At 58.3% G+C, this 679078-nt stretch carries 593 protein-coding genes, 13 tRNA genes, 5 rRNA genes, 1 other RNA gene, 10 pseudogenes and 1 riboswitch (2 of these 623 running past the window's edge); of the genes and pseudogenes, 276 read left to right on the plus strand and 346 right to left on the minus strand.

The annotated features are described in order from the left end of the window. The 7 genes from HU754_RS24145 to HU754_RS24175 form a co-directional block, all read left to right on the plus strand. On the plus strand, positions 1 to 3345 hold the 3' portion of the coding sequence (locus HU754_RS24145; RefSeq protein WP_186622970.1) for a membrane-targeted effector domain-containing toxin. Its footprint begins 2382 nt before the window's first position; 3345 of the gene's 5727 nt are visible here — the last part of the coding sequence; the start codon falls outside the window, past its left edge; its stop codon occupies positions 3343 to 3345. 272 nt (positions 3346 to 3617) lie between these two features. Next, a complete protein-coding gene (lon, locus tag HU754_RS24150; protein WP_093430625.1) occupies positions 3618 to 6035 on the plus strand; it encodes an endopeptidase La in 2418 nt (805 codons plus the stop codon). Between the two features lie 257 nt (positions 6036 to 6292). Further along, on the plus strand, positions 6293 to 6685 hold the full coding sequence (locus tag HU754_RS24155; RefSeq protein ID WP_093430626.1) for a protease inhibitor I42 family protein: 393 nt from the start codon (positions 6293 to 6295) through the stop codon (positions 6683 to 6685). A gap of 2 nt (positions 6686 to 6687) precedes the next feature. Next, a complete protein-coding gene (locus HU754_RS24160; RefSeq protein ID WP_186622972.1) occupies positions 6688 to 7332 on the plus strand; it encodes a lysoplasmalogenase in 645 nt (214 codons plus the stop codon). A 161-nt stretch (positions 7333 to 7493) separates the two neighbouring features. After that, positions 7494 to 8237 (plus strand): carboxy-S-adenosyl-L-methionine synthase CmoA, encoded by a 744-nt coding sequence (gene cmoA / locus HU754_RS24165; RefSeq protein ID WP_007916813.1) that lies wholly within the window; start codon positions 7494 to 7496, stop codon positions 8235 to 8237. Beyond that, a complete protein-coding gene (gene cmoB, locus HU754_RS24170; protein ID WP_186622974.1) occupies positions 8234 to 9190 on the plus strand; it encodes a tRNA 5-methoxyuridine(34)/uridine 5-oxyacetic acid(34) synthase CmoB in 957 nt (318 codons plus the stop codon). The genes cmoA and cmoB overlap by 4 nt, the downstream gene beginning before the upstream one ends. A 461-nt stretch (positions 9191 to 9651) precedes the next feature. Continuing rightward, on the plus strand, positions 9652 to 10797 hold the full coding sequence (locus HU754_RS24175) for an integrase core domain-containing protein (RefSeq protein WP_116256756.1): 1146 nt from the start codon (positions 9652 to 9654) through the stop codon (positions 10795 to 10797). 48 nt (positions 10798 to 10845) lie between these two features. Here the strand turns inward: HU754_RS24175 and tadA are convergent, their stop codons facing one another. From tadA to treP, 7 genes are all read right to left on the minus strand, one after another. Beyond that, on the minus strand, positions 10846 to 11346 hold the full coding sequence (gene tadA / locus HU754_RS24180) for a tRNA adenosine(34) deaminase TadA (RefSeq protein WP_186624515.1): 501 nt from the start codon (positions 11344 to 11346) through the stop codon (positions 10846 to 10848). Further along, a complete protein-coding gene (locus HU754_RS24185; protein WP_122599063.1) occupies positions 11346 to 12722 on the minus strand; it encodes a multicopper oxidase family protein in 1377 nt (458 codons plus the stop codon). The genes tadA and HU754_RS24185 overlap by 1 nt, the downstream gene beginning before the upstream one ends. A 117-nt stretch (positions 12723 to 12839) precedes the next feature. Then, the gene (locus HU754_RS24190; RefSeq protein ID WP_186624514.1) at positions 12840 to 13130 is read right to left on the minus strand and encodes a PTS sugar transporter subunit IIB; all 291 of its coding nucleotides are present in this window, start codon (positions 13128 to 13130) and stop codon (positions 12840 to 12842) included. A 2-nt stretch (positions 13131 to 13132) separates the two neighbouring features. Continuing rightward, on the minus strand, positions 13133 to 15661 hold the full coding sequence (gene ptsP / locus HU754_RS24195) for a phosphoenolpyruvate--protein phosphotransferase (protein WP_186624513.1): 2529 nt from the start codon (positions 15659 to 15661) through the stop codon (positions 13133 to 13135). Positions 15662 to 15723: 62 nt separating this feature from the next. Then, positions 15724 to 16947: a maltoporin gene (locus HU754_RS24200; RefSeq protein WP_186624512.1), complete on the minus strand. Its 1224-nt coding sequence runs from the start codon at positions 16945 to 16947 to the stop codon at positions 15724 to 15726. A gap of 105 nt (positions 16948 to 17052) precedes the next feature. Further along, a complete protein-coding gene (treC, locus tag HU754_RS24205) occupies positions 17053 to 18702 on the minus strand; it encodes an alpha,alpha-phosphotrehalase (protein WP_186624511.1) in 1650 nt (549 codons plus the stop codon). 90 nt (positions 18703 to 18792) lie between these two features. Continuing rightward, positions 18793 to 20235 carry a PTS system trehalose-specific EIIBC component gene (gene treP / locus HU754_RS24210; RefSeq protein ID WP_186624510.1) on the minus strand — a complete coding sequence of 481 codons (1443 nt, stop codon included), beginning with the start codon at positions 20233 to 20235 and terminating at the stop codon, positions 18793 to 18795. Positions 20236 to 20470: 235 nt separating this feature from the next. Between treP and treR the strand changes: the two genes are divergently transcribed. The 4 genes from treR (at position 20471) to HU754_RS24230 (ending at position 29984) form a co-directional block, all read left to right on the plus strand. Beyond that, positions 20471 to 21175 carry a trehalose operon repressor gene (gene treR, locus HU754_RS24215; RefSeq protein WP_034156275.1) on the plus strand — a complete coding sequence of 235 codons (705 nt, stop codon included), beginning with the start codon at positions 20471 to 20473 and terminating at the stop codon, positions 21173 to 21175. A gap of 101 nt (positions 21176 to 21276) precedes the next feature. Further along, on the plus strand, positions 21277 to 24363 hold the full coding sequence (locus HU754_RS24220) for a membrane-targeted effector domain-containing toxin (protein WP_186624509.1): 3087 nt from the start codon (positions 21277 to 21279) through the stop codon (positions 24361 to 24363). Between the two features lie 204 nt (positions 24364 to 24567). Next, a complete protein-coding gene (locus HU754_RS24225) occupies positions 24568 to 26685 on the plus strand; it encodes a TerD family protein (RefSeq protein ID WP_225919938.1) in 2118 nt (705 codons plus the stop codon). Positions 26686 to 26843: 158 nt separating this feature from the next. Continuing rightward, entirely contained in the window at positions 26844 to 29984 is a 3141-nt protein-coding gene (locus HU754_RS24230) for a membrane-targeted effector domain-containing toxin (protein WP_186624508.1), read from the plus strand. 76 nt (positions 29985 to 30060) lie between these two features. Here HU754_RS24230 and guaA read toward each other — a convergent pair whose 3' ends face one another. From guaA to HU754_RS24250, 4 genes are all read right to left on the minus strand, one after another. Next, the gene (gene guaA / locus HU754_RS24235; protein WP_093430638.1) at positions 30061 to 31638 is read right to left on the minus strand and encodes a glutamine-hydrolyzing GMP synthase; all 1578 of its coding nucleotides are present in this window, start codon (positions 31636 to 31638) and stop codon (positions 30061 to 30063) included. A 99-nt stretch (positions 31639 to 31737) separates the two neighbouring features. Then, positions 31738 to 33207 carry an IMP dehydrogenase gene (guaB, locus tag HU754_RS24240; protein WP_034156270.1) on the minus strand — a complete coding sequence of 490 codons (1470 nt, stop codon included), beginning with the start codon at positions 33205 to 33207 and terminating at the stop codon, positions 31738 to 31740. A 116-nt stretch (positions 33208 to 33323) separates the two neighbouring features. After that, positions 33324 to 33872, minus strand: a complete 549-nt coding sequence (locus HU754_RS24245) for a sugar ABC transporter ATPase (protein WP_099757094.1) — start codon at positions 33870 to 33872, stop codon at positions 33324 to 33326. A gap of 151 nt (positions 33873 to 34023) precedes the next feature. Beyond that, positions 34024 to 34791, minus strand: coding sequence for a sulfite exporter TauE/SafE family protein (locus HU754_RS24250; protein ID WP_186624507.1), 768 nt, complete (start codon positions 34789 to 34791; stop codon positions 34024 to 34026). A gap of 100 nt (positions 34792 to 34891) precedes the next feature. On the opposite strand from HU754_RS24250, the gene HU754_RS24255 reads away from it, so the two are divergent. The 4 genes from HU754_RS24255 to leuA all read left to right on the plus strand — a co-directional run bounded on the left by HU754_RS24255 (position 34892) and on the right by leuA (position 40258). Further along, positions 34892 to 35779, plus strand: a complete 888-nt coding sequence (locus HU754_RS24255; RefSeq protein WP_186624506.1) for a LysR family transcriptional regulator — start codon at positions 34892 to 34894, stop codon at positions 35777 to 35779. Positions 35780 to 35910: 131 nt separating this feature from the next. Continuing rightward, the gene (xseA, locus tag HU754_RS24260; RefSeq protein WP_016984362.1) at positions 35911 to 37290 is read left to right on the plus strand and encodes an exodeoxyribonuclease VII large subunit; all 1380 of its coding nucleotides are present in this window, start codon (positions 35911 to 35913) and stop codon (positions 37288 to 37290) included. A 3-nt stretch (positions 37291 to 37293) separates the two neighbouring features. Further along, entirely contained in the window at positions 37294 to 38115 is an 822-nt protein-coding gene (locus HU754_RS24265; RefSeq protein WP_064118936.1) for a M23 family metallopeptidase, read from the plus strand. A gap of 463 nt (positions 38116 to 38578) precedes the next feature. Continuing rightward, positions 38579 to 40258, plus strand: coding sequence for a 2-isopropylmalate synthase (leuA, locus tag HU754_RS24270; protein ID WP_186624505.1), 1680 nt, complete (start codon positions 38579 to 38581; stop codon positions 40256 to 40258). A gap of 168 nt (positions 40259 to 40426) precedes the next feature. On the opposite strand, the gene HU754_RS24275 is transcribed toward leuA, so the two are convergent. The 21 genes from HU754_RS24275 to trmJ form a co-directional block, all read right to left on the minus strand. Further along, complete coding sequence (locus HU754_RS24275) at positions 40427 to 41218, minus strand: amidohydrolase (protein ID WP_093430645.1); 792 nt, start codon at positions 41216 to 41218, stop codon at positions 40427 to 40429. Beyond that, positions 41206 to 42354: a pyridoxal phosphate-dependent aminotransferase gene (locus tag HU754_RS24280; RefSeq protein WP_099757100.1), complete on the minus strand. Its 1149-nt coding sequence runs from the start codon at positions 42352 to 42354 to the stop codon at positions 41206 to 41208. Before HU754_RS24280 ends, HU754_RS24275 begins: the two co-directional genes overlap by 13 nt. Positions 42355 to 42589: 235 nt before the next feature. Next, complete coding sequence (der, locus tag HU754_RS24285) at positions 42590 to 44059, minus strand: ribosome biogenesis GTPase Der (protein WP_093430647.1); 1470 nt, start codon at positions 44057 to 44059, stop codon at positions 42590 to 42592. A 136-nt stretch (positions 44060 to 44195) separates the two neighbouring features. Then, entirely contained in the window at positions 44196 to 45347 is a 1152-nt protein-coding gene (gene bamB, locus HU754_RS24290) for an outer membrane protein assembly factor BamB (RefSeq protein WP_034156262.1), read from the minus strand. Beyond that, positions 45340 to 45981 carry a YfgM family protein gene (locus tag HU754_RS24295; RefSeq protein ID WP_093430648.1) on the minus strand — a complete coding sequence of 214 codons (642 nt, stop codon included), beginning with the start codon at positions 45979 to 45981 and terminating at the stop codon, positions 45340 to 45342. The genes bamB and HU754_RS24295 overlap by 8 nt, the downstream gene beginning before the upstream one ends. 41 nt (positions 45982 to 46022) lie before the next feature. Beyond that, positions 46023 to 47312, minus strand: coding sequence for a histidine--tRNA ligase (gene hisS, locus HU754_RS24300; RefSeq protein WP_016984369.1), 1290 nt, complete (start codon positions 47310 to 47312; stop codon positions 46023 to 46025). A gap of 37 nt (positions 47313 to 47349) precedes the next feature. After that, positions 47350 to 48459, minus strand: a complete 1110-nt coding sequence (gene ispG / locus HU754_RS24305; protein ID WP_003227888.1) for a flavodoxin-dependent (E)-4-hydroxy-3-methylbut-2-enyl-diphosphate synthase — start codon at positions 48457 to 48459, stop codon at positions 47350 to 47352. 3 nt (positions 48460 to 48462) lie between these two features. Next, the gene (locus HU754_RS24310; RefSeq protein ID WP_186624504.1) at positions 48463 to 49488 is read right to left on the minus strand and encodes a RodZ domain-containing protein; all 1026 of its coding nucleotides are present in this window, start codon (positions 49486 to 49488) and stop codon (positions 48463 to 48465) included. Continuing rightward, a complete protein-coding gene (gene pilW, locus HU754_RS24315; RefSeq protein ID WP_093430650.1) occupies positions 49488 to 50246 on the minus strand; it encodes a type IV pilus biogenesis/stability protein PilW in 759 nt (252 codons plus the stop codon). Before pilW ends, HU754_RS24310 begins: the two co-directional genes overlap by 1 nt. Before the next feature lie 12 nt (positions 50247 to 50258). Beyond that, a complete protein-coding gene (gene rlmN / locus HU754_RS24320) occupies positions 50259 to 51407 on the minus strand; it encodes a dual-specificity RNA methyltransferase RlmN (protein ID WP_016984373.1) in 1149 nt (382 codons plus the stop codon). 28 nt (positions 51408 to 51435) lie between these two features. Next, positions 51436 to 51861 carry a nucleoside-diphosphate kinase gene (gene ndk / locus HU754_RS24325; RefSeq protein ID WP_007916882.1) on the minus strand — a complete coding sequence of 142 codons (426 nt, stop codon included), beginning with the start codon at positions 51859 to 51861 and terminating at the stop codon, positions 51436 to 51438. An 88-nt stretch (positions 51862 to 51949) separates the two neighbouring features. Then, positions 51950 to 52150, minus strand: coding sequence for a Fe-S cluster assembly protein IscX (iscX, locus tag HU754_RS24330; protein WP_008084655.1), 201 nt, complete (start codon positions 52148 to 52150; stop codon positions 51950 to 51952). 14 nt (positions 52151 to 52164) lie between these two features. Next, on the minus strand, positions 52165 to 52506 hold the full coding sequence (fdx, locus tag HU754_RS24335; RefSeq protein ID WP_007916885.1) for an ISC system 2Fe-2S type ferredoxin: 342 nt from the start codon (positions 52504 to 52506) through the stop codon (positions 52165 to 52167). Beyond that, entirely contained in the window at positions 52506 to 54371 is a 1866-nt protein-coding gene (hscA, locus tag HU754_RS24340) for a Fe-S protein assembly chaperone HscA (protein WP_099757101.1), read from the minus strand. Before hscA ends, fdx begins: the two co-directional genes overlap by 1 nt. A gap of 51 nt (positions 54372 to 54422) precedes the next feature. After that, on the minus strand, positions 54423 to 54944 hold the full coding sequence (hscB, locus tag HU754_RS24345; protein WP_007916889.1) for a co-chaperone HscB: 522 nt from the start codon (positions 54942 to 54944) through the stop codon (positions 54423 to 54425). An 8-nt stretch (positions 54945 to 54952) separates the two neighbouring features. Beyond that, positions 54953 to 55276: an iron-sulfur cluster assembly protein IscA gene (gene iscA / locus HU754_RS24350; RefSeq protein WP_003227904.1), complete on the minus strand. Its 324-nt coding sequence runs from the start codon at positions 55274 to 55276 to the stop codon at positions 54953 to 54955. Positions 55277 to 55310: 34 nt separating this feature from the next. Further along, positions 55311 to 55697, minus strand: coding sequence for a Fe-S cluster assembly scaffold IscU (iscU, locus tag HU754_RS24355; RefSeq protein WP_007916892.1), 387 nt, complete (start codon positions 55695 to 55697; stop codon positions 55311 to 55313). Positions 55698 to 55798: 101 nt separating this feature from the next. Continuing rightward, positions 55799 to 57013 (minus strand): IscS subfamily cysteine desulfurase, encoded by a 1215-nt coding sequence (locus tag HU754_RS24360; RefSeq protein WP_007916899.1) that lies wholly within the window; start codon positions 57011 to 57013, stop codon positions 55799 to 55801. A gap of 47 nt (positions 57014 to 57060) precedes the next feature. After that, positions 57061 to 57552 carry a Fe-S cluster assembly transcriptional regulator IscR gene (iscR, locus tag HU754_RS24365; RefSeq protein WP_038362955.1) on the minus strand — a complete coding sequence of 164 codons (492 nt, stop codon included), beginning with the start codon at positions 57550 to 57552 and terminating at the stop codon, positions 57061 to 57063. A 237-nt stretch (positions 57553 to 57789) separates the two neighbouring features. Continuing rightward, entirely contained in the window at positions 57790 to 58566 is a 777-nt protein-coding gene (gene cysE, locus HU754_RS24370) for a serine O-acetyltransferase (RefSeq protein ID WP_186624503.1), read from the minus strand. Between the two features lie 3 nt (positions 58567 to 58569). Beyond that, on the minus strand, positions 58570 to 59340 hold the full coding sequence (gene trmJ, locus HU754_RS24375) for a tRNA (cytosine(32)/uridine(32)-2'-O)-methyltransferase TrmJ (protein WP_007916903.1): 771 nt from the start codon (positions 59338 to 59340) through the stop codon (positions 58570 to 58572). 145 nt (positions 59341 to 59485) lie between these two features. On the opposite strand from trmJ, the gene suhB reads away from it, so the two are divergent. Further along, the gene (gene suhB, locus HU754_RS24380; RefSeq protein WP_016773320.1) at positions 59486 to 60304 is read left to right on the plus strand and encodes a type III secretion system regulator SuhB; all 819 of its coding nucleotides are present in this window, start codon (positions 59486 to 59488) and stop codon (positions 60302 to 60304) included. 254 nt (positions 60305 to 60558) lie between these two features. On the opposite strand, the gene HU754_RS24385 is transcribed toward suhB, so the two are convergent. The 6 genes from HU754_RS24385 to queA form a co-directional block, all read right to left on the minus strand. Then, the gene (locus tag HU754_RS24385; protein WP_007916907.1) at positions 60559 to 61107 is read right to left on the minus strand and encodes a glycine zipper 2TM domain-containing protein; all 549 of its coding nucleotides are present in this window, start codon (positions 61105 to 61107) and stop codon (positions 60559 to 60561) included. A 121-nt stretch (positions 61108 to 61228) separates the two neighbouring features. After that, positions 61229 to 62143 carry a protein translocase subunit SecF gene (gene secF / locus HU754_RS24390; protein ID WP_186624502.1) on the minus strand — a complete coding sequence of 305 codons (915 nt, stop codon included), beginning with the start codon at positions 62141 to 62143 and terminating at the stop codon, positions 61229 to 61231. A gap of 9 nt (positions 62144 to 62152) precedes the next feature. Then, positions 62153 to 64021 (minus strand): protein translocase subunit SecD, encoded by a 1869-nt coding sequence (gene secD, locus HU754_RS24395; protein WP_099757103.1) that lies wholly within the window; start codon positions 64019 to 64021, stop codon positions 62153 to 62155. Between the two features lie 64 nt (positions 64022 to 64085). Further along, positions 64086 to 64424, minus strand: coding sequence for a preprotein translocase subunit YajC (gene yajC, locus HU754_RS24400; RefSeq protein ID WP_007916913.1), 339 nt, complete (start codon positions 64422 to 64424; stop codon positions 64086 to 64088). A 43-nt stretch (positions 64425 to 64467) separates the two neighbouring features. Then, positions 64468 to 65583, minus strand: coding sequence for a tRNA guanosine(34) transglycosylase Tgt (tgt, locus tag HU754_RS24405; RefSeq protein ID WP_162130185.1), 1116 nt, complete (start codon positions 65581 to 65583; stop codon positions 64468 to 64470). A gap of 14 nt (positions 65584 to 65597) precedes the next feature. Next, positions 65598 to 66662 (minus strand): tRNA preQ1(34) S-adenosylmethionine ribosyltransferase-isomerase QueA, encoded by a 1065-nt coding sequence (gene queA / locus HU754_RS24410; RefSeq protein ID WP_007916915.1) that lies wholly within the window; start codon positions 66660 to 66662, stop codon positions 65598 to 65600. A gap of 107 nt (positions 66663 to 66769) precedes the next feature. Here queA and HU754_RS24415 point away from each other — a divergent pair. The 18 genes from HU754_RS24415 (at position 66770) to HU754_RS24500 (ending at position 85297) form a co-directional block, all read left to right on the plus strand. Beyond that, a tRNA-Leu gene (locus HU754_RS24415) sits at positions 66770 to 66854 on the plus strand. Positions 66855 to 67018: 164 nt separating this feature from the next. After that, a complete protein-coding gene (locus HU754_RS24420) occupies positions 67019 to 68260 on the plus strand; it encodes a tyrosine-type recombinase/integrase (protein WP_186624501.1) in 1242 nt (413 codons plus the stop codon). 264 nt (positions 68261 to 68524) lie between these two features. After that, on the plus strand, positions 68525 to 69385 hold the full coding sequence (locus HU754_RS24425) for a hypothetical protein (protein ID WP_186624500.1): 861 nt from the start codon (positions 68525 to 68527) through the stop codon (positions 69383 to 69385). Between the two features lie 340 nt (positions 69386 to 69725). Next, positions 69726 to 70385 carry a DUF4145 domain-containing protein gene (locus HU754_RS24430; RefSeq protein WP_186624499.1) on the plus strand — a complete coding sequence of 220 codons (660 nt, stop codon included), beginning with the start codon at positions 69726 to 69728 and terminating at the stop codon, positions 70383 to 70385. Positions 70386 to 70477: 92 nt separating this feature from the next. After that, positions 70478 to 70840, plus strand: a complete 363-nt coding sequence (locus HU754_RS29885; RefSeq protein ID WP_437182473.1) for a 4-fold beta flower protein — start codon at positions 70478 to 70480, stop codon at positions 70838 to 70840. Positions 70841 to 70939: 99 nt separating this feature from the next. Then, positions 70940 to 71188, plus strand: a complete 249-nt coding sequence (locus HU754_RS24440) for a helix-turn-helix domain-containing protein (protein ID WP_186624497.1) — start codon at positions 70940 to 70942, stop codon at positions 71186 to 71188. Continuing rightward, entirely contained in the window at positions 71185 to 71454 is a 270-nt protein-coding gene (locus HU754_RS24445) for a helix-turn-helix transcriptional regulator (RefSeq protein WP_186624496.1), read from the plus strand. Before HU754_RS24440 ends, HU754_RS24445 begins: the two co-directional genes overlap by 4 nt. Beyond that, entirely contained in the window at positions 71451 to 72059 is a 609-nt protein-coding gene (locus HU754_RS24450) for a hypothetical protein (protein WP_186624495.1), read from the plus strand. Before HU754_RS24445 ends, HU754_RS24450 begins: the two co-directional genes overlap by 4 nt. Further along, entirely contained in the window at positions 72056 to 72361 is a 306-nt protein-coding gene (locus HU754_RS24455; protein WP_186624494.1) for a hypothetical protein, read from the plus strand. Before HU754_RS24450 ends, HU754_RS24455 begins: the two co-directional genes overlap by 4 nt. 528 nt (positions 72362 to 72889) lie before the next feature. Then, the gene (locus HU754_RS24460) at positions 72890 to 73171 is read left to right on the plus strand and encodes a hypothetical protein (protein WP_130888221.1); all 282 of its coding nucleotides are present in this window, start codon (positions 72890 to 72892) and stop codon (positions 73169 to 73171) included. Then, entirely contained in the window at positions 73168 to 73440 is a 273-nt protein-coding gene (locus HU754_RS24465) for a DUF3077 domain-containing protein (RefSeq protein WP_186624493.1), read from the plus strand. The genes HU754_RS24460 and HU754_RS24465 overlap by 4 nt, the downstream gene beginning before the upstream one ends. Then, positions 73437 to 76322 carry a DUF927 domain-containing protein gene (locus HU754_RS24470; protein WP_186624492.1) on the plus strand — a complete coding sequence of 962 codons (2886 nt, stop codon included), beginning with the start codon at positions 73437 to 73439 and terminating at the stop codon, positions 76320 to 76322. The genes HU754_RS24465 and HU754_RS24470 overlap by 4 nt, the downstream gene beginning before the upstream one ends. A 98-nt stretch (positions 76323 to 76420) precedes the next feature. Next, a complete protein-coding gene (locus HU754_RS24475; RefSeq protein WP_186624491.1) occupies positions 76421 to 77275 on the plus strand; it encodes a coiled-coil domain-containing protein in 855 nt (284 codons plus the stop codon). 636 nt (positions 77276 to 77911) lie between these two features. Then, entirely contained in the window at positions 77912 to 79171 is a 1260-nt protein-coding gene (locus HU754_RS24480; RefSeq protein ID WP_186624490.1) for an ATP-binding protein, read from the plus strand. 43 nt (positions 79172 to 79214) lie between these two features. Continuing rightward, positions 79215 to 82472 (plus strand): metallophosphoesterase family protein, encoded by a 3258-nt coding sequence (locus tag HU754_RS24485; protein ID WP_186624489.1) that lies wholly within the window; start codon positions 79215 to 79217, stop codon positions 82470 to 82472. Positions 82473 to 82548: 76 nt separating this feature from the next. Beyond that, positions 82549 to 83697, plus strand: coding sequence for a hypothetical protein (locus HU754_RS24490; protein WP_186624488.1), 1149 nt, complete (start codon positions 82549 to 82551; stop codon positions 83695 to 83697). A gap of 138 nt (positions 83698 to 83835) precedes the next feature. Beyond that, positions 83836 to 84744, plus strand: a complete 909-nt coding sequence (locus tag HU754_RS24495) for a hypothetical protein (protein ID WP_186624487.1) — start codon at positions 83836 to 83838, stop codon at positions 84742 to 84744. A gap of 223 nt (positions 84745 to 84967) precedes the next feature. Continuing rightward, complete coding sequence (locus HU754_RS24500) at positions 84968 to 85297, plus strand: hypothetical protein (RefSeq protein WP_186624486.1); 330 nt, start codon at positions 84968 to 84970, stop codon at positions 85295 to 85297. Between the two features lie 12 nt (positions 85298 to 85309). Here HU754_RS24500 and HU754_RS24505 read toward each other — a convergent pair whose 3' ends face one another. Together HU754_RS24505 and HU754_RS24510 are read right to left on the minus strand one after the other, a co-directional pair. Beyond that, positions 85310 to 85678: a PH domain-containing protein gene (locus HU754_RS24505; RefSeq protein WP_034156100.1), complete on the minus strand. Its 369-nt coding sequence runs from the start codon at positions 85676 to 85678 to the stop codon at positions 85310 to 85312. 45 nt (positions 85679 to 85723) lie between these two features. Continuing rightward, complete coding sequence (locus tag HU754_RS24510) at positions 85724 to 86470, minus strand: hypothetical protein (RefSeq protein WP_186624485.1); 747 nt, start codon at positions 86468 to 86470, stop codon at positions 85724 to 85726. A gap of 25 nt (positions 86471 to 86495) precedes the next feature. Here HU754_RS24510 and HU754_RS24515 point away from each other — a divergent pair, with 25 nt between their 5' ends. The 3 genes from HU754_RS24515 (at position 86496) to HU754_RS24525 (ending at position 89798) form a co-directional block, all read left to right on the plus strand. Beyond that, a complete protein-coding gene (locus HU754_RS24515) occupies positions 86496 to 86954 on the plus strand; it encodes a hypothetical protein (protein ID WP_225919939.1) in 459 nt (152 codons plus the stop codon). 115 nt (positions 86955 to 87069) lie between these two features. After that, a complete protein-coding gene (locus HU754_RS24520; protein ID WP_186624484.1) occupies positions 87070 to 87807 on the plus strand; it encodes a hypothetical protein in 738 nt (245 codons plus the stop codon). A gap of 71 nt (positions 87808 to 87878) precedes the next feature. After that, positions 87879 to 89798, plus strand: coding sequence for an alkaline phosphatase D family protein (locus HU754_RS24525; protein ID WP_186624483.1), 1920 nt, complete (start codon positions 87879 to 87881; stop codon positions 89796 to 89798). Between the two features lie 122 nt (positions 89799 to 89920). On the opposite strand, the gene HU754_RS24530 is transcribed toward HU754_RS24525, so the two are convergent. After that, entirely contained in the window at positions 89921 to 91093 is a 1173-nt protein-coding gene (locus HU754_RS24530; protein WP_186624482.1) for an aspartate aminotransferase family protein, read from the minus strand. A gap of 102 nt (positions 91094 to 91195) precedes the next feature. Between HU754_RS24530 and HU754_RS24535 the strand changes: the two genes are divergently transcribed. Further along, entirely contained in the window at positions 91196 to 92098 is a 903-nt protein-coding gene (locus tag HU754_RS24535) for a LysR family transcriptional regulator (RefSeq protein WP_093430664.1), read from the plus strand. A 38-nt stretch (positions 92099 to 92136) separates the two neighbouring features. Continuing rightward, the gene (locus tag HU754_RS24540; protein ID WP_186624481.1) at positions 92137 to 92550 is read left to right on the plus strand and encodes a GNAT family N-acetyltransferase; all 414 of its coding nucleotides are present in this window, start codon (positions 92137 to 92139) and stop codon (positions 92548 to 92550) included. On the opposite strand, the gene msrA is transcribed toward HU754_RS24540, so the two are convergent. The 3 genes from msrA to msrB are packed head-to-tail and all read right to left on the minus strand — an operon-like array spanning position 92551 to position 95635. Then, positions 92551 to 93249 carry a peptide-methionine (S)-S-oxide reductase MsrA gene (gene msrA / locus HU754_RS24545; protein ID WP_186624480.1) on the minus strand — a complete coding sequence of 233 codons (699 nt, stop codon included), beginning with the start codon at positions 93247 to 93249 and terminating at the stop codon, positions 92551 to 92553. It abuts the gene before it with no gap. Positions 93250 to 93264: 15 nt separating this feature from the next. Beyond that, the gene (locus HU754_RS24550; protein WP_186624479.1) at positions 93265 to 95073 is read right to left on the minus strand and encodes a cytochrome c biogenesis protein DipZ; all 1809 of its coding nucleotides are present in this window, start codon (positions 95071 to 95073) and stop codon (positions 93265 to 93267) included. Positions 95074 to 95116: 43 nt separating this feature from the next. Then, a complete protein-coding gene (msrB, locus tag HU754_RS24555) occupies positions 95117 to 95635 on the minus strand; it encodes a peptide-methionine (R)-S-oxide reductase MsrB (RefSeq protein WP_186624478.1) in 519 nt (172 codons plus the stop codon). 151 nt (positions 95636 to 95786) lie between these two features. On the opposite strand from msrB, the gene HU754_RS24560 reads away from it, so the two are divergent. The 3 genes from HU754_RS24560 to HU754_RS24570 all read left to right on the plus strand — a co-directional run bounded on the left by HU754_RS24560 (position 95787) and on the right by HU754_RS24570 (position 98830). Then, positions 95787 to 96497 carry a response regulator transcription factor gene (locus HU754_RS24560; protein WP_093430669.1) on the plus strand — a complete coding sequence of 237 codons (711 nt, stop codon included), beginning with the start codon at positions 95787 to 95789 and terminating at the stop codon, positions 96495 to 96497. Further along, positions 96494 to 98011, plus strand: a complete 1518-nt coding sequence (locus tag HU754_RS24565; protein WP_093430670.1) for a sensor histidine kinase — start codon at positions 96494 to 96496, stop codon at positions 98009 to 98011. The genes HU754_RS24560 and HU754_RS24565 overlap by 4 nt, the downstream gene beginning before the upstream one ends. Before the next feature lie 117 nt (positions 98012 to 98128). After that, entirely contained in the window at positions 98129 to 98830 is a 702-nt protein-coding gene (locus HU754_RS24570; protein ID WP_110721302.1) for a hypothetical protein, read from the plus strand. 164 nt (positions 98831 to 98994) lie between these two features. On the opposite strand, the pseudogene HU754_RS24575 reads toward HU754_RS24570, so the two are convergent. Then, positions 98995 to 100139 (minus strand): annotated as a pseudogene (locus HU754_RS24575) (IS3 family transposase). A 446-nt stretch (positions 100140 to 100585) separates the two neighbouring features. On the opposite strand from HU754_RS24575, the pseudogene HU754_RS29890 reads away from it, so the two are divergent. Next, positions 100586 to 101729, plus strand: a pseudogene (locus tag HU754_RS29890) (integrase core domain-containing protein). A gap of 78 nt (positions 101730 to 101807) precedes the next feature. Here the strand turns inward: HU754_RS29890 and HU754_RS24585 are convergent. The 11 genes from HU754_RS24585 to hmpA form a co-directional block, all read right to left on the minus strand. Further along, positions 101808 to 102299, minus strand: coding sequence for a RidA family protein (locus tag HU754_RS24585; protein WP_007916938.1), 492 nt, complete (start codon positions 102297 to 102299; stop codon positions 101808 to 101810). A 200-nt stretch (positions 102300 to 102499) separates the two neighbouring features. Next, on the minus strand, positions 102500 to 102814 hold the full coding sequence (locus HU754_RS24590) for a helix-turn-helix domain-containing protein (RefSeq protein WP_127929687.1): 315 nt from the start codon (positions 102812 to 102814) through the stop codon (positions 102500 to 102502). Continuing rightward, positions 102811 to 103155: a toxin gene (locus HU754_RS24595; RefSeq protein WP_127929688.1), complete on the minus strand. Its 345-nt coding sequence runs from the start codon at positions 103153 to 103155 to the stop codon at positions 102811 to 102813. The genes HU754_RS24590 and HU754_RS24595 overlap by 4 nt, the downstream gene beginning before the upstream one ends. Positions 103156 to 103270: 115 nt before the next feature. Beyond that, positions 103271 to 104158, minus strand: coding sequence for a heme o synthase (gene cyoE / locus HU754_RS24600; RefSeq protein WP_007916939.1), 888 nt, complete (start codon positions 104156 to 104158; stop codon positions 103271 to 103273). 11 nt (positions 104159 to 104169) lie between these two features. Continuing rightward, positions 104170 to 104505, minus strand: a complete 336-nt coding sequence (gene cyoD / locus HU754_RS24605) for a cytochrome o ubiquinol oxidase subunit IV (RefSeq protein WP_007916940.1) — start codon at positions 104503 to 104505, stop codon at positions 104170 to 104172. Further along, positions 104505 to 105128, minus strand: a complete 624-nt coding sequence (gene cyoC, locus HU754_RS24610) for a cytochrome o ubiquinol oxidase subunit III (RefSeq protein ID WP_034156084.1) — start codon at positions 105126 to 105128, stop codon at positions 104505 to 104507. The genes cyoD and cyoC overlap by 1 nt, the downstream gene beginning before the upstream one ends. Before the next feature lie 3 nt (positions 105129 to 105131). Next, complete coding sequence (gene cyoB / locus HU754_RS24615) at positions 105132 to 107162, minus strand: cytochrome o ubiquinol oxidase subunit I (protein WP_007916945.1); 2031 nt, start codon at positions 107160 to 107162, stop codon at positions 105132 to 105134. 3 nt (positions 107163 to 107165) lie between these two features. Next, positions 107166 to 108107 (minus strand): ubiquinol oxidase subunit II, encoded by a 942-nt coding sequence (cyoA, locus tag HU754_RS24620; protein WP_007916947.1) that lies wholly within the window; start codon positions 108105 to 108107, stop codon positions 107166 to 107168. 843 nt (positions 108108 to 108950) lie between these two features. Beyond that, on the minus strand, positions 108951 to 109460 hold the full coding sequence (locus HU754_RS24625) for a disulfide bond formation protein B (RefSeq protein ID WP_160059334.1): 510 nt from the start codon (positions 109458 to 109460) through the stop codon (positions 108951 to 108953). Positions 109461 to 109485: 25 nt separating this feature from the next. Next, a complete protein-coding gene (locus HU754_RS24630; protein ID WP_186625632.1) occupies positions 109486 to 110046 on the minus strand; it encodes an ester cyclase in 561 nt (186 codons plus the stop codon). 219 nt (positions 110047 to 110265) lie between these two features. Further along, the gene (gene hmpA, locus HU754_RS24635) at positions 110266 to 111447 is read right to left on the minus strand and encodes an NO-inducible flavohemoprotein (RefSeq protein WP_186625630.1); all 1182 of its coding nucleotides are present in this window, start codon (positions 111445 to 111447) and stop codon (positions 110266 to 110268) included. 164 nt (positions 111448 to 111611) lie between these two features. Here hmpA and norR point away from each other — a divergent pair, with 164 nt between their 5' ends. The 5 genes from norR (at position 111612) to HU754_RS24660 (ending at position 116580) form a co-directional block, all read left to right on the plus strand. Beyond that, positions 111612 to 113171 carry a nitric oxide reductase transcriptional regulator NorR gene (norR, locus tag HU754_RS24640; protein ID WP_186625628.1) on the plus strand — a complete coding sequence of 520 codons (1560 nt, stop codon included), beginning with the start codon at positions 111612 to 111614 and terminating at the stop codon, positions 113169 to 113171. Between the two features lie 719 nt (positions 113172 to 113890). Further along, positions 113891 to 114793 (plus strand): chemotaxis protein CheV, encoded by a 903-nt coding sequence (locus tag HU754_RS24645; protein WP_038362880.1) that lies wholly within the window; start codon positions 113891 to 113893, stop codon positions 114791 to 114793. Positions 114794 to 114820: 27 nt separating this feature from the next. Then, the gene (locus tag HU754_RS24650) at positions 114821 to 115279 is read left to right on the plus strand and encodes a GNAT family N-acetyltransferase (protein WP_186625701.1); all 459 of its coding nucleotides are present in this window, start codon (positions 114821 to 114823) and stop codon (positions 115277 to 115279) included. A 141-nt stretch (positions 115280 to 115420) separates the two neighbouring features. Beyond that, complete coding sequence (locus HU754_RS24655) at positions 115421 to 115747, plus strand: hypothetical protein (RefSeq protein WP_186625697.1); 327 nt, start codon at positions 115421 to 115423, stop codon at positions 115745 to 115747. A gap of 83 nt (positions 115748 to 115830) precedes the next feature. Beyond that, the gene (locus HU754_RS24660) at positions 115831 to 116580 is read left to right on the plus strand and encodes a YkgJ family cysteine cluster protein (RefSeq protein ID WP_186625696.1); all 750 of its coding nucleotides are present in this window, start codon (positions 115831 to 115833) and stop codon (positions 116578 to 116580) included. Between the two features lie 69 nt (positions 116581 to 116649). On the opposite strand, the gene HU754_RS24665 is transcribed toward HU754_RS24660, so the two are convergent. The 5 genes from HU754_RS24665 to HU754_RS24685 all read right to left on the minus strand — a co-directional run bounded on the left by HU754_RS24665 (position 116650) and on the right by HU754_RS24685 (position 119730). After that, positions 116650 to 116805 (minus strand): hypothetical protein, encoded by a 156-nt coding sequence (locus tag HU754_RS24665; RefSeq protein ID WP_186625703.1) that lies wholly within the window; start codon positions 116803 to 116805, stop codon positions 116650 to 116652. A 19-nt stretch (positions 116806 to 116824) separates the two neighbouring features. Then, positions 116825 to 117064, minus strand: coding sequence for a hypothetical protein (locus tag HU754_RS24670; RefSeq protein WP_038362870.1), 240 nt, complete (start codon positions 117062 to 117064; stop codon positions 116825 to 116827). Between the two features lie 111 nt (positions 117065 to 117175). Beyond that, a complete protein-coding gene (locus HU754_RS24675; RefSeq protein WP_186625695.1) occupies positions 117176 to 117481 on the minus strand; it encodes a type 1 fimbrial protein in 306 nt (101 codons plus the stop codon). Between the two features lie 228 nt (positions 117482 to 117709). Beyond that, complete coding sequence (locus HU754_RS24680; RefSeq protein ID WP_093430677.1) at positions 117710 to 118072, minus strand: DUF6124 family protein; 363 nt, start codon at positions 118070 to 118072, stop codon at positions 117710 to 117712. 512 nt (positions 118073 to 118584) lie between these two features. Next, the gene (locus HU754_RS24685) at positions 118585 to 119730 is read right to left on the minus strand and encodes an integrase core domain-containing protein (RefSeq protein ID WP_217827574.1); all 1146 of its coding nucleotides are present in this window, start codon (positions 119728 to 119730) and stop codon (positions 118585 to 118587) included. Positions 119731 to 120423: 693 nt separating this feature from the next. Between HU754_RS24685 and HU754_RS24690 the strand changes: the two genes are divergently transcribed. The 7 genes from HU754_RS24690 to HU754_RS24720 all read left to right on the plus strand — a co-directional run bounded on the left by HU754_RS24690 (position 120424) and on the right by HU754_RS24720 (position 130412). After that, positions 120424 to 121581: an efflux RND transporter periplasmic adaptor subunit gene (locus HU754_RS24690; RefSeq protein ID WP_217827576.1), complete on the plus strand. Its 1158-nt coding sequence runs from the start codon at positions 120424 to 120426 to the stop codon at positions 121579 to 121581. Next, complete coding sequence (locus HU754_RS24695; RefSeq protein ID WP_186624751.1) at positions 121578 to 124679, plus strand: multidrug efflux RND transporter permease subunit; 3102 nt, start codon at positions 121578 to 121580, stop codon at positions 124677 to 124679. The genes HU754_RS24690 and HU754_RS24695 overlap by 4 nt, the downstream gene beginning before the upstream one ends. An 8-nt stretch (positions 124680 to 124687) precedes the next feature. After that, entirely contained in the window at positions 124688 to 125365 is a 678-nt protein-coding gene (locus HU754_RS24700; protein ID WP_007916978.1) for a heavy metal response regulator transcription factor, read from the plus strand. Continuing rightward, a complete protein-coding gene (locus tag HU754_RS24705) occupies positions 125355 to 126719 on the plus strand; it encodes a heavy metal sensor histidine kinase (RefSeq protein ID WP_186624752.1) in 1365 nt (454 codons plus the stop codon). The genes HU754_RS24700 and HU754_RS24705 overlap by 11 nt, the downstream gene beginning before the upstream one ends. A gap of 305 nt (positions 126720 to 127024) precedes the next feature. After that, a complete protein-coding gene (locus tag HU754_RS24710) occupies positions 127025 to 127246 on the plus strand; it encodes a hypothetical protein (RefSeq protein ID WP_093430681.1) in 222 nt (73 codons plus the stop codon). Between the two features lie 196 nt (positions 127247 to 127442). Continuing rightward, positions 127443 to 128759, plus strand: a complete 1317-nt coding sequence (locus HU754_RS24715) for an OprD family porin (RefSeq protein WP_186624753.1) — start codon at positions 127443 to 127445, stop codon at positions 128757 to 128759. 144 nt (positions 128760 to 128903) lie between these two features. Next, positions 128904 to 130412 (plus strand): sensor domain-containing diguanylate cyclase, encoded by a 1509-nt coding sequence (locus tag HU754_RS24720; protein WP_116255167.1) that lies wholly within the window; start codon positions 128904 to 128906, stop codon positions 130410 to 130412. Positions 130413 to 130590: 178 nt separating this feature from the next. Here the strand turns inward: HU754_RS24720 and lpxC are convergent, their stop codons facing one another. The 18 genes from lpxC to rsmI all read right to left on the minus strand — a co-directional run bounded on the left by lpxC (position 130591) and on the right by rsmI (position 150136). Next, positions 130591 to 131502 (minus strand): UDP-3-O-acyl-N-acetylglucosamine deacetylase, encoded by a 912-nt coding sequence (lpxC, locus tag HU754_RS24725; RefSeq protein ID WP_007916984.1) that lies wholly within the window; start codon positions 131500 to 131502, stop codon positions 130591 to 130593. 112 nt (positions 131503 to 131614) lie between these two features. After that, positions 131615 to 132811 (minus strand): cell division protein FtsZ, encoded by a 1197-nt coding sequence (gene ftsZ / locus HU754_RS24730; protein ID WP_016986475.1) that lies wholly within the window; start codon positions 132809 to 132811, stop codon positions 131615 to 131617. Positions 132812 to 132886: 75 nt separating this feature from the next. After that, positions 132887 to 134146, minus strand: coding sequence for a cell division protein FtsA (gene ftsA, locus HU754_RS24735; protein ID WP_007916987.1), 1260 nt, complete (start codon positions 134144 to 134146; stop codon positions 132887 to 132889). A 15-nt stretch (positions 134147 to 134161) separates the two neighbouring features. After that, a complete protein-coding gene (locus HU754_RS24740) occupies positions 134162 to 135028 on the minus strand; it encodes a cell division protein FtsQ/DivIB (protein WP_053123632.1) in 867 nt (288 codons plus the stop codon). Positions 135029 to 135032: 4 nt separating this feature from the next. Continuing rightward, entirely contained in the window at positions 135033 to 135992 is a 960-nt protein-coding gene (locus HU754_RS24745; protein ID WP_186624754.1) for a D-alanine--D-alanine ligase, read from the minus strand. Next, positions 135989 to 137449, minus strand: a complete 1461-nt coding sequence (murC, locus tag HU754_RS24750; RefSeq protein WP_186624755.1) for a UDP-N-acetylmuramate--L-alanine ligase — start codon at positions 137447 to 137449, stop codon at positions 135989 to 135991. Before murC ends, HU754_RS24745 begins: the two co-directional genes overlap by 4 nt. Beyond that, on the minus strand, positions 137442 to 138512 hold the full coding sequence (gene murG / locus HU754_RS24755; protein ID WP_064392864.1) for an undecaprenyldiphospho-muramoylpentapeptide beta-N-acetylglucosaminyltransferase: 1071 nt from the start codon (positions 138510 to 138512) through the stop codon (positions 137442 to 137444). Before murG ends, murC begins: the two co-directional genes overlap by 8 nt. Further along, on the minus strand, positions 138502 to 139719 hold the full coding sequence (ftsW, locus tag HU754_RS24760) for a putative lipid II flippase FtsW (RefSeq protein WP_007916996.1): 1218 nt from the start codon (positions 139717 to 139719) through the stop codon (positions 138502 to 138504). Before ftsW ends, murG begins: the two co-directional genes overlap by 11 nt. Continuing rightward, entirely contained in the window at positions 139716 to 141062 is a 1347-nt protein-coding gene (gene murD / locus HU754_RS24765) for a UDP-N-acetylmuramoyl-L-alanine--D-glutamate ligase (RefSeq protein WP_186624756.1), read from the minus strand. Before murD ends, ftsW begins: the two co-directional genes overlap by 4 nt. A 5-nt stretch (positions 141063 to 141067) precedes the next feature. After that, positions 141068 to 142150, minus strand: a complete 1083-nt coding sequence (gene mraY, locus HU754_RS24770) for a phospho-N-acetylmuramoyl-pentapeptide-transferase (RefSeq protein ID WP_007917000.1) — start codon at positions 142148 to 142150, stop codon at positions 141068 to 141070. Beyond that, positions 142150 to 143517: a UDP-N-acetylmuramoyl-tripeptide--D-alanyl-D-alanine ligase gene (locus HU754_RS24775; protein WP_186624757.1), complete on the minus strand. Its 1368-nt coding sequence runs from the start codon at positions 143515 to 143517 to the stop codon at positions 142150 to 142152. The genes mraY and HU754_RS24775 overlap by 1 nt, the downstream gene beginning before the upstream one ends. Further along, complete coding sequence (locus tag HU754_RS24780; RefSeq protein ID WP_186624758.1) at positions 143510 to 144973, minus strand: UDP-N-acetylmuramoyl-L-alanyl-D-glutamate--2,6-diaminopimelate ligase; 1464 nt, start codon at positions 144971 to 144973, stop codon at positions 143510 to 143512. The genes HU754_RS24775 and HU754_RS24780 overlap by 8 nt, the downstream gene beginning before the upstream one ends. Further along, positions 144973 to 146712 carry a peptidoglycan D,D-transpeptidase FtsI family protein gene (locus tag HU754_RS24785; protein WP_186624777.1) on the minus strand — a complete coding sequence of 580 codons (1740 nt, stop codon included), beginning with the start codon at positions 146710 to 146712 and terminating at the stop codon, positions 144973 to 144975. Before HU754_RS24785 ends, HU754_RS24780 begins: the two co-directional genes overlap by 1 nt. Then, positions 146712 to 147005, minus strand: coding sequence for a cell division protein FtsL (ftsL, locus tag HU754_RS24790; protein WP_007917008.1), 294 nt, complete (start codon positions 147003 to 147005; stop codon positions 146712 to 146714). The genes HU754_RS24785 and ftsL overlap by 1 nt, the downstream gene beginning before the upstream one ends. Next, entirely contained in the window at positions 147002 to 147949 is a 948-nt protein-coding gene (gene rsmH, locus HU754_RS24795; protein ID WP_371748248.1) for a 16S rRNA (cytosine(1402)-N(4))-methyltransferase RsmH, read from the minus strand. The genes ftsL and rsmH overlap by 4 nt, the downstream gene beginning before the upstream one ends. Further along, the gene (gene mraZ, locus HU754_RS24800) at positions 147946 to 148401 is read right to left on the minus strand and encodes a division/cell wall cluster transcriptional repressor MraZ (protein WP_007917012.1); all 456 of its coding nucleotides are present in this window, start codon (positions 148399 to 148401) and stop codon (positions 147946 to 147948) included. The genes rsmH and mraZ overlap by 4 nt, the downstream gene beginning before the upstream one ends. 402 nt (positions 148402 to 148803) lie before the next feature. Further along, positions 148804 to 149157, minus strand: an RNA gene (rnpB, locus tag HU754_RS24805) — RNase P RNA component class A. Positions 149158 to 149230: 73 nt separating this feature from the next. Next, positions 149231 to 150136, minus strand: a complete 906-nt coding sequence (gene rsmI / locus HU754_RS24810; protein WP_093430688.1) for a 16S rRNA (cytidine(1402)-2'-O)-methyltransferase — start codon at positions 150134 to 150136, stop codon at positions 149231 to 149233. A 177-nt stretch (positions 150137 to 150313) separates the two neighbouring features. On the opposite strand from rsmI, the gene HU754_RS24815 reads away from it, so the two are divergent. The 4 genes from HU754_RS24815 to HU754_RS24830 all read left to right on the plus strand — a co-directional run bounded on the left by HU754_RS24815 (position 150314) and on the right by HU754_RS24830 (position 153760). Next, positions 150314 to 152125 carry a penicillin-binding protein activator gene (locus HU754_RS24815; protein ID WP_186624759.1) on the plus strand — a complete coding sequence of 604 codons (1812 nt, stop codon included), beginning with the start codon at positions 150314 to 150316 and terminating at the stop codon, positions 152123 to 152125. Beyond that, positions 152125 to 152487, plus strand: coding sequence for a YraN family protein (locus tag HU754_RS24820; RefSeq protein WP_093430690.1), 363 nt, complete (start codon positions 152125 to 152127; stop codon positions 152485 to 152487). The genes HU754_RS24815 and HU754_RS24820 overlap by 1 nt, the downstream gene beginning before the upstream one ends. Positions 152488 to 152591: 104 nt before the next feature. Then, positions 152592 to 153185, plus strand: coding sequence for a phosphoheptose isomerase (locus HU754_RS24825; protein WP_093430691.1), 594 nt, complete (start codon positions 152592 to 152594; stop codon positions 153183 to 153185). Beyond that, positions 153182 to 153760 carry a BON domain-containing protein gene (locus HU754_RS24830; protein WP_007917023.1) on the plus strand — a complete coding sequence of 193 codons (579 nt, stop codon included), beginning with the start codon at positions 153182 to 153184 and terminating at the stop codon, positions 153758 to 153760. Before HU754_RS24825 ends, HU754_RS24830 begins: the two co-directional genes overlap by 4 nt. A gap of 50 nt (positions 153761 to 153810) precedes the next feature. Here the strand turns inward: HU754_RS24830 and HU754_RS24835 are convergent, their stop codons facing one another. The 7 genes from HU754_RS24835 to rplM form a co-directional block, all read right to left on the minus strand. Then, positions 153811 to 154224 (minus strand): ClpXP protease specificity-enhancing factor, encoded by a 414-nt coding sequence (locus HU754_RS24835; protein ID WP_064120489.1) that lies wholly within the window; start codon positions 154222 to 154224, stop codon positions 153811 to 153813. 16 nt (positions 154225 to 154240) lie between these two features. Next, positions 154241 to 154858, minus strand: a complete 618-nt coding sequence (locus tag HU754_RS24840) for a glutathione S-transferase N-terminal domain-containing protein (RefSeq protein ID WP_007917025.1) — start codon at positions 154856 to 154858, stop codon at positions 154241 to 154243. 146 nt (positions 154859 to 155004) lie between these two features. Then, on the minus strand, positions 155005 to 155787 hold the full coding sequence (locus HU754_RS24845; protein WP_186624760.1) for a cytochrome c1: 783 nt from the start codon (positions 155785 to 155787) through the stop codon (positions 155005 to 155007). Then, entirely contained in the window at positions 155787 to 156998 is a 1212-nt protein-coding gene (locus HU754_RS24850) for a cytochrome b (RefSeq protein WP_186624761.1), read from the minus strand. Before HU754_RS24850 ends, HU754_RS24845 begins: the two co-directional genes overlap by 1 nt. Further along, on the minus strand, positions 156998 to 157591 hold the full coding sequence (petA, locus tag HU754_RS24855) for a ubiquinol-cytochrome c reductase iron-sulfur subunit (RefSeq protein ID WP_003228055.1): 594 nt from the start codon (positions 157589 to 157591) through the stop codon (positions 156998 to 157000). Before petA ends, HU754_RS24850 begins: the two co-directional genes overlap by 1 nt. Before the next feature lie 269 nt (positions 157592 to 157860). Continuing rightward, positions 157861 to 158253 (minus strand): 30S ribosomal protein S9, encoded by a 393-nt coding sequence (rpsI, locus tag HU754_RS24860; RefSeq protein ID WP_008080273.1) that lies wholly within the window; start codon positions 158251 to 158253, stop codon positions 157861 to 157863. A gap of 14 nt (positions 158254 to 158267) precedes the next feature. Then, entirely contained in the window at positions 158268 to 158696 is a 429-nt protein-coding gene (gene rplM, locus HU754_RS24865) for a 50S ribosomal protein L13 (protein WP_007917032.1), read from the minus strand. Between the two features lie 245 nt (positions 158697 to 158941). Between rplM and HU754_RS24870 the strand changes: the two genes are divergently transcribed. Then, positions 158942 to 159982 (plus strand): NADP(H)-dependent aldo-keto reductase, encoded by a 1041-nt coding sequence (locus HU754_RS24870; RefSeq protein ID WP_007917033.1) that lies wholly within the window; start codon positions 158942 to 158944, stop codon positions 159980 to 159982. Positions 159983 to 160083: 101 nt separating this feature from the next. On the opposite strand, the gene HU754_RS24875 is transcribed toward HU754_RS24870, so the two are convergent. Then, positions 160084 to 161220, minus strand: coding sequence for an acyl-CoA dehydrogenase family protein (locus HU754_RS24875; protein ID WP_095050645.1), 1137 nt, complete (start codon positions 161218 to 161220; stop codon positions 160084 to 160086). Between the two features lie 250 nt (positions 161221 to 161470). Here HU754_RS24875 and HU754_RS24880 point away from each other — a divergent pair, with 250 nt between their 5' ends. After that, positions 161471 to 162367, plus strand: a complete 897-nt coding sequence (locus HU754_RS24880) for a GlxA family transcriptional regulator (RefSeq protein ID WP_175555647.1) — start codon at positions 161471 to 161473, stop codon at positions 162365 to 162367. A gap of 181 nt (positions 162368 to 162548) precedes the next feature. On the opposite strand, the gene zapE is transcribed toward HU754_RS24880, so the two are convergent. The 3 genes from zapE to HU754_RS24895 form a co-directional block, all read right to left on the minus strand. After that, positions 162549 to 163643 carry a cell division protein ZapE gene (gene zapE / locus HU754_RS24885; protein WP_034156483.1) on the minus strand — a complete coding sequence of 365 codons (1095 nt, stop codon included), beginning with the start codon at positions 163641 to 163643 and terminating at the stop codon, positions 162549 to 162551. 90 nt (positions 163644 to 163733) lie between these two features. Next, a complete protein-coding gene (locus HU754_RS24890; protein WP_034156484.1) occupies positions 163734 to 165089 on the minus strand; it encodes a tryptophan--tRNA ligase in 1356 nt (451 codons plus the stop codon). 24 nt (positions 165090 to 165113) lie between these two features. Beyond that, positions 165114 to 165743, minus strand: coding sequence for an alpha/beta hydrolase (locus tag HU754_RS24895; RefSeq protein WP_186624762.1), 630 nt, complete (start codon positions 165741 to 165743; stop codon positions 165114 to 165116). A gap of 144 nt (positions 165744 to 165887) precedes the next feature. Here HU754_RS24895 and HU754_RS24900 point away from each other — a divergent pair, with 144 nt between their 5' ends. Then, a complete protein-coding gene (locus tag HU754_RS24900; RefSeq protein WP_007917055.1) occupies positions 165888 to 166322 on the plus strand; it encodes a Z-ring associated ZapG family protein in 435 nt (144 codons plus the stop codon). Positions 166323 to 166548: 226 nt separating this feature from the next. Here HU754_RS24900 and HU754_RS24905 read toward each other — a convergent pair whose 3' ends face one another. Beyond that, positions 166549 to 167286 (minus strand): YiaD family glycine zipper/OmpA-like lipoprotein, encoded by a 738-nt coding sequence (locus tag HU754_RS24905; protein WP_186624763.1) that lies wholly within the window; start codon positions 167284 to 167286, stop codon positions 166549 to 166551. A gap of 117 nt (positions 167287 to 167403) precedes the next feature. Then, complete coding sequence (locus tag HU754_RS24910; protein ID WP_116255172.1) at positions 167404 to 168048, minus strand: MBL fold metallo-hydrolase; 645 nt, start codon at positions 168046 to 168048, stop codon at positions 167404 to 167406. Positions 168049 to 168164: 116 nt separating this feature from the next. Here HU754_RS24910 and HU754_RS24915 point away from each other — a divergent pair, with 116 nt between their 5' ends. Genes HU754_RS24915 through HU754_RS24925 form a run of 3 tightly spaced genes read left to right on the plus strand, consistent with a single transcriptional unit; the run spans position 168165 to position 171596 of the window. Then, entirely contained in the window at positions 168165 to 170087 is a 1923-nt protein-coding gene (locus tag HU754_RS24915; protein WP_186624764.1) for a protein kinase domain-containing protein, read from the plus strand. Between the two features lie 24 nt (positions 170088 to 170111). Continuing rightward, positions 170112 to 170786, plus strand: a complete 675-nt coding sequence (locus HU754_RS24920; RefSeq protein ID WP_186624765.1) for a vWA domain-containing protein — start codon at positions 170112 to 170114, stop codon at positions 170784 to 170786. A gap of 3 nt (positions 170787 to 170789) precedes the next feature. Next, the gene (locus HU754_RS24925; protein WP_186624766.1) at positions 170790 to 171596 is read left to right on the plus strand and encodes a PP2C family serine/threonine-protein phosphatase; all 807 of its coding nucleotides are present in this window, start codon (positions 170790 to 170792) and stop codon (positions 171594 to 171596) included. Positions 171597 to 171648: 52 nt separating this feature from the next. Here HU754_RS24925 and HU754_RS24930 read toward each other — a convergent pair whose 3' ends face one another. The 5 genes from HU754_RS24930 to HU754_RS24950 form a co-directional block, all read right to left on the minus strand. Then, entirely contained in the window at positions 171649 to 174381 is a 2733-nt protein-coding gene (locus HU754_RS24930; protein ID WP_186624767.1) for a winged helix-turn-helix domain-containing protein, read from the minus strand. A 176-nt stretch (positions 174382 to 174557) separates the two neighbouring features. After that, on the minus strand, positions 174558 to 175922 hold the full coding sequence (locus HU754_RS24935; RefSeq protein ID WP_093441275.1) for a DUF1329 domain-containing protein: 1365 nt from the start codon (positions 175920 to 175922) through the stop codon (positions 174558 to 174560). A gap of 27 nt (positions 175923 to 175949) precedes the next feature. Beyond that, on the minus strand, positions 175950 to 177839 hold the full coding sequence (locus HU754_RS24940; RefSeq protein WP_016985157.1) for a DUF1302 domain-containing protein: 1890 nt from the start codon (positions 177837 to 177839) through the stop codon (positions 175950 to 175952). A 337-nt stretch (positions 177840 to 178176) separates the two neighbouring features. After that, complete coding sequence (locus tag HU754_RS24945) at positions 178177 to 179859, minus strand: fatty acid--CoA ligase (protein WP_186624768.1); 1683 nt, start codon at positions 179857 to 179859, stop codon at positions 178177 to 178179. Positions 179860 to 180005: 146 nt separating this feature from the next. Next, entirely contained in the window at positions 180006 to 181190 is a 1185-nt protein-coding gene (locus tag HU754_RS24950) for an MFS transporter (protein ID WP_186624769.1), read from the minus strand. A gap of 84 nt (positions 181191 to 181274) precedes the next feature. Here HU754_RS24950 and HU754_RS24955 point away from each other — a divergent pair, with 84 nt between their 5' ends. Further along, the gene (locus HU754_RS24955; RefSeq protein ID WP_186624770.1) at positions 181275 to 182039 is read left to right on the plus strand and encodes an AraC family transcriptional regulator; all 765 of its coding nucleotides are present in this window, start codon (positions 181275 to 181277) and stop codon (positions 182037 to 182039) included. 117 nt (positions 182040 to 182156) lie between these two features. Here the strand turns inward: HU754_RS24955 and HU754_RS24960 are convergent, their stop codons facing one another. Continuing rightward, positions 182157 to 182786 carry a LysE family translocator gene (locus tag HU754_RS24960; protein ID WP_093441294.1) on the minus strand — a complete coding sequence of 210 codons (630 nt, stop codon included), beginning with the start codon at positions 182784 to 182786 and terminating at the stop codon, positions 182157 to 182159. A 91-nt stretch (positions 182787 to 182877) separates the two neighbouring features. On the opposite strand from HU754_RS24960, the gene HU754_RS24965 reads away from it, so the two are divergent. The 3 genes from HU754_RS24965 (at position 182878) to HU754_RS24975 (ending at position 185710) form a co-directional block, all read left to right on the plus strand. Continuing rightward, a complete protein-coding gene (locus tag HU754_RS24965; protein ID WP_186624771.1) occupies positions 182878 to 183843 on the plus strand; it encodes a 2-hydroxyacid dehydrogenase in 966 nt (321 codons plus the stop codon). A gap of 32 nt (positions 183844 to 183875) precedes the next feature. Next, positions 183876 to 184874: a methyltransferase gene (locus HU754_RS24970; RefSeq protein ID WP_186624772.1), complete on the plus strand. Its 999-nt coding sequence runs from the start codon at positions 183876 to 183878 to the stop codon at positions 184872 to 184874. Between the two features lie 39 nt (positions 184875 to 184913). Further along, a riboswitch (yybP-ykoY riboswitch) is annotated at positions 184914 to 185038 on the plus strand. A gap of 87 nt (positions 185039 to 185125) precedes the next feature. Next, complete coding sequence (locus HU754_RS24975) at positions 185126 to 185710, plus strand: TMEM165/GDT1 family protein (RefSeq protein WP_077574495.1); 585 nt, start codon at positions 185126 to 185128, stop codon at positions 185708 to 185710. A gap of 124 nt (positions 185711 to 185834) precedes the next feature. On the opposite strand, the gene HU754_RS24980 is transcribed toward HU754_RS24975, so the two are convergent. Continuing rightward, on the minus strand, positions 185835 to 186653 hold the full coding sequence (locus tag HU754_RS24980) for a M48 family metallopeptidase (protein ID WP_093441307.1): 819 nt from the start codon (positions 186651 to 186653) through the stop codon (positions 185835 to 185837). A gap of 1351 nt (positions 186654 to 188004) precedes the next feature. On the opposite strand from HU754_RS24980, the pseudogene HU754_RS29895 reads away from it, so the two are divergent. Both HU754_RS29895 and HU754_RS29900 read left to right on the plus strand, forming a co-directional pair. Beyond that, positions 188005 to 188202: pseudogene (locus HU754_RS29895) on the plus strand (HAMP domain-containing protein); the annotation flags it as partial. A 111-nt stretch (positions 188203 to 188313) separates the two neighbouring features. Beyond that, complete coding sequence (locus HU754_RS29900) at positions 188314 to 189057, plus strand: methyl-accepting chemotaxis protein (protein ID WP_408980847.1); 744 nt, start codon at positions 188314 to 188316, stop codon at positions 189055 to 189057. Positions 189058 to 189261: 204 nt separating this feature from the next. On the opposite strand, the gene HU754_RS24990 is transcribed toward HU754_RS29900, so the two are convergent. Genes HU754_RS24990 through HU754_RS25000 form a run of 3 tightly spaced genes read right to left on the minus strand, consistent with a single transcriptional unit; the run spans position 189262 to position 190374 of the window. Further along, positions 189262 to 189885: an SOS response-associated peptidase gene (locus HU754_RS24990; protein WP_186624774.1), complete on the minus strand. Its 624-nt coding sequence runs from the start codon at positions 189883 to 189885 to the stop codon at positions 189262 to 189264. A gap of 36 nt (positions 189886 to 189921) precedes the next feature. Beyond that, the gene (locus HU754_RS24995) at positions 189922 to 190182 is read right to left on the minus strand and encodes a putative signal transducing protein (RefSeq protein WP_008083988.1); all 261 of its coding nucleotides are present in this window, start codon (positions 190180 to 190182) and stop codon (positions 189922 to 189924) included. 9 nt (positions 190183 to 190191) lie between these two features. Continuing rightward, positions 190192 to 190374, minus strand: coding sequence for a CPXCG motif-containing cysteine-rich protein (locus HU754_RS25000; RefSeq protein WP_186624775.1), 183 nt, complete (start codon positions 190372 to 190374; stop codon positions 190192 to 190194). A 142-nt stretch (positions 190375 to 190516) separates the two neighbouring features. Here HU754_RS25000 and HU754_RS25005 point away from each other — a divergent pair, with 142 nt between their 5' ends. Further along, the gene (locus HU754_RS25005; protein ID WP_186624776.1) at positions 190517 to 191680 is read left to right on the plus strand and encodes a 1-acyl-sn-glycerol-3-phosphate acyltransferase; all 1164 of its coding nucleotides are present in this window, start codon (positions 190517 to 190519) and stop codon (positions 191678 to 191680) included. A 60-nt stretch (positions 191681 to 191740) separates the two neighbouring features. Here the strand turns inward: HU754_RS25005 and HU754_RS25010 are convergent, their stop codons facing one another. Then, a complete protein-coding gene (locus HU754_RS25010; RefSeq protein WP_016985168.1) occupies positions 191741 to 192019 on the minus strand; it encodes a hypothetical protein in 279 nt (92 codons plus the stop codon). 193 nt (positions 192020 to 192212) lie between these two features. Between HU754_RS25010 and HU754_RS25015 the strand changes: the two genes are divergently transcribed. Then, positions 192213 to 192419 (plus strand): hypothetical protein, encoded by a 207-nt coding sequence (locus tag HU754_RS25015; RefSeq protein WP_008083982.1) that lies wholly within the window; start codon positions 192213 to 192215, stop codon positions 192417 to 192419. Positions 192420 to 192492: 73 nt separating this feature from the next. On the opposite strand, the gene HU754_RS25020 is transcribed toward HU754_RS25015, so the two are convergent. Both HU754_RS25020 and HU754_RS25025 read right to left on the minus strand, forming a co-directional pair. Beyond that, positions 192493 to 193638, minus strand: coding sequence for an integrase core domain-containing protein (locus HU754_RS25020; RefSeq protein ID WP_116256756.1), 1146 nt, complete (start codon positions 193636 to 193638; stop codon positions 192493 to 192495). A gap of 356 nt (positions 193639 to 193994) precedes the next feature. After that, the gene (locus tag HU754_RS25025) at positions 193995 to 194579 is read right to left on the minus strand and encodes a YajG family lipoprotein (RefSeq protein WP_007912832.1); all 585 of its coding nucleotides are present in this window, start codon (positions 194577 to 194579) and stop codon (positions 193995 to 193997) included. A gap of 204 nt (positions 194580 to 194783) precedes the next feature. Here HU754_RS25025 and HU754_RS25030 point away from each other — a divergent pair, with 204 nt between their 5' ends. Both HU754_RS25030 and mqo read left to right on the plus strand, forming a co-directional pair. Further along, the gene (locus tag HU754_RS25030; protein WP_008086138.1) at positions 194784 to 195017 is read left to right on the plus strand and encodes a hypothetical protein; all 234 of its coding nucleotides are present in this window, start codon (positions 194784 to 194786) and stop codon (positions 195015 to 195017) included. Between the two features lie 708 nt (positions 195018 to 195725). Beyond that, complete coding sequence (gene mqo, locus HU754_RS25035) at positions 195726 to 197234, plus strand: malate dehydrogenase (quinone) (protein WP_093441341.1); 1509 nt, start codon at positions 195726 to 195728, stop codon at positions 197232 to 197234. A 67-nt stretch (positions 197235 to 197301) separates the two neighbouring features. Here the strand turns inward: mqo and HU754_RS25040 are convergent, their stop codons facing one another. From HU754_RS25040 to HU754_RS25050, 3 genes are all read right to left on the minus strand, one after another. After that, entirely contained in the window at positions 197302 to 197589 is a 288-nt protein-coding gene (locus HU754_RS25040) for a PA4642 family protein (protein ID WP_186624681.1), read from the minus strand. Between the two features lie 63 nt (positions 197590 to 197652). Beyond that, on the minus strand, positions 197653 to 198132 hold the full coding sequence (locus HU754_RS25045) for a hypothetical protein (protein ID WP_186624682.1): 480 nt from the start codon (positions 198130 to 198132) through the stop codon (positions 197653 to 197655). A 180-nt stretch (positions 198133 to 198312) separates the two neighbouring features. Beyond that, positions 198313 to 198870, minus strand: coding sequence for a hypoxanthine-guanine phosphoribosyltransferase (locus HU754_RS25050; RefSeq protein ID WP_008086142.1), 558 nt, complete (start codon positions 198868 to 198870; stop codon positions 198313 to 198315). 163 nt (positions 198871 to 199033) lie between these two features. On the opposite strand from HU754_RS25050, the gene upp reads away from it, so the two are divergent. Both upp and HU754_RS25060 read left to right on the plus strand, forming a co-directional pair. After that, entirely contained in the window at positions 199034 to 199672 is a 639-nt protein-coding gene (gene upp, locus HU754_RS25055) for a uracil phosphoribosyltransferase (RefSeq protein ID WP_007912842.1), read from the plus strand. 2 nt (positions 199673 to 199674) lie between these two features. Further along, entirely contained in the window at positions 199675 to 200949 is a 1275-nt protein-coding gene (locus HU754_RS25060; protein WP_077574503.1) for a uracil-xanthine permease family protein, read from the plus strand. 122 nt (positions 200950 to 201071) lie between these two features. On the opposite strand, the gene hemH is transcribed toward HU754_RS25060, so the two are convergent. Beyond that, a complete protein-coding gene (hemH, locus tag HU754_RS25065) occupies positions 201072 to 202097 on the minus strand; it encodes a ferrochelatase (RefSeq protein WP_186624683.1) in 1026 nt (341 codons plus the stop codon). Between the two features lie 13 nt (positions 202098 to 202110). Further along, positions 202111 to 203013, minus strand: coding sequence for a TIGR01777 family oxidoreductase (locus tag HU754_RS25070; protein WP_186624684.1), 903 nt, complete (start codon positions 203011 to 203013; stop codon positions 202111 to 202113). Between the two features lie 197 nt (positions 203014 to 203210). Here HU754_RS25070 and HU754_RS25075 point away from each other — a divergent pair, with 197 nt between their 5' ends. From HU754_RS25075 to HU754_RS25130, 12 genes are all read left to right on the plus strand, one after another. Then, entirely contained in the window at positions 203211 to 204197 is a 987-nt protein-coding gene (locus HU754_RS25075) for an NAD(P)/FAD-dependent oxidoreductase (RefSeq protein ID WP_186624685.1), read from the plus strand. Further along, a complete protein-coding gene (locus tag HU754_RS25080) occupies positions 204194 to 204409 on the plus strand; it encodes a TIGR02450 family Trp-rich protein (protein WP_093441373.1) in 216 nt (71 codons plus the stop codon). The genes HU754_RS25075 and HU754_RS25080 overlap by 4 nt, the downstream gene beginning before the upstream one ends. A 220-nt stretch (positions 204410 to 204629) precedes the next feature. Beyond that, positions 204630 to 205592 (plus strand): YbgA family protein, encoded by a 963-nt coding sequence (locus tag HU754_RS25085; RefSeq protein WP_186624686.1) that lies wholly within the window; start codon positions 204630 to 204632, stop codon positions 205590 to 205592. After that, complete coding sequence (locus tag HU754_RS25090; protein ID WP_093441383.1) at positions 205592 to 206533, plus strand: MerR family transcriptional regulator; 942 nt, start codon at positions 205592 to 205594, stop codon at positions 206531 to 206533. Before HU754_RS25085 ends, HU754_RS25090 begins: the two co-directional genes overlap by 1 nt. 20 nt (positions 206534 to 206553) lie before the next feature. After that, positions 206554 to 207999, plus strand: a complete 1446-nt coding sequence (phrB, locus tag HU754_RS25095; protein WP_186624687.1) for a deoxyribodipyrimidine photo-lyase — start codon at positions 206554 to 206556, stop codon at positions 207997 to 207999. After that, complete coding sequence (locus tag HU754_RS25100; protein WP_186624688.1) at positions 207992 to 208414, plus strand: nuclear transport factor 2 family protein; 423 nt, start codon at positions 207992 to 207994, stop codon at positions 208412 to 208414. Before phrB ends, HU754_RS25100 begins: the two co-directional genes overlap by 8 nt. Next, positions 208411 to 209193 carry an SDR family NAD(P)-dependent oxidoreductase gene (locus tag HU754_RS25105; RefSeq protein ID WP_099757166.1) on the plus strand — a complete coding sequence of 261 codons (783 nt, stop codon included), beginning with the start codon at positions 208411 to 208413 and terminating at the stop codon, positions 209191 to 209193. The genes HU754_RS25100 and HU754_RS25105 overlap by 4 nt, the downstream gene beginning before the upstream one ends. Beyond that, a complete protein-coding gene (locus HU754_RS25110) occupies positions 209190 to 210437 on the plus strand; it encodes an NAD(P)/FAD-dependent oxidoreductase (protein WP_186624689.1) in 1248 nt (415 codons plus the stop codon). Before HU754_RS25105 ends, HU754_RS25110 begins: the two co-directional genes overlap by 4 nt. Further along, positions 210434 to 211249, plus strand: coding sequence for a DUF1365 domain-containing protein (locus HU754_RS25115; RefSeq protein WP_186624690.1), 816 nt, complete (start codon positions 210434 to 210436; stop codon positions 211247 to 211249). Before HU754_RS25110 ends, HU754_RS25115 begins: the two co-directional genes overlap by 4 nt. Continuing rightward, positions 211236 to 212501: an SAM-dependent methyltransferase gene (locus tag HU754_RS25120; RefSeq protein WP_186624691.1), complete on the plus strand. Its 1266-nt coding sequence runs from the start codon at positions 211236 to 211238 to the stop codon at positions 212499 to 212501. Before HU754_RS25115 ends, HU754_RS25120 begins: the two co-directional genes overlap by 14 nt. Continuing rightward, on the plus strand, positions 212494 to 212985 hold the full coding sequence (locus HU754_RS25125) for a DUF2878 domain-containing protein (protein ID WP_093441415.1): 492 nt from the start codon (positions 212494 to 212496) through the stop codon (positions 212983 to 212985). Before HU754_RS25120 ends, HU754_RS25125 begins: the two co-directional genes overlap by 8 nt. A 53-nt stretch (positions 212986 to 213038) precedes the next feature. Then, on the plus strand, positions 213039 to 213344 hold the full coding sequence (locus tag HU754_RS25130) for a YkgJ family cysteine cluster protein (protein ID WP_186624692.1): 306 nt from the start codon (positions 213039 to 213041) through the stop codon (positions 213342 to 213344). 129 nt (positions 213345 to 213473) lie between these two features. Here the strand turns inward: HU754_RS25130 and HU754_RS25135 are convergent, their stop codons facing one another. From HU754_RS25135 to hemA, 6 genes are all read right to left on the minus strand, one after another. After that, a complete protein-coding gene (locus HU754_RS25135; RefSeq protein ID WP_093441419.1) occupies positions 213474 to 213992 on the minus strand; it encodes an acyloxyacyl hydrolase in 519 nt (172 codons plus the stop codon). A 112-nt stretch (positions 213993 to 214104) separates the two neighbouring features. Beyond that, entirely contained in the window at positions 214105 to 214896 is a 792-nt protein-coding gene (gene murI / locus HU754_RS25140) for a glutamate racemase (RefSeq protein ID WP_116255216.1), read from the minus strand. Continuing rightward, positions 214889 to 215644: a molybdopterin-synthase adenylyltransferase MoeB gene (locus HU754_RS25145; RefSeq protein WP_093441424.1), complete on the minus strand. Its 756-nt coding sequence runs from the start codon at positions 215642 to 215644 to the stop codon at positions 214889 to 214891. Before HU754_RS25145 ends, murI begins: the two co-directional genes overlap by 8 nt. Continuing rightward, positions 215638 to 216468, minus strand: coding sequence for a peptide chain release factor N(5)-glutamine methyltransferase (gene prmC / locus HU754_RS25150; RefSeq protein WP_186624693.1), 831 nt, complete (start codon positions 216466 to 216468; stop codon positions 215638 to 215640). The genes HU754_RS25145 and prmC overlap by 7 nt, the downstream gene beginning before the upstream one ends. Then, positions 216469 to 217551: a peptide chain release factor 1 gene (gene prfA, locus HU754_RS25155; protein ID WP_077574521.1), complete on the minus strand. Its 1083-nt coding sequence runs from the start codon at positions 217549 to 217551 to the stop codon at positions 216469 to 216471. It abuts the gene before it with no gap. Further along, positions 217548 to 218834: a glutamyl-tRNA reductase gene (gene hemA, locus HU754_RS25160; protein WP_007951716.1), complete on the minus strand. Its 1287-nt coding sequence runs from the start codon at positions 218832 to 218834 to the stop codon at positions 217548 to 217550. Before hemA ends, prfA begins: the two co-directional genes overlap by 4 nt. Before the next feature lie 182 nt (positions 218835 to 219016). On the opposite strand from hemA, the gene HU754_RS25165 reads away from it, so the two are divergent. From HU754_RS25165 to ychF, 8 genes are all read left to right on the plus strand, one after another. Beyond that, complete coding sequence (locus HU754_RS25165) at positions 219017 to 220741, plus strand: tetratricopeptide repeat protein (RefSeq protein ID WP_093441433.1); 1725 nt, start codon at positions 219017 to 219019, stop codon at positions 220739 to 220741. 3 nt (positions 220742 to 220744) lie between these two features. Next, positions 220745 to 221362: a lipoprotein insertase outer membrane protein LolB gene (gene lolB / locus HU754_RS25170; RefSeq protein ID WP_038360912.1), complete on the plus strand. Its 618-nt coding sequence runs from the start codon at positions 220745 to 220747 to the stop codon at positions 221360 to 221362. Between the two features lie 3 nt (positions 221363 to 221365). Beyond that, the gene (ispE, locus tag HU754_RS25175) at positions 221366 to 222217 is read left to right on the plus strand and encodes a 4-(cytidine 5'-diphospho)-2-C-methyl-D-erythritol kinase (RefSeq protein WP_093441437.1); all 852 of its coding nucleotides are present in this window, start codon (positions 221366 to 221368) and stop codon (positions 222215 to 222217) included. A gap of 36 nt (positions 222218 to 222253) precedes the next feature. Beyond that, positions 222254 to 222328, plus strand: a tRNA-Gln gene (locus HU754_RS25180). A gap of 45 nt (positions 222329 to 222373) precedes the next feature. After that, positions 222374 to 223315, plus strand: a complete 942-nt coding sequence (locus tag HU754_RS25185) for a ribose-phosphate pyrophosphokinase (protein ID WP_003171603.1) — start codon at positions 222374 to 222376, stop codon at positions 223313 to 223315. Between the two features lie 141 nt (positions 223316 to 223456). Continuing rightward, complete coding sequence (locus HU754_RS25190; RefSeq protein ID WP_093441442.1) at positions 223457 to 224059, plus strand: 50S ribosomal protein L25/general stress protein Ctc; 603 nt, start codon at positions 223457 to 223459, stop codon at positions 224057 to 224059. 171 nt (positions 224060 to 224230) lie between these two features. Continuing rightward, positions 224231 to 224815, plus strand: a complete 585-nt coding sequence (pth, locus tag HU754_RS25195; protein WP_008079560.1) for an aminoacyl-tRNA hydrolase — start codon at positions 224231 to 224233, stop codon at positions 224813 to 224815. A gap of 22 nt (positions 224816 to 224837) precedes the next feature. Further along, complete coding sequence (gene ychF / locus HU754_RS25200; protein WP_007912904.1) at positions 224838 to 225938, plus strand: redox-regulated ATPase YchF; 1101 nt, start codon at positions 224838 to 224840, stop codon at positions 225936 to 225938. Between the two features lie 185 nt (positions 225939 to 226123). On the opposite strand, the gene HU754_RS25205 is transcribed toward ychF, so the two are convergent. Further along, positions 226124 to 227341 (minus strand): MFS transporter, encoded by a 1218-nt coding sequence (locus tag HU754_RS25205; RefSeq protein ID WP_099757174.1) that lies wholly within the window; start codon positions 227339 to 227341, stop codon positions 226124 to 226126. Positions 227342 to 228889: 1548 nt separating this feature from the next. Here HU754_RS25205 and HU754_RS29905 point away from each other — a divergent pair. Further along, the gene (locus tag HU754_RS29905; RefSeq protein ID WP_437182492.1) at positions 228890 to 229732 is read left to right on the plus strand and encodes a methyl-accepting chemotaxis protein; all 843 of its coding nucleotides are present in this window, start codon (positions 228890 to 228892) and stop codon (positions 229730 to 229732) included. Here HU754_RS29905 and HU754_RS25215 read toward each other — a convergent pair. Next, positions 229725 to 230627, minus strand: a complete 903-nt coding sequence (locus HU754_RS25215; protein ID WP_186624695.1) for a LysR substrate-binding domain-containing protein — start codon at positions 230625 to 230627, stop codon at positions 229725 to 229727. The two genes, HU754_RS29905 and HU754_RS25215, sit on opposite strands and share 8 nt — an antisense overlap. A 226-nt stretch (positions 230628 to 230853) precedes the next feature. Between HU754_RS25215 and HU754_RS25220 the strand changes: the two genes are divergently transcribed. From HU754_RS25220 to HU754_RS25250, 7 genes are all read left to right on the plus strand, one after another. Continuing rightward, the gene (locus HU754_RS25220; protein WP_186624696.1) at positions 230854 to 231972 is read left to right on the plus strand and encodes an ABC transporter ATP-binding protein; all 1119 of its coding nucleotides are present in this window, start codon (positions 230854 to 230856) and stop codon (positions 231970 to 231972) included. 15 nt (positions 231973 to 231987) lie between these two features. Continuing rightward, positions 231988 to 232908 carry an ABC transporter permease gene (locus HU754_RS25225; protein ID WP_064120432.1) on the plus strand — a complete coding sequence of 307 codons (921 nt, stop codon included), beginning with the start codon at positions 231988 to 231990 and terminating at the stop codon, positions 232906 to 232908. Then, complete coding sequence (locus tag HU754_RS25230) at positions 232908 to 233714, plus strand: ABC transporter permease (RefSeq protein WP_186624697.1); 807 nt, start codon at positions 232908 to 232910, stop codon at positions 233712 to 233714. The genes HU754_RS25225 and HU754_RS25230 overlap by 1 nt, the downstream gene beginning before the upstream one ends. Before the next feature lie 27 nt (positions 233715 to 233741). Then, entirely contained in the window at positions 233742 to 234788 is a 1047-nt protein-coding gene (locus HU754_RS25235; RefSeq protein ID WP_093441473.1) for an ABC transporter substrate-binding protein, read from the plus strand. Between the two features lie 60 nt (positions 234789 to 234848). Beyond that, the gene (locus HU754_RS25240) at positions 234849 to 236303 is read left to right on the plus strand and encodes an amidase (protein ID WP_186624698.1); all 1455 of its coding nucleotides are present in this window, start codon (positions 234849 to 234851) and stop codon (positions 236301 to 236303) included. Between the two features lie 86 nt (positions 236304 to 236389). Continuing rightward, positions 236390 to 236466 (plus strand) — tRNA-Met (locus HU754_RS25245). 295 nt (positions 236467 to 236761) lie between these two features. Then, complete coding sequence (locus HU754_RS25250) at positions 236762 to 237916, plus strand: Fic family protein (protein WP_186624699.1); 1155 nt, start codon at positions 236762 to 236764, stop codon at positions 237914 to 237916. 192 nt (positions 237917 to 238108) lie between these two features. Here the strand turns inward: HU754_RS25250 and HU754_RS25255 are convergent, their stop codons facing one another. The 3 genes from HU754_RS25255 to HU754_RS25265 all read right to left on the minus strand — a co-directional run bounded on the left by HU754_RS25255 (position 238109) and on the right by HU754_RS25265 (position 240099). Next, positions 238109 to 238333, minus strand: a complete 225-nt coding sequence (locus HU754_RS25255; RefSeq protein WP_186624700.1) for a SymE family type I addiction module toxin — start codon at positions 238331 to 238333, stop codon at positions 238109 to 238111. Between the two features lie 81 nt (positions 238334 to 238414). Continuing rightward, complete coding sequence (locus HU754_RS25260; RefSeq protein ID WP_186624701.1) at positions 238415 to 238885, minus strand: helix-turn-helix domain-containing protein; 471 nt, start codon at positions 238883 to 238885, stop codon at positions 238415 to 238417. A 113-nt stretch (positions 238886 to 238998) separates the two neighbouring features. Continuing rightward, positions 238999 to 240099, minus strand: coding sequence for a DUF2817 domain-containing protein (locus HU754_RS25265; protein ID WP_186624702.1), 1101 nt, complete (start codon positions 240097 to 240099; stop codon positions 238999 to 239001). Between the two features lie 260 nt (positions 240100 to 240359). Here HU754_RS25265 and ggt point away from each other — a divergent pair, with 260 nt between their 5' ends. Both ggt and HU754_RS25275 read left to right on the plus strand, forming a co-directional pair. After that, positions 240360 to 242192, plus strand: coding sequence for a gamma-glutamyltransferase (gene ggt, locus HU754_RS25270; RefSeq protein WP_186624703.1), 1833 nt, complete (start codon positions 240360 to 240362; stop codon positions 242190 to 242192). A 396-nt stretch (positions 242193 to 242588) separates the two neighbouring features. Then, the gene (locus HU754_RS25275; RefSeq protein WP_186624704.1) at positions 242589 to 242957 is read left to right on the plus strand and encodes a DUF6124 family protein; all 369 of its coding nucleotides are present in this window, start codon (positions 242589 to 242591) and stop codon (positions 242955 to 242957) included. Between the two features lie 91 nt (positions 242958 to 243048). On the opposite strand, the gene HU754_RS25280 is transcribed toward HU754_RS25275, so the two are convergent. The 4 genes and pseudogenes from HU754_RS25280 to HU754_RS25290 all read right to left on the minus strand — a co-directional run bounded on the left by HU754_RS25280 (position 243049) and on the right by HU754_RS25290 (position 246548). Further along, on the minus strand, positions 243049 to 243648 hold the full coding sequence (locus HU754_RS25280; protein ID WP_186624705.1) for a flavin reductase family protein: 600 nt from the start codon (positions 243646 to 243648) through the stop codon (positions 243049 to 243051). Between the two features lie 153 nt (positions 243649 to 243801). Then, on the minus strand, positions 243802 to 244362 hold the full coding sequence (locus HU754_RS29910; RefSeq protein ID WP_371748318.1) for a methyl-accepting chemotaxis protein: 561 nt from the start codon (positions 244360 to 244362) through the stop codon (positions 243802 to 243804). Next, positions 244342 to 245259 (minus strand): annotated as a pseudogene (locus HU754_RS29915) (PAS domain-containing protein); the annotation flags it as partial. The pseudogene HU754_RS29915 and the gene HU754_RS29910, both read right to left, overlap by 21 nt. Continuing rightward, positions 245235 to 246548 (minus strand): MFS transporter, encoded by a 1314-nt coding sequence (locus tag HU754_RS25290; RefSeq protein ID WP_186624707.1) that lies wholly within the window; start codon positions 246546 to 246548, stop codon positions 245235 to 245237. The pseudogene HU754_RS29915 and the gene HU754_RS25290, both read right to left, overlap by 25 nt. 334 nt (positions 246549 to 246882) lie before the next feature. Between HU754_RS25290 and HU754_RS25295 the strand changes: the two genes are divergently transcribed. The 6 genes from HU754_RS25295 to HU754_RS25320 all read left to right on the plus strand — a co-directional run bounded on the left by HU754_RS25295 (position 246883) and on the right by HU754_RS25320 (position 255715). Further along, positions 246883 to 248301 (plus strand): short-chain fatty acid transporter, encoded by a 1419-nt coding sequence (locus HU754_RS25295; protein WP_007912940.1) that lies wholly within the window; start codon positions 246883 to 246885, stop codon positions 248299 to 248301. A gap of 187 nt (positions 248302 to 248488) precedes the next feature. After that, positions 248489 to 250186 (plus strand): molecular chaperone HscC, encoded by a 1698-nt coding sequence (locus tag HU754_RS25300; RefSeq protein ID WP_186624708.1) that lies wholly within the window; start codon positions 248489 to 248491, stop codon positions 250184 to 250186. Between the two features lie 11 nt (positions 250187 to 250197). After that, positions 250198 to 251925, plus strand: a complete 1728-nt coding sequence (locus tag HU754_RS25305) for a J domain-containing protein (protein ID WP_186624709.1) — start codon at positions 250198 to 250200, stop codon at positions 251923 to 251925. Between the two features lie 98 nt (positions 251926 to 252023). Then, positions 252024 to 253718, plus strand: a complete 1695-nt coding sequence (locus HU754_RS25310) for an acid phosphatase (RefSeq protein WP_186624710.1) — start codon at positions 252024 to 252026, stop codon at positions 253716 to 253718. Between the two features lie 119 nt (positions 253719 to 253837). Continuing rightward, positions 253838 to 255010, plus strand: coding sequence for a hypothetical protein (locus tag HU754_RS25315; RefSeq protein WP_186624711.1), 1173 nt, complete (start codon positions 253838 to 253840; stop codon positions 255008 to 255010). 180 nt (positions 255011 to 255190) lie between these two features. After that, complete coding sequence (locus HU754_RS25320; RefSeq protein ID WP_095125804.1) at positions 255191 to 255715, plus strand: SET domain-containing protein-lysine N-methyltransferase; 525 nt, start codon at positions 255191 to 255193, stop codon at positions 255713 to 255715. An 8-nt stretch (positions 255716 to 255723) separates the two neighbouring features. On the opposite strand, the gene can is transcribed toward HU754_RS25320, so the two are convergent. After that, positions 255724 to 256368 (minus strand): carbonate dehydratase, encoded by a 645-nt coding sequence (gene can, locus HU754_RS25325; protein WP_007912954.1) that lies wholly within the window; start codon positions 256366 to 256368, stop codon positions 255724 to 255726. A gap of 141 nt (positions 256369 to 256509) precedes the next feature. On the opposite strand from can, the gene HU754_RS25330 reads away from it, so the two are divergent. Then, complete coding sequence (locus HU754_RS25330) at positions 256510 to 256914, plus strand: hypothetical protein (protein ID WP_016983591.1); 405 nt, start codon at positions 256510 to 256512, stop codon at positions 256912 to 256914. Between the two features lie 129 nt (positions 256915 to 257043). Here the strand turns inward: HU754_RS25330 and rimI are convergent, their stop codons facing one another. Further along, the gene (gene rimI / locus HU754_RS25335; RefSeq protein WP_007912963.1) at positions 257044 to 257496 is read right to left on the minus strand and encodes a ribosomal protein S18-alanine N-acetyltransferase; all 453 of its coding nucleotides are present in this window, start codon (positions 257494 to 257496) and stop codon (positions 257044 to 257046) included. After that, positions 257489 to 258235, minus strand: a complete 747-nt coding sequence (locus HU754_RS25340) for an energy transducer TonB (RefSeq protein WP_116255203.1) — start codon at positions 258233 to 258235, stop codon at positions 257489 to 257491. The genes rimI and HU754_RS25340 overlap by 8 nt, the downstream gene beginning before the upstream one ends. Before the next feature lie 244 nt (positions 258236 to 258479). Between HU754_RS25340 and mksB the strand changes: the two genes are divergently transcribed. From mksB to mksF, 3 genes are read left to right on the plus strand one after another with little or no spacing between them, the layout of a single operon-like run. Beyond that, positions 258480 to 259757 carry an Mks condensin complex protein MksB gene (mksB, locus tag HU754_RS25345; protein ID WP_007912967.1) on the plus strand — a complete coding sequence of 426 codons (1278 nt, stop codon included), beginning with the start codon at positions 258480 to 258482 and terminating at the stop codon, positions 259755 to 259757. Then, on the plus strand, positions 259747 to 260448 hold the full coding sequence (mksE, locus tag HU754_RS25350) for an Mks condensin complex protein MksE (protein ID WP_007912968.1): 702 nt from the start codon (positions 259747 to 259749) through the stop codon (positions 260446 to 260448). Before mksB ends, mksE begins: the two co-directional genes overlap by 11 nt. Continuing rightward, on the plus strand, positions 260445 to 263285 hold the full coding sequence (mksF, locus tag HU754_RS25355) for an Mks condensin complex protein MksF (RefSeq protein ID WP_093441541.1): 2841 nt from the start codon (positions 260445 to 260447) through the stop codon (positions 263283 to 263285). The genes mksE and mksF overlap by 4 nt, the downstream gene beginning before the upstream one ends. 183 nt (positions 263286 to 263468) lie before the next feature. Here mksF and HU754_RS25360 read toward each other — a convergent pair whose 3' ends face one another. The 14 genes from HU754_RS25360 to HU754_RS25425 all read right to left on the minus strand — a co-directional run bounded on the left by HU754_RS25360 (position 263469) and on the right by HU754_RS25425 (position 278954). Next, positions 263469 to 265772, minus strand: a complete 2304-nt coding sequence (locus HU754_RS25360; protein WP_186624712.1) for a PqiB family protein — start codon at positions 265770 to 265772, stop codon at positions 263469 to 263471. Continuing rightward, positions 265765 to 266388, minus strand: a complete 624-nt coding sequence (locus HU754_RS25365; protein WP_095050584.1) for a paraquat-inducible protein A — start codon at positions 266386 to 266388, stop codon at positions 265765 to 265767. Before HU754_RS25365 ends, HU754_RS25360 begins: the two co-directional genes overlap by 8 nt. Beyond that, positions 266375 to 267034, minus strand: a complete 660-nt coding sequence (locus HU754_RS25370) for a paraquat-inducible protein A (protein WP_186624713.1) — start codon at positions 267032 to 267034, stop codon at positions 266375 to 266377. Before HU754_RS25370 ends, HU754_RS25365 begins: the two co-directional genes overlap by 14 nt. Before the next feature lie 149 nt (positions 267035 to 267183). Continuing rightward, positions 267184 to 267299 (minus strand): 5S ribosomal RNA (gene rrf, locus HU754_RS25375). A 157-nt stretch (positions 267300 to 267456) separates the two neighbouring features. Further along, positions 267457 to 270350 (minus strand): 23S ribosomal RNA (locus HU754_RS25380). Positions 270351 to 270596: 246 nt separating this feature from the next. Further along, a tRNA-Ala gene (locus tag HU754_RS25385) sits at positions 270597 to 270672 on the minus strand. Positions 270673 to 270702: 30 nt separating this feature from the next. Further along, a tRNA-Ile gene (locus HU754_RS25390) sits at positions 270703 to 270779 on the minus strand. 162 nt (positions 270780 to 270941) lie between these two features. After that, a 16S ribosomal RNA gene (locus HU754_RS25395) occupies positions 270942 to 272479 on the minus strand. Together the 16S, 23S and 5S rRNA genes with 2 tRNA genes alongside form the textbook arrangement of a ribosomal RNA operon. A gap of 484 nt (positions 272480 to 272963) precedes the next feature. Further along, positions 272964 to 273587 carry a protein-methionine-sulfoxide reductase heme-binding subunit MsrQ gene (gene msrQ / locus HU754_RS25400; protein WP_093434948.1) on the minus strand — a complete coding sequence of 208 codons (624 nt, stop codon included), beginning with the start codon at positions 273585 to 273587 and terminating at the stop codon, positions 272964 to 272966. Next, positions 273587 to 274600 (minus strand): protein-methionine-sulfoxide reductase catalytic subunit MsrP, encoded by a 1014-nt coding sequence (gene msrP / locus HU754_RS25405; protein ID WP_186625168.1) that lies wholly within the window; start codon positions 274598 to 274600, stop codon positions 273587 to 273589. Before msrP ends, msrQ begins: the two co-directional genes overlap by 1 nt. A gap of 63 nt (positions 274601 to 274663) precedes the next feature. Beyond that, the gene (gene pssA, locus HU754_RS25410; protein WP_016983477.1) at positions 274664 to 275521 is read right to left on the minus strand and encodes a CDP-diacylglycerol--serine O-phosphatidyltransferase; all 858 of its coding nucleotides are present in this window, start codon (positions 275519 to 275521) and stop codon (positions 274664 to 274666) included. A 149-nt stretch (positions 275522 to 275670) separates the two neighbouring features. Beyond that, complete coding sequence (ilvC, locus tag HU754_RS25415) at positions 275671 to 276687, minus strand: ketol-acid reductoisomerase (protein ID WP_007909969.1); 1017 nt, start codon at positions 276685 to 276687, stop codon at positions 275671 to 275673. A 48-nt stretch (positions 276688 to 276735) separates the two neighbouring features. Beyond that, positions 276736 to 277227 (minus strand): acetolactate synthase small subunit, encoded by a 492-nt coding sequence (gene ilvN, locus HU754_RS25420; RefSeq protein WP_003176102.1) that lies wholly within the window; start codon positions 277225 to 277227, stop codon positions 276736 to 276738. A gap of 2 nt (positions 277228 to 277229) precedes the next feature. Then, positions 277230 to 278954 (minus strand): acetolactate synthase 3 large subunit, encoded by a 1725-nt coding sequence (locus HU754_RS25425; RefSeq protein WP_093434972.1) that lies wholly within the window; start codon positions 278952 to 278954, stop codon positions 277230 to 277232. 399 nt (positions 278955 to 279353) lie between these two features. Here HU754_RS25425 and HU754_RS25430 point away from each other — a divergent pair, with 399 nt between their 5' ends. Beyond that, positions 279354 to 279770, plus strand: a complete 417-nt coding sequence (locus tag HU754_RS25430) for a DUF4124 domain-containing protein (protein ID WP_186625160.1) — start codon at positions 279354 to 279356, stop codon at positions 279768 to 279770. Between the two features lie 105 nt (positions 279771 to 279875). Here HU754_RS25430 and HU754_RS25435 read toward each other — a convergent pair whose 3' ends face one another. The 3 genes from HU754_RS25435 to mrcB are packed head-to-tail and all read right to left on the minus strand — an operon-like array spanning position 279876 to position 283301. Further along, positions 279876 to 280211 (minus strand): YqcC family protein, encoded by a 336-nt coding sequence (locus HU754_RS25435; RefSeq protein WP_186625159.1) that lies wholly within the window; start codon positions 280209 to 280211, stop codon positions 279876 to 279878. Beyond that, positions 280211 to 280960, minus strand: coding sequence for a tetratricopeptide repeat protein (locus tag HU754_RS25440; RefSeq protein WP_186625157.1), 750 nt, complete (start codon positions 280958 to 280960; stop codon positions 280211 to 280213). The genes HU754_RS25435 and HU754_RS25440 overlap by 1 nt, the downstream gene beginning before the upstream one ends. 16 nt (positions 280961 to 280976) lie before the next feature. Further along, complete coding sequence (gene mrcB, locus HU754_RS25445) at positions 280977 to 283301, minus strand: penicillin-binding protein 1B (protein ID WP_077574551.1); 2325 nt, start codon at positions 283299 to 283301, stop codon at positions 280977 to 280979. A 118-nt stretch (positions 283302 to 283419) separates the two neighbouring features. On the opposite strand from mrcB, the gene HU754_RS25450 reads away from it, so the two are divergent. The 4 genes from HU754_RS25450 to HU754_RS25465 all read left to right on the plus strand — a co-directional run bounded on the left by HU754_RS25450 (position 283420) and on the right by HU754_RS25465 (position 286788). Further along, positions 283420 to 284976 carry a bifunctional aminoglycoside phosphotransferase/ATP-binding protein gene (locus tag HU754_RS25450; protein ID WP_186625155.1) on the plus strand — a complete coding sequence of 519 codons (1557 nt, stop codon included), beginning with the start codon at positions 283420 to 283422 and terminating at the stop codon, positions 284974 to 284976. Between the two features lie 90 nt (positions 284977 to 285066). Continuing rightward, positions 285067 to 285411 (plus strand): pentapeptide repeat-containing protein, encoded by a 345-nt coding sequence (locus tag HU754_RS25455; protein WP_007909940.1) that lies wholly within the window; start codon positions 285067 to 285069, stop codon positions 285409 to 285411. 287 nt (positions 285412 to 285698) lie between these two features. Next, positions 285699 to 285971, plus strand: a complete 273-nt coding sequence (locus HU754_RS25460; RefSeq protein WP_003228231.1) for a TfoX/Sxy family protein — start codon at positions 285699 to 285701, stop codon at positions 285969 to 285971. Between the two features lie 16 nt (positions 285972 to 285987). Beyond that, positions 285988 to 286788 (plus strand): Crp/Fnr family transcriptional regulator, encoded by an 801-nt coding sequence (locus HU754_RS25465; protein ID WP_186625152.1) that lies wholly within the window; start codon positions 285988 to 285990, stop codon positions 286786 to 286788. A 227-nt stretch (positions 286789 to 287015) separates the two neighbouring features. Here HU754_RS25465 and HU754_RS25470 read toward each other — a convergent pair whose 3' ends face one another. From HU754_RS25470 to HU754_RS25485, 4 genes are read right to left on the minus strand one after another with little or no spacing between them, the layout of a single operon-like run. Next, the gene (locus HU754_RS25470) at positions 287016 to 287867 is read right to left on the minus strand and encodes a ChaN family lipoprotein (protein ID WP_186625150.1); all 852 of its coding nucleotides are present in this window, start codon (positions 287865 to 287867) and stop codon (positions 287016 to 287018) included. Between the two features lie 21 nt (positions 287868 to 287888). Further along, complete coding sequence (locus HU754_RS25475; RefSeq protein WP_437182493.1) at positions 287889 to 288653, minus strand: heme ABC transporter ATP-binding protein; 765 nt, start codon at positions 288651 to 288653, stop codon at positions 287889 to 287891. A 2-nt stretch (positions 288654 to 288655) separates the two neighbouring features. Then, positions 288656 to 289693: a FecCD family ABC transporter permease gene (locus HU754_RS25480; protein ID WP_186625139.1), complete on the minus strand. Its 1038-nt coding sequence runs from the start codon at positions 289691 to 289693 to the stop codon at positions 288656 to 288658. Further along, complete coding sequence (locus HU754_RS25485; RefSeq protein ID WP_186625137.1) at positions 289690 to 290562, minus strand: heme/hemin ABC transporter substrate-binding protein; 873 nt, start codon at positions 290560 to 290562, stop codon at positions 289690 to 289692. The genes HU754_RS25480 and HU754_RS25485 overlap by 4 nt, the downstream gene beginning before the upstream one ends. Before the next feature lie 165 nt (positions 290563 to 290727). On the opposite strand from HU754_RS25485, the gene HU754_RS25490 reads away from it, so the two are divergent. Next, positions 290728 to 291045, plus strand: a complete 318-nt coding sequence (locus HU754_RS25490) for a Rieske (2Fe-2S) protein (protein ID WP_186625135.1) — start codon at positions 290728 to 290730, stop codon at positions 291043 to 291045. Here HU754_RS25490 and sfsA read toward each other — a convergent pair. Both sfsA and HU754_RS25500 read right to left on the minus strand, forming a co-directional pair. Further along, positions 291042 to 291755, minus strand: coding sequence for a DNA/RNA nuclease SfsA (gene sfsA, locus HU754_RS25495; RefSeq protein WP_186625133.1), 714 nt, complete (start codon positions 291753 to 291755; stop codon positions 291042 to 291044). The two genes, HU754_RS25490 and sfsA, sit on opposite strands and share 4 nt — an antisense overlap. Then, on the minus strand, positions 291755 to 292927 hold the full coding sequence (locus HU754_RS25500; RefSeq protein ID WP_099757201.1) for a pyridoxal phosphate-dependent aminotransferase: 1173 nt from the start codon (positions 292925 to 292927) through the stop codon (positions 291755 to 291757). The genes sfsA and HU754_RS25500 overlap by 1 nt, the downstream gene beginning before the upstream one ends. 334 nt (positions 292928 to 293261) lie before the next feature. On the opposite strand from HU754_RS25500, the gene dksA reads away from it, so the two are divergent. From dksA to HU754_RS25580, 16 genes are all read left to right on the plus strand, one after another. Further along, positions 293262 to 293705 carry an RNA polymerase-binding protein DksA gene (dksA, locus tag HU754_RS25505; RefSeq protein WP_064118688.1) on the plus strand — a complete coding sequence of 148 codons (444 nt, stop codon included), beginning with the start codon at positions 293262 to 293264 and terminating at the stop codon, positions 293703 to 293705. 192 nt (positions 293706 to 293897) lie between these two features. After that, positions 293898 to 294794 carry a tRNA glutamyl-Q(34) synthetase GluQRS gene (gene gluQRS / locus HU754_RS25510; protein WP_093434915.1) on the plus strand — a complete coding sequence of 299 codons (897 nt, stop codon included), beginning with the start codon at positions 293898 to 293900 and terminating at the stop codon, positions 294792 to 294794. Positions 294795 to 294871: 77 nt separating this feature from the next. Then, the gene (locus tag HU754_RS25515; RefSeq protein WP_003176118.1) at positions 294872 to 295048 is read left to right on the plus strand and encodes a hypothetical protein; all 177 of its coding nucleotides are present in this window, start codon (positions 294872 to 294874) and stop codon (positions 295046 to 295048) included. Then, positions 295032 to 297986 (plus strand): sensor histidine kinase, encoded by a 2955-nt coding sequence (locus HU754_RS25520; protein ID WP_177413113.1) that lies wholly within the window; start codon positions 295032 to 295034, stop codon positions 297984 to 297986. The genes HU754_RS25515 and HU754_RS25520 overlap by 17 nt, the downstream gene beginning before the upstream one ends. Positions 297987 to 298008: 22 nt before the next feature. After that, the gene (locus HU754_RS25525) at positions 298009 to 299445 is read left to right on the plus strand and encodes a sigma-54-dependent transcriptional regulator (protein WP_093434911.1); all 1437 of its coding nucleotides are present in this window, start codon (positions 298009 to 298011) and stop codon (positions 299443 to 299445) included. Between the two features lie 734 nt (positions 299446 to 300179). Continuing rightward, entirely contained in the window at positions 300180 to 301580 is a 1401-nt protein-coding gene (locus tag HU754_RS25530; protein WP_064118692.1) for a polynucleotide adenylyltransferase PcnB, read from the plus strand. A 4-nt stretch (positions 301581 to 301584) separates the two neighbouring features. After that, positions 301585 to 302070: a 2-amino-4-hydroxy-6-hydroxymethyldihydropteridine diphosphokinase gene (gene folK / locus HU754_RS25535; RefSeq protein WP_186625131.1), complete on the plus strand. Its 486-nt coding sequence runs from the start codon at positions 301585 to 301587 to the stop codon at positions 302068 to 302070. A gap of 401 nt (positions 302071 to 302471) precedes the next feature. Beyond that, positions 302472 to 303272 (plus strand): 3-methyl-2-oxobutanoate hydroxymethyltransferase, encoded by an 801-nt coding sequence (panB, locus tag HU754_RS25540; RefSeq protein WP_093434905.1) that lies wholly within the window; start codon positions 302472 to 302474, stop codon positions 303270 to 303272. Then, on the plus strand, positions 303269 to 304129 hold the full coding sequence (gene panC / locus HU754_RS25545) for a pantoate--beta-alanine ligase (protein WP_186625129.1): 861 nt from the start codon (positions 303269 to 303271) through the stop codon (positions 304127 to 304129). Before panB ends, panC begins: the two co-directional genes overlap by 4 nt. A gap of 211 nt (positions 304130 to 304340) precedes the next feature. Next, complete coding sequence (gene panD / locus HU754_RS25550; RefSeq protein ID WP_003205654.1) at positions 304341 to 304721, plus strand: aspartate 1-decarboxylase; 381 nt, start codon at positions 304341 to 304343, stop codon at positions 304719 to 304721. A gap of 231 nt (positions 304722 to 304952) precedes the next feature. Continuing rightward, on the plus strand, positions 304953 to 306617 hold the full coding sequence (gene pgi / locus HU754_RS25555) for a glucose-6-phosphate isomerase (protein WP_186625127.1): 1665 nt from the start codon (positions 304953 to 304955) through the stop codon (positions 306615 to 306617). A 214-nt stretch (positions 306618 to 306831) separates the two neighbouring features. Continuing rightward, positions 306832 to 308769 (plus strand): acetate--CoA ligase, encoded by a 1938-nt coding sequence (acs, locus tag HU754_RS25560; RefSeq protein ID WP_186625126.1) that lies wholly within the window; start codon positions 306832 to 306834, stop codon positions 308767 to 308769. 51 nt (positions 308770 to 308820) lie between these two features. Then, complete coding sequence (locus tag HU754_RS25565; protein ID WP_093434896.1) at positions 308821 to 309690, plus strand: oxygenase MpaB family protein; 870 nt, start codon at positions 308821 to 308823, stop codon at positions 309688 to 309690. 162 nt (positions 309691 to 309852) lie between these two features. After that, positions 309853 to 310869: a class I SAM-dependent rRNA methyltransferase gene (locus tag HU754_RS25570; protein ID WP_186625124.1), complete on the plus strand. Its 1017-nt coding sequence runs from the start codon at positions 309853 to 309855 to the stop codon at positions 310867 to 310869. Positions 310870 to 311089: 220 nt separating this feature from the next. Beyond that, positions 311090 to 314038: a DUF748 domain-containing protein gene (locus HU754_RS25575; RefSeq protein ID WP_186625122.1), complete on the plus strand. Its 2949-nt coding sequence runs from the start codon at positions 311090 to 311092 to the stop codon at positions 314036 to 314038. After that, a complete protein-coding gene (locus HU754_RS25580; RefSeq protein WP_186625170.1) occupies positions 314038 to 314334 on the plus strand; it encodes a DUF2845 domain-containing protein in 297 nt (98 codons plus the stop codon). The genes HU754_RS25575 and HU754_RS25580 overlap by 1 nt, the downstream gene beginning before the upstream one ends. 269 nt (positions 314335 to 314603) lie before the next feature. On the opposite strand, the gene HU754_RS25585 is transcribed toward HU754_RS25580, so the two are convergent. Both HU754_RS25585 and HU754_RS25590 read right to left on the minus strand, forming a co-directional pair. After that, positions 314604 to 314960, minus strand: coding sequence for a BON domain-containing protein (locus HU754_RS25585; protein WP_077574577.1), 357 nt, complete (start codon positions 314958 to 314960; stop codon positions 314604 to 314606). Positions 314961 to 315255: 295 nt separating this feature from the next. Then, positions 315256 to 315687: a pilin gene (locus HU754_RS25590; protein ID WP_093434881.1), complete on the minus strand. Its 432-nt coding sequence runs from the start codon at positions 315685 to 315687 to the stop codon at positions 315256 to 315258. Positions 315688 to 315913: 226 nt separating this feature from the next. Here HU754_RS25590 and pilB point away from each other — a divergent pair, with 226 nt between their 5' ends. Genes pilB through yacG form a run of 5 tightly spaced genes read left to right on the plus strand, consistent with a single transcriptional unit; the run spans position 315914 to position 320525 of the window. Then, complete coding sequence (gene pilB, locus HU754_RS25595; RefSeq protein ID WP_093434878.1) at positions 315914 to 317614, plus strand: type IV-A pilus assembly ATPase PilB; 1701 nt, start codon at positions 315914 to 315916, stop codon at positions 317612 to 317614. Between the two features lie 2 nt (positions 317615 to 317616). Beyond that, the gene (locus tag HU754_RS25600; RefSeq protein ID WP_093434875.1) at positions 317617 to 318834 is read left to right on the plus strand and encodes a type II secretion system F family protein; all 1218 of its coding nucleotides are present in this window, start codon (positions 317617 to 317619) and stop codon (positions 318832 to 318834) included. A gap of 1 nt (position 318835) precedes the next feature. After that, the gene (locus HU754_RS25605; RefSeq protein WP_093434872.1) at positions 318836 to 319708 is read left to right on the plus strand and encodes a prepilin peptidase; all 873 of its coding nucleotides are present in this window, start codon (positions 318836 to 318838) and stop codon (positions 319706 to 319708) included. Then, positions 319705 to 320328, plus strand: a complete 624-nt coding sequence (gene coaE / locus HU754_RS25610; RefSeq protein WP_093434870.1) for a dephospho-CoA kinase — start codon at positions 319705 to 319707, stop codon at positions 320326 to 320328. The genes HU754_RS25605 and coaE overlap by 4 nt, the downstream gene beginning before the upstream one ends. Next, positions 320325 to 320525 (plus strand): DNA gyrase inhibitor YacG, encoded by a 201-nt coding sequence (gene yacG, locus HU754_RS25615; protein WP_186625120.1) that lies wholly within the window; start codon positions 320325 to 320327, stop codon positions 320523 to 320525. Before coaE ends, yacG begins: the two co-directional genes overlap by 4 nt. Before the next feature lie 6 nt (positions 320526 to 320531). Here the strand turns inward: yacG and HU754_RS25620 are convergent, their stop codons facing one another. The 3 genes from HU754_RS25620 to HU754_RS25630 all read right to left on the minus strand — a co-directional run bounded on the left by HU754_RS25620 (position 320532) and on the right by HU754_RS25630 (position 321966). Continuing rightward, on the minus strand, positions 320532 to 320747 hold the full coding sequence (locus HU754_RS25620) for a hypothetical protein (RefSeq protein ID WP_007909901.1): 216 nt from the start codon (positions 320745 to 320747) through the stop codon (positions 320532 to 320534). 65 nt (positions 320748 to 320812) lie between these two features. Then, positions 320813 to 321502 carry an energy-coupling factor ABC transporter permease gene (locus tag HU754_RS25625; protein ID WP_186625111.1) on the minus strand — a complete coding sequence of 230 codons (690 nt, stop codon included), beginning with the start codon at positions 321500 to 321502 and terminating at the stop codon, positions 320813 to 320815. After that, the gene (locus tag HU754_RS25630; RefSeq protein ID WP_186625103.1) at positions 321499 to 321966 is read right to left on the minus strand and encodes an FAD/FMN-containing dehydrogenase; all 468 of its coding nucleotides are present in this window, start codon (positions 321964 to 321966) and stop codon (positions 321499 to 321501) included. The genes HU754_RS25625 and HU754_RS25630 overlap by 4 nt, the downstream gene beginning before the upstream one ends. A 130-nt stretch (positions 321967 to 322096) precedes the next feature. Between HU754_RS25630 and HU754_RS25635 the strand changes: the two genes are divergently transcribed. From HU754_RS25635 to HU754_RS25655, 5 genes are all read left to right on the plus strand, one after another. Then, positions 322097 to 322723: a DUF1780 domain-containing protein gene (locus tag HU754_RS25635; protein WP_007909887.1), complete on the plus strand. Its 627-nt coding sequence runs from the start codon at positions 322097 to 322099 to the stop codon at positions 322721 to 322723. Then, positions 322720 to 323247 (plus strand): MOSC domain-containing protein, encoded by a 528-nt coding sequence (locus tag HU754_RS25640; protein ID WP_095048688.1) that lies wholly within the window; start codon positions 322720 to 322722, stop codon positions 323245 to 323247. Before HU754_RS25635 ends, HU754_RS25640 begins: the two co-directional genes overlap by 4 nt. Before the next feature lie 51 nt (positions 323248 to 323298). Next, positions 323299 to 323472, plus strand: coding sequence for a DUF3094 domain-containing protein (locus HU754_RS25645; protein ID WP_007909875.1), 174 nt, complete (start codon positions 323299 to 323301; stop codon positions 323470 to 323472). Positions 323473 to 323535: 63 nt separating this feature from the next. Beyond that, a complete protein-coding gene (locus HU754_RS25650) occupies positions 323536 to 324834 on the plus strand; it encodes an NAD(P)/FAD-dependent oxidoreductase (protein ID WP_186625101.1) in 1299 nt (432 codons plus the stop codon). A 287-nt stretch (positions 324835 to 325121) separates the two neighbouring features. Then, positions 325122 to 325529 (plus strand): HvfA family oxazolone/thioamide-modified RiPP metallophore, encoded by a 408-nt coding sequence (locus HU754_RS25655; protein ID WP_016986236.1) that lies wholly within the window; start codon positions 325122 to 325124, stop codon positions 325527 to 325529. A gap of 63 nt (positions 325530 to 325592) precedes the next feature. Here the strand turns inward: HU754_RS25655 and HU754_RS25660 are convergent, their stop codons facing one another. The 8 genes from HU754_RS25660 to rluD form a co-directional block, all read right to left on the minus strand. Next, the gene (locus HU754_RS25660; RefSeq protein WP_186625097.1) at positions 325593 to 327218 is read right to left on the minus strand and encodes a methyl-accepting chemotaxis protein; all 1626 of its coding nucleotides are present in this window, start codon (positions 327216 to 327218) and stop codon (positions 325593 to 325595) included. 165 nt (positions 327219 to 327383) lie between these two features. Continuing rightward, a tRNA-Pro gene (locus HU754_RS25665) sits at positions 327384 to 327460 on the minus strand. Positions 327461 to 327557: 97 nt separating this feature from the next. Further along, positions 327558 to 327633 (minus strand) — tRNA-Lys (locus tag HU754_RS25670). Positions 327634 to 327638: 5 nt separating this feature from the next. Beyond that, positions 327639 to 327715, minus strand: a tRNA-Pro gene (locus HU754_RS25675). Positions 327716 to 327724: 9 nt separating this feature from the next. Continuing rightward, positions 327725 to 327800, minus strand: a tRNA-Asn gene (locus tag HU754_RS25680). 298 nt (positions 327801 to 328098) lie between these two features. Next, positions 328099 to 330663 carry an ATP-dependent chaperone ClpB gene (gene clpB, locus HU754_RS25685; RefSeq protein ID WP_093434855.1) on the minus strand — a complete coding sequence of 855 codons (2565 nt, stop codon included), beginning with the start codon at positions 330661 to 330663 and terminating at the stop codon, positions 328099 to 328101. 130 nt (positions 330664 to 330793) lie between these two features. Beyond that, the gene (gene pgeF / locus HU754_RS25690; protein ID WP_186623931.1) at positions 330794 to 331516 is read right to left on the minus strand and encodes a peptidoglycan editing factor PgeF; all 723 of its coding nucleotides are present in this window, start codon (positions 331514 to 331516) and stop codon (positions 330794 to 330796) included. After that, on the minus strand, positions 331513 to 332475 hold the full coding sequence (gene rluD / locus HU754_RS25695; protein WP_034153865.1) for a 23S rRNA pseudouridine(1911/1915/1917) synthase RluD: 963 nt from the start codon (positions 332473 to 332475) through the stop codon (positions 331513 to 331515). The genes pgeF and rluD overlap by 4 nt, the downstream gene beginning before the upstream one ends. Positions 332476 to 332626: 151 nt before the next feature. On the opposite strand from rluD, the gene HU754_RS25700 reads away from it, so the two are divergent. The 4 genes from HU754_RS25700 (at position 332627) to HU754_RS25715 (ending at position 336933) form a co-directional block, all read left to right on the plus strand. Next, complete coding sequence (locus tag HU754_RS25700) at positions 332627 to 333643, plus strand: outer membrane protein assembly factor BamD (RefSeq protein WP_093434846.1); 1017 nt, start codon at positions 332627 to 332629, stop codon at positions 333641 to 333643. 125 nt (positions 333644 to 333768) lie between these two features. After that, positions 333769 to 334011, plus strand: coding sequence for a PP0621 family protein (locus tag HU754_RS25705; protein WP_093434843.1), 243 nt, complete (start codon positions 333769 to 333771; stop codon positions 334009 to 334011). Continuing rightward, a complete protein-coding gene (locus HU754_RS25710) occupies positions 334001 to 335590 on the plus strand; it encodes a sensor histidine kinase (protein ID WP_095048692.1) in 1590 nt (529 codons plus the stop codon). The genes HU754_RS25705 and HU754_RS25710 overlap by 11 nt, the downstream gene beginning before the upstream one ends. Next, positions 335587 to 336933 (plus strand): sigma-54-dependent transcriptional regulator, encoded by a 1347-nt coding sequence (locus HU754_RS25715; protein WP_186623932.1) that lies wholly within the window; start codon positions 335587 to 335589, stop codon positions 336931 to 336933. The genes HU754_RS25710 and HU754_RS25715 overlap by 4 nt, the downstream gene beginning before the upstream one ends. Before the next feature lie 131 nt (positions 336934 to 337064). Here the strand turns inward: HU754_RS25715 and thiO are convergent, their stop codons facing one another. The 7 genes from thiO to HU754_RS25750 are packed head-to-tail and all read right to left on the minus strand — an operon-like array spanning position 337065 to position 343835. Beyond that, the gene (thiO, locus tag HU754_RS25720; protein WP_186623934.1) at positions 337065 to 338165 is read right to left on the minus strand and encodes a glycine oxidase ThiO; all 1101 of its coding nucleotides are present in this window, start codon (positions 338163 to 338165) and stop codon (positions 337065 to 337067) included. Between the two features lie 57 nt (positions 338166 to 338222). Beyond that, a complete protein-coding gene (locus HU754_RS25725) occupies positions 338223 to 338624 on the minus strand; it encodes a type IV pilin protein (RefSeq protein WP_186623936.1) in 402 nt (133 codons plus the stop codon). Positions 338625 to 338639: 15 nt separating this feature from the next. Next, positions 338640 to 341729 (minus strand): pilus assembly protein, encoded by a 3090-nt coding sequence (locus tag HU754_RS25730; RefSeq protein ID WP_186623938.1) that lies wholly within the window; start codon positions 341727 to 341729, stop codon positions 338640 to 338642. Continuing rightward, positions 341716 to 342195: a pilus assembly PilX family protein gene (locus tag HU754_RS25735; protein WP_095048697.1), complete on the minus strand. Its 480-nt coding sequence runs from the start codon at positions 342193 to 342195 to the stop codon at positions 341716 to 341718. The genes HU754_RS25730 and HU754_RS25735 overlap by 14 nt, the downstream gene beginning before the upstream one ends. A 10-nt stretch (positions 342196 to 342205) precedes the next feature. Further along, a complete protein-coding gene (locus tag HU754_RS25740; RefSeq protein WP_095048698.1) occupies positions 342206 to 342919 on the minus strand; it encodes a PilW family protein in 714 nt (237 codons plus the stop codon). Further along, positions 342916 to 343365, minus strand: a complete 450-nt coding sequence (gene pilV / locus HU754_RS25745) for a type IV pilus modification protein PilV (RefSeq protein WP_186623940.1) — start codon at positions 343363 to 343365, stop codon at positions 342916 to 342918. Before pilV ends, HU754_RS25740 begins: the two co-directional genes overlap by 4 nt. Further along, positions 343362 to 343835, minus strand: a complete 474-nt coding sequence (locus HU754_RS25750; RefSeq protein ID WP_186623942.1) for a GspH/FimT family pseudopilin — start codon at positions 343833 to 343835, stop codon at positions 343362 to 343364. Before HU754_RS25750 ends, pilV begins: the two co-directional genes overlap by 4 nt. A gap of 130 nt (positions 343836 to 343965) precedes the next feature. Here HU754_RS25750 and HU754_RS25755 point away from each other — a divergent pair, with 130 nt between their 5' ends. Beyond that, positions 343966 to 344520 carry a GspH/FimT family pseudopilin gene (locus HU754_RS25755; RefSeq protein ID WP_186623944.1) on the plus strand — a complete coding sequence of 185 codons (555 nt, stop codon included), beginning with the start codon at positions 343966 to 343968 and terminating at the stop codon, positions 344518 to 344520. On the opposite strand, the gene ispH is transcribed toward HU754_RS25755, so the two are convergent. The 6 genes from ispH to murJ form a co-directional block, all read right to left on the minus strand. Next, positions 344492 to 345436, minus strand: coding sequence for a 4-hydroxy-3-methylbut-2-enyl diphosphate reductase (ispH, locus tag HU754_RS25760; RefSeq protein WP_186623946.1), 945 nt, complete (start codon positions 345434 to 345436; stop codon positions 344492 to 344494). The genes HU754_RS25755 and ispH overlap by 29 nt on opposite strands. Positions 345437 to 345512: 76 nt before the next feature. Continuing rightward, the gene (gene fkpB, locus HU754_RS25765) at positions 345513 to 345950 is read right to left on the minus strand and encodes an FKBP-type peptidyl-prolyl cis-trans isomerase (protein ID WP_175559621.1); all 438 of its coding nucleotides are present in this window, start codon (positions 345948 to 345950) and stop codon (positions 345513 to 345515) included. A 7-nt stretch (positions 345951 to 345957) separates the two neighbouring features. Next, positions 345958 to 346470, minus strand: coding sequence for a signal peptidase II (gene lspA / locus HU754_RS25770; RefSeq protein WP_007909836.1), 513 nt, complete (start codon positions 346468 to 346470; stop codon positions 345958 to 345960). Continuing rightward, the gene (gene ileS, locus HU754_RS25775) at positions 346463 to 349294 is read right to left on the minus strand and encodes an isoleucine--tRNA ligase (RefSeq protein WP_093434808.1); all 2832 of its coding nucleotides are present in this window, start codon (positions 349292 to 349294) and stop codon (positions 346463 to 346465) included. The genes lspA and ileS overlap by 8 nt, the downstream gene beginning before the upstream one ends. Positions 349295 to 349307: 13 nt before the next feature. Continuing rightward, a complete protein-coding gene (gene ribF / locus HU754_RS25780) occupies positions 349308 to 350246 on the minus strand; it encodes a bifunctional riboflavin kinase/FAD synthetase (protein ID WP_186623948.1) in 939 nt (312 codons plus the stop codon). Between the two features lie 129 nt (positions 350247 to 350375). Next, entirely contained in the window at positions 350376 to 351914 is a 1539-nt protein-coding gene (murJ, locus tag HU754_RS25785; protein WP_093434803.1) for a murein biosynthesis integral membrane protein MurJ, read from the minus strand. Between the two features lie 252 nt (positions 351915 to 352166). On the opposite strand from murJ, the gene rpsT reads away from it, so the two are divergent. After that, complete coding sequence (gene rpsT / locus HU754_RS25790) at positions 352167 to 352439, plus strand: 30S ribosomal protein S20 (RefSeq protein WP_003228351.1); 273 nt, start codon at positions 352167 to 352169, stop codon at positions 352437 to 352439. 184 nt (positions 352440 to 352623) lie between these two features. On the opposite strand, the gene HU754_RS25795 is transcribed toward rpsT, so the two are convergent. From HU754_RS25795 to rplU, 5 genes are all read right to left on the minus strand, one after another. Beyond that, a complete protein-coding gene (locus tag HU754_RS25795; RefSeq protein ID WP_007909822.1) occupies positions 352624 to 353091 on the minus strand; it encodes a CreA family protein in 468 nt (155 codons plus the stop codon). 10 nt (positions 353092 to 353101) lie between these two features. Then, complete coding sequence (gene proB, locus HU754_RS25800; RefSeq protein WP_099757225.1) at positions 353102 to 354220, minus strand: glutamate 5-kinase; 1119 nt, start codon at positions 354218 to 354220, stop codon at positions 353102 to 353104. Positions 354221 to 354343: 123 nt separating this feature from the next. After that, positions 354344 to 355567: an Obg family GTPase CgtA gene (gene cgtA, locus HU754_RS25805; protein ID WP_186623957.1), complete on the minus strand. Its 1224-nt coding sequence runs from the start codon at positions 355565 to 355567 to the stop codon at positions 354344 to 354346. Between the two features lie 193 nt (positions 355568 to 355760). Then, complete coding sequence (gene rpmA / locus HU754_RS25810; protein ID WP_003176049.1) at positions 355761 to 356018, minus strand: 50S ribosomal protein L27; 258 nt, start codon at positions 356016 to 356018, stop codon at positions 355761 to 355763. Between the two features lie 34 nt (positions 356019 to 356052). Then, on the minus strand, positions 356053 to 356367 hold the full coding sequence (rplU, locus tag HU754_RS25815) for a 50S ribosomal protein L21 (RefSeq protein ID WP_003176051.1): 315 nt from the start codon (positions 356365 to 356367) through the stop codon (positions 356053 to 356055). Positions 356368 to 356606: 239 nt separating this feature from the next. Between rplU and HU754_RS25820 the strand changes: the two genes are divergently transcribed. From HU754_RS25820 to HU754_RS25835, 4 genes are all read left to right on the plus strand, one after another. After that, on the plus strand, positions 356607 to 357575 hold the full coding sequence (locus tag HU754_RS25820) for a polyprenyl synthetase family protein (RefSeq protein WP_007950962.1): 969 nt from the start codon (positions 356607 to 356609) through the stop codon (positions 357573 to 357575). Positions 357576 to 357869: 294 nt separating this feature from the next. After that, a complete protein-coding gene (locus tag HU754_RS25825; RefSeq protein ID WP_186623959.1) occupies positions 357870 to 358805 on the plus strand; it encodes an IS110 family transposase in 936 nt (311 codons plus the stop codon). Positions 358806 to 358923: 118 nt separating this feature from the next. Then, the gene (locus HU754_RS25830) at positions 358924 to 359265 is read left to right on the plus strand and encodes a zinc ribbon domain-containing protein YjdM (RefSeq protein ID WP_016986200.1); all 342 of its coding nucleotides are present in this window, start codon (positions 358924 to 358926) and stop codon (positions 359263 to 359265) included. Between the two features lie 205 nt (positions 359266 to 359470). Continuing rightward, positions 359471 to 359728 carry a PA4570 family protein gene (locus tag HU754_RS25835; protein WP_007909813.1) on the plus strand — a complete coding sequence of 86 codons (258 nt, stop codon included), beginning with the start codon at positions 359471 to 359473 and terminating at the stop codon, positions 359726 to 359728. A 110-nt stretch (positions 359729 to 359838) separates the two neighbouring features. On the opposite strand, the gene bamJ is transcribed toward HU754_RS25835, so the two are convergent. From bamJ to HU754_RS25850, 3 genes are all read right to left on the minus strand, one after another. Beyond that, positions 359839 to 360456: a BamJ family beta-barrel-assembly machinery protein gene (gene bamJ / locus HU754_RS25840; protein WP_008078561.1), complete on the minus strand. Its 618-nt coding sequence runs from the start codon at positions 360454 to 360456 to the stop codon at positions 359839 to 359841. 121 nt (positions 360457 to 360577) lie between these two features. Continuing rightward, positions 360578 to 360883, minus strand: coding sequence for a DUF6482 family protein (locus HU754_RS25845; RefSeq protein WP_186623961.1), 306 nt, complete (start codon positions 360881 to 360883; stop codon positions 360578 to 360580). Positions 360884 to 361020: 137 nt separating this feature from the next. Then, the gene (locus HU754_RS25850; RefSeq protein ID WP_007909801.1) at positions 361021 to 361509 is read right to left on the minus strand and encodes a TIGR00645 family protein; all 489 of its coding nucleotides are present in this window, start codon (positions 361507 to 361509) and stop codon (positions 361021 to 361023) included. Positions 361510 to 361668: 159 nt separating this feature from the next. Here HU754_RS25850 and HU754_RS25855 point away from each other — a divergent pair, with 159 nt between their 5' ends. Further along, positions 361669 to 363498 (plus strand): hypothetical protein, encoded by a 1830-nt coding sequence (locus HU754_RS25855; protein ID WP_186623963.1) that lies wholly within the window; start codon positions 361669 to 361671, stop codon positions 363496 to 363498. A gap of 36 nt (positions 363499 to 363534) precedes the next feature. Here HU754_RS25855 and HU754_RS25860 read toward each other — a convergent pair whose 3' ends face one another. Then, positions 363535 to 363849 (minus strand): PA4575 family protein, encoded by a 315-nt coding sequence (locus HU754_RS25860; protein ID WP_007909799.1) that lies wholly within the window; start codon positions 363847 to 363849, stop codon positions 363535 to 363537. Between the two features lie 311 nt (positions 363850 to 364160). Continuing rightward, positions 364161 to 366599 carry a Lon protease family protein gene (locus tag HU754_RS25865; RefSeq protein WP_016986197.1) on the minus strand — a complete coding sequence of 813 codons (2439 nt, stop codon included), beginning with the start codon at positions 366597 to 366599 and terminating at the stop codon, positions 364161 to 364163. 301 nt (positions 366600 to 366900) lie between these two features. Here HU754_RS25865 and HU754_RS25870 point away from each other — a divergent pair, with 301 nt between their 5' ends. The 4 genes from HU754_RS25870 (at position 366901) to HU754_RS25885 (ending at position 370479) form a co-directional block, all read left to right on the plus strand. Continuing rightward, complete coding sequence (locus tag HU754_RS25870; protein WP_007909797.1) at positions 366901 to 367389, plus strand: DUF3015 domain-containing protein; 489 nt, start codon at positions 366901 to 366903, stop codon at positions 367387 to 367389. Positions 367390 to 367483: 94 nt separating this feature from the next. Continuing rightward, positions 367484 to 369337: an Lnb N-terminal periplasmic domain-containing protein gene (locus HU754_RS25875; RefSeq protein WP_186623965.1), complete on the plus strand. Its 1854-nt coding sequence runs from the start codon at positions 367484 to 367486 to the stop codon at positions 369335 to 369337. Between the two features lie 220 nt (positions 369338 to 369557). Beyond that, positions 369558 to 369914, plus strand: coding sequence for a hypothetical protein (locus tag HU754_RS25880; RefSeq protein ID WP_095121717.1), 357 nt, complete (start codon positions 369558 to 369560; stop codon positions 369912 to 369914). A gap of 70 nt (positions 369915 to 369984) precedes the next feature. Further along, complete coding sequence (locus HU754_RS25885) at positions 369985 to 370479, plus strand: GreA/GreB family elongation factor (protein ID WP_186623967.1); 495 nt, start codon at positions 369985 to 369987, stop codon at positions 370477 to 370479. Here HU754_RS25885 and gdhA read toward each other — a convergent pair. Together gdhA and ettA are read right to left on the minus strand one after the other, a co-directional pair. Continuing rightward, the gene (gene gdhA, locus HU754_RS25890) at positions 370476 to 371813 is read right to left on the minus strand and encodes an NADP-specific glutamate dehydrogenase (RefSeq protein ID WP_099757229.1); all 1338 of its coding nucleotides are present in this window, start codon (positions 371811 to 371813) and stop codon (positions 370476 to 370478) included. The genes HU754_RS25885 and gdhA overlap by 4 nt on opposite strands. A gap of 350 nt (positions 371814 to 372163) precedes the next feature. Further along, the gene (gene ettA / locus HU754_RS25895) at positions 372164 to 373828 is read right to left on the minus strand and encodes an energy-dependent translational throttle protein EttA (protein ID WP_099757230.1); all 1665 of its coding nucleotides are present in this window, start codon (positions 373826 to 373828) and stop codon (positions 372164 to 372166) included. A 285-nt stretch (positions 373829 to 374113) separates the two neighbouring features. On the opposite strand from ettA, the gene morA reads away from it, so the two are divergent. The 5 genes from morA to HU754_RS25920 all read left to right on the plus strand — a co-directional run bounded on the left by morA (position 374114) and on the right by HU754_RS25920 (position 382653). After that, complete coding sequence (morA, locus tag HU754_RS25900) at positions 374114 to 377992, plus strand: cyclic di-GMP receptor MorA (protein WP_186623969.1); 3879 nt, start codon at positions 374114 to 374116, stop codon at positions 377990 to 377992. Positions 377993 to 378232: 240 nt separating this feature from the next. Next, positions 378233 to 379486 carry a serine hydroxymethyltransferase gene (gene glyA, locus HU754_RS25905; protein ID WP_093434775.1) on the plus strand — a complete coding sequence of 418 codons (1254 nt, stop codon included), beginning with the start codon at positions 378233 to 378235 and terminating at the stop codon, positions 379484 to 379486. 336 nt (positions 379487 to 379822) lie between these two features. Next, the gene (locus HU754_RS25910) at positions 379823 to 381136 is read left to right on the plus strand and encodes a C4-dicarboxylate transporter DctA (protein WP_186623971.1); all 1314 of its coding nucleotides are present in this window, start codon (positions 379823 to 379825) and stop codon (positions 381134 to 381136) included. Positions 381137 to 381219: 83 nt separating this feature from the next. Continuing rightward, entirely contained in the window at positions 381220 to 381924 is a 705-nt protein-coding gene (locus HU754_RS25915) for a FadR/GntR family transcriptional regulator (protein WP_034153832.1), read from the plus strand. A gap of 18 nt (positions 381925 to 381942) precedes the next feature. Then, positions 381943 to 382653: a GntR family transcriptional regulator gene (locus HU754_RS25920; protein ID WP_186623972.1), complete on the plus strand. Its 711-nt coding sequence runs from the start codon at positions 381943 to 381945 to the stop codon at positions 382651 to 382653. A gap of 98 nt (positions 382654 to 382751) precedes the next feature. On the opposite strand, the gene yjiA is transcribed toward HU754_RS25920, so the two are convergent. From yjiA to HU754_RS25935, 3 genes are all read right to left on the minus strand, one after another. Continuing rightward, entirely contained in the window at positions 382752 to 383723 is a 972-nt protein-coding gene (yjiA, locus tag HU754_RS25925; protein ID WP_186623973.1) for a GTPase, read from the minus strand. Positions 383724 to 383884: 161 nt separating this feature from the next. Beyond that, a complete protein-coding gene (locus HU754_RS25930) occupies positions 383885 to 384082 on the minus strand; it encodes a YbdD/YjiX family protein (protein ID WP_003228401.1) in 198 nt (65 codons plus the stop codon). 15 nt (positions 384083 to 384097) lie between these two features. Beyond that, positions 384098 to 386164, minus strand: a complete 2067-nt coding sequence (locus HU754_RS25935; RefSeq protein ID WP_093434763.1) for a carbon starvation CstA family protein — start codon at positions 386162 to 386164, stop codon at positions 384098 to 384100. 159 nt (positions 386165 to 386323) lie between these two features. Here HU754_RS25935 and HU754_RS25940 point away from each other — a divergent pair, with 159 nt between their 5' ends. Next, the gene (locus HU754_RS25940; RefSeq protein ID WP_186623974.1) at positions 386324 to 386692 is read left to right on the plus strand and encodes a PilZ domain-containing protein; all 369 of its coding nucleotides are present in this window, start codon (positions 386324 to 386326) and stop codon (positions 386690 to 386692) included. A 118-nt stretch (positions 386693 to 386810) separates the two neighbouring features. Here the strand turns inward: HU754_RS25940 and radA are convergent, their stop codons facing one another. The 3 genes from radA to katB are packed head-to-tail and all read right to left on the minus strand — an operon-like array spanning position 386811 to position 390370. After that, positions 386811 to 388178 (minus strand): DNA repair protein RadA, encoded by a 1368-nt coding sequence (radA, locus tag HU754_RS25945; protein WP_007909773.1) that lies wholly within the window; start codon positions 388176 to 388178, stop codon positions 386811 to 386813. A gap of 45 nt (positions 388179 to 388223) precedes the next feature. Continuing rightward, positions 388224 to 388769 carry an ankyrin repeat domain-containing protein gene (locus HU754_RS25950; RefSeq protein ID WP_186623975.1) on the minus strand — a complete coding sequence of 182 codons (546 nt, stop codon included), beginning with the start codon at positions 388767 to 388769 and terminating at the stop codon, positions 388224 to 388226. A gap of 59 nt (positions 388770 to 388828) precedes the next feature. Further along, positions 388829 to 390370 carry a catalase KatB gene (katB, locus tag HU754_RS25955; RefSeq protein ID WP_186623976.1) on the minus strand — a complete coding sequence of 514 codons (1542 nt, stop codon included), beginning with the start codon at positions 390368 to 390370 and terminating at the stop codon, positions 388829 to 388831. 286 nt (positions 390371 to 390656) lie between these two features. On the opposite strand from katB, the gene mscL reads away from it, so the two are divergent. Next, positions 390657 to 391070 (plus strand): large-conductance mechanosensitive channel protein MscL, encoded by a 414-nt coding sequence (mscL, locus tag HU754_RS25960; protein WP_093434751.1) that lies wholly within the window; start codon positions 390657 to 390659, stop codon positions 391068 to 391070. A 46-nt stretch (positions 391071 to 391116) separates the two neighbouring features. Here the strand turns inward: mscL and HU754_RS25965 are convergent, their stop codons facing one another. Then, complete coding sequence (locus tag HU754_RS25965) at positions 391117 to 391893, minus strand: ferredoxin--NADP reductase (protein ID WP_186623977.1); 777 nt, start codon at positions 391891 to 391893, stop codon at positions 391117 to 391119. Between the two features lie 322 nt (positions 391894 to 392215). On the opposite strand from HU754_RS25965, the gene HU754_RS25970 reads away from it, so the two are divergent. Then, a complete protein-coding gene (locus tag HU754_RS25970) occupies positions 392216 to 392929 on the plus strand; it encodes an autoinducer binding domain-containing protein (protein ID WP_186623979.1) in 714 nt (237 codons plus the stop codon). A gap of 177 nt (positions 392930 to 393106) precedes the next feature. Then, entirely contained in the window at positions 393107 to 394231 is a 1125-nt protein-coding gene (locus tag HU754_RS25975; RefSeq protein WP_186623981.1) for a methyltransferase, read from the plus strand. A gap of 73 nt (positions 394232 to 394304) precedes the next feature. Here HU754_RS25975 and HU754_RS25980 read toward each other — a convergent pair whose 3' ends face one another. The 3 genes from HU754_RS25980 to HU754_RS25990 form a co-directional block, all read right to left on the minus strand. Then, a complete protein-coding gene (locus HU754_RS25980; protein WP_095048725.1) occupies positions 394305 to 394472 on the minus strand; it encodes a DUF2474 domain-containing protein in 168 nt (55 codons plus the stop codon). A gap of 79 nt (positions 394473 to 394551) precedes the next feature. Continuing rightward, complete coding sequence (cydB, locus tag HU754_RS25985; protein WP_093434736.1) at positions 394552 to 395559, minus strand: cytochrome d ubiquinol oxidase subunit II; 1008 nt, start codon at positions 395557 to 395559, stop codon at positions 394552 to 394554. Between the two features lie 3 nt (positions 395560 to 395562). Next, positions 395563 to 397005, minus strand: coding sequence for a cytochrome ubiquinol oxidase subunit I (locus HU754_RS25990; RefSeq protein ID WP_186623983.1), 1443 nt, complete (start codon positions 397003 to 397005; stop codon positions 395563 to 395565). Positions 397006 to 397400: 395 nt separating this feature from the next. Between HU754_RS25990 and HU754_RS25995 the strand changes: the two genes are divergently transcribed. Both HU754_RS25995 and HU754_RS26000 read left to right on the plus strand, forming a co-directional pair. After that, positions 397401 to 398639 (plus strand): MFS transporter, encoded by a 1239-nt coding sequence (locus HU754_RS25995; RefSeq protein WP_186623985.1) that lies wholly within the window; start codon positions 397401 to 397403, stop codon positions 398637 to 398639. A gap of 118 nt (positions 398640 to 398757) precedes the next feature. Beyond that, positions 398758 to 399045 (plus strand): HigA family addiction module antitoxin, encoded by a 288-nt coding sequence (locus HU754_RS26000; RefSeq protein ID WP_186623987.1) that lies wholly within the window; start codon positions 398758 to 398760, stop codon positions 399043 to 399045. A 12-nt stretch (positions 399046 to 399057) separates the two neighbouring features. Here HU754_RS26000 and HU754_RS26005 read toward each other — a convergent pair whose 3' ends face one another. Together HU754_RS26005 and HU754_RS26010 are read right to left on the minus strand one after the other, a co-directional pair. Next, entirely contained in the window at positions 399058 to 399603 is a 546-nt protein-coding gene (locus HU754_RS26005; RefSeq protein ID WP_186623990.1) for a DJ-1 family glyoxalase III, read from the minus strand. A 67-nt stretch (positions 399604 to 399670) separates the two neighbouring features. Beyond that, entirely contained in the window at positions 399671 to 400120 is a 450-nt protein-coding gene (locus HU754_RS26010; RefSeq protein WP_186623991.1) for a DUF4879 domain-containing protein, read from the minus strand. 222 nt (positions 400121 to 400342) lie between these two features. On the opposite strand from HU754_RS26010, the gene HU754_RS26015 reads away from it, so the two are divergent. Both HU754_RS26015 and trmA read left to right on the plus strand, forming a co-directional pair. After that, the gene (locus tag HU754_RS26015) at positions 400343 to 401638 is read left to right on the plus strand and encodes an NCS2 family permease (protein WP_186623992.1); all 1296 of its coding nucleotides are present in this window, start codon (positions 400343 to 400345) and stop codon (positions 401636 to 401638) included. Beyond that, positions 401635 to 402714 (plus strand): tRNA (uridine(54)-C5)-methyltransferase TrmA, encoded by a 1080-nt coding sequence (trmA, locus tag HU754_RS26020; protein WP_186623994.1) that lies wholly within the window; start codon positions 401635 to 401637, stop codon positions 402712 to 402714. The genes HU754_RS26015 and trmA overlap by 4 nt, the downstream gene beginning before the upstream one ends. A gap of 59 nt (positions 402715 to 402773) precedes the next feature. Here trmA and HU754_RS26025 read toward each other — a convergent pair whose 3' ends face one another. Together HU754_RS26025 and HU754_RS26030 are read right to left on the minus strand one after the other, a co-directional pair. Then, entirely contained in the window at positions 402774 to 403217 is a 444-nt protein-coding gene (locus tag HU754_RS26025; RefSeq protein ID WP_095125470.1) for a DUF2442 domain-containing protein, read from the minus strand. Continuing rightward, the gene (locus HU754_RS26030; protein WP_095125471.1) at positions 403214 to 403642 is read right to left on the minus strand and encodes a DUF4160 domain-containing protein; all 429 of its coding nucleotides are present in this window, start codon (positions 403640 to 403642) and stop codon (positions 403214 to 403216) included. The genes HU754_RS26025 and HU754_RS26030 overlap by 4 nt, the downstream gene beginning before the upstream one ends. Before the next feature lie 314 nt (positions 403643 to 403956). Here HU754_RS26030 and aroQ point away from each other — a divergent pair, with 314 nt between their 5' ends. Both aroQ and HU754_RS26040 read left to right on the plus strand, forming a co-directional pair. Continuing rightward, positions 403957 to 404397, plus strand: coding sequence for a type II 3-dehydroquinate dehydratase (gene aroQ, locus HU754_RS26035; RefSeq protein WP_008084592.1), 441 nt, complete (start codon positions 403957 to 403959; stop codon positions 404395 to 404397). 5 nt (positions 404398 to 404402) lie between these two features. Continuing rightward, positions 404403 to 405257: a shikimate dehydrogenase gene (locus HU754_RS26040; protein ID WP_186623996.1), complete on the plus strand. Its 855-nt coding sequence runs from the start codon at positions 404403 to 404405 to the stop codon at positions 405255 to 405257. Between the two features lie 99 nt (positions 405258 to 405356). Here the strand turns inward: HU754_RS26040 and HU754_RS26045 are convergent, their stop codons facing one another. Continuing rightward, positions 405357 to 406034 (minus strand): TetR/AcrR family transcriptional regulator, encoded by a 678-nt coding sequence (locus tag HU754_RS26045; protein ID WP_093434710.1) that lies wholly within the window; start codon positions 406032 to 406034, stop codon positions 405357 to 405359. Between the two features lie 101 nt (positions 406035 to 406135). Next, entirely contained in the window at positions 406136 to 408037 is a 1902-nt protein-coding gene (quiC, locus tag HU754_RS26050; RefSeq protein ID WP_095048737.1) for a 3-dehydroshikimate dehydratase QuiC, read from the minus strand. A 358-nt stretch (positions 408038 to 408395) separates the two neighbouring features. On the opposite strand from quiC, the gene HU754_RS26055 reads away from it, so the two are divergent. Further along, entirely contained in the window at positions 408396 to 409733 is a 1338-nt protein-coding gene (locus HU754_RS26055; protein WP_116255881.1) for an MFS transporter, read from the plus strand. 128 nt (positions 409734 to 409861) lie between these two features. Here the strand turns inward: HU754_RS26055 and HU754_RS26060 are convergent, their stop codons facing one another. The 4 genes from HU754_RS26060 to HU754_RS26075 form a co-directional block, all read right to left on the minus strand. Next, positions 409862 to 410740, minus strand: a complete 879-nt coding sequence (locus HU754_RS26060) for a DMT family transporter (protein ID WP_034153813.1) — start codon at positions 410738 to 410740, stop codon at positions 409862 to 409864. 113 nt (positions 410741 to 410853) lie between these two features. Further along, entirely contained in the window at positions 410854 to 411669 is an 816-nt protein-coding gene (locus tag HU754_RS26065) for a sugar phosphate isomerase/epimerase family protein (RefSeq protein WP_186623997.1), read from the minus strand. 2 nt (positions 411670 to 411671) lie between these two features. Next, a complete protein-coding gene (locus HU754_RS26070; protein WP_186623999.1) occupies positions 411672 to 412733 on the minus strand; it encodes a Gfo/Idh/MocA family protein in 1062 nt (353 codons plus the stop codon). A 243-nt stretch (positions 412734 to 412976) separates the two neighbouring features. Next, positions 412977 to 413753, minus strand: coding sequence for an IclR family transcriptional regulator (locus HU754_RS26075; RefSeq protein ID WP_093434699.1), 777 nt, complete (start codon positions 413751 to 413753; stop codon positions 412977 to 412979). A gap of 175 nt (positions 413754 to 413928) precedes the next feature. On the opposite strand from HU754_RS26075, the gene HU754_RS26080 reads away from it, so the two are divergent. The 4 genes from HU754_RS26080 to HU754_RS26095 all read left to right on the plus strand — a co-directional run bounded on the left by HU754_RS26080 (position 413929) and on the right by HU754_RS26095 (position 418519). Next, positions 413929 to 415668 (plus strand): FAD-dependent oxidoreductase, encoded by a 1740-nt coding sequence (locus HU754_RS26080; RefSeq protein ID WP_186624001.1) that lies wholly within the window; start codon positions 413929 to 413931, stop codon positions 415666 to 415668. Further along, a complete protein-coding gene (locus HU754_RS26085) occupies positions 415652 to 416485 on the plus strand; it encodes an aldo/keto reductase (protein WP_186624002.1) in 834 nt (277 codons plus the stop codon). The genes HU754_RS26080 and HU754_RS26085 overlap by 17 nt, the downstream gene beginning before the upstream one ends. A 192-nt stretch (positions 416486 to 416677) precedes the next feature. Next, positions 416678 to 417565, plus strand: coding sequence for a KPN_02809 family neutral zinc metallopeptidase (ypfJ, locus tag HU754_RS26090; RefSeq protein ID WP_093434690.1), 888 nt, complete (start codon positions 416678 to 416680; stop codon positions 417563 to 417565). Next, positions 417566 to 418519 carry an alpha/beta fold hydrolase gene (locus HU754_RS26095; RefSeq protein ID WP_116255888.1) on the plus strand — a complete coding sequence of 318 codons (954 nt, stop codon included), beginning with the start codon at positions 417566 to 417568 and terminating at the stop codon, positions 418517 to 418519. Positions 418520 to 418634: 115 nt separating this feature from the next. On the opposite strand, the gene HU754_RS26100 is transcribed toward HU754_RS26095, so the two are convergent. The 3 genes from HU754_RS26100 to HU754_RS26110 form a co-directional block, all read right to left on the minus strand. Further along, the gene (locus HU754_RS26100) at positions 418635 to 419228 is read right to left on the minus strand and encodes an HAD family hydrolase (protein ID WP_186624004.1); all 594 of its coding nucleotides are present in this window, start codon (positions 419226 to 419228) and stop codon (positions 418635 to 418637) included. Continuing rightward, positions 419225 to 420094: an acyl-CoA thioesterase II gene (gene tesB, locus HU754_RS26105; RefSeq protein ID WP_003228466.1), complete on the minus strand. Its 870-nt coding sequence runs from the start codon at positions 420092 to 420094 to the stop codon at positions 419225 to 419227. Before tesB ends, HU754_RS26100 begins: the two co-directional genes overlap by 4 nt. 111 nt (positions 420095 to 420205) lie before the next feature. Next, the gene (locus HU754_RS26110; RefSeq protein ID WP_095048748.1) at positions 420206 to 420775 is read right to left on the minus strand and encodes a GNAT family N-acetyltransferase; all 570 of its coding nucleotides are present in this window, start codon (positions 420773 to 420775) and stop codon (positions 420206 to 420208) included. Between the two features lie 82 nt (positions 420776 to 420857). Between HU754_RS26110 and HU754_RS26115 the strand changes: the two genes are divergently transcribed. Both HU754_RS26115 and HU754_RS26120 read left to right on the plus strand, forming a co-directional pair. After that, positions 420858 to 421778 (plus strand): histone deacetylase family protein, encoded by a 921-nt coding sequence (locus HU754_RS26115; protein WP_034153803.1) that lies wholly within the window; start codon positions 420858 to 420860, stop codon positions 421776 to 421778. 281 nt (positions 421779 to 422059) lie between these two features. Beyond that, positions 422060 to 423295, plus strand: a complete 1236-nt coding sequence (locus tag HU754_RS26120) for a TIGR03862 family flavoprotein (RefSeq protein WP_186624007.1) — start codon at positions 422060 to 422062, stop codon at positions 423293 to 423295. A gap of 234 nt (positions 423296 to 423529) precedes the next feature. On the opposite strand, the gene rhlE1 is transcribed toward HU754_RS26120, so the two are convergent. Both rhlE1 and yedA read right to left on the minus strand, forming a co-directional pair. Beyond that, entirely contained in the window at positions 423530 to 424867 is a 1338-nt protein-coding gene (gene rhlE1 / locus HU754_RS26125) for an RNA helicase RhlE1 (protein WP_093434676.1), read from the minus strand. A 52-nt stretch (positions 424868 to 424919) separates the two neighbouring features. After that, complete coding sequence (yedA, locus tag HU754_RS26130; protein ID WP_186624009.1) at positions 424920 to 425855, minus strand: drug/metabolite exporter YedA; 936 nt, start codon at positions 425853 to 425855, stop codon at positions 424920 to 424922. A gap of 163 nt (positions 425856 to 426018) precedes the next feature. Here yedA and HU754_RS26135 point away from each other — a divergent pair, with 163 nt between their 5' ends. After that, positions 426019 to 426471, plus strand: a complete 453-nt coding sequence (locus tag HU754_RS26135; protein ID WP_186624010.1) for an Lrp/AsnC family transcriptional regulator — start codon at positions 426019 to 426021, stop codon at positions 426469 to 426471. Between the two features lie 134 nt (positions 426472 to 426605). On the opposite strand, the gene HU754_RS26140 is transcribed toward HU754_RS26135, so the two are convergent. The 3 genes from HU754_RS26140 to HU754_RS26150 all read right to left on the minus strand — a co-directional run bounded on the left by HU754_RS26140 (position 426606) and on the right by HU754_RS26150 (position 428626). Then, a complete protein-coding gene (locus tag HU754_RS26140) occupies positions 426606 to 427211 on the minus strand; it encodes a 3'-5' exonuclease (protein WP_077574644.1) in 606 nt (201 codons plus the stop codon). Between the two features lie 41 nt (positions 427212 to 427252). Continuing rightward, entirely contained in the window at positions 427253 to 427732 is a 480-nt protein-coding gene (locus HU754_RS26145) for a LabA-like NYN domain-containing protein (RefSeq protein ID WP_007949802.1), read from the minus strand. 138 nt (positions 427733 to 427870) lie between these two features. Further along, positions 427871 to 428626, minus strand: coding sequence for a DUF2076 domain-containing protein (locus HU754_RS26150; protein WP_186624043.1), 756 nt, complete (start codon positions 428624 to 428626; stop codon positions 427871 to 427873). Between the two features lie 178 nt (positions 428627 to 428804). Here HU754_RS26150 and HU754_RS26155 point away from each other — a divergent pair, with 178 nt between their 5' ends. Together HU754_RS26155 and HU754_RS26160 are read left to right on the plus strand one after the other, a co-directional pair. Then, positions 428805 to 429479 carry a YciC family protein gene (locus HU754_RS26155; RefSeq protein ID WP_093434664.1) on the plus strand — a complete coding sequence of 225 codons (675 nt, stop codon included), beginning with the start codon at positions 428805 to 428807 and terminating at the stop codon, positions 429477 to 429479. Positions 429480 to 429554: 75 nt separating this feature from the next. After that, positions 429555 to 430634 carry an endonuclease/exonuclease/phosphatase family protein gene (locus HU754_RS26160; protein WP_186624021.1) on the plus strand — a complete coding sequence of 360 codons (1080 nt, stop codon included), beginning with the start codon at positions 429555 to 429557 and terminating at the stop codon, positions 430632 to 430634. Between the two features lie 1212 nt (positions 430635 to 431846). Here the strand turns inward: HU754_RS26160 and HU754_RS26165 are convergent. The 6 genes from HU754_RS26165 to HU754_RS26190 form a co-directional block, all read right to left on the minus strand. After that, positions 431847 to 432632: an SDR family NAD(P)-dependent oxidoreductase gene (locus tag HU754_RS26165; protein ID WP_186624023.1), complete on the minus strand. Its 786-nt coding sequence runs from the start codon at positions 432630 to 432632 to the stop codon at positions 431847 to 431849. Positions 432633 to 432661: 29 nt separating this feature from the next. Continuing rightward, positions 432662 to 433537 (minus strand): 6-deoxy-6-sulfogluconolactonase, encoded by an 876-nt coding sequence (locus HU754_RS26170; RefSeq protein ID WP_186624025.1) that lies wholly within the window; start codon positions 433535 to 433537, stop codon positions 432662 to 432664. Then, a complete protein-coding gene (locus tag HU754_RS26175) occupies positions 433534 to 434433 on the minus strand; it encodes an aldose 1-epimerase (RefSeq protein ID WP_186624027.1) in 900 nt (299 codons plus the stop codon). Before HU754_RS26175 ends, HU754_RS26170 begins: the two co-directional genes overlap by 4 nt. Before the next feature lie 32 nt (positions 434434 to 434465). Then, a complete protein-coding gene (locus tag HU754_RS26180; protein ID WP_225919944.1) occupies positions 434466 to 435578 on the minus strand; it encodes a porin in 1113 nt (370 codons plus the stop codon). A gap of 100 nt (positions 435579 to 435678) precedes the next feature. Beyond that, positions 435679 to 437721, minus strand: a complete 2043-nt coding sequence (locus tag HU754_RS26185) for an alpha-glucosidase (protein ID WP_225919945.1) — start codon at positions 437719 to 437721, stop codon at positions 435679 to 435681. Next, complete coding sequence (locus HU754_RS26190; RefSeq protein ID WP_186624031.1) at positions 437721 to 439478, minus strand: solute:sodium symporter family transporter; 1758 nt, start codon at positions 439476 to 439478, stop codon at positions 437721 to 437723. Before HU754_RS26190 ends, HU754_RS26185 begins: the two co-directional genes overlap by 1 nt. A 229-nt stretch (positions 439479 to 439707) precedes the next feature. Here HU754_RS26190 and HU754_RS26195 point away from each other — a divergent pair, with 229 nt between their 5' ends. Further along, a complete protein-coding gene (locus tag HU754_RS26195) occupies positions 439708 to 440769 on the plus strand; it encodes a LacI family DNA-binding transcriptional regulator (RefSeq protein ID WP_186624033.1) in 1062 nt (353 codons plus the stop codon). 104 nt (positions 440770 to 440873) lie between these two features. Here HU754_RS26195 and HU754_RS26200 read toward each other — a convergent pair. Then, positions 440874 to 442080: pseudogene (locus tag HU754_RS26200) on the minus strand (c-type cytochrome). 885 nt (positions 442081 to 442965) lie between these two features. Between HU754_RS26200 and HU754_RS26205 the strand changes: the two are divergent. Beyond that, positions 442966 to 443619 (plus strand): annotated as a pseudogene (locus HU754_RS26205) (transposase); the annotation flags it as partial. 530 nt (positions 443620 to 444149) lie between these two features. Then, the gene (locus HU754_RS26210) at positions 444150 to 445205 is read left to right on the plus strand and encodes a linear amide C-N hydrolase (protein WP_186624035.1); all 1056 of its coding nucleotides are present in this window, start codon (positions 444150 to 444152) and stop codon (positions 445203 to 445205) included. A 355-nt stretch (positions 445206 to 445560) separates the two neighbouring features. On the opposite strand, the pseudogene HU754_RS29550 reads toward HU754_RS26210, so the two are convergent. Further along, positions 445561 to 445922, minus strand: a pseudogene (locus HU754_RS29550) (type 2 periplasmic-binding domain-containing protein); the annotation flags it as partial. A 1785-nt stretch (positions 445923 to 447707) separates the two neighbouring features. On the opposite strand from HU754_RS29550, the gene HU754_RS26215 reads away from it, so the two are divergent. Both HU754_RS26215 and HU754_RS26220 read left to right on the plus strand, forming a co-directional pair. Then, complete coding sequence (locus HU754_RS26215) at positions 447708 to 448130, plus strand: sn-glycerol-3-phosphate transporter (protein WP_275959763.1); 423 nt, start codon at positions 447708 to 447710, stop codon at positions 448128 to 448130. A gap of 1215 nt (positions 448131 to 449345) precedes the next feature. Continuing rightward, the gene (locus HU754_RS26220; protein WP_186624039.1) at positions 449346 to 454493 is read left to right on the plus strand and encodes an Ig-like domain-containing protein; all 5148 of its coding nucleotides are present in this window, start codon (positions 449346 to 449348) and stop codon (positions 454491 to 454493) included. 121 nt (positions 454494 to 454614) lie between these two features. Here the strand turns inward: HU754_RS26220 and HU754_RS26225 are convergent, their stop codons facing one another. Together HU754_RS26225 and HU754_RS26230 are read right to left on the minus strand one after the other, a co-directional pair. Continuing rightward, on the minus strand, positions 454615 to 458037 hold the full coding sequence (locus tag HU754_RS26225; protein WP_217827579.1) for a hybrid sensor histidine kinase/response regulator: 3423 nt from the start codon (positions 458035 to 458037) through the stop codon (positions 454615 to 454617). Between the two features lie 114 nt (positions 458038 to 458151). Continuing rightward, the gene (locus tag HU754_RS26230; protein ID WP_217827581.1) at positions 458152 to 461568 is read right to left on the minus strand and encodes an ATP-binding protein; all 3417 of its coding nucleotides are present in this window, start codon (positions 461566 to 461568) and stop codon (positions 458152 to 458154) included. A gap of 139 nt (positions 461569 to 461707) precedes the next feature. Between HU754_RS26230 and HU754_RS26235 the strand changes: the two genes are divergently transcribed. From HU754_RS26235 to HU754_RS26325, 19 genes and pseudogenes are all read left to right on the plus strand, one after another. Beyond that, on the plus strand, positions 461708 to 462376 hold the full coding sequence (locus HU754_RS26235) for a response regulator (protein ID WP_186625721.1): 669 nt from the start codon (positions 461708 to 461710) through the stop codon (positions 462374 to 462376). 411 nt (positions 462377 to 462787) lie between these two features. Further along, positions 462788 to 464950 (plus strand): Ig-like domain-containing protein, encoded by a 2163-nt coding sequence (locus HU754_RS26240; RefSeq protein WP_217827583.1) that lies wholly within the window; start codon positions 462788 to 462790, stop codon positions 464948 to 464950. Then, positions 464871 to 467648, plus strand: a complete 2778-nt coding sequence (locus HU754_RS26245; RefSeq protein ID WP_217827584.1) for an Ig-like domain-containing protein — start codon at positions 464871 to 464873, stop codon at positions 467646 to 467648. Before HU754_RS26240 ends, HU754_RS26245 begins: the two co-directional genes overlap by 80 nt. After that, on the plus strand, positions 467560 to 468468 hold the full coding sequence (locus HU754_RS26250) for an Ig-like domain-containing protein (protein ID WP_217827586.1): 909 nt from the start codon (positions 467560 to 467562) through the stop codon (positions 468466 to 468468). Before HU754_RS26245 ends, HU754_RS26250 begins: the two co-directional genes overlap by 89 nt. After that, a complete protein-coding gene (locus HU754_RS26255) occupies positions 468410 to 471133 on the plus strand; it encodes an Ig-like domain-containing protein (protein ID WP_217827588.1) in 2724 nt (907 codons plus the stop codon). Before HU754_RS26250 ends, HU754_RS26255 begins: the two co-directional genes overlap by 59 nt. Positions 471134 to 471253: 120 nt before the next feature. Then, positions 471254 to 474439, plus strand: coding sequence for an Ig-like domain-containing protein (locus HU754_RS26260; protein ID WP_217827590.1), 3186 nt, complete (start codon positions 471254 to 471256; stop codon positions 474437 to 474439). Positions 474440 to 474452: 13 nt separating this feature from the next. After that, the gene (locus HU754_RS26265) at positions 474453 to 477281 is read left to right on the plus strand and encodes an Ig-like domain-containing protein (protein WP_217827592.1); all 2829 of its coding nucleotides are present in this window, start codon (positions 474453 to 474455) and stop codon (positions 477279 to 477281) included. Positions 477282 to 477398: 117 nt separating this feature from the next. Then, complete coding sequence (locus tag HU754_RS26270; RefSeq protein ID WP_186621890.1) at positions 477399 to 477911, plus strand: DUF2846 domain-containing protein; 513 nt, start codon at positions 477399 to 477401, stop codon at positions 477909 to 477911. 447 nt (positions 477912 to 478358) lie between these two features. Continuing rightward, the gene (locus HU754_RS26275; protein WP_225919946.1) at positions 478359 to 480557 is read left to right on the plus strand and encodes a type I secretion system permease/ATPase; all 2199 of its coding nucleotides are present in this window, start codon (positions 478359 to 478361) and stop codon (positions 480555 to 480557) included. A gap of 56 nt (positions 480558 to 480613) precedes the next feature. Further along, a complete protein-coding gene (locus tag HU754_RS26280) occupies positions 480614 to 481867 on the plus strand; it encodes an HlyD family type I secretion periplasmic adaptor subunit (protein ID WP_186621880.1) in 1254 nt (417 codons plus the stop codon). 6 nt (positions 481868 to 481873) lie between these two features. Beyond that, the gene (locus tag HU754_RS26285; RefSeq protein ID WP_186621878.1) at positions 481874 to 482092 is read left to right on the plus strand and encodes a hypothetical protein; all 219 of its coding nucleotides are present in this window, start codon (positions 481874 to 481876) and stop codon (positions 482090 to 482092) included. Positions 482093 to 482962: 870 nt separating this feature from the next. After that, the gene (locus tag HU754_RS26290) at positions 482963 to 484528 is read left to right on the plus strand and encodes a TolC family protein (protein ID WP_202894551.1); all 1566 of its coding nucleotides are present in this window, start codon (positions 482963 to 482965) and stop codon (positions 484526 to 484528) included. A gap of 159 nt (positions 484529 to 484687) precedes the next feature. Next, positions 484688 to 485335, plus strand: a complete 648-nt coding sequence (locus HU754_RS26295; RefSeq protein ID WP_186621876.1) for a response regulator — start codon at positions 484688 to 484690, stop codon at positions 485333 to 485335. Positions 485336 to 485542: 207 nt separating this feature from the next. Further along, on the plus strand, positions 485543 to 486502 hold the full coding sequence (locus tag HU754_RS26300; RefSeq protein ID WP_186621874.1) for an EAL domain-containing protein: 960 nt from the start codon (positions 485543 to 485545) through the stop codon (positions 486500 to 486502). A gap of 700 nt (positions 486503 to 487202) precedes the next feature. Beyond that, a complete protein-coding gene (locus HU754_RS26305) occupies positions 487203 to 487958 on the plus strand; it encodes a carbonic anhydrase (protein WP_186621873.1) in 756 nt (251 codons plus the stop codon). Between the two features lie 337 nt (positions 487959 to 488295). Continuing rightward, positions 488296 to 488418 (plus strand): annotated as a pseudogene (locus HU754_RS29560) (ATP-binding protein); the annotation flags it as partial. Between the two features lie 444 nt (positions 488419 to 488862). Beyond that, positions 488863 to 489138: a hypothetical protein gene (locus HU754_RS26315; protein WP_186621871.1), complete on the plus strand. Its 276-nt coding sequence runs from the start codon at positions 488863 to 488865 to the stop codon at positions 489136 to 489138. 196 nt (positions 489139 to 489334) lie between these two features. After that, the gene (locus HU754_RS26320) at positions 489335 to 489688 is read left to right on the plus strand and encodes a hypothetical protein (RefSeq protein ID WP_186621869.1); all 354 of its coding nucleotides are present in this window, start codon (positions 489335 to 489337) and stop codon (positions 489686 to 489688) included. A 464-nt stretch (positions 489689 to 490152) separates the two neighbouring features. Then, a pseudogene (locus tag HU754_RS26325) lies at positions 490153 to 490311 on the plus strand (IS5/IS1182 family transposase); the annotation flags it as partial. A 213-nt stretch (positions 490312 to 490524) separates the two neighbouring features. Here HU754_RS26325 and HU754_RS26330 read toward each other — a convergent pair. The 10 genes from HU754_RS26330 to hrpB all read right to left on the minus strand — a co-directional run bounded on the left by HU754_RS26330 (position 490525) and on the right by hrpB (position 507295). Further along, positions 490525 to 491010, minus strand: a complete 486-nt coding sequence (locus tag HU754_RS26330) for a GMC oxidoreductase (RefSeq protein ID WP_225919947.1) — start codon at positions 491008 to 491010, stop codon at positions 490525 to 490527. A gap of 472 nt (positions 491011 to 491482) precedes the next feature. Then, positions 491483 to 492943 (minus strand): NAD-dependent succinate-semialdehyde dehydrogenase, encoded by a 1461-nt coding sequence (locus tag HU754_RS26335; RefSeq protein WP_186621867.1) that lies wholly within the window; start codon positions 492941 to 492943, stop codon positions 491483 to 491485. 38 nt (positions 492944 to 492981) lie between these two features. Continuing rightward, on the minus strand, positions 492982 to 494721 hold the full coding sequence (locus HU754_RS26340) for a 6-deoxy-6-sulfo-D-gluconate dehydratase (protein WP_186621865.1): 1740 nt from the start codon (positions 494719 to 494721) through the stop codon (positions 492982 to 492984). Positions 494722 to 494783: 62 nt separating this feature from the next. Continuing rightward, the gene (locus HU754_RS26345) at positions 494784 to 495545 is read right to left on the minus strand and encodes a sulfite exporter TauE/SafE family protein (protein ID WP_202894550.1); all 762 of its coding nucleotides are present in this window, start codon (positions 495543 to 495545) and stop codon (positions 494784 to 494786) included. A 127-nt stretch (positions 495546 to 495672) separates the two neighbouring features. Next, positions 495673 to 496476: an HpcH/HpaI aldolase family protein gene (locus tag HU754_RS26350; protein WP_202894549.1), complete on the minus strand. Its 804-nt coding sequence runs from the start codon at positions 496474 to 496476 to the stop codon at positions 495673 to 495675. A 2333-nt stretch (positions 496477 to 498809) separates the two neighbouring features. After that, positions 498810 to 499280, minus strand: coding sequence for a hypothetical protein (locus HU754_RS26355; RefSeq protein WP_186621864.1), 471 nt, complete (start codon positions 499278 to 499280; stop codon positions 498810 to 498812). Positions 499281 to 499282: 2 nt separating this feature from the next. After that, positions 499283 to 501325 (minus strand): integrase, encoded by a 2043-nt coding sequence (locus tag HU754_RS26360; protein WP_186621862.1) that lies wholly within the window; start codon positions 501323 to 501325, stop codon positions 499283 to 499285. Beyond that, positions 501322 to 503256, minus strand: a complete 1935-nt coding sequence (locus HU754_RS26365) for a hypothetical protein (protein ID WP_186621860.1) — start codon at positions 503254 to 503256, stop codon at positions 501322 to 501324. Before HU754_RS26365 ends, HU754_RS26360 begins: the two co-directional genes overlap by 4 nt. Next, positions 503249 to 504721: a site-specific integrase gene (locus tag HU754_RS26370; protein WP_186621858.1), complete on the minus strand. Its 1473-nt coding sequence runs from the start codon at positions 504719 to 504721 to the stop codon at positions 503249 to 503251. The genes HU754_RS26365 and HU754_RS26370 overlap by 8 nt, the downstream gene beginning before the upstream one ends. A 54-nt stretch (positions 504722 to 504775) precedes the next feature. Next, on the minus strand, positions 504776 to 507295 hold the full coding sequence (hrpB, locus tag HU754_RS26375; protein ID WP_186621856.1) for an ATP-dependent helicase HrpB: 2520 nt from the start codon (positions 507293 to 507295) through the stop codon (positions 504776 to 504778). Between the two features lie 364 nt (positions 507296 to 507659). Here hrpB and pmcY point away from each other — a divergent pair, with 364 nt between their 5' ends. Beyond that, entirely contained in the window at positions 507660 to 508079 is a 420-nt protein-coding gene (pmcY, locus tag HU754_RS26380; RefSeq protein ID WP_016986146.1) for a periplasmic Zn2+ metallochaperone PmcY, read from the plus strand. A 12-nt stretch (positions 508080 to 508091) separates the two neighbouring features. Next, positions 508092 to 509000, plus strand: coding sequence for a cation diffusion facilitator family transporter (locus HU754_RS26385; RefSeq protein WP_186621854.1), 909 nt, complete (start codon positions 508092 to 508094; stop codon positions 508998 to 509000). Here HU754_RS26385 and HU754_RS26390 read toward each other — a convergent pair. Continuing rightward, a complete protein-coding gene (locus tag HU754_RS26390; RefSeq protein WP_186621846.1) occupies positions 508994 to 510067 on the minus strand; it encodes a DUF6515 family protein in 1074 nt (357 codons plus the stop codon). The two genes, HU754_RS26385 and HU754_RS26390, sit on opposite strands and share 7 nt — an antisense overlap. A 447-nt stretch (positions 510068 to 510514) precedes the next feature. On the opposite strand from HU754_RS26390, the gene HU754_RS26395 reads away from it, so the two are divergent. Together HU754_RS26395 and HU754_RS26400 are read left to right on the plus strand one after the other, a co-directional pair. Beyond that, entirely contained in the window at positions 510515 to 510994 is a 480-nt protein-coding gene (locus tag HU754_RS26395) for an Lrp/AsnC family transcriptional regulator (protein ID WP_007909658.1), read from the plus strand. 282 nt (positions 510995 to 511276) lie between these two features. Then, positions 511277 to 511486 (plus strand): DUF2788 domain-containing protein, encoded by a 210-nt coding sequence (locus tag HU754_RS26400; protein WP_003228500.1) that lies wholly within the window; start codon positions 511277 to 511279, stop codon positions 511484 to 511486. Here HU754_RS26400 and HU754_RS26405 read toward each other — a convergent pair. The 4 genes from HU754_RS26405 to HU754_RS26420 all read right to left on the minus strand — a co-directional run bounded on the left by HU754_RS26405 (position 511481) and on the right by HU754_RS26420 (position 517972). Continuing rightward, positions 511481 to 512116 (minus strand): pseudouridine synthase, encoded by a 636-nt coding sequence (locus tag HU754_RS26405; protein ID WP_225919948.1) that lies wholly within the window; start codon positions 512114 to 512116, stop codon positions 511481 to 511483. The two genes, HU754_RS26400 and HU754_RS26405, sit on opposite strands and share 6 nt — an antisense overlap. A gap of 72 nt (positions 512117 to 512188) precedes the next feature. Continuing rightward, positions 512189 to 513688, minus strand: a complete 1500-nt coding sequence (gene amn / locus HU754_RS26410; protein ID WP_016986142.1) for an AMP nucleosidase — start codon at positions 513686 to 513688, stop codon at positions 512189 to 512191. 183 nt (positions 513689 to 513871) lie between these two features. Continuing rightward, positions 513872 to 515521 (minus strand): acyl-CoA dehydrogenase family protein, encoded by a 1650-nt coding sequence (locus tag HU754_RS26415; protein ID WP_186621844.1) that lies wholly within the window; start codon positions 515519 to 515521, stop codon positions 513872 to 513874. Positions 515522 to 515617: 96 nt separating this feature from the next. After that, on the minus strand, positions 515618 to 517972 hold the full coding sequence (locus HU754_RS26420; RefSeq protein WP_186621834.1) for a hybrid sensor histidine kinase/response regulator: 2355 nt from the start codon (positions 517970 to 517972) through the stop codon (positions 515618 to 515620). Between the two features lie 303 nt (positions 517973 to 518275). Between HU754_RS26420 and HU754_RS26425 the strand changes: the two genes are divergently transcribed. The 4 genes from HU754_RS26425 (at position 518276) to HU754_RS26440 (ending at position 521794) form a co-directional block, all read left to right on the plus strand. Further along, positions 518276 to 519073: a hydroxymethylpyrimidine/phosphomethylpyrimidine kinase gene (locus HU754_RS26425; protein ID WP_099759363.1), complete on the plus strand. Its 798-nt coding sequence runs from the start codon at positions 518276 to 518278 to the stop codon at positions 519071 to 519073. 18 nt (positions 519074 to 519091) lie between these two features. Further along, complete coding sequence (thiE, locus tag HU754_RS26430) at positions 519092 to 519715, plus strand: thiamine phosphate synthase (protein ID WP_186621833.1); 624 nt, start codon at positions 519092 to 519094, stop codon at positions 519713 to 519715. Between the two features lie 15 nt (positions 519716 to 519730). After that, entirely contained in the window at positions 519731 to 521014 is a 1284-nt protein-coding gene (gene hemL / locus HU754_RS26435; RefSeq protein ID WP_108226241.1) for a glutamate-1-semialdehyde 2,1-aminomutase, read from the plus strand. Positions 521015 to 521239: 225 nt separating this feature from the next. Then, complete coding sequence (locus HU754_RS26440) at positions 521240 to 521794, plus strand: tetratricopeptide repeat protein (RefSeq protein ID WP_003228518.1); 555 nt, start codon at positions 521240 to 521242, stop codon at positions 521792 to 521794. 111 nt (positions 521795 to 521905) lie between these two features. On the opposite strand, the gene HU754_RS26445 is transcribed toward HU754_RS26440, so the two are convergent. Then, positions 521906 to 522235, minus strand: a complete 330-nt coding sequence (locus HU754_RS26445) for a DUF1820 family protein (RefSeq protein WP_003185742.1) — start codon at positions 522233 to 522235, stop codon at positions 521906 to 521908. A 133-nt stretch (positions 522236 to 522368) separates the two neighbouring features. Between HU754_RS26445 and miaB the strand changes: the two genes are divergently transcribed. From miaB to lnt, 5 genes are all read left to right on the plus strand, one after another. Continuing rightward, complete coding sequence (miaB, locus tag HU754_RS26450) at positions 522369 to 523697, plus strand: tRNA (N6-isopentenyl adenosine(37)-C2)-methylthiotransferase MiaB (RefSeq protein WP_095048763.1); 1329 nt, start codon at positions 522369 to 522371, stop codon at positions 523695 to 523697. A gap of 193 nt (positions 523698 to 523890) precedes the next feature. Beyond that, positions 523891 to 524889, plus strand: a complete 999-nt coding sequence (locus tag HU754_RS26455; protein ID WP_095048764.1) for a PhoH family protein — start codon at positions 523891 to 523893, stop codon at positions 524887 to 524889. Next, the gene (gene ybeY, locus HU754_RS26460; RefSeq protein ID WP_186621831.1) at positions 524882 to 525376 is read left to right on the plus strand and encodes an rRNA maturation RNase YbeY; all 495 of its coding nucleotides are present in this window, start codon (positions 524882 to 524884) and stop codon (positions 525374 to 525376) included. The genes HU754_RS26455 and ybeY overlap by 8 nt, the downstream gene beginning before the upstream one ends. A 5-nt stretch (positions 525377 to 525381) precedes the next feature. After that, the gene (locus HU754_RS26465; RefSeq protein ID WP_007909641.1) at positions 525382 to 526221 is read left to right on the plus strand and encodes a CorC family transporter; all 840 of its coding nucleotides are present in this window, start codon (positions 525382 to 525384) and stop codon (positions 526219 to 526221) included. A gap of 14 nt (positions 526222 to 526235) precedes the next feature. Then, a complete protein-coding gene (gene lnt, locus HU754_RS26470) occupies positions 526236 to 527759 on the plus strand; it encodes an apolipoprotein N-acyltransferase (RefSeq protein WP_186621829.1) in 1524 nt (507 codons plus the stop codon). Between the two features lie 83 nt (positions 527760 to 527842). On the opposite strand, the gene HU754_RS26475 is transcribed toward lnt, so the two are convergent. Together HU754_RS26475 and HU754_RS26480 are read right to left on the minus strand one after the other, a co-directional pair. Continuing rightward, complete coding sequence (locus HU754_RS26475) at positions 527843 to 528604, minus strand: YdcF family protein (protein WP_095125492.1); 762 nt, start codon at positions 528602 to 528604, stop codon at positions 527843 to 527845. 104 nt (positions 528605 to 528708) lie between these two features. Next, entirely contained in the window at positions 528709 to 529032 is a 324-nt protein-coding gene (locus HU754_RS26480) for a hypothetical protein (RefSeq protein WP_095048767.1), read from the minus strand. A 255-nt stretch (positions 529033 to 529287) separates the two neighbouring features. Between HU754_RS26480 and leuS the strand changes: the two genes are divergently transcribed. From leuS to HU754_RS26505, 5 genes are all read left to right on the plus strand, one after another. Then, positions 529288 to 531894: a leucine--tRNA ligase gene (gene leuS, locus HU754_RS26485; RefSeq protein WP_186621827.1), complete on the plus strand. Its 2607-nt coding sequence runs from the start codon at positions 529288 to 529290 to the stop codon at positions 531892 to 531894. A gap of 87 nt (positions 531895 to 531981) precedes the next feature. Next, positions 531982 to 532587 carry an LPS-assembly lipoprotein LptE gene (locus HU754_RS26490; RefSeq protein ID WP_116029851.1) on the plus strand — a complete coding sequence of 202 codons (606 nt, stop codon included), beginning with the start codon at positions 531982 to 531984 and terminating at the stop codon, positions 532585 to 532587. A gap of 39 nt (positions 532588 to 532626) precedes the next feature. Then, entirely contained in the window at positions 532627 to 533664 is a 1038-nt protein-coding gene (holA, locus tag HU754_RS26495; protein WP_077574662.1) for a DNA polymerase III subunit delta, read from the plus strand. A 183-nt stretch (positions 533665 to 533847) separates the two neighbouring features. After that, a complete protein-coding gene (gene arfA / locus HU754_RS26500) occupies positions 533848 to 534012 on the plus strand; it encodes an alternative ribosome rescue factor ArfA (protein ID WP_016986126.1) in 165 nt (54 codons plus the stop codon). 60 nt (positions 534013 to 534072) lie between these two features. Continuing rightward, positions 534073 to 535395: a lytic murein transglycosylase gene (locus HU754_RS26505; protein WP_186621818.1), complete on the plus strand. Its 1323-nt coding sequence runs from the start codon at positions 534073 to 534075 to the stop codon at positions 535393 to 535395. Positions 535396 to 535521: 126 nt separating this feature from the next. On the opposite strand, the gene HU754_RS26510 is transcribed toward HU754_RS26505, so the two are convergent. From HU754_RS26510 to HU754_RS26570, 13 genes are all read right to left on the minus strand, one after another. Further along, on the minus strand, positions 535522 to 536472 hold the full coding sequence (locus tag HU754_RS26510) for a S66 peptidase family protein (RefSeq protein WP_186621816.1): 951 nt from the start codon (positions 536470 to 536472) through the stop codon (positions 535522 to 535524). 172 nt (positions 536473 to 536644) lie between these two features. Further along, on the minus strand, positions 536645 to 537643 hold the full coding sequence (lipA, locus tag HU754_RS26515; protein WP_167394918.1) for a lipoyl synthase: 999 nt from the start codon (positions 537641 to 537643) through the stop codon (positions 536645 to 536647). 25 nt (positions 537644 to 537668) lie between these two features. Continuing rightward, positions 537669 to 538316, minus strand: a complete 648-nt coding sequence (gene lipB / locus HU754_RS26520; RefSeq protein ID WP_008087909.1) for a lipoyl(octanoyl) transferase LipB — start codon at positions 538314 to 538316, stop codon at positions 537669 to 537671. Next, entirely contained in the window at positions 538316 to 538591 is a 276-nt protein-coding gene (locus HU754_RS26525) for a DUF493 domain-containing protein (RefSeq protein WP_008087908.1), read from the minus strand. The genes lipB and HU754_RS26525 overlap by 1 nt, the downstream gene beginning before the upstream one ends. Before the next feature lie 85 nt (positions 538592 to 538676). Then, positions 538677 to 539834 (minus strand): D-alanyl-D-alanine carboxypeptidase family protein, encoded by a 1158-nt coding sequence (locus HU754_RS26530; RefSeq protein WP_038361911.1) that lies wholly within the window; start codon positions 539832 to 539834, stop codon positions 538677 to 538679. Between the two features lie 187 nt (positions 539835 to 540021). After that, on the minus strand, positions 540022 to 541032 hold the full coding sequence (locus tag HU754_RS26535; protein ID WP_093434584.1) for a septal ring lytic transglycosylase RlpA family protein: 1011 nt from the start codon (positions 541030 to 541032) through the stop codon (positions 540022 to 540024). Next, positions 541032 to 542042, minus strand: coding sequence for a lytic murein transglycosylase B (mltB, locus tag HU754_RS26540; protein ID WP_186621814.1), 1011 nt, complete (start codon positions 542040 to 542042; stop codon positions 541032 to 541034). Before mltB ends, HU754_RS26535 begins: the two co-directional genes overlap by 1 nt. Positions 542043 to 542059: 17 nt before the next feature. Beyond that, positions 542060 to 543163 carry a rod shape-determining protein RodA gene (gene rodA / locus HU754_RS26545; RefSeq protein ID WP_175559619.1) on the minus strand — a complete coding sequence of 368 codons (1104 nt, stop codon included), beginning with the start codon at positions 543161 to 543163 and terminating at the stop codon, positions 542060 to 542062. A 31-nt stretch (positions 543164 to 543194) separates the two neighbouring features. After that, a complete protein-coding gene (gene mrdA, locus HU754_RS26550) occupies positions 543195 to 545090 on the minus strand; it encodes a penicillin-binding protein 2 (RefSeq protein WP_186621807.1) in 1896 nt (631 codons plus the stop codon). 10 nt (positions 545091 to 545100) lie between these two features. Beyond that, the gene (gene rlmH, locus HU754_RS26555) at positions 545101 to 545568 is read right to left on the minus strand and encodes a 23S rRNA (pseudouridine(1915)-N(3))-methyltransferase RlmH (RefSeq protein ID WP_003185785.1); all 468 of its coding nucleotides are present in this window, start codon (positions 545566 to 545568) and stop codon (positions 545101 to 545103) included. Between the two features lie 9 nt (positions 545569 to 545577). Continuing rightward, positions 545578 to 546072: a ribosome silencing factor gene (rsfS, locus tag HU754_RS26560; RefSeq protein WP_186621805.1), complete on the minus strand. Its 495-nt coding sequence runs from the start codon at positions 546070 to 546072 to the stop codon at positions 545578 to 545580. A 72-nt stretch (positions 546073 to 546144) separates the two neighbouring features. Further along, positions 546145 to 546867 carry a nicotinate-nucleotide adenylyltransferase gene (gene nadD / locus HU754_RS26565; RefSeq protein WP_437182474.1) on the minus strand — a complete coding sequence of 241 codons (723 nt, stop codon included), beginning with the start codon at positions 546865 to 546867 and terminating at the stop codon, positions 546145 to 546147. Continuing rightward, a complete protein-coding gene (locus HU754_RS26570; protein WP_186621794.1) occupies positions 546836 to 548107 on the minus strand; it encodes a glutamate-5-semialdehyde dehydrogenase in 1272 nt (423 codons plus the stop codon). The genes nadD and HU754_RS26570 overlap by 32 nt, the downstream gene beginning before the upstream one ends. 177 nt (positions 548108 to 548284) lie before the next feature. Between HU754_RS26570 and HU754_RS26575 the strand changes: the two genes are divergently transcribed. From HU754_RS26575 to HU754_RS26600, 6 genes are all read left to right on the plus strand, one after another. Continuing rightward, positions 548285 to 548980: a DNA-3-methyladenine glycosylase gene (locus HU754_RS26575; RefSeq protein WP_186621792.1), complete on the plus strand. Its 696-nt coding sequence runs from the start codon at positions 548285 to 548287 to the stop codon at positions 548978 to 548980. A gap of 71 nt (positions 548981 to 549051) precedes the next feature. Beyond that, the gene (locus HU754_RS26580; protein ID WP_186621790.1) at positions 549052 to 550368 is read left to right on the plus strand and encodes a bifunctional DedA family/phosphatase PAP2 family protein; all 1317 of its coding nucleotides are present in this window, start codon (positions 549052 to 549054) and stop codon (positions 550366 to 550368) included. Positions 550369 to 550932: 564 nt separating this feature from the next. Next, positions 550933 to 552750 carry a hypothetical protein gene (locus HU754_RS26585; protein WP_225919949.1) on the plus strand — a complete coding sequence of 606 codons (1818 nt, stop codon included), beginning with the start codon at positions 550933 to 550935 and terminating at the stop codon, positions 552748 to 552750. A gap of 49 nt (positions 552751 to 552799) precedes the next feature. After that, complete coding sequence (locus HU754_RS26590; RefSeq protein ID WP_186621786.1) at positions 552800 to 556273, plus strand: calcium-binding protein; 3474 nt, start codon at positions 552800 to 552802, stop codon at positions 556271 to 556273. 353 nt (positions 556274 to 556626) lie between these two features. Next, positions 556627 to 558354: a hypothetical protein gene (locus HU754_RS26595; RefSeq protein ID WP_225919950.1), complete on the plus strand. Its 1728-nt coding sequence runs from the start codon at positions 556627 to 556629 to the stop codon at positions 558352 to 558354. A 48-nt stretch (positions 558355 to 558402) separates the two neighbouring features. Further along, positions 558403 to 560370: a hypothetical protein gene (locus HU754_RS26600; protein WP_093434556.1), complete on the plus strand. Its 1968-nt coding sequence runs from the start codon at positions 558403 to 558405 to the stop codon at positions 560368 to 560370. Positions 560371 to 560429: 59 nt separating this feature from the next. Here the strand turns inward: HU754_RS26600 and HU754_RS26605 are convergent, their stop codons facing one another. The 5 genes from HU754_RS26605 to HU754_RS26625 all read right to left on the minus strand — a co-directional run bounded on the left by HU754_RS26605 (position 560430) and on the right by HU754_RS26625 (position 563086). Next, a complete protein-coding gene (locus HU754_RS26605; RefSeq protein ID WP_186621782.1) occupies positions 560430 to 560990 on the minus strand; it encodes a hypothetical protein in 561 nt (186 codons plus the stop codon). Positions 560991 to 561061: 71 nt separating this feature from the next. Continuing rightward, entirely contained in the window at positions 561062 to 561292 is a 231-nt protein-coding gene (locus HU754_RS26610; protein ID WP_186621905.1) for a hypothetical protein, read from the minus strand. A gap of 114 nt (positions 561293 to 561406) precedes the next feature. Further along, complete coding sequence (locus tag HU754_RS26615; protein ID WP_116255912.1) at positions 561407 to 561997, minus strand: LON peptidase substrate-binding domain-containing protein; 591 nt, start codon at positions 561995 to 561997, stop codon at positions 561407 to 561409. A 10-nt stretch (positions 561998 to 562007) separates the two neighbouring features. Then, on the minus strand, positions 562008 to 562724 hold the full coding sequence (locus tag HU754_RS26620; RefSeq protein ID WP_053124192.1) for an LrgB family protein: 717 nt from the start codon (positions 562722 to 562724) through the stop codon (positions 562008 to 562010). Then, entirely contained in the window at positions 562724 to 563086 is a 363-nt protein-coding gene (locus HU754_RS26625) for a CidA/LrgA family protein (protein WP_093434544.1), read from the minus strand. Before HU754_RS26625 ends, HU754_RS26620 begins: the two co-directional genes overlap by 1 nt. A 193-nt stretch (positions 563087 to 563279) precedes the next feature. Here HU754_RS26625 and HU754_RS26630 point away from each other — a divergent pair, with 193 nt between their 5' ends. The 3 genes from HU754_RS26630 (at position 563280) to HU754_RS26640 (ending at position 566244) form a co-directional block, all read left to right on the plus strand. After that, the gene (locus HU754_RS26630) at positions 563280 to 563735 is read left to right on the plus strand and encodes a MaoC family dehydratase (RefSeq protein ID WP_007909575.1); all 456 of its coding nucleotides are present in this window, start codon (positions 563280 to 563282) and stop codon (positions 563733 to 563735) included. A gap of 112 nt (positions 563736 to 563847) precedes the next feature. Next, a complete protein-coding gene (locus tag HU754_RS26635) occupies positions 563848 to 565575 on the plus strand; it encodes a C13 family peptidase (protein WP_186621780.1) in 1728 nt (575 codons plus the stop codon). Between the two features lie 27 nt (positions 565576 to 565602). After that, complete coding sequence (locus HU754_RS26640; protein ID WP_093434538.1) at positions 565603 to 566244, plus strand: oxidoreductase; 642 nt, start codon at positions 565603 to 565605, stop codon at positions 566242 to 566244. 107 nt (positions 566245 to 566351) lie between these two features. On the opposite strand, the gene HU754_RS26645 is transcribed toward HU754_RS26640, so the two are convergent. The 4 genes from HU754_RS26645 to HU754_RS26660 form a co-directional block, all read right to left on the minus strand. Further along, entirely contained in the window at positions 566352 to 566636 is a 285-nt protein-coding gene (locus HU754_RS26645; RefSeq protein WP_007909569.1) for a YceK/YidQ family lipoprotein, read from the minus strand. Beyond that, entirely contained in the window at positions 566629 to 567276 is a 648-nt protein-coding gene (gene ubiX / locus HU754_RS26650; protein ID WP_007909567.1) for a flavin prenyltransferase UbiX, read from the minus strand. The genes HU754_RS26645 and ubiX overlap by 8 nt, the downstream gene beginning before the upstream one ends. After that, a complete protein-coding gene (mpl, locus tag HU754_RS26655; RefSeq protein WP_186621778.1) occupies positions 567273 to 568622 on the minus strand; it encodes a UDP-N-acetylmuramate:L-alanyl-gamma-D-glutamyl-meso-diaminopimelate ligase in 1350 nt (449 codons plus the stop codon). The genes ubiX and mpl overlap by 4 nt, the downstream gene beginning before the upstream one ends. 371 nt (positions 568623 to 568993) lie before the next feature. Beyond that, positions 568994 to 570907, minus strand: a complete 1914-nt coding sequence (locus tag HU754_RS26660) for a sigma-54-dependent Fis family transcriptional regulator (RefSeq protein ID WP_186621775.1) — start codon at positions 570905 to 570907, stop codon at positions 568994 to 568996. 301 nt (positions 570908 to 571208) lie between these two features. On the opposite strand from HU754_RS26660, the gene exaC reads away from it, so the two are divergent. The 11 genes and pseudogenes from exaC to HU754_RS26715 all read left to right on the plus strand — a co-directional run bounded on the left by exaC (position 571209) and on the right by HU754_RS26715 (position 581628). After that, positions 571209 to 572729 carry an acetaldehyde dehydrogenase ExaC gene (gene exaC, locus HU754_RS26665; protein ID WP_186621773.1) on the plus strand — a complete coding sequence of 507 codons (1521 nt, stop codon included), beginning with the start codon at positions 571209 to 571211 and terminating at the stop codon, positions 572727 to 572729. Positions 572730 to 573009: 280 nt separating this feature from the next. Beyond that, positions 573010 to 574380 (plus strand): ethanolamine permease, encoded by a 1371-nt coding sequence (gene eat, locus HU754_RS26670; protein ID WP_099757281.1) that lies wholly within the window; start codon positions 573010 to 573012, stop codon positions 574378 to 574380. 184 nt (positions 574381 to 574564) lie between these two features. Next, positions 574565 to 575959 carry an ethanolamine ammonia-lyase subunit EutB gene (locus HU754_RS26675; RefSeq protein ID WP_053124208.1) on the plus strand — a complete coding sequence of 465 codons (1395 nt, stop codon included), beginning with the start codon at positions 574565 to 574567 and terminating at the stop codon, positions 575957 to 575959. Further along, entirely contained in the window at positions 575956 to 576789 is an 834-nt protein-coding gene (eutC, locus tag HU754_RS26680) for an ethanolamine ammonia-lyase subunit EutC (RefSeq protein WP_371914441.1), read from the plus strand. The genes HU754_RS26675 and eutC overlap by 4 nt, the downstream gene beginning before the upstream one ends. Before the next feature lie 115 nt (positions 576790 to 576904). Further along, the gene (locus HU754_RS26685; RefSeq protein WP_007910890.1) at positions 576905 to 577366 is read left to right on the plus strand and encodes a GNAT family N-acetyltransferase; all 462 of its coding nucleotides are present in this window, start codon (positions 576905 to 576907) and stop codon (positions 577364 to 577366) included. 230 nt (positions 577367 to 577596) lie between these two features. Further along, positions 577597 to 578247, plus strand: coding sequence for a DedA family protein (locus tag HU754_RS26690; protein WP_064118832.1), 651 nt, complete (start codon positions 577597 to 577599; stop codon positions 578245 to 578247). 4 nt (positions 578248 to 578251) lie between these two features. Then, entirely contained in the window at positions 578252 to 579064 is an 813-nt protein-coding gene (locus HU754_RS26695) for a M90 family metallopeptidase (RefSeq protein ID WP_186621894.1), read from the plus strand. 112 nt (positions 579065 to 579176) lie between these two features. Then, a complete protein-coding gene (ppa, locus tag HU754_RS26700) occupies positions 579177 to 579704 on the plus strand; it encodes an inorganic diphosphatase (RefSeq protein WP_003205933.1) in 528 nt (175 codons plus the stop codon). A 223-nt stretch (positions 579705 to 579927) separates the two neighbouring features. After that, positions 579928 to 580674: a S24 family peptidase gene (locus HU754_RS26705; RefSeq protein WP_186621772.1), complete on the plus strand. Its 747-nt coding sequence runs from the start codon at positions 579928 to 579930 to the stop codon at positions 580672 to 580674. A 430-nt stretch (positions 580675 to 581104) separates the two neighbouring features. Continuing rightward, positions 581105 to 581344, plus strand: a complete 240-nt coding sequence (locus HU754_RS26710; protein WP_016984130.1) for a type II toxin-antitoxin system RelB/DinJ family antitoxin — start codon at positions 581105 to 581107, stop codon at positions 581342 to 581344. Beyond that, positions 581334 to 581628, plus strand: a pseudogene (locus HU754_RS26715) (type II toxin-antitoxin system RelE family toxin). Before HU754_RS26710 ends, HU754_RS26715 begins: the two are co-directional and overlap by 11 nt. A gap of 54 nt (positions 581629 to 581682) precedes the next feature. Here HU754_RS26715 and HU754_RS26720 read toward each other — a convergent pair. Genes HU754_RS26720 through HU754_RS26745 form a run of 6 tightly spaced genes read right to left on the minus strand, consistent with a single transcriptional unit; the run spans position 581683 to position 591878 of the window. Then, positions 581683 to 582495 (minus strand): YfaP family protein, encoded by an 813-nt coding sequence (locus HU754_RS26720; protein WP_186621770.1) that lies wholly within the window; start codon positions 582493 to 582495, stop codon positions 581683 to 581685. Positions 582496 to 582498: 3 nt separating this feature from the next. Beyond that, positions 582499 to 584118, minus strand: a complete 1620-nt coding sequence (locus HU754_RS26725; protein WP_186621768.1) for a DUF2300 domain-containing protein — start codon at positions 584116 to 584118, stop codon at positions 582499 to 582501. Position 584119: 1 nt separating this feature from the next. Further along, complete coding sequence (locus tag HU754_RS26730) at positions 584120 to 588694, minus strand: alpha-2-macroglobulin family protein (protein WP_186621766.1); 4575 nt, start codon at positions 588692 to 588694, stop codon at positions 584120 to 584122. Next, positions 588691 to 589341, minus strand: coding sequence for a DUF1175 domain-containing protein (locus HU754_RS26735; RefSeq protein ID WP_095122135.1), 651 nt, complete (start codon positions 589339 to 589341; stop codon positions 588691 to 588693). The genes HU754_RS26730 and HU754_RS26735 overlap by 4 nt, the downstream gene beginning before the upstream one ends. Continuing rightward, positions 589326 to 591038 (minus strand): DUF2138 domain-containing protein, encoded by a 1713-nt coding sequence (locus tag HU754_RS26740; RefSeq protein ID WP_186621765.1) that lies wholly within the window; start codon positions 591036 to 591038, stop codon positions 589326 to 589328. The genes HU754_RS26735 and HU754_RS26740 overlap by 16 nt, the downstream gene beginning before the upstream one ends. 48 nt (positions 591039 to 591086) lie before the next feature. Then, the gene (locus HU754_RS26745; RefSeq protein ID WP_186621763.1) at positions 591087 to 591878 is read right to left on the minus strand and encodes a YfaP family protein; all 792 of its coding nucleotides are present in this window, start codon (positions 591876 to 591878) and stop codon (positions 591087 to 591089) included. Between the two features lie 355 nt (positions 591879 to 592233). On the opposite strand from HU754_RS26745, the gene HU754_RS26750 reads away from it, so the two are divergent. From HU754_RS26750 to HU754_RS26765, 4 genes are all read left to right on the plus strand, one after another. After that, positions 592234 to 592476, plus strand: coding sequence for an exodeoxyribonuclease VII small subunit (locus tag HU754_RS26750; protein ID WP_003228627.1), 243 nt, complete (start codon positions 592234 to 592236; stop codon positions 592474 to 592476). Beyond that, positions 592473 to 593360: a (2E,6E)-farnesyl diphosphate synthase gene (ispA, locus tag HU754_RS26755; RefSeq protein ID WP_186621761.1), complete on the plus strand. Its 888-nt coding sequence runs from the start codon at positions 592473 to 592475 to the stop codon at positions 593358 to 593360. The genes HU754_RS26750 and ispA overlap by 4 nt, the downstream gene beginning before the upstream one ends. Before the next feature lie 91 nt (positions 593361 to 593451). Next, the gene (dxs, locus tag HU754_RS26760; RefSeq protein ID WP_186621759.1) at positions 593452 to 595350 is read left to right on the plus strand and encodes a 1-deoxy-D-xylulose-5-phosphate synthase; all 1899 of its coding nucleotides are present in this window, start codon (positions 593452 to 593454) and stop codon (positions 595348 to 595350) included. Positions 595351 to 595489: 139 nt separating this feature from the next. Then, on the plus strand, positions 595490 to 597373 hold the full coding sequence (locus HU754_RS26765) for a TonB-dependent receptor domain-containing protein (RefSeq protein ID WP_186621756.1): 1884 nt from the start codon (positions 595490 to 595492) through the stop codon (positions 597371 to 597373). A gap of 110 nt (positions 597374 to 597483) precedes the next feature. On the opposite strand, the gene HU754_RS26770 is transcribed toward HU754_RS26765, so the two are convergent. The 12 genes from HU754_RS26770 to nrdR all read right to left on the minus strand — a co-directional run bounded on the left by HU754_RS26770 (position 597484) and on the right by nrdR (position 606290). Continuing rightward, positions 597484 to 598284 carry a cobalamin-binding protein gene (locus tag HU754_RS26770; RefSeq protein WP_186621755.1) on the minus strand — a complete coding sequence of 267 codons (801 nt, stop codon included), beginning with the start codon at positions 598282 to 598284 and terminating at the stop codon, positions 597484 to 597486. Continuing rightward, positions 598284 to 598703: an MFS transporter gene (locus tag HU754_RS26775; protein ID WP_186621753.1), complete on the minus strand. Its 420-nt coding sequence runs from the start codon at positions 598701 to 598703 to the stop codon at positions 598284 to 598286. Before HU754_RS26775 ends, HU754_RS26770 begins: the two co-directional genes overlap by 1 nt. Continuing rightward, positions 598700 to 599317 (minus strand): GTP cyclohydrolase II, encoded by a 618-nt coding sequence (gene ribA / locus HU754_RS26780; RefSeq protein ID WP_016984117.1) that lies wholly within the window; start codon positions 599315 to 599317, stop codon positions 598700 to 598702. Before ribA ends, HU754_RS26775 begins: the two co-directional genes overlap by 4 nt. A gap of 236 nt (positions 599318 to 599553) precedes the next feature. After that, positions 599554 to 600291, minus strand: a complete 738-nt coding sequence (locus HU754_RS26785; protein ID WP_186621751.1) for a substrate-binding periplasmic protein — start codon at positions 600289 to 600291, stop codon at positions 599554 to 599556. Between the two features lie 37 nt (positions 600292 to 600328). Continuing rightward, positions 600329 to 600832, minus strand: coding sequence for a phosphatidylglycerophosphatase A family protein (locus tag HU754_RS26790; RefSeq protein ID WP_007910933.1), 504 nt, complete (start codon positions 600830 to 600832; stop codon positions 600329 to 600331). Further along, on the minus strand, positions 600829 to 601794 hold the full coding sequence (thiL, locus tag HU754_RS26795) for a thiamine-phosphate kinase (protein WP_186621749.1): 966 nt from the start codon (positions 601792 to 601794) through the stop codon (positions 600829 to 600831). The genes HU754_RS26790 and thiL overlap by 4 nt, the downstream gene beginning before the upstream one ends. 18 nt (positions 601795 to 601812) lie before the next feature. Then, positions 601813 to 602313 (minus strand): transcription antitermination factor NusB, encoded by a 501-nt coding sequence (nusB, locus tag HU754_RS26800; RefSeq protein WP_034153728.1) that lies wholly within the window; start codon positions 602311 to 602313, stop codon positions 601813 to 601815. Beyond that, positions 602310 to 602786: a 6,7-dimethyl-8-ribityllumazine synthase gene (gene ribH / locus HU754_RS26805; protein ID WP_003228649.1), complete on the minus strand. Its 477-nt coding sequence runs from the start codon at positions 602784 to 602786 to the stop codon at positions 602310 to 602312. Before ribH ends, nusB begins: the two co-directional genes overlap by 4 nt. Before the next feature lie 91 nt (positions 602787 to 602877). Beyond that, on the minus strand, positions 602878 to 603969 hold the full coding sequence (ribBA, locus tag HU754_RS26810) for a bifunctional 3,4-dihydroxy-2-butanone-4-phosphate synthase/GTP cyclohydrolase II (protein ID WP_039761895.1): 1092 nt from the start codon (positions 603967 to 603969) through the stop codon (positions 602878 to 602880). Between the two features lie 16 nt (positions 603970 to 603985). Further along, positions 603986 to 604648: a riboflavin synthase gene (locus tag HU754_RS26815; protein ID WP_093434480.1), complete on the minus strand. Its 663-nt coding sequence runs from the start codon at positions 604646 to 604648 to the stop codon at positions 603986 to 603988. Between the two features lie 47 nt (positions 604649 to 604695). Beyond that, on the minus strand, positions 604696 to 605829 hold the full coding sequence (ribD, locus tag HU754_RS26820) for a bifunctional diaminohydroxyphosphoribosylaminopyrimidine deaminase/5-amino-6-(5-phosphoribosylamino)uracil reductase RibD (RefSeq protein WP_186621747.1): 1134 nt from the start codon (positions 605827 to 605829) through the stop codon (positions 604696 to 604698). Then, positions 605826 to 606290: a transcriptional regulator NrdR gene (nrdR, locus tag HU754_RS26825; RefSeq protein ID WP_007910946.1), complete on the minus strand. Its 465-nt coding sequence runs from the start codon at positions 606288 to 606290 to the stop codon at positions 605826 to 605828. The genes ribD and nrdR overlap by 4 nt, the downstream gene beginning before the upstream one ends. A 128-nt stretch (positions 606291 to 606418) precedes the next feature. On the opposite strand from nrdR, the gene HU754_RS26830 reads away from it, so the two are divergent. From HU754_RS26830 to trxA, 3 genes are all read left to right on the plus strand, one after another. Continuing rightward, a complete protein-coding gene (locus HU754_RS26830) occupies positions 606419 to 606883 on the plus strand; it encodes a YbaY family lipoprotein (RefSeq protein ID WP_186621745.1) in 465 nt (154 codons plus the stop codon). Further along, positions 606880 to 607533, plus strand: a complete 654-nt coding sequence (locus HU754_RS26835) for a class I SAM-dependent methyltransferase (RefSeq protein WP_186621744.1) — start codon at positions 606880 to 606882, stop codon at positions 607531 to 607533. Before HU754_RS26830 ends, HU754_RS26835 begins: the two co-directional genes overlap by 4 nt. A 161-nt stretch (positions 607534 to 607694) precedes the next feature. Next, entirely contained in the window at positions 607695 to 608567 is an 873-nt protein-coding gene (gene trxA, locus HU754_RS26840; protein WP_186621741.1) for a thioredoxin, read from the plus strand. Positions 608568 to 608655: 88 nt separating this feature from the next. Here the strand turns inward: trxA and HU754_RS26845 are convergent, their stop codons facing one another. After that, complete coding sequence (locus HU754_RS26845) at positions 608656 to 609015, minus strand: hypothetical protein (protein ID WP_099757297.1); 360 nt, start codon at positions 609013 to 609015, stop codon at positions 608656 to 608658. 135 nt (positions 609016 to 609150) lie between these two features. On the opposite strand from HU754_RS26845, the gene HU754_RS26850 reads away from it, so the two are divergent. From HU754_RS26850 to HU754_RS26870, 5 genes are all read left to right on the plus strand, one after another. Beyond that, positions 609151 to 609744 carry a DUF2796 domain-containing protein gene (locus HU754_RS26850; protein ID WP_186621739.1) on the plus strand — a complete coding sequence of 198 codons (594 nt, stop codon included), beginning with the start codon at positions 609151 to 609153 and terminating at the stop codon, positions 609742 to 609744. 139 nt (positions 609745 to 609883) lie between these two features. Continuing rightward, positions 609884 to 610594 carry an ABC transporter ATP-binding protein gene (locus HU754_RS26855; RefSeq protein WP_016984101.1) on the plus strand — a complete coding sequence of 237 codons (711 nt, stop codon included), beginning with the start codon at positions 609884 to 609886 and terminating at the stop codon, positions 610592 to 610594. Between the two features lies 1 nt (position 610595). Then, positions 610596 to 611861, plus strand: a complete 1266-nt coding sequence (locus HU754_RS26860) for an ABC transporter permease (RefSeq protein WP_093434459.1) — start codon at positions 610596 to 610598, stop codon at positions 611859 to 611861. An 11-nt stretch (positions 611862 to 611872) separates the two neighbouring features. Beyond that, positions 611873 to 612391: a DUF3299 domain-containing protein gene (locus tag HU754_RS26865; protein WP_093434953.1), complete on the plus strand. Its 519-nt coding sequence runs from the start codon at positions 611873 to 611875 to the stop codon at positions 612389 to 612391. A 222-nt stretch (positions 612392 to 612613) separates the two neighbouring features. Beyond that, entirely contained in the window at positions 612614 to 613312 is a 699-nt protein-coding gene (locus HU754_RS26870; RefSeq protein ID WP_007910962.1) for an OmpW/AlkL family protein, read from the plus strand. Between the two features lie 381 nt (positions 613313 to 613693). Here the strand turns inward: HU754_RS26870 and HU754_RS26875 are convergent, their stop codons facing one another. Both HU754_RS26875 and HU754_RS26880 read right to left on the minus strand, forming a co-directional pair. After that, positions 613694 to 614626, minus strand: coding sequence for an NAD-dependent epimerase/dehydratase family protein (locus HU754_RS26875; RefSeq protein ID WP_186621731.1), 933 nt, complete (start codon positions 614624 to 614626; stop codon positions 613694 to 613696). Next, on the minus strand, positions 614619 to 615503 hold the full coding sequence (locus tag HU754_RS26880) for a sugar nucleotide-binding protein (RefSeq protein ID WP_049802170.1): 885 nt from the start codon (positions 615501 to 615503) through the stop codon (positions 614619 to 614621). The genes HU754_RS26875 and HU754_RS26880 overlap by 8 nt, the downstream gene beginning before the upstream one ends. A 278-nt stretch (positions 615504 to 615781) precedes the next feature. Between HU754_RS26880 and HU754_RS26885 the strand changes: the two genes are divergently transcribed. Beyond that, the gene (locus tag HU754_RS26885) at positions 615782 to 620068 is read left to right on the plus strand and encodes a DEAD/DEAH box helicase (RefSeq protein ID WP_186621730.1); all 4287 of its coding nucleotides are present in this window, start codon (positions 615782 to 615784) and stop codon (positions 620066 to 620068) included. Between the two features lie 115 nt (positions 620069 to 620183). Here HU754_RS26885 and HU754_RS26890 read toward each other — a convergent pair whose 3' ends face one another. After that, positions 620184 to 622277 carry a mechanosensitive ion channel family protein gene (locus tag HU754_RS26890; protein WP_186621728.1) on the minus strand — a complete coding sequence of 698 codons (2094 nt, stop codon included), beginning with the start codon at positions 622275 to 622277 and terminating at the stop codon, positions 620184 to 620186. A 412-nt stretch (positions 622278 to 622689) separates the two neighbouring features. Here HU754_RS26890 and HU754_RS26895 point away from each other — a divergent pair, with 412 nt between their 5' ends. The 4 genes from HU754_RS26895 to HU754_RS26910 are packed head-to-tail and all read left to right on the plus strand — an operon-like array spanning position 622690 to position 626664. Next, a complete protein-coding gene (locus HU754_RS26895) occupies positions 622690 to 623616 on the plus strand; it encodes a DUF72 domain-containing protein (RefSeq protein WP_186621726.1) in 927 nt (308 codons plus the stop codon). Further along, on the plus strand, positions 623613 to 624410 hold the full coding sequence (locus tag HU754_RS26900) for an endonuclease/exonuclease/phosphatase family protein (RefSeq protein WP_093434443.1): 798 nt from the start codon (positions 623613 to 623615) through the stop codon (positions 624408 to 624410). Before HU754_RS26895 ends, HU754_RS26900 begins: the two co-directional genes overlap by 4 nt. Continuing rightward, complete coding sequence (gene clsB, locus HU754_RS26905; RefSeq protein ID WP_099757301.1) at positions 624407 to 625681, plus strand: cardiolipin synthase ClsB; 1275 nt, start codon at positions 624407 to 624409, stop codon at positions 625679 to 625681. The genes HU754_RS26900 and clsB overlap by 4 nt, the downstream gene beginning before the upstream one ends. Continuing rightward, positions 625678 to 626664: a lysylphosphatidylglycerol synthase domain-containing protein gene (locus HU754_RS26910; protein ID WP_186621724.1), complete on the plus strand. Its 987-nt coding sequence runs from the start codon at positions 625678 to 625680 to the stop codon at positions 626662 to 626664. Before clsB ends, HU754_RS26910 begins: the two co-directional genes overlap by 4 nt. Before the next feature lie 115 nt (positions 626665 to 626779). Here HU754_RS26910 and HU754_RS26915 read toward each other — a convergent pair whose 3' ends face one another. The 3 genes from HU754_RS26915 to HU754_RS26925 all read right to left on the minus strand — a co-directional run bounded on the left by HU754_RS26915 (position 626780) and on the right by HU754_RS26925 (position 629917). Beyond that, the gene (locus tag HU754_RS26915; protein WP_093434434.1) at positions 626780 to 627538 is read right to left on the minus strand and encodes an alpha/beta hydrolase family protein; all 759 of its coding nucleotides are present in this window, start codon (positions 627536 to 627538) and stop codon (positions 626780 to 626782) included. Continuing rightward, positions 627528 to 628637 carry a DUF3182 family protein gene (locus tag HU754_RS26920; RefSeq protein WP_186621722.1) on the minus strand — a complete coding sequence of 370 codons (1110 nt, stop codon included), beginning with the start codon at positions 628635 to 628637 and terminating at the stop codon, positions 627528 to 627530. The genes HU754_RS26915 and HU754_RS26920 overlap by 11 nt, the downstream gene beginning before the upstream one ends. A gap of 278 nt (positions 628638 to 628915) precedes the next feature. Next, positions 628916 to 629917 (minus strand): GlxA family transcriptional regulator, encoded by a 1002-nt coding sequence (locus HU754_RS26925; RefSeq protein WP_186621720.1) that lies wholly within the window; start codon positions 629915 to 629917, stop codon positions 628916 to 628918. Between the two features lie 101 nt (positions 629918 to 630018). Between HU754_RS26925 and HU754_RS26930 the strand changes: the two genes are divergently transcribed. The 7 genes from HU754_RS26930 (at position 630019) to HU754_RS26960 (ending at position 635264) form a co-directional block, all read left to right on the plus strand. Beyond that, a complete protein-coding gene (locus tag HU754_RS26930; protein WP_093434425.1) occupies positions 630019 to 630573 on the plus strand; it encodes a cysteine hydrolase family protein in 555 nt (184 codons plus the stop codon). A gap of 143 nt (positions 630574 to 630716) precedes the next feature. Then, on the plus strand, positions 630717 to 631385 hold the full coding sequence (locus HU754_RS26935) for a YjfI family protein (protein WP_186621718.1): 669 nt from the start codon (positions 630717 to 630719) through the stop codon (positions 631383 to 631385). Between the two features lie 17 nt (positions 631386 to 631402). Then, complete coding sequence (locus HU754_RS26940) at positions 631403 to 632101, plus strand: PspA/IM30 family protein (protein ID WP_186621716.1); 699 nt, start codon at positions 631403 to 631405, stop codon at positions 632099 to 632101. A gap of 199 nt (positions 632102 to 632300) precedes the next feature. Further along, positions 632301 to 632951, plus strand: a complete 651-nt coding sequence (locus HU754_RS26945; RefSeq protein ID WP_095048833.1) for a DUF2491 family protein — start codon at positions 632301 to 632303, stop codon at positions 632949 to 632951. 14 nt (positions 632952 to 632965) lie between these two features. Then, positions 632966 to 633391: a DUF350 domain-containing protein gene (locus HU754_RS26950; RefSeq protein WP_007917221.1), complete on the plus strand. Its 426-nt coding sequence runs from the start codon at positions 632966 to 632968 to the stop codon at positions 633389 to 633391. Between the two features lie 17 nt (positions 633392 to 633408). After that, positions 633409 to 634104: a DUF1190 domain-containing protein gene (locus HU754_RS26955; RefSeq protein ID WP_186621714.1), complete on the plus strand. Its 696-nt coding sequence runs from the start codon at positions 633409 to 633411 to the stop codon at positions 634102 to 634104. Positions 634105 to 634106: 2 nt separating this feature from the next. After that, positions 634107 to 635264 (plus strand): glutathionylspermidine synthase family protein, encoded by a 1158-nt coding sequence (locus tag HU754_RS26960; protein WP_186621712.1) that lies wholly within the window; start codon positions 634107 to 634109, stop codon positions 635262 to 635264. 198 nt (positions 635265 to 635462) lie between these two features. Here the strand turns inward: HU754_RS26960 and HU754_RS26965 are convergent, their stop codons facing one another. Next, on the minus strand, positions 635463 to 635987 hold the full coding sequence (locus tag HU754_RS26965) for a single-stranded DNA-binding protein (protein ID WP_008081898.1): 525 nt from the start codon (positions 635985 to 635987) through the stop codon (positions 635463 to 635465). A 9-nt stretch (positions 635988 to 635996) separates the two neighbouring features. Then, on the minus strand, positions 635997 to 637394 hold the full coding sequence (locus tag HU754_RS26970) for an MFS transporter (protein ID WP_186621710.1): 1398 nt from the start codon (positions 637392 to 637394) through the stop codon (positions 635997 to 635999). A gap of 190 nt (positions 637395 to 637584) precedes the next feature. On the opposite strand from HU754_RS26970, the gene uvrA reads away from it, so the two are divergent. Further along, positions 637585 to 640419 carry an excinuclease ABC subunit UvrA gene (gene uvrA / locus HU754_RS26975; protein ID WP_093434409.1) on the plus strand — a complete coding sequence of 945 codons (2835 nt, stop codon included), beginning with the start codon at positions 637585 to 637587 and terminating at the stop codon, positions 640417 to 640419. A gap of 64 nt (positions 640420 to 640483) precedes the next feature. On the opposite strand, the gene bfr is transcribed toward uvrA, so the two are convergent. The 52 genes from bfr to HU754_RS27235 form a co-directional block, all read right to left on the minus strand. Continuing rightward, positions 640484 to 640951 carry a bacterioferritin gene (gene bfr / locus HU754_RS26980; RefSeq protein WP_007918444.1) on the minus strand — a complete coding sequence of 156 codons (468 nt, stop codon included), beginning with the start codon at positions 640949 to 640951 and terminating at the stop codon, positions 640484 to 640486. A gap of 149 nt (positions 640952 to 641100) precedes the next feature. After that, a complete protein-coding gene (locus tag HU754_RS26985; RefSeq protein ID WP_186621708.1) occupies positions 641101 to 642555 on the minus strand; it encodes a catalase in 1455 nt (484 codons plus the stop codon). 240 nt (positions 642556 to 642795) lie between these two features. Next, positions 642796 to 643182 (minus strand): 50S ribosomal protein L17, encoded by a 387-nt coding sequence (gene rplQ, locus HU754_RS26990; RefSeq protein ID WP_003176402.1) that lies wholly within the window; start codon positions 643180 to 643182, stop codon positions 642796 to 642798. Between the two features lie 42 nt (positions 643183 to 643224). Further along, complete coding sequence (locus HU754_RS26995) at positions 643225 to 644226, minus strand: DNA-directed RNA polymerase subunit alpha (RefSeq protein WP_003186012.1); 1002 nt, start codon at positions 644224 to 644226, stop codon at positions 643225 to 643227. Positions 644227 to 644248: 22 nt separating this feature from the next. Continuing rightward, positions 644249 to 644869, minus strand: coding sequence for a 30S ribosomal protein S4 (rpsD, locus tag HU754_RS27000; protein ID WP_003176404.1), 621 nt, complete (start codon positions 644867 to 644869; stop codon positions 644249 to 644251). Between the two features lie 18 nt (positions 644870 to 644887). After that, complete coding sequence (gene rpsK, locus HU754_RS27005; protein WP_002555466.1) at positions 644888 to 645277, minus strand: 30S ribosomal protein S11; 390 nt, start codon at positions 645275 to 645277, stop codon at positions 644888 to 644890. A 30-nt stretch (positions 645278 to 645307) separates the two neighbouring features. Continuing rightward, positions 645308 to 645664 (minus strand): 30S ribosomal protein S13, encoded by a 357-nt coding sequence (gene rpsM / locus HU754_RS27010; RefSeq protein WP_003186020.1) that lies wholly within the window; start codon positions 645662 to 645664, stop codon positions 645308 to 645310. Between the two features lie 130 nt (positions 645665 to 645794). After that, complete coding sequence (gene rpmJ, locus HU754_RS27015) at positions 645795 to 645911, minus strand: 50S ribosomal protein L36 (RefSeq protein WP_002555468.1); 117 nt, start codon at positions 645909 to 645911, stop codon at positions 645795 to 645797. Positions 645912 to 645938: 27 nt separating this feature from the next. After that, positions 645939 to 647267: a preprotein translocase subunit SecY gene (gene secY, locus HU754_RS27020; protein WP_003228718.1), complete on the minus strand. Its 1329-nt coding sequence runs from the start codon at positions 647265 to 647267 to the stop codon at positions 645939 to 645941. Then, positions 647268 to 647705: a 50S ribosomal protein L15 gene (rplO, locus tag HU754_RS27025; RefSeq protein ID WP_003228720.1), complete on the minus strand. Its 438-nt coding sequence runs from the start codon at positions 647703 to 647705 to the stop codon at positions 647268 to 647270. A 3-nt stretch (positions 647706 to 647708) separates the two neighbouring features. Beyond that, positions 647709 to 647885: a 50S ribosomal protein L30 gene (rpmD, locus tag HU754_RS27030; RefSeq protein ID WP_003176408.1), complete on the minus strand. Its 177-nt coding sequence runs from the start codon at positions 647883 to 647885 to the stop codon at positions 647709 to 647711. Between the two features lie 2 nt (positions 647886 to 647887). Next, positions 647888 to 648388, minus strand: coding sequence for a 30S ribosomal protein S5 (gene rpsE, locus HU754_RS27035; RefSeq protein WP_003186035.1), 501 nt, complete (start codon positions 648386 to 648388; stop codon positions 647888 to 647890). Positions 648389 to 648391: 3 nt separating this feature from the next. After that, positions 648392 to 648742, minus strand: a complete 351-nt coding sequence (gene rplR, locus HU754_RS27040) for a 50S ribosomal protein L18 (RefSeq protein WP_003186037.1) — start codon at positions 648740 to 648742, stop codon at positions 648392 to 648394. Between the two features lie 10 nt (positions 648743 to 648752). Beyond that, a complete protein-coding gene (rplF, locus tag HU754_RS27045; RefSeq protein ID WP_003176412.1) occupies positions 648753 to 649286 on the minus strand; it encodes a 50S ribosomal protein L6 in 534 nt (177 codons plus the stop codon). Between the two features lie 12 nt (positions 649287 to 649298). Continuing rightward, on the minus strand, positions 649299 to 649691 hold the full coding sequence (rpsH, locus tag HU754_RS27050; protein ID WP_007918458.1) for a 30S ribosomal protein S8: 393 nt from the start codon (positions 649689 to 649691) through the stop codon (positions 649299 to 649301). Between the two features lie 209 nt (positions 649692 to 649900). After that, complete coding sequence (rpsN, locus tag HU754_RS27055) at positions 649901 to 650206, minus strand: 30S ribosomal protein S14 (protein ID WP_003228726.1); 306 nt, start codon at positions 650204 to 650206, stop codon at positions 649901 to 649903. 13 nt (positions 650207 to 650219) lie between these two features. Beyond that, positions 650220 to 650759: a 50S ribosomal protein L5 gene (gene rplE / locus HU754_RS27060; protein WP_003176415.1), complete on the minus strand. Its 540-nt coding sequence runs from the start codon at positions 650757 to 650759 to the stop codon at positions 650220 to 650222. A gap of 20 nt (positions 650760 to 650779) precedes the next feature. Next, positions 650780 to 651094, minus strand: coding sequence for a 50S ribosomal protein L24 (rplX, locus tag HU754_RS27065; RefSeq protein ID WP_008081905.1), 315 nt, complete (start codon positions 651092 to 651094; stop codon positions 650780 to 650782). Positions 651095 to 651105: 11 nt separating this feature from the next. Next, positions 651106 to 651474, minus strand: coding sequence for a 50S ribosomal protein L14 (rplN, locus tag HU754_RS27070; RefSeq protein ID WP_002555479.1), 369 nt, complete (start codon positions 651472 to 651474; stop codon positions 651106 to 651108). Positions 651475 to 651497: 23 nt separating this feature from the next. Continuing rightward, positions 651498 to 651764 carry a 30S ribosomal protein S17 gene (rpsQ, locus tag HU754_RS27075; RefSeq protein ID WP_003194644.1) on the minus strand — a complete coding sequence of 89 codons (267 nt, stop codon included), beginning with the start codon at positions 651762 to 651764 and terminating at the stop codon, positions 651498 to 651500. A 2-nt stretch (positions 651765 to 651766) separates the two neighbouring features. Beyond that, complete coding sequence (rpmC, locus tag HU754_RS27080) at positions 651767 to 651958, minus strand: 50S ribosomal protein L29 (RefSeq protein ID WP_002555481.1); 192 nt, start codon at positions 651956 to 651958, stop codon at positions 651767 to 651769. Next, positions 651958 to 652371, minus strand: a complete 414-nt coding sequence (gene rplP, locus HU754_RS27085; protein ID WP_007896757.1) for a 50S ribosomal protein L16 — start codon at positions 652369 to 652371, stop codon at positions 651958 to 651960. Before rplP ends, rpmC begins: the two co-directional genes overlap by 1 nt. Positions 652372 to 652383: 12 nt before the next feature. Next, positions 652384 to 653070 (minus strand): 30S ribosomal protein S3, encoded by a 687-nt coding sequence (rpsC, locus tag HU754_RS27090; RefSeq protein ID WP_003176422.1) that lies wholly within the window; start codon positions 653068 to 653070, stop codon positions 652384 to 652386. 13 nt (positions 653071 to 653083) lie between these two features. Further along, positions 653084 to 653416, minus strand: coding sequence for a 50S ribosomal protein L22 (gene rplV, locus HU754_RS27095; RefSeq protein ID WP_003103908.1), 333 nt, complete (start codon positions 653414 to 653416; stop codon positions 653084 to 653086). 11 nt (positions 653417 to 653427) lie between these two features. Then, complete coding sequence (rpsS, locus tag HU754_RS27100) at positions 653428 to 653703, minus strand: 30S ribosomal protein S19 (RefSeq protein WP_011336172.1); 276 nt, start codon at positions 653701 to 653703, stop codon at positions 653428 to 653430. Between the two features lie 16 nt (positions 653704 to 653719). Continuing rightward, complete coding sequence (rplB, locus tag HU754_RS27105; protein ID WP_003228734.1) at positions 653720 to 654544, minus strand: 50S ribosomal protein L2; 825 nt, start codon at positions 654542 to 654544, stop codon at positions 653720 to 653722. Positions 654545 to 654558: 14 nt separating this feature from the next. Continuing rightward, positions 654559 to 654858 carry a 50S ribosomal protein L23 gene (gene rplW / locus HU754_RS27110; RefSeq protein WP_002555488.1) on the minus strand — a complete coding sequence of 100 codons (300 nt, stop codon included), beginning with the start codon at positions 654856 to 654858 and terminating at the stop codon, positions 654559 to 654561. Beyond that, a complete protein-coding gene (rplD, locus tag HU754_RS27115; protein ID WP_007918468.1) occupies positions 654855 to 655457 on the minus strand; it encodes a 50S ribosomal protein L4 in 603 nt (200 codons plus the stop codon). The genes rplW and rplD overlap by 4 nt, the downstream gene beginning before the upstream one ends. Before the next feature lie 12 nt (positions 655458 to 655469). Continuing rightward, entirely contained in the window at positions 655470 to 656105 is a 636-nt protein-coding gene (rplC, locus tag HU754_RS27120) for a 50S ribosomal protein L3 (RefSeq protein WP_003228738.1), read from the minus strand. Positions 656106 to 656185: 80 nt separating this feature from the next. After that, the gene (gene rpsJ, locus HU754_RS27125) at positions 656186 to 656497 is read right to left on the minus strand and encodes a 30S ribosomal protein S10 (protein WP_003186070.1); all 312 of its coding nucleotides are present in this window, start codon (positions 656495 to 656497) and stop codon (positions 656186 to 656188) included. A gap of 159 nt (positions 656498 to 656656) precedes the next feature. Then, positions 656657 to 657850 (minus strand): elongation factor Tu, encoded by a 1194-nt coding sequence (gene tuf, locus HU754_RS27130; protein ID WP_064361246.1) that lies wholly within the window; start codon positions 657848 to 657850, stop codon positions 656657 to 656659. Between the two features lie 31 nt (positions 657851 to 657881). Further along, positions 657882 to 659987 (minus strand): elongation factor G, encoded by a 2106-nt coding sequence (gene fusA / locus HU754_RS27135; protein WP_016984188.1) that lies wholly within the window; start codon positions 659985 to 659987, stop codon positions 657882 to 657884. 30 nt (positions 659988 to 660017) lie between these two features. Beyond that, on the minus strand, positions 660018 to 660491 hold the full coding sequence (rpsG, locus tag HU754_RS27140) for a 30S ribosomal protein S7 (protein WP_007916467.1): 474 nt from the start codon (positions 660489 to 660491) through the stop codon (positions 660018 to 660020). Between the two features lie 107 nt (positions 660492 to 660598). Beyond that, positions 660599 to 660970: a 30S ribosomal protein S12 gene (gene rpsL / locus HU754_RS27145; RefSeq protein WP_003186084.1), complete on the minus strand. Its 372-nt coding sequence runs from the start codon at positions 660968 to 660970 to the stop codon at positions 660599 to 660601. 216 nt (positions 660971 to 661186) lie between these two features. Continuing rightward, complete coding sequence (rpoC, locus tag HU754_RS27150; protein WP_034156498.1) at positions 661187 to 665386, minus strand: DNA-directed RNA polymerase subunit beta'; 4200 nt, start codon at positions 665384 to 665386, stop codon at positions 661187 to 661189. Between the two features lie 64 nt (positions 665387 to 665450). Continuing rightward, entirely contained in the window at positions 665451 to 669524 is a 4074-nt protein-coding gene (gene rpoB / locus HU754_RS27155; protein ID WP_038362146.1) for a DNA-directed RNA polymerase subunit beta, read from the minus strand. 221 nt (positions 669525 to 669745) lie between these two features. Then, the gene (gene rplL, locus HU754_RS27160; RefSeq protein WP_003228750.1) at positions 669746 to 670111 is read right to left on the minus strand and encodes a 50S ribosomal protein L7/L12; all 366 of its coding nucleotides are present in this window, start codon (positions 670109 to 670111) and stop codon (positions 669746 to 669748) included. Between the two features lie 74 nt (positions 670112 to 670185). Beyond that, on the minus strand, positions 670186 to 670686 hold the full coding sequence (gene rplJ, locus HU754_RS27165; RefSeq protein ID WP_008081912.1) for a 50S ribosomal protein L10: 501 nt from the start codon (positions 670684 to 670686) through the stop codon (positions 670186 to 670188). 198 nt (positions 670687 to 670884) lie between these two features. Further along, positions 670885 to 671580, minus strand: coding sequence for a 50S ribosomal protein L1 (gene rplA / locus HU754_RS27170; protein ID WP_007916481.1), 696 nt, complete (start codon positions 671578 to 671580; stop codon positions 670885 to 670887). Next, positions 671580 to 672011, minus strand: coding sequence for a 50S ribosomal protein L11 (rplK, locus tag HU754_RS27175; RefSeq protein WP_003228756.1), 432 nt, complete (start codon positions 672009 to 672011; stop codon positions 671580 to 671582). The genes rplA and rplK overlap by 1 nt, the downstream gene beginning before the upstream one ends. 117 nt (positions 672012 to 672128) lie before the next feature. Next, the gene (nusG, locus tag HU754_RS27180) at positions 672129 to 672662 is read right to left on the minus strand and encodes a transcription termination/antitermination protein NusG (RefSeq protein ID WP_007957598.1); all 534 of its coding nucleotides are present in this window, start codon (positions 672660 to 672662) and stop codon (positions 672129 to 672131) included. Positions 672663 to 672671: 9 nt separating this feature from the next. Next, the gene (gene secE / locus HU754_RS27185) at positions 672672 to 673040 is read right to left on the minus strand and encodes a preprotein translocase subunit SecE (protein ID WP_009045851.1); all 369 of its coding nucleotides are present in this window, start codon (positions 673038 to 673040) and stop codon (positions 672672 to 672674) included. A 45-nt stretch (positions 673041 to 673085) separates the two neighbouring features. Then, positions 673086 to 673161: transfer RNA gene (locus HU754_RS27190), tRNA-Trp, on the minus strand. A 53-nt stretch (positions 673162 to 673214) separates the two neighbouring features. After that, complete coding sequence (gene tuf, locus HU754_RS27195; protein ID WP_064361246.1) at positions 673215 to 674408, minus strand: elongation factor Tu; 1194 nt, start codon at positions 674406 to 674408, stop codon at positions 673215 to 673217. 85 nt (positions 674409 to 674493) lie between these two features. Continuing rightward, positions 674494 to 674569: transfer RNA gene (locus HU754_RS27200), tRNA-Thr, on the minus strand. Between the two features lie 26 nt (positions 674570 to 674595). After that, positions 674596 to 674669 (minus strand) — tRNA-Gly (locus HU754_RS27205). A 25-nt stretch (positions 674670 to 674694) separates the two neighbouring features. After that, positions 674695 to 674779: transfer RNA gene (locus HU754_RS27210), tRNA-Tyr, on the minus strand. Between the two features lie 143 nt (positions 674780 to 674922). Then, positions 674923 to 675354, minus strand: a complete 432-nt coding sequence (locus HU754_RS27215; protein ID WP_186621706.1) for a hypothetical protein — start codon at positions 675352 to 675354, stop codon at positions 674923 to 674925. A gap of 7 nt (positions 675355 to 675361) precedes the next feature. After that, positions 675362 to 676114 (minus strand): pantothenate kinase, encoded by a 753-nt coding sequence (locus HU754_RS27220; protein WP_186621704.1) that lies wholly within the window; start codon positions 676112 to 676114, stop codon positions 675362 to 675364. After that, positions 676104 to 677057 (minus strand): bifunctional biotin--[acetyl-CoA-carboxylase] ligase/biotin operon repressor BirA, encoded by a 954-nt coding sequence (gene birA / locus HU754_RS27225; protein WP_186621702.1) that lies wholly within the window; start codon positions 677055 to 677057, stop codon positions 676104 to 676106. The genes HU754_RS27220 and birA overlap by 11 nt, the downstream gene beginning before the upstream one ends. Positions 677058 to 677189: 132 nt before the next feature. Continuing rightward, positions 677190 to 677305, minus strand: a 5S ribosomal RNA gene (gene rrf, locus HU754_RS27230). 156 nt (positions 677306 to 677461) lie between these two features. After that, positions 677462 to 679078, minus strand: a 23S ribosomal RNA gene (locus tag HU754_RS27235); it runs 1277 nt beyond the window's last position.

The raw sequence follows: 679078 nt of genomic DNA on the forward strand, positions 1-679078 counted from the left end.
ACCGGTGTGTGGATCGGCCAGCGCTACATCGACAAGGTCAAGGCTGAACTGCAAAGTTCGACGAGCGAAGGCTATGACTTTCGGCGCAACACGACCCTGGCCATTACCCAGCGCCAGATGAAAAGCGCCGCGCTGGAATGCCAGTTGCAGGGCCATATCGCCAGCCATGATCTGCAATGGCTGGAGCAGAGTATCGACAGCATGGCTGAAACTTCCGGCGCCATGCGCACGACCTATCCACTCCACCGTTTGATGATCGACGGCGAATGGGTGATCGACGCGTGGCTGTTCAGCCATGGTGCCAACCCGGTTCTGCTCTACACCCCGGAGGCGCCCGACGGCGTCGCTTTCCGCGAAGCGCGGCTGTTCAATTACCTGCTTCAGCAACAGTCCGGCATGCTCGAATACCTGACGTTGCGCGTCGACGTCAGTGCCCGGACCCGGGTTCGCACATACCTTGAAAACATCAAGAAAGGGTTGCCCAAAGACCTCAATAAAACCACCCCCAGCCCTGCACGTTACGACTCGACCCGCGCGGTCGCGGCGGTCAGTGACCTGCGCACTGTCCTTTACGACATGAGGCTGCAACGTCGTATCGACGACGTTAACGCCACCACCACCAGCCGTGCCGAGATGATCGCCGGTCTGGTCTGGACCAGTGTCGAATGGATCGCCGCCATTGCCACGGCGCCGTTCCCGCTGCTGAGCCTGAGCACCGGCCTGTTACTGGCTTTCAAAGACGCCATGCTCGCCCTGCATGCGTACCGTCAGGGTGACCACGGCGAAGCGTTCCAGCATCTGCTCGGTTATCTGTTCAACAGTGCCGGCGCGGTGCTGACCGACCTGCGTCCGGCGCTGCGTTCGCTCAAGCCCGTGCGCCGGCCTGTGCGGCAGAGCCTCGTCAGTGCCAGCAACGAACAACGCGATGTCATGACCGTGATCGATCAAGTAACACCTGGCCCCAAGCGGAATGAAATGAGTCCGGTGGTGTACAGAAATGAGCTGTTCTATATCGACAAAGATCCTGACTCCAGCGGTCGCTTTTTGCTTTACCGAGCCAATCCGGATTCCGGCGAACTCACCTCGAGCACCATCCTGACCGTGCGCAACGCAGACGGAAAGTTGGTGCGCAGTGGTTTGGCCGGCGGTGCGCTCGAGTACGAGGTCGTGCCAGAGACCCCCGGCCCGGACAAGGTCTATGGTGTGGAGTCCAAATACCACGATCGCATCGAAATGGTGATGAACCCGCAAATCCGGGAGATCATGCTCAAAAACAGCGAGGAATTCTTCTACACCGATCCCCAATTGTACCTTTTCGGGTTTGTGGAAAGTCTCGTCCCGACGCGCACCGCTTACCTGAAGCAGGTCGAAAAGCTCAGCACCGACGCCACCGCGCATTTCGCCGAACTTGCCCCGTTGCCAGCCCGCGGCGAAGTTCCGCCAGTCGCCGACGACCTGTCGTTTGCCCAGTTACTGGCGAGCGACGCCGTCAAAGGAAAAAATCTGGTGATCGGCGCCCAGCCCGCCTCGATCGCCAGCAAACAGTTGCTGATCGAGGGTGTGGATGAACTCGTGAGCAACGGCTTCAAGCGACTTTACGTGGAATACCTGGCGGGCGATGTCTTCAAAATCAAGCTGGAAAAAATGAACAAGGGCGGAACCTGGAAACACATCGAAAAACATCTTAAAGCCGTCGACCTTGCGCTGGGGTATGAGAAAAAATCGCCATTCTCTTATCTGGCACTGGTGCGTAAAGCGCGCGAAAAGGGTCTGAAAATCCATGCGCTGGATGCGTCGACCAGCTATCAACTGGAAGGAGTGATGGTACTGGACGACGTCTCGCCATTGACCCCTCGCAGCAACAGCCTCAGGAATTTCTATTCGCACAAGACGCTGGCCGTCGATATCGCCGATGCGCCTGAGGAGCGCTGGGTGGTCCTCACCGAACAATCACGCATGAGCACCTTCGACAACACCCCCGGCCTGGCCGACCTGCACGCGGCTGTCGCCGTGCGCGTGGAAGATGTCGCACAGGATCAGGCGGCACGCATCAGCCTCGATTCAGCCGGGGCAATCCCCGGGGATTCGGCCGCCAAGGGCGATTATCGTGTGCAGCGGCCGACGGCGTACAAGGCGCCTCAACCCGTCTCCCGGCCAGCATCGATTGCCCCTGCTGTCGAGCATTTCAGCGAATACGATATTCCACCCGCCATGCGTGAAGACATCGCGACAATGTTGCATCAGCGCTACGCCATGGACTCACGCTATACCCCGACCGTACCGAAAGAACAACAGGCGCACGATGCGTTCATCGCCAACCGCAAGCGTCTGGAGAAAAAGGCCAAGGACACGTTTGCTCATTACACGCCCCCTGACGCTGCCACGCTCCCGACGCTCACCTCAGACATCAAGTTCGAGGAGTTTTTGCGGCTGGTGGCCGACGGCCGCTTGAACCTGCTGATCGGCGAGGCCCATAGCCACGTATCGAGCAAAGCGTTGCTGAAAAAGTACATGAAGGCGCTCAAGCAAGCCGGGTATGACACGCTCTACGTGGAACATCTGTTCACCGATTTGCACCAGGCCGATCTGGATACTTTTTTTCGGACACAGCGCATGCCGGACAGACTGAAGAATTACCTGCGCGTTCAGGATCGTGGCCAAATGCCCACTTATAAAGGTAACGATACCTACACAGAGGTCCTCCAGGCGGCGGCGAAGTACAACATCCGTATCAGGGCCCTCGATTGCACGGCGTCTTACCACCTCAAGGGTGTGTTTAACGAAGATATCTCGCGAAACGAGATGTTCAGCTATTTTGCCACCCAAGTGATCGAAGCCGACCAACTGTTAAATGGGCCGCATAAGTGGGTGGCCCTTATCGGCAATGCCCACACTAACTACAACCTGGGTGTGCCGGGTCTGGCGGATACCCTCTCGGCGGTCAGTCTCCACGTACGCGACACCGCTCCGGAACTGGCCAGAGATATCCATCGCGGGACCTGGAGAGCGGTGGCCAGCGAGCGCGGAACCAATAGCCGGGCCTTGCGCAGCGATTTCCTGCTGGACGTGGCCGTCGCCGGCAAGAAAAAACCAGCCCTGACGCCGGCCGTCGAGCGCAGCAAACTGACCCGGCCCGGGATGTTCATGATCGAAAATACGGATACGGGCGAGCTCCGTCTGGTGCATAAATCCAGGGCCGACGACATCGTTGAGACACCGATTCAGGTCAATGACCACGGCTTGTTTTTCATTGATCGCTGGGAGAAAAAAGATGAGCGTTTCAAATACCTGGGGACCTTGATCGATATGCTGGTCAGTGATTTGAGAATGACCGAGGTGAAATAAGCGTCAGGTGTAACTGCGCATTGCCAACAACCACCGGGCTTGACTGCCCGGTGGTTTTTTATCGCCAATGCCACAGTTCTGCCCCCTGCCGAAATAGCGCAGCCCATTGGGCGCGAGCGTGCTGCGGGCGGCGTTCAGCCGAACAACAGAGGTCGCCAGGTCCAGAGAAACCCTGTCAAAACCCTGAACACACAAGCAGAAACGTCTGCCCCCATTGAAACCACCCAAGGCCTGCCCCATCTAAGACCCATACTCCATTGCGCAGGTGCCCCATGAGCGACCAGCAAGAATTCCCGGAAAACCCCGACGACTACACCGAAGCCGAACACATCGAACACACCTCTTCCGGCAAAGGCCTCGCCCTGCCCGGCCAGAACCTGCCGGACAAGGTCTACATCATCCCGATCCACAATCGCCCGTTCTTCCCGGCCCAGGTCCTGCCGGTCATCGTCAATGAAGAGCCGTGGGCCGAGACCCTCGAACTGGTCAGCAAATCCGAACACCACTCCCTGGCCCTGTTCTTCATGGACACGCCCCAGGAAGACCCGCGCCACTTCGACACCGGCGCCCTGCCGCAATACGGCACCCTGGTCAAAGTCCACCACGCCAGCCGCGAGAACGGCAAACTGCAATTCGTCGCCCAAGGCCTGAGCCGAGTGCGCATCAAGACCTGGCTGAAACACCACCGCCCGCCGTATCTGGTGGAGGTCGAATACCCACACCAGCCCACCGAGCCGACCGACGAGGTCAAGGCTTACGGCATGGCGCTGATCAACGCGATCAAAGAACTGCTGCCGCTCAACCCGCTGTACAGCGAAGAACTGAAGAACTACCTCAACCGCTTCAGCCCCAACGACCCGTCGCCGCTGACCGACTTCGCCGCCGCGCTGACCTCAGCCACCGGCCCCGAACTGCAAGAAGTGCTCGACTGCGTGCCGATGCTCAAGCGCATGGAAAAAGTCCTGCCGATGCTGCGCAAGGAAGTCGAAGTCGCGCGCCTGCAAAAAGAGATTTCGGCAGAAGTTAACCGCAAGATCGGCGAGCATCAGCGCGAGTTCTTCCTCAAGGAACAACTCAAGGTCATTCAGCAGGAACTCGGCCTGACCAAGGACGACCGCAGCGCCGACCTTGAACAGTTCGAGCAGCGCCTGGAAGGCAAAGTCCTGCCGGCCCAAGTGCAGAAGCGCCTCGAAGAGGAAATGAACAAGCTGTCGATCCTCGAGACCGGTTCGCCCGAGTACGCGGTCACCCGTAACTACCTCGACTGGGCGACCTCGGTGCCGTGGGGCGTCTACGGCGAGGACAAACTCGACCTCAAGCACGCGCGCAAAATCCTCGACAAACACCACGCTGGCCTCGACGACATCAAGGATCGCATCCTCGAATTCCTCGCCGTCGGTGCCTATAAAGGTGAGATCAGCGGTTCCATTGTGCTGCTGGTCGGCCCGCCGGGCGTGGGTAAAACCAGCGTCGGTAAATCCATCGCTGAATCACTCGGCCGGCCGTTCTACCGCTTCAGCCTCGGCGGCATGCGTGATGAGGCTGAGATCAAGGGCCACCGCCGCACCTACATCGGCGCGCAGCCGGGCAAACTGGTGCAGGCGTTGAAAGACGTCGAAGTGATGAACCCGGTGATCATGCTCGACGAGATCGACAAGATGGGCCAGAGCTACCAGGGCGACCCGGCCTCGGCGCTGCTGGAAACCCTCGACCCGGAGCAGAACGTCGAATTCCTCGACCATTACCTCGACCTGCGCATGGACCTGTCGAAAGTCCTGTTCGTGTGCACCGCCAACACTCTGGATTCGATCCCCGGCCCATTGCTCGACCGGATGGAAGTGATTCGCCTGTCGGGCTACATCACCGAAGAAAAAGTCGCCATCGCCAAGCGTCACCTGTGGCCGAAACTGCTGGAAAAGGCCGGCGTGTCCAAGGGCAGCCTGAGCATCAGCGACACCGCGCTCAAAGCCTTGATCGACGGTTACGCCCGTGAAGCCGGCGTGCGTCAGCTGGAAAAGCAAATGGGCAAACTGGTGCGCAAAGCGGTGATGAAGCTGATCGACGAGCCGAAAGCGGTGATCAAACTCGGGCCGAAAGACCTCGAAGCGTCACTCGGCCATCCCGTGTTTCGCAACGAACAAGTGCTGTCCGGTACTGGCGTGATTACCGGTCTGGCGTGGACCAGCATGGGCGGCGCGACGTTGCCGATCGAAGCCACGCGGATTCATACGCTTAACCGTGGCTTCAAACTCACCGGGCAACTCGGTGATGTGATGAAGGAGTCGGCCGAGATCGCCTACAGCTACGTCAGCTCACACCTGAAACAATTCGGCGGCGACGCGAAGTTCTTCGACGAAGCCTTCGTCCACCTGCACGTACCGGAAGGCGCGACACCCAAGGACGGCCCGAGCGCCGGCGTGACCATGGCCAGCGCCCTGCTCTCGCTCGCACGCAATCAGCCGCCGAAGAAAGGTGTAGCGATGACCGGCGAATTGACCCTGACCGGGCATGTGCTGCCGATTGGCGGGGTGCGCGAGAAGGTGATTGCGGCGCGCCGGCAGAAGATTTTCGAGTTGATTCTGCCGGAGCCGAACCGGGGCAATTTTGAGGAATTGCCGGATTATCTGAAGGAAGGGATTACGGTGCATTTCGCGAAGAAGTTTGCCGATGTGGCGAAGATCCTGTTCTGACAAACAGCCCCTCACCCCAGCCCTCTCCCACAGGGAGAGGGAGCCGACCGAGTTGTCTTGCGCTATACATCGACCTGAAACACCGAGTCGATTATGGATTCAATGATCTATTTCAGGTCGGTGGACTTCTGGAATATCCCCCGGTCAGTCCCCTCTCCCTCTGGGAGAGGGTTAGGGTGAGGGCTTGGCGTTGTCACACTTTGTCTCATCTTCAGTTATGCTCGCCGTTCGTCGTAAACGCCGGAGCCTCTGACCTTATGTCCCCCACTCGCCTGTTTGTCCCCCTCGCCCTTTCGTTGCTGGCCGCCTGCGCCACACAACCGAAACACAACGTGACCGTGGAAAAACAAAGCGAATGCCCCGTACGGCTGACTAACGGGCAAAACCTCATCATCATGCTGCCAAGCAACCCGACCACCGGCTATCGCTGGGCCATTCAGGATTCGGCTGGCGGCGTATTGCGTGCACTCAGCCCCGAGGTCTATAGCAATCCGGAAGACGCCGGCGTCGTCGGCGCAGCGGGCGTATCGACCTGGCGCTTTCAAGCATTTGCCCCCGGCACTGGGCGTCTGCGCCTGACCTCACAACAGCCATGGGCACCGGAAGTGCTGCCAGTGGAAACCTTTGACTGCGCCATTTCGGTGAACTGATCGTGGGCTGGCTGATTCTGGCGCTGATGGGCGCGGTGACGTTTCTCTACGGTGTCAGCACCCACGCGGCGCTACTGTGTCTGTTGGTCAAACCATTGCCGGTGCTGGCGCTGCTCGGCTGGCTGCATGACGCACCGCCCAGCGACTATCGGCGCTGGATCAGTCTCGGCCTGATTTTCTCGTTGCTGGGTGATGTGTTGCTGGCATGGCCGGGGGATTTGTTCGTGTTTGGCCTCGGTGCGTTTCTGGTCGCACACCTGGCTTATCTGAAGGCTTATCTGAGTGACTGCAAGCGTCTGGCGGTGTTGCCGCTGGTGCTCGCCCTCGGAGTTGGCGCGGTATTGCTGGGACTGCTGATTTCCAGCGGCTTAGGTCCGTTGCTGGTGCCGGTGATTGTCTATGGCACGGCAATCAGCGCGATGCTCTGGCGCGCGCTTGCTCGTCTCGGCACCGATGTGCCGAAACGCTCGGCGTTACTGGCGGCGGGCGGTGCAGTGGCGTTTGTGTTCTCCGACAGCGTGATTGGCATTGACCGGTTTGTATCGCCATTCCACGCCGCGCCGTATGTCATCATCCTCAGCTACTGGCTGGGCCAGTGGGGCATCGCCGCCTCGGCGTTCTCCCAAAGCAAACGCGCTAGCCTTTAAAAGATCGCAGCCTTCGGCAGCTCCTACGGAAAACCGCATTCCCATGTAGGAGCCGCCGCAGGCTGCGATCTTTTGATTTTCCGCTTTATCAGACAACCCAAGCATCCCCGCGCCCTTTTGGCTAAAATGCCGGCCTTTCCATTTACACCGCCGGAACCGCCGTGAGCAAAGAACCCGATCGTATTTTCGCCAAGCCTTTGGCCCAGGTGCCTGACTTCGCCTTCAATGAAGACGTGGTGCGGGTGTTCCCGGACATGATCAAGCGCTCGGTGCCGGGTTACCCGACCATCGTCGAAAACCTCGGCGTGCTCGCCGCGCAGTTCGCCCAGCCGAACAGCGTGCTCTACGACCTCGGCTCGTCCTTGGGCGCTGTCACTCAAGCCCTGCGTCGCCACGTGCGCACCGACGGTTGCCGGGTAATCGCTGTGGATAACTCGGCAGCGATGGTTGAGCGCTGCCGCGAATACCTCAACGGTCAGGACTCGATGTTCCAGGAGTTGCTGCCGGTCGAAGTGATCGAAGGCGACATTCTCGCCCTCGACTTCCAGCCAGCCTCAGTGGTGGCGCTGAACTTCACCCTGCAATTCATCGCCCCCGATCAGCGCACGGCGTTGCTCTCGCGCATTCGCCAATCGCTGCTGCCGGGCGGCGCGCTGATCCTTTCGGAGAAGCTGCGCTTCAACGATGCCGAAGAACACGCGCTGCTCACCGATCTGCATGTCGCCTTCAAACGCGCCAACGGCTACAGCGAACTGGAAATCGCCCAGAAGCGCAGCGCCATCGAAAACGTCATGAAGCCCGACAGCCTCGAAGAACACCGCGAACGCCTGCTGGCCGCCGGGTTCTCGAAAGTCGTGCCGTGGTTCCAGTGTCTTAACTTTGCCTCGTTGATTGCCTTGCCATGATTGATCTGTCCCCCCTCGCCCGCCGTCTGGCCGGCACACCACTGGCCGAATGGGCCAACACCCTGCAAGCGCAACTCGACAAGAAAATGGAGAAAGGTCACGGCGACCTGGAGCGCTGGCAAAGTGCGCTGGATGCCCTGCCGAAGATCCAGCCGAGCGAAGTCGACCTGCTCAACGGTCTGAAACTCGATACCGACTGCGACGAGGAAACCCGCGCGCAGATGCGTACCGCGCTGATGGGCCTGTCGCCTTGGCGCAAAGGGCCGTTCGACTTGTTTGGTGTGCACGTCGACACCGAATGGCGTTCGGACTGGAAGTGGTCGCGTGTCTCTCCGCACCTCGACTTGAAGGGCAAACGCATCCTCGATGTTGGTTGTGGCAACGGTTATTACATGTGGCGCATGCTCGGTGCCGGCGCGAACAGTGTTATCGGTGTTGACCCGAACTGGCTGTTCTTCTGCCAGTTCCAGGCCGTGCAGCGTTATCTGTCAGAACCCAATGCCTGGCACCTGCCCTTTCCGTTCGAAGACCTGCCGCCAAACCTAGAAGGCTTCGACACGGTGTTTTCCATGGGCGTGTTCTACCACCGTCGCTCGCCGATCGAGCATTTGCTGGCGCTGAAGGATTGCCTGGTCAAGGGCGGCGAACTGGTGCTGGAAACGCTCGTGGTCGAAGGCGACAAGCATCAGGTGCTGGTGCCGGAAGATCGTTATGCGCAGATGCGTAATGTGTGGTTCCTGCCGTCGGTGCCGGCGCTGGAGTTGTGGCTGCGCCGTGCCGGGTTCACCGATATTCGTTGCGTGGACGTGAGCACAACCACGGTTGAAGAACAGCGCGGGACTGAGTGGATGAAGTATCAGTCGCTGAGTGATTTCCTTGATCCGGAAGATCACAGCAAAACGATTGAAGGATTGCCGGCGCCGATGCGTGCGGTGATTGTCGCTCGTAAATAATCCAATCGCCCAAACACCGCGGTGAGCCCACCCCTCACCCCAGCCCTCTCCCCAGGGAGAGGGAGCTGATCTTTGGGCTTTTCAAAACTTGAGTTCGACTCGATAAATCAGGTCGGTGCACCTCGCCCATCCAATCCGGTCAGTCCCCTCTCACTGTGGGAGAGGGAACTGATCTTTGGGCTTTTCAAAACTTGAGTTCAACTCGATAACTCAGGTCGGCGGAGATCGCCCATTCAACCCGGTCAGTCCCCTCTCACGGTGGGTGAGGGAACTGATCTTTGGGCTTTTCAAAACTTGAGTTCGACTCGATAACTCAGGTCGGCGCAGATCGCCCATTCAACCCGGTCAGTCCCCTCTCCCTCCGGGAGAGGGTTAGGGTGGGTAAAGACCGGGTACATCCTTTACGTTTGAGACCGGGGACATGGTTTACAGGTATCAATCATGGTCAGGAGGTGCTGACCATGCCCTGGAAACAAGAGTCCCCAATGGATCAACGAGTGAAGTTAATTAGCGATTGGCTCAGCGGCAGCTACACCAAAAGCCAATTAAGCCGGCGGTATGGCGTCAGTCGTCCAACCATCGACAAGTGGCTGGAACGGTATGCAGCGTTGGGCGTGGATGGCTTGAAAGAGCAGTCGCGTAAGCCGCTGAATTGCCCTCACCAAACTTCCGATGAAATCATCGCCAAGTTGCTGGCCAAGAAAAACGAACATCCCGATCGGGGACCCAAGCAGATCATTGGTCGCCTGCGCGATTCCGATCCGCATATCCAATGGCCGGCGGCGAGTACCGCCGGGGAGTGGTTGAAGAAAGCTGGTTTGGTGGTGGCACGACGGCCCTATCCCCCGCGTCCCCGTGCTCCAACACATTTACGTCCGGTCGACGCGCCCAACCAGACTTGGTGTGCTGATTACAAAGGGCAGTTCAAAATGCAGGACGGTAATTGGTGCTATCCGCTGACCATTACCGATCAGATGAGCCGCTTTTTATTCGTCTGTCGCGCTTTGCCCAGTACGCACGGAGCGCCGACGCGGGAAGGCTTCGAGTGGGCTTTTCGAGAATATGGGCTGCCGGATGTGATCCGCACTGATAATGGCGCTCCTTTTGCGTCGACAGGTCTGGCGCGACTTTCGAAGTTATCGGTTTGGTTCATCAGGCTCGGAATCCATGTCGAAACGATTACACCTGGCCGTCCCGACCAAAATGGTCGACATGAACGGATGCATCGAACGCTAAAGGCAGCAGTGCCACCGGCGGAAAACCTGGTGCGCCAGCAGCTGGCTTTTCAGGATTTCATCCAAGACTTCAACCACCACCGACCGCACACCGCGCTGGGCATGAAACCGCCGGCATCTGTCTATCGCCCGTCGATACGCGCTTATCCCGGTTACTTGCCTGCGCTTGAATACGGTTCCGATGTTGAAGTACGTAAGGTTCGGTCAAATGGGGAAATTAAATGGAAAGGACAGCTGATTTTTCTAGGAGAGGCTCTAATTGGAGAGGACATCGCGTTGAAGGAAGTGGCTGATGACGCTTGGGAACTGTACCTTTGCAGCCACTGTTTAGGCAGGCTTGAAAGAGGCGCCAAACGCGTTTCAAGCCTGTAAAGGTGTAAACGATGTCCCCGGTCTAATTTGTAAAGGATGTACCGGTCTCTACAGTGAGGGGCTTTTTGCTCTTCGGGCGCGAAAGAATTCGGTCAACACCGCGCCACACTCCTCCGCCAACACCCCACCCTCATACAACACCCGGTGATTCAAAAAGCCCTGAGTGAAGAACTGCCCCTGACTCTGCACAATCCCCGCTTTCGGTTCCAGCGCGCCATACACCACCCGCGCCACCCGCGAATGCACGATCAAACCGGCGCACATGCTGCACGGCTCCAGCGTCACATACAGCGTGCTGCCCGGCAGACGATAGTTATCCACCGCCTGCGCGGCTTCGCGAATGGCGACCATTTCCGCGTGGGCACTCGGGTCGCTGGCGCTGATCGGGCAGTTGAAACCGCGACCGATGATCTCGCCGTCCTGCACCAGCACCGCGCCCACCGGCACTTCGCCGAGGGCTGCGCCTTGTGCGGCGAGGAGCAGCGCTTCGCGCATGAAATCGCGATCACGGCTGCGGTCGATAATTGCCGCAGGGCGAATCTGGCGCATCACTTCACCTCGATGGCGGCCATCAGGCCGGTTTCCATGTGATCGATCACGTGGCAGTGGAACATCCACACCCCCGGATTATCGGCCACCAGCGCCACTTGCGCGCGCTCGTTCTTGCCCAGCAGATAGGTGTCGGTGAAGTACGGAATGATCTTGTGCCGGTTCGACGCGATCACCTTGAAACTCATGCCGTGCAGGTGGATCGGGTGCTGATACTGGGTCATGTTCTTCAATTCGAAGATGTAGCTCTGCCCCAGTTTCAGACTGGCAATCGGCCGGTCGGCGCAGGTCTTGTCGGTGATGTCCCAGGCCTTGCCGTTGATCTGCCACAGGCTCGGCGGCCTGCCGTTGTCGACGTTGACCGATACCGAGCCGACCCACTCGAAATTGAAGTTGAGTTTCTCGGCATTGGCCAGGTCCGGCTCCGCCACCGGATTGGCCGGCAGCGCTTTCGGCCAGTCAGTCGGCGCATCGTTATTGGCCACTGAACGCAGCGTGCCCAGACGCACCGGGCCGTTGCGCAGCGACAATTCTTCACCCGCTGCCGGCGCCTTGATCGCCAGACAGATACGCATGCCCGGGCCCAGCCAGTATTCCTTGCCCAGCGGCCGCGGTTCGACCGGGTTGCCGTCCAGCGCATAGATCTGCGCTTCGACGCCGGGAATGTTGATGCGGTAAGTCAACGTGTTGTCGAGGTTGAGCAAACGCACCCGGGTGATCTGCCCGGCCGGCAGCTCGATCACCGGGGTCGGCACGCCGTTGATGGTCGACAACCGCCCCGCCGTACCGCCACGCGCCGCTTCACGGGGAATACTGAACTCGACGAAATTGCCTTCGTCATCGATGTGCCAGTTTTTCAGACTCAGGGTCTTTTCGTACTTGAAACCGGTCGGCTCGCGCTCTTCGATGATCAGCGGCCCGACCAGCCCGCGCCCGAGTTCTTCGCTGCTGCTGACGTGCGGGTGATACCAATAACTGCCGGCGTCCGGCACGCGGAACTTGTAATCGAAGTACTCGCCCGGCAACACCGGCAGCTGCGACACGTACGGCACACCGTCCATTTCCAGCGGCAGACGAATGCCGTGCCAGTGAATGGTCGTCGCCACCGGCAAGTGGTTGATGAAACGCACCCGCAGCCATTCACCCTGACGCACCCGCAACTCGGTGCCCGGCGCCGACGGCCCGAATGCCCAGGCCTCGGTCTTGTGCCCCGGCACCAGCTCGACGTCCAGCGGGGCGGCGATCAGCTCATAGTCGTGGCCCGCCTCGGCGTCGGCCATTTTTCCCAGCCAATACCGCGACGCGCCCCCCGCACCGACACCAACGACAACAAGACCGGCCAGGCCACCGAGGATTTGGCGACGGGTAAAGGACATGAACTCAACTACCTCACGTATCAGCGACAGGCCCTGAAAGCCTGCAAAAGGCGAATACGATACACCTGCGGTTGAGAAACAGTAAGGGCGACCTGAGGCCGCACATCAGCTGTCGGCTTAAGATCGCAGCCCGGTAATCAGGTGCACGACACCGTCCTCCAAGGGCATCACGCCCGCGACCCCGGCGACGCTCAACGCCTGTTGATCGATACCCGACACATCACGCAATACAACCCGCACCCGCGTCAACGCCAGCGGTTGCTGGGACTGGAGGTTATCCACACCGCCCAGCGCCGCGACGATGGCGGCGCTCAATCCGGCGCACGGCTCGGCGGGGACTTCGGGTGTGTCCACCACCAGATCCGGGGTCAGGGCTTTCCAGAATGCCTTCTGCCATTTATCCAACATCTTCAGTTCTCCAGAACCCGTAAAGTATCGACGGTTGCCTCGTGAAAGAGCTGCAACGCCTCGCGCACCTGCCCGGCACTTTCCAGCCCCAGCACCTGTTGGGCGATGATCTGACAATCGGCCAGCTCGAGTTCGCGCACCGTCGCCTTTACCGGTGCAATCATCGGCACGCTCACCGACAGTTCATCCACGCCCAACCCCAGCAACAACGGCACCGCCAGACGTTCCGAGGCCATTGCCCCGCAGACTCCGACCCATTTGCCATAGGCGTGCGCGGCCTTGACGGTCATGGCGATCAGGCGCAATACCGAGGGATGAAAACTGTCCGCCTGACTGGCCAGACGCGGGTGATCGCGATCCATCGCCAGGGTGTATTGCGTCAGGTCATTGGTGCCGATCGAGAAAAAATCCACCAGCGGCGCAAACAGGTCCGCCATCAGCGCCGCGGCCGGCACCTCGATCATGATCCCCAGTTTCGGCCGTTGCGTTAGCCCCAGCGCGAGGATTTCCTCGTCGAGCATTTGCCGCGCCAGACGCAGCTCCGACAGTTGCGTGACCATCGGCAACATGATGTGCAAACGTGTCAGCTCGCAGCAGCCGAGCATGGCCCGGAACTGCTCACGCAATAACTGCGGGCGCTCCAGGCACAAACGAATGCCGCGCACGCCAAGGAACGGGTTGGTTTCGCTGTCCATCGGCACGTAGGCCAGCGGTTTGTCACCACCGACATCAAGGGTGCGCACCACCAGATTGTGCGCAGGTCCCACGCAGCGAGCGATGGCGCTGTAGGTCGCAGCCTGTTCGTCATGGCTCGGCGCATGATTACGGCCCAGGTAGAGAAACTCCGAACGCAGCAGGCCGACGCCCGCACCGCCAAGGGCCATGGCCTGCTCGGTTTCCGCTAACGAGGCGACGTTGGCCGACACCTCGACGTGATGGCCGTCACGGGTCCGCGCCGCGAGCGATGCACTGGCCAACTCATGCTCATGGCGTTGACGCTGTTGTGCGTGCCGCGCCTGCCATTGACTGACGGCCGCAGGATCGGGACGCACATGCAATTCGCCCTTGTCGGCATCGAGCAACACCGGGGTGCAGTTACTCAACGCCAACATCTGCACCGGCACCCCGCAGATCGACGGCAGACCACAGGCGCGCGCAAGAATCGCCACGTGACTGGTTGCGCCGCCGCCGACCGTGGCAAAACCCAGCACCTTGCTGGTATCGATGCCGGCGGTCTGCGACGGGGTCAGTTGATCGGCAATCAGAATGCTTCCATGCGGCAGCTCCATCGCCTGCTCGCCAATCCCCAGCAATAGCTTGAGCACGCGGCGCCCGACATCGGTCAGGTCCGCCGCCCGTTCAGCCAGCAACGTACTGCCCAGTTGGCGAAACATCGCCGCGGTTTCTTCAGTGGCTGCGCGCCAGGCAAACGCCGCGCTTTTGCCCTCGCTGATCAATGCCTGGGCCTGATCGAGCAGCCCCGGATCTTCGAGCAGTTCCTGATGCGCCTTGAAGATCTCGGCCTCGGCCTCGCCAGCGGCGGTGTCGCGCAAATGCTGCAAGGCCAGATCAGCTTCGATCAGGGCATTGGCGAGGGCCGCGCGCTCGCCGTCTGCGCCGCCGCCAAACTCGCTGACGTCGAACACCGGCTCGCTGATCTGCACCACTTGGCCCAATGCCGAACCGGGTGACGCGCAGACGCCACGCAGCAGGGTCAGAACCTCGGTTTCGACCAGCTCGACAGGCGCCACCGCCGTCACCGCTTCACCGCAGCCTTCAATCAGTAATCGAGTCAGCGCCTCGATTGCCGCGTCAGCATCTTCGCCCACCGCACTGACCTGCACGCTGTCGCCGCACGCGGTCTGCAACGCCATGATCGCCACCAGGGATTTGGCGTTGGCCTGAGCCTGCTGTTTATGCAGGTAAATCTTTGCCGCGAAGCCCTTTGCCGCTTGCGCGAACACCGCTGCCGGGCGCGCGTGCAATCCGTTGGGATTGGGCAGTTTCAACGTTTGAGAGAACACGGCCTGACCTTCTGCCGCGCCAGCATCCACGCCACAAGCCTGAGTACGGGCGAGTTCAAGCAACGGCTGACCGGTTTCGACCCATCCGCTCGACGCGACCCGCCAGGTGAACGGTTCTCCGCTAATCACCAGCATCAATGTCATCAGGCTGCGCGCATGCCGGGCAATGTAATCGGCGTCGAACTCGATCAACGCTTGTCCGGCGGCAACCCGTTGCCCCTCTTCAACCAGGCGGGTGAAGCCTTGTCCGCCGAGGTTCACGGTATCAAGGCCGATGTGCATCAACACTTGTACGCCATGGTCATCGGTGATGCTCACGGCATGCCCGCTGGTCTGCACGTTGCTGATGACGCCGGCCATGGGCGCACACAGGGTCGATGAAGTCGGGTCGATGCACAGACCGTCGCCGATCACGCGCCCGGAAAACACCGGGTCGGGCACCTGCTCAAGCGCGATCAGGACACCGGACAAGGGAGCCAGCAATTGCAATGGTTGGGGTGTGGCCATGACGTCACCTGCAGTTTTGTTCTTTGAAGTGCCCATGGAGCGCGACGCTCCATCAGCATCGCTTATTTCCACCAGTATTCGACCTGCAATCCGACATTCGCACCGTGGCGAGCGCTACCGAAGGCGCCGGTGTCAGACAGTGCAGAACCTTTCGCCAGTTCGTTGGCCGCCCGTTTGGCCGCCTCGTTCCAGGTGGCGTACGTGTAATACAGCCGCACCTCGGGGCGCGCCCAGAACTCCGGGCCTTTGGGCGACCAGGTCGGGGCAAACGTGAATTTGCTCAGTTTGCGCGTACCACCCGGAGCTTCGACTTGATCGTGACCCAGTTCGGTGACCAGTTTGAAGTGTTCGCTGAGCGCATAAGTCGGTCGCACCCCCAGGGAGATCCAGTTCTGGTCGACACCGTCCGGGCGGATGTCTTTCTGGTACACCGCTTCAATCTGGCCACCGAAACGCGGCGTCACTTGCCAGTCGAAAAACTCGACGATCCGGTAACTCTTGTTGCTGTCGTCCAGTTTGACGTTGCCGGTATAACCCAGCCCGGTGCCCGGCCCTTCACCGTATTGCAGCGCCAGTTTGTTTTTGCCGCCGAGAAATTCCGTCTGCACATGTTGCGTGGTGATCGCCCAGCCCCGGTGGGCATCGCGGCTGTCGGGTTTGTCGATATAACTCAAGCCGAACTCCAGCTCACCGCCAGGATTGGTCTTGAAACCGGCGACGTTGAAGTCGTGCCGATTGATGTAGTCCTTCTGGTACAGGTTGTCCTTGCGCGAGAAGGCATAGCTGTATTTCAGATCGCCGATCAACACGTCTTCGACCCCGCCCCCCGTGGCGCTCTGGTTCCAGTAGTAGAAGTCGGAAATATGGATGTCATTGCGCTTGTAGTAACGGCGTCCGGCCCACAATGAACCACCGTTGAGCGCGGGCATCGCCGACCACTGTGCGTAGGCCTGCGGCAAGCGGATCGAACCATTGTCGTCTTTGAACGTGGGGCTGCGGTCGTAGCGGTTATACAGCGAGGCCATGCCGTCGACACTCAGTACCGAACCGTCGTCGAGGGTGTACAGGTCCTGCCGCAACTCGAGTTCGCCGTACTGCTCGCATTCGTTACCCAAGCGATATTTGGTCTGCGCACCCGGTAACTGGAAGCACGACTGACCGCTGCTGTTGACTGACGTGCCGACACCGCTGCGCAGGTAACCGCCAAACTCCAGCGCTTGTGACGTTGGCGGTAAGGCCAGGCAAAAACCTGCGACTGCAAGGCTGCGATTTATTGTTGTTTTCATAAGCCACCCCATTGTTTTTATTGTCTGGTTGCATGAATTCGGCGCGCAAAAATCCCCCGCGCAGTGCTCTGCGTGTTTTTTGAACGTTGTTTTTTTAGTTAAAGGTCAGGGATCGATCAGGTGCAGGACGAAGGACTCGTAAGGTCGCAACGTCACCTGGCGCTTGCGCAACGCGCCCTCCGGATAATTGCTGATCAACTGGCGCTGGCTCATCGACTCGCTAATGACCGTCGCCGGTAATTCCACTTCACAGGTTGTCCCGTAGAAGTTGTTCACCACCAACAAACGCTCGGCGTCACCTTCACGCCCATACGCCCAGACCTGCGGATGTTCGGGCAGCAATTGTCGGTACACCCCTTCGGTCATCAGCGATTCGCTGCGGCGCAGCGCGATCAGACGGCGGTAGTGATGCAACACCGAGTTCGGGTCGTCGAGCTGGTTTGCGACGTTGATCTGCGCAGCATTGGCCGGCACTCCGATCCACGGTTCGACACGGCTGAAACCGGCATTTGGCCCGGCGTCCCAGTGCATCGGCGTGCGCCCGTTATCGCGGGATTTCTGCATGATCGCTGCCATGTTGTCGGCATCACTGCTGCCAGCCTCGCGCTTGAGGCGAAAAATATTGAGCGTCTCGACATCGCGATAGTGCTCGATCGATTCGAACCCCGGATTGGTCATGCCCAACTCTTCGCCCTGATACACGAACGGCGTGCCCTGCAGAAAGTGCAGTGCGGTGCCGAGCATCTTCGCCGAGCATTCGCGGTACTCGCCGTCGTTGCCGAAGCGCGAGACCACGCGCGGCTGATCGTGGTTGCACCAGAACAGCGCGTTCCAGCCGCCCCCCGCCTGCATGCCGGTCTGCCAGTCGGACAGAATTTTCTTTAGCTGAAGGAAATCGAAGTCGGCGCGCACCCACTTCTGCAGGTTTGGATAATCGACTTTCAGGTGATGAAAGTTGAAGGTCATCGACAGTTCTTTCGACTGCGGATTCGAATAGCGAATGCAGTGTTCGAGGCTGGTCGATGACATCTCGCCGACATTGATCAGGTCGTGCCCTTCGAAGACTTCGCGGTGCATCTGCTGCAAGTACGCGTGGACATTCGGCCCGTCGGTATAAAAGCGTCGGCCATCGCTGTCGTCTTCGGGGAAGTCCGCAGGCTTGGAGATCAGATTGATCACGTCCAGACGAAATCCACCCACGCCCTTGTCCCGCCAGAACTGCATCATCCGGAACACTTCAGCGCGCACCTTGGGATTATCCCAATTCAGGTCAGCCTGGGTGTGGTCGAACAGGTGCAGGTAATACTGACCGGTCTGGGCTTCGTACTCCCAGGCGGAACCGCCGAACTTGGATTCCCAGTTGTTCGGCTGATCACGCCAGATGTAGAAGTCACGGTAAGGGTTGTCGAGGCTGCTGCGCGCCTGTTGAAACCAGACGTGTTCGATCGAGGTGTGATTGACCACGATGTCGAGCATCAGCCTGATCCCGCGCTTGCCCGCCTCGGCGATCAGCAATTCGCAGTCGGCCATGCTGCCGTAGCTCGGGTCGATGGCGTAGTAATCGCTGATGTCATAGCCGTTATCGCGTTGCGGCGAACGCAGAAATGGCGTTATCCATAAACAGTCGACGCCCAGCCACTTCAGGTAATCGAGTTTGGCGACGATACCGAGCAGATCACCCGTCGGGTTGCCGGCGTGACTATGAAAACTCTTCGGATAGATCTGGTAGATCACCGAACGCTGCCAGTCTTGCATGGCACAACTCCTTCAATAAGTCCGTGCGGCTCGCGCCCAGATTGAAATGCAATCAACTGTGGGAGCGAGCCTGCTCGCGAAAGCGATTGTTCAGGCAACCCGATAACCGGGCCGGACAATCTTCATGCTCAATGCACAGGTCAGAACAAACGGCACGAGCATGGCAATCAGCATCCCCAGCACAAACATCGGGATGTACTGCGGAATGATCGAGATGAAACCCGGCAGTCCACCGACGCCGATGGCCGAGGCCTGAACCTTGTTCAGCGACAGGAACACGCAGCCCAGTGCCGAACCGGTCAGCGCGGCATAAAACGGAAACTTGTAGCGCAGGTTGACGCCGAACATCGCCGGCTCGGTGATACCGAAGTAGGCGGAGATTGCCGAAGTCGACGCCATGCTCTTGTCCCGTGCATTACGGGTCATCCAGAACACCGCCAGGGCGGCACTGCCCTGAGCGAGGTTGGACATGACGATCATCGGCCAGATGAAGGTACCGCCCTGGGTCGAGATCAATTGCAGGTCGACCGCGAGAAACATGTGGTGCATGCCGGTGATCACCAGCGGCGCATACAGCAGACCGAAAATCGCGCCACCCACCATGGGTGCCAGGTCAAACAGCATGACCAGCCCTTCGGTGATGAAGATGCCGATGTGGCGGGTCACCGGGCCAATCACGGCCAGCGCCAGTGCGCCGGTAACGACGATGGTGGTGATCGGTACCACGAGTAACTGAATGGCGTTGGGCACGCGCGCGCGCAGCCATTGCTCGATGACGCTCATTACGTAAGCGGCCAGCAGAATCGGCAGGATCTGCCCCTGATAGCCGACCTTTTCCACCTGAAACAACCCGAGAATGTCGAAGTACGGCAGATGCTGCCCGTCCAGCCCGGCCACGGCCTTGCCGTAGTTCCAGGCGTTAAGCAGATCCGGGTGCACCAGCATCAGACCGAGGACGATGCCGAGGATCTCGCTGCCGCCGAAGCGCTTGGCCGCCGACCAGCCCACCAGCGCCGGCAGAAACACGAACGAGGTGTTGGCCATCAGATTGATCAGGCTCCACAGCCCATCGAGTTTCGGGTAGGCATCGAGCAGGGTCTGCCCGTCGATGAACATGCCTTTGGCACCCAGCAGATTGTTGATGCCCATCAGCAGGCCGGCAATGATCAGCGCCGGCAGAATCGGCATGAACACGTCGGAAAACACCCGCACCAGACGCTGCATGGCGTTGATCTTTTCAGTACTTTTCTGTTTGACGTCAGCGATCGTCGACGCCGCGAGACCGGTCTGACGACGCAGTTCGGCATAGACCTTTTCCACTTCGCCCGGACCGATCACCACCTGATACAGGCCACCGGTAAAGAACGAGCCTTTGACCAGGTCTATCTGGTTGAGCATGGCACTGTCGACCAGGCCCGGATCTTTCAGGGCCAGCCGCAACCGCGTGACGCAATGGGCGGCCTGTTCGAGGTTGTCGCTGCCGCCGAGGCTTTGCAGCAATTGCCTGGCGATGTTCGGATAGTCGTGGCTCATGCTAGTTCTTCCGCTATGGATTGTTGTTATTGGCAGCACGCCGAAGCGAAAAATACTCGTCTGTACGAGTTAATGCAACAACTCGTACAGACGAGTTTGTTTATGTATGTTCCTGCCAGACCGAAGGCGAATTTTCCTACCCCGCCTTAGGGTGATTTCCATCGCCCACATGGACAAAGCCCTACCCTGGCCTTAAGGTTCGAAGCTTTGAGCACAGTCGGCACCGAGCCTACCCATGAGCAAATACAACCAGATCTATAGCGATCTGCTGGCCAGCATCACGACTGAACGCCTGGAGCGCGGCGCCCGCCTGCCTTCCGAAACCGAACTGATGGACAGCTATCAGGCCAGCCGAGGCACGGTGCGCAAAGCCATTGAACTGCTTCAGGAACGCGGCTTTGCGCAGAAAATCCACGGCAAGGGCACCTTTGTGCTGTCGACCAACCCGATCGAGTTTCAGCTCGGCGGCATCGTCAGTTTCCAGGAAACCTATCCGCGCCTGGGCAACGATGTCAGCACCGAAGTGGTCGAGCTGAGCCAGATCCCGCTCGAAGGCGCCCTGCTCGAACACATCCATGCCGAACCCGGCAGCCTCATCACCCGAATCAAACGTGTGCGGCGGATCGACGGTAAACGCGTGATCCTCGACATCAACCACTTCGTCAGCGAAGTGATTCCCGGCCTTTCCCTCGACATCGCCGAGCAATCGATCTACGCCCATATCGAGCAGACCCTGCAGCTACAGATTGCCTACGCCCAACGCACCATCGAAGCGGTGCCGCGCAGCAAGGATGATCAACTGCACCTGGACCTCGATGGCCAGAGCCATGTGATCGTGGTCAGCAACCAGACCTTCCTCCAGGACGGGCGTCAGTTCGAGTACACCGAATCCCGCCACACCCTCGACAAATTCTACTTTTCCGACGTGGCACGGCGCTGACCCCGACACGTTTCCAACGATCATGTGCGGTATATATGTAGTGCACTCCCCTTGAGTGAATCGGCCATGCTCGGCCTTCATTTCTCAAGGATGGAGAAAGCATGTACGCCACCCAACAAAGCCTTCTACCTAACGCGGCAGACAAGGCGGTTCTGAAGCGAATCGCCTATACCGTCGTGCACAATTGCCCCGGACTGCAGGAGGCTGCCCACGAAGCCGCCCGTGATCTGCTGGAAGCAAAAGGCCTGTCGAGCCTCGACCCGGATGAGGTTTATTTCCATCGCTTCAAGACGGCCCAGAGCAGCACTCGCTCGTTTACCGGCTGGGAGCACATCCGCGAGAAACCCTACGAATCGATGACCCTGACACAGCTGGTCATTCATCGTTTTCGTGCCACCGACCAGGACAACGCCGACCTGCTCGATCTGTACGGTGGCTTCTACAGCGAAGGTCCGCAGGGCGAAAATTTCGACGAAAAAAACCAGGTGTGCCTGCACGGCAACGAGGTCCTGAAGGTGTTCTGGAACCTCGATTTCAGTGGGCACTACAGCGCCACGCTGACGGACTTCTGGAACAGCCACGGCGAGGATTTCCGCACCTTGGCCAAGTGCAATTTCCTCAGCCGTGCAGTGCAGGCGCTGGACCTTGGGCAACTCACCCGCAGTGACTTTCAATGGCTGGTGGACACAGTGGTGGGACCGGTCAGCTGGCCGGTCACCCTGAGCATGTTGCAAGCAAGCCACACAACAACGGGGAATGTGTTCGCCTTCGACATTGACGGGCATATCTCCACGCAATTGCTGCGTATCGTCGATTCTGCCGGTCGGCAGATAATCTATCTGCCGAGTGAGACTGCAGCGTTCGTGGTCAAGGAAACGCCGGCAGACCTGCATTGGTGGGTTCTGGATCAACTGAACGACGCCAAACGCCGCGCGACCTTCCTGGAGCATTTTGCCCTCGCCGATCGTCAGCACATGAGCGAGAACATGCCCGATCTGATGAATCGCTTGGTGGCCACCTGGGGCCGGGCCGACCATCACCTGATCAACCGCACAAACCAGCAACTGAGCGATGATGCATTCAGTTGGCTGCGTGACTCGACACGTCAGGCGATGTTTGCTGAAGCCCACCTGTCCCTGACGTCCAATGGCGATCTGCGCAAGAAACTGTGGATCGGCTATCTGAGTGCGGGCCTCAAGGTATTTGCGCCGATGGCCACCGTCGGTTGGCCGCTGGCGTTACCGGTGATTGGCGCCACCCTTGCCAGCATGGGTCTGAATATCGATCAGGCGCAAAACGGCAAGACAAGTGCCGAACGCAAGGCCGGCGTGCTGGGTGCGGTTTTGAGTGGTATCAATCTGTTATTCAACCTTCCATTGCTGATCGGCACCGGGCCGATGCTGGAGGTTGGCGCCGAGGTCGAGGCGGCAGAAGCCGCCGAAATGGCTGAGTACAGCGAAGCCTTGAATGCCTCTGCCGAAGCCGATTACCAAGAGCCGATCATGGTGCCGGACGATGCCGACATCCCCGGGCCAGATATTGATGAAACGATGCTGGTTCCGGCGCAGAAAGCCCTACCGCCTCCGGTGCCCGAACGCTACCAATGCAACGAGTTGCTTGATGGCATAGCGCTCGGTGAAGAGTCGGGGAAATTCCAGGGTGTCTACCGCCTCGACTCGGATCCACCCTATGCCATTCTGATGAATGACACGCCGTACTATGTGCGCTACTTCGCCAACGCTCACGGCAACGGCGACTGGGCGATCGTCGACCCTGAGCGCCCAAACCAGCTTGTCCACGCGCTGCCTGTCCGTCTCAATGGCGAAGGAGAATGGGAGCGCATGCCAGCCTTGGGTCTCAAGGGTGGCGGCCAGTGCATGGGCAAACAATGCACTCCGGATCTCGAACTCGACACCTTCGAACCTGCCTCGCCCGAAACGCCCGTGCAACCGGCAGAAGAACCGCAACCCTCGACATCAAGGCCCCCACGCCCGGTGACCAGTGCCTTTGACATCGAACCGTCAGTACGCCGTTCGATAAAAGCCTGGGCGTTAAACCTCAACGAAACCCATGCCCGGTTACAGCCCGACGGTGCCGGCGGTTTTGCCATGGATGATCCGTTCGAGTTGTATGCCGCCGGCAAACGCCAACTTCTGCAAAGTTCGGCCCGAAGCTTTTTCAAGAACCTGCCGTGGGTCATCCAGCCCCCGCGCCCGGTCATACCCGGGGTCAACCGGCTGATGCCACTGACCGATCTCATCGATGGTGTTTTTGAAAGTGCCTCCGGACTGGTGGTCGGAGAAACCCTCGATCGTATTGCCAGCATGGGTTTTCTGATTGAAAACATGCCGGCGCTGGCCCGACACGTGAAAACCCTTTATCTGCGCGGCCTGCTCAGTGACTTCGCTCAAGTGGAACTGAACCGCTACTTCACCAGCGGCAATATGACTGCGGATTTACACACTTACCTGAACAGCCTGGGCACCGATCCCGCCGGGCGATTCAACCCACTGGAACTGGTCCAGGTCGCGCGAGCGAACGGGGTTCGGATTCAGGCGATCGATTGCGCCGCCAGCTACAAAATGAAAACACCGCTGCCCTCCGTCGACGAGCAAATGATGAACACCTTCCTGACCAACGACATCATGACCGGTGACGTCTACCTCAACAGCCCGGGAAAATGGATCGTAGTAACCGATGCTCACAGCACCAATACCTTCAGAGGACTGCTGGGCATCAGTGAACTGAAGGGGGGAATAGGCTTGCGAATCGATGAAGTCGGCGCCGGTGAAGAGCTGGGCGTGGATGTCGATCCGGGTATTGAAGTACCACGCGGCAGCTCGCCCGGCGGCACTGTCAGACAAGGAAATCCAGACTTTCTGCGCGCCGATCTGCGCTTGAAAATGCCCGCACCCGAGGTGACCTGGACCGAAGAAACGCTGGAGAATCTGTTGTACAGGCGCGGCATGTATCTGTTCGAAAAAACAGGTGAGCGCTACACGCTGATCCACCGCAGCAAACAAGGCATGCTGCAACGCACACCGATCACTCGATCGAGTGACGGCAAGGTCTCCCTCCACCGACCTGCGTGGCAGCGGGTGAATGACATCGCATTCGCCAACCTGAAGGACATGTCTCAACGGTTGTCCGATACCGGGCTGATATTGCGTAGCCGGATCCCTGATTGAGGCTGATCGTTAGTAACCAATCTTCTGCCGAAGCAGCTTGTTACCGTTGAGACAGGCAACCACCTGACAAACAGAGACAACCTTACGTAGAATGCCGCCGTGGCTATGGAACACCTTCCTTCTAAACCTCCTATGACCTAGGGGTTTCGCTCTCCACACTGCGCCTGCTTTCTTGCAGGCGTTTTTATATCTGCTGTAGACACGATGCTGCAGCTCGTCCATGACGGCGATCAAAGGAGAAACTCAAGTATGAATCAGGAGCTGTTCCTGCGTCGCCGCAGCAAAGTTCACGTCCCGATGGGCTCTGGCGGTGCTACGCGCGCCCAGGTCGCGTCGGCTGTCCAGGAAATCGCGGCGCTCCGATGCGTACTGTCAGAGTCTCTGATTGAGCAAATCGGCACGTTGTCAGCTACAGAACTCAAGTACTGGCTACGCGAAATTATCAGAGTGCTTCGACGGCAGACTGGTGCTCACGTGCATCACCGGCCGTTTTATCCTGACTTCCCGGAGCAGGTTCTGACGGCCTCCCAGGCAGAGTTGTACCTTAACGCCGTCATCCACTACCTCACGCTCTGGCGCTTACCAGCAACAGAACACGCTCGACCTCCGATGCTTGAAGGCAACTTCATATCCCGCGTTATCGAACCGGGAAGCGTCTCTGAATTCGAGTCACTGCTTGAGCCGCTGGTTTCATCGCGCACTTCGCTCTCTGAAGAAGAAACGGCCGATGTAGTCTGGTTTATTCGAGAGTACAAAAGCGATGTGTTCCGCTTGCTGCCTGAGACCATTCCGTTCCGGGAGATCCGTGCACAGGTTGGCGGCGCACTGATCCGGTATGTCGCCACCGATGCAAGGGTAGACGCCTTCCTGCAACGAAACGTCGAGACCGCAACTGACGTGCTGCGACTGGCAGTCGCGTTGAGTGGCGCAGATGTGTCGCTGACGACAGCTACGACACGCTTCAAAGCAATGAAGCGCTCGATGCGCCGTCTATTTTTGCGCCTGCTCGATAACATACCCAACGCTGCAGAAGACGTGATGCGCCATGCTGAGCGCTGGAAGCGTCTGGCTGAAGTACTACATCCCGGCGATTACGGCGATAAGTATCCTCGAGCCTTAGCCGCTATCACGGCAGCGCGCCGTAACGATCCGCCCGTCACATTTAACTCACGTGTCGAAACATTGCTGGCCCAGCGTGACATCACCGCGCTTACGCCCCTTTTACAAAGCCGTCCAGGTGAGTTCGCACGAAGACTGGATGTGACCCTGCGCCGCGCGACGGAAGCAGACTCGGTACTCGACGCGTTTGAGGCGGTTGCAGCACGAGTGTCCTCGCCTGTGCTGTTGCAGGTGCTGGCCCAGGTTCGCGCCCCGCGCCCCTTGCCCCTGCGGGCGTTCACACCGAAAGGTTCATTCGCCAAAGTCTATGCCATCAGGGATCACCGAGAGCCTCTTTCACCTGAACTGTTGGCGCGCGCTGCTCGCATCTGCGAAGACGCTCTGGTAAATCGTTTTGCGCTGCTACCGCCATTAGGCCGCTGTTACGTCGATCCAGCATTACGCGAATACAAGGTGCCGCTGGCTCAGCGTGCCTCATCGAAGTCGCTGCGAACCCTCGTTCGGGGCAGTCGGCTGCCAATGCCCGACACACGTTTCATTCGACTGTTTCTGTGGTGGAAGAACGGTCGTGCTCGTACGGACATCGACTTGTCCGCCGCATTTTTCGACGCCAATTTCGTGTTCAAAGATACGGTCGCGTACTACAACCTGAAGGGTTACGGCGGCTACCACAGCGGCGATATCGTCGACGCGCCCGACGGGGCTTCGGAGTTCATCGACCTCGACCTTGATGTTCTGGTCGAGAAAGGTATCCGCTATGTCGTCACATCCATCAACTCCTTTACTCAGCAGCCGTATTGCGATCTTCCGGAATGCTTCGCCGGATGGATGGCCCGCACCGACACGGCGTCGGGTGAAGTGTTCGAGCCACGCTCCGTGGTCGACCGCATCGATATCGCCTCCGACACAGTAATTTGTCTGCCATTCGTGATGGACTTACAGGAACGACGCGTGGTCTGGGCCGATCTGGGGCTTTCTTCATCTCCCCGGTGGAACAACGTCGACAAAAACCTAAGCGGGGTTTCATTGATGCTACGGGCCTTGGTGCATACACCACGGCCGGATCTGGAAACGCTGTTCGACTTACATGCTCGAGCGCGGGGAGAACGAGTGGATTCGCCGCAGCAGGCAGAGGCAGTGTTTGCGCTAGATAAAGGGCTGACGCCGTTCGATACGGATCTGATTCGATCCAAATATCTTTGATACCGGCAACAGGTGCCTGGAGGACGCCGGACAAACAGCCCTCCTCCATCACACCCACTCGATTATCAATAGGGGAGCAATATGCGGTAGCCGGGTAGTGCACTGCCCTTGAGCGAATCGGTCATGCTCAGTCTTTGTTTCTCAAGGATGAAGAACGCATGACCTCCCCCGAACGACGTCTCCTGCCAAACGCTGCGGACAAAACCGCCCTCAAAGCCATTGCTGCGACGATCGTGCAGACCTGCCCGAGTCTGCTCGACGCTGCCCATCAAGTTGCCAACGAAATACTGGCGGACAACGGACTGTCCGGCCTCGATTCCGACCGTGTTTACTTCCACCGTTTCAAAACGGCGCAGAGCAGCACGCTGACCTTCACGGGTTGGGAACATTTGCTGGAAAAACCTTACGAAACGCTCACCCTCACACAGTTGGTGATCCATCGCTTTCGCGCGACTGATCAAGACAACGCAGATCTGCTTGGTCTTTACTGCGGGTTCTACTCGGATGGCCCGGAGGCGGAAAACTTCAATCAGAGCAATGAAGTCCGGTTGCTGGGCAGTGATGTGCTGAAGGCGTTCTGGGACGTCGACTTCAGCGCGCGCTACATAGGCCAACTGACGACTTTCTGGCAAACCTCGTCGGATAACTTCCGAGCCCTGGCAAAGTGCAACTTTCTCAGCCTGGCGGTGCAGGCGCTGCAACAGGGTGACCTTGACGGAACTGACTTTCAGCGCGTCGTCGACTCGGTAATCGGGCCCGTTACCTGGCCCGTTACCTTGCCAATGCTGCAAGCGTTACACCCGGTAGGTGCTGAAGTGCGGGCGCTGGATCTCGATGGCCACGTAGCTTCCAATGCACTGCGTCTGGTGGAAGACAGTGGCCGCCAGACCCTTTACTTGCCAGGTGAATCCCAGACATTCCTCTTGATGGAGAATGAAGCGGATCTGCATTGGTGGATGCTGGAGCAGATGAATTCAGAGGACAAGCGCACGGCTTTTCTCAAGCATTTCCCGCTGGCTGACCGCAATCACTTGACCGAAAACCTCACCGATCTGATGAACCGCCTGGTGAGCACTTGGGGTCACAGCGATCATCAAATGATCAATCGCAGCAACGTCGCGATCAGCGGTGACGCATTCACTTGGTTGAGCGAGTCGACACGTACGGCCATGGTTGCCGAGGCGCACCTTGTACTCACTTCCAACAGTCAATTGCGCAAAAAACTCTGGATCGGTTATTTGAGTGCCGGTCTGAAAGTATTCGGCCCGATGGCAGCGGTGGGCTGGCCTTTGGCGTTGCCTTTGATTGGCGCCAGCATCGCGAACATGGGATTGAACATTGATCAGGCCATCAACGGCACTACGCCAACCGAACGCAAAGCCGGTGTTACCGGAGCAGTGCTCAATGCGATCGACATTGTGTTCAACATTCCGTTTCTGATCAGCACGGGCGCGCAACTTGAAGTGGGCCCGCAGGTGGAGTTTGCCGAAGCGCAAGAAATGCTCGGGTTGGTCGAGTTCACTGCGCCTGACGTACCCTTCTTGCCGCCTGTGGATCAACCGCCAGTCGCGACGATTGATCCACAGGCGACCGTCGAGCTGGCAAACGAAATCGCCACCGGGACCACCATCGCATCCACCCGGCAGTTGGCCACGCCGGCTGCGCGCCAAGGTTGGTCTGTTCCAAAGATTCCTGCCAAATATCGATGCAACGAGCTACTTGCCCAGCGTTCTGCAGAGGCAGCTCCAGGCAAGTATGAGGGCATTTACCGCCTGGACAAGGAGCCGGGCTATGCCATCGAAATGGAGGGTGCGGCTTACTACGTGCGCTACTTTGCCGACTCCGAAGACACTGGCCACTGGGCCATCGTCAATCCCGAGCGACCCAATCAGTTCGCTTACTCGTTGCCAGTACGCTTGAGTAGTAGCGGCAAGTGGGAACGCATACCCGCGTTGCGCCTCAGGGGAGGCGGCCAATGCCTGGGCAAGGCCTGTTTACTGGGCATTGACCTGCCCTCGTCCTCATCATCGGCCCCAGCCTCATCAACCCCGTCAGCGGAGCTTCCCCTCGTTGAACCGGTTTCACCGGTTGCGCGACCACTGCGTCTGGTTACTCCCCTGAACGACATCGTAGGAATGGACATTGCGAAAATGAAAAGATGGGCAATGAACCTGCCCGAGACTTTCGACGAGCTCTCCAGTGCAAACCGTGGTCATCCATCAACTGCCGAAACGTATGAGGCTTATTTCCGCGACAGACGTACATCCCTGCTAAACAAGGCCAAAGAGTATTACTCGGAGATGAAATGGACCAACCTGCCCGCACGGCCAGTCATCCCGAAAATCGATCCAGAGATGCAGACGGCTGAGTTGATTGATCGCATCTTTGCCAATACCGATGGACTGGTCGTCGGCGAAACCCTTGATCGCATCGCCAGCATGCGGTTCATGATCGAAAACATGCCAGCGTTCGCACGGCATATCGACACACTGTACGTACGTGGTTTGCTGAATGATTTTGCCCAGGCAGATCTCAACGACTTTTACCTGTCGGGAGAGATGTCAGAGGATCTTCGCGGCTACTTGTCCGGCCTGAGTACCGACCCTGATGACCGATTCAACATGCTCGAACTGATCAAGGCTGCCCAGGCCAATGGCATCCGCAGCCATGGTCTTGAAGTCGCACACAGTTACAAACTGAAAATACCGCTGACTTCGATCGAAGAGCAGATGATCCACGCCCGGCTCGCCTCTAAAATCATGTGGGGTGACGAGCTCCTCAACAGACCCGGAAAATGGGTTGCCCTGGTCGAGGCAACGAACACCAACGCTTTCAGAAATCTGCCAGGCATAAGCGAACTCAGGGGCGGCATCGGTTTACGCATTGAAGAAGCGGTGCCCAGTGAAGTGCCCGGCGTCAGTATCGACCCGGGACTGAAAGTCACTCGGGGCCCGTTTGATAACGGGGCAACGACGCGCAACTCATCCGATATTCTATTCGCCGATCTGCGCTTGCAGATCGAAACACCTGTGCCGCAATGGACTGAGGCAACAGAGAACACACTCCTCAATCGCAACGGCATGTTCATACTCAAAAAAATGCAAAACACCTACATGCTCGTGCGTCGCGACAGCTCCAGCAATATCGTTCGAACAGTAGTAAATTGCAGGAATGGTCAGTTTTACATCTGGGCACAGTCGATGCCCCGGATCAGCGGCATCATGTTCCGTAACCTCGGCGCTTTATCCCAGCGCCTGATAGAGATCGGCTTGACCCTGCAAAGTCGCTTACCCAACTAACCCGTTTTCAAGGCATGAAACGAAAAAACCCTTGGCTTCAGGCCAAGGGTTTTTCGTTAATCAACGGGTAGTGAGATCATTCCCACTCAATCGTCGCCGGCGGCTTGCTCGACACGTCGTAAGTGACGCGGGAGATGCCTTCGATTTCATTGATGATGCGGCCGGAAACGGTTTCCAGCAGTTCGTAAGGCAGGTGAGCCCAACGCGCGGTCATGAAGTCGATGGTTTCTACGGCACGCAGGGCCACGACCCAGGCGTAACGACGGCCATCGCCGACCACGCCAACCGATTTCACTGGCTGGAACACGACGAACGCCTGGCTGACCTTGTGGTACCAGTCAGCTTTGCGCAGTTCTTCGATGAAGATGTGGTCAGCGCGACGCAGCAGGTCGGCGTATTCCTTCTTCACTTCACCGAGGATGCGCACGCCCAGACCCGGGCCCGGGAACGGGTGACGGTAGACCATATCGTACGGCAGGCCCAGCTCCAGGCCCAGACGACGGACTTCGTCCTTGAACAGTTCGCGCAGTGGCTCGACCAGTTTCAGGTTCATCTCTTCCGGCAGGCCGCCCACGTTGTGGTGCGACTTGATCACATGGGCCTTGCCGCTTTTCGCGCCAGCCGACTCGATCACGTCCGGGTAGATGGTGCCCTGAGCGAGGTACTTGATGTTTTCCAGTTTGTTCGACTGGGCATCGAAGACGTCGATGAAGGTGCGACCGATGATCTTGCGCTTCTTTTCCGGGTCAGCTTCGCCGGCCAGGTTGTTGAGGAACTGCTCCTCAGCGTTGGCGCGGATCACCTTGACGCCCATGTTCTCGGCGAACATGGCCATCACTTGCTCGCCTTCGTGCAGACGCAGCAGGCCGTTGTCGACGAAGACGCAAGTCAGTTGGTCGCCGATGGCTTTGTGCAGCAGCGCGGCAACTACCGAGGAGTCAACGCCGCCGGACAGGCCCAGCAGCACGTTGTCGGTGCCGACTTGAGCGCGGATGTTGGCGATGGCGTCTTCAGCGATCTTCGACGGCGTCCACAGGGCTTCACAGCCGCAGATGTCGAGGACGAAGCGCGACAGGATACGACCGCCCTGCTTGGTGTGGGTCACTTCCGGGTGGAACTGCACGCCGTAGTAACCACGGTCGTCGTTGAACATGCCGGCGATCGGGCAGCTTGGGGTGCTGGCGAGGATGTGGAAGTCTTCCGGCATCTTGGTGACTTTGTCACCGTGGCTCATCCATACGTCGAGGCCGAACAGGCCGTCAGCGTCGATGTGGTCTTCGATGCCGTCGAGCAGACGGCTCTTGCCGACCACGTCAACGCGGGCGTAACCGAACTCACGCAGTTCGGAACCTTCAACCTTGCCGCCCAGTTGCTCGGCCATGGTCTGCATGCCGTAGCAGATACCAAAGACCGGTACGCCCAGGTCAAATACTGCCTGTGGGCAACGCGGGCTGTCGGCGACGTGCACGGACTCGGGGCCGCCGGCGAGGATGACGCCTTTAGGAGCGAATTCGCGGATCGCATCTTCGTCCATGTCGAACGGGTGCAGTTCGCAGTACACACCGATTTCGCGCACGCGGCGGGCGATCAGTTGGGTGTATTGCGAGCCGAAGTCGAGGATCAGGATGCGGTGAGCGTGAATATCGAGGGCCATGATTCAGTCTCGTCTAAGTCGTTCAGAAACAGTCGTGATTCAGAAACAACTCGGGGCTGAATCAAACAGCCCCGGTTGCTTTGCTTGTAGCTTGAAGGCTCAACCTACGCGGTAGTTTGGCGCTTCTTTGGTGATCTGCACGTCGTGAACGTGGGATTCGGCCATGCCGGCGCCGGTGATCCGCACGAATTCAGGCTTGGTGCGCATTTCTTCGATGTTGGCGCTACCGGTGTAGCCCATCGAGGAACGCAGACCGCCCATCAACTGGTGAATGATCGCGCTCAGGGTGCCTTTGTAAGGCACACGGCCTTCGATGCCTTCCGGAACGAGTTTCTCGGCACCTGCCGAGGAGTCCTGGAAGTAACGGTCGGAGGAACCTTGAGCCTGGGACATGGCGCCCAGCGAACCCATGCCGCGATACGCCTTGTACGAACGGCCCTGGAACAGTTCGATCTCGCCCGGCGCTTCTTCAGTACCGGCGAACATCGAGCCCATCATCACGCAGGAAGCACCGGCTACGATGGCCTTGGACAGGTCACCGGAAAAACGGATGCCGCCGTCGGCGATCAACGGTACGCCAGTGCCTTCAAGGGCAGCGGCGACGTTGGCGATGGCACTGATTTGCGGGACGCCGACACCGGCGACGATACGGGTGGTGCAGATCGAGCCAGGGCCGATACCGACCTTGACCGCATCAGCGCCAGCTTCGGCCAGAGCCTTGGCTGCGGCGCCGGTGGCGATGTTGCCGCCGATCACCTGCACTTCAGGGAAATTCTCTTTGACCCAGCGAACGCGGTCGATCACGCCTTTGGAGTGACCGTGGGCGGTATCAACTACCACCACGTCCACACCGGCATTGACCAGAGCAGCGACGCGGTCACCGGTGTCTTTACCGGTACCGACCGCAGCGCCAACGCGCAGACGACCTTGATCGTCCTTGCTGGCCAGCGGGTAGGCTTTGGCTTTTTCGATGTCTTTGACGGTCATCATGCCTTTGAGGGCAAACTTGTCATCGACGATCAGAACTTTTTCCAGACGGTGCTTGTGCAGCAGCTCGCGGACTTCGTTCTTGTCGGCGCCTTCACGCACGGTGACCAGACGCTCTTTAGGCGTCATCACTTCACGTACGGTGGCTTCCAGACGGGTTTCGAAACGCACGTCACGGGAAGTGACGATGCCGACCAGGTCGCCATCGTGCAGGACCGGAACGCCGGAAATGTTGTGCATGCGGGTCAATTCGAACAGGTCACGTACCGTGGCATCAGCCTCGATGGTGATCGGATCCTTGACGACGCCGGCTTCGAACTTCTTGACCTTACGCACTTCGGCAGCTTGCTGCTCGATGGTCATGTTCTTGTGGATAATGCCGATGCCACCTTCCTGAGCCATGGCGATTGCCAGACGGGCTTCAGTGACGGTGTCCATTGCAGCAGAAACCAGAGGAATGTTCAGCTCGATGCCACGGGTAAGGCGGGTCTTGAGACTGACTTCGTTAGGAAGCACCTCGGAATAACCAGGCACTAAAAGAATGTCGTCGAATGTCAGAGCTTCTTGGCTGATACGCAGCATCGCGGGGGCTCCCGAGCGGGAAAATGGAAGCGCGCCATTATAGTCATCCACCCCCTGCTGTTCAATGTAAAACTCAGCTTAATATCAATGTTGCTGATGTACGGGAATCCCCGCCGTTACAGCTCCACCTTGACCCAAGAGACAGGTTGATCGAGCCAATCGGCGAACTCATCGATAAAGCTCTGCTTGAAGCCCGCCTCCAGCCAGTTGTTGAAGATGAAACCGAGGTTGGAAAACCCGCACTCCTGCAGGTACAGGAAGCCGTTGATGTCGTCTTCGTGACCGCATTCCGGGCAGGTGAAGTTGTCGGTGCGCCCCGGCATCCAGTCTTCGAGGCTTTCGAACAGCGCTTCGCCGATCTCGCGACGACACTCGGCGCAACCGGCCTCTTCGAGAAAGCCCTTGGCCGGTGTGTAGATGCAGCGTTTGGTGACGATCTCCAGCCCGTTGATCGGCTCACCAAATGGTAGCGCTTGCGGGTGCAGGACCACGGCGCGGGCGCCATCGGCAATCCCGTAAGCCATGCGGTTGCCGGTGCGGCCACAGGTTGTCAGCTCTTCTTTGATGATGTTCTTGCGCACCAGCCAGCGCACGATCGCCCGGGCCCGGGGTTCGTGGACCGGCAGGGTGGAGATTTTCGGGACGATGATGCTTTGCGAATTCATGGGAAATCCTGCGGTGTGACTTCTGACGCCTTCGCGAGCAAGCTCGCTCCCACAATGGAATGCAGTTCCCTGTGGGAGCGACGGTGCGACGATTCGACCTGCTCGCGAAGAGGCCCTAAAGGCCGGCAGCTTAATCCCTGACAAAATCCGGTCAAGTGCTGAGGTAGCGCCCGATCAATGCCAGCCCGCTCGCCAGCACCAGCCACGTCACCAGCCGTACAAATGCCTCGCGCGACAACTTCATGGTCAAGCGCCGCCCGATCCACAGCCCCAGCGCCATGGCCGGCAACAGACACAGCGCCAGCATCAACAAGGGTAGCTCGGCATACACACCGGCGATGGCAAACAGGCTCAAACGCACCACCGTGCTGCAACTGATCAGCGCACTTTGCGTCGCCCGCGCAGCGTCCTTCGGCAGCCGACTGTTGAGATAAATCGCGTATAGAAAGCCGCCACTGCCAAACAGCGCGCCGAACAACCCGCCCACTGTCCCCATCGGCACTGCCCAGGCCGCCGACAATTGCGTCGGCCGGGCTTTGACCCACAGGCTGTAAATCGCGTAAGCGCTGATAAACAGACCCATCAACAACAGCAACAGATCGGATTTCAGATTAAGCAGGAAAATCACTCCCAGCGTGCAGCCCAGCGCCATGCACGGCAGTAGCCGCAACAACTCCGGCTTGGCCACATCCCGCCGCGACGGCAGCAGGTTGCCGAACGCTGCAACGAAATCGAGTAGCACCAGCAGCGGCACAATCTTTGACAACGGCATGAACAGAAGCAGAATCGGCCCCGCCACCAATGCAGTGCCAAATCCGGCAATGCCGAACACGATGTAAGCCAATGCGATGCCCAACCCAATCACCGCCCAGCCGCCAGCGCCCCACGCCCATTCACTCAACAACCCCGCCACACTCATCGATCCGCTTCCTTAATAAGCCTGAGATGACTTTAGCCAGCGCCGAGGGTTGCGACTAATATCTTCAAAGTCGATCACCCATCTCAAAAAGGCATAACTGGTGCTTTCAACCCGTCAATTGCGTTACTTCGTCGAAATTGCCGACTGCGGCAGTTTCAGTGCTGCGGCTGAACGTTTATTCGTTGCGCAATCGGCGCTGAGCCGGCAAATCAAGGACATGGAAACGCGCCTGCAAACCCCGCTTTTCGAGCGCACCGCGCGCCAGCCTCGCCTCACTGCGGCTGGGGAAGCTTTTTTGCCGCGAGCAAGAAATCTGCTGAACGAGCTGAGCAAGGCCAGCGCCATGGCCACCGAAGTCGGCAATGGCCAGCTCGGCACCTTGCGCCTCAGTCACTCCAGCACTGTGTCTATCAGTGGCCGGCTGCTCAGTGATATCGGCGCTTATCTGCAGCAACAGCCTGGCGTATCACTGGATATCGGCAAACTCTCTTCGGAAGCGCAACTGGAAGAACTCGCCGAAGGACGCCTCGATGTCGGCCTGCTGCGCCTGCCGGTGTTGCGCCAGCGCGAAGGTGTTCAGATTGTGCCGCTGTTTACTGAACGGCTGCTGTTGGCAGTGCCGATGAATCATCGATTGGCCGAGGCTGAGCGTGTCGATCTGGCCCAACTGAAGGACGAGGCATTCATCTCGATCCCGCATCCGCAACGCGGCGGTCTGAGTTATCTGTGTGCTGAATTGTGCATGCGTCAGGGCTTCTTTCCGCGAGCGGCGCGGGTCATGTCGCGCAAGACCACCCAGCTCCAGCTGATTCAGGCCGGGTTCGGCATCGCCCTGCTGCCGGAATCGATGCAGGACATCGCTCCGAGCGGTGTACGATTTCTGCCGCTGACCGATCCCGATTGCCAAAGCACTGTCGCCCTCGCCTATCGCCATAATCCGCCCCCGCTGATTCAACACTTCATCGAAACCTTCACAACCCCCTTGTAGGAGTGAGCCTGCTCGCGATAGCGGTTGGACATTCAACCTATCCTGCGACTGAGACTCCGCTATCGCGAGCAGGCTCACTCCTACAGGAGATCGATGGTGATTCAACGGCAAATGCCTTTAAACTGCGCCCCATGATTAAAGATCCCTTTGCAAGACTTGGCCTGGACCGTGAGGTCCTGACCGTCAGCCAGCTCAACGGCCGCGCGCGGGTGTTGCTCGAAGACGTGTTCAGCAACATCTGGGTCGAAGGCGAAATCTCCAACCTCGCGCGCCCGGCGTCAGGCCACATCTATTTCACCCTCAAGGACAGCGGCGCGCAGGTGCGTTGCGCGCTGTTCCGGCAGAACGCTGCGCGAGTGCGTCAGGCGTTGAAGGACGGCCTGGCGGTGAAGGTGCGTGGCAAGGTTTCGCTGTTCGAAGGCCGTGGCGACTATCAGTTGATTCTCGACACTGTCGAACCTGCCGGTGACGGTGCACTGCGTCTGGCCTTCGATGCGCTGAAGGAAAAGCTCAGCGCCGAAGGTCTGTTCAGTGCCGAACGCAAAGTGCCGTTACCCGCGCATCCGCAGCGCATCGGCATCATCAGCTCGCCAACCGGCGCGGTGATTCGCGACATCATCAGCGTATTCCGCCGCCGTGCGCCGCAGGTGCAACTGACGCTGATTCCGACTGCCGTACAAGGCCGGGAAGCCACCGCACAAATCGTCCGCGCGCTGAAAATGGCCGATGCCCGTGGTTTTGACGCGCTGATCCTCGCCCGTGGCGGCGGTTCGCTGGAAGACCTTTGGTGCTTCAACGAAGAAGCCGTGGCCCGCGCCGTCGATGCCTGCGTGACGCCGATTGTCAGCGCCGTCGGCCATGAAACCGATGTGTCGATCAGCGACTTTGTTGCCGACGTGCGCGCACCGACGCCGTCTGCGGCTGCCGAATTACTCGCGCCCGATTCCAGTCATCTGATCCGTCAGGTCGAAAGCCTGCATCGGCGCTTGGTGATGCGCATGCGCGACCGTTTGATGCGTGATCGTCTGCGCCTGGAAGGCATGGCCCGTCGCTTGCGTCATCCCGGCGAGCGTCTGCGCCAGCAGGCTCAGCGCCTGGATGATCTGGACATGCGCATGCGTCGGGCGTTCGAACGCCATCTCAATACCCGTCGCGAGCGCCTGATCCGCCTGGAAACCCGCCTCGCCGGCCAGCATCCGGGGCGGCAATTGGCGATGTTGCGCCAGCGACTCGACAGCCTCGCCGAACGCTTGCCTCGCGCCATGCGCGAAGGTCTGAAGAACCGTCGCCTGCAACTGCACAGCCAGATGCAGACGCTGCACGTGGTCAGCCCATTGGCGACGCTCGGTCGCGGTTACAGCATTTTGCTCGATGAGCGTGGCCATGCGATTCGCAACGCTGCACAGACCCACACCGGCCAGCGCCTCAAAGCCAAACTCGGCGAAGGCGAACTGCAAGTGCGCGTCGAGGACAATCACCTGACGCCTGTCACTCTCTCTTTACTGGACTGATCCATGCCGCGCTTTCTCGCTCCACTGTTTTTGCTCTGCCTGACCTTCAATGCCCACGCCGACAGTTACATCACCCGGCTGCTGAACAAACCGGTGCCGGGCGGTGTGGCGGTGGTTGATCTGGGCGCAGCCGCGCAGGCACCGAAAGCCACGTATCAAGGCAAACCGGTGCTGGTGGTGAAAGAGCAGAACAACTGGCTGGCGATTGTCGGGGTGCCCTTGACCGTGAAGCCTGGCGCGCAGCAGATCAGCAGCGGCGGACGTAACTTGCCATTCACCGTGGGCAACAAGAAATACCCGGAACAACGCATCACCCTGAAGAACAAACAGCAAGTCAACCCGGATCAGTCGAACCTCAAACGCATCGAGGGCGAACTGGCCGAACAGATCAAGGCATATCGCAGCTTCAGTCCGAACACGCCGAGCAATCTGTTGTTGGACAAACCGGTGAACGGTCCGTTGTCGAGCAAGTTTGGTGTGCGTCGCTTCTTTAATGGTGAAGAGCGCAATCCACATGCAGGCCTCGATTTCGCGGTGCCAGCGGGCACGCCGATCAAGACCCCGGCGGCGGGCAAAGTGATCCTCACCGGCAACTACTTCTTTAATGGCAACACTGTGTTTGTCGACCATGGGCAGGGCTTTATCAGCATGTTCTGCCATATGTCGAAGATTGATGTGAAAGTCGGCGATCAACTGGCGCGAGGCGCAGTGGTCGGCAAGGTTGGCTCGACTGGTCGGGCGACCGGGCCGCACATGCACTGGAATGTCAGCCTGAATGATGCGCGGGTGGATCCGGCGATTTTCATTGGTGCGTTTCAACCTTAAATATTTGTTGAGGCGACCGGCCTCTTCGCGAGCAGGCTCGCTCCCACACTGGATCTTATTCACAACAAAGATCCCCTGTGGGAGCGAGCCTGCTCGCGAAGGCGGCCTATAAAACACCGCCACACTGAATAAATCTTCAAAAACTCAATTGCGCCCCAATCTAACCTCACGCAAACATCAATAAGATCCACCACCTCCAGCGCAATAAAATCCCGCAAAAGCCCGCTTTCCGAGTATTCCTCTCAATTTTTTTCGACTGCTTGCCATCCTCTCCCCTCGCGGTTAGGGTTGAAGGCATGAAAACCTCTCACACCCTCATTCAGCTTCGCCAGCACCGCAGCCTGTGCCTCGTCAGCGCACGACTGCCAGGCTGAATCGCGGCACCTCGTCCCACGCTTTTCCAAGAACATTCGTAACACCGGCAGGCCGCCTCTTTTCGGCCCAGACAATAAGGAATTTCCCGATGAGCATGCTCAAAGATCCGTCTTCGAAATACCGCGCGTTTCCCGTCATCAACTTGCCGGATCGCACCTGGCCGTCGAAAACCATCGACGCTGCTCCGATCTGGTGCAGCTCTGACCTGCGTGACGGCAACCAGTCGCTGATCGAGCCGATGGACGCGGTGAAAAAGCTGCGCTTCTGGAAAACCTTGGTGCAGGTGGGCGTGAAGGAAATCGAAGCGTCGTTCCCGGCCGCTTCGCAAACCGACTTCGACTTCGTGCGTACCCTGATCGAAGAAGGCCACATCCCGGACGACACCACAATTCAGGTGCTGACCCAGGGCCGTGAAGATTTGATCGAGCGTACGTTCGAATCCCTGCGCGGTGCGAAAAAAGCCATCGTTCACTTGTACAACGCCACCTCGCCGTCTTTCCGTCGCATCGTCTTCAACCAGGACAAGGACGGTATCAAGGCCATTGCAGTCAACGCCGCCAAGCTGTTCGTCAAATACGCGGCGATGCAGCCGGACACCGAGTGGACCTTCGAATACTCCCCGGAAACCTTCAGCGCTACCGAGCTGGAATTCGCCAAGGAAGTCTGTGACGCGGTGATCGAGGTGTGGAACCCGACGCCTGAGCACAAGATGATCCTCAACCTGCCGGCTACCGTTGAGTGCGCGACCCCGAACGTCTACGCCGACCAGATCGAGTGGTTCGGCCGCAATATCAACCGTCGTGACAGCGTGATCATCAGCCTGCACACCCACAACGACCGTGGCACCGGTGTCGCCGCTACCGAGTTGGGCCTGATGGCCGGCGCCGATCGCGTCGAAGGCTGCCTGTTCGGCAACGGCGAGCGTACCGGTAACGTTGACCTCGTCACCGTCGCCCTGAACATGTACACCCAGGGTCTTGACCCGCAGCTGGACTTCTCCGACATCGACGGCGTGCGCAAAGTGGTCGAAGAGTGCAACCAGATTCAGGTTCACCCACGTCACCCGTACGTTGGCGACCTGGTGCACACCGCATTCTCCGGCTCGCACCAGGATGCGATCCGTAAAGGCTTCTCCCAGCAGAAACCGGATGCACTGTGGGAAGTGCCGTATTTGCCGATCGACCCGGCCGACATCGGCCGCAGCTACGAGGCGGTGATTCGCGTCAACAGCCAGTCGGGCAAGGGCGGCATCGCCTACTTGCTGGAGCAGGAGTACGGCATCAGCCTGCCGCGTCGCATGCAAATCGAATTCAGCCAGGTTGTGCAGCGTGAAACCGATCGTCTGGGCCTGGAGATGACCGCCAAGCAGATCCATTCGCTGTTGATCAGCGAATACCTGCAAGCCAACACCCCGTACGCGCTGGTCAGCCATCGCCTGCAGGAAGAAAACGGCAACAGCGCCGTCGAAGTGGAAGTGGCAAGCAAAGGTCAGGGCGAAACCAACCTGCACTGGCGCGGCAAGGGCAACGGTGCGCTGGAAGCACTGGTCGCCGGTCTGCCGATTCCGGTGGAGATCATGGACTACAACGAACACGCGATCGGCGCGGGCACCAACGCCAAAGCAGCGGCGTACATCGAACTGCGTGTGAACGGCGAACGTGCAGTGCACGGCGTGGGCATCGATGAAAACATCACCACGGCCAGCTTCAAGGCCCTGTTCAGCGCGCTGAACCGCTCGTTGAGCCAGCCAGAGGCGAAAGCGGCGTAATCGACCGCTGAAATGCAAAAGGCCCTGGCGTTTGAACTCCGGGGCCTTTTTTTGCCTGCGATCGTTCCCACGCTCTGCGTGGGAATGCCTCAAGGGACGCTCTGCGTCCAGTGACGCGGAGCGTCACGGGCTGCATTCCCACGCAGAGCGTGGGAACGATCAGTTACCTCAGGTGAACTCGAAGGTGTCGGCATCCAGATTCGCCGGAAAGCGCTCGCGATACGCCGCCAGTGACGCCGCCTCCAAAACCACCTTGAACACCCCGTCCGCCTCCCCCGCCGCCAGCAAGGTTTCCCCCTGGAAATCCAGCACCTGACTGTCACCGGTGTAGGCGAAGCCCTTGCCGTCCGTGCCGACGCGATTCACCGCCGCCACATAGCAAAGGTTTTCGATGGCTCGCGCCGGCAACAGGCGATTCCAGTGCAGACGCCGCGCGCCCGGCCAGTTGGCGGTGTACAGCAACAGATCGGTGTCCTGCGCATCGCGGCTCCACACCGGGAAGCGCAGGTCGTAACAAATCAGCGGACGGATGCGCCAGCCCTTGAGTTCGAACTGCACCTGACGTTCGCCGGGGGTGTAGTGATTGTGCTCACCGGCCATACGGAACAGGTGACGCTTGTCGTAATGCAGCACTTCGCCGTCCGGTCGCGCCCATAGAAGGCGATTGCGATGGCTGCCGTCGGCGGCCTGAATGATCACGCTGCCGGTAATGACTGCATCGAGCTTTGCCGCCTGAACCCGCAGCCATTTGCTGGTCGGGCCATTCTCGGCTTCGGCAAGGGTTTCGGATTCCATGGAGAATCCGGTAGTGAACATCTCCGGCAGAATGATCAGATCCGCCCCCCGCGCCTGCTCCAGCAACACCGCGAAATGTTCAAGGTTGGCCTGGCGGTCATGCCAGGCCAGGCTGGTCTGGATCAGCGCCAGGTTCAGATCAGGTAACGCACTCAGATCACGCATAGTTTTGCCGCCGCTTCACGCAGCGTCTCCTCGCGTTTGGCAAAACACAGACGCACCAGGCGCTGGCCTTGCGGTGGGTTCTGGTAGAACACCGACACCGGGATACTCGCCACGCCGTGTTCGCGGGTCATCCATATGGCCATCTCGACGTCGTTGAGGTCGGGACGGATCTGCGAGTAATCGACCAGTTGGAAATAGGTGCCGGTGACTCGGGTGAAGGTGAAACGCGACGGCGCCAGCAGATCGCAGAACAGATCGCGCTTGGCTTGGTAGAAGCCCGGCAACTCTTCGACGTGTTCCGGGTGCTCGGCCATGTAATCGGCCAGCGCATATTGCAACGGCGTGACGCCGCAGAAACTGACGTACTGGTGGACCTTGCGCAGTTCGGTGGTCAGCGCTGGCGGCGCGACGACGTAACCGGTTTTCCAGCCAGTGACGTGATAGGTCTTGCCGAACGAGCTGACCACGAATGCGCGCTGATACAGCTCTTCATGGGCCAGCACGCTGACGTGCGGCACGCCGTCGAACACCAGATGTTCGTAGACTTCATCGCTGATCAGGTAGATGTCGCGACCACGGATCAACTCTGCCAGTTGATCGAGTTCGGCACGACTGATCAGTGCGCCGCTCGGGTTGTGCGGGGTGTTGATGACGATCATTTTCGTGCGCGGACTCAGGGCAGCAGCGAGTTGATCGAAATCGATGGAGAAGTCGTTCGGATTCAGTTGTACATGTACGCAACGACCGCCCGCCAACTCTGTCGCCGGTTCGTAGCTGTCGTAGCACGGATCGAACACGATGACTTCGTCGCCGCTGTGGATAACCGCCTGAATCGCACAGAAGATCGCCTGGGTCGCGCCCGGCGTGACCGTCACTTCACTGTCGGCATTGACTTGCACGCCATAGCTGCGAGCGATTTTCGCCGCAATCTGCTCGCGCAGTGCCGGCAGGCCAGTCATCGGTGAATACTGGTTGTGGCCACTGGCGATGTGCCGACCGACCGCGTCACGCAGGGACTGCGGGCCGTCGAAGTCAGGAAAACCCTGGGACAGATTGATCGCTCCGGTCTGGGCCGCGAGCTGAGACATCTGCGTGAAAATAGTGATGCCGACATTCGGCAGCTTACTGGTGATCATCGAGGGTTCCCTGCTCAACACCCGGCTCTGACGACGGCGCGGGAGAGCCCGAGGATAGCCCATCCGGCGCCCATAAAAAAAGGGCGCCGGATGGCACCCTTCTCTCATGTTGATCGTTCCCGCGCTCTGCGTGGGAATGCAGCCCTGGACGCTCTGCGTCCACCGCTTATGTGACGCAGAGCGTCACGGGATACATCCCCACGCGGAGCATGGGAACGATCAACGAGCCGCGACCTTATTTCTTGTCGCGGCGCTTCTTGCTGGCTTTCTTGTTGTGCGACATCAAGCGACGCTTCTTGTTGACCTGGCGGTCGGTCAGCGTGTTCTTGTTGCCTTCGTACGGGTTCTCGCCGCCCTTGAACTCGATGCGGATCGGCGTACCGACCAGCTTCAGCACACGGCGGTAAGTGTTCTCCAGATAGCGCACGTACGACTTCGGCACTTTCTCGATCTGGTTACCGTGGATCACGATGATCGGCGGGTTCGCACCACCCAAGTGGGCGTAGCGCAGCTTGATCCGGCGGTTGTTGACCATCGGTGGCGCGTGCTCGCCCACCGCGTCTTCCAGAATCTGGGTCAGACGGTTGGTCGGCCAGCGGGTGACCGCCGACTTGAACGAGTTCTGTACGGACGCGTAGAGGTTACCCACGCCAGTGCCGTGCAGGGCCGAGATGAAGTGGATGTCGGCGTAGTCAACGAAGAACAGGCGACGTTGCAGCTCGACCTTGACGAAGTCGCGCTCGCTCGGCGTCATGCCGTCCCACTTGTTGATCGCGATCACCAGTGCACGACCGGATTCGATGGCGAAGCCCAGCAGGTTGAGGTCGTGATCGACCACGCCTTCGCGGGCGTCCATCACGAAGATCACCACGTTGGCGTCTTTGATCGCCTGCAGGGTTTTCACCACGGAGAATTTTTCGACTTCTTCGTGGATCTTGCCGCGCTTGCGGACGCCGGCGGTGTCGATCAGCGTGTACTTCTCTTCATTCCGTTCGAACGGGATGTAGATACTGTCGCGGGTGGTGCCCGGCTGGTCATAGACGATAACCCGGTCTTCACCGAGCATGCGGTTGACCAGGGTCGACTTGCCGACGTTCGGACGACCGATGATGGCGATCTTGATCCCGTCTTTTTCGCTCGGGCCAGGAATGCGCTTGGCTTCCTCGCCTTCGGCAACGATCTCTTCTTCGCCGTCTTCCGGCTCTTCTTCGTCTTTGGGGAAATCACCCAAGGCGATTTCCAGCATCTGGGTGATGCCACGGCCGTGAGCACCGGCGATCGGGATCGCGTGGCCCATGCCCAATGGAGCGAATTCAGCGCGGGCCATTTCCGGGTCGATGTTGTCGACCTTGTTGGCGACCACGTAGGAACGCTTGTTACGTTTGCGCAGGTGTTCGGCGATCATCTGGTCGGCGGCGGTAAAACCGGCCTTGGCATCTACCAGGAACAGCACAACATCCGCTTCTTCAATGGCCAGCAGCGACTGCTCGGCCATTTTTTCGTCCATACCGTGCTCGTCACCGGAGATACCACCGGTGTCGACCAGAATGTAGGAACGCCCTTGCCACTTGGCCTCACCGTACTGGCGATCACGGGTCAGACCGGACAAGTCGCCGACGATGGCGTCGCGCGTCCTGGTCAGGCGGTTGAACAAGGTGGACTTGCCGACGTTCGGTCGGCCCACCAGGGCGATTACGGGAACCATGCGGCTCTCCACTTCGTTATTTCAGAAAATACAAAAGCCGCTGCGAGGCAGCGGCTGGTGCTCGGGGCAACGCCTGTTAGCGCTGCAAGCCCCATGAATCCGGGGCCGCCTGGGGGTTTAACCCCAAGCATAGTTGTTACTTGATGGTCAGGGCTTCCAGTTTGCCGCTGTTGCCATAGACATAAATCGTGTCACCCACCACCAGCGGACGGGCGCGCAGGCCGTCGCTGTCGATGCGCTCACGGCCGACGAAACGACCGTCAACCTGGCTCAGCAGGTGCAGATAACCTTCCAGGTCACCGACTGCAACATAGCTGGAGAACACTTCCGGAGCCGACAGTTGACGACGAGCCAGCGAATCGTTGCTCCACAATGCTGTGGTGGAACGTTCGTCGACGCCTTCAACGGTGCCCGAGGACAGGCTCACGTAAACGCTGCCGAAACCCTGAGCGATACCGGCGTAGCTCGACGCATCGCGCTGCCACAGTTGACGACCGCTTTCCAGGTCCAGTGCCGCCACGCGACCCTGATAGCTGGCAACGTACAGCGTACCGCCGGACAACAGCAGACCGCCGTCGATGTCGACCACGCGCTCCAGTTCCGAACGACCTTGTGGAATCGCGATCCGTTGTTCCCACACCGGCACGCCGTTGGAAATATCCAGAGCGACCACTTTACCGGTCGAGAGGCCAGCCACCGCGAGACGGTTGGTGACCAGCGGTGCGCTGGTGCCACGCAGGGTCAACACGGCCGGGGTGCTGTCATACACCCAGCGCTGAGTACCAGTGGAAGCATCCAGACCGATCAGACGATCGTCCTGAGTCTGTACCACCACCACGTCGCCGTTGTTGGCCGGCGGCGCGAGGACTTCGCTGTTCACACGAGCGCGCCACTTCTCTTCACCGTTGCTGGTGTCCAGAGCAACGACTTCGCCGCGCAGCGTACCGATCAGAACCAGACCGTAACCCACGCCAACGGCGCCGGAGACAGGCAGGTCAAGATCCTGCTTCCATTTCACGTCGCCATTGCCGCGATCCATGGCCATCACCACGCCGGTTACATCGGCGGCGTAGATGGTGTCACCGTCGATCGCCGGCACCAGCATGTTGTAGGTTTCGCCCTGACCGTCACCGATCGAACGACTCCACTGCTTGTGCAGAACCACTTCTTCTTTGAAGTCGGTCAGTTCAGCCGGTGGCAATTCTTTTTTGCTGTTGCTGCTGCAACCCGCGGCCAGAAGGGCCAGAGCCAGCAATGCTGCATGCTTCCAACGGATCACGTCACGCATCCCCTTTGGCCAGGTCGTCGAGCTTGATTTGAAGGCCACCGACCGCCGCTTCATCCGACAGTGCCGCCTTGGCTTTTTGATACGCCTTGTTCGCGTCATCGGTACGGCCCAGCTGTACCAGCAGGTCGCCCTTGAGTTCTTCGCGAGTGGCCAGGAACGCTTTGTCGGCATCACCGTCGAGCAGTTTCAGGGCATCTTCAGCCTTGTTCTGCGCGCCGAGTACCTGCGCCAGACGCTGACGGGCGATTTCGCCCAGCGCCGGGTTGGCCGGTTTGTCGACAATGGCTTTCAGTTCGGCCGCAGCGTCATCCAGCTTGCCGCTGTCGACCGCCACTTTGGCCACGAACAGGCTGCCGTACTGCGCGTAGGCGGAACCGCTGAATTCGCTGTTGAGCTTGCCGGCCAGATCCGCAACGCGGGCCGCATCAGGCTTGCCGTCAGGCGTCAGCGTGGTTTCCAGCAGTTGCTGATAGAGCACCGAGGCGCCTTGCGACTGGTTGCTCTGGTATTTGTGATATGCCTGCCAGCCGAACACGATGACCAGCGCCAACAGGCCGCCAGTGACCAGAGGTTTGCCGTTGCGTGTCCACCAGTCCTTCAAATCCGCCAACTGTTCGTCTTCGGTACTCGACACCCCAATACTCCTTAATCGCTAAATCGGCTGTTTAGACAGCTTCAACCCTGCACGACGCAGGTGGCCAGGTGAGCGGCGAGCGCATCCCAGGCAATGCTTTGTTGTTCGCCCTGGCCACGCAGGGGTTTGAAACCTACCACTTGCTGGGCCATTTCGTCGTCACCCAGAATCAGTGCATACAGCGCACCGCTCTTGTCGGCCTTCTTGAACTGGCTTTTGAAGCTGCCGGCGCCGGCATTGACTTGCAGACGCAGGTTTGGAAGTTGATCACGAACACGTTCAGCCAGAGCCAGACCGGCCAGTTCGGCTTCTTCACCGAAGGCGCACAGATAGACATCGACCTGACGGGAGATTTCTTCCGGGATCTGCTCAAGGGTTTCCAGCATCAGCACCAGACGTTCGATGCCCATGGCGAAACCGACACCGGTGGTCGGCTTGCCACCCATTTGCTCGACCAGACCGTCGTAACGACCGCCCGCGCAAACAGTGCCCTGGGCGCCGAGTTTGTCGGTGACCCATTCGAATACGGTTTTGCTGTAGTAATCGAGGCCGCGCACCAGTTTCGGGTTGAGCACGTAAGGAATGCCGACGGCATCCAGACGCGCTTTCAAACCTTCAAAGTGCGCACGGGATTCGTCGTCGAGGTAATCGGCCATTTTCGGCGCATCGACCAGCACCGCTTGAGTGTCGGCATTTTTCGTGTCGAGCACGCGCAGCGGGTTGGTTTTCAGGCGACGCTGGCTGTCTTCGTCGAGCTTGTCGTGGTGCGCCGAGAGGTACTCGACCAGCGCTTCACGATAACGCCCACGGGACTCGCTGGTGCCGAGGCTGTTGAGTTCAAGCTTGACCGCATCACGAATGCCCAGCTCGCCCCACAGGCGCCAGGTCATGGTGATCAGCTCGGCGTCGATGTCCGGGCCGTCGAGATTGAACACTTCCAGACCGATCTGGTGGAACTGGCGATAACGGCCTTTCTGCGGACGCTCGTGGCGGAACATCGGGCCGATGTACCAGAGTTTCTGCACCTGGCCACCGCCGGTGATGCCGTGCTCGAGTACGGCACGCACGCACGCCGCGGTACCTTCCGGACGCAAGGTCAGGGAGTCGCCGTTGCGGTCTTCGAAGGTGTACATCTCTTTTTCGACGATGTCGGTGACTTCACCAATCGAGCGTTTGAACAGCTCGGTGAATTCAACGATCGGCATGCGGATCTGCTTGTAACCGTAGTTATCCAGCAGACGCGCAACGGTGCCCTCGAAATAACGCCACAGCGGGGTCTGCTCGGGCAGGATGTCATTCATGCCACGAATGGCTTGCAGAGACTTGCTCACTTTAAATCCTTAAATTCGTTCGGCGCTTCAATCAGGCTCAGCCGCGCGCAATAACCGCAGCGTCAGCTTCGACCTTCTCGGCCGCTTTCTGGCGGATCAGCTTTTCCAGCTCGTCCACCAGATTGTCATTCGTCAGTTTCTGCGACGGCTTGCCGTCGATGTAAATCAGGTTTGGCGTGCCGCCGGTCAAGCCGATATGGGCTTCCTTGGCTTCGCCGGGGCCGTTGACCACACAACCGATCACCGCGACATCCAGCGGCACCAGCAGGTCTTCAAGGCGCCCTTCCAGCTCGTTCATGGTTTTCACCACATCGAAGTTCTGCCGCGAGCAGCTCGGGCAGGCGATGAAGTTGATGCCACGGGAACGCAGATGCAAAGACTTGAGAATGTCGTAACCGACCTTCACTTCCTCGACCGGGTCGGCCGCCAGCGAGATGCGGATAGTATCGCCAATCCCCTCGGCGAGCAGCATACCTAGGCCCACGGCGGATTTCACTGTGCCCGAACGCAATCCACCGGCTTCGGTGATGCCCAGGTGCAGCGGCTGAACGATTTCTTTGGCCAGCAAGCGGTAGGCTTCGACGGCCATGAACACGTCAGAGGCCTTAACGCTGACCTTGAAGTCCTGAAAATTCAGGCGTTCGAGGTGCTCAACGTGACGCAGAGCGGACTCGACCAGCGCAGCAGGAGTCGGCTCGCCGTATTTCTTTTGCAGGTCTTTTTCCAGTGACCCGGCGTTGACGCCGATGCGGATCGGAATGCCGCGATCACGCGCTGCATCGACCACCGCCCGAACACGGTCTTCACGACCGATGTTGCCCGGGTTGATACGCAGGCAGTCCACGCCCAGTTCGGCCACGCGCAGGGCGATCTTGTAGTCGAAGTGGATGTCGGCAACCAGCGGTACCTTGACCAGTTGTTTGATCTTGCCGAACGCCTCGGCGGCGTCCATGTCCGGCACCGAGACGCGGACGATATCGACGCCAGCGGCTTCCAGACGGTTGATCTGTGCAACGGTGGCGGCGACGTCATTGGTGTCGCTGTTGGTCATGCTCTGCACCGCGATCGGCGCGTCGCCGCCCACCGGTACGTTGCCGACCCAGATCTTGCGCGAAACGCGACGTTTGATTGGAGATTCGCCGTGCATGACTTATTGACCCAACTTCAGGCGAGCAGTCTCGCCACTGGTGAACGGAGCGATATCGACCGGCTGGCCGTTGTAGCTGACCTGCGCGGCGCGGGCAACGCCCAGACGTACGTTAAGCGGCGGCTTGCCGGAAACGGTGACGCTATCGCCTTTATGCTTCAGACCACTGAAAATCACTTTGCCACGGCCATCGGTCACTTGTGCCCAGCAATCGGCACTGAACTGCAGTTGTACCTGACCATCGCCAGCCACCGGAGCGGTTGCTTCTGCGGGCGCTGCCGGTGTAGCAGGAACGACCGGAGCGGTGACGGTAGGCGCTGGAGTGGTTGGCGCGGGGCTAGGCGGGGTAGCGACAACCGGCGCCGGTGTATGAACCGGGGCGGTCGGCGTTGCAGCCGGTGCTGCTGGAGCAGTTGCCGGAGCAGCGCCTTCTGCACCAGTCGATTCAGCCGTGGTTTCCGACTGAGGCAGCGCCAGCGCTGTAGAAGTATCGGCCTGATTTTCTTCGACAGCCTGATCTTCCGGCTCGTCGATCGGGTGAATCTGAGTCGTGCCGTCAGCACCTTCGACTTCAACGTGCTCAGGGGCCAGGGACGTCAGGTCCTTGGTGCGCTGGGATGTCTGATCCTGCCACCAGACGAAACCGCCGCCGATGACCGCGATCAGCAACAGCAGGCTGACAATACGCAAAATGGTGTGGGAAACCCGCACCGGCTCTTCGATACGGCCGAGGGCGTGAACATTGCTGCCCTGGGAATCGGTACCGGTGGACTGGTCGAACTGCTGAACCAGAACGGTCTGGTCCATGCCGAGCAATTTGGCATAAGCGCGAATGTAACCGCGAGCGAAGGTATGCCCCGGCAGCTTGTCGAAAGCGCCGGCTTCAAGATTGCTCAGGGAAGTCACGGTGAGGTTGAGCTTGAGGGCCACTTCGGCCAGCGACCAGCCATTGCTTTCGCGGGCCTGGCGCAGGGTCTCACCGGGGTTAACGCGATTCGCTGCTACAACTTCGGGATGCGCCGCTTTCATCATTGCTCCGACAGGTATTGCTGATATTCCGGCGTACCGGGATAGAGTCGTTTTAATTGCAGGCCATAACTGGCGGCCTTGTCGCGATCTTCAAACACTTTTGCCAGCCGAACGCCGAGCAATAGACTACGTGCATTTTGTTCGGTCAACTGGCTGAAACGGTCGTAATAGTCTCGCGCGGGCACATAATGCCTGTCTTCGAAGGACAACTCAGCCATTTCCAGCAACGCGCGTGGTTGTTGACGGTTCAAACGCAGTGCTTTTTCCAGCTGTTGCTGCGCCAGATCACGCTGACCGAGCTTCGCCGCCGTCATGCCGAGGTTCTCGAACACACGCGAACGCTCAGGATACAGGGTATCGGCGGCCGCCTGTTCAAAACGCTCGTAGGCTTCTTTATAACGCTGTTGTTCGTAGAGAAAACTGCCGTAATTGTTGAGGATGCGCGCATCGGCGGGACGGGAGGACAAAGCCTTGCGGAAGTGTTCGTCGGCCAGCTCAGGCTCCATTTCGGACTGAAACACCAACCCGAGGGCAGCGTTGGCGTCAGGATCGGAACCGTCGATTTCCAGCGCCTTCTTCAGCGGCACCTTGGCCCGCTCGGTCATGCCTTGCTGCAAGTATCCCAGCCCCAACTGCACGTAGGCAGCCCGCGCTTCATCGCGGCCCTTGCTGGTCTTCATCGGGTTGTAGTCACCCGACAGGACACAACCAGCACACAGGCTGGCCAACAGCAACAGCAGCGCAAAGCGCAGGGACATAGAGATCCTCTCTTAATTTGTGTTCGCGGCGTTCTGTGCCAGATCGCTGTCGGCGCTCAACTCGCGCACGGCGATGTAACGTTCGCTGCGACGGGTGCGATCCAGCACCTGCCCTACCAATTGACCACATGCAGCGTCGATGTCTTCACCACGGGTGGTGCGGACAGTGACGTTGAAACCGGCCTGATGCAACTGATCCTGGAAACGACGGATCGCGTTGTTGCTCGGACGCTCGTACCCGGAATGCGGGAACGGGTTGAACGGAATCAGGTTGATCTTGCACGGAATGTTCTTCAGCAGCTCGATCATCTCGACGGCGTGTTCAACCTTGTCGTTGATGTCCTTGAGCAAGGTGTACTCGATGGTCAGCACACGCTTCTCGCCAAGGGCGGACATGTAACGCTGGCACGACTCGAGCAGCATCTTAAGCGGATATTTCTTGTTGATCGGCACCAATTGGTTACGCAATGCGTCATTCGGTGCGTGCAGCGACAACGCCAGGGAAACGTCGATGTGCTTGGCCAGCTCATCGATCATCGGCACCACACCCGAGGTGGACAGGGTCACGCGGCGTTTGGAGATCCCGTAGCCGAGGTCATCCATCATCAAATGCATGGCGGCGACGACGTTGTCGAAGTTCAGCAGCGGCTCACCCATGCCCATCATCACCACGTTGGTGATGGCACGGTCGACGGTTGCCGGGACACTGCCGAAAGATTTGTTGGCAATCCACACCTGACCGATGACTTCGGCGGCGGTGAGGTTGCTATTGAAGCCTTGCTTGCCGGTGGAGCAGAAACTGCAATCCAGGGCACAGCCTGCCTGGGACGAAACGCACAGAGTGCCGCGTTTGCCCTGGGGAATGTATACGGTCTCGACGCAGCTGCCGGACGCCACGCGCACCACCCACTTACGGGTGCCGTCGCTGGAGATGTCCTCGCTGACCACTTCCGGACCACGGACCTCGGCAATAGCCTTGAGCTTGTCGCGCAAGGCCTTGCTGACGTTCGTCATGGCGTCGAAATCATCGACGCCAAAGTGGTGAATCCATTTCATTACCTGACCGGCACGGAAACGCTTCTCCCCGATTGAGTCGAAGAATTTTTCCATTTCCTGTTGAGTCAGACCCAGCAGGTTGGTTTTTACAGTCGATGTAGTCATGGATTCACCTTCACTCTTAAGCCAATGCTTAGCGAGTGGTTACTTCAGTAGCTGCGAAGAAGTACGAGATTTCACGAGCAGCTGCGGCTTCGGAGTCCGAACCGTGAACAGCGTTGGCGTCGATGGAATCAGCGAAGTCAGCGCGGATGGTGCCGGCAGCAGCTTCTTTAGGGTTGGTAGCGCCCATCAGCTCACGGTTCAGAGCGATAGCGTTTTCGCCTTCCAGAACCTGAACAACAACAGGACCGGAGATCATGAAAGCAACCAGGTCGCCGAAGAAACCACGAGCGCTGTGCTCAGCGTAGAAGCCTTCAGCTTCAGCTTTGGACAGTTGCTTCAGTTTCGAAGCTACAACGCGCAGGCCGGCTTTTTCGAAACGAGTGGTGATTTCGCCGATGACGTTTTTTGCAACAGCGTCAGGCTTGATGATGGAGAAAGTGCGTTGAACAGCCATGGTGTAACTCCAGAAACGGTAATTTGCGAAAAATTAAACCCGCGAATTATACGCGGGTTCTTGGGTATTGCCTAACCTGCGAGGACGATCAGTCCAATTCTTCAGCCCAGAGCGTCTGAACTGCTTCCAACACCTTCTCGCCAACACGGCCAGAGGTATTGTCGAAATCCGGCAGCTCTTTGATCCATTGCTGCAGATCGACGAAATTGACAGAAAACGGATCTACACCCGGTTTGGCCTCGGCCAATTCTTCTGCAATACGTTGAACATCATTCCAACCGTAGCTCATGACAGTCTTACCAGTCAGTGCGGCGCTTCAGCCGCATGGTTAAGCGAATATTTCGGAATTTCGACGGTGATGTCTTCTTCACCGACGATCGCCTGGCAAGCCAGACGCGATTGCGCTTCCAGACCCCAGGCGCGATCGAGGAAGTCTTCTTCCAGCTCGTCAGCCTCTTCCATCGAGTCGAAACCCTCGCGGATGATGCAGTGGCACGTGGTGCAAGCACAGACGCCGCCGCAGGCGCTTTCCATCTCGATGTGGTGTTCGTGGGCCAGTTCGAGAATCGATGTGCCGGGCGCAGCCTCGACCACCATGCCTTCAGGGCAGAACTTCTCGTGTGGCAGAAAAATAACCTGCGGCATCAGATATCCTCGATTTCATTCAGATTGCGCCCCGACAGAGCGGCTTTCACCGTCAGATCCATGCGGCGAGCAGCAAAAGCATCGGTCACTTGCGACAGACGCTTGGTCTGCTGCTCGATGGCGTAACCATCCGTACCTTTCATCAGTTCGGCCAGTTCCTGCAGCTGCAGATCGATGACCATGCGCTCTTCGGCGTCGAGCAAACGCTCGCCATCGGCCTCCAGAGCGCCCTGCACCGCTTCGATCAGGCGCTGGGCATCGACTTGCTGCTCACGCAGAACGCGGGCGACTTTGTCGTCATTGGCATGCTGGAACGAATCCTTGAGCATTTTGGCGATTTCGCCGTCGGTCAGACCGTAGGACGGTTTGACCTGAATGCTTGCCTCAACGCCTGAACCCAACTCACGAGCGGAAACGCTGAGCAAACCATCGGCATCGACCTGGAAGGTCACGCGAATCTTCGCAGCGCCGGCGACCATCGCTGGAATGCCGCGCAATTCGAAGCGCGCCAGCGAGCGGCAGTCACTGATCAGCTCACGCTCGCCCTGCAATACGTGGATCGCCATGGCCGACTGGCCATCTTTATAAGTAGTGAAATCTTGTGCGCGAGCGACGGGGATGGTGGTGTTACGTGGAATCACCTTCTCCATCAGACCGCCCATGGTTTCCAGCCCCAGGGACAGCGGAATCACGTCGAGCAGCAGCAGTTCGCCGCCATCGCGCTTGTTGCCAGCCAAGGTGTCGGCCTGGATCGCGGCACCGATGGCCACCACTTGATCCGGGTCAATTTCAGTCAGAGGCTGACGACCGAAGGCTTCGGCAACGGCTTCGCGAACACGCGGAACGCGGGTCGAACCACCGACCATGACCACGGCGTGCACGTCTTCCAGCTCAATACCGGAATCGCGAACGGCGCGACGGCAGGCTTTCAGGCTGCGAGCGACCATCGGCTCGATCAGCGCATCGAAGGCTTCACGGGTCAGCTGTGCTTTCCAGTCGCCATAGGCCACTTCAACGCTGGCCGCATCGGTCAGGGCTTCTTTGGCCGCGCAAGCGGTTTGCAGCAGATTGCGTTGTGCACCCGGATCGAGATCGGCGGACAGGCCCGCGCTCTCGATGATCCAGCCGGCAATCGCGTGATCGAAGTCATCGCCACCCAGCGCGCTGTCGCCGCCAGTGGCCAGGACTTCGAAAACACCGCCCGTAAGACGCAGAATCGAAATATCGAAAGTACCGCCGCCCAGGTCATAAATAGCGACCAGGCCTTCAGCGTGTTGATCCAGACCGTACGCCACAGCGGCAGCGGTCGGCTCATTGAGCAGGCGCAGCACGTTCAGACCGGCGAGTTTCGCCGCATCCTTGGTTGCCTGACGCTGAGCATCATCGAAGTACGCCGGAACAGTGATCACCGCGCCAACCAGCTCACCACCCAACGTCGCTTCAGCGCGCTGACGCAGCACCTTGAGGATATCGGCGGAGACTTCGACCGGGCTTTTCGGGCCTTGCACGGTATCGATGAACGGCATGTGCGATTCGCCACCGACAAAGCGGTATGGCAGTTGCTCGCCCAATTGCTTGACGTCGGACAGACCACGACCCATCAAGCGCTTGACCGACAGCACGGTGTTCAAAGGATCGGAAGCGGCAGCGAGTTTGGCCGACTCGCCGACTTCGACGCGATCGGCGTGGTAACGCACAGCGGACGGCAGGATGACCTGCCCGTTTGCGTCGGCCAACGGCTCGGAAAGACCACTGCGCAACGCAGCGACCAGCGAATTGGTAGTGCCCAAGTCGATCCCCACAGCCAGACGACGCTGGTGCGGTTGAGGACTTTGGCCGGGTTCGGCGATCTGCAGTAGGGCCATCGTGATCAGGACTTATCTGTATATCAGGCGTGCGACCGGAGCGGCACTGGGTTAATCGTCGAGGCGCTCTTCTAACTGGCGCACTTCGTAGGTGAGCTTGTCGAGGAACTGCATGCGCCGCATCAGGCGTTCGGCCTGTTCGCGTTGCGCTGCATCATCCCAACAGGCTGCGAAGCTTTCATTGAGTTCTTCCTGAGCCACTTTCAAGCGACGCTTGAACACCGCGACACCGTCGAGATCAGCACTGTCCTGGAGATCTTCAAGCTCTTCGCGCCATTGCATCTGCTGCAGAAGAAACTCGGGATCATGGACCGTGACTTCCATCGGCACTTCATGCCCGCTGATGGTCAGCAGGTAGCGTGCGCGCTGGGCCGGACTCTTGAGCGTCTGATAGGCGTCGTTGAGCCGGGCAGACTGCTCCAGAGCCGACCGTTGCTCACGCTCGGAAGCGTCGGCAAAACGGTCAGGATGAACGCCGCGCGCCAACTCACGATAGCGCGTAGCCAACTGCTCGAGATCCAGACGGAAACCCGGTTGCAGCTCGAATAAAGCGAAATGACAAGGAATACCCACGACAAGCCTCAGATGTTGAAGCTTTCGCCGCAGCCACATTCACCGCGTACGTTGGGGTTGTTGAACTTGAAGCCTTCGTTCAACCCTTCCTTGACGAAATCGAGCTCGGTGCCGTCCAGGTAGGCCAGGCTTTTCGGGTCGATGATCACTTTTTCGCCGTGACTCTCGAACACCTGATCCTCTGCAACCACCTCGTCGACAAACTCCAGCACGTAGGCAAGGCCGGAACAGCCTGTGGTGCGAACACCCAGACGAATCCCTTCACCTTTGCCGCGCCCGTCGAGGGAGCGCCGCACGTGTCGAGCAGCCGCTTCTGTCATGCTGATAGCCATCGGTGACTCCTTACTCGTCGCCAAATCCAGAAAGTCAGATCAAGCCTTTCTTCTGCTTGTAATCGCGAACAGCCGCTTTGATAGCGTCTTCAGCCAGTACCGAGCAGTGAATTTTCACTGGCGGCAGGGCCAGTTCTTCGGCCAGCTGGGTGTTCTTGATGGTTTCGGCTTCGTCCAGGGTCTTGCCCTTCATCCACTCGGTGGCGAGGGAGCTGGAAGCGATGGCCGAACCGCAGCCGTAGGTCTTGAACTTGGCATCTTCGATGATGCCAGCGTCGTTGACCTTGATTTGCAGACGCATCACGTCGCCGCACGCCGGAGCGCCGACCATGCCGGTGCCGACATCAGGATCTTCCGCGTTCATCTTGCCGACGTTGCGCGGGTTTTCGTAGTGGTCGATGACCTTTTCGCTGTAAGCCATGATTCTCAATCCTCACTCATCAGGGCCGCTCTTGAGACCCTGCAACTGCGCTGCGTAAACCGCCGCGTCGCTACAGGATCTGTATCTGGCGGCTTCTATATTTAGTGTGCCGCCCACTCGATTTTCGAGATATCGACGCCGTCTTTGTACATGTCCCACAGCGGCGACAGAGCGCGCAGCTTGGTAACGGCCTCGCAGACTTTCTGCGCGGCGTAGTCGATTTCTTCTTCGGTGGTGAAACGGCCGAAGGTGAAGCGGATCGAGCTGTGTGCCAGTTCGTCGTTGCGGCCCAGGGCGCGCAGCACGTACGAAGGCTCCAGCGACGCCGAGGTGCAGGCCGAACCAGACGATACCGCCAGATCCTTGAGCGCCATGATCAGCGACTCGCCTTCAACGTAGTTGAAGCTCAGGTTCAGGTTGTGCGGAACGCGGGCGGTCAGGCTGCCGTTGACGTACAGCTCTTCCAGATGCTCGACCTGCTTGTAGAAGCGGTCGCTCAAGGCTTTGATACGGACGTTTTCAGCAGCCATGTCTTCTTTGGCTACGCGGAACGCTTCACCCATACCGACGATCTGGTGGGTCGCCAGGGTGCCGGAACGCATGCCGCGCTCGTGACCGCCGCCATGCATGGTCGCTTCGATGCGCACACGCGGCTTGCGGCTGACGTACAGCGCGCCGATGCCTTTAGGGCCGTAGGTTTTGTGGGCGGAGAACGACATCATGTCGACTTTCAGTTTCTGCAGGTCGATCTCGACCTTGCCAGTGGACTGAGCGGCGTCGACGTGGAACAGAACGCCCTTGGCGCGGAGCATTTCGCCGATCGCGGCGATGTCGTTAACGGTGCCGATTTCGTTATTCACGTGCATTACGGAGACCAAAATGGTGTCTTCGCGCAGTGCAGCTTCAATCATGGCCGGGGTGATCAGACCGTCTTCGGTCGGCTCGAGGTAAGTAACCTCGAAACCTTCACGCTCCAGCTGGCGCATGGTGTCCAGGACAGCCTTGTGCTCGATCTTGGAGGTGATCAGGTGCTTGCCCTTGGAGCCGTAGAAATGTGCCGCGCCCTTGATTGCCAGGTTGTCGGACTCGGTAGCACCGGAAGTCCAGACGATTTCGCGCGGATCAGCGTTGACCAGATCGGCCACCTGACGACGGGCGTTTTCAACGGACTCTTCAGCCTTCCAGCCGAACACATGGGAACGGGACGCCGGGTTACCGAAGTTTCCGTCGACCAGCAGGCATTCACTCATTTTTTGCGCAACACGCGGATCAACCGGGGTGGTCGCAGAGTAATCAAGGTAAATCGGCAATTTCATGGACTATCTCCTAAATCAGGGCTGGCGTGCCGCTAGCTCTCTGGCTGTCATTCGACGGCGGACGCTTCAATCTTGTCCAGGCGTGGCGCCTTGCTGTTGCAACGGCGCTGGTCCTGACGCTGGGCTACTTCTTGCACCTCACGGCGAGTCACAAGATCAGCCAAGCTGATACCACTTAGAAATTCGTGAATCTGCAGGCTCAAATCGCACCACAGATGATGGGTCAGGCAGGTGTCGCCGGAATGGCAATCGCCCTGGCCCTGGCATTTGGTGGCATCGACCGATTCGTTTACTGCATCGATCACCTGGGCGACCTGGATGCCCTGCATCTCGCGGGACAACTGATAGCCACCACCCGGGCCGCGAACACTGGAAACCAGGTTACTGCGGCGCAGCTTGGCGAACAGCTGTTCGAGGTAGGACAGGGAGATGCCTTGGCGCTCGGAGATATCGGCCAGGGACACGGGCCCGTGCTGCGCGTGCAACGCCAGGTCAAGCATGGCGGTCACGGCGTATCGGCCTTTTGTAGTCAGTCGCATGGACAGTTACCACGGAGTTCAGAATGGGGCGAGTATGCAATTCCCGAGTATTTAAGTCAACTTTAAGACCTAGTACTTTAGTCAGGTTTACCCGCAAAAGAGCGCGCGCATCATAGCAAAGGCTGGCGGCATGCAGCCAGCGGTACCGCGTTATCGTTCTTCGCGAGCAGGCTCGCTCCCACACTGGAACGCAATTCCCTGTGGGAGCGAGCCTGCTCGCGAAGGAATCGGCGCGGTTTAGCCGGCCTGACTCTGATCCTTACCCTTCACACAGGCAAAGTCTTCTTCACGCAGCTCAGGCAGATCTTTCGCACAGTAATTGCTGCCCAGATCCTTCAGCGCGCCGCACATCCCCTCCAGCCGCCCGTCCACCGCTTGCAGGTGATCGAGCAACTGACCAATGGCACGCGCCACCGGGTCGGGCATGTCTTCGCTGACGCCGTAGGCATCGAAACCGATCTTCTCGGCCATGGCCTTGCGCTTGGCATCCTGCTCTTCGTCAGACTTGACGATGATGCGCCCGGGAATACCGACAACCGTGGCGCCCGGCGGTACTTCTTTGGTCACCACGGCGTTGGAACCGACCTTGGCACCAGCCCCGACGGTGAACGGGCCAAGCACCTTGGCGCCCGCGCCCACGACCACACCATCACCCAGCGTCGGGTGGCGTTTGCCCTTATTCCAGCTAGTGCCGCCGAGGGTCACGCCCTGATAAATAGTCACGTCATCGCCAATCTCGGCGGTTTCACCAATGACGATACCCATGCCATGGTCGATAAAGAAACGACGACCGACCTTGGCCCCCGGATGAATCTCGATCCCGGTCAGCCAGCGACCGAAGTTCGACACCAGCCGCGCCAGCCATTTCAGTTCGTTGCGCCACAACATGCCGGCCAATCGATGGATCCAGATCGCATGCATGCCGGGGTAGCAGGTCAGGACTTCAAAAGCGTTACGCGCCGCCGGGTCTCGATGGAATACGCTCTGGATATCTTCACGCAAACGCTCAAACATCTTTTAGTCCTTCCGCTTAAGAAGCTCACCACGGGCCGCTTTCTGGGTTTCCGTGAGGATGCCACGCAAAATATTCATTTCCGCCCGGCTGACCGAGCTGCGTCCGTACAACCGGCGCAGGCGCGCCATCAAGTGTCGCGGCTTTTCCGGATCGAGGAATTCGATGGCGACCAGTGTCTGCTCCAGATGCTCATAAAAGCGTTCCAGCTCATCCATGGTCGCCAGCTCGGCGCTTTTCACCGAAGCCACTTCTTCCTTCTCGATCTTGCTCGGCTGACCTTGGGCGGCCAGCCAGGCCATGCGCACTTCGTAGCTCAACACCTGCACCGCCGCGCCGAGGTTCAACGAACTGAACTCAGGGTCGGAGGGGATGTGCACGTGAAAGTGACATCGCTGCAGCTCTTCGTTGGTCAGACCGGAATCTTCACGACCGAATACCAGAGCGATTTCGGCGCCCTGCCCGGCTTCTTCAACCACTTTGGTGCCGCACTCGCGCGGATCCAGCAGTGGCCAGGGAATGCGGCGGTCACGGGCGCTGGTGCCAAGCACCAGATTGCAGCCGACCAAGGCATCTTCCAAGGTGGCGACGACTTGCGCATTTTCAAGGATGTCACCGGCACCGGAAGCACGAGCATCGGCTTCGTGGTGCGGGAAGACCCGCGGTTCGACCAGCACCAATCGCGACAGACCCATGTTTTTCATGGCGCGCGCGGCCCCGCCGATGTTGCCGGGGTGGCTGGTATTGACCAGGACGACACGAATGTTCTGCAGCAAGGGAGGCGCTCTCGGACACAGGAAAGGGGTGCAAATCTTACAGAACAGCCTACCGTTAAGCTATGAAAGCGAACAGCGTCCTTCACCTGAAGAAAAGTTCTGATAGAATGCGCGGCTTTCTTTAACAACCTTAGGTGACACATCCATGCAGCCCATGCTGAATATCGCGCTGCGCGCCGCCCGCAGCGCCAGTGAACTGATCTTCCGCTCCATCGAGCGCCTGGATACCATCAAGGTCGACGAAAAAGACGCCAAGGATTATGTATCCGAGGTCGATCGCGCCGCTGAACAGAAAATCATCGACGCGCTGCGCAAGGCTTACCCGAATCACTCGATCCAGGGTGAAGAAACCGGCCTGCACGCCGGCACCGGCATCGAAGGCGAAGAGTACCTGTGGATCATCGATCCACTGGACGGCACCACCAACTTCCTGCGCGGCATTCCTCACTTCGCTGTCAGCATTGCCTGTAAGTACCGTGGTCGCCTGGAACACGCAGTGGTTCTGGACCCGGTTCGCCAGGAAGAATTCACCGCCAGCCGTGGTCGCGGCGCCCAACTGAACGGTCGTCGCCTGCGCGTCAGCGGTCGCACCAGCCTTGACGGCGCCCTGCTGGGTACCGGCTTCCCGTTCCGTGATGACCAGATGGATAATCTCGACAACTACCTGGGCATGTTCCGCGCCCTGGTTGGCCAGACTGCCGGCATCCGCCGCGCCGGCTCCGCCAGCCTGGACCTGGCCTATGTCGCCGCTGGTCGCTTCGACGCGTTCTGGGAGTCGGGCCTGTCCGAGTGGGACATGGCTGCAGGCGCCCTGCTGATTCAAGAAGCCGGCGGCCTGGTGAGCGACTTCACCGGCGGTCACGACTTCCTTGAAAAAGGCCACATCGTTGCCGGCAACACCAAATGCTTCAAGGCAGTACTGACGGCGATCCAGCCGCACCTGCCGGCTTCGCTGAAGCGCTAAGCTTCACGCGAAAGGAAAAAAGCACCCTTCGGGGTGCTTTTTTTATGCCTGGAATTCGATCTTCAGATCGCCAAAATCTTCATGTGGGAGCGAGCCTGCTCGCGAATGCATTCTGACAATCGACATTGATGTCGGCTGGCACACCGAATTCGCGAGCAGGCTCGCTCCCACAGGGGGGGGGGGGCACGGTGTGCCAGAAATGGCGGGTACAAAAAAGCACCCCGCAGGGTGCTTCTTTTTAAAACAGTCGGTCCTTACTGAGCCGGCTCATTCTGCGACAGAATCAGCTTGCCTTCCTTGTCGACCGGAATCTGGTTGCCCGGATCGCGATCCATCCGCACTTTACCTTCCTTGCCATCGAGCGAGTAACGCACGTCGTAACCGACGACCTTGTCGCTGATGTCGTTGACCGTGTTGCAGCGGGTTTGCGTGGTGGTGTAGGTATCACGCTCTTGCATGCCTTCCTGCACCTTGTTACCCGCATAACCGCCACCGACCGCACCGGCCACCGTGGCAATTTTCTTGCCGGTGCCGCCGCCAATCTGATTACCCAGCAAACCACCTGCCAGCGCACCCACAACGGTACCGGCAATCTGGTGCTGATCTTTTACCGGTGCCTGACGCGTCACTGTCACGTCCTTGCACACTTCACGTGGAGTCTTGATCTGTGTTTTAACCGGCTCGACGGCCAACACTTGCGCATACTCAGGGCCGCTTTTAACCAGGCTGTAGGTGGCAACAGCACCCCCGGCAGTTACACCGACAGCACCCAATACCGCACCAACCAGCAACGACTTGTTCACATGAACCTCCTGACCATCACATGCGGGACACGCCCGCGCTTCTCCCAGCCTTGGAGCATAAAAAAAGGCGCGAGTTCAACTCGCGCCTTTCTTGGGCTGACAGCCGGGAAAACGATGGCCGTTATGGACGGTCGTCGACTTCCTTCTCGGTGTTCGCCGGAGGAATCAGATCCTCAGTGCTCAGGTTCAGCCAGATCAGCACCACGTTAGCGATGTAGATCGACGAGTAAGTACCCGCCAGAACACCGATGAACAGGGCAATCGAGAAACCGAACAGATTGTCGCCACCGAAGAACAGCAGTGCCGCGATCGCCAGCAAGGTGGAGATCGACGTCGCCATGGTCCGCAGCAGGGTCTGGGTGGTCGAGATATTGATGTTCTCGATCAGCGAAGCCTTGCGCAGCACGCGAAAGTTCTCACGAACCCGGTCGAATACCACGATGGTGTCGTTCAGCGAGTAACCGATGATCGCCAGTACCGCCGCCAGCACCGTCAGGTCGAAGGTGATCTGGAAGAACGACAGGATACCGATGGTCACGATCACGTCGTGGATCAGCGAAACGATGGCGCCGACCGCGAATTTCCACTGAAAGCGGAAAGCCAGGTAGATCAGGATGCCGCCGAGCGCCAGCAGCATGCCGAGGCCGCCCTGGTCACGCAGCTCTTCACCGACCTGCGGGCCAACGAACTCGACGCGCTTGACCGTCGCCGGGTTATCACCGCCGAGCTTCTGCAGCGCTTCCGCGACCTGATGCCCCAACTGCGGATCTTCACCCGGCATACGCACCAGCAGATCGGTGGTTGCACCAAAGCTCTGCACGATGGCCTCGTGGTAACCCGAAGTCACCAGCTCTTCACGCACCTTGGTGACATCGGCCGGACGCTCGTAGGTCAGCTCGATGAGCGTACCGCCGGTGAAGTCCAGGCCCCAGTTCATGCCCTTGGTAGCGACGCTGAAAATAGCCAGCAACGTGAGAAACACTGTGACGCCGAACGCGAAGTTGCGAACGCCCATGAAGTTGATTGTACGTAACATGGCAGCCCCTTAAATCCACAACTTCTTGAAGTCACGTCCGCCAAAGATCAGGTTGACCATTGCGCGGGTCACCATGATGGCCGTGAACATCGAGGTAAAGATCCCGAGGGACATGGTCACTGCGAAACCTTTGACCGGGCCGGTGCCCATGGCAAAGAGAATCCCGCCGACCAGCAACGTGGTCAGGTTGGCGTCGAGAATCGCGGTGAATGCCCGGCCGAAGCCTTCGTTGATTGCACGCTGCACGGTCATGCCGGCGGCGATCTCTTCACGGATCCGCGAGAAGATCAGCACGTTGGCGTCGACCGCCATACCCATGGTCAGCACGATACCGGCGATACCCGGCAGGGTCAGCGTTGCACCCAGCAGCGACATCAAGGCCAGCAGCAGCACCATGTTCACCGCCAGTGCGACGGTGGCGATGATGCCGAAGAAGCGGTAGATGGCGATGATGAACAGCGACACGAACAGCATGCCCCACAGCGACGCATCGATACCTTTGGTGATGTTGTCCGCACCCAGGCTCGGGCCGATGGTGCGCTCTTCAGCGAAGTACATCGGTGCAGCCAGACCACCGGCACGCAGCAACAGCGCCAGTTCGGACGATTCGCCCTGACCGTTCAGACCAGTGATACGGAACTGAGCGCCCAGCGGCGACTGAATGGTCGCCAGGCTGATGATCTTCTTCTCTTCTTTAAACGTCTGAACGGCAACGTCTTTCTCGACGCCATCGACCACTTGCTTGGTGTAAGTGGTGACCGGACGCTGTTCGATGAAGATCACCGCCATGCTGCGACCAACGTTCGAACGGGTGGCGCGACTCATCAGCTCACCACCATGACCATCCAGACGGATGTTCACTTCTGGTGTGCCGTGCTCACCAAAACCAGCCTTGGCATCGGTAACCTGGTCACCGGTGATGATCAGACCACGTTCGATCTGTGCTGGCGGACGCTTGCCTTCGCGGAACTCGAAGGTTTCCGAAGTGGCTTTCGAAGCACCCGGCTCTGCAGCCAGACGGAACTCAAGGTTGGCCGTTTTGCCGAGAATACGCTTGGCTTCGGCAGTGTCCTGCACGCCCGGCAGCTCAACCACGATGCGGTTGGCGCCCTGGCGCTGAACGATTGGTTCGGCAACACCCAGCTCGTTGACGCGGTTACGTACCGTGGTCAAGTTCTGCTTGATGGAGTATTCACGGATTTCCGCCAGCTTGGCCGGGGTCATCGCCAGACGCAGCACCGGTTGACCGTTGAGGTCGGCCGGAACAATGTCGAAATCGTTGAAGTTCTTGCGGATCAGTGCACGGGCCTGTTCGCGGGAGTCTTCATCGCTGAAGCCCAACTGAATGGCACCGCCCAGTTGCGGCAGGCTGCGATAGCGCAGCTTCTCTTTGCGCAGCAGGCTCTTGACGTCGCCTTCGTAAACTTTCAGGCGTGCATCGAGGGCTTTATCCATGTCCACTTCCAGCAGGAAGTGCACACCACCGGACAAGTCCAGACCCAGTTTCATCGGGTGCGCGCCCAGGTTGCGCAGCCATTGCGGGGTGGTCTGTGCCAGGTTCAGCGCGACGACGTAGTCATCACCCAATGCCTTGCGCACAACGTCTTTGGCCGGCAGCTGATCTTCAGCCTTGCTCAGACGGATCAGACCGCCCTTGCCGTTTGCCGCCAGCGTGGCTGCCTTGACGTTGATCCCGGATTCCTTGAGCGCAGTGCTCACACGGTCCAGATCAGCCTGATTGACTTGCAGCGCAGTGCTTGCACCGCTGACCTGAATGGCCGGGTCATCAGGATAAAGATTGGGAGCGGAATAAATCAGACCGACCGCCAGCACCGCCAGGATCAGAATGTATTTCCACAGAGGATATTTGTTCAGCATCACGCCGCCCGTTATGAACGCGGGGCGCCTTGCGCGCCCCGTCGATTGAGTAGAAGTTGTTGCTTCAGATCGCTTTCAGCGTGCCTTTTGGCAGCGTGGCGGCGATGGCGCCTTTCTGGAACTTCATTTCCACGGTGTCGGAAACTTCCAGAACCACGAAGTCATCGGCAACTTTAGTGATCTTGCCGGCGATGCCGCCAGTGGTCACAACTTCGTCACCTTTCTGCAGGCTGCTCAGCAGGTTCTTCTGCTCTTTGGCGCGCTTGGCCTGTGGACGCCAGATCATCAGGTAGAAGATGACCAGGAAGCCGACCAGGAAAATCCACTCGAAACCGCCGCCCATTGGGCCGGCAGCAGCCGGTGCAGCCGCGTCAGCCATGGCGTTAGAGATAAAAAAGCTCATTTAGCACTCCAGTTGCAAATGTTGAATCTTGGGGTCAGAAAACTCAGTCCAAAGGCGGAACGGGGAGCCCGCGTTTGGCGTAGAAGGCATCGACAAAGGCGGCCAATGTACCCTGTTGAATAGCCTCGCGCAAACCAGCCATCAGCACCTGATAATGGCGCAAGTTATGGATGGTATTGAGCATGCTTCCCAGCATTTCGCCGCACTTGTCCAGGTGATGCAGATAAGCGCGGGAGAAGTTCTGGCAGGTATAGCAATCGCAGGTCGGATCCAGCGGCGATTCATCATGGCGATGGAACGCGTTACGGATCTTCAGCACGCCGGTATCAATGAACAGATGCCCATTGCGGGCATTACGGGTTGGCATCACGCAATCGAACATGTCCACACCGCGGCGCACACCCTCAACCAGATCTTCCGGTTTGCCAACGCCCATAAGGTAACGAGGTTTGTCAGCCGGCATCATGCCCGGCAGATAATCCAGGACTTTGATCATCTCGTGTTTCGGCTCACCTACCGACAGACCGCCGATGGCCAGACCATCGAAGCCGATCTTGTCGAGACCTTCCAGCGAGCGCATGCGCAGATCCTGGTGCATGCCGCCCTGCACGATACCGAACAACGCGGCGGTATTGTCACCGTGAGCATTTTTCGAACGTTGAGCCCAGCGCAGCGACAATTCCATCGACACGCGAGCGACGTCTTCGTCAGCCGGGTACGGCGTGCATTCGTCGAAGATCATCACGATGTCGGAGCCGAGATCACGCTGCACCTGCATCGATTCTTCCGGGCCCATGAACACTTTGGCGCCGTCGACCGGAGAGGCGAAGGTCACGCCCTCCTCCTTGATCTTGCGCATCGCGCCGAGGCTGAACACCTGGAAGCCACCGGAGTCGGTGAGGATCGGGCCTTTCCACTGCATGAAATCGTGCAGGTCGCCGTGTTCCTTGATCACTTGGGTGCCAGGGCGCAGCCACAGGTGGAAGGTGTTGCCGAGAATGATTTCTGCGCCAGTGGCAACGATGTCACGCGGCAACATGCCCTTGACCGTGCCGTAAGTGCCCACCGGCATGAACGCCGGGGTCTCGACGGTGCCACGCGGGAAGGTCAGGCGACCACGCCGGGCCTTGCCATCGGTGGCCAGAAGTTCAAAGGACATGCGACATTCGCGACTCATTCTGTTTCCTCTGGGCCGGTTTCTTTAGGGGCAGTAGGTGCGGGATTACGGGTGATGAACATCGCATCACCGTAGCTGAAAAAGCGGTAACCGTTGTCGACGGCGGCCTTGTAGGCGGCCATGGTCTCGGGATAACCGGCAAATGCCGAAACCAGCATCAACAGCGTCGATTCCGGCAAATGGAAATTGGTCACCAAGGCGTCGACCACATGGAACGGCCGGCCCGGGAAGATAAAGATATCGGTGTCGCCACTGAACGGCTTGAGCACGCCATCGCGTGCGGCACTTTCCAGCGAACGCACGCTGGTGGTGCCGACCGCAATCACTCGACCACCGCGCGCACGGCACGCCGCGACTGCATCGACCACGTCCTGGCCGACTTCCAGCCACTCGGTGTGCATGTGGTGATCTTCAAGCTTCTCGACGCGCACCGGCTGGAACGTCCCCGCGCCCACGTGCAACGTGACAAACGTGGTCTCGACGCCCTTGGCCGCAATTGCTTCCATCAGCGACTGATCGAAATGCAGCCCCGCCGTCGGCGCCGCCACCGCACCGAGTTTCTCGGCGTACACGGTCTGATAACGCTCGCGATCCGAGCCTTCGTCCGGGCGGTCTATATAAGGAGGCAACGGCATGTGCCCGACACGATCGAGCAACGGCAACACTTCTTCAGCGAAGCCCAGCTCGAACAACGCATCGTGACGCGCAAGCATTTCGGCTTCGCCACCGCCGTCGATAAGAATCTTCGAACCCGGCTTCGGCGACTTGCTGGAACGCACATGGGCCAGCACGCGATGCGTATCGAGCACCCGCTCAACGAGGATTTCCAGCTTGCCGCCGGACGCTTTCTGCCCGAACAGTCGCGCCGGAATCACCCGGGTATTGTTGAACACCATCAAATCGCCCGGGCGCAAATGCTCAAGCAAATCAGTGAATTGACGGTGTGCGAGGGCGCCGCTCGGCCCGTCAAGGGTCAGCAGGCGACTACCGCGACGCTCGGCCAAAGGGTGGCGGGCGATCAGCGAATCAGGGAGCTCGAAAGTAAAGTCAGCAACGCGCATGATGGGGTTCGTCTAGCAGGGCCGGAAAGTCTAGCGGAAATATCGAAAATTCTCTATGTACCTGATTGACCGACGGTAATCTCATCTCTATACTTCGCCGCCATTGAGCCCTGATGGCGGAATTGGTAGACGCGGCGGATTCAAAATCCGTTTTCGAAAGGAGTGGGAGTTCGAGTCTCCCTCGGGGCACCATATAGCAGTATCTGAGAGTCTCTACCAGCCTCTTAGACCCAGAGAAACCGGCCACTTGGCCGGTTTTTTTGTGCCTGGCTGTTTATCCCTGTCTCCCCTTATCCGTTGTATCCCTGTATCCCTGCTTGTATCCTGAGAAAAATACCGAACTTTGGGATACAAGGATGAAACGCGCAGACATCAAGCGCCGCCCTCTCGCCGATACCACGCTCTCAGGGCTTGAGCCTGAAACAAAGGAATATCGAGAGCTGGATGGAAACGGCTTATATTTCCGGGTCAAACCGGACGGGGGCAAATCATGGCAACTCCGGTACAAGCGTCCTGCAGGTAATTGGGCATGGATGGGCCTCGGCGGCTATCCAGAAGTCAGCGGCGCACTTGCCCGCGAAAAAGCAGCCGATCTGCGGAAGGTTGTCAGTAGCGGTGCCGACCCTCTTGAACAAAAGCGCTCGGCAAAAGCGGCAATCGATGCCGCTCGAACTCGAACCTTCAGAGCGGCTGCGGAAGCTTGGCTCAAGGCAAAGGAGGAAAAAGGTCTCGCCTCCTCCACTCTCAATAAAATCCGCACCTACCTCGACAAAGACATTCTTCCAGCGCTTGGTGATAAACCTCTGGACGAAATAACCCGAACCGATTGTGCAAATCTCCAGGCCTCCCTCGAAGCTCGGGAGGCGCATAACGTCGCTGAAAAATGTCGGACGTGGGTCAATCAGATCTTCGGCAGAGCAATCGGCTTGGGACTGACAGAAAACGATCCTGGTAGCCGTCTACGCGACATCGCAGCTCAAGCACCGAAAACTCAACAACACCCTCATTTGCTAGAGCCCGAACTCGGCGAGTTTCTCACTGCCTTAAAGAACACCCCCAGCAGACTCACCGCTCGAACGGCGGCATGGCTTTGTATATGGACAGCCTCAAGGCCGGGAATGGTTCGTCTAGCTGAGTGGAAAGAGTTCGATCTCGATAAAGCTCTGTGGACTACACCTGCATCGAAGATGAAGATGCGCCGAGACTTCGTGTGCCCTCTTCCTTACCAAGCTCTGGTCGCACTTAGAGAGCTGCACGCTTTAACCGGGCGCAGCCGCTGGCTATTTCCTGGAGTTGGTGCGAAGAATCCGACTATCAGTGAGAACACAATCAATAAAGTATTCGCGACCATTGGCTACAAAGGACGTCTTGTTGGCCACGGCACGCGGCACACAGCGAGCACCCTGCTCCGTGAACACGGATGGCCAAAGGAACATGTGGAGGCGCAATTGGCCCACAAAGAAGAGGGCATCTCGGGGGTCTACAACAAAGCTCAGTACCTCGAGCAACGGACAACCATGATGCAGTGGTATGCCGATCATCTGGACAAGTTGCAGAATGGGAACGTCGTGCTGGGCCAGTTCGGACAAGCCATTTGACCATGCCAATCCTGATGCCTAAAAAAACCGGTGTTCCACGTGTTCCATGTGTTCCGAAATTGGTGAAAGCCCTCAATTGCGTGGCTTTCAATGGTGGAACACAAATAGCGCTCAACTGGAACACATGGTCGATGGCACACAAAAGGTGTTCCAGGATCGGCAACACCGGCAAGCAGAAATCCCTCTCCCTCACTGGCGGCCTCACAGCTCTGCGGGGCGCAGGCGCTCGCGTTTTTTCGGGCACAGAAACGGGGCGAGGGGTGGATGTTGAATAGAAAATTTTACTTAAGCGCTCCCCTCAACATTGAGGGATGGGAGATTGTCGAAACGTTTGAGCGATTCACGCTATACGACGAATTTGCAGAACGCATCGATGATGCTCTCGAACTCATACTAGAGGGCCAAGAGCACTGGGCGAGCCATCTGACAGATGGGGAGTGGTCCGCTGAGTCCATTCGAGTGCTGGCAAATGTCAGACGGCTCTCCTACAACATACGCCAACAATTTGAGCGATCCAGAGACGATTTACCCCAATGCATCCACTGGACAATAGGGGAATCGTCCAACTCAGCTATTACTGATAGCCAATACATTGCCGCGCTGGCGATTGATCGAGCTTGCCGTGTCATTGAGACACTAGAGAGGTGGTTGAGTGGCTTCGACAAGGACCTATGTGCGGGAAACTGTGAGAATTTAGCGGCTCTGATTGCAGATGCGTCAGACGACTTTATGGAGCTTGTGGAAGAGGTACGTCACGAGCAACCTCATCTGGAAATCGAAGCACGTGAGGCGGCCGCTGACTTGATGGGTGCAGCCCGGCATTACATGACCTTGGCGAACGTCTACGCCTCTCCGCTTTTGAGCAGCGCAGATAAGATCCGGATTAGTGCAACTGCGCGCAAAGCGGGCAACAGCTCGGCAGCCATACGCCGTGAAGCCACGATAGATCGCAATGAGAGCATTTGCTCCCACGCCAAGCGCCTGCTCAGTGATGGTCGATCAGAAAGAGAGATCGTTGGCATTATCGCAGGCACCGATTCTGCACTTAAGTTACCGAGCGGTACCGCCAAGCTTTCCACAAAACAAATCCGCAATATTTTAGTCGCAAACCGTGTGATTTCTTAAAAGCAGCGCAGCGTTTACAGACTCAATTCGACATTACCTGTCATATACATTCAACTTGGTGCTAATCAGAGACGATTTGACTAGCTAAAAAGCGAGCGCCTCCGGAGGCATAGCCACCAATCGCAAGAGGCGAGTCCTTCTCGGACAGGCTCGCCAACCATAGCCTCACGTTACGCTTGTCTAGATCTTGTCGTTTTTTCTTAAAATACGTCATTTTTTTGGGCGTAATGCTTGAGCTTAAGAATCACACGCGCAGGGGCTGCCCTCCTGACATAAGCTACTGCTACAGTATCCAAAAATGCTGCACGTTCACCTTGGCATTTAAAGAAAGGAATCCACTTTGAACAAAAAAATTTCTGAAAGATTTGAAAGCTTGATGAACGAAGTAAATGCGATAGAAACAGCCAAAGTCAAAGTAGCCAGCGATTACGGTGATGGGTGGCGAATCGACCACGACGCCCTTCTATCTTGGCGTGTAAAAGCAAAAAACATTATAATTCAAGTTTGCGGAGAAGCTTCACAGCATTTCGTCGAATTTGTTCATTCAGAAAAGTTAAACGGTTTAGGCGATGGTTATTACAAGGCGTTGAAACGCACCCGAGCTGTTTTAGGGGCGGCAAAAGATGACTTTGAGGGCGGCTATTTGACGTCTATTAAGGCTTTAGTCCAAGCTGAGGTTTTCGACAATGAACTAGAGCAAGCGGAAGAGCTCTTGACAAGCGGCTATCATGTTGCAGCAGCCGTTATCGCAGGGGTCGTCCTTGAAACCGGACTTAGAGAATTATGCGACAGAAGTACTCTTGAGCATGGCAAGCTCGACAAGATGAACGCTGATCTGGCCAAGGCTGGTACCTATAATAAACTTCAGCAGAAAAGGATTACCGCGCTCGCGGACATTAGAAATAATGCGGCACACGGGAAGTCCTCTGAATTTTCTGCGGACGATGTACGCTCTATGATTAAAGAAGTAGAGCAATTTTTAGCACAGCATCTAGGATGATACTCGTCCAGACGTCAAATAGACCGAACCATCTGCATCGTTCACTATCGATGTATTAAAGCAGCCTCACCAACCATAGTACGAGGGATTGTATGGAACTTACTTTCTACGACAGCAACGGCCAACCATACTGCTACTGTCAAGACGGTGAACATCTTTACACATTCGGCGGCCAGCCTATTGCATATATCCATGAGGAGTCTATTTACTCCTTCCCCGGAAGGCATTTAGGTTGGTTCGTTAATGGCTGGATTTATGACCCCAATGGACGTGCCCTGCTATTCACTGAACATGCCAATGGTGGTCCTGGTAAACCCGGGCGAGCTGGTCGGCCAGGAAAAGCAGGTCGAGGTGGTCGTCCAGGAAAGGGCGGGCGTACAGGACGCCCTGGCCGCCCCGGCTTGAGCGCGAGTTGGTCTAACCTCACAGCAGCAGCATTTTTTAACCAACCCTAACACCGTAATGTTATTGAAAAGGGAAGTGAACCACCGTTCATTTCCTTTCCCTAATTTAGCGTTAGCCCTGTAACTCTCCACGACTACAGGAAACGTTAAATGACTGCGACAACGCTTCAATCCATAACGCCGCTTTCACCCTCCGCCACTGATTTGCTCACACCCGATCAAGTGGCCGCTACTCTGGGTCTGTCTCATCGCACGCTCGCCGCTTGGCGCAGTTCGCGCCGCAATCCGCTGCCGTATGTAAAAGTCGGAAGTCGCGTGCGTTATCGACCTAAGGATGTGTCGACTTGGCTCGAAAGCCGCACACATAGCGCTGCCACAAGTGCGAGGAACGAGCAGTGAAAACCTCTCGCCTCCACTCCTCTGCAAACGACTCTACGCAAATCGACCCATCGCTGACGCTCATCCGTATCGCCGAGGTCATGGCCATCGTCGGCCTTGCGCGCCCCACCATCTACAAGCTGATGAATGAGCCTGAAAGTGGTTTTCCTAAAACCGTAAAACTCACCAACAGCAACGCTCGCGGCGCCCCGGTCGCCTGGGTTTTGTCGGAAGTTCAAGCTTGGGCACGCGGTCGCATTGAAGCCCGTGATGAGGTGGCCGCATGAAGCGTAACTACTGCCCATTCAAAGGCCCCTTCCACGACTCCTACAGCATCGGCTTTCAGCTCTACGCTCAAGGCGGAATCAATTGGCGTCATCGCACCATCGCCGGCGTGAGCTGGAATGGTGAAGAAAAAGAGGCGTTCTTTTTCAATCCTGATGGCCTCGTATTGCCGCTCACACCCAATCCCTGGGAACTGCCGGAGATCATCCGCAAGCACGCCGTTCGCCGTGAGTTTTCCAGCATTCACGGTCATGGCCATTTCGCGATGAAGGAAGGACGTCGTGCAGGGCTGAGCCAATTCGCGCTCAACAACTGGGTTACCTATTGGCTGATCGATCAGAAGGATGGCTACTCCAACGATTCGGACGTCTGGGGCAAGTTCGTTGACAAGGAAATTGAGCAAGAAAAGGGCATCAGTGAACGGCTCTATACAGATCTGCGCATTACATCCGACCTCAGTGAATACATGGAAGGGTGTCTGAACGAGCGGCGCAATGTACTCGCCGAGCAGCACCGTCGCCGCTACGCGGAGGATAGGAAGATCCTCGCGTGGCTCAAGGGTGACACTCCGCCTCCGTTGTTCGCCAACGTGCAGGAGGCAGCGTGAGTCATTCGATTGCCAATCAAGCTTTGATGCATCCCTTTTCAGTACTGCGACGCATCGGCTTTTCATACGCCACGATGCAGCGCCTCGAGCGCTATCGCAGCCGACACGACAAACAGGGGCGCGTGGTCAGTGTACTTAGCTGGGCCGACGGTACCTGGTGCGCCCTCGCACTCCACTGCGAAAACATCGGTGCGGTGATTGTCGACGAAGGCCAGCAAACGGATGCCTACGAAGACGCCCGCTCAATGCTCGATGACGGCTTCCTGCCCCTGCTCAATCTGCGCTGGGAAGCCCACGCCTGAAACGAAAACGCCCCCGGCGGCAACCGGGGGCGTTTGAGGTCAATCTGTATGCCCGGTCAATTTATGTCGCATCAAAAAAATGCGCAAGGCTTCGCGCCGGTTGCGCTAATAAAATCTCGAGGTTATTCTGCCGGTGTCGCTGCAAATTCAGTGACCGGGTTTGGCGACCCGAGATACTTGGCGCACAGGCGCCCCATACGACAGCAGGCGCTTTTTTTGTGCCCGCCGTTTCGTGTTATGGCAGCTGTGCGTGGGAGACCTTCGGGTCTGCCGGGTTCCAAGTTCCCGGTTCGCCAACCTGCGCACAGCTGCCACCTTAAATCGTTTGGCGACGATCAGTGGCAGCTCCATCTTCAAACTTGGAGCTACACATATGCCCGCCCTCATTCCGTCCAAAAATCGCGCCGCTGCACACCGTGCAATGGCTCTCGCCGCTCTACACGCCAACTCCAGTCTTGCTACACGTCTCGCCCGCTACAACGCACACATGGCCAAAGCTCGCGCTCTCGAAGCCGCAGGCGGTGCCCAATGAACAACGCCCTGAGCTTTGCCCTGCCCGAAGACATTCTCAGCGTCAGCCAGCGCGCCGGGGCCGGTGTACCGATTGACGCCATAGCGTGCGCCATTGAGCGCGCGGACTCGGTGCTGACGTTGCTCGAAGACCACTTTGAAGGTGAGTCGCGCCTCTCCAACCGTGTTATTGCCGCCGTCATTTGGGACGTTCGCGGCACCCTCGGCTTGATCAAAACTCTCGCTCTGCACGGTGATACCACTTCTGTTCCAGCGGAGCACGAAGGCGGTGCGCTATGAACGCGTTGACCACGATAGGCCGTACGGATTTTTCGTCTGCAAATGCCAGCGGCTTGAAGTTATTTCGCGTCAACGCAGGCATCCCCATCGAAGATGCTCTGGAGCTAGCCTCTCAGTTGCAAGACCACGTGAACCTGCTCAACCGCGACGCCGCCATGAGCGATCAATGCGAACGGTTTAGTTGGCCTGCTCTTTATCTAGGTGAAATGGCAAAAGCGCTGCTTGATGACGTGGCTGACACCCTGTTCTCGCCGAGGGCCGACACATGAGCCAGCACCAGAGCAGCAAAACGAAACGTCCGAGCTTCGCCGACGTAAAAGCCGCCTCGCTGAAGGATATTGACCGTGTCCTAGCGCACTGGCTGCCCAACGGAAAGCGTGTCGACGGCGGCAAGGAATACACCGCCCCCAATCCGACTCGCACTGACAAGCAAGCAGGTTCGCTCAAGGTCAATTTGAACAAAGGCACGTGGGCTGACTTCGCCACTGGCGACAAGGGCGGAGACCTTATCGACTTGGTGCGCTACTTGGACGGCGGCACAGATGTCGAGGCGTGCGTGAAGCTCACCGAACTGCTGAGCGTGAGCGTCGGTGCGGCGCGGTCGGCTCCCGCTCAAGGTAAAACCAAAGCGCCAACATGGACCGCCATACAGCCGATCCCGGCCGAAGCGATGCAACGTTGCCCGGTCCGCCATCGAGATCACGGTGCTCCGTCGAAAGTCTGGATATACCGTGACGCTAGCGGTCAGCCACTCATGGCGCTTTACCGCTTTGATCTCGGTCCAGATGAAGACGGCAAGCCTAAAAAAGTCTTCGCTCCACTGACTTGGTGCCAGCGCTCCAACAGCGAATCCACGCAATGGCGATGGCAGGGATTGCCTGACCCGCGTCCGCTCCTGCGCTTGGAAGAATTGGCACTGCGCGATTCTGCACCTGTCGTGTTGTGCGAGGGCGAAAAAGCCGCCGATGCGGCAAGCGAATTGATGCCGGACTTCGTGGCCATGTGCTGGCCCAACGGGTCTAACTCTTGGCACAAGGCCGACCTGAGACCACTCAAAGGGCGCTCGGTTGTGCTTTGGCCGGACAACGACAGCAGCGGCAAGTCGTGTATGGAAGAAGTCGCCAAAAAGCTGCACGAAATCGGCGCCGAATCGGTCCGGTTCGTCGCGCTCAATGTGTTCAAACGCAAGCCCACTTTGATGGACGATCAAGCAGCCTTCGCCAAAGGTGGCAATTGGGACGACGGGGACGATGCCGCCGACGCACTCAGTAAAGGTTGGACGGCAGCACACGTCGCCGAGCTGGCGCGCAGCGGTGAGCTTTTAGTTCCTCTCCCACACGAGCAAGCTGACGAACCTGCAGAGCCAAAAGCAGCAGCCAAACAACCGGCAAAATCGAAAACTGATTTGCTGCCCGGTGGTTTTCGATTGGCCCCTGAAGGGGTGTTCTATACCGGCGATGATGGTGAGTCGCGGCCTGTGTGTTCCTCCTTGGAGATTCTCGCTCGTACCCGCGATGACAAGGGTCACAACTGGGGTTTGCTGGTTGAATTCGATGATCCAGACGGCGCTAAAAAGCGTTGGAACATTCCCGCTCGCAACATGACCGGCGACTTCGGCAAAGACGTATTGGGGCCGCTGGTGGATATGGGATTGCGCTTGCCTGGTACGCGCTCCGGCCGCAATGCCCGCAACGATCTTCAGAGCTACCTGCAAGGTTTCGATAGCAACGAACGGGCGCGCTTGGTCACTCGACTTGGATGGCATGGACCTGCATACCTGCTACCCGATCAGCAGATCGGCAATAGCCATGAGCATCTATTTTTTTGTGATGCTGGGGCGCAGCTTCCTCCCATCAGCGAGGCCGGCACACTGGAGCAATGGCAAAAGCAAATCGGCGCACTTTGCGTAGGCAATCACCGCTTAGCGTTTGTCGTCAGCGCGGCTTTTGCTGGGCCGCTGCTGCACTTGCTGGGTCATGAATCAGGTGGGTTCCATCTTTATGGCGACAGCTCCGGCGGCAAGACGACTCACCTACAAGTTGCCGCGTCGGTGTACGGCGGGCCGAGATTGGTCCGGTCGTGGCGCTCTACCGACAACGCGTTGGAGTCGATTGCCGCCGCGCATTCGGACGGCGTCTTGGTACTCGACGAAATCGGTATGTGTGATCCGCGCATCATCGGTGAAACGGTGTACATGCTCGGCAACGGCACGGGCAAAGCTCGCGCCAATGATCGAGGGCTAGCGGGCCGTCAGGTGCAAGAGTGGCGTTTGCTGTTTCTTTCGACCGGCGAAAAGACACTTGCACAGCACATGGCTGATGCAAACAAGGAGCTAAAGGCGGGGATGGAAATCCGCATGCTCGCCGTGCCTGCAGATGCGAGCAAAGGACTGGGCATGTTCGACGTGCTGAACGGATTCGAAGACGCCGCCGCCCTGTCGGACGCGCTCAAAGCCCGCGTAGGCAAATACTACGGTACGCCGCTTACCGCGTTCCTTTCGGCACTGTGCAAGCCCGGTGAAATGCTCGGCTGGACAGCCATGCTGCGGCGCACGGTGGAGCGCTTTATCGCCAAAGCTCTTCCTGCATCCGCCAGCGGTCAGGCTCATCGAGCCGCTGCTCGCTTCGGTCTCGCCGCTGCAGCTGGTGAACTGGCGACGGCACTTGGCGTTACTGGCTGGCCGGAAGGTACTGCGACCACAGCGGCGCAGGTTTGCCTCAATGCTTGGCTCGAAGAGCGCGGCGGTGCCGGGAACATGGAAGGCGACGCCATTGTGAGTCGATTGCAGCAAGTGATCGAGCGATTCGGTGAAAGCCGTTTCACACGCTGGGACGGTCTTGCCGCCAAAACCGACGATCACGCACCACGGACGACCGACCGCCTCGGCTTCCGGCGCACAGTTGAACACGGCATGGGCGATGGGGTTTACACGTTAGTCACCTACTACTTCCTGCCCACTGCGTGGAGGGCCGAAGTGTTCAAAGGCATGAGCCTCACCTTGGTCAATCGGGAACTGATCGAGCGCGGGATTTTGGAAGCCAGCGCGGAAGGTCGGGCTGCGCAATCGGTGCGGCTCCCTGGGCTCGCAAAAACGAGAGCGTACGTGGTTCACGCCAACGCCCTTCTCTCCTCTGAAACCGAAGCCGCGTGAAGTATTGGCGGATCGAGGAGAGCTGCCGGCCGCTTCGGGTCTGGCCCGCCCGGAATAATGCGTACAAACACCACAAATTTTGAAATGGAAGAATTCTAATGAGCGAACTTCAAAAGCAACTCAAGCACCATCAAGCGGAACTGGAACGTCTCAAAAAGGCGCTACCGAATCTTAGCGCGGCGGCAAAGGAGGCCAAACGCTTCCACGCAAACAACCGCATCAATAGAGCGCCTTATCCTCGCGAAATCACTGATGCGTTTGATAACGCTAAATCTGCTATCGAGGGTCACGCTTCGGAGATCAAACGTATTCAAAGGCTGATCGACTGGGAAGATGGCACCCGGTTCGCGAGCGCCAACATCAAAAAGGCTCAGAAAGAAATCAGTCAGGTACAGAGCGACCTGCAAAAGCTGCAGGACAAACGCCTAAAACTGTCGACCAAACTGCAAAAGCTTGAGGATGAGAAACGAGCCGAAGTCGAGAAGGCCCAATATGCGGAGAAACAAGCCGCGGCGAGTTATGCGGTAGCTCTCAGTGATGGAGACGATGCAGATGAGCAGCATGCGGAGAAGGTGCTGCGTCTCGCCTCCGAAGCACTGGCAACGGTGACACGTGGCAAGCGAGGATTGGCAGCGACCGCGCAAGCCTTGAAAAACGAAGTCGAGAAGCTCGATGTGGAAATCACAGAGATCAGAGAGGTTTTGAAAGATCTTCGTCAGCGGCAGCTACGCGTAGCGCGGATCATGTGGGCTGACCGCATGGACAAGGCCGCTCAGGAATTTGCCGCTGTCGCAGCACACTTGGAAGCCACCGAGAAAGCCTTGGGATGGAGAAGCTCGTTGAGTGAGCTCTATGTGCCTTTACAAACCCCGTATGGGGCTTCGTGCATCAGCGAGAAGACAATCCGAGATAAAGCATATGCGCTGTCCATGGAGCAGTTGCTAGCCGCCTGACTCACCGCATTGCCGATACCTACGGCGATGCTTTCCACCCATAACCGGATCACCAAATCGCGGAACACCAAACGTGTTCCGTATAACTGGTGTTCCGGTTATTTGTATTTGGTGTTCCACCTCTGGAAGCCCCTAATTACTTGGCCTCTAGCGTTTCTGGAACACGTGGAACACATGGAGCACCGCGTTTTCACTACCTACGATTTAGCCTCCCCTCGCCCCTATACACGGCGTGAACCTTCAGCGCGAGCGGACGCGACGGATCGCTCCAGATCCACCGATCTACTGTGTCTGACTCCTCCCAGGCGAAGGAGTCGGAGCGGCAGATTTTACGGGTCCTCCCTAAGGGGGGCCCCCTACACGGGTTATCAGACTCGCGGATTCTCTCTAGCTGAGATAACCGCATGCATGTCCGTCTTTGCTTTCCGAACTGTTCGTTTAAAACTGGAAATGCTAGCGTCAGATTTGCACTCGCTCTCCAGCAGCCACTGGCTCTCAAAAAAACACCGAAAGTACGCCGCCAATGAAAAAAGAGGTATGGTAGAAAAAGTTGCCACAGCGAACCAACGCAAGGATTGCCAGGAGGTCGGCTGGTACCAACCGCCCTCACCTACTAATCTGTAAAGGTTGATAGAGATGGAAATAGGTGACGAATGGGTAGAAGCTTTTTTTTCCGCTGTAGACAATAACAATGTTCTCAAAAGGAGAGAATCAAGCACTGTAGAGTTCAAGCTTGTATTTGATTGGACAGTTAAGGAATTCAGATCAAACATTGCAAGAACAGCTGCAGCATTCGCCAATAGAGATGGCGGAGTAATCGTTTTTGGAGTTGCAGATCAACCTCATACGTTGGTTGGCATAGATAACTTTGAAAACATTGATGATGCCGACATATCTACCTTTCTTAACGAGCACTTTGCTCCGAGCATCGAGTTCTCAAGATACACAGTCAATATCGACGATTTAATTCTCGGCGTACTTAGAATCGAATCAGCCCGTACCAAGCCGATAGTGTGTATAAAAGATTCAGCTAAAACGTTTGACTCTGACATTTATTATCGATACTCCGGCCGCTCATCCAAAATTAAATCTTCAGACTTGTTTTTGCTGTTGCAAGAAGGCAGAGAGGCGGCGCAACGAAAATGGGTAGACTTGCTCACCGGTGCCGTAAAAATTGGTGTTGATAACATTGGATTATTGAATATTGCATCAGGAGAGCTTAAGTCCTCTAACAACAATACCTTTCTGATAGATGAATCCATCCTCGATAAAATAAAAATATTGGATAAATTTTCTGAGGAGGAGACAGGAGCACCGGCTGTTCGTGTCATAGGCGACGTCATTGACGGAGTAAAGATAATAGAACGTGCCAGAAACATTCACGAAGAAGACGTTTACCTAGCATTTTTAACCGAAAAACTTCAAGCACCACCCCTAGATTACATATCATCAATACTAAGAATGAACTCTGAATACTATCCAATATATTATTTCTTGAATGAGTCAGGCACGGATAAAAACAAGCGCGAGGAAGCAATATCAGCATTAGTCAGTAGGTTTAAAGTGAAGCAAAAGATTATCAGCAGATTACACAACGATCTGCATTTAGAACAAAAACGAAAATCCTACTCTATATCAAACACACCACTAGGCTTGCAACGAAGAGCTTATCTACAAGTTTATCAATCGGGAGACGACATCCAGATCGAATCCGATGCACAATGCAAAGTTGCTTTGGAAGCAATCTTTAGCCTTGACACTGATGAGTTTGATGACACGCATGTCAAATCACAACTCTTTAAAATGTACGAGCATTTCTATCCATTTACTTCTGAAGCGACCAACTATCTGTTTCGCTGGGCACTGACCTATTTAGACAACAAACAAAATAAATAAAAATCTTATTCAAAGACTCGTTTGCATTCGGGGAAGTTTACAAATGAAAAAAATCTCGTGGCTTCACTTAAGCGACCTTCACGCAGGTATGGATGGACAACCAAGACTCTGGCCGAGTTTGAAACACTCCTTATTTGCCGACTTGAAAAACCTGCACAGAACAAACGGACCATGGGATTTTGTTGTTTTTTCAGGTGACTTAACCCAAAAGGGCAGCAAAGAGGACTACCTAAATTTAAGCGAAGTGCTCAAAGAATTGTGGGCAATATTCCAAGATCTAGGCTTTAACCCATCGTTATTCTGTGTACCTGGAAATCATGACTTAGTACGCCCACCACAATTTCAGCCAGAAGCCATGGTTTTAGAAGAGTGGTGGGAAAAAAGCGGGGACTTTCATAGCAACTTTTGGAAAGCAGAAAGCCCCTATCTTAAGTCGACAAACAATAATTTCGAAAACTACACAAACTGGATCTCGACCCTCGCAAGCGTGGGAATTAAAAATATTGGCACAACCACAGGCATAATCGCCGGCGATTGCGCAGGAACAATAACCATAGACGACATAAAGATCGGTCTTATTGGTTTGAATTCAGCTTGGCTTCAGCTGGGCAATAACAAATACACTGAAAAACTACATATAGACACAAACCAAGCATTAGCCTTAACTGATAATGACCTTCAAAGCTGGTGTGAACGAAATGACTTTAACCTTCTTGTAACACATCATCCTTTAGACTGGCTTCATAAAGCAAGCCAAAAACTATTTCACGAGCATATAAACCCTGATGGACGCTTCACCTGCCATTTATTTGGCCATATGCATGAGCCAAACCATAAGACAGTCTCAATCGGTGGAGGAGCTGCAAAGAGGGAAATACAAGCTGCTTCTCTGTTTGGGCTTGAGCATATTCAAAGCGAAGGCATACAGCGCATACACGGGTACTCACTTAATCGGATCTCTGTCGATGCTGGTACAGCCACGCTTTCTTTCTGGCCTCGAAAAGACAGGCTAATTGCAGGTGGCAGAAGGGTAGTTGGAGCTGACCCCTTTTTTGAGTTTGACGAAATAACTACGACTTTAACCTCATCGAACTCATCAAGCCCAACTACGACTTATGCTAAACCCGACCTGCAAGTCTCAAAAAATATAAGTATTGAAGACTTCGCGGAAGTCTCTGAAGGTGTTCTAGAAACATACTCAATGAAGATTGCACCTTCACCGGAGCATTGCGATGTCCGAAGATTACAATCAGAACAAGTTGTAAATGCGCTCTCTACAGACAGATGCTGTTGGTTAATCTCAGAATGGGGTATGGGAGAAGACGGGTTTCTTTGGGCATTACAATTTAAAAATAATGAGACAATGTCTCGCCTTTTCAGCATAGACATGAAAAGCTTCAGGGACCTTCTAAGTTTTCAAGTTAGCATTCAAAATGAAACTGGTTACTCTATAGAGGAACTATGTGGTGCGCTAGAGACGGTAACGGGCGCTGTTCTAGTCCTTGACGATATCCCTATAGACACCAACTGGGCTATTGCACAGACTGAGGAGCTGCTTAAGTTGGTAAAAATCTTCCTAGATTTCATACCGAGCTTAAAAATAATATTGCGATCTCGCATAGTGCCCAATAATGCCCTTTACACGAACATTGAACTTAAGGCACTGGACCAAGGCGATACTAAGTCCTACATCCTTTCACATCCAAACGGTGGGGCAAAATACTGCACATACGAGGCAGTGGACCGAATTTATAGAAATACTGACGGAATACCAAGCGTCATAGATGCAATACTGAAAAATTTGTATGTAACAGGATTATCAGGCCTGTCCGCCATATCTTCCGATGTCGCAGGGAAAGAAGTCATCAATACGACCGGAAATGAGGCCTTAAGAAAAACGATACTGGCAATAGGTGAATCTCCTGATCCTGCTATCAAACGCAGCTATGATCTTTTGAAAGCACTCACAATCTTCCCGCAAGGGGAGCAACTCCAACGTATTAAATACTTTAACAACAGAGTGCCTTTCTACCCTTCCAGCGTGTTCGAATTAATGAGCAGGGGGTTGGTTCACACGGTAGAGATTGAGAGCTTGGGAACCAAGTCTGTTGACGGCGAAAATACGATTATTGTAAACCGCCTAGCGCGGGAAACTGTAATTGACATGATGCCTCCAGCACAGTTTAAAGAGCTCAACCGGAAGGCTGCGGTGTTGTATTTCGGAGAAAAAGTTGGCCAGGGCGGATTTAAACCACCACGATCTTTGCGATTTGATCAGCCGGGGCGATCTAACCCTGAAGTATCCAACGCGGCAGTTATCATACAGAGATTAGCCGTCGATGCTGCAAGTAGCGCGGACGAGAAAAAAATAAATAGCTTGGTATCACTTATTTCCTTCCACGCAAAATCGTTGAAAACTGGAAGTTACTTCAAAGCCTCGGTCGATTTTTTTCAAGATTTGCTTCCAATCATCTCCGAGTGCATATCAGATCGTCAGCACGCATACCTGACAAATCTATATGTAAGTAGCTTGCGTATGCTTGACGGTGATGAAAACACTGCTCAAGCGCGGGACCTGATACTTCAAATACCTGCAGGCGCGCTTAGCAAAGCAGACCAAGTAACTTGCGAGTTAAACCTCGCACTTTGCCATCACTCATTAAAATCATCAGAAGAGGCCATCAAAAGTGCTGAACGCGTAATTAAACTTGACCCACGCTCAAATTTATCCATTCAAGCTCGCTGGATAATATTGCAAAATAATGAGGACGATCCAGCTTTAGAGACAAAGTTAAACGAGCTCGAAAAAACTGCCATTAAGCGCAAAACCCATGTCGTAATAGCCAGTATAGCGCTTGACAGAGCTGCAAATACGGATGATCCGATTCAGCAACGCGCAATGTATGAAAAAATAATCACCGAAGCAAATAACAATGGAGACACGTACAACTCTATCAGAGCAATTGTTGCTCTTGGCGAAATCCGCGGAATTACACATTCACAATTAGACAAGCGCAGACTTATCTCGGCTTATCATTACTTATACAAAGGCGGCTTTCTCCACTTATTTAATATGTGCCATAAGGCATTATGGTCCATCTTCGAGAAAGAGCGCGACCTAACAAATCTGCTGCAGTTATTTAAGTACAGTTCGCTTGTTTGGCGCTTGCGTGGAAAAGAAAAACAAGAGCGCGATGCCGTCAAACGTTTGAAGTCGTTCACCTCAGGCAAATCAACCGAGGTTTCCGCTTCCAGCCAGACGATGGCCTACTATATATTCCGAAGCAACTCACCAGATTAACTTATTGAAACCCAGATGAGCTGTTCTCGAACCACCATCATCAGAGCTCATCGACAACATATCAAACGGCCCTCAAATGCATCCTTCGATTAACGCACCCATTAATTTCAATTATTTAATGCCAGAAGAACATCCAAAAAACCCTTACTCACCTTGTTGGTGTCTCTCAGGGAAAAAATGGAAATTCTGCCATAAGACCAGAGCGTCCGAAAAAAGCATTCATGAAAAGGAGTATCAACGTCTCGTTCGCAAAAACTACAACCAGGGAAAGTGCCTTCACCCTGAAGCGAGTTCAAACACCTGCACTCTGCCAGCCATAAACTCTCACACTATCCAAATGAACGGCGGAATAACCACATTATCAGCAGCACAACATGTCTATACCTTCAAGCTTGTCGACTCTATGAAGAGCGAAATTTATGAGCCTAAAAACATAGGAATCAGAAAAGCATCTACTTTCTTAGGTTTTTGCAAAAAACATGACAGCGCACTTTTTAAGGTTATTGAGACCCTTCCAATCGAAATTACCCAAACCACAGCTTTTTACATGTCATATCGCGCTATTTCATATGAACTTCACGGAAAACAGCGGGCTTCGGCAGCCACACCATTCATGACGTTGCAAGACAAAGGAAAGCCATTTGAAGCTCAGGCATGGTTACAGAATTACGCGCATCTTTCTGCACAAGGATATGCAACGGGATTGAGAGTACACAAACAAATAAAAGATCGGTATGACCAACTACACTTGTCAGCTGATCTTACAGAGTTTAATTTTTACGCAATTGAATTTAGTCGCCCTTCCCCCATTGTGGCATGCGGTGCTTTCTGCCCTGAATTTGATATTCATAACAATCCGCTACAAAAACTTTCACAAGGGACGCACGATTTTCAGGCGATTTCTCTGAACGTACTAAATCTCAATGACAAATCTTACGCTATCTTCGGGTGGCTAGACGATAAATATCTCATTGCTAGAAACTACATTTCTGCCCTAAAAGAACATCCAGAAGAGTTAGTTGCGGATTTAATATTAAAGATTTGCTTTCAAAACCTTGAGAACACCTATATCTCTCCGGAATGGTGGGATTCTCTCAGCATTCCTCATAAAAAAATAATTTGCAGTATATTCAAAACTGGAATAGGAACAGTACCAAAAACAGCAAGTAGTTTGCTTACGACCGAGGCGTTATGGAGGGAGCGTATCGTTAGGTTTCTCTCTTAACGCTAACGAATAATTTACCGTAGGCAGTTTAGCCGGGCAGAGGTTACTTAATGTCAGTCCAACTGCGATGCATCTCTATCCTCAGTCGTGAACTACGCTGATCGGTGCCCCCAACCAAAACCAACGACAGAGCTATCCATGAGTCAGCTGACCACCACTGCAAGATTTGTATGCCCGGTTTGTAAGAAAGCAGCCTGCGCAACGGTTGAAGTGCCAGAGGTTGATTGGTGCGTCGAGCCTCTCTCGGACTCGCTGTCAGAAGATGATGGTGAAATGGAGTGTGATCAATGCGGGGGATTTTTTGCTATCAACATTCAGAGCTCACCTGCCGGCTGTTTTATAAAACTGGTTGACCATCCCAATTTGGACGTTGATGCCGAGGAGGCCCCGTTCGCATCCGATGACTCTCAGGAAAATGAATGGCTGAACGACTTCATTCCGCAAAGTCCGTATGACGTATACGACTCAAATTATCATCATTTGGGAGAAGTCCTTGCGGAGTGCTCAGCCGGTGAGTCAGGTGTTATTAGACGATCTGCGGCGGTGATACAGAGAATGATCTTTGCAGAGACAATCAGCTCCATGGAGGCATACCTGGGGGACACACTCATAAGCGCCGTGCTTACCGACCCTAAGGCAATGCAGCGTCTAACCATCAGGGACAAGGATCTATCAGAGGCAAAGGTTTCCCTCAATGCCATTTTGGCAAATCCAAATGTGGTCAGCGACAAAATCCGGATACATCTCCAAGGACTCCTCTATCACAATCTACCAAAAGTCGCTGCAATCTTTAGGGTCGCCTTGGAGGTCAATATTTTTCCAAACGAGGATCTCAAGGTTCGACTGCTCAAATTCGTACAACTTCGGCACGACGTTGTTCATCGGAACGGAAAGGACAAAAACGGAGAGGAACACTCATTCCCAGCGGAATGGGTCATGGAGGCGATGGAAGACGTAAGAACGTTTGTCCAAAACGTTCAGTCGTCTGTCTCCCGCGCTCGACTTCAATTACTCTACCCTCATACGGAAATGGAGCAGCCGGAATGAATCTGTATCCCTGCTTGTATCCCTGACCACCAAATATCGCTGCAAGCCTTGTATTATATGGAACCCGACAGTCTCCCTCGGGCACCAAAATTAAGAAAGGTCTTGCTTAGCAAGGCCTTTTTTTTCGTCTGTCGGAAAGTGGCCGCTGTTGTAGGAGCTGCCCTAGGCTGCGATCTTTTGATCCACCGCTTCTTGGTCAACCGAAAACCCAAGGATCCCCCCCATGGAAACGTCACTGGAAACAGTCGCCCTTTTCTCCCTCAAACTCGCTTACGAGGAAGAAGGCCTGAGCCCGATCCTGCGGGATGACATGATCATGGGTGATTACCAGAAAGACATTTTCGAACTATTGGTGCGGCGTGGGGATGTCGAGACCATTCAGTTCAAGATGAATGAATGCCTGAGCCTGGCCATGGATGCCTTGGGCGGTGTCGAAAAACCGCTGGGACGTGAGTTGCACAAGTTGTCCGCTGAGTTCAGTGAGGCGCGTTCGCTGGAGCAGCTGGATCAGCCGCTCCTTGCGCTCAAGGGCTATTTGAAAGACATCTTGTAATGGGCTGAGCCGTTACAGCAGATGCTTCGAGATGTACTTGGAGATCTCCACCATCGACGTCTTCCCGGTGAATTCGAACTTCACCTTCCCCAGTGACGAGAAGTAAATCTCCAGCTCCGAATCCAGATCGAAGGTGCCCGAGGTTTCCACGGAATACGCGACGATGTTCTTGTACGGCAAGGAAGTGAAATCTTTCTTGCTGCCGGTAATCCCCTGAACGTTGACCGCGATGATGCGTTTGTTGGTAAACACCACGCCGTCACGCATGGCCTTGTAAGAGTCGATCACTTCTTCGCCATCCAGCAGCAGCGCGCTTACGCGTTCGGCGTACTCATCGTTCTGCTTGAGTTTGAAGAAGCCTTTGTTGTTGAAGTCGATCATCTGTCCATCCTCATCTTCAAGAAAACATCCCCGTATTTCTTTGGTTCAACGACGGGCTTTCAGCACGCGGATATCCGTCGGGAAGCCATCGGCGCCAACAAGCTTTTTCCAACCCAGATACTGAAATTCGCCCTTCTCATCAATGTAATCGCCCTTCTCCACCGATCGGCCGCCAACCACCGCCACGCGTTTCACCTCACCACAACCGCCGTCAGAAGGCCGAACCGTATAGATCACATACGGTTTCACGTATTGCGTGGCGCGGAAGTATTGGCCGCAGATTTCGTCGACGGTGATCAACATGGTTTTCAGGCGTGCTTCGCCGTCGGTGTCTTCGTGCAGTTTCAGGAAGGAGATGTCGCCGACGTCGCTGTAGCCGAGGGCGCGGGCGCGTTGGTATTCGGGGGAGTTCTGGTGGGCGATGCGGCCTTGCTCCGCAGCGCCTTGCATTTTCGCGGCGAACTCGGCTTTGCCTTGAGCAATGATTGCTTCAGCCTGGCCCGCGAAGTTTTCGCATTCAGCGAATTCTCGCGAGCCCAAGTGATTGGGCGTCAGGTTGGAGCGGTGTTCATTCATGATCTGCAGGTTGCTTTCCAGGGCAAACATCACGTCGTAGGCCGTGGTCCGACCGCTTTGTACGTCGGCCATTTTTTCCAGCACGCGCTGGCAGTTGCCGGCGTAATACTTCCAGCTGTTTTCCGGGTGTTCTTGCACGGCGGCGAATGCGGGGGTTATTGCGATAACAATTGTGATTGCGCAGAACAGGCGCAAAAAATGAGTTCTGACAGGCATAGGTAGTCCATTACAGAGAAGAGCGATGGCGCGAAGCTACTATTTTGCTATCTTGCCGTCCACTGCCAGTAACGAGGTCGCCAGCGCCTCGATGGAGTCAATTTTCAGAGGGAGAAACACCTTGATGGCCGTGTTGTACTTTTTCGTCTGGGCAGCCGTTTGGGCTTGGGTCGTGCAGACTCGTGGTGCCTGGAACCTGATCCTCGCCAACCTGGCGGGTGCCGCCAGCGGCTTCATCGTAGCGATGATTTTTTCGGTGATCTGTTCGGGCCTTTTCCCGGCGCACGTGCCTCCCTCACCCGAAAACCTGGCCAATAGCGTGCTGCAAGTGATCACAACGTTCGGCGTGCTGGCGGGCGTCTGGATGTGGCTGGTCAGGCGGCCTCAGCCCGAGCATCCGCTGGCCCGGCAACTTTTCGCTGGCATCTGTGGATTGGCTGCGGGTGTGACGACGCTGGCGTTTTTCGCGCTCAATTTTCACTGAGCAGCGCTATCGCCACTGGCATTACACGTCTGTTTTGTTATCTTGCCGCCCATCGTCAGCGTTCACCTTGGGCGTGCGTTGATTTCAGGTTTTGAAGGTTTAAGGAAAGGATCAAATGGAGTTTCTGCGTTTTCTGGCGATTGTCGCGGTGTGGGGGTTCATGTGGCGCTGGGTGGTCAAGAACCGTGGCAGCTGGAATATTTTCTACGGCAACATCGTCGGCGCAGCGGGTGGTTTTATTGTCGCGATGGTAGTGCTGTCGATCACGTTGTCGTTGTTCCCTTCGTCGCATGACTACGCAGCGCCGCAGGCCGAAAACGCGCAGGTCACCGAGCCGACCTCTCTATTGCCTGAGGCCGAGGCAGTCACACCCGCCGCCGAACTGAAAGATGCGCCGGCTTTTGCTGCCATCGAGCCGGACGACACGCCCTCTCCCGCCGACTCCGCATTGCTGCCGAACTACGCCAGCCGGGCGCCGAAATCTATCGGGTTACAGACCGTGCTGGATCAAAGCGACTATGACGGTCGCATGGCCCTGGCAGCGCTGAACAAGAAATTGCGCGGCGACGCCCAGGCCGACAAGTCGATGATCGCGTATGTCATGTGCAGCCCGTTTGTGACCAGTACGTTGCGCTTTCCCGCGTCGGCGCGTTTTGCTGACAGCAAAGCCTTGGTCAGCCACCGCTTCAAGGATCAGGTCTACACCTTCAACAACACCGTCACCGCGCGCAACATGAACGGCGACGATGTCACCTACCGTTTCGATTGCTCGGTGCAAGAGCAGCCGCGAGTTGACGCGCTGCCTGCTCAATGGCGTTTGTTGGCGCTGAAACTGCAAAAAGCCGACTCTTAAGGCTGATTTAAGGGATCAAGGCGCCGCCTGCGCTATCATCGCCGGCCTGTGCGCCTTGAGCTTTGCCCTCGATGTCTTCGACACCCGCTGACCTGATCCCGCTGCCTCCTGTCCTGGCCGGCCCGCTGTTGCGACGGCTGGAGCCAACGCGCGTGGTCATGTGGCTGGTCGGCACGCGGCCACTGGCGCTGACCTTACGCCTGCAAGATGTAGGAGACATTCCACTCGATGCCGGGAAATGCACGATCATTCCCGTAGGCCGCGAGGCCTTTGTTCATCTCATCGATGTTTCTCTCGATAACACCCTGCCCTGCGATACGCATATCGCCTATGACCTGCTGATCGACAACGCTGAGGGCATCGCCGACTGGGCGCCGCATCTGCTGTACGGCGATGCGACCAGCCCGAACTTCGTTCTGCGCTCACGGATCGATCAACTGCTACACGGCTCCTGCCGCAAACCGCATCACCCGGCGGCGGATGGTTTGCTGTGCGTCGACCAATTGCTGGCGACGGCAACCGACCCGCAACAACGTCCGGCCCTGTTGATGATGAGCGGCGACCAGGTCTACGCCGACGATGTGGCCGGCCCGATGCTGCGGGCGATTCATGCCCTGATCGAAAGGCTCGGCCTGTTCGACGAACACCTCGAAGGCGCGGTAGTCAGCGACAGCGCCAGGCTCTACCAACACCCGGCCAGTTACTACCACCGTGCGGATTTGTTACCGGCACTGGAGAGCAACGAGACATTGCGCGAGCGATTTTTCGGCGGCGCGCGTAAGCCGATTTTCACCAGCAGCAGTGCTGACAATCACCTGGTGACCTTCGCCGAAGTCATGGCGATGTACTTGCTGGTGTGGTCGCCGACGGCCTGGTCGCTGATCAATCCGCAAGCGCCTGAACTGACGCCCGAACGCCTCAAGCGCTATACCCTCGAACAGACTCGCATCGATGCCTTCAAGGCTGGATTGGGCAAGGTCGCCCGCGCGCTGGCGCATCTGCCGAGCCTGATGATTTTCGACGATCACGACATCACCGATGACTGGAACCTGTCTGCGCAATGGGAGGAAACGGCCTACGGCCATCCGTTCTCCAAACGCATCATCGGCAACGCGTTGATCGCCTATATGTTGTGTCAGGGCTGGGGCAATAATCCCGATGCCTTCAAGGATGTCTTGGAGAAAACACTGGGGCTGAGCGCCAGCGGTGATGACCAGTATCTCGACAGCCCGGTGCAAGATGCTCTAATCGATGATTTGCTGCGTTTTCAGCAATGGCATTTCGTCCTGCCGAGCAGTCCGGCGCTGGTAGTCATCGACACCCGTACCCGGCGCTGGCGCAGCGAGCTGGCGCTCAAGCAACCCTCGGGCTTGCTCGATTGGGAGGCGTTGAGCGAACTGCAACAGGAACTGCTCGATCACCCGTCAGCGATCATCGTTTCCCCGGCGCCGATCTTCGGCGTGAAGCTGATTGAAACCGTGCAAAAAGTCTTCAGTTGGTGCGGTTTTCCGCTGCTGGTCGACGCGGAAAACTGGATGGCCCATCGCGGTGCTGCGCAGGTGATCCTGAACATTTTCCGACACTCGCGCACACCGGGTAACTACGTGGTGCTGTCGGGCGACGTGCATTATTCCTTCGTCTACGAAGTGCTTATCCGACACCGCAAGGCCGGGCCGCGAATCTGGCAGATCACCAGCAGCGGCATCAAAAACGAGTTTCCGAAAACCCTGCTGGAATGGTTCGACCGCCTCAATCGCTGGCTCTATTCGCCACGCTCCCCGCTGAACTGGTTCACCAAACGCCGACGCATGCGCATCGTGCCCTACACGCCGGAACATGCTGAGGCAGGTGAACGCTTGTGGAACTCGGCAGGGATCGGTCAGGTGTTTTTCAATGAGCAGGGGCAGCCGCGGGAGATCATTCAGCACAATTCGAATGGTAAGGCGAAGACACGGATGCTGGCGCCGGATCTGGCGGATTATCCAGACTAAGGCCTGCACCGTACATGTGGGAGCGAGCCTGCTCGCGAAAGCGGTCGATCATCCAGCACAGATGTCGATTGATTGACCGCCTTCGCGAGCAGGCTCGCTCCCACAGTGCTGCTTGCCAGCCATCAATGCGCGATCAGTGCTCGCCCCACACCTCTGACAATCATCTCCACCTCCCGCTCATCAATCGTCAGCGGTGGCAGCAGCCGTATCGTCTTGCCACGCGTGACGTTGATCAACAGCCCGTGATCCCGCGCCGCGATCAGGGTCAGATCACGCACCGGTTGTTTCAGCTCGATACCGATCATCAAGCCCTGACCACGAATCGCCAGCACATTGGGATTGTCCGCCAGCTCTGCACGCAGACGAGTTAATAACCGTTCTCCCTGAACCCGGGCGTTTTCCAACAGGCTCTGTTCTTCGATGATGTCCAGCACCGTGCAACCGACCCGGCACGCGAGTGGATTGCCGCCGAAAGTGCTGCCATGACTGCCGGGTGTGAACAGATCCGCTGCCCTGCCCCGCGCGAGACAAGCGCCGATCGGCACGCCGTTGCCCAGTCCTTTGGCCAACGTCATGACGTCCGGGACGATGCCTTCATGTTGAAACGCAAACCAGCGGCCGGTGCGGCCGATGCCGGTCTGGATTTCATCAAGCATCAGTAGCCACGCATGGCGATTGCACAGCTCGCGTAACGCTTTCAAGTAACCCGGCGGCGCGAGCTGCACACCGCTTTCGCCCTGAATCGGCTCGACTAGAACAGCGACGATGCGCTCGCCGTGCTTTTGCTGCATCTGCTCCAGCGCAGCGAGATCACCAAATGGCACTTTGACGAAATCCCCCGGCAATTCATTGAACCCCAGGCGCACTGCCGGACCATCACTGGCCGACAAGGTACCGAGTGTGCGGCCATGGAACGCGTTGGCCATGACCACTACCAGCGGCTGCTCAATGCCTTTGCGCCAGCCGTACAAACGCGCGAGTTTCAGCGCCGTTTCATTGGCCTCGGCACCGGAGTTATTGAAGAACGCACGCTCCATCCCCGACAGCTCGGTCAGCCGTTTGGCCAATTGTTGCTGCCAGTCGATGCTGTACAGATTAGACGTGTGCAGCAGCAACCCGGCCTGCTCGCTGATCGCCGAAACGATCCGCGGGTGCGAGTGGCCGACATTGGTCACCGCCACACCGGCAACCGCATCCAGATACTCGCGACCGGCCTGATCCCACAGGCGAGTGCCCAGGCCTTTAGTGAAACTCAGGGCCAGCGGTTGGTAGGTGTTCATCAGGGCGGCGGTCATGACTTCAAACTCCAGTGAAGGTCGGTGTGCTGGCAGTATGGTTAACCACCGAAACTGGATAAACTCGGCAAAACTTCATTCATTTAAAAGCTGAGCTTGATAATGGACCTGTTCCAGTCGATGAGCGTGTACGTCAAAGTCGTCGAAGCCGGGAGCATGACGGCGGCCGCGTTGCAGTGCGACATGTCGACGACCATGGTTGGCAATCACCTGCGCGCGCTGGAGCAGCGGCTCGGTGTGCAACTGTTGCAGCGCACGACTCGACGCCAGCGTCTTACCGAATTCGGCAGCGTTTACTACCAGCGTTGTCTGGATGTCTTGGGACTGGTGGCTGACTCCGAACGCCTGGCGGAACAAGCGCTCGATGAGCCCCGTGGCTTGTTGCGCATTACCGCGCCACTGACCTTTGGCGTAGAACGCCTGGCACCGGCGCTCAGCGATTTTTCCCTGCAATATCCGCAGGTCAAAATGGATGTGGTGCTGACCAACAGTCGTCCAGACTTGCTGGAAAGCGGCCTCGACGTAGCGTTTCGGTTGGGCCATTTCGAAGAATCAAACCTGATCGCCCGTCCTCTGATCGATTACACACTGACCGTCTGTGCCTCCCCGCAATACGTGGCCCGGCGCGGCATGCCGCAAACCCCTGAAGATTTGCAACAACACGACTGCCTGTCGTTCGCTTACCCTGCCGGCGACGATTGGCAATCGGTGGAAAAACGCTGGCGCCTCAGCGGCCCGGAGGGAGAAATTCTCGTCGACGTCAGCGGACCGATGCTGATGAACACTTCCGCCGGGTTGCACCAGGCCGCACGCACCGGCATGGGCATCGTGATGCTGCCCGATGCGCTGGTGGAACAGGATCTGCGCGACGGCAAACTGGTGACCGTCGTTCCCGACTATCAACCGCCCAGCCGTCCCCTGCATTTGCTTTATGCGCCGGATCGCTATCGCCTGCCAAAGCTGCGCCGCTTCGTCGAATTTGCGATGCAGACGTGGGGCAGATAATGATATCGAGCGACAACCGACAAGGAGTCGAACCGTAGATGAATAACAATCTGAGCGTACGCGACCTGCGGCCTGACGAAGTGGAGCCGGTACGACTGTTCCTCGGCCAAAACGGCTGGGCTCACCGAACCGGTTCCAGCGAGCATTTCGCGCAACTCATCCAGAACTCTCAACGCACGGTGATTGCCCTGCACGAAACCCAGGTCGTCGGCTTCGCCCGAGGCATCAGCGATGGTTTGAGCAACGGTTATCTTTCGATGGTCATGGTCGATGGCCAGCATCGGCGCGCAGGCATTGGCCGCAGACTGGTTAAACATGTCATGGGCGATAACCCCGATATCACCTGGGTACTGCGTGCCGGGCGAGAAGGAGCCGAGGCATTTTTTGCCAGCTTGGGTTTCGAGACGTCAGTGATTGCCATGGAGCGACCGAGGCTCAATAACGAGCCTTGATCAAGACCCGTCTTTCACCAACACCGGTTTTTCCTGATAACGCTGCGCGAACACCTGCTTCAGATTCGCCACCTTCGGCATGTCGTTGATCACGATGTAGGGATAGCTCGGATGCTCGGTCAGGAAATCCTGGTGGTAGTCCTCTGCCGGATAGAAGCCGTTGTAGCTTTCCAGTTTGGTGACGATGGGTTTGCTGTAGGCATGAGCCGCATCCAGTTGGGCGATGTAGGCCTGCGCGACCTTCTGCTGCTCGGCGTTGACCGGGAACAGTGCCGAGCGATATTGCGTGCCGCTGTCCGGGCCTTGGCGATTGAGTTCTGTCGGGTTATGGGCCACCGAGAAGTAGATCTGTAACAGGCTGCCATAGCTCACCTGAGTCGGGTCGAAGGTGACCTGCACGGATTCTGCGTGGCCGGTATCGCCTTCGCTGACACGCTCATATTCCGCCGTATTGGCCGCGCCTCCGGCATAGCCGGAAACCGCTTTCTGCACGCCTTTGACATGCTGGAAAACACCCTGCACACCCCAGAAGCAACCACCGGCGAACACTGCGGTTTCGCTGTGCGCCTGGGTCACTTCATCAAGAGTTGGTGGCGGAATCAGCACAGCATCCTCGCCCCCGAAAGAGAACGCTGAAACCTGGCCAATCACGCCGGCCACCGCGACTCCCAACAACATACGACGCCACGTAATTTTCATTTCAATGACTCCTGATCAACCGAAGGTAAAGGCGTAAGCCGATACGCCCGGGTCGAGAAATTCGATGGTGAAGGTTCGGTCCTGCACGCCTTCGTTTTGCCGCACCAGTTGATACAAGCGTTGTTCGGTCACATGGCCAGTGCCGTCAGGAGCGACATCGACGCCATGGGCCTTGCCCGGAATCTGGCCATCGATCATCACCTTGAAGCGCACAGGTTTGCCGTCCGCTGCCGGGCCGAGCACCAGATGCAAGTCGCGGGCATGGAAGCGATAAACGATGCGACTGGCCGGCGCACTGGCCGTGGCGCGCTCAGCACCCACCGACCATTGGCCGCCGAGGCTCCAGTCATTCAGGGTCAGTTTGGCTGGCGGGTTATAGGATGCGACCTTGTCAGGCACGAGGCCGGTTTCCGGTACGAAATGTTCCGCACGTTGGTAGCCGACATAGGTTTCCGGCGACTGCACTTCATTCATGTCCGGCGCCAGTTGCACGCCCTTGGCATCTGTGTCGATCAAACCATCGGCCACGGTTTTCGCACCTGCTTCACGCAGCATCTGTTGTATGACGCGTTCCGACTCGGCGTAGTCCCCTTCGCCAAAATGGTGGTAACGAATCCGTCCCTGAGCGTCGGCAAAGTAATGTGCCGGCCAATATTCGTTGTTGAAAGCACGCCAGATCCTGTAGTCGTTATCGATGGCGACCGGGTAGTTGATACCCAGTTCTTTCATGGCTTTGGTGACGTTGCCCACATCACGTTCGAAGGCGAACTCCGGTGCGTGTACACCGATTACTACGAGACCTTGATCGCGATATTTCTCAGCCCAGGCTTTGACGTACGGCAAAGTGCGCAGACAGTTGATGCAGGAGTAGGTCCAGAAATCCACCAGTACCACTTTGCCTTTCAATGCCTGAACATCCAACGGCGGTGAATTGAGCCATTGCACGGCGCCATCAAGCGGCGGCAACTGACCCTCGACCGGTAAAGTCCCCGGCGCCTTCGCGGCCATTTTCATCGCACCGCCAGCGGCCATCATGCTGCCGTTCGCAGCGCCTTCCTCAGCGGGAACCTGCGTCATCATCGTGCCGTTTGCGCGGGCAGAACGGGTCGAAAGCTTGCCGACCAACGCCTGTTCCAGACCTCCGGTAGACGCCGTCGATAACCGTGCGAGAACCCCGGTATCGAGCCCCAGTGCAATGGCCGCGACGCCGGCCAACATCAAGGCGCCGAGACCACGACGAATCCACTCACCGGTACCGATCGAGCGCTTCATCAGCGCAAAAACCTTACCGCCGAGCAACAGCGCCGCGGCCAACGAGGTGGCGGCACCCGCCGCGTAGGCGAGCAACAACAGCGTGGTGGCGATGCTTGCCCCTTGCAACGCGGCGCCGGTCAGAATCAGCCCCAGGATCGGCCCGGCGCAAGGTGCCCACAGCAGCCCCGTCGCGACCCCGATCAGAAACGAAGCGCCGGGATGCGGGCGATTGTCCTGCCCGGCGGCCTCCGACAGACGACTGCCGGCCGACACCAGCGGCCGGGTCAGACGCTCGGCTACACGCGGCAGCAGCAAGGTCAGCCCGAACAGGGCAACGAACAGCAACGCGAGCCAGCGCCCGTACTGATTGACTTGCACCACCCAACCGCCGCCCACCGCTGCCAATGAGGCGACGAGCGCAAAGGTCACCGCCATCCCCGCCAGCAGCGGCAAGCCACTTTTGATAAACGGCTGACCGGTGCGAGCGAAGACAAAAGGCAGCACCGGCAGGATGCACGGGCTGACGATCGTCAGCACACCACCGAGATAAGCGAGAACCAAGAGCCACATAAATTCGTCCTGTCTGAAGTGAAGATCGCGAGCGGGTCATGACTCAAGCCGCCACGGCCTGGAAGGTCATCGCCAGGCCGTTCATGCAGTAGCGCAGGCCGGTGGGCTTGGGACCGTCATCGAAAACATGACCCAGATGACCGCCGCAGCGGCGACAGTGAACTTCGTCGCGGGACATGCCGAACGAGCGGTCCTGACGTGTCGCCACCGCGTGTTCCAGTGGTGCCCAGAAACTCGGCCAGCCGGTGCGACTGTCGAATTTGGTCGAGGATGAAAACAGCGCCAGATCGCAGCCGGCGCAGGCAAACGTGCCAGTGCGGTGTTCGTTGTTAAGCGCGCTGGTGTAGGCCCGTTCGGTGCCTTCCTCACGCAGGATCTGGTATTGCTCGTCGCTCAGGATCGAGTGCCATTCACTGTCGCTGTGCGTCACTTCGAACGCCTCGTCCGCATGGGCCTCGCTGATCACTGCCGTGGCAGTCGACAATTTTGGCAATACACCCGCGACCAGGGCTGCAACCCCCAGCCCGCCGCCCGCTAACAGAATCTGCCGCCGTGAAAACATGGCCGTCTCCAAAAATTCCAGATGCCCTTCATGGAACACAGCCTAGGCTTGGATTGATCGCCAAATCCTCACGGGGAGTTAACGAATTCGTGATAACTCGCCCGGAGGAAAACCCGCACAATGCGCTTATCGCGCCGAAGGATTGAGCTTCATGGAACAGACCAAACGCATCCTTGTGGTCGAGGATGACCAACACATCGCCGACCTGATTTGCCTGCATCTGCGGGACGAACAATTCGAGGTCACACACAGCGCCGACGGCGACGAGGGCATGCGCCTGCTGCAGCAAGGTCACTGGGATGCACTCATCCTCGACCTGATGCTGCCGGGGGTCGACGGTCTGGAAATCTGCCGCCGTGCCCGGGCGATGGCGCGTTACACACCGATTATCATCACCAGCGCCCGCTCCAGCGAATTGCACCGCATCCTTGGTCTGGAACTGGGCGCCGACGATTACCTTGCCAAGCCGTTTTCGATGCTCGAGCTGGTGGCTCGGGTCAAAGCCCTGCTGCGTCGTGTCGATGCCATGGCACGCAACCTGAAGATGGACGCCGGCAGTTTGAGCCTCGATGGCCTGACCATCGATCCGATCACCCGCGAAGTCAGCCTCGACGCTCAGCGTATGGACCTCACGCCACGGGAGTTCGACCTGTTGTATTTCTTCGCCCGCCAACCGGGCAAGGTTTTCTCGCGCATGGATCTGCTCAATGCGGTCTGGGGCTACAGCCACGAAGGTTACGAACACACGGTCAACACCCACATCAATCGCCTGCGGGCGAAGATCGAAAAAGACCCGGCCCAGCCCTCTCGCATCCTCACCGTGTGGGGTCGCGGCTATAAATTCGGTACCGAGCAGCCATGAAACTGACCCTGACGCAGCGCCTGTCCGTGGTATTCGCCGTGCTGCTGTTGGTGTGCTGCGGCACATCGGCATGGCTGCAGGTGCGCTCAAGTCACATGCATGAGCTGGAGGTGGTACAAGGCCTGTCACGAGATCTGGCACAACACATCGCCCACGACACGGTGCTGATGGACAGCAACGGTCTGATGCCCGGTGCCGTGCGCGAACTGTTCAGCCAGTTGATGCTGGTCAACCCAAGTGTCGAGGTTTACCTGCTCGACACCGAGGGACGGATTGTCGGAAGTGCTGCGCCCGAAGGGCGGATACGCCGCCAGCAGATCGATCTGGTGCCGATTCGCCAACTGCTCAATGACGGGCCGTTGCCGATCCTCGGCGATGACCCGCGCAGTGTTGATGGGCGCAAGGTGTTCAGCGCCGCGCCATTGCAGGTCAATGGCAAAGCCGCCGGCTATCTGTACGTAGTCCTGCTGAGCGAAGCTCATGATCGCTATGCCGAGCGAGGCGCCACCAGCGCCGCACTCAACACCGCATTGCTTTCAATCGGACTGGTCGCTTTGTTGTGCCTGATCGCCGGCCTGACAGCATTCAATCTGATCACCCGGCCACTGCGCAGATTGACCGAAACCGTCAGCCGCTTCGACATTGACGGGGCGCCGTCACCTCAGCGCCTCACGACACCTGTGGATAAAACCGCCGATCCGGACGAAATCGCCCTGCTCGATGCAGCGTTCCGGCAAATGCAAAATCGCCTCGGCGAACAATGGCGCTCGCTTACGCGACAGGATCAGGAGCGCCGCGAGTTGGTAGCGAATATTTCCCATGACTTGCGCACTCCGCTGGCTTCGCTGCACGGTTATCTGGAAACCCTGCAATTGAAAGACGCCACGCTGTCGGCCGAAGAACGCCGCCGCTATCTCGGCATCGCTCTGGATCAGAGCCGCAAGGTCGGCGGTCTGGCGCAATCGCTGCTGGAACTGGTGCGACTGGAACACGGCTTTGTACAACCGGTGCTGGAGCGTTTTTCGCTTATCGATCTGGTGCAGGACATCTTCCAGAAATTCGAACTGACGGCGGAAGCGCGGCAGGTCGAACTCAAGGCCCATTTTGTGCCGAACCTGCCAACGGTCTGCGCCGACCTCGGGTTGATCGAACGAGTGCTGACCAATCTGGTGGACAATGCTTTACGGCATACACCTCAGGGCGGCGAGATCGAGTTCGATCTGAAACCCCAAGGGGCTTTGGTCGACGTGACGGTCAGTGACACCGGCCCCGGCATCGCTCCCGAGTTGCGCGAAGGCCTGTTCCTGCGCCCGTTCAATATCGGTGGCGCACGGCGTGACGGGGGATTGGGCCTGCGTATCGTGCACCGCATCCTGCAATTGCATGGGCGAGACATTCAATTGCTGGAGGTCAGCGAGCGCGGCGCGACGTTCCGCTTCTCGCTACCGACGGATCAGCAAACCGCCGAACAGTGGATGATGCGTTCAATGAATTTGAACTGCCCCGGCAAATAGTTGAGACCGCCGGCCCGTTGCTCCGTGACAACGCCGCCCCGCTCCCCTAAATTAGTCGGCCTGAAAAAGCCCGCGGCTTTCTCATCTCCACTCAAGTTAAAAAGTAGTGAAATTTCAATGTCCGATTTCAACACCGCTGAATCCGTAGTCACCGAATCGTCCAAAGCGGAATACGAAAACTCCATCAATCTTTCACAACACCTGCCACAAGCCAAAATCATCAGCGAGATGGTCCTGGACGCGTTCCAGTCGACCCGCGAAAGCGACCAGATCCGCGAGCTGCGCGCGGCGATCCGTCAGGCTCACGACAGCTTCGATGACGACAAGGCCTACGAGCTGATGGGCGAACTCAAGGCGCTGAAAGACGCCGAAGCCGCCGACCTCGCTGCTCTTGAAGACCTCAGCAGCAAGTTCTCGATCGGCCGCATTCTGTCCAGCTTCAAGGACGATCCGGCGTTCCAGGAAATCGTTTATGGCCTCGCGCTGAAAGTGCTGAACCAGACCCACCAGGCGATCAGCAACCCGAGCGGCGGCAAGAGCAAAGCGGCGAAGAAGAAAGAAGTCGAAATCTTCACCATCAGCAAGGACGGCATCAGCGTGACCTTGCCACTGCGCACGCCACGCTCACGCCTGAACGTTGACCGTGCAGCGCTGGAGTTCCTCGGTTTCACCTTCGTCGGTGAAGGCGAAGAAGCGGAGCTGGAAAGCGAAACGTTCCTCGACAACGCCGGCACCGAGCAGGCGGTAAACCGCAAGAACATCATCACCGCGCTGCAACAGCAGACTGCATTTGATGGGTACAGCATCGCCGCGCAGTAATAGCGCAGCCGCTGTACGAAAAAGCCCCGCACTGAGATTCAGTGCGGGGCTTTTTGTTGTCCGGCTTGGGATTCGTGAGGAGGCGAAAATCCTCGCCCCTCATCGGAACGCCGCCTGATCTGGTCAAACGATACTGGACACGGTTATAGGGTTTAGGTCATTTCTCATGCTGCCAAGGCTTCCATTGCTACCGGAGTCCGATATCCGTTGTGACTGTGCAGCCTGATCCGATTGTAATAATGGGTCAGGTAGCGCAACACATCGGTACTGGCCTCATCTTCGTTTCGGTAGCCAGCCTTGGGTATCCATTCAGATTTCAAACTGCCAAAGAAACGCTCCATCGGGGCGTTATCCCAGCAGTTTCCTCGTCGACTCATGCTTTGTTTTATCCGCATCTCCGACAGCGTTTCACGGAACATTTTGCTGCTGTAATGGCAACCCTGATCCGAATGGAACATTAGGTTTTCAGGGCGTCCTCGCGACTCGAAAGCCATCTTTAACGCTCGACAGGTCAGAGCTGAATCCGGACTTCTGGACATCGCCCAGCCGACGATGCGGCGGGCATGCAGATCAAGTACAGCAGCCAGATAAACCCAGTAAAGTACCGGCCCAAATGTAAGTCACGTCGCCACACCACACACTCGATTGGGGGCCTCGACATTGAATTTACGCTCCAAATGATTTGGGGCGTATTGCGCCTCCGCACCGCTGGGTTTGTACCGATGCCTGCGCCGTTGCTGGCTCTTCAAACCGAGCTCGCGCATCAGGCTACGAGCCATGTAACGACCTACCGACTCTTTTTCGTTACACAGCGCTTTTGACAGGCTGCGCGCGCCCATTGAGCCGCGACTTTGCTCATGTAATTCGGCAGCCTTGATCTTTAGGCGATCGCGTCCGACATGCACTTTCGCCCGCTGTTTCAGACGCTCGTAATAACTGCTGCGGTTGATACCAAACACGCCACACAACTCGGATCTTGGATATTGCTCGCTTAACTCCTCGACCAGCCTTACCGATCGAGGGAATCCGACATCAAGAGAGCTGTAGCCTTTTTTAAAATTTCCTTCTCGCGCTCAATCCGTCGAATTGTTGCTTCCAGTTCCTGGATGCGTTGTTGGTCAACGGTCATGGCCTTGGACTTCTCAGGCGTCTTGCCGCTGCGCTCCGCACGCAGTTGCTCAACCCAGCGGCGCAGAGCTGTAGGGCCCACGCCCATTGCTTCGCAGGCTTCACTCACCGAATAGTCTTTATCCAAAACCAGGCAAGCCGCATCCCGTTTGAAATCTGTCGAAAAATATCTTCTGGTCAAATCACACCTCTTCGTTGGGCGTAGATTAACGCCCTTTAGGGGTGTCCAGAATCATTAAGCCAGATCAGCCCGCCCAGCCCTCTCCCGGGGGAGAGGGAGCCGATCGGGAGATATTCAAGAGATGCACCGAAATGAAAGTACTGCGCCGAATCCACAATCGCCTCAATCTCTCAGGTCGATGTATAGCGCAACACACCTCGGTCAGTCCCCTCTCCCGAGGGAGAGGGAGCCGATTTGGGGATATTGTAGAAGTACACCGAAATGAAAGTGCTGTGCCGAATCCACTATCGCCTCGGTCTCTCAGGTCGACGTATAGCGGAAGACACCTCGGTCAGTCCCCTCTCCCGAGGGAGAGGGTTAGGGTGGGTAAAGACCGGGTACATCCTTTACGTTTGAGACCGGGGACATGGTTTACAGGTATCAATCATGGTCAGGAGGTGCTGACCATGCCCTGGAAACAAGAGTCCCCAATGGATCAACGAGTGAAGTTAATTAGCGATTGGCTCAGCGGCAGCTACACCAAAAGCCAATTAAGCCGGCGGTATGGCGTCAGTCGTCCAACCATCGACAAGTGGCTGGAACGGTATGCAGCGTTGGGCGTGGATGGCTTGAAAGAGCAGTCGCGTAAGCCGCTGAATTGCCCTCACCAAACTTCCGATGAAATCATCGCCAAGTTGCTGGCCAAGAAAAACGAACATCCCGATCGGGGACCCAAGCAGATCATTGGTCGCCTGCGCGATTCCGATCCGCATATCCAATGGCCGGCGGCGAGTACCGCCGGGGAGTGGTTGAAGAAAGCTGGTTTGTGGTGGCACGACGGCCCTATCCCCCGCGTCCCCGTGCTCCAACACATTTACGTCCGGTCGACGCGCCCAACCAGACTTGGTGTGCTGATTACAAAGGGCAGTTCAAAATGCAGGACGGTAATTGGTGCTATCCGCTGACCATTACCGATCAGATGAGCCGCTTTTTATTCGTCTGTCGCGCTTTGCCCAGTACGCACGGAGCGCCGACGCGGGAAGGCTTCGAGTGGGCTTTTCGAGAATATGGGCTGCCGGATGTGATCCGCACTGATAATGGCGCTCCTTTTGCGTCGACAGGTCTGGCGCGACTTTCGAAGTTATCGGTTTGGTTCATCAGGCTCGGAATCATGTCGAAACGATTACACCTGGCCGTCCCGACCAAAATGGTCGACATGAACGGATGCATCGAACGCTAAAGGCAGCAGTGCCACCGGCGGAAAACCTGGTGCGCCAGCAGCTGGCTTTTCAGGATTTCATCCAAGACTTCAACCACCACCGACCGCACACCGCGCTGGGCATGAAACCGCCGGCATCTGTCTATCGCCCGTCGATACGCGCTTATCCCGGTTACTTGCCTGCGCTTGAATACGGTTCCGATGTTGAAGTACGTAAGGTTCGGTCAAATGGGGAAATTAAATGGAAAGGACAGCTGATTTTTCTAGGAGAGGCTCTAATTGGAGAGGACATCGCGTTGAAGGAAGTGGCTGATGACGCTTGGGAACTGTACCTTTGCAGCCACTGTTTAGGCAGGCTTGAAAGAGGCGCCAAACGCGTTTCAAGCCTGTAAAGGTGTAAACGATGTCCCCGGTCTAATTTGTAAAGGATGTACCGGTCTCTACAGTGAGGGCAAGCCGCTAAACCAACCTCAAGCCGAAGGGTGCAACGCTACAATCATGTCCACTTCAATCGCTGCGTTCTTCGGTAACTGATACACGCCAACTGTGGTGCGCGTGTGCCGTCCGGCATCGCCGAGCACATGACTGAACACGTCCGACGCACCGTTGGCCACTTCACTCAGGTCAACGAAGTCCGGCGTCGACTTCACATACACTGTCACCCGCAACAACGCCTTGATCTTGTCCAGCGAACCCACCGCATCAACAATCAGCGCCAGACAACGCATCGCACTGATGCTCGCAGCGGCTTGCGCATCCTTGAGGGTCAACTCCAGGCCGACACGCCCCGGATACTGAATCTTGCCGTTAGTGCGCGGCACCATGCCGCTGATGTACAGCTCATCATGATGGCGGATCAGCGGCGCGTAATTGCCGCCGGCGGTGTTCTCACCATAAATGTCGTAGTTCAGCTCTTGGGCCAGGGCAATAAAACGCTCGTCGCAGGTCATCCTCTCAGTCATTTCGCCCAGCCTTTTGATCAGTGCATGAAGAACCGCAGGTTAAGACAGATGGGCAACCGCGAATGGCAAGGAGCTATCACTGTCATGTTTGGATCCAAATCTAGGGGGTTTGTTACTGCGCCGCAACCCGCAGTCACGGAAAACAAAAGCCCCACACCTCTTTCGAAGTAATGGGACTTTAAATTGAAATGACTTTGTCGTTAAACGGCGCTCAGGCGGTCAACCATGTCAGGGAATTTTTCAACCAAACGGATCAACAAAGCAGCTTGAGCATTTGGCTTTGACTTTTCCTGCTCCCAGTTTCTCAGAGTGCTGGGACTCGCCCTGATTCGCTTGGCAAAGACGGCTTGAGACATATGTAACTTTTCTCTCAAAGCCACGATTTCTTGGGCTCCGACTTCCGGGACTGGTTTGTCCTCAAGCACTGTATTGCGCAGGGTAATTTTTCCTTCGCGTTGAGCCGCCATCTCATCAACGCCCTGCATCAACTCTGCAAACAGGTCGCGTTTTTTCATGGGGTACCTCGTGTTTTCAACTCTTTATCTATGGCTTTTTTGAGCGCCTTTTCTTGCTCGGCAGTCAGATTCTCAAGCTCATCTTTGTCGTAAATTGCAAACATCCAGAACTGACCATCATTCATAAGCCAATAATAGATGACCCGCAAGCCGCCTCGTCGGCCCTTGCCACGTCGAGCATCAGCCCAGCGTAGTTTTCTGAATCCACCCGTTCGGGGCATCACATCGCCTGCCAACGGATTGCCCTGCATATAAGCCTGCAGTTCTCGGTACTCATCGTCTGTCAGGTACTGACCAACGCTTGTGGTAAATATCGTTGTTTCAAAGAATACGGTTCGCATGTGCAAACTATAGGCAAATCGCCTACAGACAGACTATCAACAAATCCGGCTCCAGATAAACAAAAAACCCCGCACATCTCTCAATGTGCGGGGTTTTTCTTCAAGCCTTTGAGCCTTACGGCGCGTACGTCAACAGCAGCTCTGCAGGCACCTTGAAGTCCAGGGACATCATGACGCTCAACGCAGTGATGGTGAAGATCGAGAACACGAACAGCTTGCGTGCCCAGACCGTGTCATCCACTGCCTTGTAGCCGGTCCAGGCCATGTACAACCAGTACATGCCCATGGCCGCAGCCACCGCGAGATAGCTCATGCCAGCGTAACCGCTGAAGGTCAGCATCAAGGTCGCTACGAGGAACGCCAGGATGTAGAGCAGGATGTGCTTCTTGGCCACTTGAATCCCGCGCTTCACTGGCAACACCGGAATCGATGCGGCCAGGTAATCGTTGAAGCGGAAGATCGCGATGGCGTAGGAATGCGGCATCTGCCACAGGCTGAACATCACCAGCAACGTCAGCGCAGCCATGTCGAAGCTGTTGGTTACGGCAACGTAACCGATCACTGGCGGCATGGCGCCCGACAGACTGCCCACCAGCGTGCCGTGAACCGACTTGCGCTTGAGGTACAGGCTGTAGAAGCCGACGTAGATGATGAAACCGATCACCGCGAACAAAGCGGCCAACGGGTTGGCCACCTTGTACAACAACGCAACGCCGAGAACACCAAGGATGGTCGCGTAGACCAGGGCCAGTTTCAGGGAGATCAAGCCCTGCACCAGCACCCGGTTTTTAGTGCGTTCCATCTTCAGGTCGATGTCGCGGTCGATGCAGTTGTTGAACACGCAACCGGAGGCAACAACCAGGGATGTACCGATCATGGCAGCCAGAAACACCGCCAGATCCACATGCCCTTTCGAGGCCAGGAAAAACCCGCCTGCCACAGAAAGCACGTTACCGAAAATGATCCCCGGTTTGGTGATTTGGATAAAGTGCTTGAGCGACATCGGGTCTTACCTCACTTCGCCATCATGTAGGTGTGGATGCTGAACATGATCCACAACGACAGGCCAACCAGCAGCACGATCACGATCGCCGTAAAGACGAATGCAATCACGTTGTTACGCTGAGCAATGGAACGGTCCAGGTGCAGGAAGTAATACAGGTGAACGATCACCTGGATCACTGCGAACAGCAGAACGATTGCCAGCGTGGTGGCTTTCGGCAGGCTCGGGTACATCACCAGACCGAAAGGAATCACGGTCAGGATCACCGACAGGATGAAGCCAATGGCGTACGACTTTACGCTGCCGTGGCCAGCATCATGGCTGTCATGGGAGTGTGCATTAGCCATTACAGAGTCCCCATCAGGTAAACAACGGTGAATACGCAGATCCACACCACGTCCAGGAAGTGCCAGAACAGGCTCAGGCAGCTCAGACGGGTCTTGTTGGTCGCCGTCAGGCCGTGCTTGTTGACCTGGTACATCATGATGCCCATCCAGATCAGACCCGCCGAAACGTGCAGACCGTGGGTACCGACCAGGGTGAAGAACGCGGACAGGAAGCCCGAACGGCTAGGACCGAAGCCCTCGGAGATCAGCAGGTGGAACTCGTTGATCTCCATGGCGATAAAGCCTGCACCGAGCAGGAAGGTCATGAACAACCAACCCAGAACCTGCTGCTTCTTGCCTTTGAACAACGCCAGCATGGCGAAGCCGTAGGTGATCGAACTGAACAACAGCAGAGCGGTTTCGCCCAGCACGTATGGCAGTTCGAAGATGTCGTGGCCCGACGGGCCACCGGCTACGTTGTTTACCAGTACTGCGTACACCGCGAAGATCGACGCAAACAGAATGCAGTCGGTCATCAGGTAGAGCCAGAAACCGTATACGGTCATCTCGCCCGAGTCGTGGTGATGGTCATCGTGCCCATGGTCACCATGGGCGTGTCCAACATTGGTCACTAAGTTCGACATGGTTTAAGCCTGTTCCAACGAGGTTTCAACACGGGTGGCACCGGCCGGGATTTTCCCTGCCGCGACCAGACGCTTGTGCTGCTCGGCTTCGATACGCTCGATCGTTTCAACCGGAACCATATAGCCCTGGTCGTCACGTGCAGCGTGGATCACGAAGTAGATGACGGTGCCGGCCAGGCTGGCGATTGCCAACCACCAGATGTGCCAGATCATCGCGAAACCGAAGACGGTCAACAGTGCGCCCATCACCACGCCAGTGGCGGTGTTGTTCGGCATGTGGATCGGCTCGTACTTGGCCGGACGCTGGTACGCAGTACCGTTTTCCTTGGCTTCGGTGAACGGGTCGATGCAGTCAGCCTTAGGCAGCACAGCAAAGTTGTAGAACGGAGGTGGCGACGAGGTCGACCATTCCAGAGTGTGTGCATTCCACGGGTCACCGTGATCGCAAACGTTCTCTGGCTTGTTACGGTCACGCACGCTCACATAGAGCTGGATCAGCTGGCAGGCAATACCCACAGCGATCATCACCGCACCGAACATGGCAACGTACAGGTACGGTACCCACTCAGGGTTGGTGGTGGCGTTCAGACGACGGGTCATGCCCATGAAGCCCAGTGCATAGAGCGGCATGAACGCGACGAAGAAGCCCGAGATCCAGAACCAGAACGCTGCTTTACCCCAGCCTTCGTGCAGCTTGAAGCCGAACGCTTTCGGGAAGTAGAACGCGAAACCAGCGATGTAACCGAATACCGCACCGCCGATGATCACGTTGTGGAAGTGCGCGATCACGAACAGGCTGTTGTGCAGAACGAAGTCAGCACCCGGGATGGCCAGCAGTACGCCGGTCATGCCGCCGATGGCGAAGGTCACCATGAAGCCCAGAGTCCACAGAACCTGGCTGGTGAAGCGCAGACGGCCCTGGTAGATGGTGAACAGCCAGTTGAATAGCTTCACACCCGTCGGGATGGAAATCAGCATCGTCGCCAGACCGAAGAAGGCGTTGACGCTGGCACCCGAACCCATGGTGAAGAAGTGGTGCAGCCAAACCATGAAGCCCAGTACCGAGATCGCGCCCGAGGCGTAGATCATCGAGTGGTGGCCGAACAGTTTCTTGCCGGTGAACGCCGAGATCACTTCCGAGAAGATGCCGAATGCCGGCAGGATCAGGATGTAAACCTCAGGGTGGCCCCACGCCCAGAACAGGTTGACGTACATCATTGGATTGCCACCAAGTTCATTGGTGAAAATGTGGAAATCCATGTAACGGTCAAGGGTCAGCAATGCCAGGGTAGCGGTCAGGATCGGGAACGAAGCCACGATCAGAACGTTTGCCCAGGTGCAGGTCCAGGTGAAGATCGGCATGTCCATCAGTTTCATGCCAGGGGTACGCATTTTCAGTACGGTCGCGAGGAAGTTAACCCCCGTTAGCGTCGTACCTAACCCGGATAGCTGTAGCGCCCAGATGTAGTAGTCCATGCCCACGCCAGGGCTGTATTGCAGACCCGACAATGGTGGATAGGCAACCCAACCGGTCTTGGCGAATTCGCCGACGCCCAGGGACAGGTTGATCAGCACTACGCCGGATACCAGCAGCCAGAAGCTCAGGGAGTTCAGGAACGGGAACGCAACGTCACGCGCGCCGATCTGCAGCGGCACTGCAAGGTTCATCAGGCCGGTGAAGAATGGCATCGCCATGAAGATGATCATGATCACACCGTGAGCGGTGAAGATCTGGTCATAGTGTTCAGGTGGCAGGTAGCCAGGCGAACCCTCGGTGGCCATGGCCAACTGGGTACGCATCATGATGGCGTCGGCAAAACCGCGCAGCAGCATGACCATGGCGACGATGATGTACATCACGCCGATTTTCTTGTGGTCGACCGAGGTCAACCACTCGGTCCACAAGTAGGTCCACTTCTTGAAGTAGGTGATTGCAGCGAACAGCGCCAGACCACCGAGGGCGATCATGGCGATGGTCACCATCACGATCGGCTCGTGGAATGGGACTGCTTCCCAACTTAATTTACCAAACATCGTTTACTCCTCTGCCCCGGCAGCTGAATGCGAACTCGAGTCAATTTCCGTGGCCGCCACTTCTTTCTCTTTCTTCTCGTGCTTCAGCGGCTTGCCCGGCTTCATACCTTCGTACTTGTCGACGATGATCTGGAACTGGTTCGGCGTGACCGAGGAGTAGAGCTCGACTGGGTTGTTCTGGCTCGGTTTGGCAAGGGCCGCGTATTCAGCTTGATCAAGCTGTTTAGGTGACTTCTTGACTTCACTTACCCAGGCGTCGAAATCTTCCTGAGTGGTGGAGATAGCCTTGAATTTCATACCGGTGAAACCCGCGCCGCTGTAGTTGGCGGAGATACCGTCCATTTCAGCGTTGCGGTCAGCGATCAGGTGCAGCTTGGTCTGCATGCCCGCCATCGCGTAGATCTGGCCGCCCAGACCCGGGATGAAGAACGAGTTCATCACAGCGTCAGAGGTGATCTTGAAGTTGATTGGCGTGTGCGCCGGGAACACGATCTTGTTGACCGTGGCGATGCCTTGTTCCGGGTAGATGAACAGCCACTTCCAGTCCAGCGCAACGACTTCGATGGTCACTGGCTTGACGTCGGATTGAATCGGACGATACGGGTCCAGTTCGTGGGTCGAAATGTAGGTGATGTAACCCAGGGCAATGATGATCAGGACCGGGATGGTCCAGACTGCCACTTCGATTTTGGTCGAGTGCGACCATTTCGGGGTGTAGACGGCGTTCTTGTTCGACGCGCGGTACTTCCAGGCGAACAGGAAGGTCATGACGATAACCGGCACAACGACCAACAGCATCAGCAGGGTCGCGGTGATGATCAGGTTTCGCTGTTCCAGGCCAACCTGGCCCGTTGGATTGAGCAAGGTCATGTTGCAGCCTCCCAGCAACAACGTGCCGAGCAGCGGCACTAGGCCTAGTAATCTGGGGTACCTGTTTTTACTCATCTCACGACCTCTAAAGCAGCTTGCGCAATGCAGTTGGGTTTTGATCGCCAACACTTCACCCTGCCAAGGGTTGGCATTTTCTTTGGATTGAATAAGGGCCGCCCGTCGCGCGTCAGACGCTCGACAAAACCTGGGACAGCGGTCAGTTCTTATTCGAATTCGTGGTCAAAGGCCTTGTTACAGACCAATTCCATTTGGTGCGGAAAGTTGGAAGGCACCGACACCTGGGTGTCTTGAAAGCCTTTCGACTCACTCGACACCCGACTTTCTGCGCAGCGCCTTAATAAAAAAGCGTTCCTTAATAAAGGCTGAACAGTGCCGGGAATTCAGTGCGGGCGATTGTAGATAGGTAGCGCCCTATACACCATGTCTTATCCCGAAATAATTTTTATCCGTTCGAGCAACAATGCATCGCCATTTTTGCAAAAGTTCCACATGTTATCGAAATAGATTCTCAACAAAAACACCAAAAAATGTAGGTGTACCCGCGTCAGTTCAGACAGCTCCGAAGGCTATTTCCGAACGCTGGAACAGCGCAAAGCCCGATAACCCAAGGCTTTTGGCCATATACCCGCGCTTGTTAAAACTGCCTGCTCTGGCACTCGCGTGCTAAAGCCGAAAAACCCGGAAACTGACCAATCCTTTTTTGTAACAACGGCCGATTCCGCGTCACTCAATGGCCCTGCGACATGGCGCGTGTGACAACATGTCGCACACTTGCCACACCCTTCCTTGCCACCCGTCACGGTGTTTTCACAAACACCGTGAAAAGCAAAACGCCCCGATTGGCTGATCCGCAAATCGAGGCGTTTTCTGTATCGGCCAGACAGCCGATTAGTTGACTCAGCGCAGTGCTTTTCGGTTACGCGAGGTCAGCAGCGGCACCAGGATCACCACCAGCACGAACGCCACCAGTGCCCATTGTGCCAACGACAAGCCAAGGATCGGCGGGTACGGCGTCGAGCAGAAACCGTCGACCTGGAAGCCCAGCGGGAAGATCTTCGCCAACGGCAGATCATCGACAATCGGTTGCAGCACATCGATGCCGCAACTCACCGCCGGATAGAACTGGGTGTACACGTGATGCCCGGCCACAGCCGCCCCGGCAAGCGCGCAAATCACCACCAGCACTTCGAACACGGTGATGCTGCGACGGCTGCGCATGGCCGCGCCGATGAACGCAAACAGCGCGATCAGCAGCAACGCATAGCGCTGCAAGATGCACAGTGGGCACGGCGCTTCGCCGAGCACGATTTGCATGTACAGCGCACCACCGATCAGCGCCAGGCAGATAATGCCCAGCAGCACCAGAAAGCGCCGCTCACGTCCCAGTCGAATCGTTTCCTCGCTCATCGCGTTTCCTTTATATGTCCATGGTTCAGCTGGCCGGCGGCTGCGCGTGCAGTTGCGCCATCAAGCTGATGTTGTCTTCGATATGCCAATTGGCCGCGATGCGACCGTTGTCGATCTGATAGATATCGGTTGCCCGGAAGTCTACACGCTGGCCCTGCCCTTTGAGAGCGTTGAACGTACCGCTGAAGTGCCCGCGAAAGTGCAGATGCACCACCACGCGATCACCGGCGATGATCATTTGCTCGATATCGCAACTCAAGTCCGGCACCGCCGTGCGAAAGAACGTCGACGCCAGCAACGGCCCGGTCGGCCCCTGTACCCGACCTTCGGGCGGAGTCTGGTCGACAAACTGCGGCGACAACGCCGCCGTGGCCAACGCCTCCTCACCGGAATTCCAGAAACTGCCGTAACGCTGCGCAGCCAGTTGCATGGCTTCAACCTGCGCCTTGGGCAGGCTCTGATCGACGATCAGGGTCTGCGGTTTTATCAGGGCTGATTCGGCAAAGGCAAACGGGCTGGCCAGCAACGCAGCCGAAAGACCGATGGCGGCCAAACTGAAACGACGGGCGAAGGTGAAGTGCGACATGGGGGGCGATCCTGATCATGTAAACGAACGAGCGCCTATCATCAGCATCGGGGAATAAACGATAAACCGGTTAAGAAACGATTAACCTTTAAACACTTTTTAAGAATCAGTACCGCGTAACGGCCTTCGCGAGCAGGCTCGCTCCCACATTGGATCTGCGTTGTACACAAATCCTGTGGGAGCGAGCCTGCTCGCGAATGAAGGCAACTCGGTTCTGAATTATTCCAAAGCCGCAGCCGGCCCGAAGAACTCATAACGGCTTTGTTTCTCCGGCACACCCAGCGCTTTCAGATGGCGCTTGATCGCGCCCATGAAGCCCTTCGGTCCAAGGAAGTACGCATCGACATCACGTTGCTGCGGCAACCACTCGCCAAGCTGTGCCTGATCCAGGATCCCGACCTTGTCCGCCGCCGGACTCACACCGTCATCTTCGGCGTAGCAGTAAAAGCGCTTGAGTTGCGGATGACGTTCAGCCAGTTCATCAATCCAGTCGCGGAACGCATGCACGCTGCCATTGCGCGCGCAGTGGATAAAGTGCACCGGACGCTCGGTTTCCAGCGCGGCTTCAAGCATCGCCAGAGTTGGCGTGATGCCGACGCCGCCGCTGATCAACACCAACGGCTTGTCGCTCGCGGTCAAAGTGAACTCACCCGATGGCGGGAACAGTTGAATGCTGGCGCCGACCTGCAGTTGATCGTGCAAGTGATTGGAGGCACGGCCGCCCGGTTCGCGTTTGACGCTGATGCGGTACTGACCGTTGTTCGCCAGTGCCGACAGCGAGTAGTTGCGGCGGATTTCTTCGCCATCGAGGATCAGCTTCATGCCGATGTACTGACCCGGTTCGGCCGCGAGAATCGGGCCTTTGTCTGCCGGCTCAAAGTAGAACGAAATGATTTCCGCGCTCTCCTCGACCCTGGCCGCGACGATGAATTCACGCGCTCCGCGCCAGCCGCCGACGGCTTGTTCCTTCTGGTCGTAGATCGCGGTTTCGGCCCCGATCAGAATGTCCGCCAATTGGCCGTAAGCCGCACCCCAGGCGCTCATCACTTCTGGCGTGGCAATCTCTTCGCCGAGCACTTCGGAAATAGCGCGGAGCAGACAGGCACCGACAATCGGGTAGTGTTCCGGGAGGATCTGCAGAGCCACGTGCTTGTTGATGATCTTCGCCACCAGATCACCCAACTGGTCGAGCTGATCGATGTGCCGCGCGTACATCAACACGCCGTTGGCCAAGGCGCGCGGTTGATCACCGCTGGCCTGGTGCGCCTGGTTGAACAGCGGGCGGACTTCAGGGTATTCGGCGAGCATCATGCGGTAGAAGTGCGTGATCAGCGCTTCACCGCCGCTTTCCAGCAGAGGCACGGTGGATTTGACGATGGCACGATCCTGAACGCTAAGCATAAGGTTGACTCCTGAGCTTCTTTGAAAAGTTACCTTAGGGTTATCAGATTCCGTGCCAATTTATTTTTTGATATAAATCAATAACTTAATAACTATGTAGTCATAACGACCCAAAGGCCTTTATAGTCATCCCGACTACATCTTGTCTCTTTGACTACAAGACCATGACCGCCAAATCCCTGCTCACCGCCCTGCTGCCCTTAGTTTCCGATTTGTCCCGCGAACTGCCCGAGGGCGAGCGTTATCGACGCCTGCTCGAAGCCATGCGCGCCCTGCTGCCCTGCGATGCAGCGGCGTTGTTGCGTCTCGACGGTGAATCGCTGGTACCGCTGGCCGTGGACGGTTTAAGTACGGACACCCTCGGTCGGCGCTTCAAAGTCAGCGAGCACCCGCGTTTCGAAATTCTCCTCAGCGGAGCCGGACCCACGCGCTTCGCCGCCGACAGCGACTTGCCCGATCCTTATGACGGTCTCGTCGACGGACTCGACGAGCATCTGGAGGTTCACGATTGCCTCGGCTGCCCTTTATTTGTCGATGAAAAACTCTGGGGCCTGATCACCCTCGACGCTCTCGACCCCGAGCGTTTCGAACCGATCGAACTCGACGCCCTGCAAGCCTTCGCCAGCCTCGCCTCGGCCACGGTCAACGCCGCCGAACGTATAGAACGTCTGGCCAATCGCGCAGAAGACGAGCACCAGCGCGCCGAGGTTTATCGTCAGGCCAGCGGCCAGCAGAACCGCGAAATGATCGGCCAGAGCAAGGCGCTGAAGAAACTGGTGGAGGAAATCAATCTGGTCGGCGGCAGCGATCTGACGGTGTTGATTACCGGGGAAACCGGCGTCGGCAAAGAACTGGTCGCCCAAGCGATTCACGCCGCCTCGCCCCGTGCCGAAAAACCAATCATCAGCCTCAACTGCGCCGCCCTGCCGGATACGCTGGTAGAAAGCGAACTGTTCGGCCACGTGCGCGGTGCCTTCACCGGCGCCACCAGCGACCGGCGTGGCAAGTTCGAACTGGCTAATGGCGGTACGTTGTTTCTCGATGAAGTCGGTGAATTATCGCTGACCGTGCAGGCGAAATTGCTCCGCGTTTTGCAGAGCGGCCAGTTGCAAAGATTGGGTTCAGACAAGGAGCATCAGGTCGATGTGCGCCTGATTGCCGCGACCAACCGCGACCTGGCCGAAGAGGTGCGCAGCGGTCGCTATCGCGCCGACTTCTACCATCGCCTGAGTGTGTACCCGCTGCGCGTACCGGCGCTGCGTGAGCGCGGTCGCGATGTGTTGTTGCTCAGCGGCTTCTTTCTTGAGCAGAACCGTTCACGCATGGGCCTCAATAGCCTGCGCCTGAACGGCGACGCCCAGGAGGCGTTGCTCGCCTACACGTGGCCGGGCAATGTGCGTGAACTGGAACACTTGATCGGGCGCAGTGCGTTGAAGGCGCTGGGCAACTGCAAGGTGCGGCCGAAGATTCTCAGTTTGAGCGCGGCGGATCTGGATTTGCCGCGCGAGGTTGTGGATAACTCGGTTGAGGCGGTTGCCGGAGTTGTGGCTGAGATGCCGCTGATCAGCGGGGATCTGCGCAGTGCGACCGAGCAGTATCAGCGGCGTTTGATCAGTGCGGCGCTGGAACGCAATCAGGATAACTGGGCGAGTGCGGCGCGGGAGTTGGGGTTGGATAGAGCCAACCTGGGTCGCATGGCCAAGCGGTTAGGAATGAAGAGCTAAAAGCACACCCTCACCCTAGCCCTCTCCCTCCGGGAGAGGGGACTGATTGGGGGATATTGAAGAATTCCGCCGACGTGAAAGATATTTACCGAATCCATAATCGACTCGGTCATTCAGGTCGATGTACAACGCCAGACACCTCGGTCGGCCCCCTCTACCTCTGGAAGAGGGGGCTGATTGGGAGATATTCAAGAATTCCGCCGACGTGATCGATCTTTACCGAATCCATAATCGACTCGGTCGTTCATGTCGATGTACAACGCCAGACACCTCGGTCGGCCCCCTCTACCTCTGGAAGAGGGGGCTAATTAGGAGATATTCAAGAATTCCGCCGACGTGAAAGATATTTACCGAATCCATAATCGACTCGGTCATTCAGGTCGATGTACAACGCCAGACACCTCGGTCGGCCCCCTCTATCTCTGGGAGAGGGGACTGATTGGGAGATATTCAAGAATTCCGCCGACGTGAAAGATCTTTACCGAATCCATAATCGACTCGGTCATTCAGGTCGATGTACAACGCCAGACACCTCGGTCGGCCCCCTCTACCTCCGGGAGAGGGCTGGGGTGAGGGGCAGTGATAGAGAGAACAGCGATCAACTCAAGCCGACCACCCGACAACTAACCTAAAGCCCAACCTTTTGACGCCGATAACCCGGCATCAATAGTTTTTGGCGATTTGCAACCTCGCCCACCACCTTTCCACAGAAGGTTCATATGTCCTCCACCAAAGCCCGCGCAGACTCACTTTCGCTTCTGCTGTTTACCTTGCGCAGTGGCAAGCTGATGGCGATCAACCTGCTGAAAGTCAGTGAAATCATCCCCTGCCCGCCGCTGACCAAACTGCCGGAGTCGCACCCGCACGTGAAAGGCATCGCCACCCTGCGCGGCGCCTCGCTGTCGGTGATCGACCTCAGCCGCGCCATCGGCGAACGCCCGCTGGAAGACCCGAACGGCGGCTGCCTGATCGTCACCGACGTGAGCCGCTCCAAGCAGGGCCTGCATGTACAAGCGGTGAGCAAAATCGTCCACTGTCTGACCACCGACATCAAACCGCCGCCGTTCGGTTCCGGCGGTTCGCGCGCCTACATCACCGGCGTGACCTCGGTGGACGGCACACTGGTGCAGGTGCTGGACATCGAAAAGGTTATCCACAGCATCGCCCCGGCACAGATCGAAATGGCCCCGACCGACCTGAGCATGGAAGACGCCGAAGTGCTCGGCAACGCACGGATTCTAGTGGTCGACGACAGCCAGGTGGCGCTGCAGCAATCGGTGCACACCCTGCGCAACCTCGGCCTGCAATGCCACACCGCACGCAGCGCCAAGGAAGCCATCGACTGCCTGCTCGACCTGCAAGGCACGGCTCAGCAGATCAACCTGATCGTCTCCGACATCGAAATGTCCGAAATGGACGGTTACGCCTTCACCCGCACCCTGCGCGAGACTCCGGACTTCGCCCATTTGTACGTGCTGCTGCACACCTCGCTCGACAGCGCGATGAACAGCGAAAAAGCGCGCCTGGCCGGGGCGAACGGCGTGCTGACCAAGTTCTCCTCGCCGGAACTGACCCACTGCCTGATCGAAGCGGCCAAACACGTCGCCGCCCACGGGCACTGAGTCTTGGCCCAGAGGTATTGTTTTTTGATGCGGCGCGATCTGGGCAAGGACGCGCCGGATGCGCTTTGGCCTCAAGGCATTGAACTGTGTACGTACTCCGTCGAACTGGCGGCGGACGTGCATGACTTGATGCAACTCGGCTACCGCGAAGGTGGTGGCCGGGTGCCGGCGCTGGACGTTTGGCAGCAGCAGTTCGAAACCGATCCTGAATACGATCCGAGCCTGTGTTTGATTGCCCGTGATGGCGAAGGCGTGGTCGGCGTGGCGCAATGCTGGACCAGCTCGTATATCAAGAATCTGGTGGTGCATCCGCGCATGCAGGGCCGAGGATTAGGCCGGGCGTTGCTGTTCAATGCATTCAAGGTGTTTCAGCAGCGCCGTGAAGGGTTTGTTGATCTGAAAGTGCTGGAGGACAACCAGCGGGCGCAGTGCTTGTATGAAAGTGCCGGGATGTATGTGGTCCGCCGCGAGCTGGTGCCGGACTGATCGACCGTCTTCGCGAGCAGGCTCGCTCCCACCCTGGAATGCATTTCAAACTGCGAGCCTGCTCGCGAAGAGGCCAGCACAGGCAACTTCCCTTCTCAGGCGCACTCCAACCTTGGCCCCCCACGACCAAGGATTCCCCCCATGAAAGCCATCACCTTAAGCCTGCTCTGCCTCACCGCCCTAACCTCCCAGGCGCACGCCTCCAGCCCCGACGCCTGGGCCGCCTACGACAAAACCGTACTCGCCAGTTGCACCAAGGCCAGCAGCCTGAAAAACGCCAAACCCGTCGGCACGCCCGCACAATTCGATGACCGCGTCGGCTACACCGCCGTGTTGCTGCAAGGCCAATACCCGCAAAAACACATGAAAGGTCAGCAAGGCACCGAACTGTGTCTGTACAACAAACAGTCGAAAACCGCCTTCGTCAGCGAGTGGGATTCGATCCGCCCGCCCGTTAAAACCAAGTGAATGGCGCATAACTTGCTTCGATCCAGTTCTGTGCGGTGGTTTTCCGCCACCGTTTCACACCCTGATTGAAGACAGATCGCTCAATGAATACGACGTTTTCCTGCGTAGGCTGCGGCAAATGCTGCACCGATCACCATGTCCCGCTGACCCTGACCGAAGCCCGCATGTGGGCGGCGGATGGCGGTCAGGTGATCGTGCTGGTGGAGGCATTTCTCGGTAATGGCCTGGGTTTGCCGGCGCAGCAGCGGGAACATGCCGAACGGCGCTCAGCGCTCGTTCGCAGCGGCGCGGCAGACGCCCATGTGGCGATCACTTTCGCCGCGTACAACGTCGGCCCCTGTCGGAATCTTGACGAAGACAAGTTGTGCCGGATCTACGAGCGACGGCCGTTGGTGTGCCGCATTTATCCGGCAGAAATCAATCCGCATATCCCGCTCAACCCTGCCGCCAAGGATTGCCCGCCGGAGTCCTGGGAGCAGGGGCCGGTGTTGATTGCCGGCGGTGAGTTGGTGGATCAGGAACTGGTGGAGTTGATTCAGCGCTCGCGCCAGGCCGATCGGGATGACATCGGCATCAAGGACGCGATCTGCGCGATGCTCGGGATTCGCACCACAGCGCTGAAGGGAGACGGGTTTACTGCGTACTTGCCGAATATGAGTGCTTTTGCTTCGGTGATTGATCAGGTCACCGCGCAACCGCTGACGACGACTCCGAGTGAGTGGGTGTTTCATGTGTCCGGGGATGATGTGGCCGGGCAAGTGCTGGCGGCCGGGGCGCAGGTGGTGACTGAACCGGCGCAGACGTATGCGTTTATTTCACTGCGCGCGGCTTGATCCAGATTCTTAAGCGCCTATCCGGGCCTCTTCGCGAGCAAGCTCGCGAAGACGCCGGCCCGGACAATCTCAATCGCGGATCTGCCGCCGCGTCCAGAACTCCCGCGCCAGCAACCTTAAATCACCGGCCAACCCCGCCACGTCCTCGGAGTTGCGCTGACTCTGCCGCCCCTCATCCAGCGCCACATCGACGTTGCGACCGGTCACCGGGAGATTGATCTTCATGGGATAGCGCGAATAAAACTCAGCGCTTGCCCATCGAACGACGGGTGCCCGGCGGCGCCATGCCCGGGGTCTTGGTGTGGCCGTTCTTGGCGCCGTTCTTGTACCACGGCTGGTTCGAGCCTTTGGCAGAAGCCAGCTCGCCCGGCTTGAACGGAAATTTGAACGCCGGGATATCGGCTTTGGTTTCGCTGGTATCGGCCAGTTCAGCCGAGACATCGCTCACAGCGTCGTCAACCGGCGGCAGGGTCGGGGAAGTCATAAAAGCTCCGGAAAGCAAAAAGTCGGGCCCGATCAGTGAGCCGCGAAGGCGCGCAGTATACCTGTGCGCCATGGCTCGGCACCTGAAGATTTGCAGCGCACGCCGAACGGTTTACAGGTAGGTGATGGTGACGATGCCTTTGTCGGTCGAGGTCTTCAGCGCTTCATAGCGCATGGAAATCGGCAGCGACTGATGGCTACAGGCGTTGCGCTCAGTGTCGACATCGACTTTCACGCCGGGCTTGATTTCAATCTGGCGAGACTCACGAGCAGCAAACGCCCCGACCGGCCCGACCTGACAGCCCGAATCAACGATTTGCCCGGTGAAGCGGATCTCACCGGATTGACTGGCCGGCGCGGCGAACGCTGTGAGTGGAAGCAAGAGAAGCACATACGGCAGAGCGGTTTTCAGCTTCATTTCAAGACACTCCCGGGGTGAGCGGCCCAGAGAACCCGGGCTACACCATGTTATCCGCGTGCTGGGACGGATCTTGAGAAGCATAGTTGGCAAATGGGTCCCGAATAGGGACTGATCGGTCCCTTTTTGGGACCGTTATACCGCCATCGCGAGCAGGCTCACTCCTACAATTGGAATGCGTTTTAACTGTGGGAGCCAGCCTGCTGGCGATGAACGATGACGCGGTGTTCAACCCTGCGGATCAACCCGATCCAGCGCCCGGTTTACCGCCAGCTCGGCGAGCATGACGATCTGCTGGATCGCCAGCGCCGTACTGCGCTGCGGACGACTGAGCTGATCAGCCAGATCACCGGCCATGACATTGGCTGAAGCCAGCGATTCGCAGGCGTGGGCAAGCAGGCTTTCGGTATCGATGTTCGGGTGAATGAGGAACATCGTACTGGGCTGACGCGGTTTGACCGGTTCGGGGCAAAGGTAGAAATCGAGCGCGCGCTTGATGGCTTCGCGGGTTTTGATCTGGTCGTCGGCGCGGATGGCGTCTTCGAGTGGGGTGGTGGGATCGATGGGTGGATCGGGTACGGGCTTAGTCATTTACTCAGTCCTCACTGATTGGAGCCAACAATTACCGTTTCTCACGCGGCGAATTGGGTGGCAGCTACGTACGGGGTGAGAAACCGGGCAAGGACCAGTAAAACCTCCGGCCGGACCGAAGTCCGCCCGTACATAGCCGCCATAAAAATGCAGGCAGCAATCAGCTGGCGCCGATTATGACGGTACTGGTATTGGAATAATACTTAGCCCGGGTTCTCACACCCGATCACCGAGTTTTCGGCGACAACCAAAGACTAGAGAACGCACGTCCGACGGACAACCTGAAAACATTGTGGGAAGGTTCTGGTTATTTGACACAAATTTAAACAGCCAAAAGCCAACCCTCACCCTAGCCCTCTCCCAAAGGGAGAGGGGACTGACCGTGGTGTTTGGCAGAGCTACGCCGACGTGCGATACCGTGTTGAACTCAGGTTTTGAAACAGATCAAAAGCCCCTCACTGTAGAGACCGGTACATCCTTTACAAATTAGACCGGGGACATCGTTTACACCTTTACAGGCTTGAAACGCGTTTGACGCCGCTTTCAAGCCTGCCTAAACAGTGGCTGCAAAGGTACAGTTCCCAAGTGTCATCAGCCACTTCCTTCAGCGCGATGTCCTCTCCAATCAGAGCTTCTCCCAGAAAAATCAGCTGTCCTTTCCATTTAATTTCCCCATTTGACCGAACCTTGCGTACTTCAACATCGGAACCGTATTCAAGCGCAGGCAAGTAACCGGGATAAGCGCGTATCGACGGGCGATAGACAGATGCCGGCGGTTTCATGCCCAGCGCGGTGTGCGGTCGGTGGTGGTTGAAGTCTTGGATGAAATCCTGAAAAGCCAGCTGCTGGCGCACCAGGTTTTCCGCCGGTGGCACTGCTGCCTTTAGCGTTCGATGCATCCGTTCATGTCGACCATTTTGGTCGGGACGGCCAGGTGTAATCGTTTCGACATGGATTCCAAGCCTGATGAACCAAACCGATAACTTCGAAAGTCGCGCCAGACCTGTCGACGCAAAAGGAGCGCCATTATCAGTGCGGATCACATCCGGCAGCCCATATTCTCGAAAAGCCCACTCGAAGCCTTCCCGCGTCGGCGCTCCGTGCGTACTGGGCAAAGCGCGACAGACGAATAAAAAGCGGCTCATCTGATCGGTAATGGTCAGCGGATAGCACCAATTACCGTCCTGCATTTTGAACTGCCCTTTGTAATCAGCACACCAAGTCTGGTTGGGCGCGTCGACCGGACGTAAATGTGTTGGAGCACGGGGACGCGGGGGATAGGGCCGTCGTGCCACCACCAAACCAGCTTTCTTCAACCACTCCCCGGCGGTACTCGCCGCCGGCCATTGGATATGCGGATCGGAATCGCGCAGGCGACCAATGATCTGCTTGGGTCCCCGATCGGGATGTTCGTTTTTCTTGGCCAGCAACTTGGCGATGATTTCATCGGAAGTTTGGTGAGGGCAATTCAGCGGCTTACGCGACTGCTCTTTCAAGCCATCCACGCCCAACGCTGCATACCGTTCCAGCCACTTGTCGATGGTTGGACGACTGACGCCATACCGCCGGCTTAATTGGCTTTTGGTGTAGCTGCCGCTGAGCCAATCGCTAATTAACTTCACTCGTTGATCCATTGGGGACTCTTGTTTCCAGGGCATGGTCAGCACCTCCTGACCATGATTGATACCTGTAAACCATGTCCCCGGTCTCAAACGTAAAGGATGTATCCGGTCTTTACCCACCCTATCCCTCTCCCGGAGGGAGAGGGGACTGACCGTGGTGTTTGGCAGAACTACGCCGACGTGCAATTCCGCGTTGAACTCAGATTCTGAAAGGCCCACAAATCGGCTCCCTCTCCCTCGGGAGAGGGCTGGGGTGAGGGGCAGCAACAACGCAAATCAAAAGCCGAACACCCGCGCTCTTCACCACTCAATAGGCCGAGTGTCAGCTCGCCTGCTCTTGATCTTGATCCACGGGCGACGTCGGAAGGCTGAGTGGAGGGATTGATCCGGGCGTGGGAGCGCAGCGACCGTTTGGCGCAGCCAAACACAGCGAGAGGAGGTGCAGCGAAGCAAACCGTAGGCGCTGCGCCCGGATCGATCCCGGAGCGAAGGAACCCCGAGCCCCAGCGAGCGGGCCGTACGTAGGAGCAAGCGTTTTTGGTTACTTTTTAGGCGTTTGTAAAAAGTGACCCGCCGTAAGGGCGGAACCGTAATCAGCCACACCCGCAGCAACGGATATACACCCAGAGAAAACTGACAGCGCCGACAGCTAGCCGTCACCCTCCTGACCCCAAAACAAGTTTATAAAGACCCTAACCCTGCCCAAAATCCGTCCGGCGCCCACCCCGCATGCGAATCCAAAAGAACAAAGCCCTGCTAGCCCTAGTGATCGTCCTGGCCGCCGCAGGTACATGGTGGGCAATGAAACCCGCCCCCACCAAACTCGCCACCCCCACCGCCATCCCGGTGCGAGTCATAGCGGTCAGCGAAAAAGACGTCCCCCGCTACACCACCGGCATCGGCTCCGTACTCTCATTACACAGCGTCGTAGTGCGCCCCCAGATCGACGGCATCCTCACCAAAATCCTCGTCAAAGAAGGCCAACTCGTCAAAGCAGGCGACCTGCTGGCCACCATCGACGACCGCTCCATCCGCGCCAGCCTCGACCAGGCCCGCGCGCAACTGGGCGAAAGCCAGGCGCAACTGCAAGTCGCCCTGGTCAACCTCAAACGCTACAAACTGCTCACCGTCGACGACGGCATCTCGAAACAGACCTACGACCAGCAACAAGCCCTGGTCAACCAACTGAAAGCCACCGCCCAAGGCAACCAGGCTTCGATTGATGCTGCGCAAGTACAACTTTCCTACACACAGATCCGCTCCCCGGTCACCGGCCGTGTCGGTATTCGCACCGTCGACGAAGGCAACTTCCTGCGCATGACCGACACCGCTGGCCTGTTCACCGTCACCCAGATCGATCCGATCGCCGTCGAATTCTCCCTGCCCCAGCAAATGCTGCCGACCCTGCAAGGACTCATCAGCGACCCGCAACGCGCGCAGGTCAAGGCCTACATCGGCGCCGACACCGATGGCGAAACCGGCAACCTGCTCGGCGAAGGGCACCTGACCCTGATCGACAACCAGATCAACGCCAACACCGGCACCATCCGCGCCAAGGCCGAATTCGACAACGCCAGCCAGAAGCTCTGGCCCGGCCTGCTGGTCACGGTAAAAATTCAGACAGCCCTCGACAAAGATGCGCTGGTCGTCCCGCCCACCGTCGTACAACGTGGCCTCGATCAACACTTCGTTTATCGGGTCAACGGTGACAAGGTCGAAGCCGTGCAAGTACAGATGGTTTATCAAGGCAGCGGCCAGGACATCATCAAAGGCGTGAAGGCCGGTGACGTACTGGTCACCGACGGCCAGTCGCGGCTTAAACCCGGTTCGACCGTGCAAGTCATGAGCGAGCCGCCGCAGGTGGTGCAAGCGGAGCCAAAACCATGAAGGCGCACAAAGGCGTCTCCACGTGGTGCATCGATCATCCGGTGGCGACGATTCTGCTGACCATCGCGCTGGTATTGGTCGGCGCAATAGCCTTCCCGCGCCTGCCAATCGCCCCACTGCCGGAAGCGGAATTTCCGACGATTCAAGTTTCGGCGAAGTTACCCGGCGCCAGCCCCGACACCATGGCCTCGTCCGTGGCCACGCCGCTGGAGGTGCAATTCAGCGCCATCCCCGGCATGACCCAGATGACGTCGAGCAGCGCACTGGGCTCAAGCCTGCTGACCCTGCAATTCACCCTCGATAAAAGCATCGACACCGCTGCGCAGGAAGTCCAGGCAGCGATCAACACCGCCGCCGGCAAACTGCCCAAGGACATGCCGACGCTGCCGACCTGGAAGAAGGTCAATCCGGCCGACAGCCCGGTGCTGATCCTCAGCGTCAGCTCGACGCAAATGCCCGGCACCGAACTCAGTGACTTGGTGGAAACCTTGCTCTCGCGTCAGATCAGTCAGATCGACGGTGTAGGCCAGATCAACATCACCGGTCAGCAACGTCCCGCAATCCGCGTGCAAGCCTCAGCCGACAAACTGGCGGCCATCGGCCTGACCCTCGCCGACATCCGCCTGGCGATACAGCAGACCAGCCTCAACCTCGCCAAAGGTGCGCTGTACGGCGAATCGAGCATCTCCACGCTGTCGACTAACGACCAGTTGTTCCAGCCCGAGGAATACCGCCAGCTCATCGTTTCCTACAAGGACGGCGCCCCGGTTCACCTAAGAGATGTCGCTAACGTTATCAACGGTTCGGAAGATGACTATGTGCAAGCGTGGGCGGGCGATCAACCGGGGGTAAACCTGGTGATCTCGCGTCAACCTGGAGCGAACATCGTCGAAACCGTCGACCGCATTCAAGCCGCCCTGCCCGGCCTCGAAGCCATGCTGCCGGCCTCGGTGCAAGTAAAAACCCTGATCGACCGCACCCAGACCATTCGCGCCTCGCTGCATGAAGTCGAAATCACCCTGTTGATCGCGATCCTGCTGGTGGTCGCGGTGATGGCGCTGTTCCTGCGTCAGTTGTCGGCAACCCTGATTGTCTCGGCGGTACTGGGTGTTTCGCTGATCGCCAGTTTCGCTTTGATGTACCTACTCGGTTTCAGCCTGAACAACCTGACGTTGGTGGCGATCGTCGTCGCGGTCGGCTTCGTCGTCGACGATGCGATCGTGGTGGTGGAAAACATCCACCGCCATCTGGAGGCCGGCGACGACATGCGCGAAGCGGCGATCAAGGGCGCCGGCGAGATTGGCTTTACCGTGGTCTCGATCAGTTTCTCGCTGGTGGCGGCGTTTATTCCGCTGCTGTTCATGGGCGGTGTGGTCGGGCGACTGTTCAAGGAATTCGCCCTGACTGCGACCTCGACCATCATGATTTCCGTGGTGGTGTCGCTGACCCTGGCGCCGACGCTGGCCGCGCTGTTCATGCGCAAACCGGTGCACCACGCCCACGCCAAACCGGGCTTCAGCGAACGCTTGCTCGGCTGGTACGAACGAGGTCTGCGCCGCGCCCTCGCCCATCAGAAATTGATGATCGGTGTGTTCGGCTTATCGCTGGCGCTGGCCATCGGCGGTTACATCTTTATCCCGAAAGGTTTCTTCCCGGTACAGGACACCGGTTTCGTCCTCGGCACCACCGAAGCCGCTGCGGATATTTCCTATGGCGACATGGTGAAAAAACACCTGGCGATGGCCGAAATCGTCGCCGCCGACCCGGCCGTGCAGGCGTTTTCCCACTCGGTGGGTGTCTCCGGCAGCAACCAGACCATCGCCAACGGCCGCTTCTGGATCGCCCTGAAAAAACGCGGCGACCGTGATGTCAGCGCCAGCCAGTTCATCGACCGCATCCGTCCGCAACTGATGAAAGTCCCCGGCATCGTCCTCTATCTGCGCGCCGGCCAAGACATCAACCTCAGCTCCGGTCCGAGCCGCGCGCAATACCAATACGTGCTGAAGAGTAACGACGGCGCGACCCTCGCGACATGGACGCAACGCCTCACGGAAAAACTGCGCAGCAACCCGGCGTTCCGCGATATTTCCAACGACCTGCAACTGGGCGGCAGCATCACCCACATCAGCATCGACCGCAGCGCCGCCGCACGTTTCGGCCTCACCGCCAGCGATGTCGACGAGGCGCTTTACGACGCCTTCGGCCAACGCCAGATCAACGAATTCCAGACCCAGGTCAACCAGTACAACGTGATTCTGGAGCTGGACACCAAACAACGCGGCAAGGCCGAAAGCCTCAACTACTTTTACCTGCGTTCGCCGCTGAGTGGCGAGATGGTGCCGCTGTCGGCGCTGGCCAAATTCGATGCACCGACCATTGGCCCGTTGTCGATTGCCCACGACGGCATGTTCCCGGCGGCCAACCTGTCGTTCAACCTTGCGCCCGGTGTGGCGCTGGGTGATGCGGTGATTCTGCTCAATCAGGCCAAGGCCGAGATCGGCATGCCGACGGCGATCAGCGGCAATTTCCAGGGCGCGGCGCAGGCGTTCCAGAGTTCGCTGGCCAGTCAGCCGTGGCTGATTCTCGCGGCGCTGATGGCGGTGTACATCATTCTCGGTGTGCTTTATGAAAGCTTCGTGCACCCGCTGACAATTATTTCGACGCTGCCGGCGGCAGGTTTGGGCGCGGTGATCATGCTGTGGATCTGCGGCCAGGACTTTTCGATCATGGCGCTGATCGGGCTGGTGCTATTGATCGGTATCGTCAAGAAGAACGGCATTCTGATGATCGACTTCGCCCTCGAAGCGCAGCGCCACCGAGGCTTGTCGCCGCAGGATGCGATTTTCGAAGCATGCATCACGCGGTTCCGGCCGATCATCATGACCACCCTCGCCGCCCTGCTCGGCGCCCTGCCGCTGATGCTCGGTTACGGCACCGGCGCCGAACTGCGTCAGCCGCTGGGGATCGCGGTGGTCGGCGGTTTGCTGGTCAGCCAGATGCTGACGTTGTTTACCACTCCGGTCATATACTTGTGGCTTGAGCGGCTGTTCCACAGGCCCAAACCTGCGCCCGTAGCGGCGCTGGCGACCACAGACTGAGGCGGGTCATGCGCGTTCTGATTATCGAAGACGAGGAAAAAACCGCGGACTATCTGCACCGCGGTCTGACGGAACAGGGTTACACCGTGGATCTGGCCCGCGACGGCGTCGAGGGCCTGCATCTGGCGCTGGAAAGCGACTACGCAGTAATCGTCCTCGACGTCATGTTGCCGGGCCTCGATGGCTTCGGCGTGCTGCGCGCGTTGCGTGCGCGCAAGCAAACCCCGGTGATCATGCTCACCGCCCGCGAGCGCGTCGAAGACCGCATCAAAGGCCTGCGCGACGGTGCCGACGATTACCTCGGCAAACCGTTTTCCTTCCTTGAGCTGGTCGCGCGCCTGCAAGCGCTGACCCGGCGCAGCGGTGGGCATGAACCGGTGCAGGTGAGCATCGCCGACCTGTGGATAGATTTGATCAGCCGCAAGGCTACCCGCGCCGGCACGCGACTGGATCTGACCGCCAAAGAGTTCTCCCTGTTGAGCGTTCTCGCCCGCCGGCAAGGTGAAATCCTTTCGAAAACCGCCATCGCCGAGATGGTCTGGGACATCAATTTCGACAGCGATGCCAACGTTGTCGAAGTCGCAATCAAACGCCTGCGCGCCAAGCTCGACGGGCCGTTCGACGAGAAACTGCTGCACACCATTCGTGGCATGGGTTATGTGCTGGAGAGCCGTGGTGTCCAGTAACTCGATTGCCCTGCGCCTGAGCGGCATGTTCACGCTGGTGGCGCTGCTGGTGTTTCTGTTGATCGGCGGCGCGCTGTATCAACAGGTCGATAAAGGCTTGGGTCTGCTGCCGGAAGCCGAGCTGGATGCGCGTTACAGCGTGCTCGAATCAGCGCTCAATCGCTTCGGTACGCCCGAGCATTGGGTGAAGATCAACGCCAAGTTGAAGCTGCTGGGTGAAGAGGACAAACGCATTCGTTTCTGGGTGGTGAGCGGCTATCCGGGTTACGAATACGGTCAGCCCGATGCGGCGATCCGTACTTTTGCCAAAGGCCCGTTGGGCATGCATGACTTGCAGTTGCCCGGCCAGCCTTATCCACTGAAAGTGCTGCTGACCGAGTTGCCGGCCAAGGATCAGCGTCCGCCGCTACGGTTCATGATCGGCATCGATACCGAGACCTTTCATGAGACGCAGCACAACCTGCTGATTGCCTTGATCGGGCTGGCGATTGTCGGTGTGCTGATGGCTTCGGCGCTGGGCTATTGGGTCGCGCGGATTGGTCTCAAACCGCTGATCAAACTGTCCCATGAAGCTCAACGACTGGCGCCTCCGCTGCGGGCCGGGCGCTTGCGTCTGTCGCCGCTGCCACCGGAACTTGAGCAGTTTGTCGATTCCTTCAACTCGACGCTGGAACGGGTTGAGCAGGCCTACTCGCGGCTGGAATCGTTCAACGCCGACGTCGCTCATGAGCTGCGTTCGCCGCTGACCAATCTGATTGGTCAGACTCAGGTGGCGCTGACCCGTGGGCGTTCTGCCGAACATTATTTCGAAGTGCTGCAATCCAATCTGGAAGAGCTGGAACGGCTGCGCTCGATCATCAACGACATGCTGTTTCTGGCCAGTGCCGATCAGGGCAACAAGGCGACCAAACTGACCTCGACGTCGCTGGCGGATGAGGTGGCAACGACCCTGGAATATCTGGATTTCATTCTCGAAGACGCGCAGGTTGAGGTGCAGGTCAGCGGCGATGCGCAGGTGCAGATCGAGGTCGCGCATTTGCGCCGGGCGTTGATCAATTTGCTCAGCAACGCGGTGCAGCACACCGGCGCGGGTCAGGTGATCGAGGTGCGGATCGAGGTGGAAGCGCATCAGGTGAGTATCGGCGTGGCCAACCCCGGTTCGCCGATTGCCAGCGAGCATTTGCCGCGCTTGTTCGAGCGCTTTTATCGGGTGGATGCCTCGCGTAGCAACAGTGGCAATAACCATGGGCTGGGGCTGGCGATCGTCAAGGCGATTGCGCTGATGCATGGCGGCGATGTGTTTGTGCGCAGTGATCGGGGGATGAATACCTTCGGGATTTATTTGCCGGTCTGAAAAGCCCCTCACCCTAACCCTCTCCCCGAGGGAGAGGGGACTTACCGTGGTGCTCTTTCGAAGTACGCCGACCTGAAATATCCCGTCGAACTCAGGCTTTGAAAAGTATGAAGATCTGCTCCCTTCCCCCTCGCCCCCTTGGGGGAGAGGGTTGGGGTGAGGGGGTTGCTCTTGGCTACACCGCGAACTTCGACTTTTACCTCCTGCGCAACAGTCATTTATGAAAATCACGCTGTTTCCCAACGCCCGGCGACCTTATCTTTGCCCGCACCAAACAGCACTCGCCAGGCGAGAAGGTTTTCAAGATGTCCAACAGTATGGGTATTGCCAGCGCTTTCGTTTTGTCCTCATTGATCCTGTCGCCGATGGCGATGGCTGAAGAATCGCAGTCGTTCGTAGCGCAAAATATCGCTCGCGCGCAGGCCTTCGATCAGCATCAGGCCGAAGTGATGGCCAAGGCGCAAGACGCCACGCAAGCCCCGCAGGCTGCCACTTCACAGGCTCAGGCTGCCGAGAAAGACAGCTGAGTCGCGCACCGCGCCAACGTTTCCCTCGACGCGGTTGTTTGGCTCTTCCCGTTCAACCGTCGTCATTCCAGGCCGCTGCCTTTCAGCGGCCTTTTTTCGTTGTGGTCTGAAAGCCGTTTGGTTCGTCTGTAACAACAAGAAACATCAAGCCCTCAAGCCATTGAAGGGCCAGTTGACCCAAGGAGCTCCATCGCACGTGCGTTACCCAGTTCGCTGCACCCCGCTGTTCATTGCAATTGCCGCAACGATTGCCCCTGCCGCTCACGCTGACGAGCCTGCCAAAGATGGCTTTGTCGAGGGTTCAAGCCTCAACCTCAACGCCCGCAACTACTACATGAATCGCAACCGCTTGCAGAAAGCGGACGACAACATCGAGTGGGGCCAGGGCTTTCTCGGGGTCTTCAAGTCGGGCTACACCGAAGGTACGGTCGGTTTCGGCATCGATGCCCACGCCATGCTCGGGTTGAAGCTCGATGGCGGTGGCGGCACCGACGGCTCGAGCATCCTGCCGGTCAGAGAGAATGGCGGCAAAGCGCCGGGGGCGTTCTCCACGGCGGGCGGCACGTTGAAAATGCGCGCGTTCGATACCGAGTTGAAGGCCGGTGACCTGTTCCTCACCAACCCGGTCATCGCCGGCGGTGATACGCGCATGCTGCCGCAGACTTTCCGTGGTGTGAGCCTGACCAACCACAGCTTCGACGGCTGGTTGATCGAAGGCGGCCAGGCGAGTTTTACCAAGCCTTACAACCAGAGTGGCCACACGCGCATCGGCACTTCCTACGGCACTCTTGCCGACGGCGATGAGAGCCAGCACCTGAACTGGGCCGGCGTGGCGTGGAGCGGTGTCGAAGGCCTGACCAGCAGTCTTTATGCCTCTGAGTTGAAGGACATCTGGAACCAGTATTACTACGACCTCGACTACACCTGGCAGTTGAACGATCTGGTCAGCCTCAACCCGGGCTTGCACTTCTATCACACGCAAGACACCGGTGATGCGCTGCTGGGCAACATCGACAACAACACCTACAGCCTGCATTTCACCGTTGGCGTCGGTAATCACAGCGTTACCGCCGCGTATCAGCGGGTCAACGGCAACACGCCGTTCGACTACATCAGCCAGGGCGACAGCGTTTATCTGGATAACTCACAGCAGTATTCCGACTTCAACGGCCCGAACGAGCGCTCGTGGAAGCTCAAGTACGCCTATGACTTCGCCGGTGTCGGCGTGCCGGGGCTGACCTCGTCGGTGTCCTACTCGCGCGGCACTGTGGATCTGACCAAGGTCGACCCTGACAGCACAGGCTATTCCAACTGGTACAGCGCCGATGGCCGCAACGCCAAGCATTGGGAACGCGATCTCGACTTGAAGTACGTGGTGCAGAGCGGTCAGGCCAAGGATCTGGCGGTCCACCTGCAATGGGCGACCAACCGAGGCGGCAACGGCTACGGCGTGATTGATTCGGATACAGATGAATACCGCGTGATCATCGACTACCCGATCAACGTCTTCTAAGATCGGCGCCATAACACCGTCTTGAATTCAGTGATGCACCCTGTGGGAGAGAGCCTGCTCCCACATTGGAAATGGTTTCTGGCTTCGGCTGTGGTTTTTGGCCTACTACGCTTATAAGACTTCCCCCCAACCGACAGCCCAATCATGATCGCGAGCCGTACCCCTCCCGTTGCGGGCAAGACCGGGCGCCCTGAGTTGCTGCTGATCTGCGGCAGTTCGCTGACCGTGATCGCGATTCTGTGCATCGTCACGTTCCTCCTGATCCGCGAGCACGCCAACGCCCAGGAGTCGGCGACCCGCAGTGCCACCACCATCGCGCAACTGATCGACGCCGATGTCCTGCGGACCGTCGAGCTGTACGACTTGACCCTGCAAGGCCTGATCGCCGCCGCCCAGCGCGATGACCTGCAAGATGTCTCACCGCAGATCCGCCATCTGGCGCTGTTCGACCGCTCGACCACCGCGCGCTTCAAGGGCGACATTCTGTTGCTCGACAAACACGGCGATGTGGTCGCCGACTCTTCGCGAATCGAGCCGAAACCGGGCAACTTTGCCGACCGCGATTATTTCCTCGCCCACGCATTCAATCGCGATGTCGGCATGTTTATCAGCCGCCCGTTCAAGACCCGTTGCGACTGCGACGAAGCCAACCAGTGGCGCATCAGCTTCAGCCGACGGATTTCCTCGGACACTGGTGAGTTCGCCGGTGTGGCCGTGGCGTCGATGAAGCTCGATTACTTCGATCAGTTGTTCAACAGCCTCGACATTGGCAAAGACAGCACGCTGAACATCATCAACAACGACGGCGTCCTGCTGGCGCAGAAGCCGTATCTGCAAAGCGATTCCATCGGCAAGAGCTACGGCAACCGACCGAATGTCGTGCGTATTCTGGGTGACAAGGATGGCAATGGCAGTTTTACCAGCACCTCGAGCATGGACCATCAACAACGCCTCTATACCTATTCGCGGGTCGGCAATCTGCCACTGACGGTGATGGTCGCGCTGTCCAGCGACGAGGTGTTCGGCACATGGCGTCGTACCGCCCTGTTGATCAGCGGCGCCACTGGGGTGTTGTGCGTGGGGTTGCTGTGGCTGACCTGGCTGCTGGCTCGCGAGTTGCGCTTGCGTCAACGGGCCGAGCGCGAGCTGGCGCAACTGGCCGCTACCGATGCACTGACGGGAGTGGCCAATCGGCGCATGCTCGATCAGGCACTGCGTCATGAGTGGTTCCGCGCCCAGCGCTCGGGCAAAGCGATGTCGGTGATGATGATCGATGCCGATCACTTCAAGGCCTTCAATGACCGGCATGGACATCAGGCTGGAGATCAGGCGCTGAAGACGCTGGCCAGGGTCATCACGGAAAATGTGCGGCGACCGACGGATCTGGTGGCGCGCTACGGAGGTGAAGAGTTTTCGGTGATTCTCGCCGAGACCGATGGCCATGGCGCACAGCAGATAGCCGAGCATATTCGTCAGGCGGTGGAGCAGTTGCCGTTGGTCGACGGGGCCGAGCGGCCGATGACCGTGAGTATCGGCATTGCGAGCTGGACGGCGGCGAGTGAGATGACGCTGGAGCAGTTGTTGTTTGCGGCGGACAAGGCGCTTTATCAGGCCAAGGAAAGTGGGCGCAATCGGGTGGTGGTGGCTGCCTGAACGTTCTGAGGCGATCGCACCGACGCCTTCGCGAGCAGGCTCGCTCCCACATTTGAAAAGCATTCCCCTGTGGGAGTGAGCCTGCTCGCGATGGGGCCGGCCCAGGCAACACAAAAATTGCAGGCATAAAAAAAGGCCATCCGAGGATGGCCTTCAAAAAACTAGAGAGGTTTTTTACTTACACCGCCGCAACCGGGCGCATGTAAGAGATTGGTGCGGTGCTGGCGTCTTCGAACGTCACCACTTCCCAAGCGTCTGTCTGCTCAATCAACTTGCGCAGCAGCTGGTTGTTCAGTGCGTGGCCGGACTTGAAGCCCTTGAACTCACCAATCAGGCTGTTACCCAGCAGATACAGGTCGCCAATCGCGTCGAGGATCTTGTGCTTCACGAATTCGTCTTCATAGCGAAGGCCGTCTTCGTTCAACACGCCATCGGCATCAACCACGATTGCGTTTTCAACGCTGCCGCCGAGTGCGAGGTTGTGCTTGCGCAGGTACTCGATATCACTCATGAAACCAAAGGTACGGGCGCGGCTGACTTCTTTTACGAACGAAGTGCTGGAAAAATCCACGCTTGCACTTTGGGTGCGGTCCCGGAATACCGGGTGATCGAAATCGATCTCGAAGCTCACCTTGAATCCTTCGAAAGGGACGAAAGTGGCGCGCTTGTCGCCGTCTTCCACTGTCACTTCACGCAGGATGCGGATGAATTTCTTGGCGGCGTCCTGTTCTTCCAGGCCTGCCGATTGAATCAGGAATACGAAGGGTCCAGCGCTACCATCCATGATCGGGACTTCGGACGCGGAGAGCTCGACGTAGGCGTTATCGATGCCCAGGCCAGCCATGGCCGAGAGCAAGTGCTCTACCGTGTCCACTTTGACGTCGCCGTTAATCAGCGTCGTCGACATAGTGGTTTCACCGACGTTTTCCGCGCGGGCAGGAATCTGCACCACAGGGTCGAGGTCAGCGCGACAAAACACAATGCCAGTGTCGACAGGCGCAGGCTTGAGGGTCAGATAGACCTTCTCACCGGAGTGCAGGCCTACACCTGTGGCACGGATAATATTTTTCAGTGTGCGTTGTTTAATCATGGCTTGGGCCGCTTCAGCGCAAATTGCGAACTGGTATCAACAAAGGCTGGCGATGATAGCAGACCATGCCTTTGCTGAACACCAATCACCTTCATAGCCCTGATACATTCCATCAATCGGCCTGACGACGCAGGAAAGCCGGGATGTCCAGGTAGTCCAGATCATCTTGCGGATTCATCTTCGCGGCAGCCGCAGCACCGGCCTGAGCCTGGTTGCGCATGACGGTCGGACGGTCCAGATCACGGTAGTTGACCGCAGGCGCTTCCTGACGGGCCGGAGCCGGTTGTTGTACCTGGGCAGAAGCCATGGAGGTATGAACGGTGTTGTCGATGACCTTGACAGGCTTCTCGATTTTCGCGCCCAGACCCGTGGCAACCACGGTCACGTGCAGTTCGTCGCGCATGTCCGGATCGATAACGGTACCGACCTTGACCATCGCGTGTTCGGAAGCGAAGGCTTCGATGATGCTACCCACGTCGGAGTACTCACCCAGGGACAGGTCAGGACCGGCGGTGATGTTCACCAGGATGCCGCGTGCGCCTTGCAGGTTCACGTCTTCCAGCAGCGGGTTGCGGATCGCCGCTTCGGTGGCTTCACGTGCACGGTTCGGACCGCTGGCGCAGCCAGTGCCCATCATCGCCATGCCCATTTCGCTCATCACGGTACGTACGTCGGCGAAGTCGACGTTGATCATGCCCGGACGCTTGATGATGTCGGAGATACCGCGAACGGCACCGGCCAGTACATCGTCAGCCTTGGCGAAAGCCGACAGCAGGCTGGCGTCTTTACCGAGGATGGTCAGCAGCTTCTCGTTGGGAATGGTGATCAACGAGTCGACGCTTTCCGAGAGCATGCGGATGCCTTCATCGGCGATCTGCATACGCTTGCGGCCTTCGAACGGGAACGGACGCGTTACGACAGCAACGGTCAGAATGCCCATTTCCTTGGCCACTTCGGCGATGATCGGCGCAGCACCGGTACCGGTACCGCCGCCCATGCCAGTGGTGATGAACACCATGTTGGTGCCCTGCAGGACTTCGGCAATGCGCTCACGGTCTTCGAGAGCGGCCTGACGACCTACTTCAGGGTTGGCGCCAGCGCCCAGACCTTTGGTCACGCCGGTACCCAGTTGCAGAATGGTACGCGCGCCGATGTTTTTCAGCGCTTGAGCATCAGTGTTGGCGCAGATGAATTCAACGCCTTCGATGTTGCTCTTGACCATGTGATTGACAGCGTTGCCGCCGCCACCGCCAACACCGATAACTTTGATTACCGGGCTTGCGGGGATGTTGTCTACGAGTTCGAACATTTTCCCTCTCCTTACATTCTCTAGTTTTTTCGCCTACTGCTGTTTGTTGCGGTGTTGCGGTGTTGCGGTAAAGCTTTAGAAGTTGCCTTGAACCCACTTCTTCAATCGGTCCAGCAACGGCGCCTGTGGCTCTTCGTTGCTGTAGCTGTCGCGGCTGCCGATGCCAGAGAACGAAACCCCGTCGGACTGTTTTTGCAGGCCGTACATCAACAAGCCAACGCCAGTGGAATAAATCGGGTTGCGCACCACGTCATCCAGGCCCTTCACGCCATGCGGCACACCAAGGCGCACCGGCATGTGGAAGATTTCTTCGGCCAGTTCAGTGGCGCCTTCCATTTTCGAAGTGCCACCGGTCAGCACGATGCCGGCCGGAATCAGGTCTTCGTAGCCGCTGCGACGCAGCTCGGCCTGAATCAGCGTGAACAGCTCGTCGTAACGCGGCTCGACCACTTCGGCCAGGGCCTGACGCGACAGTTCGCGTGGTGGACGGTCGCCAACGCTCGGCACCTTGATGGTTTCACCGGCACCGGCCAGTTTGGCCAGGGCGCAGGCGTAGCGGATCTTGATTTCTTCGGCGTACTGGGTCGGGGTGCGCAACGCCATGGCGATGTCGTTGGTCACCTGATCACCGGCAATCGGGATCACCGCCGTGTGGCGGATCGCGCCTTCGGTGAAGATCGCGATGTCGGTGGTGCCGCCGCCGATGTCGACCAGGCACACGCCCAGTTCTTTCTCGTCATCGGTCAGGACCGAGTAGGCCGAGGCCAGTTGCTCGAGAATGATGTCGTCGATTTCCAGACCGCAGCGACGCACGCATTTTTCGATGTTCTGTGCGGCGTTGACGGCGCAGGTGACTACGTGAACCTTGGCTTCCAGACGTACGCCGGACATGCCCAGAGGCTCACGAACGCCTTCCTGGTTATCGATCACGTAATCCTGCGGCAGGGTGTGCAGCACACGCTGGTCAGCCGGGATCGCCACGGCCTGAGCGGCGTCAAGCACGCGCTCAAGGTCGGCCGAGCTGACTTCACGATCGCGGATCGCGACGATGCCGTGGGAGTTCAGGCTGCGGATGTGATTGCCCGCCACACCGACGAACGCCGAGTGAATGCGGCAGCCCGCCATCAGTTGGGCTTCTTCGATCGCGCGCTGGATCGATTGCACGGTGGACTCGATGTTGACCACCACGCCCTTCTTCAGGCCACGGGACGGATGGGTACCGATCCCGACGATTTCCAGCGAGCCGTCGTCGGAAACCTCGCCGACCAGCGCCACCACCTTGGAGGTGCCGATATCGAGACCGACGATCATTTTGCCGCTTTGCACGTTTGCCATGGGTCCTGCCTCTTCTTAATTCTTCGCGACAGCGGGTTGGGCTGTCGTCGGCGCTACAGGTTCCCGCCAGCCAACAGCGAGGCCGTTGGCGTAGCGCAGATCGATGCGCGCAATGTTCGTAATCTGGTCTTTAAGCGTCTTGTCATAGATGGCGATAAAGCGGCGCATCTTTTCCACCAGGTTGCCGCGTCCCAGCAACAACTCGATGCCGGGGCCGGAACTGCCGGCACCGGTGGTCAGAAACCAACTCCCGCGTTCACGCAGTTCCAGGCGCGCAATCGAGAAGCCCAACGGCCGCAGCATCTGGCTCAGCACCTGATACTGCTGCATCACTTGCTGCTGGGCCCGTTGTGGACCGAACAGCTGTGGCAGATGTTCGTAGTTCGCCAGTTCCTTGGGCGTAAACGCCTGGCCCTGGTTGTTCAGCAACGACTCATCACCCCAACGCGCCACCGGCAGTTGCTCTTCGAGGCGGATCACCACCTGGTCCGGCCACACCCGACGTACTTCGGCGTGGGCGATCCACGGCATCTGCTCAAGCTCGGTACGCATACCGGCCAGGTCGATGGTGAAGAAGCTCGACGCCACGTACGGGGCGATCCGCTGCTGCACCGCTTGCTGGCTGATGTAGCTCAGGTCGCCTTGCACGGCGATCTTGGTGATCGGCCGGTCGGCGTACGGCAGCAAACGCGTTGCACCTTCGTAAGTACCAAAGCCCAGCACCACCAGCAGCACTGGCCAGAACAGACTTTTCAGAAAGCCGAAATTGGCTTTCGGCAGGCGCGCGGACATCGGCTCTTTCGCCACCATGCGGCTGGCACCCCGTGGCACCGGCTTGCGGCCGGGTGCGGGAGGCTGATGTCGGAGCTGAGCGCCTTGCATCGTCTTAACCTCGAGCGTCTTCAACACTGGCGGCCAGAATGGCCAGAACCAGTTGCTGGAAATCCAGGCCGGCCGCACGGGCTGCCATCGGTACCAGACTGTGATCGGTCATGCCCGGAGCGGTGTTCACTTCCAGGAACCAGAACTGCCCGTCGGCGTCCTGCATCACGTCCGCCCTGCCCCAACCGGCAATACCCAGCGCCTCACAGGCCTTGGCCGTGAGATCCATGAGTTCCTGTTCCTTGGCGGCATCCAGCCCGCACGGAATGCGGTACTGGGTATCGTTGGCGATGTACTTGGCGTCGTAGTCGTAGAACGTGTGCGGTGTACCCAGGGCAATCGGAGGCAACACCTGGTCACGCAGGGTGGCGATGGTGAACTCCGGACCTTGAATCCATTGCTCAACCAAGACTTGCGAATCGTAGGTACTGGCCGCTTTCCATGCGTCGATCAGCTCGGACGCAGAACTCACTTTGGCCATCCCGATACTTGAACCTTCATGCGCCGGTTTGACGATCAAAGGGAAGCCCAGTTCCGTCGCTGCCGAAATACAATCGGCTTCGCTGCACAACACGGAGTGACGCGGCGTCGGAATCCCGAGGCTTTGCCAGACCTGCTTGGTGCGCAGTTTGTCCATCGCCAGTGCCGAAGCGAGAATGCCGCTGCCGGTGTACGGAATGCCCGCTACTTCAAGCAGACCCTGCATGGAGCCGTCTTCACCGCCACGGCCGTGAAGAATGATGAAGGCGCGGTCGATCTTTTCGCTAAGCAGCCGTTGCAGAATGTCTTCGCCAACGTCGATGCCGAACGCGTCCACGCCAGCGCTTTGCAGCGCGTCGAGTACGGCGTTACCGGATTTCAGCGACACCTCACGCTCGGCACTCAGGCCACCGAAGAGCACGGCGACACGGCCGAAGTCTTTCGGCGCGATAGTGGAAAACAGCTTGGCGTAGGCAGCAGTCATTTCAACTTCCCCTCGACCGGCGCCGCCACGGCGCCAGCGAACAATTCACTTTTCAACAGCTTCGGCGCGAGACCGCCGATATCACCGGCGCCCTGGCACAGCAGGATGTCGCCGGCACGCAGCAGCGGCTTGACCAGCGGCGCCAGGTCGACGCCACGCTCGATGTAGATCGGGTCGAGCTGACCGCGCTGGCGGATGCTGTTGCACAGCTTGCGGCTGTCGGCACCCGGGATCGGCTCTTCGCCGGCCGGATAGACTTCCATCAGCAGCAGGACGTTGGCGTCGGCCAGTACATTGACGAAATCGTCGTACAGGTCGCGGGTGCGGCTATAACGGTGCGGCTGGTAGACCATCACCAGACGGCGCTCCGGCCAGCCACCGCGCACGGCTTTGATCACTGCGGCGACTTCGGTCGGGTGGTGACCGTAATCGTCGACCAGCATCACGTTGCCTCCGTCCACTGGCAGTTCGCCGTAAACCTGGAAGCGTCGACCAACGCCCTGGAAGCCCGACAGGCCCTGGACGATGGCTTCATCGCTGACGCCTTCGTCGGTGGCAATACAGATGGTTGCCAGCGAGTTGAGTACGTTGTGGTTGCCGGGCATGTTCACCGACACGTCCAGCGGCTCGCGATCCGGGCGCAGCACGGTGAAGAAGGTCTGCATGCCTTGCTGGCGAATATTGATCGCGCGCACGTCAGCGTCTTCGCTGAAGCCGTAGGTCACGGTCGGACGTTTCACCAGCGGCAGGATTTCACGCACTACCGGATCGTCCAGGCACATCACTGCCAAACCGTAGAACGGCAGGTTGTGCAGGAACTCGACGAAGGTTTTCTTCAGTTTGTTGAAGTCACCGTCGTAGGTCGCCATGTGGTCGGCGTCGATGTTGGTGACCACGGCCACCAGCGGTTGCAGGTGCAGGAAACTTGCATCGCTTTCATCGGCTTCGGCGATCAGGTAACGGCTGGTGCCGAGCTGGGCATTGGTGCCCGCCGCGTTCAGACGGCCACCGATGACGAACGTCGGGTCCAGACCACCGGCGGCGAACACCGAAGCGATCAGGCTGGTGGTGGTGGTTTTGCCGTGCGTACCGGCAACGGCGATGCCGTGGCGATAGCGCATCAGCTCGGCGAGCATCTCGGCACGCGGCACCACCGGAATACGACGCTCAAGCGCGTTCGCCACTTCCGGATTAGAGGTGTTCACAGCGCTCGACACCACCAGCACGTCGGCGGCAGCGGCGTTCTCGGCACGGTGACCAATGAAGATGTGCGCGCCGAACGATTCCAGACGCTCGGTCACCGGCGACGCTTTCAGGTCGGAACCGGAGACTTCATAGCCCAGGTTCAACAACACTTCGGCGATGCCGCACATGCCCACGCCGCCGATGCCGACGAAGTGGATGCGACGGATGCGGCGCATTTCCGGTTGTGGCATGGCTTTCTGATTCTCAACCATGGGCCACCTCCAGACAGGTATCGACCACGCTACGGGTGGCATCGGGTTTCGCCAGACGGCGGGCCGCTTGGGCCATATCTTCGAGTCGTTGCGGTTGCATCAAGACCTCTGTCAGGCGCGCGGCAAGGTCCGCGGCACCAGTCGTTCTTTGTGGCATCAGGAAGGCAGCGCCTTCGCGGGCCAAATAATCGGCGTTGCGAGTCTGGTGATCGTCGATCGCGTGGGGCAAAGGCACCAGCATCGAGGGCAGACCGGCGGCAGCCAGCTCACTGATGGTCAACGCGCCTGCGCGGCACACCACCAAGTCAGCCCAGCCATAGGCCTGGGCCATGTCTTTGATGAACGGCTGCACCTGCGCATCCACGCCGGCGGCGCGGTAGCGCTCTGCAGTCACTTCATCGTGGTTTTTGCCGGCCTGATGAAACACTTCCGGGCGCAAATCGGCAGCGACTTGGGCCAGGGCTTCAGGCAGCAATTTGTTCAACGGTTCTGCGCCCAGGCTTCCGCCAAGGATCAGCAAACGCGCTTTGCGGCCGGCCAGAGCAGGTCGCGACGTGTCGAGGAACAGCTCGCTGCGCACCGGGTTTCCGGTGGTACGGCGGGTGTCCGACAGAGTAAAGGTGTCGGGGAATGCTTCACACACCCGGGCGGCGAACGGCACCAGCAACCGATTGGCGGTGCCGGCCACAGCGTTCTGCTCGTGAACGATCACCGGCACACCGGCCAGTTTCGCGGCAAGACCACCGGGGCCAGTCACATAACCACCGAAGCCGACCACACACACCGGCTTCAAGCGACGAATGATTGCCCGCGCCTGCCATACCGATTTCAGCAGCATGAACGGCGCCTTGAGCAGCGACAGCTTGCCCTTACCGCGCAGGCCGGTGGCGTTGATGCGGTGCAGTTCCAGCCCTGCGGCCGGCACCAGTTCATTCTCGATCCCGCGTGGCGTGCCGAGCCAGTGCACGGTGTAGCCGCGCGCCTGAAACTCGCGGGCACAGGCCAGCGCCGGGAACACGTGGCCGCCGGTGCCGCCGGCCATGATCAATACGTTAGCGCCCATGATTCGGCTCCTCGGCGAAGTCGCTCTCATGGAATTCCATCTCTTCACTGCCCAGATGGGTTCGACTCTCCCACTCGATCCTCAGCAACAAGCCGAGACAGGCACAGCAGATCACCAACGAACTGCCGCCGTAACTGAGGAACGGCAAGGTCAGACCCTTGGTTGGCAGCAGGCCGACGTTCACACCGATGTTGATCAGGAACTGACCAATCCACAGGAACGACAGACCGTAAGCCACATAAGCGGCAAAGAACTGCTTGGCTTTCTCGGCCCACAAGCCGATGTACATGCCACGAATACACACGAACACGAACAGCGCCACGGTGCACAGCGAACCCACCGCGCCGAGTTCTTCGGCCAATACCGAGAACACGAAGTCGGTGTGCGCTTCCGGCAGGTAGAACTGTTTCTGCACGCTGTTGCCCAGACCGACGCCGAGCCATTCGCCACGACCGAACGCGATCAAGGCTTGCGACAACTGATAGCCGGCTCCGAACTGGTCGGCCCACGGGTCAGCGAAGTTGGTCAGACGCGCCATACGATACGGCTGCATTTGAATCAGCAAGACCACCGCTCCGACCGCCAACACCACCATCAGCGAGAAACGGAACAGTCCGACCCCGCCGAGGAACAGCATGGCCGCCGCAGCACCCATCATTACTACGGTGGCACCGAAGTCCGGCTCCATCAGCAACAGGCCGGCCATCGGCAGCAGCACGATGAACGGCTTGAAGAAGCCCATCCAGCTCTCGCGCACTTCCTTCTGACGCCGCACCAGATAACCGGCGAGGTAGATCACCACGAACACTTTGGCGATCTCGGACGGCTGCACGTTGAAGAAGCTGAAACCGATCCAGCGCATCGAACCGTTCACTTCGCGACCGATGCCGGGAATGATCACCATCACCAGCAAACCGAACGCACCGATCAGCATCAACCAGCCAAGACGTTGCCAGGTGGCAATCGGAATCATCATGGTGACGATGCACGCGCCCAGGCCCAGCACCACATAAATAAGGTGGCGGATCATGTAATACAGTGGGCTGCCGGACTGTGCGGCCGCCACTTCGGTGGACGCCGAGGCAATCATGATCAGGCCGAGGCCGAGCAGCGCCAGACAACCGGCGAGCATCGGGAAGTCGAGGTCGATCCCGCGCCCGGTGATGATCGGTGACGGATACGGTTTGATGATATTGCGCAGGCTCATGCCAATTCCTCCACAGCGCGGACGAACTGGTGACCACGGTCTTCGTAATTCTTGAACATGTCGAAACTGGCGCAGGCCGGCGACAGCAGCACCACATCACCCGGTTGGGCAGCGGCGCGGCATTGCGCAACGGCGTCGACCAGCGAGGTCGCGCGAATCAGCGGCACGGCATCACCGATGGCATCGCCGATCTTGTCGGAGTCACGGCCCATCAGGATCACGGCGCGGCAGTTGGCCGCGACCGGATCACGCAGATCGTTGAATTCGGCACCCTTGCCATCGCCACCGGCGATCAGGATGACCTTGCCGTCGATGTCCGCACCGAGGCCTTCGATGGCGGCCAGTGCGGCACCAACGTTGGTCGCTTTGGAGTCGTTGTAATACGCCACGCCGTCGAGATCGCGGACCCACTGGCAGCGATGTTCGAGGCCGGCGAACGTGCGCAAGGCCGAGAGCATGGCGTCGAACGGCAGGCCCACGGCATGACCGAGCGCCAGCGCCGCGAGGGCATTGGACTGGTTGTGCGCGCCACGAATCTTCAGCTCACGCACCGGCATCAGGTTCTGGAATTCGAAGGCCAGATACTTCTCGCCGTCTTCTTCGCGGATACCGAAGGCCTTGAAATCCGGTTTGGTCAGGCCGAAGGTCCAGCATGGTTGACCCTCGCCCATCAACGGACGGCTCAGCGCATCCTGACGGTTGACCACGAACTGCTTGGCGCCACGGAAGATCCGGTGCTTGGCCAAGTGGTACGCCGGCAGACCGCTGTAGCGATCCATGTGGTCTTCGCTGATGTTCAGCACGGTGGCCACTTCGGCGTTGAGCTGGTCGGTGGTTTCCAGCTGGAAGCTCGACAGTTCCATGACGTACAGCTCGACGTCGTCGCTGAGCAGATCCAGCGCCGGAGTGCCAAGGTTACCGCCGACGGCAACGCGCTTGCCGGCCGCAGCCGCCATCTCGCCGACCAGAGTGGTCACGGTGCTTTTCGCGTTGGAACCGCTGATGGCCACGATCGGCGCCTGCGCGTTACGCGCGAACAGCTCGATGTCGCCGGACAGTTTCACGCCACGGGCCGCAGCGGCTTGCAGGGCCGGGGTCGCCAGCGCCAGGCCGGGGCTCACGTAGAGCTCGTCGGCACGGCAGAGGAATTCGACGTCCAGCTCGCCACAACGCACTTCCACGTGCGGATAGTCACGCTTGAGCGTGGCCAGTTCCGGTGGATTTTCCCGCGTGTCCGCCACGGCAAACGACGTGCCCCGGCTCGCCAGGAAGCGAACCAGGGACATGCCGCTCTTGCCGAGGCCGACAACGATGCGGAAGTGGTCAGAAGCGATCAGAGACACTCGTTCTACCTCAGCTTCAGGGTGGCAAGGCCGATCAGCACGAGAATCACGGTGATGATCCAGAAACGGACGATCACGCGCGGCTCGGGCCAGCCCTTGAGTTCAAAATGGTGATGGATCGGTGCCATGCGGAACACACGGCGACCGGTCAGCTTAAAGGACGCAACCTGAATAACGACTGACAGGGTTTCCATCACGAACACACCGCCCATGATGAACAGGACGATTTCCTGACGGACGATCACCGCGATGGTGCCCAGTGCCGCGCCGAGTGCCAGGGCACCGACGTCGCCCATGAACACTTGCGCCGGATAGGTGTTAAACCAGAGGAAGCCCAGACCGGCACCGATCAGCGCGCCGCAGAACACGATCAACTCGCCCGCGCCCGGCACGTAAGGAATCAGCAGGTACTCAGCGAATTTCACGTTACCCGACAGGTAGCAGAAGATGCCGAGGCCACCGCCGACCATCACGGTTGGCATGATCGCCAGACCGTCGAGACCGTCAGTCAGGTTGACCGCGTTGCTCGAGCCAACGATCACGAAATAAGTCAGCACGATGAAACCAAGGCCCAGCGGAATGCTGTAGTCCTTGAGCATCGGCAGGATCAGCGTGGTTTCCACCGGGGTGGAGGCGGTCATATAAAGGAAGATCGCCGCGCCGAGGCCGAACACCGACTGCCAGAAATACTTCCAGCGGCTCGGCAAGCCACGGGAGTTCTTCTCGATGACCTTGCGGTAATCGTCGACCCAACCGATGGCGCCGAACAGCAGAGTCACCAGCAAAACAGTCCAGACGTAACGGTTGCTCAGGTCAGCCCAGAGCAGTGTGCTGACACCAATCGAAGACAGAATCAGTGCGCCGCCCATGGTCGGGGTGCCCGACTTGGACAGGTGCGATTGCGGACCGTCGTTACGCACGGATTGACCGATCTGACGGTTCTGCAGGGTGCGGATCATCCACGGGCCATAGCACAGCGACAAAACCAGCGCGGTCAGCACACCGAGGATCCCGCGCAGGGTCAGGTACTGAAAGACCGCGAAGCCTTTGTAGAACTGTTGCAGATACTCCGCTAGCAGCAGCAGCATTAATGTTTCTCCAGACTGGACCCGCACAGAGCCGCAACGATGTTTTCCATCGCCGCACTGCGCGAACCCTTGATCAAAATGGTGGTGTTTGTGTCCTGCTCGGCGTCGAGGGCCTGAATCAGTTCGGCTTGGCTGCCGAAGTGATACGCCTGTTCACCGAAAGCGTTTACGGCGTGAACCATGTTTGGCCCAACGGCATAAAGCGCGGAAACCTTGCCCCGGGCGTACTCGCCCACGTCGCGGTGCCCCTGCTCCGCCCAATCGCCCAACTCGCCGATATCTCCGAGCACCAGGACGGTGCGGCCGGAAAAGCCGGCGAGTATATCAACGGCCGCGCACATAGAGGTGGGGTTTGCGTTGTAAGTGTCATCGATCACGCGCATACCGTTTTTCGCCAATTGCGCGACGGTGCGACCCTTGACCGGTTGCACGGCGCCAAGCCCGGTGGCGATGCCGAACAGCGACACGCCCAAGGCGTACGCGGCAGCGGCGGCAGCCATGGAATTGGCGACGTTATGGGTGCCGAGCAGGTTCAGTTGAACCTGCTCGACACCTTCAGGTGTGTGCAGATTGAAAGCCGGGCAACCACGAGCATCGGTGCTCAAGTCACTGGCGTAGAAATCCGCCTGAGTGTTGCTCAGGGCGAAGGTCAGTACTTTGCGCGCGCCCGCACGGGTCTTCCAGATGCCGAAGGCTTTGTCATCGAGGTTGAGCACGGCGATGCCGTCAGCTGCCAGACCGTCGATGATTTCGCCTTTGGCTTCGACGATTTTTTCCGGGCCGCCAAACTCACCGACGTGCGCGGTGCCAGCATTGTTGAGGATCGCCACGTGCGGCTTGGTCAGGCCAACGGTGTAAGCGATTTCGCCGAGGCGCGAGGCACCCAGTTCGATCACCGCCGAGGTGTGCTCCGGGGCCAGTTCGAGCAGGGTCAGCGGCGCGCCGAGATCGTTGTTCAGATTGCCACGGGTCGCCAGCACCGGACCGCGCGTGCGCAGGATGCTCGCGAGCATTTCCTTGACCGTGGTCTTGCCGCTGGAGCCGGTGATCGCTGCGACTGGCTGAGTGAATGCGGCACGGTTCAGCGCGCCCAACTGGCCGAGGGCCTGACGGGTGTCTTTGACCAGCAGTTGCGGCAGCGTACTGTCGGCAACTTCACGTTCGACCAGTGCAGCGACGGCGCCTTTGGCGGCGACATCGTTCAAGTAGTCATGACCGTCGAAACGCGGGCCGGTCAACGCAATAAACAGTTGACCCGGCTGGATCGCACGGCTATCGATGCTGACGCCGTCGAAACTGGCATCGGCGGCGATCAAACGTGCGTCGAGCGCGTTGGTCAGTTCGCTGAGTTTCAGGGCCTTAAGCATGGGCCACCTCCCACGCGGTCAGGGCGTGATCAGCCTCGACCAGATCGGAGAAAGCGTGACGCTCGCCGTTGATTTCCTGATAGTCCTCATGACCTTTACCGGCCAGAACAATCACGTCATCAGCCGAGGCGCCGGCAATCAGTTGCGCAATCGCCTGGCCCCGGCCGGCGACGAAGGTGACTTTATCCACAGCCGTGAAGCCGGCACGGATGTCGTCGAAAATCACTGCAGGGTCTTCAGTGCGCGGGTTGTCGTCGGTGACCAGTACCTGATCGGCCAGACGCTCGACCACTTCGGCCATCAACGGACGCTTGCCGCGATCACGGTCGCCGCCGCAGCCGAACAGGCACAGCAGTTGACCTTTGACGTGCGGGCGCAGCGCACTCAGGACTTTTTCCAGCGCGTCCGGGGTGTGCGCGTAATCGACCACCACCAACGGCTGAGTGCCACCACCAAGACGCTGCATGCGCCCGGCCGGGCCTTCGAGTTTCGGCAGTACTTTGAGAATTTCGTCGAGCGCGTAATCCAGACCGAGCAAGGCACCGACGGCTGCCAGTACGTTGCTCAGGTTGAAACGACCGAGCAAGGTGCTGCGCAGATGATGTTCGCCCTGCGGCGTAACCAGCGTGGCGCGCACGCCGTGGTCGTCGAACTGTGCTTCGCGGCAGAACAGGTAAGCGCTGCTGTCGAGCAGGCTGTAGGTGATCAAGCGCGATTCACGTTTTTCCGCGGCCAGTTGCCGGCCGAAATCGTCGTCGAGGTTGACCACGCGGCACTTCAGATCATTCCAGGCGAACAGCTTGGCCTTGGCCTCGGCGTACGCTTCCATGGTGCCGTGATAGTCCAGATGATCGCGGGACAGGTTGGTCATCACCGCCACGTCGAACGCCAGCGCCGTCACGCGGCCCTGATCCAGACCGTGGGACGACACTTCCATGGCCACGGCTTTGGCGCCGGCCTTTTTCAGGTCGCCCAGGGTCGCTTGCACGGCGATCGGATTCGGCGTGGTGTGCAGACCGCTTTGCAGTGCGCCATAGAAGCCGGAACCCAAGGTCCCGACGATGCCGCAATGCTGGCCGAGCAGATCCAGCGCCTGCGCAACCAATTGAGTCACGCTGGTCTTGCCGTTGGTACCGGTCACGCCAATCAGGTTCAGGTGATGACTTGGCTCACCGTAAAAACGCCCGGCGATGTCCGACAGTTGCGCGGCCAGGCCTTTGACCGGAATCAGCGGCACGTCAGTGATCGGCAGCACGGTGGCGCCTTCCACTTCATAGGCCACAGCGGCAGCGCCGCGCGCCAGAGCATCGGCAATGTGTGCACGGCCATCGAATTTGCCGCCGGGCACGGCGAGGAACAAATCGCCCGCGCGTACGTTGCGGCTGTCCAGCGCCAATTCACGGATCAACAGATCGTGGCCGGCGTGGGGGAATATCTTGTTCAGACTTAATGACATCAGCCGCGCCCTCCATTGGCTTTCAGCGGTATGACCGGGGTGGCGTTGGCCTGCTGTGTGGTCGGCAAGTTGTCCGGCGTTACGTTCATCAGACGCAGGGTGCCGGACATCACACGGCTGAACACCGGCGCGGAAACCAGACCACCGAAGTAACCGGCCTTGCTTGGCTCATCGATCACGACAACGATGGCGTAACGCGGATCGCTCATCGGGCCGAAACCGGCAAACAGCGAGCGATAAGAGTTTTCCGCGTAGCCCTTGGTACCCACCGAGGTCTTACGCGCAGTACCCGACTTACCCGCCACGTGATACGCCGGCACCTGCGCACGGAACACGCCGCGCGGCGCTTCGATCACCTGGGTGAGCATGCCTTGCATGGTTTTCGCGACGGCTTCCGGCAGCACCTGTGTGGTCTGCGGCGGCTTGTCGGTTTTGATCAGCGTCAGCGGTGCGAGGCGACCATTGTTGGCCAATGCCGAGAACGCGTGAACCAGCTGGATCGCGGTCACGGAAATACCGTAGCCGTAGGACAGGGTCGCAGTTTCAGCCTTGCGCCAATCGCGGTAGTTCGGCAGGTTGCCGACACGTTCGCCCGGGAAGCCAAGGCCGGTGTCCTGGCCGAGGCCGACTTTCTGCGCGAGGCGGAAAATCGTTTCGCCGCCGATATCGAACGCGACCTTACTCATGCCGACGTTACTGGAATTGATCAGGATACCGGTCAAGTCGAGCACCGGACCTTCGCTCTTGGAAACGTCCTTGATCGTGTATTTGCCGATCTGCAGGGAGCCCGGATACACCTCGACGGTGTCGCTCGGTTTCCACCGGCCGGTTTCGATTGCAGCGGCCATCGAGATGGCTTTCATGGTCGAACCCGGTTCGAACACGTCGATCATCGCGCGGTTACGCATCATTGCCGGTTGCAGATTGCGGCGGTTGTTCGGGTTGTAGGTCGGCTGGTTGACCATGGCGAGAATCTCGCCGGTCTTGACGTCCATGATCACCAGACTGCCGGCCTTGGCGCCGTTCTCGATGATCGCGTTACGCAGTTCGCGGTTGGCCAGATATTGCAGACGCAGGTCAATGGACAACGCCAAGGGCTTGCCGGCCTTGGCGTTTTTGGTGACCTGAACATCCTTGATCAGCCGACCGCGCCGATCCTTGATGACTTGTCGTTTGCCCGGCACCCCGGCGAGCCATTCGTCATAAGCCAGCTCGACACCTTCACGACCGTGGTCATCGATGTCGGTAAAACCGACCATGTGCGCGGTGACTTCACCGGCCGGGTAGAACCGGCGGAATTCTTCGATGCCGTAGACGCCAGGGACCTTCAGATCGAGCACAGCCTGGCCTTGCTCGGGGGTCAGCCCGCGCACCAGATAAATGAATTCTTTGTTGGCCTGGGCTTCGAGTCGTTCGGTCAGGGCTTTCGGATCCTGACCCAGCGCGGCAGCAAGTGCCGGCCACTTCTCTTTGGCCGTTTGCATTTCCTTGGCGTTGGCCCACAGCGTGGTCACTGGGGTACTTACGGCCAAAGGCTCGCCGTTACGGTCGGTGATCAGACCACGGTGAGCCGGAATCGGAATATGACGCAGGCTGCGCGCATCGCCCTGACCTTTGAGGAAGTCACGGTCAACCACTTGCAAGTCGATGATGCGCCAGCAGATCGCCGCGACCATCACGCCGAGCAGCGCCACCATCAGGCGGAAGCGCCATGGGAACAGTGCGCCTTCGAGTTTCATCATGGCGCCACCATCTTCACGTCAGCCGCGCCCGGAATGTGCATTTTCAGTTGTTCGGTGGCCAGCACTTCGATGCGGCTGTGCGCGGTCCAGGTGCTCTGCTCGAGAATCAGACGGCCCCACTCGGCCTGCGCCTTGTCGCGCACGCTGAGTTCGTTATAAAGGGTGTTGAGCAACTGCCGGTTCCAGTGCGCGCTGTACGACACGGCGATGGCCGAGACGAGCACGCCGATAAACAGCAGCAGCATCAGAAAGCTGCCGCCGGGCAGTGGCTTGGCGAAAAGCTTGCTCACCGCAGCTTCTCCGCGACGCGCATGACGGCGCTACGGGAACGTGGGTTGGCTTTGAGTTCGGCGTCGGAGGCCGTCTGCGCTTTGCCATGGACTTTGATTTTCGGTTCGAACGCGACATGGCGCACCGGCAGGTTGCGCGGCAGGTTGTCGGCTTCGCCTTTCACCAGTTTGCGCATGAACAGTTTGACGATACGGTCTTCCAGCGAGTGAAAGCTGATCACCACCAGGCGGCCGCCGATTTCCAGCGCGTCCAGCGCGGCTTCGAGGCCGGCTTCCAGATCACCCAGTTCGTTGTTGACGTGAATACGCAAACCCTGGAATGCACGGGTGGCCGGGTTCTTGCCCTTTTCCCATGCCGGGTTGGCGACTTTCAATACTTCGGCCAGATCGGCAGTGCGCTCGAACGGCTTGATATCGCGACGCTCGGCGACGGCGCGGGCCATACGACCGGAGAAACGTTCTTCGCCGTATTCCTTGAACACCCGGGCGATTTCCTCAGCCGGCGCGGTGTTGACGAATTCGGCAGCGCTGATGCCACGGGACGGGTCCATGCGCATGTCGAGCGGGCCGTCGTTGAGGAAACTGAAGCCGCGCTCAGCGTCGTCGAGCTGCGGCGAAGACACGCCGAGGTCAAGCAGAATGCCGCTGACCTTGCCGGCCAGACCTTGCTCGGCAACCACCGAACCCAGTTCGGCAAAGCTGCGCTGCACAACGACAAAGCGGCCGTCTTCGGCCGCTAGCGTTTGCCCGGTGGCAATCGCTTGTGGATCTTTGTCGAATCCGATGAGCCGGCCGTCCGTGCCGAGCTGGCTGAGGATCAACCGGCTGTGTCCGCCGCGCCCGAACGTGCCGTCCAGATAGCAGCCATCAGGACGTACGGCGAGAGCCTCGACGGCTTCGTCAAGCAGTACGGTGATGTGGTTAAAGCCGCTATCAATAGTCACAGGATCAAATCACGCAGTTCATCAGGCATCGCGCCCGGTTGTTGAATAGCAGCAAGGTCAGCGGCAGATACCGCATTCCATGCATCCTCGTCCCACAATTGGAACTTGTTCAGTTGGCCTACCAGCATCGCGCGCTTATCGAGCTTGGCGTATTCGCGCAGACGCGGTGGAACCAGAAAACGACCACTGCCATCGAGTTCAAGGTCGACGGCATTACCAATCAGCAAACGTTGCAGGCGACGGTTCTCTTCGCGAAGCGAAGGAAGCGCGCGCAACTTGGTTTCAATAATTTCCCACTCGTCGAGCGGATAGACACACAAACACGGATCAACGGCATCAATGGTCACAATCAATTGGCCAGAACTACGCGAATCGAGCTCGTCACGGTACCGGCTCGGCATGGCGAGACGGCCCTTTGCATCGAGACTGATAGCGTTAGCTCCGCGAAACACGTCTGCGTTTCTCCAATTTTTATCGTTTTGAGCTCAAAAAACCCACTTCATGCCACTTTCCGCCACTTGCGCACACTATAGGAATGCGCCCACCACACCGTCAAGGCGCGGATTAAAGGAAAACCCTTACAGAACGGAGATTTAGGAGCATAAAAGGAGGTGCAACGAGAATCTGACGGATACTTTTGACCAATAACTTGATGCAGCACTGAAAGCTGCGCTCGAAAGTTAAAGTAATTTGTTAAGAGTAAGATTTTTTCGGTATTACAAAAGCGCTTCTGCTGTTGATTGAAGCAAGGTGGGAAATGGCTATTACTGCGTTTGCCGCTGCCGGACTTTCAGAGCAGGCCTGCTGATATTACACAGCCCTGTTGCCAATGATTCAAGCAGGGAAAGAAAAAGGTGGAGAGTCGATCTGTAAGCCGGGTTCTGTCTTGAACAGTCATTCGTCTACGATGGCCATCACTGGACATCTTTAGCAACCTACCCGGTCCCAGCGCGGGCCACGCCTTGGGACCCTATTTGGTCTTGCTCCAAGTGGGGTTTACCTAGCCACGAACTGTTGCCAGACGTGCGGTGCGCTCTTACCGCACCTTTTCACCCTTACCGGCGCTTGAGCGCTTAGGCGGTTATTTTCTGTGGCACTTTCCGTAGGCTCACGCCTCCCAGGCATTACCTGGCACTTCGCCCTATGGAGCCCGGACTTTCCTCCCCCCCCTAATTTTCATAGAGGGCAGCGACTGTCCGATCGACTCTCCGCCGCGAAGGTTAACGGCAGAGCGCCCGAAGAACAAGCGCTAAAAGCCTCAAGACCGCTATGGGTGACGGCCTACACGCCTTTCTGTTTCTCCAGCGCGACCTGATACAGCACGTTTTTGCGCTCGCCAGTGATTTGTGCTGCCAACGCGGCGGCACGCTTGAGCGGCATCTCTTCGAGCAACAGATCAAGAATACGCATCGCCTCGCTGCTGACGGCATCCTCGGACTCCGGTGCCGTCCAGCCCGCCACCAGCACTACGCATTCGCCACGCTGCTGATTGCTGTCGGATTCGACGAACGCGCGCAACTCGGCCAATGGCAGACCTTTGAGCGTTTCGAAGGTCTTGGTGATCTCGCGGGCGAGCAATGCCTGGCGCTCACCGCCAAACACGGCTTCCATATCCTGCAGACATTCAAGAATGCGGTGCGGGGCCTCGTAGAAAATCAACGTACGCGGCTCTTCTTTAACCGCTTCCAGTCGCGCCTTGCGTCCGACCGATTTGGCCGGCAGAAAACCTTCGAAGATGAAACGGTCAGACGGCAGACCGGCCGCCGACAGCGCGGCAATAAGCGCACAGGCACCCGGCACTGGCACGACATTGATCCCGGCCGCGCGGGCCTGACGCACCAAGTGATACCCCGGATCGGAAATCAGCGGCGTCCCCGCATCGGAAATCAACGCGACGTTATCACCCGCCAGCAAGCGGGTAATAAAACGGCTACCTTCATCTCGTTCATTGTGTTCGTGACACGCGGCCAGCGGCGTGCCGATCCCGAAGTGTTGCATCAGGCGCGCCGAGTGACGGGTGTCTTCGGCAGCGATCAATGCCACTTCGCGGAGGATCTTCAGGGCCCGGGCGCTGATGTCGTCCAGGTTGCCGATGGGCGTCGCCACCACATAAAGCGAGCCAGCAGCGGAATTCAGGGAACCTGGAGCAGTCAAAGCGCACACCTCGTGATCGGTAAAAGCGGCCATTGTAGCGCGACACGAGGCTTGCGACGCGCTTCGAGCCACCACGGTTTTGTGCGTGGTTATGCAGCACTGCAACATTTACTTCAGCTAAATCGTCCGATTCACGCCAGTAACATCGCGCCCCGGCCAGTGCTTGGGTACAATTCGACGCTAATTTGATCGAGTATCAGGAACACTTACATGATCGCTTGCCTGCGGCTGTTCACTGCCTTCTGCCTCGCTGCCCTGTTGGCGGCTTGCGTCAGCTCCCCTTCCTCCAGCCTTGGCGAACTTCCACGGACCCCGGATGCCAGCATCGAGCAACTGCTCGAACAGGCTAGCCAGGCGAAAACCCCGGAAAAAGCCGCCCTGTTGCGCCTGAGCGCCGCAGACCTGGCCTACCGTCAGGGCAATGCCGGACAGTCCGCGCAAATCCTGCAACAAGTGCCGATGGAACAACTCAAGCCCGGCCAGCAGATTTTTGCCAGCACGCTGAATGCCGAACTGGCGATGACGCGCAATCAGCCGAAAGCCGCGCTGACCGCCCTGAGCCACCCAAGCCTGCAGCACCTGGGCGAAATGCCTGAAGAGCAGCAAGTGCGCACCGGCACCGTTCACGCCCGCGCCCTTGAAGCCGATGGCCAGACCCTGGCCGCTGCCCGCGAGCGCGTGTTCATCGCGCCGATGCTGCAAGGCGAAGCCGCGAGCAAGAACCACGAAGCGATCTGGACTCTGATCGGCTCGCTGCCAACTGATCAACTGCAACCGAACAGCACCGACGACCTCGGCGGCTGGATGGGGTTGGCCATGGCAGTGAAATCCGCTGGCACCCTGGAACAGCAGCAAGCGGCGATCGACACCTGGCGCGCGCAGAATCCAAAGCACCCGGCGGCGATCAACCTGCCGTTGCCGCTGACCAAACTCAAGGAACTGGCCAGCCAGCCACTGAGCAAGATCGCCCTGCTGCTGCCACAGGACGGCCCGCTGGCCGCTGTTGGCAAGGCGCTACGTGAAGGCTTCATGGCTGCGCACTACCAGGCGCAACAGGCCGGACAAAAGCCCCCAGCAATCGAGTTCTACGACAGCTCGAAACTGACTTCGATGGACGAGTTCTACCGCAAGGCTCAGGCTGATGGTGTGCAATTGGTTGTCGGTCCGTTGGAAAAACCACTGGTCAAACAGCTGAGCACTCGCCCGCAACTGCCGATTACTACCCTCGCGCTGAACTACAGCGAAGGTGATCAAGGCCCGGCACAATTGTTCCAGTTTGGCCTGGCCGCTGAAGACGAAGCCCGCGAAGTCTCGCGCCGCGCCCGTGCCGATGGCCTGCACCGCGCCGCGATCATGGTGCCGAAAGGCGAATGGGGCGATCGCGTACTGCGTGCTTTCAGCCAGGACTGGCAAGCGAATGGTGGCAGCATCGTAGCGACCGAGCGCGTTGATCAGCCGGTGCAACTGGCCCAGCAGATCGCTGACATGTTCCAGCTGCGTCAAAGCGAAGCCCGCGCCAAGAGCCTGCAGAATGCCGCCGGCACCAACGTCGCCGCGCAGCCTTCGCGTCGTCAGGACATCGAATTCATCTTCCTCGCCGCAACCCCGCAACAGGCTCAGCAGATCAAGCCAACCCTGAACTTCCAGTACGCGGGTGACGTTCCGGTGTACGCGACGTCGCACGTTTACAGCGCCAGTGGCGACGTCAACCAGTACAACGACATGAACGGCATTCGCTTCTGCGAAACCCCATGGCTGCTGGACACCAGCGACCCACTGCGTCAGCAAGTGGTTGCGCAGTGGCCACAAGCCGCCGGTAGCCTCGGTCGCCTGTACGCCATGGGTGTTGACGCGTATCGTCTGGCACCGCGCCTGGGTCAACTCAAAGCGCTGCCGGACAGCCGCATCGACGGTGAGTCGGGCAGCCTCGGCATGACCCAGACCCAACGCGTTGTGCGCCAGTTGCCTTGGGCGCAGTTCGTCAGCGGGCAGGTACAGCGCCTGCCGGACACCCCGCGCTGATGCCCGACAGGTCACGCTCGCAAAGCGGCAAGGATGCCGAGCGCCAGGCGCTCGAGCATCTGCAACAACAAGGTCTGCGCCTGCTGGCGCAGAACTGGTTATGCAAACGCGGCGAGCTTGATCTGGTCATGCTTGATGGCGATACAGTAGTATTCGTTGAAGTTCGCTACAGAAAAAACACTCAATGGGGTGGCGCGCTCGCTAGCATCGATGGGCGCAAGCAGCAGAAACTGATTTTCGCTGCACAGTATTTTCTTCAGCGCGAATCGCGTTGGGCCAATTCCCCTTGCCGCTTCGACGTGGTGGCCATCGACAGCCATCCGAGTCAGCTGAACTGGTTGCAGAATGCTTTCGACAGTTGATCGTCGGCGTTGCGACCCGGACAATCCCAACGACAAATTTTGCTCTTTGCTTTGCGGGCTGCACATTCATGTGCCGGACAGCCGCGCTACTTAAGGTCACACAGATGGACATGCAATCCCGAATTCGCCAGCTTTTCCAGGCCAGTATCGACACCAAGCAACAGGCGATGGACGTACTTGCACCGCACATCGAGCAAGCCAGCCAGATCATGGTCAACACCCTGCTCAACGGAGGCAAAATGCTCTCGTGCGGCAACGGTGGGTCGGCCGGCGACGCTCAGCATTTTTCCTCGGAGCTGCTCAACCGCTTCGAGCGCGAGCGTCCGAGCCTGCCGGCGATTGCTCTGACCACCGATACCTCGACGATCACCTCGATCGCCAACGACTATAGCTACAACGAAGTGTTCTCCAAGCAGATCCGCGCCCTCGGCCAGTCGGGCGATGTGCTGCTGGCGATTTCGACCAGCGGTAACTCGGCGAACATTATTCAAGCGATCCAGGCCGCACATGATCGCGAAATGATTGTCGTAGCTATGACCGGACGCGATGGTGGCGGCATGGCGTCACTGCTGCTGCCCGAAGACGTCGAGATCCGCGTACCGGCCAATGTCACTGCACGTATTCAAGAAGTCCACTTGCTGGCGATCCATTGCCTCTGCGATCTGATCGACAGCCAACTGTTCGGGAGTGAAGAATGACCCCTAATCGCCTTGGCCTTCTGGCCTTGACCCTGTGCCTCGGTATCAGTGGCTGCACCTCAGTGGTGAACGCCAGCCGTGAAGCACCGATCGACGACGACCGTGGCACGCGCACCTTCGGCAGCAAGATTGATGACTCGTTGATCGAAACCAAAGTCGGTGTGAACGTGGCCAAGGCCGACCCGGCACTGGACAACGACTCGCACATCGTCGTCACCAGTTTCAACGGTGTTGTCTTGCTGGCCGGTCAAACGCCTCGCGCTGACTTGAAAGCCAAAGCCGAGCAAGCGGCAGCCGCCGTGCAAAGGGTAAAAACTGTTCATAACGAACTGCAGGTCATACCGCCGTCCGGCTTCCTGGCTCGCCAGAATGACACCTGGCTGACGTCCAAGATCAAGACCCAGATGCTTACCGACGCCAGCATTCCTGGCTCGCGCATCAAGGTCGTGACCGAGAACGGTATCGTCTATTTGCTGGGCCTGCTGACCAAACAGGAAGCCACTCAGGCAACCAATCTGGTTCAGGGCGTTTCCGGCGTGCAGAAGATCGTCAAGCTGTTCGAATACATCGACTGACGCACAACCTATGTAATAAAAAAGGCGATCCATCCGGATCGCCTTTTTTATTACTTCACCACTTTCAGACTTGGCCGGCCGCTCGGGCGCGGTGGCTCACTGTCCGGTGGCGGCAAGTCGTCATCCGCCTCGATCTCTTCTTCGTCATCCATCGGCGACTCGAGATCAAACACCATGCCTTGACCGTTCTCCCGGGCGTAGATACCCAGAATCGCGCTGATCGGCACGTACAAGCTGTGCGGAACGCCACCGAAGCGACCCTCGAAGGTCACCACGTCGTTGTCCATGTGCAGATGACGCACAGCACTCGGCGAGATGTTCAGGACAATCTGCCCGTCGCTGGCGAAACCCTGCGGCACCTGCACTGCCGGGTACTCGGAATTGACCAGCATATGCGGGGTGCAATCGTTATCAACAATCCACTCGTAGAGCGCGCGGACCAGATAAGGTCGACTGGAGTTCATAGCGGCTCCTTAAGCCTTAGCGCATATCGCGTTCGACACCAGACAGACTCGCCTGGAAAGCCTCACGCGCAAACGAGCGCTCCATATAATCAAGCAGCGGCTTGGCTGGCCGCGGCAGTTCAATACCCAGAATCGGCAAACGCCAGAGTATTGGCAATAGGCAGCAATCCACCAGACTTTGTTCCTCACTGAGGAAAAACGGCTTGTCGGCAAACAGCGGCGACACGCCCGTCAGGCTTTCACGCAATTCCTTGCGCGCCACGACACGCGCGGCCTCCTTGGACTTGGGATCCAGAATCAGATCCACCAGACCACACCAGTCGCGCTGAATACGATGAATCAGCAAACGGCTGTTGGCACGCGCCACCGGATAAACCGGCATCAACGGCGGGTGCGGGTAACGCTCATCCAGATATTCCATCACCACGGTCGACTCCCACAACGCCAGGTCACGATCGACCAGCGTCGGCAGACTGCCGTAAGGGTTTACCTCAATCAGTTTAGGCGGCTGGCGACCAGCTTCCACATAAATGATCTCGGCGCTGACACCCTTCTCTGCAAGCACGATGCGCACTCGGTGGGAATAGTGGTCGGCGGGGTCGGAGTAACAGGCCAACCGATTGGTCACGCCCATGGCGATCCTCCTCGCTTGTTGAAATTATCGGAACCGGAAAAACGCGCGCGCCCAGAGGGCGCCTCCCGCAACACCTGGCAAACCAGACGTTGCGCTATCGGAGGCGCCCTTGGGCGCGCGCGATTAACAGCAATGCTTGAAGCGTATCAGTGCACGTCTTTCCAGTATTCACGCTTGAGCAGGTAGGCGAACACAAAGAAGAACGCCAGGTACAGCAAGACGTAAGTACCGATGCGCTGATGTTGCAGCTTAACCGGGTTAGCCGAGTAAGCCAGGAAGGTTACCAGATTCTTGACCTTCTCATCGAACTGCTCTTCGTTCAGAGCACCGGATTTCGGCACGATGGTCAGTTGATCGCACGCTTCATGAGTCAGAGGCGTACCGGTCAGCGGATCATATTGCTTCTTGCCGTCTTCGACGATCTGCACCTGTTTGCAACCCACGACCTGACGACCTTGCAGGCCGACCAGCACGTTAGGCATGCCGACGTTCGGAAAAACCTTGTTGTTCACGCCCCATGGACGTGCAGGATCTTCGTAGAACGACTTCAGGTAACCGTAGAGCCAATCAGTGCCACGCACACGAGCGACCAGAGTCAGATCCGGTGGTGCCGCACCAAACCAGGTCTTGGCGTCTGCCGGCTGCATACCGATGGTCATGTGATCACCGATCTTGGCGCCGGTGAACACCAGCTTCTCCAGCATCAGTTCGTGCGGCACACCGAGATCATCGGCAACGCGCTCGTAACGCTGGAACTTGGCACTGTGGCAACCCATGCAATAGTTGGCGAAGGTGCGCGCACCGTCCTGCAAGGCAGCTTTATCGGAGACATCGATGTCGACTTTTTCCAGCTCCGGCCCACCGTGTTCAGCGGCGAAAGACAGCACAGGCAACACAGCAAAAATCAGAGCAAAAAATAACTTTTTCATCAGCCAGTCACCCTTTCCGGAACCGGTTTGGTCTTCTCGAGCCTGGTGTAGAACGGCATCAGAATGAAGTAGGCGAAGTACAGGAAGGTGCAGACCTGCGACAGCAAGGTTCGCTCCGGCGTCGGCGCAAGCACACCAAGAACGCCGAGAATCACGAACGAAATGCAGAACACCAGCAGCCAGATTTTGCTCATCCAGCCTTTATAGCGCATCGATTTGACCGGACTGCGATCAAGCCATGGCAACACGAACAGCACCGCAATCGCGGCACCCATAGCGATAACGCCCATGAGTTTATCCGGGATTGCACGCAGGATTGCGTAGAACGGCGTGAAGTACCAAACCGGGGCAATGTGTTCTGGCGTCTTGAACGGGTTGGCTTGCTCGAAGTTTGGTTTTTCGAGGAAGTAGCCGCCCATTTCCGGGAAGAAGAACACAATAAAGCAGAAGATAAACAGGAACACTACGACACCGACGATATCCTTCACGGTGTAGTACGGGTGGAAGGCAATGCCGTCCAGCGGGATGCCGTTTTCGTCTTTGTGCTTCTTGATATCGACGCCGTCAGGGTTGTTCGAACCCACTTCATGCAACGCCAGAATGTGCAGCACCACCAGACCGAGAATCACGATCGGCAGCGCAACAACGTGCAAGGCAAAGAAGCGGTTCAGGGTGATCCCGGAGATCAGGTAGTCACCACGAATCCACTGGGTCAGGTCGTTGCCGATGACCGGAATCGCGCCGAACAGCGAGATGATCACTTGGGCACCCCAGTAGGACATCTGGCCCCACGGCAGCAGATAACCCATGAATGCCTCGGCCATCAGCGCCAGGTAAATCAGCATGCCGAACACCCAAACCAGCTCGCGCGGCTTCTGGTAAGAACCGTAGAGCAAGCCACGGAACATGTGCAGATAAACCACGATGAAAAACGCCGAAGCGCCGGTCGAGTGCAGCAGACGCAGAATCGAGCCGTACTCGACGTCACGCATGATGTATTCAACGGAAGCGAAGGCTTCTTCCGCTGATGGCGTGTAGCTCATCGTCAGCCAGACACCGGTAACGATCTGATTGACCAGCACCAGCAGCGCCAGAGAGCCGAAAAAATAGAAGAAGTTGAAGTTTTTTGGAGCGTAATACTTGCTGAGATGGTCTTCCCACATTTTGGTCGCGGGAAAGCGCGCATCAACCCAATCCATGAACTTGCTCATCACGCTTTCTCCGTATCGACGCCAATGACAATCAGGTCATCGGTCTCATAGGAATGCGGGGGAACTGGCAGGTTCAAAGGCGCAGGTTGCGACTTGTAGACGCGGCCAGCCAGATCGTAGTGGGAGCCGTGGCAAGGGCAGAAATAGCCACCGACCCAGTCCTTGCCGAGATCTGCAGGTGCCACTTCGGGACGGAAAGTTGGTGAGCAACCCAGGTGCGTGCAGATCCCGATCAGCAGCAGAATTTCCGGCTTGATCGAACGCACTTCAGGGTCGACATAGGTGGGTTGCGTGGAGTTTTTGGAGGTTGGATCGGAGAGCTGGCCCTCGATCTTCTTGAGATTCCCCAGGATTTCCGCAGTACGGCGGACAATGAACACCGGCTGGCCGCGCCATTCAGCAATCATCTGCTGTCCTGGCTCGATTTTGCTGACATTCACTTTCACCGGTGCACCGGCGGCTTTCGCCTTGGCACTGGGAAACCATGACCCCACGAACGGGACCGCAGCCCCCACCGCTCCTGCAGCACCCACCACGGATGTGGCTGCTACCAAGAAGCGACGCCGGCCTGCATTCACGCCGTCATTGCTCATTCAGTCCTCTCCCATCAGCTTTTGTGGCCTGTTAAATCAGGCATCTACTAAATAAATCAATGTTACTTATAAAAATTTTGCCGAATGGTAATGAAAAGCCCCAATTCTGACAAGGGAATTACCCGGAGCTCTTACCCTCAAGCCTTGCAGTATAGGGGGTCTACGGAAGTGGCAAGTTGTCGCAGCGCAATTCTTTGATAAATCACAGGCATAAAAAAACGCCCGCTTCCGTGAGGAGGCGGGCGTTCTTTTTGAACGCGGAAGCGGAATTAACGCTTCGAGTACTGCGGACGCTTACGCGCTTTACGCAGACCAACTTTCTTACGTTCAACTTCACGGGCGTCGCGAGTAACGAAGCCAGCTTTGCGCAGAGCGCCACGCAGGGTTTCGTCGTAGTCCATCAGAGCGCGAGTGATGCCGTGGCGGATTGCGCCAGCTTGACCACTTACACCACCGCCGATCACGGTGACGTAGATGTCGAACTTCTCGACAGTCTCAGTCAGCTCCAGCGGCTGACGAACTACCATGCGGGCAGTTTCACGGCCGAAGAAGTTTTCCAGCGAACGGTTGTTGATGGAGATGTTACCAGTACCCGGACGCAGGAAAACGCGTGCGGTTGCGGTCTTGCGACGGCCAGTGCCGTAATTTTGAGTCGCCGACATAATGTACTATTCCGTTAAAACTTCAGTTCTTGGGGCTGCTGAGCAGTATGTGGGTGTGCAGCGCCCGCATAGACTTTCAGCTTACGGTACATGTCGCGACCCAGTGGGTTTTTAGGCAGCATGCCTTTAACCGCGGTCTCGATCACGCGCTCAGGGGCTTTAGCGATCAGCTTTTCAAAGTTGATCGACTTGATGCCGCCCGGGAAACCGGAGTGGGAGTAGTACATTTTGTCAGTGGTTTTAGCACCGGTAACACGAATCTGCTCGGCGTTGATTACGACGATGTAGTCGCCGGTGTCAACGTGAGGAGTGTACTCAGGCTTGTGCTTGCCACGCAGACGGCTCGCGATTTCGGTGGCCAGACGACCCAGGGTCTGACCAGCAGCGTCGACGACAAACCAGTCGCGCTTTACTGTTTCCGGTTTAGCAGTAAAAGTTTTCATTCTTTATAGCCTCAGGGGCCGCCCTGTAAATTAGACGGCGGATCTTACTGAATAGTGCGTACTTTGACAAGTCAAAGGCAGCCGGATACAGACGCTTTCGGGGGCTCGGGTCGGCGCGTCCGTTCAACGGCAAGATTCTTCGGCGGCGGCGCATCACTTCCACTGCAGAAAGAGGTCGGCAATTATGCAGATTGCGAAAAATATTTCAACCTGCTTTTATGATTGTTTTGCCCAAGGAGCACCCGATGGACTATCGCCAGCTAGGCCGTACCGACCTGAACGTGAGTGCAATCTGCCTCGGCACCATGACCTGGGGCGAGCAAAACACTGAAGCTGAAGCCTTCGCGCAGATTGAACGGGCCAAAGAAGCCGGGATCAATTTCATCGACACCGCCGAGATGTACCCGGTGCCGCCGAAAGCCGAAACCTATGCCACCACCGAGCGCTATATCGGCAATTACTTCAAAAGTCGCGGCGACCGCGCCGACTGGATCCTCGCCAGCAAGATCGCCGGCCCCGGCAACACCATCGACTACATCCGCGACAAAAACCTGCGCCATAACCGCCAGCACATCACCGCTGCGGTGGACGCCAGCCTCGAGCGCCTGCAGACCGATTACATCGACCTGTATCAATTGCACTGGCCGGAACGCAGCACCAACTTTTTCGGACAACTGGGTTACAAGCACAAGATCGAAGCCAACCTGACCCCGCTCGAAGACACTCTCGAAGCACTCGACGAGCAAGTGAAGGCCGGCAAGATTCGCCACATCGGCCTGTCCAACGAAACCCCGTGGGGCACCATGCGTTTTCTGGCCTTGGCCGAAGCGCGTGGCTGGCCGCGCGCGGTGTCGATCCAGAACCCCTACAACCTGCTCAACCGCAGTTTTGAAGTGGGCCTGGCGGAAATCGCCATCCGCGAACAGTGCGGCCTGCTCGCCTATTCGCCGTTGGCGTTTGGTTTCCTGTCAGGCAAATACGAAGGTGGCGCTCGTCCGCCAAAAGGTCGCCTGAGCCTCTACAGTCGCTTCAGCCGCTATTTCAATGCACAGTCGGAAGCAGCGTGCAGCCGATACGTGGCGCTGGCTCGTGAACACGGTCTGGATCCGGCGCAGATGGCCTTGGCTTTTGTGACTCAGCAACCGTTTGTCACCAGCAATATCATTGGGGCGACGACGCTTGAGCAACTGGACAGCAACATTGCCAGTTTTGATCTGAAGCTTTCCGATGAAGTGCTGGCAGGGATCGAGGCGATTCACAAGGATCATCCGAACCCAGCGCCTTGATTGACCGCTAAAAGCTTCGCGAGCAGGCTCGCTCCCACAGGTACGGTGATCCCCTGTGGGAGCGAGCCTGCTCGCGAAGAGGCCAGCCAATGCAGCGAAGATCAAAGCGACCGCGCAATAATCTCCTTCATGATCTCGTTGGTGCCGGCATAGATCCGCTGCACCCGCGCATCCGCCCACGCCCGGGCCACCGGGTACTCCCACATGAAGCCGTAACCGCCATGCAACTGCACGCACTCGTCGAGCACCTTGCATTGCAGATCGGTGCCCCAGTATTTCGCCATCGCCGCCGTCGGCACGTCGAGCTTGCCTTGCAGGTGCAGTTCCAGACATTTATCGACGAACACTCGGCCGATCTGAATTTCCGTGGCCATCTCGGCCAGCTTGAAGCGGGTGTTCTGGAAGTCGGCAATGGCTTTGCCGAAGGCCTTGCGATCGCGGGTGTAATCAAGCGTCCATTGCAACGCTGCTTCAGCTGAAGCCAGGCCACCGATCGCCACCGTCAGACGTTCCTGAGGCAATTCCTGCATCAGATAAGCGAATCCGGCCCCGGCCTGCCCCAACAGGTTTTCTTTCGGCACGCGCACATCCTGGAAAAACAATTCCGACGTGTCCTGCGCCTTCATACCAACCTTCTCAAGGCGCTTGCCCTTATCGAAACCCGGCGTACCCGCCTCCACCAGAAACAGGCTGGTACCCTTGGCGCCGGCCTTTGGATCGGTCTTGGCCACCACGATCACCAGATCCGCGAGAAAGCCGTTGGTAATGAAGGTTTTCGAACCGTTGATCACATATTCGTCACCGTCCAGCACAGCGGTGGTCTTCACACCTTGCAGATCGGACCCCGCCCCCGGCTCGGTCATGGCGATGGCCGTGACCATCTCGCCCGAAACCAGTTTCGGCAGGTATTTGTGCTTCAGCGCCTCGCTGCCGTAATGCAGGATGTACGGCGCGACAATGTCCGAATGCAGCGAGAAGCCGATGCCGGTCAGGCCCAGTCGCCCGACCTCCTCGATCACCACCGCACTGTAGAGAAAGTCCGCCCCCAGGCCGCCGTATTCTTCCGGCAGGTGCGAGCAGAGCATCCCCGCCTCCCCGGCCTTGTTCCACAGTTTACGGTCGATATGGCCTTGTTTCTCCCATTGCGCATGGAACGGCACCGCCTCTTTTTCGAGGAAGGTGCGGACGCTGTCGCGAAACAATTCGTGCTCGGAGCTGAACAAGGTTCTGGGGATCATGCGGCACCTTTCTTTGTTGTTGGCGGGAGATGGCCTTCAGAGACTAAGCCTCCCCTCTGACACAGGACACTGGACACATCCGACAAAAAATAAGACGATCCAGCCGTCTGGTGACCACTTTCCCTTATAAAAACAAAACAAAAGTTGAATTATGTCCAAGCAAGTCTCCACGCCCTTGCGGCGCGTCAGCATCCTGGCAATCGACCGGGTTTTCGCTTCCACCCTCATGCAAGCCAAGGATTTCTTCCATCTGGCCAGCCTGCGTTATGGCAAACAACTGGGCCACGGCCTGACACCGGCGTTTGAAACACGCCTGGTCAGCCCCGACGGCAAACCGGTGAACAGCTTCAGTGACGTCGTGATGCCGGTCGACGGTGGCCTGGAAAACGCCGACGTCATTATCCTCCCGGCGTTCTGGGACGATTTCGACACGCTGTGCGGCCGTTATCCGCAAGTGTTGCCCTGGCTGCGTGAACAGCACGCCCGTGGCGCGGTGTTGTGCGGTGAAGCCACCGGGGTGTTCTGGCTGGCCGAGGCCGGCCTGCTCAACGGCAAGGAAGCGACCACCTACTGGCGTTTCTTCAATGCATTCGCCGAGCGCTTTCCCAAGGTCTATCTCAATCAGGACAAGCACCTGACCGATGCCGACAACTTGTATTGCGCCGGCGGCACCACGTCAGCCTGCGACCTGTACATCTACTTGATCGAGCGTTTCTGCGGGGCCAACGTTGCGCAAGCCGTGGCCCGTGACATTCTCTACGAAGTGCAGCGCAGCTATGCGCCGGGACGCATCGGTTTCGGTGGGCAGAAGCTGCACCAGGACGTGATTATCCTGCAGATCCAGCACTGGCTCGAAGAGCATTTCGCCGACAAGTTCCGCTTCGAAGACGTCGCCCGCGAGCACGGTATGAGCATCCGCAACTTCATGCGCCGCTTCCAGACCGCCACCGGTGACAAGCCACTGCATTACCTGCAACGCCTGCGTATCGAAACCGCGAAAGGTCTGCTGTCAGGCAGCCGCAAGAGCATCAAGACCATCAGTTATGAGGTCGGTTACGATGATGCGAGCTTCTTTGCGCGGCTGTTCCGTCAGCATACTGAACTGTCGCCGAACCAGTATCGGCAGCAGTTTCAGCAGGCGGCGTAACCTTCCCAGAACAGCGCAGTCCCCCTGTGGGAGCGAGCCTGCTCGCGAATTCGGTTTCACATTCAACAAGATTACTGGCTGACACACCGTCTTCGCGAGCAGGCTCGCTCCCACAGGGGATGTTCAGTGCAAATAAAAAGGGCCTGCAATTGCAGGCCCTTTTTTTGTCTCGCGAAACTGTTTAAGGCTTGTGCGCCCGCGACAGGAATTCGTGCGATTGCATCTCCAGCAGACGGCTCAGCGTACGCTGGAATTCGAAGTTCAAACGGCCGCCGGTGTACAGATCCTTCAACTCGACTTCAGCGGAAATGATCAGCTTCACGTTACGGTCGTAGAACTCGTCGACCATGTTGATGAAGCGGCGCGCAATGTCGTCAGTGGTGACGCTCATCTGCTCGACACCGCTTAGCAGCACGGCGTGGAAGATCTTGCCCAGTTCGATGTAGTCGTTCTGGCTACGCGGGCCGTCGCACAGCTCACGGAAGTCGAACCAGGCCACGTCGTCACATGTGCGCAGGGCACGGATTTCGCGGTTTTCGATCATCAGCACATCGTTTTCGACCGCAGCAGTGCATTCCGGCGTCAGCGCCTTGAAGCTCTTGCGCAGACTTTCGTGAGCAGCTTCGTCGAGCGGATAGTGGAACAGCTCGGCTTGTTCGAGGTGACGCAGGCGGTAGTCGACGCCGCTGTCGACGTTGACGATCTCGGTATTCTGCTTGATCAGCGCAATCGCCGGCAGGAAACGCGCACGTTGCAGACCGTCCTTGTACAGGCCGTCCGGAACGATGTTCGAGGTCGCGACCAGGGTCACGCCGTTCTTGAACAGTTCTTCCATCAGCGTGCCGAGGATCATTGCGTCGGTGATGTCGGAGACGAAGAATTCATCGAAGCAGATCACCCGCGACTCAGTCGCAAAGCGCTTGGCGATGATGGTCAGCGGGTTTTTCTCGCCGCCGAGGGTTTTCATTTCTTCGTGCACACGCTTCATGAAGCGGTGGAAGTGAGTGCGGGTCTTTTCCTTGAACGGCAGTGCTTCGAAGAAGGTGTCGACCAGGTAAGTCTTGCCGCGACCCACGCCGCCCCAGAAATACAGGCCCTTGACCGGCGTCTGATCCTTTTTGCCGAACAGTTTGCTCAGCAGACCCGGCTTGTTCTGATCGGCGGCGATCAGATCCTCGTACAGACGCTGCAAATGACGCACAGCAGTTTCCTGCGCGGCGTCATGGAAGAAGTCCGGGCGTTTCAGATCAGCTTGGTATCGTTCTAGGGGCGTCATAATTCGTTAGCAAGGCAACAAAAACGGGCCGTCACTGTAGCGACGGCCCGTGGGAATGGCAATCGGCCCTTGGTCGGACCGTGCCGCCGATTAGTCCTGAACCGGGGTCAGCGCGACGCGCAGAGCCTCGATGGCCGCATCTCGCGCAGCAGCGTCGGCGAATGCCGGGCTGTCGCCAACGCACTCGCCTTCCAGCCAGACGCTGAAGCTCAGGTCTTCGCTGCGCACGTCCAGCGGCTGGCCGGATTGCAGCTGCTTGGTCACCTGGCCTGCGGTTTTGCCGTCGGCAAAGTTGCGCGACAGCAGCAGTTGCTCGCCATCGGCCGCCAGCAGACGGAAACGGAAACTACCGTCGTCTTCACGGAAGCTGACGAAACGTGCGGCTTTTGCGGCTTTCTTCTTGGTCGTCGCGGCGACTTGCACCTGATTAACGAAGGAACGCAGGCCAACGGCTTCGCGCAGTTCGTTGAGGAACGGCGTGGCAACCGCACGGGCCTTTTTCGCACCGATCTGCAGGATGTCTTCCAGGTCTGCCGGGCGCTCGATCAACTGGTGATACTTGTCGCGAGCTTCGCCGAGATCATTGTCGAGCAGCTGGAACAGACGGTTCTTCGCCTCGCCCCAACCCAGACCGCCGAGCAGTTCACTGCGGAATTCGTCAGCCTGCGCCGGCGTGGCAAAGGCCTGGAACAAGGTGAACAGGTGCGAGTTGTCCGGATCCTTGGCTTCGCCGGGCGCTTTGGAGTCGGTGACGATCCGCGAAATCGCGTCCTTCATCTCTTTGGCGCTGGAGAACAACGGGATGGTGTTGTCGTAGCTCTTCGACATCTTGCGCCCGTCGAGGCCTGGCAACGTCGCCACGCTCTCTTCGATCAGTGCTTCGGGCATGGTGAAGAACTCCTTGCCCTGACCGAACAGATGGTTGAAGCGCTGGCCGATATCACGGGCCATTTCCACGTGCTGGATCTGGTCACGACCGACCGGGACCTTGTGCGCGTTGAACATCAGAATATCTGCGGCCATCAGCACCGGATAGCTGTAGAGGCCCATGGTGATGCCGGCATCCGGGTCTTCACCGGTTTCGACGTTCTTGTCCACCGAGGCCTTGTAGGCGTGCGCACGGTTGAGCAGACCCTTGGCCGCGACGCAGGTCAGCAGCCAGGTCAGCTCAGGGATTTCCGGGATGTCGGACTGGCGGTAGAAGGTCACGCGGTCGACATCGAGGCCACCGGCCAGCCAGGTCGCGGCGATTTCCAGACGCGAGCGCTGGATGCGCAGCGGGTCATCGCATTTGATCAGGGCGTGGTAGTCGGCCAGAAAGTAGAACGAGTCGGCATTGCTGTCGCGGCTGGCAAGGATCGCCGGGCGGATGGCGCCGGCATAGTTGCCCAGGTGCGGCGTGCCGGTGGTGGTGATGCCGGTGAGGATGCGGGTACGGTTCGTCATGGGTAATCGCTTGTCAGACTGCAATCAATTCGAGAGACGCGGCAGGATCAGATCCTTGAGATCGGTCAGCTTGCCATGAAAAAAGTGTCCGCATTCTGCCACTTTCAGCAGCTCATGGGGGCGCTGGAGTTTTTCCGACCAGGCGTAGACCAGTTGCGGATCGATGACTTCGTCGGTTTCCGGCTGGATCACGGTGAGTTCGCCATGTTCTGGCAATTGATCCTGCTCGCTCAGACGCATCACCGCTGGCGCGACCATGAACAGGTGCTTGAGCTGCACGCCTTGGACTTCGAGACGGCCGCCGAGACTTGCTGCAACAAATCCGCCGAAGGAGAAACCGAGCAGGGTCAGCGGCACATCCGGGTGTTTCTCGCGCAGCCAGGCAGCGGCAGCCTGGGCGTCATCGACTTCACCGGTGCCCATGTCGTGGGAACCTTCGCTGGCGCCGACGCCGCGATAGTTGAAGCGCAAGGTAATCAAGCCCGCGTCGCGCGCGGTGCGCTGCAGGGTCGAGACGACCTTGTTGAGCATGGTGCCGCCCTGCACCGGGTTCGGATGACAGATCAGCGCGATGCCGCGCGGCTGCTCGTTGTCCAGGTACAGAGACTCAAGTTGACCCACCGGGCCGTCAATCACTACAGGGGTTTCACGCATCAGCAAGGAAGGAACTCCGTGACCTCGAATCGGGTCGACTCGTCTAGCAAATTGTCTGTGCCAATCTATTGCGAGTGAATCGCGGTATACAGCGCAGGTTCGAGCCGTTAACGTAAAGCAAAGCCGTTTATAGAGGAAGGACTCGTGGAACACTCGCTCTTAGTTTGGTTGTTACCGACTCTTGCCCTGGTTGTGGGTGTCGCCATTGGATTCCTGATCGCGCGCGTTGCGCCGAACGCCGCGCCGAGCCGTACGCAGCGTCAACTGGATGATATCCAGGAGCGTTTCGACAGTTATCAAAACGAAGTGGTCACCCACTTCAACAGCACCGCGATGCTGGTCAAGAAGCTGACCCAGAGCTATCAGGAAGTGCAGGATCATCTCGCCGAGGGCGCCAATCGTCTGGCCCTGGACGAGCAGACCCGCCAGCGCCTGATCGCTGCCCTGCACGCTGACGCGGCCGTCGCGCCACGTGAACGCCTGACGCCACCGCGCGATCAGGAGCCGCCGCGCGACTACGCACCGAAGACCCCGAACTCGCCGGGCATGCTCGATGAGCATTATGGTCTGAAGAAGTAATCGGTCTTCGCTGAAAACAAAAAGCCCCCGGACAGTGATGTGTCCGGGGGCTTTTTTGTGTCTGTAATCTTCGGTGTTCGTAGCGGCCCCTTCGCGAGCAGGCTCGCTCCCACAGGGGAATGCAGTTCAAATGTGGGAGCGAGCCTGCTCGCGAAGGGGCCGGCACAGGCCAGACAAAAAAATGCCCGATCGCAGGACCGGGCATTTTTTTCATTCTGACAAGCGCTTACGGATACTGCTGAACCGTACCCGGCTGCTGTTGCTGCTGACCACCATACTGCTGGCCCGGGATCGCCTTCAGGTTGACTTCAACCCGACGGTTCTGCGCCCGGCCATTCACATCACCGTTGCTGGCAATCGGGTTGTCCGGCCCGGCACCACGGACCGAGAGGTTGGTACCGCTGACACCTTGCGAAGTCAGGTAGGTCGCCACGCTCTGTGCACGGCGCTGAGACAGGTCCATGTTGTGCTGGCGGCTGCCGGTGCTGTCGGTGTAGCCGACGATTTCGATCTGGTTCTGGTTGAATTCTTTAAGCGAACCCGCGAGGCTGTTCAGCGGCTGGTAGAAGCTGGACGCGATGTTCGCCGAATCGGTAGCGAAGGTGATGTTGCCCGGCATGATCAGCTTGATCTGATCGCCCTGGCGCTGCACTTCAACACCGGTGTTGGCCATGCTCGCGCGCAGTTTCTTTTCTTGCTGGTCGGCGTAGTAACCGTAACCGGCAGCGGAAGCACCGACCACAGCGGCGCCGATCAAGGCACCTTTGCCACGGTTGTCGTGACCGATGGCGGCACCGGCGAGCGCACCGGCCAGTGCACCGAGGCCGCCGTATTTGGCGGTTTTGCTCATTCCTTGGGAGCCACCGTCGGCCTGGCCCTGATTGTCATACGGGTTAGGCGAGGCGCAGCCGGACAGCAAGGCCACGGCAGTAGCGACAATAATCAAACGACGCGTGGTGAACATGGAGAGCTCCTGGTTTTTCGCATTCTGTGGTGCAGCGGCCACTGGGTTAATGGACTTGTGCGGGCGTTGGATCATGACAATGCACAAAAATTCCGCCGGACACTCGTGACAAAATATTCAGGCGCGTACAAACGGGTTTTCGCGCATTTCATCACCCAGGCGCGTATCCGGCCCGTGTCCGGTAATCACGGTCGCGTCCTCGTCCAAGGTGTACAGCCGCTGCTTGATCGAACGCACGATGGTCGCCTGATCGCCGCCCCATAAATCCGTGCGCCCTACGCCGCGACGAAACAACGTGTCGCCGGCTATCAACAGCTTAGCCTCGGAAAACCAAAAGCTCATGGAACCGGGTGTATGTCCCGGCGTGTGCAGGGCAACACCGCAACCGCAGGCCAGTTCCTCATCGTCACTCAACCAGCGATCTGGCGATGGCACCGGTGTGTACGGCACACCGAACATCTGGCACTGCATTTCGAGGTTGTCCCAAAGGAACTGGTCTTCCTTGTGCAAATGCAGGGTCGCGCCGGTTTTTTCCTTCATCTGCCCGGAAGCGAGGAAGTGATCGAGATGCGCGTGGGTGTGAATGATGCTGACGACTTTCAGGCCATGCGCATCAAGGCGCGCCATGATCAGGTCAGGATTGCCACCCGGGTCGACGACGATGGCTTTTTTGCTGATCGGGTCGCCGATGATGGTGCAGTTGCACTGGAGCGGGCCGACGGGAAAGGTTTCGCGGATGAGCGCTGTGTTCGGGGTTTGCATGGTTTTGATCCTGATGCCAAGGCGTGCCACTGCGGTTGTGATGCGCAAAATTGATGGGGTATCCTCGCGCCGTGCCAATTTTGAAACAAGACGGCAGGAAGCCAATGCCCCACTCTATGGAACACGTGCTCGTCGATAAAAGCGTCCTTTTTCTGGACCCGGACATTATCAACCGCATTCGCGCCAGGAATGGTCTGCCTTTTATCGCCCATTCCGATCTTCTGAAGCTTCAGTCCCTGACCGAGGGAAACGAGCAGGTCCACCGCAACGCACGGGATTTTTTTCGCTACTTCATCGGCAAACCGTCTCGGCCGCACCGTGCGCTCCCTAAAGGTACAGCGCTGCATCCCGGCGATCTGCTGGCCGAATGCTCGTTCAATGGCCAAGCAATCTTCGCGCTCAAACGCACGACCACGCCGCCGGAGCAAAGCCCGTCGGGAGAAGTCGTCGACTTGTGCCGCCATTACGATCTGCTGCTACTGACATGCGACGAATCGCAGCTCGCGCAGTGCAAAGCCGCGCAGGCCAGAGCCCAGCGCTGGACCGGACCGGCACCCTCGCCACCACCTAAAAGTGCACCAGCACCAGCACCAGCACCAGCACCGATCGTGCCTTTCGACATGCCGGCAACCCCGCTCCTCACTGCCGACATGGTTATTCGCAACCAAGGTGAACGTGTCGCGGAAGGCTCGGTGGTGACCACCTCGAGCGGTCGTCAACTGACCCTGGATAAAGCCATCAGCGCCGGCGGAGAAGGAACGATCCATGCCGTGGCTGGCAACGCAGAAGTCTGCAAGATCTATCACATTGAAAAACTCACGACCCGGCGCCGCGAGAAAATCAGCCTGATGGTGACGCGTAAAATCGTCGAACCCGGCATTTGCTGGCCGACCGAGCTGGTGTTCAATGCGCAAAAGGAGTTCGTCGGTTATGTCATGCCTCGTGCGGATGGCAGAACACTTCACAGCACGGTATTCGTCAAACAGGTACTGCTGAAGACCTTCGCGAAATGGACACGGCGTGACCTGGTGAATGTCGCGAGCGCCTTTTTGAAACAGGTGCACTATCTGCACTCGCTGAATATCATCGTGGGCGACATCAATCCGATGAACCTGCTCGTGACGGCAGACAGCAACAAGGTCTGGATGGTCGATACCGACAGCTTCCAGATTGGACATTTCCCCTGCGAAGTGGGCACGGTGCCGTTCACCGCGCCGGAAATCCAGGACGAAAAATACGGCGACTACCTGCGCACAAAAAATCACGAGCTGTTCGCCATCGCCACCATGCTGTTCATGATCCTGCTGCCGGGCAAACCACCCTATTCTCAACAGGGTGGCGGAACGGCTTCCGACAACATCAAGAACATGAACTTCCCCTACCGATTCAAAAAGGGCAGCGGCATCGGCCGGGCAAGCGTCGCGCCGGTGGGCGTCTGGCAGCATATCTGGAGTCATTTGCCGTATCCGCTCAAACAGGCATTCAGCAATACTTTCGAAGACAATCAGCGACGCCCCATCGATGACTGGCTGAAACTGCTGACTCAGTACGGCGAAGGGTTACGCAAAGGCAAACATTGCGATGATTTGTTTCCTGCCGCGTTTCATATCAAAGATCCCGTTGAAGACGTCTGTGGCAGTTGCAAAAAGCCCCACAAGGTGGCCAAGGACTGGTTTGAAAAAATGAAGGCGGCAGGCAAACCGACCATATGCTCGGATTGCCAGAAAACAGCGAAACTGAAAAAGCTGGCCAGTGAGAGCCAAAAGAAAATCGAGCAGGCCGGCCAGCGTGCGGCGCCACCTCCGGCGCCCATCGCGCCTCGCCCAACGCCGCCCCCGCCTCCCAAAGTGGCGGCACCGGCACCGAACCGCCCTGCGCCCGCAGCTGCACCTGCGACCGCTCGCCCGACAGCGGCAAGGCCGCCGCAGCAACCGACGTCCGCTCGACCGCAACCCTATCGACCATTGCCAGTGCACGCGAGCAATCCGCAAAACATCGTTTTGCGCTGGTTCAAACGACTCTTGAAGCGTTGGCTGTAACGCTCACCCCACAAGGACATTTCCATGCCAGACAACTATCTCCTCAGTCAGGAAGAACTTGCTGAGAACCCGACCACACGCGTACCCGTCTGCCTCGTGCTGGATGTCAGCGGATCAATGGAAGGCGAGCCTATTGCAGAACTGCACTCTGGCGTTCAACAGTTTTTCGAAGCAATCAAGGACGATGAAATAGCGCAATATGCCGCTGAAATCTGCATCGTGACTTTTGGCGGAACAGCGCAGAAAGTGATGGATTTCGGCTCCATCAGCCGTCAGGACGTGCCGCCGCTGGTCGCGTCCGGCATGACCCCGATGGGGCACGCCGTGGGCATCGCTCTGGATTTGCTGGAAGCGCGCAAAGAGGATTATCAACAGGCTGGCGTGGATTACTTTCAGCCGTGGATGGTTCTCATGACGGATGGCGAGCCGACCGATGACATTAGCGAAGCAGCCACTCGCGTCAGCGACATGATCAGCAAACGCAAACTGACCGTGTTCCCCATCGCAATCGGTAAAGCCGCGAACGTTGAATCGCTGGCTCTATTCTCGCCGTCACGCCCGCCACTGCGCCTCAAAGGCCTGCGCTTCAACGAGTTTTTTGCCTGGCTGAGCAAAAGTGTTTCCCGTGCCTCACAGTCGACACCCGGCGACGCGGTGCCACTGGATATCAAAGGCATCGAAGCCTGGGGACAGGTCTGAACCATGTCTGACCTCCCGGACTTCACCTGTAAAACCGCTTTCGCGTCGGTCGCGGGGCGCTCGCACCTGAAAACTCAAACACCTTGCCAGGACTATGTCGCGGCAAGAGAGTCCAACGGCGTGACCTGTATAGCCCTGGCTGACGGTGCGGGCTCCAGAGCCCGGTCGGATATCGGCGCCCAGGTCGCGGTCACCGCGACACTCGCCTACGTCTGCAAGAATTTTGAAAGCCTTTGGCAGAATATGGAAAAAATCCATGCGAAGGCAGCCCAGCGTCTGGTCAATCGCTGTCTGGACGCATTCAGGCGCAAATCCGCCAAGCACGGCGGCGACATCAACGATCTGGCGTGCACCCTGTCGTTCGTTGCTTACTCGCAGGGTCGCTACATGGCCGGGCACTTGGGCGATGGTGTCATCGCAAGCATTGATTCGGACGGGCAACTCCAGACTCTCTCGCCTCCAGAAAACGGTGAATACGCCAATACCACCTGGTTTCTGACTGACCCTAAAGCGATATCGAAGCTACGGTTGTACCGCGGCCACATCGACACGCCAACCGGCTTTGCGATCATGAGTGACGGCAGCGCAGAAAGCCTTTATCAAAAATCCAGCGGAGCACCCGCACCGGCAGTCAAGACACTGCTGGGGTGGAATGCGACGTTACCTGGGAAAAAATTCAAAGCTGTGCTGAGCGAGAACCTGCAACAGTCCATCGCCAGCAAAACTACCGATGATTGCGCCTTGGGCCTGATGTCGATTCTTGAACGTGAGGGGTCGATAAAAGGCGTGGATGCTGACGAAGCGAAGTGATCGACAACCTCTGGCCCAAGGTTCGCCTTGCGCCAGAGGCATCCAGCTAAGGTTACTGCAACACCCCCAATTCTTTCGCCCGGGCCACCGCTTGCGTGCGCCGCTCGACCCCCAACTTGCTGTTGATGTGGCTGGCGTGGGTTTTCACGGTGTGCAAAGAGATAAACAACTGTTCACTGATCTGCTGATTCGAACAGCCTTGGGCGATCAGGCGTAGTACCGCCAGTTCGCGGCTGCTGAGTTGCTCAGCCACTGCGCAATCCACAACCGGGCGAGTCGTCGCTGGCGGGAAGTGTTCAAGCAGTTGCTGTCCTGTGAGCGCCGGCGAAGTCTGCAATTGGCTTCGCAGCCAATTCTCGTGCCCCTTCATCAAGGCATCGAACGGCTGCAGCACGCCTCCGGCGGCTGCTTCCAGCGCCTGACCCAATGCCTTGCGGGCTTCTGTCTCTCGACCGCCTGCCAGCAACAGCGCCACCTTCTGCGTCAACGCCATCACACTGAGCAACTGCCGGCCGGTTTGCTGGCCGTTTTCATGCAAGACGTTCAAACGCCCTTCGGCGAGCATCGGTTGGCCCTGATTCAGGTCGAGCAAAGCCTGTTGCAGTTCCACATGCAGCGGCAGTTGTGGATGGAACTCCGGCGGCGCAGCGGCGCGTTCGCCGGTGTAGGTCTGGCCCAACCGCGCCAGCCATGCCTCGGCCAGATCGGTGCGACCCTGCGCCAGCCACAGTTCACATTTGACCAGCGTGATCATCGCCAGATAATAGATCGGCGGCACGTCCCAGATGTGCATCAGGCGTTCGGCTTCGGCCAGTTCGGCAAAGGCCTTGGCGAACTCGCCGTTGCCGCCATCCAGTCGAGCGATGACGCAATGGCCGATCAATACGCTGATATCGCGACAGGCTCGTGCCTCGCTGATTCCGGCCGACAACCGCACGCGTGCTGCCTGAGGCTGCAAGCGCATGGCCAACAGAAAACCCTCATACAAGGTCAGCCGTGCGCGCACCGCGTACAGACGTTGTGGCGACAAACCACGCAAGCGCTCCAGCCCCTGATGGACTTCATCGAGGGCGCGCAGGATTTCGCCGCGAGCCTGCAACACCCGCGCACGATCGTAGTGCGCCAGTGCCTCGAACAACGGATTGCCGACTCGCTGCGCCAGCTCCAGGGATTCGCGGTTAAGACCGCGTGCGCGCCACAGATCGCCATCGGCAATGGCCAGATTGGACAAGGTCGATAGACACATCAGCCGTTGGCCATAACGTTTGGCCGGCAGGCTTTCCAGGGCCTCGGTGCAATATCTGATCGTCAACTCCCGATGCCCACGCCCTCGAGCGATGATCCCGCTCAACGCCAGCCATTGCGCCAGCATCGACTTTTGCGCAGTAGCGGAAGGCGCCGGCAGGAAACGGCTCAGATGGCTGGACAACTCTTCGGCGGCATCCAGCTGACAGGCCAGCCCCAGTGCCCAGCTGTACAACACGATCAAGCGTGGGGTGCTGATCAACAGGCTGTCTGGCAGGTCCATTTTCCAGCGCAGCAACATGCCGACGTTTTGCTCGGCCAGTAGTTGCTCCTCCGAGAGGTTCTGTACCAGATTTGCCGCGACATCCAGGTGACCGGCGCGCAACGCCTGCTCCACGGCTTCATCCAGCAGCCCTTGTGCGTTGAACCAGCGACAGGCACGCAGGTGCAGCGTTGCAGTCGGCACCATCGCCTGAGCAATCGGCCGACTGCGCAACAAATCCGAAAATAAATGGTGATAACGATACCAGTGACCGTGCTCGTCCAGCGGCACCAGAAAGACCTGATGGGCCAACAGGAAACGCAGGATCTCGGCGCTGTCGTGGGCTTCGCGAACGGCGTCGCACAACTCGCTGCAAAAGCGTTCCTGGGGGGCGGTGTCGTACAGAAAGGCTTGCACCTCGGCCGGCAGGCAATCGATGACCTCTTCCAGCAGATAGTCGCGGATCAGCCCTTCCCCACCGTTCAACGCTTGCGGTAGCGCCGCATCGCTGCCGGCCTCAGACACCGCGAGCAGCCAGAACCGCAAACCGGCGACCCAGCCTTCGCTGCGCTGGATCAGGTTTTCCAGCGCTTCACCGCGCAGCGAACTGCTGTGGCGATCGAGCAAGGTCAGGGCTTCGTCGTGAGTCAGGCGCAGATCCGCTTCATGTAACTCCAGCAACTGCCGTGACAGACGCAAGCGCGCCAGATGCCAGTCCGGGCGCTGGCGACTGGTGACCATGACCAGCAAGCCATCGGGCAAATGGTTGAGGAAAAACTGCAGGCAGCGATCGAGCACCGGGCCTTGCGCAAGATGGTAATCGTCGAACACCAACAGCAGTGGCGCGCCGGGATCGAGGTGCAGGGTCAGTTCATCGAGCAAGCCGTCGAGCCATTCTTCGAAGGCAAAGGGCTGATGGCGTTGGCGCATTTTCAGCAGGCCGAGTGCGCGACTGCCCAGTTGCGGAAAGTAGTCCTGCAAGCCTTCGAGCAGACGTTCGAGAAAGCGCCCCGGGTCGCTGTCGCGAGGACTCAGGCCCAGCCAAAGGCTTTGCCAGTGTGCCGGCAGACTCTGACAGAACTCCACCGCCAGCGAACTCTTGCCAAACCCGGCGGGAGCACTGACCAGCAACAGACGCCCACCGAGCCCGGCCTGCAGGCGCTCGCAAAGGCGTGGTCGCAAGACGTAGCCGTCGGGCAGCGGCGGGCGGAAAAAACGCCCGTCCAGTGCCGCGATGGCAACGCTTGCGGGACCCGGAAGTGGGGACAGATCAGTCATGGCCGGCTCTTGTTCGAATTGCTGTTGGCGGCGTTGCAGATGTCCGCAGACTAGCCTTAAACGAACCGGTTATGAAGGTTGCTGCTACAAATGGCTACAAAAAGGCTACACGCAAAAAAACGCCCCGAACCAGTCGGGGCGTTTTCACGAGGATGCGGCCTCGGTTTTACAGCGGTTTAGCGAACACCATCCTGACGCAGTGCAGCCGGGGTGAAGTCGCTGGTGGTGGCGGTGAAACCGAAGTCATACGCACTCTTCTCTTCGTTCTTCATGCCCAGTGCCAGATAGCGGCCGGACTGCAGGTCGTAGAGGGTTTCCAGGGCATACCACGGCACTTGCTTGTCGTAGTAGTTCTCGGCATGCGCTTCGGCGACGCGCCACAGTTGGCCACGACCGTCGTAGTGATCGATCACGGCGGCTTGCCAGGTGTCTTCGTCGATGTAGAAGTCACGTTTGGCGTAGATGTGACGCTGACCTTCTTTCAGGGTGGCAACCACATGCCAGACGCGGCGCAGCTCGTAACGTGCCAGATCCTGGTTGATGTGACCGGCCTTGATGATGTCGGCGTACTTCAGTTTCGGATCGTCGAGCTTGTAGCTGTCGGAGGCGATGTACATCTCTTTCTTGCCTTCGAGCTTCCAGTCGTAGCGATCCGGAGCACCGTTGAACATGTCGAGGTTGTCGGAGGTACGCAGGCCATCCGCCGCAGTACCCGGACCGTCATAGGACACTTGTGGCGCACGACGCACACGACGCTGGCCGGCGTTATAGACCCACGCCGAACGTGGTTCTTTGACCTGATCGAGAGTTTCGTGCACCAGCAGCACACCACCGGCCAGACGTGCCGGCGCGGTCACTTTCTGCTTGAAGTAGAACAGGATGTTGCCCGGGTTTTTCGGGTCGTAGTCCTTCATCTTGTCGCGGAACACGAACTGATCCTGGAAGTACACCAGGCTGTACGAGCCGTTCGGTTGCGGCGTGGCCTGGGTCACCAGACGAGTCACGCTGCCACCGCGATAGCGGGTGATGTGGTTCCAGATGACTTCCACACCGCTCTTCGGAATCGGGAACGGCACGGCCGTTTCGAAGTTCTCCAGACCGTTGCCGCCGGACACCAAGTTGGTGGTGGTGGCGTTTTTCTTGATCGCGGCAAACACGTCATCTGGCACGGTCGCACCGCGATGGGACGGGTAAACCGGCATCTTGAAGGTGTCCGGGTAGCGCTTGAACATCGCGTATTGACCCGGCGCCAGCTTGTCCTTGTACTTGTCGACATCCTTGGCGGTGATGGTGAACAGCGGTTGTTCACTGGCGTAAGGGTTGGACAAGAAGCCACGCGCGTCGACGCTGCCGGCATTCTTCGGCAGCGGCTTCCACGCCGGGATCGAACCATCGGCGTTACCGGCCATTTCAGCGCCCATCGGCGTCAGGCTCTTGCCCAGTTTGTCGGCTTCTGCAGCAGGCACCGCAGCCATGACCCCGGTCGCCAGCAGCGACAGCCCCAGAACACCGGCGTGGAACAGACTCTTTGTTATTTTCATAAATTCGTTCGTCCTGAAATGCAGTGCTTAGAAGTTCACGCCGAAGCTGAGCGCAACAAAGTCGCGGTCATCCACAGTGGTGTACTTGCCGTCGAAGAAGTTGGTGTACGCCAGGCTCGCGGTGTAGGTGTTCTGGTATTCAGCGTCCACGCCCAGGCTGACCGCTTTGCGACCTTCCTCGAAGTTGCCGCCAGGGCCTGGCGAGTAACCGCTGACGTCGTGGGACCAGGCCACGTTCGGCTTGAGGTTCACACCGGCGAAGACGTCGTTGTATTCCCAGATGGCGCGACCGCGGTAGCCCCACGACATCGAGGTGGTGAAGCCGTCGTTGTCGCAATTGCGGCTGCGGTTGTTCTGCGGTGAACCCGGCCCGGCACCATTGATGGTGCTGGCGTTGAGAATATTGGCGCAGGTATTCACACCGCCAGTGGCTGGCAACTCACCCGGGCCGTATACCGGATCGCGGCCATAGCGCTTGTCGGAACGGCTTTCCAGCCCGCCGACGTAGGTCGCGCCGACTTCGCCGACGAGGGTCAGACGGCTGGCGCCCATGACCTGATCGAAGAAGTGCGTGAACGTGGTCTGGATCTGGGTGATTTCCTTGCGCTCATAGCCATGCAGATCCTGACCCGGTACGCCATTGAGGATCGAGGCGTTGGTCAGTGCCCCGCCGATCGGACGCACACCGGCGAACAGAATGTCGGTGGAGTTCAGTTGTACCGGCGCGTTCGGCCGGTAGCTGATCTCACCGCTCCACGCCGTACCGGTAGGCAGGGTGGTGGAGAAGCTCAGACCGTAGAGGCGAATGTCTTCAGGGTATTCAATGAAGTAGTTCGAGTTACCCGCGACCAGCAACGGTGCAAGCGCCGCAAACGGCCCCGGCAGCGCGCGCGCAGTGTTGTAGACCGATTGCGGAGCACCGGTGGCGCTGAAGATCGGCGCACGGCTGTGGTAGTTCATGAAGTAGGCGCCGAACTCGGTGTCCAGCGGTTCGTACATGTACTTGAAGGACGCGCCCCACTGGCCGCTGTCACGGGCATCGCGGTCCGGACCACGGCGCACCAGAACGCCTTCTTCGTTGACGTTGACACCGTTGGCCGCCAACGGCCCCAGGGCGATGGCCGGGATTTGCGAACGCTTGTTCAGCACGCGCAGGTTGTCGTTGCAACCGTCGGCAACGATGTCTGGCTGCGAGAAGAACGTGCCGCAGTTATCGACGACGGTCTGGTCCCATTCCAGCTGATAGAACGCTTCGGCCGAAAGGTTTTCGGTCAGGCTCTGGGACACGTAGAACATGTTGACCGGGATCAGGCCTTCCTTGATCTCGGCGCCCGGACGACGGAACGCGGAAACGTCGATCGGGTTGATCGAGTTGATGCCGCCACCGATGAAGGTACTTTCACCCCAGCTCACCACCTGCTTGCCCAGACGCACGGAACCTGGCTGATCGGCGATCGCGTAGTTGTGGTAGACGAAGGCGTCGAGGATCTGCCCGCCGGACGACTTGGCGCCCTCTTTACGGCCCGAATCGCTGATGTCCTTGAACTCGCGGCTTTCGTCCTTGAGTTCGAAGTCGTACCAGTATTTGCCACGGACAAACACGCCGGTGTCGCCGTATTTCAGTTCAAGGTCATGGATGCCCTTGAAGATCTTCGAAAAGGTTTCGCCGCTCTTGAAGTTGGCGTGGCCATCGTCAGAAGTCTGCGACAGACCATGGCCGCCGTTGTTGACGCCGATGAGGTTCTTGTTCGGGCTCTGGGTAGACCAACTGGCACCGATCGACAGGGAAGAGTCGAACTGGCCCTCGATTTCACCGACGTTGAAACTGACGCCGAATGCGGGCCCGGCGAGCGAAGAGGCAAGACTGACCGCCAGAGGCAGTTTCGCCCGGCGCCAGAACTGGTTTACTGAGGTCATCGACGCTACTCCATGTGCATTATTGTTATGGCAGTGAGTACTTTTAAAAACGCCTGAAGGACCGGGTGCCAGAGACAACCCGAAATCACTCCAAAGATGCATCGCCCCGTTTTGTGCGTGTGCCCCGTTCTTAAAAATCCTTGAGCGGACTATAGCCAGCAGGTGGTACTGCTTGATCCCTCTAAAGTGTGATTTGCAGCTGCCGGCCACTCTGGAACAGTCCTTTCGCCAGTCCGACGCATGTCGGCACGGCAAGGATGGCTGATTTTTTCGATTTCACAAGCCAAGCGCTTGCTTGGTGGGTCTGGCGCGCCGGTTTCGGCGCGCCAGCAGACACTCAAAGTGTCGAGAGGAAGGTGCTGTTGTTGGCCTGCCATTCGGTGATGTCGAGGCGGATGCGCTTCTTGTCGAGCTTGCCGACACTGGTCTTGGGAATTTCGGTAACAAGGGCGATCTGACTCGGAATCGCCCACTTGCTCAGGTGTCCCAATTCCACGAACGGCTTGAGGTGTTCCTTGAGTTCGCGTGCCCCAATCACATGCCCTTCGCGGATCACCAGCAAGGCAAACGGGCGCTCGCCCCACTGCGGATCGGCGATGCCCACCACTGCTACTTCGCGTACCGCGACGTGACGGCTGATCAGGTCTTCGAGATCCAGCGAAGAGATCCACTCGCCGCCGGTCTTGATCACATCTTTGATGCGGTCGCGGATGTCGATCACGCCCATGCTGTCGAGCGTGGCGACGTCACCGGTATGCAACCAGCCGCCAGCCCAGAGCTCGGCGCCCTTCTGCGGTTCGTTGAAATAGCCTTCGGTGAGCCATGGCGCACGCAGCACCAGTTCGCCCTGGGTCTCGCCGTCGGCCGGGAGAAAGTGACCCTCGGCATCGACAATCGCCGCTTCCACCAGCGGCCCCGGCACACCGGCCTTGATCCGGTAGGTGGTGCGCTCGTCTTCAGTGCCGGCCATCAACTCATCATTGAGGTGCGCACAGGATACAAGCGGCCCCGTTTCCGACATGCCGTACGCAGCGGTGAGCTGAATGCCCCGCGCCTTGGCGGTTTCATACAAGGTGCGATTGAGCGCGCTGCCGCCGATGACAATTTTCCAGCCGCCGAAATCGGTGCCCTGCGCGCCTTTCGCGTTAAGCAGCATCTGCAGAATGGTCGGCACGCAGTGGGAGAAGGTAACCTTCTCCTTGCGCCACAACTCCACCAGAAACTCCGGATCGTAGCGCCCCGGATAAACCTGTTTGAGGCCAAGCATGGTCGCCACATACGGCAGGCCCCAGGCGTGTACATGGAACATCGGTGTGATCGGCATGTACACGTCGTTGGTGCCGAGCAGGCGCACGCTGTCGATCGAACCCATGATCGTCGACACCCCCATGGTGTGCAGGACCAGTTGCCGATGGGTGAAATACACGCCTTTCGGATTGCCCGTGGTGCCGGTGGTATAGAACGTGGTGGCGACCGAGTTTTCGTCGAAGTCCTGGAAGTCGTACTGCGGGCTCGCGGCGGCCAGCAGTTGTTCGTACTCGCCGACCAGATTCGGCAGGTCGGCGGTTTTTTCCGGCAAATCAGTCAGCAGCAGGGTTTTCTCGACCGTGCTCAGGTGCGGTGCGATTGCCTGGTAAAGACCGACGAACTCGCTGTTGACCAGCACAAAGCGGTCCTCGGCGTGGTTCATGGTGTAGAGGATCTGTTCCGGCGACAGGCGCACGTTGATGGTATGAATCACCGCGCCAATCATCGGAATCGCAAACATGCATTCCAGGTAACGATGGCTGTCCCAGTCCATCACCGCCACGGTGTCACCGGCCTTCACACCGGCCGCCGTGAGCACGTTGGCCAACCTCGCCACACGCTCGATCAGGGTCGGGTAGCTATAGCGGATCTGGTCACGGTAAATGATCTCGCGGGTTTTCTCGTAACGGGCGCCGGACATCAGCAGCCGTTTGATCAGCAATGGATACTGGTAGGCCCCATCGGCCGGGGGAATGACGCGAGTCTGCAACATAAGAATCCCTTTTCTGACTGCACGGTGTTGGCGTAGAGATCGGTACTCTAGAACCCTTATACGCCAGCCAAATCAGCCAAAGGAATGATTTGCAAAGCCGTACAAATGCTAGCTTTGCGCCAGCATTTGCCGGTTTTCGCTATTGATCACGCTGTTTGCCCTACAGCCTCCTCGGAAGGCGTCCGTGGGAATACGACTGCTGCAAGGAAGGTCAAAGCGCCGAAACCCGCAAGAATCAAGTACAGGCCTACAAAACCATGGCGCGGTTCGACATAGGAAATCAGCGGAATCGCCGTCGCACTGGCACCGAACGATAAACAGTAACGCAGGGCGAACACCCGTGATTGCCACTGCGGGGCGACGAAGTTGGCGACCATCGCATCGTTGACGGTGACCTGACCGAAGACCACGAACATGAACGCTGCGCCGAGGGCGATCACGGCCCAGCCGTCGGCATAGGCCAGCGCAAATAACAGCGGTGCCTGGCACAGCGTCAGGACAATGAACGGCCATTTCAGGCTGAGCCGATGCAACACCCGACCAATGCTCAACTGCGCGACCGCGCCAAAGGCATAAGCCAGGCTGACCACCACACCAAGGGTTTGCGGCGAGGCAAACAGCTCATGCAAACGCTCCTGAAACAGCTTCGGATAGGTCATGGTGGTGGCGTTGAACACCACGCCGCCAGTGGCCGTCGCCAGCGCCAGCACGCCGAAGACCATGAGCATGGAAATACGCTGGCCAGCAACCCCCTTGAGTGGCGTGTGCGCACGCTTCGGGATCGGCTCTTCACGCACGTGCAAGGCGAAGCCAACTCCCAGCACAATCGCCACTGCGCCCGGTATCAGAAACGCCGAGCGCCAGCCGAATTGCGCCACCAGCAAACCGGTGATCAGCGCCGAAAACGCCACACCCAGATTGCCCCACATACCGTTGATGCCGATTTCCCGGCCGCGATTTTGTGCATAAGCGACCAACATCGCCGTGCCGACAGGGTGATAAATCGCCGCAAAAATACCGATCAGGGTCAGACCGATCACCAGCATGGCCGGGCTGCTGCTCAGGCCAGTGAAAATCGCTGAAGCGCCGATGCCGAAGAAAAACACCAGCATCATCTGCCGCCGACTCCAGTGATCGCCCAGCCAACCAGCGGGTAGCGAACACGCGCCGAAGGCAATGAAGCCGCCCAGTGACAGGCCGATCAGCGTGGCGTAGTCGAGACCGAAGGCCTGCGTCATACCGAGCACGGCGGCGGGAAATATCAGCATGAACATGTGATCGATCACATGGGCGGCGTTGATATAGCGAATGACGTTTCTGGATTGATTCATGGCGGCACGCTTTACGTTGTTGTGTGGCGCTATGCTAAGTTGGCCACAAAGCGCATTCCTGCCAGACAAGTCATCAAATCAGACATGTTGATCAGCCATTTCGAACACGGCCCGGTGAGCGCCTACCCCCGGGATTATCTGGATGGCGCGCACCAGCCGCTGCACCAGCATCGCGAGGCGCAGTTGTTGTATGCGGTCAGCGGGATCATGCGCGTGGTCACGGACTCGGGTGCATGGGTGATTCCGCCAAGTCGCGCGGTGTGGATTCCGCCAGAAGTGGCGCACGAGATTTTCATGAGCGGCGACGTGCAGATGCGCTCGCTGTTCATCGCACCAGAACTGTCACCCGCCAGCCTGCAACAGTGCTGCGTATTGGCGGTGACGCCGCTGCTGCGCGAGCTGATCCTGCGTGCCGTGCAAGGGCCGCCGCATGCCGACAATCCGCTGATTCAGCAGTTGATGCTGGAAGAACTCGCCGGTCTGGAAAACCTGCCGCTGCACATTCCGATGCCAACCGACCGGCGTCTGCAAAATATCTGTCTGGCACTGCTGCACACCCCCGATCACACCAATACGCTGGAAGACTGGGCGCAGCAGGTCGGCGCCAGCTCACGCACGCTGGCGCGGCTGTTTCAGCAACAAGTGCAGATGAGTTTCAACGCCTGGCGCCAGCAACTGCGCCTGATGGAAGCCCTGCCGCGCCTGCTCGCCGGGGACAGCGTGCAGCGTGTGGCGCAGGACTTGGGTTACGGCAGCGCGCGGGCGTTCAGCGCGATGTTTCGCCGTTTGCTGGGAGAGAATCCCCGCGACTACCTGAACACCCTGAGCAAACTCAGCGAACTGGTGTAAGGCCCTGTGGGAGCGAGCCTGCTCGCGAAAGCGCTCTTTCAGCCACCAATAATGTCGACTGATCCAACGCCTTCGCAAGCAAGCTCGCTCCCACAGGTTCAAGTCGCGGTTCTGAGATCAGTGCATCTCGGTGAACGCGATTTTCACGCCGAGAGCGATCAGCACCGCGCCCATGGTGCGATCGAACCAGTGGCCCATGCGGGCGAAACCGGCACGCACCCGCTGCTGACTGAACAACATCGCCACCAGACAGAACCAAAACGCAGTCGCGACCGCCAGGTAAATCCCGTAACCGGCCTGCACCGCCAGTGGCGTGTGCGGGTTGATCACCACGGTGAACAGCGACAGGAAGAACAGCGTGGCTTTCGGATTCAGACCATTGGTCACGAAGCCCGACGTGAACGCGCCGCGAGCCGTGCGTACGCCGGCCTCTTTGTGCAAGTCATCGGCCACGGCTTTCGCGGGCTGCGCGCGCAATGCCTTGAAGCCGATGTACAGCAAGTAAGCCGCCGCCGCCCATTTCAACGCGTTGAACAACACGATCGATTGCGACACGATCAGGCCGATACCGAGCAGCGAATAACCAACGTGCAGGAAAATCGCCGTGCCCACGCCCAATGCGGTCCAGGTACCGGCGCGACGACCGTGGGTCACGCTCTCGCGCACCACCACCGCAAAGTCCGGGCCGGGGCTGGCGACAGCCAGCAAATGGATCAGTGCAACGGTCAAGAACTCGGTCCAGTACATGGGGGCTCCTTTCGGCCAAGCGTATCAATTTGTTTCATCTGGTAGGCTCGGCAGATTACGCCCTACGCTCACAGCACGAAAGGTACAGTTGATGACGAACACGCACCGCGCGGTATTCCTTGATCACCCTTCGCTGGATCTCGGCGACCTCGACCTTAGTCCGTTGCGCGAGTGTTTCAGCGATCTGCAGCTGTTCGCCCAAACGTTGCCCGGGCAAGTCGCCGAACGCCTGCAAGGCGCCACCGTAGCGATCACCAACAAGATCCTGATCGACGCCGCCGCCATGGCCGCCAACCCCGACCTGAGGCTGATCCTGATCACCGCCACCGGCACCAACAACGTCGACCTTGCGGCCGCCCGCGCTCACGGCATCACCGTGTGCAACTGTCAGGGTTACGGCACGCCGTCGGTGGCGCAGCACACGATCATGCTGCTGCTCAACCTCGCCACGCGTCTGGCCGATTATCAGAAAGCAGTTGGCGAAGGCCGCTGGCAGCAGGCCAAACAGTTCTGTCTGCTCGACTACCCGATTGTCGAGCTGGAAGGCAAAACCCTCGGCCTGCTCGGCCATGGCGAACTTGGCGGCGCCGTGGCGCGATTGGCCGAAGCGTTCGGCATGCGCGTGTTGCTCGGGCAGATTCCCGGGCGCCCAGCTCGCCCGGATCGTTTGCCGCTGGATGAACTGCTGCCGCAAATCGACGCCCTCACCCTGCACTGCCCACTCAACGAACACACTCGCCATTTCATCGGCGCCCGCGAACTAGCTTCGATGAAGCCAGGCGCGTTCGTGGTCAACACCGCGCGTGGCGGTCTGATCGATGAACAGGCGCTGGCCGATGCCTTGCGCAATGGCCACCTCGGCGGCGCGGCTACCGATGTGTTGAGCATCGAGCCGCCGACCCAAGGCAATCCGTTGCTCGCAGCGGACATCCCACGCCTGATCGTTACGCCACACAACGCCTGGGGCAGCCGCGAGGCACGCCAGCGCATCGTCGGCCAATTGACCGAAAACGCTCAGGCGTTCTTCAGCGGTAAGGCGCTGCGGGTCGTCAGTTGATAAACTGCGGCACTTTTTTTTGAGGAGCAGTTATGGATCCGCGCAGTGAAGTACTGCTTCGTCAGCCCGAGTTGTTTCAAGGTTCGTTGTTGTTGGCCGGTTTGCCCGCCGATGATTTGCTCGGACGCCTGCCCAACGCATTCGGCTGGTGCTGGCATGCCGGCGACCAGGCCGCACTGGATGCCCGTTTCGAAGGGCGCAGCCATTTCGGCGTGAACATTCCAGAGCTCGAGTTCGACAGCGCCGTGGTGTTCCTGCCCAAGTCCAAAGACCTGACCGATTACATCCTCAATGCCGTGGCCTCGCGTCTGGCCGGGCGTGAAGTATTTCTGGTCGGGGAAAAGCGCAGCGGCATCGAAGGCGCATCCAAGCAGCTCAACCCGTTCGGCAAGCCGCGCAAACTCGACAGCGCGCGGCACTGCCAGCTCTGGCAAGTCACCGTGGCCAACGCGCCTGAAGCCAAGTCTCTGGAAAGCCTGGCGCAGACCTATGAATTGCCTTTGGCCGAGGGTCCGCTGAAAGTTATCAGCCTGCCGGGCGTGTTCAGCCACGGTCGCCTGGATCGCGGCAGTGCCCTGCTGCTGGAGCATCTGGACAAACTGCCGAGCGGCCATCTGCTCGACTTCGGCTGCGGTGCCGGGGTTCTGGGCGCTGCGGTCAAGCGTCGCTACCCGCACAATCAGGTGACCCTGCTCGATGTCGATGCCTTCGCCGCCGCCAGCAGCCGCCTGACATTGGCGGCCAACGGTCTGGAAGCTGAAGTGCTGACTGGCGACGGTATCGATGCCGCGCCGATGGGTTTGAGTGCGATTCTGAGCAATCCACCGTTCCATGTCGGCGTGCACACCGATTATTTCGCAACCGAGAACTTGCTGCGAAAAGCGGCCAAACATCTGAAAAATGGCGGCGAACTGCGCTTGGTGGCGAACAGCTTCCTCAAGTATCAACCGCTGATCGAAGAGCATCTGGGCGTCTGTGCAATCAAGGCCGAAGGCAATGGTTTCCGCATCTACCGGGCCAAGCGCGGCTGAAAATTTGTTCTTGCTCAATCGGATTTGCGAAGGCAGAATCCGCTCCGTCCTAGGGGAGTAGTCTCCCACGAGCGCCAAGCTCGTCCGGCATACGTCAACATACTTGATCCTCAGATCATGGCGTATGCGACCCAAGCGTCCGCAGCAGACGGATCGCAGGGTTTGACAAGACCTATGACACGCACACCTTACCCGGGGCGGGAAGGCTGTACGTGTCATAGCCGTGTCGACCCGCCCCTTAGGAAATCCTGATGCTGGACTCGTTACTCGTTCCCACCGCAATCGTTGCCTTGGCCGAAATCGGCGACAAGACGCAACTGCTCGCGCTGATTCTCGCCGCTCGCTTCCGCAAACCCTGGCCGATCATTGCCGGTATTGTCGCCGCGACCCTGGCCAACCACGCAGCAGCCGGTGCGGTCGGCGCCTGGTTTGGCAGCTTCTTCTCGAATGCCACGCTGCACTGGATTCTCGCCGCAAGCTTTACGGCCACGGCGCTGTGGACACTGGTTCCGGACAAAATGGATGACGATGAAACCAGCACCGCACGCAAGTTCGGGCCGTTCCTGACCACGCTGATTGCGTTTTTCCTCGCAGAAATGGGTGACAAGACTCAGGTCGCGACGGTGATGCTCGCCGCGCAATATCCGGAACTGTGGCTGGTGATTATCGGTACGACGGCGGGCATGTTGATTGCCAACGTGCCGGTGGTGCTGGCAGGTAATTTCGCCGCAGACAAACTGCCATTGACCTTGATCCGTCGCCTCGCGGCTTCGGCATTCATGATTCTGGCGATCGTTGCGGTGTACAAGGCGATGCAGAGCAGCGGCTGGGTTTAATCCTCAGTGAAGGATCGCTCCCACGCTCTGCGTGGGAATGCAGCCGGGGACGCTCTGCGTCCCGCTTGGAACGCGGAGCGTCCCTTGAGGCATTCCCACGCAGAGCGTGGGAACGATCACTGACTCAGGATTTAGGAGCTTTTTCGTACAACGGCATGACCTTCGGAATTGCCGCCTGCAACGAGGCAATCCGGCTGGTCGAAGCCGGGTGAGTGCTCATGAACTCCGGCGGCGAACCTTCCGACGCTTTGCTCATTTTGTTCCAAAGCGTGATCGCCGCGTTCGGGTTGTAGCCAGCGCGTGCGGCCAGTTCCAGACCAATCAGGTCGGCTTCGTTTTCGTTGGCGCGGCTGTTCGGCAGGGTCATGCCGTAGTTGGCCACGGTATCAGCCAGCGCCAGACTGTCCTGCCCCAGGCCGAGCAACGCACCCGCGCCCTGTTTGGCCATTTCAATCCCGTACGCCTTGGACATCGCTTCACGACCGTGCTCGCGCAAGGCGTGGGCAATTTCATGGCCCATAACGGCGGCGATTTCATCGTCGGTGAGTTTCAGACTGTCGATCAGCCCGGTGTAGAAAATGATCTTGCCGCCAGGCCCGCAGTTGGCGTTGAGCTCATCGCTCTTGATCAGATTGACTTCCCATTGCCATTGCGCCGCATCCGGACGGAAGTTCGGCGCCTGGGCGATCAGACGGTTGGCAATCGCCTGAACCCGCTTGGCCTCGGGACTGGTCTTGTCCAGCACACCTTTGCTGGACGCCTCGCCGACGGTCTTCTGATACGACTGCGCATACATCTGGTCGACCTCTTGCGAGGACAGCATGCTGAACATGTACTGCTTGCGCTCCACACCCACGGCACCGCCGCTGGTGGTGTTGACCGACTGACAACCGGCCAGCAACAGCGCTGCGCTCAGTGCACTTACAACCAATGTCTTGTTCATTCAAAAGCTCCCTGAAAACCTGCGCGTATCCTAGGCGGGTAATTGTATCGACGCCAGATACAACGGACGTGTTGCAGCGACTTTCAGACATTTCCCACCAGAGCTGTCGCAAAAAATTCACAGCAACCGCCAAGTCCCGTGCAACTGCGTCGCGCACTGATCCATTTGCGACATTGGCTTTCAATTGCACCGGCTCGCACTCATGGCCCAATGCCCGCTGCCGATACATCAGCGCAGACGTCCTCTTGCGTGCGGAGCTCCCATGAAGTTCAAGTCGATCCAGTTTTCCGTCGCCGCCCTGGCCGGCGCCATCGTGCTCAGCGTGGTCGCCGCGCTGGTGCTGTATGCGCTGTTTTCCGGCGCGCGCACGCAAGAGATGGTGCAACAGCGCACCCAGGCGCAGTTCGAGCAAGTCATCGAACAGCGCCTGACCTCGCTGGCGCAAACCCAGGTCAGCCAGATCCAGCGCGAGCTCGAAGCGCCACTGCTGATTGCCGGTGGCCTGGTGCGGGTCAACACCCTGCTCGGTACGCCGGGCGCAGATGGTCAGCCGCGCCTCACTGTCAGTCGCGAGCAACTGATCAGCCTGATCAAAGAGAACGTCGAAAAGAACCCGAAAATTCTCGGCACCTACATCGGCTGGGAAAAAAACGCCCTCGATCACAACGACGCGGCCTATATCGGCACCAGCGTGGTCGGGATCGATGCCGCCAACGGGCGCTTCCTGCCGTGGTGGTTCCGCAACGATGACGGCACCCTTGGCCTGGACAAACTGGTCGACGTCGACGACCAGAAAGTCCTGTCTACCGGCGTGCGTGCCAGCGAGTACTACCTGTGCTCGAAAGAAAGCAAAAAATCCTGCGTGATCGATCCGGCGCCGTACAAGGTCGGCGACAAGATCGTCATGCTCGCCTCCTTTATCGAGCCGATCATGCTTAACGGCGCCTTCCAGGGCATTGTCGGCGCCGACCTGTCGGTGAACTTCATTCAGGAAATGCTCCTCGCTGCTAACCAGAAGCTCTACAGCGGCGCCGGGCAAATGGCCCTGATCGGCGGCAATGGCCGGATCGTTGCCTACACCAAAGACCCGAGCAAATTCGGTGAAAAAGTCAGCGACATCCTCGACGCCGAACAGACCGCCAACATGGCCAATCTCAAGCGCGGCGAAGTGACTTACTCGGTCAACAAGGACAAGGGTCGCATCGAACTGTACCTGCCATTCGGCATCGGCCAGACCGACGCACGCTGGACACTGATGCTGCAATTGCCTTTGAACGCGGTAATGGCGGATCTGCAAAAGCTGCAGGCCGACCTCGATGCGCAACGCAAGTCCGACACCTTCGGCATGGCCATGGTCGGTCTGCTCATCGCCGGCATTGGCCTGCTGGTGATCTGGCTGGTCGGCCACGGCATCGCCCGACCGCTGAAGCAAATGGTCGCCATGCTCAATGACATCGCCCAGGGCGAAGGTGATCTGACCCGCCGCTTGAGCAGTGATCGCAGCGACGAATTGGGCTCGATCGCCAAGGGCTTCAACACCTTTTTGGCCAAGTTGCAGGCGATGATCACGCAGGTGGTGACGTCAGTGCAGAGCGTCAGCGATTCCTCGGAACACACCGCCGACATTGCCATTCGCACCAACATAGGCATTCAAAAACAAATGGCCGAGATCGATCAGGTCGCCACGGCGGTGCAGGAAATGACCGCCACCGCGCAGGATGTCGCGCGGAACGCGACGCAGGCGGCACAAGCGGCCAGTCATGCCGACCAGGCCGCCAGCCAGGGCATGCAGATTGTCCGCGATACGTCCAATTCGATTGGCGTGCTGGCGCTGGAAATCGGCAAGGCAGTAGATGTGGTACAGACCCTGGCCAAGGACAGCGAGAACATCAACGCCATTCTCACCGCCATTCGCGGCATCGCCGAGCAGACCAACCTGCTGGCCCTGAACGCGGCGATCGAGGCGGCGCGTGCCGGTGAACAGGGGCGTGGGTTTGCCGTGGTCGCCGACGAAGTACGCAATCTGGCGCAGAAAACCCAGAAAGCCACCGAAGAAATCCAGAGCATGATCCAGCAACTGCAACAAGGCACCCGCGATGTGGTGCGGGTCATGGAGGACAGTCAGAACCGCACTGACGAAAGCGTGCAGCATGCGGCGAAAGCGGCTGAAGCGCTGGAAACGATCACCCAGGCGGTTTCGGTGATCAACGACATGAACACGCAGATTGCCAGTGCGGCGGAAGAGCAGAGTGCGGTGGCCGATGACATCAACCGCAATGTGATCAACATCGGGCAAGTGGCCAATGAAGTGGCGGGGGGCGCGGATGAGTCGAGTTCGGCGAGTGCCGATTTGACCAAACTGGCGGAGCAGCAGCGGCGGTTGATCAATCAGTTCAAGGTCTGAGGTTAAGACACCCTCACCCCAGCCCTCTCCCGGAGGGAGAGGGGGCCGACCGAGTTGTCTCCAGTCATGCATCGACCTGAAAAATCGTGGCGATTATGGATTCGGTGAAAAGCTTTCAAGTCGGTGTGTTTCGTCAATATCCCGCGGTCAGTCCCCTCTCCCTCCGGGAGAGGGCTAGGGTGAGGGGCTTTTGATCTAAATGCTTTAACCCGGAGTCAAACACTCCGGTCCATTCAGTTTCGGATCATTGATCAGATTCGCCAACACCCGCTCACGCAACGCCGCCGGTTCACTGGCCAGCAACCCCTGCAACACATGCAACGGCGTCTCGGGATCGAGCCACGCCGCCTGCCCCGCCTCATCGAGAATCAACGGCCGCCGCTGACTCGACGCCGGCTGAGTAATCACCGCCGTACTCAACCACACCTGCTCCTGCACCGGATACGCCTCCCAGATCGCCGCAAAAAACAGTGACGAGCCCTCCCCCGGCGTCAGCCAGAACGGGCGCTTGCGCTGGGTCCCGCGCCATTCATAGAAACCATTCGCCGGTAGCAGGCAGCGACGCTGGCGTAGCGCCTCACGAAACATCGGCTGCTCGGCTACCGTCTCGGCCCGGGCATGTGCCGGTGTTTTCGACAGATCGGTCAGCCACGGCGGCGTTAATCCCCAACGGGCGCGGGCCAGGATGCGCTGGCCATCTTCACCGGCACGCAGCATCAACACCGAATCATTGGGGGAAATGTTCCACTGCGCCTGCTGATCGGCGGGAAAACCTGGCAGGGCCGCGAAATCGCGGTTCCAGCGAAACAGGGCATAACGTCCACACATGGGGCAACACGACTCTGAAGTAAAACGAAGCTCAGCCTAACAGACCAGCGTCCCGGGGAAGCTCTCCGGTTCATCGCCGGGCAGCGGCAGCGCGGCATTGTACGCGGTGATCAACTCGCGGGCGTATTCGGCCTGGTCGTTATCGACGGACAGTGCCAACAACCCGAAGATCGGCAATTCACCCGTACCACCGAGCAAATCGCGGCCAACCAGATGCGCCTCGATGCCTTCGCTGGCAAGCATGCCCTTGAGCATTTCGCCTTCCATCAGGTTTTCCGGCTCGTAGATTCGCTGCATGGGCGCGCCTCACTCGTTTTCGCTGAAGACTTCCAGAAACCAGTCCTCTTCGTGTACCTGCAAGACAAACGTGATTGGCCGGCAACACACCTGACAATCTTCGATATAGGTCTGATCGCCGCCGGACAAGTCCACCGTCGTCTCAACAGGCTCCCCACAATAAGGACATTCGTATTCAGCAGGTTCCAGCATCGCGGTCTCCCAAGTGACTTGTGCGTATAATCGCCGGTCTATTTGCAGGGCTATTTTTGTCTGGCTACTTTTTCAGACCGTGCCCCGCGGTTTTTCGATCAAAACCTTTACTTACCCTAGCCGTTTCCAACAAGAGAGCATGATGGGCGAATTCGATGCCATCCGACCTTACGACGACAGCGAAGTACCTGTGGTACTGGCAAGACTGCTCGGCGACAAGGCGTTTCTAGATATCCTCACCCACTTCCGCTTCCCGCGTTTTGCCGGTGCCTTCGGCTGGATGCTCAAACCACTTATAGCCCATCGGCTGCGTCGTGAGTTCGCCGACGTGACTTCGGTGGCGACGTTGCAGGACAAGGTCGAGTCCTACGTCGACCACACCATCGAGCGCGCCACCGATGGCGTGACCTATACCGGTGTCGAGCAATTCAAGTCCGGCAGCGCTTATCTGTTCATCGCCAACCACCGCGATATCGTCATGGACCCGGCCTTCGTCAACTACGCCGTGTACCACGCCGGCCTGCCAACGCCGCGCATTGCGATTGGCGACAACCTGCTGCAGAAGCCGTTTGTCAGCGACCTGATGCGCCTGAACAAGAGTTTCATCGTTCATCGTTCGATCACCGGCCGTCGCGAGAAAATGGCCGCTTATCAACTGTTATCAGCGTACATCAACCACTCGATCCGCAACGATTGCGCGTCGATCTGGATCGCTCAGGCTGAAGGCCGGGCGAAGGACGGCGACGACCGCACCGAGTCGGCGATCCTCAAGATGTTCCACATGAGCCGCAAGGACGAGCCGTTCGGCGAAGTCATCCGCTCGCTGAACGTTACCCCGGTGTCGATCAGCTACGAATATGACCCGTGCGACCAGGCCAAGGCTCGCGAGTTGTACATCCGCGCCACCACCGGCACTTACGCGAAAGCGCCGGGCGAAGATGACGTGAGCATCGCCAAAGGCATCACTGGCTACAAGGGCCGGGTGCACGTGAACTTTGCCGCGCCGATCACCGAGCTGTTCGAGGACACCAAGCAATTGGCGATCGAAATGGACAAGCAGATTCTCGGCGGTTACCGGTTGTTCCCGGTGCATTACCTGGCATACGCGCAGTGGGCCGATGCCGATCCGCAGTTGAATGTGCCGAAGGCTGCCGAGGTGTTCCCGGCGGATGAGCTGGCCAAGGCGCAGGAAGAATGGCAGAGCCGGCTGGATGCGTGCCCGGAAGAGCATCGTCCATATCTGGTGCTGCAATATGCGACGCCAGTGCGCAATCAGTACCGGGTCAAGGCTGGGTTGCCGCTGTAAGCGGTTTCCAGCTGACGCAAAAACGGCGCCTTCGGGCGCCGTTTTTTATGCCTGAAGCTTTCAGAAGCGCGTGCTGATCCAGGAGACGATCAGGGCCAGCCCGAGGCAAGCAAAACCAAAACGATAGAAAAACCGGTTCATGCGCAAAGTCGCCCAATCAAGGATTGGTTCGGCATTCGGTTGCGCCTGGCGCTGAGCGGCAATGCTGGCCATCGCACGTTGTTCACGGCGACGAGTGGCGTGCAGCAGCCAACTCCCCGGAAACGCCAACAACAACGCCAGCAAGTTGATCAACTTGGCGGGATGGGCGGTAAACAGCGTCATCAAGTGCAGCGACATCACAGACCTCTATCTGAACCGGTGTGGCAGACGCCAGATCGACGACTGCGGCGCGGATTCTAACCAAACCTGCCCGTTCAACCCCAGCCTTTGCGACAAATAACCTGACAATCGACCGATGGCTGCCCTGTGTCACGGCTTCGTCATGTGGATACACCAAGATGCGCGCCTCGAAACGCACATGGAACGCGACATGCTTCACGCTGAAAATCAGGATCGTCTGTACCTCATCACCCCTTACGACGAACAGCAAAGTCTCGTCGGCAGCCTTGCCTTCAATGTTCAGGATCGCCATTGGCTGGTGTATTGCGCGCTGGGCGGGCATCAGCATGCGGATTTGCCTGAGACTGATTTGCTGACGGGTGTCAGCGTGCTCGACTTTTATTCTCAGGCGGCCTGAAAAAGCAAAAGCACCCTCACTGTAGAGACCGGTACATCCTTTACAAATTAGACCGGGGACATCGTTTACACCTTTACAGGCTTGAAACGCGTTTGGCGCCTCTTTCAAGCCTGCCTAAACAGTGGCTGCAAAGGTACAGTTCCCAAGCGTCATCAGCCACTTCCTTCAACGCGATGTCCTCTCCAATTAGAGCCTCTCCTAGAAAAATCAGCTGTCCTTTCCATTTAATTTCCCCATTTGACCGAACCTTACGTACTTCAACATCGGAACCGTATTCAAGCGCAGGCAAGTAACCGGGATAAGCGCGTATCGACGGGCGATAGACAGATGCCGGCGGTTTCATGCCCAGCGCGGTGTGCGGTCGGTGGTGGTTGAAGTCTTGGATGAAATCCTGAAAAGCCAGCTGCTGGCGCACCAGGTTTTCCGCCGGTGGCACTGCTGCCTTTAGCGTTCGATGCATCCGTTCATGTCGACCATTTTGGTCGGGACGGCCAGGTGTAATCGTTTCGACATGGATTCCGAGCCTGATGAACCAAACCGATAACTTCGAAAGTCGCGCCAGACCTGTCGACGCAAAAGGAGCGCCATTATCAGTGCGGATCACATCCGGCAGCCCATATTCTCGAAAAGCCCACTCGAAGCCTTCCCGCGTCGGCGCTCCGTGCGTACTGGGCAAAGCGCGACAGACGAATAAAAAGCGGCTCATCTGATCGGTAATGGTCAGCGGATAGCACCAATTACCGTCCTGCATTTTGAACTGCCCTTTGTAATCAGCACACCAAGTCTGGTTGGGCGCGTCGACCGGACGTAAATGTGTTGGAGCACGGGGACGCGGGGGATAGGGCCGTCGTGCCACCACCAAACCAGCTTTCTTCAACCACTCCCCGGCGGTACTCGCCGCCGGCCATTGGATATGCGGATCGGAATCGCGCAGGCGACCAATGATCTGCTTGGGTCCCCGATCGGGATGTTCGTTTTTCTTGGCCAGCAACTTGGCGATGATTTCATCGGAAGTTTGGTGAGGGCAATTCAGCGGCTTACGCGACTGCTCTTTCAAGCCATCCACGCCCAACGCTGCATACCGTTCCAGCCACTTGTCGATGGTTGGACGACTGACGCCATACCGCCGGCTTAATTGGCTTTTGGTGTAGCTGCCGCTGAGCCAATCGCTAATTAACTTCACTCGTTGATCCATTGGGGACTCTTGTTTCCAGGGCATGGTCAGCACCTCCTGACCATGATTGATACCTGTAAACCATGTCCCCGGTCTCAAACGTAAAGGATGTACCCGGTCTTTACCCACCCTAGCCCTCTCCCCGAGGGAGAGGGAACCGACCGAGTTGTTTTGTCGAGGTACATCGACCTGAAAGTCCGAGGTGAATGTAGATCTCAAGAACAACGCAAATCGACCTGAAACTCCGAGATGAATGCAGATCCCAGGCACAACACAGATCGGCTCCCTTTCCCCCTCGCCCCCCTGGGGGAGAGGGCTGGGGTGAGGGGGTACGATTTCAAGTCCCACAAAAAAGCCCGGGCTCATCGCTGATCCCGGGCTTTTTTACATCCGCCGAAAACTTACTCAGCCAGAACCTGACCCACCGTCGGATCCTTGAACAGACGCGTCAGCGCATCGCTCAACACATCGCTGACCAGTTTGGTGTTGGTTTCCTGGTTTGGCGCCATGCCGAAACGCTGATCCAGCGAGGCACCGTAACGGCCGCTATAACGGCGGTTGGCGTTCTGCACATCGGAGCGGAAGGTTGCGCCAATGGTCGCTTCGGTCACGTACATGCCTTCTTTCGGCGACTGGTATTTCAGCTCGGCCAGGGTCACGGTCAACTGCGGAGCATTTGGCGCGTTGTTGGTCGGTGTGAAGCCGAGCAGACGCACGGCGGCTTCAGCCTGAGCCTGCAACTTCGGCAGGATCTGCTCGCGCTGCACGGTGATAGCGCTGGTTTCCGGGTACAGGCCGCCACGGGTGCCCAACGTTGGCGACGGACGACCGTCAACCACACGCACGACGACTGGCTGGCCACGGCCGACCGCTGGCAGCTGAGTGGTCAGCTTTGGCTCCGGGCTCAGTTGTTGCGGGCTGTGGGCGCAGCCGGCCAGGGTCAAACCGGCCACAGTGATCAAACCGAACAACAGGCGTTGCAACATGCTCTTCTCTCCAGAATCAGGCACAAACAGGCCGGCAGTATAGCGGTGGGCCAGTGCGGGTAACCAGCGCCCGGCAGCGAATACTGAAATGTCTGACAAACCCGTGTGCAAGCGGTTCCTGTCACAGATTATTCACCCGGCATACACGTTCACGTCACGGCGCCTTGGCAACCTTGCAATCAGTCCCCCACAAGGTACTCAATCATGCGTTATCTGATCTCGTTGTTCGCCCCACGTCCGCTGCACCGCAGCTTCGCCCTGCTCGACCGCAATGGCCATTGCCAGGCATTCAAGCAGTGCAGCCTGCAGCCAATGGGCGACGGTTGGGTGGAAATCGAAGAAATCCGCCTCAACTGGTTGCACCAGCCACTGCCCGCCAGCGCCCGCGTCATGGTGTCGCAGCCCCGTGCACGGGTGCAAGCGATGTTGAGCATCTGACCGGATGCCTAATAAAAGTCATTAAACACGAGCAACTGCCCGCATTTCTTCGATACAATCTCCCCCCGATTATAAGGACGTCTCCTGATCGGGCCCCGCAACAGCGTCAATGCGCATGCATCGACACCCAAAATCGCCCACAGAGAGCCGCCCACACAGATCGAGTGAAGTTGGCGCGCTTGCCTGTTCTTCCGGCAAAAACCCCACTTTTCGCGAATCTGCAGAGCTGTCATGACGCTCGGCCACCGCGTTGTTTTGCCTTCGGGCAAGGTGCCAGGCCTGGACAGCCCTTTTTTGAGGTTCACGTCTTCAAAAGAGCGTGAAAAAAACGGGTTTTCACAACTTCACAAGAGTGTGGCGAGCAAATGAAAAGTTTTGCGTCTGAACATGCACCATTAGCGTCTGAAACAGCCCAACGACACAGGACCGGGTATACCTCGAATATCGGAGCCTGAAGCCTGTCCGCTACGGATTTGGTTGCACAAAAACGGATGTCTCGACCATAAGTCGAATTGCCAGCTGCGTGCTGAAATGAGTTCATGGAGCTCTTGAAAGCCAAGCCGCATACATCCGTCGAAGTTGCGAAAAATTGCGAAGATTCGGACATGGCGAATCTGACCATGGATAGCCTGGACATCACTGACCTGTCCCGGAACGCCTGGCAGCCATGCCGACAATTTGGTGCTGCAGATTTTGGAGACGCGTTAAATGGCGCATAACGAAGCAGTCGACGTAGTTCTGGTTGGGGCGGGCATCATGAGTGCCACCCTGGCCGTGCTGCTCAAAGAGCTCGACCCCGCGATCAAGCTGGAAGTCGTCGAGCTGATGGATTCCGGTGCTGCCGAGAGTTCCAACCCATGGAACAACGCCGGCACCGGTCACGCTGGCCTTTGCGAGCTGAACTACACGCCGCAAGCCGCCGATGGCACCGTCGACATCAAGAAAGCCGTGCACATCAACACCCAGTTCGAGGTGTCGAAGCAGTTCTGGTCGTACCTGACCAAGAAAGGCACGTTCGGCTCGTGCAAATCATTCATCAGCCCGGTGCCGCACCTGAGTTTCGTTCAGGGCGACAAAGGCGTTTCCTTCCTCAAGGAACGTTTCGAGGTCCTGCACAAGCATCACGCGTTCTCCGACATGGAGTACACCGAAGACAAGGCCAAGATGGCCGAGTGGATGCCGCTGATGATGCCGGGCCGCTCGCCGGACGAAGTCCTCGCCGCGACCCGCGTGATGAACGGCACCGACGTCAACTTCGGCGCCCTGACCAACCAGTTGCTCAAGCACCTGACCAGCGCTCCCGACACTCAAGTCAAATACTGCAAGCGCGTCACCGGCCTCAAGCGTAACGGCGCTGGCTGGACCGTCAGCATCAAGGACGTCAACAGCGGCAGCAGCCGTGAAGTCGACGCCAGGTTCGTTTTCCTCGGCGCGGGTGGCGCGGCGCTGCCGTTGCTGCAGGCTTCGGGCATCGAGGAAAGCAAAGGCTTCGGCGGCTTCCCGATCAGCGGCCAGTGGCTGCGTTGCGACAACCCGGAAGTGGTCAAGCATCACCAGGCCAAGGTGTACAGCCAGGCCGCGGTGGGTTCGCCACCGATGTCGGTGCCGCACCTGGACACCCGCGTAGTCGACGGCAAGAAGTCCCTGCTGTTCGGGCCATACGCCGGTTTCACCACCAAGTTCCTCAAGCACGGCTCCTTCATGGACCTGCCGCTGTCGGTTCGCGCCGGCAACATCGGGCCGATGCTGGCCGTGGCGAAAAACAACATGGACCTGACCAAGTACCTGGTCAGCGAAGTGATGCAATCGATGGAACAGCGTCTGGATTCCCTGCGCCGCTTCTACCCGGAGGCGAAAGCCGAAGACTGGCGCCTGGAAGTGGCCGGCCAACGGGTACAGATCATCAAGAAAGACCCGAAAAAGGGCGGCATCCTGCAGTTCGGTACCGAACTGGTGTCGGCCAAGGACGGCTCCCTCGCCGCCCTGCTCGGCGCTTCGCCGGGCGCGTCGGTGACGGTTTCGATCATGCTGGAACTGATCGAGAAATGCTTCCCGGCCAAGGCCAAGGGTGAGTGGGCTGGCAAACTGGCGGAAATATTCCCGGCCCGTGAAAAGGTCCTGGAAACCGATGCTGCGCTGTATCGCAAGATCAACACGCAGAACAACATCGCGCTGGAACTGGTTGAAGAAAGCAGCGAGACCCCAAGCTACGCTTGATCTTGCCGTATAAAAAACGCCCCGTACTCAGTGAGTGCGGGGCGTTTTTTTATGCCTGGGAAAAGTCTCAGGTGCGGGACTTTTCGATCAGCTCGATGTATTCCGGGGCATTGCGCTGATCGGCGATCAGCTCAACGAAGGTCTTGCCCTGCTCGTCCTTGCCATCAACGTCGTAACCAGCTGCAACGAAGAAGCCCAGAAAGCGCTCGAAATCATCAATGCGCAGGCCACGATAAGCCTTGATCAGTTTGTGCAGCGACGGCGAAGTGGTGTCGACCGGCTCAAAATCGAGGAACAGCTTGATCTGCTCATCGCCGATCTCGTCACCAATCACTTGTTTCTTATCTTTACGCATTGCCGACTCCAGCTCGCAGACATTACACGGGGCGGGCAGTTTACCCCTGCCCGGCCGCCCGGCTCAACGCGATCGCACCGCCCCGGTGTGCAAATCGGCCCAGATGTGGCCGTTGGCGTAACTGAGGAACTGCACGTACACGGTGTCGTTGCGCAGAAGATCGATGATCACGCGGTATTGGGCCTGTGGATAAAACAGTGTGAGGGTTTTGCTCTTGTCGTCATAAACCGGCTTTTTCAGGCTTTTGCTTTCACCGTCGAAATTCACCAGCACCTGAGTAATGGTCGCGCCCTTGTTCAGGGATTTGCCCTTGAGGCGGATCAGCAGCGGTGAAGTGACCGGGATCGGCTGCTGATTGGATTGGCGTTGTGCGCCGACGACCACGGAGTAATCGGTGACCTGCATGAGTTGCTGCTGCTCGGGCTCGGCATCGCGCACGGTCAGATCGTCCGGCGGCAGGAATTGACTGTGCATCGGCGCGGCGGACAGCGGCAGGCTGAGAGTCAGCAACAAGGCGGCAAAGCTGCGGATCAAGAGGCGCATGACAGGCTCCGGAGGGCGGGGCCGAGCACTCTAGCATGGGTATCGCGGATGGATCAGCACACACAAAAACACTGTGGGAGCGAGCTTGCTCGCGAAGGCGGACTGACATTCAAAACAGATGTCGACTGATACACCGCTTTCGCGAGCAAGCTCGCTCCCACATTTAGATCGAGGCGCGGATTACATGCCTTTAACGGCAAAGATCCCGTTGGCGTTGCGCCAGTAGCCTTTGTAGTCCATGCCGTAACCGAAGATGTAGCGGTCGATGCACGGCAGGCCGACGAAATCGGCTTTCAGGTCAGGACGCGCCTTGCGGTCGTGATCCTTGTCGATCAGCACGGCGGTGTGCACTTTGCGCGCACCGGCGTGTTTGCAGAAGTCGATGATCGCGCCGAGGGTGTGACCTTCGTCGAGGATGTCGTCGATGATCAGCACGTCGCGGTCGATGAACGAAACTTCCGGCTTGGCTTTCCAGAACAGGTCGCCGCCGCTGGTTTCGTTGCGATAACGGGTCGCGTGCAGGTAGGAGGCTTCCAGCGGGAACTGCAGATGCGTCAGCAGTTTGCCGGAGAAAATCAGCCCGCCGTTCATCACGCAGAACACTACCGGATTGCTGTCAGCCAGTTGTTCGTTGATTTGTGCACCGACGCGGGCGATGGCGGCCTCGACTTCAGCTTCGGTGTACAGGCAGTCAGCCTCTCGCATGATTTGACGGATATGCTCGAGATCAGCGGACATGGCGCTCTCCAGGGGGGGATGTTTTCGGAAAAGCGGGCAAAGGTACGCATCCATTGAGGCCGAATCAAGCCTTTATGGACTAACGTACAGAATGTCCTATAGGACATCACCCTCGGATAGATTAATCTAGGCCGGTTTTTTTGCCCGCCGCCGGAGTTTTTCCATGCCCATCCTCGAGATCCGCCATCCGCTGATCCGTCATAAACTCGGCCTGATGCGCCGCGCCGATATCAGCACCAAGAACTTCCGTGAGCTCGCTCAGGAAGTCGGCGCCCTGTTGACCTATGAAGCTACCAAAGATTTGCCGCTGGAGTCCTACGATATTGCAGGCTGGTGCGGCACCGTGTCGGTCGAGAAAATCGCCGGCAAGAAGATCACCGTCGTGCCGATCCTGCGCGCCGGCATCGGCATGCTTGAAGGCGTGCTGAGCCTGATCCCGGGTGCCAAGGTTTCCGCTGTGGGCGTTGCTCGCAACGAAGAAACCCTGCAAGCGCACACTTATCTGGAAAAACTGGTTCCGGAAATCGACGAACGGTTGGCGATGATCATCGACCCGATGCTCGCTACCGGCAGCTCGATGGTGGCGACCATTGATCTGTTGAAGAAAGCCGGCTGCAAAGACATCCGCGCCATGGTGCTGGTTGCCGCGCCGGAAGGTATTGCCGCCGTAGAAAAGGCTCACCCGGACGTGACCATCTACACCGCGTCCATCGATGAGCGCTTGAACGAGCACGGTTACATCATCCCAGGGCTTGGCGACGCCGGTGACAAGATCTTCGGCACCAAGCAGAAGGACGCGTGACCATGCAGCAAGAGTTCAACGATCCGCTCTGGCGCACGGTGCTGTCCGGCGCCCAGATGCTGTTCGTGGCTTTCGGCGCCCTGGTGCTGATGCCGCTGATCACGGGCCTGGACCCGAACGTGGCACTGTTTACCGCGGGTCTGGGGACGATCCTGTTCCAGATCGTCACCGGGCGTCAGGTGCCGGTGTTTCTGGCGTCGAGCTTCGCTTTCATCACCCCGATCATTCTCGCCAAGGGCCAGTTCGGCCTCGCCGCGACCATGGGTGGTGTGATGGCAGCCGGTTTCGTCTACACCTTCCTCGGCCTGGCCGTGAAGATCAAAGGCACGGGCTTTATTGACCGCTTGCTGCCACCGGTGGTGATTGGTCCGGTGATCATTTCCATTGGTCTGGCCATGGCGCCGATTGCCGCGAACATGGCGATGGGCAAGGCTGGCGATGGTTCTGAACTGATCCATTACCAGACCGCGATGCTGATCTCGATGCCGGCATTGCTGACCACATTGATCGTGGCGGTGTTCGGTAAAGGCATCTTCCGCCTGGTGCCGATCATTTCCGGCGTGCTGGTCGGTTTTGCCATGGCGTTCTATTTCGGTGTCGTTGATACCGCGAAGATTGCCGCAGCGCCATGGTTTGCGATTCCGCACTTCACCGCGCCGGAATTCAACTGGCAGGCGATTCTGTTCATCGTTCCAGTGGCATTGGCTCCGGCCATTGAACACATCGGCGGTGTGATTGCTGTGGGTAGCGTGACCGGTCGCGATTACTTGAAAAAGCCGGGCCTGCATCGCACCCTGCTCGGCGACGGCATTGCCACCACCGCCGCCGGTCTGTTCGGCGGCCCGCCAAACACCACCTACGCCGAAGTGACGGGTGCGGTGATGCTGACCAAGAACTACAACCCGAAAATCATGACCTGGGCGGCGATCTTCGCTATCAGCCTGGCGTTCATTGGCAAGTTCGGCGCGCTGCTGCAGAGCATTCCGGTGCCGGTGATGGGCGGGATTCTGTGCTTGCTGTTCGGCTCGATCGCGGCAGTGGGGATGAACACCCTGATCCGTCACAAGATCGATCTGGGCGAAGCGCGCAATCTGGTGATTGTCTCGGTGACGCTGGTGTTCGGCATTGGCGGTGTGCTGGTCGGCACCGGTACCGGTCCGGACGACTTTGGCCTCAAAGGGATCGCGCTGTGCGCGGTGGTGGCTATTGCGCTGAACCTGATTCTGCCGGGCAATGATGGCTGGAAGAACAAGAAGGCGGATGAGCCGCTGATCTAAGCCTTTAGATCGTCGCTGCCTGAAAGATAGCTTTCGCGAGCAGGCTCGCTCCCACATTGGAAATGCATTCAAATGTGGGAGCGAGCCTGCTTCGGGCGGCGTTCCGACGAAGCTTTTGGCTTTTAGAGCGCCAGCGGTGCTCTTTCGCAGAGGGTCGCCAAGGCCTTCGCCCATTGCCGGTCGTCGTTCAGGCACGGCACCAGCAGCAACTCTTCGCCCCCCGCTTCGCGGAACTGTTCCTTGCCGCGATCACCAATCTCTTCCAGCGTCTCGATGCAATCGGCGACAAACGCCGGGCACATCACCAGTATTTTCTTCACGCCGCTTTTCGCCAGCTCATCCAGCCGTGCCTCGGTGTAGGGTTCGATCCACTTGGCGCGGCCCAGACGCGACTGAAACGACACCGACCATTTGCCATCCGGCAGGCCCATGCGCTCAGCAAACAACGCCGCAGTACGCAGGCATTGCGCGCGATAACAGGTCGCCAATACCGCAGGCGAGGCGTTCTTGCAGCAGTCTTCATTCTTGAAGCAATGATTGCCGGTCGGATCGAGTTTGGTCAGATGCCGTTCAGGCAGACCGTGGAAGCTCAGCAGCAAGTGATCGTAATCCTGCTGCAGATGCGGCCGGGCGCTTTCGACCAGCGCATCCAGATATTCCGGCTGATCGTAGAACGGCTGCAGCACCGACAGTTGCACGTCGAGTTTCTTTTCGCGGATCACCCGCTTGGCTTCTTCGATCACTGTGGTCGTGGTGCTGTCGGCGAACTGTGGATACAGCGGTGCCAGCGTGATGCGCTTGTGCCCCGCCGCCACCAGTTTCAGCAGGCAGGTTTCAATCGACGGCTCACCATAACGCATCGCCAGCTCCACTGGCCCCTGCTTCCATTGCGCCTTCATCTGCTGTTGCAGGCGCCGGCTGAGCACCACCAGCGGTGAACCTTCTTCCCACCAGATCGACGCATAGGCATGTGCCGACTGCTCCGGGCGCTTGATCAGAATCAGCGACACCAGCAAACGCCGCACCGGCCATGGCAGGTCGATCACATACGGGTCCATCAGGAATTGATTGAGGTAGCGGCGCACATCGGCCACTGAGGTTGAGGCCGGGGAACCCAGGTTGACCAGAAGCAAGGCGTGATCGGTCATGCAACGTCCTATTTCAGAGGCGGCTGGAGAGATCGTCCAGGGCCGCACGTAAATCCGTGAACTGGAAAGTGAAACCCGCTTCCAGCAAGCGTGCCGGCATAGCCTTCTGGCCGCCGAGCAACAGCAATGACATCTCACCGAGGCCGACCTTCAGCGCCAGGGTCGGCATCGGCATGAACGCCGGGCGGTGCAACACGCTGCCCAGCGTCTTGGCGAATTCGCGATTGCGCACAGGTTTCGGCGCGCACGCATTATAAGGACCACTGGCCTGATCACGATGCAGAAGAAAATCAATCAGGGCGATTTGATCGTTGATATGAATCCACGGCATCCACTGTCGGCCATTGCCCAAAGGCCCGCCGAGCCCGAGTTTGAATGGCAGCAACAGCCGCGACAAAAAGCCGCCCTCCGCCGACAGCACCAGACCGGTTCGCACCAGCACCACACGGATGCCTTGCCCCTCGGCACGTTGCGCGGTTTCTTCCCAAGCGATGCACAACTGGCTGGCGAAATCGTCGATCACCGGCGGTGAATCTTCAGTCAATTCGCGCTCACCGCCATCGCCATACCAGCCAATGGCTGATCCGGAGATCAGCAACGCTGGTTTCTGTGCGCGCGTGTCGAGCCAGGTCAACAGGGTTTCCGTGAGCGTGATACGGCTGCTCCACAGCAACGCTTTGCGTCGATGGGTCCACGGCCGATCGGCAATCGGCGCACCGGCCAGATTGATGATCGCGTCCACAGGCTCATCGCCAAGGTCTTGCAGACGCGCAATACCCCGCACCTGCGCACCACAGATTTTCGCGACTTTCTCCGGTTTTCGGCTCCAGACCGTCAGGCGATGGCCCTGCTGCGACCAGTGTCGGCAGAGCGCACGTCCGATCAAACCAGTACCGCCGGTCAGCAATATGTGCATGACATCTTCCTCGCGTGGCGTTTAACCCGGATCACTAGTCTATTTTTATAAGCAGGGATCTTTTCTATCGGGCAGGCTCTATTGTTTAACCATAGGCCAAGCTGTCAGATCGAGAACGCTAGAAGTTATACCAAAAAACAAAATTGTACAGGTTTCATCCACGGCGTAGTCTGTACAGAAAGGTAAACGAGGCCCCTATGACTGTACCTATCGCAATCATTGGCACCGGCATCGCCGGACTTTCCGCCGCCCAGGCTCTGACAGAGACCGGGCATACCGTGCAATTGTTCGATAAAAGTCGCGGCAGCGGCGGGCGCATGTCGAGCAAACGCAGTGACGCCGGTTCGCTGGACATGGGCGCGCAATATTTCACCGCGCGTGATCGGCGCTTCGTCACCGAAGTGCAGCGTTGGCAAAGCCTGGGCTGGGTCGCCGAGTGGACACCGCAGCTCTACACGTATCAGGGCGGGCAACTGAATCTGTCGCCGGACGAGCAGACGCGCTGGGTCGGTACACCGCGCATGAGCGCCATCACTCGTGGACTGCTCGATGGCCTGGAAGTGCACTTTGCCTGCCGCATCACCGAGGTCTTTCGCGGTGAAGAGCACTGGCACTTGCAGGACGCCGAAGGCTTCACCCATGGCCCGTTCAGCCACGTGGTGATCGCCACGCCGGCCCCTCAAGCGACAGCCTTGCTGGCCGCAGCGCCGAAACTTGCCGGGGCCGCCGCCGGGGTGAAAATGGACCCGACCTGGGCTGTCGCCCTCGCCTTCGATACACCGCTGGATACGCCCATTGAAGGCTGCTTCGTGCAGGACAGTCCGCTCGACTGGCTGGCACGCAACCGCAGCAAACCCGGACGTGACAACACACTCGACACCTGGGTGCTGCATGCGAGCAGCGCATGGAGCCGGCAGCACATCGACCTGTCCAAGGAAGCTGTGATCGAGCAACTGCACGGTGCTTTTGCCGAATTGCTGCACAGCGCCATGCCCGCGCCAACCTTCAGCCTCGCCCACCGCTGGCTCTACGCACGTCCGGCGACGGGTCACGAATGGGGCACCCTGGCCGATGCCGATCTGGGTTTGTATGCCTGCGGCGACTGGTGCCTGTCGGGCCGTGTCGAAGGCGCTTGGCTCAGTGGCCAGGAAGCAGCGCGACGCTTGCACGAACACCTGCAATGAACCGCATCAATCCGCGTAAATTGCTGCTGTCGAAATGGACAGCAGCCCATCCGCAGAATCGTGAAAAACACTTTCTGGTGACAGAGCTGTTTCGCGACGAGGAAGGCACGGTGCTGGAGGTTGAGTTGCAGGCGGTGTTGACCCAACGTGCTGAGCGACTCGATTGGCAGACGCTACAAAACAACGCTGAATGGCTGCAGGGCTGGAAGTAAATAGCGTCCCCTGTGGGAGCGAGCTTGCTCGCGAAGGCGGTGTGTCAATCAATGAATTTGTTGAATGTTAATCCGTATTCGCGAGCAAGCTCGCTCCCACAGTGAACCGCGCTCAACAGAAAAAAGTTATACAAACCATTTGACTTGTACACCCATGAATCTATGCTGAGCAAAGTTGTACAGAGATCAACCTCTGTACAGGTATGGATTCGAGGTGCCCATGTCTGACTCTTGCGCAGCCAAACCCAAAATCGCCATCAGCGCCTGCCTGCTGGGCGCCGAGGTGCGCTACAACGGTGGACACAAGGAATCCCGCCTGTGCAGCCGCACCCTCACCGAGCATTTCGATTTCGTCCCGGTGTGTCCGGAAGTCGCGATCGGTATGGGCATCCCGCGCGAGCCGATCCGCCTTGTCGGCGAGGCCGAGCATCCGCAAGCGGTCGGCACGGTAAACCCGTCGATCAACGTCACTCAGCCATTGGCCGAGTACGGCACAAAAATGGCCGCCGAGCTGAATGACATCTGCGGCTACATCTTCATGCAGCAGTCGCCGTCCTGCGGCCTCGAGCGGGTCAAGGTCTACCACACCAACGGCGCCCCGGTGAACGGCGGTGGGCGCGGGATTTACGCCCAGACGTTCTGCGCAAAGCACCCGGATCTGCCCGTAGAAGAAGCCGGTCGCCTCAACGATCCGGTACTGCGTGAGAACTTCATCACCCGTGTGTTCGCCTACAGCGAATGGCAACAGGTCCTCGCCAATGGCCTGAGCCGTCGCGCCCTCACCGAATTCCATTCGCGCTACAAATACTTGCTGATGGCGCACAACCCACTGCAATACAAAATGCTGGGCAAGTTGTTGGGCAATATGGCCGACACCGATCCCGCCGAACTCGGCCCGCGCTATTTCAGCGAACTGATGGCCGCCCTGAAGAAATGTGCCACGCGCGGCACTCACAGCAATGTCCTGCTGCACATCAGCGGTTATCTGAAGCAGGCGATCAGCGCCGAAGACAAACAGGAAATGCAACACGTCATCGGCCAATACCGCCAGGGCATCGTGCCGCTGGTGGTGCCGTTGACGCTGCTCAAGCATCACTTTCGCCTCCATCCGGATTCGTACATCGCGCAACAGGTTTACCTGCAACCGCACCCGGAAAACCTCAGCCTGCGAAACGCAATCTAATGAACGACAAAATGGATACCAGCGCCCAGGAAGACCTTGGCGCGGATTTTAAGAAAGCTCTCGACGAGGGCTGGCTGCCGATTCGCGAAGTCGCGCGACAGACCGGCGTCAACGCGATCACTTTGCGCGCGTGGGAACGCCGCTACGGGCTGGTCGTGCCGCAACGCACGCCCAAGGGCCACCGACTGTATTCGGCCGAACACGTGCAGCAGATTCTGACCATCCTCACTTGGCTCAACCGTGGTGTTGCCGTCAGTCAGGTCAAACCGCTGCTCGACGCACCACAAGCGTTCAGCGAATCGGTGGAAAACGACTGGCAACGCTTGCGCCAGACATTGCTGGCGGCCGTCACGCAGCTCAATGAACGCAGCCTCGACGACAGCGTCAATCAGGCAATGGCGCTCTACCCGCCACGCACGCTGTGCGAGCAATTGCTGATGCCGTTGCTGGCGGAACTGGAGCAGCGCTGGCAAGGCCAGTTCGGCGCGCAGATGGAGCGGGTGTTCTTTTATTCGTGGCTACGCAGCAAATTCGGCACACGCATCTACCATAACAATCGTCAGCTGCATGGCGCCCCGCTGTTGTTGATCAATCATTCCGACCTGCCACTGGAACCTCATCTGTGGCTGTGCGCGTGGCTGATCAGCAGCGCCGATTGTCCGGTGCAAGTGTTTGACTGGCCGCTGCCGGCCACCGAACTGGCGCTGGCGGTCGAACACCTGCAGGCCCGTGGCGTACTGCTGTATTCCAGCAAAGCCATGAACCTTGCGCAGTTGCCCAAGCTGCTGAACGGAGTCAGTTGCCCGAAAATGCTGGTCGGACCAACGGTATGCATCCACCACGCCGAGTTGTCCGTAAAAACCTCCGAGATGGCTGATGTGTTCCTGGCGGAAGACGCGCTTCTTGCGCACCAGGAACTCGTTCAGCGCGGGCTGATTTAATGGACGCCGTGAGTGCCGACATGCAATTGATCTGGCTGCGCAGCGACTTGCGCCAACATGACAACACCGCCCTCGCGGCCGCCGCAGCGCGCGGCCCGACGGTCGCCGTGTACCTGTTGAGTCCGCAGCAGTGGCTGGAACATGACGATGCGCCGTGCAAGGTCGACTTCTGGTTGCGCAACCTCGATGAGCTGAGCAAAAGCCTCGCCGCGTTGAATATTCCGTTGCTGATCCGTACTGCTGCGCACTGGGATCAAGCCCCAGCGGAACTGCTCAAGCTCTGTCGGCAACTGAAGATCGAAGCCGTCCACGTCAACGAAGAATATGGCGTCCATGAAAGCCGTCGCGATGCAGCGGTGGCGGACATGCTGAAGGCCGAGGGCATCACGTTTCACAGCTACCTTGATCAGTTGCTGTTCAAACCCGGCAGCGTGCTGACCAAGACCGAGAGTTACTTCAAGGTGTTCAGCCAGTTCCGCAAAGTCTGTTATGAACGCTTGCACCGCTCGATGCCTGCGTTGGTCAAGGCACCAGGTAAACAGGCAAAACTTGCCATAGACAGCGACCCGATTCCCGACTCCGTCAAAGGCTTCGCCACACCGAGCCAAACCCTGCGCGATCTGTGGCCGGCCGGCGAACAGGAAGCCCGGCGCCGTCTCGATACCTTCACCGACGCGCAGATCGACTATTACCAAAGCGAACGCGACTTCCCGGCCAAGCCCGGCACCAGTCAGCTCTCGGCATACCTCGCTGCCGGGGTGATTTCGCCGCGCCAATGCCTGCACGCCGCCCTGCAAAGCAATCAGGGTGAGTTCGAGAGCGGCAAGGTCGGTGCGGTTACCTGGATCAACGAGCTGCTGTGGCGCGAGTTCTACAAACACATTCTGGTCGGCTATCCACGGGTCTCGCGGCACCGCGCGTTTCGCCCGGAAACCGAAGCGCTGGCCTGGCGTGATGCGCCGGACGATCTCGCCGCGTGGCAAGAGGCGCGCACCGGTCTGCCGATCATCGACGCGGCCATGCGCCAATTGCTCGAAACCGGCTGGATGCACAATCGCCTGCGCATGATCGTGGCGATGTTCCTGACCAAAAACCTGCTGATCGACTGGCGCGAAGGCGAGCGTTTTTTCATGCGTCACCTGATTGATGGCGACTTGGCGGCGAACAACGGCGGCTGGCAATGGAGCTCGTCGACGGGCACCGATTCGGCGCCGTACTTCCGCATCTTCAACCCGTTGAGCCAGTCGGAAAAATTCGACAGCGAAGGCCTGTTCATCAAGCACTGGCTACCGGAACTGGCGGCTCTCAACAAGAAAGAAGTGCACAACCCGGCCGACGTCGGTGGTTTGTTCGGCGTGGCGGACTACCCGTCGCCGATCGTCAACCTCAGCACTTCGCGCCAGCGCGCATTGGCCGCCTTCAAGAACCTGCCTTCGCGTACGTCTACCGGAGGCGATGATGAGTGAATTCCTGCGCCGCTTCGCCCGGCAATTTTCAGCGTTGAACAAAGACAACCTGCAAAACCTCGGCGAGCTGTACAGCGATGACATTCATTTCACCGACCCGCTGCACGAGGTGCAAGGGTTGGCGCAATTGCGCGACTACTTTGGCGAGCTGTACGCCAACGTCAGCGAACTGCGTTTCGATTTTCATGGTTTTGACCAGATCGGCGACTGCGAAGGCTACCTGCGTTGGGTCATGAGTTATCGCCATCCGCGCCTCGCGGGTGGCCGTGTGATTCGTGTCAGCGGCTGCTCGCATCTGCTGTGGCACGACAAGGTTTATCGCCATCGGGATTATTTCGATGCCGGGGCGCTGCTGTATGAACATTTACCAATATTGGGCCGGGTCATTGCCTGGCTGAAAAGGAGAATGGGATGAGTCGTACACCTCCACGGCGCTATTGGTTGACCGGGGCCAGCAGTGGCATCGGCGCGGCGCTGGCTGAAGAGATCCTGAAAACCGGTGCGCACCTGGCGGTCAGTTCCCGTCAGATCGCCCCGCTCAAGGTCTTGTCGCAACGCTACCCGGGGCAAGTTCTGGTGGTGCCGGGGGACCTGACCAACAGCCAGACGGTGCGCGAAATCGGCGAGCAGATCGCCACGGATTGGGGTTCACTGGATTCAGTGATTCTCAACGCCGGCACCTGCGAGTACGTCGATGCCAAGCAGTTCGACGCCTCGATCATCGAGCATGTCGTGCGCACCAACCTGCTCGCCAGCAGCTACTGCATCGAGGCCGCCTTGCCGCTGTTGCGCAAAGGCACCGCGCCGCACCTGATCGGCATGGCCAGTTCGGTGACCTACCTGCCGTTGCCACGGGCCGAAGCCTACGGCGCCTCGAAGGCCGGTTTGCGTTACCTGTTCGAATCGCTGCGCATCGATCTCGCCGACGAAGGCATTGAAGTCACAGTCATCAGCCCCGGTTTTGTCGAAACACCGCTGACCGCCAAAAACGATTTCCCCATGCCTTTGAGCTGGCCTGTGGATAAAGCCGCGCGGCACATCTTCGCCAAGCTCAAGGATCGGCCATTGGAAATCGCCTTCCCGGCGCTGTTCATGGCCGCGCTGTGGCCGCTGTCGAAACTGCCGGCACGCGTGCAACTGGCCATCGGCAAGCGCATGGTGCGCAAGTCGCCTCCGCTGACGGATCCGACATGAAAATTGCCATCGTCGGCAGCGGCATCGCCGGGCTTACCTGCGCCTACCTGCTCAATCGCCGCCATGAAGTGACTGTGTTCGAGGCGGGCGACTGGGTCGGTGGCCACACGCACACGGTAGACGTCACCGTCGCAGGGCAGCCCTACGCCGTGGACACCGGCTTCATCGTGTTCAATGACTGGACCTACCCGAACTTTATCCGCCTCCTCGGCCAGCTTGGCGTGGCGTTCAAACCGACGGAAATGAGTTTCTCGGTGACCGACCCGGACACCGGCCTGGAATACAACGGCAACAACCTCAACAGCCTCTTCGCCCAGCGCAGCAATCTGTTGTCACCGGGGTTCTGGGGCATGTTGCGCGACATCCTGCGCTTCAACAAAGAAGCCCAGCGCGACCTCGTCGAACTGCGCATTGCCGCCGACACCACCCTCGACGAATACCTCAAGGCTGGCGGCTACGGCGAACGTTTCATCCTGCATTACATCGTGCCGATGGGCTCGGCAATCTGGTCGATGCCGATGGCGGAAATGCTCAACTTCCCCCTGCAGTTTTTTGTGCGGTTCTTCAAGAATCACGGGCTGTTGTCAGTCAGTGATCGGCCGCAATGGCAAGTCATCGAAGGCGGCTCGAGTGCTTACATCGCGCCACTGACGGCCGCGTTCAAGGACAGGATTCGGCTCAATTGTCCGGTCACCCGCGTCGATCGTGATGTGCATGGCGTAGTTATCCACAGCCCGGCAGGCCTTGAGCATTTCGATCGGGTGGTGTTCGCCTGTCACAGCGACCAGGCGCTGAAACTGCTGGCGGTGCCCAGCGATGCCGAACGCGCGATCCTCGGTGCGCTGCCCTACGCCGACAACGAAGTGGTGCTGCACACCGATACCCGTTTGCTGCCGACGCGCAAACTGGCCTGGGCCAGTTGGAATTATCGGCTCAGCGGCGCCGGCCACACCCACGCCGCTGTCACCTACGACATGAACATTCTGCAGGGCATTCAGAGCGATACCACGTTCTGCGTCAGCCTCAATCAGAGTGCCGGCATCAGCCCCGACAAAGTGCTCGCCCGCTACACCTACGCCCACCCGCAGTTCAGCCTCGCGGCCGTGACCGCGCAGCAGCGCTGGGGCGAACTGGATGGCGCGCAGCACACGCATTATTGCGGCGCTTACTGGGCCAACGGGTTTCATGAGGACGGTGTCGTCAGCGCCTTGCGCGTTGCCGCCGCGTTCGGGGAAAGCTTATGAACAGCGCCCTGTATAGCGGCTGGATCGGCCATCGGCGTTTTTCGCCGCGCCGCCATGAATTCCGTTACCGGATCGGCTTGCTCTACCTCGATCTCAGCGAACAGGACGCCGTGCTTGCACTGTCGCCGCTGGCCGGGCGCAGCCGCTTTGCGCCGTTTTCATTTCGCGAGACCGACTATCTCAAGACTTTTACCAGCCGTGGCATGCGCCTGATCGATGCCGTGCGTCAGCAGGTCGGCATCGCCATCGGCCACGAACCGCAAGGCTCGATCTGCCTGCTGACCCAGGCGCGCAGTTGGGGGCTGTCGTTCAACCCGGTGAGTTTCTTTTACTGCCATGAGGCGGACGGGCAACTGGCGGCGATCGTCTGTGAAGTCACCAACACGCCGTGGGGCGAGCGCTATCACTATGTGTTGCCGGCGCGCCCGCCGGTCAATCTGCAGGATTTCCATCAGCACTTTGCCGTGGCCAAAGCCTTTCACGTTTCGCCGTTCCTGCCGCGCGATCTCGAATACCGCATGAGCTTCAGCCCCGCTGCACAAAAACTCGGCGTGCACATGGCTGACTGGCAGGGCGAGCACAAACTGTTCGACGCGACGCTCAATCTGCAACGCGAAAGCCTCGACCGGCGCAGCCTGCATCGTTACCTGCGGCGCTTTCCGTGGATGACCGCGAAAACCGCCCTGGCCATTTACTGGCAAGCGCTGCGACTGCTGCTCAAACGTGCACCGATTTTTGCTCATCAGACTGCCGACGGCAGTTTTCAAACCGCCACTGTGCCTCCCAAGGAGCACCGCCATGAAATCTTCTAGTCTGTCGGCCAGTCGGCTCAGCACCAACGGTTTGACCGGGTCGCTGCTGCGCCGTGGCGTGCTGCGCCAATTGGCTCAGTTGAAAAACGGCCAACTGCTGGTGGTCGAGGACGGCGAACGCCTGATGTTCGGTACCCCGGGCAGTGCTTTGCTCGGGGAAATCCATGTGCTCGATCCGGCCGTCTGGGGCATGGTTGCCGGGAACGGTTCGATTGGTGCCGGCGAGGCTTTTATCCACGGCTACTGGAGTTCGCCGGATCTGACGGCCGTGGTCCGCGTGTTCGTCAGCAACCTCGACGTGCTCGATGCCATGGAGGGTGGTCTGGCCCGCCTCAGCCGGCCGTTGGTGCAAGGTCTGCACTGGCTCAACCGCAACACGCGCAAGGGTTCGCAGAAGAACATCGCCGCACACTACGACCTTGGCAACGACCTGTTCGAGCAGTTTCTCGACCCGACCATGATGTATTCCGCAGCGCAATTCCTGACCCCGGAAGACAGCCTCGAACAGGCACAACTGAACAAACTGGAGCGGATCTGTCAGAAGCTCGCGCTACAACCCAGCGACCATTTGCTGGAGATCGGCACCGGCTGGGGCAGCATGGCGCTGTATGCCGCGCAACATTACGGCTGCCGCGTAACCACCACGACCCTGTCGAAAGAGCAGTACGCGTTTACCGCGCAACGCATTGAACAACTGGGTTTGCAGGATCGCGTCACGCTGTTGCTCAAGGACTACCGCGACCTGACCGGCGAATACGACAAACTGGTGTCGATCGAGATGATCGAAGCCGTCGGCCACCGCTTCCTGCCGACCTACTTCAAACAGTGCGCGCAGTTGCTCAAGAGCAACGGCCTGATGTTGATCCAGGCGATCACCATCCGCGAGCAGCGTTACGAACAGGCCAAGCGCGGCGTCGATTTCATCCAGCGCTACATCTTCCCCGGCGGCGCCCTGCCCTGCGTGCAGAAAATGCTCGAAGTGGTCGGCCGCGACACCGACATGAACCTGCTGCACATGGAAGATTTCGGCCTGCACTACGCCCGCACCCTGCGCCTGTGGCACGAGAACTTCCGCCGCGCCCATGGCCGCTTGAGCGAACTGGGCTATGACGATTATTTCCTGCGGCTGTGGGAGTTTTACCTGTGTTACTGCGAGGGCGGTTTCCTCGAACGCACCATCGGCACCGCGCAGTTGCTATTGGCCAAACCCGCCGCAATGACTGCGCCGCTGCTCGGACGTTTCGATGCTTGAGCGTGTCGCCAATGCCGTACTGTTCCAGATCGGCTGGCTGACCTGCGTGCTCGGCGGCAACAGCCTGTGGTTGCTGGTCGCGCTGGCGGTGCTGGTGATCCATCTGTGCTGGATCAGCAGTTGGGCGGCTGAGGGGCGTTTGATCCTCAGCGTGGTGATTGTCGGCACCGCTGTCGACAGTGTGTTGCGTGGTGCCGGGGTGTTCGCGTTTCAGGATCAGTCGCCGCTAATTCCGTTGTGGCTGATGTTGCTCTGGGCATTGTTGGCGACCACCTTGCGCCATTGCCTGGCTTGGAGCGCGCGGCCCTGGTGGCTGGCGAGCTTACTCGGCGCTGTCGGCGGCGCGCTGTCGTATTACGCTGGCGGGCGCCTGGCCGGGGTGCAATTCCCCTATGGCGAACTGCCGACACTGATCGGCATCGGCCTGCTCTGGGCGTTGTTGTTTCCGTTGCTGCATGGGATGGCTCGGCGGCTGGCGCACTGAGCGTCTGTCAGACCGTTCACACGCGTACCGGTCACTGCCTTACACTGCCGACCATGAAGACCATTCCCCACCAACAAATCACTGAACCGGCGATCACTTGCTCGACCTGCGCGGCGTGTTGTTGCCAGCTCGAAGTGATGCTGATCACGGACACTGGCGTGCCTGATCGCTTTATCGATACTGATGAATGGGGCGGCGAAGTAATGCTGCGTCTGGATGACGGCTGGTGCGCGGCGCTGGATCGCGACACGATGATGTGCACGATTTACGAAAAGCGTCCGCTGATTTGCCGCGAGTTCGAGATGGGCGCGCCCGAGTGCATTGAAGAGCGCAAAGGCATCACGACTGCCTACCGCTGATCACAAGAACACCCCAAAACAAATGTAGGAGTGAGCCTGCTCGCGATAGCGGTGTGTCAGTCAATATATGTGTGACTGACACACCGCTATCGCGAGCAGGCTCACTCCTACAGGGGTTATGCGCTCGGCTTAGAGCGGCATGGTGTAATGCAGCGAGTAACTTTCTACCCCGTCGTTGTCGCTGGCCAGACCGGCGTTGGAATAGTGCGTCGCACGAATCCCGACTTCATGCCCGCCATTGAAACGCAGACCAAAACCGAAGCGGTCTTCGAACTGGAAAGAGCCGCCGAGATTGTTGGATTCGTACTTGGTATTAGAGAAAGCGGCTACGCCGATCCCCGCCTCGACATACGGTTTGACCGATTGACCGGCAAACTCGTAAACAAATACCGGCGAGAACGACAGACTGTTATTACTGGAGGTCTTGTCGCCTTCCCAGTAGGTATAAGCCCCGCTCCAGTAACCGGTCAGACGACCGACGTCACTTTGCAGCCAGCTCTTGTCCCAGTCGAAATTCATGCCCAGGCGGTACGTCATGGTCGAGTCGCTGGTGGCCCCCACCGCAAACTCAACACCGGCCGCTTGTGCAGTAAAACTTTGCCCCATCAGTGCGGCCGCAATCGCGGCCAAGCAGAATAGTCGCTTCACGTTGAAACTTCCTTTTCCGGAACGATCGTTTGGTTTTCTAGATAACTCATCGCTATAGAAGCTAGCGCCTGCTCAGAAGTTCAGCTGAAGTTTTAGTTATTTCACAATTTTTTTACAAGCTGAAGTTTTGCACTTCGTCGGCACTCTGCCCCAGTAACGGCAGGATGTTTTTCAAGTACGCAGGATCGGCGCTGGTCCAGAACCTGACCGGTTGGTTCGGTCCGACAGCGAGCAAATCGCGCTCCGCCAAAAGCCGCTGAAGTTGCCGCGCCACAGCAGCGCCCGTATCGATCAGACTAATGTCCGCGGGGATCATCGACTTGAGCATCGGCTTGAGAAAGGGATAGTGGGTGCAGCCCAAAATGATCGTGTCGCAACCGCTGGCCAACAGTGGCTCGACATACCCTTGCAGCAACTGGCGCAACTCGGCGCTGTGCAGATCGCCGCTTTCAATCAGCTCGACCAGACCGGGACATGGCTGAGTAATCACGCGCACGTCGGTGGCAAAGCGATCAAGCAGTGCGGCGAACTTGGCGCTCTGCAACGTGCCGGTGGTGGCGAGCACGCCGACCACTCCGCTGCGGGTCGCGGCAGCGGCAGGTTTGACCGCAGGCTCCATGCCGACAAGCGGCCAGTCAGGGAAATCACGGCGTAGATCGGCGACACCCGCGACCGTCGCGGTATTGCACGCGATGACCAAGGCCTTGGCGCCTTGCTCGCGGAAAAACCCGGCCATCACGCTGCAACGCTGACGGATGAAATCCGGGGTTTTCTCACCGTAGGGAATGTGCCCGCAATCGGCGACATAGAGCAACGTTTCATTGGGCAGCAAACGCTGGATTTCCGCTAGCACCGACAAGCCGCCGACACCGGAGTCGAACACGCCGATCGGCGCTTCACGCATGGCGCGGACCACAGACGCTGCAGCCTGGGTCACGCTTGACGCGCAACTCACGGAAACGCGAACCGAGGGCATCGATCAACAGCAAACGGCCTACCAGCGGCTCACCGAAACCGACCAAGACCTTCAAGGCTTCCAGTGCTTGCAAGCTGCCGACCAGACCGACCAGCGGCCCGACCACACCGGCTTCGCTGCAAGTCAGTTCGGCTTCGCTGCCGTGCCCGTATAAACAGTGGTAACACGGACTCTCGGCACGACGCGGGTCGAACACCGACAACTGCCCTTCCAGCCGAATCGCCGCGCCGCTGACCAAAGGTTTGCACGCCGCCACACACGCAGCATTGACCGCTTCGCGGGTGGAAAAATTATCGGAACAATCGAGCACCAGATCCACCGCCGCCACGGCAGCAGCGAGAGAATCCTCGTCCAGTGCCTGACGATGAGCGATCAATTGAATCTCGGGATTGATCGCGCCCAGACGCTTGAGCGCCGAGTCGACCTTGCTCATGCCGACGCTGTCGGTGTCATGAATGATCTGGCGTTGCAGGTTGGTCAGATCGACCGTGTCGAAATCCGCCAGGTGCAGCTCACCGACACCCGCCGCCGCGAGATACAACGCCACCGGAGCGCCGAGACCGCCGAGGCCGACGATCAACACGCGACTGTCCTTGAGCTTCAGTTGCCCATCGATGTCGATGTGTTGCAGCAGAATCTGCCGGCTATAGCGCAGCAATTCCTGATCATTCAGCACGGCAGGCGCCCCAGACTGATGCGTTGATGGTCGCCCAGATCGGTGCGGCTGTGGACCTCTTCAAAACCGCGCGTGAGCAGCAAATCGCGCACGGCTTCGGCTTGATCATAGCCGTGTTCGAGCATCAGCCAGCCAGCGGCCTCCAGATGTTCCGGAGCCTGCGCGACGATCAAACGCAGATCGTCGAGTCCATCCTCACCGGCAACCAGCGCACTGGCCGGTTCGAAGCGCACATCGCCCTCGACCAGATGCGGATCGGCCGCAGCGATGTACGGCGGATTGCTGATGATCAACTGGAAACGCTGACCTTCCAGCGCGCTGAACCAATGACTGCTCAGCACCGTGGCGTTGTTCAAATGCAGACGCTGACGATTGCGTTCGGCAAGTGCGACAGCTTCCAGCACACGATCCACGGCAGTGACTTTCCACGCTGGGCGTTCGCTGGCCAAGGCCAACGCAATTGCGCCACTGCCAGTGCCGAGGTCGAGCACTTTGGCCGGCGTCGCGGGGAGCAACTCCAGCGCCGCTTCCACCAGCAATTCAGTGTCAGGACGCGGGATCAGCGTGTGCGGCGCGACTTCAAGATCGAGTTTCCAGAAGCCCTGCTGCCCGAGAATATAAGCCACCGGCTCACCGCTACGGCGACGTTGTAAGTATTCGGCAAAAGTCAGTGCTGCTTCACTCGGCACGATGCGCTCGGGCCAGGTGTGCAGAAAACTGCGCGATTTGCCCAGTGCAGCGGCGAGAAGCAACTCGGCATCCAGACGCGCAGTCGGTGAATCCGGCAACTCAGCGGCACGCAACAGGCTGGCAATGATGGTCATTTATTCACCTATCGCTGCGAGTTGGTCAGCCTGGTATTCGGCCAGCAATGGCTCGATCACCGCTTCAACGCCACCGGCAAGAATCTCGTCAAGGGAGTACAGGGTCAGGTTGACGCGATGGTCGGTGACCCGGCCCTGAGCAAAGTTGTAGGTGCGAATTCGCTCGGAACGGTCGCCCGAGCCAACCAGCAATTTACGCTCGCTGGCGATCGCGTTGGCCGCCGCTGCGGTTTGCTGATCGTTGAGTTTGGCCGACAGCCAGGCCATCGCCCGAGCGCGGTTCTTGTGCTGGGAACGTTCTTCCTGACACTCGACGACGGTGCCGGTCGGTATGTGCGTGATGCGGATCGCCGAGTCAGTGGTGTTAACGTGCTGACCGCCGGCCCCGGAGGAGCGGAACGTATCGACGCGCAAATCCGCCGGGTTGATCTCGATGGCTTCGCGCTCGTCCGGCTCGGGCAATACCGCCACGGTGCAGGCCGAGGTGTGGATACGGCCCTGGGATTCGGTGGCGGGTACACGCTGTACGCGGTGCGCGCCGGATTCGAATTTCAGCTTGCCGTAAACGTTGTCGCCTTCGATGCGGGCGATGACTTCTTTATAGCCACCGTGTTCGCCTTCGTTTTCCGACAGTATCTCGACACGCCAGCCGCGCCGCTCGGCGTAACGCGAGTACATACGGAACAGGTCGCCGGAGAAGATCGCCGCCTCGTCGCCACCGGTGCCGGCACGGATTTCGAGAAAGACGTTACGGCCGTCGTTGGGATCCTTGGGCAGCAACATGCGTTGCAGGTCGGCTTCCAGGGTGATCAGCAATTCCTTGGCTTCGCGGACTTCTTCCACGGCCATTTCACGCATGTCCGGGTCGCTGTCCTTGAGCAGCGCCTGCGCGCCTTCAAGATCGCTTTGTACGCTGAGCAGCTTTTTATAGCCTTGTACCACCGGCTCAAGTTCGGCGTATTCCTTGGAATAAGCACGGAATTTGGCCTGATCGGCAATGACTTCGCCGTCGCCGAGCAGCGCGGTCAGTTCCTCGAAACGGTCCTGGAGGACATCCAGCTTGTTGAGCAGTGACGCTTTCATTGCGGTTTTTTATCCGAAAAGCTATCCGGTGAGCCCTCAAGGGCAAAGAGTTCCTGGGCCATGGCCAGCGCATCGAGGCGGCCTTCGGCAGAAAGCTTTTTCAGCTGCACGCTAGGCGCATGCAACAGTTTATTGGTCAGGCCACGGGCCAGTTGCCCGAGCACGTCTTCGGCGTTGCCGCCATTGGCCAGCAGGCGCAGGGCTTTTTGCAGCTCCTCGTCGCGCAGGCGTTCGCTTTGTTGACGATAGGCCTTGAGCACGTCGACCGCCGCCAGTTCGCGCAGGCGCACCATGAAATCGTCAGCGCCGACCGAGACCATCTCTTCGGCGGCTTGTGCTGCGCCTTGGCGGCTCTTGAGGTTTTCGGCGACCACTTCGTGGAGATCGTCAACGCTGTAGAGGTAAACGTCGTCCAACTCGCCGACTTCCGGCTCGATATCCCGGGGAACGGCGATGTCGACCATAAAGATCGGTTTGTGCTTGCGCAGTTTCAATGCGCTTTCCACCGCGCCCTTGCCAAGAATCGGCAACTGACTGGCGGTTGAACTGATGACGATATCGCTGCGCACCAGTTCGGCCGGGATGTCCGAGAGCAACACCGCGTGAGCACCGAACTGCTCGGCCAGCAGACTGGCCCGTTCCAGTGTGCGGTTAGCGACGACGATGCGCTTGACGCCCAGCTCGTGCAAATGGCGGGCGACCAAAGTGATGGTCTCGCCGGCGCCGATCAACAGAGCCTGACTGCGCTGCAAATCACTGAAAATCTGCTTGGCCAGGCTGACGGCGGCAAACGCCACCGATACCGGGTTTTCACCGATGGCGGTGTCGGTGCGCACCTGTTTGGCGGCATTGAAGGTTGCCTGAAACAGTCGCCCCAGCAGCGGCCCGATGGTGCCGGCCTCGCGGGCCACGGCGTAGGCCGATTTCATCTGACCGAGAATCTGCGGTTCGCCCAGTACCAGCGAGTCGAGCCCGGAGGCGACGCGCATCATGTGACGAACTGCCGCATCATCTTCATGCACATAAGCACTCGCGCGCAGCTCATCGAGGCTTAAATGGTGATAGTCGGCCAGCCAGCGCAGCACGATATCGGCCGAAAGCTGATCCTGTTCTATATAAAGCTCACTGCGATTGCAGGTGGAGAGGATCGCAGCTTCGCGGCTGTCGGTCAGTCGGCAGAGCTGCTGCAAGGCCTCCACCAGCTGTTCAGGAGTAAAAGCCACGCGCTCGCGGACGTCTACTGAAGCAGTCTTGTGGTTGATACCGAGTGCAAGGAAGGCCATTCAAGGTCGCTGATGGTGACGTGAAGCCGGCAATTGTCCACCTTCGAAAGATTCAGAACAACTACCGCTGACTATTGTCCCAATCGTCAGCCCCTATAATGGGCACAATTGAGTCTCGGTTATGTTTGGCCGAAGGCTTGTGTCATGATGATCCGACCGCAGGTTAGTCGTCCTCTTCCTATATGAATAGATCTTCCGCGTTGCTCCTCGCTTTTGTCTTCCTCAGCGGCTGCCAGGCCTTGGCGCCCGTTTCGCCGGACGGTACGCCTTCGGTCGAAGACACCACGCCCGCGCCTGAAAAGCCCAAGGTTTACAGCTCGTTCAGCGAGGAAACCGTTTTCAGCCTGTTGAGCGCCGAACTCGCCGGCCAGCGCAATCGTTTCGATATTGCCCTGGATAACTACGTGACCCAGGCCATCAACACCCAGGATCCGGGTGTCTCCGAGCGTGCATTCCGTATCGCCGAATATCTGGGCGCCGATCAACCGGCCCTCGATACCGCGCTGATCTGGGCGAAAAACGCCCCGGACGACCTCGAAGCGCAACGCGCCGCCGCCGTGCAACTGGCGCGCGCCGGGCGTTATGACGACTCGATGGTCTATATGGAGAAAGTCCTGCAGGGCAAGGGCGATACCCATTTCGACTTCCTCGCGCTGTCGGCCGCCGATACCGATCAGGAAACCCGTAACGGTCTGATGAAAAGTTTCGACCGTTTGTTGCAACGCCATCCGAACAACAGCCAGCTGATTTTCGGCAAGGCCCTGCTCCTGCAACAGGACGGCGACAACAAAGCCGCTCTGGCATTGCTCGAAGACCACCCGCCGGAAGAAGGCGAGATCGCGCCGATTCTGCTGCGCGCGCGCCTGCTGCAATTGCTGAACCGTGGCGACGAAGCGCTGCCCCTGCTGCAAAAAAGCATCAAGAAGTACCCGGACGACAAACGCCTGCGCCTGACTTACGCGCGCATGCTGGTTGAGCAAGACCGCATGGACGACGCCAAGGCCGAGTTTTCCAGTCTGGTTCAGCAATACCCGGAAGACGACGAACTGCGTTACTCGCTGGCCTTGGTCTGCCTTGAGGCCAAAGCCTGGGACGAGGCCAAAGGTTATCTGGAAGATTTGATCGCCCGCGAAAGTCACGTCGATTCGGCGCACCTGAACCTCGGCCGCATCGCTGAAGAGCGCAACGACCCGCAAGGCGCCCTTATCGAATACGCCCAGGTTGGCCCGGGCAATGATTATCTGCCGGCGCAATTGCGTCAGGCCGATATTCTGATGAACAACGGCAAGACCGCTGAAGCGCAAAGCAAACTCGCCGCCCAGCGCGACGAGCAACCGGATTACGCGATTCAGCTCTATCTGATCGAATCGGAAACCCTGTCGGCCAACAAACAGGACGACAAGGCCTGGAAAGTCTTGCAACACGCCTTGCAGCAATACCCGGACGACCTGAATCTGCTCTACACCCGGGCGATGCTCGCGGAAAAACGCAATGATCTGGCACAGATGGAAAAAGACCTGCGCCTGATCATCAAGCGCGATCCGGACAACGCCATGGCACTTAACGCGCTCGGCTACACCTTGTCCGACCGCACCACTCGCTACGCTGAAGCGAAAGCGCTGATCGAGCAGGCGCACCAGATCAATCCGGAAGACCCAGCCGTACTCGACAGCCTCGGCTGGGTGAATTACCGCATGGGCAATCTGGATGACGCCGAGAAATATCTGCGTCAGGCGCTGGAGCGCTTCCCTGATCACGAAGTCGCCGCGCACCTCGGTGAAGTCTTGTGGACCAAGGGCAACCAGCGTGAAGCCAAACAAATCTGGGGCAAATTCCTCAAGGATCAGCCCGACAGCACCATTCTGCGCAGCACCATCAAGCGCCTGACCGGATCCGAGACTCTTTAACCCATGTTTTTGCGCCACGTTATTGTTTTCAGCTTCATCGCCCTGCTCGCCGGCTGCTCGGGTTTTGGTACCCGCGAATCGGTCGAGGGCCACGGCAGTCCGGCTCAATGGGCCGCTAACAAACAACAGCTGACCGGCCTTGATGGCTGGCAGATCGACGGCAAGATTGGCATCCGCGCACCGAAAGATTCCGGTAGCGGCACGCTGTTCTGGCTGCAACGTCAGGATTACTACGACATTCGTTTGTCCGGCCCGCTGGGTCGTGGCGCCGCACGCCTGACCGGGCGTCCGGGCAAAGTGTCGCTGGAAGTCGCCAATCAGGGGCGCTACGAATCGCAGTCCCCGGAAGCCTTGCTCGAAGAACAGCTTGGCTGGAAACTGCCGGTGTCGAATCTGGCCTGGTGGGTGCGTGGCCTGCCGGCTCCGGACAGTAAAAGTCGCCTGAATCTGGACGCCAACAGCCGTCTGGCCAACCTGGAACAGGATGGCTGGAAAGTCGAATACACCGCCTACACCGAACAAAACGGTTACTGGTTGCCCGAGCGCATCAAACTGCACGGCACTGACCTCGACGTGACGCTGGTGATCAAGACCTGGCAACCGCGCAAGTTGGGGCAGTAACCCATGACCGCTGCACGCCTGACCCTGCCGTCGCCGGCCAAACTCAACCTGATGCTGCACATTCTCGGTCGCCGTGAAGACGGCTATCACGAATTGCAGACGCTGTTTCAGTTTGTCGATTACGGCGATGAAATCACTTTTGCCGTGCGCGATGACGGCGTGATTCAGTTGCACACCGAGTTCGCCGGCGTGCCGCATGACAGCAACCTGATCGTGCGTGCAGCAAAAATGCTCCAGCAACAGTCCGGTTGCTCGCTCGGCATCGATATCTGGATTGATAAAGTCCTGCCCATGGGCGGCGGAATTGGTGGCGGCAGTTCGAACGCGGCGACGACTTTGCTCGGCCTGAATCATTTGTGGCAGTTGGGTTGGGATGAAGATCACCTGGCCGCACTGGGCCTTTCGCTGGGGGCCGACGTACCGGTTTTCGTCCGTGGCCATGCGGCGTTTGCCGAGGGCGTGGGCGAGAAACTCACCCCCGTGGATCCCGAAGAACCGTGGTATCTGGTGCTCGTGCCGCAAGTCTCTGTAAGTACGGCAGAAATTTTTTCCGATCCTTTGTTGACACGTAACACGCCGCCCATTAAAGTGCGCCCCGTTCCCGAGGGAAACAGTCGAAATGACTGCTTGCCGGTGGTTGCAAGGCGTTATCCAGAAGTACGTAACGCATTGGATTTGTTAGGTAAATTTACCGAAGCAAAGCTCACCGGAACTGGAAGTTGTGTGTTTGGGGGCTTCCCAAGCAAAGCTGAAGCTGATAAAGTCTCGGCCCTTCTGACAGAGACCCTTACAGGATTTGTAGCCAAAGGCAGCAACGTTTCGATGTTGCACCGCAAGCTGCAAAGTCTGCTCTAAAGGAACCAAGTGCACGGCACTTGATGCAACAGATACAGGGGCGTCGCCAAGCGGTAAGGCAGCAGGTTTTGATCCTGCCATGCGTTGGTTCGAATCCAGCCGCCCCTGCCATTTTCTATACTCATCCAGGTTACCCTCAGCCTCTAGGTACTGCGCGTGTCCAAGATGATGGTCTTTACGGGGAATGCTAACCCCGATCTGGCTCGGCGTGTTGTACGTCAGCTGCATATCCCTCTCGGTGACATCTCTGTCGGTAAGTTCTCCGACGGCGAAATTACTGCCGAGATCAATGAAAACGTTCGCGGTAAAGACGTTTTCATTATTCAGCCGACTTGCGCCCCGACCAACGATAACCTGATGGAACTGGTAGTGATGGCTGATGCCTTCCGCCGCTCCTCGGCTACTCGTATCACTGCTGTTATTCCTTATTTTGGTTATGCCCGTCAGGATCGCCGTCCGCGTTCCGCACGTGTGGCTATCAGCGCGAAAGTCGTTGCTGACATGCTCACCGTAGTCGGCATCGACCGTGTTCTCACGGTTGATCTGCATGCTGACCAGATTCAGGGTTTCTTCGATATTCCGGTAGATAACATCTACGGCTCCCCGGTTCTGGTGGATGACATTGAAGATCAGCGCTTCGAAAACCTGATGATCGTATCCCCGGACATTGGTGGCGTCGTGCGTGCACGTGCCGTTGCCAAATCCCTGGGCGTGGATCTCGGGATCATCGACAAACGCCGTGAGAAAGCCAATCACTCAGAAGTGATGCATATCATCGGTGATGTCGAAGGGCGTACCTGCATTCTGGTCGATGACATGGTCGATACCGCCGGCACTCTGTGCCACGCGGCCAAGGCCCTGAAAGAGCATGGCGCAGCCAAGGTCTTTGCCTACTGCACACACCCTGTGCTGTCGGGTCGGGCCATCGAGAATATCGAAAATTCCGTGCTGGACGAGCTGGTGGTGACTAACACCATCCCGCTGTCCGCTGCAGCACAAGCCTGTGCACGTATCCGTCAACTGGATATCGCACCGGTTGTTGCCGAAGCGGTTCGCCGCATCAGCAATGAAGAATCGATCAGCGCGATGTTCCGTTAAGGGCCCTGCCCTTCTCGAAATGTCTCGTTGACGAAAAGCGCCCCGCCCCGGCATTCCTGCCGGGGCGGGGCTTTTTTGCCCATACCGTGTTCGGCGCTGGTCGCAAACGCCACTCGGTCATGGCTATTTTGGAGATACAAAATGAACGATTTTACTCTGAATGCTGAAGTGCGTTCCGACCTGGGGAAAGGTGCGAGCCGCCGCCTGCGTCGTCTCGCCGCTCTGGTTCCAGCTGTTGTTTACGGTGGCGAAAAAGCCCCTGAATCCATCAGCATGCTGGCCAAAGAAGTTGCCAAACTGCTCGAAAACGAAGCTGCCTACAGCCACGTTATCGAACTGAACGTTGGCGGCAAAAAGCAGAACGTCATCATCAAAGCTCTGCAACGTCACCCATCCAAGGGTCACGTTCTGCACGCTGACTTCGTACGCGTCGTAGCCGGTCAGAAACTGACCGCTATCGTGCCTGTGCACTTTGTTGGTGAAGAAGCTCCGATCAAGAAAGGCGGCGAGATCTCGCACGTCCTGAACGAAATCGAAGTAACTTGCCTGCCGAAAGATCTGCCTGAGTTCATCGAAGTCGACCTGTCGGCTCTGGAAATCGGCGCAATCGTCCACCTGTCCGACATCAAAGCCCCTAAAGGCGTTGAGTTCGTTGCACTGGCTCACGGTGACGACAAAGCTGTTGCAAACGTACACGCTCCACGCGTTGCTCCAGAAGCTACCGAAGAAGGCGCAGCAGAGTAATTCACTCTGTTTAGCCTGAGTGAGCAAGTAACATCGCGGACTGGAACGTAGCGAGAAAGCGGGCGAGAACGCGGAGTTTACATCCATGGTAAATGAGCATTTTTCGTCCACTTTCGCCGCTTTGCCTGATCACGGCGATGTTACTCACCACTCAAAGGAAGGGCCCCTATCGTGACTGCCATCAAACTGATCGTTGGCCTGGGAAATCCAGGCGCCGAATACGACCAGACCCGGCATAACGCAGGGGCCCTTTTTGTTGAGCGCATCGCCCACGCACAGAATGTGAATCTTGTGGCCGATCGCAAATATTTCGGCCTGACCGGGCGCTATTCGCATCAGGGTCAGGATGTTCGTCTGCTGATTCCCACCACCTACATGAACCGCAGCGGCCAGGCCGTGGCGGCACTCGCCGGTTTCTTCCGCATCAAGCCTGAAGAAATTCTGGTGGCGCATGACGAACTCGACTTGCCTCCGGGCGTTGCCAAGCTCAAGCAGGGCGGCGGCCATGGCGGTCACAACGGGTTGCGCGACATCATTGCGCAACTGGGTAATCAGAATACGTTCTACCGCCTGCGGCTTGGCATTGGCCACCCGGGCGTCGCCAGTATGGTTTCAAATTTCGTCCTGGGTCGTGCGCCACGCGCCGAACAGGAAAAACTCGATGCCAGCATCGACTTTGCCCTCGGCGTGCTGCCGGATATCCTCGCCGGTGAATGGAACCGCGCGATGAAAAACCTGCACAGCCAGAAGGCCTGACTCTACTCCGAGGGGAAACACCATGGGATTCAATTGCGGCATCGTCGGCCTGCCTAACGTCGGCAAGTCCACCCTGTTCAACGCCCTGACCAAATCCGGTATCGCGGCCGAGAACTTCCCCTTCTGCACCATCGAGCCGAACAGCGGCATCGTGCCGATGCCGGATCCGCGCCTGGAAGCACTGGCGGCCATCGTCAATCCGAAGCGCATCCTGCCGACCACCATGGAATTCGTCGACATCGCAGGCCTGGTTGCCGGCGCCTCGAAAGGTGAAGGCCTGGGCAACAAGTTCCTGGCCAACATCCGTGAAACCGACGCGATCGCTCACGTCGTGCGCTGCTTCGAAGACGAAAACGTGATCCACGTGTCCAACAGCGTCGACCCGAAGCGCGACATCGAAATCATCGACCTGGAACTTATCTTCGCCGACCTCGACAGCTGCGAGAAGCAACTGCAGAAAGTCGCGCGCAACGCCAAGGGCGGTGACAAGGACGCCGTGGTTCAGAAGGCTCTGCTGGAGCAACTGATCGCGCACTTCACCGAAGCCAAACCGGCGCGCAGCCTGATGAAGAACATGAGCGCCGACGAAAAAGCGGTGATCAAGGGCTTCCACCTGCTGACCACCAAACCGGTCATGTACATCGCCAACGTTGCTGAAGACGGTTTCGAGAACAACCCGCACCTGGACGTGGTTCGCGCCATCGCCGAAGAAGAAGGCGCGATGGTCGTTCCGGTCTGCAACAAGATCGAAGCGGAAATCGCCGAACTGGATGACGGCGAAGAGAAGGACATGTTCCTCGAGGCCCTGGGCCTGGAAGAGCCTGGCCTGAACCGCGTGATCCGCGCCGGCTACGAAATGCTGCACCTGCAGACCTACTTCACCGCCGGTGTCGAAGAAGTCCGCGCCTGGACCGTCAAAGTCGGTGCCACCGCACCTCAGGCTGCTGGCGTGATCCACACCGACTTCGAGAAGGGCTTCATCCGCGCCGAAGTGATCGCCTACAACGACTTCATCCAGTACAAGGGCGAAGCCGGCACCAAAGAGGCCGGTAAATGGCGTCTGGAAGGCAAGGATTACATCGTCAAAGACGGCGACGTGATGCACTTCCGCTTCAACGTGTAAGCGTTACGCCCAAGAAAAAGCCGCGTCTGATACGCGGCTTTTTTGTGCCTGAAATATCTTCCGCCACACCACCAATCCCCTGTAGGAGTGAGCCTGCTCGCGATAGCGGAGTGTCAGTCAACTCAACCGTAACTGACACACCGCTATCGCGAGCAGGCTCACTCCTACAATGGGAAATGTGTGAATCAGGCCTTTTTGGTACGCGGCAAGAAGATTGCCAACACGCCAAACAACGGCAGGAAAGAGCAGAGGAAATACACGTACTCAATCCCGTGAATATCCGCCAGGTGCCCCAGCAACGCCGCGCCAATCCCGCCAAAACCAAACATCAAACCGAAGAACACCCCGGCAATCATCCCGACATTGCCCGGCACCAGTTCCTGCGCGTACACCACAATCGCCGAGAACGCTGAAGCCAGAATGAAGCCAATCACCACGCTGAGGACGCTGGTCCAGAACAGATCGACGTGAGGCATCAGCAACGTGAACGGCGCCACACCGAGGATCGAGAACCAGATCACCGCCTTACGCCCGATCTTGTCGCCGATCGGCCCACCGAAGAACGTCCCCGCCGCCACCGCGCCCAAGAACAGGAACAGGTGCAGTTGCGAACTGGCCACCGACAGGTCGAACTTCTCGATCAGGTAAAAGGTGAAATAGCTGGTCAGGCTGGCCATGTAGAAATACTTGGAGAACACCAACAGCCCCAGCACCACCAACGCACTGATCACCCTGCCCTTCGACAGCCCGTGAGTCGCTGCCTGACCGGCCTTGAGCTTGAACAGATTGAGGTGATGGGCGTACCAGCGACTGATGCGGTACAGCACGAACAGCGCAAACACCGCGAACAGGCCGAACCACGCCACGTTGGCCTGACCGAACGGAATGATGATCGCCGCCGCCAGCAACGGACCGAACGCGGAACCGGCGTTACCGCCGACCTGGAAGGTCGATTGCGCCAGACCAAAGCGTCCGCCCGAGGCGAGTCGTGCGATCCGCGAGGCTTCGGGGTGGAACGTCGAGGAACCGATACCGATGAGCGCCGCCGCCAGCAGAATCAACGGGAAACTGCCGACCATCGACATCATCACGATGCCAATCAACGTGCAAATCGACCCGGCCGGCAACAACCACGGTTTCGGATGCCGATCGGTGTGATAACCGACCCACGGCTGCAACAAAGATGCGGTCAGCTGAAAGGTCAGAGTAATCAGGCCGACCTGAGTAAAGGTCAGGCCGTAATTGGCCTTGAGCATCGGGTAGATCGACGGCAGCACCGACTGGATCAGGTCGTTGATCAAATGCGCCAGCGCCACCGCGCCGATGATACGCATCACCAATGGGCTGCTTTGCGGAGCAGCGGGCGCCGAGGCAGCGGCGGTCTGAACGTTGCTGATAGCCATGAAAGTTTCCGGACAGCAGATGGGTGCACGCAGGCAGGTGCGTCAATGTGCCATTTTTCGGTGCGCCAGCGCCATCCCCTTAGCCAGCTAACTAACTGGCTGGTCGTCGACTGCAAAGTGATAGCGCAACGCCATGGTCTGAATCTTGCCTTGCTACTTCCCTTGAACGCGGCGCCCTTACAAAGGGTACCGACAATGGGAAGTTTCGCTACAGAGCCGGCCTACAGAGCGGGCGAGAGTGAACTTTCGAGGCCTTTTAGCAGGGCACAACATCAACGTCGAACGACCGCGATGCACGCCATTGGTGCGTGGTGTCCAGAGGAGTCATGGGGCATGCAGGCTTTCCTTTCACCGGGGATCAAATTGCTGGGGCGGTTTGGCTTCGCAGGTAAATTCCAGTTGTTGTTTCTGCTGTTCATTCTGCCGTTGGCCGGCAGCCTGTTGATGATTGGCCAGGACTATCGCGACAAACTCAATCTGATTTCCGGCGAACGTGCCGGTGTCCGCCAGTTGCTCGCGCTGGATGCGCTGGACAACCTGCTCGCCGCCCAACGTGACCGCGCCGCCCGCTGGCGCGCCACGGAAACCAATCGCCAACCGACGCCGGCCACCCTCGCCGCCATGGGCGCATTCGACGCGGTGCAACCGGCGGTTCTGCAAGCCACCACCGATTTAGGCGCTGCGCTGAAAAATGAAGGCGCCGAGGGGGAAACACTCACCCGCTATCAAGCGCTGCAAACCGCGCTCAACGGCCTGGACTCGAAAAGCCTCAGCGGTGTCGGTTGGTGGCCGGACGGTTACGACCGTTTCACCAACGCCCTCAGCGCCCTGCAAGCGTTGCGCGAGCAGATCGTCATGGACAATCGCCTGACCCTCGCGCCGTGGCTGGAAACCTACCTGCTGACGCAGATATCAACGCAACACGCGCCGGACCTGATCGAACGCGTCGGCCGCCTCGCTGCGGTCGGCCAGGCCTCCGTGGTTTCCGGCCAATTCACCCTGCAAAGCCGTTTGCAGTTGCGCGACCTGCGCAGCCGCATCGGTGACGCCCGCGAGCAACTGGTCAAAACCGCCACGCTGCTCGAAGCACGCCTGCCGAAAGATCAGCAGAGCTGGGCCAGCCAATACCACGACAGCCTCAAAAACCTCGACAGCGGTCTGAAGGTGTTGGACGACGGCGTGTTCGGCGGCTCTATCAATCTCAAACCCGAAGAGTTCGAACGCAGCCTCGATGCGCTGCTGACCGACCTAGCCGCACTGCGCCAGCAATCGCTGGTGTCACTGGATCAGCGACTTGACGCTTACCACAGCTCAGCGATCCGCCAGTTCATCATCGTCGCGGCGATCTTCGGCTGCCTACTGCTCGCGGCGTTGTACCTGTTTGTCTGCCTGCAAGCCTCGATCCGTCGCAGCGCCAGCGGCATCACCCTGCTCGCCGAAGCCCTGCGCGATGGCAACCTGAGCTTGCAAGTGCCGGTGGTGGGCCGCGATGAGCTGGCAGCGATCAGCACCGCACTCAACGTTGCCGTGGTGCAACTGCGGGCGAGCATGCTCGGTGTCGATCACGAAACCTCGCAACTGAGCCATGCCGTGCGCAGCCTCAACGAACACTCCAGCGGCGCTCTCGGCGAAGTCGAAGCGCAGCAATTGCAGATCAGCCAGATCGCCGCAGCCGCCACGCAATTGGCTGCGACGTCGCAAGGCGTGGCGCAGAGTTGCGAACAGGCTTCCGGCAGCGCCCAGCACACCCGGCGCATTGCCGCCGACAGCAGCCGCGACAGCCAGCGCACCACCGCGAGTATTCAACAGCTCAATCAGCGTTTGAATGAAACGGCTGCGGCGTTGGGCCGGGTCAGCGAGCAAGGCCAGCAGATTCAATTGGTCGTCGACACGATTCGCGGTGTCGCCGAACAAACCAATCTGCTGGCGCTCAACGCAGCCATCGAGGCTGCTCGCGCGGGTGAACAGGGACGCGGTTTCGCCGTGGTCGCCGATGAAGTGCGCAGCCTTTCACAACGTACACAGTCGTCCACCGCGCAGATCGCCGGTACGGTCGACAGCTTGCGCGCGACGGTCAACGAAGCCGTGAGTTTGATGGAAGCGGCGTGCGGCCAAGCGCAAACCGATGCCGAGTCGGTGACTGGTCTCGGTGAACGCCTGGGCGAAATCGCCAGCGCCGTGCAGAGCGTCACCGACACCCTGGCGCAGATCGCCACGGCAGTTGAGGAACAAGCGAGCACCGCCGATGAAGTCAGCGGCAATATCCAGCAGGTCGATCAGGCGGCCGTACGTTTGCTTGAAGGCGCACGGGCGGTGAATCTGGCGGCGGACACCCTGAGCCAAGGCAGCAAAGCGCTGAGTGACAACACCGCACGCTTCCGCCTCAGTTGATCACAGCCTCGGGGAAGTCCGTTTCCAGTTCAGCCTTGAGCCATTGAATAAACCACGCCACATCCGCCGAGAGTTCGGCGGACGGCGTCAGCACTCGATAGCTCTCAAGCTTCACCTGAGCGTCGACCGCACGCACCAGTTTGCCGCTGGCCAGTTCATGCCGCACCAGCACCTCGTTGGCCAGCGCGATGCCCTGCCCGCTCTCGGCCACGGACAGCGCGTGATCGTTGTTGACGTAAAGCATGTCGGAATTGAGATGGATATCGAGGTCGTGCGCGGCGAACCACAGATTCCACCATTCGCCGTCGTCGACGTGGATCAGTTCGTGGCTGACCAGATCAGCCGGGCTGTTGATCGGTGCAATGCTGGCCAGATACGCCGGCGTGCAGATCGGAAAAACCCGAGGACAAATCAGCGCTTCCCGTGAGTCGGCATATTGCCCGTCGAGGCCGTAGACGATGCCCAGATCCGCCGTTTTGCCATCCACTTCGGTGAAGGTCGAATTCGGTTCGATCGCCAGTTTCAATCCCGGGCGCAGATGCCGCAGCGCTTCGATCCGAGGCATCAACCAGCGCTTGGCGAAACCCGGCACCACCATGATCCGCAGCCAGCGCTCGGCATCTTTCGGCTGCGCTTCTTTGCCCGCCTCGATGATCAACTGCAAAGCGGTGCTGATCTTGCGGTGATACTTCTCCCCCGCTGTCGTCAGATTGACCCCGCGCGAGGTGCGCTCGAACAATTGAATGCCCAGCCAGTCCTCGAGCAATTTCACGTGGCGGCCAATCGCAGGCTGGGTCACGTGCAGGGCTTTCGAGGCTTCGACATAGCTGCCCAAACGGGCAGCGGCATCAAAGGCGCGCACCGCGTTGAGCGGCGGCAAACGGTGGTCGGGCATGATTCCTGGCACCTTCGGCTGTTAAATTTACTAACACCTGCCATGTTTAAATTGAAGTGTCGCGCCGCGCAACCTCTGGCTGATAATCGAGCCACAGCAGAACAAAAAAACAGCTGGTTTCACACCCGAACGCAATCTCGATCCTGCCCAAAAAAATAATATCCATGGCCCGACGGCAACGCTTTGCACAGCGAGTCGCAGGCGATGGGGGAATCGGAGGTAACGCATGAATGCTCTGCATTCGCTGCAAACGCTGGCGGTCTCGATCCGCTCGGTGCGCAAGGTTTACGGTGATCCGCAGACCGGTCCGGTGGCGCTGAAAAGCATCGACCTGGACATCCGCGACAACGAATTCTTCACCCTTCTCGGCCCTTCCGGCTGCGGCAAGACCACGCTGCTGCGGATGATCGCCGGTTTCGAATTTCCCACCGAAGGCGAGATCCTGCTCTACGGCGAAAACATCGCTGATCGCCCGCCGTTCCAGCGTCCGGTCAACACGGTGTTCCAGCATTACGCGCTGTTCCCGCACATGACCATCGCCGAGAACCTCGCTTTCGGTCTTGAATCGCAGCCGATGGGCAAAGTCCTCAGCAAGGCGCAAATCGCCGAGCGCGTGCGCGAGATGTTGGCGCTGGTGCAGATGGAGCGCTTCGCCAATCGCAAACCGGCGCAACTGTCTGGCGGTCAGCAGCAACGTGTCGCCCTCGCCCGCGCTTTGGCACCGCATCCGAAAGTGTTGCTGCTCGATGAGCCACTGTCGGCACTCGACCTCAAGCTGCGTCAGGCGATGCGCGAAGAGTTGAAAACCATCCAGGCCAAGACCGGCATTACCTTCATCTTCGTCACCCACGACCAGGAAGAAGCGCTGACCATGTCCGACCGCATTGCCGTGCTCTCCGAAGGCGAAGTGCAGCAGGTCGGAAGCCCGGAAGACATCTACGAACGTCCGCGCAATCGCTTCGTCGCCGATTTCATTGGCGAAACCAATTTCATCGAAGGCACCGTCACCCGCGTGGAAGACGGTCAGGCGTGGTTCGCCGGCCCGGCGGGTCATCCATTGCCGGCGCAACCGTGCAGCGATGTGCAGGTCGGCGCCAATGTCACCTTGTCGGTGCGACCTGAGCGTCTGCATCTGGTACCAGCGGCTACCGAAAACGCGCTGCCGTGCCGGATCGAAGCGCAGATCTATCTCGGCACCGATCTGCAATATCAGGTCAGCCTCAGCGACGGTTCGCGTCTCACCGTGCGTACGCCCAATTGCGTCGACCAGAGCCTGCGCTTTGCCGTGGGCTCTCAGGCCGGTCTGTTGTTCGACCGTGGAAGCGCCAGCGTCCTGCACGACTGAGCCGGAGGAATTGCCATGCACGCCTTACCGATTGCCAACACGCTGGAACGCCGCAAGGCTTTCCAGAGCTTCCTCGGGGTCAGCCCGGCGCTGATCGCCATCGGCCTGTTTCTGCTGGTGCCGATTCTGATCGTCATCGGCTATTCGCTGATGGAGGCCAACCCCTACGGCGGGGTCAACAAAGTCTTCAGCAGCGACGCCTATACCTCACTGCTGTTCGAGCGGCAACTGGACGACAGCCTCGCGTTTGCCGACTCGTATTTGATCATCGCCCTGCGCTCGATCGGCATTGCCGGGCTGACCACGATCATCACGTTGTTGATCGGTTTTCCGGTGGCGGTGTGGCTGGCCATGCAACCGGCGCATCGCCGTGGCTTGCTGATCTTTCTGATCACCGTGCCGTTCTGGGCCAACCTGCTGATCCGCACTTACGCGTGGATTCTGCTGCTGCGCAACACCGGGGTGATCAACAACAGCCTGATGGGCATGGGCGTTATCCACGAACCGTTGCAGTTGCTCTACACCGACGGCGCGGTGCTGCTGGGGCTGGTTTACACCTATGCGCCATTCGTGGTTTTGCCGATCTACGCGACGCTGGAAAAGATGGACATCCGCCTGCTCGAAGCCGCGCAGGATCTCTACGCCGGACGCATACGCACCTTGCGCAAAGTGGTTTTGCCCATCGCCAAACCGGGAATTCTCGCCGGCGCGATCCTCACTTTTGTACCGTGCCTGGGCGCGATGATCGCCCCGGAACTGCTCGGTGGCGGCACGCGAATGATGCTCGGCAACCTGATCTTCCGCCAGTTCAGCGATGCGCGTAACTGGCCGTTTGGTGCGGCGTTGTCGCTGGTGCTGATGGCAGCGGTGATGCTGGTGCTGACCGTGTATGCCCTGCGCGCCGAGCGTCAGCGCATCGCCAAAGGAGGTGCGTAATGATCGGCATATTCAAACGCAAAGGGCTGGGCGTGCAGGACTTCCCCGGTTTCGGCGGCTTCAGTTTTCTGTTCTATCTGTACCTGTATGCGCCGATCGTGGTGCTGGTGGTGTTCTCGTTCAACGCCAACCAATCGGCGACGGTGTGGACCGGATTCAGCCTCGATTGGTATCGCGCCGCGTTCGCCAATCAGGCCCTGCGCCAGGCCGCTGGCAACAGCCTATTGATCGCCGTCTGCGCAAGCATGATCGCCACGGTGATTGCCACCCTCGCCGCCCTCGGCACCTCGCGCGGCGCCAAGTTCAAGGGCCTGCACTTGTCGATGGGCGCGATCATGTTGCCGCTGGTTTTGCCAGAAATTGTCGTCGGTGTGGCGACGCTGGCGCTGTTCTCCACCATCGGTCTGTCGCTGGGTTACGGCAACCTGATCATCGCGCACACGGTGTTCTGCATTCCCTTCGCCTACCTGCCGATTCGGGCACGACTGAACGACATGGACCTGTCGCTGGAACAAGCCTCCGCCGACCTCTACGCCGGCCCGTGGCGCACCTTTCGCAAAGTCACTTTACCGCTGCTGATGCCGGGGATTTTCTCCGGGCTGATGCTGGCCTTCATCGTCTCGCTGGATAACTTCGTGATCTCGATGATGGTCTCGCAGGCCGGCACGACGACCCTGCCGATCTTCATTTTCGGCCTGCTACGGATGGGCGTGACACCCGACGTCAACGCCGTGTCGACGCTGATCCTCGGCGTCTCGGTGCTGTTCGTCAGCCTCTCTTACCTGTTGGGCAAAAAGAACGCCTGAACCTTCTACGACCTGTGGGGAAATAGCATGAGCAAGTGGATAAAAAGCGTTGGCACTTCGTTGTTTCTGACTGTGCCGCTGGCGATGATGGGCAGTGTTCAGGCCGCCGAAAAACTCAACGTAGTGAGCTGGAGCGGCTACTTTTCGCCGGAGATTCTCGCCAAGTTCCAGAAGCAGACCGGCATCGAGGTCACCGTCGATTCCTATGACTCCAACGAGACGCTGCTGGCGAAACTGAAACAGGGCGGCGCCGGTTATGACGTGGCGATTCCGTCGCACCAGTTCGTGCCGATCCTGATCAAGGAAAATCTGCTCGAGCGCTTCGACCCGGTCAAGGAACCCTACTACGCCAGCGTTGTGGATAACCTGAAAAAACCGAGCTGGGACCCGGAGGGCGCGTATTCGGTGCCATTCATTTGGGGCACCACCAGCGTCGTGCTGGACTCGGCGCGCTACAAAGGCCCGGCCGACAGCTACAAGGTTTTGTATGAGCCGCCAGCAGAATTGCAGGGGCGTATCAACATGTTCGACTCGGTCAGCGACATGGTCGACATGGCCAGCCTCTATCTGAACATTCCGCTGTGCAGCGAAGACCCGAAACAGATGCAGCAAGTGCTGACTTTGCTCAAGGCACAGAAGCCGTTCGTGAAAACCTACAGCTCCAAGGCCGGCTCGATTCGCGAGAATCTTGCCTCGGGTGAAATCGACATGTCGATGTTCTGGGGCGGCTCGTCGATGCGCGCCCGCGAGATGAAACCGACGCTGAAATACCTCTATCCGAAAGAAGGCGTGCTGGCCTGGGTCGACAACATGGTCATCCCTACCGGCAGCAAAAACCCGGCGAATGCCAAGGCGTTTATCGCCTTCCTCAGTCAGCCGGAAAACTCAGCGATGACGCAGAACTTCCTCAAGCACCAGAGCCCGATCAAAGGCGTCGAACCGTTCCTCGACGCGGCGCTCAAGGACGCGCCGGAATTGCACATTCCCGAGGGCACTAACGTGGTGTTCAGCAAGACCTGCGGCGAAGGCGCGATCCGCCTCGCCGACCGTCTCTGGACCAACCTGATGCGTTGATCTTTACCGCCCCGTCGCACTGGCGGGGCGCTTTTCCAGCCGTCTGAAAGGCCGCTTGCAATGAACTCTAATAACATCAGCGAACTGGTCCTGTTGCAGGCCCACGCGCTCGCCGACCGCATCCGCCTGCGCCAGGTGTCCTGCCGGGAAGTGATGCAGACTTACCTTGCCCATATCGAACGTTTCAACCCGTTGGTCAATGCGCTGATCAGCCTGCAGTCGCCGGAACATCTGCTGGCTCAGGCCAATGAGCGCGATGCCGAACTGGCGCGCGGCGAGTACCGTGGCTGGATGCATGGCTTGCCTCACGCGATCAAGGATCTGTCGCTGACCCAAGGTATTCGCACCACGCTGGGGTCGCCGCTGTACAAGGATTTTGTGCCTGATCGCGACGGCATCATGGTCGAGCGGATCAAGGCGGCCGGCGCGATCATCATCGGCAAGACCAACACCCCGGAATTCGGCCTCGGCTCGCAAAGTTACAACCCGTTGTTTGGCGCCACCGCTTGCGCGTATGACTCGAGCAAAACTGCGGGCGGCAGCAGTGGCGGCGCGGCGGCGGCACTGGCGATGCATATGGTGCCGGTGGCGGATGGCAGCGACATGATGGGTTCGCTGCGTAATCCGGCGGCGTTCAACAACATTTTTGGATTTCGTCCTTCGCAGGGGCGTGTGCCGTTTGATGACAGTGCCGATCTGTTTTTTGATCAGCTCGGTTATGAGGGGCCAATGGCGCGCAGTGTGAAAGATGCGGCGCTGCTGTTGTCGGTGCAGGCTGGCGGTGATGCTCGGGCGCCGCTGTCCATCGCTGAATCCGGTGAGGCGTTTGCGGCGCCGCTGGAACGTGATTTCAAGGGCTCGCGGTTGGGTTGGTTGGGCGACTTCAACGGTTATCTGCCGATGGAGAACGGCGTTCTGTCGCTGTGTGAGAAGACCTTTGCCGACTTTGAAAGCTTCGGCTGCCACGTTGAGTCCGCTCAGCCGGATTTCGCGCCTGAGCGGCTGTGGAGCAGTTGGCGGACGTTGCGGCACTGGATGGTCGCGGGGTCGCTTGGCGCGACGTATGCCGATCCGCAGAAACGCGCATTGCTGAAACCGGAAGCGATCTGGGAAGTGGAAAACGGTTTGAAGCTATCGGCCAGTGAAGTGTTCGCCGCCTCCGTGATGCGCAGCGATTGGTATCGGGCGATTTCTCGGCTGTTCGAAAAGTACGATTACCTGCTGCTGCCCAGCGCCCAAGTGTTCCCTTTCGATAAAACCCAGCCGTGGCCAACCTCTATCGAAGGCGTGGCGATGGACACCTATCACCGCTGGATGGAGGTGGTCATCCCCGGCACGTTGTCGGGTTGCCCGGTGGCCAATGTTCAGGCGGGGTTCAATTCGGACGGTTTACCGATGGGGCTGCAAATCATCGGCAAGCACCAGGCCGACTTCGCTGTCCTGCAATTGGCGCACGCGTATGAGCAGGCCAGCCGCTGGTTCCAACGCTGCCCTTCGCCGCTGCTGAGTCGGTGATTTTGATAAACGGTTGAAAGCGTAGAAAAAAATTTTAAATTTACGCTTGACGCTTTTCCATTTCAGGGGAATAATGCGCGCCACTTGGCTACATAGCTCAGTTGGTTAGAGCATAGCATTCATAATGCTGGGGTCCGGGGTTCAAGTCCCTGTGTAGCCACCAAGTACTAAAAACGGCTTACCGAAAGGTAGGCCGTTTTTTTATGCCTGCAATAATCTCCCCTTCCGGTTACACACCTGCAAAAGGTCTATCTTCAGTCCTTTCGATTGGATCTGTGCGCTCGCAGCACCTCATCAGTCAGACTTTCTTACATTTTGCACTTCGCCTTTTTTCACATAAGTAAATATCAAATTCAAGATAATGCTAACCTCACACCTCAGTTTTTAGCCAATAAATATTGGCTTCTACAATAGAAAATTCAAGATAATCAAAAATAAAACTTGAGATAATTATTATCATGGCCGAGTTTTTCCATCACGACCTGGCGCTGCTCAATCCCTCCTTTGACTCTGACCTGGTGGATGTCTTGAGCGAACTGGAGCACCTTCGTCGTCTGAGACTCGAAGGCGATACGCCGCCACAGGTGTTCCACCAACTCAAGTCTTTGTTCCATGCGCTGGAAAGCCTCGGCTCTGCGCGCATTGAGGGCAACCACACAACCTTGGCGGACTACATTGAGAGCAAAGTGGAGGGGAAGGCCCACGAAACTGACCAGCTTCGTGAGGTAGCCAACATCGAGAATGCGATGGATTACATCGAGCAGATCATGGCGCCGGGCGCAGAACTGACCGAGCGTACGATCCGCGAGCTACACGCGATGACCGTCGACAATCTCCAACGCGAAGGCGACAAAACGCCAGGCGCATACCGCAGCGGTGGTGTGCGGATTTCACAATCCGATCATCTGCCGCCCGACTTCATCCAGATTCAGGCATACATGGAGGAACTCGTCGAGTTCGTTAACCGTAAGGACTCCCCCAAATATGACCTGATGAAGGTCGCGCTGGCGCACCATAGATTTGGATGGATACACCCGTTCGGTAATGGCAATGGACGCGTGGTCAGACTGCTCACCTATGCGTTACTGATGAAATATGGCTTCAACGTCAATACGGGCGGTCGCGTCTTGAATCCTACAGCCGTGTTCTGCAACGACCGTGAACGCTATTACTCAATGCTCGCAACAGCTGACAAGGGAACAAAGGAAGGGTTGGAGCAATGGTGTACGTATGTCTTGCAAGGCATCCGCGACGAGCTTGAAAAGGTCGACCGCCTTACCAATTATTCTTATCTCACCAAGTGCATTCTCGTCCCTGCTATCGCCTTTGCACGGGAACGCGAATGGATCACCGAGACAGAGGAACTGGTGCTCTCTGCCGCGATTAAACTGAAGGTAGTAAAATCTGCGGATGTGTCAGCTGTACTCCCCAAACATTCGAGTAATCAACGGACCTACTTGATAAAAAAACTGGTGGATCAGGGAATGCTTTTACCGCTTACCCGCGGAGCGAGGCAGTACACGATTGGATTTTCCAATAACTATCTGATTCGGGGAGTCATTAAGTCACTCAGAGAGCAAGGCTTCATACCTGCCCCTTTGGAAAACCCCTGAGCGCCGATCTACAACCGGAAGTATTCGAGTCCTGCTGAATTAGCCACCTACCGGTTTGAGCTGCGGATTATCGGATACTCACACCGAATGAGCAGCCGGCAGAAAAGCGCTCAAAAAACGCCGCTATCCCTTGAGGGTCAGCGGCGTTTTTTCCTACGCAAATAGCGTTGCGGCTTTACTCGGACGATTCATCTATTCCGCTGTAATCACCAGACAGCCTTTCATCACACGCACTTTGACGTTCTCGTTCACCTCGAATCCTGCCTGCCGTAACCACAGGCCGCGCAGTCTGATCCAGGGTACGGGTTTGGCGGGGCTGTAGGTTTTTTCCTTGGTGTGGACCGGGTAAAAATCAGCGTCGATTTTCAGCCGGCGTTCAGTGATGGGGGTTGATGTCGTATGATTGGTTTTAGCCATGGTTCAGCTCCTTTTAAGCTGCTTTGTGGTTAGCGGGGCCAGGGTGTTCGCGCACCTTGGTTCCGCGTTCTTTGGGTTACTTCAAATTTCTCTTTCTTCGTCGCTCGTTTTGGTCGCTGCCTGTGCGATTAGTGCGTCAAGCATCTGCGCAATGACCTTCTGCTGGACCTTCGAAAGTTCATTGATGGACTGCAGCCGTCGATACCACGTCGAGGTCAAGCTGCGTCTGGGCGTCTCCGTGTACGAGGGAACCCCGAGCAGGTCTTCAACAGGCACGCGAAGCGCAAATGCCAATTTCACCAGTGTCGTGACCGGCATGCTGCGGGTGCCCTCCTCATAGCCCTGAAAGGTTTGCCGGGAAAGACCTAAGGCCCGTGCAAACCGAGTCTGTGTGATCTCGTGCACTGTGCGTAAGTGAGCAATGCGACTGCCCAGCGCCACCAGAAAATCACGGTCTTCATTGGAAATACTCATGACAATGGCCGACTGAAAATAGAGTTGAATGGCAACGGACTCATCCTTTTCATCTGAAATCCATCCTGGAAAAAACAACAGAAAATATCCTCAGGTAAAGGCGCGTAAGTTGTCGACCTGAAAGGTTTGCAGGAGAAATGTGGAGCAACCGCTAGGTCGGGGGCGAGGTACTACAGGCGCGAAATGCCTTTTCAGCAAGCCAACGCCGACAACCCTTTCACCCAGATCTGCCGAGTGCGCAAACCGACCATCGCCCGCCAATCCGGATCAGTTGGATAGAACTGCTCGAGCAGATTCAGTTTGATCTCACGCCCTATCGCATCCAGCGGATCACCGTGCAAATGCAGCCACTGGTCATCACGCAAATGCCGATGCACAGCCGGCCCCGAATACGTCCCGCACTCGATCACGAACGGCATCAATTGCACGTCCGGCAATGCATTTAGCAACGCCTGTGAGGTGTAACCGGTGGCAGTCGCGGCCACTCCGGTTTCGCTCAAGGTGTCGGCGCCGGTGTGCAGGGTGTAAAGCCATGGGCCATAAATTGCCTGTGCCTGCGCGAGTGCCGGGTAAGGCGCCTGGGTGATAGTCAGCAACATCGGATGACCGTACTCGCCGGCGCCGGTGTGCAGGTCAAAACACATCACGGTTTCAGCGCCAGCCAGATGCGTTTTGATGATTTGGTGCAACGTGCGATTCGACCAACTCGGCGCGCGGCCACCGTAAAACAGTCCGTCGGGATGGCTGTGCTGACCGCCCTCGACAATCGACATCACCGCTGGCCAGCCGTGTTCGTTGATCTGTGCGTCGAGCAAGGCATCGGCGCGCTGGCGCTCGGGGCCATGCAAATCGGTGCAGGCGTAGATTTCATGCAGTGCGGCGTACGCGCGGTTGTCCGGCAACGGCTCGGTGAAATCGAGGTGATTGCGGTTGAGGTCGATGTTGTCTTCGTTGACCCGGCGTAACCACGCCGTACCCCATGGGTTGATCAGGTGCACCATCACCACCGCGACATCCTTGGGCAGCGAGCCCGGTACGAATGCCTTCAGCCAATCGATCTGACAATCCGAGCCGTAATAGCCCTCGACTCCGTGCGTGCCGCTGAGCGTTACCAGCCGACGTTTAGCCTGTGGATTGCCGAGCACGGCGACGTCGGTGCTCAGGGGTTCGCCAAACGGGCCACAGCGTGGATGGGCGTACGAGGTGAGCGTGGCACCGGCGGCGTTAGCGGCGGCGATGAACTGTTCGCGTTGGTCGCGGTAGCTGGATTCGGTGGGGAACTCACTGTGCATATCATCCTCTTGTTGATCTTGTAATTGTGGGAGCGAGCCTGCTCGCGAAGGCGGTGGTGCATCCAACATTTGGTTGCCTGACACGCCGCATTCGCGAGCAGGCTCGCTCCCACAGGGGCGAATTTCAGTTCGATGAGTTTGCGGTTGACCCTAGCGAACATCCGCCCCGAAAAGAAAGACAAAAATGCCCACCGGTTTGCGTCGCGACCGAGCGGTCGATAAAGTCCCTGAGACTTTTATCCCACGGACGGAGAGCCCGCGTGTTTTCAGCCTTGCCCTTGAGCCGCTTTCGCCTGCCTGCCCTGACGCTGATCATCAGCGCCCTGACCCTCACCGCGTGCAACGCCCCGCCCTCCTCGACTTTGCCGCTGGCGCCGGAAGCCGCTTCCGGTTACCGCACCGACCTGCAAACCCGCCACGCCAGCCAACACATGGCCGCCGCTGCCAATCCCTTGGCTGCTGAAGCCGGTCGCGAGATGCTGCGTCAGGGCGGCTCGGCGATTGATGCGGCGATTGCGATGCAAGCGGTGCTGACCCTGGTTGAGCCGCAATCGTCCGGGATCGGCGGCGGCGCGATGATCGTGTTGTGGGACGGTAAACAAGTGCGCACATATGACGGCCGCGAAACCGCACCGGCCGGCGCGACCGAGAAGCTGTTCTTGCGTGCCGATGGCCAGCCGATGTCGTTCCCGCAGGCGCAGATCGGCGGTCGCTCGGTCGGTACACCGGGCGTGTTGCGCGCGCTGGAGATGGCACATAAACAACACGGTCGCCTGCCGTGGGCGAAGCTGTTTGAACCGGCGATCAAACTGTCCGAGCAAGGCTTTGCGATCTCCCCGCGATTGCACTCGCTGCTGGAATCAGACCCAGTCATCCGCCAGTCGCCGGATATGGCCAAGTACTTCCTCAACACCGATGGCAGCGTCAAAGCCGTCGGCACGCGCCTGCAAAACCTGGCATTGGCCGCCGTGCTCAAACGCATCGCCAACGAAGGCCCGGACGCACTGTACAAAGGCCCGATCGCCGAAGAAATCGTTGCCAAGGTGCAGGGCCACGCCAACCCCGGCAGCCTGTCGCTGAACGATCTGCAGCGCTATCAGGCCAAGGAACGCGCGCCGCTGTGCACCGACTACAAACGCTGGCAGGTCTGCGGCATGCCGCCGCCGTCGTCGGGCGGGATCGCCGTGGCGCAGATTCTCGGCACGTTGCAGGCGCTGGAAACCCGCGATCCACGTCTTTCCCTGACGCCGCTGAAACCGCAGAAGACCGACAAACCGGCCGGCATTGAACCGGATCCGCAAGCCGTGCATCTGATCGCCGAGGCCGAGCGTCTTACCTACGCCGACCGCGCGCAATACGTCGCCGATACCGACTTCGTGCCGGTACCGGTCAAAGGTCTGGTCGATCCCGGATATCTCGCCAGCCGCGCCAGCCTGATCGGCGAACGCAGCATGGTCAGCGCCAAACCGGGCACGCCACCGGGTGTGCAGGTCGCCTACGCACCGGACCGTTCGCCGCTGCGCATCTCCACCTCGCAAGTGGTCGCGGTGGATGACCTCGGCGGCGCGGTGTCGATGACCACCACCATCGAAGCCGCATTCGGTTCACACCTGATGGTTCAAGGTTTCTTGCTGAACAACCAGATGACCGACTTCTCGTTCATCCCCGAAGAGAACGGCCAGAAAGTCGCCAACCGCGTCGAACCCGGTAAGCGCCCACGCTCGTCGATGGCCCCGACGCTGATCTTCGATCGCCACAGCGGCGAATTCCTCGCCAGCGTCGGCTCGCCGGGCGGTTCGCAAATCATCGAGTACGTGGCGAAAACCACCGTCGGCCTGCTCGACTGGAACCTCGACCCGCAAAGCGCCATCAGCCTGCCCAACTTCGGCAGCCGCAATGGCCCGACCGAACTGGAACAAGGCCAGTTCAGCCCGGCGCTGATTCAGGCGCTGAAAGACAAAGGGCATGCGGTGAGTGAAATCGACATGACCAGCGGCACCCAGGCCATCGTGCGGGTCAAGGATGCGCAGGGGAAAGCGTCGTTGGAAGGTGGCGCGGATCCACGGCGTGAGGGGGAAGCGCTGGGGGATTGAGGCTAGGACGCAAAGAGAAAAGGCTTACCGGGAGGTAGGCCTTTTGCTTAGCACACTGCGTATTTCAAATCGGGATGTTTAAAAACTTCGAGGTAAACAGAGAACCGTCCCACAAGGTTTTCAGGTTGTCCGTCGGACGTCAGCTCTCTAGCCTGTACTCGTCGCTGCCAATTCAGTGACCGGGATTGGAAACCCCGAGTAGAACCGAGCGCACAAGCGCCTTTCATAACGTATCCTTGCGCACCTTCATGGTGTGCACTCCGTTATGGCGGCTGTGCGCGGGAGACCTTCGGGTCAACCGGGTTCTCCGTTCCCCGGGTTTCCAACCTGCGTACAGCTGCCACCTATTCGTTCGGAAACCGAATCGGCCAGCTCCTATCCTGATCGGAGAACACCATGAAAAAACCAACACCCAATCCCCCCGAAACAAACACCGACCCAACATCCCCGTACGCAACCATCGACAGCAAAAAACTCAACGAAGCGGCCGACCGCGCCCTCGACCACTACCTCAAACCGACCATTCACATCATGGCGTCCACCCGCGTAGCTGAACCCATGTACCTCGCCAACCCGGTTTACGACACCGAATCGCTGCTGGCCAATGCCAGTGAGTCCCTGGGTTCGGTCACCGAGATGCTCAACAATTTCGCCGCTGTGCTGGATACCGCGCACCGCAAGACCGCGCTGGGTATCGCGCAAATCGTCATGCTGAGTGAGCTGACGGTGAATCAGGCGCTGGATAACGTTCAGCCGACGGCGTAATTACTTCGACGTATAAAAAATCCGATGCCCACAAAGGCATCGGATTTTTTTTGATTGGGCCAAAGGTCAAACATCAACGCAAAGCTATTATTCAAACCGCTAGCGTCTTCCCATCCACCCCATCACCAATCTTCAGGAAATGCCCACCCGCCACGTGGTGCAAGGTGCGCAAACCATCATGACCTTCGAAATGCCAGCGCCCGTCACTGAACACACGTTCATCGGCATGGGCGGCGATGACTTCGGCGAGGAACAGGTCGTATTGCTCGTGGTTGCGCGGCTCGGGCAGTAAACGGCATTCCAGCCAGGCTACGCAGCCGTCAAGCAGCGGCGCTTCGACTTGTTCGCCATTGAAGGTCTGTAAGCCGTAAGCCTGGAACTTGTCTTGCCCTTGGGTTTGGGTGATGTCCAGACCCGAGGTATTGCCGACGGTTTGCACGATATCGGCCTGATTGACGCACGGCACGTTGAGCACGAAGGTGCCGGACGCTTCGAGAAGTTGGCGGGTCCAGGTGGATTTATCGAGGACGACGGCGACTTTCGGTGGTTCGAAATCCAGCGGCATCGCCCAGGCGGCAGCCATGATGTTGCGCTGACCGTCGTGGGCGGCGCTGACCAGCACGGTCGGCCCGTGGTTGAGCAAACGGTAGGCTTTGTTCAGGGGCACCGGGCGGCGGTGGGAATCGCTCATGGGATCTGCTCCGGGGGAAAAGGAGCCGATTGTAGCGCCAACGTAAATTTGTAGGAGTGAGCCTGCTCGCGATAGCGGTGTATCAGTCAGCACAAATGTTGAATGTCAGACCGTGATCGCGAGCAGGCTCACTCCTACAGGGTTTAGTGCAGGTCAGTGGGAGAGTTGGTTGGCGAACTGGCCCACGGCATTCACGACTTTCTGCGCGCCATCCTGAATCTCGACAATCACTGTGCCCGCCTCTGCTGCCAGCGCCAGGCCTTGTTCAGCCTGGAGTTTGCCGTCGGTCATCAGGGCCACGGCGTTGCGTGCCATTTCCTGGTTCTGTCGCACCACAGTGACGATCTCTTCGGTCGCCTGACTGGTGCGCGAGGCCAGTTGCCGCACTTCGTCAGCCACCACCGCAAAGCCTCGGCCCTGCTCGCCGGCACGGGCCGCTTCGATGGCAGCATTGAGCGCCAGCAGGTTGGTCTGTTCGGCAATGCCGCTGATGGTTTTGACGATGGTGCCGATTACCTGCGACTGCTCGTTGAGTGCTTCGATACCTTCACCGGCGGCTTGCATGTGTCGCGACAGATCTCGCATTACGTTGACCGCTTCAGTCACCACCGTGGTACCGCGCTGGGCCGTGCTGTCGGTTTGCTGCGAAGTGCTGTAGGCAATGCTCGCCGCGTCGGCTACGGCTTGTTCGCGGTTGACCTGATCGGTGATCACCGTGGCGAACTTCACCACTTTGTAGAGTTTGTCGTTGGCATCGACCACCGGGTTGTAGGACGCCTCCAGCCACACGGTACGGCCATGGCTGTCGACACGCTTGAAGCGGTCAGCGACGAACTCGCCGTTGTTCAGACGACGCCAGAAATTCTGGTACTCGGCGCTGTTGTATTCCTCCGGCGCGCAGAACGTCCGGTGATGTTTGCCCTTGATCTGCGCCAGGCTGTAACCCATGCCGCTGAGAAAGCGATCGTTGGCATTGAGCACATTACCGTTAAGGTCGAACTCGATTACCGCCGTCGAACGCACCAGCGCACCGATCAGATTTTCGTGTTCACGCGAGGCTTCGATGGTGCGGGTCAGGTCGCTGGCGTAAAGCGAAATGTGCTTGATCCGCCCGTCCGAAGAACGCACCGGTTGCACGATCGAACGCAGCCACGCCTCCTCACCATTGCCGCGCAACAGGCGCACGGCACCGGCGAAATGCTCGCCGCGGGTCATGGCGTTTTTGAAGCGGTGATGGAATTCGTCGGTCTTTACGTGGGCCGGGACGATATCTTCAATCGCTCGACCGATCAGGTCCTGGCTCTTGTAGAGCATCTCGGTAAGGAAGTTCTGGTTGACCGATTGAATGCGCCCGTCAGGTTCCAGGCACAGCACCAGCATCTCGCTTTCCAGGCTTTCCTTCACCTGCACAAGGCTGGAGAGTTCTTCACGAAGAGTGGCCAGCTCTTGCTTCAGGCGTTTGTTGAACATGGGAAAGTACCGATGGGCAGGATAGAAAGCGGGATACAGCCTAGCCATCGGCCTTGAAAAGCTTTTCTGAAGAGCGTTTGCGACCCGTCGGTCAAAAATAGTTCGAGCGCACGCTGTCAGGCAGTTCCGGCCACCTGACATTGTCCTGTGCGCGGCATTCGCGAGCCAAAATACGCTGCCGTCAATAGCCCCACAACGCCCATCACCGCGCAGAACATCACACAGATCCACGGACTCCACGGCATCAGGCCGATCAGCAACAGCGGTGTGGTGCTCGCCCACGCCGCGTAGGCAATGTTGTAGGTGAAGGAAATGCCGGACACGCGGATACGCGCGGGGAACAAGCCGACCATCACCGATGGCACAGCGCCGACGACACCGCACGCCAGACCAGCAATGGCATATGCAATGCCAATCCACTCGCCACCGATGATCAGGCAGCCATAAAGCACACCGATACCCAATGGCAGCAGCAGACTGTAGAGCATGACCGTGCGCCAGGCACCGAGGCGATCAACCAACAGACCGGCAATCACGCAGCCGATATTGAGAAACACGATGCCCAGGGCGCTGAGGGCGAAGGTGTGGCTGGCGGTCATGCCGAAGGTTTTCTGCATCATGGTCGGGGTGATGACGACGAACACCACCACCGCCGAAGTCAGCACGCAAGTCAGCAACATCGCCGGCAGCATGGCCAGTCGATGCTCGCGCAACACCGTGCGCAGCGGCAGTTCAACCCGCGCCTCACGCTGCGCTTCCATGGCCATGAACACCGGGGTTTCGCTCAACCAGCGCCGCAGGTAAACGCCGATCACGCCGAACACACCACCGAGCAGGAACGGATAACGCCAGGCGTAATCGAGGATTTCCGCCGGGGTGAAGACTTGCGCGAGGAACGTCGCGGTCAGCGCGCCGATCAGATAACCGAAGGTCAGCCCGGCCTGCAAAAAGCCCAACGCGTAACCACGATGGCCGGCCGGTGCGTGCTCGGCGACAAACACCCAGGCACTCGGCACTTCCCCGCCGACCGCCGCGCCCTGCAGGATGCGCAGCGCCAGCAACAGCAACGGCGCGAAATAACCGATCTGCGCATAGGTCGGCATGATCCCGATCAGCAGGCACGGCAGCGCCATCATCAGGATGCTCAGGCTGAAGACTTTCTTGCGCCCGAGTCTGTCGGCGAAATGCGCCATCAGGATCCCGCCCAGCGGCCGCGCCAGGTAGCCGGTGACAAAGATCCCGAAGCTTTGCAGCAGACGCAGCCACTCAGGCATTTCCGGCGGGAAAAACAACTGACTGAGGGTCAGGGCGAAGAATACGAAAATGATGAAATCGTAAATCTCCAGCGCCCCGCCAAGGGCCGCAAGGCCGAGGGTCTTGTAGTCGGAGCGGCTGAACGGCAAGGGTTTGGCCGTGGATTGGGCGGTCATGGCAAAGAACTCTGGCAGGCAAAAAACCAAGGCGCCCATGGTCTACGCAAATGCGCGGATGGACAACCCGTTAGACCATAGTCCCGGTTTTGCAAAACCTGCTCACAAATCGTCTTCGCTTGATTTACTGTTGAAGCCTGTCCTGCCAGGTGAAACCCACCGACCTCGAGCCGAGCCGGGAACCTTGTAGGAGTGAGCCTGCTCGCGATAGCGGTGTGTCTGTCACCTCCATGTTGAACGTGCCGATGCCATCGCGAGCAGGCTCACTCCTACAGGAGATCTGCGTTTCGCCTGCCGGATCAAAAATAACCATAAAAAATCCGAGGTACTTCCTGTGGCCGTTGATATCGAAGATAGCCGCTCCGCACGCTTTGCCCTGCGCTGTTCAAGCTTTGCCGAACGCTGGTTTCCCGATTCCTGGGTTTTCGCCGCGCTGGCCGTGATCATCGTCGCCCTGGCCACCCTGGCCATGGGCGCCAAACCCACCGATGCGGCGATGGCCTTCGGCGACGGGTTCTGGAGCCTGATCCCGTTCACCATGCAAATGGCCTTCGTGGTGATCGGCGGCTATGTAGTCGCCAGTTCGCCACCGGCCGTGAAACTGATTGATCGCCTGGCGCGGATCCCGAAGAACGGCCGTTCCGCCGTGGCCTGGGTGGCGCTGATCTCGATGGTCGCGTCCCTGCTCAATTGGGGCCTGTCGCTGGTGTTCGGCGGTTTGCTGGTGCGCGCCCTCGCCCGCCGCACTGATCTGAAAATGGATTACCGCGCCGCCGGTGCTGCGGCTTATCTGGGCCTTGGCGCGGTGTGGGCGTTGGGCTTGTCGTCGTCGGCTGCGCAATTGCAGGCCAACCCCGCCAGCCTGCCGCCGTCGATCCTGTCGATCACCGGGGTGATTCCATTCACTGAAACGATTTTCCTCTGGCAGTCCGGCGTGATGTTGCTGGCGCTGATCGTGATCTCGATCATCATCGCCTACGCCACCGCCCCCGGGCCGAATTCGGCGCGCGACGCCAAGGCCTGTGGCATCGACCCGGCCTTCAACCTGCCACCGCTGCAACCGCGTACGCGTCCGGGTGAATGGCTGGAACACAGTCCGCTGCTGATCATCGTGCTGGTGCTGCTGGCAGCGGGATGGCTGTTCCATGAGTTTTCAACCAAACCGGCGATCACCGCGATTTCCGGGCTGAACACCTATAACTTCCTGTTCATCATGCTCGGCGCCTTGCTGCACTGGCGGCCGCGCAGTTTCCTCGATGCCGTCGCCCGCGCCGTGCCGACCACCACCGGCGTGTTGATCCAGTTCCCGCTGTACGGCTCGATCGCCGCGCTGATGACCACGGTCAAAGGTACGGACGCGCAAACCCTGGCGCACCACATCTCGACGTTCTTCGTCAGCATCGCTTCCCACGACACCTATGCGCTGCTGATGGGCGTGTACTCGGCAATACTGGGCTTCTTCATTCCGTCGGGCGGCGGCAAGTGGATTATCGAAGCGCCTTACGTGATGCAGGTCGCCAATGATCTGCAATACCACCTCGGCTGGGCGGTGCAGATCTACAACGCGGCCGAAGCGCTGCCGAACCTGATCAACCCGTTCTACATGCTGCCGCTGCTCGGCGTACTCGGGCTGAAAGCGCGGGACCTGATCGGATTCTCCTTTGTGCAATTGCTGGTGCACACGCCGCTGGTGCTGCTGTTGCTGTGGGCGTTGGGGACGACGCTGGCGTATACGCCGCCAGTGATGCCTTAACCCTAGCGGGGCGCAGTCATGATGGCCGCGCCCCACACTTTTCTCCTGAAACAGCTCTGTGTCGGGCTGCCTGTCGCAAATAATGGCTCAGAGCCATCATCCTGCTTTACCGCATCGCTCCCTCGGTAATATTCTGCGCGCCCATAAATGTTTCATTTTTTTTCAAGCGCAAAGGGAGTTCGTTGCAATGATCGTAGGGATTGACCTGGGAACCACCAACAGCCTGGTCGCCGTCTGGCGTGGCGATGCCACCGAGTTGGTGCCCAATGCCCTGGGTCAGTTCCTGACACCGAGCGTTGTCGGCCTGGATGATCAGGGCCGGATTCTGGTCGGTCAGGCGGCGCGCGAGCGTCTGCACACGCATCCGCGCCTGACCGCGTCGCTGTTCAAGCGCCACATGGGCAGCGCCACGCAAACGTATCTGGCCGACAAAGCGTTTCGCCCGGAAGAGCTGTCCGCGCTGGTGCTCAAGAGTCTGAAAGAAGACGTTGAACGCGCCTATGGCGAAACCGTCACCGAAGCCGTGATCAGCGTCCCGGCCTACTTCAGCGACGCTCAACGCAAAGCCACGCGCATCGCCGGCGAACTGGCCGGGCTGAAGGTCGAGAAGCTGATCAACGAACCAACCGCCGCTGCCCTCGCCTATGGACTGCACCAGCGCGACAAGGAAACTTCGTTCCTGGTCTTCGACCTCGGTGGCGGCACGTTCGACGTGTCGATTCTGGAGCTGTTCGAAGGGGTCATGGAAGTGCGCGCCAGCGCCGGTGACAACTTCCTCGGTGGCGAAGACTTCGACACGGTGCTGCTGGAGCACTTCATCAGCCAGCACCGCTCGGCCGCCGACTTCCCTGAGCGCAGCAGCGTCATCCAGCCGCTGCGTCGAGAGGCCGAACGCGTGCGCAAGGCGCTGGGCCAGGACGACAGCGCCGAATTCCGCTTGCAACTCGGTGAGCGGCAGTGGACGCACACCATCACCCAACAACAGTTGGCGACGCTTTACATGCCGCTGCTCGAACGCCTGCGCGCGCCGATTGAACGGGCGCTGCGCGATGCGCGCATCCGTGTCAGCGATCTGGACGAAATTCTGTTGGTCGGCGGCACCACGCGCATGCCGCTGGTGCGCAAACTCGCTGCCGGGCTGTTCGGCCGCTTCCCGTCGATCACCCTCGACCCGGATCAGGTCGTGGCACAGGGCGCGGCGATTCAAGCGGCACTCAAGGCTCGCGCTGCAGCGCTGGAAGAAGTGGTGTTGACCGATGTCTGCTCCTACACCCTGGGCATCGAGACCTCCACACAAGTCGGCCGTAACTATGAGAGCGGCCACTACCTGCCGATCATCGAGCGCAACAGCATCGTCCCGGTCAGTCGGGTGAAAACCGTGTACACCCTGCACGACAATCAGGAACAGGTGGTCGTACGGATCTTTCAGGGCGAAAGCCGCCTGGTCAAAGACAACGTGGCACTCGGCGAACTGGACATCAAGGTACCGAAACGCAAGGCCGGCGAAGTCGCTCTCGATGTGCGTTTCACCTACGACAACAACGGTCTGCTTGAAGCTCAGGTGAAAATCCCCCTGACCGGGCAACAGCATTCGCTGGTCATCGAGAACAACCCGGGCGTGCTCTCCCCCGAGGAGATCCAGCAACGCCTGCAGAACCTGGCACAGCTGAAAATTCATCCGCGCGAGCAGCAGGTCAACACGCTGTTGAGTGCCCGTCTGGAGCGCCTCTATCAGGAAAGCCTGGGCGATCTGCGTGATCTGATGGGCGATTGGGCTAAGCAATTCCAGATCGCCCTCGACTCTCAGGACGAGCGCCAGATCCGTGAAGTGCGCACCGACTTGAGCCGCCGCCTGAGCGAGCTTGATCGCACCCCGTGGCAATAAGGAGCCTGGCCATGGATTGCTGGTCGGTGCTGCACCTGCACGATGGCGCTGAAGCCCGCGACATCAAGCGCGCCTATGCGCGCCTGTTGAAAACCTTCCGCCCCGATGAGGATGCCGAAGGTTTCCAGCGCCTGCGCGAAGCCTACGAACAAGCGTTGGCGATTGCCCGGTGGCGCCTTGAAAACGCTGAGCCTGCGGACGAAGAAGACGTCGCCGTGGCCACGGCTTCCAGCGCCTTTGCCGCACTGGCTCTCGATGCTGCGCTGGCAAACAAACACAGCCACCTGCAAAACCAGCCATGCGATGTTGCCGCCCCTGAGTTTCCGCCCGTCAGCCCGGCCGCCCCGGAGCCGTTCGTGCCGCCCGAAAGGGACGAGGTTCTACGTGTCGAGCCCATGGCCGCGGACACGTATGTAGATGCGCACGCTGTTGAAACGCAAGCCGCACAGCAACTGCTCGAAGGCCTGTCGCCAGACAACCTCGACGAGCGTTGGGATCAGGCGCAACAGCAAGGCTGCGCCAAGGCGTTCGAAAGGCTGTTGCTGCAACGGTGTTTTGACCAGCCACATCTGCGCAGCCCAGTGCTGCACTGGGCCGTCGAGCAACTGGGATGGTTGGGGCCGTGGCAAGACGTGCTGATGAATGATCGTCAGCGTGACGGGCTCGCCGAGAGCCTGATGGCCGATTACCGAAACACCCTGCAAGCGCTGCTGGAAAGCCAGAGCGAGCGCGAATTCCTCAATTTGCTCAAGCGCTACAGTGCTCAGCCATGGCTGCAGGTATTTGATCGCCGCGAACAATGGCAGCAAACCCTGCTGCACTTGCTCAATGACAGCGAGTGGAGCGTGCCGCTGTTCGACCGCATCGGCCAACTGTTCGGCTGGGATCACAACAAAGGCCTGCACCCGCAACCGGACTGGCTCTGGGACAGACTGATCGAACGCTGCGATCAGGAAAGCTTCTATGACAATCTGCGGGGCAAGGCGGAAAGTGACCGCACGTGGGCGGCCGACGTTCAGGCCGCGCATCTGTTGATCAATCCGCTCAAGCCCCTGCAGCAGAAGAAGATCATTGATGGCTTTGGCCAGAATGAATGGCAGGCCTGCCATGACTTGTCGGAAAAGCTTGCTTGGCGCTTCCCCGAGCTGCTCGCACGTTTGCCCTATGCCGATGTTTTTTACTGGCGACGGTTCTTTCCACGGCCCATCGCCGCCGAGACCTGGGTACGGGTATGGGCGGCAATTGCCTTGGCGCTGTGCCTGTTCTATCTGGGTATTGAGAAAAGGGATGCCGCCAATCTCATCTTCATTCCGATGATCTTTGCCTGCGTACCGGTATGGTTTTTTCGCTTTGCATTGAGTTGGTGGGTGGTGCTCACGGCCCACGTGATCGTGCCGGATCTGTGGCTCACCGAGGGACTGATTCCGCGCAAATGGAACCCTGACACGCGCTGGTTGGTGATACGCCACGGGGTTCCGCAGGTGGTGATGCTGCTGTTGTTTTCGCTGATGCTCGGGCCGCTGGGCGCGCTCACTTATGTCGGCACGCTCCTGATCGGGCAGGTGCACAAACGCCGTATCGGCTCGCTCGATCCGGAACTGAGCAGCCGCCACCCTTGGCTGACCGCATTGCATTGGGCGCACTTCAGTCCGCTGCAATTGCTGTTTCTGGTGGTCATGACCGCCGTAACAGCGGCGAGCAGGCTCGGCTATTCGCTCACCCAGCTCATGCCCGGCTAGGAGCGCAACGACAAAACGCTCTGTCACCCAACCGTCACATTGCCTTGCTAGCGTCCGCCCGAAACATACTGAAACAATTAAGCAAAACGGGCTGAACGATGAAAGACGACACAGACGGTACTGACGCACCCGCATCCAATCACCCCACCGACACCAGTCGCCGTCGCTTCCTCGGCGGCGTCGCGGTGCTCGGTGTCGGTGCCACGCTGGCCGGGTGTGGCAGCGCCAGCGATCAACCGGGCAAACCGACCGAACGCCCGCTGACGCCCGCCGAGCTGGACAAAGCCCTGCGCGATCAGGTGAAAACCGTAGTGGTGATCTACGCCGAGAACCGCAGTTTCAATAACCTGTTCGGTGATTTCCCCGGTGTCGAAAAGCCGCTGGCCGCGCTCAAACCCGGCGACTATCAACAACGTGATCGCGACGGCTCGCTGCTGCAAACCCTGCCTCCGGTCTGGGGCGGTATGCTGCAGATCGGCCCGCAAACCCTTGATGGCGTGACCTACCCCAGCGCCACGCAGTTTCAGGAAAACCTGCCCAACGCACCGTTCGCCCTCAAAGGACCGAACGGCGAGGACTTGCCGTTCGGCCTGGTGACCCGCGACTTGTGGCACGTGTTCTATCAAAACCAAATGCAGATCAATGGCGGCAAGAACGATGGCTTCGTCGCCTGGGCCGACTCCGGCGGCTTGACCATGGGCCACTACGCCCAGAGCCGCTATTCCTTGCGCCTGTGGGATGTCGCGCAGGAATTCGTGCTGTGCGACAACTTCTTCCAGGGCGCCTTCGGAGGCTCGTTCCTCAACCACCAATACCTGATCAGCGCCACCGCGCCGTTCTATCCTGACGCGGCCAATTCGGTGGCCAAGTCGCAGATCGCCGCGCTGCAAAGCGATGATCCGAGCGACCCGCGCCTCAAGCCGCTGGAGCAATCGCCGGCCAGCGCCATGAGCGGCCCGCCGCAGTTCGGCCCGAGTGCGCTGACCCCGGATGGCTTCGGCGTCAACACCCTCGCCCCACCCTACTGGCCGACGTGGATTCGCGACCCTGAGCGCCCGGCTTATTCAAAAGCGGATCTGCCCAACGTGATGGTGCCGCAGACCCACGAACACATCGGCGACAAGCTGTCGAAAAAGCACATTGACTGGGCGTGGTATGCCGGCGCGTGGCAGGCGACGCTGGATCAGTACAAGGATTCCGGCGGCATTCCGAAAATCCCCAACTTCCAGTATCACCATCAGCCGTTCAACTACTTCAAGCAACAAGGCCCGGAGAACCCCGACGAGCGCAATAAACGCCTGCGCGATGCTGGCCTGGGCGATGAGTCGAGCAGCAACAAATTCTTCGCCGATGCCGAAGCGGGCAAGTTGCCGGCAGTGAGCTTCTACAAACCGCAAGGCAACCTGAACATGCACGCCGGTTATGCCGACGTGGCGTCCGGTGACCGGCACATCGTGCGTGCGCTGAAGGTGCTGCGTGAAAGTCCACAGTGGCAAAACATGGTGGTGATCGTCACGGTCGACGAGAACGGCGGCTGGTGGGATCACGTCGCGCCGCCCAAGGGCGACCGCTGGGGGCCGGGCTCGCGAGTGCCGGCGCTGGTAGTGTCGCCGTTTGCACGCAGGGGCACGGTGGATCATACGGTCTACGACACGGCATCGATCCTGCGGTTGATCACCCGTGTCTTCCAGTTGGAAACGCTCGACGGTCTCAAACAACGTGACGAGGCGATGGTTGCCCGGGGCCAGCAACCCATGGGCGATTTGACCAACGCCCTACATTTTCCGGCCTGAAACCCAGCCCAGCGAGTTTGCGCAAAAATCTGCGGATGACAGCTTCTCTGTCAAACGCGGCTGATCCACTATGAGGCGCCCCCGACACGCGGGGAACCCACGCTGAAAAGGATCTGAGCATGTTCAAACTCGCAGGACTCACACTTGCCGCGCTGACGCTGAGCGCGGCCGCCCACGCCGATGTCGATCTGAAACTGGGCAGCACCGAACGCGTTACCCGCCTGTTCGCTTACCCCAACAATTGCAGCGTAATCTGCTTCCGCAACTGGACGCTGGAACAGACTGTCGCCCATTACCTGAGCCAGAGCGTGCAACGCGATGGTTATGCCGATGCCAAGGTGTTGGTAAAAACCGATAACGGCCAGCTCTACGCCGAGATCACCGGCGTGCCAAAGGATTACGACAAACCGCTGTCGGCGCTGCTGGACGCGGGAGATCTGGCCTACACCGGCGCGAGCAAGCTCAATGCCGACGGTAAATGGGCCTACAGCTGGTACCTGTTCCTGCCGCTGGGCATGGCTTTGGAAAACCGTAAAAGTGTCGAGTTGCTGCACTTCCCGCCAGATTACTCGCTGACCCAAGCGCAGGATTATTTGCGTTCGAACACCACCGATCGTTGGGCGACGCTGCTGACTGACAATGGCATTCCTGCCGAGCAGACGCCGGCCTATCAAACCATCATCGATATCGCCCCGATCGCTGCGCCGTCCAATGCTGGCAGTGATCTGGAAGGCGTGTATGACTACTTCAAGGACTACCAGACCACCCTGGTCAAACAGTTCAGCCAGACCGCCAGCGGCACGACGCTGCCGATGGTCGCGTTCGGCGCGCCGGTGCGTAACTGGATCAAGCAGCAATACGGGCCAACCGTGAATGTCTTGGGCCTGGCGACGATCAGCCCGAGCGAAGGCGTGAAAGTGCCGGTGCTGGGTTCCAACCACCCGAGTTATATCTGGTACGCCGCTGACCCGAAAAGCTACACCGGCGACGACGCACAGGCCAAGGCTGATGCTGCAGGTCTGAAAGTCATGGGCCAGGATTTGAGCGCGGCCTGCTGGCAGGCGGGCATGGGCAGCAAACCAGGCAGCGATGCACAGACCACGCTCAACAGTTGCACACAGACGTGGCAGGTCACGCAGAAAGTCAAAACCTGCGAGTTGTTCTACACCTCGATCCGCAACCTGACCCCGGAACAGGCTGTCGCCAAGTGCGCAACCACCCCGATCAAGGCACAACTGAAGCAGTTGCAGGCACCGCTGCCTGCCACCGCCGTTCCCGCCCCGCACCTGTAATCGCTTGAAGCGCTCCCGTGTCAGCCAATGCTGACGCGGGAAAGCGTCTAACTCGCCTGTCAGATCTGACAGTAGACCAGCTATACCTAATACGGCACGATTGGATCCAAACAGAAGTATTGCAGCACTGACAGGACGTCAACCCCAGGAAGTCGCGAAACCTTTGCGACAAGGACTGTTATGAATATCCACGCCATGGCGCAATCGGCGCCACGCGATACTGAAGGTATTTACCCCTTCGCCGGTTTGCCGGTGCGACTGGGGTTTCCCGCCAGTGCCGATTTCGAAATCATCCACGATGCGCACGCCAGCCCTATGGGGGTCGCGGCGCGGCGTGAGTTTCTGCAAAGCCATCGGATGTGCCGGGTGTCAGGGCAACTTCTGCCCTATCGCTGCCGACAGACCCGACAGATGCTGACGGGCATCCACATTTACGATCCGCGCTTTTGCGGTTTGATCGAACACGCCTGCGACCCCAATGTGTTTCTCGACATGAGCGAGCTGTGGTTGTGGGCGTTGAAAGATATCCACAGGGGGGAGCGGCTGACCATGGACTACGCCGCCACCGAAGACAAACTGCTGCATCAGTTTGCCTGCGGCTGCGGAGCCAAACGCTGTCGAGGGTGGATCACCGGTTACGACGAACCGCCCAGCATAGAGGGCCAGCACTTTTTACAGCGCTGGCGGCACTCGGGTTTGCGCTGAAAGGCCGTTTACAACGCGCCAACCGGACGCAAACGGTATTGCGGCGGCAATTGCTCGAAACCACTGATGGTGGTGTTCAGGCTTTTCCAGCGGCCGTCCTTGATGCCGTAGATGCAACCGTGGATCGACAGGCTCTGCCCGCGATGCCAGGCGTTCTGGATGATGCTGGTGTGGGCGACGTTAGCCACTTGCTGGATCACGTTGAGTTCGCACATGCGATCAACCTGCTCTTCTTCGGTCGGTAACTTGGCCAGCTCCTCGCGTTTTTCGTAGTACAGATCGCGGATCGAACGCAGCCAGCCGTCGATCAGACCGAACTGACGGTCCTGCATCGAGGCGCGTACACCGCCGCAGCCGTAGTGGCCGGTGACGAGAATGTGTTTAACCTTGAGCACGTCGACCGCGTACTGGATCACCGACAGGCAATTGAGGTCGGTGTGCAGCACCACGTTGGCGACGTTGCGGTGCACAAACAGATCACCCGGCAGCATGCCGACGATCTCGTTAGCCGGCACACGTGCGTCGGAACAGCCGATCCACAGATATTCCGGCGTTTGCTGGCGCGCCAGCTTGGCGAAGAAATCCGGGTCTTCCTTGGTGATCGCGTCAGCCCAACGCTCGTTGTTATCAATCAGGTCTTGTAAGTCGTGCATGCTGTAAGGCCTCAAGAAAGATGCGCTGCTTTGACAGACGACCGCCCGTCGGGGTCACGCCAGAATCGCAAGTGATTTCATTGGAATTCTCGTGTGCCCGGTGAGTCCACCTAAGTAAGGCCCACAGTATGAGGAATTGCCATGACTGATTCACGACGCCCTTACGATGCGGTGCAACCGGAGCCCATCGATGATAACGAAGACCGCATGGGTTCGGTGCATGAGCTGGATTTCGATGAAGACGAACCCAGTGCGAAAATCGGTGATGAGATTCCAGAGCGTGAACGCGAGCAGTTGATGCCGCGTGAACGGGTGCGCGAGGCGGGCATGACCGGGGCTTCAGTCAGTGATCATGAGCCGACTGACGATGACCTGAGCCCGGAAACGCTGATCCATGAAGATGGCGCGCGGGACGCCGAAGAGGCCGGGGAAGGCAATCAGGCCGATTGGGACTTGAGCATCGTCGATGAAGATGACATTGGCGGAGGCAACGGGCTGGATGAGGCGGAACTGGCGCGGCGCGATCCGCTGGATGGCAACCGCTGATCTTCGCTGCCTGACAGGACGCTTTCGCGAGCAGGCTCGCTCCCACAGGGTTTCGGGTTGCGCACAAAATGTATGAACGCCATGAACCAAATGTGGGAGCGAGCCTGCTCGCGAAGCTTTTAAAGGCGATCAGTCAACCAGGGTGCAGGCCATGACCACAGCATCTTCACGCCCACCCACCGCCGGATAATAATCCCGACGCCGGCCAATCTCGTTGAAGCCATAACGTTCATACAACTTGAACGCGCCCGTATTGCTGTCACGCACTTCCAGAAAACATTCTCGCGCAGAAGCCGCATACGCCCGCGACATCAGATGCTCGAGCAACGTCAAGCCCAGCCCGCGCCCCTGATTCTCCGGTTTGACGGTGATATTGAGCAGGTGCGCCTCATCCAGAATGATCTGCACCACCCCGTGGCCAACCTGTTGCTCACCTTCGAACATCAGCCAGATCTGGTATTTACCCAGGCCGTCGAGAAAAATCCCCCGGGTCCACGGGTGACTGTACGCGGCGTACTCGATTTTCAGCACGGTTTCCAGATCCGCCTCGGTCATCGGGCGGAACGATACAGCGTCACTCATTCGATTCTTTCCAGCGCGCCATCAGCCGACGCATGGCTTGCCACACAGCGGCCTTGCGCTGTGGCTCTTCCATTAACAATTCCAGACCGGGAATGGCCCAGGCCGAGCCCAGACCTTCGATCTGCAATTCACGATTGAACGCTTCGGCATCCGCTTCACCGGCAAAACGCACCGCCGGCAAGCCGATCAGCCACAGACAGGCGCAGGGTGCGGCTTCCATTTGCACGGAAAGGAAACCCTGAACGAAATCACGCGCCGCCTCCGGGCCTTGATCCATGGTGCCGCGATTGAGCCACGGCCAGCGCACCGGCTCACCGACGATTTGCGGCGCATCCGGCAGACCGGCGGCGCGCAGCATGTCTTTCAGCAGCAAATAGGCGGGATCACGGCTCTGGAACGGTTCGCCTGTGGGTAACTCGACCAGCAGCAGGCATCGCCCGGCGCGCAGTAACTGCAGGGCGAAACGCGGTGGTGGCACCGGTGCCGGTTTGGCGACGACTGGCGTGTCGTCGGCCTCTTCTACCGGTTTGGCGTTGGTTCGAGTGCTGGCCAGCGAAGGACGCGGCACCTCGATCTTCGGCCGCTCACTCGGACGCGCAGCCGGTGCTGCCGGTGCTTCGGCCTGCGGAGCAAGCACGACCGGCGCCTCTACCTCGGGCTCGGGCATGTCCAGCAGCTCGGGCCGCGACGGTGCGGCGAAGGGCAATTCGGTGCGCGGCAGCCAGTTGACCACCTGCATGGCGTTCAAATAGGCGCGGCGGCGGGACTCGATTAGCAAGGGTCGGCCACTTGTGGATAACTGAAGTGCGCTGATTCTACCGCCCTTCGTTCAAGATCGCCCGTTGTAGATCGATACTCTTTCACGAGGCGCTTTACCCACGCTCTTTATACAAAGAATGCGACAGCCCGTCCCGAGAGTGAATCGCATCCTTCGTGATGCAGTACAATCGCCGCTTTTCATTGCCAACCAGCCGGGCATTCCGATGATCGAACCCAAGCGCGTCTTGCGCGCCCTCGCTGAACACTGGGCACTGCTTGAGCCACTGTGTGAGCACTTCGACCAAGGCACATTGAGCCTCAACGAACTGCGCTCGCAGCTGGCCGCCCAACAACTGGACAGCACGCCGCAGGACATCACCAGCCTGCTCGACGTGTGGATTCGCCTCGATATCCTGATTCCGGTGGCGAAAAGCCCGAACCGTTTCGAGCTGAACGCACAGATCCATGATTTCCTCGCTTATCTGCGTCGCGAGCACCGACTGGGCTTGTGCCTGGAAATCGAAGCCTATTTGCGTCACCTCGAACGTCTGGCCGGTTACATCCAGGACGCATTCGAAGTCCGCGATGGCCACGACCTTGCCCGCCAGCTGCGCCTGCTCGACATGCGCGTGCGCGATGTGCTGAAGAAGCTCGACAACGACGAACAGGCCTTGGTGGCCGTGGCCGAACGCGCGAAGACCAGCGACCGGCAGATTCCATTGCGTCAGCGTTATGCCGAAGTATTGGCAACGTGGGACGAATACGTCGAGCCGATGATCGACCTGGTGAACGCCGATGGCGCCTTCGAACAAGGCGTGCGCAAAGTCGAAACCGTGTTGCTGAAAATGCTCAGCGAACAGCAGCGCCTCGGCCATCTGGTCGATGACGACATGCTGCTGCGCACCCACGCACGCATCCTCGAGATGCAGACCAGCGCCCAACTGACGTTGCGTCACGCCCGCGAACTGCTGCTGCCGCTGCGTGAAGAAGCGCGCCGACACAACGCCGTGACCCGTGGCGCCGCGTTGGCCCTGGCGGCGATTCGCCGTAAAGGCATCGACGCCGTGCCGCAAGCCGCGATGCCGCTGTTCACCCGCCCGCAAAGCACCTTCCTCGGCAGCGCCAGTCAGGTCGAAGCCTACGTCTATGCGTTGGCGCGTTTCGAGCCAAAACCGGCGCGTTTCCCCAAGGCACACAAGACCCAGAAAGGCGAAGCCCCACGCGCGCCCCGCACAGTGCGCGAGATGGTCGACCGCTGCGAAGAAGCCTTGCCGATGCCGGATCTGATGACCTGGCTGCTCGAGCAGGAACCGGACGGCGCCACCGACGAATTGCTCTACTGGTTCTCGCGCCTGTCGCGGGAAAAACGCTTCAAGCGCGAGCGTCTGGAACGCCGCGAATACCACACTCACGAGCACCAGGTCAGCCTGCGCTCCTTCGCCCTGCTCTCGGCCAGCGACAGCGCCGCCGAGAATTCTGCGAGCATCCCCAATGCATCTTGATCTTTCCGAACTGTCGCAACTCGCGCCGATCTTCCGCGAGCTGTTCAAGGGTTACCACGTCAGCCGCCGCGATCCTGAGCTGTACGCGCAACTGTCGAACTTCCAGGATCAGTACCGCACGCTGTTCAAGGCGCTGGGTTTTGAACTGGTCTGCGACACCCGTGGTTTCTACTACTTTGTGCCGGACATGGCCGCTGCGGCGGTAAACAAGACTGCGCAGCGTCTGGCGCTGTTCACCTTTATCCTCGTTGAGCACCTGGCCGATCAGGGCCGCGACCCGATCGCCGTGCTCGATGGCGGCAGCCTCGGCCGTGAAGAACTGCCATCGCTGCTGGAGAAGTACCGCGACCTGTTCATTCAGGCCGAGGTGCAGACCGTTGAAGAGCTCGAAGAAAAGATCATGCGCCGCATGACTCAACTCGGTTTTGCCAGCGAAGAAAACGGCGTTTATCGCTTCCTGCCGCCAATGCACCGTTTCCTCGACGTGTGCCTGTCGGTACAGCAGGACCGCGATCTGGCGGCCAGCGTGCACAGCGTATTGCCGCTGCCGGCACCGGTGCTGATCGACGAAGCGGCGGAAGCCAAATTCCTCGAAACCGACGATCCGCTCGATCTTTCAGAGTTTGAAGAGGAAAGCGAAGAAGACGCACTGGCCCGCGCCATTGCCGAAGAACAGGAGTCCGACGCATGAGCCAGGAACGCTACGGCATCCGCCGCTTTGCCCTTTTGAACACCGCCGGTTACAGCCTCGGCCTGTTCCCGCTGGAAGAACCGTTGTCGGTTTACGGCGCGAACAACCTCGGTAAATCGGCGTCGATCAACGCCTTGCAGTTCCCGATTCTGGCGCGCATGTCGGACATGAGTTTCGGCAAGTACAGCCTCGAACAATCGCGGCGCTTCTACTTCGCTTCCGACACCAGCTACATCCTTGTCGAAGTGAACCTGCCGCACGGCCCGCACGTGATCGGCGTGGTCGGTCGCGGCCCGGGCGGTGGTTTCGGTCACCAGTTCTTTGCCTATGCCGGCAAGCTCGATCTGGCGCATTACCAGAAGAACGACACCTGCCTGCGCCAGAAAGAGCTGTTCAGCAACCTTGAGAAAGAAGGCCTGAAAGCCTACGAACTCAAGCCGGACGAACTGCGTCGGTTGCTGGTTGGCGGTCACACCTCGATCCCGCTCGATCTGACGCTGATCCCGCTGCGCTCCACCAGCGAGCAGAGCCTGAAGACCTTCCGCGCGCTGTTCATCAACCTGCTGCACATGCGCGAAATCACCGCGGCCAAGTTGAAGCAGTTGTTCCTCGACGCCTTCGAGCACAGCCTGCGTTCCGGCAGTGTCGATTACATCGCTGCGTGCGAAGAAGCCTTCCGCGACGTGCGCCGGATGGAACAGGACTACAACTCGCTGGTCGCCGCCGGCCCGCTGGTTGAGGCCTTGGCCAACGGCGTGAAACAGCGCGACGTGCTGCGCGGCAAACTGCATCGCCTGTCGCCGCTGCTCGATTCGTTGCTCGGCACTTGGTCGGACTACGCCAGTGCGCGCAAAGAAGAACTGACCATTCAGGCTGACCACTACCGTGGCGAGCAGGACAGCCTGCAAAACGATCAGCGCGGCGGCACTCAGGAGTTGATGCGTCTGGAGCGGGAGATTTCCGGCATCCAGCGCTGGCTCGGCGAGCTGTCGGTACTGAAGAACCGCTTCGCGCTGGTCGATGACGTCAAAGTGCTTGAGCAACAATTGCTCGCGGCCAAAGACGCGCATGACGAATTGGCCGGTGCTCTGGCGCAATCGCGCCAGTTCAGTGCTGAAGATCTGGAAGAGCGCGTGCGCGATCTGGAAAAACGCCTGAAGTCGGTGAAGCAACAACTCGATCACGCCGACAACAACAGCTACGCCCGCCTGCGCGAAGAGTTCTCGCAGCAGGACGTCGAGCGTCTGATGCGCTTGTTCAACAGCGCGCTGTTCAGCCTGCCGTTGGGCGAACACGGCATCACCCTCGACGACGATGGCGAGTGGGTCAAATCGGTTGAGCTGATTCTCGACGGCTTCAAGGGCGAGCGTTTTGAAGTGCCTGGTCTGTCGATCGACATCTCGCACATCGAGCCGCCGGCGCTACAAGCCTTGGCTGACCGTGCCGCGCTGCGCGATCAGAAAGAGCGTCTGGAAAAAGAGCTCAAGCAACTCAAGACTCAACAGGCTGTAGCCGCCGACCGCGCCGCGAGCAAAACCCAGACCGAAGCGCTGTACCAGCAAGTGCTGGACGCGCAGAAGGCGCTGGAAGATTTCCGCCGCACCCAGACTCTGAGTGCCGAGGAAGGCGACAAGCTCGAGCAACTGGCGCAGATGGAAGGCGCCCAGGACGAACTCAAGCGTTCCAGCGATGCGTTCACCGAGCGCGTCCAGCAGCTGTCGGCCAAGCTGCAACTGGTTGGCCGGCAGATCGCCGACATGGAAGCCAAGCAACGCACCCTCGACGACGCCCTGCGCCGTCGTCAGCTGCTGCCGGCGGATCTGCCGTTCGGTACGCCGTTCATGGATCCGGTCGACGATTCGATGGACAACCTGTTGCCACTGCTCAACGACTATCAGGACAGCTGGCAAGGCCTGCTGCGCGCCGACGGTCAGATCGAAGCGCTGTACGCGCAAGTGCGTCTGAAAGGCGTGGCCAAGTTCGACAGCGAAGACGACATGGAGCGCCGTCTGTCGCTGCTGATCAACGCTTACGCGCACCGTACCGATGAGGCGCTGACCCTGGGCAAGGCGCGTCGTGCGGCGGTCACCGACATCGCTCGCACCCTGCGCAACATTCGCAGCGACTACGACAGCCTCGAGCATCAACTGGCGCTGTTCAACCGCGAGATCAACAAGCGTCAGGTCTCCAACCTGCAGAGCTTCCGCATCGTTCTCGCGCCGAACAAGGAAGCCCTCAAGCACATCGACCAGATCATCCACAGCGCCGGTCAGTACGAAGAGGGCGAAACCCTGTCGGTGTTCGACCTCAGCCAAAGTGCCGAGCAGGACAACAAGAACGAAGAGGCCAAGGAATACCTGGCGCGGCTGGTGGCGGCAAACCACAACCAGCTCGGTCTCAAGGACTTGTTCGAGCTGGCCTTCGAGATCACCAAGGTCAACGGCCAGCCGGTGATCCACACCGACATCGATGGCGCGGCGTCCAACGGCACGACCATGACCATCAAGGCACTGACCAACATGTATTTGTTGCTGCACTTGATGGACCGCGATCAGGCCGGTCGCGTACGTCTGCCTTACTACCTTGATGAAGCAGCGGATATCGACGAGAAGAACCAGGCTGCGCTGCTGGAAACCAGTCTGCAACTGGGCTTCGTGCCGATTCTGGCGAGTGTGAAGCCGCAAGTCTGCGCCAGTGTCGCGATCGACCTGGAAGGCGGCAGCGGCCCGGCGGGGATCTACATCGATGAGGCGGACTGGAAGTACATCCGTCGCCATGATGTGGTCAAGGCAACGCTGAATGTTGAAGCGGATGAACCGGAGCTGGATGCGGTTTGATCGGCATTAACTGAAGGCAATAAAAAGGGCCGCGATCTGTTTGGATCGCGGCCCTTTTTTATGGCTTGGGGTTTGTGCTGATTTTGCGGGCCCTATCGCGAGCAGGCTCACTCCTACAGTTGGAATGCGTTCCCCTGTAGGAGTGAGCCTGCTCGCGATGGCGCCACTTCAGACACCATAGAATCACTTACCGAGGGAAATCTTCGGCGCCCACGTCAGCCACTCATCCTCAAACTTGTCGAACAACGGGAACGTCTGCTCAGGGCGCGCCGGGTTGCCCATGCGCTCACCGTCCGGCGTGGCGAAGGCGATGCCACCCTGAATCGCCGTCTCCAGCGACTCGGTGCGCACTGTCAGCCCATTGAACAAACCGATATCAAACCCGACACCACTGGTGTTCCAGAACCGGCTACCGCTGCGCACCAACGGCGCGTATTTCGGCTCGATCAGAATGTGCACCAACACTCGATCAGCGGTCTGGCCCAGTTCATAACCGGTGACTTTGCCCACGGTAATTTCACGGTAAGTCACTGGCACACCCGGTTTCAGCGAACCACGACGGGCCGCGCTCAAAACCAGACTCAAACCCGCCTCTTGCTTGGTCACTTCCGGCGCATTGGCTAGCGCCACGAAGTTCTTCTGCGGCCCCAGACTCTTCGCCGCCGGTTGCACTTCTATGTATTTTCCGGTCACCAGGGTTTCCAGATTTTCTGTCTTGATCAGGCCCAGCTCAGGTTTGACCACCCAGAATTGGCTGCCGACCCGGGCGATCTTCTCCGGCACTTCGGTAATCCGCGCCGTGAGGATCACCGATTGCAGATCATCGGTCAGATCGACACTTTCGATCTTGCCGACATCCAGTCCCTTGAAGCGCACCGGGGTGCCACTGCGCAGACCATCAGCGCGATCGACTTTGATCGTCACCACCGCGCCTTTCTGATTCGCCTCATCATGGTTGGCGAACAGGCGGAAACGTGGAATACGCTTCTGCAACGGCGCCTTGGCCTGCGGTGTTTCAAAAGCGATGCCACCGGCCATCAGGGTCTGCAGCGATTCGCTCTTCACTTGAATGCCGCCGGTCAGTCCGCCGGTCAGCGTGATGCCGCTGACATTCCAGAAGCGCGTCGACGCATTGACCAGGTTTTCGTATTCCTTTTCGATGTGAACACCGATGACCAGTTGCTTGCGGGTCTTGGAGAACTGGTAGCTCTGCACCGAACCGACCTTGACCTGCTTGTACAAAATCGGACTGCCAACATCGATGGAGCCAAGGACATCGGTGAACAACACCAGGTGCAGCCCCGGCGAACGCAGATCCAGCGGCGGCGCCTTCGGCCGAGCCTCGAACTCGCGTTTCGGCGCAGCGCCCTTGTCACCCGGGCGCACGGCGATGTAGTTACCTTTCACCAGCGCTTCCAGCCCGGTGATACCGGCCAGAGAAATCGACGGTTTGACCACCCAGAACTGGGTGCCATCGACCAGATAGTCTTCGGCCAACGGATCAAGAGTCAGCTCGGCAGTGGCGCTGTTCAGATCCGGGTCGATCTTCAATGCTTTCAGGTTGCCGACCTGAATGCCTTTGTACATGACTGGCGTGCGGCCAGCCTGCAGGCCTTCGAAGTCGCTGAGTTTGACCTTCACGCGAATCCCGGCAGCCGCGGCATCGAAGTCTTCGTAGAGACGGAACGGCAGGCTAGGATCGGTCGGCGGGCTATCCTTGCGGTTCTCCGGCGTGGCGAAGGCAATACCGCCCGCGACAATGCTGGCCAGCGATTCGCTGCGCACTTTCACCCCGGATAGGTTGGCGTCGATGCTGATGCCGCTGGCGTTCCAGAAACGCGTGTGTTTGCGCACCAGTTTGGCGTAGGTCGGCTCAATGAAGACTTTGAGTTCAACGGTGCTTTGATCTTCCGAAAGCACGTAGCTTTTGATCTGGCCAACCTTGATCTGTTTGTAGAACACCGGACTGCCACGGTTCAGCGAACCGAGACGATCGGCCTTGATGGTCAAATGCAGGCCGGGTTTGGCGTCCGACAGCGGCGGCTCTTCGGCCAGCGCCTTGAACTTGCGCACAGGTTCGCCTTCGCCAGGGCTGATGGCCACGTAGTTACCGGAGACCAGGGTTTCCAGACCGGTGATGCCGGCCAGGGTCACGCTCGGCTTGACCAGCCAGAAACGCGTGCTGGTCTTGAGGTATTGCTCGACGTCTTTGTTCATCTCGACGGTGGCGATCACGCCCTTGGAGTTGCCTTCGTCGTCGAGTTTGAGCGCCTTGACCTTCCCGACCGACATGCCTTTGTACATGACCTCGGTCTTGTTGGCCTGGATGCCTTCGCCACTCTCGAAGCGGATCTGAATTTCGATCCCAGTCTCGGAATAGGCACGCCAGCCGAGCCAGCCGCCGATGATCAGCGCGATCAGAGGCAGTACCCAAATGGCAGACCAGTTCGAGGCCGGTCGGGTTTTCGCTACGGGCAAATCAGTCATGGTCGTCGTCCGACTCCGTGTTATCCCAAATCAGTCGGGGATCGAAAGTTACTGCGGCGAGCATCGTCAGAATCACCACACTGGCGAAGGCGATGGCGCCAAGATTGGCTTCGACACTGGCAAGCCGGCCGAAGTTGACGACCGCCACGAGAATGGCGATCACAAAAATATCGAGCATCGACCAGCGGCCAATAAACTCGATAAAACGGTACATCCAGATGCGCTGACGGGCGGACAACGGTTGACGTCGTTGCACCGAAAACAGCAGCAGCGCGATGCCCACCAGTTTGAAGGTCGGCACCAGAATACTGGCGATAAACACCACGGCGGCGATCGGGATCATGCCATGTTGCACTAGCTGGATCACGCCGGACATGATGGTGCTCGGATCACCTTGGCCCAAAGAACTGACAGTCATGATCGGCAAGACATTGGCCGGAATATAGATGATCGCTGCCGTGATCAGCAGTGCCCAGGTGCGGGTGAGGCTGTTTGGCCTGCGAGCGTGGACCAATGCACCACAGCGGGTGCAGGTTTGCTCGTCGGTGTCCGCTTCCTGCCTGTTCAACTCATGACATTCGGTACAGACCAGAATGCCCGCATCAATCGCCCGCATGAGCATCTTCCCCTGATAGCGCCTGCCAGATCTGATGCGGTGACATCACCACTTCCAGCCAGACCTGTACCAACAACAAACCAATGAAACATACCAGGCCAAGACCAACGGTGATCGCTGCCATATCAGCCAGTTTGACGATCGCCACCAGTACGCCCATGAGGTAGACCTCGAGCATTCCCCAGTCTTTGAGGTGGTGATAAATACGGTAAAGCAACAAACCGTAACTGCGACCGACATCGAAGCGGATCGTTAGCAAGACGAATAACTGGCACAGCAACTTGAGCAGCGGTATGGCCATGCTGCACAGGAATACGACGATCGAAACACCCTGCATGTCGGTGTTGAACAGGCCGAGCACGCCGCTCCAGACCGTATCCTGCGAAGATTGTCCGAGGATATTGAGTTGCATGATCGGTAAAAAGTTTGCCGGGATGTACAGCAATAATGCTGCAATCACCAGGGCGAGGCTGCGCTGCACCACGTTATGGCGGTGGGCATACAACTCGTAACCGCAGCGTGGGCAGAGCGCTTTCTCGCCATGGGCAAGCGTTGGCTTACGCATCAGCAGGTCGCACTCGTGACAGGCCACCAAGTCTTCCAGCGGTAAATCTGACAGCCCGGGGGCGTCAACCGACTCTGACATAAAGGCTCTGGCTCCGAATAAGGTGGGGCTATTCTAGTGTTCTGATTCGAAAATAACTGTGCAAATTTGTTCGCCGTCGCGAGCAAAAAACTTTCCTGCGGGCAAAACAAAACCCCAACTGCTTTCGCAATTGGGGTTTCGGAATTTAATCTTGACGATGACCTACTCTCACATGGGGAAACCCCACACTACCATCGGCGATGCATCGTTTCACTGCTGAGTTCGGGATGGGATCAGGTGGTTCCAACGCTCTATGGTCGTCAAGAAATTCGGGGACTGACTCGTGACCTTGTGGCCTCGCTTCAGCAAATTGGGTATGTGACAGCTTTCGGTGTTTTGTGAACATCGAACTTTCGGTTCGTTTCGTCTTCACACACCGCAATCTGATGCTCTTTCGAGTAGTCAAATTGCTTGGGTGTTATATGGTCAAGCCTCACGGGCAATTAGTATTGGTTAGCTCAACGCCTCACAGCGCTTACACACCCAACCTATCAACGTCGTAGTCTTCGACGGCCCTTCAGGGAACTCAAGGTTCCAGTGAGATCTCATCTTGAGGCAAGTTTCCCGCTTAGATGCTTTCAGCGGTTATCTTTCCCGAACATAGCTACCCGGCAATGCCACTGGCGTGACAACCGGAACACCAGAGGTTCGTCCACTCCGGTCCTCTCGTACTAGGAGCAGCCCCTCTCAAATCTCAAACGTCCACGGCAGATAGGGACCGAACTGTCTCACGACGTTCTAAACCCAGCTCGCGTACCACTTTAAATGGCGAACAGCCATACCCTTGGGACCGGCTTCAGCCCCAGGATGTGATGAGCCGACATCGAGGTGCCAAACACCGCCGTCGATATGAACTCTTGGGCGGTATCAGCCTGTTATCCCCGGAGTACCTTTTATCCGTTGAGCGATGGCCCTTCCATACAGAACCACCGGATCACTAAGACCTACTTTCGTACCTGCTCGACGTGTCTGTCTCGCAGTCAAGCGCGCTTTTGCCTTTATACTCTACGACCGATTTCCGACCGGTCTGAGCGCACCTTCGTACTCCTCCGTTACTCTTTAGGAGGAGACCGCCCCAGTCAAACTACCCACCATACACTGTCCTCGATCCGGATAACGGACCTGAGTTAGAACCTCAAAGTTGCCAGGGTGGTATTTCAAGGATGGCTCCACGCGAACTGGCGTCCACGCTTCAAAGCCTCCCACCTATCCTACACAAGCAAATTCAAAGTCCAGTGCAAAGCTATAGTAAAGGTTCACGGGGTCTTTCCGTCTAGCCGCGGATACACTGCATCTTCACAGCGATTTCAATTTCACTGAGTCTCGGGTGGAGACAGCGCCGCCATCGTTACGCCATTCGTGCAGGTCGGAACTTACCCGACAAGGAATTTCGCTACCTTAGGACCGTTATAGTTACGGCCGCCGTTTACCGGGGCTTCGATCAAGAGCTTCGCGTTAGCTAACCCCATCAATTAACCTTCCGGCACCGGGCAGGCGTCACACCCTATACGTCCACTTTCGTGTTTGCAGAGTGCTGTGTTTTTAATAAACAGTCGCAGCGGCCTGGTATCTTCGACCGGCATGACTTACTTACGGAGCAAGTCCTTCACCCTCACCGGCGCACCTTCTCCCGAAGTTACGGTGCCATTTTGCCTAGTTCCTTCACCCGAGTTCTCTCAAGCGCCTTGGTATTCTCTACCCAACCACCTGTGTCGGTTTGGGGTACGGTTCCTGGTTACCTGAAGCTTAGAAGCTTTTCTTGGAAGCATGGCATCAACCACTTCGTGTTCTAAAAGAACACTCGTCATCAGCTCTCGGCCTTAAGATCCCGGATTTACCTAAGATCTCAGCCTACCACCTTAAACTTGGACAACCAACGCCAAGCTGGCCTAGCCTTCTCCGTCCCTCCATCGCAATAACCAGAAGTACAGGAATATTAACCTGTTTTCCATCGACTACGCTTTTCAGCCTCGCCTTAGGGACCGACTAACCCTGCGTCGATTAACGTTGCGCAGGAAACCTTGGTCTTTCGGCGTGGGTGTTTTTCACACCCATTGTCGTTACTCATGTCAGCATTCGCACTTCTGATACCTCCAGCAAGCTTCTCAACTCACCTTCACAGGCTTACAGAACGCTCCTCTACCGCATCACCCGAAGGTGATACCCGTAGCTTCGGTGTATGGTTTGAGCCCCGTTACATCTTCCGCGCAGGCCGACTCGACTAGTGAGCTATTACGCTTTCTTTAAAGGGTGGCTGCTTCTAAGCCAACCTCCTAGCTGTCTAAGCCTTCCCACATCGTTTCCCACTTAACCATAACTTTGGGACCTTAGCTGACGGTCTGGGTTGTTTCCCTTTTCACGACGGACGTTAGCACCCGCCGTGTGTCTCCCATGCTCGGCACTTGTAGGTATTCGGAGTTTGCATCGGTTTGGTAAGTCGGGATGACCCCCTAGCCGAAACAGTGCTCTACCCCCTACAGTGATACATGAGGCGCTACCTAAATAGCTTTCGAGGAGAACCAGCTATCTCCGAGCTTGATTAGCCTTTCACTCCGATCCACAGGTCATCCGCTAACTTTTCAACGGTAGTCGGTTCGGTCCTCCAGTTAGTGTTACCCAACCTTCAACCTGCCCATGGATAGATCGCCCGGTTTCGGGTCTATTCCCAGCGACTAGACGCCCTATTAAGACTCGCTTTCGCTACGCCTCCCTATTCGGTTAAGCTCGCCACTGAAAATAAGTCGCTGACCCATTATACAAAAGGTACGCAGTCACAGAACAAAGTCTGCTCCCACTGCTTGTACGCATACGGTTTCAGGATCTATTTCCCCCCTCTCCGGGGTTCTTTTCGCCTTTCCCTCACGGTACTAGTTCACTATCGGTCAGTCAGTAGTATTTAGCCTTGGAGGATGGTCCCCCATATTCAGACAAAGTTTCTCGTGCTCCGTCCTACTCGATTTCATGACTAAGAGATTTTTCGCGTACAGGGCTATCACCCACTATGGCCGCACTTTCCAGAGCGTTCCGCTAATCTCAAAGCCACTTAAGGGCTAGTCCCCGTTCGCTCGCCACTACTAAGGGAATCTCGGTTGATTTCTTTTCCTCAGGGTACTTAGATGTTTCAGTTCCCCTGGTTCGCCTCTTGCACCTATGTATTCAGTACAAGATAACCATCTTATGATGGCTGGGTTCCCCCATTCAGACATCTCCGGATCAAAGTCTGTTTGCCGACTCCCCGAAGCTTTTCGCAGGCTACCACGTCTTTCATCGCCTCTGACTGCCAAGGCATCCACCGTATGCGCTTCTTCACTTGACCATATAACCCCAAGCAATCTGGTTATACTGTGAAGACGACATTCGCCGAAAATTCGAATTTCTCAATTAAGAGAACTCACAAATTTTACCTTAGCCTGATCCGTTACCAGTGAAAGTAACGTTCAGTCTATCTTTCTATCACATACCCAAATTTTTAAAGAACGAACTAGTCAAAGACTAGAAATCAACATTCACCATCATCATGATGGAATGCTCATTTCTAAGCTTTATACAAGAGAAGCAGTAGTGGTGGAGCCAAACGGGATCGAACCGTTGACCTCCTGCGTGCAAGGCAGGCGCTCTCCCAGCTGAGCTATGGCCCCGTATTTCTACAGGCGTTTCCCACACAAAATTGGTGGGTCTGGGCAGATTCGAACTGCCGACCTCACCCTTATCAGGGGTGCGCTCTAACCAACTGAGCTACAGACCCAATTTCGAGCTACTAAGGCCGACCTCACCCTGCTCTTTACCACAAAGCATGGGGTACGCTCTAACCAACTCAGCTACAAACCGATACAGGCTGCTTCTTTCGTCTTCTTCAATGAATCAAGCAATTCGTGTGGGAACTTATGGAGCAGCTGATGTCGTCGATTAAGGAGGTGATCCAGCCGCAGGTTCCCCTACGGCTACCTTGTTACGACTTCACCCCAGTCATGAATCACACCGTGGTAACCGTCCTCCCGAAGGTTAGACTAGCTACTTCTGGGTGCAACCCACTCCCATGGTGTGACGGGCGGTGTGTACAAGGCCCGGGAACGTATTCACCGTGACATTCTGATTCACGATTACTAGCGATTCCGACTTCACGCAGTCGAGTTGCAGACTGCGATCCGGACTACGATCGGTTTTATGGGATTAGCTCCACCTCGCGGCTTGGCAACCCTTTGTACCGACCATTGTAGCACGTGTGTAGCCCAGGCCGTAAGGGCCATGATGACTTGACGTCATCCCCACCTTCCTCCGGTTTGTCACCGGCAGTCTCCTTAGAGTGCCCACCATTACGTGCTGGTAACTAAGGACAAGGGTTGCGCTCGTTACGGGACTTAACCCAACATCTCACGACACGAGCTGACGACAGCCATGCAGCACCTGTCTCAATGTTCCCGAAGGCACCAATCCATCTCTGGAAAGTTCATTGGATGTCAAGGCCTGGTAAGGTTCTTCGCGTTGCTTCGAATTAAACCACATGCTCCACCGCTTGTGCGGGCCCCCGTCAATTCATTTGAGTTTTAACCTTGCGGCCGTACTCCCCAGGCGGTCAACTTAATGCGTTAGCTGCGCCACTAAGAGCTCAAGGCTCCCAACGGCTAGTTGACATCGTTTACGGCGTGGACTACCAGGGTATCTAATCCTGTTTGCTCCCCACGCTTTCGCACCTCAGTGTCAGTATCAGTCCAGGTGGTCGCCTTCGCCACTGGTGTTCCTTCCTATATCTACGCATTTCACCGCTACACAGGAAATTCCACCACCCTCTACCATACTCTAGCTCGACAGTTTTGAATGCAGTTCCCAGGTTGAGCCCGGGGATTTCACATCCAACTTAACGAACCACCTACGCGCGCTTTACGCCCAGTAATTCCGATTAACGCTTGCACCCTCTGTATTACCGCGGCTGCTGGCACAGAGTTAGCCGGTGCTTATTCTGTCGGTAACGTCAAAACAGCAACGTATTAAGTTACTGCCCTTCCTCCCAACTTAAAGTGCTTTACAATCCGAAGACCTTCTTCACACACGCGGCATGGCTGGATCAGGCTTTCGCCCATTGTCCAATATTCCCCACTGCTGCCTCCCGTAGGAGTCTGGACCGTGTCTCAGTTCCAGTGTGACTGATCATCCTCTCAGACCAGTTACGGATCGTCGCCTTGGTGAGCCATTACCTCACCAACTAGCTAATCCGACCTAGGCTCATCTGATAGCGCAAGGCCCGAAGGTCCCCTGCTTTCTCCCGTAGGACGTATGCGGTATTAGCGTTCCTTTCGAAACGTTGTCCCCCACTACCAGGCAGATTCCTAGGCATTACTCACCCGTCCGCCGCTGAATCCAGGAGCAAGCTCCTCTCATCCGCTCGACTTGCATGTGTTAGGCCTGCCGCCAGCGTTCAATCTGAGCCATGATCAAACTCTTCAGTTCAAACATCTTTGGGTTTTTAAGAAACCCTAAACTTGGCTCAGCAATCGTTGGTTACATCTTTGATTTCTCGCGGAGTAACTTGTGATGCTGATAATCTTGTTGACTATCAGTCTGACTCCACAAGCACCCACACGAATTGCTTGATTCAGTTGTTAAAGAGCGGTTGGTTAAGATCTTTCGTCTCAACCGAGGCGCGCATTCTACAGCAGCCTCATTTGCTGTCAAGTGATTATTTTCAGAAGTTTTCGAAGAATTCTTCAACAACTTCAACCACTTGCGCTTCCGATCTCTCGTCAGCGGGAGGCGAATTCTACAGCGTTACACGCTGCTGTCAACACCTCTTCTTCAACTTCTTTCTGGCTTCGATGAACTGAAGCAACCTGCCGCCAAAACCTACATAACTCATTGAATCTCAAGGAGTTTTCCGTTTCGACTGCGCCGGAAGTGGGGCGAATTATAGACATCCTGAATCTGCCGTCAACCGTTAATTTCGCTTTTCTTGCAAAACCTGCTTTTTAGCCAGCAAACGCGGGATCCGACGCATCACTGGCGGAATACGCAGCAACAGAAGCACCGCGCCTACAAAGGCATAGATCGCCCATTCCTCGAGATCAGCACGCACGATCCACAGCATATGCAGCAAACCCAGGCCAAGAATCACATAGACCAGACGATGCAGCTTCTTCCAGCGCGACCCCAAACGACGCTGACTGTAGCGATTTGACGTCACCGCCAGCGCCAACAATCCGAGAAAACCCAAAGCCCCCACTATTATGTAGGGCCGCTTACGCAACTCGACAGTCAGCTGCGACCAATCGAAACCCAGAATAAACGCCATATAACTACACAGATGCAAAACCACATAGGCAAAACACCAGAGCCCCAGCTGCCGGCGCACTGCAATCCACCCAGCCCAACCGGTGAGCTTCTGCATAGGTGTCATGCTCAGAGTGATCAACAACAACACCAACGTCCCCAAGCCCAGCCGATCCACCAGCACTTTGCCAGGATCGGGCCCGAGCAAATCCCCGAGAGCCTGATACAACCACAGCATCGGCCAGACTGCCGCCGCAATGAAAACGCCTATACGCCAGTACGGGAATCGCATCAGTAATTCTTCCGCAGATCGAGCCCTGTGTATAAAGAAGCGACTTCATCCGAGTAGCCGTTGAACATCTGCGTATCCCGCACATTTGGCTTGAACAGACTGTTTGGCAATCGCCGCTCCCGCGCCTGGGTCCAGCGTGGGTGATCAACCGTCGGGTTCACATTCGCATAGAAGCCGTATTCATCTGCCGCGATACTCTGCCAGGTCGTCTTCGGCTGCTCGCTGACCAGGCTGATACGGACGATGGATTTAACGCTCTTGAAGCCGTACTTCCATGGCACCACCAAGCGCAGAGGCGCACCGTTCTGATTCGGTAACTCGCGGCCATACATACCCACCGCCAGAATCGCCAGTGGATTCATCGCCTCATCCAACCGCAAGCCTTCTACATAAGGCCAATCGATCAGGGCAAACCCTGAACGCTGGCCAGGCATGCTCTTGGGATCCTGCAAGGTTTCAAAACGGATGTATTTGGCCTTGGACGTTGGCTCGACCTGCTTGAGCAGCGCCGAGATTGGAAAACCGATCCACGGAATGACCATCGACCACGCCTCGACACAGCGCAAGCGATAGATGCGCTCTTCCAATTGGTACGGCTTCATGAAGTCTTCCAGCGCATAGCGCCCTGGCTTACCCACCTCCCCGTCGACCACCACACTCCATGGTTCGGTTTTCAGCGAGCCCGCATTCGCCGCCGGGTCGCCCTTGTCGGTACCGAACTCATAAAAGTTGTTGTAGTGAGTGGCGTCTTTATAAGGCGTGATCGCCTCATCCTTGACGTTGACCGCCCCCCATTTAGTAGAAGGCAGCTTCTCGGTGAACCATGCAGGTGCCTTGCCCGGCTCGACATCGGCATACCGCGCCGCATCGTCGGCATTGGCCCAGCGCGGCAGGCTACTGACGGCGATACCGGCAGCAGTGGCCCCCAGCAATTGGCGGCGAGAGAGATAAATGGACTCAGGCGTGACATCCGACTCGTAGCAGTCGGACGCTTTGGGGACTTTGATCAACATGGCAACTCCGCAGCTTTGGAGGACAGATGCACCCATAGACTGCGGAGTATGCGGGAAATTACATCACTCGGCTTTTTTGTGCCGACGAAGATGCAACAGGTACTGAACCGGGCCGGAAGCCGCGTAAGCGAGGAACACCAGCAACAGAATGCGCGGCGGATCACTGAAGACCACGGCGAACACCAGCACCACCGCAAGGATCGCCACAAACGGTACGCGCCCCTTCAAGTCCAGCTCTTTAAAGCTGTTGTACTTGATGTTGCTGACCATCAGCATGCCGGCAGCCGCCACCATCAACGCGACCAGGAACGACATCTTCGAACCCTGGATCCCGTAATCACTGAATGCCCAGACAATCCCCGCCACCACACCGGCCGCTGCCGGACTGGCCAGACCGATGAAGTAACGTTTATCGGCCGTGCCAACCTGCGTATTGAAACGCGCCAGACGCAACGCCGCGCCTGCTACATAGATGAAGGCAACCATCCAGCCGACCTTGCCCATGTCGCCCAACGCCCAACCGAATGCCAGCAACGCCGGTGCAACACCGAACGCGACCATATCCGACAGCGAGTCGTACTCGGCGCCAAAGGCACTTTGCGTATTGGTCATGCGCGCGACACGACCGTCGAGGCCGTCGAGCACCATGGCGACGAAAATCGCGATCGCGGCGAACGCAAAATACTTGCTCGCGTTCGCCGAATCACCGGCACTCAACGCAGCCTGGGCGCTCATCGAGTTGATGATGGAGTAAAACCCTGCGAACAGGTTCGCAGTGGTGAACAGGTTCGGCAGCAGATAGATACCACGATGCCGGACTTTACGACCTTCTGCGTCGTGCCCTTCTTCGATGTGCTCATCGATGGGCAACAGGCTTTCGGCGTCAGAAGCCTTGTTCGGCTCTTCGGGACGTTCGCTCATGGACATTACCTTGCAACGGTTTGAAGAAAATTCGACAGGTGCTTGAGGACGACAGTTCGGCCACAAACGCTGCAGCTTTATACCAGAACCACCGCCTCAAACGAAAAAACGCGGCCGAGGCCGCGTTTTTTCATACAAGGGACAACGACTTAGTTTTTGGCTTTGTCGACGATCTTGTTGGCACCGATCCACGGCATCATGGAGCGCAGTTGCTCGCCGATGACTTCGATACCGTGAGCGGCGTTGTTACGACGCTTGGCGGTCATCGAAGGGTAGCCGGTTGCGCCTTCGCTGATGAACATTTTGGCGTATTCGCCGTCCTGAATACGTTTCAGGGCGTTGCGCATGGCCTGACGGGATTCGGCGTTGATCACTTCCGGACCGGTCACGTACTCGCCGTACTCAGCGTTGTTGGAGATCGAGTAGTTCATGTTGGCGATACCGCCTTCGTACATGAGGTCAACGATCAGTTTCAGTTCGTGCAGGCACTCGAAGTAGGCCATTTCCGGCGCGTAGCCAGCTTCAACCAGGGTTTCGAAACCGGCTTTTACCAGTTCAACGGTACCGCCGCACAGAACGGCTTGTTCGCCGAACAGGTCGGTTTCGGTCTCGTCCTTGAAGGTGGTTTCGATGATGCCGGTACGACCGCCACCAACGCCAGCGGCGTAGGACAGCGCAACGTTTTTGGCGTTGCCCGAGGCGTCCTGGTAGATAGCGATCAGGTCAGGGATACCGCCGCCCTTGACGAACTCGGAACGTACGGTGTGACCCGGAGCTTTCGGCGCGATCATGATCACGTCGAGGTCGGCACGCGGAACAACCTGGTTGTAGTGGATCGCGAAGCCGTGGGAGAAGGCCAGGGTGGCGCCTTTCTTGATGTTCGGCTCGATTTCGTTTTTGTACAGCGAGGACTGGAATTCGTCCGGGGTCAGGATCATGACCAGGTCGGCCGCAGCAACAGCGGAAGCAACGTCGGTCACTTTCAGGCCGTGAGCTTCAGCTTTGGCAACAGTGGCCGAACCTTTACGCAGACCAACGGTAACGTCGACACCGGAGTCTTTCAGGTTGCACGCTTGGGCGTGGCCCTGGGAACCGTAACCGATGATGGCAACTTTCTTGCCCTGGATGATCGACAGGTCGCAGTCTTTATCGTAGAAAACTTTCATGAATTTCCCCTTTATATCCAGGCCGTTCAGGCCATTCGCTAATTTGGTTTAGATGCTGAGTACTTTGTCGCCGCGAGCAATGCCGGTTACGCCGCTACGGACGGTTTCCAGAATCGATGCGGTGCCGATGGACTGAATGAAGCTGTCGAGCTTGTCGCTGGTACCGGTCAGTTGAACGGTATACACGCTGGCGCTGACATCGACGATCTGTCCACGGTAAATATCGGTGGTGCGTTTGATCTCGGCGCGTTGGGCGCCAGTGGCCTTGACCTTGACCAGCATCAGTTCGCGCTCGATGTGAGCACTTTCCGAGAGGTCCACCAGCTTGACCACTTCGATCAGCTTGTTCAGGTTTTTGGTGATCTGCTCGATGACTTCATCGTGACCCACAGTGGTCAGCGTCAGACGCGACAGGGTCGGGTCTTCGGTCGGGGCCACAGTCAGGCTTTCGATGTTGTAGTTGCGCTGCGAGAACAGGCCGACTACGCGAGACAAAGCGCCGGGTTCGTTTTCCAGAAGCAAGGAAATAATGTGCCGCATGATTAAGTACGCTCCGTCTTGCTCAGCCACATATCGCGCATCGAGCCGTCTTTGATCTGCATCGGGTAGACGTGCTCGCTGGTGTCGACCGAAATATCGATCACGACCAGGCGATCCTTCATGGCGAACGCTTCTGCCATCTTCGACTTCAAATCTTTCGATTCGGTGATGCGTACGCCAACGTGGCCGTAGGCTTCAGCCAGCTTGACGAAGTCAGGCAGCGATTCCATGTAGGAGTGCGAGTGACGGCTGCCGTAGCTCATGTCCTGCCACTGACGAACCATCCCCAGAACACCGTTGTTCAGGATGACGATTTTGACTGGCAAGCCATATTGCAGGCAGGTCGACAGTTCCTGGATGTTCATCTGGATACTGCCTTCACCGGTGACGCAGGCAACGTCGTCATCCGGGAAGCTCAACTTGATGCCCATGGCCGCCGGAAAACCGAAGCCCATGGTGCCCAGACCACCGGAGTTGATCCAGCGATTTGGCTTGTTGAACGTGTAGTACTGCGCCGCGAACATCTGGTGCTGGCCCACGTCGGAAGTGATAAAGGCATCGCCCTTGGTCACTTCGCAGAGGGTTTCGATCACGGTCTGCGGCTTGATCAGGCTGCCGTCGCCCTTTTCGTAAGGGAACAGGCCGCGATCACCGCGCCATTCATCCACCTGCTTCCACCAACTGGCCACGGACTCCTTGTTCGGGGTCTCGCCGATTTCCTTGAGGATCGCGACCATTTCGGTCAGGACGCTCTCGACAGGACCCACGATTGGCACGTCGGCCTTGATGGTCTTGGAAATCGAAGCCGGGTCGATGTCGATGTGAATGATCTTGGCGTTCGGGCAGAACTTCGCTGCGCCATTGATCACGCGATCGTCGAAGCGTGCACCGACAGCCAGGATCACGTCAGCATGGTGCATCGCCAGGTTGGCGGTGTAACTGCCGTGCATGCCGAGCATGCCGATGAACTGACGATCAGTCCCCGGGAAACCACCCAGGCCCATCAACGTGTTGGTCACGGGCAGGTTGAGCATTTTCGCCAGTTCGGTCAGCGGTGCGGAACCGTTGCCGAGAATTACGCCGCCACCGGAGTACATGACCGGACGCTTGGCCGCCAGAAGCATTTCTGCTGCCTTGCGGATTTGCCCGGAGTGACCACGAACGGCCGGGCTGTAGGAACGCAGCTTGGCTTTCTTCGGGAAGATGTATTCGAACTTCTCGGCCGGGTTGGTCATGTCTTTCGGGATATCGACCACGACCGGGCCCGGACGACCGGATTGCGCCAGGTAGAACGCCTTCTTCATGACTTCCGGGATTTCCGAGGCGTGCTTGATCATGAAGCTGTGCTTCACGATCGGCCGGGAGATACCGATCATGTCGGTTTCCTGGAACGCGTCGGTGCCGACCATGGTGCTTGGCACCTGACCGGAAATGATCACCATTGGAATCGAGTCCATATAGGCGGTCGCGATACCGGTGATGGCGTTTGTGGCGCCAGGACCGGACGTCACCAATACCACGCCGGCTTTACCGGTGGCACGGGCATAACCGTCAGCCATATGGGTTGCCGCTTGTTCGTGACGAACCAGGATGTGAGTCACTTCCGGTTCTTTGAACAGGGCATCGTAAACATGCAGGAGAGCACCACCCGGGTACCCGTAGATATATTTGACGCCTTCGTCACGCAAAAAGCGGACGAGCATCTCACCGCCAGATAAAAGCTCCACGTTGTTCACCTCTAAAACGCCAGAATACCGTCCACAAAAAAGGGGCGGGTCTTAATAGGTTTACTTCTCGGCAGAGCATGAGCGACGGTGGTCGCCGACTACGTCAGCACTGACTGAGCAAGTATTGGGATCGTCCCAAGTGTTGCGGGCCTTTCCCACCCAGCGCGAGGTAACGCGTTGCGGGTGTAACAGGTCGGCGCGGATGTGCGCCTCATGATCTACCGAGTGGGTCTGCTTCTGGCAGTCCCTCTACAGCGGACTTTGGATTCTTCTGTTTCGCCCTCTCCAAGTCAAGCCGTCTATGTGGTTAATTGTGGGTAAGCACATGAGAACGCAAGAAAAAACCTGAAAACCGCTACTCTGTTAGTGTCAATTGCGCATTTTTGCCAAGGAATCAGCATGCGAACGCTCCTCCTTACTCTGCTGATCGGCCTCAGCCCATGGTGCATGGCCGCTCAAATCTACAAGTGGGTCGATGCCCAGGGTGTCACGCACTTCGATGCTCAGCCGCCACCGGGTCAGCCATCGACGACAATGCAGACGCCCTCCTCGCCTCCGACCACACCGGCGGCAATGCCGGGCAGCGGTGTACTCGGTGACCAGAAGGCTATCGACAACAAAGTGAAGAAACAGGTGGCCGACCAACAGGCGCAGCTCAAGCAGTTTTGCGAGCAGGCACGCACGAACCTTGCGCAATTGCAGAACAATCCGCGTTTGAGGGAAGCGGTGGAGGGACAGATGCGACGGCTGGATGATGCGCAGCGTCAGGAACGCATTGTCGAGGCTCAGAAACAGATAGCCGAGAATTGCCAATAGCCATCTGCAGGACTGTAGGAGCTGTCGAGTGAAACGAGGCTGCGATCTTTTGACTTTAAAGATCAATAGATCGCAGCCTTCGGCAGCTCCTACACAGAATCGGTATTAGCGCGTGGCAGTGATCAACAGGTCAAACTCTTTGAGCAACACCTGAAGCTGACGATCCTTGCCCTGCAAGTTGCGCTGGGCGAAGACCATTTCAGCCATTTCCTGGATGCCCGAGGCGTTCGGCAACGGCAGATCCTGCTCAAGGATGTATTTCATCTTCGGCAGGAAGATCCATTGCAGCCATTGCTCGAAGTCGAGCGTATCGACCGAAAACGGCTCGACACTGCTCAACGCTTCCACCGACGGCTGAACCTCGTCCCACCAGCCTTGAGTGCGCAGTTCACGCTCGATCAGCAACAGCTGATCGGCGATTTTCGGGAAACGAGCATCCATTACAGCGAAACCTTGGCCTTCTGACGGGCCTGAGCGGCACCGGCGGAATCGCCTTGTTTCTCACGGGACTGAGCGATGATTTCCCACAGGTTGGCTTGCAGGTCCGGACGACCGTTGGCCATGGTCAGCGCGCGACGAGCGAATTGCTCCGCTTGTGGCGCATCACCTTGGGCCATGCGCACCTGCGCCAAGCGATAAAGCACTTGCGGCTCACGCGGGGCAACACGCTGAGCACGCTCCAGACTGGAGGACGCACCGTTGAGGTCGCCGCCGGCCTGTTGTTGCTGCGCTGTTGTCAGCAAGGCGAGCACCGGACCATCCAGTTGCTCGTCGGCGGAAAGTCCACCGCCACTGCTGGCCGAAGGAATTCCGCTCGGCGTCGAAGGCATGTTGTAAGTGCCCGAGTTGATCGGCGCCGATTCAACTGCTGAGGGGTTGTACGGCCCAGGCGTGATACCACCGGACGCCGGACCCGGCACGATTGGCGAGGAGCTGATCGGCGCAGAAGTCGTCGCGCCGCCACCCGGCACCATCACCACCACGCCAGTGTCACCTTGCGGAATCGCCTGGGTCTGGCCCTGTGCTGGACGCTTCACCGTCGTTTGACGGAAGCCGCCATTGGCCGAAATACGTTCGCTGTTGGACACCGCAGTACCGGAGTCAACCACCGGAATCGAACCACGCTGTACGGTAGAGCAGCCGCTGAGCAAAGCCACGGCGGTCACCGCTGGAATCAACCACTTGTTCACTTGAAACCCTCTTTGCTTAATTCATCCAGCCCTTGACCCAATCCATCACCGACTCGCCGGAGGCAGGCGTTTCGCCCGCACACGCGGCGCCGGGTGGCGGTTCGCTGCCGCGAATATACGGCATCTGCACCGCCCCCGGACAGTTGGCATCGGAGCCCTGCCCGGTACGCGAATCGACCCAAGCCTGTACGACATTGTCCGGCTGCGGCATGTCCAGCGGTAGCGGATCGGCCTTGCGCATGAAACTGGTCCAGACCTGCAACGCACCGGTGGCCCCGGTGAACGGCGTCTTGCCGTTGTCATCGCGCCCCAGCCAGACCACCGCCAGCAGATCCTGACTGAAACCGGCGAACCAGCTGTCACGGGAATCGTTACTGGTACCGGTCTTGCCCGCCAGCGTCAAAGTCTTGGGCAACACGTTATAAACCGAGCTGCCGGTACCTTCACGCATCACGCGCTGCATGGCGTTCTGGATCAGATAGATGGACGCCGGATCGAAGCGCTGCTCGATCTGGAACGGATAACGCTTGAGCGGTTCGCCCTCGGCGGTCAGCACACTGCGAATGCCGCGCATCGGCGTATTGAAACCACCGTTGGCCAGCGTCTGGTACATGGTCGCGACTTCGATCGGGGTCATGCCACCGGCGCCAAGCAACATCGACGGGAATGCCGGGAACTCACGCGTCACGCCCAGACGACCCAAGGTCTTGAGTACGTTAGGTACGCCAACTTCCAGACCCAGACGCGAGGTCGACAGGTTGTAGGAATGCGCCAGCCCCTGATAAAGGAACACGGTGCCGTGGGAGCGGCGATCATAGTTCTGCGGCTTCCACACCTGACCGTTGGCACCTTTGACCGACAACGGATCGTCCGACAGCCAACTGGTCAGGGTGTACTGGCTCGGTTTCTCCAGCGCGGTCAGATAAACCGCTGGCTTGATCAACGAACCGATCGGTCGCACGGCATCCAGCGCACGGTTGAACCCGGCATAACTGGCCTGACGGCTGCCGATCATCGCCTGGACTTCGCCGGTTTCCGGATTGGTCACGACCATCGCCGCTTCCACATCATCGGAGCCTTTACGCCCGGACAGACGTTTAAAGGTGTCGTTGACCGACGCCTCGGCCTTCATCTGCAGGATCGGATCGAAACTGGTGAAGATGCGCAGGCCTTCTTCGGTCAAGTCTTCGTCGCGGTAGTCTTCACGCAACTGACGTTTGACCAGATCGATAAAGCCCGGGAACGAGCTGTCGGCGAGCTTGCCGCGCGTGGTTACGCCCAATGGCATTTTCTTCGCCGCTTCGACCTGCTCGGCCGTCGCCACACCCTGTTGCTCAAGCACATCGAGCACCAGGTTACGCCGTTCAAGTGCGCGCTCCGGGTTGCGACGCGGGTTGTAGTAAGACGGGCCTTTGACCATGCCGACCAGTAACGCTACCTGATGCAGTTTCAGCTCGGACAACGGCTGACCGAAGAAGAACTGACTGGCCAGACCGAAACCGTGGACCGCACGTTGACCGTCCTGGCCGACAAAGACTTCGTTGAGGTAGGCCTCAAGGATTTCCTTTTTGTCGTAATGCAGCTCCAGCAGCATCGCCATCATCGCTTCGGTGAGTTTGCGGGTCAGGCTGCGTTCGTTGGTCAGGTAGAAGTTTTTCACCAACTGCTGGGTCAGCGTACTGCCGCCCTGCGTCATCTTGCCGCCCGAGGTGTTGACCCAGATAGCGCGGGCAATCGACTTCGGCGACACGCCCCAGTGGCTGTAGTAATCGCGGTCTTCGACAGCGACCAGAGTTTCAAGCAGGTACGGCGGCACCTGATCGAGTTTGATCAGAATGCGGTCTTCGAGATTTTTCGGATAAATACCACCGATCATCAGCGGTTCGAGGCGCACCACAGACAATTTCGATCCGTTGGTCGCTGACAGCTCAGCCACATAATCGCCAGAGAAACGCACGCGCACCGGCTGCGGCTTTTCCAGACCTTCATAGAACTGGAAGCCACGGGTATTCAGATCGACGGTGTTGCCGCTAACGGCTGCCGCGCCGGGACCATTGCTCACGGCTTCGCGGCGATAACCGAGGGCATCGAGTTCGGTAAGGAAGTCGTCCTTGCTGAGCTTTTGTCCGACGAACAGCTCGAGCGGCCGCGCGTAAACCTTGGCCGGGATGGTCCAGCGCTTGCCGGAGAACTTCTCCTGCACCACGGCATCGAGGTAAACGGCGAAGCCAGCCAGCACGACAAGGCCGACCAGACTGAGTTTAATGGCCCAGCTCAACCATGGGCTAAGGCCCTTGGAGGGTGGTTTTTTCTTGGTACGGGGGGATCGAGTTCGAGTCATGGCGGCGGATTATACGCACTTTATTCATCCTCAACAGGAGCGCTCCGAGGTTTGCGTCGGGCTGGCGAGCGGCCATAATGGCGGCCTCGAATTTCCCCCAGTCTCTGAAGGATCGCCCGTGAGCCAGTCTCTGATCGCTGCCCTGCAAAACCCGGCCCTCTACCCGCACCCTGTCGAAGGGTTTCAGGTCATCGAAACCCATATCTCGTGGGTGATCCTCACCGGTCCCTTCGCTTATAAAGTGAAGAAGCCGGTTAATTTCGGCTTCCTCGACTTCACTGGCCTCGAATCGCGCGCGCATTTCTGTGCGGAAGAGCTGCGTTTGAACCAGCGTCTGACCGATGATTTGTATCTGGAAGTGTTGCCAGTCACCGGCAGCCTTGAAGCACCGCAACTGGGCGGCGACGGTCCGGCCATCGAATACGTGCTGAAAATGCGTCAATTCCCGCAGAGCGGTTTGCTCAGCACCTTGCAAGCCAACGGTGAGCTGACGACTCGGCACATCGACGAGATGGCAGAGCAGATCGCACGCTTCCACCTCACCGCGCCAAAGGTCCCGGCCGAACACGACGCCGGCACCCCGGACAGCGTGATGGCGCCGGTCTCGCAAAACTTCGAACAGATCCTGCCGTTTCTCAGCGACAAAAACGATCTGCTGCAACTCGAGGCACTGAAAGCCTGGGCCGAAAGCAGCTTCGAACGTCTCAAGCCACTGTTCGCCCAGCGCAAGGCCGAAGGGTTCACCCGTGAATGCCACGGTGATATCCACTTGGGCAACGCCACGGTCATCGACGGCAAAGTGGTGATCTTCGACTGCATCGAGTTCAACGAACCGTTCCGCTTTACTGATGTCTGGGCCGACACCGGTTTCCTCGCGATGGACCTGGAAGACCGTGGTCTGAAATCCCTGGCGCGCCGCTTCATCAGCCAGTATCTGGAACTGACTGGCGACTATCAGGGCCTGGAAGTGCTGAACTTCTATAAAGCCTACCGTGCACTGGTGCGTGCCAAGGTTGCCCTGTTCAGCATGCCGGCGGACGCGACCCCGGTGCAGCGCGCCACCACCCTGCGCCAGTACCGCAACTACGCCAACCTGGCGGAAAGCTACAGCACCATTCCATCGCGTTTCATGGCAATCACCCACGGTGTTTCCGCTGTCGGCAAGAGCCACGTGGCCATGCGTCTGGTCGAAGCGCTGGGCGCGATTCGCCTGCGTTCCGATGTCGAGCGCAAGCGTCTGTTCGGTGAGCAAACCGTTGCCAACGACGTGCAGGCCGGTATCTATAGTGCCGACGCCAGCGCCGCCACTTACGCGCGTCTGCATGAAATTGCTGAAGTGATCCTGCACGCCGGTTTCCCGGTGGTGATCGACGCGACTTACCTGAAGCGCGAACAACGCGACAACGCGGCAAAAATTGCCGAAGCCACCGGCACGCCATTCCTGATCCTCGATTGCAACGCGCCACAAGCGGTGATCGAGAGCTGGCTGGCGATCCGTCAGGCCGACCAAAAGGATCCGTCCGATGCCACCCTGGCGGTGATCGAAGCGCAGCAAGCCAATCGCGAAGCGCTGACGCCGGAAGAAATCCTGCGCAGCAAACGTGTACAGACCAATGAATCCGGCACGCTGGACACCGTGGTCGCGCAGATTCGTCAACGCCTGCCTGGCCTGTAAGAAACTATTTCGGCCGTGAAGCCCACGCTTGCTTCACGGCCGTCAAATAGTGGCACTATACTGGCGTCATAAAACCAACGGTGATATGACATGAGCCAGCCGAAACTTCTCGACACCCCGCTATATGCCTTGCTGCACAAAGATGACATCACAGGTTTCAACAAAGAGCGCCCACAAGATGGCCCGATCGACATGGTCGGCGGCGATTTCCGTGGTCTTGATTTGCGTGAACTGAATGCCGATGGCGTGGATTTCAGGGACGCGTATTTCCGTTCTGCCGATCTGCGAGGCATCGATTTCCGCAATGCGTCGCTGGAAGGCGCGAGCCTGGCTCACGCGCAGATTTCCGGGGCTTACTTCCCGCCGGAACTGAGCGCTGACGAGATTCTGATGTCGATGAATTTCGGTACGCGTTTGCGTTATCGCACTCGCTGACAGGCTTATCCCTCGCTGACACGACGCCTCCCCTGTAGGCGTGAGCCTGCTCGCGATAGCGGTCTAACATTCAACACATGTGTGCCTGCCAGTCCGCTATCGCGAGCAGGCTCACGCCTACATTGATATGTGTTTTTTCCCCTTCTTTCTGCGTTCGCAGGCCTTTCAAGCGCCCTTTCTTAGAAGCGTTTGCGTTGAATCCGACCAAACAATCACGCTTTTCCTACTGATGGCTACACTCCTGAGAAGCTCGCCCACGCACCATTCGGCCGTCGCAAGGAGGCTTGATGAATGATGAACTGCAACACCTGAAGAATCTTGGCAAGACGTCGGCGCAATGGCTGCATGCCGTGGGCATCCACAGCGCCTCGGACTTGCGTCGCCTGGGCGCGGTGGACGCCTACCGGGCCGTGCGTACCCGCGGGTTTCGCGCATCGAAGGTGTTGTTGTATGCGATCGAAGGCGCGCTGATGGATGTGCACTGGAACGACATCCCTGCCGAACGCAAGGACGCCCTCAACAAGCAACTCGAAGCCATTTCCTCGCGCCACAAGAACTGAACGGGCATTGACCGTCATGTATTTACTGGGGGAACAATCGGCCTGCGCCGATGCCTTGATCAACCGTTTGCAGAGCTTGCCCGCACTGTGGCTGCGCGATTTGGCGCCTTGCGGTCCAATGCTGGAACTGGAGGCGGCGGATGATTTGCTGACGCAGTTACCCGCCGATCAGCTATTCATGCTGAATGAAGGGATGATCAACGGCTGTATCGGCGCCCGTCCGCTGTTTTATTGGCAGGACGGCGATTTGATCGGCCTTCAGCAAGGTGAGGACTGGGCTGATTGCCGTTTGTGCAGTGACGGGGCGTTGCGCTTGACGCCCTATTGGCGCCGTGAGGTTTTCCAGCATGTGTATGCCGACGCTCATCGGACAGACCAGTTTCTAGAGTATCTGCTGGGGCAGATGGCGATCCTCGCCCATGCCGTCGCGGAACTGAAACCGCGCGAGTTTCGCAGCACCAATGGCTTCAAACGGGTCGAGGCGGGTGAAATCCTCATCAACCAAGGGGACGCGGCTGATCACGTGTTCGTGATCATCGACGGACATGCCGAAGCGTTTGTCGACGGGCATAAGGTGGGAGATGTGGCCAAAGACGAGATTTTCGGTGCCATGGCCGTGTTTACCGGCGAGCCACGCAATGCCACGGTGATCGCACGAGAACCGAGCACGGTGATGCTGATTCCCGGTGATCATTTTTTGAGCATGACCCGCACCAATCCAAAGATCGCCCACAGCCTGATCGAGAGCATGGCACGGCGGATCGGCCAGTTGAATCGGCAGATCACGCAAATGACACCGACTGAAGGTCAATGCTAAAAGTCTTTGTTTGCGGGGCGTACCGACCATTTTCCAGACGATTTCAAAGAAACGGAAAAACAGTTGTTGACTTGATAATGAGAATCGCTATGATTATCACAACTGGTCGCGAGATCAGTCGATATTCTGAAAAGCCCTTGGTTCGGACTCTCAGATTATCTCCTCATCAGGCTAATCACGGTTATTTGACCCGGTTTTTACCGGGTCTTTTTTTGCCTGTGGAAAAGTCATTTGCCGAACTGTTTACGCATCTGCTCGCAGTAATCCTGTTTTGGCGTGGCCGGCGTGTACCAAACGTAGTCGGCCATCGCGGCGGTCACTTCGGCGCCCTGCTCCGCCAACAGCAACACGGTGGGTGCCTGGGCGGCGCCCAGATCCACAACATGCAACGGCACGCCGACGTCCTTGCGCGCATGCCACGCACCGGCCAGCAGGACTGAAGGTGAAGGAGCCGCCAGCAGACGCTCGGCCATACGCCGATCACGTTGTTGCTGAACGGCGAGCATCGCCGGCATCTGTGATTCGGGCAGCAGGCCACAGTGGGAATCGCTGATCTGCTCCAGCAAAACAGCTTTCACGGATGCTGTATTGCTGCGATCCCCGTTAAGCACAGGTGGATCACGATAGAAGGTGCGGATTTCAGCGCTGTTCAAATTCGCCGCCAGCAGTGGATACGGCTGAGTCAGCGCGAAGCGGACAATGGGTCCATAGAGATTCCAGTCCCAGCCGTCCTCCCAGGCCAATGCACCCGACAGGTCAGCGGGCGGCGTTTTCGCCTGGCGCACTTGATCAACGCGAGGCTGCTGATCCGGCGTGAGCATTTCCAATAGCAGACTGCCCTGCGACCGCTGTTCACCGAGCGAGCGCAACAGCCACAATTGCGCGGCGTGATGATCGGCGTTGTCATGCTGCTCACCAATGATCAGCCGCTCAGGCTCGGCAAGACTCGTCAGCAACTGCTGTGCCGTCAGCACCTGACCGTTGCGCAGGTCGCGAATCTCGCCATTGATCGGCGGTGGCGCCGCAACATGCTGACACCCCGCAAGTAACATCACCGCCAACAACCACAACCCACGCATGCCATCACCTCAAGGATCCTGTCAGCGGGCGATGATCAGCGGATGCCCGCGCTCCGGGTGCGGCTGCACCAACACTTCGAGACCGAATACGGCCTGAAGCGTGTCCGGACGCAAAACCTGCTGCGGTGTATCCAGCGCCACCGGACGCCCACCCTCCAGCAGCAGAGTGCGATCACAATAACGCGCCGCCAGATTCAGATCATGCAGGATCACCAACACCGCCGCGCCACGATCGGCAAACTCGCGTACGGCCTGCAGTGTCGTGTGTTGATGCAGCGGATCGAGCATTGACGTTGGTTCATCCAGCAGCAGCGTCTGTCCGGCCTGCCCCGGCCAAAGCTGCGCGAGCACCCGCGCCAGATGCACACGCTGACGCTCGCCCCCGGACAACGCCAGATAACTGCGACCGCTCAAGTGCCCGGCATCCGCTGCCGTCAATGCCTGTGCGATGATTTCGGCATCCCGCACCCGCCCGCTTTGCCAAGGCAAGCGGCCCATGCCGACCACTTCCTCAACGCGAAAAGCAAAATCCAGGGTCGACACCTGAGGCAACACCGCCAGTCGTTGCGCGCGCTGCGGGCCAGTCCAGTGACTCAACGCTTGCCCATCGAGCGAAACTCCGCCCGCGCTCGCTGCCAGCTCACCGCACAAGGCACCGAGTAACGTACTTTTGCCAGCACCGTTCGGCCCAAGCACACCGAGCACTTGACCCGGTTCGAGCTGCAACGAGACATCGCTGAGCACAGCCTTGCGACCACGCTGGATGTGCAGATTCTGCGCACGCAACATCAGGCACGCCCTCGCAGCAGCAAATAGAGGAAGAACGGCGCACCGATAAACGCGGTGACGATGCCGATCGGCAACTCTGCCGGTGCCAGCGCCAGCCGCGCGACCAGATCAGCCAACAGCAACAGGCTCGCCCCCGCCAGCACGGAGGCCGGCAGCAACACTTTGTGATCTGGCCCCGCCAGCAAGCGCACCAGATGCGGCACCACCAGCCCGACAAAACCGATCATCCCGGCGGCCGCCACTGCTGCGCCAACCCCGAGCGCCGTGCAAAACACCAATTCACGCTTGAGCCGCTCGACATCAATGCCCAAATGACCAGCCTCGGATTCCCCGAGCAGCAAGGCATTCAGCGCTTTGGCGCGACGCGGCAACCACAACGCCACGCCGGTGCTGATGATCAGCAATGGCCACAACCGCGCGTAACTGGCGCCGTTGAGACTGCCGAGGTTCCAGAACGTCAGCGTACGCAAGGTCGCGTCATCCGCCAGATAAGTGAACAGCCCCACCGCCGAACCGGCCAGCGCCGTCAGTGCGATGCCCGCCAGCAACATGGTCGCGACGTTGGTCTGGCCATTACGGCGACCCAGTCGATACACCAGCGCCGTCACGCCGAGGCCGCCGAGAAACGCGCAGACCGACAGCAGATACGGCCCGAACCATTCCGGCAGGCCGCCAAAAAAAGAACCGCCGACAATCGCAATCGCTGCGCCCAATGCCGCGCCGCTGGAAACACCGACCAGTCCCGGATCGGCCAGCGGATTACGAAACAAGCCCTGCATCGCCACGCCGGACAACGCCAGCACACCGCCCACTGCCAGTCCCAGCAGCGTTCGCGGCAGACGAATCTGCCCAAGGATCAGTTCAGCCTGCTCCAGTCCGTCCGGTGCCAACGGCACACCAAGCATGCGTAGCGCGGCACGCAACGTGTCGAACAGCGGCAGACTGACAGGCCCGAGTGCCAACGATAGCCAGATCGCCAATAAACACAGGAGCGTCAGGCCAATGAACAAGTCACGGGGTTTTACCAGTGTGGTCATTGGCCGCTCTTGGCCGGATAGAAACCGTCAGTCAGGGTTTTCAGCGCCGCTGGCAAACGCGGCCCGAGCCCACCGACCAGCAGGGTCGGATCCAGCTCCAGCACACGCCCGGTCTTCGCGGCGCGACTTGAATTGAGAATCGGGTTTTCCTTGAACAGCGCCGCTTTCGCCGCCTCACCGGTCAATGCACGGTCGGCGAACACCAGCACTTCAGGATCGAGACTGGCGAGGGATTCCACGGAAAACGGCTTGTAACCCGTGTGCGTCGCCAGGTTATGTCCGCCCGCCTGTTGCAGCAACCAGTCGGCGGCGGTGCCCTTGCCAGCAATCAATGGCTTGCCACCGGCATGTCCAAGCAACAGCAGTACACCCGGTGCTTTTTGTTTGGTCTTCACTTCGGTAACCCGAGCCTTCTGCGCATCGAGTTGCTGTTGATAACTTTGCAGCAGTTGCGCGGCCTGAGCCTGCGCGCCGAGCAATTGGCCCAAATGAGTAACGTTTTTCTCCAGCGTTGGCAGATCTGGCTGAGCCGAGAACAACGCCACCTGAACCTTGGCCGCTTTTACCTGCGACAGTACCGGTGGCGGGCCCATTTCTTCGGTGCCGATGAGAATGTCCGGACGCAGGCTGAGAATGCCTTCAGCGGAAAGGCTGCGCTGATAACCAATGCTTGGCAGCGCCTTCAACGACTCCGGATGCTGGCTGGTGGTATCGACGCCAACCAGTTTCGACTCGCCGCCCAATGCCGTTACCCACTCCGACAGCGCACCGCCGGCGCTGACCCAACGTTGCGGCAAATCGGCCGCTGCAGCCTGGTGGCTGACCAAAAGTCCGACACACAGCACGGCAACGCGGGTACTCAGGCGCATACACAGCTTCCTTGAATAAGGTTTTTCCCGGGCATCCGGATGGCAGGCCAAGTATCCTCGACATCTGCCAGACGCCTGCGGGTGAAGGCCGCCATTTGATAATTGTTTGCATTTAAACGTCAAGCTCGGACATATCCAGACACGAGCGGACACTAGAGGATAGCCATGAAGCTTCTCTGCGCAGGCGCCGATCTGGCCGAAGCGAAAAGTCGTGGTTTCGAGATCGACGGAAAAAAGCTGTTTGCCGTGCGTCGCAATGGTCAGGCCTATGTCTACCTCAATCGCTGCCCGCACCGGGGCGTGGGTCTGGAATGGCAACCCGACCGGTTTCTCGACCCGAGCAACAGCCTGATCCAGTGCGCCACCCACGGCGCACTGTTTCTGATCGAGGACGGTGAATGCGTCGCCGGCCCCTGCGCCGGGCAAACACTCACCGCCATTTCTTGCCGGGAAGATGCGCAAGGGCTGTGGATCGATGTTTAACCGTTAAGCAGCACCTCGAGACGCCGGTCGATGACCATCTCTTCATGGTCCAGCCGCACGCCATACGCCAGCACCTCAACGCCACAAGCCACCGCTTCGAGAAGCGCATCGGCGTAGGCCGAATCGATTTCCTTCGCCGGCCGCACCGCGTCAATCCCGGTCAGATTGACGCAATACAACTGCACCGCCCGAATGCCGTCCCGCGCCAGATGCGCCAATTCACGCAAATGCTTGGCGCCGCGCTGGGTCACCGCATCGGGAAACGCCGCCACGGCGGTGCCGTCGAAACCGAGGGTGACGCTTTTCACTTCAACATAAGCCGGGCCGCTCGGGTATTCGAGGCGGAAGTCGATTCGGCTCTTTTCCTGCCCGTACGCGACTTCACGTTTCAATGCGGTAAAGCCGTTCAACTCGCTGATGACGCCGGCCTGCAACGCCTCCTCGACCAAACCGTTGGCCCGTGCGGTATTCACGCAAAACAACCGACCCTGCGGGGTTTCACCAATTTCCCAAGTGCCCGGTAATTTGCGTTTCGGGTCATTTGAGCGGCTGAACCAGACCTGCCCGCCTTCGACCTGACAGTTGAGCATCGAACCAGTGTTCGGGCAGTGAATGGTCAGCAACTCGCCGTCAACGGTTTCGATATCGGCGAGAAAACGCTTGTAACGACGGATCAGTCGCGCCTCTTCCAGAGCAGGATTAAAGCGCATCAGCCTTGCCAGCTCTTCAAGCCACGGGCAATACGCTCCACCGCTTCCTGTAGGCGAGGGAGGTTTTGCGTGTAGGCAAAACGCACATGGTGGCTGGCCTGATAGCGACCGAAATCCAGACCCGGGGTGAACGCTACATGTTCGGTTTCGAGAAAATGTCGGCAGAACGCGAAGGCATCGCCGCCGAACTGGCTGATATCGGCGTAAAGATAGAACGCGCCTTCCGGCTCCACGGCGATGTTGAAACCCAACTCGCGCAACGCTGGCAGGAGGAAATCACGGCGGCGACCAAATTCGGTCCGGCGCTCTTCCAGAATGGCGATGGTGTCCGGTTCGAAACAGGCCAACGCCGCATATTGGGCCATGCTCGGCGCGCTGATGTAGAGGTTCTGCGCCAGTTTTTCCAGCTCGCTGACGGCAGCATCCGGCGCCACCAGCCAGCCGAGACGCCAGCCGGTCATGCCGAAGTATTTGGAGAAACTGTTCAACACAAAAGCGCTGTCATCGACTTCCAGCACGCTCGCCGCATCGGTGCCGTAAGTCAGACCGTGATAGATCTCGTCCACCACCAGATGCCCGTGTTTCGCCTTGATGGCTGTGGATAACCCGGCCAGCTCATCGCGGGTCAGGATCGTCCCGGTCGGGTTGGCCGGCGAAGCGACCAATGCACCGACGCTGTCGTGATCCCAATGACGCTCGACCAGATCCGGAGTCAACTGATAGCGCACGTCCGGCCCTACAGGAACAAGCTGCGCGGCACCTTCCACCAGGCGCAGAAAATGCCGGTTGCACGGGTAGCCCGGGTCCGCCAGCAGCCAGTGTTTCCCCGGATCGACCAGTAATGCACTGGCCAGCAACAGCGCACCGGAACCGCCCGGCGTGATCAGAATCCGCCGCGGATCGATGTTCAGGCCATAGCGCGATTGGTAAAAACCGGAAATCGCCTCGCGCAATTCAGGAATGCCGCGCGCAGCGGTGTAACGGGTCTTGCCCGCCGTTAAAGCGGCCTGCCCGGCACGGATGATCGGCTCGGCAGTAGTAAAGTCCGGCTCGCCGATTTCCAGGTGGATCACGTCGTGGCCTTCAGCCTGTAATTCATTGGCCCGCGCCAGCAGCGCCATCACATGGAACGGTTCGATCGCACGACTGCGCGCACTGTAGGGCTGAGCCATTGGTTTTCCTTCGGCAGGGAAAAAGAGACGATTCTACCCATCTGCCGGAACGAGCGAGAACCCGCAGCGGTCACAGCCTCGAGAACGCTGGACTGTAACGATATGAGCGTACGCTCCAGGATTGACTAAAATCAGTGATTGAACAGGTCTTCAGCACCACCAGACACGGCTTGCCAAACATTTGCAAGCGCCACCCGCCGGGGCCTCGACATCCGGGAGTAGCGCAGGCCGAATTGATCTGGTAAGTTCGCCCGCTTGCAGCCGCAGGGCCGGCAGGTGTCGGTGATGGAGCAATCCTGCGCAATGGATTACAAGAGTAGAGGCGGTCCATTTCATGCCCACCCAAGCAAAGCAACAGCAGCAAACGACGATCAGCGGTTTCGAACCTTATGTTCCGAAGGCCGGTGAAGAGTACATGGGCGCCCCGATGCGAGCGCACTTCACCAAGATCCTGAACAAGTGGAAACAGGACTTGATGCAGGAAGTCGACCGTACTGTTGATCACATGAAAGACGAAGCGGCCAACTTCCCTGACCCGGCCGACCGTGCCAGTCAGGAAGAAGAATTCGCCCTCGAGCTGCGCGCCCGCGACCGCGAGCGCAAGTTGATCAAGAAGATCGACAAGACCCTGGAGCTGATTCAGGACGAAGAGTACGGCTGGTGCGAGTCCTGCGGCATCGAGATCGGCGTCAAGCGCCTCGAAGCCCGTCCAACCGCGGATCTGTGCATCGACTGCAAGACCTTGGCGGAAATCAAGGAAAAGCAGGTCGGCAAGTAATCTCGACCTGAACGAAAAACGGAGCGTGCGAACGCTCCGTTTTTGTTTCTGCCTTTTGCCTTTTGTAGGAGTGAGCCTGCTCGCGATAGCGGTGGGTCGATCAATATCGGTGTTGAATGTCACACCGCTATCGCGAGCAGGCTCGCTCCCACAGGTTGACCTGCGTATAGCCTGAAAAGTAGCTTCGTCTCCATGACTGCCAAAACATCCCCCGCCTACATCGGCCGCTTCGCCCCAACCCCCAGTGGCCACTTGCACTTCGGTTCGCTGGTTGCCGCCCTCGCCTCTTACCTCGACGCTCGCTCGGTCGGCGGTCGCTGGCTGGTGCGCATGGAAGATCTCGACCCACCCCGCGAAGAACCCGGCGCACAAGCCGCAATTCTCAAGGCGCTGGAAAGTTACGGCTTCGAGTGGGACGGCGACATGGTGCGCCAGAGCGATCGCCACGACGCCTACGCGGACGTGCTCAACAGCCTGTTCAATCACGGCTTGGCCTACGCCTGCACGTGCTCGCGCAAACAGCTCGAAGCGTATAACGGGATTTATCCGGGCCTGTGCCGCAATGCCGGCCACGATCAGCAAGACGCCGCTATCCGCCTGCGCGTACCCGAATTGGAATACCACTTTATCGATCGCGTGCAGGGCGAATATCGCCAGCATCTGGGCCGCGACGTCGGCGATTTCGTGATCCGCCGCCGTGACGGTCTCTACGCCTATCAACTGGCGGTGGTGCTCGACGATGCCTGGCAAGGTATCACCGACATCGTGCGTGGTGCCGACCTGCTCGACTCGACGCCGCGCCAACTCTATCTGCAAGAGTTGCTGGGGTTGCGCCAGCCGCGCTATCTGCACCTGCCGCTGATTACCCAACCGGACGGCAACAAACTCGGCAAGTCCTATCGCTCGCCGCCGCTGCAAGCCGATCAAGCCACACCATTGTTGCTGCGCGCCCTGCGTGCTCTGGGGCAAAACCCTGGCGCTGAACTGGCCCACGCCTCACCGCAAGAATTACTCAAGTGGGGCAGCGCACACTGGGATGCCACGAAGATCCCGCGCACACTGACCCTGCCCGAAGCGCAACTGCTATGACGACACTTGCAGTCGTGCGCCCATCCGTTACCATCGCCGCACGTTTTCGGGCACGCGCATAAAAAAGAGAGGCCGGGATGTACATCTATCGCTTGGTCCTGCTTTTAGTCGTGGGGATCTACCTGTTTTCCCCCGCCATCATGGATTGGTGGATCGACGCTACGGGCGCCTGGTATCGCCCCTATCTGCTCTGGTTGATCCTGATTGTCGTGACCTTCATCCTGCAGAGCCAAAAAGATGCCGATGAGCTTTAGCCTGACCCAGATGATCCTGATCAGCGCCGCGTACCTGGCGGTGCTGTTCGGCGTCGCCTGGATCAGCGAACGGGGCATGATCCCGCGGGCGATCATTCGCCACCCGCTGACCTACACCTTGTCGCTGGGGGTTTACGCCAGTGCGTGGGCGTTCTACGGCACGGTCGGCCTCGCCTATCAGTACGGCTACGGCTTTCTGTCCAGTTACCTCGGCGTGTCCGGCGCATTTCTGCTAGCGCCGGTGTTGCTCTATCCGATCCTGAAAATCACCCGCACCTATCAACTGTCGTCGCTGGCGGATCTGTTCGCGTTTCGCTTTCGCAGCACCTGGGCCGGCGCGCTGACCACGATTTTCATGTTGATCGGTGTGCTGCCGCTGCTGGCGTTGCAGATTCAGGCGGTGGCCGACTCCATAGGCATTCTGACCGGCGAGCCGATCCAGAGTCGCGTCGCGCTGGCGTTCTGTGCGCTGATCATCCTGTTCACGATTTTCTTCGGTTCCCGGCATATCGCCACCCGTGAGAAGCACGAAGGACTGGTGTTTGCGATTGCCTTCGAGTCGGTGATCAAACTGATCGCTCTCGGTGGCGTCGGCCTGTATGCGCTGTACGGCGTGTTCGATGGTCCGCAACAGCTTGAGATTTGGCTGCTGCAAAACCAGACTGCCCTCGCCGCTCTGCACACGCCGTTGCAGGAAGGCCCCTGGCGTACGCTGCTGCTGGTGTTCTTTGCCTCGGCGATCGTGATGCCGCACATGTATCACATGACCTTTACCGAAAACCTCAACCCGCGCTCGCTGGTCAGCGCAAGTTGGGGTTTGCCGCTGTTCCTGCTGCTGATGAGCCTGGCGGTGCCGCTGATTCTCTGGGCCGGCCTCAAACTCGGCGCCACAACCAACCCGGAATACTTCACCCTCGGCATCGGCATCGCCGCCAACAGCAAACCGCTGGCGTTGCTCGCCTATGTCGGCGGTTTATCGGCGGCCAGCGGGCTGATCATCGTCACCACGCTGGCGCTGTCGGGCATGGCGCTGAACCACTTGGTTTTGCCGCTCTACCAGCCGCCGGCCGAAGGCAACATCTACCGCTGGCTGAAGTGGACCCGCCGCGCGCTGATCGTCGCGATCATCATGGCCGGTTTCGGTTTCTACCTGATGCTTGGCGCCGAGCAGGATCTGGCCAACCTCGGCATCGTCGCGTTTGTCGCGACCCTGCAATTCCTGCCCGGGGTGTTGTCGGTGTTGTACTGGCCGACCGCCAACCGTCGCGGCTTTATCGCCGGTCTGCTGGCGGGCATTCTGGTCTGGGTAGTGACCATGCTGCTGCCGCTGGTCGGCAATCTGCAGGGTTTCTACATCCCGCTGCTGAACATGATTTACGTGCTCGACGACACCAGTTGGCACATGGCGGCAATCGCCTCGCTGGCTGCAAACGTCTTGATGTTCACGCTGATCTCGCTGTTCACCAACGCCAGCCCGGAAGAAGCCAGCGCCGCCGAAGCCTGTGCGGTAGACAACGTCCGTCGTCCGCAGCGGCGTGAACTGCATGCGGCCTCGCCACAGGAATTCGCCACACAACTGGCCAAACCGCTGGGCGCCAAGGCTGCGCAGAAAGAAGTCGAGCAAGCGTTGCGTGACCTCTATCTACCATTTGACGAACGCCGTCCTTATGCACTGCGCCGTTTGCGTGACCGTATCGAGGCCAACCTTTCCGGTCTGATGGGCCCGAGCGTGGCGCAGGACATGGTGGAAACCTTCCTGCCCTACAAGGCGGGTGGCGAAAACTACGTCACCGAAGACATCCACTTCATCGAAAGCCGCCTCGAGGATTACCACTCGCGCCTCACAGGTCTGGCCGCCGAACTCGATGCCCTGCGTCGTTACCACCGCCAAACCTTGCAAGAACTGCCGATGGGCGTCTGCTCGCTGGCCAAGGATCAAGAGATCCTGATGTGGAACAAGGCCATGGAAGAACTCACCGGAATCGCCGCACAGCGCGTGGTCGGTTCGCGCCTGAGTACCATCGGCGAGCCTTGGAAAGGCCTGCTGCAAGGTTTCATCGATCTGCCGGACGAGCATTTGCACAAACAGCACCTGGCCCTCGATGGCCAAACCCGCTGGTTGAACCTGCACAAAGCGGCAATCGACGAACCGTTGGCACCGGGTAACAGCGGCCTGGTGCTACTGGTCGAAGATTTGACCGAAACGCAGATGCTCGAAGACAAATTGGTGCACTCCGAGCGTCTGGCCAGCATTGGTCGTCTCGCGGCGGGCGTGGCTCACGAAATCGGCAACCCGATCACCGGCATCGCTTGTCTTGCGCAAAACCTGCGCGAAGAGCGTGAAGATGACGGCGAACTGACGGAAATCAGCGGGCAGATTCTCGAACAGACCAAACGTGTGTCGCGCATCGTCCAGTCGTTGATGAGTTTCGCCCACGCTGGCAGCCATCAGCACAGTGACGAGCCCGTTTGTCTGGCAGAGGTCGCTCAAGATGCAATCGGCCTGCTGGCCCTGAACCGACGCAATTTCGAGGTGCAGTTCTACAACCTCTGCGATCCTGATCATTGGGTCGAAGGCGATCCGCAGCGACTCGCCCAGGTATTGATCAACTTGCTCTCCAACGCCCGCGACGCCTCGCCGCCGCACAGTGCGGTACGGGTCAAGAGCGAAGCCGGCGAACACACGGTCGATCTGATCGTCGAAGACGAAGGCAGCGGTATTCCGAAGAACATCATGGATAGATTGTTCGAACCCTTCTTCACCACCAAGGATCCTGGCGAAGGCACCGGTCTGGGCCTTGCACTGGTCTATTCCATCGTTGAAGAGCATTATGGACAAATCACCATCGACAGCCCGGCTGATGTACAAAGCCAACGCGGCACCCGTATCCGGGTGACCTTACCGCGTCATGTCGAAGCGACGTCCGCTGTGAACTGAGACCGTCGAGAGTATCGAATCAATGCCGCACATTTTGATCGTCGAAGACGAAACAATTATCCGCTCCGCCTTGCGCCGCCTGCTGGAACGCAACCAGTACCAGGTCAGCGAAGCCGGTTCAGTGCAGGAAGCACAAGAACGCTTCACCATTCCTACGTTCGATCTGATCGTCAGCGATCTGCGTTTGCCGGGCGCGCCGGGTACTGAGCTGATCAAGCTCGGCCAGGGCACACCGGTGCTGATCATGACCAGCTATGCCAGCCTGCGCTCGGCGGTCGACTCGATGAAGATGGGCGCGGTGGACTACATCGCCAAGCCTTTCGACCACGATGAAATGCTTCAGGCTGTCGCGCGGATCCTGCGTGATCGCCAATCGGCACCGGCGGCCGGCGAAGCAGTTGCCAGTAAACCGGCCAATGGCAGCGGCAAATCCGCCGTCGACAACAGCAATGGCGAGATTGGCATCATCGGCTCCTGCCCACCGATGCAGGACTTGTACAGCAAGATCCGCAAAGTCGCGCCAACCGATTCCAATGTGTTGATCCAGGGCGAGTCCGGCACCGGTAAAGAACTGGTGGCCCGCGCACTGCACAACCTGTCGAAACGCGCCAAGGCGCCGATGATCTCGGTGAACTGCGCAGCCATTCCGGAAAGCCTGATCGAGTCCGAACTGTTCGGCCACGAGAAAGGCGCATTCACCGGCGCCAGCGCCGGGCGTGCCGGTCTGGTCGAAGCGGCGGACGGCGGCACCTTGTTCCTCGACGAAATCGGCGAACTGCCGCTGGAAGCTCAGGCTCGACTGCTGCGTGTGTTGCAGGAAGGCGAAATTCGCCGTGTTGGCTCGGTGCAGTCGCAGAAGGTCGATGTACGCCTGATCGCGGCCACTCACCGCGACTTGAAGAGCCTGGCGAAAATCGGCCAGTTCCGTGAAGACCTTTATTACCGTCTGCACGTGATCGCGTTAAAACTGCCGGCCCTGCGCGAGCGCGGCGCCGACGTCAACGAGATCGCCACGGCTTTCCTCGCTCGCCAAAGTGCGCGCATCAACCGTACCGACCTGAAATTTGCCGCGGATGCCGAACAGGCGATTCGTCATTATTCCTGGCCGGGTAACGTGCGTGAACTGGAAAACGCAGTCGAGCGCGCGGTGATTCTGAGCGAAAGCGCGGAAATCTCCGCCGACCTGCTGGGCATCGACATCGAGCTGAGCGATCTGGAAGACGACGAGTTCATCGGTCTGCCGCCACAAACGCCGGGTAACGCCAGCAACAGCAGCCACGAGCCGACCGAAGACCTGTCGCTGGAAGACTACTTCCAGCACTTCGTTCTCGAGCATCAGGACCACATGACCGAGACCGAACTGGCGCGCAAACTGGGCGTCAGCCGTAAATGTCTGTGGGAGCGCCGTCAGCGTCTAGGCATCCCACGGCGCAAGACCGGGGTCGCCAGCGAGAGCTGAACGTTACCTGTCGAGTGTGCGGGTAACGCTTGAAGATGTGAAAAAACTGTTACCTCAGTCGATTCACGTAACAGAAGCCGGGGTTATCGGTAACGAAACCCCGGCTTTTTTTCGCCCCGACAAAACGGTTATATCGACCTAACCCCTTGTTTTATTGGGTTTCGCAAAAGTTGGCACGGCCCCTGCTATATGTTTGGTACAAGAACAATAACAAGCAATGCACAAGACAATAAAAATAAGACGAATCGACTCACGCACAATAAAAACAAGACGGCGAGAGGCGCAGCTAACTGATTCTTTTGGAGAGGCGTTGTATTTGGGGCTTGCCCCACGACCAGGCCGAGAACAACAAAAACTGTCCTAAGACAGAGCCTGTACTGGTTGGATCGAGAGATCACTGCAATTCAGCGACCAAAGCAATCCGTTTGCTCTTGGCTCCCGATTGGGAGGGTCACGAAGGAAACACTTCGTGGCGAGGGCACTCAACAAAAACAAGAAGCCCGAATCAATAATAAAAAGAGCACGCAACTACTTCTTGGGGAGCTTCGGCTCCCCTTGTAGTTTCTCCCTCCCGGCAAAATCCTTCGAATTTCCCTTGCTCGCCCCTTGCAGCTTGCGGCTTACAGCTCAAATCGGCCGTGTCCTACACCATCCCCCGACTAAATGCTAGAATCTGCGCCCATCATGCGGTCATTCTTTGGTATGGCCGAACATTCCTTCAAACAGTGCATCCCATGCTGAAGAAGTTGTTCCAGTCATTCCGAACTCCCGTGCGTCGTACGCAACACATCCGCAGCACCCCTGAAGTGCTCAACAGCGGCCAACATTCGCTGCAGAAAACGCAATTCAGCCGCTATGCGGTGAATATCGTCGAACGCCTGCAAGGTGCCGGTTACCAGGCTTATCTGGTCGGCGGTTGCGTGCGTGACATGCTGCTGGGCATCACGCCCAAGGACTTTGACGTCGCCACCAGCGCCACCCCCGAGCAAGTCCGTGCCGAATTCCGCAACGCGCGGATCATCGGCCGTCGCTTCAAACTGGTGCACATCCATTTCGGTCGCGAAATCATTGAAGTCGCGACCTTCCGCGCCAATCACCCGGTCAACGAAGACGACGAAGACAGCAATCAGTCCTCGCGTAACGAAAGCGGGCGAATTCTGCGCGACAACGTTTACGGCACCCTGGAAGAAGACGCGCAACGCCGCGACTTCACCATCAACGCCCTGTATTACGATCCGGTCAGCGAGCGCATTCTCGATTATGCCAACGGCGTACACGACATCCGCAATCACCTGATCCGTTTGATCGGCGATCCGAAGCAGCGCTACCAGGAAGACCCGGTGCGCATGCTGCGCGCCGTGCGTTTTGCCGCCAAGCTCAATTTCGGCATCGAGAAGCACACGGTTCAGCCGATCCGCGAACTGGCGCCGATGCTGCGCGAGATTCCGTCGGCACGCCTGTTCGAAGAAGTACTCAAGCTGTTCCTTTCGGGACACGGCGCAATCACCTTCGAAATGCTGGTCGATCTGCAACTGTTCGCCCCGCTGTTCCCGGCCAGTGCCGATGCGCTGGAACACAACCCGGAATACACCCACACGCTGATCAGCGAAGCGCTGACCAACACCGACTTGCGCATCAAGCAGAACAAACCGGTGACCCCGGCGTTCCTGTTTGCCGCACTGTTGTGGCCTGCTTTGCCGGCTCGCGTGTTGCGCTTGCAGGAACGTGGCATGCCGCCGATTCCAGCGATGCAGGAAGGCGCGCACGAGCTGATCGCCGAACAATGCCAGCGCATTGCGATTCCGAAACGCTTCACTATGCCGATCCGCGAGATCTGGGACATGCAGGAGCGCCTGCCACGCCGCAGCGGCAAACGTGCCGACCTGTTGCTGGACAATCCGCGTTTCCGCGCCGGTTACGACTTCCTGTTGCTGCGTGAAAGCGCCGGCGAGGAGACTGATGGCCTCGGTGAATGGTGGACGGATTATCAGGACGCCAACGACAGCGAACGTCGCGATATGATCCGCGACCTCAGCGGCAAGGGCGATGACGCCAGCGGTGCTCCGCGCAAACGTCGCCGCAGCAGCGGCTCCAAGCGCAAACGCGCCGGCGCCCCGAGCGCTACAGGCGAATAAAGGCATGGAACGCATCTACATCGGCATGGGCAGCAACCTCGCTGACCCGGCCGAACAGTTACGCAGCGCCGTCGAGGCGCTGGGGCAACTGCCGCAGACCACACTCGCGGGCGTTTCCGCCTTCTATCAAAGCGACTCGTTGCTGCCAGGCCAACCGCGGTACACCAACGCGGTCGCTGCGCTTGACAGCGATCTTGCGCCGCTGGATCTGCTCGATGCCTTACAGGCGATCGAGAATGATCAGGGCCGCGAGCGTCTGGAGCGCTGGGGCCCGCGCACGTTGGACCTGGATATTCTGCTGTTCGGTGATCGCTTGATCGACGAACCGCGCCTGAAAGTCCCGCATTATCAGATTCAGGAACGTGCGTTCGTGCTCTATCCCCTCGCCGAACTGGCGCCGCAAGATCTGCGTCTGGCCGATGGCCGCAGCCTGTCTGATCTGCTGGCAGCCTGCCCGTTCGTCGGCCTGGAACGCCTCCACCACGCCTGACACAAATCCGCCCTTTGTAGGAGTGAGCCTGCTCGCGATAGCGGTGGATCAGCCAATAAATCTTTGGCTGACAGAACGCTATCGCGAGCAGGCTCACTCCTACAGGGATTGCGCCACATCCAGATTTATTGTCCGACAAAAACCCCGCGAATCAGGCCCGCCGCAGCGCTGAATCGCATCAGTAACGCCGGTAACACTCCCCTCGTAACAATGCGGTAACACACGCAATTGACTTCCTGTTGGCTCATCACGACTATAGGCGTCCCGCTGCCGCCAACCCGGCACATACGGGCGCAATCCAGGCCTTATAAGCACGACAAAAGAGCGTGCGCCTGAGTAGATGAAGAATCACGCGCGTTACTCGCAGTAGTTTCCAGAGCGCCTGAACGAGGATTTTTTACATGCCAGCCATCACCCTGACCACGCTCCAGAGCCTCAAGCAGAAAGGTGAAAAGATCACCATGCTGACCTGCTATGACGCGACCTTCGCCCACGCCTGCAACGAGGCTGGTGTCGAAGTGCTGCTGGTGGGCGACTCCCTCGGCATGGTCCTGCAAGGTCACGACAGCACTTTGCCGGTGACCACCGCAGAAATGGCCTACCACACCGCTTGCGTCAAACGTGGCAATACCGATGCCCTGATCCTGGCTGACTTGCCGTTCATGGCCAACGCCACCCTTGAACAAACCATGACTAACAGCGCCATGCTGATGCAGGCCGGTGCGCACATGGTCAAGGTCGAAGGTCAGCTGTGGCTGGCCGAGTCGATCCGTCTGCTCGCCGAGCGCGGTGTACCGGTATGCGCGCACATGGGCCTGACTCCGCAAGCAGTGAACATTCTCGGCGGCTATAAAGTGCAGGGCCGTAACGAAAATCAGGCGCGGCAGATGCGTGCCGATGCGATCTCGCTGGAACAGGCCGGCGCCGCCATGCTGCTGCTCGAATGCGTACCGAGCGAACTGGCTGCCGAAATCAGCCAGGCGGTGAAGATTCCAGTCATCGGCATCGGCGCCGGTAACGCCACCGACGGCCAGGTCCTGGTACTGCACGACATGCTCGGCCTGTCGATCACCGGCCGCGTGCCGAAATTTGTCAAAAACTTCATGCACGGCCAGGACAGCATCCAATCCGCGCTGAAGGCTTACGTCAACGAAGTCAAAGCCACCACGTTCCCTGGCATCGAACACGGATTCTCTGCATGAACACCGTTAAAACCGTACGCGAACTGCGCGCCGCCGTAGCCCGCGCCCGCAGCGAAGGCAAGCGCATCGGCTTTGTGCCGACCATGGGCAACCTGCACAGCGGTCACGTTGCACTGATCACCAAAGCCACCCAACGGGTGGACTTCGTGGTCGCGAGTATTTTCGTCAACCCGCTGCAGTTCGGCGCCGGCGAAGACCTCGATAAATACCCGCGCACGTTGGCAGCGGATCAGGAGAAGCTGCTCGAAGCCGGTTGCTCCCTGCTCTTCGCGCCGACTGTCGAAGAAATGTACCCCGACGGCATGGCCGGTCAGACTCGGGTCAGCGTGCCGCAGTTGTCCGAAGGCCTGTGCGGCGCCAGCCGTCCGGGGCATTTCGAGGGTGTGGCGACCGTCGTCAGCAAACTGTTCAACATGGTCCAGCCGGATCTGGCGATTTTCGGTCAGAAGGATTACCAGCAACTGGCGGTGATCCGCGCGCTGGTGCATGACCTGAACATGCCGATCCAGATCATCGGCGAACCGACCGTGCGTGCAGCCGATGGCCTGGCGCTGTCATCGCGCAATGGCTTCCTCAACGAGGAACAGCGCGCGGTGGCTCCGGTGGTCTATCGCTCGCTGAGCAACATTGCCGAGTTGATCAAGCAAGGCCAACGCGACTTCCCGGCAATGATCAGTGCCCAGGTACAGCAGCTGGAAGCGGCGGGCCTGCGTCCGGATTACCTGGAAATCCGCCATGCACTGACCTTGCGTCCAGCGACGGCGGAGGATCGCGATCTGGTGATTCTGGTGGCGGCGTTTCTTGGCACTACTCGGTTGATCGACAACCTGCATCTGAACCTCGACACCCCCGCTTAAAAACACCGCAATACCCCCTGTAGGAGTGAGCCTGCTCGCGATAGCGGTGTGTCAGTCAGCATTAGTGTTGAATGACACACCGCTATCGCGAGCAGGCTCACTCCTACAGTGGTTTTCGGTGTTATGAAAATTGCGTTTCAAGCCTTATTGCCGCCCCTAAAGCCTTCGGGCACACTGCCCGCCGTTCGATTCCAACCCGGGAAAATCCCTCATGCACGCGATCATGCTCAAGGCCAAACTGCACCGCGCCGAAGTCACTCATGCGGTGCTCGATTACGAAGGTTCGTGCGCCATTGATGGCGAGTGGCTGGACTTGTCCGGCATTCGTGAATACGAGCAGATCCAGATTTATAACGTCGACAACGGCGAGCGTTTCACCACCTACGCGATTCGTGGCGAAGAAGGCTCGCGGATGATCTCTGTCAACGGCGCCGCAGCGCACAAGGCCAAGGTTGGCGACCGTGTGATCATTTGTGCCTACGCCCATTACAGCGAAGCGGAACTGGTCAATTTCAAGCCGCGCATGCTTTACATGGCGCCAGGCAACGAGCTGAGTCACACCAGCAACGCCATCCCGGTTCAGCTCGCCTGATCACGAAATCGCCCCGCTCCCCCTCCGCTTGTCGGCCAGTTCCCGGTCTCGATGTTAAAAAAGTACAGGGATCTGGTCAGACAAAGTCAAGACAGAACGCAGCGCGAGGTTTACTGTATTCGCCCTGTGTCCAGAAATCGTGTCGACGCAGTTGATCCCATGCCCAAACATGGCGTGCCGGGTCTGTTCAGTGTTCAAAAGGCCGTTCAAGTAAAAAGGAAAACCGCAGCGATGGCGTATTACCTCACTCCTCAAGACGTTACCGCTCTGCCCGCCTGGCAAGCGTTGAAAGATCACCGCCAAGCCATGCAGGATTTCAGCATGCGCGAAGCCTTCAACGCCGATCCGCAGCGCTTCAACCAGTTCACCCTTAGCAGCTGCGGACTGTTTCTCGATTATTCGAAGAATTTGATCAACGCCCAGACCCGCAACCTGCTGGTCGGTCTGGCCAATGAAGTCGATCTCAAAGGCGCCATCAAAGCGCTGTTTGAAGGCGAAATCGTCAACACGTCCGAAGGCCGCCCGGCGCTGCACACCGCCCTGCGCCGCCCGGTAGGCGACAAGCTGTCGGTCAACGGCGTCAATGTGATGCCGGAAGTCCACAAGGTCCTGAACCAGATTACCGATCTGGTCGGCCGCATCCACGACGGTCTGTGGCGCGGTTACACCGAGAAGCCGATCACCGACGTGGTGAACATCGGTATCGGTGGCTCGTTCCTCGGCCCTGAGCTGGTCTCCGAAGCACTGCTGTCGTACGCACAGAAAGGCGTGCGTTGCCACTATCTGGCGAACATCGACGGCAGTGAGTTCCACGAGCTGACGCAGAAACTGCGCGCCGAGACCACGCTGTTCATTGTTTCGTCGAAATCCTTCAACACCCTCGAAACCCTGAAGAACGCTCAAGCTGCGCGCGCCTGGTACCTGGCGCAGGGCGGTTCGGAAGCCGAGCTGTATCGTCACTTCATCGCCGTATCGAGCAACAACGCTGCTGCCGTAGCGTTCGGTATCCGCGAAGAAAACATCTTCCCGATGTGGGACTGGGTCGGTGGTCGTTATTCGCTGTGGTCGGCCATCGGTTTGCCGATCGCCCTGGCCATCGGCATGTCCAACTTCAAGGAACTGCTGTCCGGCGCCTACACCATGGACCAGCATTTCCAGACCGCGCCGTTCGAACAGAACATGCCGGTGCTGCTGGCCCTGCTCGGTGTGTGGTACGGCAACTTCTGGGGCGCGCAAAGCCACGCGATCCTGCCGTACGACCACTATCTGCGTAACATCACCAAGCACTTGCAACAGCTGGACATGGAATCCAACGGCAAGAGCGTGCGTCAGGACGGCACGCCGGTGTCGACCGATACCGGTCCGGTGATCTGGGGCGGCGTCGGCTGCAACGGTCAGCACGCCTACCACCAGTTGCTGCATCAAGGTTCGCAGTTGATTCCGGCCGATTTCATCGTGCCGATCGTCAGCTTCAACCCGGTCTCCGACCACCACCAGTGGCTTTACGCCAACTGCCTGTCGCAGAGCCAGGCGCTGATGCTCGGCAAGACCTTGCCGGAAGCCGAGCAGGAACTGCGCGACAAGGGCATGAGCGAAGAAGAAGTGCACAAGCTCGCTCCGCACAAGGTGATCCCGGGCAACCGTCCGAGCAACACCCTCGTGGTCGAGCGCATCAGCCCGCGTCGTCTCGGCGCACTGGTGGCGATGTATGAACACAAAGTGTTCGTGCAAAGCGTGGTCTGGGGCATCAACGCCTTCGACCAATGGGGCGTGGAACTGGGCAAGGAACTGGGCAAAGGCGTTTACAACCGTCTGGTCGGCAGCGATGAAACCAACGCTGATGATCCGTCCACTCAGGGCCTGATCAACTACTTCCGCGGTCGTCACCGCGGGTGATGTGAATGGGTTGCCCACAATTCCAGTGGGCAACCCATTTCCAATGTGGGAGCGAGCCTGCTCGCGAATGCGGTGTGTCATTCAGCCTCTTTGTTGACTGACTCACCGCATTCGCGAGCAGGCTCGCTCCCACAGTTGTTTTACACATGACTTGAACCTCTGCATCGCTCGGCGCATCTTTATTCCTGTCGCACCACAAGAATAAGGAACCGTCATGTTCGATATCAGCACGTTCCCCAAAGCCGATGCCGTCCGCCGGGCCGCTCAGTTGAGTCAGGAAGACTATCGGCGCCTGTACCGCGAATCCATTGAACACCCCAGCACCTTCTGGGCCGAACAGGCCACGCGGTTCCTCGACTGGAGCACGCCGTGGCAGACCGTTCAGCGCTACGACCTGAAAACCGGTGAAGCCGCCTGGTTTGCCGGTGCGAAGCTGAACGTCAGTTACAACTGCATCGACCGCCATCTGGACAAGCGCGGCGATCAGACCGCCCTGCTCTGGGAGGGCGACGACCCGGCAGAATCAGCGCAAATCACTTATAAAAAACTCCATCACCACGTCTGCCGCCTGGCCAACGTGCTGAAAAGCCGTGGTGTGAAGAAAGGCGACCGGGTGTGCATCTACATGCCAATGATCCCCGAGGCCGCATACGCCATGCTCGCCTGCGCGCGGATCGGCGCAATCCATTCGGTGGTGTTTGGCGGTTTCTCCCCTGACTCCCTGCGTGACCGCATTCTCGATGCCGATTGCCGCACGGTGATCACCGCAGATGAAGGCGTGCGCGGTGGCAAGTTCGTGCCACTCAAGCAGAACGTCGACCAAGCCCTGCAAAGTTGCCCCGACGTCAGCACCGTCGTGGTGGTCGAGCGCAGCCAAGGCAAAGTCGACTGGGTCGAGGGTCGTGACCTCTGGTATCACCAGGCCGTGCGCGAGGTCGGCGACGATTGCCCACCGGAGCCGATGGACGCCGAAGACCCGCTGTTCATCCTCTACACCTCCGGCAGCACCGGCAAACCCAAAGGCGTGCTGCACACCACCGGCGGCTACCTGCTGCAAGCGGCGATGACCTTCAAGTACGTGCTCGATTACCGCGACGGCGAAGTGTTCTGGTGCACTGCTGACGTCGGCTGGGTCACCGGTCACAGCTACATTGTCTACGGCCCGCTAGCCAATGGTGCGACCACGCTGATGTTCGAAGGCGTGCCGAGCTATCCGAGCAGTTCACGTTTCTGGCAGGTGATTGATAAACACAAGGTCAACATTTTCTACACCGCGCCGACCGCCCTGCGCGCGTTGATGCGCGAAGGCGCCGAGCCGTTGAAGGAAACCTCGCGCGCCAGCCTCAGATTACTCGGCAGCGTCGGTGAGCCGATCAACCCGGAAGCGTGGGAATGGTATTTCAATGTCGTCGGAGAACAGCGCTGCCCCATCGTCGACACTTGGTGGCAGACCGAAACCGGCGGCATCATGCTCAGTCCCCTGGTCAGCGCCCAGCGAATCAAGCCTGGCTGCGCCACGCAACCGATGTTCGGCGTGCAACCGGTGCTGCTCGATGAGCACGGCAAGGAAATCAAAGGCGCCGGCAGTGGCGTGCTGGCGATCAAGTCGAGCTGGCCGGCGCAGATCCGCAGCGTCTATGGCGACCCGCAGCGCATGGTCGACACCTATTTCAAACCCTACCCCGGCTACTACTTCACCGGCGACGGCGCACGCCGCGATGAGGACGGCGATTACTGGATCACCGGGCGCATCGATGACGTGATCAACGTCTCCGGTCACCGCATCGGCACCGCCGAAGTGGAAAGCGCACTGGTATTGCACGACAGCATCGCCGAGGCCGCCGTGGTTGGTTACCCCCACGACGTCAAAGGTCAGGGCATCTACGCCTTCGTCACACCCATGAACGGCACCGAACCCAATGACGAGTTGAAGAAAGAATTGCTGGCCCACGTCAGCAAGGAAATCGGCAGCTTCGCCAAACCGGATCTGATCCAGTGGGCGCCGGCCTTGCCGAAAACCCGTTCAGGCAAGATCATGCGGCGCATCTTGCGCAAGATCGCCTGCAACGAACTCGACAGCCTCGGTGATACCTCGACCCTGGCCGATCCGAGTGTGGTGCAAGGCCTGATCGACACGCGCCTCAATCAGTAACACCCCGGGCGCGGTCAACCGGCCGCGCCTGGCCTTTCTCACTGAGTGGTCATGGAATTCATCCGCAGCCGTATCGAACAGCAACTCATGAGCCTGACCGGGCTGTCGCTCGGTCAGCTCGACCTGGAAAACCCCAAGGGCGATCCCGGCCTGTTTGGTCCGGACTCGATCAGTTGGCAGGTGCACGGCGATTTCAGCAGCATGTTGATCGGTGGCATCAGCGCGCTGTTGCTGCAAGCTTTGCATCCGCTGGCATTGGCCGGGGTCTGGGATCATTCGAACTTTCGTGAGGACATGCTCGGGCGCTTGCGGCGCACCAGCCAGTTTGTATCCGGTACGACGTTTGGCTCGCGCCGGGACGCCGACTGGTTGATCGAGAAAGTGCGCACCATTCATTTGCAGGTGGTCGGCACGGCGCCTGATGGCCGGCCCTACGCAGCCAGCGATGCGGATTTGTTGACCTGGGTGCATGTGGCGGAAGTGAGTAACTTTCTGGCGGCGCATTTGCGTTATCGCAATCCGCAGTTGTCGGGGGCAGATCAGGATCGTTATTACACGGAAATCGCCGTGATAGCCGAACGCCTGGGCGCGCGCGATGTACCGAAATCGCGGCAAGCCGTGGCCGAGTATCTGCAACGCATGCGCCCGCAGTTGCTGTGCGACGAGCGCAGCCGCGAAGTCTTGCGCCTGCTGCTCGACGCGCCGGCGCCGAGTGTTCTGGCGCGACCGTTTGGCGATCTGATGATGAAGGCCGGGATCGACCTGTTGCCGGACTGGGCCAGCGACATGCTCGACGTCCGCCAGAGTTCGCTGCAACGGCAACTGATTCGCGCCAGCGTCAGACGCAGCGCACCGATGCTGCGCTGGGCAATGCGTAATGGTTCGGTGCAACGGGCCAAACGCCGGATGGGCTTGAGCTGAAAACTTCGTCGGACGCCTTCGCGAGCAAGCTCGCTCCCACAGGAGATCTAATTTGCACCATGGATCCCATGTGGGAGCGAGCCTGCTCGCGAAGGGCGCAACTCGATTGCCCGCCAAGCTGCTAAACTCCCGCGCCCCCATTCTCTCCAGCAAGGCGCCCGCATGTCTTCCTTGAATCAGGCGCTGCGCGCCGCCCTCGATCAACGCCAGGATCTGCTGGCCGAGTTGCATAGCCAGGGCACCGATTGCTATCGGCTGTTCCACGGCAGCCAGGAAGGCGCCGGCGGCCTGACCATCGACCGCTACGGCCCGCAACTGCTGGTGCAAAGCTTCCACCAGACGCTGGAGCGGGACGACCTGCTGCAACTGCACGCCATGGTTAATCAGAGCCTGGGGATGGAAACCTTGCTGGTTTACAACGACCGATCCCGTGGCAACTCGCGCATTGACCGTGAAGACAGCGTCTACAAAGCTGATGACGCAGCGCTGGCAGATCTGGTCGGCCACGAATGGGGCCTCAACTATCGGGTGCGCGGCCGCCATGCCGGGCAGGATCCCTTGCTGTTCCTCGATCTGCGCAACACCCGTGGCTGGGTCAAGGATCACGCCCAAGGCAAATCCGTGCTCAACCTGTTCGCCTACACCTGCGGCGTCGGCCTCAGCGCGGCCGCCGGTGGCGCGCGTGAAGTGTGCAATCTGGATTTCGCCGAAGGCAATCTGGCGGTCGGTCGCGAAAACGGCCTGCTCAACCCGCAGTTGCCGGAGATGGAATTCATCCAGTCGGACTACTTCCCGGCCATCCGCCAACTCGCCGGGCTGCCGATCAGTCAGCGTCGTGGACAGAAACTGCCGAGCTATCAGCGTCTGGAACAGCGCCAATACGACCTGGTGCTGCTTGATCCGCCAGCGTGGGCCAAGAGCGCATTCGGCACTGTCGATTTGCTGCGTGACTATCAGAGCCTGCTCAAACCGGCCCTGCTGACCACCGCCGATAATGGCGTGCTGATCTGCTGCAACAATCTGGCGAAAGTCAGCATGGACGACTGGCGCGAGCAGGTGCTGCGCTGTGCCGAGAAGGCCGGGCGACCGGTGCGTGAGTGGAGCGTGATGACCCCAGGCGCCGACTTCCCGTCGATGGATCAGCAACCGCCGCTGAAAACCCTGATTCTGCAGCTGTGACACTCCCGCACAGCCGACAACTATCCAATGTGGGAGCGAGCCTGCTCGCGAAAGCGGTGTATCAGCCAGCAGATAGAGTGACTGATAGAACGCCTTCGCGAGCAGGCTCGCTCCCACATGGAAAGCGTTCCTACAGAAGAATCTGAACAATCCTGCTCCATGCGATGTACTTCGGAACCAGAATCGCGTGCCATACTCCAAGGCACTCCGATTCAGACAGATGAAGCCGCACATGCCCAAAGGATTGATTCGCGCGATTGGCGCCTTGTTGACTGCTCTGGCCCTCTACAGCCTGCTGGGGTTTCTGATTTTGCCGGGCATCGCCCTGCGCGTGGCCAATCAGCAACTGGCCAACTACGCAACAGTGCCTGCGCATATCCAGCGTATCGAGCTCAACCCGTTCAGCCTTGAAGTTACCTTGTGGGGGCTGGTCATCGGCGAGCCGGGCAAGGAACAGATCGGTTTTGATCGCCTGTACGCCGACCTGCAAATCGACAGCCTGTGGACCAAAGCCCTGCATCTGGCCAACATCGAGCTGGACAAGCCAAAAACCGAAATCCTCTTCGCCAAAGACGGCAAGCTCAACCTGCTCGGCCTGTTCAATGTGCCGGCCAGCGAGCCGACACCGGCCGACCCTGACGCCAAGCCCTTCCCGCTGCGCATCGACAACATCAAACTGGCCGGCGGCGTCGTGCACTTTGAGGACGTGCGTCCCAGCGAACCCATCGAATTTCTCTACGATGACCTCAGCTTCGAACTGAAAAACCTCAGCACCCTGCCCGAAGACAGCGCCGACATGACCCTGGTCGCCATCGGCCCCGCCGGTGGCCGGATCGACTGGAGCGGCAACTTCAGCCTGATCCCATTCACCTCGGAAGGCACCCTGAAAGTCACCGACGGCAAGATGAAAGCCTTCTGGCCCTACGTGCGTGACTCGGTGCCTTTGGTACTCGAAGACGGCGTGATCAGCCTCAGCAGCGAATACAAACTCAATCTGTCGAAAGAAACCGAACTGCAGTTGAACAATGTCGCAGTGAGCATCGCGCCATTCGCCATCAAGGCTCCGGACGGGCGGCCACTGGCGAAACTTGAACGACTCGATGTCAGCGAGACCTCGGTGGATCTGGCCAAACAACAAGTGGTGGTCGGCAAGATCCGCAGCCAGAAACTGGAAACCTGGGCGGCGCTCGAAGCCGACGGCCAACTCGACTGGCAGAAACTGTTTGCCAGCCAGCCATCGAAACCGGCTGCCAAAGCGGCTGCCGAACCGGCGAACACACCGGCAGCTGCCGACTCGCCGAAAACCCCACCGGCGCCGAGCAAACCGTGGCAAGTGCTGCTCAAAGACGTGCAATTGCGCAATTACACCGTGCATCTGGCCGACCGCTCGGCCAAACCGGCAGTAGCACTGGACATCACCCCGCTGAATGTCGATCTGCAAGACTTCGACAGCCTCAACGGCTCGCCCTTCAAGCTCAAACTCGACAGCGGTGTGGGCAAGCAAGGCAAGATCACGGCTGACGGCACGGTCAATCTCGCCCCAGTCAACGCCCAGCTCAATGTAAAAACCCAGGACATCGACCTGCGAGTCGCGCAGTCTTACATCAACCCGTTCATTCGCCTGGAACTGCGCAGCGGCATGCTCGGCAGTGATCTCAAGGTCAATCTCAAGAGCACCGAGCCGCTGGCCCTAAGCGTCACCGGGCGCGCGCAGATCGATCAACTGCACACCCTCGACACCCTGAAAACCCGCGATTTCCTCAAGTGGCAGCAGGTCGTGGTCGAAGGCTTGAACTATCAGCACGGCGACAGCCTGTCGATTGACAAGGTCAACCTGTTCCAGCCGTATGTGCGGTTCATGATCAACGATGATCGCACCACCAACATCGATGACCTGCTGATCCCGCAGCCCGCCGACAGCGGCACCAAAAGCGCAGCAGCGAAACCGGCCAGCAACCAGAAACCGCTGGGCATTCACATCGGCGGCATCGCCATCAACGACGGTTCGGCCAACTTCGCCGACTTCAGCCTGACGCCGAATTTCGCTACCGCCGTGCAGCAACTCAATGGCCAGATCGGCACCATCGACAGCCGTCAGGCGAAACCGGCCAGTGTCGACATCAAAGGCAAGGTCGACCGCTATGCACCGGTGACCATCAAGGGCGCGGTCAATCCGTTCGACCCGATGGCCAGCCTCGACATCGCCACCAGTTTCAAACGTGTCGAGCTGACGACGTTGACGCCCTACTCCGGCAAATTCGCCGGTTACCGCATCCGCAAGGGCCGCCTCAACCTCGACCTGCATTACCTGATCACCAAGGGCCAGCTCAAAGCCGAAAACAAAGTGGTGGTCGAGCAATTGCAACTCGGTGAGAAAGTCGACAGCCCGGATGCTGTGAGCCTGCCACTGAAACTGGCGATTGCCTTGCTCAAAGACGTCGACGGCAAGATCTCCATCGAGTTGCCGGTGACCGGCGACTTGAACAACCCGCAATTCAGCGTGATGCCGATTGTCTGGCAGACCCTGCGCAATCTCATCGTCAAAGCCGCTGCCGCGCCCTTCAAAATGATTGGCGGACTGATCAGTGGCGGCGGTTCGGAAGACCTTGGCACGGTGTCGTTTGCCCCGGGTTCCAGCGAGTTGAACAAGGATGCCGAAGCGGCGCTGATCAAACTGTCTCAGGCGCTCAAGGAGCGCCCGGCCCTGCGTCTGGAAATCGAAGGCACTGCCGCGCAGAGCAGCGATGGTCCATTGCTCGCCGAGCAGCGTCTGGAGCGTGAGTACCAGTACAACTACTACAAGATGCTCCAGCGTCGCGGCGATAAAGTCCCGGCGCAGGCGTCATTGCTGCAAGTGCCGGACAACGAGAAAGGTCCACTGCTCGAAGGCATTTACCGCACCCGCCTGAAAACCCAGCCACCGGCGCAATGGAAGGATCTGGGCAAGGAAGAACGCACGGCGAAGATGCGCGAAGGCGTGATCAAGTTCTGGAGTGGCAGCGAGGTGTTGTTGCGTCAGTTGGGTCAGGACCGTGCCAGCAGCATCAAGGATTATCTGGTCGATAAAGGCCAGTTGGCAGACGACCGCGTGTACTTCATCGACGCCAGTCTCGGTGAAGCCGAGAGCGATGGCCGCGTGGTGACGCAAATGCACCTGGATGCCGAATGATGAAACTGCAGTGGCTGGCCTTGATCGCAATGACCTTCGCGGCCAGCCACGCCTCGGCGTCCGATACCCTGCGCTGCGGCAGTCAACTGATCAGCCTGGGCGACCGTTCCAGCGAAGTCCTGCAGAAATGCGGTGAGCCGGTCAGCCGTAATGTGTTGGGCTACAAGCGCAGCGCCAATCGCCGCGAGGAGTTTCAGGTCGAGGAGTGGACTTACGGCCCGAGCAACGGCATGTATCAATACCTGCGCTTCGAAGGCAATCGCCTGCGGCAGATCAACAGCAAACGCGGTAACTAAACCAACACCAAACCCCTGTGGGAGCGAGCCTGCTCGCGAATGCGTCGTGTCAGTCAAAATCTTCGTCGGCTGACAGACCGCATTCGCGAGCAGGCTCGCTCCCACAATTGTTTTGTAATGCTCCTGAAATAGAACAGGCCCCGACACAAGTGCCGGGGCCCGTAATGGTCACATCCGTGTGACCGTTCGCATGAACTCTAAAGTTGCGGCAGACGTATGGCTCGGCCCGTCTGTCGCGCCTTCTCCCGGTCCAGGCGAGAAGTCATGCCTTACTCGGCTTTCAGGCCGTCAGCGGAGACCGCTTTAACGCCTTTGATTTTCTTGGTGATGTTCACTGCGGTGGTTTTCTGAGCCTCGGTCACTGCAACAGTGGAGGACAGGGAAACCACGCCTTTGTTGGTTTCTACTTTGATGTCGGTGCCCGGAATGCCTTTTTCGGTGACCAGATCGCTTTTGACTTTGGTGGTGATCCAGGTGTCGGAAGTAGCTTCTTTCGCCTTGGTGACTTCACCGGCGGCCAGAGTCATTGGAGCCTGAGTAGCCTGGGTGGATTGTGCGAATGCACCGGAAGCCATGGTCAGGGTCAGCGCGGTAGCAGCAGCGGCAGTGATAGCGAACTTCTTCATACGAGTAACTCCTGTTTTTCTGGAAAGTCTGCTGGTTGTCTTGTCAGCAGGGTTACCAAGGTAGTTGCGAACGTTGTGCCAACTTTTTGAAAGACACAAAAGGTATATAAATCAATAGGTTACAGATATATGAAAATTCCGGATTCATGCAAAATGCATGACTCGATGAATATTCACATGCAAGTTGCGGTTTTTTGGAAAGTTCCTAAGGCGCTGAAATTATTGAAGCTTTTGTAAAGTGCCAGACAATAAAAATGCCCCGCAGAGCGGAGCATTCTGGCCAGCACACGTCAGCTTATGTACCGGTGGCAGTGCAGCCTTTAGGCGAATAGTCCGGAGCAACGGTGGTACCACAAGTCCACACACCTGCGCCGGTCCCTGAGGAACGTGTCAGGGTGATGGTTTTGCTCAGCACCGGACCCGGAGCATTGAGCAATGTGCAAGTGATGGTCCCGGCACCGGTGGATGCCGTGCCGGAAGCGGCCAGTGTGCAGTTGGAAGTCGCAGCGGTGGCACTGCCCGCGACTAGGGTCAGAGTCGGATCAGTGCCTTGATTGATGGTGTCTTCAAACGGCACCTTCAGCGCGCTGATTTCCGCCAGCCCCGCCGTCACCTTCGACCGCGCCTGATACTTGGAATACTGCGGCAACGCGATGGTCGCCAGAATCCCGATGATCGCCACCACGATCAGCAGCTCGATCAGAGTAAAACCTTGTTGTTTTTTCATAGACACGCTCCATGCATGAGTCGAATTCTCATGATCTGCAAGGCACGGAGCATAGGCCATGCCAATGCCTGCAAAGCCCCGTTCATTAGGCGCGAAGCGCTTGCAACGCCAATTCCTACAACCTGTAACCGCACTATCTGACACTTTTTGTCACCTGCACCCGCCGTGTTTGGCGCTGTCACTTGACTAGGCTATAAGTCATGAACGGCAAGCGTGCGGAATCCCCATGAATGACATCGCTCTGAGCGGTCTGGCCAAGCAATTGGTCCAGGCCGAACTGCTCACGGAAAAAGGCGCCCAGCAAGCCTGGCAACAGGCCCAGCGCAATCGCCTGTCGCTGGTCAGCTATCTGGTGCAGAACAAACTGGTCAAGAGCTGGCAGGTGGCCGAGATTGCCAGTGAGCATTTCGGCATGGCCTTGCTTGATCTCAATTGCCTGGACAAGGAAACCCAGCCCAAAGGCCTGGTCAGCGAAAAACTCGTGCGTCAGCATCACGCCCTGCCCTTGTGGCGGCGTGGCAACAAGCTGTTCGTGGGCATTTCCGACCCGAGCAATCATCAAGCGATCAACGACATTCAATTCAGCACCGGGCTGAGCACCGAAGCCATTCTGGTCGAGGACGACAAACTTACCGATGCCATCGAAAAATTCTTCGACACCCACACCAGCGGTCTCGAGGACATGGCCGATGTCGATCTCGACGGGGTCGATGTCGAATCCGTCGACGACAGCAAGCAGGACGCCATCGGCGGCCTCGACGCCGACGATGCGCCGGTGGTGCGCTTCGTGCACAAGATGCTGCTCGACGCGATCAAAAGCGGTTCTTCCGACTTGCACTTCGAGCCTTACGAAAAAAACTACCGGGTGCGGGTGCGCACCGACGGCATCCTGCGCGAGGTTGCCAAACCGCCGATTCAACTGGCCGGGCGCATCGCCGCACGCCTGAAAGTCATGGCCAGCCTGGATATTTCGGAACGGCGCAAACCTCAGGACGGGCGGATCAAGATGCGCCTGTCGAAAAGCAAGTCGATCGATTTCCGGGTCAACACGCTGCCGACCCTGTGGGGCGAAAAAGTGGTGATCCGGATTCTCGACCCGTCCAGCGCGCAGATCGGTATCGACGCCCTCGGCTATGAGCCCGAGCAAAAAGATCTGTACATGGCCGCACTCAAGCAGCCACAGGGCATGATCCTGGTCACCGGGCCCACCGGTTCGGGTAAAACCGTTTCGCTGTACACCGGCCTGAATATTCTCAACACCGTCGACATCAACATCTCCACCGCCGAAGACCCGGTGGAAATCAACATGGAAGGCATCAACCAGGTCAACGTCAATCCCAAGCAAGGGCTCGACTTTGCCCAGGCATTGCGCTCGTTTCTGCGTCAGGACCCGGACGTGATCATGGTCGGTGAAATCCGCGACCTGGAAACCGCCGAGATCGCCATCAAAGCCGCGCAGACCGGTCACCTGGTGCTCTCGACCCTGCACACCAACAGCGCTGCGGAAACCCTGACGCGCCTGCACAACATGGGCATTCCCGGTTTCAACATCGCCACCTCGGTCAGCCTGATCATCGCCCAGCGCCTGGCGCGCAAACTGTGCAGCCACTGCAAGAAAGCCATCGAGATCCCGCGCGAAACCTTGCTCAAGGAAGGCTTCCCCGAGGAACGCATCGGCCATTTCACGATCTACGAGCCGGTCGGTTGCGATCACTGCAACGGCGGTTACAAAGGACGCGTGGGGATTTATGAAGTGGTGAAAAACACACCGGAGCTGCAACGCTTGATCATGGCCGAAGGCAACTCGCTGGAAATCGACCTGCAGATGCGCCGCGACGGCTTCGACGACCTGCGCACCTCCGGGCTGCACAAGGCCATGCAAGGCATCACCAGCCTTGAAGAAATCAACCGGGTCACCAAGGACTGAACATGGCGGTCAAGGCAGCAAAAATCAGTATTTATGCCTGGGAAGGCACGGACAGAAAAGGCAGCAAAGTCACCGGTGAACTGAGCGGCCAGAACCCGGCGCTGATCAAGGCACAATTGCGTAAACAGGGGATCAATCCCGGCAAGGTGCGCAAGAAATCCGCGTCATTGCTGAGCTTTGGCAAACGCATCAAGGCCCGGGACATTGCCCTGTTCACCCGGCAGATGGCGACCATGATGAAAGCCGGCGTACCGCTGTTGCAGTCGTTCGACATTATTGGCGAAGGCTTTGATAACCCGGCCATGCGCAAACTGGTGGACGACGTGAAACAGGAGGTCGCGGCCGGTAACAGCTTCGCCGCAGCCCTGCGCAAGAAACCGCAGTATTTCGACGAGTTGTATTGCAACCTGGTCGATGCCGGCGAGCAGTCCGGCGCCCTCGACACCTTGCTCGAACGCGTCGCGACCTATAAGGAAAAAAGCGAAAGCCTCAAAGCCAAGATCAAGAAAGCCATGACCTATCCCACCGCCGTGGTGCTGGTCGCGGCTGTTGTCACCGGGATTCTGCTGGTCAAAGTAGTGCCACAATTTCAGTCAGTGTTTTCCGGTTTCGGTGCCGAACTGCCGGCGTTCACCCTGATGGTGATCAGCCTGTCGGAATTCATGCAGCAATGGTGGTGGGCGATTCTCGCTGCACTGGTCGCAGCGATTTTTGGCACCCGCCACGCGCTTAAAACATCCCAAGCCTTGCGCGATCGCAAAGACACCTGGCTGCTGAAACTGCCACTGGTGGGCACACTGATGTACAAGTCCGCCGTGGCGCGATTCGCTCGAACCTTGTCCACCACGTTTGCCGCCGGTGTGCCGTTGGTCGAAGCGCTTGACTCGGTGGCCGGCGCCACCGGCAACGTGGTCTTCAAGCGAGCCGTGCTGCGCATTCGCCAGGACGTGTCCACCGGTATGCAACTGAATTTCTCGATGCGCAGCACCGGGGTCTTTCCCAGCATGGCCGTGCAAATGACCGCAATTGGCGAAGAGTCCGGCGCCCTGGATGACATGCTCGACAAGGTTGCGGGCTTTTACGAGGAAGAAGTGGATAACATGGTCGACAACCTCACCAGCCTCATGGAGCCGTTCATCATGGTCGTGCTGGGGGTAATCGTCGGCGGGCTGGTGGTGGCCATGTACCTGCCGATCTTCCAACTCGGCTCAGCGATCTGACATGCCTATCGACGAACTGTTTGCCATGTATCCGCTAGCGTTTGTCGGCACCGCCCTGCTGCTGGGCCTGGTGGTCGGCAGCTTCCTCAATGTGCTGATCTGGCGCCTGCCGAAAATGCTCGAACGCGACTGGCGCCAGCAGGCACACGATGTGCTCGGTTTGCCCGGCGAAGCCTCGCAACCCATCTACAACCTGATGCTGCCGCACTCCGAATGCCCGCATTGCGCCCACCGGATTCGCCCGTGGGAGAACGTTCCCCTGCTCAGTTATCTATGGCTGCGCGGGCGCTGTTCAGCGTGCTCCGCTCCGATCAGCAAACGTTATCCGTTGACCGAGCTGGCCTGTGGGCTGCTTTCGGCCTTCATCGCCTGGCACTTGGGTTTCGGTTGGCCGGCGTGCCTGCTGATCGTCCTCACCTGGGGTCTGCTGGCGATGAGTCTGATCGACACCGAGCATCAACTATTGCCTGATGTGCTGGTGTTGCCGTTGCTGTGGCTGGGGTTGATCGTCAACAGTTTCGGCCTGTTCGTGACCTTGCACGATGCGTTGTGGGGCGCGGTGGCCGGTTATCTGGCGCTGTGGTCAGTGTTCTGGCTGTTCAAACTGCTGACTGGCAAGGACGGCATCGGTCATGGTGATTTCAAACTGTTGGCGCTGCTGGGGGCATGGGGCGGCTGGCAGATTCTGCCGCTGACGATTCTGTTGTCATCACTGGTCGGCGCCATTATCGGGGTGATTTTGTTGCGCCTGCGCGAGCAAAAAACCTCGACGCCAATCCCCTTCGGCCCTTATCTGGCAATTGCCGGCTGGATTGCCTTGCTCTGGGGTGGTCAAATAACCGCCTTCTATTGGCAGTTTGTCGGTTTGAAATGAATACCCCTGTGGAAAAACCCTGGATTCTCGGCCTCACCGGCGGCATCGGCAGCGGCAAAAGCGCAGCGGCTCAGCACTTCATTGATCTGGGTGTCCACGTGGTGGATGCCGATCACGCGGCGCGTTGGGTGGTTGAACCCGGACGTCCGGCACTGGCAAAAATAGCCGAACACTTCGGGCCTGGCGTTTTACAGGGCGACGGCACGCTGGATCGCGCCGCCCTGCGCAAACTGATCTTTGAAGTGCCGGAAGAACGCCGCTGGCTCGAAGCCCTGCTGCATCCGTTGATCGCCGAGGAAATCGCTCATCATCTGGCGCTGGCAAAATCGCCTTACGCGATACTGGTTTCGCCGCTGTTGATCGAATCCGGGCAATACGCGATGACTCAGCGCATCCTGGTGATCGACGCCCCGCAACAATTGCAGATCGAACGTACCTTGCAGCGTGACCAGACCAGCGAGCAGCAGGTTCAGGCGATCCTCAAGGCTCAGTCGAGCCGCGAAGAGCGTGTGAGCCGCGCCGACGACGTAGTGGTCAACGACCGCGACCTCGCCTGGCTGCACAGCGAAGTAGAGCGTCTGCATCACTTTTACCTGACTTTATCCGGAGGCCAAGCATGAGCCAGATCCCCACCGTTGAATGCCCAACCTGCGGCGCCCCCGTGGAATTCACGCCTGAAAGCGAATTTCGTCCATTCTGCTCCGCGCGCTGCAAACTGATCGACCTCGGCGCCTGGGCCTCTGAAGAACACAAGATTCCGGTCGCACCGGATGCCGAGGACGAACTGTTTTCCGGCGACTTCGATCCGCGTCACTGATCTCGATCAGGGCCGCATAAAGCCGTAGTCCTGATCGTCGTCGAGGTTTTCCGCCAGAAAGCGCAACTCGTCGGCCAGGTCTTCGGCGTTGCGCACGGCCTTGCTCTGCTGCACCACCGCACTGAGCAAGGCACGCAAACTCAACCCCGGGTCAAAGCCCACCTCCTGCGCCATGTCCAGACTCTGCCGGGTCTCCTGCCTGGCCCACTCGTAAACACTCATGCCGCTGCTCCTGAAGGGATTTGCGCGAGCATGAAATTTCCCGCGCGTGGCGTATTTGATGTGGATCAAGACTTCGGATCGTCGTCCTTCCACGGCGCCGAAAGGTAGCGCGTGCGGTTGAAGGTCTCCAGCCACTCCGGGCTGAATACCACCAGCGCACTGATGATCATGCCGTTGATGAACGCTTCGGGGAAAATGATCAGCCACACGTAACCGATGAAGTCTTCCAGCCACTCCGGCATGGCGAAAAGGCCGTCGTACCACAGCAGCGTCAGGCTCAGGATCAGGCACAACAGGGCTGACAGCGCGGCGGCAAAGAAGCCGGAACAGAAGATGTACACGAACGGATTGCGTGGCTGAGCACGCTCGACGAGGATCGCCACACACTCGGTGACCAGCACCGGCAGCAAAATGAACAAGGCGCCATTGACCCCCATCGCCGCAAGATCCTGACGCCCGAGCAGCACCAGGCCGATTTGCGCCACCAGCCCGCCAACGATCGCCAGCGGCCAGTCCAGCAACAGGGTTACCGCCGTCATACCGAGGAAGTGATACGACACGCCTGTGTCGAAATCCCTGCGCATCAACCACAAGAGAAACAACGCAAACACGGTGCCGAACAGCAGATGCTGACGCCGGCTGTCGCTGAACAACTCGACCCACGGCGCCCGCACGATCGCCCAAAGCAGCACCGGCAGATAAATCAGCCAGCCCAGCAACAGACTTTCAGTCGCCATCACCTCGACGCCGATCATGGGCGCGCCTTCTCCAGTGCCTCGCGCAGGTCACCCGCGTTGGCGTACTCACGTTGCGAGAGCAATCGACCGTCCTTGAGTTGCAACCACAACACCTGGCCTTCCGCGCCGGGATAGCGCGACGCAACCCGTCCTTCTCGATCCAGCATGACCCGATAGTGGTAGTCGCGCATGGCCGGTACGGCAAACATTCTGGCAATCAGCGCCGGCATGCGCTGGATGTCGGCAACGAACACCGCGTGACGGGCCTCCAGATAGCCCTTGGGTTGGTCCTTCAACGCTTCCTTGATCAGCTTGGCGCCGTCCATATCCCGTGCCACCAGCAGCGTGGTGGTGCTGTTGTCGAGGGTGAAGGGTTGCTCGTACTGATCGAGCAACGTCCAGGGAGCCAGACGCTCACCGGTTTCGAGCGCATGGGCACACAGCGGAAAAACAGCAAACAGCAGCAGCCAGCGAAATTTCACGATGAGTCCTCACGGTTTGGCGCAAATAATCGATTTCCATGAGTCTACACCGCCCTTCTCCACTGCCCACTGATGCACTTTGCCGCGGAACGCTTTCAGCTTGTCGCATTTGAACGCTAAGCTTGGGCTTATGGATGACTCAGATTATTTACGCCTGCTGACCATCGCGGCCGAGCAGGCCAACGCCTTTCTGTCCAATGCACGCAAATGGGAGCGTGAGCGTTGGGTTTGCCAGCGCCTGCTGCAAGGCCTGAACATTCCCTACCGCGCCGACGAATTCGCGCCGGCCGGCGAACCGCCGGACGTGCTGTTCCGCGATGCCAATTTCGAGGTGTTCTTCGTGCTCGACGAGGGCCGTCGGCTTAACGACGAATGGCGCGATGAATTGCAGCGACGACGCAGCGCCTTTTCCCTCAGCCAACTGGTGCGCCGCGAAGCCAAGCCGAAACGGATTCCGGCCAATGAATTCCTGCTGCGACTGGCGCCGACCCTGCGCAAAAAAGCACACAACTACAAAGAACGCGGTATGGACTTGGGCGAACTCGACATCATCGCCTTCGCCAGCCTCAAACGAGAAGTACTGGATTTGAATAGCCATTTCCCCCCGCCCACCGAATACCTGCGTCAAGGCTGGCGCTCGCTGTCGCTCGTCGGCCCGACCTTCGCCCGCGTGCTGTTCGCCCACCCGGACGCGCCGGATTTTCTGCGCAGCAACCTCGGTCGCAGCATCGTGTTTGATGTGGGAATCAGCCTGTGACCCCCCTTCAGCAATTGATCGCCGATGTGCCGCAGACCGGATGTGTGCGCTGGATTGGCGTGCGCCCCGAGTCGCGCGGGCCGATGATCGAACTCGATGCCGTCGAGGCGCGGCTGGAAGCAGGACTGACCGGCGATCATGCCCGTCCCGGTGTGCGTAACGCGCGGCAGGTAACCCTGATCCAGTGGGAACATCTGGCGGTAATCAGCGCCTTGATGGGTCGCCCCGACGATCAACCCGTCAGGCCTGAAGATCTGCGGCGCAATCTGGTTATCAGCGGTATCAATTTGTTTAGTCTCAAGGGTCGGCGCTTTCGTATCGGTCAGGCAATATTCGAAACCACGGGCTGGTGTCAGCCCTGCGCACGCCTGCAGAACAACCTCGGCCCGGGCACCTTTCAAGCGGTGCGCGGCCATGGCGGAATTACCGCGCGGGTGTTACAAAGCGGGATCATTCGCCTCGAAGACCGGGTGAGCGTCGAACCGGTTCCGGACAGCGGCTATGCTGCGTTCAACCCCGGATAAAAACCGCTGTAGCTTCTGCCCATTCAGCAACGTCTACCTGACGAGGCAAATATGACCAGCCGCCTGAACCCCGAAGACCAGAAACATGTCGAAGAGTACCTGCAACTGTCCCAACACCGAGTCGAGCGCCGGCCATTTCGGCCATGGATGCTCCTCGTGCTGGTGCTGGCAGTGACCATTGGTCTTGGCCTGTTGAGCCGATTTATCAGTTACCTGACGCTATGAGCAGCTTGGCGCTCGCTTGGGTAACCGCACCGATTTCCTTTAAAAACCTTGCGAGTTATCCCTATGTCCCATCGTATTGTTATTGTCGGCGGCGGCGCCGGCGGTCTGGAGTTGGCTACCCGTCTGGGTAAGACTCTGGGCAAGCGCGGCACGGCCAGTGTGATGCTGGTCGACGCCAACCTGACGCACATCTGGAAACCGCTGTTGCACGAAGTGGCCGCCGGATCGCTGAACTCCTCCGAAGACGAACTCAACTATGTTGCCCAGGCAAAATGGAACCACTTCGAGTTCCAGCTAGGGCGCATGAGCGGGCTCGATCGCGCACAGAAGAAAATCCAGTTGGCCGCCACCTACGACGAAAACGGCGTAGAACTGGTTCCTGCACGTGAAGTGCAATACGACTCACTGGTGATCAGCGTCGGCAGCACCACCAACGACTTCGGCACTCAGGGCGCGGCGCAGCACTGCCTGTTCCTCGACACCCGCAAACAGGCCGAGCGCTTCCATCAGCAACTGCTTAATCACTATCTGCGTGCACACGCCGGGCAAACCGATGTGGTCGAGCAAATCAGCGTTGCGATCGTCGGCGCTGGCGCCACTGGTGTCGAGCTGGCGGCTGAACTGCACAACGCCGCGCACGAACTGGCGGCTTATGGTCTGGACCGGATCAAACCGGAAAACATGCACATCACTCTGATCGAAGCCGGTCCACGGGTACTGCCTGCCCTGCCAGAGCGTATCAGCGGGCCGGTGCACAAAACCCTGGAAAAGCTCGGGGTCAACGTGATGACCAACGCTTCGGTCAGCGAAGTAACCGCCGACAGCCTGGTCACCGCCGATGGCAACGAGATCAAGGCCAGCCTGAAAGTCTGGGCAGCGGGCATTCGCGCGCCGGGTTTCCTCAAGGACATCGACGGTCTGGAAACCAACCGCATCAATCAACTGCAAGTGCTGCCGACGCTGCAAACCACCCGCGACGAGAACATCTTTGCTTTCGGTGACTGCGCCGCGTGCCCGCAACCGGGTACCGATCGCAATGTGCCGCCGCGTGCCCAAGCCGCGCACCAACAGGCGTCGCTGCTGGCCAAATCGCTGAAACTGCGCATCGAAGGCAAGACCTTGCCGGAGTACAAGTACACCGACTACGGCTCGCTGATCTCGTTGTCGCGCTTTTCGGCGGTGGGTAACTTGATGGGCAATCTGACCGGTAGCGTGATGCTCGAAGGCTGGCTGGCGCGGATGTTTTACGTGTCGCTGTATCGTATGCACCAGATGGCGCTGTACGGGCCGTTCCGCACGGCGATGTTGATGCTGGGCAGCAAGATTGGCCGTGGCACCGAGCCGCGCCTGAAACTGCACTAAAACCTGTGGGAGCGAGCCTGCTCGCGAATGCGTTCTGTCAGTCAATGTTAATGCGACTGACCCGACGCTTTCGCGAGCCGGCTCGCTCCCACAATGTTTTGTGTTGATCGAAAGATCTGTTTCTTACTGTATCCCCGCCCCGCTTTTCCCTCCTTCGCTTACAAACTCCCCCGCTCCGCGACACAGACGCGATACACCGCCACCGCTTAATGGCCACACCCGAGCAACACCTGCTCAGGCAATCGTCCTTAACGTGTGGTTGCGCAGTGCAGCCCAGGAGAATGTAAATGTCCCGTACTTCGACCCTCGGTAAAAAATCCATTGGCCTGATCGGCGCCGCGCTGGCGGGCGGCCTGATGTTGTCCGGTTCGGTGTTTGCCGCTCAACCACTGGCGCAGGGCTACATGGTCGCCTCGGCAGAAACTTCGGTGAAAGCACCGGAAGGCAAATGCGGTGAAGGCAAATGTGGCGATGCTTCGATGGCCAAGACGGACAGCGACGGTGACGGCAAGGTCTCGCGCGCCGAATTTCTGAAAGTCGCGCCGAAGTCCGATTTCGACAAGATCGACACCAACCATGACGGTTTCATCGACGAACAAGAGGCCTACAACAACGTGAAGGCCAACTTTGAAGCCAATGGCAAGAAGATGCCAAAAGGTCTGTTCGAACACCTGAAAGACCAAGACGGCGCCTGATCGACAATAAAAAACAAGCCGCGCTTCTCCTGAGAGAAACGCGGCTTTTTCACGTCTGCCCGTTTACAACTGGAAGCGCCGTACCATGCCCTGCAAGGCATTGGCCAGTTTCGACAACTCATGGCTGGACGCGCTGGTCTGGTCGGCACCGGCGGCCGAACGTACCGATAAATCACGAATATTCACCAGGTTGCGATCCACTTCCCGGGCTACTTGCGCTTGTTCTTCAGCTGCGCTGGCGATCACCAGATTGCGCTCATGGATCTCATGCACCGACGCGGTAATGGTTTGCAGCGCCTCACCGGCACGCTCAGCCAAGGCCAGCGTGGTCGTCGCCCGTGCGGTACTGGCCTGCATCGAATCCAGCGCCAGGCTCGAACCGCTGCGCATGCCCTGGACCATCTGCTCGATCTCCTGCGTCGATTGCTGCGTGCGATAGGCCAGCGCGCGTACTTCATCGGCGACTACGGCAAAGCCTCGCCCGCTCTCCCCGGCGCGTGCCGCCTCAATCGCCGCGTTGAGCGCCAGCAAATTGGTCTGCTCGGCAATCGCCCGAATCACGTCGAGCACTTTGCCGATGTCCTGCGATTGATTGGCCAGTGATTGCACCAACTCACCGGTCTGTTGCACGTCGCTGGCCAATGCATTGATGGCCGTGGCGGTCTCACTGACGCGCACCTGACCCAGATGCGCCGACTCGCTGGATTGACGGGTCGCGTCAGACGTCGATACCGCATTGCGTGCGACCTCTTCCACTGCTGCCGTCATCTGGTTGACGGCCGTCGCGGCTTGTTCGATTTCGTTGTTCTGTTGTTGCAGTCCCTGGGTGCTGTCGAGTGTTACCGCATTGAGTTCATCGGCAGCGGTCGCCAGTTGCGTCGCCGAACCGCTGATGCCTTGCAGCGTCTCGCGCAGGTTCTGCTGCATGGTTGCCAAGGCTTTGAGCAAGCGACTGACTTCATCGTTGCCATGGGTTTCGATCGGCCGGGTCAGATCCCCCTGCGCGACACTTTCTGCTGCGTTCACGGCGCTGCTGAGCGGACGAACGATACTGCGGGTGAGCATCATCGCCAGTGCCACCGTGGCCAGCGCGGCCAAGGCAATAAACAAGCTGACAATCGTGCGCGAGTTTTCGTAGTGCGCAGCGGACTTTTGGCTTTCTGCGGCGACCTGTTTGGCGAACAAATCCGCCAGGTCGTTGAGTTGCTTGCCGGAGCCATCGACGACGGTTTTCATGTCGACCAGCAACAATTTGGTCAATTCATCACGCTTGCCTTGCTCGGCGAGGGCGAAGGATTGAGCGATACCGCTGCGATACGCGGCGAAGGTTTTTTTGAATTGGTCATATAGCTGCTGGCCTTCCGGGGTGTTGACCAGTTTGTCGTAGGCGGCGATTTTCTCGCTCAGCTCTTTGTCGCGGGTGTCCATCTGGCTGCGGTAGGTGGCGATATTGTTCGCGTCCTGATCCAGCGCCATACGCAACGAGATGGTGCGGATGCGTAGCATGATCTCGCGAATCTCGTCGCCGCCACGAATGCTCGGCAGCCACTGGTTTTCTACCGCGACCTCGCTGTCGCGAATGCTCGACATCTGCCCCAGCGCAAACACGCCGAGCAAGGCCACCAACACCGCGATCAGGGCGAACCCCAGGGCTGCCCGGGGAGCAATATTCAACTGACGAAGCAACATGACGAACGCCCTTATTCTTGTATTGGCCTGATTCAAGGGGCGAAAGCCATGGCAGTCCCCTCGTGTTAGCGGGCTATCGGCCGGTTGTATGATGACTTGAAGGGGAAATGAGTTTTTGTCGGACAAAAAAAATCCCCGTATCTTTCGATACGAGGATTTTTAATATGGTCGGGGTAAGGGGATTCGAACTCCTGACATCCTGCTCCCAAAGCAGGCGCGCTACCGGACTGCGCTATACCCCGGTAAAAAAAAGGCGACCTTTCAAAGATCGCCTTCTTCGATCAGCGCTTTTGGCCTCTGATCTTAAGATTCGATCCCAGCGCAAACTGGTTTCAAAAATGGTGGGTCGTGTGGGATTCGAACCTACGACCAATTGGTTAAAAGCCAACTGCTCTACCAACTGAGCTAACGACCCAAAAATGGTCGGGGTAAGGGGATTCGAACTCCTGACATCCTGCTCCCAAAGCAGGCGCGCTACCGGACTGCGCTATACCCCGGCTTGAAATTGGCTCCGTGACCAGGACTCGAACCTGGGACCCAATGATTAACAGTCATTTGCTCTACCGACTGAGCTATCACGGAACTACATATTTCAATTTACAACTGTGAAACCTGAAGCTTCTCGACACCGTTTTCGCATCGCTGCGTTCGTGTGTCTGAGGCGCGCTATTCTACAACCTAGAACACCTCTGTCAACCCCCTAAATTGCTTTCAAGTTAATGATTTGCAACTTATTTCAGATTTCAACTCAGTGAGCTGAGACCGTCTTGGCGACTGACTGCGGGGCGCACTTTACAAGCCTTTTCCTTTGAGTTCAACAGCCTAACGAAAAAAAAGGCCCCACAATGTGGGGCCCTCGTTTTTTCATTGGCGCTCAGGCTTAGTTGAAAACGATTTCGTCGTTCTCGACAGTGCCGGTTGCCGTGTCGCCCGGCATGAAGTGACCCGAGAGGATCAACTGCGCCAGCGGGTTTTCGATCCAGCGCTGAATTGCCCGTTTCAAAGGACGTGCGCCATACACCGGGTCGTAACCAACGGCGATCAACTTGTCCATCGCCTCCGGGCTGAGTTCCAGCTTCAGCTCGCGCTCGGCCAGACGGCTGCGCAGACGGCCCAACTGGATCTCGGTAATGCCCGCGATCTGATCCCGCGCCAAAGGCTCGAAGATCACCACTTCATCGACCCGGTTGATGAACTCCGGACGGAAGTGCGACGTCAGCGCATCCATGACTGCAGCACGTTGAGCCTCACGATCACCGACCAGTTCCTGGATCTGTACCGACCCCAGGTTCGAAGTCATGACGATCACGGTGTTGCGGAAATCCACCGTACGGCCATGGCTGTCGGTCAGGCGCCCATCCTCGAGCACTTGCAGCAAGATGTTGAATACATCCGGGTGCGCCTTCTCGACTTCGTCCAGCAGGATCACCGAATAAGGCTTGCGACGCACCGCCTCGGTCAGGTAACCACCCTCTTCGTAGCCGACGTATCCCGGTGGTGCACCGATCAGGCGAGCCACGGAATGTTTCTCCATGAACTCGGACATGTCGATCCGCACCATCGCCTCTTCCGTATCAAAGAGGAATTCGGCCAGCGCCTTGCACAGCTCGGTTTTACCGACACCGGTCGGGCCGAGGAACATGAACGAGCCGCTCGGACGATTCGGGTCGGACAACCCGGCGCGCGAACGGCGTACCGCGTTGGCGACGGCGACCACGGCCTCTTCCTGACCGATCACCCGTTTGTGCAACAGGCTTTCCATCTTCATCAGCTTGTCGCGCTCGCCTTCGAGCATTTTCGACACCGGGATGCCGGTCCACTTCGACACAACTTCAGCGATTTCTTCTTCAGTCACCTTGCTGCGCAGCAACTGGTTTTCGCTCTTGCCGTGCTGGTCGACCATTTGCAGGCTGCGTTCCAGATCCGGGATCACCCCGTACTGCAATTCAGCCATACGGTTGAGGTCACCTTTACGGCGCGCGGCTTCCAGTTCTTGCCGCGACTGCTCGATCTTCTGCTGAATCTGCGCAGAACCCTGCACCTCGGCTTTTTCCGAGTTCCAGATTTCTTCCAGATCGGAATACTCGCGTTCGAGGCGGACGATTTCTTCCTGGAGTTTCTCCAGACGTTTCATCGCCGCTTCGTCGCTTTCTTTCTTCAGCGCCTGGGATTCCACCTTCAACTGAATCAGGCGACGTTCCAGACGATCGAGCACTTCCGGCTTGGAGTCGATTTCCATGCGGATGCGGCTGGCGGCCTCGTCGATCAGATCGATGGCCTTGTCCGGCAACTGCCGGTCAGTGATGTAGCGATGGCTGAGCTTGGCCGCGGCGATGATCGCGCCGTCGGTGATTGCCACCTTGTGGTGAACCTCGTAACGCTCTTTAAGGCCACGCAGGATGGCAATGGTGTCTTCTTCGCTCGGCTCATCCACCAGGACTTTCTGGAAGCGTCGCTCAAGCGCCGCGTCCTTCTCTATATATTGGCGGTACTCGTTGAGCGTGGTCGCGCCAACGCAGTGCAACTCACCGCGCGCCAGCGCAGGCTTGAGCATGTTGCCGGCATCCATCGAGCCTTCGCCTTTACCGGCGCCGACCATGGTGTGCAGTTCGTCGATAAACAGAATGATCTGCCCTTCCTGCTTCGACAGCTCGTTGAGCAACGATTTCAGGCGCTCCTCGAACTCACCGCGATACTTGGCACCGGCAATCAGCGCGCCCATATCCAGCGAAAGCAGACGCTTGCCCTTGAGGCCGTCCGGCACTTCGCCGTTGATGATGCGCTGGGCCAGACCTTCGGCAATCGCGGTTTTACCCACACCAGGCTCACCGATCAGCACCGGGTTGTTCTTGGTGCGGCGTTGCAGAACCTGAATGGTGCGACGAATTTCGTCGTCACGGCCGATCACCGGGTCAAGCTTGCCGTCTTCGGCGCGCTTGGTCAGGTCGACGGTGTATTTATCCAGGGCCTGGCGCGACTCTTCGTGGTTGGCGTCGTTTACCGCTTCGCCGCCACGCAGATTGTTGATAGCGTTTTCCAGGGCCTTCTTGCTCACGCCCTGGCCGAGCAGCAACTTGCCGAGCTTGCTGTTCTCGTCCATTGCGGCGAGCAGCACCAGTTCGCTGGAGATGAACTGGTCGCCCTTCTGCTGGGCCAGACGGTCAGCCTGATTGAGCAGGCGCGCCAGATCCTGCGACATGTTGACGTCGCCGGTCGGGTTCTGGATTTTCGGTAATTGGTCGAGCTCTTTGGTCAGCTCTTTGCGCAAGCTGTTGACGTCGAAGCCCACCTGCATCAGCAGAGGTTTGATCGAACCACCCTGCTGTTCAAGCATGGCTTGCATCAAGTGCGCCGGCTCAATCGCCGGATGATCGTGGCCGACAGCCAACGACTGGGCGTCGGACAAGGCCAACTGTAATTTGCTGGTTAAACGGTCTATTCGCATAAGTCACCTTCCTTTTGAGCAGGCCGGACCTAAAAACCATCCTGAATAAAGAAACCTGCCAGATACCGCTATAGATGCGGTCGATTCTGCAAGATTCAAGCGTCAGAGCGTTGATTCAGGTCAGGCAAGTCTAGCGGGTGAGCCAGATAAGGGAGGCAAAGCGACCAGTGCGCGAAGCGCGACGGTAGGAGAAGAAGCGCGGATCAGTCACGGTGCAGAAACCGCCACCATAAACAGCGGTGACACCACGTTCAGCCAGACGCAGGCGCGCCAGCAAATAGATGTCAGCCATGAATTTGCCGGCATTGTCGCTCGGCACGAAGGCTTGTGCCGCTTCCGGCAATTGATTGATGAAGACTTCCCGGACTTCCGGGCCAACTTCAAAGGCTTTCGGGCCAATGGCAGGACCGAGCCAGACCAGCACCTCTTCAGCCGGAACATCGAGGCTGTCGAGAGTTGCTTCAAGCACGCCCGCCGCCAGACCGCGCCAACCGGCGTGAGCCGCAGCAACGCGAGTGCCGGCGCGATCGCAGAACAATGCCGGCAGACAGTCCGCCGTCATCGCCGCGCAGGCGATACCCGGCGTTGCTGTCCAGCTGGCGTCTGCGGTCGCAACAATGCCCGGATCCGCATGCGCCACGGCAATTCCGTGCACTTGCTGCAACCAGGCAGGCTGTATAGAGAAGTGATCGGTCAGGCGTCGACGGTTCTCGGCAACGGCCTCAGGACGATCATCAACATGATCGCCCAGATTGAGGCTGTCGAACGGCGCCTCGCTGACGCCACCCTCGCGGGTGCTGACGCAGGCTTTGACGCTGGCCGGCGCAGGCCAGTCCGGCGTCAGCCAGTTCATCCGATGAAGGCCTCGCGATCCTGCTTGAGCAAGGTCAGCAGCCAGACGAAATCTTCCGGCAGCGGTGACTCCCAGCTCATGCGCTCACCGGTCGTCGGATGATCCAGCTCAAGGAAGCGCGCGTGCAGGGCCTGACGCGGGAAATGCTTGAGGGATTCAACCATCGTCGGGTTCGCGGCTGGCGGAATGCGGAAACGGCCGCCATACGCCGGATCGCCGACCAACGGGAAGTTGATGTGCGACATGTGTACGCGAATCTGGTGAGTACGACCGGTTTCCAGCTTCACCCTTACGTGGGTGTGCGAGCGGAAGCGCTCCAGCACACGGTAGTGACTGACGGCAGGCTTGCCGCCTTCCATCACCGCCATGCGTTGACGCTGCTGGCCGTGACGACCGATCGGGGCGTTGATCTTGCCCCCAGCGGTGACCACACCGATCACGATGCACTCGTAGATGCGGCTGACGCTGCGACTCTGCAGTTGCGTCACCAGCTTGGTCTGCGCCTGAATGGTCTTGGCCACCACCATCAGACCGGTGGTGTCCTTGTCAAGACGATGCACGATACCGGCGCGCGGGACATTGATGATGTCCGGCACGTGGTGCAGCAAGGCGTTGAGCAAGGTGCCATCGGCGTGACCGGCAGCCGGGTGCACCACCAGGCCCGCAGGCTTGTTGATCACCAGAATGTCGTCGTCTTCATAGACGATGTCGAGTTCGATGTCCTGGGCGATCCATTCGCCCTGGGCTTCCTGCTCGGCAGTCAGCTCGAGGATGGCACCGCCGTGCACGATGTCGCGAGGGCGGATGACCGCCCCGTCCACAGTCAGGCGACCTTCTTTGATCCAGGCGGAAAGGCGCGAGCGAGAGTGCTCAGCGAAGAGTTGGGCAGCGACTTGATCGAGGCGTTGGCCGCCCAATTCGGACGGCACCTCTGCGCGAAGTTCAATTTTATCGGACATGCTCTGACTGTGCGTCGGCACAGCTTTTGGTTTCGGCTGCGCGCTTGTGGTTAAATACGGCGTCTTTTGCCCCGAGGCTTTTCAACGGGGCGCTCATCATAACAGGACGGCCCCGCCCAAGACAGCGGCCGTCATAGGGACGCAAGCCGCCATGCAAGTGAAACACCTGCTGCTGATCGCCATCCTCGCATTGACCGCTGCTTGCTCATCGAAGGAAGTCGTAGACGAAAACCTCAGCGAAGCCGAGCTGTATCAGCAGGCTCAGACTGACCTGGACAACAACAGCTACACCAGCGCCACAGCCAAGCTGAAGGCTCTGGAGTCGCGTTATCCGTTCGGTCGCTACGCCGATCAGGCACAGCTGGAGCTGATCTACGCCAACTATAAAAACGCCGAGCCGGAAGCTGCAAAGTCTGCCGCCGAGCGTTTCATTCGTTTGCACCCGCAGCATCCGAACGTGGATTACGCGTACTACTTGAAAGGTCTGACCTCGTTCGACCAGGACGTCGGCCTGCTGGCGCGCTTCCTGCCGCTGGACATGACCAAGCGTGACCCGGGCGCCGCGCGCGACTCGTACAACGAGTTCGCCCAGCTGACCAGCCGCTACCCGAACAGCCGCTACGCGCCGGACGCCAAGCAGCGCATGATTTATCTGCGCAACCTGCTGGCCGCCTACGAAATCCACGTGGCCGACTACTACCTGACCCGTCAGGCTTACGTAGCCGCTGCCAACCGTGGTCGCTATGTCGTGGAAAACTTCCAGGAAACCCCATCGGTCGGCGACGGCCTGGCGGTGATGACTGAAGCCTACCAGCGTCTGCATCTGGACGACCTGGCAGCCACCAGTCTGGAAACCCTGAAGCTCAACTACCCGAATCACCCGAGCCTGCAAGACGGCCAGTTCGTGCCACGGGTTGCCGAAGCCGACAACCGTTCGTTCCTGAGCAAGGCGACTTTGGGTCTGATCGAGTCGCGTCCACCGCTGCCGCCGGGAGAAACCCGCGCCAACCAGGACGTGCAGAAGCAGTTCCAGGACGCGAAAGACGCGATTCCGAACGAGCTCAAGCCTAAAGACGAAAACGGCGACGTGATCGAAGAGCCAGAGCCTGAGTCGAGCAACACCGACCGCTCGTGGTTCAGCTACATGACTTTCGGCGTGTTCGACTGATCACACCGGATGTACAAAAAGGGAGATCTGCGGATCTCCCTTTTTCATTTCTGCGCTTTAATCCGCTGTGCGCTTGTCGGGAGCTTGGCTAAACTGCCGGATCATCAGTCGGAAAGCCGCTCATCATGCTTCGTTTATTGTTCTGGATCGTCGTGATTTTTGCCGCGATATGGTTGTGGCGTAAATTCAAGGCGCCTGCCGCGTCCAATCAATCCAACCGTGCCCCTCGCGAACAGGACGCCCCACCAATGGTGCGTTGTGCCCATTGCGGCGTGCATCTGCCGCGCGACCGTGCGCTGAGCGTGCAACAACAGTGGTATTGCAGCCAGGCTCACCTTGAGCAAGGCCCAGGTACCCGTGATCGCTGAGGCCACCCACGCCGACAGCAAACAGGCGCAGCGCCTGCTGCGCCTTTATCATCTCTACCGCTTGAGTATCGGCATCACGCTGGTGCTGCTGATCTCCAGCAACATGGACAACCGCCTGCTGACGTCGGCCAACGACGAATTGCTGCGCGGTGGCAGTTGGCTGTATCTGATCCTCAACATTCTGTTGGTGGTGTTCCTCGAGAACACCCGACGGCCAGCGCAGCTGTTCAGTCTGGCCCTCGTCGATGTCCTGCTTTTATGCGGTTTGTTCTTTGCTGCGGGCGGCGTCGGTAGTGCGCTGGGCAATTTGCTGATTGTCTCTGTGGCGATCAGCAACACCCTGCTACGGCGGCGCATCGGGCTATTGATCGCCGCCATCGGTGCGCTGGGCATCGTCGGCTCGAGCTTCCTGCTCGGCTTCAACCATCCCCTTAGCGCCAATGAATACTTGCAGGCCGGCACCCTCGGTGCGCTGTGCTTTGCCGCGTCGTTGCTGGTGCAGGGACTGATCCGCCGCCTCGAAGTCAGCGAAACCCTTGCCGAGCAACGTGCCAGTGAAGTGGTCAGCCTCGAAGCCCTCAACGCGCTGATCCTGCAACGCATGCGCACCGGCATTCTGGTGCTCGACGAGGCGCGGCGAGTGCAACTGGCCAATCACAGCGCACAAACCCTGCTCGCGCAGTCGCACCTTCAGGGGCATTTGATCGATGACTATTCCACGGCGCTGGTCGATCGCCTGCAACTGTGGCTGAACAACCCGACCTTGCGCCCGCAGAGCCTGAAAATCCCCGGCAACGGCCTGGAACTGCAACCGAGCTTCATTGCCCTCGAACAAAGCCCCCACCAACAAACCCTGGTATTTCTCGAAGACCTCGCGCAAATCGCCCAGCAAGCCCAGCAACTTAAGCTCGCCGCACTCGGGCGCTTGACCGCCGGCATCGCCCACGAGATTCGCAATCCGTTGGGCGCCATCAGTCACGCCGCGCAGCTATTGGCTGAGTCCGAGGAACTCGATAGCGCGGATCGGCGTCTGACGCAGATCATTCAAGACCACTCCCAGCGCATGAACCGAGTCATCGAAAACGTCTTGCAACTGTCCCGCCGCCAGCAAAGCGCGCCGCAACGCCTGGATCTCAAGCCATGGCTGGAAAACTTCGTTGTCGAGAGTCGTGAACAGGCCAGCGAACGCCAGCAGATTCACCTGCGGATCAATTCGGGAGACTTCACCACGCTGATGGACCCGAACCAGCTCACGCAAATTCTCGACAATCTGCTACGCAATGGCTGGCGCCACAGCGCCCTGCTGCATGATCAGGCCGAAGTCTGGCTCTCGTTGTTCAGTGATCCCGACAGCCAGTTGGCGGTCCTCGAAGTGCAGGACAACGGCCCCGGCGTGCCTGCCGATGAACAGACACATCTGTTCGAACCCTTCTTCACCACCAGCAGCCAGGGCACCGGCCTTGGGCTTTATCTGTCCCGTGAGCTGTGCGAAAGCAACCAAGCGCGCCTAGACTTTCAGTCACGCCAAGGCGGCGGTTGCTTTCGCATCACCTTTGCTCACGGACGGAAACAAAGTTGAATACGAGCCCACGGCAAAAAATTCTCATCGTCGACGACGAACCGGATATCCGCGAACTCCTGGAAATCACCCTGGGACGGATGAAGCTCGACACCTACAGCGCACGCAATCTGGCTGAAGCCCAGGCGCTGCTGAACCGCGAGAGTTTCGATCTGTGCCTGACCGACATGCGCCTGCCCGACGGTACGGGGCTGGAGCTGGTGCAGCACATTCAGCAACGCTATCCACAACTGCCGGTGGCGATGATCACCGCCTATGGCAGCCTGGAAACGGCCATCAACGCTTTGAAAGCAGGTGCTTTCGACTTCCTCACCAAACCGGTGGACCTCACTCGTTTGCGCGAACTGGTCGGTACAGCCCTGCGCATGCCGGCGGCGGGAGGCAGCTTTACCTCCATCGATCGGCGCTTGCTCGGCGATTCGCCACCGATGCGCATTCTGCGCAAGCAAATCGACAAACTCGCTCGCAGTCAGGCGCCGGTGTACATCAGTGGCGAATCGGGCAGTGGCAAGGAACTGGTTGCGCGGCTGATCCATGAACAAGGGCCGCGCGCCGGCCAGCCGTTCGTGCCGGTGAACTGTGGGGCAATTCCTTCCGAGCTGATGGAAAGCGAGTTCTTCGGACATCGCAAAGGCAGTTTCACCGGCGCGGTCGAGGACAAGCCCGGGTTGTTTCAGGCAGCCCATGGCGGTACGTTGTTTCTCGATGAAGTGGCGGACTTGCCGTTGTCGATGCAAGTCAAACTGCTGCGGGCGATTCAGGAAAAAGCCGTGCGCAGTGTCGGCGGCCAGCAGGAAAGCGTGGTCGATGTGCGGATTCTCTGCGCCACACACAAGGATCTCGACGCGGAGGTCGCGGCCGAACGCTTTCGTCAGGACCTTTATTACCGCTTGAACGTGATCGAACTGCGCGTGCCGCCCTTGCGAGAGCGGCGCGATGACATCGAAGTGTTGGCGGCGCACATGCTCAAGCGTTTGGCCAAGGACACCGGCCAACCGGCAGCGCGTTTACATCCTCAGGCGTTGGAAGCGCTGAAGAATTACCGGTTTCCGGGGAATGTGCGGGAGTTGGAAAACGTGCTTGAGCGGGCACACACCTTGTGTGAGAACCGCACGATCGAGGCTGAAGATTTACGTCTGAGCGAAGGCAACTGCGCGGCGGACGGCGGTATTGCCGATCTGACGCAGATCGACAATCTGGAAGATTATCTGGAGAACGTTGAGAGGAAGCTGATCTTGCAGGCGCTGGAAGAAACGCGCTGGAATCGCACGGCGGCGGCGCAGCGGTTGAGTCTTTCGTTTCGTTCGATGCGCTATCGGCTGAAGAAACTGGGCCTGGATTGAGGACCCCTTCGCGAGCAGGCTCACTCCTACAGGGATCTAGGGTGTTCACAAAATGTGAGTTAACCGGAGATCCATTGTAGGAGTGAGCCTGCTCGCGATGACGGCCATCCGATCGCTGAAGAAATATCAGACTAGATCCGGCCCTCGGGCGCATACGGCGCCGGATCAATAATCGGCGTCCTTCCCAGCATCACATCGGCAAACAACTGGCACGACGCCGGCGCCAGCACCAGCCCATTGCGGTAATGCCCGCAGTTCAACCACAACCCGTCAAACCCCGGCACCCGGCCAATATAGGGAATGCCCTCCGGCGAACCCGGACGCAACCCCGCCCAGTGCCCGACCACTTCGGCATCCGCCAGCGCCGGCAGCAACTCCACTGCCGAAGCCTTGAGGCTTTCCAGCGCCACCTCGGTCGGCGTCTTGTCGTAACCTTCGTGCTCCAGCGTGCTGCCGATCAGGATATGCCCGTCACGACGCGGAATCGCATAACGGCCCTTGGCCAATACCATGCTCGGCAGAAAATCCGCTGCGCACTTGTAGAGAATCATCTGGCCTTTGACTGGCTCGACCGGCAGTGTCAGATCCAGCGTCTTGAGCAGATCGCCGCTCCACGCCCCCGCAGTCAGTACGACCTGATCGCCCTTGATCACACCCTTCGACGTCTCGACGCCAACAACCTGCTCACCCTCGCGGACAAACCCGCTGACTGCGCATTGTTCGTGAATGGTTACGTTCGGCAATGCCTGCAGTGCCGCTTTCAGTGATTTCACCAGACGCGGATTGCGCACGTTGGCGACATCAGCCATGTAGATCGCCCGCGCGAACCCGCCACCGAGCACCGGCACCGCATCATGTGCCGCCGAGATATCCACAGCCCGCAACGGGCGATTTTCCCGCTTGGCCCAGGCCAGCGCTTCGGCTTCATCATCCAGGTCCAGCCAGTACAGGCCCGTGGTGTGCACTTCAGGATCAACGCCAGTGTCGGCAAACAGACGCGCGCCGAGCTGTGGATAAAAATCCTGCGACCAGTGCGCCAGTGCGGTGACTGCCGGGCTATAGCGCCACGGATACAGCGGCGAAACGATACCGCCGCCCGCCCAGGACGATTCCTGGCCGAGGTTCGAGCGATCGAGCAGCACCACGCTGCGTACTTCGGAGGCGAGATTGTAGGCGGTCAGCAGGCCAATCACCCCGCCACCGACAATCACCACTTGCTGTTGCCTGGTCATGTTTGATCCAACCGTAAAAAAGACAGTGGGCGCAAAAGGCACCCGAAAGAAAGCGCCTCAGCGGCCCCAGCAATCCTTGGTGGTCAGCCCGGTGGTCGCGTTGTTCATACTGCGGACACCGGTGTTGGTCAGGGTGAAATCCCCGCACTTGTCGGTGGCCATGGACGTACCCGTTTTGCGGGTAGCGGTCAGCAGGAAGGTCTGGTCAGCGATGGTCGGGGTGATGGTGTAGAGATCATTGCCCGTGCTGAGTCCGGTGATGCCGGTATAGACATTGTTCTTGGTGTAGAAGCGTTCGAGGCTCTGCGCCTGCTCCGATAGCAAAGACACCACTTCAGCGCGACGGCCCTTTTTCAGGTACTCGGTATAGCTCGGTGCGGCGATGGTGATGACGATCCCGATGATCGCAATCACGATCATGATTTCGATCAGGGTGAAGCCTCGGTTGAATCTGCGCATGCCTCAAACTCTCACTTACTGTATTTGCCGCCACATGATACGACGGCTGCCACCGCCGCCCTTTTCCACAACGGTTGTGATGGTGCCACTGGTGTCGCCCACAAGCTTTTCGGTGGCATTTGCGGAGATGACGTTAAGGGTCGGAATGCCACCGGTGAATATCACGCCACTGGATATCGTGTCATTGCTGTCGACCAAACGGTCAGTATTGGTGTCGATGACGGCATAGTTGAGCATCTTACCGCTGAACGCATCCAGTTCGATCAGTTTGCCGGTACCAAAACTCGCACAGGGATCGGTGGTATCAACACTGGCCGTGGTAAAGACAATACGGCCCAGCACGATACTCGCCTGATTGATCACCCGCTCGCCGGTCAGCACGTTGTTGTACACCAGCGGCAGATACCAACCCTTCTCCGCCGGATACGTCGTGTCATTCTGCGTTGTGGTCAGAAACTGTCCAGAGCTGCCGGCAAATGACCCGGTGATCGCCTGCGGCTGCAGACTGCTGACAGTCAGTTGACCAGAACCACCATCGGCGTCCCATACGGAATAGAACGCCTGCAAATCCTTATTGGTCTTGTCGGCCGTTTCATTGAACTTGCCGGTACCGACGAAGATCTGTTTGCCGCCCAGCGCATTATCCGCCAGTAACGGCTGCGCGGTGATCGGTTGAGTCGCCCCGCCCGCCGTGGTGAACAGTGGCTTGCCGGAAAACGCCACGCCCCAACTGTCGGAGGACGTGGCACTCAGGTCGAACTTCCATAACCGCCCCTTCAAGTCGCCACCGTAAGCGGCCTGCACCACATTCGAAGAGTTGACCTTGAGTTTCACCGACGACAAACCGTTGCTGGTTTCCGTGCTGTCGATAACGATTTTCCTGATCAGCGAACCATCCAGCGCATCCAGTACATATAAAGCTGCAACGCCCGAATTGCTGCCGTAGCCGTTGGCAATGAATGTCGCCCAGCGACCATTGGCCAAGCGTGCCACTTCCGGACGGGCGTAGGCGTAACCCAGATCATTGAACGCGTTCGCCGTGTTGGCAGTGACCGGCGCACTGGCTTCCCACAATGCCCTGATGACATTGCCCGCCGAGGCATCAAACAGTTGCAGTCCATAAAAGGTTTTACCGCCGGCCCCAGTGCCACCAATGGCTAGAGTTTTCCAGTTGGTGCCGGCCTGCGCATCGAACACGCCGACCTGACCATCCACCAGAAACTTGTGGCTGACGCCGTTGACGTAGTTGGTGTCCGCGATCAGACGCAACGACGGCAGCACGCTGGAGGGCATGTACGCATAACGACGTGTGCCGTTCGCCGAATTGATCACGTTGACGAAACCGTCATTGGCGTTCACCACCAGACTGGCATTCATGTTTGCAGCCTTGGTCGTCAGGTAGTTGGTGTAACTGCTATCGCCCGACAGATCAGAGGCGCTCTTGTCTGCAGGCGACGCGAGTACCAGCGGCGAATTGATAATATCGCCAAGCAGCACACCGCGTACTTTGAGCCCGGTCTTGTTAGTCCCTTTGCTCCACTCCACAAGATCATTGCCGTTGATACCGGTGGGCAGGCCCTGATTCAGCGTCGTCTGCTGGGCTAGGGAAAAGTTGCCGAATGCCAGGGCTATCGGCGCATTGCTCACGGTGTTCCATGATTGAAAAGTCGGTGCCGTGGCAGAGGGCACGATGGTGGTGTCGGTCGTCCATTGCACAGCCGAGGTATTCACCGTGCCGGTCGCGGTAAAGCCGAACGACCTGATCGTGCCGCGCCAATCCTTGGGATCGTAAGTGGTTTGATAAAAACTGCTGCCAATGGTCAACGTGCTGCTGCTGGCGACGCCGGCACCACCAGAGCCAGCCTTGGAAGTGATATCACTCAACGCCGACGACAAGGCAGCATTGAGTCCCGTGCTGTCAGTCGCTTGGTAATACCTGCCCTGCCCATAACTGGCCGCGTCCGACAGCATGTCGTTGTCGGCGGTGAACCCCACGGTATAGGTGTTCATGTTCTGCTTGGGAAAATCCACCGCGTTCCAACTCTTGCCCGCCGCGTCGGTACCGGTCGAGCGCATGTCGATATCGAAGGCGAACTTGGCGATGTCATCCAGATACAGCGTGTCCCCTTCGTTGTCACCATTGAGATTGTTGCCGTCATTGTTGACGCCGTCCCAGTTCGGCAAACGGCTGCCGCCCAATGGGTCGTTAGTCGGGAAGGTTCGGTCGAAAGTGGGTAGACCGTCGGTAATCACGACGCCGTAGTTTTTCTGGCAGCGATACTGAATCGGGCTCGTGTAGGTAGTCGGCGTGCTGTTGTAGTACGGCGCCATACCGCGCATGTAGCGGGTGATTTCGTAATAGGCTTCCGCCAACGGCGTGTTGGCCACGGCGCTCAAGCCGTTGATGGAAGAGATCAGTGCGTTGTAATTGGTGTCGGCCTGGGCTTGAGTCACGCTGCCGGACACCGGCGACAAATCGGTGATCGATCGGGCGATGAAACCACCATTGCCCGAGTTGGTACTGGTGGCCGGGTTGAAGGTCGATAGGCCCATACGCAGGGTGCGGTTGCTGCTGACCAGTGCTATGGAAACGTTTCGCGCAACGTTTATTCGATAATCGTTGGGGATCGCTCCTGTGGTGAAGTCACGGGTGCCGTTGCTCGTGGCCAGGCCGACGATATAGGAAATGTAATCGGCGGAATATCGGGTGTTCTCATTGCCTACGGGGTCGGGCAGCTTCAGGCATAACGGCGCCACGCTGTTGTTGTAGAACGCATAGGCGCCGCCCGAGCACCCGGAGGTCGGCAGGCTCGATAGAAACACCGTGTCGCCGGTGATCTGCGGAGCATTGAGCGCAGAGCACAATCCCAGGAAGGCATTGCACTGCCGGGCGGGTGCACGGTTGATGTTCGGATCAAATCCGGCGGCGTAAATGATGCTGTTCATACTCCCCGAATCATCGATCAGCAGCATCACATTCGGTGGCACCGCTGCAGCACTCAACAGCGGCGAATCGGAGGGCGTGAATGCATAGACGGGCGTCGCCAGATACAAGCTCAGCAGCAGGCCGAGCAGCAGCGATGTGCAGCGTTCAATACTTCGCATAGACACTCTCCACCACACTGCGCGAGCTGCCGGCAATGCCGACAGCGGTGACGCGATACAACGTCGCAGAGGTGTTGCTCGGCACGTTGACGGCGGTCAGTGTGGTGCCGATGTTCTGCACACCATAGAAACCATTGCCGGCGGCGATCCAGGTCACCCCGGACGTCGAGTTGAACCCCGCCGCACTGACCACCGACGACTCCGCCGGCGGTGCGCATTGGGTGGTGCCGCTGCACACGGCGAGCGAATAACTGTCCAGTTGCACAGCGCTCTCCCCAACACGCAGAGCCGCCTCGGCCGTCTGGAACGACTGATTGCGCAGGCTCACACTGCCGGCCATTTTTTCCTGCAGGTTGGCGCTTTGCATCGACGACAAACCAATCAGGGTCAACAACAGCAGGAATACCAGACTGACCAGCAACACCATGCCTTGCTGAGTCTGACGGGAGTGAAGAGAAATCCTCATCAGCGCGCCCTCACTGCAAGCGGTTGCGCAAAGCGGCAACCACGTTGAAGGTTTGATTGCGCACCCGATTGTTCGGATCGTTGAGGGTCAGGCTCAGCCGCACACTGCGAATGCGCGCCGGATCGGCGGGGTTGGCGCTGTAGGTCGAGGCCGCCACATCCGTCGCCGAACTGGCCAGACCAAACGTCACGTTGAATGCACTGACATTGTTCACCAACACCTGCTGGGTCGGTGTGCCGCTGCCGGTGCCCATGAGAATCTGATTGTTGCTGAAGCTGTAGATCAGACGCCGGATCGGGAACGCGATTTGCCCGCTCGCCGGGGAGCGCAAGCCGGTATAGGCCGTTGCGCTATTGCGGCAGTCGGAGAGCACCGTCCAGGTTGGCGTGCCCCCGCCGCTGCCGATATCGGCGGTCACCAGTGTCAGTTTCAGGTTGGCATTGTCCCAGTTGATCGGCATGACCTGCGCAGCGTTGAAGTCGCCCGCGGAGCTCGAATCGAGGATCGTGCCCAGACAGCCGAACATCCCGACCATGCGAATTTCCTGAATCATCTTGCTCAATACGAACCGCGCGTCTTCCTGCATCGCGGCGGCAGTGTTCTGGCTGACATAGGTATTTTTCGCCGCGATGAAAATCTGCACCACGCCAAGCACCACAATCAGCCCCAATGCCAAAGCGATAAGTAATTCGATCAGACCGAATCCACGGTTTTGCTGCTTCATGGCGTGGCCACCGGATCAACCGCAGCGCGGCTGGTCAGGATAAAACTGCGTTGAGCACTGGCGGTGTTGGCTGCCCGTGCGTCGCTCCAGTTGATGGTGATGGTGTAAACGCGCTGATTGAGGCTGATGCTACCGGTGGCCGTCGGCCCGCCGAAATTGCTGATATTGGTGGAGAAGTCGTAGAGGTCTTGATCGCGGGCAACGCTCAGATTGCCCGAGGTCGGCGGTGTGACAGTGTAGTCAGCGCCGGAGTTGGCGCGGATGCGGTCCATCATGTCGTAGGCGATGAAACTGGCCTGACTGGTCATCCGTGAGCTGTCGGTGTACTTCAGCGCATTCAGTTGCACGGCCGCCGCGCCCAGCAACCCGACCGTCAGTATCAGCAACGCGACCAGCACCTCGATCAGCGTCATGCCCTGCTGTGCGTGTTGACTCCCTGCCCTCATCCGCAAGTTCCACCCAATTGAATTCGTCCGTTCAAACACACGTTCAGCGTCCTGCTTTGCGTTCCCAGCGTGTAACTTATGGCCACCGCCGTCGACGGTGCCGCCAGACCGCCAAGGTTGTTGAAATCCAGTGCGGTCACTCCTGAGGGTAGCGTCAGAGTCGCGCCGCTGCTCATCGCGGGAACAACCCGCAACACATTGGCCGGATTGCCAGTACTGTCGTAGACCGCCAGCTCACCGGTCCAGACGCTGCCACCAGCGGTTGGACGCAAGCGCAGCGTCGTACCACGGTCGATGGCCTCGAGCCTGGCGAAATTGATCGCCCGCTGCAGGTCGCCCATTTCGGTGTCGGCCTTGCTGCCCTGAACCGAACGGGTGAATGCCGGCACCGCCAGGGTGATCAGAATCACGAAGATCGCGATCGCAACCAACAACTCGATCAGCGTGAAACCTTTTGTACGAAGATCCATCGATGCCCTCCGTTGCCGTCGGCTATACCTGCTTCTACACGCTAGAACATTCAACCGGCCCGCGTCGGTTGATTTGCCCTGCCCGGCGCACGGAGCGCGCCGCTCATCACACTCCACGGAGGGATTTTTCATGCCGCAACAGGGTTTCAGCCTGATAGAACTGCTTATGGGACTGGCGATTGGCGCAATTGTTCTGCTGCTGGTCAGTCCGGCGTTTGCCGCGCTCAAAGAATCGAACCATCGGGATCAAGCGGCGCAATCGCTGCTCGATGGCCTTCGCAACGCCCGCACACTGGCCATCACGCGCAATCAGAGCGTGGTGATTCATGGCATCAACGGCGACTGGAGTCAGGGCTGGCGGATCATTCTGGATATCAGCGGCAAGGGGCAGAAAGACAGCAACAATCCACTGCTACAAGAAAGTGTGAGCGACACGCAGGTGCCAATTGTCGGCAATTGGTCGGTGAGTCGTTACGTACGTTTCAGCAGTCTGGGGCAACCGCTGATGCCCGGGCGGGCATTTCAGGCAGGGACATTACATGTCTGCTCGGCTCGCGAGCCGGTCAGCCAGCGTCAGATAGTACTGGCGGCGACCGGCCGTGTACGCCTGAACAGCCAAGAGACTGAGCAGGCGCTGTGCCACAAAAACCAGCGTGTCAGATCGAACGCACGCGCAGCTCTTTAGGCATCGAGAACGTGATGTTCTCTTCGCGACCGGCCAGCTCATCGGCACCGGTGGCACCCCAAGCCTGCAGTTGCTGAATCACACCACGCACCAGTACTTCCGGCGCGGAGGCACCGGCGGTGATGCCGATACGCTCAACGCCATCGAACCAGCTCTTTTGCAGGTCTTCCGCGCCGTCAATCAGGTAGGCCGGTGTGGCCATGCGCTCAGCAAGCTCACGCAGACGGTTGGAGTTGGAGCTGTTCGGGCTGCCAACCACCAGCACCACGTCGCACTCGTCGGCCAGTTGCTTGACCGCGTCCTGACGGTTTTGCGTGGCGTAGCAGATGTCGTCCTTGCGCGGACCGCCGATGGCCGGGAAGCGCGTGCGCAATGCATCGATGACGCGACTGGTGTCGTCCATCGACAGCGTGGTCTGGGTCACGAAAGCCAGTTTATCCGGGTTCTGCACCTGCAACTCGGCGACGTCATTCTCGTTTTCGACGAGGTAAATCGCGCCGCCATTGCTGCCGTCGTACTGACCCATGGTGCCTTCGACTTCCGGGTGTCCGGCGTGGCCGATCAGAATGCACTCACGGCCATCGCGGCTGTATTTAGCCACCTCAATGTGCACCTTGGTCACCAGAGGGCAGGTGGCGTCGAACACTTTCAGGCCACGGCCGGCGGCTTCGGTGCGTACGGCCTGGGATACGCCGTGAGCACTGAAGATCACGATAACGTCGTCCGGCACCTGATCCAGCTCTTCGACGAAGATCGCCCCGCGGCTGCGCAGGTCTTCCACGACGAACTTGTTGTGCACTACTTCGTGACGCACGTAGATCGGCGGCCCGAAGACTTCCAGGGCGCGGTTGACGATTTCGATCGCCCGGTCCACGCCAGCGCAGAAGCCACGGGGGTTGGCGAGTTTGATTTGCATGCTGTGCCTCGTGTCTTGCGCGCGAAAACAATGAATAACCAACTGGGTGGGAGCGAGCAGGCTCGCTCCCACATTTTTACAGCGCTTTAACGTTGATGATTTCCACGTCAAAGGTCAGCGTCTTGCCCGACAGCGGGTGGTTGAAGTCGATGGTCACTTGCGTGTCGTCGAACTCTTTCACCACACCCGGCAGCTCAGTATTGGCCGCGTCATTGAAGATCACCAGCAAACCCGGTGACAACTCCATATCGACGAACTGCGAACGCGGAATGATCTGTACGTTCTGCGGGTTCGGCTGACCGAAGGCGTTTTCCGGCTCGACGGTCAGCGTGCGCTTGTCGCCGGCCTTGAAGCCGAACAGCGCCGCTTCGAAACCCGGCAGCAGGTTGCCGTCGCCGACCTTGAAGGTCGCCGGGGCTTTGTCGAACGTACTGTCGACGGTGTCGCCGTTCTCCAGGCGCAATGCAAAGTGCAAGGTGACTTCCGTGTTCTGGCCGATGCGTTGCTCAGCCAATACCTGTTCAGTCATGAACGGCTTCTCCGGTCTTTTTACTTTTGAACATATCCAGTGCCAACATCACCGCGCCAACGGTAATGGCGCTGTCGGCGAAGTTGAACGCCGGGAAGTACCAGCGGTTCTGCCAGTGCACCAGAATGAAATCGATCACATGGCCCAAGGCAATGCGGTCATACAGATTGCCCAGCGCGCCACCCAGCACCAGCGCCAAAGCGACGGCCAGCCAGGTTTCGTTGCGGCCCAGGCGCTTGAGCCAGACCACCAGCACCGCACTGACCACAATCGCGATCAGGGCGAACAACCAGCGCTGCCAGCCGGAGCTGTCCGCCAGGAAGCTGAACGCCGCGCCGGTGTTGTAAGCCAGGGTCCAGCTGAAGTAATCAGGAATGATCACGATCTGCTGGAACATTTCGAGCTTGCCTTCGAAGTAGAACTTGCTGGCCTGGTCGATGACCAGAACCAGCAAACTCAACCACAGCCAGCTCAACCGTCCAAAACGGCCAACGGCATTAGGCATAGTGACGAACCTCGCCAGCGCCGCTGATGTTGTCGACGCAACGACCGCAGATTTCCGGATGCTCCGGGTTCACACCGACGTCTTCACGGCAGTGCCAGCAACGGGCGCATTTCGGGAAGGCCGATTTGACGATCTTCAGCTTCAGGCCGCTGACTTCAGTCACTACCGCGTCGGCCGGAGCCTGTACAAACGGTGCAACGCTGGCCGTCGAGGTGATCAAGACAAAGCGCAGTTCGTTGCTCAGCTTGGCCAGGTCGGCGCTCAGCGCGTCTTCGGCGTACAGCGTCACTTCGGCTTGCAGGTTGCCACCGACAGCTTTCGCTGCGCGCTGGATTTCCATTTCTTTGTTGACCGCTACCTTGACCGCCATCACGCGCTCCCAGTAGTCGCGGCCCAGCTCAACGTCGGCCGGCAGTTCGGTCAAACCTTCGTACCAGGTGTTAAGCATGACCGATTCGTTACGCTCGCCCGGCAGGTATTCCCACAGTTCGTCGGCGGTGAAGGCGAGGATCGGCGCGATCCAGCGCACCAGCGCTTCGGAGATGTGGAACAGCGCGGTTTGCGCCGAGCGGCGGGCCTTGCTGTTGGCGCCAGTGGTGTACTGACGGTCCTTGATGATGTCGAGGTAGAAACCGCCCAGCTCCTGCACGCAGAAGTTGTGGATCTTCGAGTAAACGTTCCAGAAACGGTATTCGCCGTAGTGCTCTTGCAGCTCACGTTGCAGCAGCAAGGTGCGGTCGACCGCCCAACGATCCAGCGCGAGCATTTCTTCAGCCGGCAGGATGTCGGTAGCCGGGTTGAAACCGCTCAGGTTCGAAAGCAGGAAGCGCGCGGTGTTTCGGATACGACGATAAGCGTCCGCACTGCGTTGCAGGATCTGATCGGAAACCGCCATTTCACCGGAGTAGTCAGTCGAAGCAACCCACAGACGCATGATGTCGGCGCCCAGAGTGTCGTTGACTTTCTGCGGCGCGATCACGTTACCCAGCGACTTGGACATCTTGCGGCCGGCTTCGTCGACGGTGAAACCGTGGGTCAGCAGTTCGCGGTACGGCGCGTGGTTGTCGATGGCGCAACCGGTCAGCAGCGACGAGTGGAACCAGCCACGGTGTTGGTCGGAACCTTCCAGGTACAGGTCGGCACGCGGGCCGCTCTCGTGACCCATCGGGTGCGAACCGCGCAGGACGTGCCAGTGCGTGGTGCCCGAATCGAACCAGACGTCGAGGGTGTCGCTGATCTTGTCGTACAGCGGCGCTTCGTCGCCGAGCAACTCGGCAGCGTCCATCTTGAACCAGGCTTCGATACCTTCGACTTCAACGCGCTTGGCCACTTCTTCCATCAGCTCGACGGTGCGTGGGTGCAGTTCGCCGCTTTCCTTGTTGAGGAAGAACGGGATCGGCACGCCCCAGTTGCGCTGACGCGAGATGCACCAGTCCGGGCGGTTGGCGATCATCGAGTGCAGACGCGCCTGGCCCCAGGCCGGAACGAATTTGGTGTCTTCGATGGCTTTGAGCGAGCGCACACGCAGGGTGTCACCGCTGGTTGGCTCTTTGTCCATGCCGATGAACCACTGCGCGGTGGCGCGGTAGATCAGCGGGGTCTTGTGGCGCCAGCAGTGCATGTAGCTGTGTTCGATGACGGTGGTGTGCAGCAGCGCACCGACTTCGGTCAGTTTGTCGACGATGGCCGGGTTGGCCTTCCAGATGAACTGGCCGCCGAAGAATTCCAGCGACGGCACGTACACGCCGTTGCTCTGCACCGGGTTGAGGATGTCGTCGTTGACCATGCCATATTTCTTGCAAGTCACGAAGTCGTCCACGCCGTAGGCCGGAGCGGAGTGAACCACGCCGGTACCAGCGCCCAGTTCGACGTAGTCAGCCAGATACACCGGCGACAGACGGTCATAGAACGGATGACGGAAGTTGATCAGTTCCAGCTGTTTACCGGTGGTGGTCGCGATGACCGAGCCTTCGACGCCATAGCGCGTCAGGCAGGCTTCGACCAGCTCTTCAGCCAGTACCAGCAGCTTGTCGCCGATGTCGACCAACGCGTAGTTGAATTCCGGGTGAACGTTGAGCGCCTGGTTGGCCGGGATGGTCCACGGGGTGGTGGTCCAGATCACGATCGAGGCAGGTTTGCCCAGCGACGGCAGACCGAACGCGGCAGCCAGTTGGGCTTCGTCAGCGATCGGGAAGGCGACGTCGATGGTCGAGGACTTTTTGGTCTCGTACTCGACTTCCGCTTCAGCCAGGGCCGAACCGCAGTCGAAGCACCAGTTCACAGGCTTGAGGCCCTTGAACACGAAACCGCCCTTGACGATTTCAGCGAGGGCGCGGATTTCACCGGCCTCGTTCTTGAAATCCATGGTCTTGTACGGGTTGGCCCAATCGCCCAGCACGCCGAGACGGATGAATTCGGACTTCTGCCCTTCGATCTGCTCGGTGGCGTAGGCACGGCACAGTTCGCGGGTCTTGTCCGCGCCCAGATTCTTGCCGTGGGTCACTTCAACCTTGTGCTCGATCGGCAGGCCGTGGCAGTCCCAACCCGGAACGTACGGCGCGTCGAAGCCCGACAGGGTCTTCGAGCGGATGATCATGTCCTTGAGAATCTTGTTCAGTGCGTGACCGATGTGGATCGTGCCGTTGGCATACGGAGGACCGTCGTGCAGAACGAACTTCGGACGATCCTTGCCAATCTCGCGCAACTTTCCGTACAGGCCAATACTGTCCCAGCGCTGCAGGATCTGCGGTTCGCGCTGTGGCAGGCCGGCCTTCATTGGGAAGGCGGTGTCCGGAAGGTTAAGCGTGGCTTTATAGTCGGTCATTTAAGGCTCTTCATTAGCGATGGGCGCTAGGTGCGGCTAGTGCACGGGCGGTGGCGACATCCGCATTGATCGCCGTTTTCAATGCCTCCAGGGAGGCGAAGCGCTGCTCTTCACGCAGCTTTTGGTGGAAAACCACCGTCAAACGCCGGTCATACAGATCGCCGGCAAAATCTAGAAGATGGACTTCAAGGTGGGCCTTGCCATCACCTTGTACCGTGGGTCGTACGCCGATATTGGCGACACCGGGCCAGGTCTTGCCGTCGATATCGACATTCACCAGGTACACACCTGTGAACGGCACGCGACGACGTTTGAGTTGAATGTTGGCAGTGGGCGTACCCAGTTGCCGGGCCAGTTTCTGGCCATGCAGCACGCGACCGGCAATGCGGTACGGGCGACCGAGCAAACGTTCGGCCAGGGCAAAATCGGCGGAAGCCAATGCATTACGCACCTGCGTACTGCTGACGCGAATGCCGTCCAGCTCGACGGTTTGTGCCGCTTCAACGGTAAAACCGTGCATCTGCCCGGCCTGCAGCAGGAAGTCGAAATCGCCGAGGCGGTCGCAACCGAAGCGGAAGTCGTCACCGACTTCCAGATGCTGCACGCCGAGACCATCAACGAGGATGGTGTCGACGAACTCGCTGGCGCTGAGCTTGCTCAAGCGCTGGTTGAACGCCAGGCACAACACCCGGTCGACGCCTTCGGCAGCCAGCAATTGCAGCTTGTCGCGCAAGCGGGCCAGACGCGCCGGCGCGGTCTCGGGGGCAAAGAATTCCCGTGGCTGCGGCTCGAAAATCACCACGCAGCTGGGTACGCCCAACTCGAGCGCACGCTCACGCAGTCGGGCCAGGATAGCCTGGTGACCACGGTGAACACCGTCAAAGTTGCCAATAGTGGCGACGCAGCCCCGATGCTGGGGGCGCAAGTTGTGGAGGCCTCGAACCAGCTGCATAACGCGCTTCTTGCTCATAAAGTGGTCGATTATAACCACACCCGACGGTCGACGACAGGCAACACCGTAACGCAAAGTGAACGAGCCGACAAAACTGCCGGCCCGCGCCTGTTTATAAAGGGTAAAACCTTAACTCAAGGCCTTGCGATTGAAGTCGCGCAAACGGAAACCAAGCAGCAGCAACATACCGAAATAGGCGACCACGCCCGCCGCGACCAATGCGCCCAGACGCAGGAAGCGCTCAAGCATGTGCCCTTGGTCCCACGCCGGCATGAAATGCATGCCAACCAGTAACACCGCCGACATCACCGCCACCGCGACCACAAGCTTGAAGGCGAACTTGGCCCAACCCGGTTGCGGCTGATACATCTGCTGCTTGCGCAGTTGATAGAACAGCAACCCGGCATTCAGGCAGGCACCGGCGCTGATCGCCAAGGCCAGACCGGCATGAGCCAGCGGGCCGATCAACATCAAGTTGAACAACTGCGTGCACACCAGAGTGAATATTGCGATTTTCACCGGGGTACGGATGTTCTGCTGCGCATAGAAGCCCGGCGCCAACACCTTGATCACAATAATCCCGAGCAGACCGACAGAATAGGCAATCAGCGCACGCTGAGTCATTTCAGCGTCGAAACCACTGAACTGACCGTACTGGAACAGCGAAACGGTCAGCGGCTCAGCAAGAATCCCCAGCGCCAGCGAGCAAGGCAGCACCAATACGAAGCACAGGCGCAGACCCCAATCGAGAATCCGCGAATATTCGTGGCGATCCTTGCTCGCGTAAGTTTTGGCCAGCGTCGGCAGCAGAATCGTCCCCAGCGCCACACCCAGCACGCCGGATGGCAATTCCATCAAGCGGTCGGCGTAATACATCCACGACACCGAACCCGCGACCAGAAATGAGGCGAAAATCGTGTTGATGATCAGCGAAATCTGGCTGACCGAGACACCGAGAATCGCCGGCAGCATCTGCTTCATCACGCGCCAGACACCGGTATCACGCAGATTCAGACGCGGCAGCACCAGCATGCCGATCTTTTTCAGGTGCGGCAGTTGATAGAGCAACTGCGCCAGACCGCCGACCAAGACCGCCCAACCCAATGCCATGACCGGCGGATCGAAGTACGGCGTGAGGAACAGCGAAAACACAATCATGCTGACGTTGAGCAACGTTGGCACAAAGGCCGGCACTGAGAAACGGTTCCAGGTATTGAGGATCGCCCCGGCCAGCGATGACAGGGATATCAGCAATATATACGGGAAGGTCACCCGCAACAGATCGGAGGTGAGCTGGAATTTTTCCGGCGTATCGGTAAAACCGGGCGCGGTGGCCCAGATCACCCAAGGCGCGGCGATCATGCCCAGCGCAGTGACAACCGCCAGCACCAACGTCAGCAAGCCCGATACGTAGGCAATGAACGTGCGCGTCGCCTCTTCGCCCTGCTGGCTCTTGTATTCGGCCAGAATCGGCACGAATGCCTGCGAGAAAGCGCCCTCAGCGAAGATTCGCCGCAGCAGATTGGGCAGTTTGAAGGCAATAAAGAAGGCATCCGTCGCCATCCCGGCGCCGAATGTACGGGCAATCAGCGTGTCACGAACAAAGCCCAGAATCCGGGAAAGCATCGTGATAGAGCTGACGGCGGCCAACGATTTGAGCAGATTCATTGAGGGAATTTGTGCCTGTCGATAAACAGCAGGCGAACAAAGCGCCTACTTGTGCGATACTCCGCGCCGCAGCAGCACAGAGCCAAAGCTCGCGAGTTTACAGGTCAAGCGCCGGAAATAAATATCCCGCCTCTTTATACCTACCACTTAGCGGAACGTTTCAAGTGCCCTTGACAAGACTTCAACTCATCGGCATGATTCGCGGCCTATTTTGTTTGCTATTTCCTAAAAAGTCTTTCGAGGAGCTCGACGGTGGCCAACTCACCTTCCGCCAAAAAACGTGCAAAACAGGCTGAGAAGCGTCGCAGCCACAACGCCAGCCTGCGTTCCATGGTTCGCACCTACATCAAGAATGTAGTTAAAGCCATCGACGCAAAAGACGCTGAAAAAGCTCAAGCTGCATACGTTCTGGCTGTGCCAGTTATCGACCGTATGGCCGATAAAGGCATCATCCACAAGAACAAGGCTGCTCGCCATAAGAGCCGCCTGAATGGCCACGTCAAAGCGCTGAAAGAAGCTGCTTAATCCGACGTAGTCATTAAAAAACCGACCTTAGGGTCGGTTTTTTATTGCCTGTGATTTAACAAATCCCAGCGCAAAAAAATGTAGGAGTGAGCCTGCTCGCGATAGCGGTGTCACAGTCAATAATTGCATCGACTGACACACCGCTATCGCGAGCAGGCTCACTCCTACAGTTGGTTTTGCGGTGTTATTGCTGGACGGGTACCCACGGCAGGATCGGGATCGCGGTCACGGCATTCTGCGGACTGCCTTCGATCAAGCGATCGCTGTAGACCAGATACACCAGCGTATTGCGCTTCTTGTCCAGGAATCGCACCACCTGCATGGTCTTGAATACCAGCGAAGTGCGCTCCTTGAACACTTCATCGCCATCCTTCAAATCACCCTTGAACTTGATCGGGCCGACCTGACGGCAAGCGATCGACGCTTCTGCGCGATCTTCAGCCAGACCCAGACCACCCTTCACACCACCCGTCTTGGCGCGCGACAGGTAGCAGGTCACCCCCTCAACTTTCGGATCATCGAAAGCCTCGACCACAATGCGGTCGTTCGGACCGACAAACTTGAACACCGTCGACACCTGACCGATTTCCTCGGCCGAGGCCAGCAATGGCATCGCCATCAGCAAGCCCAACAATCCTTTCGCTAAACGCATCGAATTTTCCTTAGACCAGAATCAGATTGTCACGGTGAACCAGCTCAGGCTCCGCCATGTAACCAAGCAAACCGACAATCGCATCCGACGACTGACCGATGATTTTTTGTGCTTCCAGCGCACTGTAGTTGGCCAGGCCACGAGCAATCTCACGACCATCGGGCGCCACGCAGACGACCATCTCGCCGCGACGGAAACTGCCCTGCACCAACTTCACACCTACCGGCAGCAAACTTTTATTGCCCTTGGACAACGCCGACACTGCCCCCTCGTCCAACACCAACGTGCCGCGAGTCTGCAGATGCCCGGCCAGCCATTGCTTGCGCGCCGCGAGCATGCCGCGCTCAGGCGACAGCAACGTACCGATACGCTCACCCGCCTTCAGACGATCAAGCACACGCTCAAGACGCCCACCAACAATGATGGTGTGCGCACCGGAACGTGCAGCCAGTCGCGCAGCACGCAACTTGGTCTGCATACCGCCACGCCCCAGCGCACCGCCCGTACCACCCGCTACCGCATCGAGACTCGGATCATCGGCGCGCGCTTCGTAAATCAGCTGCGCCTCGGGATTATTGCGCGGATCGGCGTCAAACATGCCATCGCGGTCGGTCAGGATCACCAGCAAATCCGCCTCGACCAGGTTAGCCACCAGCGCCGCCAGGGTGTCGTTGTCGCCAAAGCGGATTTCGTCGGTGACCACGGTGTCGTTTTCGTTGATCACCGGGATGACTTTCAGGTCGACCAATGCGCGCAAAGTGCTGCGGGCGTTGAGGTAGCGCTTGCGGTCGGACAAATCGTCGTGAGTCAGGAGAATCTGCGCAGTGTGCCGGCCATGCTCGGCGAAACTCGATTCCCACGCCTGCACCAGACCCATCTGACCAATCGCAGCGGCTGCCTGGAGCTCGTGCATCGCACTGGGTCGTGCGGTCCAGCCCAAACGGCTCATGCCGGCCGCTACCGCCCCGGAGGACACCAGCACCAACTCGACGCCAGCCTCATGCAAGGCCACCATCTGCTCCACCCAGACACTCATTGCCGCGCGATCCAGCCCTTTGCCATCAGCTGTCAGCAAAGCGCTGCCGATCTTCACGACCCAACGCTGCGCACCTGTCACCTTGCTCCGCATCATCTTCAACCTTAGCTTGAGGGCAGCGCGACCCAGCGCCGCCCATGACGTTATTTGTGACTTGCGATTTCCAGATACTAAAACGCCGCTCGATTGAGCGGCGCTTAAGTTTACTGCAACGAATCAGTCACGCACGTAAATGATTTCCGGACCGTCTTCGTCATCCACATCTTCTTCGTCCCAATCATCGTCGCCGATGTCATGGACCGACTTCACGCCGCTGCGACGCAGGGCACGCTTGTCATCCAGCGCCTGCAGTTGCGCGCGCGCTTCGTCTTCGATGCGCTGATCAAGATCGGCCAGCTCTTCCTTGTAAGCCGGGTCATTGGCCAAGCGATCGGCACGATCTTCCATGTAACGCATGATGTCGTGACACAGACGCTCGGTACCGATCTTGGCGATCGCCGAGATCACATAGACCGGACCGGTCCACTGCAGGCGATCAACGATTTCCTTGACGCGCTCTTCGTGCTCTTCTTCAAGGATCTGGTCGCACTTGTTCAGCACCAGCCAGCGATCACGCTCGGCCAGGGACGGGCTGAACTTGATCAGTTCGTTGACGATCACTTCAGCGGCATCCGGCGCGCTGGAATCATCCAGCGGCGCCATATCGACGAGGTGTAGCAACAGACGCGTACGCGCCAAGTGCTTGAGGAAGCGAATGCCCAGGCCAGCACCGTCGGAAGCGCCTTCGATCAGACCCGGAATATCGGCAATGACGAAGCTCTTCCAGCGATCGACGCTGACCACACCCAGGTTCGGCACCAGCGTGGTGAACGGATAGTCAGCCACTTTCGGCTTGGCCGCAGAAACGGAACGGATAAAGGTACTTTTACCGGCGTTCGGCAAGCCCAGCAGACCGACGTCAGCCAGTACTTTCATTTCCAGTTTCAGGTCGCGCTGCTCACCCGGCTTACCCGGCGTGGTCTGACGCGGCGCCCGGTTGGTACTGGATTTGAAACGGGTGTTACCCAGACCGTGCCAACCACCCTGCACGACCATCAGTTTCTGGCCAGCCTTGGTCAGGTCGCCAATCACTTCCTGGGTAGCAGAGTCGATCACCGTAGTGCCGACCGGCACGCGCAGGATCAGGTCTTCGCCCTTCTTGCCGGTGCAGTCAGTGCTGCCGCCATTGGAGCCACGCTCGGCATCGAAGTGCCGGGTGTAACGGTAGTCGACCAGGGTGTTGAGGTTTTCGTCAGCCATCATGTAGATGGAACCGCCGTCACCGCCATCACCGCCGTTCGGGCCACCGTTTTCGATGAATTTTTCCCGACGGAAACTCATGGCGCCATTGCCGCCGTCACCAGCCTTTACGCGAATCGATACTTCATCAACAAACTTCATAACCAACGCCTCTCGCCGTACGGACGAGCCGAAAAACAATCAAGACATAAGACTCTTGCAAAAATGAGCGCAGCGACCCCAAAACACGACCTGCATCGCACGCCGACAGCCCATACAAACAGTTTTGCAAGAGACTCACCCCACAAACGAAAAAGCCCCGTCGCGAGACAGGGCTTTTCCAGCGATCGCGCAATTAAGCTGCGACAACGCTCACGTAACGGCGGTTGAACGCGCCTTTTACTTCAAACTTGATCACGCCTTCGATTTTCGCGAAGAGGGTGTGATCCTTACCCATGCCAACGCCGTAGCCAGCGTGGAATTGGGTGCCGCGCTGACGCACGATGATGTTGCCCGGAATGATTTTCTGGCCGCCATACATCTTAACGCCAAGGCGTTTGGCTTCTGAGTCGCGACCGTTACGGGTACTACCACCAGCTTTTTTGTGTGCCATGAGTCAATTCTCCTAGTGAGGAATTAGGCTGAAATTAAGCCTGAATACCGGTGATTTTGATCTCGGTGTACCACTGGCGGTGGCCCATACGCTTCATGTGGTGCTTACGGCGACGGAACTTGATGATGCGGACTTTATCGTGACGACCTTGGGAGATCACTTCAGCCACAACGGTAGCGCCAGCAACAACTGGAGCGCCGATATTCACGTCGTCGCCATTGGCAACCAACAGAACGCGATCAAAGGTAACGGATTCGCCGGTAGCGATTTCCAGTTTTTCGATCTTCAGGTATTCACCCGGGGCGACTTTGTACTGCTTGCCGCCAGTAACGATTACTGCATAAGACATGGTATTTCTCCGATAATCCTGCTCACCCAGCTCTTTATAAGAAGAGGTATTGGCTGGCATGGCTGCATAAGGCTGGAAGGCCCGTTGCAATTGCGTAAGGCAGGTGCTGCCCAGGAAGTTCAGGGTGCGCGATTGTACGCAAGGTGCCGCAGGCTTGCAAGTAGCCGTCTATCGCGCCTTGACAGGTCTGGATGGGGGTCCTAGCATGCCGCGCAACCCTTCTGGAGCGACTCTCGCTGATGCAACCCCAAGCTTTCTACCGCGCGGTGGCGGACGATTTTAGCGCCGTCGACGGCATCATCAAGAAGCAGCTGACTTCCCGAGTACCGCTGGTATCGAAAATCGGCGATTACATTACCTCGGCCGGCGGCAAACGTCTGCGTCCTTTATTAGTGTTGCTGTGTGGCAAGGCCCTGGGTCGCGAAGGCGACGACATGCGCCTGCTGGCCGCCACCATCGAATTCCTGCACACCGCCACCCTGCTGCATGACGACGTGGTCGACATGTCCGGCATGCGCCGTGGCCGTTCGACCGCCAACGCCATGTGGGGCAACGCCCCGAGCGTGCTGGTCGGCGATTTCCTGTACTCGCGCTCGTTCGAAATGATGGTCGAACTGGGCTCGATGCCGGTGATGAAGATCCTGTCCCAGGCCACGCGCATCATCGCTGAAGGCGAAGTACTGCAACTGTCCAAGGTGCGCGACGCCAGCACCACCGAAGAAACCTATATGGAAGTCATCCGCGGCAAGACCGCGATGCTCTTCGAAGCTTCGACCCACAGCGCCGCTGCATTGGCCGGTGCTACCGCTGAGCAGAGCGAAGCCTTGCGCACCTTCGGCGACCACCTCGGTGTGGCGTTCCAACTGGTCGACGACCTGCTCGACTACAAGGGCGACGCCGAGACCCTGGGCAAGAACGTCGGTGACGATCTGGCCGAAGGCAAACCGACCCTGCCGCTTATCTACACCATGCGCGAAGGCACGCCGGAACAGGCTGCACTGGTGCGTCAGGCGATCCAGAAAGGCGGGATCGAAGACCTGGAAAGCATCCGCATTGCCGTGGAAGCCTCCGGTTCGCTTGAGTACACCGCGCAACTGGCCCGCGATTACGTGGCCCGTGCGATCAAGTGCCTCGATGCCCTGCCGGCCAGCGAATACCGCGATGCGCTGGTTGAACTGAGCGAGTTTGCGGTCGCCCGTACGCACTGATACAGCCCACTGTGGGAGCGAGCCTGCTCGCGAAAGCAATCTGCCAATCGACATCAATGTTGACTGACACACCGCTTTCGCGAGCAGGCTCGCTTGTATGTTTAGACTTGAAGGGGTGGGCGGGACTACAGACTCGATTCTGACTCTGACCAGTACAGACCGTGGGAGACTTCTCGTCCCGCCCCTTCTACCCAAAGCGCCGATAAGGAATTCATCGGTAAACCGACGATAGAGACAAGCCAGCGCAACGGTAGCCCCCAACAAGCTCTTAAACCCTAGCTCCGAGGATTCGTCATGACAATCCTTACATCGCAGACGGTTGTTGGTATCGATATCGCCAAGGCCGAGGTCGTTGTCTATCGTGCTGACCTGGAAACAATTGAGTCGGTCAAAAATGATCGAGCCTCCCTCAAACGTTGGCTCAAAACTTTGCCCGCGCAAAGCGCTATTGCTGTCGAAGCCACCAACATCTACCACTTGGAGACTGTTGATCTGGCTCATACGATGGGGCATCAGGTCTATGTCGTAGATGCTTATCGAGTTAGCCATTATCGTCGCGGGGTCGGTCAACGGGCCAAAAATGATCCCTGCGATGCACGCGTGCTCGCGCGTTATTTGACGAATGAGCAAAGCAAATTGCGGCTTTGGAACCCGCCACCCAAGGCCTATACCGTACTGAAAAGCTTGCTGCACAGACGCGCGACGTTAATTCAGAACCATACGGGGCTAATGTTGAGCTGGGCGGATGAACCCTTGCTGAAAAAAGAACGTACTGCCCAGCAAAAGGCCTTCGAGCGATCCGATCAGGTCATTCAGAAACTACTGCGCAAGGTCAGCAAAGAGGCGGGTATCGAAGATAATATTGACCGCTGCAAAGCGATCGAAGGCGTCGGAGAGCTGACTGCAACCGGGTTGGCAACGACCTACATGCGCGGTGACTTTGCCAATAGCGATGCCTTCATCGCGTTTCTGGGTATGGATCTGACGGTAGACGATTCGGGTAAAAAGAATGGCCCGAGATTCCTGACCAAAAAAGGAGATCCGGAGATCCGTCGGTTGACGTACAACGCCGCGATGGCGGCGAGTCGCTCAGCCAAGTGGAAACCATTTTACGAGTCTTACCTGGCCAGAGGCTTCTCGAAAACACAGGCGTTGGTGGCCCTTGCTCGCAAGCTCTGTCGAGTGGCATTCGCCCTGATGAAAAGTCAGGGCGAATACCGATTAGCCTGAGATTTTAGGGTTGCTGGGCAACATAGAATCTCCCACAGTTGTTTCTGCGCTATGCCCTCCCTCGCGTAAAACCCTATACAATGTGCGACTTTTAGCGATCCATACCCAAGGAGCCTTAGTGAGCACGTTGCCACCCTGCCCGAAATGCAATTCCGAATACACCTACGAAGACGGTACCCAACTGGTGTGCCCGGAGTGCGCCCACGAGTGGTCCGCCAGCGGCGAAGCCGAAGTGGCGTCTGATGATGCCGTGAAGAAAGACTCGGTCGGCAACGTCCTGCAGGACGGCGACACCATCACCGTGATCAAGGATCTGAAGGTCAAGGGCACTTCGCTGGTGGTCAAGGTCGGCACCAAGGTCAAGAACATCCGTCTGTGCGATGGCGACCACGATATCGACTGCAAGATCGACGGTATCGGCCCGATGAAACTCAAATCCGAGTTCGTCAGAAAGGTCTGATTCCGTTGTCATCCATCCCGCGCCAGGCGTGGGATGGAGCTTCGCCCTCCCCGCTCTACCCCAGCAAAACCGCGCAATAGCCAAACGCCAGCCGTTTTGACCTTACGCAATCTTTACCCGGAAAATTTCAGAATCCGCCAATAGACGCTTGCTATTTGACGAATAAGAATTATTCTCATTGAAACCCTTCAAGGAGATGAGAACCATGACTTATTTGATCGACGCGTGGCTGGATCGCCCACACCCTTACCTCAGAATCCTCCATCGGGAAACCGGTGAAGTCTGTGCGGTGCTTGAAGAAGAAGCCTTGCATGAACTGCAGGATCAAGGGGATCTGGACGTCAGCAGTCTCAATTCCAGCGAACCATTGGTGCTCAAGGAGCTGGTGCGCAATCTGTTTCTGTTCTGCTATGCCCGGGCCTTGCGCCCGACCAGTGAACTGCAGCACAAGATAGAACTATGAGCAGTAATACAAAACCTGTGGGAGCGAGCTTGCTCACGAAGGCTTCAACTCGAATCTCAAGTTAGATCCAGTCGCCTGCATTCGCGAGCAAGCTCGCTCCCACAAAGGTCTTACAGAACGTCCAGCAGCTCGACGTCGAATACCAGAACGCTGTGCGGCGGGATGCTGCCAACGCCTTGAGCGCCGTAAGCCAGTTCGCTCGGCACGTACAGACGCCATTTGCTGCCGGCATTCATCAGTTGCAGGGCTTCGGTCCAGCCAGCGATCACGCCGCCAACCGGGAATTCTGCAGGCTGGCCACGCTCGTAGGAGCTGTCGAACACAGTGCCGTCGATCAGTGTGCCGTGGTAGTGAGTACGGACCTGGTCTTCACGGGTAGGCTTGGCGCCTTCGCCCTGAGTCAGCACTTCGAATTGCAGGCCGGAAGCCAGGGTGGTGATGCCATCACGCTTGGCGTTTTCAGCCAGGAAAGCCAGGCCTTCGCCAGCAGCGGCTTCAGCTTTGGCAGCGGCTTCGGCTTGCATGATTTCGCGGATAACCTTGAAGCTGGCGGACATTTCTTCCTGACCCACACGGCTTTCCTTGCCGGCGAAAGCGTCGGTCAGACCGGCCAGGATCGCGTCCAGGCTAACGCCCGGTGGCGGGTTGTCGCGCAGCTGGTCGCCCAGTTGACGGCCGATGCCGTAGCTGACGCGGGTTTCGTCGGTGGACAGATTTACTTCGGACATGACACTGCTCCGCTGTGCGGACGGCCACAAGACTTGCCGTGCGAGCACAGCGCGTCCCGGCGCGCCCGGAACCAAAAGGGCGAGCAGACTAGCACAGATGCCCGGCGATGGGGCGCAAGGCCTACAGGGCTGAACGCCAGGCGAGCGGCACCTTCAGGCATGCATCGATACTGCCGGCCAGGCCGCACATTTCGTCATGCACCGAGGTGTGGACAAGATTGAAGGGCAGCACCGGAAACGCATGCAGCAGATCCCGCGCATGCTCCACTGATCGCAGGTTCAGCATCTTGCCTTTGGGATCACTCAACGGATATGCCGCTCCGTGCATCCGCGCTTCGAGCAGATAAATCCCGCCCTCCATGGAGATCAGGTTCAACTCATCGACCTTCCTGGCGATGGCAAACGCATTCAGCTCTTGCAGGTTCATGAACGCACCTCACAAAGTGGCGAGTCAGGACCTCTACAGGGATATGCTTGCGCGCACCAAAGCACAAGCCACAAACGACACCGCCCGTCTGTTTCGCAACAGACGGGCGGTGTTTTTTTGCAGCGATCAAGGGTTGATCAGTGCTTGGTGACTTTGTCCAGGTAACCCATGGCAAACGCCGAAACGACGAAGGTCATGTGGATGATCACGTACCACATCAAGTGCTCGGGATCGACGTTCTTGGCGTCCATGAAGATGCGCAGCAAGTGGATCGATGAAATCGCCACGATCGAAGCCGCCACTTTCATCTTCAACGACGAAGAGTCCATGGTGCCGAGCCAGCTGAGCTTTTCCTTGCCTTCGTCGATGTTCAGTTCAGAGACGAAGTTCTCGTAGCCGGAAATCATCACCATCACCAGCAGGCCGCCGACCAGTGCCATGTCGATCAGCGACAGCAGCACCAGAATCAGTTCCGACTCGGCCATCGAAAAAACGTTGGGCAGGATGTGGAACACTTCCTGGAAAAATTTCAGTGCCAGCGCCAGCAACCCGAGCGAAAGCCCGATATAGATTGGCGCCAGCAGCCAGCGCGAGGCGTACATTGCATTTTCGATAAAGCGTTCCATTGAATCTCACACAAGGGGGTGGAAATGGCGGCGAGTATACCAGCCCCCTGTGACAGCCAGAAACTGCCCGAAAATCCGCCACCTGCGCGTGCGGATGATTTTTTTCTGCTAGTGTCGAAACCATTGACAGCCCAGTGACTGCAGACAGGACGTGTGGAAATGGATGTGCGATTACCGATAACGACGGCCGGAATTTGCCTTGCTCTGTTGATCAGCGGTTGCTCGCCCGGCGACGAAACACACACCACCAGCCTTGAAGAAAAAACCGCAAAGTTCGAACAGTCACTGGACGCCATCACCGACACCAAACTCAAGGACGCCATCACCGAACTCGGCGGCTCACTGCTACTGCTCGAACGTGCGCAACTCAAGCTCAACGACAATCCGCCGCGCACCGAATACGGTGAAGACGCGCTCGCCGTGCTCAAGCACTACCCTGCCCCGCAGACGCTGGTCGATACGTTTATCAACGGCCTGTTCGTGCTGCACAAGGATGCCAGCTCCGATTACCTCACCGATCTGCAACCGGTGTTCCCGTTCAACCTGAACATTCCCGGCGGTTTCTTGTTTCCACACGGTGTGGAATGGCAGTCGGTAACGTTGAGCAACAAACGCGTGATCGCCTATCAGCCGGAATGGTCGGAAACCGATCCGGGCATTCAGCTCAGCCCCTCCAGCTCCAACGTCACCAATCCCGATGACCTGACCGTGACCTACCCGTTCATTGACGGACTGGACGTGGACAAGAAGTCCCTGCCGCAACCGGTCAGCCTGCAAGGCCAGATCGAAGTCATCGCACCGCGCCGCTTGTACAGCTTCGACCTGACGCAAAAAGACGTCGGCCAGACCCGCAGTAACGACAACCTCAGCGTCAAACTGCTGAAGCTCGAGAACAACTACGCCGAAGTGGAATTCAGCAACAATCTGCCACTGGCGGCGGAAGTCGCAGAGACGCAGCTCAATCCGCTGATCGTCCAGGCCCGCGACAAGACCGGGCAATACCTGATACGCGCCGGCTCGATCAACGAGAGCCCGGAGCAAGTCGCGTTCTACGAAAAACAACTGGCCTACCTGCAACAGCAGAAGGGCTGGAGCGATGCGCTGGAGAAGCAACTCACCGAAGAGCAGCAGGCATTCGAGGACAAGCACCCGCGTCGCTATAACAAGGTCTATTTCAATGGCCCGATCGACACTCTGGAAGTCAGCGTACTCGACTTCTCCTCGGCGACGGTGACGCGCAAATCGCTGGATCTGCCGATTCGCACGTTCAATCAACACACGACGCAGAAGGCCATTCAACCGCTGGATCTGCCAGTGACGGTCTACGACGATCTGGCAGCCAACTGGCTCAAAGGCGCGAGCCTGACCGAGGACCAATTGAAGGCTGGCATCCGCGTCCATCAATACGTTGAAGAACCGAGCGCTGCACGCATCGAGTTTTCCCATCGCCGTACGTTCAACGATGAACTGCTGGGCGATGACTTCAGCCCGGGGGTCAGCCCTGTCACGTTCTTTACCGAAAAACGCAGTGGCAAACTCGATGAACCGATCGAACTGCCGCCCGAGGCATACCAGGTCGATCCGCTGCGCGCGACGATCACTTACGACCTGAACCTGTTCCCGGAAACCCCAGCGATCGCCGTCGGTTCAATGCCGCTGTTTCTCGCGACTGTGGCCAAGCAGGCATACGACGCCAAGTCCTTGCCCAAAGGTCTGGAGATCAAGAACAACCTGCTGGTGGTGGACCTGAAATTGTTTCCGCCCAACGAATGGCGTTTCTTCGTCAAAGACGACAGCGGCAACTACCTCAAGCAGATTCTTTCTGTCAGCCACGATGCGAGCGCAGAAGGCCCGGCGCTGTTCGGCGTGCACTATTTTTATGGCCGCCCGACGCACGTAGAAACCTATCAGCGCACCGACCTCGCCACTGTGCAATACGGCTTTGAGGTCAAACTCGACAGGGCGCAGGCGCCTGAGGCTGCCCACTGAAGAGCCAGATCAAAAGATCGCAGCCTGCGGCAGCGCCTACAGGGCGCGGCCACGGCCCCCGTTGATCTGCCGCAACTGGGCTTGCAGGTGCAGGCTCCAGATCTGCGGATCATCGGCCAGTTCATAGCCGTGCAAGGTCAGGCTTTCAACGATGGTGTCGAGTATCGATTCGGCGGCGACCGGCCCATGAAACGGGCCTTGGGCCTTGATGGCGGAAGGTTGTTCACCGGCCATGCCGGCGGCGAAGAGCAGCGTCCACATGCCGTTATCGCCGGCCAACGGCTTGATGGCGCATTCGATACGGGTCACCAGACCCAGGCATTGACGGGTGAGACAGAGGTTGCGCGACATGGCGGCGACCCTCGGTGAAGCCGGTATTCAGCCCTCACGGGAGGACTGGCTCGATCCAGTGATACTGTCGATATCCTTGAGCTGAGAATAGAAGAAAAGTCCGCTGCGCAAGCCGAATGAGACCAGAAGGCGCCGAATGGTCATTGTGTGAATATTGGCGTCAGAGTTGTGGCGATTTTCCCGAAGATCACCACAAAGACCAATGTAGGAGTGAGCCTGCTCGCGATAACGGTGTGCCAGGCAACTTATTCGCCGACTGACACTCCGCTATCGCGAGCAGGCTCACTCCTACAGTTTGACCGCGTTTAGGTTCAGGCCGGTTTGGCTTCGGCCAGCGCTTCTTGGGCCAACTCCTTCTCGGCTTCCTTGAGGTCTTCTTCGCTGATCATCTCGGCGATGTCGCGCAAGCGCTCGACCACCCGAGCGTTGATGCTGCCTTCCGGGAATTCGCCGTCGGCATTCGGTTCACCGGCCGGTTCACCCACCAGCAAGCTCAACGCCTCGTCGGCCTGGCGCACCGCGTACACGTGGAACTGCCCGGCACGCACCGCCGCCAACACTTTCTCATCAAGCATCAGCGTGGCGACGTTGGCCTGCGGAATGATTGCGCCCTGCTCGCCAGTCAGCCCGCGCGCTTCGCAGAGTCGGAAGAAGCCTTCGATCTTCTCGTTGACCCCGCCCACCGCCTGCACTTCGCCGAACTGGTTGATCGAACCAGTGATCGCAAAGCACTGCTTGAGCGGGGTTTTCGACAGCGCCGAAATCAGCGTGCACGCCTCGCCCAGCGACGCGCTGTCGCCGTCGACGTAACCGTACGACTGCTCCAGCGCGATGCTCGCGGAAATCGCCAGCGGGAATTCCTGGGCGTAACGGCTGCCTAGATACCCGGTGAGGATCATCACGCCTTTGGAGTGGATCGGCTGACCGAGGTTGACCTCACGCTCGATGTCGACGATGCCGCTGCCACCCGGGTAAACCGTGGCGGAAATCCGCGCCGGCACACCGAACGCCGAGTCGCCGACTTCGAGCACGGTCAGACCGTTGCACTTGCCGACCGCCGCGCCATCGGTGTCGATCAGGATGATCCCGGCAAGCATGTCGTCGAGAATCCGCGCCGACACACGACCGGTGCGGGTGGCCTTGGCTTTCAAGGCACGTTCGATATGCCCGGCATCGGTCATTTCATCGCCGGCCAGGTGACGGATGAAATCCGCTTCGCTGACCAGTTGGAACAGATCACCAATGCGCGCCGACAAACGCCCCTGGTGCTCAGCCAGTCGTGCGCTGTAAGTCGCCAAACGCGCCACCGCATCGGCAGTCAGCGGCGCCATGCCTTCTTCCGATGTCCGGGTTTTCAACAACTGGGCAAATTGCTCCAGGCTCTCGTCGACCATCGGGATGTCTTCGTCGAAATCCACGAGGACGCGGAACATCTCCTGGAAGTCCGGATCGAGGTCTTGCAGCGTGTAGTACAGCGACCGCGCACCGATGATGATGACTTTGACCTGCAACGGAATGTGCTGCGGGTTGAGCGTCACAGTGGCGAAACGGCCCATCTCGCCCAGCGGCGATTCCATTTTCAGCTTGCGCGATTGCAGGGCGCGTTTCAGCGCATCCCACACAAACGGCTCGCTGAGCATTTTTTCCGCTTCAAGAATCAGGAAACCGCCGTTGGCGCGGTGCAAGGCGCCCGGACGCAACTGACGATAAGTGGTGTAGAGCGCGCCCTGATCGGTGGTGTATTCGATACGGCCGAAGAGATTTTCGTACGTCGGGTGCGGTTCGAACACCACCGGCGCACCGCCGCTGAGCGGATGGCCGACCACCAGGCTTGGCGCGTATTGCTCTTCCAGCAATTTGCGCGCGACGGCGTCGGTCTTGCTGTCGTCGACCAGTTGCTCGACCACGGTTTTCAGCAGATAGACCTGCATGGCTTGCAGGTAACCGCAGACCGCAGCGTTCTCGGCGTACTTCTCCGACAACGGCGATAGCAACGGCTGCAGCGCCAAGGTAATGGTTTCTTCGTTGAGCGACCGCAGTTGATTATTCGACTCACGCTTCCACTGCGGCAGGCTGGCGAGTTCTTCGTTCAGGCGCTCTTCGAGGCCGGAAATGTCATCGTGAAAACGCTCACGATCAGCTTCCGGCAACTGGGCAAATTCCGCTTCGTCCAGTGCTTTGCCGTCGAGCATCGGCGTGAAGGCGATATTGCTGCTGTCGCGATACAGGGCAACGTCTTTTTCCAAGGCCAGGCGCTCGATGATGTCGAGGGCCTTGTCGTAGCGCTGGTTGAACGCGCGGTCGATGGCGCTTTTCTTTTGCTGATAGGACGGGTGCTCGAACACCGCTGGAAACGTCGCCAGCAGGTTGTCGATCAAACCGTTGATGTCACCGATAAACGCGCCGGCGGTGCCCGAAGGCAGTTCCAGCGCACGCGGCTCGCGCGGCTCATCGAAGTTATTGACGTAGACCCAGTCCGCCGGGGTCTGCAGGCGCTTGCCTTCGGCCTTCAGGTAGCGTTTGACGAACGAGAAACGGCCAGTGCCGGGCTCGCCCATGACGAATACGTTGTAACCGGGGCGTGGCATGGCCACACCGAACTGCAAGGCTTCGACCGCGCGTTCCTGGCCGAGCACACCGCGAAAGGGCTCCAGATCATTGGTGGTAGTGAAGCTGAACTGTTCAGCGGAAAACGGACGGGTCAGCGCTTCGGGCGCGAGACGCAAGCTGGCAGCAACAGGATCAGGCATCGGGCTTCCTTAACAATCAGGCGGGGCAGATAGCGGCATTCTGGCGCTGCCCGTGCCCCACTGGCAAGGCGCGCCACACTACAAAGCATAGACAACCGGCCAAGCCTGCGGCCCGCCCCCTGAAACCGGGGTTTATTCCAAATATTTTGCAAAAAACCACGGAACCCCTGGAACGTGCCTAAACTCCAAACTGCGCGGCTGGAACTAATACCGGCCCACTGGCTTCGTTTTGATCTGTTTCGTACAGAGCTTGGGGGGCCAGAACCCTGTCCATTGGTATGCACACAAAGAGAAAAAAGCTATGAAACGGATTCTTCTCGGTACTCTCTTCACCGCTGTATCCATCAACGCAATGGCGCAAGCTCCAGGCGGCCCGGATTGCGGTTGGGGCAACATGCTGTTCGAAGGTCAGCGTGGCACCCCTGCTCACTTCCTCGCTTCCACCACCAACGGCACGTCCGGTAACGCCACCTTCGGGATGACGTCCGGCACCAACGGTTGCTCGACCAACGCATCGCTGACCTACGGCGGCAAATCCTGGTTTGCCATGAATGGCATGATGAACGAGCTGTCCGAAGACATGGCCAAAGGCAACGGCGAAGCGCTGACGACTTATGCCGTGGTACTGGGCGTGGCGCCGGAAGACCGTGCGCACTTCGCTGCTGTGACTCACGAGCACTTCCAGCAGATCTTCAGCAAGGCTGACGTGACCGCTGAAGACGTGCATACCAACACCCTGGCCGTACTGAAATCGGATCCTCGTCTGGCCAAGTACGCAACTCAGGCTTAAGCTCGACCTCGCCCGCTTCCTTCGGGAAGCGGGTTTTGTTTTTTCGGCCCGCCCTCCTTGGGTCTTTATTTCTTTCCTGTTCAAGTTGCCGACTATGCTCAAACGCCTTGCCTGGCTGGCGCTCTGTGTCTGCGCCCCGCTGTCCGCCGCGCCCCACATCGACCCTCAACGTTTGCAGCAACTGGCCAACGACCGCTTCTGGATTTCCCTCGGTCACTACGAAACCGCCAAGCTTGGCGGCTGGCGCAGCTATGTCAGCGACAAGAAGTTCTTTCTTGCGCCCGATGGCAATGAACATCCCGATCATGAGCTGGCGGCCACCGTGCAAGCGCTGTACGCCCCGGCCAGTCTTGGCGAGCAACATGCGCAATGTGTTTATCCGGCGCGCACTCGCTGGCTGAAGGCGCAACTCAATCTCAGCGATCTGCCGACACCGGCATGCGCCGAATACAAAAAGTGGTTCAAGGACGTCTCGCCGCACAGCGCGGTGATGATCTTCCCGGCGGCTTATTTGAACAGTCCGTCATCGATGTTCGGCCACACCCTGCTGCGCATCGATCAAGCCGATGTGCAGGCCGACAAGACCTCGCTGCTCAGTTACGCGATCAACTTCGGTGCCTACATCGAAGGTTCGGACAACAGCATTCTGTACGCCTGGAAAGGTTTGATGGGCGGCTATCCCGGGTTGTTCGCGCTGGTGCCCTATCAGGAAAAACTCTCGGAATACCGCAGCCTGGAAAACCGCGATCTGTGGGAGTACCGATTGAATCTGACCCAGGAAGAAACCGCGCGCATGGTCGAGCATGTGTGGGAGTTGAAGCAGATCCAGTTCGACTATTTCTTCTTCGACGAAAACTGCTCGTATCGTCTGCTTGAGTTGCTGCAGGTGGCACGCCCGAGCCTGCGTCTGACTGAACAATTCCCGTTGACCGCGATTCCCACCGACACCGTCAAAGCAGTGAAGGAAGCCGGGCTGGTGGAAAGTATCGAATACCGCCCGTCCCGCGAGCGCGAATTGCTCAGCCGTGCCGAGCCTTTGAACAGTGACGAACAGCAATGGGTGCTGAACGTCAGCGCCGATCAACAGCAGTTGCAGGATCCGGCGTTCAAAGCCCTGCCCCGCGACCGTCAAGCGTTGATCATCGACGCGGCATATCGTCTGGAGCGCTACCGCGCCAACGGCCAGGAACGCGATCCACAACGGGCACAGCGCAGCTTTGAACTGCTGCGGGCGATCAACAAGAACCCCGCCCCCGAACTGGACATCCCACAACCGGGCTTGCCCGAAGACGGCCACGAATCGCGCACCTGGCAGGCCGGTCTCGGCACCCGTGGCGACCGTGCGTTCGGTGAGTACGGCTTGCGCATGGCTTATCACGATCTCAACGACAACGCCGAGAGCTTCCCGCTCGGCGCACAGATCGAGATCCTGCAGATGAAACTGCGTCAGTACGAGGGCAATCAATGGCAGTTTCAGCAACTGGATCTGGCGACCATTCGTTCGCTGACACCGCGCAATGAGCTGCTGCAACCGCTGTCGTGGCAAGTCACTGGTGGTCTTGAGCGCGTACCGGGCAAGCACGATGACGAGACGCTGGTCAGCCACGTGAATGGTGGCGGTGGCGGCACTTGGGCGTTGGGTGATGACGTATTGGGTTTTGCCCTCGGCACCGTGCGCATCGAGCACAACAATGACTTTGCCGAATTCGTCTCCCCGGCCGGCGGTTTCAATACCGGCGTGCTGTGGAAAAACCCGCTGGGCAATCTCAGCCTCGAAGCCAAGGGTGATTACTTCTTCAATGGCGAAGTGCGCCGTAGCCTGAGCCTGAATCAGCAGTGGGAGTTGTCGCGCAACCTCGGTTTACGTCTGAGTGCGCAGCGTGAGTTCAGCCATCTCGCCACCCCGGAAACGGAAGTCATGCTTGAAGTGAAGTGGTATCACTACTGATCTGAAGCCCGACAAATTCCCCCTGTGGGAGCGAGCCTGCTCGCGAAAGCGGTGGGTCAGTCAGCATCTTTGTTGAATGACCGATTGCATTCGCGAGCAGGCTCGCTCCCACATTTGGTCTTGTGGTGTTGATGGATTTTTCACGGCGCTTCGACAGCCGCCTCATGAATCAGCTTCTAGACTTTCCCCATAGGCCGGAGAACCGGCGCGGGAGAGTGCGATGTGGCGGTGTGCGGGTTTGCTGGGTGTTGTGCTGTTACTGGGCGGTTGCCAGACCACCCATGAAGATCTGATCGCCAAGGGTTATCCACCGGCCTTCGCCGACGGTTTTGATGACGGTTGCGTCAGTGGTCGGCAAGCCGCCGGTTCGATCAGCGGCGAGTTTCGCAAGAACGTGCCGCGCTATCTGAAGGACAAGCAGTACGCCGAAGGCTGGACCGACGGCTTTCGGCAGTGTCAGGCCATGCTGGAAAACAAGGGCCGCGAAGAGTATCGCAACGAACACTGGGACGAGCGCGAACGCGCCTGGCAACAGCAGAAAGATCAGGACGCCGGGCGGGCCTATCGCTCGCAATAGGTCGTTTCCAGACATCCAGTGAAACCAAATGCCTGCGAGCATGGCCCAAACCTCATACGAGGAGGACACCATGAGTCGCGCATTCGTCAACGAAGACAACGCCGCCGCGCAAGCCGATCAGCCGGTAGAACGGCAGGTCAGCACGCAGCCCAATTACGTCACGCCGCAAGGGCTGGCGCAGTTACAGGCGAAGGTCGCCGAACTGCAAACCTTGCATGCCGAACAATCGGCCAAAGGGGAGCAGGCTGACAAGCAGCGTCTGGCGGATCTCGAAAGGGATTTGCGGTATTTCAATCAACGCCTGAGCAGCGCACAAGTCGCGGTTGCCGCGACCTCCACCGACAAAGTGCAAATCGGCAGCTGGGTCACCTACGCCGATGAGCACGACACCGAACGGCGTGTGCAACTGGTTGGCGAAGATCAGGCCGATGCCGGCAAAGGCCTGATCAATTGGGGCTCACCGCTGGGCCGGGCGCTGCTCGGTGCGCAGCTCAATGACGAGGTGCTGTGGCAACGCCCCGCCGGCGATCAAATGATTGAAGTGATCCGCATCGAACCGGCTTAAACCACGCCCTGCGCGAGCATTGCGTCGGCGACTTTGACGAAGCCGGCGATGTTCGCGCCTTTGACGTAGTTGATCCGCCCGTTCTCTTCGCCGTAGTGCACACAAGCGTGGTGGATCGACTGCATGATCGCGTGCAGCTTGCTGTCCACCTCACCGGCCGTCCACAGCAAGCGCATGGCGTTCTGCGACATCTCCAGACCGCTCACTGCCACGCCGCCAGCGTTGGACGCTTTGCCCGGCGCAAACAGAATCCCGGCCTCGATGAAGATATCCACAGCCTCGAGCGTGGTTGGCATGTTCGCGCCCTCAGCTACGCACACGCAGCCATTGCGCAGCAGTGTGCGCGCGGCTTCGGCGTCGAGTTCGTTCTGCGTAGCGCACGGCAGCGCGATGTCGCACGGCAACGACCAGGGCAACTGACCGGCGCGGAATTCCAGGCCGAACGCTGCGGCCAATTCGCTAATGCGTCCACGTTTGACGTTTTTCAGTTCCAGCAGCGCCAGCCACTGCTCTTCACTCAACCCGGCTTCGCAATACAACGTGCCTTCGGAGTCGGACAGGGAAATCACCTTGCCGCCCAGGTCCATCACCTTGCGCGCCGCGTATTGCGCGACGTTGCCGGAACCGGAGATCGCCACACGCTTGCCTTCGACGGTCTGCCCGCGACGCTTGAGCATTTCTTCAGCGAAATATACGCAGCCGAAACCGGTGGCTTCCGGACGAATCAGGCTGCCGCCGTAGGTCATGCCTTTGCCGGTCAGCACACTGGTGAACTGGTTGCTCAGGCGCTTGTACTGGCCAAACAGGAAACCGATCTCGCGCGCACCGACGCCGATGTCACCGGCCGGCACGTCAACGTCGGCGCCGATGTGGCGGTACAACTCGCTCATGAACGCCTGGCAGAAACGCATGACTTCAGCGTCGCTCTTACCCTTCGGATCGAAGTCGGAGCCGCCCTTGCCGCCGCCCATGGGCAACGAGGTCAGGGAGTTTTTGAAGGTCTGTTCGAAGGCGAGGAATTTCAGCACGCCCATGTTCACCGACGGATGGAAACGCAGGCCACCCTTGTACGGGCCGATGGCGCTGTTCATCTGGATGCGGAACCCGCGATTGACCCGGACTTTGCCCTGATCGTCGACCCACGACACGCGAAACATCACCGCGCGCTCCGGCTCGCAGATGCGCTCCAGAATCCCCGCGGTCAGGTAATGCGGATTGGCTTCGAGAAACGGCCACAAACTGCGCAGGACTTCTTCGACGGCCTGGTGGAATTCGGGTTGATCCGGGTCGCGTTTTTTCAGGCGAGCGAGGAAGGATTCGACGGATTCGATCATGGGAAAAGTCTCGGCAAATTTATTGTCGTTGGAGGAGATTGGGCCGGACTGTAACAAACGAAATGCGCACAGGAACAGAGCAAAATGTCGCAGTTATGAAATTAAATGGTGCACAGGATATAAATCAGAGGCCTTTTTGGACTGTTGTTGCACCTGATTGGTGAGATAGACCTCGGACAATGCACCAACAGTCACACCGCTTTCGCGAGCAGGCTCGCTCCCACAGGGGAATGCATTTCAAATGTGGGAGCGAGCCTGCTCGCGAAGGGATCGCCTCGGTCTCGCTGACAAAAACCAGGCAAAAAAAACGGAGCCCGAAGGCTCCGCTCTTTTATGCCACCAACCCGATATCAGGCCAGTTTCTTGTGACGTACCCGGTGTGGCTGAGCAGCCGCTTCGCCGAGACGCTTTTTACGATCCGCTTCGTACTCGGTGTAGTTGCCTTCGAAGAACACCGCTTGCGAGTCATCTTCGTACGCCAGGATGTGCGTCGCCACACGGTCCAGGAACCACCGATCGTGAGAGATCACAATGGCAGCGCCCGGGAAGTCCAGCAGGGCTTCTTCCAGGGAACGCAGGGTTTCCACGTCGAGGTCGTTGGACGGTTCGTCGAGCAGCAGGACGTTGCCGCCCTCCTTCAGAGTCAGCGCCAGGTGCAGACGACCGCGCTCACCACCGGACAGATCCTTGACGAACTTCTGCTGATCGCCGCCCTTGAAGTTGAAACGACCGACGTAGGTACGCGACGGGATCTCGTAGTTGCCGATGCGGATCTGGTCGGAACCGTCGGAGATTTGCTGGAATACAGTCTTGCTGCCATCCAGGTCATCACGGCTCTGGTCAACGCAGGCCAGTTGCACGGTTTCACCGACTTCGATGCTGCCCGAATCCGGTTGTTCCTTGCCCATCAGCATGCGGAACAGGGTCGACTTACCGGCACCGTTACCGCCGATCACGCCGACAATGGCGCCTTTCGGCATCGAGAACGACAGGTTGTCGATCAGCACGCGGTCGCCGTAGCCCTTGGTGACGTTCTTGAATTCGATGACCTTGTCGCCCAGGCGCGGACCGGCCGGGATGTAGATCTCGTTGGTTTCGCTGCGCTTCTGGAATTCCTGCGATTGCATTTCTTCGAAGCGTTGCAGACGCGCCTTGGATTTCGACTGGCGGGCTTTCGCGCCTTTGCGCACCCACTCCAGTTCTTCTTTCATGGCTTTTTCGTGAGCCGACTGCTGCTTGGATTCAGCGGCCAGACGATCGGACTTGGCTTCAAGCCAACCGGAGTAGTTGCCTTCGTATGGAATGCCCGCGCCGCGGTCGAGTTCGAGAATCCAGCCAGCGACGTTATCGAGGAAGTAACGGTCGTGCGTGATCGCTACCACAGTGCCCGGGAAGTCGTGGAGGAAGTGCTCCAGCCACGCCACCGAGTCGGCGTCCAAGTGGTTGGTCGGTTCGTCGAGCAGCAGCATGTCCGGCGCGGACAGCAGCAGACGGCACAGGGCCACACGGCGTTTTTCACCACCGGACAGGTGTTCTACTTTGGCGTCCCAGGCCGGCAGACGCAGCGCATCGGCGGCGACTTCCAGTTGACGCTCAAGGTTGTGACCATCGCTGGCCTGCAGGATCGCTTCGAGTTTGGCTTGCTCGGCGGCCAGCTTGTCGAAGTCGGCATCCGGATCGGCGTAAGCGGCGTAGACCTCGTCCAGACGCGCTTGCGCATCCTTGATCACGCTGACCGCTTCCTCGACCACTTCACGCACGGTCTTGGTCGGATCAAGTTGTGGCTCTTGCGGCAGATAACCGATGTTCAGGTCCGGCATCGGACGGGCTTCGCCCTCGAACTCGGTGTCGACGCCAGCCATGATTTTCAGCAGCGTGGACTTACCCGAACCGTTGAGGCCGAGTACACCGATCTTGGCGCCGGGGAAGAACGACAGCGAAATGTTTTTGAGAATTTCCCGCTTCGGCGGAACAACTTTGCCCAGCCGATGCATGGTGAAGACGTATTGAGCCATGGAGAACCTTGGGTCAGTGACAGATGAATGATTGCAGCGCAGGCGAAGCCCGGCCAGACCATGCGCGTCGTTCACTTGATGGTTATCAATGCGTGCGCGCTGAAAAAGTCTGAGTCTAGGAGCTGGAACGCTCCCGCGTAACCGGCAAAGCTACCTTAATGACCGGTGGCAGTCCAGCCGCGCGGGGCTGGCACTTCGCCACGACTCAAGGCATGCTAGCCGCCCTTTGGGCGTCCGGCTTATAGTGCACGTCGCGCCAGTCCAGCCAAATCGCAGGATCACAGCTTGTCCAATGTCACTCCGCCAGCTTCTGTGAGCAGCACCCCACCGGCGCCCGGTTCGTCCCTGCGCGGTACATTAAAGGGTGCGCTGGCGACGCTCGTGCTTTTATTGCTGGCGTTGCTGTTCTGGCAACTGCTCGATCAACTGCGCGAAACCCAGAAAAACCAGCGTCAGTACACCATCGATTACACCGCCGACCTCGCCGCGCAGGTCAGCCTGAACATGGCGCTGAACGCGCAAATCGCTCTCAATCTGCTACCGATCGTCGAACAACCGCAATCAGCCGACGAACAGCAGGTGCTATTGCGCAAGCTCCAGCAATCCTTGCCTGACCTGCGCAGCCTGGCCCTGCTCACCCCTTCCGGCAAAATCATCAGCGACAGTGACGACAACAGCCACGACGCTAGCTACCTCACCGAACTGGTACGCCGCAGCCGTGCACAGGCGCATTACTTCAGCAACGCCGACGACGGTTCTGTGGTGCATCTGTTATTGCATCAGGCCAGCGGCAGCACGCGCGGTTATTGGGCATTGCGCCTGACGCCGACGTTCTTCGACTCGCTGACCAAACAGGGCGAAACCGGCATCCGCCCGTTGTGGCTGGTGGAAAACCGCCTCAATCATCAGATCATCAGCCGCGATGAAGCGCAGCCCTCGGCCAAGGCTGGCGTCTTGAGTCCGGACGACATGGCCAACACGGTGTTGACCGTGCCGCTGAGCAGCAGCGACTGGCAGTTGCGTGGTCTGTTTGACCGCCAGCGCGTGCTCGAAGAACTGCTGCCGGCGTTCATCGGCAAATGCCTGCTGGGCCTGGCGTTCTCGATGTTGCCGGTGATTGCCCTGCTCAACATGCGCCGGCGCCAGCGCCAGTTGCATGAGGGTCGCCGGCGTTATCAGGACATCTTCGAAGGCACTGGCGTGGCCCTCTGTGTGCTGGACCTGTCCGGCCTGAAGCAGGTCTTCGACAAGGCGCAGATCCAGACCAGCGACCAGCTCAAGGCCTGGCTCGACCAACCGCAGCAACGCCAGCAACTGTTGCAGGAACTGCGCGTCACCGAGGTCAACCAGGTTGCGCTGCAATTGCTCAATGTCAATTCCTGCGAGCACGCCTGGCAACTGTTGATCGACGGCCATCCACACCGCCAGTGCGCCATCGGCAATCAAGTGCTCGACGCCGTCCTGCAGCAGCAAAAGCAGCTGGAACTGGAAATCAAACTGCCGGACATCAACGGCCGCGACCAGCACCTGTGGATGGTGTTGCGTCTGCCGACCGAGCAGCACGACTACAAAGCGGTGATCCTCAGCATCAACGACATCACCAGCCGCAAGCTGATCGAACTGTCGCTGCTCGAACGTGAAGGCTTCTGGTCAGACGTGGTGCGCACCGTGCCGGATCATCTGTATGTGCAGGACGTGATCAGCCAGCGGATGATTTTCAGCAACCACCACCTCGGTCAGACCCTCGGCTACAACCGCACTGAATTGCACCAGATGGGTGAGTATTTCTGGGAGATCCTCCTGCACCCGGAAGATGCCGACTACTACCATCGCTCGCGGCAGATGCAGCGCCACGCCGGTTACAGTCAGTTGCTCCAGTGCCAGTTGCGTTTCCGCCATCGCGACGGCAAATGGCGGCGTTTCGATATTCGCGAACAGGCGCTGGCCCGGGACAAACACGATCAGGTCACGCGGATCATCGGCGTGGCCAAGGACATCACCGAACAGATCGAAGCCAGCGAATCCCTGCGCGACAGCGAGCAGCGCTACCGCATGCTTGCCGAAAGCATCAGCGACGTGATTTTCTCCACCGACAGCAAGCTCTCGCTGAACTACGTCAGCCCGTCGGTGCAGGCGGTGCTGGGTTATGACGCGGAGTGGATTTTCCAGAACGGCTGGCAATCGACCATTGCCAACCCGCAGCAACTGAGCGGCATCTACACGCTGATGGATCGCGTCAGCAAGGCGCTGGACAAACCCGAGCAACTGGCGGTGTTGCGCAACCAGGTACAGACGCAATTGTTCCTGTTCGACTGCCTGCGCGCCGATGGCCGCAAGATCCCGATCGAGCTGCGTCTGGTGCTGGTGTGGGATGAACATGGTGCGTTTGAAGGCGTCCTCGGTGTCGGTCGCGACATCAGTCAGCAGCGCCGCGCCGAGAAAGACCTGCGCATGGCCGCCACGGTTTTCGAACACTCGACCTCGGCGATCCTGATTACCGACCCGGCCGGTTACATCGTGCAAGCCAACGAAGCCTTCAGTCGCGTCAGCGGTTACGCGGTGAGCGAAGTGCTCGACCAATTGCCGAACATGCTCACCGTTGATGAGCAACAGGACGCGCACCTGCGCTACGTACTCAAACAATTGCATCAGCACAGCACATGGGAAGGTGAAGTCTGGCTCAAGCGCCGTAATGGCGAGCATTACCCGGCGTGGGTCGGCATCACCGCGGTGCTCGACGACGAAGGCGATCTGGCCAGTTACGTGTGCTTCTTCAGCGATATCAGCGAACGCAAGGCCAGCGAGCAGCGGATTCACCGCCTCGCCTACTACGACGCCCTGACCCACTTGCCGAACCGCACGCTGTTCCAGGATCGTCTGCACACCGCGCTGCAATCGGCCGAGCGGCAGAAGTCGTGGGTGGTGCTGATGTTCCTCGACCTCGACCGTTTCAAACCGATCAACGACTCCCTCGGTCACGCCGCCGGCGACCGCATGTTGAAAGACATGGCCACGCGCCTGTTGGCCTGCGTCGACGATGACGACACCGTGGCGCGCATGGGCGGCGACGAATTCACACTGCTGCTGCAACATCGCTCCAGCCGCGAACTGGCGCTGAACCGGGCGATTCATGTGGCCGAGCAGATCCTTGGCAGCCTGGTGCGGCCATTCGTGCTGGAAGGTCGCGAGTTCTTTGTCACCGCCAGTATCGGCATTGCCCTGAGTCCGCAGGACGGCAACGAACTCAGCCAGTTGATGAAGAACGCCGACACCGCGATGTACCACGCCAAGGAGCGCGGCAAGAACAACTTCCAGTTCTATCAGGCCGACATGAACGCCAGTGCGCTGGAGCGTCTGGAGCTGGAAAGCGACTTGCGCCACGCGCTGGAGCTGGAAAGCGACTTGCGCCACGCGCTGGAGCAGAACGAATTCGTCCTGTATTACCAACCGCAATTCAGCGGTGACGGCAAACGCTTGACCGGCGCCGAAGCGCTGTTGCGCTGGCGCCATCCGCGCCGTGGCCTGGTGCCGCCGGGGGATTTCATTCCGGTGCTGGAAGAGCTGGGTCTGGTGGTGGACGTCGGCGACTGGGTGATCAGCGAGGCGTGCCGTCAGCTGAAGACCTGGCACCAGAATCGTGTGCGTGTGCCGAAGGTGTCGGTGAACATCTCGGCGCGGCAATTTTCCGATGGCCAACTCGGCACGCGGATCGCCACAATCCTGCGTGAAACCGGCCTGCCACCGGCGTGTCTGGAGCTGGAGCTGACCGAAAGTATCCTGATGCGCGAAGTCAGCGAAGCGATGCAGATTCTCGCCGGGCTGAAAAACCTTGGCCTGAGCATTGCGGTCGACGACTTCGGCACCGGTTACTCATCGCTGAACTACCTCAAGCAATTCCCGATCGACGTGTTGAAGATTGACCGCACCTTTGTCGATGGTTTGCCGTCCGGTGAGCAGGACGCGCAGATCGCCCGGGCGATCATCGCCATGGCGCATAGCCTGAATCTGGCGGTGATCGCCGAGGGCGTGGAAACCCATGAGCAACTGGACTTCTTGCGTGAGCATGGTTGCGATGAGGTTCAGGGGTATCTGTTCGGGCGGCCGATGCCGGCGGGGCGGTTTGAGGCGCAGTTCAGTAATGATGCACTGTTCATGTTCGACTGAAGTCCTGCGGCGCGGCATTCGCGAGCAGGCTCACTCCCACAAGGGATTGATGTCGGTCAGGAAATCGCAAGAGCACCCCGGTTACTGTGGGAGCGAGCCTGCTCGCGAAGAGGCCTTCAAAAGCACCGCACATCTGTCATGAACGCCACTTGTCTGCGACATGATGTCGTTTCATATGCCATCCAAAACCCATTGGGTTAGAATGCCCCCCTTTTCTGCCCCCGATCCTTGAGGACCGCCATGTTCAGCCGTGATTTGACTATTGCCAAGTACGACGCCGACCTTTTTGCCGCCATGGAGCAAGAAGCTCAGCGCCAGGAAGAACACATTGAGCTGATCGCTTCGGAAAACTACACCAGCCCAGCGGTGATGGAAGCTCAAGGCTCGGTCCTGACCAACAAGTACGCTGAAGGGTACCCAGGCAAGCGTTACTACGGTGGTTGCGAGTACGTTGACGTTGTTGAGCAACTGGCCATCGACCGCGCCAAGGAACTGTTCGGCGCCGATTACGCCAACGTTCAGCCGCACGCCGGTTCGCAAGCCAACGCCGCTGTTTACCTGGCCCTGCTGCAAGGTGGCGACACCATTCTGGGCATGAGCCTGGCACACGGTGGTCACCTGACCCATGGCGCCAGCGTTTCCTCCTCCGGCAAGCTGTACAACGCCGTACAGTACGGCATCGACGCCAACGGCCTGATCGACTACGACGAAGTCGAGCGTCTGGCGGTTGAGCACAAGCCGAAAATGATCGTGGCCGGTTTCTCTGCCTACTCGCAGATTCTCGACTTCCCACGCTTCCGCGCCATCGCGGACAAAGTCGGTGCTTACCTGTTCGTCGACATGGCTCACGTAGCTGGTCTGGTTGCCGCTGGTGTTTACCCAAACCCGGTGCCTTTCGCTGACGTCGTGACCACCACCACCCACAAGACCCTGCGCGGTCCACGTGGTGGCCTGATCCTGGCTCGCGCCAACGCCGAGATCGAGAAGAAGCTGAACTCCGCGGTATTCCCGGGTGCCCAGGGTGGCCCGCTGGAGCACGTGATCGCTGCCAAGGCGATCTGCTTCAAGGAAGCGCTGCAGCCTGAGTTCAAGGCCTACCAGGAACAAGTGGTGCTGAACGCCCAGGCCATGGCCGAAGTGTTCATCGAGCGCGGTTTCGACGTAGTGTCGGGCGGTACCAAGAACCACCTGTTCCTGCTGTCGCTGATCAAGCAGGACATCTCCGGTAAAGACGCCGACGCCGCTCTGGGCAAAGCCTTCATCACCGTGAACAAGAACTCCGTGCCAAACGATCCACGCTCGCCGTTCGTCACTTCCGGCCTGCGCTTCGGCACTCCGGCTGTGACCACTCGTGGCTTCAAGCAAGCCGAGTGCAAAGAGCTGGCTGGCTGGATCTGCGACATCCTGGCTGACCTGAACAACGAAGCAGTGATCGACGCCGTTCGTGAGAAAGTCAAAGCCATCTGCAAGAAACTGCCGGTATACGGCGCTTAAATGCGACGTTAAACCCGCAGCATGAAAAACCGGCCAAGTGATTGGCCGGTTTTTTTTCGCCCCTGATTTCCCGTGTAGGAGCTGCCGAAGGCTGCGATCCTTTGATCTGGATCTTAAAAACAAGATCAAAAGATCGCAGCCTTCGGCAGATCCTACACTTGGTCTTGGCCACTGGTCAGACCGGTCATGCCAATTTTGATATTTTCACTTGTCATCCCAAAAAAACCGAGCGTAGACTGCACCCGCACTGGACATACCGGTAAGACCACAATAATTAAGTCCTGAATCTGATGCGCCACGCGCACGGCAGCCAGGACACCGACCAGGATTCCTCCCATGCTCAGATGGTGCTCGCGTTCAATCTTCCTCCAAGTGGTTCTCGGACTGATGCTCGGCATCGTCTGCGGGCTGACCCTTCCTGAATACTCGGCCCAGCTCAAACCGCTCGGCGACGGCTTCATCAAACTGATCAAGATGCTCATCGGCCTGATCGTGTTCTGCGTGGTGGTCAGCGGCATCAGCGGTGCCGGCGATCTGAAGAAGGTCGGGCGCATCGGCCTCAAATCGGTGATCTACTTCGAAGTCCTGACCACCATCGCGCTGGTGATCGGCCTGGTCTTCGCCTTCAGCACCGGCATCGGCAGCGGCGCGAATATCCATCTCGAGCAATTGTCCGCCGCCGATATGGGCGATCTCGCCGAACGCGGCCAGCACATGCACACCACCACGCAGTTCCTGATGGACCTGATCCCAACCTCGGTGATCGGCGCCTTCGCCGACAACAACATCCTGCAAGTTCTGCTGTTTTCGGTGCTGTTCGGCAGCGCGTTGAATCTGGTCGGTGAAGCGGCCTCCGGGATCTCCCGACTGATCAACGAACTCAGCCATGTGATCTTCCGGATCATGGGCATGATCGTGCGTCTGGCACCGATCGGCGTGTTCGGTGCCATCGCCTTCACCACCAGCAAATATGGCCTTGATTCCCTGCAACACCTGGGCAGTCTGGTCGGTTTGTTCTACCTGACCTGCATCGCATTCGTCAGCGTGATTCTCGGTCTGGTGATGCGTGCTTCCGGCCTGCGCATGTGGCCGCTGTTGAAGTATCTGCGTGAAGAACTGCTGATCGTCATGGGCACGGCATCGTCCGACGCCGTGCTGCCACAGATCATGCGCAAACTCGAACACCTCGGCATTGGCAGCTCGACCGTGGGTCTGGTGATTCCGACCGGCTACTCGTTCAACCTCGACGGTTTCTCGATCTACCTGACTTTGGCCATTGTGTTCATTGCCAACGCCACCGGCACGCCGCTGGCCATGACCGATTTGCTGACCATTTTGCTGGTTTCGCTGATCACCTCCAAAGGTGCCCACGGCATTCCGGGGTCGGCGCTGGTGATTCTGGCGGCAACATTGACGGCGATTCCGGCTATTCCGGTGGTCGGCCTGGTGTTGGTGTTGGCGGTGGACTGGTTCATGGGCATCGGCCGGGCACTCACCAATCTCATCGGCAACTGCGTCGCTACTGTCGCCATCGCCCGTTGGGAAAAGGACATCGATGTCCAACGCGCCAACAAAGTACTCAGCGGTCAGCAGGGCTACACCTTTCAGCCGCGTAAAGCAGCAACTCCGGCGCACCAGCAGGAGTTCTGATTTCAACCCTGCAGGCGCTGCCGCAAGCGGCGATTTTTTGATCGAATTTGCGGCGGCCCTCGCAGGCACATGGAGCAAGACAAGTGATTACCACATCAACCGTCGTCAACTCAGTCGTAGAAAAACTCCGCGCCGCATTGGCCCGTGGCCAGTGGCGCTCCGGCGACATGCTGCCGGGTCAGCGCGAACTGGCCGAACAACTGGGCATCAGCCGCCCGAGCCTGCGTGAAGCGGTGATCGTCCTGGAAACCCTTGGCCTCGTACGCTCGATGCCAGGCAAAGGCGTAGTCGTACTCGACGCGCAACTCAGCGACAGCCAAAGCCATGACAGTGCAGTCGCCGGCGCCAGCCTCGAAGACGTGCTGCAACTGCGCTACACCCTTGAGCCGTTCATTGTCGGTCTGGTCGCACAATCGATCAGCAGCAAGGAAGTCGGCCAGTTGCGCCTGACCTTGATGGACATGCGCGAAGCCCTCGAAGCCGGCGACAGTGAGGCCGGGGTCAGCGCCTACATCGCCTTCCACGAAGAGCTGTTCACCCTGACCTCGAATCCGATCTTCCAGAGTGTGGTGCAGCAAACCAGCAACGCGCTCAAGCAGAGCGCCGAGGTGCTGCGCAATTCGCCGGAGCATCTGGCCGAGCGCCTGGAAGAAAACGAAGCGGTGGTCCGCGCGATCCGCAGCAAGAACAGCGCCCAGGCCAGCGCTGAAATGCGTCGGCATATTCTGCGCGAAGGCCAGCGCATGGGCATTGAGCTGAATATTCCGGAAGACAACTTGAGTCGCTGATCCAATGGGAGACAGGTCATGAACAGTTTCGCCTCACCGTCGCCAACCCGATCGACTACTGCCCCCCTGCCCTTCTCCCGCCTGCGCGCATCGGTGGAGGATCTGTATCCGCGACTGTTCGATGCGATTCTGGAACAGCGCATCGATTCGGCCAGCCGTTTTACCGAGGACAGTTTGAAAGAGATGTTCGGCGCCAGTCGCGCCGACGTGCGCCGGGTGCTGACCCAACTGTCCCATGAGCACGTCATTGTCTTGCGCGCCAATCACCGGCCGCGGGTGGCGGCACCTGATCGGGAACAAACGCGGCAGGCCCTGCATGCGCGGCGACTGACCGAGAGCACGCTGGTGCGTCTGGCCTGTCAGCGTCCGCAGGCAGACGATTTGAAGCACCTTCGCACGCTGATCGAGCGCGAACGTCAAGCGGTCGAGCAGGATCGGCGGGGTGCGGCGATTCGCTTGTCCGGGGAGTTTCATCTGCAATTGGCGCAAATGGCGGGGAATGCACCGTTAGCGCATTTTCTTGGCAGTCTTGTGCCGCTTACATCATTGGCGATTGCGCGAAGTGAGGGCCAGACGCATAGCTGTTGCGCTTGGAAGGAGCATTTGGCGTTGGTGGAAGCAGTGGAGCGAGGCGATGCTTCCAAGGCCGGGATGCTGATGAATCGGCATTTGGATCTTCTTGAACAGGCACTGCTCGGTTCAGACCTTGAGCATTGTGCTGTCGGTTAGATAGCTATCGCGAGCAGGCTCACTCCTACATTTGAAATGCGTTCCCCTGTAGGAGTGAGCCTGCTCGCGATGGCGTCATTACGGGCACCGAAAGCCCATCAGGCAGAAGCCACTCTGGCAAACCCCGCCCGAATCTTCTCTTCCGGCAAATCATCAGCAATAAACACAATCACACTTTCCCGCGCCTCACCCTCGGCCCATTCGGTATCCCAGTCAAAACCATAAAGCTTCAACACCCCCTGAAACACCAAGCGCCGATCCTCACCCGCGATGTTCAACACACCTTTGTAACGCAGCAATTGCTTGCCGTGTTCTTCGAGCAATTCATTCATGAACTCGCTGAGCTGATCGATATCCAGCGGCTGATCGGTGCGCAATACCAGACTCGAAATACGATCAATTGACGGCGCCTTGCTCACCGGACGCAGGCTCAATCCGCCGCCGAGATCGGCGTTGAGGTTGAAGCCGCGCACATCAAGAAGTTCTGCCAGATCAATGGTGCCGTGCTCGACTACACGAATCGGCGCCCGGCGGTTGATCCGTGTCAGCCGTTCGCTCAGCGCGTTGAACGTGGCTTCGTCGACCAGATCGGTCTTGCTCACCAACAAGCGGTCGGCAAAACCGATCTGCGCCTGGGCGATGGTCTGGGTCAGGTGTACGTCGGCGTGGGCGGCATCGACCAGGGTGATGATGCCGTCGAGCAGGTAGCGCTCGCGCAATTCCTCATCGATGAAAAAGGTCTGCGCCACGGGTGCCGGATCGGCCAGGCCGGTGCACTCGATGACCAGACGATCGAACGCGATCTCACCGCTGTCCAGCCGTTCAAGCAGCAGGTACAGCGCTTTGGTCAGGTCTGTGTGAATGGTGCAGCACACGCAGCCGTTGGCCAGGGTCATGACTTGCACCGGCTCATCACCGAGCAACTGAGTGTCGATGCCAGCGTCGCTGAATTCGTTTTCGATCACGGCGATTTTCAGGCCGTGCTCGGCTTTGAGGATATGGCGCAGCAAAGTGGTCTTGCCAGCGCCGAGGAAACCGCTGAGTACCGTGACCGGGATGGGAGAGGACAAACGCTTTCTCCTTCACAAAATGAATGAACAACACAAAAACAAATGTGGGAGCGAGCCTGCTCGCGAAAGCGGTGTGTCAGTCAAATTATTCATCAACTGACATTCCGTATTCGCGAGCAGGCTCGCTCCCACAGGGATTACCTCAACCTTGCGCTGTCAGTTCAACAGCACTTCGGCCCACCCTTGCCACCGTAACGGGCTTCCTGACGTTCGCGAAAGAACATCTCGTAGCTCATCACCGGTTTGTCCGGGTGCTTGGTTTGCATATGCTCGACGTAGGTGTCGTAGTCGGGCATGCCGACCATCAGGCGCGCGGCCTGACCGAGGTATTTACCGAGGCGACTCAGGTCATTGAACATGGTGCAATCCTCTGGTTACGCATCCGGCAGGGCCTGGAATGGCGATTCTTTATCCGTACGCTCTTTCTTGCCCCAGGCGGCGATGCCGACCTTCAGCGCATAGAACAGGATGCTGAAGACCACGAACAGGAACAGCGCGGTAAGCGTTGCGTTGGTATAAGCGTTGAAGATCACGTGCTGCATCTGCTCGACGCTTTTTGCCGGTGCCAGCACCTGACCATTGGCCAGCGCATCGCTGTATTTCTTGGCCAGCGACAGGAAACCGATCGCCGGGTTGGCATCGAACAGTTTGATGAAGCCGGCAGTCGTGGTGCAGATCAGCAGCCAGGTGGCCGGCAGCAGGGTGACCCAGATGTAGCGCTGGCGCTTCATCTTGATCAGCACCACGGTGCCGAGCATCAGCGCGATACCGGCCAGCATCTGGTTGGAGATACCGAACAATGGCCACAAGGTATTGATGCCGCCCAACGGATCGATCACGCCTTGGTACAGCAACCAGCCCCACATCGCCACACAACCGGCGGTGGCGATCAGGTTGGCAGTCCACGACTCGGTGCGTCTCAGCGCCGGCACGAAAGAACCGAGCAGATCCTGCAGCATGAAGCGCCCGGCACGGGTGCCGGCGTCCACAGCCGTCAGGATGAACAGCGCTTCGAACAGAATCGCGAAGTGGTACCAGAACGCCATGGTGTTTTCACCCGGCAGGACACTGTGCAGGATCTGCGCGATACCGACCGCCAGGGTCGGCGCACCGCCGGCACGGGCCAGAATGGTGGTTTCACCAATGTCATGCGCCACGGCTTGCAGCGCTTCCGGCGTGATCGCGAAGCCCCAGCTGGAAACCACTTGCGCAACCGATGCGACATCACTGCCGACCACAGCAGCCGGGCTGTTCATGGCGAAGTACACGCCAGGCTCGATCACCGACGCGGCAACCATGGCCATGATCGCCACGAACGATTCCATCAACATGCCGCCGTAGCCGATGTAGCGAGCGTTGGTTTCGTTATCCAGCAGCTTCGGCGTGGTGCCCGAAGAGATCAGTGCGTGGAAACCGGATACCGCGCCGCAGGCGATGGTGATGAACAGGAACGGGAACAGACCGCCCTTCCACACCGGGCCAGTGCCGTCGACGAACTGGGTCAGCGCCGGCATTTTCAGCTCGGGCATGGTGATCAGAATACCGATCGCCAGGGCGACGATGGTGCCGATTTTCAGGAACGTCGACAGATAGTCGCGCGGTGCCAGAATCAGCCAAACCGGCAGCGATGCAGCGACGAAACCGTAACCGACCAGCATCCAGGTAATCTGCACGCCGGTGAAGGTGAAGGCCTTGGCCCACACCGGATCAGCGGCGATCTGACCACCGAGCCAGATCGACCCGAGCAGCAGCAACACGCCGACCACGGAGATTTCGCCGATGCGGCCCGGGCGGATGTAGCGCATGTAAATGCCCATGAACATAGCGATCGGGATTGTCGCCATTACGGTGAAGATGCCCCACGGGCTCTCGGCCAATGCTTTAACCACGATCAGCGCCAGCACCGCGAGGATGATGATCATGATCAGGAAGCAGCCGAACAGGGCGATGGTGCCGGGCACGCGGCCCATTTCTTCACGCACCATGTCGCCCAGGGAACGGCCGTTGCGCCGGGTCGACATGAACAGCACCATGAAGTCCTGCACCGCGCCCGCCAGCACCACGCCGGCAATCAGCCAGAGCGTGCCGGGCAAGTAGCCCATCTGCGCGGCCAGCACCGGGCCGACCAGAGGTCCGGCGCCAGCGATGGCGGCAAAGTGGTGACCGAAAAGAATGTGTTTGTTGGTCGGCACATAGTCCAGACCGTCGTTGTTGAGCACGGCGGGGGTGGCCCGACGCGGGTCCAGTTGCATCACATTGTTGGCGATGAACAGACTGTAGTAACGGTACGCAACCAGATAAATGGCCACAGCGGCGACCACAATCCACAAGGCGTTGATTGCCTCGCCGCGGCGCAATGCCACTACGCCAAGGGCGCACGCTCCTACGATTGCCAGCACTAGCCAGGGTAAGTGGCGTAGCAGGCTATTATTATTTTTCATTTTATTATTCCAGCCAGGGTGGACAAGAAAGACAGCCACCCCGAGTTTAGCGCTTACGGCGCCAAAGGCCATACCCCGACATTGGTCTAGACGCCTTAACGATTGGCTGCGACCGACTGGTCGGGTCTATAGTCAGCAAACCTTCGTGAGGATTGCGCCATGAGCCAGCACCCAGCTGAGCGTCGCCGCTTCAAACGTATCGCGTTCGATGCCAAGACTGAATTGAGTCAGGGCGAGTACATCTGGCCGGTCAAATTGATTGATCTGTCGCTCAAGGGTCTGTTGATCGATAAACCCGAGCCGTGGCTAGGTGATCGGGAGCGGCATTTTCTGGTCGATATTCATCTGAACGATGAGGTCGGCATCAAGATGGAGGTGCAACTGACCCACGACGACCATGGCCAGCTCGGCTTCGTCTGCAAGCACATCAGCCTGGAGTCCATCGAACGCCTGCGGCGCTTGATTGAGTTCAACCTGGGTGACCCGCAGGAGCTGGAACGCGAACTGGGTGCCTTGATCGAAATCTAGCCATCACTGCAAATCCCCTGTGGGAGCGAGCCTGCTCGCGAAGACGGTGTGTCATTGAGCAATGATGCCGACTGACACGGCCCCTTCGCGAGCAGGCTCGCTCCCACAGGTTCGGAGTTCACTCAAACAATGCGTCGAGGGCCTGTTCGAGGCGGGTCACGGCGATGATCTGCAAACCCGGAGGCGATTCCTTCGGCGCATTGCCCTTCGGCACGATCGCCCGCTTGAAGCCATGCTTGGCCGCCTCCTTCAGACGCTCCTGTCCACTCGGCACCGGGCGCACTTCGCCCGACAACCCGACCTCACCGAACACCAGCAGATCATGCGGCAACGGCCGGTTGCGCAAGCTCGACATGACCGCCGCCATCAACGCCAGATCCGATGCTGTCTCCAACACCTTTACCCCACCGACCACGTTAAGGAACACGTCCTGATCATGGGTCGGAATGCCGCCATGGCGATGCAAAACTGCGAGCAACATCGCCAAACGGTTTTGATCCAGCCCCAGCGTCACCCGACGCGGATTGGCCAGATGGCTGTCATCAACCAGCGCCTGCACTTCCACCAGCATCGGCCGCGTGCCTTCCCACGTGGCCATGACCACGCTGCCGGGGACTTCTTCCTGCGCACGAGTGAGAAAAATCGCCGAAGGGTTGGAGACTTCTTTCAACCCCTTGTCGGTCATGCCGAACACACCGAGTTCGTTGACCGCACCGAAACGGTTTTTCACCGCACGCAGCAAACGCAAACGCCCATCGGACTCGCCTTCGAAATACAGCACAGTGTCTACCATGTGCTCCAAGACGCGAGGACCGGCCAGCGCGCCCTCCTTGGTCACGTGGCCGACGAGAAAAATCGCCGTGCCGCTCTGTTTTGCATAACGCACCAGCAGCGCCGCGCTCTCACGTACCTGGGAAACACCGCCGGGGGCCGATTGCAGCTGTTCGGTGAAGATCGTCTGGATCGAGTCGATCACCATCACCTTGGGCTTTTCCTGACGGGCGGTGGCGATGATGGTTTCGATGCAGGTTTCGGTCATTACCCGCAGTTGATCCTGCGGTAAGCCGAGGCGCCGGGCACGCATGGCCACTTGCTGTTGGGATTCTTCGCCGGTGACGTAGAGAGCCGGCATGCTTTTGGCCAGGTTGCACAAGGTCTGCAACAGAATGGTCGATTTGCCGATACCCGGATCACCGCCGATCAGCACCACAGAGCCGTCGACCAGACCGCCACCGAGGACCCGGTCCAGCTCACCCGACGCTGTGGAAAAGCGCGGAATTTCTTCGATGCTGACTTCGGCCAGGGTCTTGATCTGCGCCTGCTGCCCGGCCCAGCCGGTGCGGCCGGTCGGTGCCGTGGCGCCGCCGCTTTCGATCATGGTCTCGGTCAGGGTGTTCCAGGCGCCGCACTCGCCGCACTGGCCCGCCCACTTGGGAAAGGTTGCGCCGCACTCGGTGCAACCGTACATGCGCTTGGCCTTGGCCATCAGAACCCCCGACAAAAACCGCGATGATAACGCACGTACCGCCGATCAGCGCGGCGCCGCACTACGGATTTCGCCACTGGCCAGACGCGCGGCGCTATTACCCAACGGATCTTCGGCATTCAGGTCCGCGCCCTTGGCCTTCAGCGCATCGAGCAATTCCAGACGCTTGAACAATCCGGCGTACATGGCTGCCGTCTGCCCGGCGCCATTGCGCTGATCGGGGCTGCAATCGGTGGCCATCAAGCGTCGGGCGATCTGTACTTCACCTTTGAAAATCGCCCCCATCAGCGCGGTGTTGCCACGTTGATCCTGGGCACAGGCACCGGCACCGGCTGCAAGTAAGCGCTCCACGGCCGGAGCCTGACCGTGATAGGCCGCCAGAATCAGCGCGGTGTAACCCTTGCTGTCGCGGGTGTCGAGGGAATACCCGGACTCGATGAACGTGTCGAGCATCGGCACATCACCGCGTCGGGCCGCATCGAAGTAATAGTCGCGCAGTTGCGCCTGGATTGCCTCGGGACTCTGCTCGACCGGTGCCGCCCATGCCGCGAACGACAGGCAACCGGCCAAGAGTAAAAGACAGCTTCGCATCAGCATTCTCCTTTAACGGAACGGGGCCTGACTCAGGCCCCGCGTGCGCTGCATCGGTATCAGTCGACCAGTTTCGCTGCCAGCGCCTTGACCCGGCTCAGGTCGCCTTTGGCCACTTCAGTGACGCCAGTGCCATATTCCGGATCGGCCTTATAAAGGAAGGACAGGATGATGTGCTTGCTCTCATCATCGGTGGTTGCCAGCGAGCCGCCGAAGCTGTCGATCAGGTCCCGGCGTTCTTGCTTGCTGAACGAGCGATACAGATCGCCGGCCTGCTTGAAGTTCTGCTCACGCTGGATTTTCGCCTGCTGGGTGCTGCCCGATAGCGCCGATTGGCTGTAGCGCGCGCTTGGCGTCTCGTCACGGGGTTGCAGTCGGCTTGGCTGGTAGTTCACACCGCTGTTGCTGGCACCGAAGTTCATTGCGCCATCCTGATTGCCATTGTTCACGGCAACTTTCGGCGCATTAATCGGCAATTGCAGGGCATTGGCACCCAGGCGATACATTTGCGTATCGGCATAGGAGAACACTCGACCTTGTAACAAACGGTCTTCGGAAGGTTCGATACCTGGAACTACATTGGCTGGCGCCATGGCCACTTGTTCGGTTTCCTGGAAGACATTCGCCGGATTACGGTTCAACACCATTTGTCCAACTTTTCGCTCAGGAATACCTGGCCAGATCTTGGTGGCGTCTAATGGATCAAAATCAAACTTGGACAAATCTTGTGGTTTCAGCACTTGAATGTACAAGTCCCATTTCGGGAAGTTACCTTTATTAATGTTGCTCACCAGGTCATTGGTCATATGACTGTAGTCTTGACCCTGAACATTCGCGACTTGTTTTGGCGCGAGGTTATTAAGTCCCTGCAAGCTCTTCCAGTGAAACTTGACGTAGTGGGCTTCACCCTTGGCATTAATCAACTTGTAAGCATGAACACCATTACCATCCATTTCTCGATAACTGGCCGGCGTTCCCGAATTCGAATACAACTCGGTCAGGGTACGGGTGGCTTCCGGTACATGGGAGAAGAAGTCGAATCGGCGCGAATCGTCGTCAAGATTAGTCCGCGGATCCGGTTTGAACGCATGCACCATGTCGGGAAACTTGATCGCGTCACGGATGAAAAAGGTCGGGAAATTGTTGCCGACCAGGTCCCAGTTGCCGTCGGCCGTGTAGAACTTGGTGGCGAAACCTCGTGGATCGCGCAGGGTTTCCGGCGAGTGATTACCGTGCACCACCGCAGAGAAGCGTACGAACACCGGTGTGCTCTGGCCAGCAGCAAACACTTTGGCCTTGCTCAGGTCGCTGAGATCGTTGGTGACCGTGAACGTGCCATGGGCGCCAGTGCCGCGGGCGTGAACCACGCGCTCGGGAATGCGCTCGCGATCGAAGCGCTGCAGCTTCTGAATCAACTGCACATCCTGCAGCAGCACCGGGCCGCTGGCACCGGCGGTCTGCGAGTTCTGATTGTCGCCGACGGCTGCACCGTTATCGCGGGTCAGGGGCGCGGCGTTAACCGAAAAGGTCAACAGGCTGGCGGTGAGTACACCGAGGGTGCGGCGACGGGGAAAAGCCCCCAGTCCAAGTGCGGAATTCATATCAGGATCCTCTGGTTGTTTTGGGGCGCATCCAGATGCGCCAACCCAAGGCTAGAGGCCTGCGGCGTTGAACATAAATAGAAAGAACGTAACACCATGATTGAGAAAATTGGCTTTCCGATCAGCGAGTTACAGTATATTTCGCGCGCGATTGATGGCACTTTGCAAACTAATCGCCAATTGATGTGTCGATAAAAACGGGCATTGTAAGAAGGTGTTTCGCGCAGGACGCGTTTTGCTGATTTACACTGCGTACACCAAACTCATCTGTAACAAGGAAATAACTATGGGCGTGCTTAGCGAGTTCAAGGCCTTCGCGGTCAAAGGCAATGTGGTCGACATGGCCGTTGGTATCATCATCGGTGCTGCCTTCGGCAAGATTGTTTCGTCATTTGTCGGTGACGTCATCATGCCGCCAATCGGCCTGTTGATCGGTGGGGTGGACTTCAGTGATCTGGCCGTCACGCTCAAGGCCGCCGAGGGCAATGCGCCTGCAGTGGTAATGGCCTACGGCAAATTCCTGCAGACCATTCTGGACTTCGTGATCGTCGCGTTCGCCATTTTCATGGGTGTCAAAGCGATCAACCGCCTCAAACGCGAAGAAGCCGTGGCCCCTACCCTGCCACCGGTTCCGACCAAGGAAGAAGAGTTGCTGGGCGAGATCCGCGACTTGCTCAAGGCCCAGAACACCCGGCCCTGAATGCTGTGCACGATAGAAACAACGGCGCCTTCGAGGCGCCGTTTGTTTACCAGTAATTTTCCACAGCCACCTGACCGGGCCGGCGGGTCAGGCTGAGGCTCATGTGGCGTTTTTTCAGTAGCGCGCGGGTGTCATCGATCATCTGTGGATTACCGCACAGCATGACGCGCGAGTGCTCCGCCGACAGCTCCACACCCGCGGCGCGCTCCAGTTCACCATTTTCAATCAGGGTAGTGATGCGCCCGTGCAATGCGTCAGGATGCGCTTCACGTGTCACCGTCGTGATGAACTGCAATTTGTGCGCATGTTCGCTGAGGTATTCACGCTGCGTGAGTCCGGCAATCAACGCCTGATAGGCCAACTCCCGCGCCTCGCGCACGCTGTACACCAGAATGATTCGCTCGAATTTTTCCCAGACTTCGAAGTCCTGCAAAATCGACAGAAACGGCGCCACCCCGGTGCCTGTGGATAACAGCCACAGATCGCGACCGTCGACGAAACGGTCCAGCGTCAGGTAGCCGAAAGCCTGGCGATCCACCAGCAAGGTGTCGCCGACCTGCAGCCGACTCAGCTCACTGGTGAACTCCCCGCCCGGCACGACAATGGAAAAGAACTCAAGAAACTCGTCAAAAGGCGACGACACCATCGAATAGGCACGCCACACAATGCTGCCATCGGCTTTGGCCACACCGAGCCTGGCAAACTGCCCGGCGCGGAAACGGAACCCTGCATCCCGACTGGTACGCAAGGTAAACAGGCTTGGGGTCAAGGGTTGAACATCAAGCAATATCTGCGTGGTGTATTTCTCGGCACTGGCGGTCATGAGGCACTCCATTGAACGATTGCTGCCAGTGTCGCGCATATTGGTCGCCTTAAACACCGACGATGAGTAATGGCATTCAGCTATTCACCTACATGAATAGAAACTCAACTCATCAAGAAACCTTAAATGTAAAACTGAAAGTTAGGATGACGACCTGAATACTAAACGCCGTCATCGCTAAGAACCTTTTATAAAAACATTCTCACCATCAATATCGAAAAAATTTAATGCTCCCTGTATGAAACGTCCTACACTCCGTTGCGTGCCGGATCTTTTGGATCCATTTTGTGCCCCCCCCCGCAATACCAATGGAGACTCTGTAATGGAAACGTGGAAGGAGTCGCAGTTAAAGCAACTGACTTTCGCCAGGGATATAGACGCTGCTTATACGATTCTGTTGAGATTCGCAGAAAACCTGGGCTTTAATTTTTGTGCCATTTCGGTCACTTCACCCAATCGGGAACTACGTCTTGATCCCTTGCAAATCAACAACTACCCCAAAGAATGGAACGCACAATATGATCAGAAACATTACAGTAAAATCGACCCACTGATAGCACACTGTAATCACTCAATGATGCCCATCGTCTGGAGCGAATCAGTGTTCGCAGATAAGCCTCAGCTTTGGCAGGGTTTGCAGCAATATGGACTGCAATATGGCTGGTCACAGTCGTTCCACCATGAGCAAAGCGGTTTGTGCAGCATTATCAGCCTGGCGCGCAAGCATTGCCCCATCAGTCCTCTGGAGTTGTATGAACATTTTGGTTATATGTTCTACGCCACCAGTCACCTGAGTGAACTGTTCGCCCGGACGCTGCCGCCCCAATCTCTCAAGCCCCGCCAACCGCACCTGTCGCCCCGCGAACTGGAGGTTCTGCAATTGTCAGCCGGCGGCAAGACCGCTTATGAGATTTCGAAAATCCTCAGCCTGAGCGAACGCACCGTGAACTACCACGTGCAGAACGTCATCGAGAAACTCAACGTCTGCAACAAGATTTCCGCTGTCATCGCGGCCGCCAGAGCCGGCATCATCTAATCAAGCAGTCTTGCGTCCCATATAAAACGTGCAGGTAATAACCAAGAAAAAAACGTACCATTCGCGACCCTCCTGAGTGATGACGTGAACGTTCGGCGTTGCAGTACACTCGGTCGGTGCCGCAGCACAATGTCAGGGCTGTGGAACACCCCGTTGATTACCCTGAGTTCCCGTCCCATGCCTTTGCTTGATACGCCCTTTGCCCAACTCGACCTGATCCGCCAGCCCGAACAGCAGAACGAACCGCTGCAAGCCTTCGATGCCGCTGACGAATACCTGCTCAACCATCTGGCGGCGCAGCAACCGGCGGCGGACACGCACGTATTGGTGCTCAACGACAGCTTCGGTGCCTTGGCTGCCAGTTTGTCAGGCAAGGTCAGGGTCAGTAGCAGCGGTGACTCATTCCTCGGTTTCCAGGGGTTGGAAAAAAACCTGCTGCGCAATGGTCAGGCATTCGACGCTGTTCGCGGGATCCCCGCCAGCGAGCCATTGGTCGGACCGTTTGATCGGGTGCTGATCCGCGTGCCGAAAACCCTAGCACTGCTGGAAGAACAACTGATCCGCTTGCAGGGGCAACTCACGCCCGGCGCCGAAGTCGTCGCAGCGGCCATGGTCAAACACCTGCCACGCGCCGCCGGTGATCTGCTTGAACGCTACATTGGCCCGGTGCAAGCTTCGCTGGCGGTGAAAAAGGCTCGCTTGCTGATTGCCACGCCTGAAGCAAAAGCCCCGGCCGTCTCGCCCTACCCGTCACGCTATCGCCTCGACGAGCCACCGATCGAGTTGCTCAACCACGCCAACGTGTTCTGTCGCGAAGGCCTGGATATCGGCACGCGAGCCTTCCTGCCGCATCTGTCGAAAAATCTGGGGAGCGCCCGAGTCGCCGATCTGGGCTGTGGCAACGGTGTACTGGCAATCGCGAGTGCTCTGCAGAACCCTGATGCGCACTACACGCTGGTTGACGAGTCGTACATGGCGGTGCAATCGGCTAGCGAAAACTGGCGCGCAGCACTGGGCGATCGCGAAGTGATCGTGCGGGCCGGCGACGGTCTGGCCGGACAGGAAGCGCAGTCGCTGGACGTGGTGCTGTGCAATCCGCCGTTTCATCAGCAGCAGGTGGTGGGCGATTTCCTCGCCTGGCGCATGTTCCAGCAGGCGCGCGAAGCGTTGGTGGTGGGTGGCGCGCTGTACATCGTCGGCAACCGTCATCTGGGTTACCACAGCAAACTGGCGCGGCTGTTCCGCGGCGTCGAGCAAGTGGCCGCCACACCGAAATTCGTCATTCTTAAAGCGCGCAAGTAAACCTCAAGGCAAAAAAAACCCTCCGTGAGGAGGGTTGCAAAGCCGTACCCGAAGGCGCCGGGACGGGGATGATTCAGTGCGTGGTCAGGCCTGCCGCGTTCATGAACAGGCGCATCAGGCTGGCGGCGATAAACAGCACGCCGACGCTACCGACCCAGATCAAGGCCAACCAGCCGAGCCGCTGCCACAGCGGTTTTTTTTCGGCTTCTTCAATGTCGTGCAGGGAATGTTTGCCGGTCATTGTTTCGATCCTCATCAGTCAGATCGATGGCGCCGTTGCCGACGCCATCGCGAGCAAGCTCGCTGCCAAAGGGTTTCGCTTAGTGATAACCGTCCTCATGGGTGACCTTGCCGCGGAACACGTAGTAGCTCCAGAAGGTGTAACCCAGGATGAACGGAATGATGAACAGCGTACCCACCAGCATGAAGCCCTGACTTTGCGGCGGTGCGGCGGCGTCCCAGATCGAGATCGACGGCGGCACGATATTCGGCCACAGGCTGATGCCCAGACCGCTGTAGCCGAGGAAGATCAGTACCAGGGTCAGCAGGAACGGCATGTAGTTGGCATTGCGCGCCACAGCGCGGATCAGGCCGTACATTGTCACCAACACCAGAATCGGCACCGGCATGAACCAGAACAGGTTCGGCATGCTGAACCAGCGCGAAGCAATTTCCGGGTGTGCCAGCGGTGTCCACAGGCTGACGACACCGATCACCGCCAACAGCACGAATGCCAGTGGCCGCGCCAGATTGTGCATTTGCTCTTGCAACTTGCCTTCGGTTTTCATGATCAGCCAGGTGCAGCCGAGCAAGGCATACGCCACCACGAGTGCGGCGCCGCAGAACAGGGTGAACGGTGTCAGCCAGTCCAGTGAGCCGCCGGCGAACTGCCGATTGACCACCGGCAAGCCGTCGATGAACGCGCCCAGCGCCACGCCCTGGAAGAACGTCGCCGCCACCGAGCCGCCGATAAACGCCTTGTCCCACAAGTGGCGCTTGTCGTCCTTGGCCTTGAAGCGGAACTCGAACGCCACGCCGCGGAAGATCAATCCGATCAGCATGAAGATCAGCGGCAAGTACAGCGCCGACAACACCACCGAATAAGCCAGCGGGAAGGCGCCGAACAACGCCGCGCCGCCCAGTACCAGCCAGGTTTCGTTGCCGTCCCAGACCGGGGCGACCGTGTTCATCATTACGTCACGGTCGACTTTGCCCGGGATGAACGGGAAGAGAATCCCGATGCCCAGATCGAAGCCGTCCATGACCACGTACATCATGATGCCGAAGATGATGATCACGGCCCAGATCAGCGGAAGATCAATACCCATGGCTCAAATCTCCTTGGTCAGGCTGGGGGTGTCGTGATCGGCATCGGCCGAATCGTCGGCGGCGGACAACGGACGCGCCGGCGTACGCTGCTTGCCTGGACCACCGTCCGGCGTCTCGGCGCCTTCGCTGATCTTCGGCCCTTTGCGCACCAGGCGCATCATGTAGCCGAGACCTGCGCCGAACAGGGCGAAATACACCACCACAAACATGATCAGGGTGATGCTCATCTGCATGAAGCTGTGGTTTGAAGACGCATCCGCCGTGCGCATCAGTCCGTAGACCACCCACGGCTGACGACCGATTTCGGTGGTGAACCAGCCAGCGAGAATCGCGATCAGGCCCGACGGTCCCATCCACAACGCCAGATAGAGGAACGGGCGCGAGGTGTAGAGCGTGTCGCGTTTACGCAGCCACAGGCTCCACAGACCGGTGAAGATCATCAGGAAACCGAGGCCGACCATGATCCGGAACGACCAGAATACAATGGTCGAATTCGGCCGGTCTTGCGGCGGGAATTCCTTGAGCGCCGGCACCTGTTTGTCCAGCGAGTGAGTGAGGATCAGACTGCCGAGGTACGGGATCTCCACGGCGAATCTGGTTTTCTCTTCTTTCATGTCCGGCCAGCCGAACAGGATCAGCGGCGTCGCTTCGTCGCCCTTGTTTTCCCAGTGACCTTCGATCGCGGCGATTTTCGCCGGCTGATGCTCGAGCGTATTCAGGCCATGGAAGTCGCCGATGACGGCCTGGATCGGCGCGACGATCAGCGCCATCCACATCGCCATCGACAGCATCGTGCGGATCGCCGGATTGTCCTTGCCGCGCAGCAAGTGCCAGGCCGCCGAAGAGCCGACGAAGAACGCCGTGGCGACAAACGCAGCCGTGGCCATGTGCATCAGACGATAAGGGAACGAAGGGTTGAAAATGATTGCCAGCCAGTCGGTGGGGATTACCTGACCGTTGACGATCTCGAAGCCCTGCGGGGTCTGCATCCAGCTATTGGACGCGAGAATCCAGAACGTCGAAATCAGCGTGCCGATGGCCACCATGACGGTGGAAAAGAAGTGCAGCCCACGTCCGACCTTATTCCAGCCAAACAGCATCACCCCGAGGAAACCGGCCTCAAGGAAGAATGCCGTGAGCACTTCATAGGTCAGCAACGGCCCGGTGACGGCGCCGGCGAAGTCCGAGAAGCGGCTCCAGTTGGTGCCGAACTGGTAGGCCATGACGAGACCCGAGACCACGCCCATGCCGAAGTTGACGGCAAAGATCTTCGACCAGAAATGGTAAAGGTCACGGTAGGTGTCGTTATGGGTTTTCAGCCACAAGCCTTCGAGCACCGCGAGGTAACTCGCCAGGCCGATGGTGATGGCCGGGAACAGGATGTGGAACGAAATGGTGAACGCGAACTGAATTCGGGCGAGATCGAGTGCCTCTAAACCGAACATAAGTCTTCCTCTGTCAGGTAATACCGGCTTCGGGGCTTGTGGCCCCTGCGCCTACTGCCCCCACGGATATGGAGTGCGGCGAATTCTGATTCGTTCTTTTTTAACAACCATCGCAACGCAGGGAGTCTGGCCAACGGGCCACCAGAGCATGGCCCGGGAGGGTCTTGATCTGGCTCAAGCAACGTTGAAAGAGTAGTCCCATTTCCGACGAACAACTGCGTGGTCGTTTGCCGCGTGACAAGTTGCCTCATCGGCGCGGCAATGCTCTGCAATGGATTTCTTGCGGCGAGCTGGAGGAAATCGATGTCTGGCTAACTAAATTTTTTGTCATAGCAACTTCCTGTTACAGACTGGTGATAACCTCGCGGTTCCCCTCGAGCCAGACCTGCCTTCAGATGCCCAGCCAAGAGCCCCTGCTGTTACGTCACCATCGTCCGTTTCTCGCTTTCTGGTTCGCGCGGATCTTCACCGCCAGCGGCTTTCAGATGCTCACTGTGGCAATTGGCTGGAACCTCTACCAATTGACCGGCAACGTCCTCGATCTGGGTCTGGTCGGCCTGGTCGAATTCGCCCCGCGTGTGCTGTTCATGCTGCACACCGGGCATGTTGCCGACCGCTATGACCGACGCAAAGTCGCGGCGATCTGTCAGTCGTTGCAGGCATTGATCGCCCTGGCGCTGGCCATCGGCAGCGCCACCGATCACGTCACCCGCGAGATGATCTTCATCCTCGCCTTCCTGCTCGGCGCGGCGCGTTCGTTCGAGATGCCGACCACCCAGGCACTGCTGCCGAGTATTGTGCCCAGCGCACTGTTCCCACGGGCGGTGGCAGCGGCACAATCGGCGCAACAGTCGGCAACCATCGTCGCCCCGGCGCTGGGCGGCTTGCTCTACGCGTTCGGCAGCGTCTGGGTGTATGGCCCGACCGTGCTGCTGTATGTCATTGCCTGCACCTTGATGCTCAACCTGCCCGCGCGGCAAACGCCGTTGAATAAAGGCAAAGCCACGCTGGATTCGTTGCTGGCGGGGATTCGCTTCATTCGCAGCCGCCCGGACATTCTCGGGGCGATTTCGCTGGATTTGTTTGCGGTACTCCTCGGCGGCGCCACGGCGTTGCTGCCGGTATTCGCCAAGGACATCCTGCTGACCGGGCCGTGGGGCCTCGGCCTGCTACGTTCGGCACCGGCGGTCGGCGCACTGGGGATGTCGCTGTTCCTCGCCCGATTTGCCGTAGAACGCAACGTTGGCCGAGTGATGTTCACGGCGGTCGGGGTATTCGGCGTTGCAACCATCGCCTTCGGCCTGTCGACCTCGTTCTGGTTCTCGCTGGCGGTGCTGGTGGTGCTCGGCGCGGCGGACATGATCAGCATGGTCATCCGCGCCTCTTTCGTACAATTGGAAACCCCCGACGAAATGCGCGGCCGGGTCAGCGCGGTGAACGGGTTGTTCATCGGTGCTTCAAATCAGCTCGGCGAATTCGAATCCGGCGTCACCGCCCACTGGTTCGGCACGGTGCCGGCGGTGGTGATGGGTGGAATCGGCACGCTGGTGGTGACCGGGACGTGGATCAAGTTGTTTCCGACGCTGGCTAACCGGGATCGGATGCATTTGCCGGTGGAAGAGGTGAAGGTCTGACAACCTCCAAAACACAAAATAACTGAAAAGGTGCGGTACATAGTTACCGCACCGAGTGTAATGTATCGCCTTACACTCCAGCCCATGATCAAATCCTTCACTGACAGGAGGCAGGCTCATGCCCATGCACAACACGCCACACCCCGGCGAAACACTGCTGATGGATGTTTTACCCGAACTTGGCATCAGCGTGACCGAATTGGCCCGACACTTGGGCTTCGCGCGCCCACATCTTTCCCGTGTACTACACGGACATGCGCCAATCAGCCCGGATCTGGCTGTGCGTCTTGAGCGTGCTGGCATTGGCAAGGCGCGTGTGTGGCTAGGCGTACAAACCGACTACGATCTGTGGCAAGCGGAGCATCGGGAGCAACCGGTTATCGAACTGATCGCTGTCCACGCCTGACACCTCCAGCCACTACAACTCCCTCGCCACTTTCGCCCGCAAGGCCTTGCCGCCGAGTTGCTCGACCAGCGTCAAGGCAAACTCCAGCGCAGCGCTGGAACCTTGCGCGGTGATGCAATTGCCGTCGACCACCACCGGTTGATCAACAAACGTACAGCCCGAGAGTTGATGGCTGGCGCTGGGCAAACAGGTCATGCGTCGTTGACGCAGCACGCCGAAGGATTGCAGGGCGATGGCCGGGGATTCGGCGATGGCGGCGAACAGGCGGCCGGCACTGGCCTGATCCTTGACCAGTTGTTGCAGCGGTTGATGCGCAGCCAGGTGTTGCGAACCGACGGCGCCGCCGGGCAGTACGATCAGGTCGAAGGTTTGCGCCAGCACGTCGACCAGCATGCCATCGGCGGTCAGGCGTGTGCCACGGGCGCAGGTGAGCATGCGTCGCCCTTCAATACTGGCGGCCACCACCTCGATGCCGGCCCTGCGCAGCACGTCGATCAGGGTCACGCTTTGCAGATCATCGATGCCCTCGGCGAGGGTAATCAGGACTCTAAAGGTCATGGGCGTTATCCGCTGGGTGATCTTCCAAGCGTAGACAGCTTTGTCCGGCCCTGTTCGCAGACAGCCGTTACTTGATGTAAAGCTGGGTCGACATCGTATTGCGTGGCGCGTTGATCGAGGTGTTGCTGAAGGTGAAAGTACCTTCCTGTTTGCCCGCCAGATCGAAGGTATAAAGAGAACCGACGGTTTTTTTGCCGGGAGTGCACTCGGTCAGGTTGCCGTTATCAAAGGCACAGACCGGCGCTCGGGTGCCGTTCACCTCGAAACCGTCGAGGGTGGCATGCGGCTGGCTCTGGCCGTATCCGACTTCCAGTACATAGACCTTGATGCTCGGCCCACTATGATTGCATTGGGTCTGCGTCTGGCCACCGGCAATGTCCTCCAGGCCACAGGCCGGCGATTGCACCTTGATCACTTTCACTTGGGTCAACGGCTCCGCCGAGGCCGCCAGCGCTATCGGAGCCACGGCCATCAGTGCGGCAATCAAACCCGAAACCTTCATCCAGCACCTGCTCATGCGCTTCCCGTCCCGAAAAAATCAGCGCGCAGTATGGCGCAGTTGGCTTCTAGGCAAAACTTCGCCGACGATCGACACCAACAACCGCCATATTCCTCACGCTGCTGGTATGATGCGCGGCTTTTTCCGGCCCACCACAATTTTCCAGGCGCTTGCGATGGTCTGTGCTTTGCTGTTGAGGTCGATACATTTACGGCGCCACGCGCGCCACGGGGAGCAGACATGCTGGAAAGGCTGTTTCAACTCAAGGCACACAACACCAACGTGCGCACCGAGATTCTGGCGGGCATCACGACTTTCTTGGCCATGGCCTACATTCTGTTCGTCAACCCGAGCATTCTCGGTGAGACCGGCATGGACAAGGGCGCAGTGTTCGTCGCCACCTGTCTGGCAGCCGCCATCGGCTCGACCATCATGGGCCTGATCGCCAACTACCCGATCGCCCTTGCGCCGGGCATGGGTCTGAACGCCTTCTTCACCTACACCGTTGTCCTGCACATGGGCCACACCTGGCAAGTGGCGCTGGGCGCGGTGTTCATCTCGGCGGTGTGCTTCTTCCTGCTGTCGATCTTCCGCATCCGTGAATGGATCATCAACAGCATCCCGCTGCCGCTGCGATCGGCGATTGCTGCCGGTATCGGCCTGTTCCTGGCGCTGATCGCACTGCATAACGCAGGTATCGTCGTCAGCAATCCGGCGACCATGGTCGGCCTTGGTGACCTGAAACAACCTGCACCGATTCTCGCCACCCTCGGTTTCGCCCTGATCGTCGCCCTCGAAGCATTGAAAGTGCGCGGCGCGGTGCTGATCGGCATTCTGGCGGTAACCATCATTTCCATCGCCATGGGTTTCACCCCGTTCGGCGGCGTGACCTCGATGCCGCCTTCGCTGGCCCCGACCTTCCTGCAACTGGACATCAAAGGTGCGCTGGACATCGGTCTGGTCAGCGTGATCTTCGCGTTCCTGTTCGTTGATCTGTTCGACAACTCCGGCACCCTGATCGGCGTCGCCAAGCGCGCCGGCCTGATGGGCAAAGACGGCCACATGCCGAAAATGGGTCGTGCGCTGATCGCCGACAGCACCGCGGCCATGGCCGGTTCGTTGCTCGGCACGTCGACCACCACCAGCTACATCGAATCCGCGGCTGGCGTGAGTGCGGGCGGGCGTACCGGTCTGACGGCCATCGTCGTGGCGATTCTGTTCCTGCTGGCACTGTTCTTCTCGCCACTGGCGGCCAGCGTTCCGGCGTTCGCCACCGCGCCGGCACTGCTGTTCGTCGCCGTGTTGATGACTTCCGGCCTGGCGGAAATAGACTGGGACGACATCACCGTCGCCGCGCCGGTCGTGGTGACCGCGCTAGCCATGCCGTTCACTTATTCGATCGCCAACGGCATCGCGTTCGGTTTCATCGCCTGGACCGTGATCAAGTTGCTGTCCGGCCGCGCTCGTGAGCTGAACCCGGCGCTGGTGATTCTGTCGATTCTGTTTGTGATCAAGTTGGGTTGGTTCAACGCATGACATTCGATTCCCAGGCTTACGCCGAGCAACTTGAAGCCAAGGTCACGCGTTTGCGTGATCTGCTGGCGCCGTTCGATGCCCCCGAGCCGACCGTGTTCGACTCGCCGCTGCAGAACTTCCGTCTGCGCGCCGAATTCCGCCTGTGGCGCGAAGGCGGCGATCGGCATTACGCGATGTTCGCTCAAGACGACAAGCGCACACCGATCCTCATTGAAGAGTTCCCGATTGCCAGCCTGCGCATCAACCAGTTGATGCCGCAATTAAAGGCTGCCTGGCAGGCCAGTTCGGCGCTGAGCCACAAGCTGTTTCAAGTGGAGTTTCTGACCACACTGTCTGGCGATGCGATGATCACCCTGTGCTATCACCGCCCGCTGGACGAACACTGGCATACAGCGGCGACGAAGTTGGCGGCGGATCTCGGCGTCAGCATTATTGGTCGCTCGAAGGGTAAACGCGAAGTGCTTGGCCTCGATTACGTGGTCGAGAAACTCGACGTCGGCGGTCGCACCTTCAGCTATCGCCAGCCGGAAGGCGCGTTCACCCAGCCGAACGGCACGGTGAACCAGAAGATGCTCAACTGGGCGTACGAAGCACTCGGTGACCGCACTGACGACTTGCTGGAGCTGTATTGCGGTAACGGTAACTTCACCCTGCCGCTCGCGACTCGCGTGCGCAAAGTGCTGGCTACCGAAATCAGCAAAACCTCGGTCAACGCGGCATTGAGCAACCTCAGCGAAAACGCTGTGGATAACGTCACTCTGGTGCGTTTGTCTGCCGAAGAACTGACCGAAGCGCTCAACGAAGTGCGCCCGTTCCGTCGCCTGCAAGGCATCGACCTGAAGAGCTACGAGTTCGGCAGCGTCTTCGTCGACCCGCCGCGCGCCGGCATGGACCCGGACACCTGCGAGCTGACCCGACGTTTCGACAACATCCTGTACATCTCCTGCAACCCGGAAACCCTGGCGGCCAACATCGCCCAGTTGCACGACACGCACCGTATTACCCAGTGCGCGTTGTTTGACCAGTTCCCGTGGACGCATCACATGGAATCGGGTGTGTTGCTGACCCGGCGTTGATTACGGGACAGCAGATACGAAAAAGCCGTCGTGATTGACGGCTTTTTTGTGGGCGCTCACTAAGCGGGATCGACCTTACGCGGACGCCCGCCCTTTTTGCCATTCGCCCGCGCGGCTGCAGACTTTGCCGCGCTGCTCTGACGGCCGTTGCGCGAAGCAACGGCAGAAGCGGCCATGGCCAATAGTGATGGGCTCGCCGAAATCATCCCAGAAATGGAAACGTCGAGGTCTTTACCCTCGTGACAAAGCGCAGTGCCCGCGAAGCCGACTGTCAGGCTTTCATAGTCCGCTGCGTTGAATCCGTCGAACTCTGGATAACGATCCACCGGTAGCAACACACCGCTGCCGTCTTCAAAACGGATGATCAGGGATGGTTTCTCAAAGGTTACGGAGACAGCCTGCAAGCTATTCGTCCGGCGTGCTTGCCCTTGCTCGATGGCGACGTCGATCATCTCCTCCGTGAGGGGACGACGTGCGGATGGCTTGGCTTTGATGACCTTCATAAATCGATTTCCACTCCTTCCAATGCGTCTATCAATGTCAGAAGAGTTTTGCCCTCGTCTGGCAGATAACGCGCCGATCCCACTCTGTATGTCGTGTCAGTGACGAGTTTCATCCCCAACACTTCGTTTGAATGGCTGTCCCACAATTGATTGTCGAGACAGACAGTTTGCAATTTCGACCACCAGATCCCGCGTGCTCGTCGCAGATGAGCAGGCTGCTCAAGGGATCGACACAAGCCTTCCACCACGGCCAAGGGTGGTCGACGAGAAAGCGGCACGACGTCCCAAAGCTCAATATCGTTGTGCCAGAAACTGAACTGTAATCGGGCACTCCAACTGCCCGCATTCACGTGAACGTGTGGTGGGCAATGTTCATCTCGCAGCATGATGACAATCGACAATCCTTTGTAGCTGCACACCTTCATGCTAACCCATCCGTTAGGTTAATAAGTTTCAGGATTCAAGATTCCTTTCAAATCCGACGACTGGTGATCGGCACATGACGTTTCACCGCTTTTCAGGCTAGCGTCGCAACAGGTCATGAGCCGGGCAATCTCCAGTGAAAAACGTAAGCAAAGCTGTCGTCATATCTCGATCAATATTGCTTCTGTGCGATCACCGAACATAAAACGCTACGTCCATTTTTGTTCAATTGACCATGGTAACCATCTAGTACATTTTATCTCCACAGGCTGAAATCCTCGGCCAAAGCCAAAAACAATAAGTGGAGTTACCCCTCATGCCCCCTATCGTTCTGGTGCTCAACGGCCCGAACCTGAACCTGCTCGGCACCCGCGAGCCGGCCACTTACGGTCACGAAACCCTGGCGGATATCTCGGCGTTGTGCGGTCGCGCGGCAGAAGAGTTCGGCCTGGCCGTGGAGTTTCGCCAGACCAATCACGAAGGCGAACTGCTCGACTGGATTCACGCTGCCCGTGGCCGTTGCGCCGGGATCGTGATCAATCCGGCCGCGTGGACGCATACTTCGGTGGCGATTCGCGACGCACTGGTGGCCAGTGAATTGCCGGTGATTGAAGTACACCTGTCCAACGTCCACGCCCGCGAGCCGTTTCGTCATCACTCGTTTGTCTCGGCGATTGCCACGGCGGTAATGGCCGGGTTTGGCAGTCATGGCTATCGCCTGGCGCTGGAACATTTCAGCCAGCGGCTGAAGGGGTAACTCGCATGTCTCGCTCTAACGTAATACTCGCCGGGCTGATCGGCGCCGGCATTCAGGCCTCGCGCACACCGGCGCTGCATGAGCACGAAGGCGATGCCCAAGGCCTGCGCTACCTCTATCGATTGATCGATCTCGATCAACTGAAAATGGACAGCACCGCCCTGCCCGACCTGCTACTGGCGGCCGAGCGGATGAACTACACCGGATTGAACATCACCTTCCCGTGCAAGCAGGCGATCATCCCGCTGCTCGATGAGTTGTCGCCGGAAGCCGAAGGCATAGGCGCGGTGAACACCGTGGTGTTGAAGGACGGCAAGCGTGTTGGCCATAACACCGACTGTCTCGGTTTCGCTGAGGGTTTTCGTCGAGGTCTGAAAGACGCCGCCCGCGAGCGCGTAGTCCAGATGGGCGCCGGTGGCGCAGGCGCAGCAGTGGCCCACGCATTGTTGAGCGAAGGCGTACAGCAACTGACTATTTTCGATGTCGACAGTGAGCGCGCCGAGAGCCTGGCGAACAATCTCAATCAGCATTTCGGCTCAAGCCGGGCAGTGGCCGGGCGGGATCTGCCGGCCACGCTGAGTCAGGCCGACGGTCTGGTCAATACCACGCCAATGGGCATGGCCAAACTGCCGGGCATGCCGGTGCCGGTCGAACTGCTGCGCAAGGAATTGTGGGTGGCGGAGATTGTGTATTTCCCGCTGGAAACCGAACTGCTGCGCAACGCCCGCGCGCTGGGTTGCCGGACGCTGGACGGCGGCAACATGGCGGTGTTTCAGGCAGTGAAAGCGTTTGAATTGTTCAGTGACGTGGTGCCGGACGCGCAGCGGATGCTCGCGCATTTTCAAAGCATGAATGGCTGAGTTCTTTCCCCCTGCTCGCGAAGGCGTACGGCCAGCCAATACATCTGTTGACTGACACACCGCTTTCGCGAGCAGGCTCGCTTCCACAGGGGGAATGTGTCAGGCCTGCAGGTAGCGCAGCACCGATTCGCAAATCATCTCGCGATGCCGCTGTTTGATGCTTTCATCCGGCAGATCGATCTGAAAGATCTCGCCAAATGTGTGCCGGTTCGACACGCGATAGAAGCAGAACGAACTGATCAGCAAATGCACATCCAGCGCATCCAGCCCCACACGGAAAACACCTTCAGCAGCACCACGACGCAGTATCTCGCCGAGTGAATCGAGGATGGTGTTGTTCATCGCTTTGATCGCGTCGGAACGCTTCACGTATTCGGCGTTGTGGATGTTTTCGATGCTGACGATGCGCACGAAATCGACATTGCGGTCGTGGTGATCGAAGGTAAATTCCACCAGACGCCGAATCGCCTCTACCGGCGCCAGCTCGGCCAGGTGCAGACGGTTTTCGGTGCTGCGGATGTCACCGTAAAGCTTTTCCAGCACCTCGACGTACAACTGCTCCTTACTGCCGAAGTAGTAATAGATCATGCGTTTGGAGGTGTGGATTCGCTCGGCGATCGCATCGACGCGAGCACCGGACAAGCCTTGCTGGACGAACTCGACGATCGCCTCCTGCAAGATGTTCTCGCGGGTCTTTTCCGGGTTGTTCTTGCGACTCTTGCGCGGCTCTACAGTGGAAACTTCAGAAGCTGCGGAAAGTTCTGTATTCATCGTCATTGCGGGCTCACGGCCATCACTGCACAGGCGGCGATTATGGGCTGCGCAGCACAGTGAAGGAAGCCGCGCGGCCCGTGTTTAATCTCGCGTTTACGAATTTCCTACAACTTCGCCTGGCGCACGGCACCACTGCGAGATTTGGCCATCGCCGCCAGGCGCACCGCGACGTTCGCCGCGCCATACCCGGCATAGCCATTCTTGCGCTGGATGATCTCGAAGAAGAAACGCCCTTCAAACGGTTCGGTGTAGACGTGGAACAGCTCACCGCCCTGGGCATCACGGTCGTACAGAACGTTGTAATACGCCAGTTCACTGAGAAACTCGTCGTCAAAATCGAAACGCGCTGCAAGGTCGTCGTAATAGTTGAGCGGAATATCCAGTAGCGGCACGCCGGCTTCTTTGGCGCGACTGACTTCGGCGAAGATGTCGTCACAATCGAAGGCGATGTGGTGCACCCCGGAGCCGCGATAACTCGACAGCGCGTGGGAGATGGCGGTGTTGCGGTTCTCGGAGATGTTCAGCGGCAAGCGGATCGAACTGTCGCGGCTACGCAAGGCGCGGCTCTTCACCAGACCATACGGATCAGGCAGCACCACTTCATCGTCCGCTTCGAAATCCAGCAGGCTCTTGTAGAACAGCACCCAACTGTCGAGGCTGTCGGCCGGCAACGCCATGGCCATATGATCGATACGCTTGAGACCGCCACGGGCCGGCGCGTCTGCCAGCAGGTTGAAATCGGTGCCGTAGACGTCGGCCTGTTCATCCACCAGATAAATCAGGCTGCCGTCCGGCGCGCGCACCGCTGCCAGTTCCAGTTCGTTGGGGCCGACCAGTCCACGATAGGGCTGACCTTTGTAAGCGACGGCGCGGGCTAGCGCACTGGCGCTGTCCTTGACCCGCACAGCCGTGGCACACAGCGACGGGCCGTGAGCCTCGAAGAAGCTGTGGGCAAAGGAATACGGTTCGGAGTTGAGGATCAGGTTGATGTCGCCCTGACGCAGCAGGCTCACACTCTTGGAACGATGCTGCCCAGCCTTGACGAACCCCAAGCGTTCCAGCCAGTTCGACAGTTTGGCGCCGAGGCTTTCATCGACGGCAAACTCGAGAAACTCGATGCCGTTGTACTCGCTGGCCTTCGGTGTTTCGAAAAGGATTTCGCGATTGGCGACAGGTGTCGCTTCCTGCTCAAGACGCTGACGGGTTTTCTCTTCCAGATACAGCAGTGAACGTAAACCGTCGGCGGCATTGGCCCGTGGCGGCGCGGCGCGGAAGCCATCGTTGAAAATTTCCAGCGACAGCGGCCCGGCGTAACCGCTCTGGATGATCGGCGCGAGGAAACCCGGCAGATCGAATTCGCCCTGTCCCGGGAAGCAGCGGAAATGCCGGCTCCACTCCAGCACATCCATGGCCAGGATCGGCGCGTCGGCCATTTGCACAAAGAAAATCTTGTCGCCGGGAATGTCGGCAATGGCGCGCGGATCGCCCTTCAGCGACAACGTATGAAAGCTGTCGAGCAATACACCGAGGCTCGGGTGATCGGCCTGACGCACGATGTCCCAGACCTGTTGATAAGTATTCACGTGACGGCCCCACGCCAGCGCTTCGTAACCAATGCGCAAGCCGCGCGCACCGGCATGCTCGGCCAGCAGGCGCAGGTCATCGACGAGAATTTGTTGATCACCGACGCTGTCGGCCGAGGCGTTACTGCAGACCAGCACCAGGTCGGTGCCCAGCTCCTGCATCAGGTCGAACTTGCGTTCGGCGCGCTCAAGGTTGCGCGCCAGGCGATCACGGCGGCAGCCTTCGAAATCGCGGAACGGTTGAAACAGAGTGATGGCGATGCCGAGATCGGCGCACATCTGTTTAATTTCCCGCGGGCTGCCGTCGTAGTACAGGAGGTCGTTTTCGAAAATCTCCACCCCGTCGAACCCGGCGGCGGCGATGGCTTCGAGTTTTTCCGGCAGGGTGCCGCTCAAGGAAACGGTGGCAATGGAACGCTGCATGTTTCAACTCCCGGACTGCGCCGCTTTATCTTTACTGTAGGAGCCGCCGAAGCCGGCAATCGTTTGATCTTTATTGCTGAAAAGCAAAATCAAAAGATCGCAGCCTTCGGCAGCTCCTACACAGGATGATTTTTATAGTGGGGGAAATTATTGGCTGCATCGATCGTGGCAGCAATTTAAAGTGTACTACCCGGTTAGTTTTGCGTGCGATTATCGAACACAATGGCGGTTTGGCGAATTGACGATTTTTCGTCCACTGCCCAACATCGACTGCACATTGAGTCCGGATCTGAACCACCGGTCGCAGCGTGCAAGTAACAAGCACACCAAATAACAAATCCAAAAACGGGTGGAACACATGATTCCTTCACAGACTTCCCGCATGGCTCCGGCCATGAGCACTGCCACGGGTGGCATCGGCGACAAGATCCGCGGCGCCATGGCTGTCGGCAAGACCCGTTGGGGCATGCTGGCGCTGGTGTTTTTCGCCACTACCCTGAACTACATCGACCGCGCCGCCCTCGGCGTCATGCAGCCCATCCTCGCCAAGGAAATGAGCTGGACGGCGATGGATTACGCCAACATCAACTTCTGGTTTCAGGTCGGCTACGCGATCGGTTTCGTCCTGCAAGGACGCTTGATCGACCGGGTCGGCGTCAAGCGCGTGTTCTTCTGCGCCGTGCTGCTCTGGAGTCTGGCCACCGGTGCCCACGGTCTGGCAACGTCAGCCGTTGGTTTCATGGTCTGCCGGTTTATCCTCGGCCTGACTGAAGCGGCGAACTACCCGGCCTGCGTGAAAACCACGCGCCTGTGGTTCCCGGCTGGCGAACGTGCGGTTGCCACCGGCATCTTCAACGCCGGCACCAACGTCGGTGCGATGTTCACGCCGATGCTGCTGCCACTGGTGCTGCACGTCTGGGGCTGGCAAGCGGCGTTCCTGTGCATGTCGGCGCTGGGCGGGATCTGGTTGCTGTTCTGGGGCTTGAAGTACTTCAACCCGGAAGATCACCCGAGCGTTAAGCAGTCCGAACTGGACTACATCCAGCAGGAAGTCGAACCGGAACAGGCCCGCGTGCCGTTCTCGAAAATCCTGCGGATGCGCGGCACCTGGGCCTTCGCCCTCGCCTACTCGCTGACCGCGCCGGTGTTCTGGTTCTACCTGTACTGGCTGCCACCGTTCCTCAATCAGCAATACAATCTGGGCATCAACGTCACCCAAATGGGTATTCCGCTGATCATCATTTACGTCACGGCTGACTTCGGCAGCGTCGGTGGCGGCATTCTGTCTTCGTTCCTGATCGGTCGCGGGATGAACTCGATCAAGGCGCGGCTGCTGTCAATGTTCCTGTTTGCTTGCTGCATCATCGGCGTGATCATGGCCGCCGGCTCAGCCAACCTGTGGGTGGCAGTGGCAGCGATTTCCCTGGCCATCGGCGCACACCAGGCGTGGACAGCAAACATCTGGAGCCTGGTGATGGACTACACGCCCAAGCACATGATGAGCACCGTATTCGGTTTCGGCGGCATGTGCGCAGCGATCGGCGGGATGTTCATGACCCAGATCGTCGGCCACATCCTCACCGTGACCAACAACAACTACACCGTGTTGTTTACCCTGATTCCGGCGATGTACTTCATTGCGCTGACGTGGATGTATTTCATGGCACCGCGCAAGATTCCGACCATCACCGAGTAATCTGCCTACACAACCCTACCTGTAGGAGTGAGCCTGCTCGCGATGGCTTAGTGTCAGTCAATAACTTCATCGACTGACACACCGCCATCGCGAGCAGGCTCACTCCTACAAGGTTTTGCGTAACCTGCTCAACGGCGGCTCTGCTGCCACGCTGCCGCCAGTCCGCTGCAACAGATCACCGCGATGCCAATAATCGTCAGCAGACTCGGCGTGTGATTGAACAGCAGCCAGCCCAACAACCCGGCAAACACAATCTGGCAATAACCGAACGGCGCCAGTAGTGCTGGAGCGGCATGGCGGAACGCCTGGGTCAGAAACAAATGCGCGGTCATCCCGCAACTGCCCAGCGCCAGCATCAACCCGGCATGGGTCAACGTCGGCACCTGCCAGAAGAACGGCACCAGTGCACTCATCACCAGCGTGTTGCATAACCCGGCGAAAAAGTTGCTGGTGGTCGGGCTGTCCACCTCGGCGAGCTTGCGGGTCAGCAGTTGATAGAAGCAGAAAAACAGCGCCGAGCAGAACGGCAGCAACACCGCCGGAGTGAACAACTCACCGCCGGGATGGACGATGATCAGCACGCCGATAAAGCCGCAGATCACCGCGATCCATTGACCACGTGTCACCCGTTCCTTGAGCAGCGGCACCGACAACGCCGTCACCAAAACCGGCGCAAGAAAGTTCACCGCCGTGGCTTCCGCCAATGGGATGTACAACAACGCGGTGGTGAAGAACAGGCTGGTGCCGAGCAGGCACAGTGCCCGAACCAATTGCCATAGCGGCTTCTTGGTGCGCAGCACACGCAATCCGGATTGCGGCAGAAAAATCCCCGCCATCAGCAGTGTGTGCACCAGATAGCGCGCCCAGACCACCATCACGATCGGATAAAAACCGGACAGGTATTTCGACAATGCGTCGTGACTGGAGAACAGGAAGGTTGCCACGACAATCAGCAAGATCCCCTTGAAGGGTTGGTTGACACCGGAGAGCGGGGTGCTGACAGTCATTGGTTATCCCTGTTTGAACAACAATACGGTGGCGAAGGGGATCGCGCGGCGGTCGCCGATTGGGGACGGCTACGCAGTCCACTGGGAGCAAGTTCCCTCGCCACAAAAAAGACTCACAGTCGCGCCAACAATTCCCGCGTCCTGTCGATCGCCATCTGCGCTCGCTCCAATCCGCTCACGCCCTGCTCCAGCAGTTTTACCGTGGGAATTTCCAGACTCAGTGGAATATTAGTCGGCAGCGCTCGCAGCAACCCGAGCAGATCGCAATCACCCTCGCCGGGAAACCGCCGCTCGTTGCGCGCCTGACGCAAGATCTCGGCCATGTCTGACGGCCTCGGCCCCGCTACATCACATAATTGCGCATAACGCAGACGCGACACTGGCACTTCAGCCAGATCCTCCAAGCGTGACGCCGAACGATCAAAGTGGAACGCATCGACCAGCACCGCAGCGTTTTCCCGATCAGCGTTTTCGACCATTCGCAGCGCTTGTTCGAGGTTGCGCGCATCAGTCCAGGGCATGAACTCCAGATGCGGGTGCAGCCCGTAAGGCGCGGCCAGATCGCAAAGCGCCGCAAAGTTATCGGTGAGCCGCTGTTCGTCAGGATCGTTACCGGCGACCAGCAATTCGGTAGCGCCAAATTCCGCACCGACCGTAAGAAGTTTCTCGAAATCGGCGACGTCGGTTTGCGGCTTCAGACGCAGGATTTCCACGTCGAGCACGCGGATGCCGGTGTCGCGCAGCCGCTGCAAAGTCTGACGGCGCAATTCAGCATCGGCGACCAAAGGGAAATGATGCTCCTCGGGCGTCGCCGGTTCCAGGCGCAGGCCGACATGGCTGTAACCAGCACGTGCCGCCACTTCGACCATTTGCGGTGGCGACAACTCCAGCACAGTGAGGCTGGCCAGAGACAGGATTCGTTCGCTCATGTTCAAGCCTCAATCAGTGCAGGGGTGCAGGCACGGCCGGTGGCGGCGGCCTCGCGGATCGCTTCGATCAGCGCCAAAGTGCGCGCAGCGTCGGCCGCACTCACCAGCGGCTCGACTTCACGCCGCGCCACGCGTACGAAATGCAGTAACTGCAAGCGTAAAGCGTCGTCACCGCCGTAGGATTCTTCGACCATCAACAAGGGCTCATGCCAACCGGCGTCGAACTGCTCAGCGGCATAGTGCCAACGCTTGAGCTGCGGAATGCTCAACGCTCCTGCGGTTCCGGCCAGCAGATAGCACGGCTGATCCGCATGACGTGGATACACCGGGTTCTCGCCGGAATCCAGCTCCCAACTCCACGGCGCGGCGACCGCGTCGGAACCGCTCAATGTGCCCAGTGTGCCGCCTTCGAATCGCAGCAACACCGCCGCACTGTCTTCGTTGGCGAAACCGCGCACGGCGTTGTCGGTGATCGCTTGCACCGAGCGTACTTCACCGCACAGATGCCGTAATAGATCGAGGTCGTGAATCAGGTTGGTCAGCAACATCCCGGCGCCCGGTTCACGGCGCCACGGGATCTCGAAATAACTGTCCGGTTTGCGCAACTGGAACAGTGCAGTCACCGTGATCAGCCGTCCAAGCGCCCCGCTCTGCACCAGCTCATGAGCGCGAACGATCAGCGGATTGTGGCGCCGATGATGGCCGACCAGCACCGGCACGCCGCTGCTTTTGACCGCCGCAACCAGTTCGCGCACTTCATCCAGGTGCACGCCGACCGGCTTCTCCAGAAGCACCGGCACACCCGCCGCCAGACAATCGAGCGCCGTGCTGACGTGTTGATTATTCGGATTGGCGACGATCACCGCGTCTGGCCGGATTTGCTCCAGCATCTGACGATGATCAGCGAAATGCCTTACACCCCATTCCGCCGCAAGCCCTGCTGCTTGCGACCCGGGATCCGCCACCGCGCACAGCGTTGCTTCGTTGAGGGTTTGCAGATGCCGATAATGTTGCTGGCCCATGTTGCCGGCGCCGATCAGGGCGATTCGAAGGGGCGAATTCAAGGTACGGTCCTTTTGTGATTGTTGTTGGAATATCACTCCAGCAACAATTTAGAACCGAGTTCCAGAATCAAATACCCATCCATCCTAAAACCGTGCGAACACCGCACAACTTCGTGAACAACAAAAATCCCCTGTAGGAGTGAGCCTGCTCGCGATAGCGGAGTGTCAGTCGCCGTTAACGTTGGCTGACATACCGCTATCGCGAGCAGGCTCACTCCTACAGGGGGTCTGTGTGAACTCGGATTAGATAAACAGTTCTGAGGCCAGGCTTGCTGCTGATAATTCTTCGGTGAAGGTCAGCAACAGCGGTGCCAGCTCATGCAACCGCGCCCCCGGCATCCGCGCACTGGGACCGGCAATACTCAGTACACCGATCACCCGACCATCCGTTGGATGCCTCACCACCGCCGCAATCGCTGAAGTCCCCACTGCCGAACTTTCTTCGACACAGGCATAACCCTGCTCACGAGCCAGACGCAGCCGTTCCAGCAACTCGATATTTGAACGCGGCGCATTCGGCCCGATCCCCACCGGCACCTCCGCCGCCTGCCGCTCGACCAGTGACAACGCCTCGGCGTCGCTCATGCACGCCAGCCACGCATGCCCCGACGCGGTGTAGAACAGCGGCGCGTCGCGGCCCATGTCCGGGTCGTAACGCAGACCGGTGCGCGCGCCTTGTGCCTTGGCGATCCAGGTCTGGCGCTCGCCATCGATCACGCCCAGACGCACCAGTTCGCCGGTTTCCTGCGCCAGTCGGTCGAGTACCGGCTGGACGATATCGGCACCGCAGCTCGACAGGTATTGAAAGCCCATAGCGACCAGTTTGGTCGACAAGTGATAGCGCAACGTTTCCGCATTCTGCCGTACGTAGCCCAACCGAATCAGCTCGGCGAGCAAGCGGTGTGTTGCACTCTTGGGGATATCCAGCTGCTCGGCGAGCGTCTGCATCGGCAGCCCGCGTGGATCACTGGTGAGGCTTTCCAGCACGCTGAAAACCCGTTCGATTTGACTGCCGGCCATGGAGACGTCCAAAGAAATTTTGCCGATTCTAGAAGACATTGGCGGCAAAGCGAAATCTGGAACCGGCTGTTCGATAACCGCCCATTTTATAGGCTCAAGGCTTGTAGAGTCGTCGCGACACTGGTTATTTTCTGGAATCAAATTCCAAAAAAACTTACTGCCGGAGCGTTGTTTGATGTCTGCCGAACACCCTGATATCGACTGCGACGTATTGGTCGTCGGTTCCGGTGCCGCCGGTTTATCGGCCGCCGTGACTGCCGCGTGGCATGGTTTGAAAGTCATCGTTGTCGAGAAAGATCCGGTTTTCGGTGGCGCCACTGCCTGGTCCGGTGGCTGGGCGTGGGTGCCGTGCAATCCACTAGCGCGTCGGGCCGGGATCATCGAAGACATCGAACAACCGCGCACCTATTTGCGCCATGAACTGGGCGAGCACTTCGACCCGGCGATGATCGACGCTTTCCTTGAAGCGGGACCGCGCATGGTCGCTTTTTTCGAGCAACACACTGTGCTGCAATTTGCCGATGGCAATGCCATTGCCGACATTCATGGCGACACGCCGGGCGCTGGCACTGGTGGCCGCTCGGTCATCGCCGCGCCTTACGATGGACGCAAGGTCGGACGCTTGCTCAAGCGCCTTCGTACAACGATACGCGAAACGTCCTTCATGGGCATGCCGATCATGGCCGGCGCCGATCTGTCGGCGTTCCTCAATCTGACCCGTTCACTGAAAGCCGCATGGCATGTCACCCGGCGCTTTACCCGACATTTGCTAGATCTCGCGATCCATGGCCGGGCCATGCAATTGGTCAATGGCGTGGCGTTGATTGCACGATTGGCAAAATCCGCCGAAGACATCGGCGTGTTGCTCTGGGAATCGGCACCCGTGACAGCGTTGCTGCGTGAAGGCGCTCGCGTCTCGGGCGCTGTGGTCAACACAGACAAAGGCCCGATCCGCATTCATGCACGCAAAGCCGTAGTGCTCGCCGCCGGTGGTTTTGCCAATGACATCGAGCGGCGCAAAGCCCTGTTCCCGCGCACGCCGACCGGTCACGAGCATTGGGCGCTGCCGCCGCTGGCCGTCGACGGCGATGGTTTGCGCCTGGGCGAAAGCGTCGGCGCGCGGGTCAATGCCGATGTGGCTTCGCCCGTGGCGTGGGCGCCGGTGTCGCAAGTGCCACATTCCGACGGCAGCATCGGCCATTTCCCACACATCATTGAGCGCGGAAAACCCGGGATCATCGGGGTTCTGCGCAACGGCCAGCGTTTCGTCAACGAAGCCAACGGTTATTACGACTACGTCAGCGCCATGGTCGCTGCTGCGCCGGAAGGTGAAGAAGTCGCCTCATGGCTGATCTGCACGCGCGCCTTTCAACGGCGTTATGGACTGGGCATATCGCGGCCATTTCCGCTGCCAGTGTCAGATTTTATCCGCAGCGGCTATCTGAAAAGCGGCAACAGCGTTGAAGAATTGGCCCGAGCCTGCGGCATCGATCCGAGCGGATTGCGCCACACCCTCGACGATTACAACCGCCATGCCCGTCACGGTGAAGACCCGTTGTTCGGTCGCGGCGCAACACCCTACAACCGCAAACAGGGTGATCCGGCGAACCTGCCCAACCCCTGCGTTGCCCCAATAGAAACTGGCCCGTTCTACGCCGTGAAAGTCCAGCCGGGCTGCTTCGGCACATTCGCCGGGCTCAAGGTCAACCCGCACGCGCAAGTGCTGGACGTCCACGAACAGCCCATCACCGGCCTCTACGCAGCCGGTGGCGACATGGCCAGCATCATGGGCGGCCACTACCCGGCGGGCGGTATCAACATCGGCCCCGCGCTGACTTTCGGTTACATCGCCGCCCGGCATATTGCCGGCATGACTGCCTTCGAACAGGAGATCGACCATGCAGCACATCGTTAACGCCCAAGGTTTGAACATGCCGAAACTCGGTCTCGGAACCTGGCCGATGCTCGGCGAAGAATGCACCCGCGCCGTCGAGCAAGCACTGGAACTGGGTTATCGACACATCGACACGGCAGCGGCCTACAACAACGAGGACGCCGTCGGACAAGCACTGGCGAATACCCCGACACCGCGCGAGCAGATTCACGTCACCACCAAAGTCTGGTGGGATCAGTTGCAACCCGACGCGATGCGCCACTCCATGGACCGCAGCCTTACCGCGTTGCGCAGCGACTACGTCGACTTGTTCATGATCCATTGGCCGAGCACCGACTGGGACCTGCCACGCACCCTCGAGACATTGGCTTCGTTCAAAAAACAGGGGCTGGCACGCAACATCGGCGTGGCGAATTTTCCGCTGCCGTTGCTGCGCAAAGTTGTCGAGGAATACGGCATCGGTCTGTCAGCGATTCAGGTCGAATACCACGTCCTGCTCGGCCAAAACGCCCTGCTCGACTACGCCCGCGAACACAACCTGGCGCTGACGGCCTACACCCCGCTGGCGCGCAACAAGGTCTCAGACATCCCACAGATTCAACAGATCGCCGAAAAGCACGGCGTGCTGCCGACTCAGGTCGCACTGAAATGGCTACTGGATCAGCCCAACGTCGCGGCGATTCCCAAGGCCAGCAGCCGGGCCAATCAACTGGCCAACCTCGCATCGCTGCAAGTCGAACTCGACGATGAAGACCGCGCATTACTCGCAGCCCTGTCAAAACGCGAGCGTCAGGTCAGCCCGGATTTCGCCCCCGAGTGGGATGCGTTTGATAGCTGATTGATAATCCAGCGATAGAAATCCTGCGCGGGATTGAATTTGCCGCGCGCCAGACCGTCAATAACAGGCCCGACCTCGTCAGCACGAGGCCGGGCCTGTTTGCGTGTGGCCAATAGACGGACGACCGGACTGGCGCCACACTCACACAACAGCAACACTCATCACCACCCGATACACACAGAGGATTCCCACATGCTATGGAAAAAAGGCCGACGCAGTGACAACGTCGTCGATGCCCGTGGTGATGATGCCGGCGGTGGCGGCGGCATGCGCTTCGGTGGCGGCAAAGGCCTGAGCCTGGGGGCGATTCTGCTGATCGTCGGCATTGGCTGGATCACCGGGCAGGACCCAATGCAGATCCTCGGCCAGCTCGCCGGGCAATCCACACAACAATCTGCATCTACTTCGCAAACCCGCCAAGCGCCGCCGGCCAATGATGAACAGGCCGAATTCGTCCGCTCGATCCTTGGTGACACCGAAGACACCTGGGGCGCGATTTTCCAACAGGCCGGGCGCCAATATAAAGATCCGACCCTGGTGCTGTTCAGCAATCGGGTCAATTCCGCCTGCGGTCTGGCGACCTCGGCCACTGGCCCGTTCTATTGCCCGGCGGACCAGAAGGTCTACCTGGACATGGCGTTCTTCCAGGAAATGTCGCAACGCTTCAAAGCGGCCGGCGACTTCGCCCAGGCCTACGTGATCGCGCATGAAGTCGGACACCATGTGCAGACGCTTCTCGGCGTCTCGGCGAAAATTCAGACAGCTCGCCAGCAAGGTCGGCAGATGGAAGGCGACGGCGGTTTGCTGGTGCGTCAGGAATTGCAGGCCGACTGCCTCGCCGGCGTCTGGGCCTACAGTGCGCAGAAGCGTTTGAACTGGCTGGAACCGGGCGATATCGAAGAGGCCTTGAATGCGGCCAACGCCATCGGTGATGATCGCCTGCAACAACAGGGTCAGGGCCGTGTGGTGCCGGACTCGTTTACCCACGGTACGTCGGCGCAAAGGGTGCGCTGGTTCAAAACCGGATTCGCGCAGGGCCAGGTCGGCCAGTGCGACACCTTCGCGGCGAAAAACCTGTAAATGCATAAATGGCTTTTGGCGTTACTGATCGTTGGCAGCACTGCGCAAGCCGCCGGTGTCGATGCGATCAGCCCCGGTCGTTTGCAACTCAAGGCCGGGGAAATGGCGGTCGGCATTGGTCCTGCGCCGGAGAAGATCGAACGGGTGCTGATCGTCATTCATGGCCGGTTGCGCAACTCGGAAACCTATCGCAAAAGCGCCGAGAGCGCCGCCGAGCTGGCGGGACAAAGTGCCCACACGCTGGTAATCGCGCCGCAGTTCCTCAATGAAAGCGATGTCGCGCTGTACTCGCTCCCCGCCACGTTGCTGCGCTGGCAAGGCAACGAGTGGATGGGCGGCGGCTTATCCACAGGGCCGAATCCTTTGAGCTCCTATGCCGCGCTCGATGAGATCGTTGGACGGATCAGCGACCGCAAACAGTTTCCCGACGTGAAGCAGATCGTGATCTTCGGTCATTCCGGCGGTGGCCAGGTGGTGCAGCGCTATGCCCTGCTGGCCAAGGATCAGCCTGCGTTGAAGGCCAACGGCATTCGCTTGCGCTACGTGGTGGCCAACCCGTCATCTTATGCCTACTTCAATGAACAACGGCCGGTAGCGTTCGATCACGCCAAATGCGCGGGTTTCAATCGCTGGAAGTACGGTCTGTCAGACATGCCGGTGTACGCCGGTGGGCAAACGCCGTTGCAGCTTGAGAGCAGTTACATCAAACGCGAGGTGATTTATCTGCTTGGACAGCAGGACGTCGATCCCAAGCATCCAGCGTTGGACAAGCGCTGTGAAGCCGAGGCGCAAGGTGCGTATCGCCTGGAGCGTGGGAAGTTGTACTTCGGCTATTTGCTGCGTCGGCATCCGGAAGGGGTGAATCAACGATTGGTTGAAGTGCCCGGGGTCGGGCATAACGGCGATGGAATGCTGACCTCGCCGGAGGGGCAGAAGGCGTTGTTCGATCAGTAAACTGTTTGGCGGATTTTATGCCCTCTTCGCGAGCAAGCTCGCTCCCACATTTGGAATACATTTCCCTGTGGGAGCGAGCTTGCTCGCGAAGAGGCCAGCTCAGGCAGCAAAGATTTCAGGCCAGCAGCATCCGCCGCAACTCGACACAATCCTTCGCATGCCAATCGGCCAACTCGGGCCACGGGTTATCCGGCAAATTCACCAACACCGTGCGCGCCCCCGCCGCTCGTCCGCAATCCAGATCAAAGCGGTAATCACCGACCATCACCATCGCGCTGGCCGGCACGTCCCAGGCGTTTGCCAGTTTCAGCAAACCACCCGGATGCGGCTTCGGCGGCGCTTCATCGCGGCCCAACACATCGTCCACCGCAAAGCAGTCGGCGAGGCCAATCGCTTGCAGCGTCACATGCGCCAGTTCCCGCGCGTTGCGGGTGAGGATGCCGAGGCGATAACCGCGAGCGTGCAGATCACGCACCAACTCCACCGCTCCGGTGGCCGGGGTCGAACCCAGTGCCAGATCCCTTTCATGTTCCAGCAGCCAGGCGTGTTTCGCCGCCGCTTCATCCGCCGGCAACGCGGCGAGATGAGTGAGGATGTCGTCCTCCGGCGGAATCGCCAGCGCCACGCGAATCGCCGCAAAATCATGCACGGCGACGGTCAACGTGCCGTCCATATCGAACACCCAGTGCTTGACCTCTTTCAGACTCATGCCCAGTCCTTGCGATGGCGGATCAGGCCTTCCTGCGTCACCGAAGCGACCAGTTGCCCGGCGCGGTTGTACACGCTGCCACGAGAGAATCCACGGGAATTGCCGGCCCACGGACTGTCCATCGCGTAGAGCAACCAGTCATCGGCGCGCAGATCGTTGTGGAACCACAGCGCGTGATCAAGGCTGGCGACCTGCATGTCTTTCTGCCAGACCGATTTGCCGTGGGGCAGCATTGAGGTGGTCAACAAACCGAAGTCCGAGGCGTACGCCAACAAGTATTTGTGCAGTGCCGGGATGTCGGCCAATGCGCCGTCGGCACGGAACCACACATATTTGACCGGATCGGCCGGCTGCGGGTTGTACGGGTCCTTTTCGGTGACCGGGCGTACTTCGATCGGTTTCGGGCACAGCAGTTTTTCACGCATGTGTTCCGGAATCAGGTGCGCGCGTTGCTGGGTCAATTCCAGCTCCGACGGCAGATTTTCCGGGCCGACCACCACCGGCATCTGACTCTGGTGCTCGAAGCCTGCCTCGTCGTATTGAAACGAAGCGCTGCAGGTGAAGATCGGATGTCCCTTCTGGATCGCCGTGACGCGGCGAGTGCTGAAACTGCCGCCATCGCGCACGCGATCAACCGAGTAGACCACTGGCAACTTGGCATCGCCCGGACGCAGGAAGTAGCCGTGCATAGAATGTACATGGCGCGCCTCTTCAACGGTCTGACTGGCCGCCGACAGCGACTGGCCGAGCACCTGGCCACCGAACAACTGACGGAAACCCAGATCCTGGCTACGGCCACGGAACAGGTTTTCTTCGATCGGTTCCAGGGTCAGCAAGTCGACCAGATCTTCCAACACTTGGCTCATTCAGACTCTCCTCACACAAAGCACTATGCCGCGCAGTCTTGGCTGCGGCGGCCGATTCAGATTCTGGCGCGGGCCAATGATATGGCGGCCATTGTAAACGTCCGTGTCGGCTTATCCATGCAAGGTTTGCAGCCATTGTTCCCGAGTAATGCGGTACAGCACATGCCGTCTTAGCGGATGATCGACGGCAAGCTTGGGGTGATCAAAATCATCTTCCGGGGCGTGATGCATGCCGATCGCCTGCATGACTTTCTCTGAGGGCAAATTGGATTGCGCGGTGAAGGAAACGATTTCCTTCAATGCCAACCGATCAAAGCCGCAACGCAGAGCGGTCCACGCTGCTTCGCTGGCGTAACCCAGGCCCCAATGTTCCTTGGCCAGGCGCCAGCCGATTTCCACCGCAGGCGTGAACGGTGCATCGAAACCAACCACGCCGAGCCCGGTGAAACCAATAAATTCGCCACTGTCCTTGCGCTCCAGCGCCCACAAGCCGAAACCGTGCTCGGCGAAATGCCCGCGCACGCGACCAATCATCGAAGCGCTTTCCAGTCGGCTCAATGGTGTCGGGAAGTAGCGCATCACCTGAGGATCGGCGCACATCGCGGCAAATGCCGGCAAATCCTCGTCCTGCCACTGACGCATCAGCAAGCGCGCGCTTTCAAGTTCCAGTATCGGCTCCATCATGCCCCTCCGTTTCCATGCCGCAAGTCTACATCGCTGGTAGGATCCTTCACTCTTTCCTACGTTCCTACATGAAACCGCCATGCCACTGCCGCTGATCTACCACGAAGACTACAGCCCCGAGTTTCCGGCGGATCACCGCTTCCCGATGGACAAGTTTCGTCTGCTGCGCGATCACCTGGTCGACAGCGGTCTGACCCGCGACGCCGATCTGCTGCGGCCCGAGATCTGCCCCAACGACATCCTCGCCCTCGCCCATGACCGTGCGTATATCGAACGCTACATGAGCGGCGAGTTGTCCCGCGAAGACCAACGGCGTCTGGGTCTGCCGTGGAACGAAGCCTTGGCGCGGCGCACGGTACGGGCGGTCGGCGGTTCAATTCTGGCGGCGGAAAAAGCCTTGGAACATGGCTTGGCCTGCCACTTGGCCGGCGGCACCCACCATGCGCACTACGACTACCCGGCAGGCTTCTGCATCTTCAATGACCTGGCGATCATCAGCCATTACCTGCTGCAAAGCGGCCGGGTCAATCGCGTGCTGATCTTCGACTGCGACGTGCATCAGGGCGACGGCACCGCGCGAATCCTGCATGACACGCCGGAGGCGATTACCGTTTCCCTGCACTGCGAGAAGAATTTTCCTGCACGCAAGGCGGAAAGTGACTGGGACATCCCGCTGCCCAAGGGCATGGGCGACGCTGATTATTTGAAAGTGGTCGACGACACGCTCAACTATCTGCTGCCGCTGTATCAACCGGACCTGGTGCTGTACGACGCCGGCGTCGATGTACACAAGGACGATGCCCTCGGTTATCTGCAACTGACCGACGAAGGCGTCGCCGCCCGCGACGAAAGCGTGATGCGCCATTGCCTGGGGCGCGATATTCCGGTGATGGGCGTGATTGGCGGCGGCTACAGCAAGGATCGCCACGCCCTCGCCCGCCGCCACGGCATCCTCCATCACAGCGCGCAACGGGTCTGGCAGTCACACGGTTGTCATTGAGTTGTGCTGCGTTACCCACAATCGCTGTGGAACGGCCTGTGGATAACCTGAGTGAAAGGGACTGCAGGCCATACCGGTTATGGCCTGCAGCGCACTGATCATTTTTCAACCAACATTTCAAGCCAATCCGAATCCCTTGTAGGAGTGAGCCTGCTCGCGATAGCGTCAGCACCTTCAACATTAACTTGGCTGATACACCGCTATCGCGAGCAGGCTCACTCCTACAAAAGATCTCGACTGTTAGAATGCGCGCCTTATCCCGCCATACCGCAGCGCACGCCATGACCCAGACTTCCGCCTCCTCCCCCGCTCACGTCGCCATCATCGGCGGTGGCCCCGCCGGCCTGATGGCCGCCGAAGTGCTGAGCCAGGCCGGAATCCGCGTCGATCTCTACGACGGCATGCCCTCGGTCGGCCGCAAGTTCCTGCTCGCTGGCGTCGGCGGCATGAACATCACCCACTCCGAAGCCTACCCGGCGTTCCTTTCACGCTACGCCGAGCGCGCCCCGCAAATCGCCCCGCTGCTGCGCGGTTTCGATGCCGATGCGTTGTGTAAATGGATTCACGACCTGGGCATCGAAACCTTTGTCGGCAGCTCCGGCCGGGTGTTCCCCACTGATATGAAAGCGGCCCCGCTACTGCGCGCCTGGCTCAAACGTCTGCGCGACAGCGGCGTCGTTATCCACACCCGCCATCGCTGGCTCGGTTGGGATGCACATGGCGCGCTGCGCATCGACAGCCCGGAAGGTGAAATCACCGTCAAACCCGATGCCACGCTGCTTGCCCTCGGCGGCGGCAGTTGGTCGCGCCTCGGTTCCGACGGTGCGTGGATGCTCGCCCTGGAGCAGCGCGGTGTAGAACTGGCGCCGTTGCAGCCGAGTAATTGCGGCTTCGAGGTGCAGGCCTGGAGCGATTTGATGGTGAGCAAATTCGCCGGCGCACCGCTGAAAAATATCGCCATCGGCTTGAACGACGATGTGCCGCGTTTGGGCGAATGCGTGATCACCGCGACCGGCATTGAAGGCAGTCTGATTTATGCGCTGTCGGCGCCGATTCGTGAAGCGATCAATCAGCATGGCGCGGCGGTTGTTCACATTGATCTGTTGCCCGGCCGACCTGTGGATAAATTGCAGGCAGCGTTGAGCAAACCACGCGGTTCGCGGTCGATGGCCAAGCATCTGCACAGTCAGGTCGGGATTGATGGGGTGAAAGCGGCGTTGTTGCGCGAGTTGACTGATGCGGCGACGTTTGCTGATCCGGCGCTGTTGGCGCGGGCGATCAAAGCGTTGCCGCTGACGCTGGTCAAAACGCGGCCATTGGACGAGGCGATCAGCAGTGCCGGGGGCGTGACGTTCGAGGCGATGGACGAACGCTTGATGATCAAGGCGTTGCCGGGGGTGTTCTGCGCGGGCGAGATGCTTGACTGGGAAGCACCAACGGGCGGCTATTTGCTGACGGGGTGTTTTGCCAGTGGCCGGGCGGCCGGGTTGGGAATTGTGCAGTGGCTGAAAAGCTAAACCCTCACCCCAGCCCTGTCCCAGAGGGAGAGGGAGCCGACCGAGGTGTCTGGCGTCCAACATCGACCTGAAACACCGAGTCGATTATGGATTCGGCCAACCGACCGAGGTGTCTGGCGAAACTCTGTCGATTATGGATTCACAACAGAAGAATCAGGTCGGCGTACTTCGGGAGCATCCCCCAATCAGTCCCCTCTCCCCCTGGGAGAGGGTTAGGGTGAGGGGCTTTTGACTTTAAGGCTTACGCTTACGCGGCCCGGTATTAAACACCGGCACTTTACGCACAGGCTTGACCGAAGGCTCCGGCGCCTGCGTCTCGCCGCTGTCGACCCACTTGCCCAGATTACGCTTGCCGCCACCACCGGAAGCCTTCGGCTTCTTCGGTTTTTTCGGCTTCTTGATCACCTGACCACTGGCATCGGTATCCGGCACGCGATGCTCCGGTTCGAAATCCGGCTCGTTCTGGCGTTTCAAGGTCTGGCGCGTCAGCATTTCAATCGCCGACAACATGTTCACTTCATCCGCGCACACCAGCGAGATCGCTTCGCCCGTCGCGCCAGCACGACCCGTGCGGCCGATACGGTGAATGTAGTCTTCAGCCACGATCGGCAGATCGAAGTTGATCACCAGCGGCAGATCTTCGATATCCAGACCACGGGCAGCCACGTCAGTTGCCACCAGAATCTGCACTTCACTGAGCTTGAAACGATCCAGCGCACGCTGACGGGTGGCCTGCGGCTTATCGCCGTGGATACCGTCGGCATTCACGCCCAGGCCCTGGAGTTTTTCCACCAGCGCATCCACACCGTTACGGGTCTTGGCGAACACCAGCACCTGCTTCCACTTGTTCTTGCGCATCAGGTGCACGAACAGTTCGGCCTTGCGCTTCTTGTCCACCGTGACGATCCACTGCTTGACCGTATTGGCCGCGACGTTGCGCGGGCTGACTTCGACGGTCAGCGGATCGTTGAGCATCTGCCCGGCGAGCAGGCGGATGTCATCGGAGAAGGTTGCGGAAAACAGCAGGGTCTGGCGCTTTTTCGGCAGCATGCGGTAAATGTTCGCCAGTTCTTCGGAGAAGCCCAGGTCGAGCATACGATCGGCTTCATCCAGCACCAGAGTCTGCAACTGATCGAGTTTCAGCGCGTTCTGGCGGAACAGGTCGATCAGGCGACCGGGCGTGGCGACCAGCACATCGACGCCGCCGCGCAGCTTCATCATCTGCGGATTGATGCTGACGCCGCCGTAAACCGCATAGGTACGCAGCGGCAGGTTTTCGGCGTACTGACGCACAGACTCATGAACCTGCTCGGCCAGTTCACGGGTCGGCACCAGAATCAGTGCACGCGCCGAGTTGGCAGCGACTTTCGGCCCTTCCATGGCCAGCAACTGCAGCAGTGGCAAGGCGAAACCGGCGGTTTTGCCAGTGCCGGTCTGAGCGGCTGCCATCAAGTCACGACCGGCCAGCACGGCCGGAATGGCTTGCGCCTGAACCGGCGTCGGGGTCTGGTAGCCGAGCGTCTCGAGGGAGCGCAGCAAGGGTTCGATCAGGCCAAGGGTGGCGAAAGTCATGGGAGTACCGTAGGAAAAAATAACGCAGGCATGCAATGCCGCGCAGTTTACCCTAATTCGTACGCGTTTCTGTGGGAACGGCTGTCGGCGCCACGACTGGCGGCTGTGCCGGACGGCGCCACTGCGGCAGTCCGATCAACACCACCGCGCTGATGATCACCAGCATCGCCAGCGCTTCTTCGATGCCGATGGTCTCGCCGACAAACACAATCCCCAGCAACACCGCGACCGCCGGGTTGACGTAGGCATAACTGGTCGCCGCCGCCGGACGCACGTGCTTGAGCAGGTACATGTAGGAATTGAAGGCGATGATCGAGCCGAAGAAGATCAGGTACGCCAGCGCCAGCCAGCCTTCAACCGGTGGCATGGCTTGCAGATGCTCGCCGCTGACAGCGCTACCGATCAGCAACACCACACCGCCGACCAGCATTTCCACCGCACTGGCCATCGCGCCCTGTGGCAACGGCAAATGTCTGCTCCACACCGAACCGAACGCCCAGGTTGCCGCCGCGAAAATCAGCAATGCTGCGCCCAGCGGACTCGATTGCAGGTTGGAGCCCATGTTGAGCATGGCAATACCAACAATCCCCAACGCCACCCCGGCCCACTCGAGCCGGGTATTGCGCGCGCCCCAGAAATAGCCACACAGCAAAGTAAACAGCGGTACCGTCGCCACCGCCAACGCCGCCACACCCGAAGCCACACCGGTGTGCTCGGCCACACTCACCGCGCCGTTACCGAAACTGAGCAGTAAAATGCCGATGATCCCCGCCGCCTTCCACTGCGCCCAGGTCGGCGCCGGTGCCCCGCGCCAGCGCAGGAAGGCGTACATCAGGCTGCCGGCGATCACGAAGCGCACCCCGCCGAGCATCAGCGGCGGCCAGTATTGGACGCCAATTCGGATCACCAGATAGGTCGATCCCCAAATCACATACAACGCGAAAAACGCGGCGATCAACGGCAAGGAAAAACGGCGCAAGGCAGGCATGGGCAGCTCGAAAGTCAGAAGTAGCGAATGAATTATTCTAGAAAGGCCGGCGAGCAAAAATAAGCTACAAAACCTGTTTATAGGGCCGGTACACTTTTGAAAGAACGGAGATCATCGGAATAAACCGGGATTTCGAAAGTCTGGCATTTTCAGGAGTCCGGCCTTGGACAAATACGACCGCATGCTGCTCAGCGCCCTGCTGGAAAACGGCCGTGCGTCCTACGCCGATCTGGCGCGCAAAGTTAACCTCTCCGCCCCGGCCGTAGCCGAGCGCGTTGCCAAGCTTGAGGCATCCGGGGTGATCACCGGGTATGAGGCGAAAATCGACCTGTCGAAAATCGGTCTGCCGATCCAATGCATGATCGAATTACGTCTGCACCAGAACGGCAGCCAGAAGGTCTACGACGAACTGGTGAAGATCCCGCAACTGACCGAATGCTTTCGAGTCACGGGCGATCCGTGCGTGATGATGAAGGCCGCGGTGGGCTCGATGACGGAGCTGGAGGCGTTGATCAATCGGGTGGCGAAGTTTGGCTTCAGCAGGACCTCGATTGTGTTGTCGAGCGCGATCGAAAAGCGCGTGCCGTTAGGCCAGATCGAAGGCAACGGCAAATAGTTCGGATCACCACAAATCCAATGTAGGAGTGAGCCTGCTCGCGATCGCGGAGTATCAGTCGAAACAAATATTGACTGACACACCGTCATCGCGAGCAGGCTCACTCCTACAGGGGTTCTGTGTTGGGCTTGGGATCAGCGGTAGCGCTGCAGGTGTTCGCTGACTTTCGCGGCGGGGACTTTTTGCAGTTTGCACAGCAGGTCATGCGATAACTCACTGACGCCGTGCTTGTGCCGCAACTCATCCGCCAGATGCGCCATCAGATTCGCCGCCATCTCGGCATCGGCCATGGCCCGGTGAGCCTGCCCCGTGTGCGGCAGGCGCGCAAACGTGGTCAGCGTACCCAACTTATGATTAGGCGCGGCCGGCATCAGCCGCCGTGCCAGCAGCAGCGAGCAGGCAAAGTTCTGCAACCGCGTGCGCTTGATCCGCCCCAGTTCAAAGTCCCAGAACTTCTGGTCGAACGAGGCATTGTGCGCGACCAGCGGCGTGCAACCGACAAACTCATTGACCTCGTTCATCACCTGCTCGGCCGAGGGCGCGGTGCGCAACATGGCGTTGCTGATGCCGGTCAGTTGCTCGATGAACGCAGGGACGCGTACGCCGGCGTTCATCAGGCTCTGGTAACGCTCGACGATGCGGCCGTTTTCCAGCATGACCACAGCGATTTCCGTGGCGCGGCAGTTGCTGTTCGGCGACAGGCCAGTGGTTTCAAAGTCGATGACTGCAATGCGTTCCAAACCGGGTTCAACTCCGTACAAATCAATTCTTCAGTAACAGCTCAATTCTTCAACAACAGTGCGCCTTCGATCGGCACATAACGGCTGGCGGCGCGGATCAGCGAGTTGGCGGTCAGGCCCGGCACGCCGTAGGCGACCGCTTGCACGCCGTGTTTGCTGATGATGCGTTCGAGCAGCATGTCGAAATCGCCGTCACCGGAAGCCAGGACGATTTCGTCGACGTGGTCGGCGGCGTCCATGATGTCGAGGGTGATGCCCACGTCCCAGTCGCCCTTGGCAGAGCCGTCGCTGCGCTGGATGTAGGGCTTGAGCTTCACCGTGAAACCGAGGTTGCGCAGGATCTGCTGGAACTGTTGCTGTTTGCTGTCGCCACGGTCGATCGCGTAGGCGTAGGCCTCGACGATCTGCCCGTCCTTGCTGATGTCGGCCCACAATGCGGCGTAGTTGAAGTGACAACCATAAGCCTGACGCACGGTGTAGTAGAGGTTCTGCACGTCGGCGAACACTGCGATTTTTTTCACCGGAGTTCCTGTGGGCGCGCAAGCGCACGAAGCGGGATCAGGCGCCAGGCCCGAAAAAGGCGCTCAGTATGCCAGCCATCAGGAGGGTTCCGCGAATAATCGGCCCGGAGCCCTCAGGGGCTCCGGACGAATGGTGAGTCAGACGAAGGAATCGTCGTCATCGAAGAACGATGAGTTGTCGTTGCCGTAGTCGGTGTCGGTGAAGCCGCCCTGGTCATTGCCAGAGAAGCCGTTATCGGCCACACGCTGGTCATCGCCCCAGCCGTTGTTGCTCTGGTCGGCGACCTGCGCCGGCTCTTCCTTGATCACTTCAACGATTTCTTCCGGCTGCTGGTTGTGATGGAACAGGCTGCTGATGCCCTGCGCCAGCATCACGCCACCGGCCACACCGGCGGCGGTTTTCAAGGCGCCGCCGAGGAAGCTGCTGCCGGCTGCCGGAGCGGCTTGTTGCGCATAGTTAGGCGGTGGCGCGCCGAAGTTCTGTTGTGGCGCGGGGGCCGCGTAATTCTGTTGCGGTGCCGGTTCGCGCCAGCCGCCAGTCGAGGCTGGGGCGCTCTGGGTCGACGCCGGACGCGGGCTGCCACCAAAAATGCTCGACAGGAAACCACCGCCGCCGCTCGGCGCCGGTGCGGCACTCTGCGCCTTGGCCGCTTGCAACTCGGCCTGCAACTGCTGGACTTGCTGAATCAGTTGCTTGTTCTGCTCGTCGAGGCTCTTGAGCGCTGCCTCTTGCACCAGAATCGCCTGGGTCATGAAATAACCTGCCGCCGGTTGGCGGGTCAGGTGTTCCTTGATCCGCGCCTCGGCCTGGGCGTCGCGCGGGGCTGCCTCCGTTTCGGCCTGTTGCAGCCGGGAAAACAGTCCATCGATCAGGGTTTGCTCTTCGCTGTTCATGGCGACCTCGTAGATTGCCGGGGATAACATTGCCCTCGTCCACGTTGGCCGAGGTGCTCTCCTGTAATGGAGACGGCGACAAAACGTTTCAATGACCTTTACCGAATGTTTACGTTTGTGTCGCGCCAGCCATCATCGGTTAAAGTGAGCCACTGTTTTCGACCTGCGATACCGACTGATGAATGCCCTCGAAGTGCTGCGCGACTCTCTGTATTTTTTCAAACGCCATTTGGGCAGCATCGTGCGGTTGTGCCTGCCGCTGGTGATTTTCGAAGCATTCCTGCAACAAGTGGTCGATCACGCCAGCGGGCCGGATAACATCTCGGCGATCAGCATCGTCGTTGGTCTGTTGGTGTATCCGCTGTACACCGCCGCACTGATCCTCTTTCTCGATGCGCGCAGCCGTGGCGAGGCGCCGCGCAACCGCGACCTGCTGGCGATGGCCGCCACCCTTTGGCCGCGCTTCGCGTTGCTCACGGCGCTCAATACCTTGCTGATTCTGCTGGGCCTGTCGCTGTATTTCCTGCCGGGCCTGATGCTGATGGTGATGCTCGCGTTCGGCGAATACCTGCTGGTACTGCGTGGTATGGGGCCTTTGCAGGCGATGAAGGAAAGCCTGCGCCTGACCCGTGGGCATTTCTGGCGGATCCTGCTGTGCATTCTCTGCGTGATGACGCCGCTGTGGTTGCTCAAAGGCGCGACACTGGCGGTGTACCCCGAGCCGCAGAATCCTGTGATCGCCATTCTGATCGACAGCGCTCACAGCTTCCTGCAACTGTTCACCAGCGTGGTGCTGTTCCGCCTGTTCATGCTGATCAGCGAATTACCTGACAAACGCGACAGAGCCATCTGAGCGCACTGCGCTTGGGCTTCGAGACGACCGTCAGGTATGCTCGGGGCCACTTTCTGTAACGCTATAAGCCGAGCCATGACCCGTCTACTGCGCTACACCCTGTTGCTTGTCGTGCTCGCCATCATCCTGATCGGCGGGCTGCTGTTCAGCCTGACCTGGCGCCCCGACGCCCGCGAAACCTTGCCGGTCAGTTGCACCGCCACAACGCCGACGCTGGTGCCGGGCCAGGCGCTGAAAGTCATGACCTGGAACGTGCAATACCTGGCCGGCAAACGCTACGTGTTCTGGAGTGATCTGGCTCAGGGCGATGATGAAGCGCCGACGCTGGAAGACATGGCCTTCAGCCTCGACGAAGTGGCGCGAGTGATCCGCGACGAGCAGCCCGATCTGGTGCTGTTGCAGGAACTGGATGACGGCGCCAAGGCCAGCGACTATCAGAACCAGCTCAAGCTGTTGCAGGAACGGGTCGCCGACCTGTATCCGTGCAGTGCCAGTGCGTTCGACTGGAAGGCCGAATTCGTCCCCGACCCGCACATTTACGGCAGCGTCGGCCGGCAACTGGCGACCCTGAGTCGCTACCGCATCGAACACGCCGAACGCCTGCAATTGCCGGTCGCTGCCGCCAACTTCATCAACCGCCAGTTCCAGCCGAAAGACGCCCTGCTCGCGACCAAACTGCCCCTGAGTGATGGCGGGCAACTGACCGTGTTCAACACCCACCTTGAACGCTCCAGCCAACCGGGTGACACCGCGCTGGCACAATTGACCGCCATAGCCAAAGTGCTCGACAAGTATGAGAGCCAAGGCCTGCCGTGGCTGATCGGCGGCGATTTCAATCTGTTGCCGCTCGGCCAGTACCGCCGCCTGCCTGCCGAACAGCGCACGCCCTACTCCGCCGACAGCGAACTGCATCTGCTGTGGGACAAGTACCCGATGATCCCGACCAACAACGAAGCCAGCGGCATCGACCGTGCGCGCTGGCTGACCCACTACCCCAACGACCCCGGTCTGAATGGCCCGGATCGTACAGTCGACTATCTGTTCTATAGCCCGAAAATCAAACGGGTTGAAGCGATGGTTCGACAGGACGATACCTTGCGCATCTCCGATCACCTGCCGGTGATCGCGCGGTTCCTGCTCCCCGCCACTCCGTAGTTCATAACTTCGGCACACCACCGATCACTGTGGGAGCGAGCCTGCTCGCGAAAGCGCTGTATCAGGCAACGGATGCGTCGACTGAAACGACGCCTTCGCGAGCAGGCTCGCTCCCACAGTAGATCGGTGTCGTACCGTTATTCTGTGACCGGCTTCAATTTTGTAGGAGCTGCCGATCTCTTGCTCTTCAGGTCCCGCGCGGTTTCGCCCGTGCAGTCGCCTCGGCCACCAATGGATCATCCGGCCAATAGTCGTTGATATCACATAGCACCTTCGACATTGACAGCGTTGTAGCCCATGACTTAGTGGGCTTCTGGCGTTTTTGTTAGAAACACTGTTGACTGTCAATCTCGATATGACGAATTGACATTTTGAGAGGGCATTGTCGAGAGGATTGACACCATTGCAAATAGCAAAACGAGTTCAGATGGAAAAACATTGACACATCAATCGCTAATCACGCCTCTACTTTCCCTTCCCTGAAGGCTCAGATTCAGAGTGGCTTAGCCTAGGTCTGCCTGATGTCATAGTTGCAGCCCCTATCCTCGCTGATTTGGCTGGAGTTCAATCAACATCTGGACAAATTCATACGCTACTTGCACCGCCTCGTCTTCTACCCTCTTTCATTGGTGGCTTTCTTTGGGGGGTTCCTCGCCTTGAAAGTCAATTCTTTCTGTAGTGGTCAACTCATCCCGGACACCACGTTAAGTTTTTTCTCGGCCTGAGCTGGGGCCAGTCCGTTGTTGAATTGGTGCGGTCTAATCCAGTTGTACCGATGCACCAGGTACGTGGCATGAGTGGCGCGACGGATAAATTCACGCTGGCCGCTGCGGAGCGGAACCTGCGACGGCTGGCCAAATTTTCATCTCAAGGGCCACCAGTCACGGGATAGGTGCGTCTGCACCAAGCAAAAAACCTCAAATTAACCCAATAACAGAGCTGCAAAGGTCACCGAAGGGCCGAAAAACCATTCAATGTGGTGAGTAGGTTCTCCGGTAGTGGTCGTGCCTGAGTTCAGGCCCCTTTAAAAACCGACTTTTTCAACAGAATCGTCCAGAAGAAGACGTTGACGCTACTCGCGAGAAACCAAAATGCAAGGCTATTCGAATATGAACTGTTGCGATAAGGTCGATGTCGCGAGAGCGCTACCAGTACGCTCCATCAGCGAAGTTCCCAGCTATTGAGTTGAAACTTCTCGGCTGATTTTTACGCTTATTGAATTGACAGCCCGGCATCCACGACGAAGTTCTGTCCCGTGCACCCGCGGCTGTCATCAGACGCTAGAAACAGCGCGAGCCGTGCGCAGTCGCTGGCGTCGAGGCGGAACTTCAGCATTTGCTGGTCGATGAAATTCTGACTGGCCAATTCCAGACCTACAGGGTCGCTGGCCCACATGGCGTCCTGGCGGGCGGTGCGAATGGCACCCGGCACCAGACTGTTGACGCGAATGCCACTGTCGCCCAGTTCCCGGGCCAGGGTTCGAGTCATGCCATTGATCGCGGCCTTAGCGGTGGTATAGCAGACCATGCCAGGACGCCCCCGCATCCACGAAATCGAACCCATATTGATGATCACCCCGCCACCGCGTCGGGTCATCCCGGGCGACACTGCCTGGGAGGCGAAAAAGGCATGGCGCAGGTTGATCTCCATGCGCTCATCCCAGTAATCGACGCCGACTTCCTGCATGGGATGGCGATCGTCACGCGCGGCGTTATTGATTAACACATCGATCGCGCCCCACCGCGTCTCGACTGCCACAATGGCCGCCTGCAACGCCGGGATATCACGTACATTGCATGGTAGGAATAGCACGCGGTCCTCACCCAGCGCCGCGGCGAGTGCCAGGCCTCCAGCCTGATCCAGGTCGATAAAGGCCACGCGGGCGCCCTGCTGGTGAAACGCTTCGACGAACGCGGCGCCAATGCCTGAGGCACCTCCGCTGATCAGGATGACTTTGTTGGTCAGGGATGGGTAACGCGTTTGAGTGTGCTGGGTCATGACCAATCCTTGCAAATAAATGGAAAAGCTCAACCGGCGAACAACGGCTCGGGGCAACCTACGACGTCCACCTCGACCGAAAACAGGCAACCCGACAGCGGCCACGCCGCTAGGTCCTCGGCACTGCGGTTTTCCCGGGAACTGGTGATGTACAGCGTGCGCAGGTCAGGGCCACCGAACGCAACCATGGTCGGCCAGCGGGTGGGCACACGGATCTCGTCCAGCAGGGTTCCGTCCGGTGCCAGACGCAGGATGCGTCCGCCGTCGAATTGGGCACTCCAGTAACAACCTTCACTGTCGAACGCGGCGCCATCCGGACGCCCACCGGCGCCGCGCTCGAAGGTGCGCACGGTCTGGCGTGTACCCGGCTGCCCGTGGGCATCAAGGGGGTAGCGATACAGCACATGGTTGGGTGTGTCGCTGTGGTACATCCAGGCCCGGTCCGGACTGAACGCTAGTCCGTTGGAGACCATGACGTCGCCGGCCATGACTTGCCCGCTCAGGTGCTCATCGATGCGCATCAACACCCCGCCATTGCGGTCCCGGGGTTGCCAAATGGTCCCTGCCCAGAAGCGCCCCCAGGGGTCGACGCGACCATCGTTGAAACGGCTGTTCGCGGGACCGCAGGGATTGTCCGCAAGCTTGCGGCCAAGTGCCCCACCCTCACCTAGCAGGTAGATGCCGCTACGTAGGGCGACGATAAAACCGCCCCGGTGGCGCAAGCCAAAACAGCCCAGTTCCTCGGCCAGCGTAATGCTTGTAACCACTGCAGTTTGCGGATCGAGCCGATGCAGTTGACCACCGAGAATATCGGCCCAATACAGCACCTGTTCCCGGACTGACCAAACGGGACTTTCGCCCAGTTCACTGACCTGGTCGACGGCGCATTTGACGGTGTAACTCATACTTTTGCTCCTAACGCATACTGCCTGACGCTCATGTGCATTGTGCGCGTCATGTGCTCCCCGGGGCTCAACAGGACGATACCATTGGCCTGCGGCGCAGGCAGGTTGATGGCGTTGTTCAAGTGACTGACCGGTTCGACCGCGATGAAATCTGTGGGTGCCGCAGGCGTAAAGACCACCAGGTGATCCAGCCCTTCTTGCGCGGTGATCTCAAGGCCAATATCCGCCTGGGGCCAATACAGCCCGGCGTGCCGTTGCCAGCCTTCGAAGCAGTTGTCCAGGCCAACGTGGCCCAGCGCCCGCCGCTGGTCAAAGTCCCACTGCGGCGGCACCGGCAGGCGTTCACGCGGCAACGAGTCGCTGCTGTTGAGCCATATCGCCTTGGCGGCGAAGGACAACTCAATGCCCTGATGCCGAGGGAAATAGGGATGCCAACCTAACCCGGCCGGCATCGGCTGCCGGCTATCATTGCGCAGGGTCATCGACAGCGACATCGCGTGATCGTCCAGGCTCACATATTGCTCGACCTGAAACGCAAACGGCCAGTGCTCACCGCCCTCCCCTGCTGGATCGTGGGACAGACGCAGGTGGCACTCACGGGGCGAGCATTCGATCACCTGCCACTCACGCTGCCACCCCACGCCATGCAGTGGATGGGCATGTTCGCCAAAGTTACGTGGCACTTGGTACTGGCTCGCGCCGTACTGGAACCGACCCTCAGCGATCCGGTTCGAATAGGGCACCAACGGATAACAGCCGGTGCGACGAACGTTCGGGGCCCGATCCCACGGTCGCAACAGGGCAAAATCCCGATGGCGTAATCCGCCCAGAGCACCGCCCAGTTGCGGTAGCACCTCCAAATGCAGATCGCCGCTGCGCAGGCGAAGAATGTTCATCGGTGGCCTCTTTTCCAGCTATTCATAGATGCTCAGAATCCCCAGCGGGTACCCGCTGTCATGGCCCATGGATCGTACCCCTTGGGCACGCTCGGGTAACTTTCACTTAACAGCGCAAAACCTTGCCCGGAGTCGGCGTTGTTCTCGATGTGAGTGACATAGGTGTAGAGCTGGGTGTTGGTATTGAGCGAATACAGGTAGCCGGCGTGCGTCGCCCAGGCTCGCGCGCCCTCGGCTTCGATGCGGTGCGAGACACCTACAGTGATGTCACCGGGACCAAAAGTGATGCGCGCGTTGACCATCTGCGCCGAAGCGAACCAGCGCACGTCGGTGTCGCGTTCCGAGTAGACATAGTTCGCCCCCCACAACAAACCGCCGAGCCTGACCGTGCCGGACAACACATGAGTATTCTGTCGGTACAACTCGCCGGTGGTCAGCGAGGGGGCTGAGTCGTGCTGATTGAAGCCGTAGCCCAGTTTGGTATCGCCGTCGCGATAGCGCAGGTTGAAGCCGCTGGTGCGATTCTGATCCGGGCCATTTTCAATACTGGAATTGCCGTAGGAATATCCCAGCTCGCTGGAGAAGCCATGCACCTCCGGGGTCCGGTAACGCACGGTGGTGTCGTAGAAACCGCCGGTGCCGCTTTTTCCCAAGGTGGTGGTGTGTTCCAGACTCATGATCGAGGCCATGTTGGACAGGCCATACAGCGCCACGTCCGAATCGAGAAAGACCCAGTAGATCGGCATGTACAGGCTGCCGATGTCGACCGAACCGAATGGGCCGGTCACCCCTGCCCCATAACCACGGTTGGTGGAGATCCTGCCCTCGTTGTAGCCGGTGCGCCAGATATTGCGCAGCACCAGGCCGCGTTCTCCGAAAGCCCGCACACCGTAGCCGCTGTTGCCCAACGCGTAGTCGATCTTCAGGCCGATTCGCGACGCTTGCAGGTTGCCGTCCGAGACCATGGTATGGCCAGGATGATCGTCGGTGAACTTGCCGCCTTGCAGCGACAGATCGAGAATCCCGTAAGGGTTGATGCTCAGGTTCCCCGTCTTGAACACCACGGGTGAAGCGGCATTGGCAGTGTTGCTCAAGAGTCCGCAAGTAATGGCAAAAGCAGCAAAAACGTAATTTTTATTATTCAAGTTCGCTTACTCGAGTATTGGCAATATCAAGGCGCAGGGAAGCCCGACGCCTCCCGTGAAGGAGGCGCACGGAGCGCTCTGTACGAAGAAGGCATTCAGCTCACTGAGCGAGGTCCACCAGGGCTTCGAAGGTCGCCTGCCAGCGACTGCCAACGCGGATGAACACTGGGGGCTGGCCCAGGGGCGCGGCGACCGTCACACGCTGGCCGCCGGCGTAGCGCTCGCCACTCCACAGGTGCTGCCATTGATCGCCAAGGGGCAAATAGGCTGTCCATTCGTTCTGAGCTTCAGCGTGAACGGGAGCCACCAGCAGGTCCTGTCCATAAAGGTACTGATCCTGGATCGAGTAGGTCTCGGGATCATTCTCGTAGTGCAGGAACAGCGGACGTTGCAACGGCAACCCGCTGGCCTCGGCTTCCTCTACCAGGCTTTGCAGGTAAGGTCGCAGGCCCACGTAGAGCCGGGTCATGCCTGCAAAATGTGCGTAAGTGTCGACGTCCTGCCAGAACTGCAGATTCTGGTCCGGCCGGTTCCCTTCGTGAGTGCGCATCACCGGGGTGAACGCCGCCATCTCGGCCCAGCGCTGGAACAGTTCGGTGGTGCGACAATTGTCGTAAAGGCTGGTGTAGCCGCCGATGTCACTGTGGTGATAAGCATTGCCGAGCAAGCCCGAAGAAAGTGCACCACAGATCACTGTCTGCAATCCGTCGTGGCGGCTGAAGTCCACGGACTGGTCACCCGCCCACAACAACGGGCAGTGACGTTGCACGCCGCTGTAGCCGGCCCGCATGAAAAACAGTGCATCGCCGGTCTTGCCGGCATTGGCGATAGCGCGGGCGTTGACCTCGGCCCAGCGTACCGGCCAGGCGTTGTGCTCGAGCATCGGGTCGGCATCGCCCGCCAGTTTCAGGTCGATCGGCAGGTACTCGCCGAAGTCCGCCATCCAGCCCGACAAGCCCTTGTCGAGCATCTCGTGACGCAGTATTCGCTCTTCGAACCACTGCGCAGCCGCCGGCAAGGTGAAGTCGACCACGCCACACAAGAACTCGCCGAAATCCACCAGGTAGATGCCGCCTTCGATTCGCGTGGCCAGATAACCGGCTTGCTGCGCTTCCTGGAATAACGGGCCGTCGTTGCACAGGTACGGGTTCACGTACCCCATGAAACGGATGTCCTGCGATTCAAGTCTGGCGACCCAGGCTGCGTGATCGGGGTAGCGCGCGCTGTTCCACTGCCAGTCCCAGAACAGGCGTTTACCAAAGGAGGTGATGCGCAAGCCTTCCCAGTCCTCGCACCAAAGGGCACTGATCGCAACGCCTTGAGCAAGCGCATCGTCGAGTCGCGCCTGGGCGTGTTCGCGGCCGTTTTTCAAACCAAGGATTGCGCCTTTCATGACCCACTCTGGCAGGCGAGGCTGGCGTCCGAAATGGCTCGATACCTGGCTCACCAGCTGCGGAAAATCATCGCCGAGCAGAAACTCGAACGCCTCGGGCACCGCCCAGAACTGCAGTTCATGGAATTCTGCATGGCGAAAATCGAAGTCGGCGTAGGCCGTGGTCACCGCATGCAGGCAATAGCGCCGGGAGGAAATGTAGGTCGGCTGCGGGTAATTGGTGTGGTAATAATCGCCACCGGCATTGGCTTCATTGTCCGCCTGTAGGGTCAGCCAGGTCGACTTGTCACGGCCTACTCCCGGCTCCGAGGTCCACAGCGGAAAATGCCGCCCGCGCAGGTCGAAATACGACATCTGCTCCCCGCATCCCCAGACATGTTCATCGGTTGCTGCCGGTACCCGCAACCACAGGCGGTTGATGCCCGCAACGACATTCAGCGGCACCAGGCGCAACACGTTGTCCTGCACTTGCAGGCTCAGGCTGAGCAGCACCGGGCCATCGGCCCAGGCGCGAAAATCCAGGCGCGCCGGCTGGTCCAGCCAGGCGTGACGCAGGGCGACCCGTTCCTGGACATAGTCGCGGATCGAGAAGTTGCCACGCTGCATGCTGATGTCCGCCTCGCCCTGGCCGACAAAGATTGCCGGGTTGCGCTCGCTGTGACAGAACAACACACGGCCATCGACGACCAAGCGGATTTCACCTTCGGCCTGGATGAAAGCGGCAGTGGCGAGTGAAGTTGAAGACATCATCAGGATTGCACCTCGCAGGTAGGCAGGGAGGATTTGGCATCAGGTTCGCGCTGGCGCCAGCGACGGCGAACCACGCTCATGGCGGCCAGCGCCACGACCCACACCGTCGCCAACAGCGGCACATACCAGCTGCTCGGCCCGTTGGCACTGGCCACTCCTAGCGGAGAAAAAGTCAGGTAGATCGACACCAAGGCCCCTAGCAAGACGATGCTGAAGCTGCCCGCGTGGCGCCATGGTGTCAGGTCCATGATCCGGCTCGATGTCTGCACCACATAGGGTTCAGGCCGGGAGTAGCGCTTGCGCAAGGCGATCAGTATCAGCATCTCGAGGGCGAACATGATGCCCATCACATGGATGAAGCTGATGCCCAGGCGCACGTCGATTTTCAGGCCCAGCACGAACACCGCGTAGCACAAGGCATGCAGCCCCAGCACCAGCTTGGCCGGGAATGCGCCGCCGCGGGCATTGAAGAACCCGAACAGCATGATGGCGATGATCGGCATGTTAAAGAAGCCGGTGAAGCGCCGCAGTACCGCGTAGATCCCTTCCGGCGCGTACATCAGCATTGGCGCCACGACCAGTGAGACCAGCGCCGCCAGGATGCTCACGCGCTTGCCGAAGCGTACCAGCGCCTGATCATCGCCCAGGGGCCGCAGCGGCTTGTAGAAGTCGTAGGTGAGCAGGGTCGCGGTGCCGTTGATGATCGCGTTGAAGTGACTCATCACGGTGCCGAATATCACCGCCACGAAGAAGCCCTTCATCCACCAGGGCATCAGGACCGAAACCAGCGCCGGATAGGCCATGTCGGAGTTGGACAGCGGCTGATCGCGGAACAAGTGCCAGGCGATGACACCGGGCATCAACATGGCAAGTGGCACCAGCAGCTTCAGGCAGCCGGACAACAGCACGCCCTTCTGGCCTTCGGCGAGGTTTTTCGCCGCCATACTCTTCTGCACGATCGCTTGGTTGGTGCACCAGTAAAACAGGTTGGCGACGATCATCCCGGTGAAGATGGCGCCGAACGGCACCTTGTCCTGCGGGCCGCCGATGGCATTCAGCTTCTCGGGCGAGTCCTGCATGATCGCCTGCGCACCGGACAGCACATCGCCCTGGCCAAGGGTCCACAGGCCAATGATCGGGATCAGGATCACCACCACCAACAGGCCGATGCCGTTGAGGGTGTCTGACACCGCCACTGCGCGCAGGCCACCCAGTACCGCATAGGCCGCGCCAATCACCCCGGTGCTTACGATCAGCAAGGAGATGGTGGCCGGGTAAGACCACTCGAGAATGCCTTGCAGGTCGAAAATCTGATTGAAGGTGATAGCCCCCAGGTACAGCGACGCCGGATTCAGGACCAGGGTGTAGGTAGCAACCATCAGGGCGCTGACCAGGCGACGGGTGGTGACGTCGTAGCGCTTTTCGATGAACTCCGGCAGCGTCGAGAAACCGCCACGCATGTAGCGAGGCAGAAAGAAAAGCGCGAGGGCGATGGTCGAAACGGCGGCGGTCGCTTCCCATGCCATAGAGCTGAGGTTGTGGGCATAGGAATCACCGTTGAGGCCGATCAACTGGTCGATGGACAAGTTGGTGAGCATCATCGAGCCGGCAATAAACCAGCCATTGAGACCGCCGCTGGCCATGAAGTAGCCGTGGGCACCGACGTCCTTGGCCTTGCGGGTGAAGGACCAGGAAATGGCCGCCACCAGGCCGGTAAAGAACAGCATGCTAAGAAAGGTGAACAGGGACGTATTCATTTTTTATAGTTGTTCTCCAACGCGGGTTGGGTAGGCGCCCGGATAAAATCGCAGCGCTGCTAAACGGTACATGGCGAGCATAAACCAAGCGAAATCGTAGCGCTACGATTTTTCCTTCGTTTTAAGCGCATTTTTGTTCGCATTCGAATATTGCCGAGCTGGCGCGCTGGTGATTGACTTGAAAGCGCCCTGCTTTCATTCTCTTGGACTTTTGCATCCGAGGAAACAGATGAGCGACTTACCGGCAACCATCGCCAACGGCAACCCGGGCCGTCGCAAAGGCAACCGCGTGACCATGGACGAAGTCGCCGAGCGTGCAAACGTCTCGCCCAGCACCGTTTCACTGTTCCTGCGCGATCCTGATGCCGTCTCCAGCAAGCGTGCCGATCGCATCCGTGAGGCCATCGCTGAAACCGGCTACACCATCAATCGCCTGGCCGGTGCCCTGGCCGCGTCCCAAAGCCGCACCGTTGCGGTGATCGTGCCGTCGATGATCAACGCGTTTTTCTCGGAGACCTTGCAGGCTATGCAGGAGGTGTTCGAAGCGCGCGGTTATCAGTTGCTGATCAGCAACAGCAACTACGACCCCGACCGCGAATTGAAACTGCTACGGGCGCATCTGTCCTGGTCGCCTGCGGCGCTGGTGCTCACCGGCAACCAGCATGACGCCGCCCGTTCGCTGCTCGAAGCCACCGGCATTCCGGTGGCGCAAATGTGGGAACTTGGTGACGAGCCGTTTCATCTTCAGGTCGGTTTTTTTCACGAAGATGTCGGCGCAGCGCTGGCCGAGCATTTGTACGAGTCCGGCATGCGCCGCTTCACCTATGTCGGTTCGCGCATGCACCTTGACCATCGCGCGCAAAAGCGTGCCGAGGGCTTTCGTGTCTGGCTGGAGAAAAAGGGCTGCACGGCGACGATTATCGCACTGGAAGAAAGCACTTCCGAGGTGGTGTTGACCCAGGTGTTCGACCAGTTGGCCAAGACCGCAGACCAACCCCAGGGCTTGTGCTGCTCCAACGACGTTTTAGCCATTGGCGCACTGTTCGAAGCCCGCCGACGCGGAATCGAGGTGCCGAGGCAGCTGGCGATTGCCGGCTTTGGCGATCTACCTCTGAGTAAACTCAGCGCGCCGCGCTTGACCACCGTACGCCCCTATCCACTGGAGATAGGCCGTACGGTCGCCAGTCGGCTGCTGAAATGGATCGAAACCGGCACCCTCCCCGCGGTGCCGGAAACCGTTGATCTGGGCTTTGAACTGATCGTACGCGAGAGCACCCGCCCAACGAGCTGAACTCAACGAGTGGCTCCTACCTTCTGCATACCGGGTGCCAGTAACTGTTGAGGTTCGATACCCTCGCGCAGATCCGCCACCTAACTGGCCTGAACCGCTGCTCCCTAGTTGCCCCAGGCGCTACGAATGAAACTTAACACCATGGCAACCTTCTCGTCCGACAGGCGCCAGCCCAGCGCTGGCATGCTGAACGAGGTCACCGCAGCGTGGGACGACGGCAGCGTGCCACCCTGCAGCACCAGACGAATCAGCAAGTGCGCCGAATCACTTGTCACCACCGGGTTGCCCGCCAAAGCCGGGAACTTGCGCATAGCCCTTGCCATCGCTGCGATGGCAAGCCATACAGCTATCAGCATACAACCGCGCGCCCGGCGCCGACACATCACTGTCATGCAACGCAAGGGCTGCCGTCGGATAAAGCTGGTGCGGCGTGTCTGTAGCCTGACGCGGCGGCAGGCTTTTCAAGTAGCGTGCCATGGCCAGGCGATCCTCATCGCTGAGGTATTGCAAGCTGTGTACCACCACCTCTTCCATATTGCCGAACACCGCCGTGCGATTAGTGCGACCGGTCTTGAAGAACATCGCCAGCTCATCCTCGCTCCAACTGCCCAGGCCATCGCGATGATCGCCACGCAGATTCTTGCCGACCCAGCCATCCTGCGGATCGCCACCCGACAGAAACAGAGGGCCATCTGCCGCCGATAGTGCCTTTTCGTTGAGCATGACTGACCGTGGAGTGTGGTAGGCACGGCAATGACCCAGCCCCTCGACCAGATAAGCGCCACGCTTCAGTATCGGGTCCGTTTGCGCCAGCGGTGCAGGCGCGGTCTCAACCTTGGGCGCAAAGGCCAGACGCCAAAAGCTCAGCGGCCAGCGCATCGACAACGGCCAGGGAATGTCCGATGCCTGATTTGGCTGACTGACGGCGTCGACCCCCCGCATGAAGTAGGCGTACAGCGCCTGCATATCGCTGTCGGTGACCTTCGCATAAGACGGGTATGGCATGGCCGGCTACAGTGTGTCGCCTTTACGGGCTATGCCATGACGTACCGCCCGGTCGAAATCCTCGAAGCTGTAAAGCCGATGCCGGTGTCCTTATCCGGGGTGATGTTGCTGGAGTACAGCCGCCGATCGGGGTATGAATTGGCAAACCGCCGGCAAACGGCTTTCCACCTGCGCCAGTGTGGCTACACAGTCTCCGGCACGCGCCAGGTATTCACCCTGTTTGACCAGCACCGCATCGCCACTATCGGCAGCCAGCGCCGCGTGACTGAAGATCAGACAGAGGGTTGATGTCAACAGCGTCTTCATGACTGCTTTCCTCATACCTGCACCATCGGCCCGGTTTCTTTCAGGTATTGCTCTTATGGTATATGTTTGGAAACGCTGCAGAGGTGGAGCTAGTGATGCCCGACGTGCCTTGCTGCGAAATCCGAATGATCCGGACTGCCTCCAGCCGCCTCAGGCCATGCCTGCTGGTGCAGGGAGGTCCAGTGATACTAGCAAACCTATGGGCCGATGATTTGCTTCACAAATCACGTCTCAACACCGTCGAAAACCACCTACGTGACGTTGCGATAGCCTACGAGCGGGCTCTTAGCCGAGGCCCCCCCCCCCCCTTGAGCGGAAACTTGAGCGCTTGGCCGTCTTCAGCTCTGCGGAATTAACATCGCTGGCTGAACGCCTCTGCTCCACCAAGCGAGGTGCGGCGGCGAGCTAATCGACATGTACGCGACGACTCGAAGCCATAAAGTCATTCATAGATTTTTCCTTTGAGCATTACTTAGAGCTCAATCGGCTGAGTCTCCTAGAACAAATCCAAGCTGAGAAAAACAAAAATAAAAATATACGAAACATTAAAAAAAAGATTTTTATGATCGCGCAACAATCACAACCATCACTACCTGCCACACCGCTTGATTCAAGCGAGCAAGCTTTAGTCATGGGTTCTAAGTCCCGGTAATTCGAATAACCCCTTTAACAGCATCCAAACACTAGCCAGTAATTACTGCCTTTTTTATTATGTTTGATACTCTTGTCAGGCGTGGCGAAGCAGTCCTAATAGAATTAGACTACGTTGAGCTAGGGTCCACTCTTACAATCCGCATAAAACGTCAAAGTGTAGTGGTCTAATTAAACCGGACACCCATTTAAGCGAGAATGCTCGCCAGATAGAGGTGCCTGATGACAAAATAACGTCGTTCTTTTTCCGCTGAACTCAAACGCGAGGTCGCAGGCCTCGTGCTCAATCAAGGCTATAGCCATATCGAAGCTTGCCGTTCGCTCGGTGTTGTCGAGTCGCGTTGCGTCGCTGGGTTAATCAACTTCAGCAAGAGCGCACTGGCGTTACTCCGTAGAGCAAGGCGCTGACGCCTGAACGGCAAAAAATCCAGGAGCTGTAAACTCGAATTGCTCGCTTTGAGCGGGAGAAATCCATTTTGAAAAAAGACTACCGCGCTCTTGATGTCGGAAGAGCACTAGCGCACGCGCTGATTGATCAGCTGAGGGCCCAAGAGCCGGTCGATTGGCTTTGCGCTTTGATGTCACTCGTTCGTGTTACTACGCCCACCGCCTCAGGCGCCGAACTCCAAGCGTTGAGCATCTTCGGTTGCGCAGTCGGGTCAACGAACTATTTACGCAAGGTCGCGCTGCCGGTAGCCGCAGTATCGTGTCGGTGATGCAGGAAGACGGCGAGCAGATCGGGTGCGAGGCCTGGTGCGGGAACTGGAGTTGGTCAGCAAGCAACCTGGATCAAATACCTACAGACAAGCGTCGGTTGAGCGGCCTGACATTCCGAACACCTTGACTCGAGAGGTTGATGTGCCGGCGCCGAATCAGGTCTGGCGTGGCAAAGGCCGGTTGAATCCGCCGTCGGCGTAATACCGCCGGGTGGCAACATTGATAAGAAGGTCGACACGAAACATTCAACGTAACACTTACGGACGGCTACCGGGTCATGGATACGCCTCAGTTCACACTTGGTGCCTTCGCCAGCGCGCTTCTGGCACATCTCTAAAAATGCGAAGCCTACCGGGAGCCTCGGTGGTTTGAGCGAGCCTGCCAGCTACGACGAAAGCTAGGGCAGGGTCGATCCGCTGGTCGACCTGCGCGCATTCCTTCCCCTGACGGAATAGCTATCCCTTCAGGGACTGGACGACATTGATGGCTTTGGCGCAGGCTCAGCCTTCACATGTTCTACGCTGATTGCTGTTAACTACATTTTCAGAGATCGTCTTTCCGCCTCGCTGGGCTACAAGATGCTCGAAGTTGATTATCATCACAACGGTCACCTCTAAGACACGCGCCTCATCAGCCCGGCGACCTATCGGTGCTAATCGGCAATGGTTTCGCACAGCCCTTTTAAAGGATTGGTATTTACTATGTCTCGATTCACACTCATTCTCGCCACCTTGACAACCGCCGCGGCGCTGCTGACCGCCGATGCCCAGGCCTGTACAAGGGCTGTCTACCATGGTCCTGATGGGAGGAACATGACGGGCCGCAACATGGACTTCAAAGATCCCATGGCCAGCAACTTCTGGGCCTTTCCTCGCGGGATGAAGCGTAATGGTGCCTCTGGTCCGCGTTCGATCGAATGGACATCGAAGTTCGGCAGCCTAGCCGTTTCTGGCTATGACATTTCGACGGTCGACGGCATGAACGAGGCGGGCCTCAACGCCAGCTTACTATGGCTCAACGCCACGGAGTTTCCGGTCGACGATGGGAAGACGCCTCGCATGTCGCTCTCAATCTGGGCACAGTTCTACCTCGATCAATTCGCGACGGTTTCGGAGGCTGTCGAATATACGCACTCGCACCCAATGGCGGTGGTGAGCGGTGAGGTACCCGGTCGTCCCGGCAGTCTCGCACCGCTGCATTTGACTCTCTCCGATGCCTCTGGCGACAGTGCTGTTCTCGAGTGGATCGGAGGAAAGCTGAACATCTATCATGACCGCAATTATCAAGTGGTGACGAACGACCCGCCCTACGGCAGCCAACTCGCCAACCAGCAATATTGGAGCGCGGTCGACCCTCTCAAATTCCTTCCCGGTAGTGGCCGCTCCGAAGACCGTTTCGTACGCGCTAGCTTTTACATCAACGCAGTGACCCAAAGCGACGCCCCCCGGATCTCAGCCGCCGCTGTTTTCAGCGTTATTCGCAATGCTTCAGTACCCTATGGAGTGAGCCTTCCTGATGCACCGAACCTTTCCACGACTCGCTGGCGTGTGGTGGCTGATCAGAAGAGCATGCTTTTCTATGGCGAATCGGCAATTTCACCCAACGTTTTCTGGGTGGATTTGAAGAAGCTCGACTTCTCTAAAGGTACGCATATCCGCAAACTGGATCTCGGGACGGACATGGACCGTGTCCTTACCGGTGAGGCATCAGGCCAATTCATTACGGCTAAACCGTTCGACTTCATGGCCGCCGAATGAAACTCACTAAAAATCGTAGCCTTCCGAGAGTGGCTAACAGCTTTTCGCACTTTTATGAGATTGCAGCAGAGTCCACTTGTGGACGAGGCTCGCGTTAAGGCTATGGTCTGCGACGTTCGAAATAGACGGGCCGGGCTGGGGAGGGGGCACTCTTGAACAACCTTGGCCTTGACGGATCTGGAGTCGGAGCGGCGTTGTGGCTGCATGAAGTATCCGTTTAAATGGCTAGCGGGGCTGGGTAGATGGCTTGGCCAGACGGAAACGGATAACGGGCATGCGGTGGATGTGAACGGGCTTTGACTTCGCCTGCTCTACTCAGCCAGTCACGCCTGGCTCAGTTTAGGTATCGCAGAATTTATTTACCTCTACGAGGTTCGTCCTCGGTCAGAGGCAGAATCGGAAGCAGACGATCAAACTGTTCCTGGGCCCGGCGACTGAATAACCTCAACAAGTCATTCAACGTATGGGGCAGCGGTTCTGTAGCGCCTGTCACCGCGTACAGGGTGATGAGCAACGGTGGATGGCAGGTGAGGCACCGAGAGCGGTGAACGGATCGATCACCGTTAGTCCAGCACCAGATTCCACCATCATCCTAGCAAGTGAATAGGTCTGCACGGCAATGCGAACCTTGGGCGGCGGCTCGATCATTTCGATGTAGCTTTCGAGTCGGGCGGCAAGCGGGTCGGCGCTGGACAAACCAATCAGGGGCGCACCGGCAAAAATATTCCACCCAGTTCCAATTCACATAAGGACAGGCAGGATGCGTCGCTTTGTTAAGCTCTTCGTACAGCTTCTGATGCTCAGCAAGTATGCTTGGATCGCCGCCACGTCTATAAAATCTTGCCATTTTCATTACTAAATTTTCCTTTTTGTCGCACACGTGATATGCGCAGCAACCTCTCTGGCACATGATTGCTCTAACTTAGAGTAGAGCAGCAGCACTCTATCTTTGGGGGCCCATCAACACTAACGCCTACATAGAATCATAGGATTTGTTGGATATCGAAGCGACCAGTGTGGCTTGACAGGGACAACTACTGACACTGTCCAGGGTACTAGCCAATCTACCTCCATTCCCAGGTCTAGACGGTTTGTTCGAGCCGAGGGACATCCCACCTATAATCACATAGATCTTCCCGTCTTGTCCGCAAGTGACGCAGTCACCCTCTCTAGAATGGGCAAGAGAAAGAACCTTGGTGTCGTTTGAGCCCAGAACACGGCCACCGCAGCTAGTTTTGTCGCCTGGGCGGATGAAATACCTAATTGCCATCACTTTACCTTGAGTTATTCTTCACCTTAAGAAGCACCAGATGAACACCTGAAGTTTCCATATTACCGAGAAAGGAGTGCATTGGCTTTTTGACGAGTCAGAAAAACGAATTCCTACTGACAGTCAAAATAAAGTAGTTGCACGAAGTAAAAACCCCATAAAACAATTGCTTTGAAGCGACAATTGGCTTTAGCGAAATTTTTAGGATTGCTTTATTTATGACGTTGGCACAAAAGACGCGGCAGAATTTTAGCGAAACTCTCCGACACAGAGCTGCACGCAAGCGCCCCCCCTACATAAACTATATCGAAGAACTGGCACCCACAATCTGGTTTATCCGAAGAGCACAGCCGGGCGAGTATATGGACACCAGCAAACCATTGACCTCTATTGAGCGAATGAGATTTTTCTCAAGCGAGATGCGGTGCAACCACTATAGTCCAGTCAAATCCTAAGCGTTTCACAATTTTTAGAATATATCCTATATAAAAACTCACATGCAAGGCGCACAGTTTAACTCCTATCCACATCAATAATTACATGCAAGCATGCACGAATTAACGTCAAGAGTACTAATCGCTGATTTGCAATTATGCAACCAAATCAAACTCAAACGGCTAATCAACAGATTTGGCTACCCTCGTGTCGCCTCAGTTTCATCGCTTCGTGAGTTGATGACCATGACTCATTACTCTTGCGAGCCGTTCGAAAACTTTGATGTATTACTACTGAATGATGAGTTAACATTCGCCGCTGGAATTGACGCTGAGAAATTCTGCGTTGGCAACTTCCAAATCAGGCACGCACTAATCTACGGCAGCCGAAGGCATAGAGAACTTCCTTTAAGATGTTGTACTTCAGCGCCTCATCAAATCTGGCGCGTGCAATCACTCACATCAAATTCGCTTTATGATTTCATGAGTCACATTGATAAATCCCTAACCAAAAATTTCTCGCATAACGACGATCGGATAATTTTAGCGCACCCTCTCTAGATCATGACCAATATGTACACCACATTAAATTCTTTTAAAATTCAAACAATTTTTAAGCTTTTTTAGTACCCGTCCTGGTTAAAATTCCAGGTTAGAATATTTACTATAATACCCACAAACAAGCGCTTTTTCTGGATTCGCATCGTTCAGAAATAACTGCTAATTCTAAAATATTCGGATCGGGAATTTTTGATTTTGTCTAATTTAAAGCTAATCTCTATCTTAGGTTTAACTCTGGTGTCTTTTCTGACTCAAGCAAATGAAGCTGATAATTGGTATCTGCAGACTAGTGTCTACACAATGCACTTTAATCCTGCCCCAGAGCACAACAATAATCAGAAGCTGATCGGATTGGAGTATCGGGACGAGTTAAATCGGATCGCAGGCGGTGCTACGTTCCGCAACTCCTTCAATCAGAGGTCTAATTACGCCTACGCAGGTAAGCGCTTCGACAGTGAACAAAGCCCCTTCTACCTGAAAGTTACGGGTGGTTTCATTCAGGGTTATCGAGGAGAATACAAAGACAAGATACCGTTGAATCGATATGGAGCGGCACCTGCAATCATCCCATCCGCAGGATTAAAAGTAGGAAAAATTGGCGGAGAAGTCGTTTTGCTAGGCAACTCCGCACTCATGATCAACCTTGGGGTTTACCTCTAAACCAATTGCCAAATCGTCATCTATATATTCGCATGATTTCAAAGCTCATCGCATTTTGACGAGCACTATAAAGCCTCCACTCCCTGTGAACTATGTCATAGGGTAGAAATATACTGAGACGTTTAGTGCCGCTAAGCTCGCCAGTTCGAGGGGGGGGATCAGTATGCATTCCAATCGTAATCCCAACCACTGCACCGTCCTTACCATAAACAGGACCACCCGACATTCCTACCATGATCGGTCCGTCATGTACCGCATAAGGCGTAGGGTCGGAGACGTCACTTAACCGCACTCGTGTATTTTTAGCGACTCCCTCACCCTTCACATCAATGGAAAGCGGACTAGAACCTACCGCTGTTACGGCTTCACCTGCTTCAACGTTTCGCCAAGCAGGTAACGGCCCCTCGGCTGTATGCCTGAAAAACACCAGATCACAGCCAGAACTACAGCTATACACCACATTGTTTAGGTTCGGAATATGAGCCACGGTAACCGCAATGTCTTGATTCCATTGAACGGCTACCCCCTGAACCTGATAGGCCCGCGGGGAGCTTGAATGAACGTTGAAATACCCGAGGTAGCTTTCTGCGGTTGTAATTGGACTTGGCATTCCATTACAGCCTGACAACAACAGACTCAGTACACCTAAAGTTATACCGCGCATGCTATTTCTCTCTCGTTACGGCGCATGCCCATCGTGATCGCAAAAAAGCAAGCATCACTCTGATGCTTTCAATCTGACCGCAGCGCCTTCATCCCCCCAAGATTAGAACAAGTCAGAAATGCTGCTAGGCGCTTTTGCAAGGAAAAATTTCCGCACGTGCAAAATCGTTAGCTTGCAAACTAATAATTTTCTGTTCAGTCGCAGAAAAATCGGTATTTTTTCATTTCAATATCAAAGACTTGATTAACTAGTCTCAAGAAAAAGAGTAATCAACTCATCAAAATAAGAAAAGACCCAATCAATCGATTGTAAGCCGTGCTCACGCCGCGATTTAGGACAGGTCAGATACTCAATTTTCGCGTCTCTCTTTAGGCTTTCACTACGCAGAATTAGGGACATACCTGCACCGACGCTTTCGAAACAAAGCAACCGGTGAAGCTCATTTATGGAGTGGCCTTCGATGCGCGTTGATTCCTGTGACGTGATCATCTGCACGGAGTTTTTATAGCGTGCTTCTCCCGGCAACAGGAAAAGCACTCACCAGTAACTAAATGAAGTTTATATTCCATATGAAAAATCTCGTTGATAGCTCCATTCAATTCTCGGTCATTACCGAGGACTCCTTGATGCAGACCTATACCTTGAGTTCGGCTCAGGACATGACTGTACAATCGCTGATGTCCACGTCGAATAACCTGTACGTGCTGCAACAGCTTGGAACCGAATCCATTGAGGAAACAATCGTGGCCGAGCGCTCTGGAGAAGATCTTCTCTTGTCGTTCCGCACTCAGGAGCAATCCCGCCCAGCGCTGACACTGGAGCGTTTTTTCGCCAACAACGGTCAGTTGCATATACTTCAACAGGACGGTCAGTTCGTCCGCGCCCTTTCGGCACAAGATAACGCGCCACAAGGCCCGCAGGTATTGCTGTCACAGCCAGAACCGCAACAGGAAAACAGCACCGTGGGGCTGCTCCATCAATTGATGGTCCCTGACGTTACTTCCTCACCGATTCAGCTTGACGCTACGACCATTCATGTCAACACCACCGAACCAGCACCTGAGCCTAATCAATCGGCAGCCTTGCCTCAACTGACGATGATGCCAGCCGCACCCGCGCCTTTCGCTGCACCTCTGATTGCCCCTGCGCTCGCCACGCCACCGCAAATCATCAATGCGCTTGATCAGTTGGGTGATCGCCAGGGCAAACTCAATTCCGGAAGCGTAACTGACGACAAGTTTTCGACGTTGCAAGGTACTGGCCCTGCAGGCGCAACCCTGGAAATTTTTGACGGCAGTGAGCTCATCGGCGAAGTAAATGTCGATGGCAGCGGGAACTGGACGTTTGAATCAGATCAGCCATTGGATGAAGGCGGTCATGTGCTGTCCGCACAAGTGAAAGGCGGCGGCGATACATCCAATTCCTTTGTTCTAGTTATTGATTCGATCGCCCCCAGAGCCGCCGAGATCTCTAGCATTGTCGATGACCGCGCAACCAGCCACGTCATCGACAAAAATGGCCATACTGGCGACAACACTCCGATAATCAGTGGCCAAGCCGAAGCTTTCAGCATGGTTGCCATCTACGTAGGCAAAACCCTGCTGGGCACTAGCTTTGCTGACGCCGCGGGCTCCTGGCAATTCTCCTCGTTCTTCATCTTGCCTGATGGTGAGTATTCCATTACTGCCAAGGCTATCGACTTCTCTGGCAATACCAGTCTCGCGTCGAAAGCTTACAAGATCACCATCGACACCACCCCTCCTGCAACGCCAACCATCGTGCATGCCGAAGACAATGTGGGCCTCCAGCAAGGCTTACTCAACTCCGGTGCACTGACTGACGATCGCACTCCGAGTCTGTCTGGCAAGGCCGAGGTCGGTGTGACCGTCTTCATCTACGACAACGGCAGTTTAATCGGTACAAGTGTCGTCGACACCAGCGGCAATTGGTCGCTAACTCCGGCATCGGATCTTAATAATGGCGCGCACAATTTTACTGCCGTCGCGCGTGATCTGGCTGGCAACCTCAGCACCCAAAGCGAGACTTTCGAACTGGTCTTGGGGGCTGACCGCACGCAGACGCCAACAATCGGCGCGGTGATCGACGATGTTGGCAGTATCGCCGGAGTACTGACCACCGGTGACTATACTGACGACACACTGCCGACCATGCAAGGCAAAGCCAACGCTGGTGACACGATCCGGATTTATGACAATAACATCTTGATCGGGGAGGCCGTGACAGATGCGCAAGGGAACTGGAGTTTCACGCCTGCCCAGGAACTGCTTGAGGGCCCGCACTCCCTGACAGTGCAGGCCATCAATGAGACCAGTTCGCCAAGCGAAATGTCTCTTCCCTTTGACCTAACAGTTGATATCTCTGGGCCGGATGTTTCACATCTGAGTATTACCAACGTCTATGATGATGAGGGCAGTGTTACCGGCAACATCATCTCTGGCGGTCGAACCGACGACCAGACTCCAAGCGTGAGCGGTACTGGCACCACCAGCGATACTATAATTTTGTATGTCACAGACTCCACCGGCACCCGCGAAGTGGGTCGGTCACTGGTGGGTAGCGATGGCAAGTGGTCTGTTGACGTGCCAGAAGCGCTACGCTTCGGCCAAAACGCTTTCACAGCCGTAGAAGTTGACGCAGCTGGCAACGCGACGCCTCATAGTCCCGCTTATACCGTAACTATTAGCAGCGACGAAGTTGGCGGTTTCGACCTTTCAGGAACGAACTCGTCAAGGCAAATCAATACGACCGCGCAAGGCGAACAGAGTAATCCTCAGGTAACTAGACTCGTCGATGGCAATCTAGTTGTAGTATGGCAGCAGAACACCAAAAACGCTGCTGGTGGTTATGACGTCGTAATGCAACTGTTGGATCCGACTGGCACGCAAAAAATTGGCCTGGAGCAACTCGTTAGTCAGCGTAACATCAACAACCAAGACAGCCCACAGGTCACGGCTTTGGCTGACGGAGGTTACTTGGTGGTTTGGGAGTCCAATCAAGGCAAAGATCTAGACAACGATGGCGATGGTGTATTTGCACGCCGATACAGCGCCGATGGTAGCGCAGAAACCGACGAGTTTCTGGTTAACCAGACAGTTACTGGCCTGCAACGAGCCGCAACTACAATGGGACTGCCTGATGGAGGATACATCATTTCCTGGTACAGCGATCAGGGCAGCCAATCGATTATGCAGCGCACCTATGATGCCAACAACCGTGCTGTAGATAGCGAGATCATTGTCAAAAGTGGTGGGGCGCTTGCGCGTACCGGAGGCCCACAGACGGCCCTCTTTGAAGACAACGATCACGCAGGATGGTACATCACCGTATGGAGCGACGCTACAAACGGCAATGATGTGCTCGGTCAATTGCGCAAGATCGACGGATCTGCCGCCGGCCCTGTCCTGACTCTTAACACCACGCTGGATAATTCGCAGAACTTTCCGAATGTCATTACGCTGAAGGACGGAAGCTTCGTAGTATTCTGGGATACTAACGACAGCAAAGCTGTCGGATCGGATATTCGTGCGGCCCAATATACATTTGATACCTACACAGGAAAAACTACAGTGGTGGCCGGCGGTGACTTTATCGTCAACGAATACCAGGTGGGTAAGCAATACAAGCCTGTAGGTGTGGCGCTGGACGATGGCGGTTACATGCTCTTTTGGGGTTCGGATGGTGGCGATGGTAACGGCTCTGCCGTTTACGGCCAACGCTTCGACGCTAACAGCCATAAAGTCGGACACGAATTTTTGGTTAACCCAATCACTCAAGGTAACCAGGGTGCCGGCTGGGACAATATCGACCTGCGACACATGCTTGGCGCGACAATGATGGAAAATGGCGATGTCTTTGTTACTTGGCAGAGCGATAACATCGACGGCGACGGTTTCGGTATTGAGGGTGCTACGATTGATATCGATGCTGGGTTCTATTCAGAATTTCAGGTGAATACTACTGAGCAAGGAGACCAGCAGTTCGCGAACTCAACGGCATTACCTGACGGTGGTTTTGTAGTCGTATGGGCTTCTAACAGCGAGCCTATGGCTCAACTGTTCGATGCCAGTGGGATGCCCGTCGGGCAAGAGTTTCATGTTAGCGCAAAGCTTGCGAATTCGGCAGTAAGACCGGACGTCACTGTTTTGACAGATGGCACATTTATTGTAGGCTGGCATAACTGGGAAAATAACAAGGATGTCGTGCATTATCAGCACTTTGGTTACACCTATGACGAAAATGGACGAGTCACCGGCTCTACTAAAATTGGCGAAGATATTACTGTCGACCTTCCAGGCTTCCAATGGAATCGCTATGTTAATATTACCGCACTTGACGACGGCGGATATGTTCTTGTCTGGCAGGCACAAACTCAATCAGGACAACCATGGCAGGTTATTGCTCGCCAATACACTGCTAACGGTGAATTAGTAAACAACGATATATTTGTTGGACAAATGGGCTACGGAAGTAATGGTGATACACCATCCGAAGCGATGGTTACGACACTTAAGAATGGCATGATAGTAATTTCCTATGAGAAGGAAAGCGGCGATGGCGACATCTATTTCCGCACTTTCGACCCAAAAAATCAGACTTTAGGTGAAGAAACAATTGCCAATCAAACAACAAATGACCACCAAGGCTCGCCTTCCGTGGCAATGTTGTCAAATGGCAACTTCATTGTAACCTGGGACTCGGCAGACACTAACGGTCCCGACCAGTCTGTAAAAAGCAACTGGGGTCGAATTTTTACACCGGATGGATTATCGGTATCCAATGAGTTCCTTATCAACTCGTTCACACCAGGAGCGCAACAGCGCCCAATAGCTATCAGTCGACCTGGCGGAGGATTTGTCGTTGTCTACCCTTCGCAGGCAGACACGGCACCTGGATTAGAGACTTTTGGTGTTTATGCTCAATTCTTTGATGATGCTGGCAATCGTGTGGGTCAGGAAATGCGGATCCATCAGCTAATGCAAGGCGATCAAGTCATGCCAGACGTATCGTTCCTTGCAGATGGAAAGATGTTTGTTTCATGGACAGACAAGGGCATGGGCGATGGCAGCGGCTCCGCTGTCAAGGGCCGAATTATTGACTTGGACGCTACCTTGGGACTTGGCGTAACAGTTGATGCTGGGGAAGCTCATCAGGGCTTCGCGCTTACGGTCGGGGAAACTACCGGCAATCTGTGGATGTTGCTCGATGATGGTTCAATGTCTGGCTTGATGCTGACGGATCAGTCACTCTCATCTGTTCATGGTGGTAGCGGAAATGACGTGATCGGTATTTCGGACACATCGTTCACCTTCATCAGCGGCGGTTCCGGGATTGATACCCTACTACTGGATGGTAAGAACATGACGCTGGATCTGAACACACTGGTAGACCGCATTACCGGGATTGAGAAAATTGATCTCGGCCAAGGTGGCTCGAATACTCTGAGCCTCGACACGAACGCTCTCGATGGCCTGGGTCAAACAAACATGATGCTTACCGATGGCAAAAATCAGTTCGTGATCAACGGTGACGCGTCGAACTCGATCCAGCTAAAAGACGTTGCGTCCGAGACTTGGATAGATGCAGGACAGGCCGAAATCAAAGGCGTGGTCTACCACGCCTACGTATCTGGCTCCACGGAGTTGCTGGTCGAGGAAAGCATTCATGTGACCGTGCTTTAAGCAGCCGATGTTGAGAATATTTCTGCATTGGAGGGGACGCGCAGAAACATTTAACTTGCAGCTATTGCTGCTTTAATTGAACGGGGAGCCTTGGAGGCTCCCCGTTTTGCCATCTGCTTTTCTATTTGAAAGCCCTCAGCTCGGAAAGTACGAACGTCAACTCCCTCCTCAGCAACTCTATTTCCTGCTCGGCTTCTCTATTCAAGCTCGACGAACTAAGCTTGATGACACGCTCGACAAGCGCTTCCGCTCCGCCCGAGGACCTGAGGACGATGGCTTCTACGGCTTTTCGAAACAGGGTGACGGATTCAGCAGCCTCGTTCACGCCCATTGACAGAACATTGCTTTCGACTTGATCGACATGATCTGACAGCACCTCCATCCCAAATACGCGAAACGCCCCTTTGAGTGAATGCAGCTCCAGCATCGCTTGCTGCGTATCGCTGGAATCCTGCGCCCGCAAAAGGATAGCCAGCGAGTTCTGGCAGGCTTGTTCAAAAACGGCCCGCACATCTGGCGGTAGAGCTTTTCCTGCGAGCCACTCATCTTGAGATGCGGGGGCTGACTGAATGGCTACCTCGTTCACAGGCAAGTTACAGACTTTGCGCAATGCCCTCTCCAGTGCGGCCAACGATAGCGGCTTGGTCAGAACACCAGCCATTCCTGCGGCCTTACAGGCCTCATGCTCTTGCACGGTCACGTTGGCTGTGGCGGCCAATACCGGCATTTGCGGCCAGTGAGCGCTTGCCTGACGTGCCAGCTCATAACCGTCCATCCCGGGCATCGACAGATCCGTTAGTAGTACATCGAACACCTCACGCTGCAAGTAGCTCAGCGCCTGCACGCCATCCTCGGCGAGTTGCGCCTGGCAACCCAGCAATGCCAACTGCTCTTGGAACAGCCGCCGGTTCACTGGATTGTCCTCGGCTACCAACACACGCAGCCGTCCTGGCAAGGTCAATCGCATCTGCTCACGCTCCGGCAGATATTGCCCTTGCAGCGCGTGGCGCATCGCACTCGCAACCCCCTTCAGGCCATACACAGAGGCACTCAGCACATGCCCTTCGGCAATCGGCTCGCTGGGGCCGTCAGGCCCGCAGTCGATCACCCAAGAAGACTCCTCCACAAGACGGAGCTCGTCGTTCGGGTGCCAGGTCATTCGATCACCCCAGATCAACAGTGCGTCAGCAGACGCAAGGGCCGCTTCGCTCAGTTGTGCCGGGTGCTGATAGACATCAACGCGCACCCCCCAACTTAGCAGCACGCGCTTCAGGTAATTCTGCCAGTGCGGCATTGAGGCCAGCAGCAGAACCTGCTCACCGTCGAAAGCAGGGCAGTCAGGCCGGCTGACTTCTTCGGTCAGTGGCAACGATATGAGGAACACACTGCCCTGCCCTGGTTCGCTGCGAACGGACAAGGTTCCACCCATAGCCTGGGTCAGGCGCGTGCACAGCGTCAGACCCAGACCGGTGCCGCCGTAACGACGATTGATTGTTTCATCCGCCTGACTGAAGGCACGGAAGACTTGTTCCATTTGCGCCGGCGACATACCGATGCCAGTGTCTTCGACCTCGATGTTCAGTCTTGAGCCAATGGCATCAATGTCAATGCGCAGCGTCACCTGCCCCTGCTCGGTGAATTTCAGTGCATTGGACAACAGGTTATTGAGCACCTGTCCCAAACGGGTCGGATCACCCAAAAGCGGCTGAGTCGCCGTCTGCCCGAGTTCGCCTACAAGAGCGAGGCCTTTATTACGGGCGACGGGTGCGAAGATGGCCAAGGTACGCGTCGCAACTTCAAGTGCATCGAACTCAATGCGCTCCAGGTGCAGTTCACCCGCCTCGATTTTGGAAAAGTCCAACACGTCACTGACGATTGCAAGGAGGCTGTCCGACGAGCGCCGGATCGTCTCCAGACGATCACGCTGCTCCTCCAGCGCCGAGTAAGCGAGCAGCTCCAGATTGCCAAGGATGGCGTTAAGCGGCGTACGGATCTCGTGACTCATGGCTGCCAAGAAAGACGACTTCGCGGCATTGGCAGCGTCAGCTGCCTCTTTGGCTTCCTGTAAATGCTGCTCCAAATATTTCTTGGTAGTGATATCCGTAAACGCCACCATCAGCACATCATTCCCTTGATAACGAGCAGGCACCATGCTAATCGACAGGCTCACTAAACCTTCACTGGCCGTTTCAAAGGTAAGCTCTTCAGAGACGGGTTCCGACTCGCTGTGCGCCTTTATTTGCAGGCGATGACGGTAGCAACGGATCAATTCAGCCTGCAGAACATCCCCCCCCCCCCGAACCCGTTCCTGCATTTGGATCATGGAAGGGCTTCGCAGCAGCGGCTCGCCGCTGTCGGCAATCAACAGACCTAGACCAACCGGTGCTGTCTCGATCAAAGTACGACTAAGTTGCTCGCTCTCGAATACCAACCTAGATTGTTCAACGGCCGGTGCAATGACTCGCGTCTTTACCACGAGCAACAAAAACCATGTCATCAGGATAATGATGCCGCCCGACACCACCGACGTAACCAGTTGGGGCTGGATTCCAGCAAGAATATCGCGCCATGACAGGATATAGACCATCACCCAATCACCCTGTGCTAGAGCCCAGCCATACACTACATAGCCGTCTCGATAGCTTGAACGAGTCTGATGACCAAGCCCCTCTTTGACCATTGCCCCCGCCAAATTGAGCAAGTGCTGAGGAGGAGCATCATGGCAGGGCATTATCATGCTCCCGCTGCCGTCCAGGATAATGCATTCCCCCTCAAAGCTGGATTTCGGTAGCGCTGCAGCCAGTGACTTCGCTGGAAGCTCGAATACTAGCGTTCCAAAATCTTGCCCGTCGGAGTCATGAATCGTTGTCGAAATCCGGAACGCGGACTTGCCCGTCAGCGGGCTTTCATAAGCAGGCAACCATTGCAGCATAGGAACTGCTCCGGGTACTTTGCTCTCAGCGGTGGACGGGGGAACCTCTATGCCTGAGGTCAAGCGAGTTGTCAGCAGCGCTCGCTCTTGGATCAACTGCTGCTGCCACATGTCTCCCTGCCAGGGTGTTACTGTCACCATAACGAAACGTTTATCCGGGCTGAAAAGATAAGCGCTAAGTTTCCCCTCGTTACGTGCAGCGATAACCGAGGCCACTGATGACATGTACTGCCCCAAGTGGAGATAAGACCAAGCCTCCTGAGGGTTCATGGTCGGATCGTTGTTTATTACCAACGCATGCTGGGATTCTGGCAAAGACTTGATTTGCAACGCTGATCCGCTTTCTTCGAAGTGTTTCAGCAGTACCTCATCAACTGGAGCTTTTACTTTTAATGCCAGCTCAATGTTTTGCACGTTATTGCGCAAAGTGGCGATCGTGCGAACCCCGACTTCATTGAAGGGACGAGCATCATTGGAAAATTCATCCTGAACCAGAGAAAGGTAGCCCCTAACGCTGGCCGATATTTCAAACACACAAGCCAACAACACCAGCACAGTGATCAATAAACCACCGCCATTCACCAAAACATACTGATTGCGACGCAGGCGCAACAGTACTCCTTCCTTCGCGGGTATGACCATTGATCATTAACTCGTAAGCGCTTGATTGAATGAGCGTAGGCGATTGTGGTTAGCCGTGAACAATTATGCTCTCGGCGCTGTTGTTCAATTGACCAACACTGGAGCCAGTCTGCGAATGATTATCTGGTGTTCAAGCTCTTTCAGAAGCAGATCCAACTTAAGGATCCCAATGGGTTCCCCTGCCTTTAGGTAGGCTTCGATTCGTGCAAGCCTTTTGCCCACATCTCCCATTCTGTAAACTCCCAGAGCCCCTTTCAGTGCATGTATCTCATGCAACATTTTTGGATGATCACCAGAATCAGAGGCTTGGCGAATAGCAAGGATTGAAGAGGTGCAGAAACGCTCGAAGACCTTCCACATATCGGTGGGGAGTTCTTGCCCGTCCAACATGCACCCTTCCCGTCCAATTGAAGGATCTGGAATGGCTACCTCGTTCACAGGCAAGTTACAGACTTTGCGCAATGCCCTCTCCAGTGCGGCCAACGATAGCGGCTTGGTCAGAACACCAGCCATTCCTGCGGCCTTACAGGCCTCATGCTCTTGCACGGTCACGTTGGCTGTGGCGGCCAATACCGGCATTTGCGGCCAGTGAGCGCTTGCCTGACGTGCCAGCTCATAACCGTCCATCCCGGGCATCGACAGATCCGTTAGTAGTACATCGAACACCTCACGCTGCAAGTAGCTCAGCGCCTGCACGCCATCCTCGGCGAGTTGCGCCTGGCAACCCAGCAATGCCAACTGCTCTTGGAACAGCCGCCGGTTCACTGGATTGTCCTCGGCTACCAACACACGCAGCCGTCCTGGCAAGGTCAATCGCATCTGCTCACGCTCCGGCAGATATTGCCCTTGCAGCGCGTGGCGCATCGCACTCGCAACCCCCTTCAGGCCATACACAGAGGCACTCAGCACATGCCCTTCGGCAATCGGCTCGCTGGGGCCGTCAGGCCCGCAGTCGATCACCCAAGAAGACTCCTCCACAAGACGGAGCTCGTCGTTCGGGTGCCAGGTCATTCGATCACCCCAGATCAACAGTGCGTCAGCAGACGCAAGGGCCGCTTCGCTCAGTTGTGCCGGGTGCTGATAGACATCAACGCGCACCCCCCAACTTAGCAGCACGCGCTTCAGGTAATTCTGCCAGTGCGGCATTGAGGCCAGCAGCAGAACCTGCTCACCGTCGAAAGCAGGGCAGTCAGGCCGGCTGACTTCTTCGGTCAGTGGCAACGATATGAGGAACACACTGCCCTGCCCTGGTTCGCTGCGAACGGACAAGGTTCCACCCATAGCCTGGGTCAGGCGCGTGCACAGCGTCAGACCCAGACCGGTGCCGCCGTAACGACGATTGATTGTTTCATCCGCCTGACTGAAGGCACGGAAGACTTGTTCCATTTGCGCCGGCGACATACCGATGCCAGTGTCTTCGACCTCGATGTTCAGTCTTGAGCCAATGGCATCAATGTCAATGCGCAGCGTCACCTGCCCCTGCTCGGTGAATTTCAGTGCATTGGACAACAGGTTATTGAGCACCTGTCCCAAACGGGTCGGATCACCCAAAAGCGGCTGAGTCGCCGTCTGCCCGAGTTCGCCTACAAGAGCGAGGCCTTTATTACGGGCGACGGGTGCGAAGATGGCCAAGGTACGCGTCGCAACTTCGAGTGCATCGAACTCAATGCGCTCCAGGTGAAGTTCACCCGCCTCGATTTTGGAAAAGTCCAACACGTCACTGACGATTGCAAGGAGGCTGTCCGACGAGCGCCGGATCGTCTCCAGACGATCACGCTGCTCCTCCAGCGCCGAGTAAGCGAGCAGCTCCAGATTGCCAAGGATGGCGTTAAGCGGCGTACGGATCTCGTGACTCATGGCTGCCAAGAAAGACGACTTCGCGGCACTGGCAGCGTCAGCTGCCTCTTTGGCTTCCTGCAGGCGCTGCTCTACTCGCTTCTTGATGGTCGTATCCGTAAACGCGACCATCAGCACATCACGCCCCCGATAGCGAGCAGGCACCATGCTGGCCGACAGGCTAACCGATGCTCCACTGGCCGTTTCAAAGGTAAGTTCTTCAGAGACGGGTTCCGAGTCGCCGTGCGCCTTTATTTGCAGGCGATGACGGTAGCAACGGATCAATTCACCCTGCAGAGCCAGTTCTCCTCCCCGAACCCGCTCCTGCATATGGATCATTGAAGGGCTTTGCAGCAACGGCTCCCCAGTTTCAGCAACGAGAAGCCCCAGACCAACCGGAGCCATTCCGATGAGTGTCCGACTGAGGTGTTCACTCTCAAACACGCGTTCAGAGCGCCGAATTAAAGGACGAAAGATATGCAACTTGAAATAGATAAGCGAGAACCAGACGAGGCATAGCGTCCCCAACGCCATCAGTGCCTCCAGTCCGATCTGTCTACCCATTACAGAAGCCAGGTCACGCCACGTATACCGAAAGACTAGTAACCAGCCCGTATCACCCAATTCGTCAACCATTGTCAACGTGCCTTGATTGATGACCTCCATGCGCTGTGCATTTATCTGACACTTGAGCTTTTCCAAATTCTGCGCGCCGATGTCGAGCGAGGAGTAATCGCTCGGCAATGACGAGCTGATGACTTGCCCATCGGAAGACACAATCGTGTAGATACCTCCTACTTCCCTTCTAGGTCTTGTTTCTGCTGACAAGCTAGGCATAGGGTATTCCATGACGAGTGCAGCAAAAGGCGAGCCTTGATCAAGCATAGGCCCGGCAATGCGCAATACGCGCTGACCGGTATAAGGATTAGTATAGGGAGGAAGCCAATACAGGGGATGTTTGTCTTCATGCCAGTCACGCTCGCACGACAAAGATATGCGTCGATCCACATCACTGGTCAGCAGGCTTAAATAATGGTCACGGTCGGTCGCAATGCGTCTGCGCTCGAATTCATCCGGCGCAGGGATGATGCCGGCGACGTTGTGACGCAGGCTGTAGAAATAACTGGATAACACTTCCCCTTTAACCATTCTGTCGACAGTCGTGGCCCTGCCCACTTGCTTTGCCAGACTGAAGAAACGACCCAGACCTTCATCGCCCTCAAGCTGCCCTGAACCGAACACCCACTGTGGGCGCAATTCCTGCGAAGACTCCAGTAGCAGTTGGCGGCCCTGTCGACGAAAATCGTGGACATTCGAAAGGTCAACTGGCATCCCTTCTCGCCAGATAACCTCGGCCCCGACTAAAACAATGCGAAATGCATTCTCACGCGCATCAATTTCCTTCAACTGAAGTGCATGTTCTGAGATGAACTCTCTACGCAAGGACTCAAGATGCCTGACTGCAGTTGCACGCGTTTCCATAATGAACGTCAGCAGGATCATCGCGGTCGTCAACGCTCCACTTCCGAAAATGAGGAACCGCTGATAACGACGAAAGCGATTGAGTGCTTCAAGTTGAAGATTTGACACAGTGGCGCGAACGAGCCGTAAATACGGCGCGACCTCGTAAAAGGAGTCAATTATGGGGTCAGCCGCCTGAGTCAAAGTAGAACAGCTACCTTATTGAGGACTAGTCATCGCGAATAAACCCATGATTACGTACCAGTACTACACTTAGGATGAAACACTGGAGTTTTCGCCTTGTGGTTTTCACAATTTTTAAAAGAGGCAAGAAGCGACGCCAATGAAAATTCGACTATTGCTGGCGGATGACCATCCTGCGCTGCTGTCAGGATTGATGCACGAATTGAGGGCGATCCCGACGTTGGAAATAGTAGGGACAGCTGCGGATTCAGGCACACTGGTTGATTTGTTACGGGCCAACGAATGCGATGTGCTGATCACCGACTACGTCATGCCAGGTGGCAAATATGGAGACGGTATTAGCTTGCTTTCCTATATCAAGAGAGCTTATCCAGATCTGAAAATTGTGGTTTTCAGTACGATGGAGAACCCAGCGCTCACTCAGGAACTGGCCAAGTTGGGGATCAATGCCATGCTGGCAAAAACCCAGCATACCAACCAGCTTATTTCCGCCATTCATGCGGTCTACGCTGGCTCAAATTATTTCCCTTCTGAAAACCGCGATACAGGCAGAACAGAAATCAGCCAGAACCCCGTGGCGAATCACTCGCTGACCAAACGGGAATTCGAAGTTGTAAGGCTTTATGTTTCGGGTCTTTCGATAAACGAAATCGCTGATCAATTGCATCGAAGCAAACAGACCATCAGTTCTCAGAAAACCAGCGCCATGCGCAAGCTAGGCATAAGCCGGGACGCAGACCTTTTCCGGTTCGCCTTTGAATCTAGCATGACTGACGGCCCATCCCACTCTAGCGATCAAACATCCTGAGGCCAAGTTACCCCCTCCAACTCCTGCTTGAAAGCTCTTCCTTCAGCCTCCGTTCACTAGCGCAAATTCTGCGGTGGTGAGCGGAGTTTTCGCGCAAAACCAAGTCCGTCAATACTTTAGTACGTGACCCCTTCTCTGCCATTGAAATTCAGACTCAGTCAGAAAGACCCATGATTTCTTCCCCGGTTTAATGGGTACCAAGGAAGGGGGCCGACTCTGCGCAAGAAAACAAATCACATCTTGACGCTCGCCCCCCCTCCTAAATCATTAAACCAACCATTAACACTTTGATTCGTCCAGTAACCAGCCGCCAACAGCCAAAAGGTTGCGCAACAGCAGCGGTTTGCCTTGGAACCTCAGAGTAAATTCGGAAGACATTTTATGGCGTCGCAAACAATCCAGATTTTGCAAATGGAAGGCAAGGAGTTACGGCAAGAAATTCCTCTGCGCCGAGGTTCCAAGGACTCGCAGATCAAAATCAAGGCCACCCCGGATGGCAAATACATCTTGGCCGACAAGGCGACTGGATTTGCACCCGAGAACATTACTGTTCGCCGAGTGGGCAAGGATCTGCACGTCAGCCTGGAAGGCGAACCGCTCGATCCGCCTACGGTCATCATTGAGGACTTCTTCCAGTACAACTCTGAACTGTTGGGTATGGCTGAAAGTGGTGCCTATTACTTTTACGTATCCTCTGATGCTGACGACGACCGTGGAGCCATTGCCTTTCTTCAGGATGGTGACTCCTCGGGATTGGTTCTTGGTGGCGAGCAAGTCGTCAACGTCGAAAAAACTGCAGCTTTTGCCCTTCTGCCATGGGCTGCGGGGGCCATCGGTGTGGGCGCGGGTGCAAGTGCTCTGGGTGGCAAAGGAGGCGGCGGTAGCAAAGATAGCGCCCCTCAGCAGCCTGCCGCACCGACTGCTCCTGCCGACCCAACCCCACCTGCCGTGGTGCCCGCACTTCCAGTCAACCCTGAAGTACCGGTGCCTGGCATTAACAGCCAAATTCCAAAGATAGGCGAGATGGTTGATTCTAAAGGATCAATCCAGGGCGTGATTGAAAAAGGTGGCGTCACCGACGACACCACCCCGACCATCAATGGCACCGGCGAACCGGGCGACACCATCATCGTTCTCGACAAGGGCGAGAAGATTGATGAAACCACCGTCGACGAAAACGGCAACTGGAAATTCATCCCCCCTGAGCTCAGCGAGGGTGACCACGAAATCACTGTTGTGATCAAAGACCAAAACGGTAATGAGTCCAAGCCTTCCGAGCCATGGGAAGTAATCGTTGACACTCTAGCGCCTGACGCACCGACCCTCGTCAGCGTCTACGACGATGCTGACCCGAAAACCGGCGAAGTCGCTCTTGGCGGCGTGACCGACGACACCACCCCGACCCTCAGCGGCAACGCCGAGGCTGGTTCGACCGTAGCCATCTTTGACAACGGCCAGAAGTTGGGTGAAACCCGTGCTGACGCCAATGGCAACTGGTCTTTCACACCTGCTACACCGCTGATCGAAGGTGAGCACAGCTTCACCGTGCAAGCCACCGACATCGCTGGCAATGCCTCCGAACTGTCGAAGGCATGGGACTTGGTGATCGCGGCTGATAACAACAACCCTATCACAGACCTCATCGATGACCAGGGCAGCATTCAGGGTCCAATCGAAAAAGGTGGCGTCACCGACGACACCACTCCGACCATCAATGGCACCGGCGAACCGGGCGACACCATCATCATTCTCGACAAGGGCGAGAAGATCGGTGAAACCACCGTCGACGAAGACGGCAACTGGAAGTTCACACCAGAAACCGAGCTCGGCGATGGCGACCACGAAATCACCGTGGTAATTCAAGATCCTGCGGGCAATCAGTCCAATCCGTCCGATCCATGGGAATTCACCGTCGACACCCAGGCGCCTGACGCACCGAGCATCAGCAGCGTCTACGACGACGCGGGCGTGAAAACCGGTGAACTCGCGTTCGGTGCCATCACCGACGACACCACGCCTACCCTCAGCGGCAACGCCGAGGCTGGTTCGACCGTAGCCATCTTTGACAACGGCCAGAAGTTGGGTGAAACCCGTGCTGACGCCAATGGCAACTGGTCTTTCACACCTGCCACACCGCTGATCGAAGGTGAACACAGCTTCACCGTGCAAGCCACCGACATCGCTGGCAATGCCTCCGACCTGTCCGAGGCTTGGGATGTCGTGATCGATACCACCGCGCCTGAACAACCAGGTATTGACGGCCAAGGTCCAGGCATCAGTGGCATCATCGATGATCAGGGCGCTGTCCAGGGCCCGATTGAGAACGGCGGCGTCACCGACGACACCACTCCGACCATCAATGGCACCGGCGAACCGGGCGACACCATCATCGTTCTCGACAAGGGCGAGAAGATCGGTGAAACCACCGTCGACGAAGACGGCAACTGGAAGTTCACCAGAAACCGAGCTCGGCGATGGCGACCACGAAATCACCGTGGTGATTCAAGATCCTGCGGGCAATCAGTCCAATCCGTCCGATGCATGGGAATTCACCGTCGACACCCAGGCGCCTGACGCACCGAGCATCGGCAGCGTCTACGACGACGCAGGCGTGAAAACCGGTGAACTCGCGTTCGGTGCCATCACCGACGACAACACGCCGACCCTCAGCGGCAACGCCGAGGCTGGTTCGACCGTAGCCATCTTTGACAACGGCCAGAAGTTGGGTGAAACCCGTGCTGACGCCAATGGCAACTGGTCTTTCACACCTGCCACACCGCTGATCGAAGGTGAACACAGCTTCACCGTGCAAGCCACCGACATCGCTGGCAATGCCTCCGACCTGTCCGAGGCTTGGGATGTCGTGATCGATACCACCGCGCCTGAACAACCAGGTATTGACGGCCAAGGTCCAGGCATCAGTGGCATCATCGATGATCAGGGCGCTGTCCAGGGCCCGATTGAGAACGGCGGCGTCACCGACGACACCACTCCGACCATCAATGGCACCGGCGAACCGGGCGACACCATCATCGTTCTCGACAAGGGCGAGAAGATCGGTGAAACCACCGTCGACGAAGACGGCAACTGGAAGTTCACACCAGAAACCGAGCTCGGCGATGGCGACCACGAAATCACCGTGGTAATTCAAGATCCTGCGGGCAATCAGTCCAATCCGTCCGATGCATGGGAATTCACCGTCGACACCCAGGCGCCTGAGGCACCGAGCATCGGCAGCGTCTACGACGACGCAGGCGTGAAAACCGGTGAACTCGCGTTCGGTGCCATCACCGACGACACCACGCCGACCCTCAGCGGCAACGCCGAGGCTGGTTCGACCGTAGCCATCTTTGACAACGGCCAGAAGTTGGGTGAAACCCGTGCTGACGCCAATGGCAACTGGTCTTTCACACCTGCCACATCACTGATCGAAGGTGAACACAGCTTCACCGTGCAAGCCACCGACATCGCTGGCAATGCCTCCGACCTGTCCGAGGCTTGGGATGTCGTGATCGATACCACCGCGCCTGAGCAACCAGGTATTGACGGCCAAGGTCCAGGCATCAGTGGCATCATCGATGATCAGGGCGCTGTCCAGGGCCCGATTGAGAACGGCGGCGTCACCGACGACACCACTCCGACCATCAATGGCACCGGCGAACCGGGCGACACCATCATCGTTCTCGACAAGGGCGAGAAGATCGGTGAAACCACCGTCGACGAAGACGGCAACTGGAAGTTCACACCAGAAACCGAGCTCGGCGATGGCGACCACGAAATCACCGTGGTAATTCAAGATCCTGCGGGCAATCAGTCCAATCCGTCCGATCCATGGGAATTCACCGTCGACACCCAGGCGCCTGACGCACCGAGCATCGGCAGCGTCTACGATGACGCAGGCGTGAAAACCGGTGAACTCGCGTTCGGTGCCATCACCGACGACACCACTCCGACCCTCAGCGGCAACGCCGAGGCTGGTTCGACCGTAGCCATCTTTGACAATGGCCAGAAGTTGGGTGAAACCCGTGCTGACGCCAATGGCAACTGGTCTTTCACACCTGCCACACCGCTGATCGAAGGTGAGCACAGCTTCACCGTGCAAGCCACTGACATCGCTGGCAATACCTCCGACCTGTCGCAGGCCTGGGATGTTGAGATCAATACTACCGCTCCAGAAATTAATAGCCCTATTACCAACATCATCGATGATGTCGGCAGCGTCCAGGGCCCGATCAAAATGGGCGGCGTCACCGACGACACCACTCCGACCATCAATGGCACCGGCGAACCGGGCGACACCATCATCGTTCTCGACAAGGGCGAGAAGATTGGTGAAACCACCGTCGACGAAGACGGCAACTGGAAGTTCACACCAGAAACCGAGCTCGGCGATGGCGACCACGAAATCACCGTGGTAATTCAAGATCCTGCGGGCAATCAGTCCAATCCGTCCGATCCATGGGAATTCACCGTCGACACCCAGGCGCCTGACGCACCGAGCATCAGCAGCGTCTACGACGACGCGGGCGTGAAAACCGGTGAACTCGCGTTCGGTGCCATCACCGACGACACCACGCCTACCCTCAGCGGCAACGCCGAGGCTGGTTCGACCGTAGCCATCTTTGACAACGGCCAGAAGTTGGGTGAAACCCGTGCTGACGCCAATGGCAACTGGTCTTTCACACCTGCCACACCGCTGATCGAAGGTGAACACAGCTTCACCGTGCAAGCCACCGACATCGCTGGCAATGCCTCCGACCTGTCCGAGGCTTGGGATGTCGTGATCGATACCACCGCGCCTGAACAACCAGGTATTGACGGCCAAGGTCCAGGCATCAGTGGCATCATCGATGATCAGGGCGCTGTCCAGGGCCCGATTGAGAACGGCGGCGTCACCGACGACACCACTCCGACCATCAATGGCACCGGCGAACCGGGCGACACCATCATCGTTCTCGACAAGGGCGAGAAGATCGGTGAAACCACCGTCGACGAAGACGGCAACTGGAAGTTCACACCAGAAACCGAGCTCGGCGATGGCGACCACGAAATCACCGTGGTGATTCAAGATCCTGCGGGCAATCAGTCCAATCCGTCCGATCCATGGGAATTCACCGTCGACACCCAGGCGCCTGACGCACCGAGCATCGGCAGCGTCTACGACGACGCAGGCGTGAAAACCGGTGAACTCGCGTTCGGTGCCATCACCGACGACACCACGCCCGACCCTCAGCGGCAACGCCGAGGCTGGTTCGACCGTAGCCATCTTTGACAACGGCCAGAAGTTGGGTGAAACCCGTGCTGACGCCAATGGCAACTGGTCTTTCACACCTGCCACACCGCTGATCGAAGGTGAACACAGCTTCACCGTGCAAGCCACCGACATCGCTGGCAATGCCTCCGACCTGTCCGAGGCTTGGGATGTCGTGATCGATACCACCGCGCCTGAACAACCAGGTATTGACGGCCAAGGTCAGGCATCAGTGGCATCATCGATGATCAGGGCGCTGTCCAGGGCCCGATTGAGAACCGGCGTCACCGACGACACCACTCCGACCATCAATGGCACCGGCGAACCGGGCGACACCATCATCGTTCTCGACAAGGGCGAGAAGATCGGTGAAACCACCGTCGACGAAGACGGCAACTGGAAGTTCACACCAGAAACCGAGCTCGGCGATGGCGACCACGAAATCACCGTGGTAATTCAAGATCCTGCGGGCAATCAGTCCAATCCGTCCGATCCATGGGAATTCACCGTCGACACCCAGGCGCCTGAGGCACCGAGCATCGGCAGCGTCTACGACGACGCAGGCGTGAAAACCGGTGAACTCGCGTTCGGTGCCATCACCGACGACACCACGCCGACCCTCAGCGGCAACGCCGAGGCTGGTTCGACCGTAGCCATCTTTGACAACGGCCAGAAGTTGGGTGAAACCCGTGCTGACGCCAATGGCAACTGGTCTTTCACACCTGCCACATCGCTGATCGAAGGTGAACACAGCTTCACCGTGCAAGCCACCGACATCGCTGGTGCCTGCCTCCGACCTGTCCGAGGCTTGGGATGTCGTGATCGATACCACCGCGCCTGAGCAACCAGGTATTGACGGCCAAGGTCCAGGCATCAGTGGCATCATCGATGATCAGGGCGCTGTCCAGGGCCCGATTGAGAACGGCGGCGTCACCGACGACACCACTCCGACCATCAATGGCACCGGCGAACCGGGCGACACCATCATCGTTCTCGACAAGGGCGAGAAGATCGGTGAAACCACCGTCGACGAAGACGGCAACTGGAAGTTCACACCAGAAACCGAGCTCGGCGATGGCGACCACGAAATAACCGTGGTAATTCAAGATCCTGCGGGCAATCAGTCCAATCCGTCCGATCCATGGGAATTCACCGTCGACACCCAGGCGCCTGACGCACCGAGCATCAGCAGCGTCTACGACGACGCGGGCGTGAAAACCGGTGAACTCGCGTTCGGTGCCATCACCGACGACACCACGCCGACCCTCAGCGGCAACGCCGAGGCTGGTTCGACCGTAGCCATCTTTGACAACGGCCAGAAGTTGGGTGAAACCCGTGCTGACGCCAATGGCAACTGGTCTTTCACACCTGCCACACCGCTGATCGAAGGTGAGCACAGCTTCACCGTGCAAGCCACCGACATCGCTGGCAATGCCTCCGACCTGTCCGAGGCTTGGGATGTCGTGATCGATACCACCGCGCCTGAGCAACCAGGTATTGACGGCCAAGGTCCAGGCATCAGTGGCATCATCGATGATCAGGGCGCTGTCCAGGGCCCGATTGAGAACGGCGGCGTCACCGACGACACCACTCCGACCATCAATGGCACCGGCGAACCGGGCGACACCATCATCGTTCTCGACAAGGGCGAGAAGATCGGTGAAACCACCGTCGACGAAGACGGCAACTGGAAGTTCACACCAGAAACCGAGCTCGGCGATGGCGACCACGAAATCACCGTGGTAATTCAAGATCCTGCGGGCAATCAGTCCAATCCGTCCGATCCATGGGAGTTCACCGTCGACACCCAGGCGCCTGAGGCACCGAGCATCGTCAGCGTATACGACGACGTCGGTGAAAAGACCGGTGAGCTGGAGTCCGGAGATATCACCGACGACCAGCAACCGACGCTCAATGGCAAAGCCGAAGCCGGTTCGAATGTGCTGATCTTCGACAACGGCCAAAAGCTGGGTGAAACCCGTGCTGACGCCAATGGCAACTGGTCTTTCACCCCCGTCACACCGCTGATCGCAGGTGAGCACAGCTTCACCGTAAACGCCATCGATGTGGCTGGTAATGTCTCAGCATCGTCGGATGCCTGGGCGATCGTAGTCAACGACGGGCGTGTTCAGCAGCCTGTTATTGAAGTCGTGAATGACGATGTGGGTCAACTGACCGGTGCATTGAATTCCGGCGACGTAACTGACGATGAACGTCCAGAAATTTCGGGCAGCAGTGAATCGGGTGCCACCGTGGTCATTTATGACCGTGGTGTCGAGATCGGCCGTGTTCAAGCCGACGATCAAGGCAAGTGGACCTTCACGCCAGAAACAGCACTGGTTGACGGCGAATATAGCTTTACCGCTGTCGCAGTCAACGCTGCCGGCAATAGCAGTGATGCTTCGGAACCGTTCGACCTGATCGTTTACACGGGCAACGGTCCAACTCAGATTGCTCGCCTCGGCTACATGGGCAAGGACTCCGGCCAGGATGGTCACGACTACATCACCGACAACGGTAGCTTTGGTCGACTGATGCAGGGTGAATTGAGTGCCAAGCTATTGGCCGGTCAAAGCCTGCAGATATCCACGGATGGTGGCCTGAACTGGTTCAACGCGATCGTGGACGGAACCAACTGGGCTGCTCAAGACGTGAATGCGCATAAGGCGAACTGGAGTATCCAGACCCGTGTCGTGGATGAGGCAGGCAACTCTGGTTACGTGATGACACAAGACGTCATCCTGGACACCATCGTGCCGCGTACGCCGACCTCAATTCTGTTGAGCAACAACGAATTGCAGATTGGCTTCAATCCTGCCGACGTGGTCGTCGGAGATCGCATTACGATCATTGCCGACGGTGGTGCGCACCGCTTCGAGCATACCCTGACGCAGGATGACGTCGCCGCAGGTGTCGTGAATGTGGATGTGGGTTCGATCAGCAGTGCCAGCGCCGCGCTGGTGGATTATGCCGGCAACCTGTCCGGTTTCGCTAACACCGGCACCGGCCCAAGCGTGAACTCGCTGTTGATCGGGGACGTCTCCGAGGTCTACGGACAAGCCCGCGACAATATCTTCACCATAAATGATGTCAGCGTGCTGGATCAGATCAAGGTGATCGAAGGCAACGCCGGCGTGGACACTCTCAAGCTGACCGGTGCGAATCAGGTACTGGATCTGTCGGCATGGCAGGGTCGCCTGAGCTCGGTAGAAGTCATCGACATCACCGGTTCGGGTGACAACACCTTGAAAGTCTCGCTGGGCGATGTTTTGGATAACGGTCACCTCGGTGCGTTCATCAATGACGACAGCGTACAGCTGGCCGTCAAAGGTAATTCCGGCGACGTTGTTCAACTAAGTGATCTGTTACCAAATGGCATGGACATCGGCGACTGGGAAAACCTCGGTGTCGTGATCGCCGCCGGGGTCACCTACGAGGTTTACCAGCACACCGGCGTGGAAGCGGAAATCCTAGTGCAACAGGGCGTTACGGTGCAAATCGTCTAACGCTAACCAAGAGCGCCCTTTACGGGCGCTTTTGTCGAGGCAAATCAAACGCATCCGTGTATTGGCGATTGATACAAAAAACTGGTTTATACCCTGTTAATTTAACTATGAGATTCGCTGATGAACTTCGCTTATTTAGATGATCAGAATACCCTTTACTTCACTCCATTGAATGGCCAAGAAAATAACGTCTTTACCGTTCAAGCAATGGATGGCGCTCGTTATATCTTCACTGAACAGAACGATACCAATTTCAACGAAACCGTTTCCGGCGTGCATGTCGGCAATGACTTGTATCTCAACTTCAGATCGAGTCAGGCGCCCTCCTCTATTGTTGTAAAAGACTTCTATCAATTCAATACGAGCATCTACGGTCTGACTCAGGGCGGCGAATACCGCATGTACCTCCCGTCCGACAGTGCTTCGGCTCAGGGTGGCGTGTCTTTTGTCAGCGTAGAGCTGGGCATGCAGCAAGATCAGGCTGAAGCTGACTCCTTTAAGGTAATTCAGCAAGCCGTGACTTTTCAGCATCTTGACACACTCAGCGAGTCGTTGAATCCAACGGTTGGCTCCCCTGTTGAACAAGTGAAACCTTTGCATTTAATGGCATCGCCTGAGCCAGCGGCAGCTCCTTTCGTCACACAGCCTGTCATTAATGGAATCTACGATCAGGTAGGTAGCAAGCAAGGCGCTTTGATCACAGGCAGTGTGACAGATGACAAAATGCCTTTGCTTATGGGAGTTGGTCAGCCTAATTCGACGCTGGATATTCTGCAAAACGGTGAAAAGATTGGAACCGTTCAAGTAGATGCGCAAGGCAATTGGTCTTTCTTGACTGACGTGCCATATGATGAGAGCGGACAACTTTTCTTCGTCCGCGATACAGCGACAGGCGCCACCTCAAATAACTTCGTATTTATCATTGATACAGTTGCACCAAAGAGAGCCGAGATAATTAATGCTACGGACGATCACTCCGGAGCTACAAAAGTCATCGCCTCTGCGGGGTATACCAATGACAATACCCCAACACTTTCGGGTAAAGCCGAAGAAAATTGCATGGTCGCCATATACAATGGAAAGCAACTCATTGGCACGACTTATACTGATCAGTTGGGCAACTGGAGTTTTACTCCAGTCTTTCTGATTCCTGATAATTTTTATTCTTTTAATGCTGTTGCTATCGACTTTTCCGGTAACACAGGCCTAGCATCGACCAAGTACTCGTTCACCGTCGATACATTGGCTCCCAACCAGCCAGAAATCATCCAGGTTATCGACAATGTCGGGGCTGTCACTGGCCCTGTGCGCAACGGCGGAGGAACTGATGACACTACTCCAACGTTCAATGGCCTTGCCGAACCTGGAAGTCGAGTCGCAATTTATGGCAACGGCCAGAAGCTAGGTGAAGTCAGGGCCGATGCTTCCGGCAACTGGAGCTTTACGCCTGACTCACCATTAGATAAGGGCACTTATGTTTTCACGGCGACCGCTACCGACAAGACTGAGAACCAATCTCAAGCCTCGGCGCCCTGGAGCCTGAACATCGTACTCGACGCACCTGCAATGCCGATTGTCGAGTCTGTCTACGACGACCATGGCCCAATCAAGTACGAGATCAACTCTGGCGATATCACGGATGACGCAACTCCCACGATCAAAGGAAGCGCTGACGCCAATACGATCGTCGTTATCTATGACAATGGCGAAGAGATCGGAAGCGTACCCACTGACGAAAACGGCCATTGGAGTTTCACACCACCAACGTCACTGACGGATGGAGACCACAGCCTTACTTTCGTCGCGGTCAACGAGGCCGGGAACAGCAGTGATGTCAGTGCACCGTGGATCATTGTCGTCGACACCGAAGCCCCTGACCTACCAAGCATCAGCAGCGTCTACGACGACGCGGGCGTGAAAACCGGTGAACTCGCGTTCGGTGCCATCACCGACGACACCACGCCGACCCTCAGCGGCAACGCCGAGGCTGGTTCGACCGTAGCCATCTTTGACAACGGCCAGAAGTTGGGTGAAACCCGTGCTGACGCCAATGGCAACTGGTCTTTCACACCTGCCACACCGCTGATCGAAGGTGAACACAGCTTCACCGTGCAAGCCACCGACATCGCTGGCAATGCCTCCGACCTGTCCGAGGCTTGGGATGTCGTGATCGATACCACCGCGCCTGAACAACCAGGTATTGACGGCCAAGGTCCAGGCATCAGTGGCATCATCGATGATCAGGGCGCTGTCCAGGGCCCGATTGAGAACGGCGGCGTCACCGACGACACCACTCCGACCATCAATGGCACCGGCGAACCGGGCGACACCATCATCGTTCTCGACAAGGGCGAGAAGATCGGTGAAACCACCGTCGACGAAGACGGCAACTGGAAGTTCACACCAGAAACCGAGCTCGGCGATGGCGACCACGAAATCACCGTGGTGATTCAAGATCCTGCGGGCAATCAGTCCAATCCGTCCGATCCATGGGAATTCACCGTCGACACCCAGGCGCCTGACGCACCGAGCATCGGCAGCGTCTACGACGACGCAGGCGTGAAAACCGGTGAACTCGCGTTCGGTGCCATCACCGACGACAACACGCCGACCCTCAGCGGCAACGCCGAGGCTGGTTCGACCGTAGCCATCTTTGACAACGGCCAGAAGTTGGGTGAAACCCGTGCTGACGCCAATGGCAACTGGTCTTTCACACCTGCCACACCGCTGATCGAAGGTGAACACAGCTTCACCGTGCAAGCCACCGACATCGCTGGCAATGCCTGGCCCTCCGACCTGTCCGAGGCTTGGGATGTCGTGATCGATACCACCGCGCCTGAACAACCAGGTATTGACGGCCAAGGTCCAGGCATCAGTGGCATCATCGATGATCAGGGCGCTGTCCAGGGCCCGATTGAGAACGGCGGCGTCACCGACGACACCACTCCGACCATCAATGGCACCGGCGAACCGGGCGACACCATCATCGTTCTCGACAAGGGCGAGAAGATCGGTGAAACCACCGTCGACGAAGACGGCAACTGGAAGTTCACACCAGAAACCGAGCTCGGCGATGGCGACCACGAAATCACCGTGGTAATTCAAGATCCTGCGGGCAATCAGTCCAATCCGTCCGATGCATGGGAATTCACCGTCGACACCCAGGCGCCTGAGGCACCGAGCATCGGCAGCGTCTACGACGACGCAGGCGTGAAAACCGGTGAACTCGCGTTCGGTGCCATCACCGACGACACCACGCCGACCCTCAGCGGCAACGCCGAGGCTGGTTCGACCGTAGCCATCTGACAACGGCCAGAAGTTGGGTGAAACCCGTGCTGACGCCAATGGCAACTGGTCTTTCACACCTGCCACATCACTGATCGAAGGTGAACACAGCTTCACCGTGCAAGCCACCGACATCGCTGGCAATGCCTCCGACCTGTCCGAGGCTTGGGATGTCGTGATCGATACCACCGCGCCTGAGCAACCAGGTATTGACGGCCAAGGTCCAGGCATCAGTGGCATCATCGATGATCAGGGCGCTGTCCAGGGCCCGATTGAGAACGGCGGCGTCACCGACGACACCACTCCGACCATCAATGGCACCGGCGAACCGGGCGACACCATCATCGTTCTCGACAAGGGCGAGAAGATCGGTGAAACCACCGTCGACGAAGACGGCAACTGGAAGTTCACACCAGAAACCGAGCTCGGCGATGGCGACCACGAAATCACCGTGGTAATTCAAGATCCTGCGGGCAATCAGTCCAATCCGTCCGATCCATGGGAATTCACCGTCGACACCCAGGCGCCTGACGCACCGAGCATCGGCAGCGTCTACGACAACGCGGGTGTGAGAACAGGCGAACTCGCTTCCGGCGACATCACCGACGACACCACCCCGACCTTCAGTGGCCAAGCCGAGGCTGGTTCGACAGTGGCCATCTATGACAATAGCCAGAAGCTCGGGGAAATCCGTGCCGACGCCAACGGCAAATGGTCTTTCACTCCTGCAACGCCTCTGCCTGAAGGCGAGCACAGCTTCACCGCGCAAGCCACAGACACCGCCGGCAATGCATCCGATCTGTCCGAGGCCTGGGATGTCGTGATCGACACCACAGCGCCTGAGCAACCAGGTACTGAGGGCCAGGGTCCTGGCATTAGCAGCATCACCGATGACCAGGGCAGCATTCAGGGTCCGATCAAGAAAGGCGTTGTCACCGACGACACCACTCCGACCATCAATGGCACCGGCGAACCGGGCGACACCATCATCGTTCTCGACAAGGGCGAGAACATCGGTGAAACCACCGTCGACGAAGACGGCAACTGGAAGCTCACACCAGAAACCGAGCTCGGCGATGGCGATCACGAAATCACCGTGGTGATTCAAGATCCTGCGGGCAATCAGTCCAATCCGTCCGATCCATGGGAGCTCACCGTCGACACCCAGGCGCCTGAGGCACCGAGCATCGTCAGCGTATACGACGACGTCGGTGAAAAGACCGGTGAGCTGGAGTCCGGAGATATCACCGACGACCAGCAACCGACGCTCAATGGCAAAGCCGAAGCCGGTTCGAACGTGGTTATCTACGACAATATTCAGAAACTGGGTGAAACCCGTACTGATAGTAATGGAAACTGGTTCTTCACCCCCGTCACACCGCTGATCGCAGGTGAGCACAGCTTCACCGTAAACGCCATCGATGTGGCTGGTAATGTCTCAGCATCGTCGGATGCCTGGGCGATCGTAGTCAACGACGGGCGTGTTCAGCAGCCTGTTATTGAAGTCGTAAATGACGATGTGGGTCAACTGACGGGTGCATTGAATTCCGGCGACGTAACTGACGATGAACGTCCAGAAATTTCGGGCAGCAGTGAATCGGGTGCCACCGTGGTCATTTATGACCGTGGTGTCGAGATCGGCCGTGTTCAAGCCGACGATCAAGGCAAGTGGACCTTCACGCCAGAAACAGCACTGGCTGACGGCGAATATAGCTTTACCGCTGTCGCAGTCAACGCTGCCGGCAATAGCAGTGATGCTTCGGAACCGTTCGACCTGATCGTCTACACCGGCAACGGTCCGACTCAGATTGCTCGCCTCGGCTACATGGGCAAGGACTCAGGCCAGGATGGTCACGACTACATCACCGACAACGGTAGCTTTGGTCGACTGATGCAGGGTGAATTGAGTGCCAAGCTATTGGCCGGTCAAAGCCTGCAGATATCCACGGATGGTGGCCTGAACTGGTTCAACGCGATCGTGGACGGAACCAACTGGGCCGCTCAAGACGTGAATGCTCATGCGGCGAACTGGAGTATCCAGACCCGTGTCGTGGACGATTCGAACAACGCCGGTTACGTGATGACACAAGTCGTAACCCTGGACACCATCCTGCCACGTACGCCGACCTCAATTCTGTTGAGCGGCAATCAGTTGCAAATTGGTTTCAATCCGGCCGCGGTGATGGTAGGTGATCGCATTGCAATCATCGCAGACGGTGGTGCGCACCGCTTCGAGCATATCCTGACGCAGGATGACGTCGCCGCAGGTGTCGTGAATGTGGATGTGGGTTCGATCAGCAGTGCCAGCGCCGCGCTGGTGGATTATGCCGGCAACCTGTCCGGTTTTGCTAACACCAGCACCGGACCAAGCGTGAACTCGCTGTTAATCGGGGACGTCTCCGAGGTCTACGGACAAGCCCGCGACAATATCTTCACCATCAATGATGTCAGCGTGCTGGATCAGATCAAGGTGATCGAAGGCAACGCCGGCGTGGACACTCTCAAGCTGACCGGTGCGAATCAGGTACTGGACCTGTCGGCATGGCAGGGTCGCCTGAGCTCGGTAGAAGTCATCGACATCACCGGCTCGGGTAACAACACCGTCAAAGTATCGCTAGGCGATGTGCTGGACACTGGGCACCTCGGCGCCTTCATCAACGACGACAGCGTGCAACTAGCGGTCAAGGGAAATGTCGGCGACGTCGTTCAGCTAAGTGATCTATTGCCTAACGGCATGGACGTTGGCGATTGGGAAAACCTCGGAGTCGTGATCGCCGCCGGGGTCACCTACGACGTTTACCACAACACAGGCATGGAAGCAGAAGTCCTGGTGCAACAGGGCGTGACGGTACAAATCGTTTAACTAATATGAAGGGGGGTGCCGAGTGCTCCCCTTTTTTAGCTTATCTCAACCATCCCTTATGTCTAATGACAGGGCTCAAAATCAAATTTCAGGAATTACCTGAGGAGTTTTTCAACTATGCAACTCATTAAACGAGCTACCTTGCTTCCGCTTGTGCTTTCCTTTTTTTTCGCTCCAATTGCCTTGGGACTGAATGAAGCGCCGAGCAAAACCTCAGATCTGCTATTTCAAAGCTATCAACCGTCTTCAGCGGCGGCCAAAACCCAGGCAAAGGTCATCTACTACCGCGAAAAAAACGGAAAGGAAAAGGAGCCCGCAGCGAATGTTTACGTTGATGGCCACTTCCATACCACGTTGATGCCTGGCAGCTATACCGTGTTCTGCATATCTCCGGGTCAGCACGTCTTGGGCGCCTATGAACACGATGCTCCGCTGTATGTAGGAAAGTCCAAAGAGAGCCATCACATGCTGCTTGAAGCGGGAAAAACCTACTTTGTGAAGAATCCAGTTGATGCTTCTGGAGTACCAGTGGAGATCAAACGCGCAGAAGCTGAATTGAGCTTGAAAAAGCTCAACAAGCAACAGCGTTTTGTTTCGCGCGCTCCGATCCAGTCATGCATCACTCAGTAACCCAGCAAGAAGCTAACCGTGGGATCAAGAAAATCGTGTTCACATAAGCTTGGTACCCATAAAAAAGACTTCTGTAATACCCAACACTTCCTACCTGAACGAGAGTGAATGGACTCACTCTCGTATTGCTTCAAGTATCCGCCAGCCCACCCCGGGCCAGACTAATACAGTCAGCCCCCCCACTCTCGTACCCGTCTTAATATTTGTCGCGCTTATTCGAACCGGCCTGACAGACCTCAAGGCAGCCGAACATTAAAGTTCTTCCCCATCGAAAGGGGTGAAGCAATGTTCTTCTCCACGCGTGCTTTCCCCCCGAGACCCAAGCAAATCGCGGCCTGTTATTTTTCAGGACGTCGATCGCTCTGGCGAAACCCAGAGCCAGTCACAACCCTGAGGAAAGTAGTGATGCCATCGGCAAGCCAAGAACTGAATCAAGAAGCGTCGTTAATGCTTCCACCCTCCAGTCGGATCATCGACACACTGCTCCAGTGCACGCTGTGGATGTGTGAGCGTCAAGGTGCTCCGCGCACTGCCGAAAGTCTGTGCTCAGGCCTTCCAAAAGGGATTTTGCTGACGCCATCGCAGGCGAAGATCGCCATGGAAAACGTTGGTCTGACGGTGGGCATTGTCCGTCGTCGTGCCCACGAGTTTTCCTCGCACCTGATGCCAATCATCCTGCTGCGCAAGGACCAGGGCGCGGCCATCCTGTTCGGATCTCGTCGTGACGAAGCAGGGAAAATCCTCTTTCAAGTCATGTTGCCTGAGATGGGTGCCGACACCCGCGTGGAGATCGATCAACAGGAACTGTCGACCTGGTATTCGGAACACGCCATTCTGGTCAAGCCTAACGCCCGGATCGATACCCGCGCCGGTGAAGAAACGCCACGCTCTGCCGGTCATTGGCTGTTCAGTACCCTGTGGAGCTATCGTCGTTACTACCGTAGCGCGGCCTTGGCGGCCGTGATCGTGAACCTACTGGCCTTGGCCAGCATTTTTTTCACGATGAACGTCTACGACCGAGTCGTTCCCAACCAGGCCTACGTGACCCTCTGGTCGCTAGCCATTGGCGTAGTCATCGCCATGGGTTTCGAAGCGACTACCCGTTACCTGAGAGCGCACCTGCTGGATGTGGCGGCAAAGAAAGTCGACCTGGTCGTGGGCTCCCGATTGTTCCGACAGGCACTGGCTGTGCGCATGGAGCATAAACCTGCCTCCGCCGGCGCGTTCGCCAACCAGGTACGTGAATTCGAATCGGTTCGAGACTTCTTCACCTCGGCAACCCTTGCCGCGTTGTCCGACCTGCCTTTCGTTCTGTTGTTCGTGGGCGTGATCTTTATGATCGGTGGCCCGCTGGGCTGGGTTTCGTTGTTGATGGTGCCCTGCATCGTTCTGATCAGCGTCGCCATCCAGTGGCCGCTGGCCCGGACCATGCGTGAAAATCTGCGTGAGTCCTCGCTCAAGCAAGGCGTTCTGCTGGAGTCTGTAGAAGGCATGGAAACCCTCAAGGCCGTCGGTGGTGAAGGCTACATGACGCGCCGCTGGGAAGCGTTCAGTGCTGCCGCTGCGAGCACTTCGATGAAGTCGCGTCAGCTCAGCAGTACGGCGATGAATCTGGTGGCCTTCCTGCAACAAATCCAGACCGTCGTGCTGGTGGTTATCGGTGTCTATTTGATTGGCAACGGTGATCTGTCCCAAGGCGCGTTGATCGGTACCGTCATGCTCGCAGGCCGAGCCACCGCCCCGTTGACTCAGGTCGCAGGCCTGGCCGTGCGTTACCAGCAAGCCAAGGCAGCACTGGCCGGTTTGAATCGTTTGATGGGCATGCCGGTGGATCGCGATGCCGACAAACACTACCTTCCGCAGCCGCCACTGAACGGCAAGCTGGAACTTTCGGGGATCAACTTCGCCTATCCATCGCCCCCGGACAAGCCGAACCCGCCAGCGCTGGAAAACATCAACGTGTCCATCCGACCAGGTGAGCGCGTGGCCATTCTGGGCAAGATCGGCAGCGGTAAATCGACACTTCTGCGTTTGATTGCTCGCCTCTATCAGCCAACTGCCGGACAGATGCTGATCGGTGGTCTGGATGTTGCGCAGGTTGATCCAGCGGACTGGCGCAATGCTGTGGGTTACGTCGGCCAGGACGCGCGTCTGTTTTACGGCACCTTGCGGGAAAACGTGATGATTGGTCGCCCGGACGCCTCTGCAGACGAATTGCTGCGTGTACTTCAACTGACAGGCCTGGATCGTATTGCCCAGAAACACCCAATGGGCATCAACCTGCCAATCGGCGAAATGGGTGAAGGGTTGTCCGGAGGACAGCGTCAACTGGTCTCCCTGGCCCGCAGCCTGATCGCTCGACCACAGACGTTGCTGCTGGACGAACCGACCAGCGCCATGGATACACAGACCGAAGCCGTCTTCATGTCGCATCTGACCCGCGCCACTGAAGGCCAAACCCTGATTCTGGTCACGCATCGCACGACCTTGCTCAACATTGTGGACCGCATATTGGTGGTCGACGAGGGACGCATCGTCGCTGACGGTCCGAAGAACGAAATCATTGCGGCGCTGACAGCAACCGGCGAGCGTGAAACGAAGAACAAGCCGGCACCCGCACAGCAAGCCCGCAGGGCCGAAGCTTAATCCCAGATCCAATCAGGCGGACTATGCTAATACCATGCTCCGCCGAGGAAATTGAAATGTTTAATGCATTGAAGCGCCGCTTCCAGCGCTCGACTCCGGCTGCACCGTTGAAAGCAGGCGATGCCGCTTTTATGAGTGATCTGCGTGAATCACTACTCACTCAATCCACGCCAGGATCACGTGTGGTGATGTACGTGATTGGCGCAATCTTGATAGCAGGCGCTACTTGGGCTCACTTCGCCCGCGTTGAAGAGATTACTCAAGGTGAAGGCAAGATTATTTCCAAAAGCCGCGAGCAAGTGATTGAAAGCCTGGAGGGCGGAATCATTGATGAACTGTTGGTGCGTGAAGGCGACATCGTTGAGAAAGGCCAGCCGCTGATCAAAATCAACCCGACCCGCGCCCAGTCCACTTATCAAGAGCTGTATGCCAAATACATGGGTATGAAGGCAATGATCGCCCGATTGCGAGCCGAAGCCTACCAAGTGCCCCTTGAATTTCCCGACGACGTTAAAGGCGAGCCTTTGATGATCGAACAGGAAACTCAAGCCTTTCGCGCACGCAAAAAGGCGTTAGAGGACAGCGTGAATGCTCTGCAGAATAGCCACGCGTTGATCATGAAAGAAATGGCGCTTGCTCAGCCATTGGCCGCGCGAGGACTGCTGTCTGACGTAGAAATCCTGCGCATGCAGCGCCAGGCTAACGACTTAAAAGTTCAGATGGTTGAGCGTCGCAACCGCTATCAGGGAGAAGCGAACTCTGAATTGGTAAAAGTCGAGCTTGAGATTGCTCAAGTCGCAGAGAATCTGGTCGGACGCAAGGATGTACTGGAACGTACGACTATTAACGCGCCGGTATACGGCACCGTGAAGAACGTTCGCATAAGCACGATTGGTGGCGTGGTTCAGCCCGGTGAAGACATTATGGAAATCGTACCGTTGGAGGACCAATTGATTGTCGAAGGACAGATCAAGCCACAAGACGTTGCCTTCTTACACCCAGGATTACCAGCGACCGTAAAGATTTCTGCATATGACTACGGTATTTATGGAGGCCTAAAAGGAACGGTCGTACACATCAGTCCAGACACACTGCAGGACGAAAAAAAGCTCGCAGCAGGGCGTCCAGACGCCATTTATTACCGGGTTCAAATACTCACAGATACCAGTTGGCTTGAGGCGTCTGGGAAGCGTTTGCCGATAATTCCGGGCATGACCGCCACTGTAGAGATTCGGACCGGTGAAAAAACAATTCTGGACTACCTGCTGAAACCCATTTTCAAAGCGAAAGAAGCCTTCCGCGAGAGATAACTCATCATGCCGGATGATGGGTTGGACGTTGGTGCCTTCATCAACGACGACAGCGTACAGTTGGCGATGAAGCGGAATGCCGCCAATTTGGTTCAATTGAGCGATCTGTTGCCAAAAGGGATGGACGTTAGCTATTGGGTAAATCTCGACGAAGTGATAGCCGCCGGTATCACCTTTTACGTCCACCACCAAACCGCCGTGGAAGCAGAAATCTGCGTGCAATAGGGCGTTATGCTACAAATCTTTTAAATGTGCTGAGGGACTCGTCATGGGCTCCCTTTTCATCTTATTTCAAGCATTCCTTACCCGAAATAACAGGGCGCGATATCAAGCCTCAAGACTGACTGAAGATTTTTTCAGCGATTAAATTCATTAAAAGAGCCTCCCTTCTTTCTTCCAGCAGAGCTTTAAAAGCTCCTCCAGCAAAAGCGGCTTGTATCGCTCACTCCGATCCCGTCATGCGTCAGTCAATAACTCAGCAAGAACCTGATCGTGGACCCGGGCAAGTCGTCTGCACACACGCCTGAAGCCTAATAAATGGATTTTTAACAGCGAACACCATACGCCTGAACCGAGTCAATGGGCCCACTCTCGTACTGCTTCGAGTCTCCACCAGCCCCTCCCGGGCCAGGCAAATACAGCCAGCCCCCCACTCTCGTACCCGTCCCAATATCTGTCGCACTTATTCGAACCGGCCTGACAGACCTCAAGGCAGCCGAACATTAAAGTTCTTCCCCGTTGGAAGGGGTGAAGTGATGTTTTTTCTCCACTTGTACTTTTCCTCGAACCCAAACAAACCGCGACCTGTAATTTTCAGTATGTCGAGCGCTCTGTCCGACCCCAGAGCCAGCCACAAACAAACTCTGAGGAAAGTAGTGATGTCATCGGCAAGCCAAGAACAGCTTAAAAAAGCGTCTTTAACGCTTCCTTCCATCCGGGTGCGAGCTGGTTTCGGTCCGCAGGCAAGCGTTTGCCGATTCTCTCGGGCATGACCGCAACTGTAGAGATTCGCAAGGGTGAAAAGAAAATTCTGGACTACCTGCTGAAATCAATTTTTTCAAGGCAAAAGAAGCCTTCCGCGAGAGATAAGTCATCATGCAAACAGTAAACAACTTGCGTGCTCAGAAAGAGTTTCGAAAAGCACCCGCACATCTGATTGCCCTGGCCGTTATCAACACCTTGTTTTTTTTCTCGGGAACCGGGCACGCTCAAACTCAGCAGAACAAAATCGTTTCCTCACAGCAGGCAATCAATGTAGACCGCGAGCAGAGACTACCAGCGGTAACCTCGCAGCGTAACCCAGCACCTGCGCCACCTGCAGTAGTTGGCGACAAAACGAGAACCGCCAACAGTGCGGATCACAATCGCAACTCCGTGCAGTTTTCCGAGTGGATGAAAGACAACCCAGCGGCAACGCGCACCGCCAGCAAGGATCAAGTATCAGAGGCTGAGATTCGCAGAACTCTCTCTGCCGCTATGCAGCAGGCAGTAGGCCGCAGTCCGATGTTGCGTCAATCTCAGGCAGAAGTCGCTGCATCTGATGCTGATGTTCGCGAAGCCAAAGGTGAGCGCTGGCCGCAAATCGATTTGGGCGCCAATAATCGCCCGACCTCACTGGGAGGTGGTAACTCCAATAACCTGAACTCCCAGGCGATCAACTTGAACATGACAACTAATGTGTTTGACTGGGGACGCACACGCAACACTATCGATAGCCGAAAAGAACTAAGCACTGCTGCGGGACAAAAATATTTCGCCAGTCTCGAGACTCTCGCACAGGATGTGTCGATCACCATCGTAGAGCGGGAAAAAGCTCGCCGGATCAGCACTATCAGCCAGCAATATGTGGAGCGGATGAGCACGCTAGTAGGCATGTTGCAGCAAATCGTCCAAGTTGATCGTGGGCGCGCCAGCGAGCTCACTCAAGCCAAAGCGAGACTGATGGAAGCGCAGGCAAGCCTGGATGCCTCTCAAGCCAAGGAGCGAGACGTAGAAATCAAACTGCGCAAGCTTATCGGTGATGCGGAGGTTCAGATGCCTGATAACAGCAATTGGGCACTCTCGGCAGGAGACTTAGACAAGTTGCTGGCGGCTGCACGCAATCACCCATCTCTTCTTCAGGCAGAAGCCGAGGCAAATGCCTCAGAGCGTCATGCAGAATCACTGCGCGCGGGAGAAAAGCCGCAGTTGAACTGGGTCGTTTCCAAGTCCACGGCTCGAGACGAACTGGGCCGTGAACAAGGCTGGCAAACAATGATGACCGTCAACTGGCCATTGTTCCGAGGAGGCTCGGCCCGCGCAGCGCGCGAAGCTGCTTCCTTGCGAGCGGAAGCGGGGCGCGAGAAAAAAGATCAGCAAGCATTGGATTTCGAGTTCGCTACTCGCGCAGCTGAGCAGGACGCGAAAACCTCGCTGAGCCGTGCAGATCTCTATCGTGACCTCACCAGCGAAACAGACAGTGTGCGCAAAGCTTTTTTTGAACAGTGGTATCACCTCGGTCGACGAACCTTGCTGGATGTGTTGATTGCTGAGAGTGATCACAACAACAATCGAGTCAATGAGGTGGCAAATCGATTCGATGGCTACAAGTCAGTGCTGGAAGCCTATGGATCAGCCGGCCAATTAACCAACTGGTTGCAGGGAAAAAACGCGGACAACTGATCAAAATCACTGCCCCTTATAAAGCATGTGATTTTAGTACTAGTTATGCGATAAAACGGCAAATTACTGACAAAAACAAATTAATTTTTATCGCAAGCAGCCATATATTTACACCCAAACAGCTGCGAACGACTATTTGATACTTATTCGGAGCACATCATGCAGATTAATATAATTATCGCTGACGACCACCCTACGCTTATAACTGGAATTGCTCACGAGCTTTCTTCAGTTAGAACCTTAAATATTGTCGGCACCGCTAAGAACTCAACAGAAATCATCGAATTACTGTTTAACTTACACTGCGATATTTTAATAACAGACTATGCCATGCCAGGAGGCTCTGCGGGAGATGGAATGGCGATGTTATCTTTTTTACGCAGGCGTTATCCAGACATAAAAATTATTGTATTCACCAGCATGGAAAATCCGGCAATAGTTTCTGAAATATTCAAACTTGGCGTTGGGTCTGTATTGAACAAGACGGATGATATAGGTCACCTGATATCGGCAGTTCATGCCGTTTATGCGGGAGCGACTTACGCATCACCGCAATTTAAATCTGCTATGAGCGAAACTAGCAAAAATTTAAGCACCAACACAACCAAGAGTACGTTAACACGACGCGAGACCGAAGTGATACGACTTTATGTATCAGGGCTTTCTGTTAACGATATTGCAAATCAACTGAAGCGAACCAAGCAGACCGTGAGTTCACAAAAAACGAGCGCAATGCGAAAACTTGGTCTTACTCGCGACGCTGATTTATTCCGCTTCGCCTTTGAGACAGAACAAATCATAACGTAAAGAATGAGAATAAAATGCAAAATTCGAAGGAACGATCCGTGTCAAGAATCCTGCTGAAATTTACACAATTGGATATTCGAGATCAAAGCAAGTTTATTTCATGCATGAACGAATTCCTTCTGGCCTCTCATAAGACGCGCAAGGGTTTTGTGGAGCAATGGGAGTCAGAATGTTCATCACAGCAGCCCACACCAAATGAGAATAATCATGCGAACCACAGAAATTAATGCTACTGAGTCTTGCGCGCCCGAAGAAAACACATCGTTGGAATTTATCAAGACTGCCTTGAAGGTTGCTCTCTCAACTCACGATGGCTTAAGGGTTGCGATTCAACCCCAATATAATCTGATTACAGGACAGATCGTGGCGGCCGAGGCTTTAATACGCTGGCAGCATCCTTTAAAAGGAAATATTTCGCCTGAAAAATTAATTCCTGCATTGAATGACCCAAAACTAGAGTTATCGCTTTTCGACTTTGTTCTAAACAAGGTTTTTGAAGCTCTATGCACTTTAAAACTTATGAGTATCGAATGTCCTATATCCATCAATGCATCCGCATTTTTAATGTCCGACACTAAGATTACGGAGAGCCTGATTAAACGCATGAGTCGAGCGGGCCTCCCCGCTCGCCTGCTAAATATCGAGATCACTGAGGACAAGGAAACTTCAGACTTAAAATCACTTTCAAAAAACCTGTCAATTCTACGAGAACACGGCTTCACAATTAGTATCGATGACTTCGGAACCGGCCACTCGACACTCCAACGACTTATTTCACTTCCCTTTTCGGAACTCAAGATTGATAGAACTTTCGTTAGTCGTATGCTGGAGTGTGCAGGCGCTCGGGCAATTATTTCCGCCTCCCTAGAGCTGGGCAGGAAGCTAGGTCTAAGAGTCGTTGCGGAAGGCATAGAAAGTGGAGAGCAAGTCGGCTTGCTGCAGAGCATGGGGTGTTGGTGTGGCCAAGGCTTCGCCCTAAGTCGTCCTTTGGAAGTTAAAGACTTCATCACCAAGCTTTTTAGAAATCTAGAGAGCATAGTCGGGGCCGACAATATACTGCTCAAGAACTTCGGAACGCGGAAGCTTAAGTTTAATTTTTCTCAGGAAAACTGCTTTCACAGCGTGCTACGTCAAAATGCTTTGTCGAAAATTCTAGTGCAGACTTAATATCTGCATCAATCTTCGGATCGAAACCGGCCGTGGCAATATGTGCAGACTTAAATGAAAACTCGCAGCCCACTGATGCATCGTCGCGTACTGAGTTTCCGTCGCTTCTGACAGCAGGATAATCTCTCGCCCACTCATGCACAATTTTTTGAGTATCGAGCAGCCATCTACGTCAAAAGTAAATCCGACATATACAAGATGAGAGAAACTGACCCCGCTTTCAAGATACAAAAGCGCCTCATTCACATTCGAACAAAGCAACAAACTAAAAACCCCAAACTGATTAAGCAATTTAGAGTACTCAATAAGACTACTAGGATGATCGCAAATAATCAAAACCTTGCCTTGGAACTCCCGCATAGCTTGCAACCCTTCAAATATTCTTTGATGCGCGATGGTACTGAGAGCTGAGAACCGAAGAAATAGTACTTGTTCAAAAACACCAAAGAGCATCAGCTCCCATAACCTGACAACCTTACCTCTCTGAAACCACAGCTTTTAAACGATCAGACATTGCCTTTTCGAGATCTTATTTCACCGTTTGAAGAAACCTTGCTGCGAATTTTTTAGTTCCAGTCCCATTCTAAAAAATTAGCAAAAATAGCATAGAGTTCCACACGGCCTGTCGCACACTCATCAATGTGAAGCTAAGGCATGGCGTCATTCTCATTCTCATTTATGGCATACTGCGGAACACGACATGAAACTTTTTACACGTTGTTTTTTAGTACTCGTACCTTTATATCTTCCTTTAGCCCACGTCAACGCTGTCGAAACGCCCTGGACTTATCAGGGCAATCACGATTCAAAACACTGGGGCGAGTTCGGAAGTGCCCTTTGTACCGGTGGCGCTCAACAGTCTCCTATTGATGTCGAGTTGAAGCAGGTGCAGCTTCACAAAATTATGACCTCCGATTTGATTATTAACTACAAGACATCTCCAGTGAATTTACAGAATAACGGACACACCATTCAAATCAGTGTAAATGACGGTGGATCGTTAAGTTTTCAAGATCATGAATACAAACTCGCTCAATACCACTTCCACACTCCGAGCGAGCATCAGATCAATCACTTGTCTTTTCCAATGGAATTGCACTTGGTTCATCAGAATACTAACGGTCGGCTTCTAGTTCTGGGAGTCATGGTCAAAGAAGGTAAAAAAAATACAGAGCTTGCTTTGCTGTGGAACCACCTGCCGGGAAAAATTGGTAAAGAGGCAATGGTTAGCGCGAAGCTGGCTCCAGTTCTCAACAGGTTAATTCCGGTGCCCAGTCATCATTTTTATTACAAAGGGTCTTTGACTACCCCCCCATGTACAGAAGGTGTTCAATGGATTCTATTTGAACAGCCTATTGAAATGTCAAAGTCTCAAATTCAAAAATTCCTTGAACTGTTTCCGGACAACCACCGCCCACTTCAGCAGCTCAATTACCGTGAAGTTGATGAGGACTGAATTCCCCACAATAGCTTTGAGGTGTAATTAAATTAAAGGGGTGTAGTGTTTCGCGCCCCATCATATTCAAAAAACGAGGTGCTTTTTTTAGGACACATCATTGTATCGACAGTCCCGCATAAAAAATTCAGCCCAGTACAGTCGCGACTATCGTTAACAGTCATAACCAGCACTATTCCCGTGGAATCTCTGGTGCTCAGTCGGTACTGCAACATTTGCTTATCCATGAATTCTGGCTGGCCAATTCCAAGGTTCTAAGGTTCTAAGGTTCTAAGGTTCTAAGGCCACTGATCCACATTACGTGCTGCCGTTCCGTACGGATCCCCGCCGAGTCTAAGACCTGTCCAGCTTGGAGTTCACAGAGACCGCGCAGAATGTCCTGTTCATCGGCGGGCCAATAACCGGCAAAACACATATGGCCATCGCCCTGGCCGTGTACGGAATCACGCCCCGTAAAAAAGCTTTTCCAGGGCACCACCCTGATTTATATCAATCAGGCGCTTGCTACGGCGCTGCTTATTTTTACCCCGATTCATCGGGGCTCAATCGTTCAGTTTGTGGGACAGGCGTATTTCACCCAACTTTAAAGTTATTTCAGAGTGAAAAATAGAAGCCTTCTTGATCCTGAAATGATGCGAGTTCACGAATCGATCTTCTGCGGCTGACCATATCTGTGCGCGAACTCGCAACCAACTTCACCATGAAAATTTAGCAATTATTTTTTTTAGAAAAAATTTTTATACCCAGCATAACTTTCAGACAAGTCCTAGATCATCAACATTCAGAAACGACTTAAAATTATCGGCAAAGGCTCTTATATAAAAGCCGCGTCCACAATTTCAAAACGCATAAAGGGCCGCCATGAATCAAATCAGTCCATGCGGTTTCAACACAAGAGATTTGGGTGCGTTACGCAATCCACGTCGCACAACAGCTGTCAGCAGCCCCATCGCCCCCTTGGATACCTATGCGTATGGATTTTTACAGAGAGAAAACAGACCAGCGGCTCAGTTTTATGCGTTTTTACCGTACTTTCGTTAAAGTACTAACAGCATTCGTCGATTACGACGGCCAACCCAATCGACGGCGCATCTTTTCTCGTGGCTTTTTAACCATTTGCCTAGTTGTTGCCGCAGTGGAAGTCATCATTTTAGTAGTTTTTTTCAGCGGCCATGCTTGAATTAGGTTGGTAGAAGCACCTCAAGCACATGACTTGGAGTTCTTTGGATACAATTGCATCATCATAGAGCAGGCAGCTTTCCGCGCAATTGCACAACTTCTTCTAGCGCTATAAAATTTGATTGGCGCTTACTTATTACAAATAGGTAGTTCCTGCAAACTAAAAAACGATTGTTTATACAAGCCTTATGATCGCCATGAAACTTAAACGCCACAAAAAAACTTTAGATGGTCACGATCTTTTAAGATTGGAAGCTTGTGATTCCAACCTATTTGTTGCGTTCTGGATAGACTCCAACAAACTATTCGCCCGCGATAGAGACGGCGTAAAATGGATGCTAGAACGAGGCACGAGCTTACGAAGTATCGAAAAAGGCGCAGACGGAATTTCGCGTATCCATACGTTAAGATTGATACGCGGCGCGGATGTTGAGTCGTGTCAATATGTTGCGGCCAAAGAAGGAAAGTCTGGTTATGGAGTAGTTCGAGTGGCCGGATATGACTACCGCGTCTCGCTTCGTTACTGGAACGTGCTTTGCAGGGAGAGCTAAGGTAACTCCAATCAGCTCGCGCTGATTGTGCTGTTAGTAAAAGACTTTCAGCGTTGTTTAGCGCAGAAAGACCCGCCCGCACAGCGTCGTCGGGCTTTCCAGCCCTGTTGTCCGCGTTACACGCGAAGCTCGGCCATACCCATCAGCTATTTCGAGCCATCCGTGGAGTTCGCGCTGGAGCAAGGACGTCTGAATCTACATCTGTGGTTCTTCGACATTGAGGCAGTTTTATCGGTGCGTTGGATGGTACGACACGGCGCTTCGTTTCACTTGCCGATTCGCCAACCACTGTCGCGATTATTGAACATAATGGCAAACCGATGTAGTGACAAAGCCTGGCGTTGAATGGGCAATAAGTGGCCAATGTTCTAAGCGTCACTCATGAAAATCGATAGCGATGGCCCTCAGATAGCCGACCCTCTCAATTCACCTAGTTGCATTAGTTTTCATTCTTTCGCCTTTATTTCCACAACCTACAGCAATGGCTGCTTGGGAACGGTCGCTTCCTGCTGCGCCAACTGGACGGAGCAAAAGCGAAAATAGCTTTGGCGATGAGCGCTTACAATCTCAAGCGAACGATTAGCTTCCTTGGAGCCCCTCAATTAATGGCGCTAATGGGCTGACAAGCTTTTTCCGACTTGTTGCCCGCACAAAAATAAACGCCCCCGAACAAGTCGGGGGTGTTTATTGAGTTGGCTTTCACTGCGTTTTCACCCAGTCTGTTTGGATGCTTTTTTCGTGTCCGGCATAAGCAAGACCCCGTTAGTAGGAAACAGCGAAGGCCTGCAACGTTGAAGATTTAACGTCAAAATCATGCGAAACCTCAAGCAAGGCCCCTAAAACAAATGTTTTAGGCATTTGCAACATGCCGTTTTATACCATAATGACAGGCGTATGTACTCGGCTGCCCAATAGGTCTGCGCGCCCATTAGCCCGGAGGGGTTGTAACCAAAGTTCTGCGGGAATGCCGATGCACCAGTAACGAACACGTTGTGCACGTCCCAGCATTGCAAGTAGCGATTGACCACGCTGCTCGCAGGATCGGTGCCCATGATCGTGCCGTCAGTGGTGTTTGTCCTTTGATAGAAACGGGTGTCGTAATGGCTGCCGGACTTCTTGGCGTTGTTCTCCACAGTTCCGCCCATAGCCTCGGAAATTTTCTGCGCCTTGCCAACGGTGAACTGGGTCATCTTAAATTCGTTTTCATGCCAGTCGAAGGCGATGCGCAGCAGTGGCTGACCAAACGCATCACGATAGGCCGGATCGAGGCTCAGGTAACGATCGCGGTAGGCCATGACCGAACCCTGTGCATTGATGTTCATCACCCGTGGCGATGGCGCCCGGCCCCATTTCATCGGTGGGGATTAATTGCTCGCAGGCCGCCTGAATGAAGGTCCATTCAGCGGTGTCGAAAAAACGTGGGGAATAATTGTGACCGTCACCGGATTTGATGGCTTTCGGCATCAGCTCTGTAGCCGCCAGCGCAGAACGAAAACCATGACTGGCCAAGATAGCAAGGGGGGATCAGCGCCAGGCCGGTCTGCAAAAGCCGGCGACTGGAATTAGAAGTATCGGACATTCAGTCGGCTCCATGATGAAACGTGTTTTATTTTTTTGGCAGACATCGCCTTTACATGCGAGACCGAAGGCTGAGAGACATCGGGGAAAACGCTAAATCCGCGATGCCTGGCGGCTTGCATTACAGCCTTCGGCAGCACCTGCAAAGGGCGTGTTTCGGGTGCCACCGGCTCAGCCAGAACACCCGATGTTGGCACGCAGGCAGATGACCGCTCCTTAGCGATTAACTCCACCCAGGCACACGTACTTGATTTCCAGGTAGTCTTCGATGCCGTACTTCGAACCTTCACGGCCTAGGCCGGACTGTTTGACGCCACCGAACGGTGCCATCTCATTGGCGATAGCGGCGGTATTGACGCCGACCATGCCGTACTCCAGCTCTTCGCTGACCCGCATCACCCGCCCGATGTCGCGGGCGTAGAAATAGCTAGCCAGGCCGAACTCGGTGTCGTTGGCCCGCTCAATGACTTCTTCCTCGGAGCTGAAGCGAAATAGCGGTGCCATCGGACCGAATGTCTCTTCCTGCGCGACCTTCATGGCGGCGGTAACACCCGCCAGCACTGTTGGCTCGAAAAAACTGCCACCCAACGCCGAACGCTGCCCCCCGGTCACCAGTCGAGCACCTTTTGCCAATGCATCGCTGATGTGTTCTTCGACCTTGCGCACGGCGGCTTCATCGATCATCGGGCCTTGGGTCACGCCCTGTTCCATGCCATTTCCCAGCACCAGTTTCTGCGCCGCCGCTGCCAGTTTTTCAGCGAACTGGTCATAGACACTGTCCTGCACGTAAATGCGGTTGGCACAGACACAGGTTTGCCCAGCATTGCGGAATTTGGAGAGCATCGCACCTTCGACGGCCTGATCCAGATCGGCATCGTCGAACACAATGAACGGCGCATTACCGCCCAGTTCCATGGAGACCTTCTTCACCGTATCAGCGCACTGACTGATCAGCAGCCGGCCAACCGGGGTCGAACCGGTGAAGCTGAATTTGCGCACCAACTCATGCCGGGTCAGCACGCTGCCGATCCGCGTAGCGCTGCCTGTGATGACGCTGAATACCCCTGCCGGAATTCCTGCCCGCTCCGCCAGCACGGCCAGCGCCAGGGCTGACAGCGGCGTCTGGCTGGCCGGACGCAGGACCATGGCGCAGCCCGCCGCCAACGCCGGCGCGACCTTGCGGGTGATCATTGCGTGAGGGAAATTCCACGGCGTGATCGCCGCAGCCACCCCGATGGGTTCCTTGGTGACCAGGATGCGCTTGTCCGCCGACGGCTGCGGTACGGTATCTCCATAGATCCGCTTGGCTTCCTCGGCAAACCACTGCACGAACGAGCTGCCGTTGGCCAATTCGCCACGGGCCTCGGCTAACGGCTTGCCCTGCTCGGCGGTGAGGATCAGCGCGAGGTCTTCGAGGTTTTCTTGCATCAGCCGGTACCAGGACTGCAGCACCTCTGAGCGCTCCTTGGCGGTCTTGCGCTTCCATTGTGTGAACGCCTTGTGCGCAGCCATGACCGCCCGTTCAGCCTCGGCCTCGCCCATCTGCGGCACCCTGGCGATCAGCTCGCCGGTGGCCGGGTTGGTGACGTCGAAAGCCGCACCGCTGTCGGCTCCGACCCATTGCCCCTCGATATAAGCCAACTGTTTGAACAGCGAAGAATCCTTGAGATTGAGCATGAGGTTCGAACTCCTGTGCAGGTCGGAAAAGAATCGGTTCAATGGATCGGGGGTTCGGGCACGACTTTCCCGGCTTGCAGGAAATCGAAATCGCAGCCTTCGTTGGCCTGGGTAACGTGTTGCTGATAGAGCGCCGCGAAGGAGCGGCCGTATTGTCGGTGAATCGGCACATGCGCGGCGCGGCGCCGGGCGAGTTCTTCATCGCTGACGCGCATATTCAGGGTACCCGCGGCGATATCCAGATCGATAATATCGCCGCTGCGCACCAGGCAGAGTGGGCCGCCCACTGCCGCTTCCGGCGCCACGTGCAGCACGCAACTGCCGTAATGGGTGCCGCTCATGCGCGAATCGGAAATGCGCAACATATCGCGCACCCCGGCTTCCAGGAGCTTTTTAGGAATCGGCAGATTGCCCCACTCAGGCATACCAGGTGCGCCGACCGGCCCGGCATTGCGTAGCACCAGCACAGTGTCCGCAGTAACATCCAGCGCAGGGTCGTCGATCATCCGGCTCAGGGTTTCGTGATCGTCGAACACCAGCGCCGGCCCGGAATGCTTGCGCAATGCCGGACTCGCGGCGGAGGACTTCATCACCGCACCATCAGGGCACAGGTTACCGCGCAGCAGCGCCAGTGTCGCCCCCTGGTCAAGGCCCACAACCGGATTATCGAGGCTGCGGATAATGTCCTTGTCGTAGCACTTTGCATCGGCCAACAACGAGTCCCACGTCTGCCCGGTGGCCCCTGCGCAATCCAGCGCGAGGAACGGTGTGATCTCGCGCATCAGCGCAAGCAGACCTCCGGCGAAGTGGTAGTCCTCCATCAGCGCACTGCCGGACGGAAACAGATTCAGCAGCACAGGAATCTTCGCCGACGTCTCTGCGAGTTGCTCCAGCGTCAGATCAATTCCGGCACGGCGAGCGATGGCAATCAGGTGAATGGCCGCGTTGGTCGAGCCGCCCATGGCCATGTACACCGCCACACCATTGGCGAAGTGCGCGGGAGTCAACCATGTCGATGGCCGACGGTCGCGCCAGATCAGATCGACAATAGTTTCGCCACACTGCGAAGCCATGCGCGGATGCCCCGCGTCAGCCGCCGGAATGCTCGACGCACCCGGCAATGTGAAGCCGATGGCATCGGCGATGCTGGTCATGGTTGAAGCAGTACCCACGGTGTTGCAGGTGCCAATGGAACGGGTCATCGCCCCTTCCAGTTCTTCCCAGGCCATTGTATCGATCAATCCCAGGCGCCGCTCATCCCAAAACGTCTTGGTGTGGGTGCCCGCGCCCGTTTTCATTCCCCGCCACTGGCCGTTGGACATCGGACCCGCCGGGCAGTAGAGAATGGGTAGGTCCATGCTCAGAGCGCCCATCAGCAGGCCCGGGGTGGATTTATCACAGCCACCCAGCAGCACCGCGCCATCGATGGGCAAGGAGCGCAGCAGCTCTTCGGTTTCCATCGCCAACAGGTTGCGATACAACATGGTGGTCGGTTTGACCATCACCTCGCCCACTGACTGCACCGGCAGTTCCACCGGAAATCCGCCCGCCGCCCACACTCCGCGCTTGACAGCTTCGGCCCGTTCGCGCAGATGAGAATGACAGGGTGACAACTCGCTCCAGGTGTTGAGGATGGCAACAACCGGCTTGCCCATGAACTCCTCGCGGCGCAAACCGATCTGCTGCATGCGCTGACGATGGGCAAATGCCCGGATGGTGTCCGGAGCGAACCAGCGCTGACTGCGTAGCTCTTCCAGTTTTTTGTGATTATCTGACATGAAATAGCTTCCGCTTGACTCAAAAAGGCCGTCGCCCGCTTGGGCATCGACGGCGTCGTAATTTAGAAATGCATGGCCCGCAACGGCCGCACCACCAGACTGGCCCCGGCCAGCAGCAACAGGACAAAGACGCCGATGCGCAGCGTCTGCGCCTTGATCGTCGGTGGACGGCGACGCATGTACCAGGTCAGGGCGAACACCACCGGCGCCGCTTCAAGGGCCAGGTAACCGGCCTGCAACTCGAAACGCCCGCTGTACGTCAGCAGGCCCAATCGCAACAACGCGTTGACCGCGAACGCAACGATCAAGGTGTCGCGCACCACCTGCGTCGCCAGTGGCTGGCGATACAGTTGATAGACCAGAGGCGGACCGGCGCTGGAAAACAACCCGCCCATGACCCCCGACAACCCGGCAAACCCGCTGAAACTGAGCCAGCCAGAAAGCCGTTGCCGGTGACGCGACTGCACCACCAGCAGAAAGCTGCATAGGACAATGGTCGCCCCTAGCACCAGTTGCAGCAGGTCGCGCTCATGGGCGCCCAATAGGCCCAACAACTCGACCCCCACGACCACGCCGATCAGGCTGCAACCGAGAATCACCGCCAGCAGCTTCGGCGCCAGCGCCGGTCGACGTCGCAGCAATACCAAGGCGTTGATCAGGGTCAGGAACGAGCTGACATTAGCCACGGTTTCCACCGGTGCCAGTTGCAATAGCCCGGTGAGCCCCAACAGCAACAGACCGAAGGCAAAACCCGTGGTGTTCTGCGCAAAAGTGGCAACCGCCACACAGAGTAAAAACCCCACATGCGCCCAGATACTCATCATTCGCGAAACTTCTCGAACGAGTTTAGCGCCCAATCGGACGGGAAGTTTGCAACTGCCATGAGGACTCCTGACGGCCACGCGATTGCCGCGGCGATGGTTTATTGCGCACAGACAAAATCTGCGTTGATCAATAGGGCGTGGCGGCCGCGGCCGGGGCCTGATGCGCTTTCAGCACTGTCAGAAACTCGTTGGCCTTCTTCATCATCATCGCCAGGTCCGAAGCCACAGCGGCAAAGGCATAACCCTGATCCAAATAACTTTGAACCAGCTCAGGCGTGCCGCCGACGATGCCCATCGGCATGCCGATACGCTTGGCCCGCACAATCGCGTCACTGATCATCGCCTGAACCTGCGGGTGCCCCGGATTGCCAATGTGACCACAAGCGGCAGACAGATCACCTGGCCCAAGGAACAGCGCATCGACACCGGGAATCGCGGCAATTTTTTCAAGATTTTCCAGCGCAGTCGGCGTTTCGATCTGCAGGATGCAGGTCACCGCGTCGTTGGCCTCCTTGCCGTAGTTGGCCCAGGTGCCATAACGGCTGGCACGGTGCACAGCAGCAAAACCGCGAGTGCCCAACGGCGGGTACTTCACCGCATTGACGGCAGCCTGCGCCTGCTCGGAGTTCTCCACGAACGGCACCATGACGTTAAACGATCCCAGATCCAGAGCTCGCTTGAGTAGAACCGGGTCATTTGCGGCGACTCGCACAATCGGCTGAGCGCCACTGCAGTGAATGGCCTGCAGGATCTGCCACAGGTCTCGAAACTCAATCGGCACATGCTCCATGTCTACCAGTAACCAATCGAAACCTGCATAACCAAGCGCTTCAGCAGTGCTGGCCGACCCCGACATCAGCCACGTGCCTATAGGCGCATTGGCAGTGTTCAAGCTGTTGGCGAAAGTCATGGGTGACTGATCTTCGGACATGGCGTGCCTCCGTTTCAAGGTTGAACGGCAGCACTGGCTCTCTCACAAAATAAAATCGCAGCGCTGCAATTTTAAGAAGGAGCATATTCCAATAATAATCGCAGCGCTACGATTTTCGATTTTATGCCGAGAAAATTGCGTGAATGTTCATAGGGAATTACGCGGTTGAGAGCAGAGGCGTGTGTGAATCGACCGACTATCTATAATGGGTCGTTCTCTGCCGGTCATGTCGGAGAAACGTGCTAGTCAAATGCGATGCAAATGACTGGTCAGGCCGAATGCAAATGGGTGAACAAGTCTGTGCAATTACCCACGTGGGAGCGTTCAAACGTCTACCTTCTCGAGCGACTCGGGATACTCGTCGACGTGAAAAATGAGCCAATCATCGACTAGGCAGTACGGCTTTCGACGGAAGCGATCCTCCACCAACGCCTCGATTACGGCTCTGGGTACCCGCCAGGTGCAAGCAAGTAGATCTACCGTGCAGACTCGGCGCCAGACCATCCTAAGTTGCCATTTTTTCCCGATCATGAACATGATCAGCCCTCAAAAAAATGAAGAGATCGCCCAAGCTTTCTCTACGGCAACCCGCTGTTGGATCTGAAACGCTTGCAGCGCGTAGGAAAGGACCTAAGCCGTGCCTGACGGCACCGTGCCTATGTCGGAACTCGGGGAAACACTGAGGGATATCAGTTGGGCTTTGCTGTCTAAAAGGTTCGGGGCAATTTAGATCGCCCGGATTTCTTAGTCGATTGAAGCAGTTTTCTACATCAACAGTGAACCGGAATCCTTAGTCGTCGAACGCTACGAAGCCTCAAAGCAGTTCAAGGGCATCATAGAGAAGCTGGATGCCGTTACGATCTACCACACGGAAGGCGAGCGAGTTTCAACATGAACATGTTGAATAGCGCTACCGTCCTACGGGAACCATAATAAGTATGCCTAGCGTTCTATCGCGAACTCCGCTTGCTGGGGATTCACGTCACCAGCACGTATTTCGCACGCTCTGGCGAAGAGTCACCGGATCCCCCGATCAACAAAAAGGGGGCAACGTCTTCAAGGTCGCGATGGATACTCAAATAAAGCCCAAGGGTCAATGCCCCAAGGAAGTGCGGAATCGGCCGAAGCCGCAAAAGTGAAAAGCCAGAAATAGCGAATCCCGCTTTAGGCGGGACTCTCAGCCGTCAACTGCATGCGTTCGACGGGGCAGGACGCTGTTACCTGGCACTGGGCCATCTGATTTTCATCAGAAGCGGGGTGCGATCCAACGATCCCTGTAACCACCCTGTAATTCACGCTTGGGCGCAGACGAACGATAGTCAATCGATAATCACTATGTCAATTATCCTTTCGCCTCCTGGATCACCTAGACCCACCTTCGATCATCCCTCAGCCCCCGTTCAGAACTGCCCTAGCCCCGTCCAGCTCATCGCCAAGCTGGCAGTCCTCTCACGTTGCTCAGACAAGGCCAACACTGTTTCTTGGCGTTCAGGAAACGCCCTACCCGGCGCTGCTATTCGACGGCTTGCCGCTTTTTCCGAAAATTCTACATCGTCAGTACCTCATTGTCTGTAAGACCCAGTGCAAGGCCTGCTGACGTGAAAATTTTGCAGGGGGGCGGCTACGCTGGGGTTCCACATTTGCTTATGGTACGAATTTGTCCGAATTTTTACGGGCTACCCTATACGACTCCTGATACCGGTATAGTTTTATATGGTAGCCCCGCCGATATATCAGACCATTTCAGGAGGATATTCAGCGAGGTTAGATAGGCAGCTTTCGGCCCTGAGCGTGTAAAAACGTTTTTCAGCGCGATTGGTGTCCAAAGTAGAACCGCAAATCGCGCTTCTACGCAAAATTTAGGTCTGGCCAACCAGCCAATAAATTTCAGATTTGGCATAGAAGCGCCAAATTCAATTTTGGCTCAGCGTTTTTTACACACTCTGGGCCGATTTCTGCGGGTCATCGCTACCCAGTTAGCTGGTCACATCCCATGCAAAAGGGTGGCCAAGTCCATGCAATTACACACTTTTGGTATTCCTCTCTTCAACCTCGTAACAATTTCAGGCCAATCATCCAGACTTGGCGGCGGTAAGAGGCAAGTTAGTGCTTGGCAACCACCCTACAAAAGGCACTGCTTAAACTTGCGCGGAAAACCGCGCAGAGTTACTTCTCACTGACCAGTTCCATGGCCTGGATTCTGTGCAAACACGCCGTGCTGCGGGCAGCATGCCTCATTCAGACTTGTGTGTTTTGTCTGTTAATGCGTTATGGTCGGCGCTGGCGTTGCGACTGGCGTTCTACCCCTTTAACACGGAAACTTTCGAGTAAGCTTACGCCGAGGTGAAGGCCATGTCATTGCTATTACGCAGGCGGGGTTCGACCTTCGCCGAGCAGCCCGAGCGGCTATTAACTATCAAGCGTTCCAGTTCACGCACCCGTTGCCACAGCTTCATATTCTGAACCAGCACGTTGTCACGCTGCATCTCGGCGATTGACAGCGTTTTTTTCAGCGCTGCCAGCTGACTTTCCATCTGCCGGATTTGTCTGCCGCTCGATGAACCCGTCCCTTTGTTGGCCTCTGCCCGAACCGCCTCGATTTGAGCCAGTAGCGGTAAATGCGCTTTGCGCGACTTCTTCAAGTAGCCACGGTCAAATCCAGCTTCCAAACTAACTATACTGGCGGTGAGTTTCGACAGGTCTAAGCCCACATGCTTGGGTACAACAGGCTTCCCAACCAAGAGGCGCTGTAAAGCTTCCTCGCAAGCGCTCAACCCGTTGCTTGTTCCGTCACGGGACTTCATCGTTAAACCTCCACCGAGTCAATCAGGCGGGCTTTGAAGGCGGTTAAACGTTCAATGTCGCCCTTCACAATTTGATATTCGCCCGAGCCTTCTGCGTAGCTGCACAACTCATCCGTCGCATCCTTAATCGCCGCATTAAGCTTATCGGGCTTGATGATCGCGCCCACGCAAGACAGGCATTCCGTGTAGTCACCGAGCAAGAAAGCGTCACAGCGGCCCACCTTTGAACAGCCACCCAGCAACGTCGGCCGGTAACTAATTTCACCGTTTTTCACCCGTTGTTCGGTGTCAGCCCGCACATCCTCAATCTGAATCTCACCCGACTTAATCCGCTCTTTCTGTTTCTCCATGTGCGAGCCGGTGCCGCCGAACAGCGGTTCCTCATCAAACAGAAGATCGGCAATGAACTGGTTCGCCACCGACATGGGCATGGCCATCTGATACTCGAAGGCGAAGTGATTACTTGGCAGCACAAAGTCTTTCTTCTTGTCGTCGTAGTAGCCAAAAACGGTGCGCAGGTTATCGTAGTGATTCGAGTAATAGCGCGCCATTTCAATCGTCATGTGCTTGAACTGCACCCGCAACGTCGGCAACGAAAGAAAACCGCTACTGCTGCCATAGAATGACAGCGAGCGCCGAAACTGATGACTTGTCAACGGCCAGGGCTGGCCGACAGCAAACGCTGGCTCATTGTAAAAGTCCCGAGAAGGATCGCTCAGCCCCAGTTCCTCTAAGTCCTCTTTCTTGATCAACAGTCGGAGCAGAGCAATTCCACGTGAATCCTTAAAATTCGTCACGCCAACCTCGGCTCTGTTCCGCGTATAACAAAGAACGGACGGATTGAGAAACAGCGGGCAGTGGGCATCCAACTCAATTTTGTAGAGTGTGGCGAGGCCGCGACAAATCGCCTGGGCGACTTTGATCGCCCTGACGACCTCCCCCGGCGCGAACCATGTGCCTTCTTTCTTGTAGCCGGTGAACTTCGTGGTGGTCGAGAACACGTTTACTGACTGCGCCTTATCACGCTCGATGCCTTGGTCATCGACAACTGCATGCCTGACTACTTGATCGGAAAAACAGTGATACGAAATTCGCATCACCTCCTGATCGCGCATGCCGGTATAGAGGTGAATCACCGTTTTCACCACTTCCTGCATCTGAGTCAAGATCCGTTGCAGACTCCTTAAATGAGGGCACTCAAACTCACCGGCAAACACTGAAGCCAGACCGTGATCCTTGATCGCTTGCGCCATGTCGGGTCGCCAGTGTGCCCTGCCACCGACACCCAGACATCTCTGACGGACATAGGTGATGCCGTAATACTCATCAGCAAAGCAGGCGATAAAGGACTCGAAACGTCCAACACCTAGATAAAGCTGATCAAGCAGATCTCCGGTAAGATTGATAAGCTTCAAATAGATTTGAGTCGGAATGACTGGATGCTGCTTGTATTCGGGTCGTTCGCCGTCAAAGTTGTCGGGATTGAGCACGGCATAACCCAGCCGTGCTTCGCCCACCCTGGCTAGGGCTTGTAAAATCCCAGCAAGAACCTTTTTACTAAAGCTACATTGGCAAATAAAAGCCCCCAGATAAACTGGCACGGTAAAGAGCTGCTGTAAGTACAGCGAGCCAACCATGGGCTTCTGTTTCTGCTCATAGCAGAACTGAATGGCCACGCGTAGCACGACCCAATACTGGTTCAATGTGCTTGCACTCAGCCCACCTCTTCGCCCGTCACCGGCAAAATAGATAATGCAATACAGCAGATGTTTGGCTTCTTCGATCAGCGCCTGCTGCTCTTGCACACTTTCGTCGAGCACCGTATCGAAAAGTATTCGGTTGATTTTGTTTGCACTCAGCCGGTAAGGGTTAAAGTCCCAAACGGGCTCGCAGTATACCGCCGTGGCGTTGCCGCTCTCATCACGACAAAGAACGAAATCGGGCGCGGGTTTGCCGAGGAGTTGCGGCGCTTTATCTGGCTCACTGGCAGGCAGAAACTGACCACTGGAAAAGAGACTGCCGATGGACTGGACAACAGCGTTCAAAATACCACCCCCATTTTTTCATAACGGCTCAGACGGTTTTCCCAGAACGGCGTGAGTTCACCGTATTCAAACACCTTAGCCTTGATCGCTTCGACCAGCTGCTTCACCGCATCAGAACGCTCGCCAAGCGCCTCAAGGATGAACTCGATTCGGATCGACAATTCCTTGTAGAGCGCTTCAGCATGGGCCGCATCGGGCGCTGCTTTACGCACCGCATTGATCACATACAGCAAGCTCACAATCTTGTGTAGGTCTTCTTCATCGCTGTGACAAATATAGTGCTCACAGTACAAGCAGCCGTGTTGGCTGCGGCAGTTCGGCTCTATTGCAACAGTCCCAAAACTGTGAACGAGGATAGGCTGGCTGAACCCGTCACAGTGGCCCGTCGCCGTTGAGATCTCGTCCTTTACGGGCTTCTGGCTGCGCTCACGCACGACTTGAGCGGCATGATGCATGGACTGCCAGAACTGTCCGAACTCCGCTGCCTGCTGCTCAGGCGTAGCCTCCGAATAAGTTGAAAGATTCACCACCTCGCTGTGATTCAAGTTTGCCGCTACCGTGGACGGCGACACGCCAGCGGTGTGCATCCCCAGGCTCTTGTGCTTGCGCATCTTACGCGCCGAAAGAATCTTCACCTTGGGGTCTAGGAAGTTGCCGCTGACAGTCCTAAAGAACCTAGACATCATTTCAGTTGTCTTAAAATAAGAAAATTCGTGATTGGTACTTACTCGTTCGCCAGTCGCGGGCATCGTAAAGAACAACCCCTCATGTGTCGCGCCATTCAGAATCCACTCACGAAGCTTCAGGTACTCCTTGAGCAGCGGCAAACCCGTGTCCCGTCCTATGTTGTAGAGGGTTGATTTCCCGCCCGCACGGAACTTCACAGCCGACAGTTCTTTCGTGATTGGAGACTTCTCAACTTCGAGCGCGTCTGCATATCTAAACTGGTCAAACTCGGTCGGAGTAGCGCCTGTGATCATCACGAGAAGATTCGCATAGGCTTTCGCGGCAAGCCCCGCCACTTGAAGCCGGTGCCAGTGACGCTCATCTTCGTTGGCCGAATCCAAGTTCGCCTTTGCGGCTACTAGATCGCGCTCTGCTTCCGATTTATAGAATCGCCTTCGCCCCTTTTTTTCTCTTGCCGCCCGCCACTCTTCGACCGTCGCAATCCGTCGCTCGCCGGCATTATATGAAGACGGCGGCTCCTTAAATGGGCCAACCCAACCGTGGTTTGATGGAAATCCAACTACCTCATAATCCCTGATACTCACAACGAAGGGATAGGGCTGGCTGTTCAGGACGAAAGCGCCGCATTGCCGGGCAATGGCCAAACAAGCGTCCCGGTACACCTCAACATGGGCATCGCTGGCTGCTTCAGAGCCCTTCTCCGCAACTATCCTGACCGCACCCGCGAGAATATAGTGGCTGTCTTCTGGATAAAGCAGCTCAATAACTATGGAAGCATTGCGCTGATAGTTTAACGCACTTCTAGGCTTCCATGCCTGGTGGGCTATTTGATGATTCAGGTGGGCAGTATAATTTTGATAGGCTTCCTGGGCTTGCGGTGCACTGACAAACACTTCTCTGTAGCCTTGCGCGTTCAGCCAGTCGATAAAGTATTCGATAATTCTCAATCGCGCTCGGACACTCGAATCACGCAGACCGACCAAGGACTCCAGTAGCCTCATAACCAGTTCACGGCGGCTTTCAACAAAAGACTCAATCACTACCGGCGTGCCGCGATCATCCCAAACGTTTTCATTCTCGCCACGAATGACATAAGCGAAACTGCCGATATCAAAAGGCTTCTTCATCTCCTTCGGTGACAGTTGCAGGCGCAAACGCTCAGGCTCGGCAAACTCAAGGGTAACTTCACTTAGCATAATAATCTGCGTATTTGCACGATGCTCGAATTGCTGAAGGCTATTCACCGTGCGCCTCCACCTTCAGCATCGCATAGCCGCCATTGAACAACTTGCCCTCCCAAATCTCTTGGGCAATGACCTTTTCGTGAGTCATCTTGAACAACTTTAGATAGTTCTCTGTCGTTTCTCTGGACTCGTGGTGCATGCGCTTCTGAATAAAATCGATGTCTTCGCCAGGCTTCATCGCTCCTTCCTGAACCAATGGCTGCAAGCGCTGGTAGAGCTGATAGCCATAGGTCGCTCGCAGCCAGTGATATGAAAAGTCTTTCGGAAATTGGCTAGAGGCTTTCTGGATCAACTTGCGCTTAATTGTGTCCGTTACCTGTCCTGTCTGTGGCGACTTCACAATCGTATAGCGCGGATCGCTTTCGGCCATGTAATAGCAGTTGCCTTGATCAGAGAGAAACAAATACATATCGTCCTCGGCAACCGACAGGCCGGGATGACTGACCTCTAACTGAGCGCGGAACTTCTTTCGCCGCGCTTTCATAATAGGGCTTTCGGAAAGCGTGACTAGTTCTTCGGCAAGTTGCTTCGGAACGTACAGGACTTGCGGTTTGTCGTATTTCGTATCAATGCCTGTACCGGGGCCGGCATGTAATTTATAGGCACCCTCAGGCTGCAGCCTGTCCTCTGTAAAGCTCTTCAAATGCTTCAAGCGTATGGTCAGAACGGTTTGCTTGCGGGCGCCCGTCATTAGCGCGGTCATCAAGATCAATCGCTCAACCACAGACCATTCTTTTTCTTTGCGAATGGCAGCAAGAAACGCGCCCAACTCACGATTGGAAAGCGGCCTAAGATCATCGCCATCTTCCCGAACGAACCCCAGCGGTACAGAACTAACAGGCGCCGTGCGCCGCGTTTGACTGCGCTTTTCTGCTTCTATGACCTTGTAGCCTTTAGAACCCTGCACCATGAACCGTACCTGCTTGATCGTATCGACACGCTTGATGTCGAGATCATGCCAATGCTCGGAAACGTATTTGTAAAAGTGATAAACAGCGGCGGTATATTGATTGATCACCTGATTACTGCGATGGCCTTCGTTAATCAAGTGATAGAAGTATTTATAGGTAGGGCGATGCGGAGGTCGAGCACCGGAAAAGTCTTCCCAATTTAGATTTTTATTCTCACAAAACAGGAGGTAATCAAGCAGTTTGCTTGCACGACGCCGAACGTCATCAGTGCGCCGATTTAGCGGAGCCTTGTCACGCATGAGACTGAGCAAATAATCGTTCGCTTCGTGCCAGGGATCGCCATTCGCATGAAATAAAAACGGGAAGTTGAACAAATCCCGATCATGCCCGCCGCCGACTTCATCGAGCTGGAAAACGATTCTGGAGCCATCCCCTTCGAGCCCCAAGGTGGCCGAACCTGTTGGGGCTTCATGGACGTATAGACTGGCGAAGGCGTCACGCAGACGCGAGATAAGAATCAGTCGGCCTTGGTGAATTGGATTTATATAGGACATGGCTACCTCCCCATCTCAGAAGGTAGTCAAGCCTATATGTTACGCAATTTCAAATTACTCCTTATGTGTCAACCTACTCTTGTTAAGCGATTCAACCCACGGGTCCAACTTATGGAATAGCTTCGGATAGCGGCCCTTCAAATCCTTCTTCACCTCGGCATAGGTGCTGCGCCAGAAGTTCGCCAGATCCTGCGTCACCTGCACCGGTCGCCTTGCTGGCGACAACAGATGCAACTTGACCACCTGCCGCCCGCCGGCAATGCGCGGGGTATCGGCGAGCCCGAACAACTCTTGCAAACGCACCGCGAGAATCGGCGGAAACTCGCTGTAGTCCAGACGAATCGACGACCCCGACGGCACACTCAGATGATGTGGCGCCAGCTCATCGAGCTTCTGCGGCAGCGGCCATGGCAGCAGATTGCGCACAATGCTCGACAGGTCGAGGTTGGCAAAATGACTGAGCCGCGAGACCTTGCCCAGATACGGCATCAGCCAATCTTCGAGGGTGTTCAGTAATGTCGCATCGCTGACATCCGGCCACTGACTGTCGTCCTGATGGTTCAATTCCAACTGGCGCAACAACGCCACTCGCGCCTGCCACTGGCGCAGCTCCGGTGTCCACGGCAGCAACTCCAGACCCTTGCGCCGCACCAGATTGACCAGCGCCTGACTGCGCGCATTTTCATCAAGGCCGGTCAACGGTTCACGGCTGAGAATCAGCTCGCCGACCTTGCGCTGGCGCTCGGCGCGCAGCACACCTTCGCGCTCGTCCCAGTCGAGTTGATCAACGTTGCGCACCTGTTCGCCAAGCACTGAATCGAACAGCGCCGGATCGAAATCCGCCGCCAGATAAATGCGTTCTTCGCGCTGGCCCTGACGGCTGCCGAGATCGGCGATGACGATCCACGGCTCTTTCATCAGGCTGTCGGCTTCGGCGAACAGCGCCGCGCGACCGTTGGCCAGACGATATTCGGCGCCACCGGCACGCCGCTGTTGCGCGACGCGATCCGGGTAGGCCAGCGCCAGCAAGGCACCGAGCCAGCGCGGATGACCGGGATCGCTGACCGGCTCGCTCGCCTTGCCGCGCAGATAACCGCGATATTGCCGCGCCAGTTGCCGGGCGCGCTGCACACCACCGTGCGCACCGCGAGCGGCGCGTTCTTCGCCGGATAGCAGAACCAAGCGACTGTGCAAATCTGCCCCGGCACCGCGCAAGATATCGCGCTCGCCCAGCAGCGCGGCGACATCGCAGGCCATGTTCGCCAGCCCCAGCGCCTGACCGCGCAGGAGCAAATGCCCGATGCGCGGATGCGCCGGCAACTCAGCCATGGCCTGACCGTGAGAAGTCAGCGCCTCACCTTCCAGCGCGCCGAGCCGCTGCAACAACTCCTGCGCCTGGGCATAAGCGGCCGCCGGCGGAACATCCAGCCAGACCAGTTCGCCCGGCGTCACACCCCAGCGCCCCAATTGCAGCGCCAGGCTGGCGAGATCCGCCGAAAGAATTTCCGCACTGCCATACGCGGCCAGTTGTTCGTGCTGATCCTGCGACCACAAGCGATAGCAAACGCCCGGCTCCAATCGCCCCGCCCGGCCGGCGCGCTGCGTAGCACTGGCCTTGGAAATCCGCTGAGTATCCAGGCGCGTCATACCGCTGCCGGGATCGAAACGCGGCACCCGCGCCAGCCCGGCATCAATGACTACGCGCACGCCGTTGATGGTCAAACTGGTCTCGGCAATATTGGTCGCCAGCACCACTTTGCGCTGGCCGGTCGGCGCCGGGTCGATGGCGGCACGCTGGGCGTTGAGGTCCAGTTCGCCGTGCAATGGGCACAGCAAAACATCGCTGCGCTCACCGATGGCGTCGGCCAGTTGTTGATGGACGCGACGGATTTCCGCCTGCCCCGGCAGGAACACCAACAGGCTGCCGGTTTCGTCGTGCAGCGCTTCGAGCACGGTTTGCGTAACGCGCTGATCGATGTACTCGCCGGGCTGATACGGCCGGCCCCAGCGCATCGTCACCGGGTACATGCGGCCTTCGCTGCGCAGGATCGGCGCGTCATCCAGCAACCCGGCCAGACGCTCGCCTTCCAGCGTGGCCGACATCAGCAAAATCTTCAGCGGCTGTTCAGCCCTGAACAGCTCGCGACCGTTCAGACTTAAGGCCAGCGCCAGATCGGCGTCGAGGCTGCGTTCGTGAAATTCGTCAAAGATCAGCAGGCCCACGCCTTCCAGCGCCGGATCATCCTGTAAACGGCGGGTGAGAATGCCTTCGGTGACCACTTCGATTCGCGTATTGGGGCCGACTTTGCTGTCGAGACGAATGCGATAACCGACGGTTTCACCGACCTTCTCACCCAGTTCACTGGCCAATCTTTCTGCAGCTGCACGCGCGGCGAGACGGCGCGGTTCAAGCATCAGAATGGTCTGCCCGGCCAGCCACGCTTCATTGAGCAAAGCCAAAGGCACGCGGGTGGTTTTACCGGCGCCCGGCGGTGCTTCGAGCACGGCTTCGTGGCGTGTCGCAAGGGCTTCACGCAGGGCGGGTAAAACATCATCGATTGGCAAAGTAATCATGCTGGCTCCCCAGGGCGTGCCCACAGTAAATTGCGAGTCGCGTTAAAGTTGTGAGCGTGCCAGGCAAGGCGCGGGACGCAGGTAAGGGTCGTTTCCTTGCCAAGTCCCGCAACGCAGCACGGCGCGCTCACAGCTTTAGCCCGTAGGGCCGAACCCCGATAGGATTCATTAGCCTTCACGCGGTGTCGATCTGGAGAAAACAACTTCAATCCTCAACGTATTTCGGTAGGGGTGAGACGAGGCCGCAATTTACTGTGGGCATGCCCTGCCAGGCCCGAGTATAACGGCGAACTGCTAGGCGTTCGTCAGGGTCTTAACTTCACACGACTACGCTTCGTTCTTAGATGAATCAGGAGATTTCCCCATGCGCTTACCTTTTCGCCTGATCGGCGGTGTACTGGTCGCCACCCTGCTCACGCAAATCACCGCGTGCGGTTCGATTTTCTACCCGGACCGGCGCGGGCAGATCGACGGCAAGATCGACCCGGCGATTGCCGTGCTCGACGCCGTGGGCCTGCTGTTCTACATCATCCCCGGCCTGATCGCGTTTGCCGTCGACTTCGCCACCGGTGCGATCTATTTCGAACCGGGCCACACTGCACAGATCGACCCGGCCAAACTCAAGCAAGCCATCGGCCCGGACGGTCAGGTCGATAATCACAAGTTGCAGGCTATTCTCGAAAGCGAGTTGGGCCGAGATTTCCCACTGGATGATCCGCGCCTGATTCAACACAAGGGCAGCACTCAACAACTGGCGATGTTCGGCCTGCAACCCGCCGCTTAAAAAGGACGTTCAATGACATCCAGCCCCGAACACGCCCGCCTGCTCAGGCTGGCGACCCGCGCCTCGGTAGCGGTGGCGTGCACGCTGATCATCGCCAAAGCCATCGCCTGGTGGCTCAGCGGCTCGGTGAGCATGCTCGCCGGCCTTACCGACTCGGCGCTGGATGGCATCGCTTCGCTGCTCAATCTGCTGGCCGTGCATTACGCGCTACGCCCGGCCGATGACGATCACCGTTATGGTCACGGCAAGGCGGAGTCGCTGGCAGGGATGGCGCAGGCGCTGTTCATTGGCGGCAGCGCGGTATTGATCGCGTTTCAAGCCTATGAACGCATCCAGCATCCGGAACCGCTCGGCGCACCGTGGATCAGCATTGGCGTGATCATTTTCTCATTGCTGCTGACGGTGGCCTTGCTGGTGCTGCAGCATCGAGTGATCAAGCAGACCGGTTCCAACGCCGTGCGTGCCGACTCACTGCATTACCGATCCGACCTGTTACTCAACGGCAGTATTCTGGTGGCGTTGGTGTTGGCCGGCTTCGGCTGGCATCAACTGGATGCCTGGTTCGGACTCGGCATTGCCGCCTATATCCTGTGGAGTGCGATGCAGATCGCCCGGGAAAGTTTTTCGGTGCTAATGGATGAAGAACTGCCAACCGACGTCAGCCAGCACATGCTCGAACTGGCCTGCAGTGTGCCGGGCGTGTTGGGCGCGCATGACTTGCGCACGCGGATCTCCGGCAACCACTGGTTCGTGCAGTTGCACCTGGAATTGCCGGGGGAATTGACCCTGTCAGTGGCCCACGGCATCAGCGATCAAGCCGCCGATGCGATTCACAAGGCCTACCCGCGAGCCGAAGTGCTGGTGCACGCCGACCCGCAGGAAGTGGTCAAGTCAGAACGGGCGCAAACCCGGCTTCAGTAACTGACCTGATAACCGCGACTGCTCAGGCAATTCCCTTGAGCCTGGCGGTAGGCCTGCACCACTTCGGGTGCCGGTTGATACGTCGCGGTGCGCGGGTCGAAACCGCTTTGCTGCACGGCGTACTGATAGCACTGGTATCCGTCCTGCTGCACCTGCTCCGGGGACTGGCCGTTGGCCGGATAGGCTTCGACGTCATAGCCTTGGGATTGCGGCTGCGGTTGCGGCTGAACCGGCGGCTCGACGACTACATAATCCTGGGTCGCCTCCTGATACGCGTAGTAGGCACCGGCGGCGAGGAACAATAGCGAACCGCCGATCCACACTTCACGGGCGTAATCGGGCAAATACTGAATGCGAATCCCGCGTGGCGGCTGCACGACGATGTAGCGCGGGCCTTGCGGGCGATACCAGTAGCCTGCGGAGTAGAAGTAATCCTGACCGCGATACGGCACGCGGTAGTCACGATCCGGGAAACGGTCGATCACATGCCCCGGTCGATATTGCGGACCAGGCCCCCAGCCATTGCCATGACCATCCGGACGGCCCGGCCAGCGATTGTCATTGGGCCGGTTACCGGTCTGCCATTGCTGATTGTGATAACCGTTTTGCGGGCGCTCGTCGCGGTAGTAACCCTGACGCGGTTCCTGGCTCTGGCGCACGGTGTCGGGCCGTGGCTGGATCGGCAGGCTGTTGGCCGGCAGTTGTGGCGGTGGTGGCGGCTGGCGCACCGGGTTGGGGTTGTACGCCGGACGGTTCTGGTCGTGGTTTTGCCACTGGCCATTGTTGTTGTGCTGCTGGCCGTTGTGCTCGAACTGGCGACTGTTGTCGCCACGAATGATCTCGTTGTTCTGCGGGCGCGGTTGATTCTGCGGCGGTTGATTGTTCTGCGGACGTGGCTGCTGATTATTGCCGCCATGCCCCTGATTGTTGCCCTGATGCTCCGGCCCGCGTCCGCCGTTACCATTGCCATTCGGGCTGCGGCTTTCAGGGTCATCGGCCAGCGCTTGCACACTGACACTCACACACAACACACCAACACCGGCCAGACGCCAGATGCGCGACTTCATGCTTTTCCTCACTGAGGCCTGTAATTAAGGGCGGCCTGTAACTAAGACCGGGTCGGGAACATCCGGTTCTGCAACAGGTTATCAGTCACGCTACTTATTTATTGAGCGTCCGCCATGAAATCGCAGGCAAGAAAAAAGGGAGACCCGTCGGCCTCCCTTTAGAGAACTTCGTCCTGGCTCGACGCTTTTGACGTCGGCTCACCTCACGCCGTCTTCTGGACAGTGTGCAGCTCGGGGACCGGCACAACCCCGGTGGGGGTGGCGGCCGCGGCGGGCCTGATAGGGCGGGCCGCTGTGGACTGTGTTACCGAGCAGTGATTCTGGTGATAAGAATAGGCCTGCGGCCGCGACAGAGGATTGCGAAGATTGCTGAAATAAACACCACTTGCGCAATTTTTAACCCTGGATAGATAATCTGCCGCAATAGTTACAACCAAGGACAGATTGATGAGCAAACTCGACCGTTACGACCTGAGTATTTTGGCGGAATTGCAGCGCGACGCCCGCATCTCCAACCAGGAGCTGGCCGAGCGCATCGGTCTGTCGCCCTCCCCTTGCTCGCGCCGGGTCAAGCAACTGGAAGACGACGGCTACATCTCACGCCAGGTCGCATTGCTCGATCGCAAGATGCTCGGGCTGAGCCTGACCGCGTATGTGCTGATCGGCATGGACCGGCATACGCCGGAGCGTTTCGAGAATTTCGAAGCGGCGATTCGCACGTTGCCGCAGGTGCTGGAGTGCAGTCTGGTGACCGGTGTCGATGCGGATTACCAGTTGAAAGTGGTGGTGCCGGATATGGATCACTATCAGAAATTGTTGCTGGGGCATTTGACCCGGATTGAAGGGGTAACCAGCGTGCGCTCGAGTTTTGTGCTGAATCAGGTGTTGAACAGCACGGAACTGCCGCTGACTCATTTGCGTAGCTGATCAAGGGCACCCTCACCCCAGCCCTCTCCCGGAGGGAGAGGGGGCCGACCGAGGTGTCTGCTGTCATACATCGACTTGAAAGATCGAGTCGATTATGGATTCACAACAGAACGTTCAGGTCAGCGCATTTTGCGAGCATCTCCCGGTCAGTCCCCTCTCCCTCCGGGAGAGGGCTAGGGTGAGGGCTAAAGGCCTCGGATCAGACCCAGATCAATGCCACCCCCCACACCTTGGCGTATACTCGCCGCGCCCTTTTAGCCGCGCCCATGCCGGAGAACCCCAATGGATCCAGCAGTATTCGAAGAGTGGATGATGACCGGTCTGGTCAGCATCCTGATCATTTTCATGGGTTTCATCGTCTGGGATCTGGCGAAGAAGTCCAAGGCCGGGCGCTTTGGCTCGTTCATTCTGTTCTTTGTACTGGGCCTGGGCGTGGCCGCGTTCATCATCAAGAGTGTGGTGATCGGCCTGATCGAATCCGGCGCTTTATAAGCGCGCCGGCACTTCCTTCCACTGGCCCTGATCGAGCCCTTCGATCGTCCAGTCACCAATCTTCACCCGCACCAACCGCAATGTTGGCAGGCCTACCGCCGCCGTCATGCGCCGTACCTGACGGTTGCGCCCTTCGCGAATCACCAGTTCCAGCCATGACGTCGGTATGGTCGCGCGAAAACGCACCGGCGGATTGCGCGGCCACAATTCAGGCTCATCCAGCTGCCGCGCTTCGGCGGGCAAGGTCATGCCGTCATTCAGTTCAACGCCATCGCGCAAGCGCTGCAATTGCTCAGCCGTCGGCACACCTTCGACCTGCACCCAATAGGTCTTCGCCAGTTTGTGTTTCGGATCGGCGATACGCGCCTGTAACTGCCCGTCGTTGGTCAGCAGCAACAATCCTTCGCTGTCGCGATCCAGGCGTCCGGCCGGATAAATGCCGGGCATATCGATGAAATCCTTGAGCGTCGCCCGCCCTTCACCGTCGCTGAATTGCGTCAGCACATCGAACGGTTTGTTGAACAGGATCAGTTTCGGCTCGGCCGGGGGTGCCTTGGCAACACGGCGCGGCGCGGACGACTGAGGCTTCGCGCCGGGGCGGCGGGAAGGTGGACGCGGGGGACGAGACATAAGAGAACAGACATTTAGCGATCAGGGCTGACAATGCTAGTGCCCCGACCGCCAAATGACCACGACTAAGCGTTAACGGAACGGCGGCTCGTCGAAGCTGCGCAGTTTGCGCGAGTGCAACGAGTTGAGCTCGGTGCGCAGCAGGTCCACCGCTTCAATGCCGATCTTCAAGTGCTGGCTGACCGCGCGTTCATAGAAGGCGTTGGCCGAACCCGGCAGTTTGATTTCACTGTGCAGCGGTTTATCTGAAACGCAGAGCAACGTGCCGTACGGCACCCGCAGGCGATAACCCTGCGCTGCAATCGTGCCGCTTTCCATGTCCACGGCCACAGCGCGGGACAGGTTGATCAACGGTCGTTCCTGCGCCCAACGCAATTCCCAGTTACGGTCGTCGTAGGTCAGCACGGTGCCGGTGCGCAGGCGTTTCTTCAGATCATCGCCCTTCTCGCCGGTGACGTTGGCCGCTGCTTGCTGCAGGGCCATTTGCACTTCGGCCAGGGCCGGGATCGGGATGTTCGGCGGCACCACACGGTCGAGAATGCCGTCGCGGCGCATGTAAGCGTGGGCCAGCACGTAGTCGCCGATGGTCTGCGACTGACGCAGGCCGCCGCAGTGGCCGATCATCAGCCAGCAATGCGGACGCAGCACCGCCAAGTGGTCGGTGATGTTCTTGGCGTTGGACGGGCCGACGCCGATGTTGACCAGCGTCACGCCGTGGCCATCGCTGGCGATCAGGTGATAAGCCGGCATCTGGTATCGGTGCCAGACCACACCGGCCGCAATCGCCGATGCTTCGCCGTGATCCATGCCCTTCTCGATGATCACGTTGCCCGGCAAGACCATGCGCACGAATCGCGGGTCGCGGCGCAACTGTTCCAGACCATGGACGATGAACTGGTCGACATAGCGGTGATAGTTGGTCAGCAGAATCCACGGCTGCACATGGCGCCAATCGCTGCCGGTGTAGTGCACCAGACGGCGCAGGGAGAAATCCACGCGCGCAGCGTCAAACAAGGCCAGCGGCAGCGGATCGGTGTTTTCCCAGTCGTAGAGACCGTCGGCGATGCCATCGGTGGCGGCGGACAGGTCGGTACTCGGGAACACCCGCGCCAGCACGGCAGCAGTGACGCCGGAACCGGCGAGTTCATCGCCCTGCTCGACCACATACGGATACGGAATGTTTTGCTGGCTGACGCCGACTTCCACGGTCACGGTGAAGTCGTGCATCAACGGCACCAACTGTTCGAGCAGGTATTTGCGGAACGCCGCCGGGTGGGTGACGGTGACGCTGTAGGTGCCCGGCAGTTGCACCTTGGCATAAGCGCGGGTGGTCTGCGGCACTTCGCCCTGGCAGTGATAGGTCAGACGCAGTTCGGGATAACGAAACAGAGCACGCTGCGCAGCGTCGGGTTCGACGCGATCCTTGAGGTAACGCTTGAGCGCCGAGTTCAGCGCAGTGGTGGCCCGCTCATGCAGCTCGGCCAGACGGTCCACGGCTTGTTCGGCGGTTTGAACGACAATAAACGCTTCGGTCACGATCAGCTTCCTGTGTTCTGACTTGCAGAGCTTCATCTTGCCTGCATCGTGGCGTCACGGGAACAGTGGCGTTGTGGGTGTACCCACAATCTTTAAATCAATGAAGATCCCCTGTGGGAGCGAGCCTGCTCGCGAATGCGGTGGGTCATTCAATAAAGATGTCGACTGATACACCGCTTTCGCGAGCAGGCTCGCTCCCACAAGGGGATTTTTGCTTGATTAGAAACCTTGTGGAGTTGAGCGGGCGACGATGGCTTCGACGTCCAGCCCACGCGGCAAGGCGCCGTAAACCCGGCCGCCACCGCTCAGGCGGCTGGCGATGAAGGCATCGCTGACCGTTGAATTTCCGGCCTCCAACAGAAGCCTGGCCTGTAAACCGAGCGCGATGTCTTCGGTCAGTTGCCGCGCGCGATACTGAATATCACTGGTGTCTTTGAACTGCGCCTGCAACTGCTGAATATGCGCCGCCAGACGCTTGTCGCCATGCCCGTCACCGAGTTCGCTGAACAACACATCCAGCACCCCCGGCTCTTTCGACAACGCGCGCAGCACGTCGAGGCATTGCACATTCCCCGAGCCTTCCCACGTAGAGTTCACCGGTGCCTCACGGTACAGACGCGGCAGGATACTGTCCTCGACATACCCGGCGCCGCCCATGCACTCGGCCGCTTCGTTGATCATCCCCGGCGCACGCTTGCAGATCCAATACTTGCCCACCGCCGTCACCAGCCGCGCAAATTGCGCTTCGTGGCGATCGTCCAGATGATCCAGCGCCTTGCCCATGCGCAAACTCAGGGCCAGCGCGGCTTCGCTTTCCAGGGCCAGATCAGCCAGGACGTTTTGCATCAACGGCTGTTCGCTGAGCAGCTTGCCGCCAACCTTGCGGTGCGCGCAGTGATGGCTGGCCTGGGTCAGCGCCTGGCGCATCAAAGCGCTGGAACCGACCATGCAATCGAACCGAGTCATGGCGACCATCTCGATAATAGTCGGCACGCCGCGCCCTTCCTCACCGACCATCCACGCCAGCGCGCCACGGAACTCCACTTCGCTGGAGGCGTTGGACTGGTTGCCGAGTTTGTTTTTCAGGCGCTGGATGTAGAACTGATTGCGCGTGTCGTCCGGGCGATGACGCGGCAACAGGAAGCAGCTCAAACCCTTGTCGGTCTGCGCCAGCGTGAGGAAGGCATCGCACATCGGCGCCGAGCAGAACCACTTGTGCCCGACCAGTTCATAGGCCTGCCCCGGGCCACTGGCGCCGACCGGGTAAGCCTTGGTGGTATTGGCGCGCACGTCGGTGCCGCCCTGTTTCTCGGTCATGGCCATGCCGATGGTCACGCCGGCCTTGTGCGCCATGCCGACGTTGCGCGGGTCGTATTCGGTGGCGAGGACTTTCGGTAGCCATTGCTCGGCGATGTTCGCCTGCAAACGCAGGGCCGGCACGCTGGCGAAAGTCATGGTCAACGGGCAACCGCTGCCGGCTTCTGCCTGGCTGTGCAGATAGGTCATCGAGGCGCGCGCGACATGCGCGCCGTCCTGTGGATGGGTCCATGGCAGCGACGTCAGGCCATGCTCGATCGCCGTGCGCATCAGTTCGTGATAGGCCGGATGAAATTCCACCAGATCGATGCGATGACCGTAGCGGTCATGGCTGGCGAACGTTGGTTTATTCTGGTTGGCGAGGAACCCGGCTTCCATCAACGGCCCACCAGCGAGTGCACCGTAGGCATCGATCCGCGACTCCGCCCACCCGGCACCAAAGCGCCGCGACCACTCCTGCAACGGCAGGTCGATGCGGTACAGGTTAGTGCCGTCCAGCGACGGTGGCTGGTTGGTGACTTCGTGGGTTTCGGCGAACTGATGCAGGTTCATGACGGGCTCCTTCGGGCAACCAAGGAACCCAGTTAAGCACCGCTCCGCAACCGGTCAAAGTGTCATATCCGCCGAATTCGCGGCGCTTTTACCCTGCTAGCAGCACAGCACCCGCCGCTCCAGCGCAGATTGCAGATCTTCGAATTTTACGGGTTTGTTCAAGTAATCGACCGGCGCCCCCGTTGCGCAAAGCTCTCGGTCGGCAGTTAGCGCCAGCATGAATACCGGCAAGTTCGCGCAGCCCGGCAACGCATGAATCTGGCAGCACAATGACGCGCCGTCGTAAGCCGGCAACTGGCAATCGATCAGCACTGCGTCGAAAGTCTCTCGTTGCAAGCAATCCAATGCCGCCGCGCCGTTGTCGGCGGTACGCACGCGAAAGCCGAGCTTGAGCAACATGCCGCGCATCACCAGTTGGTTGACACTGTTGTCATCCACCAGCAACACCGTGCAGTCCTGCGGCGCACGCACACAATCGTGCGAAGGCGCGATGATCGGCGCAGCTTCAACCGCCGGCAGTTCAAACTCAACGTCCAGTTGAAAACGGCTGCCACGTCCGGGTTCGGAGCGATGAGTAAGCTTGCCGCCAAGCAGCTCGACCAACTGTCGGCAGATCGCCAGCCCCACGCCCAGTCCGCCGTATTCGCGGGTCATCGAACCGTCGAGCTGGAAGAAGCGCTGGTACATCGTCGCCTCGCCCAGATCGGTAAAACCGATGCCAGTGTCGATCACCGCAAACGACAACGCCAGGCGATTGTCCGTCGACGGTTTGCCGGTCACCCGCAGCGCCAGCCCGCCGACGCGGGTGAACTTGATCGCGTTGTCCAGCAGGCATTCCAGACATTGCGCGAGTTTGGCGCTGTCGCCGTGCAAACGATCCGGCAGGGTCGGCAGCACCTCGACCTTGAAGTCCAGCGACTTGCTCGCCGCGTTGCTGTCGAACTGCACGCGCAGCGCTTCGACCACCGCGCGCAGGCTGAAACTGCCCGGCGCAGCCTTGAGCTTGCCGGCCTGCAACTCCGTGAGGGTGAGGATGCCGTTGACCATGCGCATCATGTCTCGCGCGGAACCGGCGGCGGTCTGCTGGTATTGCTCAAGCTCCGGATCCAGCTCGACGGTTTGCATCAACTCCAGCGAACCGATCACACCGTTCATCGGCGTGCGCAGTTCGTGGGTCAGGGTCGCGAGGAATTCGTCCTTGAGTTTGTTGCTGTGGGCCAGTTGCTGGTTGAGCACTTCGAGTTTCTGCCCGGCGTCATACAGGGTCTGCGCCTGTTGCTCGCGCATCGCATTGATCCGGTCGGCCAGTGCCAGCGACAGCAGCGCCACTTCGATAGCTGAGCCGATCTGGCTGGCATACATGGTCAGGAATACGTTCGGCAGCAAGCCGAGCACCATCAGCGTATTGACGATGCCGCCGAGCAGAAACGCCGACCAGGCGATGATGAAATAGCGCGCCACCCGCAAGCCGCGCCACCAGGCCAGAATCCCGGCGGCGAAAATCACCACAGTGAAGGTCAGCGCCAGTATCGTCGCCAGGCGCAGCGACAACGCGTAACTGGTCATCAGCGACAAACCAACCACCAGCGCACCGAACGCGATCAGTGCAATCAGCAGGCGATCAAGCCAGCGACTATGGTTTTTGGTCTGCAGGAAACTGCGGGCGAACTGACTGCCGAACAGCCCCGCACAGCCGATGAAAAATGGCGTGGCCGCGTTGGCCCACCACGGATTGTCCGGCCAGAAATACTCCACCGCCGCGCCGTTCACCGACAGCTGATAAAGGCCGAACGAGGCGATATAGAAGATGTAATAGAGGTAACTGGTGTCGCGCACACTCAGGTAGATGAACAGGTTGTAGACCAGCATCCCCAACAGCACGCCATAAATGATCCCCAGCACATACAGGCGCACCGGCTGATCTTCGAGGTACGCGGTGCTCGACCACAACGTCACCGGTGCCTGAATCGAGCCTTCACTGGCCAGTCGCAGGTACACGGTTTGTTGTTGACCCGGTGCGAAAGCGAGGTCGAACAAATAGTTGTTCTGGCGGATCTCGCGGCTGGCGAACGGCAAGGCGTCGCCGGTTTGCCGGACGAGGCGGTAGTCGCCATTGGCGTCAGGCAGATAGAGGTCGAGATGATCGAGCGGCGGATACGCCAGCTCCAGCAGCCAGGTGCGCTGGGCGGCGGGATTGCTCGGACGGTACTGCAGGTCAATTTTCAGCCAGAACGCCGAGCGCGAGTAACCGGCATTAAGCGTGGCCTTATCGTGAACTTTGAAATTGCCGGCGGCAGCTTGCGCACGAACATCGGCAATGCTCGCCTGACCGCTCGGGTCTTCGAACACTTGCAGCGACCGGCCCAGAGGGAGACTCTGGGTAAATTCGTCGAATTCGACGGCGCTCGCCATAAGGGGCAAGCAGAACAACAGCATCAGCAAATAGCGCATTGAAGCCCCAGCGTGGCTCGTCCGGTTGTGTCAGGAAGCCCCCCATTCCCTTTGAGTAGACGTAAAACCGGTATTACCTGTTATTGGTTTGGATCCAGACTAGCATAGCCGTTGATGGCCATTGAGCACCATTGAAATTTTTCCTACAAAGGCTCTAGAACGGGCGTTCCAGAGCAAAGCAGCGAGCTAGAGCTGTTGAGATGGTCAGCTTGTGACAGAGCGGTCGAATTCTCCTGCCAGGTTAGCGGCCCGGGACAACGGCACTGAACCCGAAAATCAGCTTTGGTGGTAAGCTCGCGCACCATGAATATCTACAGCTCCCGCCCCGTTGTCCTCTGTCTCTCCGGCCACGACCCCAGTGGTGGCGCCGGCTTGCAGGCAGATATCGAAGCCCTGCTCGCGCAGGGTTGCCATGCGGCTCCGGCCGTCACCGCCCTGACCGTGCAAGACACCGTCAACGTTACTGACTTCCGCGTCCTCGACCGTGAGTGGGTATTGGCCCAGGCCAATGCCGTGCTCAACGACTCCGAAGTCGCGGCGGTCAAACTGGGCATGCTCGGTTCGCTGGAAATGGTCGACACCGTTGTCGAACTGCTCTCGGCGCACCCGCACTTGCCGGTGGTCTGCGACCCGGTGTTGCGCGCCGGCGGCGGCGGACGTCTGGGCAAGGACGAGGTGGGTTACGCGATGCGTGAGCGTCTGCTGCCGCTGTCGATCATTGCCACCCCTAATCTTCCCGAAGCGCGCATCCTCGCCGAACTGCCTGAAGGCACCGCCGACCAGTGCGCTGAAAAACTCCTGCCGTTCGTCAAAAACCTGCTGATCACCGGCGGCCATGGCGACGAAACTGAAATCCACAACCGCGTGTATAGCCGCGACGGTCTGCGTGAAACCTTTATCTGTCAGCGTCTGCCGGGCAGCTATCACGGTTCCGGCTGCACACTGGCCAGCGCGTTGGCCGGTCGCCTGGCGCAGGGCGAACATCTCGCCAGCGCTGTGCGCAGTGCTTTGGATTACACCTGGCGCACCCTGCGCGATGCCGAACAACTGGGCAAAGGCCAGTTCGTCCCGCGTCGCCTGCCGCTGGATTTCTGCTCGTAACGTCGTGAGGTCTGCCTGATGAAACTACGTGGCCTGTATGCCATTACCGACAGCCAGTTGCTGGCCGGCAAGTTTCTGTCTTACGTGGAGGCGGCGCTGGAAGGCGGCGTCACCCTGCTGCAATACCGCGACAAGAGCAACGATGAGGCCCGCCGTCTGCGTGAGGCCGAAGCGCTGCGTGATCTGTGCGAGCGCTACAAGACGCAGCTGATCATCAACGATGATGCTGAACTGGCCGCGCGCCTCAACGTTGGCGTGCACCTGGGCCAGACCGACGGCCCGCTGTCGCCGACCCGCGCCCTGCTAGGCTCGAAAGCGATCATCGGTTCGACCTGCCACGCGCAAATCGCGCTGGCCGAACAAGCGGCCAAAGAAGGTGCGAGTTATGTCGCCTTCGGCCGCTTCTTCAACTCCAACACCAAGCCCGGCGCGCCGACCTGCAGCCTCGATCTGCTCGACGAAGCCAAGCGCACGCTGCACCTGCCGATATGCGCGATTGGCGGCATCACCCTCGACAACGCCGCGCCGCTGGTGGCCCATGGGGTCGACCTGCTCGCTGTGGTCCACGGTCTGTTTGGTGCCGAGAGCACCGCCGAAGTGGCCCGCCGCGCCCGCGCGTTCAATGAATTACTGAAAGTCTGATTTGAGAGCCCGATCATGTCTCGTTCCGAAACGCTGTTTGCCAATGCCCAGAAACACATTCCCGGAGGCGTGAATTCGCCGGTTCGCGCGTTCAAAAGCGTGGGCGGCACACCGCTGTTCTTCAAGCACGCTGAAGGTGCTTACGTTACCGACGAAGACGACAAGCGTTATGTCGATTACGTTGGTTCGTGGGGTCCGATGATCCTCGGCCACAGCCACCCGGACGTGCTGGACGCAGTGCGCAATCAGCTGCAACACGGCTTGTCGTACGGTGCGCCGACCGCGATGGAAACCGAGATGGCCGATCTGGTCTGCTCGCTGGTGCCATCGATGGACATGGTGCGCATGGTCAGCTCCGGCACCGAAGCGACCATGAGCGCGATCCGTCTGGCCCGTGGTTACACCGGCCGTGACAGCATCATCAAGTTCGAGGGCTGCTATCACGGCCACTCCGACAGCCTGCTGGTCAAGGCCGGTTCCGGCGCACTGACCCAGGGCGTACCGAGCTCGGCCGGTGTGCCGGCGGCATTCGCCAAACACACCCTGACCCTGCCGTTCAACGACATCGACGCGGTGGAAAAGATGCTCGCTGAAGTCGGCGAGGAAGTGGCGTGCATCATCGTTGAACCGGTGGCCGGCAACATGAACTGCGTGCCACCGGCACCGGGCTTCCTCGAAGGCCTGCGTTCGCTGTGCGACAAACATGGCGTGGTGCTGATTTTCGACGAAGTGATGACCGGTTTCCGCGTTGCCCTCGGCGGTGCTCAGGCGTATTACGGGGTCAATCCAGACCTGACCACCTTCGGCAAGATCATCGGTGGCGGCATGCCGGTCGGCTGCTTCGGCGGCAAGCGTGAAATCATGCAGCGTATTGCGCCGCTGGGCCCGGTGTATCAGGCCGGCACGCTGTCGGGTAATCCGTTGGCCATGGCCGCCGGCTTGACCACGCTGCGTTTGATCAGCCGTCCGGGTTTCCACGCCGAGTTGACCGACTACACCACGCGCCTGCTCGATGGCCTGCAACAACGCGCCGATGCTGCTGGCATTCCGTTCGTGACCACGCAGGCTGGCGGCATGTTCGGTCTGTACTTCAGCGGCGCCGACGACATCGTCACCTTTGAAGATGTGATGGCCAGCGACGCTGCCCTGTTCGGTCGCTTCTTCCACCTGATGCTGGAAGGTGGCGTGTACCTGGCGCCGAGCGCCTTCGAAGCCGGGTTTACCTCGATCGCCCACGGCGAAGCCGAGTTGAAACTGACACTGGACGCTGCCGAGCGCGCCTTCGCCGCACTGAAATAACCGCCGTACCGCTGACGTTGGCTATCGCCAGCGTCAGCATTCACCTACATCGACGCTGTTTTTCCGATGCTCCTGCTAAAAATCTCCCCTAAAGTGGGCGATATATTCCCCGCGCAGCAGAAAAACGAGTAAAGACTTTGTAAGGTTGGCCCTGCTTATTTCATAATGCGCGCTTATTGGATCCCTCGATGGGTCCGCGTGCCCTTCAGAGGTAAGTCGATTCCCATGAACCGCACCGGCCGCACCCTTGCCTTGGGCTGCCTGTTGCTCCTTCAGCCCCTGCTCGCGCATGCACAAGCAGGCGGCAACTCGTTGTTGATCCCGGCGATGGGTCGTTGCACCCTCAATACTCAGCCGCAAGACGTCACGCAGGCACTGGCTGCTTGCCAGAAAGCGGCGGACGAAGGGGATGCGCAAGCGCAATACGAGTTGGGTGAGTTCTACTACGACGGCAAGAATGCCCCGCGCGACCTCAATCAAGCCTTGAGCTATTTCGAAAAAGCCTCGTTGCAAGGCCACGCTCAGGCGCAATTCAAACTTGGCACCATGTTCTTCCACGGTGAAGGCGTGCAGGCCAACAATATTCAGGCGTATATCGTGCTGAAGATGGCCGCCGTCAACGGCGCTGAAGATGCGCTGGACACGGCCGACGAAGTCTCCGAAAAAATGTCTCGCGAAGACCTCGAAACCGCGACCCAGGTGCTCGGGCAAATTTTCCGTAAATACCTGATGGAACTGCAGAGCGCCGATGGGCGCACGCCTTTCTCGCCGCTTCCCTGATTCTCTATAGTTTTTTCTGGCCTCTTCGCGAGCAGGCTCGCTCCCACATTGGAATGCATTTCCCTGTGGGAGCGAGCCTGCTCGCGAATGGGGGCGACCCGGTTTTGCGGCTTACTTCTCAGGCATCGGCATCGGAAACGGCATCACATTGCCGACCGCGCCCCGGGCTTCGCTGATTTTCGGGGTGCCCAGACGTTCCACTTCGTCGATGCGCACAATCGAATGCATCGGCACAAAGCTGCGCACTACGCCTTCGAACTGCGCCTTGAGCTTTTCTTCGCTCGGATCGACGACCACTTGCGTGCGCTCGCCAAAGACGAACTCTTCCACTTCCAGAAAGCCCCACAGATCACTTTGATAGATCTGCTTGGCGTACATTTCGAACACCTGGCCCTGGTTGAGGAAAATCACCTTATAGATTGGAGCTTCGCGTTTGGTCATGGCGGGGGGATAACATCGGGGATAAAAATGAGGGCGCAAACTATAGCATAGCCACCGGACGCGCAGCGGTAGGAACCTGAGGGCATGTTCCCTATAATGCCGGGTTCTTTGAATCACGTGATGACCCTAATCCATGGCCAAGAAGCTTTACATCGAAACCCACGGTTGTCAGATGAACGAGTACGACAGCTCGCGCATGGTCGATCTGCTGGGTGAACATCAGGCCCTGGAAGTCACCGCGCGTGCCGAAGACGCCGACGTGATTCTGCTCAACACCTGCTCGATCCGCGAGCGCGCTCAGGATCGCGTGTATTCGCAACTCGGCCGCTGGCGCGAACTGAAACTGGCCAACCCAGAGATGGTGATCGCCGTTGGCGGTTGTGTGGCCAGTCAGGAAGGCGCGGCGATTCGTGATCGCGCGCCGTACGTCGACGTGGTCTTCGGCCCGCAGACCCTGCACCGCCTGCCAGAAATGATCGACGCCGCGCGCATCACCAAGCTGCCGCAAGTCGACGTCTCGTTCCCGGAAATCGAAAAATTCGACCATTTGCCCGAACCGCGCATCGATGGCCCGAGCGCTTACGTGTCGGTGATGGAAGGTTGCAGCAAGTACTGCACGTTCTGCGTGGTGCCTTACACCCGTGGCGAAGAAGTCAGCCGGCCGTTCGATGACGTGGTCGCCGAAGTCATTCACCTCGCCGAAAACGGCGTGCGTGAAGTGACGCTGCTGGGGCAGAACGTCAACGGCTATCGCGGTACGACCCATGACGGTCGTCTGGCTGATCTCGCCGAGCTGATCCGCGTCGTCGCCGCCATCGACGGCATCGACCGCATTCGCTACACCACTTCGCACCCGCTGGAATTCTCCGACAGCCTGATCCAGGCCCACGCCGACGTCCCGGAACTGGTCAAGCATCTGCATTTGCCGGTGCAGTCGGGTTCCGACCGGATTCTCGCGGCGATGAAGCGCAACCACACGGCGCTGGAGTACAAATCCAAGCTGCGCAAACTGCGTGCGGCGGTGCCGGGCATCTGCATCAGTTCAGACTTCATCGTCGGTTTCCCCGGCGAGACCGAGAAAGACTTCGAACAGACGATGAAGCTGATTGCCGATGTCGGTTTCGACTTCTCCTACTCGTTCGTTTACAGCCAGCGCCCAGGTACCCCGGCGGCCGATCTGGCCGACGAGACCCCGGAAGAGTTGAAAAAGGAACGCCTGAACGCCCTGCAACATCGCCTGAATCAGCAAGGCTTTGAGATCAGCCGACAAATGGTCGGCTCGATCCAGCGCATTCTGGTCACCGACTATTCGAAGAAAGACCCGGGCGAGCTGCAAGGGCGCACCGAGAATAATCGTATCGTCAACTTCCGCTGCGACAATCCAACCCTGATCGGTCAGTTCGCCGACGTACACATCGACGCGGCACAACCGCACTCGCTGCGTGGCTCGCTGATCCAGTAACACTGCATTTCCCTGTGGGAGCGAGCCTGCTCGCGAAGGCTGCGACACATTAAACATTCATGTGTCTGATAGGCCGCCTTCGCGAGCAGGCTCGCTCCCACATGAACCGTGGTGATTTAAGAGCTTTCGCACCCAGGCCTCTGGCGTTATCCTTGATTTCATCTTAATTGCCCCAGGGCGGCTAAATACGACCTTGAACGCACCCATAGAACCACATCGTTTTATCCTCGAGCCTTTTGAGGCTCGCCGCTTCGCCAATCTGTGCGGGCAATTCGACGAGCATTTGCGCTTGATCGAACAGCGCCTGACCATCGAGATCCGCAACCGCGGAAACCAGTTCGAGTTGATCGGCGACCCCAAGCACACCACGTCTGCGGAAAACCTGCTGCGCCGCCTGTACCGGGAAACCAAAGGTACCGAGCTGTCGCCGGACCTCGTGCACCTGTTCCTCCAGGAATCGGCCGTGGTCGAGCTGGACAATCACGCCCCCGCCGAAGCGTCCGTTGCCCTGCGCACCAAGAAAGGCATGATTCGCCCACGCGGCTTGAATCAGTTGCGCTACGTGAAGGAAATCCTCGGCAACGACATCAACTTCGGCATTGGCCCGGCCGGTACCGGCAAGACCTATCTGGCCGTGGCCTGCGCTGTCGATGCCCTGGAGCGCGAGCAGATCCGTCGCATCCTGCTGGTGCGTCCGGCGGTTGAAGCGGGTGAAAAACTCGGCTTCCTGCCCGGCGACCTGTCGCAGAAGATCGACCCGTACCTGCGTCCGCTCTACGACGCGCTCTACGAGATGCTCGGCTTTGAATACGTGGCCAAGCTGATCGAGCGTCAGGTGATTGAAGTTGCGCCGCTGGCCTACATGCGCGGTCGCACGCTGAATAACAGCTTCATCATTCTCGACGAAAGCCAGAACACCACCGTCGAACAGATGAAGATGTTCCTGACCCGGATCGGCTTCGGCTCCACCGCGGTCATCACCGGTGACATCACCCAGGTCGACCTGCCGCGTGGCACCAAGTCCGGCCTGCATCATGTGATCGAAGTGCTCAAAGACGTGCCGGGCATCAGCTTCACGCACTTCCAGCCTAAAGACGTCGTGCGCCATCCTTTGGTACAGCGGATCGTCGAAGCCTACGAGCGCTTCGAAAACCGTGACGAAGCCCCCAAGGACACCTCGCGAAATGCTTGAGCTAGACCTGCAAATCGCGACTGACGCGAACGCGCCGAGTGAGCCCGACTTCCGCCTGTGGTGCGAACTGGCCCTGCGCCAGCGCACCGCCGACTCGGAGATGACCATTCGTCTGGTCGACGAGGAAGAAGGCCGCGAGCTCAATCACACCTGGCGCCACAAGGATTACGCGACCAACGTCCTGTCGTTCCCGGCTGAAGTGCCTGACGAGTTTCTCGACATCCCGCTGCTCGGCGATCTGGTGATCTGCGTGGCCGTGGTCGAGCGCGAAGCCGCCGAACAAGGCAAGGAACTAAAGGCCCACTGGGCACATCTGGTCATTCACGGCTGCTTGCATCTACTCGGTTACGACCATATAGATGACGAAGAAGCCGAGGAAATGGAAGCACTGGAACGCGAGTTGCTTGCTGAACTGGGCTATCCCGATCCGTACGCGGACGACGAACCCGAAACATCCCCTATCGTTACAACAAAGGATTCAGAGTAATCGCTATGAGCGAAGATCGATCGAGCAACGGGCAGAAGTCATGGCTGGGTAAACTGACCCAGGCTTTTGCCCACGAGCCGAAGAACCGTCAGGAGCTCCTCGAGCTGCTGCGTGATGCACATCAGAACAAACTGCTGGACAGCGAAGCGCTGGCCATCGTCGAAGGCGCCATTCAGGTGGCTGACCTGCAAGTGCGCGACATCATGGTGCCGCGTTCGCAGATGATCAGCATCAAGGCGACCCAGACACCCCGTGAATTCCTCCCGGCCGTGGTCGATTCTGCCCACTCGCGCTATCCGGTGATCGGCGAAAGCCATGACGACGTGATGGGCGTGCTGCTGGCCAAGGATCTGCTGCCGCTGATCCTCAAGGAGAACGGCGACAGCTTCAACATCAAGGATCTGCTGCGCCCAGCCACGTTCGTGCCGGAGTCCAAGCGCCTGAACGTGTTGTTGCGTGAATTCCGTGCCAACCACAACCACATGGCCATCGTCATCGACGAATACGGCGGCGTGGCCGGTCTGGTAACGATTGAAGACGTGCTGGAACAGATCGTCGGCGATATCGAAGACGAGCACGACGTCGAAGAAGACAGCTATATCAAGCCGCTGCCCAGCGGTGACTTCCTGATCAAGGCCCTGACGCCGATCGAAAACTTCAACGAGTTCTTCGACAGCGAATTCTCCGATGACGAGTTCGACACCGTCGGCGGTCTGGTGATGAGCGCGTTCGGGCACTTGCCAAAACGCAACGAAATCACTGAAATCGGCGCCTATCGTTTCCGCATCCTGAACGCCGACAGCCGTCGGATTCATTTGCTGCGACTGACGCCAATTGCTCGTTAATTCTAAGGACTGAAATGCGCTGGACAACCCGCCCCGGCTGGCCCGGTAACCTGCTGGCCGTGGCGGCCGGTGCAATCACCACTTTCGCTCTGGCACCGTTCAACATCTGGCCGCTGGCTTTGCTGGCGGTCGGCTTGTTTTATGCCGGTTTACGCGAGCTGAGTCCGCGTCAGGCGCTGGGCCGTGGCTGGTGCTTCGGTTTCGGCCTGTTTGGTGCCGGCACCAGTTGGATCTATTACAGCATCCACCATTTCGGCGGCGCTTCGGTGCTGTTGGCCGGGTTCCTGATGCTGCTGTTTACCGCGGCGATCGCCTGGTTCTTTGCCCTGCCGGCCTGGCTGTGGGCGCGCTGGTTGCGCCGTAACGAGGCTCCGCTGGCCGATGCCTTGGCGTTTGCTGCGTTGTGGGTCGGCCAGGAAGCGTTTCGCGGCTGGTTCCTCACCGGCTTCCCATGGCTGTACTCGGGTTACAGCCAGCTCGATGGCCCATTGGCCGGGCTCGCTCCAGTGGGTGGCATGTGGCTGGTGTCGTTCGTTCTGGCACTGACCGCAGCACTGATCTATAACGCCCCACGCCTGCTGCAAACCGGCCGCAACGGTTTTGTTGCCGCAGGTTTGGTGCTGCTGGTTGGCCCTTGGGTGGCCGGCATTGCGCTCAAGGGCCATGCCTGGACCAGCCCCTCCGGCGCGCCGCTGAGTGTTGCCGCAATTCAGGGTAACGTCGCGCAAAGCATGAAATGGGATCCGGCCGAGCTCAACGCGCAGTTGGCTTTGTATCGCGATTTGAGCTTCCGCTCGAAACCGGTGGACCTGCTGATCTGGCCGGAAACCGCCGTGCCGGTATTGAAGGAGTCCGCCGAGGGCTACCTGACCATGATGGGCACCTTCGCCGCCGAGCGTAAATCGGCGCTGATCACTGGTGTACCGATCCGCGAAACCGTTCGTCACGAAAAACGCTTCTTCAATGGCATCACCGTGGTGGGCGAAGGCGATGGCACCTACCTGAAGCAGAAACTGGTGCCCTTCGGCGAATACGTGCCACTGCAGGATGTATTGCGCGGGCTGATCGCCTTCTTCGACCTGCCAATGTCCGACTTTGCCCGTGGCCCGGCCGATCAGGCGTTGTTGCAGGCCAAGGGTTATCAGATCGCACCGTTCATCTGCTACGAGGTGGTCTATCCAGAATTCGCCGCCAGCCTGTCGGCGCGCAGTGATTTGCTGCTGACGATCAGCAACGACACCTGGTTCGGCACCTCGATTGGCCCGCTGCAGCATTTGCAGATGGCGCAGATGCGTGCGCTTGAGGCTGGGCGCTGGATGATTCGTGCAACCAACAACGGTGTGACCGGACTGATCAACCCGTTCGGGCAGATCACCGAGCAGATTCCGCAGTTTGAACAGGGCATCCTCTACGGCGAAGTGGTGCCGATGCACAACCTGACGCCGTATCTGCAATGGCGCTCGTGGCCATTGATCATCCTGTGCGTTCTGCTGTTTGGCTGGGCACTGATGGCCAGCCGGATGTCGAAAACGCTTTAAAGCAAAGATCGCAGCCTGCGGCAGCTCCTACACGGGATTTGTATTTTCCCAAGGAGCTGCCGCAGGCTGCGATCTTTTGATCTTCAGCGGTAAAACAGCGAATACCCCACCTGCCCTACCGCTTCATTCAACAACTGCCCGCTCTGCCAGATCGACTTGAACTCCGGCAGCCAGCCACCAAACGGTCTCGCGTTATCGGTTCCGAGAAATCCGACCGGGGCCGGCACCACTTCAAAACCCGCCTGTTGAAAACTCCATACCGATCGCGGCATGTGCCAGGCCTGCGTCACCACGACCACGCGCTTGATCCCCTGCGGCAACAAGATATCGGCCGTGAACTTCGCATTTTCCCACGTAGTGCGGCTCTCGCCTTCCTGCCAGCGCACGGTCACGCCAAAATCGTCGCGCAATGAATCCGCCATCAACTTCGCCTCGGTCGGCGGCGTACCGTAATGCAGGCCACCCGTGGTCAAAATCGGCAAACCGGATGCCTTCGCCAGTCGAGCCGCATACCGCTGACGCTCAAGGCCCACGCCGGTCGGCTGATCCTCTCCCCAGGCCAGATCACCGCGCTCGCGGCCGGAACCCAGCACCACAATCGCGTCAGCGCGCTGCGCCAACGTCGCCCACTCTTCACGGGCCAGCGGTGGCTCGCGCTCCAGAGCTTTCGCGCCCCACTGCACGACCACCGGCAGGCTCATCAGCCACATTCCGCCAAAGCCAATGGCAAAACACAATCCAGCCAGGCGCGGCCGTGAGCGGCGCAGCCACCAAGCGGCCAGCAACAGCAGCAAAAGAATGCCGGGTGGTAACAAAAGTTGTTTGATGAAATAACGAAAAGGCATCGAGCATCTCCACAGATGCCCGAAGCCTAAGAGTGTTAATAAAGCGTTACAACCAATAGGTGGGATCCTGTTGAAAAAGATCCGGTTCTTGACCTGCCATGCGCTTACTTGGCCTGTACAGAGCGAACCTTGACGGTGTCTCTGCCGGGCGCCTTGTCCTTGAGCCAGATGACCTTGGCCGAATGTGCTGCATCGAGCTGCTTCACTGCCTGTGACAAGCATCCGTGCGTTTCACGTTCACTGCGATCCAGATAGGCCTTGACCAGTTTGAACTCGGCGGGGCTCAAGCCACGCAATTCCAGTTCCAGGGGGCGCTCGTCGCGCAGCCGGTCAGCGGTTTTTAATGCGTCCAGGGCCATACCAAGACGATCGATCAATCTTTCGTACAACTCGGGTTTCGTCACGTTTTTTTGCCGTTGCTCCACCATCCCTCACCTCATTGAAGATAAGACTCACTCCCCAGTTAGAGCTTAGCTTCGCTGCACAAACCGGCTGCACGCCGCGACCAACGGCCCTCGCCACGGATTTGCCGGGACAAACAGCTGTAATCAGGGTTTCCCTAGGCCGAGCGCGGTCATGTATGCTACGGCGCTTCCTGTAATTCCACTTCCAGCTCGTCCGGGCCAACCCCGGCACCTGCGTTGAAGAGGATTAGGCCACCCCTATCCAGTACAAAAGTAGCCATGCACGAACAATATCAGCCCCGTGAAATCGAAGCCGCCGCCCAGTCGTTCTGGGACGAGCAAAAGTCCTTTGAAGTCAGTGAACAGCCAGGCAAGGAAACCTACTACTGCCTGTCGATGTTCCCTTACCCCAGCGGCAAGCTACACATGGGGCACGTGCGCAACTACACCATCGGCGACGTGATCTCCCGCTACCAGCGCATGCTCGGCAAGAACGTTCTGCAACCTATGGGTTGGGACGCGTTCGGCATGCCGGCAGAAAACGCCGCGATGAAGAACAACGTCGCGCCGGCCAAGTGGACCTACGAAAACATCGCCTACATGAAAACCCAGCTGCGCAGCCTGGGTCTGGCGGTCGACTGGTCGCGCGAAGTCACCACCTGCAAACCGGATTACTACCGCTGGGAACAATGGCTGTTCACTCGCCTGTTCGAAAAAGGCGTGATCTACCGTAAAAACGGCACCGTGAACTGGGACCCGATCGACCAGACCGTTCTCGCTAACGAACAGGTGATCGACGGTCGCGGCTGGCGTTCCGGCGCGCTGATCGAAAAGCGCGAAATCCCGATGTACTACTTCAAAATCACCGCTTATGCGGATGAGCTGCTGGAGAGCCTCGACGAACTGACTGGCTGGCCTGAACAGGTCAAGACCATGCAGCGCAACTGGATCGGCAAATCCCGCGGCATGGAAGTGCAGTTCCCGTACAACGTCGACTCGATCGGCGAAGCCGGCACCCTGAAAGTCTTCACTACCCGTCCGGACACCCTGATGGGCGCGACCTATGTCGCCGTGGCTGCCGAGCATCCGCTGGCGACCCAGGCAGCGCAGAACAACCCTGAGCTGCAAGCGTTCATCGCTGAATGCAAGGGCGGCAGCGTCGCCGAAGCCGACGTCGCCACGCAAGAGAAGAAAGGCCTGCCAACCGGCCTGTTCGTCGAGCACCCGCTGACCGGTGAAAAACTCCCGGTCTGGGTCGCCAACTACGTGCTGATGCACTACGGCGACGGCGCGGTCATGGCCGTACCGGCGCACGACGAGCGCGATTTCGAATTCGCTCACAAGTACAACCTGCCGGTGAAATCGGTAGTGCGTACCAGCTCTGGCGACAGCAACCCGGCCCCGTGGCAAGACGCCTATGGCGAGCACGGTACGCTGATCAACTCTGGCGAATTCGACGGCCTCGACTTCGCTGGCGCGTTCGACGCCATTGAAGTCGCCCTGATCAAGAAAGAACTGGGCGCCTCGCGTACCCAGTTCCGTCTGCGCGACTGGGGCATCAGCCGTCAGCGCTACTGGGGCTGCCCGATCCCGATCATCCACTGCGACACTTGCGGTGACGTGCCGGTGCCGGAAGATCAATTGCCTGTGGTCCTGCCGGAAGATGTGGTGCCGGACGGCGCCGGTTCGCCGCTGGCGCGCATGCCTGAGTTTTACGAATGCAGCTGCCCGAAATGCGGCCAGCCTGCCAAGCGTGAAACCGACACCATGGATACGTTCGTTGAGTCGTCGTGGTACTACGCCCGTTACGCCTCGCCGCACTTTGAAGGCGGTCTGGTGGAAAAATCCGCAGCCGACCACTGGTTGCCAGTCGATCAGTACATCGGTGGTATCGAACATGCCATTTTGCACCTGCTCTACGCGCGCTTCTTCCACAAGCTGATGCGTGACGAAGGTCTGGTGAGTTCCAACGAGCCATTCAAGAACCTGCTGACCCAAGGCATGGTGATCGCCGAGACTTACTACCGTCGCGAAGCCAATGGTGCTTACACCTGGTTCAACCCGGCAGACGTAGAACTCGAGCGCGACAGCAAAGCCAAGGTCATCAGTGCCAAGCTGAAATCCGACGGTCTGCCGGTGGAAATCGGTGGCACCGAGAAAATGGCCAAGTCGAAGAACAACGGCGTGGACCCACAGTCGATGATCGATCAGTTCGGCGCCGACACCTGCCGCCTGTTCATGATGTTCGCTTCGCCACCTGACATGAGCGCCGAATGGTCCGACTCCGGCGTCGAAGGTTCGCACCGTTTCCTCAAGCGCGTCTGGCGTCTGGCGCAAGCCCACGTCACTCAGGGCTTGCCGGGCAAACTGGACATCGCCAGCCTGAACGACGAGCAGAAGGCCGTGCGCCGCGCCATTCACGTGGCCATCAAGCAGGCCAGCCACGACGTCGGCCAGAACCACAAATTCAACACCGCCATCGCCCAGGTAATGACGCTGATGAACGTGCTGGAAAAAGCCGCGCAAAGCACCGAGCAGGATCGCGCGCTGATTCACGAAGGTCTGGAAGCCGTGACGCTGTTGCTGGCACCAATCACGCCGCACATCAGCCACGAACTGTGGAACCAGCTGGGTCACGCCGATGCAGTCATCGACGCTGGCTGGCCGGCTGTGGACGAAAGTGCGCTGGTTCAGGACAGCCTGACGCTGGTCATTCAGGTCAACGGCAAGCTGCGTGGCCAGATCGAAATGCCGGCCAGCGCGACTCGCGAAGAAGTCGAAGCCGCCGCACGTGCCAATGAAAACGTCCTGCGTTTCGTCGATGGCCTGACTATTCGTAAAGTGATCGTAGTGCCCGGGAAACTGGTCAATATCGTCGCCAGCTAATTGGATTGTGCGTCAGGCTCGCCTGACGCCGGATAAAACCTTTCGGGCCGCACGGTCGGCCCACCTGGTTTCAAGGGGAGCAACACAATGATCAAACGCAATCTGCTGGTGATGGGCCTCGCCGTTCTCTTGAGCGCCTGCGGTTTCCAGCTGCGCGGCACCGGCACCAACGAACTGACGATCAAGGAGCTTGATCTGAGCGCCCGTAATGCCTACGGCGAGACGGTCACGCAACTGCGTCAGGTACTGGAGTCGAGCGGCGTCAAGGTTTACAGCGGCGCGCCGTACAAATTGTTCCTGGCTGACGAGCAGGAAAGCCAGCGCATCCTCAGCTACGCCGGCGCCGGTCGTACCGGTGAGTATCAGGTCACTACCGTCCTGAGCTACGACATCCGTGGCGACAAAAACCTTTCTCTGCTGAGCGACAAGCTTGAAGTACAGAAAGTGTTTATCCACGACGGCAACAACCTCGTCGGCTCCGACCAGGAAGCCAGCGACGCCCGTCGCGATATCCGCCGCGAGCTGGTTCAACGCATGATGCTGCGCCTGCAACAGCTGACCCCAGTTCAACTGGAGCAATTGCAGCAAGCTGCGAACAACCGTGCCAAGGCAGAAGCCGACGCGTTGGAAGCGGCGCAGAAAGCTGAAGCGGAAACTCCGCGTCAGTCGCCGCTCGAAATCCCGCAGCAGTAAGATGTTCGGGGCGCTCAGGCGCCCCGTTCGACCTTTCTTATGAAGCTCGCTCCCGCCCAACTCGGTAAACACCTGCAAGGTACTTTGGCGCCTGTCTACATCATCAGCGGCGATGACCCGCTGCTGTGTCAGGAAGCCGCCGACGCTATCCGCAGTGCTGCGCGTCAGCAAGGTTTTGATGAACGCCAGGTCTTCGCCGCCGACGCCAATTTCGATTGGGGCACGTTGTTGCAGGCCGGCGCCAGCATGTCGTTGTTCTCGGAAAAACGCCTGCTGGAACTACGCCTGCCTTCGGGCAAGCCCGGCGACAAAGGCGCCGCTGCATTCATCGAATATTGCTCGCGTCCCGCCGAAGATACGGTGCTGCTGATCAGCCTGCCCAAGATGGATGGCAGCGCGCAGAAAACCAAGTGGGGCAAGGCGCTGGTCGAAGGTCAGCAAACCCAGTTCATCCAGATATGGCCGGTGGATGCCAATCAGTTGCCGAGCTGGATTCGTCAGCGTCTCTCTCAGGCCGGGCTATCGGCGAGTCAGGACGCCGTCGAATTGATTGCTGCGCGTGTCGAGGGCAACCTGCTCGCCGCCGCGCAGGAAATCGAAAAGCTCAAGTTGATGGCCGAAGGTGGCCAGATCACCGTCGAAACCGTGCAAGCCGCTGTGGCCGACAGTGCGCGGTTTGACGTGTTCGGCCTGACCGATGCCGTGCTCAACGGCGAGCCGGCCCACGCACTGCGCATGCTTGAAGGGCTGCGCGGCGAAGGTGTCGAACCGCCGGTGATTCTCTGGGCGCTTGCTCGCGAGCTACGTCTGCTGGCCAATATCTCGTTGCAATACAGCCAGGGCACGCCGCTGGACAAGTGTTTCAGCCAAGCGAAACCGCCGGTCTGGGACAAGCGCAAACCGTTGATGAGCAAAGCCCTGCAACGCTACTCGGCGCAACGCTGGGCGCAGTTGCTGCTCGAAGCACAGCGGATCGACGCGCAGATCAAAGGCCAGGCGGCCGGTTCGCCGTGGATGAGCCTGAGTCGCTTGGCACTGTTGATGTCCGGCCAGCGCCTGACACTCCCCGCCGAATAACCTGCTCTACCGCATAACGGCCATTCGCGAGCAAGTTCGCTCCCGCATTGGAATGCATTCCAAATGTGGGAGCGAGCCTGCTCGCGAAAGCGCCAGAACATTCCTACACAACAGGGACTGGACAGACGCCTGACATCGGCAGATTATTTCCCCCGCAAAACCCACTCAATCGAGAGAATCCTCATGAGCAAAAAGCCATCGAAACATGGCCCCAACAAGGCCAAATCCATCGTCGCCCAGCCCCTGTTCCGTAGTCGCCAGGAACGACCAACCAAGGGTAAAGGCAGCTACCGCCGCGAAGCCTTCCAGTCTGACAGCTGGGAGGCTTCTTACTTTCTGGCCGCTTAAAGCGCAGTACCCCCCGGTCATGTTAAGGTCTGCACCTGATTCGTTTTCCTGGAACTGTGCATGCCCCTAAGTCTTTCCCGTCGTTGGCCTGTTCGCCAACTGATCGCTGCCTCCAGCTTCATTCTGCTTGTCGCCTGCGCGGAAAAACCGACCGCCGCCGACGCGCAGCCCCTTCAAGCCGCGCCTGTCGCAACGGCCCCAGCGATCATCCCGCCGGTAGTGCCGTCCGCCGACCCTCTCGACCTGCAACCGACTCAAACCTTCGCTGAATGGCAGGCCGGTTTCCGCAAGGATGCCCTGGCCGCCGGAATTCGCGCGGATCTGTTCGATCGCGCGTTCGCCAATGTCAGCTTCGACGCCAGCGTGATTAGGGCCGACCGCAGTCAACCGGAGTTCTCCCGGCCAGTGTGGGAATACCTCGATGGCGCCCTCTCGCCGCTGCGCGTACGTAAAGGTCAGGCACTGATCAGTCAGTACGCCGACATCCTGCAAAGCATTGAACAGCGTTATGGCGTTGACCGTCAGGCACTGGTTTCGGTGTGGGGTATGGAAAGCAATTTCGGTCAGTTTCAGGGCAGCAAATCGGTGATCAATTCGCTGGCCACCCTCGCCTACGAAGGCCGTCGGCCGGGCTTTGCTCATGCGCAATTGATCGCTGCGCTGCAGATCCTGCAACAGGGTGACATCACGCCAGAGAAGATGCTCGGCTCGTGGGCTGGCGCCATGGGGCAGACCCAGTTTATTCCGACCACTTACAACACTCACGCAGTGGATTTCGACGGTGACGGTCGCCGCGATATCTGGGGCAGTCCTGCCGATGCGCTGGCCTCAACTGCGCATTACCTGCAAAGCTCCGGCTGGCAACGTGGCCAGCCGTGGGGGTTTGAAGTGCAGCTGCCGAGCAGCTTCAACTACACCCTGGCTGATGGCGCGATTCGCAAGAGTGTCGCCGAATGGCGTCAGTTGGGCGTGACTCTGCCGAATGGCGGTCAGGTGCCTGCGGGCACTGACCAGCTGTCGGCCGCCCTGCTGCTTCCGGCGGGCTATCGCGGCCCGGCATTCCTGATCCTCGACAACTTCCGGGCGATCCTCAAGTACAACAACTCCTCGTCGTACGCGCTGGCAGTGAGCCTGTTGTCCGAGCGTTTCAGCGGTGGCGGCTTGATCAACGGCAGTTGGCCAAAAGATGACCTGCCGCTGAGCCGCACCGAGCGTATGGAGTTGCAGACCCTGCTGAGTGCGCGCAATTACGATGCCGGCACGGCGGACGGGATTATTGGCGCCAATACGCGCAAAGCGATTCGCAGTGCCCAGCAGTCATTTGGCTGGCCGGCGGACGGGTATCCGACGCACAAGTTGCTGGAAAGCCTGCGTACTCAGTAGAACGATTGTCGTATGGCGTATACCGCTTTCGCGAGCAGGCTCGCTCCCACATTGGATCTCTGTCGTTTACAGAACCCATGTGGGAGCGAGCCTGCTCGCGAAGACTGAATATCAGGCAATAAATCTTTAAGCCTTGATCACCACATCCTGCTCCAGCATCAATTCCTGCTTCCCGGCGTCCAGCCGCACCAACGCGCCCATCGGCAATGTCAGGTTCGGATCACAATGCCCGCTACGCCAGCCAGACAAAACCGGAATTCGTAAAGGCTCGAAGGTCTGCTTGAGCAAGCGGTTCAGCGCTTCGACATCCACGCCAGCAATATCCCCAACCAACACCCCGCGCAACTTGGCCAACTTGCCGGCCAGACGCATCTGGGTCAGCAACCGGTCAATACGATACAGCGGCTCGTTGATGTCCTCGATCAGCAGAATCACCCCTTCGACATCAATCTCGTAAGGCGTGCCCAAGGTTGCGGCGATCATCGCCAGATTACCGCCGAGCAAGCGTCCGTGCGCAATGCCAGGTTCGACGGTAGTCAACGGATAAGCCACTGGATGGCTCAGCACACTCCCCGCCTTCAATTGCCCGCGCAGCATGGCGAAGAATGAAGTGACCGTCGGCGGCTCCTTGTCGCCCAACAAGTCGGCGTTGAGCAGCGGCCCGTGGAAGGTCACGAATCCTGCGTAACGACTGATTGCCAGGTGCAGCGCGGTGATATCGCTGTAACCAACGAATGGCTTGGCATGGCGGCTCAGCAGGTCGTAATCGATCCGGTCGAGCAAGCGCGGCGTGCCGTAGCCGCCGCGCAGGCAAATGATGGCATCGACCTCGGGATCAGCGAACGCCGCATGCAGATCGCGCAAACGCACGTCGTCACTGCCAGCCAGATAGCCGTCTTTTTCATAAACACCGGGAAACACCTTCAGCCCATAACCGCGGGCTCGCATCCATCGCACCGCCTCATCGGTGTCCAGAGCGCCAGGGCCGGCAGGCGCAATGACGCCGATCAACCCTTCCGAGGGCAGTGCAGGCACGGCCCTGTGTGGGCAAAGAGTATGGGTCGGTCGAACGGTCATCCTTGGATCTCCCTGTGAGTCATGCACACACAGTAGTCAGGAACGGGGGCAAACAGAAGAGGGTCGGCCACGCCGCAGATTGCAGGAAAAATCAGCATCGAATGTAAGACGGGCAAAAAAATGCCCGCCGGGCGTTAAAACCTCGGCGGGCAGTTTTTCATTCAGCGCCGGATCAGGAACCCAGCAACTCCGCCTTGACCAGCTTCGCTTGCTCGTCGGCGTGGTATGAAGAACGCACCAGCGGCCCCGAGGCAACGTTTTTGAAGCCCATCTTGTAACCTTCCTCGGCGAACCAGGCGAAGGTGTCCGGGTGCACAAACCGCTGCACCGGCAAGTGACTACGGGACGGTTGCAGGTACTGGCCGAGGGTCAGCATGTCGATGTCATGTTCGCGCATGCGCTTCATGACTTCGATGACTTCCTCGTCGGTCTCACCCAGACCCAGCATCAAGCCGGATTTGGTCGGAATATGCGGCATCATCTGCTTGAAGCGTTGCAGCAAGGTCAGCGACCACTGGTAATCCGAACCCGGACGCGCTGCCTTGTAGAGGCGCGGCACGGTTTCCAGGTTGTGGTTGAACACATCCGGCGGCTCGGCCGCGGTGATTTCCAGCGCGACGTCCATGCGGCCACGGTAGTCCGGAACCAGGGTTTCCAACTGCACGTTCGGCGACAGTTTGCGGATTTCGCGGATGCAGTCGGCAAAGTGCTGGGCACCGCCGTCACGCAGGTCGTCGCGGTCAACCGAGGTGATCACCACGTACTTGAGCTTGAGGTCGGCAATGGCGATGGCCAGGCTTTGCGGCTCGTTGACGTCCAGTGGCTTCGGACGACCGTGGCCGACGTCGCAGAACGGGCAGCGACGGGTGCAGATGTCGCCCATGATCATGAAGGTCGCGGTCCCGCCGGAGAAGCACTCGCCAAGGTTCGGGCAGGATGCTTCTTCGCAGACGCTGTGCAGCTTGTGCTTGCGCAGCAGGCTCTTGATCCGGTCGACTTCCGGCGAAACCGGGATGCGCACGCGAATCCAGTCAGGTTTCTTCGGCAGTTCGGTGGTCGGAATGATCTTTACCGGGATGCGTGCAACCTTCTCGGCGCCGCGCAGCTTGACGCCGGCTTCTACCTTGGGACGCGGGGCCGGGCGCTCGGTCACGTCGAGCGTCGGGATCATGGTTTGCACTGCATCAGTAGTCATATCAGTCGATTCCGCCCGTCAGGGTCGTCTGCTCAGCATAGTCGAGGTGTTTGACGAGCTGCGCGCGCAGCCGGGCACTTACCTCGGCAAATTCAATCGATCCTGCGTGGTCGCTCAGCTGGGTCATCGCCAGCCCGGCATAGCCGCAGGGATTAATCCGTCGAAACGGTTCCAGGTTCATATCCACGTTCAGGGCCAGGCCATGAAAGGAACAACCGTGGCGAATCCGCAAACCCAGAGAAGCGATTTTCGCTCCGTCGACATAGACGCCGGGAGCATCTGGCTTGGCGGCAGCGGTTACGCCGTAGCTGGCCAGCAGTTCAATCAGGCAAAGCTCCATGCGGCTGACCAGATCGCGCACGCCGAAACCCAGCTTGCGTACATCCAGCAGCAGATAGGCCACTAACTGGCCGGGGCCATGATAAGTCACCTGCCCGCCGCGATCGACCTGCACCACCGGAATATCTCCCGGAAGCAACAAGTGTTCGGCCTTGCCGGCCTGGCCTTGAGTGAACACCGGTGGGTGCTCGACGAGCCAGATTTCGTCGGCGGCATCGCTGCCGCGTTCGTTGGTGAAGCGTTGCATGGCATGCCAGACCGGCTCGTACGCCATCTGGCCGAGCTCACGAAAGCCCAGCGTGCCCGGCATCACAACACCATGTGCACGAAGCCGGTCGCCCGCAGTTCGCTGTTGATGTTGTACAGCTGATCCTGGTCGGTCGCGACGATGTGCAACTGAATGGTGGTGTATTTACCGTTGCTGCTCGAACGCTCGTCGACACGCTCATCGTTGATCTTCGCGAATTTCTTCACGATTTCGATGATCTTGTCTTTGTGGCCCACCCCCGTGTCGCTGATCACCTTAACCGGATAATCAACCTGGGGAAATTCGATCTTTGGCGCCTTTACTTCGGTATCGGTCATGGCGTAACGGCCTCTTGAGCGCAAGCCGTGATAACGCGCATGGCCCCGCACCAGGTCGGGGCGGGGCCATGCAGGTCAACACAAATCAGTTGAACAAGCCGTAGAAGAATAGACGGATGCTATCCCACATGCGGCGGAAGATACCACCCTCCTCGACGCCATCCAGAGCGATCAGGTCAGCGCTGTGCACGACCTTGTCTTCCAGTTTGACTTCGACTTTACCGATCACGTCGCCCTTGGCGATTGGCGCGGTCAGTTGCGGGTTCATGGTCATGCTCGCAGCAAGCTTTTTCAGCTGGCCTTTTGGCAGGGTCATGGTCAGGTCTTCAGCCAGGCCGGCCTTGACTTGATTGGTGGTGCCTTTCCACACCGGGGCCTGAGCCAGTTCGGTGCCCTTCTGATAGAAGGTCTGGGTTTCGAAGAAGCGGAAACCGTAAGTCAGCAGCTTCTGGGTCTCAGCGGCGCGTGCCACTTCGCTGTTGGTGCCGAACACCACGGCGATCAGACGCTGGCCGTCACGTACAGCCGAGGACACCATGCAGTAGCCGGCTTCGTCGGTGTGACCGGTTTTCAGACCGTCAACGGTCTTGTCGCGCCACAGCAGCAGGTTGCGGTTAGGCTGCTTGATGCCGTTCCAGAAGAACTCTTTCTGCGAGTAGATCGCGTAGTGAGCCGGGTCTTCGTGGATGATCGCACGGGCCAGGATCGCCATGTCGTGAGCCGACGAGTAGTGCTCCGGGTTTGGCAGACCGGTCGGGTTCATGAAGTGGGAGTTGGTCATGCCCAGATCAGTCACAGTCTTGTTCATCAGGTCGGCGAACGCGTCTTCGCTGCCGGCGATGTGCTCGGACAGCGCCACGCTGGCGTCGTTGCCGGACTGGATGATGATGCCGTGCAGCAGGTCGCTGACAGTCACCTGCGAGCCGACTTTGATGAACATCCGCGAACCGCCGGTGCGCCAGGCGTTTTCGCTGACGGTCACCGGATCGTTTTCACCGATCTGGCCGCGACGAATTTCCAGGGTCGCGATGTAAGCGGTCATCAGCTTGGTCAGGCTGGCCGGTGGCAGACGCTGGTCGCCATTGTTCTCGACCAGCACGTTGCCGCTGCTGGCATCCATCAGAACGTAGGCTTTGGCAGCCAGTTGCGGTGGCGACGGCATCATCTCGGCCGCGAAGGCGGCTGGCGAGAGGAGCAGCGGGACTAGCAGACACAGGCGTTTGGCAAAGGTGGTGATGTTCATCCGTCTCTCGAAATCGCTAATGGAAACTGTCCTTGCGGACAAAATTTAATCAGATGACTTTCTAACGAGTCATCGCGTGTTCAGTTGCTCACTCCAGTCACCCTTGCCGGGCTTTTGTTCTTCGACGAGCCAACAACCTGGTTCACCCCCCGATACCGCAAGTGAACCGTCAATCAAGTTCTACGTATTACTCGGTGACCACACTTGGCGAACCAAGGTTGGCCAGGCGCACGCTGTTCTGCACCTGGGCAATTTCACCCGGCGAGCCGATCGGCCCCAGGCGAACCCGATGCAGAGTCTGTTGATTGCGCACGATCGAGCTGATGAACACCGGAGCGCTCACCATCCCGCTGAGCTTCGACCTCAGCAGTTCTGCAGCGTCCGGGTTGGCGAACGCGCCCACCTGCAGATACTGGCCAGACGCTGGTGCAGAAGCGTTTTTTTTTGCACTCATCGGCACAGGGACGGTGTCGGAGGCATGTTGCTGCGGTGGTGGCGTCCATTGCTCGACGGTGCCGGCCGAGGCCGTGATCACCGGGGCGCTATTCTGCGCGACTTGCGGCTCGTTGAGCATCAAAGGCGCCGGACGGCCCTTGGCGGCCCACCATTGCTGAGGATCGATGCCTTCGACCTTGACCCGCGCGGTGCCGATTTCGGCATAACCGAGCTTCTTCGCCGCAGCATAGGACAGGTCGATGATACGGTCGGAATAGAACGGCCCACGGTCGTTGACCCGCAGGATCACGCTCTTGTTGTTGTCCAGGTTGGTCACCCGAACGTAACTTGGCAGTGGCAATGTCTTGTGGGCGGCACTCATGCCGTAAAGGTCGTAGACCTCGCCATTGGCAGTGTTCTGACCGTGAAACTTGGTGCCGTACCAGGACGCCGTGCCCGAAGCCACGTAAGTCTTCGATTCCTGCAGCGGGAAGTAGGTCTTGCCCAGCACCGTGTACGGGTTGGCCTTGTAAGGACCGGTGTGCAGGGTCGGCGTGGCATCCGGGATGCGCGATACGTCGACGTCCCACCACGGCGCGCCATCTTTATGCGCACGATTGATGTCCAGGCCCGGCTGGGCTCGCACAGCGGTCGTGGTGGTTTTCTGAGTCGGCGAACGACTGGTCGAGCAACTGGCGACCAGCACCGCCAACGCAGCGAATGCCACCAGCTTCAGGGGTTTATTGTTAGGCAATGCCCGCATTACTTGACGCCCCGTGCTTGTACCAGCTGTTCAGACAGTTGATGTACGGCCATGGCGTACATCACGCTGCGGTTATAACGCGTGATCGCGTAGAAATTCTTCAGGCCCATCCAGTATTCAGGGCCGTTCTCGCCTTCGAGGCGAAATGCAGTAACCGGCATATCATCGCGCAGCGCATCATGACTTGACCAGCCCAGCGCCCGCAACTCTCCAACGGTTTTCGTCGGCTCGATGCCGGTGGTCAGGCCTTCATCGACCTGTTCGCCGCGGACATCCGCACGGCTGACCACCGGTTCACCGGCGACCCAGCCGTGACGCTTGAAGTAGCTGGCGACGCTGCCGATCGCATCATCCGGGTTGTTCCAGATATTGATGTGGCCGTCACCGTCGAAATCCACCGCATAGGCGCGAAAACTGCTCGGCATGAACTGCGGCAGGCCCATGGCCCCGGCGTAAGAGCCTTTGAGGGTCAATGGATCGACCTGTTCTTCACGCGCCAGCAGCAGGAACTCACGCAGTTCCTTACGGAAAAATTCGGCACGGGGAGGATAGTCGAAACCGAGCGTGGACAAGGCATCGATCACCCGGTAATTACCGGTATTACGTCCGAAAAAGGTTTCAACGCCAATGATCGACACGATGACTTGTGCCGGCACGCCGTATTCCTGCTCGGCCCGGGCAAGGGTGGTCTCGTGCTGACGCCAGAAGTCGACACCACGGGCGATACGCGCGTCGGTGATGAACATCGGGCGATATTCTTTCCACTGTTTGACCCGCTCGGCAGGTTTGGAAATGGCGTCGAGAATCGCCTGTTTGCGTTGAGCCTCACGGAACACCGCCATCAGTTGCTCACCGGCGAAACCATAGTCGCGGGTCATTTCACCGACGAACTCGGCCACCTGCGGCGAGCCTTCGTATTCGCCGGCCAGCGCTTCCTGCACGCTGCCCAGCAGGCCCATCAGGCCTACCAATGGCGCGCATCGAGTCGCCCAGCCACGCATAACTTGCATTGAACTCTTCACCTTATTCAAACCTGTGCGATCCACTTGCGATGGGTATGGATCGACATCAAAACCCCAAACGCTGACAGCAGCGTCACCAGCGAAGTTCCTCCGTAGCTAATGAACGGCAACGGCACCCCTACAACCGGCAACAGGCCACTGACCATACCGATGTTGACGAAAACGTAAACAAAAAACGTCATGGTCAACGCGCCGGCGAGCAATTTGCCGAACAGCGTCTGGGCTTGAGCGGTAATCACCAGCCCCCGGCCAATCAGCAACAAATAGATCAGCAACAGCGCGCAGATACCGACCAGACCGAACTCTTCGCCGAGTACGGCAATGATGAAGTCGGTGTGGCTTTCCGGCAGGAAGTCCAGGTGCGACTGGGTGCCGAGCAGCCAGCCCTTGCCGAACACGCCGCCGGAACCGATCGCGGCTTTCGACTGAATGATGTTCCAGCCGGTGCCGAGCGGATCGCTTTCCGGGTCGAGGAAGGTCAGGATTCGCTGCTTCTGGTAGTCGTGCATGATGAAAAACCACATCGCCACCGACACCGGGATCGCCGCTGCCAGCACGCTGAGAATCCAGCGCCAGCGCAACCCGCCCATGAACAGCACGAACGCACCACCGGCGAGAATCAGCAGCGAAGTGCCGAGGTCAGGCTGACGGACGATCAGGATGAACGGCACACCGATCAGCATCAGGCTGATGCCGACATGCTTGAGTTGCGGCGGCAACGTGCGCTTGGACAGATACCAGGCGATGGTCGCCGGCATCAGGATCTTCATGAACTCCGAGGGCTGGAAGCGGATCACCCCGGGGATGTTGATCCAGCGCGTCGCGCCCATGGCGTTGTGGCCCATGATGTCCACCACCATCAGCAGCACCACGCCGATCACATAACCGAGCGGTACCCAACGGGCCATGAAACGCGGTTCGAACTGGGCGATGACGATCATCGACACCAGACCGATACCGAACGAAGTGGCCTGTTTGGCCAGCAGATCCCAGCTTTTGCCACTGGCCGAATACAGCACGAACAGGCTGCCGGCGGCGAGGATCAGCAGCAGGATCAACAACGGGCCATCGATATGCAGTCTTTGCAGCAGCGTCGCGCGGCGACGCATCACATCCTCACTGGAGAGCATGCGATCAAAATTATTCATCACGGGCCGTAGCCTCCGCACTGATTGGGCTGGCGTATTCGGCCTTCAAACGTCCGTCCTGATCGAGCAGCCAGGCATCCATGACCTGGCGCACCACCGGCGCGGCAACGCCGGAACCGGACTCACCGTTCTCGACCATCACCGATACGACGATGCGTGGATCATCGGCCGGAGCAAAACCGACGAACAAGGCGTGGTCGCGGTGACGCTCCTGAACCTTGGAGCGGTCGTACTTCTCGCCCTGTTTGATCGCCACGACCTGCGCGGTACCTGACTTGCCGGCGATGCGGTATTGCGCGCCGATCGCCGCTTTGCGCGCGGTACCACGGGCACCGTGCATGACCTGCTGCATGCCGTGGTTGACCTTGTTCCAGTCCGACGGATCACGCAGGACAATGTCCGGCATCGGATTTTCATCCACCGGCTTCACCCCTTCGAGGGATTTGGCCAGGTGCGGACGGTTCCACACGCCTTTGTTGGCCACCAGCGCTGTGGCTTGTGCCAACTGCAGCGGAGTCGATTGCATGTAGCCCTGGCCGATCCCGAGGATCAGGGTTTCGCCGGGGAACCACGCCTGCTTGCGCGTCGCCCGCTTCCACTCGCGGGACGGCATCAGACCTGGGGATTCTTCAAACATGTCCAGCGAGACCTTCTGGCCGATGCCGAACTTGTTCATGTAAGCCGACAGCCGATCGATGCCGAGCTTGTGGGCCAGGTCATAGAAGTAGGTGTCGTTGGACCGCATGATCGCCGTGTCGAGGTCGACGAAACCGTCACCGGTACGGTTCCAGTTACGGTACTTGTGGTCATAGTTGGGCAGCATGTAGTAGCCAGGGTCGAATACCCGGCTCGACGCAGTGACCACACCGGAATCAAGGCCAGCAATTGCCACCGCCGGTTTGATCGTCGAGCCCGGCGGGTACAGACCGCGCAACACGCGGTTGAAGAGCGGCCGGTCGATGGAATCACGCAACTCGGCATAGGCCTTGAAGCTGATCCCGGTGACGAACAGGTTCGGGTCGAAACTCGGCTGACTGACCATCGCCAGCACTTCGCCGGTCTTCGGATCGAGCGCAACTACCGCACCACGACGTCCACCGAGCGCAGCCTCCGCGGCTTCCTGCAACTTGATGTCCAGGCTCAGAACAATGTCCTTGCCGGGAATCGGATCAGTGCGCTTGAGCACGCGCAAGACGCGGCCGCGGGCGTTGGTTTCGACTTCTTCGTAACCGACCTGACCGTGCAATTCCGGCTCGTAGAAACGCTCGATGCCGGTCTTGCCAATGTGGTGGGTGCCGCTGTAGTTGACCGGATCGAGGGTCTTCAGCTCTTTCTCGTTGATCCGCCCCATGTAGCCGACCGAGTGCGCAAAGTGCGCGCCCTGCGGATAGTGACGAACCAGCTGCGCCACCACTTCTACGCCGGGCAGCCGGAACTGGTTCACCGCAATCCGGGCGATCTGCTCCTCGGTCAGCTCGAACAGGATCGGCACCGGCTCGAACGGTCGGCGCCCCTGACGCATGCGTTTCTCGAAGATCACCCGGTCCTCAGGCGTCAGCTCCAGCACTTCGACGATGACGTCGAGTACCTGCTGCCAGTCGCCGGAGCGCTCGCGGGTCATGCTCAGGCTGAAGCTTGGACGGTTGTCCGCCACCACCACGCCGTTGCGGTCGAAAATCAACCCACGGGTCGGTGGAATTGGCTGCACATGGACACGGTTGTTTTCCGAGAGCGTCGAGTGGTACTCGTACTGGATCACCTGCAAGTAATACAGCCGCGCGATCAACACGCCGATCAGCAACATGATCGCAATGGCCCCGAACACGACGCGGCTACGCACCAGGCGTGCGTCCTTTTCGTGGTCCTTGATGCGGATCGGCTGAGACATGAGGGCTGGATTACTTGTGGTAAGGGTGACCGGACAGCACGGTCCAGGCACGATACAACTGTTCGCCGATCAGGATCCGCACCAACGGGTGCGGCAACGTCAGCGGCGACAACGACCAGCGCTGATCGGCACGAGCGCAGACTTCCGGCGCCAGCCCTTCCGGGCCACCGACCATGAAATTGACCGTGCGCGAATCCAACCGCCAGCGATCGAGTTCGACCGCCAGTTGCTCGGTACTCCACGGCTTGCCGTGGACTTCCAGCGTGACAATCCGCTCGTTCGGCCCGACCTTGGCCAGCATGGCTTCGCCTTCCTGACGGATGAAACGGGCCACGTCGGCATTCTTGCCACGGGTATTGAGCGGTATTTCCACCAGTTCCAGCGCCAGTTCGGACGGAAGACGCTTGGCATATTCATGCCAGCCTTCTTCCACCCACTTGGGCATGCGTGAACCGACGGCGATCAGGCGCAGTCGCACAGCAATCCCTTACAGCTGGTCTTTGTTGAGCTTGGTGAAATGCTCGTGGGTGTTTTCCGGGCTGTGGTGCTTGGCGTCGGCCGCACGGCTTTGCTCGGCACCGGCCCACAGGCGCTCCAGATCGTAGAACTGACGTGCCGAGGCGGTCATCATGTGCACGATCACCAGGTCCAGGTCCAACAGCACCCAGTCACTGTCGCCCTTGCCTTCTTCGCCCAGCGGCTTGGCGCCCTGCTTTTTGACTTCTTCGCGAACTTTGTCGAGCATCGCGTTGATCTGGCGGTTGGAGGTACCGGTGGCGATGATCATGTAGTCAGTGATGCTGTGCTTGTCGCGAACATCGATGACCTGAATATCCTGCGCCTTGACGTCTTCCAGGGCCACCTTGGCAAGGTCGACCAGTTGTGCGCCAGTGAGCGGCTCATTGGTGTTGACCGGCTCAGGCAGCGGCGCGCTCTTGAATGTGCCTTTGCGCTTTACTTTGGGTAGGTCTTTATCAGTCATATAAAACTCGTTTTGCTCATATATTCGGCGGCTTGGCGACACGTGGATTCGTATCAGTGAAGCACGCCTTGTTCAGTTCGACGCACGGTACAGACCGTGCGCATCGATGTAGGCCAGGACCGCGTCGGGCACCAGGAAACGTACCGACTTACCGCTGGCCAGCAGTTGACGGATCTGGGTGGCGGAAACCGCGAGCGGTGTCTGCCAGACGAATGCAATCTGTCCGCTCGGCCCTTTCAGGGCCAGCGGGTCGCTCACCGAACGCGCTGCCAGCAGGTTGCGCAAGGCATCCGGCGGTTCGCTGTCGGCGTCCGGGCGCTGTAGCACCAGGATGTGGCAATGCTGGAGCATCTCTTCCCAGCGGTGCCAAGTGGGCAGGCCGCAAAATGCGTCCCAGCCCAAAAGCAGAAAAACCTGGGTCTCGGCGGGCATTTCAGCGCGCATCGACTCCAGGGTATCAATGGTCCAGGACGGCTTGTCCCGCTGCAATTCGCGGGCGTCCACCACCAGCGGCGGCATTCCGGCCACCGCACACTCGACCATCGCCAAGCGATCCTGCGCCGATACCTGCGGCGTACCGCGATGGGGCGGCCGCGCGTTCGGCATCAAGCGCAACTCGTCGAGCGCCAGCGCTTCGGCGACTTCCAGCCCACCGCGCAAATGGCCGATGTGCACCGGGTCGAACGTACCGCCCAATACGCCAATGCGTCGGGGGCGGGGCTCGCTGCCGGTGGTCGGCGCTGTCAGGTCGAGGTCGGTCAAGTCAGACCGGCGCCTGGCCGCGCAACTGGCCATCACCGACCACGATGTACTTCTCGCAGGTCAGTCCTTCGAGGCCCACCGGGCCACGGGCGTGCAGCTTATCAGTAGAAATGCCGATCTCGGCACCCAATCCGTATTCAAATCCATCGGCGAAGCACGTCGGCGTGTTGATCATCACCGACGCCGAATCGACTTCGGCCACAAAGCGACGGGTGTCGGCGAGGTTTTCGCTGACGATCGAGTCAGTGTGATGGGAGCCGTAATGGTTGATGTGTTCGATGGCCTGATCCAGACCGTCGACGACGCGAATCGACAGAATCGGCGCCAGGTACTCGGTGTTCCAGTCGTCTTCGCTGGCGGCAACAGTCTCAATGATCGCCCGGGTGCGCTCGCAGCCGCGCAGTTCGACGCCTTTTTCGCGGAACTGGGCGGCCATCGACGGCAGGAAATCCTTGGCAACAGTTTGATCGACCAGCAAGGTTTCCATCGCACCGCAGATGCCGTAGCGATAAGTCTTGGCGTTGAAAGCAATGCGTTGAGCTTTCGGCAGATCGGCATGGGCACTGACGTAAACGTGGCAGATACCGTCCAGATGCTTGATCACCGGAACCCGGGCATCGCGACTGATTCGCTCGATCAGGCCACGACCACCGCGCGGTACGATCACATCGACGTATTCAGGCATGGTGATCATCGCGCCAACGGCGGCACGGTCTGTGGTTTCAACCACTTGCACCACGGCAGCCGGCAATTCGGCCTCGGCCAGACCGCGCTGAATGCAGGCGGCAATCGCCCGGTTGGAATGAATCGCTTCAGAGCCACCGCGCAGGATGGTCGCGTTGCCGGACTTCAGGCACAGGCTGGCAGCATCGATGGTCACGTTGGGTCGGGATTCGTAGATGATTCCGATCACGCCCAGCGGCACGCGCATCTTGCCGACCTGAATGCCCGACGGACGGAAGCTCATATCACGGATCGCACCGACCGGATCCGGCAGTGCAGCGACCTGCCGCAAACCGACGATCATGCCGTCGATGCGCGCCGGGGTCAGTTCCAGACGCTCCAGCAGTGCCGGTTCCAGACCATTGGCGCGACCGGCAGCCAGATCCTGCTCATTGGCGGCGGCAAGCTCGGCGCGCGCGGCATCCAGGGCATTGGCAGCAGCCTGCAAGGCGCGGTTTTTCTGCGCGGTGCTGGCACGGCCGATGACCCGGGAGGCTTCGCGGGCGGCGCGACCCAATCGGGTCATGTAGTCAAGAACGGACTCAGTCATGGTCTGCTGGGGTCTTGGCAAAGAGGAAAGCGGCAGATTATAGCTGTCGCGTCCCGGGACTAACAGCGGTGACGGGCGGATGGTCGAAATGAACGCGGATTCGCCGGTGTTCAGGCCCAATTAAGCCGCGCGTTGTTATCATCACGACCTCCTGAGCCTGGATAAACATTGCCTGCCATGTCCAACCTGACCGTTCGCCACCGCGCCGAACGCCTGCCGCTAGGGCTGCCGGACGCCTTTTTCGACCGTGATGCGCAAGTGCTGGCGCAGGATCTGCTCGGCAAAGTCATTCGTCACCGGGTCGGCAATCTGTGGCTGAGCGCGCGAATCATCGAAACCGAAGCCTATTACTGCGCAGAAAAAGGCAGCCACGCCTCGTTGGGCTACACAGAAAAGCGTAAGGCTTTGTTTCTGGATGGCGGCCACATCTATATGTATTACGCCCGTGGCGGTGATTCGCTGAATTTCAGTGCGCAGGGGCCGGGCAATGCGGTACTGATCAAATCCGCCTATCCGTGGGTCGATGAAATCAGCGGGCCGGCGAGTCTGGCGCAGATGCTGCTGAACAATCCCGACGCGCAGGGACGTGCGCGGCCTTCGCAAAAGCTCTGCGCCGGGCAAACCCTGCTGTGCAAAGCGCTGGGTCTGAAGGTGCCGGTGTGGGATGCCAAGCGTTTTGATCATGAAGTTCTTCTGGTAGAAGACATCGGGCCGGCACCTTCGCACATCATTCAAACCACCCGCCTGGGCATTCCCCATGGCCGTGACGAGCACCTGATGTACCGCTTTGTCGACGCCAACTATGCGCAATGGTGCACGCGGAACCCGCTGCGACGGGGTCAGGTCGAAGGCCGGGATTATTTTCTGCTGTAAACACACACTCATGTAGGAGCTGCCGAAGGCTGCTCCTACATGAGGCCATTAATGATTTGGAGTTTTTCTGTATGGGCCCATGGCTCGATAGCATTACCGGGTGGCTGGCAGCCAATCCACAATGGCTGGCTGCTGCAGTTTTCATTGTGGCCTTTGTGGAATGCCTGGCGATTGCCGGTTTGATCGTGCCGGGCACCGTGCTGCTGTTTGCCGTCGCCGTGCTGGCCGGCAGCGGCGCCCTGTCACTGAGCGAGACCTTGTTGCTGGGCTTCCTTGGCGGGATTCTCGGCGATGCCGTTTCGTACTTCCTCGGTCGCCATTTCCACCAGAACATTCGGCGCCTGCCGGGGCTACGGCATCATCCGGAATGGATGGCCGGCGCCGAGTCGTATTTCCAGCGCTACGGCATTGCCAGTCTGCTGGTCGGCCGCTTCATAGGGCCATTGCGACCGATGCTGCCCATGGTCGCCGGCATGTGCGACATGCCCTTCCCGCGTTTTGCCGCCGTCAGCCTGCTGGCGGCCGCCGGCTGGAGTCTCGCCTATCTGCTGCCGGGCTGGGCCACCGGCGCGGCCTTCCGCCTGCCATTGCCTGAAGGTTTCTGGCTGGAGGCCGGCATTGTCGCTGGCAGCATCGCCGCAATGGTCGGTCTCAGCGTGAACAGCAGCCTGCGTCGCCACCGTCGCGCGACCATCTGGATCAGCAGCATGAGCCTGTTGATTCTGATTGGCCTGTTCATCGGCTATCCGTACCTGACAGCGCTCGATCAAGGGGTGATGACACTGGTGCAGGAACATCGCCAGCCAATGCTGGATGAAATTGCGGTCACACTGACCCTGATCGGTGAGTTCCGCAACATGCTGCTGTTCAGCGTCCTGCTGACCGGCCTGTTGCTGGTGTGCCGGCAATGGCGTCATGCGATCTTCGTTGGCGGTACGCTGCTGGTGACCGCATTGGCCAACACCGGGACCAAATACTTCTTCGCCCGGGTGCGTCCGGAAGTGCTGACCGACCCACTGACCACTTACAGCATGCCCAGTGGTCATGCCTCAGGTTCGTTTGCACTGTTTCTGACCCTGGCGGTACTCGCCGGCCGTGGCCAGCCGCCACGCATGCGCCTGACCTGGTTGCTGATCGCCTGTATTCCGGCCCTCTCCATCGCCCTGTCGCGGGTCTATCTGGGCGCTCATTGGCCAACCGACGTGCTGGCCGGCGCCATGCTTGCCGCCTGTGTCTGCGCTGCCGCCCTGTGGCTGAGCCAGCGTAAAACCCCACTCAATCCCATGCCGTTCAAGATCTGGTGGTTGATCCTGCCGGCAATGTTGGCGCTGTTCGGGTTTTTCGTCCTGCGGCACTTGCCTCATACCTTGTTGCGTTACGCCTATTGAATCTGGCGATACACAAGCCTTAATCCTTCTGCACTGCTCTTTTAGGAATTCTCCGACAAGAGCAGCGCTGTTCTCTTATTCAAACTTACTCGTCCACGGTAAGAATCCTTATTTACCAAACCGCAACTTCGCACACTTCAAACTAAAAACAACCAAAGTTACATATGAATTACGAACCCTCACCCCAGCGCCTTCCATAACTTGAAAAACCAGTTAGATTAAATCCACATATTTGAAACCCTTCGGCATATTCTCACCCATTAAAGTGAGACCGCCTGCACTTGCCTGCCCAACAATCAATTCAACTGACGAAGCGAGGGTTTCAATACATCAACTGATTTCGAGTACGCCATGAGTCCAAAGACACCGCGCAAACCACCCCAGAGTTCAACGCAACAACCTGAAGCGAGCACATTCCCGCCCCTGCGTACCGACACACCGTTCACTCCAGGTGGCCCTTCGATTTTCCGGTTACCGGGTTTGCCGAGTGGCCAGAATCCCGTTGACACCGCTGGCGGCCGACCGGTCGCGGATGCCCCCCCGCCTGCCGTGGTCATCCAACCGATGCAGGCGACGAACCCTGCCCGCCTCGCAAGCGATAATTCCCCCGACACTTACTGGCTGCGTGACGACTTCCTGCGTGGAATGAAACCGGCGGAGGATGACGGTTTTCGCTGGATCGTCGGACGACAGTTTGTCGACGTCGAATATGAAGGCGACTTGCGCACCACCCATGTCGGCCAGGATGCCGATGGGGTTTATCGCTGCAAGATGGTCACCGAGCGGTCCGCGTCCGGACCGCCGCTGTACCGGAATGAAGGCCGGTTGACCTGGCGCCTGACGGAGCATCCGGCACCCGCCATGGCCTCGACAAAACGACCTGCGCCGCTACCGGGCGATCAACCGGGGATCAACCCCGTCGCGAAACGGCCTCGACCCGCCCACCTCGATTCGAATCTGTACAAGGCATCGCTGCGTTCACCGGATGCCCAAGGCTATTACGAACTGGCCCCCGCATTCGGGGCGAACAACGCGATCACGCAATTTGCCTTTATGGACGCTTTTGGTCACTGGATCCCGGTCGATCCGCCCGCAGGCGGATTCGGTGCCCAGCCCACGCTCTTGAAGCATTGGACAGACCATGAGATCTGGCAGGTGTACAACATCCATGGCCAGGATCTCGTGCGTTTTCGCACCGAAGCCCAAGCCAGCGGCAAGAGTCCGCAATGGGCGATTCCCGAAGTCACGAACCCGCACCGCGACTTGCTGCGCGACACCCTGCGCTGGCTGCACCCAAGCATGAATCCTGCACAGCGCGAAGCATTTCTGCAGTCCTATAACCTGCTGCCCAGCCAGCTGGCCCGCTTGCAACAGGACCTGAAGACCGAACTGAAAATGCCGCAATGGGCGCAGGCACACAAACACCTGATCGACGATCTCGACCATCCGCAGCGTCTCGAGCAACTGAGCCGCGAGGCTGTCGAGGAACTTAACCTCAAGCGTGATGCCCGGCATGACTGGTACAGCCCGGAAACCAGTTTGACCGCACCGGTGCGTGAAGCGCTGCTGGGCAAACTCGGCTATCTGCGCAACAAGAACAATTGCCTGTACCGCACCGACGTGCCGGCGCTGTTCCGTGGCGATGAACGCACACCGTTCGAGCTCGCCAATGACGGCTTCATGCTACCGCGCTACCAGCATAAACCGGGCGCCACCACGCATAAGCCGATGAGCGCAACCTTCAGCCTCAAAGAAGGCCTGGTGTACGCAAGGGAGCCTGACCCCGAGTACTTGCGGTTCAACAGCCAGACGAGCAAATACCCGGGGCGGGATGCTGACGATAGCGCCTCGGGCAGCGATGTCAGTGATACCGAGAGCAGCTCATCGTCCGAATGGTCCGACGCCACAAGCCCGGTGCCGTGGGATCGTGATCGCCGCTATGAATCAACACGCACACGTCAGCGGGAAATGTTTCTGTATGTGCTCGACACCCGCGACCTGGAAGTAGTGCCTCATGAAGAAAACATGAGTTTCAATTCAGCGGCCCGCGACACACCCCCCACCTGGTTTCCCTCCGATGACTTCGAAGGGCTGATATCAGTCAGCCGCAGAGGACTGGATGCCGAGCGTATCTGGCTGCTGAATTCGCACCTGAGCAAAGCCGTGAGGGTCGATGACCTCAAGGAACAGGCAGGCGCGAACGCTGAGCGCATCGAAGCCGCCACCCATGCCGGACACGAGAACAAATTCGCCTACGACCAGTTGATCGACAACGCCGAAGCCGCCGGCAAACCTGTGCTCAGTCTGTCGGGCAACGGCGACGAATTCGCCTACGCCATCCACTGGCCCGAGTCGACAACGCCGGCGGCTCGACATCAGTGACACACCGGTAGGAACACCGGTCATGCGTTTTCATTAAAGGATTAATGACATGTCAAAACTTATCGCTCCGCCACTTCAAATCGCCAACAGCAGCGTCGTTCAGGTCAATCCCGTCAGCGTCTCGGCCAACCCTCATGCGCCGCCGGCGGGCACGCTCAACGCAGTGTTGCCAGACGACGCTGACGCCCCTTATCGACGCACACTCAAATCCCTCGACAAACATTTCGGCCCCTTGCGCATCGGCGAAATACTCACCAGCCGCGTCGAACTCCTGGCCTTGGGCGCGACCGTGCACGGCCAACCCATCAGCCCGGCGAATGCCGGCATGCAGCGCGTGGATCAACACTTTCTCGACGGACTCAATTTCGATGCAGACCGGGTGCAGGCGCGTCTGCTGTCCATCGATAACCCGGACAGCAATGTAGCGGCGATGCTGTTTTATGAAATAGCCTGCAAGCGCTCGGTCGATGCCGGGCCGCTGTTCGTCGCCGATATAACCATTGCCACCGGCAGCGCGGTGGACCGCCTGAACCAGTTGGGCAAGGCTGCGCAAAAGCTGGATATTCATCGCGCCGACGCACTGGAAAATGCCCCGGGCTGGATCAGCAAAAACAAAAGCTATTTGATGAGCGGCGCCGGGGTCGGCATGCAGGCGTTCGGCATCTACAGCGGCTACAAGGCGATGATTGATGCGATCAAGCACGGAGACACGCTGGAAGCGGTTTTCCAGGGTGGCTCGATCGCCGCCGAGTTCGGCTCACTGATCATCGAACGCGGGCTGACCAAGACCGGTGAGGCCATGCTCAGAAACGGCGGCAACGCGCTGAAGTATTTCCCGCTGACCTCGGTGGGCAAATACATGAGCCGCGGTGCCGGGATGTTCGCCAGCGCCATCACCTTGCCCTTCGACATTGTCGATGCCATCAAGTCGTTCAATGCCGCCGCCGCGGCGCAGGGCAAAGAGGCCCAGGATCATTACGTCAGCGGCGGTCTTAGCGTCGCCGGGGCGGGTATCAGCCTGGTGCTGGGCGTCGCCGCACTCGCCGGGTTTGGCAGCGTCGCCGGGCCGGTCGGGCTGGTCGCCGCCGGACTGCTTATCGCCGCCTCGATGATCTACCAGGCCGCCCGAGTGGTGGACGACATCGATGACTACATCGAACTGACGCTTGAAGAACGCATGCGCTCGGGCTGGTTCGCCTTCACCAACAAGGAACTGGACCAGGACGTACTGGATCGCTTCAAGCTCGCCAAGGGCTATCGGGACCACCAGCGACAACTGCAGTTGTCGGCCAAGGACATGCTGGAGAACGCCTACAAACACGCCATCGAACACGTGATCAACGGTGCCTTTCAGGTTGAATTGAAGCCCGTTGAAATCTGGCGCTACCAGTGGGACGAAAGCGCTGGCCAACAACCGTTCAAGCTCGACAACCAGGCCGTGGTTGTCGACGGCGATGACGTGATCGATGCCGGCAAAGGCCTGCCCGCCAACCTCAAAGGCAAAGTGTCGGGCAGTGCCGGTGATGACAAAGGCATTTTCTGGCGCTTGGGTGACGGCAATGACCGGGTTATCGGGGTCCGGGACAAGCCCAATCTGTTCACCTATCGCGCGGATCACAAGGCTTTGACCGGAGGCGACAGGGACGATGCGTTCTATCAGGACATTACCGAGCAGCAATTGAACCTCACCAGCAAACCGGCCCACCTCAATGTGCTGGACGGCGGCGCAGGTGCCGACACCCTGGCCTTCGAAGGCAGCCGCCCGCTCAGCGACACCCGCCATATCGGTCACGACATCAACCTGCACAGTGGCAGGGTGGCGCTGCGCGGTCTTGATCCTGAGGAAAATGCCGTTGACGTCGCGCAGCTCACGTCGATCGAAAACGTCTCGACCCTGCGCAGAGGCACCAGCCGCGTCAGCGGAAACGACGCGGCCAACCGGATTTCCGCCAATGGCTACGACCGCATCAGCGCCGGCGCAGGCGATGACACGATTGCCGTCTACGGAGTGGACTGCCGGGTGGACGGCGGCAGCGGCGCAGATCGTTTTTACATCGCCAGCAGCAACGCCCGCACGACCATCAACGAGGACGCTGAAGCGTCGAGTCTGATCGAGTTCGGCTGGCCGGCGGAGGTCATCCAGCGTTGGCAGATCGTCGGCACTGCGCTGGTGATCAGCTCATTGCGCGGCAAGGATGGTAACGACCCGGAACATGTACTGACACTCGAAAATGTCTACCAGTGGGTCGATGGCAAACGCCTGTTGAACAATGACCGTTTCCGTTTCAAGACCGAGGATGGCTATGAGCTGCTGGTCCAGCTACCCCAGCAGCCAGGTGAGGTGCTGCAGCAGGATATAACCCCCGTCGTTGTCGTCATCGGCCAACCCGCCGCTGCACCGCAAATCGTTAACGGCGGCATGATCGAGATCGCCGAACAGGGCTTGAAGCAGCACTTTGTTGCTCGCACCGAGCGTCCGGTGGAATTCGTTGCCCAGCGCAATACCGCCGAAACGTCCCGCACTGTTTATCTGGAATTCGACAACGCCGAAATCATCGATGTGCAGGTCAGTTATGAGGTGCAGGTGCGCAAAGGCGTCTCTGGGACGACCCACTTGTACTACACAGACTTCACCCTGTCGGTCTCCCTGCCGTCGAAATTGGTCATGTTCAAAGGTGTGGTCCAGCCCATCGCGGCAGCCACCGGTTACAGCGGCAGAAACAACCTGAAAGTCACCACCCCACGCCTGCAGCAGGATGTTGTGCTGGTGCTGCAGGACCAGGTTTCCTACCGCCTGCAAGTTCCCGCACTGGATTATGACGACGATGTAAAAAACCCCGGCACCCGCGTACGCAGCACGCGAAGTTGCCTCAAGCAACGCAATGGCAACTATCGCTTTGTCAGACCATTGGCCAGCGTGAAACCGCTAATAACGGCAGAACCCAGTCGCATCACCATCGACACCGGTTCGCACACCGGCATCTATGTACTCGATGGCCAGAGCTCGACGTACGATGTCCATCTGGCCAGCAACACCATCATTCGCCTTTCGACGCCAGGCGCTGCAGCGAAAACCGCCGATGCGTCAACCTGGACGCTGTACACCGACAAAATGAAAGAAACGGTCACCCGCGACGACATCCAACTGGACGGCAATCGTCTGCACATCGCCAGCGTCACCGTCGAATTGCCCGATATCGAAGACGACGTCCCGGTGGAATCCATCAGCGTGGCCACTTCGGCCGGCCATATTTATGAAGTGTCGCTGTTGTTTGAAGTGCTGCAGCTTTACGTCATCGATGCACGTGGCTACGCCGATATCGAAGCTCTGTTGGCCGAGATCAATGCCCATCAACAGCGAAACGAACTGGCAGCAAGGGTTCATGTAACCCACGTCGGAATCGACGCCGGAACGATCGGTACGGTGGTTTACAACGCAGTAAGGAAACACTGGGCGCTGGCCAGCGATCCACAGATACGAATCAACCCGCAAGACCTGGTCTTTTCCAACGACAAGACCTGATCCTCGCCACGTGCCCGTATGGACCTGACGTCCACACGGGCACCCGTCCTCCTCAGCCTACGGACAGGCTGACTCGCAAAAAACGGAGTTTATTCATGCGTCAAAAACCCGGGCTACGGCCTAAATCACCTTCAGTCGAAACGCCCGCCACCTCAACACTGGCCTCCGCAGATCATTCGCCGAGCAGAGCGATAGTTGCAAACCCTGAAAACATTCCGGGGCCTATACCCGTCGAGGCGCCCTCCTCACCCAAACGACCTCGTCTGGAGGAACCCGGGACGTCCCAAGCAAAAATCTCACCCATCGAAGTGAGCGTCACACCGAGATCCGCCACAGACAGGCCGGACTTTTCGATGACGTCGCTGGAAGATTTCGCCCATCCGTATTTCGGCGATCTGCCAGGTCCGAATGAAGCCGGTATCCGGCGTTATCTCGCCAAGGACTGGGTGGACGTGCGACTGCCAGGCTCAGAAGGCCGACACCACGTTTGTGTTCAATATGATGCCGACCTCAGGGCCTATCGGGCGATGTCCTCCTGGCGCCTGGCACCAGGCCCACCCATTTACCGGACCACGCAAGGCCATCTGTGGAGCCTGGATCGGCACCTCACCCTCCTCAACGTTGATGACTACGCGTTTTCCGCAACACCGAATGCTGACGGTTACTACACCTTTCGCGCTCTCGGAACGAGCGGCGATGACGCCATCCTCGGCTATGCCATCAAGGATCCGGAGCATCACTGGATTGCCATCGATCCTGCGCAGGCAAAACGCAACAGGATGGCCGATGCGCCACTTGCGCAATGGTCGGATCAGGACATCCAGCGCATGTACATTCTGGATGACACCCGGATTGCCGCCTTCCGCGCAGAAGCACAAGCGACCGGTAAGCCACCGGACTGGGCACTTCGCGCGCAGAACACCGAAGACCATCTGTTTGTCGCTGATTCTTTGAAGTGGCTGCATCCACACATGACCCTTGCCCAGCGCCTGCAATTGCAGCGCAGCTATAACCTGACCCAGAACCAACTGTGTCGGCTGCGCACAGAGTCGGGCGACGGCCAGATACCGCAATGGGCTGAACAGCACAAACGCCTGACGCTCGATGCGACCAATGAGCAGCGCTTCAAGCTGATCGGCGAAGAGCTGGAAAACTACATTGAGGAATTACGGAGTCAAGGACTGGCCCTCGCCCACCATTGGCCCGCCACCCGCTACAGCGACGCCTTTTTGGCCGACTACGCGACCCACCTCGGCTATCTGCGAACCCGCCACGGCATGTTATATCGCACCGACATTCCGGCGATGTTCCGCGGCGAAACCCGATTACCCTTCGAGTTGGCGCGGGATGATCGAATGATGCACCGTAAAGGCAATCCCAAGGGCACCACGAACAAGCGCGCATTGAGTGCAACGTTCGGACTGCATGACGCCACCGCTTACGCGGCGACCAAGGGCGGCTTCTATCACGAGTTGCATTACAACTCGCAGGCCAATCGCTTTCCCGGGGTGAATCCTCAAAGCTCGAAAACACGAACCGGCGAATCCTCCGACTCGGGCAGCAGTTCGGTGTCGGAGGGTAAACGAACCGGCGACGAGACCGACTCTGACAGCTCGTTCGTTTTCGATGATTCGAAAGATTATGTATCCACGCGCCGCCAGCAAACCACGTCATTCGTCTACGCCATTGATACCCGAGGCCTGGAAGTGGTGCCGGGGGCGGAAAACAAGGCATTCAACCCCGCTAACGGCACATTCCTCTTCGACGACCTGGAAGGGCATATCTCCACGCCCACACGCGGCATCAGTGCCGAGCGGATCTGGCTGGTGCGTTCCGACCTGACAAAAGCCGCCCGGGTCAAGGATGTGCTGACACAGGCGGGTGACCGGGTCGCGGCCATCGAGCAGGCCACCTGGGCGGGAACCGACAGTCGTGCTGCCGGGTATTTTGGCGCCAACGCCTATGACAGCCTTATCGATGAAATCGCCGGTTCTGGCGGCGTGATACTGGATCTGCCCAAAGGCGACAAGACGTTCGCCGACGACATTGTCTGGCCTGTGCCCGAGCACGACCGGCCCTGACCCTGTTCAGCCATTGGATGGCTGACTCAACCACATGGAGTGACATTTATGCGCCAAAAACCCGGGCCGCTGCGCCCATCCCCCACACCCGAAACGCCCGGCACCTCGACCTCCCGGCCTGTGCCCTACGATCGTCCTGTCGAACTGGATTCCCGTCTACCTGGACGCATCAAACCGGACGGTTCAACCGAATCGCCGGGCATTCACTCCGACAGTCCTCACAGCAGCACCGAGAGAGTCGAGCCCGGCATAACGATTACGCAAATGCCCGAAACGCAGACACCTCAACGTCGAGCAGCGACATCACCTCTGGAGCCCTATTTGCAGAATGTCGACGAGTCGTTGAGTCACAATGCCGAAGGATTGAAGGTGTACAAGGGTCGAACATTCGCTGACATCGCCAACGACGACGGGGCAGCCGCCGGACTGACGGTGATGGTGGCGTTTCACGATCTGATCAAAACCTACCGCGCCCGGTTACCCAGTGAGCGGGTGCCATCAGGACCTCCGCTTTATCGCGTGGCCGACAGTAATGTCTGGAGCCTGAACAAGCCGATCGAATACTACGACCCGATGCAATACGCCTCGTCTTATACCGTGGATGCACGGGGATACTACTCAGTTCACGAACACCGGGCGGTGGAGCACGCTGGCCCGTATGGCAAGTGGATTGAGTTCATCGTGGTGAAGCGAGAGGCAGGTTTCGCCTTTATCGATGAGCATCGACGCTTGATTCGGGTTGATCCGGACGAGGCACGGGGCGATACATCTGTCCCGCTCAAACTTGCGCATTGGAGCGATGGTGATATTTGGAGCCTATACCGCCTGAAGGGCGCGCAGGCCCTGGTCTTTCGAATCGAAGCAGAAGCCCTGGGAAAAGCACCAGACTGGGCCACGCGTTTCAACGAGCCGGATACGCGCAAATTTCTCAGCGACTCATCGAGATGGTCTTATCCACAGAAGTCCGAGACGGAACGTGCGCAAATCCTGCGCAGCTACAACTTGAGCATGGCTCAGCAAAACCGACTGCGACAAGACATGGAGCATGGGCGGTTCCCAGAATGGGCCGAACAGCACAAACGCCTGACTCAGAATCTGTCGGACGACAGCCGCTTTGAGCAGATTGCAGAAGAATTGCAGCCTCTTATTCTAAGAATGAGAGAGGGAGGCCAGACCCCTTACTTCGACTCGCATCCCGTTGAGCAGCGCTATGAAGAGAGCTTTCTGAAGAGCTATCTGGAACATGCCGGTTACCAGCGCAATCAGCATGACTACCTTTATCGAACGGACATTCCCGCCATGTTCCGCGCCGATTTGCGCACGCCCTTCGAACTGGCTCGGGACAAACGCTTGGTGAAGTTAAGGGGGAATCCCTCCGATTCCACGACCAAATCGGCCTTTAGCGCGACATTCGGTGCGGCCAATGCTTTGAGCTACACGGGATTTGATTACTACTCCAACCCTCGGCACTACAACACTCAGGCGAACCTGTATCCAGGGCATTTTTCTGACAGTGATTCCTCTAGCGGGTATCGACATAATTCGGCTGAAGAATCTGATACATCCTTTGAAATGGATCACTCGCGTGACTATCCATTGCTCCGTCGCAAACAAACATTGGGCTTTGTGTATGTCATCGACACCCGCGGCATTGAAGTGGTCCCGCGAGTCGAAAACATTTATCTGAACGACAAGGATTTTGACGGGGACAAACTGGAAGGCCGGATATCAATGCCCACACGTGGGATCAGTGCAGAGAGGATCTGGTTGGTGAACTCGGACCTGAGCCAAGCGGCAAGAGTCGAGGATATTTTGCGCGAGGCCGGGGACAACGCTGAGGCTATCGAGAAAGCCACATGGGCAGGAGCCGATTTCATGCGGTATGGCGCTACCGAATATGACCAGTTGATCAATCGAATAGCCCACGCCGGTGGCGTTGTGTTGAAGCTGCCCAAAGGTGAAAACAGCTACTCCAACGATGTGACCTGGCCGGTACCCGAGCATTACCGAACCTGAAAAAAGGCGCCATTCATCCAGACATGAATGGCGCCTTTTTATGGAGTAGCGGCTGGGCGCTATTGGATAACCTTGATCACAAATATTGCCGGTTTGTGATTGAAGGCGTTATGCCCCGTCCTGTTAGGATCGACGTCGAGGAATGTGCTCATTCCGCTGCTTATATGGCGATACAAGGGCTTGTCATCAGGTTCGCGGATCAACTCCAGATAGGCAGGACCGGATTCGATATCACTGAAGGAGGCCTTTGAAGCACCAGACTTGCTGATTGAAAAGTATTGCTCTGGCGCACGGGTACTGGCCAACAGATTATGAGTCTTGTCCTCTATGAATAACCGCGCACCATCGAATATTCCCGCGAGCACAAGGCTGATTGCATATACGTCACCCTTTGGGACGAACTTCAACAACAGTGGTGTGTCGTCATCATGGTCAGCCAGCGTTATGAAGCTGGGCACGCGCGAATCCGCCAACCCCACTTCGGCATCCAGTTTTTCTGCCTTGGTTATGCGAAGGTCACGCAAAGCCTGTTGCAGACGTAGTTGATTAAGTACCACTGGCCGGCCATCAAGATAAAGATGCGCAGTGAATGTCTGGTTATTTGTTTTTGCTAAAGCCATGGGATTGCCCACCTGTAAACACCCCGCCGTCAATTAGCCACGACGACAGGCAATGCTGAAAAAGGAAATAATCAAACCGTAGTCGCAGTCACTACGCTGGTGGCGGACGCCGACATCCGTGGCACTTCGCCGCCAGGAACTTTTTCAGATTTTCGTTTACGCCGGGCTATTACCATCCGGTCCGCATAAGTGGATGCCGCCTCAATCACGTGGCTAACGTTATGATCCGTCTCGGCATGTTTCAAAATATACTTGCCGGCAATATCATCCCAAAACGCCCATTCATCTTCATAGACAGTCATGCTTTCATCCTTATTTTTATTCAAGTTATCCGCTTCCTGCGGACAACTTGAAATTAAGACAAAGACAAAAGCAAAACAATGCTGGCAGGCGCCATCAGTTAATTCAAAGTGCAACTAGGCGAACAATTCACCTTGTAGTTCGTCGAGCAGCGCCTGAATTGCATCCAGCCGCTGCTGGGGATCATCGAGTTGTAACAGATCGATCTTGTCTTCTTCGGCGAAGGGCAGCAGATAGGCCAACTGATTGGCCAGCGATTGCTGACCCAGCGCTTCAGTGCCCATGTCCAGCGCTTCCACCATCGGGTGCTCGGCCAGTGCCTTGAGCAACGCCACCAGATCAGCATCCTCGTCCTGTAACGGTTGCTCGGGTTCGTCATCCAGCCAGTCGACATCGGCGAGGATCAACTGATCGCGCTGCACCTCGGTACTCAACACCGCGAACCGCCGCCCGCCCTGCACACGAATGCCGAGCAAGCCGTTGTCCTGCTGCTGAAAGTCGGTGATGCGCGCTTCGCAGCCGACCCGAGCAAAACCTTCTGGCGCGACGCCGACTTCTTCTCCATCAAGGATGCACACCACACCGAAACCGCCACCCTGCTTCATGCAGCGGCCGATCATGTCGAGATAGCGCGCCTCGAATATCTGCAAATCGAGGTTGCAGCCGGGAAACAACACGGTGTTCAGCGGGAAAAGCGGCAGACTCATAGACATTTCCTTACACCACCATCGACACCGCCAGCGGCAGGAAGACTGCCGTGGCCACGCCCATCAGACTCATCGCCAGCGCCGCAAACGCGCCGCACTCATCACTTTCCTGCAACGCCACCGACGTGCCGACCGCATGCGCGGTCATGCCCAGCGCCATGCCGCGCGCCTCGGGACTGTGCACGCCGAGGCGGGTCAACAACGCCGGGCCGAAGATCGCACCGATCACCCCGGTGATCAACACGAATACCGCCGCCAGCGCCGCAACGCCACCAATCTGCTCAGCCACCAGCATTGCGATCGGTGAGGTCACCGACTTCGGCGCCATGGTCATCAGAATCATGTGCTCGGCACCGAACCACCAGCCCAGCAACACGCCCATGCCCGTCGCGACCACCCCGCCTATCACCAGCGTAGTAAAAATCGGCCAGAACAATTGGCGAATACGCCGCAGGTTGAGATACAGCGGCACCGCCAGTGCCACGGTCGCCGGGCCAAGCAGAATGCTGAGGATCTCGGTGCTCTTGCGATATTCGGCATAGGTCAGGCCACAGCCGACCAGCACACCGATCACCAACAGCATGGAGACCAGCACCGGTTGCAGAAAGATCCAGCGGGTTTTCTCGAAAGCCGCCAGCACCAGTTGATAGGCGCCGAGGGTGATGCCGATGCCGAACAGCGGATGATGGATAACGGAGGCCCAGGCGCCCTGCCAGTCAAAGAGCATCAGGACTCCTCCGACGTGGGGGCGTGCCGTTTGACCAGGCGTTGCATCAGCACCCCGGCGAAGGCCATCGACAGGATCAACGACAGCACCAACGCACCGACAATCGCCCAGAAATCCGCGGCAATGTCGCTCGCATAAACCATCACGCCCACGGCCGGGGGCACCAGCAGCAATGGCAGATAGCGCAGCAGGCTGCCAGCAGCGAGGTTCAGCGGCTCCCCCACTTCACCGCGAACGATCAGGAAGACCAGCAACAGCAGCAGACCGATGATCGGCCCCGGCAGCACTGGCAAGAGCAAATGATTGAGCGCCGTGCCGAGCAATTGGAACAGCACCAGCAGGGTCAGGCCACGTAGCAACATCCGACATCTCCGTCTTACTTTTCACCCAGCAGGGGCTCGGCATTATAAGCACGCCTGCGCTATGGATCGGCATTCGCCAAAAGCATGGTCGGTTGACCGGAGCAAATCGCCATGATGATCTACAGTGGTTCGCAGGGCGGTCAAATCCCCCACCTGAAAAACTATAAAACCGATGAACCCAAGGAGAGTCTCAATGCCCTATGTTCCCGTTGCAGAGCTCAAAGATTATGTCGGCAAGGAACTCGGACGTTCCGAATGGCTCACCATCGATCAGGAACGCATCAACCTGTTCGCCGAAGCCACCGGTGATTATCAGTTCATTCACGTCGACCCGGTCAAAGCCGCGCAAACGCCATTTGGCAGCACCATTGCCCACGGTTTCCTGTCGTTGTCGCTGATCCCGAAATTGATGGAAGACATCCTGATTCTGCCGCAAGGCGTGAAGATGGTGGTCAATTACGGGCTGGACAGCGTGCGTTTCATCCAGCCAGTGAAGGTCAATTCCAAGGTCCGCCTCAAGGTCGATCTGGGCGAAGTGACCGAGAAAAAACCGGGCCAGTGGCTGCTCAAGGCCACCGCGACACTGGAGATAGAAGGCTCGGACAAACCGGCCTATATCGCCGAACCACTGTCGCTCTGCTTCGTCTGATGGTTCTGGATGCGAAGCAGCGCACGCTGTTTCGCGTCAACACTGTTTTTACCGGCTGCATTAGGTCACATAGCTGCGGCATACTCGGTCGCCTAATTGCCCGGATCCCGCTATGCGCTCACTCGCTCGTCTTGCACCCCTTGCCTTGACCCTGATGCTCACCGCGTGCGGCGACGGCGAATCGCTGCTGCCCCCGGATGCGCGCCTGCCCGACGGTGGACGCTATCGTGGTGAACTGGTCGATGGCTTGCTGCAAGGTCAGGGCCGCGTCGACTACCCCAACGGCAGCTGGTATGCCGGGCAGTTCGATAAGGGTCAGTGGCATGGTCAGGGCGAATGGCATGGCAGCAACGGCGAGGTCTATCGCGGGCAGTTTCAGCAAGGCCTGTTCGACGGCCAAGGCAGCCTGACCACCAACGCCAGTAGTTACACCGGCGGCTTCAAACAGGGACGCCGCGAGGGCGAAGGCACCCTGAAAGAAAACGCCATGACCTACCGTGGCGAGTTCAAGGCTGACCAATACTCCGGGCTCGGCCGTCTGGAAATGGACGACGGCAGCTCCTATCAAGGCCAGTTCGCCCACGGCAAGCCCAACGGCGAGGGCCAGCGCGGCGATGCCAGCGGTAACTCGTTCAGCGGGCATTTCGTCAACGGTCAGCTGGAAGGCAACGGCACCTTCAATAGCGCTGACGGCGACATCTACGTCGGCGGTTTCAAGAACAATCAATTGCACGGCAAAGGTCGCTACGAAAACGCCGACGGCGATGTCTGGCTCGGCCAGTTCAAGGAAGGCGCGCTGACCGGCAAGGGCGAACTGATCGGCGCCGACGGTAGCCATTACATCGGCACGTTCAGCGACTGGCGCTTCAGCGGTCAGGGCCGCTTGAACCTGTCCGATGGCAGCTTTTACATCGGCGGCTTCGACAACGACAGTTACTCCGGACGCGGCACCCTGGTGCTCACCGATGGCAGTGTGATGAGCGGCACCTGGGTCAATGGCCAGCGCGTGCGCGACGCCGACGGCAAGTTATTGCCCGATACGCTCGAACTCGGCTTGCTCGCTCAGGGCCGCCTGCTTGATGACGCGTTGGCCGCCATTCCCGCGTCGACCCCGGCGGTCGAGTTGTACACGTTGACCCTCGGCGGCGACGGCAAACAAAGCGTATTCCTGCGCGAATCCGACTACGTCGCCAACATGCTCAACACGCGCTTTGGCGCTTATGGCCAGGTCCGTCTGGTCAACCACCGTGACCACCTCGGCGACCGGCCGATGGCCACCCGCGAGAACCTGCGTCGTGCCGCGCAAACGCTGGCCGAACGCAGCGGCCCGGAAGACCTGCTGTTCATCTACCTGACCAGCCACGGCACCGCCGAACATGAGCTGGTGCTCGACCAGCCACGCATGGAACTGGCCGACCTGCCCGCCGATGAACTCGCCGCTGTACTGGCGCCGCTGAAAAATCGCGACAAGATCATCGTGATTTCGTCGTGCTACTCCGGCGGCTTTATCCCGGCGCTGAAAGACGAACGCACGCTGATCATGACCGCCTCGCGCGCCGATCGGGTGTCCTTCGGCTGCTCGGAAGAAGCCAACTTCACCTACTTCGGCGATGCACTGTTCGCCCAGGCGCTGAACCTGACCGATGATCTGGAGCAAGCCTTCAAACTGGCCAAGGCCACCGTCGCCGAGCGTGAACTGGCGGATAATTTCGAAGCGTCGGAGCCGCAGATCTGGGCGCCGAAAACCGTGCTGTCGCACTGGCAACTGCTGCGCAAACAGCAAGCCAGAAAAGCATTGCAGAGTGCTGCATTGAACGACGGAGCGACAAAGAGCAACTAAGCTGAACAGTATCAAGGGAGAGACACTATGTACTTGACGCCTCAGCACGTATTGCTTGCCGGAGCCACCGGTTTGACCGGTGAACATCTTCTCGACCGTTTGCTCAACGAGCCGACGATTTCTCGCGTGCTCGCCCCTTCCCGTCGCCCCTTGGCCGAACATCCGCATCTTGAAAACCCGGTGGGCGATCCGCAGGTGTTTCTGCCGCAACTCAGTGGCCGCGTCGACATCGCCTATTGCTGCCTCGGCACCACCATCAAACAGGCCGGCTCTGAAGCGGCGTTTCGCGCGGTGGATCTGGACATGGTGGTGGCGTTCGCCAAACGCGCGCGGGAGATGGGCGCGCGGCATCTGATCGTGATCAGTGCGATAGGCGCCGATCCGAAATCGTCGGTTTTCTACAATCGGGTCAAAGGCGAAATGGAGCAGGCCTTGCGTGCGCAGGACTGGCCGCAATTGACCATTTGCCGGCCTTCACTGTTGTTGGGTGAACGGACCGAACCACGTCTGGCCGAGCAACTGGCCGCGCCGTTGTCAAAGCTGATTCCGGGTAAATACCGGGGCATCGAAGCGTGCCAATTGGCGCGGGCGATGTGGCGGTTGGCGCTGGAAGAGCAGGATGGGGTGCGGGTGATCGAGTCGGATGAGCTGCGCAAGCTGGGCAAATAATCCATAGCGTCAGGAAGAAAGCTTTCGCGAGCAGGCTCGCTCCCACAATTGCACCGCGTCCCCCTGTGGGAGCGAGCCTGCTCGCGAATAGAGTGCGCAGCACTCCCCTACAATCCACCAGTCGCCTGAAAACTCACGCCAATCACCGTGAGCAGTGACAACGGCAGCAACAACGTATCGAGTAATGCACTCGCCGGCAGATCCACCCCCGGATAGCTCGGCGCTTCAGCCCCGAACCGATCCATCGCGCAACACCCGCCATTCAATGCATACAAGTCCAGCCGCGTCCCGGAATACACCACCGGCGCGCCCGGTTTGGCGGCGTCGAGAGTGCGCGCAGTGGCGCAACCGGTCAGTTGCAGCGCCAGCAAAATCGCCAGCAGCTTATTCATCGCTGCTCAGATGATGCTCACCCCAACGCGGCAGCATGTCCTGGGGAATGCCGAGCAGATTGAGAATCCGCGCCACAACGAAATCGATCAGGTCATCAATGGTCTGCGGCTGATGATAGAAACCCGGTGAGGCCGGCAGAATCGTCACACCCATGTTCGACAGCTTGAGCATGTGCTCCAGATGAATACTCGAATAGGGCGCTTCGCGCGGCACCAGAATCAATTGGCGACGCTCTTTCAAAGTGACGTCGGCGGCGCGTTCGATCAGGTTGTTGCAGGCGCCGGTGGCAATCGCCGACAACGTCCCGGTGGAACATGGCACCACGACCATCGCTGCCGGTGCGCCGGAGCCCGAAGCCACCGGCGACATCCAGTCTTCCTTGCCGTACACGCGGATCTGCCCGGCGGCAGCTCCGGTGTATTCGGTCAGGAAGGCCTGCATCATTTGCGGCTTGGGCGGCAGCGTCACATCGGTCTCGGTGGCCATCACCAGTTGCGCAGCCTTGGAGATCAGGAAGTGCACCTCGCGATCTTCCCGCACCAGGCAATCGAGCAGGCGCAAGCCGTATTGCGCGCCAGACGCGCCGGTCATCGCCAGCGTGATGCGTTCGGGACCATTGCTCTCAAAACGAGTGTTCATTGCAGCGCCTCGGCGAGTTTGCAGTGCAGGCCGCCGAAGCCGCCGTTACTCATGATCACCACATGCGTACCCGGCTGCGCCTGGCTCTTCACGCGCTCGATGATGCCTTCCAGCGAGTCGCTGACGATCGACGGCACGGTGCACAACGCGGCGGTGCCGGCGAGGTCCCAGCCGAGGTTGGCCGGGGCGTACCAGATCACCTGATCGGCATCGACCACGCTGCCTGGCAAACCATCACGGTGCGCGCCGAGTTTCATCGAGTTGGAGCGCGGTTCGATGATCGCGATAAGAGGCGCATCGCCGATGCGTTTGCGCAGGCCGTCGAGGGTGGTGGCAATGGCAGTCGGGTGGTGGGCGAAGTCGTCATAGATGGTAATGCCGCGTACTTCAGCGACCTTCTCCATGCGGCGTTTGACGTTCTTGAACGCGCTCAGGCCAGCGATGCCCATCGACGGCACCACGCCCACATGACGCGCAGCCGCCAAAGCAGCCAAGGCGTTGGCGACGTTGTGCTGACCGGTCAGCTCCCACTCGACGGTGCCTTGCGACACGCCTTCGAACATCACTTCGAACGCCGAGCCGTCTTCGCTGAGCAGTTTGACCTGCCATTGGCCGCCGGCACCGGTGGTCTGCACCGGGGTCCAGCAGCCCATTTCGATCACCCGTTGCAAGGCCGGCTCGGTGGTCGGATGGATGACCAGGCCTTCGCTCGGGATGGTCCGCACCAAGTGGTGGAATTGCCGCTCGATCGCTGGCAGATCCGGGAAGATGTCAGCGTGATCGAACTCAAGGTTATTGAGGATCGCTGTGCGCGGACGGTAGTGGACGAATTTCGAGCGCTTGTCGAAGAAGGCGCTGTCGTACTCGTCGGCCTCGATCACAAAGAACGGCGTACCGCCTAAACGCGCCGACACCGAGAAGTTCTGCGGCACGCCACCGATCAGGAAGCCCGGGCTCATGCCGGCGTGTTCCAGGACCCAGGCGAGCATGCTGCTGGTGGTGGTTTTGCCATGCGTACCGGCAACCGCCAATACCCAGCGACCTTGCAGCACATGGTCAGCCAGCCATTGCGGGCCGGACACGTACGGCAGACCTTTGTTCAGCACATATTCCACCGCCGGATTGCCGCGGGACATGGCGTTGCCGATTACCACCAGATCCGGTGCCGGATCAAGTTGCGCCGGATCGTAGCCCTGCGTCAGTTGAATGCCTTGGGCTTCCAGCTGCGTGCTCATCGGCGGATAGACGTTGGCGTCGGAGCCGGTCACGTGATGGCCCAGCTCTTTGGCCAAGACCGCCATCGAGCCCATGAAAGTCCCGCAGATACCCAGAATATGAATGTGCATAGTCGACCTCGTAAAACATGGCCGCAGGTTAGCGTAGGGAGGGGGAAATCGCACTCTTTAGGTGAGGGGCGGGGTGGATGGGCCGTAACATCTCGACTCGACTGCAGACTGCCGCCCTCACCCCAGCCCTCTCCCAGAGGGAGAGGGAGCCGATCTGCGTCGTTTTCAAATCCTGAGTTAGGTTCGATATTTCAGGTCGGCGTAGATCAGTAGATCTGGACTCGGCCAGTCCACTTTTCGCCGGGCGAGGGAGCCGATCTCGGTGACTTTCAAATCCTGAGTTCGGCTCAATATTTCAGGTCGGCGTAGATCATTAGACCGACTCGGTCAGTCCCCTCTCCCTCCGGGAGAGGGCTAGGGTGAGGGCCTTACTAACTGACCCGCCGCTCAATCCCATGCTTACGTAGCTTCCTGTAAAGAGTGTTGCGGCTGACACCCAGTTGCTGAGCCGTTTGGGTCATGTGCCAGCGGGTTTGCTCCAGCGTATTGAGCAGAGCCAACCGTTCGGCGTCTTCCAGCGGATGATCGGACTCCTTAACCGCTAATACTGCCGGACTCCCCTGCCGAATCATCACCGGTAAATCCTCAACCCCGATCCGCCCTTCATCACACAACGCCGCCAGCGTACGCAGCACATTGCGCAACTGCCGCACATTCCCCGGCCACTTGAAGGCCAGCAAAGCCTGTCGCGCCGGCTCTTCGATCAGGATCACTTCAGCGCCCGCCTCTTCAGCCAGCAGAAAATCCAGCAACTGCGATTTATCACTGCGCTCGCGCAAAGCCGGCAACGCCACTTCCAGGCCGTTGAGCCGATAATACAAATCCTCGCGGAAGCTGCCGTCCGCAACCCGATCCAGCAGATGGCGGTGGGTGGCGCTGATGATCCGCACGTTGACCGCTTCCGGCTCGCCGCCAATCGGTACCACCTGCCGATCCTCAAGCACCCGCAACAGCCGAGTCTGCAAGGCCAGTGGCATATCGCCGATTTCATCGAGGAACAACGTGCCGCCATCAGCCTGTTGCAACTTGCCACGCATGCCGTCCTTGCGCGCACCGGTGAAGCTGCCGCCGCGATAGCCGAACAGTTCGCTCTCGATCAGGCTCTCGGGGATGGCCGCACAATTAAGGGCAACAAAAGCTTTGCTCGAGCGTTGACTGGCCTGATGCACGGCCTTGGCGAAGGCTTCTTTGCCGGAGCCGGTTTCGCCGTTGATCAACAGAGGTACGTCGCGCTCGAAGACGCGCAAGGCTTTTCGGAAGTCAGCCTGCAATGCCTCATCACCGAGACAGATACCCGACAAGCGCGGTGCCTCAGCCACCACCGGCGTCGATAGCATCGGTACAGGTTTGCGCGATTCCCCGCGCAACACAGCAAACAAATGTCGCCCGTCACGGGTGCGCAGTGGCCAACTGGCACTGGCATTGGCACTCGCGCGGCCCAGCAATTCATCCAGTGAACAATCGAAAAACGCCTCCACCGGTTTACCCAGCAAGCCGCCGCGAATATGCCCGAGCAAGTTCAGCGCACTCTGATTGACCGCACTGACCCGCCCTTCGCCGTCAAACGCCAACAAGCCTTCGCTGAACAACCCGACCGATTCGGCCTGCAGATGAAAACGCAACAACCATTGGTTATCGAAACAGCGCAGGAAGTAGCAACTCTCGATCATCTTCGCCGAGAGGTTGACCAGCGCCATGGTATGAAACTGGCTCTGCCGCGAGACATCGTGACGCGCTGAAGACACGTCGAGCACCGCCAACAGTTCACCGTGCGGGTCGAACACCGGGCTCGCCGAACAGGTCAGGCCGGTGTGACGGCCGCGGAAGTGTTCGTCCTGATGGATGGTCAGGGCCTGACGCTCGACCAAGCAGGTGCCGATGCCGTTGGTGCCTTCGCAGGCCTCGCTCCAGTCAGCACCAAGCCACAGCCCGGCGCGTTCGAAGATCTTGCGTTCGGCCGGCGCGGTGACGCAGTTGAGGATCACCCCGCGCGCGTCGGTCAGCAGCACCGCGTGGCCAGCGCCGGAGAGTTGTTGATGCAGGCTGCTCATTTCATTGCCGGCGATCTGCAGCACTTGTTGCAGGCGTTCGCGGCTTTCCAGTACGCGCCCGTGTTCAAGCACGGTCGGCGCCATGCTCAGCGCCGGGTCGAGATGATAGTCCTCAAGACAGCGCAGCCATGAACGGGCAATCGACGGATCGGCACCGGGCCCGTGCAGGTACGGTTTGCCCTGGGTCACGGTGAGAACCTGTTGGGCATGGCGACTCAAATGATTGTCGTGCATTTCTTATTGTTCTCCCCGAGGCTCGACGGCCCAATGCTGAGGTGATGCCCAGCATCCTCCAGCCATCGACGCATTGCAATGCTGGCAAGACTGTCCAGTCACTGGCTGTGCCAAAAGCGGCACAAACTGTCACCCCCGCTGTACCGAAACTGTCACAGGTGCCATCCACCCGTCCGACAAAAACCTGCCAACCCCTTGATTTACCTGCCCTGCACGGCAGTGGCCCGACCTTTGCTCTACGCTTATAGCAAGCGCACTTGCGCGTTTCTCTAATAAGTACAAAGCCAAGGAGAACATCATCATGCGTTACGCTCACCCCGGTACTGAAGGCGCCAAAGTCTCGTTCAAAGCCAAGTACGGTAACTACATCGGCGGCGAGTTTGTCGCGCCTGTCAAAGGTCAGTACTTCACTAATACCTCGCCAGTGAATGGCCAACCGATTGCCGAATTTCCCCGTTCCACTGCCGAAGACATCGACAAGGCACTGGACGCCGCCCACGCCGCTGCCGACGCATGGGGCGCGACCTCCGTGCAGGCGCGCTCGCTGATCCTGCTGAAAATCGCCGACCGCATCGAACAGAACCTCGAACTGCTGGCGATCACCGAAACCTGGGACAACGGCAAAGCCATTCGCGAAACCCTCAACGCCGACATCCCGCTGGCCGCCGATCATTTCCGCTACTTCGCTGGCTGCCTGCGGGCCCAGGAAGGCAGCGCAGCCGAAATTGACGGCAACACTGTGGCTTATCACATTCATGAGCCACTGGGCGTGGTCGGCCAGATCATCCCGTGGAACTTCCCGCTGCTGATGGCCGCGTGGAAACTCGCCCCGGCGCTGGCCGCCGGTAACTGCGTGGTGCTCAAGCCTGCCGAGCAGACTCCACTGGGCATCTGCGTGTTGATGGAGTTGATCGGCGATCTGTTACCGCCGGGCGTACTCAACGTTGTGCAAGGGTTCGGCAAAGAGGCCGGCGAAGCGCTGGCCACCAGCAAACGCATCGCCAAGATCGCCTTCACCGGCTCGACCCCGGTCGGCTCGCACATCATGAAGTGCGCCGCCGAAAACATCATTCCGTCGACCGTGGAACTGGGCGGCAAGTCGCCGAACATCTTCTTCGAAGACATCATGCAGGCCGAACCGACCTTCATTGAGAAGGCCGCTGAAGGTCTGGTGCTGGCGTTCTTCAACCAAGGCGAAGTGTGCACCTGCCCTTCCCGTGCACTGGTACAGGAATCGATCTACGACGAGTTCATGGCTGTCGTGATGAAGAAAGTCCTGCAAATCAAACGTGGCGATCCACTGGACACCGACACCATGGTTGGCGCCCAGGCGTCCGAGCAGCAATTCGACAAAATTCTTTCGTACCTGGAAATTGCCAAGGGCGAAGGCGCTGAGCTGTTGACTGGCGGCAAGGTGGAAAAACTCGAGGGCAACCTGTCGACCGGCTATTACATCCAGCCGACCCTGCTCAAGGGCACCAACAAAATGCGCGTGTTCCAGGAAGAAATCTTCGGCCCGGTGGTGAGCATCACCACCTTCAAGGACGAAGCCGAAGCCTTGGCCATCGCCAATGACACCGAGTTCGGCCTCGGCGCCGGTCTGTGGACTCGCGACATCAACCGCGCCTATCGCATGGGCCGCGCGATCAAGGCCGGTCGTGTGTGGACCAACTGCTACCACCTGTACCCGGCACACGCCGCGTTCGGCGGGTACAAGAAGTCCGGCGTCGGCCGTGAAACCCACAAGATGATGCTCGATCACTATCAGCAGACGAAAAACCTGCTGGTGAGCTACGACATCAATCCGTTGGGCTTCTTCTAAAAACCCGGGGCAACACTGATGTTTCAGTGTTGCCCTATCGACCGCTATCGCGAGCAGGCTCACTCCTACAATTGCACCGTATTCCTCCTGTAGGAGTGAGCCTGCTCGCGATTGGCGTCCTCAATGACACAACACAAGGCCTGGCCGCTCTGGCACGGCCCTTGCGTACCCGTCATTCAGGTTTCGCACTAAAACTGCCGCTGCGTGAACAGCGCTTATCCACCCAACTACTGCACCCGAAAGTCCAACAGATCGAACAATAAAAAAACAGAGAGGACTTATGACTTCCACCACACAGCTCAAACCCACACTCGGCACCCTGCATCTGTGGGGCATTGCCGTCGGCCTGGTGATTTCCGGCGAATACTTCGGCTGGAGTTACGGCTGGGGCACCGCGGGCACCCTCGGATTTCTGGTCACGGCGCTGATGGTCGCGACCATGTACACCTGCTTCATCTTCAGCTTTACCGAATTGACCACCGCCATCCCGCACGCCGGGGGGCCGTTTGCCTACAGCCGTCGGGCGTTCGGCGAAAAAGGCGGATTGATCGCAGGCATCGCCACGCTGATCGAGTTCGTCTTCGCGCCACCGGCGATTGCCATGGCCATCGGCGCTTACTTGAATGTGCAATATCCGGAACTTGATCCGAAGATCGCCGCCGTCGGCGCGTATTTCGTGTTCATGACCCTGAACATCCTTGGTGTCAGCATCGCTGCGACTTTCGAACTGGTGGTCACCGTGCTCGCCGTCGCCGAATTGCTGGTGTTCATGGGCGTAGTCGCACCAGGCTTCAGCTTCAGCAATTTCGTGCTCAATGGCTGGTCGGGCGCCAACGAATTCACCCTGGGCTCAATTCCGGGAATATTCGCAGCGATACCGTTTGCAATCTGGTTCTTCCTCGCCATCGAAGGTGCAGCCATGGCGGCCGAAGAGGCGAAAGACCCGAAACGCACGATTCCCAAGGCCTATGTCAGCGGCATTCTGACCCTGGTGTTCCTCGCCATCGGTGTGATGGTCATGGCTGGCGGTGTCGGCGACTGGCGTCAGCTATCGAACATCAACGATCCGCTGCCGCAAGCGATGAAAGCCGTGGTCGGTAATAACTCGTCGTGGATGCATATGCTGGTATGGATCGGTCTGTTCGGGCTGGTGGCGAGTTTCCACGGGATCATCCTCGGCTACTCGCGGCAGTTCTTCGCCCTCGCCCGTGCCGGTTATCTTCCTAAAGGCCTGGCCAAGCTCTCGCGCTTCCAGACGCCACATCGAGCGATTCTGGCCGGTGGCGTGATCGGCATCGCGGCGATTTACAGCGACGGCCTGGTCAACCTGCAAGGCATGACCCTGACCGCCGCGATGATCACCATGTCGGTGTTCGGGGCGATCGTGATGTACATCATCAGCATGCTCAGCCTGTTCAGACTGCGTAAGACCGAACCGAATCTGGAGCGCACCTTCCGCGCCCCGGGCTATCCGGTGGTACCGGCGATTGCGCTGTTTCTGGCGGTGGTGTGCCTGATCGCGATGGCGTGGTTCAACACGCTGATCGGTTGTGTGTTCCTCGGTTTCATGGCCGCCGGTTACCTGTATTTCCAGCTGACCGCCAAGCAGCGCTCCGAAGCGCCGGCAGACGCTATGCTCGAAGGTATCTAGTTGCACCGGCACCGGGCCAAATACTTGGTGCCCGCATTATTGAAGTGCATACAACACCTGTAGGAGTGAGCCTGCTCGCGATCGCATCGACGCGGTATGACTGTTGTACCGAGTTGCCTGCATCGCGAGCAGGCTCACTCCTACACAAAAGCAGATTGCAGTAATTACTGGAGGACACCGCCCCATGGCCGCATTTGCCCATTCCGTCGGCGCCCAGACCTATCGCTTCGACAGCCTCAAGGACGTCATGGCCAAGGCTAGCCCGGCGCGTTCCGGGGACTTTCTTGCCGGCGTCGCCGCACTTAACGACGGCGAGCGGGTGGCTGCGCAAATGGCGCTGGCCGACATCCCGCTCACACATTTCCTGCAGGAAGCGCTGATCCCCTACGAGTCGGATGAAGTCACCCGACTGATCATCGACACCCACGACAAGCAGGCCTTCGCGGTGGTCAGCCACCTTACCGTCGGTGGTTTCCGCGACTGGCTGCTCAGCGACGCCGCCGACGAAACCAGTCTTCGTAACCTCGCCCCGGGCCTGACCCCGGAAATGGTCGCCGCCGTGTCGAAGATCATGCGCGTGCAGGATCTGGTGCTGGTGGCGCAAAAGATCCGTGTCGTGACCAAGTTTCGCGGCACCCTCGGACTGCGCGGACGCCTGTCGACGCGCCTGCAACCCAATCACCCGACCGACGAACCGTCCGGCATCGCCGCGAGCATTCTCGATGGCCTGCTTTACGGTAACGGCGACGCGATGATCGGCATCAACCCGGCCACCGACAGCATCGCCTCGATCTGCGCGATGCTGGAAATGCTCGACGCGATCATCCAGCGCTACGATATCCCGACCCAGGCCTGTGTGCTGACCCACGTCACCACCTCCATCGAAGCGATCAATCGCGGCGTGCCGCTGGATCTGGTATTCCAGTCAATCGCCGGCACCGAAGCGGCCAACGCCAGTTTCGGCATCAATCTCAACGTCTTGCAGGAAGGCTACGACGCCGGCCTGAGCCTGAATCGCGGCACCCTCGGGCAAAACCTGATGTATTTCGAAACCGGTCAGGGCAGCGCCCTGTCGGCCAACGCCCACCACGGTGTCGACCAACAGACCTGCGAAACCCGGGCCTACGCCGTGGCGCGACATTTCAAGCCGTTTCTGGTGAACACCGTCGTAGGATTTATCGGCCCGGAGTACCTGTACAACGGCAAACAGATTATCCGCGCCGGTCTCGAAGACCATTTCTGCGGCAAGTTGCTCGGCGTGCCGATGGGCTGCGACATCTGCTACACCAACCACGCCGAAGCCGATCAGGACGACATGGACACCCTGCTGACCCTCTTGGGTGTCGCCGGGATCAACTTCATCATGGGCATCCCCGGCTCCGACGACATCATGCTCAACTACCAGACCACCTCGTTCCATGACGCGCTCTACGCCCGGCAGACCCTGGGCCTGAAACCGGCGCCCGAGTTCGAGCAGTGGCTGGCGAACATGGGCATCTTCACCCAAGCGGACGGCAAGGTTCGCTTCGGTAACAACTTGCCGCCGGCCTTCCGCCAGGCGCTGGCGCAACTGGGATGAGCCACATGGAAAAACCGCCCGTGGACCCGCAAAACCCTTGGCTGGAACTGCGCCGCCTGACCCCGGCACGGATCGCCCTCGGCCGTACCGGCACCAGTCTGCCGACCAGCGCGCAACTGGATTTTCAGTTTGCCCACGCGCAGGCACGCGATGCCGTGCATCTGCCATTTGATCATGCCGGACTCAGTGCGCAATTGACTGAACGCGGACGCGAAAGCTTGCTGCTGCACAGCGCCGCTACGGATCGAAACAGTTATCTGCAACGCCCGGATCTGGGGCGCAAGCTCAGCGATGAATCGGCGCAGGCCTTGCGTGAATACGCTGCGGCGCATCCGGGTGGTGTCGATCTGGCGATTGTCGTGGCCGACGGCCTGTCGGCACTGGCGGTTCATCGGCATACCCTGCCGTTTCTGACCCGACTGGAGGAGCAAATGAGCGCTGACGGCTGGTCGATGGCGCCCGTTATCCTGATGGAACAGGGTCGCGTTGCCGTCGGTGATGAAATCGGCCAATTGCTCGGTGCAAAAATGCTGGTGATGCTGATTGGCGAACGCCCGGGCCTCAGCTCACCGGACAGTCTCGGTTTATATTTCACCTACAATCCAAAAATCGGCCTGACCGACGCCTACCGCAACTGCATCTCCAATGTGCGGCTCGAAGGCTTGAGCTACGGCATGGCGGCGCATCGCTTGCTCTATTTGATGCGCGAAGCCTGTCGGCGGCAGTTGTCGGGGGTCAACCTGAAGGACGAAGCACAGGTTCAGACGCTGGAATCGGACGCCGGTGTAGACATGAAAGGTAATTTCCTACTCGATCCGCCCACAACCTGAACCGTTTCCGCATTGCGTTTCTGCGCCGGTTTCAGGCAGGATCGATGCACGGCCGCACGGGTTTCCCATCGCCGTCAGAGCAGTTGAAGACAGCCACTTGAAGACGAGACCTATCATGCGGATTATTCAAGCGACCCTCGAACATCTGGATTTGTTGACCCCATTGTTCGTCAAATATCGCGAGTTCTACGGTTCCCTGCCTTACCCGGATTCCTCCCGTGCGTTCCTTGAAAAGCGTCTGCGCCGCAAGGAATCGGTGATCTACCTGGCACTGGCCGACGATGACGACAAGAAGCTGATGGGCTTTTGTCAGCTCTATCCGAGCTTCTCCTCGTTGTCGCTCAAACGCGTGTGGATCCTCAACGACATCTATGTCGCCGAAGACGCGCGCCGGCAACTGGTCGCTGACAACCTGATCCGCACTGCGAAGAAAATGGCCAAGGAAACCCAAGCCGTGCGCATGCGTGTTTCCACCAGCAGCAACAATGAAGTTGCGCAGAAAACCTACGAGTCCATCGGGTTCAAGGAAGACACCGAGTTCAAGAACTACGTGTTGCCGATCAGCGAAGAGCTTTGACCGCGCATGCAGCCTGTGATGAGGGAGCCTGCTCCCTCAGCCACGTTAAATGCATCCTGACAATTGTTCACACCCCGACATCCCCCGCTACAAAACCAACGCGCTTTTCATCTTTCAGACCGTATAATCCCGAGCTTTCCGGCTTGTAAGAAAAACTACACCCCGCTGTAGGCTTACACCCGAATCATCCGCACAGGCCTGCAGAGTCGGGCCGTCATACAGGTGCCCCCATGGATTTCAACCCGCTCGACCTTATCCTGCATCTCGATGTGTACCTCGATTTGCTGGTGAACAACTATGGTCCATGGATCTACGCCATCCTGTTTCTGGTGATTTTCTGTGAAACAGGTCTGGTGGTGATGCCATTCCTGCCGGGTGATTCGTTGCTGTTCATTGCCGGTGCCGTGGCCGCTGGCGGTGGCATGGATCCGGTGCTGCTGGGCGGCCTGCTGATGCTCGCGGCCATACTGGGCGACAGTACCAACTACGTGATCGGACGAACGGCCGGCGAGAAGTTGTTCAGCAACCCGAACTCGAAAATATTCCGTCGCGATTACCTGCAACAAACTCACGACTTCTACGACAAGCACGGTGGCAAAACCGTGACCCTGGCGCGTTTTCTGCCGATCATCCGCACCTTTGCACCCTTCGTCGCTGGTGTAGCGAAGATGCCCTACCCGCGCTTTTTCGGTTTCAGCGTGTTCGGTACGGTGTTGTGGGTTGGCGGTCTGGTGACATTGGGCTACTTCTTCGGCAACGTGCCGTTCATCAAGAAAAACCTGTCGTTGCTGGTCGTCGGCATCATTCTGCTGTCGCTGGTACCGATGATTATCGGTGTGGTTCGCAGCCGCTTCGGCGGCACCAAAGCCCAATCGCACTAAGCCGATGTGGTCGCTGAGCGCCTGGCGTCGCCGGCGCACTCTGGCGAAGCACCCGATTGCCGACGACATGTGGCAACGGGTGCGCCATCACCTGAGCTTCCTTGACGGCATCAGCGCAGCCGAAGACCAGTGGCTGCGCGAAGCCTGCGTGCTGTTCCTTGCAGACAAACACCTGAGCGCCCTGCCCGGCGTCGAACTGCATCAGGAACAACGCCTGTTGCTCGCCGCCCAGGCGCAGCTGCCGCTGCTCAATCTCGGCGATCTGAACTGGTATCAGGGTTTTCATGAAATCGTCCTCTACCCGGACGATTTCCTCAGCCCGCAACGTCATCGTGACGCCAGCGGTGTCGAGCATGAGTGGGACGGCGAACACAGCGGCGAAGCCTGGCAGCAAGGGCCGATCATTCTTGCCTGGCCGGGTGTGATGGCCAGTGGTGGCTGGGAAGGCTACAACCTGGTGATCCACGAACTGGCGCACAAACTCGACATGCTCAACGGCGACGCCAATGGTCTGCCGCCGCTGCATGCCGACATGCGTGTCAGCGACTGGGCCGACGTCATGCAAAAGGCTTACGACGACCTCAACCGTCAGCTCGACCATGATCCTGACGCCGAAACCGCCATTGATCCCTACGCCGCCGAAAACCCCGCCGAGTTCTTTGCGGTCACCAGCGAGTACTTCTTCAGCGCCCCGGATCTGCTGCACGAGGCTTATCCACAGGTCTATGCGCAGTTGCAGCTTTTCTTCCGACAGGACCCGCTGGGCAGGTTGCGGCAACTTCAGGCCACAGACCCGGTCTATCAGGCGCACGACTAAGGTCTGCACGACTTTCGGTACATGGCGTCGACGGCAGAATATGCCTATAATCGCCGCCACTTTTTGGTCAATCCGGCCAAGTGTTTTTGGTCAACTACGGGGGCAACGCCCAATGAGCTACAGCAAGATTCCGGCTGGCAAAGACCTGCCGAACGACATCTACGTCGCGATCGAGATCCCGGCCAACCACGCGCCGATCAAATACGAAATCGACAAAGACAGCGATTGCCTGTTCGTTGACCGTTTCATGGCCACCCCAATGTTCTACCCGGCCAACTACGGTTACATCCCGAACACCCTGGCTGACGACGGTGATCCCCTCGACGTACTGGTTGTGACCCCTTACCCGGTTGCCCCAGGTTCGGTAATCCGCGCGCGTCCAGTCGGCATCCTGAACATGACCGACGACGGCGGCGGCGATGCCAAAGTCATCGCAGTACCACACGACAAGCTGTCCCAGCTGTACGTCGATGTGAAGGAATACACCGACCTGCCGCCACTGCTGATCCAGCAGATCGAGCACTTCTTCGCGAACTACAAAGATCTCGAAAAAGGCAAATGGGTCAAGATCGAAGGCTGGGCCGGTGCAGACGCCGCCCGCGAAGCGATCACCAAGTCGGTTGCCGCCTACAAAGGCTAAGCAGTTGCGCTACGCGTGAGGCTTGAAGAAAACCCCGGTTGATCCGGGGTTTTTTGTGCTCGGGAAAAGCCGCCTTAAACAGAGTGTTTATGACGGACTACAGAAAAGTTTTATCTTGTGTAATTTCCCACAAGAACGTCTTACATCCCGTCGCAAAATTCAGCCCGTTTTTGAACGCCCGGTTTATTCAAACCGCTCTGGCACGGCCGTAGACTCCGTGTTTATGAGAAAGAACACTAGCGGTCCAAGATTCAAGGCACTCCTGGAAGCTGCGAACATCTCGACGACGGGTTTCGCAAAGTTCTGGGGCACGGAAGCCCAAAATGTCCACAACTGGTACACCCGGGGCGTCCCGGCGTATCGCATGGAAGAAGTCTCACGCCTGCTGTCCGTCAACAGCGAATGGCTGAAAACCGGCCAAGGCACAAAAGAGCTGCCAAGCCTGACTCCGCCAGCCAGCAATGGCGACAGCTTCGACGCTCAGGATCCCCAGGGGTCCTATCGATTCATCCATCCCAACGACATCGAACTGGCCTTCTTCAAAGAAACACCCCTGACCAACGGCTCCGACAAAAACCACGTCATTCAGGACCCGGACCTGTCCATCCGCCTGCTGCGCGCACAGCTTGATCAACTGGAAATCCGCCCCGCCGACGCCATCTGCGCGCACATGATCGGCAACAGCATGGCTGAACGCATCGAAGACGGCTCCGTCGTCGCCATCGACCGCAGCCTGACCCAGGTGGTCGACGGTGAGATCTACGCGATCGAACACGACGGCATGCTGCGCATCAAATACCTGCACCGCATGCCCGGCAACGGCCTGCGCCTGCGCAGCCACAACAACGCCGAATACCCGGACGAAGTGTTCCGCCCGGCACAGATCGAGGAGCAACGGATTCATATATTGGGCTGGGTGTTCTGGTGGTCGACAGTGAGCAAGCGGCGGCCGGTGGTGCCGTTTCTATGATCTCACGGCCTGCAAAGCCTCCTGTAGGAGTGAGCCTGCTCGCGATGAGGCCCTGATAATCGGTACAAATCGCGAATTTGTTCGACTGCGGTCGCTCTAAACCGCACTTCAGACTGGGAATCCACAACAAAACTCAGTATCCTGCGCCCCACATTTGCGCATCGACCCGCCCCGCGGCTCAGACAGCGCCCGACGCGGCAGACCAACGTCTGACCAAGTCCCACAGCCGGACGCAGATCCGGATGTACGTTTTGAAGGCTGGCAAGGCTTACCAAAAATAGGCCAAGTCAGTCCCCGAGAAGCCGGCCACAAGCCGGCTTTTTAATGCCTGAAATAAACCCGGCCTACCGTCTGAAACATAAATTCGCGCTTGTCGAACAGAAGAGCCTCTTGGTACCGTAACGACAAACGTCATTACAGGTATTTCATCATGGCCTCCATCAACATTCGCATCGACGATGATCTGAAGCAGCGCTCCTTCGCCGAACTGGAAAAGCTGGGAGTAACTCCCTCAGAGCTTTTGCGTCAGACACTCCAATACGTCGCCGAGCGAGGCAAGCTACCCTTCAAAGCAGCATTGCTCAGCGAGGAAGATGAAGTACTCATAGCCGTAGTCACCGAACGCCTCGCGGCACCTCAACGAGTCAAGGTAAGTCTGGATGACCTATAACCTTGAATTTGATCGTCGTGCTTTAAAGGAGTGGAACAAACTCGGCGATACGGTTCGCCACCAGTTCAAGAAGAAGCTCACAGAGGTATTGGAGAATCCTCGAATAGAAGCCAATCGACTTCGCGAGCTCCCGGATTGCTACAAAGTGAAGCTGAAAAGCGCTGGCTATCGCCTGATCTATCAGGTCCTTGATCAAGAGATTGTGGTGTGTAATCGCAATCGGGAAGCGAGAGAGAGAAGCTGCTTACGAGGTTGCGCAGGACCGTCTTTCGCTCCTGCCCTGAGTCGGTCCAATGTCTGCGACCTGAAATTGGGCAGCAACCCGCAGCCCAATTCCCTCACGGATAACTGAACGCCTTAACCAACGTCAACTCCCCCACCGCCCGCATCGGGATCAGAAACGTCTCCATCTTCTCGCTCGGCGTACCCTCTTCAGTAATCACCGTCACCTGCGCCGTGGTCAGTGCCTGTACCGCTTCATCCCCGCCCTCGTCATCCCCGCGATACCCACCGCCGTAATAATTCACATACACCAGATACTGCCCCTTGATCGGCGCCGGCATGGCGAAGATTTCCGGGCCATAACCGGTGGTGACGTCAACGTCGAGTGCGGCGCCGTTGGCGGCGCTGCGGTTGCCGTACCAAATGTGCGCGCCGTCAGGGGTGATCAGGTGCAGGTCGAGGTCGGTGCCGTCGCTGTCCCACGCCAGCAGTACGCGCAGTTTTGCCGGGGTGGCGCCGCCGCTGGTATTGAGGAATTGCGTGCGGTGGCGTTGCTGGCCGTCGGGACTGCGTACTTCGACGCTGTTGCTACCGTTGGGGAAGGAGAACGGGCGGTCGAAGCGGCCGCTGTCGTCGATTTTCAGCGGCATGCTCACGCCGTTGACGATCAGGCGGCCGGGTTCGTTGTCCTTCCGCGCAGCTTTGATCTCGCCGCTGATGCGGGCAGTGTTGGCCTGGCCGACCGGGGTGTTGACCGATGAGGCCGGGTAGTTGACGGTCTGACGGAAGCTTTCGCCCTCGCCTTCGGGTGCGCCGCTGCGCCAGCCGCCGACCGGGGTGTCGAGTTTGACGCTGTCAGCGGCCATCGCCGGCGCTAGCGCGGTCAATGTGCAGAGCAGCAGCAAGACCTGTGGATAACGGAGTTTCATGGTCTATTCCAGCAAAAGGTGACGGGCGAGCCCTTCGATGTAGGTTTCATCCTGGCCGTTGGGGTGTGCTTCAAAGGCCAGGTGCAGATATTCGTGGGTCAGGTCGAGGCGATCCTGCAGGGTCAGTACGCCACGCACGTAAATACGTTGGCGTTCGCGATCGACAAAGGGACGACCGAAGGCGAGTTTGCACACGGCGAATGTGCTGACTTCGTTGTAGCCGGTTTCGCTTTCCAGCTTCGGGCGCCAGCCGCGTCGCTGTTTCTGCAGCCAGTCTTGCGCGGCGGGCAGTGCCTCGCAGGAGGCAACCGGATTGTCCCAGCGACTGAGGCTGGCGCGCGGATAGGCGTGCAGCAGAATCGCGTCGTAACGCTGACCGGCATTAGCTTGCTCGACGGCTTGTTGCCAGGCGAGTTTGTCCGGGCCGGGTTGATCGGAGTGATAGGTGACGGTGCTACCGGCCAGTACCAGATCCGCCGTCCACGCCGCGATGTTGCGTGACTCGGCCGAGGCTGGACGCGGGGCGACGCGTTGGCGATTGCTGCTGTCGTCGATGTTCAGGCAATCGCCGTTGCGCGTGGCGTTTTGCAGCAGATAGGTGCGGATTGCCACGGCCAGCGCTTTGGCCGCCTCGGCGGGTTCCGGTTTGGCTTCGCGCTCAAGGACGCGAGCTACATATTCTTCGCGATCAAGCCTTGCGACCAGTTTGTCGTTGAGCAGAAACAGTTCGCCGTCACTGTGGATATCCAGCGCGTTGCCATTGGCGAATTCGACGCGGTAATCGCCCTGCAACGGGCCGGACGTCACCACCCGCTCACCATCCAAAACCCGCGTGAGCGGATAGCGCGAGAACAACCCGACTTCAACACAGCGCCCGGCTTCTGCCGGCCATGCGGCGGGCAACACCGTCGCCAGTGCCTGTCCGTAATGGCGCAAAACCATCTGACTGGTACCACGCCCACCCGCCCAGAGCGGAGATCCGTCCGCGGTCCAACCGGCGAAACCACCCTGGCGCGACTGCGGATCCTGATCGCCAAGCCAGCTCCAGGTTTTCACCCGCAAACGCCCGCCCAGTTCGCCGACGACATTACCGTCCGCCGCATTCAGCACCACATCGAGCAGCACTCGACGCGCTTGATCCTGCGCCGGCAAAGCAGCCAAGACCTTCAACAACTCGATCACGGAAACCCGTTGAGCCGGCTGCACCGACGGCAAATCCAGCAGCCACGATGGCGCCCGCCGCGCCTGCCAATACGTGCGCCAATCGGCAGAAGAAATCCCCAATCGCGCAGGCTCAAAGTACAAACCGCAGGATTTCACCAACGCCTGATCACGCTCGATCCTGCCGCCCGCCGAGCAGCAATAAACCTCTTCCTTCGACTGTCCGCGACATTCATAGGCTGGCTCACGCGCACCGGTATCGACCAGCCATGCGTATACGAACAATTTCCACAGACTGCCCAACGGGGTATCGAGCGTCTGCGGCAACGGTTCACGAGCGATCAGTTGCGTCTGATTCAGCGATAACAACTCACCCTTATAGGCCACGCGCAACGGCTCATCCTGCGCCGTCGCCAGCGCAGGTATCACACACATCAGCAGCCACAGCAGCGGCCGGTTCATGTCAGTTGACCGTGACCTGACCAAGGGCGGCTTTCGCTTCCTGGGCCTGATGCTGCGGCGCGTAGACCTGTTTGAAACGCACCGGCGGCAGGTTGAACTGGCCCTTTTGCGAGAAGCGCACCAGATGGCGCAAGCGCAATTCGCCGCTCAGCGCATCAACAGGCACCGCGTAAGCCAGTTGCCCCGGTTCGAAGCGCGCCTTCTCCAGCGCCGTTGGTTCGGTGCCGTCCTTGCCCTGCAACTTGATGCCCCACGTCGTGCGCTCAACATCGGCGCCCGGTGGCAGCGGCACTTCGAGCATACCGTAGCGCAGTGGTTTCGGCGCTTTGCTGGTGAGGATCACTTCGTCCAGATACAGACTGTCACTGGACAACGGCTTGGTGCCGATTGGCTCCAGTTTGAAGGTGAACGCTTCGTCGCCCGGTACCAGTCGCGACAGGCGACGGGTGATGGTCACGGCCATCGGATCGACTGCCGCTTGCTGGGTCTGGAAACTCAACGCCGCGCGCAGCGGACGCTCCTGCGTACCGGACACCGACAACACGCTCGGCACTGGCGTCGTGCCCTGCCACGTCCAGTACATCTCGCCGCTGGCTCCGTAGTTCTTCTTCCAGCCTTCACCCGGCGTCAGTGCAATGGTCGGCGACGCCTGGGCGATGCTGCGTTGCAGCCAGGTCAGCGCCAGCGCACGTTCGAGGGTCGATTGCTGCGGCAGCAAACGTTGCAACAACGCCGTAGCACGCGCCTGATCGAATGCTTGCAGCGACAGGTTCAGCGCCTCGGCGAACGGCTGCGAACTGACCGCCAGACGCTGTTGCGCAGCCCCCACCTGACGATTGAACGTTTCCGGCAAGGCAACCTTCGACTGCGTGGCCAACGCAGCGGTCAACACCCGCGCCGCCGCCAGACCGAGCGCCGAATCCGGGTCGCTCATCACCAGACTGTCTTCGCCGTCGTCCATCAGGGTTTCGGCGTTGCCTTCACCGGCCTTGGCCAGATCCTCCATCAAGCCGCTGAGCAAGGTGTTCACCGGCAAATGCATCTGCTTGGCGAACGACAGAATCAGCGCGCGCTGCAGCAACGGTGTGTTCGGCGCTTGCTTGGCGTAGACCTCCAGCACTCGCTGCCAATGTTCCGGCGGCAAGGTCAATTCCAGCACCTGGCTAGCGTTCCAGTCGGCGTAGTAAGCGTAAGCCGTGAGGAACGCATCCGGTTCACCGTCGTAGCCCCACCAGGTGAAGCTCGCCGACGGCCCGGCCATTTGCACCAGACGCAGACGGCTGTTCTGCATGATCAGACGCAAGCGATCACGAATCTGCGGATTCGATGCCAGCGATGGATAGGCAATGCTCAACGGCAGCAAACGGCTGGCAGTCTGCTCGACGCCGCCGCACGGATAGCTGAGCAGATCATCGAGTGCCGAGCGGAACAACGCTTGCGGGCTGTCATCCAGACGCAGGCGAATATCGGTGGCGTCGGCCGGCAGACTCAACGGTGTGTCACCGCTGGCCACGTCGAGGCTTTGAGTCTGAGTGACTTGCCAGCCGTCACCGGTCGCACTCAGGCGCACGGCGAGAGAGTCGGCGGTCTTGCCGTCCTGCACCAACTCCGCCGTCCATTCGCCGGAAGCCAATGAGAACGCCGGCAGCGGCAGATAATTGATGCCGTTGTTCAGGGTCACAGGCAGACGCTGTTCGGCGCCCGCATAGTGAGTCACCAGTTCAGCCTTGACCGGTTTCTCGGCCTGACTGAACGCAAACACGCCAAGTTGCGGCTGATCACCCTTGCGGAATTTGCTCGGCCCGCTCCACTTCAGGTACAGCGGTTTTTCCGAACGCACGAACTGCTTCTTCTGCCCGACCTGACCATCATCGGCAATTGCCCGCGCGGTGATGCGCCAGCGGGTCAGCGAGTCCGGCATCTTGAAGGTGAAACGGGTTTTGCCGTCGGCCCCGGTCAACAACTCTGGCTGCCACGCAGCGGTATCGACGTCCTCACGACGCGGCCGCTCCAGCACTTTCACCCCGCGCTCGCTGCGGTTGGCTTTGCCCGGTGCGCCGGGGCTGCCCGGCAACGCGACGTCGTAACTGATGAACGACAGGCTGGCACTGGTGCGCACGTTGTTACGGCGCGGGTGATAGAAGAACTGGTCGATGGTCGGCGCGACTTCCGGTTGCAGTGCGTAGACCATTTCGTCGACAACACTGACGGTCAGATGCGCCGGAACCGCTTTGCCGGCGAACTGGGTGGTCAGATCAACCGTGACCGTGTCGCCCGGCAGGTACACCGCTTTGTCGGTGCTGATCGCCACGTCGATTTGCGGCGCAACCACTTTGATCCCGGCGTTCTGGAAGCTGTACTGACCGCCCTTGGTGTAGAGCACGGAGAAGGTCAGGTTCGGTGCAAAGTTGTCCTTCACCGGAATGCGCGCGCGGTATTGGGTGTCGCTGAGTTTTTCCAGTTTCAACCAGTCGCCGCCCTTGGCCAGCAGCGCGGTAGCTTCGACTTTGTCGCGTTCCAGCGAGAGCAACGCATCACTGACCGGCTCCGGGAAAGTGATCAGCGCCAGCGCTTCATCGCCGGCCTTGTACTCAGGCTTGTCGAGGACGATTTCCACAGTGCCCGGTACCGCTTTGACGCCGTCGCCAGTGACCGAATGCCCCGTGGCACCGAGGACGCGACCGTGTTGATCTTTCAAGGTCAGGTTGTAAGTGCCCGGGCGTTCGAAGGCCATGCTGAAGCCCTTGTCAGTCGCCGCGAGCTTGCCTTCACCGGTGCTCTGGTCTTCCAGACGTACCCAGCCATAGGTGCTCGGCGTCACCGCTTTGCTTTGCTCGGTGCCGCCCTCGTTGGCGTAGCTGAACGCAACCTTGTCACCGACCGCACTGAAGCGTTGCGGCGCGCTCAGGCGGAAGCTCGCAGCGCCACGGTCGATTAGAATTTCCTTGGTGGTCTTGACCCGATACGCCGCGCCATCGCTGGCAAACACGGTGAGCATGTAGCGGCTCGGTTTGTCGGCCGCAGGCAGGTCGAGGCTCGCATTGCCTTTGCTGTCGGTGGTCAGTTCGGTGCTGGTCAGCTCTACCGGGAATTGCCCGAGGTATTGCAGCTCGTTGTCGACCATCGACAGTTGCTGGGCGCGCAGGCTCAGGGTCAACTTGGCGTTGGCCACCGGTTTGCCGTCCGGGTACAGCAGCACCAGGCTGCCCTTCACCGGTTCGCCAGTGCGGTAATCCTGCTTGGCCAGATTCAGCGAAATCTCGAAGTGCGGCTTGATGTACTCGGCCACGCGGAAAGCGCTGCTGTAAGCCTGGTCCTTATAGTTGAAACGGATCTCGTAACCACCGGCCACTGCGTTGTCCGGCAACTGGAAGCGGCCCTGAGTGCCGGCCTTCGAATCGAGTTTCAGGTCGAGGTGTTGCAACTCAGTGCCTGTGGCGTCAAGCACGCTGACCGTGACATCTGCAGCACCCGGCAACACCGAGTCCCGCGCATTCTTGAACTCACGACCAACGATTTTCAGCGACACCCAATCACCTGGGCGATACAGCGGCCGGTCGGTGAACGCGTAGAGTTTGGTGTCGTAGATTTCGCTGTCGTAATAGAAGTTCTCGGAGACGAACACCCCGCCCTCTTCGTCCTCGCCGATGACGAACGAACGCTCCGGGCTGACGTGTTTCAGGCGCAGCAAACCGTCAGTATCGGTGGCACCGCTGCTCATCACGCCGAGGCCGTCGGTCCACAGCACATTGACCTTCGGTACCGAACTGCCTTCGTGTTTGCGCGCGGCCCAGACCAGCAATTCATCACCGGCAATCTTGCTCACCGCGACGGTGTTGGAGACGAACACCATGGTGGTTGCGCGGTACTTGCCGATCAGCGCTTCGACCAGGTACAGACCCGGCTTCAGATTGCCCAACGGGATATAAACGTTACCCGGCGCGACGCTGACGAAATCGCTCGAAGACCCGGCCAGATTGACCCCTTCCGGCGGCTGAATCGGCTTGGCCTGCCACAGCGGATAACGGAACTGGCTGACCACCGGCAGACCCGGAATCAGCGCAAATTGCGGCTGCGCGTCGTACGGCGTCGGCGCTGCGATGGCGTTGCCCATCTTCAGTTCCGGCACTTCTTCGGTGACCTGTTTGCGCGATTCATAAGAGAACGCGCGCTGCATCACCCGTCGGGATTTGCGGTACCAGTTGTCCCACAGATACGCGAGGGTGTTGGACAGGCCTTCACCCTTGAACTGGCCGTCGCTGACCACGCGATGCAGATTCTTTTGACGCTTGAGGAAATCCAGCGGTTTGTCGATGCGGTACACACGAATATCCGCGCCGCCGTAAGGTTCCATGCGGAAACGACGATAGTCACGGCCCGGCGCTTCGAGACGGACCATTGCCTGTTCATCAGCAGCAAAACTGCTGTCGGCGAGCAGGAAAAAGCTTTCACCCGAGACCGGCGTGTAGCCGCTCGGCTCGACCGAATCTTCGGCGCTGACGGTAGCCACTGGCAGCAACAGCGCCAGCAGCAAAGGAATTCGGGAGCAGAGTCGCAACATGCGGGCACCGGTCATTGGGAGAGAAAGTTCAGTCGATAGACGCCGATGAAGTTGGGGTTGGCTGCGTCGGGTATCCATCGGGTGTCCTTCCATGTCATGAGTTGCTGCAGGCTTGCCGAACGCATGCCGTTGTCAGTGGGGGTGGTGGTGCCGGTGTGATAGGCGATGTAGCGGCCCATCCAGATCATCAGGTGCTGGTCGTCGCCCTGATCGAAAAACATCAAATCACCGGGCCGCGCCTGCGAGACGTCACGGCTGACCAGATGACTATTGAACTGAATCAGTTTGATCGCGTTGACGTAAGGCCCGACCTTGCCGCCGCCCTGCTGCCATTGCTGGGCGAGCTTGCGTTGCTCATCGCTGAGCGACAGCTCCGGCGGCAGGTAGCGATTGGACAGGCCATTGCTGCGCAGCCATTTGTCGTCGTGGACTTTCAGCGCTTCGTTGGCGGCAAAGCGCACCAGCCCGGCACAGTCCTGCTGATACCAGCGCGGACTTGGGCCTTGGCTCAACTGCTCTTGAGCGATGCGCACGAACCAGGCGCGAAACACCTGGGATTGCGCCGGATCGAGTGCGGGTGCTTCAACGGCGCGGGCGCCCGCACTGAGCAACAGCGCGAGCAGGCCGAGGCTGCGGATCAGTGTCGTCACAGCGCTTTCCATTCCAGCGGCAGCCACTGCCAGTGGCCGTCAGGCTCGCTGCCTTCAGGCAAAGTCAGGGCATATTTGCCGTAGCCGCCAAGGGTGCGCAGTTTCGGGATCAGATAGGTTTGCGCGGCGTTGTAGAACACCGGCTCCATGTCCTGCGGCAGGCTATCGAGGGTTTCTTGCTGCATCAGCTGCGCCATCGAATCCGGGCCGAAATAGATCGGCATCAGCACGTCTTTGGGCAACACGTCGGCCATCGGCGGGAAGCGTTTGTCGAGGGTGCCGAGGGCCTTGTCGACGAGTTTGTCGTCGAGGGAAAACAGCACCGTCGAACCGTGGCGAGCTAGGCTGACCTTCATGAAAGCCTTGCCGGAAATCGCGTCCGGGTTCTCCGCAGTCTTCGCCGCGTATGGGCCGAAATTGGAACTGACCTGACGCTGCCAGACGTGGCTCTGGCCTTCCTGCTTTTCGACCACCGGGAACACGTTTTCGTCGACGTTGGCCTCGAACGCGCCGACCATCGAGCCAAACAGTTTGCCGAGGTCGCCATCGAGTTTGCTGCTGTCCTCGTCTTTCAGACTGGCCACCAGCAATGGCGTGTACAAACGCGAATCGGCGTACCAGCACAGGCCTGCCGCGCCGGCCACATGTTCGGTGAGGGTTTGCGCCACAGCTTCTTCAGCGCCGAGTTTTACCAGCAGTGGTTTTTGCGGTTCGGCCGCGACCGGCAGGGTTACGCAGGCACTGGCGCCGAGCGGCATGGCTTGCCAGACCGGTTTGAAATCGAAGTCGGGCTGGTTTTCCAGCTCGTCCATGGCCAGGTAGCTGTGCCAGCCCTTGTCGTCCATGTCGAAGCGCAGCCCGGCGAAGTTCGGGATGAAACGCTGATACCCCATGGCCAGTACGCTGGAGTTGACCGATAGGCGTTGCTTGGTTTCCGGAGTTTTCGCCGGCAGGCCGAACGCTTCGGGGAACAGTTTTTCGCCATTGAGCAGCGCCGCCAGCGCTTGTGGCGAGACATGGCCGGATTCCTCGGAGGCGCCGCTTTCCGGGTCGTAATACTTGGCCGGGTTGGACAGCACCACCAGTTTGTCGCCGTGGGAGGCGAACAACAGGGCTTTGCTGGCGTTATAGGTCAGTTGATACAGCGGCACAGTGTCGCCGCCGACCTTGAGTTCGCTCATCTGACTGAGCTGCGTGTCATCCAGCGCTACTTTCGCCAGCGGCTCGAGCAGTTTCGCCAGACCGCCACGGTCCATCACCAGCAGGAAATCCTTCAAGCGCCCATCCGCGCCACGCCACAACGCGACGTCGGCCGGCTGATCGAAAAGCTGCTCGATCAGGCTGTCCTGCAACTTCAGATCATGCTCGTAAATGATCCGGCGCAGACTGCCGATCAAGCCGAGGCGATCAGCATGGGTCTCGTAATAGAAGACGAAATCTTCGGTCAGCGTGGCCTTGAGGAACGGCACCGTCAGCAGGTCCTTGGGCAACTGGCTCAGCGAGCGGGTTTCCAGCAGTGCATCGGGGCGGCTCAGGCCGAGCTTGTCACTGGCCAATTCCGCCGGCGGCGCCTTGGGCTTGAGCAGCAGCCAGCCAAAACCACCCGCTACACCGGCCACCAGGCACAACCCGGCCAGCAGCAAGGGCCAGCGCCGCGAAGGTTTGGCCGCTGGCGTGTCGGCAGCCGAAGTAACAGTGTTATCGCTCATCTTTTCGCTCATTTCCCAAAGCTCAGGATTTCATCCGTGGCGGAATGCTTAATAGTTGAAAGTCTTGACCAGCAGCAGATCACCGATCGCCCGCAGGGGCACGATGAACGTTTCGCGTTTTTCGTCGACGGTGTTTTCGTTGAGCACCAGCGTGATTTGCGAGGTGATCACCTCGTTCTGGTTGCTGGTCTCCTCGAAGTTATAGCCGCCGTTGCCGAAGTTGCCCCAATAGTTGACGTAAACCAGATAAGTGCCGTGCAGCGGCGCAGTCATGGTGAACATTTCCGGGCCGGGGCCGTCGACGCCATCCGGGTCGAGACCGCCGCCATTACTCAGCGCCGGCTGCGCCCAGAACGCATGCTGACCGTCGGGCGTGACAATGTGCAGATCGAGCTCGGCTTTTGGATCGTCCCAGCCCAAGACAAGACGAATTCGCGCCGGCGTGCGCAAATTGTTTGCTTCATAAAATTGCACGCGCTTGAGCGACTGGCCTTGGGCGCTGATCACTTCGACGCTGTTGGAGCCGGCGCCGAACGCGTAGGGCCGGGCGAAACGGCCCTGGTCGTCGGTGTACAGATTCAATGGATTGCCATTCACGGCGAGGCTGTGCGGCGGGCGCATATGGCCGATGGCCTTGAGCTGGCCCTGGATCATCGTGCGATTGCGCTGAATGCCGCGATCAATCGGCGGCGTGGGATAGGCGACTTGCGGGTTTTCCGTGCGATCGAGCAAGCCGTGATAGCGCCAGCCGCCCACCGGTTCCGACAGTTCAGCGCTCGGCGCGGCCGACAGCGCGGGCGCGCAGGCCAGGCCGATCAGTAGCCAAAGAAATGAACGCATGTAATGCCTCCTGCCATGCCTGAACGAAACCTTGCACCCGATCCTCGGTACTTCACAGCGGTGAAAACTGCGTTTCGTCTGAAAGACCCGTGACTATGGGGTCGTAGAAGGCGCGAAGATTAGCCATTTGGCAGTTTTTTAACAATCGGATACATGTGCAATCGCTGTAGGAAACCTGCTTTTCAAGGGGCGTGAGCCGAATAGAGAGATTATTCGGCTCACAAAATGAGCCGAATAGGTTTCAGCCATCCCGAATCGCCTCAGGAAAAAGGGCCGGTCGCACCCCGCTCATTTGCCCATAAACCCCCTATCTGCTAGTGTCGCGCCGGTTTAACGTCAACCGGAAATCGCCGCCATGGCCCGCAAAAAAGCTGCACTGGATTTCGAACAGTCCCTCGCCGACCTGCAAACATTGGTCGAGCGTCTGGAGAACGGTGAATTGTCGCTGGAAGACTCGCTGACCGCTTTCGAGCAGGGCATCGGTCTGACCCGTGATTGCCAGGCAGCGCTGGCGCAAGCCGAGCAGAAGGTGCAGGTGCTGCTGGAGCGCGATGGCGAACTCGCCGAGGAACCCTTCGACGCGGAACAGCCAGAATGATTGCGGCGTATACGGCGAGCAGCCAGACCCGGGTAAACGCGGCGCTGGAAACCCTGTTCAACGCGCCGTTACCGGAATTGGCGCGGCTTTACGAAGCCATGCGCTACAGCGTGATGAACGGCGGCAAACGCGTGCGTCCGCTGCTGGCCTACGCCGCGTGCGAAGCCCTCGGTGGCAGGGCGGAGCAAGCTAACGGCGCGGCTTGCGCGCTTGAGTTGATCCACGCTTATTCGCTGGTTCACGACGATTTGCCGGCGATGGACGACGATGATCTGCGTCGCGGCCAGCCGACCACCCACAAGAAATTCGACGAAGCCTGCGCGATTCTCGCCGGTGACGGCTTGCAGAGCCTGGCCTTCAGCGCCCTGCTCGACCCGCGCCTGAGCGATTGCAGCAGTGACATCCGCCTGCAAATGGTCACTGCACTGGCTAACGCCGCAGGCCCGGCGGGCATGGTCGGTGGTCAGGCCATCGACCTTGGTTCGGTCGGCCTCAAACTCGATCAGAAAGCCCTCGAACAGATGCACCGGCACAAGACCGGCGCGCTGATCGAAGTCAGTGTCAAACTCGGCGCTCTGGCCAGCGGCCGTGCCGAGCAGGATGAACTCCGTGCCCTGCAGACTTATGCACAGGCCATCGGTCTGGCCTTTCAGGTGCAGGACGACATCCTCGACGTCGAAAGCGATACCGAAACCCTCGGCAAACGCCAGGGCGCCGACATTGCCCGTGACAAGCCGACCTACCCGGCGCTGCTCGGTCTCGACGCCGCCAAGGCCTACGCCCTGGAACTGCGCGATCAGGCCCTGCACGCCCTGCGACCGTTTGACGCGGCCTCCGAGCCGTTGCGCGAGCTGGCCCGGTATATCGTCGAGCGGCGCAACTGACGGCGTATCCGCCAAAAAAGACCAACGCGTGGGCAGGGGGCGATGCATCAGGTAAACTGCCGCATCTTCTATACCTATAACGATTCGCCTGATGCCCACGACGTTTCATGAGATTCCCCGCAAGCGCCCGACCACGCCCCTGCTCGACCGCGCGAACACGCCGGACGGCCTGCGCCGGTTAGGCGAAGCCGAGCTGGAAACCCTGGCCGATGAGTTGCGCCTGGAATTGCTCTACACGGTCGGTCAGACCGGTGGGCATTTCGGTGCCGGCCTGGGCGTGATCGAGCTGACCATCGCGTTGCATTACGTCTTCGACACACCGGACGACCGTCTGCTGTGGGACGTCGGGCACCAGGCGTATCCGCACAAGATCCTCACCGGTCGCCGCGAGCGCATGGGCACCCTGCGCCAGAAGGACGGCATTGCCGCGTTCCCGCGTCGCGCCGAGAGTGAATACGACACCTTTGGCGTCGGCCACTCCAGCACTTCGATCAGCGCTGCACTGGGCATGGCCATCGCCGCCCGCCTGCAGAACAGCGATCGCAAGGCAATCGCGGTGATTGGTGACGGCGCGTTGACCGCCGGCATGGCTTTCGAGGCGCTGAACCACGCGCCGGAAGTCAACGCCAACATGCTGGTGATCCTCAACGACAACGACATGTCGATCTCGCGCAATGTCGGTGGCCTGTCGAATTATCTGGCGAAGATCCTTTCCAGCCGCACCTACGCGAGCATGCGTGAGGGCAGCAAGAAAGTCCTGTCGCGCCTGCCCGGCGCCTGGGAAATCGCCCGTCGCACTGAAGAATACGCCAAAGGCATGCTGGTCCCCGGCACCCTGTTCGAAGAGCTGGGCTGGAACTACATCGGCCCGATCGACGGCCACGACCTGCCAACCCTGATCGCCACCCTGCGCAACATGCGCGATCTGAAAGGCCCGCAGTTCCTGCACATCGTCACCAAGAAAGGCAAGGGTTTCGCCCCGGCGGAAGTCGACCCGATCGGCTACCACGCGATCACCAAACTCGAACCGGTCGATGCCCCGGCTGCTGCGCCGACTAAGGCTGGCGGTCCGAAGTATTCGGCCGTGTTCGGCGAGTGGCTGTGCGACATGGCTGCTACTGATCCGCGTCTCGTCGGGATTACCCCGGCGATGAAGGAAGGCTCGGATCTGGTGGCGTTCAGCGAACGCTTCCCGCTGCGCTACTTTGACGTGGCGATTGCCGAGCAACACGCGGTGACATTCGCGGCCGGCATGGCCTGCGAAGGCGCAAAACCGGTAGTGGCGATCTACTCGACGTTCCTCCAGCGTGGTTACGACCAGTTGGTGCATGACGTCGCAGTGCAGAACCTCGACGTGCTGTTCGCCATCGACCGCGCCGGCCTGGTGGGCGAAGACGGCCCGACCCACGCTGGCAGCTTCGACCTGTCCTACCTGCGTTGCATCCCGGGCATGGTCATCATGACCCCGAGTGATGAAAACGAACTGCGCAAAATGCTCACCACCGGCCACCTGTACAACGGCCCGGCAGCTGTGCGCTATCCACGCGGCACCGGCCCGAACGCGACGATCGACAAAGACCTCGAGCCGATTGAAATAGGCAAAGGCATCGTCCGTCGCCAGGGCAGCAAAGTCGCTCTGCTGGTGTTCGGCGTGCAACTGGCCGAGGCGCTGAAGGTGGCTGAAAAACTCGATGCCACCGTGGTCGATATGCGTTTCGTCAAACCGCTGGATGAAGCGCTGGTGCGCGAGATTGCCGGCAGCCACGAGTTACTGGTGACGATCGAAGAGAACGCGATCATGGGCGGCGCCGGTGGCGCGGTCAGTGAATTCCTCGCGCGGGAGAACATCCTCAAGTCGATGCTGCACCTGGGCTTGCCGGATATCTACGTCGAACACGCCAAGCCTGCGCAAATGCTGGCCGAGTGCGGGCTGGATGAGGCAGGGATCGAAGCGTCGATTCGTGAGCGTCTGGCCTTACTCAACAAGTAAACGCATTACCCTTGTGGGAGCGAGCCTGCTCGCGAAAGCGGACTGTCAGTCAATTCATTGCTGACTGATACACCGCATTCGCGAGCAGGCTCGCTCCCACATTTGATTTGTGTACACCTGAAACACCAGTGGACTGTCGATGAAACTCTCGCGCCTTGCCCTGCCCTTCCTCCTGCTACCGACCGCCAGCACTCTCGCCGATACCTTCGAGCGTGATCAGGCACTGAAGCTGCCGGACATGCTGATCTCCGCCAACCGCCAGGTCGAAGCCCGCAACGACAGCAGCGCCGCCAACACGGTGTTCACCCGCGAAGACATCGACCGCCTGCAGCCGAGTGACGTACCGGACCTGCTGCGTCGCGTCCCTGGTGTGCAAGTGGCGCAGGCCGGCGGACGTGGCAGTCTGCCGGGCATTTACATTCGCGGCACGCAGTCGGCGCAGAGTCTGGTGCTGGTCGACGGCCAGCGCATTGGCAGCTCCACTTCCGGCGACAGCAACCTGCAGCATCTGAACATCGAGCAGATCGAACGGGTGGAAGTCCTGCGCGGTTCGCGTTCGGTGATTTACGGCAGCGATGCGATTGGCGGGGTGATTCAGATCTTCACCCGGCGCGGCACTGAGCAAGGTTTGCAGCCACGGATGCACGTCGGTTTCGGCAGCAACCAGACCTGGGAGCGCAGCCTCGGCTTGTCCGGGGGCGACGAGAAAACCCGTTTCAACCTCGGCGCCAGCCTTGATGAAACCGCCGGAGGTGACCGTACTCACCAGTCGTACCCAAGCGATGCCGATCACGACGCCTACCGCAATCAGTCCGTTAGCCTGAGCCTCAGCCATGCGCTGAGCGATGACATCGAAGTCGGCGCCAATCTGCTGGATAACCGCGGCAAGAACGAGTTCGACAACCCGTTCGGCCGCTTCGACATGAACACCTTCGAATCGGTCCAACAGCAGCCCTACAGCGATTTCAACGTCAGCAGTGTCAGCAGTTACGTCGATGCTCGGGTCAACGAAACCTGGAAAACCCGGATCGAATTCGGCCATACCGAGAACCGCGAGAAGAGCCTCGACAAGCTCAGCGACGAACGCACGGTGTTCAACACCTACCGCGACTCGGTGAACTGGCAGAACGATCTGACGCTGGACGCACGCAACAGCCTGATTCTCGGCGGCGACTGGTACGAAGACCGGGTCAACAGCAGCACCGCATTCGACGAAGACAGCCGCTGGAACCGCGCCGCATTCATCCAGCACCGTTATCAAGCCGACAGCTTCTCCACGGAACTGGGTCTGCGTCACGACGACAACCAGCAATTCGGCAGCCAGGACACCTGGAGCGGCACGTTCACATTGCCGCTGAACCCGGACAACGACCTGTTGCTGAGCTATAGCGAAGGCTTTCGTGCGCCGACTTTCAACGATCTGTACTACCCCGACTTCAGCAACCCGGATTTGAAACCGGAAACCTCGAAAAGCTACGAGCTGCAATGGCGCAGCCAGTTGAGCGACAGCAGCCGTCTCGAGGCGTCGATTTACCGTACGGACCTGGAAGACGCGATCATCTTCGGCAGCAATTCACGCCCGGAGAACGTCGCGTCGGCGCGGATCAACGGTTTTGAAGCGGCACTGAAGCAGGAACTGTTCGACTGGCAGAGCAACCTTGGCGTATCGATCATTGATCCGCGCGACCGTGATACTGGCCACACCCTGGCCCGGCGCGCGCGGCGCACGTTGAGCTGGGATCTGGATCGACAATTTGATCAAGTCAGCCTCGGCGCCAGTTGGCAGGCGGTCAGCAGCAGTTATGACGACCTGAAAAATGAAAACCCGCTGGGTGGTTATGCGTTGTTCGGCTTGCGCAGCAGTTGGGCGTTGAACCGCGAGATCCAGCTGGATCTGAAGATCGATAACGTTTTCGACAAAGGTTACAGCCGCGCGAACTACAGCTATGACGGCAGCCAGTATGGTTATCGCGAGGAAGGTCGGATGTGGATGTTTGGGGTGACTTGGACTCCCCAGCTTTGATTTGAATCTTCGGTGATTTGACTGACCCCTTCGCGAGCAGGCTCGCTCCCACATTTGGAATGCAATCCTCCTGTGGGAGCGAGCCTGTTCGCAAAGAAGTCACCGCAATTTCAGCGGTCAGGCGCGATCAATTGGCAGAGTTTGGCGGTAGCGTTGATCATTTGGCCACTTGGGCGTTCGAGACCTTTGTCGGTGACCAACAGTAATTTTTCCTGCTTCACGGCCGCCACCTGTGGCCAGGTTTTCCACGCATTCAGTTGCGCCTGATCACTCGCCAAAATCACTTCAGGGTCGCGCTGCAACACTGCCTCAATACTCACCTGCGGCGCCGGCAAACTCAGGTCGGCGAACACATTGCGCGCCCCGCACACCTCAAGCGCATCGCTGATAATCTGCCCGCCACCGACGGTGTACAGCGGTTTGTCCCAGACCTGATAGAAGACCCGCAACGGCACTTCCCGGCGATAGCGCTGGCGCAACTCCACGAGTCGTTGGCGCAACGCCGCCGCCCGTTTCACCCCACGTTCAGGTCGCCCCAATTGCGCGGCAATGGCTTCAATCTGGGTGGTGAGTTGTTCAAGTGAATGCGGTTCGGCGACGAAGGTCGGGATGCCCAGGCGCTTCAGTTGATCACGCTGCGCCGGGCCGACACTGCCGGACCACAGCAACAACAAGTCAGGTTTGAGGCTCAGCAACTGCTCCATATCGAGCTGACCATAGCGGCCGACAGAAGGAATGCTGGCAATCGCCGCTGGCCGCTCACCGGCATCAAGCACACCGACTAACAAATCAGCCGAATCCAGCTCAACGACAATTTCAGAAAGTGACGGCGCGAGGCTGACCACCCGCAGGCCCGCCGGCACCGGAGCCGAGACCGCTAGCAGCAGGACCGCCAGCCAGAGGCGGCGCATCAACCGAGTTGACGCGGGATACGGTAGAGATAAAACAGCACCGCCGTGGACAACGCCAGCAGCATCAACGGTACGGCTTCAAGACCGACAAACACCGCCAGTGCGCCGATCCACGCCGGCAAGGCTGCCGCGAGAAAAGCCGAACGACGACGTGCTGCAAGCGCAATCCACGCGGCCGGTTCATCCGGGGTATCGAGGGCTTTTTGCGTGGCGATCAGCGCATGTTTATAACGGCCAAAAAATTTCAGGCTGACAAACATCGATGCCACGCCGGCAATAAAGAACGGCATCGCTAGCACAGGGAGAATGCCTTCGCCCTGACCGAACAACGCGTTGAGTACGAACAGCGGCAGCAGCGCCAGTGCGAGGTATTTCCACCAATCGACCGACAACCGGCGCCGCACCTGACCGCGAGTCACGCGCGATCTACCTCGCCCTGATGCTCGTTGCCCATCATGTGGTCGAGCTTGCTGGCCTTGGTCGCCAGATAGAGTTTGTTGTGGGGGTTGTGACCGGTGTGCAGCGGCACGCGCTCGGCGACGGTAATGCCCATATCGGTCAAGGCTTTGACCTTGCGCGGGTTGTTGGTCATCAGGCGCAGGGATTTCACGCCCAGATGCTCGAGCATCGGCAGGCACATGGCGTAGTCACGCTGATCAGCGGCAAAGCCCAGACGCTCGTTGGCTTCAACGGTGTCGGCGCCGCCATCCTGTAATTCGTAGGCACGGATCTTGTTCAACAAGCCGATGCCACGACCTTCCTGACGCAGGTACAGCAACACACCACGACCTTCACGGGCGATGGCTTTAAGCGCGCCTTCCAGTTGCGAACCGCAGTCGCAACGCTGGCTGAACAAGGCATCGCCGGTCAGGCATTCGGAGTGCAACCGGCCGAGTACCGGGGCACCGTCGGCAATTTCACCCAGGCTCAGCACGACGTGCTCGCGGCCGGTGGCTTCATCGAGAAAACCGTGCATGGTGAATTGCGCAAAAGGCGTTGGCAGCTTGGAAGCGGCGACAAAGACGACAGGCACCGGTGTGCTCCTGATCTAAAGAGTCTGAAAATTCGCAGGCCGGCATTGTAACAGCAGGTTCCTACCGGCGCTTAGGCTGAATTATCGGGCATAACGATCAAAAAGTTTGATAACAACTGAGTTGCCTCGATCCCCTGTGGGAGCGAGCCTGCTCGCGAAGGCGTCAGGTCAGTCGCCCTAATGCTGGCTGAACCACCGCTTTCGCGAGCAGGCTCGCTCCCACAGGAGTTGTATGCTCAGTTCGAGTTGAACGGATACGGCTGCTGCCACTTCTCGAAGATCGGCTTCAACTCGCCGCTCTTCACCAACTGCTCCATACGCTGGTCATACAGCGCCATCAGCGCTCGCGCCTGTGGCGTGTCGGCAAAGCCGAGAAACAGCGGCAGCTCGGCCAGGTGTGAATAGCGATACTGCGCCGGATCGGCTGCGGTTTTCACCACGGCTTCAATCTCGGTCAGCGCATCGATGTAGTAATCCGCCCGCCCCTGCTTGAGCATCGACAGGATCCCGCTACGCCGCTCGATCTGGTTGTAGCGCTTGATATTCGGCAAGAAGTTTTCGTAGCGATAACCGCGCACCCAAGCCAGGCGATACTTGCCCAGCGTCGCTTCGGTAGGCGCCGGATTACTCGCCAGGCCTAATGCGTAAATGTGGTCGGAATCGAAATTCCAGTGTGGGTACAAGACCTGCTCGGCTTCGTCGCGGTAGGAGCCGACCAGCGCGTCGACTTCCTTCAACTGCACCAGCCCGACCGAGCGGGTGTAAGGCACGCTGCGAATGTCCAGCTTGACCCCGGCCGGTTCGAACACTTTGCGCAGCACGTCCCAGCCAAGGCCATGGCCGTCAGCGGCGGTGTAGTCTTCCCAGTCTTCGCTGGCCAGATGGATGACTGCCGGCGTCGGCGCAGCTTCCTGCGCACCGGCCACGGTGCTCAGTAAAGCCAAAACCACTAGCGCCAACCAGCGTCGAGCCATCCCTAGTCCCCTCACTTGACCCTGATATCCCTTGGACTCAGGCGAAAATCCACACCAGTCCCTGCATCGCCAGCCAGGCGAACACGCCGGCTAGCACGTCGTCGAGCATGATGCCGACGCCGCCATGCACGTGCCGGTCGATCCAGCGGATCGGCCATGGCTTGAGAATGTCGAAGAAACGGAATACGAGGAAACCCGCGAGCAACCAGTACCAGCCTTCCGGTACCAGCCACAAGGTGATCCACATCCCGACCATTTCGTCCCAGACGATGCCTTCGTGGTCGTGTACCCGCAAATCGTCAGCGACTTTGCCGCACAGCCAGAAGCCGAACAGCATGGTGATCCCGAGCATCAGCCAGTAACCCCAGTCAGGCAACATCTGCCATAACGGGATAAAGGGTAGCGCAACCAGCGAGCCCCACGTTCCCGGCGCCTTGGGCAGGGTGCCGGAACCAAAGCCGAACGCGAGGAAATGCCAGGGATTGCGCCAGACCGACGGCGGAACGAATTCGGCCGGAACCTGTTTCGGGTGATCTGTCACGGTGTCTCCTGAAAATGTTGATAACCCCGGATTTGCGGGGTGATGTCGTGACCTTCGCGATCCAGCAGGACCACGCCCTGACCTTCTGCCACGCGACCGATTACATGGATCGGCCAGCCGTCGGCCAGCAGCGCCGGCAATTCGACGGACGGCAGGGTGAACGCCAGCACGTAATCATCGCCACCGCTCAGCGCAGCACGCTCGGCGCCGCGCTGACCGAGAAACGCCACTAATGCATCCGACAGCGGTACGCGCTCGCGTTCAATCTCAAGTCGCACCTTCGACGCCAGCGCGATATGGCCGCAGTCGGCGAGCAGGCCATCGGAGATATCCAGCGCCGCCGTGGCCTTGCCACGCAGGGCCTGGCCGAGGGCGAGTTGCGGTTGTGGTGACCAGTAATGATCGAGCAGCGGTTGGGCGACGTTCGCTTCGGCGTCACGCTGACCGAGCACCAGCGGCAAGGCGCCGGCCGCATTACCAAGTTCACCACCGACACAGAGCAAGTCGCCCGGTTGCGCGCCACTGCGGGTCAACGCCTGACCGGCAGGCACGCGACCAAACACGGTCACCGTCAGGCTCAACGGCCCGCGCGTGGTATCGCCGCCGACCAGCGCGACGCCGCAGCTCTGCGCCATACGGTTCAAACCGTGGGCATAGGCTTGCAGCCAATCAGCAGTCACCGTCGGCACAGTCAGGGCAAGGGTAAAGGCAACGGGCGTGGCGCCCATGGCGGCCAGATCGCTGACCGCAACGGCCAGCGAGCGCTGACCGAGCAGAAACGGATCGCAGGGGTCGGCGAAATGCACACCGGCCACCAGCGTATCGGTAGAGATTGCCAACTGCTCCCCGGGGGGAACAGCGAGCAAGGCGCAGTCATCGCCGATCCCCAGCGCAACGCCTTCGCCGCCCTGCGCACAAGGCGCGGCGGCGAAGAAATTGCGGATCAGCTCAAACTCGCCCATTGAAGTATCAAGCGCGTTTCAGCGCTTGAACGCCTTCACTTCAGCTTCACGCAGGCGCGGGGCCAGCTTGTCGAGCACACCGTTGACGAACTTGTGACCGTCGGTCGAACCGTAGACTTTCGCCAGTTCGATCCCTTCGTTGATCACCACGCGGTACGGCACGTCGACGCGCTTGAGCAGTTCCCAGGTCGACAGGCGCAGTACGCACAGTTCAACCGGGTCGAGCTCTTCGATGGTCAGGTCCAGGCACGGCGCCAGCGCAGTGTCGATCTCGGTCAGACTGGCCGGAACACCGTGCAGGATGTCGTGAAAGTAGCTGGCATCGGCGAAGGTGAAATCGTTATCGACGCGGAACTGCGCTTCGATTTCGTTCAGCGAAGTACTGGCCATGTGGCGCTGGTACAACGCTTGAGTCGCCAACTGACGGGCAGCGCGGCGCTTTTCACTTTTCGAAGGCTTGCCGGCGTCGGTTGGACGCGGCTCGCGCGGGTTGAAACGATCGCTTTCGTCGCTAATCACTTGGCCTCCAACTGTGCCAGCAGGCTGACCATTTCCAGAGCGGACAGGGCAGCTTCGGCACCTTTGTTACCGGCCTTGGTGCCGGAACGTTCGATGGCTTGCTCGATGGAATCAACGGTCAGGACGCCGAAGGCAACCGGCACGCCGAACTCCATGGACACCTGGGCCAAGCCCTTGGTGCACTCGCCTGCCACGTATTCGAAGTGCGGAGTACCGCCACGAATGACCGCGCCGAGGGCGATGATGGCTGCGAATTCACCTTTCTGGGCGACTTTCTGCGCAACCAGCGGGATTTCGAAGGCGCCAGGTGCGCGGATGATGGTGATGTCGCTTTCGCTCACGCCGTGGCGAACCAGGGCATCAACTGCACCGCTGACCAGGCTTTCAACGACGAAGCTGTTGAAGCGGCCCACTACCAGAGCGTAGCGGCCTTTGGGGGCGATGAAGGTACCTTCGATGGTCTTCAGGGTCATTCGTCAGTTCTCTTAAAGAGCCGGGACGCGTCTGCTACGCGTCCCTCAGTGATTTATTTGCCGCGAATCGGAGACCGGAAACAACCGGTCATTATTCGGAGGGCACGTATTCTACAACTTCCAGATCGAAACCGGATATCGCATTAAATTTCATTGGCGCAGACATCAAACGCATTTTGCGCACACCGAGGTCACGCAGAATCTGCGAACCGGCACCGACGATGCTGTAAGTGGTCGGTTTTTTCGGCGCTGCCTGCTCACCCGTTTCACGGATATGTGCCAGCAGCACATCGCCATCGAGCGGGTGACCAAGCAACAACACGACACCGCTGCCCGCCTCGGCGACCGCAGCCATGGCGGCGCGCAGGCTCCAACGGCCCGGTTGTTTGACCATCAGCAGGTCGCGCAGCGGATCCATGTTGTGCACCCGAACCAGAGTCGGCTCTTCGGCGCAAACAGTGCCCAGCGTAAGGGCCATGTGCACATCGCCTTCCACCGAATCACGATAGGTCACCAGGTTGAATTGACCCAGTTCGCTGTCCAGTGGCTGCTCGGCAATCCGCTGAACGGTACGTTCGTGGATCATCCGGTAGTGAATCAGGTCGGCGATGGTGCCGATCTTGATGTTGTGCTCAGCAGCGAACGCTTCCAGTTCAGCGCGACGGGACATGGTGCCGTCGTCGTTCATCACTTCGCAGATCACACCACTTGGCTCGAAACCGGCCATGCGCGCGAGGTCGCAAGCCGCTTCGGTGTGGCCGGCACGAGCGAGGGTGCCGCCGGCCTGGGCCATCAGCGGGAAAATGTGGCCCGGGCTGACGATGTCTTCAGCCTTGGCGTCTTTGGCGGCCGCCGCTTGCACGGTGCGCGCACGGTCGGCGGCGGAAATGCCAGTGGTTACGCCTTCGGCGGCTTCGATCGACACGGTGAACTTGGTGCCGAAACCGGAACCGTTGCGCGGCGCCATCAGCGGCAGCTTCAACAGTTCGCAGCGCTCGCGGCTCATCGGCATGCAGATCAAACCACGGGCATGTTTGGCCATGAAGTTGATGTGCTCGGCCTGGCAGCATTCGGCGGCCATGATCAGGTCGCCTTCGTTCTCGCGGTCTTCGTCATCCATGAGGATGACCATCTTGCCTTGGCGGATGTCTTCAACCAGTTCTTCGATGCTATTGAGCGCCACAAGGCACCCCCTTCAGTCAGGATTTGAGGTAGCCGTTGGCGGCCAGAAAGCTTTCGGTGATGCCACCAGCGCTCGGCTCTGCGGCCTTGTCGCCGAGGAGCAGACGCTCCAGATACCGTGCCAGCAAGTCAACTTCCAGATTCACCCGGCGACCTGGCTTGTACGACGCCATGATGGTTTCACTCAGGGTGTGCGGAATGATCGTCAGCATGAACTCGGCGCCATCGACGGCGTTCACGGTCAGGCTGGTGCCGTCGACAGTGATCGAGCCTTTATGGGCGATGTACTTGGCCAGTTCCTTCGGCGCGCGAATGCGAAATTCCACGGCGCGGGCATTGTCGCTGCGCGAGACGATTTCGCCGACACCGTCGACGTGGCCGCTGACCAGATGCCCGCCGAGACGGGTGGTCGGGGTCAGGGCTTTTTCCAGATTGACCGGGCTGCCGCTTTTCAGGTCGTTCATGGCGGTACAGTCGAGGGTTTCACGGCTGACGTCGGCGGCAAAGCCGTCGCCCGGCAGCTCAACAGCGGTCAGGCAGACGCCGTTGACCGCGATGCTGTCGCCGAGTTTGACGTCGCTCAGGTCGAGCTTGCCGGTGGCGACGTGGACCCGCACATCACCGCCCTTTGGGGTCAATGCGCGGATACTGCCGATGGATTCGATGATGCCGGTAAACATGGGGTTCTCCTTGAGAACTGGGCCAGCGCTAACGCGATGGCCGGGAATTATACGCTCGCCGAAAGGACAGGGATGGCAGTGACTCGCCAGTCATCGCCCACCGCGCGAATTTCAGTGATTTTCAGCTCCGGCGCATCCTTAATATAAGCCAGCGGCCAGTCCAGCAGCGGCCGCGCCGAAGAACCGAGGAACTTGCCGGCGATGAAGATCACGAATTCGTCGACCAGACCGAGCTGAGCAAAGGCACCGGCCAAGCGTGGGCCAGCCTCGACCAGCACTTCGTTGGTGCCTCGCTTGGCCAGTTCGATCAGCAATTGATGCAGATCGACCTGACCGTCATCACCCGGCACGATCAGGCATTCGGGGCCATGCGCGTATTGCTCTTCGATCGCGACACAGGTGGCGACCAATGCCGGGCCAGCCTTGAAGAACGGCGCATCCAGCGGCACCCGCAGGCGCCCGTCGATCAGCACGCGCAGCGGCGGTCGGCTCATGGCCAGCGCGGTTTGCTCGGCATCCAGACCCAACTCGTCGGCACGCACGGTCAAACGCGCGCCATCAGCCAGCACGGTATCGGCGCCGGTCAGCACCACGGCGGCCTGAGCGCGCAAACGCTGAACGGCCGAACGTGCGGCCGGGCCGGTGATCCATTGGCTCTCGCCGCTTTCCATGGCCGTGCGCCCGTCGAGGCTCATAGCCAACTTGACCCGCACGAACGGCAAGCCGTGCTCCATGCGTTTCAGAAAACCTTGATTGAGCTGGCGCGCCTCGGCTTCGAGCACGCCGCTTTCGGTAGCAATGCCGGCATCGGCCAGGCGCTGCAGACCACGTCCGGCGACTTGCGGGTTCGGATCGCGCATCGCTGCCACCACCCGGGCAACCCCGGCATTCACCAGTGCTTCGGCACACGGCGGCGTGCGGCCATGGTGGCTGCACGGTTCCAGCGTCACATAAGCGGTCGCGCCCCGGGCCAATTCACCGGCGGCGCGCAGGGCGTGGACTTCGGCGTGCGGTTCGCCGGCGCGCTCATGCCAGCCTTCGCCGACGATCTGCCCATCACGCACCACCACGCAGCCGACCCGAGGATTGGGATGGGTGGTGTAATGACCTTTGCGCGCCAGTTCCAGCGCGCGAGCCATGAAGTGAGCGTCGAGGATGGCCTGCTCGCCGGCGCTGGTCATTCTTTCACCGGTTCGCGGGCGAGGCGGTCGATCTCTTCGCGGAATTCATTGAGGTCCTGGAAGCGTTTGTACACCGAGGCGAAGCGGATGTAGGCGACTTCATCAAGCTTTTGCAACTCAGCCATCACCAGTTCGCCGACCACGAGGGATTTGACCTCGCGCTCGCCGGTGGCGCGCAGCTTGTGCTTGATGTGAACCAGGGAGGATTCGAGGCGCTCGACGCTCACCGGACGTTTCTCCAGGGCGCGTTGCATGCCGGCGCGGAGTTTTTCTTCGTCGAACGGTTGGCGGCTGCCGTCGGTTTTGATCAGGCGCGGCAACACCAGTTCGGCCGTCTCGAACGTCGTGAAACGCTCGCCGCAGGCCAGGCATTCACGCCGGCGGCGCACCTGTTCGCCCTCGGCGACCAGACGCGAGTCGATGACCTTGGTGTCGTTGGCACCGCAGAAGGGACAGTGCATGGTGGCTGGCAACAAAAAAAGGGAGGGCCATGGTAGCGCATCCCGGTGGCAAGACAAGCCATAGGCTTTGCGGTATACAGAACGGCATGATCGTTTGATCCATGGATTTCATTTTGCTGGAGCATCCAATGCCGTTACGTCCGCTCGTTTTGCTCAGTCTTTTCAGCCTGCTGGTGGCCTGTGGCAGCGATGCACCCAAGCCCCAGCTGCCAGCACCGGGACCTGCGCCGCAGCAAGCGCAGAAAAAAGCCAAAGAGGCTGCCGAACTTGGCCCGCTGCCGGCTTATCAACGGGAATTGAGCGGCACCCTGCAAGGCGTGCCGGCCGGTGCCGAAGTCGAACTGGCGCTGCTGGTGATCGACGAAAAGGATCGCCCGCAACAATTGCTCGCCAGTTCCAGCCTGATCGGCAACAACCAGATCCTGCCGTTCCGCCTGCGCTTCAACCCGGACGCGTTCCCGGCCGGCGCGCGGGTTGAGCTGCGCGGGCGCGCCAGCCAGTCTGGCCAGTTGATTCTGCATCTGCCGTCGCAAACCATCAGCCAGCCGACCACCCAGGCGCTGGGCCAACTGCAATTTGTCAAAGCACCATGAATGCACCGCTCGACCTGCAACAGGCGTTAGGTGAACTGCTCGGCGACGCCAGACTTAAAGTCTGTGCGTTGCCGGACACTGATTTACAGCTATGGCTGATCGATGGCGACAACATGGATCGTGAATTCAGCCAGGAAGAAATTCAGCGAATTCTGCACGAGCCACCGTACTGGGGTTTCTGCTGGGCCAGCGGTCTGGCGGTGGCGCGTTATCTGGCGGAATTTCCCGAGTGGGTGCGCGGCAAGCGTGTGCTGGATTTCGGCGCTGGTTCCGGGATTGCCGGGATCGCGGCGGCGAAGGCCGGGGCGCTGGAGGTGGTGGCGTGCGATCTCGATCCTCTGGCGATTTCCGCGTGTCGGGCGAATGCCGAGCTGAATGATGTACAGATGAGTTATTCGACGGATTTCTTTGCCGAAGCGGATCGGTTTGATCTGATTCTGGTGGCGGACGTGTTGTACGACCGGGCGAACTTGCCGTTGCTCGATGCGTTTTTAAGTCGTGGCCGTGAAGCGCTGGTGGCGGATTCGCGGGTTCGGGATTTTAGGCATCCATTGTATGAGCGCATTGAAATGCTTGAGGCGATGACCTTGCCCGATCTGGCGGAGCCGGAAGAATTCAGACATGTCAGCCTCTACCATGCGCGGCGCTAGCTAAAAGCTTCGCGAGCAGACTCGCTCCCACCTTTGGAATGCGTTTCCCTGTGGGAGCGAGCCTGCTCGCGAAGGCGTCCTGCCAGACAACACATCTCTGCCTTCCGGCCCCCCCCGCCAAGCCGTATAGTTGCCCCATCCACGCTTTGACGAGAACCCCCATGAGTCAGCAAACGCCATACATCTTCGACGCCACGACGGCCGATTTCGACCAGTCGGTGATCGAGGCCTCTTTCAACAAACCGGTGCTGGTGGATTTCTGGGCCGAATGGTGTGCGCCATGCAAGGCGTTGATGCCGATGCTGCAGGGCATTGCCGAGAGCTATCAGGGTGAATTGCTGCTGGCCAAGGTCAACTGCGACATCGAGCAGGACATCGTCGCCCGCTTCGGTATTCGCAGCCTGCCGACCGTGGTGCTGTTCAAGGACGGTCAGCCGGTCGACGGCTTTGCCGGTGCACAACCGGAATCCGCCGTGCGCGCCCTGCTTGAGCCGCACGTGCAGATGCCACCACCGGCCGCAGCCGATCCGTTCGAGCAGGCTCAGGCGTTGTTCGATGACGGTCGTTACGCCGATGCCGAAGCGGCGCTGGTGCTGATGCTCACTGAGGACAACACAAACGCCAAGGCGTTGATCCTCTACGCGCGTTGCCTGACCGAGCGCGGCGAACTGGACGAAGCGCAAACCGTACTGGATGCGGTCAAGAGTGATGAGCACAAGGCTGCACTGGCCGGAGCCAAGGCACAGATCAAGTTCCTCGGTCTGGCGCGTGACTTGCCGGATGCTGCCGACCTGAAAGCGCGACTGGCGAAAGATCCGCAGGACGATGAAGCGGTGTATCAACTGGCGATCCAGCAACTGGCGCGTCAGCAGTACGAAGCGGCGCTGGATGCTTTGCTCAAGCTGTTCGTCCGCAACCGCAACTATGCCGAAGGCCTGCCGCACAAGACCTTGCTGCAGGTGTTCGAGCTGCTGGGCAATGATCATCCGTTGGTGACGATGTACCGCCGCAAAATGTTTGCTGCGCTTTATTAAGATCAAAAGATCGCAGCCTGCGGCAGCTCCTACATTGGGATCGTGTACACCCTTGTAGGAGATGCCGCTGGCTGCGATCTTTTGCGGTTCACTCGATCCAGCTGTAGAGCGGCGTATCCCCGCCGCTCACCACTTTCACGTCCGCACTGTGGCGCAGGCGCACCAACAAGCGTTTGCCCGCCACCGCGCTGCCGGTCAGCCCTTCCAGTTGATCAAGCAGATCCGGACCGCTGAGCTGCCCGGCCTTGCGCAACAGATCCTTGGCCAACTGCCACAAGGCATCGTCCTGATTCAGCGGTTTCGCCGCCGGGGCGGACGCGACCGCCTCAGATTGAGCAACCGGCGCCTGCCCATTCAGTGCCGAACCGAGCTTCGCCCAGTCCCCGTCATCCAGCTCCACCGTCAAATCCACCGGCACGTCGCCGACGGTTCCGCGTATCCGCAACATTGAGTTCGCTCCTGCACTTTTCTGACCTGCATGCTCCCACGGGACTTGTGCAACGCCAAGCGCACGGGCAAACTCTGCGAACTTTCGTTATAAGATTACATAACAAACTCTTCACTTTACTTCCCGGAGACCGTCATGCGTCGTCTGCTGCTCGCTTTGCCGTTTGCCCTGTTGCCGCTGACCATCGCCCATGCTGCCGATGAGCACGATCACGACCATGAACACGGCAGCCTCGGTGCGCATGAACATGGTGTTGGCCGTCTGAATGCCGCGCTCGATGGCCAGACCCTTGAGCTGGAGCTGGAAAGCCCGGCGATGAACCTCGTTGGTTTCGAACACGTTGCGACCACGGACGCCGACAAGGCCAAAGTCGCTGCCGCCCGTGCGCAACTGGAAAAGCCGCTGACCCTGTTCAGCCTGCCCCCTGCTGCCGGTTGCAAAGTGGTCAGTCAGGAACTGGAAAGTCCGTTGTTCGGCGACAAGCCGGATACCGATGACCATGACGACGATGAAGCGGACAAGGACGGTCACGAGCATCACCACGACCACAGCGAAATCCACGCGCATTACCAATTCAACTGCGCCACACCGGGTGCGTTGAAGACCCTGGACCTAGCTAACGTCTTCAATACCTTCCCGGCGACGCAGAAAATTCAGGTACAACTGATCAGCGCCAGCGGCCAGCAAGGTACCGAAGTGACGGCCAAGGCTGCCTCGCTGAAATTCTGATAACACCGAAAATCCCCTGTGGGAGCGAGCCTGCTCGCGAAAGCGGTGCATCAGTCGACATCGAGGTTGACTGTCAGATTGCATTCGCGAGCAGGCTCGCTCCCACAAGGGTTCAGTGTCCAACCATGAAACTGGTGCCATGACCCAAGCACTCATCGAACTGTCCGACCTGGGCTTCAACTGGCCCGGTCATCCGCCGCTGCTGGACATTCCGGCGTTTCGTCTGGAAGCCGGTGAAACCCTGTTCCTCAAAGGCCCCAGCGGCAGCGGCAAGACCACCCTGCTCGGTCTGCTCGGCGGCGTGCAGAAACCCGGTCGCGGCAGCATTCGCTTGCTCGGCCAGGAGCTGACCGAACTCTCCGCCGGCGCTCGCGACACCTTCCGCGTCGATCACACCGGCTACATTTTCCAGCAGTTCAACCTGCTGCCGTTTCTTTCGGTACGCGAGAACGTTGAACTGCCGTGTCACTTTTCCAAGCTGCGCGCGCAACGGGCGAAACAGCGCCACGGCAGCGTCGATCAAGCCGCCGCCACCCTGCTCGCCCACCTCGGCTTAAAGGATGAAAGCATCCTCAGCCGTCGCGCTGACTCACTGTCAATCGGTCAGCAACAACGGGTCGCTGCCGCGCGTGCCTTGATCGGTCAGCCTGAGCTGGTGATCGCCGACGAACCGACCTCGGCACTGGATTACGACGCCCGGGAAAACTTCATCCGCCTGCTGTTCGCCGAATGCCGCGAGGCCGGATCGAGTCTGCTGTTCGTCAGCCACGACCAGAGCCTGGCGCCGCTGTTCGACCGTCACCTGTCCCTGGCCGAACTCAATCGCGCCGCCACGTCTGCCGAGGTCTGAGATGTATCTGTTTCGTCTGGCCATGGCCAGCCTGGCCAACCGCCGCTTCACCGCTTTGCTCACGGCTTTTGCCATCGCCCTCTCGGTGTGTCTGTTGCTCGCCGTTGAGCGGGTGCGCACCGAGGCCAAAGCCAGTTTCGCCAGTACTATCAGCGGCACCGACCTCATCGTTGGTGCCCGTTCCGGCTCGGTGAACCTGTTGCTGTACTCGGTGTTCCGCATCGGCAACGCCACCAACAACATCCGCTGGGACAGCTTCGAACACTTCGCCAGCAACCCGAAAGTGAAGTGGGCGATCCCGATGTCCCTCGGCGACTCCCATCGTGGCTACCGGGTGATGGGCACTACCGAAGCCTACTTCGAGCATTACCAGTACGGTCGCCAGCAGCATCTGCAACTGGCGGACGGTCGTGCGTTTGCCACCGATCCTTTTGAAGTGGTGCTCGGTGCGGAAGTGGCCGATGCGCTGCATTACAAGCTCGGTGACAAACTGGTGCTGGCCCACGGCGTGGCCGCGATCAGTCTGGTCAAGCACGACGACAAACCGTTCACCGTGGTCGGCATTCTCAAGCGCACCGGCACCCCGGTCGATCGCACATTGCACATCAGCCTCGGCGGCATGGAGGCGATTCATATCGACTGGCACAACGGTGTTCCGGCGCGTGGCAATGGGCGGATCACAGCGGATCAGGCGCGCAACATGGACCTGACGCCGCAAGCGATCACCGCATTCATGCTCGGCCTCAACAGCAAGATTTCCACCTTCGCCCTGCAACGCGAGATCAACGAATTCCGTGGCGAGCCGATGCTGGCGATTCTGCCGGGTGTAGCCTTGCAGGAGTTGTGGAGCCTGATGAGCACCGCTGAAAAAGCGCTGTTCGTGGTCTCGTTGTTTGTGGTGTTGACCGGGTTGATCGGCATGCTCACGGCGATTCTCACCAGCCTTAACGAACGGCGTCGCGAGATGGCGATCCTTCGTTCGGTCGGTGCGCGCCCTTGGCATATCGCGAGTCTGCTGGTGCTCGAGGCGTTTGCACTGGCGCTGACCGGGGTGATTGCCGGGGTGGCGTTGTTGTACATCGGCATCGCCGCCGCGCAGGGTTATGTACAGGCCAATTACGGTTTGTATCTGCCGCTGGCGTGGCCGAGCGAGTATGAATGGACGCTGCTCGGTGGCATTCTGGCGGCCGCGCTGCTGATGGGCAGCGTGCCGGCCTGGCGCGCTTATCGCCAATCCTTGGCCGATGGCCTGTCGATCCGTTTATGAGGATGTTCACCATGCCCCGCGCTGCACTCGCGCTGCTGTTGCTGATCGCCCTGCCCGTGTGGGCAGCGGCGCCGAAAGACCTGACGTGGTCGGAAATGATTCCGCCGGACGCCGCGCCGGAAGTGCCGAACATGACCCCGCTGCACGACATGTCGAAGATGAGTGACGCGCTTTCCGCCGAGTCGGCGCCAGCGGCCAAGCAGGACCTGCCGAACGCGCCGGTGGTGAAGTCCCTCGACGGTCAGAACATTCGTTTGCCGGGTTATATCGTGCCGCTGGAAGTCAATGAAGAAGGACGCACCACGGACTTTTTGCTGGTGCCGTATTTCGGCGCCTGCATCCACGTGCCGCCACCGCCGTCGAACCAGATTGTGCATGTGAAAAGCGAGTTGGGCGTGAAGCTTGATGAGCTGTATCAACCGTACTGGGTCGAGGGACCGTTGCAGGTCAAGGCGTCGAGCAGCGAACTGGCAGATGCCGGGTATCAGATGGATGCGGACAAGATTTATGTGTATGAACTGCCGGAGTAGACCCCGGTAGTTTTGTATTGGCTGATCTATCGTCTTCGCGAGCAGGCTCGCTCCCACAGGAAATCACATTCCAGGGTGGGAGCGAGCCTGCTCGCGAAGAGGCCGGCAAAGTTCCACAGGAACCCGCCCCTTCACTGTTTCATTGAGCTGAGTCAAAAGACCGTATCAGTTGGCTTCGTACCATAGGACATCAGACATTTCTAACGTCCTTTCGGAGCCCCCATGAACAAGTCCTTGCTCAGCGCTTCGCTGTTTGCCCTCGCGCTCGCAGCCCCGCTCGCCCACGCCCACGAAGCCGGTGACATCCTCATCCGCGCCGGTGCGATCACCGTCAACCCGAAGGCCGACAGCTCCAGCGTCAAGGTCGATCAGGGTCCGTTGAGCGGCACCAATCTGGGCGGCAAAGCGACCATGAGCAGCGACACTCAATTGGGTCTGAACTTCGCCTACATGCTTACCGATCACGTCGGCCTCGAGTTGCTCGCGGCCACGCCTTTCGAGCATGACGTCAAGCTCAAGGGTACTGCCCTGCCAGCGGCCAACGGCAAGCTCGGCACCCTGAAACACCTGCCGCCGACCCTCAGCGTCGTCTACTACCCGCTGGATTCGAAGTCGCCGTTCCAGCCGTATGTCGGTGGCGGTATCAACTACACCTGGATCTATGACGAACACGTCGGCAGCGAAGCCAGTGCTAACGGTTTCAGCAACTTCAAGGCGAAAAACTCCTGGGGCCTGGCCTGGCAGGTCGGTGCCGACTACATGCTGACCGACAACATCATGCTCAACGCCCAAGTGCGTTACATCGACATCGACACCCGCGCCACCGTCGAAAACAACGCCGTTGCGCCGGGCACTCGCGCACGGGTGAATGTGGATGTGGATCCGTTCATCTACATGGTCGGTTTGGGCTATAAGTTCTAAGTCGATTGACCGAACGTTCACGTGGTGGTGAATGAGGCTTGGTGGTGAGCAGGCATAGAACTGACGGCGACCGTACGCAGTTGATCGGGGGATAACATCCCCTTGCCACAGGAGTAGCGACATATTCCGGCCGTGAAAAAGGCGCCTGTCAAAGGGCGCCTTTTTCATGTCTGCCTGGAATGCGTGGTGAGTTTGTGATCTATCCCCCTCACCCCAGCCCTCTCCCTCAGGGAGAGGGGGAAAGGGAGCCGATTTGTGTGCTTTTCAAATTCGAGTTCGACTCGATATTTCAGGTCGATGTATCTCGCACAAACACCTCGGTCAGCCCCCTCTCCCCCCGGGAGAGGGTTAGGCGGGCGGCGTTCCGATGAGGGGCTCTTTTCAGGCACGCCCCAACAACCGCGCCAAACCCACGCTCATCGGCGTCTGCGACGGCAACTTGAAGCGCTCCAGCAAACGCGCATTGTTCGCCCGCGAATGACGGATATCACCTGAACGCGCCGGGCCATAGCTGATCGGCGGCAGTTCACCGACCACCGCTTGCAGGGCTTCAAGCATTTGCTTGAGGCTCATCGCCTGATTCCATCCAACGTTCACCGGACCGACTTCCACCTCAGGTTTTTCGATGCCCTGTACCAGCAAATCGACCAGGTCTTCGACATAGAGGAAATCGCGCGTTTGCTCACCGTCACCGAACACGGTAATCGGCAAGCCTTTCTGTGCGCGTTCGCTGAAGATGCTGATCACTCCGGAGTACGGCGAGGACGGATCCTGACGTGGGCCGAAGATATTGAAGAAGCGGAAAATCACCGGCTCCAGGCCATGCTGGCGGCGATAGAAATCGAAATAATGTTCGCCCGCCAGCTTGTCCGAAGCGTAAGGCGTCAATGGGGCTTTGGGCGTTTCTTCATCAATCGACTCGCCCTCGCCATTGTTGCCGTACACCGCCGCACTGGAGGCATACAACACGCGCTTGACCCCGGCCAGACGCATGGCTTCGCAGACATTCAGCGTGCCAATGAAGTTGCTCTGGTGAGTTTTCACCGGATCGTCCACCGAGGCCTGCACCGACGCCACGGCCGCCAGGTGAGCGACTGCGCTGCAGCCTTGCATGGCTCTGGCCACCAGCGTCGCATCGGCGACATCGCCGACAATCAGCTCAACCTTGGAGTTATCCAGCGGCAGGTTGCTGCGCTTGCCGGTCGACAGATCGTCGAGAATGCGCACCGAATGCCCCTTGGCAAGCAAGGCGTCGGTCAGGTGCGAGCCAATGAATCCGGCTCCGCCGGTGATTAAAACAGTCCCTTCAGCCATGACGGTAGAACCTATCCAGTAAGCCCGGGAGTGCGGCGCGCCAGGCGCGCGGTTTGATCCCGAAAGTGTGCAGAATTTTCTTGCAGGCCAGCACCGCGTGTTGCGGCTCTTCGGCAGCGTCCGGTCGCGCGGCGTGAGCCTGGGCGGTTGGTGCTTCGATCGCTAGGGCGTGCAGGCTGCGCGCTTCGGTCAGAATCGCCTGGCCCAGCGCCAGCGGTGTGGTCGCTTCGTGGCCGGCGTAGTGGTAAGTGCCCCACAGCGGCGCGGCGCAATCGAGTTGTTTGAGCACCGAAATGATCACTCGCGCGGCATCGTCGACCGGGGTCGGATTGCCACGGCGGTCATCGGCCAGCAGCAACTCTTCCGGTTGTTCGGCGCGGGCGAGGAAGCGCCCCAGAGTGCCGTCCGGGCTGTCATCGAGCAACCAGCCAAATCGTAGCAAAACGTGTTGCGGGCAAGTGGCGCGCACACTTTGTTCAATTCGCCACAACGCCTGACCGCGCAAACCCAGTGGCACCGGTTCGTCTTTTTCGCTGTACGCCGTGGCACGCGAACCGTCGAACACCCGATAACTGGAGGGCTGCACGAGGACGATGTTGTGGTGCTGGCACAGTTCGGCCAGACGCTCGATCGCACGTTCCTGCCCGGCCATGCGGCTTTCGCTGACGGTTTCGGCCTGGAACCAGTCGAAATAGTAGGCGAGATTGATCAATGCATCGGGACGGGTGTCGTCGAGCAATTGGGTCAGGCTCGCGGCATCCCAGCCGTTTTCGGGCGGGCGGGGGGCGAGGAAACCGATGTCTTCCTCTGCACCGAGGCGAATCAGCGCCTGCCCAAGGGCATTTCCGCCGCCCAGTAACATAAGGCGCATTCGCATAGAGTCAGCAGGCCCAGTCTGATTGGAACGATGGCTTTAGCGACGGCTCTTGTGAAACCGTCGTCGATAATTGCCGGAATCGTTGCATTTTGCGGGTTTAGTGCGCAACCGTCATCCGTAAAGTGTACATCCCGGATATTTGTAGCGCTTCGACTGGCGCCATCGCGAGCAGGCTCACTCCTACAATTGAAATGCATTCCCCTGTAGGAGTGAGCCTGCTCGCGATGAGGCCCGAACGGTACTTGCATCTTCCCCCCTGCGCCCGCATAACTTAAGCCATGAATCTGCCCATCCCCACGGACGCGGCCCTGGCAGGCTTTCACCCCGCCGTCAGTGCCTGGTTCAGCAACACATTCGCGACGGTCACCGCCGCTCAGGCCCGCGCATGGCCGTTGATCCGCCAGCGCCGTTCGACGCTGATCGCTGCGCCCACCGGCTCCGGCAAAACCCTCACTGCGTTTCTGGCCGTGCTCGACGACCTCGTCCACCGAGGTCTTGAAGATCCCGACGGCCTGCCCGACGAAACCCTGGTGGTCTACGTCTCGCCACTGAAGGCGCTTTCCAACGACATTCGCATCAACCTGCAAAACCCATTGGCGGGGATCACCCAACACCTGCGGCAGATGAATCTGCCTGGGCTGGCAATCACCACCGCCGTGCGCACTGGCGACACCTCGCAAAAAGAACGCGCGGCCATGCGCAAGACCGCGCCGCACATTCTGGTGACCACCCCGGAATCGCTCTACGTGCTGCTCGGTTCGGAATCGGGACGAAAAATGCTCGGCACCACGCGCACGGTGATCATCGATGAAATCCACGCGATGGCCGCAGGCAAGCGCGGCAGTCATCTGGCCCTCAGTCTTGAGCGACTGCAGGCGCTGTGCGGCGAACCGCTGACCCGCATCGGCCTGTCGGCCACGCAGAAACCGGTCGAAGCCGTGGCGCAGTTTCTCGTCGGCCATGAGCGCCCCTGCGAAATCATCGACATCGGCCATGCGCGGCCACGGGATCTGGGCATCGAAGTGCCGCCCGTGCCGTTGTCGGCAGTGATGGCCAACGATGTCTGGGAATTGGTCTACGACCGCCTCGCCGAACTCGCTCGCGAGCACCGCACCACGCTGATTTTCGTCAACACCCGGCGCCTGGCCGAACGCCTGAGCCGGCACCTCAGCGAACGCCTGGGCAAACACGCCGTAGCCGCGCACCACGGTAGCCTGGCCAAGGAGTTTCGCCTCGACGCCGAACAACGACTCAAGCGCGGCGAACTGCAGGTATTGATCGCTACCGCCTCGCTGGAACTGGGCATCGATATCGGCGAAGTCGATCTGGTCTGCCAGATTGCCTCACCGCGCTCTATCGCCGGTTTTCTGCAACGTGTTGGCCGCTCCGGGCACCAAGTGGGCGGCACACCCAAGGGCCGTTTGTTCGCCACCACCCGCGACGACTTGATCGAATGCACCGCCCTGCTCGACTGCGTGCGCCGAGGCGAACTCGACACCCTGCACATCCCGGTCGCGCCGCTGGATGTTTTGGCGCAGCAGATCATCGCCGAAGTCAGTTGTCAGGAATGGCCGGAGGACGCCTTGCTGGCGATGTTCCGCCGCGCCTCGCCCTACCGCGACCTCGACGAAAAACACTATCAAGCCCTGCTGAGCATGCTCGCTGAAGGCTACAACGGTCGCCAGGGCATCCGCAGCGCCTACCTGCACCGCGACGCCGTCAGCCGCACCTTGCGTGGCCGTCGCGGTTCACAACTGACCGCCGTGACCAGCGGCGGCACCATTCCCGATAACGCCGACTACAGCGTCATGCTCGAGCCGCATGGCCTGAACATCGGCAGCGTCAACGAAGACTTCGCGGTGGAAAGTATTGCCGGCGACGTGTTCCAGCTCGGCAACACCTCCTATCGCATCCTGCGCGTGGAAACCGGCAAGGTCCGCGTCGAGGATGCCCACGGCCAGCCGCCGACCATTCCGTTCTGGCTCGGCGAAGCGCCGGGACGCAGCGATGAATTGTCATCGGCTGTCGCACGTCTGCAAGCACAACTCGATGAACTGCTCAGCGCCAGCCCCGGCAATCTGCAACCGGCACTCGACTGGCTGACACAGACCCTCGGCCTCAACCGCGCCAGCGCCGAACAATTGGTCGAATACCTCGCCCGCGCCCGGCAGACCCTCGGCGCCCTGCCCTCGCAAGACACGCTGCTGATGGAGCGTTTTTTCGACGAATCCGGCGGCACGCAATTGATCATCCATTCGCCGTTCGGCAGCCGCATCAACCGCGCCTGGGGCCTGGCCCTGCGCAAGCGTTTCTGCCGCACCTTCAACTTCGAATTGCAGGCCGCCGCCAGCGAAGACGCGATCGTCCTGTCGCTGTCCACCAGCCACAGCTTCGAACTCGATGACGTCTGGCGTTACCTGCACAGCAACAGCGCCGAGCACATCCTAATTCAAGCCGTACTCGATGCGCCGCTGTTCGGTGTGCGCTGGCGCTGGAATGCCGGGGTGGCACTGGCATTGCCGCGCTTTACCGGCGGGCGCAAAGTTGCGCCGCAGTTGCAGCGGATGAAAAGCGAAGACCTGATCGCCAGCGTGTTTCCCGATCAGATCGCCTGCCTGGAAAACCTTGCTGGCGAGCGCGAGATTCCCGAACACCCCTTGATTGAGCAAACTCTCGACGATTGCCTGCACGAGGCGATGGACAGCGAGGGCTGGCTCAATCTGCTACGGCGCATGGAGCGTGGCGACGTGCGCTTGATCAGCCGAGACTTGCCGGCGCCATCGCCGCTCGCCGCAGAAATTCTCAGTGCGCGGCCGTACACCTTTCTCGACGATGCACCGCTGGAAGAACGGCGCACTCAAGCGGTAATCAACCGGCGCTGGAGCGATCCGCAATCGACCGATGACCTCGGTGCGCTGGATGCGGACGCGATTGCCGCCGTGCATGAAGAGGCGTGGCCGACGCCGAACGCTGTGGATGAAATGCATGAGGCGCTGATGAGCCTGGCGTGCATCAGCGATGAGGAAGTGCAAACGAACGAAGGCTGGCGTGCATGGCTGGAAAATCTGGCCAGCAGTGGTCGCGCCTGCCGTCTACAGATCGATGCCGAGCATGGCTTGTGGCTGGCCCGCGAACGCCTGACGTGTCTGCAAGCGCTTTATCCACAGGCCAAATTGCAAGCCGAACTGGAGGCGCTGCCGGGATTCGATGAGGCGTGGACGTTCGATGAAGCGCTGGTCGAAGTGATCCGCGCACGCCTCGGTGCCTTCGGACCGCTGCCGTTATCCGCGATTGCCGAACCGCTCGCGTTGCAGGCCACTGAAGTCCATCAAGCCCTTGCCCAACTGGAGCGCGAAGGTTACGTGCTACGCGGCCAGTTCACGCCCAAGGTCAACATTGAGGAATGGTGCGAACGGCATCTGCTCGCGCGCATTCATCGCTACACGGTCAAGCGCCTGCGCCGGGAAATCGAACCGGTCGCGCTGCAGGATTTCATGCGGTTTCTGTTCGACTGGCAGCATCTGTCGCCCACAACTCGCGGTCAGGGCAGCGCCGTGTTGCCAGCGATTGTCGGCCAGTTCGAAGGCTACCCGGCGGCCGCTTCGGCGTGGGACAGCGACATTCTTCCGGCCCGCCTCAAAGACTACTCACCGAGCTGGCTGGATGATTTGTGCCGCAACGGCAAACTGGTGTGGACGCGCCTCAGTGCCCGGCAGAAAGTCAGCGGCACGGCGTTGCGCAGCACGCCGATCGTGTTGCTGCCGCGCAGTCAGGTCGGCCTGTGGAGTGCGCTGGCCGAACAGACGCCGGTGAGCGAACTTTCGCCGAAAACCCAGAAGGTTTTTGAAGCCTTGAGTCAACACGGCGCGCTGTTTTTTGACGAGCTGAGTCATGAAGCGCACCTGCTGCGCACCGAGCTGGAAATCGCCTTGCAGGAGCTGGTTGGCGCCGGTCTGGTGAACGCCGACAGCTTCGCCGGCCTGCGCGCCTTGATCACCCCGCCGAGCAAACGCCAGCAGCGCAGCAGTCGTCGCGGGCGCGGGGCGTTTGTCGGTGGAATGGATGATGCCGGGCGCTGGGCGTTGCTGCGGCGCGGAACGGCTGTGGATAACAGCGAAACCCTGGAACATGTCGCGATGACATTGTTGCGCCGTTATGGCGTGGTGTTCTGGCGCTTGCTGGAGCGTGAGGCGGACTGGTTGCCGAGCTGGCGCGAATTGCTGCGCACGTTTCATCGGCTGGAAGCACGGGGCGAGATTCGCGGTGGACGATTTGTCAGTGGTTTGGCGGGGGAACAGTTTGCCTTGCCCGAGGCGATTCCATTGTTGCGCGAAGTGCGGCGGCGGCCGCATGACGGCAGTCTGGTCGCGGTGTGCGGGGTCGATCCATTGAACCTGGCCGGGACGTTGTTGCCAGGCACGAAAGTGCCGGCGCTGGTGAGTAATCGGTTGGTCTATCGGGATGGGATTCCAGCGGCGGCGGAGATTGCCGGAAAGCAGCAGTTTTGGCTGGAGCTGGATCAGATCGATATGGAGCAGGTGCGCGGCAAGCTGATCCGGCATTGAGGTTGGCGGGTCTGGCGCCATCGCGAGCAGGCTCACTCCTACATTTGGAATGCGTTCCCCTGTAGGAGTGAGCCTGCTCGCGATAGCGCTGGCATTCCCACCAAAAATCCACCCGTTAAGTCCGCGATTCCTGCGGCACCTCGCTCACCACCACCGCCCCTTCCTGCTGCCGCTTCGGCAACAAAACCTGCTGTGGATAAGTCTGCGCGAAATGCACCACCGGGCTGTTATCCACAAGCTTCTTCAAACGCTGATTGAACGCCCGGCTCACCGCATACTGCCCACCGGATACCGTGCGGAACTGCGCCGTCAGCACCACGCCGTTCAAATCCATCTTGTCCACACCAAACACATCCAGCGGCCCTTGCAGGTTGTACTTGAGGAACGGGTCTTCACGGATCGAATCGCCGGTCTCGCGGATCAACTCGATGGCCTTATCCACGTCCGTGTCGTAGGTGAACTGCACCGAGAAAAACGCAAAGGCAAACTGCCGCGATTGGTTGGTCACTGCTTTGATCTGACCAAACGGCACCGAGTGCACAAAGCCCTTGCCGTCACGCAGACGCAGGGTGCGAATGGTCAGCCCTTCGACGGTGCCGGCATGTCCGGAATCAAGCACCACCCAATCGCCAATCGACAGTGTGTCTTCGATGATGATGAACAGCCCGGTGATCACGTCCTGCACCAGTTGCTGCGAACCGAAACCGATGGCCAGACCGACCACTCCGGCACCGGCCAGCAGTGGCGCAACGTTGATCCCCAGATTGGCCATAGTGGTGATTGCGCAGATCACCACGAGGATGATTTTGATCGCGTTGCGCAGCAGCGGCAGGATGGTTTTCACCCGTGTGCTCGGCTGGCGCGCCGCGCGTTTGCTGAGTGGCGGTTTCAGCGCTTCCTGAATCGCTGTGTCGAGTACCACCCACAGCAACCAAGTGACCAGGAAGATCAGGCCAATGCTGCTCAGCGCGTTACTGATGGCTCGTCCAACCGTGCTGCTCTGAGCGAAATCGAGCAGCGACACGCCCCAGATCCGCCCGAGGATATCGATGAACGCGATGGCGATGACAATCCGCAGCAAAGCGTGCAACAGGCTGAGAAAACGCTCCTTGTAGGCACTGCTGCGCTGGATTGCCTCAGCCTTTCGTGACTTGAACAGATGCTGCAGGATCGTACTGAGGAACACCGTGCCGATCAGCAACACCGTGGTGAACAACGCGCAACGCAGGGCCTTCTGATTGTCCTCGCCGATGCCAATCAGATTCACTGCCGAGACCAGCACCATCAGCACGATTGGCCAGTACCACAGTCCCGAGAAAATCCGCAGCGACTCCTGCAACGACGGTTGTTTCAGGCGTTGGCTCAGCGAACGATTGCGGATCAAATGCGCCACCGGGCGGCGCAGTCGAATCACCAGCAAACCAAAAATGATCGAGGCGATCAGCCCGGTGAACACCGCGATACTGCTGGTGATGTTGCCGCCCAGTTGCCGGGCAATCTGCGGACTGGTCAGCGCATCGCTGAGGGCGGCTAGGAAGCCGATCAGGAACAGCGGCCGCGGGCAATAATCACGAATGATCCGCGCCGCCGGACGTTTATGGCCAACGTTGAACATCACCACCACGCACAGCAACATCGAGGTGGAAAAGATGCCGCTGCTGGTGGCGTAGGCCAGACACAGCGCCAGCGCGCGGCCGACCGAAGCTTGCAGAAAATGGCTGACGTACAGAGTCAGCGGCAGGCAGATCAGCGCCGGCACGGTGTACGGCAGCAAGTAACCAATCAGATCCTGACTGCGCTGGCGGGTGCGCAACCAGCGGCCCTCGCGCAGACGCTTGGCCATCAAACTGCCGAGCACGGTCAACAACGCGAAACTGCCAAGCCAAACGCCCGACAGCGTGAGGAAGTCCCCGGCGACGCTCCAGCCCGAGCGGTTCGAGGGTTGGTTGACCAGTTTGTCGACTTCATCGGCGGCGCGATCGGCGCGCAGGCGCCAGGCATCGACCAGGTGTTCGTTGAGATCGAGCTTGTCCTGGACGTCGTCGATGCTGGAACTGATTGCACCGAGCAGACCGCCCTGCACTATTGGCTCGGGTTTGGCCGGCTCTTCGGCGGCGGCCGGGATGCCCGGCAACGCGGCGGCGTCGATTTCACTGGCGCCGAGAAACAACAGTGCTCCCAGCAGAATGGCGATCCTGAACTTGCCCAAAACTCCGATCTCCCTTGGCTGAACCTGTAAGGAACTGATCGGTAATTGCACAGCAAGTTCAAGAGCACCCTCACCCCAGCCCTCCCGAAACGTCGGACCGCCCATAGGGAGAGGGAGCCGACCGAGTTGAATACAAGAATTACATCGACCTGAAAGTCCGGAGTCGAATTCAAGTTCTGGAAACCATAAAGACCAGCTCCCTTACCCCTTGTGAGGCGAACTCAAATCCCGAGAACCCTGAAGATCAGCTCCCTTCCCCCTCGCCCCCTCTGGGGGAGAGGGTTGGGGTGAGGGGGAACGCTTTTGATCCTCGACTTGGACGTGACCGTCCGTAACGCCATCGAAACTTTCCCGAACCGCCCGCAGTCATCAAAGGATACCGGCAACACGAGGACTTTCGACGGAGGGCGGCATGGCAACGATCCACATCGGTATTTCCGGCTGGCGCTACGCACCGTGGCGCGGGGATTTCTACCCCAAAGGACTGGCGCAGAAACGCGAATTGCAGTTCGCTTCGCGGGCGGTCAACAGCATCGAAATCAATGGATCGTTCTACGCCCTGCAACGGCCCGAACGCTATGCACAGTGGTACGCCGAAACGCCGGACGACTTCGTTTTCAGCGTCAAGGCGCCGCGCTTCATCACCCACATCCGCCGCTTGCGCGAGATCGAAAAGCCTCTGGCCAATTTCTTCGCCTCGGGGGTACTGGAGCTCAAGGAAAAGCTCGGGCCGATCCTTTGGCAGTTCCCGCCGAACTTCAAATTCGAGCCTGAGCGCTTTGAACATTTCCTCGCGCTACTGCCCCACGATACCGAAGCCGCCGCCACCCTCGCCCATCAGCACGACTCCCACCTGCATGGCCACGCCAGCATGAAAGCCTGGCGCAAAAAGCCACTGCGCCATGCCGTGGAAATCCGCAACGATAGCTTCCTCGATCCCGACTTTGTGCGTTTGTTGAAACGCCACAACACCGCACTGGTGATCGCCGACACCGCCAATAAATGGCCGTACCGCGAAGACCTCACCAGCGACTTTGTCTACCTGCGCCTGCACGGCGCCGAAGAACTTTATGCCAGTGGCTACACCGCACCGGCACTCAAGCGCTGGGCCGAGCGCATCGACGCCTGGCACCACGGCGAGCAACCCAAAGATGCTCATCTGATCGCGCCACGCTTGAAGCCACGCGCACGCAAATCCCGAGAGGTATTCTGCTATTTCGATAACGACATCAAAGTCCGCGCACCGTATGACGCTCGCGAGTTGCTGCACCGTTTCGAACTGGATAAAGACCTCGCCACCACCCCCGGCGAACCCGCTGGCGAAGGAGTGTTGGCATGAGCATTCCGGAACCGGTCGGTTTTACAGACGAAGGCTCGGTAGTCGCGCCATCGGTACGCACGTTCACCGTGCTGACGGTCAATACCCACAAGGGTTTCACCGCCCTCAACCGGCGTTTCATCCTGCCGGAGTTGCGCGAAGCGGTGCGCAGCGTCGCCGCCGACGTGGTGTTTCTGCAGGAAGTCCATGGCACCCACGAACAGCACCCCAAGCGCTACAACAATTGGCCGACGATGCCGCAATACGAATTCCTCGCCGACAGCCTCTGGCCGCAGTTCGCCTATGGGCGCAACGCGGTGTACCCGGAGGGCGATCACGGCAACGCGCTGCTGTCGAAATTCCAGATCATTCGCCACGACAACCTCGACGTATCGATCAGCGGCCATGAGAACCGTGGCCTGCTGCATTGCGTGCTGCGCCTGCCCGGTGACGGCACCGAAGTGCATGCGATCTGCGTGCATCTGGGCCTGCGCGAGAGTCATCGCAACGCCCAGCTGGACTTGCTCATGCAACGCTTGGCGGAGTTGCCCGACGACGCACCAGTGATCGTCGCTGGCGATTTCAACGACTGGCGCCAGCGCGCCGATGCGCAGCTCAAACCCTGCGGCCTGCGCGAAGTATTCGCCGAGCACCAGGGCAAACCGGCGCGCAGCTTTCCCGCGCGCCTGCCGACACTGCGGCTCGACCGTATTTACGTGCGCAACCTCAAGGCCAGCCAGCCGAAAGTCCTGGCGAACCGGCCCTGGTCGCACCTTTCCGACCACGTTCCTTTATCGGTAGAGATCGAACTATGAGCAGTGCGCCGCTGGAGAAATCCGCCGTGGAACCGATCGCCATCAACCCGCCGATACGCGAGCCCGGCCATGTTGATGTCGAGTACAGCTGGCAGGGCAACAATCGCGTTGAGTTGCTGGAGAACGGCGAGGAGTATTTCCCGCGAGTGTTCGACGCGATGCGCGCGGCGAAGAGTGAAATCCTCCTTGAGACGTTTATCGTTTTCGAAGACAAGGTCGGTGCCGAGTTGCAGGAGATTCTGATCGACGCCGCGCGACGAGGCGTGCGCACCACCGTGAGCTTCGACGGCTTCGGTTGCGGCGAGTTGAGCACCGGTTATCTCACCGCACTGAGCGAAGCCGGCGTGCACCTGCAAATCTTCGATCCGGCACCGAAACGCCTGGGCATCCGCACCAACTGGTTCCGCCGCTTGCACCGCAAGATCGTGGTGGTCGACGGCCTGGTCGCGTTTATTGGCGGGATCAACTTTTCCGGCGATCACTTGGCCGATTTTGGCCCCGAAGCCAAGCAGGATTACTCGGTGCAAGTCCAGGGGCCGGTGGTCGCTGACATCCACCACTTTGCCCTGCTGCAAAGCGGTCGCCCCGGACGCGCACGCTTCTGGTGGCAACGCCGGCGCCAGCGCCGCGCGGAAATGGCGTTCAACGATCACGACGGTCAAGTACGCCTGGTATTCCGCGATAACGACCAGCACAACTCCGACATCGAAGACGTGTATCTGCAGGTGCTACGGCGCGCCAAACGCCGGGTCGTGATCGCCAACGCCTACTTCTTCCCCGGTTATCGCCTGTTGCGGGAAATCCGCAATGCGGCACGCCGTGGAGTCGAGGTGCGCCTGATTCTGCAGGGGCAACCGGACATGCTGGTGGCCAAACTGGCGGCGCGCATGACCTACGACTACTTGCTCAAGGCCGGCGTGCAGATCCACGAATATTGCCAGCGCCCGCTGCACGGCAAAGTCGCGCTGGTCGACGAAGAATGGAGCACCGTCGGCTCAAGCAATCTCGATCCGCTGAGTCTGTCGCTGAACCTGGAAGCCAACGTGCTGATCCGCGACCGCGCGTTCAATCAGCATCTGTTCGAGCGTCTTGAAGACCTCAGCCAGAACCACTGCAAAGCCATGGACCCGAGCAAGTCCCCGCGTGGTCGGATCTGGCACATGACCGTGGGTTTTCTGGTGTTCCATTTCTTGCGGCATTTTCCGGCGATGGCCGGTTGGCTGCCGGCGCACAAACCACGGCTCAAGCCATTTCGAGGAAACACGCCATGAGCCATTCCGAAGCGCATTCGAGCGGTCATTCGGCACCAGCGACGCACTCGAAATGGAGTCGCTGGAAACGCCCGTTGAGCCTGCTGTTTTTCCTCGCACTGATCGTCTTGCTGACGCTGTTCGCCACGCGTATCGAATGGGCCGAAGTGCTGCAAACCCTTGCCGACTTCAAGCTGCGCACGCTGATCATCGCCGCCGGCCTGACCCTGCTGAGTTTTCTGGTCTACGCCAGTTTTGACCTGATCGGCCGCACCTACATTCGTCAGGACCTGACCTGGAAACAGATCCTGCCGGTGGGGATCATCAGCTATGCGTTCAACCTCAATCTCAGCGCGTGGGTTGGCGGGATCGCCATGCGCTATCGCCTGTATTCGCGACTGGGGGTTAGCAAAGGCAACATCGCCAAGATCCTCGGGTTGAGCCTGGCGACCAATTGGTTTGGCTACATGACCATTGCCGGCGTGGTGTTCAGCAGCGGATTGGTGACGATGCCGCCGGGCTGGAAAATAAGCAGCAGTGCGCTGCAAGGCATCGGCGTGCTGTTGCTACTGATCAGTGCCGGCTATCTCGCGGCGTGCCAGTTTTCCAAGCGCCGCGAGTGGTCGATTCGCGGGGTGGAAATCAATCTACCGTCGTTGCGCATGGCGGTCCTGCAACTGCTGTTGGGAGCGTTGAACTGGTCGCTGATGGCGGCGGTGATCTTCACGTTGCTGCCGAGCAAACTGGATTATCCGTTGGTGCTGGGGGTGTTGCTGATCAGCGCGATTGCCGGGGTCATCACGCATATTCCGGCGGGCCTTGGGGTGTTGGAAGCGGTGTTTGTGGCGCTGCTGCAACACGAGGCTTCGCGCGGCAGTCTGGTGGCGGGGTTGCTGGCGTATCGGGCGATTTATTTTCTGTTGCCGTTGTTGATTACGGTGGTGATGTATCTGGTGGTTGAGGCCAAGGCCAAGGCGCTTCGGATCGAGAAAAATCCCTCTTGAGTTAGTTTTTGAATTCGAAATCGCTATCGCGAGCAGGCTCACTCCTACAAGTGAACGCATTCCAAAATGTAGGAGTGAGCCTGCTCGCGATAGCGTTCGAAAGAACACTAAAAAATCATGCGGATTGAATAATGCTCAACCGTTCGCCCACAACCATCTCGGTAATCCAGTCCACCAGAATCGAGGTGTAGGCCTGCTGCGACACCGGTTCGCTCAACGCATGATCGGCGCCATCGATAATCCTGTGCGTCAGTGAATGGGTCTGCTGGCACGCCGCGCGGTAACTCATGATCGCCGCATGGGGCACGTAATCATCGGTTTCCGACTCCACCAGCAACACATCCCCGGTGAATTGTGAACAGGCATGCAGCGCGCGGTTAGTGTCCGCGCGCACCAGCGTGCTTCGATAATCACGCAAATCCGCCTTGTCCAGATCGCGCTTGGGTGTGTGCCATTGCTCATCGCGATACAGCGCCGGTACGCGCAGTGCCAGCCAGCGTACCGGGCGCAATGAGGTCAGGATGGCCGCCAGATACCCACCATAACTGGTGCCGACCACGGCGATGGCCGAAGTGTCGAGCGCCGGATGCGCGAGCAGACGATCGTACGCCGCGAGCAAATCACGCAGGTTATCTTCGCGAGTCACGCGGGTCAGCGGGATCCCGGTACCGCCGGTATGTCCGCGCAAGTCGAACGTCAGGCACACACACCCGAGACCGGCGATGCCTTTTGCCCGCTCCAGATCACGCTCCTGACTACCGCCCCAACCGTGGACAAACAGCACGCCAGGCACTTTCGATTTGGGACTGAGAAAGGTCCCGCTCATCTGTTCATCATCAATGTCGATTTGAATGCTTTCGCTTCTAGCCGTCATAGGATTTGACCGTTACGTATTTGAGGAGAAATTCGCTGTTCTCAGCCGGGCCGCGATAGACCTCGATGGCATCCGCCGGCAACGTCTGATCGATGTAGGTTTCTACCGAAGACACACGGATCGCGCGCATCCCCGGATCGTTGACGAAGCTTTGCAACGCGGCAACTTCAGCACTGCTGGCACCGCCCATGCGCCACGATTGTTCGAGCACACCGCTGCGGGATTTACCGTTGCTGTCCAGACCCTGGGCGATGTCGTAGTTGCGCCGCGAAGCATAGAAGCGCGGATAGGCTTCATCCGCAGCACCGTCGAAGACCTGCGCCTGCTCGATGGCCAGGCGCACATCGTCAGGCAATTCCAGCGCCAGCAATTCGTCGTAACCACCCTGCACTACCAGCAAGTTCGAGCCGCCGTAAACCTCTTCGCCGTGGGCGTCCTGGGTCAAGTATTGATCACCGCAGTAACTCAGCACTTTATCGCCGATGAACGACTGGCCGACGCTGTGGGTGACAACGTCGCTCAAGTCCTGCTCCAGCACCACGCCTTCGCTGAACTGCTTTGCAATGTCGGGTCGGGACAGGATTTCGTCGAAGGCATCAAGGCTCTTGATCACTTCCTGGCCTCGACCGGCGCAGGCGTGAACCGGCTTCATGCGTATCGGGCCGCTGTACAGCAGATGTTCGGCGGCGGGTCGTGCATCTTCCAGGGCAAACACGCTGAGGCCGTCGAGCACCACGTTGCGCACGCGCTCGGAAAACAATGGCGACCAGCCTGGCGGCGCGTGGGCCAGATGACTGCGCAGGCCGTGGCTGATGGCTTTGGTGCAGATGAAGTCGTGCTCGACGAAACCGCCCCACAGATCGTCCGGACCTTTGATGCCGAGTTGCTGAGCGCTGGCATTACCGACAATGGTTTGCGTCGGCAGTAGATACAGCTCACGACCGCGATGTTTGTCCGGATCGTAGCTGCCGCCGAATTTGCATCCGAGAATCTGCGCCAGCCAGCGCGCCAGGGCTTTATTGGTCTGCACTTCGTGCTGCGGCGCGCCAGGGCGCACCGAGTGGGCAACCACGATTTTCCTGCTGGGTGTCGGGGTCATGCGTCCCCCTTCCATCGGTTCGATGACTGTGGCGGTGAGAGGTGCAGAGATCAGGCCAACGGCTGCTCCACAAAAATCCTAGCCTAATCAGAAACTTGCCAGAATCGTACTGGCACCGCGCCTGTTTCAATCTGCACGACCGCGCGCCGATCCCCGGCAAATTGCACGATCTATGGCCCGGTGGAGTTCAATGAGGGAGCGAGCCTGCTCGCGAAGGCGTAGTGCCAGCGAACAACAGTTTCGTAGATCCACCGCTTTCGCGAGCAGGCTCGCACACATTAGATATTCGTCGGCTTCGGGTTTGGGGACACACCAAACCGCGTCCGATAATCACTCGGCGCCAGCCCGGTAATCTTCTTGAAGATCGCGCGAAACGCCCCCGGATCCTGATAACCCACCGTCCACGCAATGTGATCAATCGTGCCATTACTGAATTCGAGCATTTCCCGTGCCTTGCCCACCCGCAGATGCTGGCAGTACTCGGTCGGTTTCAACCCGGTTGCCGCACGGAACCGGCGCAGAAACGTGCGCTCCTCCAGGCCTGCCCGCTCGGCCATTGCCGTCAGCGAAACATCCGTCGCGCCGGTGCTTTGCAGCCAATGCTGAACCTTGAGAATCGCCGCATCGCCATGCCCGAGAATCGGCGCGAAATTACTGCCGCACTCACTGGCGCTGTCACTGTGCTCTATCACCAGAAATCGCGCGGTGCCGGTGGCAATGCTCGGCCCGAGCAACCTGTCGACCAAGCGTAATCCCAGTTCCGACCAAGCCATCAATCCGGCCGTGGTGATCAAGTCGCCGTCGTCGACAATCGGGGTATCAGCCTTGAGTTTGATCTTCGGGTAACGCTCGGCGAAGGCCTTGGCCGAGGTCCAATGGGTGGTGGCGCTGCGGCCGTCGAGCAGACCGCTTTCGGCCAACATCAGCGAGCCTACGCAAACCCCGCCCAGCGTCGCACCGTGGGCATGTTGATCCCGTAACCATTGCATCAGGCTGGCCGGCGCTTGCGCCGCCGAGAACCCGCCGATCGATGGCGGAATCAGTACCGCCAGCAATGTGCTGTCGCTACCCGGATGACTGTTGTAAATCCGCGCCGGCGGCTGCTCACCTTCGACCTGCCAGTGACTGACCCGCAGCACCGGCAACTGCGCGGCCTGATGCTCAGCGGCTATCCGGTTGGCCACCGCAAACAGATCGGTCAGACCATGCACCGCCGCCATTTGCGCGCCTGGATAGATCAGCACACCCAATTCAGCGATGGCGGCACTTTCTGCGCCCATTGTCAGTTTTCCCCTGTCTATTGTCGGTGCGGCCAATCCCCGAATCGCTGATCAGCGCCAATACTGCAGCCACTTCCAGCCAATCCATCGAGGACACGCCCATGGCCAAGCAAGCGCTCATCGTAGTCGATATCCAGAACGACTACTTCCCCCAAGGCAAGTGGCCGCTGGCCGGTGCTGATGCCGCCGCCGACAACGCCGCCCGGCTGATCGCCGCCTTCCGCGAGGCCGGCAATCCGGTCATCCACATCCGCCACGAGTTCACCTCAGCGGACGCGCCGTTTTTCACCCCAGGCTCGGACGGCGCCAAGCTACACCCGAAAGTGCTCAATCGCGCCGATGAACCGGTGGTACTCAAGCACTTCGTCAACTCGTTCCGCGAAACCGAATTGCAAGCGATCCTCGACGAACAAGGCATCAAGGAGCTGGTGGTGGTCGGCAGCATGAGCCACATGTGTATTGACGGCATTACCCGTGCGGCGGCAGATCTGGGTTACGCCGTCACGGTGATTCATGACGCCTGCGCCAGCCGTGACCTGGCGTTCAATGGTCTGACGGTGCCGGCGGCACACGTCCATGCCGCGTTCATGTCGGCGCTGGGTTTCGCCTACGCCAGCGTTGTGTCTACTGACGAATACCTCGCTGCCAAACACTGAGTCATTCTGCGAAAAACCTGGGCCCGCCTCGTAGCGGGCCTTTTTTCGTCTGTCATAAAAATCTCACGCGTGAGCCATTGATGGCACTTTGAATTGGTTGTAGTGTGGCTCACGCGTGAGATGTCCATAACCGAGCCATTGCCATGAAAAGCCGTTCCCCCACCGCGAAATCAGAGAGTCCCAAGGGGGATCGCGCAAAACCGTCTGCGAAAAAACCTTCGAGTTTCTATATGAAGCAGATGCGCGCAGGCCTGGCCGCAGCAGGTTATGTGAAACACGAAACTTGGGTGCTTCCCGAAAACCGAAGCTTGCTCAAGCAAATGGAGCAACAGCTACGCCAACCGATTCTGGCTGGCTCTTTCATGTCGGAGAATTACATGAGCGCAGGCAACAACTGGACCATCGATAGCCTCTTCAACGCCCTCAAGGCCCTCGACGAGGTGGCTTCGCAAGAAATCACGCTGTCGTTGATCCAGAGCTCCGAACCCAGCATCAAGCTGGAAATGAACGAATTCGGCGGTCTGCCGATTCACATCGCCCTGGCCGGCCAGCAGATCATCGTCGACACCGTGCTGGTGGACATCGATTCGATCAGCGACGTGCGCGCCTTCAACGATGCCGTGTTGCGCAGCCGGGAAATGTTCCCGCTGTCGTCGATCGGTATCGAGTCGATGCCGAACGGGCAGACCGTTTACAACATGTTTGGCGCCCTCAGCGCCGACTCGAGCCTGACCAACGTCGTCACCGAGGTGAAAACCCTGGTCGACAATGTGCAGCGCGCGAGCGAAGCCTTCGAACACTTCTTCAAGTAATCAACAGGGAATATCCAATGACTCAGTCCATCTGGAGCAAGTTGTTCACCGCACTGCGCGGCGGCGCCAATGAAGTCGGCGAAGCGATCGCGGACCAACAGGCCCTGCGCATCCTCGATCAGGAAATCCGCGATGCCGACACCGCCCTGTCGAACGCACGTCGCGAACTGGTCACCATCATGGCCAAACACAAACTGGCCGCCGACCGCGTAAGCGAGTACGACGCCAAGATCAAGGATCTGGAAGCCAAAGCCGTCTCGGCGCTGAACGCCGGCCGTGAAGACCTGGCGCTGGAAGTGGCCGAAGCGATTTCGACCCTGACCAACGAGCTGGATGTTGAGAAAAAGCAGAGCGACGAATTCGGTACTTACGCCGAAAACATGCGCAAAGACATCAGCAAAGCCGAGTCGCGGATCAAGAGCCTGCGCCAGCAAGTGGACATGGCCAAGGCCCGTGAAAGCGTGCAGAAAGCTCAGGTCAGCGCTTCCATCGCCAGCGGCGGCGCCAATGGCAAACTGGAAACTGCCGTCGGTACGTTGAACCGTCTGCAGGCCAAGCAGCAGCAACGTGCGGCTGAACTCAGCGCTGCGGACGAGCTGGCTGACGCCTCCACCGGCAACGACCTGGAACGCAAACTGCGCGACGCCGGCATCACGCCGAACGAAGGCAGCGCCAATGCGATTCTTGAGCGTCTGAAGCAAAAGTCCTCGCAGTAAGCATTTGCACAAAACCTGTGGGAGCGAGCCTGCTCGCGAAGACGGAGTATCAGTCGGCATATGAGTCAGCTGACATGACGCTTTCGCGAGCAGGCTCGCTCCCACATGGTTTGTGGCGTGTCGTTGATCGCTCAGCCCGGTACACTAGCCACGCTTTTTTCGCCGACGAACACCTCCACCCGCTTCAAGGAACGTACCCATGGGATGGTTTAAAGACTTGCTGGGCACCAGCAACTGGCAGACCGCTGCGCCAACACCGACCGTTGCCAGTGGCCCACTCGGCATGGCGCAAGGCAAGGCCGTCAGGTTCGATACAACCCTGGCGCTGCTGCTCGATGGCTCGACCACGGTGCGGGTGCCCTTCGATCAGGCGATCTGGAGCCATGGCTGGGTCGACCTCGGCCAGTCCAACAAACTGCACCGCTATTACATGAACGACGAGGATTTCTGGCTACAGATCCACGTCACCGGTGACGACCAGATCGAATCGGTCACCCTGTTCAACTACCTCAGTTACGTGACCGTCAACAGTGACGCCGAACTGCAGCGCCTGGCCGGCCCCAACAGCCAGATCGGCCTGCCCGCCTACAGCCACGACGGTGTCGAATACACCCGCGAGTGGGGCACCGAACAAGGCCAGACCGAACTCGTACCGATGACCGAACAAGTGGTCAATCCGGACGAGAGCTACACCATCGAACACCACTCCATGCTTTATGCGCGCGAGACCGGCCTGACCGATCGCCGCGAATTGCTGCTGTTCTCCGTCGAACAGGACGAAGAAGGCACCGTCAGCCTGAGCACCTCGCTCGGCATTTCGCTGTACACGACAGATCTGAGCACCATTTAAAAAGGAAGTTTTTCATGCTGGAAGTGCTGGCCGTTTCCCTGAACAAAACCGCGCTGGTCGGTTTCGTCGTCTACCTCATCGGCGCCGTGCTGCTGTTCATGCTGTTTCAATTTGTCTATACCCGCATCACGCCGCACAAAGAGTTCGAGCTGATCCGCTCCGGCAACGTTGCCGCCGCCATCGCCCTGTCCGGCGCGATCATCGGCTTCGCGATTCCGGCCAGTAACGTGATTGCGTTTTCGGTCAACGTCCTCGACTTCGTGCTCTGGGCGGTGATTGCCGCGGTGGTGCAACTGCTGGCATTCCTCGCCACGGGCTTGGTGCTCAAAGGCACATCCCAGCGCATCGCCAACGGCGAAGTGGCTTCGGGTATCTATGTCGCTGCGGTCGCGATCAGCGTCGGCATGCTCAACGCCGCGTGCATGACACCGTCCAACTGATCGGCAGGAAGCCTTAGATGAAACGCAGCAAATACGTTCAGTTGTCCCTCGCCGCCTCGGTGGCGATGGCCATTTCCGGCCAGGCGACAGCCGCAGATCAACCACGCAGTTTCCAGAATGTGGAACAGTGCGTCGACGCCGAAGTGGCCGCCGATGTCTGCTCCAACGCTTACGTCGCCGCCCTGACTGAACACCGGCGCATTGCCCCGGCGTACGACAACAAGGCCAAGTGCGACGCAGACTTTGCCGCTGATTGGTGCCAGAAGAATTCTGACGGCCGCTTCGTGCCGAAACTCGGCGGCTTCAAAGTGCCGAAAGACGGTGAGCCGGCGCAGAACCTCGACGCCATCGCCGGCGCGCAAATGCCTGCGGGTGATGCGGCGGCTGTGCAGAGTGTGCAAAACACTTCGCACACCTCCAGTGGCGGTGGCAACGGTTGGCTGACCGGCTGGCTGATCGGCAACGCGATGAGCAACAACACCGAACGCACTGTTTACCGCGATCGCGAAACGCGCCAGCCGTACAACACCTCGACGCAGTACCGCAGAGCCGAAACCACGACGCGCAGCCAAACGGATTACGAAAGCAGCATAAGCAAACCGGTCAACGTGGCTTCTTCGACCTCACGCGGCGGCTTCGGCAGCCAGTCCAGTGCCCGTAGCGGCTGGGGTGGTTGGGGCAGCAGTTCTGGTTCTGGTCGTTCGAGCAGCTGACGATGAAGAAGATCCTCTGCGCCGAGCGCCCCGACTGGAAACAGACCGCCGAGAGCCTCGGTTTCATGTTTCACACCATCGACGATGAGCCGTACTGGGACGAAAGCGCGTACTACCAGTTCACGCTCGCGCAAATCGAAAACGATCTTGAGGACCCGACCACCGAACTGCACGAGATGTGCATGGATCTGGTCGACCGTGTGGTTAACAGCGAAGAGTTGCTGGATCGCCTGAGCATCCCGGCGGCGTACTACGACATGATCCGCACGTCCTGGCGGGAAGGTCATCCGCATCTGTATGGACGCATGGACTTTTCCTACAGCGGCAACGGCCCGGCGAAGCTGCTGGAGCTCAACTACGACACGCCAACCAGTCTTTACGAAGCGGCGGCGTTTCAGTGGGGCTGGCTGGAGCAATGCATCGAGCGCGGCATGCTGCCGCGCCATGCCGACCAGTTCAACAGCATCGATACCAAGCTGCATCAGGCCTTCGCCGAGCTGCAACTGAAGCGGCCGTTCTATTTCGCTTCGATGAAAGACTCGGTCGAAGACAAGGGCACCACGGATTACCTGCGCCTGATCGCCGAGAAGGTCGGCATCGAGTCGCGGCACATCGATATCGAAGACATTGGTTTGACGGCTGAAGGGCGCTTCGTCGACCTGGAAGATCGCTGGATCCCGCACCTGTTCAAACTGCATGCCTGGGAATTCATCTTCCACGAGCCCTTCGGCGCGGCGATTGCCGAGTGCGATACGCAGTTTTTCGAACCGGCGTGGAAGGCGATTCTGTCGAACAAGGGTGCACTGCCATTACTGTGGGAACTGCACAAAGGGCATCCGAATCTGCTGGCGGCGCATCTCGACCCGAATCCGGCCAGCGCTGTGCCCAAGGGCTGGGTACGCAAGCCGTACTTCTCCCGCGAAGGCGCCAACATTGAGCTGCAAACGACGGATGGTCTGATCGTCAAAGAGGACGGGCCCTACACGGATGCGCCATTTATCCTGCAGGAGTTTGCGCCGTTGCCGAAGTTTGGCGACAGCTACACGCTGATCGGTTCCTGGGTGATTGGCGATCAGGCTGCAGGGATTGGTGTGCGGGAAGACAACAGTTTGATCACCAAAGACTCCAGCCGCTTCCTGCCCCACCTGATCCTTGATTGAAACCCAGATCCCTTCTGTGGGAGCGAGCCTGCTCGCGAAAGCGGTGTGTCATTCAACCATTTTTTGAACTGACCGACGCCTTCGTGAGCAGGCTCGCTCCCACAGTTGATCGGGGGGATTGCAGGTTATTTGCTCCACAAAAAAAGGCCCGTCGTTTAAGCGACGGGCCTTTTTATTTGCAGCGGTTACAGCAGCGAATCAGAACGGAATATCGTCATCAAAGCTGTCGAAATCCGGAGCCGGTTGCGGTGCGGCCTGCTGTGGAGCTGGGGCCGAACGCTGCTGTGGAGCCGACTGCTGCGGACGTGGAGCTTGCTGGCGTGGTGCCGGTGCCGACTGCTGGTAGTTGTTGCCACCGCCTTGTTGGTCGCCCTGTTGTGGACGGCCGCCGAGCAGTTGCATGGTGCCTTGCATGTCGACCACGATTTCAGTGGTGTAACGCTTGATACCGTCTTTTTCCCACTCGCGGGTCTGCAGCTTGCCTTCGATGTAGACCTGCGAACCTTTACGCAGGTATTCGCCGGCGATTTCCGCAACCTTGCCGAACATCGAAACACGGTGCCACTCGGTCTTCTCGACCTTCTGACCGGTTTGCTTGTCGGTCCATTGTTCGCTGGTGGCCAGACTCAGGTTGGTCACGGCGTTACCGTTAGGCAGGTAGCGAACTTCGGGATCCTGGCCGCAAGTGCCGACCAATATGACTTTGTTAACCCCACGGGCCATAACGTTCTCCTAGGCTTCGCAAGCAGCCCCGGCCGGGTTGTTCACCAGGCGTTCGAGGGTGTCGCGATCCACTAATTCTTTGTCCAGTTTGATGTAAACAGCCGCTTCATCAGCAACTATCACTGCATCGGTTACCCCTACGAGGGCCTTGAGGCGCTCGACCAGACCCGCTTCGCGGATCGCCTCGGGCGACAACGGCAAGCGCAGGCTCGTCACGTAGGGAGGTTCACGCATGGTAACAGCAAAGGCCAGCCAGATGGCAGCCAGACCCGCGCATCCGAGGAACACAACCGACAGACCGCCATGCTGAAACAGCCAGCCGCCGAGTATCCCGCCGAGTGCTGAACCGAGGAACTGACTGGTGGAATACACGCCCATGGCCGTGCCCTTCCCGCCCGCCGGTGAAACCTTGCTGATCAGCGACGGCAATGAAGCCTCCAGCAGATTGAACGCGGTGAAGAACACCACCGTACCGATCACCAGAGCCCGCAGGCTGTCACCGAACTGCCAGAAGAATAGCTCAGTCAGCATCAGCGTCATGACGGCGCCGAGCAAAACTCGTTTCATTTTGCGTTTCTTCTCGCCGTAGATGATGAACGGGATCATGGCGAAGAACGAAATCAGCAGCGCGGTGAGGTAGACCCACCAGTGCTGTTCCTTGGGCAAACCGGCTTTTTCCACCAGCGCCAACGGCAACGCAACGAAGCTCGACATCAACATGGCATGTAACACAAAGATGCCCAGATCGAGGCGCAGCAGATCCGGATGCTTGAGCGTCGGCATCAAGGCCTGACGCGCCACACCGGACTCCCGATGCTGCAATAGCCCGGTGGAGCGCGGCACCATGAACATGATGATGGCGATACCGACCAGTGCCATGGCACCGGTGGCGAGGAACAGTCCGGACAGACCGAAAGCGCGGGTCAGCAAAGGCCCGACGACCATGGCCACGGCAAACGACAAACCGATGGTCATGCCGATCATCGCCATTGCCTTGGTGCGGTGCTGTTCGCGGGTCAGGTCGGAGAGTAGCGCCATCACCGCCGCTGAAATCGCCCCGGCGCCCTGCAGGATCCGCCCGGCGATCACGCCCCAGATCGAGTCTGCCTGAGACGCCAGCACGCTGCCGAGGGCAAAAACGATCAGCCCGAGGTAAATCACCGGACGGCGGCCAATGCGGTCGGAAATGATCCCGAACGGAATCTGGAAAATCGCCTGGGTCAGACCGTAAGCGCCAATAGCCAGCCCGATCAGGGCCGGGGTCGCTCCTGCCAGGTCCATGCCGTAGGTTGCCAATACCGGCAACACCATGAACATGCCAAGCATACGGAAGGCGAACACCAGGGCCAGACCGCTCGCTGCGCGAGTCTCGCTACCACTCATGCGTTCGCTGTGGGGATCGTGCATGGAAAAACCTCGTGTGAACCGGCGGCGATTCTACCAGTCCCATCGAAAGACGGGGTATATCGCGACGCTATGACGCGTATAGATGAAACTCTCTTCATGTAAGGTAAAAACCCTTCGCTTGATAGTGTGCATCCATCCAGTATTTGCCCGTATACTCCTACGTTTTCGACGCCCGCCGAGCGAGGCCACTTTGGACAAGATCCTGATACGTGGGGCCCGTACCCACAACCTGAAGAACATCGACCTGACCCTGCCACGGGACAAGCTGATCGTCATCACCGGCCTGTCCGGATCCGGCAAGTCGTCCCTGGCCTTCGATACGCTTTACGCCGAAGGTCAGCGCCGCTATGTCGAATCGCTGTCGGCCTACGCCCGACAGTTTCTGTCGATGATGGAAAAACCCGACGTCGACACCATCGAAGGCCTGTCGCCAGCGATCTCCATCGAACAAAAGTCGACCTCGCACAACCCGCGCTCTACGGTCGGCACCATCACCGAAATCTACGACTACCTGCGTCTGCTTTATGCACGCGTCGGTACGCCACGCTGTCCGGATCATGACATTCCGCTGGAAGCGCAGACCGTTAGCCAGATGGTCGACCTGGTGCTGGCGCAGCCGGAAGGCAGCAAACTGATGTTGCTGGCACCGGTTATTCGCGAGCGCAAAGGTGAACACCTTTCGGTCTTCGAAGAGCTGCGCGCCCAAGGTTTCGTTCGCGCCCGGGTCAACGGGCGGATCTGCGAACTGGACGAACTGCCCAAACTGGATAAACAGAAAAAGCACTCGATCGATGTGATCGTCGACCGCTTCAAGGTTCGCGCCGATCTGCAGCAACGTCTGGCCGAATCTTTCGAGACCGCGTTGAAACTGGCGGATGGCATTGCACTTGTCGCACCGATGGACGACGAACCGGGCGAAGAGATGATTTTCTCCGCGCGCTTCGCCTGCCCGATCTGCGGCCACGCGATCAGCGAACTGGAACCGAAGCTGTTCTCCTTCAACAACCCGGCCGGCGCTTGCCCGACCTGTGACGGCCTGGGGGTGAAGCAGTTCTTCGATATCAAACGGCTGGTCAATGGCGATCTGACCTTGGCCGAAGGTGCGATTCGCGGCTGGGACCGGCGTAACGTCTATTACTTCCAGATGCTCGGCTCACTCGCTTCACACTATGGTTTCAGCCTGGAAGTACCGTTCAACGAACTGCCGGCCGATCAGCAGAAATTCATCCTGCATGGCAGCGGCTCGCAGAACGTCGACTTCAAATACCTGAACGACCGTGGCGATATCGTCAAACGTTCGCACCCGTTCGAAGGCATCGTGCCGAACCTGGAGCGTCGCTACCGCGAGACCGAGTCGGCAAGCGTGCGCGAAGAGCTGGCCAAGTTTCTCAGCACCCAATCGTGCCCGGATTGTCGTGGTACCCGTCTGCGTCGCGAAGCGCGGCATGTGTGGGTTGGCGAGAAAACGCTGCCAGCGGTGACCAACCTGCCGATCGGCGACGCTTGCGAGTACTTCGGCGAGCTGAAGATGACTGGCCGTCGCGGCGAAATCGCCGACAAGATTCTCAAGGAAATTCGCGAGCGTCTGCAGTTCCTCGTCAACGTCGGTCTCGACTACCTGTCGCTGGACCGCAGTGCCGATACGCTGTCCGGTGGCGAAGCACAACGTATTCGTCTGGCCAGCCAGATCGGTGCCGGTCTCGTCGGTGTTCTGTACATCCTTGACGAACCGTCCATTGGTTTGCACCAGCGTGATAACGACCGCTTGCTCGGCACGCTCAAGCACCTGCGTGATATTGGCAACACTGTGATCGTGGTCGAACACGACGAAGACGCGATTCGTCTGGCCGATTACGTTGTGGATATCGGCCCGGGGGCTGGTGTGCATGGTGGGCAGATCGTGGCTGAGGGCACGCCGGCGGAAGTCATGGCGCACCCGGATTCCCTGACCGGTAAATACCTCTCGGGCCGCGTGAAGATTGAAGTGCCGGCCAAACGCACGCCACGCAATAAAAAGCTCAATCTGTCGCTCAAAGGGGCGCGCGGCAACAACCTGCGCAATGTCGATCTGGACATCCCGATTGGTCTGCTGACGTGCGTGACCGGCGTGTCCGGCTCGGGCAAATCGACGCTGATCAACAATACCTTGTTCCCGCTGAGCGCCACGGCCCTCAACGGCGCGACCACGCTGGAAGCAGCAGCGCACGACAGCATCAAGGGCCTGGAGCATCTCGACAAAGTGGTCGATATCGACCAGAGCCCGATCGGCCGTACACCGCGCTCCAACCCTGCTACCTATACCGGCCTGTTCACCCCGATCCGCGAGCTGTTCGCCGGCGTACCCGAGTCACGCTCCCGTGGTTACGGCCCGGGGCGTTTCTCGTTCAACGTCAAGGGTGGCCGCTGCGAAGCGTGCCAGGGCGACGGCCTGATCAAAGTGGAAATGCACTTCCTGCCAGACATCTACGTGCCATGCGATGTGTGCAAGAGCAAGCGCTACAACCGCGAAACCCTTGAGATCAAATACAAGGGCAAGAGCATCCACGAAACCCTCGAGATGACCATCGAAGAGGCCCGGGAGTTCTTTGACGCGGTGCCAGCCCTGGCGCGCAAGCTACAGACATTGATGGATGTCGGCCTGTCGTATATCAAGCTCGGGCAGTCGGCGACCACGTTGTCGGGTGGTGAGGCGCAGCGAGTGAAACTGTCTCGCGAGTTGTCCAAGCGTGACACCGGCAAAACACTGTACATCCTCGATGAGCCGACCACCGGTTTGCACTTCGCGGATATCCAGCAATTGCTCGACGTGCTGCATCGCTTACGCGACCACGGCAACACTGTGGTAGTAATCGAACACAACCTCGACGTGATCAAGACGGCTGACTGGCTGGTCGATCTCGGGCCGGAGGGCGGCTCCAAAGGTGGGCAGATCATTGCCACCGGCACGCCTGAGGATGTGGCCGAGATGAAGCAATCTCATACCGGTCATTACCTCAAGCCGCTGCTGATCCGCGATCGGGCTTAAACGCCAGGCATGAAAAAGCCCCTGTCACTTCATCAGTGACAGGGGCTTTTTGTATCGATTGCAATCAGGACGTGTGGGATTGCAGGTAGTTCTCGAGACCGATCAACTTGATCAGGCCCAACTGCTTTTCCAGCCAGTAGGTGTGATCCTCTTCGGTGTCGTTGAGCTGAACCCGCAAGATCTCACGGCTGACGTAATCCTTGTGCTGCTCGCACAGCTCAATGCCTTTGCACAGCGCTGCGCGAACTTTGTATTCAAGACGCAGATCCGCTTCGAGCATCTCCGGCACAGTGGTGCCGACATCCAGATCATCCGGACGCATACGCGGCGTGCCTTCGAGCATCAGAATTCGGCGCATCAACGCATCAGCGTGACCGGCTTCCTCTTCCATCTCATGGTTGATTCGCTCGTAGAGCTTGGTGAACCCCCAGTCCTCATACATCCGCGAATGAACGAAATATTGATCACGCGCGGCCAGTTCGCCGGTCAGCAACGTGTTGAGGTAATCGATTACGTCTGGGTGGCCTTGCATCGCCCTACATCTCCCTACTTGAAAGTCTGTAGTTTGAACCAAGCTGACCGGAAGGTCACCCGATTCGCGCAATAAAAGCGAAGATATTCTTAGAAAAGCAGCCTAAATAACGCAAAAACCGCCCAGATGAGGGCGGTTCTGCTTCTCGTTTAGACTTCGTTAAGCTGTACGTTGAGCAGCTTTGCGATTGCTTCTCCATACGCCGGATCGGCCTTGTAAAAGTGCTGCAACTGGCGATCGACGATATCAGTGGAAACGCCCGCCATGGCACCGGCGATATTGCTGACCAGCAATGCTCTCTGATCGTCGCTCATCAGGCGGAACAGCGCACCGGCGTGGCTGTAGTAATCGGTATCTTCGCGGTGATCGTAGCGATCGGCAGCACCGCTCAAGGCCAGCGCTGGTTCTGCGTAACGCGGAGCTTGTTTCGGTGCTTCGGTGTAGCTGTTCGGCTCGTAGTTAGGTGCCGCACCACCGTTACTGCCGAATGCCATCGAGCCGTCTCGCTGGTAAGTGTTAACCGGGCTGCGTGGCGCGTTCACCGGCAATTGCTGGTGATTGGTACCGACACGGTAGCGGTGCGCGTCGGCGTAGGCGAACACGCGGCCTTGCAGCATGCGATCCGGCGACAGACCGACACCCGGCACCATGTTGCTTGGGCCGAACGCCGCTTGCTCGACTTCAGCAAAGTAGTTTTGCGGGTTGCGATTCAGTTCCAGCTCACCCACTTCGATCAGCGGAAATTCTTTCTGCGACCAGGTTTTGGTGACGTCAAAAGGGTTCTCATAATGTGCCGCAGCCTGGGCCTCAGTCATGATTTGAATGCACACGCGCCATTTCGGGAAGTCACCGCGCTCGATGGCTTCGAACAGGTCGCGCTGGGCGTAGTCTGGATCAGTGCCCGCCAACCGTGCGGCATCGGCCGGTGCCAGATTCTTGATGCCTTGTTTGGTCTTATAGTGCCATTTCACCCAGTGACGCTCGCCTTGGGCGCTAATCAGACTGTAAGTGTGGCTGCCGAAGCCGTGCATGTGACGGTAGCCGTCAGGAATACCGCGATCAGAGAACAGAATGGTGACCTGGTGCAGCGCTTCAGGCGAATGCGACCAGAAGTCCCACATCATCTGCGCGCTTTTCAGGTTGCTTTGCGGCAGGCGTTTCTGGGTGTGGATAAAGTCTGGAAATTTCAGCGGATCACGAATGAAGAACACTGGCGTGTTGTTACCCACGATGTCCCAATTACCTTCTTCAGTGTAGAACTTCAACGCGAAACCCCGTGGATCGCGCTCGGTGTCGGCAGAACCGCGTTCGCCGCCTACCGTCGAGAAACGCAGGAACGTCGGGGTTTGCTTGCCAACAGATTCAAACAGCTTGGCGCTGGTGTAATCCGTGATATCGCGGGTAACGGTGAATGTGCCGTAAGCTCCCGAGCCTTTGGCATGAACGCGACGTTCAGGAATGTTTTCACGGTTGAAGTGGGCGAGCTTCTCGATCAGATGAAAATCGTCAAGCAGCAACGGGCCACGAGGGCCGGCGGAGCGAGAATTCTGGTTATCAGCGACAGGTGCGCCACTGGCGGTCGTAAGCGTTTTGATCTGGCTCATACGGTCTTCTTCCTCTGTCAGTCTTGAAACTGCCGGCTAATCGGCTTGCTGGGAAGTATCGATCATCCATGTGACACCTACAAATTCATTAACTTGCAAGCTTCGATAGATAATTACTAATTATGTTTCCCGGCACATAGTGGCAACAGAGACATGTCAGAAGCTTGTATGAAGAGCGCATTTTCTTGCGCACACAAAAAACCGGGCACTAGGCCCGGTTCCTTGTTTCAGACTGACGTCTTACTCGGCGGATACAGCTTCGCCAGCAGTAGCACGATCAACCAACTCGACGTACGCCATAGGCGCGTTGTCGCCAGCGCGGAAACCGCACTTGAGGATGCGCAGGTAGCCACCCTCACGGGTAGCGTAACGCTTGCCCAGGTCGTTGAAGAGCTTACCAACGATAGCTTTCGAACGAGTACGGTCGAAAGCCAGACGGCGGTTAGCCAGGCTATCTGTCTTGGCCAGAGTGATCAGCGGCTCAGCAACGCGACGCAGTTCTTTGGCTTTTGGCAGAGTAGTTTTGATCAGCTCGTGCTCGAACAGCGACACCGCCATGTTTTGGAACATGGCCTTGCGGTGCGAGCTGGTGCGGCTCAGGTGACGACCACTTTTACGATGACGCATGGTTCATTCCTTACCAAACACTACGTTCGGTGATTACGACGATCAGGCAGTCGCCTTGTCGTCCTTCTTAAGACTTGCAGGCGGCCAGTTGTCGAGGCGCATGCCGAGGGACAGACCGCGGGAGGCCAGAACGTCCTTGATTTCAGTCAAGGATTTCTTGCCAAGGTTCGGAGTCTTCAACAGCTCTACTTCGGTACGCTGAATCAGGTCACCGATGTAGTAGATGTTTTCCGCCTTAAGGCAGTTAGCCGAACGTACAGTCAGTTCCAGATCGTCAACCGGGCGAAGCAGGATCGGATCGATCTCGTCTTCCTGCTCGACAACCACTGGCTCACTGTCACCTTTGAGGTCGACGAACGCAGCCAACTGCTGTTGCAGGATGGTTGCAGCGCGGCGAATAGCCTCTTCAGGATCCAGAGTACCGTTGGTTTCCAGATCAATAACCAGCTTGTCCAGGTTGGTACGCTGCTCGACACGGGCGTTTTCCACCACGTATGCGATACGGCGAACCGGGCTGAACGAAGAGTCAAGCTGCAAGCGACCGATGCTGCGGCTTTCGTCTTCATCGCTCTGACGCGAGTCGGCTGGTTCATAACCACGACCACGAGCTACGGTGAGCTTCATGTTCAGGGCGCCGTTAGACGCCAGGTTAGCGATTACGTGATCGGGATTAACGATCTCGACATCATGATCCAGCTGAATATCGGCAGCGGTAACCACCCCCGAACCCTTCTTCGACAAGGTCAGCGTAACTTCGTCACGACCGTGCAGCTTGATGGCCAGACCTTTAAGGTTCAACAGGATTTCAATTACGTCTTCCTGTACACCTTCGATGGCGCTGTACTCGTGGAGCACACCGTCAATCTCGGCCTCGACTACTGCGCAGCCGGGCATTGAGGACAACAGGATGCGTCGCAGCGCGTTGCCCAGGGTGTGGCCAAAACCACGCTCGAGAGGCTCGAGAGTGATCTTGGCGCGGGTTGGACTGACAACCTGCACATCAATGTGGCGGGGTGTCAGGAACTCATTTACCGAAATCTGCATGGATGCACCTATTTTCTAGCCCTTACTTGGAGTAGAGCTCGACAATCAGGCTTTCGTTGATGTCGGCGGACAGATCACTGCGAGCAGGAACGTTCTTGAAAACGCCCGACTTCTTCTCAGTGTCTACTTCTACCCATTCTACGCGGCCACGTTGGGCACACAGATCGAGAGCTTGGACAATGCGAAGTTGGTTTTTTGCTTTCTCGCGAACTGCAACCACGTCACCAGCACGAACCTGATACGACGGAACGTTTACGGTCTGACCGTTAACGCTGATCGACTTGTGCGATACCAGCTGACGGGATTCGGCACGAGTCGAACCAAAGCCCATACGGTATACAACGTTGTCCAGACGGCATTCGAGCAGTTGCAGCAGGTTTTCACCGGTTGCACCTTTCTTGCCAGCAGCTTCTTTGTAGTAGCCGCTGAACTGACGCTCGAGAACGCCGTAGATACGACGGACCTTCTGCTTTTCACGCAGTTGGGTGCCGTAATCGGACTGGCGACCGCGGCGTTGGCCGTGGATACCAGGTGCTGCTTCAATGTTGCACTTCGATTCGATCGCGCGCACGCCGCTCTTCAGAAAGAGATCGGTGCCTTCGCGACGAGCGAGTTTGCATTTTGGACCAATGTAACGAGCCATTCTTTACAATCTCCTGGATTACACGCGGCGCTTCTTCGGCGGACGGCACCCGTTGTGCGGGATTGGCGTCACGTCGGTGATGCTGGCGATCTTGTAGCCACAGCCGTTCAAAGCGCGGACTGCGGATTCACGACCTGGACCTGGGCCCTTGACGTTAACGTCGAGGTTTTTCAGGCCGTATTCCAGCGCAGCTTGACCAGCACGTTCAGCAGCTACTTGAGCAGCAAACGGCGTGGACTTGCGGGAACCGCGGAAACCCGAACCACCGGAGGTAGCCCAGGAAAGAGCGTTACCTTGACGGTCGGTAATGGTCACGATGGTGTTGTTAAAAGATGCATGGATGTGGGCGATGCCATCAACCACTGTCTTTTTAACTTTTTTACGAGGACGAGCAGCAGGTTTTGCCATGATTAAATTCCTGTCGATTCGCTGGGGCGATTACTTGCGGATCGGCTTACGCGGACCTTTACGGGTACGCGCGTTGGTCTTGGTACGCTGACCGCGTACTGGCAGACCACGACGATGACGCAGACCGCGATAGCAACCGAGGTCCATCAAGCGCTTGATTTTCATGTTGATTTCGCGACGCAGGTCACCTTCAGTGGTGAACTTCGCCACTTCGCCACGCAGCTGTTCAATTTGCTCGTCGCTCAGATCTTTGATCTTTGCTGCTGGGTTTACCCCAGTCACTGCACAGATCTTCTGCGCAGTAGTGCGACCAACACCATAGATGTAGGTCAGCGAGATAACAGTATGCTTGTTATCTGGAATGTTAACGCCTGCAATACGGGCCATTCAGTGGGACTCCAATTGACAGCTACCTACGCCCCGGAAGCCAAGAAATAGGGCGCGAGATAATATCGCTGTAATAACAAATAATCAACCCGGTAGCGCACTAGCTACCGGGCTTGAAGCACAATCACACTCAGCCTTGGCGCTGTTTGTGACGCGGTTCCGCGCTGCAAATTACTCGAACAACACCTTCGCGGCGAATAATCTTGCAGTTACGGCACAGCTTTTTCACCGATGCACGAACTTTCATCACCAACTCCTCGAACCTTATGGGTACTCAGCGCAACATGCCGCTGCCGTAACCCTTCAGGTTGGCTTTCTTCATCAGGGATTCGTACTGGTGCGAAACGAGGTGCGATTGTACTTGGGACATGAAGTCCATCACAACCACGACCACGATCAGCAACGAGGTCCCGCCAAGGTAGAACGGAACGTTTGCTGCAACCACCAGGAACTGGGGCAACAGACACACGGCCGTCATGTAAAGAGCACCGAACATGGTCAAGCGGGTCAGAACGCCATCAATGTAGCGCGCCGACTGCTCACCTGGACGGATGCCCGGAATAAAGGCACCGGACTTCTTCAGGTTTTCCGCTACGTCTTTCGGATTGAACATCAACGCCGTATAGAAGAAGCAGAAGAAAATAATCCCTGCACTAAACAGCAGAATATTCAACGGCTGACCAGGAGCGATCGACTGCGAGATGTCCTGCAACCAGCCCATACCTTCAGACTGACCGAACCAGGCACCCAACGAAGCCGGGAACAGCAAAATGCTGCTCGCGAAAATAGCCGGAATAACACCGGCCATGTTCACCTTCAACGGCAGGTGGCTAGTCTGCGCAGCAAAAACCTTGCGGCCCTGCTGACGCTTGGCGTAGTGAACAGCGATACGACGCTGACCACGCTCAATGAACACCACGAAACCGATAATCGCTACTGCCAGCAAACCGATGGCAACCAAGGCGAAGATGTTGATATCACCCTGACGCGCAGACTCGAAAGACTGCCCGATTGCTCTCGGAAGACCGGCGACGATACCCGAAAAAATCAACATCGAGATACCGTTACCTACACCACGCTCAGTAATCTGCTCACCCAGCCACATCATGAACATCGCACCAGCCACAAAAGTGGATACCGCGACGAAATGGAAGCCAAAGTCACCAGTGAACGCAACGCCCTGCCCCGCCAGACCAATGGACATGCCAATAGCCTGAACGAGAGCGAGGACGACGGTGCCGTAGCGGGTGTACTGGCTGATCTTGCGACGGCCAGCTTCACCTTCCTTCTTCAACTGCTCCAGCTGCGGACTGACGGCGGTCATCAGCTGCATGATGATCGATGCCGAAATGTACGGCATGATCCCCAATGCAAAGATGCTCATCCGTTCCAGCGCGCCGCCGGAGAACATGTTGAACAAGCTAAGAATGGTCCCCTCATTCTGTCGAAACAGGTCTGCGAGTCGGTCCGGGTTGATACCTGGAACCGGGATGTGTGCGCCTATTCGGTAGACGATAATCGCCAGGAACAGAAAACGCAGACGAGCCCAGAGTTCAGACATACCGCCTTTGCCGAGCGCAGAGAGAGCACCTTGCTTAGCCATTTATTCCTCGAACTTGCCGCCAGCTGCTTCGATAGCCGCACGCGCACCTTTGGTGGCGCCGATTCCCTTGCCGATAGTGACAGCGCGAGTCACTTCACCGGACAGCATGATTTTCACACGCTGTACGTTGACGTTGATCACGTTGGCATCTTTCAGGGACTGCACGGTGACGATGTCGCCTTCCACTTTAGCCAGCTCGGACAGACGCACTTCTGCGCGGTCCATGGCTTTCAGGGAAACGAAACCGAACTTCGGCAGGCGACGATGCAGCGGCTGTTGACCGCCTTCAAAGCCTGGAGCAATGGTGCCACCGGAACGGGAGGTTTGACCTTTGTGACCACGGCCACCAGTCTTACCCAAACCGCTACCGATACCACGGCCCGGACGATGCTTTTCGCGACGGGAACCCGGCGCTGGACTCAGATCATTGAGTTTCATCGATTAACCCTCGACACGCAGCATGTAGTAAGCCTTGTTGATCATCCCGCGATTCTCGGGAGTATCCTGGACTTCTACAGTGTGACCGATGCGACGCAGACCCAGACCCTTAACGCACAGTTTGTGGTTAGGGATGCGGCCGGTCATGCTTTTGATCAGCGTTACTTTAACGGTAGCCATGATCAGAAGATCTCCTTGACGCTTTTGCCACGCTTGGCGGCAATGGATTCAGGAGACTGCATAGCTTTCAAACCTTTGAAAGTGGCGTGAACCACGTTTACCGGGTTAGTCGAGCCGTAGCACTTGGCCAGAACGTTCTGAACGCCAGCAACTTCGAGGACAGCACGCATAGCGCCGCCAGCGATGATACCGGTACCTTCAGAAGCAGGCTGCATGTACACCTTCGAAGCGCCGTGAGCGGACTTCATTGCGTACTGCAGAGTGGTGCCGTTCAGATCAACTTGGATCATGTTGCGGCGAGCAGCTTCCATTGCCTTCTGGATCGCAGCAGGCACTTCACGCGACTTGCCACGGCCGAAGCCAACACGCCCTTTACCATCACCCACCACGGTCAACGCGGTGAAAGTGAAGATACGGCCGCCTTTAACGGTTTTGGCTACGCGGTTAACTTGAACCAGCTTCTCAATGTAGCCTTCGTCGCGCTTTTGGTCGTTATTTGACATAACTTAGAACTCCAGCCCAGCTTCACGAGCAGCATCAGCCAGCGCTTTCACGCGACCGTGGTACTTGAAGCCAGAGCGGTCGAAAGCCACTTGCGAGACGCCAGCGGCCTTAGCACGCGTAGCGACCAGCTGGCCAACCTTTGTGGCCGCGTCGATGTTGCCAGTGGCACCATCACGCAGTTCTTTATCCAAAGTCGAGGCGCTTGCCAGGACCTTGTTGCCGTCGGCCGAGATGACCTGGGCGTAGATGTGCTGCGACGAGCGGAACACGCAGAGACGCACGACTTCGAGTTCGTGCATTTTCAGGCGTGCTTTGCGAGCGCGACGCAGTCGAGTAACTTTTTTGTCGGTCATTTGCTATGCCCTACTTCTTCTTGGCTTCTTTACGACGGACGACTTCGTCCGCGTAGCGCACACCTTTGCCTTTGTACGGCTCTGGTGGACGGAAGTCGCGGATCTCAGCGGCCACTTGACCTACCAGCTGCTTGTCGATGCCCTTGATCAGGATATCGGTCTGGCTAGGAGTCTCAGCGGTGATGCCTTCCGGCAGTTCGTAATCCACTGGGTGCGAGAAGCCAAGGGCCAGGTTCAAAACCGTGCCTTTTGCTTGCGCCTTGTAACCAACACCGACCAGCTGGAGCTTGCGCTCGAAGCCTTGGCTTACGCCTTGGACCATGTTGTTTACCAACGCACGCGTGGTACCGGCCATTGCGCGAGTTTGTTGATCGCCATTGCGAGCAGCGAAACGCAGCTCACCAGCTTCTTCAACGATCTCAACGGACGAATGGATGTTCAGTTCAAGAGTACCCTTGGCACCCTTCACCGAAAGCTGTTGGCCTGCGAATTTTACTTCGACACCGGCTGGCAGCTTAACGGGGTTCTTAGCGACGCGAGACATGCTTATCCCCCCTTAGAACACAGTGCAAAGAACTTCGCCGCCGACACCGGCAGCGCGCGCAGCACGATCCGTCATCACACCTTTGTTGGTGGAGACGATAGACACGCCAAGACCGCCACGAACTTTCGGCAGATCTTCAACGGACTTGTACTGACGCAGGCCTGGACGACTAACGCGCTTCACTTCTTCGATAACCGGACGGCCTTCGAAGTACTTCAGCTCGATGGACAACGACGGCTTAGCGTCGGTGGTGATCTGAAAATCCGCGATGTAACCTTCGTCCTTCAGGACTTTTGCTACAGCCACCTTCAGCGTGGAAGACGGCATGCTTACGACAGACTTTTCAGCCATCTGGGCATTACGGATTCGAGTTAGCATGTCCGCTAACGGGTCCTGCATACTCATGGGCTAGACGCTCCTAATACAGAAAAATTAGCCTTGCGGCTACTACTTGTCGCCGAGAACTTCCGGGCATGAAAAACACGGGCTCAGGCGAGCCGGTCATTCTAGACACACCCCAGAAATGAATCAAGCCCCAAAAGGGGCTTGATTCAGATTCAAGGCCACCGATGGTCAGGTTCTTGCGAACCCGAACATCGAGACTTTGACAGCAATTACCAGCTGGCTTTAACCAGACCTGGTACGTCACCACGCATTGCAGCTTCACGCAGCTTGTTACGGCCAAGGCCGAACTTGCGGTAAACGCCGTGCGGACGACCAGTCAGGCGGCAACGGTTACGCATGCGCGAAGCGCTTGCGTCACGTGGTTGCTTCTGCAGAGCTACGGTAGCTTCCCAACGCGCTTCTGGACTTGCGTTCAGATCAACGATGATAGCTTTCAGCGCTGCACGCTTGGTGGCGTACTTGGCAACGGTGAGCTGACGCTTCAGCTCACGGTTTTTCATGCTCTTCTTGGCCATTTTCCTACTCCAATCAGTTGCGGAACGGGAATTTGAAAGCACGCAGCAGAGCGCGGCCTTCATCATCGTTCTTGGCAGTGGTGGTCAGGGTAATGTCCAGACCGCGGAGAGCATCGATCTTGTCGTAGTCGATTTCCGGGAAAATGATCTGCTCTTTCACGCCCATGCTGTAGTTGCCACGACCATCGAAGGACTTGGCATTCAGGCCGCGGAAGTCGCGAACCCGAGGCAGGGAGATCGACAACAGACGATCCAGGAACTCGTACATACGCTCACGGCGCAGAGTCACCTTGACGCCGATCGGCCATCCTTCACGGACTTTAAAGCCAGCGATGGATTTACGAGCGTAGGTCACAACGACTTTTTGGCCGGTGATCTTTTCCAGGTCAGCAACAGCATGCTCGATGACTTTTTTGTCACCAACAGCTTCGCCCAGACCCATGTTCAGGGTGATTTTTGTAACGCGTGGAACTTCCATCACGTTCGAAAGCTTAAGTTCTTCCTTAAGCTTCGGTGCGATTTCCTTCCAGTAAATCTCTTTTAGTCGTGCCATGGTCTTCTACCTAGCAGTGTTCAAGCATCAACCGCTTTTTGGGTCGACTTGAAGACACGAATTTTCTTGCCGTCTTCTACTTTGAAACCAACGCGGTCAGCCTTGTTGGTTTCGCCGTTGAAAATGGCGACGTTAGAAGCGTCCAGTGGAGCTTCTTTTTCGACGATACCGCCTTGCACGCCCGACATCGGGTTAGGCTTGGTATGACGCTTTACCAGGTTCAGACCGCTGATAACCAGACGGTTATTAGCAAGAACCTTGAGCACCTTACCGCGCTTACCTTTGTCTTTGCCGGCGATCACGATGATCTCGTCGTCACGACGAATCTTTTGCATGTCGGATCTCCTTACAGCACTTCTGGGGCGAGCGAGACGATCTTCATGAACTTCTCAGTACGAAGTTCACGGGTCACTGGCCCAAAGATACGGGTGCCGATCGGCTCTTGCTTGTTGTTCAGAAGAACAGCAGCGTTGCCATCAAAGCGGATAATGGAGCCATCAGCACGACGTACGCCGTGACGAGTGCGGACTACAACAGCAGTCATCACTTGGCCTTTTTTCACTTTACCGCGAGGAATTGCTTCCTTCACGGTAACTTTGATGATGTCACCGATACCAGCGTAACGACGATGGGAGCCACCCAGCACCTTGATGCACATAACACGGCGAGCGCCGCTGTTATCGGCCACATCGAGCATGGATTGAGTCTGAATCATATAATTTCTCCGACCCCTAGTCCTTAGACTTCCACAGCGCGTTCGAGAACATCAACCAGCGCCCAAGACTTGGTCTTGGCCATAGGACGAGTTTCACGAATAGTGACTTTGTCGCCGATGTGGCACTGGTTGGTTTCGTCGTGCGCGTGCAGCTTAGTCGAACGCTTAACGTATTTACCGTAGATCGGGTGCTTTACGCGACGCTCGATCAGTACGGTGATGGTTTTGTCCATCTTGTCGCTGACAACACGGCCAGTCAGCGTACGGACAGTTTTTTCGGCTTCAGCCATGATCACTTACCTGCCTGCTGGTTGAGCACAGTCTTCACGCGAGCGATGTCACGTTTAACTTGCGAGAGCAGATGAGACTGCCCCAACTGGCCAGTTGCTTTCTGCATACGCAGATTGAACTGGTCGCGCAGCAAGCCGAGCAGTTGCTCGTTCAGCTGCTGTGCGGATTTTTCACGAAGTTCATTCGCTTTCATCACATCACCGTCCGTTTAACAAAGGCGGTGGCGAGCGGCAGCTTTGCAGCAGCCAGGGCAAAAGCCTCACGCGCCAGCTCTTCAGAAACACCCTCGATTTCATACAGGACTTTGCCTGGCTGAATCTGGGCAACCCAGTACTCCACACTACCCTTACCTTTACCCATACGAACTTCGAGGGGCTTTTTGGAAATAGGCTTGTCCGGGAATACACGGATCCAGATCTTGCCGCCACGTTTAACGTGACGGGTCAGAGCACGACGCGCTGACTCGATCTGACGAGCGGTGAGACGACCACGAGCTACAGACTTCAGCGCGAACTCGCCGAAGCTGACTTTGCTACCGCGCTGAGCCAGACCACGGTTGTGGCCTGTCATCTGCTTGCGGAACTTCGTACGCTTAGGTTGCAACATTTGGCGTACCCCTTACTTAGCAGCTTTTTTACGAGGCGCTGGTGCTTGTGGTTTCAGCTCTTCTTGGCGACCACCAATTACTTCGCCTTTGAAGATCCAAACCTTTACACCGATCACACCGTAAGTGGTGTGAGCTTCGTAGTTGGCATAGTCGATGTCGGCACGCAGGGTGTGCAATGGCACACGACCTTCGCGATACCATTCAGTACGTGCGATTTCAGCACCGCCGAGACGACCGCTCACTTGGATTTTGATGCCCTTGGCACCAATGCGCATGGCGTTCTGTACTGCGCGCTTCATAGCGCGACGGAACATTACACGACGCTCCAGCTGCTGAGCTACGCTCTGCGCAACCAGCATACCGTCGAGCTCCGGCTTGCGGATCTCTTCGATATTGATGTGCACAGGCACACCCATTTGCTTGGTCAGGTCCTGACGCAGTTTCTCAACATCTTCACCTTTCTTCCCGATAACGATACCTGGACGAGCGGTGTGGATGGTGATACGTGCAGTTTGGGCCGGACGATGGATATCGATACGGCTTACGGACGCGCTTTTTAGTTTGTCTTGGAGATACTCACGCACTTTCAGATCTGCGAACAAGTAGTCCGCATAAGTCCGACCGTCTGCGTACCAGACGGAGGTGTGCTCCTTGACGATTCCCAGGCGAATGCCAATGGGATGTACTTTCTGACCCATCTCTTCGACTCCGTTACTTGTCAGCAACCTTGACAGTGATATGGCAAGACCGCTTGACGATGCGATCAGCACGGCCTTTGGCACGTGGCATGATGCGCTTCAGCGAACGCCCTTCGTTGACGAAAACGGTGCTGACCTTCAGGTCATCAACGTCTGCGCCTTCGTTATGCTCGGCGTTGGCTACGGCCGACTCCAGCACTTTCTTCATGATCTCGGCGGCTTTCTTACTGCTGAAAGCCAACAAGTTGAGCGCTTCGCCCACCTTCTTCCCGCGGATCTGGTCGGCGACCAAGCGGGCTTTCTGGGCGGAGATTCGAGCGCCCGACAACTTAGCGGCTACTTCCATTTCCTAACCCCTTAACGCTTGGCTTTCTTGTCAGCCACGTGCCCGCGATAGTTGCGGGTACCGGCGAACTCGCCCAGTTTGTGGCCGACCATGTCTTCGTTAACGAGAACTGGGACGTGCTGACGACCGTTGTGTACTGCGATGGTCAGACCGACCATTTGTGGCAGGATCATCGAACGACGCGACCAAGTCTTAATTGGTTTGCGATCGTTCTTTTCCGCCGCCACTTCGATCTTCTTCAGTAGGTGAAGATCAATAAAAGGACCTTTTTTCAGAGAACGTGGCACTGTCGTATCCCTCTATTTACTTGCGACGACGGACGATCATTTTGTCGGTACGCTTATTACCACGAGTCTTCGCGCCCTTAGTCGGGAAGCCCCATGGCGATACCGGATGACGACCACCAGAGGTACGACCTTCACCACCACCATGTGGGTGGTCAACCGGGTTCATGGCAACACCACGAACGGTTGGGCGAACGCCACGCCAGCGCTTGGCACCAGCTTTACCCAACGAACGCAGGCTGTGCTCGGAGTTCGAGACTTCGCCCAGGGTCGCACGGCATTCAGCCAGGACTTTACGCATTTCACCGGAACGCAGACGCAGGGTAACGTAAACGCCTTCACGAGCGATCAGCTGAGCCGAAGCACCAGCGGAACGAGCGATCTGTGCGCCTTTACCTGGCTTCAGTTCGATGCCGTGTACGGTAGAACCGACTGGGATGTTGCGCAGTTGCAGGGCGTTGCCTGGCTTGATTGGAGCCAGAGCGCCTGCGATCAGCTGGTCGCCAGCACTCACGCCTTTAGGGGCGATGATGTAGCGGCGCTCGCCGTCTGCGTAGCAGAGCAGTGCGATGTGAGCAGTACGGTTTGGATCGTATTCGATACGCTCGACAGTGGCGACGATGCCATCTTTGTCGTTGCGACGGAAATCGACCATACGATAATGCTGCTTATGACCACCACCGATGTGACGCGTGGTAATACGGCCATTGTTGTTACGACCACCAGTCTTCGATTTTTTCTCGAGCAGCGGTGCGTGAGGAGCGCCTTTATGCAGCTCCTGGTTGACCACCTTGACCACAAAACGGCGGCCAGGGGAAGTCGGTTTGCATTTAACGATTGCCATGATGCACCCCTTCCTTACTCAGCACTGCTGCTGAAATCGAGATCTTGGCCTGGCTGAAGGGAGATAACTGCCTTCTTCCAGTCATTACGCTTGCCCAGACCGCGAGCAGTGCGCTTGCTCTTACCCAGAACATTCAGGGTAGTGACGCGCTCTACTTTCACGCTGAACAGGCTTTCGACGGCCTTCTTGATTTCCAGCTTGGTTGCGTCAGTAGCAACCTTGAAAACGAACTGGCCTTTCTTGTCTGCCAGAACCGTAGCCTTCTCGGAAACGTGCGGGCCAAGCAGAACTTTAAATACGCGTTCCTGGTTCATCCCAGCAGCTCCTCGAATTTCTTCACGGCCGACACGGTGATCAACACCTTGTCGTATGCGATCAGACTAACTGGATCGGAACCTTGAACGTCACGTACATCTACGTGCGGCAGGTTACGAGCAGCCAGGTACAGGTTCTGATCAACAGCGTCCGACACGATCAAAACGTCGGTCAGGCTCATGTTGTTCAGCTTGCCCAGCAGATCTTTGGTTTTCGGAGTTTCAACAGCGAAATCCTGAACCACGACCAGACGATCAGTACGCACCAGCTCAGCAAGGATGGAACGCATTGCTGCGCGATACATCTTCTTGTTCAGCTTCTGGGAGTGATCCTGTGGACGTGCTGCAAAAGTGGTACCGCCGCCACGCCAGATTGGGCTACGGATAGTACCGGCACGAGCACGGCCAGTACCTTTCTGACGCCATGGGCGCTTACCGCCACCACGAACGTCGGAACGGGTCTTCTGCTGCTTGGTACCTTGACGGCCGCCGGCCATGTAGGCCACGACTGCTTGGTGAACCAGCGTCTCGTTGAATTCGCCGCCAAATGTCAGTTCGGAAACTTCGATCGCTTGAGCGTCATTTACATTTAATTGCATGTCAGCTTCCCCTTAACCGCGAGCCTTGGCTGCTGGACGTACAACCAGGTTGCCGCCAGTAGCGCCAGGAACAGCACCCTTGACCAACAACAGATTGCGTTCAGCGTCCACGCGCACTACTTCCAGGGACTGCACGGTCACGCGCTCAGCGCCCATATGACCGGACATTTTTTTGCCCTTGAATACACGACCAGGAGTCTGGCACTGGCCGATAGAGCCTGGGACGCGGTGGGATACGGAGTTACCGTGGGTGTTATCTTGCCCGCGGAAATTCCAACGCTTGATCGTACCCTGGAAGCCTTTACCCTTGGACTGACCGGTTACATCAACCAGTTGACCAGCGGCGAAGATTTCAGCGTTGATCAGATCGCCAGCCTGGTACTCGCCTTCTTCAAGACGGAATTCCATGGTAGTGCGACCAGCGGCAACGTTCGCTTTAGCGAAGTGGCCAGCCTGAGCTGCTGTTACACGCGAAGCACGACGCTCGCCGACAGTGACTTGCACTGCACGATAGCCATCGGTCTCTTCAGTTTTGAACTGGGTGACGCGATTCGGCTCGATCTCAATGACCGTGACCGGAATGGAGACACCTTCTTCGGTGAAAATACGGGTCATACCGCATTTACGACCGACTACACCAATAGTCATGTTGTAAACCTCATGAGTGTACGGGGCTTTCACCCGCTATGGCCGCCCATTTCAGAGCGTTACACGACTAAGACCGAGTCTTAGCCGAGGCTGATCTGCACTTCCACACCGGCCGCAAGATCAAGCTTCATAAGAGCATCAACGGTTTTATCCGTTGGCTGGACAATGTCCAGAACGCGCTTATGAGTGCGGATTTCGTACTGGTCGCGCGCGTCTTTGTTGACGTGCGGAGAAACCAGAACGGTGAACCGCTCTTTACGGGTAGGCAGTGGAATTGGACCACGCACTTGAGCACCAGTACGTTTCGCGGTTTCCACGATTTCCTGGGTTGATTGGTCGATCAGGCGATGGTCGAAAGCCTTCAACCTGATACGGATTTGCTGATTTTGCATTGGATTTCAGACTCCGGCTGCTATTCCCACCGAGCGCAATACGCCCGTTAAAAGGAGGCGCAATTCTATAGACGCCCCAGATGGGTGTCAACCCAATAAAAAAGCCCCCGCTGAGCGGGGGCTTTTTTCAAAGCATCAAGCAAACTCTAAAAAAGAGAATTACTCGATGATTTTGGCTACGACGCCAGCGCCGACGGTACGACCGCCTTCACGGATAGCGAAACGCAGACCGTCTTCCATCGCGATGGTTTTGATCAGGGTAACAGTCATCTGAATGTTGTCACCTGGCATTACCATTTCAACGCCTTCTGGCAGCTCGCAGTTACCAGTCACGTCAGTAGTACGGAAGTAGAACTGTGGACGGTAGCCTTTGAAGAACGGAGTGTGACGACCGCCTTCTTCCTTGCTCAGAACGTAAACTTCTGCGGTGAACTTGGTGTGCGGCTTAACCGAACCCGGCTTAACCAGAACCTGACCACGTTCAACGTCGTCACGCTTGGTACCACGCAGCAGAACGCCGCAGTTCTCGCCAGCACGACCTTCGTCGAGCAGCTTGCGGAACATTTCAACACCGGTGCAAGTAGTAACGGTGGTGTCACGCAGACCAACGATTTCCAGCGGATCCTGAACGCGAACGATACCGCGCTCGATACGACCAGTCACAACAGTACCGCGACCCGAGATCGAGAATACGTCTTCGATTGGCATCAGGAATGGCTTGTCGATCATACGAACTGGTTCTGGGATGTAAGCATCCAGAGTCTCAACCAGTTTCTTGACGGCAGTGGTGCCCATCTCGTTGTCGTCTTTGCCTTCCAGAGCCATACGAGCCGAACCGATGATGATTGGAGTGTCATCGCCCGGGAAGTCGTAGGTGGACAGCAGGTCACGAACTTCCATCTCAACCAGTTCCAGCAGCTCTGCGTCGTCTACCAGGTCAGCCTTGTTCAGGAAAACCACGATGTACGGAACGCCTACCTGACGGGACAGCAGGATGTGCTCACGGGTTTGTGGCATCGGACCATCAGCGGCCGAGCAAACCAGAATAGCGCCGTCCATCTGAGCAGCACCGGTGATCATGTTCTTCACATAGTCAGCGTGACCTGGGCAGTCAACGTGAGCGTAGTGACGGATCTTCGAGTTGTACTCAACGTGCGCGGTGTTGATGGTGATACCGCGAGCTTTTTCTTCTGGTGCGCTGTCGATCTTGTCGAAGTCAACGATTGCGGAACCGAAAACTTCCGAGCAAACGCGAGTCAGAGCAGCAGTCAGAGTGGTTTTACCGTGGTCAACGTGACCGATGGTGCCAACGTTGACGTGCGGTAGGGAACGATCAAATTTTTCTTTAGCCACGACAATTAACTCCTAGCCTAAAGGGGCTGAATCAGCCTTGTTTTTTGGTTACGGATTCGACGATGTGCGACGGAGCCGTATCGTATTTTTTGAATTCCATAGAGTAGCTTGCGCGACCCTGGGACATGGAACGAACGTCGGTCGCATAACCGAACATCTCACCCAGTGGAACTTCGGCGCGGATAACCTTGCCGGACACTGTGTCTTCCATACCCTGGATCATGCCGCGACGACGGTTAAGGTCGCCCATCACATCACCCATATAGTCTTCAGGCGTAACAACCTCTACAGCCATGATCGGCTCAAGCAACTCACCACCGCCCTTCTGGGCCAGTTGCTTGGTCGCCATGGAGGCAGCCACTTTAAACGCCATCTCGTTGGAGTCGACGTCGTGGTAAGAACCATCGAACACGGTAGCCTTCAGGCCGATCAGCGGATAGCCGGCAACAACGCCGTTCTTCATCTGCTCTTCGATACCCTTCTGGATAGCCGGGATGTATTCCTTAGGAACCACACCACCTACAACTTCGTTCACGAATTGCAGACCTTCCTGACCTTCGTCAGCAGGAGCAAAACGGATCCAGCAGTGGCCGAACTGACCACGACCGCCGGACTGACGAACGAACTTGCCTTCGATTTCACAGTTCTTCGTGATGCGCTCACGATACGAAACCTGAGGCTTGCCGATGTTGGCTTCGACGTTGAACTCACGGCGCATCCGGTCAACCAGGATGTCCAGGTGCAGCTCGCCCATGCCGGAGATGATCGTCTGACCAGTCTCTTCATCAGTTTTAACGCGGAAAGACGGGTCTTCCTGAGCAAGTTTGCCCAGAGCGATACCCATTTTTTCCTGGTCATCCTTGGTCTTAGGCTCTACGGCAACCGAAATAACCGGCTCCGGGAAGTCCATGCGAACCAGGATGATTGGCTTGTCAGCGTTGCAGAGGGTCTCACCAGTGGTGACGTCCTTCATGCCGATCAGGGCCGCGATGTCACCAGCGCGTACTTCCTTGATCTCTTCACGGGCGTTTGCGTGCATTTGCACCATACGACCCACGCGCTCTTTTTTACCTTTAACCGAGTTGATCACGCCGTCGCCGGAGTTCAACACGCCCGAGTAAACACGGACGAAGGTCAAGGTACCCACGAATGGGTCGGTAGCGATCTTGAACGCCAGAGCCGAGAACGGCTCCGCATCGTCTGCATGACGCTCCAGCTCGATTTCCTCGTTATCAGGGTCAGTACCCTTGATCGCAGGGATGTCGGTCGGTGCAGGCAGGAAGTCGATAACGGCGTCGAGAACCAGGGGAACACCCTTGTTCTTGAAGGAAGAACCGCAAACAGCCAGAACGATTTCGCCGGCGATAGTACGCTGACGCAAAGCAGCCTTGATCTCTTCGATCGACAGCTCTTCGCCTTCCAGGTACTTGTTCATCAGCTCTTCGTTGGCTTCAGCAGCAGCTTCAACCATGTTGTTGCGCCACTCTTCAGCCAGCTCTTGGAGCTCAGCAGGAATGTCCTTGCGAACAGGGACCATACCTTTGTCAGAGTCGTTCCAGTAGACAGCTTGCATGTTGATCAGATCGATCTGACCCTGGAAGTTGTCTTCGGAACCGATGGCCAACTGGATCGGCACCGGAGTGTGACCCAGACGCTGCTTGATCTGACCGATCACGCGCAGGAAGTTGGCACCAGCACGGTCCATCTTGTTTACGTAAACAAGACGTGGAACGCCGTATTTGTTGGCTTGACGCCATACGGTTTCCGACTGAGGCTCAACACCCGAAGTACCGCAGAACACAACGACAGCGCCGTCGAGTACACGCAGGGAACGCTCAACTTCAATAGTGAAGTCAACGTGGCCCGGGGTATCGATTACGTTGAAGCGGTGCTCGTCCTTGTACTGCTTCTCGGAACCTTTCCAGAAAGCGGTGATGGCAGCAGAAGTAATGGTAATACCACGCTCCTGCTCCTGCACCATCCAGTCTGTGGTCGCGGCGCCATCATGCACCTCGCCCATTTTGTGACTTTTGCCGGTGTAAAAAAGGACGCGCTCGGTGGTGGTGGTTTTACCAGCATCCACGTGAGCGACGATACCGATGTTACGGTAGCGGCTAATCGGAGTAGTACGAGCCATAAAGCCCTCGCAAAATTAGTGAAGCTAAAATTAGAAGCGGTAGTGCGAGAAAGCTTTGTTGGCTTCAGCCATACGGTGCACGTCTTCACGCTTCTTAACAGCAGCACCTTTACCTTCAGCAGCATCCAGCAGTTCGCCAGCCAAACGCAGAGCCATAGACTTCTCGCCACGCTTACGGGCGAAGTCTACCAACCAGCGCATTGCCAGAGCGTTACGACGGGAAGGACGAACCTCGACCGGAACCTGGTAAGTAGCACCACCAACGCGGCGCGACTTCACTTCGACCAGCGGAGCGATGGCGTCGAGTGCTTTTTCGAAGAGTTCCAGGGGATCGGTGCCAGCCTTACGGGTCGCAACGGTTTCCAGGGCACCATAAACGATACGTTCGGCAACAGCTTTCTTGCCGCTTTCCATAACGTGGTTCATGAATTTGGCGAGGATCTGGCTTCCGTATTTCGGATCGTCCAGAATCTCACGCTTTGCTGCTACGCGACGTCTTGGCATGATAAGCCCTCAAGCGGTCTTCAGGTTAGCTCGGGACAGATCCAATGGATGCGTGCCCGACCTTACTCTTATCGACTCAATAAAATGAAAATCTGCAAAACGGCCGATTACTTCGGACGCTTGGTACCGTACTTCGAACGACCCTGGTTACGGCCTTTAACGCCGGAAGTATCCAAGGAGCCGCGAACGGTGTGGTAACGAACACCTGGCAAGTCTTTTACACGACCGCCGCGGATCAGTACCACGCTGTGCTCTTGCAGGTTGTGACCTTCACCACCGATGTACGAGGAAACCTCGAAACCGTTGGTCAGGCGCACACGGCATACTTTACGCAGTGCCGAGTTAGGTTTTTTCGGCGTGGTGGTGTACACACGGGTGCACACGCCACGACGTTGCGGGCAGTTCTGCAGCGCAGGTACGTCGGATTTCTCGACGATACGCTTACGCGGCTGACGTACCAGCTGGTTGATAGTTGCCATCTACTAGCTCCACTGTTGTCTTGCGACGCTATTGTCTTGCAAGAAAAGCAAAATGGCAGGAACGAATTCCCGCCAAATTTAGGGGATCAAGAGTCTAAAGAGGATCTTGTCCCCAGTCAAGGCAAGGCCCCGACCTCCCCGCCCTTCGAACCTCGACAAAATGTCGCGATTCGATGAACGGAGCGATCAGGGCCATACGCTCATTTACCGCAGAACTCAGTTACCGCTCGAGTTCAGCGCTTCGGTCAGTGCAGCTTCCACTTCACTGGCGCTTACGCGCAACGGCTTGTCAGCATCACGGCGACGCTTGCGCTCGCTGTGATATGCCAGACCGGTACCGGCCGGGATCAGACGACCCACGACTACGTTTTCTTTCAGGCCGCGCAGGTAATCGCGCTTGCCGGTGACTGCCGCTTCGGTCAGTACACGGGTAGTTTCCTGGAAGGAAGCTGCCGAGATGAACGATTCGGTGGACAACGACGCCTTGGTGATACCCAACAGAACGCGAGTGTACTTGGAGACGAACTTGTCTTCGCCGCCCAAACGCTCGTTTTCTACCAGTACGTGAGTCAGTTCCATCTGGTCGCCCTTGATGAAACTCGAATCGCCGGATTCAGCGATTTCAACTTTACGCAGCATCTGACGCAGGATGGTCTCGATGTGCTTATCGTTGATCTTCACGCCCTGGAGACGGTAAACGTCCTGGATCTCGTTAACGATGTACTTGGCCAGCGCGCTCACACCCAGCAGACGCAGGATGTCGTGCGGATCGCTTGGGCCGTCGGAGATAACTTCGCCGCGGTTTACCTGTTCGCCTTCGAACACGTTCAGGTGACGCCACTTCGGAATCAGCTCTTCGTACGGATCGCTACCGTCGTTCGGGGTAATAACCAGACGGCGCTTGCCTTTGGTCTCTTTACCGAACGCGATGGTGCCGCTGACCTCAGCCAGAATCGACGCCTCTTTCGGACGACGAGCTTCGAACAAGTCGGCAACACGCGGCAGACCACCGGTGATGTCACGGGTCTTCGAAGTTTCTTGCGGGATACGAGCGATAACATCACCGATCGCAATCTTCGCACCGTCAGCCACACCGACCAGGGCGTTGGCTGGCAGGAAGTACTGAGCGATAACGTCAGTGCCTGGCAGCAACAGATCCTTGCCGTTGTCGTCGACCATCTTCACTGCTGGACGGATTTCTTTGCCCGCAGCTGGACGATCTTTCGCGTCGAGTACTTCAATGTTGGTCATACCGGTCAATTCGTCAGTCTGACGCTTGATCGTGATGCCTTCTTCCATGCCCACGTAGGTCACGGTACCTTTCATTTCGGTAACGATCGGGTGAGTGTGCGGATCCCACTTGGCCACGATTGCGCCAGCGTCGACCTTGTCACCTTCTTTAACCGAAATCACAGCACCGTACGGCAGCTTGTAACGCTCACGCTCACGACCGAAGTCATCAGCGATCGCCAGCTCACCGGAACGGGACACAGCAACCAGGTGACCATCCACTCGCTCAACATGCTTCAGGTTGTGCAGACGGACGGTACCGCCATTCTTCACCTGAACGCTGTCAGCTGCGGAAGTACGGCTAGCCGCACCACCGATGTGGAACGTACGCATCGTCAGCTGGGTACCCGGCTCACCGATGGACTGGGCAGCGATAACGCCGACCGCTTCACCGATGTTCACCTGGTGACCACGAGCCAGATCACGGCCGTAGCACTTGGCGCAAATGCCATAGCGGGTTTCGCAGCTGATCGGCGAACGCACGATCACTTCGTCGATGCTGTTCAGCTCGATGAACTCAACCCACTTCTCGTCTACCAGAGTGCCGGCAGGAACGATAACGTCCTCGGTACCTGGCTTGAATACGTCACGGGCAATAACACGACCCAATACGCGCTCACCCAACGGCTCTACAACGTCACCGCCTTCAATGTGCGGAGTCATCAGCAGACCGTGTTCGGTGCCGCAATCGATCTCGGTTACAACCAGATCCTGCGCCACGTCTACCAGACGACGAGTCAGGTAACCGGAGTTCGCAGTTTTCAACGCGGTATCCGCCAGACCTTTACGAGCACCGTGAGTGGAGATGAAGTACTGAAGTACGCTCAAACCTTCACGGAAGTTTGCAGTAATCGGCGTTTCGATGATGGAACCGTCCGGCTTGGCCATCAGACCACGCATACCGGCCAGCTGACGAATCTGTGCTGCGGAACCCCGCGCACCCGAGTCGGCCATCATGTACATCGAGTTGAAAGACTCTTGATCGACTTCAACGCCGTGACGGTCGATAACCTTCTCTTTCGAGAGGTTGGCCATCATTGCCTTGGAAACTTCGTCGTTCGCTTTCGACCAAAGGTCGATCACTTTGTTGTACTTCTCGCCCTGGGTTACCAGGCCGGAGGCGTACTGGCTCTCGATCTCTTTCACTTCGTCGGTGGCAGCACCGATGATGCGGGCTTTCTCGTCAGGGATAACGAAGTCGTTAACACCGATGGAAACGCCGGAGATGGTCGAGTAAGCGAAACCGGTGTACATCAACTGGTCAGCGAAGATCACGGTCTCTTTCAGACCAACCACGCGGTAGCACTGGTTGATCAGTTTGGAGATCGCCTTTTTCTTCATCGGCAGGTTGACGACGTCGTACGACAGACCTTTTGGCACAACCTGGAACAGCAGCGCACGGCCGACAGTGGTGTCGACGATACGGGTGCCGCTTACGCTGTTGCCGTCACGGTCGTTGACAGTTTCGTTAATACGAACCTTAACCTTGGCGTGCAGTGCGGCTTCACCGGCACGGAACACACGGTCAACTTCCTGCAGATCCGCAAATACACGACCTTCGCCTTTGGCGTTGATCGCTTCACGAGTCATGTAGTACAGACCCAATACAACGTCCTGCGACGGAACGATGATTGGCTCACCGTTGGCTGGCGACAGAATGTTGTTGGTCGACATCATCAACGCACGCGCTTCGAGCTGGGCTTCCAGCGTCAGCGGTACGTGCACGGCCATTTGGTCGCCGTCGAAGTCGGCGTTGTACGCGGCGCAGACCAGCGGGTGCAGCTGGATAGCCTTACCTTCGATCAGTACCGGTTCAAACGCCTGGATACCCAGACGGTGAAGGGTCGGTGCACGGTTGAGAAGAACCGGGTGTTCACGAATCACTTCAGCGAGAACGTCCCAAACCTCTGGCAGCTCGCGCTCGACCATTTTCTTGGCTGCTTTGATGGTGGTCGCGAGACCACGCATTTCCAGCTTGCCGAAAATGAACGGTTTGAACAGCTCGAGAGCCATCTTCTTCGGCAGACCGCACTGGTGCAGACGCAGGGTCGGGCCTACGGTAATTACCGAACGACCGGAGTAGTCAACACGCTTACCGAGCAAGTTCTGACGGAAACGACCTTGCTTACCCTTGATCATGTCAGCCAGGGATTTCAGAGGACGCTTGTTCGAACCGGTGATAGCGCGGCCACGACGACCGTTGTCGAGCAGAGCATCGACAGCTTCCTGCAACATACGCTTTTCGTTGCGCACGATGATGTCCGGAGCGGACAGATCCAGCAGGCGCTTCAAACGGTTGTTACGGTTGATCACTCGACGATACAGATCGTTGAGGTCGGAAGTCGCGAAGCGACCGCCATCCAGCGGGACCAGCGGACGCAGATCTGGCGGCAGAACCGGCAGAACGGTCAGCACCATCCACTCTGGCAGGTTGCCGGAACCCTGGAAGGCTTCCATCAACTTCAGACGCTTGGACAGCTTCTTGATCTTGGTTTCGGAGTTGGTTTGCGGAATTTCTTCACGCAGACGGCCAATCTCGTGTTCCAGGTCGATAGCGTGCAACAGTTCACGGACAGCTTCAGCACCCATGCGGGCGTCGAAGTCATCACCGAACTCTTCCAGCGCTTCAAAGTACTGCTCGTCGTTCAGCAGCTGACCTTTTTCAAGAGTGGTCATGCCTGGATCGATAACGACATAGCTCTCGAAGTAGAGAACGCGTTCGATATCACGCAGGGTCATGTCCATCAGCAAGCCGATACGGGACGGCAGCGATTTCAGGAACCAGATGTGGGCAACCGGCGAAGCCAGTTCGATGTGCGCCATGCGCTCACGACGAACCTTGGCCAGCGCAACTTCAACGCCGCACTTCTCGCAGATCACACCACGGTGCTTCAAGCGCTTGTACTTACCGCACAGGCACTCGTAATCCTTTACCGGGCCAAAGATCTTGGCGCAGAACAGGCCGTCACGCTCAGGTTTGAACGTACGGTAGTTGATGGTTTCCGGCTTTTTAACTTCACCGAACGACCATGAGCGGATCATCTCAGGCGAGGCCAATCCGATACGGATGGCGTCGAACTCTTCGACTTGACCCTGGTTTTTCAGCAAATTCAGTAGGTCTTTCAAGGCCTTTCCTCCTGGCGGAGCAGAGAGCGGGCAATCCTGCCCCGCTCTCGATTCGCGTCACGTGTTATTCGGTTTCCAGATCGATATCGATGCCGAGGGAACGAATTTCCTTGATCAACACGTTGAAGGACTCGGGCATGCCCGGCTCCATACGGTGATCGCCATCCACGATGTTTTTGTACATCTTGGTACGGCCGTTCACATCGTCCGACTTCACTGTGAGCATTTCTTGCAGAGTGTAAGCAGCACCGTATGCTTCCAGTGCCCAGACCTCCATCTCCCCGAAACGCTGACCACCGAACTGCGCCTTACCACCCAGCGGCTGCTGGGTAACCAGGCTGTACGAACCGGTAGAACGCGCGTGCATCTTGTCGTCTACCAAGTGGTTCAGCTTCAGCATGTACATGTAGCCAACGGTAACTGGACGCTCGAACTTGTTGCCGGTACGGCCATCAGTCAGCTGCATCTGGCCGCTTTCCGGCAGGTCTGCCAGTTTCAGCATGGCCTTGATTTCGCTTTCTTTGGCGCCGTCGAACACTGGAGTGGCCATTGGAACACCGCCACGCAGGTTCTTCGCCAGATCCAGGATTTCCTGATCGGAGAAGCTGTCCAGATCTTCGTTACGACCGCCGATCTGGTTGTAGATCTCGTCCAGGAAGGTGCGCAGTTCAGCGACTTTACGCTGCTCTTCGACCATCCGGTTGATCTTCTCGCCCAGACCTTTGGCCGCGAGGCCCAGGTGGGTTTCAAGGATCTGACCAACGTTCATACGCGAAGGTACGCCCAGCGGGTTGAGGACGACGTCGACCGGGGTGCCATTGGCATCGTGCGGCATGTCTTCAACCGGCATGATCACGGAGACCACACCTTTGTTACCGTGACGACCGGCCATCTTGTCGCCCGGCTGGATGCGACGACGGATTGCCAGGTAAACCTTGACGATTTTCAGCACGCCTGGAGCCAGGTCATCGCCCTGCTGCAGTTTGCGCTTCTTGTCTTCGAACTTGTCGTCCAGCAGACGACGGCGATCAACGATGTAGGCCTGAGCCTTCTCGAGCTGCTCGTTCAGAGCATCTTCAGCCATGCGCAGTTTGAACCACTGACCATGCTCAAGACCGTCGAGAACTTCGTCGGTGATGTCCTGACCTTTCTTCAGACCTGCGCCGCCCTCAGCCTTGTGGCCTACCAGAGCGGAACGCAGACGCTCGAAAGTCGCGCCTTCAACGATACGGAACTCTTCGTTCAGATCCTTGCGGATCTCGTCGAGCTGAGTCTTCTCGATCGACAGTGCACGAGCATCACGCTCAACGCCGTCGCGGGTGAAGACCTGTACGTCGATGACAGTACCTTTGGTACCGGTAGGTACACGCAGGGAGGTGTCTTTAACGTCGCTGGCTTTTTCACCGAAGATTGCACGCAGCAGTTTTTCTTCCGGAGTCAGTTGGGTCTCGCCTTTCGGAGTGACCTTACCTACCAGGATGTCGCCAGCGCCAACTTCAGCACCTACGTAAACGATACCGGCTTCGTCCAGCTTGTTCAGCGCAGCTTCACCCACGTTAGGGATGTCCGCAGTGATTTCCTCTGGGCCAAGCTTGGTGTCACGGGCCACACAGGTCAGTTCCTGGATGTGGATCGTGGTGAAACGGTCTTCCTGAACAACACGCTCGGACAGGCAGATGGAGTCTTCGAAGTTGAAGCCGTTCCATGCCATGAACGCGATGCGCATGTTCTGACCCAGTGCCAGTTCACCCATGTCGGTGGACGGGCCGTCGGCCATGATGTCGCTACGCTGAACGCGATCACCCTTGCTCACCAGCGGACGCTGGTTGATGCAGGTGTTCTGGTTCGAGCGCGTGTATTTGGTCAGGTTGTAGATGTCGACACCAGCTTCGCCGGTTTCAACTTCATCATCAGCAACACGAACCACGATACGGCTGGCATCGACGGAATCGATCACGCCGCCACGACGAGCCACGACGCAAACGCCGGAGTCACGGGCTACGTTACGCTCCATGCCGGTACCTACCAGCGGCTTGTCAGCGCGCAGGGTTGGTACAGCTTGACGCTGCATGTTCGAACCCATCAACGCACGGTTGGCGTCGTCGTGCTCGAGGAACGGGATCAGCGACGCTGCAACCGAAACTACTTGCTTCGGCGAAACGTCCATCAAGGTGACTTCTTCAGGCGCCTTAACGGTGAATTCGTTCAGGTGACGTACGGCTACCAGTTCGTCGATCAGGACTTTCTGGTCGTTCATGGTCGCCGAAGCCTGCGCGATCACGTGATCGGCTTCTTCAATAGCGGATAGGAACACGATCTCGTCGGTGACCACACCCTCTTTCACCACGCGGTACGGGCTTTCCAGGAAGCCGTACTGGTTGGTGCGAGCGTAAGCAGCCAAGGAGTTGATCAGACCGATGTTCGGACCTTCCGGCGTTTCAATCGGGCATACACGACCGTAGTGAGTCGGGTGTACGTCACGGACTTCAAAGCCTGCGCGCTCACGAGTCAGACCGCCAGGGCCGAGTGCAGAGACACGACGCTTGTGGGTGATCTCGGACAGCGGGTTGTTCTGGTCCATGAACTGCGAGAGCTGGCTGGAGCCGAAGAACTCTTTCACCGCTGCAGCCACTGGCTTGGCGTTGATCAGGTCCTGCGGCATCAGGCCTTCGCTTTCAGCCATCGACAGACGCTCTTTGACCGCACGCTCAACACGTACCAGGCCAACGCGGAACTGGTTCTCGGCCATTTCGCCTACGCAGCGAACACGACGGTTACCCAGGTGGTCGATGTCATCGACGATGCCTTTACCGTTACGGATGTCGACCAGAGTCTTCAATACCGCGACGATGTCTTCCTTGCACAGCACGCCCGAACCTTCGATCTCGGTACGACCGATACGACGGTTGAACTTCATCCGGCCGACCGCAGACAGGTCATAACGCTCAGGGCTGAAGAACAGGTTGTTGAACAGGGTTTCGGCAGCGTCTTTGGTTGGCGGCTCGCCTGGACGCATCATGCGATAGATCTCGACCAGCGCTTCCAATTGGTTGCTGGTGGAGTCGATCTTCAGCGTGTCGGAGACGAACGGACCGCAGTCGATATCGTTGGTGTACAGCGTTTCGATGCGAACAACACCAGCCTTGGCAATTTTTGCCAGGACTTCAGTGTTCAGCTCGGTGTTGCACTCTGCCAGGATTTCGCCGGTAGCCGGGTGCACGATGACCTTGGCGGTAGTACGGCCCAGGACGTAGTCCAGAGGTACTTCCAGAGTCTTGATGCCGGCTTTTTCGATCTGGTTGATGTGGCGCGCGGTAATACGGCGGCCCGCTTCAACAATGACCTTGCCCTTCTCGTCCTGAATGTCCAGAACCGCAATTTCACCACGCAGACGCGAAGCAATCAGCTCCAGGCTGAGGGTTTCGCCGCTCAGGTGGAAAACGTTGGTGGTGTAGAAAGCATCCAGCACTTCTTCAGTGGTATAGCCGAGCGCGCGCAGCAGTACCGATGCAGGCAGCTTGCGACGACGGTCGATACGCACGAATACGCAGTCTTTCGGGTCGAACTCGAAGTCCAGCCACGAACCGCGGTAAGGAATGATGCGCGCGGAGTACAGCAGTTTGCCGGAGCTATGCGTCTTGCCGCGGTCGTGGTCAAAGAACACGCCCGGGGAACGGTGCAGCTGGGAAACGATTACACGCTCGGTACCATTGATTACGAAGGTACCGTTCTCAGTCATCAGGGGGATTTCACCCATGTAGACTTCTTGCTCTTTGATGTCCTTGATCGCTTTGTTCGACGATTCTTTGTCGAAAATGATCAGGCGCACTTTTACCCGCAAAGGTACGGCGAAAGTTACACCGCGCAATACGCATTCTTTGACATCAAATGCCGGTTCGCCCAGGCGATAACCGACGTACTCCAGCGCAGCATTGCCGGAGTAGCTGATGATCGGGAAAACGGATTTGAAGGCCGCATGCAGGCCCACGTCGCGGAACTGATCTTTAGTCGCTCCCGCTTGCAAGAATTCACGATACGAATCCAGCTGGATGGCCAGGAGGTAAGGCACATCCATGACGTCCGGCAACTTGCTAAAGTCCTTGCGGATACGTTTTTTCTCAGTATATGAGTAAGCCATCAGCGTTCCCCAGCTTGGTCACCTGCTTGTTTGGCCCCTCCCGACGGGAGCAGCCAGAAAATCGTGCAAACCCCATGGTTTGCGCCACCGCATCGGGTGGTTACAGCACCTTTATCAGCACCGACCCAGTCGGCTGCCAATAACGGAAAAAGGCCGGTGGCAAGAGCCACCAGCCATCAGCCTGTCGCTTGACGCTCGGGCTGGAGGAGCAAAGTCGATACTTATTTCAGCTCGACTTTAGCGCCTGCTTCTTCCAGCTTCTTCTTGGCGTCTTCAGCAGCTTCTTTCGAAACGCCTTCAGCTACAACCTGAGGAGCGCCGTCTACTTTCTCTTTGGCTTCTTTCAGGCCCAGACCGGTCAGTTCACGAACTGCCTTGATCACGTTAACCTTCTTCTCGCCAGCTTCCAGCAGAACAACGTTGAACTCGGTTTGCTCTTCAACAACAGCGGCAGCAGCAGCTGGACCAGCCGAAGCAGCAGCAGCGGTAACACCGAAGGTTTCTTCCATCGCTTTGATCAGCTCAACGATTTCCACTACGGATTTCTGGCCGATTGCTTCGATGATTTGTTCGTTAGTCAGAGACATGACTCAATTCCTGAATTGGGGGACGGCCTACGCGACCATCGAAATAAACAAAAAACGCGAGAAGTTGACGAGCCTTAGGCTGCGGCAGCTTCTTTCTGGTCGCGAATTGCCGCCAGAGTACGAGCCAATTTGCTGGTAGCGCCTTGAATCACGCTCATCAGCTGAGAAATTGCTTCGTCACGGGTCGGCAAGGTTGCCAGTACGTCGATCTGATTAGCTGCGAGGAACTTGCCCTCGAACGCAGCTGCCTTGATCTCGAACTTGTCCTGACCCTTGGCAAACTCTTTGAAGATACGGGCAGCAGCGCCCGGATGTTCGTTCGAGAATGCAATCAGGGTCGGGCCGGTGAACACGTCGTTGAGGACACTGTATTGAGTGTCAGCAACAGCGCGCTTGAGCAAGGTGTTACGTACAACACGTACGTAAACGCCAGCTTCACGAGCCTCTTTACGGAGTCCGGTCATTGCGCCTACTGTTACGCCACGTGCATCAACCACGACAGCGGACAGAGCGACTTTGGCAGCCTCGTTGACTTCAGCGACGATGGCCTTCTTGTCTTCGAGATTAATTGCCACGGGTTTAACTCCTGCTTGTTACCGTTTCATTCGATCGAAACCGAATGTCGTTTTGGTGTCTGATTCGGTAAGGAACCGGGAGCACCATCTGCGTAGGCTTATGGTTTAAGACTTGCGTCGCCTACGGTCTTGGATAGCCCCCGCCAGGCAGGGACCCCAATCTTTCAATTGGCGCGAACAATCGCGCCAACCTTTGTCTTACGCGTCCAGCGAGCTCTGATCGATAACCAGACCTGGGCCCATAGTGGTGCTCAGGGTAACGCGCTTAACATAGATACCTTTCGAAGAAGCTGGCTTGATACGCTTCAGATCAGCGATCAGGGCTTCAACGTTTTCCTTCAGCTTGACGGCGTCGAAGCCCATCTTGCCAACGGAGGTGTGAATGATGCCGTTTTTGTCGGTGCGATAACGAACCTGACCAGCTTTAGCGTTTTTAACCGCGGTAGCTACGTCTGGAGTTACAGTACCAACCTTAGGGTTAGGCATCAGACCACGTGGACCGAGGATCTGACCCAGTTGACCTACAACGCGCATAGCATCCGGGGATGCGATCACTACGTCATAGTTCAGGTCGCCGCCTTTCATTTCGGCAGCCAGGTCGTCCATACCTACACGGTCAGCGCCGGCAGCCAGAGCGGCCTCAGCAGCTGGACCCTGGGTGAACACAGCAACGCGAACGGTCTTGCCAGTGCCGTGTGGCAGCACAGTAGCGCTACGAACAACCTGGTCGGATTTACGCGGGTCTACACCCAGGTTTACAGCAACGTCGAACGACTCGCTGAACTTGACAGTCGACAGCTCAGCCAGCAGAGCAGCGGCGTCTACAATGTTGTAGGCCTTGCCTGCTTCGATTTTGCCGGCGATAGCCTTTTGACGCTTGGTCAGCTTAGCCATTACACACCCTCCACGTTAAGGCCCATGCTACGAGCAGAACCGGCGATAGTACGCACGGCTGCATCCATATCAGCTGCAGTCAGATCCGCGTTTTTGGTTTTCGCGATTTCTTCCAGCTGAGCACGGGTAACAGTGCCAACCTTAACGGTGTTCGGACGAGCGGAACCGCTGGTCAGACCGGCCGCCTTCTTCAGCAGAACCGAAGCAGGGGTGGATTTGGTTTCGAAAGTGAAACTACGGTCGCTGTAGACGGTGATGATCACTGGAGTCGGCAGACCTGCTTCAAGACCCTGAGTACGGGCATTGAAAGCCTTGCAGAATTCCATGATGTTCACGCCGTGCTGACCCAGAGCAGGACCAACAGGTGGGCTTGGGTTAGCCTGAGCGGCCTTCACTTGCAGCTTGATGTAAGCGGTAATTTTCTTGGCCATGAGGCACTCCAATTACGGGTTCGAACGCCTCGGAAGGCTCCCCGGTTACTTGCGCGTTTATCCCAGTGACGACAAAACCCCACAGCCTAGGGCTGCGGGGTTGGGATGCTTGTCCAGCTAGACCTTTTCGACCTGACTGAACTCCAACTCTACCGGGGTAGAGCGACCGAAAATGAGCACTGCCACTTGGATCCGGCTCTTTTCGTAGTTAACTTCTTCAACAACGCCATTGAAATCAGCGAATGGACCGTCATTGACTCGCACCGTCTCACCTGGCTCGAAGAGAGTCTTCGGCTTAGGCTTGTCGCTACCATCAGCAACGCGACGCAGAATTGCTTCCGCCTCTTTATCGGTGATCGGCGCAGGCTTATCAGCGGTACCGCCGATGAAACCCATCACCCGAGGAGTATCCTTGACCAAGTGCCAAGTACCCTCGTTCATATCCATCTGAACCAGCACATAGCCTGGAAAGAACTTTCGTTCGCTTTTGCGCTTCTGGCCATTACGCATTTCAACCACTTCTTCAGTGGGAACCAGAATCTCGCCGAAGCCATCTTCCATGCCAGCCAGCTTTACGCGCTCGATCAGCGAGCGCATCACATGCTTCTCGTAACCCGAGTAAGCATGCACAACATACCAACGCTTAGCCACGGGACACCCTTAGCCGACAATCAAGGAAACAAGCCAGCCGAGCAGGGAATCAAGCCCCCACAACAGCAACGCCATAACCAGAACAACAGCCACCACAATAAGGGTGGTCTGCGTGGTTTCTTGGCGAGTTGGCCACACGACTTTACGAATCTCGGTGCGAGCTTCCTTAACCAGTACAAAGAAAGACTTGCCCTTGGCAGTCTGCAGGCCTACAAAGGCAGCTACAGCAGCAATGGCAAGTAAAGCGAGCACACGGTACAGGATCGGCGAAGCAGAGTAATACTGATTGCCAACAACGCCAACAACCACCAAAGCGACAACTACAAGCCACTTGAGCAGATCGAAGCGAGAGCCTTGAGCTTCAGCTTTAGGAGTCATCTATGAAGATCCTGTGAAAAGAAAGCCAGACACACCAAGTGAATCTGGCAGGTCAGGAGGGAATCGAACCCCCAACCTACGGTTTTGGAGACCGTCGCTCTGCCAATTGAGCTACTGACCTAAAACAAAATCAGGCCGACCATTATGCCGGCCCGAAAAATACATTACAACTACTTACTCGATGATTTTAGCCACGACGCCAGCGCCGACGGTACGACCGCCTTCACGGATAGCGAAACGCAGACCATCTTCCATCGCGATGGTTTTGATCAGGGTAACAGTCATCTGAATGTTGTCACCCGGCATTACCATTTCAACGCCTTCTGGCAGCTCGCAGTTACCAGTCACGTCAGTAGTACGGAAGTAGAACTGTGGACGGTAGCCTTTGAAGAACGGAGTGTGACGACCGCCTTCTTCCTTGCTCAGAACGTAAACTTCTGCAGTGAACTTGGTGTGCGGCTTAACCGAACCCGGCTTAACCAGAACCTGACCACGTTCAACGTCGTCACGCTTGGTACCACGCAGCAGAACGCCGCAGTTCTCGCCAGCACGACCTTCGTCGAGCAGCTTGCGGAACATTTCAACACCGGTGCAAGTAGTAACTGTGGTGTCACGCAGACCAACGATTTCCAGCGGATCCTGAACGCGAACGATACCGCGCTCGATACGACCAGTCACAACAGTACCGCGACCCGAGATCGAGAATACGTCTTCGATTGGCATCAGGAATGGCTTGTCGATCATACGAACTGGTTCTGGGATGTAAGCATCCAGAGTCTCAACCAGTTTCTTGACGGCAGTGGTGCCCATCTCGTTGTCGTCTTTGCCTTCCAGAGCCATACGAGCCGAACCGATGATGATTGGAGTGTCATCGCCCGGGAAGTCGTAGGTGGACAGCAGGTCACGAACTTCCATCTCAACCAATTCCAGCAGCTCTGCGTCGTCTACCAGGTCAGCCTTGTTCAGGAAAACCACGATGTACGGAACGCCTACCTGACGGGACAGCAGGATGTGCTCACGGGTTTGTGGCATCGGACCATCAGCGGCCGAGCAAACCAGAATAGCGCCGTCCATTTGAGCAGCACCGGTGATCATGTTCTTCACATAGTCAGCGTGACCTGGGCAGTCAACGTGAGCGTAGTGACGGATCTTCGAGTTGTACTCAACGTGTGCGGTGTTGATGGTGATACCGCGAGCCTTTTCTTCTGGTGCGCTGTCGATCTTGTCGAAGTCAACGATTGCGGAACCGAAAACTTCCGAGCAAACGCGAGTCAGAGCAGCAGTCAGAGTGGTTTTACCGTGGTCAACGTGACCAATGGTCCCAACGTTGACGTGGGGCAGGGAACGATCAAATTTTTCCTTAGCCATCGATATCACCCTCAACAGAAGAAATTAGACAAACAATATCAACCATTAAAACAAAGGCAGATATTTTCATATCTGCCTTGTTATATGGAGCTCTTGAGCGGATTTGAACCGCTGACCTCACCCTTACCAAGGGTGTGCTCTACCAACTGAGCTACAAGAGCAAAACACTTTGCACAACCTGCAAACTTGGAGCGGGTAGCGGGAATCGAACCCGCATCATCAGCTTGGAAGGCTGAGGTTCTACCACTAAACTATACCCGCGGAGCCTGCAGCTCACGCTTAAATCTGGTGGAGGGAGAAGGATTCGAACCTTCGAAGTCGTAGACGTCAGATTTACAGTCTGATCCCTTTGGCCGCTCGGGAACCCCTCCTAATCAGGCCGGCATTCTATACTACGCCAAACCTCTGTCAAGCATTTTCTCATTTAAAAACCTGAGGTTAGCTGCGTTGACATCGCTTCATTTTGAATCCCTACTTAGGTCTTCGCTGTGGAGCGGGCGCCATTCTATGCAAACTATTCAGTAGGTGCAACCCCCTCACACAGCATTATTTTATGTTTTAACTCATTGAATTCGTTGGAAAGGTTTTGGAGCTGGGCATCCCCCAGCAAACGCTGGCCCTGAGGCGAAACAGACAACCAATAACCAGCCCCAGAAGCATCCCTCGACGAAGATTTTACATCGACTCCCATTTCAGCCAAACGCTGCTGGAGCGCTGTAATCGACTCCTGTCGAGAAAAACCACCAAGGAACAGACACTCTTGCCGACGCCCTCCCTGCCCCTCTCGAACATTGCCCGTCGTTTCGCTGAGCAAGCGAATGTCTTGCTGGGAACCTCGATACAAACTAAGAGGCGTTACATCCTTCGCCCGCAAGGGCGCCTCCTGCTGATGCCAGACATAATAGAAAATATTAAGAACAAGAAGCAGGAGGAACAACCAACGCATACAAACCTCAGGAAAAAGGACACGCCATAGCCAACCCCACGAACACCAGGTCAGGAACGACTCGGGCCTCAGGGGCGACACCTGCAACCAATTCAGCATCCCCCCCAGTTATAAAGACTGCGAAGTCTTCTCTCCAGTAAGAGCGCGCCAGTTCCAACTGTGTCAATACGAAACCTCGCAACATCAATGAACACCCGCGCTCCACCGCCTCAACGGTGGTCCGCCCAGGCGCGTCGCTTGACAGCGCGCGCTCAGCCGCCAGATCTCCATAGCGAATCTTACGGGTATGCGTACGCAACTGATTTCGCATCAAAGGCATTCCAGGACAAATGAAACCACCCAGATGCTCACCACCCGCAGCAATAAAATCCGCAGTCACCGCCGTACCGAAATCAAGCACCAGGCAAGCGCCGCCTGCTGCGAGATGAAACCCGCCAAGCATGGCCAGCCATCGATCCAGCCCTAGACGCTCGTACTCTTCATAACCGTTTTTGACGCCGGACATTTCACGCGCGGGCTTCGCGCACACCACCGAAATACCAAACTCACGCTCGATAATAGCGATCAAGGCATCAGTCTCCTCCGCAGTCCTGACACTGACCACGCGGCACTTACGAAGCGCAAGCCCATTGAGAGCTTTCAAACTGTCTAGCAATGCGAGATCAGAGTCGACAACCCCTTCGGAAAAGACAGCGCCAAGCGCAGCCTTCAGTACTCGCCACTTAATAAAGCTGTTCCCACAGTCGAGCTCAAGAATCATCACGCAACCTCAGGCTGAGCTCACCACCACTAAAGACTTTTTCCACGCCATCCACCTTCAGGCGCAGCGCACCCTGACTATCGATTCCGAGCACAACACCATCTATCTGACTGGAACCCGCAATCAATGACACAGAGCGATCCTGCCACAAATGATTCGCCTCCCATTCCGCCTGGAGAGCCGAAAAACCATCCACTTGATGGCGCCGGATGTAAACGCTTAACTGCTTACTAAGCTCAGCAACCAGGGAGTTACGATCAGTACTTCTACCTGACTCAAGCCGAATAGAAGTCCATTGCTGGCCAACTTCATCAGCCGATTGCATGTTCACATTTACACCAATACCCAGCACCACATGGCAAACGTCTGCCGGATCACCAACGAGCTCAAGGAGAATGCCGGCAATCTTCTTGTTACCAACCAAGACATCGTTGGGCCACTTCAATCCCGCACCTGGCACTCCAAAATTTCTCAGAGCCTGCAAGACAGCCAACCCAACAACAAGACTCAAGCCCTCGAGCTGGCGCATTCCGCCATCAATACGCAGGACAAGACTGTAATAAAGATTCTCTGCAAAGGGACTTACCCACTTGCGACCTCTTCGCCCACGACCAGAGACTTGGCGCTCCGCGAGCACCAAAAAGGGCGCCAAACTACCTTGGCCAATCGCCCGCAAGGCCTCAGCGTTTGTCGAGTCGACCGAATTCAGGACCATCACCGGCCAATCTGGCGCCATTGCCGATATTGCCCGAGAGTCGAGTAGCGTCAATGGCGCAGCCAATTGATAGCCCCGCCCTCGCACTTTATGAATGGACAAGCCAAGTTCGGCCTCAAGATGCTGAAGCTGTTTCCATACCGCACTTCGACTTATTCCCAAGGCGGCGCCAAGATCCTGACCAGAATGGAATCGGCCATCTTTCAGAAGGTTCAACAACGTCAACATGCAGGTCTCGCCCTCACAATGAGGCCCGAATAATATCCATGACCCGGGCTGTTGCATAGAAATCAAGCAGATGCTTTCCCGCGAGCAAAACAAAACCCCAACTGCTTTCGCAATTGGGGTTTCGGAATTTAATCTTGACGATGACCTACTCTCACATGGGGAAACCCCACACTACCATCGGCGATGCATCGTTTCACTGCTGAGTTCGGGATGGGATCAGGTGGTTCCAACGCTCTATGGTCGTCAAGAAATTCGGGTACTGACTCGTGACCAGATGGCCTCGCTTCAGCAAATTGGGTATGTGACAGCTTTCGGTGTTTGTGAACATCGAACTTTCGGTTCGTTTCGTCTTCACACACCGCAATCTGATGCTCTTTCGAGTAGTCAAATTGCTTGGGTGTTATATGGTCAAGCCTCACGGGCAATTAGTATTGGTTAGCTCAACGCCTCACAGCGCTTACACACCCAACCTATCAACGTCGTAGTCTTCGACGGCCCTTCAGGGAACTCAAGGTTCCAGTGAGATCTCATCTTGAGGCAAGTTTCCCGCTTAGATGCTTTCAGCGGTTATCTTTCCCGAACATAGCTACCCGGCAATGCCACTGGCGTGACAACCGGAACACCAGAGGTTCGTCCACTCCGGTCCTCTCGTACTAGGAGCAGCCCCTCTCAAATCTCAAACGTCCACGGCAGATAGGGACCGAACTGTCTCACGACGTTCTAAACCCAGCTCGCGTACCACTTTAAATGGCGAACAGCCATACCCTTGGGACCGGCTTCAGCCCCAGGATGTGATGAGCCGACATCGAGGTGCCAAACACCGCCGTCGATATGAACTCTTGGGCGGTATCAGCCTGTTATCCCCGGAGTACCTTTTATCCGTTGAGCGATGGCCCTTCCATACAGAACCACCGGATCACTAAGACCTACTTTCGTACCTGCTCGACGTGTCTGTCTCGCAGTCAAGCGCGCTTTTGCCTTTATACTCTACGACCGATTTCCGACCGGTCTGAGCGCACCTTCGTACTCCTCCGTTACTCTTTAGGAGGAGACCGCCCCAGTCAAACTACCCACCATACACTGTCCTCGATCCGGATAACGGACCTGAGTTAGAACCTCAAAGTTGCCAGGGTGGTATTTCAAGGATGGCTCCACGCGAACTGGCGTCCACGCTTCAAAGCCTCCCACCTATCCTACACAAGCAAATTCAAAGTCCAGTGCAAAGCTATAGTAAAGGTTCACGGGGTCTTTCCGTCTAGCCGCGGATACACTGCATCTTCACAGCGATTTCAATTTCACTGAGTCTCGGGTGGAGACAGCGCCGCCATCGTTACGCCATTCGTGCAGGTCGGAACTTACCCGACAAGGAATTTCGCTACCTTAGGACCGTTATAGTTACGGCCGCCGTTTACCGGGGCTTCGATCAAGAGCTTCGCGTTAGCTAACCCCATCAATTAACCTTCCGGCACCGGGCAGGCGTCACACCCTATACGTCCACTTTCGTGTTTGCAGAGTGCTGTGTTTTTAATAAACAGTCGCAGCGGCCTGGTATCTTCGACCGGCATGGGCTTACGGAGCAAGTCCTTCACCCTCACCGGCGCACCTTCTCCCGAAGTTACGGTGCCATTTTGCCTAGTTCCTTCACCCGAGTTCTCTCAAGCGCCTTGGTATTCTCTACCCAACCACCTGTGTCGGTTTGGGGTACGGTTCCTGGTTACCTGAAGCTTAGAAGCTTTTCTTGGAAGCATGGCATCAACCACTTCGTGTTCTAAAAGAACACTCGTCATCAGCTCTCGGCCTTAAGATCCCGGATTTACCTAAGATCTCAGCCTACCACCTTAAACTTGGACAACCAACGCCAAGCTGGCCTAGCCTTCTCCGTCCCTCCATCGCAATAACCAGAAGTACAGGAATATTAACCTGTTTTCCATCGACTACGCTTTTCAGCCTCGCCTTAGGGACCGACTAACCCTGCGTCGATTAACGTTGCGCAGGAAACCTTGGTCTTTCGGCGTGGGTGT

It is taken from the genome of Pseudomonas zeae, from assembly GCF_014268485.2.
Taxonomy (GTDB): Bacteria; Pseudomonadota; Gammaproteobacteria; order Pseudomonadales; family Pseudomonadaceae; genus Aquipseudomonas; species Aquipseudomonas neuropathica.

Excerpts from the sequence above, each read along its gene's own strand:
- lon (WP_093430625.1), top strand. The coding sequence starts at position 3,618 with ATGAGCGACCAGCAAGAATTCCCGGAAAACCCCGACGACTACACCGAA.
- HU754_RS24155 (WP_093430626.1), top strand. The coding sequence starts at position 6,293 with ATGTCCCCCACTCGCCTGTTTGTCCCCCTCGCCCTTTCGTTGCTGGCC.
- cmoB (WP_186622974.1), top strand. The coding sequence starts at position 8,234 with ATGATTGATCTGTCCCCCCTCGCCCGCCGTCTGGCCGGCACACCACTG.
- HU754_RS24175 (WP_116256756.1), top strand. The coding sequence starts at position 9,652 with ATGCCCTGGAAACAAGAGTCCCCAATGGATCAACGAGTGAAGTTAATT.
- tadA (WP_186624515.1), bottom strand. The coding sequence starts at position 11,346 with ATGCGCCAGATTCGCCCTGCGGCAATTATCGACCGCAGCCGTGATCGC.
- HU754_RS24185 (WP_122599063.1), bottom strand. The coding sequence starts at position 12,722 with ATGTCCTTTACCCGTCGCCAAATCCTCGGTGGCCTGGCCGGTCTTGTT.
- HU754_RS24190 (WP_186624514.1), bottom strand. The coding sequence starts at position 13,130 with ATGTTGGATAAATGGCAGAAGGCATTCTGGAAAGCCCTGACCCCGGAT.
- ptsP (WP_186624513.1), bottom strand. The coding sequence starts at position 15,661 with ATGGCCACACCCCAACCATTGCAATTGCTGGCTCCCTTGTCCGGTGTC.
- HU754_RS24200 (WP_186624512.1), bottom strand. The coding sequence starts at position 16,947 with ATGAAAACAACAATAAATCGCAGCCTTGCAGTCGCAGGTTTTTGCCTG.
- treC (WP_186624511.1), bottom strand. The coding sequence starts at position 18,702 with ATGCAAGACTGGCAGCGTTCGGTGATCTACCAGATCTATCCGAAGAGT.
- treP (WP_186624510.1), bottom strand. The coding sequence starts at position 20,235 with ATGAGCCACGACTATCCGAACATCGCCAGGCAATTGCTGCAAAGCCTC.
- treR (WP_034156275.1), top strand. The coding sequence starts at position 20,471 with ATGAGCAAATACAACCAGATCTATAGCGATCTGCTGGCCAGCATCACG.
- HU754_RS24220 (WP_186624509.1), top strand. The coding sequence starts at position 21,277 with ATGTACGCCACCCAACAAAGCCTTCTACCTAACGCGGCAGACAAGGCG.
- HU754_RS24225 (WP_225919938.1), top strand. The coding sequence starts at position 24,568 with ATGCTGCAGCTCGTCCATGACGGCGATCAAAGGAGAAACTCAAGTATG.
- HU754_RS24230 (WP_186624508.1), top strand. The coding sequence starts at position 26,844 with ATGACCTCCCCCGAACGACGTCTCCTGCCAAACGCTGCGGACAAAACC.
- guaA (WP_093430638.1), bottom strand. The coding sequence starts at position 31,638 with ATGGCCCTCGATATTCACGCTCACCGCATCCTGATCCTCGACTTCGGC.
- guaB (WP_034156270.1), bottom strand. The coding sequence starts at position 33,207 with ATGCTGCGTATCAGCCAAGAAGCTCTGACATTCGACGACATTCTTTTA.
- HU754_RS24245 (WP_099757094.1), bottom strand. The coding sequence starts at position 33,872 with ATGAATTCGCAAAGCATCATCGTCCCGAAAATCTCCACCCTGCCGGTC.
- HU754_RS24250 (WP_186624507.1), bottom strand. The coding sequence starts at position 34,791 with ATGAGTGTGGCGGGGTTGTTGAGTGAATGGGCGTGGGGCGCTGGCGGC.
- xseA (WP_016984362.1), top strand. The coding sequence starts at position 35,911 with ATGATTAAAGATCCCTTTGCAAGACTTGGCCTGGACCGTGAGGTCCTG.
- HU754_RS24265 (WP_064118936.1), top strand. The coding sequence starts at position 37,294 with ATGCCGCGCTTTCTCGCTCCACTGTTTTTGCTCTGCCTGACCTTCAAT.
- leuA (WP_186624505.1), top strand. The coding sequence starts at position 38,579 with ATGAGCATGCTCAAAGATCCGTCTTCGAAATACCGCGCGTTTCCCGTC.
- HU754_RS24275 (WP_093430645.1), bottom strand. The coding sequence starts at position 41,218 with ATGCGTGATCTGAGTGCGTTACCTGATCTGAACCTGGCGCTGATCCAG.
- HU754_RS24280 (WP_099757100.1), bottom strand. The coding sequence starts at position 42,354 with ATGATCACCAGTAAGCTGCCGAATGTCGGCATCACTATTTTCACGCAG.
- der (WP_093430647.1), bottom strand. The coding sequence starts at position 44,059 with ATGGTTCCCGTAATCGCCCTGGTGGGCCGACCGAACGTCGGCAAGTCC.
- bamB (WP_034156262.1), bottom strand. The coding sequence starts at position 45,347 with ATGCGTGACGTGATCCGTTGGAAGCATGCAGCATTGCTGGCTCTGGCC.
- ispG (WP_003227888.1), bottom strand. The coding sequence starts at position 48,459 with ATGCACGGCGAATCTCCAATCAAACGTCGCGTTTCGCGCAAGATCTGG.
- HU754_RS24310 (WP_186624504.1), bottom strand. The coding sequence starts at position 49,488 with ATGAAAGCGGCGCATCCCGAAGTTGTAGCAGCGAATCGCGTTAACCCC.
- pilW (WP_093430650.1), bottom strand. The coding sequence starts at position 50,246 with ATGTCCCTGCGCTTTGCGCTGCTGTTGCTGTTGGCCAGCCTGTGTGCT.
- rlmN (WP_016984373.1), bottom strand. The coding sequence starts at position 51,407 with ATGACTACATCGACTGTAAAAACCAACCTGCTGGGTCTGACTCAACAG.
- ndk (WP_007916882.1), bottom strand. The coding sequence starts at position 51,861 with ATGGCTGTTCAACGCACTTTCTCCATCATCAAGCCTGACGCTGTTGCA.
- iscX (WP_008084655.1), bottom strand. The coding sequence starts at position 52,150 with ATGAGCTACGGTTGGAATGATGTTCAACGTATTGCAGAAGAATTGGCC.
- fdx (WP_007916885.1), bottom strand. The coding sequence starts at position 52,506 with ATGCCGCAGGTTATTTTTCTGCCACACGAGAAGTTCTGCCCTGAAGGC.
- hscA (WP_099757101.1), bottom strand. The coding sequence starts at position 54,371 with ATGGCCCTACTGCAGATCGCCGAACCCGGCCAAAGTCCTCAACCGCAC.
- iscA (WP_003227904.1), bottom strand. The coding sequence starts at position 55,276 with ATGGCTATCAGCATGACAGAAGCGGCTGCTCGACACGTGCGGCGCTCC.
- iscU (WP_007916892.1), bottom strand. The coding sequence starts at position 55,697 with ATGGCTTACAGCGAAAAGGTCATCGACCACTACGAAAACCCGCGCAAC.
- HU754_RS24360 (WP_007916899.1), bottom strand. The coding sequence starts at position 57,013 with ATGAAATTGCCGATTTACCTTGATTACTCTGCGACCACCCCGGTTGAT.
- iscR (WP_038362955.1), bottom strand. The coding sequence starts at position 57,552 with ATGCGACTGACTACAAAAGGCCGATACGCCGTGACCGCCATGCTTGAC.
- cysE (WP_186624503.1), bottom strand. The coding sequence starts at position 58,566 with ATGTTTGAGCGTTTGCGTGAAGATATCCAGAGCGTATTCCATCGAGAC.
- suhB (WP_016773320.1), top strand. The coding sequence starts at position 59,486 with ATGCAGCCCATGCTGAATATCGCGCTGCGCGCCGCCCGCAGCGCCAGT.
- secF (WP_186624502.1), bottom strand. The coding sequence starts at position 62,143 with ATGTTACGTACAATCAACTTCATGGGCGTTCGCAACTTCGCGTTCGGC.
- secD (WP_099757103.1), bottom strand. The coding sequence starts at position 64,021 with ATGCTGAACAAATATCCTCTGTGGAAATACATTCTGATCCTGGCGGTG.
- yajC (WP_007916913.1), bottom strand. The coding sequence starts at position 64,424 with ATGAGCTTTTTTATCTCTAACGCCATGGCTGACGCGGCTGCACCGGCT.
- tgt (WP_162130185.1), bottom strand. The coding sequence starts at position 65,583 with ATGTCCTTTGAACTTCTGGCCACCGATGGCAAGGCCCGGCGTGGTCGC.
- queA (WP_007916915.1), bottom strand. The coding sequence starts at position 66,662 with ATGCGCGTTGCTGACTTTACTTTCGAGCTCCCTGATTCGCTGATCGCC.
- HU754_RS24420 (WP_186624501.1), top strand. The coding sequence starts at position 67,019 with ATGAAACGCGCAGACATCAAGCGCCGCCCTCTCGCCGATACCACGCTC.
- HU754_RS24425 (WP_186624500.1), top strand. The coding sequence starts at position 68,525 with ATGTTGAATAGAAAATTTTACTTAAGCGCTCCCCTCAACATTGAGGGA.
- HU754_RS29885 (WP_437182473.1), top strand. The coding sequence starts at position 70,478 with ATGGAACTTACTTTCTACGACAGCAACGGCCAACCATACTGCTACTGT.
- HU754_RS24440 (WP_186624497.1), top strand. The coding sequence starts at position 70,940 with ATGACTGCGACAACGCTTCAATCCATAACGCCGCTTTCACCCTCCGCC.
- HU754_RS24450 (WP_186624495.1), top strand. The coding sequence starts at position 71,451 with ATGAAGCGTAACTACTGCCCATTCAAAGGCCCCTTCCACGACTCCTAC.
- HU754_RS24460 (WP_130888221.1), top strand. The coding sequence starts at position 72,890 with ATGAACAACGCCCTGAGCTTTGCCCTGCCCGAAGACATTCTCAGCGTC.
- HU754_RS24465 (WP_186624493.1), top strand. The coding sequence starts at position 73,168 with ATGAACGCGTTGACCACGATAGGCCGTACGGATTTTTCGTCTGCAAAT.
- HU754_RS24470 (WP_186624492.1), top strand. The coding sequence starts at position 73,437 with ATGAGCCAGCACCAGAGCAGCAAAACGAAACGTCCGAGCTTCGCCGAC.
- HU754_RS24475 (WP_186624491.1), top strand. The coding sequence starts at position 76,421 with ATGAGCGAACTTCAAAAGCAACTCAAGCACCATCAAGCGGAACTGGAA.
- HU754_RS24480 (WP_186624490.1), top strand. The coding sequence starts at position 77,912 with ATGGAAATAGGTGACGAATGGGTAGAAGCTTTTTTTTCCGCTGTAGAC.
- HU754_RS24485 (WP_186624489.1), top strand. The coding sequence starts at position 79,215 with ATGAAAAAAATCTCGTGGCTTCACTTAAGCGACCTTCACGCAGGTATG.
- HU754_RS24490 (WP_186624488.1), top strand. The coding sequence starts at position 82,549 with ATGCATCCTTCGATTAACGCACCCATTAATTTCAATTATTTAATGCCA.
- HU754_RS24495 (WP_186624487.1), top strand. The coding sequence starts at position 83,836 with ATGAGTCAGCTGACCACCACTGCAAGATTTGTATGCCCGGTTTGTAAG.
- HU754_RS24500 (WP_186624486.1), top strand. The coding sequence starts at position 84,968 with ATGGAAACGTCACTGGAAACAGTCGCCCTTTTCTCCCTCAAACTCGCT.
- HU754_RS24505 (WP_034156100.1), bottom strand. The coding sequence starts at position 85,678 with ATGATCGACTTCAACAACAAAGGCTTCTTCAAACTCAAGCAGAACGAT.
- HU754_RS24510 (WP_186624485.1), bottom strand. The coding sequence starts at position 86,470 with ATGCCTGTCAGAACTCATTTTTTGCGCCTGTTCTGCGCAATCACAATT.
- HU754_RS24515 (WP_225919939.1), top strand. The coding sequence starts at position 86,496 with ATGGCGCGAAGCTACTATTTTGCTATCTTGCCGTCCACTGCCAGTAAC.
- HU754_RS24520 (WP_186624484.1), top strand. The coding sequence starts at position 87,070 with ATGGAGTTTCTGCGTTTTCTGGCGATTGTCGCGGTGTGGGGGTTCATG.
- HU754_RS24525 (WP_186624483.1), top strand. The coding sequence starts at position 87,879 with ATGTCTTCGACACCCGCTGACCTGATCCCGCTGCCTCCTGTCCTGGCC.
- HU754_RS24530 (WP_186624482.1), bottom strand. The coding sequence starts at position 91,093 with ATGACCGCCGCCCTGATGAACACCTACCAACCGCTGGCCCTGAGTTTC.
- HU754_RS24535 (WP_093430664.1), top strand. The coding sequence starts at position 91,196 with ATGGACCTGTTCCAGTCGATGAGCGTGTACGTCAAAGTCGTCGAAGCC.
- HU754_RS24540 (WP_186624481.1), top strand. The coding sequence starts at position 92,137 with ATGAATAACAATCTGAGCGTACGCGACCTGCGGCCTGACGAAGTGGAG.
- msrA (WP_186624480.1), bottom strand. The coding sequence starts at position 93,249 with ATGAAAATTACGTGGCGTCGTATGTTGTTGGGAGTCGCGGTGGCCGGC.
- HU754_RS24550 (WP_186624479.1), bottom strand. The coding sequence starts at position 95,073 with ATGTGGCTCTTGGTTCTCGCTTATCTCGGTGGTGTGCTGACGATCGTC.
- msrB (WP_186624478.1), bottom strand. The coding sequence starts at position 95,635 with ATGTTTTCACGGCGGCAGATTCTGTTAGCGGGCGGCGGGCTGGGGGTT.
- HU754_RS24560 (WP_093430669.1), top strand. The coding sequence starts at position 95,787 with ATGGAACAGACCAAACGCATCCTTGTGGTCGAGGATGACCAACACATC.
- HU754_RS24565 (WP_093430670.1), top strand. The coding sequence starts at position 96,494 with ATGAAACTGACCCTGACGCAGCGCCTGTCCGTGGTATTCGCCGTGCTG.
- HU754_RS24570 (WP_110721302.1), top strand. The coding sequence starts at position 98,129 with ATGTCCGATTTCAACACCGCTGAATCCGTAGTCACCGAATCGTCCAAA.
- HU754_RS24585 (WP_007916938.1), bottom strand. The coding sequence starts at position 102,299 with ATGACTGAGAGGATGACCTGCGACGAGCGTTTTATTGCCCTGGCCCAA.
- HU754_RS24590 (WP_127929687.1), bottom strand. The coding sequence starts at position 102,814 with ATGAAAAAACGCGACCTGTTTGCAGAGTTGATGCAGGGCGTTGATGAG.
- HU754_RS24595 (WP_127929688.1), bottom strand. The coding sequence starts at position 103,155 with ATGCGAACCGTATTCTTTGAAACAACGATATTTACCACAAGCGTTGGT.
- cyoE (WP_007916939.1), bottom strand. The coding sequence starts at position 104,158 with ATGTCGCTCAAGCACTTTATCCAAATCACCAAACCGGGGATCATTTTC.
- cyoD (WP_007916940.1), bottom strand. The coding sequence starts at position 104,505 with ATGGCTAATGCACACTCCCATGACAGCCATGATGCTGGCCACGGCAGC.
- cyoC (WP_034156084.1), bottom strand. The coding sequence starts at position 105,128 with ATGTCGAACTTAGTGACCAATGTTGGACACGCCCATGGTGACCATGGG.
- cyoB (WP_007916945.1), bottom strand. The coding sequence starts at position 107,162 with ATGTTTGGTAAATTAAGTTGGGAAGCAGTCCCATTCCACGAGCCGATC.
- cyoA (WP_007916947.1), bottom strand. The coding sequence starts at position 108,107 with ATGAGTAAAAACAGGTACCCCAGATTACTAGGCCTAGTGCCGCTGCTC.
- HU754_RS24625 (WP_160059334.1), bottom strand. The coding sequence starts at position 109,460 with ATGAGCGAGGAAACGATTCGACTGGGACGTGAGCGGCGCTTTCTGGTG.
- HU754_RS24630 (WP_186625632.1), bottom strand. The coding sequence starts at position 110,046 with ATGTCGCACTTCACCTTCGCCCGTCGTTTCAGTTTGGCCGCCATCGGT.
- hmpA (WP_186625630.1), bottom strand. The coding sequence starts at position 111,447 with ATGCTTAGCGTTCAGGATCGTGCCATCGTCAAATCCACCGTGCCTCTG.
- norR (WP_186625628.1), top strand. The coding sequence starts at position 111,612 with ATGACCGCCAAATCCCTGCTCACCGCCCTGCTGCCCTTAGTTTCCGAT.
- HU754_RS24645 (WP_038362880.1), top strand. The coding sequence starts at position 113,891 with ATGTCCTCCACCAAAGCCCGCGCAGACTCACTTTCGCTTCTGCTGTTT.
- HU754_RS24650 (WP_186625701.1), top strand. The coding sequence starts at position 114,821 with ATGCGGCGCGATCTGGGCAAGGACGCGCCGGATGCGCTTTGGCCTCAA.
- HU754_RS24655 (WP_186625697.1), top strand. The coding sequence starts at position 115,421 with ATGAAAGCCATCACCTTAAGCCTGCTCTGCCTCACCGCCCTAACCTCC.
- HU754_RS24660 (WP_186625696.1), top strand. The coding sequence starts at position 115,831 with ATGAATACGACGTTTTCCTGCGTAGGCTGCGGCAAATGCTGCACCGAT.
- HU754_RS24665 (WP_186625703.1), bottom strand. The coding sequence starts at position 116,805 with ATGAAGATCAATCTCCCGGTGACCGGTCGCAACGTCGATGTGGCGCTG.
- HU754_RS24670 (WP_038362870.1), bottom strand. The coding sequence starts at position 117,064 with ATGACTTCCCCGACCCTGCCGCCGGTTGACGACGCTGTGAGCGATGTC.
- HU754_RS24675 (WP_186625695.1), bottom strand. The coding sequence starts at position 117,481 with ATGAAGCTGAAAACCGCTCTGCCGTATGTGCTTCTCTTGCTTCCACTC.
- HU754_RS24680 (WP_093430677.1), bottom strand. The coding sequence starts at position 118,072 with ATGACTAAGCCCGTACCCGATCCACCCATCGATCCCACCACCCCACTC.
- HU754_RS24685 (WP_217827574.1), bottom strand. The coding sequence starts at position 119,730 with ATGCCCTGGAAACAAGAGTCCCCAATGGATCAACGAGTGAAGTTAATT.
- HU754_RS24690 (WP_217827576.1), top strand. The coding sequence starts at position 120,424 with ATGCGAATCCAAAAGAACAAAGCCCTGCTAGCCCTAGTGATCGTCCTG.
- HU754_RS24695 (WP_186624751.1), top strand. The coding sequence starts at position 121,578 with ATGAAGGCGCACAAAGGCGTCTCCACGTGGTGCATCGATCATCCGGTG.
- HU754_RS24700 (WP_007916978.1), top strand. The coding sequence starts at position 124,688 with ATGCGCGTTCTGATTATCGAAGACGAGGAAAAAACCGCGGACTATCTG.
- HU754_RS24710 (WP_093430681.1), top strand. The coding sequence starts at position 127,025 with ATGTCCAACAGTATGGGTATTGCCAGCGCTTTCGTTTTGTCCTCATTG.
- HU754_RS24720 (WP_116255167.1), top strand. The coding sequence starts at position 128,904 with ATGATCGCGAGCCGTACCCCTCCCGTTGCGGGCAAGACCGGGCGCCCT.
- lpxC (WP_007916984.1), bottom strand. The coding sequence starts at position 131,502 with ATGATTAAACAACGCACACTGAAAAATATTATCCGTGCCACAGGTGTA.
- ftsZ (WP_016986475.1), bottom strand. The coding sequence starts at position 132,811 with ATGTTCGAACTCGTAGACAACATCCCCGCAAGCCCGGTAATCAAAGTT.
- ftsA (WP_007916987.1), bottom strand. The coding sequence starts at position 134,146 with ATGGCAAACGTGCAAAGCGGCAAAATGATCGTCGGTCTCGATATCGGC.
- HU754_RS24740 (WP_053123632.1), bottom strand. The coding sequence starts at position 135,028 with ATGCAAGGCGCTCAGCTCCGACATCAGCCTCCCGCACCCGGCCGCAAG.
- HU754_RS24745 (WP_186624754.1), bottom strand. The coding sequence starts at position 135,992 with ATGACTGCTGCCTACGCCAAGCTGTTTTCCACTATCGCGCCGAAAGAC.
- murC (WP_186624755.1), bottom strand. The coding sequence starts at position 137,449 with ATGGTTGAGAATCAGAAAGCCATGCCACAACCGGAAATGCGCCGCATC.
- murG (WP_064392864.1), bottom strand. The coding sequence starts at position 138,512 with ATGGGCGCTAACGTATTGATCATGGCCGGCGGCACCGGCGGCCACGTG.
- ftsW (WP_007916996.1), bottom strand. The coding sequence starts at position 139,719 with ATGAGCCTGCGCAATATCATCAAACCGTATCCGTCACCGATCATCACC.
- mraY (WP_007917000.1), bottom strand. The coding sequence starts at position 142,150 with ATGCTGCTGCTGCTAGCGGAGTATCTGCAACAGTTCTACAAAGGCTTC.
- HU754_RS24775 (WP_186624757.1), bottom strand. The coding sequence starts at position 143,517 with ATGCTTAAGGCCCTGAAACTCAGCGAACTGACCAACGCGCTCGACGCA.
- HU754_RS24780 (WP_186624758.1), bottom strand. The coding sequence starts at position 144,973 with ATGTCATTAAGTCTGAACAAGATATTCCCCCACGCCGGCCACGATCTG.
- HU754_RS24785 (WP_186624777.1), bottom strand. The coding sequence starts at position 146,712 with ATGAAACTCGAAGGCGCACTGTTCCCATGGCGCTTCCGCCTGATGGTG.
- rsmI (WP_093430688.1), bottom strand. The coding sequence starts at position 150,136 with ATGGCCGCTTTTACCGATCACGAGGTGTGCGCTTTGACTGCTCCAGGT.
- HU754_RS24815 (WP_186624759.1), top strand. The coding sequence starts at position 150,314 with ATGATCGCTTGCCTGCGGCTGTTCACTGCCTTCTGCCTCGCTGCCCTG.
- HU754_RS24820 (WP_093430690.1), top strand. The coding sequence starts at position 152,125 with ATGCCCGACAGGTCACGCTCGCAAAGCGGCAAGGATGCCGAGCGCCAG.
- HU754_RS24825 (WP_093430691.1), top strand. The coding sequence starts at position 152,592 with ATGGACATGCAATCCCGAATTCGCCAGCTTTTCCAGGCCAGTATCGAC.
- HU754_RS24830 (WP_007917023.1), top strand. The coding sequence starts at position 153,182 with ATGACCCCTAATCGCCTTGGCCTTCTGGCCTTGACCCTGTGCCTCGGT.
- HU754_RS24835 (WP_064120489.1), bottom strand. The coding sequence starts at position 154,224 with ATGAACTCCAGTCGACCTTATCTGGTCCGCGCGCTCTACGAGTGGATT.
- HU754_RS24840 (WP_007917025.1), bottom strand. The coding sequence starts at position 154,858 with ATGGGCGTGACCAATCGGTTGGCCTGTTACTCCGACCCCGCCGACCAC.
- HU754_RS24845 (WP_186624760.1), bottom strand. The coding sequence starts at position 155,787 with ATGAAAAAGTTATTTTTTGCTCTGATTTTTGCTGTGTTGCCTGTGCTG.
- HU754_RS24850 (WP_186624761.1), bottom strand. The coding sequence starts at position 156,998 with ATGAGCAAGTTCATGGATTGGGTTGATGCGCGCTTTCCCGCGACCAAA.
- petA (WP_003228055.1), bottom strand. The coding sequence starts at position 157,591 with ATGAGCAATGACGGCGTGAATGCAGGCCGGCGTCGCTTCTTGGTAGCA.
- rpsI (WP_008080273.1), bottom strand. The coding sequence starts at position 158,253 with ATGTCGGCGACTCAAAATTACGGCACTGGCCGTCGCAAGACCGCAACC.
- rplM (WP_007917032.1), bottom strand. The coding sequence starts at position 158,696 with ATGAAAACTTTTACTGCTAAACCGGAAACAGTAAAGCGCGACTGGTTT.
- HU754_RS24870 (WP_007917033.1), top strand. The coding sequence starts at position 158,942 with ATGGACTATCGCCAGCTAGGCCGTACCGACCTGAACGTGAGTGCAATC.
- HU754_RS24875 (WP_095050645.1), bottom strand. The coding sequence starts at position 161,220 with ATGATCCCCAGAACCTTGTTCAGCTCCGAGCACGAATTGTTTCGCGAC.
- zapE (WP_034156483.1), bottom strand. The coding sequence starts at position 163,643 with ATGACGCCCCTAGAACGATACCAAGCTGATCTGAAACGCCCGGACTTC.
- HU754_RS24890 (WP_034156484.1), bottom strand. The coding sequence starts at position 165,089 with ATGACGAACCGTACCCGCATCCTCACCGGCATCACCACCACCGGCACG.
- HU754_RS24895 (WP_186624762.1), bottom strand. The coding sequence starts at position 165,743 with ATGCGTGAAACCCCTGTAGTGATTGACGGCCCGGTGGGTCAACTTGAG.
- HU754_RS24905 (WP_186624763.1), bottom strand. The coding sequence starts at position 167,286 with ATGTTCACCACGCGTCGTTTGATTATTGTCGCTACTGCCGTGGCCTTG.
- HU754_RS24910 (WP_116255172.1), bottom strand. The coding sequence starts at position 168,048 with ATGCAAACCCCGAACACAGCGCTCATCCGCGAAACCTTTCCCGTCGGC.
- HU754_RS24915 (WP_186624764.1), top strand. The coding sequence starts at position 168,165 with ATGGAACACGTGCTCGTCGATAAAAGCGTCCTTTTTCTGGACCCGGAC.
- HU754_RS24920 (WP_186624765.1), top strand. The coding sequence starts at position 170,112 with ATGCCAGACAACTATCTCCTCAGTCAGGAAGAACTTGCTGAGAACCCG.
- HU754_RS24925 (WP_186624766.1), top strand. The coding sequence starts at position 170,790 with ATGTCTGACCTCCCGGACTTCACCTGTAAAACCGCTTTCGCGTCGGTC.
- HU754_RS24930 (WP_186624767.1), bottom strand. The coding sequence starts at position 174,381 with ATGACTGATCTGTCCCCACTTCCGGGTCCCGCAAGCGTTGCCATCGCG.
- HU754_RS24935 (WP_093441275.1), bottom strand. The coding sequence starts at position 175,922 with ATGAAAATAACAAAGAGTCTGTTCCACGCCGGTGTTCTGGGGCTGTCG.
- HU754_RS24940 (WP_016985157.1), bottom strand. The coding sequence starts at position 177,839 with ATGACCTCAGTAAACCAGTTCTGGCGCCGGGCGAAACTGCCTCTGGCG.
- HU754_RS24945 (WP_186624768.1), bottom strand. The coding sequence starts at position 179,859 with ATGTTGCAGACTCGCGTCATTCCCCCGGCCGATGGGGCCTACCAGTAT.
- HU754_RS24950 (WP_186624769.1), bottom strand. The coding sequence starts at position 181,190 with ATGAATCAATCCAGAAACGTCATTCGCTATATCAACGCCGCCCATGTG.
- HU754_RS24955 (WP_186624770.1), top strand. The coding sequence starts at position 181,275 with ATGTTGATCAGCCATTTCGAACACGGCCCGGTGAGCGCCTACCCCCGG.
- HU754_RS24960 (WP_093441294.1), bottom strand. The coding sequence starts at position 182,786 with ATGTACTGGACCGAGTTCTTGACCGTTGCACTGATCCATTTGCTGGCT.
- HU754_RS24965 (WP_186624771.1), top strand. The coding sequence starts at position 182,878 with ATGACGAACACGCACCGCGCGGTATTCCTTGATCACCCTTCGCTGGAT.
- HU754_RS24970 (WP_186624772.1), top strand. The coding sequence starts at position 183,876 with ATGGATCCGCGCAGTGAAGTACTGCTTCGTCAGCCCGAGTTGTTTCAA.
- HU754_RS24975 (WP_077574495.1), top strand. The coding sequence starts at position 185,126 with ATGCTGGACTCGTTACTCGTTCCCACCGCAATCGTTGCCTTGGCCGAA.
- HU754_RS24980 (WP_093441307.1), bottom strand. The coding sequence starts at position 186,653 with ATGAACAAGACATTGGTTGTAAGTGCACTGAGCGCAGCGCTGTTGCTG.
- HU754_RS29900 (WP_408980847.1), top strand. The coding sequence starts at position 188,314 with ATGGCCGAGATCGATCAGGTCGCCACGGCGGTGCAGGAAATGACCGCC.
- HU754_RS24990 (WP_186624774.1), bottom strand. The coding sequence starts at position 189,885 with ATGTGTGGACGTTATGCCCTGTTTCGCTGGAACCGCGATTTCGCGGCC.
- HU754_RS24995 (WP_008083988.1), bottom strand. The coding sequence starts at position 190,182 with ATGCAGCGAATCTACGAGCCGGAAAACCTGATGGAAGGCGAAATGCTC.
- HU754_RS25000 (WP_186624775.1), bottom strand. The coding sequence starts at position 190,374 with ATGCTGGAACCTGCTGAATACGAATGTCCTTATTGTGGGGAGCCTGTT.
- HU754_RS25005 (WP_186624776.1), top strand. The coding sequence starts at position 190,517 with ATGGGCGAATTCGATGCCATCCGACCTTACGACGACAGCGAAGTACCT.
- HU754_RS25010 (WP_016985168.1), bottom strand. The coding sequence starts at position 192,019 with ATGTCGCTGCACTTGATGACGCTGTTTACCGCCCATCCCGCCAAGTTG.
- HU754_RS25015 (WP_008083982.1), top strand. The coding sequence starts at position 192,213 with ATGCTTCACGCTGAAAATCAGGATCGTCTGTACCTCATCACCCCTTAC.
- HU754_RS25020 (WP_116256756.1), bottom strand. The coding sequence starts at position 193,638 with ATGCCCTGGAAACAAGAGTCCCCAATGGATCAACGAGTGAAGTTAATT.
- HU754_RS25025 (WP_007912832.1), bottom strand. The coding sequence starts at position 194,579 with ATGTTGCAACGCCTGTTGTTCGGTTTGATCACTGTGGCCGGTTTGACC.
- HU754_RS25030 (WP_008086138.1), top strand. The coding sequence starts at position 194,784 with ATGCGTTATCTGATCTCGTTGTTCGCCCCACGTCCGCTGCACCGCAGC.
- mqo (WP_093441341.1), top strand. The coding sequence starts at position 195,726 with ATGGCGCATAACGAAGCAGTCGACGTAGTTCTGGTTGGGGCGGGCATC.
- HU754_RS25040 (WP_186624681.1), bottom strand. The coding sequence starts at position 197,589 with ATGCGTAAAGATAAGAAACAAGTGATTGGTGACGAGATCGGCGATGAG.
- HU754_RS25045 (WP_186624682.1), bottom strand. The coding sequence starts at position 198,132 with ATGCGCCTCTTGATCCGCAGCTTTGCCGCCTTGTTGCTGACTCTCAGC.
- HU754_RS25050 (WP_008086142.1), bottom strand. The coding sequence starts at position 198,870 with ATGTCCGCTGATCTCGAGCATATCCGTCAAATCATGCGAGAGGCTGAC.
- upp (WP_007912842.1), top strand. The coding sequence starts at position 199,034 with ATGCCCATCCTCGAGATCCGCCATCCGCTGATCCGTCATAAACTCGGC.
- HU754_RS25060 (WP_077574503.1), top strand. The coding sequence starts at position 199,675 with ATGCAGCAAGAGTTCAACGATCCGCTCTGGCGCACGGTGCTGTCCGGC.
- hemH (WP_186624683.1), bottom strand. The coding sequence starts at position 202,097 with ATGACCGATCACGCCTTGCTTCTGGTCAACCTGGGTTCCCCGGCCTCA.
- HU754_RS25070 (WP_186624684.1), bottom strand. The coding sequence starts at position 203,013 with ATGCACATATTGCTGACCGGCGGTACTGGTTTGATCGGACGTGCGCTC.
- HU754_RS25075 (WP_186624685.1), top strand. The coding sequence starts at position 203,211 with ATGACTGTACCTATCGCAATCATTGGCACCGGCATCGCCGGACTTTCC.
- HU754_RS25080 (WP_093441373.1), top strand. The coding sequence starts at position 204,194 with ATGAACCGCATCAATCCGCGTAAATTGCTGCTGTCGAAATGGACAGCA.
- HU754_RS25085 (WP_186624686.1), top strand. The coding sequence starts at position 204,630 with ATGTCTGACTCTTGCGCAGCCAAACCCAAAATCGCCATCAGCGCCTGC.
- HU754_RS25090 (WP_093441383.1), top strand. The coding sequence starts at position 205,592 with ATGAACGACAAAATGGATACCAGCGCCCAGGAAGACCTTGGCGCGGAT.
- phrB (WP_186624687.1), top strand. The coding sequence starts at position 206,554 with ATGCAATTGATCTGGCTGCGCAGCGACTTGCGCCAACATGACAACACC.
- HU754_RS25100 (WP_186624688.1), top strand. The coding sequence starts at position 207,992 with ATGAGTGAATTCCTGCGCCGCTTCGCCCGGCAATTTTCAGCGTTGAAC.
- HU754_RS25105 (WP_099757166.1), top strand. The coding sequence starts at position 208,411 with ATGAGTCGTACACCTCCACGGCGCTATTGGTTGACCGGGGCCAGCAGT.
- HU754_RS25110 (WP_186624689.1), top strand. The coding sequence starts at position 209,190 with ATGAAAATTGCCATCGTCGGCAGCGGCATCGCCGGGCTTACCTGCGCC.
- HU754_RS25115 (WP_186624690.1), top strand. The coding sequence starts at position 210,434 with ATGAACAGCGCCCTGTATAGCGGCTGGATCGGCCATCGGCGTTTTTCG.
- HU754_RS25120 (WP_186624691.1), top strand. The coding sequence starts at position 211,236 with ATGAAATCTTCTAGTCTGTCGGCCAGTCGGCTCAGCACCAACGGTTTG.
- HU754_RS25125 (WP_093441415.1), top strand. The coding sequence starts at position 212,494 with ATGCTTGAGCGTGTCGCCAATGCCGTACTGTTCCAGATCGGCTGGCTG.
- HU754_RS25130 (WP_186624692.1), top strand. The coding sequence starts at position 213,039 with ATGAAGACCATTCCCCACCAACAAATCACTGAACCGGCGATCACTTGC.
- murI (WP_116255216.1), bottom strand. The coding sequence starts at position 214,896 with ATGCGTGAAGCGCCGATCGGCGTGTTCGACTCCGGTGTCGGCGGCTTG.
- prmC (WP_186624693.1), bottom strand. The coding sequence starts at position 216,468 with ATGACCATCATTGCCAGCCTGTTGCGTGCCGCTGAGTTGCCGGATTCA.
- prfA (WP_077574521.1), bottom strand. The coding sequence starts at position 217,551 with ATGAAAGCGTCACTGCTCAACAAGCTGGATGTCCTCCAGGACCGTTTC.
- hemA (WP_007951716.1), bottom strand. The coding sequence starts at position 218,834 with ATGGCCTTCCTTGCACTCGGTATCAACCACAAGACTGCTTCAGTAGAC.
- HU754_RS25165 (WP_093441433.1), top strand. The coding sequence starts at position 219,017 with ATGAATAGATCTTCCGCGTTGCTCCTCGCTTTTGTCTTCCTCAGCGGC.
- lolB (WP_038360912.1), top strand. The coding sequence starts at position 220,745 with ATGTTTTTGCGCCACGTTATTGTTTTCAGCTTCATCGCCCTGCTCGCC.
- ispE (WP_093441437.1), top strand. The coding sequence starts at position 221,366 with ATGACCGCTGCACGCCTGACCCTGCCGTCGCCGGCCAAACTCAACCTG.
- HU754_RS25190 (WP_093441442.1), top strand. The coding sequence starts at position 223,457 with ATGAACGATTTTACTCTGAATGCTGAAGTGCGTTCCGACCTGGGGAAA.
- ychF (WP_007912904.1), top strand. The coding sequence starts at position 224,838 with ATGGGATTCAATTGCGGCATCGTCGGCCTGCCTAACGTCGGCAAGTCC.
- HU754_RS25205 (WP_099757174.1), bottom strand. The coding sequence starts at position 227,341 with ATGGCTATCAGCAACGTTCAGACCGCCGCTGCCTCGGCGCCCGCTGCT.
- HU754_RS29905 (WP_437182492.1), top strand. The coding sequence starts at position 228,890 with ATGCTCGGTGTCGATCACGAAACCTCGCAACTGAGCCATGCCGTGCGC.
- HU754_RS25215 (WP_186624695.1), bottom strand. The coding sequence starts at position 230,627 with ATGCCCGACCACCGTTTGCCGCCGCTCAACGCGGTGCGCGCCTTTGAT.
- HU754_RS25220 (WP_186624696.1), top strand. The coding sequence starts at position 230,854 with ATGAATGCTCTGCATTCGCTGCAAACGCTGGCGGTCTCGATCCGCTCG.
- HU754_RS25225 (WP_064120432.1), top strand. The coding sequence starts at position 231,988 with ATGCACGCCTTACCGATTGCCAACACGCTGGAACGCCGCAAGGCTTTC.
- HU754_RS25230 (WP_186624697.1), top strand. The coding sequence starts at position 232,908 with ATGATCGGCATATTCAAACGCAAAGGGCTGGGCGTGCAGGACTTCCCC.
- HU754_RS25235 (WP_093441473.1), top strand. The coding sequence starts at position 233,742 with ATGAGCAAGTGGATAAAAAGCGTTGGCACTTCGTTGTTTCTGACTGTG.
- HU754_RS25240 (WP_186624698.1), top strand. The coding sequence starts at position 234,849 with ATGAACTCTAATAACATCAGCGAACTGGTCCTGTTGCAGGCCCACGCG.
- HU754_RS25250 (WP_186624699.1), top strand. The coding sequence starts at position 236,762 with ATGGCCGAGTTTTTCCATCACGACCTGGCGCTGCTCAATCCCTCCTTT.
- HU754_RS25255 (WP_186624700.1), bottom strand. The coding sequence starts at position 238,333 with ATGGCTAAAACCAATCATACGACATCAACCCCCATCACTGAACGCCGG.
- HU754_RS25265 (WP_186624702.1), bottom strand. The coding sequence starts at position 240,099 with ATGCACAGTGAGTTCCCCACCGAATCCAGCTACCGCGACCAACGCGAA.
- HU754_RS25275 (WP_186624704.1), top strand. The coding sequence starts at position 242,589 with ATGAAAAAACCAACACCCAATCCCCCCGAAACAAACACCGACCCAACA.
- HU754_RS25280 (WP_186624705.1), bottom strand. The coding sequence starts at position 243,648 with ATGAGCGATTCCCACCGCCGCCCGGTGCCCCTGAACAAAGCCTACCGT.
- HU754_RS25290 (WP_186624707.1), bottom strand. The coding sequence starts at position 246,548 with ATGACCGCCCAATCCACGGCCAAACCCTTGCCGTTCAGCCGCTCCGAC.
- HU754_RS25300 (WP_186624708.1), top strand. The coding sequence starts at position 248,489 with ATGATCGTAGGGATTGACCTGGGAACCACCAACAGCCTGGTCGCCGTC.
- HU754_RS25305 (WP_186624709.1), top strand. The coding sequence starts at position 250,198 with ATGGATTGCTGGTCGGTGCTGCACCTGCACGATGGCGCTGAAGCCCGC.
- HU754_RS25310 (WP_186624710.1), top strand. The coding sequence starts at position 252,024 with ATGAAAGACGACACAGACGGTACTGACGCACCCGCATCCAATCACCCC.
- HU754_RS25315 (WP_186624711.1), top strand. The coding sequence starts at position 253,838 with ATGTTCAAACTCGCAGGACTCACACTTGCCGCGCTGACGCTGAGCGCG.
- HU754_RS25320 (WP_095125804.1), top strand. The coding sequence starts at position 255,191 with ATGAATATCCACGCCATGGCGCAATCGGCGCCACGCGATACTGAAGGT.
- can (WP_007912954.1), bottom strand. The coding sequence starts at position 256,368 with ATGCACGACTTACAAGACCTGATTGATAACAACGAGCGTTGGGCTGAC.
- HU754_RS25330 (WP_016983591.1), top strand. The coding sequence starts at position 256,510 with ATGACTGATTCACGACGCCCTTACGATGCGGTGCAACCGGAGCCCATC.
- rimI (WP_007912963.1), bottom strand. The coding sequence starts at position 257,496 with ATGAGTGACGCTGTATCGTTCCGCCCGATGACCGAGGCGGATCTGGAA.
- HU754_RS25340 (WP_116255203.1), bottom strand. The coding sequence starts at position 258,235 with ATGCAGGTGGTCAACTGGCTGCCGCGCACCGAATTGCCCTTCGCCGCA.
- mksB (WP_007912967.1), top strand. The coding sequence starts at position 258,480 with ATGATCGAACCCAAGCGCGTCTTGCGCGCCCTCGCTGAACACTGGGCA.
- mksE (WP_007912968.1), top strand. The coding sequence starts at position 259,747 with ATGCATCTTGATCTTTCCGAACTGTCGCAACTCGCGCCGATCTTCCGC.
- mksF (WP_093441541.1), top strand. The coding sequence starts at position 260,445 with ATGAGCCAGGAACGCTACGGCATCCGCCGCTTTGCCCTTTTGAACACC.
- HU754_RS25360 (WP_186624712.1), bottom strand. The coding sequence starts at position 265,772 with ATGACTGATTTGCCCGTAGCGAAAACCCGACCGGCCTCGAACTGGTCT.
- HU754_RS25365 (WP_095050584.1), bottom strand. The coding sequence starts at position 266,388 with ATGCGGGCGATTGATGCGGGCATTCTGGTCTGTACCGAATGTCATGAG.
- HU754_RS25370 (WP_186624713.1), bottom strand. The coding sequence starts at position 267,034 with ATGTCAGAGTCGGTTGACGCCCCCGGGCTGTCAGATTTACCGCTGGAA.
- msrQ (WP_093434948.1), bottom strand. The coding sequence starts at position 273,587 with ATGCGATTCCCGTACTGGCGTATAGGCGTTTTCATTGCGGCGGCAGTC.
- msrP (WP_186625168.1), bottom strand. The coding sequence starts at position 274,600 with ATGTTGATCAAAGTCCCCAAAGCGTCCGACTGCTACGAGTCGGATGTC.
- pssA (WP_016983477.1), bottom strand. The coding sequence starts at position 275,521 with ATGAGCGAACGTCCCGAAGAGCCGAACAAGGCTTCTGACGCCGAAAGC.
- ilvC (WP_007909969.1), bottom strand. The coding sequence starts at position 276,687 with ATGAAAGTTTTCTACGATAAAGACTGCGACCTGTCGATCATCCAGGGC.
- ilvN (WP_003176102.1), bottom strand. The coding sequence starts at position 277,227 with ATGCGGCACATTATTTCCTTGCTTCTGGAAAACGAACCCGGCGCTTTG.
- HU754_RS25430 (WP_186625160.1), top strand. The coding sequence starts at position 279,354 with ATGCGAACGCTCCTCCTTACTCTGCTGATCGGCCTCAGCCCATGGTGC.
- HU754_RS25435 (WP_186625159.1), bottom strand. The coding sequence starts at position 280,211 with ATGGATGCTCGTTTCCCGAAAATCGCCGATCAGCTGTTGCTGATCGAG.
- mrcB (WP_077574551.1), bottom strand. The coding sequence starts at position 283,301 with ATGACTCGAACTCGATCCCCCCGTACCAAGAAAAAACCACCCTCCAAG.
- HU754_RS25455 (WP_007909940.1), top strand. The coding sequence starts at position 285,067 with ATGAGCCAGCCGAAACTTCTCGACACCCCGCTATATGCCTTGCTGCAC.
- HU754_RS25460 (WP_003228231.1), top strand. The coding sequence starts at position 285,699 with ATGAATGATGAACTGCAACACCTGAAGAATCTTGGCAAGACGTCGGCG.
- HU754_RS25465 (WP_186625152.1), top strand. The coding sequence starts at position 285,988 with ATGTATTTACTGGGGGAACAATCGGCCTGCGCCGATGCCTTGATCAAC.
- HU754_RS25470 (WP_186625150.1), bottom strand. The coding sequence starts at position 287,867 with ATGCGTGGGTTGTGGTTGTTGGCGGTGATGTTACTTGCGGGGTGTCAG.
- HU754_RS25480 (WP_186625139.1), bottom strand. The coding sequence starts at position 289,693 with ATGACCACACTGGTAAAACCCCGTGACTTGTTCATTGGCCTGACGCTC.
- HU754_RS25485 (WP_186625137.1), bottom strand. The coding sequence starts at position 290,562 with ATGCGCCTGAGTACCCGCGTTGCCGTGCTGTGTGTCGGACTTTTGGTC.
- HU754_RS25490 (WP_186625135.1), top strand. The coding sequence starts at position 290,728 with ATGAAGCTTCTCTGCGCAGGCGCCGATCTGGCCGAAGCGAAAAGTCGT.
- sfsA (WP_186625133.1), bottom strand. The coding sequence starts at position 291,755 with ATGCGCTTTAATCCTGCTCTGGAAGAGGCGCGACTGATCCGTCGTTAC.
- HU754_RS25500 (WP_099757201.1), bottom strand. The coding sequence starts at position 292,927 with ATGGCTCAGCCCTACAGTGCGCGCAGTCGTGCGATCGAACCGTTCCAT.
- dksA (WP_064118688.1), top strand. The coding sequence starts at position 293,262 with ATGCCCACCCAAGCAAAGCAACAGCAGCAAACGACGATCAGCGGTTTC.
- gluQRS (WP_093434915.1), top strand. The coding sequence starts at position 293,898 with ATGACTGCCAAAACATCCCCCGCCTACATCGGCCGCTTCGCCCCAACC.
- HU754_RS25515 (WP_003176118.1), top strand. The coding sequence starts at position 294,872 with ATGTACATCTATCGCTTGGTCCTGCTTTTAGTCGTGGGGATCTACCTG.
- HU754_RS25520 (WP_177413113.1), top strand. The coding sequence starts at position 295,032 with ATGCCGATGAGCTTTAGCCTGACCCAGATGATCCTGATCAGCGCCGCG.
- HU754_RS25525 (WP_093434911.1), top strand. The coding sequence starts at position 298,009 with ATGCCGCACATTTTGATCGTCGAAGACGAAACAATTATCCGCTCCGCC.
- HU754_RS25530 (WP_064118692.1), top strand. The coding sequence starts at position 300,180 with ATGCTGAAGAAGTTGTTCCAGTCATTCCGAACTCCCGTGCGTCGTACG.
- folK (WP_186625131.1), top strand. The coding sequence starts at position 301,585 with ATGGAACGCATCTACATCGGCATGGGCAGCAACCTCGCTGACCCGGCC.
- panB (WP_093434905.1), top strand. The coding sequence starts at position 302,472 with ATGCCAGCCATCACCCTGACCACGCTCCAGAGCCTCAAGCAGAAAGGT.
- panC (WP_186625129.1), top strand. The coding sequence starts at position 303,269 with ATGAACACCGTTAAAACCGTACGCGAACTGCGCGCCGCCGTAGCCCGC.
- panD (WP_003205654.1), top strand. The coding sequence starts at position 304,341 with ATGCACGCGATCATGCTCAAGGCCAAACTGCACCGCGCCGAAGTCACT.
- pgi (WP_186625127.1), top strand. The coding sequence starts at position 304,953 with ATGGCGTATTACCTCACTCCTCAAGACGTTACCGCTCTGCCCGCCTGG.
- acs (WP_186625126.1), top strand. The coding sequence starts at position 306,832 with ATGTTCGATATCAGCACGTTCCCCAAAGCCGATGCCGTCCGCCGGGCC.
- HU754_RS25565 (WP_093434896.1), top strand. The coding sequence starts at position 308,821 with ATGGAATTCATCCGCAGCCGTATCGAACAGCAACTCATGAGCCTGACC.
- HU754_RS25570 (WP_186625124.1), top strand. The coding sequence starts at position 309,853 with ATGTCTTCCTTGAATCAGGCGCTGCGCGCCGCCCTCGATCAACGCCAG.
- HU754_RS25575 (WP_186625122.1), top strand. The coding sequence starts at position 311,090 with ATGAAGCCGCACATGCCCAAAGGATTGATTCGCGCGATTGGCGCCTTG.
- HU754_RS25580 (WP_186625170.1), top strand. The coding sequence starts at position 314,038 with ATGAAACTGCAGTGGCTGGCCTTGATCGCAATGACCTTCGCGGCCAGC.
- HU754_RS25585 (WP_077574577.1), bottom strand. The coding sequence starts at position 314,960 with ATGAAGAAGTTCGCTATCACTGCCGCTGCTGCTACCGCGCTGACCCTG.
- HU754_RS25590 (WP_093434881.1), bottom strand. The coding sequence starts at position 315,687 with ATGAAAAAACAACAAGGTTTTACTCTGATCGAGCTGCTGATCGTGGTG.
- pilB (WP_093434878.1), top strand. The coding sequence starts at position 315,914 with ATGAATGACATCGCTCTGAGCGGTCTGGCCAAGCAATTGGTCCAGGCC.
- HU754_RS25600 (WP_093434875.1), top strand. The coding sequence starts at position 317,617 with ATGGCGGTCAAGGCAGCAAAAATCAGTATTTATGCCTGGGAAGGCACG.
- HU754_RS25605 (WP_093434872.1), top strand. The coding sequence starts at position 318,836 with ATGCCTATCGACGAACTGTTTGCCATGTATCCGCTAGCGTTTGTCGGC.
- coaE (WP_093434870.1), top strand. The coding sequence starts at position 319,705 with ATGAATACCCCTGTGGAAAAACCCTGGATTCTCGGCCTCACCGGCGGC.
- yacG (WP_186625120.1), top strand. The coding sequence starts at position 320,325 with ATGAGCCAGATCCCCACCGTTGAATGCCCAACCTGCGGCGCCCCCGTG.
- HU754_RS25620 (WP_007909901.1), bottom strand. The coding sequence starts at position 320,747 with ATGAGTGTTTACGAGTGGGCCAGGCAGGAGACCCGGCAGAGTCTGGAC.
- HU754_RS25625 (WP_186625111.1), bottom strand. The coding sequence starts at position 321,502 with ATGATCGGCGTCGAGGTGATGGCGACTGAAAGTCTGTTGCTGGGCTGG.
- HU754_RS25635 (WP_007909887.1), top strand. The coding sequence starts at position 322,097 with ATGGATGACTCAGATTATTTACGCCTGCTGACCATCGCGGCCGAGCAG.
- HU754_RS25645 (WP_007909875.1), top strand. The coding sequence starts at position 323,299 with ATGACCAGCCGCCTGAACCCCGAAGACCAGAAACATGTCGAAGAGTAC.
- HU754_RS25650 (WP_186625101.1), top strand. The coding sequence starts at position 323,536 with ATGTCCCATCGTATTGTTATTGTCGGCGGCGGCGCCGGCGGTCTGGAG.
- HU754_RS25655 (WP_016986236.1), top strand. The coding sequence starts at position 325,122 with ATGTCCCGTACTTCGACCCTCGGTAAAAAATCCATTGGCCTGATCGGC.
- HU754_RS25660 (WP_186625097.1), bottom strand. The coding sequence starts at position 327,218 with ATGTTGCTTCGTCAGTTGAATATTGCTCCCCGGGCAGCCCTGGGGTTC.
- clpB (WP_093434855.1), bottom strand. The coding sequence starts at position 330,663 with ATGCGAATAGACCGTTTAACCAGCAAATTACAGTTGGCCTTGTCCGAC.
- pgeF (WP_186623931.1), bottom strand. The coding sequence starts at position 331,516 with ATGAACTGGCTGACGCCGGACTGGCCTGCGCCGGCCAGCGTCAAAGCC.
- rluD (WP_034153865.1), bottom strand. The coding sequence starts at position 332,475 with ATGTCCGATAAAATTGAACTTCGCGCAGAGGTGCCGTCCGAATTGGGC.
- HU754_RS25700 (WP_093434846.1), top strand. The coding sequence starts at position 332,627 with ATGCAAGTGAAACACCTGCTGCTGATCGCCATCCTCGCATTGACCGCT.
- HU754_RS25705 (WP_093434843.1), top strand. The coding sequence starts at position 333,769 with ATGCTTCGTTTATTGTTCTGGATCGTCGTGATTTTTGCCGCGATATGG.
- thiO (WP_186623934.1), bottom strand. The coding sequence starts at position 338,165 with ATGACCAGGCAACAGCAAGTGGTGATTGTCGGTGGCGGGGTGATTGGC.
- HU754_RS25725 (WP_186623936.1), bottom strand. The coding sequence starts at position 338,624 with ATGCGCAGATTCAACCGAGGCTTCACCCTGATCGAAATCATGATCGTG.
- HU754_RS25730 (WP_186623938.1), bottom strand. The coding sequence starts at position 341,729 with ATGCGAAGTATTGAACGCTGCACATCGCTGCTGCTCGGCCTGCTGCTG.
- HU754_RS25735 (WP_095048697.1), bottom strand. The coding sequence starts at position 342,195 with ATGAGGATTTCTCTTCACTCCCGTCAGACTCAGCAAGGCATGGTGTTG.
- HU754_RS25740 (WP_095048698.1), bottom strand. The coding sequence starts at position 342,919 with ATGAAGCAGCAAAACCGTGGATTCGGTCTGATCGAATTACTTATCGCT.
- pilV (WP_186623940.1), bottom strand. The coding sequence starts at position 343,365 with ATGAGGGCAGGGAGTCAACACGCACAGCAGGGCATGACGCTGATCGAG.
- HU754_RS25750 (WP_186623942.1), bottom strand. The coding sequence starts at position 343,835 with ATGGATCTTCGTACAAAAGGTTTCACGCTGATCGAGTTGTTGGTTGCG.
- HU754_RS25755 (WP_186623944.1), top strand. The coding sequence starts at position 343,966 with ATGCCGCAACAGGGTTTCAGCCTGATAGAACTGCTTATGGGACTGGCG.
- ispH (WP_186623946.1), bottom strand. The coding sequence starts at position 345,436 with ATGCAAATCAAACTCGCCAACCCCCGTGGCTTCTGCGCTGGCGTGGAC.
- lspA (WP_007909836.1), bottom strand. The coding sequence starts at position 346,470 with ATGCCTAATGCCGTTGGCCGTTTTGGACGGTTGAGCTGGCTGTGGTTG.
- ileS (WP_093434808.1), bottom strand. The coding sequence starts at position 349,294 with ATGACCGACTATAAAGCCACGCTTAACCTTCCGGACACCGCCTTCCCA.
- ribF (WP_186623948.1), bottom strand. The coding sequence starts at position 350,246 with ATGCAGCTGGTTCGAGGCCTCCACAACTTGCGCCCCCAGCATCGGGGC.
- murJ (WP_093434803.1), bottom strand. The coding sequence starts at position 351,914 with ATGAATCTGCTCAAATCGTTGGCCGCCGTCAGCTCTATCACGATGCTT.
- HU754_RS25795 (WP_007909822.1), bottom strand. The coding sequence starts at position 353,091 with ATGCGTTTAGCGAAAGGATTGTTGGGCTTGCTGATGGCGATGCCATTG.
- proB (WP_099757225.1), bottom strand. The coding sequence starts at position 354,220 with ATGCGGAGCAAGGTGACAGGTGCGCAGCGTTGGGTCGTGAAGATCGGC.
- cgtA (WP_186623957.1), bottom strand. The coding sequence starts at position 355,567 with ATGAAGTTTGTTGATGAAGTATCGATTCGCGTAAAGGCTGGTGACGGC.
- rpmA (WP_003176049.1), bottom strand. The coding sequence starts at position 356,018 with ATGGCACACAAAAAAGCTGGTGGTAGTACCCGTAACGGTCGCGACTCA.
- rplU (WP_003176051.1), bottom strand. The coding sequence starts at position 356,367 with ATGTCTTATGCAGTAATCGTTACTGGCGGCAAGCAGTACAAAGTCGCC.
- HU754_RS25820 (WP_007950962.1), top strand. The coding sequence starts at position 356,607 with ATGCAACCCCAAGCTTTCTACCGCGCGGTGGCGGACGATTTTAGCGCC.
- HU754_RS25825 (WP_186623959.1), top strand. The coding sequence starts at position 357,870 with ATGACAATCCTTACATCGCAGACGGTTGTTGGTATCGATATCGCCAAG.
- HU754_RS25835 (WP_007909813.1), top strand. The coding sequence starts at position 359,471 with ATGACTTATTTGATCGACGCGTGGCTGGATCGCCCACACCCTTACCTC.
- bamJ (WP_008078561.1), bottom strand. The coding sequence starts at position 360,456 with ATGTCCGAAGTAAATCTGTCCACCGACGAAACCCGCGTCAGCTACGGC.
- HU754_RS25845 (WP_186623961.1), bottom strand. The coding sequence starts at position 360,883 with ATGAACCTGCAAGAGCTGAATGCGTTTGCCATCGCCAGGAAGGTCGAT.
- HU754_RS25850 (WP_007909801.1), bottom strand. The coding sequence starts at position 361,509 with ATGGAACGCTTTATCGAAAATGCAATGTACGCCTCGCGCTGGCTGCTG.
- HU754_RS25855 (WP_186623963.1), top strand. The coding sequence starts at position 361,669 with ATGGATGTGCGATTACCGATAACGACGGCCGGAATTTGCCTTGCTCTG.
- HU754_RS25860 (WP_007909799.1), bottom strand. The coding sequence starts at position 363,849 with ATGTCGCGCAACCTCTGTCTCACCCGTCAATGCCTGGGTCTGGTGACC.
- HU754_RS25865 (WP_016986197.1), bottom strand. The coding sequence starts at position 366,599 with ATGCCTGATCCTGTTGCTGCCAGCTTGCGTCTCGCGCCCGAAGCGCTG.
- HU754_RS25870 (WP_007909797.1), top strand. The coding sequence starts at position 366,901 with ATGAAACGGATTCTTCTCGGTACTCTCTTCACCGCTGTATCCATCAAC.
- HU754_RS25875 (WP_186623965.1), top strand. The coding sequence starts at position 367,484 with ATGCTCAAACGCCTTGCCTGGCTGGCGCTCTGTGTCTGCGCCCCGCTG.
- HU754_RS25880 (WP_095121717.1), top strand. The coding sequence starts at position 369,558 with ATGTGGCGGTGTGCGGGTTTGCTGGGTGTTGTGCTGTTACTGGGCGGT.
- HU754_RS25885 (WP_186623967.1), top strand. The coding sequence starts at position 369,985 with ATGAGTCGCGCATTCGTCAACGAAGACAACGCCGCCGCGCAAGCCGAT.
- gdhA (WP_099757229.1), bottom strand. The coding sequence starts at position 371,813 with ATGATCGAATCCGTCGAATCCTTCCTCGCTCGCCTGAAAAAACGCGAC.
- ettA (WP_099757230.1), bottom strand. The coding sequence starts at position 373,828 with ATGGCTCAATACGTCTTCACCATGCATCGGCTGGGCAAAGTTGTTCCG.
- glyA (WP_093434775.1), top strand. The coding sequence starts at position 378,233 with ATGTTCAGCCGTGATTTGACTATTGCCAAGTACGACGCCGACCTTTTT.
- HU754_RS25910 (WP_186623971.1), top strand. The coding sequence starts at position 379,823 with ATGCTCAGATGGTGCTCGCGTTCAATCTTCCTCCAAGTGGTTCTCGGA.
- HU754_RS25920 (WP_186623972.1), top strand. The coding sequence starts at position 381,943 with ATGAACAGTTTCGCCTCACCGTCGCCAACCCGATCGACTACTGCCCCC.
- HU754_RS25930 (WP_003228401.1), bottom strand. The coding sequence starts at position 384,082 with ATGTTCAATGACCTGAGTCGCCTCGGTAAATACCTCGGTCAGGCCGCG.
- HU754_RS25935 (WP_093434763.1), bottom strand. The coding sequence starts at position 386,164 with ATGAAAAATAATAATAGCCTGCTACGCCACTTACCCTGGCTAGTGCTG.
- HU754_RS25940 (WP_186623974.1), top strand. The coding sequence starts at position 386,324 with ATGAGCCAGCACCCAGCTGAGCGTCGCCGCTTCAAACGTATCGCGTTC.
- radA (WP_007909773.1), bottom strand. The coding sequence starts at position 388,178 with ATGGCCAAGGCCAAGCGCATGTACGGTTGCACCGAGTGCGGCGCAACC.
- HU754_RS25950 (WP_186623975.1), bottom strand. The coding sequence starts at position 388,769 with ATGCGAAGCTGTCTTTTACTCTTGGCCGGTTGCCTGTCGTTCGCGGCA.
- katB (WP_186623976.1), bottom strand. The coding sequence starts at position 390,370 with ATGAATTCCGCACTTGGACTGGGGGCTTTTCCCCGTCGCCGCACCCTC.
- mscL (WP_093434751.1), top strand. The coding sequence starts at position 390,657 with ATGGGCGTGCTTAGCGAGTTCAAGGCCTTCGCGGTCAAAGGCAATGTG.
- HU754_RS25965 (WP_186623977.1), bottom strand. The coding sequence starts at position 391,893 with ATGACCGCCAGTGCCGAGAAATACACCACGCAGATATTGCTTGATGTT.
- HU754_RS25970 (WP_186623979.1), top strand. The coding sequence starts at position 392,216 with ATGGAAACGTGGAAGGAGTCGCAGTTAAAGCAACTGACTTTCGCCAGG.
- HU754_RS25975 (WP_186623981.1), top strand. The coding sequence starts at position 393,107 with ATGCCTTTGCTTGATACGCCCTTTGCCCAACTCGACCTGATCCGCCAG.
- HU754_RS25980 (WP_095048725.1), bottom strand. The coding sequence starts at position 394,472 with ATGACCGGCAAACATTCCCTGCACGACATTGAAGAAGCCGAAAAAAAA.
- cydB (WP_093434736.1), bottom strand. The coding sequence starts at position 395,559 with ATGGGTATTGATCTTCCGCTGATCTGGGCCGTGATCATCATCTTCGGC.
- HU754_RS25990 (WP_186623983.1), bottom strand. The coding sequence starts at position 397,005 with ATGTTCGGTTTAGAGGCACTCGATCTCGCCCGAATTCAGTTCGCGTTC.
- HU754_RS25995 (WP_186623985.1), top strand. The coding sequence starts at position 397,401 with ATGCCCAGCCAAGAGCCCCTGCTGTTACGTCACCATCGTCCGTTTCTC.
- HU754_RS26000 (WP_186623987.1), top strand. The coding sequence starts at position 398,758 with ATGCCCATGCACAACACGCCACACCCCGGCGAAACACTGCTGATGGAT.
- HU754_RS26005 (WP_186623990.1), bottom strand. The coding sequence starts at position 399,603 with ATGACCTTTAGAGTCCTGATTACCCTCGCCGAGGGCATCGATGATCTG.
- HU754_RS26010 (WP_186623991.1), bottom strand. The coding sequence starts at position 400,120 with ATGAGCAGGTGCTGGATGAAGGTTTCGGGTTTGATTGCCGCACTGATG.
- HU754_RS26015 (WP_186623992.1), top strand. The coding sequence starts at position 400,343 with ATGCTGGAAAGGCTGTTTCAACTCAAGGCACACAACACCAACGTGCGC.
- trmA (WP_186623994.1), top strand. The coding sequence starts at position 401,635 with ATGACATTCGATTCCCAGGCTTACGCCGAGCAACTTGAAGCCAAGGTC.
- HU754_RS26025 (WP_095125470.1), bottom strand. The coding sequence starts at position 403,217 with ATGAAGGTCATCAAAGCCAAGCCATCCGCACGTCGTCCCCTCACGGAG.
- HU754_RS26030 (WP_095125471.1), bottom strand. The coding sequence starts at position 403,642 with ATGAAGGTGTGCAGCTACAAAGGATTGTCGATTGTCATCATGCTGCGA.
- aroQ (WP_008084592.1), top strand. The coding sequence starts at position 403,957 with ATGCCCCCTATCGTTCTGGTGCTCAACGGCCCGAACCTGAACCTGCTC.
- HU754_RS26040 (WP_186623996.1), top strand. The coding sequence starts at position 404,403 with ATGTCTCGCTCTAACGTAATACTCGCCGGGCTGATCGGCGCCGGCATT.
- HU754_RS26045 (WP_093434710.1), bottom strand. The coding sequence starts at position 406,034 with ATGACGATGAATACAGAACTTTCCGCAGCTTCTGAAGTTTCCACTGTA.
- quiC (WP_095048737.1), bottom strand. The coding sequence starts at position 408,037 with ATGCAGCGTTCCATTGCCACCGTTTCCTTGAGCGGCACCCTGCCGGAA.
- HU754_RS26055 (WP_116255881.1), top strand. The coding sequence starts at position 408,396 with ATGATTCCTTCACAGACTTCCCGCATGGCTCCGGCCATGAGCACTGCC.
- HU754_RS26060 (WP_034153813.1), bottom strand. The coding sequence starts at position 410,740 with ATGACTGTCAGCACCCCGCTCTCCGGTGTCAACCAACCCTTCAAGGGG.
- HU754_RS26065 (WP_186623997.1), bottom strand. The coding sequence starts at position 411,669 with ATGAGCGAACGAATCCTGTCTCTGGCCAGCCTCACTGTGCTGGAGTTG.
- HU754_RS26075 (WP_093434699.1), bottom strand. The coding sequence starts at position 413,753 with ATGGCCGGCAGTCAAATCGAACGGGTTTTCAGCGTGCTGGAAAGCCTC.
- HU754_RS26080 (WP_186624001.1), top strand. The coding sequence starts at position 413,929 with ATGTCTGCCGAACACCCTGATATCGACTGCGACGTATTGGTCGTCGGT.
- HU754_RS26085 (WP_186624002.1), top strand. The coding sequence starts at position 415,652 with ATGCAGCACATCGTTAACGCCCAAGGTTTGAACATGCCGAAACTCGGT.
- ypfJ (WP_093434690.1), top strand. The coding sequence starts at position 416,678 with ATGCTATGGAAAAAAGGCCGACGCAGTGACAACGTCGTCGATGCCCGT.
- HU754_RS26095 (WP_116255888.1), top strand. The coding sequence starts at position 417,566 with ATGCATAAATGGCTTTTGGCGTTACTGATCGTTGGCAGCACTGCGCAA.
- HU754_RS26100 (WP_186624004.1), bottom strand. The coding sequence starts at position 419,228 with ATGAGTCTGAAAGAGGTCAAGCACTGGGTGTTCGATATGGACGGCACG.
- tesB (WP_003228466.1), bottom strand. The coding sequence starts at position 420,094 with ATGAGCCAAGTGTTGGAAGATCTGGTCGACTTGCTGACCCTGGAACCG.
- HU754_RS26110 (WP_095048748.1), bottom strand. The coding sequence starts at position 420,775 with ATGGAGCCGATACTGGAACTTGAAAGCGCGCGCTTGCTGATGCGTCAG.
- HU754_RS26115 (WP_034153803.1), top strand. The coding sequence starts at position 420,858 with ATGCCACTGCCGCTGATCTACCACGAAGACTACAGCCCCGAGTTTCCG.
- HU754_RS26120 (WP_186624007.1), top strand. The coding sequence starts at position 422,060 with ATGACCCAGACTTCCGCCTCCTCCCCCGCTCACGTCGCCATCATCGGC.
- rhlE1 (WP_093434676.1), bottom strand. The coding sequence starts at position 424,867 with ATGACTTTCGCCACCCTTGGCCTGATCGAACCCTTGCTGCGCTCCCTC.
- yedA (WP_186624009.1), bottom strand. The coding sequence starts at position 425,855 with ATGCCTGCCTTGCGCCGTTTTTCCTTGCCGTTGATCGCCGCGTTTTTC.
- HU754_RS26150 (WP_186624043.1), bottom strand. The coding sequence starts at position 428,626 with ATGAACAGCGAAGAGCAAACCCTGATCGATGGACTGTTTTCCCGGCTG.
- HU754_RS26155 (WP_093434664.1), top strand. The coding sequence starts at position 428,805 with ATGAATGCCCTCGAAGTGCTGCGCGACTCTCTGTATTTTTTCAAACGC.
- HU754_RS26160 (WP_186624021.1), top strand. The coding sequence starts at position 429,555 with ATGACCCGTCTACTGCGCTACACCCTGTTGCTTGTCGTGCTCGCCATC.
- HU754_RS26165 (WP_186624023.1), bottom strand. The coding sequence starts at position 432,632 with ATGACCCAGCACACTCAAACGCGTTACCCATCCCTGACCAACAAAGTC.
- HU754_RS26170 (WP_186624025.1), bottom strand. The coding sequence starts at position 433,537 with ATGAGTTACACCGTCAAATGCGCCGTCGACCAGGTCAGTGAACTGGGC.
- HU754_RS26175 (WP_186624027.1), bottom strand. The coding sequence starts at position 434,433 with ATGAACATTCTTCGCCTGCGCAGCGGCGATCTGCATTTGGAGGTGCTA.
- HU754_RS26185 (WP_225919945.1), bottom strand. The coding sequence starts at position 437,721 with ATGATGTCTTCAACTTCACTCGCCACTGCCGCTTTCATCCAGGCCGAA.
- HU754_RS26190 (WP_186624031.1), bottom strand. The coding sequence starts at position 439,478 with ATGAATACGTCCCTGTTCACCTTTCTTAGCATGCTGTTCTTTACCGGC.
- HU754_RS26195 (WP_186624033.1), top strand. The coding sequence starts at position 439,708 with ATGAGCGACTTACCGGCAACCATCGCCAACGGCAACCCGGGCCGTCGC.
- HU754_RS26210 (WP_186624035.1), top strand. The coding sequence starts at position 444,150 with ATGTCTCGATTCACACTCATTCTCGCCACCTTGACAACCGCCGCGGCG.
- HU754_RS26220 (WP_186624039.1), top strand. The coding sequence starts at position 449,346 with ATGAAGTTTATATTCCATATGAAAAATCTCGTTGATAGCTCCATTCAA.
- HU754_RS26235 (WP_186625721.1), top strand. The coding sequence starts at position 461,708 with ATGAAAATTCGACTATTGCTGGCGGATGACCATCCTGCGCTGCTGTCA.
- HU754_RS26240 (WP_217827583.1), top strand. The coding sequence starts at position 462,788 with ATGGAAGGCAAGGAGTTACGGCAAGAAATTCCTCTGCGCCGAGGTTCC.
- HU754_RS26260 (WP_217827590.1), top strand. The coding sequence starts at position 471,254 with ATGAACTTCGCTTATTTAGATGATCAGAATACCCTTTACTTCACTCCA.
- HU754_RS26270 (WP_186621890.1), top strand. The coding sequence starts at position 477,399 with ATGCAACTCATTAAACGAGCTACCTTGCTTCCGCTTGTGCTTTCCTTT.
- HU754_RS26275 (WP_225919946.1), top strand. The coding sequence starts at position 478,359 with ATGCTTCCACCCTCCAGTCGGATCATCGACACACTGCTCCAGTGCACG.
- HU754_RS26280 (WP_186621880.1), top strand. The coding sequence starts at position 480,614 with ATGTTTAATGCATTGAAGCGCCGCTTCCAGCGCTCGACTCCGGCTGCA.
- HU754_RS26285 (WP_186621878.1), top strand. The coding sequence starts at position 481,874 with ATGCCGGATGATGGGTTGGACGTTGGTGCCTTCATCAACGACGACAGC.
- HU754_RS26290 (WP_202894551.1), top strand. The coding sequence starts at position 482,963 with ATGCAAACAGTAAACAACTTGCGTGCTCAGAAAGAGTTTCGAAAAGCA.
- HU754_RS26295 (WP_186621876.1), top strand. The coding sequence starts at position 484,688 with ATGCAGATTAATATAATTATCGCTGACGACCACCCTACGCTTATAACT.
- HU754_RS26300 (WP_186621874.1), top strand. The coding sequence starts at position 485,543 with ATGCGAACCACAGAAATTAATGCTACTGAGTCTTGCGCGCCCGAAGAA.
- HU754_RS26305 (WP_186621873.1), top strand. The coding sequence starts at position 487,203 with ATGAAACTTTTTACACGTTGTTTTTTAGTACTCGTACCTTTATATCTT.
- HU754_RS26320 (WP_186621869.1), top strand. The coding sequence starts at position 489,335 with ATGAAACTTAAACGCCACAAAAAAACTTTAGATGGTCACGATCTTTTA.
- HU754_RS26330 (WP_225919947.1), bottom strand. The coding sequence starts at position 491,010 with ATGAACATCAATGCACAGGGTTCGGTCATGGCCTACCGCGATCGTTAC.
- HU754_RS26335 (WP_186621867.1), bottom strand. The coding sequence starts at position 492,943 with ATGCTCAATCTCAAGGATTCTTCGCTGTTCAAACAGTTGGCTTATATC.
- HU754_RS26340 (WP_186621865.1), bottom strand. The coding sequence starts at position 494,721 with ATGTCAGATAATCACAAAAAACTGGAAGAGCTACGCAGTCAGCGCTGG.
- HU754_RS26345 (WP_202894550.1), bottom strand. The coding sequence starts at position 495,545 with ATGATGAGTATCTGGGCGCATGTGGGGTTTTTACTCTGTGTGGCGGTT.
- HU754_RS26350 (WP_202894549.1), bottom strand. The coding sequence starts at position 496,476 with ATGTCCGAAGATCAGTCACCCATGACTTTCGCCAACAGCTTGAACACT.
- HU754_RS26355 (WP_186621864.1), bottom strand. The coding sequence starts at position 499,280 with ATGAAGTCCCGTGACGGAACAAGCAACGGGTTGAGCGCTTGCGAGGAA.
- HU754_RS26370 (WP_186621858.1), bottom strand. The coding sequence starts at position 504,721 with ATGTCCTATATAAATCCAATTCACCAAGGCCGACTGATTCTTATCTCG.
- hrpB (WP_186621856.1), bottom strand. The coding sequence starts at position 507,295 with ATGATTACTTTGCCAATCGATGATGTTTTACCCGCCCTGCGTGAAGCC.
- pmcY (WP_016986146.1), top strand. The coding sequence starts at position 507,660 with ATGCGCTTACCTTTTCGCCTGATCGGCGGTGTACTGGTCGCCACCCTG.
- HU754_RS26385 (WP_186621854.1), top strand. The coding sequence starts at position 508,092 with ATGACATCCAGCCCCGAACACGCCCGCCTGCTCAGGCTGGCGACCCGC.
- HU754_RS26390 (WP_186621846.1), bottom strand. The coding sequence starts at position 510,067 with ATGAAGTCGCGCATCTGGCGTCTGGCCGGTGTTGGTGTGTTGTGTGTG.
- HU754_RS26395 (WP_007909658.1), top strand. The coding sequence starts at position 510,515 with ATGAGCAAACTCGACCGTTACGACCTGAGTATTTTGGCGGAATTGCAG.
- HU754_RS26400 (WP_003228500.1), top strand. The coding sequence starts at position 511,277 with ATGGATCCAGCAGTATTCGAAGAGTGGATGATGACCGGTCTGGTCAGC.
- HU754_RS26405 (WP_225919948.1), bottom strand. The coding sequence starts at position 512,116 with ATGTCTCGTCCCCCGCGTCCACCTTCCCGCCGCCCCGGCGCGAAGCCT.
- amn (WP_016986142.1), bottom strand. The coding sequence starts at position 513,688 with ATGAAGCTCTGCAAGTCAGAACACAGGAAGCTGATCGTGACCGAAGCG.
- HU754_RS26415 (WP_186621844.1), bottom strand. The coding sequence starts at position 515,521 with ATGAACCTGCATCAGTTCGCCGAAACCCACGAAGTCACCAACCAGCCA.
- HU754_RS26420 (WP_186621834.1), bottom strand. The coding sequence starts at position 517,972 with ATGCGCTATTTGCTGATGCTGTTGTTCTGCTTGCCCCTTATGGCGAGC.
- HU754_RS26425 (WP_099759363.1), top strand. The coding sequence starts at position 518,276 with ATGAATATCTACAGCTCCCGCCCCGTTGTCCTCTGTCTCTCCGGCCAC.
- thiE (WP_186621833.1), top strand. The coding sequence starts at position 519,092 with ATGAAACTACGTGGCCTGTATGCCATTACCGACAGCCAGTTGCTGGCC.
- hemL (WP_108226241.1), top strand. The coding sequence starts at position 519,731 with ATGTCTCGTTCCGAAACGCTGTTTGCCAATGCCCAGAAACACATTCCC.
- HU754_RS26440 (WP_003228518.1), top strand. The coding sequence starts at position 521,240 with ATGAACCGCACCGGCCGCACCCTTGCCTTGGGCTGCCTGTTGCTCCTT.
- HU754_RS26445 (WP_003185742.1), bottom strand. The coding sequence starts at position 522,235 with ATGACCAAACGCGAAGCTCCAATCTATAAGGTGATTTTCCTCAACCAG.
- miaB (WP_095048763.1), top strand. The coding sequence starts at position 522,369 with ATGGCCAAGAAGCTTTACATCGAAACCCACGGTTGTCAGATGAACGAG.
- ybeY (WP_186621831.1), top strand. The coding sequence starts at position 524,882 with ATGCTTGAGCTAGACCTGCAAATCGCGACTGACGCGAACGCGCCGAGT.
- HU754_RS26465 (WP_007909641.1), top strand. The coding sequence starts at position 525,382 with ATGAGCGAAGATCGATCGAGCAACGGGCAGAAGTCATGGCTGGGTAAA.
- lnt (WP_186621829.1), top strand. The coding sequence starts at position 526,236 with ATGCGCTGGACAACCCGCCCCGGCTGGCCCGGTAACCTGCTGGCCGTG.
- HU754_RS26475 (WP_095125492.1), bottom strand. The coding sequence starts at position 528,604 with ATGCCTTTTCGTTATTTCATCAAACAACTTTTGTTACCACCCGGCATT.
- HU754_RS26480 (WP_095048767.1), bottom strand. The coding sequence starts at position 529,032 with ATGGTGGAGCAACGGCAAAAAAACGTGACGAAACCCGAGTTGTACGAA.
- leuS (WP_186621827.1), top strand. The coding sequence starts at position 529,288 with ATGCACGAACAATATCAGCCCCGTGAAATCGAAGCCGCCGCCCAGTCG.
- HU754_RS26490 (WP_116029851.1), top strand. The coding sequence starts at position 531,982 with ATGATCAAACGCAATCTGCTGGTGATGGGCCTCGCCGTTCTCTTGAGC.
- holA (WP_077574662.1), top strand. The coding sequence starts at position 532,627 with ATGAAGCTCGCTCCCGCCCAACTCGGTAAACACCTGCAAGGTACTTTG.
- arfA (WP_016986126.1), top strand. The coding sequence starts at position 533,848 with ATGAGCAAAAAGCCATCGAAACATGGCCCCAACAAGGCCAAATCCATC.
- HU754_RS26505 (WP_186621818.1), top strand. The coding sequence starts at position 534,073 with ATGCCCCTAAGTCTTTCCCGTCGTTGGCCTGTTCGCCAACTGATCGCT.
- HU754_RS26510 (WP_186621816.1), bottom strand. The coding sequence starts at position 536,472 with ATGACCGTTCGACCGACCCATACTCTTTGCCCACACAGGGCCGTGCCT.
- lipA (WP_167394918.1), bottom strand. The coding sequence starts at position 537,643 with ATGATCCCGACGCTCGACGTGACCGAGCGCCCGGCCCCGCGTCCCAAG.
- lipB (WP_008087909.1), bottom strand. The coding sequence starts at position 538,316 with ATGCCGGGCACGCTGGGCTTTCGTGAGCTCGGCCAGATGGCGTACGAG.
- HU754_RS26525 (WP_008087908.1), bottom strand. The coding sequence starts at position 538,591 with ATGACCGATACCGAAGTAAAGGCGCCAAAGATCGAATTTCCCCAGGTT.
- HU754_RS26530 (WP_038361911.1), bottom strand. The coding sequence starts at position 539,834 with ATGAACATCACCACCTTTGCCAAACGCCTGTGTCTGCTAGTCCCGCTG.
- HU754_RS26535 (WP_093434584.1), bottom strand. The coding sequence starts at position 541,032 with ATGCGGGCATTGCCTAACAATAAACCCCTGAAGCTGGTGGCATTCGCT.
- mltB (WP_186621814.1), bottom strand. The coding sequence starts at position 542,042 with ATGCAAGTTATGCGTGGCTGGGCGACTCGATGCGCGCCATTGGTAGGC.
- rodA (WP_175559619.1), bottom strand. The coding sequence starts at position 543,163 with ATGCGTCGCCGCGCGACGCTGCTGCAAAGACTGCATATCGATGGCCCG.
- mrdA (WP_186621807.1), bottom strand. The coding sequence starts at position 545,090 with ATGTCTCAGCCGATCCGCATCAAGGACCACGAAAAGGACGCACGCCTG.
- rsfS (WP_186621805.1), bottom strand. The coding sequence starts at position 546,072 with ATGACTGATAAAGACCTACCCAAAGTAAAGCGCAAAGGCACATTCAAG.
- nadD (WP_437182474.1), bottom strand. The coding sequence starts at position 546,867 with ATGGCCAGTTGCGCGGCCAGGCGCCGGTCTGACTTGACCGACCTCGAC.
- HU754_RS26570 (WP_186621794.1), bottom strand. The coding sequence starts at position 548,107 with ATGACTGAGTCCGTTCTTGACTACATGACCCGATTGGGTCGCGCCGCC.
- HU754_RS26575 (WP_186621792.1), top strand. The coding sequence starts at position 548,285 with ATGTCCAACCTGACCGTTCGCCACCGCGCCGAACGCCTGCCGCTAGGG.
- HU754_RS26580 (WP_186621790.1), top strand. The coding sequence starts at position 549,052 with ATGGGCCCATGGCTCGATAGCATTACCGGGTGGCTGGCAGCCAATCCA.
- HU754_RS26585 (WP_225919949.1), top strand. The coding sequence starts at position 550,933 with ATGCAGGCGACGAACCCTGCCCGCCTCGCAAGCGATAATTCCCCCGAC.
- HU754_RS26590 (WP_186621786.1), top strand. The coding sequence starts at position 552,800 with ATGTCAAAACTTATCGCTCCGCCACTTCAAATCGCCAACAGCAGCGTC.
- HU754_RS26595 (WP_225919950.1), top strand. The coding sequence starts at position 556,627 with ATGACGTCGCTGGAAGATTTCGCCCATCCGTATTTCGGCGATCTGCCA.
- HU754_RS26600 (WP_093434556.1), top strand. The coding sequence starts at position 558,403 with ATGCGCCAAAAACCCGGGCCGCTGCGCCCATCCCCCACACCCGAAACG.
- HU754_RS26605 (WP_186621782.1), bottom strand. The coding sequence starts at position 560,990 with ATGGCTTTAGCAAAAACAAATAACCAGACATTCACTGCGCATCTTTAT.
- HU754_RS26610 (WP_186621905.1), bottom strand. The coding sequence starts at position 561,292 with ATGACTGTCTATGAAGATGAATGGGCGTTTTGGGATGATATTGCCGGC.
- HU754_RS26615 (WP_116255912.1), bottom strand. The coding sequence starts at position 561,997 with ATGAGTCTGCCGCTTTTCCCGCTGAACACCGTGTTGTTTCCCGGCTGC.
- HU754_RS26620 (WP_053124192.1), bottom strand. The coding sequence starts at position 562,724 with ATGCTCTTTGACTGGCAGGGCGCCTGGGCCTCCGTTATCCATCATCCG.
- HU754_RS26625 (WP_093434544.1), bottom strand. The coding sequence starts at position 563,086 with ATGTTGCTACGTGGCCTGACCCTGCTGGTGCTGTTCCAATTGCTCGGC.
- HU754_RS26630 (WP_007909575.1), top strand. The coding sequence starts at position 563,280 with ATGCCCTATGTTCCCGTTGCAGAGCTCAAAGATTATGTCGGCAAGGAA.
- HU754_RS26635 (WP_186621780.1), top strand. The coding sequence starts at position 563,848 with ATGCGCTCACTCGCTCGTCTTGCACCCCTTGCCTTGACCCTGATGCTC.
- HU754_RS26640 (WP_093434538.1), top strand. The coding sequence starts at position 565,603 with ATGTACTTGACGCCTCAGCACGTATTGCTTGCCGGAGCCACCGGTTTG.
- HU754_RS26645 (WP_007909569.1), bottom strand. The coding sequence starts at position 566,636 with ATGAATAAGCTGCTGGCGATTTTGCTGGCGCTGCAACTGACCGGTTGC.
- ubiX (WP_007909567.1), bottom strand. The coding sequence starts at position 567,276 with ATGAACACTCGTTTTGAGAGCAATGGTCCCGAACGCATCACGCTGGCG.
- mpl (WP_186621778.1), bottom strand. The coding sequence starts at position 568,622 with ATGCACATTCATATTCTGGGTATCTGCGGGACTTTCATGGGCTCGATG.
- HU754_RS26660 (WP_186621775.1), bottom strand. The coding sequence starts at position 570,907 with ATGCACGACAATCATTTGAGTCGCCATGCCCAACAGGTTCTCACCGTG.
- exaC (WP_186621773.1), top strand. The coding sequence starts at position 571,209 with ATGCGTTACGCTCACCCCGGTACTGAAGGCGCCAAAGTCTCGTTCAAA.
- eat (WP_099757281.1), top strand. The coding sequence starts at position 573,010 with ATGACTTCCACCACACAGCTCAAACCCACACTCGGCACCCTGCATCTG.
- HU754_RS26675 (WP_053124208.1), top strand. The coding sequence starts at position 574,565 with ATGGCCGCATTTGCCCATTCCGTCGGCGCCCAGACCTATCGCTTCGAC.
- eutC (WP_371914441.1), top strand. The coding sequence starts at position 575,956 with ATGAGCCACATGGAAAAACCGCCCGTGGACCCGCAAAACCCTTGGCTG.
- HU754_RS26685 (WP_007910890.1), top strand. The coding sequence starts at position 576,905 with ATGCGGATTATTCAAGCGACCCTCGAACATCTGGATTTGTTGACCCCA.
- HU754_RS26690 (WP_064118832.1), top strand. The coding sequence starts at position 577,597 with ATGGATTTCAACCCGCTCGACCTTATCCTGCATCTCGATGTGTACCTC.
- HU754_RS26695 (WP_186621894.1), top strand. The coding sequence starts at position 578,252 with ATGTGGTCGCTGAGCGCCTGGCGTCGCCGGCGCACTCTGGCGAAGCAC.
- ppa (WP_003205933.1), top strand. The coding sequence starts at position 579,177 with ATGAGCTACAGCAAGATTCCGGCTGGCAAAGACCTGCCGAACGACATC.
- HU754_RS26705 (WP_186621772.1), top strand. The coding sequence starts at position 579,928 with ATGAGAAAGAACACTAGCGGTCCAAGATTCAAGGCACTCCTGGAAGCT.
- HU754_RS26710 (WP_016984130.1), top strand. The coding sequence starts at position 581,105 with ATGGCCTCCATCAACATTCGCATCGACGATGATCTGAAGCAGCGCTCC.
- HU754_RS26720 (WP_186621770.1), bottom strand. The coding sequence starts at position 582,495 with ATGAAACTCCGTTATCCACAGGTCTTGCTGCTGCTCTGCACATTGACC.
- HU754_RS26725 (WP_186621768.1), bottom strand. The coding sequence starts at position 584,118 with ATGAACCGGCCGCTGCTGTGGCTGCTGATGTGTGTGATACCTGCGCTG.
- HU754_RS26730 (WP_186621766.1), bottom strand. The coding sequence starts at position 588,694 with ATGACCGGTGCCCGCATGTTGCGACTCTGCTCCCGAATTCCTTTGCTG.
- HU754_RS26735 (WP_095122135.1), bottom strand. The coding sequence starts at position 589,341 with ATGGAAAGCGCTGTGACGACACTGATCCGCAGCCTCGGCCTGCTCGCG.
- HU754_RS26740 (WP_186621765.1), bottom strand. The coding sequence starts at position 591,038 with ATGAGCGATAACACTGTTACTTCGGCTGCCGACACGCCAGCGGCCAAA.
- HU754_RS26745 (WP_186621763.1), bottom strand. The coding sequence starts at position 591,878 with ATGCGTTCATTTCTTTGGCTACTGATCGGCCTGGCCTGCGCGCCCGCG.
- HU754_RS26750 (WP_003228627.1), top strand. The coding sequence starts at position 592,234 with ATGGCCCGCAAAAAAGCTGCACTGGATTTCGAACAGTCCCTCGCCGAC.
- ispA (WP_186621761.1), top strand. The coding sequence starts at position 592,473 with ATGATTGCGGCGTATACGGCGAGCAGCCAGACCCGGGTAAACGCGGCG.
- dxs (WP_186621759.1), top strand. The coding sequence starts at position 593,452 with ATGCCCACGACGTTTCATGAGATTCCCCGCAAGCGCCCGACCACGCCC.
- HU754_RS26765 (WP_186621756.1), top strand. The coding sequence starts at position 595,490 with ATGAAACTCTCGCGCCTTGCCCTGCCCTTCCTCCTGCTACCGACCGCC.
- HU754_RS26770 (WP_186621755.1), bottom strand. The coding sequence starts at position 598,284 with ATGCGCCGCCTCTGGCTGGCGGTCCTGCTGCTAGCGGTCTCGGCTCCG.
- HU754_RS26785 (WP_186621751.1), bottom strand. The coding sequence starts at position 600,291 with ATGGCTCGACGCTGGTTGGCGCTAGTGGTTTTGGCTTTACTGAGCACC.
- thiL (WP_186621749.1), bottom strand. The coding sequence starts at position 601,794 with ATGGGCGAGTTTGAGCTGATCCGCAATTTCTTCGCCGCCGCGCCTTGT.
- ribH (WP_003228649.1), bottom strand. The coding sequence starts at position 602,786 with ATGACCCTGAAGACCATCGAAGGTACCTTCATCGCCCCCAAAGGCCGC.
- HU754_RS26815 (WP_093434480.1), bottom strand. The coding sequence starts at position 604,648 with ATGTTTACCGGCATCATCGAATCCATCGGCAGTATCCGCGCATTGACC.
- ribD (WP_186621747.1), bottom strand. The coding sequence starts at position 605,829 with ATGACCAGCGCCGGCGAGCAGGCCATCCTCGACGCTCACTTCATGGCT.
- nrdR (WP_007910946.1), bottom strand. The coding sequence starts at position 606,290 with ATGCACTGTCCCTTCTGCGGTGCCAACGACACCAAGGTCATCGACTCG.
- HU754_RS26830 (WP_186621745.1), top strand. The coding sequence starts at position 606,419 with ATGCCGTTACGTCCGCTCGTTTTGCTCAGTCTTTTCAGCCTGCTGGTG.
- HU754_RS26835 (WP_186621744.1), top strand. The coding sequence starts at position 606,880 with ATGAATGCACCGCTCGACCTGCAACAGGCGTTAGGTGAACTGCTCGGC.
- trxA (WP_186621741.1), top strand. The coding sequence starts at position 607,695 with ATGAGTCAGCAAACGCCATACATCTTCGACGCCACGACGGCCGATTTC.
- HU754_RS26845 (WP_099757297.1), bottom strand. The coding sequence starts at position 609,015 with ATGTTGCGGATACGCGGAACCGTCGGCGACGTGCCGGTGGATTTGACG.
- HU754_RS26850 (WP_186621739.1), top strand. The coding sequence starts at position 609,151 with ATGCGTCGTCTGCTGCTCGCTTTGCCGTTTGCCCTGTTGCCGCTGACC.
- HU754_RS26855 (WP_016984101.1), top strand. The coding sequence starts at position 609,884 with ATGACCCAAGCACTCATCGAACTGTCCGACCTGGGCTTCAACTGGCCC.
- HU754_RS26860 (WP_093434459.1), top strand. The coding sequence starts at position 610,596 with ATGTATCTGTTTCGTCTGGCCATGGCCAGCCTGGCCAACCGCCGCTTC.
- HU754_RS26865 (WP_093434953.1), top strand. The coding sequence starts at position 611,873 with ATGCCCCGCGCTGCACTCGCGCTGCTGTTGCTGATCGCCCTGCCCGTG.
- HU754_RS26870 (WP_007910962.1), top strand. The coding sequence starts at position 612,614 with ATGAACAAGTCCTTGCTCAGCGCTTCGCTGTTTGCCCTCGCGCTCGCA.
- HU754_RS26875 (WP_186621731.1), bottom strand. The coding sequence starts at position 614,626 with ATGGCTGAAGGGACTGTTTTAATCACCGGCGGAGCCGGATTCATTGGC.
- HU754_RS26880 (WP_049802170.1), bottom strand. The coding sequence starts at position 615,503 with ATGCGAATGCGCCTTATGTTACTGGGCGGCGGAAATGCCCTTGGGCAG.
- HU754_RS26885 (WP_186621730.1), top strand. The coding sequence starts at position 615,782 with ATGAATCTGCCCATCCCCACGGACGCGGCCCTGGCAGGCTTTCACCCC.
- HU754_RS26895 (WP_186621726.1), top strand. The coding sequence starts at position 622,690 with ATGGCAACGATCCACATCGGTATTTCCGGCTGGCGCTACGCACCGTGG.
- HU754_RS26900 (WP_093434443.1), top strand. The coding sequence starts at position 623,613 with ATGAGCATTCCGGAACCGGTCGGTTTTACAGACGAAGGCTCGGTAGTC.
- clsB (WP_099757301.1), top strand. The coding sequence starts at position 624,407 with ATGAGCAGTGCGCCGCTGGAGAAATCCGCCGTGGAACCGATCGCCATC.
- HU754_RS26910 (WP_186621724.1), top strand. The coding sequence starts at position 625,678 with ATGAGCCATTCCGAAGCGCATTCGAGCGGTCATTCGGCACCAGCGACG.
- HU754_RS26915 (WP_093434434.1), bottom strand. The coding sequence starts at position 627,538 with ATGACGGCTAGAAGCGAAAGCATTCAAATCGACATTGATGATGAACAG.
- HU754_RS26920 (WP_186621722.1), bottom strand. The coding sequence starts at position 628,637 with ATGACCCCGACACCCAGCAGGAAAATCGTGGTTGCCCACTCGGTGCGC.
- HU754_RS26925 (WP_186621720.1), bottom strand. The coding sequence starts at position 629,917 with ATGGGCGCAGAAAGTGCCGCCATCGCTGAATTGGGTGTGCTGATCTAT.
- HU754_RS26930 (WP_093434425.1), top strand. The coding sequence starts at position 630,019 with ATGGCCAAGCAAGCGCTCATCGTAGTCGATATCCAGAACGACTACTTC.
- HU754_RS26935 (WP_186621718.1), top strand. The coding sequence starts at position 630,717 with ATGAAAAGCCGTTCCCCCACCGCGAAATCAGAGAGTCCCAAGGGGGAT.
- HU754_RS26940 (WP_186621716.1), top strand. The coding sequence starts at position 631,403 with ATGACTCAGTCCATCTGGAGCAAGTTGTTCACCGCACTGCGCGGCGGC.
- HU754_RS26945 (WP_095048833.1), top strand. The coding sequence starts at position 632,301 with ATGGGATGGTTTAAAGACTTGCTGGGCACCAGCAACTGGCAGACCGCT.
- HU754_RS26950 (WP_007917221.1), top strand. The coding sequence starts at position 632,966 with ATGCTGGAAGTGCTGGCCGTTTCCCTGAACAAAACCGCGCTGGTCGGT.
- HU754_RS26955 (WP_186621714.1), top strand. The coding sequence starts at position 633,409 with ATGAAACGCAGCAAATACGTTCAGTTGTCCCTCGCCGCCTCGGTGGCG.
- HU754_RS26960 (WP_186621712.1), top strand. The coding sequence starts at position 634,107 with ATGAAGAAGATCCTCTGCGCCGAGCGCCCCGACTGGAAACAGACCGCC.
- HU754_RS26965 (WP_008081898.1), bottom strand. The coding sequence starts at position 635,987 with ATGGCCCGTGGGGTTAACAAAGTCATATTGGTCGGCACTTGCGGCCAG.
- HU754_RS26970 (WP_186621710.1), bottom strand. The coding sequence starts at position 637,394 with ATGCACGATCCCCACAGCGAACGCATGAGTGGTAGCGAGACTCGCGCA.
- bfr (WP_007918444.1), bottom strand. The coding sequence starts at position 640,951 with ATGCAAGGCCACCCAGACGTAATCGATTACCTCAACACGTTGCTGACC.
- HU754_RS26985 (WP_186621708.1), bottom strand. The coding sequence starts at position 642,555 with ATGAGCCAGATCAAAACGCTTACGACCGCCAGTGGCGCACCTGTCGCT.
- rplQ (WP_003176402.1), bottom strand. The coding sequence starts at position 643,182 with ATGCGTCATCGTAAAAGTGGTCGTCACCTGAGCCGCACCAGCTCGCAC.
- HU754_RS26995 (WP_003186012.1), bottom strand. The coding sequence starts at position 644,226 with ATGCAGATTTCGGTAAATGAGTTCCTGACACCCCGCCACATTGATGTG.
- rpsD (WP_003176404.1), bottom strand. The coding sequence starts at position 644,869 with ATGGCTCGTTACATTGGTCCAAAATGCAAACTCGCTCGTCGCGAAGGC.
- rpsK (WP_002555466.1), bottom strand. The coding sequence starts at position 645,277 with ATGGCAAAACCTGCTGCTCGTCCTCGTAAAAAAGTTAAAAAGACAGTG.
- rpsM (WP_003186020.1), bottom strand. The coding sequence starts at position 645,664 with ATGGCCCGTATTGCAGGCGTTAACATTCCAGATAACAAGCATACTGTT.
- rpmJ (WP_002555468.1), bottom strand. The coding sequence starts at position 645,911 with ATGAAAGTTCGTGCATCGGTGAAAAAGCTGTGCCGTAACTGCAAGATT.
- secY (WP_003228718.1), bottom strand. The coding sequence starts at position 647,267 with ATGGCTAAGCAAGGTGCTCTCTCTGCGCTCGGCAAAGGCGGTATGTCT.
- rplO (WP_003228720.1), bottom strand. The coding sequence starts at position 647,705 with ATGAAACTCAATGATCTGAGTCCAGCGCCGGGTTCCCGTCGCGAAAAG.
- rpmD (WP_003176408.1), bottom strand. The coding sequence starts at position 647,885 with ATGGCTACCGTTAAAGTAACGCTGATCAAAAGCATGACCGGCCGCATC.
- rpsE (WP_003186035.1), bottom strand. The coding sequence starts at position 648,388 with ATGTCAAATAACGACCAAAAGCGCGACGAAGGCTACATTGAGAAGCTG.
- rplR (WP_003186037.1), bottom strand. The coding sequence starts at position 648,742 with ATGACCGACAAAAAAGTTACTCGACTGCGTCGCGCTCGCAAAGCACGC.
- rplF (WP_003176412.1), bottom strand. The coding sequence starts at position 649,286 with ATGTCTCGCGTCGCTAAGAACCCCGTTAAGCTGCCAGCCGGTGTCGAA.
- rpsH (WP_007918458.1), bottom strand. The coding sequence starts at position 649,691 with ATGAGTATGCAGGACCCGTTAGCGGACATGCTAACTCGAATCCGTAAT.
- rpsN (WP_003228726.1), bottom strand. The coding sequence starts at position 650,206 with ATGGCCAAGAAGAGCATGAAAAACCGTGAGCTGAAGCGTCAGCTCACC.
- rplE (WP_003176415.1), bottom strand. The coding sequence starts at position 650,759 with ATGGCACGACTAAAAGAGATTTACTGGAAGGAAATCGCACCGAAGCTT.
- rplX (WP_008081905.1), bottom strand. The coding sequence starts at position 651,094 with ATGCAAAAGATTCGTCGTGACGACGAGATCATCGTGATCGCCGGCAAA.
- rplN (WP_002555479.1), bottom strand. The coding sequence starts at position 651,474 with ATGATTCAGACTCAATCCATGCTCGATGTGGCCGATAACAGCGGCGCT.
- rpsQ (WP_003194644.1), bottom strand. The coding sequence starts at position 651,764 with ATGGCTGAAGCCGAAAAAACTGTCCGTACGCTGACTGGCCGTGTTGTC.
- rpmC (WP_002555481.1), bottom strand. The coding sequence starts at position 651,958 with ATGAAAGCGAATGAACTTCGTGAAAAATCCGCACAGCAGCTGAACGAG.
- rplP (WP_007896757.1), bottom strand. The coding sequence starts at position 652,371 with ATGTTGCAACCTAAGCGTACGAAGTTCCGCAAGCAGATGACAGGCCAC.
- rpsC (WP_003176422.1), bottom strand. The coding sequence starts at position 653,070 with ATGGGTCAGAAAGTACATCCCATTGGCATTCGCCTGGGAATCGTCAAG.
- rplV (WP_003103908.1), bottom strand. The coding sequence starts at position 653,416 with ATGGAAGTAGCCGCTAAGTTGTCGGGCGCTCGAATCTCCGCCCAGAAA.
- rplB (WP_003228734.1), bottom strand. The coding sequence starts at position 654,544 with ATGGCAATCGTTAAATGCAAACCGACTTCCCCTGGCCGCCGTTTTGTG.
- rplW (WP_002555488.1), bottom strand. The coding sequence starts at position 654,858 with ATGAACCAGGAACGCGTATTTAAAGTTCTGCTTGGCCCGCACGTTTCC.
- rplD (WP_007918468.1), bottom strand. The coding sequence starts at position 655,457 with ATGCAATTAAATGTAAATGACGCTCAAGCGATCGAAGTTTCCGAACTG.
- rplC (WP_003228738.1), bottom strand. The coding sequence starts at position 656,105 with ATGACTATTGGTGTAGTCGGTCGTAAATGCGGTATGACCCGTATTTTC.
- rpsJ (WP_003186070.1), bottom strand. The coding sequence starts at position 656,497 with ATGCAAAATCAGCAAATCCGTATCAGGTTGAAGGCTTTCGACCATCGC.
- fusA (WP_016984188.1), bottom strand. The coding sequence starts at position 659,987 with ATGGCTCGTACTACTCCGATTAGCCGCTACCGTAACATCGGTATCGTC.
- rpsG (WP_007916467.1), bottom strand. The coding sequence starts at position 660,491 with ATGCCAAGACGTCGCGTAGCAGCAAAGCGTGAGATTCTGGACGATCCG.
- rpsL (WP_003186084.1), bottom strand. The coding sequence starts at position 660,970 with ATGGCAACTATCAACCAGCTGGTACGTCAGCCGCGTAAGCGTATCGTC.
- rpoB (WP_038362146.1), bottom strand. The coding sequence starts at position 669,524 with ATGGCTTACTCATATACTGAGAAAAAACGTATCCGCAAGGACTTTAGC.
- rplL (WP_003228750.1), bottom strand. The coding sequence starts at position 670,111 with ATGTCTCTGACTAACGAACAAATCATCGAAGCAATCGGCCAGAAATCC.
- rplA (WP_007916481.1), bottom strand. The coding sequence starts at position 671,580 with ATGGCTAAGCTGACCAAGCGTCAAAAGGCTATCGCCGGCAAAATCGAA.
- rplK (WP_003228756.1), bottom strand. The coding sequence starts at position 672,011 with ATGGCCAAGAAAATTACCGCTTACATCAAGCTGCAAGTGAAGGCCGCT.
- secE (WP_009045851.1), bottom strand. The coding sequence starts at position 673,040 with ATGACTCCTAAAGCTGAAGCTCAAGGCTCTCGCTTCGATCTGCTCAAG.
- tuf (WP_064361246.1), bottom strand. The coding sequence starts at position 674,408 with ATGGCTAAGGAAAAATTTGATCGTTCCCTGCCCCACGTCAACGTTGGG.
- HU754_RS27215 (WP_186621706.1), bottom strand. The coding sequence starts at position 675,354 with ATGCGTTGGTTGTTCCTCCTGCTTCTTGTTCTTAATATTTTCTATTAT.
- HU754_RS27220 (WP_186621704.1), bottom strand. The coding sequence starts at position 676,114 with ATGATTCTTGAGCTCGACTGTGGGAACAGCTTTATTAAGTGGCGAGTA.
- birA (WP_186621702.1), bottom strand. The coding sequence starts at position 677,057 with ATGTTGACGTTGTTGAACCTTCTGAAAGATGGCCGATTCCATTCTGGT.